Origin of the sequence: Myxococcus sp. MISCRS1 (assembly GCF_026626605.1) — a bacterium.
Lineage (GTDB): Bacteria > Myxococcota > Myxococcia > Myxococcales > Myxococcaceae > Myxococcus > Myxococcus fulvus.
Window position 1 is genome coordinate 7,225,292 of the sequence record NZ_JAPNKB010000001.1, and the last position, 918,743, is coordinate 8,144,034.

The 918,743-nt window shown below is 70.2% G+C and carries 754 protein-coding genes, 1 other RNA gene and 11 pseudogenes (2 of these 766 running past the window's edge); 388 read left to right on the forward strand and 378 right to left on the reverse strand.

All coding sequences use genetic code 11. The features are described 5' to 3' along the window. From OWM54_RS28775 to OWM54_RS28865, 19 genes are all read right to left on the reverse strand, one after another. Positions 1-96: the 5' portion of a serine/threonine-protein kinase gene (locus OWM54_RS28775; protein WP_223751398.1), read on the reverse strand. 3,600 nt of this gene lie to the left of the window's left edge; the window shows 96 of its 3,696 coding nt (coding positions 1-96); the start codon lies at positions 94-96; its stop codon lies off the left edge, out of view. A 104-nt stretch (positions 97-200) separates the two neighbouring features. Further along, the gene (locus tag OWM54_RS28780; RefSeq protein ID WP_267699583.1) at positions 201-4,631 is read right to left on the reverse strand and encodes a DUF4215 domain-containing protein; all 4,431 of its coding nucleotides are present in this window, start codon (positions 4,629-4,631) and stop codon (positions 201-203) included. Between the two features lie 13 nt (positions 4,632-4,644). Then, positions 4,645-6,486 (reverse strand): OmpA family protein, encoded by a 1,842-nt coding sequence (locus tag OWM54_RS28785; protein ID WP_223781540.1) that lies wholly within the window; start codon positions 6,484-6,486, stop codon positions 4,645-4,647. A 251-nt stretch (positions 6,487-6,737) separates the two neighbouring features. Then, positions 6,738-8,348: a CocE/NonD family hydrolase gene (locus OWM54_RS28790; protein ID WP_267699584.1), complete on the reverse strand. Its 1,611-nt coding sequence runs from the start codon at positions 8,346-8,348 to the stop codon at positions 6,738-6,740. 92 nt (positions 8,349-8,440) lie between these two features. Then, complete coding sequence (locus OWM54_RS28795) at positions 8,441-9,808, reverse strand: ATP-binding protein (RefSeq protein ID WP_223781542.1); 1,368 nt, start codon at positions 9,806-9,808, stop codon at positions 8,441-8,443. Between the two features lie 4 nt (positions 9,809-9,812). Beyond that, entirely contained in the window at positions 9,813-15,098 is a 5,286-nt protein-coding gene (locus OWM54_RS28800) for a contractile injection system tape measure protein (RefSeq protein ID WP_267699585.1), read from the reverse strand. Continuing rightward, entirely contained in the window at positions 15,095-17,551 is a 2,457-nt protein-coding gene (locus OWM54_RS28805) for a hypothetical protein (RefSeq protein ID WP_267699586.1), read from the reverse strand. The genes OWM54_RS28800 and OWM54_RS28805 overlap by 4 nt, the downstream gene beginning before the upstream one ends. A gap of 18 nt (positions 17,552-17,569) precedes the next feature. Next, positions 17,570-21,301 carry a baseplate J/gp47 family protein gene (locus OWM54_RS28810; RefSeq protein WP_267699587.1) on the reverse strand — a complete coding sequence of 1,244 codons (3,732 nt, stop codon included), beginning with the start codon at positions 21,299-21,301 and terminating at the stop codon, positions 17,570-17,572. Between the two features lie 3 nt (positions 21,302-21,304). After that, positions 21,305-21,730 (reverse strand): GPW/gp25 family protein, encoded by a 426-nt coding sequence (locus OWM54_RS28815; protein WP_223748298.1) that lies wholly within the window; start codon positions 21,728-21,730, stop codon positions 21,305-21,307. A 6-nt stretch (positions 21,731-21,736) separates the two neighbouring features. Beyond that, the gene (locus OWM54_RS28820) at positions 21,737-22,039 is read right to left on the reverse strand and encodes a PAAR domain-containing protein (protein WP_046716010.1); all 303 of its coding nucleotides are present in this window, start codon (positions 22,037-22,039) and stop codon (positions 21,737-21,739) included. A 25-nt stretch (positions 22,040-22,064) separates the two neighbouring features. After that, entirely contained in the window at positions 22,065-23,765 is a 1,701-nt protein-coding gene (vgrG, locus tag OWM54_RS28825) for a type VI secretion system tip protein VgrG (protein ID WP_267699588.1), read from the reverse strand. 93 nt (positions 23,766-23,858) lie between these two features. Beyond that, positions 23,859-24,560 carry a CIS tube protein gene (locus OWM54_RS28830; protein ID WP_267699589.1) on the reverse strand — a complete coding sequence of 234 codons (702 nt, stop codon included), beginning with the start codon at positions 24,558-24,560 and terminating at the stop codon, positions 23,859-23,861. A 2-nt stretch (positions 24,561-24,562) separates the two neighbouring features. Then, positions 24,563-24,754 (reverse strand): DUF5908 family protein, encoded by a 192-nt coding sequence (locus tag OWM54_RS28835; protein WP_223748300.1) that lies wholly within the window; start codon positions 24,752-24,754, stop codon positions 24,563-24,565. A gap of 7 nt (positions 24,755-24,761) precedes the next feature. After that, positions 24,762-25,292, reverse strand: a complete 531-nt coding sequence (locus tag OWM54_RS28840) for a phage tail protein (RefSeq protein ID WP_046716006.1) — start codon at positions 25,290-25,292, stop codon at positions 24,762-24,764. Positions 25,293-25,307: 15 nt separating this feature from the next. Then, positions 25,308-25,760 carry a phage tail protein gene (locus OWM54_RS28845; RefSeq protein ID WP_046716005.1) on the reverse strand — a complete coding sequence of 151 codons (453 nt, stop codon included), beginning with the start codon at positions 25,758-25,760 and terminating at the stop codon, positions 25,308-25,310. A gap of 58 nt (positions 25,761-25,818) precedes the next feature. Further along, positions 25,819-27,369 carry a phage tail sheath family protein gene (locus OWM54_RS28850; protein ID WP_223748301.1) on the reverse strand — a complete coding sequence of 517 codons (1,551 nt, stop codon included), beginning with the start codon at positions 27,367-27,369 and terminating at the stop codon, positions 25,819-25,821. Positions 27,370-27,412: 43 nt separating this feature from the next. Next, positions 27,413-28,852: a hypothetical protein gene (locus OWM54_RS28855; protein ID WP_267699590.1), complete on the reverse strand. Its 1,440-nt coding sequence runs from the start codon at positions 28,850-28,852 to the stop codon at positions 27,413-27,415. Continuing rightward, positions 28,849-29,451 carry a Pvc16 family protein gene (locus tag OWM54_RS28860; protein WP_267699591.1) on the reverse strand — a complete coding sequence of 201 codons (603 nt, stop codon included), beginning with the start codon at positions 29,449-29,451 and terminating at the stop codon, positions 28,849-28,851. The genes OWM54_RS28855 and OWM54_RS28860 overlap by 4 nt, the downstream gene beginning before the upstream one ends. A gap of 600 nt (positions 29,452-30,051) precedes the next feature. Continuing rightward, positions 30,052-30,936: an RNA polymerase factor sigma-32 gene (locus OWM54_RS28865; protein WP_141333508.1), complete on the reverse strand. Its 885-nt coding sequence runs from the start codon at positions 30,934-30,936 to the stop codon at positions 30,052-30,054. Positions 30,937-31,240: 304 nt separating this feature from the next. On the opposite strand from OWM54_RS28865, the gene OWM54_RS28870 reads away from it, so the two are divergent. Beyond that, positions 31,241-31,687, forward strand: coding sequence for a hypothetical protein (locus OWM54_RS28870; protein ID WP_223748304.1), 447 nt, complete (start codon positions 31,241-31,243; stop codon positions 31,685-31,687). On the opposite strand, the gene OWM54_RS28875 is transcribed toward OWM54_RS28870, so the two are convergent. After that, positions 31,681-33,027 (reverse strand): thioredoxin family protein, encoded by a 1,347-nt coding sequence (locus tag OWM54_RS28875; protein WP_267699592.1) that lies wholly within the window; start codon positions 33,025-33,027, stop codon positions 31,681-31,683. The two genes, OWM54_RS28870 and OWM54_RS28875, sit on opposite strands and share 7 nt — an antisense overlap. Positions 33,028-33,178: 151 nt before the next feature. Here OWM54_RS28875 and OWM54_RS28880 point away from each other — a divergent pair, with 151 nt between their 5' ends. Next, positions 33,179-34,126: a hypothetical protein gene (locus OWM54_RS28880; protein ID WP_141326320.1), complete on the forward strand. Its 948-nt coding sequence runs from the start codon at positions 33,179-33,181 to the stop codon at positions 34,124-34,126. Positions 34,127-34,133: 7 nt separating this feature from the next. Here the strand turns inward: OWM54_RS28880 and OWM54_RS28885 are convergent, their stop codons facing one another. The 4 genes from OWM54_RS28885 to OWM54_RS28900 all read right to left on the reverse strand — a co-directional run bounded on the left by OWM54_RS28885 (position 34,134) and on the right by OWM54_RS28900 (position 37,091). Continuing rightward, positions 34,134-34,634, reverse strand: coding sequence for a hypothetical protein (locus OWM54_RS28885; protein WP_267699593.1), 501 nt, complete (start codon positions 34,632-34,634; stop codon positions 34,134-34,136). A gap of 55 nt (positions 34,635-34,689) precedes the next feature. Further along, positions 34,690-34,881, reverse strand: a complete 192-nt coding sequence (locus OWM54_RS28890; protein ID WP_223781551.1) for a hypothetical protein — start codon at positions 34,879-34,881, stop codon at positions 34,690-34,692. A gap of 17 nt (positions 34,882-34,898) precedes the next feature. After that, positions 34,899-35,621 (reverse strand): DUF1775 domain-containing protein, encoded by a 723-nt coding sequence (locus OWM54_RS28895; RefSeq protein WP_223781552.1) that lies wholly within the window; start codon positions 35,619-35,621, stop codon positions 34,899-34,901. Positions 35,622-35,801: 180 nt separating this feature from the next. Further along, positions 35,802-37,091 (reverse strand): AAA family ATPase, encoded by a 1,290-nt coding sequence (locus OWM54_RS28900; RefSeq protein WP_267699594.1) that lies wholly within the window; start codon positions 37,089-37,091, stop codon positions 35,802-35,804. A 207-nt stretch (positions 37,092-37,298) separates the two neighbouring features. On the opposite strand from OWM54_RS28900, the gene OWM54_RS28905 reads away from it, so the two are divergent. Continuing rightward, on the forward strand, positions 37,299-38,144 hold the full coding sequence (locus OWM54_RS28905; protein ID WP_267699596.1) for a DUF2911 domain-containing protein: 846 nt from the start codon (positions 37,299-37,301) through the stop codon (positions 38,142-38,144). Between the two features lie 25 nt (positions 38,145-38,169). On the opposite strand, the gene bshA is transcribed toward OWM54_RS28905, so the two are convergent. The 3 genes and pseudogenes from bshA to bshC all read right to left on the reverse strand — a co-directional run bounded on the left by bshA (position 38,170) and on the right by bshC (position 41,814). After that, on the reverse strand, positions 38,170-39,333 hold the full coding sequence (gene bshA, locus OWM54_RS28910; RefSeq protein ID WP_267699597.1) for an N-acetyl-alpha-D-glucosaminyl L-malate synthase BshA: 1,164 nt from the start codon (positions 39,331-39,333) through the stop codon (positions 38,170-38,172). Continuing rightward, the gene (gene bshB1, locus OWM54_RS28915) at positions 39,330-40,136 is read right to left on the reverse strand and encodes a bacillithiol biosynthesis deacetylase BshB1 (RefSeq protein ID WP_223748313.1); all 807 of its coding nucleotides are present in this window, start codon (positions 40,134-40,136) and stop codon (positions 39,330-39,332) included. The genes bshA and bshB1 overlap by 4 nt, the downstream gene beginning before the upstream one ends. Further along, positions 40,133-41,814 (reverse strand): annotated as a pseudogene (gene bshC / locus OWM54_RS28920) (bacillithiol biosynthesis cysteine-adding enzyme BshC). The gene bshB1 and the pseudogene bshC overlap by 4 nt, the downstream one beginning before the upstream one ends. A gap of 88 nt (positions 41,815-41,902) precedes the next feature. Between bshC and OWM54_RS28925 the strand changes: the two are divergent. From OWM54_RS28925 to OWM54_RS28935, 3 genes are read left to right on the forward strand one after another with little or no spacing between them, the layout of a single operon-like run. After that, complete coding sequence (locus OWM54_RS28925; protein WP_267699598.1) at positions 41,903-44,389, forward strand: PIG-L family deacetylase; 2,487 nt, start codon at positions 41,903-41,905, stop codon at positions 44,387-44,389. Positions 44,390-44,397: 8 nt separating this feature from the next. After that, a complete protein-coding gene (locus OWM54_RS28930; protein ID WP_223748556.1) occupies positions 44,398-44,556 on the forward strand; it encodes a hypothetical protein in 159 nt (52 codons plus the stop codon). Continuing rightward, on the forward strand, positions 44,553-46,256 hold the full coding sequence (locus OWM54_RS28935; protein ID WP_267699599.1) for a sodium:solute symporter: 1,704 nt from the start codon (positions 44,553-44,555) through the stop codon (positions 46,254-46,256). Before OWM54_RS28930 ends, OWM54_RS28935 begins: the two co-directional genes overlap by 4 nt. Before the next feature lie 12 nt (positions 46,257-46,268). On the opposite strand, the gene OWM54_RS28940 is transcribed toward OWM54_RS28935, so the two are convergent. The 4 genes from OWM54_RS28940 to OWM54_RS28955 form a co-directional block, all read right to left on the reverse strand. Continuing rightward, positions 46,269-46,532, reverse strand: a complete 264-nt coding sequence (locus OWM54_RS28940; protein WP_267699600.1) for a hypothetical protein — start codon at positions 46,530-46,532, stop codon at positions 46,269-46,271. Positions 46,533-46,688: 156 nt separating this feature from the next. Beyond that, a complete protein-coding gene (locus OWM54_RS28945) occupies positions 46,689-47,699 on the reverse strand; it encodes a methyltransferase (protein WP_141326291.1) in 1,011 nt (336 codons plus the stop codon). Positions 47,700-47,790: 91 nt separating this feature from the next. Continuing rightward, positions 47,791-48,492 carry a hypothetical protein gene (locus tag OWM54_RS28950; RefSeq protein ID WP_267699601.1) on the reverse strand — a complete coding sequence of 234 codons (702 nt, stop codon included), beginning with the start codon at positions 48,490-48,492 and terminating at the stop codon, positions 47,791-47,793. A 9-nt stretch (positions 48,493-48,501) separates the two neighbouring features. Beyond that, the gene (locus tag OWM54_RS28955; RefSeq protein ID WP_141326289.1) at positions 48,502-48,918 is read right to left on the reverse strand and encodes a hypothetical protein; all 417 of its coding nucleotides are present in this window, start codon (positions 48,916-48,918) and stop codon (positions 48,502-48,504) included. A gap of 296 nt (positions 48,919-49,214) precedes the next feature. Between OWM54_RS28955 and OWM54_RS28960 the strand changes: the two genes are divergently transcribed. Both OWM54_RS28960 and OWM54_RS28965 read left to right on the forward strand, forming a co-directional pair. Beyond that, positions 49,215-49,709: a GNAT family N-acetyltransferase gene (locus tag OWM54_RS28960; RefSeq protein WP_223781561.1), complete on the forward strand. Its 495-nt coding sequence runs from the start codon at positions 49,215-49,217 to the stop codon at positions 49,707-49,709. Positions 49,710-49,757: 48 nt separating this feature from the next. Further along, on the forward strand, positions 49,758-51,338 hold the full coding sequence (locus tag OWM54_RS28965) for a hypothetical protein (protein ID WP_267699602.1): 1,581 nt from the start codon (positions 49,758-49,760) through the stop codon (positions 51,336-51,338). Positions 51,339-51,346: 8 nt separating this feature from the next. Here OWM54_RS28965 and OWM54_RS28970 read toward each other — a convergent pair whose 3' ends face one another. The 6 genes from OWM54_RS28970 to OWM54_RS28995 all read right to left on the reverse strand — a co-directional run bounded on the left by OWM54_RS28970 (position 51,347) and on the right by OWM54_RS28995 (position 62,574). Beyond that, positions 51,347-53,476: a catalase gene (locus tag OWM54_RS28970; RefSeq protein WP_267699603.1), complete on the reverse strand. Its 2,130-nt coding sequence runs from the start codon at positions 53,474-53,476 to the stop codon at positions 51,347-51,349. Between the two features lie 240 nt (positions 53,477-53,716). After that, positions 53,717-54,361: an SRPBCC family protein gene (locus tag OWM54_RS28975; RefSeq protein ID WP_223781563.1), complete on the reverse strand. Its 645-nt coding sequence runs from the start codon at positions 54,359-54,361 to the stop codon at positions 53,717-53,719. A gap of 199 nt (positions 54,362-54,560) precedes the next feature. Continuing rightward, on the reverse strand, positions 54,561-57,947 hold the full coding sequence (locus OWM54_RS28980) for a DUF4082 domain-containing protein (protein WP_267699604.1): 3,387 nt from the start codon (positions 57,945-57,947) through the stop codon (positions 54,561-54,563). A gap of 320 nt (positions 57,948-58,267) precedes the next feature. Next, positions 58,268-59,245, reverse strand: a complete 978-nt coding sequence (locus OWM54_RS28985) for a lytic transglycosylase domain-containing protein (RefSeq protein ID WP_267699605.1) — start codon at positions 59,243-59,245, stop codon at positions 58,268-58,270. A 184-nt stretch (positions 59,246-59,429) separates the two neighbouring features. After that, entirely contained in the window at positions 59,430-60,842 is a 1,413-nt protein-coding gene (locus OWM54_RS28990; protein WP_267699606.1) for an L-serine ammonia-lyase, read from the reverse strand. A gap of 235 nt (positions 60,843-61,077) precedes the next feature. Beyond that, complete coding sequence (locus OWM54_RS28995; protein WP_267699607.1) at positions 61,078-62,574, reverse strand: DUF4041 domain-containing protein; 1,497 nt, start codon at positions 62,572-62,574, stop codon at positions 61,078-61,080. An 89-nt stretch (positions 62,575-62,663) separates the two neighbouring features. Here OWM54_RS28995 and OWM54_RS29000 point away from each other — a divergent pair, with 89 nt between their 5' ends. The 3 genes from OWM54_RS29000 to OWM54_RS29010 all read left to right on the forward strand — a co-directional run bounded on the left by OWM54_RS29000 (position 62,664) and on the right by OWM54_RS29010 (position 72,741). Then, complete coding sequence (locus OWM54_RS29000) at positions 62,664-62,906, forward strand: hypothetical protein (RefSeq protein ID WP_248546847.1); 243 nt, start codon at positions 62,664-62,666, stop codon at positions 62,904-62,906. An 843-nt stretch (positions 62,907-63,749) separates the two neighbouring features. Next, a complete protein-coding gene (locus tag OWM54_RS29005) occupies positions 63,750-66,755 on the forward strand; it encodes a DUF6531 domain-containing protein (RefSeq protein ID WP_267699608.1) in 3,006 nt (1,001 codons plus the stop codon). Next, positions 66,703-72,741, forward strand: coding sequence for an RHS repeat-associated core domain-containing protein (locus OWM54_RS29010; RefSeq protein WP_267699609.1), 6,039 nt, complete (start codon positions 66,703-66,705; stop codon positions 72,739-72,741). The genes OWM54_RS29005 and OWM54_RS29010 overlap by 53 nt, the downstream gene beginning before the upstream one ends. 643 nt (positions 72,742-73,384) lie before the next feature. On the opposite strand, the pseudogene OWM54_RS43275 reads toward OWM54_RS29010, so the two are convergent. Further along, positions 73,385-74,070, reverse strand: a pseudogene (locus OWM54_RS43275) (IS701 family transposase); the annotation flags it as partial. Between OWM54_RS43275 and OWM54_RS29025 the strand changes: the two are divergent. Further along, positions 74,054-74,638, forward strand: a pseudogene (locus tag OWM54_RS29025) (IS630 family transposase); the annotation flags it as partial. The pseudogenes OWM54_RS43275 and OWM54_RS29025 sit on opposite strands and share 17 nt — an antisense overlap. A 33-nt stretch (positions 74,639-74,671) precedes the next feature. On the opposite strand, the gene OWM54_RS29030 reads toward OWM54_RS29025, so the two are convergent. From OWM54_RS29030 to OWM54_RS29065, 8 genes are all read right to left on the reverse strand, one after another. Continuing rightward, positions 74,672-77,599 carry a heavy metal translocating P-type ATPase gene (locus tag OWM54_RS29030; RefSeq protein WP_267699610.1) on the reverse strand — a complete coding sequence of 976 codons (2,928 nt, stop codon included), beginning with the start codon at positions 77,597-77,599 and terminating at the stop codon, positions 74,672-74,674. Positions 77,600-77,647: 48 nt separating this feature from the next. Further along, positions 77,648-78,610, reverse strand: coding sequence for a vWA domain-containing protein (locus OWM54_RS29035; RefSeq protein WP_267699611.1), 963 nt, complete (start codon positions 78,608-78,610; stop codon positions 77,648-77,650). Then, positions 78,610-79,542 carry a vWA domain-containing protein gene (locus OWM54_RS29040; protein ID WP_267699612.1) on the reverse strand — a complete coding sequence of 311 codons (933 nt, stop codon included), beginning with the start codon at positions 79,540-79,542 and terminating at the stop codon, positions 78,610-78,612. Before OWM54_RS29040 ends, OWM54_RS29035 begins: the two co-directional genes overlap by 1 nt. A gap of 71 nt (positions 79,543-79,613) precedes the next feature. Further along, a complete protein-coding gene (locus OWM54_RS29045) occupies positions 79,614-80,915 on the reverse strand; it encodes a hypothetical protein (protein ID WP_267699613.1) in 1,302 nt (433 codons plus the stop codon). Between the two features lie 52 nt (positions 80,916-80,967). After that, complete coding sequence (locus OWM54_RS29050; RefSeq protein WP_267699614.1) at positions 80,968-81,435, reverse strand: nucleoside deaminase; 468 nt, start codon at positions 81,433-81,435, stop codon at positions 80,968-80,970. 146 nt (positions 81,436-81,581) lie between these two features. Continuing rightward, positions 81,582-82,403 (reverse strand): hypothetical protein, encoded by an 822-nt coding sequence (locus tag OWM54_RS29055; RefSeq protein WP_267699615.1) that lies wholly within the window; start codon positions 82,401-82,403, stop codon positions 81,582-81,584. A 15-nt stretch (positions 82,404-82,418) separates the two neighbouring features. Beyond that, entirely contained in the window at positions 82,419-83,240 is an 822-nt protein-coding gene (locus OWM54_RS29060; RefSeq protein ID WP_223781573.1) for a hypothetical protein, read from the reverse strand. Positions 83,241-83,280: 40 nt separating this feature from the next. After that, a complete protein-coding gene (locus tag OWM54_RS29065) occupies positions 83,281-85,335 on the reverse strand; it encodes a serine/threonine-protein kinase (RefSeq protein ID WP_267699616.1) in 2,055 nt (684 codons plus the stop codon). Positions 85,336-85,498: 163 nt separating this feature from the next. Between OWM54_RS29065 and OWM54_RS29070 the strand changes: the two genes are divergently transcribed. Further along, entirely contained in the window at positions 85,499-86,173 is a 675-nt protein-coding gene (locus OWM54_RS29070) for a GNAT family N-acetyltransferase (RefSeq protein ID WP_223748335.1), read from the forward strand. Positions 86,174-86,289: 116 nt separating this feature from the next. After that, the gene (locus OWM54_RS29075) at positions 86,290-87,711 is read left to right on the forward strand and encodes a hypothetical protein (protein WP_267699617.1); all 1,422 of its coding nucleotides are present in this window, start codon (positions 86,290-86,292) and stop codon (positions 87,709-87,711) included. Between the two features lie 13 nt (positions 87,712-87,724). On the opposite strand, the gene OWM54_RS29080 is transcribed toward OWM54_RS29075, so the two are convergent. From OWM54_RS29080 to OWM54_RS29095, 4 genes are all read right to left on the reverse strand, one after another. Further along, positions 87,725-90,265: a hypothetical protein gene (locus tag OWM54_RS29080; RefSeq protein ID WP_267699618.1), complete on the reverse strand. Its 2,541-nt coding sequence runs from the start codon at positions 90,263-90,265 to the stop codon at positions 87,725-87,727. Between the two features lie 220 nt (positions 90,266-90,485). Next, positions 90,486-91,880: an ammonium transporter gene (locus tag OWM54_RS29085; RefSeq protein ID WP_267699619.1), complete on the reverse strand. Its 1,395-nt coding sequence runs from the start codon at positions 91,878-91,880 to the stop codon at positions 90,486-90,488. Positions 91,881-92,030: 150 nt separating this feature from the next. Further along, positions 92,031-92,315, reverse strand: a complete 285-nt coding sequence (locus OWM54_RS29090; RefSeq protein ID WP_248546171.1) for a hypothetical protein — start codon at positions 92,313-92,315, stop codon at positions 92,031-92,033. Between the two features lie 156 nt (positions 92,316-92,471). After that, complete coding sequence (locus OWM54_RS29095) at positions 92,472-93,527, reverse strand: GIY-YIG nuclease family protein (protein ID WP_267699620.1); 1,056 nt, start codon at positions 93,525-93,527, stop codon at positions 92,472-92,474. 314 nt (positions 93,528-93,841) lie between these two features. On the opposite strand from OWM54_RS29095, the gene OWM54_RS29100 reads away from it, so the two are divergent. The 3 genes from OWM54_RS29100 to OWM54_RS29110 are packed head-to-tail and all read left to right on the forward strand — an operon-like array spanning position 93,842 to position 98,745. Continuing rightward, entirely contained in the window at positions 93,842-94,951 is a 1,110-nt protein-coding gene (locus tag OWM54_RS29100) for an efflux RND transporter periplasmic adaptor subunit (RefSeq protein ID WP_267699621.1), read from the forward strand. After that, positions 94,948-98,058: an efflux RND transporter permease subunit gene (locus tag OWM54_RS29105; protein ID WP_267699623.1), complete on the forward strand. Its 3,111-nt coding sequence runs from the start codon at positions 94,948-94,950 to the stop codon at positions 98,056-98,058. Before OWM54_RS29100 ends, OWM54_RS29105 begins: the two co-directional genes overlap by 4 nt. Before the next feature lie 18 nt (positions 98,059-98,076). Further along, positions 98,077-98,745, forward strand: a complete 669-nt coding sequence (locus tag OWM54_RS29110) for a TetR/AcrR family transcriptional regulator (protein ID WP_223748343.1) — start codon at positions 98,077-98,079, stop codon at positions 98,743-98,745. Here the strand turns inward: OWM54_RS29110 and OWM54_RS29115 are convergent. Further along, positions 98,729-99,088, reverse strand: coding sequence for a VOC family protein (locus OWM54_RS29115; protein WP_046715961.1), 360 nt, complete (start codon positions 99,086-99,088; stop codon positions 98,729-98,731). The genes OWM54_RS29110 and OWM54_RS29115 overlap by 17 nt on opposite strands. Next, entirely contained in the window at positions 99,085-99,693 is a 609-nt protein-coding gene (gstA, locus tag OWM54_RS29120; RefSeq protein WP_223748344.1) for a glutathione transferase GstA, read from the reverse strand. Before gstA ends, OWM54_RS29115 begins: the two co-directional genes overlap by 4 nt. A 276-nt stretch (positions 99,694-99,969) precedes the next feature. Here gstA and OWM54_RS29125 point away from each other — a divergent pair, with 276 nt between their 5' ends. From OWM54_RS29125 to OWM54_RS29135, 3 genes are all read left to right on the forward strand, one after another. Continuing rightward, positions 99,970-100,845, forward strand: coding sequence for a hypothetical protein (locus tag OWM54_RS29125; protein ID WP_267699624.1), 876 nt, complete (start codon positions 99,970-99,972; stop codon positions 100,843-100,845). Between the two features lie 144 nt (positions 100,846-100,989). Continuing rightward, positions 100,990-101,826, forward strand: coding sequence for a TIGR02452 family protein (locus tag OWM54_RS29130; RefSeq protein ID WP_267699625.1), 837 nt, complete (start codon positions 100,990-100,992; stop codon positions 101,824-101,826). Positions 101,827-101,948: 122 nt separating this feature from the next. Further along, positions 101,949-102,695, forward strand: coding sequence for a hypothetical protein (locus OWM54_RS29135; RefSeq protein WP_267699626.1), 747 nt, complete (start codon positions 101,949-101,951; stop codon positions 102,693-102,695). On the opposite strand, the gene OWM54_RS29140 is transcribed toward OWM54_RS29135, so the two are convergent. After that, positions 102,686-103,054: a hypothetical protein gene (locus OWM54_RS29140; protein ID WP_223748348.1), complete on the reverse strand. Its 369-nt coding sequence runs from the start codon at positions 103,052-103,054 to the stop codon at positions 102,686-102,688. The two genes, OWM54_RS29135 and OWM54_RS29140, sit on opposite strands and share 10 nt — an antisense overlap. Positions 103,055-103,460: 406 nt before the next feature. Between OWM54_RS29140 and OWM54_RS29145 the strand changes: the two genes are divergently transcribed. Next, positions 103,461-106,214 (forward strand): winged helix-turn-helix domain-containing protein, encoded by a 2,754-nt coding sequence (locus OWM54_RS29145; RefSeq protein ID WP_267699627.1) that lies wholly within the window; start codon positions 103,461-103,463, stop codon positions 106,212-106,214. On the opposite strand, the gene OWM54_RS29150 is transcribed toward OWM54_RS29145, so the two are convergent. The 8 genes and pseudogenes from OWM54_RS29150 to OWM54_RS29185 form a co-directional block, all read right to left on the reverse strand. Then, on the reverse strand, positions 106,211-107,365 hold the full coding sequence (locus OWM54_RS29150; protein WP_267699628.1) for a PAS domain-containing sensor histidine kinase: 1,155 nt from the start codon (positions 107,363-107,365) through the stop codon (positions 106,211-106,213). The genes OWM54_RS29145 and OWM54_RS29150 overlap by 4 nt on opposite strands. Positions 107,366-107,469: 104 nt before the next feature. Then, a pseudogene (locus tag OWM54_RS43280) lies at positions 107,470-107,910 on the reverse strand (PAS domain-containing protein); the annotation flags it as partial. A 5-nt stretch (positions 107,911-107,915) separates the two neighbouring features. Continuing rightward, positions 107,916-109,181, reverse strand: coding sequence for a hypothetical protein (locus tag OWM54_RS29160; RefSeq protein ID WP_420715353.1), 1,266 nt, complete (start codon positions 109,179-109,181; stop codon positions 107,916-107,918). A 164-nt stretch (positions 109,182-109,345) separates the two neighbouring features. Continuing rightward, on the reverse strand, positions 109,346-109,924 hold the full coding sequence (locus tag OWM54_RS29165) for a YqgE/AlgH family protein (RefSeq protein ID WP_267699630.1): 579 nt from the start codon (positions 109,922-109,924) through the stop codon (positions 109,346-109,348). Positions 109,925-109,976: 52 nt separating this feature from the next. Further along, a complete protein-coding gene (locus OWM54_RS29170; protein ID WP_267699631.1) occupies positions 109,977-110,381 on the reverse strand; it encodes a hypothetical protein in 405 nt (134 codons plus the stop codon). A gap of 233 nt (positions 110,382-110,614) precedes the next feature. Continuing rightward, positions 110,615-111,226 (reverse strand): nucleotidyltransferase family protein, encoded by a 612-nt coding sequence (locus OWM54_RS29175; RefSeq protein WP_267699632.1) that lies wholly within the window; start codon positions 111,224-111,226, stop codon positions 110,615-110,617. Next, positions 111,223-112,335 carry an XdhC family protein gene (locus tag OWM54_RS29180; RefSeq protein WP_267699633.1) on the reverse strand — a complete coding sequence of 371 codons (1,113 nt, stop codon included), beginning with the start codon at positions 112,333-112,335 and terminating at the stop codon, positions 111,223-111,225. Before OWM54_RS29180 ends, OWM54_RS29175 begins: the two co-directional genes overlap by 4 nt. Positions 112,336-112,368: 33 nt before the next feature. Continuing rightward, complete coding sequence (locus OWM54_RS29185; RefSeq protein WP_267699634.1) at positions 112,369-113,748, reverse strand: hypothetical protein; 1,380 nt, start codon at positions 113,746-113,748, stop codon at positions 112,369-112,371. Between the two features lie 171 nt (positions 113,749-113,919). Here OWM54_RS29185 and OWM54_RS29190 point away from each other — a divergent pair, with 171 nt between their 5' ends. Then, the gene (locus OWM54_RS29190; protein WP_223748357.1) at positions 113,920-114,324 is read left to right on the forward strand and encodes a hypothetical protein; all 405 of its coding nucleotides are present in this window, start codon (positions 113,920-113,922) and stop codon (positions 114,322-114,324) included. Positions 114,325-114,330: 6 nt separating this feature from the next. Here the strand turns inward: OWM54_RS29190 and OWM54_RS29195 are convergent, their stop codons facing one another. The 4 genes from OWM54_RS29195 to OWM54_RS29210 all read right to left on the reverse strand — a co-directional run bounded on the left by OWM54_RS29195 (position 114,331) and on the right by OWM54_RS29210 (position 117,583). After that, a complete protein-coding gene (locus OWM54_RS29195) occupies positions 114,331-115,512 on the reverse strand; it encodes a DNA glycosylase AlkZ-like family protein (RefSeq protein WP_267699635.1) in 1,182 nt (393 codons plus the stop codon). A gap of 48 nt (positions 115,513-115,560) precedes the next feature. Next, positions 115,561-116,124, reverse strand: a complete 564-nt coding sequence (locus OWM54_RS29200; protein WP_267699636.1) for a hypothetical protein — start codon at positions 116,122-116,124, stop codon at positions 115,561-115,563. 72 nt (positions 116,125-116,196) lie between these two features. Then, positions 116,197-116,481: a hypothetical protein gene (locus tag OWM54_RS29205; protein WP_223781589.1), complete on the reverse strand. Its 285-nt coding sequence runs from the start codon at positions 116,479-116,481 to the stop codon at positions 116,197-116,199. 124 nt (positions 116,482-116,605) lie between these two features. Further along, positions 116,606-117,583, reverse strand: a complete 978-nt coding sequence (locus tag OWM54_RS29210) for an NADPH:quinone oxidoreductase family protein (RefSeq protein ID WP_267699637.1) — start codon at positions 117,581-117,583, stop codon at positions 116,606-116,608. Positions 117,584-118,141: 558 nt separating this feature from the next. Between OWM54_RS29210 and OWM54_RS29215 the strand changes: the two genes are divergently transcribed. Beyond that, complete coding sequence (locus OWM54_RS29215; RefSeq protein ID WP_223748362.1) at positions 118,142-120,364, forward strand: M4 family metallopeptidase; 2,223 nt, start codon at positions 118,142-118,144, stop codon at positions 120,362-120,364. Positions 120,365-120,472: 108 nt separating this feature from the next. On the opposite strand, the gene OWM54_RS29220 is transcribed toward OWM54_RS29215, so the two are convergent. Together OWM54_RS29220 and OWM54_RS29225 are read right to left on the reverse strand one after the other, a co-directional pair. Then, positions 120,473-121,306: a metallophosphoesterase family protein gene (locus OWM54_RS29220; RefSeq protein WP_267699638.1), complete on the reverse strand. Its 834-nt coding sequence runs from the start codon at positions 121,304-121,306 to the stop codon at positions 120,473-120,475. 48 nt (positions 121,307-121,354) lie between these two features. Further along, the gene (locus OWM54_RS29225) at positions 121,355-121,732 is read right to left on the reverse strand and encodes a response regulator (protein ID WP_223748364.1); all 378 of its coding nucleotides are present in this window, start codon (positions 121,730-121,732) and stop codon (positions 121,355-121,357) included. A 124-nt stretch (positions 121,733-121,856) separates the two neighbouring features. Here OWM54_RS29225 and OWM54_RS29230 point away from each other — a divergent pair, with 124 nt between their 5' ends. After that, a complete protein-coding gene (locus OWM54_RS29230; RefSeq protein WP_046715939.1) occupies positions 121,857-122,225 on the forward strand; it encodes a helix-turn-helix transcriptional regulator in 369 nt (122 codons plus the stop codon). A gap of 17 nt (positions 122,226-122,242) precedes the next feature. Here OWM54_RS29230 and OWM54_RS29235 read toward each other — a convergent pair whose 3' ends face one another. From OWM54_RS29235 to OWM54_RS29245, 3 genes are all read right to left on the reverse strand, one after another. Then, a complete protein-coding gene (locus OWM54_RS29235) occupies positions 122,243-123,460 on the reverse strand; it encodes a DUF790 family protein (RefSeq protein ID WP_267699639.1) in 1,218 nt (405 codons plus the stop codon). Next, entirely contained in the window at positions 123,454-123,651 is a 198-nt protein-coding gene (locus OWM54_RS29240) for a hypothetical protein (RefSeq protein ID WP_267699640.1), read from the reverse strand. The genes OWM54_RS29235 and OWM54_RS29240 overlap by 7 nt, the downstream gene beginning before the upstream one ends. 280 nt (positions 123,652-123,931) lie before the next feature. After that, positions 123,932-125,311: a DEAD/DEAH box helicase gene (locus OWM54_RS29245; protein WP_267699641.1), complete on the reverse strand. Its 1,380-nt coding sequence runs from the start codon at positions 125,309-125,311 to the stop codon at positions 123,932-123,934. Between the two features lie 126 nt (positions 125,312-125,437). Between OWM54_RS29245 and OWM54_RS29250 the strand changes: the two genes are divergently transcribed. Beyond that, complete coding sequence (locus tag OWM54_RS29250) at positions 125,438-125,887, forward strand: DMT family transporter (RefSeq protein WP_141325312.1); 450 nt, start codon at positions 125,438-125,440, stop codon at positions 125,885-125,887. A gap of 12 nt (positions 125,888-125,899) precedes the next feature. Beyond that, positions 125,900-126,313: a response regulator gene (locus OWM54_RS29255; RefSeq protein ID WP_141325311.1), complete on the forward strand. Its 414-nt coding sequence runs from the start codon at positions 125,900-125,902 to the stop codon at positions 126,311-126,313. A gap of 7 nt (positions 126,314-126,320) precedes the next feature. Here OWM54_RS29255 and OWM54_RS29260 read toward each other — a convergent pair whose 3' ends face one another. Beyond that, positions 126,321-126,932 carry an outer membrane beta-barrel protein gene (locus tag OWM54_RS29260; protein WP_267699643.1) on the reverse strand — a complete coding sequence of 204 codons (612 nt, stop codon included), beginning with the start codon at positions 126,930-126,932 and terminating at the stop codon, positions 126,321-126,323. Beyond that, a complete protein-coding gene (locus OWM54_RS29265) occupies positions 126,929-128,080 on the reverse strand; it encodes a hypothetical protein (protein WP_267699644.1) in 1,152 nt (383 codons plus the stop codon). Before OWM54_RS29265 ends, OWM54_RS29260 begins: the two co-directional genes overlap by 4 nt. Positions 128,081-128,683: 603 nt before the next feature. Here OWM54_RS29265 and OWM54_RS29270 point away from each other — a divergent pair. Beyond that, on the forward strand, positions 128,684-129,298 hold the full coding sequence (locus OWM54_RS29270) for a hypothetical protein (RefSeq protein WP_223748369.1): 615 nt from the start codon (positions 128,684-128,686) through the stop codon (positions 129,296-129,298). Here the strand turns inward: OWM54_RS29270 and OWM54_RS29275 are convergent. The 5 genes from OWM54_RS29275 to OWM54_RS29295 form a co-directional block, all read right to left on the reverse strand. Beyond that, positions 129,295-130,263 carry a hydrolase gene (locus OWM54_RS29275; RefSeq protein WP_267699645.1) on the reverse strand — a complete coding sequence of 323 codons (969 nt, stop codon included), beginning with the start codon at positions 130,261-130,263 and terminating at the stop codon, positions 129,295-129,297. The two genes, OWM54_RS29270 and OWM54_RS29275, sit on opposite strands and share 4 nt — an antisense overlap. Before the next feature lie 44 nt (positions 130,264-130,307). Further along, positions 130,308-130,652 carry a YkgJ family cysteine cluster protein gene (locus OWM54_RS29280; protein WP_141332238.1) on the reverse strand — a complete coding sequence of 115 codons (345 nt, stop codon included), beginning with the start codon at positions 130,650-130,652 and terminating at the stop codon, positions 130,308-130,310. A 20-nt stretch (positions 130,653-130,672) separates the two neighbouring features. After that, complete coding sequence (locus tag OWM54_RS29285) at positions 130,673-131,812, reverse strand: hypothetical protein (protein WP_267699646.1); 1,140 nt, start codon at positions 131,810-131,812, stop codon at positions 130,673-130,675. Between the two features lie 22 nt (positions 131,813-131,834). After that, positions 131,835-132,791 (reverse strand): GNAT family N-acetyltransferase, encoded by a 957-nt coding sequence (locus OWM54_RS29290; RefSeq protein WP_267699647.1) that lies wholly within the window; start codon positions 132,789-132,791, stop codon positions 131,835-131,837. A 69-nt stretch (positions 132,792-132,860) separates the two neighbouring features. After that, the gene (locus tag OWM54_RS29295) at positions 132,861-133,526 is read right to left on the reverse strand and encodes a hypothetical protein (RefSeq protein ID WP_248546146.1); all 666 of its coding nucleotides are present in this window, start codon (positions 133,524-133,526) and stop codon (positions 132,861-132,863) included. Positions 133,527-133,707: 181 nt separating this feature from the next. Here OWM54_RS29295 and OWM54_RS29300 point away from each other — a divergent pair, with 181 nt between their 5' ends. Beyond that, positions 133,708-134,700 carry a DUF481 domain-containing protein gene (locus OWM54_RS29300; protein ID WP_141332234.1) on the forward strand — a complete coding sequence of 331 codons (993 nt, stop codon included), beginning with the start codon at positions 133,708-133,710 and terminating at the stop codon, positions 134,698-134,700. A gap of 85 nt (positions 134,701-134,785) precedes the next feature. Here the strand turns inward: OWM54_RS29300 and OWM54_RS29305 are convergent, their stop codons facing one another. From OWM54_RS29305 to OWM54_RS29385, 17 genes are all read right to left on the reverse strand, one after another. Then, on the reverse strand, positions 134,786-135,235 hold the full coding sequence (locus OWM54_RS29305) for a cytochrome C oxidase subunit IV family protein (protein ID WP_141332233.1): 450 nt from the start codon (positions 135,233-135,235) through the stop codon (positions 134,786-134,788). A gap of 13 nt (positions 135,236-135,248) precedes the next feature. Beyond that, on the reverse strand, positions 135,249-135,914 hold the full coding sequence (locus OWM54_RS29310) for a cytochrome c oxidase subunit 3 family protein (protein ID WP_141332232.1): 666 nt from the start codon (positions 135,912-135,914) through the stop codon (positions 135,249-135,251). Then, positions 135,904-137,571, reverse strand: a complete 1,668-nt coding sequence (ctaD, locus tag OWM54_RS29315) for a cytochrome c oxidase subunit I (RefSeq protein WP_046715924.1) — start codon at positions 137,569-137,571, stop codon at positions 135,904-135,906. The genes OWM54_RS29310 and ctaD overlap by 11 nt, the downstream gene beginning before the upstream one ends. Further along, positions 137,555-138,601, reverse strand: a complete 1,047-nt coding sequence (coxB, locus tag OWM54_RS29320; RefSeq protein WP_223748377.1) for a cytochrome c oxidase subunit II — start codon at positions 138,599-138,601, stop codon at positions 137,555-137,557. The genes ctaD and coxB overlap by 17 nt, the downstream gene beginning before the upstream one ends. Further along, entirely contained in the window at positions 138,598-139,479 is an 882-nt protein-coding gene (locus tag OWM54_RS29325) for an SCO family protein (RefSeq protein WP_141332230.1), read from the reverse strand. Before OWM54_RS29325 ends, coxB begins: the two co-directional genes overlap by 4 nt. Positions 139,480-139,514: 35 nt before the next feature. Continuing rightward, positions 139,515-139,976 carry a hypothetical protein gene (locus tag OWM54_RS29330; protein ID WP_074951071.1) on the reverse strand — a complete coding sequence of 154 codons (462 nt, stop codon included), beginning with the start codon at positions 139,974-139,976 and terminating at the stop codon, positions 139,515-139,517. Continuing rightward, the gene (locus OWM54_RS29335) at positions 139,973-141,217 is read right to left on the reverse strand and encodes a hypothetical protein (protein ID WP_267699648.1); all 1,245 of its coding nucleotides are present in this window, start codon (positions 141,215-141,217) and stop codon (positions 139,973-139,975) included. Before OWM54_RS29335 ends, OWM54_RS29330 begins: the two co-directional genes overlap by 4 nt. Continuing rightward, the gene (locus OWM54_RS29340; protein WP_223748379.1) at positions 141,214-141,807 is read right to left on the reverse strand and encodes a c-type cytochrome; all 594 of its coding nucleotides are present in this window, start codon (positions 141,805-141,807) and stop codon (positions 141,214-141,216) included. The genes OWM54_RS29335 and OWM54_RS29340 overlap by 4 nt, the downstream gene beginning before the upstream one ends. Next, complete coding sequence (locus OWM54_RS29345) at positions 141,804-142,349, reverse strand: DUF3341 domain-containing protein (RefSeq protein WP_223748380.1); 546 nt, start codon at positions 142,347-142,349, stop codon at positions 141,804-141,806. Before OWM54_RS29345 ends, OWM54_RS29340 begins: the two co-directional genes overlap by 4 nt. A gap of 4 nt (positions 142,350-142,353) precedes the next feature. After that, positions 142,354-143,757, reverse strand: a complete 1,404-nt coding sequence (nrfD, locus tag OWM54_RS29350) for an NrfD/PsrC family molybdoenzyme membrane anchor subunit (RefSeq protein WP_223748381.1) — start codon at positions 143,755-143,757, stop codon at positions 142,354-142,356. Positions 143,758-143,760: 3 nt separating this feature from the next. Beyond that, positions 143,761-146,916, reverse strand: a complete 3,156-nt coding sequence (locus tag OWM54_RS29355) for a TAT-variant-translocated molybdopterin oxidoreductase (RefSeq protein WP_267701174.1) — start codon at positions 146,914-146,916, stop codon at positions 143,761-143,763. Then, positions 146,913-147,575: a cytochrome c3 family protein gene (locus OWM54_RS29360; protein WP_141329433.1), complete on the reverse strand. Its 663-nt coding sequence runs from the start codon at positions 147,573-147,575 to the stop codon at positions 146,913-146,915. Before OWM54_RS29360 ends, OWM54_RS29355 begins: the two co-directional genes overlap by 4 nt. Positions 147,576-148,034: 459 nt before the next feature. Then, positions 148,035-148,412, reverse strand: coding sequence for an HNH endonuclease (locus OWM54_RS29365; protein WP_223781601.1), 378 nt, complete (start codon positions 148,410-148,412; stop codon positions 148,035-148,037). Position 148,413: 1 nt separating this feature from the next. Continuing rightward, positions 148,414-149,067 (reverse strand): ligase-associated DNA damage response endonuclease PdeM, encoded by a 654-nt coding sequence (pdeM, locus tag OWM54_RS29370; RefSeq protein ID WP_267699649.1) that lies wholly within the window; start codon positions 149,065-149,067, stop codon positions 148,414-148,416. Beyond that, positions 149,037-151,460: a ligase-associated DNA damage response DEXH box helicase gene (locus OWM54_RS29375; RefSeq protein ID WP_420715387.1), complete on the reverse strand. Its 2,424-nt coding sequence runs from the start codon at positions 151,458-151,460 to the stop codon at positions 149,037-149,039. The genes pdeM and OWM54_RS29375 overlap by 31 nt, the downstream gene beginning before the upstream one ends. A gap of 130 nt (positions 151,461-151,590) precedes the next feature. Further along, the gene (locus OWM54_RS29380; protein ID WP_267699651.1) at positions 151,591-153,186 is read right to left on the reverse strand and encodes an ATP-dependent DNA ligase; all 1,596 of its coding nucleotides are present in this window, start codon (positions 153,184-153,186) and stop codon (positions 151,591-151,593) included. Positions 153,187-153,189: 3 nt separating this feature from the next. After that, positions 153,190-154,254 carry a ligase-associated DNA damage response exonuclease gene (locus OWM54_RS29385; RefSeq protein ID WP_046715911.1) on the reverse strand — a complete coding sequence of 355 codons (1,065 nt, stop codon included), beginning with the start codon at positions 154,252-154,254 and terminating at the stop codon, positions 153,190-153,192. A gap of 260 nt (positions 154,255-154,514) precedes the next feature. On the opposite strand from OWM54_RS29385, the gene OWM54_RS29390 reads away from it, so the two are divergent. The 3 genes from OWM54_RS29390 (at position 154,515) to OWM54_RS29400 (ending at position 157,204) form a co-directional block, all read left to right on the forward strand. Then, positions 154,515-156,008: an anthranilate synthase component I family protein gene (locus tag OWM54_RS29390; RefSeq protein ID WP_267701175.1), complete on the forward strand. Its 1,494-nt coding sequence runs from the start codon at positions 154,515-154,517 to the stop codon at positions 156,006-156,008. After that, positions 156,005-156,568, forward strand: coding sequence for an anthranilate synthase component II (locus tag OWM54_RS29395; protein ID WP_223781606.1), 564 nt, complete (start codon positions 156,005-156,007; stop codon positions 156,566-156,568). The genes OWM54_RS29390 and OWM54_RS29395 overlap by 4 nt, the downstream gene beginning before the upstream one ends. Positions 156,569-156,727: 159 nt before the next feature. Further along, a complete protein-coding gene (locus tag OWM54_RS29400) occupies positions 156,728-157,204 on the forward strand; it encodes a hypothetical protein (protein WP_267699653.1) in 477 nt (158 codons plus the stop codon). Positions 157,205-157,207: 3 nt separating this feature from the next. Here the strand turns inward: OWM54_RS29400 and OWM54_RS29405 are convergent, their stop codons facing one another. Continuing rightward, positions 157,208-157,807 carry a histidine phosphatase family protein gene (locus OWM54_RS29405; RefSeq protein WP_223748387.1) on the reverse strand — a complete coding sequence of 200 codons (600 nt, stop codon included), beginning with the start codon at positions 157,805-157,807 and terminating at the stop codon, positions 157,208-157,210. 84 nt (positions 157,808-157,891) lie between these two features. Between OWM54_RS29405 and OWM54_RS29410 the strand changes: the two genes are divergently transcribed. Both OWM54_RS29410 and OWM54_RS29415 read left to right on the forward strand, forming a co-directional pair. Then, entirely contained in the window at positions 157,892-158,299 is a 408-nt protein-coding gene (locus OWM54_RS29410; RefSeq protein WP_267699654.1) for a hypothetical protein, read from the forward strand. Between the two features lie 27 nt (positions 158,300-158,326). Continuing rightward, positions 158,327-160,729 (forward strand): YfhO family protein, encoded by a 2,403-nt coding sequence (locus tag OWM54_RS29415; protein WP_267699655.1) that lies wholly within the window; start codon positions 158,327-158,329, stop codon positions 160,727-160,729. Positions 160,730-160,781: 52 nt separating this feature from the next. On the opposite strand, the gene trpA is transcribed toward OWM54_RS29415, so the two are convergent. From trpA to aroF, 6 genes are read right to left on the reverse strand one after another with little or no spacing between them, the layout of a single operon-like run. Then, the gene (gene trpA / locus OWM54_RS29420; RefSeq protein WP_223748392.1) at positions 160,782-161,573 is read right to left on the reverse strand and encodes a tryptophan synthase subunit alpha; all 792 of its coding nucleotides are present in this window, start codon (positions 161,571-161,573) and stop codon (positions 160,782-160,784) included. After that, positions 161,570-162,775 (reverse strand): tryptophan synthase subunit beta, encoded by a 1,206-nt coding sequence (trpB, locus tag OWM54_RS29425; protein ID WP_141333160.1) that lies wholly within the window; start codon positions 162,773-162,775, stop codon positions 161,570-161,572. Before trpB ends, trpA begins: the two co-directional genes overlap by 4 nt. A gap of 5 nt (positions 162,776-162,780) precedes the next feature. Beyond that, positions 162,781-163,419, reverse strand: a complete 639-nt coding sequence (locus OWM54_RS29430) for a phosphoribosylanthranilate isomerase (protein WP_267699656.1) — start codon at positions 163,417-163,419, stop codon at positions 162,781-162,783. After that, positions 163,416-164,174 (reverse strand): indole-3-glycerol phosphate synthase TrpC, encoded by a 759-nt coding sequence (locus tag OWM54_RS29435; protein WP_223748394.1) that lies wholly within the window; start codon positions 164,172-164,174, stop codon positions 163,416-163,418. Before OWM54_RS29435 ends, OWM54_RS29430 begins: the two co-directional genes overlap by 4 nt. Before the next feature lie 59 nt (positions 164,175-164,233). Beyond that, positions 164,234-165,250, reverse strand: a complete 1,017-nt coding sequence (gene trpD, locus OWM54_RS29440) for an anthranilate phosphoribosyltransferase (protein WP_046715902.1) — start codon at positions 165,248-165,250, stop codon at positions 164,234-164,236. 6 nt (positions 165,251-165,256) lie between these two features. Further along, a complete protein-coding gene (gene aroF, locus OWM54_RS29445; protein ID WP_046715901.1) occupies positions 165,257-166,282 on the reverse strand; it encodes a 3-deoxy-7-phosphoheptulonate synthase in 1,026 nt (341 codons plus the stop codon). A 174-nt stretch (positions 166,283-166,456) separates the two neighbouring features. On the opposite strand from aroF, the gene OWM54_RS29450 reads away from it, so the two are divergent. Continuing rightward, on the forward strand, positions 166,457-167,722 hold the full coding sequence (locus tag OWM54_RS29450) for an NAD(P)/FAD-dependent oxidoreductase (protein ID WP_408889319.1): 1,266 nt from the start codon (positions 166,457-166,459) through the stop codon (positions 167,720-167,722). A 185-nt stretch (positions 167,723-167,907) separates the two neighbouring features. On the opposite strand, the gene OWM54_RS29455 is transcribed toward OWM54_RS29450, so the two are convergent. From OWM54_RS29455 to OWM54_RS29465, 3 genes are all read right to left on the reverse strand, one after another. After that, positions 167,908-168,843, reverse strand: coding sequence for a hypothetical protein (locus OWM54_RS29455; RefSeq protein WP_267699657.1), 936 nt, complete (start codon positions 168,841-168,843; stop codon positions 167,908-167,910). A 146-nt stretch (positions 168,844-168,989) separates the two neighbouring features. Then, a complete protein-coding gene (htpG, locus tag OWM54_RS29460; protein WP_267699658.1) occupies positions 168,990-170,957 on the reverse strand; it encodes a molecular chaperone HtpG in 1,968 nt (655 codons plus the stop codon). Between the two features lie 148 nt (positions 170,958-171,105). Then, positions 171,106-171,906 carry a carbohydrate-binding protein gene (locus OWM54_RS29465; protein WP_267699659.1) on the reverse strand — a complete coding sequence of 267 codons (801 nt, stop codon included), beginning with the start codon at positions 171,904-171,906 and terminating at the stop codon, positions 171,106-171,108. Between the two features lie 178 nt (positions 171,907-172,084). On the opposite strand from OWM54_RS29465, the gene OWM54_RS29470 reads away from it, so the two are divergent. The 4 genes from OWM54_RS29470 to OWM54_RS29485 all read left to right on the forward strand — a co-directional run bounded on the left by OWM54_RS29470 (position 172,085) and on the right by OWM54_RS29485 (position 176,292). Beyond that, a complete protein-coding gene (locus tag OWM54_RS29470) occupies positions 172,085-173,809 on the forward strand; it encodes a dipeptidyl-peptidase 3 family protein (protein WP_267699660.1) in 1,725 nt (574 codons plus the stop codon). A 79-nt stretch (positions 173,810-173,888) separates the two neighbouring features. After that, positions 173,889-174,665, forward strand: a complete 777-nt coding sequence (locus tag OWM54_RS29475; RefSeq protein ID WP_267699661.1) for a fatty acid desaturase — start codon at positions 173,889-173,891, stop codon at positions 174,663-174,665. A gap of 6 nt (positions 174,666-174,671) precedes the next feature. Then, the gene (msrP, locus tag OWM54_RS29480; protein ID WP_267699662.1) at positions 174,672-175,661 is read left to right on the forward strand and encodes a protein-methionine-sulfoxide reductase catalytic subunit MsrP; all 990 of its coding nucleotides are present in this window, start codon (positions 174,672-174,674) and stop codon (positions 175,659-175,661) included. 4 nt (positions 175,662-175,665) lie between these two features. Continuing rightward, positions 175,666-176,292, forward strand: coding sequence for a sulfite oxidase heme-binding subunit YedZ (locus tag OWM54_RS29485; RefSeq protein ID WP_267699663.1), 627 nt, complete (start codon positions 175,666-175,668; stop codon positions 176,290-176,292). Positions 176,293-176,804: 512 nt separating this feature from the next. On the opposite strand, the gene OWM54_RS29490 is transcribed toward OWM54_RS29485, so the two are convergent. From OWM54_RS29490 to OWM54_RS29505, 4 genes are all read right to left on the reverse strand, one after another. Next, positions 176,805-177,287, reverse strand: coding sequence for a response regulator (locus OWM54_RS29490; protein ID WP_046715893.1), 483 nt, complete (start codon positions 177,285-177,287; stop codon positions 176,805-176,807). Positions 177,288-177,429: 142 nt separating this feature from the next. Further along, entirely contained in the window at positions 177,430-178,683 is a 1,254-nt protein-coding gene (locus OWM54_RS29495) for a hypothetical protein (RefSeq protein ID WP_267699664.1), read from the reverse strand. Next, positions 178,680-181,148: a TonB-dependent receptor domain-containing protein gene (locus OWM54_RS29500; protein WP_267701177.1), complete on the reverse strand. Its 2,469-nt coding sequence runs from the start codon at positions 181,146-181,148 to the stop codon at positions 178,680-178,682. The genes OWM54_RS29495 and OWM54_RS29500 overlap by 4 nt, the downstream gene beginning before the upstream one ends. A gap of 41 nt (positions 181,149-181,189) precedes the next feature. Continuing rightward, on the reverse strand, positions 181,190-182,791 hold the full coding sequence (locus tag OWM54_RS29505; RefSeq protein ID WP_223748403.1) for a serine/threonine protein kinase: 1,602 nt from the start codon (positions 182,789-182,791) through the stop codon (positions 181,190-181,192). Positions 182,792-183,080: 289 nt separating this feature from the next. On the opposite strand from OWM54_RS29505, the gene OWM54_RS29510 reads away from it, so the two are divergent. Together OWM54_RS29510 and OWM54_RS29515 are read left to right on the forward strand one after the other, a co-directional pair. After that, the gene (locus tag OWM54_RS29510) at positions 183,081-183,944 is read left to right on the forward strand and encodes an ABC transporter substrate-binding protein (RefSeq protein WP_267699665.1); all 864 of its coding nucleotides are present in this window, start codon (positions 183,081-183,083) and stop codon (positions 183,942-183,944) included. 129 nt (positions 183,945-184,073) lie between these two features. Then, positions 184,074-184,523: an OsmC family protein gene (locus tag OWM54_RS29515; RefSeq protein WP_223748405.1), complete on the forward strand. Its 450-nt coding sequence runs from the start codon at positions 184,074-184,076 to the stop codon at positions 184,521-184,523. 3 nt (positions 184,524-184,526) lie between these two features. Here OWM54_RS29515 and OWM54_RS29520 read toward each other — a convergent pair whose 3' ends face one another. Then, entirely contained in the window at positions 184,527-184,946 is a 420-nt protein-coding gene (locus tag OWM54_RS29520; protein WP_223748406.1) for a winged helix-turn-helix transcriptional regulator, read from the reverse strand. Positions 184,947-185,081: 135 nt separating this feature from the next. On the opposite strand from OWM54_RS29520, the gene OWM54_RS29525 reads away from it, so the two are divergent. Both OWM54_RS29525 and OWM54_RS29530 read left to right on the forward strand, forming a co-directional pair. Further along, positions 185,082-186,329 (forward strand): MFS transporter, encoded by a 1,248-nt coding sequence (locus OWM54_RS29525; RefSeq protein WP_267699666.1) that lies wholly within the window; start codon positions 185,082-185,084, stop codon positions 186,327-186,329. Positions 186,330-186,392: 63 nt separating this feature from the next. After that, positions 186,393-187,154, forward strand: a complete 762-nt coding sequence (locus OWM54_RS29530) for a sulfotransferase (RefSeq protein ID WP_223748408.1) — start codon at positions 186,393-186,395, stop codon at positions 187,152-187,154. Here the strand turns inward: OWM54_RS29530 and OWM54_RS29535 are convergent. The 3 genes from OWM54_RS29535 to OWM54_RS29545 form a co-directional block, all read right to left on the reverse strand. Continuing rightward, positions 187,084-188,070, reverse strand: coding sequence for a sulfotransferase domain-containing protein (locus OWM54_RS29535; RefSeq protein WP_267699667.1), 987 nt, complete (start codon positions 188,068-188,070; stop codon positions 187,084-187,086). The genes OWM54_RS29530 and OWM54_RS29535 overlap by 71 nt on opposite strands. 136 nt (positions 188,071-188,206) lie before the next feature. Next, positions 188,207-188,551 carry a DUF3703 domain-containing protein gene (locus tag OWM54_RS29540; RefSeq protein ID WP_267699668.1) on the reverse strand — a complete coding sequence of 115 codons (345 nt, stop codon included), beginning with the start codon at positions 188,549-188,551 and terminating at the stop codon, positions 188,207-188,209. An 88-nt stretch (positions 188,552-188,639) separates the two neighbouring features. Then, entirely contained in the window at positions 188,640-189,557 is a 918-nt protein-coding gene (locus OWM54_RS29545; protein WP_267699669.1) for a cation diffusion facilitator family transporter, read from the reverse strand. Positions 189,558-190,257: 700 nt separating this feature from the next. Between OWM54_RS29545 and OWM54_RS29550 the strand changes: the two genes are divergently transcribed. Further along, a complete protein-coding gene (locus OWM54_RS29550; RefSeq protein ID WP_370640365.1) occupies positions 190,258-192,084 on the forward strand; it encodes a BamA/TamA family outer membrane protein in 1,827 nt (608 codons plus the stop codon). A gap of 11 nt (positions 192,085-192,095) precedes the next feature. On the opposite strand, the gene OWM54_RS29555 is transcribed toward OWM54_RS29550, so the two are convergent. Continuing rightward, the gene (locus OWM54_RS29555) at positions 192,096-192,872 is read right to left on the reverse strand and encodes a hypothetical protein (protein ID WP_267699670.1); all 777 of its coding nucleotides are present in this window, start codon (positions 192,870-192,872) and stop codon (positions 192,096-192,098) included. Positions 192,873-192,989: 117 nt separating this feature from the next. Here OWM54_RS29555 and OWM54_RS29560 point away from each other — a divergent pair, with 117 nt between their 5' ends. Next, positions 192,990-195,197, forward strand: coding sequence for an alpha/beta fold hydrolase (locus OWM54_RS29560; protein ID WP_267699671.1), 2,208 nt, complete (start codon positions 192,990-192,992; stop codon positions 195,195-195,197). Between the two features lie 131 nt (positions 195,198-195,328). Here the strand turns inward: OWM54_RS29560 and OWM54_RS29565 are convergent, their stop codons facing one another. The 3 genes from OWM54_RS29565 to OWM54_RS29575 form a co-directional block, all read right to left on the reverse strand. Next, positions 195,329-195,532, reverse strand: a complete 204-nt coding sequence (locus OWM54_RS29565; RefSeq protein ID WP_141332297.1) for a cold-shock protein — start codon at positions 195,530-195,532, stop codon at positions 195,329-195,331. Positions 195,533-195,717: 185 nt separating this feature from the next. Continuing rightward, positions 195,718-196,923, reverse strand: a complete 1,206-nt coding sequence (odhB, locus tag OWM54_RS29570; RefSeq protein WP_267699672.1) for a 2-oxoglutarate dehydrogenase complex dihydrolipoyllysine-residue succinyltransferase — start codon at positions 196,921-196,923, stop codon at positions 195,718-195,720. Continuing rightward, the gene (locus OWM54_RS29575; RefSeq protein WP_267699673.1) at positions 196,913-199,807 is read right to left on the reverse strand and encodes a 2-oxoglutarate dehydrogenase E1 component; all 2,895 of its coding nucleotides are present in this window, start codon (positions 199,805-199,807) and stop codon (positions 196,913-196,915) included. Before OWM54_RS29575 ends, odhB begins: the two co-directional genes overlap by 11 nt. 255 nt (positions 199,808-200,062) lie before the next feature. Here OWM54_RS29575 and fabI point away from each other — a divergent pair, with 255 nt between their 5' ends. The 8 genes and pseudogenes from fabI (at position 200,063) to OWM54_RS29615 (ending at position 209,036) form a co-directional block, all read left to right on the forward strand. After that, the gene (gene fabI / locus OWM54_RS29580; RefSeq protein ID WP_267699674.1) at positions 200,063-200,893 is read left to right on the forward strand and encodes an enoyl-ACP reductase FabI; all 831 of its coding nucleotides are present in this window, start codon (positions 200,063-200,065) and stop codon (positions 200,891-200,893) included. Between the two features lie 165 nt (positions 200,894-201,058). Further along, complete coding sequence (locus OWM54_RS29585) at positions 201,059-201,445, forward strand: response regulator (RefSeq protein WP_141330178.1); 387 nt, start codon at positions 201,059-201,061, stop codon at positions 201,443-201,445. Between the two features lie 4 nt (positions 201,446-201,449). Next, positions 201,450-202,298, forward strand: a pseudogene (locus OWM54_RS29590) (response regulator); the annotation flags it as partial. Positions 202,299-202,313: 15 nt separating this feature from the next. Then, positions 202,314-203,546: a CheR family methyltransferase gene (locus tag OWM54_RS29595; RefSeq protein ID WP_248546123.1), complete on the forward strand. Its 1,233-nt coding sequence runs from the start codon at positions 202,314-202,316 to the stop codon at positions 203,544-203,546. Beyond that, complete coding sequence (locus tag OWM54_RS29600; protein WP_141330172.1) at positions 203,543-204,088, forward strand: chemotaxis protein CheW; 546 nt, start codon at positions 203,543-203,545, stop codon at positions 204,086-204,088. Before OWM54_RS29595 ends, OWM54_RS29600 begins: the two co-directional genes overlap by 4 nt. Further along, positions 204,078-206,240 carry a hybrid sensor histidine kinase/response regulator gene (locus OWM54_RS29605; RefSeq protein ID WP_267699675.1) on the forward strand — a complete coding sequence of 721 codons (2,163 nt, stop codon included), beginning with the start codon at positions 204,078-204,080 and terminating at the stop codon, positions 206,238-206,240. Before OWM54_RS29600 ends, OWM54_RS29605 begins: the two co-directional genes overlap by 11 nt. Continuing rightward, on the forward strand, positions 206,237-207,307 hold the full coding sequence (locus tag OWM54_RS29610; RefSeq protein WP_141330168.1) for a chemotaxis protein CheB: 1,071 nt from the start codon (positions 206,237-206,239) through the stop codon (positions 207,305-207,307). Before OWM54_RS29605 ends, OWM54_RS29610 begins: the two co-directional genes overlap by 4 nt. A gap of 112 nt (positions 207,308-207,419) precedes the next feature. Then, positions 207,420-209,036: a methyl-accepting chemotaxis protein gene (locus tag OWM54_RS29615; RefSeq protein ID WP_223748419.1), complete on the forward strand. Its 1,617-nt coding sequence runs from the start codon at positions 207,420-207,422 to the stop codon at positions 209,034-209,036. Between the two features lie 85 nt (positions 209,037-209,121). On the opposite strand, the gene clpA is transcribed toward OWM54_RS29615, so the two are convergent. The 5 genes from clpA to OWM54_RS29640 form a co-directional block, all read right to left on the reverse strand. After that, positions 209,122-211,434, reverse strand: coding sequence for an ATP-dependent Clp protease ATP-binding subunit ClpA (gene clpA, locus OWM54_RS29620; protein WP_267699676.1), 2,313 nt, complete (start codon positions 211,432-211,434; stop codon positions 209,122-209,124). Between the two features lie 3 nt (positions 211,435-211,437). Continuing rightward, the gene (locus tag OWM54_RS29625) at positions 211,438-211,761 is read right to left on the reverse strand and encodes an ATP-dependent Clp protease adaptor ClpS (protein ID WP_046715870.1); all 324 of its coding nucleotides are present in this window, start codon (positions 211,759-211,761) and stop codon (positions 211,438-211,440) included. A gap of 43 nt (positions 211,762-211,804) precedes the next feature. Further along, positions 211,805-212,965: a GNAT family N-acetyltransferase gene (locus OWM54_RS29630; RefSeq protein WP_141330162.1), complete on the reverse strand. Its 1,161-nt coding sequence runs from the start codon at positions 212,963-212,965 to the stop codon at positions 211,805-211,807. 72 nt (positions 212,966-213,037) lie between these two features. Further along, positions 213,038-213,478 carry a hypothetical protein gene (locus OWM54_RS29635; RefSeq protein WP_223748422.1) on the reverse strand — a complete coding sequence of 147 codons (441 nt, stop codon included), beginning with the start codon at positions 213,476-213,478 and terminating at the stop codon, positions 213,038-213,040. Between the two features lie 29 nt (positions 213,479-213,507). Next, a complete protein-coding gene (locus tag OWM54_RS29640) occupies positions 213,508-214,080 on the reverse strand; it encodes a DUF2378 family protein (protein ID WP_267699677.1) in 573 nt (190 codons plus the stop codon). A 196-nt stretch (positions 214,081-214,276) separates the two neighbouring features. Between OWM54_RS29640 and OWM54_RS29645 the strand changes: the two genes are divergently transcribed. Together OWM54_RS29645 and OWM54_RS29650 are read left to right on the forward strand one after the other, a co-directional pair. Next, positions 214,277-214,840, forward strand: coding sequence for a NifU family protein (locus OWM54_RS29645; protein WP_141331543.1), 564 nt, complete (start codon positions 214,277-214,279; stop codon positions 214,838-214,840). A 113-nt stretch (positions 214,841-214,953) separates the two neighbouring features. Further along, positions 214,954-215,754 (forward strand): class I SAM-dependent methyltransferase, encoded by an 801-nt coding sequence (locus OWM54_RS29650; RefSeq protein WP_267701178.1) that lies wholly within the window; start codon positions 214,954-214,956, stop codon positions 215,752-215,754. Between the two features lie 321 nt (positions 215,755-216,075). On the opposite strand, the gene OWM54_RS29655 is transcribed toward OWM54_RS29650, so the two are convergent. Both OWM54_RS29655 and OWM54_RS29660 read right to left on the reverse strand, forming a co-directional pair. Beyond that, a complete protein-coding gene (locus tag OWM54_RS29655) occupies positions 216,076-217,887 on the reverse strand; it encodes a pseudouridine synthase (protein WP_267699678.1) in 1,812 nt (603 codons plus the stop codon). Between the two features lie 63 nt (positions 217,888-217,950). After that, a complete protein-coding gene (locus OWM54_RS29660; protein ID WP_267699679.1) occupies positions 217,951-219,228 on the reverse strand; it encodes an APC family permease in 1,278 nt (425 codons plus the stop codon). A gap of 184 nt (positions 219,229-219,412) precedes the next feature. On the opposite strand from OWM54_RS29660, the gene OWM54_RS29665 reads away from it, so the two are divergent. Both OWM54_RS29665 and OWM54_RS29670 read left to right on the forward strand, forming a co-directional pair. Then, positions 219,413-220,945, forward strand: a complete 1,533-nt coding sequence (locus tag OWM54_RS29665; protein ID WP_223781628.1) for a matrixin family metalloprotease — start codon at positions 219,413-219,415, stop codon at positions 220,943-220,945. Positions 220,946-221,031: 86 nt separating this feature from the next. After that, positions 221,032-221,940, forward strand: coding sequence for a hypothetical protein (locus OWM54_RS29670; protein ID WP_267699680.1), 909 nt, complete (start codon positions 221,032-221,034; stop codon positions 221,938-221,940). Positions 221,941-222,100: 160 nt separating this feature from the next. On the opposite strand, the gene OWM54_RS29675 is transcribed toward OWM54_RS29670, so the two are convergent. Next, complete coding sequence (locus OWM54_RS29675; RefSeq protein ID WP_267699681.1) at positions 222,101-223,288, reverse strand: THUMP domain-containing class I SAM-dependent RNA methyltransferase; 1,188 nt, start codon at positions 223,286-223,288, stop codon at positions 222,101-222,103. 195 nt (positions 223,289-223,483) lie between these two features. Next, complete coding sequence (locus OWM54_RS29680; RefSeq protein ID WP_141331553.1) at positions 223,484-224,236, reverse strand: lysophospholipid acyltransferase family protein; 753 nt, start codon at positions 224,234-224,236, stop codon at positions 223,484-223,486. Positions 224,237-224,538: 302 nt separating this feature from the next. Between OWM54_RS29680 and OWM54_RS29685 the strand changes: the two genes are divergently transcribed. Then, on the forward strand, positions 224,539-225,429 hold the full coding sequence (locus OWM54_RS29685) for an oxidoreductase (protein WP_267699682.1): 891 nt from the start codon (positions 224,539-224,541) through the stop codon (positions 225,427-225,429). Here the strand turns inward: OWM54_RS29685 and OWM54_RS29690 are convergent. The 3 genes from OWM54_RS29690 to OWM54_RS29700 form a co-directional block, all read right to left on the reverse strand. After that, positions 225,407-227,047 carry an ATP-binding protein gene (locus OWM54_RS29690; protein ID WP_420715355.1) on the reverse strand — a complete coding sequence of 547 codons (1,641 nt, stop codon included), beginning with the start codon at positions 227,045-227,047 and terminating at the stop codon, positions 225,407-225,409. The two genes, OWM54_RS29685 and OWM54_RS29690, sit on opposite strands and share 23 nt — an antisense overlap. 236 nt (positions 227,048-227,283) lie before the next feature. Continuing rightward, the gene (locus OWM54_RS29695) at positions 227,284-228,465 is read right to left on the reverse strand and encodes a TIGR02266 family protein (protein ID WP_223748431.1); all 1,182 of its coding nucleotides are present in this window, start codon (positions 228,463-228,465) and stop codon (positions 227,284-227,286) included. Between the two features lie 16 nt (positions 228,466-228,481). Then, entirely contained in the window at positions 228,482-228,856 is a 375-nt protein-coding gene (locus tag OWM54_RS29700; protein WP_046715860.1) for a response regulator, read from the reverse strand. Positions 228,857-228,938: 82 nt separating this feature from the next. On the opposite strand from OWM54_RS29700, the gene OWM54_RS29705 reads away from it, so the two are divergent. Beyond that, complete coding sequence (locus OWM54_RS29705; RefSeq protein ID WP_267699684.1) at positions 228,939-230,330, forward strand: M20/M25/M40 family metallo-hydrolase; 1,392 nt, start codon at positions 228,939-228,941, stop codon at positions 230,328-230,330. 34 nt (positions 230,331-230,364) lie between these two features. Here the strand turns inward: OWM54_RS29705 and OWM54_RS29710 are convergent, their stop codons facing one another. The 4 genes from OWM54_RS29710 to pip all read right to left on the reverse strand — a co-directional run bounded on the left by OWM54_RS29710 (position 230,365) and on the right by pip (position 233,934). Continuing rightward, positions 230,365-230,832, reverse strand: coding sequence for an NUDIX hydrolase (locus OWM54_RS29710; RefSeq protein WP_267699685.1), 468 nt, complete (start codon positions 230,830-230,832; stop codon positions 230,365-230,367). Continuing rightward, positions 230,829-232,322, reverse strand: coding sequence for a DUF2380 domain-containing protein (locus OWM54_RS29715; protein ID WP_267699686.1), 1,494 nt, complete (start codon positions 232,320-232,322; stop codon positions 230,829-230,831). The genes OWM54_RS29710 and OWM54_RS29715 overlap by 4 nt, the downstream gene beginning before the upstream one ends. Positions 232,323-232,440: 118 nt before the next feature. After that, positions 232,441-232,887 carry a hypothetical protein gene (locus OWM54_RS29720; RefSeq protein WP_267699687.1) on the reverse strand — a complete coding sequence of 149 codons (447 nt, stop codon included), beginning with the start codon at positions 232,885-232,887 and terminating at the stop codon, positions 232,441-232,443. Between the two features lie 78 nt (positions 232,888-232,965). Continuing rightward, positions 232,966-233,934, reverse strand: coding sequence for a prolyl aminopeptidase (gene pip / locus OWM54_RS29725; protein WP_223748434.1), 969 nt, complete (start codon positions 233,932-233,934; stop codon positions 232,966-232,968). Between the two features lie 249 nt (positions 233,935-234,183). On the opposite strand from pip, the gene OWM54_RS29730 reads away from it, so the two are divergent. After that, positions 234,184-234,375: a hypothetical protein gene (locus tag OWM54_RS29730; protein WP_046715856.1), complete on the forward strand. Its 192-nt coding sequence runs from the start codon at positions 234,184-234,186 to the stop codon at positions 234,373-234,375. A gap of 202 nt (positions 234,376-234,577) precedes the next feature. Here OWM54_RS29730 and OWM54_RS29735 read toward each other — a convergent pair whose 3' ends face one another. Further along, complete coding sequence (locus OWM54_RS29735) at positions 234,578-235,792, reverse strand: small ribosomal subunit Rsm22 family protein (RefSeq protein WP_141327430.1); 1,215 nt, start codon at positions 235,790-235,792, stop codon at positions 234,578-234,580. 232 nt (positions 235,793-236,024) lie between these two features. Between OWM54_RS29735 and OWM54_RS29740 the strand changes: the two are divergent. The 4 genes and pseudogenes from OWM54_RS29740 to OWM54_RS29755 form a co-directional block, all read left to right on the forward strand. Then, a pseudogene (locus OWM54_RS29740) lies at positions 236,025-236,924 on the forward strand (ABC transporter ATP-binding protein); the annotation flags it as partial. Then, the gene (locus OWM54_RS29745; RefSeq protein WP_223748437.1) at positions 236,921-237,727 is read left to right on the forward strand and encodes an ABC transporter permease; all 807 of its coding nucleotides are present in this window, start codon (positions 236,921-236,923) and stop codon (positions 237,725-237,727) included. The pseudogene OWM54_RS29740 and the gene OWM54_RS29745, both read left to right, overlap by 4 nt. 4 nt (positions 237,728-237,731) lie before the next feature. Continuing rightward, complete coding sequence (locus OWM54_RS29750) at positions 237,732-238,535, forward strand: ABC transporter permease (protein ID WP_267699688.1); 804 nt, start codon at positions 237,732-237,734, stop codon at positions 238,533-238,535. 198 nt (positions 238,536-238,733) lie between these two features. Continuing rightward, positions 238,734-240,923: a Kelch repeat-containing protein gene (locus OWM54_RS29755; protein ID WP_267699689.1), complete on the forward strand. Its 2,190-nt coding sequence runs from the start codon at positions 238,734-238,736 to the stop codon at positions 240,921-240,923. A 64-nt stretch (positions 240,924-240,987) separates the two neighbouring features. Here the strand turns inward: OWM54_RS29755 and OWM54_RS29760 are convergent, their stop codons facing one another. Both OWM54_RS29760 and OWM54_RS29765 read right to left on the reverse strand, forming a co-directional pair. Next, complete coding sequence (locus tag OWM54_RS29760; RefSeq protein WP_223781637.1) at positions 240,988-241,893, reverse strand: helix-hairpin-helix domain-containing protein; 906 nt, start codon at positions 241,891-241,893, stop codon at positions 240,988-240,990. 81 nt (positions 241,894-241,974) lie between these two features. After that, the gene (locus OWM54_RS29765) at positions 241,975-242,382 is read right to left on the reverse strand and encodes a RidA family protein (RefSeq protein WP_267699690.1); all 408 of its coding nucleotides are present in this window, start codon (positions 242,380-242,382) and stop codon (positions 241,975-241,977) included. Positions 242,383-242,498: 116 nt separating this feature from the next. Between OWM54_RS29765 and OWM54_RS29770 the strand changes: the two genes are divergently transcribed. Continuing rightward, positions 242,499-244,124, forward strand: a complete 1,626-nt coding sequence (locus OWM54_RS29770) for a peptide chain release factor 3 (RefSeq protein WP_223781639.1) — start codon at positions 242,499-242,501, stop codon at positions 244,122-244,124. Between the two features lie 21 nt (positions 244,125-244,145). Here OWM54_RS29770 and OWM54_RS29775 read toward each other — a convergent pair whose 3' ends face one another. Continuing rightward, complete coding sequence (locus tag OWM54_RS29775; protein WP_223748442.1) at positions 244,146-244,688, reverse strand: hypothetical protein; 543 nt, start codon at positions 244,686-244,688, stop codon at positions 244,146-244,148. A 68-nt stretch (positions 244,689-244,756) separates the two neighbouring features. Between OWM54_RS29775 and OWM54_RS29780 the strand changes: the two genes are divergently transcribed. Continuing rightward, on the forward strand, positions 244,757-246,250 hold the full coding sequence (locus OWM54_RS29780) for a carboxypeptidase M32 (RefSeq protein WP_267699691.1): 1,494 nt from the start codon (positions 244,757-244,759) through the stop codon (positions 246,248-246,250). Between the two features lie 12 nt (positions 246,251-246,262). Here the strand turns inward: OWM54_RS29780 and OWM54_RS29785 are convergent, their stop codons facing one another. Next, positions 246,263-248,089: a serine hydrolase domain-containing protein gene (locus tag OWM54_RS29785; protein ID WP_267699692.1), complete on the reverse strand. Its 1,827-nt coding sequence runs from the start codon at positions 248,087-248,089 to the stop codon at positions 246,263-246,265. Positions 248,090-248,142: 53 nt separating this feature from the next. Continuing rightward, complete coding sequence (locus tag OWM54_RS29790) at positions 248,143-248,499, reverse strand: hypothetical protein (RefSeq protein ID WP_046715845.1); 357 nt, start codon at positions 248,497-248,499, stop codon at positions 248,143-248,145. A 94-nt stretch (positions 248,500-248,593) separates the two neighbouring features. On the opposite strand from OWM54_RS29790, the gene OWM54_RS29795 reads away from it, so the two are divergent. Continuing rightward, the gene (locus OWM54_RS29795; protein WP_223781642.1) at positions 248,594-249,235 is read left to right on the forward strand and encodes an O-methyltransferase; all 642 of its coding nucleotides are present in this window, start codon (positions 248,594-248,596) and stop codon (positions 249,233-249,235) included. 2 nt (positions 249,236-249,237) lie between these two features. On the opposite strand, the gene OWM54_RS29800 is transcribed toward OWM54_RS29795, so the two are convergent. Further along, the gene (locus tag OWM54_RS29800) at positions 249,238-251,955 is read right to left on the reverse strand and encodes a M1 family metallopeptidase (RefSeq protein WP_267699693.1); all 2,718 of its coding nucleotides are present in this window, start codon (positions 251,953-251,955) and stop codon (positions 249,238-249,240) included. 129 nt (positions 251,956-252,084) lie between these two features. After that, on the reverse strand, positions 252,085-253,254 hold the full coding sequence (locus OWM54_RS29805) for a ribonuclease D (RefSeq protein WP_223781644.1): 1,170 nt from the start codon (positions 253,252-253,254) through the stop codon (positions 252,085-252,087). A 65-nt stretch (positions 253,255-253,319) separates the two neighbouring features. Here OWM54_RS29805 and ttcA point away from each other — a divergent pair, with 65 nt between their 5' ends. From ttcA to OWM54_RS29830, 5 genes are all read left to right on the forward strand, one after another. Beyond that, positions 253,320-254,180, forward strand: coding sequence for a tRNA 2-thiocytidine(32) synthetase TtcA (ttcA, locus tag OWM54_RS29810; protein WP_223748448.1), 861 nt, complete (start codon positions 253,320-253,322; stop codon positions 254,178-254,180). Then, complete coding sequence (locus tag OWM54_RS29815) at positions 254,159-254,983, forward strand: TerB family tellurite resistance protein (protein ID WP_267699694.1); 825 nt, start codon at positions 254,159-254,161, stop codon at positions 254,981-254,983. The genes ttcA and OWM54_RS29815 overlap by 22 nt, the downstream gene beginning before the upstream one ends. A gap of 13 nt (positions 254,984-254,996) precedes the next feature. Further along, entirely contained in the window at positions 254,997-255,821 is an 825-nt protein-coding gene (locus OWM54_RS29820) for a phosphate/phosphite/phosphonate ABC transporter substrate-binding protein (protein ID WP_223748450.1), read from the forward strand. 85 nt (positions 255,822-255,906) lie between these two features. Next, on the forward strand, positions 255,907-256,269 hold the full coding sequence (locus OWM54_RS29825) for a GFA family protein (protein ID WP_223748451.1): 363 nt from the start codon (positions 255,907-255,909) through the stop codon (positions 256,267-256,269). Between the two features lie 140 nt (positions 256,270-256,409). Beyond that, positions 256,410-256,739, forward strand: coding sequence for a hypothetical protein (locus OWM54_RS29830; RefSeq protein ID WP_223748452.1), 330 nt, complete (start codon positions 256,410-256,412; stop codon positions 256,737-256,739). Between the two features lie 28 nt (positions 256,740-256,767). Here the strand turns inward: OWM54_RS29830 and OWM54_RS29835 are convergent, their stop codons facing one another. From OWM54_RS29835 to OWM54_RS29860, 6 genes are all read right to left on the reverse strand, one after another. After that, positions 256,768-258,180: a serine/threonine protein kinase gene (locus OWM54_RS29835; RefSeq protein ID WP_267699696.1), complete on the reverse strand. Its 1,413-nt coding sequence runs from the start codon at positions 258,178-258,180 to the stop codon at positions 256,768-256,770. A 108-nt stretch (positions 258,181-258,288) separates the two neighbouring features. Further along, on the reverse strand, positions 258,289-261,297 hold the full coding sequence (locus OWM54_RS29840) for a choice-of-anchor D domain-containing protein (RefSeq protein ID WP_267701179.1): 3,009 nt from the start codon (positions 261,295-261,297) through the stop codon (positions 258,289-258,291). Between the two features lie 221 nt (positions 261,298-261,518). Continuing rightward, positions 261,519-262,379, reverse strand: coding sequence for an alpha/beta fold hydrolase (locus tag OWM54_RS29845; RefSeq protein ID WP_267699697.1), 861 nt, complete (start codon positions 262,377-262,379; stop codon positions 261,519-261,521). A 37-nt stretch (positions 262,380-262,416) separates the two neighbouring features. Then, complete coding sequence (locus OWM54_RS29850; protein ID WP_223748455.1) at positions 262,417-262,596, reverse strand: hypothetical protein; 180 nt, start codon at positions 262,594-262,596, stop codon at positions 262,417-262,419. Between the two features lie 218 nt (positions 262,597-262,814). Then, the gene (locus OWM54_RS29855) at positions 262,815-264,728 is read right to left on the reverse strand and encodes an AAA domain-containing protein (protein ID WP_267699698.1); all 1,914 of its coding nucleotides are present in this window, start codon (positions 264,726-264,728) and stop codon (positions 262,815-262,817) included. 412 nt (positions 264,729-265,140) lie between these two features. Then, positions 265,141-267,456, reverse strand: a complete 2,316-nt coding sequence (locus OWM54_RS29860; RefSeq protein ID WP_267699699.1) for a S8 family serine peptidase — start codon at positions 267,454-267,456, stop codon at positions 265,141-265,143. A 325-nt stretch (positions 267,457-267,781) separates the two neighbouring features. Between OWM54_RS29860 and OWM54_RS29865 the strand changes: the two genes are divergently transcribed. After that, on the forward strand, positions 267,782-268,255 hold the full coding sequence (locus OWM54_RS29865) for an ATP-binding protein (RefSeq protein WP_223781649.1): 474 nt from the start codon (positions 267,782-267,784) through the stop codon (positions 268,253-268,255). Further along, a complete protein-coding gene (locus OWM54_RS29870; RefSeq protein ID WP_305070668.1) occupies positions 268,242-269,012 on the forward strand; it encodes a tRNA(His) guanylyltransferase Thg1 family protein in 771 nt (256 codons plus the stop codon). Before OWM54_RS29865 ends, OWM54_RS29870 begins: the two co-directional genes overlap by 14 nt. 89 nt (positions 269,013-269,101) lie before the next feature. On the opposite strand, the gene OWM54_RS29875 is transcribed toward OWM54_RS29870, so the two are convergent. The 4 genes from OWM54_RS29875 to OWM54_RS29890 form a co-directional block, all read right to left on the reverse strand. Continuing rightward, positions 269,102-269,974 carry a transglutaminase-like domain-containing protein gene (locus tag OWM54_RS29875; protein ID WP_223748459.1) on the reverse strand — a complete coding sequence of 291 codons (873 nt, stop codon included), beginning with the start codon at positions 269,972-269,974 and terminating at the stop codon, positions 269,102-269,104. 23 nt (positions 269,975-269,997) lie between these two features. Continuing rightward, the gene (locus OWM54_RS29880) at positions 269,998-270,540 is read right to left on the reverse strand and encodes a DUF350 domain-containing protein (protein ID WP_223748460.1); all 543 of its coding nucleotides are present in this window, start codon (positions 270,538-270,540) and stop codon (positions 269,998-270,000) included. 69 nt (positions 270,541-270,609) lie between these two features. Continuing rightward, positions 270,610-271,305, reverse strand: a complete 696-nt coding sequence (locus tag OWM54_RS29885; RefSeq protein ID WP_267699700.1) for a peptidoglycan-binding protein — start codon at positions 271,303-271,305, stop codon at positions 270,610-270,612. Between the two features lie 84 nt (positions 271,306-271,389). Next, a complete protein-coding gene (locus OWM54_RS29890; RefSeq protein ID WP_267699701.1) occupies positions 271,390-272,760 on the reverse strand; it encodes an ArnT family glycosyltransferase in 1,371 nt (456 codons plus the stop codon). Between the two features lie 124 nt (positions 272,761-272,884). Here OWM54_RS29890 and OWM54_RS29895 point away from each other — a divergent pair, with 124 nt between their 5' ends. Next, positions 272,885-274,978 (forward strand): thioredoxin domain-containing protein, encoded by a 2,094-nt coding sequence (locus OWM54_RS29895; RefSeq protein WP_267699702.1) that lies wholly within the window; start codon positions 272,885-272,887, stop codon positions 274,976-274,978. A gap of 25 nt (positions 274,979-275,003) precedes the next feature. Here the strand turns inward: OWM54_RS29895 and OWM54_RS29900 are convergent, their stop codons facing one another. From OWM54_RS29900 to OWM54_RS29910, 3 genes are all read right to left on the reverse strand, one after another. Beyond that, positions 275,004-276,521, reverse strand: a complete 1,518-nt coding sequence (locus tag OWM54_RS29900; protein ID WP_223781654.1) for a transglutaminase-like domain-containing protein — start codon at positions 276,519-276,521, stop codon at positions 275,004-275,006. 63 nt (positions 276,522-276,584) lie between these two features. After that, positions 276,585-277,052, reverse strand: coding sequence for a GNAT family N-acetyltransferase (locus OWM54_RS29905; RefSeq protein WP_046718419.1), 468 nt, complete (start codon positions 277,050-277,052; stop codon positions 276,585-276,587). Beyond that, positions 276,964-278,043, reverse strand: coding sequence for a D-alanine--D-alanine ligase family protein (locus OWM54_RS29910; protein WP_267699703.1), 1,080 nt, complete (start codon positions 278,041-278,043; stop codon positions 276,964-276,966). Before OWM54_RS29910 ends, OWM54_RS29905 begins: the two co-directional genes overlap by 89 nt. A 147-nt stretch (positions 278,044-278,190) precedes the next feature. Here OWM54_RS29910 and OWM54_RS29915 point away from each other — a divergent pair, with 147 nt between their 5' ends. Continuing rightward, entirely contained in the window at positions 278,191-279,486 is a 1,296-nt protein-coding gene (locus tag OWM54_RS29915) for an HD domain-containing protein (protein ID WP_267699704.1), read from the forward strand. Beyond that, positions 279,483-281,015, forward strand: a complete 1,533-nt coding sequence (locus tag OWM54_RS29920; protein WP_267699705.1) for an MBL fold metallo-hydrolase — start codon at positions 279,483-279,485, stop codon at positions 281,013-281,015. The genes OWM54_RS29915 and OWM54_RS29920 overlap by 4 nt, the downstream gene beginning before the upstream one ends. On the opposite strand, the gene OWM54_RS29925 is transcribed toward OWM54_RS29920, so the two are convergent. From OWM54_RS29925 to OWM54_RS29945, 5 genes are all read right to left on the reverse strand, one after another. Beyond that, positions 281,012-281,779, reverse strand: coding sequence for a GlsB/YeaQ/YmgE family stress response membrane protein (locus tag OWM54_RS29925; RefSeq protein ID WP_267699706.1), 768 nt, complete (start codon positions 281,777-281,779; stop codon positions 281,012-281,014). The genes OWM54_RS29920 and OWM54_RS29925 overlap by 4 nt on opposite strands. A gap of 36 nt (positions 281,780-281,815) precedes the next feature. Then, the gene (locus OWM54_RS29930; RefSeq protein ID WP_223748469.1) at positions 281,816-283,669 is read right to left on the reverse strand and encodes an FTR1 family protein; all 1,854 of its coding nucleotides are present in this window, start codon (positions 283,667-283,669) and stop codon (positions 281,816-281,818) included. 64 nt (positions 283,670-283,733) lie between these two features. Next, positions 283,734-284,141 carry a hypothetical protein gene (locus tag OWM54_RS29935; protein ID WP_223748470.1) on the reverse strand — a complete coding sequence of 136 codons (408 nt, stop codon included), beginning with the start codon at positions 284,139-284,141 and terminating at the stop codon, positions 283,734-283,736. Between the two features lie 80 nt (positions 284,142-284,221). Next, the gene (locus tag OWM54_RS29940) at positions 284,222-284,701 is read right to left on the reverse strand and encodes a dihydrofolate reductase (RefSeq protein WP_267699707.1); all 480 of its coding nucleotides are present in this window, start codon (positions 284,699-284,701) and stop codon (positions 284,222-284,224) included. Continuing rightward, positions 284,698-285,492: a thymidylate synthase gene (locus OWM54_RS29945; RefSeq protein ID WP_223748472.1), complete on the reverse strand. Its 795-nt coding sequence runs from the start codon at positions 285,490-285,492 to the stop codon at positions 284,698-284,700. Before OWM54_RS29945 ends, OWM54_RS29940 begins: the two co-directional genes overlap by 4 nt. Positions 285,493-285,634: 142 nt before the next feature. Between OWM54_RS29945 and OWM54_RS29950 the strand changes: the two genes are divergently transcribed. The 5 genes from OWM54_RS29950 (at position 285,635) to OWM54_RS29970 (ending at position 288,927) form a co-directional block, all read left to right on the forward strand. Beyond that, positions 285,635-286,198 (forward strand): cob(I)yrinic acid a,c-diamide adenosyltransferase, encoded by a 564-nt coding sequence (locus OWM54_RS29950; protein ID WP_267699708.1) that lies wholly within the window; start codon positions 285,635-285,637, stop codon positions 286,196-286,198. A 19-nt stretch (positions 286,199-286,217) separates the two neighbouring features. After that, positions 286,218-287,231 (forward strand): tRNA epoxyqueuosine(34) reductase QueG, encoded by a 1,014-nt coding sequence (queG, locus tag OWM54_RS29955; protein ID WP_267699709.1) that lies wholly within the window; start codon positions 286,218-286,220, stop codon positions 287,229-287,231. Then, positions 287,204-288,160: a DMT family transporter gene (locus OWM54_RS29960; RefSeq protein ID WP_223748475.1), complete on the forward strand. Its 957-nt coding sequence runs from the start codon at positions 287,204-287,206 to the stop codon at positions 288,158-288,160. The genes queG and OWM54_RS29960 overlap by 28 nt, the downstream gene beginning before the upstream one ends. Positions 288,161-288,281: 121 nt before the next feature. Continuing rightward, entirely contained in the window at positions 288,282-288,722 is a 441-nt protein-coding gene (locus OWM54_RS29965) for a hypothetical protein (RefSeq protein WP_223748476.1), read from the forward strand. Next, positions 288,715-288,927, forward strand: coding sequence for a helix-turn-helix transcriptional regulator (locus OWM54_RS29970; RefSeq protein WP_046715820.1), 213 nt, complete (start codon positions 288,715-288,717; stop codon positions 288,925-288,927). The genes OWM54_RS29965 and OWM54_RS29970 overlap by 8 nt, the downstream gene beginning before the upstream one ends. A gap of 58 nt (positions 288,928-288,985) precedes the next feature. On the opposite strand, the gene OWM54_RS29975 is transcribed toward OWM54_RS29970, so the two are convergent. Next, positions 288,986-290,470 carry an endo alpha-1,4 polygalactosaminidase gene (locus tag OWM54_RS29975; RefSeq protein WP_267699710.1) on the reverse strand — a complete coding sequence of 495 codons (1,485 nt, stop codon included), beginning with the start codon at positions 290,468-290,470 and terminating at the stop codon, positions 288,986-288,988. A 164-nt stretch (positions 290,471-290,634) separates the two neighbouring features. Next, complete coding sequence (locus tag OWM54_RS29980; RefSeq protein WP_267699711.1) at positions 290,635-291,483, reverse strand: hypothetical protein; 849 nt, start codon at positions 291,481-291,483, stop codon at positions 290,635-290,637. Positions 291,484-291,576: 93 nt separating this feature from the next. Here OWM54_RS29980 and OWM54_RS29985 point away from each other — a divergent pair, with 93 nt between their 5' ends. Next, positions 291,577-292,464 carry an MTAP family purine nucleoside phosphorylase gene (locus OWM54_RS29985; RefSeq protein ID WP_267699712.1) on the forward strand — a complete coding sequence of 296 codons (888 nt, stop codon included), beginning with the start codon at positions 291,577-291,579 and terminating at the stop codon, positions 292,462-292,464. 90 nt (positions 292,465-292,554) lie between these two features. Next, positions 292,555-293,601 (forward strand): YihY/virulence factor BrkB family protein, encoded by a 1,047-nt coding sequence (locus OWM54_RS29990; protein WP_223748480.1) that lies wholly within the window; start codon positions 292,555-292,557, stop codon positions 293,599-293,601. Positions 293,602-293,613: 12 nt separating this feature from the next. On the opposite strand, the gene OWM54_RS29995 is transcribed toward OWM54_RS29990, so the two are convergent. Then, entirely contained in the window at positions 293,614-294,438 is an 825-nt protein-coding gene (locus OWM54_RS29995) for a M48 family metallopeptidase (RefSeq protein WP_223748481.1), read from the reverse strand. 249 nt (positions 294,439-294,687) lie between these two features. On the opposite strand from OWM54_RS29995, the gene OWM54_RS30000 reads away from it, so the two are divergent. The 10 genes from OWM54_RS30000 (at position 294,688) to OWM54_RS30045 (ending at position 304,408) form a co-directional block, all read left to right on the forward strand. After that, the gene (locus tag OWM54_RS30000) at positions 294,688-295,665 is read left to right on the forward strand and encodes a Ku protein (protein WP_267699713.1); all 978 of its coding nucleotides are present in this window, start codon (positions 294,688-294,690) and stop codon (positions 295,663-295,665) included. Between the two features lie 68 nt (positions 295,666-295,733). Next, positions 295,734-296,555, forward strand: a complete 822-nt coding sequence (mutM, locus tag OWM54_RS30005; RefSeq protein ID WP_223781662.1) for a bifunctional DNA-formamidopyrimidine glycosylase/DNA-(apurinic or apyrimidinic site) lyase — start codon at positions 295,734-295,736, stop codon at positions 296,553-296,555. 128 nt (positions 296,556-296,683) lie between these two features. Beyond that, positions 296,684-298,507, forward strand: a complete 1,824-nt coding sequence (locus OWM54_RS30010; RefSeq protein WP_267699714.1) for a TIGR04551 family protein — start codon at positions 296,684-296,686, stop codon at positions 298,505-298,507. Between the two features lie 2 nt (positions 298,508-298,509). Next, positions 298,510-298,755 (forward strand): hypothetical protein, encoded by a 246-nt coding sequence (locus OWM54_RS30015; protein WP_223748485.1) that lies wholly within the window; start codon positions 298,510-298,512, stop codon positions 298,753-298,755. Beyond that, positions 298,752-299,993 carry a diaminopimelate decarboxylase gene (gene lysA, locus OWM54_RS30020; RefSeq protein ID WP_267699715.1) on the forward strand — a complete coding sequence of 414 codons (1,242 nt, stop codon included), beginning with the start codon at positions 298,752-298,754 and terminating at the stop codon, positions 299,991-299,993. The genes OWM54_RS30015 and lysA overlap by 4 nt, the downstream gene beginning before the upstream one ends. A 16-nt stretch (positions 299,994-300,009) precedes the next feature. Continuing rightward, the gene (dapA, locus tag OWM54_RS30025) at positions 300,010-300,897 is read left to right on the forward strand and encodes a 4-hydroxy-tetrahydrodipicolinate synthase (RefSeq protein ID WP_267699716.1); all 888 of its coding nucleotides are present in this window, start codon (positions 300,010-300,012) and stop codon (positions 300,895-300,897) included. Between the two features lie 52 nt (positions 300,898-300,949). Continuing rightward, positions 300,950-301,765, forward strand: a complete 816-nt coding sequence (gene dapB, locus OWM54_RS30030; RefSeq protein WP_223748488.1) for a 4-hydroxy-tetrahydrodipicolinate reductase — start codon at positions 300,950-300,952, stop codon at positions 301,763-301,765. Next, on the forward strand, positions 301,762-302,535 hold the full coding sequence (locus OWM54_RS30035; RefSeq protein ID WP_254040724.1) for a fumarylacetoacetate hydrolase family protein: 774 nt from the start codon (positions 301,762-301,764) through the stop codon (positions 302,533-302,535). Before dapB ends, OWM54_RS30035 begins: the two co-directional genes overlap by 4 nt. Beyond that, positions 302,532-303,056, forward strand: coding sequence for a 2-amino-4-hydroxy-6-hydroxymethyldihydropteridine diphosphokinase (gene folK, locus OWM54_RS30040; protein ID WP_046715810.1), 525 nt, complete (start codon positions 302,532-302,534; stop codon positions 303,054-303,056). Before OWM54_RS30035 ends, folK begins: the two co-directional genes overlap by 4 nt. After that, on the forward strand, positions 303,053-304,408 hold the full coding sequence (locus OWM54_RS30045) for a tetratricopeptide repeat protein (protein WP_267699718.1): 1,356 nt from the start codon (positions 303,053-303,055) through the stop codon (positions 304,406-304,408). Before folK ends, OWM54_RS30045 begins: the two co-directional genes overlap by 4 nt. Positions 304,409-304,802: 394 nt before the next feature. Here the strand turns inward: OWM54_RS30045 and OWM54_RS30050 are convergent, their stop codons facing one another. Next, positions 304,803-305,861: a KpsF/GutQ family sugar-phosphate isomerase gene (locus tag OWM54_RS30050; protein ID WP_223748491.1), complete on the reverse strand. Its 1,059-nt coding sequence runs from the start codon at positions 305,859-305,861 to the stop codon at positions 304,803-304,805. Between the two features lie 150 nt (positions 305,862-306,011). Between OWM54_RS30050 and fsa the strand changes: the two genes are divergently transcribed. From fsa to OWM54_RS30070, 4 genes are all read left to right on the forward strand, one after another. Continuing rightward, on the forward strand, positions 306,012-306,665 hold the full coding sequence (fsa, locus tag OWM54_RS30055) for a fructose-6-phosphate aldolase (RefSeq protein ID WP_141327363.1): 654 nt from the start codon (positions 306,012-306,014) through the stop codon (positions 306,663-306,665). 162 nt (positions 306,666-306,827) lie between these two features. Next, on the forward strand, positions 306,828-307,964 hold the full coding sequence (locus OWM54_RS30060) for an acyl-CoA dehydrogenase family protein (protein WP_223781667.1): 1,137 nt from the start codon (positions 306,828-306,830) through the stop codon (positions 307,962-307,964). Positions 307,965-308,113: 149 nt separating this feature from the next. After that, positions 308,114-308,911, forward strand: coding sequence for an electron transfer flavoprotein subunit beta/FixA family protein (locus OWM54_RS30065; protein WP_046715805.1), 798 nt, complete (start codon positions 308,114-308,116; stop codon positions 308,909-308,911). Between the two features lie 28 nt (positions 308,912-308,939). Next, positions 308,940-309,905, forward strand: a complete 966-nt coding sequence (locus OWM54_RS30070; protein WP_223781668.1) for an electron transfer flavoprotein subunit alpha/FixB family protein — start codon at positions 308,940-308,942, stop codon at positions 309,903-309,905. A gap of 244 nt (positions 309,906-310,149) precedes the next feature. Here the strand turns inward: OWM54_RS30070 and OWM54_RS30075 are convergent, their stop codons facing one another. Next, positions 310,150-310,716 carry a cytochrome c oxidase assembly factor Coa1 family protein gene (locus OWM54_RS30075; protein WP_223748494.1) on the reverse strand — a complete coding sequence of 189 codons (567 nt, stop codon included), beginning with the start codon at positions 310,714-310,716 and terminating at the stop codon, positions 310,150-310,152. 177 nt (positions 310,717-310,893) lie between these two features. On the opposite strand from OWM54_RS30075, the gene OWM54_RS30080 reads away from it, so the two are divergent. From OWM54_RS30080 to OWM54_RS30105, 6 genes are all read left to right on the forward strand, one after another. After that, positions 310,894-311,877 (forward strand): GNAT family N-acetyltransferase, encoded by a 984-nt coding sequence (locus OWM54_RS30080; protein ID WP_267699719.1) that lies wholly within the window; start codon positions 310,894-310,896, stop codon positions 311,875-311,877. A 51-nt stretch (positions 311,878-311,928) separates the two neighbouring features. Beyond that, on the forward strand, positions 311,929-312,876 hold the full coding sequence (locus tag OWM54_RS30085; protein WP_267699720.1) for a DMT family transporter: 948 nt from the start codon (positions 311,929-311,931) through the stop codon (positions 312,874-312,876). An 80-nt stretch (positions 312,877-312,956) separates the two neighbouring features. Next, positions 312,957-313,934, forward strand: a complete 978-nt coding sequence (locus tag OWM54_RS30090; RefSeq protein ID WP_141327351.1) for an MBL fold metallo-hydrolase — start codon at positions 312,957-312,959, stop codon at positions 313,932-313,934. A gap of 29 nt (positions 313,935-313,963) precedes the next feature. After that, complete coding sequence (locus OWM54_RS30095; RefSeq protein ID WP_267699721.1) at positions 313,964-314,548, forward strand: MOSC domain-containing protein; 585 nt, start codon at positions 313,964-313,966, stop codon at positions 314,546-314,548. A 91-nt stretch (positions 314,549-314,639) separates the two neighbouring features. After that, the gene (locus tag OWM54_RS30100) at positions 314,640-316,301 is read left to right on the forward strand and encodes a hypothetical protein (protein WP_267699722.1); all 1,662 of its coding nucleotides are present in this window, start codon (positions 314,640-314,642) and stop codon (positions 316,299-316,301) included. Positions 316,302-316,315: 14 nt separating this feature from the next. Next, positions 316,316-316,978: a hypothetical protein gene (locus OWM54_RS30105; RefSeq protein ID WP_267699723.1), complete on the forward strand. Its 663-nt coding sequence runs from the start codon at positions 316,316-316,318 to the stop codon at positions 316,976-316,978. Positions 316,979-316,996: 18 nt separating this feature from the next. Here OWM54_RS30105 and OWM54_RS30110 read toward each other — a convergent pair whose 3' ends face one another. Beyond that, the gene (locus OWM54_RS30110) at positions 316,997-318,331 is read right to left on the reverse strand and encodes an alpha/beta fold hydrolase (RefSeq protein ID WP_267699724.1); all 1,335 of its coding nucleotides are present in this window, start codon (positions 318,329-318,331) and stop codon (positions 316,997-316,999) included. 121 nt (positions 318,332-318,452) lie between these two features. After that, the gene (locus tag OWM54_RS30115; RefSeq protein ID WP_223781674.1) at positions 318,453-319,919 is read right to left on the reverse strand and encodes a pentapeptide repeat-containing protein; all 1,467 of its coding nucleotides are present in this window, start codon (positions 319,917-319,919) and stop codon (positions 318,453-318,455) included. Positions 319,920-319,963: 44 nt separating this feature from the next. On the opposite strand from OWM54_RS30115, the gene OWM54_RS30120 reads away from it, so the two are divergent. Together OWM54_RS30120 and OWM54_RS30125 are read left to right on the forward strand one after the other, a co-directional pair. Further along, complete coding sequence (locus OWM54_RS30120) at positions 319,964-320,920, forward strand: RluA family pseudouridine synthase (RefSeq protein WP_074950880.1); 957 nt, start codon at positions 319,964-319,966, stop codon at positions 320,918-320,920. Between the two features lie 33 nt (positions 320,921-320,953). Further along, a complete protein-coding gene (locus OWM54_RS30125) occupies positions 320,954-323,524 on the forward strand; it encodes a penicillin-binding protein 1A (protein WP_267699725.1) in 2,571 nt (856 codons plus the stop codon). A 72-nt stretch (positions 323,525-323,596) separates the two neighbouring features. On the opposite strand, the gene pyrF is transcribed toward OWM54_RS30125, so the two are convergent. Together pyrF and OWM54_RS30135 are read right to left on the reverse strand one after the other, a co-directional pair. Beyond that, positions 323,597-324,457: an orotidine-5'-phosphate decarboxylase gene (pyrF, locus tag OWM54_RS30130; protein ID WP_267699726.1), complete on the reverse strand. Its 861-nt coding sequence runs from the start codon at positions 324,455-324,457 to the stop codon at positions 323,597-323,599. Between the two features lie 6 nt (positions 324,458-324,463). Beyond that, positions 324,464-325,225 (reverse strand): SDR family NAD(P)-dependent oxidoreductase, encoded by a 762-nt coding sequence (locus OWM54_RS30135; protein WP_223748505.1) that lies wholly within the window; start codon positions 325,223-325,225, stop codon positions 324,464-324,466. 256 nt (positions 325,226-325,481) lie between these two features. On the opposite strand from OWM54_RS30135, the gene OWM54_RS30140 reads away from it, so the two are divergent. Beyond that, complete coding sequence (locus OWM54_RS30140; protein WP_223748506.1) at positions 325,482-325,871, forward strand: response regulator; 390 nt, start codon at positions 325,482-325,484, stop codon at positions 325,869-325,871. An 88-nt stretch (positions 325,872-325,959) separates the two neighbouring features. Here OWM54_RS30140 and OWM54_RS30145 read toward each other — a convergent pair whose 3' ends face one another. Next, entirely contained in the window at positions 325,960-326,256 is a 297-nt protein-coding gene (locus tag OWM54_RS30145; RefSeq protein ID WP_267699727.1) for a hypothetical protein, read from the reverse strand. Between the two features lie 118 nt (positions 326,257-326,374). Between OWM54_RS30145 and OWM54_RS30150 the strand changes: the two genes are divergently transcribed. Continuing rightward, the gene (locus OWM54_RS30150) at positions 326,375-327,712 is read left to right on the forward strand and encodes a threonine/serine ThrE exporter family protein (RefSeq protein ID WP_223781677.1); all 1,338 of its coding nucleotides are present in this window, start codon (positions 326,375-326,377) and stop codon (positions 327,710-327,712) included. On the opposite strand, the gene OWM54_RS30155 is transcribed toward OWM54_RS30150, so the two are convergent. Then, positions 327,709-328,737, reverse strand: a complete 1,029-nt coding sequence (locus tag OWM54_RS30155) for a histone deacetylase (RefSeq protein WP_267699728.1) — start codon at positions 328,735-328,737, stop codon at positions 327,709-327,711. The two genes, OWM54_RS30150 and OWM54_RS30155, sit on opposite strands and share 4 nt — an antisense overlap. Positions 328,738-328,859: 122 nt before the next feature. Here OWM54_RS30155 and OWM54_RS30160 point away from each other — a divergent pair, with 122 nt between their 5' ends. The 7 genes from OWM54_RS30160 (at position 328,860) to OWM54_RS30190 (ending at position 337,219) form a co-directional block, all read left to right on the forward strand. Then, positions 328,860-330,914, forward strand: coding sequence for a HAMP domain-containing methyl-accepting chemotaxis protein (locus OWM54_RS30160; protein WP_223781679.1), 2,055 nt, complete (start codon positions 328,860-328,862; stop codon positions 330,912-330,914). 40 nt (positions 330,915-330,954) lie between these two features. Next, positions 330,955-332,238, forward strand: a complete 1,284-nt coding sequence (locus OWM54_RS30165) for an MFS transporter (protein ID WP_223748511.1) — start codon at positions 330,955-330,957, stop codon at positions 332,236-332,238. Positions 332,239-332,370: 132 nt separating this feature from the next. After that, positions 332,371-332,916 carry a Sec-independent protein translocase protein TatB gene (gene tatB, locus OWM54_RS30170; RefSeq protein ID WP_267699729.1) on the forward strand — a complete coding sequence of 182 codons (546 nt, stop codon included), beginning with the start codon at positions 332,371-332,373 and terminating at the stop codon, positions 332,914-332,916. Positions 332,917-332,955: 39 nt separating this feature from the next. Continuing rightward, positions 332,956-334,161, forward strand: coding sequence for a twin-arginine translocase subunit TatC (gene tatC, locus OWM54_RS30175; RefSeq protein WP_267699730.1), 1,206 nt, complete (start codon positions 332,956-332,958; stop codon positions 334,159-334,161). Positions 334,162-334,177: 16 nt separating this feature from the next. Beyond that, positions 334,178-335,269 (forward strand): potassium channel family protein, encoded by a 1,092-nt coding sequence (locus OWM54_RS30180; protein WP_223748514.1) that lies wholly within the window; start codon positions 334,178-334,180, stop codon positions 335,267-335,269. Positions 335,270-335,352: 83 nt separating this feature from the next. After that, positions 335,353-336,648: an AHH domain-containing protein gene (locus OWM54_RS30185; protein WP_267701180.1), complete on the forward strand. Its 1,296-nt coding sequence runs from the start codon at positions 335,353-335,355 to the stop codon at positions 336,646-336,648. A 1-nt stretch (position 336,649) separates the two neighbouring features. After that, the gene (locus tag OWM54_RS30190) at positions 336,650-337,219 is read left to right on the forward strand and encodes an imm11 family protein (protein ID WP_248541815.1); all 570 of its coding nucleotides are present in this window, start codon (positions 336,650-336,652) and stop codon (positions 337,217-337,219) included. Here the strand turns inward: OWM54_RS30190 and OWM54_RS30195 are convergent. Next, on the reverse strand, positions 337,161-338,498 hold the full coding sequence (locus tag OWM54_RS30195; protein ID WP_267699731.1) for an alpha/beta fold hydrolase: 1,338 nt from the start codon (positions 338,496-338,498) through the stop codon (positions 337,161-337,163). The genes OWM54_RS30190 and OWM54_RS30195 overlap by 59 nt on opposite strands. Positions 338,499-338,903: 405 nt before the next feature. Next, entirely contained in the window at positions 338,904-339,539 is a 636-nt protein-coding gene (locus OWM54_RS30200; RefSeq protein ID WP_267699732.1) for a glutathione S-transferase family protein, read from the reverse strand. Positions 339,540-339,681: 142 nt separating this feature from the next. Between OWM54_RS30200 and OWM54_RS30205 the strand changes: the two genes are divergently transcribed. Then, positions 339,682-340,566: a bifunctional transcriptional activator/DNA repair enzyme AdaA gene (locus OWM54_RS30205; RefSeq protein ID WP_267699734.1), complete on the forward strand. Its 885-nt coding sequence runs from the start codon at positions 339,682-339,684 to the stop codon at positions 340,564-340,566. Positions 340,567-340,572: 6 nt separating this feature from the next. Here the strand turns inward: OWM54_RS30205 and OWM54_RS30210 are convergent, their stop codons facing one another. Continuing rightward, complete coding sequence (locus OWM54_RS30210; RefSeq protein ID WP_267699735.1) at positions 340,573-342,153, reverse strand: hypothetical protein; 1,581 nt, start codon at positions 342,151-342,153, stop codon at positions 340,573-340,575. 6 nt (positions 342,154-342,159) lie between these two features. Further along, on the reverse strand, positions 342,160-342,534 hold the full coding sequence (locus OWM54_RS30215) for a hypothetical protein (RefSeq protein ID WP_223748519.1): 375 nt from the start codon (positions 342,532-342,534) through the stop codon (positions 342,160-342,162). A 179-nt stretch (positions 342,535-342,713) separates the two neighbouring features. Between OWM54_RS30215 and OWM54_RS30220 the strand changes: the two genes are divergently transcribed. Together OWM54_RS30220 and OWM54_RS30225 are read left to right on the forward strand one after the other, a co-directional pair. Continuing rightward, a complete protein-coding gene (locus OWM54_RS30220) occupies positions 342,714-343,529 on the forward strand; it encodes a helix-turn-helix domain-containing protein (RefSeq protein ID WP_267699736.1) in 816 nt (271 codons plus the stop codon). A 166-nt stretch (positions 343,530-343,695) separates the two neighbouring features. Continuing rightward, a complete protein-coding gene (locus tag OWM54_RS30225; RefSeq protein WP_267699737.1) occupies positions 343,696-344,526 on the forward strand; it encodes a dienelactone hydrolase family protein in 831 nt (276 codons plus the stop codon). Between the two features lie 15 nt (positions 344,527-344,541). Here the strand turns inward: OWM54_RS30225 and OWM54_RS30230 are convergent, their stop codons facing one another. Genes OWM54_RS30230 through OWM54_RS30245 form a run of 4 tightly spaced genes read right to left on the reverse strand, consistent with a single transcriptional unit; the run spans position 344,542 to position 348,322 of the window. Beyond that, on the reverse strand, positions 344,542-345,288 hold the full coding sequence (locus OWM54_RS30230) for an SDR family oxidoreductase (RefSeq protein WP_267699738.1): 747 nt from the start codon (positions 345,286-345,288) through the stop codon (positions 344,542-344,544). Between the two features lie 14 nt (positions 345,289-345,302). Next, positions 345,303-345,995 carry a histidine phosphatase family protein gene (locus tag OWM54_RS30235; protein WP_267699739.1) on the reverse strand — a complete coding sequence of 231 codons (693 nt, stop codon included), beginning with the start codon at positions 345,993-345,995 and terminating at the stop codon, positions 345,303-345,305. Next, on the reverse strand, positions 345,995-347,080 hold the full coding sequence (locus tag OWM54_RS30240; RefSeq protein ID WP_141323568.1) for a phosphotransferase family protein: 1,086 nt from the start codon (positions 347,078-347,080) through the stop codon (positions 345,995-345,997). Before OWM54_RS30240 ends, OWM54_RS30235 begins: the two co-directional genes overlap by 1 nt. A gap of 6 nt (positions 347,081-347,086) precedes the next feature. After that, a complete protein-coding gene (locus OWM54_RS30245) occupies positions 347,087-348,322 on the reverse strand; it encodes an acyl-CoA dehydrogenase family protein (RefSeq protein WP_223748524.1) in 1,236 nt (411 codons plus the stop codon). A gap of 82 nt (positions 348,323-348,404) precedes the next feature. Here OWM54_RS30245 and OWM54_RS30250 point away from each other — a divergent pair, with 82 nt between their 5' ends. Further along, on the forward strand, positions 348,405-349,346 hold the full coding sequence (locus OWM54_RS30250; RefSeq protein WP_223781684.1) for a LysR family transcriptional regulator: 942 nt from the start codon (positions 348,405-348,407) through the stop codon (positions 349,344-349,346). Positions 349,347-349,363: 17 nt separating this feature from the next. Here the strand turns inward: OWM54_RS30250 and OWM54_RS30255 are convergent, their stop codons facing one another. Further along, on the reverse strand, positions 349,364-349,654 hold the full coding sequence (locus tag OWM54_RS30255) for a hypothetical protein (RefSeq protein WP_267699740.1): 291 nt from the start codon (positions 349,652-349,654) through the stop codon (positions 349,364-349,366). A 171-nt stretch (positions 349,655-349,825) separates the two neighbouring features. Here OWM54_RS30255 and OWM54_RS30260 point away from each other — a divergent pair, with 171 nt between their 5' ends. Continuing rightward, positions 349,826-350,671: an alpha/beta fold hydrolase gene (locus OWM54_RS30260; protein ID WP_267699741.1), complete on the forward strand. Its 846-nt coding sequence runs from the start codon at positions 349,826-349,828 to the stop codon at positions 350,669-350,671. Positions 350,672-351,559: 888 nt separating this feature from the next. Here OWM54_RS30260 and OWM54_RS30265 read toward each other — a convergent pair. Genes OWM54_RS30265 through pruA form a run of 3 tightly spaced genes read right to left on the reverse strand, consistent with a single transcriptional unit; the run spans position 351,560 to position 355,564 of the window. Further along, positions 351,560-353,005 carry an AAA family ATPase gene (locus OWM54_RS30265; RefSeq protein ID WP_267699742.1) on the reverse strand — a complete coding sequence of 482 codons (1,446 nt, stop codon included), beginning with the start codon at positions 353,003-353,005 and terminating at the stop codon, positions 351,560-351,562. Positions 353,006-353,053: 48 nt separating this feature from the next. Further along, positions 353,054-353,902 carry an aldose epimerase gene (locus tag OWM54_RS30270; RefSeq protein ID WP_267699743.1) on the reverse strand — a complete coding sequence of 283 codons (849 nt, stop codon included), beginning with the start codon at positions 353,900-353,902 and terminating at the stop codon, positions 353,054-353,056. Between the two features lie 6 nt (positions 353,903-353,908). Further along, the gene (pruA, locus tag OWM54_RS30275; protein WP_141323556.1) at positions 353,909-355,564 is read right to left on the reverse strand and encodes an L-glutamate gamma-semialdehyde dehydrogenase; all 1,656 of its coding nucleotides are present in this window, start codon (positions 355,562-355,564) and stop codon (positions 353,909-353,911) included. Positions 355,565-355,776: 212 nt separating this feature from the next. On the opposite strand from pruA, the gene OWM54_RS30280 reads away from it, so the two are divergent. From OWM54_RS30280 to uraH, 5 genes are read left to right on the forward strand one after another with little or no spacing between them, the layout of a single operon-like run. Continuing rightward, positions 355,777-357,222 (forward strand): FAD/NAD(P)-binding protein, encoded by a 1,446-nt coding sequence (locus tag OWM54_RS30280; protein ID WP_267699744.1) that lies wholly within the window; start codon positions 355,777-355,779, stop codon positions 357,220-357,222. Next, positions 357,219-358,586 (forward strand): allantoinase AllB, encoded by a 1,368-nt coding sequence (gene allB, locus OWM54_RS30285; protein ID WP_267699745.1) that lies wholly within the window; start codon positions 357,219-357,221, stop codon positions 358,584-358,586. The genes OWM54_RS30280 and allB overlap by 4 nt, the downstream gene beginning before the upstream one ends. Before the next feature lie 28 nt (positions 358,587-358,614). Next, entirely contained in the window at positions 358,615-359,637 is a 1,023-nt protein-coding gene (gene alc, locus OWM54_RS30290) for an allantoicase (protein WP_267699746.1), read from the forward strand. After that, positions 359,634-360,143 carry a 2-oxo-4-hydroxy-4-carboxy-5-ureidoimidazoline decarboxylase gene (uraD, locus tag OWM54_RS30295; protein WP_267699747.1) on the forward strand — a complete coding sequence of 170 codons (510 nt, stop codon included), beginning with the start codon at positions 359,634-359,636 and terminating at the stop codon, positions 360,141-360,143. The genes alc and uraD overlap by 4 nt, the downstream gene beginning before the upstream one ends. Then, on the forward strand, positions 360,140-360,484 hold the full coding sequence (gene uraH, locus OWM54_RS30300; RefSeq protein WP_267699748.1) for a hydroxyisourate hydrolase: 345 nt from the start codon (positions 360,140-360,142) through the stop codon (positions 360,482-360,484). The genes uraD and uraH overlap by 4 nt, the downstream gene beginning before the upstream one ends. Positions 360,485-360,486: 2 nt before the next feature. Here uraH and OWM54_RS30305 read toward each other — a convergent pair whose 3' ends face one another. After that, positions 360,487-360,903, reverse strand: coding sequence for a response regulator (locus OWM54_RS30305; protein WP_141323547.1), 417 nt, complete (start codon positions 360,901-360,903; stop codon positions 360,487-360,489). A gap of 145 nt (positions 360,904-361,048) precedes the next feature. Beyond that, entirely contained in the window at positions 361,049-361,348 is a 300-nt protein-coding gene (locus OWM54_RS30310) for a hypothetical protein (protein ID WP_267699749.1), read from the reverse strand. Positions 361,349-361,689: 341 nt separating this feature from the next. Here OWM54_RS30310 and OWM54_RS30315 point away from each other — a divergent pair, with 341 nt between their 5' ends. The 7 genes from OWM54_RS30315 (at position 361,690) to OWM54_RS30345 (ending at position 369,719) form a co-directional block, all read left to right on the forward strand. Beyond that, entirely contained in the window at positions 361,690-365,265 is a 3,576-nt protein-coding gene (locus tag OWM54_RS30315; protein ID WP_141323582.1) for a protein kinase domain-containing protein, read from the forward strand. Positions 365,266-365,505: 240 nt separating this feature from the next. Beyond that, positions 365,506-366,162, forward strand: a complete 657-nt coding sequence (locus OWM54_RS30320) for a 2-hydroxychromene-2-carboxylate isomerase (RefSeq protein ID WP_267699750.1) — start codon at positions 365,506-365,508, stop codon at positions 366,160-366,162. 93 nt (positions 366,163-366,255) lie between these two features. Continuing rightward, positions 366,256-366,903 carry a hypothetical protein gene (locus OWM54_RS30325; RefSeq protein ID WP_223748540.1) on the forward strand — a complete coding sequence of 216 codons (648 nt, stop codon included), beginning with the start codon at positions 366,256-366,258 and terminating at the stop codon, positions 366,901-366,903. Between the two features lie 66 nt (positions 366,904-366,969). Then, the gene (locus OWM54_RS30330) at positions 366,970-368,166 is read left to right on the forward strand and encodes an acetyl-CoA C-acetyltransferase (protein ID WP_223748541.1); all 1,197 of its coding nucleotides are present in this window, start codon (positions 366,970-366,972) and stop codon (positions 368,164-368,166) included. Positions 368,167-368,198: 32 nt separating this feature from the next. Further along, a complete protein-coding gene (locus tag OWM54_RS30335; RefSeq protein WP_141323581.1) occupies positions 368,199-368,417 on the forward strand; it encodes a hypothetical protein in 219 nt (72 codons plus the stop codon). Between the two features lie 217 nt (positions 368,418-368,634). Next, complete coding sequence (locus tag OWM54_RS30340; RefSeq protein WP_046715756.1) at positions 368,635-368,838, forward strand: hypothetical protein; 204 nt, start codon at positions 368,635-368,637, stop codon at positions 368,836-368,838. A gap of 143 nt (positions 368,839-368,981) precedes the next feature. Beyond that, positions 368,982-369,719: a DUF1751 domain-containing protein gene (locus OWM54_RS30345; RefSeq protein WP_223748542.1), complete on the forward strand. Its 738-nt coding sequence runs from the start codon at positions 368,982-368,984 to the stop codon at positions 369,717-369,719. A gap of 10 nt (positions 369,720-369,729) precedes the next feature. Here the strand turns inward: OWM54_RS30345 and OWM54_RS30350 are convergent, their stop codons facing one another. Beyond that, positions 369,730-371,367 carry a sigma-54-dependent Fis family transcriptional regulator gene (locus OWM54_RS30350; protein WP_141323539.1) on the reverse strand — a complete coding sequence of 546 codons (1,638 nt, stop codon included), beginning with the start codon at positions 371,365-371,367 and terminating at the stop codon, positions 369,730-369,732. Positions 371,368-371,508: 141 nt separating this feature from the next. Here OWM54_RS30350 and OWM54_RS30355 point away from each other — a divergent pair, with 141 nt between their 5' ends. Together OWM54_RS30355 and OWM54_RS30360 are read left to right on the forward strand one after the other, a co-directional pair. Next, entirely contained in the window at positions 371,509-372,384 is an 876-nt protein-coding gene (locus OWM54_RS30355) for a dioxygenase (RefSeq protein ID WP_267699752.1), read from the forward strand. Positions 372,385-372,417: 33 nt separating this feature from the next. Next, positions 372,418-373,032, forward strand: a complete 615-nt coding sequence (locus OWM54_RS30360) for a YceI family protein (RefSeq protein ID WP_223748544.1) — start codon at positions 372,418-372,420, stop codon at positions 373,030-373,032. Between the two features lie 163 nt (positions 373,033-373,195). Here the strand turns inward: OWM54_RS30360 and OWM54_RS30365 are convergent, their stop codons facing one another. From OWM54_RS30365 to OWM54_RS30385, 5 genes are all read right to left on the reverse strand, one after another. Beyond that, entirely contained in the window at positions 373,196-375,043 is a 1,848-nt protein-coding gene (locus tag OWM54_RS30365) for a DUF6982 domain-containing protein (RefSeq protein ID WP_267699753.1), read from the reverse strand. Between the two features lie 311 nt (positions 375,044-375,354). Continuing rightward, positions 375,355-379,263: a hypothetical protein gene (locus OWM54_RS30370; protein WP_267699754.1), complete on the reverse strand. Its 3,909-nt coding sequence runs from the start codon at positions 379,261-379,263 to the stop codon at positions 375,355-375,357. 140 nt (positions 379,264-379,403) lie between these two features. Further along, a complete protein-coding gene (locus OWM54_RS30375; protein ID WP_267699755.1) occupies positions 379,404-380,843 on the reverse strand; it encodes a peptidase MA family metallohydrolase in 1,440 nt (479 codons plus the stop codon). A gap of 49 nt (positions 380,844-380,892) precedes the next feature. Next, entirely contained in the window at positions 380,893-382,110 is a 1,218-nt protein-coding gene (ilvA, locus tag OWM54_RS30380; RefSeq protein WP_223748034.1) for a threonine ammonia-lyase, read from the reverse strand. 127 nt (positions 382,111-382,237) lie between these two features. Beyond that, complete coding sequence (locus tag OWM54_RS30385) at positions 382,238-383,467, reverse strand: Glu/Leu/Phe/Val family dehydrogenase (RefSeq protein WP_223748035.1); 1,230 nt, start codon at positions 383,465-383,467, stop codon at positions 382,238-382,240. 93 nt (positions 383,468-383,560) lie between these two features. Here OWM54_RS30385 and OWM54_RS30390 point away from each other — a divergent pair, with 93 nt between their 5' ends. Then, positions 383,561-384,058 carry a helix-turn-helix domain-containing protein gene (locus tag OWM54_RS30390; RefSeq protein WP_267699756.1) on the forward strand — a complete coding sequence of 166 codons (498 nt, stop codon included), beginning with the start codon at positions 383,561-383,563 and terminating at the stop codon, positions 384,056-384,058. Positions 384,059-384,188: 130 nt separating this feature from the next. On the opposite strand, the gene OWM54_RS30395 is transcribed toward OWM54_RS30390, so the two are convergent. Next, the gene (locus OWM54_RS30395; protein ID WP_267699757.1) at positions 384,189-386,618 is read right to left on the reverse strand and encodes a DEAD/DEAH box helicase; all 2,430 of its coding nucleotides are present in this window, start codon (positions 386,616-386,618) and stop codon (positions 384,189-384,191) included. Positions 386,619-386,686: 68 nt separating this feature from the next. Between OWM54_RS30395 and OWM54_RS30400 the strand changes: the two genes are divergently transcribed. Continuing rightward, positions 386,687-387,802 carry an RNA polymerase factor sigma-32 gene (locus OWM54_RS30400; RefSeq protein ID WP_267699758.1) on the forward strand — a complete coding sequence of 372 codons (1,116 nt, stop codon included), beginning with the start codon at positions 386,687-386,689 and terminating at the stop codon, positions 387,800-387,802. A gap of 87 nt (positions 387,803-387,889) precedes the next feature. After that, positions 387,890-388,435: a hypothetical protein gene (locus OWM54_RS30405; protein ID WP_267699759.1), complete on the forward strand. Its 546-nt coding sequence runs from the start codon at positions 387,890-387,892 to the stop codon at positions 388,433-388,435. Between the two features lie 31 nt (positions 388,436-388,466). Here the strand turns inward: OWM54_RS30405 and OWM54_RS30410 are convergent, their stop codons facing one another. From OWM54_RS30410 to OWM54_RS30425, 4 genes are all read right to left on the reverse strand, one after another. Then, positions 388,467-390,035 carry a beta-ketoacyl synthase N-terminal-like domain-containing protein gene (locus OWM54_RS30410; protein ID WP_267699760.1) on the reverse strand — a complete coding sequence of 523 codons (1,569 nt, stop codon included), beginning with the start codon at positions 390,033-390,035 and terminating at the stop codon, positions 388,467-388,469. A gap of 21 nt (positions 390,036-390,056) precedes the next feature. Continuing rightward, entirely contained in the window at positions 390,057-391,496 is a 1,440-nt protein-coding gene (locus tag OWM54_RS30415) for a hypothetical protein (protein ID WP_267699761.1), read from the reverse strand. Positions 391,497-391,589: 93 nt separating this feature from the next. After that, positions 391,590-392,300 (reverse strand): hypothetical protein, encoded by a 711-nt coding sequence (locus OWM54_RS30420; protein ID WP_223748042.1) that lies wholly within the window; start codon positions 392,298-392,300, stop codon positions 391,590-391,592. Between the two features lie 71 nt (positions 392,301-392,371). Next, a complete protein-coding gene (locus tag OWM54_RS30425) occupies positions 392,372-392,635 on the reverse strand; it encodes a DUF2379 family protein (RefSeq protein ID WP_223748043.1) in 264 nt (87 codons plus the stop codon). 57 nt (positions 392,636-392,692) lie between these two features. Here OWM54_RS30425 and OWM54_RS30430 point away from each other — a divergent pair, with 57 nt between their 5' ends. The 3 genes from OWM54_RS30430 to OWM54_RS30440 all read left to right on the forward strand — a co-directional run bounded on the left by OWM54_RS30430 (position 392,693) and on the right by OWM54_RS30440 (position 397,435). After that, complete coding sequence (locus OWM54_RS30430) at positions 392,693-393,451, forward strand: DUF4159 domain-containing protein (RefSeq protein WP_223748044.1); 759 nt, start codon at positions 392,693-392,695, stop codon at positions 393,449-393,451. A gap of 28 nt (positions 393,452-393,479) precedes the next feature. Continuing rightward, positions 393,480-395,759, forward strand: coding sequence for a glutamine amidotransferase (locus OWM54_RS30435; RefSeq protein ID WP_267699763.1), 2,280 nt, complete (start codon positions 393,480-393,482; stop codon positions 395,757-395,759). An 86-nt stretch (positions 395,760-395,845) separates the two neighbouring features. After that, complete coding sequence (locus tag OWM54_RS30440) at positions 395,846-397,435, forward strand: serine hydrolase (protein WP_267699764.1); 1,590 nt, start codon at positions 395,846-395,848, stop codon at positions 397,433-397,435. Between the two features lie 73 nt (positions 397,436-397,508). Here the strand turns inward: OWM54_RS30440 and OWM54_RS30445 are convergent, their stop codons facing one another. From OWM54_RS30445 to OWM54_RS30460, 4 genes are all read right to left on the reverse strand, one after another. Further along, the gene (locus OWM54_RS30445) at positions 397,509-398,093 is read right to left on the reverse strand and encodes a superoxide dismutase family protein (RefSeq protein WP_223781703.1); all 585 of its coding nucleotides are present in this window, start codon (positions 398,091-398,093) and stop codon (positions 397,509-397,511) included. A gap of 105 nt (positions 398,094-398,198) precedes the next feature. Further along, positions 398,199-399,782, reverse strand: a complete 1,584-nt coding sequence (locus OWM54_RS30450; RefSeq protein WP_141333196.1) for an HsdM family class I SAM-dependent methyltransferase — start codon at positions 399,780-399,782, stop codon at positions 398,199-398,201. A gap of 186 nt (positions 399,783-399,968) precedes the next feature. Further along, on the reverse strand, positions 399,969-400,388 hold the full coding sequence (locus OWM54_RS30455; protein ID WP_267699765.1) for a DUF6691 family protein: 420 nt from the start codon (positions 400,386-400,388) through the stop codon (positions 399,969-399,971). After that, complete coding sequence (locus OWM54_RS30460; RefSeq protein WP_267699766.1) at positions 400,385-400,810, reverse strand: YeeE/YedE family protein; 426 nt, start codon at positions 400,808-400,810, stop codon at positions 400,385-400,387. The genes OWM54_RS30455 and OWM54_RS30460 overlap by 4 nt, the downstream gene beginning before the upstream one ends. Positions 400,811-401,853: 1,043 nt before the next feature. Between OWM54_RS30460 and OWM54_RS30465 the strand changes: the two genes are divergently transcribed. After that, positions 401,854-402,192, forward strand: a complete 339-nt coding sequence (locus OWM54_RS30465; RefSeq protein ID WP_223781706.1) for an RNA polymerase sigma factor — start codon at positions 401,854-401,856, stop codon at positions 402,190-402,192. Between the two features lie 24 nt (positions 402,193-402,216). Here OWM54_RS30465 and OWM54_RS30470 read toward each other — a convergent pair whose 3' ends face one another. From OWM54_RS30470 to OWM54_RS30500, 7 genes are all read right to left on the reverse strand, one after another. Continuing rightward, entirely contained in the window at positions 402,217-403,851 is a 1,635-nt protein-coding gene (locus OWM54_RS30470) for a sodium:solute symporter family transporter (RefSeq protein ID WP_267699767.1), read from the reverse strand. Between the two features lie 13 nt (positions 403,852-403,864). Beyond that, the gene (locus OWM54_RS30475) at positions 403,865-404,143 is read right to left on the reverse strand and encodes a DUF485 domain-containing protein (protein ID WP_046715732.1); all 279 of its coding nucleotides are present in this window, start codon (positions 404,141-404,143) and stop codon (positions 403,865-403,867) included. A gap of 28 nt (positions 404,144-404,171) precedes the next feature. Continuing rightward, entirely contained in the window at positions 404,172-406,136 is a 1,965-nt protein-coding gene (gene acs, locus OWM54_RS30480) for an acetate--CoA ligase (RefSeq protein ID WP_267699768.1), read from the reverse strand. Between the two features lie 24 nt (positions 406,137-406,160). Then, positions 406,161-407,270, reverse strand: coding sequence for a porin (locus tag OWM54_RS30485; protein WP_267699769.1), 1,110 nt, complete (start codon positions 407,268-407,270; stop codon positions 406,161-406,163). A 187-nt stretch (positions 407,271-407,457) separates the two neighbouring features. Next, positions 407,458-408,816, reverse strand: a complete 1,359-nt coding sequence (locus OWM54_RS30490) for a sigma-54-dependent transcriptional regulator (protein WP_223748054.1) — start codon at positions 408,814-408,816, stop codon at positions 407,458-407,460. Further along, the gene (locus OWM54_RS30495) at positions 408,813-411,794 is read right to left on the reverse strand and encodes an ATP-binding protein (RefSeq protein ID WP_267699770.1); all 2,982 of its coding nucleotides are present in this window, start codon (positions 411,792-411,794) and stop codon (positions 408,813-408,815) included. Before OWM54_RS30495 ends, OWM54_RS30490 begins: the two co-directional genes overlap by 4 nt. Further along, the gene (locus tag OWM54_RS30500) at positions 411,784-411,984 is read right to left on the reverse strand and encodes a hypothetical protein (protein WP_046715727.1); all 201 of its coding nucleotides are present in this window, start codon (positions 411,982-411,984) and stop codon (positions 411,784-411,786) included. Before OWM54_RS30500 ends, OWM54_RS30495 begins: the two co-directional genes overlap by 11 nt. A 122-nt stretch (positions 411,985-412,106) precedes the next feature. On the opposite strand from OWM54_RS30500, the gene OWM54_RS30505 reads away from it, so the two are divergent. The 4 genes from OWM54_RS30505 to OWM54_RS30520 all read left to right on the forward strand — a co-directional run bounded on the left by OWM54_RS30505 (position 412,107) and on the right by OWM54_RS30520 (position 416,620). Beyond that, positions 412,107-413,198, forward strand: coding sequence for a hypothetical protein (locus OWM54_RS30505; RefSeq protein WP_267699771.1), 1,092 nt, complete (start codon positions 412,107-412,109; stop codon positions 413,196-413,198). 52 nt (positions 413,199-413,250) lie between these two features. After that, positions 413,251-414,804 carry a GspE/PulE family protein gene (locus OWM54_RS30510; RefSeq protein WP_267699772.1) on the forward strand — a complete coding sequence of 518 codons (1,554 nt, stop codon included), beginning with the start codon at positions 413,251-413,253 and terminating at the stop codon, positions 414,802-414,804. Positions 414,805-414,907: 103 nt separating this feature from the next. Further along, positions 414,908-416,044, forward strand: a complete 1,137-nt coding sequence (locus OWM54_RS30515; RefSeq protein WP_267699773.1) for a hypothetical protein — start codon at positions 414,908-414,910, stop codon at positions 416,042-416,044. 48 nt (positions 416,045-416,092) lie between these two features. After that, complete coding sequence (locus tag OWM54_RS30520) at positions 416,093-416,620, forward strand: FHA domain-containing protein (RefSeq protein ID WP_267699774.1); 528 nt, start codon at positions 416,093-416,095, stop codon at positions 416,618-416,620. A gap of 7 nt (positions 416,621-416,627) precedes the next feature. Here the strand turns inward: OWM54_RS30520 and OWM54_RS30525 are convergent, their stop codons facing one another. Both OWM54_RS30525 and OWM54_RS30530 read right to left on the reverse strand, forming a co-directional pair. Further along, complete coding sequence (locus OWM54_RS30525; RefSeq protein ID WP_267699775.1) at positions 416,628-417,383, reverse strand: DUF5953 family protein; 756 nt, start codon at positions 417,381-417,383, stop codon at positions 416,628-416,630. Next, positions 417,380-418,036, reverse strand: coding sequence for a DUF6310 domain-containing protein (locus OWM54_RS30530; RefSeq protein ID WP_324289154.1), 657 nt, complete (start codon positions 418,034-418,036; stop codon positions 417,380-417,382). The genes OWM54_RS30525 and OWM54_RS30530 overlap by 4 nt, the downstream gene beginning before the upstream one ends. A 396-nt stretch (positions 418,037-418,432) precedes the next feature. On the opposite strand from OWM54_RS30530, the gene OWM54_RS30535 reads away from it, so the two are divergent. The 4 genes from OWM54_RS30535 (at position 418,433) to OWM54_RS30550 (ending at position 422,864) form a co-directional block, all read left to right on the forward strand. After that, positions 418,433-419,614 (forward strand): GNAT family N-acetyltransferase, encoded by a 1,182-nt coding sequence (locus tag OWM54_RS30535; RefSeq protein ID WP_267699777.1) that lies wholly within the window; start codon positions 418,433-418,435, stop codon positions 419,612-419,614. A gap of 90 nt (positions 419,615-419,704) precedes the next feature. Continuing rightward, a complete protein-coding gene (locus OWM54_RS30540) occupies positions 419,705-420,700 on the forward strand; it encodes an NAD-dependent epimerase/dehydratase family protein (protein WP_267699778.1) in 996 nt (331 codons plus the stop codon). A 60-nt stretch (positions 420,701-420,760) separates the two neighbouring features. After that, positions 420,761-421,618 carry a WGR domain-containing protein gene (locus OWM54_RS30545; RefSeq protein WP_223748063.1) on the forward strand — a complete coding sequence of 286 codons (858 nt, stop codon included), beginning with the start codon at positions 420,761-420,763 and terminating at the stop codon, positions 421,616-421,618. Between the two features lie 34 nt (positions 421,619-421,652). After that, a complete protein-coding gene (locus OWM54_RS30550; RefSeq protein ID WP_267699779.1) occupies positions 421,653-422,864 on the forward strand; it encodes a substrate-binding domain-containing protein in 1,212 nt (403 codons plus the stop codon). 9 nt (positions 422,865-422,873) lie between these two features. Here the strand turns inward: OWM54_RS30550 and OWM54_RS30555 are convergent, their stop codons facing one another. Continuing rightward, positions 422,874-423,596, reverse strand: coding sequence for a double-CXXCG motif protein (locus tag OWM54_RS30555; RefSeq protein WP_267699780.1), 723 nt, complete (start codon positions 423,594-423,596; stop codon positions 422,874-422,876). 6 nt (positions 423,597-423,602) lie between these two features. Beyond that, the gene (locus tag OWM54_RS30560) at positions 423,603-424,274 is read right to left on the reverse strand and encodes a TIGR02269 family lipoprotein (protein WP_267699781.1); all 672 of its coding nucleotides are present in this window, start codon (positions 424,272-424,274) and stop codon (positions 423,603-423,605) included. A gap of 157 nt (positions 424,275-424,431) precedes the next feature. Here OWM54_RS30560 and OWM54_RS30565 point away from each other — a divergent pair, with 157 nt between their 5' ends. Beyond that, positions 424,432-426,249: a glycoside hydrolase family 88 protein gene (locus OWM54_RS30565; RefSeq protein WP_267699782.1), complete on the forward strand. Its 1,818-nt coding sequence runs from the start codon at positions 424,432-424,434 to the stop codon at positions 426,247-426,249. A gap of 22 nt (positions 426,250-426,271) precedes the next feature. On the opposite strand, the gene OWM54_RS30570 is transcribed toward OWM54_RS30565, so the two are convergent. The 3 genes from OWM54_RS30570 to OWM54_RS30580 all read right to left on the reverse strand — a co-directional run bounded on the left by OWM54_RS30570 (position 426,272) and on the right by OWM54_RS30580 (position 428,579). Then, on the reverse strand, positions 426,272-427,162 hold the full coding sequence (locus OWM54_RS30570) for an aldo/keto reductase (RefSeq protein WP_267699783.1): 891 nt from the start codon (positions 427,160-427,162) through the stop codon (positions 426,272-426,274). A gap of 73 nt (positions 427,163-427,235) precedes the next feature. Next, a complete protein-coding gene (locus OWM54_RS30575) occupies positions 427,236-428,042 on the reverse strand; it encodes a M14 family metallocarboxypeptidase (RefSeq protein WP_141325789.1) in 807 nt (268 codons plus the stop codon). 87 nt (positions 428,043-428,129) lie between these two features. Continuing rightward, positions 428,130-428,579 carry a Spy/CpxP family protein refolding chaperone gene (locus OWM54_RS30580; protein ID WP_267699784.1) on the reverse strand — a complete coding sequence of 150 codons (450 nt, stop codon included), beginning with the start codon at positions 428,577-428,579 and terminating at the stop codon, positions 428,130-428,132. Positions 428,580-428,920: 341 nt separating this feature from the next. Here OWM54_RS30580 and dnaE point away from each other — a divergent pair, with 341 nt between their 5' ends. The 3 genes from dnaE (at position 428,921) to OWM54_RS30595 (ending at position 434,444) form a co-directional block, all read left to right on the forward strand. Continuing rightward, the gene (gene dnaE, locus OWM54_RS30585) at positions 428,921-432,472 is read left to right on the forward strand and encodes a DNA polymerase III subunit alpha (protein ID WP_267699785.1); all 3,552 of its coding nucleotides are present in this window, start codon (positions 428,921-428,923) and stop codon (positions 432,470-432,472) included. Positions 432,473-432,543: 71 nt separating this feature from the next. Then, the gene (locus tag OWM54_RS30590) at positions 432,544-433,371 is read left to right on the forward strand and encodes a crotonase/enoyl-CoA hydratase family protein (RefSeq protein ID WP_267699786.1); all 828 of its coding nucleotides are present in this window, start codon (positions 432,544-432,546) and stop codon (positions 433,369-433,371) included. A 35-nt stretch (positions 433,372-433,406) separates the two neighbouring features. Continuing rightward, a complete protein-coding gene (locus tag OWM54_RS30595; protein WP_267699787.1) occupies positions 433,407-434,444 on the forward strand; it encodes a prephenate dehydrogenase/arogenate dehydrogenase family protein in 1,038 nt (345 codons plus the stop codon). A 3-nt stretch (positions 434,445-434,447) separates the two neighbouring features. Here the strand turns inward: OWM54_RS30595 and OWM54_RS30600 are convergent, their stop codons facing one another. Beyond that, positions 434,448-437,069: a U32 family peptidase gene (locus OWM54_RS30600; RefSeq protein ID WP_267699788.1), complete on the reverse strand. Its 2,622-nt coding sequence runs from the start codon at positions 437,067-437,069 to the stop codon at positions 434,448-434,450. A 115-nt stretch (positions 437,070-437,184) separates the two neighbouring features. Here OWM54_RS30600 and OWM54_RS30605 point away from each other — a divergent pair, with 115 nt between their 5' ends. From OWM54_RS30605 to OWM54_RS30640, 8 genes are all read left to right on the forward strand, one after another. Beyond that, complete coding sequence (locus tag OWM54_RS30605; protein ID WP_046715710.1) at positions 437,185-437,988, forward strand: SDR family oxidoreductase; 804 nt, start codon at positions 437,185-437,187, stop codon at positions 437,986-437,988. 93 nt (positions 437,989-438,081) lie between these two features. Next, positions 438,082-441,009, forward strand: a complete 2,928-nt coding sequence (locus OWM54_RS30610; protein WP_267699789.1) for an Ig-like domain-containing protein — start codon at positions 438,082-438,084, stop codon at positions 441,007-441,009. Positions 441,010-441,214: 205 nt separating this feature from the next. Next, the gene (locus OWM54_RS30615; protein ID WP_223748076.1) at positions 441,215-443,167 is read left to right on the forward strand and encodes a M3 family metallopeptidase; all 1,953 of its coding nucleotides are present in this window, start codon (positions 441,215-441,217) and stop codon (positions 443,165-443,167) included. Between the two features lie 224 nt (positions 443,168-443,391). Next, positions 443,392-444,393, forward strand: coding sequence for a siderophore ABC transporter substrate-binding protein (locus tag OWM54_RS30620; RefSeq protein WP_267699790.1), 1,002 nt, complete (start codon positions 443,392-443,394; stop codon positions 444,391-444,393). Beyond that, positions 444,393-445,352, forward strand: a complete 960-nt coding sequence (locus OWM54_RS30625) for an ABC transporter permease (RefSeq protein WP_267699791.1) — start codon at positions 444,393-444,395, stop codon at positions 445,350-445,352. Before OWM54_RS30620 ends, OWM54_RS30625 begins: the two co-directional genes overlap by 1 nt. After that, positions 445,342-446,316: an iron chelate uptake ABC transporter family permease subunit gene (locus tag OWM54_RS30630; protein ID WP_223781726.1), complete on the forward strand. Its 975-nt coding sequence runs from the start codon at positions 445,342-445,344 to the stop codon at positions 446,314-446,316. The genes OWM54_RS30625 and OWM54_RS30630 overlap by 11 nt, the downstream gene beginning before the upstream one ends. Further along, on the forward strand, positions 446,313-447,071 hold the full coding sequence (locus tag OWM54_RS30635) for an ABC transporter ATP-binding protein (RefSeq protein WP_267699792.1): 759 nt from the start codon (positions 446,313-446,315) through the stop codon (positions 447,069-447,071). Before OWM54_RS30630 ends, OWM54_RS30635 begins: the two co-directional genes overlap by 4 nt. Before the next feature lie 134 nt (positions 447,072-447,205). After that, on the forward strand, positions 447,206-448,273 hold the full coding sequence (locus tag OWM54_RS30640; protein ID WP_267699793.1) for a hypothetical protein: 1,068 nt from the start codon (positions 447,206-447,208) through the stop codon (positions 448,271-448,273). 3 nt (positions 448,274-448,276) lie between these two features. Here the strand turns inward: OWM54_RS30640 and OWM54_RS30645 are convergent, their stop codons facing one another. The 3 genes from OWM54_RS30645 to OWM54_RS30655 all read right to left on the reverse strand — a co-directional run bounded on the left by OWM54_RS30645 (position 448,277) and on the right by OWM54_RS30655 (position 453,422). Further along, positions 448,277-449,344, reverse strand: coding sequence for a hypothetical protein (locus OWM54_RS30645; protein ID WP_267699794.1), 1,068 nt, complete (start codon positions 449,342-449,344; stop codon positions 448,277-448,279). Positions 449,345-449,413: 69 nt separating this feature from the next. Then, a complete protein-coding gene (locus OWM54_RS30650; RefSeq protein WP_267699795.1) occupies positions 449,414-450,523 on the reverse strand; it encodes an esterase/lipase family protein in 1,110 nt (369 codons plus the stop codon). 388 nt (positions 450,524-450,911) lie between these two features. Continuing rightward, entirely contained in the window at positions 450,912-453,422 is a 2,511-nt protein-coding gene (locus OWM54_RS30655) for a glycogen/starch/alpha-glucan phosphorylase (RefSeq protein ID WP_223748083.1), read from the reverse strand. 253 nt (positions 453,423-453,675) lie between these two features. On the opposite strand from OWM54_RS30655, the gene OWM54_RS30660 reads away from it, so the two are divergent. After that, on the forward strand, positions 453,676-454,269 hold the full coding sequence (locus tag OWM54_RS30660) for a TIGR02265 family protein (protein ID WP_223748084.1): 594 nt from the start codon (positions 453,676-453,678) through the stop codon (positions 454,267-454,269). Positions 454,270-454,284: 15 nt separating this feature from the next. Here the strand turns inward: OWM54_RS30660 and OWM54_RS30665 are convergent, their stop codons facing one another. The 6 genes from OWM54_RS30665 to OWM54_RS30690 form a co-directional block, all read right to left on the reverse strand. Beyond that, entirely contained in the window at positions 454,285-455,463 is a 1,179-nt protein-coding gene (locus tag OWM54_RS30665; protein ID WP_223748085.1) for a M23 family metallopeptidase, read from the reverse strand. A 98-nt stretch (positions 455,464-455,561) separates the two neighbouring features. Beyond that, positions 455,562-459,467, reverse strand: a complete 3,906-nt coding sequence (locus OWM54_RS30670; RefSeq protein WP_267699796.1) for a M36 family metallopeptidase — start codon at positions 459,465-459,467, stop codon at positions 455,562-455,564. Between the two features lie 192 nt (positions 459,468-459,659). Next, entirely contained in the window at positions 459,660-463,400 is a 3,741-nt protein-coding gene (locus OWM54_RS30675) for a choice-of-anchor A family protein (RefSeq protein ID WP_223781731.1), read from the reverse strand. A 162-nt stretch (positions 463,401-463,562) separates the two neighbouring features. Further along, positions 463,563-465,419 (reverse strand): Hint domain-containing protein, encoded by a 1,857-nt coding sequence (locus OWM54_RS30680; protein ID WP_267699797.1) that lies wholly within the window; start codon positions 465,417-465,419, stop codon positions 463,563-463,565. A gap of 29 nt (positions 465,420-465,448) precedes the next feature. Then, positions 465,449-466,798: a S8 family serine peptidase gene (locus OWM54_RS30685; protein ID WP_223748088.1), complete on the reverse strand. Its 1,350-nt coding sequence runs from the start codon at positions 466,796-466,798 to the stop codon at positions 465,449-465,451. Between the two features lie 250 nt (positions 466,799-467,048). Next, entirely contained in the window at positions 467,049-467,945 is an 897-nt protein-coding gene (locus OWM54_RS30690) for a sigma-70 family RNA polymerase sigma factor (protein WP_223748089.1), read from the reverse strand. Between the two features lie 206 nt (positions 467,946-468,151). On the opposite strand from OWM54_RS30690, the gene OWM54_RS30695 reads away from it, so the two are divergent. Next, positions 468,152-469,186: a serine/threonine-protein kinase gene (locus OWM54_RS30695; RefSeq protein ID WP_194869484.1), complete on the forward strand. Its 1,035-nt coding sequence runs from the start codon at positions 468,152-468,154 to the stop codon at positions 469,184-469,186. A gap of 24 nt (positions 469,187-469,210) precedes the next feature. Here OWM54_RS30695 and OWM54_RS30700 read toward each other — a convergent pair whose 3' ends face one another. The 3 genes from OWM54_RS30700 to OWM54_RS30710 are packed head-to-tail and all read right to left on the reverse strand — an operon-like array spanning position 469,211 to position 473,944. Beyond that, positions 469,211-470,704 (reverse strand): SpoVR family protein, encoded by a 1,494-nt coding sequence (locus OWM54_RS30700; RefSeq protein WP_223748090.1) that lies wholly within the window; start codon positions 470,702-470,704, stop codon positions 469,211-469,213. 40 nt (positions 470,705-470,744) lie between these two features. Continuing rightward, complete coding sequence (locus tag OWM54_RS30705; protein ID WP_141332034.1) at positions 470,745-471,854, reverse strand: DUF444 family protein; 1,110 nt, start codon at positions 471,852-471,854, stop codon at positions 470,745-470,747. A gap of 26 nt (positions 471,855-471,880) precedes the next feature. After that, positions 471,881-473,944 (reverse strand): PrkA family serine protein kinase, encoded by a 2,064-nt coding sequence (locus OWM54_RS30710; RefSeq protein ID WP_141332033.1) that lies wholly within the window; start codon positions 473,942-473,944, stop codon positions 471,881-471,883. A 615-nt stretch (positions 473,945-474,559) separates the two neighbouring features. Between OWM54_RS30710 and OWM54_RS30715 the strand changes: the two genes are divergently transcribed. Continuing rightward, positions 474,560-476,143 (forward strand): ArnT family glycosyltransferase, encoded by a 1,584-nt coding sequence (locus OWM54_RS30715; protein ID WP_223748091.1) that lies wholly within the window; start codon positions 474,560-474,562, stop codon positions 476,141-476,143. A gap of 13 nt (positions 476,144-476,156) precedes the next feature. Here OWM54_RS30715 and ruvX read toward each other — a convergent pair whose 3' ends face one another. Then, the gene (gene ruvX / locus OWM54_RS30720; RefSeq protein ID WP_267699798.1) at positions 476,157-476,624 is read right to left on the reverse strand and encodes a Holliday junction resolvase RuvX; all 468 of its coding nucleotides are present in this window, start codon (positions 476,622-476,624) and stop codon (positions 476,157-476,159) included. 190 nt (positions 476,625-476,814) lie between these two features. On the opposite strand from ruvX, the gene OWM54_RS30725 reads away from it, so the two are divergent. Further along, on the forward strand, positions 476,815-478,305 hold the full coding sequence (locus OWM54_RS30725) for a hypothetical protein (protein WP_267699799.1): 1,491 nt from the start codon (positions 476,815-476,817) through the stop codon (positions 478,303-478,305). Positions 478,306-478,309: 4 nt separating this feature from the next. Further along, the gene (locus OWM54_RS30730) at positions 478,310-478,834 is read left to right on the forward strand and encodes a tetratricopeptide repeat protein (protein ID WP_141332029.1); all 525 of its coding nucleotides are present in this window, start codon (positions 478,310-478,312) and stop codon (positions 478,832-478,834) included. A gap of 130 nt (positions 478,835-478,964) precedes the next feature. On the opposite strand, the gene OWM54_RS30735 is transcribed toward OWM54_RS30730, so the two are convergent. From OWM54_RS30735 to OWM54_RS30750, 4 genes are all read right to left on the reverse strand, one after another. Further along, entirely contained in the window at positions 478,965-480,158 is a 1,194-nt protein-coding gene (locus tag OWM54_RS30735; protein WP_223748094.1) for a M48 family metalloprotease, read from the reverse strand. 74 nt (positions 480,159-480,232) lie between these two features. Continuing rightward, the gene (locus tag OWM54_RS30740) at positions 480,233-481,372 is read right to left on the reverse strand and encodes a tetratricopeptide repeat protein (protein ID WP_267699800.1); all 1,140 of its coding nucleotides are present in this window, start codon (positions 481,370-481,372) and stop codon (positions 480,233-480,235) included. 196 nt (positions 481,373-481,568) lie between these two features. After that, positions 481,569-482,681: an ArsA family ATPase gene (locus tag OWM54_RS30745; protein ID WP_223781734.1), complete on the reverse strand. Its 1,113-nt coding sequence runs from the start codon at positions 482,679-482,681 to the stop codon at positions 481,569-481,571. After that, positions 482,678-483,592, reverse strand: coding sequence for an ArsA family ATPase (locus tag OWM54_RS30750; RefSeq protein WP_223748097.1), 915 nt, complete (start codon positions 483,590-483,592; stop codon positions 482,678-482,680). Before OWM54_RS30750 ends, OWM54_RS30745 begins: the two co-directional genes overlap by 4 nt. Positions 483,593-483,757: 165 nt before the next feature. Between OWM54_RS30750 and OWM54_RS30755 the strand changes: the two genes are divergently transcribed. Together OWM54_RS30755 and OWM54_RS30760 are read left to right on the forward strand one after the other, a co-directional pair. Then, positions 483,758-484,066 (forward strand): hypothetical protein, encoded by a 309-nt coding sequence (locus OWM54_RS30755; protein WP_141332524.1) that lies wholly within the window; start codon positions 483,758-483,760, stop codon positions 484,064-484,066. A 35-nt stretch (positions 484,067-484,101) separates the two neighbouring features. Then, a complete protein-coding gene (locus OWM54_RS30760; RefSeq protein ID WP_223748098.1) occupies positions 484,102-484,905 on the forward strand; it encodes a ParA family protein in 804 nt (267 codons plus the stop codon). Positions 484,906-484,908: 3 nt separating this feature from the next. Here the strand turns inward: OWM54_RS30760 and OWM54_RS30765 are convergent, their stop codons facing one another. Then, the gene (locus OWM54_RS30765) at positions 484,909-485,568 is read right to left on the reverse strand and encodes a polyhydroxyalkanoate synthesis regulator DNA-binding domain-containing protein (RefSeq protein WP_141332526.1); all 660 of its coding nucleotides are present in this window, start codon (positions 485,566-485,568) and stop codon (positions 484,909-484,911) included. 165 nt (positions 485,569-485,733) lie between these two features. Here OWM54_RS30765 and OWM54_RS30770 point away from each other — a divergent pair. The 3 genes and pseudogenes from OWM54_RS30770 to OWM54_RS30780 all read left to right on the forward strand — a co-directional run. Further along, positions 485,734-485,832, forward strand: a pseudogene (locus OWM54_RS30770) (zinc-ribbon domain-containing protein); the annotation flags it as partial. A gap of 1,587 nt (positions 485,833-487,419) precedes the next feature. Next, positions 487,420-488,517 (forward strand): hypothetical protein, encoded by a 1,098-nt coding sequence (locus OWM54_RS30775; protein ID WP_267701181.1) that lies wholly within the window; start codon positions 487,420-487,422, stop codon positions 488,515-488,517. 6 nt (positions 488,518-488,523) lie between these two features. Further along, complete coding sequence (locus OWM54_RS30780) at positions 488,524-489,339, forward strand: hypothetical protein (protein ID WP_223748100.1); 816 nt, start codon at positions 488,524-488,526, stop codon at positions 489,337-489,339. Between the two features lie 109 nt (positions 489,340-489,448). Here OWM54_RS30780 and OWM54_RS30785 read toward each other — a convergent pair whose 3' ends face one another. Further along, positions 489,449-489,673: a twin-arginine translocase TatA/TatE family subunit gene (locus OWM54_RS30785; RefSeq protein ID WP_141329496.1), complete on the reverse strand. Its 225-nt coding sequence runs from the start codon at positions 489,671-489,673 to the stop codon at positions 489,449-489,451. 113 nt (positions 489,674-489,786) lie between these two features. Here OWM54_RS30785 and OWM54_RS30790 point away from each other — a divergent pair, with 113 nt between their 5' ends. Beyond that, positions 489,787-490,512 (forward strand): glycerophosphodiester phosphodiesterase, encoded by a 726-nt coding sequence (locus OWM54_RS30790; RefSeq protein ID WP_267699801.1) that lies wholly within the window; start codon positions 489,787-489,789, stop codon positions 490,510-490,512. Between the two features lie 9 nt (positions 490,513-490,521). Here OWM54_RS30790 and OWM54_RS30795 read toward each other — a convergent pair whose 3' ends face one another. The 3 genes from OWM54_RS30795 to OWM54_RS30805 all read right to left on the reverse strand — a co-directional run bounded on the left by OWM54_RS30795 (position 490,522) and on the right by OWM54_RS30805 (position 495,857). Beyond that, entirely contained in the window at positions 490,522-491,409 is an 888-nt protein-coding gene (locus tag OWM54_RS30795) for a hypothetical protein (protein WP_223748102.1), read from the reverse strand. A gap of 174 nt (positions 491,410-491,583) precedes the next feature. Beyond that, positions 491,584-494,823, reverse strand: coding sequence for an MXAN_5808 family serine peptidase (locus OWM54_RS30800; protein WP_267699802.1), 3,240 nt, complete (start codon positions 494,821-494,823; stop codon positions 491,584-491,586). A 218-nt stretch (positions 494,824-495,041) separates the two neighbouring features. After that, on the reverse strand, positions 495,042-495,857 hold the full coding sequence (locus tag OWM54_RS30805; protein ID WP_223748104.1) for an EI24 domain-containing protein: 816 nt from the start codon (positions 495,855-495,857) through the stop codon (positions 495,042-495,044). A 60-nt stretch (positions 495,858-495,917) separates the two neighbouring features. Between OWM54_RS30805 and OWM54_RS30810 the strand changes: the two genes are divergently transcribed. Next, on the forward strand, positions 495,918-497,261 hold the full coding sequence (locus tag OWM54_RS30810; protein ID WP_248541882.1) for a glutamate--cysteine ligase: 1,344 nt from the start codon (positions 495,918-495,920) through the stop codon (positions 497,259-497,261). A 9-nt stretch (positions 497,262-497,270) separates the two neighbouring features. On the opposite strand, the gene OWM54_RS30815 is transcribed toward OWM54_RS30810, so the two are convergent. Both OWM54_RS30815 and OWM54_RS30820 read right to left on the reverse strand, forming a co-directional pair. Continuing rightward, positions 497,271-497,894, reverse strand: a complete 624-nt coding sequence (locus OWM54_RS30815) for an outer membrane beta-barrel protein (protein ID WP_141329484.1) — start codon at positions 497,892-497,894, stop codon at positions 497,271-497,273. A gap of 121 nt (positions 497,895-498,015) precedes the next feature. Further along, entirely contained in the window at positions 498,016-499,635 is a 1,620-nt protein-coding gene (locus OWM54_RS30820; protein WP_223748287.1) for an Hsp70 family protein, read from the reverse strand. 184 nt (positions 499,636-499,819) lie between these two features. Between OWM54_RS30820 and OWM54_RS30825 the strand changes: the two genes are divergently transcribed. Further along, entirely contained in the window at positions 499,820-501,676 is a 1,857-nt protein-coding gene (locus tag OWM54_RS30825) for a hypothetical protein (protein WP_267701226.1), read from the forward strand. A gap of 413 nt (positions 501,677-502,089) precedes the next feature. Here the strand turns inward: OWM54_RS30825 and OWM54_RS30830 are convergent. From OWM54_RS30830 to OWM54_RS30850, 5 genes and pseudogenes are all read right to left on the reverse strand, one after another. Continuing rightward, positions 502,090-502,386, reverse strand: a pseudogene (locus OWM54_RS30830) (TIGR02266 family protein); the annotation flags it as partial. Further along, positions 502,383-503,048 (reverse strand): hypothetical protein, encoded by a 666-nt coding sequence (locus OWM54_RS30835; RefSeq protein ID WP_267699803.1) that lies wholly within the window; start codon positions 503,046-503,048, stop codon positions 502,383-502,385. The gene OWM54_RS30835 and the pseudogene OWM54_RS30830, both read right to left, overlap by 4 nt. Continuing rightward, positions 503,045-505,741 carry an alanine--tRNA ligase gene (gene alaS, locus OWM54_RS30840; RefSeq protein ID WP_267699804.1) on the reverse strand — a complete coding sequence of 899 codons (2,697 nt, stop codon included), beginning with the start codon at positions 505,739-505,741 and terminating at the stop codon, positions 503,045-503,047. Before alaS ends, OWM54_RS30835 begins: the two co-directional genes overlap by 4 nt. A 192-nt stretch (positions 505,742-505,933) precedes the next feature. Further along, positions 505,934-506,350, reverse strand: a pseudogene (locus OWM54_RS30845) (DapH/DapD/GlmU-related protein); the annotation flags it as partial. 285 nt (positions 506,351-506,635) lie between these two features. Continuing rightward, complete coding sequence (locus tag OWM54_RS30850; RefSeq protein WP_267699805.1) at positions 506,636-507,418, reverse strand: hypothetical protein; 783 nt, start codon at positions 507,416-507,418, stop codon at positions 506,636-506,638. Between the two features lie 163 nt (positions 507,419-507,581). On the opposite strand from OWM54_RS30850, the gene OWM54_RS30855 reads away from it, so the two are divergent. Both OWM54_RS30855 and OWM54_RS30860 read left to right on the forward strand, forming a co-directional pair. Beyond that, on the forward strand, positions 507,582-508,331 hold the full coding sequence (locus OWM54_RS30855; protein WP_074950705.1) for a HEAT repeat domain-containing protein: 750 nt from the start codon (positions 507,582-507,584) through the stop codon (positions 508,329-508,331). Continuing rightward, positions 508,328-509,068: a signal protein gene (locus OWM54_RS30860; RefSeq protein ID WP_223748110.1), complete on the forward strand. Its 741-nt coding sequence runs from the start codon at positions 508,328-508,330 to the stop codon at positions 509,066-509,068. Before OWM54_RS30855 ends, OWM54_RS30860 begins: the two co-directional genes overlap by 4 nt. Before the next feature lie 84 nt (positions 509,069-509,152). On the opposite strand, the gene OWM54_RS30865 is transcribed toward OWM54_RS30860, so the two are convergent. The 6 genes from OWM54_RS30865 to trmB form a co-directional block, all read right to left on the reverse strand. Continuing rightward, a complete protein-coding gene (locus tag OWM54_RS30865; RefSeq protein ID WP_267701182.1) occupies positions 509,153-512,101 on the reverse strand; it encodes a helicase C-terminal domain-containing protein in 2,949 nt (982 codons plus the stop codon). 56 nt (positions 512,102-512,157) lie between these two features. Next, positions 512,158-512,580, reverse strand: a complete 423-nt coding sequence (locus tag OWM54_RS30870; protein WP_141329375.1) for a cupredoxin domain-containing protein — start codon at positions 512,578-512,580, stop codon at positions 512,158-512,160. A gap of 71 nt (positions 512,581-512,651) precedes the next feature. Beyond that, the gene (locus OWM54_RS30875; protein ID WP_223748113.1) at positions 512,652-513,515 is read right to left on the reverse strand and encodes a hypothetical protein; all 864 of its coding nucleotides are present in this window, start codon (positions 513,513-513,515) and stop codon (positions 512,652-512,654) included. 373 nt (positions 513,516-513,888) lie between these two features. Further along, positions 513,889-514,305: a hypothetical protein gene (locus tag OWM54_RS30880; protein WP_141329371.1), complete on the reverse strand. Its 417-nt coding sequence runs from the start codon at positions 514,303-514,305 to the stop codon at positions 513,889-513,891. Between the two features lie 55 nt (positions 514,306-514,360). Next, on the reverse strand, positions 514,361-515,404 hold the full coding sequence (locus tag OWM54_RS30885) for a diguanylate cyclase (RefSeq protein WP_141329369.1): 1,044 nt from the start codon (positions 515,402-515,404) through the stop codon (positions 514,361-514,363). 110 nt (positions 515,405-515,514) lie between these two features. Next, positions 515,515-516,135 (reverse strand): tRNA (guanine(46)-N(7))-methyltransferase TrmB, encoded by a 621-nt coding sequence (gene trmB / locus OWM54_RS30890; RefSeq protein WP_267699806.1) that lies wholly within the window; start codon positions 516,133-516,135, stop codon positions 515,515-515,517. A 67-nt stretch (positions 516,136-516,202) separates the two neighbouring features. Here trmB and OWM54_RS30895 point away from each other — a divergent pair, with 67 nt between their 5' ends. The 6 genes from OWM54_RS30895 to OWM54_RS30920 all read left to right on the forward strand — a co-directional run bounded on the left by OWM54_RS30895 (position 516,203) and on the right by OWM54_RS30920 (position 524,537). Then, on the forward strand, positions 516,203-517,132 hold the full coding sequence (locus tag OWM54_RS30895) for a bifunctional riboflavin kinase/FAD synthetase (RefSeq protein ID WP_267699807.1): 930 nt from the start codon (positions 516,203-516,205) through the stop codon (positions 517,130-517,132). 213 nt (positions 517,133-517,345) lie between these two features. Then, positions 517,346-519,046, forward strand: coding sequence for a type IV-A pilus assembly ATPase PilB (gene pilB / locus OWM54_RS30900; protein WP_141329363.1), 1,701 nt, complete (start codon positions 517,346-517,348; stop codon positions 519,044-519,046). A gap of 39 nt (positions 519,047-519,085) precedes the next feature. After that, positions 519,086-520,198, forward strand: coding sequence for a type IV pilus twitching motility protein PilT (locus tag OWM54_RS30905; RefSeq protein ID WP_141329361.1), 1,113 nt, complete (start codon positions 519,086-519,088; stop codon positions 520,196-520,198). 58 nt (positions 520,199-520,256) lie between these two features. After that, a complete protein-coding gene (locus OWM54_RS30910) occupies positions 520,257-521,507 on the forward strand; it encodes a type II secretion system F family protein (RefSeq protein WP_267699808.1) in 1,251 nt (416 codons plus the stop codon). A gap of 46 nt (positions 521,508-521,553) precedes the next feature. After that, positions 521,554-523,107, forward strand: coding sequence for a two-component system sensor histidine kinase NtrB (locus tag OWM54_RS30915; RefSeq protein WP_223781743.1), 1,554 nt, complete (start codon positions 521,554-521,556; stop codon positions 523,105-523,107). 5 nt (positions 523,108-523,112) lie between these two features. After that, on the forward strand, positions 523,113-524,537 hold the full coding sequence (locus OWM54_RS30920; RefSeq protein ID WP_267699809.1) for a sigma-54-dependent transcriptional regulator: 1,425 nt from the start codon (positions 523,113-523,115) through the stop codon (positions 524,535-524,537). Positions 524,538-524,546: 9 nt separating this feature from the next. Here the strand turns inward: OWM54_RS30920 and OWM54_RS30925 are convergent, their stop codons facing one another. Next, positions 524,547-525,185 (reverse strand): class I SAM-dependent methyltransferase, encoded by a 639-nt coding sequence (locus OWM54_RS30925; protein WP_267699810.1) that lies wholly within the window; start codon positions 525,183-525,185, stop codon positions 524,547-524,549. A 149-nt stretch (positions 525,186-525,334) separates the two neighbouring features. Then, the gene (locus OWM54_RS30930; RefSeq protein ID WP_267699811.1) at positions 525,335-526,306 is read right to left on the reverse strand and encodes a glycosyltransferase; all 972 of its coding nucleotides are present in this window, start codon (positions 526,304-526,306) and stop codon (positions 525,335-525,337) included. Positions 526,307-526,464: 158 nt separating this feature from the next. On the opposite strand from OWM54_RS30930, the gene OWM54_RS30935 reads away from it, so the two are divergent. Both OWM54_RS30935 and OWM54_RS30940 read left to right on the forward strand, forming a co-directional pair. Further along, complete coding sequence (locus OWM54_RS30935) at positions 526,465-528,297, forward strand: ArnT family glycosyltransferase (protein WP_267699812.1); 1,833 nt, start codon at positions 526,465-526,467, stop codon at positions 528,295-528,297. 31 nt (positions 528,298-528,328) lie between these two features. Continuing rightward, on the forward strand, positions 528,329-528,988 hold the full coding sequence (locus OWM54_RS30940) for a class I SAM-dependent methyltransferase (protein ID WP_267699813.1): 660 nt from the start codon (positions 528,329-528,331) through the stop codon (positions 528,986-528,988). Positions 528,989-529,008: 20 nt separating this feature from the next. On the opposite strand, the gene OWM54_RS30945 is transcribed toward OWM54_RS30940, so the two are convergent. Continuing rightward, positions 529,009-530,118: a glycosyltransferase family 4 protein gene (locus tag OWM54_RS30945; protein WP_267699814.1), complete on the reverse strand. Its 1,110-nt coding sequence runs from the start codon at positions 530,116-530,118 to the stop codon at positions 529,009-529,011. A 205-nt stretch (positions 530,119-530,323) separates the two neighbouring features. Here OWM54_RS30945 and OWM54_RS30950 point away from each other — a divergent pair, with 205 nt between their 5' ends. After that, a complete protein-coding gene (locus OWM54_RS30950) occupies positions 530,324-532,084 on the forward strand; it encodes a tetratricopeptide repeat protein (RefSeq protein ID WP_267699815.1) in 1,761 nt (586 codons plus the stop codon). Between the two features lie 44 nt (positions 532,085-532,128). Here the strand turns inward: OWM54_RS30950 and OWM54_RS30955 are convergent, their stop codons facing one another. From OWM54_RS30955 to OWM54_RS30970, 4 genes are all read right to left on the reverse strand, one after another. Beyond that, positions 532,129-532,896: an ABC transporter permease gene (locus OWM54_RS30955; RefSeq protein WP_267699816.1), complete on the reverse strand. Its 768-nt coding sequence runs from the start codon at positions 532,894-532,896 to the stop codon at positions 532,129-532,131. After that, positions 532,893-533,873 carry an ABC transporter ATP-binding protein gene (locus OWM54_RS30960; RefSeq protein WP_223748129.1) on the reverse strand — a complete coding sequence of 327 codons (981 nt, stop codon included), beginning with the start codon at positions 533,871-533,873 and terminating at the stop codon, positions 532,893-532,895. The genes OWM54_RS30955 and OWM54_RS30960 overlap by 4 nt, the downstream gene beginning before the upstream one ends. Continuing rightward, positions 533,854-534,774 carry a tetratricopeptide repeat protein gene (locus OWM54_RS30965; RefSeq protein ID WP_267699817.1) on the reverse strand — a complete coding sequence of 307 codons (921 nt, stop codon included), beginning with the start codon at positions 534,772-534,774 and terminating at the stop codon, positions 533,854-533,856. Before OWM54_RS30965 ends, OWM54_RS30960 begins: the two co-directional genes overlap by 20 nt. A gap of 91 nt (positions 534,775-534,865) precedes the next feature. Beyond that, complete coding sequence (locus OWM54_RS30970; RefSeq protein ID WP_267701183.1) at positions 534,866-535,441, reverse strand: prepilin-type N-terminal cleavage/methylation domain-containing protein; 576 nt, start codon at positions 535,439-535,441, stop codon at positions 534,866-534,868. Positions 535,442-535,672: 231 nt separating this feature from the next. On the opposite strand from OWM54_RS30970, the gene OWM54_RS30975 reads away from it, so the two are divergent. From OWM54_RS30975 to OWM54_RS31065, 19 genes are all read left to right on the forward strand, one after another. Then, positions 535,673-536,881, forward strand: a complete 1,209-nt coding sequence (locus tag OWM54_RS30975) for a prepilin peptidase (RefSeq protein WP_267699818.1) — start codon at positions 535,673-535,675, stop codon at positions 536,879-536,881. A gap of 16 nt (positions 536,882-536,897) precedes the next feature. Next, complete coding sequence (locus OWM54_RS30980; RefSeq protein WP_267699819.1) at positions 536,898-538,019, forward strand: sensor histidine kinase; 1,122 nt, start codon at positions 536,898-536,900, stop codon at positions 538,017-538,019. A gap of 57 nt (positions 538,020-538,076) precedes the next feature. Next, the gene (locus OWM54_RS30985; protein WP_223781756.1) at positions 538,077-539,495 is read left to right on the forward strand and encodes a sigma-54-dependent transcriptional regulator; all 1,419 of its coding nucleotides are present in this window, start codon (positions 538,077-538,079) and stop codon (positions 539,493-539,495) included. Positions 539,496-539,690: 195 nt separating this feature from the next. Continuing rightward, positions 539,691-540,773, forward strand: a complete 1,083-nt coding sequence (pilM, locus tag OWM54_RS30990; protein ID WP_046715650.1) for a type IV pilus assembly protein PilM — start codon at positions 539,691-539,693, stop codon at positions 540,771-540,773. A gap of 27 nt (positions 540,774-540,800) precedes the next feature. Further along, positions 540,801-541,484, forward strand: coding sequence for a PilN domain-containing protein (locus OWM54_RS30995; protein WP_223748134.1), 684 nt, complete (start codon positions 540,801-540,803; stop codon positions 541,482-541,484). A gap of 13 nt (positions 541,485-541,497) precedes the next feature. After that, positions 541,498-542,082 (forward strand): type 4a pilus biogenesis protein PilO, encoded by a 585-nt coding sequence (locus OWM54_RS31000; RefSeq protein WP_223748135.1) that lies wholly within the window; start codon positions 541,498-541,500, stop codon positions 542,080-542,082. A 43-nt stretch (positions 542,083-542,125) separates the two neighbouring features. Next, a complete protein-coding gene (locus OWM54_RS31005) occupies positions 542,126-542,698 on the forward strand; it encodes a pilus assembly protein PilP (protein WP_267699820.1) in 573 nt (190 codons plus the stop codon). Between the two features lie 56 nt (positions 542,699-542,754). After that, positions 542,755-545,472, forward strand: a complete 2,718-nt coding sequence (gene pilQ, locus OWM54_RS31010) for a type IV pilus secretin PilQ (protein WP_267699821.1) — start codon at positions 542,755-542,757, stop codon at positions 545,470-545,472. 36 nt (positions 545,473-545,508) lie between these two features. Continuing rightward, a complete protein-coding gene (locus OWM54_RS31015; RefSeq protein WP_223748137.1) occupies positions 545,509-546,153 on the forward strand; it encodes a hypothetical protein in 645 nt (214 codons plus the stop codon). A gap of 43 nt (positions 546,154-546,196) precedes the next feature. After that, positions 546,197-546,559, forward strand: coding sequence for a roadblock/LC7 domain-containing protein (locus OWM54_RS31020; RefSeq protein ID WP_141323739.1), 363 nt, complete (start codon positions 546,197-546,199; stop codon positions 546,557-546,559). 135 nt (positions 546,560-546,694) lie between these two features. Then, positions 546,695-547,276: an elongation factor P gene (gene efp / locus OWM54_RS31025; protein WP_223748138.1), complete on the forward strand. Its 582-nt coding sequence runs from the start codon at positions 546,695-546,697 to the stop codon at positions 547,274-547,276. 30 nt (positions 547,277-547,306) lie between these two features. Next, the gene (accB, locus tag OWM54_RS31030) at positions 547,307-547,903 is read left to right on the forward strand and encodes an acetyl-CoA carboxylase biotin carboxyl carrier protein (RefSeq protein ID WP_223781761.1); all 597 of its coding nucleotides are present in this window, start codon (positions 547,307-547,309) and stop codon (positions 547,901-547,903) included. Positions 547,904-547,973: 70 nt separating this feature from the next. Further along, positions 547,974-549,359 carry an acetyl-CoA carboxylase biotin carboxylase subunit gene (gene accC / locus OWM54_RS31035; RefSeq protein WP_141323742.1) on the forward strand — a complete coding sequence of 462 codons (1,386 nt, stop codon included), beginning with the start codon at positions 547,974-547,976 and terminating at the stop codon, positions 549,357-549,359. A gap of 188 nt (positions 549,360-549,547) precedes the next feature. Continuing rightward, positions 549,548-552,721 carry a tetratricopeptide repeat protein gene (locus OWM54_RS31040; RefSeq protein ID WP_223781762.1) on the forward strand — a complete coding sequence of 1,058 codons (3,174 nt, stop codon included), beginning with the start codon at positions 549,548-549,550 and terminating at the stop codon, positions 552,719-552,721. A 24-nt stretch (positions 552,722-552,745) separates the two neighbouring features. Further along, positions 552,746-553,690 (forward strand): ExeA family protein, encoded by a 945-nt coding sequence (locus OWM54_RS31045; protein WP_223748141.1) that lies wholly within the window; start codon positions 552,746-552,748, stop codon positions 553,688-553,690. A gap of 5 nt (positions 553,691-553,695) precedes the next feature. Beyond that, positions 553,696-557,628: a translocation/assembly module TamB domain-containing protein gene (locus tag OWM54_RS31050; RefSeq protein WP_267699822.1), complete on the forward strand. Its 3,933-nt coding sequence runs from the start codon at positions 553,696-553,698 to the stop codon at positions 557,626-557,628. Between the two features lie 11 nt (positions 557,629-557,639). Beyond that, complete coding sequence (locus OWM54_RS31055; protein WP_267699823.1) at positions 557,640-560,726, forward strand: POTRA domain-containing protein; 3,087 nt, start codon at positions 557,640-557,642, stop codon at positions 560,724-560,726. Beyond that, complete coding sequence (locus OWM54_RS31060) at positions 560,726-561,247, forward strand: hypothetical protein (RefSeq protein WP_046715636.1); 522 nt, start codon at positions 560,726-560,728, stop codon at positions 561,245-561,247. The genes OWM54_RS31055 and OWM54_RS31060 overlap by 1 nt, the downstream gene beginning before the upstream one ends. 35 nt (positions 561,248-561,282) lie before the next feature. Beyond that, positions 561,283-562,602 (forward strand): lysophospholipid acyltransferase family protein, encoded by a 1,320-nt coding sequence (locus OWM54_RS31065; protein ID WP_267699824.1) that lies wholly within the window; start codon positions 561,283-561,285, stop codon positions 562,600-562,602. Here the strand turns inward: OWM54_RS31065 and OWM54_RS31070 are convergent. The 7 genes from OWM54_RS31070 to OWM54_RS31100 are packed head-to-tail and all read right to left on the reverse strand — an operon-like array spanning position 562,592 to position 569,356. Further along, the gene (locus OWM54_RS31070) at positions 562,592-563,896 is read right to left on the reverse strand and encodes a spinster family MFS transporter (RefSeq protein ID WP_267699825.1); all 1,305 of its coding nucleotides are present in this window, start codon (positions 563,894-563,896) and stop codon (positions 562,592-562,594) included. The genes OWM54_RS31065 and OWM54_RS31070 overlap by 11 nt on opposite strands. Further along, entirely contained in the window at positions 563,893-564,828 is a 936-nt protein-coding gene (locus tag OWM54_RS31075) for a Ppx/GppA phosphatase family protein (protein ID WP_223781767.1), read from the reverse strand. Before OWM54_RS31075 ends, OWM54_RS31070 begins: the two co-directional genes overlap by 4 nt. A gap of 17 nt (positions 564,829-564,845) precedes the next feature. Continuing rightward, positions 564,846-566,030, reverse strand: a complete 1,185-nt coding sequence (locus OWM54_RS31080; protein WP_267699826.1) for an aminotransferase class V-fold PLP-dependent enzyme — start codon at positions 566,028-566,030, stop codon at positions 564,846-564,848. Positions 566,031-566,080: 50 nt separating this feature from the next. Next, on the reverse strand, positions 566,081-567,376 hold the full coding sequence (locus tag OWM54_RS31085; RefSeq protein ID WP_267699827.1) for an LpqB family beta-propeller domain-containing protein: 1,296 nt from the start codon (positions 567,374-567,376) through the stop codon (positions 566,081-566,083). Further along, positions 567,373-568,155: a TonB family protein gene (locus OWM54_RS31090; protein WP_141323752.1), complete on the reverse strand. Its 783-nt coding sequence runs from the start codon at positions 568,153-568,155 to the stop codon at positions 567,373-567,375. Before OWM54_RS31090 ends, OWM54_RS31085 begins: the two co-directional genes overlap by 4 nt. A gap of 3 nt (positions 568,156-568,158) precedes the next feature. Continuing rightward, complete coding sequence (gene tolR / locus OWM54_RS31095) at positions 568,159-568,632, reverse strand: protein TolR (RefSeq protein WP_141323753.1); 474 nt, start codon at positions 568,630-568,632, stop codon at positions 568,159-568,161. Positions 568,633-568,645: 13 nt separating this feature from the next. Continuing rightward, positions 568,646-569,356 carry a MotA/TolQ/ExbB proton channel family protein gene (locus tag OWM54_RS31100; RefSeq protein ID WP_046715628.1) on the reverse strand — a complete coding sequence of 237 codons (711 nt, stop codon included), beginning with the start codon at positions 569,354-569,356 and terminating at the stop codon, positions 568,646-568,648. Between the two features lie 163 nt (positions 569,357-569,519). On the opposite strand from OWM54_RS31100, the gene OWM54_RS31105 reads away from it, so the two are divergent. Next, on the forward strand, positions 569,520-570,800 hold the full coding sequence (locus OWM54_RS31105; protein WP_223748150.1) for a hypothetical protein: 1,281 nt from the start codon (positions 569,520-569,522) through the stop codon (positions 570,798-570,800). Between the two features lie 114 nt (positions 570,801-570,914). After that, a complete protein-coding gene (gene murI, locus OWM54_RS31110) occupies positions 570,915-571,733 on the forward strand; it encodes a glutamate racemase (protein WP_223748151.1) in 819 nt (272 codons plus the stop codon). A gap of 31 nt (positions 571,734-571,764) precedes the next feature. Here the strand turns inward: murI and carF are convergent, their stop codons facing one another. Beyond that, positions 571,765-572,631, reverse strand: coding sequence for a plasmanylethanolamine desaturase (carF, locus tag OWM54_RS31115; RefSeq protein WP_141323756.1), 867 nt, complete (start codon positions 572,629-572,631; stop codon positions 571,765-571,767). Between the two features lie 246 nt (positions 572,632-572,877). On the opposite strand from carF, the gene OWM54_RS31120 reads away from it, so the two are divergent. Next, a complete protein-coding gene (locus tag OWM54_RS31120; protein ID WP_046715624.1) occupies positions 572,878-573,435 on the forward strand; it encodes a hypothetical protein in 558 nt (185 codons plus the stop codon). Positions 573,436-573,516: 81 nt separating this feature from the next. Here OWM54_RS31120 and OWM54_RS31125 read toward each other — a convergent pair whose 3' ends face one another. Beyond that, positions 573,517-574,989, reverse strand: coding sequence for an SLC13 family permease (locus tag OWM54_RS31125; RefSeq protein ID WP_267699828.1), 1,473 nt, complete (start codon positions 574,987-574,989; stop codon positions 573,517-573,519). Between the two features lie 122 nt (positions 574,990-575,111). Here OWM54_RS31125 and ftsE point away from each other — a divergent pair, with 122 nt between their 5' ends. The 9 genes from ftsE to OWM54_RS31170 all read left to right on the forward strand — a co-directional run bounded on the left by ftsE (position 575,112) and on the right by OWM54_RS31170 (position 585,513). Next, positions 575,112-575,804, forward strand: a complete 693-nt coding sequence (gene ftsE / locus OWM54_RS31130) for a cell division ATP-binding protein FtsE (RefSeq protein ID WP_223748153.1) — start codon at positions 575,112-575,114, stop codon at positions 575,802-575,804. Further along, the gene (locus OWM54_RS31135; protein ID WP_223748154.1) at positions 575,801-576,703 is read left to right on the forward strand and encodes a cell division protein FtsX; all 903 of its coding nucleotides are present in this window, start codon (positions 575,801-575,803) and stop codon (positions 576,701-576,703) included. Before ftsE ends, OWM54_RS31135 begins: the two co-directional genes overlap by 4 nt. Next, positions 576,700-577,824 carry a murein hydrolase activator EnvC family protein gene (locus OWM54_RS31140; RefSeq protein WP_267699829.1) on the forward strand — a complete coding sequence of 375 codons (1,125 nt, stop codon included), beginning with the start codon at positions 576,700-576,702 and terminating at the stop codon, positions 577,822-577,824. Before OWM54_RS31135 ends, OWM54_RS31140 begins: the two co-directional genes overlap by 4 nt. 75 nt (positions 577,825-577,899) lie before the next feature. Further along, positions 577,900-578,760: an alpha/beta fold hydrolase gene (locus tag OWM54_RS31145; protein WP_267699830.1), complete on the forward strand. Its 861-nt coding sequence runs from the start codon at positions 577,900-577,902 to the stop codon at positions 578,758-578,760. Between the two features lie 58 nt (positions 578,761-578,818). Next, a complete protein-coding gene (locus OWM54_RS31150; protein WP_267699832.1) occupies positions 578,819-580,195 on the forward strand; it encodes a S41 family peptidase in 1,377 nt (458 codons plus the stop codon). A 70-nt stretch (positions 580,196-580,265) separates the two neighbouring features. Continuing rightward, positions 580,266-582,152: a PEGA domain-containing protein gene (locus OWM54_RS31155; RefSeq protein WP_267699833.1), complete on the forward strand. Its 1,887-nt coding sequence runs from the start codon at positions 580,266-580,268 to the stop codon at positions 582,150-582,152. Positions 582,153-582,154: 2 nt separating this feature from the next. After that, a complete protein-coding gene (locus tag OWM54_RS31160) occupies positions 582,155-582,463 on the forward strand; it encodes a hypothetical protein (RefSeq protein ID WP_223748159.1) in 309 nt (102 codons plus the stop codon). Between the two features lie 218 nt (positions 582,464-582,681). Further along, positions 582,682-583,662 (forward strand): D-alanine--D-alanine ligase, encoded by a 981-nt coding sequence (locus OWM54_RS31165; protein WP_267699834.1) that lies wholly within the window; start codon positions 582,682-582,684, stop codon positions 583,660-583,662. Positions 583,663-583,989: 327 nt separating this feature from the next. Further along, a complete protein-coding gene (locus tag OWM54_RS31170) occupies positions 583,990-585,513 on the forward strand; it encodes a cellulose synthase family protein (protein ID WP_223748161.1) in 1,524 nt (507 codons plus the stop codon). A 65-nt stretch (positions 585,514-585,578) separates the two neighbouring features. Here OWM54_RS31170 and OWM54_RS31175 read toward each other — a convergent pair whose 3' ends face one another. Beyond that, positions 585,579-586,109 (reverse strand): hypothetical protein, encoded by a 531-nt coding sequence (locus tag OWM54_RS31175; RefSeq protein WP_267699835.1) that lies wholly within the window; start codon positions 586,107-586,109, stop codon positions 585,579-585,581. 83 nt (positions 586,110-586,192) lie between these two features. On the opposite strand from OWM54_RS31175, the gene OWM54_RS31180 reads away from it, so the two are divergent. After that, entirely contained in the window at positions 586,193-587,281 is a 1,089-nt protein-coding gene (locus OWM54_RS31180; RefSeq protein ID WP_267699836.1) for a PEGA domain-containing protein, read from the forward strand. A gap of 55 nt (positions 587,282-587,336) precedes the next feature. On the opposite strand, the gene OWM54_RS31185 is transcribed toward OWM54_RS31180, so the two are convergent. Continuing rightward, on the reverse strand, positions 587,337-587,927 hold the full coding sequence (locus OWM54_RS31185) for a hypothetical protein (protein WP_141323768.1): 591 nt from the start codon (positions 587,925-587,927) through the stop codon (positions 587,337-587,339). A 53-nt stretch (positions 587,928-587,980) separates the two neighbouring features. On the opposite strand from OWM54_RS31185, the gene OWM54_RS31190 reads away from it, so the two are divergent. Continuing rightward, positions 587,981-589,762, forward strand: coding sequence for a M1 family aminopeptidase (locus OWM54_RS31190; RefSeq protein ID WP_223781775.1), 1,782 nt, complete (start codon positions 587,981-587,983; stop codon positions 589,760-589,762). Between the two features lie 12 nt (positions 589,763-589,774). Here the strand turns inward: OWM54_RS31190 and ftsY are convergent, their stop codons facing one another. Then, complete coding sequence (gene ftsY / locus OWM54_RS31195; protein ID WP_267699838.1) at positions 589,775-591,340, reverse strand: signal recognition particle-docking protein FtsY; 1,566 nt, start codon at positions 591,338-591,340, stop codon at positions 589,775-589,777. Between the two features lie 69 nt (positions 591,341-591,409). On the opposite strand from ftsY, the gene OWM54_RS31200 reads away from it, so the two are divergent. Next, on the forward strand, positions 591,410-591,967 hold the full coding sequence (locus OWM54_RS31200) for a hypothetical protein (RefSeq protein ID WP_046715611.1): 558 nt from the start codon (positions 591,410-591,412) through the stop codon (positions 591,965-591,967). 8 nt (positions 591,968-591,975) lie between these two features. On the opposite strand, the gene rnpB is transcribed toward OWM54_RS31200, so the two are convergent. The 4 genes from rnpB to OWM54_RS31220 all read right to left on the reverse strand — a co-directional run bounded on the left by rnpB (position 591,976) and on the right by OWM54_RS31220 (position 594,273). Further along, positions 591,976-592,370, reverse strand: an RNA gene (rnpB, locus tag OWM54_RS31205) — RNase P RNA component class A. Between the two features lie 55 nt (positions 592,371-592,425). After that, positions 592,426-592,905, reverse strand: a complete 480-nt coding sequence (locus OWM54_RS31210; RefSeq protein WP_267699839.1) for a hypothetical protein — start codon at positions 592,903-592,905, stop codon at positions 592,426-592,428. A 9-nt stretch (positions 592,906-592,914) separates the two neighbouring features. Further along, the gene (locus OWM54_RS31215) at positions 592,915-593,532 is read right to left on the reverse strand and encodes a ribonuclease HI family protein (RefSeq protein ID WP_223748168.1); all 618 of its coding nucleotides are present in this window, start codon (positions 593,530-593,532) and stop codon (positions 592,915-592,917) included. Between the two features lie 9 nt (positions 593,533-593,541). Continuing rightward, positions 593,542-594,273 (reverse strand): zinc ribbon domain-containing protein, encoded by a 732-nt coding sequence (locus OWM54_RS31220; protein WP_223748169.1) that lies wholly within the window; start codon positions 594,271-594,273, stop codon positions 593,542-593,544. A gap of 163 nt (positions 594,274-594,436) precedes the next feature. Between OWM54_RS31220 and OWM54_RS31225 the strand changes: the two genes are divergently transcribed. Both OWM54_RS31225 and OWM54_RS31230 read left to right on the forward strand, forming a co-directional pair. Continuing rightward, positions 594,437-595,225 (forward strand): hypothetical protein, encoded by a 789-nt coding sequence (locus tag OWM54_RS31225; RefSeq protein ID WP_267699840.1) that lies wholly within the window; start codon positions 594,437-594,439, stop codon positions 595,223-595,225. Positions 595,226-595,378: 153 nt separating this feature from the next. Beyond that, positions 595,379-595,543 carry a hypothetical protein gene (locus OWM54_RS31230; protein WP_170300416.1) on the forward strand — a complete coding sequence of 55 codons (165 nt, stop codon included), beginning with the start codon at positions 595,379-595,381 and terminating at the stop codon, positions 595,541-595,543. A 139-nt stretch (positions 595,544-595,682) separates the two neighbouring features. On the opposite strand, the gene OWM54_RS31235 is transcribed toward OWM54_RS31230, so the two are convergent. After that, positions 595,683-595,973 (reverse strand): FYDLN acid domain-containing protein, encoded by a 291-nt coding sequence (locus OWM54_RS31235; RefSeq protein WP_141333389.1) that lies wholly within the window; start codon positions 595,971-595,973, stop codon positions 595,683-595,685. Between the two features lie 152 nt (positions 595,974-596,125). On the opposite strand from OWM54_RS31235, the gene OWM54_RS31240 reads away from it, so the two are divergent. Both OWM54_RS31240 and OWM54_RS31245 read left to right on the forward strand, forming a co-directional pair. Beyond that, a complete protein-coding gene (locus OWM54_RS31240) occupies positions 596,126-597,853 on the forward strand; it encodes an AgmX/PglI C-terminal domain-containing protein (RefSeq protein WP_248541925.1) in 1,728 nt (575 codons plus the stop codon). A gap of 323 nt (positions 597,854-598,176) precedes the next feature. Continuing rightward, positions 598,177-598,923: a transglutaminase domain-containing protein gene (locus OWM54_RS31245; RefSeq protein WP_267699841.1), complete on the forward strand. Its 747-nt coding sequence runs from the start codon at positions 598,177-598,179 to the stop codon at positions 598,921-598,923. A gap of 171 nt (positions 598,924-599,094) precedes the next feature. Here the strand turns inward: OWM54_RS31245 and OWM54_RS31250 are convergent, their stop codons facing one another. Genes OWM54_RS31250 through OWM54_RS31260 form a run of 3 tightly spaced genes read right to left on the reverse strand, consistent with a single transcriptional unit; the run spans position 599,095 to position 601,825 of the window. Next, entirely contained in the window at positions 599,095-599,352 is a 258-nt protein-coding gene (locus OWM54_RS31250; protein WP_267699842.1) for a DUF3006 domain-containing protein, read from the reverse strand. Further along, a complete protein-coding gene (locus OWM54_RS31255; protein ID WP_248541927.1) occupies positions 599,349-600,617 on the reverse strand; it encodes a ComEC/Rec2 family competence protein in 1,269 nt (422 codons plus the stop codon). The genes OWM54_RS31250 and OWM54_RS31255 overlap by 4 nt, the downstream gene beginning before the upstream one ends. Then, positions 600,614-601,825 carry a ComEC/Rec2 family competence protein gene (locus OWM54_RS31260; RefSeq protein WP_267701184.1) on the reverse strand — a complete coding sequence of 404 codons (1,212 nt, stop codon included), beginning with the start codon at positions 601,823-601,825 and terminating at the stop codon, positions 600,614-600,616. The genes OWM54_RS31255 and OWM54_RS31260 overlap by 4 nt, the downstream gene beginning before the upstream one ends. 114 nt (positions 601,826-601,939) lie before the next feature. Here OWM54_RS31260 and deoC point away from each other — a divergent pair, with 114 nt between their 5' ends. The 4 genes from deoC (at position 601,940) to OWM54_RS31280 (ending at position 605,685) form a co-directional block, all read left to right on the forward strand. Continuing rightward, the gene (deoC, locus tag OWM54_RS31265; RefSeq protein WP_267699843.1) at positions 601,940-602,770 is read left to right on the forward strand and encodes a deoxyribose-phosphate aldolase; all 831 of its coding nucleotides are present in this window, start codon (positions 601,940-601,942) and stop codon (positions 602,768-602,770) included. A 15-nt stretch (positions 602,771-602,785) separates the two neighbouring features. After that, positions 602,786-603,178, forward strand: coding sequence for a TraR/DksA family transcriptional regulator (locus OWM54_RS31270; protein ID WP_046715601.1), 393 nt, complete (start codon positions 602,786-602,788; stop codon positions 603,176-603,178). Positions 603,179-603,245: 67 nt separating this feature from the next. Then, on the forward strand, positions 603,246-604,973 hold the full coding sequence (locus OWM54_RS31275) for a phospho-sugar mutase (RefSeq protein ID WP_267699844.1): 1,728 nt from the start codon (positions 603,246-603,248) through the stop codon (positions 604,971-604,973). A 73-nt stretch (positions 604,974-605,046) separates the two neighbouring features. Beyond that, positions 605,047-605,685: a hypothetical protein gene (locus OWM54_RS31280; RefSeq protein WP_267699846.1), complete on the forward strand. Its 639-nt coding sequence runs from the start codon at positions 605,047-605,049 to the stop codon at positions 605,683-605,685. Positions 605,686-605,691: 6 nt separating this feature from the next. Here the strand turns inward: OWM54_RS31280 and OWM54_RS31285 are convergent, their stop codons facing one another. The 5 genes from OWM54_RS31285 to OWM54_RS31305 form a co-directional block, all read right to left on the reverse strand. Next, positions 605,692-606,846, reverse strand: a complete 1,155-nt coding sequence (locus OWM54_RS31285) for a sensor histidine kinase (RefSeq protein WP_267699847.1) — start codon at positions 606,844-606,846, stop codon at positions 605,692-605,694. A gap of 348 nt (positions 606,847-607,194) precedes the next feature. Then, positions 607,195-608,124, reverse strand: a complete 930-nt coding sequence (locus OWM54_RS31290; RefSeq protein WP_267699848.1) for an ABC transporter permease — start codon at positions 608,122-608,124, stop codon at positions 607,195-607,197. Further along, the gene (locus OWM54_RS31295; RefSeq protein WP_267699849.1) at positions 608,117-609,262 is read right to left on the reverse strand and encodes an ABC transporter permease; all 1,146 of its coding nucleotides are present in this window, start codon (positions 609,260-609,262) and stop codon (positions 608,117-608,119) included. The genes OWM54_RS31290 and OWM54_RS31295 overlap by 8 nt, the downstream gene beginning before the upstream one ends. Continuing rightward, a complete protein-coding gene (locus OWM54_RS31300) occupies positions 609,255-610,724 on the reverse strand; it encodes an ABC transporter ATP-binding protein (RefSeq protein WP_223748180.1) in 1,470 nt (489 codons plus the stop codon). The genes OWM54_RS31295 and OWM54_RS31300 overlap by 8 nt, the downstream gene beginning before the upstream one ends. A gap of 53 nt (positions 610,725-610,777) precedes the next feature. Then, positions 610,778-611,965 (reverse strand): BMP family lipoprotein, encoded by a 1,188-nt coding sequence (locus OWM54_RS31305; protein ID WP_223748181.1) that lies wholly within the window; start codon positions 611,963-611,965, stop codon positions 610,778-610,780. 78 nt (positions 611,966-612,043) lie between these two features. On the opposite strand from OWM54_RS31305, the gene OWM54_RS31310 reads away from it, so the two are divergent. Continuing rightward, entirely contained in the window at positions 612,044-613,348 is a 1,305-nt protein-coding gene (locus OWM54_RS31310; RefSeq protein ID WP_267699850.1) for a thymidine phosphorylase, read from the forward strand. A 158-nt stretch (positions 613,349-613,506) separates the two neighbouring features. Here OWM54_RS31310 and OWM54_RS31315 read toward each other — a convergent pair whose 3' ends face one another. Next, the gene (locus tag OWM54_RS31315; protein ID WP_223748183.1) at positions 613,507-614,256 is read right to left on the reverse strand and encodes an SDR family NAD(P)-dependent oxidoreductase; all 750 of its coding nucleotides are present in this window, start codon (positions 614,254-614,256) and stop codon (positions 613,507-613,509) included. A gap of 165 nt (positions 614,257-614,421) precedes the next feature. Here OWM54_RS31315 and OWM54_RS31320 point away from each other — a divergent pair, with 165 nt between their 5' ends. The 5 genes from OWM54_RS31320 to OWM54_RS31340 all read left to right on the forward strand — a co-directional run bounded on the left by OWM54_RS31320 (position 614,422) and on the right by OWM54_RS31340 (position 618,113). Further along, complete coding sequence (locus OWM54_RS31320) at positions 614,422-615,030, forward strand: TetR/AcrR family transcriptional regulator (RefSeq protein WP_141328136.1); 609 nt, start codon at positions 614,422-614,424, stop codon at positions 615,028-615,030. A 67-nt stretch (positions 615,031-615,097) separates the two neighbouring features. Then, positions 615,098-615,508 (forward strand): SET domain-containing protein-lysine N-methyltransferase, encoded by a 411-nt coding sequence (locus OWM54_RS31325; RefSeq protein WP_267699851.1) that lies wholly within the window; start codon positions 615,098-615,100, stop codon positions 615,506-615,508. A 439-nt stretch (positions 615,509-615,947) separates the two neighbouring features. After that, a complete protein-coding gene (locus OWM54_RS31330; RefSeq protein WP_223748186.1) occupies positions 615,948-616,313 on the forward strand; it encodes a PilZ domain-containing protein in 366 nt (121 codons plus the stop codon). Positions 616,314-616,347: 34 nt separating this feature from the next. Beyond that, positions 616,348-616,752, forward strand: coding sequence for a cytidine deaminase (locus OWM54_RS31335; RefSeq protein ID WP_267699852.1), 405 nt, complete (start codon positions 616,348-616,350; stop codon positions 616,750-616,752). A 17-nt stretch (positions 616,753-616,769) separates the two neighbouring features. Next, positions 616,770-618,113: a 5'-deoxyadenosine deaminase gene (locus OWM54_RS31340; protein WP_267699853.1), complete on the forward strand. Its 1,344-nt coding sequence runs from the start codon at positions 616,770-616,772 to the stop codon at positions 618,111-618,113. 9 nt (positions 618,114-618,122) lie between these two features. Here the strand turns inward: OWM54_RS31340 and OWM54_RS31345 are convergent, their stop codons facing one another. Continuing rightward, the gene (locus tag OWM54_RS31345) at positions 618,123-619,433 is read right to left on the reverse strand and encodes a sensor histidine kinase (RefSeq protein WP_223748189.1); all 1,311 of its coding nucleotides are present in this window, start codon (positions 619,431-619,433) and stop codon (positions 618,123-618,125) included. 307 nt (positions 619,434-619,740) lie between these two features. On the opposite strand from OWM54_RS31345, the gene OWM54_RS31350 reads away from it, so the two are divergent. From OWM54_RS31350 to OWM54_RS31360, 3 genes are all read left to right on the forward strand, one after another. Beyond that, entirely contained in the window at positions 619,741-620,478 is a 738-nt protein-coding gene (locus OWM54_RS31350) for a PspA/IM30 family protein (protein ID WP_141328147.1), read from the forward strand. 43 nt (positions 620,479-620,521) lie between these two features. Next, on the forward strand, positions 620,522-621,709 hold the full coding sequence (locus OWM54_RS31355) for an ABC transporter substrate-binding protein (RefSeq protein WP_223748190.1): 1,188 nt from the start codon (positions 620,522-620,524) through the stop codon (positions 621,707-621,709). Between the two features lie 78 nt (positions 621,710-621,787). Next, entirely contained in the window at positions 621,788-622,555 is a 768-nt protein-coding gene (locus OWM54_RS31360; protein WP_046718377.1) for a hypothetical protein, read from the forward strand. 24 nt (positions 622,556-622,579) lie between these two features. On the opposite strand, the gene OWM54_RS31365 is transcribed toward OWM54_RS31360, so the two are convergent. Beyond that, positions 622,580-622,840: a type II secretion system protein gene (locus tag OWM54_RS31365; protein WP_267699854.1), complete on the reverse strand. Its 261-nt coding sequence runs from the start codon at positions 622,838-622,840 to the stop codon at positions 622,580-622,582. A 397-nt stretch (positions 622,841-623,237) separates the two neighbouring features. Here OWM54_RS31365 and OWM54_RS31370 point away from each other — a divergent pair, with 397 nt between their 5' ends. The 7 genes from OWM54_RS31370 to OWM54_RS31400 all read left to right on the forward strand — a co-directional run bounded on the left by OWM54_RS31370 (position 623,238) and on the right by OWM54_RS31400 (position 634,158). After that, entirely contained in the window at positions 623,238-625,007 is a 1,770-nt protein-coding gene (locus OWM54_RS31370; protein WP_267699855.1) for a hypothetical protein, read from the forward strand. 151 nt (positions 625,008-625,158) lie between these two features. After that, complete coding sequence (locus OWM54_RS31375; RefSeq protein ID WP_267699856.1) at positions 625,159-626,817, forward strand: hypothetical protein; 1,659 nt, start codon at positions 625,159-625,161, stop codon at positions 626,815-626,817. Continuing rightward, positions 626,814-627,515 (forward strand): ABC transporter ATP-binding protein, encoded by a 702-nt coding sequence (locus tag OWM54_RS31380; RefSeq protein WP_267699857.1) that lies wholly within the window; start codon positions 626,814-626,816, stop codon positions 627,513-627,515. The genes OWM54_RS31375 and OWM54_RS31380 overlap by 4 nt, the downstream gene beginning before the upstream one ends. Beyond that, entirely contained in the window at positions 627,512-628,792 is a 1,281-nt protein-coding gene (locus tag OWM54_RS31385) for an ABC transporter permease (protein WP_267699858.1), read from the forward strand. The genes OWM54_RS31380 and OWM54_RS31385 overlap by 4 nt, the downstream gene beginning before the upstream one ends. Beyond that, on the forward strand, positions 628,789-629,571 hold the full coding sequence (locus tag OWM54_RS31390; protein ID WP_223748196.1) for a hypothetical protein: 783 nt from the start codon (positions 628,789-628,791) through the stop codon (positions 629,569-629,571). The genes OWM54_RS31385 and OWM54_RS31390 overlap by 4 nt, the downstream gene beginning before the upstream one ends. Positions 629,572-629,691: 120 nt before the next feature. After that, positions 629,692-632,313: a serine/threonine protein kinase gene (locus OWM54_RS31395; RefSeq protein WP_267699859.1), complete on the forward strand. Its 2,622-nt coding sequence runs from the start codon at positions 629,692-629,694 to the stop codon at positions 632,311-632,313. A gap of 87 nt (positions 632,314-632,400) precedes the next feature. Beyond that, positions 632,401-634,158, forward strand: a complete 1,758-nt coding sequence (locus OWM54_RS31400; protein ID WP_223781790.1) for an ATP-binding protein — start codon at positions 632,401-632,403, stop codon at positions 634,156-634,158. A gap of 12 nt (positions 634,159-634,170) precedes the next feature. Here OWM54_RS31400 and OWM54_RS31405 read toward each other — a convergent pair whose 3' ends face one another. Both OWM54_RS31405 and OWM54_RS31410 read right to left on the reverse strand, forming a co-directional pair. Further along, complete coding sequence (locus OWM54_RS31405; protein ID WP_267699860.1) at positions 634,171-635,313, reverse strand: L,D-transpeptidase family protein; 1,143 nt, start codon at positions 635,311-635,313, stop codon at positions 634,171-634,173. 565 nt (positions 635,314-635,878) lie between these two features. Then, positions 635,879-637,756, reverse strand: a complete 1,878-nt coding sequence (locus OWM54_RS31410; RefSeq protein WP_420715388.1) for a LysM peptidoglycan-binding domain-containing protein — start codon at positions 637,754-637,756, stop codon at positions 635,879-635,881. A 97-nt stretch (positions 637,757-637,853) separates the two neighbouring features. Here OWM54_RS31410 and OWM54_RS31415 point away from each other — a divergent pair, with 97 nt between their 5' ends. After that, positions 637,854-638,564 carry a hypothetical protein gene (locus OWM54_RS31415; RefSeq protein WP_267699862.1) on the forward strand — a complete coding sequence of 237 codons (711 nt, stop codon included), beginning with the start codon at positions 637,854-637,856 and terminating at the stop codon, positions 638,562-638,564. On the opposite strand, the gene OWM54_RS31420 is transcribed toward OWM54_RS31415, so the two are convergent. Both OWM54_RS31420 and OWM54_RS31425 read right to left on the reverse strand, forming a co-directional pair. Further along, a complete protein-coding gene (locus OWM54_RS31420) occupies positions 638,520-640,115 on the reverse strand; it encodes a multiheme c-type cytochrome (RefSeq protein ID WP_267699863.1) in 1,596 nt (531 codons plus the stop codon). The two genes, OWM54_RS31415 and OWM54_RS31420, sit on opposite strands and share 45 nt — an antisense overlap. 5 nt (positions 640,116-640,120) lie before the next feature. After that, the gene (locus OWM54_RS31425) at positions 640,121-640,504 is read right to left on the reverse strand and encodes a response regulator (RefSeq protein WP_141332373.1); all 384 of its coding nucleotides are present in this window, start codon (positions 640,502-640,504) and stop codon (positions 640,121-640,123) included. Between the two features lie 171 nt (positions 640,505-640,675). Here OWM54_RS31425 and OWM54_RS31430 point away from each other — a divergent pair, with 171 nt between their 5' ends. The 6 genes and pseudogenes from OWM54_RS31430 to OWM54_RS31455 all read left to right on the forward strand — a co-directional run bounded on the left by OWM54_RS31430 (position 640,676) and on the right by OWM54_RS31455 (position 646,616). Then, positions 640,676-642,322, forward strand: a complete 1,647-nt coding sequence (locus OWM54_RS31430) for a mechanosensitive ion channel family protein (RefSeq protein WP_267699864.1) — start codon at positions 640,676-640,678, stop codon at positions 642,320-642,322. Positions 642,323-642,440: 118 nt separating this feature from the next. Then, positions 642,441-643,043: a hypothetical protein gene (locus OWM54_RS31435; RefSeq protein ID WP_223781794.1), complete on the forward strand. Its 603-nt coding sequence runs from the start codon at positions 642,441-642,443 to the stop codon at positions 643,041-643,043. A gap of 16 nt (positions 643,044-643,059) precedes the next feature. Beyond that, positions 643,060-643,890 carry a hypothetical protein gene (locus tag OWM54_RS31440; protein WP_267699865.1) on the forward strand — a complete coding sequence of 277 codons (831 nt, stop codon included), beginning with the start codon at positions 643,060-643,062 and terminating at the stop codon, positions 643,888-643,890. Between the two features lie 13 nt (positions 643,891-643,903). Then, positions 643,904-644,512: a penicillin-binding protein activator LpoB gene (gene lpoB, locus OWM54_RS31445; RefSeq protein ID WP_141332377.1), complete on the forward strand. Its 609-nt coding sequence runs from the start codon at positions 643,904-643,906 to the stop codon at positions 644,510-644,512. Positions 644,513-644,558: 46 nt separating this feature from the next. Then, entirely contained in the window at positions 644,559-645,812 is a 1,254-nt protein-coding gene (locus OWM54_RS31450) for a COG3014 family protein (protein WP_267699866.1), read from the forward strand. A 31-nt stretch (positions 645,813-645,843) separates the two neighbouring features. Continuing rightward, a pseudogene (locus OWM54_RS31455) lies at positions 645,844-646,616 on the forward strand (ZIP family metal transporter). A 61-nt stretch (positions 646,617-646,677) separates the two neighbouring features. Here OWM54_RS31455 and OWM54_RS31460 read toward each other — a convergent pair. After that, a complete protein-coding gene (locus tag OWM54_RS31460) occupies positions 646,678-647,061 on the reverse strand; it encodes a response regulator (RefSeq protein ID WP_223748208.1) in 384 nt (127 codons plus the stop codon). Between the two features lie 349 nt (positions 647,062-647,410). On the opposite strand from OWM54_RS31460, the gene OWM54_RS31465 reads away from it, so the two are divergent. From OWM54_RS31465 to OWM54_RS31475, 3 genes are all read left to right on the forward strand, one after another. Further along, on the forward strand, positions 647,411-647,848 hold the full coding sequence (locus OWM54_RS31465; protein ID WP_141329280.1) for a CBS domain-containing protein: 438 nt from the start codon (positions 647,411-647,413) through the stop codon (positions 647,846-647,848). Positions 647,849-647,867: 19 nt separating this feature from the next. Further along, positions 647,868-648,944, forward strand: a complete 1,077-nt coding sequence (locus OWM54_RS31470; protein ID WP_267699868.1) for a lysylphosphatidylglycerol synthase transmembrane domain-containing protein — start codon at positions 647,868-647,870, stop codon at positions 648,942-648,944. Between the two features lie 75 nt (positions 648,945-649,019). Continuing rightward, positions 649,020-649,889, forward strand: coding sequence for a class I SAM-dependent methyltransferase (locus tag OWM54_RS31475; protein WP_267699869.1), 870 nt, complete (start codon positions 649,020-649,022; stop codon positions 649,887-649,889). Positions 649,890-649,905: 16 nt separating this feature from the next. Here OWM54_RS31475 and OWM54_RS31480 read toward each other — a convergent pair whose 3' ends face one another. The 5 genes from OWM54_RS31480 to OWM54_RS31500 all read right to left on the reverse strand — a co-directional run bounded on the left by OWM54_RS31480 (position 649,906) and on the right by OWM54_RS31500 (position 657,284). Then, complete coding sequence (locus tag OWM54_RS31480; RefSeq protein WP_223748211.1) at positions 649,906-650,403, reverse strand: hypothetical protein; 498 nt, start codon at positions 650,401-650,403, stop codon at positions 649,906-649,908. Positions 650,404-650,515: 112 nt separating this feature from the next. Continuing rightward, on the reverse strand, positions 650,516-651,853 hold the full coding sequence (locus tag OWM54_RS31485; RefSeq protein WP_267699870.1) for a TfuA-like protein: 1,338 nt from the start codon (positions 651,851-651,853) through the stop codon (positions 650,516-650,518). Continuing rightward, entirely contained in the window at positions 651,850-653,109 is a 1,260-nt protein-coding gene (locus OWM54_RS31490) for a YcaO-like family protein (RefSeq protein WP_267699871.1), read from the reverse strand. Before OWM54_RS31490 ends, OWM54_RS31485 begins: the two co-directional genes overlap by 4 nt. Further along, a complete protein-coding gene (locus OWM54_RS31495) occupies positions 653,109-653,753 on the reverse strand; it encodes a hypothetical protein (RefSeq protein ID WP_141329272.1) in 645 nt (214 codons plus the stop codon). Before OWM54_RS31495 ends, OWM54_RS31490 begins: the two co-directional genes overlap by 1 nt. A 72-nt stretch (positions 653,754-653,825) precedes the next feature. After that, positions 653,826-657,284 (reverse strand): serine/threonine-protein kinase PknK, encoded by a 3,459-nt coding sequence (locus OWM54_RS31500; RefSeq protein ID WP_267699872.1) that lies wholly within the window; start codon positions 657,282-657,284, stop codon positions 653,826-653,828. 306 nt (positions 657,285-657,590) lie between these two features. Here OWM54_RS31500 and OWM54_RS31505 point away from each other — a divergent pair, with 306 nt between their 5' ends. Both OWM54_RS31505 and OWM54_RS31510 read left to right on the forward strand, forming a co-directional pair. Next, positions 657,591-659,339: a sigma-54-dependent transcriptional regulator gene (locus OWM54_RS31505; RefSeq protein WP_324289156.1), complete on the forward strand. Its 1,749-nt coding sequence runs from the start codon at positions 657,591-657,593 to the stop codon at positions 659,337-659,339. Between the two features lie 87 nt (positions 659,340-659,426). Continuing rightward, a complete protein-coding gene (locus tag OWM54_RS31510) occupies positions 659,427-660,230 on the forward strand; it encodes an SDR family NAD(P)-dependent oxidoreductase (protein WP_141329268.1) in 804 nt (267 codons plus the stop codon). On the opposite strand, the gene OWM54_RS31515 is transcribed toward OWM54_RS31510, so the two are convergent. From OWM54_RS31515 to OWM54_RS31535, 5 genes are all read right to left on the reverse strand, one after another. Next, positions 660,200-661,012, reverse strand: coding sequence for a heme oxygenase (biliverdin-producing) (locus OWM54_RS31515; protein ID WP_267699873.1), 813 nt, complete (start codon positions 661,010-661,012; stop codon positions 660,200-660,202). The genes OWM54_RS31510 and OWM54_RS31515 overlap by 31 nt on opposite strands. Continuing rightward, positions 661,009-661,263, reverse strand: a complete 255-nt coding sequence (locus OWM54_RS31520) for a hypothetical protein (RefSeq protein ID WP_223748216.1) — start codon at positions 661,261-661,263, stop codon at positions 661,009-661,011. The genes OWM54_RS31515 and OWM54_RS31520 overlap by 4 nt, the downstream gene beginning before the upstream one ends. Before the next feature lie 584 nt (positions 661,264-661,847). Next, a complete protein-coding gene (locus OWM54_RS31525; RefSeq protein WP_267699874.1) occupies positions 661,848-662,564 on the reverse strand; it encodes a GDYXXLXY domain-containing protein in 717 nt (238 codons plus the stop codon). Further along, positions 662,564-663,661, reverse strand: coding sequence for a DUF4401 domain-containing protein (locus OWM54_RS31530; RefSeq protein WP_267699875.1), 1,098 nt, complete (start codon positions 663,659-663,661; stop codon positions 662,564-662,566). Before OWM54_RS31530 ends, OWM54_RS31525 begins: the two co-directional genes overlap by 1 nt. 1 nt (position 663,662) lies before the next feature. Next, complete coding sequence (locus OWM54_RS31535; RefSeq protein ID WP_267699876.1) at positions 663,663-664,670, reverse strand: DUF2157 domain-containing protein; 1,008 nt, start codon at positions 664,668-664,670, stop codon at positions 663,663-663,665. 169 nt (positions 664,671-664,839) lie between these two features. Here OWM54_RS31535 and OWM54_RS31540 point away from each other — a divergent pair, with 169 nt between their 5' ends. Both OWM54_RS31540 and OWM54_RS31545 read left to right on the forward strand, forming a co-directional pair. Then, the gene (locus tag OWM54_RS31540) at positions 664,840-665,277 is read left to right on the forward strand and encodes a tetratricopeptide repeat protein (protein WP_223748220.1); all 438 of its coding nucleotides are present in this window, start codon (positions 664,840-664,842) and stop codon (positions 665,275-665,277) included. Between the two features lie 129 nt (positions 665,278-665,406). Further along, entirely contained in the window at positions 665,407-666,705 is a 1,299-nt protein-coding gene (locus OWM54_RS31545) for a M14 family metallopeptidase (RefSeq protein ID WP_267699878.1), read from the forward strand. Positions 666,706-666,845: 140 nt separating this feature from the next. Here OWM54_RS31545 and OWM54_RS31550 read toward each other — a convergent pair whose 3' ends face one another. Continuing rightward, positions 666,846-667,754: an alpha/beta fold hydrolase gene (locus tag OWM54_RS31550; RefSeq protein ID WP_267699879.1), complete on the reverse strand. Its 909-nt coding sequence runs from the start codon at positions 667,752-667,754 to the stop codon at positions 666,846-666,848. A 183-nt stretch (positions 667,755-667,937) separates the two neighbouring features. Here OWM54_RS31550 and OWM54_RS31555 point away from each other — a divergent pair, with 183 nt between their 5' ends. The 9 genes from OWM54_RS31555 to OWM54_RS31595 all read left to right on the forward strand — a co-directional run bounded on the left by OWM54_RS31555 (position 667,938) and on the right by OWM54_RS31595 (position 676,899). Next, positions 667,938-668,927, forward strand: coding sequence for an AAA family ATPase (locus OWM54_RS31555; RefSeq protein WP_248541956.1), 990 nt, complete (start codon positions 667,938-667,940; stop codon positions 668,925-668,927). Between the two features lie 18 nt (positions 668,928-668,945). Continuing rightward, complete coding sequence (locus OWM54_RS31560; RefSeq protein ID WP_141330729.1) at positions 668,946-669,827, forward strand: DUF58 domain-containing protein; 882 nt, start codon at positions 668,946-668,948, stop codon at positions 669,825-669,827. Next, entirely contained in the window at positions 669,824-670,855 is a 1,032-nt protein-coding gene (locus OWM54_RS31565) for a BatD family protein (RefSeq protein ID WP_267699880.1), read from the forward strand. Before OWM54_RS31560 ends, OWM54_RS31565 begins: the two co-directional genes overlap by 4 nt. Next, on the forward strand, positions 670,830-671,840 hold the full coding sequence (locus OWM54_RS31570) for a vWA domain-containing protein (RefSeq protein WP_223748225.1): 1,011 nt from the start codon (positions 670,830-670,832) through the stop codon (positions 671,838-671,840). Before OWM54_RS31565 ends, OWM54_RS31570 begins: the two co-directional genes overlap by 26 nt. Then, on the forward strand, positions 671,837-672,898 hold the full coding sequence (locus tag OWM54_RS31575; RefSeq protein WP_223748226.1) for a VWA domain-containing protein: 1,062 nt from the start codon (positions 671,837-671,839) through the stop codon (positions 672,896-672,898). The genes OWM54_RS31570 and OWM54_RS31575 overlap by 4 nt, the downstream gene beginning before the upstream one ends. Beyond that, the gene (locus OWM54_RS31580) at positions 672,895-673,875 is read left to right on the forward strand and encodes a tetratricopeptide repeat protein (protein WP_223748227.1); all 981 of its coding nucleotides are present in this window, start codon (positions 672,895-672,897) and stop codon (positions 673,873-673,875) included. The genes OWM54_RS31575 and OWM54_RS31580 overlap by 4 nt, the downstream gene beginning before the upstream one ends. Continuing rightward, the gene (locus OWM54_RS31585; RefSeq protein WP_267699881.1) at positions 673,859-675,727 is read left to right on the forward strand and encodes a BatD family protein; all 1,869 of its coding nucleotides are present in this window, start codon (positions 673,859-673,861) and stop codon (positions 675,725-675,727) included. The genes OWM54_RS31580 and OWM54_RS31585 overlap by 17 nt, the downstream gene beginning before the upstream one ends. Then, positions 675,724-676,434: an SH3 domain-containing protein gene (locus OWM54_RS31590; protein WP_223781809.1), complete on the forward strand. Its 711-nt coding sequence runs from the start codon at positions 675,724-675,726 to the stop codon at positions 676,432-676,434. Before OWM54_RS31585 ends, OWM54_RS31590 begins: the two co-directional genes overlap by 4 nt. A gap of 96 nt (positions 676,435-676,530) precedes the next feature. Then, complete coding sequence (locus OWM54_RS31595; RefSeq protein ID WP_046715551.1) at positions 676,531-676,899, forward strand: hypothetical protein; 369 nt, start codon at positions 676,531-676,533, stop codon at positions 676,897-676,899. 12 nt (positions 676,900-676,911) lie between these two features. On the opposite strand, the gene OWM54_RS31600 is transcribed toward OWM54_RS31595, so the two are convergent. Continuing rightward, positions 676,912-678,381, reverse strand: coding sequence for a tetratricopeptide repeat protein (locus OWM54_RS31600; RefSeq protein ID WP_267699883.1), 1,470 nt, complete (start codon positions 678,379-678,381; stop codon positions 676,912-676,914). Positions 678,382-678,766: 385 nt separating this feature from the next. Here OWM54_RS31600 and OWM54_RS31605 point away from each other — a divergent pair, with 385 nt between their 5' ends. Then, a complete protein-coding gene (locus OWM54_RS31605; RefSeq protein ID WP_223748231.1) occupies positions 678,767-679,174 on the forward strand; it encodes a response regulator in 408 nt (135 codons plus the stop codon). A gap of 3 nt (positions 679,175-679,177) precedes the next feature. Here the strand turns inward: OWM54_RS31605 and OWM54_RS31610 are convergent, their stop codons facing one another. Next, entirely contained in the window at positions 679,178-679,504 is a 327-nt protein-coding gene (locus OWM54_RS31610) for a PilZ domain-containing protein (RefSeq protein WP_223748232.1), read from the reverse strand. Positions 679,505-679,711: 207 nt separating this feature from the next. Between OWM54_RS31610 and OWM54_RS31615 the strand changes: the two genes are divergently transcribed. The 11 genes from OWM54_RS31615 to OWM54_RS31665 all read left to right on the forward strand — a co-directional run bounded on the left by OWM54_RS31615 (position 679,712) and on the right by OWM54_RS31665 (position 688,635). Beyond that, positions 679,712-680,206, forward strand: coding sequence for a hypothetical protein (locus OWM54_RS31615; RefSeq protein ID WP_223781811.1), 495 nt, complete (start codon positions 679,712-679,714; stop codon positions 680,204-680,206). A 15-nt stretch (positions 680,207-680,221) separates the two neighbouring features. Next, positions 680,222-680,704 carry an ATP-dependent helicase HrpB gene (locus OWM54_RS31620; RefSeq protein ID WP_267699884.1) on the forward strand — a complete coding sequence of 161 codons (483 nt, stop codon included), beginning with the start codon at positions 680,222-680,224 and terminating at the stop codon, positions 680,702-680,704. A 7-nt stretch (positions 680,705-680,711) separates the two neighbouring features. Next, entirely contained in the window at positions 680,712-681,515 is an 804-nt protein-coding gene (locus OWM54_RS31625; RefSeq protein WP_223748235.1) for a flagellar M-ring protein FliF, read from the forward strand. Between the two features lie 17 nt (positions 681,516-681,532). Next, positions 681,533-682,018, forward strand: a complete 486-nt coding sequence (locus tag OWM54_RS31630) for a hypothetical protein (RefSeq protein ID WP_223748236.1) — start codon at positions 681,533-681,535, stop codon at positions 682,016-682,018. Positions 682,019-682,159: 141 nt separating this feature from the next. Next, positions 682,160-683,308 (forward strand): FliM/FliN family flagellar motor switch protein, encoded by a 1,149-nt coding sequence (locus OWM54_RS31635; RefSeq protein ID WP_267699885.1) that lies wholly within the window; start codon positions 682,160-682,162, stop codon positions 683,306-683,308. Positions 683,309-683,316: 8 nt separating this feature from the next. After that, entirely contained in the window at positions 683,317-683,730 is a 414-nt protein-coding gene (locus OWM54_RS31640; RefSeq protein ID WP_267699886.1) for a flagellar biosynthetic protein FliO, read from the forward strand. After that, positions 683,727-684,452, forward strand: a complete 726-nt coding sequence (gene sctR, locus OWM54_RS31645; protein WP_223781815.1) for a type III secretion system export apparatus subunit SctR — start codon at positions 683,727-683,729, stop codon at positions 684,450-684,452. The genes OWM54_RS31640 and sctR overlap by 4 nt, the downstream gene beginning before the upstream one ends. A gap of 4 nt (positions 684,453-684,456) precedes the next feature. Then, a complete protein-coding gene (locus tag OWM54_RS31650; RefSeq protein ID WP_223748240.1) occupies positions 684,457-684,726 on the forward strand; it encodes a flagellar biosynthetic protein FliQ in 270 nt (89 codons plus the stop codon). Further along, on the forward strand, positions 684,723-685,517 hold the full coding sequence (locus tag OWM54_RS31655; protein WP_046715541.1) for an EscT/YscT/HrcT family type III secretion system export apparatus protein: 795 nt from the start codon (positions 684,723-684,725) through the stop codon (positions 685,515-685,517). The genes OWM54_RS31650 and OWM54_RS31655 overlap by 4 nt, the downstream gene beginning before the upstream one ends. Then, the gene (locus OWM54_RS31660) at positions 685,514-686,563 is read left to right on the forward strand and encodes an EscU/YscU/HrcU family type III secretion system export apparatus switch protein (protein ID WP_223748242.1); all 1,050 of its coding nucleotides are present in this window, start codon (positions 685,514-685,516) and stop codon (positions 686,561-686,563) included. Before OWM54_RS31655 ends, OWM54_RS31660 begins: the two co-directional genes overlap by 4 nt. Further along, positions 686,560-688,635, forward strand: a complete 2,076-nt coding sequence (locus OWM54_RS31665) for a flagellar biosynthesis protein FlhA (RefSeq protein WP_223781818.1) — start codon at positions 686,560-686,562, stop codon at positions 688,633-688,635. The genes OWM54_RS31660 and OWM54_RS31665 overlap by 4 nt, the downstream gene beginning before the upstream one ends. 7 nt (positions 688,636-688,642) lie before the next feature. Here the strand turns inward: OWM54_RS31665 and OWM54_RS31670 are convergent, their stop codons facing one another. The 6 genes from OWM54_RS31670 to ligA form a co-directional block, all read right to left on the reverse strand. Next, the gene (locus tag OWM54_RS31670) at positions 688,643-688,993 is read right to left on the reverse strand and encodes an HU family DNA-binding protein (RefSeq protein WP_046715538.1); all 351 of its coding nucleotides are present in this window, start codon (positions 688,991-688,993) and stop codon (positions 688,643-688,645) included. Positions 688,994-689,118: 125 nt separating this feature from the next. After that, positions 689,119-690,501, reverse strand: a complete 1,383-nt coding sequence (locus OWM54_RS31675; RefSeq protein WP_267699887.1) for a YhjD/YihY/BrkB family envelope integrity protein — start codon at positions 690,499-690,501, stop codon at positions 689,119-689,121. A 618-nt stretch (positions 690,502-691,119) separates the two neighbouring features. After that, the gene (locus tag OWM54_RS31680) at positions 691,120-693,978 is read right to left on the reverse strand and encodes an Rne/Rng family ribonuclease (RefSeq protein ID WP_267699888.1); all 2,859 of its coding nucleotides are present in this window, start codon (positions 693,976-693,978) and stop codon (positions 691,120-691,122) included. Positions 693,979-694,531: 553 nt separating this feature from the next. After that, entirely contained in the window at positions 694,532-694,975 is a 444-nt protein-coding gene (locus OWM54_RS31685) for a DUF3052 family protein (RefSeq protein WP_046715536.1), read from the reverse strand. Continuing rightward, entirely contained in the window at positions 694,972-695,259 is a 288-nt protein-coding gene (locus OWM54_RS31690; protein WP_267699889.1) for an acylphosphatase, read from the reverse strand. Before OWM54_RS31690 ends, OWM54_RS31685 begins: the two co-directional genes overlap by 4 nt. Positions 695,260-695,278: 19 nt before the next feature. Continuing rightward, positions 695,279-697,297, reverse strand: coding sequence for an NAD-dependent DNA ligase LigA (gene ligA, locus OWM54_RS31695; RefSeq protein WP_267699890.1), 2,019 nt, complete (start codon positions 697,295-697,297; stop codon positions 695,279-695,281). A gap of 595 nt (positions 697,298-697,892) precedes the next feature. Between ligA and rho the strand changes: the two genes are divergently transcribed. Both rho and OWM54_RS31705 read left to right on the forward strand, forming a co-directional pair. After that, a complete protein-coding gene (gene rho, locus OWM54_RS31700) occupies positions 697,893-699,527 on the forward strand; it encodes a transcription termination factor Rho (RefSeq protein ID WP_267699891.1) in 1,635 nt (544 codons plus the stop codon). A gap of 27 nt (positions 699,528-699,554) precedes the next feature. Next, entirely contained in the window at positions 699,555-699,866 is a 312-nt protein-coding gene (locus OWM54_RS31705) for a hypothetical protein (RefSeq protein WP_046715533.1), read from the forward strand. A gap of 15 nt (positions 699,867-699,881) precedes the next feature. Here OWM54_RS31705 and OWM54_RS31710 read toward each other — a convergent pair whose 3' ends face one another. The 5 genes from OWM54_RS31710 to OWM54_RS31730 all read right to left on the reverse strand — a co-directional run bounded on the left by OWM54_RS31710 (position 699,882) and on the right by OWM54_RS31730 (position 703,875). Beyond that, positions 699,882-701,126, reverse strand: coding sequence for an AI-2E family transporter (locus OWM54_RS31710; RefSeq protein WP_223748248.1), 1,245 nt, complete (start codon positions 701,124-701,126; stop codon positions 699,882-699,884). Positions 701,127-701,264: 138 nt separating this feature from the next. Continuing rightward, complete coding sequence (locus tag OWM54_RS31715) at positions 701,265-701,720, reverse strand: hypothetical protein (protein WP_046715531.1); 456 nt, start codon at positions 701,718-701,720, stop codon at positions 701,265-701,267. Positions 701,721-701,734: 14 nt separating this feature from the next. Beyond that, on the reverse strand, positions 701,735-702,526 hold the full coding sequence (locus tag OWM54_RS31720) for a lipase family alpha/beta hydrolase (protein ID WP_223781822.1): 792 nt from the start codon (positions 702,524-702,526) through the stop codon (positions 701,735-701,737). 105 nt (positions 702,527-702,631) lie between these two features. After that, entirely contained in the window at positions 702,632-703,117 is a 486-nt protein-coding gene (locus OWM54_RS31725) for a hypothetical protein (RefSeq protein WP_267699892.1), read from the reverse strand. Between the two features lie 20 nt (positions 703,118-703,137). Next, positions 703,138-703,875 (reverse strand): glutamine amidotransferase, encoded by a 738-nt coding sequence (locus tag OWM54_RS31730; protein ID WP_223782055.1) that lies wholly within the window; start codon positions 703,873-703,875, stop codon positions 703,138-703,140. 106 nt (positions 703,876-703,981) lie between these two features. On the opposite strand from OWM54_RS31730, the gene OWM54_RS31735 reads away from it, so the two are divergent. Genes OWM54_RS31735 through OWM54_RS31745 form a run of 3 tightly spaced genes read left to right on the forward strand, consistent with a single transcriptional unit; the run spans position 703,982 to position 708,178 of the window. Next, positions 703,982-705,472 carry an aldehyde dehydrogenase family protein gene (locus tag OWM54_RS31735; RefSeq protein ID WP_267699893.1) on the forward strand — a complete coding sequence of 497 codons (1,491 nt, stop codon included), beginning with the start codon at positions 703,982-703,984 and terminating at the stop codon, positions 705,470-705,472. Positions 705,473-705,503: 31 nt separating this feature from the next. Further along, on the forward strand, positions 705,504-706,970 hold the full coding sequence (locus OWM54_RS31740; RefSeq protein ID WP_223748253.1) for a glutamine synthetase family protein: 1,467 nt from the start codon (positions 705,504-705,506) through the stop codon (positions 706,968-706,970). 23 nt (positions 706,971-706,993) lie between these two features. Then, positions 706,994-708,178, forward strand: coding sequence for an iron-containing alcohol dehydrogenase (locus OWM54_RS31745; RefSeq protein ID WP_141325637.1), 1,185 nt, complete (start codon positions 706,994-706,996; stop codon positions 708,176-708,178). Between the two features lie 176 nt (positions 708,179-708,354). Here the strand turns inward: OWM54_RS31745 and OWM54_RS31750 are convergent, their stop codons facing one another. The 4 genes from OWM54_RS31750 to OWM54_RS31765 all read right to left on the reverse strand — a co-directional run bounded on the left by OWM54_RS31750 (position 708,355) and on the right by OWM54_RS31765 (position 712,208). Next, the gene (locus OWM54_RS31750; protein WP_223748254.1) at positions 708,355-708,951 is read right to left on the reverse strand and encodes a hypothetical protein; all 597 of its coding nucleotides are present in this window, start codon (positions 708,949-708,951) and stop codon (positions 708,355-708,357) included. Positions 708,952-709,144: 193 nt separating this feature from the next. Beyond that, a complete protein-coding gene (locus OWM54_RS31755; RefSeq protein ID WP_267699894.1) occupies positions 709,145-710,425 on the reverse strand; it encodes an Nramp family divalent metal transporter in 1,281 nt (426 codons plus the stop codon). A 17-nt stretch (positions 710,426-710,442) separates the two neighbouring features. After that, on the reverse strand, positions 710,443-710,937 hold the full coding sequence (locus OWM54_RS31760) for a hypothetical protein (RefSeq protein ID WP_223748256.1): 495 nt from the start codon (positions 710,935-710,937) through the stop codon (positions 710,443-710,445). A 74-nt stretch (positions 710,938-711,011) separates the two neighbouring features. Beyond that, positions 711,012-712,208: a macrolide family glycosyltransferase gene (locus tag OWM54_RS31765; protein WP_267699895.1), complete on the reverse strand. Its 1,197-nt coding sequence runs from the start codon at positions 712,206-712,208 to the stop codon at positions 711,012-711,014. Positions 712,209-712,326: 118 nt separating this feature from the next. Between OWM54_RS31765 and OWM54_RS31770 the strand changes: the two genes are divergently transcribed. Continuing rightward, positions 712,327-712,938, forward strand: coding sequence for a TetR/AcrR family transcriptional regulator (locus OWM54_RS31770; RefSeq protein WP_223748258.1), 612 nt, complete (start codon positions 712,327-712,329; stop codon positions 712,936-712,938). A gap of 13 nt (positions 712,939-712,951) precedes the next feature. On the opposite strand, the gene OWM54_RS31775 is transcribed toward OWM54_RS31770, so the two are convergent. Then, a complete protein-coding gene (locus OWM54_RS31775; RefSeq protein ID WP_267699897.1) occupies positions 712,952-713,668 on the reverse strand; it encodes a hypothetical protein in 717 nt (238 codons plus the stop codon). A gap of 270 nt (positions 713,669-713,938) precedes the next feature. On the opposite strand from OWM54_RS31775, the gene OWM54_RS31780 reads away from it, so the two are divergent. Together OWM54_RS31780 and OWM54_RS31785 are read left to right on the forward strand one after the other, a co-directional pair. After that, entirely contained in the window at positions 713,939-714,667 is a 729-nt protein-coding gene (locus OWM54_RS31780) for an HAD family hydrolase (RefSeq protein ID WP_267699898.1), read from the forward strand. Between the two features lie 146 nt (positions 714,668-714,813). After that, positions 714,814-715,290 carry a hypothetical protein gene (locus OWM54_RS31785; RefSeq protein ID WP_267699899.1) on the forward strand — a complete coding sequence of 159 codons (477 nt, stop codon included), beginning with the start codon at positions 714,814-714,816 and terminating at the stop codon, positions 715,288-715,290. Between the two features lie 58 nt (positions 715,291-715,348). Here the strand turns inward: OWM54_RS31785 and OWM54_RS31790 are convergent, their stop codons facing one another. The 6 genes from OWM54_RS31790 to OWM54_RS31815 form a co-directional block, all read right to left on the reverse strand. Next, positions 715,349-717,193: an ArnT family glycosyltransferase gene (locus tag OWM54_RS31790; RefSeq protein ID WP_267699900.1), complete on the reverse strand. Its 1,845-nt coding sequence runs from the start codon at positions 717,191-717,193 to the stop codon at positions 715,349-715,351. Continuing rightward, positions 717,190-718,140, reverse strand: a complete 951-nt coding sequence (locus OWM54_RS31795) for a hypothetical protein (protein WP_267699901.1) — start codon at positions 718,138-718,140, stop codon at positions 717,190-717,192. Before OWM54_RS31795 ends, OWM54_RS31790 begins: the two co-directional genes overlap by 4 nt. Next, complete coding sequence (locus tag OWM54_RS31800) at positions 718,127-718,639, reverse strand: hypothetical protein (protein WP_046715518.1); 513 nt, start codon at positions 718,637-718,639, stop codon at positions 718,127-718,129. Before OWM54_RS31800 ends, OWM54_RS31795 begins: the two co-directional genes overlap by 14 nt. Positions 718,640-718,698: 59 nt before the next feature. Continuing rightward, positions 718,699-719,667 (reverse strand): CarD family transcriptional regulator, encoded by a 969-nt coding sequence (locus OWM54_RS31805; protein ID WP_223748264.1) that lies wholly within the window; start codon positions 719,665-719,667, stop codon positions 718,699-718,701. Positions 719,668-719,740: 73 nt separating this feature from the next. Beyond that, the gene (locus OWM54_RS31810; protein WP_046715516.1) at positions 719,741-719,953 is read right to left on the reverse strand and encodes a hypothetical protein; all 213 of its coding nucleotides are present in this window, start codon (positions 719,951-719,953) and stop codon (positions 719,741-719,743) included. Positions 719,954-720,040: 87 nt separating this feature from the next. After that, the gene (locus OWM54_RS31815) at positions 720,041-722,368 is read right to left on the reverse strand and encodes a serine/threonine-protein kinase (RefSeq protein WP_267699903.1); all 2,328 of its coding nucleotides are present in this window, start codon (positions 722,366-722,368) and stop codon (positions 720,041-720,043) included. A 175-nt stretch (positions 722,369-722,543) separates the two neighbouring features. Here OWM54_RS31815 and OWM54_RS31820 point away from each other — a divergent pair, with 175 nt between their 5' ends. Continuing rightward, positions 722,544-723,488 carry a phosphatase domain-containing protein gene (locus tag OWM54_RS31820; protein ID WP_223781829.1) on the forward strand — a complete coding sequence of 315 codons (945 nt, stop codon included), beginning with the start codon at positions 722,544-722,546 and terminating at the stop codon, positions 723,486-723,488. A gap of 217 nt (positions 723,489-723,705) precedes the next feature. After that, the gene (locus OWM54_RS31825; protein ID WP_223781830.1) at positions 723,706-724,485 is read left to right on the forward strand and encodes a hypothetical protein; all 780 of its coding nucleotides are present in this window, start codon (positions 723,706-723,708) and stop codon (positions 724,483-724,485) included. A gap of 3 nt (positions 724,486-724,488) precedes the next feature. Here OWM54_RS31825 and OWM54_RS31830 read toward each other — a convergent pair whose 3' ends face one another. Next, a complete protein-coding gene (locus tag OWM54_RS31830; RefSeq protein WP_267699904.1) occupies positions 724,489-725,115 on the reverse strand; it encodes a hypothetical protein in 627 nt (208 codons plus the stop codon). 319 nt (positions 725,116-725,434) lie between these two features. Between OWM54_RS31830 and OWM54_RS31835 the strand changes: the two genes are divergently transcribed. Beyond that, a complete protein-coding gene (locus tag OWM54_RS31835; protein WP_267699905.1) occupies positions 725,435-727,237 on the forward strand; it encodes an acyl-CoA dehydrogenase family protein in 1,803 nt (600 codons plus the stop codon). A 13-nt stretch (positions 727,238-727,250) separates the two neighbouring features. Here OWM54_RS31835 and OWM54_RS31840 read toward each other — a convergent pair whose 3' ends face one another. Further along, on the reverse strand, positions 727,251-727,958 hold the full coding sequence (locus OWM54_RS31840) for a PilZ domain-containing protein (RefSeq protein ID WP_141326194.1): 708 nt from the start codon (positions 727,956-727,958) through the stop codon (positions 727,251-727,253). Between the two features lie 264 nt (positions 727,959-728,222). On the opposite strand from OWM54_RS31840, the gene mraZ reads away from it, so the two are divergent. From mraZ to ftsZ, 19 genes are all read left to right on the forward strand, one after another. Next, positions 728,223-728,675, forward strand: a complete 453-nt coding sequence (gene mraZ, locus OWM54_RS31845; protein ID WP_046715510.1) for a division/cell wall cluster transcriptional repressor MraZ — start codon at positions 728,223-728,225, stop codon at positions 728,673-728,675. A gap of 46 nt (positions 728,676-728,721) precedes the next feature. Further along, positions 728,722-729,108, forward strand: a complete 387-nt coding sequence (locus tag OWM54_RS31850) for an STAS domain-containing protein (protein WP_223748271.1) — start codon at positions 728,722-728,724, stop codon at positions 729,106-729,108. Positions 729,109-729,114: 6 nt separating this feature from the next. Next, positions 729,115-730,029 carry a 16S rRNA (cytosine(1402)-N(4))-methyltransferase RsmH gene (rsmH, locus tag OWM54_RS31855; protein ID WP_223781833.1) on the forward strand — a complete coding sequence of 305 codons (915 nt, stop codon included), beginning with the start codon at positions 729,115-729,117 and terminating at the stop codon, positions 730,027-730,029. Then, positions 730,026-730,430, forward strand: a complete 405-nt coding sequence (ftsL, locus tag OWM54_RS31860) for a cell division protein FtsL (protein ID WP_223748273.1) — start codon at positions 730,026-730,028, stop codon at positions 730,428-730,430. The genes rsmH and ftsL overlap by 4 nt, the downstream gene beginning before the upstream one ends. Beyond that, positions 730,427-732,448, forward strand: coding sequence for a penicillin-binding transpeptidase domain-containing protein (locus OWM54_RS31865; protein ID WP_223748274.1), 2,022 nt, complete (start codon positions 730,427-730,429; stop codon positions 732,446-732,448). The genes ftsL and OWM54_RS31865 overlap by 4 nt, the downstream gene beginning before the upstream one ends. Before the next feature lie 54 nt (positions 732,449-732,502). After that, positions 732,503-734,026: a UDP-N-acetylmuramoyl-L-alanyl-D-glutamate--2,6-diaminopimelate ligase gene (locus OWM54_RS31870; protein ID WP_223748275.1), complete on the forward strand. Its 1,524-nt coding sequence runs from the start codon at positions 732,503-732,505 to the stop codon at positions 734,024-734,026. Between the two features lie 32 nt (positions 734,027-734,058). Then, a complete protein-coding gene (locus OWM54_RS31875; RefSeq protein ID WP_267699908.1) occupies positions 734,059-735,462 on the forward strand; it encodes a UDP-N-acetylmuramoyl-tripeptide--D-alanyl-D-alanine ligase in 1,404 nt (467 codons plus the stop codon). Continuing rightward, positions 735,462-736,640 (forward strand): phospho-N-acetylmuramoyl-pentapeptide-transferase, encoded by a 1,179-nt coding sequence (gene mraY, locus OWM54_RS31880; protein ID WP_223748277.1) that lies wholly within the window; start codon positions 735,462-735,464, stop codon positions 736,638-736,640. The genes OWM54_RS31875 and mraY overlap by 1 nt, the downstream gene beginning before the upstream one ends. Positions 736,641-736,664: 24 nt before the next feature. Then, positions 736,665-738,032 (forward strand): UDP-N-acetylmuramoyl-L-alanine--D-glutamate ligase, encoded by a 1,368-nt coding sequence (gene murD, locus OWM54_RS31885; protein WP_223781836.1) that lies wholly within the window; start codon positions 736,665-736,667, stop codon positions 738,030-738,032. A 4-nt stretch (positions 738,033-738,036) separates the two neighbouring features. After that, entirely contained in the window at positions 738,037-739,200 is a 1,164-nt protein-coding gene (gene ftsW / locus OWM54_RS31890; RefSeq protein WP_267699909.1) for a putative lipid II flippase FtsW, read from the forward strand. Beyond that, a complete protein-coding gene (gene murG, locus OWM54_RS31895) occupies positions 739,197-740,342 on the forward strand; it encodes an undecaprenyldiphospho-muramoylpentapeptide beta-N-acetylglucosaminyltransferase (RefSeq protein ID WP_223748280.1) in 1,146 nt (381 codons plus the stop codon). Before ftsW ends, murG begins: the two co-directional genes overlap by 4 nt. Then, positions 740,339-741,757 (forward strand): UDP-N-acetylmuramate--L-alanine ligase, encoded by a 1,419-nt coding sequence (murC, locus tag OWM54_RS31900; RefSeq protein WP_223748281.1) that lies wholly within the window; start codon positions 740,339-740,341, stop codon positions 741,755-741,757. The genes murG and murC overlap by 4 nt, the downstream gene beginning before the upstream one ends. 6 nt (positions 741,758-741,763) lie before the next feature. Then, positions 741,764-742,699 (forward strand): UDP-N-acetylmuramate dehydrogenase, encoded by a 936-nt coding sequence (murB, locus tag OWM54_RS31905; protein ID WP_267699910.1) that lies wholly within the window; start codon positions 741,764-741,766, stop codon positions 742,697-742,699. Beyond that, positions 742,696-743,652: a D-alanine--D-alanine ligase gene (locus OWM54_RS31910; protein WP_141326183.1), complete on the forward strand. Its 957-nt coding sequence runs from the start codon at positions 742,696-742,698 to the stop codon at positions 743,650-743,652. The genes murB and OWM54_RS31910 overlap by 4 nt, the downstream gene beginning before the upstream one ends. 559 nt (positions 743,653-744,211) lie before the next feature. After that, positions 744,212-748,060 carry an Ig-like domain-containing protein gene (locus OWM54_RS31915; protein ID WP_267699911.1) on the forward strand — a complete coding sequence of 1,283 codons (3,849 nt, stop codon included), beginning with the start codon at positions 744,212-744,214 and terminating at the stop codon, positions 748,058-748,060. A gap of 376 nt (positions 748,061-748,436) precedes the next feature. Beyond that, on the forward strand, positions 748,437-749,291 hold the full coding sequence (locus OWM54_RS31920; RefSeq protein ID WP_141326182.1) for a cell division protein FtsQ/DivIB: 855 nt from the start codon (positions 748,437-748,439) through the stop codon (positions 749,289-749,291). Positions 749,292-749,335: 44 nt separating this feature from the next. Next, positions 749,336-750,568 carry a cell division protein FtsA gene (gene ftsA / locus OWM54_RS31925; protein WP_046715495.1) on the forward strand — a complete coding sequence of 411 codons (1,233 nt, stop codon included), beginning with the start codon at positions 749,336-749,338 and terminating at the stop codon, positions 750,566-750,568. 412 nt (positions 750,569-750,980) lie between these two features. Beyond that, positions 750,981-759,017: an adventurous gliding motility protein AgmC gene (gene agmC / locus OWM54_RS31930; protein ID WP_267699912.1), complete on the forward strand. Its 8,037-nt coding sequence runs from the start codon at positions 750,981-750,983 to the stop codon at positions 759,015-759,017. Positions 759,018-759,388: 371 nt separating this feature from the next. Further along, complete coding sequence (ftsZ, locus tag OWM54_RS31935) at positions 759,389-760,612, forward strand: cell division protein FtsZ (protein ID WP_046715493.1); 1,224 nt, start codon at positions 759,389-759,391, stop codon at positions 760,610-760,612. 13 nt (positions 760,613-760,625) lie between these two features. Here ftsZ and OWM54_RS31940 read toward each other — a convergent pair whose 3' ends face one another. After that, positions 760,626-760,973, reverse strand: coding sequence for a hypothetical protein (locus OWM54_RS31940; protein WP_046715492.1), 348 nt, complete (start codon positions 760,971-760,973; stop codon positions 760,626-760,628). A 251-nt stretch (positions 760,974-761,224) separates the two neighbouring features. On the opposite strand from OWM54_RS31940, the gene OWM54_RS31945 reads away from it, so the two are divergent. Next, complete coding sequence (locus tag OWM54_RS31945; protein WP_267699913.1) at positions 761,225-762,001, forward strand: enoyl-CoA hydratase/isomerase family protein; 777 nt, start codon at positions 761,225-761,227, stop codon at positions 761,999-762,001. A gap of 34 nt (positions 762,002-762,035) precedes the next feature. On the opposite strand, the gene OWM54_RS31950 is transcribed toward OWM54_RS31945, so the two are convergent. Continuing rightward, the gene (locus OWM54_RS31950) at positions 762,036-762,629 is read right to left on the reverse strand and encodes a response regulator (RefSeq protein ID WP_046715490.1); all 594 of its coding nucleotides are present in this window, start codon (positions 762,627-762,629) and stop codon (positions 762,036-762,038) included. Positions 762,630-762,729: 100 nt separating this feature from the next. Further along, complete coding sequence (locus tag OWM54_RS31955; RefSeq protein ID WP_267699914.1) at positions 762,730-764,511, reverse strand: FHA domain-containing protein; 1,782 nt, start codon at positions 764,509-764,511, stop codon at positions 762,730-762,732. A gap of 66 nt (positions 764,512-764,577) precedes the next feature. Here OWM54_RS31955 and OWM54_RS31960 point away from each other — a divergent pair, with 66 nt between their 5' ends. After that, entirely contained in the window at positions 764,578-766,254 is a 1,677-nt protein-coding gene (locus OWM54_RS31960) for a rhomboid family intramembrane serine protease (protein WP_267699915.1), read from the forward strand. Here OWM54_RS31960 and OWM54_RS31965 read toward each other — a convergent pair. The 3 genes from OWM54_RS31965 to OWM54_RS31975 all read right to left on the reverse strand — a co-directional run bounded on the left by OWM54_RS31965 (position 766,238) and on the right by OWM54_RS31975 (position 769,516). Then, positions 766,238-767,239 carry an RNA ligase family protein gene (locus OWM54_RS31965; RefSeq protein WP_267699916.1) on the reverse strand — a complete coding sequence of 334 codons (1,002 nt, stop codon included), beginning with the start codon at positions 767,237-767,239 and terminating at the stop codon, positions 766,238-766,240. The two genes, OWM54_RS31960 and OWM54_RS31965, sit on opposite strands and share 17 nt — an antisense overlap. Before the next feature lie 96 nt (positions 767,240-767,335). After that, positions 767,336-768,214 carry a hypothetical protein gene (locus OWM54_RS31970; protein ID WP_267699917.1) on the reverse strand — a complete coding sequence of 293 codons (879 nt, stop codon included), beginning with the start codon at positions 768,212-768,214 and terminating at the stop codon, positions 767,336-767,338. Positions 768,215-768,220: 6 nt separating this feature from the next. After that, positions 768,221-769,516: a hypothetical protein gene (locus tag OWM54_RS31975; RefSeq protein ID WP_267699918.1), complete on the reverse strand. Its 1,296-nt coding sequence runs from the start codon at positions 769,514-769,516 to the stop codon at positions 768,221-768,223. 433 nt (positions 769,517-769,949) lie between these two features. Between OWM54_RS31975 and OWM54_RS31980 the strand changes: the two genes are divergently transcribed. The 4 genes from OWM54_RS31980 to OWM54_RS31995 all read left to right on the forward strand — a co-directional run bounded on the left by OWM54_RS31980 (position 769,950) and on the right by OWM54_RS31995 (position 775,238). Further along, positions 769,950-772,259, forward strand: coding sequence for an ArnT family glycosyltransferase (locus OWM54_RS31980; RefSeq protein WP_223745201.1), 2,310 nt, complete (start codon positions 769,950-769,952; stop codon positions 772,257-772,259). Next, positions 772,256-773,173 (forward strand): ABC transporter ATP-binding protein, encoded by a 918-nt coding sequence (locus OWM54_RS31985; protein WP_223745202.1) that lies wholly within the window; start codon positions 772,256-772,258, stop codon positions 773,171-773,173. Before OWM54_RS31980 ends, OWM54_RS31985 begins: the two co-directional genes overlap by 4 nt. A 2-nt stretch (positions 773,174-773,175) precedes the next feature. After that, entirely contained in the window at positions 773,176-773,976 is an 801-nt protein-coding gene (locus OWM54_RS31990) for an ABC transporter permease subunit (protein WP_267699919.1), read from the forward strand. Between the two features lie 218 nt (positions 773,977-774,194). After that, the gene (locus tag OWM54_RS31995; protein WP_267699920.1) at positions 774,195-775,238 is read left to right on the forward strand and encodes an SPFH domain-containing protein; all 1,044 of its coding nucleotides are present in this window, start codon (positions 774,195-774,197) and stop codon (positions 775,236-775,238) included. A 356-nt stretch (positions 775,239-775,594) separates the two neighbouring features. Here the strand turns inward: OWM54_RS31995 and OWM54_RS32000 are convergent, their stop codons facing one another. Then, positions 775,595-777,331, reverse strand: a complete 1,737-nt coding sequence (locus tag OWM54_RS32000; RefSeq protein WP_267699921.1) for a chromosome segregation protein SMC — start codon at positions 777,329-777,331, stop codon at positions 775,595-775,597. A 30-nt stretch (positions 777,332-777,361) separates the two neighbouring features. Here OWM54_RS32000 and epmA point away from each other — a divergent pair, with 30 nt between their 5' ends. The 3 genes from epmA to OWM54_RS32015 are packed head-to-tail and all read left to right on the forward strand — an operon-like array spanning position 777,362 to position 779,795. After that, a complete protein-coding gene (epmA, locus tag OWM54_RS32005; RefSeq protein WP_223781849.1) occupies positions 777,362-778,366 on the forward strand; it encodes an EF-P lysine aminoacylase EpmA in 1,005 nt (334 codons plus the stop codon). Further along, positions 778,363-779,106 carry a lysophospholipid acyltransferase family protein gene (locus OWM54_RS32010; RefSeq protein ID WP_046715480.1) on the forward strand — a complete coding sequence of 248 codons (744 nt, stop codon included), beginning with the start codon at positions 778,363-778,365 and terminating at the stop codon, positions 779,104-779,106. Before epmA ends, OWM54_RS32010 begins: the two co-directional genes overlap by 4 nt. Beyond that, a complete protein-coding gene (locus tag OWM54_RS32015) occupies positions 779,103-779,795 on the forward strand; it encodes an inorganic pyrophosphatase (protein WP_223745206.1) in 693 nt (230 codons plus the stop codon). Before OWM54_RS32010 ends, OWM54_RS32015 begins: the two co-directional genes overlap by 4 nt. A gap of 53 nt (positions 779,796-779,848) precedes the next feature. Here the strand turns inward: OWM54_RS32015 and OWM54_RS32020 are convergent, their stop codons facing one another. Continuing rightward, entirely contained in the window at positions 779,849-780,919 is a 1,071-nt protein-coding gene (locus OWM54_RS32020) for a hypothetical protein (RefSeq protein WP_223745207.1), read from the reverse strand. 123 nt (positions 780,920-781,042) lie between these two features. Here OWM54_RS32020 and OWM54_RS32025 point away from each other — a divergent pair, with 123 nt between their 5' ends. Then, positions 781,043-781,546 (forward strand): hypothetical protein, encoded by a 504-nt coding sequence (locus OWM54_RS32025; protein ID WP_223745208.1) that lies wholly within the window; start codon positions 781,043-781,045, stop codon positions 781,544-781,546. Between the two features lie 4 nt (positions 781,547-781,550). Here OWM54_RS32025 and OWM54_RS32030 read toward each other — a convergent pair whose 3' ends face one another. Next, the gene (locus tag OWM54_RS32030; protein ID WP_223745209.1) at positions 781,551-782,405 is read right to left on the reverse strand and encodes an energy transducer TonB family protein; all 855 of its coding nucleotides are present in this window, start codon (positions 782,403-782,405) and stop codon (positions 781,551-781,553) included. A 767-nt stretch (positions 782,406-783,172) separates the two neighbouring features. Between OWM54_RS32030 and OWM54_RS32035 the strand changes: the two genes are divergently transcribed. Further along, a complete protein-coding gene (locus tag OWM54_RS32035; protein WP_223745210.1) occupies positions 783,173-784,618 on the forward strand; it encodes a nicotinate phosphoribosyltransferase in 1,446 nt (481 codons plus the stop codon). A 9-nt stretch (positions 784,619-784,627) separates the two neighbouring features. Further along, positions 784,628-785,599, forward strand: a complete 972-nt coding sequence (locus OWM54_RS32040; protein ID WP_267699923.1) for a nicotinamidase — start codon at positions 784,628-784,630, stop codon at positions 785,597-785,599. 234 nt (positions 785,600-785,833) lie between these two features. Here OWM54_RS32040 and OWM54_RS32045 read toward each other — a convergent pair whose 3' ends face one another. From OWM54_RS32045 to OWM54_RS32055, 3 genes are all read right to left on the reverse strand, one after another. Beyond that, positions 785,834-786,952, reverse strand: coding sequence for a glycerate kinase (locus OWM54_RS32045; RefSeq protein WP_223745212.1), 1,119 nt, complete (start codon positions 786,950-786,952; stop codon positions 785,834-785,836). A gap of 243 nt (positions 786,953-787,195) precedes the next feature. Then, positions 787,196-787,690, reverse strand: a complete 495-nt coding sequence (locus OWM54_RS32050; protein WP_223745213.1) for a YkgJ family cysteine cluster protein — start codon at positions 787,688-787,690, stop codon at positions 787,196-787,198. Between the two features lie 30 nt (positions 787,691-787,720). Next, positions 787,721-789,031 (reverse strand): class I SAM-dependent rRNA methyltransferase, encoded by a 1,311-nt coding sequence (locus OWM54_RS32055; RefSeq protein WP_223781853.1) that lies wholly within the window; start codon positions 789,029-789,031, stop codon positions 787,721-787,723. A gap of 42 nt (positions 789,032-789,073) precedes the next feature. On the opposite strand from OWM54_RS32055, the gene OWM54_RS32060 reads away from it, so the two are divergent. Both OWM54_RS32060 and OWM54_RS32065 read left to right on the forward strand, forming a co-directional pair. Next, entirely contained in the window at positions 789,074-789,580 is a 507-nt protein-coding gene (locus tag OWM54_RS32060) for a hypothetical protein (RefSeq protein ID WP_223745215.1), read from the forward strand. Between the two features lie 79 nt (positions 789,581-789,659). After that, on the forward strand, positions 789,660-790,214 hold the full coding sequence (locus OWM54_RS32065) for an FxsA family protein (RefSeq protein ID WP_267699924.1): 555 nt from the start codon (positions 789,660-789,662) through the stop codon (positions 790,212-790,214). A 9-nt stretch (positions 790,215-790,223) separates the two neighbouring features. Here OWM54_RS32065 and OWM54_RS32070 read toward each other — a convergent pair whose 3' ends face one another. Beyond that, positions 790,224-791,327: an acyltransferase family protein gene (locus OWM54_RS32070; RefSeq protein WP_324289157.1), complete on the reverse strand. Its 1,104-nt coding sequence runs from the start codon at positions 791,325-791,327 to the stop codon at positions 790,224-790,226. A gap of 119 nt (positions 791,328-791,446) precedes the next feature. On the opposite strand from OWM54_RS32070, the gene OWM54_RS32075 reads away from it, so the two are divergent. The 13 genes from OWM54_RS32075 to OWM54_RS32135 all read left to right on the forward strand — a co-directional run bounded on the left by OWM54_RS32075 (position 791,447) and on the right by OWM54_RS32135 (position 808,481). Then, positions 791,447-792,277 (forward strand): YfiM family protein, encoded by an 831-nt coding sequence (locus OWM54_RS32075; RefSeq protein ID WP_267699925.1) that lies wholly within the window; start codon positions 791,447-791,449, stop codon positions 792,275-792,277. 225 nt (positions 792,278-792,502) lie between these two features. Further along, positions 792,503-793,603 carry a cytochrome-c peroxidase gene (locus tag OWM54_RS32080; protein ID WP_267699926.1) on the forward strand — a complete coding sequence of 367 codons (1,101 nt, stop codon included), beginning with the start codon at positions 792,503-792,505 and terminating at the stop codon, positions 793,601-793,603. A 19-nt stretch (positions 793,604-793,622) separates the two neighbouring features. Beyond that, entirely contained in the window at positions 793,623-794,021 is a 399-nt protein-coding gene (locus OWM54_RS32085; protein WP_046715465.1) for a hypothetical protein, read from the forward strand. A 403-nt stretch (positions 794,022-794,424) separates the two neighbouring features. Then, positions 794,425-795,270 (forward strand): c-type cytochrome, encoded by an 846-nt coding sequence (locus OWM54_RS32090; RefSeq protein ID WP_141323812.1) that lies wholly within the window; start codon positions 794,425-794,427, stop codon positions 795,268-795,270. Beyond that, positions 795,267-795,899 carry a respiratory nitrate reductase subunit gamma gene (locus OWM54_RS32095; protein WP_267699927.1) on the forward strand — a complete coding sequence of 211 codons (633 nt, stop codon included), beginning with the start codon at positions 795,267-795,269 and terminating at the stop codon, positions 795,897-795,899. The genes OWM54_RS32090 and OWM54_RS32095 overlap by 4 nt, the downstream gene beginning before the upstream one ends. After that, positions 795,896-796,519, forward strand: coding sequence for a cytochrome c3 family protein (locus OWM54_RS32100; RefSeq protein WP_223745221.1), 624 nt, complete (start codon positions 795,896-795,898; stop codon positions 796,517-796,519). Before OWM54_RS32095 ends, OWM54_RS32100 begins: the two co-directional genes overlap by 4 nt. Positions 796,520-796,532: 13 nt before the next feature. Further along, the gene (locus tag OWM54_RS32105) at positions 796,533-799,517 is read left to right on the forward strand and encodes a TAT-variant-translocated molybdopterin oxidoreductase (RefSeq protein ID WP_267699928.1); all 2,985 of its coding nucleotides are present in this window, start codon (positions 796,533-796,535) and stop codon (positions 799,515-799,517) included. Next, positions 799,514-800,998: an NrfD/PsrC family molybdoenzyme membrane anchor subunit gene (gene nrfD, locus OWM54_RS32110; RefSeq protein WP_223745223.1), complete on the forward strand. Its 1,485-nt coding sequence runs from the start codon at positions 799,514-799,516 to the stop codon at positions 800,996-800,998. The genes OWM54_RS32105 and nrfD (OWM54_RS32110) overlap by 4 nt, the downstream gene beginning before the upstream one ends. Then, the gene (locus OWM54_RS32115) at positions 800,995-801,516 is read left to right on the forward strand and encodes a DUF3341 domain-containing protein (protein WP_223781859.1); all 522 of its coding nucleotides are present in this window, start codon (positions 800,995-800,997) and stop codon (positions 801,514-801,516) included. Before nrfD (OWM54_RS32110) ends, OWM54_RS32115 begins: the two co-directional genes overlap by 4 nt. Further along, positions 801,513-802,085 carry a c-type cytochrome gene (locus tag OWM54_RS32120; RefSeq protein ID WP_223745225.1) on the forward strand — a complete coding sequence of 191 codons (573 nt, stop codon included), beginning with the start codon at positions 801,513-801,515 and terminating at the stop codon, positions 802,083-802,085. The genes OWM54_RS32115 and OWM54_RS32120 overlap by 4 nt, the downstream gene beginning before the upstream one ends. Continuing rightward, complete coding sequence (locus OWM54_RS32125; RefSeq protein ID WP_223745226.1) at positions 802,082-803,278, forward strand: hypothetical protein; 1,197 nt, start codon at positions 802,082-802,084, stop codon at positions 803,276-803,278. The genes OWM54_RS32120 and OWM54_RS32125 overlap by 4 nt, the downstream gene beginning before the upstream one ends. Before the next feature lie 338 nt (positions 803,279-803,616). Beyond that, positions 803,617-807,360, forward strand: coding sequence for a HEAT repeat domain-containing protein (locus OWM54_RS32130; protein ID WP_267699929.1), 3,744 nt, complete (start codon positions 803,617-803,619; stop codon positions 807,358-807,360). A 23-nt stretch (positions 807,361-807,383) separates the two neighbouring features. Further along, positions 807,384-808,481 (forward strand): oxidoreductase, encoded by a 1,098-nt coding sequence (locus tag OWM54_RS32135; protein WP_267699930.1) that lies wholly within the window; start codon positions 807,384-807,386, stop codon positions 808,479-808,481. A gap of 51 nt (positions 808,482-808,532) precedes the next feature. Here the strand turns inward: OWM54_RS32135 and OWM54_RS32140 are convergent, their stop codons facing one another. Next, a complete protein-coding gene (locus tag OWM54_RS32140) occupies positions 808,533-809,663 on the reverse strand; it encodes a hypothetical protein (RefSeq protein WP_267699931.1) in 1,131 nt (376 codons plus the stop codon). Positions 809,664-809,925: 262 nt separating this feature from the next. After that, on the reverse strand, positions 809,926-810,678 hold the full coding sequence (locus tag OWM54_RS32145; RefSeq protein ID WP_267699932.1) for a hypothetical protein: 753 nt from the start codon (positions 810,676-810,678) through the stop codon (positions 809,926-809,928). Positions 810,679-810,851: 173 nt separating this feature from the next. Between OWM54_RS32145 and OWM54_RS32150 the strand changes: the two genes are divergently transcribed. After that, positions 810,852-812,138 carry a YecA family protein gene (locus OWM54_RS32150; protein WP_267699933.1) on the forward strand — a complete coding sequence of 429 codons (1,287 nt, stop codon included), beginning with the start codon at positions 810,852-810,854 and terminating at the stop codon, positions 812,136-812,138. A 289-nt stretch (positions 812,139-812,427) separates the two neighbouring features. Here the strand turns inward: OWM54_RS32150 and OWM54_RS32155 are convergent, their stop codons facing one another. Continuing rightward, complete coding sequence (locus OWM54_RS32155) at positions 812,428-813,042, reverse strand: TetR/AcrR family transcriptional regulator (protein ID WP_223745230.1); 615 nt, start codon at positions 813,040-813,042, stop codon at positions 812,428-812,430. A 165-nt stretch (positions 813,043-813,207) separates the two neighbouring features. On the opposite strand from OWM54_RS32155, the gene OWM54_RS32160 reads away from it, so the two are divergent. Further along, positions 813,208-814,440, forward strand: coding sequence for an acetyl-CoA C-acyltransferase (locus OWM54_RS32160; RefSeq protein ID WP_223781863.1), 1,233 nt, complete (start codon positions 813,208-813,210; stop codon positions 814,438-814,440). An 86-nt stretch (positions 814,441-814,526) separates the two neighbouring features. Here OWM54_RS32160 and OWM54_RS32165 read toward each other — a convergent pair whose 3' ends face one another. Continuing rightward, a complete protein-coding gene (locus tag OWM54_RS32165; protein ID WP_223781864.1) occupies positions 814,527-815,111 on the reverse strand; it encodes an SRPBCC family protein in 585 nt (194 codons plus the stop codon). Positions 815,112-815,443: 332 nt separating this feature from the next. Between OWM54_RS32165 and OWM54_RS32170 the strand changes: the two genes are divergently transcribed. The 3 genes from OWM54_RS32170 (at position 815,444) to OWM54_RS32180 (ending at position 818,081) form a co-directional block, all read left to right on the forward strand. Next, positions 815,444-815,866: a YciI family protein gene (locus OWM54_RS32170; RefSeq protein ID WP_267699934.1), complete on the forward strand. Its 423-nt coding sequence runs from the start codon at positions 815,444-815,446 to the stop codon at positions 815,864-815,866. Between the two features lie 139 nt (positions 815,867-816,005). Then, positions 816,006-816,821, forward strand: a complete 816-nt coding sequence (locus OWM54_RS32175; RefSeq protein ID WP_267699935.1) for a hypothetical protein — start codon at positions 816,006-816,008, stop codon at positions 816,819-816,821. A 291-nt stretch (positions 816,822-817,112) separates the two neighbouring features. Then, positions 817,113-818,081 (forward strand): hypothetical protein, encoded by a 969-nt coding sequence (locus OWM54_RS32180; protein ID WP_267699936.1) that lies wholly within the window; start codon positions 817,113-817,115, stop codon positions 818,079-818,081. A 79-nt stretch (positions 818,082-818,160) separates the two neighbouring features. On the opposite strand, the pseudogene OWM54_RS32185 reads toward OWM54_RS32180, so the two are convergent. Continuing rightward, positions 818,161-819,228, reverse strand: a pseudogene (locus tag OWM54_RS32185) (DUF885 domain-containing protein); the annotation flags it as partial. A gap of 209 nt (positions 819,229-819,437) precedes the next feature. Between OWM54_RS32185 and OWM54_RS32190 the strand changes: the two are divergent. Together OWM54_RS32190 and OWM54_RS32195 are read left to right on the forward strand one after the other, a co-directional pair. Further along, positions 819,438-819,827, forward strand: a complete 390-nt coding sequence (locus OWM54_RS32190; RefSeq protein WP_267699937.1) for a YciI family protein — start codon at positions 819,438-819,440, stop codon at positions 819,825-819,827. 322 nt (positions 819,828-820,149) lie between these two features. After that, the gene (locus OWM54_RS32195) at positions 820,150-822,825 is read left to right on the forward strand and encodes a hypothetical protein (protein ID WP_267699939.1); all 2,676 of its coding nucleotides are present in this window, start codon (positions 820,150-820,152) and stop codon (positions 822,823-822,825) included. 547 nt (positions 822,826-823,372) lie between these two features. Here OWM54_RS32195 and OWM54_RS32200 read toward each other — a convergent pair. Together OWM54_RS32200 and OWM54_RS32205 are read right to left on the reverse strand one after the other, a co-directional pair. Further along, positions 823,373-825,151, reverse strand: coding sequence for a DUF885 domain-containing protein (locus tag OWM54_RS32200; RefSeq protein WP_267699940.1), 1,779 nt, complete (start codon positions 825,149-825,151; stop codon positions 823,373-823,375). A 74-nt stretch (positions 825,152-825,225) separates the two neighbouring features. After that, on the reverse strand, positions 825,226-825,927 hold the full coding sequence (locus OWM54_RS32205; protein WP_223781869.1) for a sulfite exporter TauE/SafE family protein: 702 nt from the start codon (positions 825,925-825,927) through the stop codon (positions 825,226-825,228). Between the two features lie 48 nt (positions 825,928-825,975). On the opposite strand from OWM54_RS32205, the gene OWM54_RS32210 reads away from it, so the two are divergent. The 8 genes from OWM54_RS32210 (at position 825,976) to OWM54_RS32245 (ending at position 835,346) form a co-directional block, all read left to right on the forward strand. Next, positions 825,976-828,483, forward strand: a complete 2,508-nt coding sequence (locus OWM54_RS32210) for a heavy metal translocating P-type ATPase (protein WP_267699941.1) — start codon at positions 825,976-825,978, stop codon at positions 828,481-828,483. Next, positions 828,480-828,674, forward strand: coding sequence for a hypothetical protein (locus OWM54_RS32215; protein ID WP_046715444.1), 195 nt, complete (start codon positions 828,480-828,482; stop codon positions 828,672-828,674). The genes OWM54_RS32210 and OWM54_RS32215 overlap by 4 nt, the downstream gene beginning before the upstream one ends. Before the next feature lie 4 nt (positions 828,675-828,678). Next, entirely contained in the window at positions 828,679-831,045 is a 2,367-nt protein-coding gene (ccoN, locus tag OWM54_RS32220) for a cytochrome-c oxidase, cbb3-type subunit I (protein WP_267699942.1), read from the forward strand. Beyond that, complete coding sequence (locus tag OWM54_RS32225) at positions 831,045-831,224, forward strand: cbb3-type cytochrome oxidase subunit 3 (RefSeq protein ID WP_074950417.1); 180 nt, start codon at positions 831,045-831,047, stop codon at positions 831,222-831,224. The genes ccoN and OWM54_RS32225 overlap by 1 nt, the downstream gene beginning before the upstream one ends. Further along, a complete protein-coding gene (locus tag OWM54_RS32230) occupies positions 831,217-831,768 on the forward strand; it encodes a cbb3-type cytochrome c oxidase N-terminal domain-containing protein (protein WP_141323792.1) in 552 nt (183 codons plus the stop codon). Before OWM54_RS32225 ends, OWM54_RS32230 begins: the two co-directional genes overlap by 8 nt. A gap of 28 nt (positions 831,769-831,796) precedes the next feature. Then, positions 831,797-833,218 (forward strand): cytochrome c oxidase accessory protein CcoG, encoded by a 1,422-nt coding sequence (ccoG, locus tag OWM54_RS32235; RefSeq protein WP_267699943.1) that lies wholly within the window; start codon positions 831,797-831,799, stop codon positions 833,216-833,218. Positions 833,219-833,336: 118 nt separating this feature from the next. After that, the gene (gene hemN / locus OWM54_RS32240; RefSeq protein WP_267699944.1) at positions 833,337-834,701 is read left to right on the forward strand and encodes an oxygen-independent coproporphyrinogen III oxidase; all 1,365 of its coding nucleotides are present in this window, start codon (positions 833,337-833,339) and stop codon (positions 834,699-834,701) included. Between the two features lie 102 nt (positions 834,702-834,803). Beyond that, on the forward strand, positions 834,804-835,346 hold the full coding sequence (locus OWM54_RS32245) for a peroxiredoxin family protein (RefSeq protein WP_141323789.1): 543 nt from the start codon (positions 834,804-834,806) through the stop codon (positions 835,344-835,346). A gap of 63 nt (positions 835,347-835,409) precedes the next feature. Here the strand turns inward: OWM54_RS32245 and OWM54_RS32250 are convergent, their stop codons facing one another. From OWM54_RS32250 to OWM54_RS32260, 3 genes are all read right to left on the reverse strand, one after another. Beyond that, positions 835,410-836,105 (reverse strand): DUF4476 domain-containing protein, encoded by a 696-nt coding sequence (locus OWM54_RS32250; RefSeq protein WP_267699945.1) that lies wholly within the window; start codon positions 836,103-836,105, stop codon positions 835,410-835,412. An 86-nt stretch (positions 836,106-836,191) separates the two neighbouring features. Further along, positions 836,192-836,800 carry a 2,3-bisphosphoglycerate-dependent phosphoglycerate mutase gene (locus OWM54_RS32255; RefSeq protein WP_223745245.1) on the reverse strand — a complete coding sequence of 203 codons (609 nt, stop codon included), beginning with the start codon at positions 836,798-836,800 and terminating at the stop codon, positions 836,192-836,194. A gap of 26 nt (positions 836,801-836,826) precedes the next feature. Beyond that, positions 836,827-837,600, reverse strand: coding sequence for an AraC family transcriptional regulator (locus OWM54_RS32260; RefSeq protein WP_267699946.1), 774 nt, complete (start codon positions 837,598-837,600; stop codon positions 836,827-836,829). Between the two features lie 134 nt (positions 837,601-837,734). Between OWM54_RS32260 and OWM54_RS32265 the strand changes: the two genes are divergently transcribed. After that, positions 837,735-838,592, forward strand: a complete 858-nt coding sequence (locus OWM54_RS32265) for an MBL fold metallo-hydrolase (protein WP_223745247.1) — start codon at positions 837,735-837,737, stop codon at positions 838,590-838,592. A gap of 10 nt (positions 838,593-838,602) precedes the next feature. On the opposite strand, the gene OWM54_RS32270 is transcribed toward OWM54_RS32265, so the two are convergent. The 3 genes from OWM54_RS32270 to OWM54_RS32280 are packed head-to-tail and all read right to left on the reverse strand — an operon-like array spanning position 838,603 to position 841,240. Beyond that, positions 838,603-839,313, reverse strand: a complete 711-nt coding sequence (locus OWM54_RS32270) for an iron-containing redox enzyme family protein (protein WP_267699947.1) — start codon at positions 839,311-839,313, stop codon at positions 838,603-838,605. Continuing rightward, complete coding sequence (locus OWM54_RS32275; RefSeq protein WP_267699949.1) at positions 839,283-840,203, reverse strand: GNAT family N-acetyltransferase; 921 nt, start codon at positions 840,201-840,203, stop codon at positions 839,283-839,285. Before OWM54_RS32275 ends, OWM54_RS32270 begins: the two co-directional genes overlap by 31 nt. Next, on the reverse strand, positions 840,200-841,240 hold the full coding sequence (locus OWM54_RS32280) for a DUF3419 family protein (RefSeq protein WP_267699950.1): 1,041 nt from the start codon (positions 841,238-841,240) through the stop codon (positions 840,200-840,202). The genes OWM54_RS32275 and OWM54_RS32280 overlap by 4 nt, the downstream gene beginning before the upstream one ends. Here OWM54_RS32280 and OWM54_RS32285 point away from each other — a divergent pair. The 3 genes from OWM54_RS32285 to OWM54_RS32295 all read left to right on the forward strand — a co-directional run bounded on the left by OWM54_RS32285 (position 841,239) and on the right by OWM54_RS32295 (position 843,616). Next, a complete protein-coding gene (locus OWM54_RS32285) occupies positions 841,239-842,174 on the forward strand; it encodes a fatty acid desaturase family protein (protein ID WP_267699951.1) in 936 nt (311 codons plus the stop codon). The two genes, OWM54_RS32280 and OWM54_RS32285, sit on opposite strands and share 2 nt — an antisense overlap. Then, entirely contained in the window at positions 842,167-843,063 is an 897-nt protein-coding gene (locus tag OWM54_RS32290) for a phosphatase PAP2 family protein (protein ID WP_267699952.1), read from the forward strand. Before OWM54_RS32285 ends, OWM54_RS32290 begins: the two co-directional genes overlap by 8 nt. A gap of 154 nt (positions 843,064-843,217) precedes the next feature. Further along, positions 843,218-843,616 carry a hypothetical protein gene (locus tag OWM54_RS32295; protein ID WP_223781881.1) on the forward strand — a complete coding sequence of 133 codons (399 nt, stop codon included), beginning with the start codon at positions 843,218-843,220 and terminating at the stop codon, positions 843,614-843,616. On the opposite strand, the gene OWM54_RS32300 is transcribed toward OWM54_RS32295, so the two are convergent. Then, complete coding sequence (locus tag OWM54_RS32300) at positions 843,611-843,850, reverse strand: hypothetical protein (protein ID WP_267699953.1); 240 nt, start codon at positions 843,848-843,850, stop codon at positions 843,611-843,613. The two genes, OWM54_RS32295 and OWM54_RS32300, sit on opposite strands and share 6 nt — an antisense overlap. Before the next feature lie 281 nt (positions 843,851-844,131). On the opposite strand from OWM54_RS32300, the gene OWM54_RS32305 reads away from it, so the two are divergent. Next, entirely contained in the window at positions 844,132-845,745 is a 1,614-nt protein-coding gene (locus OWM54_RS32305; RefSeq protein ID WP_267699954.1) for a flavin monoamine oxidase family protein, read from the forward strand. Positions 845,746-846,064: 319 nt separating this feature from the next. Here OWM54_RS32305 and OWM54_RS32310 read toward each other — a convergent pair whose 3' ends face one another. Further along, positions 846,065-847,879 (reverse strand): Hint domain-containing protein, encoded by a 1,815-nt coding sequence (locus OWM54_RS32310; RefSeq protein ID WP_267699955.1) that lies wholly within the window; start codon positions 847,877-847,879, stop codon positions 846,065-846,067. Between the two features lie 297 nt (positions 847,880-848,176). Between OWM54_RS32310 and OWM54_RS32315 the strand changes: the two genes are divergently transcribed. Further along, a complete protein-coding gene (locus OWM54_RS32315) occupies positions 848,177-849,094 on the forward strand; it encodes an RluA family pseudouridine synthase (protein WP_267699956.1) in 918 nt (305 codons plus the stop codon). 45 nt (positions 849,095-849,139) lie between these two features. Here the strand turns inward: OWM54_RS32315 and OWM54_RS32320 are convergent, their stop codons facing one another. Beyond that, complete coding sequence (locus tag OWM54_RS32320) at positions 849,140-849,628, reverse strand: hypothetical protein (protein WP_267699957.1); 489 nt, start codon at positions 849,626-849,628, stop codon at positions 849,140-849,142. A 230-nt stretch (positions 849,629-849,858) separates the two neighbouring features. Between OWM54_RS32320 and OWM54_RS32325 the strand changes: the two genes are divergently transcribed. Beyond that, positions 849,859-850,524: a cyclase family protein gene (locus tag OWM54_RS32325; protein WP_223781887.1), complete on the forward strand. Its 666-nt coding sequence runs from the start codon at positions 849,859-849,861 to the stop codon at positions 850,522-850,524. Between the two features lie 10 nt (positions 850,525-850,534). Here the strand turns inward: OWM54_RS32325 and OWM54_RS32330 are convergent, their stop codons facing one another. From OWM54_RS32330 to OWM54_RS32355, 6 genes are all read right to left on the reverse strand, one after another. After that, positions 850,535-852,589 (reverse strand): hypothetical protein, encoded by a 2,055-nt coding sequence (locus tag OWM54_RS32330; protein WP_267699958.1) that lies wholly within the window; start codon positions 852,587-852,589, stop codon positions 850,535-850,537. Then, positions 852,576-853,697 carry a DUF3142 domain-containing protein gene (locus OWM54_RS32335; protein WP_267699959.1) on the reverse strand — a complete coding sequence of 374 codons (1,122 nt, stop codon included), beginning with the start codon at positions 853,695-853,697 and terminating at the stop codon, positions 852,576-852,578. The genes OWM54_RS32330 and OWM54_RS32335 overlap by 14 nt, the downstream gene beginning before the upstream one ends. 175 nt (positions 853,698-853,872) lie before the next feature. Further along, positions 853,873-854,508 carry a hypothetical protein gene (locus OWM54_RS32340; protein ID WP_223781890.1) on the reverse strand — a complete coding sequence of 212 codons (636 nt, stop codon included), beginning with the start codon at positions 854,506-854,508 and terminating at the stop codon, positions 853,873-853,875. 63 nt (positions 854,509-854,571) lie between these two features. After that, on the reverse strand, positions 854,572-856,587 hold the full coding sequence (locus OWM54_RS32345) for a YgiQ family radical SAM protein (RefSeq protein WP_267699960.1): 2,016 nt from the start codon (positions 856,585-856,587) through the stop codon (positions 854,572-854,574). A 166-nt stretch (positions 856,588-856,753) separates the two neighbouring features. Then, complete coding sequence (locus OWM54_RS32350) at positions 856,754-857,329, reverse strand: imm11 family protein (protein ID WP_267699961.1); 576 nt, start codon at positions 857,327-857,329, stop codon at positions 856,754-856,756. A gap of 19 nt (positions 857,330-857,348) precedes the next feature. Then, a complete protein-coding gene (locus tag OWM54_RS32355; RefSeq protein WP_267699962.1) occupies positions 857,349-858,677 on the reverse strand; it encodes an AHH domain-containing protein in 1,329 nt (442 codons plus the stop codon). A 293-nt stretch (positions 858,678-858,970) separates the two neighbouring features. On the opposite strand from OWM54_RS32355, the gene OWM54_RS32360 reads away from it, so the two are divergent. After that, entirely contained in the window at positions 858,971-862,483 is a 3,513-nt protein-coding gene (locus tag OWM54_RS32360) for an AAA family ATPase (protein WP_267699963.1), read from the forward strand. 67 nt (positions 862,484-862,550) lie between these two features. On the opposite strand, the gene OWM54_RS32365 is transcribed toward OWM54_RS32360, so the two are convergent. The 4 genes from OWM54_RS32365 to OWM54_RS32380 all read right to left on the reverse strand — a co-directional run bounded on the left by OWM54_RS32365 (position 862,551) and on the right by OWM54_RS32380 (position 868,027). Next, positions 862,551-863,102 (reverse strand): hypothetical protein, encoded by a 552-nt coding sequence (locus tag OWM54_RS32365; RefSeq protein WP_267699965.1) that lies wholly within the window; start codon positions 863,100-863,102, stop codon positions 862,551-862,553. Between the two features lie 33 nt (positions 863,103-863,135). Then, positions 863,136-866,078, reverse strand: coding sequence for a CHAT domain-containing protein (locus OWM54_RS32370; protein ID WP_267699967.1), 2,943 nt, complete (start codon positions 866,076-866,078; stop codon positions 863,136-863,138). Continuing rightward, a complete protein-coding gene (locus tag OWM54_RS32375; RefSeq protein ID WP_141333011.1) occupies positions 866,075-866,650 on the reverse strand; it encodes an RNA polymerase sigma factor in 576 nt (191 codons plus the stop codon). Before OWM54_RS32375 ends, OWM54_RS32370 begins: the two co-directional genes overlap by 4 nt. A 192-nt stretch (positions 866,651-866,842) precedes the next feature. Then, positions 866,843-868,027, reverse strand: a complete 1,185-nt coding sequence (locus OWM54_RS32380; protein WP_267699968.1) for an alanyl-tRNA editing protein — start codon at positions 868,025-868,027, stop codon at positions 866,843-866,845. A 141-nt stretch (positions 868,028-868,168) separates the two neighbouring features. On the opposite strand from OWM54_RS32380, the gene OWM54_RS32385 reads away from it, so the two are divergent. Then, on the forward strand, positions 868,169-868,816 hold the full coding sequence (locus OWM54_RS32385; protein WP_223745269.1) for a DsbA family protein: 648 nt from the start codon (positions 868,169-868,171) through the stop codon (positions 868,814-868,816). A gap of 7 nt (positions 868,817-868,823) precedes the next feature. On the opposite strand, the gene OWM54_RS32390 is transcribed toward OWM54_RS32385, so the two are convergent. The 3 genes from OWM54_RS32390 to OWM54_RS32400 are packed head-to-tail and all read right to left on the reverse strand — an operon-like array spanning position 868,824 to position 872,104. After that, positions 868,824-870,056, reverse strand: a complete 1,233-nt coding sequence (locus OWM54_RS32390; protein ID WP_267699969.1) for a cytochrome P450 — start codon at positions 870,054-870,056, stop codon at positions 868,824-868,826. A gap of 30 nt (positions 870,057-870,086) precedes the next feature. Beyond that, entirely contained in the window at positions 870,087-871,412 is a 1,326-nt protein-coding gene (locus tag OWM54_RS32395; RefSeq protein WP_223745271.1) for a sensor histidine kinase, read from the reverse strand. Further along, entirely contained in the window at positions 871,412-872,104 is a 693-nt protein-coding gene (locus tag OWM54_RS32400) for a response regulator (RefSeq protein ID WP_223781898.1), read from the reverse strand. Before OWM54_RS32400 ends, OWM54_RS32395 begins: the two co-directional genes overlap by 1 nt. Before the next feature lie 109 nt (positions 872,105-872,213). On the opposite strand from OWM54_RS32400, the gene OWM54_RS32405 reads away from it, so the two are divergent. From OWM54_RS32405 to OWM54_RS32425, 5 genes are all read left to right on the forward strand, one after another. Beyond that, on the forward strand, positions 872,214-873,083 hold the full coding sequence (locus OWM54_RS32405; RefSeq protein WP_267699970.1) for an ABC transporter substrate-binding protein: 870 nt from the start codon (positions 872,214-872,216) through the stop codon (positions 873,081-873,083). Continuing rightward, entirely contained in the window at positions 873,002-873,694 is a 693-nt protein-coding gene (locus tag OWM54_RS32410) for an amino acid ABC transporter permease (protein WP_267699971.1), read from the forward strand. The genes OWM54_RS32405 and OWM54_RS32410 overlap by 82 nt, the downstream gene beginning before the upstream one ends. After that, entirely contained in the window at positions 873,691-874,518 is an 828-nt protein-coding gene (locus OWM54_RS32415; RefSeq protein ID WP_267699972.1) for an amino acid ABC transporter ATP-binding protein, read from the forward strand. Before OWM54_RS32410 ends, OWM54_RS32415 begins: the two co-directional genes overlap by 4 nt. A 1-nt stretch (position 874,519) precedes the next feature. Continuing rightward, on the forward strand, positions 874,520-875,275 hold the full coding sequence (locus OWM54_RS32420) for an alpha/beta fold hydrolase (RefSeq protein ID WP_223781901.1): 756 nt from the start codon (positions 874,520-874,522) through the stop codon (positions 875,273-875,275). Positions 875,276-875,351: 76 nt separating this feature from the next. After that, positions 875,352-876,155, forward strand: coding sequence for a DUF459 domain-containing protein (locus tag OWM54_RS32425; RefSeq protein ID WP_223745276.1), 804 nt, complete (start codon positions 875,352-875,354; stop codon positions 876,153-876,155). Positions 876,156-876,170: 15 nt separating this feature from the next. On the opposite strand, the gene OWM54_RS32430 is transcribed toward OWM54_RS32425, so the two are convergent. Continuing rightward, complete coding sequence (locus tag OWM54_RS32430; protein WP_267699973.1) at positions 876,171-877,049, reverse strand: general secretion pathway protein GspE; 879 nt, start codon at positions 877,047-877,049, stop codon at positions 876,171-876,173. A 73-nt stretch (positions 877,050-877,122) separates the two neighbouring features. Beyond that, entirely contained in the window at positions 877,123-877,491 is a 369-nt protein-coding gene (locus tag OWM54_RS32435) for a Spx/MgsR family RNA polymerase-binding regulatory protein (RefSeq protein ID WP_267699974.1), read from the reverse strand. 68 nt (positions 877,492-877,559) lie between these two features. Here OWM54_RS32435 and OWM54_RS32440 point away from each other — a divergent pair, with 68 nt between their 5' ends. After that, positions 877,560-878,825: a right-handed parallel beta-helix repeat-containing protein gene (locus OWM54_RS32440; RefSeq protein WP_267699975.1), complete on the forward strand. Its 1,266-nt coding sequence runs from the start codon at positions 877,560-877,562 to the stop codon at positions 878,823-878,825. 2 nt (positions 878,826-878,827) lie between these two features. Here the strand turns inward: OWM54_RS32440 and OWM54_RS32445 are convergent, their stop codons facing one another. After that, positions 878,828-879,718 carry a LysR family transcriptional regulator gene (locus tag OWM54_RS32445; RefSeq protein ID WP_223745279.1) on the reverse strand — a complete coding sequence of 297 codons (891 nt, stop codon included), beginning with the start codon at positions 879,716-879,718 and terminating at the stop codon, positions 878,828-878,830. 129 nt (positions 879,719-879,847) lie between these two features. On the opposite strand from OWM54_RS32445, the gene OWM54_RS32450 reads away from it, so the two are divergent. From OWM54_RS32450 to OWM54_RS32470, 5 genes are all read left to right on the forward strand, one after another. Continuing rightward, on the forward strand, positions 879,848-880,600 hold the full coding sequence (locus OWM54_RS32450; protein ID WP_141328244.1) for an outer membrane beta-barrel protein: 753 nt from the start codon (positions 879,848-879,850) through the stop codon (positions 880,598-880,600). A 170-nt stretch (positions 880,601-880,770) separates the two neighbouring features. Then, a complete protein-coding gene (locus OWM54_RS32455) occupies positions 880,771-882,057 on the forward strand; it encodes an SBBP repeat-containing protein (RefSeq protein WP_223745281.1) in 1,287 nt (428 codons plus the stop codon). A 155-nt stretch (positions 882,058-882,212) separates the two neighbouring features. Continuing rightward, entirely contained in the window at positions 882,213-882,926 is a 714-nt protein-coding gene (gene rpiA / locus OWM54_RS32460; RefSeq protein ID WP_267699976.1) for a ribose-5-phosphate isomerase RpiA, read from the forward strand. A 327-nt stretch (positions 882,927-883,253) separates the two neighbouring features. Then, positions 883,254-884,867 (forward strand): DUF1588 domain-containing protein, encoded by a 1,614-nt coding sequence (locus OWM54_RS32465; protein WP_267699977.1) that lies wholly within the window; start codon positions 883,254-883,256, stop codon positions 884,865-884,867. A 5-nt stretch (positions 884,868-884,872) separates the two neighbouring features. Beyond that, positions 884,873-886,312 (forward strand): DUF1552 domain-containing protein, encoded by a 1,440-nt coding sequence (locus tag OWM54_RS32470; RefSeq protein WP_267699978.1) that lies wholly within the window; start codon positions 884,873-884,875, stop codon positions 886,310-886,312. Positions 886,313-886,426: 114 nt separating this feature from the next. Here OWM54_RS32470 and OWM54_RS32475 read toward each other — a convergent pair whose 3' ends face one another. Together OWM54_RS32475 and OWM54_RS32480 are read right to left on the reverse strand one after the other, a co-directional pair. Beyond that, on the reverse strand, positions 886,427-887,443 hold the full coding sequence (locus tag OWM54_RS32475) for a metal-dependent hydrolase (RefSeq protein ID WP_223745285.1): 1,017 nt from the start codon (positions 887,441-887,443) through the stop codon (positions 886,427-886,429). A gap of 103 nt (positions 887,444-887,546) precedes the next feature. Continuing rightward, positions 887,547-888,854, reverse strand: coding sequence for a pectinacetylesterase family protein (locus tag OWM54_RS32480; RefSeq protein WP_223781906.1), 1,308 nt, complete (start codon positions 888,852-888,854; stop codon positions 887,547-887,549). Positions 888,855-889,022: 168 nt separating this feature from the next. On the opposite strand from OWM54_RS32480, the gene OWM54_RS32485 reads away from it, so the two are divergent. The 3 genes from OWM54_RS32485 to OWM54_RS32495 all read left to right on the forward strand — a co-directional run bounded on the left by OWM54_RS32485 (position 889,023) and on the right by OWM54_RS32495 (position 892,409). Then, positions 889,023-889,712 (forward strand): hypothetical protein, encoded by a 690-nt coding sequence (locus OWM54_RS32485; protein WP_267699979.1) that lies wholly within the window; start codon positions 889,023-889,025, stop codon positions 889,710-889,712. 90 nt (positions 889,713-889,802) lie between these two features. Beyond that, a complete protein-coding gene (locus tag OWM54_RS32490) occupies positions 889,803-890,633 on the forward strand; it encodes a sensor histidine kinase (RefSeq protein WP_267699980.1) in 831 nt (276 codons plus the stop codon). Between the two features lie 99 nt (positions 890,634-890,732). After that, positions 890,733-892,409, forward strand: a complete 1,677-nt coding sequence (locus tag OWM54_RS32495) for a sensor histidine kinase (RefSeq protein WP_267699981.1) — start codon at positions 890,733-890,735, stop codon at positions 892,407-892,409. On the opposite strand, the gene OWM54_RS32500 is transcribed toward OWM54_RS32495, so the two are convergent. Next, positions 892,372-894,501 carry an ATP-binding domain-containing protein gene (locus tag OWM54_RS32500; RefSeq protein WP_267699982.1) on the reverse strand — a complete coding sequence of 710 codons (2,130 nt, stop codon included), beginning with the start codon at positions 894,499-894,501 and terminating at the stop codon, positions 892,372-892,374. The two genes, OWM54_RS32495 and OWM54_RS32500, sit on opposite strands and share 38 nt — an antisense overlap. 93 nt (positions 894,502-894,594) lie before the next feature. Between OWM54_RS32500 and OWM54_RS32505 the strand changes: the two genes are divergently transcribed. The 6 genes from OWM54_RS32505 (at position 894,595) to OWM54_RS32530 (ending at position 902,688) form a co-directional block, all read left to right on the forward strand. Continuing rightward, positions 894,595-895,518 carry a spermidine synthase gene (locus OWM54_RS32505; protein ID WP_267699983.1) on the forward strand — a complete coding sequence of 308 codons (924 nt, stop codon included), beginning with the start codon at positions 894,595-894,597 and terminating at the stop codon, positions 895,516-895,518. A gap of 99 nt (positions 895,519-895,617) precedes the next feature. Further along, complete coding sequence (locus OWM54_RS32510; protein ID WP_223781909.1) at positions 895,618-896,235, forward strand: gluconate 2-dehydrogenase subunit 3 family protein; 618 nt, start codon at positions 895,618-895,620, stop codon at positions 896,233-896,235. After that, positions 896,232-897,794: a GMC family oxidoreductase gene (locus OWM54_RS32515; RefSeq protein WP_267699984.1), complete on the forward strand. Its 1,563-nt coding sequence runs from the start codon at positions 896,232-896,234 to the stop codon at positions 897,792-897,794. Before OWM54_RS32510 ends, OWM54_RS32515 begins: the two co-directional genes overlap by 4 nt. A 166-nt stretch (positions 897,795-897,960) precedes the next feature. Then, entirely contained in the window at positions 897,961-900,672 is a 2,712-nt protein-coding gene (locus tag OWM54_RS32520) for a M16 family metallopeptidase (protein ID WP_267699985.1), read from the forward strand. 122 nt (positions 900,673-900,794) lie between these two features. After that, a complete protein-coding gene (locus tag OWM54_RS32525; RefSeq protein ID WP_267699986.1) occupies positions 900,795-901,676 on the forward strand; it encodes a neutral zinc metallopeptidase in 882 nt (293 codons plus the stop codon). Positions 901,677-901,773: 97 nt separating this feature from the next. After that, positions 901,774-902,688: a hypothetical protein gene (locus OWM54_RS32530; protein ID WP_267699987.1), complete on the forward strand. Its 915-nt coding sequence runs from the start codon at positions 901,774-901,776 to the stop codon at positions 902,686-902,688. 16 nt (positions 902,689-902,704) lie between these two features. On the opposite strand, the gene OWM54_RS32535 is transcribed toward OWM54_RS32530, so the two are convergent. From OWM54_RS32535 to OWM54_RS32545, 3 genes are read right to left on the reverse strand one after another with little or no spacing between them, the layout of a single operon-like run. Further along, positions 902,705-903,040, reverse strand: coding sequence for a hypothetical protein (locus OWM54_RS32535; RefSeq protein WP_223745297.1), 336 nt, complete (start codon positions 903,038-903,040; stop codon positions 902,705-902,707). A 23-nt stretch (positions 903,041-903,063) separates the two neighbouring features. After that, on the reverse strand, positions 903,064-906,621 hold the full coding sequence (locus OWM54_RS32540; protein ID WP_267699988.1) for a VIT domain-containing protein: 3,558 nt from the start codon (positions 906,619-906,621) through the stop codon (positions 903,064-903,066). Positions 906,622-906,679: 58 nt separating this feature from the next. Then, positions 906,680-907,063: a hypothetical protein gene (locus OWM54_RS32545; protein WP_223745299.1), complete on the reverse strand. Its 384-nt coding sequence runs from the start codon at positions 907,061-907,063 to the stop codon at positions 906,680-906,682. Between the two features lie 97 nt (positions 907,064-907,160). On the opposite strand from OWM54_RS32545, the gene OWM54_RS32550 reads away from it, so the two are divergent. The 5 genes from OWM54_RS32550 (at position 907,161) to OWM54_RS32570 (ending at position 912,342) form a co-directional block, all read left to right on the forward strand. Beyond that, a complete protein-coding gene (locus OWM54_RS32550) occupies positions 907,161-907,349 on the forward strand; it encodes a hypothetical protein (RefSeq protein WP_141332274.1) in 189 nt (62 codons plus the stop codon). 534 nt (positions 907,350-907,883) lie between these two features. After that, positions 907,884-908,333, forward strand: coding sequence for an ATP-dependent DNA helicase (locus OWM54_RS32555; protein ID WP_267699989.1), 450 nt, complete (start codon positions 907,884-907,886; stop codon positions 908,331-908,333). An 80-nt stretch (positions 908,334-908,413) separates the two neighbouring features. Then, positions 908,414-909,733, forward strand: a complete 1,320-nt coding sequence (locus OWM54_RS32560; RefSeq protein WP_267699990.1) for a DUF418 domain-containing protein — start codon at positions 908,414-908,416, stop codon at positions 909,731-909,733. Positions 909,734-909,770: 37 nt separating this feature from the next. Continuing rightward, positions 909,771-911,336 carry a hypothetical protein gene (locus OWM54_RS32565; protein ID WP_267699991.1) on the forward strand — a complete coding sequence of 522 codons (1,566 nt, stop codon included), beginning with the start codon at positions 909,771-909,773 and terminating at the stop codon, positions 911,334-911,336. Between the two features lie 37 nt (positions 911,337-911,373). Beyond that, complete coding sequence (locus OWM54_RS32570; RefSeq protein ID WP_267699992.1) at positions 911,374-912,342, forward strand: hypothetical protein; 969 nt, start codon at positions 911,374-911,376, stop codon at positions 912,340-912,342. A gap of 49 nt (positions 912,343-912,391) precedes the next feature. Here the strand turns inward: OWM54_RS32570 and OWM54_RS32575 are convergent, their stop codons facing one another. Next, positions 912,392-913,018 (reverse strand): LysE family translocator, encoded by a 627-nt coding sequence (locus tag OWM54_RS32575; RefSeq protein WP_046715388.1) that lies wholly within the window; start codon positions 913,016-913,018, stop codon positions 912,392-912,394. Positions 913,019-913,373: 355 nt separating this feature from the next. On the opposite strand from OWM54_RS32575, the gene OWM54_RS32580 reads away from it, so the two are divergent. Continuing rightward, entirely contained in the window at positions 913,374-913,775 is a 402-nt protein-coding gene (locus tag OWM54_RS32580) for a GFA family protein (RefSeq protein ID WP_223745304.1), read from the forward strand. A gap of 52 nt (positions 913,776-913,827) precedes the next feature. On the opposite strand, the gene OWM54_RS32585 is transcribed toward OWM54_RS32580, so the two are convergent. After that, positions 913,828-914,391, reverse strand: coding sequence for a nuclear transport factor 2 family protein (locus OWM54_RS32585; RefSeq protein WP_267699993.1), 564 nt, complete (start codon positions 914,389-914,391; stop codon positions 913,828-913,830). Between the two features lie 185 nt (positions 914,392-914,576). Here OWM54_RS32585 and OWM54_RS32590 point away from each other — a divergent pair, with 185 nt between their 5' ends. The 4 genes from OWM54_RS32590 to OWM54_RS32605 form a co-directional block, all read left to right on the forward strand. Beyond that, positions 914,577-915,485 (forward strand): LysR family transcriptional regulator, encoded by a 909-nt coding sequence (locus tag OWM54_RS32590; RefSeq protein WP_267699994.1) that lies wholly within the window; start codon positions 914,577-914,579, stop codon positions 915,483-915,485. A 123-nt stretch (positions 915,486-915,608) separates the two neighbouring features. Continuing rightward, on the forward strand, positions 915,609-917,051 hold the full coding sequence (locus OWM54_RS32595; RefSeq protein ID WP_267699996.1) for a M28 family metallopeptidase: 1,443 nt from the start codon (positions 915,609-915,611) through the stop codon (positions 917,049-917,051). Positions 917,052-917,586: 535 nt separating this feature from the next. Further along, positions 917,587-918,147 (forward strand): gamma-glutamylcyclotransferase, encoded by a 561-nt coding sequence (locus OWM54_RS32600; RefSeq protein WP_141322940.1) that lies wholly within the window; start codon positions 917,587-917,589, stop codon positions 918,145-918,147. Positions 918,148-918,267: 120 nt separating this feature from the next. Beyond that, positions 918,268-918,743, forward strand: the beginning of a protein-coding gene (locus tag OWM54_RS32605) for a DNA/RNA non-specific endonuclease (RefSeq protein ID WP_267699997.1). The gene runs 895 nt beyond the window's last position; only the first 476 of its 1,371 coding nucleotides appear in the window; it begins with the start codon at positions 918,268-918,270; its stop codon lies beyond the right edge, outside the window.

Genomic DNA, 918,743 nt, shown 5'->3' on the forward strand with positions numbered 1-918,743 from the left:
CTCCTGGGCGGAGACGAGCCCGTAGTCCAGCGCGAGGAGCAGCTCCTCCTCGTACCTCTCCTGCGTCTTCCCCGCCTTGTCCACGGCCCCCAGCATACGGGGTTGCGCGACGAGGCGGGGAGACCCGCCGGGAGGTCCACGAGTCCCCGGGGCAGGGGACTGGGGGAAGGGATGTGGACCCCCCGGCGGTGGAAGACGGACTACCGACGCGCCTTGCGGCGGCGCAGGCCCAGCAGGGCCAGCAGGGCCAGGCCCGCCGACGAGGCCGGCGCCGCGCTGCAACCGCCGCCCGCGAAGGCGCGCGAGTTGAGCACCGTCCACCGGTGCTCGGCGGGCGTCGGGTCCACGTTGCCCGCGCTGTCGATGGCGCGCACGCGCAGGACGTGCTCACCCTCGCGGACGTCGTAGGTGTCCTGGCAGGCGACGTAGGGCCCGTTGTCCAGGCTGCACTCGAACGTCACGCCCTCCTCGTTGGAGGCGTAGGCGAACGGGGACTCGGTGTTCCCGGAGCTTGCGCCCGGCGTGCGGCTGAAGGACGTGTCCGGCGCCTGCGTGTCGATGCGGAACGTGTCGACGTTGGAGGGCCCGCTCTCGTTGCCCGAGGTCGGGTCCGTGGCCGTGGCGGTGACGGCGTGCGAGCCATCCGCCAGCGGCGTCGTCGGCGTGCAGCTCCAGTTGCCGCTGGCGTCGGCGGTGGCCGTGCACACCACGGTGGTGCCCTCGCGCACCGTCACCGTGGCGCCCGGCGTGGCGGTGCCGGAGATGGCGGGCGTGGCGTCGGCCAGCACCGAGCCGTTGGCGGGCCCCGTGATGACGGGCGCGCCGGGCACGGTGGTGCTGACGGTGAACGTCACCGGCGCCGAGGGCGGGCTGGTGTTGCCCGCGCCGTCGGTGGCCGTGGCGGTGAGGGTGTGCGGACCCTCGGACAGCGGCGTCGTCGGCGTGCAGCTCCAGTTGCCGCTGGCGTCGGCGGTGGCCGTGCACACCACGGTGCCACCCTCGCGCACCGTCACCGTGGCGCCGGGCTCCGAGGTGCCGCTGATGGGCGGCGTGCCGGTGGACACCGTGGAGCCACCCGCGGGGCCCGAGATGACCGGCGCGCCCGGGGCGGTGGTGTCCACGATGAACGTCGTCGGAGCGGAGGTCTCGCTGGTGCTGCCCTCCGGGGTGACGGCCGTAGCGGTGAGGGTGTGCGAGCCGTCCGGCAGCGGCGTCGTCGGCGTGCAGCTCCAGTTGCCGCTGGCATCGGTGGTGGCCGTGCACACCACGGTGGTGCCCTCGCGCACCGTGACGGTGGTGCCCGGGGCGGACGTGCCGCTGATGGGCGGCGTGCCGGTGGACACCGTGGAGCCATTGGCCGGACCCGTGATGACGGGCGTCGTCGGCGGGGTCAGCTCGACGATGATGGTGGCCGGCGGAGCCGTCTCCGTGGCGCCCACCTCCGTGGAGGTGAGGACCACCGAGTGCGTGCCCTCGGGGATGTTGCCCAGATCGCACGTCCAGCGGCCGGCGGCGTCCACCACCACGGTGCACACCGGCGTGGTGCCACCGTCGACGTAGACGTCGATGGTGGAGCCCGGCGAGCCGGTGCCGCCGATGACCGGGTCCGTCACACCGCCCGGCGCCGGGTCCGTCAGCACGGGGATGAGCTGGCAGATGGACAGCGAGTCCACCCGGTAGGCCACCTGCGTCTCCGTGTTGTTGTTGTCGGCGCAGTCGGTGTCGACGAGCGCCAGGCGCACCTCGCCCGAGAGCGCGTCGAAGTCCTGGTGATGCCCGAAGCCCAGGCCCATCGCCGCGTCGCGGGTGGCGGAGGCCGGGCCCGACAGCGGCAGGCGGCCCAGCGTGAAGCGCTGGGTCCCCGCGCCCGTGACGTGGTTGAAGCCGAACAGGCCCGGGTACCAGTTGTCGGTGCCCGAGTAGCTCACCGCGCCGGAGACATAGGCCGCGCGGTAGCGGCCCGGCACGGTGAGCGCCGCCTCGGCGGCGAGCGCCGCCAGGTCCGGCTGGGCGATGTCCGACACGTTGGTGCACTGCGAGCGACCCAGCCGCGTGTAGAGGGCGTGCACGTCGGTGTTCTTGCAGCCGTGGCCCGCCTCGATGGTGCAGGTGGCCGAGCAGCCGTCGCCCGCGGTGGTGTTGCCGTCGTCGCACGCCTCGGCGGCGGCCTTGATGCCGTCGCCGCACGTCACCGCGCACGCGGAGGGCTGGCCCGCGCAGCTGTAGCCCGTCTCGACGGTGCAGGTGGCCGAGCAGCCGTCGTTGGCGGTGGTGTCACCGTCGTCGCACTGCTCACCCTCGTCCAACAGCCCGTTGCCGCAGACGTTGGCGCTGATGCAGACGTTCGAGTAGGGGTTGCACAGGCCGCTGTCGCAGACGCCGGACGCGGCGCAGGGCTGGCCGTTGGACCACAGGCAGCGCGGCGAGCAGGTGTCACCGGACTCCAGATTGCCGTCGTCGCACACCTCGCCGCCGGCCACCGTGCCGTCGCCGCAGGTGGTGGCGCAGGTGCTGGGCTGACCGCTGCACGTGTATCCCGGCTCCTGGGCGCACGTGTTGGAGCAGCCGTCGCCGGAGGTGGTGTTGTTGTCGTCGCACGTCTCGCCGGGGTTCACGACGCCGTTGCCGCACGTCTGGCTGCACACGTTGCCCGGGGGCGGGCAGCTGTAGCCCGGCTCCACGGCGCAGGTGGCCGAGCAGCCGTCCCCCGCGACGGTGTTGCCGTCATCGCACGTCTCCGCGCCGGCGCGGATGCCGTCGCCGCAGACGGTGGTGCACGTGGAGGGCGCGCCGGAGCACTGGTAGCCCGACTCCACCGCGCAGCCCTGGCTGCAGCCGTCGCCGTTGGAGGTGTTGTTGTCGTCGCACTCCTCGTTGGCGTCCACCGCGCCGTTGCCGCAGGTGGCGACACACACGGACGGGCCGCTCGCGGGGCGGCTGCACGAGTAGCCCGGCTCCGGCTTGCACTCGGTGGCGCAGCCGTCACCCGGGTTCAGGTTACCGTCGTCGCACGTCTCGCCCGGGTCCACGGTGCCGTTGCCGCACGTCTTCACGCACGGCTGGCCCACGGTGGGGCAGGTGTAGCCCAGCTCCAGGGTGCAGGCGTTGGAGCAGCCGTCGCCCAGGTTCGTGTTGCCGTCGTCGCACAGCTCGCCCGGGTTGAGCACGCCGTTGCCGCACGTGGGCGCGCAGTTGGAGGGCGCGCCCGAGCACTCGTAGCCGTTCTCGACGCGGCACGCGTTGGAGCAGCCGTCGCCGGACATGTTGTTGCCGTCGTCGCACAGCTCGCCCGGGTCCACCGCGCCGTTGCCGCACGTGGCGACGCAGGCCTGGCCGGGGGTGGGGCACGCGTAGCCGGACTCCACGCGGCAGGACGCGTTGCAGCCGTCGTTCGGCGTGAGGTTGCCGTCGTCGCACTGCTCGCCGGAGTTGAGCAGGCCGTTGCCGCACGTGGCCGCGCAGGAGCTGGGCTGGCCGCTGCAGCCGTAGCCGGGCTCGATGCCGCACGTGGCGCTGCAGCCGTCGCCGCTGGACGTGTCGCCGTCGTCGCACTCCTCGCGGGGGGACACCACGCCGTCGCCGCAGCGGTCGTCGTAGGCGTCCACGAAGAGGTAGCGGAAGGCGTTGGGGGGCGACGCCTCGTTCTCGTTGCACAGCTCCAGCCGGTTGAGGCCCGTCTTCCAGGCCGCCGTGGTGCCGAACTCACGGATGATGCTCTTCTGCCACGGCGAGCCCGGGGGCTCGCTCACGGTGACGGGCGTGAAGGGCTGCCCGTTGACGGTGGCGCCGTCGAACGAGTTGTCGTTGAACGTGGCGATGCGCATGCGGAACTGCGCGACGTTCGTCGTCGAGGGGATGATGAAGTCCTGGTAGACGCACGTGGGGGCACCCAGCGGGGCCACCATGAAGGTGGCGGTCTGGATCTCCTGCGGCCAGTCCTCGGCGCTGCGCGCGCCGACGGCCGCGCCCGTCGTGGTGCCGGAGTAGAACCAGTGCGGGTCCGCGCCGGATTCCAGGCGGCGGTTGTTCTGGTCCACGCCCGTGTTGAAGAAGGCGATGCCCGCCCTCACGCAGCGGCTGGGCGTGCCGGAGCAGGCGAAGCCGGGCTCCACCTCGCACATCCGGTTGCAGCCGTCGCCCTCGGTGCGGTTGCCGTCGTCGCAGACCTCCTGGTCGAAGTTGGGCCACTGGCGGTTGTTGAACGCGCCGTTGCCGCACAGGGACAAATCACACGTCGTCGAGCAGCCGTTGCCCTCCTGCGTCGTGTTGCCGTCGTCGCAGGCCTCGCCCGGGTTGACCTCGTTGTTGCCGCACAGCGACGCGAGCGAACAGGCCCGTCCGGGGACGTGACACAGGTAGCCTGCCTCGATGGTGCCGGTGGCGGAACAGCCGTCGCCGCTCACCGTGTTGCCGTCGTCGCACTCCTCTCCGGGCTGGATGCGCCCGTCACCGACGACGGGGGCGGCCAGCTCGGAGCGCTGCGCGCCGGGCGCCTCGGTCGAGACGAGCGCGGTGGGCTGCTGCTCCTGGCAGCCGGTGAGGGTGGTGATGAGCGCCAGGGCGAGCGCGGCCACGGACGGGCCCGTCCGGGCCCGCTTCATGGCGATGGGATGCGTGTCTGATGATGGCATGGAAGGTCTTTCCTCACTTCTCGAGGGTGTCGGTGGGCTCGCCGCTCTTCGTCTCGACGCCATCGGCGTCACCGACGATGCGGAACTCCACGCGGCGGTTCTTGGCGCGGCCGGCCTTGGTGGTGTTCTCCGCGATGGGCTTCTGGGGACCGAAGCCGCGCGGCTCCAGCCGCTCGCGCTTGACGCCCTTGCCCTCCAGGTACTTCACCACCGCCTCGGCGCGGCGCTGCGACAGGTCCAGGTTGTAGTCGGCCTTGCCCGTGTTGTCGGTGTGGCCCTCGACGCGCACCTTCTCGATTTCGGGGTGCGACACGAGGATGGCGGCCACGCCGTCGAGCAGCTTGAAGCTGCGCGGGCTGATGAGGTCCTTGTTGTTCTCGAAGAAGACGGCCTCGAGGATGCGAATCTGGCCCTCGCCAATCTGCGCGAGCTGCTTCTGCTTGCAGCCGTGGTTCTTCACCGGTCCCGGCTCGTCCGGGCAGTTGTCCAGCCGGTCCACCAGACCGTCGTTGTCGCGGTCCTTGTCCGGGCAGCCGCGGTTCTCCTTCGGGCCCGCCTCGTTCATGCAGGCGTCCTTGGCGTCGAGCACGCCGTCGTTGTCGTTGTCCGGGTCCGGGCAGCCGTCCTCGTCCTGGAAGCCGTCCTTGTCCTCGGGCTCCTTCGGGCACGCGTCCTTGGAGTCGGTGACGCCGTCGTTGTCGGAGTCCGGGTCATCCGGGCAGCCGTCCTCGTCCTGGAAGCCGTTGATGTTCTCCGGCTGGGCGGGGCACTTGTCGGCCAGGTTGGGGATGCCGTCCTTGTCGTCGTCCCCGTCCGGGCAGCCGTTGAGCTCGGCGAGGCCGGGCGTGGTGGGGCAGCGGTCCTGCGCGTTCGTCACGCCGTCGCCGTCCGCGTCCAGGTCGGGACAGCGCGCGGGCTCGTGGGGCTGGCCCGCGACACATGCGGGCGCATCGTCGCGGGGGCCGAAGTTGACGCCCGCCAGCACGCGGAACTCGGGCGTGCCGGGCGTCCGGCCGAAGCCCGGGCCGCCCATGACGTAGAACTCGGTGCCCGCCTTGACCGGCGAGCGCAGGCCCAGCAGCACCTCCATCGACTCGGGCGCGTCCGCGAACGGCAGGGTGCCGCGCACCACCAGCTCCTCGCGCAGGCCGAACAGGTGGGCCGTCACGTTGACGCCGCCGTTCATCTCCACGCCCAGCTCGTCCTGCAGCGGGTCCGCGTTGGGCGTCAGCGCGTACTTCTTGGTGCGCACCAGCGCGCCCACGTCCGCGCCCACGCGCCAGCCGTCGCCCACCTTCTTGCCCAGGCCCAGGCGGGGGGTGAAGACGAAGCCCTGGTCCCGCGTGAGCGTGTCCTTGCTGCCCAAAGGCAGCGCCGCGCCCAGGTGCAGGCCCACGTCCAGCGGGCCACCGCGCGCCTCGGACAACAGCCCCGCGCGCGCCTGCGCCCACGGCGTGCCCAGCGCGAGCGTGGACGGCGTCTGGAAGCCGAGCGCCGTCGTGTCCGGGCCCCACTGCGAGACGATGGGAACTTGAAGACCCAACTCCAACCAGTCCGTCACGGCGTAGGCGCCGCTCAGGTGCACCGTCACGCGGTCCGAGATGATGGTGCCCACTTCATCGTCGTTGCGCAGCAGCACCAGCGGCTTGCGCTCGTAGTGGGCCGTGAGCCCCAGCCGGAAGGTGCCGTCCGGGAGCAAGTCACCGGTGGACAGCACCAGGCTGTCCTTGGCGCCGGGGTTGAGCTGCAACCGCTCCAGCTCCAGGTTGGGAATCCGCTGGACCTGCGCTTGAGCGGAGAGGGCCCAGAGAACGGCCAGCCCTCCGAGCAGGGAATGATGACTTCGAGAATTCAAGGGTTCCTCCACGTCCGGGCGTCGCACTGAGCGCGCGCACGGCCTTCTGCCACGACTGTGTGGGTATGGACAGCTGCATGGCACGGGCCATCGCGTCACCGAATGGGACGTGAGGACCTGCGAGGCTTTGCTGACGTGTCAGGAGGTCCATTGGCCCGCACCGACGCGCCATTGACGTGTCAGCGAAAGGGGGCGGGTGCTGGCATACCCTCCCGGAGTCTCCCCCTCCGAGAGGGTGGGAACACCTCACGCTAGCGCAGCGGCAAATCCAACCAGGAGGGTCCGCCCACGGTCAGCGTGGCGTTGAGGGTGTTGGCGCCGAGGTAGAGCGGGTCCTCGGTGTCGACCACGAGCGCGAGCTGATGCCAGGCCGGGACGTCATACGCGGTGGCGGGGAACACCAGGTCCAGGTCGAGCGGCGTGCCTGGCGTGGCGCCGTGCCAGCTCAGCGGCACGTGGGTGACGAGGCCGCCGAAGTCCCCCACGGCGTCATAGAGATAGGCGACCACGGTACCGGAGGCCGTCGTCGGGGTGATGCGCAGCCGCAGCGTGGCGGTGCCGCGCAGGGACAGCTCGCGCGAGGACGGCGGCGAGGTCCACACGCCCGCGCGCAGCCGGTTGACGCCCGGCAGCCACACGATGGGAGGGATTCCCGTCAGCGCCTGCAGACCGTTGGTCAGCAGCGGCACCCCCGCGTCGGCGATGGTATCGACGCCGCCCCAGAGGGTCCGCGCGCCGCTCGTGGATGGGGCGCCTCCGAGCGTGCCGGTGCCATCGAGCAGCCGGATGGCGCCCAGGCCGAGGCGCTGGGTGCTGGAGGAGACAGCGGCCCAGGTGGAATAACCCTCCACGTCGCCGTCGTAGGTGCGCAGGACGAGCGGCGGCTCGTTGGCGATGCCCGTGTCGATGCCGGCGACGTGCTGGTCCAGCCACCGCGTCACGCTGGTCCACACGGGGTTGGGCAGGCCGACCAGGCCCGTGGCCTCGACGACGGCGTGGTCCCCGGGCGCGAGCTCCAATCGCTTGGGGCCGGTGAGCTGGCTGAAGAAGGAGACGAGCTGGTTGGGAGGGAACATGCTGTCGCCGTACGCGTTGGCGATGAGGATGGCGGGCGCGTTGGCGTTGATGCGGTCCACGTAGGTGGAGGCGGAGCGGAGGCGCCCCCACTGCTTGAGGCCCTCGATGTCCCGGTTGGCGAAGTAGTCGTCGATGCGGGTCCGCAGCTCGGGGCTGGGACGGCCGAGGAAGCGCGCGGCCAGGTCCAGCAGCGCCACCGCCTGGGGCCTGCGCGTGTCACCGCCGTACAGCGACGCCACCAGGTCCGTCCATCCGGAGAGCGCGGCCACGGCCTTCACGCGCGAGTCGAAGCCGGAGGCGATGAGGGAGATGCCCGCGCCGTACGACACGCCCGCGAGGCCGATGCGCGCCGCGTTCGTCGGCGTGTTCGCCACCAGCCAGTCGAGCACGCGCGAGGTGTCCGCGATGTCCGCCGGGCCCGCCGTGTCGATTCCACCCCCCGACGCCCAGAAGCCCCGAGGCGTGTACGACAGCACCACGTAGCCCCGCTCGGCCAACGCCTTGGCCTGGGCCAGGTACTCCAGGTCGTTGAGTCCCCAACTGGAGATGAACACGACGGCCGGGTGGGGACCGGGCGTCGTCGGGGCGATGTGGTTGGCCTTGAGCACCACCCCGTCGCCCACCGGGATGTCCACGAACTTGAAGCCCGTCGTCGCCGCGGCCGTGAGCACGCCGTGGGCAACCGGGAGTGGCGAGGGCACCGCCGCCGTCGCGAGGACGGGTATCAACAATGCGACGAACAGGGACGAACGGGGGAACCACCGCGAGAGCAGACGCTGCGCCATGGAGCACCTCACCGGACTGCGAGGGGTCGCTCACGGTAGAGAGGGATTGATTCGTCAATCAAGGTTCCCTGATACGGCGTGTTGAGCAGGTTTCATCGCGAGGGGAGGGTGTAGCGGCCTTCCTTGTGGAGCTCGCGGTGGATGCCGTGGAGGAGGTCCGCGGCGCGCAGCTGTTGGGGCATGCGGATGACGGCTTTGAGACACGCGTGGCGGAGCACGTTGATGATGGCGCCGCCGGACAGCTCGTGCTCGCGCGCGAGCTTCGCGAGGTCCACGTCGGGGGCCAGCGGGAAGGGTTTGTCCTTGAAGCACGCCTCCCACAGCCGCAGGCGCTGCGCGGGGCCGGGCATGGGGAAGTGAATCATCGACTGGAAGCGGCGGGCGAAGGCCTCGTCGAAGTGCGCGCGCTGGTTGCTGGCGAGGATGGCGATGCCGGGGAAGTCCTCGATGCGCTGGAGCAGGTAGGAGATTTGTTGATTGGCCGCGTGGTCATTGGCGTTGCGTGACTCGGTGCGCTTGCCGAAGAGGGCGTCGGCCTCGTCGAAGAAGAGGATCCAACGTTGGAGCTGGGCGTGGTCGAAGAGGCTGGCGAGGTTCTTCTCCGTCTCGCCGATGTACTTGGACACCACCTTGGACAGGTCGACGCGGTAGACGGGCAGGCCGGTGGCCTTGCCGAGCAGGGTCGCGGTGAGTGTCTTGCCGGTGCCGGGAGGGCCGTGGAAGAGCGTGCGGTAGCCGGGCTTGAGCTGCTTCTTCAGGCCCCAGTCCTCCAGGAGCGTCCCCTGGTGGCGGGCCCAGGTGATGATGTCCTCGACGTCGTCGCGCAGGGGCGCGTCGAGCACCAGGTCCTCCCAGCCCTGCATCGTGGTGATGCGCTGCGCGGGGAACTCCGGGCCGAAGGGCGGCTGGTAGTGGGCGCCGGTGGTGAGGCGCTCGAGGGCCTCGGGGGTGAGCTGGAGCGCGGCGGACAGCGGGGGCTCCTCCGGGTGACGGCGCTCCAGTCGCAGCACGCGGCGCGCGAACAGCGGGTGGTCGGGGTGGAAGAGGGGCAGGTGCGTCAGCCGCGCCTGGAGGTCGTCTCCGGCGAGCAGGAACAGCGCAGTCTCGCCGGTGGGGAGGATGCCGCCGTGGGACTGGCCCACGACGCCGCCGAACTCGGTGAAGCGGCGGTCCAGGGCCTGGTTGCGCAGGAAGAGCGGGTCCAGCGCGGCGGGCTGGAGGTGGGGCAGCGCGGCGAGGATGAGGAGCAGTCGCTCGGCGGGGGTGCAGTGGAGTTCGCGGAGCAGCTCGGCGTAGGGGGCCTCGAGGGTGGGGAGGGGTGGCGGCGGGAGGGTGTCGAGGAGCGGCGCGGGCAGGGGGCTCCCGGCGTGTTGTTGGAGTCGGAGGTCCAGCCACTGGGTGAGCCAGGCGACCTCGGCCCGGAGGCACTCGGCGTTGGTGGAGGGCGAGCGGAGGTCCATGGCGCTACCAGGAGACGTAGAGGGGTTGGGGCATCCAGGGGTAGGTGAGGATGGAGAGGCTCCAGGGGACCTGGTCGACGAGCACGTCGAGCGTCTTGCGTTGCACCTGGAGCTTCCAGCGGTCCTCGAGTTGTTCGAGGCGTCCTTCGCGTTGGAGGAAGGTCTCTCGCAGGCCCGCGACGGACGTGCCGGAGAGGATGGCCCAGTTCGCGATGAGGGCCTTGAGGAGCCGGTCGCAGAGGGACTGTTCCTGTGGGGTCATCTCGATGCCGCTGGGGATGGGGGTGGGGACGGAGAGGCCGCAGAGAATCTTGTTGAGGACGAGCAGGGGCTCGGGGGCGCTGGTGCGGCCGTCGACGAGGTACTGGAGCAGGTGCACGGCGCGCGTGGCGGGCTCGGGGTCCAGGCGTGTCTTGCCCTGGTCATCCACGTGCGTGAGGCCCAGCTCGCGGAAGAGGTGGGGCAGGAAGGGGCTGGTGAGGATGAGGCCCGCGTTCTCGATGTAGATGGGGTTGCCGTCGTTGGCACCGTGCTCGTCCGCGCCGAGTTGGAAGGAGGTGCGCTGACGCGAGGGTTTCGTGGCGCGCGCGGGCGGGCGGGGTGGTGTGGTCCAGGCGGCGAGGAAGGTGGAGCGTCGCTGGCGGAGCACGGAGGCCAGGCGGGGGAGGGACTCGTGGTGGGCCAGTTCGATGGCGCGCTCCAGGAGTCGCTCGGCGACGCCGCGTGAGTCCCGGTGCGTGGGGTGGGCGCCGCGCAGGCGGGTGGAGAAGTGCTCGAGGAACGCGGCGATGAGCTGCTCGAGTCCGAGGCTTGCTCCGGGGCGTCTGCCGAGCAGCTCCAGGACGAAGCGCCAGAACGCGGAGCGCTCCGTGAGGGAGGGCACGTCGGAGGGCGCCACGTCCTGCCATGCGGCGATGAGGATTTCGACGGTGGACAGGAGCGCGGTGTGGAGGCGGGGCGCGAGCACCGCGGCGATGCGCGCGAGGAGCGGGTCCGGGAGGATGCGCGCCCAGTGTTCCTGGAGGTGGCGGCGGTGCACGTGACGGCGGATGAAGCCGTGGAGCACGTCCGGGGATTCGTCGAGGAGTGACTGGAGCAGGCGGAGCAGGGCGTCGTCGGAGAGTCCCGCGTAGCGGTCCGCGCTCTCGGCGAGCAGGAAGGCGAAGAGGGCTTCGCGTGCTTCAGGACTGTCGTGCGTGCCGGCGCGTGGAGGGAGTGGAGCGGACTCGGAGGGGCTCCGTGGGACATCGAGCGGGTGGGCGACTCGCGCGGTGGATGGCCGATGACCGCTTGCTTGCGATGCGGTGGGGCGATGGAGGGGGGCTGACTCCGCGCGCGAGGAGGTGTCACCGGGTTGAAGAGGTCTGGCCCCCGCCCGTGGGGCTGTGTCGGAGGGCTGTGTGTCTCTTGCGTGGAGGTCGCCACGTTCGTGATGGACGTGCTTCACGGTCGCGGCGATTGCGTCCGTGTGGCCGTGCGCGAAGTGCTCTGTGGGGAGTGATGCGTGTGCCGCGGGAGGTGGTGCATCCGTGTGGTGCACCGTTGGATGTGTCGCAGGCCCGGAATGCGCGGCACCTCCCGTGTCGACGTTGGGAGGTGCTGAGTCGCTCACGCGCGCATCGAGGGCACTGAGGCTGGAGGGGACTTCGCTTTGTGCGTGCCGACTTGCGCCGTCGTTGCTGAAAGGTGCCGAGTCCCGCGCCGGTGGGACCGAGTCGCTGTGAACGTCGAGTGCATCGGTCCGCGCACGTGCGGACGCCTCGCTGCGACGGAGGAGTTCCTGGGTTCGTTCGTGCGAACTGGGGTCGTCGTGGCCGAAAGGTGCCTCGTCGTGAGCATGCGGAACTGAGTCGCTGCGACTGAGGAGTTCCTGGGTTTGTTCGTGCGAGCGGACGCTGTCATCGCCAGGAGCGGGCGCGACTTGGGTGCGAGAAACCGAGTCGGTGCGACTGAGGGATGCCCCGGCCCGTCCGCCCGAGTCTTCGCCCTCGAAGCGGAGGGGCACCCCGCTTGGTGCTTGCGAAGCTGCGTCGGTGTGACTGAGGGGTGTTCCGGCCCGTCCGCCTGGGGCAGCGCCCTCGAAGTGGAGGGGCACCCCGCTTGGTGCTTGCGAAGCTGCGTCGGTGTGACTGGGAAGGGGGCCAGCTCGTCCGCCCGAGTCTGCACCCTCGAAGTGGAGGGGTACCCCGCTTGGTGCTCGCGAAGCCGCGTCGGTGTGACTGGGAAGGGGGCCAGCTCGTCCGCCCGAGTCTGCACCCTCGAAGTGGAGGGGTACCCCGCTTTGCGCTCGCGAAGCCGCGTCGGTGTGGCTGAGAAGGGGGCCGGCTCGTCCGCTCGAGTCCGCACCCTCGAAGCGGAGGGGCACCCCGCTTGGCACGCGCGAAGCTGCGTCGGTGTGGCTAAGGAGGGGGCCGGCTCGTCCGCCCGAGTCTGCACCCTCGACGTGGAGGGGTACCCCGCTTTGCGCTCGCGAAGCTGCGTCGGTGTAGCTGGGGGATGTCCCGGCGAGTCCACGAGAGTCTGAGCTGTCATGACTGAGTGATGCCTCGTCCCGAGCGAGCGAATCGGCGTCGCTGCAGCTGAGATAAGCACGTGAGCCTGATACGTCGTGGCCGGGGGATGCCGCGTCGCTCAAGAGCGAAGGTGCGTCGTTGCGGCTACGAGAACGTCCGGTTCGTTCATACGAGTCGGACTCGTGGCCGAGGGATGCCTCGTCTCCAGCGAGCGAAGGTGTATCGCCAGATGCCCCTGTTCGTTCGTGCGATTCGGATTCGTGGCCGATAGCTGCCGCGTCGCCTGGACGCGAAGGTGCGTCGCTGCGGCTGTCAGAACTCCCTGCTCGTTCATGAGAGTCGGACTCGTGGCCGATAGGTACCTTGCCGTGCTCGCGTGAAGCGGAGTCGCCGTGGTCGAGACCTTCCTCCGCCTGCTCGTTTGCGGCTGGAGCTCCTTGGGCAACGGAGTCTCTGTCCTGTCTGCGCGAGGCCGCATGGCCGAGGCCCAGAGGAACGGTGTCTTCTTCGCGTGATGTGGGGCCGCCTTGGTTGAAGGCTGCTTCGTCTTGTCCATGCGGAGCGTGGTGGACGGAGACACTGCTCTTTCCGAGCGAGGATGCGTCGCCGCGGTCGAAGGATGCCGCGTCTCGCCAGAGAGCGACCGAGTGGCTGTGGGTGCCGGATTCAACAATCTGCACGCGAGGGGCCGAGTCTCCGTGGTCAGTACGGATGCCGTCCGGCGTGCGCGAACTCGTGGCCGCATGAACGGGCGGAGCTCGTTCGCCCGCGCGCCACCGTACGTCGCCATCCTCGTCGCGAGGAGCCTCCCTGAGCGGACCATCAACGTCTCCGGAAGGTGACGTGCCACCTCGCTCACGAAGGTGGTCGAGCGCCGCACCGAAGACCTCCGCATGTTTCTGGAGCACGCCTCCCGATGCGCCCCAGTCCGCGATGACGCGCGACAAGAACCCCTGGGCTTCCAGGGGCATCTCCGCACCGAACAGTCTCCGCAGCAGTCGGCTTACGGTGCTCCGGGAAAGCGGAGCCGTCTCTCCCAGCAACAGCAGTTCATGGAACACCGTCTGCCGCGCACCCTCGATGCCGCCCGGCAGCACCCGCTCCGGAAGCTCGCTCATCGCCCGGAGCAACGCCCGCATCGACCGGGACTCGCGCGGACGCAGCAAGTCCATCGCCCTGCCGAGAACATCCTCCCCACTCCGGTCGACGAGCACCGTCCGCAAGTCCTCCGTGTCCCGCAGCGCCAGGAGGAAGTGCCGACTGTCCTCGGGAAACGACGTCAGCAGCGCGCCGAGCAACTCCTCCACCGTCGGCCCTGCCTTCGTCCCGAAGCGAAGTCGGCTCACCAGCGCGGACTTGAGCGCATGTGCCTCCCACCGCGACAGGTCCGCGTCACGAACTCCCCAGTCCTCCGTGCCTCCCGGAACCCGCGTCGCCGAGAGCTCCTCCAGGACCACCGGCTTCCCATCCAGCAGCGCCGCGAGCAGTCGCGCGAAGAACAGCGGCTTGTCCTCGGCGCGCGCCGCGAACACGGGCAGCGCCGAGCGCAGCGGACTCCCTTCATCTCCGGGGCGCGGCATCAGCCGCACCAGCAGCTTCGACAGCACCTCCTCGGGAATCCGCCGCACCGCCCGGACCAGCCGTGCCAACGAGCCACCCGATTGCTCCCAACCGAGCGCCCGCCGCTGCAGCGAGCGAGGCAGCTCCGGCAGCGTCGCGACGACCCGCTCCGCCGTCAGCTCCGGCATGCGCACGAGCGTGGCCCACGGCAGCTCCCCATGGCGGAGGTAATACCGAAGCGCCTCCGCCAGCTCATACCGCGCCGACGCCGACTCCGTGGTCGCCAGCTCCTCATCGAGCACCGGAGTCTCCACCTCCTCGACCTCGGGGAGCGGCAGCTCGCGCACCAGCTCCCCGATGACGGACGACAGCGACGCCAGCACCGGGTGCCGCTTCCGCACCTGCTCCAACCCGGAGTCCAGCGTCGTCAGCAGCTCCGGATAGTCCAGGCCCTGGCTCTCCGAGACCCCCTCGAGCAGGAGCTTCAACGCGCTCTTGCGGTTGAACTGCGAGCCCGCGTCCTTCACCAGGTACGTCAGCGTCAGCGACCAGAGCAGCCGTGACAGCGCCCGGTCACTCAGCGGCAACACCGGCTCGATGCGATGGAGCGCCTGGAGGCTGACGATGTAGTCGATGAGCAGCGCCGCGTGCTTCGGCTCCAGGAGCATCACGAGCTGCTCCAACTGCCGCTGGTCGAGCTGCAACACCAACCGGTCCAACACCCGCCCGAGCGTGGCGTGCTTGCCCACCAGCCGCACCAGCGAGGCCGGAGAGCTCCGGGCAAGCTCGGCGAAGAGCGCGCCGAACGAGAACGCCACGCCATGCGGTGCCCAGAAGGGCAGGGTGCCATGCAGCAGGTAATGCTCCAGCAACTCCAGCCGAAGCTCCTCCTCGGTCCGAGGCCGGTCCTCCGCCTGTGTCGACGAGCGCCGCTCCCGCACCGCCTGCTCCACGGCCTCCTGGAGTCGCAGGGAGAGCCGCTCCTCCACCACCCGCTCGAAGTCGTCGAACGGCACCGTCCCCAAATCCACATCGAGTCGGTCGAGGCGCAGGTGCAGCCCGGGGACATCCACCGCGTCGAACACCTTCTCGATGATGGCGAGCAGCCGACGCCGGTTGAAGTCACTCAGCCGGGGCTGGAGCGCCAGCGCCTGCTCCTCCGACGCCAAGGTCACCCGCAGCGTCTGCTTGCGGAGATGATGCCGCGAGCCCGTCATGCGGTGTCCGCCCCGGACTCACGGGCCGCCGCTTCCAGGAAGTCCCTCAGCCGCGCCGAGGCCAGCGAGAGCCCGGGCTCATCTGCCTGCCGGAGCGCATTCCTCCAGGCCCAGTAGAGCCGCTCGAAGGCCGCCATGCGCGAGGACCCGAGGAACAGACACTCCGCGACCACCAGCGCGGGCGCGTTGCTCCGGATGACCTCGCGCGCGAACGACTGGAACTCCGGCTCACGCCACTCGCCCGTCGCCGTGGAGATGACCGCCGTCACCGTGAAGCTGTAGGGGAAGGCGTCCTCGCCCTCGCGCCGGGCGGACCGCAGCAGCAGGTGCTCCACGATGTAGAGCTGCGAGCGTTGCCGGTTGAGCTGGCGCGCCTGCTCCACGAGCGCATGCGCCCGCGCCACCGCGCTCTCCACAGTCGGAAACTTCCCCGCCAGGTGCCAGCCCGCCTCGGAAGGCGCCTTGCACACCAGGGACAACGAGGACTCCCCCGGCAGCGTCCCCACGCGGAAGTGCTCCACCGCGCCCGCCGCGCTCAGGAACTCGCCCCCCAGCATCTGGGAGCGCAGGGGCGGCGCGGGAGGACTCTCCGGCGCGGGCAGCGAGGCGACGGGCGTGAAGCGCTCCTCGAGCATGTCCTCATATCGAGCCAGCGCGCGGCTCTCCGGCGCCGTGCTCGCCGAGTCCGAGAGATTCAACCCATGCTCATCCAGCCCATCGATGAGCGTGCGCGAGTCCGCGACGGGCATCCCCAGCTGGATGCGGCTCTTGATGGCCATGCCCGCGACGTTCCGCGGCCCGGGGCGCTCCAGCGCGTCGATACCGCGTCCACGCGAATGCGTGCTCTCGACCAGGTGCTCGAACAGCGCGAGCTTCGCGCGCAGCACCCGCTCGGCCTGGAGCGCGTCCGGAGTGCCGTCCCACGACGTGCCCGCGACGGAGTCCTCGTCCAGTTGCTCCCCGCAGAGCGCCAGCAGCACATCGAGGAACCGGTTGCGGCGCGCGGTGACGGGGTCCTGGCTTGCGACCAGCTCCTCCAGTCCGAGCGCATAGCCCGGCGAGTCCCCTCCCTCCGAAGGCTCCGCGAGCAACGGCTCCACATCCGGAACCGCGTCGGTGAGCAGCTGGAAGAAGTACGTCCGCTGCAGGTCCGGGTCGCCGGAGAACAGGTCCCGCACGTGCGCGAGCTGCGCGAAGAAGTCCGTGAGGAGCTGCTCGAACACGAGCAGGTAGCCCTTGAGCTGGCGCGCCTGGGCCTGACGCAGCGGCGGTGCGCCCTCGGGGAGGCCCGCGGACCCGATGCCGTAGACCATGGGGTACTGCGTCTGGATGGAGGTGTACGCGCGGAAGTCCTGGCGCTGACCTCGGGGCATGCCGAGGTACTCCTCGTATTGGCTCCCCAGCGGATAGGTGCGGCGCTGCTCGGCCCACAGGCGCTCCAGCTCACGGCGCACGCGCGCGGGATGGGGCTTCACCTCCACGCCGTTGCGCAAGAGCCGAATCGAAAACCCGCCCCGCTTCGCGTCCGTGCGCGTGTCGAGCCGCAGCACCTGCTCCGGCGCCACCGGCAGCGCGCCGTCAGGTCCGGTGGCGACCTGGCCACCCGCGCGCAGGCTCACCCCTCGGACACTGGAGACGCCGGGCGTCTGCGCCATGACGCGGATGAGGTCCTGGAGCGCGATGGACGCCGCCTTGGGCTGCAGCTGCGCGTCCGCGATGAAGCCGTTGCGCAGCAGCGGCCCCTCCAGGATTTCATCCGGGGTCCGGCCCGCGTCGAGCAGGGACTTGAGTGACTCGCGACGCGGCTCGGGCGCGAGGAGGTTGCCGACGCGGAAGAACAGCGCGGCGAGGATGTCCTCGGGCGTCCGACGCTCGTCGATGCTGGCCTCGGCGGTGACGACGGCGTCGAGCGGCTCCAGGAGCGAGACGTCGCGGAGGTCCTCGCACAGGGCGCGGTGCCGGCTGTAGACGCGGCGGACGGCGTCGAGGATGGCGTCGGGGGAGCGCTCGTCGGTGGCGCAGTCGTCGCGCCCCGGCGCGAGAATCCTCACGTCGTAGAGCCCCTGGACCTCTCCGGTGGTGACGGGGGTGAGCCAGACATTGGCGACCTGGGGCACGCGGTCGATGAGCAGCTTGCGGTAGTCGCGCTCCGTCACCGGGTCGCACGGGAGGATGTCGAGCGCGGGGAAGAGCCCCTGTCGCGCGGGCTCGATGACGCCCGTGACGGGGTCCACCAGCAGGTCGGCGAGCGGGAACGTCGCGCGGTAGGACAGCTCCGTGAGCGCATAGCAGAGCTGCTGCAGCGTGGTGACGCCGGAGTCACTCGCGTTGTAGTCCGTCCATATCTTCCCCGAGAGCTCCTGGAGGAGCGCGGTGCCCGCCTTCTCGAGCGCGGCGTAGTCCAGGCCCACGTTCGTGGGCGGCGTGGCGGTGACGGTGACGGGCTCTGCCATGGTGTGCTCCGAAAGGGCTCAGTAGCCATCCGCGGCCAGCAGGGCGGCGGGCGCGTCCGCGGCGCTCAGCGCGTGCCGGGTCTCCGAGGTGAGGAAGTACCAGTCGGACTCCAGCGTCTCGGGACGCGGCGAGTGCTCCAGCTCCAGCGAGAGCAGCTCCTCGACATAGGGGCGCGTCTGGATGAAGTCGGAGACGTCCGCGCTCGAGCCGTACTCGCCCTGCCGTGTCGCGCGGGACGCATCGAAGTACCAGGGGGACAGGTACTCCACGAGCTCGCGGTCGAGCCGCTCCAGGCTCGCGCCCGTCTCCTCTCCGGCGCGGAAGCGCACCGCCGCGTCCACCTTCACGCGGACGTAGAGGGGATTGACGGCGCGGACCTGCGCGAAGCCGCTGGCGCGCTCCGCGAGGAATTGCTCGACCTGCTCGAGCAGCTCGGACGTGGCCTGGGGCACCGTCGGGTCCGCCGACGCCGACGCGTCGCGCCCAGGCACCACCACCACGAGCACCGCGCCCGGCACGCCGGACTGACGGGGCGCGTGCGCGGGCAGGGCCTTCACCTTCCAGAGGGACGGGAAGCGCTCCAGGGCCAGCCGCTCGTAGTCCCACGCCAGCACCGCGCGCTCCTTGTGGCGCAGGCGCTCCGAGGCGCGGACCTCGAACGTGTGCGCCGTCTCCGGCGGACGTCCTCCGAACGACGCCATCGGCTGGGAGATGCCGCCGATGTCGGGCAGCGCCTGCACGGACTGGGTGATGCTCCCGGCGGGCACGGGCGTGTCCACATCGACGCCGGGCGCGCTGCGCGTCGCCGTCACCGCGTGCGGCGTGAGCGCGAGCGTCCGGGGGAAGTCGTCCGCCTCCTGTGGGACGGAGGCGCGCAGCCACTGGTAGTCGCCCTCGTCGGCGACCTTCGGCATCAGCGTGCTGCCTCGCGAGGTGAAGGTGGGCAGGCCCAGGGTGAGGATGCCCGTGCCCTGCAGTCCCCGCGTCGAGTCCGAGAGGACCTGGTCCGGAGGCAGCTGGTTCCATCGTGTCGCCGTGAGCCACTCCCACTGCACGGTGGGGACCTCGCCCGTCCCGGTGAAGGTGCCGCTCAGCTGGAACAGCATCGTGAGGCCCTGGGCTTCGTCCAGGCCGGTGAAGCCGAGGTACAGGTTCGCGGGGGCCTTGAAGTGGGGGAGCAGCGCGACGGGCCGCTGGGCGTCGACGGTCACCTGCTTGAAGCCCTCGAAGGGCAGCAGGTGGAAGAAGCGCGCCTCGTCGAGCAGGCAGTGCGCGGAGTAGTGCACGGCCAGCGTCCGCACCTGGGGCAGCCAGGGGGGATTCGGGTACTTGATGTCCTTGAGGAGCCGCGACTCCTTCGTGGAGGGTTGCGAGCCGTCGGGCAGCTCCGCCAGCACCGCGTTCAGCACGTTGACGGTGTAGAGCGAGTCACCGAAGGCATACGACGGGGTGGCCAGCCGCAGCTCGAGCGCGCTCGTCGCCGGGTCGTAGTAGTCGGGTGGCGTGCCGGGGGCCACGTCGAACTGCTTCAACACGGTGTCCTGGCACAGCGTGCCGCGCGGCTCGGGCGGGGGCGTGTCGCAGTCCGGCTTCGTGCGGAAGAGGCAGCAGCGCACGCCCTCCCGGGGGGCGTCCTCGCTCGGGGGAGAGCCGGGGCACCGCGGCGCGTCGGGCAGCACGAGGGGCTGGAGCGTCCAGGCGCCGGGGCGGAGCACGCGCAGGTCCGCGCTGAAGCTCGTGTTGTCGAAGAGGTCCTCCGTCGGCAGCCCGTCCGGCCCCACGCGATAGTCGCGGTAGTAGCCCGCGAAGCCCTCCGTGTCCGAGGGGAGGTTGAACCAGTCGAGCGCGAGCGAGAGCGTGTCGAGGCGTTTGACGAACAGCTCGGTGTGACGCAGGCGCGCGTACGAGCCCACCACGGGCGACGCGCCGAAGAGGGCCCACGGGGTGCTCGGGTCCACCTCGCCCTGGGTGTTCTCGATGCTCACGCCCGTCAGCTCGCGCACGTGGACCTGCAGCTCCAGGTTCTGGAAGGCCACCGCGTCGAGCAGCGACACGGGATGGACCTCGACGCCGTTTCGCAGGGCGACGGGCTCGGGGTTCAGCAAGGCGCGCAGCATGGGCAGGTCCGGCGCGGGCGCGGCGCCGTTGGGCACCACGGCGGGCGCGGACGGGGGCAGCTCGAACCAGAGCCCGAAGAACGTGACCACGGGCACCACGCCCACGGGCCCGAGATTCGCAGGGAGGATGGGCTCGTAGCGCTCCACCGTCAGCCAGCCCTCCTCGATGGAGACCTGGAGGGTGAACGACTCGCGCAGCACCTGCAGGAACACGGTGCTCGCATCGAGGCCGGTGGCCTCGGCGAGCACCTCCAGTCGGGAGCTCAGGAGGCGAGCGGACTCGGGCGAGAGGGGCACGTTCAACGTCACCACGCGGCTGCCGCCCGTCAGGCTCAGGTAGCCGGAGGCGAGCGCGAAGCCGAGCGTCGCGGGGCCGGTGACGGTGGTGGCGGTGACGCCCTCCCGCACGGCGCCGAACGTCGCCCAGCCTGGAAGAGGCTCCACCGCCGGGTCCGGCGTTGCATCCGGCTCGAGCGGCATCTCCGAGACGAGCACCTGCTTGACGACGGTGAGTGGCGTCGCGCCCTCGACGGGCGCCGCGACTTCCGGAACCAGCGGTCCGCTCAGCACCCGCAGCGCGAGGCGTCGGGCCACGGTGGCGCGCGAGACGCCCACCGCGGTGTCCGAGGCGAAGAGGATGTCCTGGCCATCCGGACGCTTCCCCGCGGGGAACAGGGTGCCTCGGGGAACGACCTCACTTCGCACCGCCTCGTCATCGGCGAGCGTGAAGGTGAGGTACGTGCTGTCCGGCAGCGCGCCGCGAGGTCGCAGGCGCAGCACGTCGCGGTAATAGAACGACGCATACCGCCCCGACACCGAGTTGACGGTGTCCTGCGCGGTGCGGAAGAGCCGCACGAACGCCATGTAGAGCGCCAGGTGCGGAGGATGGTCTCCATTCGCCAGCACCGAGGGCAGCACCTGCCGCGCGAGCCCCTGGAGCTGCGAGAGCGAATCCAGGAAGGCCCCCAGCAGCGGCTCCAGCTTCGCCATCGCCGAGCGCGCCCGCGCCTCCTTCGTCGCGCCGCGATACGCCGAGCCATCCGCCGGCAGGTCCTCCAGCCCCCAGAGCGGCGACATCCCAGCGACGTCCAAGCGGATGAGCCGCCCCAAGGCCTGCGGCCCGGCCGCGCCCTTCGCCAGGCTCACCAGCGAGCGCAGCGCCCCAGACAGCGGCCCCTCGACGGCCTTCACCAGGTCCTGCCCCAGGAGCCGCGCCGCCTCGCCCTGCGCGCCCAGCCCCGCGCCGCGCAGCCAGAGGTCGAACCGACGCGCGAGCCCGAGGATGAGCTCGAAGCCCTCCGAGAGCGTCTGGAAGGCGCGCTCCGGCGTCCGCGACAGGTCCACCTCCCGCGTCGTGCGCAGGAACCGCTCCTCCACCGAGTCCGTGTCCAGCGCGTCGATGGACGCGAGCACCATCACCGGGTCCGCGAGGAAGAACTCCGACCAGTTCCCGTCGCGCTGGTTCTTCAAGTCATAGAAGTAGACGAGCGCCCCGAAGCGCGGCGCGAAGTCGAGCAGCTCCGAGCGCGTGCGTCCGTCCACCGGCGCATACCCGTCCTCCAGCGCGCGCAGCCACCGCGTGAGCTGACTGGGCGCGTCGTTGAGGGCGACCTTGTTGTCGAGCGGAGCCATGGTCTAGGGCCCCGTGACCGGGATGCTCCCCTCCTGCAGATAGAAGGGATAGACGAGGTTGCTGCGCGAGTTCGTCTGCGTGACGACATAGGACACGGTGATGGAGAGCAGCCCGTCCACCGAGGCGTCCTTCTGCACCGTCACCGCGTCCACGACGATGCGCGGCTCCCAGTAGAGGATGGCCTGCTGGACGTAGTCCTGTATCTGCCGCGTCAGCGTGGTGTTCACGCCGCGGAACACCATCTGCCGCAGCTCACAGCCGTAGTTGGGCAGCATGGTGCGCTCGCCCAGCGACGTGGACAGGAGCACCCAGAGGCTCTCGCGGATGTCCAGCTCGCCGCTGGCCATCATCACGCCGCCGGTGCTCCGGGAGAACGTGGGCGGGAAGCTCCAGCCGGTGCCGAGGAACGAAGGGGCCTTGGTCTCCATGGCGCCTCACCCTCCAATCATCACCGTGGGCAGGCCCACGAGCACGGTGCCGCCATGGGCCGTCTTGTCCCCCAGCCGCGCCGCGGGCAGCCCCATCACCTTCACCGTCATGGAGCCCTTCACGATGGCGTCCGGAGGCCCCACGCAGATGGCGATGTCGCCCACCTTCGCCGCGGGCAGCCCGCCGATGAGCACGGTGACGGCGCCAGGGCCCGCGATGGGGCCCCCGACGTGCGGCACCTGCACGGGCCCCACGGGCGTCGTCATGGGGCACTGATGGAAGTCGGTGAGTCGGGCTGCGGGAGGCATGAGGCACTCCTTTCAGGCACGGCACTCAGTTGATTTTGACCAGCGTGCCGCGCACCGTGAGGACGCCGCTGGACGTCACCTCGGCCTGCGCGTTGCCGCTGGCCGCGAACTTCATCGAGGCCTTGTTCGTCACCTGCGCGCCGCTCACGGAGACATTTCCCGTGGCCTCGAGCGTCAGGTTCCCACCCGCCTTCACCGCCACGTTGCGCTTCGCCGAAATCTTCACGTCGGACGCGCTGTCCAGCGCGATGCCCCCCTTGGACAGCGACACGGTGTTGCCGTTGCTGTCCTGGAGCGAGAGGGCCCCGGACGTGTCGTCCAGCTTCACCGTGTGGCCGCCGGGCGTCTTGATGAGGATGACCTTCTTCTCGTCGTCGAACGACAGCTCCAGCTTGGAGCGCGTCACCACGGCCTTCTTCGTGTTCTGCTCGTCCGGCGCCGTCGCGGGCGCGCGCTGCTTGCTGTACACGGAGCCCAGGATGATGGGGTCTCTCGGGTCCTCGTTCATGAAGCCCACCACCACCTCGTCGCCGACCTCCGGATAGAACAGCGCGCCCACGCCCTTGGACGCGTAGAACATCCCCAGCCGCGCCCACACGCCCTGGCTCGGGTCCTGGAAGAGCGGCAGCCCCACCAGCACGCGCAGCTCCCCGCCGGGGTCCTTGGCCACCTGCTTCACCACGCCCGTCTGCAGCCCCTTGACCGGAGGAAGCTGCCCGGACGCCCCGGGCGCCGCGATGTCCGGGGCCTCCGACGTGAACCAGCGCGAGGACAGCCCGAAGTCCACCGTCGTCAGCCACCGCCCGTCCTCGATGTGGTGCTGCACGCCGCTGATGAAGGCCGTGCCGTTGAAGCGGGGCCCCAGCCCGCCCAGCTCCAGCGTCTTGCCCACCTTGGCGAGCGCGCTGCCCTGGAAGCGCGCCGTGCCGCGAATCTTCGACAGCTTCGACAGGAGCAGCTCCGCCGAGGCCCAGTCCTGGAGGTCCGTGGACGTCAGCTCCGCGCCCGTCTGCACCACCACCTTCTTCGCGCCGAAGACCTTGGCCAGCTCCGCCGAGGAGACGTTGCCCTGCTCCTTCACCGACACCGCGCGAGGCCCCGACTCGATGAGCTTCTGCGCGCCCGCGTCCCAGGTGTAGCCCTTGATGGAGGACGCATCGAACTGCGTCGTCGCGTCCAGCTCCGCCTGCAGGTCCAGCAGCGTGGTGCCGTACGCCACCGCGAGCACCGGCGCCTGGCGCGTGTCCGGCTCCGCCACCGTCACCTTCCCGCCATCCGCCATGACGACCAGGCCGTTGAGCTGCGCCCGCGTCACCATCAGGTCCCAGTCCGTGGCGTAGTACTGGACGATTTCGTCGTGCACGCCGGTGGTGGCCTCCACGCTCCCGGACAGCCCGTTGCGCGACAGCAGCGTCTGGATGAGCGCGCTGTCCTTCACCTTCTCGAAGAAGCCGCTCTTGCGCTCCAGCGTCATCTTCAGCGCCTCGTCGCTCAGCTCCACCACCAGCTTCGAGCCCGACGCCGCGTCGATGTCCAGCCCCTGCCGGCACACCACGCCCTCGAAGATGCGCGTGTTGTCCCCGTCGTAGCCGGCGGAGATGCTGACGCGCGCGCCGGGCAGGAAGGTGGACGTCGCGCTGATGGGGAAGGTGCCCGTGGACGCATCCCCGTCGAACAGCACCAGCTTCGCGCGCGGCAGCTTGTTGACCCCCAGCCACGTGTCCACCGAGACGACGCGGAACGTGGAGGGGATGAGCGCCCCGTTCGCCTGGATGGCGAACGTCGTCAGGGCGCCCGCCCTTCGCCGGCGTGGGCGTGCTCATGTCTGGCCTTCCTTCAGCGGCGGGAAGATGAGCTGCGAGCCCACCGTGAGCCGCCGGAAGTCGACCAGGCCGTTGACCCGGGCCACCTCCAGGTAGAGCGTGCTGGTGCCGTAGATGCGGAAGCACATCAACGGCAGCGTGTCCCCCGCCTTCACCGTGCGCACGTGGGTCAGGTCCGGAGAGCTCATCCGGGCCTGGAGCGCCAGCTCCACCTCGTCGTTGTAGCCGAGGAACGTCCCCTTGGCCCGGGCGCGCAGCGGCGTGCCGTCCGGCTTGAACAGCGTGTACGTCATGCTCAGCTTCGACAGCCGGCACTTGAACAGGAACGTGCCCCACGACAGCTTCAGGTAGTTGGGGCTGTGGATGTTCCCGTTGTAGGTGAAGGCCAGGTTCTTGAACTTCGACACCTGCTCGGAGATGCCGTCGTCGGTGAAGGGCATCAGCCCCGGCAGCGGGCTGGGCACCACGCCCGTGCCGTCGAACACCAGCTCCAGCTCCACCGTGTCGGAGGGAATCCGGTTGAACTCCGGCGAGCCCCCGCTGCTGCCCTGCGGCTGCACGTCGTTGTACTTGACGCAGTACGTGTGCGAGTACGACGCCGGGTTGATGTACACGGTGTAGCGGCCCACCTCCGACGTGAAGTCGGACTTCTGGTAGGCGAAGACCATCATCTTCTCGAGGCTGCCGGAGAACCCCATGGTCAACGCTCCCGCTGGGCCTTGAGCACCTGGAGCACGCGCCGCACGCACTCCTCCATCATCCGCTCCTTCTCCGCCTTCTCCTCCGCGTGGTTGCAGTCCGCCACCGGCGTGCTGGACACCTCCAGGCCGTCCTCGCCCGAGCCGCCCTTCACGCTGACCTGGATGCCCACCTCGTTGACCTCGAGCGGCATGCGCGCCTCACATCAACCGAGAGGTGAGCTGGGCCAGCTTGATGGCCACGGAGGCCGGGCTGCCCAGGTTCACCCGCTCGAAGTAGTTGTAGGACAGCTCCAAGGACTCGGTGAGGATGCGGTTCTCCTGCGAGCTCATGGGGGAGACCTGCCAGCGCAGCGGCCACGCGTTGACGAAGCCCCACGCCACCAGCGGCAGGCCTTCCTCGTTGAGCAGCAGCACCAGGATGTTCTGCGGGAGCAGGGGCAGGGACAGCCCCGAGCCCACGCTCTGTCCGAACCACTCCGCCAGGAACGAGTCCCGCGTCACCACGCCCCGCTTGAGCACCAGGTTGGAGTACCGGGCCGCCTTGGGCAGCTTGTGGATGAAGCGGTTCTCGCCGCCCTCGGTGACGTCCTCGGTGTCCCAGCGCGCCTCGATGCCGGAGATCTCCTGGAACGACGCGTCCAAATCGCTCGCCGCCGCGAGCAGCGTCGCGGAGCCGAGCACGGAGACGCTGAAGTAGAACGCGCCTGGCGGATAGTAGGGTTCGGACATGGCGATGAGAGGGGATTAAGGCGCGGCGACGACCAGCGTCTCGAAGGCGAGCTCGAGCGTCTCCACGGCCACCTCGTTGCCCTCGGACTTGAGGTCCGTGCCGGAGAGCTTCGTGGGCCACGCGTTGTTCAGCGTCCACGTCATCTTCGGCGCGCCCTGCTCATCCAGCAGACTGATGATGACCGTCCGCCGGGCAATCGTGTTCATCTTGATTTCGTTGTACCAGTCCCAGAAGCGGGCATCGTTCACGAAGATGCCCTTGCGCATCCTCACGTTCCCCACCTTGGCCAGGCCGGGCATCTTGATGGGATAGAAGCTGGGGTTGTTGCCGTGCCGGTACTCGATGACCTGCGTCTCCGTCTCCAGGCCATCCACTTCCTGGAAGCTCACGGAGGTGTCGTCCCCGAGCTGCACGGAGAAATAGAATTTCGGCAACGGCCAGATGTCGTTCTGAACTTCTCCTGCCATGGCGGCTCCTCGTTCGGCTTGAATCGGGTGGAATCAGTCGTGGAACGGCACGAAGGCGCTACGCGCTGGCGCCTTCCATCTTCTGCTTGAAGGTCAGCTCGATGAACTCCGCCGGGCGGATCATCTGCAGGGTGACCTGCACGACCATGTAGCCCTCGAGCACGTCCTGGGCCGTCATGGTGCTGCCCAGACCGCACTCCACGCTGAAGGCATCCGACGCGGTGGCGCCGAGCAGGCCGCCCTGCGACCACAGCCCCTGCAGGAAGCTGGACACCATGGACGTCACCGACGCCCAGGTGCTGCCGTCGTTGGCGGAGAAGACGAAGCGGTCCAGCGAGCTCTTGATGGACTGCTCCACGTAGACGAGCGTGCGGCGCACCTGGATGTAGCGCCAGTCGTTGCTGTTGCCGTCCAGCGTGCGCGCGCCCCACACCACGGAGCCGCGGCCCACGAACTCGCGCACGGCGTTGATGGCCTTGCCGTCCACCGGGACGTTGAGGTCCGCCTGCTGGTCGTTGTTGAGCTTGAAGGTGGTGCTGGTGACGGACGTCAGGCTGACGTTGGCCGGCGCGTTCCACACGCCCCGGTTGGTGTCGTTCCACGTGTAGATGCCCGCCATGGCGCCGCTGGACGGCAGCACGTCGTCCTTGCCGGTGATGACGCGCAGCATGTCCGTGAGCAGGGGCAGCGCGGCGGTGAGGTTCTGGTTGAGCGCCAGCACCTCCTCCTCGAGCGTGACGGTGCCAATCTTGTCGATGTCCGCGTCCACCGCCGTCTTGCGCGTGGGGTTGGTGGCGTAGAGGTTGGCGCTCTCCAGCTTGAGGATGTCCTTGAGCGTCGCCTCCAGGGTGATGTTCCGGTAGTCGAAGTCGCTCACCTCCTGCACGGAGGTGTGCAGGAAGGGGAAGTACGCCATGCCGTAGTTGAGGAACTTGTCCCCGAGGATGCCGCGGTAGTCGGTGATGACCTGCGTGAGGGTGTCCTTGGTGACGGTGGCGGAGCCCCACACGTCCAGGAGCGCCACGCGGTCCTTGAGCTGCCCGCACTGGTCGAGCATCTTCGAGGAGACCTTCTGGTAGTCGGCCAGCGTGGTGAGGTTCACCGCGTCCGGGACGACGAGCATCGTCGGGCCCACCTGCTCGGCGATGACGTCCAGGCCGCCCTTGAGCGCGTCGGCGCCCAGCGTGGCCGTGTAGTCGCCCACGGAGACGATGTACGCGGTGCCGCCGCCGTTCGCGTAGAACAGCCGCAGGCTGTTGAAGAGGTTGAACTGGGTGCCGGTGGAGTTGACCAGGTTGTAGTACTTCCAGGTGGGCGTGGCCGCGTCGTACACCTTGAAGTCGTAGTCACCGGCCTTCTGCTTGGCGGTGTCGGTGACCTCCTCCAGCCGGAAGAGCGGGTCCGGCGCGCCGCCGAACACCTGCTGGTAGTCCGCCAGCGAGTTGATGAGGATGGGCTTGTTGAGCACGGGCTTGCCGCTCAGCTGGGCCGTCTGGGTGTAGCCGATGAAGGCGGGCACCGCCGTCTGGATGCCGACGACGGAGGGTGGGAAGGCGTCCAGCTCGGTGACATAGACGCCGGGAGTCTTGCGTGCGGGTCGGGTGGCCATCGGGTCCTCGTTTCGTGGGTGGCGCTGCTGCTGCTCTGGGGTTTCAGAGGTTCAGGAAGATGTCCGAGTAGTCGCGCGTTACTTCCGGCGCGGCCCGCGAGTCACGGGAGCGCCGGGTGGGGCGCGTGCTCCGGGGCTTGCCGGGCGCAGGTCCGCTCCGGGGCAGCACCAGCGCGGGCGTGGCGACGGGCACGCGCGACATCAGCGTGTTCTCGAAGAGGCCCTGGGTCCTCAGCCCCTTGAGCTCGAAGACGAAGCTGGAGAGCTCCTGCAGCGGCAGGTCCTGGTCCGCGATGAAGCACTGGGTCACCCCCGCGCCCGGGACGGGGACGGGGACGGGGCCGGAGAAGGTGACGGGCTGGGACGTGTCCGTGTCGACCAGGCGCAGCTGCTCGTAGGTGACACCCTTGGGTGGCACGACGAAGTAGCACCAGCGCGTGCTGCGCCGCTCGAAGCGCAGCTGCAGCTCCAGCGGGACCACGCGCGCGCCCTCTCCCTGCGGAGGCACGTCGCACAGGGGATACAGCCCCGTGTCCTGCGGCGAGGGCTTCGCCAGCACCAGGTCGATGAAGCCCAGCGGCGCGGGGTACGCCTGCGTGTAGAGGACGACCTCCTGGTCCAGCACCTGTCCGTCGGCGGCGAGCTGCCGCAGGGTGTAGAGCCCCTCTGGTACGGCGACGAGGTCCAGGTAGAGGACCGAGCCCACGCGCTGCTCCTCCCCCGGCCCCTTCGCGCGCGCCTGCGCCACCTGCGCGCAGGTGATGAGGTAGGGCGTTCGCTGGGCCAGCAGGGACCTGGGGATGCTGCACGGCTTGCAGAGGACCTGCTCCCCGGACACGTCCATCACCACGACGCGGTCCACCGCGTCGCTCACCAGCACCACCTGCACCTGGGTGCCCACCACGCGCTGCCGGCTGTCGGCGGTGACGTGCTCACCGGGGTTGAGCAGGATGGGCGGGGTGAGGGCGCCCTCGCAGTGGAGCGGCTGGTCCGTGGGGGACGGGGGGCTGCCCACGAAGTGCGCGCCCAGGTTGTTGAAGTAGAGGTTGTAGAGGTTGGGCTGGAAGTCGCTGGGCAGGTCGGTGAAGTTGACGAAGTAGGGCGTGTCGGAGACGAGCACGAAGGACAGCCACGTCCACTGGCCCTGCTGGCTCCTGCGCTCCACCGCGGAGAGGAAGGCGTCCAGGCGGTTGGAGTCGAAGAGCACGGAGAAGTCCGTGCCCTCGTCGAGGAAGAGCAGGCCCCAGTCGCGCATCCTCACCCGCGTGTCGGGCGTGGGCTGGCAGCGCAGCGCGGGGCAGCGGTCATCCGAGCCGTTGAAGTACGTGTGGCGCAGGTCCACCGTCACCAGCCTCTCGTAGGCGTAGCGGCGGGCGGGCCCGTCGTTGCCGTGGGGCGCGGGGCCGGGCTGTTGCCGGGGGCCGGGCCTCAGCCGTGAGGGGCCGTCCAGGGCGCGCTCGTAGGCGCGGCGGGCGCGGCTCATGGCTCCTGCTCCCGGGGCTGACCTGGCGCCTCGACACCCTTGGCCGCCGGCACCTGGGCCTGCATGGCCGTGCCCCGGTAGGGAATCATCCGGACCTTGTAGAAGACGGACGGCAGGTACTTCACCCCCGCCAGCCCCATCAGGTGGTTGAGGCCCAGGAGGTCCAGGTTGACGAACTCGAAGGTGAGCTTGTCGATGTCCGGGTCCAGCCCGGGCAGGCTCTGCTGGGTGAACCAGGGCGTCTGCTGGAAGTAGCTGATGACCTGGGAGATGGCCTCCAGGCCCACCGCGTATGCCTGGTCCTCGAAGTTGGCGTACAGGAGGACGAAGAGGTCGATGTAGAGCGGCGGCGAGACGATGCCGTACGTGTCCTGCGACACGGGCACGTTGCGGTTGTACGTGCTGACGATGGTCTCGTGCTGGAGGTTGGCCAGGTACATCACCACCGCGTCACGCGCGGGCGCGGCCGGACGGCCCTCGGGGTCCGTCAGGTTGGAGAGCACCACCCAGGGCTCCTGCCGGGGTGCGAGCTCCGCGTTGCGGATGAACTCATCCAGCCGCGCGCGGATGAGCTCCAAGGTGCCTCCAATCTTGCCCAAGACATACCTCTCTCAGCGCGCCCCCGGGGCACGTCTGTCTTCAAAGGTGGAGTGAGACCCGGAGGGCCGCCGGGCTTCTTCACGAGGGCGCACCGGAAGAAGGCGCGACGTCGTTGCCGCTGAATGCGCTCACGCGAGGGTTCTGCTCGCGGAGTGAAGTCACAGTAACAGGTAAAACCTGTGTGTCAAACGAGGGGGATTGGGCAGACGTGGCGGGGAGGATGTTTGTTGAAACCCGTCGTGTCTGTCTTTGGCGTCTGGGGAAGGAGGCCGCGCGGGGAGGGGTGGCGGGGCGCGGTGATTCCGACGCGCGGCATTCCCCTCCCCGAGGGACGCACGGGGCCCCAGGCCCGTCAGCCGTGGCGCACCTGGAGGGTCCGGGCGGCGGGTGTTCCCGGACAGCGGGGGTCGGGTGGGGCGGCCCGGGCGTCGACGGGAGAGGGTGAGTCAGCGCCGCCCGGGCCGGATTGTCGGCCTCGCGCGCGTTCGGGCGGGGGTGGGACGGAGGTAGGGCCCCGCAAACGAATGAGTCCGCCCTTCTTTCGAAGGACGGACTCGGTGTGGTTCAGCGTCCCCGATGAAGGGGCCGATGGGAAGGAATCAGGCGAGCGACGCGGCGTCCAGGCCGGCGTCGGCCATGAGCAGCGCCAGCTCCGCCTTGAGCTTGTCCTTGGCGCGAATCTCCAGCTGGCGGGCGCGCTCGCGGGAGAAGCCGAAGTGCTCGCCCAGCTCGCTGAGCGTCATCTCGGAGTCGCCCATCACCCGGTTCTCGATGATGAAGCGCTCGCGCGGGTCCAGGCGGCGCAGGGCGCGCTGCACCAGCTCCCGGGTGAGGCCCGCCTGCTGGCGGTCGGCCACCTCGTCCTCGTGCGAGGCGGTGGCGGACTCGACGAAGTCCAGGTGCGTGGCGTCGCCGTCCTCGCCCACGGGGGCGTCGAGCGACAGGTCACGCCCTCCCATGCGCTGCTCCATCTCGCGCACCTCGGAGGCCTTCACGTTCAGCTTGCGGGCGATCTCCTCCGCGTTGACGATGTTCGCGTCGCCGGCGCCCATGCGCTCCAGCTCGCGGCGGGTGCGCGCCAGGCTGAAGAAGAGGCGGCGCTGCGCCTGCGTGGTGCCCAGCTTCACCAGGCTCCAGTTGCGCAGGATGCAGTTCTGGATGTACGCGCGAATCCACCACACCGCGTAGGAGATGAGGCGGATGCCCTTGTCCGGGTCGAACTTCTGCACGGCCTTCATCAGGCCGATGTTCGCCTCCTGGATGAGGTCCGACATCTTCAGGCCGTAGGAGCGGTACTCGTAGGCCACCTTCACCACGAAGCGCAGGTTGCTGGTGACCAGCTGGTGGCCCGCCATCAGGTCGCCCTTGCGGAAGCGCCGCGACAGCTCCTGCTCCTGGGGCTGCGTCAGCAGCGGGTACTGGTTGATCTCCGAGAGGTACGTGGAGAGGGAGTCCGGGGAGGAGAAGTGGGAAGAATCCTGCATGGCGTCTCTCGGGGAAGGGGGCCGTTGGGAGCCGCGCCTCGGCGGCACGGGTGGGGTCCTTCGCAATGCGCATGCCACGGGCCACTTGCGCCATTTCCCAATGAGTCCAGGGGTTTGCATCGAGGCCCAGGGGTGCTTAAGGGCGGACCTCTTTCGTTTTTACAGGGGGCAGATCCGAAGAGTCTTCCGACTGTCTTCCAGTCGACGGAGCCTGGGAGTGGGTGTCGGGAGGAGCGCGGGCGAGCGGGGAGGCGGCTGTGCGCGGGGCGTCTCGGGTGGGTGGGATCGTCGCCACCTTGGGGGGATGGCGGACCTGTTCCAGCTCTTCGCGGTGTCGGCGGTGGTGATGGGGGTGTCGCAGACCGTCGCGCGTGAGCGCATCTTCGCGCCGCTCCGGGCGCGGCTGGGGGGCAAGGAGACGTGGTGGGGGTATCTGGTGTCGTGTCCCTACTGCGTGTCCCACTACGTGGCCTTCGTGCTGGTGCCGTTGACGGGGACGTACGCCATCGACGTGGTGGTGGGAGGCTGGGTGGGGTGGGGCTTGAGGTGGTTTCTCTCCGCGTTGCTCGTCACCGTCATCGCGGCCTTCTACCGGGTGCTCTTCTGGTTCGTGGACGAGAGCCAGGGGCTGGTGCGCCGGCGTCAGCGCACCGAGGACGAGGAGACGGCGACGAAGCGGCTGGTGCGAAGACAGGTGGAGCAGAAGGTCTCGGGTGAACCCCCGGAGCCGCTGCCTCCGTCACCTCACTGATTCGCCGGCGCGGCGTTGCTCGCGCGGACCCGCTGGAGCGCGTGCTCGAGGGCCCTTCGCTGCAGATGCTCCCGGGGCATGCCGGGGGTGCTGTCCAGCTCCTCCAGGGCCTCGGTGAGCAGCCGCTCCGCGCGGGCTCCCTCTCCCCGGGCCAGGAGGATGCGCGCGTGTCCTGCGAGCACGGTGCCCCGCGCGATTCGCGGCGCCAGCGCGAGGGCCCGCTCGCTCGAGGCCAGCGCCTCGTCATGGCGTCCCGCCATCGCGTACAACGTCGCCAGCCGGGCCGGCGGGTTGTAGTCCCCGGGCAGCTCCCGCGCGCTGCGCTCCAGCAGGGCCAGCGCCTCGTCGGGCCTGTCCCTCAACGCCGCCGCCATCACCCGATGCGAGTCGAGCGCGGCGCGCTCCTCGGCGCCCCTCGCGTGCCGGGCCTGGGCCGCCAGGAACGTCCACCACCGCTCCGTCATCCCTCGCAGGCCCGCCGTGTCCCCGGCCAGCTCGTACGCCTCACAGGACAGCTCGAAGAGCGACGAGCGCTGCAGCGGGCTCAACGCGTCCTCGGGCGCGTCGAGGCCCCGCCGGGCCTCCTCGGCGAAGCGGTCTCGCGCCTCCTCGGTGTCGGCATCCAGCGCGCAGCCCATGCCCACGTACAACAGCCGCGTGCGGTCATCCGCGCGCGCAAGTCCCGGCAGCTCCCTCTCCGCCACCCGCACGCACTCCTCGGCCGACCCCGAGGCCGACAGGGACTTGAGCCACGACACCACCGTGCCCGCCCGCCGCGCGTCCGCCGCCGCCAGCCCCGTCAGCGCCTGCCCATAGCCCTGGGCCGCCTCGGCGTGCCGACCCTGGAGCGCGAGCTCATCCGCCCGCGCCAGCAGCTCCGTGTCCCCATGGCCGCGCTGGAAGGTCCGCTCGGCCTGGGCCAGCAGGCCCAGCAGCTGGGGCTCGGACACCGCGCCCAGCGAGCGGGTGATGACCGCGCCATGCTCCGGCTCCAGCACCAACAGGGTCGGCCACGTGTCCACCGGGTAGCGCTGGAGGAAGGGCAGGCTGCTCTGCGCATCCGTGTTCATCGTCAGCCACACGAAGCGGCCCGCCCACGCGCCCAGCGCGGGGGACGTCAGCACCGTCGCGCGCAGGGAGCGACACGACTGACACCAGGGCGCCCACGCCTCCACGAAGAGCGGCCGCCCGCCCTCCTTCGCCTCGCGCAGCGCCCCCTCCCAGTCGTCCTCCAGGAAGACGGGCCGTGCAGGAGGGGGCGTGGCGCGCTGCGTCGTGGTCGAGGACGTCGCGCACCCCCAGAGCAGCAGCAGGGCGCCGACGGCGGGTCGCATCGTCATGGATTCTCCAGGGTTGGCCAGGCTCGATGCCGTCCCCGGACACCCTGGGTGCTGGCGCGGTTCCCAGCAGGTGGGGCCCCGAAGCAACTTCCCGATGCCCGTGTGAGAAAATGATGGGAACGCCCAGCACCCCCATGGGCCGGAGCCCTTCATGAGCCCCATCGACCGCAACCGCCCCGTCTCCACGCCCGTCGCCCCGTCGCAGACCCAGCGCGCGTCGCTGAAGAACCCGCTGGGCGGGCTGGTGGAGGCCGCGAAGAACGGGCTGAAGGAGGTCCCGCGCTTCCTGGAGCAGGGCAAGGACGTCTTCGAGGCCACGCACCTGAGCGAGGTCAAGCGCCTGTTCGGCGGCGACGCCAGGCCGGACAAGACGCTGGACGGCAAGCTGATGGGCGCCAAGGGCCAGACCTTCCCGCCCGGCACGCCGCTCAAGGACATCCCCGGCGTCACGCCGCAGAACAACCCGAACCCCGACAAGACCGTTCTCTACATCAACGGCATCCTCACGCCGGCCGCCAACCAGCTCAGCGAGATGCGGGCCATCGCGGAGAAGGCGGACGCGCGCGTCATCGGCATCCACAACGCCACCGAGGGCTTCGTCGCGGACCTGGCCCAGTGCGTGGGCGACAAGCTGGACAAGGGCAAGAACCCCGCCGTGGACACCCTGGCGGACACCGTCTACGGCGAGCTGAAGGCGGGCCGCGAGGTCCACCTCATGGGCTACAGCCAGGGCGGCCTCATCACCGCGCGCGCCCTGTTCGACGTGGAGCGCCGGCTGCGCATCGAGGACGGCATGTCCTCCGCGCAGGTCGAGAAGCTCATGGGCAAGCTGAGCGTGGAGACCTTCGGCGCGGCGTCCACGCGCTACCCGGACGGCCCCCAGTACGTGCACTACATCAACAACGCGGATGCCGTCCCCACCCTCACCGGCCTGGGCGGCAGCTTCGACCCCATCGCCTTCGCCAAGGACGCGGGCAAGGGCGCCGTCGTGCACCGCTTCACCGATGGCAACCTGAACCTCATCGGCAACCACATGATGGACACGATGTACGTGAAGCACCGCGTGCCCTTCGAGCAGGCGCGCGCCGGACAGTTCTGACGTCGTTTCAGACGACGACCTTCCATTGGCCGAAGTGGTGGCGAAGAAAGACCTTCGAGGGCCCCTCCCCGGCACCTCGGGTGGCCATGGACCTCAGCCGGAACTTGTCCCTCCTGCTCAGGTCCCTCCAGGGCAGGAACGGGTGCGCGTGACGTGAGCGCCAGAGCACCACGCCCCTCCAGCCCCCTTTCATCGACTGGTCGTAAAGGAAGGACCCGAGCTTCTGGGTGAGCGACACGGGCTTCAGCTCGGGGCTGAGCAGGAAGTCGAGCACGGCGAGCTGTCTGGATTCGACGGCCCTGACCACGGCGCTCGCGATGACCACCGAGCGCAGGTTCGGGAAGGCGTGCTTCGCGAGCAGGGCCTGGACCTCGCTCACGGCCCCTTCGTCGACGGCGCGGTAGAGCGTCTGGGTTTGTTGCTGCTCGCGCCAGACCGAGAATCGCCAGAGCAGGACCAGCGCCGCGAATGGCAGGACCCCAAGACCCCAGTCCCTGAGTGTGTTCATGGGACCGTCATAATCGCGGACCCGCTCCCTCGAAAGGAAGCGGGCGCGTCCTGCGTCATCGCCCGGGTGGCTTCAGGTCCGCGGGCAGTCCCCCCGACGTCGGCGGGCGCTCCAGCGCGGAGGGCGTGAGCCCCTGGGTGGAGAGGGGGCCCGCGTCCTGCTGCGGGCCCGAGGGCTTCTTGTCGTCGTCCGAGCACGCGCCGAGCACGGCGCAGGCGGCGAGTACGGCGCACAGATGGCGGTTCATCGTTCCTCCTTCCCGCCTCAGTACTTGACCCAGATTTCCGTGCCGGGATGAATCTCCGTCAGCGGCGTCGTGTCCGGCTCGGACGCGATGAGCTCCTTCGTCACCGGGTTGGCGCTGTACGCGCTCTTGCCCGACCAGACGATGAGCGCGTCCTTGAACACGCTCAGGTCATGCACGTGCTCCTGCACGACGTACTTGTTCCAGCCCGGCGTGCGCGCGGGGTAGATGAAGACGGCGGGCGCGGGCTCGGCCTGCGGCTCGCTGCCTGCGTCCGTGGTGCCATGCTGGTGGTCTCCGGACGTGCCCACCCACTCCACCGTCGTCTCCTGGCCCTGGGCGTCGCGGCAGGTCTGCGTGGTGGGGAAGTACACCATCGCGAACGGCGTGTTCGGCATGCGCGCGCGCAAGGAGACGCGGTGCGCATGCGTGTCCGCGGCCAGCACCTCGGCCGCGGAGGAGCGGGTCCAGGTGATGGACTTCACGTTGCCGCTCGCGTCCTTCTCCACCACCGCCTTGCCGAACTGGGAGTCCAGCGGGCGCACGGAGGTGACACCCTCGGGGATTCGAATCTGGAGCCGCCAGGTGTCCGCGCCGCTGCAGCCGTGGCCGACCGTGAACTGCACCTCGTAGGACGTGCCCTCGATGGCGGGGCCGGCCCCGGAGGTGCCGATGTGGGCCTGGGCGGCCGTGCCGACCAGCAGGCCCGCGGACGCGAGCAGGAGTGGGAGTGAGGTCTTCAAGCAGGGCCTCCAGTGGAAGGGATTGCGCTGGAGCACCGGGTTAACAGACGGCCCGCGCGCCACCGATGTGGCCTTTTGCCGCAGCCCCGGGGGCACCCCAATCACTTGCCTGCGACAATCATCCGGAGACCGGAGGGTGCCGCGACAATTCGCCGCACCTGTCCATGACTGACCTGGGGCTCACCACACGCCCTGCTCTCGCAGCAGGGTCCCCAGGGGCCGCGCGCCGCCGCGGTGGGACTCGAAGAGGCTCGCGGCGAGCTGCCGCGTGGGGTGGGCCCAGCCGATGCGCTGCTGCCCCTCGTGAGTCACCGGGCCGCAGTGGATGAGGGACGCGCGCAGCTCCTCGTCGGAAGTGAACACCGCGTGCTCCAGGGGCAGCGGGCTCTGACTGGCGAGGAACACCTGCCGCCCTCCCATCTCCCCGAGCGCGGCCTCCACCCAGCGCGGGTGCAGGCCGTTGGCGGGCTCGTCCAGGATGGCGAAGTCCTCGTTGACGTCCAGGTAGTACAGGAGCGACAGCAGCCGCTTCTGGCCGAAGCCCAGCTCGGCCTGTGACAGCTCGCCCCCGTCGCGGCGCGCGAAGTGGAAGGTGAAGCCGCCGAAGCCCACGCGCCCGCCGTTGTCGTACGAGCGCTTCTCCAGCACCTCCACACGCAGCCGCCCGGAGGCCATCCCCGCCATGTCCACGAAGCGCGCGAGGAACGAGCGCTCCAGCGCGTCATGGCGCAGCTCCAGCGCGTCCACCAGGGGCTCCAGCTCCACGCGCTCCTTGAGCCACCCTGGCATCCAGGACGGCAGCGCCATCAACCCCAGCGGGAAGATCTCCCCGTCGTGCGCCTCCATCGCGTAGCGGATGGCGCCCAGCTTCTCGTACATCCCCAGCGCCTCGTCGAAGCGCTGGGGCGCGAGCAGGAAGGTGCGGCGCAGGAGCGTCTTGAGCCGCTCCTTGAGCCCCGCGTCGATGTACTGCGCCGTCATGAACAGCAGCGTCCACACCGAGCGGTCCAACAGCGACCAGTGCATGGTGCGAGACCACGCGCTCTCTCCATCCACCTTGCAGTCCAGGCCCTCCGAGTCCGCGCGCAGCACCAGCCGCGTCGAAGGCGACGACAGCCACAGCTCCACCTCGATGAGCGGCTGAAGCCCCGCTTCGTGCGTGGGCACGCGCAGCGGCAACAGCCCCGCGCCCTGCCGGGGCGTCGCGTCCGCGCGCTCGGGCACCCGCGTGTCGTTGCGCGCGAAGACGTGCAGCTTCATGCCCGGGAAGGCCAGCTCGTACTCCAGCGCGAAGCGCTCGTGGATGAGGCCGGAGAAGTCCGAGCCGAGCACGGTGGACAGCAGCTCCAGCAGCGTGGTGCGGCCGGTGCCGTTCTCACCCAGGATGAGGTTGAGCGTGGGCCCGGGGGTCAGCTCGGTGCCGGGGGCGACGCCGCGGTAGTGGTGGACGGTGAGCCGGGTGAGCTTCATGCGAGGTCCTCACCCGGCAGCTTCGTGCTCCCGGGGTCCGACGGGAATACTCCACCCACCGGAGTGTCTGGTGTGCCGCCCGGAGCATGACGCGTCCGGGCATGCGCGAAGCGTTTGGTGGGCTCCGGACTCGTCTATACACTCCGCGCGCTTTCGCACCCCTCAAGAACCCTGGATGCAGAATCCAGAAAGGATGAAGTGAGGACGATGAAGAACGTTGCCCTCGGTTGTCTGTTCTCGGCGCTGGTGGCCCTCGTCGCGGCCCCCGCCTCCGCCCAACTGGAGCTGCCCGCGGCCAGCCCCTCCGCCAAGGTGACGCAGGAGGTGGGCGTCACGTCCATCTCCGTCGACTATTCCAGCCCGGCGGTGAAGGGCCGCAAGGTCTGGGGTGACCTGGTGCCCTGGGACAAGCCGTGGCGCTCGGGCGCGAACGCGGCCACCAGGATTACCTTCAGCCACGACGTCACCTTCGGCGGCAAGGCCGTGCCCGCGGGCACGTACTCCATCGTCACGCTGCCCTCGCAGAAGGGCTGGAAGGTGATGCTGAACAAGGAGCTGGGCCTGTTCTCCACGCCCGCCCAGTACTCGCCCGCGAATGACATCGCCACCGTCGCCGGCACCACGGCGGCGATTCCCAACCGCGAGCGCCTGACGTACGTGTTCAGCAACACCACGGACGACACCACTTCGCTGGACCTGGAGTGGGAGAAGCTGCGCGTCTCCGTCCCCATCAAGGCGGACACCGCGACGCTGGCCAAGGCGAACATCGAGAAGGCGGTGGCGCAGAGCGCCAGTGAGCACGCGCAGGCGGCCCGCTACGTGGCGGAGTCCACCAAGGACTACGCGGCGGCGCTGAAGCTGGCGGACGCGTCCGTGGCCATCGACTCCAACTGGTACAACCAGTGGATTCGCGCGGACATCCTCGCCAAGAGCGGCAAGTACGCGGAGGCCCGCAAGGCCGCGCAGATTTCGTGGGACCTGGGCCAGAAGGCCCCGAACTTCTTCTACAAGGACCAGGTCTCCAAGGCCCTGGCGGACTGGAAGAACAAGTAGTCCGCCGTCCCGGTGGAGCCCTCCTTCAGCGTCGGGGGGCTCCGCCCGCGAGTCGCCGGTAGAGCGACTCGTACCGGTCGATGGCCGGCGCCTGCCGGAAGCGCTCGACGACGTCGGCTCGCGCTCGGAGGGAGAAGGCCCGCCACCTCGCCGGGTCCCGCAGGAGGCCCAGCACGTGGCCCGCCATGGCGCGCACGTCACCCAGCGGCGCCAGCAGGCCCGTCTCGCCGTGGCGCACCACCTCCGGAATGCCGCCCACGTCGCTGGCCACCACGGGCACCCCGCAGCTGAGCGCCTCCAGCGCCGCGAGCCCGAAGCTCTCCTGCTCACTGGGCAGCAGGAACACGTCGGACGCGGCGAGCACCCGCACGAAGCGCTCCTGCTTGCCGGGGAAGGCCACGCGGTGGGAGAGCCCCAGCTCGCGCAGCATCCGCTCCGCGGGCTCGCGCTCCGGCCCGTCGCCCACCATCACCAGCCGGCACGGCCGCTCTCGGTGCACCTGGGCGAAGACGGCCACCACGTCGGTGATGCGCTTGACGGGGCGGAAGTTGGAGACGTGCACGAGCACGGGCTCGTCGTCGCCCAGGTCCGGGAAGAAGGCCTTCAGCTGTGAGCGCTCACGCGCGGGGGCGTATGCCTCCGTGTCCACGAAGTTGGCGATGACCTCGATGGGGAAGCTGTCGGGGATGGCGAAGCCGCTCCACGTCGCGTCGCGCAGGAAGGCGGACGGCGTCGTCACCGCGTCGCTCTTCAGGATGGAGAAGCGCGTCATCGGCAGGTAGCTGGGGTGCACGCCGACGAGCGTCGTGTCCGTGCCGTGCAGCGTGGTGACGACGCGCGGCGCCTGGTCACCCAACACCTCGCGCGCCATCCACGCCGCCGTGGCGTGGGGCACCGCGTAGTGCACGTGCAGCACATCCAGGTGCGCCTGGGTGGCGACTTCAATCATCTTGGACGCCAGCGCAATCGGGTACGTACCGGAGCGCTGGAGCGCGGGGTAGTCGCTCTCCTTCACCTCGTGGAACGACACGCCCCTGGGCAGGGCGGCCAGCCGCACCGGCGGCTCGCGCGCGATGAAGTGGACCTGGTGGCCCCGCTCGGCCATGGCCAGGCCGATGCCGGTGGCGACCATGCCGCTGCCACCGAATGTCGAGAAGCAGGTGATGGCGATGCGGAGGGGAGGGCTCATCGGCGGTGAGGGAAGAACAGGGGCTTCTCGAAGCTATTCCGGCGGAAGTGCTCCACCGGGTCGACGAGCCCCAGCGTCTCCCGCACCACGTACGGCTCGCCGTGGGCCACGCCGACCTGGGCGCCGTAGAAGCGGTCCCTCGCCTCCAGGGAGGAGAGCGACAGCGGGGAGCCCACCAGCGTCGCGGGCGCGCCCGGGCGGGGTTCCACCTGACTCGCGTAGCAGCGCACGGCCGCCGTCTTGGTCTCGTAGACGGAGGACACGTCCACCACGAAGCTCGGCTCGGCCAGGTGGCGCAGCGGATAGTAGAGGACCTGTCGGGGCGTGAAGGCCGCGCCGGGGGGCTCGGTCTCGAACTTGCGCACGCCGGAGAAGAACAGCGCGCGTGTCACCAGGGCGCTCGCGGCCTCGTGGTCCGGGTGGCGCTCCTCCTCCCACGGCACGATGACCAGCTCCGGGCGCAGCCTGCGCAGCACCTCCACCACGCGCGCGACGGCGGACGCGCGCACGCGCTCGGCCTCGGGCGCCTCGAAGCCGGCCCACGGGCTGAGCCAGCCGTCGGGCAGCTCCAGGTTCTCGCGCACGGCCAGGCCCAGCACCCGCGAGGCGGCCTGGGTCTCCTCCGCGCGCGACTCGAGCGTGCCGCGCGAGCTCTTCTCCCCTCGCGACAGGTCGATGATGCCCGTGCGGTGGCCCTGGCTCGCGAGCCGCGCCATCAGCCCGCCGCAGAACAGCTCCACGTCGTCCGGGTGGGGACCGAAGGCCAGCGCCTCCAGCCCGTACGTCGCGCCGCTCGCGCTCATGGCGTCAGGTCCTGGAGGTCGCCGGAGAAGGGGATGCAGGCGTCGAGCACCTGGCGGGTGAAGGCCCGCGTGCCGAAGCGACACGCGTGGTAGGCCATGCCGTGGATGCGCTCCTGCGGCGCGCCCTCCGGCAGCAGCATGGCGCGCAGCCGGTCCACGCGCTCGGTGGTGACCTCGTCGCGCAGCGCGAGCGCCGGCCGTAGCGGGCCGACAAGCGTGACACCGCCGCGCGCACGGTGCCGCGCGTGCGCTTGAGCGCGTCCAACAGCCGCGGGTCCAGCTTCAGCATCGACTCGCCCAGCGTGTCCAGCTCGGCGGAGAACGCGCCGAACAGCCGCGCCTCCACGGCGCCCGCGGGCTCGTAGGGCTCGGCCGCGTCGCGCGTGGCCAGCTTCGTCAGGAGCGCTTCACGCGGCTGGCTCGCCTCGTCCGCGGTGAGGCCCAGCTTGTGGAGCAGCCTGCGCGCGCGGTCATCGAGCACCCGGAAGCGCGCGCGCGGCACCACGAGCGGCATGGGCAGGCCCGCGTGCGCGTAGAGCGGCGCCAGCTGCGCGAAGTAGGAGACCTCGCCCGGGCCGCCGACGTACGCGGCGGTGGGCAGCCACGTGTCCTGGAGCAGCGGGCGCAGGAGCGCGGAGGTGGTGAAGCGCAAAGGCTCCTGCTCCAGCGCGCGCAGCAGCTCCTCTGTGGTGACGGTGGCGCCGCGCGGGTGGCCCACGAGGCTCCACGTCTGGGGCCCCGCGGGGTCCAGCCGGTAGCGCGCGCCGTCGACCTCGTCCGGGGAGAAGAAGCCCAGCGGCGAGCCAGGGCGGATGTAGACCTGCTCGGAGAAGCCCGCGCGGGTCAGCTCCTCCACGCGCTGGGTGAGCGCGGTGGAGAGGGTGGCCGCGTGCTCGAGCGAGCGCCGGTGGATGGGCGCGGCCAGCGGCGCGAGGCGCGCGTCCCTCGGGTCGAGGAACACCAACCCCTCTTCGGCGAAGAGGGTGGAGAGCACCTCGGTGAAGGCCTCCGCGAGCGTCGCTTCGGGGCGGTAGGCCCACTCGAGCAGGGAGAGGTGCTCCTCGGCCTGGGGCTCCGCGCCCAGCTCCGCGCGCAGCGCCTCCAGGGCCTTGAGGACCCCGGGGCCCAGCTTCTGGTGGGCGATGGGCGCGCGTGAGAGGGCCGCGTCGGGGAGGTCGAGCGACACGCGACAGCGCGCGCCCCTCGGGCTCGCGACGAAACAGTGGTCGACCTCCGGCAGGTCGTGGTCCTCGGTCTGGAGCCAGAAGACGGGAACACAGGGGCGGCCGGTTTCTTCCCGGAGTTTTCGGGCCGCGACGATGGCGGCGGCGGCCTTGTAGAGCGTGAAGAGGGGGCCGAGGAACAGCCCCATCTGTTGGCCCGTCACCACGACGATGGTGCCGGGCTGGGCGAGCTCCTCCAGATGTCGGGTCCTGGCGGGGCTCGGCGCCAGCCGGGCGTTCTGGGCTCGCAGCACCTCGAGCAGCGCGGGCGGGACGGAGCGGGTGGAGGCAGCGGCCGCGGCCTCCGCGCGAGCGGCGCGGTGGCGGAAGCGGTCGGGCAGGAAGGCGAGCGCGCGTGGGTCTCCCTGGAGCCACGCGGTGGGAAACGAGGGCGTCACGGTGCGCGGTGATAACAGGTCGCCTTTGCTCCGGCACGCAGAAGGACCGTGGCGCACACTCGACGTGCCAGCGTGGCTGGCCGCGTCATCGCGGATGAAGGCCGCGCGCGCGTGAGGCGGGTCCTTGTTGTAGGGTCCGCGGCGGATGCGAACCCTGCTCACCTTCGGCATGACGCTGGCCATGAGCCTTGGAATCGGGACCACGGCCTTCGCGCAGACACCTCGACAACCGCACGCGGGAGAAATCGCGGCGGGCCTGCGGCGCCTCGGCGTGACGGGCAGCGTGCTCTACGTGGCGGCCCACCCGGACGACGAGAACACGCGCTTGCTCGCCTGGCTCGTCGGAGAGCGCGGCCTGCGCGCGGGCTATCTCTCGCTCACGCGCGGCGATGGCGGACAGAACCTCATCGGCACCGAGCAGGACGAGCTGCTCGGGCTCATCCGCACCTATGAGCTGCTCGCCGCGCGCCGCGTGGACGGCGCCGAGCAGTACTTCACGCGCGCGCGGGACTTCGGCTACACGAAGTCCGCCGACGAGGCGCTGCGCATCTGGGGCCATGACGCGGTGCTGGCGGACGTGGTGCTCGCCATCCGCCGCTTCCAGCCGGACGTCATCGTCACGCGCTTCAACACGAAGCCGCCCAACCACGGACACCACACCGCGTCCGCGCTGCTTGCCGCCGAGGCCTTCGCGGCCGCCGCGGACCCGTCGCGCTTCCCGGAGCAGCTGTCGCTCGTGAAGCCGTGGAAGGCGGACCGGCTGCTGCACAACGTCTCCACGTGGAGCCTGAAGCCGGACGCGGACATGTCCGCCTATCTCAAGGTGGACGTGGGCGGGTACGACGCGCTGCTCGGGCGCTCGTGGGGAGAGATTTCCGCGGAGAGCCGCAGCCAGCACAAGAGCCAGGGCTTCGGGGTCCCCGCCGAGCGCGGTCCGTTGCTGGAGTACTTCCAGCCGCTGGACGGCACGCGCCCCAAGGCCGACGTCTTCGAGGGGCTGGAGCTGTCCTGGCGCCGCTGGAAGGGCACGGAGAGCGTGGCCCGCGCGGTGGAGGAGGCGCAGAGGGGCTTCGACGCGCGCGCGCCGTATCGCTCGGTGCCCGCGCTGCTGAAGGTGCATGAGGCGCTGTCCGCGCTGCCGGACGAGCACCCGTGGAAGGCCGTGAAGCTGCGCGAGACGGAGGCGCTGGTGGCCGCGTGCGCGGGACTGTTCCTGGAGGCGCGGGCCGCCGAGGCCACGGGCACGCCGGGCACGTCGGTGGCGGTGACGCTGCACGCGCTGAACCGCTCGCCCGCGGCGCTGAAGCTGGTGAGCGTGACGCTGCCGGGTGGGGAGCGCGTGGCGGTGGACTCGGTGCTCGCGGAGCACGCGCCGCTCAAGCTGGAGAAGAAGCTGGCCCTGCCACAGGACGCGGCCGTCACCACGCCGTACTGGCTGCGCAAGCCCGCCTCTGGCGGCCTGTTCGCGCTGGACGACTCGGACCGCGCGCTGACGGGGCTGCCCGAGGCGGGGCCGGCGTTGTCGGTGTCGTTCGTGTATGAGGCCGCGGGGCGGCGCATCACGGTGACGCGGCCGGTGGTGCACGTGTGGACGGACCCGGTGCGCGGGGAGCTGTACCGCGCGTTCGAGGTCGTCCCCGCCGTCACCGCGACGCTGGAGCGGGACCGGGTGATGTTCCCCAACGGCGCGGCGCAGTCGGTGGCCGTGGTCCTGGGCGCGGGGCGTGGGGACGTGAGCGGCAAGGCGCGGCTGGAGCTGCCGAAGGGCTGGCGCTCGGAGCCCGCGGAGCATGCGTTCCAGTTCGCCACGCGCGGTGATGCGCGCACCGTGCACTTCAAGGTGACGCCGCCCAAGGGCGCGACGGAGAAGGGGCGCCTGCGCGTCGTCGTCGACGTGGGCGGGCGCGCCGAGTCGTGGCGGGTGCGGACCGTGTCGTACGAGCACCTGCCTCCCCTGGCGGTGCGGCAGGACTCGGAGGCCACGCTGGTTCCCTTCTCGCTGGCGACGAAGGTGAAGCGGCTGGGCTACATCCCCGGCCCCGGGGACAAGGTGGCCGAGAGCCTGGCGGCGGTGGGCTACGAGGTGACGGTGCTGCCCGAGGAGCGGCTGGACGCGGAGAAGCTGGAGCGCTTCGACGCCATCCTCGTCGGCGTGCGGGCCTTCAACGCGAACCCGCGCCTCGCGGTGCACCGCGAGCGACTGCTCGACTACGTGAAGCAGGGTGGGCGCCTGGTGGTGCAGTACAACACCAACAGCCGCGTGGGACCGCTGTCGGCGTTCGTCGGGCCGTACCCGCTGGAGATTGGCCGCGAGCGTGTGACGGACGAGACGGCGGTGATGACGCCGGTGTCGGCGGACGAGCCGCTCTTGCGCGCGCCCAACCGGCTGACGTCCGCGGACTTCGACGGCTGGGTGCAGGAGCGCGGGCTGTACTTCGCGTCGAAGTGGGACGACAAGTACCGCCCGGTGTTCGCGATGAACGACGCGGGCGAGGAGCCGCTGAAGGGCTCGTTGCTCGTCGCGCGTCATGGCAAGGGCGTGTTCGTCTACACGGGCCTGGCCTTCTTCCGTCAGCTCCCCGCCGGGGTCCCCGGCGCCTACCGCCTCCTGGCGAACGTCCTCGCGCAATGAGCCCTCCCGTGAATCCCTCCTCGTCTCCCGCGCCCGTCGAGAAGCGGCCGGAGCTGGATGACGCGCCGCCGCTGCTCGGCTCGTGGCGCAACATCTACCTGCTGGTGGTCGGCTCCTTCGTCCTCTTCGTCGTCCTGTCGGCGGCGCTCACCTGGGTGTACTCGTGACCTTGCTCGACTGGGGGGTGTTGGTCGGGACGATTGTGTTCATCGTCTCGTGGGGGTTGTGGAAGTCGCGGGGCTCGAAGAGCACGGAGGAGTACCTGCGGGGGACTCGTGAGCTGAAGTGGCCCACCATCGGCCTGGCGGTGATGGCCACGCAGGCCAGCGCCATCACGTTCCTCTCCGTTCCGGGACAGGCCTACGAAGACGGCATGCGCTTCGTGCAGTTCTACTTCGGGCTGCCGTTCGCGATGATTCTCATCAGCGCGGTGTTCGTCCCCATCTACTACCGGCTGAACGTCATCACGGCGTACCAGTACCTGGAGTCGCGCTTCGACCTGAAGACGCGCCTGTTCGGCGCCTTCCTGTTCCTGGTGCAGCGGGGGCTGGCGGCGGGCATCACCATCTACGCGCCGTCCATCATCCTCTCCACGATTCTGGGCTGGGCGCTGGAGCCCACGGTGGTGGCGATGGGGGCGCTGGTCATCCTCTACACGGTGACGGGCGGCTCCACCGCCGTCAGCCAGACGCAGAAGCAGCAGATGGTGGTGATGATGGGCGGCATGGTGGTGGCCGCGCTGGTCATCCTCTGGCGGCTGCCCTCGCACGTGTCGTTCGGTGACGCGGTGGACGTGGCGGGCGCGTTCGGTCGGATGAACGTGGTGAGCTTCGATTTCAACGTGCAGGACCGCTACAACTTCTGGTCCGGACTCACGGGCGGCTTCTTCCTGGCGCTGTCGTACTTTGGCACGGACCAGTCACAGGTGGGCCGCTATCTCACGGGGCGCTCCATCACCGAGAGCCGGCTGGGGTTGTTGTTCAACGGCGTGTTGAAGATTCCGATGCAGTTCCTGATTCTCTTCGTCGGAATCCTGGTCTTCGTCTTCTACCAGTTCAGCACGCCGCCCCTGCTGTTCAACGAGACGCTGGGCGAGCGGATGCGAGGCTCCGGGCAGGCGGCGGAGTACGCGGCGCTGGAGACGAAGTGGGAAGAGGTGCAGTCGAGCAAGCGCGCGCAGGTGGAGCGGTACCTGTCGGCGGAGGACGAGGCTTCGCGCACGGGTGTGCGTGAGGCGCTGCGTGCCGCGGCGGGAGAGGCGAGCCAGGTCCGCAAGGACGCCAAGGCGCTGGTGACGCGGGCGCTGCCGGGGGCGGAGACGAAGGACTCGGACTACATCTTCATCGGCTTCGTGAAGCAGTGGCTGCCCAGCGGGCTGTTCGGTCTGCTCATCGCGGTCATCCTGTCCGCGGCGATGAGCTCCATCGCGAGTGAGCTCACCGCGCTGGGGGCGACGACGACGGTGGACTTCTACCGGCGGGTGTTCCGTCCGGAGGCCTCGGACCGGCACGTGCTCATCGCGTCGAAGTTGTTCACGGTGTTCTGGGGATTGGTGGCGGTGGGGTTCGCGACCTTCGCGTCGCTGCTCGACAACCTCATCCAGGCGGTGAACATCCTGGGCTCGATTTTCTATGGGACGGTGCTGGGCATCTTCCTGGTCGCGTTCTTCCTCAAGTTCGTGCGAGGGCATGCGGTGTTCGCCGCGGCGGTCATCTCGCAGGCGACAGTGATTGGGCTCTTCATGCTCAGTGACATCGGCTACCTCTGGTACAACGTCATCGGCTGCGCGCTCGTCGTGGCGCTGAGTCTGGTGGCGCAGTCGGTGCTGCCGCGTGGACCGGAGGCCGCTCCGGCTCCGGGGGCCTGAGCAGGGCGCGGGCTACGGCGCGTCGCCGAGCGCGGCCCGGGTTGCCTCGATTTCCGCGAGGGACATACCTCCATCGCGGAGCCAGCGGCCTCCGCCCGGGCCCTTGCATCTGCTGGCGCAGAAGGCGTCCTTGTCGTCGAGCGGGAGTCGCAGGCCATCCGAGAAGGTTCCGTCGTGACAGGCGCACACGGTGCCGATGTCCGCGAAGCCGACGTAGGCCACTCCGAAGACCGCGCTGCTCAGGATGGCGATGAGAAGCCAAGGCCGTTGGCTCATGGGTGGACCTGTGTGGACCGGGGCATGGCGTGAGCCTAGCCGGATGGATGCATTCGAGCGCAACGGGCTTTCAATAGAAGACATCCCCTGGAACTGGACGGCCTCGCGTTCCGCGAGCTGCGCACTCGCTGAGCCGTCGCGGTCCGCGGAGTCGGCTCAAGCCGCCACGGCCTCCGTGATGCTCATCGCCGTCGGCGTGGGCAGGATGCGCGAGAGCTTCAAGTCCGCCTGGGCGAAGAGCTCGCGGAAGTCCTCTTCCGTCCGCTCGCGCCCCGGAAGGGAGGCCAGCATCATCACGTCCAGCACCTTGCCCCCGTGCGGCCCATTGCCCGGAGGAATGACGGTGTCCACCACGAGCACGCGTCCACCCTCCGCCATCGCCGACCGGCAGTGGCGCAGCAGCGTGACGCACGTCTCGTCGTTCCAGTCGTGGAGGATGCGCTTGAGCACGTACGCATCCGCCCCCGCGGGCACGGACTGGAAGAAGTCCCCCTCCACCAACTCGCACCGCTCCGTGAGTCCCGCCCGCGCGACCCGCGACCCCGAGAGCACGTGCGCATGGTCGAAGAGCACGCCTCGCGCCTGGGGCGCCGCCTGGAGCACCTCGATGAGGAATCCGCCGTGCCCACCACCCACGTCGACCACGCGCCGCAGCGGCGTGAAGTCGTAGCTGCCCGCGATGGCCTTGTTCTCCATGTCGGAGAGGCTGGACATGCCCTGGTGGAAGATGTCCCCCTGGACCGGGTCGCTCGTCAGGTAGTCGAAGAAGGGCTTGCCGAAGATGCGGTCGAACGGCGTCTGCCCCGTGCGCACCGTCTGCGTCAGCTCGCCGGTGGGGGCCCAGAAGATTCTCTGCGTCAGCATGCGCACCGCGCTGAGCAGCGAGCCGGGCGCATCCGTGCGCAGGTACTCCGCGGCGGGCGTCAGTGAGAAGCGTCCTGCTTCATCCTCGGCGAAGACCTCCACGCTCGCGAGCAGCCGGAGGACCCGATAGAGCGACTGCGCATGCACGCCCAGCTCCTCCGCGAGCGATGCCGCGCTCCGAGGCCCCTGGACCAGGCGGTCCGCGACGCCCAGCTCCGCCGCCGTGGACAGCGCGCCGGAGAGGATGAAGCCAAAACCCAGGTCGACGATGCGCTGCGCGGGATGCACGGTAGGTGGAGTCATGACGACATCTTCACGCAGTCCTCCGACAGGACGCCAATGGCCTGACACACCCGCAGTCCCAGGTGGATTGGCGTGCCGCGTCAGCGCGACGTCAGAGCAACGACTCGATTTCGGTCGTCAACGCCTCCACGGAGGGCACGTCGTCCTCCTCGAGCGGCGCGCTGACGTGGAGGGTGCCGCCTTCGAGCCCCAGGTGCCTGGGCCCTCCCTCGATGATGACGCGCTGGATGCCCGCCTTCACTGTCTCGCGGCCGAGCTCGGCCTGTGCTGTCGCCTTGAGCGCCCCAGCCACGGCATTGGCGAGCAAGACCAGCCCCCGGAGCGGCTCACCGTCCGCGGTCTTGTCGATGGCGGGCTCCCAGCTCAGCTCGCCGCCCAACAGGGCCACCAGCTCCTTGCGCTGGGCCTCCATCAATCGGCGCGCTCCAAGGCGCGTGGGTGCGGGCTCGGCGAGCGGGGACAGGCCCTCGGGCGCCAGCGTCCCGACGAAGCCCGCGGCGTCATGCACGGTGAGCGCCTCGATGGACCCCAGCGCGACGTACGTCGCATCCGTGCCCGCGTCATTCCGCGACGGTGCGCCGCCGCGAACGAGGACGAACACCTCCTGGCGCAGCTGCGCGAGCGCCAGGATGGTGCCGCTCAGCTCCCGCCCGCTGCGCAGATGCAGGGTGACGCGGGGCAGCCGGACCTGCTCCCCGCGCAGCTCGCGCTTCTGGAGCGCCGCGAGGTCATCCAGCACCTCCGCGAGCGGCCGCGCCGACAGCGCACGCAGCTTGCGTTCGTCCTCGGTCATGGGCGGGGCCTAGAGAATCGCCTCGATGGCGCCGCGCAGGTCGTCCTCTCCGTAGAGCTTGTCCGAGTAGCCGTAGAAGCTCTCGCGCACGAAGAGGGTGTTGTCCTTGATCTCCACGCTCTTGTCGCCCGGGTTCTCCGCGCTCTTGGCGACGTTCTGGAAGACGATCTTGCTGAACTTCGCCTTCGCGGCCTCCTTCCCGAGGTCATCCGCGCAGATGCTCTTCATCACGGTGACGACGAGGCCCGGGCCGTACGACTCGTAATAGTAGTCGTAGCAATCGAGGATGGTCTTGTCCTCGGGGAAGCTGGCGGTGTCGATCTCGAATGGCATCTCGAAGCCGATGGCGGCATTGAGCTCCGACTGGAAGCGCGGGGAATGAGAATCCCGGATGGCCACGATGCGACGACGCTCTGCGAGACCCATGGTGTGTTCCTGTCTCTGAAGGGTGTGGGACGAAAGCACGCAGTGTCCCCACCCCGGTCTCCCACGTCAACCGGATGGGGCCTCCCAGGGAAGCCAATGGCATGACATCCCGGGCGTCCCGGGCTGTTTGTCCTCCTGCCGCCGGCTGGACAATCTGTGTCGCAACACCTCGCACCCAACTGTGCAGGTCCGCCATGGCGCGAGTGTGAAACATGGTCGCGCGCACGCGAATGCGTTAGGTCTGCGCTCCCACCGCCGTCGCACGCGCTGCCCGCGCGCAGGGAGGCACGTTTCCCATGTTGGACTCCGCCGTACCGTCCTCTTCCGCTGTCTTCGAAGTGAAGGGCGAGGATGGCCATGTCATCTCCGACGACTTCTCCCGCCTCGACCTGGACCTGGTGCACGGCTTCCTGACGAAGACGTACTGGAGCCCGGAGATTCCCCGGGAGACGGTGGAGCGGGCCTGGCGTCACTCGCTGGCCTTCGGCCTGTACGCGGCGGATGGCGCGCAGGTGGGCGGCTGCCGCGTGGTGACGGACCGGGCGACCTTTGCCTACCTGGCCGACGTGTTCGTCCTGGAGTCACAGCGTGGCAAGGGCCTGAGCAAGTGGCTGATGCGGGTCGTCTTCTCCCACCCGGACCTCCAGGGGCTGCGCCGTTTCATGCTGGCGACGAGAGATGCACATGGGCTGTACGCGCAATACGGTTTCACGGCGCTGACGGCACCGGAGCGAATCATGGAGCGCGTGGACCCGGACGTGTATCGACGAAAGACGCAGGACGCGCGCTGACGCAAGCGGCCCCGGCCGGGCTATCTTCGCCCGGACGAGGAGCGGCCCATGGCGAATGGACAGAGGCGGGGCGCGGGGCCCGGCCGGAACGAGGAGCCCCGCATCGCGCCCGAGGACGAGGACGCGACGCGCGACATCCCGATGTCCTACGCCCCGGAGGAGACCCGCGTGGCGCCTCCGGACCCGCCCGCTTCCGAGACTCGAATCGGTCCCCAGGACCTGGTCGACGAGCAGGAGGACATCGTCACCGAGGCGCGCAAGGGGCAGAGCGTACCGCCGCCGCGAGGTGTCGCCGGTCGAGGCCCCGAGGCCCGTGGCGCGGCCCGGGGCCAGGAGGTCATCGTCACCGAGGCCCGCTCCCATCGGAGCCCCTCCACGGGCGATGCACGCGCGGGCCGGGGCCAGGAGGCCATCGTCACCGAGGCCCGGCCCAGCCGACCTCCCGCGCGAGGAGGCGCGGAGAGTGACCTGCCACCGAAGGGACGCACCGCTGGCCGCGCCCCACCGGAGGACCCCAGGGGCCGCGCTGGTGCACGCGGCGCCCAGGAGCGCATCCAGGAGTTGGACCTGGATGAGGACGAGGACACCAACGCGTCCGCCGCTCACGCCGGAGGTGACGACGAGGAGTTCCAGCTCTTCACCAGCGGCGGTGTCGAGGACGAGCACCTGCCCTTCGCCACGGAGCTTCGAGGCGGAGGCTCGGCCCCGGCTGCGGGGATGCGAGGAGGCTCGGCCCCGGCAGCGGGGATGCGCGGAGGCTCGGCGACGGAAGTGCGAGAGGGCGCGGCCCCGGCGGCGCGAGGTGGCTCGGCTCCCGCGGGGATGCGAGGAGGCTCGGCGGGGGAGGGGCGAGGTGGCTCGGCGCCAGCGACGGAGGTGCGCGGAGGCTCGGCACCCGCGACGGAGGTGCGCGGAGGTCCAGCCCCCGAAACAGAGGTCCCCGGTGGCCCTCCCCGCGTGGAGCGGGTGAAGGTCCCCGCGAGCAACTGGCTGTCACGCGGGAGCGAGAAGCCGCAGGCCTCCGGCGGGCTCGCGGCGGGCGTCGTACGGCTCAGTCCCCTGGAGCCCGCGGCGGGCAAGGTGGCCGCGGCGGCCGAGGAGGGCCCCGCGCTGCGGACGATGTTCGCCAACCACTCCGCGCTGCTCGCGGAGCAGCTGCGCGAGGCCCTGTCCAAGAAGATGTACGGGCGCGGACCGCACCGCGTGCTGCGCATCGACGAGCCCGAGGGCCCCAGCACCGCGGGCGGCAAGCTGGCCCGGCAGAACATCTCCCTGGTGCCGCGCAAGGGCTCCGGCCCGTCCCTGGTCTGCGGCTGGGTGGACGTCTCCAAGCGCGAGGCCCAGCTGCGCAACCACGACGCCGTGGCGAAGCGCTACGAGTCCCACCACGGCGAGCCGCTGGAGCTGGTGGCCGAGGAGTACGAGCGCTTCCTCAACGACGTCGAGGAGGTGCTCGCCAAGGCCGTCATCAAGGTCCGCCTCATCGTCCCCGAGGAGCAGGCCGGAGCCCGGATGGTGGCTCCGGCCGTCCAGGCCCGCGCGAAGGGCGGCGTCCCCATGGTGCTGGTGCTCGTGCTCATGGGGCTCGCCTTCGCGCTCGGCCTGTTCGTCGGGAAGACGCCGGGCTGAAGCCCGCGTCAGGCCGGCGGCGGCGCCTCGCGCGCCCAGTGGCGGTGCGCGGCGATGGCCTTGGCGAACATCTGCCCGAAGCCCCGCGTCTCGTTCTTCGCGCTGCGGATGACGCCCAGCGCGTCATCCAGCCCCTTCGCCATCGGCGTGGAGAACCCCGCGGCGTCCAGCATGGAGGTGGCCGCGCCCGACAGCGCCAGCGCCTTGCAGTGCACGTACGCCTCGCGCACGAAGTCCACCGCGAGCGGCACCTTCTTCAGCGTGGCCACGCTGCGCTCGCCGCCGGGCACGTAGACGGCGTCGTACAGGACGGAGGACGCCGTCAGGTACGTCTTCACCGGCTTCTCCTCGCCGCCGTCCGCGCTGGCGACGGGGCCGAGCGTGGGGCCCACCACCTCCACGATGGCGCCCAGCCCCTCGAGCGTCTTGCGCACCTGCGACAGCTCCCGTCCGGCGAACCCGTCCGCGACGAGCACCGCCACCTTGCGCGTCATGATGGAGTCATGCGGCGTGTTCAGCTGGCTCAACGCCGGTGACGCCGTCAGCTTGGAGACGGGCTTGCTCTCCGGCTGCTTGCCGAGCCTGGGCGGCGCGACGCCCACCGCGTTCGCCACGCGCACGGCCATGTCCCGGTCGATGTTCACCAGGACCTTGTTCACCACGCGCTCGCGAATCTCCTCGCGCTCCACCTTGCCAAGCTCGAACTCGAGCGCGGCCACCAGGTGCTCGCGCTCGGGCTTGGACAGGCTGTTGTAGAAGAGCGTGGCCTGGCTGAAGTGGTCCGCGAAGCTGCCGCTGCGCGCGCGAATCTTGTGCCCCTCCACGCGCTCCTGGCGGTGGACGAAGGCGGACTTGGGGTTGGCCAGCATGGGGCAGCCGCCGCCCAGCGAGTTGGGGTGGTAGTTCGCGCGGCTGGTATTGATGCTCTGGCGCCCGAAGCCGTCCTGCTGGTGGTTGTTCACCGGGCAGACGGGCTTGTTGATGGGCAGCTCCGCGAAGTTGGGTCCACCCAGGCGCGTCAGCTGCGTGTCCAGGTACGAGAAGAGGCGCGCCTGCAGCAGCGGGTCATTGGTGAAGTCGATGCCCGGCACGACGTTGGACACGCAGAAGGCCACCTGCTCCGTCTCGGCGAAGAAGTTGTCCGGGTTGCGGTCCAGCACCAGCTTGCCGACCTTCTGCACCGGCACCAGCTCCTCGGGCAGCAGCTTCGTCGCGTCCAGCAGGTCGAAGCCGTACTTCAGCTCGTCGCCCTCGGGGATGAGCTGCAGGCCCAGCTCGTACTCGGGGAAGTTCCCGGACTCGATGGTGTCCCACAAGTCGCGGCGGTGGAAGTCCGGGTCCTTGCCCGACACCTTCTGCGCCTCGTCCCAGACGAGCGAGTGCGTCCCCAGCACCGGCTTCCAATGGAACTTCACCAGCGTCGCCTTCCCCTTGGCGTTGACCAGCCGGTAGGTGTGGACGCCGAAGCCCTCCATGTGTCGGAAGGAGCGGGGGATGGCCCGGTCCGACATCAGCCACATCACCATGTGCGCCGTCTCCGGGACGAGCGACACGAAGTCCCACAGCGAGTCATGCGCCGAGGACGCCTGCGGAATCTCGTTGTGCGGCTCGGGCTTCACCGAGTGGACGAAGTCGGGGAACTTGATGCCGTCCTGGATGAAGAAGACGGGCATGTTGTTGCCGACCAGGTCGTAGTTCCCCTCGGGCGTGTAGAACTTGGTGGCGAAGCCGCGCACGTCGCGCACGGTGTCCGCCGAGCCGCGCGAGCCGCCCACGGTGGAGAAGCGCACGAAGACGGGCGTCTTGAGGCTGGGGTCCGTGAGGAAGCGCGCCTGGGTGTAGCGCTCCAGGGACTCATAGACCTGGAAGTAGCCATGCGCGCCGGCGCCCCGGGCGTGCACGGCGCGCTCGGGGATGCGCTCGTGGTCGAAGCGCATCATCTTCTCGCGGAAGTGGAAGTCCTCCAGGAGCGTGGGGCCGCGCAGGCCCGCCTTCAGCGAGTTGTCCGTCTCCGAGATGGGGATGCCCTGGTCCGTCGTCAGCACCGTGTCCTCCTGGTGCATGCGGTAGGGCTCCAACTGCTCGTTCTTGCTGGGAGGCGGCGGTTTCGGCTTCGACGGAGTCTTTCGCGGCGGCATGAGAACTCCCGGACGGCGAGGAACGCGCCGGCACCTGGCGCGCTCGCGGTCTACGCCTCGCGCCGCATGAGAGGGGAACGGCGCGTGCCCCGTGGCACGCGAGCGTTCACCACCCGCCATGTCTGCCTTCAGGAGGGCCGAGAGGTCGACACTCCGGACGCCAGACGCGACGACGCCCCCGCGCTGGGGCACGGAGGCGTCGGGAGTCAGCGTGGCCGAGGCGCGCTCGGCCCTCGCCGTTCACGGTGTGGGCTGGGCGACGACCGGCGCGGCGGCAGCGGCCTCGGCGGCGGCCTTCTCCTCGGCGGCCTTCACGGCGGCCACGCGCGCGGTCTCGGCCTCGGCGCGCTTCTTCACCTCCGCCTCCACGACGCCCTTCAGGTTGGCGAGCCCCTTCTCGAAGTCCTTCCCCACCATCGCATCCATGTCCATGAGCAGGCCGAAGGCCTTGCCCATGAAGTCGTTGGTGCCGCTCATGGCCCAGGTGACCTCGGTGCCGCCGGCCACCGGCTTGAAGTGGAAGTCCGTGAGGTTCGTGGCCGCCCAGGGCTTGATGAACTCCAGCTTGACGCGCACGTGCTCGGGGGCGCGGCTCTGCTCGATGGTCATCCGGCCCTCGCCCACCTGCTCGTTGCCGGTCCACGCGTAGCCCGCGCCGACGCCGCTCTGGGGGCCGGAGTAGGTGGTCTTCATGTTCGGGTCCAGCGCCGCCCAGGGCGACCACGCGTTCCACTGGTGGAAGTCGTTCACCTGCGCGAAGGCCACGTCCGAGGGGCCGGGCAGCGTCGCGGTGCGCTGGATGGTGAACTCGGCGGGGCGGGAGGCGATGACGCCCACCAGGATGAGGATGGTGGCGGCGAGGCCGACGAGCAGCTTCTTGAGCATGGGGTGTGCGGTCCTTGTGTCCGGGCGGCCGCCAGCAGGGCGCCGACCCGGGGGCGCGTCATAGAGGCTCCCCGCCGGCCGGCACAAGGCACCCCGTGTCGAACGCAGGGCTTCTCTGGGGTGGAAACGAAGCGGGGCCCGACCCGGACGTACCGTGTCGAGCCCCGCATGCCCCGGGCGCCTTGGAGGGCGCGAGGAATCAGTTGTAGGTGGCCGTGTACGTGCCGGCGGGAGCGGCGTCGATGAACGCGAAGCTCACGCCCTTGATGGTGCGAATCACGGTGGTGACGGGGGCGCCGGCGCGGGTGACGGACGTCAGGTTGCGGCCGTTGGCGGCGCGCGTGGGCACCATCAGCGACAGGTTGCGCGCCGGGTTGATGACGTTGAACGTCAGCTGCGTCCCGGTGAAGGCCAGCGACGACACCTGCGTCGCCTCGCGCGCGTCGACCCAGTCGAGCAGCTGGCGCGCGGTGATGACGGGCACGCCGTCACGCTTGGCGGCGGCGATGATGGTCGCCGAGCCGGAGGTCCCCGCCGACGAGTGCGAGTCCACGTGCATGTTGGCGTTGATGGCGGCGTAGTAGCCCTTGGTGCCGAGCGCGTTGGCCAGAAGCGTGTCGATGTGCGTGGAGAGCGTCTGCCCGGACTCGTCCGTCAGCTGCGTGGCGAGCTGGTAGACGTCCAGCGGCGTGCCGTCCAGGTCCGCGAAGCGCATGGCCAGACCGGTGCCGGTGAAGAGGCCCGGCCGGTCGAGCACCCACTCGTGGGGCCAGTAGTAGTAGTTCGTGTCCAGGCGGATGCCGTGCAGGCGCGACACCTTGGGCTGGGTGGACCAGTCGCTGAACGCGATGCAGTGCGTGCGATTGGTGGTGGGCGCGGGCACCAGCGGATAGGCCTGCGAGAAGCCCTGGAGCTGCGGGGTGAAGAAGGCCGGGTCCAGCGTGTTGGCCGTGTAGTCCGCGCAGCCGGTGTTCACATGCAGGGCGTACTCGAAGCCCTGGGCCACGTAGCTGTTGGCCTGGGTGGCCGTCAGCCCGCCGACGTAGTCGTAGACGGTGCCGCGGATGCACTCCCAATCCGCCACGCTGCAGCCCGGGGCGCTGTCGGTCAGGTACTGGTTCCACCGCGTGGTGGTGAGGCCGCTGGGGTGTCCGTCGCCCGTCATCACCACCAGGGCCTTGTGCGAGCGAGGGAAGTACCACAGGCGCGGCAGCGGCACGGAGCTCGTCTGATGCAGCACGTTGGCCAACAGGCGCTGCTGCTCGTCCGCCTGGGGAATCTGGACCTTGTCCATGTTCACCCAGTCCGGCTGCGGGTCGAACGCCGCGTTGCCGTAGAACATGTCGTTGGCGCGAGCGCCCGGGCCGATGGTGGAGCCGTCCCGGTTCTGTCCCTGCCACGCCGGGTTGCCCTGGCGGGTGAGGACCACCGACTTCGCCAGGTCGTACATGAAGGCGGTGGCGGTGCCGCTGCCCACGGTGCGCTGGCTGATGGCGGTGTACGTCGTCGGGGTGGCGGCGTCCGAGTAGAGCGTGGCCACGGTGCGCGTGCCGGCGGTGACGGTGCGGCGGTCCGCGGGGCCGTGGTACTGCATCGTCTCCGCGGTGATGCCCGTGCCCGGCGCCTGGGTGGTGTTCACCAGGAGGTAGCCATTGCTCAGCGTGCCCTGCGAGGCATTGAGCCCGAGCAGCGACTGGAGGTTGGCGGCGGGGCGCAGCGCGATGAGGCTGCCGCCCGCGTTCACCCAGTTCGTGATGAGCGTCACCTGGGCGGCGCCCAGCGTCTGCTCGCCGAGGATGAGGACCTTGTAGTCATTGAGCGACACGCTGACGCCCAGGTTGCCCGCGTCGGTGGTGGCGAAGGACGCGATGCCCTCGGCCTCCAGGATTTCGCGCAGGTAGTCCGTGAAGGGATTGCCCGGCGCGGTGGCCACGAGCACGGGGCCGGCGCCCTGGACGCCCGGACGGGGCGGCGGGCCGTAGGACTCGAAGATGACGTCCACCCAGTAGTTGGTGTTCTGGTGGCTGCCGCTGGGGAAGGTGGACGCGGAGGCGTAGGTGTAGACGCCGTTGCCGCCGGAGGTGGTGGCGCCGGGCAGGGCGTGCAGGGGAGGCGCGTCCACACCGTTGGCCAGGCCGTTGTTGTTGAACGAGTAGCCGCCGAGCGGCGCGAAGTACGACGCCACATAGGTGGTGCCGGCGGTGATGGCCACGGGCGAGGAGAACGTCACCTCCTGCCAGCCCACCGCCGTCTCGTTGGTGAAGGTGGCGGTGGCCAGGTTCAGCCCGGTGGCGCTCCACAAGTTGCCCACGTGGGTGCCGTTGTTGCCGGCGCCCTTGTAGAAGCGCACGCCCTTGACCTGCCCATCCACGTCCGAGCGGAACTTCACGCCCAGCTCCACGGGCAGCGTCTCGGTGGAGGTGGCGTTGGCGGGCAGCGCGTTGGGCGGGAAGATGCGGTAGGCGCCGTCCTGCGGCTGCGTCGGGGGCGGCGCGCCGGTGGCCTGGAAGACCACGTCCACCCAGTAGTTCGAGTTCTCGAAGCTGTTGACGGGGAAGGTGCCCGCGGCGCCATAGGCGAAGACGCCGTTGCCGCCGCTGGTGGCGCCCGGCAGCGCGAACAGGGGCGGGGTGTCCTGCCCGGTGGAAAGTCCGCCCTGCTCGAAGGCATAGGCGCCCACGGGCGCGTGGTAGGACGCGATGTACGTCGTGTCCGCGGCGATGGTGACCGGCGTGGAGAAGAGGACCTGCTGCCAGCCGGTGGCCGTCTCACCCGTGAAGGTGGCGAACGCCAGGCGCTGGCCATTGGCGCTCCACAGGCTGCCCACGTGGGTGCCGGTGTTGCCCGCGCCCTTGTAGAAGCGCACGCCCAGCACGTCGCCGGTGACGCTCGTCTTGAACTTCACGCCCAGCTCCACCGCGGCGGAGTCATTGGTGACGGAGGCGACGGGAGGCGTGGGGTTGGAGGGCCACAGGGTGACGGGCTCGGCCGGGCGGAAGACCACGTCCACCCAGTAGTTGGAGTTGCCGAAGGCGGTGGCGGGGAAGGAGCCCGCGGCGCCGTAGGTGAACACGCCGTTGCCGCCGTTGCTGGGGCCCGCGAGCGCGTGCAGCGGGGGCGCGTCGTGGCCCGCGGCCAGGCCGCCGTTGTTGAACGCGTAGGCGCCGTTGGGCGCGTGGTACGAGGCCACGTACGTCGTGTTGGCGCTGATGCGCACCGGCGTGGAGAAGAGGACCTGCTGCCAGCCGGTGGCCGTCTCGCTGGTGAAGGTGGCGAAGGCCAGGCGCTGACCGGTGGCGCTCCACAGGCTGCCCACGTGGGTGCCGGTGTTGGTGGTGCCCTTGAAGAAGCGGATGCCCAGGATGTCTCCCTCGACATCCGAGCGGAACTTCACGCCGAGCTCCACGGCGGAGAAGTCATTGGTGACGGACGCGACGGCGGGGGTGGAGCCGGGCGTGAACAGGGTGAAGGTCGGCTGGGCTCGGGCGGCGGCGGGCAGCACGAGCAGCACCGCGGCCAGGAGCGCCAGCGTGGGGACACGCGGCACGCTCGCGACCCGCGCGGGTCGTGACTTCGGGGGTGTCATTCGGACTTCTCCTTGGGGGGATGGCACGACAGGGCAAGGCAGGCACGGCGGCGCCATGTCTAACCCAGACATCGTGCTCATTTCCAATCGAAGTCGCTGACTGAACGTTCGCGATTCATTGCCATCTCGCGCGATTTTTCGTCTGTATCGAGCGCGCGCTGAGATGGGAAACCACGTCGGACAATGGAGGTGCGGGGTGCTCCAGGTGGGTGTCTCAGGGCATGTCAGACGCTTGCTGTAGAACGAGCGGCCCCGAGCCGTGTCTCGACCTGGTGACGAGCGACCCGTGTGTCTCGGGTCGCTCGGGGAGCCGCGTGGAATCAGGCCGGCAGCGAGCCCTCGCCGGTGGAGAGGATGTTCATGAAGTCCTTCACCTTGCGCACGTAGGTGGCGTCACCGGTGCCGGCGGGGATTGCATCCGGGTTGCTCTTGTCCACGCCGTTGGGGCCGGAGTTGTAGGCGCGCAGCGCCAGGTCCCAGCCGCCGAACTGCTCCTTCATGTCCTTCATGTAGCAGGCGCCCGCGAGGATGTTGGTGGCGGGGTCGGACAGGTCCTTGCCGGCCAGCTCCGGGTGCTTCGCCTGCAGCTCCTTGAACGTGTTGGGGTTGACCTGCATCAGGCCGGTGTCCGTCAGCCCGTTGCCACCGTTGGTGGTGACGGCGGCGAGGTCACCGCGCGACTCTTGCCAGATCTGCGCGGCGAGCATCTCCGCGGGCACGCCCGTCTTGGCGGCGGCGGACTCGATGGCGCTCCGGAACTTCTCCAGGCCCGGGGGCAGGTTGCCGCCGAGCTTGCCCGAGCCCTCGGTGGGCACCGAATCCGTGCTGGTGGGCGGCGTCAGCGGGGAGGTGCCGAAGCTGGAGGGCGGCGTGGAGGCGTCGCCGATGCTGGGAGGCGGAGGTGGGAGGACCGGGGCGCCCGTCGGCGTGGGGTTGAGGTCCAGCGGGGGACGGCCGCTCGACGCGGGCGCGGCGGAGAAGCCGCTGGTGTCGAACGGGGACGTGCCGGGCTTGGTGCCTTGCAGCCCCCCCTGGAGTCCCTGCGCGCCGCCCTGGGCGGACAGCTGGGAGACGACCTGGACCAGCGTGTTCATCACCGAGAGGGTGCTCTCGAGCAGCTTGCCCAGGTGGGCCTTGTTGGGGGAGCCCAGGTCGAAGCCGTCCTGCTGGAGCCCGGGGCCGCCCGTGCCGCACCGCTGGGGCGTGGTGGGGCGGATGCAGCCGCCAGTCTCCGCGCCGCGCAGCGCGGAGGTCTGGGGGGCGGACACGGCGGTCTTCTGCAGGGGCGCGATGCTCATGGCGGAGGCCTCGGGGGAAGGAGTGTGGCGACCCGGGAGGCCATAGCAGCGCGTGTGCCAGCGCCTCCGGGGAGGAGGGCGGCGGGCAAACCCTGGATGTTGCTGGGAGGCGCGAGCGCGGGCGGCTCACGCCCTGGTGACGGCAGACATCAGGCCGATGTTCGGCCTCACCAGGGGGCGTGGATCAGCACTCGGGGAGGCCGACGCTGAGGTTGGCCACCTCGAGCACGTTGACGGCGAGGCCGCCGCGGGCGGTCTCCTTGTACTTGTCCTTCATGTCGCGGCCGGTGTCGCGCATGGTCTTGATGACCTTGTCCAGGCTGACGAAGTGGCGGCCGTCGCCGGAGAGGGCCATGCGCGCGGCGTTGATGGCCTTCACGGAGGCCATGGCGTTGCGCTCGATGCAGGGCACCTGGACGAGCCCGCCGATGGGGTCGCACGTGAGGCCCAGGTTGTGCTCCATGGCGATTTCCGCGGCGTTCTCGACCTGGAGCGGGGTGCCGCCGAGCACCTCGGTGAGGGCGCCGGCGGCCATGGAGCAGGCGCTGCCGACCTCGCCCTGGCAGCCGACCTCGGCGCCGCTGATGGAGGCGTTCTCCTTGTAGAGCACGCCGATTGCGCCAGCGGTGAGGAGGAAGCGCACGACGCCGTCCTCGTTCGCGCCGGGGGAGAAGCGCCAGTAGTAGTGGAGCACGGCGGGGATGATGCCGGCGGCGCCGTTGGTGGGGGCGGTGACGACGCGGCCTCCGGCGGCGTTCTCCTCGTTGACGGCGAGCGCGTAGAGGTTGACCCAGTCGAGCACGGTGAGCGGGTTGGTGAGGCCGGCCTCGGGGCGGCTGAGCAGGCGCTGGTACATGGAGCCCGCGCGGCGCTCGACCTTGAGTCCTCCGGGGAGGATGCCGGTGGACGCGCAGCCGCGGCGCACGCAGGCCTGCATGACCTCCCAGATGCGCAGGAGGCCCGAGCGGATGTCCGCCTCGGAGCGCCAGGTCTTCTCGTTGGCCATCATGAGGGCGCTGATGGGCATGCGCTCGCGCTCGCACAGCTCCAGCAGGGTGGCGGCGGACTGGAAGGGAAAGGGCAGCGGGGTGGCGTCCGGGCGGAGGGGGGCCTGTCCGGAGGTGGCGGTCTCGTCGACGACGAAGCCGCCGCCGACGGAGTAGTAGACGCGCGAGGCCAGCTCTACGCCGTCGGCGCCGAACGCGGAGAAGCGCATGCCGTTGGGGTGGAAGGGCAGGGTGCGGCGGCGGTGCATGACCAGGTGTTCGCCGTCGCGGAAGGTGATGTCGCGCTGGCCGAGCACGCTGATGCGGCCCTCGGTGCGCCAGCGGGCGACGATGGCGGGGATGCCCTCGACGTCGACGGCCTCGGGGGTGTCGCCGCGCAGGCCGAGCACCACGGCCTTGTCGCTGCCGTGGCCCTTGCCGGTGGCGCCGAGCGAGCCGAACAGCTCGACCTTCAGGCGGGTGAGTTTTTCCAGATGCCCCCCTTCCGCCAGGCGCACGACGAACGAGCGCGCGGCGCGCATGGGCCCCACCGTGTGGGAGCTCGAGGGACCGATACCAATCTTGAAGAGGTCGAAGACGCTGACAGCCATCGCGGGCGCAACATGCCACGTTTCCACTTCCGTCCCACCGTGACGTCGCGGTTCCCTGTGAGGCGCGTGACTTCTTGGCGTGCCAAGGAGAACAGGGTTGTCGGGACACCGAGCAGGCATGCACGGGGGAATGACGCGCGTCACCGTGGAGGACGCACTGCGTCGCGACTGCGGGCTGTGTGGCGGCTGTGGTGGACGGAGTGTTCCTGGGGGACTGGAACCCGCGTGTCGGGCGTCAGGCGACGGAGCGTTCGGGGAGGGCGATGACGGTGGCTTCACCGCTGCGCTCCTCTTCGTTCATGGCGAGTGACTTGCGGTACTCGGCGGCCTCGGCGATGCGGGTCAGCTCGAAGTCGCCGTGGTGCTTGCGCACGGCCTGGGCGATTTCGTCGAGGGTGGCGCGGAAGAACTCCTTGCGCTCGTTGACGCGGTTGACGCGGCGTTGGGCGAAGGTCTTGTGCAGGGCGGCTTCGAGCGACGGCGCGTCCGCGGTGCGGATGATGGCGTGGACGTCGAACTCGAAGGGGACGGAGGCGTCGCCGAGCTCGTCGATGCGGTCCTGGGGGACGAGCCGTCGAGTCATGCCGACCTTGTAGATGTTTTCGCCGAAGGAGCCGATGTTGGAGATGACGTAGACGTGGCCGGTGCGGGTGAGCTGGGCCTGGGAGATGGCGCGCTGGCGCTCCTGGTCCTCGACGACGCGCCGCTCCAGCTCGGCGATGCGCTCCAGGAGCTTCGCTTGCGCCGAGCCCTGGCTCTTATCCAGCTCCTCGCGGGCCTTGCGCAGGGCCTCTTCGTCGCGCTGGGCCTCGCGTTCGGCCTCCAACTTGGCGCGCTCCAGCTCGCGCTGGGCGGCCTCCTCCTCTCGCATCTGCTCTCGGATGCGGCGCTGCTCCTCCTTCTCCTCCTGGCGCTTCTCCTCGTACTCGTGGGCGAGGCGGAGCTCCGCGAGCTTCAGCTTCACGTAGGGCTCGGCGATGGAGCACTGCTGAATCTCGGTGAGGGCGTTGATGGCCTCGGCGGACTTCTGGATGCGGGCCTCCATGGCCTTGATGTTCTTGTAGGTGACCTTGGCGACACAGGCGTCGGCCTCGCCGTTGAAGGCTCGCAGGATGAGCCTGAGGGTGCGGTCCGTCTGTTTCTTGCCTTCGGCCTTGCTGCCATTGACCTCCCATTGGATGCGACAGGACGCGGCCTGCTTGTTCTTGAGCAGGGCTTTCTGTTCCTCGCGGAGGCGGTCGAGGCGCTGCTCGTACTTCTCCGAGGAGGAGAGGTTGTAGATGGGCTTGTAGAGGCCGTAGGAGCGCAGGACGGCTTCTTCCTCGAGCGGTTGCAGCTCGGCCCGTAGGTTGACGATGAGGGCCTCCAGGCGGGCCTTCTCCTCGCGGACCTGGGTGGCCTCGGCATCGAGGCGCGTGCGTTCCAGCCGGATGGCGTGGTTCGTGGAGGAGTTGATGCGCTCCACCTCCTCCCTGGCGTCACGGATGGCGGTGTCCGCGAGCTCTCGCTCCCGGGCCAGCTCCGCCGCCACGCGGGTCCGCTCGGTGGCGAGCATGTGCTCGGACTCGGCCTGGGTGCGCTCCAGCGCGGAGAGGATCCGCTGGCGCTCGGCCTCCACGTCGAGAATGGGCTTGAAGCGCGCCTGGAGGGCACGCAGGCGCAGCGCGGTGCGAACCAGGAGCCCCAGGGACAGCAGGCTCGAGAGTGCCAGGACCCAGACGACAGGTTGCATGCAGGTATCCCCCGTGAAGTCCCCGCGTCCAAGGTCCGCGGAGGTGACCCACTGTGAGCCTGTGGGGCGGCCAGGGGAATCACACCCGGGTGGTATTCCCCAATGCCACCGTGGAAGCCCGCTTCCGTCATGCTCCCCAGATCCGAGTCTTCGAGCGAGGGACCGACCTGCTCACGGATGTGGAGCCGACGATTCTCTCCGCCCAGTACAACACCCTCAGTCCCGTTGCCGAGGAGGTCTACGTCCACGCGGTTCCCGACCCGGCTGCGTTTCGAGAGCTCTGTGATGCGCACTGCTCGCGGGAGGCCATCCTCCAGGCCCTGCAGTCCTGAGTGGGAAGGATGAGGGTCCCTCGTAGGGGCCTATGAATCCCGTCCACCATGAGCATCGAACTGTATGCGCCCCCACCCCTGGGTGGATGAGGCGGGAGGCCCCATCCGTCCAGGAGCCTTGGTTCGAAGTCTCTCGCGGTAGACGGCTGTCCATGCTGCGGGACACCGATTCGGTGGCTGCTCACTCTGGCGATTGAGCGCGTGCGGAGCTGGACCGGGCCTCTCGGCAGCAAGGGGCAAGACCCCTATCTTGTGTGTGGGATTGGAGGCGACATGCCTCTGCTTCCCTGGAAAGCCAATTGCAAGGGGGTCGTCAGCTTGGGAGTGCTCCGCACTTCTCTGCGCCTTCGCGAATTGATGACCCAGGACAGGGCCTCTATCGGTGTGTGTGCGGAATGGCCCGCCTGGACCTGGTGTGTGAAATATAGACGTCAGTGATTGGGGTGGACATTGGGACCGAGAGATAGGCAGGGGGGCTCGATGATGTCGGGTCTCTGGGTACTTGTAGCGTTGGTGCTCCTTGGGGGAATGACCGCACGCGCCGAGCAGAGGGCTCCGACGTGGGTGAAGACCTATCCGCCGGTCGCAGAGGACGCGCCGTTCGAGCTTTCCAGTCCGCTTCTGCGGTCCGAAGCGAGGGAGTTGGGGGAAGACGGGACGCGAGCCTATGAAGATGCTCGTGCGGTATGGGAGTCGCAGCGAGACGTTGCTCAATCCGAACTCTCCGAAGCATTGACCAGGTCCCATGACGCCCTTGGCGAACGGGCTCCTTGGTGGACGCGATTCTGGCACTCTCCATGGCCGTCGGACTCCGAGAGGAGTGCGCTCGAGAAGTCGCGCGAAGTGTTGCAGGAGGTCCTGCAGCAGCTCCATTCCAAGCGCGACGGAGATGCGGCCACGCGTGCCTATCGCGCGGACGTTCAAGCGTCGATCGAGCGGCGGCTCCACGACCTCGAGAAGCGCATGCAAGGCGGCTACGCACGTGCATGGCTCCTGCTGCGGGACGGAGATCCGCATGATGGAGTTCTTGAGTTGAGGTCGAAGTCCTTGGCCTGGGAGACCCAACTCACTGTCGATGATGTGAGCCAGGTCGCTCGCATCGAGAAGCTCTCCGCCACCGACTTTCAGGAAGGTGTTGTCGGTCAGCCACTTCCGCAGCCCGTCACTGTGCGCGTGACGACCGCCAACGGAGAGCCGGTGTTGGGGGCTCCGGTGACGTTCAAGGGGGGCGCTCCTTCGGTGCCAGGGTTCCTCTCGGTGTCGGGGGGAACGACCCCTGCCACGCAACTCACGGTCCTCACCGATGAGAACGGCCTGGCATCGGTCCGGGTCCTCCCGGATACGAACATCGCCCGGTACTCCTTTCGTCGACAGGGTACGCCCCACATGCAGCGGCTTGGGTACACCCTGGTGACGGCGGAGACCACGAACGGCACCGAGACCTTCGCTCTGTCAACCCCCTTCGGTCATGTCGGTCGGCCCGACGTTCCGGCGGTCATCGATCGCCTGGCGAACCTCAATGACCTGCATGAAACCGCGATTCAGCTTTGGACGCCGCTCTTCGCGCGCATCCTCGATCGCTACGGAAATCCCTGCACGAATCAGAAGGTGTCCTGGACCCAATCGATGACGACGGGGCGCTTCTTCCGGTTTCAGGGGGTGATGAGTCCCCAGGTGCTGGATACCACCAGCCCGCTGCAACTCATGGCGATGGATGACTGGGCAGACATCGATGGTTTGGCGGGGCCCGGCTACATCCCAGGGCCCACCCGCGGGTTCTACTACGTCACCGCGGCCGTGGGCACCCTCAGCAAGACCATCTCGATCAACGTCAATAGCACTGCGACGTATACATACCGGGTCACGAGCAACCACCACTTCAACGGAGCCTACGAAACGACTTCTCCTCTGAAGATGGTCAGCCAGATCCTGCGGAGGCCGCTGAACACTCCGGACTGGGTCCCTGTGACCGGCAATGAGCCCGACCTGCTCGGTGTCATGGTTCGCATCCAGACCTTGGACGAACTGGGAAGTGTCCAGGTGGCATCGGTTGACGTGCCCCCGAGTCAGGTCGGTTCGGATCCATTGGATGACGACAAGACGGTGGTCTTTCGTCAGCGATACCTGCTGCCTGATGGCTGGCAGCGGGTCATCTCGTATGGGTTTGTCTACGAGCGTCGTGCCAACAATCAGATTGAGCAGGTGTGCTGCAACCGTCCGCTCTATGGCGTCAACTCGTCCACGACTCCCTCTCTTGCGTCGCGTCGGGTTCTTCCTGGCGGCCAGGTTGTTCCGACGGGTGGACTGTCGCTGACCTCTGACTCGGGTTTGGGGGCATTGGTGGTGAATCGCACCTCCGACCGAGTCTATGTCCGAGTTTCGGTGCAGCCTCATGCTGCTGGAGACGCTGTGCTGGCTGTCGGGAGTTATGAGCGAGATGCCGACAACGACATCGTGCTGCCCGAGGCGAGCAATTTTCAGTTCATTCTTCCAATCTTGACCGGAACTCAAGGTGGACGGGTTCGCTTCGAGGTCTTCGCGAAGGACTACGTCGGAGTTCAACCCGTGAAGGTCCTGCAGTCCAGCGAGGAGGTCGAAGTCCATCGGCCCGACTCCGACCTCATTGTCGCGGGCCTTCCGCTGGCGGCGAAATGGATGTTGCCCGCCTGGGATTTCGTCTCGGCCCAGAAGCCCGCGCCGGGTCAGCCTCCCGATGAGGATGCACAGTCCCCCATGGCTTTCCCCGCGAAGATGGGGGTGAAGGTCTACATCGATGGGCGCCTCGTGGTTTCTCGGATGGGGACGGAACTGGCCTCGGCGAGGGTGCGCACGAATTTCTCGGGCATCACCGAGGTGATTCCCCTGAGCGGTTCTGTGACCCAGGGGCTCGATGGCTTCGCATGGGTGGATGTGCCTCCGGGCTCGGTGGGGACCGAGGACGTGGATGTCACACTGGTTCCGGAGAACCCCACTCAGGACCCCCTCCACAAAGCCGTGCCGCTGACGACGCTCGTGGGGAGCATGGGCAAGCTTCCCGTCTCCCATACCTTCGTCAAGGGTGTCAGTGTCGTGGATGGGCACCTGGTGCGGCAGGCCACGGACGTCGAGTCTCCGAGCCGAGGTGTCGGGCTGGCGTGGACGCGAACGTACTCCTCGGGTGTGGCCGAGGAGGGGCTGCTGGGGCCGGGCTGGTCTCACGGCTACGAGGGCGCCGTGCTGCCCGTGGGGGGCGGATTCCGCTACGTGGTCGTGGGCGGTGAAGGCAGCGGTCAAACGTTCAACTGCACGGGGGAGGGCGTGGGATGTGTGCCTCAGCGCGGCTTCCACGGAACCTTGCGTGTCGAGGGGATGGGGGCTGGCCGTGAGTTCATCTTCCGCTCGAAGACGGGCGTGGAGTATCGGCATGGCTACTTCGACACCTCGGTGTTCCCGGCCAGGTACCGGCTGACGTCCATCGTCGCTCCGACGGGACACAAGGTCTCGTTGCGCTACGGCGATGCTTCCGTGGACAGGGCGCTGACTCGCATCTACGACGAGTCGAGTGGCCGCTTGCTCCAATTGAGCCATCAGCGGCAGTCGGGCCGCATTCAGCTCCATCGCGTACAGTTGCATCACGCGACCAGCGTGGATGCCACTGCGCTGACCTCGTTGGATGTCTGTGTCCAGTACGAATACGACGACCAGCAGCGGCTGATCGGGGTGGCGCGCTACGACGTGGGCTGCGGGGGGGGGCACGCCGGCCAGGGTGGAGTCATATGCCTACGAGAACGGCGTTGCCGAGCTGGGGCGGACGCGGATGTCTCAATACACGGGGCCGGATGGTCAGGTGGTTCGCTACACCTACCATGATGGCAGCGCCCCGATGGCGGGTGAGAGCGACTACCTGTTCCTGACGAACAAGGACACGCGGGTGAGGGCCGTGCAGGAGACGCTCTCAACGCAGCCGCCGCAGGAGGCCACGACCCTGTTCACGTACAGCATCGTGCCCGAATCGCGGACCGTGCTGGGGCAGTCGCTCACCACCTTCTCCACGGAGGTGAAGGGGCCTCGACCGGAGGTACCCGCGACGCGATATCGGATGATTGCCACGGGTGGTGTCGCGGAGCTGGAGCGGCCGGTGTCCGACGGAGTGGTGGCAACGACGGCTTCGCTGTGGGACCGCCAGCATCGGACGCGAGAAGTGGAGCAAGACGCTCGGGGGCGGGTGACACGCTTTGCCTATGACGAGAAGGGCAACCTGATTGCCCGTCGTATCGAGGGGAGCGCTCTCGCGTCTTCTGCCGGTGTGGCGGCCACGGCGGGCGTGAAGGATGCCCAGGGGCAGGTGGTCTCCGAAGTGGTGGAGAAGTGGGGCTATGACGCGAGCTTCAATGTGCTCGTCTGTCATGTGGATCCAGAGGGGTATGCGACGGTGTCTCGCGTCGACTCCACAGGGGATGCACCCGAGGACCTCCTGCCGTTCGGCACGGGGCGAATCCTGGAGACGCGTCGCTATGTGAATCGGGTTTCGCGTCAGGTCCTGTCCTCCGTAGGGACGTGTGCGGACGCGGTGTCCTCGCTGTCGGAGTCTCCTCAGGATGTGGTGTTGCGGTGGAGGTATTGCGGTGTCGAGAACGCGTCGTGTCCGACACGCGCGCTCACGGGTGACTGGGTCGAATCGGTTGGCGCGGATGGACACGTGGAGCGCGCAACCGCCTACGACGTCTATGGGCAGGTGCAGTCGAAGACGCTCCAGGTGAATGGCGCCTCCACGGTGTCGGTGGACTATTCGCACGACGCCCGGGGTCGCTTGCTGGCGGAGTGGGACGGACTGGGGCGCCATCGGACCCAGGAATGGGATGGGCTTGACCGCGTGGTGCGGGAGGAGCAGCTCAACACCCAGGGACCGGGGACGGTTCGCGCGATGTCGTTCACTCCGGGGGGCGTGCTCTGGCGGGAGGAGATTGGAGAAGACTTTGTCCGGACGCACGATCTGGATGCGGCAGGTCGACGGGTGGTCACGCGGGAGTCCGGTGGTGGGCTGACGGCTCCACTGGAGACCTGGTTCGCCTACGACGAGGCGGGAAATCGCACGTCGGTGACGGACAGACGAGGTGTCCAGACGTCCACGGAGTACGACTTCGCTGACCGTCCGGTGAGGGTCAGGGTGTCGGTCGAGGATGAGCCTCGATTTCTCGCCAATCGAGGGAGTGCCGACGAGGTGGGGCGTACGCGGACGGTGGCTCGGTTCGCTTACGACGCCGTGGGCAACAAGGTGTGGGAGTCGGACCTGTCTGGCCATGACCGGACGTACCTGCTGGATTCGCTCTATCGCGTCATCGAGGAGAAGACGCCCGAGGTGCCGGGGGCGGCGGAGTCCTCGGGGGCGGTGCGTTACACGCTGACGTCCGCGTATGACCTGAAGGGCCAGCGGGTTCGGCAGGTGGATGGGAACGGGCACGCGAGCACGGTCGAATACGACCTGTTGGGGCGTGCGACGGTCCTGACGGATGCGGCCGGGCGCGTGGAGCGCAGGCGCCATGACGGGCGGGGCAATGTGACGGAGGTGCGGTGGGAGGCCGGTGGCGTCCAGCACCGCATGCGAAGCGCGACGTATGATGGTCTGGGCCGCGTGCTCTCGACGGTGGAGACGGTGGCGAAGGAGTCGGGCCAGCACGTCTACACGACCCAGACGGTCCACGACGACGGCGCGCATGTCGAGTGGACGCGCAATGCTCGAGGCTTCCTTCAGGCCAGGTACTTCGATGGATTGGGCCGAGTCATCCAGACGGTGGAGGACGCGAGCGGCGGTCCGTTGTCTCGCCAGCCTGACGTGACTGGGATTGGGCCCGCGCTCAATCTGACGAGCACGGTGGAGTACGACTCCTACGGGCGTGTGGTGGCGCAGGTCGACGCGCTCGGGCGCCGTACAGAGACGGTTCATGATGCCCTGGGGCGTCGGACGATGGTGCTTCGCCCGATGGATGTGTCGGAGTCCCAGACCTTCGACGGCGAAGGAAACATCATTGGCTCGTCGGACCCGCGCGGTCTGGAGCGGCGCTTCAACTTTGATGCTCTGGGACGTGTGCGGACCGAGGAGATCAAGGAGAAGTTCTCCAAACAGAGCATTTGGCTCACTTGGAGTCAGCGGGCCTACCAGGATGTCCCAGGGCTCGACGGTCTTGTCCAAGAGGAGGTGTTGGATGCGCGGAACAATCTGACCGTGCTTCACCGGGATGGACTCAAGCGAGAGGTTCGCCGAATCGACGCGGGAGGGTACGCCTGGGAGACGCGCTTCGACGCGCTCTACAAGCGACAGGAGAAGGACGCGAAGGGGCAGGTGACGCGGTTCTCGTACGATGCTGTGGGGCGATTGGTGAGCCAAACCGATCACGAGTCCGTCGGACAGTCTGCGGCCTACAGCCAGTCCTGGAGCTACAGCGACGCGGAGCGCAAGCAGACGTATGTGAATCGTCGGAACGTGCCCACGGTGAGTCATTCCGATGGCCTTGGTCGCAAGGTTCGCGTGGTCCGAGGGCAAGGGGACGCGGTTGCCGAGGAGTCCTGGAACTATGACGCGGGGAGCAATGTCGTGCGCTCCGTGGATGCGAACGGATACGCGACGGAGCGCCTCCATGACGGCGCGGGGCGTGTGCTCGCTGAGACGACAGGCGCGGGGACTGCGGATTCGGCGACGTCGACATTCCAGTATGACGCTGCTGGGCAGTTGATTGAGAAGAAGGGCCCACGTGTGATCGGGTTCGCCTTCGATATGCGTTACTCCTACGATGACCTGGGTCGTCGGGTTCGTGAGGAGAATGCGCTCAACGAAGTCACCATCCGTACCTTCGATGGGATGGGCAACCTGGAATGCGAGGTGAAGCCTAATGCTCAGCCCACGCTGCCTCATGGTGGCGCAGCAGGCATGAGTATTGACTCGCTGTTCGAGGAATGCCGATCGAGCGTGCCGTCTGCTCTTTTCTCGAGCGACGAGTTCGGAAAGAGGCTGACGGTCTACGACGAGAACTCGCTTGTCCATATTTTCATGTATGATCCCGCGCGAAATCTCATAGCGAAGCAAGATGCCAACGGGCATCTCACGACCTACGAGTATGATGCGCGGAATCTCCGTACGGCAGAGCATCAGCATCTCGACCTCCACAGGCCCATCACGGGAGGTCGTCAGAACGTCATCCCTCTGTTCGAGGCCGGAGCCGCGCCCTTCAGCAATGTGGGAACCCTCACCTGGCGGTACACGTACGATGCGAACGGGAACCTGGCGTCAACGGTTGACCCTAAGGGGCAGCGGACAGTCTACACGCATGGGTTGCTGAATCGGCTGACAGAAAAGGCCTACTCGCAGCATACGTTGCCTCGGGAACTACCCTCGTTGGAGGCCGAGAACTTCCTGTACGACGGCGAAGGCAATACGACGCAGGTGAATCAGCTCAAGAAGACCTCGAATGGCGACGTCAGTGAAGTGACGACGTTTACGTTCGATGCGCTCGACCGGGTCAAGACACGACTGCGCCAGTTCGACGGGAAGCAGATTGCGTATGAGTACGACGCCATGGGGCACCGCACACGTGTGGTGGACCCGGATGGAGTCGCGACAGTGTACGGGTACGATGCGCTGGGGCGGTTGAAGAGCGCGGGGCTGCCTTCGAGCGGAGGTGTGTACTACTACTACTGGCCCGACTCACTGTTGAAGAGGACTGAGTGGTCCAGTGGTGTGACAGAGCACCGCTGCTATGACGTGGCTGGGCGTCTCACCCAGATGTCGGTGGTGCGTGGCTTTGGTAGCGGGAGCTGCTCGTCGGGAACGATCAGTCACTATGCGTATACGTATGACGCGAATGGGAACCGCCTTACACAGGCCGAGTCGCGCCAGTCGCTTCAAACGAACACGAGCGGCCCTGTCGAAGTGACGTCATATGGCTATGACGTCTTGAACCGCCTCACGGGGATTGCAGGGCCTGACGGGAAGACCACGCTCTATCAGTTGGATTTCGTGGGAAACCGCACGGGCGAGCGCGAGGCTCCGACGTCAGCAGTGGCGAGCCTCGGACTCGGGCCCGAGGCATTCGAGTCGGTGCCGGAATCGGCGCTGACTCGGGATGTAGCCACAACGTTCAATCGGGTCGACTGGCCACGCTGGTCCGTGGACTTGAAGAACTCCGCGCTGGATGTCCTGCACGAGTACGACCTGGCGGGCAACCTGGCGAAAATGACAACGCGTCCCGCTGAGGGGCAGATTCCGGACAATGAGCGCACCTTCGCGTGGGACGTCCGGAACACGTTGACGGCGGTGTTCGACAACGGGGTGGAACTCGGGCGATACGACTACGACACGGACCTTCAGCGTATCCGGCGGAAGACGGCTTCCGAGAACGTCGCATACGTCCTGGATGATGGATTCGTGTTGCAGGAGATGGATGGAAGCCAGAGTCCGTGGGCGCCACAGCGCCGTTATCACTATGCAAAGGGACCGCTGGCGGTCAAAGACAGTGATGCTCCGAATGGGATCCCGACTTTCTTGCTCTCAGATGTTTTGGGTAGTGTGACAGATGGCATCTCTGCCAGAACGGGCGGCTTCGTTACGGAGGTCCGACGGTACGACGCGTGGGGTAATTACCGGGGGGATTCGACGCCCACGGCCGGTGAGTTCAAACTTGGCTTCACGGGACATCAGTACGACGTGGAGACGGGGCTTACCTATGCCCGGGCCCGGTACTACAACGGCAAGGTGGGGCGGTTCATTAGTCGAGATAGTTTTGAGGGTGATGTGGGCGATGCTCCGAGTCTGCACCGGCACGTGTACGCCCGTGCAAACCCTTTGGGCTACGTTGACCTGAATGGGCATGAGGCGACGTCGTTGACGGACTTCGGTAAGCAAGCCCAAGGGCAGTTCTACAGTGCCGAACTTGCGCAGCTTAGCGATGAGCAACTCGTAGATATGCTGCACGAGAGTTCTCAGGTGTACAGAGGGGCTTCTGCTTCATCGAAACTGCAGGAACTTGTTCAAGATCGTGGGCAGCTAGAATCTACGGTTTGTTTTTGGCTTGCGTGCAACACCAGTGCGACGGAGTGGCGTGTTGAACAGGCGCGGCGTGCTCTTGGAAATGCTGGAAGTCGGACGAGTAAGTACTTGTCTGGGCTGCCAATTGTCCGAAAGCTAAGGTCTGCTGGAAGCCAGGTGGAAGAAGTCGTTGAATCTTTCAAACAGAGCGCTGGTGAGACTGCTGGGTTTGCTGTCACTGACGCCATTGCCTCAAAGCAGGCCTCTCGCATTGGAGATAGGTTTGCGAGCGCAATGGGGGAGGCAGCTGAACTTGAGGCTCAGTTTGCTCTGTCTGCCGGAGAGGAGTACGTTAAAGGGAAGGCCCTGGAGGGAATGCTAGCCGGTGGCTCTGCCTTATTGACGCCACTTACGTCGAAGCCCAAACCGATTGCTGTGGGACTTTCGAAGTCGCTCAACCATAATCCAGGTCTAGTTGGCCGATTTGCTGATAAAGTGGGGGCGACGACTTACTGGGATGAGTATCCGGGGGCGCTGCCTCCTGAAGGGGAGATTGTTCAGCGAATGGTTTCTCAATTCGAGAAAAGAGATATCAAAGTGAATCTCAGTGGGCTTGAGCAGTTTCCTGTGGGGGGCATGAAGGGGAAATTGCCGCGAAAGGAAGATGTTGAGCGCGGGTTGTCCGCGGTGCTTCGGGAGCGGTATAAGGCTATTACGGAGGTTGAGATATCGCATGTCCTCTTGAATCAGACGTTTTTTGATAGGGCGGAGTTTTATCTTCACGGGCGCAAGGTGACCGGTCTCGATCGGAGTGCTATTCTTGAGGGGATGAAATGACGGTGGATTTGTGCAGAATAGGGCGACAGTTGGAGGAAGTTGGGGTTGTTAATGTTTATCTCTCTGAGTATCGAATTGTTCATGGTTATGCTCATCTTCTCCTTACTGGAGAGTCTGTTCATGATGTGAGGGCGCATGTCTATCTCCGCGATTGTAGTTTTATAAGTGGTATGACGCTGGTGGCCAACAGGAGGGTGCTCCTTCGCGATGAAGGGGATGCGGGGGCGAATGTGCTGGTTTTTTCGACGCTTCCTGAGGGTCTTACCCTGAGGTTTGTGGGAATTTCAGTCGAATATCCAGGCGCGTGAATCTGGGGGGGGGAGTGCGTGAGGTGGTGAATGAGACAGGATGTGGTGATTCGTGTGCTTGTGGTTCAGGGGTCGCGCATCCTGTTTCGTTTGTCTGTTGGTTTTGGGGCGTGTTTGTTGTTGGTGATTTGATGGGGCACTGATGAGTCGTATTGTGGTAATGAGTGTTTGCGTAGGAAGGTAGTTTTTACGAGTGTTCTGAATAGACTGATGCGATTCCGCGCAGCGTGAGCATCGGAGACGCTGCTGTCATACCTCACGTGGCCATTTAGGTCGTCGAGAAGGTTGAGGTTTGTTGGAAAAGCGCTGGATTTCTTCTGATGCTGTCTCTAGTGCTACCCGGTCACATGCGCGACGGCCCACGCGGAGCCGCGCGAGCGCGGAGCGGGCGCAAGCATAGAGGACAGTGGCCGATGCGGCGCAGCAGCAAGAGTTGGAGTTGCCGCCGCACCTGGGGCAGTGTCCATCGCAGCTTCCTCCGCGGGGAAAGCGCCCGACGCAGAGCGAGGAAGCCATGGGCCACCATGCAGAGCGTGGCGTGGTGATGGAAGCCTCGCCAGCTTCTGCCCTCGAAGTGGTCCAGGCCGACCTCGCCCTTCATCTCCTGGTAGTCGCGCTCCACCCGCCAGCGCAGCCTGGCCATGCGCACCAACTCCTTCAGCAGGGTGTCCTCCGGCAGCGAGGAGAGGTAGTACTTCGTCGGGCCTGCCTCCCCTCGCGGCCACTCCACCAGCAACCAGACTTCCTCGCTGGGCGCTGCCCGCTCCATATGTCGCTCCGCGGTGCGTACGCGCAGCGCGGCGAATCGCGACGACTGCACGCCCCGGCTGCCCTGCCGCCACTGCACGCGGTGGAATGCGGACCGAGGCAGTTGCGCCGCCAGTTGAGCGATGAGCACTGGGCGCTGCCCGTTGGCATCGAAGTAGCGCGTCCGAGGGCGGCCCCTCTGGTGCGGCACCCGCTGGGGCGCCTGCGGCTGGGCGTCAGGGGCCCAGACGTTGGTTTTCGACGAGACGCCCACCCAGCTCATTGGCGAAGTGCGCGCGCCACTGCCCGCCGAGCGTGGCAAGTCATGCCGCTACGATTACGAGTACCAGCGCAACGGCACCGCCAACCTCTTCGTCTTTCTGGATGCGCACCGCCCCTGGCGCCACGTCGAGGTCACCGACCACCGAGCCGCCAAGGACTTCGCTGCGCGCATGCGCGAGCTGGTGGACGTGCACTACCCCCAGGCAGACACCATCCGAGTGGTGCTCGACAACCTCTCCACGCACAGCCCGGGCGCTCTCTACGAAGCCTTCCCGCCCCAGGAGGCCCGCAGGATTCTGAAGCGGCTGGAGTTCCACTTCGTCCCCAAGCACGCCAGCTGGCTGAACATGGTGGAAATCGAAATCGGCGTGCTCAACCGCCAATGTCTCGACAGACGCATTCCCGATAAAGCTGCTCTCAAGCGGGAGGTGGCTCGCTGGACGCGGACGCGAAACAAGGAGGGTGCTCGCATCCGCTGGCGCTTCACTGTCGAGAGCGCCCGCGCCAAGCTTGGGCGGGCGTATCCCCAGGCTCAGGCGGCGGTCGCTGCTGCCGCCTGAACCCTTCAAGGCCTCTGTGTCGAGGTACTAGCTTCAGTGAGTTGGCTCGATTCCCATCGAGGGCAGGGGCGTGGAGCCCAGGACCTTGGGGCGAACGGCGAGCAGCCGGAGGCCGTTCGCCACGACGAGCAGGGTGCTGCCTTCGTGCAGCACCACCGCGGAGCTGATGCTCGTCAGCCCGAAGATGGAGGCGACGATGAGCACCGCGCTGATACCCAGTGAGATGACCAGGTTCTGCTTCATCACCGAGGTCGCCTGACGGGCGAGGCTCAGCGCGAAGGGCAGGCGGGACAGGTCATCGCTCATCAGCACCACGTCCGCCGTCTCCAGTGCCGCGTCGGAGCCTGCACCACCCATCGCCACACCCACCGAAGCTGCTGCCAGCGCGGGCGCGTCGTTCACGCCGTCGCCCACCATCGCGACGGAGCCCGTACGCCCCATTTCACGGACTGCTATGACCTTGTCAGCGGGCATCAGCGGTGCCCGGGCCTCGTCGAGCCCCACTTGCTCCGCGATGGACTTCGCCACCCTTGAGTTGTCTCCCGACAGCATCACCGTGCGACTGATGCCCTGCTGCTTGAGGGTGGAAATGACGTGCCGTGCTCCGGCTCGCACCGTGTCCGCCACCCCGAGCACGCCGAGGTATCGGCTCGCCTTGCGCACCACCATCGTCGTCTGGCCTGCCTCCTCCAGTCGGTCCACCCATGTCTGGATTTCCGCGGGCACGGCGCCCCCCGCGAACAGCGCGAGGCTGCCCACGTCTACCCAATCCGTGTCGATCCGCGCTCGCAAGCCCTTTCCGTGGATGGCCTCCATGTCACTGCCTGCCGGTGGCTTGATGTTTCGTGAGGCCGCTGCTTCCACCACCGCGTGCGCCAGGGGATGTGCTGAGAGGGCTTCCACCGCCGCCGCCGTGCCGAGCAGTTCTTCCTCCGTCACTCCGGCCACGGGCGCCGTACTCAGCAGTTTCGGCTTGCCCATTGTCAGCGTGCCCGTCTTGTCGAACGCGATGGCGTTCACCTTGCCGAGCAGCTCCAGGTAGATGCCTCCCTTGATGAGCACACCGCCTCGCGCCGCGGCCGCCACCGCGGACAGCACCGCCGATGGGGTCGAGATGGCCAATGCACACGGCGATGCGGCGACCAGCAGGGACACCGCGCGGAGGATGGCTTCCTTCAGCGGTGTGCCCAGCACCACCAGCACCACCGGGAACACCACCGCGCCAATCATCACCAGCGGCGCGACGGTGCGCTCCAGTCGCTGCGCGAAGCGCTGATTCGGCCCCTTCTGCGCCTCGGCCTCCGCCACCATGTCCACCACTCGCGCTAGCACGGACTCCGAGGACAGCCGGGTGACCTCCACCTCCAGCAGGGCCTCGCAGTTCACCGTGCCCGAGAACACCTCGTCCCCTGGCACCTTGGCGACTGGCATCGACTCGCCCGTGATGGCGGCCTGTTCCAGTGAGCTCTTTCCCTCCCGAATGATGCCGTCCAGTGGCACCCGGTCTCCCGGGCGCACCACGACGCGGTCTCCTCGCTGCACCTGCGCCACGGGGACTTCGACCAGCTCCGCGCCTCGGCGCACTCGCGCGACTTCGGGCCGCAGGGCTCCAAGTGACTCGATGGAGCGTCGCGCCCGGTCCATCGCCCTGTGCTCCAATGCGTGGCCCGCGCTGAAGAGGAAGAGCAGGAATGCTCCCTCGAACCAGGAGCCCAACACCGCCGCTCCCAGCGCCGCCACCACCATCATCGTCTCGATGTCGATGCGCAACTGGAGCAGCGACTTCACCGAGCCTCGGATGGCGAAGAACCCGCCGCTCAGGATGGACAGGGCCCACAGCACCGTTGGCACCAGTTCGGGCACAGGGGCGAAGCGTCCGAGCAACCAGCCCGCGACCAGCAGCACTCCCGAGGCCACCACCAGCGGCATCTCAAGGAGCGGCGCCAGTCCACCTCCGTGCGCGTGGTGTGAGCACGCGTGCCCGTGGCTCGGCACCTCCAGCGTGTAGCCCAAGGACTTCGCCCGGGACTCGATGTCCTTCGGCGAGACCTCTTCGCTGTCGTACTCGACGACGAGCCGCTCGCTCGCGTACGCCACGTTCGCGGACAGCACACCCTTCACCTTGGTGAGCCCGTGCTCGATGGTCGTGGCCGAGTCCGCCGAGCTCATCCCTCTCACGAACCAGGTGTGGTCCTTGTACCGCTTCGCCACCTGCGCGCTCGTGCGCTGTGCCGTCGCGAGCAGGGCTGTCGAATTCACCAGCTTCGGATTGTAGTGGAGGCAGACCTCCGCGTAGCCCTGGTCGCGGCGGATGTGCACATCGAGGATGCCGTGATGCGCCTCCAGCGCCTCTTCCAGCTTCTGGAAGCGACCTTGGTCGTTCATCTCTCCCGGCAGCGCCCCCTCTAGGTCTAGCTGGAGCGCGACGCCACCACCCTCCGCCGCGCGATAGCCCGGGGGGCGGATCTTCTTCGGCTTCGGGTGGTGGTGATGATGCCCGTCACCGTGGTCGTGGTCGCACGCGGCGCCGTCCGCGTGTGCGTGGCTGTCGCCGTGCGCGTGGTTGTCCCCGCCGTGCGCGTGGTCGCAGTCCGGGCCGTGTTGATGCTTGTTCCCGTGCGTGTGTGCCGGACCGTCGCAGTGCTGGCTGACCGCCCCATGCTGGTGGCCATGGTCATGCGTGCAGCCTGCGCCATGCTCGTGCCCTCCTTGTGCAGGGCCATGGTCATGAGTGCAGCCAGGGCCATGTTCATGGGCGGGAGCGTGGTCATGCGTACATCCGGGCCCGTGGACGTGCTTCCCCGGGTCCTTCGTCCCCACGAGCTTCAGCGACTTGAACACGGGCTTCGCGGCGGGCCTGCCCACCGCGCGGGACGGTGCGTCGCCATGTCCGGCGTCGTGCTCGCAGCCCGGACCGTGGACGTGCTCGCTTGTCTCACCGCTCTTCTTCTGCTCGGACATGGCGTGTTCTTCCTGAACCGTGAATCCTGAAACCTGAAGCTCGAAACCCTAGTGACGATGACCACCGTGCTTGCGCCGGGGAGCCGGCTCGGGCGCTCGCGTCGGCTCGGGCGCCGCTTCCTCCTCGTCCCCGTGCTCCTCCGGAATCGGCTGCGTGAAGCGCTGTCCCGCGACCTCCAGGGTGAACGCCTTGCACTCCGCTGGCACGTCGAACTCGAGCACCGCCGGCAGCCGTCCCTCGTACGACTTCAGCGTGCGGCCCTGCTCGTCGTACACCGTGCCGCCCGCGGCCACCGTCATCGTCTCGTCCACCAGCACCGCCACCAGCTCCGCCATCTCCTCCATGCGGTCCGCGATGCGGTGACACCACAGATGGCCCACGCCCGGGTACGTCTCGTGGGAGATCTCCTCCATCTGCTCCTCGTCCACCTGGTCGCCCACTCCCACGAAGACGAAGCTCATCCTCGGCAGGCGACCCGCGGCAATTTCCTTCGCCACCTGCGTCGCATACGCCCGCACGTCGTCCCCGTCCGAGAGCTGCGAGTCCGTGATGATGACCGCCAGCCCCCGCCGCGCCCCCTTCGCCACCTGCTGCTTCATGTGCGCGACGAAGTCCCGCAGCACCGGCAGCATCACCGTCGCCTTGCCGTAGGCGCGCGGCCCCGGGAAGCGGAAGTCCTTCGCCTGCACCGCCGACAACAGCCCCACCTCCTCCAGCTGGCTGCCGTCCCCCGTGGCCCAGTACGCCACGCGCACCTGTCCGTCGCGGTCCTTGCTCGCCAGGTACTCCAGCATCCACCGCATCTGCGGCTCGACCAGGTTCTTCACCGGCGCCAGCTTCGCCAGCACACCCCGAGGACCGTACTCGTCCTCCATGCTCGCCGAGCCATCCATGTAGAGGGCCACGTCCAGCCCCTCCACCGTGGGGTCATGCAGCAGCGTGGCCACCACCTTGTTCCCCATCCGATGCACGTCCGAGAACGGACGCACCACCACCTCGTGCCCGGCCATCAGTGGTGGTCCTCGTCCTCGTGGTGGTCCTCGTCCGGCAACGGCTGCGTGAAGCGCTGGCCATTCACCTCCAGCGTGAAGCTCTCCGCGCCCTCCGGCACGTCGAACTCCAGCACCGCCGGCAACCGGCCCTCGTACGTCTTCAGCACCCGGCCCTGGTCGTCGTACACCGTGCCGCCCGCGGCCACCGTCATGTTCTCGTCCACCAGCACCGCGACCAGCTCCGCGACCTGGCCAATCTCCTCGGCGATGCGGTGGCACCACAGGTGCCCCACGCCCGGGTACTCCAGATGGGCAATCCGCTCGAGCTGCTCCTCGTCCACGCCGTCCCCCACGCCCACCAGCACGAAGTTCATCCGGGGCAGTCGCCCCGCGACGATGTCCTTCGCCACCTGCGCGGAGAAGCGCTCCACTTCCTCCGCGTCATGCAGCTTGCCGTCCGTGACGATGACCGCACAGCCGCGCCGCGCCCCGTGCTGCACCTGCTCGCGCAAATAGCGCACGTAGTCCTTCAGCGCCGGCGTCATGAAGGTGTGCCCACCGGGCTTCTTCGCGCCCGGGAACCGGTACTGCTGGACGTCCACGCCCTTGAGCTCGCCCACCACCTCCACGTCCTTGCCCGACGCGCCCGCCGCCCAGTACGCGACGCGCAAGAGGCCGTTGCGGTCCTTCGTGGCCAGGTACTCCAGCATCCACCGGACCTGCGGCTCCACCTGGTTGGCCGGGTCCTTCAGCGGCGCGTCTTGCAGCCACTCCAGGAAGGAGCGCCTGGGGCGCTCGTACTTGTACTCGTCCTCCATGCTGCCGGACGCGTCCATGTAGATGGCGACGTCCAGACCCTCCACCGTCGGGTCGTGCAGCAACACCGCGCGGACCTTCCCCTCTTCGACATGGAGATCCGAAAACGGCTCGACCGGCTTCTCGTGACCCATCGTTCCCCCTGCTGGATGCGCCGAACGCTATCACCTTCCAAAGGGCCGGAAGGTCCAGCGCAAGCGGGGGCTCAGTCCTCGAAGTCGGTCATCCAGTCGGGCTTCTTCGCCGTCGCGGAGGGCTCGCCCGGCTCACGCAAACCTTGCGCGGCGGACGGCGCCGAAGCAGCTCCGAAGTCCTCCATCCAGGCAGGCGTCCCAGCCCGAGCGGGCGGCGGCGCCACGGGCCGGGTCCTCGTCAGCCGAGGCTTCGCCGCCTGGGGCTTCTGCGCGGCATGCGCGGACAGGAAGTCCCGCATCCACTCATCCGGGCGCGCGGGCGGCGACGGAGCCCGAGGGGGCAGGGGACGTGCGGGCACCGGAGCCACCGGCACCGGCGCGGAGACCGGGGGCAGCCGGTCCCCCGCGCCGACCTGTGAGCGCAGCACTCGCTCCGTCTTCGTGGGCCAGCCGGGAAGCACCGCCAGCGCCTGGCTCGCCAGCTCCAGGAACTCGGGCGCGCCCGCCTCGGGAGGAATCCGCACCTTCTCCGCGCGCAGCCACTCGGCCATGCGCGTGAGCACTCCCGGGTGCTGACGGCGCAGCACCGCCACGTCGCCCTTCACCTCGTAGCCGCGCAGCTCCAGCTCCGCGACGGCCATGGCCCGACTCGGCACCGGCAGCTCCAGCTTCGCCAGCGCCGCGGGCCCTCCGTTCGCCTCCGCGTCCTCCTTCAGCTGCGTGAGCACGTCATGGAGGATGCGCGCCACCATCGGCCCGTTGGAGGCGTTGCCCACCTGCAGCTCCGGCGGCACCACGGGCCACGCGAGCACCGCTCCGCCGCCCTCCTCGAGCTCCTCAGGACGGTCTCCCGGCAACAGCGCGTGATAGCCACGCGGCGCTGCGGGGCTCTCCGGCGTCTGCGCGTACTCGAAGGCGTACGGGGCCTGCCGCGTCAGCCCTGCGAGCACATCCCCGCGCGTCACGGTGAGCTGCCCCGGCACGCGCTTGGGCGACGTGTTCGGCCAGGGACCGGACAGGTGTCCATACAGGTACACCGGGTCGTTGAACCCCTCCGCGTCGGCGGGGTGTTCGACGAGCTCCACCTCGAAGAAGTACACCGTCGACGCCGCGATGCTGTGGGGCGTGCGACCGGTGGCGACCTCATGGTGCGCGAGCTGCGCGAGCGCCGAGGCGGGCAGCCGGCTCCGCTCGCTCGCGGGGATGAAGTGCACGGCCCCCAGCGCGTCGAGTCCGACGACCCACTCCGACCGCGCCATGTGGTGGAAGTCCAACAGGAACGTATCCACCACATGGACCACCGAGGCCGCGTCCGACAGGACGGGCACCGGCGGCGTGGTGGCATGGGGAACGAAGTAGCGGGGCAGTATCACGAGGGTGGCGTGAGGCTCGCGCAAACCCCACGAGCCACGCAAGCACCCCGGCTCATCGCCAGAACGCCGTGTGCACGTCGCGAGCCTCCTGCAGGGGGATGGGGCCCTCCACCTGCGTGGGGCTGCTGCCGCGCTCGAACACCTCGCGGCACGACATGGCCAGCCCTCCCCGGGCCGTGCCCACCAGCTGCGCGAACTCCGCCGACGACAGCGAGAACACCACCCGCCGCACGCCGCCCCAGAAGATGGCGCCCGCGCACATCGCGCACGGCTCCGTGCTCGCGTACATCGTACAGCCCGCGAGCACGTCCGGCGTGAAGCGCTTCGTCGCGTCCCGCATCAGGTTCGACTCCGCGTGCCCCGTGCAGTCGCGCTGCGTCACCACGGTGTTCTCACCCTCGAGCAGCACCTGCCCTTGCGCATCCACCAGCACCGCGCCGAACGGCTGGTCACCCCGGCTGCTCGCGCGACGCGCGGCCTCGATGGACTGAAGAAGGAATCGGGTCTCTTCCGGACGCATGGGGCGGCCTCCTGTTGGGGGCCGGCAACCTAACGACGCGTCACGTGGGGCGCCACGGTTCCTCGGGGATGGCGGGATGTCCGCCGCTCGACCCGAGGTGCTGCCGGGGCCTGGGCTCCGAACGAGTCCAGGCCCCGAAGGCACGACTACTGGTCGTCGCAGGGCGTGCCCAGGCGGATGCCCTCGTACACACCCAGGTCGTTGTAGATGAGCGGCAGGTTCTCCTCGACGGGCACCTGGCGCAGCTCGAGCGACTTCTTCTTGTTCTCGATCCACACCGAGCTCTTCGCCTTGTCCAACACCAGGCGGAGGTCGCCCTTCTTGGTGGAGAAGATCTCACCCTCGGAGTCGGCGATGACGTTGGTCATCTTCTGCGACTTCAGGCCGCCGCGAGGCCCGATGAAGACGCGGTAGTTCTTCTGCTCCGGCGTCTTGATGCCCTTGTCGACGAAGTAGTAGTTGCCCTTGGTGTCGCGCAGGAGCGCGTACGGGGCGAACTCCTGCGGGTTGGGGGCGTAGCTGGCCTTGCGCAGGATGTCCGCGCCCTGGGCCGTCTCCACCACGGTGAGCGGGATGTTCTTCTCACCACACCGCATGGTGCACTTCTTCTCCTTGCGGTCGAACTCCACCTCCGACACCACGCGCCAGTCCTGGCCGCGGAAGTTCGGGTTGGCGGACTTGTTGAAGAAGCGCGGGTCCACGAAGCTGGTGCCGGAGGTCCAGGGCATGGACGGGACCTGCACGAACTGCTTGCCGTCGCCGTAGAAGAGCTGGTCTCCGCCGCGCTCCTCCTCGGGGGTGACGACGACGTAGTGGCCCTTGCCGTCGGTGCAGACGGCGGTGGACTCCATGACCATCTTCTGGCCCAGGTTCTCCTCCTTGCCCCAGGGGGGCTGGATGCTCTCGGAGGCCAGGGACGCGCTACAGGCGAAGGACACCGCCACGGCGGCGATACGCTGGAAGTTCATCTCAAATCTCATGGACTAAAGGTTCGTCTTGAAGAACTTCGTGGCGAATTCCTGCTGATTGGACGCGTCGCGGGAGGTGGTCCAGATGAGCTTGTCGCCCTCCACCTTCGGCTCCAGGGCATCGCCGAAGCGGCAGCTGACCTGCTTGAGCTTCTCCTTGACGGTCTGCTTCGCGACGTTGGAGACGGTGCACAGCTGCTTGAGCGACGCGAGCGGCGCCTCACAGTAGCTACTGATGCTCAGCTCCTTGAGCTGCTCGTCGTTGATGGACGTCCAGTCGATGGCGGCCGAGAGCGACGTGCCGCACGCGGTGTTCGCGTCCTGCACGTGGGTGACGTAGTCCTTCTCCTGCTTGGCGATCTCCCCCTTGCGGTCGAACGCCATCAGCTTCGCGACGGTGCCGTCCTTCTTCTGCTTCTGGTGCAGGTCGTAGACGTCCTCGGCGTCGAGCGCCTTGCTGCGCTTCTCGTCGAAGGTGACGCGAATCTCCTTGGAGCGGCCCGGGACGTAGAGCTCGTACTTGGAGTTGCGCATGTACAGCACCGTGTAGCCACGGCCGCGCCACTGGGTCTTGTAGCTGTGCTGCTCGCTGCTCATGGAGCTGCTGTCGTTCAGGTCGAACGGCAGCACCTTGCCGTCAATCTCGGAGCCGGTGCCCTGCACGCGCAGCAGGTACTTCTTGTTGGAGCGCGGGGCGAGGGGAACGACGGCGACCTCCTCGCCCTCGGGGCCGACGAACACCTTGCCGGCCTCCACGGGGGACGCCGCGAGGCTGGCGGTGGACCCCAGCACGAGCGTGGTGACGAATACCGCGACCAGGTTTCTCAAGAAATTCACCTCGGGAATCAAGGGGCCGTCTCCTGGACGGCGCCGTGTGTCAGAGCTCGATGTCGTGCTGCTTGCAGAACTTCCGGACCCGGGCCTGCTCCGCCCGGGAGACCTTCGGCCACTGGGCCTTGGCGTTGCTGAGGTCTCCCTGACGGCAGAAGGCCCGGGTGAGCAGCGAGTAGGACGCCAGTGGGATGACCTTGGGTTCCCGCCGCTGGCTGCTCCGAGCCAGACGGATGGCCTCCGCGGTGTCTCCCCCGTTTAAAGCACGCTCCGCGTCCGCCAAAAGCTGGCGAAGCTCGTCCGACAGCTTTTCGGGAGTCTCGGGTCGGGTGGAAGGACGTGTGGAGGGGGGCGGGTTCTTCGTCGCCACCCCCGTGGGGTCGTCCGGAGGCGGGTCCACCGGCGTCGGGGTGGTGCCCGTCGGCACGGGAGTCGTCCCCGTGGGCGTGTCGGTGCCCTGGGCTACGGTGTTGGGCGGAGGCGTCGGGGTGGTGCCCTGGGTGCCCGTGTTCGGGGACGTCGGGGTGGTGCCCTGCGCGCCGGTGTTCGCCGTCGGCGTGACGGCCTGCGTGCCCGTGGCGACGGGCGGCGTGGGCTGAGGGCCGTCCTTGGGGCGGGTCACCCACCAGCCGCCCGCGATGACGACGACGAGCGCCGCCACGGCGATGGCGGCCAGGGGCGCGCGACTCTTCGCGGGCTGGCTCGCGGTGCTCGGGGCCACGGCGGAGGGCACCGGCGCGGGGGCGACCAGGCTCTGACCCGCGACGGGAGGAGGGAGCGACGGCGCCTGCTGGGAGATGAGCGTGGGGTCCAGGCCCGGCGGGTCCATCAGCGGGACCTTGGGCGTGGCGGCCTGCGCCTGGGCGACGCCCATCTGCCCGGTGCCGCCCGCCGCGAAGCCTCCAGCGGGAGCCTGCGCCTGGGCGACGCCCATCTGCCCGGTGCCGCCGCTGGCGAAGCCGGCCTGCGCCTGGGCGACGCCCATCTGCCCGGTGCCGCCGGACGCGAAGCCGCGCACGGGCTGCACCACGCCCTGGTTGCCCGAGGAGCCCGGGGCCAGGGTGTCGTCGAAGGCGAGGCGGCCCGTATCGGGGCCCTTCTGGAGGCTGCCCGGCGGCAGGGTGTTGGACAGCGACGGCGGCCCCTCCGAGGGCAGCGCGACGCCGGAGGGCGTGCCGGAGGGACGCGGCAGCGCGGCGTGGGAGCCGGTGGCGGAGGAGAGCGTGTGCAGCGGGCTGCCGGTGAGCGCCTCCACGAAGGACGCGACGTCCTGGAAGCGGTCCTGGGCGCGCTTGGCCAGGGCCTTGTCCACCGCGGCGATGGCGTGGGGCGGGGCCTCCGGACACAGCGGGGCGAGCGGCGGGGGCGGCTCGTAGACGACGCGGAAGATCATCTGCGCGATGCCCCCCGCGCCGAAGGCGGGGGTGCCCGTCATCATCTCGTAGACGATGGCGCCCAGCGCGAAGATGTCCGTGCGCGCGTCGATCTCACTGTTGCGCCCCTGGGCCTGCTCCGGCGACATGTACTGCGGCGTGCCGATGAGCATCGCCTCCTGGGTCTGCACCGTGCCGGAATCGAGGACCTTGGAGATGCCGAAGTCGAGCAGCTTGAGCCGCTCGCCCACCACGCCGCCCGAGTCGGTGGGGACCAGGAAGACGTTGGCGGGCTTCAGGTCGCGGTGGACGATGCCCGCGCCGTGCGCGGCCTGGAGCGCCGAGCCCATCTGCCGCGTGAACGAGTAGACGTCCGACAACGGCAGCCGCCCCCGCTCCAGCCGGGCCTGGAGGCTCTCGCCGCGCAGGAACTCCAGCACCAGGAACGGGGTGTCGTCCTCCAGGGTGTCGTAGTCGAGCACCTCGACGATGTTGGGGTGGCCCAGCCGGGAGGCGATTTCGGCCTCGCGGCGGAAGCGCGCGAAGATCTCCGGGGTCAGGTGGTCTCCGCCGCGCAGCACCTTCACCGCGACCTGCTTGCCGGGCAGTCGCAGGTGTTGGGCCAGGTACACCGAGCCCATTCCGCCGCGTCCGAGGATGGAGACGACCTTGTAGGTGTTGCGCAGGACCGTATCGATGGACAGGTCACCGTCGGACGGTCGGTTCATGGGGTTGTGGCTCGCACGGGATTCAATGGGGAGTTTCCGCCCCATTCCATCCTCCCACCCCACCGCGAGGCAACCCTCCCGGGGCGTGATTCCGGACGGAGGGCCTCTCGGCCCATGAGAAGCACTGGTGGCTTTCCGCCAGCCTGCTAAGGAAGCAGCCTGTATGACGAAAGTCGCGCCCCAGCAGTCGCTCGAGGTCCGGGTCCGCCGCATCCACCGCCGTGACCTCAACCGGACCTGGGAGTTCCTCAAGCTCGTCTTCCGCGACGTCAATCGCGAGACGGTCGAATACCAGCGTCCCCGCTCCAAGCGCCGCTTCATGGAGGTCTACACCTCCGAGTGGATCGAACAGCTCCTCTACGAGGTGGACGGCGAGATTGTCGGCTACTCCGAGTGCGCCTTCGAGGCCACCGGCGACGACAACTGGGTGAACCCGCGCTGGTTCGAGAAGCGCGGCATGCGGCCGCTCTTCGTGGAGGAGCTCGCGGTGCACCCGGACTACCAGGGCCGCGGCGTGGGCAGCTTCATGTTGGATCAACTCCAGCACCTGGCGCGCACGCGGGGCTGCACGCACCTGGTGTTGGAGGTGGCGGAGAACAACGAGTCCGCGCTGGCGTGGTACCGGGCGAGGACGTTCTACAAGCTGGATGCCGCCATCTTCCTCGCGCAGAAGGTGCCGGGAGAGCCGGACCTCTTGCCTCCTCGCCGACTCAAGCGCCGCGTGAAGGCGGCGGAGGGCGAGGAGCCGACCTCTCCCACGACCGGCCCCGCGCCCGCGGCCACGTCGGCGCGTGGGGGTGGTGCGCGCAAGGGCCGCGCCGCCGCGAAGAAGGGCTGAGCCCCGCTGGATGACAGGTGCGTGGGACCCGGGGGCCATGGGCCCGGGCCCACGTGGACCGCATGCTCGCGGGCCGTGTCTCCCCTTCGCGGGAGCGGACCTCGGGGCTTGCTCGGATGAAGACGCGATGGCGTGGGGGATGGCTGCTCATCGCCTTCCTCCTCGCGAGCCCTGTGTGGGCGCAGGACGCGCACTACTGGACGCGGCAGTTCGGCAACCGCGCGTGGCTGCTCGGCGGCGCGCTGCTGGGTGACCCCGCGGACATCAGCGCCGTCTATTACAACCCCGGCGCGCTGGTGCTCGTCAGCAACCTGGAGCTGGAGCTGACGGGGAACGTCTTCGAGTACTCGCGCCTGGCACTGGTCAACGGCCTGGGGCCCGGCCGTGATTTGACGACGTCGCGCTTCGACGCGCTGCCCGCCTTCATCGCGGGCCCCCTGCGCTTCAAGTGGCTGGGCCGCGCGCGCATGGGCTACGCGCTGCTGACGCGCCAGGGCTTCGAGACGCTGCTCACGCGTCGTGACGACTTCTCCGGGAGCAACCTGCTGGGCGTCCAGGGGCTGGAGCAGCTGTCCTCCGACGTGCGGCTGGAGCACGGCGTGAAGGAGCTGTGGGCCGGCGTGAGCTGGGCCTATCCGTTGAGCAAGACGCTGGGCGTGGGAATCACCCCGTTCCTCGCCGGGCGTCAGCAGCATGGGGACTTCCTGGCCATCTCCCAGGGCAGCGGCGCGGACGGCGGCTCCGTGCTCGCCGCGGTGAACCGTGACTATCGCGTCCAGCACCTGCGCCTGCTCGCCAAGGTGGGCGTGTGCTACCAGCGTGAGCGCTGGGCCCTGGGCTTGACGGTGACGACGCCAGGGCTGGGCCTGTTGGGCAAGGGCGAGGTGGGGCTGGAGCGCGCGCTGAGCCAGCAGGGGCTCCCCATCCAGGGACCCGCGCGCATCTCCGACTTCCAGTCGAGCGTCCGCGCGCGCTTCCAGAGCCCGCTGTCGGTGGGGCTGGGCGGCAACGTCCTGCTCGGCGGCACCACGCTGCACGCGGCGGTGGAGGTGTTCGCGCGCGTGCCGGTGTTCCGCCTGCTCGACAGCGACCCCATCCCCGTGGAGGGACCGGAGCGTGTGCTCGACAGCGACATCTTCTACGGCTCCGAGCCGGTGGTGAACACGGCGCTGGGCGTCGAGCACCGCGTGGGGGACCGGCTGCGCATCTTCCTGAGCGTCCACACCGACTTCAGCGCCGCCATCAAGCTGCCCAACACCAGCACGCTGCTTGCGACCAGTGACCTGTACCACGTGGCCACCGGCCTGCATTTCCCCGTGCGCACCACGCGCGTCACCGTGGGCACCGACCTGGGGTGGGGCCGTCAGTCCACGCAGCGCTTCTCGGAGTTGCTGGCGCTGACGGGGCTGCCCCCTCCGAGCGAGACGCAGCGACTGCACGTCTTCCACGCCACCCTCATCGTCGGAATCACGCTGGGCCTCGGGCGGAACACCGAGGACACCTCGGCGCGCTCCGATTCGGAGGCCGAGCTCCCCTAGTCGCGCGCGGCGCTCAGAAGCTCAGCGTGCCGAGCAGCTCGAAGGTGTTGCGCAGCACGTGCACGGGCTCGTTCAGGGGGCCTGCGAGCGCGACGGGGGGCGCGAGGTCCCGGATGCCCAGCTCGTGGCGCGACAGCACGTAGCCCGCGCGGATGCCACCGTCCAGGCCTCGCAGCCCGGGGAAGAAGCCTCGCACCAGGATGATGTCCAGGCCCGCGCCCAGGTGGAACGTGTTGGGCCACAGGTTGCGGAAGAAGCCGGGCAGGCGGACCCAATAGGAGTTGGGGTTGGCCATCCGCTCGCCGTTGATGGCGCCGTCCTCGAGCCGGTACCACGTCAACCCGTAGCCCAGCTTGACGTACGGCTGGAAGCCGCCGGGCAGGATGTTGTAGCGGATGCTGCCCGCGTACTCCCACATGTTCAGCTTGGAGCGCAGCTGGAAGAGGGTCTGCCGGTCCGCCAGCGGGACGTCGAGTCCCACCGTGCTGCGCGAGTGCAGCAGCGTGTTCTCCGACGTGAAGCGGTCGCCCAGATAGAAGCTCACCTTCAGCGTGGCGGACACGGCCGTGTCCACCACCGGCTGGATGAAGTCGGACGAGGCGTTCTCGATGCTCGGGTCCAGGGCGAGCAGCTGCGGGGCCCACTCGGCGAGCTGGCGGTCATTGAGGAGCAGGCCCGCGAAGTCCTTGTCGAGCAGGCCCACGCTGACGCCGGCCTCCACGCTCGCGCGCCGCCGGGGCAGCTTCGCCTGGGGCGTGTAGACGGGCTCGTGCTTCTCCACCACCGCGCGCACGGGCAACCCCAGCACGCGGTAGACGAAGTCGAACGGCGGCAGGCTGATGAGCACGGCCACCGGCCCGTTGAGGAAGCCCAGGTTGTTGGAGAAGTTGTCCTGCACGTCGAGCGGGAAGAACCACGGCAGCTCTCCGGGCGCGTAGCCGATGAAGCCCGCGTTGGGCGCGGGCCGGTTCCAGCCCTCGCTGAAGGCCGGGCCGGTGATGGACAGGTTGCCCATGTCCGAGTGCGAGATGATTCCCGCCAGCGGCGACTTCGCGGACGGGTAGCCCCAGCGCAGCGGGAGGATGAGCCAGGACCACTCGCGGCGCACGGACGGGTCCTCGATGGCCAGGTCGTAGACGCGCTCCCAGTCGGGCACCAGGTCGATGCGCTCGGCCATGTCGTAGCGCACCACGCCCTCGGGGAGCGGCCGCTTCGGGTCGCCGAGGTACTCCTGGTGGTCGAAGCGCTTGGGCACCGCCTCCGTGGAGCCCGCGGGCCCCACGCCCTTGAACACGCCGGGCAAGGGATAGGTGGCGTGAGACTCGCGCGCATGCGGGCCGGGCGAGGCGAGCAGCTGCTCCAGGCCCTTCGAGTCCGCGCCGATGTAGCCGATGGGGTGCGTGTTGATGCGCGTCTCCGCCTCGTCCGCCCAGACGTAGCTGCGCACCCGCGCCAGCAGCTTCTTCTCGCCGGGCCGGTCCTCGCCGCGCAGCTCCATCAGCTCCTCCCAGCGCTTGCGGGGCAGGTACGCGTTGGGGCGGGCGAAGTCGAAGACCATCGCGTTGTGGTGGAAGAAGTACTCGGTGCGCTTGAGCACCAGCGGGTCCGCGCCGTCGGCCGGCCAGCCTCCCGAGAGGATGCGTCGCAGCTCCTCCTCGGTGAGCACGCGCTCCACGGCGGACAGCGGCGTGATGACGGCGCTCACGTGCTCCCAGTCGCCCTCGTGGTTGTTGCCGCCCGCGTTGAACGGGTAGAAGAACCAGTACTGGATGAACAGCTCGTAGCCGAGCAGGCCGCGCTCCGCGTCGCGGACCTCCGCGAGGAACGGGTGGGCGTAGACCTTCTCCGTGCCCAGGTAGCGCCGCGCAATCTGCCCGGGCTGCGGGCTCGCGTAGGCCTCGTGCCACGTGTCCGGGTCATACCCGGGGAAGTCCAGGTACATGACGGTGAAGGGCGCCTGCTCGGCGGCCACCGCGTCCTGGCGCAGGCGGGGGATGGTGGGGTGGTCCGGGTGGAACTCCTTCAGGAGCGCGATGAGGCGGCAGTCGTCGCGCGCGTCGCGGCCGGACGACTCGGTCCTCAACAGGCTCTCCGGCGCGCCGTCCTCGGGACACGGGTGGCCGAGCGTGGAGAAGTTGATGGAGTCGCTGCGCATCAGCACCGAGCCGGGCTTGGCGAGGTCCCACGTGTCCAGGCTCAGCAGGAGGCCCCCCGGCAGGTCCCGGAACACCTTGTGGTCCATGGGGAAGGTGTACGTGTTCTTCACCAGGATGGGCGCGAAGCGCACCGCCAGCGCTTGCAGCACCCGGAAGCGCTCGTCGTCGATGCCGTCGCGCGGCGCCTCGTCGCGGTAGCCCGGGTCCGCCGGGTCGCCGTAGAGCGCGAGCGCCTGGCTCGCGCTCGTCTGGCGGACGATGCGCGGGTAGGAGAGCGGGACGAAGCGGAAGTACTCCTCGCGCGTCGGCGGGCCGGAGGCGCTCGCGCCCGAGGGACCCGTGACGAGTCCCACGAGCAGCAGCACTCGAGCGGCGTGGACCGCGATACCTCGGCGCATGGTGTCCCCCCGGGACTGGCGGCTCCCGACTCACGAGGGGCGCGCGCGAACGGCGGGGAGACTAGGAGCCGCGCTCGGGCCCCATCGCGAGGCGGGCGTGGGGAGCGTCGGACAGCGTACGGATGCGTGGTCGGCGGTGGACACCCGCGTGCCGGCGCAGCCGGTGGTCAACAATCCCGTCGGGCACCGGGCGCGAAGACCCGGTGCCCCGGTGGGGCCGTCAGGCGGGCAGCGGCTGTGTCGAGTCCGGGGTCGTCGGCGCGGGCTCCACGACGGCCGGCGTGCTCGGGGGGGCGGCGTGCGGCGCGGCGAAGCCGGTGGACTCGCCCATCGTCTCGCCGTGCTGGCTCAGGTCCAGGCCCAGCTCCTCGTGCTCACGGGGGACCCGCAGCGGGACGATGCGGTCCACCAGCTTGTAGAGCACGTACGAGCCGACGAAGGAGAAGACGGACACCAGCACCAGCGCGGCCAGGTGCTTGAGGAACGTCGTCGTCTCGCCGTGCACCAGGCCCACGTCCTTGGCCAGCACGCCTGTGAGCACCATGCCCACCACGCCGCCCAGCCCGTGGCAGGGGAAGACGTCCAGCGTGTCATCGAGCGAGGTGCGGTTCTTGAAGTGCACCGCCCAGTTGCTCACGAAACTGGAGACCAGGCCCACCATGATGCTCTGGCCCACGGTGATGAAGCCCGCCGCGGGCGTCACCGCCACCAGGCCCACCACCGCGCCCACGCACGCGCCCAGGGCGCTGGGCTTCCGGCCGCGCAGCCAGTCGAACGCAATCCACCCGAGCATCGCCGCCGCGGACGCCGTGTTGGTGGTGGCGAAGGCCAGCGTGGCGAGCGACGAGGCCGACAGCGCCGAGCCCGCGTTGAAGCCGAACCAGCCGAACCACAGCATGCCCGTGCCCAGCATCACGAAGGGCAGGTTGGCCGGCGTGTGCGCGGCGTTCTCCAGGTGCGTGTGCCGGCGGCCCAGCACCAGCGCGCCCGCCAGCGCCGCGAAGCCCGCGGACATGTGCACCACCGTGCCGCCCGCGAAGTCCAGCACCCCCCACGTGCGCAGGAAGCCCTCCGGGTGCCACGTCCAGTGCGCCAGCGGCGCGTAGATGAAGAGCGTGAAGAGCACCATGAAGAGCACGTACGCCTTGAAGCGCACCCGCTCCGCGAAGGCGCCCGTGATGAGCGCCGGGGTGATGATGGCGAACTTGAGCTGGAACAGCGCGAACAGCAGCAGGGGGATGGTGGGCGCCAGGTCCGGATGCGTCTCGCCCCCCACGCCGCTGAACATGAAGAAGGTGCGCGGGTCGCCGATGAGGCCGTGGAAGCTGTCACCGAAGCAGAGGCTGAAGCCCACCACCACCCAGAGCAGGCTGATGACCGCCATCGCGATGTAGCTCTGCAGGAGCGTGGACACGACGTTCTTCAGCCGCACCATGCCGCCGTAGAAGAACGACAACCCCGGCGTCATCAGCAGCACCAGCGCCGTGGCGGTGAGGATCCACGCCGTGTCCGCCGGGTTGATGGGCCCCCCTTGCCGGGTCTGCGCCGCCGGCGTCACCAGCATGCCCGCCACGCCCACACCCACCAGCAGGGCCACTGCCAACCACTTCTTCATCGCGCCTCCCCAGCAAGGACTGACGCGATGCAGTATGGGTAGGGTGGCCGCTGATTTCAATTCCCCAGGGGCTAATTGTGGGTTCTGGAGGATAAATATGCGGATTTTTAAGCTAAAACCATGGAACTTGGGCCTCCGAGACAGGCCTGGCTACTTCACGACGATGCCGCCGTCCTTGATGTCCAGGTCCTCGCCGCCCTTGAGGACGACCTTGCCCTTGTCCGTCTGGACGGTGCAGGGGCCGGAGCCCGGGATGGTGAGGGAGGCCGTCTGGTTCTTGCCGAAGGACACGTGGGTCTTCACGCCGCTGCACACCGCGCTCCACGTGTAGTCGCGCGAGTCGCGGTTGGAGTAGCGCACGGTGATGGCCGCCGAGGCGGTGGACGACACCAGCAAGCCGGCCACGAGGGTGGCAATCGAGAGTCGGGCCTTCATGAGTCCCCCAAGGGGTGTGGAGTGGCGCAGTCATAGCCGCTGGGACTGACGCGCGCTCGTGACGTGTGAACGCCACACCCGGGATGGCGGTGCTCACCCTCCCGCGGGTGGAGTCCTACGGGGACATACGAACCGACGTGGCGCGATGGGCGGTGCTCAGGCCCCAGGCGCGGCGCCGTGCTCCAGCTCCTCGGGGTGCAGGTGGAACCAGCGCGCGATGAGCATCACCTCCTGCGCCTCGTGGGCCTTGAGGCCGAGCGTCTCGGGCTCGGGGCGCTCGAAGACCTCCCGCGCGCGCGCGGCGAGCGCTTCGTGTTCCTGGGGTGTGCGGGGCGCGGGGCGCTCATCGCGCACGCTGCCTCGTCGCAGGATGTAGACGCGGTCCTCTCCGGCGTAGCCGGGCACGGTGTACACGAAGGACAGGCGCTTCATCGTCCGTCCCAGGGAGACCATCCACCCGCGCAGCGCCTCGAGCCGCTCCGCGCGGTCCCTCAGCTCCGCGGCGTACTCGAACTGGAGGCGGCGCGCGGCCAGCGCCATGCGCTCGCGCAGGAGCACGAGCGGCGCGTCGGACGTCCCCTCCAGGAAGGCCCGGGCCTGGGTGACGCGCGCGTGGTACTCCGCATGCGTGCAGCCCGCGGCGCAGGGAGACAGGCACCGCGAGAGCTGACCGCGCATGCACAAGGGCTCCAGCTTCACCGGGAAGAGCTGCCCCTGGTCCGCCAGCCGCATCGGCGTGTCCGCGGCGCAGTCGCGCAGCTCGAGCAGGTCGTTCACCGCGCGGACCACCTCGGACACCGCGCCTGGCCCGTGGAAGGGGCCGTAGTAGTCGCCGCTGGCGCCGTTGACGCGCCCCACCACGTGCAGGCGCGGGATGGCCTCCTTCGTGAGGTGCAGGAAGCAGTGTCCCCGGTCCCGCTTGTGCTCCACGTTGTAGAGGGGGCGGTGCTGCTTGATGAGGCGCAGCTCGCGCAAGAGCGCGGCGAACTCGCTGGGCGTGTGCTCCCACTCGACGTGGTGCGCGTGGCCGATGATGTCCGCGGCCTTCTCGCCCGGCTCCGCGCGGAAGTAGGAGAGCAGCCGCGAGCGCACGCGCACCGACTTGCCCACGTAGAGCACCTCGCTCGACGGCCCCAGCATCCGGTACACGCCGGGCCGGTTCTCGGCGTGCGCGCGGACGTGGTCGAGGAGCGTGGCGATGCGGGAAGACATGGTGCGGAGGCGCACGGCGCCACGGGCGCCGGACGGGACACCGTACACCTCGCTGGAGGCGGTGGGGGAATGGCCGCGCCGGCCGCGTCATGCCTGGGTGTGGGGCGAGCCGCCCGGCACCACCCTGGCGAGTGGGCGAGCGGCGCCGTGCAACCAGGCTCCGTGTCGGAACGTGTATCCCTGGGTTTGTGAAGTTTTGTCAGGTGACTTGTTTCGATGAGTTAACGTCGTTAAGTGGATGGCCGATGTAAACCCGCGCCCACGAGAGGGCCGGGCCTTGGCCCGCCCGAGCCGGTGCGGGCGGGAGTCGCGTCATGATGCGTGCCCCGTCGTTGAGCCTGTGCGCCGCGTGGGTGAGCGGTTTCGCCGTCCTCCTGTTGGGTCTGCAGTCGGTGGCGGGGTGCTCTCCTCCCGCCACCGCGGCGTCGGAGCGCGCCTCCCGTGAAGAGGCTCCGGTGCGGGTCCGCTCGGCGGTGGTGATGGAGGAGGAGGTCGCCCAGCCCGTGCGGGCCAGCGGCGCGCTGGCCGCGAAGCAGGAGTCGCGGCTGTCCTTCAAGCTGGGTGGCATCGTCCGGCAGGTCTCCGCCGAGGAGGGCCGCGCGGTGACGCGCGGGCAGGTGCTGGCGGCGCTGGACCCCTCGGAGGTGGGCCCGCAGGTGGCGCAGGCGCGCGAGGCTCGGGACAAGGCCGCGCGGGACTTGGAGCGGGCCCGGAGTCTGTTCGAGGCCCAGGTCGCCACCCGCGTGCAGCTCCAGGACGCCGCCACCGCGTTCGAGGTCGCGGAGGCGGGCCTGAAGGTCGCCACCTTCCAGCAGCGTCAGACGAGCCTCGTCGCGCCCGCCGCCGGCCGCATCCTCCGGCGGATGGTGGAGCCCGGCGAGGTGGTGGCGCCCGGACAGGCGCTCTTCCTGTTCGCCAGCGAGGAGGACGGCTGGGTCGTCCGCGTGGAGCTCGCGGACCGTGACGTGGTGCGCGTGAGGGAAGGGGACTCCGCGGAGGTGTTCCTGGATGCCTATCCGGGGCGGACCTTCCAGGCGCGGGTGCGGGAGATCGCCAGCGCCGCCACGCAGGGGCTCGGCACGGCCGAGGTGGAGCTGGAGCTGCTCATGTCCCCGTCGGACGCCGCGCCGAGGTTGTTGTCCGGGCTCTCCGCCAAGGCGCGCGTCTTCCCCTCGGAGCGGCGGGCGCTGCGCTTCGTCCCCGTGGAGGCGCTGCTGGAGGGGGACGGCGACACGGCCAGCGTCTTCGTCCTGGCCCAGGACGGCCAGCGCGCGACGCGGCGGCGGGTGCGCGTGGCGTTCCTCTCCTCCGAAACCGGCCGCGCGGCGTTGTCCGAGGGCGTCGAGGCGGGCGCCCAGGTCGTCACCGATGGAGTGTCCTTCCTGCGCGAGGGCCAGCCGGTGGCGGTGGTGGAGGCGCGATGAGGCTGTCCACGGCGGCGGTGAAGAATCCCCAGCTCACCCTGGTGGTGTTCGCCATGTTGGTGGCGCTGGGCGTCTCCAGCGCGCTCTCCATTCCTCGCGCGGAGGACCCCGTCTTCCCGATGGCGAGCTTCACGGTCGTCGCCGTCTACCCCGGCGCGAGCCCCTCGGACCTCGAGCAGCTGGTGGTGGACCCGCTGGAGGACGCGTTCGAGGAGCTCGACGACGTGAAGGAGGTGTCCAGCCAGATGGAGGACGGGCTGGCGCAGGTGGAGATTGAATTCGAGTCGTCCTCCGACGTGGGCGACAAGCACGCGGAGGTGCTGCGGCAGGTCACCGCCACCCGGCCCAGGCTCCCGTCGGGGCTGGTGCGCCTGGAGGTCATCCGCCACAGCGCGTCGAACGTGAGCGTGGTGCAGCTGGCGTTGGTGGGGCCGCACGTCCCGGCGCGCGAGCTGGAGCGGCGCGCGGATGACCTCTCGGACCGGCTGGGGCGCGTGGCGGGCGTGAAGAAGGCGGAGGTCTTCGCGGCGGCGAAGCAGGAGGTGCGCGTGTCCCTGGACCCCGAGCGCCTGGCGCGCGTGGGCGTGTCCCTGGACCAGGTGCTCCAGGCGCTCACGGGCGCCAACCTCAACATCCCCGCGGGCAGCGTGGACGTGGGCACGCGCCGCTTCAACGTGAAGACAGGCAGTGAGTTCACCTCGCTCGAGCAGGTGCGCGCCACGGTGGTGGCCGGCGGCGCGTCCGGCGTGGTCCGGGTGTCGGACGTGGCCGAGGTGTCCTTCCGCGACCAGGACGCCGTGCACCTGGGCCGCTACAACGGGGAGCGCGCGGCCTTCGTGGGCGTCACACAGAAGGACGGCGGCAACGTCTTCGCGGTGCGCGACGCGGTGCTGGAGGTGGCCCGGGTGTGGGCGGAGGAGCTGCCGTCGGGGATGCGCCTGGAGACGGGCTTCGACCAGTCGCTCCAGGTGAAGAGGCGGCTGGGCGGCTTCGCGGTGGACTTCGCGCTGGCGCTGGCGCTGGTGCTGGTGACGCTCCTGCCGCTGGGCTTCCGGGCGAGCCTCGTCGTGATGGTCTCGATTCCATTGTCCCTGGCCCTGGGGCTGGCCGCGCTGCACCACGCGGGCTTCACGCTCAACCAGCTCTCCATCGTCGGCTTCGTCATCGCGCTGGGGCTGCTGGTGGATGACAGCATCGTGGTGGTGGAGAACATCGCGCGCTTCCTGCGCATGGGGCGCACCCGGGTCCAGGCCGCCATCGAGGGGACGTCCCAGATTGGCCTGGCCGTGCTCGGCTGCACCGCCACGCTGGTGCTGGCCTTCGTGCCGCTGGTGTTCCTGCCCGGCACCTCCGGCCAGTTCATCCGGGGCCTGCCCATGGCAGTGGTGTTCACCATCCTCGCGTCGCTGCTGGTGTCGCTCACCGTGATTCCGCTGCTGTCGAGCCTGGTCCTCTCGAAGGACGAGCACCCGGAGGGCAACCGGGTGCTGCGCTGGCTCCACCACGGCATCGAGCGGGTGTACCGGCCCGTGCTGCACCGCGCGCTGGCGCGTCCCGTGCTGACGCTGGGGGTGGCGGCGGGGCTCTTCGCGGGCAGCCTCGCGCTGGTGCCTGTGGTGGGCTTCAGCCTCTTCCCCAAGGCCGGCGCGCCCATGTTCTACGTCCAGGTGGAGACGCCCGAGGGCACCAGCCTCACGGAGACCGACCGCGCGGTGCGCTTCGTGGAGGCCGTGCTGCGCCGCCGTCCGGAGGTCCGCTCGGTGTCCGCCAACGCGGGCCGGGGGCAGCCCTCCGTCTACTACAACGTGCAGCCCAGCCCCGAGCGCCCCAATGTGGGCGAGGTCTTCGCGCAGCTGGAGTCGTATGACGCGCGCCAGACGCCCGCGCTGCTCGACCTGCTGCGCGCGGAGCTGTCCACGTACCCGGGCGCGCGCATCGAGGTGCGCGAGTTCGAGCAGGGGCCGCCCATCGAGGCGCCGGTGGCGGTGCGGCTGGTGGGGCCGGAGCTGGAGCCGCTGCGCGAGCTGGCGGACCGGACGCAGCGCGTATTGGAGAGCACCCCGGGCACCCTCTACGTGAAGAACCCGGTGCAGACGCGCCGCACGGACCTGCAGGTGGAGGTGGACCGGGAGAAGGCGGGCCGGCTGGGCGTGCCCGCGGCGGAGGTGGCGCGCGCGGTGCGCTTCGGGCTCGCGGGGCTGCCCGCGGGCTCCTTCCGGGACGAGGAGGGCGACGACCACCCCATCCTGGTGCGGCTGCCCCTGGAGTCGGGCGCGTGGCCCGCGCTCGGCGCGCTGGAGCGGCTGCACGTGGCGAGCGTCACCGGCGCCCAGGTGCCGCTCGGACAGGTGACGCGGGTGCGACTGGAGGCGGGCCCCAATCGCATCACCCATCACGAGGGCGAGCGCTCCGTCACCGTCTCCGCGAGCGTGGCCACCGGCTTCATCAACGACAACGTCATCCAGGAGGCGATGCGCCGGTTGGACGCGGAGGTGAAGCCGCCCGCGGGCTATCGCCTGGAGATGGCGGGAGAGCTGAAGAGTCGTCAGGAGAGCTTCGACGGCGTGTCCGCCGCCGGCATCATCGCGGCGTTCGGCGTGCTGGCGGTGCTGGTGCTGGAGTTCCGCACGTTCCGAGGCGCGCTCATCGTGGCGTCGGTGATTCCGCTGGGCCTGGTGGGCGGCATCGCCGCGCTGTGGCTCACCGGCAACACGCTGTCCTTCACCGCGTCCATCGGCTTCATCGCGCTGGTGGGCATCGAGGTGAAGAACAGCATCCTGCTGGTGGACTTCACGAACCAGCTGAGGGCCCGGGGCCTGTCGGTGGACGCGGCCATCGAGCAGGCGGGCGAGACGCGCTTCTTGCCCATCCTGCTCACCACCCTCACGGCGCTCGGCGGCCTGTTGCCCCTGGCGCTGGAGAACAGCAGCCTCTACTCACCCCTGGCGTGGGTCATCATCGGCGGGTTGATTTCCTCCACCGTGCTCACCCGCGTGGTGACGCCCGTGGTGTACAAGCTGCTGGCCCCGGAGGTGGAGCCCGAAGCCGAGGCTCGCGAGCCGGCCGTGTCCGGCGGTAGCGTCCTGTCCCCCGGAGGCGCGGTGTAGCGGCACGAGCGAGGCATCATGGGCATCAAGGAGCGGCGAGAGCGGGAGAAGCAGGCGACGCGGCAGCGCATCCTGGACGCGGCGCGCGAGCTCTATGGCCAGGAGGGCTACGAGGCGATGACCATGCGCCGGGTCGCCGAGCGCATCGAGTACAGCCCCACCGCCATCTACGTCCACTTCAAGGACAAGGCCGCGCTCGTGCGGGAGCTGTGCACGCACGACTTCCTGCGCTTCGCGGAAGTGCTCAACAAGGTCGCCCGGGTGAAGGACCCGCTGGAGCGGCTCAGGAAGATGGGGCGCGCGTACGTCGACTTCGCCCGCGAGCACCCCACCACCTACCGGCTGCTCTTCATGGACCGCCTCCCCGCCGAGGTGGGGTCCAAGTCGGAGGAGTCCCTCGAGCAGGACAACCCGGAGCAGGACGCCTATGCCTTCCTGCGCAAGACGGTGCAGGAGGCGAAGGACGCGGGCTGCTTCAAGCCCGAGCACCAGGACGTGGAGCTGGTGAGCCAGGTGGTGTGGGGCGGGGTGCATGGGCTGGTGGCCCTGCATCTGGTCAAGACCCAGGAGGACCCGTGGGTGGACCTGCGCCCGCTGCCGCGCGCGGCGGAGCTGATGGTGGAGCTGCTGCTGGAGGGCCTCGCGAAGAAGCCCTCCAGCCCGGCGGGGCTCAAGCGGGCTCGATGAAGTTGAGCCGGTAGCCATCCGGGTCGGTGACGACGACCTCCCGGGTGTGCCAGGGCTGCACGGCGGGACCTTCCACCGGGGCCCCCTGGGCCTGGGCGCGCAGGAGCAGCTCGTCCAGTCCGCTGGGGCCCTCGACACGGATGCCCACGAGCACGCCCAGCCCCCGCCGTCCTTCCAGCTGGAGCTGCGCCGGAGGGGCGACGAGGTAGACGTCCACCGCGCCCGCCCACTGGAGGCGGACGAAGGGCGGCTCGGACTGGGTGCGCTCGAAGCCGAGCGCCTCGTAGAACGCGAGCGAGCGCGGCAGGTCCGTGACGAGCAGCTTGACGAACGCCGTGCTCACTTCTTGAGGCCTTCGGCCACCAGGGCCGCCTGCACATGGGGACGCTCGGCGACGCGGGCCTGGAAGGCGCGCACGGCCGGGAACGGCTCCAGGTCCACCTTCATGGGCGCCGCCCAGTTCAGCACGGTGAACAGGTACGCATCCGCGACGGTGAACTGCTCACCCATCAGGAACGGCTGCTTCGCCAGCACGCCGTCCAGCGTCTTCAGGCGCTGCGCGATGCGCTCCTTGTAGATGGCCTTGCCGTCCTCGGGGAACGCCGGGTTGAACAGGGGGCTGAAGGCCTTGTGCAGCTCGGTGGAGATGAAGTTGAGCGTCTCCTGGAGCTGGTAGCGCGGCAGCGTGCCGTTGGCCGGGGCCAGCTTGGACTGGGGCGCCTGGTCCGCGATGTACTGGACGATGGCGGGGCCCTCGGTCAGCACGTTGCCGTCGTCGAGCACGAGCGCGGGGACATAGCCCTTGGGGTTGACCGCGAGGAAGTCCGCGCCCGTCTCCGTCTTCTTGGAGCGCAGGTCGACCTTCTCGACGTCGAACTTCAGGCCCGCCTCACGCAGGACGATGTGCGGGGACAGGGAACAGGCGCCATTCGTGTAGTAGAGCTTCATGGTGCAAGACCTCGCGTGTGGGATTCGCGGCGCGCAGTTGTGCACCTTCCCGAGGTGGGATGCCACCGTTTCCGTGGTGCTCCCACGGCCTGCCTCGTCGGTCGGACGGGTGTCGCTCGGGTGACGACGTGGGCTCCTGGGTCCACCGGGCCCCGCTGCCCGGGGGGCGCGCGCGGTGGTAGTTCTCTGCCTCCCTGACCCCCGAGCAAGCCGCGGCCTCGCGTGCGCTCCATCAGGCAGACATGGCCGGCGTCCACCCCGGCCTGGAAGGACCCTATGCGCTTCAAAGCCACTCTGTTGCTACCCCTCGCCCTCCTGGCGTTGGGCGCGATGCCGGCGTGCTCCGGCGACTCCGACGACCCGAAGCCCGATGCCGGTGATTCGCCGGACTCCGGCACTTCCGACTCCGGCACCCCGGACTCCGGTACGCCCGACTCCGGCACGCCGGGTGGCGGTGATGGCGGCACGGGCACCGCGTCGTGTCCGTCCCATGCGCTGTTCTGCGAGACGTTCGAGAGCGGCCAGGGCAGCTGGGATGAGCAGAAGACGCACGCCACCATCACCGCGGATGGCACGAAGCCACACACCGGCTCGCGCTCGCTGCACGTGGTGACGGAGGACGGCATCGACGAGAAGCAGGGCGAGGGAGAGGCCATCGCCCGGTGGATCCGCTCGTTGAGCCCCACGTTCAGCACGCAGTTGTTCGTGCGCGCGCACGTGTTCATGACCTCGCTGCCGGGAGACTTCGGGCAGATGGGGACCTTCTTCGTCCTCTTCTCGGACGCGGGCAATGACTTCGGCGGCTTCGAGCTGCAGGTCATCCAGGACACGGGCTTCGCGCTGGATGACTGGTCCGCGCGCAACGGCCAGGGCTGGAACCGCCAGGGGCCGCCGGTCAACCTGGGCATGTCCACCGGCCGCTGGGTGTGTCTGGAGTGGGAGGTCCGTCGCCCCACCGCGTCCAGCACGCACGGCACCACCACGGTGTACGTGGATGGCGCGAAGGCGCACGAGTTCACCGAGATTGGCATGCGCTCGTTCAACACCTTCATGGTGGGCTACGGCTTCGTCCATCCGCAGGGGCCGTCCGCCTCCGAGACGTGGATCGACAACGTCGCGGTGAGCAGCACCCAGCGCATCGGCTGCGAGTAGCGCCCCCGCGCCTCCGGGCCCCCTCCCGCTCCGGGGCCCGGGGCCTTCGCGCGTCGCCTTGTCAGGTTGAAGGATGAAGCTTCGTGTTTGTGTGACACGAAGCTTCGTGCTCACCACGGGGCTGGCATCGAAAGGCAGCGGGTCATGTCGTTGAAGGAGCTTGCGCGCCAGACGGTGCGCATCACGGAGCAAGGACAGTACGTGGCGCCCTCGGGCCGGGTGGTCCAGGTGGGCGACCTGGTGGAGCGAGCGGTGCGGGGGACGGTGCTCTACCGCCCCGAGGACTTCTCGGGACTGACGCCTCGGGGGCTGGCGGCCGGCACGGCGCCGCGCATCGAGGTGACGGGCGAGAAGACGGGGCAGGCGGCGCGCAGGCTGGTGGAGGAGGAGGGGCTGACGCGTGTCGCGGCGCTCAACTTCGCCTCCGCGAGGAACCCGGGCGGCGGCTTCCTGGGCGGCGCCAAGGCGCAGGAGGAGGACCTGGCGCGCTGCTCGGCGCTCTATCCCTGCCTGCTCACGCAGCGCGAGTACTACGACGCCAACCGCGAGGAGCGCTCGGCGCTCTACACGGACCACCTCATCTATTCGCCGGACGTGCCGTTCTTCCGCGACGACTCGCTGGAGCTGTTGGAGCGGCCCTTCCTCCTCTCGATGCTCACCGCGCCCGGGCCCAACGCGGGCGTGGTGCTGCGAGAGGACCCTCGGCAGCGGCGTCAGCTCCACGCGGTGCTGCGGGCGCGCGCCTTGAAGGTGCTCCAGGTCGCCGCGCATCAGGGGCATGAGGTCCTGGTGCTGGGGGCGTGGGGCTGCGGCGTCTTCCGCAACGAGCCGGCGGAGGTGGCCCAGGCCTTCTCGAGCGCGCTGACGCAGCTGTACGGCGCCTTCTCGCGCGTGGTCTTCGCCGTGTACGAGCGGGGCGGGGACGGGCCGAACCTGCGCGCCTTCCAGGAGCACTTCGGCGGCGGAGGGGCGCGGATTTAACTCCGTTTAATCCCACGCCCGTCCCGATTTGGACGACAACTCCCTGGAGCAGCCGCTCGAGGGGGAAGCCGATGCATGGGGACTGGCGCAGTGTTGGGGACTCGCGGGAAGAGACGTCACTCGTGTTCCGGCGGCTGGATGCTCGCACCGTTCGCGTCCTCGGCGGCCCCCGGGAGATGTTGACGGTGCTGGAGGACTTCGCGCGCGGCGAGGGGGGCGCCGCGGCGGAGGTGCTCGAGCCCGGCGTCTGCGCGAGCTGGCGAGGCTGGCGGCTGGATGTCGACGCCACCGAGGTCCTGGGGCGCGCGTCGTACGCGCAGCTCATGGGCCGGGGCGGCCTCCAGCCCATGCGCGTGGCCACGGGCCTGGCGGGGCGGGGCCGGGAGCTGAGCGTCTTCACCCAGGATGCTCGCACGGGCCGGGAGGACTTCCGCTACACGCTGCTGCTCGGCGACGTCGTGCTGGGCATCCGGGGCGAGGTGGACGCGCCGGAGCGCCACGTCTACGACGTCACGCTCCGGGGCGTGGCTCAACTGCTCGTGCGTGCGCTGCGGCGGGTGCATGCGCGGTGCGCGGCGCACGGCGACACGGCGGTGCTCGTCTTCACGGCGGAGGAGGCGGAGCAGCTTCGCCAGGGCGCGCGGGACTGGTGCGCGGCCACCGGGGACGAGGGGTGCCCGGAGTGGGTGTCTCACGTGGCCGACGCTGAGTCCGCGGAGGAGGCCCTCCGGGGGCTCGTCACCTCCACCGACGACGCGGCCCGCATCGCCGAGCATCTCTTGGAGCTGGGGGCCTTCCTGCTGGAGTCCGAGGCGGCGAATGCCCGGGACGGGGCCGGGGTGGAGTTGCCCGCGTGGCGTCAGGAGTAGCGCGCGAAGGCGGACGCGGCCATGGGCACCGGCTCCGAGGAGAGCTCCGGCTCCGTGGAGGTCAGCGGCGGGTAGGCATCCACCGGTGACGCGCGTCCCACGACGAACTCCGCGGCGCTTCGCAGCTTCTCCAGCGCGCGCTCGGTGCAGTGCAGGGTGATGAGCGGCAGGAAGCCGGGCTCGCTCATCCACTTCACCGCGCCCAGCAGGTGGTTCGCGCTCAGGAACCGCATCACGTCATCCCGCAAGGCACGGCTCTCCTCGCCTGCTGCGACGAGGGCGGCGCGCCTGTCTCGGGGAGGCGGAGCCGGACGTGGCTCGCGCTCCTCCCGGGGCATGATGATGGTCTCGATCCACATCGGAGCGCCCTCCGGACGTAAGACCTGGGGGCTCGCTGACCGGGTACGGCTGCTTGCTCCCTGGCCCTCAGGTAACCGGGGAATGATGCGCGATTTCACTTCCGGTTGTTTTCGTCCGGGCGCCAATTCCTTCTCGACGGGCGACAAAATGTGAAAAATCGGAGTGATATTGGAACCCACGATGTCGGCTGGGGACTCACCGGGTAGGTGCGGCTCGCGTGGGGCGCACACCCCAGGTGTCCAAGGTGGGACATACGAATGGGACAGGAGGGTGTGTCAGGCTGGGGCACATGAGACCTGGCCGCGCGCTGGAGTTCGAGACGTTGTTCCCGCCGTCCCTCACACAGGGTGAGGGGAGGCGAGCGTCCCGGGCCGGTGACCCGCGTCAGGTCGTGACGAGGTGAGCATGCGCGCCGGCACGACGCCTCCTCCCCGTGGTCGTCGACGTGCCCAGGGCACGGCCTCGCGAGGGAAGCGGGAGCCTCGCGAGGCGGTGGCGCGGACATCCACGCCGCGAGGGGTGGGGCCGCCCGCGGTCTTCGTCGGACGCAAGCAGGAGCTCCAGCGGCTGAGCGGCCTGCTGCGCCGCGTGCGCACCGGCGTGGTGTACGGCCTGCCCGGGGTGGGCAAGTCCGCGCTGGTGGCCGCGGTGGCGGCGCGCCATCGGGGGCCGGTGGTCCACCGGCGCATCGCTCCGGGGGACGCGCTGGACTCGGTGGTGGACGACGCGCGCCGGCTCTTGCGCGAGGCGCCCGTGGCGCAGGCGTTGTCGGACGACGCGCGCCTGGAGGACCTGGCCCGGGAGCTGGATGCTCGCGGGGCGCTGTTCGTGGTGGATGACCTGCACGTGCTCGCGCGCGAGGAGCGCGTGGCGTTGGTGGAGGGGCTCGGCGGGCGGCTGCGAAAGGGCGCGCTCCTGGCCACCTCGCGCGAGGAGCTCCCGCGCCTGGCGACGAGCCCGGACCGCATCGAGCTGCGACTGGATGGGCTGCCGGAGTCCGCCGCGAAGCTGCTGTGGCGTCAGCTGGACGCGCTGTATGGCGCGCGCGAGGGCTTCGCCGCGGCCTGGGCCCGCTCCCGGGGTGTGCCGTTCCTCCTTCGCCGCGCGCACGCGAACGACGCGGACGTGGAGGAGCCGGTGCGCGCGGCGCTCTCGTCGCTGCCGCCGGATGAGCGGCGCGTGGCCGCGGTGCTCGCGCTGTCGGAGCTGCCGCTGCCCGCCTCCGCGCTCGCCGACGTGCTGCCGGACGGTGGCGCCGGCGAGGCGCTGCGAAGGCTGTCGGCCCGGCTCCTCGTGGAGACGGACGCGCGCGGCCGCCATGGCGTGCACGACCTGGTGCGCGAGGCGTTCCAGTCGCTGCTCGGCGCCGAGGAGTCGCGGGCCGCACACGAGGCGCTGCTCGCGCTGCTGTCACGCGAGCCGCTGCCAGAAGTGGTGCGGGTGCGTGCGATGTCCCGACACCTGCAGGCCCTGGGGCGGCACGAGGAGCGTCGGGCCTTCATCGTCGGGGAGGCGGAGGCGCTCGTGCGCCAGGGCGCGGCCGGGGAGCTGCTCACGCTCCTGGGCTCGCTGCCGCCCGCGCTGTGCACGCCCGACGTGGGGCTGGCGCGGGCCCGTGCCCAGGTGCGCCTGTTGGACCTGCGCCGTGCCTACGAGGAGCTCTCGGCGCTGCGCGCGTCGCTCGGTGAGGACGGGGACGCGGACCTGCGCGAGCAGGTGGGCACGGTGCTGGTGCGCGTGGCGCTCTTCTCGCTGCAACTGGACGCGTGTGAGCGGACGCTGCAGTCGATGCCCATGCCGCGCGACGCGGAGGTGTTCCTCCAGCAGCTCCTGGCGTGGGCCGCGCTGCGCTTCTTCCAGGGGCGACTGGATGAGTCCCTGGAGATGCTGGACGCGGCGTGCTCCGCGTCCGAGGACCGGCGCGTGCTCGGCTGGGGGGCCTATGCCCGCGCGCTGATGTGTTGGATTGAAGGCCGGGACGACGGGCTGGAGGAGCCGCTCAACCAGTGTCTGTCCTTGCTGGAGGACGCGCCGCTCAACTCGCGCGGGCCGCTGGTGGCCGCCATGTCCGCGGGCATCCTCAGCAGGCTCGGCCGCTTCGCTCAAGCAGAGGCCGCGCTCGCGGGCGCGCGGGAGAAGCTGGGCCAGCTGGGCGCGCCCAGGCTGGCGCTGGAGCTCGACTGCATCGCCGCCCTCGTCCGGGGCGAGCGCGGAGAGCGCGGGGCCTCGCTCGCGGGCCTGCGGGAGACGTCGGCCCGCGCGCAGCAGGGCGGCTATCTCTTCATCCACCACCTCTCGCGCGTCAGCGCCGGGCGCATGCTGCTGGAGCTGGGGCGGCGCGCGGAGGGGCTCGCGCTGCTCGACGAGGCCGCGGCGGACGCGAGGGCCCGAGGCGCCGAGGGACTGGCCCGCGCCGCCGAGTCCGCCCGTTCCGCCGACGTGCTGAGACAGGTGGAGCGCCCGTCGGTGGTGGAGCCTCGCGAGGTGCGTCCGGGCATGGCGGCGCGGCAGCGGGCGCTGGCGGCGCTGGCCTCGGCGACGGCGGGGGACAGCGTGCGCGCCGAGGGACTCCTGGCCTCGCTGGAGCCGCTGGCGCGCGGCGAGGACTTCGCCCTGGAGCGCGCGCTGGCGCACCTGGCGCGGGCGCTGCTGCACCGGCTGGCCGAGCGCGCGGCGGAGTCGCGTGCCTCGCTGGAGGCCGCGGCGCGCTCCGCGGCGGAGGGCGAGGCGGACCCGGAGCTGATTCCCGAGCTGGCGCGCACGCTCGCCTCGCTGCGGGTGGTGACCTCCACCGGCGCGCGCCTGGCCGTCGAGGCGCCCGTCGCCGCGTCGGACGCGGTGGTGCTCGACGCGCGCCACCACGCGCTGCGCGCGGGGGCTCGCTCCGTCTCACTCGCCAAACGCGTGCTCCCGCGAAGGCTGCTCTACGCGCTGGCCCGACGTCCGGGCCGCACGCTGCCGAAGGAGGACTGTGTGCGGGCCATGTGGGAGGCGGCCTATGACCCGAGGCTGCACGACAACGCGCTGCGCGTGCACGTGCGTCACCTGCGGGAGATGCTGGAGGGCACCGGCGCGCGGCTGGTGTTCGAGGACCCGGGCTATCGCCTCGACGTGCCACCGGGCTTCGCCTTCGTCCGCGATGAGCCCGGCGCGTCCTAGAGCGGCAGCTCCACCGCGAAGGTGGCGCCGCCGCCGGGCGTGTCCTCCACGTGGATGTGGCCGCCGTGCGCCTCGACAATCTGCCGGACGATGTAGAGGCCCAGGCCCATCCCGCCCTGTCGCCGCGCGTTGTCGCCCTGGGTGAAGCGCTCGAAGATGCGCTCGCGGTCCTTCACGGGCACGCCCGGGCCGCTGTCGCACACCGTCAGCTTCGCCTTGTCGCCGTGCCGCGTGAGCGACAGTGACACGGGGTTGCCCGCGCCGTAGCGCAGGGCATTGGACAGCAGGTTGCTCACCACCTGCTCCAGGCGCAGCCGGTCGAAGCGGCCTTCCATCGGCCCGTCCACCTTCGCGCTCAGCGGCACGCCGGTGTGCCGGGCCTCGTCGCCGAAGCGCGCCACCAGGTCCGCCACGACGGCGGCCAGGTCTCCATCGGCGAAGTGGAAGTCCAGCTTGCCCGTGCGGATGCGGCTGACGTCGAGCAGGTTGTCCACGAGCGCGCCCAGCCTGCGCAGCTGGCGCTCGGTGGTGTCCAGCTTCCCCTGGACCTTGGGTGAGCCGAGCGTCTCCTGCGGTTGGCCCTCGGCGAGCCTCCGCAGCAGCTGGGCCTGCAGGCGCAGGGACGTCAGCGGCGTGCGCAGCTCGTGGCTCGCCAGCGAGAGGAAGTCGTCGCGCGTGCGCACCGCCTCCTGCAGCGCGAACTCCGTCTCCTTCAGCGCGGTGATGTCCAGCAGCGCGCCTCGCACCACCATCACCTTGCCCGTCGCGTCGCGCAGCACCCGCGCGCGGCTGGTGAGCCAGTGCCAGGAGCCATCCGGCCAGTGGGTCCTGAAGGTGGAGACGTATGAGTCCGTCTTGCCCGCGGCGATGTCATTCAGCTGCGTCTGCACGGCCGGGCGGTCGTCGGGGTGGAGCGACTCGATGAACCGCTCGTGCGTCCACTCCGCCAGCGGATGGGGATAGCCGTAGAGGCGGTCATGTCCCTCCGAGCGGAACACCTGACCGGTGGCGACGTTGGTCTCCCAGACGGCCATCTGCGCGGAGTCCAGCGCCACCTGGAAGCGCTCGCCGAGCTGACGGAAGCGCTCCTCGGTCCTGGCCACCTCGCTCTCCGCGCGCTGCCTCCGGGTGATGTCCGCGGCGAGCACCACGTCTCCTCGCCCACCACGCGGACATTGACGTCCAGCCAGACACGCGAGGGCAGCTCCGCCAGGAAGCGTCCGCCCTCGCGAGTGGAGAGCGCGGCCATCAAGCGCTCGTGCAGTACGGTGCCCGCGAGCGCGGGCTCGGCTGTCCAGGGCTCCTGCCCCTGCAGCTCCTGGGCGGGCACGCCGAGCAGCGCGGCGGCGCGGCCATTCACCTCGCGGATGCGCCCCTGGGCATCCAGGCAGAGGAACGCCTCGCTCATCATCTCCCGCAACACACACAGGCGGGCCTCGGCGGAGAGCGCAGCTTCGTCGGCGGGCGCGGCGGGCATGGCTCCCGTGGGGATGACAGGGGTGTCCGTGGGAGGGAAGGACACGGTGGACGGCGAGGGGCTCATGTAGACCTGAACCGTCCCCTGGCCCTCCAAATGCGTCAAGTCATCCGCTCCGCCTGGGGAACCACGCTGCGGCGCGGCGTCCGCACGACGGGACATCCACCAGCCCCGACCTCGGCCCCTCCACAGGCCGGCCCCGCGTCGAGGGCGGGACATGCGACTCAGGACCCGCCCGTCGGCGCGGTCGGGTCCACGATGGGTTCCGGCATGACCCACGTCCCGGTGGGGTCCAGGTACGCCTGGTCGAAGGCGTAGAGGATGCCGTTCCAGCGGTCCCAGAAGTCGGCCCAGTTGTACTCGGTGGGCGGCGACGTCAACGGGTTGCCGTCGCGGTCCGGCTGGCTGTTCGCATAGTCGGCGTAGTTCCAGATGACCGTGCCGAACTCGGTGCGCAGCAGCGGGGTGAGGGCCCGCAGCAGCGCGACGCGGGACACCTCGTCCGAGCGGGGTGAGGCGGGCGAGAAGACGGGCTGCGCCATGTCGTGCTGCTCGCGCCAGGCGATGTAGTTGTTGGCCACGGCGATGAGCGCGTCGCGGGTGGCGGGGCTCGTGGACAGGCGGGCCTGCTCGTAGAGTGCGAAGGCCGCGACCAGCAGGCTCTTGTAGTGCATGTCCGGGAAGAGCTGGTCGAACTGATAGGGGCGCGGCGTGTCGAACGCGTGCGCCAGCGCGTAGTCGTAGGCCTGCACGGCCTGGGCGGGCACTGCGTCCACCAGCGTGAACTCCGTGAGCACGCGCTCGGGCGTCACCGCGCCGACGGCGCTCCGGCGCCACGCCAGGTAGAGCTGCCCCGAGCCGCCGATGTCCGAGAAGATGGCGAGGTTGCCCTCGTGCAGGGTGCGCTCCAGCGTCAGCACCAGGTTCTCGACCTTGTCGAGCGGCCAGAAGCCCGGCGAGGACTGGTAGAGCGCGGCGAAGCGCGCGGCGGTGATGCTCAGCGTGCGCGCGTCCAGGAGCGCCGCGGTGTTGAGCGAGGTGATGAGCGCGCCGAGCGAGGCCGCCGCGTCCGTGGGCACTCCGCGCAGCACCAGCTCCAGGCCCAGCTTCTCCGGCGTGGCGAGCAGCTGGAGGTCGAGCCCCACGCGCTGGAGCGCCTGGAGCACCGACAGCGAGGGCTGTCCCCGCGCGGCGGCGATGATGCGCCTGGCGATGGCGGTGCCGAGCATGCCCTCGCCACCGGTGCGCGAGGCATTGGGCGCGAAGGTGAACCAGGTGGGGCGCACGGCGCTGACGCCACCGGGCTGCAGGGCCGGGTCCAGCACCGCGCCCAGCTCGTAGGCGATGGCGATGTAGCCCTCGGTGATGCGCTGGTTGTCCTCCAGCGGAGTCGTCGTGGGCTGGGCGCTCGCGGAGGCGCAAAAGAAGGCCACGGCGAGCGCGAGCCCTCGAAGGGCGTGAGAAGAACGGAGTGCAGGGAGTCGTCGCATGGGGAGTCCGCCGGGAAGACGTGGGGTCCTGGGGAGGTAGTCACTGCCCAGGCTCTTCCAAAGGCGTGGCGGCCCCGCGCTATTGCGGCGCTGTCGGGTATCCGACGGATGGAGGGGCTTGGGAGCCCATGTGCTCCATGAGGCGTGCTGCTGGCGCGGCGCGCTCAGAGGTGGCGGACGGCGTGCTCCTCCCACAGCGAGCCCGGCGCGGTGAACACGTCGGCGGGCTGGCCTTCGAGGACCCACCAGGCGCCTCGGGCCACCTCCTCCTCGAGCTGTCCGGGGGACCATGCGGAGATGCCCTCGAAGGTGAGGGATTCACCGACGGGCAGGTGCGCCTCGCGGCGTCCTTCGTACCAGGCGATGCCCTCGAGGAGGGGCTGTGCTCCCTCGGGGGCCGGGCGGCGCAGCGTGAGGGTGATGTGGAGCGTGGGGTTCACCGGCCCGCCCCAGCGGTCCACGCCCTCGGGGAGGCGCTCGCCCTGACGGGTGCGCATGCGATTGAGCACCACGCCCCACGTCCTGCGCTGGGCGCCCGCGTCGAGGAGCAGCACCACGGTCTCGTCGAAGTTCTCGGAGACGCGGCCGGGGCGCGCGACGAGCAGCGAGCCCGCACGGAGCGGCGCCGCGGGCAGCTGCTCCAGGGACTTGATCGCGTCGATGGCGCGCGGGAAGAGCACGAGCAGCGCGGCCGCGACGAGCAGCAGCACCCAGCCGAGGTGCCAGCGCGAACGGCGCATCATGAAGCGGGGACCGGACGTGGGCGGGCTCCGGCCGGGTGGAGGAGGGGCGCGCTCACGGCTTGCGGTGGGGCCGCGCGGGAGGCGGGGCCTCCGACATGTGTTCGGCCTTGAAGCGGGCCAGGGCCTGCGCGGGGTCGATCTCCTGGAGCTGCTCGGCCCGGGTCTTCTGGGGCGAAGTGTACGGCGTGAGCTCCGAGGGGGCCTGCTGCTTCGAGCCGCGCAGCCAGCGCCGTGTCAGCGAGAAGAGGACGTAGATGCCGAGCGCCAGCAGGCTGTACTTGAGCAGCCACTTCGCCACGCCGATGAAGAGGCCGACCACGGCGATGGCGACGAGCAGGCCGAGGCCGCCGATGACGAGGACCTCGCCGGCGCTCCACGAGGACTCGCGCTCGTCCGAGCCTGTCGTGTCAGGGGACGCCTGCTCCTTCTGGATGAGGGTGGGCTGCTGAGACTCCATGAGAATCTCCCGACCTGGGCCTGACTGACGCGACCGCGTGTGACTCAGCATAGGAGGGATGCCGTTCGACGGACAGTACGGACAAGCGCGAGCGGCGGTGTCCCGGGCTCATACCGGTTACAGGCGTCGCCAGGGATTCATATCGGTTACAGGGCCTGGGCGGGTCCATCCCGGTGACGCGGGCAATCCGGTGCTCTGTCCGCTCATGGGACGAACATCGAGACGCAATGGGGTTACACGGGCCGCCGAGGGGCGAGCCGGTCCAGGTCCGCGGGTGTGTCCACGTCCTCGCCGCCTCCGGGGAGCGGCACGATGGCGACGCGGGTCGGCTCGTGGGCAATCACCCCACGTGCGCCCTGGGCGGGAGACAGGGCCTCCAGCTCCGGGAACACGGCGCGGGAGAACAGCGCGGGGACGCCGTGCGTGCCGTCGTATCCAGAGGCCACGATGGGCGCACCGGTGGTCCGCCAGGTGTCCACGAGGGCTCGGAGATGTGATGCCGTGACGCGGACCTGGTCACAGAGCATGAAGAGCACCGCGTCCACGTCGGGGGTACCCGAGGACATCGCCGAGAGCCCCATCGTCAGGGAGCCGCCGGGACCGCGCGCCCAGTCGGGATGCTCGATGATTCGCAGGGGGAGGTCGACGAGCTCGGGGGCGATGATGTCCCGATGGGCGCCGAGGACCACGAGCACGGGACCTTCGCCGAGGGACAGGGCCGCTTCGGCGGCGCGTCGGATGAGCGTCTTCCCCTCGTGGACGACGAGCTGCTTGGGATGTCCGAGCCGAGACGAGCCTCCCGCCGCGAGCAACACCACGCCTGCTTGCGCACGGCCCGCCCTCACGCGAGCTTCCGTACGGGGGGCGGCGCCACCGTGTGGATGGGCGCGCGGCGCTCGCGCAGCTTGCCGCCCTCCCGCTCCGACACCACGGCCTGCAGCTCGGCGACGATGGACAGGGCAATCTCCTCCGCGCCCTCCGCGCCAAGGTCCAGCCCCACCGGGGCATGCAGCTTCTCCAGCATCGTCGCGCTCGGCGCGGTGGCGAGCCCCGCGAGCAGCCGCTCCGTGCGGGAGCGTGGACCCAACACGCCCAGATACCGCAGCGGACGCGGGAGCAATCCCGCGAGCAGCTCCTGGTCCTGCGGCAGGCTGTGCGTCATCAACACCACCAGCGCGCGAGGTGACACCGGAACCGACGTCGCCGCCTCACCCGTCTTCGCCGAGACCACCGCGTGCGCGAGGGGGAACCTCCGTCGCAGCGTCTGCGCGGGACGGTCCGCGACCACCGTGACACGCCAGCCCAGGCTCGCGGCCTGCGTCACCACGGGCGCGACGTCGAACCCGCTGCCGAACAACACCAGCTCATGGGGCGGCTCCACCACCTCCACCAGCACGTCCGCGCCGCCACACGGTCCGCTCCACGTGCGGCCCTGCTCCATCGCCTCGCGGGCCGCGACGCGGACGGCATCGCCCAGTGCGCCCGCGATGTGTCCCGCCTCCACGCCATCGTCACGCACCATCCACCGCGTCCCCACGGCCTGCGCGGGGCCCTGGTACACGGTGGCGATGACGGCGCGACGTCCCAGGTTCCGGGCCTCGTCCGCGAAGACCAGGGCATCGGCCGGGCCGGGCTCGCAGCGCTCCAGCAGCACGTCCACGACACCATTGCAGCCGAGCGCGAAGGACAGGCTCCCCTCGTCCTCGATGCCCTCTCCCGTGGAGTCGTAGCGGAGCACGCGAGGCCCGGTGCTCGTCCAGAAGAACGCCTTGCGGACGATGTCGGCCTCCAGGCACCCGCCGCTCACGCCTCCGGCGAGCCAGCCGTCCTCGCCCATCAACATCCGGGCACCCGGCTTGCGGTACGACGAACCCGACACGGCGACCACCGTGGCCAGTACCCAGGGCCCACGGGAGCGCGCGCGAGCGCGGAGGATGGCGTCCAGGTCCTTCATGTTGGCCCCGAGCCTAGCAGACGGCCGCTGACGTCACCGCGCCACAGAGCCGTCACCCGGCCCGGGGGAGACCGCGTGTGTTGGAGACCGGGCAGGGGCTCGCGCGGCGAGTCGCGCGGCCTGGGCGCAGAGGAACACGAGCAACACCGGCTCGATGAAGTACTTGAACCGCATGTTCTCGCCCTTCTCGAAGAGCACGCTCACCGAGACGACGAACATCACCGGCAACACCAGCCCTGCTACCTGGAGCCAGTCCACACGACGCTTCAGCTCCCGCGCGGCCCGCGCTCCCGCGAGGAGCACCAGCACCCAGAGCACGGGCGACGAGAAGACGAAGTCGAGCGGCGCTCGCCACGGCAGCCGGTCCACCAGGACGTTGGGCTGGTAGCGGCTGGACGGCACGCCATACATCACCGCGTTCTCCGCGAACGAAGCGAGCGTCGCGGAGAGGGGCCGCTCGAAGAGGGCCCGACGGCACACGTACTTCAGCCCCACCGAGTACCGCAGGGCATCCAGGTGGTTGTAGTTGTAGTAGCCCCCGAGCTTTTCGTCCGTGCGCAGCACCGCGGCGCTGGACGGTGGCGGCAGGGACCTGGGCAGCACGTTGTCGGGCAGCCGCACCGCGCCGAGGTCCGGCTCGCCCAGGCCGATGGCCCGACAGAAGTTGAGCCCGTCGAAGCTGGACGTCATGGACGTGTTGAACAGGGCGAGCTGCTTGGCGACGTAGGGGCCCGCGAAGAGCGCGACGACGACGAGATAGCGACCCACGCTCCGGGCCGAGGCCCCCCGGAGCGCGAGACACAGGGCCACCAGTGGGAAGAACGGCCACTGGAAGATGGAGCGCAGGAAGAAGAGGACGAGCGACGCGGCGGCGAGCCGGGCGATGGAGCCGTCCTCACGTGGGGGGCGCCACAGCTCGAAGCAGAACCACAGGAAGGCGAGGGCGCTGGCGGCGGTGCTGTCCAGGAGGGTCGCGAAGGCGAGGGTCCCCGGATGCAGCGCCATCAGCACCGCGGCGACGCGGGCGAAACGCCGCCCCGCCACCTGGAAGACCCAGGCATGCACGAGCGTCACCGTGCCAGCGAACACGAGCGCCCAGACGACATAGGTCCAGCGGTCCACGGCGTCGACCAGGGCCAGGTCCTCGAGCGGGCCCTGGAACAAGGCCAGCGCGGCGCGGAGCACGTCCAGCAGGGGCGGCTGGATGTGCAGATACCAGAGGGAGCGCAGCGGCTCGTCGCGCAGCTCGCGCAGTGACAGCGTCTGCATCATCCGCTCGGAGCTCCACGCCTGGAAGCGCAGCCCGTCTTGGGTGAAGCGGCGCAGCCCCGCCTCCAGCACGAGCAGGAACAGGAAGGACGCGGCGAAGACGACACCCCGCTCGCGTCGGCTCGCGACACGGGCGTCGGGCATCGCGGGCGCGTCCGAGGCGAGGGGAGGGGATTCGGCCACCAGGGGCGAGTCTCGCAGCCTCCCGGGGTCCTCGTACAGTTCACGGAGTGTGACCCGGTCCTCCGGGCGGGCGCGGGGAATCACCCGGGGGACTGGATGATTCCCCTGTCTCAGGCTGTACTTGGCTTTCGCATGCCCATCCTGCGTCAGGCCCACGCGCTCCAAGCCCTCCGCGAGCTCGGTCGACTGGCTCCAGACCTCGCCCGCGTCCGCGCCAACCGCTCGTTGGAGGACAGCCTGCGCAGCCTGAGCGAGGCCTGTCAGACGACGCTCGGCATGGAGCTGGAGACGCTCATCCTGTTCGACGCGCGCTCCGTCGTGCGGTTGTTCGGGCACGCCGAGCAGGCGCGCATCCTCGCCCACCTGATGGACGAGCGGGCACGCACGCTCGCCGAGCACGGCGACTTCGTGGGCGCCCTCTCGGACACCGTCTACGCGGGGCAGTTGCTCATGTGCTCGCGCCAGCGCTTCGGTGTCCACAAGGACGCTGGCGCCGCCGACGCGCTGGAGCGCGAGCTGCCCAAGCCCGCGCCCTGATTCGACTCAGGAGGCGCGACCCGTGACGCGCGCCCGGGGCCTGCGCACCCTCTCGGCGCCGCACGCGGCCGCATGACGCGCGAGCGCCTCGTCGAGCGCGGCGTCGTCCAGCTTCACGCCCTTCTGCCGCCACAGGTTGTCCACCTGGAGCACGCCCTCGCGCACGCGCGCCTCCAGCCGTCCCACCAGCTTCCCTCGATGGAGCAGCGGACAGACGTACCACCCCCACTCACGCTGCGCGGCGGGCTTGTAGACCTCCCACGTGTAGTCGAAGCCGAACGCCACGCGCACCAGCTCCCGGTCCCACAGCACCGGGTCCAGGGGCCCGAGGATGCGCATCCTCGCGTCGGGCTCCGGCTGCTCCCGCTCCCGGAAGCCCACGGGCGCCAGGTAGCGCCGGGGCGAGCCGGGAATGCTGACCGCCTCCAGCACGCCCTCGTCGACCAGCGTGTCGGGGAGCGAGGAGGTGCGCACCTCGGTCAGCGTGGACCAGTGGGGACCGCTCGCGCGGCTGAGCAGGCCCGCGGCCTCCACGCGCTCGGTCAGCCCCCAGCGCTCGAACGTCTGCGTCACCCGCGCCTCGGCCATCCGGGGCAGGGCGCGATGCGGGACGTCGTACAGCTTGCCGCCCGGGCCTCGGCCACACACCACCACCTGACAGCGCGTCCACAGGATTTCCAGCGCCATCGCCGTGGCGCGGGCCGTGCCCTTCCAACCACTCCAGTCGATGGGCACCACCGCGCCATGGTCCTTCAGCTCGCGCGACGAGGAACGACCGCGCGCCGTCACCTCCTCGAGCACCGCGTGCAGCACCGCCTCCGGCACCCGCTTGAGTCGCTCCTCCAGTCGCCACCAGGGCGCCTGGGCCGCGCGCTCGCGGTAGTAGGGGAACGCGCTGGCGGGCAGCAGGCAGCGCTCCTTGGCGAAGTGCTCGAAGGCGTGCCCCGGCAGCAGGTGTCGGTACACGTCGCCGCGCGCCAGCCCGTCCACGCGCGCGAGCGCCACCAGGTCCGCGTTGGTGCCGATGACATCCAGCGGGTCCAACTGGATGCAGCGCAGGCGCTTCAGGAGCGCGCGCGCACCCCGGGCCCCCTGCAGCGGGAAGGGGCGCGCGAGCCCGAGGTGCGCGACGAGGAAGCGTCGGGCCTCGTCTGGCGGAAGCACGGTGGCGGGAGGATGCGAGGGCACGGTGTGGACTCTAACGTCGCCACGGCCGCTTGCCGGGGCCATGTGGGCTCAGGGGCCGGATTTCTCGGCGACGCGCTCCACGATGTCCCTGGGCAGCCGGAGGGCCCGCTCGAACTCCAGGCGCACCGGAGCAGGCACGGGAGGCGAGCGCGCGTCGAGCTGCGCGAGCAGCCGCTCCCCCAGCGCGAGGAACTCAAGCCCCTGTCGCGCGAGGCTCCGGCAGAACGGGCGGAGCTCCACCTCGACGCGTGGGGTGATGGGCGTGCCGCTCGCGCTCCGGTCCTCCAGGACCAGCGTGTCCCCGTGGCGCCAGAGCTTCATGGCGGACTCCTCCCAAGGGGCGGCCCGTGCCTCGTCGGCACCGTCGAGGAGCTTGTCCAACGCGAAGAACCAGCTCCACGTCATCCAGAGCTCGTCGACCGAGTCCTCGTCGCTGAAGGCCACGCCGCCCACGTCGATGAAGAAGCCTCCGACGAAGCTGCAGCAGCTCACGCGGGGACGACGGAGCACCTCGTCGAGGTACTCCCGCTCCAGGCCCTGGAGGTCCGCGAGCCCCACCCACCGCTGCTCGACGAACACCCGGAGGTCGGCACGGAAGGACGGAGCGGACATGGCCCCGACTGTACCGTGCAACCTCCTTGCTCGTGTAACCCCATGGCTCGGACGTGGGCCACGGGGACCGCGTCAGTCGCGCTCGCGCGCGTCGGGGTCCTCGGGCTCCGGCTCCAGGCGCGCCTGCCGCTGGCTGGCCTCCCACGACGCCTCCGCGTCGTTCGCATGGACGATGGCGGCCTCCGCGTCATCCTGGGCGCTGGCCCAGGTGGTGTGCCCGCCGGCGTAACCCTCCAGGGGCCGCGGCCCGCGATGGGCCTCCACCTCCAGGTCCCGCTGCTCCTGCTCGCGGAGCCGTTGTCGCTCCTGCTCCCGCTCCCGTTGATGCTGTCGCTCGAGGATGGAGTCATCCGCCATGGCGCCGTCACCTCCTGGCTCCAAACCTGCGGACGAGGGCCGGGCGCCGCAGCGAAGCGACGCCAGGGCCCGGTGGGTCGCATGCTCGGAGGGCGGCCGGAGTGCACCGTCACCCTCCGTGACGTCAGCCTTCGCGCACGCGCAGGACGACCTTTCCGGTCGCGCGCCGGGCGTCCAGTTCGCGCAGCGCCTGCGCGCCCTGCTCCAGGGGGAAGACGGGGCCGACGACGGGCTCGAGCACCCCCTGGTCCGCCATCGCCTCCAGGTCCTTGGCGATGGTGGGCGTCAGCGACGGCTCGTGGATGAGGAAGCCGCCCCACGCCACGCCCACGACGTCGATGTTGCGCAGCAGCAGCTTGTTCACCGCCACCTCGGGGATGCGGCCTCCGGCGAAGCCCACCACCAGCAGCCGTCCCTCCGGCGCCAGCGCCTTGAGGCTCTTGTCGAAGATGTCCCCACCCACCGGGTCCAACACCACGTTGGCGCCCAGGCCGTCAGTCAGCTCCTTGAGCTGCGTGAGCCAGGGGCCCGAGGACAGCAGCACCTCGTGCGCACCCGCCTTGCGGGCCACCTCCGCCTTGCGCTCGTCGCTCACCACCGCCACCACGCGTGCGCCCGCGCCTCGCGCCACCTGGATGGACGCCGTGCCCACGCCGCCCGCGGCGCCGTGCACCACCACCGTCTCTCCCGCCTTCAGCCGGCCCCGGCGGTGCAGCGCGAAGTGCGCCGTGTGGTAGTTCATCACCACGCCCGCGGCGGCCTCGAAGCTCCAGCGCCGGGGGATGCGGAACACCATCTCCGCGGGAATCGCCACCACCTCCGCGAAGCCTCCCAGCCCGAAGCTGAAGGCCATCACCCGGTCTCCCGCCTTCACCGACGCGCCCTCGGGCGCCGAGCGCACCACGCCCGCCACCTCCACGCCCGGCACGAAGGGCAAGGGCGGCTTCAACTGGTACTGCCCCTTCGTCAGCAGCAAGTCGGGGAAGCTCACCCCCGCCGCCACCACGTCGATGAGCACCGCGTCCTGCGCCTCGGGCTCGGCAAGCTCCACCAACGCCAGCCCGTCGGGTCCGTCCAGTCGCTGCAGCTGAAGTGCGCGCATGTGCCTTCCTCCCGGGACGCAAGCCTCGCGCACCCGTCCGCTTCCGCAAAGCAACTCCACGCGCGCGCCGCTGTCAGCTTCGCCCTGAAGGGCGCGTCCACCGTGAGGATTTCCGGCGTCCGTCCGGTGTGGCCCGACACGCACTTGGGTGCTTGGGGGCGCTGGTTCGACTCCAGCTCTCCCGACTTCAATCGGGAGATAGCTCAGCGGTAGAGCACGAGCCTGAAAACCATGGCCGCGCCACTCGGACGCCGGATTTCCATCCTCCCAAAATTCCCCGGAAATGCCGCGAGAAATGCGGTCCGCGCGCGGACCCCGTGAAGGCCCTTTCGGCCACGCATTTTCGCGAAATTCTGTTCACACCAGGGTTACCCACTACGTCGGGCGACTCGGCGGAAGCGGCGGGTAGGGCTCCGATAAGTTGCTGAAATAGCTGGGGCTTCTGGCTGAAACTCGCAATGTGAGAATAAGCTACTTAGTAAAATTATCGCGCAACCTTGAAATACACAACCATCCTGTGACACTGTGCTTTCTAATCTTTCCGTTTAGGAGGATTACATGGTGAATCAGCGAGTACGCGGTGTTCTTGGTGTAGCGGCGCTGTCCTTCCTCGTTGGTTGCAACGAGTCCACCCCTGCTCCCGAGGCCAAGCCCCAGGACACCGCGACGAAGAGCGCGGCGGCCCTGCAGCTGACCGGGAAGAAGGTTGTTGCTACGGATTCCTCCGGTGTCGCCAAGTTCATCACCGGCGACCTCGGCCCCGCACCGCAGGCGGCCGCGGGCTTCTCGGCCCTGGGCCAGGCGGACCTGGCTCCGGTGGCGGCGCTCATCGCGCCCCAGCTGAACCTGAACCCGGCGGACCTGGTCCTGAAGAAGACGTTCACGGACCGCCAGGGCGACGGCCACGTCGTCTACGGCGTGAAGGTCAACAACATCCCCGTGCTGTACGGCCAGCTGCGTCTGACGACCCGCGGTGGCAAGGTCATCGCGGCGTCCACCAACACCCGCAGCGACCTGAAGGCCACGGCCAAGGCGAGCGTGGACGTGTCGGTGGCGAAGGACGCCCTGCAGGCGGACCGCTCCACGTTCGACGGCCTGAAGATCGAGGACGGCCACGAGCTGGTCTATTTCCGTGACGGCGACGAGCTGGTGCTCGTCTACAAGCTCATCCAGTCGGGTGAGCGCCGCGACGGGACGCCCGTGCGCGATGTCGTCCTGGTCAACGCGACCAACGGCGACGTGATTGCCCGCCACCCGCAGATCAAGGAGGGCCTGGCCCGCCGGATGCACAACGGCAACAACACCACGACGCTCCCTGGCGCGGTGGTTCGCACCGAGGGCCAGCCCGAGGTCGCCGACCCGGTCGTCAACACGAACTACGACCACCTGGGCACGGTGTACGACTGCTACAGCGAGCTGTTCGGTCGTGACTCGTACGACAACGCCGGCGCCACGCTGGTCAGCACGGTCCACCACCGCGTCGCGTACGTGAACGCCTTCTGGAACGGCACCCAGATGGTGTACGGCGATGGCGACGGCGTGAACGCCAGCAACCTGGCCAACTCCCTGGACGTGACGGCGCACGAGCTGACGCACGCCGTGACGGAGTTCTCCTCCGACCTCATCTACGACAACCAGTCGGGTGGTCTGAACGAGTCCTTCTCCGACATCTTCGGCGCGGTGTGCGAGTGGTACGGCGACGGCAACGTCGTCAGCGCGCGCACGTGGCTGGTCGGCGACGACGTGTGGACGCCGAACATCCCGAACGACGCCCTGCGCTACATGGCGAACCCCACGCAGGACGGGGACTCGCTCGACTACTTCCACGACTACGACGACAGCGTGGACGTGCACTACAGCTCGGGTATCTCCAACCTGGCGTTCTACCTGCTGTCGCAGGGCGGCACGCACCCGACGGGCAAGACCACCATCTCGGTCACCGGCATCGGCATCGAGAAGGCCGCGCAGATCTTCTACCGCGCGAACAACACCATCCTCGAGTCGGACGCCACGTTCGAGGACGCGAAGGTCGCCACCGAGCAGGCCGCCGCGCTGCTGGGCTACACCGCGGATGAGATTGCCTCGGTGACCAACGCCTGGAAGGCCGTGGGCGTGGGCGTGCCCATCATCGTGGACACGACCCCCATCCAGAAGGACGTGCCCATCACCGGCATCGGCTCCACCAGCGGCCAGAAGAAGTACTACGAGTTCAACCTGCCCGAGGGCGCGTACGACCTGAACGTCTCCATCGCCGGCGGCACGGGCGACGCGGACCTGTACGTTCGCTACAACAACGTCCCCACCACCAGCCTGTACGACTGCCGTCCGTACCGCGCGGGCAACGCCGAGTCCTGCGCGTTCGCGACGCCGAGCCAGGGCCGCTGGGTCGTCATGCTCAACGCCTACAGCACCTTCTCCGGCGTGACGCTGACGGTGACCTGGAAGGGTGGCTACATCCCCGTGCAGTCCGGCATCGCGCTGAAGAACCTCTCCGGCGCGGCGGGCTCCTCGAACGTGTACACCATCGAGGTTCCGGAGCGTAAGCCCGGCACCGGCATCAACAGCCTGTACATCCAGACGGGCGAGGGTGAGGGCAACCCGGACATCTACGTGAAGCGCGGCTCGGCGCCGACGAAGTTCGACTACGACTGCCGCAGCGTGAAGGAGCACCAGTCCGAGGTGTGCAACCTCATCAACGTGCCGGCCGGCAAGTACTACATCGAGATCTACGGCGCGAAGGGTGGCTACGAGGGCATCGCGTTCATCGCGTCGCACAAGTAATCACCTGATGTAGACGGCGCGGCCCCGAGGCCGCGCCGCTCCAAGGCCCCGGTCGTCCGTTTCCTCACGGACGTCCGGGGCCGATTCATTTCCAGCGGCGCGAAGCCCTCAGTGCGGGCGGGTGGCGGGGCCGGGGAGGATTTCGCGCAGGCACCGCTCGATGCCGCCCCGGTGCTTCCACTGCATGGGGTAGCCCAGCGACACCTCCTCGAAGCGCACCCCGTCGCGCCACTGCGTGAGCGGGATGTGCAGGTGGCCCGTCACCACGACCTCGGCGCGGTAGCGCGTGTGCCAGTCCTCGGTGCGCCTGGTGCCGCACCAGATGGAGAAGCGGGGGATGCGCGGCAGCCGCACGTGCTCGTGCCGGAGCGGGTAGTGGTTGACGAGGATGGTGCTGCAGCCCGGTGGCAGGGCGTCCAGCCGGGCCCGGGTGGACTCCACGCGCGCGGCGCACCACGCGGAGCGGCTGGGGTACGGGTCCGGATGCAGGAGCACCTCGTCGGTGCACAAGAGGTCGTCCTCGAACGCCCACTCCAGTGCCTTGTCCTCCGGCACGTGGTCCGGGCGGAACGAGTAGTCGTAGCCCAGGAACATGGGGACGATGACGCGGTGGGGGCCCTCGCCGGGCCAGCGCGGGTAGGGGTCCTCCGGCGTGAGCGCGCCGTGGCCGCGGCACAGCGCCACCAGTCGCTGGTAGCGCGCGTCGCCGCGCAGGGAGGGTTGCTCGGAGGGCATGGTCCACAGCTCGTGGTTGCCCGGCACCCAGATGACCTGGCGGAAGCGCGCCGTCAGCGTGCGCAGCATGAAGTCCATCTCGGACAGTGTCTCGCCCACGTCGCCGGCGACGATGAGCCAGTCGTCCGGGAAGGCGGGCAGGGTCTGCAGGGCCTGCTTGTTGTCGGCGTGGCGCAGGTGCAAGTCGCTGATGGCGTAGAGCTTCATGGGGCGTGCGTCACCTTAACGTGCCCGGGGGGCATGCGCCGCCACGGCTCAGGCCCAGGGGTGGGCGGTGGCTTGTCCCAGGGCGCGGAGCCGCGAGTGGAGCTCCCGGGGATGCGCGGCGCGGTCCACCCAGGTGATTTCGCGCGGACACGACCTGGGAGGTGGGCGCACCGCGTGGAGCGCGCAGGCGGTGTGCGGGTGACGCGCGCGCACCGCCTGGAGCAGGTGCAGCCCGTCTCCATCCGGCAGCAGGTCTCCGCAGACGACCACGCGCGGCGGCTGCTCGTGCACGAGCGCGAGGGCCTCCGCCATGTCGCGCGCGAAGCGCTTGGCGCCGGGGAGGTCCCGGACGAGCCGACGCCACGCCGACAGCGCGAGGGGGTCTTCATCCACGAACAGGAAGGTGACGAAGGGCTGCGTGCTCATGGCTTCGACGTGGCGCGGGTGAGGTGACGCATCAGGTCTGCTTCCCATAAGACTACCTGGGAAGTTCTTGGATGCCAACCTCTCAAGTCATATCGACATGGACGAACCCGTTAGGTTAACGAACATGGAAAAGACCCTCGCATCCCGCCTCGGAGGAGCTGCGCGCCTGGCCCGCACCCGGCTGAACCTGACGCAGGCCGACGTCGCGGAGCGCATCGGTATCGCGAGCGAAGTCTACGGGCGGCTGGAGCGCGGCCACATGTTGCCGAGCATCCAGACCTTCCGGCGGCTGTGCGTGGTGCTCTCCATCTCCGCGGACGAGGCGCTGGGGCTCAAGCCCTCGCAGGAGGTGAAGTGGGCCGCGGAGCCTCCCAGCGAGTATGGCGAGTCGGGGGAGCTGCGCCGGCTGTTGCGCCGGGCCAAGCAGTTGGACCGCAGCGCCATCCGGCTGTTGAGCGTGCTGGCCGCGCAGTTCAAGCCCAAGGGCACCTGAGCCGCGGCTTGTCCCCGTTACTTCCGGGGGCTCGTCGTGGAGAGCTTCGACAGCCGGTCCTTGAGCTTCTTCGCGGAGGGGAAGCCGTGGAAGAGCACGACCTGGGGATGGGCCTCCAGCGTCTCTCGCTCGGCGGGTTCCTTCGTCAGCAGGGCGCGGTCGACGCCCAGGAGCAGCCCCGCGTCGGGTCGGGTGCGCAGCTCCGCGAGGCGGCGGGTGAGGGCGCTCGCGTGCCAGGCGTGGAACAGCTCCAGGGCGACCTCCTGACGCGAGCCGCGGTGGCGGAAGGTGAGGTCCGGCACGCAGAGGCTGGCGGCGCCCACATGGCGGGGCAGCGGCGTCAGGTCCAGCTCCCACGCGTCATCCTCGAAGCTGGAGGACAGGGAGGCGACCTCCTCGGGGACATGACCCAACGCGGCGGGTAGGGGAGAGACGAGCGGGTCCTTGTCGCTCAACATCAGCGTGGCCTGGTGGCGCGAGGGCTCCACAGTGGCCTTGAGCTCCCAGCGCTCCAGCACCGGCACCACGGACAGGAACGAGGCGAGCTGCAGGCCGTACTTCTTCTGCAGGGCGAGCATGGCGCCGGGGCCTTCGACCTCCAGCTCCCAGTCCGGGCCATCGCGTCGGACCTCGGCGACGAGCCGGCAGAACTTCAGCCAGCGCAGCACCTTTCGCACGCGCAAGAGCTCCGGTGCGCGAGCCCGCAGCGTCAGCCGCCGCGCGGACAGCAGCGGCCCCTGGGCGAGGGCGAGGTTGTAGCGGTCCACCAGCGCCTGCGCCGTGGGGGGCTCGCCGTCCCAGCCGAGCAGCTTCCGGTTTCCGGGCAGGTCCGCGTACAGCGCCGCGCGCGCATCCTGGAGCGGTGTGGAGAGGGCCTGCTCGAGTCGGGCCTCGTACGCTTCCACCGTGGTGTCGGGCGTGAGGGCGCGGAGCACCTGGGCGGCGGTCTTCAGTCGGGCCCAGCGGGTCTCGGAGACATCGGGCGCGGGCTCCTCGAACGTGAGCCGGTCCACGAGCAGCTTCACGAGACCGCGCGCGATCTTCGGACGCGACCAGGCGCCCGCGAGCAGGCCGAGGCCTTCCTCCACATCGTCACAGATGGCGCCTCGCGAGGCCTCGATGGAGGCGAGCAGCTCTGTCGCGAGTGCGAGGAGCGCCGGGTCGTCGCGCTTCACGAACGCGGGACGGAGGATGCCCTTCTGCGTGCGGTACGCGAGCAGCTCCCGCGTCAGCATGGCGCGCCTCCCGAGGAGAGCGCGGGGGCGCCATGCTTCACGAACTCGAGACGGAGGATGCCCTTCTTCACGCGGTACGCGAGCCGGGGCGGCATGGCGCACTTCCCGTGGAGGGTGCGGGGGGCGTCAGGCCTCACGAAGGCCAGACGGCGGATGCCCTCCTGCGTGCGGCATGCGAGCCGGGTCTGCACGGCGCGCCTCCCCTGGAGCGCGCGAGGGACGCGGGGACGTCGCGCTTCACGAACGCAGGACGGAGGAGGCGCTTCTGCGCGCGGTATGCGAGCAACTCCCGGGGCGGCATGGCGCGCCCCGCGAAGAGCGCCTGGGGAAATGGAAGCCCATCGACGAACGGGACGGCGGTGGCTTGCGTGTCGCGGGGCTCCACAGGTGAAGGCCCAGGGACGCGCGTCACCCCCCGGGAGTCCGGGCATGGTGGCTGGGCGCAAGCTGCCGGAGCGCTGACGTCGCATCTCAGCCCTCCTCCAGGTAGGCGTCGTGCTGCCTGCGCCGCTCGCTGATGCCGCTCTCCGCCGTCTGCGCGGAGCAGACCTCGTACAACATCGCCCTCTTCCCGGGGCGCTTGCGCAGGATGCGCCCCAGCCGCTGCACATGCTCGCGCACGCTCCCGCTGCCACTGAGCACCACGCCCACACGTGCCTCCGGGACGTCGACGCCCTCGTTCAACACGCGCGAGGTGAGCAGCACCGGCAGCTCCCCCGAGGCGAACGCCGCGAGCAGCGCCTTTCTCTCCGGTATCGGCGTGTGGTGCGTGAGCGCGGGCAGCAGCAGCCGCCGCGCCAGCGTGTACACCGTCTCGTTGTCGTCCGTGAAGACGAGCACCCGGTCCTCGCGGTGCTCCAGCAGGATTCTCCACAGCACCTCCTGCTTGCCGCTGGAGGTGAGCGCGATGCGGCGCTGCTCGCGATAGGCCCGGTACGCCGCGCGGCCCTCGTCGCTGCGCTGACTCTGCGCCAGGAAGCGCGCCCAGCCCTCCGGCGCCGACAGCCGCACGCCCAGCTTCCGCACGAAGCCCAGATACAACGCCCGGGCCTCGTCGTAGCGCGCCTTCTCCTCCGCCGTCAGCGGTACCTCCACGCGCTTCACTTCATAGGGCGCCAGGTACTCCCCCTGGAGCTCGCGGATGTCGGTGCGGTGCACCAGCGGCCCCAGCAGTTCCTCGACGACCCGCTCGCCGCCGTCCGTGCGCTCCAGGGTCGCGGTGAGCCCCAGCCGGTACGGCGCCAGCGAGCCCTCCGCGATGAACCGATAGCTGGGCGCCGGCAGATGGTGACACTCGTCACACACGAGCAGCCCGAAGCGGTTGCCGTGGAACTCCGTCTGCATCGCCGCCGAGTCGTACGTCGTCACCGTCAACGCCTGCCGGTCGTTCACCCCGCCCCCCAGCATCCCCACCGGGAGCGAGAAGTGGCGCGCCAGCACGCCCTGCCACTGCGTCATCAGGTCCAGCGTGGGCACCACCACCAACGTGGGCCGCTTCACGTGCGCGATGGCCAGCACCGCGAGCAGCGTCTTGCCCGCGCCTGTCGGCAGCTCCACCAGCCCCTTGCCGCCCGCGCGCGTCCAGGCATCGAGCGCCGCGCGCTGGTGGGGGAACGGCTGGATGGGCACCGTCAGCTCCGCCTCGAGCGGTTCGAAGCGCTTCGCGCGGTCCGTGTACGTCACCCCCAGCTCGCGCAACCGCAGCACCACCTCGCGGTAGTGCCGGGCGGCGGCGCGGTACACCCCCGTGCGCCCGTCCTTCTGGAAGAGGGCGCCCAGTCGCACGTCGTCCGGCAGCGTGGGTGCCACCAGCGTGCCGCAGTCGAAGTGGAGCTCGAGGGGGGCGTCCATGGGGCGAGCGTTGGACGTAGCCGGTCGTTCCCCCTTTCGCCAGCCTCTTGAGAAGTCGAGAGCCCCCGCGAGTCCGAGCGTGCCACCTTGCGGCCGGCCCGGCGTTCGGGGTACCCACCCGCGCCCATGCGTTTTGTCTCGCTCGTTCCCCTGCTGTGTGGGCTGGCGGTCGTCGCCCAAGGTGGTCTCAACAAGCGCTTCGCCGGCCAGTGGGGCCTGCTGAGCGCGGTCCTCATGAACATGGTGGTGGCGACGGTGGCCACCTTCGCCGTGTACGCGGTGGCGCGCACCGTGCCCGGGCTCTGGCCCGAGGCCGCCGCCGCCGAGGGGCGCTTCTCCGGCTTCACCCCCTGGCACCTGCTGCCCGGCCTGTGCGGCGTGGTCATCGTCGTGGGCATGCCGTGGGCCATCGGCCGGCTGGGCGCGGTGCAGTCCGTGCTGCTGCTCATGGCCGCCCAGCTCGTCACCAGCCTCATCTGGGATGCGATGGTGGAAGGGCGTCCGGCGACGGCGGCCCGGGTGTTGGGCTCGGCGGTCGCCTTCGCGGGTGCGGCCATCGCGGTCTGGAAGGGTTAGCTTCCCAGGCAGATGCGTCGCGTCCTCATCGCCAGTCCCCATGCCGCGTCGCGGGAGCTGCTCCGCCGCGTGCTCGCCGTCGGCGACGAGCGCCTGTCCATCTCCGCCACCGGCGACACGGACGACGCGCTCGCCGCCATCGCGTCCTCGCCGCCCGCGCTCGTGGTGGTGGACCTGCGCCGGCAGGACGAGGACCACCCGCTCTTCCTGGGGCTGTTGCGCAAGCGCTACCCCACGCTGCCCGTCATCGCCCTGGTGCCCGGACGGATGCGCATCCTCGATGGCGTCCGCGAGCGCGTCGTGGACGCGCCCGGTGAGTCCGCCGAGTCCCTCCACCAGCTCCTGGAGTCGCTGCGCACGGCGGTGCGCGAGCTGGTCGCGCAGGATTTGCTGCGCGTCCTGCGCACGCCGGTGGGGCGGGCCTGAGCGCCTGTCACAGGCGCAGCCGGTAGCCCAGTCCGCCCGCGAGGACGCCGCCGACATTCACGTCGCCCGTGGTGACGAAGTCGAGCGGCGCCAGGTGGTAGTGCGCCTCCAGGAAGAGGCCCCCTGGACCCAGCGGCAGCTCCACGCCGAGCAGGGCCTGGAGCCCCAGTCCGCCGCCGCTCTCCGACGCCGTGGCGCCGAACAGGTCCGACGTGGCGCGGTGCAGGTACAGCCCGGGGCCTCCGCCCACGTACGGCGTCAGTGAGCCGAAGGCCCGCTCGAAGCGATAGACGGCCGACAGCAGGAAGGCCACCTCGCGCACCGCGAGCGTGTAGCGGCCATCCGGAGGCGGCGCGCCGAAGCCTCCGAGCTGCGGGTCCGTGAGGACGCCGGACGTCTGCGGGCGGTGGTAGCCCACCTCCAGCGTCACGGCCAACCGTCGCTCGAGCCAGGGCGTGACGTAGCCCAGCTCCAGCCCCAGGTAGAGGTCTCCGCCCAGCGACGTGGTGGACTTGAAGTAGCCCACCTTGGGCGCGAGCAGCACGTTGCCTCCCTCCGTGGGGGCGGGCTTCGCGCCGGAGGTGAGCGCCGCGAGCGCGACGAGCACGAGGGCATTCATGGCTGCACGGCTCCAGGGACGTCGAGGGGCGCGGCCTGCTCCCAGGTGAAGCCAGGTCCGCCCACCACCGTGAAGCCCTCCGTCGCGGGCACCTCGCCCAGCGCGCCCGCGGGGTCCAGGACCTCGAGCGCATAGGGGCCGCCCACGACGATTCCGCCCGGGCAGGTGGGGTCACCTCCAGGCTCGTCGAACCCCGAGCACGTGGGCACCACCGCGCGCAGCTCCTGCGGCGACACCAGCTCCACCGAGCGCAGGGGGATTCGCTGCGTCTGGGACGGCGCCGACTTCACGGGGGCCACGATGTAGACCTCGGGCACGGCGCTGAACGCGCGCTGGGCTCCGGTGGGCGTGTTGCGGATGAGGACGGTGGTGTCGGCCCGCTCCGTGCCCGAGCGCGGTGACACGGTGAGGAGGCCCAGGCGCGGGTAGCGCACGTCGAGCGCGCCCGTCGCCACGGCCTCACACCCGTCTCCATGCGCGAGCACCAGGCTGTAGACACCCTCGGGCGTGCCCGGCGGCAGCTCGGACTCCACGCGCGTGGGCGAGACGACGGTGACGAAGAAGAGCGGCTGGTCCTCCACGCCCTCGCGGCGCAGGGAGAGCAGCGGGCTGGTGCCCGGCTGGAAGCCCTGGCCCTCGATGACGATGGGGTTGGAGTCCGCGGCCGAGTAGCCATCCGCGGGCGGCATCACCCGCGCCACCGAGGGCGGCTCCACCACCAGCAGCGCGTCCGGCAGCCGGCCCATGCCTCCCAGGGGATTGGCCACCTCCACCGCGTAGCTGCCCGGGGAGAGCTCCACCGGCGGCGAGCTGTCGCGCGTGGGCACGTCGAGCAGCAGCAGCTCCGGCCGCACATAGAAGACCTGCTCGCGCGTCAGCGTGTACGTGGATGGGCCGCGCAGGGTGACCTCCGGCAGCTCCACCGTGGGCGCGTCGGTGAGCACCTCGCCCGGCACGGGGGAGAAGCGCCGGCCCTGGAGCTCCAGCCTCCAGCCCGTGGCCCCTCCCTGGGCGTTGCAGAGTCGGGTGAGCTCGCCCACGCGGGCTCGCGGATTGACCACCCGCTCCACGGCGGGCGTGGGTCCCTCCGTCGTTCGCGAGCACCCACCGAGCACGAGCACGGCGGTGGCGATGGCTGTCAGGCGCAAGGCGCTCCCTCCCCTTCGGCTGCGAGGTCGCGCACGTTAGGACGCCCTCCCCGGAGGTCCGGAGATTTTTCCGGTTTCGGTCCCCCAGGCCATCCCGCGGGACGGGGGCTCCTTCGCAACCCCTCGAAGTCATTGGTTTCGAGCGGCGTCCGAGGGACGGCACGGCGGATGCTATGGCCACGCGCCGCGGGGGACGACGCGGGTCGGTGGGGGGCGATGGGGGCGGGTCGGTGGGGGGCGCTGGGGGGGACGAGAGCGCGTCGTCGCGAGGGGAAGGGCGGGGACGAGTCGGTGCCTGGAGTGGGGAGGCAGGGCTTGTCGGTGGGACGAGGGATGGGGGCCGGTCGGGGGGAGCAGGACGTCAAGCGCGGCGGAGCTTCGGGCGACGCGAGCGGCGTGGCGGGTGGAGGGGGAAGGGCGGGGGGCGAGGAGGCGGGCTCCGGTGGAACGAAGCAGGCATCCGCCGGAGCCTGGTCCACCTCGTTGAAGGGTGGCGAGGCCATGCGCACCGTTGGTCGGCGGGGGTGGGTTGCCCCGATGACGACGGTTGGCAAGGTCAGGGGCCGCGGAGCGTCGCGGCGGCTTGGGGTGGGGATTCGACGCATGGGGACGCGGTCCACGCTGCTCGCGTTGGTGGTGCTGCTCGTGGCACCGATGGCGAGCGCATTCGAGGCAGGGGATATTCGCCGTCGGGCGACACAGGACCCCGAGCGGGTCGCGCCCTTCGGGTTGATGCTGGACGCGGGGGTGACGGAAGGCGCGGGGTTGTCCATCTCGTTCCGTCCCGCGCGGGTGGTGCGGCTGCACCTGGGCGCCACGCACAACGGAGTTCGCGCCGGCGCGCGGGCGGGGCTCACGCTGTTGCCGCTGCGAAGCCGGGTGTCGCCCGCCTTCAGCGTGGAGATTGGCCACGCGCAGCCCGCGGACGTGCGCGCCCTGGAGCGCAGGCTGGCGGACCTGTCACTGCCGCCGCTGCCGTCGCTCGAGCGCGTGGGCTACACGTACGCGAGCGGACTGGTGGGCTTCGAGGTCAGCATGCCCCGGAGCATCACCTTCTTCGTGCGCGGCGGGGTGAGCTTCATGGAGCTGTATGGCCCCAGCTTGAAGGACCTGGACGAGCCGCTCCGGGGCACCGTCGGGCCCGCGGAGGACCGGTCGTGGATGCTGCGCACCGTGCGCCCCACGGCGAAGCTCGGCTTCATCCTGAACTTCGGCTAGCGGAAGGTGTCGAAGAAGGCCAGCGCCTGGTCTTCCGCCCAGAAGCGGGGACGGTGCAGCTTGCCGGCGACGAAGCCCACGTGTCCGCCGTGCGGGGTCAACACCACGCTCAGGTGCGGGTTGTCCTTCGCGTCCGGCGGGATGACGGGCGCCTGCAGCATCGGGTCATCCGCGGCGCTGATGAGCAGCGTGGGCTTGCGGATGGCGTGCAGCCTGGGGCCCGACGAGGACTCGGCGTAGTAATGCTCCGCGCTGTTGAAGCCGTGCAGGGGCGCGGTGACGGCGTGGTCGAACTGGCGCACCGTGCGCGCCGCCTCCATGGCCCGGCCGTCGAAGGCGTTGGGGAAGCGCTTGAGCTTCGCTCGCGCCTTGCTCTTGAGCGTGCGCAGGAAGCGCTCGCGGTAGATGCGGTGGAACGGGCCGGGACCATCCAGCTTGGCGCAGCACGCGTCCAGGTCGTACGGCGCGCTGATGGACGCGGCGGCGCGGACGGGGGCCTCCTCGCCCTGGTCCTCGAGCAGTCGGCAGAGCACGTTGGCGCCCAGCGAGAAGCCCACGGCGAAGAGCGGCCCGGTGACGCGGGCGCGCAAGTCCCTGAGCAGGCCGAGCGTGTCGTCGATGTGGCCCGAGTGATACGTGCGCGCCAGCCGGTTGGGCTCACCGCTGCAGGAGCGGAAGTTGAGCGCGGTGGCGCCCCAGCCACGCTGGGCCGCGCCCCGGAGGATGGCGGTGATGTAGCCCGCCTGGGAGGAGCTCTCCAGCCCATGCAGGGCCACCACGTGCGGCGCGCCGCTGGGGCCGTCGAAGGTGTCCAGATCGACGAAGTCACCGTCGGGCAGTTCGCGCCGCTGGCGCTTCAGCGGAGGAGCGTGACGGGGACGCACGAAGTTCGCGTAGATGGTCTGCGCGTGTTCGTTCGTCAGGCCCGGCGCGGCGATGAAGGGCTCGGTCGGCTGGAAGCTCACGGCCGGGGGATAGCGCCCCGGCTCGCGGGGGACAAGGGGCCGTGTCAGGCCGGCTCGTCCGGGCGTTCTCCACCGGGCGCTCCGGCCTGAAGCCGGGCGGCGGCCTGCCGGGCGCGCTTCATGGAGGGGCAGCCCTGCTCCTTCACGGCGCGGGCCTCCTCCGTCAAATCGAAGAGGGCCAGGTACTTGTGCACGCGCTCGTCCAGGGTGGGCGCCTCGATGAGGCGGCACACCTCGTCGGCCTGGTAGTCGCGGCAGATGCTCGGCCGCTGCTCGTAGATGGCGCAGAGGTTGTCGGGCAGCAGGTGCGGGCACCTGAGCCCGAGCGGCTTGTCGAGCGCCGCGATGTCCGGCGCCACGCAGCAGGCGCCACAGAGGGTGCATTCCATGGGGCCTCCGCCTCGTGGGCTCAACGTGGGACGGCCTTCTTCACTTCCCCGCCGTTCGTCACCGTGAGGACCACGCCCTGGCCCTTCTTCCACGACAGGAACTCGGCCTCCGTCTTCGGCTCCAGCACCTGCTCCTTCACCCCGTCGTCCTCGTAGCGCACGTTCACCACGTACGTCTCCTCGCGCCGCTGACGGTCCTGCGGTCCCACCTGGAGCGTGGGCCAGCGCGGGGCGCCGTCCTGGCCGGAGGCCTCGCGCCGGTCCACCTTGCGCCACTCGTGCGTGTCATAGGTGCACCGCCGCGCGTAGACGGGCTCGTTGCGGTAGCGCGTCTGGTCCTGACAGTCCTCGTAGGACTCGTTGCAGTACTTCGTCACGTCCTCGCAGACCTCCTCCGCGAAGCCGTTGCCCTTGTCGCGTCGGCGGCACTTCTCCTCGGTGCCACACGCCACCTTGCGCGTCTTGGAGCGGCACACGCGCTCGGTGCCGTCCGCCACCTTGCGCGTGCCGCGCTGGCGCTCCACGCAGCCGCGCACGTTCTCCACGCCGGCGATTTCTCCCGCGCCGTTGACGGGCATGCGCGCGCTCGCCTGGCGCAGCTCGTCCGCCCAGCCCTCCTTCTCCACGCGGGTGAAGCGCTCCTGCACCACCGCCACCTTCCACGACGTGCCCGTCACTTCACCCGGGTAGTCGTGCGTCTGGTTCGACCAGCCCGAGTACACACAGGTTCCGAAGCAGCACGACAGCAGCGCGCCCAGCAACAGCCACATCCCCAGCCGGGGCTTCTTCTTCGGCGGCGGCGCGGGGGCGGGCGCCTGTCCCGACAAATCCTTCCGGGGCCCCACCTTCGAGTCCGACTCGCGCTCGGCGTTGCAGTGCTTGCAGCGGGGATGGTCACCCCGGTTGGCGGCGCCGCAGAAGGCGCAGAACCAGTCCTCGCCCGCGTTCGCCAGCTCCACCGCCTTCTCGTCCGTCACGCCCTCGCGCAGGGACTTGCCGCTCGTCGCGTCCACGTCGCCGAAGTCGAAGTCCGACTCGTCGCCCGACAGCTCCCGCGGGTTGTTGCACGTGGGGCAGCGCTTGTGCCGGGCGAGGATGCCCTTGGCGTCGCACGAGGTGCAGTTCCAGGTGCCTTCGATGATGCGCGTGCGCTTGGCCATGTCGGCGCATCCTATCCGCGCGTCACACCCAGAGGGCGCGCGAGAAGGTCACCCGCTCGGCGGGTGGCAACCCGGCCCTGAGCGGTCTCAGCATGGGCAGCGAGCCCTCCCGGGCCACGCGCGTGGCGCCCGGAATCCGCGCCAGCCAGGGCAGGGTGCCCGGCTCCTCCCAGACGACCACGCGGGATAGGCCCGCCCGGTGCGCCACGCCCCGCGCGGCCTCCATCAGGGCCATGGAGTCCTCGAGCGACTCCGCGTCGAACAGCAGCACCACCAGCTCGCCGTAGCGGGCCATCATCGCCCATAGCGCGAACGAGCGGCCCACCACCGCGCCGCAGGCCTCCGGCCGGGGGCGACGCAAGAGCTCCGCGTAGACCCGCTCCCGCTCCAGGTGCCAGTCCACCTGCGTCGGGCTCGGCCACAGCAGGAAGGGCACGTCCGGACGCTGCAGGCGCCCCATCACCTCCGGCACGTCCCCGTCGCACAGGAGCGCGTCCACCGCGTGCGTGGACAGTCCACCCATGGCGGGCAGGTTCCAGTCCCACGCGGGCGCCTCGCGATAGCCCGAGCGCCGGTAGAGCGGCGCGCCCACGTCCGAGAAGAGCAGGGCCGCGTGCCGGTCCGGGCCCTCCTGGGCGACGTGCTCGGCGACCTGGTCCATCAGCCGCGTGGCGTGGCCGTGGCCGCGCAGCTCGGGCACCGTGAAGACGCTGGCGATGGCCTCGCTGACGCCGGGCGTGACCACGCCGTCCGGGCCGCGCAGGTGGCTGTCGGTGCGGAACGTCTCGCACGAGGCCAGCACCTGTCCGCCGTCGTCGACGAGCAGCCAGGTGCGCATGCCCTCGCGGCACCAGGGATGCGCGCGCAGCCGCACCTCGCGCTGGTGGAACTGCTCCACGGTGAGGGGCGAGCCCCAGGCTGCATGGGTGACGCGGTCGCGCTCGGCTTTCTGGGCGTCGGTGGCGAGGACCAAGGGCATGTCACGCCAGGGTATCGCCACCCGGCCATCCCGTGCATCACCCGGCTCCCACAAGGCCGTCCGTCCGCCTCACAGGCGCGTGCTGTACGGGAAGCGCACGTGGAACTGGAGGTAGGCCTGGCCCACGTGGAAGATGCCGTCGCGCACCCGGTCCGGCAGCCCCAGCCCGCCCAGCTCCTGCGGCACGTAGAGCGCGGACTCCCAGCCCAGGCTGATGAGGAAGCTCTTGGAGAGCTGCAGCTCCAGGTCCACGCCCAGCTCCGCACCCGGCCTCACGAAGTGCGTGTCCGCCAGCGTGTCCGAGTGCAGGTACGCATACGTCAGGAGCACCCCACCACCCACCGCCAGCCGCACCGGGCCGGACGTCAACGGCAGCCCCAGCCCCAGGGGCTTCCAGGTGACGCCATACATGCCGGTGTCGCGCACCTTGGGGGAGATGATGAGCGAGTCGGGGATGAAGATGGACGGGGAGATGCGCACCTCGTCCACGCTCTTGGCGTACTTGCGGTAGCGGGACGGGATGGCGCGCTGGTTCTTCTTCAGCCAGTCCTTGTCCAGCACCGCCTCGACGGAGAGCTTCAGCCCGGTGTGGATGGGCTGGTCGTCGAAGACAGGCCCGAAGAAGAGGAACGCGGCGGGCCCCACGCCCACGTCCACGGGCACCGTGACGTTCCGCGCGGCGGCCACCACGGGGGACAAGAGCAGGCACAGCGACGCGATGCGGGCGAGGTGCATGGTGGGAATCCTCCTGGGTGAAGCCAGCCCCGCCCCGGAATTAAGCACAACCCGCGAATCAACCATTGCCGCACCGCGCGTGTTTGGAGCAGGAAGGAGACGCGCCGGCCCGGGGGGAGCCGAGGACGTCTCGCGTCGCCCCGAATCCAGGTCCGGCGGCACCGAGACGACTGGAGAACCGATGCTTTCCGCCGCCCTTCTGATTGCCACCTCCCTGCAGGCCCAGACGCCTGCGCCCACGCCCGCCGCGCAGGAGCCCGCGGCCCCCGTCGCGGCCGCGCAGGCCACCACGTCCGAGGAGCGCGCCGCCGCCGCCGCCGAGCGCGCCGCCGCCGCCGCCGAGCGCGCCGCCGAGGCCAGCGTCCGCGCCGCCGAGGCCGCCGAGCGCGCCGCGGGGGTCATCGCCGGCACCCCGGCCGCTCCGGGCGCCGCCGCCCCCGCGGACGAGAAGAAGAAGAAGGAGGAGTGGGACATCACCCTGGGCCTGGGCCTCATCTCGCTGACGGGCAACGCCTCCACGCTCACCTTCAGCGGCCTGGCCAGCGCGCAGCGCACGACGGAGCACTGGATTGTCGGCATCCGGGGCTACGGCAACTACGGCCGCAGCCGCCCGCCCGAGGTGGCCGGGGAGGAGCAGGAGTCGCAGCTCGTCGCCCTCAACGCGGGCCTGGAGCTGCGCGGAGACCGCCGCTTCACGCAGATGCTCAGCGGCTACCTGCTGACGGGCGCCGAGACGGACCACGTCAAGAGCGTGGAGTCGCGGACCATCGGCGAAGGCGGTCTGGGCGTGCTGTGGTGGGACGAGAAGAAGAAGGACGAGCGCGAGTCCTACCTGCGCACGGACCTGGCCTTCCGCTATGCGCGCGAGACGCGCTTCCAGTACTACCCCTCGCGCCTGGACCTGCCGGACGTGGACATCGGCGGCCCCCGCTTCGGTGTCGCCTTCCGCTACGGCATCACCAAGGACGTGCTCTTCAAGGAGGACGCCGAGGTGCTCCTGAGCGTCATCGGCGACTCGCGCGTGCTGGTGAACAGCCAGACGCAACTGGCGGTGAACCTGACGGAGGCGCTCTCCCTGGGCGTCAGCTTCCTGGTGAAGCACGACAGCAAGCCGCCCGAGGGCAAGGTGCCCACGGACACCGCGCTGGCCTTCAACTTCCAGGTCGCGCTCTAGCCCGCAAAAGCAACGCGGCGCCGAAGGAAGGTCCTCGGCGCCGCGGCTTGATTCGAAGGGGCGGGTGAGTGCCCCTCGAGGGACGTCAGTGGCTCGGCGCGGGAGGCGTGTCCTTCAGTTCCGGGGGCTGCACGCCGCCGCCGAAGCGGCCGCGCTGCGCACCCGTGCCGATGTCCGGCGGCTGCAGGTCGCTGTACTGCGAGCCCGGCGGGTTGGCGCCGCGGAAGCGCGTGCCCAGGTCCGCCATGGGGATGACGAGCGCGAGAATCACGAAGACGATGGACACGGCGAAGATGAGCCGGTTGACGCCCTGGTGCTCCGCGAGGTGCATGAAGTACAGCGTCACCAGCGTGCCCTTCACCGTCGCGATGACGATGGCGAGCAGCAGGCCGAACGACGGCAGGTGCATCCGGCCGGTGACGACGGTGACGACCGTCAGCACCAGGAGGACACCCCAGATGAGCCAGTAGCGGCCCGCTCCGTGGTGCTCCGTCATGTTCTTCTCTTCCTGATGGGATTCGTTGGCGATGGCCATGGTGGTGTCGCCCTCAGACCAGGTACAGCATGGGGAACAGGAAGATCCACACCAGGTCGACGAGGTGCCAGTACATGCTGCCCAGCTCGACCATCGTGTAGTTCTTCGGACCGAAGTCGCCCTTCTTGAAGGCGCGAATCATCGCCACCGTCAGCACGCCCATCCCGATGAGGACGTGCAGGCCGTGCAGCGCCGTCGAGCAGAAGTAGACCGTGAAGTACAGCGAGATGCCCGGCAGCTGGATGTCCGGGTAGCTGTAGTAGCGGCCCGGCAGCGTCCCGACGTGGAACTTGTGGCTGTACTCGAAGTACTTGATGACGAGGAAGGCGACGGCCATCAGGAGGGTGAGCGCCAGCATCACGCCCACCTTCTTGTTCTCGCCGTGCTTCGCGTGGTGCACCGCGAGCGCCGCCGTCAGCGAGGACGTGATGAGGACCACGGTGTTCACCGTGCCCATCGTCAGGTCCAGGCTGCGGCTGCCCGCCGCCCACGCCTCCGGGAAGAGGAAGCGGTAGCAGCCGTAGCAGACGAAGAGGCCGGCGAAGAGCAGGATTTCCGTCGCCAGGAACAGCCACATCCCCAGACGGGCGGCGTGGTTCTGCACCTCGAGCGACGCGAAGTGCATCGCCAGGCGCGGCGTGTTGGCCGCGCCGTCGGCGGTGTGAGCGCTAGACTGCATCGGGAACCTCGGCCTTCTTCGGGTCGACGTAGAAGTGGGGCTCCTCGGGGAACGTCGGCTGAGGCCCCACGAAGTTGTGCGTCGGCGGAGGAGACTCGCTCAGCCACTCGTAGCCCTTGCTGCGCCACGGGTTCTTGCCAGCGGCCTTGCCGTAGACCAGCGCGTACGCCAGGTACATGGCGATGATGATGAACCCGAAGGCCAAGAGCGTCGCGCCCGCGGTGGAGGCGACGTTCAGCGCCTGGAAGCGCTCCGGGTAGTCATAGTACCGGCGCGGCATGCCGTTGTTGCCCAAGAGGAACTGGGGGATGAACGTGGCGTTGAACCCCAGGATGATGAGCGCCGCGGACACCAGGCCCCATCCCTCGTGGTACGTGCGCCCGAACATCTTCGGGAACCAGTAGTGCAGGGCGGCCAGGAAGGCCATGATGGTCGCGCCCACCATGATGAAGTGGAAGTGCGCCACGACGAAGTACGTGTCGTGCCACGCCACGTCCAGCGACACCGTGCCCAGCGCGATGCCCGTCATGCCACCGAACACGGTGAAGAACAGGAAGCCGCAGAAGTAGGCGAAGGGCGTCTTGAAGTCGACCGCGCCCTTGTAGACGGTGCCCACCCAGTTGAAGACCTTGATGGCGGTGAACACACCCACCAGCATGGTCAGCACGCCGAACACGCCGGCGTCGAAGGTGGACTGGCCGGACACGAACATGTGGTGGCCCCAGGCGAAGAAGCCCACGAAGGCGATGCCCAGGGACGAGTACGCCACCGCGCGGTAGCCGAAGATGTTCTTGCGGCTGTACGTGCTGACGATCTCGCTCATCACGCCGAAGGCCGGCAGCACCATGATGTACACGGCCGGGTGGCTGTAGAACCAGAACAGGTGCTGGAAGAGCACCGGGTCGCCGCCGCGCGCCGGGTCGAACATGCCGAAGCTGAACAGGTTCTCCACCGTCACCAGGACCAGCAACAGGCCGATGACTGGCGTCGCGAGCACCTGGATGCAGCTCGTCGCGTAGATGGCCCACACGAACAGCGGCATCTTGAACCAGGTGATGCCCGGCGCCCGCATGGTGTGGCAGGTGACGATGAAGTTGATGCCCGTGGCGATGGAGCTGAAGCCGATGATGAACGCGCCGAACAGCACGGGCGCCACCGTCGTCGTCGTGTGCGTGCTGTACGGCGTGTAGAACGTCCAGCCCGTGTCCAGGCCGCCGTTGAGCATGCCCCACAGCGCCAGCACCGCACCCGCCAGGTAGATGTAGAGCGAGGCCAGGTTCAGTCGCGGGAAGGCCACGTCCTTGGCGCCCAGCATCAGCGGCAGCATGAAGTTGCCGAAGACGGCCGGAATCGCCGGAATCATGAACAGGAAGATCATGACCAGGCCGTGGAGCGTGAACGTACGGTTGTACGTCATCGCGTCCATGATGGTCGGGCCCGGGGTGAGCAGCTCCACCCGGATGAGCAGCGCGAAGATGCCGCCCACGAGGAAGAAGAGCAGGACCCAGAACAGGAACATCAGGCCGATGCGCTTGTGGTCCACCGTCAAGAGCCAGCTCTTGATGGTGGTGCCGTCCACCAGATAGCTCGGGTGGTGGTCGTGGTGCTCGTCGTGCGGGGCGGCCCCCGCCGTGTCGATGCTACTGGATGGGGTCATAGGCGGGTCCCTCGGAGGCGCCCTCGCGGACGTTCGGAGTGCGAAGCGACTTGATGTATTCGACGATGGCGGCCGTCTCGGGGCCCTGCAGCTTGCCCTGGTACGTCGGCATCACGTTCTGGTAGCCCGCCACCAGGTGGGCTCCCGGGTCCATCATCGACTGGGTGATGTAGGCCTCGTCCACCCGGATGTCCTGACCGTCGTCGAGCTTCTCCACGCGGTCATACATGCCGAGGAAGGTGGGGCCGATGTGCGCCGAGCCGTCCACCGAGTGGCACTTGAGGCAGCCCTGCGTACCGGCCAGGATCTGCCCCTGCTCGACCATCCGGGCGACCGGCGGCACCAGCGAGGTGTCCGCGAGCGCGTCCTGACGGTCCTGCAGCCGGCCGCGGCGCTGCTCCTTGATCCAATCCTCGTACTCCTCCTCGGGGAGCACGACGACCTCGGCCAGCATCTTCGAGTGCGACAGGCCACAGTACTCGGTGCAGAGCACCTGGTACGTGCCGGGCTTGGTCGCCTCGAACCAGATCTGCGTGTAGCGACCCGGCAGCGCGTCCATCTTGATGCGGAACGCCGGCACGTAGAACGAGTGCAGCACGTCACGGGACGTGATGAGCAGGCGCACGGGACGGTTGGCGGGGACGTGCATCACGTTCACGCCGTTGGGGCCCTCCGGGTAGGAGAACTTCCACATCCACTGCTTGCCCATGACGTAGACGTCCATCGCGTCCTTGGGCGGGGTGGTGACCCAGGTGAAGTCCCGGAAGCCGATACCGAACCAGGCCAGGAAGAACACCAGCGGCACGGAGACGAAGAGGAACTCCGTCTTCAGCGTGGGGACGACGTACTCCGTCGCCTGGGCGGGGAGCCGCCGGCGGTACCGGAAGAACATGAACAGCGCCGCGAGGCCGACACCCGTGGACATCACCATCGTCGTTCCCACGACGAAGTGGTGCAGCAGGTCGACCCGTTCCGCGAACGTGGACGCGCTCTCCGGGAGGAACAGAAGGTTGTTGAGAAGCTCGCTCATGCCGCCGCGCCTTTCTTCAGCTCGCGCCTCCAGAAATAGATCAGCATCGTCGCCAGGGCGAAGAAGACGGCCAGTGCGCCCAGGCGGATGAACCCGAAGATGTAGAAGCCATACCGCCGGGTGGCGGTGTCATACTTGAAGCAGGACATCACCACGCGGTCGAAGCTGGTACCCACGCGGCCGCCGGCCGCCTCCAGCAACGCCAGCTTCATGTCCTTGGGAGGGAAGTCCGTCCCGTACAGGTACCGCGACAGCGTCCCTTCCGGCGTGAGCACCATCACCACCGCGGGGTGGGCGTACTGCCTGGTGCTCTCGTCGTACGTGTACTTGAAGCCCACCGCGTCCGCGAGGCGGCGGATCTCCGCGTCCGTCCCGGTGAGGAAGTGCCAGGGCGCGCTCTCGGGCTTGCCCATGGACTGAAGGTGCTTGCGCCGGCGCTCGCTGCTCATCGCCGGGGTGTCCTCGGGGTCCACGCTGATGGTGACCGCCTCGTAGTCGCGGCCCAGCTCCAGACCCAGCTCCCGCATCGTCTTCACCTGGGCGTTGAGCACCAGGTTACAGAGCATGGGGCAGTTGTAATAGACGAGCGTCAGCAGCGTGGGCAGCGTCTTGGGCAGCACCGTCCCCAGCGTCACCTCCTGGCCATTGGAGTCCAGGAAGCGGGTGAGGGGAGGAACCGGGTCACCCAGGTGCTCCTCCACGTCCACGCCCTTGAGCTGGGGCGGGGCGTCCTGCTGGGCCTCGACGATGGAGCGGGGCGTCTTGCCGCCGCCCGGCATCGCCGGGGCCGGGGTCGCCGTGCCCAGCACCAGGGCCACCGCGACGAGCATCCCCAGGCGGGGGGCGCACTGGGGGATGTGGGAGAAGAGGGACATCATCGCGAGCGGCTCTTACGTGATGCTGGCGGCGGAAGCTACTGCCGAGGAGCCGGGGTCGGCTCCTGGGGCTGCTCGGGGGCCGGCGCCGGGGCGGGCGGAGGCGGGGCGTTCTGCTTCGTGATGACCGTCTTCATGGCCTCGTCCAGGGACGGATGGGCCTTGACACCCGGCTGGTCACCCCAGCCGGCCTTGAGCGCCTGCTGCTGGCCGCCGATCTTCTCCTCGGCGTGCCAGTCCTGCTCGAACAGGCGCTGGTTGACGATGCCCACCTCGTACTGCCCCATGGCCGCGGGAATCGGAGGAGGACCGTCCGGCTGGGCCTCCTTCATGGTGCGCACCTGGATGGCGTAGGCCCAGACGATGCCCACCGCGAAGATGACGAGCGAGCCGACACCGATGCCCACCACCTTGCTCATGACGATGTGGTCTTCCTCGGCGGCCACACCGTGGGCGCCGACGATGACACGCGACTCGAGCTCAACCTGGGTCTTCTTCATGGCTGCACGTACCTCAGGGACTCCGCGATGTAGGGGTCCTTCACCGGCATCGTGTAGCTGTTGCTCGCGTTCTTCAGCGCGAACCCCACCGCGATGCCGCCCACGCCCACGAACGAGGTGACGAGCGTGATGATGCTGAGCGGGTTGGCCAGCAGCTGAGGCCCGGCACTGCCCGTCAGCGCCGGCCAGATGAGCCAGTACAGGTCGAACGCGTGGACCGCCAGCAGGTAGAAGGCCACCAGCGACAGCTTGCGGGGCTGCAGCTTCAGATTTCGCGACAGCAGCGTGAAGAACGGCAGCACGAAGTGCAGGAAGAACAGGGCGATGGACGACGGCTTCCACGCTCCGAAGATGCGCAGGCCGTACCAGGGCGCCTCTTCCGGGATGTTGGCGATCCACACCAGCATGAACTGGGAGAAGGCGATGTAGGCCCAGAACGCCGTGAAGGCCAGCATCAGCTTGCCCAGGTTGTGGAAGTGGGCCGTCGTCACCAGGTTGCCGAACAGGCCCTGGCCCCGGGCGTACGTCGCGACGATGGTCAGGATGCAGAACGCCGACAGGAAGCTGCCCGCGAAGTAGTACACGCCGAAGATGGTGGACTGCCACAGCGGCGTCAGGCTCATCAGCCAGTCGAAGGACGCGAAGGTGATGGTCAGCGCCAGGGGAGGGAGCATGCCCGGGGAGAAGCGGCGCAGCCGCCGGGTGAAGTCCAGGCCACCCTCGGTGTCCTGCTGCACGCTCAGCTTGCGCAGCTTCCACGCGGCGAAGATCCACACCGCGAAGTAGATGACGTGACGGATGCCCATGAAGTCCGGGCGCAGGTACCAGTGGATCTTGTGCGACAGGTGCTCGGCTTCCAGGCCGGTGATGCTCGCGGCCAGCGGCGAGCCCGGCCACCAGGGGTACAGGTAGCCCGCCATGAAGACCAGCGGGATGATGAGCGCCACGAAGACGGGGATGGTGGACGCACCCGTCTCCATCGTGCGGCGCAGCAGGATGAGCCACTTGGCCTTGGCCGTGTGGAAGATGGCGATCATGATGATGAACGCCACGCTGATGCCCACCCAGTAGGTGAACGCGAGCAGGTAGCTGTGGGCGGCGATGCCCTTCGCGTCGGTGGCGAAGAAGATGGCCAGGGTGGCCAGGATGCCCAGGACGCCCACGCCGAACGCCGGCACCATGTACTTCGGCGTGCCGGTGTAACGCTCGAGGGGAACGGAGGCTTCGGCTGCGGGGCTCATCGGTTCTCCTGCGGGACGGGCTGCTGACCGGCCGTCCGGATGTTTCGGGCTTCCTGGAGGGCTCGCACGTAGGCGACCACGGCCCAGCGCTCGCGCACGTCGAGCTCGCCAGAGAAGGACGGCATCACGCCGTAGCCCTCGTTGATGGCCGTGTAGAAGTGACCCGCCGGCTTGGTCTCCAGCTCCAGCAGCGACGGAGGCAGGCGCAGCGCCATGTTCTCCGCCACCACGCTGTTGCCGTCGCCGAGCACGCCGTGGCACTGCGAGCAGACGATGTTGTACTTGCGCTGGCCCAGCGTCAGCAGCGCCTGGTCCACCGTCACGGGGATGGTGGCCGTGGGCTGGCCGTTGGCGCGGCCGGTGACGGCCGTCTGGCGGGCGATGGGGTCCTTGATTTCGGACACGCTCGCGAAGCGCTCACGCGGAATGGTGTTCGCCGGGGGCTGGCGCATGGCGCGGCCATCCGCCCAGAAGTCCGAGGCCTCGTAGTACTCGTACTTGGCCTGGTGCTCCATGCGCTGCAGGAACTCCGAGGGGACGTCGCAGCCCGACAGGGCGACGAGTCCGGCGGCGGGGATGAGCCACCTCATTCCTTCTCTCCCGTGACGACGGTCACCTGGGTGGCACCCAGGGCCTTGAGCTGGTCGATGACGGCGGTGGAGTCCTGGCCCGTCGCGTGCGGCACGCTCAGCCAGTAGCCGTGCGTGGACGCCGTGCGGAACTCCTCGGACTCGAAGACGGGGTGGTACGGCTGCGGCAGCCGGCTCAGCCCCAACAGGCCGAAGAAGATGCCGAACGCCGCGAACAGCACCGACAGCTCGAAGGTGATGGGCACCCACGCCGGCAGCGACAGCAGCGGGCGACCGCCGATGTTCAGCTTGTAGTCGATGGTGTTCATCCACGTCTGCATGGAGAGCGCCGTCACCAGGCCCGTCAGGCCGCCGCACAGGGCGATGAAGGGCACGCGGGACGGCGGGAGGCCCAGGGCCTCCGAGCCGCCGTGCAACGGATAGGGGGAGTACGTATCCATCCCCTGGAAGCCCTTCTCCCGCATCTGGCGGGTGGCATCCACGAGGATGTCTGGCGTCGCGAACTCGGCCAGCACCCAGGAATCGAGGACCTTGGCTTCCATGACTCTAGTGCGCTCCGTGGCTGTTGTGGTGGGCGGCGTGCTTGAGCTCGAGCTGGAGCTCCTTCACCTCGCTGATGGCCACCGCGGGCACGAACTTCAGGAACAGCAGGAACAGGGTGCCGAACAGGCCCAGCGTCCCCACGTAGATGCTCCAGTCCACCCACGTCGGCGAGTAGATGCCCCAGGACGACGGCAGGAAGTCCTGGCTCAGCGACGTGACGATGATGATGAAGCGCTCGCACCACATGCCGATGTTCACGGCGATGGAGGCGACCCACATGATGGGGATGCTGGTCCGGCACTTCTTGAACCAGAAGATGTTCGGCGTGATGACGTTGCAGGCGATCATCAGCCAGTACACGCCGGCGTAGGGGCCCGTCGCGCGGTTCACGTAGAACGTCCAGAACTCGTACTGGTTCTGCGAGTACCACGCGATGAAGTGCTCCATCAGGTACCCGTAGGAGACGAGCAGGCCCGTCGCCAGGATGACCTTGTTCATGTTCTCCAGGTGCCGGTCCGTGATCACGTCCCTGAGGCCCAGGTACTTGCGCGCCGGGACGATGAGCGTGATGACCATCGCGAAGCCACTGAACACGGCGCCGGCCACGAAGTAGGGCGGGAAGATGGTCGCGTGCCAGCCGGGCAGCAGGGAGACGGCGAAGTCGAACGAAACGATGGTGTGCACCGACACGACCAGCGGCGTGGAGAGGCCGGCCAAGAGCAGGTACGCAATCTTGTAGTTGTGCCAGTGACGACCGGAGCCGCGCCAGCCGAGCGCGAACAGGCCGTAGATGGTCCGCTGCAGCTTCGTCTTGGACGAGTCACGCAGCGCGGCCAGGTCCGGGATGAGGCCCACGAACCAGAACAGCGCGGACACCGTGAGGTACGTGGAGATGGCGAACACGTCCCACACCAGCGGCGAGCGGAACTGCGGCCACGCGCCCAGGGTGCTGGGGTAGGGGAACAGCCAGAAGGCGAACCAGGGACGGCCCGTGTGGAGCAGCGGGAACAGACCCGCGCACATGACGGCGAACAGCGTCATGGCTTCGGCGAAGCGGTTGATGCTCGTGCGCCACTTCTGCTGGAAGAGCAGGAGGATGGCGGAGATGAGCGTACCGGCGTGGCCGATACCGACCCACCAGACGAAGTTGATGATGTCGAACGCCCAGCCGACCGGCTGGTTGTTGCCCCACACGCCGATACCGCGGGCCAGCGTGTAGGTGACACCGATGACGAGCAGACCCAGCGCGCTGAGCGACAGGCCGAAGAGCATGAACCAGCCCTTGCCCGGCTTGCGCCAGACATGGTCCAGCAGCGTCTCGTTGAGTGACTTGTCGTCGTGGTGCGGCGCGACGAGGTCCCGTGGCTCGAGCGGGTCGAGCGGGTGGTGGGCAGCGGTCTCGGCCATGGCTTAGTGGCTCCCTTCCTGCGGCGCGGCCTTGGCCGGCTCGAGGGCGGTATTCGGGTTGCGCACGCGGATGAGGTGCGCGGTGCGCGGACGGGTGCCCAGCTCGTGGAGGAGCTTGTAGGCGCGCACGTCCTCATGGAGCTGCGAGACGAGCTGCTTCTCGTCGTGGAGGGAGCCGAAGACGATGGCCTGGGCGGCGCACGTCTGCTGGCAGGCCGTCTTGAGGTCGGCCTCCTTGATGAGCTCCTTCTTGACGCGCGCGTCGATGCGAACGCGCTCGATGCGCTGGACGCAGTACGTGCACTTCTCCATGACGCCGCGGTTGCGCACCGTGACGTCCGGGTTCATCAGCATCTTCTCGGTGGCCGTCTTGTCCGCGGTGTAGTGCAGGTAGTTGAAGCGGCGGACCTTGTAGGGGCAGTTGTTGGAGCAGTACCGCGTGCCGACGCAGCGGTTGTACACCATGTCGTTCAGGCCCTCGTCCGAGTGCACGGTGGCGTTCACCGGGCACACGTACTCGCAAGGCGCCTTCTCGCAGTGCACGCACGCGACGGGCTGCATGACCATCTTCGGGTCGTTCTCCGGACCCTCGAAGTACCGGTCGATGCGCAGCCAGTTCATCTCGCGGCTGACGGCCACCTGGGCCTTGCCCACCACGGGGATGTTGTTCTCGGCCTGGCAGGCGATGACACAGGCGCTGCAGCCCGTGCAGCGCGACAGGTCGATGGCCATCGCCCACTTGTAGCCGTTGTACTCGAAGGGCTCGAGGTTGTCCTGGATGCCCAGCTTCAGCTCACCCTTCACGCGGTGCAGGGTGTGCTGGGTGGCCTCGGAGGGGTGCTCCAGCTCGGACAGCGGCATGTCCAGCGCGATGGGGCGGTTCTCCATGCGCCAGTGCGTCTGGGTCAGGCTGAACTTGTGGGTGCCGCGCACCTTGGTGAGCGTGGCGCCGCCGTCGAACCAGGGGTTCTTGCTGGTGCGAATCAGGTTGGCGTTGAAGCCCACGCCCTTGGCGACCTGCTCGTGCAGGCCGTCGCGGCCGTAGCCCAGCGCCACCGTGACGGTGTCGTCCTCGTGACCGGGGACCACCCACACCGGGACCGTGAGCTTCTGGCCGGCGTAGGACAGCTCCGCCAGGTCGCCGGGGGACAGGCTCAGCTTCTTGGCCGTGTCCGGGCCGACGAGCGCGGCGTTGTCCCAGGTCATCTTGGTGATGGGCTCGGGCAGCTCCTGCAGCCAGGAGTTGTTGCCGAAGCGGCCGTCGTAGACCTTGTAGTCGGTGATGAAGTTCAGCTCGAGGTCACCGGTGGCCGGGGGCGTGTAGCCCGTGACCAGCGAGGCCGCGGCGCCGAAGTCCGGGGCGGTGGCCACGGCGGCGGACGCGGTGTTCTCGATGAAGCCCTGGGACACCCAGGTCTCCCAGCGCGCCTCGAAGTCCGCCGCGTTGGCGGACTGGCCGCGCCAGTAGTCGCGCAGCAGCTGGTAGGCGGGGCGGAAGGGCTCGTCCAGGAACATGGCGAGCAGCTCCGCCTCCGGCACGCCCGCGAAGAGCGGCTGGATGAGCGGCTGCGCGATGGCGACGGTGCCGTCCACCGAGCGGCCGTCGCTCCACGTCTCCAGCGGGTGCGCCGCGGGGATGAACCAGTCGGCGTGCGCGCTGGTCTCGTCCTCGTAGAGGCCCGTGTAGATGACGTTCAGCTTGGCGCGGTTGGGGTGGTCCTTGCTGAGCACCTTGGCCAGGCCCACGTCCGCGGGGAGCGTGTAGACCGGGTTGTAGGCGGTGATGACCAGCGTGTCGACGCGGCCCGCCTCGATGTCCTCGACCAGGGCGCGCGCCTGCGACAGGCCGGTGGCCTCCGCGATGGACGCCTGGACGTAGCGGATGGTCTTGTTGGCGTTGCCGAGCGCGTCGTTGATGGCGTGGGCCAGCGCGTGCACGGCGGCCGGCTGACGCTCACCCGCGATGACGAGCGAGCGGCCCGGACCGGCGGCGCGCAGGTCGGCGGCGACCGCCTGCACCCAGTTGCCCATGTCACCGCGCAGCTCCGACTTGGCGGCGGCGGGACCGGCGAGCGACGCGGCGCTGCCACCCACGGCCTGGGCCACGGCGGCGGCCAGCCCCAGGATTTCGCGGGACTTCAGGCGCTTGCGGTGGTCGGCCATGCCGCCGGTGATGGAGAAGCGGGCCTCCGCCATGTAGAGGCGGTTGAGCTTGCCCTTGCGCGGGTCGCGGCGGTCGGCGAACTCGCGGATGTGGCGCAGGTTGCCCGGGCAGCTCTCCAGGAAGTCCGCGTCCAGCGACAGCACGACGTCCGCGTTGGCGAAGTCGTACAGCGCGGTGACGTGCTGGCCGCCGAACAGCGTGCGCAGCGTCTCCGCGCTGGTGTCCTGGTTGGAGGACGCGCTGAAGAAGCGCGCGTTGGGCAGCTTCTTCAGGATGCGGTTGCGCAGGTCACCCGTCAGCGGGGAGCCCACGGCCTCCGTGAGGAAGCGCACGCGCGAGCCGCCATTGGCCGCCTTGGTCGACAGCCCGGCCAGCGTCTCCTGGAGCACGCGCAGGGCGCGGGGGCTCTTGCCCTGGCGCAGCACGCGGGCGCGGCTGGGGTCGTACAGGGACAACAGCCACGCCTGCTCGAAGGTGCAGGCGGCGCCCTGGTTGATGGGGTGGTCCGGGTTGCCCTCGATCTTCACGGGGCGACCCTCGCGGGCGGTGATGAGCAGGCCGGAGGTGTGGCCCGACAGCGTCATCGCGGACGCGTAGTGCAGCGGGTTGCCGGGGGTGACCTCCGGCGGCGTCTTCGTGTACGGCAGCAGCTTCTCGTCCTGGGGACGGGTGCTGCAGGCCGTGGCGCCGGCCAGCGCGAGCGACGCGCCGAGCAGCTGCATGAACTCGCGGCGGACGAAGCCGGAGGGGGGCAGGTCCGCGCCCGCGGGGAACTCGGGGCGGGTCTCCTCCATGTACTCGGAGGCGCCGAGCTTCTCCTCGAGGCTGCGCCAGTACGTCTGGCCGTAGCCGTGCTCGGAGGCGTTCGCGTGCTGGGCGGCGTGGTCCAGCGCCTCACCCACGGCGTCGGACGCCTTGGCGGGCCGGTCCGAGACGACCGGGAGCGCGAAGGAAGAGGACTCCTGCGACGGGGTGCCGTCGCGCTTCGTGTTCATCGGTGGCATGTGGAGCAGCTCTCGCGCGAGTGGACGTCGTACTCTTCCTTCAGCTTCTTGCCGAGCGCGGCGGCCTCGGCCTTGTCCTTGGGCGGGGTCCACGTCATCGACGTGATGAACTCCGCGGGCCGCAGGTTCGGCTCGGGGTTGCGGTGACACTCGAGGCACCAGGCCATGGTCAGCGGCGCGGCCTGCTCGATGGCGCCCATCTGGTCCACGCGGCCGTGGCACGTGGCGCAACCGACGCCCTTGTTCACGTGGATGGCGTGGTTGAAGTAGACGAAGTCGGGCAGGTTGTGGACGCGCACCCACTGGATGGGCATGTCCGCGAAGAAGGCCTTGCGCACCTCGGTCAGGTACGGGCTCTTGTTCCAGACCTGTGCGTGGCAGGACATGCACACGGTGGTGGACGGGATGCCCGCGGAGGGCGCCTTGTCCACGGACCAGTGGCAGTACTGACAGTCGATCTTCTCGTCACCCGCGTGGTGGCGGTGGTCGAATTCGATCGGCTGTTCGACGGGCATCTGCTGGTTCGTGACGTACGGAGACCGTACGTACGCCATGAGGCCGCCGATGCCGATGGCGGGCACGGCAAGAAGCGCCGCGGCGGAGAGCCGAGACACCGTGTTCGTCCAGCGTGGAAACAGAGGGCCGCTCATACCAGGACCATGGGCAAGGGGGCTTCAACGACTACGGTGAACGAGGAGGAGGAAGAGGCGAACGCGTGACTCGACGCGAACAGCGGCGGAACGATCCCGGCCCCGTGGGGGCGGGGGGGCGGCTCCTGGCGCGCGGAAGACGAAGCAGTCACGTCCAACGAAACCTCTATGGATGTTGCCGCGGGCGGGTCCCTCCTCCTGTCCAACCCAGCGCGGCGCGGGACCATTGACCATCGACACCGCAGTGTCAACCATTCTGATGTTGTGGCCGTGGGATACCATTTCCTCGCGCGGAGGCGGGAAATCGCGGTCCGGAAGCGATGAATCTCTCTTCTGGCGGGCGGAAGCGACGTTGAGTCGTTTCCGTCTGAGACGGATCAACTCCCCTGTTTCAGCCGCCCCCGGATGCGCGTGTCGGCCCTCACAGACAGGTCGTGTCGCGCGGGTGCGTGGGCTGGCTCACTCCGGGTCGGAGTCCTCGTCGCCCCCATCCGGTGCGCGCCAGCGTTCGCGGCGGCGGGCGAGCAGCTTCTCGACCAGCTCCCGGGCACGGGCATCGCGGTGGTAGTGGGGGTCGTGGCGGGTGCCCTTGCCCTGGTTGCAGCGGGCGCACGCCAGGGCCAGGTTCTCCAGGGTGTCGGTGCCGCCGGCGGTCCGCGGGACGATGTGCTCGATGGTGGCCCGGCTGATGGGCTCCCCATCCAGGCCCACCAACAGGTGGGCGTTGCAGTGCAGGCACTTGCCCAGCCAGGCCTCGCGTCCGCGGTGTTCGGTGCGCTCGAAGGTGAGGTCCGTGGCGATGATGCCCAGGATCCTGCGGCGCTTGGCGGTGCTCATCCTACACCTCGACCACGGAAGGGCCGGCGAGGGCGAAGACGCGCTCGCCGGGGCGGCGGGTCATGTCGAAGCCGCCGGTGAAGGCGCTGAAGGCCGGGAGGACTCCCACCTGCTGGCCCAGGTGGAAGCATGGGAGACGCAGCCTGTCCCGGCCAGCCGACAGCCGCACCGTGGGGTGCAAATGCCCCGCCCACACGTAGCGACCTGTCTCGGGGGTGGGGTGGTGGGCGAAGCGGAAGGGCCCCTCATCCAGGTGGGACTCGTGGATGTCCAGGCGCCACGCGTCCGGCGGCGGGCCGGCCCTGAGGTCATGGTTGCCCCGGATGAGGACCATCGTCACGTCGGCGTGGGACTCACGCCAGGCGGCGAGTCTTTGGACGAGGGTGGGGGTGAGGCCCTCGCGGGCGTGGACCAGGTCGCCCAGGACGAGCAGCCGGCGCGCGTCGGTGGAGCTGAGCGCGGAGGACAGCCGGGCCAGGTCCTCGTCGAGCACGCCCAGGGGGAGGGGGATGCCGTGGCGCTGGAAGCTCTCCGTCTTGCCCCAGTGGAGGTCGGCCACGGCGAGCGTGCGGGCTTCGGGCCAGAAGAGGGCCCGCTCCGGGAGGAGCTCCAGCGGGGTGCCGCCTACGCGGACCTGGCATCGTCGCGGGTCCATCGCTCCTTCATTCGCTCCACGCGCTCCAGGAGGGACTCGTTGGAGACGCTGGCGCTGATGCGCTCGACGACCAGGGGGAAGGCCAGGGGTGTGGGCCTGCGGACATGGACCTGCTCCACGGGGCCCGCCTCCAGTCGCTCCAGGGCGTGCTCCAGGCGGCCCTGTTCGAACTGCTGTTCGAGCACCTCGCGTCGGGCCTGGAGCAGCAGCAGGTGTCCGGGGTCATGGCGGGCGAAGACGTCGTGGAGGAGGGCGGCGCTCGTCTGGACCTGGCGCGTGGACTTGCGGGCTCCGGGGAGGCCCGGGAGCACCAACCCGGCGACGCGGGCGATGTCGCGGAACTGGCGCTTCGTCAGCTCACCCACGTTGACGCTCTCCAGCACGTCCTCCTCCAGATGCTCGCGCGTGAAGAGCGCGGGGCGCAGCGCCTCCTCGAAGGGGAAGGGCGCGGGGGTGACCAACTCCAGGCCGTAGTCGTTCACCGACACGCTGAAGGTGGCCTTCTGCAGCCGCGTCAGTCTCAGGGCGAGCAGGGCGGCCAGGCCCTCGTGCACCCGGCGGCCCTCGAAGGGGTAGAGGAAGAGGTGGTGGCCGTCTCGCGTGTGACACAGCTCCGCGAGCACCGTGTTCGCCGCGGGGATGCGGGACAGCTTCTCCTGGGTCTCCAGCACGGGCCACGCGGCGGCCAGCTCATCGGAGGTGACGTCGCCGTGGCGCGCGGCATCGAGCGTGTGGCGCACCGCGGCCGCCAGGCAGGTGGACAGCGGCAGTCGGCTCCCGCCCCAGCGCGGCGTTCGCGTCACCTTCGCCTTCGCGGGGCGCACATAGGCGGTGAGCCCCTGGAGTCGGTTGAACTCGAGCTTCTTGCCGCCGAACTGGAAGGTGTCTCCCGGGCGCAGGCGGCTGACATAGGACTCCTCCACGCTGCCCAGGCGGCCCCCGGTCCAGTAGCGAAGCTCCACCATGGCGTCCGAGGCGATGGTGCCGATGTTGAGCCGGTGCAGCCGCGCGACGCGCGTGTCCTTCACGACGAAGCGGCCGTCGTGCTCCTCCACGCGGCGGAACTCGGGATAGGCGCTCAGCGTGGGGCCTCCCTCGCGCACCAGCGTGAGCGTCCAGTCGAACTCCTCGTTGGTGAGGCTCGCGTAGGCGGAGGCGCTCCGGACTTCCTCTCGCAGCGCCTCGCGGGTGAAACCACCGCCGAGCGCGCAGGTGACGAGGTGCTGCGCGAGCACGTCCAAGGGCTTGCTGGGCGGAAGGCGTGGCTCCACCTCCTTGCGCGCGAGGGCGTCCCTGGCCGCGGCCATCTCCACCAACTCCAGCGCGTGCGTGGGCACGAAGAGGATGTTGCACGTGGCGCCGGGGCGATGGGCTCCGCGTCCCGCGCGCTGGAGCGTCCTGCCGATGCCCTTGGGGCTTCCGACCTGGACCACGCGCTCCACGGGGCCGAAGTCCACGCCGAGGTCCAGGGAGGAGGTGCACACCACGAAGCGCAGCGTGCCGTCCTTGAGGCCGCGCTCCACGCGCTCGCGCTCCTCCTTGTCGATGGAGCCGTGGTGCAGCGCGAGCAGGTGCTCCCACTCGGGACGGGCGAAGCGGAGGCCCTCGTACCAGCGCTCCGCTTGTGAGCGCGTGTTGGTGAAGATGAGCGTGGACTGCTTCGGGTCCAGCCTCGCCGCCACGCCGGCCAGCATGGTGAAGCCCAGGTGCCCCGCCCAGGGGAAGCTGTCGACCGTCTCCGGGAGGAGCGTCTCCACTTCCACGGGTCGCTCCATGTTCGCGCTGATGAGCGTGGGGGTGTTCCCGGTGCCGACGACATGGCGCGCGGCCTCGTCCAGGTTGGCCAGTGTCGCGGATAGGGCCCAGGTGCGAAGTCTCGGCGCGAAGTGACGAAGCCGCGCCAGGGCAAGCTCTGTCTGTGTTCCCCTCTTGGAGCCGAGCAGCTCGTGCCACTCGTCGACGATGACGGCGCGCAGGCAGGAGAACAGCTCCGGTGCCCGCTCGTTCGACAGCATCACGGAGAGGGACTCCGGGGTGGTGATGAGCACCTCGGGGAGCCGCTCGCGCTGACGCTGACGCACGGATGACGAGGTGTCACCGGTACGGCTCTCCACGTCCAGGTCCGTGTCCAGCACGCTCAAGGGTTCGAGGAGCGCCCGCTCCACGTCTCGCGACACCGCGCGCAGCGGCGTCACGTAGAGAATCTGGAGCCCCGTCTCGCCATGCTCCACCACGTCCGCGAGCGGGCCGAGATACGCGGCATAGGTCTTCCCCGCGCCGGTGGGGACGTGGATGAGCCCGCTGTCGCCTCTCGCGTACGCGGCCCAGGACTCCTCCTGGAACGCATGGGGCGTCCAACCCTTCGACGAGAACCAGGCGCGCAGCCGCTCCATCGGCGGCGGGCCTCCGGTGACTCGCTCACATGGGGTCGTCCGCTTGCGGCGCTTGGGAGGGGAGGGTGTCTGGGTTTCGCCTCGGAGCGCCTTGCGTCGGGCCTGGAGCTGCGCCTTCAGCGAAGGCGACCTACGCGCCGGCATGGAGCAGCTCCTTGAGCGAGTCCAGTGAGTCGGCGTCCTGGGGCTTCTTGTCCGTGCGCCACCGGGCGATGCGTGGGAAGCGCAGCGCGACGCCGGACTTGTGACGCGGTGAAGACTGGATGCCCTCGAAGTGCAGCTCGAAGACCTGCTCGGGCTCCACCGAGCGCACCGGTCCGAACTTCTCCCGCGTGTGCGAGCGAATCCACCGGTCCAGCTTGCCAATCTCCTCGTCCGTCAGCCCCGAGTACGCCTTCGTCACCGGCAGCAGGTCCGTCCCGTTCCACACCGCGAAGGTGTAGTCCGTGTACAGCGACGAGCGTCGCCCGTGTCCCGGATGCGCGTAGAGCAGCACCGCGTCCACGGTGAACGGGTCGATCTTCCACTTCCACCAGTCGCCCCGCTTGCGGCCCGTGAGGTATGCGGAGCTCTTTCGCTTGAGCATGAAGCCCTCGACGTTGCGCTCGCGGGCCTCGCTTCGCGTGTGCGCCAGCGCCTCCCACGACTCCGCCTCCACCGAGGGCGAGATGGGGAAGCGGGGATGTGTCTTCAGCAAGGTCTCGAGTCGCCCGCGGCGCTCCTGCAGCGGCAACGAGCGGATGTCCTGTCCTTCATGCTCCAGCAGGTCGTAGACGATGAAGGCCGCGGGGGCCTCCGCGAGCACCTTGGCCGTCAGCTTCTGTCTGCCGATGCGACGCTGGAGCCGCGCGAACGGCAGGGGCTTGCCGTCCTCGTACGCGAGCACCTCGCCGTCCAGCACCGTGCCTTCCGGCAGGGCCTTCGCGGCCTCGGTGATTTCGGGGAAGCGCTCGGTGAGCAACTCCTCGCCCCGGCTCCACAGGTACACGTCTCCGTGGCGGTGGATGAGCTGGCCCCGGATGCCGTCCCACTTCCACTCGACCAACCAGTCCGAGAGTTCACCCAACGCGTCGGGCGGCTGCTCCAGGGGAGAGGCCAGATAGAACGGATACGGCCTGGAGCTCTCCGCGTCGGAGACATCCGGCGAGATGAGCTGCTGGAAGAACTCGCGCGACGGCGTCCAGGTGCCCATCAGTCGATGCGCGACATCTGGCGCGGGCAGCCCCGCGACCTTCGCCACCGCGCGCACCACCAACGTGGAGGACACGCCCACGCGCAGCTCGACCGTGAGCATCTTGTTCAAGAGGAACACCTCGCGCCGGGGCATCGATCGCCACCAGGACACGACCTGTTCGCGCTGCTCGACCACGTCCAACTCGCGCAAGGGCAACAGTCGCTGGGTGAGCCACACCGAGAGCGGCAGCTCCTCCGGCTCGGCGGGCCGCTCCAGGTTGTCCAGGAGCAGCGCGATGACCTCGGCCAGATCTCCGACGGACGCGTACACCTCCGCGAAGAGCCAGTCGGGGATGCCCGTCAGCTCCTGCGTCCATCCGACGAGCAGCTTCGTGGTGAGCAGCCGCTTCAGCTTCTGTCCCGTGAGGAAGTACAGCGCCCACGCGGCGTCCTCCGGGGGCGCCTCCGTGAAGTAGCGCGTGAGCGCGTCCACCTTCGCGTTGGTGGACATGGTCTGGTCCAGCCGCTCGTACAGGTCCGCGAGTCTTCGCACGCGTCAGTCCTCCGCCTCGCCCTCGAAGGGCGTGGCCAGCGGGGAGGCATCCACACCCTTCTCTCGGAGGTATCGCGCCAACGGTTCCGCGGAGCCGTGCGTGGTCAGTACGCGCTGCGCTCCAGTGTCTTCCACCGTGCGCAGCAGGTCCGGCCAGTCCGCGTGGTCCGACAACACGAAACCCCGGTCGAAGCCGCGCCTGCGCCGGTTGCCGCGCACCCGCATCCACCCCGAAGCGAAGCCCGTCTCCATCTCCCCGAAGCGGCGCATCCACGTGGATCCGCCCGCGCTCGGTGGCGCCAGCACCAGCGCCCCCGCGAAGGACGTGCCCTTCTCCACCTCCGACACGAGCTGCGTGGGAATCATCTTCACCCCCGCTTCCCGGTACGCATCCACGAGGCCGTGCATCGCCCCGTGGATGAAGGCGGGGCGGTCGGTCAGTCGCGCCAGCTCCGCGAGGATTCGCTGCGCCTTGCCCAGCGCGTAGCAGAACAACACCACCGAGCGCCCCACCGCGCGGTTGGCGTCCCACCACCGCAGGATGTCCTCCGCCACCAGCCGCGCGTCGTCCCAGCGGAAGATGGGCAGGCCGAACGTCGCCTCGGTGATGAACGTGTGGCAGCGCACCACCTCGAACGGCGCGCACGTCGGGTCCGCCGCGCGCTTGTAGTCGCCCGAGACGACCCATACCTCGCCCCGGTGCTCCAGGCGGAGCTGCGCGCTGCCCAATACGTGCCCCGCGGGATGAAAGCTGACGGTGACGTCGCCAATCTTCAGCGGCTCGCCATAGTCCAGGGTGTCGATGGCGGAAGTGGCCCCCACGCGGCGCCGCAGCAGGGACTCGCCTGCTCGGGCGCCCAGGTAGCGCTGATGGCCGGAGCGCGCGTGGTCGCCATGGGCGTGGGTGATGAGGGCCCGCTCCACCGGCTGCCAGGGGTCGATGTGGAAGCCCCCGGGCTCACAGAAGAGCCCCTGGGGCGTCACCGTGACGAGCGGCCTTCGAGGATTGAAGGAGACGGAGGCGTCCACAGTCCTTCTGAAATAACGAGGGCTTCCAGGGGTGACCACCCAGGGTGCGCGTGCCTCTCACCTGGGTCGCTCGCCGGCATGCTCGCCAGGCGCCCCATCGCCCGAGCCGGCTTGCCGCGCACGGAAACATCCCGTCGTCGTGAAAGGGCGCGATGTCCCTCGCCCGGGGCGGGGCTCCGCGCTACACCGGTGGGGCCGTCGCGAACCGTGGTTTCTGCTCGCGAGGAGTGAGGCGCGGGCGCGGCTCCCCGTCGCTGTCCGGGACGGGTGATACTGGTCGCGGGGGAAAGGTCATGACGATGGATGCACAGGAGCGGAAGGCGGCGTATCGCCAACGCGCGGAGCAGGGCGAGTCGGTGCCGGTGTCGGTGGAGTTGCCGGCGGACCTCGACACGCCGCTGTCGGCGTATCTGAAGCTGGGCGGAGGCTCGCGCGGCTTCATCCTCGAGTCGTGCTACGGCGGCGAGCGCTTCGGGCGCTACAGCCACGTGGGCACCCACGCCGCGGGGCGTGTGCGGCTGGACGCGCGGGGGGCCACGTTGTGGCGTGGCTCGCGCGAGGAGCGCCGCGAGGGCAAGCCGCTGGACGTCCTGCGCACGTTGTGGCGAGAGCTCGCCGTGGCGCGACTGCCGGGCGAGGCCCCGTTCCTGGGCGGGCTCGTGGGGTACATGGGCTACAACTGCATCTCGTGGATGGAGCCCACCGTCCCGGACCGGCACCCGCGCGACACCTCGTTCCCGGACTCCGAGTGGCTCATCTGCGAGGACTTCGTCACCCACGACTCGCGCACCGGGACGCTCAAGGTCACCGCGATTGCCCGGCCGTCGCTCCATGGCAGCGTGGCCCACGCGCTGAAGGACGCGGAGGAGCGCGCGCAGGCCATGGCGGAGAAGCTGCTCAAGCCGCTGCCTCCGGAGGCCTACGTGCCGTCGCCTCGCATGAAGGGGGACTCGGCGCCCATCGCCTGTTGGGACCGCGCCGGTTACGAGGCCGCGGTGGAGCGCTCCAAGGAGTACATCCGCGCGGGTGACATCTTCCAGGTGGTGCTCGCCCGGCGCTTCGAGGCTCGCGGCGCGCCTCCGCCGCTGTCGCTCTACCGCGCGCTGCGACGGGTGAATCCCTCGCCGTACCTGTTCCTGGTGGAGATGGGCGAGGCGCGCGCGCTGGTGGGCGCCTCCCCGGAGCTGCTGGTGCAGGTGCGAGATGGGGATGTGGTGGTGCGGCCCATCGCGGGGACGCGTCGACGCGGGGCCTCCGAGGCGGAGGACCTGGCGCTGGAGAAGGAGCTGCTCGCGGACGAGAAGGAGCGCGCCGAGCACATCATGCTGGTGGACCTGGGCCGCAACGATGTCGGCCGCGTGGCGGCGCCCGGCTCGGTGCGCGTCGAGGACCTGATGGTCATCGAGCGCTACAGCCACGTGATGCACATCGTCTCGCAGGTGCGCGGCAAGATGGACTCGAAGTTCGACGCGCTCGACGCGCTGGCCAGCACGTTCCCCGCGGGCACCGTGTCCGGGGCTCCGAAGATTCGCGCGATGCAGATCATCGACGAGCTGGAGGTGCAGCGACGCGGGCCGTACTCGGGCGCGGTGGGCTACCTGTCCTTCTGCGGCACGCTGGACGTGGCCATCGCGCTGCGCACCTTCTTCGTCGACGGTGACAAGACGTTCTGGACCGCGGGCGCGGGGCTGGTCGCGGACTCGGTGCCGTCGAAGGAAGCCGATGAGACGGAGGCCAAGGCCGGCGCCATGGCCGCCGCGCTCCGGCTGGCCCGCGAGGGAGGTGGGCGATGATTCTCGTCATCGACAACTACGACTCGTTCACCTTCAACCTCGTCCAGCTCCTCTACACGCTGGGCGCCGAGGTGAAGGTGGTGCGCAACGACGCGCTCACCGTGGAGGCCATCGCCGCCGAGGGCGCGTCGCACCTGGTGATTTCCCCGGGGCCCTGCACGCCGCACGAGGCCGGGGTCAGCGTGGCCGCCATCGCGCAATCGAAGGTGCCGGTGCTCGGCGTGTGTCTGGGGCACCAGTCCATCGGCGCGGCCTTCGGCGGCAACGTCATCCGCGCGCCCGAGCCCGTGCATGGCAAGTCCGCGCGCATCCGGCATGAGGGCTCGGGCGTGTTCACCGGCGCGAGCCAGGGCTTCCAGGCCGCGCGCTACCACTCGCTGGTGGTGGAGGCGTCCTCGTTGCCCGCGTCACTGGAGGCCACGGCGTGGAGTCAGGACGGGCTCATCATGGCGCTGCGCCACCGCGAGCGGCCCGTCGTGGGCTTCCAGTTCCACCCCGAGAGCGTGCTCACTCCCGAGGGCCCCACCCTGGTCCGCAACTTCCTGGAGGGGCGTTTCTGAGAGGGGACATCGCCCTGGGGTACGAGGGGATTGTCGGGCTGGCGACACTGTCTGGCGCCCGACAATTCCGACGTTCTTGACGGAAAAACCACACGCATAGCGTGGGCCCTTCCGGCGACCGAGGCTCCATCCAGGAGTCGGCGCCGGGAGGAGCCCACGATGAACGTGCGAAGTGCGATGTCTCGCGGTCTGGTCGCGATGTTCGGCGCGCTGGTGCTGGGCGCGTGTGGTGGGGAGCCGTCCGCCGAGGCCGGCGCGGGCGTCCCGATGGACGAGGCGGAGCTGACCACGGTGGACTCGTCGCTGGGCCAGTGCCCGGGCTACGACTCCTGCGCGAACTGGTCCCCCTGGTACGCGGTGGGTGGCAGCTACTGCGGCGCCAACGCCAGCACCTGCGGCTCGACCTGGGTCTGCGAGGAGGACCCCTGGGGCTGTCCGAACGGCGTGGCTCCCGAGGCGACCGTGTCCAAGGATGGCCAGGAGCTGCTGCCCCCGTGTTGCGGCATCCTCTATCGCGAGCCCAACCCGGCGCTCATCGGTATGCAGGAGCGCTACCGCGTCTGCTTCAATCCGGCGGGTGCGTCGTGCACCGACTACGAGCAGACCAGCGGCGGGGTGTTGAGCTGCGGCTGCTGAGCCTCATGGCTTGAGATGGGTGGTGTCGTTCCAGCCGGCGAGCGCCGGCTGGGCGGCATCCGGCCCGTCCGCGCCGAGCACGCTGATGGAGCCGGTGCTCAAGAGGAACAGGCGCCCCTCGGAGGGCGCGAGCCCCAGCCACCGCGCCGCGAGCACTCGCAGGAAGTGGCCGTGGGAGAAGATGAGGATGTCGCCGGTCTGTTGACGCAGGTCGGAGATGACGCGGTCCGCGCGAGCGCCCACCTGCTGTGCCGTCTCGCCGTTGGGGACGCCGTCCTTCCACACCGTCCAGCCGGGATGCTCCACGCGAATCTCCGCGCCGGTGCGGCCCTCGTGGTCGCCGTAGTCCCACTCCATCAAGTCATCGCGGCGCACGGCTCCTTCGCCGTAGCCCGCGAGCGCGCAGGTCTCGAACGCGCGACTCAAGGGGCTGGTCCAAACCTGGGCGAAGTCCCACGCGCGCAGGGGCTCGCCGAGCTTCGCCGCCATCGTCCGGCCGGCCTCGAGCAGCGGGACATCGGTGCGTCCCGTGTGCTGCCCACCCCGGCTCCATGCCGTCTCTCCGTGACGAACGAGCACCACCTGGGGACCGCGCGTTTTCATAGGGGCCGGATTGTGCCACCCGGAGAGGGCAGGGCGCGCGTTTCATGAAACACGCGGTGGCGATCGGACAGTAGCCTCGCGGCCATGCACTCCCTTCGTTCGATTCCCCATGTGTCGTTCGTCCTCGCGTCGTTTTTGGCGCTGACGCTGGCCCTGCCCGGACACGCGCAGTCCGCCGCGGCGAAGAGTGACGGCACGATGCTGCTGACCATCTTCATGAAGCACGACCAGGGCAAGACGCTGGAGGAGATCAACGCGCACCTGGACCGCACGGGCTTTCGCAAGAGCTTCCCGCCCGCGGGTGTGGAGGTGGTGTCCTGGTACGTGATGATGGGCGTGGGGCAGGTCGTCACGGTGCGCCTGCCTCCGGAGAAGCTGCGCGAGGTGAACCTCGCGTTCGAGAAGGGCGCGTGGGGCGCGTTCCGCACGGAGTTCTACCCGACGTACGATTACCGGCCCATCTGGGAGAAGACGCGCTCCGCCACGCCGTGAGCGCGGTTGGGTATGCTCGGGGCTCGCGTGTCTTCTCCAGAGCCTCCTGCCCCCGCCCTGCCTCCGAGTGTTCCGCCGCGTGACGCGCGGGTGTCCCAGTGCTTGTTGCTGGTGGCCTGTGCGTCGGCGCTGACAGCGCTCTACTTCTCCCGGGTGTTCGCCACCGGCGAGATGTTCAGCGCGCGCGACTCACTGTACGTCTACCTGCCGGCGTTCCATTACTGGCGCGAGGCGGTGCTGGGCGGGCGGATTCCGGAGTGGCTGACGCTGGATGGCTTCGGTCAGCCCTTCGCGGGCACGCTGGTCGTCGCGCCCTTCCATCCGAGCAAGCTGCTGTACCTGCTGCTCTCGCTGAACCACGCCTTCAACGCGAACATCCTGCTGTGCTTCCCGGTCGCGCTGCTGGGGGTGTATGCGCTGACGCGGTTGTGGGAGGTGCCTCGCGCGGGGGCGTTCCTCGCGGGGATGGCGTATGCCTTCAGCGGCTACCTGGTCTGCATCACCAACAATCTCTGCTACCTGATGGCCGCGGCCACGGTGCCGTGGGCGCTGTGGGCCACGGAGCGTCAGCTCCGCGTGCCGGGGGCGGGGAGGTTGCTGGCCGCGGGGGTGTTGCTGGCGCTGGTGCTGCTCGCGGGGGACGTGCAGGCGTTCTGCGTGACGTATGGGTTGGTGGTGTTGCTGGCGCTCTCCTCGCCCGTGGAGTCGCGGCGGGCCCGGCTCGTGTCCGTGTTGGGAGTGCTGGGGGTGGGGACGTTGCTGGCCTCGCCGCAGTTGTTCTCGTCCGCGGCGTTGATGGGGACGGCTCAGGCGGGTGGCAGGACGCTCGACATCGCGCAGGAGTACGCGGTGCACCCGCTGCGGCTGCTCGAGCCGTTGCTGGGGGCCTATCTGGAGATGCCGGACGAGCGTCCGGACGTGACGCTGGCCATCGTCACCAAATTGGCGCCCTCGGGATACGCGAGCTTCTGGGTGGGCTCTCTGTATCTGGGTGTTCCCGTGCTGCTGCTCGCGGGGGTGGCGGCTTGGTTGAATCGCCGCTCCCGGAGGTTGTGGCTCTGGGGCGGCGTGTGGCTGTTCGTCTTGGGGCTGTCGCTGGGGCCCGCGCTGCCGCTCTACGAGGCCCTGTACACGTGGGTGCCTCCTTGGCGCGTGTTTCGCTATCCGACCAAGCTCGTTCCGTTCCTCGGGCTGGGGGTCTGCTTCCTGGCGGCCCTGGGGTGGAAGCACGTGTTCGAGGGGGAGGGCCGGCGGGTGTTCCTTCGGCTCGCGGCGGCGGTGGGCGTGGGGTGTCTGGTGCTCATCGTGGGCGAGTCCCTGGGGCGGGGGTTCACCGCGTTGCTGCTGGTGCCTCGCTGGCCGGAGATGCCCGGGGAGCTGCGCGAGCTGCTGTCGCGGCAGTTCGTGCTCGTCTCTGGGGTGGCGCTGGTGAGCGCGGTGCTCTGTGTGGGTGGGGTGCTGTGGACGCGTGGGAGCGCCGGGGTGTTGTTGGTGACGCAGTTCGTGTCGGGCTTCGTGGTGGGGTTCGGGAGCTACGAGCTGCTCACGCCGGAGGTGTTGTCCACGCCGCCTCCGTTCGCCGAGCACATCCTCTCGCAGCCTCGCGAGGATTCACGGGTGCCCATCCGGGTGGCCTCGCACTACGACGTCGCTGGCGTGACGTCGCTCATCCCGGGGATGGATGCTCGGCAGTGGCGCTCGCTGGTCGCGGCGCAGACGCTCATGCCGGACACGCCGGGGCTGTGGGGCATGGAGAGCGCGGATGGAACCCTGCCCGCCACGAGTCGACGGGTGCGTGCGGTCGTCTGGGATGTGACGCCGTGGTTCCTGGAGCGCGCGCCGCTGTTCTCCGTCGCGTACTCGGTGCATCCGCTCGTGGAGTGGCAGGTGCTGGAGGCGGCTGGGAAGAAGAACGCGGTCACGGACCGGTCCATCAAGGCGGTGTTGGTGGAGCACCCGGAGGTGCTGCCTCGGGCGTTCCTGGCGAATGCGCGCTGTGTCGAGTCGTACGAGGCGGCGATGCCGGGACTGGCGGACCCGCTCGTGCGTGCCGGGCAGGTGGCGCTGGTCGAGTGTGGCGAGGGTGGGGCCGGGCTTGCGTCCGGGGACACGTCTCCCGTGGGGGGACAGGTGAAGGTCGAGCGCTACGAGGCGGAGACCTTGGAGTTCGAGGTGGAGAGTCCTCGCGACGCGGTGCTCATCGTGAACGACGCGTGGTTCCCTGGGTGGACGGCGACGGTGGATGGAGTGGAGACGCCGATTCTTCCGGCCAACGTCGCTGTGCGCGCCGTGCCCGTGAAGGCGGGGCGACATCGGGTGACGCTGACCTATCGGGATGTTGCCGCGCGGTGGGGACTGGGCGTCTCCGCGATGACGTTCCTGGGACTGCTCGGGTTCGCGGTGGTGCGTCGGCCGCGTGAAGCTTCGTGAGAAGGGTCACGGAGCACGGAGTGGTGCTTCCGTGCCCGTGTCCCGCTCGACCTCAGCGCTTCAAGCCGCGCTTGATGTCCGCGCACAGCGCCTTGACGGCCTGCGGTCCATCCGAGTGCGCGGCCCGGACGAGCGCGCTGCCCACCACCACGCCATCCGCGTGCGCCGACAGCGTCCGCGCCTGCTCCGCGCTGGAGATGCCGAAGCCCGCCACCACCGGCACCGGCGACGCCTTGCGCACCAGGTCCAACCGCTGTGACAGGTCCGGTGGCAGCTCCGCGCGCATGCCTGTCACTCCGGCCACCGACACGCAGTACACGAAGCCGCGCCCGTCCTTCGCGATGGCCTCGGCTCGCGCACGCGGTGTCGTCGGCGCGCACAGCGGAATCAAGTCCACGCCCGCCGCGTCGAACGTGGCGCGCAAGGCCCCGCTCTCCTCGGGCGGCAGGTCCGGCAGGATGGCTCCCGACACGCCGCGCTCCCGCGCCAGCTTCGCGAACCGCTCCTCGCCCATCGCCATGATGACATTCACATACGTCATGATGACCAGCGGCGTCTCCGGACAGCGCCGATGCACCTCCGGCACCACCTCGTCGAGCACCCGCTTGAGCGTGGAGCCCGCCTTCAACGCGCGCTCCGATGCACCCTGGATGACCGGCCCGTCCGCGATGGGGTCGCTGAACGCCACGCCCACCTCGAGGATGTCCGCGCCTCCCTCCACCATCGCAGTGAAGACCTCCACCGAGCGCGCCAGGTCCGGGTCTCCCGCCATCCCGTACGCCACCAGCGCGCCCTCGCCCCGAGCCTTCGCCCGCGCGAACGCCTTCGCGATTTCGCCGCTCACGCCTTCACCCCCACCGCCGGCGGAACCCCGCGCGCCGAAATCGTCGCGACGTCCTTGTCCCCTCGACCCGAGCAGTTGATGACCAGGTACTTGCCCGCCCCCAGCTCCCGCGCCAGCTCCCGGCCTCGCGCGAACGCATGCGACGTCTCCAGCGCCGGGAGGATGCCCTCCATGCGCGCCACCTCGTAGAACGACGCCAACGCCTCGTCGTCCGTCGCCGTGCGCACCTCCATCCGCCCAATCTTCGCCAGGTGCGCCAGCTCCGGCCCCACGCCCGGATAGTCCAGACCCGCGCTGATGCTGTGCGCCTCCTGAATCTGTCCGTCCGCGTCCTGGAGCACCAGCGAGCGCGAGCCATGCAACACGCCCTCCGTCCCCAGTGTCAGCGACGCCCCGTGCTGGCCCGAGTCCAGCCCGTGCCCACCCGCCTCCACGCCGATGAGCCGCACGCTCGCGTCGCCGATGAACGGATGCAGCACGCCAATCGCATTCGAGCCGCCGCCCACACACGCGACAATCGCATCCGGCAACTGGCCGAAGGCCGCCATCGCCTGCGTGCGCAGCTCCTTCCCGATGATGGACTGGAAGTCGCGCACCACCGACGGATACGGGTGCGGCCCCGCCGCGCTGCCGATGACGTAGTGCGTGTCCGAGACCTGCGACACCCACGTGCGCATCGCCTCGTTCATCGCGTCCTTCAGCGTCCGCGAGCCCGACTCCACCGGCCGCACCACCGCGCCGAGCGCCCGCATCCGGAAGACGTTGAGCGCCTGCCGCTCCACGTCCAGCGCGCCCATGTACACCTCGCACGGCAGCCCGAAGAGCGCGCACGCGGTGGCCGTCGCGACGCCGTGCTGGCCCGCGCCTGTCTCCGCGATGATGCGCTTCTTGCCCATCCGCTTCGCGAGCAGCACCTGGCCCACGGTGTTGTTGATTTTGTGCGCGCCCGTGTGCGCCAGGTCCTCGCGCTTGAGCCACACGTTCGCGCCGCCCCACGCCTCGGTGAGCCGGCGCGCCGGCGTCAGCGTCGTGGGCCGACCCACGAACTCACGCAGCACCCGCGCCACCTCGGCGTCGAACGTCGGGTCCGCCCTGGCGGCCGTGTACGCCTCTTCCAACTCCATCAGCGCCGGGACGAGCGTCTCCGGCACGTAGCGCCCACCGAAGCGGCCGAAGCGGCCGGTGGAAGTCTCCGTGTTCATCCCTGTCACTCCCAGAGGTTGATGGACTTCGCGGACCGCACGAAGGCGCGCACCGCGTCCATGTCCTTGATGCCCGGGGCCGACTCCACCCCACTGGCCACATCCACTCCGTAAGGCCGCGTCGCGCGCACCGCCTCCGCCACGTTGGAGGGCCTCAGCCCTCCCGCCACCAACACCGGCACGCCGCTGCCCGACACTCCCGCCACCAGCGACCAGTCGAACCCCACGCCCCCACCGCCGTACCCCGGCGCCGCCCCGTCCAGCAGCAGCCCCGTCACGTCGCCCACCCCCACGTACGCCCGCGCCCGCGCCACGTCATCCGCGCCGCGCACCCGCAGCGCCTTGATGACCGGCACCCCGAACCCCGAGCAGGCCTCCGGTGGCTCGTCCCCATGGAGCTGCACGGCCGTGAGGCCACACTCCGTCACCGCCCGCCGGATGTCCTCCGCCGCCGCGTTGACGAACACGCCAATCAGCGCCCCCAGGGGCGGCCGCGTGCGCCCGAGCTTCGCCGCCGTGGCCAGGTCCAGATACCGGGGGGAGGGCGGATAGAAGTTGAGCCCGAGCGCGTCCACCCCCGCGTCCCACGCGGCCCGAGCATCCTCGAGCCGCGTCACGCCACACACCTTCACCCGGACACTCACGGCGGCGTGCCTTCCTGTCCGAGCAGCCGCGTGAGCGCCCGTCCCGGCTCCGCGTCGCGCAGGAGCGACTCGCCCACCAGCACCGCGTCGGCGCCGGCCTCTCGCGCGGCGACCAGTTCCGTCACCGACTTGAGCCCGCTCTCCGCCACGAGCACGCGGGCCCGCGAGCGCAGCCTGGGCATCACCCGCAGCGCCGTGCCCACGTCCGTCTTCAACGTGGCCAGGTCCCGGTTGTTGATGCCCACCAGCTCCGCGCCCGCCGCCAGCGCCCGCTCGGCGTGCGCCTCCGTGTGCGCCTCCACCAGCGCGGCGACGTTCACCGCGCGCGCCGTGGCCAGCATCTCGCGCAGCTCACCGTCCTCCAGCGCATCCGCGATGAGCAGCACCGCGTCCGCGCCCCACAGCGCGCTCTCCTCCACCTCGCGCGCCGCGACGAGAAAGTCCTTGCGCAGCACCGGCACCGACACCGCGGCTCGCACCGCGACGAGGTCCTCCAGCGCGCCTCCGAAGTCCGGCCCATCCGTCAGCACGCTGATGGCGCTGGCGCCCGCGGCCTCGTAAGCCCTCGCCACTGCCACCACGTCCGCGTGCGGAAACGCCCCGCCAGACGGACTCTTGCGCTTCACCTCCGCGATGACGCTCACGGGACGCCCGGCTGCTCGTCGCAGCAGGCCGCCCGCGAAGTCACGCGGCTCGGGACGGGGGCGCGGCGACAGGGGAGGCCGCTCCGCCAGCTCCCGTCGCTTGCGCGCCATGATGAGGTCCAGCGTCCCCGGCGCGACCGGAGACGACGTGCTACCGCGCTGGCCCCCGCTCACGACACGGCCCCATGGATGAGCGAGGCGAGCTTGCGCGACGCCGCGCCCGAGTCGATGGCGTGCTCCGCCTTCTTCACGCCCTCGCGCAAGTCGTTCGCTTGCCCGACCACGACGAGCGACGCCGCCGCGTTGAGCAGCACCGCCGTGCGCAGCCCGGAGCGCTCACCGTCCAGCAACGAGCGCAGCCGCTTCGCGTTCTCGTCCGCGTCACCGCCAGCGATGGCCTCGCGCGGCACCACTTCGAGCCCCGCGTCCTCGGGCCTCACCGTGAAGCAGCGCACGGTGCCGTCCTCGCGCAGCTCCGCCACCTCGGTGGGCGCGCAGGGCGAGATTTCGTCCAGCCCGTCGTGGCCATGCACCACCCACGCGCGCCGACTGCCCAATCGCCCCAGCACTCGCGCCGTCTGCTCCACGCGCTTGCCGTCGAACGTCCCCAACAGCTGATAGCGCGCGCCGGCCGGGTTGGTCAGCGGTCCCAGCAGGTTGAACATGCTGTGGAAGCCCATGTCCCGCCGGGCCTGCGCCACGTGCTTGAGCGCGCTGTGATGCGAGGGCGCGAAGAGGAACCCCACGCCGTATTCGTCGATGTCGAGCGCGACGCGCTCATGCGGCCGCTCCATGGACACACCCAGCGCGGCGAGCACGTCCGCGCTGCCGCACCGACTGGAGACCGCGCGGTTGCCGTGCTTGGCCACCGTCACCCCCGCCCCGGCGGCCACGAAGGCCACCGCGGTGGAGATGTTGAAGGTGTGCGCGCCGTCCCCGCCCGTGCCGCAGGTGTCGAGCACCACCTGCGCGCGCGGAGACAGCTTCGCCGCGCAGGCCCGCATGGCCTCCGCGGCGCCGAGGATCTCGTCCTCGGTCTCACCCTTCATCTTGAGCGCCGTCGCCAGCGCCCCCACTTGAGCAGGCGAAGCCTCGCCCGCGAGCATCAGGCCCATGACCCGGGCCATCTCCTCGCGGGTGAGGTCGCGCCGGCCCACCACCTTGCCCAGCGCTTCCTTGAGGGTCATCGCGCGCTATCCCAACCGCACGACTTCACGGCCCATGGCCTGTGCAATCGCCCGCACTTCGTTCATGGACTTGTCGAACTCGGAGAAGTCCAACGACTGGGCGCCGTCCGACTTCGCGCGCGGCGGGTCGGGGTGCACTTCCACGATGATGCCGTCGGCGCCCACCGCCACCGCCGCCCGCATCATCGCCGGCACCGCCTTGCGCACGCCGATGCCGTGCGAGGGGTCCACGAAGACAGGCAGGTGCGACAGCTGCTTGAGCATGGGCACGGCGTTCAGGTCCAGCGTGTTGCGCGTCATCGTCTCGAACGTGCGGATGCCGCGCTCGCAGAGGATGACCTGGGTGTTGCCGCGCGCGACGATGTACTCGGCCGCCATCAACAGCTCCTTGATGGTCGCGCTCATGCCGCGCTTGAGCAGCACGGGCTTGCGCCGCTCGCCCACCGCCTCCAGCAGGCTGAAGTTCTGCATGTTGCGCGCGCCAATCTGGAGGATGTCCGTGGCGTCCGCCACCGCGTCCAGCGTCGCGGTGTCCTTCACCTCGGTGGTGACGAGCAGGCCCGTCTCCTGGCGCGCCTCGGCCAAGAGCGCGAGGCCGTCACCCTTGAGGCCCTGGAACTCGTAGGGGCTGGTGCGCGGCTTGAACGCGCCGCCGCGCAGCATGGTGGCGCCCGACTTCTTCACCGCGTGCGCGGTCGACAGAATCTGCTCGCGCGACTCCACCGAGCACGGCCCGGCGATGACGTGGAAGGACGCGCCGCCGATGGTGAGGTTGCCCACGCGCAGCTGCGTGTCGTCCGGCTTCACCTCACGGCTGACGAGCTTGAACGGCTGGGAGATGGAGACCGCGTCCGCGACGCCGGGCAGCACTCGGAAGGGTTCGGGCTCCACCGCGCCGGGGTTGCCGGTGATGCCGATGGCCGTGCGAGTGCCCCCTGGAATCGCGTGCGGTTGCCAGCCACGGCGGCGGATCTCGTCGTTCACACGCTCGATGTCCTGGGCCGTCGCGTCTGGTCGCATCACGATCAACATGGGGTAACCCGCCTTCTCTCCACTCAGGTGACGCCGGGAAGCCCGGCGTTTCGAGGCTCTTGCATGTGGCGCCTCGCCTCCCAGTTCTGCACAAGTGTTCGCTCCCGAGCAACCCGGACGACGGTACTGGTTGCGGCCCGCGCGCTCGCCGCACCAGCATGGAGGGGAGCCAGCGTGGATGTGGGAGAGCGCGTGTCGAACCCGGACGTCATCGTCGTGGGCGCGGGTCTCGCGGGGCTGGCGTGCGCGCGAGCGCTCGTCCAATCCCGCTTGAAAGTGGTGGTCCTGGAAGCCGGGGATGCTCCCGGTGGCCGCGTCCGCACGGATGCTCATGAGGGCTTCCTGCTGGACCGTGGGTTCCAGGTGTACCTGACGGCCTACCCGGAGGGGCGGAAGCTGCTCGACCTGGAGGCGCTGCGGCTGCGGCGCTTCATGCCGGGCGCGAAGGTGTGGCGACAGGGGAGGCTGTGCACGGTGGCGGACCCGCTGCGTCAGCCGGTGACGGCGCTCTCGCACCTGCTCGACGTGCCCGGGACGTTCGGCGACAAGCTGCGTGTGCTGGAGCTGCGGCAGCTCTCGCGCTCGGGCGAGGACGAGGACGTGTGGCTGCGTCCCCAGCGCACCTCGCGGCGCTACCTGGAGGAGCTGGGCTTCACGGAGGAGATGGTGGAGGGCTTCCTGCGGCCCTTCCTCGCGGGCGTCTTCCTGGACCGCTCGCTGAACACGTCCAGTCGCTTCCTCGAGTTCGTCTTCCGGATGTTCGCCTCGGGCGAGGCCGGGGTGCCGGAGCAGGGGATGGGGGTGATTGCGGAGCAGCTCGCCGCGAAGCTGCCTCCTGTCGCGCTGAGGAGGCATGCACCCGTGGCCGATGTGTGGGGCCACCGGGTGCGACTGGAGGACGGGGAGATGCTGGGGGCGAAGGCGGTGGTGGTGGCCACGGACCCGCTGGCCGCGGCGCGGCTGCTCCCCGGGATGCCGGTGCCGATGATGAACGCGGTGACGTGTCTGTACTTCGCCGCGCCGGAGCCGCCGGTGGAGGGGCCGTGGCTGCTGCTCAATGGTGACGGGAAGGGCGTGGTGAACAACGTCGCGGTGATGAGCGAGGTGTCGCCCGCGTATGCGCCCCCGGGACAGGCGCTCGTGTCCGTGTCGGTGCTGGGCGTGCACTCGGATGAGGCCGCGTTGCGCGAGCAGGTGTGCGTGGAGCTGGCGGAGTGGTTCGGCGCCGCGGTGGCGGACTGGCGGCACCTGCGCACGTACTCGCTGCCGTTCGCGCTGCCGGCGCAGACGGTGGCCGCGCTGGAGCCGCCGCATCGGCCGGTGCGACTGTCACCGGGGCTCTACGTGTGTGGTGACCACCGGGACAGCGCGTCCATCCATGGCGCGCTCGGCTCGGGGCGGCGCGCGGCGGAGGCGGTGCTGCTCGACATGGGGTTGTGATGGGGTGGGCTCGCGCGGCGAAGCATCCCTGCGCGATGCGCCGCGAATGGTGCGAGTGAACGCGAAGGTGCCGCGCGGAGAGCACACCATGGAGGCGCGCCCGGCTCTCCAGCGCATGAAGCCACCGTCGGTTGTGAAGCAAGCCGCCGCGCACGTCAGCCGCGCGCGGCGTCACGGACCTCGCTTCAGCGAGCGCCCTTCTTGCCCTTGCGCTTCGTCGCCGCGCGAGCGGTCTTGGCCTTCGCCTTGGACGCCTTGGGCTTGCCCGAAGTGGAGCGCTTCGCGCTGACCGCGGTGCCCCGGCGCTTGCCACCGGTCCGCTTGCTCGTCGCGGTGGGACGCCGACGCTTCGCGGCCTCCTCCGTGCGCTCCGTCCGGGCCACCTTGGCGGCCTGCTTCCCACGCGCCTTGCCGCCCGCGGCCTTCTTCGCCCGCGCCGTACCGGCCTTGCGCGCGCCCTTGCGACGCGCACCCTTGCGTCCGCCGCTCGTGGCCGCGGTGGCCTCCGTCGCGGGGGCCTCGCTCACCACGGGCGCGGGCGCCACCTCGACCGCGCTCACCACCACCTCGGCCTGCACGGGCGCCGCGCTGATGACGGGCGCTGCCGCACGGGCCCTCCGAGTCACGCTCCGACGAGGACCGGGAGTCGCCACGCGCCGGGCCCGCGCCGACGCGCCCAGGAGGCTCTGCGCCTCACCGGCCTCGTCCGCCCACTGCAGCGGGAAGTCGTCCGCGGTGAGCGGGCCCGAGGCGAGCAGCAGCGGCGCCGCCAGCTCGTCCGCGCCCGAGGCCACGGCGGCCATCGCGGTGACCAGGCTCAGCGTCGTGGGCGTCGCTCCACCCAACGGATAGAGCGCCACCGAGCCCATGTCGTTCCAGCCGACGACCAGGTAGCGGAAGGACTCCGGGTAGCGCGCGCGCAGCGTGCTCAGCACCAGCACGAAGGCATTGAAGCCACCGTCGTCGAAGCGCACCAGCCACTGGTTGCCGAGCGGCTGACGCACGCGACGGTGGGGCTTGCTGAGCTCCGCGCGGACCACTCCCTGGATGGCGGAGCGGACAGAGGCGTCCGCCGTCGGGAGGATGTCGCAAGTGAAGACGGCGAAGGAGGTCTGGGACATCCAGCCATCATTCCCTATCGCTCACAAGGCTGTCTAATTGTGCGCCGGCGAATCGCGCGAAAGGCGGCGAAAGGACCCTCCCGCGCCCGGTGCCCGAGGACCTCCACCCGTCGCGAGTGGAGGCCCTTTCACCCCAGTACCGTGCCCTAGCTCGCGGCCTGCGCCGGGGCCTCCGGCTTCGGCGCGTCGGGCACCGGCGCCTTCACCGCCTGCCCCGCCACCTGCGTGAGCAGCGTCGTCAGCCGGCGCGCGAAGCGGTTCGGGTCGGAGATGGTGCTGCCCTCGGTGAGCAGCGCCTGGTCATGCAAGAGCTCGATCCACTCGGCCACCTGCGCCTGGGCCGGGTCCTGGGCGTGGAGCGTCTTCAGGTGCTCGATGACCGGATGCTTGGGATTGACCTCGAGGATGCGCTTCACCCTCGGCATTCCCTTACCCCGCTGCTGCAGCAGCCGCTCCAGGTACGCGGGCGAGCCGCCCTCGGGGACGACCAGGCACACCGGCGAGTCCGTGAGCCGGTCCGACACGCGCACCTCGCGCACCGAGTCCTGCAGCACGTCCTTCATCCGCGACGTGAGCCCCTTGAGCCCCTCGCTCTTCTCCTCGTGCTCCTTCTTCTGCTCGTCCGTGGACTGCAGCTTCAGGTCCGCCTGGAGCGCGGACACCAGGGGCTTGCCCTGGAACTCGCGCAGGCCCTGCGCCGCCCACTCGTCCACCGGGTCCGTCATGAAGAGGACCTCGTAGCCGCGCTGCTTGAGCGCCTCCAGGTGCGGGCTGTCCTCCACCGCCTTTCGGGACTCGCCGTAGATGTAATAGAGCGCCTCCTGGCCCTCCTTCATCCGCGACACGTAGTCCGCCAGGGACGTGAGCCCCTCGTCGCGCGAGCTCTCGTAGCGCAAGAGGCCGCCGACCTTGTCCTTGTGCTCGGCCTCGGTGGCCAGCGCCTCCTTGAGCACCGTGCCGAAGGCCTTCCAGAACGTCGTGTAGTCCTCGGGCTTGTCCTTGGCGAGCTTCTCGAGCAGGTCCAGCGACTTCTTCACCACGTGCTTGCGGATGGCGCGCACCACCTGCGAGTCCTGCAGCAGCTCGCGCGACACGTTGAGCGGCAGGTCATCCGAGTCGATGACGCCGCGCACGAAGCGCAGCCACTGCGGCACCAGCTCCTCGCAGCGGTCCATGATGAACACGCGCTTGACGAACAGCCGCACCCCGCGCTGCTGCTGCGCGTTCAGGTCGAACGGCGGGTTCTTCGGCAGGAAGAGCAGCCCGGTGAACTGCTGGTTGCCGTCCGCCTTGAAGTGCGTCCACGCGAGCGGCTTCTCCCAGTCGTGCGTCAGGTGCTTGTAGAACTCCTGGTACTGCTCGTCGGTGATGTCCGACCTGGAGCGCTGCCACAGGGCGCTCGCCTTGTTCACCACCTCCAGCGAACTCTCCGTCTTCGCGTCGTCCCCCGTGCCCGTCGTCTTGGTCACCTGGAGCTTGATGGGGTGGCCGACGTAGTCGGAGTACTGCGTAATCAGCGAGCGCACGCGCCACTCGTCCAGGAACTCCTTCTGGTCCTCCTTGAGGTGGAGGATGACGGAGGTGCCCCGGGCCGCGCGCTCGGCGGGCTCCACGGTGAAGGTGCCGTGCGCCTCGGACGTCCACTTCCACGCCTGGCTGTCCTTGCCGGCGGCGCGGCTGACGACCTCCACGCGGTCGGCGACGAGGTACGCGCTGTAGAAGCCCACGCCGAACTGGCCGATGAGCTGCATGTCCTTCTGGCCGCGCTGGGTCATCGCCTGGATGAACTCTCGCGAACCGGAGTGGGCGATGGTGCCCAGGTTCTTCACCAGCTCGTCGTGCGACATGCCGACGCCGGTGTCCTCGATGGTGAGGGTGTTCTTCTGGGCGTCCGGGATGATGCGCAGCTCCAGCTCCGGCGCGTCCGCGAGCAGCTCCGGCTCCGTAATCGCGCGGAAGCGCAGCCTGTCGAGCGCGTCCGAGGCGTTGGAGACCAGCTCCCGGAGGAAGATCTCCTTGTGGCTGTAGAGCGAGTTGATGACCAGGCTGAGGAGCTGGTTGATCTCCGCCTGGAAGGCGTGGGTTTCCCGCTGGGGGGAAGCGTCGACGGTCATGGGTTCAAGGCCTCCGGGGCGCCCCGTGTGGGCGCGAAGCGTCGTCTCCCCATAACCATGCAAACCGGCCTGTCGAGGGCCGTCGCCCGAATGCCCCCGGCGGGCCCGGCGCTGGACGGCCAGGCCCCCGGGTCGGCCCTCGGGAGGGCTAGAGGGGAGGGTAGATGGGCGGGTAGTTGTAGCCGAAGTTGTTGTCCCAGTACGTCTGCCCGTTCACCTCGTACCGGATGTAGTACAGCGGCGTGCCGGACACGGCCGGGATGCGCGCCTGCCAGCGCTCCACGCCGTACGCGTTGGGGCTGGAGATGTACGCGTAGCCCACCGAGTAGCCGGGGACGAAGGACGCGGCGACCTCGTGGGACGTGGCCCAGTTGTCCGTCGTGTACACCACCGTGACGCTCTTGGTGTAGGCGAGGTTCTTCACGTCGATGCCGATGTCCACCTCACCCGTGGGCTGCCAGTAGCTGCTGCCCACCAGCACGTTGGCCCGCGGGAGCAGCGGCCCGTTGGTGCGCACCAGCTGGTAGTTGGCCCCGCCGTTGTTGTCCCAGTACGTCTGGCCATTCACCGTGTACTTCGCCACGAACTCCAAGTCCCGCGTGGGCTGCGGGGACGTGCCCCAGCTCTGGTACTGCCGCGTCACCTTCCACAGCTCGTGGCCCGCGCCCGCGTCGCCCGCGTAGCTGGCCGCCAGGTCGAGCCACGTCCCGTCCGGCTGCTTGTCATGGATGGCGACCTGCTTCTCGTAGGCCAGGTTCTTCACCACCAGGAGGTAGGTCACGTCCTGCCACGTCTGCCCATAGCGGCTGCTCACGGTGCTCACCGCCTTGAGCAGCCGCACCTCGTCCGTCGCCAGCGCGGAGGAGGAGAACAGCCCCACGCACAGGGCCACCAGCAGCCCCGGCAGCGCGCCCCGGCGGGACAGGGGGTCGGTTCGAGTCGTCGTCATGAGAAGTCCTCGCGTGCCCGGGTTGAGGGGCACCTGGGTTGCCCGGGAAATCCAGGCTTGCGCATGTTGTCAGCCGGCTCCGACGCGCGCCGCCAAACCGTCGTGGCTGGAATGTTCCGATGCGTACAGGAGCACGGGAGCGCTGGGAGGGGGCGCGACGTTGGGGTAGGGAAGGGCCATGAACCGAACCCTCCTGTCCGTGCTCGGTGCGGCGATGCTGTCCGGCTCCGCCCTCGCCGCCGAGCACGCCGCCGCCCCCGCCGCCCTGCCCGACGCCGCCGAGCTGCAGCGCCTCACCGCGCGCTTCGCCCCGGTGGAGCTGAAGGTGGACTTGAAGGCGCTGCCCGCCAACGAGCGGCAGGCGCTCGCGCGCATCGTCCAGGCCTCGCAGCTGATGGACGCGCTCTTCCTGCGCCAGCGCTGGGCGGGCAGCGAGACGGTGCTGCTGGGGCTCACGCGAGACGACTCGCCGCTGGGCCGCGCGCGCCTGCACGCGTTCGTGTTGGACAAGGGCCCGTGGAACAGCCTGGACGAGGGGCGGCCGTTCCTGCCGGGTGTGCCCGCGAAGCCGGAGGCCGGCAACTTCTATCCGGCCGGCGCCACCAAGGAGCAGGTGGAGGCGTGGGTGAAGTCGCTGCCGGAGGCCCAGCAGAAGGAGGCCACGGGCTTCTACACCACCATCCGCCGGGGCACCGACGGCAAGTTCGTCTCCGTGCCGTACAGCATCGAGTACCAGGGGGAGCTGGCCGAGGCCGCGCGCCTGTTCCGCGAGGCCGCGCAGCTGACCAAGCAGCCCACGCTCAAGGCGTTCCTGGAGTCGCGCGCGGACGCGTTCGGCTCGAACGACTACTACGCGAGCGAAGTCGCGTGGATGAAGCTGGACGCGAGCATCGAGCCCACCGTGGGGCCCTACGAGGTCTACGAGGACGGCTGGTTCAACTACAAGGCCGCGTTCGAGGCCTTCGTCGGCCTGCGCGACGACGCGGAGACGCAGAAGCTCGCGAAGTTCAGCGACCACCTGCAGGACCTGGAGAACCACCTGCCCATCGACGCGAAGCTGCGCAACCCGAAGCTGGGCGCGCTGGCCCCCATCCGCGTCGTCAACAGCCTGTTCTCCGCGGGTGACGCCAACCGGGGCGTGCAGACGGCCGCGTACAACCTGCCCAACGACGAGCGCGTCACGGAGGCCATGGGCTCCAAGCGTGTGATGCTCAAGAACGTGCAGGAGGCCAAGTTCCAGCGCGTGCTGGTGCCCATCGCCAAGGTGGCGCTGTCCGCCAAGGACCAGCAGGACGTGGCCTTCGACGCGTTCTTCACGCACATCCTGATGCACGAGCTGATGCACGGGCTGGGGCCGCACAACATCACCGTGGGCGGCAAGGCGACGACGGTGCGCCAGGCGCTCCAGGTGTCCTCCAGCGCGCTCGAGGAGGCCAAGGCGGACATCTCCGGCCTGTGGGCGCTGCAGCGGCTGATGGACACGGGCGTCATCGACAAGGCGATGGGCCGCACCATGTACACGACGTTCCTGGCCTCCGCGTTCCGCTCCATCCGCTTCGGCATCGACGAGGCGCACGGCAAGGGCGTGGCCCTGCAGCTCAACCACTTCCTGGACACCGGCGCGGTGAAGGTCGCCCCCGACGGCACCTTCTCCGTGGTGCCGGAGACGATGAAGAAGTCCGTCACCTCGCTGACGAAGCAGCTGATGGAGATTCAGGCCAAGGGTGACCGCAAGGCGGCCGAGGCGCTCCTGGCGAAGATGGGCGTGATTCGTCCGCCGGTGCGCAAGGTGCTCGAGCGGCTCAAGGACGTGCCGGTGGACATCGAGCCGCGCTACGTCACCGCGGAGGAACTGGTGCGCGAGGCCTCCGCCCCCGCGGCCGACGCCGGCGTGCGGAAGTAGCCACGGCCGACGGCCCGCTCGCCGCGCCGGGGTGCTTTCCCGTGCGCGGCGGCGCCGTCATCCCCATGAGTCAGGTGAGATGGAGACCACGGCCCGTCATCGCGCACCACCGCTCGGCCCCTGGGGCGTCGTCATCGCGCTCGTCATCATCGGCGCGTGGGGCGCGCACCTGACGTGGATGCTGATGTCCCCGGGGTGGCTGCCCCTGGACTCGCCCCTCACGTGGATGCACGTCGCCTTCCAGGCGTGGCTGTGCACGGGGCTGTTCATCACCGGCCATGACGCCATGCACGGCACGGTGGCCCGGCAGGGCTGGGTGAACGAGGTGGTGGGGACGCTCGCCTGCTTCCTGTTCGCGGGGCTGTCCTACCGGCGACTGGTGCTGAACCACCACGCGCACCACCAGAACCCCACGGGCGACGACGACCCGGACTTCTCCGCCCGCACCCAGTCCTTCTGGCCGTGGCTGGGGACGTTCATGGTTCGTTACACCACGCTGCCGCAGCTGGGGGTGATGGCGGCCAAGTTCAACATCCTCGTCTTCCTGGGCGTGTCCCAGCCGCGCGTGCTCGTCTTCTGGGTGGTGCCGGCCGTGCTGGGCACGTTGCAGCTGTTCTACTTCGGCACCTACCTGCCGCACCGGCGCCCGGACACGCCGGACATGGCGCCGCACCACGCGCGCACGCTGCCGCGCAACCACGTGTGGGCCATGCTGTCCTGCTACTTCTTCGGCTACCACTGGGAGCACCACCAGTCCCCCGGCACGCCCTGGTGGCGACTGTGGCGCGTCAAGGATGCTCGCGCCGTGCCGCAGCGGGCGGGCGATGTAACGGCCGGGGACGCTGGGCCGTTATAAAGGGTCATGAGCGACAAGCCGCCCGTGGAGCCGCCCGGCTCCGAAATCACCTCCGAACGGCTCTACCTGCGCCGCCGGGACTTCCTGCGCAACGCGGGCCTGTTCACGGGCACGGCCGCCGCCGTGGCGGGGGGCCTGTACCTGCTCACCCGCAAGCAGCGCCGCTTCATGGACGCGTATGTCCCCGACGCGGGCGCCGTCACCGGGCCGGTGGTGAAGGCGAAGGGTGAGTTCGACACGGACGAGCCTCGCACCCCGTACGAGGACGTCACCACGTACAACAACTTCTACGAGCTGGGCCTGGACAAGAACGACCCGGCGCGGCTCGCGCATCACCTCAAGCCCCGGCCGTGGACCGTCACCGTGGACGGGGAGGTGCACGAGCCGAAGACGGTGGACATCGACCAGCTGTTGTCCTGGTTCACGATGGAGGAGCGCGTCTACCGGATGCGCTGCGTGGAGGCCTGGTCCATGGTGATTCCGTGGCTGGGCTTCCCGCTGGCCGCGCTGCTGTCCCGGGTGAAGCCCACCAGCCACGCGCGCTACGTGACGTTCACCACGCTGATGGACCCGGAGCAGCTGCCCGGACAGAAGCGGCCGGTGCTGGACTGGCCCTACCTGGAGGGGCTGCGGCTGGACGAGGCGATGCACCCGCTGACGTTCATGGCCATGGGGTTGTACGGCAAGCAGTTGCCGGCGCAGAACGGGGCGCCGCTGCGGCTGGTGGTGCCGTGGAAGTATGGGTTCAAGGGGGGCAAGTCCATCGTGCGCATCTCGCTCACGCGCACCATGCCGCTGACCACCTGGAACATGGCGGCGCCGCACGAGTATGGCTTCTACGCCAACGTGAACCCCGCGGTGTCCCATCCGCGCTGGAGCCAGGCCACCGAGCGGCGCATCGGCGATTTCGAGCGCCGGCCGACGCTGCCGTTCAATGGCTATGGCGAGCAGGTGGCGCACCTCTACGCGGGCATGGACCTGCGCGAGAACTTCTGACGCCATGGCCTCGTCTCCTCATCCGTGGCTGAACCCCGCGCTCACCGTGGGCGGGCTGTTGCCCCTGGCGCTCCTGGCCGTGCAGGGACCGCTGGGACAACTGGGGCCCAACGCCATCGAGGCGGCGCTCAACCAGACGGGGCTGCTCGCGCTGGTGATGTTGCTGGCGTCGCTGGCGTGTACGCCCGTGCGGCTGCTCACGCGGTGGACGTGGCCCGCGCGCGTGCGCCGCACGCTGGGGCTCCTGGCCTTCACGTACGCGTGCGCGCACCTGCTCACCTACGCGGTGCTGGACCAGGGGCTGGCGTGGCGGGCGCTGGGGGAGGACGTGCTGAAGCGGCCCTTCATCACCGTGGGCTTCACCGCGTGGGTGTTGCTGGTGCCCTTGGCCGTCACGTCCACGAACCGCTGGGTGAGGAGGCTGGGCTTCCCGCGCTGGCAGCGCCTGCACCGGCTGGCCTACGTGGCCGCGGTGCTGGGCGTGGTGCACTTCGTGTGGCGGGTGAAGCAGGACGTCACCGAGCCGCTCATCTACGGCGCGGTGCTCGCGCTGCTCTTCGCGGTGCGCGTGGGTGAGGCGATGCGAAAACGCCGGGCCCGCGCCGCTGCGGCGGCCCGTACCCCGGCGTGAGGTGAGGGCGGCTCGCCCGTCGTGCTGCTCGCGAGGTCTCGGGAGGAAGGCGTCCACCCGCTGAAGGGTTCGCGCTGCTTCAGTGGCTCGGAGCCTGACGCAAGGGCGGCTCGCCCGTCGTGCTGCTCGCGAGGTCTCGGGAGGAAGGCGTCCACCCGCTGAAGGGTTCGCGCTGCTTCAGTGGCTCGGAGCCTGACGCAAGGGCGGCTCGCCCGTCGTGCTGCTCGCGAGGTCTCGGGAGGAAGGCCTCCACCCGCTGAAGGATTCGCGCTGCTTCCGTGGCTCGGAGCCTGACGCAAGGTCGGCTCGCCCGTCGTGCTGCTCGCGAGGTCTCGGGAGGAAGGCCTCCACCCGCTGAAGGGTTCGCGCTGCTTCCGTGGCTCGGAGCCTGACGCAAGGTCGGCTCGCCCGGTGTGCTGCTCGCGAGGTCTCGGGAGGAAGGCGCCCACCCGCCAAGGGGCTCGCGCTGCTTCTGCGGCTCGGGCTCCGTCGTGAGGACGGGGCCCCAGGTGCTACTTGCGCGGCAGCGGGAGGATGGTGTCCACCAGCGTCATGAGCTGTGCGCAGCTCACCGGCTTGCGGACGAAGGCGCTGATGCCGGCCTTCTGACCCAGCGCGCGCACCTCGGCGACGTTCGGGTCACCCGTCATCATCAGGATGGGGACCTTGGCCAGCCGGGGGTTGGCGTTGGCGCGAATCTGCGCCGCGAAGTCGGCGCCGTTCATCCCGTCCATGTGGAAGTCGGTGAGGATGAGGTCGATGCCCTCCGCCTCGGCGACCTTCAGTCCCTCTTCGGCGGACTCCGCCTCCAGGAACTCGAAGTTGCGCGCCATGAGGTAGATCTTCAGCAGCGTCCGGATGGAGCGGCTGTCGTCCACCAGCAGCACGCGCTGCGGCGCGCCGCCCGTCGCGGTCCGGCTTCCACCAGGGCGCGCCGGGTCCGTCGTGGTGCGGTTGGGAACGGGCTCTGGGGAGGGAAGGGTACCGGCCTTCATCGGATCACGACCTCAGGTGGGGCTGTCCCCCTGCAGACCCAAGCATGTTGACGGAAGGACATGGCGAAGTCAAAGCACCGTCCTTCCTCTCTTTTTTCCCGATGTGGGGCGTCGCACACCCTTGCGCGCCACGAGGTGGGGCTCAGGGGACCTCAAGCACGAAGGCCTGACTTTCGACGCCCGGAATCCCGATGCTCGCCGCCAGCGGCGGGGCGAGCTCGTTGGGGACCCGCCACGTCTGCCCCGTGGATTGGATCAGCACCACGGAGTAGCGGCCCTTCGGCAGCCCGTCCAGGCGGGCCGGGGCGGCCGCGTCGCTGGCATCCAGGGCGATGGGCTGCACGGCCACCTGGAGCTCCGCCAGGGGGACGGGCGTCATCCGCGGCTGGCCGTTCTCATCCGTCAGCGCCGCGAGGATGGGGTCCATCACCAGCCCCGCCGCGAGCACCACCAGGTCCGGCCTGCCGTCACGGGTGCCGTCGGCGCGCAGGTAGTCGATGCCGTCCGCGTCGAGGACGCTGTCGCGGTCCTTGTCGTTGTCCTCGAGCAGGCCCGGCTCATCCGCCAGCTTGCGCACCACGACGCGCGGCCAGACATCCGGCACCCCGTCGCGGTTGGCGTCGTCCGGCACGCCGTCGCGGTTGGCGTCCACGTAGCTGACGAGGAAGGCCTTGGGCCGCTGCGTCACCGGGCTGGCCTCCACCACCTGCGGCGTCAGCCGCAGCACCTTCATGGGCCCGCCCGCCGCCAGGGTGTTGTCTCCGCCGCCGGCGACGGTGACCTGGAAGGCGGGCCGGTCCACCGGCACCTGCGCGGTGGCCTGCGAGAAGCTCACCGTGACGTTGGTGAGCGGCTGCGGATGGCCCTCCTCGTCCTTGGTGACCTCCAGGACCAGCGGCTGGCCGTTGGTCAGGTCCACCGCGGCGCCGCCGATGTCGCCCGTGTTGGGCTCGCTGGTGACGCCGTACCAGGGGTTGAAGTCGGGGACGTGGCAGGGCGTGACGCCCGTCGCGCAGGTGTCCACGTCGATGAAGCCGCGCAGCATGTACTTGCCCGCGCCCACCAGGCTGAACGCGAAGGGCGCGGTGAAGGGGCCGGGCGAGTGGGTGCCGAGCGCCGGGCCGAACAGCTGTGCCGCGGGGATGACGGTGAAGGCCACCGGACGACCGCTGCCCTGGGGCGGCGGCAGCGGGCGCTTCTCCACGTCGTAGAGGAACACCACCGCGTTGCCCCGGAGGGTCGACTGCACGACGAGGCTGCCCTCGATGCGGGCGGTGTGCAGGGCCTGCTGGCCGTCCGCCGTGGGGACCACGGACGGGGACTCACAGCCCAGCACGAGCAGGGACGAGGCGAGCGCGACGAGCGCGGAGTGCTTGAACGAGGAGGTGCGGCTCATGGAGTCACCGTCAGCGTCGCGTAGACGCGCCGCTCGATGCGGTTGCCGAAGGGGTGTTGGGAGTGCGCGGCGCCCAGCTGGCTGCCGATGAGCGCCACGTCCACCAGGTTCTTCACCGCCGTGTAGCCCACGCGCGCGTTGATGATGGTGTGGGCGCCCAGCGGGTTGGAGGCCAGCTCGATGCGGGTCGGGTCCGCCGCCGCGGGCTCGCGCTCAATCCAGGTCGTGGACGAGGTGTAGGCCAGGTCCACGCCGAACTCGAGGTCCGCCTGGGTGCGGTAGGTGACGCCGCCGTACAGCTTGAGCTGCGGCACCTGGCTGCACGGGCCGCACTCCGCCTTGTCCTCCAGGTCCGAGGAGACCGTCTGGAAGGCGGCGCTCGCCTTGATGCCCAGGCCGTCGATGAGGGCCAGCGTGAGGCCGGCTTCCGCGCCGCGCGCGGTGTAGATGGAGTCCTCGTTGACGAAGCGCGAGCGGCCGATGAGGTAGTTGCCCGTGGCCGCGTCGTAGGACTCGCCCACCGGCAGCCGCTCGAAGTTGGACAGGCCGATGAGGTCCTTCACCCGGTTCTGGTACAGGGCCACGTCCCAGTCCATGCCCAGCTCCGCGGACTCGCCGCGCCAGCCCAGCTCGAAGGCGGTGAGGCGCTCGGGGCGCAGGGCCGTGTTGCCCGTCGTCAGCGCGCTGGCGCCGTTGACGCCCTGCACGGGGACGAGCAGCCGCGTGTAGCTCTCCAGGAACGTGGGCTCGCGGAAGGCGGACGCCGCGCTGATGCGGAACGCGTGGCCCTCCACGGGCATGAACAGCGCGGACACGCGCGGCGAGTGCGCCAGGCCCGGCGAGCCCCCGTCCAGCAGCGGGTGCCGGTCCACGCGGTAGCTGGCGATGAGGCGCAGCGGGTCCGCCAGCCGCCACTCGTCCTGCACGAAGGCGGCGGCGTGGACCTCCTCACGCAAGGGGCCCAGGTAGTCCCAGCCCACGCGCTTGAGGCGGCCCTCCACGCCGACGTTGAGCTGGTGCTCGCCGCCCAGGTGGAAGGCGCGCGCGAAGAGCAGCTCCGCGTTGAACAGGTTGGAGCTGACCTCCGTGCCCAGCGAGCGCTGACCGATGGGCTCGTACTGGGGACCGGCGCTGCCGGAGATGTGGTTCCAGAACGTCTTGAGCTTCAGCGGCCCCAGCTCCACGTCGCCCTTGGCGTACGCGTTGAGGCCGTCCATGAAGTAGTTGCGCAGAAGGCCCAGCGGATAGATTTCCGTCGCGTAGCGGTGCACGCCGCCGGACAGGCCCACCGTGCGGCCCTCCGCGAAGCTGTACACCGTGGACAGCGTGGCCCGGGCCCCGCGCATGCCGATGTCCGGGTCCGGGTCCCTGAGCACGATGTCCGGCCGGTCGCTGGCGTAGTCGCGGCTCCACTTGTCCGCCTGCGAGTACGCCACCGACGCGCGGTAGCGCAGCGCCCCGGAGCTGCCGTGGCTCAGGAACGAGCCCGCCACGCTGTGGCCGGTGCCGCCCGTCACGGTGAAGCGCGCGCGGGGGCCGGAGCCGGGGGCCTGGGTGATGATGTTGATGACGCCCAACATGGCGTTGGCGCCGTAGAGCGCGCTGCCCGGGCCGCGGATGACCTCGATGCGCTCGATTTCATCCAGGCCGATGGGGATGGACGACCAGAGCGTCAGGCCGAGGAAGTCCTGGTACTCGGTGCGGCCGTCGACGAGCACGAGCACCTTGTTGGCGATGCGCTGGTTGAAGCCGCGCATGGACACGTTGGCGCTGCCGATGCCCAGCGACATCACGTCCGCGCCCGGCACGCGCCGCAAGAGCTCCGGCAGGCTGGTGGCGCCCGACAGGCGGATGTCCTCCGCGGTGATGACGGTGGTGGCGTTGGGCGCCTCCAGCGAGGACTGGGCGCGCCGGCTGGCCGTCACCACGCGCTCCTCGTAGGGCACCGCGCCGTCGTCGCCCGTGGCCGCCTCGGACACGCCGGGCAGCACGGAGGGCACGTACGTGGAGGGCGCGGGCGTCGCGGGGCCCGAGGGCATGGACTCCGCGCGCTCGATGGCCTTCTCCAGCCGCTCCAGGAGCCCCGCCAGCTGCTGCTGGGACTGGACGCTCGCGGGCGGCGGCGGCATGGGCAGCGCGGAGGTGTCCGTCGCGGCGGCGGCCTCCGCCTCGCGCTGCTTCGCCTCCAGCGCCGCGACGGTGGTCTCCACCGTGGCCGCGTCGGGCGGGTTGCTCGCCAGGTAGCGCCGGTAGGTCTCCAGCGCCTCCGCGGAGCGGCCCGCGTCCTGGTACGCGCGCGCGATGTTGAAGAGGACGTTGGGGTGCGGCTTGATGGCGTACGCCTGCTCCAGCTCGGCGATGCCCTGGTCGTACTCCTTCCGGGCGATGAGGCTCATGCCGGTGCGGAAGTGACGACGGGCTTCCAGGCGTGCGTCCGCCAGGGCCTGCGACGCGCAAAGACACAGCGCCACGAGGCCCACTCGACGAAGGGATTTGAAGTGTTTCACTAGTAGGGGTTGTCCTTGAAATTGTCGCGCGACTCAGCGGGCCGCTGGGGGCGGGCCGGCGCAGTCGGCTTCTTCTTGAGCCTGTGGCGGATGGTCTGTTCGGTGCCGGTGCCCTCGGCCTTCACCGTGAGGGGCTGGTAGCCCTCCAGCGTGAAGGTCAGATCCGCGCTCGCCCTGCCTTCACCGTCCTGCCGCACCTTGTACGTCACGGGGGTGACACCCAGGTCCTTGTTCCCCGCGCGGACGCGGGCGCCCATGGGCTCGCTCTCGATCTTGAAGAGCACCGAGGGCGCGTTGCCGGGCACCAGCGGCGCCAGCGCCAGGTCGTCGTCCACGGCGACGGCCGTCGACCCCGGGGGCGCCTTCTCGGGCGCGGGGGGCGCCTTGGGCGCCATGGCCTGGGTGGGGACGGCGTTGGCCGGCAGCGGCTTGAGCTTGGGCTCGCGCATCATCATGGCCACCGCGAACAGCCCGCCGCCAATCACGATGGCGCCGCCGAGGATGGCCAGGGGCAGCAGCAGGCCCTTGCCGGACTTCGCGGCGGGCTCCTCCACGGCGATGTCCAGCGCCATGGTGCTGGGGCCGGAGCCGGCGGCGTTCACCGGCCCGCTGATGGGGCCGCTGCGAGGACCGCTGCCGGTGCCCGTCAGGCGCGGGCCGCTGAAGACGCCGCTGACGCCCACCACGTGCGACAGGCGGCGCATGGCCTCCAGCACCTCGTCCATGGACTGGTAGCGCTCGGAGGGAATCTTGGCGAGGCACTTCATGACGAGCGCCTCCACCTCCGCGGGCACGCCATGGCTGGCCCAGACGGCGCCGAAGGCGGGAGGGGGCTCGTTGATGTGCTTGACGATGACGTCGATGCTCTGCGCGGCCAGGAAGGGCGGCTGGCCCATCAGCATCTGATAGAGCACCACGCCCATGCTGTACACGTCGCTGCGCGGGTCGGCGACGTTGCGCGCCTGCTCCGGCGCCATGTACTGCGGCGAGCCCAGGATGATGCCCGCCTGGGTGAGCGACGTGTCCTGCGGCACGTCCGCGTCGCCGATGAAGGACTTCACCAGGCCGAAGTCGAGCACCTTGACGATGTCGTGGTCCGTCTCCTGGTTGAGGACCATCACGTTGGCGGGCTTCAGGTCGCGGTGGATGAGGCCGACCTTGTGCGCCTCGCGCAGCGAGCGGGCGATCTGCTGCGTGATGTTGAGCGCGCGCGCCCACGGCAGCGGGCCCACCTGCGTGAGCAGCTGGCCGAGCGTGAGCCCGTCCAGGTACTCCATCGCGATGTAGTAGATGCCGTCGTCCGTCTTGCCGTAGTCGATGACGGTGACGGTGTTGGGGTGGCGCAGCTTCGCGGTGACGCTGGCCTCCAGGAAGAAGCGCTTCTGGAAGCCCGGGTCCTTGCCCTCGTCGTTGTAATGGGGATTGAGGACCTTCAGCGCGACCAGCCGGTCCAGCGGCGCCTGCACCGCCTTGTAGACGCGGCCCATGCCTCCGGCGCCCAGGGTCTCCAGGATGCGGAAGCGCTCGTTGAGGACGCGCCCCAGCAGCGGATCCACCATGTCGGGCGGCGCGCCATTCGTCGGGGCGTTGTTTTCAATCATGTCTGCCCCCACCGACCGGGAAGGCACACGACGCTCCGGTCGAACATGCGTGCGGATGCTAACACCGCAATCGTCCACTGCCCAAGCGACCTGCCAGGTTGGCGCAGTGCATCAACGGCCGAGAAACCGGCCCGGGCGCCGCAACGTCCGGCACCGGACACGCGGCCGGTGGATCAGCCGGCAGACGCGGACTGGGGGGCGGGAGCGTGAGCGACTCGGAGTGTGGAACAAGGTTTTCGGGATTTCATGAAGCCTCCGCGAAGAGGGTGCGCGCGGTTAGGGTGGCGGGATGAGCGTCCACCTGACCGAGTTGCTTTCCAGCGCGCCCGCCTACCCCCGGCGGGTGGTGTGCATGACGGAGGAGACGACGGAGGTGCTCTACCGCATCGGCGCGGGGGAGCTGGTGGTGGGGGTGTCTGGCTTCACGGTGCGGCCGCCGGAGGCGCGCAAGAAGCCCCGGGTGTCGTCGTTCCTGGACGCCAACTTCGAGCGCATCTTGGAGCTCAAACCGGACCTGGTGTTGGGCTTCTCCGACTTGCAGGCGGACCTGGGCCGCGAGCTGTGCAAGCGGGGCGTGCCCGTGTACCTGTTCAACCAGCGCTCGGTGGCGGAGATCCTCCAGTCGGTGCGGCTGACGGGCGCGCTGGTGGGGCGCGCGGAGGCGGCGGAGAAGCTGGCGGAGGAGCTGACGGCGAACCTCACGCGCCACGCGGACGCGGCGGAAGCGCTGCCGCGCCGGCCGCGCATCTTCTTCGAGGAGTGGCACGAGCCGCTCATCTCCGGCATCCGCTGGTGCTCGGAGCTGGTGGAGCTGGTGGGCGGCGAGGACGTGTGCCGCGAGTCGCGCGCGTCGCAGGGCGCGAAGGGGCGCATCTTCGAGCCCGAGGAGGTGGCGCGCAGGAACCCCGACGGCGTCATCGCCAGCTGGTGTGGCCGCAAGGCGAAGCGGGACAAGATTGCCGCGCGTCCGGGCTGGGAGAGGGTGACGGCGGTGGTGGAAGACCAGCTCTACGAGGTGAAGAGCAGCCTCATCCTGCAGCCGGGCCCCGCGGCGTTGTCGGACGGCGTGGAGAAGCTCGCGCGCATCGTCTCGGCGATTGCGCGCGGGGAGAAGCTGCCCGTGCCGAAGGGCGCGGACCTGCGCGGCGGATGACGGAAGTCCGGACGCCGCGTAGGGGGCGGGCTCCCTCGATGGAGGGAGCCGGTGCGACAGTCGAGCCGGAACGACAAAGGGGCCCCTATGCTCGGGCCCGAGGACACACGCAACGCAAGGAGGCAGGACGTGGAAGGATTTCCGCTGAGGCTCACGTGGAAGGGCTCCACCGCGAGCGAGTACAGCCGCAACGCGGTGGCTGGCACGGATGGCAAGCCGGACATCCTGGTGAGCGCGGGGACGGGGTATGGCGGTGAGGACTCACGCTGGAATCCGGAGGACCTGCTCGGGGCCTCGGTGGCGCAGTGCCACCTGCTCACGTTCCTGGCGCTGGCGAAGAAGCTGCGGCTGGATGTGCGCTCGTACGAGGACCAGGTGACGGTGTTCCTCGACACGGTGGAGAAGGTGAAGCGGGTGAACAAGGTCCGCCTCGCGCCGCTCATCCGCGTGGCGCCGGGCACGGACGTGGAGAAGGTGCGCGAGATGTTCGTGAAGGCGCACAAGTACTGCTTCATCGGCCAGAGCATCACCGCCGAGGTGGTGATGGAGCCGACCATCGAGGTGCAGTCCGAGGCGTAGCGCTCAGCGCTTCCTGCGCGGCTTCTGCTCGGACACCTTCTTCACGACGGCGTCCGAGCACGCCAGGGGCCGGCCGTCCTCGGCGCGCAGCTCCAGGGGGCGCACCGGCCTGCCGTGCTCCGTGTCGACCAGTCGGGAGCGGGGCTCGTCGGGTTGGAAGCAGTGGTGCTCGCCCCACTGCCGCAGGGCCACGATGACCTGGAACAGGTCCTTGCCCTTGGGCGTCAGCGCGTACTCGTGGAACGCGCTCCCGTCGGACGCGGCCACCGTCTCCAGGATGCCGTGCGCGACGAGGTTGCGCAGGCGGCCGGAGAGGATGTTGCGTGCCACGCCCAGGTTCTTCTGGAGCTCTCCGAAGCGGCGCAGGCCGTCGAACACGTCCCGGAGGATGAGCAGGGACCACTCGTCACCGAGGATGTCCACGGTCCGCTCGACGGGGCACTCGGCCTGGCTGTGGGGTTTTCGCTGCGCCATTCGGAAACGGAGGTTGCCACATCCCCTCCGGCCCGTTAACTCCCCGCTGGTTTCATTTTGAAACCAGATGCGGGCAGGTGGTGGATGCGACGGGAGTCCAAGGTGGTGGAGCCTGCGGGCAGGGGGGCGCCCGGGCTGTCGGGCGCGGTGACGGGGTTGTTGGCGGTGGCCTGCGGGCTGGCCGTCGCCAACGTCTACTACGCGCAGCCGTTGTTGGATGCGATGGCGCGGGAGCTGGGGTTGCAACCCACGACGGTGGGCGTGGTCGTCACTGTCACGCAGGTGGGGTACGGGTTGGGGCTGTTGCTCCTGGTGCCGCTGGGAGACCTGGTGGAGCGGCGTCGGCTGGTCGCCCTGCAGATGCTGCTGTCGGTGGCGGCGTTGACGCTGGTGGGGCTGGCGCCCTCGGGCGCGGTGTTGCTCGGCGCGCTGGCGGTGGTGGGGCTGCTCGCGGTCGTCACGCAGGTGTTGGTGGCGTTCTCCGCGTCGCTCGCGTCGCCAGCCGAGCGGGGCCGCGTGGTGGGGCTGGTGACGAGCGGGGTGGTGATAGGCATCCTGATGGCGCGCACCGTGGCGGGCTTCCTGTCCGATGTCGCCGGGTGGCGCTCCGTCTATCTCGTGTCGGCGGGCGCGACGTTGCTCGTGGCGCTGGCGCTGCTGCGGGTGCTGCCTCGCGAGCGTGCGCGCACGCGGCTGTCCTATCCGGAGCTGCTGCGCTCGGTGCTCACGCTGTTCGTGGAGGAGCCCGTGCTGCGGGTCCGCGCGGTGCTCGCGCTGTTGGGCTTCGCCGCGTTCAGCACCTTGTGGACGCCGATGGTGCTGCTGCTGGCGGCGCCGCCGTTCTCGCTCTCGCACACGCAGGTGGGCCTGTTCGGCCTCGCGGGGGTCGCGGGCGCGCTGGGGGCGTCGAGGGCGGGGCGGCTGGCGGACCGGGGCTTCGGGAATCGGACGACGCTGTTCGCGCTCGGGCTGCTGCTGGTGTCGTGGGTTCCCGTCGTGCTGACGCAGACGCACCAGTCGCTGTGGGCGCTGGGGTTGGGAATCATCGGTCTGGACCTGGCCATCCAGGCGTTGCATGTGACGAACCAAAGCGAGCTGTACGCGGTCCGCCCGGAGGCGCGCAGCCGGTTGGTGGCGGGCTACATGGTCTTCTATTCCATCGGCAGTGGCGCGGGCTCGCTCGCGTCCACGGTGGTGTTCGCGCACGCGGGTTGGGTGGGCGTGTGCGTGCAGGGGGCGACCATCGCCGCCGTGGCGCTGGGGTTCTGGGGCGTCACGCGACTGGCGGCGCGGGAGCGGGGATTCGCGAGGGCTCGCCGCGTCTCGTCATGACGTGGGGGCTCGATTCGTGAGACGCCTGCCCTCCGGTCCCGGGGGTGATTCGTGGAGCAGGTGGTGCGCAGGTCGCCGCTGTACACATTCGTCATCTGTCCGAACAACAGCGGCAGCACGTTGCTGGTGCGGCTGCTGGCCACGTCGGACCAGGTCTCCGTCTTCGACTCGATGAACCACGAGGGACAGTGGCTGGTGCACCGGGATGACCCGGAGGCGATGCCCATCCCCGATACCGAGTCGGACGAGCTTCGCAACTGGACGACGAACGAGGCGAAGTTCGCGGACCCCCAGCGCTACCACTGGGAGCGCATCAAGGCCGTCTGGCATCGCGCGTGGGATTTGGGCAAGGCGGTGCTCGTGGAGAAGAGCCCGCCCATGGTGATGGCCGCGCCGCTGTTGCAGGAGCAGTTCGCGCCCGCGCGGTTCATCGTCTCGGTGCGCAGTCCGTATGCCTTCGCCGAGGGCGTGCGGCGCAAGCGCGGCTATCCGCTGTCCGTCGCGACGGCGCATTGGGTGCGCTCCAGCCGGCTGCAGCTCCGCAACCGGGCCGTGCTGCGAGGCTCGCTCTTCTTCCGGTACGAGGACCTCTGTCAGTCCCCGGAGACCATCGCCGCGAGAATCCTCGAGTACATCCCGGAGCTGGGGCGGCTGGATGTCGGCCGCGCGTTCGACATCATGGGCGAGCGCAGCACCATCCGGGACTTCAACGGGGACTCGCTCGGACGCATGAGCGCCGCGGACCTGGAGGAGATCAACACGGCGCTCGCGGGCCATGAGGACGTGCTGGAGGCGCTGGGCTACGAGCGCCTCGTCCGGGCTTGAGCGGGTGGGGATGACCGCAGTTGCTGGCGAAGCCGTGCGTAGGAGGGGATGCCGAGTGGCACCTCGATGTCCGCGCGCCAGGTCGCGGCGAGCGCGTCGTGCACCGCCGCGGACAGCTCGAGGAGTCTCCCACGCGGCCGGCTCGGACCTTGGTGGTCTGGACCTCGGGTGGGAGCGCGGTGAGTCGATTGACGGCCTCGGTCGTCGGGTGGTCGTCGAACTGGGACTCGTGCGCGTGCATGAACTCGAAGGTGGACTGCTTCGTCACGAGCGCGACGAGCGCGTCGTCCAGGGGGATGCCCATGAAGGCGCCGATGCGTCGGACCGCGGACGCCAGGTCCTCCTTCATGTCCTCGTAGGCGAGCAGCAGCACGTCGTCGCGCTCGCGGACGCTCCACCAGGCGCGCAGGTGTTCCCAGTAGCGGCCGAAGCGCGCGTCCTTCAGGAAGATGCCGAAGCAGAACTCCTCCACGCTGACGGAGTCGGGCTCGAACATCCAGCCGTTCACGTAGTGGTAGAAGGACGTGAGCGTGTCCGCCGGGTCTCGCATCACGTGGATGTAGCGCCCGCCCTTCGGCACCCGCTCCCAATGCAGGTGTGTCTTGAACGCGCGCGGTTTCGCGACCTGGGGCCCCGCGAGGTCGACGCCCGGGAGGGGTGGGCTCTCCAGCCACGGGACGACGAGGGAGATCTCCTCGAAGCCCATGTCGCCGCGCGTGCGCAGGCCGTGGACGATTTGCTGCGTCCACGTGGTTCCGCACTTGGGATAGGTGGCGACGAAGATGTCTGTCGGCTCCACGTGGAAGTGCGCGGGGCCGGAGATGGGCTCGCGCCATGCGCGCAGGGCTTGCAGCTCCGGAAGAGATTTCGGCAGACGAGATGATGGCTGACGGTGCGCGGCGTCCAACGTGGTCATGCGGCCTGTCCCCCAGGTGGAGTGACTCCACCCGCGCGGGAGCCTAGCGTCAGTCCGTGCACGCATCGCGTGCCGCGTTCGTCACGGGCCTTGGTCGAAGGCGGTTCGACGCGGGATGTCACCTCGACGCGGGGAGTTATCGCGCGGCCAGGATGGCGCGGAGGTCCTCGGGGATGTCCATGGGTGTGAAGATGCCCACGTTGGCGCCGCCCGTGTTGCCCAGCGGCGCGCGACCGAGCCACGAGCCCGGCGCGGCCAGGATGAGTCGCGGCAACTGTCCGAGCAGCTCCCGCCAGTCTCCGTGTCGAACGGCCCAACGGAACATGGCGCCGTGGACGCGCAGGTGGGGCCACGCATGGGCCTGACTCAGGACGTGGGCGCGCTCCAGGAAGCGCCAGGCGTCTTGATGGGCACCGCGTGCATGGGCTTGCTCGGCGCGGCGCAGCTCGAGGTCGAAGTGGGTTCGCAGGGTCGGGGTCATCGGAGGTCTCGGTGGGGCGCTGGCGAGGGGGGCATCGTCAGGGCGAGGGAGTCGAGGTCGGCGGCGGGGCCGGACTCGCACGGTGCCGTCAGGCGCATGCGGCGTGGCGGGTGTCACCAGGGGCGCAGGGGTGGCAGGTCGCGGCGAGCGCGGGTTCGAGTTGGAGTGTGACGTGCTCGATGCCGAACGTGTCGTGCAGCCGGGCCTTCAGCGAGGGGACGAGCGCCTCGGTGCCGGACGGCGCATCCACCACGAGGTGGGCGGTGAGGGCCGACTCGGTGGTGCTCAAGGCCCAGACGTGGAGGTCGTGCACGCCGGTGACACCGGGCGCCTGCGTCATGAGGCTTCGCACCGCGCCCAGGTTGATGTTCGCGGGAACGGCCTGCAGCGCGAGGTTGAAGGAGTCCACCAACAGCCTCCACGTGCTGACGAGGATGAGCAGCGCGATGCCGAGCGTCACCACCGGGTCCAGCCACGCCTGCCCCGTGAAGTAGATGAGCGCGCCGCTGAGCACCACGGCGAGCGACACGCCCGCGTCGGCCGCCATGTGCAGGAACGCGCCCCGCACGTTGAGGTCGTTCTTGCGCCCCTTCCAGAACAGCAGGGCCGTGGCGGTGTTGATGACGACGCCGATGCCCGCGACGCTCATGACGGTGAGGCTGGCGACGGGCGCTGGCTCGCCGAAGCGGCGGAGGGCTTCCCAGCCGATGGCGCCGACAGCGACCAGCAGGATGAGCGCGTTGAAGAGGGCCGCGAGGATGGAGGCACCGCGCAGGCCGTAGCTGCGCCGCTCGGTGGGCTGGCGTCGGGCGAGGACGCTGGCACCCCAGGCGAGCACGAGCCCCAGCACGTCGCTCAGGTTGTGGCCCGCGTCCGCGAGCAGCGCCAGCGAGCCGGAGAGGAAGCCGTACAGCGCCTCGATGGCCACGAAGGCCAGGTTGAGCGTGACGCCGAGCGCGAAGGCTCGGCCGTGTGACGTGGGCGCGTGGCTGTGTGAACCCGACATGGGGAAAGGGACCTCCAGGAATGGATGGCTCCGGGGGCGAGCGCTCGAGGACCCACGAGCCGCGACCCGCCGTTCATCGAGGAAGACGCCACCTTTCGCGCGGTATTACAGCGGCATTTTCCGAGGGTTTTCGACGGCGAGCGTGCTGCCAGCGGGGCCGTTGCTTGGGAGGCTCCGCGCGGCGGATTCGGTTCCGACACAGGGCCCTGGTCGTCCAGCGACTCGGGCGACAGCCACCACCGAGAGGCCCGCGCCAGGAGCCGCACCGAAGGCGGTGCTCCGTGCACGTGGTGGTGCTGTCTGGGGTCCTTGGACCTGGGCGGTTCTTGCCCGAGCGATAGCCTGGACCTCACGGAGGGGGCCGACGTCGACGGACCGCGCCATCCGAGCTTCCCGCGATGAAGATGCTCGCCAGGAATGCGGCGCATGCCAGGATGGTGGGGTGGCGCTACCACTGGTTGCCCTCATCGTCGTTCCTCTTGCCCTGACTCCACTCCAGGCGGAGCCTGTCGTCGCGTTGCTGTCACCTGCCGCGCTTGTCGCGACGCCACAGGGCGTGCAGGCGGCCCCCAGCCCCGAGAAGCGGGCGCCTGTCGTTGCGTCTCCGCCACGGGTCGCGCTCGTCGCGACGCAGCAAAGCGAACTGGCGGAGCCCGTCTCGGAGACCCCGACTCCCGCCGTTGCGTCGCCGCTACTGGGCGTGACGCAGCAAAGCGAACTGGCGGAGCCCGTCTCCGAGACACCGGCTCCCGTCGTCGCGACTCCGCCGCCGGACGCGCCCGTCGCGACACAGCAGGGTGAGCAGCCCGAGGGCGCCACGGTGGAGCCTCCACCCGCGCGCGCACCCGGGCTGACGCAGGAGAACTACGAGGAGGCCCTCGTCGTCGAGTCGCTCGTCCGGCATGGCCGCCAGGTGGACCCCTCCCCGGAAGGAAAGCCGCTCTCGGATGTGCTCGTGGACACCGAGGAGGTGGTGGCCGAGAGCGACCCGTATCCTGACTTCCTCAACATCTTCCACGTGCGCACGCGCGACGAGGTCGTCCGGCGCGAGGTGCTGCTGCCGCTCGGTCAGCCCTACTCCACGCGCCTCGCGGAGGAGACGGCGCGCAACCTGCGCGCACTGCGCCTGTTCTCCGTGGTGCGAGTCGTCCCGCTCGTCGGCAAGACGCCCGGCACGGTGTCGCTGCTCGTCGTCACCAAGGACATCTGGTCGCTACGACTCAACAGCGACTTCTCCGCGGTCGGCTCGCTGCTCCAGTACCTGCGGCTGCAGGGCACGGAGCAGAACTTCCTGGGCCGGGGCAAGAAGCTCGCGGTGGACTTCATCCTGCGCCTGGACACGCTCAGCCTCGGACAGAGCTACACCGACCCGCGCGTGCTAGGCAGTCGCTGGTCGTTCACCGAGTCCGCCGCCATCATCATCGGACGCGAGAGCGGCCAGGCCGAGGGCTCGCGGGGCAGCGTCTCCGTGAGCCGGCCCCTCTACTCGCTGTCGACGCCGTGGAGCGTCAGCTCATCCGTGGCGTGGAACGTGGAGACCAATCGCGTCTACCGGGGCGCGGACATCTGGCAGCTCCCGTTCCCCGGTGGCCCGACGGTGCCCTACGTGTACCGGACGGAGGAGGTCGCGGGCGCGGCCTCGTACACGCGCTCCTTCGGCCTGCGCTACAAGCTCAACCTGAGCGGCTCCGTGGGCGCGTACCACTACGCCTACGACCCGCCGAGGTCGTCGATGTTGACCGAGGACCAGTCCGCCTGGTTCCGGCGCAACTACCTGCCGCGCGCCGAGGACGCGGGCTACGTGTCCATGTCCCTGCGCGCCTTCGAGGCCCGCTACGAAGTCCTCCGCGACGTGGACTCCTATGTCCTCTCCGAGGACTACCAGATGGGGCACTGGCTCTCCGCGACGCTGCGCTACGCGCCACCCGTCTTCGGTGACGACACGCACTTCACGGAGGCAGGGCTGGCCGCGCGCTACCGCCTGCGCTGGGGCGAGGCGCTCACCACTGTCGCCGCCTCCGGCTCCATCCGTCGACAGATGGGCGACGCGGCGACCTGGAACAACCGCCACTGGGCCGCGGAGCTGACGCAGGTGTCGCCCAAGGTGCTCGGAGGACGCTTCGTCGCGCGCGGCCTGCTGGACGTCAACATCGACGACCTGTTCGACCGGGTGACGCTCCTCGGTGGAGGCAACGGCCTTCGCGGCGCGCCCGCGGACGAGTACTCCGGCAAGCGGATGTTGCTCGTGAACGTGGAGTACCGCACCGCGCCGCTGGTCATCAAGACCGTGCACGTGGGCGGCGTGCTCTTCCTCGACTCGGGCAGCGCGTTCAACGACAGGCCGGACATGGTGACGTCCGTGGGCGTGGGCCTGCGGCTGCTCTTCCCGCAGTTCAACGTCAACCCGTTCCGCATCGACTTCGGCTACGTGCTCAACGGCGACCGGCCTCCCATCGGCAGCCGCTTCACGTTCGCCGGCGGCCAGGTGACGGACCTGCGCCCCAGCTTCCTCGACTCACCGCTGTAGCCCCGCGTCGCTCACGGGGGCTCGACGCGCAAGAGCTCCCGGAACAACACCTCGGCGACATCCCGGAACAGCTCCCCGGACGCGAGCAGTCCGCCGCAGTGGTGCGGCTCCCTCGCGAGCGTCAGCGCCACCGCGCGCTGGAGCACCGCGTCCCAGAAGGGCTCGGAGCCGTCGGGCAGGAGGAACTCTCGGATGATGGCGCGCGGCCAGGGCAGCACCGTCGTCGGGTCCGCGTCGCTCAGCGAGGTGAAGCAGTCCAGGTCCACGTCCAGCAGCACCCGCTCCGCGTCCTCCATCACGTTCCGCACCGCGTCACCCGGAGCAGGGTGGCTCCACGCCTCGGACGCGCGGTCCACCGTGGGCACCACCACCAGTCGGTGCGAGCGGCCTCGCGTGTCCACGTAGGTGTCCCCCGCGAAGGCGCCCCGGGGCCGCGTCCGGGCGATGAACAACGCATCCGCCACCAGCCCCGCCTCCATCGCCGCGAGGATGTGGTCGTAGTTGCGCACGTCCAATTCCCACCGGGCGTGCTCGTCCAGCGCTCGCAGGCCCGCCGAGCGGTCCGGCACCGCCTCCGGCCTCCGGGGCACCACCACGTCCAGGTGGCGGTCCAGCGTGACGAGCAGCGCGGCGGGACCGGAGTCCCCCAGAGCCATGGCCCAGGAGGGCAGGGCGAGCCGGTGGGGGTCGAAGACGTACGCGTCCGTCGGCCCCCGGCCGCCTCCCAGCCCCAGCCGGATGATGCCCGCCAGGCGCAGGTGGAGCAGGGCGTCGTCGTCGGTCTTCATGCCTCGGGAATCCTCGCGTCCGTCGCGGGTTTGCTCAGCTTGCGCGGCGGCCGAGTGTAGGCTTCCCCGCACCTTTCCGTGAAAGGAGCCCCGCCGCTGGCGGGAGTTCGACTACGCATGCGCCAGGTCCTCGCCGCAGCGCTCATTTTCGTGAGCGCGCCCGTATACGCCCAGGAGATGAAGCCCCTCACCATGCCCCAGACGGCGCACTCGCAAGACCCCTTCTTGAGGCAGCTGTCGGAGACCCGCAACTTCTCCAGCGGCCGCCCGGTGAGCGTACGGGTCACCCCGGACGAGAAGCAGGTCCTCTTCCTGCGCACCCAGGACACCTCCAACGTCCAGACGCTCTACGCGTTCGACGTGGCGACCGGGGAGGTGAAGGAGGTGCTCACCCCCGAGGCGCTGCTCAAGGGCACCGAGGAGACGCTCACCCCCGAGGAGAAGGCCCGCCGTGAGCGCATGCGCGTCAGCGCCCGGGGCTTCACCTCGTACCAGATCTCCGACGACGGCACGCGCCTGCTCGTCCCGCTCTCCGGCCGGCTCTATGTCGTCGAGCGCGCGAGCGGCAAGGTGACCGAGCTCAAGACGGGCCCCGGCGTGCTGGACCCGCGCTTCTCCCAGGACGGCAAGCAGGTGGCCTACGTCCGCGAGAACGACGTCTACCGAATCGACATCGCGGCGAACAAGGAGCAGCGCGTGACGAAGGGAGGCACCGCCGAGAAGACGCACGGCGTGGCCGAGTTCGTCGCCCAGGAGGAGATGAGCCGCTTCTCCGGCTACTGGTGGAGCCCCGACGCCAGGCGCGTCGCCTACACCGAGTCCGACACCTCGGAGGTGGAGAAGCTCACCATCGTCGACGTGATGCACCCCGAGCGCGGCGGCGAAATCTTCGCGTACCCGCGCCCCGGCAAGCCCAACGCCAAGGTGCGCCTGGGCGTCACGGCCGTCACCGGTGGCAAGACGACGTGGGTGCAGTGGGACGCGGCGAAGTACCCGTACCTGGCCACCGTGGTGTGGCCCAAGGGCGGCCCGCTCACCATCCTGGTGCAGAACCGCGTCCAGACGGAGCAGCAGCTGCTCGCCGTCGACCCGGCCACGGGCAAGACGCGGGAGCTGCTGGTGGAGAAGGATTCGGCCTGGCTCAACCTGGACCAGGACTTCCCGCTGTGGCTGGACGATGGCTCGGGCTTCCTCTGGTACACCGAGCGCAACGGCGGCCCGGAGGTGGAGCTGCGAAAGGCGGACGGCTCGCTCGACAAGAGCTTCGTCAAGCCGGACGCGGGCTTCCGGGGCATGACGCGCTTCGTGCAGAAGGACCGCACGCTGTTCTTCAACGGCGGCCCCAACCCCACGCAGAGCGTGTTCTGGCGCGTGAAGGACGGCGGGGCGCCCGAGCGCGTGACGAAGAACGGCGAGGGCATCGAGGGTGGCTCCGCCTCGCGCGACGGCGGGGTGTTCGTCGTCAACACGTCCAGTCTCAAGAGCATGAGCCGCACGGAGGTGCTGCGCGCGGACGGCACGCGCGTGGGCCAGCTGCCGGAGGTGGCGCAGGAGCCGCCCTTCGTCCCCAACACGGAGCTCAGGCAGGTGGGCCCCAAGCGCTACTGGGCGTCCATCACCCGCCCGCGCGACTTCAAGCCCGGCAAGAAGCTGCCCGTCATCGTCGACATCTACGGCGGCCCCACCACCACCGTGGTGCACCACAGCATGGCCGCGCACCTGATGTCCCAGTGGATGGCGGACCAGGGCTTCCTCGTCGTGAAGTTCGACGTGCGCGGCACCCCCCTGCGCGGCGCCGCCTGGGAGCGAGAGGTGAAGTACGACTTCGCCACCGTCACCCTGGATGACCAGGTGGACGCGCTCCAGGCGCTGGCCAAGGAGCTGCCCGAGCTGGACCTCAAGCGCGTGGGCATCCAGGGCTGGAGCTTCGGCGGCTACATGGCCGCGCTGGCCGCCCTCAAGCGCCCGGACGTCTTCAAGGCCGCGGTGTCCGGCGCCCCCGTGGTGGACTGGCTCGACTACGACACGCACTACACCGAGCGCTACCTGGGCCTGCCCCAGGAGCACCCCGAGGCGTACGAGAAGAGCTCGCTGCTCACCTACGCCAAGGCGGACAAGCCCATCGGCAAGCTCTTGCTCATCCACGGCACCGCGGATGACAACGTCTACTTCTTCCACACGCTGAAGCTGAGCGACGCCCTGTTCCGCGCCGGCAAGCCGCACGAGCTGCTCCCGCTGAGCGGCCTGACGCACATGGTGCCCGACCCGCTGGTGAAGCAGCGCCAGTGGGAGCGCGTGATGGAGCACTTCAAGAAGAACCTGTGACGGGCGCGGGCCCGGGCGCGTCCGCGCGCCCGGGGGACGCTCCGGAAAGCAAGAGGCCCGGTTCCCTGGGGACAGGGGCCGGGCCTCCGTTCGTGAGCCCCTCGCGGGGAAGGGCTCATCGCAACGACGTCTCAGGCGGCGCGAACGTTCTGCGCCTGCAGGCCCTTGGGGCCACGCGTCACTTCGAACTCCACCTTCTGACCCTCGGCGAGGGTGCGGAAGCCGTCCATGTTGATGGCGGTGTGGTGGCAGAACACGTCCTCACCACCGCCGTCCTGGGTGATGAAGCCGAAGCCCTTCGCGTCGTTGAACCACTTCACGGTACCGGTTGCCATTGCACTTCCTTCAGTCTCGCGGGGCGACGCGTGAGAGTCGCCCGTTCTTCCCGCCCCCCGACGACCGGGAGACATGTCCGGTTTTAGTGAAACGCCTGCCTGGAAGTCCAGCCAGCGACCTGAAATGCCCGGTTTGCATTGAGGCCGGGCATCTCAGTCAATACTGACGCGTCGCGTTGGCGGCCTCAGACGTCGAGCAGGAGCCGCTCGGGGTCCTCGATGCACTCCTTCACGCGCACGAGGAACTGGACGGCCTCGCGGCCGTCGATGAGGCGGTGGTCGTAGGTGAGGGCCACGTACATGATGGGCCGGATGACCACCTGGCCGTCGCGGGCGACGGGGCGCTCGACGATGTTGTGCATGCCCAGGATGCCCGTCTGCGGCGGGTTGATGATGGGCGTGGACAGCATGGAGCCGAAGATGCCGCCGTTGGTAATCGTGAAGGTGCCGCCCTGCAGCTCCGGCAGGGTGAGCTTGTCGTTGCGCGCCCGGGTGCCCAGGTCGCCCACGCCCTTCTCCAGCTCCGCCAGGGACAGCTTGTCCGCGTTGCGGATGACCGGCACGACCAGGCCGCGGCTGCCGCTCACCGCCACGCCGATGTCGTAGTAGTGCTTGAAGATGACGTCTTCGCCGTCGATCTCCGCGTTGACCTGGGGGAAGGCCTTGAGGGCTTCAATCGACGCGCGGACGAAGAAGCTCATGAAGCCGAGCTTCACGCCGTGCCTGGCCTGGAACTTGTCGTTGTACTTCTTGCGCAGCGCCATCACCTCGCCCATGTCCACCTCGTTGAAGGTGGTGAGCAGGGCGGCGTTGGACTGGGCCTGGACCAGGCGCTCGGCGACGCGCTTGCGAAGCGGCGTCATGCGCACGCGCTCCTCGCGCGCGGCGTTGGGGCGCGGGCCCGCGGGCTGGGCCGGGGCGGCGGGCTGGGAGGGCGCGGCCGGGCGGTTGAGCTGACCGAGCACGTCCTCCTTGGTGATGCGGCCGCCGGCGCCGCTGCCCTTGAGCTGGCTGACGTCGACCTTGTTCTCCTCCGCCATCTTCCTGGCGGTGGGGGTGATGCGCGCGTCGGACTCCTGCGCGGGCGCGGCGGCGACGGGCGCCGGAGCGGGCGCGGCGGGAGCGGCCGCCGCGGGCCTGGCGGCGGCGCCGGCACCGGCCTCGATGAGGCCGAGCACGTCGCCCACGCGCACCTTGTCACCTTCCTTGAAGGCGACCGACGCCAGGGAACCGGCCGCGGGCGCGGGCACGTCGATGGTGACCTTGTCGGTCTCCAGGACGACGAGCGGCTCGTCCGCGGACACCGCGTCACCCGGCTTCTTGTTCCACTTGCCGACGACGGCCTCGGTGATGGACTCGCCCAGGGGGGGTACTTTCAGTTCAACGGCCATTCTTGGTCCCTCGGAAGATGGCTTCCTCGATGATGAGCTGCTGCTCGATTTCGTGAGTCTTCGGGAAGCCGGTTGCGGGGCTGGCGGCCTCCGCGCGCCCGATGTAGCCCAACTTCACGGGTTGCTGCGAGCGCGACGACACCAGGTCATGCAGGCGCGGGAACATGAAGTGCCACGCGCCCGCGTTGCGGGGCTCCTCCTGCACCCAGTAGACCTCCGCGAGCCTGGGCAGCTTCGCCACCAGGTTCGCCAGCTCGTCCGCCGGGAACGGGTAGAGCTGCTCCACCCGGACGATGGCGATGCTGTCGTCCTTGCGCTCGTTCCGCGCCTTCACCAGGTCGTAGTACACCTTGCCGCTGCACAGGAGCAGCCGCGTCACGCCCGCGGGCGCCACGCTGTCCAGGATGACCTCCTGGAAGCCGCCCGTGGCCAGCTCGTCCACCTTGCTGGTGGCCTCCGGCCGGCGCAGCAGGCTCTTGGGCGACATGATGACCAGGGGCTTGCGCACCGGGCGCACCACCTGACGGCGCAGGAGGTGGAAGATCTGCGCGGGCGTCGTGGGGTAGCAGACCTGGATGTTGTCCTCGGCGGACAGGTCCAGGAAGCGCTCCAGGCGCGCGCTGGAGTGCTCGGGGCCCTGGCCCTCGTAGCTGTGTGGCAACAGCAGCGTGATTCCGCTCAGCCGGCGCCACTTGCTCTCCGCGGCGGCGATGAACTGGTCGATGATGATTTGGGCGCCGTTGGCGAAGTCGCCGAACTGGGCCTCCCAGAGGGTGAGGCCGTCCGGGACGTCCAGGCTGTAGCCGTACTCGAAGCCGAGCACGCCCATCTCCGACAGGGCGCTGTTGACGACCTGGAAGCTGGCGCGGCCGGTGGAGAACTGCTGCAGGGGCGTGTACTTGGCGCCCGTCTGCACGTCGTGCAGCACCGCGTGGCGGTGGCTGAACGTGCCGCGCTCGCAGTCCTGGCCGGACAGGCGCACCGGGTGGCCCTCGGAGAGCAGCGTGGCGTACGCCAGCGACTCACCCTCGCTCCACTGCAGCTCCTCGCTGTCGAGCATGCCCAGGCGCTTCTTGATGACGGTGCGCTCCACGTCGCGGTGCACGTGGAAGCCCTCGGGCACCGTGCACAGCCGCTGGAGCGCGTCGCGCAGCTTCGCCTTGTCCACCGCGGTGGACACCTGGGGCGCGTTCTTCACCGAGCCGCCCTGGTAGGCCTTCCACAGGCCCTCCAGCGCGCTGGGCTCCTTGAACTCGCTCTCCTGGCGCGCGCGGGTCAGCGCCGCGTCGAACTCCGACAGGCAGCGCTGCTTGATGGCCTCCGAGTCCTCCGCGCTGATGCGGTTGGCGTCCGCCAGCGCCTTCGCGTAGCGCGTGCGCACCGTCGGGTGCTTGCGGATGATGTCGTACATCGCCGGCTGGGTGAACGAGGGGTCGTCGCCCTCGTTGTGGCCGTAGCGGCGATAGCAGATGAGGTCGATGACCACGTCGCTGTGGAACGTCTGGCGGTACTCCGCCGCCAGCCGCGCCACGTGCACGCAGGCCTCCGGGTCATCTCCGTTCACGTGGAACACGGGGATGTCCAGCATCTGCGCGATGGCGGTGGCGTAGATGGAGGAGCGCGAGTCGTGGGGGTCGGTGGTGAAGCCGACCTGGTTGTTGATGACGACGTGGAGCGTGCCGCCCGTCGTGTAGCCCTTGAGGCCCGACAGGTTGAGCGTCTCCGCGACGACGCCCTGGCCCATGAAGGCCGCGTCGCCGTGGATGAGCAGGGGCATCACGCCCACGCGCTCGGTGTCGCCGAAGCGCTCCTGCTTGGCGCGCACGCGGCCCTCGACCACCGGGTTGACGGCCTCCAGGTGGCTGGGATTGAACGCGAGCGACAGGTGCACGTTCTTGCCCTGGCGCGTGGTGTGGTCCGACGAGAAGCCCATGTGGTACTTCACGTCGCCGCGGCCCAGGTACGCCCGGGGGTCCTTGGGGCCGTCGAACTCGCTGAAGATCTGCCCGGGCTGCTTGCCCAGGATGTTCGTCAGCACGTTGAGGCGGCCGCGGTGGGCCATGCCGATGACGACCTCCTTCAGCCCCAGGCCGCTGCCCACCTCGGCGATGGCGTCCAGCATGGGGATGAGGGCCTCGCCGCCGTCCAGGCTGAAGCGCTTGGCGCCCACGTACTTGGTGTGCAGGAAGTTCTCGAAGCCCTCCGCGTAGGACAGCTTGGTGAGGATGTGGCGCTGGTCCTCCACGGAGAACGCGGTGCGGTTCTCGCTGTGCTCCATCCGCTGCATCAGCCAGCGGCGGCGCTCGCTGTCGAGGATCTGCATGAACTCCACGCCGACGCTGCCCGTGTACGTGCGGTGCAGGCGCGCGAGCAGCTCGTCCAGCTTCACCTTCTGCTGCGGGAAGACGTTGTGCGTCTCCACTTCCTGCTCGCGCTCCTTGGGCGAGAAGTGGCCGTCATCCACCATGCTCACGTCCGCCACGTGGGCGAGCGCGGGGCGCGGGCGGTTGAGCGGATCCAGGTCGGCGCGCAGGTGGCCGCGCAGCCGGAACGCGAAGAGCGCCTGGTCCACCTTGGACTGCAGCTCCAGCGCCTGGGCCTGGGCGGTGCTCTGGGCGGCGACGGGGGCGGCCGCGGCCGGCGCGGCGGCGGGGGCCTGGGCGGCTCCCGCGGCCTTGCCGTTGCCCTTGCCGGGCGCGACGGCCGCCGCGGGCACCTCCAAGAGCTTCGTGCTGAAGATGGGACGGCCGGCACCATCGTTTCGCTCGAAGATCTCTCGCCAGCTTGCATCCACGCTGGCGGGGTCCTCGAGGTAGCGGGCGTAGAGCCCCTCGATGAAGTCGATGTTGGCGCCGGAAAGGAACGAGTCCTGGAAGTTCGCCATGGCGGTGTCGTCTTTTACTGGATGACCGCCCCGTTGGGGGTTTTTCGAGGCGTCTTTGTTGGGCCCTGGCGGCACCCCAGGGGAGGGGCCGCTCCAGGGGAGCAGCCCAAGTCATGCCGCTGTTGAGCCCAGCTTCACCTGGGAACACCCTGACACCCGAGGACTCCCAGCACCCGTTTCGTCCCGTTTCGGTCGAAAGGAGTGCTAGACAGCCCGCTCCCCCAACCCCTTCTCCCTCCCAAGAGGCCGCCTCACATGCTGCTCCAGGGCAAGAAGCTGCTCATCACCGGGGTGCTCACCCCCCAGTCCCTCGCCTATGGCATCGCCGAGCACGCGCTCCAGCAGGGCGCGGACATCCTGCTGACGGGCTTCGGTCGGGCCAAGTCCCTCACCGAGCGCAGCGCCAAGCGCCTCAAGCCGGGGCTCGAGGTGCTGGAGCTGGACGTGACCAACCCCGAGCACTTCAAGGCGCTCACCGAGTCGCTCAAGCAGCGCTGGGACCGCGTGGACGGCGTGCTCCACGGCATCGCCTACGCCCCGGACGACGCCCTGGGCGGCAACTTCCTCAACACGCCCTGGGAGAGCGTCCAGACGGCGTTCCGCATCTCCGCGTTCTCCCTCAAGGAGCTCGCGGTGGCGTGCGCGCCGCTGATGCCGCCGGGCGGCTCCATCGTCACGCTGGACTTCGACAACCGCGTCGCGTGGCCCATCTACGACTGGATGGGCGTGTGCAAGGCCGCGCTGGAGTCCACCGTCCGCTACCTGGCCAGGGACCTGGGCCCCAAGGGCATCCGGGTCAACGCGCTGGCGGCGGGTCCCTTGTCCACCATGGCCGCCAAGGGCATCCCGGGCTTCAAGGCGCTGGAGGCGGGGTGGGGTACCCAGGCCCCACTGGGCTGGAGCGCCAAGGACAGCCACGACATGGTGTCCAGGACGGCGTGTGCCCTGCTGTCGGACTGGCTGCCCTCCACCACGGGCGAAATGATCCACGTGGACGGTGGTTATCACGCCGTGGGTGCGCCACCGGTGCCCCCGGAGTCCGTGGCGGGAGCCCAGCCCGCAGGCACCAAGCCTCCGAGCGAGTAGGCGCCACCCGCTCCCGGCGTCGAGGTCATCCGACACCTGCCCGCCCGCCGTGAATGCGGACAGGTCCCCCCGCTTTCTCCCGTGAGAGCGCTCACGGTAGAGTCCTCCCACGTTTCGCAGGGGACGGCCGCATTGGCCCAACCCCTGCGCAGGAGCCGTGGCACCGTGAGCACCAACAGCACCAACATCTTGCTGGTGGACGACAGCCCGACCGTTCGGAACATCGTCAAGATCTACCTCATGAACCTCAAGGTAGGGACGGTGGAGGCGGAAGATGCATCTCGTGCGCTGCAACTCCTCAAACTCGTCCCGGTGAATCTGGTCATCGCGGACATCAACATGCCCGGGATGGACGGCATCACCTTCGTCAAGGAGGTCCGGGCCAGCAAGAACGCGCAGCTGCGCACCGTGCCCATCCTGCTGCTCACGGCGGAGAAGGACGTGGCCCTGCGCCAGCGGGGCACGGAGGCGGGCGCCAACGCGTTCATCCAGAAGCCGGTCTCCCACCACGAGCTGACGGAGACCGTCCGTCAGTTCTTGACCAAGGCTTGATGCCGTGAGCCTGCCGTCCCTGCTGCTCGTCGACGACAGCGACGCCATCCTGGCGCTCGAGCGCGCCATCCTCTCCGGCCACTACACCATCCACACCGCGAGCAACGGCCGCGAGGCGCTGGAGAAGGTCTCCCGACTCAGGCCCGCCGCGGTGCTGCTGGACCTGTCGATGCCGGAGATGGACGGCGACGAGGTCCTCCAGCGGATGAAGGCGGACCCGGCCACGTCGGACATCCCGGTCATCATCATCTCCTCGGAGAAGTCGCGCGCGGAGGCGTGTCTGGGGTTGGGCGCGGAGACGTTCCTGGCCAAGCCCTTCCGCGCGGATGAGCTCCTGCACGCGGTGGGCGAGGCGCTGGCCAACTCGCGCCGCCGCGCGCGCACCGGCTCGCTGCTGGTGTTGCGGGTGACGGTGGGCACGCTGGAGTTCGCGGTGCCGCTGGACGCGGTGCGCGAGGTGCTCCTGCATCCGGCGACGCGGCCGTTGCCCACGGCGCCCTCGTACCTGCGCGAATACGTGGAGGTGCGCGGCGAGGCGCTGTGCGTGCTGGACGTGGCGCGCCGCCTGAGCGTGGAGCACTCGCTGCCGCGCGTGGAGCGGATGCTGGTGGTCATCCAGGTGGACGGGGTGGCGCTGGCGCTCGCGGTGGACACGGTGAAGGACCCGGAGGAGTACGCGGCGGCGGACATCGACCGGCGCGAGCGCGTGGGCGGCACGGACCATGGTCCGCTGCGCGAGGGGCTCATCGGGATGTTGCGCGCCGGGGGGCACCTGCTGCCCATCCTGGATCCGCGGGTGTTCGTGGCGCGGGGCCTGTTGCAGGACCTGCCCAAGATGGTGGAGGCCGCGGAGGGCCAGGCGGAGCGCATGAGCGCAGAGCTCGACCCGCGGCTGCTGACCCGAGCGCGGGAAGTGGTGTCCTCCATCACCGGCTTCCGCGACGACGCCATCGCCTCCGAGGCCATGGAGCGCGTGGTGCGCGGGGAGCTCGCGCGCGGGCGCTCGTCGGCGGACCTCCTGGGGGAGATGCTCTTCCCCCAGTCGCCCTTGTCCGGGACGCTGGTGCGCGCGGCGCTGGTGGGGGAGACGTACTTCTTCCGGCAGCCCGAGCACTTCCGCTACATCTCGCAGGTGGGCGTGCCCGCGGCGCTGCGCAAGGGCGCGCTCGCGCTGCGCGGCTGGAGCGCGGGCTGCGCCACGGGCGAGGAGGCCTACTCCCTGGCGGCGGCGCTGCTGGCGTCGGTGCCGCACGGCTTCCCGGTGGAGGTGCTGGGCACGGACCTGCACGAGGCCAGCCTGGAGACGGCGCGGCGCGCGTCCTACGGCACCTGGTCGCGTCGCGAGTCGGCGCCGCGGCTGTTCCCGCTCTACCTGGACGCGCCGGAGCGGCAGGTCACCATCCTCCCCGTCGTGCGCCGCATCACCACCTTCGCGCAGGGGAACCTGCTGGCGCCCCTGCCCGAGCGCTTCGGCCGCTTCGACTTCATCCTCTGCCGCAACGTGCTCACGTACTTCTCCCCGGCCGCGCGCGAGCAGGCCATCTCGCTCTTGACGCGGGCGCTCAACCCCGGCGGCTTCCTGTTCCTGGGCGCCGTGGAGGCGGACCGGGTGCCGCCCGGCATGGTGCGCGAGGGCCCGCCGGAGCTGCAGACCTTCCGCATGCTGGCGCCCGGTGAGCTGACCACGCCCGCGCCCGCGCCGCGCCCGGTGGAGCGCGCCGAGCCGCCCGCGCCGTTGTTCCGCAAGCCCAAGGCCACGCCCGTGCCGGTGGTGCCCGCGCGGGTGACGCCGCCGCCCCCGCCGTCCCGGCTGCACCTGGAGGCGCTGGAGCGCATCGAGGAGGGAGACGTGGAGGGCGCGGCGGCGGTGCTGGAGTCGCTGGTGCGTCAGGCTCCCGACTACCTGCCGGGGCTGCTCGAGCTCGCGCTGCTTCGGGAGCGCACCGGGGCGCGCGAGGCGGCGGTGCCGCTGATGCGCGCGCTGCGGGTGCGCGCGGAGCGGCTGGCGCCGGACCACCTCGTGGACGGGCCCGAGGCCCTGCCGGCGCGGTTCTATCAGGCGTCCGCTGACGCCTACCTCAATCAAGGGGCCCTCGAATGAAAATCCTTCCCAGAAGCATGGAGGAGGCCCAGGAGCAGGAGGCCGTCGAGCTGCTCGAGCGGCGCGCCTCGCGTCTGCGCGAGCAGGCCGAGACGACGGTGGAGGAGGCGGTCCACTGGATTGCCGAGTTCCCGCTGGGCGAGGAGCGCTACGCGCTGTCGCTGGAGATGCTGCGCGCGGCGCTGCCCCTGCGGATGGTGACGCCGGTGCCGCTGTCCTCGCCGCATGTGGTGGGCGTGCTGCGCTTCCAGGGCCAGGTGCTCTCCGCGCTGAGCCTGGCGTCCATGCTGGGCGGGCACGGCTGGCGGCAGGATCCGGCGGTGCTGCTGGTGGTGGACCGCGGCGACGGCGAGCTGTGCGCGCTGGACTGCGAGGCCATTCCGCGCCCCACCACGCTGCCGGCGAGCGCGGTGGAGGCCGCGCGCGTGCGGGCCGAGGGGCCGGTGATGGAGGTCTTCACCCAGGACCGGCAGCTCATCCACCTCATCGACCTCAAGCGCCTGTTCACCACCCGCTCGACGGGAGGACGCAATGCCCGTTGACCCGATGCTGCAGGGACTCGTCACGGGGTTCGCCGTCGAGGCCCAGGAGGTCATCCAGAAGGTCACCATGGACCTGCTGGAGCTGGAGCGCGAGGGCCTGGACTCGGGCGCGCTCGCGAAGCTCTACGTCCGGCTGGGCCGGCACCTGCACACCCTCAAGGGCAGCGCGTCCAGCCTGGGGCTGCAGGACCTGGGCGACATCGCCCACAAGCTGGAGGACGCGCTCGCGCCGCTGAAGGCCACCACGCAGAAGATGCCCCGGTCCGTGGTGGACGTGCTGCTGCACGGCCTGGACCTGTTCATGCTGCGCGCCCAGGCGCACGCGGATGGACGCGGGGACTCGCTGCCGGACCCGGCCGCCGCGCTGGCGCAGCTGGTGGCGGACGGCCCCGCGCCGGAGTCGGTGGGCGCGCAGGCGGCCGCGGGCTCGAACGGCGCCGCGGAGCCAGAGACGAACGGCGCCTCGGAGGACGCCGGGTCCCTGGAGCTGTCGGCCCAGCTGGACCCGCAGGCGGAGTCCGCGGACACGGGCTGGCGCGTCAGCGTGCGGCAGGTGACGGCGCTGATGCGCGAGGTGGAGCGGCTGCGCGAGGTGCGGCTGCGCGTGGAGGAGCGCGGCCGCGAGCTGGACCGCGTGGTGACGGTGCTGGCCAAGCAGGGCCTGCTGGCGGAGACGGCCGAGGCGCGCACGCTGCTGTCCGGCACGTCGCGCTCGCTGCGCACCGATGGCGAGGAGACGAGCGACATCGTCGACGCGCTGGAGGAGGGCCTCAAGGCCATCACCACGCGCCCGGTGCGCACCATCCTGGACCCGCTGCAGCGCATGGTGCGTGACTTGTCGCGCCAGCTGGGCAAGGAGGCGCGGCTGTCGGTGGTGGGCTCGGAGCTGTCCTTGGACCGGCGCCTCCTGGAGAAGCTCCAGGGCGCGCTGGTGCACCTGCTCCGCAACGCCGTGGACCACGGCCTGGAGCTGCCGTCCGAGCGCGAGAAGGCGGGCAAGCACCACGAGGGCGCGCTCACGCTGCGCGTGGAGCAGCAGGGCAACCTGCTCTTCCTCGAGTGCGCGGACGACGGCGCGGGCATCGACGTGACGCGGGTGCGCAAGGTGGCCGAGTCGCGCGGCGTCATCGCCTCCGACGAGGCGGAGCGGCTCAACGAGAACCAGCTGCGCGACCTCATCTTCCGGCCGGGCTTCAGCACGCGCTCGGACGTGACGGACACGTCGGGCCGGGGCGTGGGCCTGGACGCGGTGCGCGCGTCGGTGGAGGGCCTGCAGGGCCGCATCGAGGTGAACAGCACGCCGGGCCAGGGCACGCGGTTCGTGATGACGCTGCCGGTGGACCTGGGCAGCTCGCCCGTGCTGGTGGTGCGCGCGCTGGAGCAGCTGGTGGGCCTGCCGATGCTCGCGGTGGAGGCCACGCAGCTGGCGCGCGCGGACTCGCTGCGGCTGGGCAAGCGCAAGGCGCATCTGGAGTACCAGGGGCAGCTGTTGCCGGTGGTGGACCTGGGCGCCAGGCTGGGCCTGCGCGCGCTGGCGCCGCCCGCGGAAGGCCAGCCGCTGCTCATCGTGCAGAGCGGAGGCAAGCGCGTGGCGCTGGGCGTGGACGCGGTGGTGGGGGACCGCGACCTGGTCATCCGGCCGCTGCCCTCCGAGGTCCGCGACGTGCCGGCGTGGCAGGGCGCGGCGACGCTGAGCCGAGGCGAGCTCTTGCTCATCTGCCGGCCGGACTGGCTGGTGACGGAGTCGGGCCAGACGCAGGTGACGGCGCAGCGCCGGGCGCTGGTGGTGGACGACTCGCTCACCGCGCGCGCGCTGCACCGGGCCATGCTGGAGGCGGGCGGCTTCAGCGTGCACCTGGCGGCCAGCGGCGCCCGCGCGCTGGACCGGCTGGCGACGGACACCTACGACGTCGTCATCTGCGATCTGGACATGGAGGAGATGGACGGCACCCAGCTCATCGCCCGCCTGCGGGAGAAACGGGAGACGGCGTCGCTGCCGGTCATCCTCGTCTCCGCGCATGACAGCGCGGCGGCGCGGGAGCGGGGCCTGGCGGCGGGAGCGGATGGCTACCTGAGCAAGCGCGAGTGCGCCGCGGGCCGCCTGCTCGCCGAGGTGCTCGACGTCATGAGCCGCAGGGGAGCGCGCGCGTGAACAATCGACGCCCCATCCGGGTGCTCGTGGTGGACGACTCGCCCACCATGGCGAACACACTGACGGCCCTGCTCACCGAGGACCCTCGCATCGAGGTCGTCGGCCGCGCCGGGGACGGCAACCGCGCCGTGCAGCTGGCGCGCCTGCTGCGCCCGGACGTCATCACCATGGACCTGCTGCTGCCGGGGCTGGACGGCCCCAGCGCAATCACCGCCATCATGTCCCAGGCCCCCGCGCGGGTGCTGGTGGTGAGCGCGGTGGCCGAGCAGCGCGGCGTGGACCTGGGCTTCCAGGCGATGAGCGCCGGCGCGCTGGAGCTCATCGGCAAGCCCAACGTCACCAACGTGGAGGAGCTGCGCCGGTGGGGCCGGGACCTGGCCCACTCGGTGTGTCTGATGGCGGAGGTGCCGGTCATCTCCCGGCGCCAGCGCGCCAACGTGGTGACGCCGCCGCCCATCGGCGCGCGCGTGGACGTCTTCGGCGTGGTGGCCTCCACCGGTGGCCCGCCCGCGCTGGCGGAGCTGCTCTCCAAGCTGCCCAAGGATTTGCCCGTCCCGCTGCTCATCGCGCAGCACATCACCGTGGGCTTCACGCAGGGCATGGTGCGCTGGCTGTCGCAGGTGACGCCGCTGACGGTGGACGTGGCGCGGGACGGCGAGCGGCTGGAGCCCGGCCGCGTGTACTTCCCGCTGGACGGGCACGACCTGCTGGTGGACCCGGCGGGGCTGGCGCGGCTGCAGCGCAGCAAGGGCGGTCCGTGCCCCAACGGGGACGTGCTGCTGTCGTCGCTCGCGGCGTCGTTCGGCCGGCGCAGCGGCGGGGTGGTGCTCACCGGCATGGGCGAGGACGGCGCGCGCGGGCTGCTCGCCATCCGCAAGGCCGGTGGTGTCACCTTCTCCCAGGACGAGGCCACCTCCGTGGTCTACGGCATGCCCCGCGCGGCGCTGGAGATCCACGCCACGGACCAGGGCGTGCCCCTGGCCTCGGTGCCGGAGCTCATCCTCCAGAGCTGCATCCCCCCCAACTTCCGGGCCGGTGGGCGCGGAGAGGGTGGGGTGGGACGATGAGCCCGTCAGTGCCCCCTGTTCGTCGCGGGCCGCTTGCTGGTAGTCCCGAGTCGTTTGTATTCACCCCGCGCCCTCGCGGGTGTCGTCCCGACGTCTTCCGGGTGGTGATGCCGTGAGCACCGAACAGACCTCGTTCACCACGCAGCTCGGCCAGCAGTTCCGTCAGTCGCTCGGACTGGCGCCGAAGCTCGTCCTCGTCACCACGCTCGTCAGCGCGACGGTGGCCGCCATCCTCACCGGTATCGCCACGCGGCGGCTGGAGGCGGACCTCGTCTCCAGCCACATGGGCGAGGGCCAGCTGCTCGCCCGCAGCCTCGCGGTGGCCGCGGAGCAGGGCGCGAAGATGGGCCTCACCACGCTCCAGCCCCTGCTGGACGTCTCGCGCACCAGCGAGGACGTCGCCTACGTCTTCGTCTCGGACGCGGGCGGCAACGTGGTGGCGCACAGCCTGACGGGCGCCTTCCCCGAAGCGCTGAAGGCGTCCGCGGTGGCGCAGGGCGAGGTGAGTGAGGAGAACGGCTGGGGCGAGGTGCTCGAGTTCGAGACCGAGGGCCGCACGCTGCACGCCTCGAACGTGGCGGCGCCGGTGGCCGGTGGCCGGCTGGGCACGGTGCACGTGGGTATCTCCCGCGACCACATCGACGACCTGGTGTCCGCGCTGCGCTGGCGGATGATGGGCTTCGCGCTGTTGCTGGTGGCGCTGGGCGTGGCGGTGGCGGCGGCCTTCGGGCGCAGCATCGTGCGCCCCATGCGCGAGCTGACGGAGGTCGCCGGCCACATCGTCGAGTCCGGTGACCTGACGCGCCCCATCCACGCCAAGAGCGGCGACGAGGTGGGCCGGCTGGCCAACTCCTTCGCGCAGATGGTGGCCCGGCTGCGCGAGGTGACGCTCAACCTCCAGCAGGCCGCGCAGGCGCTGACGCAGTCCACCGAGCACCTCAACACGTCCTCCACGGACCAGGCGCAGACCATCTCCCGGCAGGCCGCCGCGCTCCAGGAGACGCAGGTCACCGCGCAGGAAATCAAGCAGACCTCCATGCTCGCCGCGCAGAAGGCGGAGAGCGTGCTGTCGGTGGCCGAGCGCGCGGACGCGCTGGCCCGCGCGGGCGAGGCCTCCATCGAGCAGACGATGGCGGGCCTCAACGACATCCGCGTCCAGGTGGGTGAGATTGCCCAGAAGATTCTCGAGCTGGGCGAGCGCACGCAGCAGATTGGCGGCATCACCCAGACGGTGAAGGACCTGGCCGACCAGTCCAACATGCTCGCGCTCAACGCGGCGATTGAATCGGTGCGCTCGGGCGAGCACGGCAAGGGCTTCGGCGTGGTGGCGCGCGAGATTCGCGCGCTGGCGGACCAGTCCATCCAGGCGACGACGCGGGTGCGGGAGCTGCTCGACGACATCGCCAACTCGGTGACGGCCGCGGTGCGAATCACCGAGCGCGGCGCCGAGCGCATGGAGGCGGGCCTGGCCCAGGTGCGCACCAGCGGGCAGAACCTGCGCGAGCTGTCCTCCATCGTCCAGGACAACGCCGCCGCCGTCCGTCAGATTGCCGCCGCGGTGTCCCAGCAGAACGTGGGCATCAACCAAATCACCCTGGCGGTGAACGACCTCTCCAAGATGATGGACGAGACGGTGGCCCGCATCGGCTCCACCGGCGAGGCCGCCACCACGCTGCAAATCATCTCCGAGCAGCTCTCCAGCGCGGTGAAGATCTACCGCGTCGAGTAGCGCGGCTGCTGGAAACGTCAGAGGCCCCGACTCCCACGGTGGGAATCGGGGCCTCGTTCGTTTCGAGGGCCTTGCTCGCGCGGCGCTACGCCGGCACGGGCTCGGCGGGGGCGGCGGTCGTCTGGAGGTCCAGCTTGTCGCCGCCCTTGTCCACGTCGTAGCGGGCGGTGCCGCCGTTCTTCAGCTCACCGAAGAGCAGCGCCTCGGCGAGCGGCTTCTTGAGCGAGTTGTCCACGAGGCGGGCCATGGGCCGGGCACCGAAGGCCGGGTCATACCCACGCTCGGCCAGCCACGCGCGCGCGGCGGGCGTCAGCTCCAGCTTCACCTTGCGCTCCTCGAGCATCTTCTGGAGGAGGCGGACCTCCTTGTCCACCACCTTGAGGATGATTTCCGGCGGCAGGCCGGAGAACAGGATCCACCCGTCCAGCCGGTTGCGGAACTCCGGCGTGAAGGTGCGCTCAATCGCCTTCTTCGCGCGCGTCGCGTCCGCGGGCTTCGCGAGGTCGCCGAAGCCGATGGACTTGGTGCTCATCTCCTGGGCACCCGCGTTGGTGGTGAGGATGAGGACGATGTTGCGGAAGTCGGCCTTGCGGCCGTTGTTGTCCGTCAGCGTCGCGTGGTCCATCACCTGGAGCAGGATGTTGAAGAGGTCCGGGTGGGCCTTCTCGATTTCATCCAGCACCACCACGGCGTACGGGTGCTTGCGCACCGCGTCCGTGAGCAGGCCGCCCTGGTCGAAGCCGACGTAGCCCGGCGGCGCGCCGATGAGCCGGCTCACCGTGTGCTTCTCCGAGTACTCGCTCATGTCGTAGCGCAGGAACTCCACGCCCAACGTCTGCGCCAGCTGCTTGGCCAGCTCCGTCTTGCCCACGCCCGTGGGGCCCGAGAAGAGGAACGAGCCGATGGGCTTCTCCGGCGCGCGCAGCCCCGAGCGCGCCAGCTTGATGGCGCTGACCAGGTCCTTGATGGCCCCGTCCTGCCCGAAGATGACCGCCTGCAGCTCCTTCTCCAGGTTCTGGAGCTGGACGCCCTCGCTCGCGGACACGCTCTTGGCGGGAATCTTCGCCATCTTGGCGACGACGGCCTCCACGTCCGCGCCGGTGACGGTGTTGGTGCGCGCACCTTCCGGCTTGAGCTTCTCCGCCGCGCCCGTCTCGTCGATGACGTCGATGGCCTTGTCCGGCAGGAACCGGTCGTTGATGTGCTTGGCCGCCAGCTCCGCCGCCGCGCGAATCGCCTCGGGCGTGTACTTCACGCCGTGGTGCTCCTCGTAGCGGCTCTTGAGCCCCTCCAGGATGAGGACGGTGTCCTCGACGGAGGGCTCGGCGACTTCAATCTTCTGGAAGCGCCGCGACAGCGCGCGGTCCTTCTCGAAGGAGGACTTGAACTCCTGATACGTCGTCGAGCCGATGCAGCGCAGCTTCCCGCTGGCGAGCGCCGGCTTGAGGATGTTGGACGCATCCATGGAGCCGCCGCTGGTGGCGCCCGCGCCGACAATCGTGTGGATCTCGTCGATGAAGAGGATGGCCTCCGGCTGCTCCTGGAGCGCCTTGAGCACGCCCTTGAGCCGCTCCTCGAACTGGCCGCGGAACTTGGTGCCCGCGAGCAAGGAGCCCATGTCCAGCGAGTAGACGATGGCGTTCTTCAAGGGCTCGGGGACGCGGCCCTCGTGGATGTAGAGCGCCAGGCCCTCGGCGATGGCCGTCTTGCCCACGCCCGCCTCGCCCACGTAGAGCGGGTTGTTCTTGCGGCGGCGGCAGAGCACCTGGATGGTGCGCTCCAGCTCCTTGTCGCGGCCGATGAGCGGGTCGATGCGCCCCTCCTTGGCCTCGATGTTGAGCTGCGTGGTGTACGTCTCCAGCGGGCTCTTGCGCGGCGACTCGCCCTCCTCGTCGTCGTCCCCCGCGGGCGCGTGCCCGTTGCTGGCGCCGCCCTCCTCGCCCTCGCCCGCCTCATCCTTGGAGATGCCGTGGGAGATGTAGTTGAGCAGGTCCAACCGGGTGACGCCCTCCTGCTGGAGCAGGTAGAGCGCGTGGCTCTCCTCCTCGCGGAAGAGGGCCACCAGCACGTCGCCGCCGTCGATGAGCTTCTGCTCGGCGGACAGGGCGTGCATGGCGGCGCGGTGGAGCACACGCTCCACGCCGATGGTCTGCTGGGGGTCGGCCTCCGCGTCCTCGGGCAGCCGTTCGACCGTCTCCTCCAGGAAGGAGACGAGCCTCTCTTGGAGGCGCTTGACGTTGGCCCCACACGCCTTGAGGACCTCACGGGTGCGCGAGTCCTTGGTGAGCGCCAGGAGCAGGTGCTCCAGCGTCAGGTACTCGTGGCCCATCTTCCGCGCCTCCTCCAGGGCGGTGCGGAAGCTGGCCTGCAATTCTTTGGCAATCAGCGGTCCTGCCACGGTTCAACCTTCCTCGGGTTCCATGGACAACCGCAGCGGGAACCCATTGTCCTGGGCCGCGGCCTCCACCGTCTTGAGCTTCGTCTCGGCGACCTCGAACGTATAGACGCCGGCCACTCCGACTCCGTTGTAATGGACGTGCAGCATGATCTGCACGGCATCCGACTCCGACTTGTGGAAGACCTCCTTGAGGACGGCCACCACGAACTCACGCGTCGTGTAGTTGTCGTTGTGCAGAAGCACCTTGTAGAGGGTCGGCTTCTTGAGCTTCTGCTTGGGGGCGGTCTCCGTGGCGACGGAGCCGTCGTTGTCATGCTTCTGCGCCATATTCCTATCCGACTCCCTCTGATGACCTGGGAAGCGCGCCGTTTCAGGCCACTCCCTTGAAACCTGTCTCCGCCCGCCACTGCGGCAGCCCGCCCTGGACGGCTGCCCGCTCGTGCTCCAGGAAGCCGCGCACCGCCCGGTCCAGCCCCGGGTGGAGCAAGAGGTGGGCACTGTACGTGAGGCGCGGCTCGAAGCCCCGCGTGAGCTTGTGCTCGCCGCCCGCGCCCGGCTCGAAGCGTGTCAGCCCCTGGGCGATGGCCTCGGCCACCGGGTGGTAGAGGCACACGTTGAAGTGCAGGAAGGGGTGCTCCTCGAAACACCCCCAATAACGCCCGTACAGGACCTGGGGCGCCCTGAAGTTGAACGCGCCCGCCACCAGCCGGCCTTCCCGCCGGGCCTCCACCAGCTCGCAGCGGTGACGGAAGCCGGAGAGCATCCGCGCGAAGAAGTCGCGGGTGAGCAGGCGCGCGCCCCACGGATACTTGTCCACCGTGGAGGCGTACAGCCGGTGGAGCGTGTCCACGTCCACCTCGCACAGCGCGTCGCCGCGCAGCGTCTTCAGCTCGAGGCCCTGCTCGGCGGGCGCGCGCAGCTCCCGGCGCACCTGGTTGCGCCGCTTGGAGTGGAAGCGGGCGAGGAAGTCCTCCATCGTCCGGTAGCCCGCGTTGTCCCACTGGTACTGCACGCCCAGCCGCAGCGCGTAGCCCTGGGCCTCCAGCGTGGGCAGCTCTTCCTGGGTGGGGAACAGGACGTGGATGCCGGAGAGCTGCTCGGCGCGCGCGAACTCCAGCGCGCCCTGGTACAGCTCCGCCTCCCGTGCGGCGCGGTCCTCGCCGGGGGCCACCAGGACGCGCCGGCCGGTGGCGGGCGTGAAGGGCACGGTGAGCACCAGCTTCGGGTAGTAGCGCAGGCCCGCGCGCTCGGAGGCGGTGGCCCACGGCGCGTCGAAGATGAACTCGCCCTGGCTGTCGTCCTTGAGATAGGCGGGCGCGGCGGCCACCAGCCGGGAGCCGCGCCACAAGGTCAGGTGGCGGGGGTGCCAGCCGCGCTCGGGCACCGCGCTGCCGCTGTCCTCGAGCGCTGCGAGGAAGGTCCACTCCAGGAAGGGCAGGGCCGCCTCGTCCACGAGCCCGTCCCAGAGGGAGGCGGGGACCTCGTGGATGGAGGGCAGGATGCGCAGGGTGGTGGGCAGCGGGGTGGACATCGGCGGCGCACGGTGGAGCGTGGGGCCAGCCTATAACGACGCGGGGCCCCTCATGCCACGGCCGGCCGGCCCCTACTTGCCGCGTGTCAATTCGGCGGCAAGGAAGCGGCCCGCCTCGGCCATGCCCTCGTCGCCCCGTCGACGTCCCTCCTCGGTCTCCATCACCCGGCGGGCCGCGTCGCTGGCGGTGCCCGCCTCCAGGTCCGTCAGCACCAGGAAGGCGCTCCAGGCGGGCGTCACCTCCGCCACGCGGCCCGGGCGCAGCGGGCGCTCCGACAACGTACCGGCGACCTTCTCCAACAGCCCGTCATCCGTGAGCCGCTTCGTCTTGCCGCGCATCGCGGTCCACGCCGCGTCCAGCAGCGCCGCGAGCATCCGCCCGGACATCGCGGATGTCAGCCGCTGCGCGGCCTCCTCCTCGTCGAGTCGGTGCGCCTGGGCGTAGGTGGGCACCAGCTTCGCGACCACGACGGCGCGGGTGGCGAGGTGGGCGAGTCGGGGAGGGTAGGACATGAACTCTCCTGGGCCCGTGCGGGCCCGGGTTACCAGCGGACGAGCAGACGGTAGCCCTCGACGTTGCGCTCCTCCACGGTGATTCGCGGCTGGGCGTTGGCCAGCTCCATCATCCGCTCCAGGCCGCCGGCCATCAGGTCCGGGCGGTTGTAGCGGTCCGTGAACACGATGCGCCGGCCCCGCTCACCCACGGGCGTCTGGGTGACGTCGATGTCCGTGCGCCCCATCAGCGCCAGGTAGCGCGGGATGCGCTCCGCCGCGCGCGCGGGGCCAATCATTGGCAGGGCCACCGCCGCCACCCGGCCGACCAGCGTGGAGGCGAAGCCGTCCACCAGCGTGCGGCCCACCCGACGGTAGGCCTCCTCGTCCGTCAGCGCGCCGAAGACCTCCCGCCTCGCCAGCAGCACCGCGCGCTGGAAGACCTCCACCGGATAGTCCACCTCCGGCCGCTTGATGTCGTAGCCCAGCGCCTCCAACTCCTCCACCAGCCGCCCGGAGACCTTCAGCCCCCGGACGAACAACCCCTCCAGCACGCTCGTGGGGATGCGTGGAGCCGCGGGCGCGGTTGACTCGACGGAGCGACGCAGCGGACTCGAGGCCATGTACGGCTCACCGGGGTGCAGAGGTCCTCCCACCATAGATTGTTTCAGGTTCCACCGCGAATTCAGGCTGTTCTTTTATTCCCGGTTGAGAAGGCGAGGGACCTGGTGGGAGGGGCCCGAGCGGACGTTTGATTCCCCGAGGGTCGGGTTGCTATGGGGTCCCGAGCGCCTTAGAGGAGTGGCCGAGGAGAACTGCATGTCGGTGAACATCCAGCTTGAGTGGACCCCCAACCCCAGCACGCTGAAGTACGTGGTGGATCGGCGCCTGTTGGCGGGTGGCGCGGTGAGTATCACGAATCGTGAGGACGCCCAGGCGAAGTCGCCGCTGGCGCACAAGCTGATGGACGTGCGCGGGGTGACGGCGGTGATGATCGGCTCGAACTTCGTGACGGTGACGAAGGGCGAGGACGGTGAGTGGGACGAGCTGAACGACCAGGTGATGGAGACCCTGGACACGCACCTGACGGCGAACGAGCCGGTGGTGGACGAGGCGGCGGTGGCGGCGGCGCGTCAGGTGTCCTCGGAGGGAGGTGGCTCGGTGGAGTCACGCATCCGAGAGGTGCTGGACGCGGAGATTCGTCCCGCGGTGGCGATGGACGGCGGTGACATCACGCTGGACCGCTTCGAGGACGGCATCGTGTACCTGCACATGAAGGGCTCGTGCGCGGGGTGTCCGTCGTCGACGGCGACGTTGAAGATGGGCATCGAGGGGCGTCTGCGGGAGATCATCCCCGAGGTGCTCGAAGTGGTGTCCGTCTGAGGCGCAACGTCAAGGCGTCGCAGGTCCGGCGGGAGCTCCTGCCGGACCAGTCGAAGGCGCTGTTGCGCGAGCTGCACCTGCTCACGCGCGAGGGGCACCTCAACGCGGATGCGCTGCGCAAGCTCAAGCAGGTCAACCACCTGATGGGGCTGATGCGTCCGGCGGTGGAGGACGTGAAGGCGCGCCATCCGGAGTCCGCGGTGTTCGTGGACGCGGGCAGCGGCAATGCGTACCTGGGGTTCGTGCTCTACGAGCTGTTCCTGAAGGACGCGGCCGGGGGCACGCTGTTGTCGGTGGAGGGGCGGCCGGAGCTGACGGAGCGCGCGAAGGGGCGCGCGGAGCGGCTGGGCTTCTCGCGGATGACGTTCCAGACGGCGCACATCGACCAGGCGGCGTATCCGGAGCGCATCCACCTGCTGATGGCGCTGCACGCATGTGACACGGCCACGGACGACGCGCTCATCGCGGCGATTCGTCACGGGGCGGACCACGTGGCGGTGGTGCCGTGCTGTCAGGCCGAGGTGGCGGCGCAGCTCAAGGAGCAGCGGGCGGCGGGGAAGGGGAGCATGGGGCTGTTGTATGCGCACCCGTGGCACCGTCGCGAGTTCGGCTCGCATCTGACGAACGTGGTCCGCGCGCTGACGTTGGAGGCGTTCGGGTACCAGGTGACGGTGACGGAGCTGACGGGGTGGGAGCACTCGTTGAAGAACGAGCTCATCCTCGGGCGGCGCGTGCACCGGGACAATCGCCGGGCGCGGGTGCAGTTGGAGCGGCTGTTGGCGGAGACGGGTGTGAACCCGAAGCTGACGCGGGAGCTGGGCGTGAAGCCCGCGGCGTCGGGTGCGACGGAGCTGCCCGCGGAGCCCGTGGCGGAGGCTCCCGTCGAGCAGGCTCCGGTTCCGTCCGAGGGTTGATGCGCCGAGGCCGCGAGTGCTGCTCGCGGCGTGGGCCTCGCGATGAGCTGAGGCGTCCGAAAGGCGAGGCCGTCGGGCGCCGCTCGAGGTGTTGGCCCGCGATGCGTTGAGCCAAGGAGTCCGAAAAGCGAGGCCGTCGGGCGCCGCTCGCGGTGTTGGCCCGCGATGCGTTGAGCCAAGGAGTCCGAAAAGCGAGGCCATCGGGCACCGCTCCTGCGGCGGAGACACCGAGGCCGCGAGTGCTGCTCGGCGCGCTGGGGCGTAGTCATCTCGGCGAGCGAGGAGCGAGGAGCGCTCGGTGTCGGTGATGCGCCGCCTTGGTCAGAAGGGCGCGGGGCAGTCGAAAGTCACGCGCTCACCGGTCCCTGGATGCAGGAGGGTGAGTGACTCCGCGTGGAGCATGAGCCGCTCGCCGTCGCGGCCGTAGAGCCGGTCGCCGACGATGGGTGCGCCGAGACCGAGCGGATGCGCGGCGTGGACGCGGAGTTGGTGCGTCCTGCCCGTGAGTGGGAAGAGGGCCACGCGCGTCCGACCGCCGCGACGCTCCAGCACACGCCACTCCGTCACGGCGGGCTTGCCGTGGATGGGGTCGTGAATCTGTCGGGGCCTGTCGTCGAGGTCGACGCGCATCGGGAAGTCGATGCGACCCTCTTCCCCCGTGACGATGCCGTCGACCCAGGCCACGTAGCGCTTGTGCACCTCGCGGTGGACGAACTGGCGTTGCAGCGCCGAGTGCGTGCGGGCATCGAGCGCGGCGACGAGCAGTCCGGAGGTGTCCAGGTCCAGCCGGTGCACGAGCAGGGGACCGGTGGCGTCGGGATGGCGTGCCCGCAGTCGCGTGAGGACCGAGTCGCTCAGCGAGGCCTCGCGCCCGGGAACGGAGAGCAGCCCATGGGGCTTGGCGATGACCACGAGCCAGCGGTCCTCGAACAGGATGCTCAGTGCGCCTGGAGTGGTGGACGGAGGCGTGAAGGTCCTTGGTGGCGCGACGTGGAGTCCCTCCAGCATGAAGGGCAACAGGGGGCCGCACTTGTCGCGACAGGCCGCGTAGTACGCGCCGGTGACTCGTCCTCCGGAGGGAGGCGGCGCGCCCCACCAGAACTCCGCGAGCGCGACGGGACGCAGCCCGTGAGCCCGTGCATATGCGAGCAGCTTGGGCGCGGCGCAGTCGGCGGCGCCCGAGGGCGGCTGGGCTCGCTCGTAGAGGCCGCGCAGGAGGCGGCGCTCTCCACGCGCATTGGTGATGACGTAGGTGTCGTGGATGCGCCGCATGACGGCGCGGCTCACCATGTGGCGCAGCCGGTCTAGTGCGCGAAGCCGACGCTCCAGACGCAGCAGCTTCGGCTCGAGGCTGCTTCGCTCTGAAGCATGGGTGGTCTCCAGGCGTCGTCGCTCGGCCTTGTCGCCACGGCTCTCCTGGTCGAGCGCGTGAAGACTGGTGCGCAGCGCCGCTGCCTGGGTGGCACCCTCGCCATGACTCTCGGCCGGGCGCGAGGCGGGTGACTCCACCGTTCCACCCGGACGAACCACCCATGCCGGCGCGGCTCCATCGTCACGGCTTGATGCGCTGGGCACCTGTTGTGGACGCTTCGAGGACGCCCCGGTCAGCTCCGCCCTGCGTGCATGCCGCTGCTTTCGTCGGACCTCGTGCCGCTCACGCAGCGCCGCGAGCTCCGCCGCGTGTCTCGCGGATTGCTCCGCATGTGCTGCCCGCAGGGTCAGCAGCTCGGGAGAGGCCCGCATGGCCTCCGCGCGGGCGAGGAGCGCCTTCACGGTGGCCTCGCCCTGGGGCTCAAGGCTCGCTCGCGCCGCACGGTCGAACAGCGGAGGCACATACCCCACCACGTCCCAGTGTCCAGCGAGCATCCCCGAGAAGGCCCGGAGGAACCCCAGACGCCCGTCGGGAAGCCGCACCACCAGCACCCCGAACATCTTCCCACCCTCGCGCCCCTCCAGCGGCGACGTGGGGACGCCCGGAGCCACCCACCCCTCACGAAGCTCGCGCTGCAACACCTCCGCCGCCTGCCTCGCCAGCGGCGAGGGGCCCAGCTCATCGAACGGGCTCGGCAGGCCGCCCCCATCGAGAGGCGCCTCCCATCCTGGGTCGAGCAAGGTGATGCGCGCGTCGTCCACGTCGCCACCGCTAACACGAAACCCAGGCCCACGGGGAACGGGCCTGGGCACCCGGCGACGGACCTACTCGAGCGCGACCTTCTCCGCGGGCCGTCGCTGGAAGCGATACAGCACGAAGCCGACCCCGAGCGCGATGGCCCCCGCGATGAGGTTCTTCTTCTCCGCGCTCAGCGCGAACACGACACACAGCGACGCCGCCGCGATGGGAATCACCGGCCCGCCGGGGATGCGGAACGCGTTGGCCGGCTGCTGGAGCTTGCGGCGCAGCACCGGGACGGCCACCGCCGTGCCGAAGTACGTGGCCAGCCGGGCCACCACGGACAACGTGGCGAGCACCTCGAACGAGCCCGAGAACGCCAACGGCAACGCGATGCCCGTCTGTACCAGGATGGCCGCCGTGGGCGTGCGGAAGCGCGGGTGCAGCGTGGCGAGCACCGCGGGGCCAAAGCCATCCCGCGCGAGCGCATACAGATACCGAGGCCCCGCGAGCACCGTGTTGCTGTTGGTGCCCAGGATGGACAGCGCGCCGCCCACCGTCATCATCAGGCCGCCCCAGCCCCCGAGGAACCTCGCGGCGGCATCGGCCAGCGGCGTCTTCGCGTCCACCACCCCGGGCAACGTCCCCAGCGCCACCCACTGCACCGCGGTGTAGATGAGCGTGACGACGCCAATCTGCACGATGAGCGCGAAGGGCACGTCGCGGCGCGGGTTCTTGAACTCCCCCGCGGGCGCGGCCGTGTTCTCGAAGCCCGCATACGCGAACAGGAGCAGCAGCACCGCGGCGCCCAGGCTGCCGGTGCTCTTGGGCTCCACGGAGGTCGCCAGCGGCGCCGACACGAAGAAGATGCCCACGCCGATGAAGACCAGCAGCGGCACCGTCTTGGTGATGGCCAGGAAGACCGCGGTGCGAGCGCCGCTCTTCACCCCGACGACGTTGATGGCCGTGAGCGCGAGCAGCGGAATCGCGATGGCCAGGCTCTGACCGAAGCCCGCATTGGCGCCGGGCCACAGGTAGCCGAGCGCCCGGGAGAAGCCGACCGACAGCGAGGCCACCGAGGCGACGCGGGCCAGCCACGTCATCCACCCGACCTGGAAGCCCACCAGCTCGCCGAAGGCCTCGCGCGTGTAGAGGTACGCGCTGCCGGGCTTGTCGAAGTAGCTGGCGGCCTCCGCGAAGCAGAGCACGAGCAGCAGCACGGCCAGCCCGGCGAGCACCACGGCGCCGGTGCTCGCGGAGCCCAGGTTCGCCGCGGCCGCCGCGGGCAGCAGGTACACCCCGCTGCCGATGACGTCATTGATGGAGAAGCCCACCAGCTCCCAGCGGGAGACGGCGCGCCGCATGCCAACGTCTTGGGGACTCGAATCGCTTCCAGTCGTCATGGTGGGGTGGGGCGCCCGGGGGTGCTGACAGGGTGGGAGCAGGAAGCATACGTGCGTCGCCGCCTGTTTCGTCGAGTCCCTGGCGAAGGTCTCGCGGACTGCCCGTTCACGCGTTGCTGCACGACTCGAACACGAGGGGGAAAGAATGTCCTCGAATTGGTGGGGCGCAGTGCTTGCGGGTGTCGTGGTGTTGTCCTCCACGTCAGCCCGCGCGGATGTCCGTATCTACAATCAGGATGCCGAAGTTCCCATCTGGGTGAACTGGGACAGCTTCGAGGCGCAAGGGATTCCGGCCAGTTGGCGTGACCCCTTCATGTCCTGTCTCTACAACGCCATCGTGAAGTGGCGCACCATCGGCGCCTTCCGACTCAAGCCCGCCGTCTATGGCTACACGACGCGCACGGTGGCGTCGTCGGGCGAAATCATCGTGCAGATGAACGAGAAGCACGGCGATGGCTCCCGGGTGGCCTCCACCTTCGGGACGGGCAGCGCCATCACCATCATCTTCCACCGCAAGAGCTCCAACGGGACGCCCTGGACCTTCACGCCGCACCGCAACACCACGGGCGCCATCGACATGCAGGGCGTGGCCATCCACGAGTTCGGGCATGCGTTCGGCCTGGACCACGAGGACGGCATCACCACGGCGGTGATGTTCCCCTCGGTGCATGCGGGCATGCGCCATGGCCCGACGACGAAGGACTACACGGACGTGCGCGCGCTCTACGGTGCGCGGGATTACGACCGCGTCTACATGAAGCGCTCCACGGACAACGGCGTCTCCTGGAGCGCGTTCCCCACGAACCTCTCCGGCATCGGCGTGACGACGTCCATCGACCCGACGGCGCTGCGGGACACCAGCCAGACGGTGTTCTTCTACACGGGCGCGGGGAAGAACCCGCAGTGGATTCGCGGCAACTCGGACGGCTCCGCCTATGACACCAGCAAGTGGTTCGTCTTCGGCGGCGAGCGCAGCATCTACGGCACCACCGGCCATGGCTGGAACAATGACTACATCATGGCGTGGGTGGACCCGCTCAACGACGCCATGCAGATCCGCATGGTCAAGTCCACCGACGGAGGCGTCAGCTGGTTCGGCGTGGGCAACGTCGCCGGCGCCACCACCATCGGCACGCCGGCGGTGCACAAGCTGACCGACACCGTGTGGATTCTCGCGTACGCGAAGCTCGACCGCGCCAATCCCAACAATGACGGTCAGGTGGTGACGCGCGTCTCCACCAACGGCGGCTGGAACTGGGGGCCGGAGGTCGTGGTGCCGGTGCCTGCCTACTACCGGGCGCTCGCGGGGGTCTCCATCACCAGCTCCGGCAACAGCTTCATCCGGATCGGGTTCAGCTGGTCCGATGACATCCTGCACTCGAAGTACCTGGTGCGGACGCTGAAGCTGCACTGGGACGGGGCGGGCCTGGTCTACGACGGGATGCTGTACGGCACGGATGAGACGCGCACCCAGCCGTCGCTGGCGAAGAGCCTCAGTGGCATGCATCAGGCCGTCCGGGGCACCAACTTCGCGGGGGTGCTGTACTCGCGGACGTCGCCGAACGATGGCTCCGCGTGGGGTACGGCGGGGCCGGAGATTGCGCCGGGCTCGCTCGTCACGCCCTCGTTGTCCGCGCACAGGGACTACAGCTTCGTCTTCGCGCACTACCTGCAGTGAGTTCCTCCGGGGCGCCCCATCCCGTCTCCGCCTGGGGCGGGGTGGGGGCCTCGTTCCTTCGTCGTGCGAAGCGAGGAGTGATTGACATGCATGGGACCACGCTCACGCGGCTTGGGCTGATGGTGCTGTTCGCGGTTTCGGTGTCGGCGAGGGCTTCGTCCTCCATGGGGCCGATTCCGCCCGAGGACATCGTGCGGCAGGGCACGTCGGTGGTGGTGGGCCGCTTCCTGGAGGGGACGTCGGTCCACTGGCGCGAGCTGGGCGGACAGTTCGACGACCGGGGACGCCCCATCACGGTGCGCGAGGTGTACACGCTGCGCGACTTCGAGGTCCTCGAGGTCGTCGATGGCGCGCCACCGCCGGCGCGGCTGCGCATCCTGACCGTGGGCGGCACGGTGGAGGGGATTCACACGCCGGAGAGCTTCAACGCGCCGCCGCCTGGAGTCGCGGTGGGATTGGCGTTGCTGCCCGTGGAGGGGCAGGGCGAGACCTTCCTCATCGTGCACGTCCGCTCGTTCGAGGCGGACTCGCCCGCGAAGCTCGCGTCGTTCCGGGGCTTCGTGCGTGAGGCCCGCAAGCCCGTTCCGGAGTCGCCCGAGGACGCGCTGGCTCGAGACCTCGAGCGGCAGCAGCCCCCGCCTCCGGACCCGGCGCTGCAGGTGACGGACGAAGCGACAGGGCCCAAGGTGCCAGAGGAACCTCCTGTCGAGGAGGTGGGGCCCGGGACCCGAGCGACGCCTGAAGATGCTCGCGGGACGCCGGATGTCGTTGCTCCGCGGGGCGCGCCAACGCCCGCCCAGGACAGGGCACCATCGGAGCGAGAAGTGGATGCCGAGTCAGCGCGTCAGGTGCCCCCTTCTCCCGCGGAGGCCGCGACGAAGGCCGTCGAGGATTCGGACACCTCGGCGATTCATGTTGGCTGGGCGGGCTCACTCTTCGCCATCGTCGTCGCGGTGGCCATCGTCGCCCGGGTGACCTTTCGTCGCCGCGATTGAGCCGAGGTGCCGAACCTCCGTGGTGGCTCGCGGAGGTGAAGACCGCGTCACAGGTCGAGACCGTTGCTCCAGTCGGCAGGGGTGCGAGGCCGTCGATGGACGGAGCGCTGGCGGCGCCCTCCGCGAGGGCCACACTTCCCGGGGACACGTGCGTGGCTGTTCAGCGGTGCGGCGTGAGCGCCTCCGTGAGGAGCAGCTTGCAGCGCAGGCCGCCGTTGCGCACGGGCAGGCTCCGCGCCTCCGGCAGGTTCAGCGCCTTCACGAGCCCCGTGTCCTCGGGGACCAGCAGCGCCGCGCGCCAGCCGGTGAAGCCCTTGCGGAGCGTCTCGCCCATCGCCCGATAGAGCGCAGGCAGGTCCTCGCCCTCGCCCACGCGCTTCCCGTAGGGCGGGTTCGCCACCAACAGCCCGGGGCCTCCGGGGGGCGCCGTCAGCGTCTTCACGTCCTTGCGCTCCAGGGAGAGCGTCACGCCCGCGCGGCGCGCGTTCCTTCGAGCGGTTCCCAGCGAGCCCGCGTTGATGTCGAAGCCGTGCAGGGCTCCCCGTGGCGCGGCCAGCGCTTCCGACTCCGCCCGCGCCTTGCGCTCCGCCCAGCCATTCGCATCGAAGCCCGGAAACGATTCGAACGCGAAGCCATGCATCAAGCCGGGCGCGCGCTTCATGGACATCCACGCGCCTTCCACCAGGAAGGTCCCCGAGCCGCACATCGGGTCCACGAGCGGCTCCGTGCCGTCGTAGCCCGCCAGCGTCAGGATGCCCGCCGCGAGCGTCTCCCGCAGGGGCGCGCGGCTGATCTCCTGTCGATAGCCGCGGCGATGCAGCGGCTCGCCGCTGGTGTCGGCGCTCACCGTGAAGACATCGCCCTCCACGCGCACGAGCAACGTGAGCCCGGGACCGCCCTCCTCGTCGAGCGGCCCCGCGCGGGCCACCGACTCCACGCCCCACGCCTCCGCCGCCGCGTCCATCACCACGTCCGCGCCCGGGACTCCCGAGCGCTTCAGCGTCACCGACATCCGAGGTGGCGAGCGACGGTCCCAGATGCGCGACAGCTCCAGTCCGCGCAGGCCCCGGACCAGCACATCCTCGTCGTTCGCCCGGAAGACGCCCAGTCGCAGCAGCACACGGCTGGCGGTGCGCAGGCGCAGGTTCGCCTCCTGATGCAGCCCGGTGGGCCCCTCCAGCTCCACACCGCCCTCGGCGCGGCGAGGCTTCCATCCGAGCGCGGCGCACTCCGACTCCAGCGCGGGCTCCAGTCCAGGAAGGGTGGAGACATAGACATGCTCGGAGGCGCGGGCGTTCGTCACGGGAGGCCCATTGTCCGTGCTCCCGTGCGGACCGCAACGACTCATTGCGGCCTCGCTCCCCGAGGCCGAGCGCTTCGTGGCGAACCGAAGTGACTGAGCGCGGGGGCGCCCGAGGACACCTTCCGTGGCGGGGGCATCACTCGCGCCTCGCGTCCTCCACGCCAAGGCGCGGGATGCGGGCCCGCGGTCCTGCCCGTGGAGCTCCCGTGCAGGGCCCCACGGGCCCCGACACGCAAGCCCTCACGGGGCTGGCGCGGAGGGCGGCTCGTGCAGCCGTGTCACGGACAGCGGAGTCGGGGGATTCGCGTAGACGCCCTGGTACTCGGGAGGCAGCAGCCGCGCCACGCGGCGCATCATCGCGTCCGCCAGCGCCTGCCTCGCGTCCTCCGCGCCGACGGTCTCGGGCTCCAGGTCCTCCATGCGGAACGCCGGCCCCACCCGCACACGGACCTGCGCGTGGTACAGCCGCTCACCCCCCATGTCCGAGTCGTTGATGGGCATCAGCTTCTCGGTCCCCATCAGCGCCACCGGCACCACGGGCACCCCCGCGCGCTTCGCGATGAGCGCCACGCCCTTCTTCGCCTGCAGCAGCTCGTGCGTCCGGCTCCGCGCGCCCTCGGGGAAGATGAGCACCGAGCTGCCGCCCTTGAGCGTCTCCACCGCGCGCCGCATCGCCTCGATGTCCGGCGAGTTGGGCTTGATGGCAATCGTCTCCATCACCTCCGAGGCCAGCCGCGTCATCACCGTGCCCTGCAGCTTCACGCCCGCCAGGAACACCAGCTTCCGGGGACGGAAGGCGCGGTCCAGCGTGAAGCCGTCCGCGTTCGACAGGTGGTTGCAGATGTAGAGACAGGGCACGTCCGGGAGGTTGCCGCGGCCCTCCACCACCTCGTCGGCCAGGGCATCCCACACCCCGTCCATCAGGGTACGCACCACGTGGCGCCGGACTCCCTCCGGCAGCCGTGCCATCAGCGAAAAGAGAATGCGGAGCACGCGTCGGTCGCCTCCACCTCGGGACGGCTTGAGAGCATGGACAAGTCGGCGCCCAGGCGTCCGACCTCTTTCACCCATCCTTCAGCCCCACCACTGGCCACCAGAAGATGTAGTCCCAGCCCCCTCCCCGGTCAGCGCCCGCGTCGAGGCAGCCCCCTGCCCGCATGCCGTCCCGTCGTGCAGCCAACGCTCCGGACCGACTCCGGGACGGGCCACCCGAGGCCCTGTCACGGACCGGTATCCCACGCAGCCCGCGTCAACCCCATCGGCGAGCACCCCGGGTTTGGGCTAAGGGAGGGGCCATGAGCGCCGCCGAAGCGAGCCCCTCGCGCAGCAGGAAGCCCGTGGAGTACGAGGTCACCGTCGACCATGTGCGGGTGGACACGCACGACACGGCCACCCTCTTCCTCGACTTCGGGGACGTCCGGCCCGACTACAAGGCCGGCCAGTTCATCAACATCGACCCGCACCAGTTCCCCGCGCTCGGGCGCTTGTCCGCCTACCTGCAGGAGCAGAAGGGGCGCAAGGAGCCCCAGCGCTCCTACTCCCTGGCCTCCGCCCCCCACGAGCGCCACGTGGCCATCACCGTGAAGGACGAGGAGTTCATCCCCGGCCTCACCCGCTACCCGCCGCTGCTCTCGCCCTTCCTCGTCCACGGCCGGCTCACCGGCGCGCGCCTCAAGGTGCTCGGCTTCATGGGCCCCTACGTGCTACCCGACGACGTGGAGACGCGCACGGGCCACGTCGTCCACCTGGTGGCCGGCTCGGGCGCGGTGCCCAACTTCGCCATCCTCAAGGACGCGCTGCACCGCGGCCTGAAGACGCGCCACACCGTCCTCATGTCCAACAAGACGTGGAGCGACATCCTCTACCGCGACGAGCTGGAGGCCCTGGCCCGGCGGCACGCGGACCGCGTCCGGCTGGTGCACACCCTCACGCGCGAGCTGGACGAGTCGCGCTTCGGCGGCGACGTGCGCAAGGGCCGCGTCCACCAGGCGCTCCTCGAGGAGCTCATCCCGGACCGCGACACGTGCCTGGTCTACGCGTGCGGCCCCGCGATTACTCCGTGGGACCGACGCAAGGCGCTGGAGACGCGCACGCCCGCGACGCCGCGCTTCATGGAGACGGTGCTCGGCCACCTCCACGCGCTCGGCATCGACGACAAGCGCATCAGGCGGGAGACCTACGGGTAGGCTCCAGCGGGAGCACCACCTCGAAGCGCGCGCCCCGCTTCGGCCGACCACTGGCGCGCACCTGCCCGCCATGCGCCAGCACCACGCGCTTGACGATGGCCAGCCCCAGCCCGCGTCCGTTGGCGCGCGTGAGGAAGAAGGGCTCGAAGACGCGGCGCGGGTCCACGTCGGGGATGCCCGGGCCCTCGTCCTCCACCGTCAGCCGCACGCCCTCGTCCCCGGGCTCCACGCTCAGCTTCACGCGCCCGCCCGGAGGCGAGGCCTGCACCGCGTTGCGCACCAGGTGCGTCACCGCGAGCTGGAGCAGCGTCTCGTCGCCCATCAGCTCCGGCGTGTCGGGAGCCTCGTCCACGGTGAAGCGCAGCGTGGGCGCGTCCGGAGGGCCGTGCATCTGCCCCAGCGCGCGCCGCACCAGCTCGCCCAGGTGGACCCTCCGGGGCCTGGGCTCCAGCGGACGCACCACGTCCAGCAGGTCGCGGACGATGTCCTCCAGCCGGATGGCCTCCTCCTCCAGCATGCCCACCGCGGCCTGCCCCGTGGGGCCCAGGTGCGCCTCGCGCCGCAGCACCGCCACCGCGTTGAGGATGGCGCCCAGGGGGTTGCGCACCTCGTGCGCCACCACGCCCGCGGCCTCGCCCAGCACCATCAGCCGCTCCTGCGCCACCAATTCGTCCTGCAGCCGTGACACCTCCTCCAACCGCTGTGAGGCGACGCGGTGGTGGCGCACGTTCTCCAGCACGCCGCCCACCATCTGCGCGAACAGCTCCAGCGTGCTCGCGGCGGCGGGCGTGAGGTTCAAGCCCTGCGCGGAGAGGATGCCGAAGGGCTGGCCCTCCACGAAGATGGGCGCGTCCAGCGCGCGGATGCCGGGAGGGTAGGCCCGCTGGATGTCCTCGAAGACCTCGCTGCTGTGGATGCGGTGGGCCGCGCCGAGCGCGTCCTGATGGAAGGCCGCCTTGCGCCGCGAGAGCACCTCCGCCAGATGGGGCAGGGTGGTGAGCGGCAGCCGCACCTCGGTGACGGGCATGCCGTACTTGCGCTCGGCCAGCGCGACGATTTCGGGCTCCTGCCGCATGGGCCCGTGCCGGAAGGTGTCGCCCTCCACCAGGAGGATGGCCGCGTAGAAGCCCTGGCGGTGCACGGCCTCCACCGCCGTCTCCAGCACCTCGTGCTCGTCCCGGGCGTGGAGCAGCTCCGTGGCGGCGGCACCCAGGGCCTCGGTGAGCCGGCGCGCGGTGTCCTCGCCTCCCGCGTCGTGCAGCAGCACCACCGTCTCGTCCGGCGACGCGCCGGGCGCGTACGTGGCCGTCAGCGTGCGCTCCTGTCCATCCGCGCGGCGCATGCGCAGCCAGAGGGGATGCTCGGGACGGTTGCCGTCGCGCACGAGCGCCTCGTGGAAGGCCTCCACCCAGCCGCGCTCGGCGGAGATGAAGCGCGCGATGTGGGCGGAGACGGGCGTGGCCTTCAGCTCCTCGAGGGAGATTCCCAGCAGCGAGGCCATGGCCTGGTTGGCCACCAGGACCTGCTCTCCCCGGATGACGGACGCGGCGGTGGGCAGCCCGTCGAGCAGCCAGTAGTCAGGAGGCGTGGCGGGGGCGTCGGGAGGCACGGAGGTCATCCTGGAGGGCCGTCGGGAGGGGGATGCAATCGTCGGCGCGGTGTCCCGTAGGAAGGGGGGAGGGGGCAACACGAGGGACGGAGGACACCATGAACAACTTCATGAATGTGATGGGCCGCGATGACCTGGAGCTCAAGGCGGTGATGGCGGTGATGGCGACCTTCGTGATGACGGGCGCGGTGCTGCTCGGACAGCTGCTCTAGGCGTCCTGTCCGAGCGGCCCCTACCGCTCGGGCCTACTTCGGGGGCTTGCGGCTGACGAACTGCTGGATGAACTCGCGCTCCTCCTTGCGGAGGCTGCTGAGCCGCAAGCCGTAGCCGCGAGGGTTCTTCCCGTCGTCCAGCGAGTTCTCCCAGATGACCGAGCTGCGCAGCGTCATCACGCGCGACGGGTCATCGAAGCGCAACGTCAGCTCCACCAGCGTGCCCAGCCGCAGCGGCTTGTCCGTCGCGATGAACAGGCCGCCGGAGGACAGGTTGATGATGCGGTGGTCCGTGAAGATGCCGGTGTTCTGCATCGACACCTTCACGTCCGCGTGGATGCGATCATCCTGGCGGCGCTCCAACCCCACGAACTCCGCGCTGGAATAGGTGGGCGCGGCGGCGGCCCGCCTCAGGGGCACGGCCGGGGGCGGCGGCGCGGGCTGCGGCGGCGGCAGGGTGTGCGTGCGCTGCACCGGCGGCGCGGCGGGCACCCGGGCCGCCACCGGCGCCGAGGGCTGCATCACCGGCGGCGGAGGACGCGGCGGCGGCGCGGGCTGCGGCGGCGGCTGGGGCCTGGCGGCGACCGCCACGGGCGGCGACGCGTACGCGGGGGCGGCCACGGGCGGCGGCGCATGGACGGGCGCGGCCACCGGCGGCGGCGCGTACGCGGGGGCAATCGAGGGCGGAGGCGCGGGCGGCAGGGGCCCGTTCATGTCCAGCCGGGGCGGCACCGGGCGGGCCTGCTGGTAGGCGCCTTGCGAGTAGAGGACCTCCACCTCGCGCATGCAGCGCGACAGGAAGTCGAAGATCTCCGCGGACACCTTGCGCAGCTCCGGATGCGTCTCCGGGGCCAGGTGCTCGGGCGCGAAGCGCTTGGCCATGCGGAAGAAGGCCAGGCGCACCTCGTCGAGCGAGGACGAGGGCTTGGCGCCGAAGACCTCGTGTGGAGGCAGGTTCTGCAGCCCCTTGAGCTGGGTGCGCAGGCGCTCGGCCTGCTGCTGCTCCACCGACTGTGACGGGCGCGCGGCGGTGAACAGGTCCGCCAGCTCCGGCAGCTCCTGGAGGGCCACCCATTGGGTGCCATCGCGCGACGCGCGCACGGCGGCCTTCATCCGACCGGAGGCGATGAGCTCGCGCAGGGCCTGGAGGGCGATGGGCCCCAGCACGCGGCCGAGATTGTCCGCTACCCAGTAACCGACAGCAGGAGACGACACGCAGACACCTCTGAAGTCAGTGAGCCAACGCCTGGCGCACGGCCGAGGCGATTTCCAGCGGATGGAAGGGCTTACCCACGAAGCCCACCGCGCCAGCGGCCATGGCCTGCTCCACCACGGGCTCCGCGTCCATGCTGCTGATGACGAGCACTCGCGTGCCGGGCGACACCTGCTTGATGGCGCCGAGCACCTCCAGGCCGCTCTTCTTCGGCATGAACAGGTCCAGGAACATCACCGCGGGCTTCTCGCGGGCGGCCACCGCGAGGCCCTCTTCTCCGTCGGCGGCCTCGAGCAGTCGCAGCTCGATGCCCGTGTCGGCGATGACGTCCTTGAGGATGCGGCGCACGAAGCTGTCGTCGTCGACGAGCAGCAGTGTCGGGGTGTCGGACATGGCGCCGCATGATACTTGGACCGCGCAACATCCGCGCGAGGGTCTGCGTCGCCTGCCTGCCTTTTTGGGTTAAGGGGTGAGCATGTCCATTGACCAGGCCCTCTCTCACTTCGAGTCCCAGAAGAACGCCTACCTCGAGGACCTCATGGCCCTCGTGCGCATACCCAGCGTCTCGTTCCCCGGCTTCGACGCCGCCCGTGTCCGGCAGAGCGCCGAGGCGACTTCTCGACTCTTGAGGGACCGTGGGTTTGAAAACATCCAGCTACTCGAAATCGGAGATGCCCATCCCTATGTGTATGGGGAGGTCCTGCGGGCGCCAGGTGCACCGACGTTGCTGTTGTATGCCCATCACGACGTGCAGCCGGCGGGGGATGAGTCGCTCTGGAAGAGTCCTCCGTTCGAGCCCACGTTGCGCGACGGGCGGCTGTACGGGCGGGGCACCGCGGACGACAAGGCGGGCATCGTGGTGCACACGTCGGCGGTGGACGCGTGGTTGAGGGGCGCGGGGAAGCTGCCGCTCAACGTGAAGGTGCTCATCGAGGGGGAGGAGGAGATTGGCAGCGGGCACCTGTCGGAGTTCCTGCGTCGGCACGCGGCGCTGTTGCAGGCGGACGCGATTGTGCTGACGGACACGTCGAACTTCGACACGGGGCTGCCGTCCATCACCACGGCGCTGCGGGGGCTGGTCACGGTGGACGTGGAGGTGCGGGGGCTCAAGCAGGCGGTGCACTCGGGGATGTGGGGTGGGCCGGTGCCGGACCCGGTGATGGCGCTGTGCCGGATGCTGGCGACGCTGACGCACGCGGACGGCTCCATCGCGATTGAAGGGTTGGGTGAGAAGGTGAAGCCGCTGACGGCGGGGGAGCGCGCGAGCATCCAGTCGTTGCCGGGGGACGAGGCGACGTTCCGCGAGCAGGTGGGGTTGTTGCCGGGGGTGGAGGTGCTGGGCGGGCGGCACCCGTACGAGACGAACTGGCGTCAGCCGAGCATCGCCATCAACGCCATCCAGGCCAGCAGTCGGAAGGACGCGCGCAACATCATCTGCGACGCGGCGTGGGCGCGCGTGGGCATCCGCATCGTTCCGGACCTGGACCCGGCGGACGTGGAGCGGCGGTTGAAGGAGCACCTGCGCAAGGTGTGCCCGTGGGGGCTGGAGGTGGAGTTCCAGACCGAGGGCGCGTCGGGGTGGTGGTACACGGACCCGTCGCATCCGGCGTTCCAGGCGGCGTTCCGCGCGCTGGAGAAGGGGTACGGGACGAAGGCGGTGGCCATCGGCTGTGGCGCGTCCATTCCGTTCGTGGAGCCGTTCGCGCGGGAGCTGGGCGGTGTGCCCGCGCTGCTCATCGGGGTGGAGGACCCGTACACGTACGCCCACTCGGAGAACGAGAGCCTCCACGTGGGCGACTGGGAGAAGTCCATCCGCAGCGCCATCCACATCTACGAGGAGCTGGCGCGGGTGCTCACCGCGCGGTGATGCGGGTGTCCCTGACGGAGGCCGCCTTCGTGACTCAGGCGCCTTCGTCGGGGAGCAGCGTGCGGAGCAGTTCGTCGTCGGGTCCGAGCGGGCGCCAGCCAGGAGGTGGTGGGCTGGCGAGGAGCACCTTGCGCACCTGTCGCACACGCTCTTCATGGGTTTCTGGCGTGTACGCGGACCAGCGACCCAGCGCCATGGCGACCTCGAAGCGGTTCGAGTCGTCCAGGTTGGGCGGCCAGCCGTTGGGGAGGCCTTCGGCCAGCTCGCGCACCAGCACGTCGCGAACGAAGCGCGTGACCTGCTTGTTCTGCTCCGCTTCGTACAACAGTCCGCTCAACAGCTGCACCGCGGCAACGTCGTTGCCCAATTCGTCGGCCAGGAGGTGTAGCGGAACAGCGAGGCGCGCATTGGCAAAGGCGGTCAGGGAGTCGAAGCCTCGCTCGCGGACGCGTTCGTACAGACGCGCCTTGATGTTGCCCTGCCATGCGCCTCCGCCGCTCATCGTCCTCTCCCACGGGTGAAGCTCATCGGGATTCTATAGTCCCGCATGCTCTTCGCGACGAGATTCAGGATCTCGTTCCGCGTCAGGGTTCGGCCCGTGGCGGATTCGGCGTCACCCAGGGCCTTCATGATCATCCGGTTCCATTCTCCCGGCCAGGTGCGCCCCAACTTCCAGTTCGCCCCACCATGAATCGCCTCGTGATCCGCCTGCTCGAGACGCACGCAGAACTGGTCGATGTCCATGTCTCCCCTGAAGCCGCGTTGCTCGAACCAGGCGCGATGCTCCTTTGGCAGGACGTGGTGCTTGGGGGCTTCGGACATTCCCGCGCCCGCCTTGCCAGTCACCTGCATGCCACGCACTTCGGGGCTGTCGCCCAGGGCGTCACGCACGCCCTTGGGCAGGTCCTGGCGCGTCTGCGACATCATCACCTGACCGCCGTGGATGCGGACAGCCGCGCTCACGACAGGGAGTGAGATGACGCCCGCCTGCACCAGTCTTCGCATCATCTCCACCCATTCGGCGGAGACGACGAGCTGCGAGCCCGCCATGACGCCCCCTGAACTCATCACCAGGCCCGTGCCGAGCGTCGCGGGTGTCGATGGGGGTAACCGGGGCAGCGACATCTTCAACGTAGAGATGAGCGCGAGCATCTCCATCACCTGAATGGCCACCATGATCTTGCCGCCCGATTCCATGACCGAGCGTGCATCTCGATGAATCGCGTCGAACTCTCGGGTCAGCTTCCCCATCAGCTCGGGCATCCCGGTCGCCGCCACTTCGACGCGCTCGGGGTCCAATGACGCAAGCTCCTTCAGGGTGGGCTCCATCAATCCCTGGACATGGTGCATGTCCGCGAACAGCTTCTCGGTGCCGCACATGGGACAGTCCCGCAACAGGGCGTCAGCAAGCTGGAGGAAGTCCACCCATGCGGCCAGCAGCACGGTCCCGAAGAGGGCCGCCTGGAGGCGAGAGCCCGACATCCGGAGCAGTGCCAACTCCATCTCCGGGTCCTCCACGTCCGATGCCACGGTGACTCGCACACTGGCACTCCCCAGGGCGCGGCGAACCCACTCCATCTGGCTCGCACCGTGGTCGAGATAGCGCGTGAACACACCGTCGAGCCCCCGGCCACCCAAGGATGTGGGGCGTGTGGCGAGTTCTAGACGCGCGGCTTCGATGCGCTTCGCGGAGTCCTTGGCCTCGTTGATGGCGGCCAGGACCGCTTCGCGAGTCAGCGCGGTATCCGGCTCGACGCCAGCGACAAGTCGCGTGGTTTCTCGTGCGCGCACCTGTCGCGAGAATCGTTGTCGTCCCCGCTCGCTCGGAACAGGTCGCGAACCCTCCTCGTGCGGCTCGTATTTCAGCGCCCCGCCGCGTTCGATGGGATGCATCCCCGAGGCGCAGCCTGTCAGCAGCAACCCCAGGACCATCAGTCCGGCCACGCGCATCTTCCACTCCGGATCCGCCAGGAGGAAGGGTCCTGGCAACATGGCCCTTTCCGCGGTTCCCATCCAGGGGCGTGCAGGAGCAGCCTCACGCTACTGCTCTCCTCTCCTGGATTGAACGACGCCTCAGGTCCATGCCGGCGGCCGGCCGTGCTGGATGCTGCTATTTCTTTCCGAACCCCAGGTGCGCGAGCGCCGCCTTCACCCAGTCCTTGATGGACACGGTCTCGAAGGGCACGGCCTCGCGGCCGGGGTACTTCTTCTCGAAGTACGTCACCGCCGCCACGCCCATCGCGAACGCGGTGCCGCCGCTGGCCGCGCCCTTCAGCAACCAGCCGGCGACCGGAATCCAGCCCACCGTCTCACCCACGATGGAGCTGGCCGCCTTGCGCGCCACGATGCCCGCGCCCAACGTGGGAATCATCCCGAGCGACTCACCCAGGCTGAGCTTCTCTCCGTAGATGCCCGCCACGTGATAAATCATGTACGCCTCGATGGCGGACGTGAGCGCCGTGTGCGCGCCCGGCACCGGGATGGGCAGCGCGGCGGCCCCCGCGGCCCTCAACGCACTCTCCTCCACCCAGCTTCGCGCGGCCTTCTCTGCTGACATGTGCTCGTCTCCCGAGGACTGACCCGTCCCCACCACCTTAGGGACTCCCCGGGCCGAGCGAAAGCACGCGGCGCCCCCTCACCCTGGACGGAAGCGGTCCGTGGCCTCCAGCAGCGCCGCCGTCGTCCCCGGCTCGTTCGCCGAGTGCCCCGCGTCCGGCACCATCACGAACCGCGCCTCCGGCCACGCGCGATGCAGCGCCCACGCGCTCTCCGGCGGACACACCACGTCGTATCGCCCCTGCACGATGACCGCCGGGATGTGACGGATGCGCGGCACGTCCTCCAGCAGCTGCGTGTCCGAGCGCAGGAACCCGCGATGGAAGAAGTAGTGGCACTCGATGCGCGCGAACGCCAACGCGAAGTCCCCCGTGCTGTTTCGCGCCACCAGCTCCGGGTTGGGATGCAGGTAGCTGGTGTGCGCCTCCCACACGCTCCACGCCCGCGCGGCCTCCAGCCGGACCGCCATGTCCGCGCTCGTCAGGCGGCGGTGGTACGCGCCCAGCAAGTCCTGCCGCTCCTCGATGGGAATGGGCGCGAGATACTCCTCCCAGGCCTCCGGGAACAGCGCGCTCGCGCCCCGCTGGTAGAACCAGTCCAGCTCCTGCTTGCGCAACAGGAAGATGCCTCGCAGCACCAGCTCCGTGACGCGCTCCGGATGCGCCTGCGCATAGGCGAGCGACAAAGTGCTGCCCCACGAGCCCCCGAAGAGCATCCACCGCTCGACGCCCAGGTGCTCGCGCAGCCGCTCCAGGTCCGCCACCAGGTCCCACGTAGTGTTCTCCTCGAGGCTCGCGTGCGGCGTGCTGCGGCCACAGCCCCGCTGGTCGAACAGGATGATGCGGTACGCGGCCGGGTCGAAGAAGCGCCGCTGCCGCGCGTCCGTGCCGCCACCCGGGCCCCCATGGACGAACACCACGGGCTTGCCCTGGGGGTTGCCGCTCTCCTCGAAGTACAGCTCGTGGAGCGGGGACACCCGCAGGCGGCCCATGCGGTAGGGCTCCACGGGCGGGTACAGCGTCCGCGACGACCGGGACGGGACGGACATGCGCCTTCCGGGACTGCGAGAGAGCCCGAACGCTAGCGGATGCGCGCGGCTCCCGCGACGCCACGCCCCCGGCCCGCATGCGCGGGTGTTCGCGTGTCCTCTCGCTCGGCGTGGAGACTGTCAGGCAGGGCACAGCCCCCAGGCTCCGGGGCACGCCAGGCGCGATGTGACGGCGAAGTTGCCCGCGTGCGACGTGGTGTTTGCGGGGGTGGTGGATGCTGCGCGCAACTCCACACCCCGGAGCGTTCCATGAACATCGCTTCCCTGATGAACCCCCCTCGGAAGAATGCGCAGGACACGTCGACCCACCTCACCACCCTGGTCCGCGTCCAGGCCACCGTCCTCGCCCAGGGCGCGCTCACCGTCGCCAAGGACCAGGTGAAGTCCTTCCGCCACATGCTCGACGTGCTCACCGGCGCCTACGCGCAGGCCCGTCCGTAGCACCGCGACCGCGCAGGCGGCCATCCCTCGCGGGCATGACGACGCGCGAGCGGCGTGAGTGCTCGAGAGGGGAGGTCAGTGCCTCCCACCGGAGGCTGAACCCCTTCGACGTGCCCCAGAGGCGACTCCGGGGCGCGTCAGCGTGAAGCCGACGTCGACGTGCTCGCGGGGCGTGTCGGTCCCCGAGGGGCACGTGGACGTCTCAGGAGGGCGCGCCGGGGCTCGGGCTGGTTCCCGGGCTCGAAGGCGCGTCCTCCTTCGGAGGCGGGGGAGGCACGCCCTTGCCCGCGGGCGCCACCATCCGCACCTCCGATGTCTCCCCGAGCGCCAGGCCGTCGCCCTTGGGCTCCGTCTCCGTCACCGCGATGACGTCACCCCGGTGCAACTGGAGGAAGCGCTCGTTCTTCTCGTTGCGGTGGCGCTCCTGCATCGCCAGGCCCACGCGGCCCTCGGGCCCGCAGCCGATGTAGCGGTGGCGCCCCTTGCCCTCCAGCGGCTCGGAGACGATGCGGAACAGCCTTCCCGGCGGCGTCTGGGGCCACTCCTCGCCCTTGGGCGCCAGCATCAGGTAGCTCATCTTCAGCGCTTCCTTGTGCAGGCTCGCCGCTCTGGCCAGCTCCTCCACGACGCGAGGCATCGGCCACGGCCGCTCCGCGTGGCACCAGTCGGTCTCCTTCACCAGCGCCGGACACGGCCCCCGGTACATGCACGGCGCGCGCACCGCGTAGCCTCGCGCCACCAGCGCGTCGCGCACGTGCAACAGGCCCCGGCTCGTCTCGCGCAGCGCCGGCTCCATCACCAGCAGGCTGCCGCCCTTCTTCACCTTCGCCAGCACCGCCTCCAGCAGCGCCGCGCGCGGGTTCGTCGCCGCGTCGCCCGTGCCGTACAGCTCGTTGATGACGTGCCCCATCGTGATGAGGTCGAACTGTCCCTCCGGCAGCGCCGCGGCCTTCTTCGTCGGGTCCCACTCGCGCGTGGCCAGCGCCTCGCCGGCCTCCGTCGCCAGCGCGCGCGCCAGGTTCAGCGCCGGCTTGCTGCGGTCCGCCGCCGTCACCTCCTTGGCTCCCGAGTCCATCGCCGCGAAGGCCACCGGCCCCGGGCCACTGCCCAGGTCCAGCACCTGCCGGGGCCGGTTCGGCAGCTCTCCCAACACCTGCCGGGCCTGCGCGTAGGACACCGGCCAGTAGAAGAGGAGATAGGCGCCCAGGAGTTTCGGGTCGTCCATGTAGCGCGCGCCCGCGAGCTGCCGCTCCCGCGTCAGGCCCATGGACAGCTGCCGCACGCCGGCGCCCACCTCCTTGACCTCCTGCGGCGTCAGCTTCGTCTCCGGCCCGTCCCCCCGGCCGCGCGACTGGCGCCACACGGCGATGAGCCGCGGCATCCACCGCTCCAGGTCCTTGCTGTATGCGTTGCTCATCCCGCCAAGCCTTCGACCGAGGGGCCGCTCCCGGCAGCGGCCCGTGTCAACCCGTTGTCACCGCGCCACTTGCTCAACTCCACGGTCGCCACCCGGGGGCGTCCGCGTTAAACCCTTGTCGCACATGATCTCCGTCCAAGGGCTGCGCAAGCACTACAAAGTCCACAAGCGCCCGCCTGGCCTCAAGGCGGCCCTCCGCTCGCTCTTCCACCGCACCTACACCTCCGTGAAGGCCGTGGATGGCATCTCCTTCGACATCCGCCCCGGCGAGCGCGTGGGCTTCCTGGGCCCCAACGGCGCCGGGAAGACGACCACGCTCAAGGTCCTCTCCGGCCTCTTGCACCCGTCCGAGGGCGAGGTCCGCGTCGACGGCCACGTGCCGCGCCTGCGCGAGGAGGCGTTCCTCAAGAAAATCATGCTCGTCATGGGGCAGAAGCAGCAGCTCCTGTGGGACCTACCACCGGCGGAGACCTTCGAGCTCAACCGCGCCATCTACGACGTGCCCGCGGCCCAATACAAGCAGACGTTGGACGAGCTGGTGGGCCTCCTGGAGATTGGCGACCTCATCGGCAAGCCCACCCGGCAGTTGTCCCTGGGCGAGCGCATGAAGTGCGAGCTGGCCGCGGCCCTCATCCACCGCCCCCGCGTGCTGTTCCTGGACGAGCCCACCATCGGCCTGGACGTGTCCATGCAGGCCACCATGCGGACCTTCATCAAGGACTACAACGAGAAGTACGGCGCCACGCTCATCCTCACCAGCCACTACATGGACGACGTGGCCGCCCTGTGTCCGCGCGTCATCGTCATCGACAAGGGGCTGCTCTCCTACGACGGCAGCCTGGACGCGCTGGTGCAGCGCGTGCGCCCGGAGAAGCGCGTGGTGCTGCGCCTGTCCGAGCAGGTGGAGGCGGGCCGGCTGGAGCCTTTGGGCAAGCTGGTGACGCACGAGGCGGGGATGGCGGTGCTCCAGGTGCGCCAGGACGCGGTCAACGCCACCATCTCCCGCGCCCTGTCGGGCCTGCCGGTGACGGACCTCACGGTGGAGAACGCGCCGCTCGAGGAGGTCATGAGCGAGCTGTTCGCGGAGAACAAGGCGCGCCGTGAGTCGACGGCCCAGGTGGTGCCGGCGTGAGCGCCCGAGGCGTGCTGCGCGCCCTGCCCACCATGCTGCGCGTGGGCTTCGCCGAGTCGATTGCCTACCGCGCGGAGATGTTCGTCTGGGTGCTGTCCACCACCATGCCGCTGGTCAACATGGTGCTGTGGATGGCGGTGTCCAAGGACGCGCCCGTGGGCAACTACGGCCAGGTCGACTTCGTCAGCTACTTCCTGGCCACCTTCGCGGTGCGCCAGCTCACCAGCGCCTGGGCCGCGTGGCTCATCAACTGGGAGGTGAAGCAGGGCACGCTGGCCATGCGCCTGTTGCGTCCCGTGTCGCCCCTGTGGGCCTACGCGTCGGAGAACGTCGCGGGCTTCCCCATGCGCGTCGTGGTCGCGGTGCCGGTGGTGCTGGTGAGCGTGGCGCTGGTGGGCGCCGACAAGGCGGTGCCCCAGCACGCGTGGGGCTGGGCCCTGTTCATCATCGCGGTGCTGGGCGGCTGGGCGATCACGTTCCTGGCCAACGTGGCCATCGGCGCGCTGAGCCTCTTCATGGACAGCAGCCAGAAGATGATGGAGGTCTGGATGGTCCTCTTCTTCGTCTGCTCCGGCTACATGTACCCGGTGGAGCTGCTGCCCGAGGGGCTGCGCACGCTCATCGACTGGCTGCCGTTCCGCTACCAGATGGGCCTGCCGGTGGAGCTGATGACGAGCGCGCATGATGTGCCCACGGCGCTGGGGCTGCTCGCGCGGCAGTGGGCGTGGGTGCTGGGGATGGGCGTCCTGGCGGTGACGCTCTGGAAGCAGGGCGTGAAGCGCTTCGCGGCGTTCGGAGGGTAGGGGCATGGTGCGGCGTTATCTGCGACTGCTCGGCGTACAGCTCAAGGCCTCCGGGCTCCAGGCGCTCCAGTACCGGGCGGACTTCCTCACCGAGGGCTTCACGTCCCTGTGCTGGGTCTTCACCGCGCTGGCGCCGCTGTTCGTCGTCTACGGGCGACGGCCGGCGGTGGAGGGGTGGACCTTCGGCGAGTCGCTGCTCGTGGTGGGCTGGTTCACCCTGCTGCAAGGCGTGCTCGAGGGGGCCATCAACCCCAGCCTCACGGGCGTGGTGGAGCACATCCGCAAGGGCACGCTGGACTTCGTGCTGCTCAAGCCCGCGGACGCGCAGTTCCTCGTGTCGACGCAGCGCTTCCTGCCGTGGCGCGCCTTCAACGTACTCACCGGCCTGGGCCTGTTCGTCTACGCCTTCATGCTGCTGGGCCGCGGGCCGTCACCCCTGGGGCTCCTCGCGTCCGTGCTGCTGCTGGGCACCAGCACGCTGCTGTTGTACTCGCTGTGGATATTGACGGTGAGCGCCGCGTTCTTCGTCGTCCGGGTGGACAACCTCACCTTCCTCTTCTCGTCCATCTTCGACTTCGCGCGGTGGCCCTCGTCGGTGTTCAAGGGCGTGGCGCGCGGCGCGTTGACGCTCGTCTTCACCTACGTGATTCCCCTCGCCCTGATGACCACCTTCCCGGCCGAAGCCATGTTGGGCCGGCTGCCGACGGTGTCCCTCGTTGGCGCGGTGGCGGGCTCGGCGCTCTTCGCGTGGGTGGCGCGGCGCGTCTGGATTCGCTCCATCGGCCATTACACCTCGGCCAGCAGCTAATCCCTTTCATCTCGCCCGGTTTCGCCGGGCCGACGAGCGCTTGTCGACTCGGCGGTGGGGTGTATCAACCCCACCTGTCGCAGGGGTGGGACGTGTTTTTTCAGAGGCTGGATTGGCCTCGCTCCCAGGGATTGGGTTAAGCGCCGCCCTGTGCGGGCCATCGGGCCCCACATCCCCCTCGGGAAAGGACCTCCCTCCATGAAACGATGTATCAGGCTCGGCCGCCTGGCCGCGCTGGTGACGGCGCTTGTCCTCACGGGATGCTCACACGAAGAATTTGCAGAGCCGTCGGAAGCCAGGGGGGCGGGTGCGGGGCTGACCGCCGCGCCCGTGCCGGAGCTGGGCTGGTCGTTGACGGCGAGCATGACGTTGCAGCGGGTGGACCACACGGCGACGGTGCTGCGCTCCGGCAACGTGCTGGTGGTGGGGGGGCAGTCCTCCACGAGCGCGGAGCTGTATGACGTGGCGGGCGCGCGCTGGCTCACGGGCGGCACGCTGAACGCGGCGCGGCGGCGGCACACGGCGACGTTGCTCGGCAACGGCAAGGTGCTGGTGGTGGGGGGCGACTCGGCGGCCTCGGCCACGGGCACCGCGGAGCTGTATGAGCCGTCCCTGGGCTCGTGGGCGCCGACGGGTAGCCTGGACTCGCTGCGCTCGGGCCACACGGCGACGTTGCTCGGCAACGGCAAGGTGCTGGTGGTGGGCGGGGAGAACGGCGCGGGCGCGGGGCTCGCGAGCGCGCAGCTCTATGACTCGGCCACGGGCACGTGGTCCCAGACGGGGGCGCTGCGCAGGCCGCGCGTGGGCCACACGGCGACGCTGCTGCCCAACGGGCGGGTGCTGGTGGTCGGCGGACGACAGGGGCCTCGGGGCGCGTTCCTGCGCGACGCGGAGCTGTACGAGCCGTCCACCGGGACGTGGAGCGTCGCGGCGAGTCTGCTCGTGGCGCGCGCGGGCCACACGGCGACGCTGCTGTTGTCCGGCAAGGTGCTGGTGGTGGGCGGTTTCGTGGACGAGTTCACCGCGACGCGCGGCGTGGAGGTGTTCGACCCGGGCATGGGGAGCTGGAGCCCCGTCACGCAGGCCTTGCCGGCGGAGCGCGCGCAGCACACGGCCACGCTCCTGCACTCGGGTGAGGTGCTCGTCACCGGAGGCTCGGACGGCAACGAGCCCTACCTGGAGACGGCGCTGCTGTATGACCCGGCGCAGGGGCGCTGGACGCAGGTGGCGTCCATGAGCACGAGCAGGCTGGGCCACACGGCGACGTTGCTGGTCCAGGGCGACGTGCTCGTCACGGGCGGAAGCCCCGACAGCGTGCAGCGCTCCGCCACGGCCGAGCGGTACTCGGTGCCCACGCCGCCGTGGCGCCTCACCACGAGCATGGCGACGACGCGCTATCAGCACACGGCGTCGCTCCTGGGGTCGGGCAAGGTGCTGGTGGCGGGCGGCACGATGGGCGGCGCGGGCCTGGGCGGCGCGGAGCTGTATGACGAGGCCCAAGCCACGTGGACGGCGACGGGCAGCCTCGTCACCCCGCGCTTCCTGCACACCGGGACGGTGCTGCCCTCGGGCAGGGTGCTGGTGGCGGGAGGTCAGGCCTCCGGGTCGTCCTACCTGTCCTCCGCCGAGGTGTACAACCCGGACACCGGCCTCTGGAGCACCACCGGCGCGCTCGCGGGGACGCGCTCGCGGCACACCGCGACGTTGCTGCTCTCCGGGCAGGTGCTGGTGACGGGAGGGCGGTCTTCGTCGAGCTTCAGCAGCATCCAGGCCACGGCGGAGCTGTATGACCCGCCATCGGGCACCTGGCGCGCCACGGGCTCGATGAGCGTGAAGCGCATCAACCACACCGCCACGATGTTGTTGTCGGGACACGTGCTGGTGGCCGGTGGCACCACGCCCACGGGGGACACGGCCACCGCGGAGCTCTACGACATGAACACCGGGGTGTGGTCTCCCGCGGGCTCCATGTCGGGCACGCGCTATGGCCACGTCGCGGTGTCGCTGCCGGGAGGCCGGGTGCTGGTGGCGGGCGGCTGGGGGCAGGGGGGCGCGTTGGCCTCGGCCGAAATCTACGAGCCCGCGCTGGGCCTGTGGATGCCGGTGGCGCCCATGTCGAGCAGCCGCTACGGGGCGATGGCGTCGGTGCTGCCGTCGGGCCGGGTGCTGGTCATGGGCGGGGACGCGGGCGCCGCCACGGGGCTGTTGCCCACCTCCGAGGTGTATGACCCGGCCACGGGCCTGTGGACCTCCGCGGGCGCGCTGTCCAATCCGCTGTCGAGCGCGGCGGTGTCGCGCCTGGCGGGCTCGGACCGGTTGCTCGTCACCGGCGGGCTGGGCTCGAGCGGCGCGGTCTCCACCGTGGAGCTCTACTTCCCGGCGCCCTGAGACGCGGTGTCATGTCCCGCGCGTGCGGGATGCCGCGGGCGGGACGTGGCGTGGAGGGCCGCGCTCACGCGCCGGGAGGCGGCGCCTCCGTCTCCTCGGACTCCACGCCGTAGTAGGCCAGACACTCCACCTCGCGGCCCCGCACGACGCGCCGTCCATCCAGCGGCCCGCCGTGCGCGGTGACGACGGTGCACTGGCCCTCGTCGCCGTCCTTGTCGAAGTAGAGCACCACCCACTCGCGCGTCGCGTCCTGCTGGTGCGCGAGCGCCGTGTTGGAGAACAGCGCGCGCACGCTCCACCCGTCCACTTTGCGCCGCAGCACCGGCAGCCACGCCTCGCCCGTGGGGTTGAAGCGCCGGGGCGCGATGGTGCGCAGCTCGCCGGCCTCCGCGCGCCGGCGGTACTCCTCGTCCACCTGGAGCAGCAGCCCGACGTCCGGCTGGGGACCGCCTTCCTCCCGTTGCTCCTGCTTGCGCGCCAGCCCGCGCCGGTTGCGGCCCAGCCGCGCCGCCAGCAGGTCGCGCACCTGCTGCCCGCGACGAGGACCGAAGCCCTCCACCGCCTCCAGGTGTCCGTCGTGCGCCGCCTGCTCCAGCTCCTCGAGCGAGCGCACCCCCAGCTCCTCATGGATGCGCCGCGCGAGCTCCGGCCCGATGCCCGGCACGCTGGCGAGCAGCTGCTCGGGAGAGGACTCGTCCTCCAGGCGCTGCAACAGCCCCAGGTGCCCGGTGCGCACCAGCTCCGCGATGGAGGCCGCGATGCTCTTGCCCACCCCGGGCAGCTCCCTGAGCCCCGCCTCGCCCTTGGACGCGAGCAGCTCCGCCACGGAGTCCGGCCACTTCCCCACCGTCGCCGCCGCCTTGCGGTAGGCCGATACCCGGAAGGGCATGGCGTCCTGCTGCTCGAGCAGGTCCGCCACGCGCTCCAGCGCGTCCGCGAGGCTGATGTTGTCCTTCCATTCGACGCCCATGGCTCCCTCCAACTTGGAGCGTCGCGTCCCAGGCGGCCACCCCGACCTGGGACACCGGGCGGGCAGGGGAGCGCCCGCTCCTCAGGGCGTCGGAGCCGGCGCGTCCGCCACGATGGCGTCCGCTTCAATCTCCACCAGCATCGCCGGGTCGATGAGCTTGCTCACCTCCACCATCGACGTGGCGGGGCGGATGGCGGCGAAGAACTCCCCGTGGGCGCGGCCCACCTCCTCCCAGCGCGAGATGTCCGTGACGTACATGCGCGTGCGCACCACGTCCTTCAGGCTGGCGCCCACGGCCTTCAGCGCGGCCTCGATGTTGCGCAGGGTCTGCGTGGCCTGGAGGTAGGCGTCCCCGGGGCCCACCACCTGGCCCTGGGCGTCCGTGGCGGTGGTGCCGGAGACGGAGACGAAGGGGCCCACGCGCACCGCGCGCGAGTAGCCCACGCGGGGCTCCCAGGGAGTACCTGTCGAGTGGTGGGTCCGCTGCATGGCCGCCTCCAGGGGCGAGAAAGGGTGGGCGGACCCTCCCACGGGCGTCGGGCGGACCGCCAGGGGCTCCTTGCTGGCTGCAAGGAAACACGGCCCGTGGTAGTTGGCCTCGGGTCATGACGAACGAGCTCGACAGGGAGGTCGCCCGGCGGCGCACCTTCGCGATCATCTCCCACCCCGACGCGGGCAAGACCACGCTCACCGAGAAGCTCTTGCTCTACGGCGGCGCCATCCACCTGGCCGGCAGCGTCAAGGCCAAGCGCGCGAGGCGCCACGCCACCAGCGACTGGATGGAGCTGGAGAAGGAGCGCGGCATCTCCGTCACCTCGTCCGTCCTCCAGTTCTCCTACCGGGACCACGCGGTCAACCTGCTGGACACCCCGGGCCACCAGGACTTCTCCGAGGACACCTACCGCACGCTGGCCGCGGCGGACTCGGCGGTGATGCTCATCGACGCCGCCAAGGGCGTCGAGCCGCAGACCAAGAAGCTCTTCAAGGTCTGCCGCATGCGCGGCATCCCCATCTTCACCTTCGTCAACAAGCTGGACCGCTACGGCCGCGAGCCGCTCGAGCTGATGAACGAGCTGGAGCAGGTGCTCGGCATCCGCTCGTACCCGATGAACTGGCCCATCGGCATGGGGCCGGAGTTCCGCGGCGTCTACGACCGGCAGGCCCGCGTGGTCCACGTCTTCTCCGCGGAGGGCTCCCACGGCGAGTCGGAGGTCGCCGAGCGCTCGGTCTCCATCGACTCGGATGAAATCAAGACGGTGCTCACCGAGGCGGAGCTGGCGAAGCTGCACGAGGACATCGAGCTGCTCGACATCGGCGGGGACGAGTTCACCCGCGAGAAGAGCGACGCGGGGCAGTTGACGCCCATGTTCTTCGGCAGCGCGATGACGAACTTCGGCGTGCGCCCGTTCCTCGACGCGTTCCTGGACCTGGCGCCCGCGCCCACCTCGCGCCCGACGACGAACGGCCCGCGCGAGCCGAACAACCCCAGGTTCGCGGGCTTCGTCTTCAAGATTCAGGCGAACATGGACCCCGCGCACCGCGACCGCATCGCCTTCATGCGCGTGGTGAGCGGCCGCTACGTCAAGGGCATGAACGCGTACCACTCGCGCCTGGGCAAGGAGGTGCGCCTGGCCAAGCCCAGCCAGTTCATGGCCGCCGAGCGCACCGCGATTGAGGACGCCTGGCCCGGGGACGTCATCGGCCTGTTCGACCCGGGGCAGTACCGCATCGGCGACACGCTCGCCGAGGGCACGGATGTGGAGTTCGAGGGCGTGCCGCGCTTCAGCCCCGAGTACTTCGCCGTGGTGCGCTCCAAGGACCCGCTGCGTCGCAAGCAGATGGAGAAGGGCCTGGAGCAGCTGTCGGAAGAGGGCACGGTGCAAATCTTCCAGCAGCTGGCCATGGGCATGAAGGACCCGATTGTCGGCGTGGTCGGCGCGCTCCAGTTCGAGGTCCTCCAGTACCGGCTGGAGCACGAGTACGGGGCGAAGATCGCCCTGGACCGGCTGCCCTTCAGCCACGCGCGCTGGGTGGTGGGGCCCAACTTCGACCCCAAGTCCTTCGACTGGGAGGGCAACCGTCAGACGGTGCAGGACCGCGACGGGCTGCCGCTGGTCCTCTTCCGCGACGACTGGGCGCTCCAGCACGCCGAGGACAAGCACCCGGACCTGAAGTTCCTCAACGAGGCCCCGCAGCTGCGCAAGGCGCTGGCGCTCAACACGGGGAGCTGAGGCTCCCCGCGCGGCGGGCGGCTACTTGTAGACGTTGACCGTGCCGCCGCGGAACTGGGAGTCGCGAAGGACCAGGCCCTCCTTGTAGAGGCGGGCCGCCTTGGGGCCGACGAAGAAGTCCTTCGGCTGGCCCCGGCGGTACGTCTTCTTCACGTGCTCCTCGATTTCGAGGAACAGGCCCCGGAAGCGGTCCGGCGCCGCGTTCTTGCGGCCCGTCTGCGCGGTGATGTCCAGCTCCGCCCAGAGCTTGCCGGAGACCAGCTCGCCCTCCTCGTTGGTGCGGCAGCGCTCCATGAAGATGACGGGGGAGCGCACCTCGTCCACGCGCCAGCTGCCCTTGTCCGGGCCGCGCTTCACCTTGTCGACGATGGCGGGGCCAATCTCGCTGGCCACCAGGTACAGGTCCTCCTGGGGCAGCCGGTCCATGTGGTCCTGGTGGGCGCGGAACGTCACCCAGTCCTCCGGGACGCGGCGGGGGTACACCTCCAGCACGAAGCGCTCCAGGTAGCGGAAGAAGGCGAGCTCGTCGTCGGGGGTCATGAAGAACTGGAGGACATTGGCCATTGCCGGGCCCTCATACCCTTGTGTCCTCCGGGGCGGAAGTCCGGGGTGAGGCGCGCTATAGAGTCCCCATGGATACCTGGCTGCTCTCCCGGATGCAGGAGCTGAAGGACCTCCAGGGGCTCATCGGCCTCGCCACGTGGGACCAGGAGACGTACCTGCCCCCCAAGGCGGGTCCGGCCCGCGCCCAGCAGCTCTCCACCCTCCAGGGGCTCCTCCACGAGCGCCTGGTGGACCCGAGGCTGGGAGAGGCCCTCTCCAAGGCCTCCGTGGACCCTGGGCTGACCGGGGACGAGCAGGCCATGGTGGCCGTGCTCCAGCGGGAACGGGAGCGCGAGGTGCGCGTGCCCGCCGCCCTGGTGCGTGCCCTGGCCGAGGCCCAGAGCCATGGGCTCCATGCCTGGAGGGAGGCCCGCAAGGAGCGCCGCTTCGCCCGGTTCCAGCCCGCGCTCCAGCGGCTGTTGTCGCTGCGCCGCGAGCAGGCGGACGCCTACGGACATGACGGTGAGCGTTACGACGCCCTGCTGGAGGGGTACGAGCCGGGCATGAGGGTCTCCCGACTGACGCCGGTGCTCACGGCGCTGCGCGAGCAGCTGGTGCCCATGGTGGGGAAGCTCACGGGGACGGGGAAGCGTCCTCGGCCCGTGTTCGACGGGCGCCGCTTCGACAAGGACGCGCAGTGGCGCTTCACGTTGAAGCTGCTCGAGGACATCGGCTTCGACCTGGAGGCGGGGCGGCAGGACTTGAGCATCCACCCGTTCACCGGGGGCACGCATGCGCTCGACGTGCGGCTCACCACGCACGTGGACGAGTCGAATCCGCTGTCGGCCATCTTCAGCACCATCCATGAAGCGGGGCACGGGCTGTTCGAGCAGGGCTTCGCGCCGGAGCTGCACCGCACGCCGCTGGCGGCGTCTCCCTCGATGGGGCTGCACGAGTCGCAGTCGCGGCTGTGGGAGAACCAGGTGGGCCGGGGCCGGCCGTTCTGGGAGCACTACTTCCCGCTGCTGCGTGACAGCTTCCCGGAGGCGCTGAAGGGCGTGGACCTGGAGGACTTCCTCGCGGCGGTCAACGAGGTGCGGCCGTCGCTCATCCGCATCGAGTCCGACGAGGTGACGTACAACCTGCACATCGCCGTGCGCTACGAGCTGGAGCTGTTGCTCTTTCGCGACGCGCTCCCGTTGGACGACGTGCCCGCGGCGTGGAACGAGCGCATGGAGCGCTATCTGGGGGTCACGCCGCCTGATGACACGCAGGGCGTGCTCCAGGACATCCACTGGGCCTGGGGCGAGCTGGGGTACTTCCCCACGTACTCGCTGGGCAACCTCTACGCGGCGTCGCTCTACCGCGTCGCGGGGCGGGAGCTGCCGGACCTGGACGCGCAGCTTCGCCAGGGGAAGATGCTGCCCCTGCGCGACTGGCTGCGCGACCGCGTGCACCAGCATGGCTTCCGTTTGCCCGCGGAGGAGCGGATGCGCGTGGTGACGGGGCAGGGGCTCACCGACGCGGACTTCCTCACGCACCTGCGCTCGAAGTACGGCGCGCTCTACAGCATCACGCTCTGAGTCGAGGCGCGCTCACTTCCCGGAGCGCACCGCGGCCATGATGAACTTGGGCAGGAGCTCCTCGCGGAACTTCCGCCAGAGCGCGACGTGGTTGTAGTTGCCCGCGGTGAACATCACGACGAGGTCCAGCTCGGGGACGACCATCACGAGCTGGCCGCCGTTGCCGCAGGCCTCGTACTCGGAGAACACGCGCTCGCCGACCTTCAGCTCATGGCGCCACCACGTGTAGCCGTAGGTCTGCTTCTCGTTCATCGTCGCGTGCTTCGCGATGGACTGCTCCACCCAGCGCTTGCTCACCACGCGCCGGCCGTTCCACGTTCCTCCCGAGAGGTACAGCTGCCCGAGCTTCAGCGCGTCGCGCGGGCGCATGTAGATGCCGCCGCCCAGGTACTGCTCGCCGTCCGGCATCAGGTCCAGGTGGTAGTCGCGCATCTGGAGCGGCGCGGCGAGGTGCTCGGTGAAGAACTCCGGAATCCACCGCTTCGTGGTGTTGCGCAGCACGCCGCCCACCAGGTTGATGTTCGCCGAGCAGTACACGCCCTTCGCCCCCGGCTCGGACACCATGGGCAAATCCAACGTGTACTTGTACCAATCCGGGACGGAGTCCTCGAGCCGGTCCTCGTTGCCCGGTGACTCCGCGTCATCGTCATCACACGCGAGCCCCGTGGACATCGACATCAGGTGCGCCACGTCGAGCCTGCGCTTGCGCTCATCCAGGTGCGCCACCTTGCCCTGGTACTCGGGGAGCAGCGAGAGGACGGGCGTGTCGACGGTGAAGGGCGCGCCCTGGTCCAGCGCGATGCCCACCAGCACGGAGGCGTAGGTCTTCGCCGCCGAGCGCAGGTCATGCGGACGCTCCTTGTCGAAGCCCTGGAAGTACTCCTCGACCACCAGCCTCCCCCGTCGAGCCACCAGCAGGCCCTGGATGGCCGGCGCCGACTCCGGGCTCGGCTCCTGGTCGAGAATCTGCTGCACCAGCTCACGCAGCGGCTGCGCGTCCATGCCCACGTCCGCGAGTGACGCCGTCTTCCAGCCGTCATCCTCGGCGACAGGGGGCCGGTAGACGTAGGGGCCCGGCGCGGGCGTGCGCGCGTACAGGCCCACCGCCTGCGAGCGCTCCCGCCGCGTGAAGTCGAACGTCGTCTCGAAGGGCGGGTAGTGCAGCGACAGCCGCTCCGAGTCCGCGTCGAACGTCCCCTGGTACGTGGCCCCGCCCTTCGTCGGCGTCAGTCGCACGGTGTTGCCCTCGACGCTCACGCGGAACAGCACCCGGTTGCCCACGTTGCGCTCGGGGTTGCGCAGGAAGGCGGTCACGGTGCCGTCGGTCTCCTTGCGCACCACCAGGTACAGCGAGAACCGGTCCTCCAGCGGCGCCACCTGTCCACGCCACACGTCCGCGCGCAGCGCACGCAGCTCCACCGGCGAGGCGAACTTCATGCCGCTCATCTGGACTCGCGGCTGAATCCAGTGGCCCCGGATGCGCTTGCCGTCCTTCGAGCGCGTGGCGCGCAGCTCGCCCTGTCCGCCCGGCAGGACGACGGAGACCTGGGTGCCCTCCACGCGCGCCGGAGCCTCGAAGCCGGCGATGCGCGCGCGCCACGTGTCTGCCTCGCGCGTCAGCGTCAATTCACCCCGGACCTGGGGACCGAGGACCCGCTCAGCGCCCCAGGTGCCCACCAGCCGCTCGGCGGATACCGGGGGCGCGGCGGCGGTCTGGCCACGCGCGGGGAGGGCGGAGAACACCAGCCCGAGGGCGAACAGGAAGTTGATGGTCGAGTTGTAGATGCAATTCATCTCGGAACGATGGTAGCGCGGGCTCGGCCGGATGTATCCCGGCATGTCTCGCGCGGGCCCGGGTCACGAGGATGTGACGGGGCGAGCGTCCCGGCGGCTCAGAACGAGAACAGCAGCGGGCGGCACGAGCGGGCCAGCCGCAGCGCGTCCCGGGCGAGTGAGTACGAGCTGGCGTCATCCGCGTCCAGCCAGGCCGCGCGGGCCACCTGGTTGCTCAGCTCGAAGCACAGGTTGGTGGTGTGCCGCGCCAGCCGGCTCTCCTTGCGCAGCGCGCGCACGTTGAGCTCGCACAGCTCCGCGCACTGCCGCAGCGCGCGCACGGAGGCGCTGCTCAGCGTCTGGCCCTGGGCCAGCAGGCGCGCCATGCCCGCCTCGCACGACGCCTGACACTGGAGGCTCGCATCGATGCAGCGCGACACGTCCGCGCGAGCACCGCCCAGTCTCGCTCCCGTCATCGCAGGCACCTCCGTTGCGCCCACCAGGGTATGCACGCCGAGCGGCGGAGCAACTGGAAGTGGGCCATGGGATGCCCGATGTTAAACGTTCACCATGCCGAAGCTCACGCTCGTCCCGAATGAAATCGAGGAGTACGCCCGCGCGCACACCGCGGCACCCGCGCCACTGTTCGAGGAACTCAAGGACATCACCCAGTCGCGCACGACCTCTCCCGGAATGCAGGTGGGCCCCGTCGAGGGCGCCTTCCTGAAAATGCTCGTCTCCCTCACGAGTGCGAGGCGCGTCCTGGAAATCGGGACCTTCACGGGATACTCCGCTCTGATGATGGCGGAGGGGCTCCCGGGCGACGGTGAGCTCATCACCTGCGACATCAATCCCGAGACGGCGGAAATCGCGCGCGCCTTCTTCGCCAGGAGTCCGCAGGGTCGGAAAATCCAGCTTCGACTCGGGCCTGCCCTGGAAACCCTGAAGACGCTGCGGGGTCCTTTCGACCTCGTCTTCATCGACGCGGACAAGGGGAACTACGGCGCCTATTGGGACGCGGCGGTGCCGCTGGTGCGTCCGGGCGGGCTCCTGGTCGCGGACAACGTGCTGTGGTCCGGGCGCGTGCTCAGCCCGGAGTCGGAGTCGGACCACGCGATGGTGGCCTTCAACGCGAAGGTCGTGGCGGACGCGCGCGTGGAGCCGGTGCTGCTGACGGTGCGTGACGGGATGATGCTCGCGCGCAAGCGCTGACGTCAGTAGCGCGCGAGGAAGCGCGTGAGGCCGGGGCGCAGGGCCTCGCGCTGCGCGATGCACTGGTCCACGCGCTCCAGCGACTGGGCCAGCACGCGCTCGCCGCCCTCGACGTCGCGGGCGCGCGGGCCGAACACCCGGGCCACCTCGTCGCGGTGCGCGGCGTCGCAGAAGAACCCGCCGCCGCCGAGCAGCCACGTGGTGAGGTCGCGGGGCAGCCGCTCGCGCAGGGCGTCGAAGTGCTCGTGCAGGAAGGTGAAGGCCACCTCGCGCGTGGGCGCCTCCGACAGGAGCCCGAAGAGGATGGCCAGCGCCTCGCGCGTGTCCACCTTCGCGTCCAGCAGCAGCTCCAGGCTCTTCTTCGCGAGCGTCACGTCGCGGAAGCCGCCGAGCGTGGCGAGCAGCAGCCGGCGCTCCTCGTCGGTGGCGGTGCGCGCGGCCGCGCGCAGGCGCTCGTGCAGCTCGGCGTCACCCGCCGCGGCGGCCGCGTTGAGGACGGTGGCCCGGTCCTCGGGCGCGAGCGTGCTCCGGTCCTGGAGCCAGCGCAGCGTGAGTCGTCGCGCCTCGGCGCGCAGCCTCGGGTCCTCGCCCTCGGTCGTCGCCATCGAGAGCAGGGAAGGGCGCATCAGCCGCGTCTCTTCACTCTCCCCGGGGCGCGACACGAAGCCCACCGCGCGCGCGCGTCCGCCGAAGAGCCCGCGCACGAAGCGCGCCCGGTGCGAGCGCAGCGAGTCCGGCACCAGGTCCCGATGCACGCTGTCCACCACCTCCGCCGCGCTGCTGACCAGCTCCGCGTCGCCCTCGCCCAGCCGCGCCACCAGCGTGAGCGCCTGGCCGACGTCCAGCTCGCCGCTGCCGACGAGCGCCCGCGCGTCCGCCATCAGCACCAGCCGCTCGGGGACGGTGAGGCGCGCGCCGCCGCGTCGCGCGAGCTTCTCCAGCCCGTCCCCCCGCAGGAGCGCGTGGTAGTAGCCGCGCGCGTCCGCGTTGGGGTGCACCCAGTCCGGGCAGCCCTTCGCCTCGGGCAGCGCCAGGGTGTCACGGGCGCCGGTGAGCACCGTGCATGCGCGGCCCTCCTTCTGGCCCACCGCGTAGCGCACGCACAGCGGCACACGCCAATCCCGCGTCCCGGAGGTGTCCTTCGCGCCGAGGGGCAGGTAGCGCTTCTGCTCCAGCGCGAGCCGGGGCGCGCCGTCCTTGGAGCACTGGAGCGTCATCGCCACCAGGGGCACGCCGGGCTGGTCCAGGAAGGTGGAGAACGCGGGCGCCACGTCCTGCCCGGCCTCGAGCGACAGCGCGTGGAAGAAGTCCTCCGTGGTGGCGGTGCCGCGCGCGTGGGCGCGCAGGTAGTGCCGCACGCCGCGCTGGAACGCGTCCTGTCCCACCCACGACTCGAACATCGCGAGCACCGCGGCGCCCTTGCCGTAGGTGATGCCGTCGAACGCGCCGTGGATGTCGCCGGGTGACTCAATCGGCTGGCGGATGCTGCGCGCGGTGACGAGCCAGTCCTCCTGCATCGCCTGCCCGCGCGCCTCCACGCGGCGCACGTCCGCGCGCCACCCGGGCTGCCAGCGCTTCACCATCTTGAAGGCGAGCCAGTCCGCGAAGGACTCGTTGAGCCACAGGTCGTCCCACCACGCGGGCGTGACCAGGTTGCCGAACCACTGGTGCGCCAGCTCGTGCGCCTGCGTCTCGGCGAAGCCGCGCTGTCGCCACAGCGTGTCCGTCTCCGGCGTGCGGAGCATCAGCGGCGCGCCGAAGGTGATGAGGCCCGGGTGCTCCATGGCGCCGCCCACGAGCCCCGGCACCGCGAGCACATCCAGCTTCGAGTACGGATAGGGCGAGCCGAACCACTCCTCCAGATGGGCGAGCAGCGGCGCGGTCACGGACGCGGCGTACGCGGCCTCCGCTCCCCGCCCACGGGGCACCAGCATGCGCACCGGCACCTTCGCCTCGCCCGCCGTGCCCGCGTCCACCGCGTCGAAGGGCCCCACCGCGAAGGCCACCAGGTACGTGGGCAAGGGCGGCGTCGTCTGGAAGCGCACCGTCTTCCAGCCCTCGGCCCCTGGCTCCTCGGCACGCACGGGCATGTTGGAGAAGGCGGCGTCCTTCGCGCGCACGCGCAGGGTGAGCGACCAGGGAATCTTGAAGCCGGGCTCGTCGAAGCAGGGGAAGGCGCGCCGCGCGTACAGCGGCTGGAACTGCGTCATCGCGTACCAGCGGCCCTCCTCCTCTTCACGGAAGACGCCGCTGTCCTCCTTGTCGTACGCGCGGCCCGAGTACTCGACGTGCAGCGTGACGGTGCCCGACGGAAGCGGCGCCTGGGCGACGAAGGCGAGCAGGTCCTCGCCCACCGGCATCGCCTCCACCGGCACGCGCGAGTCCGCCGTCTGGACGTGCGCGCGCCGCAGCGCCAGCTCGGTGCCGTGCAGCCAGAGCACGCGCGTGGGCTCCGACAGGGACAGCTCCACGTCCACCTCGCCGCGGAACGTCTCCTGACGCGGGTCCAGCTCCAGCGTCACCGACTGCCGCGTGGGACGCACGCCGGCCTCCAGGCGCAGCCCGGGTGGCACGAGCGCTTGGGGCGTCTCCACGGGCGCGGGCACGACGCGAGGGCGAGGCATCGGCGTGGGCGCCGCGTCGCGTGAGCGCCCCAGGCACCCCACGTGGAGGAGCGTCAGCCAGAGTCCGAGGATGGCGCCAAGGTGTCCCAACCGCATCGAGGAGCTCCGTCCCGTCCGACACATGCGACGCGTGATGGTGTCCATTCCATCACCGCCGCGACAGGGACGGTAGCGCCTCGATGGGGGTCGCGGGTGACGCGCCCCTCGGAGCGAACGCGCGGTGCGTCAGCCGCCCTGCACGGGGAAGGCGGCGAGCAGCTCGATGAGGGCGGGGCCGTACAGCTTCAGCCGCTTCTCGCCGAGGTAGGGCACCCGGGCGAGCTCCTCCAGGTTCGTGGGCGGCTGGCTGAGCAGCGCATCCATCAGCGGGTTGGTGAGCACCACGCTCGGCGTCACCTTGCGCTCGGTGGCCTTCTCCACGCGGAACGCCTTGAGCGCGTCCTCGCGCTTGCGGCGGTTGGAGTCCTTGGGGCCCTTGTTCTCGCGCTCCGGCGCCAGCTCGCCCTTCTGCGACTTCTCGCGCTGCTCGCGGACGATGGCGAGCACCTCGTCGCCATGGGCCCGCACGAAGACGCCCCGCACGCCGGCCGCGCGCGCCAGGTCCTTGGGCGTGGAGGGCAGCCGCGTGGCGATGTCCGCCAGCGCCATGTTGGAGAGCATGCGCCCCATGGGCACGTTCTCCTGCTCCGCCCACTCCAGCCGCTTCTTGTGCAGCGCGTGCGCAATCGCGTTCGCCAGGGTGAACTGCGCGGGGGACAGCCCGGTGCGCGGCAGCTTGGGCTTGAAGTCCGCGCCCACGTCGGGCCGGGCGACGGCCTCGTCACACAGCCGCTCGCAGTCGAGCGTCACCTCTTCCAGGATGTCCGCGTCGATGCACGCCTGCCGCACCTGCCGGCCCAATTCGCACAGGTAGCGCACGTCGTTGGCGATGTAGGTATGCATGCCCGGGGGCAGCGGGCGCAGAGAGAAGTCCGACTGCTGGTGCTCCTTGGGCAGCTCCACGCCCAGCTTCTCGCGGGCCACGTCCGCCAGGCCCACCTTGGGCCAGCCCAGCAGCGTCGCGGCGCGGTGCGTGTCGAACAGGCCCCGCACGCGCACGCCCGCCTCCGCGAGGAACTGCAGGTCGCCCTGCGCCGCGTGGAAGTACTTGGTGCGCTCCGGGTCGGCCAGCAGCGGGGCGAGCAGCCGGGCCTCCACGTCGGGCTGGAGCGTGTCGAAGAGGAAGACGTCCAGGTCCGTGGCCACCTGGAGGAAGCACAGCCGGGCGCGGAAGGCGTGCATGGAGTCGGCCTCCAGGTCCACGGCCAGCTCACGCGCCGCCTCCAGCTTCTGGAGGGCGCTTTGGGCCCCTGCGGCATCCACCACGTCCACGTCACCCTGCGGGTAGGTAGGCATCGAGCTGAGCAGGCTAGCGGACCGGACCGCCTGAATGACGTGTTTTTTCCCGGGCCGCCGCTAGGATGGCCACGCCGATGAATGACGTCCAGCGCCTGGAGAAGAGTCTGCTTGGCCACATGGGCCGAGCCATCGCGGACCACCGCCTCATCGAGGACGGGGACCGCATCATGGTGGGTGTGTCCGGGGGCAAGGACTCCTACACCATGCTCTACCTGCTCCGGGAGCTGCAGCGCCGCGCGCCGGTGAAGTTCGACCTGCTCGCGGTGAACCTGGACCAAGGACACCCGGGATTCCCCGGCCACGTCCTGGAGGAGTACTTCCAGCGAGAGGGCTACGCGTACAAGCTCCTCAAGGAGGACACGTACAGCATCGTCCTGGAGAAGACCCCGCCGGGGAAGACGCAGTGCGCGGTCTGCTCGCGCATGCGCCGGGGCATCCTCTACACGGCGGCGGTGGAGCTCGGGTACAACAAGATTGCCCTGGGCCACCACCGCGACGACCTCATCCACACGCTCCTGCTGAACCTGTTCTTCGCCGGCTCCATCAAGGCGATGCCGCCGCTGCTCAAGAGCGACGACGGGCGCAACGTGGTCATCCGGCCGCTGTGCTACGCGCCGGAGAAGGACATCGCGAGGTTCGCGGAGCTGAAGGCCTTCCCCATCATCCCGTGCGACTTGTGCGGCACGCAGGAGAACCTGCAGCGCAAGCGGATGCAGAAGCTGATGGAGGAGCTGGGCAAGGAGATTCCCAACGTCCGTCAGAGCGTGCTGAACGCGATGGCCAACGTGCGGCCGTCGCACCTGATGGACCGGACGCTCAACCCGGACCCGCTCAACGCCGGCGGGGCCGAGTCGGGGGCGCCCACTCAAGACACGCAGGACACGCAAGGGGGAGCCAGCCCATGGCTCGAGAGCAGGCAGTGAGCGCGCGCAAGGAACGCAACGCCGCGCTGGTGGAGGTGATGTTGCTGGCGGCGATGGCGGACGGCCGTGTCTCTCAGCGGGAGATGCAGACGTTGCTCAGCCGCGTGCTGGAGCGGCCGGAGTTCGAGGGCACGCGTCCGGAGGAGCTCAACGCGCTGGTGGAGTCCAGCGCGGCCCGGCTGTCGGAGGCGCGGGATTTGGAGGACGTGCTGGCGTCGTTGCGGCGGCGGCTGCCGGACCACAAGAACCGGATGCTGGCCTTCGGGCTGGCGGCGGCGGTGGCGCTGGCGGACCAGCGGGCCACGCGCACGGAGCTGGGGCTCTTGAAGACGTTCCAGGCCGCGCTGGGCATCTCCGAGGACGAGGTGGCGCAGATCATCGACGTCATCGAGAACGGCGGCAGCCTGGCGGAGGCGCTGGGCGAGCCGCTGGAGCGGCTGTTCGCGGAGGTGATGGTGCTGGTGAGCGCGGCGGACGGGCGGCTGAAGGAGGCCGAGGCCCGGGCGCTGGTGGAGAGCTTCGCGGCGGACCCCCTGTTCGAGAACGTCAGCCCGGAGCGCGCGCAGAGCTTCGTGAGCGAGGCGGTGTCGGCCCTGTCCGCGGAGGGGCTGCCCCAGCGGCTCCAGGTGCTGGCCCACGGCCTGACGACGCACACCCAGCGGCTGAAGGCCTTCCGGCTGGCCACGAAGATTGCCCACGCGGGTGGGGAGCCCAGCCTGCCGGAGCAGCGAATCCTGGACCTGCTCCAGGCGACGTTCGGTCTGGCCGACGACGAAGTGGCGCGACTGGGCAGGGAGGGGTAATCAGGGGGCGGTCATGACCCTTCAAGTCCCTTCCGCGACCCGACACTCGTTCCGCTTCGGACTGCCGCCGTCATTGGGCAGTGAAACGGCGCGGGAGCGCGCGGACCGGCTGGCGGCCTTCCTCCAGCGGGCCATGGGCAAGCTGGTGGAGGTGAGCGTCGCGTCCAGCTATGAGACGCTCGCCAAGGACCTGCTCTCCGGGCGCGCGGACGCGGCGTGGGCGCCTCCCTTCGTGTGCGCGCGGATGGAGGCCATGGGGGTGCGGGTGGTGGTGCGCGGGGTGCGCCGGGGCATGTCGTCCTACCGCTCGGCGCTGGTGTGTCGGGCGGGGGCGGGGCTGTCGGTGGACCGGCTCAAGGGCGCCACGGCGGCGTGGGTGGACCGGGATTCGGTGGCGGGGTTCCTGCTCCCCACCGCGTACCTGAAGGCGCAGGGCCTGGAGCCGGCGCGGGCCTTCTTCGCGCAGCACTTCACGGGCTCGTACCGGGGCGCGCTGGAGTCGGTGCTGGACGGCAAGGCGGACGTGACGAGCGTGTTCTGTCCGCCGGCCTCCACGGGGCTGACGTACACGACGGGCGTGGAGGATGTGCTGGGGGCGGGCGCGGGGCGCCGCTTCGAGCTCATCGCGTACACGGACGAGGCGCCCAACGACGGCGTGCCGGTGGCCATGGGGCTGCAGCCGCAGCTGGTGACGGCGCTGGAGACGACGCTGCAGGGCCTGCAGTCGTCGCCCGAAGGCGTGGCGCTGCTCAAGGACATCTTCAACGCGGAGCGCTTCGAGCCCGCGCCGCGCATGGGCTACCGCGCGCTGTACCGCGTGGCGCTCGCGAGCCTGTAGCGCCTGGCGTGGGGTGGGCCGCATGCCGCGACGCGGCGCGCGTTTTCGCGTGGACGTCCGTGCGAGCGCATGCAGGATGCCGCGCATGAGCGAGCTCAAGAGCTACGAGGGCGGCTGTCACTGCGGGCAGGTGCGCTACGAGGTGAAGCTGGACCTGTCCCAGCCGGCCATCCAGTGCAACTGTTCCATCTGTCAGAAGACGGGGACGATGCTGAGCTTCACGCCGGTGTCGCAGTTCACGCTGCGCTCGGGCGAGAGCGTCCTGACGGACTACCAGTTCAACCAGAACATCATCCACCACCTGTTCTGCTCGAAGTGCGGCGTGCGCTCCTTCGCGCGCGGCAAGGGCCCGGACGGCTCCGAGATGGCGGCCATCAACGTGCGCTGCCTGGACGGCGTCGACCTGAACACGGTGAAGACGTTCCAGTACGACGGCCGCAGCAAGTGAGCCGCCGCGCCTCCGGGACACGAGGTCGCGGTGTCCCGGGGGGGCGTGGGAGGTCGTTCCGACGCGGGGCAGGGGATGTGATGCAAACACCAGCACCTCGGACTGCGAGCACCTCGAGGTGGGCCCGCGTCCTCGCGGTCGTGGCCAGTGCGTTGCTGTGTCTCTACGTGTTCCGTCCGCTCGACGGATACCTGGGGGAGCTGGCCTCGCTCGCCTTCAGGGAGGACACCGTCTTCGCGCCCGGCTATTCGGCCTTCAAGTTCTGGCGGATTCGCCGGGGGATGACCGAGGCCGAGGTCGAGCGGCTCGTGGGCGGGCCGCTGAAGACGTGGACGCCTCGGGATGTCGACCTGGATGAAGTGTATTGGAGCTACTCCCACTCACCTGGGGATACTCACTACCGCATGCGTCTGGTGTGTTTCCGTGACGGCCGCGTCCACGACCTCCACACCGAGTTCTATGTCGACTGAGGTCGAGCCGAACGCGAGGGTGCCGGGGCTACGGCTCCTCGGGTTCCTCGGGAGGCTCGGGAGTCCGCGTGGGCACGCGCTTGGGCGCCGAGCCCGCTGTCCTGCCCGGAGGCGGTGAGGGCGCCTTGCCGGAGCCGGTGCCTCCCTTGGCGGGCATCGGCGCGGCGGACGAGGTCGAGCCACCGCTTCGCGTGGGCGCCGCCGAGCCACCACTCGTCCCGCTTCGTCCGGCCACCGGCACCGCAGCCGCGGAGGACCCCGTGGGCGCGCGCCGGGCGGGCGCCATGGGCGAGGTGGACGACGCGGACACACCGCCCGGGTCCTTCACCATCGCTGGCGCCGAGGCCGAGGAGCCTCCAGGCTTGCGCGCCGGCGTCCCCGCGGGCGTCGGACGCGCCGTGGGCCGCTGCCCGGAGCCCGCCGTGTCACCCGCCGCCGCGGCCGCCGCGGCCGCCTGCTGACGGGCCGCGAGCCTCGGGTCGTAGTGGATGACGGTGGGCTCGGCCGCGAGCCGCTCCTCCTCCAGCTCCTCCGAATACGTGTCCTGCATGAACGCCGCGAGGTGCGCGGGCGTCGCGTGCAGCTTCTGCTGCACCAGGAACTCATCCAGCGCGAGCTGCACCTCGCCCGCCGACGCGAAGCGCTCCTCGCGCTTGCGCGCCAGCGCCTTGAGCACGATGGCGTCCAACGCCTTCGGGATGTCCGGCATCACCTCGGACGGAGGGACAATCTTGGTCCCCACCACCGCCTTGAGCGTGGCGATCTCCGTGTCGCGCTTGAACAGCCGCTGGTGCGTCAGCAGCTCGTAGAACACCGTCCCCAGTCCGAAGATGTCGGAGCGGTGGTCCAACGGCTCGCCCCGCGCCTGCTCCGGGGACATGTACGCGTGCTTGCCCTTGATGGTGCCCACCACCGTCTGGGAGAACTTCCCCGACGCCTTGGCCACCCCGAAGTCGATGAGCTTGACCCCGCCGTTGTAGCCGACGAGCACGTTCTGCGGCGACACGTCCCGGTGGATCAACGCCAGCTTGCGCCCCGACGGGCTGCGCGCGTTGTGCGCCGCATCCAGCCCCGCCGCCGCGTCCGCGATGATGCGGCACTTGAGCCCCAGGGGAATCGTCAGCTTGCGCTGCTGTGCCCTGAGTCCCAGCGGCCCCACCGCCTCGCCGTGCACGTACTCCATGGCGATGAAGTACTGCCCGTCCACATCGCCCAGGTCGTAGATCTGCGCGATGTTCGGGTGGTTCAGGTGCGCGGCGATGCGCCCCTCGTCCAGGAACATCTCGATGAACTCATCGTCCTCGGACAGGTGGGGCAGCAGCCGCTTCACCACCAGCAGCTTCTGGAAGCCCACCGGCCCCTTCTGCCGGGCCAGATAGACGGCGCCCATGCCGCCGATGGCGATCTTCCGGAGCAGCTCGTAGCGGCCGAATGTCTCCACGTCGACGCCACGATAGCCGCGCCGGGGCCACATGCGGAAGCCCGCGGCGCGTCATTTCCCCGCCACACCAAAGGCCCCACCTCCCGGAGGACGTGGGGCCCCCCGCACTCAGGGGCTCGAGGTAGGCGGCGCCTTGCACACGCTGCGGTAGCGCACCTCCACCGCCTGCCCGGGACGAGGCACCGCCGCGCCGCCGAAGACGATGGAGTTGGTCGCCCCGTCGTACGACCACTGGCTCTCCGGCACCTGCTGGCCCTGCACGTACACGGACATCTCCGCCTGGCCCGTGGGCGTGGTCGTCAGCGGGAAGTCCGCCTGCAAATCGCCAGCGCGCTGGATGACCGAGTCGAGCAGCGGCCGGTAGTTGCCCTCGCAGATGGACTCCGCCCGGCCACCCGTGCCGCGCGCCACCTCCACGAAGCGGTCCGCGTCGCTGCCCGCCGTGGTGCAGCGGTTGTCGGTGGGCACCAGCGCGTACAGCTGGCTGCGGTGCGACATGCCCGTGCCCTTCAGCGTCTGGAGGAACTGGATGTAGCTGTCCGGCGCGAAGCCCGAGTTGTCGTCCTCGTCCGCCAGCACCACCACCGCCATGCGCGCCGCCGGCCGCGTGAAGCCCCAGTTGCCGTCGTTGGGCTGCGGGGTGCGCGGGTCATCCGTCTGCTCGGACAGGGGCGCCGACAGGGCCTGCCGCATCGTCTCCAGGCCCTGCACCAGGTTGTGGCACAGGCCCACGTCGATGTTCGCCTGCAGGCCCGCCGCCGCGTTGGGGCTGGAGCTGGACAGCACGCGCGCCCGGTTGCCGTCCACCGGGAACAGGCGCCCGGCCTCGCCGCCGTTGGCCCCGCCGCCGCACTGCGGCCCGCGCTGCACCAGGCCCGTGCTGGTGACGCCCATGCGCACGTCCACGTTCTGCTGCCGCGCGTAGTCGAGCCAGCCCGGAATCGCCGCCTTCAGGCGCTCCTGGTACGGGTCCATGGTCGTCGTGTTAGAGACCACGAAGAGCACGTCCAGCTGGCTGTCGGTGCCCTGCGTGTAGCGGTCCACCTGGATGCCCTCGTGGTTGGTCTCGCCGAGCAGCGGCACCAGGAAGGGCGTCGGGTCCGTCGCGGTGCGCAGGTACAGGGGCGAGTAGTGCTGGCCCAGCACGGTGCGCGAGTAGTCCACCTCCAGCTCGAAGCCCTCGCCCGCCTGCAGCGTGCGCGGCTGGGGGATGGGCGTCAGCAGCGAGAACTGCGTGCTCGTCCCCTGGCCGATGTCCGCGCCCGTCACCGTGAGCGGCTCGCTGCACCGGTTGGAGATGTACGTCTTGCGAGGCGCCGCGGCGCAGTCGTAGCGGATGGGGCCGAAGTCCACGTAGGACGGCGTGGCCACCAGGCAGCTCTGGCGCGACACCCCCTTGAGCGGCAGCGTCACCGTGGGCGCCGCGGGGTTGTTCACCGTGAGCTTGAGCTCACCCGTGTACTCGCCCTCCGTCTGCGGCCGGAAGGCCACCATGGCGCTGAAGGCCGTGTCGTAGAGCACCACGCCGCCCGTCAGCCGGCCGCCCGGCATGAAGAACGCGCCGCCCGCGTCGTTGGACAGGTGCACGTCCTTCACCGCGCACTCGGCCCGGCCGGGGTTCTTGAAGCGGAAGCCCAGCACCGCGCCGCGGCCCGGCACCACGTTGCCGAAGTCCATCATCGGCTGCGGCGACAGCTCGTACACGCACGGGCCGCTGGTGCGCGAGCGACCGGTGAGGATGATTTCGCGCTCCGCGTTGAACAGGTCATCCGAGCGCACGCGCAGCCGGGCCCGGAAGCTGCCCTCCACCGTCGGCTCGAAGTAGACCTTCAGCTCCAGGGCGTCGTTGCCCGGGGCAATCTCCAGCCCGCCCGACTCCAGCGTGGGCCACGCGCCCGACGCCCACGGCAGCCGCTGCGTGCCGCGCGTGGGCACGTCCACGTTGAACTGGTTGCTGTCTCCGTCGGACGCCACGCCCATGAAGCGCAGCGAGCCGTTGGTGCCCGCGTTGGTGATGCGGATGACCTGCTCCACCTTGCCGCCCACCGGCAGCTCGCCGAAGTCCAGCGCCACGGGCGTCACCGCCAGCGTGGGCCGGCCGCCTCGCGCGTCCAGGATGACCTCCGACTGGCGCGGCTTGTCGGACGCGTACTGCACCTTGAGGTCACCCACGTTGGGGCCGGAGAAGCGCGCCGCGAACTCCATGGGCAGCTCCACCACCTCGCCCGGCGCCACCGTGGAGCCCTCCGGCTTGGAGAGCGGCACGAAGGCGTGGTCGCTGGTGATGAGCTGCGAAATCGTCACCGGCCGCCAGGTGATGTTGCGCGCGCGGGTGAACGACTTGGTGCGCTCGTGCACCGGAATCAGGTCGAACGGCACGGGCGCGGGGTCGAAGACGAAGGCGCTCGCCACCGAGTTGCCCTTGAGCTCCACCACCGACGGCGTGCACGCCTCGCACGAGCGGACCTCCAGCCTCGCGTCCATGCTGCCCAGCGCGCGCGGCAGGTACTGCGTGCCCACCTCCACGGTGGAGTTGGGCGGAATGGTAATCGTGTCGGGCGTGAAGGGGTCCGGCCAGTCGCCGCGCACCGCGAGCGTCAGCGGCAGGTCCACCGGGTTGTTGATGGTGACCGTCAGCTTGCGCTCGCTGTCCACCTCCAGCGTCTCGTAGTCGAGCACCGGCGGGAACAGGCCAATCTGCGTCGGCGTGCCCAGGCCGGTGACGCGCACCTGCGCCTGCGCGCCCTGGTTGGCGTCCGTGGAGACGAACACCGTCTCCTCCGTCACGCCCTCGGCCAGCGGATGGAAGCGCACCTTCACCAGGTGCGACTCACCGGGCATCACCCGGCCGCCACCGTCCGTCAGCTCCACCTCGTATGAGGGGTTGCCGATGATGGCCAGTGCCTCGATGGCGAAGAAGGGCACATAGCCGACATTGCGGATGCGCACTTCGCGCTCCCGCCACTCGCCCACCGGCACCTCGCCGAAGTCGAGCACGTCCATGTCCACCACCGCGGTGGCCTGCACCGAGCGGGTTTCATTCCCCTCGTGACACGCCATCGTGGTGGTGACGAGCACCGCCAACGCGAGGACTCGCCCCCTCAACCCCATCCCCATTGTCCGCTCCCTCACCCTTCTCCCCACACGCCCCCGGATGGGTCCGGTGCGTGATCCGCCGAGGCGCGGTAATCCAAATCGCATACCAACCGAAAGGACGAGGACGCTGTCCTGAATTCAAGGGGTTGGGATGCGCAGTGGCGGTAAGGAGCCTGGGGTGGAACCGACTTGCCCACGGCTGGGAAAGAGTTTTCCGGGCGTTCTGACCGGGTGACAGCCCTTCAGCGGATGAAGTCCGCGAGCGCGCGGGCGACATCCTGGGCACGCTCCATGTGGACGTGATGCCCACCCGGGAGCACGAGCGGAGGGCCCGAAAGTGTACGCAGCGCCGCGAGCCGCCGGTCCAGCTTCGCCGCGTCCGGCCACAGCCCGTCCTGGCCCCGGACGAGGAGCACCGGGCAGCGCACCTGCTCCTGCAGCGCCAGCCACTGCGCCTCGTCGTGTCCGTGCGCGAACCTCCGGCGGTGTCGTGGATCAAACGTGAAGACCACGCCTCCTTTCTCATGGGGCCGGGTGCCGTGCCGGGCCAGGTGCAAGGCGGCGGCCGGGGGCAGGGTGGGGTTGTTCTCCCTCAAGCGCGCGGCGGCGGCCGCCACGTCCGGATAGGGCTTGGAGTTCGGCGGCCGGCGCGCGTCGTTCATGAAGGCGCGCAGCCGCTCCACCGCGTACTCGGGCGGGCCGCCGGTGGGGCCCAGGCTCTCGATGAGCGCCACGTCCAGCACGCGCTCGGGCCGCACCGCGGCGTACGTCAGCGCGATGATGCCGCCGAGCGAGTGGCCGACCAGGTGGGCCTGCTCGAAGCCCAGCCCGTCCAGCGCGGCCTCCACGTCCAGGAGGTGGTCTCCCGCCTGGTAGTTCGCCTCGGGCGGGGCGTGGGCGCTCTGGCCCATGCCTCGGAAGTCGAGCAGCGCCACGCGCCAGTCGGCGGGCACGTGCTCGAGCACGGCGTCGAAGCTGTGGGAGTGGTCCAGCCAGCCGTGGAGGAACAGGACGGCGGGTCGGGCGGGGGCGCCTGGACGCACGCGCACGTGCAGGCGCAGGCCCTGGGCGTCGACGAAGCGGGATTCGAGAGAGAGGGACACGGGCGGCTCCTGACCCGTGCCTTATCTCATGGTCTGCCTAGCGGACCGGCGACGGCGGACGCGGCGGCCCACCCGTGTCCGGCTTGGACATCACCATGGCCAGCTGCCGGGCCTGGTTCTCCGTGGCGCACCGGTACTCCTGCACCTTGCCGTTCTCCTTTTCGATACGGAGAACCCAGACGTCGTTTTCCTTCGTCACGTTCGGACGTTGAGACATGTGGCGGTTCCTCCCCGCCACGGCGGTAAGCATGTCTCATGCCCGACAACGGGGCTTGAGCCAAATACCTGATATCCGGGTGCGCTCCCCCGCACAGGTGGGTGGAGGTGACAAATTTGGTTCGCCGTTGCGACAATTTTTGGAGGCTGACCCCGACAGTCCTTGCGTAGTACCCCAGGGCTGGGTCGGCGTGGACCTGCCGATGTGAGGCATTGCGCTCAGGGGGCGTCGGGCCACTCCCAGGCGGAGCGGTAGCCGGCGCTCGTTTGAGTCCCTTCGATGAAGCGGGCGTAGAAGGGGTGGCCGCTGAGGGTGGCGGAGTCGCCCACGACGAAGAGGTGGCGGCGGGCGCGGGTGAGGGCGACGTTCATGCGGCGCAAGTCGTTGAGGAAGCCCACCTGGCCCTCGCTGTTGGAGCGGGTGAGGGAGACGAGGATGGCGTCCTTCTCGCGGCCCTGGAAGGCGTCCACGGTGTCGACCTCCACGTCGGGGGCGAAGGGCTCCAGCCGCTCGCGCAGGCGGTGGGCCTGGGCGCTGTAGGGCGTAATCACGGCGAGCTCGCGCTGGGCCAGGCCGTGGCCGAGCAGCGCGCGTACGCGGGCCTCGATGAGGTCCGCCTCGCCGGTGTTGAAGAGGCTGTGGGTGGTGGGCTCGACCTCCTCGTCGAAGCCCTTGCCGGCGGTGTCGAGGAAGAGGACGGGCGGGGCGTCGACCTCGGTGCCCGGGGGCAGCACGTCCTGGAGCGTGTGGTCCGCGACGGAGGGGTGCGCGCGCAGCTGGCCCGCGTACATCTCGCGCGAGGGGAAGTCCATGATGCGCACGTTCATCCGGTACTGCTCGCGCAGCATGCGCTTGACGCCGTCGCCATGGTCCTCGAGCAGGCGCTCGAAGAGGCTCACCGCCAGGCCCGCGCGCGCGGCTTCTTGTGAGAGCACGGTGGGCGGCAGCTGCTGCGGGTCTCCGGCGAGGATGACGATGGGGGCGCGCAGGAAGCCCAGCAGCGCGAGCGGCTCGGTGGCCTGGGTGGCCTCGTCGAGCAGGGCCAGGTCGAACTTCTCGCCGGCGAGCACGCTGGACTCCAGGCTCGCGAGCGTGACGCAGACGACGTCCGCGTTGGCGAGCACGGAGCGCACGGCCTTCTTCTCCAGCGCGCGGGCCTCGTCGAGCATGGCCTTGGCTTCCGTGGTGGAGGCGCGGGCGTTGGAGAAGCGCTCGCGGCTGCGGCCCTGGGTGCGCTGGCGCCGCGCGTAGCCGAGCAGGGAGAACGCCTCGTCGAAGAGGTCTCGGGAGATGACGCGGTCGGGGTGCTCCTCCACGACGATGTCCAGGGTGTGCTCCTGGAGTCGGGCCGCGACGCGGGCGGGGTGGCCCACGCGGATGGCGCGCAGGCCCTTGGCGAGGCACAGGTCCAACAGGTGGTCCACGGCGGCGTTGCTGGCGGCGGTGCACAAGAGGCGCTGGCCTTTGGCCACGGCCTGGGCGGCGACCTCTGCGAGCACGGTGGACTTGCCGGTGCCCGGGGGGCCGTGGACCAGGAAGAAGTCCTCGGCGGCGAGCGCGCGCTTCACGGCGTCGAGCTGCTCGGGGTTGAGGGGGCGGCTCGGCTCGAAGTCCCTGGGGGTGTCGGAGCGCGGGGGCTCGTTGCCCAGCAGGACCTCGCGCTTGCGGCGCTCCAGGCCCTTGTCCATGGCCTTCACGCGCTGCAGGCCCGCGCGCATGCGCTCGTAGGTGATGTCGTTGGGGACGACGTCCAGGCGCAGGAGGCCCTCGTGGACGTAGGGCGGCGGGGAGCGGTCGAAGGCGAGCTGCAGGCGCGTGGCGCTGGCGCGGGAGACGAGGGCGCGCGCGGGCTCGCTCACCTCGGCGCGGCGGGGGAGCACGGCGACCAGGTCTCCGTTGTGGAGCCGGGCGGGCAGGCGCGCGCGGTCGGCGCGGGCGAGCGTCAACAGGACGCGGCCTCCCAGGCCGACCGCCTCCTCCACCGTCTCCAGGTCGAGGACGGACAGGCCCTGCTCCTCGCGCTCGTGGAGGGACAGGCCCTGGGCGAGGGTGGCCAGGCGGGCTTTCTCGGCCTCGCGCTCCTTGGCGAGGAGGGAGCCGAGCTGGTCGAAGAAGGAGACGTCACGGGCCATGGCGCCGAGTCATGCCACGCGGGCGAACCGGGCGGCCAGTGTCTTGGGTGGGCCCGTGTCGCCCGGAGGGCGGAGCGGTGTTCCCGTGCACGTCGCGATGGTCAGCGCCGAGGCCAGGCCAGCGGACTTTCGCGCGGCGAGGACGCGAAGGACGGCCGCTGGCGGCGCTCCGTGAACGATGGATGCGGACGTCCGAGGCACGCCGCCGGACTCGAGGCGCTTCGGGTGCGCCGCTCGTCAATGTGGGGGCGACCTCGGTCCATCCGCGCGAGGCGGGAGGGCGCCTCGGGGGGGCGATGCACCACCGGGGCCGACGGGCCGACCCCGGTGGTGTCCCGTGAGCCATGCGCTCACGGACGAGGTGTTCGGGCACGCGAGCCGAGGCCCGCTTCCCGGTCCCGGCGCGAAGGCGCTACGGGACGATGAGGCCGCCGCTCACCACCAGCGCGTACTTCGCGTCGATGACGCGCGTGGAGAGGTCGGCGTCCTGGACGATTTCGTCGCCCAGCACCTCCACCTTCCAGCTGCCCGCCTCGGGCGAGACGAGGAAGACGTTCTCGACGGTGTCGACCTTGTTGGACACGCCGCCCGCCGTGGAGACGTTGCCCGCGGACAGGCCGTTGTTGCCCCAGTAGACGATGCCCGAGGGCGACGTCACGCGCAGCGACAGGTCATTGATGCGCGCCTGGGCCGCGCCCACCGTGCCGGCCGGGTCCGTGTAGACGAGCGTGACGTTGAACTCCTTCTCGGTGCCCGTCACGGAGACCTTGTACTCGTTGACGCCCAGGGGCAGCAGGGTGTCCGTCTCGTTGATGATGCTGGTGGAGCCGGAGCGGTCATGCAGCCGCTTCAGGTCCGCGGTCCCCCAGCCCTGGCGCACGCGCGTCAGGTCCGCGTTGTTGCCGGTGACGTTCCAGTTGTAGCGGTGCGCCAGGTTGATCATCAGCGCCTTCGCGGTGGCCATCTGCGGGCGGCTGTCGAACACGTCCGCGCCGCCGCCGAAGCCCGCCCACACCCCCTCGTGCCACATCTGGAACAGGAGGCCGAAGTGGCCCGCCGTCTGCGGCGTGGCCGCGCTGGTGCCGCTGAAGTTGTAGTACGACGTGTTGCTCGAGTTGTTGGCCGAGCGGACCGCGTCGTAGAAGAACGACAGGTCCGGCTTGATGCGCCCGTCGGCCGCGGGGCCGATGCTCGCGCCGCCGTTCCAGCGGTCATCGTCGCGGTTGGCGTTGTCGTAGTGGTAGAAGCCGCCCACCGACACGATGTTCTTCGCCCACGCCTGGGGCCGCGAGTTGCGCGTGCCGGAGTTGCTCTGCGACTGGGTGCTCAGGATGGGGTGCTTGAACAGGTAGTCGTCCACCTCGGCGGAGATGGTGGTGTACGCGGTGCCCAGCGTGCTGCCCACGCTGGAGGTCTGGAACACGGCGCGGTAGGGGCCGGCCGGGTCCGTCAGCTCGCGGTTGATGTCGTAGCGCGACTTGGGGCCGCCGAACTGACTGGACTGGCTGTAGAGGAAGAAGATGCCCTGGCCGTCCGGCAGGAGCCCCTTCGCGGTGGCGTCCACGCCCCTGGCGAAGTTGATGCTGTAGCAGCTCGTCCCGTGCGCGCTGCCCGCGCTGGACGTGCTGTGGATGAGCGGCGGCGTCGCCCACTCCTGGTGCGTCGTGCGCAGCTCGGTGTCGAAGATTTCGCCGCGCACGCCCTGGCCGGTGAAGCCCTCGGCCGTCTGGATGTAGTTGGCGCCGCCGACCTCGCGCACGTTGTTCATGTCCACTTCACCCGGCCCGCCCCACCGGTCGATGTACTGGACGGCGTTGGAGCGCGCGAGCCGCTCCAGCTGGTCCTGGGTGAGCGTGGCCTCCACGCGCAGCCCGCCGGCCTCCACCAGCTCCACCGTGCCGCCCAGCTTGCGCACCGTCTCTGCGACCTCGCCCTGACGCGCACTTCCGCGCTCGCCCACCATGATGGAGTAGCGCTGCGGCTCCAGCTTCGCCGCGCGCCCCGTCAGCGACTCGCGCAGCACGTCCTCCACGCGGTACTCGGGATGGTACGGCCCCACCCAGCGCACGAAGGGCAGCTCCGCCACGCGCTTGCGCGCGTCCGCGTCCAGCTCCACCAGGTACGTGTGGTCCGTGAGGAAGCGCAGCACCTTGCCGCCCTCGCGCTCCAGCGCCTCGCGCAGCTCCGGCAGCGGCGTGGCCTGCAGCTGCACCAGCGAGAGCGTGTTCCCCGTGTCCGCGGCCAGCGCGTCGGCCACCAGCGGCGCGCCCTGTCGCACCGGGTCGAAGCTCACGTGCGCCAGTCGCACCTGGTACGAGGTGGGCTGCGCGCGCCCGAGCAGCTCCGTGCCGCCGCGGCTGTAGGCGAAGAAGTCCTGGCGCTTGCCGTCCGCGCCCGTCTCCTCCCAGACGTGCAGCTGCAGCGTCGTCTTGGGGACGGACAGCGTCCTCAGCGACTGGATGGTGTTGTCCGTGCGGTGCAGCACGCGGCCCGCGCCCGTGACGAGCGCGTGACGTCCGCCCGCCGTCGCCACCAGGCCCGTGGCCTGCTTCGCCGAGCCCAACGCCGCCGCGTCCACCACCCGCGCGGGGAGCAGCGACGCGCGCTCCACGCGCGAGGGGGACTTCGAGGCCGCGAGGACCGGAACGGGGGCCACCATGCCCAGGCCCAGGGCCATGACGGAGAGCCGACGCCAACGTAACGCATACGACGAGAGTGAGGTCTTCATGGGTGTCTCCTGCTCGGGTTGCGCTTCGTGCTGCGGCCGCCTCTTCCGGACTTCAGTCCGGACGGCGGATTACGACAACTCTTGAAATCAATTAATTCGAGACTTAATTGTTAATCGAGCAAAGCCAGTCGAATCAACACATTCGCCGCGAAAGGTGCGCGAGCTGTGCAGCGGCGTACAGCGCGAGCGAATCCGGGTAGACGCGAGGCTCCAAGCCCGCGCGACGTGGTGAGTGGCGCGTGGGTATCCCGCGAGCGGTGCGCATGCGCGGCGCGGGGTCGAGCGTCAGCCGGTCTGTCGGCGCCGCGTCCGGAGGGCTTCCGCCATGGAACTCATCCTCTTCATCGGGTTGCAGGCCTCCGGCAAGAGCCGCTTCTTCCGCGAGCGCTTCGCGGACACGCACGTGCTGGTGAGCAAGGACCTGTGGCCGCACGCGCGTCGCAAGGAGGCGCGTCAGCGTCGGCTCGTCACCGAGGCGCTGGTGGCCGGTCGCTCAGTGGTGGTGGACAACACGCACCCCGACTGTGAGCAGCGCTCCCCGCTCATCGCCCTGGGGCATGGGCTGGGCGCGCGGGTGGTGGGCTTCTATTTCGAGTCGCGCCTGGAGGACTGCCTCGCCCGGAACGCCCGGCGCGAGGGTCGGGCGCGGGTGCCGGAGGTGGCGCTGTACGCCACGGTGAAGCGGCTGTGCCGGCCGCGCCGCGAAGAGGGCTTCGATTCGCTGTACCACGTGCGCTGGGCCGCCGAGGGCGGCTTCATCGTCGAGGACTGGAAGGAGGACACGGATGCTGGACGCTGACGAGCTGGCCGGACGCATGCGACAGGGGGAGTGTTTCCACGCGCTGCGCCTCCTGCCGGGCGCCTGGGCGGTGCTGCGCGTGGACGGGCGGGGCTTCTCGCGCTTCACGCAGGAGCGCTTCGAGAAGCCCTTCGACCCGCTCTTCCACCGGTGGATGGTCCGCACCGCGAGCACGCTGCTGGAGGAACTCCAGGGCGTGTACGCGTACACGCAGAGCGACGAAATCTCCGTGCTGCTGCGGCCGGACGCATCGCTGTTCGACCGCGCGGTGGAGAAGCTGGTGTCGCTGTCGGCGGGCCTCGCCAGCGCCACCTTCACGCACGCGGCGGGCGTGCCGGCGGTGTTCGACGGGCGCGTGTGGCTGGGCGCGGACGAGCGCGCGGTGCTGGACTACTTCACGTGGCGGCAGGCGGACGGCAGCCGGTGCGCGTTGCAGGGCTGGTGCTACTGGACCTTGCGCAAGGAGGGCTTGAGCGCGGCGCAGGCCACGCGCGAGCTGGACGGCAAGCCGGTCGCCTTCAAGAACGAGCTGCTCTTCCAGCGCGGCATCCACTTCAACGAGCTGCCCTTGTGGCAGCGCCGGGGCTCCGCCATCTTCTGGGAGCGCTACGTGAAGGAGGGCGTGGACCCGCGCGATGGCTCCAGGCACCAGACGACGCGCCGCCGGCTGGGCGTGGACTCGGAGCTGCCGATGAAGGAGGCCTACGAGCGCTACCTGCGAGGCGTGCTCGCCGGGTCCACGCCGGAGCCGCGCTAAGTAGGTCGCCACAAGTTCCGAGACAAATGCAGGGACCTTGCCCGTTCCCGCTCCGCCTCGGATTCGCTCAGGAACATTTGGCGACCTACTTAGCCGGAGGTGACGGCGTCCAGCGGCATCACCCGCCACAGCCGGGGCTTGTCGTACTTGGGCGGAATCATGCCCGGCGGCCAGCCCTCGGCGGTGACCTCGGCGTATTGATAGCTGCGCCCGCCGTGCCTGAGGCGGGTGCCCGTGCCCGGCAGGCCCACGCCCACCGCCGCGTGGGCCAGCGGGTCCGAGTAGAGCATCACCGCCTCGATTCCCACCTGCCGCAGGAGCATCACCGCGAGCAGCGCCTTGGAGTCGCAGTCCCCCCGGTTCCTCGCCGGCACCAGCGCCGGGGGGATGATGCCGAAGGGCTCATCGGTGGGCACCTCGTACTGGATGCGCTGCACGAAGCCGAGGATGAGCCGCGCGGCCTGCTGTGAGTCCAGCCCGCGCTCGCGGATGGTGACCATGAAGCGCTCGCCCAGCGCCTCCACGGGCCCCGCGTTGCCGCGCATCAGCTCCTCGTAGATGCAGCGCATGTCCGCGGAGCAGCCGCTCGGGGGCTGGTAGGTGAAGCGCTCTTGGCCCAGCGAGCGGTAGCGCAGCCTGCGCCCGAGCACCTTGTGCTGGTCCTCCAGCCACGCGTCCAAGAGCTCACCCAGGCCGTACCCCAGCCGGCTGCCCGGCGGCCGCAGCCCCTCCGTGTTCCAGTCGTACGTGAGCGCGCGCGAGGGCGACGTGTCGGCCGGGATGAGCACCAGGCCCAGGTCCACCACGTCCGCGCTCGGAGGCAGCCCCGGCTCCACGGCCGGCGCCTTCGTGTCCACCAGGTGCCCCACCATGCCCACGCCCAGGCAGCACAGCACGCTGGTCAGCGCGAACCCGGCGAGCAGCAGCTTCAGGGCCGTCTTCAGTCCGGCGCTCGTGGACATGGCCTCGTCCGTCGCCTCCCGTGTCAGGCCGGCGCCACCAGCGTCCCCTCGGGGAGCTGGGGGAAGGGGATGAGCCCGTTGAGGGCCGCCTGGAGCCCGGGCGCCGTCAAGAGCGCGAGCACCAGGAGGATGGCGGAGAGGATGAGCCCCGCGGCGACGTTGCCCTTGCGCACCTCCGCCAGCTCGTCGATGCCGGGCGTCATCCGGTCGAACAGGAGGATGCCCAGCGCCAGCACGGTGACGCCGACGATGAGCGACAGGCCCACGTGCAGCGCGGCCACGGCGACGAGCCCCGGCACCATGGACCATTGCAAGTGAGGGGCGCGCACGGCCAGGTCCACCGCGTCCGACGTGGCCTGCACCGCGTGCTGCACCAGCAGCCCCAGCGACACCAGGCTGGAGGCGTGCACCAGGCCCGCCGCCACGTTGCCCTGGCGCAGCTCCTCCTCCGGCCGGGAGCCGAGGATGCGGCTGAGCCCGCGCAACGCCAGCCAGATGCCCAGCGCGGCCACGAGGCCGCCCAGCACCACCTTGATGAGCCCGACGACGAAGAGGGTGAAGTCCATGGGGAGCGCGAGCGACGCGTCACCCGCGCCGCCACGTCCGGACTCTACACCCTGTGGGGCGTCAGCGGCTCACCCGTACTTGAGGCCCGGGATGAGCGCACCGGCCGTCCAGCCGCGGTTGTGGGCGCTGAAGATGTTCACCCCGTACGCGGAGCCGCGCGCCTCGATGGTGCGCCCGTCGCCCAGGCTGATGGCCACGTGGCCGGGGCGGTACAGGAGCGCTCCGCGCGTGCGCAGGGCCTCGTCCACGGAGATGGTGGTGCCCTTCTGCTTGAAGTACGGCAGCTGGTTCATCGTGCCGTCGGGCACCTTGACGCCCGCCTGGTGGGCCGCCCACTCGACCAGCTCCGAGCAGTCCCACTTCGACGGGTTCTTGTCGCTCATCTTCGTCTCCGCGCCGAAGACGTAGCGGTCCCCGCGCTGCGCGAGCGCCTTCTGCACGAAGGTCTCCGCGCTGCCCTTCGTGCCCGGCTGCTGCGCGGGCGGCCTGGCTCCGCCCGTCTTGTTCAGCGCGCTCCACGTCTTCGGGCCCACGATTCCGTCCTGCACCAGGCCCTTCGCCTTCTGGAAGGACAACACCGCCGCCTGCGTCTTCGGCCCGAAGATGCCGTCCACGGGGCCCGGGCTGAAGCCCGCGGCGGCCAGCTTCTTCTGCAGCGTCGTCACCGTCGGGCCCTGGGAGCCCTTCTTCAAGGTGGGGGGCGTGGCGGCCGCGGTGGCGGAGGTGGAGACTCGACGCGAACCCGCAGGGGAGACAGTCGACATGGGGGACCTCCGTTTAGTTGGCAAAAACGGTTTCCCTTGTTGTCGGTGAGAGGCTTTGAAAGTTGTCATGCCCTCCCGGGCACGTCAGGGTCTGGCATTGCGGACCCACCACACCCGGAAGAAATGCAGACGACGTCCTTGGAAAGTTCCAACCAGCTCGACGTGCTCGTCCATGATTTCGAAGCGGTCCGTGAGGGCCGCGGGAGCGAACGGGCCATCCTCTTCCACCCAGAGCACATCTTTCCCAGGCGGGATGGGGGGCTCTCCCCAGACGTCATATTGGCTGAAGCGGACGGGGCCGGCGGTGCCCACGGGGACGCGGGCGTAGTGTGCGATTTGTGACGCCAGCTGATAGTTGCCGGCGAACACCGCGACGACGCTGTCTGGCTTCATCCCCGGGAAGAGCTTCTCGGGCGTGGACAGCTGGCTGAGCACGTCCCAGCCGTGGGTGCGCCACAGGGCTGTATCGCGTTTGAAGTTCAGCACCGGGAAGAACAGGTGCAGCGTCACCGCGAGCACCACCGCGAGCCCCGAGGCGGCCGCCGCGATTTGCCAGGGCCTGCGCATGCCCGCGACGCCCACGCAGACGCTGACATAGGCCATGGTGGTCCAGTTGACCTCGCCGCGCGCGCGCGACGCCGCGTAGCCGAAGAACAGCAGCGGCACGAGCGCGGCCATGCGCAGGAGGAACTGCTCGCGCGGGCCCTTGAACGCATAGACGAACGCGAGGGGCAGAATCACCAGCCCACCGAAGGCGAGCTGCCCCGCGATGAACTCACCGAGCGTGCCCCAGCCGCCCTTGCCCTCGAGGCCGTGACGCAACTGGAACGCGATGCCCACCCAGTCATGGCGCGCGTTCCACAGCAGCACCGGGAGGAGGCACAGCGCCGCCAGCGCGCCCGTGCCCCACGCGCCCTTCGGCAGGCGGCGCACCTTCACCGCGGTGATGAGGAAGGCCACGCCCAGGAGCACCGCCGGGAACTTGGCGAGCAGCGCGAGCCCCGACGCCACGCCGGCCCACACCCAGCGCTCGCGCCACAGGGCCCACAGGGCCAGCGTCCAGAACAGGAGCAGCGGCGAGTCCGGCGTGGCCCAGACGCCGGCCACCATGCCGCCGGGCACCACGCTCCACAGGGCCGCGGCGCTCCAGGCGGCCTGACGGCTCTGGTACACGTCGCGCGCCAGGCCCCACACCGCGGCGATGGTGCCCGCGCCGCACACGAGCGCGGTGGCGTGGATGCCGAGCAGGGCGATGAGCCACGCGACGAGCGGAGGGTGGTCGTAGTAGCCCCAGTCGAGCCGCCGCGACCATTGCCAGTAGTAGGCGGTGTCGAAGTAGACGTCGGTGCCGAACGCCAGCATGAGCCTCACGATGAGCGCCACGCCCACCAGGGCGATGCACGTCTTCAGTCCGAGGCCGACGGGGTTGGGCGGGGCGGGGGCGAGGGAAACCATGCTCACGTCTTGTCGACAGCGTACCCTGCTCGCGTTCGACAGTGGAGGGTCGCGCCATTGGGACTTGCTCCGGATGGCGGGGCTCCATATGCCCTGGGTCCGGCAGTTCCCGCCCGGAGACCCCATGGCCACCCACCCTCCGTCGTCCGGCTCCACCAACCGTCTGGCCCAGGAGCCCTCGCCGTACCTGCGCCAGCACGCCGACAATCCGGTGGACTGGTTCGCCTGGGGCGATGAGGCGCTCGCTCGCGCGCGCGCCGAGGACAAGCCCATCCTGCTCTCGGTGGGCTACTCCGCGTGCCATTGGTGTCACGTGATGGCCCACGAGTCCTTCGAGTCGCCCGACACCGCGCGGCTGATGAACGAGGGCTTCATCAACATCAAGGTCGACCGCGAGGAGCGGCCGGACCTGGACCAGATCTACCAGGGCGTGGTGCAGCTGATGGGGCAGGGCGGCGGGTGGCCGCTGACGGTGTTCCTCACGCCGGACCTGAAGCCCTTCTTCGGCGGCACGTACTTCCCGCCGGAGGACCGCTATGGCCGGCCGGGCTTCCCCCGGCTGTTGATGGCGCTGCGGGACGCGTGGGCGAACAAGCGCGAGGAGGTGCTGCGGCAGTCCGAGCAGTTCGCCGAAGGCCTGGGGGAATTGGCCGCGTATGGGCTGGACGCGGCGCCCGGCGTGCTGTCCGCGGAGGACGTGGTGACGATGGGCAAGCGCATGGTCCAGCAGGTGGACCCGGTGCACGGCGGCTTCGGTGGCGCGCCCAAGTTCCCCAACCCGATGAACTTCTCGCTGCTCTTGCGCGCGTGGCGGCGGGGCGGTGGCGCGCCGCTCAAGGACGCGGTGCTGCTCACGCTGGAGCGCATGGCGCTGGGGGGCATCTACGACCAGCTGGGCGGAGGCTTCCATCGCTACTCGGTGGATGCGCGCTGGTTGGTGCCGCACTTCGAGAAGATGCTCTACGACAACGCGCAGCTCGTGCACCTGTACGCGGAGGCCGAGCAGGTGGAGTCGCGTCCGCTGTGGCGCAAGGTGGTGGAGGAGACGGTGGAGTACGTGCGCCGCGAGATGACGGACGCGGGCGGCGGCTTCTTTGCGGCGCAGGACGCGGACAGCGAGGGCGAGGAGGGGAAGTTCTTCGTGTGGCGTCCGGAGGAGCTCCACGGGCTGTTGTCGCCCGAGCGCTCGGCGCTGGTGATGCGGCACTTCCACGTCACGCCGCAGGGGAACTTCGAGCACGGGGCCACGGTGCTGGAGGTGGTGGTGCCCGCCGACACGCTGGCGCGGGAGCGGGGGCTTCCGGTAGCGGAGGTGGAGCGCGAGCTCGTCGAGGCGCGGCGCGTGTTGTTCGAGGCGCGCGAGCAGCGGGTGAAGCCAGGGCGGGACGACAAGATTCTCGCGGGGTGGAACGGGTTGATGATTCGCGGGCTGGCGCTGGCGTCGCGGGTCTTCGAGCGGCCGGACTGGGCGCGGCTCGCGGTGGCGGCGGCGGACTTCGTGCTGGCGAAGCTGTGGGATGGGACGCGGCTTTCGCGCTCGTACCAGGAGGGGCAGGCGCGCATCGACGGGTTCCTGGAGGACTACGGGAACCTCGCCTCGGGGCTGACGGCGCTGTACCAGGCCACGTTCGACGTGAAGTACCTGGAGGCGGCCGAGGCGCTGGTGAAGCGGGCGGTGGAGCTGTTCTGGGATGAGGAGAAGCGGGCGTACTTCACGGCGCCGCGCGGTCAGAAGGACCTGGTGGTGGCGACGTATGGCCTGTTCGACAACGCGTTCCCCTCGGGGGCCTCCACGCTGACGGAGGCGCAGGTGGCGCTCGCGGCGCTCACGGGCCACGAGCACCACCTGGAGCTGCCGACGAAGTACGTGGGGAAGATGCGCGAGGGGCTGGTGGCCAACGCGATGGGCTACGGCTACCTGGGGCTCGCGGCGGACGCGCTGCTGGAGGGCGCGGCGGGGGTGACGTTCAGCGGCTCGCGCGAGGCGGTGGCGCCGCTGTTGAGCGCGGCGAACCGCGTCTACGCGCCGACGTTCGCGTTCGGCTGGAAGGAGGAGGGGAGGCCCGTGCCCGCGCTCCTGAAGGAGCTGTTCGAGGGACGCGAGCCGGTGGGCGGCAAGGGCGCCGCGTACCTGTGCCGGGGCTTCGCGTGCGAGGTGCCTCGCACGGACGCGAAGGAGCTCGTCGAGCGACTGGCGCTGGCGCCCCGGGGGGCGTGAGCACGTCCCCCGGAGGTTCGCCGCGTTACTTCACCTCGACGACCTTCAGCGTGCCGATGAGGGGCGTGATTTCGGCGTTGCCCTCGTAGCCGAACGCGAAGTGCGTGGCGTCCGCGACGGGCTGGTTGAACGTGGGGTCCATCTGCGTCCACTCGCCCACGAACGCCTCCACCCACTCGTGCCAGTACAGCGCGGGCACGCCGTCCTGGTTCACCATGTAGATGACGCCGTCCACGCGCCGCGCCGGGATTCCCGCCGCGCGCAGCAGCGCCACGCTCAGCAGCGAGTGCTCCGTGCAGTCACCGCGCTTCTGGCGCAGCACATCCGTCGCCCGGTCCGCGCTGGCGCCGTAGTCCTTCTCCAGGTGGGTGGCCACCCACGTGTTCACCTTCTGCGCGGCGCGGTACGCGTCCTTCTCGTCCCCGATGATCTTCTTCGACTGCTCGCGGATGGCCGGCGCGTCGCTCTCCACCATGAGCGTGGACTTGAGGTTCTCCCCGCCGTCCGGGTCCGTCAGCGGCCGGGGCTTGCGGTTCGCCGTCGCGGGCGCCGCGGCCAGGAGCGTCACGTCCACGCCGCCATCCGGCCGGGCCGTGAACTTCTGCCGGTACGTCTCCACGCGGAACTTCTCCGGCAACCCCTGCACCACCAGCTTCACGTTGCCGGGCACCGCGCGCGCCGCCTCGGGCAGCGGCTTGGGCAGCACCACGCGCGTGAGGCCGAACACCTCCACCAGGTCCATCCGCTTGGCGACCGCCTCGGTCTCCTTGCGCGCCTGCATCGTCTTGCCGAAGTCCACCAGCACCATCTCCCCACGCTGCGTCACGTAGGAGTCCACCGGCACCTTCTCCTTCTGCGACAGGCTGCTGGCCTTGCCCAGCTTCACCTTCACCCCGTTGAGCGTGCGCTGCTCCGGGGCCTCCACCGTCGTCGACAGGCCGTAGGTCTCCAGGTCCATCCCGTCGAGCGAGAAGCCCTCCACCTTCGCCTTGCGAAAGAGCGCCACGCGCGCCTGGTCCGCGTCCTCCACGTGCTCCTTCGGCGCGGGCAACAGCGGCAGCACCTCGTCCGCGTAGCCCACGCGCTTGCGCACCACGCGCAGCTTCCCGTCGGGCGTCGTCGTGCCCTCCAGCGTCTGGTCGCCACCATCCCCGCGCTGCGTCACCGTGAAGGACAGGAGCCGTCCGCCGGCCTTCGCCTCGTAGACGCGCTCCTCGCGGTGGTTGCGCTCCGACAGGCGGGTGCCGACCAGCGCCTTGAACACGAGCTGGTTGACGCTCTTCACCTGGGGCACCGCCCCGGGCACCAGCACCAGGTCCGTGAACAGCCAGCCCACCTTCTTGTCCATGAGGTACAGGCCGAAGAACTCGCCGCCCTGGGGGCGCGGCGCCTTCAGCACGTCGGACGCGTCGGCGGGGAGGGAGACGGCCTTCGCGGGCGCCGCGGCCTTGGCGGGCGCGGCGGCCTTCGCGGAGGGCGCGCCCGTCAAGAGGGCGCACAGGGCCACGAGGGCCAGGGACATCGGTCGGAGCGTGCGGGTCATCACGCCCCTTCTAACGGGGGAGGCGGGCAAAGTCTTCACCCGCCCCACACCCCGTGCGGTGGACTACAGCCGCTTGGTGAGGATGATGAGGTCGTCGCCCACCTTGTAGAAGTCGCGGATGCGCGCCTCCTCGCCGTACTTCATGGACGCGTAGAAGCCGCGCGTGGGGCCGTAGGCCTCCGTGGCGCTCGTCTCCACGCGGATGAGCCGGCCGTTGCGACGGCGCAAATCGCCCTCCATTCCGGACACCAGCGCCGCGCCCACGCCCTGGCCACGCACCTCCGTGGCGGACGCAATCCAGTACAGGTCGTACGTGTCCTCCGTCATCGGCGTGGGGCCGTAACAGACATAGCCCACCAGCTGACCGGCCCGGTCCGCGACGATGATGGCGTAGTCCGTGTTGCCCGACTTCAGGGCCTCGCCCACCAGCTCGATGGCGACCTCAACCTCCTGCGGCGAGAAGGTTTCGATCTTTCGAATCAGCGCGGCGAGGGGCTCCCGGTCCTTTTCTTCGATGGGACGGATGTCCATGGGCTCTTTCGGTAGCGACCTCCACCAGCCGGGCGGCCAGCGCGGCGTAGTCCAGGCCCGCGGAGGCCGCGGCCCTGGCGAACCCGGCTCCCGGATGGAGGTCGCAGTTGGGGTTGATATCGATGACGTAGGGCACGCCCTCCGGAGACACCCGGAGATCGACCCGGCCATAGTCCTGACAATCGAGTGCTGCGAAGGCTTCCAGCGCGACCTGCACACAACGAGCTTCCAGCGCCGCATCCACCTGGCACGGCCCGGCGGGCGTATCCCGGTACTCGTCGGAGCCCGCCTCCCACTTGGCGCTGTACGACACGATGTTCGGCCGGTCCTCGAAGGTCCGTCCGAAGTGGATTTCCGTCAACGGCAGCGCGCGGCGCGGCTGGTTGCCGAGCAGCGGCACGTAGATTTCGCGGCCGGCGATGAACTGCTCCACCAGCGCGGGCTGATGGAACTCGCGCAGCACCCGCTCGCAGGCGCGCACCAGCGCCGCCCGCTCGTGCACCACCGAGTCCCCGCTGATGCCCATGCTGGCGTCCTCGCGCGCGGGCTTCACGATGAGGGGCCAGGACAGGTCCACCGCCAGCGCATCCTCCAGCCGCTCCACCACCCGGAAGCCCGGGGTGGACACGCCGCGCGCACAGAGCAGCTCCTTCGCCTTGGGCTTGTGCAGCGCGAGGCCCAGCGAGAGGGCGGACGAGCCCGTATAGGCCAGGCCCAGCGCGTCCAGCAGACACGGGACGGCCATCTCCCCGCGGCTGTCGGCGGCGAGCGACTCGCAGAGGTTGATGACCAGGTCCGGCTGCCGCCGCCGCAGCGTGTCCACGAAGTCCAGCCGGTCGCCCTCGATGGCGAGCGGCTCGGCGAGGGTGTCGCCCTTCGTGAGGGCCTCGGCGAGCGCCGCGGCGACCCGCACCACGTCCTCGCGGGCTTCCCGGCCCGGGTCATCCTGGAGGAGCTCGTGGTCGCGGTTGTGCAGCAGAATGATGTGCATTCGGAGGTGGCCGAGGGTTAGCACGTCCCTCGGTCCTCGCCCAGTCCGCAGGTGACGGTTGGTTACCTCCTGGGCTACCTCCCGCCAGGGCTTGAAGTACGGTGGAATACCTCCGGTGGGGGTATCCAGGAGTATGGAAAGGGCATCATGCGCATCCGCGACCCCATCCACGGCACCATCCCGGTGAGCGACGCCGAGAAGGCGGTCATCGACAGCCGGCACTACCAGCGGCTTCGCTATGTGCGGCAGCTCGGCTTCGGCGACCTGGCCTTCCCCGGGGCCACGCACACCCGTCACATCCATTCGTTGGGCGCCATGCACGTGGCCGCGCGGGTGTTCGCCGCGGTGGCCTCGCGCTCCACGCTGCCCGAGGACGTGCGCGAGCGCTTCTGCACCGCGGTGCGTCTGGCCGTGCTGTGTCATGACCTGGGGCACATGCCGCTGTCGCATGCCTCCGAGCGCATCGCTCCGAAGCGCTCGCTCCTGCGGCTGCCCGGCTGGCTGGACTCGGCGGCCGAGGGCGAGCAGGCCACCCACGAGGACTACACGGCCAAAATCCTGCTCGACAGCTCGCTGACGCCCATCATCGAGCGCGAGTTCGGGCGGCTCGGCATCACCCCCATGGCGGCGGTGGCGCTGATCACCGGCGCGCGTCCGCCCAAGGACCCGGGCTTCACCTGGCAGGGCGTGGACTGGGCGCCGCTCTTGCGCGCCATCGTCTCCGGCGAGCTGGACGCGGACCGCATGGACTACCTGCTGCGAGACTCCTTCTACACGGGGGTGAACTACGGCCGGTACGACATGGATTGGATCATCAACAACCTCAATCCGGCGGTGAAGGACGGGCGCGCCTATCTGGCGTTGAGCCGGGCGGCGGCGTTCGCCTTCGAGGACTTCCTGCTCAGCCGCTACCACATGTTCGTGTCGGTCTATCTGCACCACACGTCGGTGAGCTTCGACTACATGCTGCGGCGCTACTACGAGGAGTCGCCGGGCGAGTTCGAGATTCCCTCGGACCCGGAGGCGTTCCTGCTCTGTGACGACTCGGCGCTCTGGTACACGCTGCGCCGCTCGCGCAACCGGTGGGCCCAGCGCATCATCACGCGGCAGGGCTTCAAGCTGCTGGCGCAGTTCACCGAGCGCGACGCCGGGTATGACCTGGACGTGCTGCGCAGCGCACTCGTCTCGTCGGGCTTCGAGCACTACGTCGTCGAGTCGGTGAATGTGCTCAGCAAGTACGCCTCGGGGCCCTCGAGCACGGGGCCGAGCCTCTTCATCGTCGACGCCTCCACGGGTCGGCTGACGGAGGTGGCGCGCTACACGCCGCTGTATCAGCGCTACAGTGGCGCGGTGCGCCTCACCCGGCTTTATGTGAGGCCGGACCAGTCGGCCGCGGCGCACGAGCTGATGGGCCAGCTGTTGGGCCAGACGGTGCGAACATGAGCGAGCGACTCCCCGGTCTGGGCCTCGGCCTGGACCTGCAGCATGTCCCCAGTGAGCCCAGGGGCTCGGCCGTGGCGTTGTTGTACCGCCGCGTGGGCGCGGGCGTGGAGGTGTACTGGGTGAGGCGCGGCAAGGCGCTGGCCTTCGCCGGCGGCTTCTATGCGTTCCCCGGTGGGAAGCTGGACGCGGCGGACGCGCAGGTGCCGGTGCGGGGTGTCACGGGCGAGGAGGCCGCGCTGCGCTCGGCGGCGGCGCGCGAGCTGTTCGAGGAGGCGGGCGTGCTGGTGGCCGAGGGCGCCGAGGCGCTCTCGCAGGAGAAGCTGGACGCCCTGCGCAAGGCGTTGCTCGCGGGGAAGCTCGGGTGGGGTGAGTTGCTGCACGCGGAGGGACTGGCGCTGCGCGCGGACGACTTCCGGGGCGCGGGGCGGTGGATTACGCCGCCGTCGGTGCCGGTGCGCTTCGACACGCACTTCTACCTGGTGGAGCTGCCGCCCAAGGCGCGCGCGGAGCTGTGGCCGGGCGAGCTGTCGGAGGGGGCGTGGATTGCGCCCGAGGCGGCGCTGGCGCGGTGGAACGCCGGCACGGCGCTGCTGCATCCTCCGGCGGTGCATGCGCTCCAGGTGCTGGGCTCGTTCAAGGACGAGGCGGATGCGCGGGCGCGGCTGCTGACGCCGCCGTACTGCCCTGGGTACATCTCGCAGCGCATCGAGTTCCAGAAGGGTGTGCGCGTGGTGGCGCTGGAGACGGCCACGCTGCCTCCGGCGACGCACACGAACGCGTACGTGCTGGGCAACGGCGAGCTGTTGCTGGTGGACCCGGGCTCCGGGGACGTGAAGCAGTACGCGAAGCTGTTGTCGCTGGTGTCGAGCCTGAAGGCGGAGGGGTGCAAGCCGGTGGCGGTGGTGCTGACGCATCACCACGGCGACCACGTGGGCGGCGCGCGCGCGGTGAAGGAGCGACTGGGGATTCCGCTCTGGTGTCATGCGAAGACGGCGGAGTGGCTCGACTTCCCCGTCGAGCGGCTGCTGGAGGATGGCGAGGTGCTGGAGCTGGCCGGGGATGTGCCGCAGCGCTGGCGCGTGTTGCACACGCCGGGACATGCGCGGGGACATCTGTGTCTGGTGGACGAGCGCAGTCACTCGGCGGTGGTGGGGGACATGGTGGCCGGCGTGGGCTCCATCGTCATCGACCCGCCCGAGGGCAACATGCGCGACTACCTGGCGCAGCTCGCGCGGCTGCGCGACTGGCCCGTCACGACGCTGTACCCGGCACATGGGCAGCCGCTGCCGGATGGTCCCTCGAAGCTCCAGGAGTACCTGAACCACCGCGCGCAGCGTGAGGCGCTCATCTTCGACGCGGTGCCCGCGGACGGCGTCTCGCTGGCCGAGGTGGTGGAGCGCGCGTACGCGGACACGCCGCCGGTGATGCACCCGGTGGCGGAGCGCAGCGCGCTGGCCACGCTGGAGAAGCTGGTGGCCGAGGGCCGCGTGCGCGAGGAGTCGGCTCGCTACTTCCGACAGGGGAGCTAGAAACGCCCGATGAGACCGAAGCGGGGCCCGTGCTCGGTCATCCCGGCCACGGGCATCAGCCGCACGCCGGTGTCCGCGCGCGTGGGCGCCACGGGCTTCACGGCCGAGTGCGACTGGTGCGACAGCTCGTAGCCCGTGGTGGCGCCGATGACGGGCAGGAAGAGCAGCAGCGCGGAGACGGCCTTGTCGTCGTCGGCCCCGAGCACGAGCGAGCCCAGCAGCGCACCACCCCAGCCCACGAGGCTCCCTCCGACAGTGGCGAGGATGGTGCCCTTGCCATCCATCAATCGGCCGCCCGCCCACGTCCCCGCGGGCACGCCGATGACGACGCCGGTGAGCCCGCCCACCAGCGAGACGACGTTGCACTCGTCACAGCCCACGGTGGGCGCGCCCAGCAGGTAGCCGACCACGAGCCCCACCGCGCCGCCCGCGATGCCTCCCGCGGTGCCTCCCACGAACTCCACCGCGATGCGCGGGACCGGGTCCTCCACGGCCGCCTTGCGGCTGGGGCGGGCCTCCTCCGCCACCTGCGTCCCCGCGTCGTCCGGGGGCGTGTCCTGCGTCCGTCCGCTCGAGCCCTCGTCGTCGTCCTCGTCCGGGTCGGTCCTGTCGCCAGGGGACACGGGGACGAGCGGAGGAGGCGTCAGCTCGGGCGCGGGGCGCTTCGCGGGCTCGTCCTCGGAGACGTGCTGACCCCACGCGGGGCCCGTGCTCAGAAGGAGCAGGCCCACCAGGAGGACAGGATGCGCGCGCGAAAGCCTCACCCGCACACGCTACCGCAGGCTGGGGTACTCGTCGCGTCAACTGGCGGACACCTCGGTGACGCGCTCGGGACGGGCCCGCCGACGCAGCAGCACCAGGGCCAGCGGCGCGGCGGCCAGGAGCACCTGGGGCACGAGCGAGAGCAGGTCCGGATAGATGCCCAACAGGTCGATGGTGACGAAGCTCACCGGATAGAGCGGCAGCGCGCCCACCTCCTGCAGCGAGTGCAGGCCCTTGCCCAGCAGCATCACCGCGGTGACGACGAGCACCACCGTGGAGATGTTGAAGAGCGTCTTCATGGGCAACCGGAAGCCGAGCCGGTTGATGAAGAGCACCAGGATGACCAGCGCCACCGAGCCCACCAGCGCGCCCCACGCCACGCCCGCGGGCGAGTCCAGCGCCAGGCCCTGCAGGAAGATGGCGGTCTCGAAGCTCTCGCGCAGCACGGCGGTGAAGGCGATGAGGAACAGGCCGAACAGGCTGCCTCGCCCCAGCGCACCCTTCATCTTCTCGCGCAGCTCCCCCATGAACTGGCTCATGTTGGAGCGCGCGTTGAGCCACAGCGCCGCGTACAGCAGCATGCCCACGGCCACGAGCGCGGCCACGCCCTCCATCCACTCGCGCTCGGCGCCGGCCAGCAGGTGGCGGCCCAGCACGTAGGCGATGGCGCCCACCACCAGCGCGGACATCCAGCCGGCGTGCACCACGCGCACGTGCTCGGTGGCCTTCATCTTCTTCAGGGCCGCCAGCAGCGCGGCGACGATGATGGCCGCCTCGAAGCCCTCGCGCAGCAGGATGAACACGGTGAGCCACAGCGTGGACACCAGGTCCGCCGCGCTGCCGCTGTCCCGGCGCGCCTGGTCGAGCAGCGCAATCAGCTCGCGCCCCTCGTCCTGCAACCTGGGGCTGCTGGTCTCCGCCGCCAGTCGCGCCTTGAGGAAGCCCTGCTCCAGCTTGAGCACCAGCGCGGAGTCGCGCGAGGTCAGCTTGGGCTCCACCGGCTCCAGCCCGTTGAGGTACGCATCCAGGAGCGCGGCCTTCGCGGCGGACGGGTTGCCCGCGGCGCCCTGGCGCATGGCCTCCTGCACGCCGTCGCGCGCCGCCATCAGCGAGCGCTCCTCGTCCACCTGGGGCAGCTTCCGACGCAGGCACGCGAGCTTGTCGGCGCCGAAGTCCTTCACCAGCTCGTCGTCGGTGGCGTTCGCCAGCCGCTCCAGCGACGCGCGCGGAGGCGTCCCCTCGCACGGGGGCAGGCGCAGGGTGAAGGCGAAGAACGCGAGCGACCAGCGCTCGTCCTCGGTCAGCGTGGGGAAGGCGGGCATGGCGGTGCCCGGCACGCCGAAGCTGGTGGTGTTGAACGCCTTGTAGGGCGTGAGGCCGCCCATCAGCTCCGCGTCCTGGAAGTTGGCGGGCGCGGGCTCCATCGTCGCGGCGATGGGCAGGTTGGCGCTGCCGTCCGCGGCGTGGCAGGCCGCGCAGTTCGTCTGGAAGAGCTCGGCGCCGCGCTGGAGGTCCGGCGGGTGACGGGGGCTGCGCGCGAGTCCACCGACGAGCACCAGGTCCTGCACCAGCGCGCCGCAGTCGCGGCTGACGCCCTCCGGGTCCTGCGACTGGTCCACGCGCGCCTGGATGGCCTTCACGCGGGGGACGAAGACCGAGGCCTGCGCACCCAGCTCCCGCGCCGCGGATACCGCCTCCGCCGCGAAGCTCTTCTGCTCCTCCAGCTCGAACGCGGACTGGGACTCGATGGCGGCCGGGTAGTCCGCCTCCAGGTACTGGAGGATTCCCACCAGCCGATGCCAGGTCCGCTCCTCCGCGCCGCTCTCGGCGGCGAAGGCCGACCCGGGCACCATGAAGAGCAGGACGAGGACGACGCGGACCACATGATTCATGCGTCCCGTCTACCAGCGGGGCCCGGTCGTTTCAATTCTGCGACTCAATCTCAAGATGGGGACTTCAGGCGGGAGTCGGAAGGCCCGGAATGGGGGCGGGGTTGCCCAGGGCTGTCCACCGTTCGACCTCCAGCGAGTGGATGCGCAGCCGGGCGATGCGCCAGTCGCCGCCGCGCAGGTGGCCGAGGGCGAGCGAGGCCACGGTGAGCGCGCCGATGGAGACGGCTCCGATGGCGAGCGCGCCCAGGCCGGTGGCGCCGATGGCGGTGGCTCCGACGGCGAGCGCGCGCAGGGCGCGTGGGCGGAAGCGGCGCTGACGTTGCTGGGCCTCGAGCTGACGCGAGAGGCGAGCGAGCGTGGTGGTGTTGGCGAGGGTGAGCGTGGCGCCGAGCAGGGAAGCGGCGCGCCAGGGCAGGCGCGGCGCGGGGAGCCAGGGGCTGAGCGTGAGTCGAGGGCCGAGGGAGGTGCGCATGCCGTTCCAGGTGCGCACGGCGCGGGAGCGAGACAAAGCCGACGTGGAACGCCGCGCTGCTCGACGAGGGAGCAGCGGCGTCAGCGCTCGTAGGTGAGGAACGCGTACGGAGGCTCGGACTCCGGGTGCGGGTCCTCTTCGATGAGCCGCCAGCCCGACAGGTCCACCTCGGGGAAGAATGTGTCACCCGGGTAGTCGCGCGCGATTCGCGTGAGGTAGAGCCGCTGGATGCGGTCCATCGTCTGCGCGTACAGGTCCGCGCCCCCCGCGATGAAGACCTCGTCGTCGCCTCGGGCCTCGGCCTGTTGGAGCGCCTCCTCCACCGAGTGCGCCACCGTGACGCCCGGCGGCGCGAAGTCCTTCCGCCGCGTGACGACGATGAACGTACGCCCCGGCAGCGGACGCCCGATGGACTCGTACGTCTTGCGGCCCATCACGAGCGTGTGGCCCATGGTCAGCCGCTTGAAGCGCGCCAGGTCCGCGGGCAGTCGCCACGGCAGTTGGTTGTTCGCGCCGATGACCCGGTTCGACGCCAGCGCGACGATGGCCGACAGCCTCATACGGCCACGGGCGCCTTGATGGCGGGGTGGGGCTCGTAGCCCTCGAGCGTGAAGTCCTCGTACCGGAACGCGAAGAGGTCCTTCACCTCGGGGTTGAGCTTCAATCGCGGCAGCGCACGCGGCGCGCGCGAGAGCTGCTCGCGGGCCTGCTCCACGTGGTTGAGGTACAGGTGCGCGTCGCCAATCGTGTGGATGAACTCGTGCGCGACCAGGCCCGTCGCCTGCGCCACCATCATCGTCAGCGCCGAGTACGAGGCGATGTTGAAGGGCAGCCCGAGGAACAGGTCCGCGCTGCGCTGGTAGAGCTGGCAGGACAGCTTCCCGTCGGCCACGTAGAACTGGAAGAGCACGTGGCACGGCGGCAGCTTCATGCCCGGAAGGTCCGCCACGTTCCACGCGCTGACGATGTGCCGGCGCGAGTCCGGGTTCTTCTTCAGCCCGTCGACCAGGGCCTTCATCTGGTCGATGTGGCCACCGTCCGGCGCGCTCCACGAGCGCCACTGGTGTCCATACACGGGGCCGAGCTTCCCCTCGGCGTCGGCCCACTCATCCCAGATGGTGACGCCCTGCGCCTGCAGCGTGCGCACGTTGGTGTCACCCGCGAGAATCCACAGCAGCTCGTGAAGGATGGACTTCACGTGCAGCTTCTTCGTGGTGACGAGCGGAAACCCCTGCGTCAAATCGAACCGCAGCTGGGGGCCGAAGACGCTCAGCGTGCCCGTGCCGGTGCGGTCGCCCTTCTTCGTCCCGTGCTTCAGGACGTGGTCCAGCAGGTTCAGGTAGGGCTGCATGGGGCCCAGGCGTGTAGAGCCCGTCGTCCCCCGTGGCAAGCAGGAACGAAGCGCACTGACAGCAACCCTGCAATCTCGCACGGTTCCGCGGATGCCCTTCGGATTGGACGTCCGACGCGTCCCGCCGGTAGAAGCCAAGCCCATGAAAATCTACACGAAGCGCGGAGACGCCGGAGATACCGGTCTATTCGGGGGCGGCCGAGTCCCGAAGGATGACGTGCGCGTGGATGCCTACGGCGAGGTGGACGAGCTGAACGCGACGCTGGGCCTGGTGCGCGGCTTCTCCCCGCCGCCGGAGCTGGACGCGATGCTCCACCGGCTGCAGGACCAGCTCTTCACCGTGGGCGCGGTGATGGCGACGCCCATGGACGCGAAGGCCGCCTCGCACCTGCCTCCGCTGAAGGAGAGCTGGGTGACGGACATGGAGAACGCCATGGACCGGTTCGACAGCGAGCTGCCGAAGATGACGCACTTCATCCTGCCCGGAGGCACGCAGGCGGCGGCCGCGCTGCACCTGGCTCGCACCGTGTGCCGTCGCGCCGAGCGCCGCGCCGTCCCCCTGCTGCGCGAGGGGGCGATTCCCAAGGACGTGGTCATCTTCCTCAACCGGCTCTCCGACCTGCTCTTCGTCATGGCGCGCGTGGCGAACCACCGCGCGAATGTGCAGGACGTGAAGTGGATTCCGGAGAAGCCGTCCGAGTCCTGAGTCTCTTCAAGGCGTCGTCTTGCTCCCCACCGCTCCGCTTCGTGACCTCGCCCGCTCGGTGGGCTTCGACCTGGTGGGCTTCGCCCGCGCGGAGCCCATCGAGCCGCGCTTCCTCTTGAGCTGGCTGGAGGCGGGCTACGCGGCGGACATGGACTGGATGGGCGAGCGGGCGGAGGAACGCCTGGACGTCGGCCGTCTCCTGCCGGGCGCGAAGACGGTCATCTCCTTCGTCAACAACTACTACCGCGACGAGGAGCCGTCGAAGGGCTCGCCCATCGCCCGGTACGCGCGGGGGCGCGACTACCACTCCACGCTGCGCGACCGGATGAAGGCGTTCCGCAAGGCCACCATCCAGATGGCCCCGGGGTTGGGCACTTATGGGAGCGTGGACAGCGGCCCGCTGATGGAGAAGGTGTGGGCCGCGCGCGCGGGCCTGGGCTATGTGGGCAAGAACGGGTGCTTCATCACCGAGCCCTTCGGCTCGTGGGTGCTGCTGGCCACGCTCGTCATCGATGCGGAGGTGGACGAGTACGCGGACGGCCCCACGGCGGACCGGTGCGGCGCGTGTCGTCGGTGTCTCGTGTCGTGTCCCACGGGCGCGCTGGTGGGCAACAGCCAGGTGAACGCGGGAGCGTGTCTGTCCTACCAGACCATCGAGAACCGCGAGCGCGAGGTGCCCGAGCCGTTTCGTTTCAAGTTCAACAACCTCATCTTCGGGTGCGACATCTGTCAGCAGGTGTGTCCGTTGAACCGCAAGCCTGTGTTCGCGGAGCACCCACGCTTCGCTCCTCGAGCGGTGGCGGAGCTGGGCACGCTGGAGCTGGCGGGGCTGACGACGGAGCAGTACGAGCAGCTCATCCCGGGGACGGCGCTGGCGCGCGCACGCTACGACGTGCTGCGCCGCAACGCCGTGTACGCGCTGGGGGTGGCCAGACAGGCGGACGCGCGGCACCTGCTCGAAAAGCTCAGCGACGATTCGAGCGAATTGGTACGTAGCGCGGCGCAATGGGCACTGCGCCAGCTGGTCCCCTGAACTCCTCCACGCCTTCGCTGCGCGGCGTCTACGCCGCCCTCCTCATCCAGGTGCTCATCAGCGCGGGGACGTACCTCGCCGCGAAGCGCGCCATGGCGGAGCTGCCGCCGCTCACGGTGGTGTTCTGGCGCTTCATGCTCAGCGGGCTCGTGTTCATCGCGCTGCTGGCGCTGGTGCCCGGGCCCAAGCTGCCTCCGCGAAACGCTTGGGGCCGCATCCTGTTCCTCGGGCTGATGGCGGGCCCGGTGAACCAGCTGTTCTTCTTCACGGGGCTGTCGCGCTCCACCGCCGCGCACGGCGCGCTCCTGTATTCGCTCATGCCGCTGGGCGTGTACGTGCTCAGCCTCGCGCGAGGACAGGAGCGTGCCTCGACGCGGACGCTCGCGGGCATCGCCGTGGCCTTCGTGGGCGTGGTGGTGCTGCTGCTCGGCCGAGGGCTCGCGGAGGCGCGCGGCTCGCTGACGGGCGACCTGCTCATCCTCTGCGCGGTGATGGCGTGGGTGGTCTACACGACGGAGGGCAAGCCCTTCGTCGCCATCCATGGGCCGCTGCGCGCCACCGCGTGGTGCATGACGATGGCCACGGTGATGATGCTGCCGTTCGCGCCGTTCGTCGCGAACCCGGAGGCGCTCGTGGCCACGAGCACGCTCGCGAAGGGCTGCATCGTGTACCTGGGCCTGCTGACGTCGGTGGTCGCGTACGTGCTCTGGTACTACGCGCTGTCGAAGGTGTCGGCGTCGAAGGTGGCCATCTTCTCCAACCTCCAGCCCGCCGCCACGGCGCTGGCCGCGTGGGCGCTGCTGGATGAGGCCCTGCACTGGGAGATCGCCGTGGGCGGCGTGCTGGTGCTCGCGGGCGTGCGGCTCACCCAGACGGCCGTGACGAAGCCGCCGGTCCTCGCTCCCACGACGGACCGTCCCGCGACCTGAGGACCTTTTTCTTTCGTGCCTCGCTTTCGCGGTGCCGACGGGGCCTTTGGAGGGATGTTAAGCATTCTTGACATGGAGTCTTGAATGCTTAACATTGTGCGGTACGTGAAGGGAGCGGTTCATGGAGACGCAGATGTCGTCCCGGGAGCGGTTCGCGTGGGTGTTCCTGGTGTTGCTCGTCATCAGCTACGGGACGTACTTCACCGCGGTCGCGGTGCTGGACGCGCGGGGTGAGCTCACGTTCTGGTCGCAGATCATCATGCTGACCGCGTCGGCGGTGTTCCAGGGCGTGGTGCTCGGTGTCTCGGCGATTGTCGGCCGGATGCGTCGGGCACCGGGCGAGAGGACCGGGCCCGACGAGCGCGACCGGGCCATCGCGCATCGCTCCGCGTCCGTCGCGTACTACGTGTTGATGGGCGGGATGATTCTCGTCGGCTGCATCATGCCGTTCGGCGCCAGTGGCTGGAAGGTGGCGAACGCGGCGATTCTCGCCATCGTCATCGCGGAGCTGGTGCACACGGGCCTGACGGTGTCGGGCTACCGCAGGGGCTTGCGTGCCTGAGCCTCGGCTGACCAACGAAATCCGCACGCTGCGCTTCCTCGCGGGCGAGATGACGCAGGCCGCGCTCGGCGAGAAGGTGGGCCTCACGCGTCAGACGATTGCCGCGATTGAAGCGGGCAAGTACTCGCCCAGCCTGGAGACGGCGTTCCGCATCGCGGAGGTCTTCGGCAAGCCGCTCGAGGCGGTGTTCCGCTGGGAGCGCTGAAGCCCGACACCGCGCCTCGAGGGCACTTCCCGAGGCGCGGTGTTCCCACTGGGGCCGGCTACTGCGGGTCCCATCCCGCGTTCACCGTCACGCGGTCCAGCGCGCGCACGGTGACGTAGGGCACGAAGCCCGCGGCGCGCGAGCGGGTGTACGCATCCGCGATGTGGGCGGACTGCGTGGCGTAGTCGGTGGACAGCACCAGCTTGCCCGCGGCGCGCACGCGAGCGGCGTTGGTGCGGTTCTCCTCGCACCAGCCCTCGTCGCAGGCCACGTCGTCGGACCAGTACATGTCCTCCATGCCCAGCCCGTCGATGGCGGGCAGGTAGGCCGGGTCGTCGACGAGCTCCGGCGAGTTCTGCGGCACCACCTTGAAGTCCGGGTTGCGCGCCTTCGCGTACGTGTTGATGCGCGCGATGAGGGCCACCATCTTCCGCGCGAGGTCGGCGCGGTTGGTGCCGGCGGAGTTGTCGGGAATCTCCTCGTACGTGACGACCATGTCGAGGTAGCAGCCGTTGAAGCCCGCGGCGAGCGCGCGGTCGATGCGGCCCTGGACGATGGGCCACCAGCGCTCGTCCCAGTACTTCACGTACTGCTCGTCGGGCCAGCCGGACACGGGGCCGAGCTTCAGGTCCGCGGGCACCTGGCTCCACTCGGGGCGGTACTCCTCGATGGCGCCAATCTCGAAGTAGGCGAGCACCTGCTTGCCCCGGGCCTTGAGCGCCGAAATCTCCGCGGCGGTGAAGTAGCCGCTGGAGCCGTCGCGCACGAGCTCGACGATGGCCAGGTCGAACTTCGACGCGGCAATCGCGTCGAGCTTGCCCTGCGGATAGTTGGTGAGCTGGTACGTGAAGCTCTTCACGTTCGCCCAGGACACCTGCGTGCCCGCGTCCGTCGGAGTCCCCGCGTCGGTGGGCGTGCCCGCGTCCGTCGGAGTCCCCGCGTCGGTGGGCGTGCCCGCGTCGCTCGCCGCCACCTGTACGCGCACGACGAGCAGGTCCAGCAGCGACGCATCCGCGGTGGAGTCCGTGCGGTAGCGCAGCTTCACCGGGCCGCCGGACAGGAAGCGCGCGGGCGTGGGCAGGGCCAGCGACGTGGCCGTCCAGCGCCACGACTGCGCGAAGGTGTTGTCACCCACCAGGGCCCAGCTGTTCGTCGAGTAGTCCCACGCCTCGATGAGCCACCGCATCTGCGCCTTCGCGGGGCCCCGGTAGTTCACGCCGACCTCGGCCGCGACGACGCTGTCCGCGCTCACGCCCGTGGGCAGCGGATAGGTGCACGTGGCGGAGCTGTTCGGCGCGAACTCGACGTACTCGGCCCAGCGGTCCTGCGTTCCGGACAAGGTCTGGGTGTTGAGCCCCTGGCCGCTCTGTCCCGAGGGGAGGGCGCCGCGCTCGAACTGGAGCGTGGCGCAGGGCAGGGTCCGCGCGTCGGGCAGGATGGCGTCCTGTCCGGTGTCGAAATCATCGTGCGGGGCCTTGTCGCCACACGCGGCCAGCAGGGCCAGCCAGCTCCAAGCCAACAACCACTTCATCGCGACTCGCATGCAACGGCTCCTCAGGGGTGTGGAGTAGCGAGCCGGCCTTAACGCCGCGCGACGTGTGCGAGCAACGTGAAGTCTGTGCGCACGTCGTCGCTGCGCACGGACTCCCCTTCATCGCTGGAACATTCGTCCGAGCCTGGACGCGGACACGAACCTCGCCGTCCGAATCAGTCCCCGTTCGGGTCCCACTCGGAGATGTCGTACTTGGGGTCCGGCGGCGGCTTGGGGCGCGGAGGCGCCGCGGGTGCGGCAGGCGGCGCCTTCTTCGCGGTGGGCGCGGGCGCCGGCGCGGGCTCGTCGTCGAGCAGCGGGTCCTTCTTCTCCTCGGTCCGCGGGGCCGCCGGGGCCTCGGTCCGGGCGGGCTCCGAGCGCGGCGACGGCCTGGTCGCGGCGGTGGGCGTGGGCGCGGGCGGCGCGTCCAGCGGCTCCAGGTCATCGGAGATGTCCGCCGAGGGCTCCGGTGTGGGCTTCGGCTCGGAGTCCGACGCGCGATAGACGCCCTGCCGAGACACCGGCGGCGGAGGCGGCGACGTGTCGAGCGGCGCGGGCGTCGGCTCCTTGGGCGGGCTCGTGTCCTCGGCGGGAATCTCGTCGGGCGAGCGGTACGCACCTCGCGGCCCGGGCGGACGCTCCGGACGCGCGTCGCCGAACGGGTCCTCCTCGCGGTTGGTGGTGCGCCGGGGCTCCGCGCTGGAGTTGGCGTCACCGAACGGGTCCTCCTCTCGGTTCACCGGCTTGCCCGGACGGCGCGACGGGCGACGCGGCTCGTCCGCCACCACGCCCGACGGCAGCCCTCGAATCGCCGAGTGCCGGTCGCTGCACTCCTCGCGGTTCTCCGTGCAGATGGAGAGGCACTGGGTGAGCTTCTTGAGCGTGCGGCCGCTGCCGCCGTACTCGATGGAACAGTCCTCCTTGCAGGTGGCGTAGTCCTCCTGACAGCCGGAGGGGACGGTGCCGCGCTGGGCGCTGACGGGGCTGGCGGCGAGCACCAGGAGCAGGACGGGAAGGGAACGCATGGCAATTGCGAAAACTACCAGTCTTCGTGCCTCCCGGCGCCAGGGGGGCGCGGTATGGTCCGGGGAGCGCGGCCGGAGCGCCCAAGGAGGAACATGGCTGTCAGGGTGGGCATCATCGGGAGCCATGGTCTGGAACACCTCCTGGGGTTCAATGGTCGTCTGGAGACCCACACCCTCGAAACGCCCTTCGGTCCCCATGCGGGGCCGCTGTTCTCCGGGGAGTTGGACGGCGTCTCCGTCGTCTACGTTCCACGCCACGGCCAGGGCCACCTCTTCAACGCCACCCGCGCCCCCTACCGCGCCAACCTGTTCGCGCTGAAGCAGCTGGGCGTCACGCACGTGCTCTCCACCAGCACCGTGGGCAGCCTCCAGGAGCACCTGCCGCCGATGCAGCTCGTCGTGCCGGACCAGGTCATCGACCGGACCTACCGGCGCCCCTGCACCTTCTACGACGACGTGGCCGTGCACGTGGAGCTGGGGCAGCCCTTCTGCGCGACGCTGCGCAAGGCGCTGTCCAACGCCGCCCTCGCCTCCAACGCCGTGGTGGCCACCCAGGCCACGTATGTCTGCATCGAGGGCCCCGCGCTCAGCACCCGCGCGGAGAGCCTGCTGTACCGCACCTGGGGCGGGGACCTGGTGGGCATGACGGCCATGCCGGAGGCGCGGCTCGCCCGGGAGGCGGAGCTGCACTACGCCCTGGTGGCGCTGCCCACCGACTACGACTCCTGGCAGTCGCCTCCTGAGGGCCAGGAGCACGAGGCCCTCCTGGAACGGCTGTCGCAGAACGTGCAGGCCGTCACCTCCAAGGGCGCCGCCCTCATCCGCCGCGCGCTCTCGCGCATCGCGGAGACGCCCGTCACCTGCCGGTGTGACTCCGCGCTGGCCATGGCGCTGTGGACCGAGCGCTCCCGCATCCCCGACGAGGTCCGCTCGCGACTTCGTCCACTGTTGGGCAGATACCTCCCGCCGAACGTCGTCTAGCAGGGCGAGGGCTCGGCCGGCCGCCTGCTGCCGAAAGGCGTCACGCACCCCACCTTCCGATACCCGAGAGTGGGGAGCGAGGAGGGAAGGATGCGGCTGCCGCGGCTCAAGTACCTCACGTGGCGCGAGTTCGCGCGGCGCTTCGTGAAGGAGTTCCAGGAAGACACCGTCACGGACATCGCGGCGCAGCTCTCCTACTACCTGCTGTTCTCGCTGTTCCCCTTCCTGTTCTTCCTCGTCACGCTGGTGGCGTACCTGCCGTTCGCGCCCGGCGCGGTGGACGCGATGCTGGAGCGCCTCCGCCCGCTGGTGCCCGGCGACGCCCTGGGCCTTGTGACGCAGCACCTGACGGCGCTGGTGGACCAGCCCCGGCCCCGGCTGCTCACCGTGGGTCTCGTGCTCGCCCTGTGGTCGGCGTCACGCGGCGCGGACGCCCTGCGCAAGGCGCTCAACCTGGCCTACGACGTGCCCGAGTCCAGGCCCGTGTGGAAGACGCAGGGCCTGGCGGTGGTGGTGACGCTGGTGGGCACGCTGCTGATTCCGCTGTCCTTCGCGGTGTTCCTCCTGGGCGGGCGGCTGGGGGCGTGGCTCGCGACGCGGCTGCAGGTGGAGGAGGCGTTCTACCTGGTGTGGTCCTGGGCGCGCTGGCCCTTCACCGCGGGCCTGGTGATGCTGGTGGTGTCGCTCTGCTACTACCTGCTGCCGGACGTGAAGCAGCGCTTCAAGTACATCACCCCCGGCTCCATCCTGGGCACGCTGGCGTGGATGGGGAGCACGTGGGGCTTCACGCAGTACGTGGAGCACTTCGGCAAGTACAACGTCACCTACGGCTCCATCGGTGGCGTGGTGGTGCTGCTCTTGTGGCTCTACATCTCCGGGCTGGTGTTCATCCTGGGCGGGGAGATCAACGCCATCCTCGAGCACGCCTCCGCGGAGGGGAAGGAGAAGGGCGCGCGCGACTTCGACGAGCCCGCGCCCGCCGAGCCGCCCCTCAAGACGCCGGGGGCCGCCAAGAGCGCCGCCAGCGCGAAGCGCTCGAAGATGGCCTTCTGGCGCTGGCGTCGGCGCGTGGCCCGGGGGAAGTCCCCCGAGCCCTCCGCGGCGGAGCAGCAGCCTCCGCCCTCCACGCTGCACTGACGACGCCCGGGGCTAGCGCGCGCCCAGCTTCTGCTTGATGGCGGGCAGCTGGCCCGGGCTGTTGTTGGTGCCGCGCAGGTTCTTCTCCTTGATGTACTTCTCTAGGTCGCCGATGCGCTGCCGGTTGGTGGGGTGGGTGCTCAGCCACTTCATGACGCCCGGCGTGTCACCGCCCTGCGCCTGGAGCTTCTGGAAGAAGGTGATGAGGCCCTTGGGGTCGAAGCCTGCGCCGGACGAGTAGCGCGCGCCGAACTCGTCCGCCTCCAGCTCCTCGCTGCGGCTGTGCGCGAGCAGCGCGCCGCCGCCCACCAGCTGCGCGGCCACCTGCGCGGCGGCGCCGGGGTTCTGCCCCAGGGCGAGCTGGGTGACGGTCTGGATGCCCATCTGGTTGACCATGGCGCGCGCCGAGTGGCGGCCGACCACGTGGCCCGCCTCGTGGGCCATGACGCCCGCCAGCTCCGCCTCCGTGTCCGAGGCGAGGATGAGGCCCGTGTAGACGTAGAGGTAGCCGCCGGGCGTCGCGAAGGCGTTGACGGTCTTCGGGTCGTCGATGACGTTGATCTTCCACTTCACCCCAGGCCGGTCCTTGGTGGCCTGCTTGAGGATGGGCGCGGACAGGCCCCGCACGTACTCGACGATGGTCGGGTCCTCGACGTATTTGATCTTCTCCTTCTGCTCGAGCTCCTTCTTCACCTGCTGACCGATCTCCTCCTCCTGCTCATCCGAGATGAAGGTCTTCGCGAGAGCCTTCTCCGCCTGGACGCGCTGCGTGGTGCAGCCCGTCGTCACGCCCATGACGAGGGCGAGGCTCCATACCGCCGAGAGAATCCGCTGCATGACCGAATGCGCCTTTCTTGACCGGTTGATGCGTTGAGAGAGCGACTGACTGCCCGGACTCTTGGGCAGCGTCCGCCTCCACGGCAAGCCCCTCGTGACGCTTCCGACCGACAACGGACCCGCGTCGCTCGGGCGTCGCGCGGCTCGCGTGCCCTCCGGTGGTGCGTGCGAGCCTTGCGGCGGTGTCGGAGGCCATCGACGTTTGATGCGTGGGGTGTCGGTCGTGGGTGACACCGCGAGGAGGTCGACATGGCTCGTCCGGTCTGGGTGGGCTCGCTGAGCTTCGGGCTGGTGACGCTCCCGGTACGGCTGCACGGCGCCGTCTCTTCCCGGCAGGCCCGCTTCCACCTGATTCACGACGCGGACGGCGCCCGCATCCAGAACAAGCGGGTGTGCTCCGCCGATGGCGAGGAGGTGCCGCTCGAGCACGTGGTGCGGGGGTACACGCTGGAGGACGGCCGGCAGGTCACCGTGACGAGCGGTGAGCTGGACGCGCTGGACCCGGTGTCGAGCCGGGTCATCGCGCTGGAGGAGTTCGTGGACCCGGTGGAGGTGGACCCCTTGCTGCTGGACACCTCGTACCACCTGGTGCCGGCGCGCGGCGTGGAGCAGGCGTATGCGTTGATGACGGAGGCGCTGCGCGTGTCGGGACGCGTGGGCGTGGGGCGGGTGGTGCTGTATCAGAAGGGCCACCTGTGTCTGGTGCGGCCCCACGCTCGGGGGCTCGTGCTGTCCACCCTGCACGCCGTGGACGAGGTGGTCTCACAGGAGCAGCTCTCCGAGCTGGAGCTGACGGGCGCGAGCGTGGCACCGGCCGAGCTGGATGCCGCGCTCAAGCTCATCGAGTCCCGCTCCACCACGTTCGACCCCCGGCGTCATCCGGATGAGCACCGCGAGCGGGTGATGGCCTTCCTGGAGCGACGGGCTCGCGCGCAGGCGAGGTCGAGGCGTGTGCCCCGGGCGGCGCCGGAGGTGGGTGCTCCAGCAGGCGCCAAGGTACGAGGTCCGGAGGTGACGCCGGTGGAAGGGGCGCTACGGCTGCGTCCACGGCTGGCGGCGCGGGAGGTTCGGGAGGACTCGGGAGGGCTCGGCTCGAAGCCGTTCCGGGTGGAGCCAGGGGTGGGGGGGGCGCCGGATGATCCACGGGAGGCCTCGACGCCCGGGTCGACGACTCCGGAGGGCAGTGGCGGCCTGGGGGCGCCGGATCCGAAGAAGCCTCGCGGCTGAGCGCGTCCGGGGCCCTCCGCAATTAATGCGTGGGCCGGGCTTGGGGCCGGTGCTATGTGCCCGGGCGGATGCCCGAGTTACCCGAAGTGGAGATCGCCCGGCGCAATCTGGTGCGCTGGTTCACGGGCCGTCGACTCGTGCGCGCGGAGGCGGATGACACCCGCGTCTTCCGCGGCGCCGACCGTGCGCGCTTCGCTCAGCTGCAGGGGCGGCTGGAGTCGCTCGTGCGCCGGGGCAAGTACCTGCTCTTCTCCTTCGAGGAAGGCCGGGGCCTGTTGGGCCACCTGGGCATGACGGGCAAGTTCGTGCGCCGCGCCCCCACCGACGTCGTCCCCTACAGCCGCGCCCGCTTCCACCTCGACGACGGCCAGGTGCTGCACTTCGCCGACGCGCGCATGTTCGGGCGCATGGAGCCGACCCCCGCCGCGGGCCTGCGCTCGCTCGACGTGGTGAAGGCACTGGGGAGGGACCCGCTGGCGGACGGCCTCACCGCCGGCCAGCTGGAGCAGGCCGTAGCGTCCTCGAAGCAGGACCTGAAGGTGGCGCTGATGGACCAGGGGCGCATCGCCGGCCTGGGCAACATCCACGCCGCGGAGGCCCTGTTCCGAGCGGGCCTGCACCCCGCGCGCAAGCCCTCCACCCTCACCCCGGAGGACTGGAAGCGCCTGGTCCAGGCCATCCGGGAGAGCATCGACTTCGGCCTCGAGGAGCAGCAGGGCGAGGAGCCCGTGTACCTGGAGGAGGGTGGCTCGGAGAACCCGTTCCTGGTGTACGGCCGCGGTGAGGGCCCGTGCTCCAGGTGCGGCTCGCCGGTGGAGTCCTTCACCCAGGCGGGACGCACCACCTACGCCTGTCCGAAGTGCCAACCCCGGGGGAGGGCAGGGAAATGACCCCGGGCGTCCTGTCGTCAACGGCGCGAACCGACGTCCCGGTTGGCGTTGACACCCCCCTGTCCCATGGCTTGAATCGCCCGCCTTTCCGACCCGGCCGCCCCGAGCGGCCCTGGAGATCGTTGCCCATGTCTCACGTCCTGCTGGCGGCGCTGCTCGTCGCTTCCTCCACGGCCACCGCCCAGGTGCCCGCCGGGGGCACGCCTCCGCCCGCGCCCGCGGAGGCCGCGCCCGCCCCCGCCCCCGAGGCTCCGGCCACCTCCCCCGAGCAGCCCGCCGCCGCCACCACCGTGCCCGCGGCCGAGGCGGTCACCCAGGACGACCTGGAGGCCACCAAGCAGGAGCTGCGCGGAGAGATTCGCGCCGAGGCCGCCAAGCAGTCCCTCAACGGCGAGGAGTGGAGCGAGGAGTACCCCGAGGAGAAGCGCAAGCTGGAGGTCTTCCAGCTCGACGGCTACTTCCGCCTGCGCCCCACGCTCTTCTACAAGTTCGACCTGGGCCGCGTCCCGGCCACCATCGCGGGCCAGGACCTCTTCCCGCGCTCCTCGCGCACGTCGGCGAACACCCAGTCGTTCGCCACCATGCGCCTGCGCCTGGACCCCACGTTCAACATCTCCGAGCAGGTGAAGATCAAGCTCCAGGTGGACGGCCTGGACAACCTGGTGCTGGGCTCCACGCCGGACACGCTCTACCCGGGTGACGCGCGCAACGTCTTCACCATCTTCTCCGAGGACCAGGAGTCGCTGGGCAACACGCTGTCGGACTCCATCAAGCTGCGCCGCGCCTACGGCGAGGTGAACACGCCGGTGGGCATCCTGCGCTTCGGCCGCATGGGCAGCCACTGGGGCCTGGGCATGCTGCGCAACGACGGCAACTGCTTCGACTGCGACTTCGGCGACACCGTGGACCGCATCCAGTTCGTCACCGAGCCGTTCGCCGGCTGGTACGTCACGCCGATGCTGGACTTCAACTCCGAGGGCTCGGTGTACCGCACGGGCGCCCAGGGCGAGCCGGTGGACCTGACCCAGGCCGATGACGCCCACAGCTGGGTGCTCGCCATCGCCCGCCGGGACACGGACGCGCAGATCCGCTCCAAGCTCGACAACAACCAGGGCGTGCTCCAGTACGGCCTGCACTTCACCTACCGCACGCAGAACTACCAGGACATCACCAACGACACGACGGGGCAGGTGAGCTTCATCCCCCGCGACGCCAAGCTGTACGTCCCGGACTTCTGGCTGCGCTACGAGGAGCGCTCCTGGCGCATCGAGATGGAGCTGGCGGCGGTGCTCGGCAGCATCAACAGCCGCGGCCTCAGCCTGAACGAGGCGATGGCGGACCCCAGCCTGCGCGTGGCCCAGTTCGGTGGCGTGCTCCAGGGTGAGGTGAAGGCGGTGGAGAACAAGCTGACGGTGGGCCTGGAGCTGGGCTTCGCCTCCGGTGACAAGGCGCCGGGCTTCGGCAACTACCCGGGCCGCACCGGCTCGGGCAACCCGAACGGCCCCAACAACTACACCCAGCCGGGCGACGTGGAAGGCCCCCAGTACCGCTGCGACGCGGGCGGCTGCGCGGATGACGCCATCCGCAACTTCCGCTTCAACCGCGACTACCGCGTGGACCTCATCCTGTGGCGCCAGCTCATCGGCGGCATCACCGACGCGTTCTACATCCGCCCGTCCGTGAAGTACGCGGTGGCGCCGGGCATCGACGTGTACGGTCGCCTCATCTACTCGCAGGCGCTCTACGCCGAGTCGACGCCGTCGTTCACCAGCAAGTCGCTGGGCATCGAGCTGAACGCGGGAGTGGACTACACCACCGAGGACGGCTTCATCGCGGGCCTGGCCTACGGCATCCTCTTCCCGATGAGCGGCCTGCAGCAGTACCAGGAGGTGCTGCGTCGGGACCTGGAGACGCCGCACACCATCCGCGGCTGGCTGGGCGTGAAGTTCTAGTCATGAAGCGCGCCCTCTCTTCGCTGAGCATCGCCGCCCTCCTCGTGCTGGGGGTGGTGGCGTGTGGCATCAAGGGCGCGCCCAAGCCGCCGCTGGCGCCGAGCGCGCCCGCGACGGAGACGCCTCCTCCGCCGTCGGACACCGCGCCGACGACGGTGGCGCCCACCGGGCCCTCCGTGTCTCCGACGACGGATGGTGGCGTGGTGACGCCGACCACCACCACCGACGCGGACGCCGGAGTCCCGTGAGCTTCTTCACCTATCGAAAGGGCGTGCTGCACGCGGAAGGCGTGCCGCTGCCCGCCATCGCGGACGCGGTGGGCACGCCCGCCTACGTCTATTCCACCGCGGCGCTCACCGGCCACTTCAGCGCCGTCGTCGACGCCTTCGGCGAGGCCCGGCCCCTCATCTGCTACTCGGTGAAGGCCAACTCGAACCTCTCCATCCTGCGGCTGTTCGCGGGGCTGGGCGGGGGCTTCGACATCGTCTCCGGCGGAGAGCTGGCCCGCGTGCGGCAGGCGGGCGGCGAGGCCGCGAAGACGGTGTTCGCGGGCGTGGGCAAGACGCCGGAGGAGATGGCGGCCGCGCTGGACGCGGGCCTGCTCCTGTTCAACGTGGAGAGCGCCGAGGAACTGGAGGCGCTGGACGCGGTGGGCCGGCGGCTCGGGAAGAAGGCGCCGTTCGCCCTGCGCGTGAACCCGGAGGTGGACGCGCGCACGCACCGCTACATCGCCACCGGGCTGAAGACGTCCAAGTTCGGCGTGCCCTTCGAGGAGGCGGTGGCGCTGTACGAGCGCTCCAGGAAGATGCGGGGCCTCAAGGCCTTCGGCCTGGACTGTCACATCGGCTCGCAGCTCACGCAGAGCTCGCCGGTGCGCGCGGCGCTCACCAAGGTGGCGGGCCTGTACCGCGAGCTCAAGGCGCGCAAGCACCCGCTGGAGTACCTGGACGTGGGCGGTGGGCTGGGCATCACGTACACGGACGAGACGCCGCCGTCGGTGGCGGAGTACGCGCGCGTGGTGCTCGCGGCCACGAAGGACACGGGCGCGCGGCTGGTGCTGGAGCCCGGGCGCTCGCTGGTGGGCAACGCGGGCGTGCTGCTCACGCGCGTGCTGTACCGCAAGCAGACCCCGGCCAAGCGCTTCGCCATCGTCGATGCGGGCATGAATGACCTGCTGCGGCCCGCCCTCTACGAGGCCCACCACGGCTTCGTCCCGCTGGTGAAGCGGCGGGGCAAGGAAGTGGAGGTGGATGTGGTGGGGCCGGTGTGTGAGTCCACCGACGTGCTGGCCCAGGCGCGCTCCCTGGTCCTCCCCCAGCCGGGCGAGCTGTATGCCTTCCTCAGCGCCGGGGCTTACGGCATGAGCATGGCTTCCAACTACAACTCCCGCCCCCGTCCGGCGGAGGTGCTGGTGGCCGAGGAGGCCTGGCGGGTGGTGCGGGAGCGCGAGCGCACCGAGGATCTCTGGCGCGGCGAGCGGGCCTGAACATATAAGCGCCGGCATGAAGACCTTCGAAGGCTCCATGACGGCGTTGGCCACCCCGTTCCGCAACGGCGCGCTCGACGAGTCGGCCTACCGGGCGCTGGTGCGGCAGCAACTCGAGGGCGGCACCAGCGTGCTCATCCCCATGGGCACCACGGGTGAGTCCGTCACCATGTCCGCGGACGAGCGCGCCCGCGCGGTGCGCGTGGTGGTGGAGGAGTCGAAGGGCCGGGCCCTGGTGGTCGGCGGCGCGGGCTCCAACAACACCGCCGAGGTCATCGAGGGCGTGGCGCGCGTGCGGGACGCGGGCGCGGACGGCACGCTCATCGTCACGCCGTACTACAACAAGCCCACGCAGGCGGGCCTGGTGGAGCACTTCCGCGCGGTGGCCAGGGCGCACCCGGGCTTCCCCATCATCGCGTACAACGTCCCCGGCCGCACCGGCGTGGACCTGCTGCCGGAGACGGTGCAGCGGCTGTGCGACTTCCCGGAGGTGGTGGCCATCAAGGAGGCCACCGGCAACATGGCCCGGGCCGTGGACATCCTGGAGAAGTGCGGCGAGCGGCTGACGCTCCTGTCCGGTGACGACTTCACGGTGCTGCCCTTCATCGCCTGCGGCGGCAAGGGCGTCATCTCCGTGTCGTCCAACGTGGCGCCCCGGATGATGGCGGACCTGGTGGCGTCCGCGCGGGCCGGCGACATCGCCAAGGCGCGCGAGCTGCAGGTGAAGCTCAACCCCCTCCACCGGCTGCTCTTCGTGGAGTCCAGCCCCATCCCCGTGAAGTGGGGCCTGCACCTGCTGGGTCTCTTCGGGCCGGAGGTGCGGCTGCCGCTGGTGCCCATGACGGAGCCCAACGCGGCGAAGCTCGCCGAGGAGCTGCGTCAGCTGGGCCTGCTGAAGCACTGAAGCCGCTCTGCCGAGCGCCACACGCCACGACACGCCAGGAGCGCGGCCCACCATGATTCGCACCGTCATCACCGGCATCACCGGACGCATGGGCAGCACGCTCCTGCGCCTGTCGCGCGACGCGGAGGACCTCCAGGTCGTCGGCGCCACGGAGCGGCCCGGCAGCGCCTCGGTGGGCCTGGACGCGGGGCTTGCGGCGCGCATCGGCGCGCTCGAGGTGCAGGTGTCCGACGACCTGGGCCGCGCGCTGGATGCGGCCAAGGCGGACGTGGTCATCGACTTCACCAGCGCGGAGGTCAGCGTGGCCCACGCGAAGGCGTGCGCCGAGCGCGGCGTGGCCTTCGTGTGCGGCTCCACCGGCTTCTCTCCGGAGGCGTCGCAGGCGCTGGCCGAGAGCGCGAAGCAGGTGCCCATCGTCGCCGCGCCGAACATGTCGGTGGGCGTCAACCTGGTCATCCGCGTGGCCGCGGAGCTGGCGCGTGTCCTGGGCCCGGGCTTCGACGTGGAGGTGCTGGAGGCGCACCACCGGATGAAGAAGGACGCGCCCAGCGGCACGGCGCTGCGCCTGGCGGAGGTGCTCGCCTCCGCGCTGGGCCGCACGCAGGACGACCTGACGTTCGCGCGCCACGGGCAGACGGGCGCGCGCCCCGCGAAGGAGATTGGCGTGCAGACGCTGCGCGGGGGGGATGTGGTGGGCGAGCACACCGTGTACTTCTTCGGCGAGGGCGAGCGCATCGAGCTGACGCACCGGGCGACCAGCCGCGACCAGTTCGGGCTGGGGGCGCTGCGCGCGGCGCGCTGGGTGGTGGGTCGCCCTCCGGGGCTGTATGACATGGCCGACGTGCTTGGCTTCCAGAGGACTTCATGACCACCGCCCGCTACTGCCGCTTCCTCTATGAGGGCCGCGCGCACCATGGCCGCGTCGAGGGCACCGAGGTGGTGGTGCTCTCCTCGGCGCCCTGGCTGGCCGGCGTCAAGGACACGGGCATCCGCCGCTCGCTGTCCGCGGTGACGCTGCTGGTGCCCGCGGACGCGTCGAAGGTCGTCTGCATCGGCCAGAACTACCGCAAGCACGCAGAGGAGATGGGCAAGCCCGTGCCCGTCGAGCCGCTCATCTTCACCAAGCCCTCCACCGCGCTCAATGGCCCCCGCTCGCCCATCCGCATCCCCAAGGCGAGCCAGGAGGTGCACTTCGAGGCGGAGCTGGCGCTCGTCATCGGCGAGAAGCTCAAGAACGCCGACGAGATGACCGCCGCGCGCGCCATCTGGGGCCTGACGTGCTTCAACGACGTCACCGCGCGAGACATCCAGAAGCGCGAGACGCAGCACACGCGCGCCAAGGGCTACGACACCTTCGCGTGCGCGGGGCCGTGGGCGGTGACGGGCCTGTCGCCCGCCGACCTCCAGATTTCCTGCCGGGTGAACGGGCAGGTGCGCCAGGACAGCCGCACCTCCGACATGGTGTTCAGCCCCGCTCGCCTGGTGTCGTTCATCTCCCACATCATGACGCTGCTCCCAGGGGACATGATTTCCACCGGCACGCCCTCGGGAGTGGGGAAGCTTGCGGCCGGCGACTCGGTTGAAGTGGAAATCGAGGGAATCGGGACGCTGCTCAATCCAGTTGAGCTGGAGCCGTGAGCACCATCGTCTACGTCGGGTTGGGCTCGAACGAGGGGGACCGCGAGTCCCACCTGGTTGCCGCCCTCACCGCGCTGTCCCGCATCGATGCGGTGGCGGTGCTTCGTTGTTCCTCTCTTTTCGACAGCGCCCCCGTCGGGCCGCCGCAGCCGCGCTATCTCAACGCGGTGGTGGCCCTGGACTGCGCGCTGTCCCCGCAGCGCCTGTTGGTCATCCTCCAGCAGATTGAGAAGGACCTGGGTCGACGCCGCGAGCAGCACTGGGGCCCGCGCACCATCGACCTGGACATCCTCTTCTGGGAGGGACAGGTGGTGGCGGATCCGCACCTCCAGGTGCCGCACCTTGAATTGCACAAGCGTCGCTTCGCGCTGGAGCCGTTGGCGGAGCTGGCGCCGGACCTGCTGCACCCCGTGTTGGGGACGACGGTGAAGGAGCTCCTCGGGAAACTCGCCCCGCAGGATGTCCGCAGGAGTGAAGCCACCTGGTGGCCCGAAGCGAGCCTGCCGAGCAACGAGACATGAACCTCTCCCTGGCCCTGGCCACCGCGGCGCTGCTCGCCGCCGAGCCCTCTTCGCTGCCCCCTGGTCACCCGCCCGTCCCCCCGGGGACGCAGGCGTCCCCCACCGCGCCGTCCATGGGTGGAGGGGGCGCGCTGCCGCAAGGGCATCCTCCGCTCGAAGGGCAGACGCCGACGTCTCCGGACGCGCTGCCCTCGGGGCACCCGCCGCTGTCGGGCACGGGCAAGGCGCCTCCGTCCGCGGACGAGCTGCTGCGTCAGCTCGACTCCACGGAGGGGCTGAAGGGGCGCGAGAAGACGTTCGAGATCGCCGCGTCGCTGGGCCGGCTGTACTACGTGAACGGCCGCAACGTGGACGCGGACACGTACCTGCAGCAGGCCGAGGAGCGCGCGAAGCCGGTGCGCGACCTGTTCCTGGCGCAGAAGAAGAAGCTGGGCAAGACGCCGGTGCCGACGGCGGAGGCCGCGAAGTGTGGCTTCACGCCCGGGCAGCCGCTGGAGACGATGGGGCAGGTGGCGAGCGAGCGCGCGAAGAAGGGTGACGCGGCGGGCGCGGCGGCCTGTGCTCGCGCGGCGCTGGAGCCCGTGCTGGAGACGGGGGTCATGCGCGCCAACGCGCTGTACCTGGGTGGGGACTCGGCGGCGGCGCTGGCGGCGTACGGCGCGGTGCTGGAGGTGGAGCCCCGGCACGAGGAGGCGCTCTACGGGCGCGCCTCGGTGTTGTTCGAGACGAAGGGCGAGGACCTGGCGGCGCTGAAGCAGGCGCACGAGGGGTTCGAGGCGGTGCAGGCCCTCAACCCCAACTCCGCGCGCGCGGCCACGGCGAAGCGGATGTCGGCGCTGGTGGACGAGACGGTGAAGGCGGGTGGGCGCGCGAAGCTGCTCGCGGCGCGCGCCGAGGACCGCCGCATCCGGTTGTCGCAGGCGCTGGCCGCCGCTCCCGCGCAGGACGCGCCGCGTCCGCTGACGCCGGAGATGGTGGACGCGGTGAAGAACACCGAGCGCACGCCGGAGCTGGAGCAGGGCCTGACGAAGCTGGTGGAGGAGGGTGAGGAGCACCTGGCGAAGGGGCGCTACCAGGAGGCGCTCGGCAACTACACGCGTGTGGTGCCCTTCCAGCCGGAGAACGGCCGCGCGAAGGCAGGCATGGCCTGGGCGCTGGTGGGCCTGGGGCGGCCCATGGCCGCGCGCGTGTGGGGCGTGGCGGTGCAGTCGGACCCGGCGTCGGTGGAGAAGCTGGGCGACATGCTGCTCGAGAAGGGTGACGCCAAGGGCGCCAAGGCGCTCTGGGAGAAGCTGTCCTCGGACGCGCCCGACTACAACAAGGCCGGCCTCCAGGCGAAGCTGTCGCGGTAGGTGTCAGCTGGGCCCGCACCGCCAAGAGGCGGTGCAATGGGCTCGTGGCATCGCGGGGAATCCCGCCCGTCGCGAGATGCCAGGATGTGCACCGTGTGGTCCGCACTGCGTCGGCGGTGCGTTGACGCTGGTGGTGGAGGTCCGTCCGTCCAGGCGAGCGAGATCGATGCTGACGCGGGCGCTGCCTGGGGGCGCTGGCCCTGGCGAACGCAGGGGCGTCCGTACCGTTCAGGGATGCCGGTGCTTGCGCGGGCGCGGCACCACCGAGTTGATGCGATGGCGCCGTGCTTTGAGTCCACACGCGGCGAGGTGCTCCTTGAGGCGCGCGTGGGTGGCACGAACCCACGGACCCCTCCGGTGGGCACGTCGGCGAGCGCCCGCGCGTCGCGGCCCGTCAGACGAACTTCGCGGCGAGCAGGTCCTGCACGTCGAGCAGGCCCACGGCGCGGCCCTCGACGTCCACCACGGGCAGCTGGTCCACCTTCAGCTCGCGCATCTGCGCGGTGGCCGAAAGCGCCAGCGTCTCCGGCGTCACGCAGCGCGGCTGCTTGCCCATCACGTCGCGCACCTGAATCTTGAAGTCGGTGAGCCCCTGCTCCACGCGGCGGCGCAGGTCGCCGTCCGTGAAGATGCCCACCAGCCGCCCCGTGCGGTCCACCACGCAGGCCGCGCCCGGCCGGCCCGGTGTCTTCGTCATCACCCCCACCACCTCCGACAGCGTGGCGGTGTCGCGCACCAGCGGGTTGGCGGGCCCCGTGCGCATCAGCTCGAACACGCGCTGCACCGAGCGGCCCAGCTTCCCACCCGGGTGGAGCAGCGCGTAGTCATCCGTCCCGAACGGCCGCGAGCGCAGCACCGCCATCGTGAGCGCGTCGCCCAGCGCGTGCAGCGCCGCCGTGGACGCCGTGGGGACCAGCCCCATCGGACACGCCTCCTCGATGTGGCCAATCTCCAGCACCACGTCCGAGCCACGCGCCAGCGCGCTCTGCGTGTCCGCCGTCAACGCGATGACCGGCGTGGCCATGCGCTTGAACGACGGGAGCAGCCGCACCAGCTCCTCCGTGGAGCCGCTGTTCGACAACGCCAGGATGACGTCCCCGCGCGCCACCCGGCCCAGGTCCCCGTGCACCGCCTCCGCGGGGTGCAGGAACACCGAGCGGACACCCGTGGACGCGAGCGTGGCGGAGAGCTTCTGGCCGATGTGGCCCGCCTTCCCCATGCCCGTCACGATGACCTGTCCCTGACACTCGCGCACCAGCCGCACCGCGCGCACGAAGGGCGCGCCCAGCCGCGCCGTCACGCCGAGGATGGCGCGCGACTCCGCCTCCAGCACGTCGCGCGCGCACGCGAGCAGGGCCTCGTCGTCCAGCTCGGACGTGGGGGCCGGGGTGGAGCGGCCGGGGAGGGCGCGCAGACGGGGCTTCTTGGCGGCGGAGCGTGGGGAGCGGGCCATGGCGACGGCTTCGCCTTCTACCTCCCACTCCCGCCTGGGGCCACCCTTGACGCGTGGGGGGGCATCGGTTACGCGCCTGCTCGCCCGGCTCCCTCGGAGCCGACCCCATCCCTCGCCCTCATTCGCGGGCCCATCCAGGAGAGTGACCAGATGAAGTTCTTCATCGACAGCGCGGACGTGGAGGAGATTCGCAAGGCCCACGCGATGGGCTGCGTGGACGGCGTGACGACGAACCCCTCGCTCCTGGCCAAGGTCGGCCGCGGCCTCGAGGAGACCATCCGCGAAATCTGCTCCATCGTCGACGGCCCCATCAGCGCCGAGGCCGTCTCCCTGGACGCCGAGGGGCTCATCGCCGAGGGCCGCACCCTGGCGAAGATCCACGACAACGTCGTGGTGAAGATTCCCATGGGCGTCGAGGGCGTGAAGGCCGTCAAGGCGCTCACCGCCGAGGGCATCCGCACCAACGTCACCCTCATCTTCTCCGCCAACCAGGCCCTGCTGTGCGCCAAGGCCGGCGCCACCTACGTGTCGCCCTTCGTCGGCCGGCTGGACGACATCTCCCAGGACGGCATGGAGCTCATCTCCAACATCCTGGAGATTTATCAGAACTATGACTTCGACACGCAGGTGCTCGTCGCCAGCGTGCGCAACCCCGTCCACGTGCTCCAGTCCGCTCGCATGGGCGCCCACGTCGCCACGCTGCCGTACAACGTCATCACCCAGCTGGCCAACCACCCGCTGACCGACGCGGGCATCAAGAAGTTCCTCGCGGATTGGGAAAAGGTCCCCAAGGCCGCGAAGTAATCACGTGCCTCGTCCCCGGGTGCCAGAGGACAGGCCCCTGGGGCGTCGGCCGACCCCCCGCGCACCACTCACTTCCCAGGCGGGTTGGGCTGGAGATTTCTCGTGACGGCATGTATTCGTTGACTCCCGAGTCAACACGTCGACCCCATCACGAGGAATCTCATGGAATTCGAGCTCTCCGAGGACCAGCGCGCGCTGCAGCAGACGGCGCGGAAGTACGCCCGCGAGGTCGTCCGCCCCAAGGCGGCGCACTACGATGAGACGGCGACGTTCCCTCGGGACCTGCTGGCCACCGCGTTCGAGCTGGGCCTGCTGAACATGGCCATCCCGTCCGAGTACGGCGGGGTGGGCCTGTCGCACCTGGACCAGACCATCGTCGCGGAGGAGCTCAGCTGGGGCTGCGCGGGGGTGGCCACGTCCATCATCGCCAACGACCTGGCCAACCTGCCCATCATCCTCGCGGCCACCGACGAGCAGAAGAAGCGCCTGCTCGGCCACTTCGCCGAGAAGCTGAAGTTCTCCTCGTTCTGCCTCACCGAGCCCGAGGCCGGCAGTGACGTGGCCAACATGCAGACCACGGCGCGCCGCGAGGGTGACGAGTACGTCATCAACGGCGCGAAGTGCTTCATCACCAACGGCGGTCACGCCGAGCAGTACACGGTGTTCGCCACCGTGGACAAGGCGAAGAAGCACAAGGGCATCACCTGCTTCGTCGTCGAGGGCCGCCCCAAGGGGCTGTCCGTCAGCAAGCACGAGAACAAGATGGGCCAGCGCGCCAGCGACACCGTGTCGCTCACGTTCGAGGACGTGCGCGTGCCGGTGGCAAACCGCATCGGCGAGGAGGGCCAGGGCTTCGCCATCGCCATGGCCACGCTGGACAACAGCCGCCCGCTGACCGCCATGTTCTCCGTGGGCATCGCCCGCGCCGCGCTCGAGCACTCCATGGAGTACGCCTCGCAGCGCAAGACGTTCGGCAAGCCCATCATCGAGCACCAGGCCATCCAGTTCATGATTGCCGACATGGCCATGAACACCCACGCGGCCCGCATGCTCACCTACGAGAGCGCGTGGCTGTTGGACCAGGGCAAGCGCAACACCCTCCAGTCCAGCTACGCCAAGTCCTTCGCCGCCGACATGGCCATGAAGGTCGCCACCGACGCGGTCCAGGTCTACGGCGGCTACGGGTACATCAAGGAGTACCCCGTGGAGAAGCTGATGCGCGACGCGAAGCTCATCCAGGTGTACGAGGGGACCAGCCAGGTCCAGCGCCTCGTCATCGCTCGAGAACTGTTCAAGTAGAAAAGCAGAACTGGGCCCGGCGGCCGTTTCCCGTTGCCGCCGTGGTGCCCGGATGCCTATTAACCCAGGCCGTTCGCGCGTCGCGTCAATCCAAGCGCGCCGGACTGTTTTCCAGCCTTCTAAAACGCCTCCCGCAAGGAGAAGCCGCCGTGAAGATCCTCGTCACCGCCAAGCGCGTGGAAGACCCCGAGTCGAAAATCAAGGTGAAGCCCGATGGCTCGGGCATCGTCCAGGAGGGGCTCAAGTACAAGATCAACCCCTTCGATGAGATTGGCGTGGAGGAAGGCCTCCGGCTCGTCGCCAAGCACCAGGGTGAAGTGGTGGTGGTGTCCATCGGCGGCAAGGAGGTGCAGGAGCAGCTGCGCCACGCGCTGGCCATGGGCGCGCACCGCGCCGTGTGGGTGAACCACACGGGCCCGTTGGACCAGCTGGGCATCGCCGGCCTGCTCCAGAAGGTGACCGAGAAGGAGAAGCCGGACCTGGTCATCCTGGGCAAGCAGTCCATCGACGACGACCAGAACCAGGTGGGCCAGTACCTGGCCGAGTTCCTGGGCTGGGGCCAGGCCACGTTCGCCTCCAAGGTGGAGTCGCTGGAGAGCGCCGAGGAGAAGAACAAGGAGCCGGCCGTCAAGCTCACCGCGGACAAGAAGGCCGTCCAGGTGGTGCGTGAGGTCGACAACGGGCTGGCCACGCTGGAGTGCCAGCTGCCCGCCGTCGTCACCACGGACCTGCGCCTGAACCAGCCGCGCTACGCGAGCCTGCCGGGCATCATGAAGGCCAAGAGCAAGCCCATCGAGGAGCTGACGCCGGCGGGGCTTGGCGTGGACGTGGCCCCGAAGATCCAGGTGCTGAAGCTGGCGTCCCCGCCCGCGCGCAAGGCCGGCATCAAGGTGCCGGACGTGGCCACGCTGGTGGACAAGCTGCGCAACGAGGCGAAGGTCGTCTAACCCTCTCGGAAGATACGGAGACACTCCAATGCCAATCGTTCTCATCGTCGCCGAGCAGCAGCCGGACGGGAACCTCCGCAAGGCCTCCCTGAACGCCATCACCGCGGGCAAGCAGCTCGCGGACAAGGCCGGGGCGGAGTTGCACATCGCCATCCTCGGCAAGGACCCGGCCAAGGTGGCCGAGGAGCTCAAGGGCACCGGCGCCAAGGCCGTGCACGTGGGCGCCGCCGCGGAGCTGGAGCACTACCTGGCGGAGACGTATGCCCCCGCGCTCGCCGCGCTCGCCACCGAGCTCAAGGCGGACTTCGTGGGCATGGCGTCCACCGCGCAGGGCAAGGACCTGATGCCCCGCCTCGCCGCGCGTCTGAAGGCCGCCATGGCCACGGACATCACGGGCCTGGGTGGCTCGGGCGCGGACATCACCTTCCACCGCCCGATGTGGGCCGGCAACGTGTTCGCCGAGGTGAAGCTCACCACGCCGGTCAAGGTGTTCACCGTGCGCGCCACGGAGTTCACCGCGGCCGCCGGTGGCCAGGGCGCCGCCGAGGTGAAGACCTTCGCGCCGAAGATCGAGGCCTCCAAGACGAAGTTCGTCGAGTTCAAGGAAGTGAAGAGCGCTCGCCCGGAGCTGACCGAGGCGCGCGTCGTCGTCTCCGGTGGCCGTGGCACCAAGGGCGACTTCAAGGAGATCGAAGCGCTGGCCGATGACCTGGGCGCCGCGGTGGGCGCGTCCCGCGCGGTGTGCGACGCGGGCTGGGTTCCCAACGACCTGCAGGTCGGTCAGACGGGCAAGGTCGTGGCGCCGGCGCTGTACATCGCCGCGGGCATCAGCGGCGCCATCCAGCACCTGGCGGGCATGAAGAGCTCGAAGACCATCGTCGCCATCAACAAGGACGCCGAGGCCCCCATCTTCCAGGTGGCGGACTACGGCATCGTCGCGGACCTGTTCAAGGTCCTCCCCGAGCTGCGCTCGGAGCTGCAGAAGCTGAAGTAGCGCTTCGGGCCCGTTCGGGCTGACGAGGGGCGGGAGTGGGGACCTCAGGGCTCCCACGCTCGCCCCTTCGTCGTTTCCGGGGGCACACCCGACGGCGGGCGAGCACGCCCCCGTGGGCTTGCAGGGGCGCAGGGCGGGCGAGGCCCATGGTCGCGAGGCACTCGCCCCACGCCCCGTGGGCTTCCAAGGGTATGGCGCGGGCGGGGCGCATGGCCGCGCAGCGCCCGCGCGCCTTGTCGTGTCGCTACAGCTCGATGTCGCTGTCGCGGCCACCGCGGGCCGGGACGTTCTCGTCGGCGCCGGGGGGCTCCGGGGGAGGCGGCAGCGGCTCGTCGTCCTCGGGCGTCTCCTCGCTGGGGAACGCGTCGGGGGCATCGGGCGCGTCGTCACGCAGGTCGATGCGGCTGCCGTCCTCCAGCTCCACGGCGAGCGTGTCGTAGCGCCACTCGTCCTCGCCCTGCTTCGTCGCGTCGATGAAGAGCGTGCCGTCGGCCTGCGGGCCATCCAGGGGGATGGTGAACTTCGCGTGCGTCTGGCCGTTGATGGACTGGACCGCCGACTGCTTCGGCAGGCCCGTCTGGATGGGAGTGCCGAGCGCGCGTCGCACCTGCGCGTCGGACTGGGCGATGGCCACCGCGTCCGTGTACGCGCCCATGTTGCTCAGCGACTTCATGCCGAGCCCCACCATCGCGAAGCCCAGGCAGCCGCACGAGGCCAGCAGGCCCAGGCAGCCCACGGGCACCACCCACTTCCAGTTCCGACTCCACCAACCCCGCTGCGGCACCAGCGAGCCCTCGGGCGTCGCGTCCATGACCTCACTCCTCCTTGCGCCGCCCTCCGGCCGGTGGGTGGCGTCCTCCTCTTAGCGGGACCCAGGGGCGGTTGATAGGGCCGGGTCCGGGTCGGTTGGTGTGGGAGAGCGAAGGGGCTACATTCCGGCGGACGAGGGGAAGGCACGAGCAGGGCCGGACTTCCCCGGAGGTGGCGTGTGCCGCCGCGGAAGACGCCTTCCACCGAGGTGCTGCTGGACGTGCTGAGGGCGCTGCCACCCGGGCAGAAGCTCTGGGTGCGCGGTGTGGGCGGGGGCCTGTTCCCGCTGCTGCGCGCCGGTGACTCCGTGCGGGTGCTGCGCTGCGGGCCGGACGCGACGGCGCGTGGTGACGTGGTGCTGGTGCGCCAGGGGCGGATGCTGACGGCCCAGGTGGTGGTGGCCACCCAGCCGTGGAGCACGGCGCCGCTGCTGGGCGCCGAGGAGCGGTCGGACGGGGAGCTGCTGGGGCGCGCCGTCGCGCTGCGGCGTGGACGGTGGCTGCTGCCGCTGCCCCGGCCCTTGGGTCCGGCGCTGTGGGTGACGCAGTGGACGCTGGCGACCGCGTGGGCACAGCCCCGGACCCGGCTAGTCTATCGGGGCGTGCGGGACTTCTTCTTCTCCAACTGGTCCAGGCCCCTGCGGCGCCACCTGGTGGGGCCGCTGGAGATACGCCTGCTGCGGGCCGAGGATTTGGACGCGCTCGTCACCTTCGCGAGCGAGCGCCTGGTGGTCTCCGCGAGCTTCCTGCGCCGGCAGCTGCGCGAGCGCTGGGGGCTGGAGCCGACCGAGCGTCGGGGCGCGGCGGCGGGCGCGCTGGACTCGAAGGGGCGGCTGCACGGCTTCGCGTGGGTGGACTCGTATCGCCAGGAGGGGTTGCCCCTGGACGGCGTCTGGGTGCGCTCGCTGGTGGTGGCGCCGCAGGCCCGGCGGATGGGTGTGGCGACGCAGCTGCTGGAGTGCCTGCTGGAGGAGTCCCACCGACAGGGCGAGCCCAGCGTGCAGGCGGACGTGGACGAGGACAACGCCGCGTCGCTGAAGACCTTCGAGGGCCTGGGCTTCCGCCTCGCCACGGAGGCGCTGACCCGGCGCACGAACGAGGCGTGGGACGCGGCGGGTCGCTCCAAGCGCCTGGTCGTCCTGGAGCGGGCCTCCGCGCCCTGACGCGACGGGGGTTGCGCGGCACCTCGGGGTAGGCGAAACGTCGTGCCCTCCGTGAGCGCCTCCACTCCCGACAGCCTGGGCCGTGAGCCGTCCTTCCTGGGGAGACTCCGCGGTCTCCAGGCGGACGGCGCGCTCGTCTTCATCACCCTCATCTGGGGCGTCACCTTCGTGGTGGTGAAGGACGCGCTGAGCTACGCGGACCCGTTCACCTTCCTGTCGCTGCGCTTCGGGGTGGGCGCGGTGGCGCTGAGCGCGCTCGCGGGCCGGCAGGTGCTGAACCCGAGGAACCTGCGTCACGGTGCGCTGCTGGCGACGTTCTTGTTCCTGGGCTTCGCGCTCCAGACGTGGGGGCTGACGTTCACCACGCCGTCGCGCTCGGCGTTCATCACCGGGATGTGCGTGCTGTTCGTCCCGCTGCTGACGCTGCTGGTGTTCCGGCGGGCGCCGAAGCCCGCGGCGCTGGTGGGCGTGGCGCTGTCGGCGGCGGGGCTCTACCTGCTCACCAGGCCCGCGCCGGGGGAGGGCGGCGGGTGGTTGAACCTGGGGGAGATGTTGTCGCTCGGCTGCGCGGTGGCGTACGCGGCGCACATCACCTTCACGGAGCGGTACGCGTCGAAGGAGGGCGTGCTGGGGATGGTGGCGGTGCAGCTGTGGGGCGTGGCGCTGATGTCCGCGGCGTGCCTGCCCTTCGTCACGCGCAGGGTGGAGTGGCAGCCCTCGCTGGTGATGGCGGTGCTGGTGTGTGGGCTGTTGCCCAGCGCGTTCGCCATCAGCGTGCAGACGTGGGCGCAGGCGCGCACGTCCGCGGTGCGCGCGGCGGTCATCTACGCGCTGGAGCCGGTGTTCGCGTCCATCTACTCGGTGGTGCTGGGCTACGAGCGGCTGGGCACGCCGGAGGCGATGGGCGGCGGGCTCATCCTCCTGGGGGTGCTGGTGGCGGAGCTGGGCTCACCGGCCTGGGCGTGGTGGAAGTCACGCACAGTCCAGGGGCCGGGCTGACGCCCCCCGAGCGGCCATGCGGCGGGCCGAAGAGAAGCGGCGCGCCGGGCCCGTGACGCGCTATATCCGCGAGCCTTCCCATGAGTGTGGAGCTGCGTCGAAACGGGATGCACCTGACGGGCACCCTCCTGTCGCTGGACGCGAAGCGCAAGTCGCCGTTGTGCTTCGTGAGCCATGGGCATTCGGACCACATCGCCCGGCATGAGCGCACCATCGCCACGGCGGCGACGCTGCGCTTCATGGAGCACCGGCTGGGGCCGGTGAGCGCGCCCCTGGCCGCGCCGTACCGTCGGCCGTTCGAGCTGGGGCCGTTGGTGTTGGAGCTGCTGCCAGCGGGGCACATCCTGGGCAGCGCGCAGCTGCGGGTCATCCGCTCGGATGGTCGGCGCGTGGTCTACACGGGGGACTTGAACGTGGTGCCGTCGCTGACGGCCGAGGCGACGGAGGTGGCCGAGTGCGACACGCTGGTCATCGAGTCGACCTTCGGGCATCCGCGCTATCGCTTCCCGCCGCGTGACGAGGTGATGGGGCAGGTGGAGGCGTGGGTGCGTCGGCAGCTCGAGCGGGGCGCGGTGCCGGTGGTGCTCGGGTATCCGCTGGGCAAGAGCCAGGAGTCGATGAAGTTCCTCGCGGGCCGGGGGTTCTCGCTGGTGGCGCACCCGTCCATCTACGAGGTGGCCCGGCTCTACGGAGAGCTGGGGGTGCCGATTGAAAACCTGCGCTGCTACACGGGGACGGTGGAGCCGGGCGAGGTGCTGTTCTTCCCGCCGCACCAGGCGCGAGGTGGGGCGCTGGCGCACCTGTGGCCTCGGGGGACGGCGGTGTTGACGGGGTGGGCGATGGACCCGGGGGCGGCGCGGCGCTACGGCGCGGACGTGGCGTTCCCGGTGTCGGACCACGCGGACTTCCCGTCGTTGAAGGCGTACGTGAAGGCGACGGGGGCGAGCGAGGTGATTACGTGCTTCGGCTTCGCGGAGGAGCTGGCGCAGGCGCTGCGGGACGACGGGGTGGATGCCCGGCCGCTCGGGGGCAAGCCGCAGCAGCTCGCGTTGCTGTGAAACGGCGGGGAGCGGAGTAGAAGAGGGGCATGCCTCCGTCTCCGCAGCTCTTCGGCCGCGCGGTCCGAGTCCTGGTGTGCACCGAGAAGAAGACCTTCGTCACGCGCGAGCTGGCGGAGGTGCGCGTGACGTTCGAGGGCATCGACGGGGACAGGCACGCGGGACACACGCGGCCGGCGGACGTGCGTACGCCGTGGTACCCGAAGGGGACGCCCATCCGGAACACGCGGCAGCTGTCGCTGGTGTCGACGGAGGAGCTGGCGGTGGTGGCCCAGACGCTCGGCATCCCGAAGGTCCTGGCGTCCTGGCTGGGGGCCAATCTGGAGCTGGTGGGCATCCCCCGGCTGACGTTCCTGCCGCCGGGCTCGCGCATCTTCTTCCCCGAGGACGCGGTGCTGGCGGTGGAGGGGGAGAACGAGCCCTGTATCGGGCCGGGCAAGGTGATTGGCGAGCACCATCCAGACAAGGAGAAGCTCGCGAGCCGCTTCGTGAAGGCCGCGTGGGAGAAGCGGGGGCTCGTGGCCTGGGTGGACCGGCCCGGCGTCATCCGCGCGGGGGATGAAGTCCGCGTGATGCTGCCGAAGCCGGTGACGTACGTGTTGCCCGAGCGATAAGCGCTACGAACGCGCTCTGGTTCTTGTCGTATCGCCCGGAGTGGAGTTCGGGCGTGATGCGATGCGGTGCCCGTCATTTCATGGAGAGGAAATGCTCGATTCGCCGCGACGCGGGGTGGCAGTCGTTCCGGTAGGCGGCATGTGGCTGCTGCTCGCCATCGCTCTTTCGGTAGCGGGTTGTGCGACGACCTCCGCGGGTTCTGGCGGAGGTGTCTGGCTGGGACGTGGCGCCCTCTCGCCAGAGGACGAGACCGCGATGCGGCGGGCCTCCGAGGCAGAGGTCTCTCGGGTTGTCGAACAGGTGGGAGCGGCTGTTGCCGACATCGGCTCGGTAGGGGCCCATCTGACGCTGACGTTCTGGTTGGAGCGAGGTGCTCTGACCTGGACGAGTTATGAGTCGCGCGAGCGAACCGGGCTCCGTGGACGTCCGGTTTCCTTGGCGGACACGAAAGCTGCGCTGAGAGACGTGCTTGCTGGCTACGGCATGGAGCGCACGGGTCAGGTGGTGTTGTCGCTGCATCGGGACGAGGCCGAGTGGCGGGTGGACTATGCGTTCCATCGACACGCGGAGCGACCGCCCGAGGCCAGGACGCTCCCAGTGCATTGGGGAGACGATGCTGAACGCGATGCTGTTCCAGAGGAACTGGCGCGCCTTCTGGCCGGGGTGGGGGCTCCCCGGAGTGGTGAGGCCTGGCTGGAGGCTGACGCGGCGCTAGAAGACGGTCGCCTGGCGCAGTGGGAGTTGCACCGCTTCCATGTGACTCGGAGTGGAGCAGGCAGCTCCTCAGGGGTACCGCCTCGGCTTGCTCATGAAGTGGGGCGGCTGGCTCGAGCGTTTCAGGAGGGCCTGGGGGAGCGCACCGTCCGGTTTGGAATCCGGTTGGCGCAAGGGGACGGCGGAGGGTGGGTGGAGTCCGCGCGAGTCGTCGATTTCACGCCGCCGCAGGGACTCGAGCCAGAGGTCGCGGCCGAATACCGTGCGATGCACGAAGACATCTTGCGACGGTGGCGCCAAGGCGTCTCGGATGGTTTCACCTGGTTGGCGCAGCGGGGCGTGCAGGAACTGGCGCTCTGGTACGTGGGCGCCATCGCCATCAAGGGAGCTGGCATCCTCGCCGTGCGTGGCGGTGGTGTCGTTCGCAAGGCGCTCCAGCAAGGCAAAGAGGCTGCGAGCGGCTGGCTGCGGACGATGTTGTCCCGTGTTCCCCAGAGCGAGGGCCGTGCTTTCGAGCGATTGTGGGCGAAGGTCCAACTCGAAGGGGAGCGGGCTCTCACCACCAGCGAACGCAGTGAGCTGCGCGCGCTCATGGCCCGCATCGAGAAGCTGGCGTCTACGCCGCTCGACCTGGGCGAGAAGCACGGACTGCGAAAGGCCGCGCGAGCCGCCTACAAGAAGGTCCACCCCGACCTGGCCGCCACCATGGATGCGTTCCCCGAGCGCTACCCGGTCCATCATCGGCGCCCCCTGGAATACGCACATTTGTTCCCTGCCGAGGACATCAATGCATCGAGTCGGCTCGCCGTGGTCCAGGACTTCATTCACGAGCGGGTCAGCCGACTCTGGACGAAGTTTCGGACAGCGCATCGCACCGCGACGCGTGACGAGGTCGAAGCGGCGACGAGGGTCATCGACTCGCATTTCGAGTCCTGGTACCACCGTGTCGATGTCCCCCGAGGAGAGCAGGTCCTCATCGAACGGGCGGAGCAGGCGGCGCTCGAAGCGCTGAGGGCTCGCTTCCCGATGGTGAACTGAGTGGGAGCTAGACGATGACGCAGCCCGCACTGCCTGGATTCGACCGGTTGCTCGCCGTGTGCAGACAGGCATCGCTCGAGATGCTGCTGACGCCTCCCGCCCGGCATCCACTCCGGGAGGGACACCGTGTCGCCGGACATGTCCTGGACCCGCTGCTGGCGGCCTTCTATGCGCGGTCTGGCAGCGCGAGGTTCGCGGAGGACGTCTATCTGCTCCGCGTCAACGACGAGGAGAACCAGCTCGAGGAAAAGAACCAGTGGTGGCGCGAGAGTTGGCAGGAGCGACTGGGTTTGTCGGTCTGCGTCTTCGGTGGTGAAGCCTCTCTGGCGTACTACTTCGCGACAGTTCCTGGTCTCGCGGACGCGCAGGGATGTCAGCCTGTCGTCGAGGTGAGCAACTACGAACTCGATGGGCCGGTCGTCATGCCGCTCGCCTCGACAGTGGACCGCTTCTTCGACCTGTACGCGCGCTACCTGGAGGCGCTCCTCTCACACGAGGACTACGCGGAGCGGGGTTATACAGCGCTCGGGTTTCCCTGGCAGGTTCCGCACCTGGTTGCACGCGATGAGCACCTCGTTCGCCTCATCGACGAAGGTCGCTTCGATTTCCCGCAGGCAGGTCACGAAGCACGTGCCTGGGCGCTCCGGGTCATCGAGGCCCATCGACGCATCATGTGAGGTTGGGGCCGCTGCTGCTCAGGTGACCCAGGTCGTGCTCGCCGCGTGGGACAGATGCACGCGCTGGAGGAAGCGCCGCATGTGGAAGGCGATTTCGTTCAGGTGCGTCTCCAGCGCCCAGTGTCCCGCGTCGAGCATGTGCAGCTCCGCGTCCGTCACGTCGCGCAGGTAAGCGTGGCCCGCGCCCTCGGGCATGTAGCCGTCGTGCGGTCCCCACAGGACCAGCGTGGGCGGGCGGTGCTCACGCAGGTACGCCTGATAGCGCGGCATCCACGCGAGCGTCGTACGTTGGTCCTCCAGCAGGTGGACCAGGTTCATGCGACGGTCGAAGCGCTGCACCAGCGCCCAGTGGAGTGTCCACAGGTCCGGGCTGATGCGGTCGACGAGGTGCTCGGGAATCTCGCCGATGAACTCGTCCTTGAAGCCCTCCTCGCTCACCGCGGCCACCAGCTTCCTGAGGCCCTCCGGTGTGGGGTTCGCCCACTGCTCCTTCAGCATCCGGTACTTGGGGCCGAACTGGTCCTCGTAGATGTCGCCGTTCTGGATGATGAGCGCGGCGACACGCTCCGGTGCGCGCAGCGCGAGGCGGAAGCCGAACTGTGAGCCGTAGTCATGCAGGTACAGCGCGTAGCGCGTGAGCCCCAGTGTCTCCACAAAGCGCTCGAGGAAGCGTGCGTACCCATCGAACGTGTAGCTGAACCGCCGGGGTGACGGCGTCGCGCTGTAGCCGAAGCCCGGAGCGTCCGGCGCAATCAATCGCCACGAATCCGAGAGCTCGGGCAGCAGGTTGCGGAACTGGAAGGACGAGCACGGATAGCCGTGGGGAAGCAGCACCACCGGCGCATCCTCGGGCCCTGCCTCGCGGTAGAAGATCTCGAGGCCATCCACGTCCACCGTCTTGTGCTGGACCGCCAGCATGCTGGTGCCTCCCCCGGATGTCATGGACAAGCTGGGCATCACATCGCTTGCTCGTGACCACCTCGCGGAGAGCTTCCGCCTGGTCGCCTGCGGACCCTTCGGACGGGCGTGGGCGGCGGCTCGCTCAGTCCATGCTTGCAGCAGCGCGAGCCCCAGGTGCGTGTGCCGCTTTCTCCAGGCGAGGATTGCGAACAGCATCGAGAGGAATGGAACCCAGGACCCAATCGCGATGAGCCACCATCGCACGGGGAACATCGGGTCCTCCCTGTGCGGAGCCTTGTAGGGCCCGTCGACGTAGATGCGCTCGAAGGGCACCATCGACATCGCGTAGGGCACGGCTGCGAACAGGACGACGGCGAGCAGCAACTGCGCCATCAGTCCCCACTTGGACCATCCATCCAGCGGCACCGCCGACACCCGAGCGTCGTCGACCATCCCCCGAGCGTGTGCGAGCCGCGCGCGCACCGTCAACCGTGCGCCACAAACACCGCGGGGCCGCCAGGTCCCGAAAAGGGAACCCCAGCGGCCCCGAGGGCTCACACCGTGCAACGCGCCGTCACTCCTCCGGCGATTGGACGATGAGCTTCTCCTTGCCACACACGTCACAGCGCAGGTGGATGAACAGGTCCCCGTCGCTCTCCTCGGGCACCTCGCCCTCGGGCACGCCGAGCTCCGCCTTCGCCAGCGCCGCCACCTTGGTCGGGATGTCCTCCGCCTTCAGCGACTGCACGTACGTCATCTCCCGGTTGTCGCACTCGCGCGTCTCCGGGCCGTTCAGCCACGACGGCTCCATCCCCTCCGGCAGCCGGCTCACCAGCTCCAGGTTGGTCACCGACTCGGCCAGGTACGCCAGCCGGCGCAGCCGCGCCTCCTCGGGCAGCGCCGAGAAGACCTGGAAGCCCTCGAACAGCGCGTCACGGTCCTCGCCCGTCGCCTCACGCGCCAGCTGCATCGAGAACTCGCTCGACTCCAGCGCCTCGTCCCAGTTGTTCTCCGGGTTGAAGCCCGCCTCCAGGAGCGCCGTGTACAGCTGCGTCGCCGCCAGCCGCTGCCGCGCCACCGGCAGGTGCTCCACCACCTCGTGCGTCAGCCGCAGCTCCAGGAGCGCGCCTGTCGTCCGCGGGTCGATGGAGCCCGTCAGGTCATCCACCTCCACCTCCTCGCGCAGCGCCTTCTTCAGCACCTGCGCCGCGGAGAAGCGGAACAGCGGCACCACGCCCACCTCGCGCAGGTACATGGCGCCCACCGCCGCGTCCTTCGCGCCCAGGTGCAGCGCCTTCTGCGCCTTCTCCACCACCGAGCTGTCCGCCAGCGGCTTCTTGTTCTCCAGCCGCGTCTTCACCGCCTCGCGGTAGAGCGTCTCCAGCGAGCTGCCCGGCGGCATCCGCTGCGGCACCAGCGGCCTCAAGCCCGGCACGTCCAACACCCACAACGGGGGCATCGCCAGGCGCTTCAGGCCCCGGAAGAACAACGAGCCGGGCGGGTCCTGCGGCTTGAACGGCGGCAGCTCCTCCTGCGCGGGCTCACCCTGTAGCAGCGCCGAGGCCTGCACCCCGAGCGCCTTCTCCCGCTGTTCGCGGGTGAACGCCGTGATTCCCTGGGCCGGCGGAGGCGGCGGAGGCGGGGCCTCCTCACCGTCCAGACCGACGACGCGGTCCATGTCCACGTCGTCCATCTCCAGGTCATCCAGACCCTTGGCGCCCGTGAAGTCGCAGCGCAAGAGCTTCAGCTTCTCGAAGGTCGCGCCCTCGAGGTTCGCACCCCGGAAGTCACAGTCCTGCAGCCGTCCGCCGTGGAAATAGGCGTTCGACAGGTCCGAGTCCCGGAAGTTGATTTTGGACAGATCGCACCGCTCCCACTCGGAGCCCACGAGCCCGAGGCCCGACAGGTCCGCGTTCGCGGAGAAAAGTTGCGTGAAGGTGGCGCCAGTGTGCTCGGTCGGGACCTGACCGCCCTTGCGCAGTCGGTTCCACTCGGCCGACCCGTTCTGGAGGAGCTTCTCGATACTGGGGGCTTTCGGCATGGACCGGGGATTATTCGTATGGTCTGGTCCGCGCGCCAGCACAAATGATCGAGTACCGAATCGAGACCGACACCGCCGGGATGCGCCTGGACAAGCACCTGCGCAAGCGCCTTCCCACCGTTCCCGTCAGCCACCTGTTCAAGATGATTCGCACCAAGAAGGTGCGGGTGAACGGGAAGCGCGCCCAGCCCGAGCAGTTGCTCGCCGAAGGAGACGTGCTCACCATCCGGGGCGACGAGCAGACGCTCAAGGGGGAGGACCGTCCGAAAGTGGACCGTCCGCCCCCGCCGGTGGACCCCAGCCGGCTGGTGATTCTCAGAGAGGACGATTGGCTGATGGCGGTGGACAAGCCCAGCGGGATGGCCGTCCATACCGGCTCCGGAATCACGGGGGGCACGCTGGTGGACTACGTGCGCGCCTACCTGGGGCCCAAGGCCGTCCGCAACGACTTCACCGCGTCCCCCGCCCACCGGCTGGACCGGGAGACCTCCGGCGTCATCCTCGTCGCCAAGCGGCGCCCGGCGATGGTGCACTTCACGGAGGTCTTCACCCACGGGCTCTCCAAGAAGCGCTACCTCACCCTGGTGAAGGGGAAGATGCCCAAGGAGTCCGGCGTCATCGACCTGCCCCTGTCGGAGCACCAGCAGACGGCCGAGTCCAAGGCCCGCCGCGGGGTGAACATGCAGGAGGCCCTCACCCGGTGGAAGGTCGTCAAGCAGTCTGGCGAGGTGGCGCTCCTGTCCTGCGCCATCGAGACCGGGCGCACCCATCAGATAAGAAGGCACCTGGCGGCCATCGGGCACCCCGTGGTCGGCGACAAGAAATACGGCGACTTCGCCTTCAACCGCGACGTGCAGGCGCGCTGGGGGCTCAAGCGGTTGTTCCTGCACGCCGAGCGCATCGAATTTCCCCACCCGGAGGGCGGGGGCAAGGTGGCCGTGGAGGCCCCCCTCCCACCCGAGCTCCGAGACGTGCTCAAGCGGGCCGCACTGCTGCCCTGAGGCATTGGAAGCCCGCGAGGTTTCGAAACACGTATGTCCGACTCCAAGACGACTGACCGCAGCCGCTCGAAGCTGGTGCTGAAGGGGGTCCCCCCGGGCCGCTGGTGGAAGGTGCTGCTGAAGCTGGGTGGGTGGCTGGCGCTGACGGGTGCGACGGCGGGCGCGGTGGGCCTGGTCGCCATCTACTACGTGTACGCGGACGGACTGCCCGCCATCCCCAAGGTGGACGAGTACTGGCCGCCCATCGTCACGGAGGTCTACACCGACGACGCGGTGCTGGCCGGCGAGTTCTACAACGAGCGGCGCAAGGTGGTGCCCTACGAGCGGATTCCGAAGCGCCTGGTCCAGGCCTTCATCGCCAGCGAGGACTCCAGCTTCTTCGACCACTTCGGCGTGGACGTGCTGGGCACCGCGCGCGCGGCGTTCAAGACCATCGGCTCCAAGCTGGGCCTGCGCTCCGGCGGCATCCAGGGTGGCTCCACCCTGACGCAGCAGACCGCCAAGGCGGTGCTCATCTCCGCCGAGGGCTACAAGTCCGCCACGGCCAAGACGCTCACCCGCAAGATTCGCGAGGCCATCCTCGCGCTCCGGCTGGAGCAGTCGCTGACCAAGGAGGAGATCCTCTACCTCTACCTGAACAACGTCTTCCTCGGGCACCACAGCTACGGCGTGCAGAGCGCGGCGGAGAACTACTACCGCAAGGACGTGCGCGACCTGACGCTCGGGGAGATGACGCTCATCGCGGGCCTGCCCCAGGCGCCCAGCCGCTACTCGCCGTTCCTGCGCCCGGAGGCGGCCAGGAAGCGCCGCGCCTACGTGCTGCGCCGCATGCTGAACGAGGGCATGATCTCCCAGGCCGAGCACGACACGGCCAACGCGGAGGCGGTGAAGGTGTTCCCCGTGGAGGACGTCTTCCACGAGTTCGCCCCGTACTTCGTCGAGCAGGTCCGCAAGGACGTGGTGGACCGTTACGGCAACCCGGTGCTCCTCAAGGAGGGCCTGAAGATCTTCACCACCATGGACAGCGAGCGTCAGCGCGCCGCCCAGGACGCGGTGATGGAGGGCCTGTTGTCCGTCGACAAGCGCCAGGGCTGGCGCGGGCCGGTGAAGCAGCTGACGGCCGATGAGCTCAAGGTCTTCCTCGACAAGTCGCGCAAGGCCATGGGCCAGGACGAGCTCGTGGAGGGGCGGCTGTACGTGGCGGCCGTCACGAAGATTGATGACGACGGCAAGGGCGCGGACATCCAGGTGGGGCCGCACACGGCGCGGCTGCCGCTCCTGGGCATGCGCTGGGCGCGCAAGGTGAACCCGGAGGGCTACTACCCGGCGATGATGATTTCGTCGGTGAAGAAGGCCATCGCGGTGGGCGACCTGGTCGTGGTGCGCCACGTGACGAAGAAGGACCTCACCGACGACAAGGAGCAGTGGGACAAGAAGCTGGCCGAGGACATCCCCGCCGAGGGCGTGAAGCTCTTCCGGCTGGAGCAGACGCCCGAGGCCCAGAGCGCGCTCGTGTCCGTGGACCCCCACCGCCAGTACCTCACGGCGATGGTGGGCGGCTACGACTTCGACGACAACGAGTTCAACCGCGCCTTCCAGGCGTGCCGTCAGCCGGGCTCCTCGTTCAAGCCGTTCGTGTACTCGGCGGCGCTCGAGCAGCTCAACTGGTCGGAGGCCACCGTCATCGTCGACTCGCCCATCGTCGAGCACGACCCGGACAACAAGGTGTCCTGGAAGCCGGCCAACTACAGCGAGGAGTTCGTGGGGGACGTGCTCTTGCGCACGGCGCTGGTGAACTCGATGAACATCCCCGCGGTGAAGACCTTCGGCGCGGTGGGCGTGAAGAACATGGCGGCGTGGAGCACGAAGCTCGGCATCACCACGCCCATGAACATGGACTTCTCCGCGGCGCTCGGCTCGTCGTGCGTGTATCCGGTGGACCTGGCCAACGCGTACGCGACGTTCAACCGCTACGGCCGCAAGAAGCCCACGTACTTCGTGCGCAAGGTGGAGGACCGCTGGGGCCGCACGCTGGAGGACCACACCGCGTTCGACGACGCGTGGGCGCCCCTGCAGGACCGCGTGGCCGCCGGCTACGCGCGCCTGTTCGAGCCCGGTGAGCAGGTGATGAGCCCGGAGGTGGGCTTCATCCTCACGCACCTCCTGCGCGGCGTGGTGCTCCAGGGAACGGGTGGCCCGGCGACGCGGCTGGGCAAGCCCGCGGCCGGCAAGACGGGCACGACGAACGACTCGTTCGACGCGTGGTTCGCGGCGTACACCCGCGACCTCGTGACGGTGGCGTGGGTGGGCTACGACTTGAACCCGCATCCGCTCGGCCGCTACGAGACGGGTGGCCGCGCGGCGCTGCCCATCTGGCTCAACTACATGAAGCGCGCGCTGGAGGGCCGGCCCCAGTCGGAGTTCTTCCCGTGGCAGTCCATGGACCTGGTCCGGCTGCACATCGACAAGAAGACGGGGAAGATTGCCCCCGCCGGCTCGAAGAACTCCGAGCTGATGTTCTTCAAGAAGGGCACCGAGCCGAAGGACGCCGTGCCCGACAAGAACACCGTCGACGTGGACCAGTTCATGATGGGCGCGCAGTAGCGCCCGTCACGGCCGCTTCGAGTCTCCGGGCCCCGTGCGCCTCCTCCGGGAGGACGCGGGGCCCGAGTCGTTTCAGGCGCCCTGGCGGAAGCGGCGCGCGGGCTCCACGTGGCGGAGAATCGCGGCGCGCAGCGCACCGACCTCCGGCCCCGCCTCGAGCACCGAGCGCGTGGCGGTGGGGATGACCTGCGCCTCGCGACCTGCGAACAGCCGCTTCAGGTCGTCGAAGCCCGCGCCCTGCGCGCCGATGCCCGGCGTCAACAGGAGCGCGCCGCCCAGCCGCTCGATGACGCTCCGGTCCGAGTCCGGCAGCGTGGCGCCCATCACCGCGCCCGCGGGCAGCACGCCCGGGCCCGCCTTCTCGTTCAGCTCGCGCAGGCCGTCCGCCAGCGCCTCGGCCACCGTGCGTCCATCCTCGCCCTTCGACTTCTGGAGCGAGGTGCCCTCCGGGTTCGACGAGCGCACGACGAGGAACGCGCAGGCGCCGGACGCCCGTGCCCGCTCAATCGTCTTCACCAGCGCGCCCAGCCCCAGGTACGCGGTGAACGTGGCCGCGTCCGCCTGGTAGGCGCTGTCCGGGCCGAACACCGACTCGGCATACGCGTCCATCGTGGAGCCGATGTCGCCGCGCTTCACGTCCAGCAGCGCGAGCGAGCCCGCGGCCTGGAAGCGCTTCATCAGCTTCTGGAGCACCTGGAGGCCCGCGGGGCCGTGGCGCTCGAAGAAGGCGCTCTGCGGCTTCACCACCGCCACGCTGTCACCGGCGGCCTCCGCGATGCGCTCGCAGAAGTCGGACAGGCCCTGCGCGGTGTCGGGCAGTCCCCAGCGGTTGAGCAGGTCCCGCGACGGGTCGACCCCGAGGCAGAACGGCGAGCGCTCGTCGGCGAGCCGGGCGAAGCGCTGGGCGAAGGACGGAGGAGTCGTCGAGGACATGGGACCTCAGCGCAGCCGGCGGGCGGCCGCGTCGAAGAGGGGGTTGGGCAGCACCTTCGCCAGCCTGGACGGGATGGCCAGCTGCCACGGGAAGGAGACCTCCGTCTCACCGCGGAGGATGGCCGAGCCCATCAGCTCCACGGCCGCGTCCGTCTCCATCAGGAAGGGCATGGGGAAGTGGTTGGCGGCGGTCATCTCGCTCTTCACGAAGCCCGGGAAGATGCAGGTGACGCACACGCCGGTGCCCGCCAGGTCCACGCGCAGGCTCTCCATGAACGTGGCGAGGAACGCCTTCGACGCCGAGTAGGCCGCGTGTCCCGCCAGCCCCCGGTGCGCCGCGAGGCTGGAGATGCCCACCACGTGACCGCGCCGGCGCTCCACCATGCTCGGCAACACCGCCGTCAGCGTGGCGACCGCGCCCGTGACGTTGGTGTCGATGATGGAGCGGACCTTGTCCCACTCCAGCCGCTTGCCGTGCGTGACGCCGCCGACGCCCGCGTTGGCGATGACCAGGTCCAGCCCGCCGCACTCCGAGTCGAGCTCGCGCAGCTTCTCCATGAGCGGCTCCGCGCGCGAGACGTCCAGCTCCACGGGCTCCACCGTGGCGCCCGCGGCCTGGGCCTCGGCGGCCAGGGCCTGCAACTGGGGGACGCGCCGGCCCGCCGCGAAGACGCGCAGGCCCCGCCGGGCCAGCCAGAGCGCCAGTCCGCGTCCCAATCCGCTCGAGGCGCCCGTCACCAGCGCCGTCCGGTAGCTCATCTCCGCCATGGTGTCTCCTCGTGAGGTGGCCGCGAGGGTGCTTCTCGCATGGTTGAAGAGGAAGGGGGGACACAAATCCAAGTCGCCCGGTGGAACCGCCAGAAGTCCACGGACGCTGGAGCGCCGCCTCGCCCGGCTGGTGGGAATGACGGGCGCGAGGTGTCGTCACGCCGACGCGCGGCGGCCTTTGGGGGAGGCCCGGGCGTGGGGGTGATGACGTGTGCGCCGCGCGTCCTCACCTTGAGTCAGGAGGAGGGGCTCGACCATGCTCAACTGCGTGCTGGCGGTCGATGACGACCCGGACATCCTGATGGCCTTCAAGGACGTGCTCGAGCTGGAGGGGCACCGCGTGCTCCTGGCCCGAGGAGGCCGCGAGGCGCTGGAGCTGCTCGGGCGAGGCGAGCGACCGGACGTGATCCTGTTGGACCTGATGATGCCTGACGGCAACGGCTGGGAGTTCCGGGACCGGCAACTCGCCGACGCCTCGCTCGCCTCCATCCCCGTGGTGGTCATCTCCGGCCAGGGCGTGAGCGCGCGCGAGGTGATTGCGCTCGGCGTGGACGACTACCTGCGCAAGCCCGTGGACGTGGAGCGCCTGCTGGGGGCCGTGTCCCGCTTCGCGGCCTCTGCCGAAGGGGACTCGCCGCACGCATGAGGAACCGGGCCCGCGCCAGGTCGAGCGCGCGGGCCCTTCTCGTCACTTCCTCAGTGCAGGCCGGACGGGGCCTGCTCCAGCTTCTCCATCACCTGGTCCACGGAGAAGCTCGACGGGCGCTGGCGCGGGGGAACTCGCGGAACGTCGAGAGGAAGCGGGCCACGGCCTGCTGCGCGGGCACGCAGTAGAACGCGTGGTCGATGAGCCAGGCCTGGTAGCCGACGGCGTCCTCGGAGCGCACCAGCGGGTCGGCGCGCAGGTTGAACGCGAGCGGGGCCCGGCGGACGGTGAAGGGCTCGCCCCAGGCGTCGATGCCCTTGGACTCAGGCCGTCGCGAGTCCTCCGCCTGCCCGAGGGCGTCGCGGCGAGCGAGCCGTCGAGTCACCCTGGAGGGCGGGGTGTGCGTCCAGCGTGAGGGCGCTCACCTCGAGTAGCAGGTGTCGGAGTCCTCGCACGCGTGCGCTCCGCGACGATGGTTCGATGCCAGGGGAGGCCGTGCCCGCATGACTGACGCTCGAACCGACGACATGCCCTCGAGCGAGGACGCCACGGTGGCGGTGCTCCTGGACCTCGCGCGGGCGCTGCACCTGTCGTACGTGCCGGCCTTCGGCGTGGAGCAGCGCGTGCGTCGCGCGGCGAGGGCGTGGGGGCTGGAGGTGGAGGTCTTCACGCTGCAGACGCTCGCGGTGACGGAGGTGCGCTCCGGCGCGGCCCGCCGTGTCGACATCCAGCGGCTGCCCTTCAATCCCCACTGGAACCTGCGCCGGGCCGCCGGGCTCCTGCTCCTGTCGGAGTCGATTGCCCGCGGGCGGCTCGACGTGCCGGGCGCGCGCGCCGAACTGGACCGCATCATGACGCCGCATCCCGCCCACCCCGAGTGGCTCGTGCTGCTCGCCTATGGCGTGTACGGCGGCGCCGTGGCCGTGCGCGTGGGAGGCGGCCTCTGGGAGCTGGTGGCGGGGCTCGTCGTGGGCGTGCTCGCGGGAGCCATCCACTTCGGCACGCTGCGCTCCATGCGCGTGGACCTGCAGAAGAGCTTCCTCGGCGCGTTCCTCGGCACGCTGCTCGCGTTCGGGCTGACGTTCGTCCTGCCGTCGTTCGACGCGGCGCGGGCGCTCTTCGGGGGCATCACGCTGCTGGTGCCCGCGATGGTGGTGACGCTGGGCTCGGCGGAGCTGGTGGGAGAGTCCGTGGAGGCGGGCCTGTCACGGCTCACCTATGGCCTGCTGCGCTTCTTGATGCTGGCGGTGGGAATCATGGCCGCGGCCACGCTGTGGCGCTTCTTCGGGCCGCTGCCACTCCAGCTCCGCGCGCAGTCACTGCCACACACGGCGGTGCTGCCCATCATCGCGGTGGGCGGCCTGGCCCTCACGGTGTGCATGTCCGCGCGCCGTCGCGACACGCCGTGGATTGTGGGCGCGGTGCTGCTCGCGTGGGGCATCCAGGAGCTCACCAAGGGCGTGCTGGGAGACCGGGGCAGCCCACTCGTCTCCGCGTTCATCCTGGGCATCGCGGGTCAGCTCTACGGACGGATGCCCGAGCGGCTCTCATCCACGCTCATCATGCCCGGCCTGTTGCAGCTCGCGCCCGGGTTCATCGGGACGCGGGCCATCCTCGCGCTGCTCGGCGTGCCGGGGCAGGGGGACGACGCGCGCGTGTTCGACATCCTCCTGGTCGCGCTGCAACTGGTGCTGGGCCTGATGTTCGCCTTCATGCTCGGCCTGTCCCACGACGCCCGCGCTTCGGCGGAGGAGCGGGGTGAGCGTCCGGCGCGGACGAAGCCGCCGGAGCCCTCGGGGCCGCGAGGCGGAGGACTCCGGAGACCCGCCGAGGCGAACTAGGACAGCGCGCTCCAGTACGGCTTGAGCGCCTGTCGGCTCTCACGCAGCGCCTCCCGCGCGTCGGTGTGCGTGTCGCCGGTGGGGAAGCTGTCGGAGCGGCCCGCGAGCACCTCGACGCAGGCGTGCACGGACTGCGAGAGGCCCTCCAGCGAGTAGCCGCCCTCGAGCAGCAGCACGAGCCTGCCATCGCAGACCCGCTCGGCGAGCGAGCGCAGCGAGGAGCACATGGCCGCGAAGCCCCGCTCGGTGACGTCCATGCCGCCAATCGGGTCGTGCTGATGCGGGTCGAACCCGGCGGACACCACCACCAGCTGGGGACGGAAGGCCTCGGCCACGGGGAGCAGCAGCTCCTCGAAGAGCATCCCGTAGTCCGCGTCCGAGTTGCCTCCCGGCAGGCCCACGTTGACGGTGTAGCCCTCGCCCGCGCCCTGGCCTACCTCGGGGGAAGCGCCGGTGCCCGGGTAGTAGGGGAACTGGTGCACCGACTGGTACATCACGTCACGCCGGCCCCAGAACGCCGCCTGCGTGCCGTTGCCGTGGTGCACGTCCCAGTCGAGCACCAGCACCCGCTCGGCGCCCAGCCGCCGCCCGGCCTCCGCGGCGATGGCCGCGTTGTTGAAGAGGCAGAAGCCCATGGCGCGGTCCGGCTCCGCGTGGTGCCCCGGCGGACGCACCAGCGCGAAGGCGTTGCGCGCCTGGCCCGCCATCACCGCCTCCACGGACTGCACCGCCGCGCCCGCCGCGAGCCTCGCCGCGTCCACGCTGTCCGGGGACACGACGGTGTCCGCGTCGATGCGCGCGGTGTGTCCGTTGAGCTGGCGCAGGCGCTCGAGCAGGGCGGGGGTGTGCACCGCCAACAGCTCCTCGTTCGTCGCCGAGCGCGGCGAGCCCATCACCGTGCCCCGCACGGGGGTGCTCGCGAGCACCCCGAGGATGCGCTGCAGGCGCGCGGGGGACTCGGGGTGGCCCTCTCCCGGGTCGTGCTTGAGGAAGAGGGGGTCGGTCAGCAGCAGGGTGGGCTTCATCAGGGTAGGACCTTACGCATCCAGGCGCGGGGATGTCAGGCTCCCGCCGGGCGGAGGGGCGGCCGAGGGGCCTGACCCCGGTTCTTGCCCTGCCGGTGTTTCCATTCCTACAGTGGCCCGCCTTGGCTCCGCGCTTCAAGAAACCCGGCCTGCGCAGCATCCTGCTCGGCTCCTTCGCCGTGGTGCTCGCCCTCATCCTCGGGACGCTCTACTTCGTCGTCCCGTCCCGGGTGGAGGACTTCCTGGAGACGCGCCTGACGAAGCACGGCGACGACAAGGCGCTCCAGGCGTCGCGTGACCTGGCCAACCTCTCCCTCACCATCCTGCCGCCCCTCCTGGAGACGCTCCACGGCGGCGACGACGACTTCGCGCTCATCGCCCTCATCACCCCGGATGGCCGCGTGCAGGCCGTGCATCCCCCCAGCGCGGAGGGGTGGCTGCTCAACAACCTGCGCGAGCAGCCGTCGAAGGACCCCGCCACGCTGGACGGCGCCGTCTTCGAGAACGGCAACAAGGCCAGCGTCCGTCCGGTGTCCCTGCACGAGGGGCCGGCTCACGTGCTGGTGGCGGTGAACTTCAGCTCGCTGGAGGAGGTCGTCACCTCGCTGCGGCACGTGGTGCTGCTGGCGTTCGGCATCGGCCTGGCGCTCTTCCTGGTGGTGGCCTTCTTCATCTCGCGCGCGTTCATCCTGGTGCCGCTGGACGCGATGATGACCATGGCGCGGAGGCTCGCGGAGGCGGACCTGACGGGCCGCGTGGACGTGGGCTCGCGCGACGAGCTGGGCCTGCTCGCCGAGGCGCTCAACCGCATCGCCCAGAGCTGGCGCGACACGCTGGGCCGGGTGCGCGGTGTGTCGGACGTGGTGGCCGGCGTCATCGAGCAGATCCACCGCACCGGCACCACCGTGTCCTCGGGCGCCAGCACCGTCCAGGCCCGCGTGGAGGAGACGTCCTCCTCCATGGTGGAGATGATGGCGTCCTTGCGCGGCATCGCGGAGAACGTGGAGGTCCTCTACCAGAGCGCCGAGGAGAGCAGCTCCTCCATCATGGAGATGGCCGCCACCAACGACGAGGTGGCGGAGAACGTCACCGCCATGGCCGCCAGCGTGGAGGAGACCACCAGCGCGATTGAAGAGATGACCTTCTCCATCAAGGAGGTCGCCAAGAACATCCAGGAGCTGTCCGCCTCCACGGAGGAGACGTCCTCGGCCATCAGCCAGATGGACGCGGCCATCGGTCAGGTGGAGGCCAACGCCAAGGAGACCGCGCGCCTGTCCGAGCAGGTCTTCGACGACGCGCAGACGGGCGTGGAGGCGCTGCGCAAGACGCTCACCGGCATCGACCGCATCAAGGGCTCCAGCCGCGCCGCCGCGGACGTCATCGACAGCCTGGGCCGGCGCATCTCCGAGATTGGCAACATCCTCAACGTCATCGACGACGTGGCCGAGCAGACCAACCTGCTCGCCCTCAACGCGGCCATCATCGCCGCGCAGGCCGGCGACCACGGCAAGGGCTTCGCGGTGGTGGCGGAGGAGATCAAGGACCTGGCCGAGCGCACCGGCGCGTCCACCAAGGAGATCGCCGAGCTCATCCGCAGCATCCAGGAGGAGAGCCGCAACGCCGTGGTGGTGATGAACCAGGGCGCGCGCAACGTGGAGGAGGGCGTGCAGCTGGGCCGCGAGGCGGAAGGGGCGCTGCGGAAGATCAACGACAGCACCCAGAAGTCCACGCAGATGGTGAAGGCCATCGCCCGTGCCACCGTGGAGCAGGCCCGCGGCAGCAAGCAGGTCACGGCCTCCATCCACCGCATCAGCGAGACGGTGCAGCAGATTTCGAAGGCCTCCAACGAGCAGGCCAAGGGCGGCGAGCAGATCATGAAGAGCGCGGAGAAGATGAAGACGCTCACCGCCCACGTGCAGCGCAGCAGCCAGGAGCAGGCGCACGGCAGCAAGCAGATCACCCGCTCCATCGAGAGCATCAACGAGATGGTGACCCACCTGAACCGCGCCCAGAAGGAGCAGACCAAGGGCAGCGAGCAGGTGCTCAAGGCGGTGGAGACCATCAAGGGCGTCTCCGAGCACCAGACACGCTCCGTCAAGCAGCTGGAGGAGGCCATCGACAACCTCCAGCGGCAGGCGGAGATCCTCCGGGGCGAGGTGCGCCGTTTCCGTGTCTAGCCGTGCGCGCGGCCCGCGAATGGCTTAAGGACAGGAGGACATGCCGACAGAGCGACAGGTGTCCGAGCGCTGGGTGGTCTTCCTGATTGGCGCGGTCCAGTTCGTCAACATCCTGGACTTCGTGATGGTGATGCCGCTGGGGCCCGACTTCGCCAAGGGCCTGGGCATCGCCTCGTCGCATATCGGCACCATCGGCGGCGCGTACACGGCGGCGGCCAGCGTCGCGGGGCTGTTGGGCGGCTACTTCCTGGACCGGTATGACCGGCGCCGGGCGCTGGCGGTGTCCATGCTGGGGCTGGTGGTGGCCACGGCGGCGGGAGGGCTGGCCACGGGGCTGTCCACGCTGATGCTCGCCCGGGTGGCCGCGGGCATCTTCGGCGGGCCCGCCACGTCGCTGTCCTTGTCCATCATCGCGGACCTGATTCCGGTGGAGCGGCGCGGACGCGCGCTGGGCGCGGTGATGGGCGCGTTCTCCGTGGCCTCCGTCGCGGGCGTGCCCATGGCGCTGAAGCTGGCGGAGCACGGCGGCTGGCGCCTGCCGTTCTTCGTCGTCGCGGCGCTGGGCCTGCTCGTGGTGGTGGGCGCCATCTTCTTCCTGCCGCCGATGCGCGGACACCTGACGGGTGCCACCGGACGGGCCCCGAGCGTGGGCGTGCTGGAGCTGCTCGGCCGCCGCGAGGTGCAGCTGTCCTACCTCATGACGGCGGTGGTGATGATGGCGGGCTTCGTGCTCATCCCCAATATCTCCGCCTACCTCCAGCAGAACCTGGGCTACCCGCGTGACCTGCTCTGGTTCCCGTACTTCGTGGGCGGCATCGTCAGCTTCGTCACGCTGCGGCTGGCGGGGCCGCTGGTGGACCGCTACGGCGCCTTCAGGCTGGGGACGGCGGGCTCGGTGCTGCTGCTGGTGGCGACCTACGTGGGCTTCGTGGACTACCCGCGCTGGCTGCCGATTCCGCTGCTCTTCGTGCTCTTCATGACGGCCATGGGCGTGCGCAACGTGTCCTACAACACGCTGACCTCGCGCGTGCCGGACAACCCGGTGCGCGCGCGCTTCATGTCGCTCCAGTCCGCCATCCAGCACATGGCCTCCGCGGTGGGGGCCTTCCTCAGCGCGCAGCTCCTGACGGACCTGCCGGACGGCACCCTGGGCGGCATGACGCGCGTGGCCTGGGTGTGCATGGGCCTGACGGTGGCGCTGCCGCCGATGTTGTGGGTGGTGGAGCGGCAGGTGCGCTCCCGGGAGCAGGCGCGCGCCCTGGCGGTGCCTGCTTCCCAGGGGCTGGCCGTCCCCCTGTCTCCCCAGGCGCACCCACACCAGTAGTCTCAGGCCCTTGGAAAGGGCCCGGCCGTCCCCCGGCCACGGTGTCGGGCGGACGTCCGGAAGCGTCGAGCGGTTGCGCCAGGGGGCCTGGGGCGCGATAAACCGGGCTGCTTCGGGGAGAGCCGTCAGGACATGTTCAACATCGGCGCAGGCGAAATGGTGCTCATCGCGGTGGCCGCGCTGCTCATCCTCGGGCCGCAGCGGTTGCCCGAGCTGGCGCGTGCCATCGGCAAGTTCATGCGGGAGTTCCGTCGCCAGACGGACGAGGTTCGCAACGTGGTGGAGCGCGAGTTCTACACGATGGACCAGGACCTGAATCGCGAGCCTCCGCCTCCGGTGCGTCCCACGCCCGTCTTCCCGCCCTCGCCCGCGCCCCAGGCGCTGCCGCCCGAGGGGCTGCACCAGGCCGCCGCGCCCGGGGAGCCCGGCGCCGAGCCGCCCTCCGAGGAGGCGCCTCGCGCCCGCGCCCCGCTGGGGCTGGACGGTGACGAGCACCCCATGGTCCCCGAGCCCGTCGCCGAGGCCCAGCCGGGCCTCCAGCCGCCCGAGCCGCAGCCCGCCGAGCCGGCTTCTTCTTCCTCCCCGTCCGCCGCCACCGAGAGCGTGGGCGCGGATGGCCTGCCTCGACTCGCGCCGCTGCCTGGAACGGTGGCGCGCAACGCGCCGAAACGGAGCTGACCCCTGAGTCCCCAGCCTCTCGCCGACTCCGAGCTGCGGATGAGCTTGATGGAGCACCTGTCGGAGCTCCGCTCGCGGCTGCTCAAGTGCACCCTGGCCGTGCTCGGGCTGGGCCTGGTGTCGCTGCTGTTCGCCAAGCCCATCTTCGGCGTGCTGATGCGGCCCGTGCTGGACGCGCTGCCGGAGGGCAACCGCGCCCTCATCTACACGTCCGGCATCGAGGAGCTGAACGTCCTCATGAAGGTGGGCGTGTACTGCGGCGTGTTCCTCACCACGCCCGTCATCCTCTGGCAGATCTGGGGCTTCGTCTCGCCGGGGCTCTTCCCGGAGGAGCGCAAGTACGCGGCGCCGTTCGTCCTGTTCGGCTCGCTCGCGTTCATCCTGGGCGCGTGCTTCTGCTACTTCGCGGTGCTGCCCTCCATGTTCAAGTTCCTGCTCAACGAGGAGGAGACGCTCGCGCTGGAGCAGCGGCTGGACACGGCGCGGCTGCGCGCGGATGACGCCCTGCGCTTCCTGCGCGTGGGCGACGCGGAGCGGGCGGGGGTGCTCGCGAAGGAGACCAGCGCGTCGCTGCGCGCGGAAGGCGAGGGGCAGCTGACCGAGCCCGCGCGCTCGCCCTCGCAGGCGGTGGAGCTGAAGTCGCGGCTGGACGGCCTGGGCAGGCTGCTGGACGCGGCGGCGGACGGCTACGGCGTCCAGTCGCGCGCGGTGTTGCGGCAGGCGGTGGAGAAGAAGGTCGCGGCGGTGACGGCCTACGGCAAGCAGGACTACGTGGCGGCGTCGGTGGCCATGGACGAGGCGGCGAGCCTCTTGGCGGGCGTGGCGCCCACGCGCAGCGAGGAGCTGTCGGGGCTGTGGAAGCTGGAGAAGGAGCTGTCGGCGGGCGAGGCGCGGCACGAGGCGGAGCGGTGGACGCGGCCCATGCTGACGATGCACGAGCAGTTGTCGCTGGTGCTGCTGCTCATCCTGGCCTTCGGCATCATCTTCGAGCTGCCGCTGGTGATGGCGCTGTTGGGCATCGTGGGCGTGGTGCAGTCGCGCTGGCTGTTCAAGTACCAGCGGCACGCGTTCGTCTTCTGCCTCATCGCCGCGGCCATCATCACGCCCACCGGTGACGTGGTGAACCTGTCGCTGATGGCTGGCCCCATGCTGATGTGCTACGAGCTGGGCGTCTTCCTGGTGTGGCTGGTGGAGCGGCGCCGGGCGCGCAACGCGGCGGAGACGGGCATCACCCCGGTGTCCTGAGGAGGGGCGGCAGGCCATGTTCGGCTCCCGAAGACACCTGAGAGCCAACCTGCGCTACCTGCGCGCGTTGCTGCGCCGCTTCCGCACCACGCTGGTGCTGGCGGCGGGGCTGTTCGTGCTGGGGCCGCTCTTGTTCCACTGGCGCTACATCGGCCCGGACGGGGTGCCCATCTCCTTCGGAGAGGCGCTGCACCACGTCTACTTCCTGCTCTACGGGCAGCCGTCGCTGCCGTACGTGCATGACTGGGCCATCGAGGCGCTCAACGTGGTGATTCCGCCGGCGGGCATCGCCCTGGTGGCGGACGGCGTGGTGCGCTTCGCCTACCTCTACTTCGCCCGACACAAGAACGACAAGGAGTGGATCGAAGTGGTCACCGAGACGATGAAGGGCCACGTCGTGGTGTGCGGGGCGGGGCGGGTGGGCTACCGCGTGGTGACGCAGTTGAAGGAGATGGACAAGGACGTGGTGGTCGTGGAGAAGCGCGAGGACGCGGCCTTCGTCTCCGCGCTTCGGGATGAGAACGTGCCGTTGCTCATCGACGACACGCGCAGCCCGCTGTGCCTGCCACGCACCAACGTGAAGCACGCCTCCGCGATTGTGTGCGCCACGGACGACGACCTGGCGAACCTCAACATCGCGCTGGATGCGCGGAAGTTGAACCCGAACATCCGCGTGGTCATCCGCCTGTTTGACGAGGACTTGAGCGGCAAGGTGCGCGACACGTTCAAGGCGGAGGCCCTGTCCAGCTCATCGCTCGCCGCGCCCGCGATGGCGCTGGCGGCGATGGACCCGCGCATCATCCACTCGTTCCACCTGGGCAAGCACCTGATGGTGGTGTCGCTCTTCGAGGCGCGCGAGGGCCTGCCGGGGCTGAACATCTCCGCCATTCGAGATCGCTTCGGTGGGCTGGCGTTGTCGCTCCTGCGCGACGGCCACGAGCAGCTCCACCCGGTGGGGGACGAGGTCATGCGCGCAGGGGATGTGCTGACGGTGCAGGCGTCGTATCCGGAGTACTGCCGCCTGCGCGCCTTCACCAACGAGGCGGACCCGCCCATCTTCGCGCACCAGGACCAGATTGGGCCGGTGTGGCCGCGCAAGGCGGGCTGACGTCACCCGCTTCAGTCCTCGGACAACCCTGTGTGAGACTGCCCGCGTTCGTGCTTTACGGGCGGTATTCCCGGGGGGATTCCATGAGGTGGGTTGGCATCGTCGCGTTGCTGTTCTTCTCGGGAGCGTGCGCGACGACGCGCGTCGTCCGCGTGGACGTGGGTGGTGGCAGGATGGTGGCTCACGAGTCCGTGGACATCGAGCCGGTCGAGGTGGGCGAGGAGGAGTTCAAATCAGCCCTCACCCGGCTCATCCTTGAGATGCGAATGGATGTCGCCTTCCGCGAAGCCGATGCGGTGGACCAGCAGGGGTGGTCTCGCTCCAGGACGTTGCTCGCGTCCTCGAAGGGCCTCTCAAGAGAAGGTGCGTCTCCAGAGTCGCTCTACGCGAGTATCTGTCCCGAGGGTGACGAGTGCCTGACCCTCGTGGGAGGGACAGGACTGACGTTCTCGCGCAAGGACCGGACGTTGATGGCGCTGTCCTTCGCGCTCGATACCGTCTGGGAGAGCGTCGAGGTGGAGGTCGGGAAGGTGCTGAACCCGGCAGTGCTCAAGGCGCTGGTGACCTCGGCCGCATTGACGGTGCTCCTTACGATGGCGCTCCCCGAGCCGGTCACGAAGGTCATCGCGGTCGCATTGTCGGCTGCGATGGTGGCCTATCTGGGCCTCATCCCCGTCTGGGAGATTGGGCAGGGGTTCGTGCGACTGTGGGACGACGCGGAGAAGGCCACGAGCGTCATCGAGCTGCAGGACATCGGACATCGCTTCGGCAAGGTGCTTGGGACGAACGGCACCCGCGTCCTCGTGCTGGTCGTCATGACCGCCCTGGGTGGGAAGGGCGCGATGGCGTCCCAAGGTCCACGGCTCCCGGGCTTCCCCCAGGCCGCGGTTCGAGCGCAGGCCGAGGCCGGCTTTCAGCTCGGTGCCGCCATGAATGGCGGTGTGACTTCAATCGCGATGCCTGCTGCTGGTGTGTTGAACGTGGCGGTGGCTCCGGGAGCTGCCGCTGTCCTGGCGATGTACTCGGACGGGCGATTCCCTGGAGATGAGGTGGGCCCCGTCCATCACATCTGCACCAACAAGAACCCCATCTCGGATGCGACCGGTGGTCCTTGGACACCTCGATGCGAGAAGGTGTTCCAGAAGGCCGGGATGACGCTCGAGGACGTGGCCAATAAAGTGAGGCTCCAAGGACACGAAGGGCCTCACCCCGAGCGCTATCACACCGAAGTGGTACAGCGTCTTGAACGTTCTGTCGCACTCTGCCGGACGACGGAGCGGTGCCGGGTCAGTTTGATGAAGGAGCTTGCGAGAATCGCCAACGAACTGTTGACCCCGGGCTCCGACTTGCGGAGCTTCATCGTGAAGGTGGAGGGGTGAGATGGAGCGTCATTTCTACTGGGTGCGGTTGGGGAATGTACCGCAATGGCTCCTCGAGACGCCGACACGCGACTCGGGCCAGGCTTTTGACGAACCCTGGATGTTCGTGGACGGGCGCGCCCTTTCGGACGTGGGTTCCCTCAAGGCTCGGGTTTCGCACCCGGGTGCCGAGCGGGCCTTCGTCTTCTCTACGATTGAGGAAACGCCCATCGTCAGCGAAGCCGCTGCAAGCGTCTTCAGGACGCTGAGCCCAGATGACGTCCAGCTCTTCCCGGTCTCAATCGAGGGCGTGCCTGAACGGTACTTCGTGGTCAGTGCACGCAGGGTGGTCGATGCCATCGATGAGGCGAGGTGCCGGGAGGTGCACCCTCATGACGAGGGCGACGCCTCTGCTGAATACGCGGACGAATACCAGTGGATCTATGGCCTGCGCATCAACCCCGCGAAGACCGGAGGCGCGCAGGTCTTCCGGCTCAGGAAGTTCAAGGTAGCGTTCATCGTCTCGGAGCAAATCAAGGCAGCCCTCGAGCAGGTCGGGAACCTGGGCGTGTCGTTCGAGCGGGTGACGTGAGGGCCGAGGGGATTTGAGCGTCCTGCCGCGAGAGCCCCGAGGGCAGGGTGAGTGCCCTCGTGAGCAGCGCCGCCAGTGGCGCCCACTCGATGAGGAAGCCATCGTGGCCGTGTGGGCTGGACAGCTCCGCGTGCTCGGCGTGGACGCCATGGGAACGCAGTCGCCGGGCCAGCGCCTCCATGTGCTGGGGGAAGAAGAGCAGGTCCTGGTCGATGCCCACGCACAGGGCGCTCGCGCGGATGCGCTCCAGTCCTCCATGCGGCGCTCTCGAAAGGTCGTGGTGGTCCATGGCCCCCAGCTGCGCCAGGTACGCGCGCCCGTCGAAGCGCGCCTCCAGCTTGCGGCCCTGGTGCTCCAGGTAGCTCTGCACCGGGTGCAGCGCGCGCGAGGACCACGTCGCGGGACGCGGCTGGTTCGTGTCCAATCCCGGCTCCGCGCGATACGTCAGCATGGCGAGCTGCCGCGCCAGCTCGAGGCCCCGGTGTGACGACTCGGGGAACCCCGGGTCCAGCAGCAACGCCTGCCGGGCCACGTGGTTGAGTCCCACCACCCACGCGGAGGCCGACTCCGCGGCGGCGATGGGGGCCATGCGAGCGAAGCGCTCGGGCGCGAGCGCGGCGAGGCAGAGCACAATCATCCCGCCCAGCGAGCCACCGGTGACGAGCTCCACCTCCTGGATGCCCAAGGCGTCGAGCGCGAGGAGGATGCTTCGCGCCTGGTCCCACGGCGTAAGCGTGGCGGGCAGGTGTTGCTCGTCCTGGCGCAGGTCGCCCTTGGCCAGCACGGGCGCGGGGCCAAAGCGCGAGTCGTCGGTGCGTCGGGGGAACCCCTCATCCGCGGGACCGACGGTGCCGTAGCAGGAGCCCAGATTGTTGAAGCACAGCAGCCGCATGCGCGTCGGGTCCAGCACCCGGCCCGCGCCGATGAGAGGTTCCCACCAGCCGCCCTCGCCACCCGTGCGCATGTCGCCGGTGAGCGCGTGCACCAGCAGCACGGTGGGGACGCGCGTCGAGGGCCGCGCTCCGCCGTGACGACGGGCACGCTCGGCGGCGTGGCGCAGCTCCTCGCGCGTGCGGCGCACGAGTCGCGGCGTGGTGGCCTGGGACTCCTTCTCCGAGAGGAGGTGCGCGTGGGACTGGAGCCAGGGCAGGTCGTCCTCCGGGCCCCACCACCAACCACGCACCAGGTGCGGAGTGATGCGAGCGCCGGCTTCCAACGTCAGCTCGGGCGCGGTGACTTCGAAGAGGCGCGGCGAGGTCGCGCGAGTGAGGGGAGCCAAGGGATGTCTCCGGACAGACGGGTGGCTGCGCGGGCGCGAGCGTGCGCCCGTGAGGGAAGTGGAAGTGGGGTGTGAAGTGAACGGACGGCGGGGCTGGCTTCGCTGCGCTCCTGCGGGTGATGCGAGGGCGCTACGGGAGGGCCAGGAACGACGAAGCCCACCGACCCTCGCGGGTGGGTGGGCTCGGTGGCTCGCCAGGGTCGGACGCGACGTCAGCCGACACAGGCGGGCGAGAGCCCACCGGTCATCGACATTCGACGCATGGCGAAGAAGGACGTCATGGCCCCAACGGATAAACGCTCACCCCTCGCGAGTCAAGTCGACCCATGGAACTGGCACCCCATGCGGCGGACATCCGACATGGGATTCCGTGAGGACACGTGATTCTCCGTGCCGGCTCGCACGTCACGGCGCGGTGACCATCGCGTTCGCCGGATACGGGGCGAGCGCACCGATGTGCCCGGGCTGGGCCTTCACCCGCGCGAGCCACCGGGACACCGCGGGGAAGTCCTCCAGGGACAGGCCCACGTCGGGCGCGAGATGCGCATAGGCATACAGCCCGATGTCGGCGACGGTGGGACGCCCGCCGACGAGGAAGTCCTCATGTTGGAGATGCCGCTCCAACGTGGCGAGCGCGGCGCGGCCGGCCTCGACGCGCACGCGAAGGACCTCGGGAGGGTGCAGGCGAGCGCGCCCGGTGAGCACCCAGAAGCGCGCGGTGCCGATGTTGGGCTCGACGCAGTTCTGTTCGAAGAAGAGCCACTGGTGGACCTGGGCGCGCTCGAAGGCGTCGCGCGGCAGCAGCGGTGTGTCCTCGGCGAGGAACAGGAGGATGGCGTTGGACTCGGCGAGGAATCGTCCGGGCTCCGGCTCCAGCACGGGGATGCGTCCGGCGGGGTTCTTGTGGCGAAGGAAGTCGGGCGTGTGGCTCTCGCCCGCGAAGATGTCCACGGGGACGAGCTCATAGGGCCGGCCGAGCCAGGACAACACGTGGCGCAGCTTGTAGCCATTGGCGGAGGCCGCGCAGTCGTAGAGGCGCATGAGGACACTGTAAGCGCCCGCCAGCGGGCGGACGACCCGGTCCTTGCTGTGAGCCGGAGGGGGATGGCCGCAAGAACCGGGTTGAAGGGCGCGGGCCCTGGGGCCATACCCAGGGATGGACACACCTATTGGGAGCCGGGACATGGCCAACAGCGACTACGCCCGAATCGAGCAGGCGATTCTCTACCTCGATGCGCACGCGCGCGAGCAGCCCTCGCTGGACGACGTCGCCGCGCACGTGGGCCTGAGCCCCTTCCACTTCCAGCGCCTGTTCACCCGCTGGGCGGGAATCAGCCCCAAGCGCTTCCTCCAGATTCACACGCTCAGCTCGGCGCGCCGGCTGCTGGCCGAGCGGCGCAGCGTGCTCGACACGTCCTTCGCCGTGGGGCTGTCCGGAGGTGGTCGGCTGCACGAGCTGTTCGTGACGCTGACGGCGATGACGCCCGGGGAGTTCAAGCTCGCGGGGGACGGCCTGACGATTCACCATGGCGTGCACGCGTCGCCCTTCGGGGACTGCCTCATCGCCGTCTGCGAGCGAGGCATCTGCGGACTGCACTTCCTGACGGGCGAGTCGGAGGTCGAGGCGCTGGAGTCCCTGCGCGAGCAGTGGCCGAAGGCGAGCTTCATCGAATCCACGAAGCTGACGGCGCCGTGGGCCGGACGCATCTTCCCCCAGACGCCGCCGCGTGAGCGCACGCCGCTGTCGGTGCTGGTGAAGGGGACGCCGTTCCAGGTGCAGGTGTGGCAGGCGCTGCTGCGCGTGGCGCCGGGCGACGTGGCGACCTACGAGGACCTGGCGAAGGCCATCGGCAGACCCAAGGCGGTGCGTGCCGTGGGCTCCGCGGTGGGGGACAACTCGGTGGCGTTGCTGATTCCCTGCCACCGCGTGCTGCGCAAGACGGGCGTCATCGGCGACTACCGTTGGGGCAGCTCGCGCAAGCAGGTGATGCTCGCGTGGGAGACGCTGCGCCGCGAGGCCGACAACGAGGACGGGGACCGCGAGGCCCTCCAGTCCGGACTGGCGTGACGCGGCTCAGCCCAGCGCGGCGAGCGCCGACACCTTGGCGATGATCTCCGGGGCGGCCTGCACCAGCGTGGCAATCAGCAGCAGCCAACCGATGACCCCTGAGACGGCCCTGCCGACAAGCCGGATGACGAGCGACAGCACGGCCCCCGCGAGTCCGATGGCCGCGGACACCCGCTCGATGCGTCCGAGCAACTGTCGCGCGTCCTCTACCGACGCCTGCGCGTCGATGAACAGCACCGAGTCGCAGTCCATGTTGAGCCGGCAGCCCATGTCCAGCCGGGGCGCGGGGGGCAGAACCTGTCCGCCCAGGAAGATGCCCACGCCATCCGCGAACGCGGTGGCCGCGCGGCCAATCGCGCCCAGCACGTCATTGGCGACCTGGAAGAGCGAGCGGAAGACGTTGCGCGCCAGCGTCTTGAAGAACTCCCCGACGGACCGGAAGATGCTCACCACGCTCTCCCCGAGCCGCGTCACCTGACGCTTGAGCCACTTGAAGGTCCGCTTGAGCCCGTCCCACAGGAAGAAGTCCGAGTTGTCGACCTCGCTCGTCCAGTAATCCTGGAGCTCGGCCTGGTTGTTCTCGACGAACTTCACGAGGTCGTCGCGGGAGACGTCCTCCTCGTGCTGCTGTCGCACGAAGTCCTCGAAGAGCGCGGGCGTCACCTGCGTGGTGTGCAGCAGCACCAGCGCCTCGAACGTGGGCCGCGCCGGGCTGTTCCTCCAGTACTGGTCCAGCGCCTTGCGCAGCTTCGACGCGATGACGGGCTCGCGGATGTCTCCCATCGGGTAGCCGTTCAGCCACAGCTCGTTGCGCGCGAGCCGCAGGAGGAAGCGCCGCGACGCGGTGGGCAGCTTCTTCTCCTCCAGCTCCCGCTCGGGGAGGAAGCTGCGCAGCTCGGGCGTGCCCTGGGCCACCTTCTCCAGCAGCTCATCGTGAGACATCAGCAGCCGCAGCGTCTCCCGCTCGGTGATGCTCGAGGACGCAGTCAGGCCCAGCTCGAACATCACGGCCCGGAAGCGCGCGAGCTGGATGCGCAGGTTGTTCGCGTCGCTCGGGTCGACCTTGACGTTGTCGCGCAGGCCCAGCGTCGTCAGCCGCAGCTGCGCGGCGCGCAGGAGCACGGGCTTCGCCACGCCATGGGCGGGGTACCACCGGTCGATGTCGAGCGGGTCCTCCAACGTGACGAGCTCCTGGAGCGCATCCCACGTCGCCTGCTCGATGGTGGCGCCGCTGGGCGCGAGCCCGATGTCCACGCGGAACGGGTTGAGCCCCTTGAGCAGCGCCGCGTCCATCTTGTCGCTGGTCGGGTCGCCGACGTCGTAGCCCAGGTGGCTGAGGCGCAGTCGGACAGCACGCACCACCAGCTTGTAGCGCTCGTAGTTGGCGCCCTGGGACGAGGGCGTCAGCTCCGAGAGGGGCACCAGCCCCGCGTGCTCCTCCAGGACCTGGAGGTTCTCCTCCAGGTTCATGGCGGTCTCCAACGGGTCGAGCCCACGTCCCTTCAGCGGCACGCCTCGCGCCGCGGGGAGCCGTGTCGGCGCGTCGAACAGCGCCGCGATGCGGACCGACTCGGGAGAGGACGGCATCGTCGCTCAGCCCTTCTTGACGATGTCCTTGAGCAGGTCGCCGAAGAAGTCCACGACGGACTTGCGCGCGGCGATGCTGGTCTCCACCGACTTGCGGTGCAGGTCGAGCAGCTCCTGCAGCCGGGGGATGTCCTGCTCATCGGTCTGGAAGAGCTTCATGTCGCCGTCGAACTTCACCTGCGTCGCGGCGACGAGCTTGATGGTGGCCTGGGTCGTCGCGCTTCCCACGGAGCTCGTCGTCAGGTTGTCCCAGTCGATGGTGGGCTTGCCGCCGGTGGTGTTGATGATGTGCTTCACCTGACCGGTGTAGGTGATGACCTCCAACGTGACGAGGTCGTCGACCGCCGTGTTGAGCTTCTCGATGGCTTGCTTGAGTCCCATGTGGTGTTCCCCCTCGAAAAGGCTCGCGGAGTCACGCGAAGCCCGTAAGCCGGGGAGTCTAGCGTGGGCTCGAACGCCGGCGTCAACGTCGGCGGTGCGTAGGGTGGAGTCCACACGGGTCGTCGACGACCTTCGAGACGCGTCTGCCATTGTGTAGGGTCGTCCCGGGATTCCGTCACATGGCCTTCCTCGCCCTGGCTCCGCACACCACGCTCTCGCCGCAGGTCCTCGGTTATTGGTTCATCGAGGACCTGGAGGGTTCGTACGAGGGCAAGCCCATCCGCACCACGCCCACCGCGGCGGCGGTGCTGACGCTCAACTTCGGCCGACCGTGTGGGAGTGAGTTCTCGGCCGGAGCGCCGCGCGCCTCGTTGCTGGGCGTCCAGAGTCGTCCGCGCAGCTGGAGCTCCGGGGAGGGGTGCTCCTTCGTCATGGTGATGTTGCGGCCGCCAGGACTGGCGCGGCTGTTTCCCTCGACGGGGTTGGAGAGCCGTGACGACCTCATCGAGCTGGGCGGGCTGCTGGGGGACGGGCCCGCGCGAAGGCTCTGTGACGACCTCGCGGCGGCGGGGACTCCCAGGCGGGTCGCGGACCGGCTGGATGCGTGGCTGCTCCAGCGGATGCGGATGGGCGGTGAACTGGAGCGGCTCGAAAGGGCCTGGGGGACGTTGGCGAGGACCTCTCGCGTGAGCACGACGGCGCGAGGAATGGGGGTGTCGACGCGACAGCTGGAGAGATGGTTCCGGGCGCACGTGGGTTGTACGCCCAAGCAACTGCTCGGGCTCGACCGCGTCCAGGCGAGCCTCCATGCGACGCAGACGGGGCAGGGTGACCCGCTGCACGGGTTCAGCGACCAGGCCCACCAGATTCGCCAGTGGCGTCGCTACCTCGGCGTGACGCCGGGACGGTACGAGCGAAGGAAGTGGTCCATCCTCGCCGAGTACTTCGCCCAGGCGCGAGACGCCGCGCCCGACGGACTCGCGCACTTCTTCTGAAGGGCGGGCTCGCGTGCCTGCGCCCTGAAGAACGTCGACCCCATGCGTCGCCGGCGGGCACGGCGCCGCACCAGCGCGCCTCCCCGCGACGGCAGGGCCGCGGCGAGGAATGGAGGCGAATCATCGCGACAAGGGCGCCGCTCGCGTGAGCGGAGGGCCCACGGGCATGTCGCATTCGTTCAAGACCCGCGCCGCGCCCGGCTCCAGATTGTCGCTTCGCAGGCAGCGAGGAGACACGGTGATGTCGGGACGGCAGGAGGCAGTCATCCACGGAGAGCCCGTGGAGTATCGCGAGGGAGAGACCCTCTGTGAGGGATACGTGGCCTGGGACCGTCGGGAGGACCGCCGACGTCCCTGCGTGCTCCTGGCGCATGCCTGGGATGGACTCAACGCGCCCATCCGCGCGAAGGCGGAGGAGTTCGCCGCGTTGGGCTACCTGTGCTTCGCGGTGGATGTGTACGGCAAGGGCGTGCGAGGCGGCGTCGCGGACGACAACTCGCGCCTGATGGGTCCCTTCATGGAGGACCGAGCGATGCTGCGTCGCCGGATGGTCGCTGGCTTCGAGGCCGCGCTGCGCCATCCGCGGGTCGACCCGGAGCGCATCGTCGTCATCGGCTACTGCTTCGGTGGCCTCTGCGCATTGGACCTCGCGCGCAGCGCCGTGCCGGGCCTGAAGGCCGCCGTGAGCTTCCACGGAGTCCTCGTGCCTCCGAGGCTCGGGCCTCAGCCCCCCATCACGGCCAAGGTCCTCATCCTGCACGGCTGGGAGGACCCCACCAGCTCGAAGGAGGATGTGCTCGCGGTGGCGCGCGAGCTGACGGAGGCGGGCGCGGACTGGCAGCTCCACGCGCACGGCCACGCGATGCACGCCTTCACCTATCCAGGGCTCCACAACCCCGAGGCCGGGCTCCAGTACCATCCCGACGCGGCCCGGCGGACCTGGGCCGCGATGCGCGCGTTCCTCGACGAGGTCTTCGTGGACGCCGGGCCCCGGTGAGCCGCCTGCTCGGACTCAGGACATCTTCGCGACGAGCTTCAGCGGCAGGTTGCGCAGGAAGAAGCCGACGACGCCCCACGGCCATCCGGGAACGTAGGCGCTCGCCGGCTCCTTCTCGATGGCCTTCACGAGCGCGCGCGAGCCCCGCTCGGAGTCCACCGCGAAGGGCAGGTTCTTCGCCCCCGCGTTCAGCTCCGTGTGGATGTAGCCGGGATAAATCGTGGAGACCTTGATGGGCGTGCCGAGCAGCTCCGCGCGGATGCCCTCGGTCAGCGTGGCCAGCCCGGCCTTCGTCGCCGCGTACACGGTGAGGTGACGGGGCAGCCCGCGCATGGCGCTCATCGAGGAGATGGTGACCAGGTGTCCGTGGCCCTGCTTGCGGAGGATGCCGACGGCCGCTTCGCACTGAGCCACGGCGGCCACGAAGTTCGTCTGGGCCGTCTTCGCGTTGGTGGCGAAGTGGCCTGTGCCGATGCGCTTCCCCACGCCGATGCCCGCGTTGATGATGATGCGGTCCAGCCCGCCGAGGTCCTGGGCGAACGCCTCGAAGACCTCGAACACCCGCTCGTGCTCGTTCACATCCAGCTCCCGCACGGAGACCTGGATGCCGGGGTGCTTCGAGAGCAGCTCCGTGCGCAGCGCCTCCAGCCGGTCCGTCCGTCGAGCGCACAGCGCGAGATTGCGTCCCCGCGCCGCGAACTCGCGGGCCATGCCCTCACCCAGTCCCGAGCTGGCGCCCGTAATCAGGATGTTCCTTCGCATGGCCCCAAGCTCCTTCAGCGGTAGGTGATGAGGGCCTGGTTCGCCCCCTCGAAGTGCGTGTGCTCGTTGAGCGAGGACAGGTAGCGCCCGCGCTCACTGTAGATGACCTTCGTCACGCCGCAGTTGGCCAGCGTCCAGTTGAGCCGGAAGGCGTGCTCGTCGGGAATCTGGAGCAGCTGCTGACAGATGGCGGTGACGGGGCCGCCCGAGGTGAACACCAGCGCCGTCTTGGACGGCCCCAGTCCCTGGATGAGCGCGTCGAGCGCGCGCAGGCAGCGCTCCCGGAACACGGGCCAGGGCTCGGTGTACTCGGCGTCATGCTTGCCGGCGACCCAGCGGGCCACGGCCTCGGTGAAGAGTGCCTGGAACGCGCGGCGCGGCTCCGGCGTGGAGGCGAGGTCCTCGGCCAGCGCGGCGTGGTTGGCGTAGCGGGGGGTGTGGCGGACGACCAGTTCGTCGTGGTCGAACTCGTTGAAGCCGGGGCTGCGGGTGGGCAGCAGGTCCACGCCCATGGCGGCGAGGCACGTCTCCGCCGTCTGCCGGTGGCGGGTGAGCGTGCCGGCCACCACCGCGTCGAGACGCGGCAGCCGCGTCTTGAGCGCCTCGCCGAGCACTCGGGCCTGCACGAAGCCGGTCTCGGAGAGCTGGTCGTAGTCCTCCGCGCCGAAGGACGCCTGTCCATGGCGGATGAGGTACACGACGCCCATCACCGCCCTCCCTTCTTGATGAGCCGCTTGCAGCGCCAGTCGTAGTACGTCACCAGCGTCCAGAAGTTCTTGAACGCCGGGTTGCGCGTCTGCTTGTGGTGATAGCGGTAGTAGATCTGCTGGATGATGCCGGCGAGCCGGAAGATTCCGAAGACCTCGTAGAAGGTCCAGCTGGCGGGCTTCAGGCCGGAGCGCTGGAGGTAGTAGTCGACGACCTCCCGGCGGCTCATCATGCCCGGCATGTGCGTGGGCTGACGGCGCGTGGCGCGCATGAAGAAGTCGTCATCCGACTCGACCCAGTACGCGAGCGCGCTGCCCAGGTCCATCAGCGGGTCGCCCAGCGTGGCCATCTCCCAGTCGAGCACGCCGATGACCTGCGTGGGCTCGCCCGGGTCCAGCACCACGTTGTCGAAGCGCCAGTCGTTGTGGATGACGCAGGTGGCGATGTCGTCGGGGATGTGGTCCTTGAGCCAGTCGCGCACGTATTTGAAGCTCGGCACGTTCCACGTGCGCGCCTTCTCGTAGCGGTCCGACCAGCCCTCCACCTGGCGGCGGGGATAGCCCGCGCCCTTGCCGAGCGATGACAGGCCGACGGCCTGGGCATCCACCGCGTGCAGCTCCAGCAGCTTGTCGATGACGTTGACGCACAGCTTGCGCGTCTCGCCGGCGCTCAGGTTCATCCCGCGCGGCATGTTGGCGCGGGGGATGATGCCCTCGATGCGCTCCATGACGTAGAAGTCCGCGCCGATGACGGACGCGTCCTGGCACAGCGCCACCATCTCCGGCACGAACGGGTAGGCGGGCCGGAGCGCCTTCTGCACGCGGTACTCGCGCGACATGTCGTGCGCGGACTTCGCCTTGGTGCCCGCGGGAGGGCGGCGGAGGATGAGGTCGCGCTTGGGGTACTTGAGCCGGTAGGTCCAGTTGGACGCGCCGCCGGAGAACTGCGTCACGGTGGGCAGGCCCTCGAGCGTCGGTACCTGCTTCTTGAGCCAGGCATCGACGGCGGGGACGTTCAGCTCCTCACCGGCGCGGACGGAGCTGGGTGAATCCAGGGTGGATTTCGGGGCGGCGTGGGTGGCCATGGTGCGTCACCTCTTGGAGAAGCCGCGCTTGGCCAGCTCGATGCGGGCGATGACGCCCTTGTGCACCTCGTCCGGGCCGTCCGCGAGCCGCAGCGTGCGCGCCTGGCCGAAGAAGCCCGCGAGCACCGTGTCGTTGGACACGCCCGCGCCGCCGTGAATCTGGATGGCGTCGTCGACGATGCGCTGGAGCACGCTGGGGGCCACGACCTTGATGGCGGAGATTTCGGTCATCGCGCCGAGGGCGCCCACCTGGTCCATCTTCCACGCCGCGTAGAGCGTGAGCAGGCGGGCCTGGTCGATGGCGATGCGGGCCTCGGCCACGCGCTCGCGGTTGCCGCCCAGGTTGAGCAGGGGCTTGCCGAAGGCGGTGCGGTTCATCCCGCGGTCAATCATCAGCTCCAGCGCCCGCTCGGAGGCGCCGATGCAGCGCATGCAGTGGTGGATGCGGCCGGGGCCCAGCCGGCCCTGGGCAATCTCGAAGCCCATGCCGGGGCCGCCGATGATGTTGGAGACGGGGACGCGGACGTTGGTGAAGTGCACCTCGCCGTGGCCGTGGGGGGCGTCGTACTCGCCGAAGACGGGGAGCATGCGCTTGATGGACACGCCCGGCGAGTCCAGGGGCACGAGCACCATGGAGTGCTGGTGGTGGCGGTCTCCGCCGGTGTCGGGCGTGCGCGCCATGAAGATGGCGATCTTCGCCTTGGGGTGGCCCAGGCCGGTGGTCCACCACTTGGAGCCGTTGAGGATGACCTCGTCCTTCTCGACGACGGCGGTGGCCTCCATGTTGGTGGCGTCGGAGGAGGCGACGCCGGGCTCGGTCATGCAGAAGACGGAGCGGATTTCGCCGGCGAGCAGCGGGGTGAGCCACTGCTTCTGCTGGGCGGGGGTGCCGTACTTCCAGAGCACCTCCATGTTGCCGGTGTCGGGGGCGTTGCAGTTGAAGACCTCGGGGGCCATGAGGCTGCGCCCGGTCTCCTCGGCGATGGGGGCGTACTCGAGCGTGGACAGGCCCGGGGCGAGCTTCTCGTCGGGGAGGAAGAGGTTCCAGAGCCCGGCCGCGCGAGCCTTGGCCTTGAGGTCCTCCATGACGGAGGACACGGGCCAGGTCTTCCAGTCACCGCCGCGCGAGGCCTCCATGACCTCCTGGTAGTAGCGGGCCTCGTTGGGCTCGATGTGCTCGCGCATGAACTGCTTCACGCGCTCCAGGTAGTCCTTGCCTCTGGCGCTCGGCTCGAAGTCCACGGTGCTGCCTCCTCTCACGAGAGGCGCTCATCCTTGGCACCCGGCCCTTGTTGAATCCACTGAATGTTGGTCATGTGTCGTCATGAGCCCAGTTCAGGATTCCACCCGGCGCCCCGGGCCCCCGGACCTCAACCTCTTCCGGGTGTTCGACGTCGTCTATCGGGAGCGGAATCTGACGCGCGCGGCGGAGGTGCTGTTCCTCAGTCAGTCCGCGGTGAGCCACGCGCTGGCGAGGCTGCGCGAGCAGCTGGGGGCGCCCCTGTTCGTCCGGCAGGGGAGGGGCGTGGCGCCGACACCGTTGGCGGAGCGGGTGGCGCCGGAGATTCGGGAGGCACTCGCGCTGCTCCAGCAGGCGGTGCACCACACGCGCGGCTTCGAGCCGGCGCGGGACGTGGGGACCTTCACCCTGGCGATGAGCGACATGCTGGAGCCGTCGATTGTGCCCCGGCTGGTGGCGCGGCTTCAGGAGCGGAGCCCGGAGGCACGCATCAGCAGTGTGCGGTTGGAGCGGACGCGGCTGGAGCGCGATTTGGCTTCAGGGCGGCTGGACCTGGCCATCGACGTGGAGCAGCCGACGAGCGCGGAGCTGCGGCACACGGCCTTCACGCGGGACGCGTTCTGCGTGGTGAGTCGCAAGCGCAGGCGACTGGACGTGGCGGCGTACATGGCGGCGAAGCACGTCACGGTGTCCTCGCGCCGCACGGGGCTGGCGGTGGAGGACCTGGTGCTCAGCCGGCTGGGGTATCAGCGGGAGGTCACGGTGCGTTGTCGGCACTACGAGACGGCGTGCCGCATCGTATCGGGCTCGGACCTGTTGCTGACGATGCCGCGGCGGCGCGCGGAGGAGATCAACGGGGTGCTCGACGATGACCTGCACCTGTTGCCCATGCCGCTCGCGCTGCCGCGACTGGAGCTGCACCTATACTGGCACCGCTCCGAGGACAGCGAGCCTCGGAGTCAGTGGTTGCGCTCGGAGCTTCAAGCCCTGGCGAAGGTGTTGATGGGGCCGCGGCGCGGCGTGTGATGGAGGTGAAGGCTTCTTCAGTTCACGCAGTCCAGGTTGCAGTCCGCGAGCTCGCCCACGCAGGCATTGAGACAGATCATGAGTGGGAGTGGGTCGGTCAGCGTGAGCTTGCAGTCCGCGATGCACTGGATGGACTCTTCTCGACATTCATTGGTGCAGTTCACCAGCCCGGTCGCGTGGACGGTTCCGTCCGCGACGGGGGCGTCGTCCAGGACGGGCACCTCGGCGCGTTCATCCTCGATGGGACCGCAGCCCATCGCGAGCAGCAATGCGCCCACTCCAGCCAACCACGACATGCGATTCGACATGGTGATTCCTCCCTGCGCGAGTGAAGAGAGGATCGTCGCAGTCGCATCGGCGGGATATTGTACGCAGGTTCACTCGTCGGAGGACGCTGCCGTGGGTGCGGGCTTTGGGGGCGCGGAGGCGGATGTCCGACGGTTCTTGCATCGATGACGCGGTGATGGAGGGGGCGGGCAATGTCTCCAGGCAGCACGATGGAACAGTTCTTCACGGCATCAGGCGTTCGGCTCCGGCGACGAGGTGCCCGTCCGGGGGCCTTCAACTGGCTGTTCCTCCCGGGCGGGCCAGGGATTGGCGCGGAGAGCCTGTTCGGACTGGCGGACGCGCTGGATGTCCCGGGGACGTGCTGGATGGTGGACCTGCCAGGAGACGGGTCCAATGTCTCGCCTCCGGGGGCTCCAGCGAATCCCCATGACGTGTGGCCCAGGGTGCTCATCGAGGCTGCCCAGGCGCTTCCGAACTGTGTCTATCTGGGGCACTCCACGGGAGGCATGTATCTGCTGTCCGTGCCGGAGTTGGAGTCGCTCCTGGTGGGGCTCGTGCTCGTGAGCACGGCGCCGGACGCGGGCTGGCGTGCGCCGTTCTTCGAGATGACCCAACGGCATCCGCTGCCCGAGGTCGACGCGGCGACCCGGCGCTACGAATCCGAGCGCACGGATGAGCGGCTGCGAGACATCGCGGTGGCGTCGGCGGAGTGGAACTTCACGCCGGAGGGCGTGACGGAGGGGCGAGAGCTGCTGCGACGGATGCCCTACAACCGCGCGGCGGTGGACTGGTCGGACCGGAACTTCGACGAGACGTATGTCCACACGTGGTGGCCGCGCACGCTGCCCACGCTCATCATCAGCGGCGCCGAGGACCGCATCGTCCAGCAGACACCGTGGTCACAGGCCGCTTTCCAGGGACCGCACATCCTCCACAGGACCGTGGCAGGAGCCGCGCACTTCCCCTGGATTGAACGTCCGGAAGCCGTGGCCTCCGCGGTGCGTGAGCTTTCAGTGCGGATTGCGCCACGACCGTGAGCGCTTACCGCGCCACTGGAGGTATCCCTGGTCTTTGCGGGGACGCGAGCCCATGTTGTCGTCGATGCCTCAGTGGAATCAGGTGCTCCAGTGCGCACCAGGTGAAAGCGGACCATTCCGAGGTGTCTGCAAGATTGTCGGTCAATAGGCGTGTCCACCGTCTATGGGCTGCCTGCGTCCGACCATCCTCCAGGTGTTGCTCAATCTCCTCAATACTTGGCAGCAACTTTTCCCGCACATGGCCCTGCGCGCGGTCCGCGAGTTCTTCGAGCCTCAGGATGATGATGGTTGCAGAGCCTTCGTCGGTCAGTCCTTGTGGCGTCCAGATCCAATCTCGCCTGTCGAAGCGCGTCTCCAGGGGCGTCCAGGTGATGTGGTCAAGGGGATCCTCTCCTCCAGCAGGATCGATGAGCAATGGGTGCTCTGCCGCTACGCTCACGAGCGGTTCCGGTGGGGGGATGGGAGCCGACGTTGGGGCGGCAGCGGACGCGGTTCCCTTTCTGAGCGGGAAGTAGTTCGCCTTGTGGCCCGCGTCGTTGCATCGGTTGCACGAGAACAAGAGGTTTGACCAGGTCCACGTCAGCCACCAATAGTGCCCTGGGTCAACCTGTCTTGCTTCGCCTGGCAAGTGTCTCCAGGCTCCATCTTTGGGGCGATAGTGTTCGACGGGAGAGCTGCTGAAGTCGGTCTTGCGTTCGCACCAGGCGCACTTCTCATTCTGTGCCTTGTACAGAGCCAGCTTCGTAGCACGGGAATTGTATCCGATGAGCTCGTCGGAGAGGTGTGTCGACGGAGCGCCGTGAGAGTTGAATACTTGAGCGCTTGTCGCCAGGCGTCTCGTCGCTACGCGCTTCAAGCCGCTGGGCGCTTCTCCACGGAAGACGCGAATCATGCCGAGCCCCGGGATGACTCCTGCGCCGCCTCGATATCCGCGAGTGCCTTCTTTCCTTCCAGTGTACCGAGCCTGTGAATGAGCTCCTTGCGAATCTCTTTGCGCAACTCGCCCCGTTCCTTTCGCTGGGCGGGAGTAGGCGCCGGATGCACGCAGAGCACCTTGAACCTCCGGAGCTTCTCTCCGAGTGGATTGGGAGTTGTCCCTTCGAGCCCGAACCAGGTCCGGTACAACTCGCCCCCAGTCATGATTCGTGGATCGGGCTGATGCTCGACGTCTTGGATTCCGGGGCGGAATTGTCCGCCGAGAGCCCACCCTCCCTGGACGATGTTGCCAGTCTGCTCTTCGACCGTGAGCCGGATGACCTCGTGTGGGGCCAGTGACGATAGGACGATAGGCGAGTGGGTTGTCGCGATGAACTGGAGACGAGGGAAGACCCTACGGAGGCCGGGAATGAAGCGTGCTTGCCACGTGGGATGGAGATAGAGGTCGATCTCGTCAATCAGCACGAGCCCCTCCATTTCGTCCGTAGTGACCTCCGTCTGGGCTTCGAGCAGTACATGGCCAATCAAGTCCGCGATCCACGCGAACGTCGATTGATACCCATGGGAGAGCGCGATTCCCGCGATTGCTACCGGGTCCTGCCCCTTCGCCATGACTTGGTAGAATCGGTCGCTCTCAATGAGCGCGGTGCTCGAACGAGCGCCCCCCTGTCCTCGCAATTCAAGACGCGCGAGTTCCGGAAAGAGATCTTCTCCACCGAGTTTGACAGCCTGATTGAGCATCCGACTGAAGCGTCGAGACGTCTCGCCCGGCCTGCGATTCTCCGTTCGGTCCTTCTCCAAGAAATGGTTGGCGAAGCCCGTCGACGCGAGTTGCTGCTGGCGGAACAAGGGCTCAAGCCGCTCGATTGAGGGGCGCGCCAAGGTCGGAACCTTGGCGGCATCGGGGAGTGCTCGTGAAATGCCATAACCCGCGACGAACCACAGCGGAGCGTTCAACGACCTGGCTTCCGCGAGTGGATCCTCCGGGCCCCTTTTCCTCAAGGTAGAGCCGTAGTTGGAGCCTGCGTCTAAGGAGGTCACGCCAGGAGGCAGGTGCACCCATGAGAAGAGGTCCCACTCCGGCGACTTGGCCGACAGGCGGGGATGAACTGCTTTACCTCCCCTTCGAGATTGAGGGCCAAACGTAAACGTCGCCTCGATGGACATGGAGTCTTCGCCACGCCGATCGCGCAGATGTTTCACTGCCGGGCCCGCGAGGCCACTGACTTCCTTGAATCCCGCGGCGGCGAGCGCAATGGCCTGCAACAGCGTCGTCTTCGCTGTTCCATTCTCGCCAATCATGACCGTCCACATGCGCGGCGCCCCGCGATGCGTGAAGTCGAGATCAAAGGCCGCGAGTCGTTTCAGATGCTCGACCTTGAGGTGGCGGATGTACATGGTCAGAAGCTCACATGTCGAGGGTGAGTGCTGCAAGCAGAGGCGGGCTCACACCTCGATATCGAACGCGAGCGACAGCCGCTCATCGGGCTGCACATGCAGCAGCCCCTCGCCCGTCGCGAGCGCACCCGCCGCGGCGGTCCATGGCTCCACGCAGACGAAGTCCTTCCCCTTCAGCGTCCACACCACCATCACCTTGAACTCAGGGCTCCACGACAGGTGGATGGGGCGCAGGCCCGGCCCACGCGACAGCCGGGTCTCCTGCTTCGAGTGGTCCCTCAGGTGCAGGTCCACCTCGTCCGCCGTCAAATCCCACCTGGTGAACGGCACCTCGCGCTTGGTCCGGTTGTCCCAGCCGTGTGTCGCGTCCGTCTCCACCGTCGTCACCGACTTCGCCGCGTCCGGCACCCGGAAGTAAGGATGGAAGCCCAGGTGCACGGGCAGCGGCTCCATCCCGGGATTCTGGATGTCGAAGTCGATGGTCAGCCTCCGCCCCACAAGCGAGAACGTGAGCTGCGCGTCGAACTCCCACGGATAGACACGCAGCGTCTCCGCGTTGGACTTCAACCCCAGCACCAACAACGAGTCCTCCGCCTGCCGCACCGCCCACGCCAGCTTCCGGGCGAAGCCGTGCTGCGACAGGCTGAAGGACTTGCCATGCGCCGGATAGGTGTCCCCAGGCAGCGGACCCGCGTTGGGGAACAGCACGGGGATGCCCCCGCGCACGTTCTTCGTCGGGTCCGCCACGGTGGCCTCATCGAGGTAGAGGATGTCTTCGTCCCCCACCATGAAGCTCGTGACGAGCGCGCCGCGTGAAGGGATGACCTCCACGCAGCAGTCGTCACCCTTCAACGAGTACGTCTCCAGCCCCGCGATGCCTGGGAATGCTCGGCTCATGCGAGCCTAGATACCCCCATCGTGGGGGTCGCTGTCCATGAACGGATACGGCACCTTCGTCGGCGGGGCGAAGTTCTCCTTCACCGTCCGAGGACTCGTCCAGCGGATGAGGTTGAGCAGCGAACCCGCCTTGTCGTTCGTCCCCGACGCGCGCGAGCCACCGAAGGGCTGCTGTCCCACCACCGCGCCCGTGGGCTTGTCGTTGATGTAGATGTTGCCCGCCGCGTGCCGCAGCTCGCTCATCGCCGTGTCGATGGCCTTCCTGTCCCGCCCGAAGATGGCTCCCGTCAGAGCGTACGTCGCGCTCTGGTCCACCTCGCGCAGCGTCTCCACGTACTTCCCATCCGGGTACACGTGAACGCCCACCAGCGGCGCGAAGACCTCCTCGCGCATGATGCGGTGACGCGGGTCCTGCAACTGCACCAGCGTGGGCTTCACGAACCAGCCCTCCTTCCGGTCCGTCTCGCCACCCGCGACGATGCTCGCGTCCTTGTCCTGCTTCGCCAGCTCGATGTACGAGGAGACCTTCTTGAAGGACTTCTCGTCGATGACGGCGCCCATGAAGTTGCGGAAGTCCGTCACGTCTCCCATGCGGATGTCGCCGATGAGCGCCTGCAGCCGCGGCTTGAGCTTCGTCCACAGCGATTCCGGCACGTACACGCGGCTGGCCGCCGAGCACTTCTGGCCCTGGTACTCGTAGCCACCGCGCACGATGGCCACCGCGAGCGCCTCCACGTCGTCCGCCGCGGACGCGTGCGCCACGATGAAGTCCTTGCCGCCCGTCTCACCCACCAGCCGGGGGTACTGCTTGTACTTGCCGATGTTCTCTCCCACCGTCTTCCACATGGTGTTGAACGTCGGCGTGGAGCCGGTGAAGTGGATGCCGCCCAGATGGGGGCTGGCCAGCGTGGGATTGCCCACCGTGGGCCCGTCGCCGTTGAGCATGTTGATGACGCCGTCGGGCAGGCCCGCCTCGCGCAGCATCTCCATGAAGTACCAGGCGCTCAGCGCCGACGTGGACGACGGCTTGAACAGCACCACGTTGCCCATCAGCGCGGGCGCGGTGCACAGGTTCATCGCGATGGACGTGAAGTTGAACGGCGCCACCGCGAACACGAAGCCGTCCAGCGGGCGGTAGTCCAACATGTTCCACGTCTGCGGCGAGGACTCCGGCTGGATGGCGAGAATCTGCTCGGCGAAGTGGACGTTGTAGCGCAGGAAGTCGATGGCCTCGCACGCGGCGTCGATCTCCGCCTGGTGGGCCGTCTTCGACTGACCCAGCATGGTGGACGCGTTGATGATGGGCCGGTAGCGCGTGGCGAGCAGCTCGGCTGCGCGCAGGAAGATGGCCGCGCGCGACGAGAACGACATCCGCGCCCAGTCCTCCTTCACCGCGAGGCCCGCCTGGATGGCCTGCTCCACGTGGCTCGCGTCGGCCTCGTGCAGGGTGGCCAGCACGTGCGAGTGCCGGTGGGGCATGCGCACCGTGTCCGTCTTGCCGCTGCGCACCTGCTTGCCGCCGATGATGAGCGGGATGTCGATCTGCTCGCCGCTCATGCGCTTGAGCGTCGCCTGCAGTTCGAGGCGCTCGGGCGAACCGGGCGAGTAGGGGAGGATGGGCTCGTTGCGGGGAGCCGGGACGCGGGGGAAGGCGTTGATCACGCGAATGACCTCGGGACGGAGCGAAAAGGGCGGGGGAGCATAACCAACCGGCTCCTCCGGGGAAGCGTCGAAGCGGGCCGTCGTCCGCGCCCGGACACCCGCTGTCAACCCCTGACGCGCCCGGCTATTTCCCTCCGGAGCCCCTCGTCAGCCCACACCCAGGGAGGGGGGCACATTGACCGGGCGACATAGCGCGCGGTTACGATGGAGGCATGCGCATCCCGCCTCCGAGCCCCGCGATGCCGCCTCCTCCCGGCCTCCCCGCCCTGGAGGACGCGCTCCGCAGGGACCTGGAGCGGCTGGAGTACCCGAAGCGCTCCTGGGTGCTCCCGCGACACACCCGTGACGGCAAGGCCGTGCTGGACGTGCTCATCATCGGAGGCGGGCAGAGCGGCCTCACCGCGGCCTTCGGGCTCTTGCGCGAGAAGGTGACGAACCTGCTCGTGGTGGACGACGGCGAGCAGGACCTCGCGGGACCGTGGAAGACCTTCGCGCGCATGCACACGCTGCGCACGCCCAAGCACCTCACCGGGCCGGACCACAACCTGCCCAACCTCAGCTTCCAGTCCTGGTTCGAGGCCCAGTACGGCGAGGCCGCCTGGACGTCGCTGGAGCGCATCCCCAAGGAGCTGTGGGCGGACTTCCTCGGCTGGTACCGGCGCACGCTGAACATCCCCGTGCGCTGCCGCTCTCGCGCCGGAGCGCTGACGTGGAGCGCCGAGGACGACTGCTTCCAGGTGCCCATCGAGGACCTGCGCACCGGCGCCACCGAGGTCCTCTTCGTGCGCAAGGTGGTGCTCGCCACGGGCATCGACGGCTCGGGGCGCTGGGAGGTCCCGGCCATCGTGGCGAACCTGCCGCGCGAGCTATACGCGCAGACGCGCGAGGACATCGACTTCGAGGCGCTGCGTGGCCGCAAGGTGGGCGTGCTCGGCGCGGGGGCGTCCGCGTTCGACAACGCCTCCGTCGCGCTGGAGCACGGCGCGGGCGAGGTGCACCTGTTCTACCGGCGCAAGTCGCTGCCGTGCATCAACCCGTACCGCTGGGCGGAGTTCGTCGGCTTCCTCAAGCACCACGCGGACCTGCCGGACGCGGACAAGTGGCGCTTCATCCACCGCATCTTCGAGATGGGGCAGCTGCCCCCGGCGGACACGTACCGCCGCGCGTGCGCCTTCCCCCAGTTCCACCTGCACGCCCAGAGCCCGTGGCTGGACGCCGAGGTGGTGGACGGGCAGGCCCGCATCACCACCCCGCAGGGGCAGTACACCTTCGACAAGCTCATCGTCGGCAGTGGCACGGTGACGGACCTGGCGCTGCGGCCGGAGCTGGCGAACGTGCACACGGACATCGCGCTCTGGAAGGACCGCTTCACGCCGCCCGAGGGGCAGTCGCACGCGGACCTGCTGCGCCACCCGTACCTGGGGCCGGGCTTCGAGCTGCAGGAGAAGCAGCCGGGTCGCGCGCCGTACCTCCGCTCCATCTTCAACTACACCTTCGGGTGCCTGCTCTCGCTGGGCTTCGGCGGGGCGAGCATCTCCGGCATGAAGTACAGCCTGCCCAAGCTGACGGCGGGCGTGACGCGGCAGCTCTACCTGGATGACCGGGAGGCGTTCTTCCGCTCCCTGGAATGCTTCGACGAGAGGGAATTCGAGCCATGAGCAGGGGTGAGTTCGGGCTGCGCAGCCGCCGCGTGCTGGCGGGCGGTGGGCTGCGCGAGGCGGTGGTGGTGGTGAAGGACGGCCGCGTGGAGAAGGTGGCCGGGTCCTCCGAGGCGCTCGGCGCGCTGGCGGTGACGGACGTGGGCCACCACGTGGTGATGCCCGGCGTGGTGGACTGCCACGCGCACATCAACGAGCCCGGCCGCACCGAGTGGGAGGGCTTCGAGACGGCCACGCGCGCGGCGGCGGCCGGAGGCATCACCACCGTGGTGGACATGCCGCTCAACTCGCTGCCACCCACCACCACGCTCGACGCGCTGAAGCTCAAGGCGGACGCGGCCCGGGGCGCGAGCCAGGTGGACCATGGCTTCTGGGGCGGCGTGATTCCCGGCAACGCGGGCGAGCTGGAGGCGCTCATCGACGCGGGCGTCGCGGGCTTCAAGTGCTTCCTGTGCCCCTCGGGTGTGGATGAGTTCCCTCCCGCGGACCGCGCGGTGCTCGACGTGGCCATGCCGATTCTCGCGCGGCGCGGTGTGCCGCTCATCGTGCACGCGGAGCTGGAGTCAGCGCTCCCGGAGGTCCGCGCAGAGGGGGCTCGCACGTACCGCGCCTATCTCGAGTCCCGGCCGCGCAGCTGGGAGCAGGACGCCATCCGGATGATGATGGAGCTGGCGCGAAAGCACCGCTGCCGCGTGCACATCGTCCACCTGTCCTCGGCGGACGCACTGCCGCTGCTCATCGATGCGCGGCGCGAGGGGCTGGACGTGTCGGTGGAGACGTGTCCGCACTACCTGAGCTTCACCGCCGAGGAGATTGAGGACGGCGCGACCCACTTCAAGTGCGCGCCGCCCATCCGCGAGGCGGAGAACCGCGAGCGGCTGTGGGAGGGGCTCGCGCGCGGAGACATCGAGCTGGTGGTGTCGGACCACTCGCCCTGCACGCCTGCGCTCAAGCTGCTGGAGCGCGGTGACTTCGGCGCGGCCTGGGGCGGCATCGCGTCGCTGCAGCTCAGCCTGTCGGCGGTGTGGACCGAGGCGCGCAGGCGGGGCCACGGCCTGGAGTCGCTCGTGCGATGGATGTGCGAGGCGCCGGCCCGACTGGTGGGCCTGAGCGGGACGAAGGGCTCGCTCGTGCCGGGCGCGGACGCGGACCTGGTGGTGTTCGACCCCGAGGCCACCTTCACCGTCGAGCCGTCGCGGCTCCAGCACCGTCATCCCCTGACGCCGTACGCGGGCAGGACACTCGCGGGCGTGGTGGAGCGCACGCTGTTGCGCGGAGAGACCATCTACGAGCGCGGGCAGCCCTTCCCGCGCCCCACGGGAAGCTGGGTGCGCCGGCCGTCCTCGGCGCGCATCGCCGCCTGACATCATTCCATCGGGAGAACACACGAAAATGCATGCACCCGAAGAGGGGAAGCTGCGCGTCGGCTTCACGGAGCTCATCGACCTGGCCGCCGAGAAGGTCGGCGGACAGGCCCTGCTGGCCAGTGACGAGTTCTTCGCCGGCAAGGAGAACCTGCTCAAGCCCGGCCGAGGCGTCTTCATCCCGGACAAGTACACCGAGCAGGGCAAGTGGATGGACGGCTGGGAGTCGCGCCGCAAGCGCGTGCCCGGCCACGACTGGTGCATCCTGAAGCTCGGCCTGCCCGGCGTGATTCGCGGCGTGGACATCGACACGAACCACTTCCTGGGCAACTTCCCCGAGTACGCCTCCGTGGACGCGCTGGAGGTCGAAGGCTCGCCGTCGCCCGAGTCGCTGGTGGACGCGGCGTGGACGCGCATCCTCCCGCAGCTCAAGCTGCAGGGTGGCACGCGCAACCTCTTCGCCATCGCCGACGAGCGGCGCTGGACGCACCTGCGCCTCAACATCTACCCGGACGGCGGCGTGGCGCGCTTCCGCGTGCACGGCGAGGTGCGGCCGGACCTGGCGCGGCTGACGCGCGAGAAGGGCGCGGTGGACCTGGCGGCGGCGGAGAACGGCGGCACGGTGGTGGCGTGCAACGACGCGTTCTTCGGCACCAAGGACAACCTCATCCTGCCCGGCCGCGCGGCCAACATGGGCGAGGGCTGGGAGACGCGCCGCAAGCGCCTGCTGCCGGGCTTCGACTGGATTGTCGTGAAGCTGGCCGTGCCCGGCACCATCGAGCGCGTGGAGGTGGACACCGCCTTCTACAAGGGCAACTTCCCGGAGAGCGCGTCACTCGAAGGCCTCTACCTGCGCGAGCCGCTGGTGGACTTCGCCAACGCGCACGACCTGGCGTGGACGGAGTTGCTGCCGCGCACGAAGCTCCAGGCGGACCACCGTCACCACTTCGAGGCCGAGCTGAAGGCGAAGGGGCCCTTCACCCACGTGCGCCTCAAAATCTTCCCCGACGGCGGGGTCAGCCGGCTGCTCGTCCACGGACGTCCGGCGTGAGCGCGCTCGAGCGACTCAACACGCTGCCCCCCGACGAGGCCCGCGCGGAGCTGAAGCGCTGCTGCGGTGCCTCGCGTTGGGCGGAGGCGATGACGAAAGCGCGGCCCTTCCGTGACGCCGAGCACCTGTTCTCCGAGGCCTCCCAGCAGTGGAGCCGCACGGGCCCGGAGGACTGGCGCGAGGCCTTCACGCACCACCCGCGCATCGGCGACGTGGCCTCGCTGCGCGCGAAGTTCGCCGCCACCGCGAGCTGGTCCTCGCAGGAGCAGGGTGGGGTGAGCGGCGCGGGCGAGGAGGTGCTCCAGGGACTGGCCGACGGCAACCAGGCCTACGAGGAGCGCTTCGGCTTCATCTTCCTCGTGTGCGCGACGGGCAAGAGCGCCCGGGAGATGCTCGGCCTGCTGCGCGCGCGCCTGGGCAACGCCCCGGAAGAGGAGCTGCGCATCGCCGCCGGTGAGCAGGCGAAAATCACCCGCATCCGATTGGAGAAGCTGCTGGCGTCATGAGCACCCTGTCCACCCATGTCCTCGACACGCACCGCGGCCGCCCGGCCTCCGGTGTTTCCATCACCCTGGAGCTGCAGGGGGCCCACGGCGACTGGCAGGAACTGGCCCGGGGCGTCACCAACGACGACGGCCGCGTGCGCGACTTCCTGCCCGCGGGCGCCCGCGTGGAGACAGGCGTCTACCGGATGTCCTTCGACACGGGCGCGTACTTCCGCTCGCTCGGTGTGAAGGGCTTCTATCCGTCGGTGTCCGTCGTCTTCGAGCTGGCGGCGCCCGACGAGCACTACCACGTGCCGTTGTTGCTCAGCCCCTTCGGCTACTCCACCTACCGGGGGAGCTGACCTCAGGCCTTGGTGACGACCTGCGCGGTGGGAGCCGCCGCCGACACGGGCGCGCTCCCCCGCCGCAGCAGCGCGTGGATTTCGGCGATGAGCAGCGCGGGCTTCACGGGCTTGACCAGGTAGGCATCCGGCACGGGCAGGCTCGCGTCGCTGTCCGAGCGGGGCGCGAAGCCGCTGACGAAGACGACGGGGATGTGCTGGAGCGAGGGCTCCTGACGGAAGCGGCGGCACAGCTCGTACCCGTCCATGCCCTCCATGTTCACGTCGGACAGGAGCAGGTCCGGGGGCTGGGCCAGGGCCTTCTCCAGGCCCTCCTCGCCGCTCGACGCCGCCGTGCAGTCGAAGTCCCCGGACAACAGCAGGCGCAGTGTCTCGCGCATCGTCCACGAGTTCTCGACGATGAGGACCTTGGGCTTCACGGTGCTCGGGCTCCTCCAGTGCCGGCGGCGCGCCGTGGGGCGACGACCGTCCGAAACCACGAGCATCACCGCACCACGCCCGCCGTCGCAAGGGGTCTGCCCCCACCCCTGGACAGAGGTACAAGGCCGAGCGGGCGTGGGGGGCCTACTCCTCGGGCGGGGGATTCTCCAGGCCGCGCCGGGACACCTCGGAGTCGGGCTCCTCGTCGCCGCGGGCCTCGCGCTCGGGGACCTGCTCGTTTGTCCACTCCTCCCCGCGCTCCACCCGGGCCTCCCAGTCCGTGTCACGCGTGGGGTCCACGTCCCCGGCGCCTTCGTCCGCGAGCCGACGGCTCACGTCGCGCGCGCCCTCATCCTGCGCGTCCTCCACCTCGCCGCGATTCCTCGGCTGGAAGTCCCCGCGCGTCGGCCGCGTGTCGTTGGGTCCTCGAGGAGTGCCCGCCATGTTGCACCTGCCTGGGTGTGGGTGTCGCCTGCCCGACTCAACCTCCGAAGTCCCGATGCGCGGGACAAGTGCTGGCGGATATCAGGCCGCCTGCCTGGGCGGTGGGGGGCAGGGGTTTCTTCCGTGTCGTCGGAGCGTGTCCCGATACATGGAAACGTGATATTCCATCGACTTCTGGATTCTGCCGACCTTCCGGTCCCGCCTTCGTGAGCGACGAAGAGAAGACAACCGTCCTGGACGAGCGCAGCCGTCCTCCGAGCAGCACGTGGGGGGAGCGCATCCGCACGCCCGTCACCCTGCCGGGGGACGCCGCGGGCGTGCGACGCTCGTTGGAGCTCGGAATGGTGGTGACGGGGCGCTACCGGGTGGAGGGCCTCTTGGGCGAGGGCGGCATGGGCCGCATCTGGCTGGCGGAGGACCTGCACGAGCGGCGCAAGGTCGCGCTCAAGGAGATGCAGGTCCCCGCGGGGCTGACGGCGGCGAAGACGGAGGAGCTGGTGCTGATGTTCCGGCACGAGTTCTTCGCGATGAAGAAGCTGCAGCACCCCGGCACGCTGAAGGTGTTCGACTGGGGGATGACGGAGGCCGGCAACCGCTTCATCACCATGGAGGTGGTGGACGGGCAGGACCTGAGCACCCTGGCGCGCGAGTCCCCGCTGGACACGCGCACGCTGTACCGGGTGCTCCTCCAGATGGCGCAGGTGCTGGCGTTCATCCACTCGCGGCTGTACGTGCACTGCGACATCAAGGCGAGCAACGTGCGCATCACCCGCTCCGGCGCGGTGAAGCTGATGGACTTCGGGGTGATGCACCAGCTGGGCACCCCGAGCCCCGGCAAGCTCAAGGGCACGCTGGAGTACCTGGCCCCCGAGTGGCAGCGCGGCGCGAGCATCGACGGGCGCGCCGACCTCTACTCGCTGGGCGTCATGGCGTACTACCTGGTGACGGGGAAGCTGCCCTTCAAGCGCAACACGCCCGCGGCGCTGCTCGCCGAGCACCTGACGCGGCCGCCGCCCAAGCCGTCCTCGCTGGGGCCGGTGGACCCGCAGCTGGAGGAGATCATCCTCCTGCTGTTGGCGAAGGACCCGCGCGAGCGCTTCCAGGACGCCGCCGAGCTGATGGAGGCGCTGTGCCACGCCAGCGGCGAGCCGATGCCGGAGGAGCCGCTGTCGGCGCGCTCCAGCTACCTGCACGTGCCGGAGGTGGTGGGGCGCGCGGCGGAGCTGGAGTCGCTGATGAACGGCCTGGCGGAGGCGGACTGGGGCCAGTCGCGCGCGGTGCTGCTGGGCGCTCCGGCGGGCGTGGGCAAGACGCGGCTGCTGCAGGAGTTCGAGCTGCAGGCGAAGCTGGCGGAGCTGCCGTTCGGCCGGGGGCAGTGTCGCGCGGAGGGGCAGGCGCCGCTGACGCCCATCGCGCAGGCGCTGCGCGCGCTGATTCCGCACACGCCCACGGAGGTGATGGAGCGGCTGTCGCCGAGGCTCGCGAGGCTCTTGCCCGCGATGTCAGCGGAGGGCTCGGGCGTGGCGCAGGTTCCGGGCGAGGAGAAGCTGGGGTTCTTCGGCGCGCTGGCGGAGTGGGTGCAGGGGCTGGGCAAGCGGATGACGTTCGTCCTGTGCTTCGAGGACCTGCACTGGGCGGACACCGCGTCGCTGGAGGTGCTCAACGTGCTCATCCGCGCGCTGCACGGCACGCGCGGCATGGTGGTGTGCACGTTCCGCTCGGGGGAGCTGAGCCGGCTGAGCCTGGCGTTCCAGACGGTGGACGAGAAGCTCACCTGGCGCATGGATTTGGAGCCGCTGGCGGCCGAGCACGTGGGCACGCTGGTGGGGCTGGCGCTGCCGGGCCTGGAGGTGCCGGAGAGCTTCGTCGCGCGGCTGCACGAGACGACGGGGGGCAACGCGTTCTTCGCCACGGAGTGTCTGCGCGCGCTGGTGGAGGAGGGCGCGCTGACGCGCGTGGGTGGACGCTGGACGGCGGAGGAGGGGCTGGACACGCGGCCCTTGCCCGCGAGCATCCAGGCGGCGGTGCTCGAGCGCCTGTCCTCCGCGCCGGTGGAGCAGGTGTCGCTCTTGAGGCGGCTGGCGCCGGCGGGGCGCAGCCTGGAGCTGCCCATGGTGCGGGCGCTGGCGGACCTGCCGGAGTCGGAGCTGTTCGCGGTGCTGGATGGAATCGTGGAGCGGCAGTTCCTCCAGGAGGAGGAGGGCCGGTACGTCTTCACGCACGACACCGTGCACCAGGCCGTCTACGACAGCATGTCGGAGGACGAGCGGCGCGCGGCGCATGCGCGGGTGGCGCTGGCGCTGCAGACGCTCTACTCGCAGCGGCCGGACCTGACGCGCACGGTGGGCTGGCACTACCTGCGCTCGTCGGAGCCGGAGCTGGCGATCGGTCCGTTGCTGGACGCGGGGCGCGCGGCGATGGAGGCGCAGGCGTTGCTGGAGGCGACGCTGCTCTTGAAGGAGGCCTCCACGCTGCTGGAGTCCGCGCCGGACTTCCCGGGGCGTGACAGGCTGCTGTTGCGCATCTGGGTGACGCTGGTGGAGGTGGGCTACGCGAGTGACCCGCCCAGCTCGCTGGCCTTCGCGGAGAAGCTCTTCGCGCACTGGGCCTCGACGGTGGACCTGGAGGAGGGGCGGCGGGTGGCGCTCGCGCAGCTCGACGGGGCGTGCTCGGCGCCCGAGGACGAGCGGCCGGCACGCCTGAGGGAATTGTTCCGCGAGCGCGAGGCGGACGCCCAGGTGGCGCCCGCGGACATCTTCTGGAAGCAGGCGGAGCTGCGCATCCTCCAGGCGATGGCGCTGGCCATCGTCGGGCGCACGAAGGATTTGGACGCGTTGCTGGAGCGGGTGCGGCGCGAGCAGCCGGAGGTGTCGCCGTACCGGGCCGCGACGTTGTTGGCGCCGGCGGTGCTCAGCGCGTACACGGGCCGCTCGGCGGGGGTGGTGGAGGCGCAGTTCGAGCAGCTCACGCGGCTGCGCGGGCTGCGCGAGGTGATGGGCCGGCTGCCTCGGCGCCTGGCGTGGGCGTTGGGGATGGGCGGCTACATGATGAACATGAACCTGGCGCTGCGCGGCGAGCCGCTGGACGCGCAGGCGACGCGGGATGGCTACGCGGTGGCGGAGGCGCACGGCTTCACGGACGTGCGGGCCTTCCACCTGTTCACGGTGGTGACGCGCGCGGCGTTCACGGGGGATGCGGCGGCCTTCGTGCCGGCGTTCACGGAGAAGAGTGACCTGGTTCGCCGGCTGGGCAACCCCCGGTTGATGGAGCGCAACCTGGCCATCTTCACGCCGCCCTACTACCTGGAGCGCGGCGAGCACGAGCACGTGGCGGCGGTGGTGGCGCGCGGCGAGGCGCTGGCGCGGGTGCTGCCGGAGGACCGCTGGCTGCAGTGCCACGTGCAGACGTACCAGGCGTGCCGGGACGTGCTGTTCGAGGACGCGGCGGCGGTGCGCCAGTCGCTGCCCCGGGCGCTGGCGGCGGCGCGTGAGAGTGGCCTCCGGATGGAGACGCTCTTGCGTGTCTACCAGTCGCGCTTCGAGCGCGAGCAGGGGCACCTGGAAGCGGCGCGCGAGGCGGCGCAGACGGCGCTGTCGCGGTCGATGGACCCGGTGCTGGCGAATCCCTGGGACGAGGTGCTGGCGCGCCGGGCGATGGCCGCGCTGCTGCCGGGCGAGGACGGGCTGACGCACCTCAAGCGCGCGCTCGCGCTGGCGGAGCTGACGGGCAACGTGTTGCAGGTGGGGCACGTGCGGCTGGCGCTCGCGGAGCGGGCGATGACGATGGACGCGGCGGTGGCGGAGCTGACGGCGGCGGAGACGGCCTTCACCGAGGCGCGGGCGTCGAACCTGTTGGCCCAGGCGACGTCGCTGCGTGGCGCGCTCCAGCGCAGCGCGGAGTCCCGACGGAGCGCTTGAGACGGCTCGCGTGAAGTGACCGCATCATGGACGGAACGCTCCGGCAACGTGCGGGCGCGCGAGCCCACGTGAAACGCAGCACCACTGAGGGAGCACTGCGCGCTCTGGCAACGCACGGGACGCGATGCTCTCTTGGAGTGGTGTGGTGCCGCGCTGCGCGGGAGCCGGAAGGTACGCCGCCTCACGTCACGCGCAGGTGTCACGGCGAACAGCCGGCGCCAGGAGGGTAGAGTGCGCGGCATGGCCCTCCCGCCCCTGCGCTTCTGTTTCGACTATCTCTCCCCCTACGCCTACCTCGCGTGGACGCGCATGCCCGCCATCGCCGCGCGCCATGGCCGCGTGCTGGAGCCCGTCCCCGTCCTGCTCGCGGGCGTGCTCAACGCCACCGGCAACATCGGCCCCGCCGAGGTCCCCGCCAAGCGCGGCTACATCTTCAAGCACACCTTCCGCATCGCCCACGAGCTGGGTGTGCCCTTCGGCCCTCCGCCCTCGCATCCCTTCGTCCCGCTGCTCTCCTTGCGCGTGACGGCCGCCGTGGACGACCTGGAGGCCCGCGCCCGGCTGGTGTCGGCCCTCTACGCGGAGGCCTGGGGCGGCGGGAAGGGCGTGGAGTCGCCCGAGCAGGTCACCGTGGCCCTGCTCGCCGCGGGCCTCGATGCCCCCGCGCTGCTCGAGGCCGCCGGCCGCCAGGACATCAAGTACCGCCTGCGCCGCAACACGGAGGAGGCCATTGCAGTCGGCGCCTTCGGTGTGCCCACTGTGTGGGTCGACGGTGAGCTGTTCTTCGGCGTCGACTCACTGGGACACCTGGAGCGCTTCCTCGAGGGCAAGGACCCGCTCCAGGGCGTGGACCTGGAGCGCTGGCGCGCCCTGCCGGCGACCGCCTCCCGACGCTGAGCGCGGGTGGTGCGAAAGCACCTGGAGTTTGCGCTAGGGTGCCCCGCTGGCCCAAGCCCCAGGGGGCGGGCCACGTCTCCAGGTGCTCACCGAATGAACGTCCTCGCCGAGCTGGGCATCGTCGTCGCGGGTCTCGTGCTCGCCATCGTCCTCCTGGCGCTCAACTTCTGGCGCGCCGTGCTGTTCCTCTTCCCCCACACGGTCCGCGTGGAGCCGGAGGCGCCCGCCGACCAGATGGACCTGCCCCTGGAGCTGGCGCAGGTCTCCATCCACCTGCAGGCCCTGGGCTTCGTGGCGCTCGGCAGCCACGAGGAGAAGCCGCCGCTCCAGAAGGCCACGCGCTCCTACGACTGGGCCCACCCCACCGAGCGCGTCTTCGCCACCGTGTACCAGACGGCGGACGGCGAGCCCCGGCTCTACTTCCTCACCCCCCTGGCCCCGGAAGGCTTCGTCATCACCGCCGGTTATCGCCGGCCCGCGCTCGACGTGCCCGGCGTCTACCGGAGCGGTTCACTGGCGGACGCTCCGCCGGAGCGTCTGCTGCGAGCCCACCTGCGCCGCATGGAGGGCCTGACGCCCGCCAGCGACTTCTCGTGGGAAGGTCGGGTGGAGGCCGGACGTTCCTGGTATCGCGGGCTCGGCCGGAAGGAGATCCGCCGGCAGAACCTGCAAGGGCTGTTGTGGACGGTGATGGCGCTTGCCATCGTCGCCAGCGCCTTCCTGGGACGGCGCGCGGCCTGAAACCCCGCCAGGACCATCACTGCGCGCGTGCACCGCGCGCCCCTTGGGAGTAGGTAGACGAGCACCATGAAGAGCGTGTCCAAGACCGAGGAAATCTTCTTTCTTTCCGGCAAGCGCACCCCGTTCGGCACCTATGGCGGCAGCCTGAAGGACCTGAGCGCCACCGACCTGGCCGTGGAGTCCGCGAAGGCCGCTTTCGCCCAGTCGAAGGTGTCCCCGGAGCTGGTGCAGCACGTCGTGTACGGCAACGTGGTGCAGACGAGCGCGGATGCCATCTACCTGCCCCGCCACGTGGGCCTGAAGACGGGCGTGCCCGTCCCCGTGCCGGCCCTGGGGGTCAACCGCCTGTGCGGCTCCGGCTTCCAGGCGTTCGTCACCGCGGCGGAGCTGATGCTCACCGAGCAGGCGAGCTGCGTGCTGGCCGGCGGCACCGAGTCCATGAGCCAGGCGCCCCACGTCATCCGCGGCGCGCGCTGGGGCCTGCCGCTGGGCAAGGGCAGCCTGGAGGACATGCTGTGGACGGCGCTGACGGACAGCTACACCGGCCAGCCCATGGCGCTCACCGCCGAGCAGCTCGCGGTGGACTACGCGCTCACCCAGGACCAGGTGGACGAGTACGCGGTGCTCACGCAGAAGCGCTTCGCCGCCGCGCAGGAGGCGGGCCGCTTCCAGGATGAAATCGCGCCCATCACCCTCAAGGGGAAGAAGGGCGACGTCGTCGTCTCCAAGGACGAGCACAACCGCCCGGAGACCACGGTGGAGGGCCTGCGCAAGCTGCCCAAGGTCTTCAAGAAGGACGGCGTGGTGCACGCGGGCGCGGCCAGCGGCATCTGCGACGGCGCCGGCAGCATGGTGATGGCGACGGGCAGCTTCGTGCAGAAGCACGGCCTGAAGCCCATCGCCCGGCTGGTGAACTGGGGCGTGTCCGGGTGTGACCCGAAGGTGATGGGCATCGGCCCGGCGCCCGCCATCCGCCAATTGCTGGAGCGCGCGCAGGCGAAGCTCTCCGATGTGGACCTGTTCGAGGTGAACGAGGCCTTCGCGCCCCAGTACCTGGCGGTGGAGAAGGAGCTGGGGCTGCCGCGCGAGCAGACCAACGTCAACGGCGGCGCCATCGCGGTGGGCCACCCGCTGGGCGCGTCCGGCGCGCGCATCACCACGACGCTCGTCTATGAGCTCAAGCGTCGCGGTGGACGCTATGGTATCGGCTCCGCCTGCATCGGGGGCGGTCAGGGCATCGCCGTGTTGGTCGAGGCGCTCTGATGCCCGAACACGACTTCCAACCGGGACGCGAGATGACGAACGAGGTGGATGCGAAGACGGCCCGCGAGCGGGCCAAGGCCATCGCCGAGCAGCGTCGGGCGGAGCGCCGCAACCGCAAGCGCAAGTGCGTCGTGTGCGGCGTGGAGGAGAGCGACAAGACGCCCCTCACCGCCCACCCGGAGGGCATCGGCCCGGCCTGCAAGGACGAGGTCTCCTGCCAGAACCGTCGGGCCGCCGCCTCGCGCCCGTGACCCGACACAGGGCCTGGCGGGGCGTCCACCCGCGCGAGGCCCTCGCCCGCAGCGCCGCCACCCGTTGTCGACTGCGTGACGGTGGGAGCCCTGGCGCCACGCGGGGTCGGGGTGGGGCCGCCAGGACCGCTCAAGGCCGGTAAATCGGGCCCGTTTCTTGATAGCGGAATCGTCTCGGGGTAAACGTCCAGAATCTCAGCTTGAGACGAGGGTCGGAATGGGCGTTACGAGCTTCACGGGAGTCAAGGTGTTCTCCACCACGCTCGCGCGTGATCGCGAGAACATGGGTGAGAACATCACCAAGTGGCTCAAGGAGAATCTGGTCAACATCGAGGTGGTGGACAAGGTGGTGACCCAGTCCTCGGACAAGGAGTTCCACTGTCTGACCATCACGATTTTCTACCGCGCGAAGACGGCCTGATTCGGCGGTTCTCGACGCTGGACGTCGACGTACGAGGGCGCTCTCCCGGGACCGGGTGGGGCGCCCTTCGTCGTTTGGGGTTGCGAAGCCGGCGGGGTTCCACCACCTTTGGTCGACTTGTCGAGCCCGTAGTGGAGGAATGAATGCGACCGATGCGCAGCTTCGGCGGCCGGGGTGGCGGTGGTGGGGTCCCCGGCCTGGAGACCACGGCGTCCAAGCTGGCGGTGGGCCTGGTGGCGGGCTCCGTGCTCTTCCTGGTGCTGCGCTACCAGGGCGCGGGCAACAGCCTGCTCCTGCTGCTGTCGCCCAATACCGTCTTCGGCAACCTCTTCCTCTGGCAGCCCTTCACCTACGCCTTCATCGAGAGCGAGCCGTTCAGCATCCTCTTCGGCGCGCTGCTCTTGTGGTCCATCGGCGGGTGGCTGGAGAGCTACTGGGGCTCGAAGCGGCTGTTGATGGTGGCGGTGGGCTGCACGGCGCTCGCCGGCTTCGTGCTGGGCGTGGTGGGGCTCTTCATGCCGCTGCCGGCGGGCTACCAGGGCGGCTGGGTGATGGGCTCGGTGCTGTGGGTCGCCTACGGCCTGGTCATCGGCAAGGGGCAGACGAACTTCTGGGGCATCCCCCTGTCGGGCAACGCGTTCGCCGGCATCGGCGCGGGCTTCGTGGTGCTGCGCGTGCTGACGGCGGGCTTCTTGAGCCAGCTGCCGCACGTCGTCGCGCTGCTGCTGGTGTTCGCCTACGTCAAGGGCGCCAGCCCCAAGCGGTTCATGCTGCAGCTGCAGCACTGGCGGCTGCAGCGACAGCTGAAGGACCGCTCCAAGCACCTGCACGTGGTGGGCAGGAACAAGGACAAGCCGGACCGCGACCAGTACCTGAACTGAGCCGAAGGGCTCAGTGGGCCGCCTCCGGGTGGCCGTACTGCTTGAGCTTGCGGTAGAGCGTGGCCACGCCGATGTCGAGCTGCTCGGCGGTGCGCGCCCGGTTGCCCGCGTTCTGCGCCAGCACCGCGAGGATGTACTCCTTCTCCATGTCCTCGAGCCTGCGCGGGTTGCCGCTGGGCATGAGGCTGGGCGGCGCGGCGCGGACCTCCTCCGGCAGGTCCTCGCGCTCCACGCGGCTGCCCTCGCACAGGGCCACCGCGCGCTCCAGGGCGTTGCCCAGCTCGCGCACGTTGCCGGGCCACTCGTAGCGCAGGAGCTGGTCGGCCGCGTCCGGTGACAGGCCCGACACCTTGCGGCCCAGCCGCTCCGCGGCCTCGGCGAGCAGCAGCCGGGCCAGGGGCAGGATGTCCTCGCGCCGCTCGCGCAAGGGGGGGATGCGCAGCTCGATGACGCGCAGGCGGTAGTAGAGGTCCTGGCGGAAGCGACCGGACTTCACCTCCTCGCTCAGGTCGCGGTTGGTGGCGGCCACCACGCGCACGTCCACCTTGCGGCTGGTGTTCTCTCCCACGCGCCGCACCTCCTTCTCCTGCAGCGCGCGCAAGAGCTTGGCCTGCATGGAGGCCGGCACCTCGCCCACTTCATCCAGGAAGAGGGTGCCGCCGTGCGCGGCCTCGAAGAGGCCCGGCCTGTCGTGGGTCGCGCCGGTGAAGGCGCCCTTCACGTGGCCGAACAGCTCGCTCTCCAGGAGGCTCTCGGTGACGGCCGCGCAGTTGACGGCCACGAAGGCCTTGTGCGCGCGCGTGGACTCGTCGTGGATGAGGCGGGCGATTCTCTCCTTGCCCACGCCGCTCTCGCCGGTGACGAGCACCGTGGAGTCCACCTTCGCCGCGCGGCGGCCCAGGTTGATGACCCGCTGCATGGCCTCCGCGCGCGCCACCATGCCGGCCGGGTCTTCCGTCACGCCCACGCGCGCGAGCGACTGGCGCTTGGCGCGCAGCTTGCGCTCCGCCTGCTTCAGCGCGTCCGTCACCTGCGCGAGCACGCCCTCCATGCACTGCGTCTCGTAGAAGCGCAGCACCTCCTTGCACTCGGTGGTCCACTCCTCCGAGGGGCGGCCGACGATGTGGCACGCCGCGTCCCCCTGGCCCACGCAGCGCAGCTCCGTGCAGTAGATTTCCCGGCCGTTGACGTAGCTCATGTACCCGGACGCGAAGCCGGTGAGGCTCCAGCACACCGGGTGGTCCGCGCGGCCCAGGTGCAACAGGTGCTGCTCGGCCTCGTACGAGTCGCGCCACTGCGCCTCGGCGAAGGGCTCCGGGCCCTCCTCGGGCTTGCGCTCCATCCGCTCCACCCGCACCTGGCCCTGCAGCGTGTGCAGCCGCCCGCCCGCGCGGCGCCACAGGGACTCATCCGTCCAGGGCACCGCCCCCTTCATCGCCTCCGCCGTGCGCCAGCCGTGCGCGTAGCCCAGCCGCGTGAAGATGCCCCGCGCGGCCGTCATGCCCATCAGGTTCACCAGCTCCTTGCGGAGCAGTCCCAGCGCCACCGGGTCCATGAGCAGCACCCGCTGCCCCGCGAAGTGGATGAGCCCGCCCCCCGGTTCGAAGGACAAGAGCTCGCCCAGCCCCAGCTCGAATTGACCCGCCACGGTGTCCCGCTCCTTCCAAAGTGATGCCTCTCTCTATCGTTTTGAGATGTTTCCTGCACGACAGGTTGTGGGGTGGGAGTCATTTCAGGGGGTTGGAATCCCGGGGACGTTGGTCCTGGGGTTGCAGTAGAAGGCGCCATCATGGGAGGCGGCTTGGACAGGCGAGGAGTGCTGCAGGGCATGGCGGCGGCCGGGGTGGCGGGCGCCCTGGGCACGGGCTCCGCGAGCGGGCAGGCGAAGGCCCCCGCGCTCTTCGTCTCCCATGGCTCGCCGATGGTGGCGCTGGACACGGACGCGTACCCGCGGGCGCTCAAGAGCTTCGGTGAGGGCGTGTCCACGGCGAAGGCGCTCGTCGTCGTCTCCGCGCACTGGGAGACGCCCGGCGAGGTGCGCGTCACCGCCAGCGAGCGGCCGCCGCTCGTCTATGACTTCCACGGTTTTCCGAGCGCGCTGTACCAGCTTCGCTACGCGGCGCCGGGCGCGCCCGCGCTGGCCACGGACGTGGTGGGCCGGCTGAAGTCCGCGGGCCTCGAGGCCGTCGCGGACGGCGAGCGCGGGTTGGACCATGGCGCGTGGATACCGCTGCTCCACACGTTTCCACGCGCGACGTTGCCGGTGGTGCAGGTGTCGATGCCGCTGGGCGCGCGCGCGGCGGACATCGCGAGGATGGGCGAGGTGCTGCGGCCGCTGCGTGAAGAAGGCGTGCTGCTGATGGGCAGTGGTGGCATCGTCCACAACCTGCGCCGGGTGAATTTCCGAGAGAAGGATGCGTCCCCGGAGCCGTGGGCGCAGTCGTTCGACACGTGGGTCGCGAACAAGTTGGAGGCGCGCGACTTCACGGGGCTTCAATCATGGTTGGATGCACCGAATGCGACGCTCGCGCATCCAAGGGCCGAGCATTTGTTGCCGCTGTACTTCGTCCTCGGAGCCGCCCTCCCCGAAGACCGCATCACCCCCGTGTTCGAGGGCTTCCATCACGGAACCTTGTCCATGCGCAGCTTCGCGCTGCGCGCCTGAACCCGCAGTTCATCATTCGAGGAGCACACCCCTATGAAGACGACCCTGAAGAGCGCGATTGCCCTGCTGGTGGCCCTGCCGTCCCTCGCCTTTGCCGCCACGTGGGACGTGGACCCGGCCCACTCCAGCGCGGGCTTCACCGTGAAGCACATGATGGTGTCGAACGTGACGGGCTCGTTCAACATCAAGCAGGGCGCGGTGAACCTGGACGACAAGGACATCACCAAGTCCACCGTGGAGGCCACGCTCGACGCGGCGACGGTGAACACGGGCAACGCCAAGCGTGACGAGCACCTGAAGGCGCCGGACTTCTTCGACACGGCGAAGTACCCCACCATCACCTTCAAGTCGACGAAGGTGGAGAAGGCGGGCGAGGGCAAGCTGAAGGTCACCGGCAACCTGACCATGCACGGCGTCACCAAGCCGGTCGTCCTGGACGTCACGGGCCCGTCGAAGGAGTCGAAGGACCCCTGGGGCAACACCCGCACGGGCGTGTCCGCCACGACGAAGCTGAACCGCAAGGACTTCGGCCTGACCTACAACACGGCGCTGGAGACGGGCGGCGTGGCGGTGGGTGAGGAAGTCACCGTGAACCTGGACCTGTCCCTGACGAAGAAGGCGGACGCCGCCGCCCCCGCGAAGAAGTAGTCCGCGGGTCGCTCGACAGCGACTGAAGTGAATGAAGGGCCTCCACGGTGTGGGGGCCCTTCTTGGTTTCGTGCGTGGGCGCTTCGTGTCGGCGCGCGCGTGGAAATGAAAGAGGGGCCGCCACGGTGGTGGGGCCCCTCGGGTGTGGCTTTCGTGGAGGGCTTCAGCCCTCGGCGACGGCCTGCACGCTGGCGCGGTAGATGAAGATGCGCGCGGTGTTGGTGCGCTGGTCGGCGGGGACGACGAAGAAGCCCGGGGTGGTGCTCTTGAAGTCCTGGGAGAAGCCCGCGACCTGGCGGCCGTCGTTGAAGGTGACGCGAATCTTCTGGCCCTCGGCCTGGGGCTGACGCGCGCCAGCGGGGAGCATGAAGAAGATGGCCTTCACGCGCTTGCCGGGAATCTGCTCCGGGGCGAAGCCGCTCTGCTGCTCCAGGGAGATGACCTCGTCGAGCAGGTCCGCGTCGCGGATGGTGCCGCGCTTCACCTGGCCTTCCACGGTGTGGATGATGACGCGGTGTTCGCCCTCGATGAACGAGGTGATGGAGTCGGCGTGCAGGGGCACGGCGGCGGCGAAGAGCGGCTCCCTCACGGCGGCGAGCGGCTGCGGGCTCGCGGCCAGGGAGGGCGTGGCTCGCGCGGGAGGCGCGGGGTAGGGCGAGCGCAGGGCCGCGCTCATCGCCGCGGCGGCCACGGCGGTGGCGGGCGTCGGCGTGGGCTCGGGGGCCTCTTCCACCAGCTCGATTTCGGCGAGCTCCTGCTCTTGTTCCTGCTCGAGCTCGACGGGGACCTCCTCCTCGATGGAGGCGGAGAGGTCCGTCGCGGGGGCGCCGAACGCGTGGCCGTTCTGGGCCTGCCATGAAGAGGCGGGCGCGGCGGGCTGCTCCTCGGCCCAGGAGACCTCCTCGGCCTGGATGGGCTCGGCCGGGAGCTGCTCGGTGGCGGAGAGCTCGACCATCGGCTCCACGTCGACCGGGGCCTCGCTCCACTCGGCCTGCGCGTTGGACGGCTCCTCGGTGGCGGTGTTGTTCCAGGTCGACGAGTCCTGGGCGGAGGACCACTCGGACTGGACGGCGTCGGCCGGGAGCTCTTCGGTGGTGGACCACTCGGGCTGAGCCGTGTGGGGCGCGTCGGTCGAGGACCACTCGGCCTGGACGGCGTCGGCAGGGAGCTCTTCGGTGGCGGACCACTCGGGCTGAGCCGTGGGGGGCTCGGTCGAAGCAGTGGGCTCTTCAGAGAGGACGGCGTCGGCGGGGAGCTCTTCGGTGGCAGCCCATTCAGGCTGAGCGGTGGGGGGCTCTGCGGCCGACGCGGACCAATCGGTCTGCACGGCGTCCGCCGCAATCTCCGGCGTCGCGGACCACTGGGACTGTTCGGAGGGGGCCGCCGTGGCGTTGGCGGACCACTCGGCCTGGACGGCGTCCGCGGGAAGCTCTTCCGTCGTGGAGGCCCACTCCGGTTGCGCGGCAGTTGACGAGGCAGACCAGTTGGTCTGCACAGCATCTGGGGCAATCTCCGGCGTGGAAGCCCACTCGGGCTGCGCCGCGTCCACGGGAATCTCTTCGGTGGCGGACCAGTGGGGCTGAGCGGCAGGAGCCTCCGTCGAGGCTGCGGACCAATCGGACTGCACGGCGTCCGCAGGGAGCTCTTCCGTGGCGGACCACTCGGGCTGCACCGCATCCGCGGGAAGCTCTTCGGCGGCGGCCCACTCGGGCTGCGCGGCAGGCGCCTCCGTCGAGGATGCGGACCAATCGGTCTGCACGGCGTCCGCGGGAAGCTCTTCTGTCGCCGCCCACTCGGGCTGCGCGGCGGGAGTTTCCGCGGAGGTCTCGGACCAATCGGACTGCACGGCATCCGCGGGAAGCTCTTCGGTGGCGGCCCATTCGGGCTGCGCGGCGGTCGACGAGGCAGACCAGTCGGTCTGCACCGCGTCTGGAGCAAGCTCCGACGTGGCCGCCCACTCGGGCTGCGCGGCTGGAGTCTCCGCAGAGGTCGCGGACCAGTCAGTCTGCACCGCATCCGCGGGAAGCTCTTCGGCGGCAGCCCACTCGGGCTGAGCGGCGGGAGTCTCCGTCGAGGTGGCGGACCACTCGGCTTGCACGGCATCCGCGGGAAGCTCTTCCGTGGCGGCCCATTCAGGCTGCGCCGCAGGGGGCTCCGCCGTGGACGAATACCACTCGGCCTGCACCGCGTCCGCGGGAAGCTCTTCCGCGGCAGACCAGTCAGTCTGCGCGGCAGGCGTCTCCGTTGATGACGCAGTCCACTCCGTCTGAACGGCGTCCGGGGCAATCTCCGGCGTGGTCGCCCACTCGGGCTGCGCGGCAATTACATCTGTCGAGGAGGATGACTCTGCCTGCACGGCGTCCGGGGCAATTTCCGGCGTCGCCGCCCACTCGGGCTGCGGAGCGCTCGCCTCTGTCGCGGACCACTCGGCCTGCACGGCGTCGGCAGGAAGCTCTTCCGTGGCGGCCCACTCGGGCTGGGCGGCGGGCGTCTCCGTCGAGGTGGCGGCCCACTCGGCTTGCACAGCATCGGCGGGAAGCTCTTCCGTGGTGGCCCACTCGGACTGCGCGGTAGGCGTCTCCGTCGAGGACGAAGACCATTCGGCCTGCACCGCATCCGCAGGGAGTTCTTCGGCGGCGGCCCAGTCGGGCTGGGCGGCGGGCGTCTCTGTCGACGTGGCGGACCACTCGGACTGCACGGCGTCGGCGGGAAGCTCTTCCGTGGCGGCCCACTCGGGCTGGGCGGCGGGCGTCTCCGTCGAGGTGGCGGCCCACTCGGCTTGCACCGCATCGGCGGAAGCTCTTCCGTGGCGGACCACTCGGCCTGCACGGCGTCGGCGGGAAGTCCTTCGGCGGCGGCCCACTCGGGCTGAGCGGCAGGTGCCTCCGTCGTGGACGAAGACCACTCGGACTGCACGGCGTCGGCGGGAAGCTCTTCGGTAGCAGCCCACTCCGGCTGAGCGGTAGGTGCCTCCGTCGTGGACGAAGACCACTCGGACTGCACGGCGTCGGCGGGAAGCTCTTCCGTGGCGGCCCACTCGGGCTGCGCGGCGGGAGTCTCCGTCGTGGACGAGGACCACTCGGCCTGCACCGCGTCGGCGGGAAGCTCTTCCGTGGTGGCCCACTCGGGCTGAGCGGCAGGCGTCTCCGTCGACGTGGCAGACCACTCGGCCTGCACCGCGTCGACGGGAAGCTCTTCCGTAGCGGCCCACTCGGGCTGCGCGGCGGGAGTCTCCGTCGACGTGGCAGACCACTCAGCCTGCACGGCATCGGCGGGAAGCTCTTCCGTAGCGGCCCACTCGGGCTGCGCAGCGGGCGTCTCCGTCGACGTGGCGGACCACTCGGACTGCACGGCGTCGGCGGGAAGCTCTTCCGTGGCGGCCCACTCGGGCTGCGCGGCAGGCGTCTCCGTCGACGTGGCGGCCCACTCGGCTTGCACCGCATCGGCGGGAAGCTCTTCCGTGGCGGCCCACTCGGGCTGAGCGGCGGGAGTCTCCGTCGAGGACGAGGACCACTCGGCCTGCACCGCGTCGGCGGGAAGCTCTTCCGTAGCGGCCCACTCGGGCTGCGCGGCGGAAGTCTCCGTCGACGTGGCAGACCACTCAGCCTGCACGGCATCGGCGGGAAGCTCTTCCGTGGCGGCCCACTCGGGCTGCGCGGCAGGCGTCTCCGTCGATGAGGCAGACCCGTCGGTCTGCACCGCGTCCGGAGCAATCTCCGGCGTGGCCGCCCACTCAGCCTGCGTATCAGGCGTCTGCGCGGAGGACGCAGACCACTCCGACTGCACGGTGTCCGCGGGAAGCTCCTCGGCCGCCATCCATTCGGGCTGCGCTCCAGGCGACTCCGTCACGGGCGCGGACTCATCCGTCTGCACGGCGTCAGCAGGAAGCTCTTCCGTGGCGGCCCACTCGGACTGCGCGGCGGTGTTCTCCGACGTGTCGTGTGCCTGCTCCGTCTCGGACGCGCTCCACGCGGCCGAGGTCGCGTCCGCCGCGGCGTCGGTCGCCGGGGCCTCTGCTCCCGCCTCACCCGTCGACCACTCCGATGACGTGGTCGCCGCGAGTTCGCCCGCCGAGGCGCCTTCGCTCGTCGCGCTCCACTCGGGCTGTGCCTCGGACGTCGACCACTCGGTCGATGCGGCCTCCGCCGTCTGGTTTCCCGTCGCGTCCCAGGTGGGCTGCGCGGCCTCGGCGTTGGCCGAAGCCCATTCCGGCTGCAGCTCGATGACCTCCGAGCCCTGCGCCGCCGCGCTCCACTCCGCGGAACCACCCTCGGCCGGCGCCTCGCCGGAGGACCACTCCGCGCCGCCCGTCGTCTGTGACGCCATGCCCGCGCTGCTGGCCAGCGGCTCCAGCTCGCTCGACTGCGTGCTCCAGTCCTCCTCCGCGCCGCCGTAGGCCGGAAGGTCCAGGCTGCGCTCCGCTGATGCGGTGAACTGCCCGGGCTCCAGGAAGTCTCCCGCGGTCGCGAGGGGAACGGCCTCCTCGGGGCTGCCGCTCAGGTCGAACGCATCCTGCGACGCGGGCGCGGCCTCCGTGTCGACCTCGATGGTGTCCGCCTGGAGGTCGGGCCCCACCTGCACGGAGCGAAGCTCCAACGAGGGAACCGTGCTCGAGCTGAAGGGCAGCGGCGTCGTCGAGACCGCCTCCGCTCCAACCTCCGCGACGTCGAACGTGGGCGACTCGCCCGCGGATGCGCCGTCCTCGCCCGAGGTCGCCTGCGTGGCCGTGGAGGCCATCCACACCTCGGCGTCCGTCGCCTCCTGCGTGGGCTCAGGCTGCGTCGAGGCAGCCGTGTCACCCGTGGACGCGGACACCTCGCTGACGTCGGAGGCGTCGAGCGAGATCTCCTCGGCCGTGCCCGCATCGACGTCCCCAGCCGAGAGCTCCACGGTGGAGGACGACGCGTCGCTCACCTCCGAGGCCTCGAGCACCAACTCCTCCGCCACATCACCCGCGTCGAGCGCGATGGGCTCGGCGGACTCCATGGCGCCGACATCGATGATGTCGTTCGCGTCGGCGACCTCCGTCGGCGAGGACTCGAGTGGATCCACCGCCAGCGGAGCCGAGGCCCACGCCTCGTCCACGGGGGCCGACGAGAGGTCCTCCGCGAGCACCGGCTCGCTCTCCGCCGAGGCATCGAGCAGCTCGACCTCGGACGAGGGAACCTCCACATCGGAGGACTCGAGCGAGGTCTCCTCGACGGGCTGCGCCTCCAGCACCGGCGTCTCGGCGACGTCCGGCGTCGTCTCGACCTCCAGGGAGAGGTCAGCGAAGGACGACTCGAGCGAAGACTCGGGCGCCTGCGCGGCGGCCGCGGGCTCCTCCGCGCCACCCAGCGCGCTGAAGTCATCCTCGGCGCTCGTCGGAACCTCCACGGGCGTCGCCGCCTCGGACGCCGACGCGACCTCCGCCTCGGAGACCTCCAGCACGTCCTCGAAAGAGGTGGCGTCAGAGGCGGGCGCGCTGACCTCGGGCGTCGCGGCGGGCGCCATCCACGGCGCGGGCTCGCTCAGCGCCGGGATGTCGATGTCGTCCGAGCTGAGGTGCAGGTTCTCCGGCTCGGCGGCGGGCTGCGGCGCGTAGGCGCTCGGGTCCTGCCCTGCCCAGCCCTGCTGCTGCGCATAGGCCTGGTTCGGATCGTACCCCTGCTGCGCATACGCCTGGTTCGGATCATACCCCTGCTGCTGCGCGTAGGCCTGGTTCGGGTCGTAGCCCTGCTGCGCATAGGCCTGGTTCGGGTCGTAGCCCTGCTGCGCGTAGGCCTGGTTCGGGTCGTAGCCCTGCTGCGGGTAGCCCGCGTAGGCCTGGTTCGGATCGTACGGCTGCTGGGCGTAGGCCTGGTTCGGGTCGTACCCCTGCTGGGCGTAGGCCTGGTTGGGGTCGTAGCCGGCGGGGTAGGCGTACCACTGGCCATCGGCGCCGTAGTAGCCCTGGGCCTGGTTGGGGTCGTAGCCGGCGGGGTAGGCGTACCACTGGCCGTCGGCGCCGTAGTAGCCCTGGGCCTGCTGGGCATAGGCCTGGTTGGGGTCGTAGCCGGCGGGGTAGGCGTACCACTGGCCATCGGCGCCGTAGTAGCCCTGGGGCGCGGCCTCCGGCTGCTGCCACGCGGAGGCGTCGGCGGGCGCATCCTGGATGCCGAGGAGCCCACGCAGCTCACCCCAGCGAGCCTCCTCCACGGGAGACAGGCTTCCCAGCTTTCGCTTCTCGTCGAGGAAGCGAAACTCTCTCATTGCCGCGCGCGTGTCCGACATCCGTCACCTTGCTGCGGACGGCGGACTGCCCGGTTACCGTCGCAGCGCAAATGGGGGGGCTGCGAGTGTAGGTGACTCCCGGGGAGGGGTAAACCAAATGGACCGAGCTTGCCCGGCCGCTACCTCTTCTGGACCGACTCCTCGACCTCTTTTTCGAGGTCATCCATGGTCATCCCATAGTGGGTCAGTAACGCCTTCTCGAAGGAGGGCTGCCCCCGGCCCCTGCATACGGCTCGGGTGAGGGTCATCAGGCGGTAGGCCCCCTCACGGCGCATCATCTCCTTAACCCCCAGTCCGGAGATGTCGTACGCCATCCCCGCGTTGCCCATCCGGATAGGGGGGATCTTCGTCATCGACCGGAGGCTCATGACGCGAGCGTCCGACGTGGAGAGGAGGGCGTGAATCTGCTCCATCATGTCCGGGGTGGGGCCCGGGATGTCCAGGTACTTCCACTCCACGAACATGGCCACGCCCTCGCTGAACCACATGGGGAGGAAGGCCGTGTCGAGGTCACCACTGCCGCAGATCTCCGCCATGACGGCATGGACGTACTCATGGACGATGGTCGCCTTGTTCTGGCTGTTCAGTTCGGCGGCGTTGTTGATGTGGATGGCGTTGGTCTTGTAGATGCCCGCGACGCTGTTGGCGACCCTGTCACCGAACACGACGCGGAACTCCGCCGACGTGTAGAGGACGACCGTCACGGGCTGCTCACGCGTCTCGCCCAGGACCTTCTGGACGAAGTGGTGCGCCGTATCGAGTATCTCGACGATGCGGCCCTCGTACTCGGCGCGCTGGGCGAAGTCCCGGTCGTTGTTGAAGTAGGTGATGACGTACCGGCTGTTGGCGCGCACGCGCATGCCCAGGGAGTTCACGCCGGACTCGAAGCCGACGCGCGGCGTGCGCACGCTCATCCCTGGCCGCGTCTCCAGGGCCACGACGGTGGAGTCGTCGCCCGCCTGGGCGCTCGCCGGCCGTGTCTCAGCGCCCCGGGAGGGGGAGCCCCCGAGCTTCTTCTCGATGCGCGACGCCTCCGCCCGCGCCGAGTCCTCCTGCAGCGTCTGCTGCCGCGCCTGCTGGAGCAGCTTCTTCGCCTCCGCGGCCTCGCGGCTGCGCGGGGGCACCTTCTCCAGCGCCGCCTGGGCGCCCGCCGAGTCCTGCTCCTCCAGCAGCAGCTTGCCCAACTCCAGCGGGAAGGCGCCGTCCTTGGGGAAGAGCGTCACGCCCTTGACCAGGGTCGCCTCGGCCGCGGCGCGCTGCTCGGTCTTCCGGGCCGCGCTCGCCAGGCAGCGCAGCGCGGGAGCGGACTCCTGGAACACCACGGCGCGCTCGCCCAGCGAGTACGCCATCACCGCGTCGTCCTTCAGCAGGGCCTGGCAACCCTTCACGAGCGCGCCGGACACCCCGGCGCGCTGCTCGGGGGGCACCGCCGTCGCGTCACCGGAGGAGAAGGCCAGGTACAGCTCCTCCCAGGCCTTCTGTCCGGAGAGCTCCTTCGCCTTCTGGGCGGGGGTTTGCGGAGTGGCGGCGACCAGCAGCGCGACGAGCAGGGAACGCATGGGCCCAGTATGGCCGACCCCCTCGGGCCGCGTGCAAGGCCCCCTCCCGTTACTTCCGGGCCACCTGCCAGCCCAGCTCCTCCAGGGCCTGCTCCAGCTCGCGGATGTGAGAGGGGCCCGTGGTCTCCAGCGTCACCTCCACCATGGCCTCGCCCAGCCCCGCCTTGGAGAAGGCGCGCTCGTGGTGCAGGTCCACCACGTTGGCCCTCAGGTCCGCGATGCGCGTCGTCAGCCGCGCGAGCATGCCGGGCCGGTCCGGCAGCCGCACCTCGAGCTGCACCAGGCGGCCCGCCTTCACCAGGCCCCGCTCGATGATGCGGCTGATGACGTTCATGTCGATGTTGCCGCCGCTCAGGATGATGGCGGTGCGCTTGCCCTTCGCCTGGGGCACGTGCCCGTTGAGCACCGCGGCCACGCCCACCGCGCCCGCGCCCTCCACCACGCTCTTCTCCTGCTCGAGCAGCGTGAGGATGGCGGCGGCGATCTCCTCCTCGTCCACCGACACGATGGTGTCCACGTACCTGCGCACCATCTCGAAGGTGAGCTCGCCCACCCGCTTCACCGCGATGCCGTCCGCGATGGTGGTCCCCGCCGCCGGCAGCTCCATCAGCTTCCCCGCCGCGACGGAGGCCTTCATGCTGTCGATGGTGGACGTCTGCACGCCGATGACCTGGATGCCGGGCTTCTTCTCCTTCAGCGCGCAGGCGATGCCGGAGATGAGCCCGCCGCCGCCGATGGGCACCAGCACCACCTCCACGTCCGGCCACTGCTCGAGCAGCTCCAGGCCGATGGTGCCCTGGCCCGCGATGACGTGCGGGTCGTTGAAGGGGTGCACGAAGACCAGCCCCTCGGCCTGCTGGATGCGCAGCGCCTCCGCGTAGGCCTCGTCGTAGTTGGTGCCCTTGAGCACCACGCGCGCGCCGTAGTCGTCGCGCGTGCGAGACACCTTGATGAGCGGCGTGCGCTCCGGCATGACGATGGTGGCCTTCACCCCCAGCCGGCGCGCGTGGTACGCGACGCCCTGCGCGTGGTTGCCGGCGGACGCGGCGATGACGCCCCGCTGGCGCTCCTCCGGCGACAGCGTCAAGAGCTTGTTGAGCGCGCCGCGCTCCTTGAAGGCGCCGGTGCGCTGGAGGTTCTCCAGCTTGAAGTACACCGCGCCGCACTCGGTGCGCTCGGTGAAGTAGTCCGAGGCGGGGCAGGGCGTGGGCCGGATGGCGTCGCGCAGACGCTCCCGCGCGGTGAGGATGTCCTGGAGGGTGACCATGAGCGTGCGCGTCTAGCGGAAGCGCGCCCCGGGCGGAAGGGACAGCCTGCACCGGACCTGGGGCCCCGACGCGTTGCCGCGATGCGGCAGGCTCGCCCGCCCGGGGGACGGACGGGCGCCCGGAGTATCAGATGCCGCGCAGCACGGTGGCCTTGCCCACCCGGCCGATGGCGAGGATGTAGGCCGCCGTCCGCATGGAGACCTTGCGCGAGCGGGCAATCTGCGCCACGCGCTCGTAGGCCTCCTTCATCGTCTTCTCCAGCTCCGCGTTGACGCGGTCCTCTTCCCAGGACAGGTGCTGGAGGTTCTGCACCCACTCGAAGTAGCTCACCGTGACGCCGCCGGAGCTGGCGAGCACGTCCGGCACCACGAAGATGCCGCGCTTCTCGAAGATTTCGTCCGCCTCCGGCTGGGTGGGGCCGTTGGCGCCCTCGATGATGAGCCGCGCGCGGACATGGTTGGCGTTGTCGCGGGTGAGCACGTGGCCCAGCGCGGCGGGGATGAGCACCTCGCAGTCGGCCGCGAGCACCTCCTCGTTGGTGCACGCCGTGCCGCCCGTGAAGCCCGTCACCGTGCCGGTGCGCTTGACGTGCTCGAAGAGCGACGGGATGTCCAGGCCCGCGGGGTTGCGGATGCCGCCCAGCACGTCCGCCACGGCGACCACCACGCCGCCGTCCTCCCACAACAGCTGCGCGGTGTGGCTGCCCACGTTGCCGAAGCCCTGCACCGCGAAGCGCGTGCCCTTCACCGGCAGGCCCAAATCCCTCAGGATTTCACGGCACACGTACAACAGGCCGCGCCCGGTGGCCGCCTCGCGGCCCTTGGAGCCGTAGAGCTCCAGCGGCTTGCCCGTGACGACGGCGGGCGAGTGGCCGTGGTAGCGCGAGTACTGGTCCATGATCCAAGCCATCACCTGGGGGTTGGTGTTGACGTCGGGGGCGGGGATGTCCCGCGTGGGACCGATGACGTCCTGGATCTGGTCGACGAACTTGCGCGTCAGCCGCTCCAGCTCCTTGAGGCTCAGCTGCGACGGGTCGCACGCGATGCCGCCCTTGGCGCCGCCGTAGGGCACGTTCACCACGGCCGTCTTCCACGTCATCAGCGACGCGAGCGACGAGGACTCGTCCTGGTTCAGCGCGGGGTGGTAGCGCAGGCCGCCCTTCATGGGGCCGCGGCTGTTGTCGTGCTGGATGCGGTAGCCGAGGAAGGTGCGAATCTCCCCGGAGTCCATCTCGATGGAGACCTGGACCTTCACCTCGCGCAGGGGCGTGGCGAGCAGCGTTTCGATGGGGGTTCCCACGTCCATGATCCGCGCGGCCTTGCGGAAGTAGTAGTTGGTACCCTCGACGGCGCTCATGATTCGCAGGGCTCCTGGTGGCGGTGGACCCGGGTGGGCCCGCACCGCGCGCGAGACCTTAACAGAAGGGGTGCGCTACCATAGGAAACTGCCATGTCACCCGGTCCCCCGGATGCTTCCACGGTGAACGGACACCTGCAGGGCCTGGCCCGACGGATTCGCGCGCTGAGGGAGCGCCGGGGCCTCACCCAGGAGGACTTCGCCGTCCGGTGCGGCATCTCCGTGTCCTTCGCGTCGCTGCTGGAGCGCGGGGAGCGCAGCCCCAGCTACGAGACGCTCCTCCAGGTGGCCTCCGCGCTGGAGATGCCCCTGTGGGAGCTGCTCCGGGTGGAGGACGTGGACGACGCCGGGGGCCACCGGCTGGAGGGCTTCGCGCGCACCCGTCACCTCTCCCGTCCGGACGTGGACCGGCTGCTCGAGGTGGCGGAGGTGATGTTCAGCGGCGGCCCGTCGGCGACGCGGCCCGCGCGGCCCGAGCCCGTCCCGTGCTCGCAAGCGGGCTGCGAGCGGCCCGTGCTGGCCCGGGGCCTGTGCACCGCGCACTACCACCGGGAGCGGCGCAGGAAGGCCGCCGCGTCCGAGGAATCCTGAGAGGAGGGCTGGCGCACGGCCCGCCTGGGACTGACGCGCGGCACGCCTCGCGCGGGGCCCTTGTCCGAGCCCTCCGCGCCCATGGCGTCCGGCATGGCCCGAAAGCCCGCCGGACGCCCATGCGGTGTGACTACTTCTTGCGAGCGCGCTCGACCTTCAGCGTGCGCTCACCGTGCTGCTTGCCGTGCGTCGCCTCGAAGCCCGCGGCGTCCTCGTCCGCGACGAACACGTACGCGTACGTGGGGCGCAGGTCCATGCGCACCACCTTGCCGGCCGGAGCCCCGGCGGCCTCGAGCGCGCTGGTGACGCCCGCCTCGTCCAGGCCGTCCTGCTTGCCCAGGCCCACCCACAGGCGCACCTGGCCCGGCAGGTCCGGCAGCGCCTCGTGACGCGGGCGACGCTCCTCGCGTGAGCCGCGCGGACGGTGCCGTTCAATCTTCAGCACCTTCTCGCCGTGCTGCTTGCCGTTGAGCGCCTCGAAGCCCGCCGCGTCCGCCTCGGCCACGTACGCGTAGCCGTAGGTGGGGCGCAGCAGCGCCTTGAGCACCTTGCCGGCGGGAGCCCCCGCGGCCTCCAGGGCGGCGGGCAGCTTCGCCTCGTCCATCCCGTCGTCCATGCCCAGGTTGGTCCACAGCTTCACCTCGCCGGGGCCCGCGTCCGGAGACGGGGGCGGACGGGTGCCGGGCTCACGCTCGGTGCGCGGCTTGCTCTTCTCCACGCGCAGCGTCTTCGTCCCGTGCTGCTTGCCGTTGAGCGTCTCGAACGCCGCGCTGTCCTCCTCCGCGACGAAGACGTACGCGAACGTGGGCCGCAACTCCGCGCGCACCACCTTCCCCAGGGGCGCGCCCGCGTCCTCCAGCGCCGTGGCGATGCTGCCCGGCCCCAGGCCATCCGCGGTTCCCAGGTTCACCCACAGCTTCGCCTCGCCGGGGCCCGCCTCCAGCGCGGCGGCGCCGCCACGGCCGGAGTCACGCTCCCGCCGGGGCTCGTCGCGGCGCGGACGGCGCTCGCGGTCCGGGTGCTCCGGGCGCGCCATGGGCTTCTCACCGCGCTCGCGACGGTCCTCGCGCTCGCGACGCTCGCCCCGGCCACCGCGCTCCTCGCGGTCCCGACGCCGGCCCTCGCCGCCGCTGGACTTGCGCTCGGGCGCGGGCGCCTGGCGCTCGGACTCCTGCGCCGCCTGCACCTTCTCCATGCGCAGATGGCTGAAGAAGTACTTGAGCAGGAACGCGACCAGGTCATCCGCGTTGGGCCGGTTCTTCAGCTGCGCGGCGAGCGGCAGGAAGCCCTCGAACACCGAGCCGCTGGCGGCCTCTTGAATCTCGCGCACGTGGCGCTCGGTCCACAGGCGCATCGCCTCCTCGGGGGCGGGCATCTCCTGCTTGTCGAACTTGATGCCGTACTTCTTCTCCAGCGCGGTGTAGGTGGCCAGCTCGCGCCCGGAGAAGAGGTTGATGGCCGTGCCCTTGTTGCCGATGCGGCCCGTGCGGCCCACGCGGTGCAGGTAGACGGCCGGGTCCTCGGGCAGCGAGTAGTTGATGACGTACTCCAGCCCGGAGATGTCGATGCCGCGCGCCGCGATGTCCGTGGCGACCATGAAGGCCACCTCGCCGCGCTTCACCTTGCCCATCACCCGCTCGCGCTCCTTCTGCGGCAGGTCTCCGTTGAGCAGCTCCGCGTCGAAGCCGTTGCGGTTGAGCACCGCCGTCACCAGCGCCGTGTCATCCCGCGTGTTGCAGAAGATGATGGCGTTGGGCGGCTCCTCCTTCTCCAGGATGTAGATGAGGTTGCGCGGCTTGGGGAAGGCGTCCGACACGTCGTAGCGGACGTGGTGGATGTGCTCCACGGTGAAGACGTCGCCGGAGAGCAAGAGCGTCTCCGCGTTCGTCGTGTACCGGGCGATGAGGTTCTGGATGTCCGTGGGGACGGTGGCGCTGAAGAGCAGCACCTGGCGCGACTTCGGGAGGCGGTCGAGGATGCGGGTGACCTCCTCGTAGAAGCCCTGGTTCAACATCTCGTCGGCTTCGTCCAGCACCGCGTGGTCGCACCCGTCCAGCTTCAGGTTGCCGCGGTTGATGTGGTCGAACACGCGGCCGGGCGTGCCCACGATGATGGGCGTGCCCTCCTCGAGCGCGTCCTCCTGCTGCTTCATGGAGGCGCCGCCGTAGATGGCCGCCACCTTCACGCCCTTGTACTTGGCCAGGAGCGTCAGCTCCTCCGCCACCTGCAGCGCCAGCTCGCGCGTGGGGCAGAGGATGAGCGCGCGCACGCGCTTCTCATCCGCGGGAATCTTCTCCAGCAGCGGCAGGCCGAACGCGGCCGTCTTCCCCGTGCCCGTCTTGCTGCGGACAATCAGGTCCTTTCCCTCGATGGCGGGCCGGAAGGCGCGCGCCTGGACAGGGGTGGGGTGGGTATAGCCGCGCTCCGCCAGCGCGCGGCGGAGGGGCTCGGACAGATTCATGTCGTCGAAGCCGATGTCCGCGATGTATTCGGCGGGACGCGTCGGGGCTTCGTCAGTGGCCGGGCTGCCCGGCGCGGTGGGCTCTTGGATGTCGCTCATCAAGCAGGGGCATAGCCCCTGCATTACCCTCTGGCAACAATCGCGGCACTTTGGGGTATGGAGAGCCGATGGCGAGTGGAGGGAAGAGAACCAAAGGAACGTCGCCCGGACGCCGGGCGAAGCGGGCGCCCGCGAGCGCCCCCGCCAGGGCGGATACCGTCGACGCCGAGGTCGAGGACACCGGGGTGGAGGCCTCCCCAGACCCGGATTCCCTGGAGCCGGACGAGGCCGAGCTGACCGACGTGGAGCCCGAGGAGGAGGCCGCTCCCCGGCCCGCGCCCGCCCAGGCCCTGGCCCGGGCGAGCGAGTCGGGGCTGTCCAACCGGGACCCGCTGCAGGCCTACATGGCCGAGGTGACGCGCCACCCCCTTTTGACGCGCGAGGAGGAGCTGGCCCTGTCGCGGCACTACCGCGAGACGGGGGACGTCAGGACGGCGTACCGGCTGGTGGCCTCCAACCTGCGGCTGGTGGTGAAGCTGGCCCACGAGTACCACCGCAACCCCCTGTCCCTGCTGGATCTGGTGCAGGAGGGGAACATCGGGCTGATGCAGGCGGTGAAGAAGTACGACCCGGAGCGGGGCGTGAAGCTCTCCAGCTACGCGGCCTGGTGGATACGGGCGTACATCCTCCGCTACATCATGGACAACTGGAAGATGGTGAAGCTGGGGACCACCGAGGCCCAGCGCAAGCTCTTCTTCAAGCTGCGCCAGGAGCAGGAGAAGCTCATCGCCCAGGGCTTCGAGGCGAGCCCCAAGCTGCTGGCGGAGCGGCTCAACGTCTCCGAGCAGGACGTGATGGAGATGGACCAGCGGCTGGGGCACGACGAGGTGTCCATCGACGCGCCGCTGGGTGGGGACGACGAGGGCTCGCGGGCCACGCGCGCGGACCGCTACCTGCCGTCGGGCGCGGTGCCCGCCGACGAGCGGCTGGGCGCCGAGCAGCTCAAGGCCCTGTTCCGCGAGAAGCTCGCCGAGTTCTCCCGGACGCTGGAGGGCAAGGAGCGCTTCATCTTCGAGAACCGCCTCACCTCCGACGAGCCCCTGACGCTGCAGGACATCGGCGACAAGTACGGCGTCAGCCGCGAGCGCGCCCGTCAGATTGAGGCCGCCCTGATTGCGCGGATGCGGGAGTTCATGCGCGAACACATCCCGGACTTCGACCTGGTGGCCACGCCCAAGAGCTGACGGACCGGCCCGGGCGGGGGGCTGCCCGGTGGAGAGGTGGGGGCGTTATGCTGGGCGCCCCCGTCTCCGCGGGTCGGAGGTTGCTCCATGCGCAGTCTGCTCGTCGTCGTGCTGTGCCTGCTGGCGGGGTGCTCCCGCTCGCTCCGGGAGAACTACCAGCGCGACAAGGCGGCCAGCCATGTCTACCAGCGCACGCTGCCGGACCTGTGGCCGGAGGTGAAGGCGCACCTCCAGAAGGAGGGCTACTCCTGGAAGGAGATGCCGGGCCGCTACGTGCTGGAGACGGAGTGGCGCGACGCGGGGGGCGGCACGCTGGGGCCCACGTCGTCCTCGCGCTTCCTGATTGAGGGCCACACGCTGCCCAACGGCGGCAGCATCCTCCGGGTGATGCGCGGCAACCGGATGTCGCAGGCCATCGGCGGGGGCAACGTGGAGCAGCGAATCGCCCAGGGAGGCTCCGCCCGCGCGCAGGAGGAGCAGGCCGTGGCGCGCGCCAACGCCAACACCACCGGCGTGCTGCCCACGCAGCAGAACTACGCGCGGGACCTGGAGCTGGAGCTGGAGCTCTTGCGGCGCATCGAGCCCGACGCGGCCGGCCGGCTGGCGCAGCAGGCGGCGCTCGAGTACCCCTGAGGCAGGGGCCCTCCCAGCGCCGCCCGGCGCGTCACTTCTTCCAGGGGCGGGAGATGACGCAGGCGTTGATGCCGCCCACGCCCATGGACAGCTTGCCCGCGCAGCCTTCGGGCGCGGCCTGGGCCTCGTCGAAGACGAAGTGGCCGTGGACGCGCGAAATCTGCTGGTTGAGCTCCGTCTTCTTCAGCGGCGTGGGGAACACCTGCCCGCGCCCGTAGCCCAGGTACTGCGCCGTCAGCTCCCAGCCGCCGCCCGCGGACATGCCGTGGCCGAAGGTGCCCTTGCGCGCGGTGATGAGCACCGACTCCGGCATCACGTCGCGCAGGTTCTGGACCTCCAGGTAGTCCCCTGGCGTCGCGGTGGCGTGCAGGTCCCAGCTGCCCACGTCGGCGGGGCCGCAGCCCGCCTGGGCCAGCGCCTCGCGGATGGCCAGCGTGGGGCCCTCCTTGGACGGGGTGATGATGTGGTCCGCGTCCGCGGTGACGCCCACGGAGACGGGCTCCATGCCCAGGGGCTTGAAGCCCTTGGCCGTGAAGTAGTCGTAGTCGCCCAGCACCCAGACCACCGCGCCGCCCGCGATGTGCGTGCCGCGCAGGGCGGTGAGGGGCTTGGAGATGGCCGCGTCCGCGGAGATGACGCGCGCGTTGTAGAAGCCGCCCACGACGAGCGGGTTGGGCGCCGCGTCCGTCATGCCCATGACGACGGCCTTCGCCTCACCCAGCTGCAGGGCGTTCATCGCCAGCTTCAGCCCGTAGCCGAACGACGAGCACGCGGCCACCGGCGCGAACGTCATGCCGGTGATGCGGCCGAGCATCGAAATCTGCGAGGCGGGCGTGTTGTGGATGTTCCACAGCACGTTGGAGGACACGGCGTTCCAGGGCGGCTCGGGCGCGTTCCACTTCTTCTGCAGCCGGCCGTTGCGCGTGCGCTTCTCCTTGATGACGGCCAGCTTCGCGGACTCCACGTCCGCGCCGTCCGGCACGCCGATGGCCTCGATGTCGCGCAGCTCCGCCAGGTACTCGCGCAGCTCCGTGGAGCGGCCCGTCCAGTAGTGCCACCACGCGTCCTCGGCCTCGTCGCGCACGCCCTCGTCCACCGTGGACGGCTCGGGCGGCACGCCCTCGGCGGGCTCGCGCGTCTCCAGCCACTGGCGCAGCACCGCGTTGCGCTCGGGGGCCGCCCAGAAGCGGTCCCACCGGCGCTGGGCGCGGTACAGGTCCAATGAGATGGACTGGATGGTGGGCAGGTCGCCCAGGCCCGTGCCCACGTAGACGTGCGCGCGGGGCCCCAGCGCCTGCAGCTCCTGCTCCAGGCCCGGGTTCTGCGCGAGCGACTGGATGAACGCGCCGATGGCGAACTGCGTCGGCTGCCCCATCTTCCGCTCCAGCTGGGAGAAGCGGTTGGCGGGGAAGCGCTCGTCGATCCACGGCTTGTAGTCCGCCAGCTGGAAGTCCGGCGTACCGACCAGGAAGTTGTCCGGCCCGAAGCCGTTGAAGGGGGACAGCCAGCTCTCGGAGGACGCGAGGTTCCTCTCGAACGCCTCGATGTTCCTGGACCGGGGGGCGACGACGCCCCAGCCGAAGATGCCAACTCTGCGCACGGTGTGACTTTCCTTGGGCCGCTAGGGGGCGAGCGGCTCAATCTTCAAATTGTCGAAGTGGACGCGGGTCTGCCAGCCCGAGAACCCGAAGTACTGGTTGCGCGAGCCCTCGAGGGGCGTGGCGTCTTTGAGGGTCAGGAACGGCTGGCCGTCCAGCTCCCAGGCGAGGGTGTCGCCGCGGCGGGTCAGCTTGAAGTGGTGGCGCTTGCCCGGCACCACCGCGGCCCCATCCCGCGTGACGCGGTCGGGCGTGTGCTCGCTCCTGCGGGCGATGGCGGACTGGGTGTTCTTCCAGCCGCCGAAGATGAACACGTAGCCGGTGGCGGTGTACTGCAGCCGCAAATCACCCGCGTAGAACGAGCGGCCGTCGCCCCAGGCCTCCACCTTGATGTCGCCCTGCGGGCTGTCCGTCCACGCGTCGAACTCGATGACCGCGTCGCGGGGCAAAGGGCGCTTGAGCCACACGGGGCGGTTGTGGAGCTGCTCCACCACCAGCGCGCCGTCGACGATGCGCGTCGCGGTGGGGTTGGTGACGTTCCACGCGTCGCCGAGCGTGTCGCGCTCGAAGTCGTCCGCGTACGGACCCGGGGGGATGGCCGGCGTCGCGGCCGCGACCTTGGCGGGCAGCCGGTCCGGCGTGTCCACGCGCAGGTTGTCCCAGAAGATCTGCGACTCGAAGCCGGACAGGCCCAGCCTGTCGTTTCCCGGCCCCTTGAGCGGGCGCGGGTCATCCAGCTCCAGGAACAGCTCCCCGTCGATGGACCAGCGCAACAGCGTGCCCCGGCGCTCGATGCGCCAGTGGTACGTGCGGCCCGCCTGCACCGGCGTGCCCCGCGCCTCCACCTTCACCCGGGTGTCGTCCTTGAACACGGAAGCCAGGTCCGCGGCGCCGCCCGACGACTCCGCCTTGCGCTGCGCGCGGCGCTGGAGCGCGTCCAGCGTGGGCGCGTTCAAGTCCAGCCGGGCGATGGCCGACACGGAGTTGTTCTGGCCGCCCTGCATCAGCACGTAGCCGGAAGCCGGGTCCACGCCGTTGCCGAAGAGCTCCACCCGGATGTCGCCCTCGGGCAGCTCCGAGCGCACGTCCAGCTCCACCGCCACGTCGTCCGGCAGCGGCGCCTGCAGCCACAGCGGGTTGTTCTTCACACCCGGCGCCAGCAGCTCGCCCTGAATCACCCGCCAGTAGCCGCCCGTGGTGAAGAAGTCGCGCTTCACCACGCCCGGGTCGCTGAAGTCCTGGGTGTAGGGGATTGTCGCCGTCACCTCCGCGTCACCGCGGAAGAGGACGTAGTGGATGAGGGGGAACTGGATGACGAGGATGAGGCCGACGAGCACGGCCCAGCCCCGGCGCGACAGTCCCTCGGGCTTCACCCAGGCTCCCTGAGCCAGGGGCTCCTGCCCGGGGGATGGCTCCGGGGGGGACTCCTGCTTCTCCTTCTCCTTGCGCCTGGCCTGGCCCATCAATCCTTTGGGGGTTTTCCGGGGGGAAAGGCGGCGGAATCTACGCGCCACCCGGGTGGAGGTAAAGCACGGCCGACGACCGGGGGAGGCCGGCTACTTGACCCCCCAACGTTTCTCGAGCGCCCGTTGCTCCGCCTGCCGCAGCTTCACGCGCTCCTTCTCCGCGCGCTGCTTGTCGGCCTCCTCGGGGGAGGGGCGCATGGCCAGCTGGTAGACGGAGCCCGCGATGGCGAACATGCCCGCCGCGACGATGACGCCCCAGGGACGGCTCGCCACCGCCTCCACCAGGCTGCCGAACTGGTGCAGCGCCGCCAGCGCGCCGATGACGAGCACCCACCCGCCCGCCGCGGAGGCGACGAGCGCGCTGACCACCCGGTGCAGGAGCGCGCCCACCAGCCCGCCGATGATGAACCCCGGCGCGAAGCCGAGCAGGAAGTCCTGCGGGCCGGCGATCTGCCCGGCCACCAGGCCCAGCGGCACGCCCAGGCCCACGAAGGTGATGGCGGGCGGGAAGAGGAAGCCCAGCACCAGCAGCACCCCCGCGGCGATGGACGGCGCCCGGGGGTCCAGGTCCGGCAGGCCCAGCTTCACGGCCACCGCGCCCGTCCACACCAGGCCCAGCAGCGCGCCGATGGGGCCGGCGAGCACCCGGAACACCCGGGGGCCTCCGCCGACCAAGAGCAGCGTCACCCCGAGGACACAGCAGACGATGCCCGCCCACATCGGCAGGAGCCGGTAGATGGCGACCCAGCCCGACGGATTGAACTCCTGATAGGCCCTGAGTGCCTGGAGGAGGCCTTCCATGACTTCCGACTCCTTCGCATTGCGGCGCGGCTCGAGCCGCCCCCGAGGGGCGCGGGCGCCGACGATGTAGCTTAAGCGTAGCGCTTCAGCGCCAACAGCAGCAGCACCACGAAGACGGCGGCCCCCAGCGCCGCGAAGCCGTAGAGGGCACGGGGCGTGGACGTGCGGCGCAAGAGCTCCTCGGCCTGGGCGCGGTCCTGGGGGGCCGGATTGCTCGCCAACAGACGCTCGGCCTGGCGTCGGGCCCCGGCGACGTCACCGGCCTCCTTGAGGGCCCAGGCCGCGCGGACCTCGGGGGCGCCGGGCGGCTCGGGCGTCTGTCCGCCTTTCGCCATGGGCCCGCTGTATACCGGGGAATGCGAGCACCCGTCGACGGTATATAGATGCGCTCTATGTCCGCGCGGCGCCTGACCCGACGAAACCTCCTGCTCGGCACCTCCGCGCTCGTCCCGCTGCTGTCTGGGCGTGCGCGCGCCTTCGGTGAGAAGAACCGCTTCATCCCCGCGGTGGCGAAGCACGGCGGCCGCTGGGACGGGCGGCTGTCGGGCCTGCGTCGGATTGCGTGGGAGCTGCAGCGGCGCACCTCGGTGGAGGTGGTGCCGGACGCGCGCCCGTTCGCGCTGAGCAGCCCCGACCTCTTCGAGTACCCCTTCCTGTACTTCGGCGGCGACGGCGCGTTCCCCGCGCTCAGCGAGGCGGAGGTGACCAACCTGCGCCGCTACCTGACGTACGGCGGCTTCATGCTGGCGGACGCCAACGACGGCAGCGACGGGGACGGCTTCGACGCCAGCTTCCGCCGGGAGATGCGGCGCGTGCTGCCGCAGAGCCCGCTCACCGAGGTGCCCTCCACGCACGTGGTGTTCAAGTCCTTCTTCATGCTGGACGCGGCGCCCGGGCGGCTGCTCAACAAGCCGCAGCTCCTGGCGGCCAACCTGGGCAAGCGCGCCGCGGTGCTGTACTCGCAGAACGACGTGGCGGGGGCGTGGAGCCGCAACGAGACGGGCGACTACGAGTTCGACGTGAGCCCCGGCGGCGAGCCGCAGCGCGAGCTGGCGGTGCGCCTGGGCATCAACGTCTGCATGTACGCGCTCTGCCTGGACTACAAGGACGACGCGGTCCACCTGCAGCTCATCCTCAACAAGCGGCGCTGACGCGAAGGGCCTCACCTCAAGAGCCTGGATGAACTCCCCCACCTTCAACGCCTGGAAGCTCGTCAGCCTCTCTCCGCTGCCCTCGTGGGCGCTGGTGTTCCTCGCGCTCGGGCTGCTGTTGGGCGTGGGGCTGGCGGCCTGGGGCGTGCGCCGCGAGCCCGCGCGTGGCCGTCGCATCCTCTTGTGGGCCCTGCGCGTGGGCGCGGGCGTGGCCGCGCTCTTCTTCCTGCTGGAGCCTGGCATCCGTCACCTCCAGGTCGCGCGGATGAAGAACCGGGTGGCGGTGCTGGTGGACCGCTCGGCGTCCATGGGCTTTCCCACCGAGCCGGGCGGGCCCACGCGCAACGCGCAGGTGGCCGCGTTCCTGGAGAAGGCGGGCCCGGCGTTCGCGGCGCTGCAGGACCGTTTCACGGTGGAGATGTACGGCGTGGACCCGGAGCTTTCGCCGGTGACGCCCGCGTCGCTCGCCAAGGAGCCGCCCCGGGCGGGCACCACGGACCTGCTCGCCGCGCTGCGTGCGTCGGCGGGGGCGGGGCAGGGCGCTCGCAAGCTGTCCGGCGTGCTGCTGTTCAGCGACGGCGCGGACAACGCGGAGCTGAAGGCGGGCGTGGTGGGCCGCGCGCGCGCGGCGCTCGCGGACCTGGGCGTGCCGGTGTCCACCTTCACCGTGGGCCAGGAGGCGCTCAAGGACCTGGCGATTGAGGGCCTGAAGGTCGATGACTTCGCCTTCGTGCGCAACTCGCTCACGGTGGAGGCGGAGATCCACGGCAAGGGCTTCCGGGGCAAGGAGATTCCCGTCGTCCTCAGCCAGGAGGGCAAGACGGTGGCCACCAAGACGGTGCGCCTGGAGACGAACGACGACGTGAAGCCGGTGTCCTTCACCTTCACGCCGGACCAGACGGGCCGCTTCGTCTACACGGTGTCGGTGCCCACCTTCCCGGACGAGGCGGTGGCGGACAACAACAGCCGCTCCTTCACGCTGAAGGTCATCCGGGACCGGGTGCGCGTGCTGCTGGTGGTGGGCCGCCCCTCGTGGGACGAGCGCTACCTGCGCGGGCTGCTCAAGCAGGACGCGAACGTGGACCTCATCTCGTTCTACATCCTGCGCACGCTGTCGGACGACCCGGGGACGTCGAACGACCGGGAGCTGTCGCTCATCCCGTTCCCCATGGAGGAGATCTTCGACACGAAGCTGGACACCTTCGACGTCGTCATCTTCCAGAACTTCGGGCACTCGGACCCGTCGCTGTCCATCGCCGAGTACGAGCGCAACCTGGAGCGCTACATCCACAACGGCGGCGCCTTCGTGATGATTGGCGGCGACAGCGTGCTGGGCGAGGGCCGCGCCACCATGCCCACGCTGATGGACGCGCTGCCCGTGGCCGCCGCGGGCCCCGCCAACCTGGACGCGTTCACCGCGCGCCTGACGCCGGAGGGCCTGCGCCACCCGGTGACGGCCATCGGCACCGGCGCCTCCAGCACCGAGGCCGCGTGGGGCGAGCTGCCGCCCATCCCCGGCATCAACCTGACGCGCGCGCGGCAGGGCGCCACCGTGTTGCTGGAGCATCCGCATCTCACCTCGGACGGGAAGAACGCGCCGCTCGTCGCGGTGTGGGACTACGGCCGGGGGCGCGCGCTGGTGATGGCCACGGATGCGTCGTGGTACTGGGCCTTCGCGGCGCACCGGGATGGCTCTCCCAGCCGCGCGTATGACCGCTTCTGGGGCAACGCGCTGCGCTGGCTGGTGCGGGACCCGGACCTGACGACGCTGAAGGTGACGGCGGACCCGCCCTCGGTGGAGCCGGGGCGTCCGGTGGCGGTGGTGGTGCAGGCGCGCAGCGCGGACTACCAGCCGGCGCAGGACGCGCAGGTGCGCGTGGAGCTGTTCTCCGTGGCCGCGCAGAAGCCGGTGGCGGTGCAGACGGGGGCGACGGGGCCGGACGGCGTGGTGCGGCTGGAGTTCGCGCCGCCGGAGCCGGGCCCCTACAAGCTTCTCGCCACGGCGAAGAAGGGCGAGACGGAGCTGGGCCAGGGCGAGGACGCGGTGGCGGTGCGCGCCGTGGGCCCGGAGCTGTCGGACGCGTCGGTGCGGCCGGAGCTGATGGAGCAGGTGGCCAAGGTGACGGGCGGCAAGGCGTACAAGCTGCCCCAGGACAGCCTGCCGGACGTGCCGCTGCTGGACCCGCCCGTGGTGGAGGTGGGCCGCGCCAAGGACCAGCCGCTGTGGGACCGCTGGTACTACCTGGTGGCCCTCATCGGGCTGCTCGGCGCGGAGTGGTTCGCGCGGCGCCGCTTCGGCTACGTCTGACGCGCCAGCCCGGAACAAGGGCGGCTGGGGCGTGTTCGCCAGGTGCGGTAGAGAGGGGACCTTCAAGCCCCTTCCTGGAGCCCTTCGTGCGTCACGTCCTCGCGCTACTCCTCGTCGTCCTTCCGCTGTCCCCGGCCTTCGCGCAGTCGCTGCCCACCGACTTCGACGCCACCCTCGAGAAGGCGATGAAGACCTTCGACGTGCCCGGCATCGCCGTGGCCGTGGTGAAGGACGGCAAGGTGGTGCTGTCCAAGGGCTATGGCGTGCGCAAGCTCGGGGACAAGACGCCGGTGACGGCGGACACGCTGTTCGGCATCGCGTCCAACAGCAAGGCCTTCACGGCGGCGGCGCTGGCCATGCTCGTCGAGGAGGGCAAGCTGCAGTGGGATGACCGCGTGGTGGACCACCTGCCGTCGTTCCAGATGCACGATGCGTACGTCACGCGCGAGCTGACGATTCGCGACCTGCTCGTGCACCGCAGCGGGCTGGGGCTGGGCGCGGGGGACTTGCTCTACTTCCCGCAGTCGACGTTCACCGAGGACGAGATTGTCTCGAAGCTGCGCCACCTGCCCCCGGCGTCGAGCTTCCGCAGCAAGTACGCGTACGACAACATCCTCTACCTCGTGGCGGGCAAGGTCATCGAGAAGGTGAGCGGCCGGCACTGGCGCGACTTCGTGCGTGAGCGCATCTTCGTGCCGGTGGGCATGCGCGACAGCAGCACGCTCTTCAAGGCGTTGCGCGTGAGCGGCAACGTGGCCACGCCGCACGCGAAGGCGGACGGGGTGCTCAAGGCCATCTCGCCCATGGGCTTCGAGAACAACGCGCCCGCGGCGGCCATCAACTCCAGCGTCAACGACCTGTCCAAGTGGATGATGACGCAGCTGGCCTTGGGCGTGATTCCGGGGACGGACGGCAAGAAGCGGCTGTTCAGCGAGGCGCAGTCGAAGGAGATGTGGGCGGCGCAGACGGTGATGAACGTCACCGAGCCGTCCAAGCCGCTCGCCGGGCTGCGCGCGAACTTCGCCGCGTACGCGCTGGGCTGGTCCTTGCGCGACTACAAGGGCCACAAGCTGGTGGGCCACGGCGGCGCGCTGCCGGGCTACTACTCGCGGGTGATGCTGGTGCCGGAGCTGAACCTGGGCGTCGCGGTGCTGACGAACCAGGAGGAGCGCGGGGCCATCGAGGCGCCGATGTGGACGGTGCTGGACGCGTTCATGGGCGGGCCCGCCACGGACTGGGTGGCCGCGTTCAAGGCGGATGACGACGCGAAGCGCGCCAAGGCGGAGGCCCAGGTGGCGGGGCTCCGCGGCAGCCGCAACGCCCAGAGCAAGCCGTCGCTCCCGCTCGACGCGTACACCGGCACGTTCCGCGACGCGTGGTACGGCGACGTGACGCTGACGCGGGAGGCGGACAAGCTGGTGCTGCGCTTCAGCCGGACGCCGGGCCTCGTGGGTGAGGTGGAGCACTGGCAATACGACACCTTCGTCGCGCGCTGGAAGGACCGCTCGCTCAACGCGGACGCGTTCGTGTCCTTCTCGCTCAAGCCCGACGGCGCGGTGGGGGAGATGCGCATGCAGCCCGTCTCACCGCTCACCGACTTCAGCTTCGACTTCCAGGACCTGCGCTTCACGCCCGTGAAGAAGGCGCCTGACGCCGTCGCGAAGCCCGTGCCCTGAAGAGGGGCCGCTCTGGGACTCGCCCGTCCGGCCAGCAATGCCAGACGGGCGCGTCACCGGGTGAATCGGGCCGCTACTGCTTCTCCACCACGCCGCACGCCAGGCGACCGCCGGCGTCACCGGTCGGGTCCGTGGCGTAGTCGTCCTCCTTGACGTGGACGACGACGGCCGAGCCGTCCTTGTCGAACAGCGACTTCACCGTCAGCCCGCCCTGGGCGAACGTGTCGAACTGCACCTTGCCGTCCTGGCCCACGTAGAGGTTGGGCAGGTCGCCCAGGTGCTTGCCCTTGTGGGCCATCATCCCGTGCGCCTTCTTCGTCGGGTTGAAGTGCGCGCCGGCCGTCTTGAACTCCGGCGCCTCGCACTTGCCCGTCTCGTGGATGTGGAAGGCGTGCTGGCCGGGGGGCAGGTCGTGCAGCGTGCCCTTGATGAGGACGCCCTGCTTGGCCTGCTCGAAGGTGATTTCGCCCACGTCCTTGCCCTGCGCGTCCTTCACCGTCGCCTTCGCCGTCTCGCCCTTGGGCGCCTCCTTCTTCGCCGGCGCCGCGGCGGCGGGGGCGGCCTGGGCGGGCGCGGGGGGCGTCGCCGCGGGGGCCTGGGCCAGCGCGGGCGCGGCGGCGGTGAGAACGGTGGCGGTCAGCAGCGCGCGAATCTTCATGGGTCGGGGTCCTCCTCCAGAGGGGAAATGCTGCTCAGCGAAGGTGGACACTAGCGGTTGTCCGCGCAGCCCGCAGGGAAACCATGCGGGCCGCCCACCGCCTCCTCACTCCTGTCCGATGGGTGGCACTACCAGCGGCACCGGCACCACGCGTGAAGCGCCGAAGGCCGGTGCCCAGGTGCGCTGCACCTCGGGGCCGTTGAGGAATCGCACGATGGCCTTGAAGGCCTCCTCAGGACCTCCCAGCGTCTCCGCCCACTCGAGGCCTCGCGGCGACAGGTTGGGCACCAGCGGCCCCAGCTCCTCGGCGGACGCGGACGAGCGCGTCACGCGCAGGCCCTCGTCGCGCAGCCGCTTGGGAACGAACAGCGGCGCGAAGCGCGCGTGCCGGTGGTCGTGGACGCAGCCCTCCTCCTGCAGCAGCGCCGCGGACAGGGGCAGCTCTCGCACGTTGAAGAGCAGCTTCACCGCGCCCACGTGCGGGTCGTACGGCCCGCGCAGCCGGTGGTCTCCGCGCGGAATCAGCCGCCGGTCCAGGTAGCAGTACGCCCGCGTTTCTGGAGGCAGCGTGCCCCGGTGCCGAGCGCCGCCATACCGGAAGAAGGGCCGCAGGTGCCTGGCGTCCACCTCCAGCGCGGGGCCCACCTTCAGCGCGCGCAGCTTCGGGAGCAGCTCCTCGGACAGCCCATGCACCCGCGCGAAGTCCGGCAGGTCGTCCAGCGAGGACGCCGCGAAGGCGCGGATGCGCGCGAGCAGCCGCTCCGGGTCCGCGTCCACCAGGAGCTCGTCGAAGCGCGTCTTCACCCCGGGCAGGCTCACGGGGACGAGCGTGGTGAGCGGCTCGCCCTCCGCGCTCCACCGCGCGTCCAACGCGCTCGCCTCCGGCGTCGTGGGCGCCAGCCGCCACTCGGGCGCCTCGGGGGTGAAGTGCTGCCACGCCCCCCGGCGCTCGAAGCGCGGCGGGTCCACGTGGCCCGGCAGCGAGGACCACACGGTGATGCACGTGCGCACCTGCGTGCCGGCGAAGGCGCCCGGCCCCAGGTCCACCACCTCGCGCAGCGTCAGCATGCGCAAGAGCGACTGGCGCAGGGGGGCGTAGAGGAACGCGTCCAGCAGGCTCGCGGGCGTGATGAAGGCGAGCACGCCGGGCCGCGTGGACAGCCGGTGCGCGGCGACGAGCAGGAAGAAGGCGAAGTCGTCGCGCAGGCTGGTGCCCGGCGGCAGCGCCAGCGGCAACAAGGCACGCAGCTTCGCGTACGCGCCCGCGTCCTTCAGCACCGGCGAGGTGCCGTTGTAGGGCGGATTGCCCACCCACAGCTCGCGGTGCTCGGGCGGCGTGGCAGCGAGCATGGGCTCCAGCCCGCCTCGCAGCGTGTCGCCCTCCTTCACGTCCGCCTCGGGGACGCGGGCCTGACACAGCCGGGCCACGGCCGGGTCCAGCTCCAGGCCGCACAGGCGGGCTCCGGGCCAGAGCTTCGAGGCCGCCGACAGGAAGGCCCCGGCTCCACAAGCCGGGTCAATCACCGTGAGCGGCCCTGCTCCCAGGTGCGCCATCGCGAGCGATAGCGTGCGTTCCACCAGGGGCGCGGGCGTGAAGAACGCCCCCACCGCCTTGCGGTCGATTCCGGGGAACTGGTGGACGAGCTTCTCTTCGTCGACGTCCAGCAACCTATTCGCGGCGCGTGGCATTGAGGAGTCATCCTAGCCACCCCCGCCCCTCGCGGTGATCCACTCAAAGCTTTGCAAACGCACTCAAATGTCCGGATGTGATGTCCCAATCACTTCACATGCCCGGAAGTCTGAGATTTGGTGCCCCGCAATGCGTGACTTCAGCCCGCACCGTACACCCGTGGGGGTTGTGTGTGATGAGCCTGCTCACCCAGGTTGCTTCACCAGGGCGCGGAACACGCCCATACCGGCCACCATCCCCACCACGAAGAGCGCCACCGTCAGTCCGCCCACCGGCAACACCACCAGGGCCGGTCCCGGGCAGTAGCCCGACAGGCCCCAGCCCACGCCGAAGAGCGCCGCGCCCGCCACCAGGCGTCCATCCACCGAGGCGGAGGTCGCCTCCGGGAAGGTGTCCGCCAGCACGGGGGCCGCGCGGCGGAGGATGAGCCCGCGCGCCAGCGCGTACGCGCCCAGCGCGCCCGCCATCACGAAGGCGAGGCTGGGGTCCCAAGCGCCCGCCACATCGAGGAAACCCACCACCTTCGCCGGGTCCGTCATGCCGCCCACGCCCAGGCCGAGCGCGAAGAGCAGCCCCGCGGCGCCCGCCGTGAGGGCCTGCTTCATGACGCACCTCCCACGAGATGCCGGGTGACGAAGACGGTGGCCGCGCCCGCCGCCATGAACGTCAGCGTGGCCACCAGCGAGCGCTTGGAGCCCCGCGCCAGGCCACACACGCCGTGGCCGCTGGTGCAGCCGCTGCCCAGCCGCGCGCCGAAGCCCACGCACAGCCCGGCGATGAGCGGGGTGGCCACCCCAGTGAGCACCGGCGCGCCGAGCACCTCCGGCCGCACGGCCGCGAGCACCACGCCGCCCAGCATCAGCCCGCCGATGAAGGCCACGCGCCACCCGGTGTCACCCGACGCGGGCGCCCAGAGCCCACCGGCGATGCCGCTGATGCCGGCGATGCGGCCGTTGAAGAGGAGCAGGAGGGCCGCGCCCAGGCCCAGCAGGACACCGCCCAGGAGCGGAAGGAGGAACGTGTTCATCGATGCAGGCACCTGACGAGGAAGAGAATCGAGGCAAGCGGGTGCGACCGGCTCAGGAGCGTGGCACGCCACCGGTCAGGATGTGAGAGCCCGCCTCCGGGAAAAGCATTCAAGGGCCCGTGTTGAGGCGGGTGGGTGCTCCCAGGCAGGCGGGCATGGCGCGCGGGTTCCCTCGGGGCCTCGACGCGCGGAGAGGACAGGGCCGCGGTGGTGAGACGAAGGGCGAAGGGGCGCGGCGACGCGGTGCTCGTCTCCGCGGCGACGCGGTGCTCGTCTCCGCGGCGACGCGGGGGGACCGGGAGGCGCTGCTCGCCCGATGAGCCTCCCCGGTGCACGGCTTCGGGCTGCTGCGCCTGTGCGGCTCCAGGGACCTGCTCCGGGAAACGCTGGTGACGGCGTTCCGGGAGCAGGCGCGGCTGTCGACATGGCTCTACCCGGTGGCGCGCGCTGACTGCTCACGGGAGCGCCGGAAGGAGGCGCGCGGAAGGGGCTCGCGTGTCGCTCGATGCGCCCGTGGCGCGGCAGGTGGTCTCCCTGAGCCGGCGCTCGACGACGTGGCGCACGCGCGTGAATCAGGCGCGGCCGACGGTCTCCCTGAGCCGGCGCTCGACGACGTGGCGCACGCGTGTGACTCAGGGGTGGCCGGTGGTCTCCCCGAGCCCGCGCTCGACGACGTGGCGCACGCGCGAATCGGGGGCGGCCGGTGGTCTCCCCGAGCCCGCGCTCGACGACGTGGCGCACGCGCGAATCAGGGGCGGCCGGTGGTCTCCTCCGGGCCTGTGCTCGACGGCGTGGCGCACGCGCGTGAATCGGGGGCGGCCGGTGGTCTCCTCCGGGCCTGTGCTCGACGGCGTGGCGCACGCGCGTGAATCGGGGGCGGCCGGTGGTTTCCTCCGAACCCGCGCTCGACGACGTGGCGCACGCGCGAATCGGGGGCGGCCGGTGGTCTCCCCGAGCCCGCGCTCGACGACGTGGCGCACGCGTGAATCAGGGGCGGCCGGTGGTCTCCTCCGGGCCTGTGCTCGACGGCGTGGCGCACGCGCGTGAATCAGGGGCGGCCGGTGGTCTCCTCCGGGCCCGCGCTCGACGGCGTGGCGCACGCGCGTGAGTCGGGGGCGGTGCTTTGGGATGCGCCCGGGACACTGTCCGCGTCGGACCGGCAGGCGCTGCGCCTCCGGGGCTTGGAGGGCCTGTCCGCGGAGGAGGCCGCGCGCCCGTCGGGCATCGACGTGCCCGCGCACAAGCGCCGTCTGCACCGCGCGCACGCGCCAGCGGGAGCAGCGCTCCAGCGTGTCTGCTGTCAGGGATTGAGCAAGAGGGGCGGGCCCCGGGCCCCTTGGAGGCCCGGCGCCCACCCCCGCCCTCCTCCCCAGGAGCAGTGACGGAGGAGGGCTATCTCGATGGCATCAAGCCTTGCTGGGCGTGGGAGTCGGTGTCCGACCTGTGTGTTCCACCGAGGCCGCCGCGGCCTCGGGCGCCGCCCCCGAGGGCCTGCCCGCGCCCATGTGCATGCGGTGCTTCACCTCGGCGAAGCGCTCGCTGGACTCGCGCTCCGGGAACATCAGCGACACGAGCACCCCCACGATGAAAGCCAATGGCATGGTGATGATGCCTGGATTCTTCAGCGGGAACAGGGCGCTCGTGTTCTTGAGCAGGTCCACTTGTACGGTGGGCGACAGGAAGATGAGCACCACCGCGCTGAACGAGCCCGTCAACATGCTCGCCACCGCGCCGTAGGTGGTGAACTTCTTCCACGCCATGGACAACAGCAGCGCGGGGAAGTTGGCGCTCGCGGCAATCGCGAACGCCAGCCCCACCATGAAGGCCACGTTCTGTCCCTTGAAGGCCACGCCCAGGACGATGGCGAGCACGCCCAGCAACAGGCTCGCCAGCCGCGCCACCTTGAGCTGCTCGTGCTCGGGGGCCTGGCCCTTGCGCACCACGCTGGACCACAAGTCATGGGACAGCGCCGCCGCGCCGGACAGCGTCAGGCCCGCGACCACCGCGAGGATGGTGGCGAAGGCCACCGCGGAGATGAAGCCCAAAAAGCCCGTGCCCCCCACGACTTCGGCGAGCATGGGCGCCGCCATGTTGCCGCCCTTGTCCACGCTCGTGATCGCCTGCCGGCCCACCAGCACCGACGCGCCGAAGCCGAGGATGAACGTCACCAGGTAGAAGTACCCGATGAGGCCCGTGGCGTAGAACACGCTGCTGCGCGCGGCCTTCGCGTCCGGCACCGTGTAGAAGCGCATCAGGATGTGCGGCAGGCCCGCGGTGCCGAACATCAGCGCCAGGCCCAGCGAAATCGTCTCCAGCGGGTTGCTCACCAGCGTGCCCGGCGCCAGCGTCTTCTCCCCGTACTGGCGGGTGGCCTCGCTGAAGAGCGCCAGCGGGCTGAAGCCGAACTTGTAGAGCACCGCCAGCGCCAGCGCGGACGCGCCCGCCAGCAGCAGCACCGCCTTCACGATCTGCACCCACGTGGTGGCGATCATCCCGCCGAAGAGCACGTAGAGGATCATCACCGCGCCGACGATGACGACGGCGACCTCGTAGGACAGCCCGAAGAGCAGGTGGATGAGGTTGCCGGCGCCCACCATCTGCGCAATCAGGTAGAAGCTCACCACCGTGAGCGTGCCCAGCGCCGCGGCCAGCCGCACCGGCGTCTGCTTGAGCCGGTACGCCACGACGTCCGCGAAGGTGTACTTGCCCAGGTTGCGCAGGGGCTCGGCGATGAGGAACGTCACCACCGGCCAGCCCACCAGCCAGCCCACCGAGTAGATGAGGCCGTCGAAGCCCGACATGGCGACCAGGCCCGCGATGCCCAGGAAGCTGGCGGCGCTCATGTAGTCGCCCGCCAGCGCGAAGCCGTTCTGCAGCGCGCTCACCCCGCCGCCCGCCGCGAAGAACTCGGACGTCGTCTTCGTCTTGCGCGCCGCCCAGTACGTGATTGCCAGGGTGACGCCCACGAAGAGCAGGAAGAAGAGGATGGCCGTGGAGTTGGGCTGGCCCAGCTGCGTGCCCGTTGCCGAAGGGGGATTCATGCGGATTCTCCTCTCAACGACGCAGTTCGCGCAGGGCCCGGTCGTACTTGCCGTTCGCCCAGATCATGTAGATGCCCGTCAGTGCCCAGGCCGTCACGATGACGAGCGCGCCCAGGAGGATGCCCACCGACAGACCGGGGACGAGCTGCTGGCCCATCAACGGCTTGTTGAAGGCCACCAGCAGGATGAAGCCGAAGTAGGCCACCAGCGTGGCCACGGTGAGGACGGCGGCCACCCGCCAGCGCGCGGCCGCGAGTCTTTCCAACGCCTCTTCTTGGGATGGGGAGGACATCGCTTGAGCTCCTGGGTAGGGGTGGGAATCAGCGCCGCGCCTGCACGGGCGTGGCCTTGGTGAGCAATTCGTCCAGCACCGTCGGGTCCGCCAGGGTGGTGGAGTCACCCAGGTTCTCCGTCTCGCCCGACGCAATCTTGCGCAGCATGCGCCGCAGGATCTTGCCCGAGCGCGTCTTGGGCAGGCCGTTGACCACCACGACGCGGTCCGGCGTGGCGATGGGGCCGATGACGTGACGCACCTGCTCCTTGAGCGCGCCCACCATCTGCTCGCTGGAGGTCTCCTGCCAGTCGGGCTTCACGGTGACGAAGGCGCACACGCCGGTGCCCTTGATGTCGTGGGGGAAGCCCACCACGGCGGCCTCGGCCACGGCCTCGTGCGCCACCAGCGCGCTCTCCACCTCCGCCGTCCCCAGCCGGTGGCCGGACACGTTGAGCACGTCGTCCACGCGGCCGGTTATCCAGTAGTAGCCGTCCTCGTCGCGCCGGCAGCCGTCGCCGGTGAAGTACAGGTTGGGGAAGCGCGAGTAGTACGTCTCCACGAAGCGCTGGTGGTGGCCGTACAGCGTGCGCGCCTGCCCCGGCCACGAGCGCGCCAGGCACAGGTTGCCGCTGACGCCGTTGCCCTCGATGACGCGGCCCTCGTCGTCCAGCAGCACCGGCTCCACGCCGAAGAAGGGCAGGGTGGCGCTCCCCGGCTTGCACGGCGTCGCGCCCGGCAGCGGGGAGATGAGGATGCCGCCCGTCTCCGTCTGCCACCACGTGTCGATGATGGGGCAGCGGCCCTCGCCCACCACGTCGTGGTACCAGCGCCATACCTCCGGGTTGATGGGCTCGCCCACGCTGCCGAGCAGCCGCAGCGACCTGCGCGAGGACCTCTTCACGAAGCCGTCGCCCTCCTTGATGAGCGCGCGCAGCGCGGTGGGCGCGGTGTAGAGGACGGTGGCCTTCACGTCGTCCACCACCTGCCAGAGCCGGCCGGAGTCCGGATAGGACGGCGTGGACTCGAAGAGCACGGTGGTGGTGCCGTTGGTGAGCGGGCCGTACAGGAGGTAGCTGTGGCCCGTCACCCAGCCCAGGTCCGCGGTGCAGAAGTGCACGTCGTCGGGGCGCACGTCGAAGACGTAGTGGTGCGTCGTCGCCGCGTACACCAGGTAGCCGCCCGTGGTGTGCAGCACCCCCTTGGGCTTCCCGGTGGAGCCGGAGGTGTAGAGGATGAAGAGCGGGTCCTCCGCGTCCATCCACTCGGCCGGACACACGCCGCGGTGGCGCGACATCTCCTGGTCCAGCCATGAATCACGGCCCTCCACCATGGGCACCTCGCGCGAGGTGCGGCGCACCACCAGCACGGAGGACACCTGGGTGAGCCCCTCCACCGCCTCGTCGGCGATGGCCTTGGTGGGCACGCTCTTGGGACCGCGAGGCCCCTCGTTCGCGGTGACCAGCACCCTCGCGCCCGAGTCCAGGATGCGCTCGCGCAAGGACTCCGACGAGAAGCCCGCGAACACCACCGAGTGCACCGCGCCGATGCGCGCGCACGCCAGCATGGTGTACGCCAGCTCCGGAATCATCGGCAGGTAGATGCAGACGCGGTCGCCCTTCTTCACGCCGTGGGCCTTGAGCACGTTGGCCACGCGTCCCACGTGGTGCTGCAGGTCGCGGAAGGTGATGGTCTCGTACTCGCCCGGCTCGTTCTTCGCCCAGATGATGGCGGCCTTGCCGGGGCGCTCGCGCGCGTGGCGGTCCACGCAGTTGTAGGCCACGTTGAGCTTGCCGCCGCTGAACCAGGAGAAGTCCACCTGCTCCGCGTCCACCTCGCGGATGGCCTCCGGCGGGTGGAACCAGGTGAGCCTTTGGGCCTGCTCGCCCCAGAACGCCTCGGGCTCGCGCAGGCTCTTCTCGTGGAGGGCGCGGTACTCGTCGATTCTCTTCACGTGCGCCTGGCGGGAGAAGTGCTCCTTGGGCGCGACGAACGAATCCTTCTGGGCAGTCATCGGGGGTCCTCGACGGGCAGGGGGTCAGTAGAAGAACTGGAGCTGCGCGGTGCCGGTGACGCCGGTGTCCGCGTTGGACAGGTCGCCCACGCGCGCGATGGCGACCTCGGTCCTCAGGTTGAACGTGTGCTTCTGGAACCAGACGTTGAAGCCGGGCCGGAAGATGAGCGAGTCCTGGTTCGTGACGCGCGAGTTGAAGTACTCGACGGACACCAGGGGCTCCACCTTGGCGATGCGGTAGCCCAGCTCCGCCTGGACGCCCGTGCCGCTCTGCGGGTTGTCCATGCCCTGGCGGTAGTGGAACACGCCCGTCTGGAACACCAGCTCCTGGTCATGGCCCATGGGCCAGTCCAGGAACGTGTCCGCGGAGAAGGCCACCGAGTCGTGCACGCCCGACGCGGTGGCGATGGCGGAGGGCTGGTAGTCCGCGCCCACGCCCACGGACAGGTGCGGCTTGTCGGTGAAGTAGATGCCCTGGAAGAAGAGGTCCTCCTCGCGGGTGAGGAAGTTCCAGCGCACCATCGCCACGCCGCGCGGCAGGTCATCCGGGTTGACGGTGGGCGCGTCCTCGCGCTTGGTGCCCTCGGCGCCGTTCATGATGGCCGCGCGGAAGCCCACCGGCCCCGCGAAGCCGCGCAGCTGCACGCCCATGTCCCGCCATATCTTCCCCACCCCCGCGGTGAAGCGGATGACGCTCGAGTGGTAGTCCACCGAGTTGAGCGCGATGGCGCCCTGGAGGTTGTGGCGCGAGAACGGGGCGATGAGCATGCCCACGTCCACCCAGAGCTTGTCCGCGAACTCGTAGGACACGAACGCGTCCTGGACGAAGAAGTCGACGTTGTAGTTGTTGTCCTTGCCGAAGTTGGGCTGGTCCGTCTCCATGAAGAAGGACAGGCGCTTCGTCACGTTGCCATAGACGAGCAGCCGCACCCGGCGGATGAAGAAGTCCGTGCCCACGCCCCCGCTGGGCGCCCCGTCCTTGATGACCTGTGCCTGCGATTGGAGCAGCAGGTTGATGTTGAGGTTCGCTTCGTCGTTGATGGTTATCTTGCCTGCGATTGCGGAGCCCAGCGGGAGGAGGACCACGGCGAGCGCGACCAGGAGCGGCGACGAGCGCAGGGGGGAGTGGGGCATGCACCCTCCTTGAGCAACACTCCGGCCAACCCCGCCTCCGACAAGATTCGGGACGTTGCAGGTTGGCTCGGCGCGTCAGGGTGTTACGGAAGGTGACGTGTGCGTTACCTCGGTAACGAATCGCGCAATGCGTCGTAACGAATCGTGCGCAAGCGACCTGTCGCGTCGAGGACGGTGCGGCGGTGCGTCATGCGCGGGTGCGAGGGAGGCCGAGCTTCTGGCGCTTCTCCCACAGGGCCTTGCGGCTGATGCCCAGGCGCCTGGCCAGCTCCGTCTCGCCCATGTGCTCCTGGTTCTCGAGCACGAAGCGGCGGAAGTACTCCTCCATGGAGCCGCCGCCCGTCTCCTCGGGCTCCGGCTCGGCGGGCTCGGCGGCGTCGAGCAGCTCGCCACCGGGCAGCTCCAGCGCGAGCAGGTCCGGGGTGATGACGGGGCCCTCGGAGAGGATGACGGCGCGCTCCAGGGCGTTCTCCAATTCGCGCACGTTGCCCGGCCACGGGTGTGTCATCAGGGCCTGGAGGGACTCGGGGGACAGCGTCGCGGGCGGGCGGCCGATTCTGCGGCACGCCTTCTCCAGGAGGTACTTCGCCAGCACGGGCAGGTCCTCGCCGCGCTCGCGCAGGGGCGGCAGGCGGATCTCCACCACGCGCAGCCGGAAGTAGAGGTCCTGGCGGAAGGCGCCCTCCTGCACGCGGCGGGGCAAGTCCCGATGCGTGGCGGCGACGATGCGCACGTCCACCTTGCGAGGCCGCGTGGAGCCCACCCGCCGCACCTCTCCGTCCTGGAGCATGCGCAACAGGCGCGCCTGCGCGGGCGCGGGCAGTTCGCCCACCTCGTCCAGGAAGAGGGTGCCGCCGTGCGCGGCCTCCACCAGGCCCGCGTGCGCGGTGAGCGCGCCGGTGAAGGCTCCCTTCTCGTGGCCGAACAGCTCGCTCTCCAGGAGGCCCTCGGGGATGGCCGCGCAGTTGACGGAGATGAGGGGGCCGTCCGCGCGAGGGCTCTGCGCGTGGAGCGCGCGCGCCACCAGCTCCTTGCCCGTGCCGGACTCCCCGAGCACCAGCACGGTGGCGGGGGAGGGGGCCACCTTGCGCAGGCGCTCGAAGACGTCGCGCATCGCCGCGGAGCCGCCCACCATCCCGCTCACCGAGTAGGACTGCTCCACCTCGCGCTTGAGGGCCGCGTTCTGCCGCGTGAGCTTGCCCTCGCGCAGCACGCGCTCCACCTGGAGGAGCAGCTCGTCGTGGTCGAACGGCTTGGCGATGTAGTCCACCGCGCCCAGCTTCATCGCGTCCACCGCGGACTTCACCGTGGCGTAGCTGGTCATGATGAGCACCGGCACCCCGGGACACAGCGCGATGACGTCCGTGCCCGGCGCGCCCGGCAGCCGCAGGTCCGACAGCACCAGGTCGAAGGAGTCGAGCGCGTAGTCGCTCGCGGCCTCCTGCACCGCGCCCGCCTCGGACACGTCGTGCCCGGCGCGCACGAGCAGCCGGCGCAGCTCCGTGCGGATGATGGGCTCGTCCTCGATGACCAGGATGCGGCTCACAGGGTGGCTCCCGGGACGGGACGCGCGGGGGGCGGGTGGCTTCGCGCGTCGGGCAGGCTCACCGTCACGCTAGTCCCTCCCCCGGGCCGGTTGTCCACCTGGATGGTGCCGCCGTGCTCGCGCACGATGCCCGCCACCAACGCGAGCCCGAGGCCCGTGCCCTCGCCCGGCTGCTTCGTCGTGAAGAAGGGCTCGAAGACGCGCTGGGTGAGCTCCGAGGAGATGCCGTGTCCCCGGTCCAGCACGCGCAGGTGCACGCGGCCCTCCTGGGCCTGCGCCTCCAGCTCCACGCGCCCACCCTCGGGCGAGGCATCCACCGCGTTGGTGAGCAGGTTGACGAGCACCTGCTCCAGCCGCTGCGCGTCGCCCAGCACCACCAGCCCCTCGGCGCCGCGGTGCTCGAAGCTCACCCCGCGGGAGCGCGTCGCCGAGCGCGCCATCCGCGCGAGCTGGAGCGCCTCCGCCAGGAGCGGCCCCACCTCCACGCGCGCGAAGGGGCGAGCCTCGCCGCCCACGGTGCCGGCGTGGCTGAAGCCCACCAGCGCGCGGACGATGGCGTCGATGCGTCGGCACTGCTGGAGGATGAGCCCGGTGCGCTCCTTCACCGCCTCCGCGTCGTCCAGCTCGTACTTGAGGTTCTGCGTGAGGCTGGCGATGGCCGTGAGGGGATTGCCAATCTCGTGCGCCACGCCCGCCGCCACGCGGCCCAGTGAGGCGAGCCGGTCCTGGTGCGCGAGCTTCGCGTCCACGGCCTTCTTCTCCGTCAGGTCCTCCACGAGCAGCGCCATGCCCTCGGACGTGCCGCCGCCCTCCTCGTCGGGTGTCAGTCGGGAGCGGTGCAGCCGCAGCGTGCGCTCGGCGCCGGCCACGACGACGCGCGTCTCGGTGTCGGCCTCCGCGCCGGCCGAGAAGGCGGACAACAGCGAGCCCCAGGGCGCGGGGAGGTCCGCCAGCGGGTGGCCTCGCGAGGCGTGCTCGCGCACCCCGGACAGCCGCTCCAGCGCGGCGTTCCAGATGACCACCTCACCGTCGGGCCCCACGGTGCACACCCCCAGGGGCAGGTCCTCGAGGATGCGATTGAGGTAGCGCCGCACCGCCTCCACCGCGCGCACCGGGCCCTGCATGCCGCGCGCGTCGCGCAGGCGCTCCTCCACGAAGCGCAGCTGCTCGGCCAGCGCCGCGCGGGTGCCGGGCTCCAGCCGCAGCGCCTCCGCCACCGTGAGCCTCGCGAGCACCGGACCCAACAGGCCCGAGAGGTTCCGCTCCACGCCGTCGCGCAGGCGGCGCAGCTCGGAGGGGCGCCGCTCGTCCGGGGACATGTCGAGCGACTCCAGCGCGCGGTCCACCTCCGCCGACGCGGCCTCCTCGCCGAGCAGGGGTGCCAGTCGCTCGCGGAACTCCCGCGGCGAGCCGGCCTCCACGCCTCCGGACACGAGCCCGGGGCCTTCCCGCGTGCACGCCCGCGCGGCCTCGGTCTCCGCCTGCGATTGTCGGGTGACCAGGGACACGCCCACGAAGGCGAGTGTGTTGAGCGTCAGCGACGCGAAGGTGGAGAAGCCCCACGGCTCGTCGCTCGGAAAGCCGAGCAGCGCCGAGACGCGGTGGGTCCACGCCACCACGCCCGGCGAGGCCCACAGCGGCACCACCAGCGTCACCATCCACAGCGCCGCGCCCGCGCCCAGGCCCGCGAGCAGCCCCGCGCGAGTGGCCCGCTTCCAGAAGAGCAGCCCCAGCACGCCGGGCGCGAACTGCGCCACCGCGACGAAGGACACGAGGCCCAGGTCCACCAGCCCCATCCCCCGCGTGTCGAGCAGGCGGTAGAAGCCGTAGCCCGCCAGGATGATGAGCGCGATGAGCAGCCGCCGCGCCCAGAGCAGCCAGCCGTACAGGTGCGGCTGTCCGCGCGCGTAGCCCAGGGGCAGCACCAGGTGCGTCAGGCACATGGGCGCCAGGGCCAGCGTGGTGACGATGACCATGGCGCTGGAGGCGGACACGCCCCCCAGGAAGGCCACCAGCGCCAGTCCCGTCGCGCCGCGCGAGGCGGGCACCGCGAGCAGGTGGAAGTCCGCGGGCCAGGGCAGCCCCAGCGCCTCGCCGCTCCACAGCACCACGGGGACCGCGAGGTTCATCACCAGCAGCACCAGCGGGAAGGCCCACGTCGCGGTGGACAGCGCGTCCTTCTCCGGCGCCTCGGTGAAGGCGACGTGGTAGCTGCGCGGGGTGAGGAACGCCGCCGCGCACGAGAGCACCAGCAGCGGCGCCCACGAGGCCTCGCGCGCGGGGCGCCGCAGCTGCTCCACCGCCTCCGGGTGCGCCTCCAGCCACGTCCACAATCCGTCCACGCCGCCGAACACCTGAGACACCGCCCAGGTGCCCACGGCGACGAGCGCCACCACCTTCACCGCGGACTCGAAGGCGATGGCCAGCATCAGGCCCTCGTGCCGCTCGCGCGGGGTGAGGTGGCGCGCGCCGAAGAGGACGGAGAAGACGACGAGCACCGCGCAGAAGCCCATGCCGACGAGCGTGGGCGAGGCCGACGGGCTGAGCACCTTCGCGGACTCCACCACCGCGCGCACCTGGAGCGCGAGGTAGGGGAGGCTGCCGGCCAGCATGAACAGCGTCACCGCGGTGCCCGTCGTCTGCCCCGGGTAGCGGAAGGCGAGCAGGTCCGCGAGCGAGGTGAGCTGCAGCTCACGCGTCAGGCGCAAGAGCGGACGCCACAGCACGGGCACGAGCAGGCACGCCAGGGTGACGCCCAGGTAGATACCCAGGTAGCGGTAGCCGTGCCGGGCCGCGTAGCCCACGCTGCCGAAGTAGGACCAGGACGTCGCGTAGACGCCCAGCGCGAGCGCGTACACCAGCGGGTGCTGGGTGATGCGCGAGGAGATGAGGCCTCGCTCCGCCGCATAGGCGACGAGGAACAGCACGAGCAGGTAGACGACGGACGCGGCGACGAGCGAGCCCAGCTCAAGCGTCATGGCCACCGCCCCGGTACGCGGCCCAACCGCCCAGGGCGATGACGCCCAGCCAGACGACGAAGGGCAGGTAGCCGGGCGCGTCCTCCGCCAACCACAGACGCCGGAGCGGCGAGCCGAAGAGCAGCACCGCGATGGCGAAGACGAGCAGCGACGGCATCGCGGGCGCGTCCGGCTCCGTGGGGCGCTTCATGGCGGCCGAGGATAGCAGCGCGACGGCGGGTGGGTGACAATGCGGTGACACGCTTTCCTCACGAGGCCCGAGTGCCTGAGGAGGCAGCGCGTGCTCGTCGCGCATCGAGGGGGAAGCACAGGATGGCCGAAGCGAGGGCGGTACCGGTCTGGCAGACGCGACTGAAGGCGGACCCTCAGCGTCGCGCACTCCATGGCGCCATGCTGCTGGTCTGGTGCGCGGTGGGGCTGGGGGGCCTGAAGCTCGGGCTGGACCTCCTCGTCGAGGTGCTTCGGGTGTCGTTCGACCCCGCGCCGATGGGCCTCCGTTCGGACATGCGCAACGTCCAGGCGGTGGGGCTGGTGCTCGGAGGCCTGGCGCTCATCGCCTTCCTCACGGTGTGGCTGGTGGTGGGCGTCCGCGTGGGGCGCTTCTTCCTGCGCTCGCTCTGGGGCGAGGACCAGGTCTCGATGGACACCCGAGGGGTGACGTGGAGGCGGTGGAACGGCCCTGGCAGCGAGCGGTGCTACCTTCCGTTCACGGAGGTGGCGGCCGTGCCGAAGCCCATCGGCGGCGTCGAGCTGCAACTGCACTCGGGACGCGTGGTCCGGCTGGCTTCACTGGGGCTGTCGTCGGAGCACGATGCGCTGTGGAAGATGCTGTGCACGCTCTCGGAGCTGGGGCCCACGCCGCTGGAGCCCGAGAAGAGCGTGCCCCGGGGGAAGGAGACCCTGACGCTCCCGGATGGCGTCGTGGTGCTGCGCGACGACCGGGGGGATGTGGCACAGAAGGCCTGGGTCCGCGGCGGGGTGGCGCTCCTGCTGATGTCCTCGGCGGCGATGGTGGGCTGGCGTCAGTCCATCGATGGGCTCACGGTGGAGGACACGCTGCTCGCGGTGGTGCTCGTGGCCGCGGCAATCTGGGCGGGGCTGAACGCGCTGCCCGCGCTCCAGGCGCGATGGGAGTGGGAGCTGCGCCCGGGTTCACTGGAGCGTGTCTGGCATGGCCTGGGGACTCCCGAGCGCGTGCGTCATCAAGTGAAGTGGCTCGAGCTGCGACGGACCGAGAGCGAATACGACGGGAGCACGTGGGAGGTGTTCTCGCTGTGGATTCGCACGGGCTCGGGCCAGATGGAGCTGTCCCAGGCCGGCTCGCAGCGCTCGCGCATGGAGCACCTGGGCGATTGGCTGGCGCCGCGCCTGGGCGTGCGGTTCAAGCGCGAGCTCGAGGAGTAGGGACGCCAGAGGATGGCGCTCCCCGGGACGAGGCTGCTAAGCCGGACGGGACATGGCCGAGGACACCCCCTCTCAGTTCGCCGAGCTCGCGCAGTTCACCCTGGACCGTGCCTCGCTCCGCCGGCTCCCCGAGTCCTTCTGTCGTCGCAACCAGGTCGCGGTGCTGGACAAGGTGGACCCTCAGGCCGACGGCGCGCCGGTGACGGTGGGCATGACGAACCCCGACCAGCCCTCCGTCCTGGAGCTCATCACCGAGTTCCTGCGCCGGCCGCTGCGCGTGGTGCGGCTCAACCCGTATGAAATCGAGTCCGCGCTGGAGGTGGGCTTCGGCGCGGGGCCGCGTGTCACCGCGGACGTGGTGCTGACGCCCGGCACGCGCATGTCGAATCCGCCCACCACGGTGGAGCTGGTGGAGCACGTGCTGGTGAGCGCCGTGGAGTTGAAGGCCTCCGACATCCACGTGGAGAGCTACTTCGACGACGTGGACCTGCGCTATCGCATCGACGGCATCCTCCACCAGTCGTACACGGACATCGACCCGCGCTCGCTGCCGGGCGTCGTCAGCCGGGTGAAGGTGCTGGCGGGACTGGACATCACGGAGCGCCGGCGCCCCCAGGATGGGCGGCTGCGCGCGCTCGTTGAGCGGCCCGAGGGGCGCAAGGTGGTGGACTTCCGCGTCAGCGTGGTGCCGAGCCCCGCGGGGGAGGATGTGGTCATCCGCATCCTCGACGCGAGCGTGGGGCTGGTGCCGGTGGCGCAGCTGGGCATGTCTCCTGCGATGCAGGCCGTCTTCCTGCAACTGCTGGCGAATCCGGAGGGACTGGTGCTCGTCACCGGGCCCACGGGCAGCGGGAAGACGACGACGTTGTACTCGGCGCTGGCGCAGCTGAACGACGGGCTGAAGAAGATCGTCACTGCCGAGGACCCCATCGAGTACTACGTCCCCAAGGTGAACCAGAAGCAGGTGACGCCGCAGATGCCGTACGCGACGTTGCTGCGCGCGCTCTTGCGCCAGGACCCCAACGTGATGCTGGTGGGCGAGGTGCGTGATCTGGAGACGGGCAGCATGGCGCTGACGGCCGCGGCCACGGGGCACGTGGTGCTGGGCACGCTGCACACGGCGGACGCGGTGGGCGCGGTGGCGCGCCTGCGTGGCCTGGGGCTCGACGACGTGGACGTGGCGGACTCGCTCCTGGCGGTGCTGACGCAGCGACTGGTGCGGCGCATCTGCGCGCAGTGCACGGTGGACACGCGGCCCACGGACGAGCAGTCGAAGCTGCTGGGCCGGTTGCTGGACGGCGTGCGCACGCAGGTGGGGCAGGGCTGCGCCGCGTGCAACCACACGGGCTACAAGGGGCGTCTGGGCATCTTCGAGCTCCTGGTGGTGGACCCGGACCTGCAGGACCTCATAGCCCGGGGCGAGCCCACGGTGCACCTGCGTCGGCACGCGCGGTCCCATGGGCTGCGCACGCTGGTGGAGGACGCGCTGGACAAGGTGGACGCGGGCATCACCACGGTGGCGGAGCTGGTGCGCGTGGTGCCCTATCGCCACATCCTCACCACTCGGGACGAGCGCTACGGCCAGGAGTCCGACGAGGAGGCATGAACGCGCTTCGTCGTCGCGGACGTGACAAGGGGGTGACAGACTTTTCATCGTGGGCGCGGGCCTTTGCGACCGGGGCACACGGAGGCTCATCAGGAGGCATCGCGTGACGTGGCTCACCCAGGAAGGCGAGGTCTGGCGGGCGAGGTTCGGGCCCTCCGCGCACTCACGGGTGATGATGGGGCTCGGCTGGGTGTTCTGGACGGTGGGGTGGTTGGCGGGGGTGGTGGTGCCCGGCGCGGCGCTCGGGAAGCTGGTGCTCGCGCTGCTGAGGTCCGTCCCCCTGGCGGTCGATGCGCCGCAAGGCTTCACGTCGAGTTGGGGCGCGGTGCTGGCGGTGCTGTTCCTGGCGCTGTGGTTGTGCGTCTGGGTTCCGGTGGGCCTCGTGGCGCAGGTGGGGCTGCTGTGGGCGATGTTCGTGCGGGAGGAGGTGACGGTGGACCCGCGAGGGGTGACGCGCCGCTCGATGGTCGGTCCGTGGGGGCGGTCCACGCGGATCGACTTCTCCGGGCTCGTGGATGTGTATCTCCGACGTGAAGGCCAGGCGGTGATGGGGCTGCGGCACACGGGCGAAGAGGTGGCTTTGTCCCAGGGGGGAACGGCGGAGCAGCATCAAGCGCTGTGGGCGCGGATGCGGGAGGTGTCGGGGGTGGGTGGGCCCGTCTCGGAGCTGAAGCACGTCGCGCCGATGGGGCGGGAGGTGGTGGCCGTGGAGGGAGGTGTCTGGGTCCTGCCCGCTCGGACGACCCGGGTCCGCTGGGCCTGGGTGCAGGGGGTGTTGGGGATGGTGTTGCTGCTGTCGATGCTGCTCCTGGCCTGGCGGCAGCTCTTCGACGGGACGAGCGTCGTGGCCTTGTTGCTGATGGGGGTGCTGGGAGGGCTGGCGGCGTGGATGCTGCGGTTCGCGTTGTGGACGCTGCGAGGCGTCAATGCCTGGGAGGTGCGTCCGGGGGCGCTGGTCCGCAGGTCGCGAGGGCTGGGACGCATTCACGTGGTGCGCTATCCGGTGGAGCGGCTCGAGGTGACGCGGCGCCGTCAGGACTCGGAGGACGGAGGGGACATCGTGTTCTCGCTGTGGCTGCGGTCGGCCGAGGTCTCGTTCGAGTTGATGCGGGACACGGTGGACCGGAGGCCGGTGGAGCACCTGGGGCACTGGCTCGCGCATCGGCTGGATGTGCCGCTGGGGCTCAAGGCGTTGGGGGCGGGGTGGGAGGATTCGGTGACGAGAAGACTCGACGCGTGACGGGGGTGCCCGCAGAATCGCGCGCGTGAGAGCGCTGGGGGAGTCGCGATGATGACGGTTCAGGAGTTGCGTGCGTTGAGCTCGCGGCTGACCGAGGCCTTCTTCTGCAAGCAGGTGGGGCCGTTCGTGTTGGTGCAGAAGCCGCCCAGTCCGGTGATGGCGCAGCTGGCGCTGAAGATTGGCGCGGCGCGCACGACGATGGCGCGGGACATCCCCAGCCTGGAGCGACAGCAGGTGGCGCTGTGGCTGCACTTCGACGCGCTCACGGTGGCGACGCTGCCGCCGGTGGGCGGACAGGACGTGCTCACGGTGGGGCGGCAGCCGGACTGCGACCTGGTGGTCAACGAGCCCTCGGTGTCCAAGCGTCACGCGAAGCTGTGCTGGTGGGGGCCGTCCGCGGGGTGCACGCTGGTGGACCTCAAGTCGAGCAACGGCACGTTCGTGAACGCCAAGGAGGTGGAGTCCGGGGGGGAGATGCACCTGCGGGACGGAGACCTGCTGGGGTTCGGCGACGCGACGTTCGCGTACCTGCTGGCGCCGTCCTTCTACGCGAAGATGAAGCGCGTCGGGACGTGAGACGGAGTCAGCGTGACACGCGTCCGCCTATCTCCGGGAAGCGCTCGTAGGTTCGCAGGAGCGTCTCCAGGTGGGCGGGGTTGTCGTAATCGAGGGGTGTGTCCGTCAAGCGCACCACCCACCCACCCGAGGCCGTGCGCCGTGCGCGTGTGAGCAGCTCGGCATCGTAGCGAGGGTCTGGGAACCCAAGCATGCTCGCGGTTGCCGCGGACCAGTAGTTCACCCATCCGAGGTAATGCGGGAGCTCGGGGGCGCGGAGGTGCCAGGGCAGGTGGAGCATGGGGAGCCCACGGCGCGAGCGCTCAGGCCCATCGGGTGAGCGACGGAACTGTTCGGAGATTTCCAGGCCGTAGTCATCCGGTGACGCATGTCCCCAGTAGGCCTGGGCACCTTCCGCCACGGCTTCGAGCACGTCCGTCGCTGCCTGGGGTCCCGCGACATCCAGTGGCAGATTGGCATGCACCTCGAAGATTGCCTGACCACCAGGACCAAGGCGTGCTGATTTCTGGCGACCCGAAATCATGACCGGGTGACGCTCGTCTCCGTTGCACAAGAAGGGGAGCGGCTCCTCTTTCGTCGCTTCCGAGAGCCATTCGTCGCGACGCGGCAACAGGGACATCTGGCGCGTCTTGGTGACGGTCTGCTCCAGCCGGAGCCCAGACAACGCGCGCTCCATCCCGCGGACCACGGCGAGTGCACGGCCGTCGGTTCGCTCGAAGGTCGTTCCATGCGTGATGAGGACGAGTTGCTTGTTCTGGGTCATCGTGGGAACCCCGTGACGACGATTTCGAGGGCGGGGTCCTTGCTGAGCAGGGCCCGCCGGTGCTCCGGGGTGCTCACGCCAACGATGAATCCGTATCCGCAGGCATTCGCGGTATCGAGTTCCTTTTGCAGTTGCACGAGTTCCTTCGCGAGTTCCTGCTCCTGGATGAAGCCATTGTACGTGTCGAAGCGGTGGGTCTTGATTTCCCACAGCACGCGCGCGCCGACTTGCAGTGCATCGAAGCGAATCCCGTTCACGCTCACGTCCATGCCGGGGTACCGATTGGGTGGGAAGCTGTCGGCACAGGCATTGTGGGCCACATCCTTGGAGGCACGTGGCACGGGAACAGGCTCGCAGTGGGGATGGCGCGAGCGGCCCACGGGCAGAGGTGGCACAGGCGGTTGTGCGCCCTGTTCGGAAGGGTCCCGCCCGGGCTTCCGGTTGCCTTCTGCTGCTCCGAGCGTCTGCGTCGTTCCGGAGGTATCTCCCGCTTCCTCGGCATAGCGGTGTCGTAGCTCATGCGCCTCCAGTGCATCGTGAAAGGCCGCGGCGACCACCACGACACCCAGGACGATGATGGTGCCCACGATGATTTCGGGAGCCGCCAGGACACAGAGCCCGAGCGCCACGGCGGCGGCGCCAGTGGAGGCCACCGAGCATCTCCCCGTGGTGTCACGGAACTCGAGCCGGTCATGGTCAAGGGCCCGATAGCACCGCTCCGCGAGCAGGGGCCACGGCTGGGAGGCTTCGCGAACGGCGCACCGGCCCTGGTCCATCCACGGCAGCGAGGCCGCTCGCTGGAGATTGGCGAGCCGTGGGCTCCGGGACGTGCGCTCCCGAGGCTCAGGTGCCGACGTCGCGCAGGCCGACAGGAGCAGCACAACCACGGCGCAGGCGCCGAATCGCAAGGCGACGTCCTTTCGGGGGCAAGGTGTGCTCCATGCTACCGCCAGCGTCAGCCGCCTCGCGCCAGTTTCGTGAGCAGGAGGTGGACCGCCGGTAGGATGCCGCGTGGGCTCGCGGATGTGCCCGGCAGGAGGACATCAGACGTGGAAGCGACGTCGGACGACTTTGGACCGCCGAGAGACGAGCAGGAAATCTCCGCCGTGTCGGACATCTTGATGCATGCCTATGCCATGACGCCCGCAGACTGCGCCGCGTGGCGACAGCGCCTGGACTCCAACGACCTCCGACTGCTGCGCGAAGGTGGCAAGGTCGCCGGCACCCTGGTCTCCATCCGCAAGGGACAGTGGTTCGGCGGACGCAGCGTGCCCGTCGTCGGCGTGGGCGGCGTGGGCGTCTCCCCTGTCCACCGCGGACAGGGCACCGCCAGTCGCCTGATGACCCGGCTGGTCCAGGAGGCCCGTGCCTCCGGCGCCGCGCTGTCCATCCTGTACCCCGCGACCCAGCCGCTCTACCGGCGCGCCGGCTACGAACAGGCTGGAGCCCGCTATGAGATCCGCGTGCAGATGGCCGCGCTCGAGATGGGCGAGCGCACGCTGTCACTCCGCGCCATCGAGCCGCGCGATGAGGCCGCCATCTCCGCCTGCTACAACAGCGAGGCGAGCCTCCGCCCGGGCTGGTTGGACCGCAGCGAGTTCTCGTGGACCCGCGTGCGCAACCCGCGCTCCGAGCAGGTCCACGGCTATCTCGTCGAGGGCGCCTCCGGCATCGAGGGCTACGTCTATCTCGCGCGCAGGCCCCTCAAGGATTTGCGCCAGGAACTGGCCCTGACCGACCTGGTCGCCAGCACCCCGGCGGCGGCGCGCCGGCTCCTGCGCTTCCTCGGTGACCACCACTCCCTGGGCACGGAGGTCGTCTGGTACGGCGGCCCAGACGACCCGTTCCTGCTGCTCCTGCGCGAGCAGTCGTACACCGTGAAGGTCTACATGCACTGGATGGCGCGCGTGCTCGACGTGCGGCGCGCGCTCGAGTCGCGAGGCTGGACGCCGGGGCTGTCCGGCTCGCTGCACCTCGAGGTGGCCGACGAGCTGTTCGAGGAGAACCGCGGTCGCTTCGTGCTCGACGTCCAGGACGGCGTGGGCCGCGTGACGCGCGGAGGCGAGGGCCGGCTGAAGCTGGACATCCGCCAGCTCGCGACGCTGTACACGGGCTTCCAGTCCGCGGCCGCGCTGCGCTCGGTGGGGCTCGTGGAGGCGGATGACGCCTCGGTGCGCTCGGCGATGGCCCTGTTCGGCGGCCCCCAGCCGTCCCTGCGCGACATGTTCTGACACGGCAGGCCCGCCAGGGGCCCGGGTGGCTACCGCCCCGAGGGCAGGAGGTGGTAGGAGCCCGGGACCTCATTCGTGGAGGAGCGGTCCATGCGGGCGTTCGTCACCGGCGGTTCCGGTTTCGTGGGCAGGTATCTCCTGGCGGCGCTCAAGTCGCGCGGCGAGCCGGCGCGTGCCCTGGCGCGCTCGCCCGTCGCCATGTCCACCGTGGCGGCCGCCGGAGGCGAGCCCTTCGAGGGCGACCTGTCCGACGTGGACGTCCTCGCGCGCGGCATGCAGGGCTGCGACACCGTCTTCCACTCGGCCGCGCTGGTGAAGTCGTGGGCCCCTCGCGCGGAGTACTACGAGGCCAACGTGCGCGGCACGGAGCGTGTCCTCGAGGCCGCGCGCGCAGCAGGGGTGCGGCGCTTCGTGCACGTCAGCACGGAGGCGGTGCTCGCGGACGGCACGCCCCTGGTGAAGGCCAACGAGTCCTGGCCGCTCCCCGAGCGCCCCATCGGCGACTACCCGTCCACCAAGAACGAGTCCGAGCGCCGGGTGCTGAGCGTGAACTCGGCGGACTTCACCACCGTGGCGGTGCGGCCCCGGTTGGTGTGGGGGCTCGGCGACACGTCGGTGCTGCCGCAGATGGTGGACGCGGTGCGCACCAAACGCTTCAAGTGGGTGGGAGACGGGCGCTACCTGAGCTCCACCTGCCACGTGGTCAACTGCGTGGAGGGCATGCTGCTGGCCGCGGAGAAGGGGCGGGGCGGCGAGGCGTACTTCCTCACGGACGGGGAGCCCGTGGTGTTCCGGGACTTCGTCACCGCGATGCTCAAGACGCAGGGCGTGGACCCGGGCACGAGCACGATTCCGTATGGCCTGGCGGCGGTGGTGGCCACGGTGGCGGACCTCGTGTGGGGGACCTTCGGGCTTCCGGGCCGGCCGCCGCTCAGCCGCACCGAGGTGCTGCTCATCGGCCGCGAGGTGACGGTGAGCGACGAGAAGGCCCGCCAGGAACTGGGCTACGAGGGGCGGATGCCGCGCGCCATGGGACTGAAGGAGATGGAGGCGGCGTTCCAGGAGAAATCGTCACAGGCCGCCTGAGGCGCGCCGGGTGCGTGTGCGGTAGCCTTGTGGGCGGCCAGTGCACCGGGAGGATGGGCCATGCGTAGGTTCGAGTTCGTCGAGGGAACCAGCTCCAAGTTCTGGCAGCCGGAGGTTCAGGGCAACGTCTTCATCGTCACCTTCGGCCGCATCGGCACCGCCGGGCAGCGCAAGGAGAAGGCCTTCGCCGACGCCGCGAGCGCGCAGAAGGAGTACGACAAGAAGGTCGCAGAGAAGGTGCGCGAGGGCTACCAGGAGGTGACGGAAGGGGGCGCTCCCGCCGTCGCCGTGGCCGCGCCTCCCGCCGCGCCGAAGCAGACGCCGCTGCCGCGCCGCGTGCCCGTGGCCACGCCGACGCAGGCGACGCTGGACGCCGCCGCCGAGGCGCTCGCGGGGCTCCGGGCCCGCCTGGGCTGGCGCAGCTGGGAGGTCACCTCTCGCGCCCGTCGCGCGCGCAGGGCGCTCAGGGCCCTGGGCGGCGTGGACCCGGCCGCGCACGCGCAGCTGGCCCCCGTCTTCGAGGCGCTGATGAAGCGCGTGGTGGCGACTCCGAAGGAGGGGCGCTTGCCGCTGCGCCACGCGCTGGGGTTGTTGAGCGAGCTGGACGTGGCCGCCTTCAGCCGCGCGGTGGCGCTGTGGAAGTCCGCGCCGGAGTCGGGCGAGCTGGGCATGGTGCGTCGCGCGGACTCGCTGGGCGAGCCGGAGCTGGCGCTGCGGCTGGGGCTGCTGTTGGCGGAGCGCCCCGGGTTCAAGGGCAGCGCCTCCGAGGAGGGCTGGGCGAAGCGCTGGAATCAGTTGCGGCCGCACGTGGAGAAGAAGCTGTCCGAGTCCGGCGGCTCGCTGTCCGAGTGGGTCAAGGGCGTGAGTGCGGGAAGCGAGACGCCGCTGGCGGGACGACTCTCCCGGCTGGAGGCCTGAGGCGCGACATGCTGGATGGGGGACGCGGCGGCACATGACACCCAGGGTTCTCATCGTCGTCGGCTTCATCGCCGCGCTGGGTGGGGTTCTGTACCTGACCTCGGAGCGGGGGCCCCGGTCGACGGAGGTCCCGGAGGCGGGGACATCGCTGCCTACCTCGGTGTCCCGGCCCTCGAGGCCGGGCAAGGTGGTGGACGTCACCTTCCTCTACAGCACGGAGAAGAAGGACTGGGTGGAGGCGGCGGCGCGGGACTTCGAGCGCGCGAACCCGTCCATCCGTCTGACGTTGGTGGGGCGAGGCTCGCTGGAGGCCGCGCAGGCCATCCTGGAGGGCCGCGAGCAGCCCACGGTGTGGAGCCCTGCGGACAGCGCGGTGTTGCGGATGCTCGCGTCGGACTGGGCGACGGACGCCACGCGTCGGCCGTTGTTCGCGGAGGCCGGTGAGCAGGCGCCGCGTCCGCTGGTGATAACGCCGTTGGTGTTCGTGGTGTGGGCGGACCGGGCGGAGGTGCTGCGCAAGGCGAGTGGTGGCGGCGCGGTGTCGTGGAAGGTCCTCCAGAAGGCGGTGACGAGCCCTCGGGGCTGGCCGGCGATTGGGGGCAAGGGGGAGTGGGGGTTGGTGAAGCTGGGCCACACGGACCCGACGCGCTCGAACTCGGGGCTGCAGGCGTTGCTGCTCGCGACGCTGGAGTACTACGGCAAGCGGGGTGGGCTCACGGTGGAGGACCTGCTGGACCCGGGGTACCAGGATTGGATGAAGGCGTTGGAGCGGGGGGTGACGCGCTTCGAGGCCTCGACGGGGACCTTCATGGCGGACATGGTCCGCTTCGGGCCTTCGCGCTACGACATCGCGGTGGTGTACGAGAACCTGGCGATTGCGCAGGTGTCGCAGGCGCAGGGGCGGTGGGGTGAGCTGAAGGTGTCGTATCCCGCGCTCACGTTGTGGAGCGACCACCCGGCGGCGGTGCTTCAGGGCGACTGGGTGACGCCCGCGCAGAAGGAAGCGGCGCTGGAGTGGCTGCGCTATCTGCACAGCCGGCCCGTGCAGGAGCGGGCGCTCCAGTTCGGCTTCCGGCCGGCGGACCCGGCGGTGCCGTTGAAGACCGAGGACCCGGACAATCCGTTCACGCGGCTGGCGTCCCACGGAGTTCAAGTGGACGTGCCGCCCGTGGCGGAGGTGCCCGAGGGCCCCGTGGTCAGGGATTTGTTGATGCTCTGGTCGCGCGTGCTGACGTCGGGCCGGTAGGGACAGCGTCTACCGCGTCGGCAGCTCGCGGAAGGTGAGGCCCTCCAGGGCGAGTTGGCTCACTGCATCGCGAAACCGCTCCGTGCAGATGACCATCGTGGCGAAGTCGCCCAACCGGAACAGGTCCGCCTCGGTGGGGAGGGTGGCTGCCTCCAGGATGGGCGCATCGGGCCAGCGGAAGGACTGGCGTCCGCAGGTTGCGCAGGCCGGAGGCGTGTCCGCGGGGAGGCTGCTCGGGTGCAGCCGGCCTGTCGGTCGAAGCTGAAGCTCCAGCAGCTCGGGTGGGTTCTTCTGCCGGTGTCGGAGCTCGGTGCGGCAGCCGACGAGTCCACGGACTCCGGCAGCGCGAAGTTGTTCCAGGACCTCCGACCGGAGGAGGAGTCTGATTCCTCCGACCCAGGCCAGTGGACCGAAGGCGCCGAAGGCCTGACCCACCAGCGGGCCGAAGTGCGTGCCGGGTGGAAGCTCCGCTTGGGGAGGTAACAAGGGACGCACCAGCTCGCGCAGTCGGTTGAGCTCGGAGAGAGGTTCCGGTCGAGGTCGCTCGAATGCGCGATGCTCGGCGAGGCCCGAGAGGTCGACGGAGGGATGGTCATGCCCCACGTCGCTCCAGGTGGCGCCGCACGCAGGGCACTTCACTCCGGGAAGTCGCCACCGATGCGTCGCATCGACTTCCCCGCCGTGCTTCGCGGTGGCCGCCCTGTCCTCGCCCAACAAGAAGTAACGGCTCATGCGTGCCTAGGCTCCTGGGCGGGAATAGTAGGGCTGGATGGGACCTCCGATGAGGTCGAAGCGATGAATCAGCTCTCCCGCATGCCGGAAGCTCTCCTCGGGACTTGCCCTGGGAGAGGGTCGGATGAAGTCACGCCACGCATCGTTCCAGGCTCCGCCTCGCCCCGTGCCGTCATGGATTCGCCTGTGCACGTGAAGGGGAATGGGCATCGTGTAGCTGTGAATCTTGACGCCTTGTTGCTCGAACCAGTCGGCGAGGTCTCGGGCCTGGGGGAAGATGTGGTGCTTCTCCCATCGCCCCGGAGTGAGCTGGCGTGAAGGCGGAATGACCGTCGCTGGTGCGCCATTCCAGTTCGGGAAGACCATGACCGCGCCTGGTGGGAGTTGTTGGGCTCCGCCCCAGTTCCGCCTGGGCCCTCTGCCTGGAGCCGCGCTCGCCGCAGGTGGACGCGCCGGAGGGAAGCGCGCCAGCTCGATGTCTCCGGGAGCGCGTTCGCAGGGGTAGAAGCCGCAGGCTTCGCCCAGACACAGGAGGGAGACGCATTGGTCTTCCTCGGGTGTGTGGCATTCCACCTCGGCTGCGTCCCAGGCCTGCTGCATGGGTGGCTTGCCGAGGGTGGTGCAGCCTGAGAAGGACGCGAGGACCAACGCAACCAGAGGGGCGTGCAGGGTTCGCATGGGTTGGCATGGTACGAGGGGCATCTGTCATGCCCTCGAGAAGGAGGGCAGCGCACGACGTTTCACAGTCCCATCGTCGAGCAGTGCGCCCCGTGCTGGACGCCCTGGCTTCTGGATGCACTCGAGACCACCTTGGCCGCGAGTGAGGGGAGGGGGCATGAGGGCGTTGGCATCCTGGACATGGAAGGTGTTGGGGTTGGTGTTGCTCCTGGGCGGAAGTGGAGCCCGTGCGTTCAATGACGCGGACGCGCTGAAGGTGGTGGGGTTCGCGCGGACGCAGCTTCGGAAGTCCGCGTCCGCCATGCCGAACGAGACGCGCTCTCCGAAGGCCTCACGCGCGGATGGGACATGGACGACGGTGGCCAACACGGACGAGGTCGCGTGGACGCAGGGCTTCTTCCCAGGCGGCCTGTGGCAGCTCTACCAGGTGGGGCTGGAGCCCTCGTGGCAGAGCAAGGCCGACCGATGGACGCGGCCCCTGGAGGTGCAGAAGACGAACCGGAAGACGCATGACCTGGGCTTCAAGATGTTCCTCAGCTTCGGCAATGCCTACCGGCTCACCGGAGACGCCTACTACCGCAACGTGTTGCTGACCTCCGCCGAGTCCCTGGCGGCCCGCTACAACACGCGCATCGGCATCATCGATTGTTGTGACTGGAACTCCGCGTGGGACGTGCCGCTCGTCACGGACACGATGATGAACCTGGAGCTGCTCCTGTGGGCCTCGGCGAACGGCGGGCGCGCGGAGCTGCGCACCATGGCCGTCAATCATGCGCTCACCACGCTGCGAGACGCGGTGCGCCCGGATGGCAGCTCGTTCCACTATGTGGACTACAACGCCGCCACCGGCGCCATCCGCTCCAAGGGCACCTTCCAGGGGTACTCCACCAACTCCACCTGGGCCCGAGGCCACGCGTGGCTCATCCATGGGTACACCATGGTGTACCGATACACGGGGGACTCTCGGATGCTTGCCGCCGCGCGGAAGGTGACGGACTGGTACCTGTCGCGCGTGCCGACGGACATGGTGCCCAAGTGGGACTTCGATGCGCCAGGCACGCAGAAGGACTCCTCCGCAGCGGCCATCGTCGCCTCGGCGCTGCTGGAGCTGAGTCAGCTGGAGACGGATGCCGCGCGCAAGACGCGCTACCGCGACGCCGCCCTGCGCACGCTCGACACCCTGGTGTCTCCCGCGTACTTCGCGCAGGGCACCAACAGCCCGGGACTGCTGCTGCATGGCGTGGGGCACCTGCCCGCGAACCAGGAGGTCGACGTCAGCCTCATCTACGGCGACTACTACTTCCTGGAGGCGGTGCTGCGCTTCAATCCCAACCCTCCGTACCCCTGGTACTCGAAGCTCTCCTTCTTCGAGAGCCAGCACCGGCTGGGCAGTGGCAACACCGGCGTGCGCACCATCGAGTTCGACGTGACGCCGCTCGCCTCCCGGCAGGATGGAACCATCGGCTACACGGACAGCTCCACCTCGGTGACGGACTACGCCTCGCTGAACATGACGGTGCGCATGAACCTGGAGGGGTACTTCGACGTGCGCAATGCAGGCGCGTATGCGTCACTCAGCCGGGTGCCGTATGTCAATGGCCGCACGTACCACGTGCGCATCCTCGCGGACCTGCCCGCGCGTCGCTACAGCGTCTGGGTGCGGCCGCCTGGAGGCAGTGAGGTGCAGATTGCGAACCGGTTTGTCTTCCGCACGGGGGCGCCGCCCATCGACGACCTCGGCCGCGCCTCCGTCCGGACCCTCATCGCGGACAGTGACTTCCGCGTCCTGAATCACCAGGTGAGGGCTGGCGTCACGGCGTCCGTGAGTGACGAGTCCACCGAGGCCCTGAGCGATGCCGAGGAGTCCTTCGGCTGTGGGGCGACCCCCGGTCGGGCCACGTCATCCGGAGTGCTGACCGTGCTCGGCGTCATGGCCCTGCTTCAGCGGAGCCTCTCGACGAGACGGCGACGCTGACCGGTGACAGGGGCAAGGCCCCTCAAATCACCCCATCCCATCCCACGTCATGGCGGCGGAACACCTCGCGCAGTCCGGCGACCTGTGACTCGGCAAGCGGCCCCCTGGACAGGATGTCCAGGTTGCGCCGCAGCCGTGACGCCTGGGTGGTGCCGACGATGCACGCGCTCACCCCGGGTGCATGGGCCGCGAAGCGCAGCGCCAGCTCATCCCACTCGAGCCCGCCCAGGTCCGCCTGCATCGCCCGCATCCGGTCCCAGTACTGCCCCACGTCGTGCGCCTGGGGCCGCGTTTCGTGGCGCCACGCCGCGTTGCCCAGGGGCCGCTTGGCGATGACGCCCACGCCCATCCCCGCCGCGCGCGGCACCGCCACCTCCAGCGCCCGCTGGTCGAACACATTCACGGAGGTCTGCACGCAGCCGAAGGCCCCGTTGGCCAGCGCCACCTGGAGCGCGGCGTTGTCCCCCGAGTACGCCGCCACGCGCACCTTGCCCTGCGCCACCGCGCGCCGCAGGGCATCCACCAGCTCCGTGCGCCGCAGCACCTCCTCGGGACACGAGTGAAGGTGCATCACGTCGACGTAATCCGTCCGCAGCCGCCGCAGCGCCTGGTCCACGCCTCGCGTGATGCACTCGGGCGTCCAGTCCTCCACCCCCGGCACGCCGTAGCCACACTTGGTGGACAGGACGACGTCGCCCCGGCGCGCACCGAGGAACCGGCCGATGCGCTCCTCGGACGCGCCGTAGCTCGGCGCCGTGTCGATGAGGTTCACCCCCGCGTCCAGCGCGCCGAGCAGCAGTGCCTCCACCGCCCGGTCCTCCAGCTCCGCGCTCCCCAAGGGCCCCGCGCCCAGCCCCAGCGCGGACACCTTCAGGCCCGTCATCCCCAGCGGACGGCGCTCCAGACGTTGCACGGTGACAGCCTCCTCGCGCGACCCGCAGGGAACGGACCGGCGGGTCAGCATGTCACGCCGCACGTCGCGTCGGTCAGCGCTCCTTGCGCGCGGCCAGGTCGATGAAGCCCCGGATCCAGGCCAGGTTCACCTGGTGGCACGCGTCCAGGCTCGTGGGCGTGGTGGTCTCCAGCGCCGCCGTGTACGGCACGCCCTGGCGCATGTACCAGTCCGTCACGCTGCCGTCGTGGTACCAGATGAGGCCCGCGTCATCGGTGAAGTTGTTCTCGTCCACCTTCTGGTTGCGAATCACCGTGGCGTGCTTCGACGCGGCGTCGACGAGCGGCAGGTACGCGGCCTTGTCCCCGAAGACGTACGCATATGTCGCGGCGCCGCCCAGGTAGTTGTCCTGGTGGATGTCCAGCGCGGCGTTCGGCGCGGGCCAGCGCGCCAGGTCCGCGCGCACCGCCCGCGTCTCCTTGGGCCCGCCGTCGTAGAGCGCCCAGCGCAGGTGCGCCTGGCCGGGGTTCAGCTCTCCTCGCCACTCGCCCGGCGCCACCTCGTAGCGCATGAAGTCGTTGTTCGGCTTCTCCCCGCTGCGGTTGTAGCGGGTGCCGTCCTCGAAGCCGGAGGGGTTGATGCACGGATACACGCGCAGCCCCACGCCGCGCTCCTTCGCGTAGGCCACCACCTCCGGCAGGCGCTCGGCCAGCGTGAGCGGACCCGCGGGCTCCTCACCATGGAAGCCGGAGGTGATGACCAGCCAACGCTCACCGGGCACGGTGATGCGGAAGAGCGGGTAGGTCTGCCCGCCCTCGATGACGTGTCCGTATTCGGCCACTTCACCGAGGTTCTCGAAGGAGCGGATGCGTTGCGCGTAGTCGGTGTACCGGTATCTCACGCTCCCAACCTATGCGCGGCGCGCCTCGTCGCCTACCCATTCCTACCCGCGGGCAGACGAAGGCCGTTGAGTGGGGGACGCGGCTCCTCACTCCATGCCGGTGCGCTCGCGGAACTCCGTGGCCAGCGCCTTGCGCTGCTCGGGCGTGAGCGTGCCGTGCACCTCCAGCGCCGCGTCCGTCGCCTGGTGGGCGAACGCGCGCAGGGCCTCGATGCGCTCGTCCACCAGCGCGTGCAGCCGCTTCGCGTCGGGCGTGGCGGACTCCAGCTGGCCCACCACTTCCGAGCGCACCCCGCGCTGCTCCTCGGCCAGCTTCGCGCCCTGCTCGAGCATGCGGTCCTTCACCGCGTGGATGGACTGACGCTGGGCCTCCGTCGCGTCCAGGTCATCCAGCTTGTCGTTGAGCTTCCACGTCACCACCTGCTTGATGCGCTCGGGGTTGTGGCCCCAGCCGTGGTGCCCTCCGCGAAAGGCGAAGCCGCTGAGCAGCACGACGGCGACGACGGCGGAACTGGCGATGGCGAGCTTCTTCATCATGGTCTTCTCTCCGGCAAAGGGGCGCGCCGAAAGCGGCCCCGGGTGGCTGCGCCGTACTGGCGACGCTGCCCAATGTGCCGGCCGGGTTTTGGGCGCGCTTGTACCGGGCGTGAAGAAACATGAAGGCCCGTGCGCCTCCGGATTTCCGCCCCGGACGTGCTCGCCTGGACGCCGGGTGGGGAGGCGCGCGGAGTCAAGTTCTCCGATGGCCCGGAACCGCCGTTTTCCGACGGGGACACGACGGCGCAAGAGGCCGATTTTCCGGCCTCCAGGGCCCCTCGCGCGCGGGGCGCACACTGGACTGGCGAGCAGGGGGCGAGGGCCATACTGTTCGCCTCACCATGTCCTTTACCCACCTGCACCTTCACACCCTGTACTCACTGCTCGATGGGGCCATCCGGATGAAGGACCTCATCAAGACGGTGAAGGAGAAGGGGATGACGAGTGTCGCCGTGACGGACCACGGCAACATGTTCGGCGCCATCGACTTCTACAAGAAGGCGAAGGACGCGGGCATCAAGCCCATCCTCGGCATGGAGGCGTACGTCGCCGGTCCCAAGGGGCGTGAGGACCGCTCGGAGAAGGTCTCCCACCACCTCATCCTCGTGGCGAAGAACGCGGAGGGCTACGCCAACCTGCGCTACCTGTCATCCACGGCGTACATGCAGGGCTTCTACTACCACCCGCGCATCGACAAGAAGGTGCTCGCCGACCACAGCAAGGGCCTGTTCGCGCTGACGGCGTGCCTGGGCGGCGAGGTGACGAGCGCGTGCTTCCGCGGGGACATGGACCACGCCCGCCGCGCGGCCCAGGAGTACAAGGACATCTTCGAGCCCGGGCACTTCTTCCTGGAGGTGCAGTCCAACGGGATGCCCGAGCAGGACAAGGCCAACGAGAACCTGATGCAGCTGTCGCGGGACCTGGACATCCCGCTGTGCGCCACCGCGGACGCGCACTACATCAAGCGCGAGGACGCGCGCGCACACGAGCTGCTCATGTGCATCGCCAGCGGCAAGACGCTGGCGGACAACAAGCGCCTGAAGCACGCCACCGACAAGCTCTACGTCACCAGCCCCACGGAGATGCTGGAGTTCTTCAAGGACACGCCCGAGGCGGTCCACAACACCCAGCGCATCGCCGAGCAGTGCAACCTGGAGCTCAAGCTGGGCAAGCCCATGCTGCCCACCTTCAAGGTGCCCGACAGCCACACGCCGGACAGCTTCATGGCGGAGCTGGCCTACGAGGGCCTGCGCGAGCGCTTCAACGAGCTGGCGGCCACGGTGACCTACCCCATCGACCGCGAGCAGTACCAGGCGCGCCTGTCGCTGGAGATTGGCGTCATCCAGAAGATGGGGTTCAGCGGCTACTTCCTCATCGTCCAGGACTTCATCAACTGGGCGAAGAAGATGGGCATCCCCGTGGGTCCGGGCCGTGGCTCCGGCGCCGGCAGCCTGGTGGCGTACGCGCTGCGCATCACCGACGTGGACCCCATCCCGTACAACCTCCTGTTCGAGCGCTTCCTGAATCCGGAGCGCGTGTCGATGCCCGACTTCGATATCGACTTCTGCCAGGACCGGCGCGACGAGGTCATCCAGTACGTCGGCCGCAAGTACGGCGAGATGAACGTGGGGCAGATCATCACCTTCGGCTCGCTGAAGGCCAAGAGCGTGCTGCGCGACGTGTGCCGCGTGTTCGCGCTGCCGTTCAGCGAGGGAGATCGCATCGCGAAGCTGGTGCCGGAGGTGCTCAACATCACCTTGAAGGAGGCCATCGAGATGGAGCCTCGCCTCAAGGAGATGATGGAGAAGCCCAGCAACATCGGCGAGGTGGAGGGCAAGCCCGTCACGACGAAGGACGTGCTGGAAATCGCGCTCGCGCTGGAGGGCCTGCACCGCCAGCCCGGCATGCACGCGGCCGGCGTGGTCATCGCCGACAAGCCCCTGTGGGAGTTCGTGCCCGTCTACCAGCCGCCGGGTGAGAAGACGCTCATCACCCAGTTCGCCAAGGACGAGGTGGAGGCGGCGGGGCTGGTGAAGTTCGACTTCCTCGGCCTGAAGACGCTCACGGTGATTCAGCACGCGCTGGACCTGGTCAAGCGCAACCACGGCAAGGACATCCCCCGGCACGAGATTCCGCTCAACGACGACAAGGTCTGGGAGCTGATGGCCAAGGGCGACACGGCCGGCGTCTTCCAGATGGAGTCCAGCGGCTTCACGGAAATGGTGGTGAAGCTCAAGCCGTCCTGCTTCGAAGACGTCATCGCCGCCGGCGCCCTCTACCGCCCGGGTCCGCTGGACTCCGGCATGGTGGACGTCTTCATCAACCGCAAGCACGGGCGTGAGAAGGTGTCGTATCCGCACCCCGCGCTGGAGCCGGTGCTCAAGGACACGTACGGCGTCATCGTGTACCAGGAGCAGGTGATGCAGATCTCGCAGGTCCTGGGTGGCTACACCCTGGGCCGCGCGGACCTGCTTCGCCGCGCCATGGGCAAGAAGAAGGCCGAGGTCATGCAGGCCGAGCGCGCCGGCTTCCTCGAGGGGTGTGCGAAGAACAGCGTCGACCTGAAGGTCGCCGGCGAAATCTTCGACCTGATGGAGAAGTTCGCCGAGTACGGCTTCAACAAGAGCCACTCGGCGGCGTACGGCCTGGTCACGATTCACACGGCGTGGCTGAAGGCCCATTACCCGTGCGAGTTCATGGCGGCCCTTCTCTCCAGTGAGAAGGACAACACGGACAAGGTGGTGAAGCACATCGGCGAGGCGCGCGAGTCGGGCCTGCAGGTGTTGCCGCCGGACGTGAACCAGTCGGACCTGCAGTTCGGCGCGGTGGACGGGAAGATCCGCTTCGGGCTGGGCGCCATCAAGGGCGTGGGCGAGGGCGCCATCGAGTCCATCCTGGACGCGCGCAAGGACGGGCACTTCAAGAGCCTGTTCGACTTCTGCGAGCGGGTGGACAGCCGCAAGGTGAACCGCAAGGTGCTCGAGGCGCTGGTGAAGGCGGGCTCGTTCGACTTCGAGAAGCGGCCGCGTCGGCAGATCTTCGACACCATCGAGAAGGCGATGAACCGGGGCTCGGCCAGCCAGAAGGACAAGGCGGCGGGGCAGAGCTCGTTGTTCGGGATGCTGGCGGGGCCGGCGTCGGGTGGGGCGGGGCTGAAGGACGACTACGTGGTGGTGGAGGAGTGGTCGGAGAAGGAGCGGCTGGCGCTGGAGAAGGAGGCCATCGGCTTCTACGTGTCGGGCCATCCGCTGCATCAATACGACAAGGAGCTCAAGCGCTACGCGAAGCCGATCACGGCGGTGCAGCGCGCGCGCAAGGACGACAAGCTCACGGTGGCGGGCGTCGTCACGGTGCTGCGCGAGCGGCCCACGAAGACGGGCAAGCGCATGGCGTGGGTGACGATTGAAGACCTGTCGGGCTCCATCGAGCTGGTGTGCTTCCCGGGCAAGGAGGGGACGCGCAGCGTGATGGGGAGCAACGGCAAGTGGACGAAGCAGGGGCCCAAGCCGGGGTTCGAGAACTGGGAGCACCTGCTGAAGTCGGACGACCCGATCCTGGTGACGGGGACGGTGCAGATCAGCCAGCGCGACGAGGACTCGCCCACGCCGGAGCTCATCGTCGACAACATCCAGAGCCTGAAGGAGGTCCGGGAGAAGCGCACCAAGCGGCTGGAGCTGCGGGTGCCGGCGGACCTGCTGACGGAGGACCGGGTGGCGAAGCTCAACGACCTGGCGAAGAAATACGCGGGAGCCACGCCCGTGGCCGTCAGCGTGCTGTTCCCCGGTGAGGCGGAGGCGCTCATCGGGAACACGTCCCTGAAGGTCCAGGTGCATGACGACCTGCTGCTCGCCGTGGACCGACTGTTCGGGATGAAGGTGGTCGAGTTCGGGTGATGAAGGGGCGCTGTCACGCGCCGCTTTCGCGTGGGTGAGGTACGGTGCGCTCACTCTCGCGGGAGGCCGTGATGGACGCCACGTACAAGTCGCTGCGCATCGAAAAGGCGGATGGAGTCGCCGAGGTGGTTCTGCTGGGCCCCGGGCGTGGCAATGCCATGGGCCCGGACTTCTGGCGGGAGATGCCGGAGGCCATCCGCGCACTCGATGACGATGACTCCGTCCGTGTGGTGCTCGTCCGTGGCAACGGCGACCACTTCACCTACGGCCTGGACCTCATGGGCATGATGGAGTCCCTGGGGCCGCTGCTCACCGGCGACAACAACCTCGCCCTCGAACGCACCCGTCTCCTCAAGCTCATCGGCGACATGCAGCAGGCCACCGAGGGAGTCGCCCGCTGTCGCAAGCCCTTCATCGCCGCCGTGCATGGCTGGTGCATCGGTGGAGGCATGGACCTCATCGCCGCGTGCGACTTCCGCTACTGCTCGCGCGACGCGAAGTTCTCCCTGCGCGAGGTGAAGGTCGGCATCGTCGCGGACCTGGGCGCCCTCCAGCGGCTGCCCCGCATCATCGGCGAGGGCCACACCCGCGAGCTCGCCTATACCGGCGGCGACGTGGACGCCGAGCGCGCCCTTCGCATGGGGCTCGTCAACGAGGTGTTCCCCTCCGCGGAGGAGATGCTCACCCAGGCCCGTGCCACCGCGCGCCGCATCGCCGACAATCCGCCCCTCGTCGTCCAGGGCGCCAAGCAGGTCATGGAGTTCTGCGCCGACAAGTCCACCGCCGATGGCCTGCGCTACGTCGCCGTGTGGAACTCCGCCTTCCTCCAGTCCCATGACCTCGCCGAGGCCTTCTCCGCCTTCGCCGAGCGCCGCCCCGCCAGGTTCCTGGGCCGCTGATTCCACCGACGTCCAAGTCTCGGGAGTCCCTCGGAATGACGGAGACGGTTGGCTTGCTGGGCTATGGGCGCTTCGGTCGCGCCCTCTCGGGGCTGCTCGCGGACGCGGGCATCCCCCACCGCGTCCATGACCCGAAGCTCGATGAGGTCCCTCCCAAGCTCCAGGCCGGCTCGCTCGCGGAGCTGGCCGCTCGCTCCTCGCTGCTCGTGCTGGCGATGCCCGTCACCGCCATGCACGACGCGCTGACCTCGCTGCGCCCCTTGCTGTCCCCCACCCAGCTCGTCATCGACGTGGGCAGCGTGAAGGTGAGCCCCGTGCAGGCGCTCGCCACCGTGCTGGGACGCGACATCCCCTGGGTCGGGACGCATCCGCTCTTCGGGCCCGCGAGCCTCGCGCGCGGGGATGCCCGGCGCACCGTGGTGTGTCCCAACTCGCTGCACCCCGAGGCCGCCCAGCGGGCCCGCGCGCTGTTCGAGCGGCTCGGCTGCGAAGTAACGGAGATGACTCCCGAGGCACACGACGCGCTGATGGCTCGCACGCATGTGCTCACGTTCTTCCTCGCGCACGGGCTCGTGAAGGCCGGAGTGGGGAAGGGCATTCCCTTTGCTCCGCCCAGCTTCCAGCCCGTGGCTCGACTCGAAGAGTACGCGCGCACCGAAGTGCCCCACCTCTTCAACGTCGTGCAGTCGGAGAACCCCTACGCCCGCGAGGCTCGCGCGGAGCTGCTCACGGCCCTCACCGAGCTCCACCAGGGCCTCGAGGCCTCCGCGAAGGCCGTGCGCAGCCCCACCGCGCCTCCCGCCCTGCTCGACGTGCGTCAGCGCATCGACCAGGTCGACCGGGAACTGGTCTCACTGCTCGCGCGCCGCGCCCGACTCGTCCAGGACGCGGCCCGCGTGAAGTCCGAACACGGGCTCCCATTCCCCGACGCCGAGCGGGAAGCCTCCATGCTCGACACCCGACGCGCGTGGGCGGAGCACGACGGCCTCCACACCGGCTCCATCGACGAGGTCTTCCACTTCGTGCTGCGACTGTGCCGCGACACCGTCACCAGGCCCGACGAGGAACCCTGACCCTCAGCGCTGCACGGTGAACGTGGGGTTCAACACCTTCATCGTCCCCTTCGTCACCCCGAACTGCTCGTGCACCGCAGCGCGGCGTACGGTCTCCGCCGGGGAGATGCGTCCCGCGAGCAGTTCCTGATACGCGCCCAGCACCCGCGTGGCCTCCTCGCGCGACTCACGCACGAACTCCACGCGGAATCGCCGCACCCCACGGGCAAGCAGTGACGGCACCAGCGACGCCGCGCTCTGCGCCTGCGCGTTGAACACCGTGTTCCGGCACCCCACGTCCACCACCACCGGATGCTCCAGGCCCTTGTGGTCGCGCAGCGACAGCCGGTGCTTCTCACACGGCCGTCCACAGCTGCGGTAGTCACGCCCGTGCGACAGCGTGTGCGAATACACGCAGTGCTCCGTGTGGAACGTGGAGATGTGGTGGTGCACCGTCACCGCGAAGCGCTCCGCCGGCAGGTGCTCCAACATCGCGCCCAGCTGCACCGCGTCCAAATCGTGCGCGAAGGTCAGCGTGTCCAGCCCCAACCCCAACAGATGCAGCGCCGTCACGGAGTTGGTCACGTTGAGCGAGAAGTCCCCATGCAGCGCGGGCCGCGTCTCGCCCGGAGCGAACGGACGCTCCAGGAAGTGCATCATCGCGCCCCAGTGCCGCGCCAGCACCGCGTCCGGCTTGAGCTTCGCGATGCGCGCGTCGTAGCCCTCCTCGCCGGGCTTCTGCACCCGCACCGTCGCAATCGTCACCTTCAGCCCCGCCGCCTTCGCCCGCTCCACCGCGCGCTGGAGCCCCACCAGCTCCATCCAGTCCAGCTCCACCTCCGGCAGCCCCGCCGCAATCACCGCCTCCAACTGCTCGTCCGTCCGGCACAGCGGCAACAGCCGCGCGCCCTCGACGACCGACCGGGCGACGACCCGCGCTCGCGCCGAGCCCCGCACCTCGTCCAGCACGGACGACTCGCGCACCGTGCGCGGAAGGCCCCGGGACACCGACTCCGTCAGCTCCGTCACCAACGAGCGCCGCAGCGCCTTGAGCTCCGACACCGGCAGGTGCATCCCCGGCGAAAGCCCCGACAGCTCCAGCTCCGCCAGATGGAACGGCGTCCCACCCAGCGCAGCCAGCTTGTCCTTCAACAGCGCCGCGTCCAGTCCTCCCGCCCGCGCCTGCGCGAGCGGCGTCGTGCTCGACGCCGTCGACACATGCCCACCGCGCGCCGTGCCCGTCACCACCAGCGGCGTCCCCGCCGAGCCCGACACCGTGAGCGTCAGCGGTACACGCCCCTCGGGCTCACCCTGTGCGAGCAGCTCCTCCGTCTGCTTCACCAGCGCGGGATCACTCGTCACCCAGACGCGTTGCCCCGCCGCGACGCGCGACATGTCCGGCCCGGGGTTGCCGAAGCCGAGCACCCACCCGTGTCCCTTGCGCTCCACGCGGAACAACGGCCCACCGGCCTCGTGCTTGTCCTCGGGATGCCCGTCGTCGAACACCACGCCCATGCCCGGACGCGGTGACAGCTCGGCGGCCACGGGCGCCTCCGTCTCCAGCGGAGACGACACCTTGCCCTGCGGCGCTCCAGCTCGCGTGTCCGCGCCCAGCCCGCCCGTCCACGGACGCCCCTTCGGGTCCTCCACGACGCGCACATCCCGGCCGTGCACCGACTCCACCACGCCCAGGAACGCACCGCGGTGCTTGGGGAAGCGCCCCTCCACCAGCGTCTGATGGTCCGAGCCCGCGAAGAACCCGTGCGAGAAGCCCCGGCTGTACGACAGCGTCATGTCGGCCAGGTCCTTGCGCAGCGCGCCCGTGTCGCCCTGTCCCGCGGCGACTCCATCCACCCAGCGCCGATAGCCCCGCACCGCCGTGGCCACGTACTGCGGCCCCTTCTGCCGACCTTCAATCTTCAGCGAGTGCACGCCGACCTCGACCAGCTTCGGCACCGCCATGACGCCCGCGAGGTCCTTGGGGCTGAGCAGGTAGCGCACGTCGCCCAAGTCCTTCGTCTCCCCGTCCACCACCAGGTCGTACGGCAGCCGGCACGACTGCGCGCACTGTCCCCGGTTCGCCGAGCGTCCACCCCACGCCTCGCTGGTGAGGCACTGGCCGCTCCACGACATGCACAGCGCGCCGTGGATGAAGACCTCCAGCTCGATGTCCGTCTCCGACGCCAGCCGCGCAATCTCCGCCACCGACAGCTCGCGCGGCACCACCACGCGCGTGGCGCCCAGGCCCCGGGCGAAGCGCGCGCCCTCCGCGCTCGAAATCGTCATCTGCGTGGAGGCATGCACCTCCATCTGCGGACACACCGCGCGCGCCACCAGCGCCACCGCCGGGTCCTGCACGATGAGCGCGTCCACGCCCGCCGCGGCCACGCGCCGCAGGATGTCCTCCACCACCGGCAGCTCCGGCTCGAACACCAACGTGTTCAAGGTCAGGTACGCCCGGGCGCCCGCGCGGTGCACCATCGCCAGCGTCTCCGGCAGGCGGGCGAGCGAGAAGTTCTCCGCTCGGGCGCGGGCGTTGAAGCCCTCGTCCAGGCCGAAATAGATGGCGTCCGCGCCGCTGGCCAGCGCGGCCTTCATGGAGTCGAGGTCACCAGCGGGAGCGAGGATTTCAGGACGACGGCGCATGTCGGGACCTCTAACACAGAGGGCCTCTGCCCGCGTCCGTCCTCAATCGCTCGTGGACGCGGTGCGGCAGGTTCTGGTCAAGTCGCCGCCCGGTTGCTTCCACAGGAGACGAGTCATGGCGGATGGCGTTTTCAAGGACGGGCTGCTCGCGGGCAAGGTGGCCTTCATCTCGGGCGGCAGCAGCGGCATCAACCTCGGCATCGCCGAGGCGTTCGTGAAGGCCGGGGCCAAGGTGGCCATCAATGGCCGCAACGTGGAGAAGCTCGAGGGCGCGGTGAAGGGCCTGCAGGCCCACGGCACCGCGATGGGCGTGCCCGCGGACGTGCGTGACTACGCCTCCGTGGAGAAGGCGCTCCAGACGGTGCGCGACGCGTACGGCGAGCTGGACATCCTCATCTGTGGCGCCGCCGGCAACTTCCCCGCGCCCGCCCTGGGCATGTCCTCCAACGGCTTCAAGGCCGTGATGGACATCGACGTGCTGGGCACCTTCAACCTGTGCCGCGCGGGCTTCGAGCACCTGCGCAAGCCCGGCGCCTCCGTCATCAACATCTCCGCGCCCCAGGCCTACCTGCCCATGGCCATGCAGGCCCACGTCTGCGCCGCCAAGGCGGGCGTGGACATGCTCACCCGCGTGCTGGCGCTCGAGTGGGGCGGCGCTGGCGTGCGTGTCAACGCCATCACCCCCGGCCCCATCGAGGACACCGAGGGCATGCGGCGCCTCGCCCCCAGCGAGGAGGGCACCCAGAAGCTCGCGCAGCTGCTGCCGCTGCAGCGCTTCGGCACCAAGGCGGACATCGCGCGCCTGGCGCTCTTCCTGTCGTCGGATGCCGCGTCCTACATCACCGGCTCCATCATGGTCTGTGACGGCGGCCAGTCCCTGCTGGGCGGCGCCGCGCTGATGGGCGCCCTGGGCATGTAGCCCCCCGCGGGTACGTCTTCGGGGGTAGGTCTGATAGAAGGCGACGCGAGCGGTACCTTCCCTGGGGGGGCCGCTCGCGTTCCGGAGAACCGCATGTCCGTCAGCCTTCGTCCGTCACCCCGGCTTCTCGGGTGGGTCCTGCTGTGCCTCGGTCTGTTGCTCGGTTGTGGCGAGGACTCACCGCCCCAGCAGTTCGCGCCCCCGCCGCTGCTGCCGGACGCCGTCGCCTCCACGGTCCTCCTGACGCCGGCGCGGCAGCTCGTCGCGAATGGTGAGGACCGGGGCGAAATCACCGTCTTCATGAAGGACGAGGACGGCGCGCCCATGGCCGGCCGCACCGTGGCGGTGGCGGTGTCGGGTGAGGGCAACGTGGTGACGCAGCCGGGCCGGACGGATGCAGCGGGGGTGGCGGTCGGCTTCGTGGTCTCCACGCGCGGCGGCGTCAAGCGGGTGACGGCCTCCGTCGCGGCCGAGGGCGGCTCGGTGGTGCTCGTGTCCCAGCCCACCTTCACCTTCGTCTCATCGGTGGCCACGCGACTGGAGTTCTCCACGTCCGTGGTGGATGGCTCGGCGGGCGCGCGGCTTCCGGCGTTGGGAGTCCGCTTCGTGAACGAGGACGGACGGCTCGTCGCGGATGCCACGTCCCCCGTGACGCTGTCGCTCCCCGTCAACCCCGAGGGCGCGGTCCTGGAGGGGACGCTCACCGTGACGCCGGTGAACGGCGTCGCGCGGTTCGACGACCTGCTGGTCCGCAAGGCGGTGGTGGGACGCAGGCTGGTGGCGAGCGCGCCGGGGGTGGCGGACGCCATCCTGGACTCGTTCAACGTGCTCCCGGGGGTGCCCGCATCCCTGGAGGTCGAGGGGCTCGAGGCCGTCGCCGTCGCCGGCACGCAGCGCTCCGCGCAGGTGACGGTGCGCGATGCCTCCGGCAACGTGGTCACGACCTACCGGGGCACGCTCGGGCTGCTCGCCACGGATGCCTCGGCCTCGCTGCCCCCGTCCCATGCCTTCACCCCACAGGACATGGGCCGCTTCACCTTCACCGGCATCACGCTGAACCGCGCGGGCAGCCACCAGCTCACCGTGCGCGACGTGGACGTGGCGGTGCTCAGCACGCGGCGGACGGTGGGCGTGGTGGCCGGCGCCGCGTCGGTGCTCGCCATCACCCGCGCGCCTCCCGCGGCCTCCGTGCGCGGCGAGCTGTCGCAAGTGACGGTGGAGCTCCACGATGCCCACGGCAACGTCGCGCTGGTGGGCGCCCCCCAGGTGACGCTGGCGCTGGAGGAGGGCATCCCGCTCGTGGGCGTCACCCAACTGGCGCCGGTGGACGGCGTGGCCCGCTTCACCGGCCTGCGCGTGGACTCGGATGGCGACCATCACCTGCTCGCCACGGCGAGCGGGCTCGCGCAGGCCCGGAGCCAGACGCTCTCCATCATCGATGACCTCCCGCCGGCGCAGCCCACGCTCGCGCTCGGGACGCCGGGCACCGACTCGGTGACGCTGACGTGGACCGCCGTCGGAGACGATGGCCTCCTGGGCCGGGCCACGGCGCAGTCGCTGCGCTACTCGATGTCGCCCATCGTCACCGCCGCGGACTTCGACGGGGCCACGCCCGTGGGCGGTGTGGGGGCTCCCGCGGAGCCTGGAACCGCCGAGTCCGCGACCATCGGGGACCTGACGCCGCAGCAGACCTACCACGCGGCGCTGCGCGTGACGGACAACCGCGGCAACACCACGCTCTCCAACAGCCTGGCCTTCCAGACGCAGAGCAACGACGTGACGCAGGTGGCCTTCACCCCGCAGCCCGCGTCGGGCACCGCGGGGCAGCCGCTGGTGGAGGTGGTCGTCTCCCTCCTGAATCCGCAGGGCGACGTCGTCACCGCGTCCACGCTGCCCGTCACGCTGTCGCTCGTCGGCGGCGCGGACTTCGAGCCGGTGCAGGTCTCCGCGGTGGCCGGCGTGGCGCGCTTCACGAACCTGGTCCTCGAGGAGGCGGGCACGTACCGCTTCGTCGCCACCGCGAACGGGCTGACCGTGCAGAGCGAGGAGTTCGACATCGACGCGGCCGCGCCCGCCGAGCTGGTGCTCACGGGGCTCGCCTCCACCGTCGCCGCGGGAGACGAGTCCACGGTGACGGTGACGGTGGTGGACGCGTTCGGCAACCCCGTGCGGAACTTCACGGGCGCCGTGGCGCTCACCTCCACGGACCCGGACGCGGTGCTCCCCGCGAGCCACACCTTCACGACACAGGACGAGGGCGTGCACGTCTTCGGCAGTCCGGTGGTGCTGGTCACCACGGGCCTGCAGCGCGTGACGGCCACGGGCCCGTCGCAGCTCACCGGCTCGGTCGAGGCGCAGGTCACAAGCGGGGTACCCCACCACTTGACGCTCGAGGGGCTCCCCGCCGAGGTGGAGGCGGGCTCCGAGCACGTGCTCACCCTCAGCATGAGGGATGCGTTCGACAACGTCGTCACCGACTACATGGGCATCGTGGAGCTCGAGTCGAGTGATGCGCAGGCTGAGTTCCCCTTGACGCTCGACTTCGCGGCCCCGAACGCGGGGCAGCTCACCTTCACCGCGGCCCTGAAGAGCACGGGCACGCACACCCTCACCGTGTCGGAGGCGGGGGGCGGGCTGTCGGTCGAGGTCCAGGCGGAGGTGACGCCAGGGCCGGCGGTGTCGATGCTCCTGTCGGTCGCGACACCGATGCCCACGGTAGGTCAGCCGGTCGACGTCACGGTGACGCTCCAGGATGCGTACGAGAACCCGGCCTCGGGCTACCGGGGCACCGTGGAGGTGCGAGTGGCCCAGGACCCGGGGGCCACCCTCCCGGCCCCCTTCACCTTCACCGAGGCCAGCGCGGGCGTGCACGTCTTCAGCGTGACGTTCTCCGAGTCGGACACCATGACCGTCCTGGCCGAGGACACCGAGGACCCGGCGCTGACCGCGTCCCAGGAGGTGAACGTGCTGGACGCCCCGCCGTCTCCGGCGCTGCCGGTCCGGACGCCCCCTCGTCGGTAGTCCAGCCGACAGCCGGGGAGGGCCCACGTGCCCTCCCGGGGTGGGGTGGGGGCGGCCCACTGTCGGCCAGCGTGCCGTCCGGCCGTGAAAGGCTGCTGCTCGTGAGCGGCGGGCGGATTACCTTTGCCCCGCATCCTTCCGTCGCTCCTCGGAAGAACGCGAGGAGCGTGGGTGAAACCCGTCAGCACGCTCAGGAGAGCAGCCCGTGTCTGAAACGCCCGTCACCGACGCTGTCCGCCTCATCACCTGTCCGCCCGCCGAGTTCCGGCGCTCCGGAGAGGCCGCCATGGAGGCCACGCGCGCCGGCATCGCCCGCCTCAAGGGCCTCAAGGCCCCCTACGACGTGGTCCAGGTGCTGGAGCTCTACGACGAGGCCATGGCCTCGCTCGACGACGCGGCTGCCCGCGCGAGCGTCGCCCGGCACTCTCACCCGGAGGCCGCCATGCGCGACGCCGCCGAGGCCGCGGAGCAGGAGCTGGAGACGCTCGCCACCGACATCCGCATGGACCGGGGCGTCTATGACGTCCTCGCCTCGCTGGATGTGTCCGGCCAGGACGCGCAGACGCGCAAGTGGGTGGAGAAGGTGCTGCGCGACTTCCGCCGCTCCGGCGTGGACCGCGACGACGCCACCCGCGCGCGCGTGAAGGCGCTCAACGACGAGCTGGTGAAGATTGGCCAGGAGTTCAGCCGCAACATGCTCCAGGACACGCGCACCGTGTCCCTGCCGCCCGCGGCGCTGGACGGCCTGCCGGAAGACTACGTCCGCGCGCATCCGCCGGGCGCCGACGGACAGGTGGTCATCACCACCGACTACCCGGACATCATCCCGTTCATGACGTACTCGCGCGACGCCAAGGCCCGCGAGCAGATGTGGCGCGCCTTCCGGCTGCGCGGCCACCCGAGCAACACCGACGTGCTCGAGCGCATGGTGGCCCGCCGCCACGAGCTGGCGACGCTCCTGGGCTTCCGCAACTGGGCGGCCTTCGCGACCGAGGACAAGATGATTCGCGACGAGCAGGCCGCCGCGGACTTCATCGAGCGGATTTCCCAGGCGTCCGGCGCGCGGATGCAGCGGGACTACGCGCTGCTGCTCGAGCGCAAGCGCCGCGACGTGCCGGACGCGGCGCGCGTGGACCCGTGGGACCAGGCCTACCTGGAGGACCGCATCAAGGCGGAGCAGTACGCGTTCGACTCGCAGGCGGTGCGTCCGTACTTCGAGTACTCGCGCGTGAAGCAGGGCATGTTGGATTTGACGGCGAAGATGTTCGGCGTCACCTACCGGCGCATCACCGACGCCACGGTGTGGCACCCGGACGTGGAGGCCTACGACGTGCTGGAGGACGGCGCCGTCAAGGGGCGCTTCTACCTGGACATGCACCCGCGCGCGGACAAGTACAAGCACGCGGCCCAGTTCACCCTCACCAGCGGCAAGGCCGGACGCCGGCTGCCCGAGGGCGTGCTGATGTGCAACTTCCCCAAGCCCGGCGCCGAGCCCGCGCTGCTCCAGCATGACGACGTGGAGACGTTCCTCCACGAGTTCGGCCACCTCTTGCACCACATCTTCGGTGGCCACACGCGCTGGGCCGGCGTGTCGGGCGTGCGCACGGAGTGGGACTTCGTGGAGGCGCCGTCGCAGATGCTGGAGGAGTGGGCGCGCGACGCGCCGAGCCTGCAGACCTTCGCGAAGCACTATCAGACGGGCGAGCCGCTGCCCGCGGAGCTGGTGACGCGGATGCGCCGCGCGGAGGAGTTCGGCAAGGGCCTGTGGGTGCGCCAGCAGATGTTCTACGCGGCGCTCAGCCTGGAGATTTACCGGCGGGAGCCGAAGGGCCTGGACGCCACGGCGCTCGTGCGCGAGCTGCAGGGCAAGTACACGCCGTTCCCCTACGTGGAGGGGACGTACTTCCACCTGTCCTTCGGGCACCTGGAGGGGTACTCGTCGAACTACTACACGTATATGTGGTCGCTGGTCATCGCGAAGGACCTGTTCACGGTGTTCCAGAAGCAGGGCCTGCTGTCTCCGGAGCCCGCGAAGGCCTACCGCCGCGCGGTGCTGGAGCCGGGTGGCTCCGACGACGCGGCCCGGCTGGTCCACGCCTTCCTGGGCCGCGACTACGACTACACCGCCTACGAGGCCTGGCTGAACAAGGCCGCGTGAGCGTGACGCCGGGCTGACGGGTGGGGTGCTCCGCTGATGGGGCACCCCATTCTCGTTTCCGCGCACGCCCCCCTCGCCGGAGCTTCGTTTGACGCATTACGTTCGATAATGATAATGAGTCGCACAATCAAATAGTGCGACTTCACGCCCAGGCTGGTATGTGGGGCCGCGCTTCCCGAGCGACCTCTTGCGTTCGCATGCGAGCGCACCGGCTGGATGAAACCGTGAGCACTTCTGACAAGCGTTCGTTCCTTCCCTTCGCGATTCTCGGTGTCGTCGCCTTGCTGGCCGTCATCGGCGTGGTGGTGAAGCTCCAGCAGCCCTCGGCGGAGGTCGTCACGGCGCCGGCGGTGGAGCCCGCGTCCGGCGCGAAGGCGGCCACCGTCACCGTCCAGCACGCGCGAGGGGAGTCGGTGGTCCCCTTGAATCCGCGGCGGGTGGTGGTGTTCGACCTGGCAGCCCTGGACATCCTCCAGGCGCTGGGCGTGGACGCGGTGGTGGGCGTGGCGGGGGACCAGTTCCCGCTGCACCTGGCCCCATTCGCGGACGCGAAGTACCCGCGCATCGGCACGCTGTTCGAACCGAACTACGAGGCCATCAACGCCGTGCGCCCGGAGCTCATCATCACCGGCGGCCGCTCCAGCGCGAAGTACGACAGCCTGTCGCGCATCGCCCCCACGGTGGACGTGCCCATGGGCGGCGCGCGCTACATCGACACCGTGGTCGCCAACACCGAACTGCTCGCGCGCATCTTCGGCAAGGAGGAGAAGGCGCGCGAGCTGGTGGATGGCCTGCGCCAGTCGCTCGCGAAGCTGAAGGAGACGACGGCCAGCCGGGGCAAGGGCCTGGTGGTGCTCGTCACCGGTGGACGCATCAGCGCCTATGGGCCGGGCTCGCGCTTCGGCGTGGTGCACGAGGACTTCGGCGTGCCCGTGGCCGCGGACGGGCTCAAGGCGTCGCTGCACGGCGAGGCCATCGGCTCGGAGTTCATCCGCGAGAAGAATCCGGACTGGCTCTTCGTCATCGACCGCGACGCGAGCATGGGGCAGCAGGGCGGGGCGAAGCAGGTGCTCGACAACGAGCTGGTGCGCCAGACGACGGCGTGGACGAAGGGGCAGGTCGTCTACCTGGACCCGCTCAACGCATACCTCATCGGCGGTGGCATCCAGGCGGTGGGCCTGCTGCGAGACCAGGTGGCCCAGGCGTACGCCACGCCCGCTCCCTGATGCGCTTCTTCGTCGCCGGCCTCGTCATCCTCCTCCTGGCGCTGGGCAGTCTGCTCATCGGCGTCGGCGACGTGTCGTGGCATGCGCTCGTGACGCCGAGCCCCGATGAACAGGCGCTCCAACTGCTGGTCATCAGCCGCATCCCCCGGCTCCTGGCGGTGATGCTGGTGGGCACGTCGCTGGGCGTGGCGGGGCTGCTGTTGCAGATGCTCGTGCGCAACCGCTTCGTGGAGCCCTCCACCGCGGGCTCCGCCGAGTCCGCCAGCCTGGGGTTGATGGTCGCCGCCGTCCTGGCGCCGCAGCTCCCCGTGGTGGGCAAGATGCTGGTGGCGGCCCTGTTCGCGATGGGGGGCACCGCGCTGTTCCTGCTCATCCTGCGCCGGATTCCGCTGCGCTCGGTGCTCATCGTCCCGCTGGTGGGGCTGGTGCTGGGCAGCGTCTTCGACTCCGTCACGACCTTCTATGCGTACCGGCTGGACCTGCTCCAGTCGGTCAACGCGTGGAAGACGGGAGACTTCTCCACCATCCTGCGCGGGCGCTACGAATTGCTCTGGCTGACCTTGGGGCTGACGTGCTGCGCGTATGTCGCGGCGGACCGCTTCACCGTCGCGGGCATGGGCGAGTCGTTCACCACCAACCTGGGGATGAACTACACGCGCATCATGGGGCTGGGGCTGCTCATCGTCTCACTCGTCACCGCCATGGTGGTCGTCACGGTGGGCATGGTGCCGTTCCTGGGCCTGCTGGTCCCCAACCTGGTCAGCATGTTCACGGGGGACAACGCGCGGAAGGCGATTCCCTGGGTGGCGGTGGGAGGCGCGGGCTTCGTGCTCCTGTGCGACATCCTCGGCCGGGTGGTGCGCTTCCCGTATGAAATCCCGGGGGCCACCATCGCGGGGGTGCTGGGCAGCGTGCTCTTCCTCTCCGTGCTGTTGAGGCGGGACGCCCGTGTCGGTTGAGAGCCTGATGGTGGAGCGGCGCCCGGAGCGCACGCTGTTCATCCTGGGCGGGGTGATGGTGGGCGTGGCCGTGCTGTTCCTGCTCTTCGGCGCGAGCGGCCAGTGGGACTTCGTGCTGCCCTTTCGCGGGCGCAAGCTGGCGACGGCGCTGCTGGTGGGCTACGCCATCGCGGTCTCCACGGTGCTGTTCCAGACGGTGTCGGGCAACCGGGTGCTGACGCCCGCCATCCTCGGGTTCGACAACCTCTACGTCTTCATCCAGACGTGCCTGCTCTACTTCCTGGGCTCGGGCAAGGCGTCGAGCCTGGACCCGAGGCTGCGGTTCGGCGTGGAGGTCCTCATCATGGTGGCCTTCTCGGCCGTCCTGTTCTGGGGGCTCTTCGGTGGGGGAGGGCGCAGCCTGCACCTGGTGCTGCTGACGGGCGTGGTGCTGGGCGTGCTCTTCCGCAGCCTCGCGTCCTTCCTGCAGCGGCTCATCGACCCCAACGAGTTCATCTTCCTCCAGGACCGCTTCTTCGCGAGCTTCAACAACCCGGACCAGGAGCTGCTCGTCGTCGCCTTCGCGCTGACGCTGGGCGTGTCCGTGGTGGGCTTGCGGATGCTCAAGACGTTCGACGTGCTGGTGCTGGGGCGGGAGACGGCCATCAACCTGGGCGTGGACCACCAGCGCACGGCGGCCATCATCCTGGTGCTGGTGGCCATCCTGGTGTCGGTGTCGAGCGCGCTGGTGGGGCCCGTCACGTTCTTCGGCCTGCTGGTCTCCAACCTGGCCCACACGCTGGTGCGCACGTACCGTCACGCGCTGGTGCTGCCCGCCGCGGCGCTCATCGCGGGGGTGTGTCTGGTCGCGGGGCAGTTCGTCCTGGAGCAGGTCTTCGCGTTCAACACCAGCCCCCGCGTCATCATCGACTTCGTGGGCGGGCTGGTGTTCATCGGGATGCTGATGAGGAGGGCGCCGGTATGATTGAGGCCAGGAACGTCACCAAGCGCTACGGCGGCTCGCTCGTGGTCGACGACGTCACGCTGACGCTGCCCGTGGGCGGAATCACCTCCATCATCGGGCCCAACGGCGCGGGCAAGTCCACGCTGCTGTCGATGATCAGCCGGGTGATGCCCCTGTCCTCGGGCGTGGTGCTGGTGGACGGGCTGGATGTGCGCACCACGCCGGGGGACGTGCTCGCCCGGAAGCTGGCCATCCTGCGCCAGGACAATCACCTGACGTCGCGGCTCACGGTGCGGGAGCTGGTGACGTTCGGCCGCTATCCACACTCGAAGGGGCGGCCCACGGTGGTGGACCGCGAGCACGTGGAGCGGGCCATCCAGCACATGGGCCTGGAGACGCTCTCCGAGCGGTTTCTGGACGAGCTGTCCGGAGGCCAGCGCCAGCGTGCCTTCGTGGCCATGGTGTTGTGTCAGGACACGGACCATGTGCTGCTGGACGAGCCGCTCAACGGCCTGGACTTGAAGCACTCGGTGGCGATGATGAAGCAGCTGCGCACCGCGGTGGACTCGCTGAAGAAGAGCATCGTCATGGTGCTGCACGACTTGAACTTCGCGTCCTGCTACTCGGACCACCTCATCGCCATGCGCGACGGCAAGGTGGCCTTCCAGGGACGCCCCCAGGACATCATGCGACCCGACATCCTGCGGGCCGTGTACGACCTGGACATCTCCATCCAGTGCATCGACGGCGACTGGATTGCCACGCACTACCGCTGACGCCCAGCTCCGTGATGGAAGCATGACGGAGGCGTGAGGACGGGCGGATGCTCCACGTCCCCACGTGGGCGCACACTTCCTTCATCTCGTGCGGAGGGCGTGCCATGCGTGAGGAGTCCAGTCGTCATTCCAGGGTGCGAATCGGAACGCTGTTGCTCGGGCTGCTGCTCGCCCTGAGCGGGACCCGCGCGGAGGCCTATCCCATCGCCCCGATGACGCTCTGGGAGCTGACGCTGGAGGCGGAGCTCATCGTGTGGGCGGAGGTCGAGGCGGTGACGACGCGGGCCTTCAAGGACTACGACGAGTACAAGCTCAGTGGCTTCGAAGAGGGCGTCGCGCGACTGCGGGTGCGGGAGGTCTGGAAGGGCACCGCCCATCCTGATGAGCGGGTGGAGGTGGCCTACTTGCCTTTCACCAGTTGCCCCGCGCCCCCGCGTTATGAGCAGGGCCTGCTCGTCGTCGCGTTCCTGACGCGCTGGAACGGCACGTGGTCGACCGTGGGGTTGTCGTACGGGACGCGCTACCCGACGAACAACGATGAGGCCCAGGCCTACCGGCGCGTCGTGGAGCTCGCGGTGAAGGCCCAGAAGCAGGCGAGCCCCCGCGTCCCGTATCGCGAGGACGAGCAGGCGCTGGCCTCGGCGCCCGTGGACTGGGAGGTGCTCGCGGCGAGCCACCCGGCGACACGCTGGGACGGCCTGTTCCGGCTGGTGCCCACGGGCGACGTGATGCGGGACTTCTATGTCGGCGGAGTCGACAAGTCCGTGCGGCTGTCCCCGGAGCAGCGCGAGGCGCTGGCGCGAGGTTTCGTGACGCATCCGCCCCTGGACCGCTCGTTGCCGATGTTGCTGTTGCCCCTGCGCGGCCATGCGAGCGCGGAGGTGGATGCCGCGGCGGCACGGGCCCTGGAGACGGTGCTGCTGGACTCCGGGCCGTCACGGTGGGCGCTGCTTGCCTTCGACCTGCTCCGGGAGCGGCACGGAGAGCCCCTCGTGGCGCGCGTCATGCCGGAGAGCGAGGACCCCATCACCCGCGCCTGGGAATCCGCGCAGCCGGGCGGCGTGGGGGCCCGGTCGAAGGCCGTGTCGTCGCTCCCGGAGGAGTGGCGACGCTTCAAGCAGCGCCGCCGCCTGTCTCCCAAGCTGCTGCCCCTGCCCGTCGAGCCCCCCGTGGCGGGCGTCGGTGGCGAGACTCCGCTCTGACCCTCAGTTGCGTCCCCACCGACGCGGGCGCTCGAAGCGGAAGAAGCCGCTGGCCTCCTCCTGGCCGATGCTCTCCGCCTCGGCGCCGAAGTAGCGCGCGCGGATTTCGACGAGGCGCGCCTCCAGCTCCTCACCGGAGAGCTCCTTCGCGAGCGTCTGACGCTCCGCCATGTACTTCAGGCCCGCGTCCCACCGCGCATCACGACTCTGGTCCAGCGTGTCCCAACGCTTCAACGCCTCTTCGTCCAACCCCAGCTCCCGGCGGATGGCGCGCAGGTTTCGCGAGCGCTCCTCCGCGGACATGGCGCCCAGATCGGTCTGCACCGAGGACACGTCGAGGAAGCGGTTCATCAGCTCCTGCTGGTGCCGCTCGAGCACGGCCCCGAGCTGCTCCCCGTGCACCTCCTGGAGCCGCTGCTTGAAGGTGGAGAGCTTCTCCTCCACGCTCTTGCCCTGGAGCGAGTCGAGCGAGCGCAGCGTGTCGCCGATGGCCTGGTTCTTCAGCTCCGCCGCCCAGATGCGGTCCGCCACGTCCTTGCCGAACAGCCGGTTGCGCGCGTCGCGGATGGCCGCCCGTCGCTCCTGCTCGCTCAAGCCCTTGAGGTAGTGGTCATTGTCGCGGACCCACTTCTCGTAGTCCTCGCGGTTGCGCAGCATCGCCGCCAGCGTGTCGTAGTGCTCCGGGAAGTGCGCCTTCAGGAAGGCCAGCAGCTCCTCCCGCCAGCGGTCCGGATAGCGCTGCTGGAAGAAGCGCATCAGGTCCTCGACGAGGCGTATCTGCGCGTGCGGCTCGCTCAGGTTCTTCCCGTAGCGCCCCTTGAGCGACGCGGCCAGCTCCTCCAGCTCCGTGTCCGTGGGCTCCGGGACCGGGGCAGGGGAGGGCCGCGCGCCGCTCGTCGTCACAGGGGGCACCGCGCCGCCCGGCACCGTCGGCGCCACGGCCGCTACGGGCACACCCGGCGGCTGCACGGGCGTCACCTCCGGCGCGTCCTCCCGCAGGAGCGTCACCCCGAGCCCCGCGAGGAGCAGCACCCCCGCGCCCACCAGCAAGACCTTCAAGCTCCGTCGCATGGCCATGTCTCCGGGCAGGGCGTGGGGAACCGGGAGGCCCTGCACCGCGGCCTCCCGGTGTGCGGCGCGTCAGTCGACCTTGGCGATGTAGTCGATGATGGCCGCGTAGAACTCCATCTCGCTGAACGTGTCGGGGCCGATGCCGATGACGTCCACGTGGTCCTGGTTGATGACGCTGGACATGGAGGTCTGCTGGAGCGCGCTGGGGGCGTTGATGTTGCTGACGTAGCCCAGCGCCGAGTCCTGCGCGACCAGGTCCGCGCCCAGGCGCTCCGTGTAGCGCAGGCGGTAGCCCATCTGCTGCGAGTTGATGCCGACCAGGCCGTCGTCATCCTGCTCGTTGCGGATGCCGTCACCCCTGCCCGCGGCGCCGTCGTTGTCGCAGTCGTCCGCGCACGCGCCGTCCCCGTCGATGTCGAAGAAGAACTGCCGCACCAGCCACAGCGCCGGGTTGACGCTCAGGCCGCTCTGCGCCGTCACCAGCGAGGCGTAGTGCGCCGCGTACGAGGCGTTGATGGGGTTGGCCACGTTGAAGGCCTTGGCGCCCGTCGTCTTGCCGTCGCTCGCGTCCGCGTCGTTGTAGATGAGCGCCTTGACCGCCGCGTAGCCGTCATTGCCCGGCCCGTAGACGACGTCACCGTAGATGCGGAACAGCGCGTCCAGCACGCTGGTGATGCCGGGGCCCAAATCGAGGATGTACTTCGCCACCGGCGAGCCACGGTGCGGCGAGGACACGCTCACCAGCGCCTTCACCACCGTGTAGCCCTTGCGCTCGCGCAGCACCTTCGCCGCCTTGCGCGCGTCGATGCCGCCCTGCGAGTGCCCCACCAGATTCACGTACGCCGAGCCCGAGGAGGCCAGGTAGCCCTCCACGTCGTTGGCCAGGTCCAGCCCGCGCACGTCGGAGCTCTGCAGCGGCTGCACCGCGGCGGCGAACGCCTTCTGCTTGCTGTTCAGGTCCCCGTTGCAGCTCACCTCCAGGAACTCGTCGCACGGGTCGCCCACGAACACGCCGTAGTCGTCACCCCAGTAGTCGTACCCGAGGATGTCGTCGAACCCGCCCAGCCCGTGCGCGAACACCACGGGGTACGTCGTCTTCTCCGCGGCGAGGGCCGGTGCGGCCACGCCCAGTACACCCACGGCCAGGACTGCCAGGAACAGCGGCGGCTGTTGCTTCATGGGGACTCCTTGCTGGTGAGGATTGCCTGCTGCAACCGATGCACGTCGGACCCGGAACCGGGACGCCAGCCTTCGGACACTGCGAAGGCCCCCACCGGTACGGCCCAGACCTTCCCCACGACCAGGCGAGTCCCGAACTCCGGGCGTATCAGTGCACCAGGGTTGATTCGCGAGTCAATACATCGCGCCGCGTCAGCCCCGCCGGACGAGACGGACGTTCTGTGGTGCACTGCGTTGTCTGTGATTGCGCGACGCGTCGTCCTGGTGCGTTGACTTCTGTCGCGCCGTGTCGACGCCGGGACCGTCCCGCTCACCCCTCTCAGGATGGAGGGGGAGCGCGGGGCCCCGTCCCGTCACTCGAGCGACGGGGCGGGGCGGACCCGAAAGACTACGGCTCGACGGGGGTCTGCTGGATGCGCCAGATCTCTTCCGCGTACTGCTTGATGGTGCGGTCGGAGGAGAAGATGCCGGCGCGGGCGACGTTGATGATGCACTTGCGCGCCCAGGTGTCCGCGTCCTGGTAGGCGCGCACCACCTCGTCCTGCTTGGCCGCGTAGGACGCGAAGTCCGCCAGCACCAGGTAGCGGTCCTCCTCCAGGAGGCTGTCCACCAGGGGCTTGTAGAGGCCGCGGTCCTCCGGGGAGAAGAAGCCGGTGGAGATGAGGTCCAGCGCCTCGCGCAGCTCCAGGTTCTTCTCGTACTCGTCGCGCGGCCGGTAGCCGGCGCGCTTCCTGGCGATGACCTCGTCCGCGGTGAGGCCGAAGAGGAAGAAGTTCTCGTCGCCCACCGCCTCGCGAATCTCCACGTTGGCGCCGTCCAGCGTGCCCAGCGTCAGCGCGCCGTTGAGCATCAGCTTCATGTTGCCCGTGCCGGACGCCTCCATGCCCGCCGTCGAAATCTGCTCGGACACGTCCGCGGCCGGGATGATGCGCTCGGCCAGGCTCACCCGGTAGTTGGGCGCGAAGACGACCTGCAGCCCCGTCGTGCCCGCGTCGCTGTTGACCACCTCCGCGATGCCGTTGATGAGCCGGATGGTCAGCTTGGCCAGGTGGTAGCCCGGCGCCGCCTTGGCGCCGAACAGGAACGCGCGCGGGTGGATGATGGTGCCCGGGTCCCTGCGCGCCCGCATCCACAGCGCGACGATGTGCACCGCGTCCAACAGCTGGCGCTTGTACTCGTGCAGGCGCTTGATCTGCACGTCGAAGATGGCCTCCGGGTTGAGCCGCACCGAGCGGAGGTCCTGGATGTGCCTGGACAGGTCCTCCTTGTTGGCGCGCTTCACCTCGCGGAACGCCTTGCGGAACGCGGGGTCCTCCGCGTGCGGCTCCAGCTCGCGCAGCTTGTCCAGGTTGGTGGCCCAGCCCTCGCCGATGCGGGACGTAATCAGCTTGGACAGCCGCGGGTTGCACCACGCCAGCCACCGGCGCGGCGTCACGCCGTTGGTCTTGTTGTTGAAGCGCTCCGGGTACATCGCCGCGAAGTCCGGCAGCACGTCCCGGCGCAGGAGGTCGGTGTGCAGCGCCGCCACGCCGTTGATGCTGTGGCTGCCCACCACCGCCAGGTGGGCCATGCGAATCTTCTTCTCCGGCCCCTCCTCCACCAGGCTCATCCGCCGCAGCTTCTCCTGGTCATAGGGGTAGCGGATCTGCACCTGGCGCAGGAAGCGCTGGTTGATTTCGTAGATGAGCTCCAGGTGGCGCGGCAGCAGCCGCTCGAACAGCGTCGCCGGCCACTTCTCCATCGCCTCCGCCAGCAGCGTGTGGTTGGTGTAGCCGAACACCGCCTGCGTAATCGACCAGGCCTCCTCCCAGCCCAGCCGCTTCTCGTCCACCAGCACGCGCATCAGCTCCGCCACGCCGATGGCCGGGTGCGTGTCGTTGAGCTGGATGGCCGCCTTCTTCGGGAAGTCCCTGAAGTCGGTGTGGTTCTTCAGGTAGCGCCGGACGATGTCCGCGATGGAGCACGCGACGAAGAAGTACTGCTGCTTGAGCCGCAGCTCCTTGCCCGCCTGGAACGCGTCGTTGGGGTAGAGGACCTTGGAGATGACCTCCGAGTCGTTCTTCTCCACCACGGAGCGCTCGTAGTCGCCCGCGTTGAAGAGCAGCAGGTCGAACTCCTCGGACGCCCGCGCCTGCCACAGTCGCAGCGTGTTCACCGTGTCGTTGTGGTAGCCCGCGATGGGCGTGTCGTACGGCACGCCCACCACCGTCTTGCCGCCCACCCAGCGCGCCACCGGCTTGCCGTCCGGCCCCTGGTGGTGCTCCACGCGCCCGAAGAAGCGCACCGGCACCGCCTTCTCCGGCCGCACGATTTCCCACGGGTTGCCGAACTTCAGCCACTCGTCGGCGCGCTCCACCTGGTAGCCGTCCACGATGTCCTGCGTGAAGATGCCGAACTCGTAGCGGATGCCGTACCCCATGCCGGGGTAGCCGAGCGTCGCCAGCGAGTCCAGGAAGCACGCCGCCAGCCGCCCCAGGCCGCCGTTGCCCAGGCCCGCGTCCGGCTCCATCTCCAGCAGGTTGGTGAGGTCCACCCCCACCTCCCGCATGGCCTCGGCGGCCGCGTCGTGCATGCCCAGGTTCAGCAGGTTGTTGCCCAGCGCCCGACCCAGCAGGTACTCCGCGGACAGGTAGTAGGCGCGCTTGGCGTCCTTCTCGTAGTACGTGCGGGCCGTGCGCACCCAGCGGTCCGCCAGCCTGTCACGCACCGCCAGCGACAGCGCCATGAAGCGGTCATGCGCGGTGGACGTCTCGTAGTTCTTCCCGCGCGAGTAGCGCACGTGGTCCAGGAACGAGCGGCGCATGGACGAAGCGTCGCGCCCGGTGCGGCCCCCATCGTCCGCCGTGGACGTGGACGGGGCGGCGGGGCGCTGCGAGGAGGAAGAGGCGGGAGAGGCCATGTCGCGAGAGGTCTCCATCCGAGGTGTGTCGTCGAGTGGGATGCAACGAACGCAGAGGGCCGTCAGGGTAGCGCAGCCGGAAGGCCCGGCACATGCGGAAAGCGCGGAGCCAGGGAGGGGGAGGATGCTCCCTGGCAAGGACCTGGGACGTCCAGGGACGATGTGACACGCGCGCCCATCCGCTCGCTTTCCCACACGGCCCTCGTGGAAGGGCCGCCCTCCGGGGCGCCGTTTGATGTAGAAATCAACGCTCATGGCCTTCCCGAAGAATGACTTGGACCAGCGCCTGGCGCTGGTGCGGCCGGAAGACACGGTCCGCGGCCTCATCTTCAACGCGGTGTTGATGCTCGCCGAGCGGCAGCTGGGCCCGGACTCCGCCGCGCGCCTGCGCGAGCCGCTCTTCAAGCGCTCACCGGTGGACTTCTTCTCCTACTCCGCGGTGGACGCCATCCGGTTGCTGTACGCCACGTCGGAGGCGCTGGAGCGGGCGGGGCGCTACCCCACGCAGGAGGACGCGGTGCGCGCGTGCGGCGCCGCGGCCGTCACCGGGTTCTTCTCCTCCACGGTGGGCCAGACGCTCACGCGGCTGATTGGCAAGGGGGACCCCAAGCGCCTGTTGTCCAACGCGCCCACGGCCTACTCCACCCTGGTCAGCTACGGGCGCCGGGAATACAGCGTGTTGCACGAGCGCCACGTGCGCCTGTCCTTCCAGGGCGACATGCAGCCGGTGCAGTTCCACGAGGGCGTGCTGCAGGAGGCCCTCAAGGCCATCCAGTGCAACGGCCGCGTCGTGGGCACGCCCCACGGCTACTTCGCGGCGGACTACGACATCACCTGGGAGTCGTAGCCCGCCGGTACCGCCTCAGGGCGCGGCCGGGGCCTGCCCCGCGACGGCGGCCACGGAGACGGCCTCCATCTGCGAGGCCAGCTCCTGCGCCTTGGCGAGGAAGTCCGGGAGCAGCTGCTTGGGCAGCGGGTCCGCGCGGGGGAACTGCTGGTTGAGCGGGTTGGTGTAGCTGCCGCCGCGCTTCATGCCGAAGTGCAGGTGCGGCCCGGTGGAGCGGCCGGTGTTGCCCGAGTAGGCGATGACCTGCTTCTGGCTGACGCGGGCCCCCACGCGCACGCCCTCGCCCAGCTTGGACAGGTGCATGTACTGGGTCTCGAAGCCGTTGGCGTGGCGCAGCACCACCATGTTGCCCGCGGCGCCGGCCCACCCGGCCTGCGTCACGGTGCCGTCCGCCACCGCCCACACCGGCGTGCCGATGGGCGTGCCGTAGTCCACGCCGTTGTGGTTCTTCAGGTACTGGAGCACCGGGTGGAAGCGCGAGCCGAACTTGCTGGTGACATGCGCGTACTTCAGCGGGCTCTTGAGGAAGGTCTTCTTCGCGCTGGCGCCGTCCTCCTGGAAGTAGTTGGGCTGGCCGTCCGGCAGCACGTACCGGTAGACCTTCTTGGGGCCGACCAGGCCCCCCTGGTACTGCGCGGCGAGCACCTCGCCGTAGCGCAGCACGCGGCCCTTGGAGACGAACTTCTCCACCAGCGCGCGGGCCGTGTCGCCCTTGCGCACGTCGCGGTAGAAGTCGATGTCCCACGCGAACACGTCCGCCAGCACCATGCCGATGGCCGGGTCCTCGCCCGAGTCCACCGCCGCCTCGTAGAGCGACGTCTGGATTTCGAGCGACACCACCGACACCTGCTTCTCCACCTCAATCGCGCGCTTGCTGCCGACGAACTTCTCGCCGTCGCGGCGCACCTGCCACTCGTCCACGAGGCTCTGGCGGTAGTCGAAGAAGTCCAGCTCCCCGTCGCGCAGGACGATGCGGAACTGGTCCCCCACGCGGGAGCGGCGGAAGTCGAACACGCCCTCGAGCGCGGAGATGACGGCCGTCACCTGCGCGTCCGGCAACTGCGCCTCGTGCAGCGCGCCCGCCAGCGTCTGGCGCGGTTCGATGCGGCGGTTCTTGATTTCATACCGGACAGCGGCCTCCGAGGAGGTCACCGCCAGCAGGGCGGCCAGGGCACAGAGGGGGGAGAATCGCATGGGGCGGGCGCGAGTGTAGTGGACACCCCCGCCCCTGCCCAATCGACGGCTCGGGAAATCCCGCGCTCGGCTGCTCGGCTGCTTCGGGAAGCGGGGCCTCAGGCCGGCCGTCGGCGACGGGCCGCGAGGAGCATCAGCGCGCCCACGAGGCCCAGGGGCGCGCCCCCTCCCGCCGAGGCGCAGCTGTGCATCCCGGGGCGCTGGGGCGGCTCGAAGGGGGTGCCCCCATCCGGCTCCTCACCCGCGTCGGGTGGGGGAGGACCGGCATCTGGCGTGCCCGCGTCCGGGGTGCCCGCGTCCGGGGTGCCCGCGTCCGGGTCCGTCGGCTTGGGCCTCACGGTGACGGTCACCCTGTCCGTGGCGGCGACATCGGCCACGCGGACGGTCAGCTCGAAGTCGAGCTGGAGCTCCTGCTCCGGTCCCACGTCCGGGGCGGTGAAGCTGGGGGCCGCCGTGTCCGCGTCGCGCAGCGCCACGGCGGCGCCGCCCACCTGCCGCCAGGAGAACGCGAGCGGCACCGAGCCCCGGTCCGAGCTGCCCGAGCCATCGAGTGTCACCGTGGCGTCGGCAATCACGCGCTGGTCCACGCCCGCCTCGGCGAGCGGACGGCAGGGGGCGGTGGACTCCGCGACGCGCTCGAGGAAGGGGGGCGTGGCCGTGCCCTGCACGGTGATGTTGTCGACCTCCCAGCCGTGGGCCCGGAAGACGAGCGACGAGGCCGCGCGGAAGCGCAGCTTCACCGTCTTGCCCTGCAGCGCGGTGCCGAAGTCCAGCGTGACGCGCTCCCGCTGCGGCCAGCGCGGGTTCCTCGCGGCGTAGGCGGGACGGCCACCCAGACTGTTCCCGGTCCGGGTGTCGAGCGTGCCGGTGTAGCCCGGCGTCACCCAGGCGGTGACGTCCTTCCAGTCGTCCGGCTGGTTCGCCACCACCTCGGTGAGCTCGATGACGCCGCCGTTCCAGTAGTCGAAGGTGTTCGGCCCCGGGTTGTGCCGGAAGTCGAACCCATGCCGATGGTCGAACGACAGGACGAACGTGTTCCCCGAGGGGATGCTCAGCACGGGCGTCTGCAGCGCCGTGTCGGAGAACTCGTAGACGTCCGGCGCGAACCAGACCTGGTCCCGGGCGTCGAGCGGTGAGGGGACGACGCGCCAGCGCTGCTCCTCGGTGCCGCCCAGCACGGTGGAGGTCCACGTCGTGCGCAGGCCCTCGACCGTGTCCGTCATGGCGGGCGCCAGGTCATAGTGGAGCAGCACGGAGTGGGCCTGCTCGACGCTTCGCTGACACGCCTCGCTGCTCTCCAGGGTGACGCGGTAGCTGGCGCTTCGCGCCGACGACAGCGACGCGGCGAGCGCGATGGGGACCTCGACCACGCCCGTGCCGAAGGCCGCGACCTCGGCCACGGTGAAGGAGGCCCCCCGGGGGAACGTCAGCAGCGCGTCGTCGCTGACCACCCGCACCGTCGCGCGCTGCGCGGGGAGGGGCCCGTGGTTCTGGACCTCCACGCGAACGAGCCCCTCTTCCGAGGCGTCGAGCACGCCGTCCGCGTCGCACGAGCGCCGCCCGTCCACGATGCGCACGGCCGCCAACCGGAGGTCCGAGTGGGCCTCGCCGTCCTCCACCACCGCGTTGTGCTCGGTGGAGTCCCGGGGCGGGGAGACCGCGCACGTGCCAGCGCCCCGTCGCGCGAAGGCCCGGGCCATCGCCTCCAGGTCGTCCCGCCGCCCACGGGCCCGGGCCGCCATCAGCAGCGCGTCCCGCTGCTCGGTGAAGGTGGCGTCCGCGGGCGCGAGCTGCAGCGCGTCCACGACGTAGTCCGCCATGCGACGCCGCGTCTCCGCGAAGGGGCGGGCGTTCTTGCGCCCCTCGTCGAGCAGCGCCTGGTAGGCCTCGAAGAGCAGGGTGGCCCAGACCTCGCCCGCGTTGTGCATCTGCGCGTTCTCCAGGCCGTTGTCGCGCAGATAGTCCTGGTCGGGCAGGCCCGCGTCGTTGGCGATGTGGCGCAGCCGCAGCCCGTTGAGGTCGAGGTTCGTGGAGTAGGGCGTGCGACGCACCCCGAAGTACGTGCTCTGGCCGAAGGCCTGCGCCGCATGGGCGCCCACCGCGTACGTGCCCTGGGGCGCGTCCGTCTCCCGCACCATCATGAGCAGGGCCAGGAAGTCGCTCCAGCCCTCGCCCATGGCCCGGCACTGCGGCTCCGCGCAGAGCGTCAGGCGGCGGGACAGGATGTGCCCCCACTCGTGGGCGACGATGGTGTTGTCCAGCGAGGCGTCGCGCAGGGGCACGGGCGCGCGCGTCATGGCGCCGGTCAGCGAGCCGCGCGACAGCAGCTCCTTGAGCGCCAGGCCGTCCTCGAGCGTGATGGAGAGCGTGGCCAGGCCCGTGGTGAGCGTCGCGTCCACGTCGAGCATCTCCGGAGGCGGCTCGCCGGGGACATGGTTGATGACGACCAGCCCGGCGGCCCCCGCGTTCTCCGCGTTCACCGCCTTGAGCTCGTAGATGCAGCCGCCCCGGTCCGCCAGGACGATGGCCCCGGTGACGTCGTTCTGGAGCGGCTCGCACGCGTCGGTGCCCGCGCCCGTGCCGTCCTCCGCCAGGGCCAGCGGATGCTGGGACTGCTGGATGCGCTGCGGGCCGAACTCGGCCTTGCCCGTGACGTAGCGCGTACCGCCCACGGTGAACGCGCGCGCCTCCTCCGTGTCCCAGAGCGAGAACTCCAACCGGGGCGACAGCCCGTCCCGGGGCACGTACGCGCTGGCCAGGTTTCGCGCCTGCGCGTCCGGGCCCAGGTTCTGCGCCTCGGCCAGCACGGGGTCTCCCCCCAGCCCTCCCGGAGCGTGACTCACGTCCTGTGCGTTGCCCGCCGCCTCGTCGAAGCCCGAGTCGTAGAAGTAATCGTGCAGCCAGTTGGTGGTGTAGAACAGTTGCACCACCGAGGCGGACACCTGCTCCACGCTGTCGAGGGGCGCGGCTTCCGGGTCGTAGACGTGGGGGAAGTCGCGCGTGCCGGGCGTCACCTGCGCGCGTCGGTCCTGGCCCTCGGTGTAGCCATCCGGGTCGAAGTGGTCCGCGTAGGCGTGGACGTTGTTGCCCCAGGTGGTCGTGGCGCCCTGGGGGAGCCACGGGAACACGCGACCCGACTGCGCGTGCACCCGCCCCTCGTGCGTGAGCTGTCGGGGCGCGACGAAGCCGGGCTCGGCCGTCTCGGGGTTGCCCGTGCGGTGCGGCGAGTAGTCCTCGTGGGGGTTGTCCGCGGGCGTGCCGTCCGCATCCGCCCAGACGCGATACGAATAGGCGTCCTGCGCCACCCGGTCCTCGCGCAGCAGCACCTGGCCCGTGGCCGCGTCGAGCACGTGCAGGAAGCCGCGCGCGGGGGCGTCCCCGGCCCGCGTGGAGAGCGCGTCCACGGCGTAGGCGGGCACCAGCCGGCCCCCGGAGGGGAAGTACAGCCGCGTGACGCGCGCGGGCTCCACCAGCCGCAGGCCCGCGCGTTGGAGCGTGCCGCCGGGCGCCAGGTCGAAGCGGGGCGCGTCCGCGTGCGCGAAGCCGGCGGCCACCACCTCGCCCACCAGCGACAGCCCATGCACATCCCCCAGGGCCCGCAGCACCGCCTCGGACGCGGGCAGCGTGAAGCCTCCGCCCCGCGTCAGCCGCGTCGCGTCCGCGTGCATCGCCGCCACGCCGCCGTGCAGGTTCCCCGTGAGCCCCACCAGCTCCAGCCCCCGGTCCAGCAGCACCTTCAGCTCGGTGCGCCCCACCTCCAGGCCCGCCACCCGCTGGCGGAAGAACACGATGATGCCGCCCCGGCCCGTGTCGTGGACCCGATGGACATACACCGACGCCAGATCAGCGGCACTCAAACCATACAGTGACGCTTGTTGTTCCAGATAGACGCGGGCCGCGGCCTCCGGGGTGTCATGGACACGCAGGCCTGGCGCCGCGCCACGCTGCCCGGCCCACACCACCGTGGGGTGGCCCCGCGCCTCGTCCCGCGACAGCACTGTCACGATGTGAGGTTTTTCCGCCGCCCCGTCGGCCCGCGAGCGCGAGTCGACGGGGCCTGGCGTGGGGGGCTCCACCGCGCACCCGCCCCAGCAGGCGAGGGCCAGTACCACGACGGAGACACCGCTCCCTGGACGCTTGGGCACTTGACCCCCCACGAAATGTCGCGCGAGTCCCCGCGAGGGGACCCGAAGCCTTCATCGACAGATATCACTATCCCGCAGCTGGCCCAGATGGCCAACCGCATTGCCTGTCATCGAGCGCGCGTAGAGGCCGCCCACCCAGGCTCCATCACTGAAGGAGACGTGGGCATGGGGTGCAAGGACTGTTCCGTAGAAGCCATAGTCAAACGCGGTGAGCGTGGTGGCCTCCGGGAGGTTGAAGAGCACGCCGTGCTCGTCGATGCCGCCGGCGAAGACATGTCCGAAGTTGGTGAACAGGGGGGAGGTGCCTCGGACGTTGATGACGACGAGCGAGGTGGCGGGGGCTTCGATGGTGAGCAGCGCCGCGCTGGCGATGGCGCTGGCCTGGACGTGGAAGACATTCACCTTGGGGTGGGTGCCCCGCAGGAAGATTCCACCCCAGGGCTCGAGGGTGGTGGTGCCCTGCTGGGGCAGGGCGGCCAGGTCCGCGGAGAGCTTGCGCAGCGAGCCGAGGACGTCGGTGAAGGGGATGGGCGTGCCGCGGGTGACCGAGCCGCGCGGGAAGGTGAGGGTGCCCGCGGGCAGGTAGCGGTCGCCGAACCGGGCGTGACCCCAGACGGTGCCGTTGTTCAGGTTCAGGTCCCTCCCGGCGACCAGGAGGTTGTCGGTGTCGGTGTCGGGCAGGTTCCAGCCCACGCGGAAGTCCTTGAGGAAGATGCTGCCGCCGGCGGCGACGCGGCCCGCCACGTCATTGCCCTGTCGGTAGTCCTCCGCGACGAGGAGGTTGTAGTCAGCCAGGCGGACCTGGATGCAGTGCTCCACGCGCTGCTCCACGACGGTGACGGAGATGCTGGTGACGGCCGGCCCGTTGCGGATGACGATGGTGGCGATGCCAGGCCCCTGCGCGGTGACGACGCCCGCGGTCGACACCGTGGCGATGGCCTCGTTCGATGACGAGTACACCGTCCCCACCGCCTGGGAGGTGATGTCGCGCTTGATTCCGTCGTTGTAGAGGCCCGTCACCACCAGGTTGCGCGTGGAGCCCACCCCGTGCAGGACGCCATCGCCGTTGAGCACGGAGATGAGGTTGAGCTGCGCGGAGGAGACGACCTGCAGGGACACGGGCGGCGACGACCTGCGCTGGCGCGCGTCGTCGATGCCCGTGGCGACCAGCTGCACCGTGCCGATGGCGTGGGGTGGCACCTGGAACGTGGTGGTGAAGGGCGCCTCGGGGATGACGACCGCCTTGTCGGTGCTCGAGACATAGACCAGGTGGGGCGCGAAGCCGCCGGTGCCCTCGGTCACCACGGTGAGGGTGCTCCCGGGGCTCACCGCCGTGCCGGGCGCGGGGGACACGATGCGCATCCCGCCGGAGGCCAGCAGGGGCGAGGGGCGCTCCCACCCGGTGATGACGGGCAGCGGCTCCTCTTCCGGCGCGAGCTGCTCGTCGTCGGGCATCCACGCGCCGCCGCCTCCCGCGTCCGGCGGCGGGCAGTTGGTGGCCGCGACGGGGGCGGGGAGGGACGGGGCGAAGCTGTCACTGGCCACGGGGCTGTTGAGCAGGTTGACGATGCTCGCGTAGTAGCTGGTGTTGGAGGGCGTCTTGAAGTGCTCGAGGTCCGGCACGCTCGCGTCCATGGCGAAGGACGTCGTGGCGGTGGTGGGCGCGCCTCCGCGCTGGTCCGCCTCCGAGGCGAACATGTCGTAGTCCTTGTCGCAGAACAGCCGGCTGGGCTGCGCGGCCTGCTGCGGGTTGCGCGAGGTCTTCGCGCGCATGATGAGGTTCCAGTTCGCGGGGGGCGTGAGCTTGTCCACCAGCGGGTGGTACGCCTCCATGTTGGTGTAGAGGACCTTGATGTGGTCGAAGAGCATGCCCTGTCCCTGGGGACGCTCGATGTTCTTCCCGTTGAGGCTCACCAGCACGTGGGTGGGCACGTTCGTCACGCCCACGGAGGTGAGCAGGGGGTTGCCCGGCTGCAGGTCCTCGAAGGACGTGGTGCCCGAGTTCACCTCGAGCGAGACGTTGAAGTCCCGGAGCATCTCCAGCTTCAGCTCGTCCCAGGCGACCTGGTAGCTGGCCGTCCCCTTCATGTGGTTGCGGGTGTCGACGATGGCCTTGGCGATGGCGCTGCCCGCGTGGGGCGTGTTCAGCAGGATGAGCCGGTTGAGGTCTCCCTTGTTGAAGTTGTCGGCGCGCAGGTAGTCGCTCCTCGCGGCGAACCTGCGCGCCATGATGCCGCCCATGCCGTGGGCGAGCGCGTCCACCTGGGTGACGGCGATGTAGCGCAGGCGCATCTCCAGCAGAGCCTCCCGGATGGCCTTGCCGAGCGCGGCGCGGTTCGCCTCCGAGTCGATGCTCTCCGAGCTGGTCGTCGAGTAGTCGGCGCACGTCACGTCGAACAGGATGTTGGAGGAGATTCCCGCGTGCCACTCCCAGTACTGGCAGTCGGACCACAGGTCATGGATGGCCACGATGGGCGGACGGACCACCTCGATTTCGTGGGTGTCCGGGAAGGGCGTCCCATTGGCCGGGGTGTAGAGGGTGGAGAGCGTCACGGCGCGCTTCTTGAGCAGCCTGTCGGCGGTCTCCTGGCCCGGGCGGATGAAGTCCTCGGGCGCGGTGTAGAGCGCGAAGGCGTAGTACTGGTTGGTCGCGACCTGCTGGGCGGTCGCGTCGATGACGTTGGTGGGGGCGTCCGAGGAGCCCACCAGGCTGAGCCCTCCGTTGGCGGGCAGGTGCGTGTCGCCCAGCTTGAAGCGCAGGGTGCCGGGGCCCGGCAGCCGCGCGCGCAGCAGGATGACGCTGACGCCGTCGGCGGCGACGCCGCTGGCGGGCGTGCCCAGCGTGGCGAGCCGGCCCGGGTTGGTCTCCACCTTGCGCAGCAGCGGGTCGATGAGGATGGGGTTGGGGTCGATCTTCTCCAGGCTGGAGATGCTCACGTTGTCGATGACCACGCTGGAGTCCAGGATGCCGTCGCCCAGGTCGCGGATCTCGAAGACGAGCGTCACCGGCCCGCCGCCGGCGATGGCCACGTTGACCGTCTTGAAGTCGGTGATGCCCGCGTCCGGGAAGAGCTGGATGCCGTCCGGGTAGGTCGCCGGGAAGAAGTCCACGCCCGAGGGGTCGTCCGCGAGCAGCACGTCGAACTGGGTGTCCTTGGCGCGCGTGGCGGAGGCGTCGAAGAAGTGCGCGCTGTTGACCGAGGTCTGCTCGGCCAGGCGCGTGCCCTGCGCGTCCTGCACGTGCGCGGTGAACTGGTCGTTGTACTCGCTGCCCACGAAGTCGGGCGACTCGGCGCTCAGGAAGCGGTAGTCGAACGACAGCCGCGTCATGCCCGCGGGCACGTTCAGGGTGAGCCGCAGGGTGACGACGTCCCCCTCGGCCCCCTCGGGGGCGAAGTCGGTGCCGGGCTCGGGCAGCCGGGCGCGGTCATTGACGTAGCCGGTGCCCAGCACGATGAGCGAGGGGCCCTTGCGCGGGGTGATGATGCCGTAGTTGGACATGACCTTCGTCGTCTGGTCGGGCGCGGGCGCGGTGAGCTGGCTGCTCACCAGCATGCCCGCGGGGATGTCCAGCGCCGCGGCCAGGTCGGGCGCGGTGGCCTGCGCGAGCTGGGCCGCGGGTTGCACGACCTGGCGGCTCGCGATGCGCCGCCGCTCCGCGCGCTGCGCCTCCTCCCGGAGCGTCGCTTGGGATTGCTGTTGGGGCGGTGAGGCTTCGGGAGGGCTGGCGTCGCCACATGCCAGGGCCAGCGCGAGGACGAGCGGGAGCAGGGGGACGTTGCGAGGCTGCATCAGGTTCACTCCGAGGTCTGGGGCGGCGGGAGGCGAACGGCGGGGCGGCAACGGGCACGGCCATCCAGCGGACTTCCACTGGATGGCCGGCGGTCTGGAAGGGTGATGACGTCGGGCGAGGGGCGCGGAGGCCTTCGGGGCCGCGCCCTCGCTGCTGGGCGGCTACTGGCGCCGGGCGGCCAGCTTGTAGTCGCGGTGCCACCGGGACGGCAGCGAGGCCAGCACGTCGGCGCTCTTCTGCGTCTGGGCGATGGACTCGTACTTCTGCTGGATCTGCCCGTCACCCACGACGAAGCCGTTGGCGTAGACCACCGTCTGGTCCTGGGCGAGCGCGAGCTTCTCCGCGTCCGAGCCGACCTTCACGTTGTACACCTTGCCGGCGTACGGCTCGCGGCTGACCTCGACGAGCCTGCTGGGGCCCGCCTGGGTCATCACCACGTCGCCCTGCTTGAGGGCGCGGGCCTGCACCATGCCGCGCGCCAGGACCTGGATGGGGTGCATCTCCGTCATCAACAGGCTGTGGCCCGCCGCGCTGCGGATGCGCACCATGGGCACCGTCTCGGTGCCCACGGCCGTGTCCATGACGGTGAGCGTGGGCTGGTGCGGGTTCTTCACCTTGTCGCCGGCCTTGAGCGACTCCACGGGCGCCACCTTGCCCTCGGCCAGCGCGATCTGCGTCCCCGCCGCCAGGCAGCTGTTGGTGACGGTGATCTTCTTGAAGGTGTAGTCCGGGCGCGGCACGGCGCGGTCGTTGCTCAGCGTCACGGAGGACTGGTACGTGGCGCCGCCCGTCCCGACGACGGGCAGGACGATCTTCAACGTGAGCTTCACCTCGTCCTGCACCTGGCGGCAGCCGTCGTCGAAGAAGGCCGCGTGGGCGCCCGTCAAATCCCAGGAGAAGGTCTTCTTGTCGGCGCTGAGGGAGGCGCGGTCCCAGAACTGCCCCATCCTCGCCTCGATGAGGTTGCCGTCCGTCACGTCGCAGCCGCCGCCCGCGTTGGTGAGGATGAGCTTGAGGTGGCCCACCTCATACGTCGGCGTCCCCAGGGCCAGGTCCGCCTTGAACTGGTTGATCTTCGCCTGGTCGAAGGTGTGGGGCGCGGAGGTGAGCGACAGCTGCCCCTTGAGGGGCAGCTTGATGGCCTGCGGGGTGCCGGTCAGGTCGTAGTCGCAGTCCTGGGTCCACGTGCGGTTGAGGCACACGGAGATGAGGTTGTCGTTGAGCACCGTGTCCACGGGCGCCTGGACGGTGAGCGCGGAGTACGTGGGGCGCGTGGAGGTGGTGCCCGGCGGCGAGCCGAACTCCGAGTAGAGGTACGAGTCCTTGAACCCCTCGACGGAGTCCTCGACCTTGTACGAGGAGACCCGGTAGCGGCCCAGCTGGGTGAGCCCCAGGTTCGCGGTGGTCGGGACGGTGAGGTTGGTGCCCTGGTCGTACTCCTCCGCCCAGGCGAGCTGGGTGAGCGGGTGGCCCGTCTGGTCGGTGAAGTTGGTGTCCGTGTACGTGTAGTACGTGCCGCCCGGGAAGGTGGACGTGGACACGCCCTGCCCGTCGTTCTCCTCGCGCGTGGTCTCACCCGCGTTGGCCGACTCGATGGCGTGCATCTCCTTGCGCTCGGCGGACGTCGCCAGCCCGGCGTCCTCCGACGACAGCTGGCCCGGCGCGAAGCCCCGCGACACGTGCTCCTTCTGGCGCGCGGCCAGCGCCTCGAACAGGTACGGCGAGTTCTCCGGCGTCTTGCCCGCCAGCTTCAGGCGCGCCTTCGCGAAGCGGTACTGGGCCGGGTCCGCCAGGTTCAACCGGACGCGCACGTCCGGCTTGGCGATGGAATGCAGGTAGGCCTCGTCCGCCCGGTACGTGGTCCACTCGGCCTGGCTCAGCCGGGTGGCGTCGCCGAGCCCGCGCAGCGTGCGGCCGAAGTCCGCCACCAGCTGCTCGTGGGGACTGGAGGTGCAGCCCGACAGCAGGGCCAGGCAGGCGGTGCTACCCATCACCAGAAAACGACGTGCTCGTGACATGGTGTTTCCTCCTCCGCTTGGAACGGCTCTCACATGCAGACTTGCTGGAAGTCGGGGCAGCAGTCGTTGAACTCCAGGCAGCTCGGGTCGCAGAAGCAGCCCTCCGCGCCCACGCCGCACAGGCCCACGCAGCTGTTGGCTTCGCCCACGCAGAAGCCGTTGCCCTGCGTCAGGTCGCTGAAGAGCAGCGAGTCGGGCGAGCCCTTCAGGTCCTCCACGCACTCGAGCGTGGCGGAGTCGCGCAGGTTGGCGACGATTTGCGCGGGCGTGGCGGTGCGGTGGGTGCCCAGGTATTGCGCCACCGCGCCGGCGACGTGGGGGCTGGCCATGGACGTGCCCTCGTCGACGACGCTCGCCACCGCGTCACCCATCCAGGCGCCGAGGATGCTCACCCCCGGCGCGAAGATGTCCACGCACGGGCCCCAGTTGGAGAACGTCGCCCGGACGTCCGCGTCGTCGACGGCGCCCACGGTGATGACCAGGGGCTCGCTCGCGGGGGACTGGGTGCAGGCGTTCAGGTCGTCATTGCCCGCGGCCACCACCACCGGGATGCCCGCGTTGACCAGCGCCGCGGCGGCCAGGTTCGCCGGCACGTACAGCGGCCCGGTGATGCTCACGTTCGCGACGCAGGGCCCGTCCTGCCGGGGACAGTCGGCGCGCACGAAGTCCATGCCCGCGATGATGGCCCCCCAGGTCCCCAGGCCGTTGCACCGCAGCACCCGCACCGGGTGCACGGTGGCCTCCTTGGCCATGCCATAGAGCGTGCCCACGGCGGTGCTGGCCACATGGGTGCCATGGCCGTGGCAGTCCTCGATGCCCCGGCCATCCGGCACGAAGCTCTGTGACGAGCCCACCCGTCCGGTGAACTCCGAGTGCTCCGTGTTGAGCCCCGTGTCGAGCACGTACACGTGCACCCCGGCGCCCGTGTTGTCGAAGTCGTTGTACTGGCCGTCGCGCCCCTGGCGCTGGTCCACCCGGTCGATGCCGTCCGCGGGGCTGGGCACCGTGGCGCTGAGGGTGACCTGCTGGTCCTCCTCGATGAGGGCCACGCCCGGCTCGGCGCGCAGCCGCTCCACCTGGGCGCTGTCCAGGCGCGCCGCGAACCCGGGGATGAGCTGGTAGCGGTGCCGCACCTGATTGATGCCGCCCGCGCGCGCCACCCGGCCCACAGCCGAGTCGATGGCCTGCCCCGTGATGCCCTCGGAGAAGACGACGATGTACTCGTCGGGGACGCGCCGCGCCTCGGGGGCGCGGCCCAACGGCGCCAGCTTCGGAGCCGAACCGGGCCCCTGGGCGGAGGCGCCCTGGGGCGGGCGCTCCTCGCAGGCGATGAATCCCAGGACGAGCGCCCCCAACAAGGGCAGGGCCTCAAGCTTCATTCCAAGCAAGGGATGGGCACGTCGGGGCAGGGGCCGCATGGTGTCTCGGTCTGGGTGGGCCGAGCGACGCCCGCGCCGACACGGGGCCTCTCGGGATGGACGGGGGATGTCCGCGGCGGCGGAGGGCTTCCGCTACCGCGGGGGGAGGCGTGGACGTGGATGGCGTGAGCGCGAGCCCCAGGCGGGCCCGAGCGACGTTCGCGTCTTGAAGACGCACGCCCGAATCAACCTATGCATCAATTCTCGATATTCACTTTGGGTGAATTGTTTCATCGAGGATGCGCGTGAGGCTGAGATGCAGATGGCTCTCCACGCTGCGCAGGACGCTGGTGAACTCCTGGGAGGAGAGGTCCAGGCGTTCCTTGAGCAGGCGCCGCGTCTCGTCGTGCACGGCCTGCTGGGCGCTGTGCAGCCAGCGCGAGACGGTGGACTGGTTGACGCCGAAGAGGGTGCCGAGCTTCGGGGTGGAGAGGCGGTCCACGAAGTGGAGGCGCAGCAGGTAGCGGTGCTCTCCGGGGAGGATGGCGAAGGCGTCCTCCAAGGCCTTCCGGAACGCGTCGTGGTACCGGCGTTGGATGGCCTCCAGCTCGGGGTCGGGCGCGGGCGTGGGCAGCAGCTCCAGGACGGTGTCGCTCGACGGGCAGGGCTCCTGGGACTTGCGCAGCAGGCTCAGGGCCGTGCGCAGGGCCACCACCCGCACCCAGTTGGCCAGGGTGCCCCGGCCGGAGTACTCGGCGATGCGGGGCGCGGCGGCGGTGCGCACCAGCAGCCGCTCACGGACCTGCTGACGCACCTCGTCCACCATCGCCGCCGGCAGCCGCATGTGCGCGAGCACCGTCGGCACGCTGGCCATGTGGTGCCGCTCGAAGGCGGCGAGCGCCGTGCCCAGTCCCTGCACGCAGCCGCACGCCAGATAGAGGTCGCCGGCCTCGAGCCGCTCCAGCGCCGTCCCCCAGTCCTCGCCCGGCGCCAGGCGCGGGAGGTGGAGGGCCAGGTGTCGCATGAAGCTCTCGGCGCCCAACGGGATGTCCGGCCAGTGCTCCCGGCCTTCGTTCCAGAGCCGTGACAGCCACGGCTCCAACACCTCGGGCGTGACGTCCTCCGGCGGGACGCCCGCATGCGCCAGGAATAACGGTGCGAATGCCAAGCCCCCCTCCTCCATGCCGCCATTATAACCGATGGAGCCTGACTTACTCTGAGTGCGGGTTAATCTGAGTGAAGGTCGTCTTTGGGCATGAAAGGGGAGAGTTTCTCGCTTTACCGGATGAAGTCCGTTTTGTGAGAGGCTCTGACCGGGGGCATACAGGGGGGTGTCAAATCCTTACATCCGGCTGCCTGTGCGAGGAAGACGTGGTGGCGCTCGTCGAGGAGCGGCTGGACGGCGCGGCGAGGGGGCGCGTCCATCGCCACGCCGCCGAGTGCCCCGCGTGTCGGGAGCTGCTGGTCGCCGTCATGCGCAGCCAGACGGGGAGCGTGGACGCGCCCGCGCCTGCCTGGGGGCCCACGGTGGCGCGGACCTGGGTGCCGCCCGGGGTGCTGGACGAGTTCCACCTGGTGCGGCTGTTGGGGCGGGGGGGCATGGGCGCGGTGTACCTGGCGCATGACACGTCGTTGGACCGGCTCGTCGCGCTCAAGCTGAGCGTCGCGCTGGAGCCGGACACCAGCACGTTGGACAGCTTCGCCATCGAGGCGCGCGCCATCGCCCGCATCAAGCACCCCAACGTCGTCACCGTGTTCCGGGCGGGGCAGGTCGAGGGGCGGCCGTATCTGGTGTACGAGTACGTGGACGGCAAGAGCCTGGCGGAGCTGGCGCCGCCCCTGCCGTGGCGGTACGTGCTGGACATCGCGCTGGGGCTTTCGCGGGGCTTGAGGGCCGCGCATCAGCGCGGGGTGCTCCACCGGGACGTGAAGCCGGGCAACGCCATCCTGGACGCGGATGGCAGCATCAAGCTGCTCGACTTCGGGCTCGCGGCCTTCGTGGGGACGGACCGCTCGAAGCCGTGGGCCGTGCCGGGCGTCGTCGGCACGCCGCGCTACATGGCGCCCGAGGTGCGCCTGGGGGCGCCGGCCACGCCGCAGAGTGATTTGTATGCCCTGGGGCTGCTCGTGTACGAGCTGTGCACGGGGCGTGTCCCGCATGTGCGCGCCTCCGGTGCGGACCTGGAGGCGGGCCGGGTGGCGGCCGCGCTGGTGCCGCTGGTGGACCTGGTGCCGGGAATCGACCTGGACTTCGCGGAGGCCGTCGAGCGCTGTCTGGAGGAGGACCCGTCCGCGCGCTTCGGCCGCGTGGATGCGCTGTGCACCGCGCTGGAGCGTCTGGTGTCGCAGGGGCCGGCCGCAGGCTTCGCGCCCGTGCGGTCCGCCGCCATCGCGGAGACCCGCCCGTGAGCGGGTCTCCGGCTGCTTGGGGCGCTACAGCTCCACCTTCTTCTCCGTCTGGTTCGTCCCGTCGAAGCGCAGCATCACGCCCTTGTTGTCGTAGCGGGTGATGATGTTGACGGGGCGGCGCCACAGGGACTGGAGGTTGCGCAGCGTCTCGCGGGCGTAGTCACCCTTGAGGTCCTGGCCGTCGTGCTTGTGCGCGAGCAACAGCTCCCCGCGGTTCTCGTGGTTGCCGTCCACCACCTCGATGATGGGCTGGCCGAAGTTGGTGAGCCCCTGCAACAGCTTGCTCTTCACCTTGCGGAACTCGCGGTCGAGGATCTCCCACGAGTTGCGCTTGTCGTTGAAGCCATACACGAAGAGCTTCTGCTCCATCGCGAACTCGGGCGTCAGGAACGTGTCGATGAAGGTGATGTCGTTGTAGTGCTTGCGGACCTCGAAGATCTTCTCGCGTCCGGCGCCCAGCTTCTTGTCCCAGTTGCGGCGGGCGCGCAGGTCATCACACTCGTCCCACTCCTTGCCGAAGCGGCCCTTGTTCCAGCGCTCCTCGATGTCCCGCCACAGCTCGATGCCCAGCTTGTAGGGATTGATGGCGCCGGGGCGCGTCCCCATGGTGCCGGAGTGGTGGTCCGCGTAGTCGATGATTTCGTCGTCGCGCAGCGCCCTGCGGGTCATGATGGTGGAGTGCCAGTAGCTGGCCCACCCCTCGTTCATGATCTTGGTCTGGCCCTGGGGCGCGAAGTAGTAGGCCTCCTCGCGGAGGATGGCCAGGATGTCCGACTCCCACGGCTCCAGCGGCGCCTCCTCCAGGAGGAAGAGCAGCACGTCGCGCTGGGGGCGCTCGGGGAACTTCTTGGCCCGCTGCTTCTCGTCCTCCACCTTCTTGCGCTGGGAGTCGAGGAACTCGGACGGGTTGATGTAGCCGCGCATGTACTCGCGGCCGACCTTGAAGCCCTCCACGCGCTCGTTGGACTTGAGCTCGTCCTCGGCGCGCCTGGGGTCCGGGTTGCGCCGGATGTGGGGCGAGTGCTGGTCGATGAGGTTCTCCAGGCTCAGGGTCCGGTCGATGAAGTCCTCGACCTTCTCCACGCCGATCTTGTCCACCCAGCGGCGCACCCGCGTGGCGTGGTTGGCCATCTCGTCGATCATCCGCCGGTTGGTGTGGCGGAAGGAGAAGTTGTTCTTGAAGAAGTCGCAGTGACCGTAGACGTGGGCCATGACCAGCTTCTGGTCCACCTCCGGGTTGCTCTCCATCAAGTACGCGTAGCAGGGGTCGTTGTTGATGACGAGCTCGTAGATCTTGCTCAGGCCGTACTCGTAGCCCTTGGAGAGCTGCTCGTACTCCATGCCCCAGCGCCAGTGCGGGTAGCGGGTGGGGAAGCCGCCGTAGGCGGCGACCATGTTCATCTCGTCGTAGGACACCATCTCGAAGACGGTGTCGAAGAAGTCGAGTCCGAACTCCTTCGCGTAGCCGTGGATCTCATCCCTCAGCGCGGCGAGACGGGGCGTAAGGCTCTTGGGCATCGGGAAGTCTCTCCGGAGGACAGGTGGGGGCGCTGGCTCTTCAGCGTCCCTTGCCGAGGAAGTCCTTGATGGACGCGTAGATGGCGTCCTTGTCCGCGATTTCGCTGAGCGCGACGTTGGGGGTGTCACCCACCGCCTCGCGAAGGTCCTTGATGAACTGACCGCTGCCGTAGGGGGACTCCACCTGTCCGTAGGCGAACTGGTTGACGTTGGGCAGCACGTCGTTGCGCAGCATCTCGATGCACTGGCGCGTGTCGTCCGCGCTCCAGTTGTCCCCGTCGCTGAAGTGGAACGGATAGACGTTCCAGGCGCTCTTCGGGTAGTCGGCCAGGATGATGTCGCGGCAGAGCTTGTAGGCGCTGGAGATCATCGTCCCGCCGGACTCGCGGGTATGGAAGAACGTGTCGCGGTCCACCTCGCGCGCCACCGCGTCGTGGATGATGTAGCGCGCCTCCAGGCCCTTGTATTGGTGGCGCAGCCACGTATCGAGCCAGAAGCTCTCGATGCGGACGATCTCCTTCTGCTCGTCACCCATGGAGCCGGACACGTCCATCATGTAGATGATGACGGCGTTGGTCTCCGGGAGGTCCTGCAGCTTGTAGCTGCGGTAGCGGCGGTCCTCGCGGGTGGGGATGATGACGGGCCTGGCGGCGTCGTAGGTGCCGGCGGCGATTTGTCTGCGCAGGGCCTGCTTGAAGGTGCGCTTGAAGTGGCGCAGGGATTCGGGGCCGGTGGTGTTGATGCCGGTGTAGCGAATCTTCTGGGTGATGATCTTCTCGTTCTGGCGCCGCTCGATGTGGGGCAGCTGCAGCTCCTCGCCCAGTATCTGCGCCAGCTCCTCGAGCGTGACATCCACCTCCAGGGCGTGGTCTCCCTCACCCTGGCCGGCCTGGTGCCCGTCCCCGGGCTCCACCGCCCCGGGGCCGAGCTGCTGGCCCACCTCGCCGTCACCCTGTCCGACGCCGCCCTGCTCCTTGTGGCCGTACTTGAAGCGGGGGATGTCGATGAAGGGGATGGGGATGCTGATGGCATCCTTGCCCTTCTTCCCAATCATCTCGCCCTTCTGCACGTACTTGCGCAGGTTGGCTTTGATCTTCCCGCGGACGATCTGTTTGAAGCGGGAGTGGTCCTGGTGGATCTTCAAGGTCACGACGGCTCGCCCTTCTCCTGAGGTGGTTACTCCTTCGCGTCGCCGCGGGCGAAGATGCTCGCCACGAAGTTCAACACGTCGGTGGAGCAGATCTCGCAGTAGCCGTAGTTCTTCATCATCCGGTCCTTCACCAGGTCGATCTTCTCCTGGGTCTCCTTGTCCACGACGGAGGAGACGAGGTTCTTGAGCTTGATGCTGTCCTTCTGGTCCTCGAACAGCTTCAGCTCGAGCGCCTTGTGCAGCCGCTCGTTGGTCCGGTAGTTGAAGGTCTTCCCCTCCACCGCCAGCGCGCCGATGTAGTTCATGATTTCGCGCCGGAAGTCGTCCTTGCGGCTGTCGGGGATGTCGATCTTCTCTTCGATGGCCCGCATCAGCCGCTCGTCCGGCTCCTCGTAGAGGCCGGTGTACTTGTTCTTGACCTTCTCCTTCTGGGTGTAGGCCTTGATGTTGTCGATGTAGTTGCCGCACAGCTTGCCGATGGCGTCCTCGTCGGCGCTGATGGCGCGCTGGACCTCGTTCTTGACGATGTCCTCGTACTCCTGCTTCACGGAGGTGAGCAGCTCCTTCATCCGCTTGCGCGCGTCCTCGTTGTTGATGAGCGAGTGCGTCTTGAGGCCCGCCTCCAGCTCGTTGAGGACCATGAAGGGGTTGATGCAGCCCTCGCCCTTGTCGCTCACCAGCGCGTTGGAGATTTTATCCTGGATGTAGCGCGGGGAGATGCCCTCCAGGCCCTCGCGGATGCTCTCCTTGCGCAGCTCCTTGATGTTGTCCTCGGTGAAGTTGGGGAGCGTCTTGCCGTTGTAGAGCTTGAGCTTCTGCAGGAGCGACAGGTTGTGCTTCTTGGGCTCCTCCAGGCGCGTGAGCACCGCCCACATGGCCGCCATCTCCAGCGTGTGCGGCGCGATGTGCTTGCCCTTGATGGCGCGGGAGTTGAAGTCCTTCTCGTAGATCTTCACCTCCTCGGCGAGCTTGGTGATGTACGGCACGTCGATCTTCACCGTGCGGTCGCGCAGGGCCTCCATGAACTCGTTGTTCTCGAGCTTCTTGTACTCGGGCTCGTTGGTGTGGCCGAGGATGACCTCGTCGATGTCCGTCTGCGGGAACTTCTTCGGCTTGATTTTGTGCTCCTGCGACGCGCCGAGCAGGTCGTAGAGGAAGGCGACGTCCAGCTTGAGCACCTCGACGAACTCGATGATGCCGCGGTTGGCGATGTTGAACTCGCCGTCGAAGTTGAACGCGCGCGGGTCGGAGTCCGAGCCGTACTCGGCGATCTTCCGGTAGTTGATGTCACCGGTGAGCTCGGTGGAGTCCTGGTTCTTCTCGTCCTTGGGCTGGAAGGTGCCGATGCCCACGCGGTCCTTCTCGCTGAAGACCAGGCGGTTGACGCGCACGTGGTCCATCACCCGCGCGAAGTCACCGTGGTACTGGGTCATCAGGTCCTTGAAGACGAAGCGGCAGGCGGGGCACAGCTCCGAGCCGTCCGGGATGGTGTAGCCGGAGTCCGGCGGCGACAGCTCCTGGTAGACCTTGGCGCGCCACTCGCGGGGAACCAGGTTGAGTGGCTCCTCGTTCATGGGGCACTTCATCTTCTCCTTCACGACGGTGCCGTCCGGCAGCTTCTTGTCGGTGGTCCAGGAGAAGGTGTACGCGGCGCCCTCGGGCGTCTTCGAGTAGTCCTCGGTGCCCTTCTTGAGCAGCCGCGCGATGGTGGACTTGGACGAGCCCACGGGGCCGTGCAGCAGGATGACGCGCTTCTCGGTGCCGTAGCCCTGGGCGGCGGACTTGAAGACGTTCACCAGCTTCATCAGCGGCACATCCAGGCCGAAGATGGCGTCCTTGCCGCCGAACTTCTCGTCGCTGAAGAAGTGGTAGCGGATGAGCTTCTTCTTGTTGTCGATGTACTCCGTCTTCCCGTGGCTGAGGATCATGTCGTAGATCCTCTGGAAGGCGGTGCGTGTCACCTTGGGGTTCTTCCGGACGATTTCGAGGTACTCCTCGAAGTTGCCTTCCCAGTTGAGCTCCGCGTAGGTCTTCGCGTCCTGGAGCGCGGCGATTTTGGAGACCCACGAACCCTTCTCAGCGTCCCTCATGTCTCTCCCTCGGAAGCCGGCCTGGGGTGCGAGGCACTCGCGCCCTAGGGGGCCAGAATGGTGAACCTGGAGGGCTGGATTGCCATTCCACAACCATCCCGCCGAGGTCCCAGGCACGACAGCCCTGCAGCCAATTCGGGACCCCGCCGCGGAATGGGACCGCGCGTTACGCTCGTGTCAGGGGCAGGACGCCGGAACAGGCGCGCCCCCTCCACGGGGTGAAGAGGCAAGGGTGATTATAGGGCGGCGCGTGCAACGGGGTAGGTGCCCCCCCGGAACGCGAGGGGTATTGAACGCCTGACGGCCTTGCCGGAGGCGGACTGTTGGCTGGTTGTGGGGCGGCGTCTGTGTTCCTTCCACATGTCGGCGGTGCAGGTGAGGGGCGCCAAGACATCCCTGACAGCAGCCAGGCGGGCGTGCCTGCACCGAAGGGTGATACATTCGCCACGCGGTACACGTTGGCTCGGGCCCGCTGTGCCTCCGGGGCGCGCGAGGGCGGCGGTGTGCTCGCTCCGGCGCGCGGTTCGCTGAGGGTGAAGTCGGCTGCGGGGAGGCTGGAGAAGACGGGGTCGCCGGCTTGGCTTTGGGCCGTGCCTGCGTATCCTGCCGCGCGTCATGGCGACCGCACCTACCTCTGTCTCCCACCCTCCGTCCTCCGTGCCGAGTCTCGCGGCGGTCCCGTCCCCCGCGCCCGAGCCGAGCACGCGCCTTCTCATCGGAGTGCTGTTGGCGGTGGCGCTGGTGCCCCGGCTGCTCGTCTTCTTCGTGAACGAGAACCTGTACGGCGACGCGGTGGTGCGCACGGAGCTGGCGGAGCGGTGGCTGCGCGCCCCGCACCTCATCACCGCGTACGGTGATGGCGCGTACCAGTTCGGGCCGCTGCACCTGTACCTGGTGGGCATCGCGCTGTCGGTGTTCGACCGGGAGGTGGCCGGGCGCGTGGTGAGCCTGCTGTTCGGCGTGCTGTCGGTGGTGCCGTTGTTCGCGCTGACGCGGCGGCTGTTCGACTGGCGTGCGGGCGTGGTGGCCGCGCTGGTGTTCAGCGCGTGGGGCATGCACCTGCAGTTCTCCACCACCGCGGGCAGCGAGGCGGTGTCGCTGTTCTTCATGCTGGCCGCGTTCGCGTTCTACGCGGAGGGGGTGGACGAGAACCGCTTCGCGCCGCTGTTCCAGGCCGCGCTGATGCTCAACCTGGCGTGCGCGCTGCGCTACGACGCGTGGATGTACATCCCGCTGTTGTGCCTGGGGCTGTTCTTCAGCAGCCAGGACAAGGTGGCGGCGGTGACGCGCGCGGTGGGCTTCGGCCTGGCGTGCCTGCCGTTCCCCCTGTTGTGGATGCAGGGCAACGAGCTGATGCACGGCGACCCGTTCTACCCGGTGAAGGCGGTGGAGGACTTCCACCGGGACTGGGTGCTCTCCTCGGCGGGCTCGGGGGCGGCCATCGGCTGGCGCGCGCAGCAGCTGTTCTTCTGGCCGGGCGTGGCGCTCTTCACCCTGACGCCGGGCGTGGGGCTGCTCGGCCTGTGGGGCATGGTGAAGGCGTGGAAGGCGCGGCCGGACACGCGCTGGCTGGTGGCGGCGGCGGCGGTGCCCGCGGCGTACTTCACGTTCCGCGCGGTGGTGCTGCTCAACTTCGTGCCGCTGGGGCGCTTCACGGTGACGCAGCTGGCGGTGGTGCCGGTGTTCGTCGCGTTCGGCTTCTGGGCGCTGATGGGCTCGCGCGGCGAGGGCGCGCGCAAGGCGGTGGCGGGGGTGTCCGCGCTGCTCGCGGTGGTGCTGCCGGTGGCGCTGGGCCTGTACACGTTCCGCGACGACGGGCGCCTGCAGACGTCGCTGCGGCCGGTGAGCCCCACGTCGACCAACCCCGTGCCGGTGATGCGCGTGGCGGACTTCGTGAAGGCGGAGGTGGCCGAGAAGGGCGGGGCGCTCGCGCTGGATACGGACCCCAACTACATGGACCTGCAGGTGGCCTTCTTCTCCGGGCTGCCCGAGGAGCGCATCGCGCGCGTGCGCTGGGACACCTTCCGCAAGCTCCTGGGGGAGGCACGGCCGGAGGTGCTGGTGCGCTTCGACCAGGGCTCGCTGGCGAAGGACCCCGGGGTGAGGCTGGAGGGGCGCACGCTGACGTTGGACGGCGTCGCCTACGAGGAGCTGGACGGCTTCACCGCTCCGCTGCACGTCTACCGGCGCCGGCCGTAGCCGCCCGACGGCGTCACCCGGAGTGTCCGGGCTCGTCGTCGTAGTCGTCCGGGTGGTAGTCGGTGTCCCTGGGGCGGCGCGCGTCCAGCCAGCCCTGGAGGATGAACTGGGCGGCCACCTGGTCGATGACCTCCTTGCGGCGGGCGCGGCTGACGTCCGCTTCCAGGAGCGTGCGCGTGGCGGCCACGGTGGACAGCCGCTCGTCCCAGAGCTCCACCGGCATGCCGAGCGCCTGCGTCAGGGCGTCCGCGAACTTGCGCGAGGCCTCCGCGCGCGGGCCCTCCGAGCCGTCCATGTTGAGCGGCAGGCCGAGGACGAAGCGGTCCGCCTCGTGCTCGCGCGCCAGGGCGCCGAGGGCGGCCAGGTCCGCCTTGAGGGACGTGCGGCGAATGGTGGTGACGCCCTGGGCGGTGAGGCCCAGGCCATCCGAGACGGCCACGCCGATGGTCTTGGTTCCGAAGTCCAAACCCAGGGTTCGCATGCGTGGCGCAACTTAACCGCATCCTCCCTCACGGACCGCGCCGTCCGTTGACGGGGACGTGCCCGGGTTGTCAGTCCGGCTAACCGACGGAATTCGCTCGCGTGGTTGCCGGGCCGCCTGCCGGCACCGTCGCTGCAACCCCCACGAGTCATCGCGCGGCACTCCATCAACCCGCCGCGTGGGAGGACTCATGGTGGACTTCTTGAAGAGCGCGACGAACCTGCTGGCCCGCCCGGAGGGCACGGCGATGGAGGGGGCGGGGGACGCGGGGACTCTCTCTCCGCTCGTCTCCAGCTCCATCAAGGCCGCCACGGGCGTCATGACGGGCAACGTGCTGCAGGCGGCGACGGGCGTGGCGGGCGTGGCGGAGGAGCTGAAGAAGAACCCGGCGGCGAAGACGGAGTACGCGACCTCGGCGGGGGCCGCCGGGAAGACCCAGGGCTATGCCCCGCTGCTGCCCGCGAGCACCAGCGCGTTGGACCCGAAGATGCTGGAGTACGAGGCCGCGCTGAAGGTGCTGGAGGCGAACTTCGAGCAGCTGGACCTCGCGGACGGGAAGAAGTCCGGCTCGCTGTCGAAGGAGGAGCTGCGGCGCGCGGCCAACGACGCCAGCCTGTCCCCGCAGCTTCGCGACGCGGCCCGGTTCCTCACGCAGAACGCGGCGCTGTTCGAGCGGGTGGACTCGCGGGGGCTGCTCTCGTCGCTGATGCCGGTCCTGGGGAGCATCTACAACGACGACCGCATCAAGCTGTCGGGCGTCCGCGCGGAGCTCAAGCGGGTGGGGGAGGAGTTCGCCCGTTATGGCCGGCCGACGGCGCCGCCGGTGTCCCCGCCCAAGCAGGAGGACTGCCCGCCCGGCACGACGCCTCCGCCCACCACCGGTGGGCCGTCCCCGGGGCCGCGTCCCACCCCGCCGGGCAATCCGTCACCGGGGACCGGAGGTGGCACGGGCGGTACGGGAGGCACCGGTGGCACGGGTGGTTCGAATGGCTCGGGCGGCGCGGGGCCGGTGGGGGGCGGCAAGCCGCCCACGTCGAAGGACCCGGACTTCCGCGAGTACCTCGAGGCGGTGGCGGTGCTGCGCGACAACTGGGGGACGTTCGACACGGCGTCGGGCGTGAAGGATGACCGCGTGACTCGCGCGGACATGCTGGCGCTGCTGAACAATCAGGGAGCGTCCTCGACGCTGAAGAAGGCCGCGCAGTTCTTCAAGGACCACCCGGAGTACTTCGACCGGCTGGAGATGGCGGCGGGCATCGACGGGCGCGACGGCATCATCGGCTGGTTGGATGTGAAGGCGGAGCTGGAGCAGTCGAAGGACGTGAAGACGAACACGCCGAGCAAGGCGAGCTCGAGTGTTCGCGGCATCGTCGACAACCCGCGCATGAGCATCGAGGACAAGGTGCAGGCGATCCTCGGCGCCATCTCCAGCGACACGGACACCGAAATCATGGAGGTGATGGAGCAGATGGCGACCGCGGGCGAGGACCGCGCGACGCTGGGCACCACGGACGTGGACAAGAAGAAGGCGGCGAAGCTCGACGGGGACATGCGCGAGCTGGAGCTGCGGCTGCAGCGGCTGCTGGAGAAGCGCAAGGCCATGTTCGACCTGATGAGCAACATGTCCGCCAAGTTCAACGAGATGGCGAAGACGGCCATCTCCAACCTGCGCGGAGCCTGAGTCCATGGGCCGCGTCATCAAACACGAGGGAGTCGAGGGCATGCGGATGGAGACCGGGGCGGTGCACAGGATGCGGTCCTTCGCGCGGGGCGAGGCGACGTGGGCGGAGGTGGAGGGGATGACCTTCGAGGAGGCGAAGGCGATTGCGCAGGTGGGGTGTGACCTGGCGGCCGCGGGGCGGCTGGAGGAGGCGCGCATCCTCTTCGAGGGGCTGGTGGCCGGGAATCCTCGGGACGCGGGCGCTCACGCGGCGCTGGGCACCGTGTACCAGAAGCTCGGGCGGCTGGAGGAGGCCATCGCGGAGTTCAGCGCGGCGCTGGCGCGGGACGCGGGGCATCCGGTGGCGCTGGCGAACCGGGGGGAGCTGTACCTGCGCAAGGGGGAGCGGCAGGGCTTCACGGACCTGTCGAAGGCGGTGGAGGTGGACCCGCACGGTGAGACGGCGGCGGGGCGCAGGGCGCGGGCGCTGGTGAAGGCCATCACGCTGGTCGCGGTGGAGAAGCTCAAGCAGGACGCCCAGCAGCCGTAGCTGGGTGGCGTGGGGGGGAGGAAGTGCCGCTGGCGCTCGGGGGAGTGGCCCGGCGGCGGCTGTCGGCGGGTGGGCTCGGGTGGAGAGGGGAGGGGAAGGGGAGAGCCCACCTGCCGGCCGCTTTTTCACGTCAGGGCGCGGGCAGGTCGGCCAGGCGCTCGCCCACGGGGGGATGGCTCATGCCCTTGAGGACGACCCAGCGCGGAGGGTCGGGGTCCATCTTGTTGACGCGCGCGGCCTTCACCAGCATTCGGCGGAACGCGTCGACGTCGTGGGTGAGGTTGAGGGCGAAGCGGTCCGCCGTGCGCTCGCGCTCGCGGGAGAAGGCTCCGGCGATGGGCGCGCCCAGCAGCAGCACGAGCGACAGGAGCAGCGAGAGCAGCGGCAGGGTGCGGATGTCCGCGAAGCGCGAGGTGCCGAACCAGCTCCGCGCGGCCGCGACGCGCAGCATCCGGTCGATGGCGAAGAGGAGCGCGACGACAGCCAGGGAGGAGGCGATGCGGCCCGGCCACTTCTGCTCCTGCACATGGCCGGCCTCGTGGGCCACGGCCGCGAGCACCTCGTCCTCGGAGAGTTCCTGGAGGATGACGTCGTTGAGGACGATGGCGCGCGTGGGGCCCTGGCCCGCGAAGTACGCCTGGATGCGCCGCGAGGCCACGGAGGTCTTCTCCACCAGCACGTCGGAGAAGGTGATGTTTGCCTGGGCCATCAGCGCCGTCATCCGCGTGCGCAAAGGCCCCGGGGGCAGCGGCTCCTGCTCGAAGTAGAGCCGGCCCCGGTACGTGTCCAGCGCGGAGGAGACGAGCATCAGCAGGGCCACGGGCACGCCCAGCACCCACCACCAGTGGCGCGTGCGACGGGCCAGTCCATACAGGCCGATGACGAGCGCGGCGATGGCGAACCCGCCCAGCAGGTGTCCCTTGAGCATGTCCCGGGCGAAGGCGGCCGGGGTGTAGTTGGACATGCCGTGCTGGTGCTCCAGCGTGTACGCGAACCAGATGTCCACGGGGGCGTAGACCAGCTTCACGAACAGGTCCGTCATCAGGGCGAAGAGGACGGCCGCGCCCCAGCCGGACTCACCCCACAGCCGGTCCATGGCGCTGAAGAAGGCGCGGCTGACGGGCGCGGTGCGCAGGAAGCCGAAGCGGCGCTCCAGCCCCGCCGCGGCCGCCGTGGCCATGCGGAAGAAGGGCCGCACCAGCACGCCCAACATCAGCGCCAGCAGGGCGAACCGTGCGAAGGGGTTCACCGCCGCGCGGATGTAGTGGGGCAGGTGGTAGGCGTGAATCTCCGCGAGCTGCTCGGGCGTGAAGAGGGGCTCCATGGCAGGGCCCCAGGCTACGCCGCCCGGCCCGGGGCTGCCCAGTGCGGCGGCCTCCGGGCGACTTCAGCCGCGGCTCACGTGTGGGGCTCGTCCTTCGACGCGGGAGGCTCGGGAAGGGGCTCGCCCTCCGCGTCCGCCAGCAGCAGGGCCTTCACCTTGGCGAGGCTCTCGCGCGTGCGGTCCACGAAGCTGCTCTGCGAGCCGATGCGCTCGGCCGTCTCCAGGGTGCGCTCGTAGATGTTGATGGACTTGGTGAGCAGCACGCGAATCTTCTTTCGCAGCTCCTGCCGGTAGACGACGGCCTCTTCCGCGTTGAGCTCCGCGGGGGCGGGCGAGCTCACCATCTGCGCGTAGAGGTCCTCGTACATCGCGCCGATGCGCGAGCCCGACGCGGTGGCCCAGTAGCCGTTGCCCACGCGGATGGAGCGCAGGTAGTGGCCCTGCGAGGAGAGCAGCAGCTCCGCCTTGTAGTTGAGGTCCTCGGCCAGCTTGTCCGCGCCCTTGGAGGGGTCCAGCTTCACGTCCTCGTAGTCCAGCCGGTACAGCTCTCCCACGAAGAAGTGCGCCTGCGCGGGGAAGTAGTCGTCCACCTCGTCCTTGTCGGACAGGGCCTCGTAGGCGGACAGGGCCTTGCGCAGCGTGGCCTCGGCGGCGTCGGTGCGGCCCGCCTCCAGCTCACACACGCCCTGCTGCACGCGCGCCTCGATGCGGCGGTTGACCGGGATGTCCTCGCGCGCGGCGAGCGTGGCCAGAAGGGCCACGGCCTCGTCGTAGCGCTCCAGGTGGTACTGCGTCTCCGCCACGCGGAAGGACGCGTCCAGCGCGTCCCCCTGGCCCGCCTTCGGGTCCGCCAGCTCGGAGAAGCGCAGCCACGCCTCCTCCCACTCCTTGAGGCGCTGGTGGGCGAGCCCCGCGTTGTAGAGCGCCGCGCGACGGTGCTGGCTCTTCGGGTGGAAGTCCACCAGCCGCCCGAAGAAGCGCGCCGCCTGCTTGAAGTCGTTGGCCGCGAAGGCGGACGTGCCCCCGGCGAAGAGCTCCTCGTCGTTGAGCTTGTCCAGCTCCAGGTCCGCGGTCACCGTCACCGCGTCGAACTCAATCTCCTGCTTGGCCGGGGCCACCTGGGCGGTGTCCGAGCTGCCCGCCGCGCCCGTCGTCCGACATCCGGCGACACCCAGGCCCAGCGCCAACACCCAGCCCCAGCGACTGACCGACATGTACCTTCGCTCGTTCCGCGTCACGGAATGCGTCCTCCTGGCCCTGCCGTCTCCGGACAACGCGCCGTGCCCTGGAGTTCCCACCGCCGAGGGGGGGCGCGCCCAGTTTAATGCGTCCGGGGCGCGCGCGCCGCCGTCCCGCCTGGCCGGCCCCCGGGTGGCTGCTGGCCGCGACGAGGGGTGAGCCCGGGCCCGCTCAGAAGGTGTCGTCTCCCAGCAGGTAGCGTCCGGTCTGCCACAGGCTGGTGATGTCGTGGACGTCCAGCCCGAAACGCGGCACCCGGATGAGGGGGATGCCCGGGCAGGCGGCCTGCAACTGGGCGATGCCCTTCTGGTCCTGCTCGGCCAGGACCTGGAGCTCGCGCAGCGTCTCCTCCACCTTGGCGCGGCGGGTGGGCGTCAGCGTGGCCGCGTCCGCCCACATGGCCTCGGTGGGCAGCGGGTGCACGCGGTTCACCACCAGGGACACCACCTCCATGCGGTGCTGCTTGAGGAGGCTGTTGAAGTGGATGGCCTCGTCCATGCGCTCGGGGTGGGGGCTGGTCACGAGCACGAAGCCCGTCGTCTTATCCTCCAGGAGCGAGCGCACGCCGCGCGCCCGCTCGCGGAAGCCCTCGTTCATGCCCGACAGGGACAGCATGAAGCTGGAGAGCTCCTGGAGCATCTCCGTGCCGGTGAACTTGGACAGCGCGCGCAGCACGTAGCCGCTGCGGTTGAAGAGCGACAGGCCCAGCTTGCCCGCCTTCAGCGCGGGCGCCAGCAGCCACTTCGCCGCCTCGTTGTCCAGGAAGTCCAGCACGCGGTTGGGCGCGTCCAGGAAGTCCAGCGCGTGCGCGGTGGGTGGCGTGTCCAGCACGACGAGCTCGTACTCGCCCTTGCGGCGCAGCTCCCACACCTTCTCCATGGCGATGTATTCCTGGCTGCCCGCCAGGGCCGTGGAGAGCGACTGGTAGAAGCGATTGGCGAGGATGCGCTCGCGCTGCTCCGGAGGCGCGACGCGGGTGATGAGGTCATCCCACGTCTGCTTCATGTCCAGCATCATCGCGTACAGCGCCGCGCGCGGCGTGACGCCCAGCGGCTGCAGCGCGGAGGCCGGCACCTGCGTCTCCGCGTTGCCGAGCGCGGACAGGCCCAGCGAGTTGGCCAGCCGCTTCGCCGGGTCGATGGTGCACACCAGGCTCTGACGGCCCTCCACCGCCGCGCGCAGGGCCAGGGTGGCGGCCACCGTCGTCTTCCCGACACCGCCGGAGCCGACACAGATGAGGACGCGCTTGTTCGCGAGCGCGGGCGCGAGGGCCGTGGTGCTCACCGCTCCCCCATCACCAGTGTTTCGAGGTGACCCATGACCTGCTCGATGGCGTCCCGCCCGAAGGCGGGGAGGAACAGCCGGGGGATGTTGAACACCGGCGTGTGAAGGTTGCGCTCCAGCTTGGTGCCCGCGAGCACCGTCAGCGCCGCGCGGTCATGGTGCGCCTGGGCCACGTGGTGCAATTCGGGGTGGCCCGCCAGGGCCTCCAAATCGGCCTCCGTGAAGCGCTCGGGGATGGCCTGGTTGAGCACCGCCGCGTGCGTGCGGAGGTTCACCCGGTCCGTGAGCGCGGCGTGCAGCTCCAGCGCCTCGTTCACCGGCATCTCCTCCGGGAGCGCCACCAGGATGGCGGCCGTCACGGAGGGGTCCACCAGCAGGTCGCGCATCTTCTGGGCCTCGCGCGACATGGGGCCCGGGGGCACCGTCTGCACGAGCACCTGGGGCACGCTCAGGAAGGAGATGGCGTGGCCGGTGGCGGGCGCGTCCAGGACGATGGTGTCGAAGCGCCAGCGCCCGTCCGGCAGCTTCTCCTGCAGGTGGTACATGATCTTCCCCAGCAGGACGAGCTCCTGCAGGGACGGCACGAAGCGCAGGAAGTAGCGCACCAGCTTGTTCTCGAAGACCGTCTTGTAGAGGGCCTCGAAGCGCAGGACCATCAGCCCGTACTCGCGCATGGCCTCCTGCGGGCGCACGTCCACGGCCCAGAGGTTCTCCTCCAACAGCTTCACCTCGGGGCCGGCGGGAGGGTGCTCGAGGAAGCGGCTGATGCGCTCCTGCGTGTTCACCTCGCACACCAGCGTCCGACGCCCCGCGCGCGCCGAGCGCAGGGCGAGCGCCGCGGCGACGGTGCTCTTGCCCACGCCGCCCTTGCCGGAGACCACCCACAACCGCTTGTCCAGGAGCCCTGCCATAAGCGAGCGGCGAACCGTAGGAATCGAGTCTCCAGGAGTCAACGCGTTTGGCCCGGGGTTGTTGCCTTGCTTGACACGTCGCGTTGCCCCCTCGCAGAGTGCGGCGTCTTTTTCCCGACGTCCCGACGGTGGGGTTCCACCGGGCGGGTGAAAACCAGGCGTCCCATGCTGAAGAACAACCCGGTGATGAAGAAGCTCGTGGAGACGGGCGAGGAGCGCGTCGGCAAGCTGGCGCAGCAGCTGCTCTCCAACGAGAAGTTCGTGGCGGCGGTGCAGACGCTGGTGTCGCGCTCGCTGTCGGCCAAGGGCACGCTGGACAGCGCGCTGCGCTCGGCGCTGTCGGCCATGAACCTGCCTTCCACGGCGGACCTGGAGCAGCTGCGCTCGAAGGTGGATGACCTGGAGCGGCTCTTGGCGTCGGTGGAGAGCAAGGTGGACACCCTGGTGGCGCAGAAGGCGCCGTCGAAGAAGTAAGCACCCGGACAGGTCCGGGGGAGCCCGAGGCCACCATGCGGCGCATCGCCTTCATCAACGAGAAGGGCGGCACCTGCAAGACGACGCTGGCGGTGAACACCGCCGCCTGGCTCGTCAGGGAGCGCGGCCTGCGCGTGCTGCTGGCGGACCTGGACACGCAGGGCCATGCGAGCAAGGCGCTCGGCCTGGACGTGCGCACGCTTCCTCGCAACGTCTTCCACCTGCTGACCGACGACACCGTCGCCCTGGCGGACGTGGTGCGGCCGTCGGCCGTGGCCGGCCTGGACGTGCTGCCCTCGTACAAGGAGATGGCGGACTTCCCGGTGGTGGTGGCGTCCCACGCGCGGCGCTCGCACCGGCTGGCGGACCGCCTGGAGGCGGCGAAGGACGCGGGCTACGACGCCGTCGTCTTCGACTCGCCGCCGTCCATGGGGCTCACCACGCGCAACATCCTGGTGGCCGCGACGGAGGTGGTGGTGCCGGTGGCGCTGACGTACCTGGCGCTGGATGGCTGCGCCGAGGTGGCGGACACGGTGCGGCAGGTGGGCGAGGCCGAGGGCCGCTCGGACCTGAGCGTCACCAAGGTGGTGCCCACGCTGTACCGCAAGACGGCGCTGGCCACGGCCATCCTGGAGCGGCTCAGGGCGTACTTCCCGGAGTCACTCGCCACGACGCCGCTGGGCTACGACGTGAAGGTGGACGAGGCCCAGAGCCACGGGAAGACCATCTTCGAGTACGCGCCCCGCAGCCGGGGCGCGCAGATGCTGGCGGCCATCGCCTCGGAGATTCACGGCGGGCCCGCTCCCCGGAAGCGGAAGCGGGCGGCGCCCAGGGCCTGACGGCTACTCGGACTTCTTGGACTGCTCGAGCTGCTCGAGCTTCTTCTCCAGCTCCTCGAGGCGCTGGGTGAGCGACTGCATGTCGCGGCCCAGGGCGGGGAGGTTGCCGGTGAGGTTCTCGACGACGTGCTTCACGCGCTCGTCGATCTTCTTCTGCCAGTCCTCGAAGGCACGCTGGCTGGCCTTGAGCAGGTCGGCGGGGGACAGGCCACCGGCGGGCAGGTTGGCGTCCGCGGCCTGCTGGGGCTCCTCGGGAGGAACCTCCAGGCCGGCCTTCACGGCCTCTTCGCGGCGCAGGAGCTTGTCGAGGCGGGACTCGGCCTCCTCGCGGATGGAGGCGACGCGAGGGCTGACCTCCTTCTGGATGAAGCCCGAGATGGACTCGCCGGGGTGGCGGATGATCTCCCGCAGCACCGACAGCGGCATCTGGTTCTTCTTCTTCTCCTCCTCGAAGATGATTTGCGCGAGGGTGACCGAGGTCAGGTCTTCTTTCGTGCGGTTGTCGACAATCCGCACCTCGGTGCCCTCCTTGATCATCGCGGCGATCTCATCGAGGGTGACGTACCGGCTCTCCACGGTGTCGTAGAGCTTCCGGTTCGTGTACCGCTTGATGATCTTCGGCTCCTTGCTGCTGGGAGCGCCTGCTTGCTCGGCCTCGCTCATCGGTTTCTCCGCCCCTTTTGGGCTCGACTCCAAGCCAGCTTCCATGCCTGAGTCTCGCAGGGGCGAACCTCGTACCAGAGGGGTTGGAGGCGAGCAAGCAGCGAGAACCCGTCTCGCCGGACCCGCCCGGTGCCTCTATACTCGTGCCTGCCCCAGGCCTGCTGAATGATCGTCAAGTGCGCGCGGTGCCAGACGCGGTTCAAGATCCCCGACGAGAAGGTGACCGAGAAGGGGGTCAAGGTCCGCTGCACCAAATGTCAGAACACGTTCCGCGTCACCCGTGAATCAGGCGGGGAGGATGCCGGTGCGTCCTCGCCTTCCTCGTCGGCCGGGCAGGCCGACCCCTTCGCCGCCTTCGGGGCCGCTGCCGACCCCAAAGGCGTTGAAATCACGCGGCCCGGCTTCTTCGCCCAGGGCGTCGCGGCGACGCGAACAGCCCCCGCGGGCCCCCCTGGGGGCGGCTCGTGGAACAGCATGGATGGGGACCTCGACACGGAGGACGGCGTCTTCCGCGAGCCCACCCGCGTGGGTCCCATCCCGCTGCCGCCGGCGCAGTCCTCGGGCCCTCCCGTGGCCGGGGCTCCTGGCGTCGCCGCGGTGCGCAACGCTGGCGCGGTTCCACTGCCCGGGGCCGCGCAGCCCGTTCGTCCGCCAGTCGACACTTCCTCGGGCTTGTACGGTGGCGCGGTGCCTCCGCCGGTCGATGAGGCCGCCGCATCGCGGCAATCGGGGCCCGTGCCCCTGCCCGGAATCGCGTCCCGGCAGCCTCCGGGCGTCGCGGCGCCTCGGGGGGCGCCAGCCCGCACCGCGCCGCCTCCGCCTCCCGGGGCGGGAAGCGCCGCGTCGCGAGGCGCGGACCCGTTCGCTGATTTCCTCGCCGCGCCCGTTGGGGCGGTGGGTGGGGCGGATCCGTTCGGTGCGTTGCCTGCGCCCGTGGGGCCTGGCGCGAAGCCTCCCGCTCCTCCGGTCGATGCGGATCCGTTCGCGTCCATCGACATCGATGACGCGCTGCCTGCGCCTCGGACCGCCGCTCCTCCCGCGGCCGAGGATGACCCGTTCGCGTCCATCGACATCGACGACACGACGATGTCGGCGCCGCCTCCGTTCGCTCCGGCGAGTGCTCCGGTGGCGGGGCAGAACGCTGCTCCTCGTGGCGTGACGGGGCAGCCGCCTCCTCGGGCTCCTCAGGCGGGGGCACCTGGCGCCCCGCGTGCTGGTGCGCCAGCGGCAGGGCGGCCCCCCGCGCATGGGGCGGCGGGTGCCTCGCCGTTCGCGGCGCCCGAGGATGCGACGCTTCCGGGGCGTCCTCCGGCTCCACCGTCGGATCCGTTCGCCTCGCTCGACCTGGATGTAACGCAGGCGGGTCGACCTCCGGCTTCTCCGGCGGACCCGTTCGCTTCGCTCGACCTGGGTGATGCGACGCAGGCGGGGCAGCCGCCGGACCCGTTCGCGGCCCTTGACTCGAGCGACGCGACGCAGTCGGGTCGTCCGCCTGCTGCTCCTGGTCGCGTGGAGCTCTTCGCGGCCCTGGCTCCGAACGAAGCGACGCAGGCCGGGCGTCCGCCTTCGGCGCCCGCTCGCGCAGGAGGCGCGCCGCTCAATCCGAATGACGCTGCGCAGGCGGGACGTTCCCCCGCTGCGGCTGCTCGTGGAGGCGCCGCGCCGCTCAACTCGAGTGATGCGACGCAGGCCGGACGGCCTCCCGCCTCGGCTGCTCGCGGGGGAGCCGCGCCACTCAATCCGAATGATGCGACGCAGGCCGGGCAGCCTCCCGCCTCGGCTGTTCGTGGAGGCGGCGCGCCGCTCAACCCGCGCGATGCGACGCAGCCGAGCCGTCCACCTGCTGCTCCCGTGGACCCCTTCCTCGCCCCGAGCGACGCGACGCTCCCGGGGCGTCCTCCCTCGGCCGCGGACCCGTTTGCTTCCCTCGACCTGGGTGACGCGACGCACCCTGGCCATTCGCCCACCGCCGCGTCACCGGGACATCCCCCTTCGTCGCCTCCCGGCGCGCAGGACCTGTTCGACCTGAACTCGGACGGTGGCGAGGCCTTCGGCGAGCACGCGGGACTCGAGGCCTCGGACACCGGGCGCGCGGCGCTGTTCGGTGACGTGTCACCAGGCGCTCTCGACCACGATGGCTCGCACGGCGGTTCGTTGGGCTCGCTCCTGGACGACGTGCCTCCCGTGGACGCGGGCCAGGGTGGAGGCGTCACCCTGGGACGCGTGGGGAGCGGGGTGGGGCAGCGCGAGGTGCTGGAGCTGGACCCGAGCATGTCCGCCGCGCCCGTGGTGTCCGTGGCCAAGCCCACGGCCCGGCCCGAGGACGTCGGAATCCCCCAGGCCCGCCCGCCCAGTCGCGCGCGCAAGGTGACGGCCCTGTTCGTCAACCTGGTGGTCGCCGCCGCCCTCGTGGTGGGTCTGGGCGCGCTGGGCTGGGTCTACCTGCACGAGGGCCGGGTGGACTTCTCCGTCCTCTCTCCCGAGCGCCTGCGCTCACTCGTCGTCCCCGCGCCCACGCCGCTGGTGGCTCTCGACGTGTCCAATGGCCTGTACGAGACGCAGTCCGGCAAGCCGCTCTTCTTCATCCGAGGGGACGCGGAGAACCGCACCGGCTCGGCGACGCACCTGCGCGTGCGCGGCGCCCTCTTCGATGGGAACCAGCGCGTGCGCTCCGTCGAGGGCCTCGCGGGCTCGGTGGCCACGCCCGAGGAACTCTTCGCGGTGAGCAACACCGAGTCGGCCCAGGCCCTGCGCCAACGCATGGACTCCTCCGCCGTCTCCGTGGCCCCCGGCGCCAGGGCGCCCTTCCTGCTCGTCTTCCACGAGTACCCAGCCGCCCTCGATGGCTTCCGCCTCGAAGTCACGGTGGAGGCCGTCCCCGCGCCCGCCGCGGCCACTCCTCCTCCCGCCGAGCCCTCCGCGCCGGCCCAGGCCAAGCCCACGGAGTGAGCCGCCATGCCCTCGCTGGAGGAAGCTCGCAACGTCGCCCGATTCCTCCACGCGCTCGGAGGCGGTGCGTCGGTGCGTCGCAAGGCGGCCGCGAGGGAGCTGTCGCGCGGAGACCCGCTCGACGCGAATGAACTGGTAGGGCACCTCATCTCCCTGGCCCGTCAGGGCTGGGAGCCCGCCACCTGCGTGCTGTCCGACTTCATGGCCGCGCTCGCGCAGGAGGCCGAGCACATCCCCCACGTGGGCGCGCTGCGCAGGCTCGCGCATGTGCAGTCGCTCGACACCGTGGCGGACCTGTTCGCCCAGGGCCCCGCGAAGCGCGAGATGAACCCCGATGCCGCGGCGCGCGCGGACGCCAACGCCTTCTCGCAGTCGCTCGGGCACCTCAAGCAGCAGGCCCGGCTCACCCGGGACCCGGACACGCTGTCGCGACTGGCCACGGTGAGCAACCCCTCCGTCCTGCGCAACGTCCTCATCAACCCCCGCCTCACCGAGGAGCTGGTGGTGCGCGTGGCCGCGCGCCGTCCCGCGCGTCCCGAGCCGCTGCTCGAAATCTGGAGGTCCCCGCGCTGGTCCGTGCGCCACGCGGTGCGCCGGGCGCTCGTCTTCAACCCGTACCTGCCTCCCGAGGTGGGCGCGAAAATCGTCCCGCTGCTCAACACGGGGGACCTGCGCGAGCTCATCTCGGACAACGCCGTGCACGCCTCGCTGCGCGAGCAGGCCTCCCGGCTCCTGGCCGAGGGCCCCGAGTCCCTCCGCCCCGCGAGCCCTCGCGCGACGGAAGTCCCCGGAACTCGCATCGGGCACCACGGTCCGGACTGAATCGAGGCGCCTTCCTCTTCACGAGGCCCCGAGCGCCGGAAACCCACGTTGGACACGACGGCGCGGGCACGCGCGGACAGTCGAGAAGCAGCGGGGAGGGGCGGCCGACCTAGCGGCGGCGCGGGGCGTCCTGCTCGGTGTACTCGGCGTCGGTGGAGCCCCGACGTGAGGACGGCAGCGACTTGGCGTCGATGAGGTCCTCGCCCTTGGACGCCTTGCGGAACGAGTAGACGAACTTGCCCACCGCGTTGCCGAGCTGACCCATCCGGGCGGCCGAGAAGACCACCAGCAGGATGAAGCCGAGGACGATGAATTCTCCGAGGCCGAGGCCCATGATGAGGGCACAGTGCAGCAAAGGGGCGGGGGAGGCAAGCCGCGCGTCCAGCCGTGGACGCCTGCCCGCACTTCGGCTGCACGCGCTGGCCGCTTCCGTCGCACACTGCGCCCATGCTCCTGCTTGCCCACCGAGGCGCCTCCGCCGACGCCCCCGAGAACACCCTGGAAGCCTTCACCGAGGCCGCCCGTCAGGGCGCCGACGGCGTGGAGCTGGACGCCATGGTGTGCGGCTCGGGCGAGGTCGTCGTCTGTCACGACGAGCGCCTGGAGCGCCTGGCCCGCCTGCCCTGGGAGGTGCGCACCACCCCCTGGTGGAAGCTCCAGAAGGCCGACGTGGGCTCACCCCTCGGCTTCGCTCCGGCCCGCATTCCCCTGCTGGAGGAGGTGCTGCTGTCACTGCCCCCACAGTTCATCGTCAACATCGAGCTCAAGTGCGAGCGCTTCGATGACGACGGCCTGGCGCGCAAGGTGGCCCGGCTCGTGCGCGACCTGGACATGGCCGAGCGCGTGGTCATCTCCAGCTTCAACCCGCTGTGCCTCTTCCGGCTGCTCGACGCCGCGCCCGAGCTGCGCCGGGGTTACCTCATCGACCCGGACCGGCGCTGGGGCGTGCAGGCCTACGCGGTGAGCCCGCTGGTGTCGTCGCACTCGGTGCACCCGTACCACGTGGACTGCACGCCGGAGCGGGTGGCCACCTGGCGCGCCGCGGGGCTGCGCGTGGCCGCGTGGACCGTGGATGACGCCGCACGCGCGAGCGAGCTCGAGCGCATGGGCGTCAGCTACCTCATCACCAACAGGCCGGGCGCGGTGCGTGAAGCCCTGCGTGCCGCGGCCTGAGGGCGCCGCTCAGAAGTCCAGGCCCAGCGTGGTGCTGAACGCGAAGACACCCGGCAGGCCCCGGTCCTCGCTCGCGCCCGGGTCCTCGACGCTGCCCGTGCGGGTGATCGACAGCTCCGCGCCCAGCTGCAGCACGCCGCCGATGAAGCGCACGCCGCCGTAGAAGCGCTGGTTCACGTTGTCGCCGAAGGACACCTTCCGGTACGGCGCCGTACCCTCCAGCGCCGCGCGTGAGTCGTTCCCGGTGGAGTCCTCGTAGGAGCGGTTCGGCTGGAAGTCGATGCGGCTGCTGGTGGCGCCCACGAAGCCCAGGTCCAGACCGCCGTAGGGCGTCAGCGTCACCATGCCGCCCAGGGGGAACTGCTTGCCCACGCCCAGGTCCAGGCCCATCACCGTGAGGCTCAAGTCCCTGGTGCCGAACAGCTTGGTGACGTGGCCGCGCACGCCCACGTCCGGCAGCCACGTGAAGCCCTCGTTGACGGCCCACTTCACCTCGCCGGTGGCCACCACCTGGCTGCTCTTCTCCACCCAGCCCACGCGCCCACCCAGCTCCAGCGAGAAGGGCAGGCCCTTGCGCACGTGGAAGGAGGGGATGAGCACCGTGGAGGGCTGCTCCGGGTTCTCGGTGGGGATGCGCACGCTGTCCGGAAGCGACACCACGGACAGCTCCGCGTTGATGGCCCAGGCCGAGTGCCCCGTCGTCTCCGGCGGCATCAGGTTCGCCGAGGTGATGGCGGCGCCCATGATGCGCGCGAAGGCCTGGAAGTCCGCGTTGGCGGAGGAGTTCGCCGTCGTCGGGTCCCCGAACTCGGAGATGCGCAGGTCGTTCTGGTCCGCGTACGCGGTCGCTCCCGAGACACACGCCGCCAGGGCGAGCCACCGACTGAACGTCCGCATTCGAGTCACCGCCTCCCGAGCACCCGCCGGCCGGGGGCGCCCCACGGCGTCGGACGCTAACGCCTGCTCGCGAGGAGCGTCAACAAAACGGGCGGCCCCTCCCGCCAGTCTCCGTGAGGAGGACTGGCGGAACGGACCGCCCGGAAGGCTGCGTCCGGCCCGTGGGCCGGAGGACTACTGCTGCCGAGGCTTCACCGTCCCGGCCGGCTGACCCGGCGCGGGCACCGTCTGGGCGACCTCCGCCGGACGGCGGCGGATGACCAGGGTGCGGCGGCTGGCGAAGTCGGTGCTCTCGCGCGCCACCACCAGCACGTTGTTGTTGCCCTCCTTGAGCGTGAACTCGGTGGAGAACTTCAACGTGTTGGGCTCGCCCTTGGCCGGGTCCACGCCCTTGAAGAAGACCTTCTGGTCATTCACCAGCACGTAGACGTCCAACAGGCCGTTGGGGTCCGTCACCACGCCGGACAGGGTGAACTTCTCCCCGTTGGCCACCAGGCCGCCCTGGGACGGGTCCGCGTCCAGCTTGATGTCCGGCGGACGGCGCGTCGTCGTCCAGGCCATCTTGGGCGCCACGGGCTTGCCGGCCTTCACCTCGCGAGCATCCTGGGTGCGCACGAAGGCGAAGCGGTTCTTCTCCAGCTCCACGCGCAGGAAGCCCTTCGTCGAGGCCTCCACCGGCAGCACCGCGGCGGCGTTCAGCTTCGCCACCGGGCGGGCGTTCTCCACCGGCGAGCCGAACAGCTCCACCTTCTCCGCGATGCGCACCGAGCCCTTCTTGGGCTCCATCGTGGCCACCGCCGCGTCCTTCACCGGCAGCTCCATCTTCTCCATCACGAACTCCTCGAGGGGCTCGTCGATGATGGCCAGCTTCAGCGGGAAGGTGTCGCCCTTGTAGCCCTTCTTCACCTCCACCTGGAAGCGCGCGGACTTCGTCTCACCCGACTTCAGCTCGCCGAGTTTGAAGCGGCCCTTCTCGATGAAGATGTTCGCGTCGCCGCCGTTCTTGATCTGCGTGAACGAGTCCAGCGCCGTGCCCGGACCCACGTTCGTCACGTCCAGCAGCACCGCCACCGACTCACCGCGCTGCACCACGCCGTCGCCGTTGCAGGCGGCGCAGTCGTCGATGACCTGCCAGTTGAACGCGAAGGACGGACGCGGCAGCTCGGCGAAGTTCAGCTCCGACACGCGCGTCTCCGGCAGCGCGCCCTGGTCGTCGAAGAAGCGCACCGTCACGTCGTCGCGGCGGCTGGTCAGGTCCTTGGGCAGGCGCACCTTCACCTTCCAGGACTTCTTCTCGCCCGGGTTGAGCGCGCCGAAGATGAACTCGCGGCGGTCCAGGAACGCGTTGTCGCTCTCGGTCCAGGCGCGAACGCGCTTGAGCGGCTCGCCGCCCTTGTTCTCCGCCGTCACCACCATCTCCAGCAGCTCGCCGGCCATGATCTTCGCGTCCGGGGACGGCGTCAGCGTGCCGGTCAGCTGCACGTTCTTCGGCGTGGGACCGGCGCTCCAGTCCACCCCCAGCGCGGCGATGGCGTTGTTGATGCGCGTCTCCTCCTCGCGGCGCTTCTGCTCGATGAAGGACTTGCCCTGCTCCAGCATCTTCTGGCGGGTGGTGGCCGGCGCGCGCAGCACGTAGTCGCGCGCGAACTGCACCTCGAAGTCCTCCTTGATCTCATCCTGGGACTCCGCGTCGAGCTGGTCGTCCAGGTCCTCGCCCTGGCCCGCCACGTCGAGCAGCGGGTCGTTCTCGCCGTGGGGCTTCTTGTCCACCTTCTCGGTGGCGGCGGCCTTGGGCTTGGGCTCCTCCTTGGCGGCGGCGGCCAGCTTCTCCTGCTGCTTGGGGTCCACCTTCAGGTACTTGAGGCTCTCGCGCGGCTTCTCGCGGTCCAGCACGTCCTCGCGCTTCTTGGCGACGGTGGTGGAGTCCGGGTTGCCGAAGTGCTGGTCCAGGTCCGCCTCGCCCATGGAGCGGCGCGACGCGAACACGTCCACGCGCTCGTCGGTGACGCGGGTGGGCACCAGTTGGATGTCCGGGACGATGCCGACCTCCTGGATGGAGACGTCGCCGGGCGTCAGGTACTTCGCGATGGTCAGCTTCAGCGCGCTGTCGTCCGGGAAGTCGTACAGCACCTGCACGCTGCCCTTGCCGAACGTCTGCCGGCCGATGATGACGCCGCGGTTCAGGTTCTTGAGCGCGCCCGCCACGATTTCGGACGCCGACGCGCTGCCCGCGTTCACCAGCACCGCGATGGGGTAGGCGTCCTCGCCCTCCGTGGGACGCGCGCGCTTCTCCTCGCGCAGCTTGTCCGACAGGCCCACCGTCGCGACGATGGTGCCGCTCGACAGGAACGTGTCCGACACCTGGATGGCCTGCTCCAGGAGCCCGCCCGGGTTGCCGCGCAAATCCAGCACCAGGCCCTTGAAGCCGCCCTTGGTGTCCGCCTGCTTGCGCAGCTCGCCCAGCGCCGCCTCCAGGTCGCGCGTGGTGTTGCCCTGGAAGTTCTTCAGCCGGATGTAGCCGACGTTCCCGGAGAGCATCTTGTGCTGCACGCTCTCGATGGAAATCATGGCGCGCGCCACCGTCATCACGCGCGGCTTCTCCCAGCCGTCGCGCTCCACGGTGATGGTGATGCGGCTGTCCACCGGGCCGCGCAGCTTGGACACGGCCTCGTTGAGGTCCATGTTGACGGTGGACTCCTCGCCAATCTTCTTGATGCGGTCATCCTTCTGGATGCCGGCGCGGTGCGCGGGCGTCTTGGGCAGCACCTTGACGACGGTGAGGTTGCCCTCGCGCATCTGGATGACGAAGCCCAGGCCGCCGAACTCGCCCTTGGTGGACAGCTTCATCTCCCGGTACAGCTCCGGGCGCAGCAGCACCGAGTGCGGGTCCAGGGTCGACAGCATGCCGTTGACGGCCGCGTACTCGATGTCGCGCGTGTCCTCGATGGGGCGCATGTTCTTCGACAGGAAGTCGAAGACGTCCTTGAGCGCGAACGACATCTTCCACAGCGAGTCGACGTGCGCGATGTCGAACTCGCGCGACTTGCCGTTGACGTTGACCGCCAGCTTGCCCGTCTCCGGGTTGCCGTCCACCAGCACGTCCGGGACGCTCTTCTCCACGTACTCGAGCGAGGAGATCATCATCTCCTTCGGCTTGATGCGCTTGGGGTCGACGTAGTTCTCCTTCACGTAGAGGATGACCTTGGTCAGCACGCGAAGGCTGTTGAGGTCATGCGGCGCCTTCTCGCCCTTGGCGGAGGGCAGGCTGCCGTCCCAGGTGCCCTGCCCCTGCCCGGCCTCCGCCGCGCCCATCATCAGCGGTATCGGCGCGCGATGGCTGCCCACGAGGGCCCATGCTCCGAGGAGCACGGCTACGGCGGAGATGCGGCGGAGAAAACGCGGCATGTGATTCATCCAAGCTGGAGCACCGTGCGGCACTCCGGGGTGTGACGTGAAATGCCTAGAAAATCCGAACCCTTGAAACGGTAGCTGGGCATTGAAGCGGCCGGGCAAGCCTAATCACGGCTTTCTGGTGCTTCAAGGCGTCGACTCTCCGCTGAAGAGGCAGAACGTCCCTGGCGGGCACTGCGTTCCCGCCCTGCTGGCTCCGACAGCCGGTGGAGGCGTTTATTTCAGGGCAGCGCCCCCCGGCTGGCCCCGGGAGGGGGCGGCAGGAGGCCCGCCTTCAGGAACCCCCGGTAGAGGAGGGTGCCCGCGACGATGGCCACCGGGAGGAAGAACGTATTGAGGATCGGCACCCAGAGCAGGAGGTAGACGCCCGCCCCCAGGCCCAGGCAGAGGGCGCGGCGCTGGCGGAGCATCCGGCGCACCTCGGCGAAGGGGTACAGGTGGCGCGTCATGGGGGCGGCCAGGAACTCGCCCGCCATCCAGGTCATGGTCCACAGGGCCCCCAGCACCGTCCACAGCACGCTGCCCACCCCGGGGATGAGGTGCAGGGGTAGCAGGAGCGTCAGCCCGGCGAGCAGGAAGAAGAGCCGGGCGAGCGTGTGCAACAGGCCCGTGGTGATGCCCCGCACGAAGCCGGCCAGGGTGAAGGGCGGGCCGTCGTTTCCTCCACAGAGGGCCTCGGTGGCCTCCGACAGCGGGTCCTGCAGGGGCGCGAGCAGCAGGGGCGGGACGATGTTGGCGCCCACCACCCAGAGCACCAGCCCCGCGAGCACCAGCACCGTGTACCAGGCGCCCCGGCCGTACCAGGACTCGGGCTGGGTCCAGACGGAGCCCAGGGCCAGGGGGGCGTAGTGGTACAGCAGCCACGCCAGGCCCACCAGGGCGATGGCGGTGACGACGGCGCACAGGGCGGACAGGGCGAAGAGGCGGCGGGAGCGCAGGATGAGGCCCGCGGCTCGGCCGAGCAGTCCCAGGCCCTGGAAGAAATCGGACAGGCGCGGCTGGGGGGACACAGTGGGGATGGGAGAGGGAGGGCTCATGGCGGGCCAGTGCGCGAATCGACAGCGGGTCCGGAGGTCCCCGTTATATAGGGCGCGCCCATGTCACTCGACCTCAAGCGAGCCGCCTCCGAGCCCATCACCTCCGTCGATATGCTGGTGTCGGGATTTCGCGCCGCCGAGAAACCCCAGGGCGAGCTGCGCCTGGGGCTCGAGCACGAGAAGCTCCTCTACCCCGTGGGCTCGTCCGAGCCGGTCCCCTACGAGGGTGACTCCGGGGTGGGCGCGCTCCTGAACCGGCTGGCCCCCGACGGCTACGTCCCGTTCCGGGAGACGCCCGACTCCCCCGTCATCGCCCTGCAGCGCGAGCGCGGCGAGGCCACCATCTCCCTGGAGCCCGGCGGCCAGTTCGAGCTGTCCGGCAGCCCCTTCCACACCGCGCGCGAGGCGCACGCGGAGAACCTGGCCCACCTCAAGCAGGTGAAGGCGGCGGCGGGGGAATTGGGGCTGCGGCTCGTCACCCTGGGCTACCGGCCCACGGGGACCACGTTCACCCAGCCGTGGATGCCCAAGAGCCGCTACCTGGTGATGCGGCGCACCCTGCCGGAGCGCGGCCGGCTGGCGCTGAACATGATGTTGATGACCGCCACCGGACAGGTGTCGCTCGACTGGAAGGATGAGGCGGACTGTGTCCGCAAGACGGTGGTGGTGGCCCGGCTGTCCCCCATCATGAACGCGCTGTACGCCAACAGCCCGCTCGTGGACGGAAGGCCCTCCGGCTATCTGTCCTTCCGCAACCGCGTCTGGGATGAGGTGGACCCGACGCGCTGCGGCTACCTGCCGGCGTTCTTCGACGGCTCCTTCTCCTACCGGGCCTATGTGGAGTGGGCGCTGGACGCGCCGCTGCTCTTCCTGCGCCGCCAGGGGCAGTACCTGCACCCGAAGCTCACCTTCCGACAGTTGATGGAGCAGGGCTTCGAGGGCAAGCCGCCGGACCTGGCGGACTGGACGGACCACCTCTCCACGCTCTTCCCGGAGGTGCGGCTGAAGAAGGTCGTCGAGGTGCGTGGCGCGGACTGCTGCAACCCTGCGATGACGGGCGCGCTGGCGGCCCTGTGGCGCGGCATCCTGTACGACGCCACGGCGCTGGACGAGGCGGAGCGGCTGTTGCCCAGGCTCACGTACGTGGAGCACCTGGCCTTCCACGACACGGCCCGGCGCGAGGGCCTGGCGGGGCGGCTGGGCGCGCGCGAGCTGTACCGGCTCGCGGAGGAGATGGTGGGCATCGCCCGGCGGGGCCTGAATCGGCTGGACGCGGCGGATGCGCCGCTGCTGGAGCCGCTCGCGGAGGTCGCCGCGTCCAAGCGCTCTCCAGCGGCGGAGTTGCTCGAGGCGTGGGAGAAGGACCCACGCCCCGAGACGGTGCTCGCGCTGCGCACGGTGTGAGCGGACGGGCTAGAAGCGGCCGCCCAGGGTGAGGTTGGCGTTGAAGAGGCTGCCCTTGGCGGCGCTGGTGGTGCCGGGGCGGTCCACCATGTTCTCGCCGCCCAGCAGGCGGTAGGTGGCCCGGGCGCCCGCGAAGAGGACGCTGCCCAGGCGGTAGTCCACGCCGGCGGCGAGCGGGAGCTCGGTCATCCAGTCGCTGTCGTAGACGCCATCGGCGCCATCGGAGGGGTCGACGTAGCTCAGGCCCACGCCAGCGCCGACGAAGGGCCGCCACTTCTCGTCGATGAGCGGGCCCGCCTTGGCCATCAGCCCCAGGTTGTTGCGCCACAGGCCCGCGTCCTCATCGTCGATGCGCCGCGAGTCGACGGGCATGCGCTGCAGCTCGTAGCCGACTTCGATTCCCACATACTTCCAGGCCTGGGCGTCGGCGTTGATGCTGAAGAGGGGGCCCACGCCCACGTCTTCGCCCAGGTCCCCCGTGAAGCTGCCCAGGCCCAATCGCACGTCGAGGCCGACCTCGGGCTGCTGCCTCACGTCCAGGGCCCCCGCCACCTTCTGGGCCTCAATCGCGAACGCGGGGCTCGCCAGCGCCACGGTCGCCACGGCGACTCCTCCCACCATCGAACGTCGCATCGACTACCTCCTCGTAAATCCGGTCAGCGGAAAGCTGGGCATCCGTTGAGTCGGCTACAGAGAGAGGCCACTGGAGCGGCGGTGGTTCGGAAGGTCCGACAGGAGCCGGACGAAGGGGCGCTCAGCGGCGGCCGAAGAGCTTCTTCAGCCCGGAGAGCAGGCCACTGGGACGCGCCTCGGGCTCGCCCACCAGCGGCGAGCGGGCGACGAGCGCCTCGCGCCCCGCGTCGTCCAGGTCCTCCAGGGCGAGGGAGACAGGCTGGCGGCGCACGCCTGGCAGCGTGGCCTCGAGGGACAGGGCGGCGTCGGCGGTGAGCGCGAAGTGCAGCTCCACCTCACCCGGGCGCTCGACGTTGAGCGAGAGGCGGCCGAGGTATTCGTTCTCCGCGACGAGCGGCGCGGTGCCCTGGAAGAGGGCGAGCTCCAGCGGGCCGGGCGCGGGCACGGGGATGACGAGTGTCTTGCCCGCGGGCAGTCGCGTGGTGCGCTCGAGCACGCGGCGCTGGGTGCCTCCGCGCTCGGCGACGCCGATGGGGGCGGAGAGGACCTCGGAGACGGAGGCGGCGGGCTTGCCGCCCTCGGCGAGCACGATTCCGTGGCCGAGCAGGGCCGCGCCCAGGGCCACGGCGCCGCGCGCGTCCACGTCGTCGCGCACGGGGACGCCGAGGCTCTCCTCCAGGCGGCGGCGGACGAGGGGCGTGCGGCCCTGGCCACCCACGAGGAGCACGGCGTCGAGTCCCTGAGGCGAGAGGGCGTTGGAGTCGAGGACCTCGCGCACGACGGACGTCACGCGCTGGGCGAGGTCCGCGGTGAGGGCCTCCATGCGCTCGCGGCTGAGCGGGGGGACGCTTCCCGAGGGCAGGCAGACGTCCACCTGGTCCTTCTCGGTGAGGGCCATCTTGGCGGACTCGGCGGCGCTGCGCAGGGGGCCCCAGTCGAGCGGGTGCTCGGGGCGGGGGATGCCCTGGGCCGCGAGGTCGCTGGCGAGGGCCTCGGCGATGCGGGCGTCGAAGTCGAGGCCGCCCACGGTGGGGTCTCCGCCGGTGGTGATGACCTCGAGGTCGTCGCCGGTGACCTGGACGACGCACACGCCGAGCCCGCCGCCACCGAGGTCCACGACGAGCACGCGCTTGCGAGCCAGGCCCTTGCCGTGACCGTGGGCGAGGGCCGCGGCGGCGGGGGCGGTGAGGATGCGCTGGGCATCGAGTCCGGCCATGGTGGCCGCGTCACGCAGGGCGGCACGCTGTCGGTCGGTGAAGTGGGTGGGGGCGCAGATGACGGCGCGAGTGGCCTTGCGGCCGACGAACGTCGACGCGGCGTGCTTCAGCTCGCGCAGGAGTAGCGCGGTGACGAGCGTGGGGGCGACGAGGCGTCCCCCGAGCTCCACGGAGGCATCCCCGCTCGGGTCCGCGGCGACGGGGAAGGGGAGCTGTGGGGCAAGGGTGCGCAGGCGGGGCGAGCGTGCGCGCAGGCCGAGCAGTCGCATGAGCCCGGGCGCGGCGCGACGTGGGGCGCGAGTGGCCTCGACCTGAGCGGCGGGGCCGACGAGCAGCTCTTCGTTGCCGTCCACGGCGACGAGGGCGGGGAGCTCGTGGCCGTCGGTGCCCGGGAGCGGGACGAGCTGGGCGATGCCGTCGTGGAAGACGGCGACGCGCGCGTGAGAGGTGCCCAGGTCGATGCCGAGGACGACCTCGGGGAGCGAGGGGGAGGTGGTGGGCGCGGAGACGGGGACGTCGAGCAGCGCGCGGCGGCGATTGCGCGCGGTGTCGGCATCTTGTGGAGGAGTCGGGGCGTCGCTGGGCGCGGTCCGCGCTTCGGTGGGGGGACGTGTCGCGGGAGTGGGGGCGGTGGTGACGGACGTACCTGCGGCACCGGGACTGTTGGGCGGTGCAGCGGTGGCGTGTGCCGACTGACCCGGTTCTGTCGTGCCCGTGGTGGCGGTCGCGTCTGTCGTACCGACGCTGGTTGAGGCAGTGGACTGTGTCGACGGGGCCGAATCTGTCGTGCCCTCAGTGTCTGCCGCACCGACGCTGGTCGATGCCGTGGACTGTGTCGACGAGGCCGACTCGGTGGTGACAGCCGTGGCGGTCACGTCTGCGGTACCTGCGCCGGTCGATCCAGTGGGCTGTGTCGACGAAGCTGACTCGGTCGTGCCCTCGGTGTCTGCCGCACCGTCGCTGATCGACGCAGTGGGCTGTGTCGACGAGGCTGACTCGGATGTGCCCGTGGATGCCGTCGCGCCTGCCGCACCGACGCTGCTCGATGCCGTGGACTGTGTTGTCGGGGTCGAATCGGTCGGGCTCGTGGATGCCGTCACGCCTTCCGCACCGACGCCGGTCGATTCAGTGGGCTGTGTCGACGAGGCCAACTCAGGCGTGGTCGCCGTGGTGGTCGCGTCTGCTGCCTCGAAGCTGCTCGGCGCTGTGGGCAGTGTCGAAGCCGACTCGGTCGTGTCCGCGGTGGTGGTCACGCCTACCACACCGATGCCGCTCGGCGCTGTGGGCAGGGTCGTCGAAGCCGACGCGGTCGTGCCTGTCGATGCGGTTACGCCTGCAGCATCGATGCTGGTCGATGGAGTGGGCTGTGTCGTCGAAGCCGACTCAGTCGAGCCCGTCGATGCGGTTACGCCTGCAGCATCGATGCTGGTCGATGGAGTGGGCTGTGTCGTCGAAGCCGACTCAGGCGAGCCCGTCGATGCGGTTACGCCTGCAGCATCGATGCTGGTCGATGGAGTGGGCTGTGTTGCCGAAGCCGACTCAGGCGTTCCTGCGGTGGCGGTCACGTCTGCTGCACCGATGCTGGTCGATGCAGTGGTCGGCGCTGCCGCGGCCGACTCGGTCGTGCTCGTAGATGCCGTTACTTCCGGTTCATTGAAGAAGTTCGACACAGGCTGTGTCGACGACGCCGATTCGGTCGTTCCCTCAGTGGCAGGCACGCCAGCCGCGCCGACGGTGGTCGATTCAGTGGGCTGTGTCGACGAGGCCGACTCGGTCGTGCCCGTGATGGAGGACACCTCGTCGGCCCTGGTGATGTTCGTGAGGCTGGGCGTCGACGAACTGGATTCTGTCGTGCTGCCCGTGGCCACGGACGTGTTGAGGGGCACTTCTGGGCCACTGGAGACATTCGCGGTGCTGGACTCCGCCGAATCGGTGGTCTGGGTCGACGCAGTGGGTTCTGTCGTGCCCGTGGATGCGGATGCTACGGCGAGGGTGACGCCTTTGGTTCCGGGCCCCGAAGAGGTCGTCGGGTCGACTGACTGGAAGGCCCCGGCATCGCTCGTTGGAGCCGTCTCCAACGTGTCCGCAGCGTCGGGGCTCGTTGACGCCTCGACGCCGGTAGACGAAGTCGTCGAAGGCTCCGAACCGTCCGTCACGGCCTCGAAGCGAGACGCATCACTCGCTGTCGAGGCAGGAGTCGATGGCCGCTGCGTCGACTCGGACCGTGCTTCCGAGATGAAGTCTGAATCGGCACTCGTCGCAGGTTCCGCTGTCTCAGCGGGCTCCGCGGTCGGCGATGAAGGCGGGGTGTCCCGCGCGTCGAAGTCGTCGCCGAAGAGCGCCTCAGCCGTGAGAGTCGACCGCGATTCTGGCGAGGCCGTCGTCCCCAGCGGCTCCGCCGTCAGCGGCCGCGCTCCAGGGGGGCCGGAAGCATCGGCGGGCTCGTCGTCATCGGGACCGAACAGGCTCGCGGTGATGTCGAAGTCGAGCCCGGTATCGCCCACGGATGCATCGGGAGGCGGAGCGGTGCTCGCATCCACCTGCGCGTGTGCCGGCTCCGCCTGATTGTCAGCCGTGCCCGCCGTCGTCGATTCCGAAGTGACGGGCCCTGTCCCAGAACCTTCGTCATGCCGGGCCACGGCCTCATGCTCAGGCTCCGCGCGCGATGCTTCAACTCCCGCGGACGGTGACGCGGCTTCCGAGGCCGCATCACGTGGAGCCTCGACGTCAGCGGCCCGCGACTCCGCCTCCGAACCGAAATCGCGCGGAGCCTCGTACGCAGGCGCGGGAGGCGCAGCCTCCGCGTCCGACGCCCGCTCACCCAGTTCGGACGGACCAGGCCGGGCCGCCTCGGAGTTCGTGCCCCCGGGACTCATCGGCGGTGCCGCGGGTGCCGGCGTGGGCCGTCCCTTGCGCACCAACCCGGGAACCAGTTGATGCGGCGCGGGCTCGGGCGGCCCCTTCCTCGCGACGACGCGGTCGACGAGCGCCTTGCTCGCCGCGTCCAGCTTCACGAAGCGCACCGTCATGCCGGAGCGCCCCGCGCCCGACTCCACCTGCGCCTTCACCACGACGCCCTCGCCGCGCAACAGCCGGCTCCCATCCGCCAGCACGAACTCGAACGCGAGCCCCGTCCCCTCGGGCTTCAGCGCGCGCGTGGCGATGAACACGCCGCCGCGCGCCACGTTCGAGCCATACTTGTCGATGAACTCCTCCTCCGTGCCGTACGGAAGACGGATGCGCAGCGGAAGCAGCTTGGGAACAAGCCCGCTCATCGCAGGGGGATCCGCACCTCTCCCCCCGTCCCCGGGATGACCAGCTGGAGGTCACCTTCCTTCAGGGCCGGCGGGGGCAGCTCGAACATGAGGATGACGTCCGAGCGCTCCTCGAGCGCCCACGTGCGGCGCAGCGGACGCGTCCCCGCGAGCACCTGCGCATCCCGGGCAATCCCATACGTCGCTTCCCGCGCGCCCACCACCCGCGCCGCATCCCAATCCATCGTCACCGGCGCGGGCCCCACGTTCTGCGTCACCAACTGCACCCGGAGGAACAGCTCCTCCGTCGTCATGCTCAGCTTCCCCGAGCCCTTCACCGAGTGCGAGGACTCCAGGCCCGTGAGCTTCACCGCCACCGTGTCCACGTGCACCGTGGCATTCGACTCCGGCAGCTCCAGCCGCCGGGGCGCCGCATCGTCCAACCCCGCGGCGAGCCCCGCGAGCTGCGCGTTCGGGTCTCCCCGAGTCGACTCGGGACCGGGCGTGGGACGGCCGCCCTGGTTCACCCGGTCCACCTCCTGACGCAGCTTCTGCAGCGTGCGCTCGTCCGCCGTGCCCAGGGCCCCGGACGCAGGCTCCTCCTTCGTGCAGCCCCCCAACAGGAGGGCCGCGGTCAGGAGCTGCGTCAGCGACACCAGGGCCAGGCGGACACGGGGGCTCACGCGGCGCCAGCTCCCTTCACCAGCTCGTACAGCTTGTCGAGCGCGGCGGGCAGCTTCGCCGAGTCCGGTCCACCGGCCTGCGCCATGTCGGGCTTGCCACCGCCCTTGCCGCCGACCTCCTTGGCCATCTCCCGGACCAGCTCACCCGCGCTGATGCCCTTGGCCACCACGTCCTTCGTCACCGCGACGAGGATGATGGCCCGGCCGTCCTTCTCACCACCGATGGCCACCACGCCCGACTGGATGCGGTCCCTGAGCTGGTCCGCCATGCCGCGGAACACCTTGTCGTCCGCCGGGTCCACGCGCGTGGCCAGCACCTTCATGCCGTTGACGTCGCGCGCCTGCTCCAGCAGGTCCTTGCTGCCCGCCGTCTGCGCCTTGACGGAGACCTCCTCCACCTTGCGCTCGAGCTCCTTCACGCGCTTCTGCGTCGCCTCCACGCGCTTGACGACGTCCTTGGGCGACGTCTTGAGCAGCTCCGCCACCTTGCGCAGCTCATGCTCCTGCTCGCGCACGTGCTGGAACGCGCCCACGCCCGTCAGCGCGATGATGCGCCGCACGCCGGACGCCACGCCGCTCTCGCTCGAAATCTTGAACAGGCTGATGTCGCCGCTGCGCTTGACGTGCGTGCCGCCGCAAAGCTCGGTGGACTCCGGGTGCACGGTGACGACGCGCACCGTCTCGCCGTACTTCTCACCGAACATCGCCACCGCGCCGGACTTCTTCGCGTCCTCCAGCGTCATGACGCGCGTCTGCGCCGCCGCGTTGTCGCGAATCCAGCCGTTGACCAGGTCCTCGACCTTCTCCGACTCCTCGGTCGTCATCGGACCGAAGTGCGAGAAGTCGAAGCGCAGGAAGTCCGCCGCCACGACGGAGCCCGCCTGCTTCACGTGCTCGCCCAGCACCAGCTTGAGCGCCTTGTGCAGCAGGTGCGTCGCGGAGTGGTTCGCGCGGATGGCCTTGCGCCGCTCCACGTCCACCGCCGCCTGCACCATGTCGCCGACCTTGAAGGTGCCCTCGGTGATTTCCACCGTGTGGACGATGAGCCCCTGCACCGGGCGCTGCGCGTCCAGCACCTTGGCCTTCGCCTTGCCGCCGTGGCCCACGATGTCGCCGGTGTCGCCCAGTTGTCCGCCGGACTCGCCGTAGAACGGCGTCCGGTCCAGCACCAGCTCCACCTTGTCGCCCTGGGACGCCTGGACCGCCTCCACGCCGTCGCGAATCAGCGCGCGGATGCTGCCCTCGCCCTCGTGGCCCTCACCCTCGTAGCCCAGGAACTCCGACGGCCCCAGCTTCTCGATGAGCTTGAGGTAGACGTCGCCGATGGCCTTGTCCTTGGTGAGCTTGCCGCCCTCGTTGCGCTCGGCCTCCTTCTTCAGCTCCGCGTCGAAGCCGGGGAGGTCCGCGTCGAGCCCGTGCTCCCGCAGGATGATCTGCGTCAAGTCCCACGGGAAGCCGTAGGTGCCGTGCAGCAGGAACACGTCCGCGCCGGACATGAGCTTCTCGCCGGACTGCTTCAGCCGGGCGACGCTCTCGTCGATCATCCTCATGCCGCGGTTGAGCGTGCGGCGGAAGCTCTCCTCCTCGTGCTCGGCGACCTTGAGGATGAAGGGCCGGCTGTCGCGCAGCTCCGGGAACGCGTCACTCATCAGCTCGATGACCCGGTCCACGACCTTGAAGAAGAACACCTGGTCCAGGCCCAGCAGCGTGCCGTGGCGGATGGCGCGGCGCATGATGCGGCGCAGGACGTAGCCCCGGCCCTCGTTGGAGGGCTGCACGCCGTCGGAGATGAGGAACGCCGCGGTACGGCTGTGGTCCGCGATGACGCGGTGGGAAGCGCCCGTCTCCTGCGAGTACGGCTTGCCGGAGACCTCCACCACCTTGGCGATGATGCTCTGGAACAGGTCGGTGTCGTAGTTGGAGCGCTTGCCCTGCACGACGGAGGCGATGCGCTCCAGGCCCGCGCCCGTGTCGATGGACGGCTTGGGCAGCGGAATCAGCGGCGCGTCCTTCTCCTTGCGCTCGAACTGCATGAACACGAGGTTCCAGATTTCGAGCCACCGGTCGCAGTCGCACGCGACCCCTTGACACTTCTTGCCCGCCGCCTCCTCGACACAGGGGATGTCGTCGCCCTGGTGGAAGTGGATCTCGGAGCAGGGGCCACACGGGCCCGTCTCTCCCATGGACCAGAAGTTGTCCTTCAGGCCGAGCTTGTAGATGCGCTCGCGGGCGACGCCCTGCTTCGCCCACAGCTCGAACGCCTCTTCGTCCCACGGGATGCCGCCCTCGCCGTTGAACACGGTGATGGCCAGCCGCGCGGGGGGAAGGCCGAGCGTCTTCGTCACGAACTCCCAGCCGTACGCAATCGCGTCTGCCTTGAAGTAGTCGCCGAAGGAGAAGTTGCCGAGCATCTCGAAGAACGTGTGGTGGCGCGCCGTGTAGCCCACGTTGTCGAGGTCGTTGTGCTTGCCGCCGGCGCGCACGCACTTCTGCGACGTCGTGGCGCGGCTGTAGTCACGGCGCTCGCGGCCCGTGAAGACATCCTTGAACTGCACCATGCCCGCGTTGGTGAACAGCAGCGTCGGGTCGTTGGCGGGCACCAGCGAGGAGGACGGGACGCGGCGGTGTCCACGCTCCTCGAAGAACTTGAGGAACGCCTCTCGAATCTCGGAGGCGGTCAGGGCGGAAGGCATGGTGTGGGTATATGCCACAAGAGTGGGCCGCGCAGGAGTTCTTGGAGTGTGCATGGAGGGGTGGACGCCCCGACCGACGAGACTCCGACAACCCCCGAGCCGCCTGGATGGCCGGTGGGGGAGGGGACACCGGACAGGGGCCGCCTCCCGGAAGGCCCCGCGTCAGTGTCCGTGTGACATCGTCTGCTTCACCTTCACCACCCGGGCGGGCATGCCCGCCACCACGGCCAGGGGCGGCACGTCCGCCGTCACCAGGGCGCCCGCGCCAATCACCGCGCCGTCCCCCACGGTGACGGGGCCGATGATTTGAGCCCCCACGCCCACGTAGACGTTGCGGCCGATGCGCGGCACGCCGGGCACACCCACCTGCGGCTCCACGCTGACGTTCTGGGACAGGAAGCTGCCCTCGCCCACCTCCACGCCGGGGGCCACCACCACGCCCACGCCGCCGTAGCCCAGTCCCACCGAGGCATGCAGTCGCGCGTCGATGTCCACGTGGCTGTGCAGGAGCCGGTCGCCCACCGCGGCCACCATGCCTGGCAGCATCGGGACACCCAGCGTGCGAAGCCGCCTCGCGGCCCGGTAGAAGGTCAGCGCCGTCGGACCCATGTCCCACCCCGTCCCGTCCCCCGGCGGCCCGACGACGGCCGGGCCCCGGGGCGCTCCTCGGCCCAGGACGCCATCCCGGAGTGGGAGGCAGCGGGCGTCGGAGGGGGCATCCAGGAGGACGGGCGCGTCGAAGCCATGGCTCCGCGCCAATCTAGGGGGAGCCCGCGTCCCGGCCAGTTGCTCGTTGGCCAGGGGCCCGCGAGCGTCCGCCAGCCAACCTCACCACGCCCCCTTGGACCTCCAAGTGCCACCGGTCCGACACTCGCCCCGGTGGCCAAGGGGGGCTCAGGAGGCTTCGCCGTCGCGCAGGCGCTTGAGCGCGTCCTCGACGTACTGCACGCCCTTGGCGGTGATGGCCTTGCCCTTCTTGGTGTCCTGGGCGTACCCGGCGTGCAGCCTCAGGGCCTTGGCCGCGTTGGGGGCCGCGTAGGTGACGCCCAGCTCGCCCCAGAAGCGCGACGTCGTCCCCGACGTCACCTCCATGTCCAGCTCCGCGGCGCGCGCCAGGTAGAGCGGAATCAGTGAGCGCACGAGCTGGTCCTTCAGCTTGCCCGCGGAGGCGAGCTCCTCGTGACGCGGATGCGTCCGCAGCGCCGCCATCAACCGGTCCACCGCCTGTCCCGCGTCCGCGGTGGGCGATGCGGCCGCGGCCGGGCTCTCGCGCTTCTTCGCGCGGGGCTTGCTCCGGGGGGGGCTGCTCTTGCCCGGCTTCGGCGCGGGAGCCTTGGGGGCGCCCTTCGCGCTCTTCGTCACCTTGGCCTTTCGCGCCTTCGCGGCCTTCGTCGGAGGCGCGGGCTCCTCGGCCGCGACCTCGGCGGCGGGGGCTGGTGGCTCCTCGATGATGGGGCGCGGGCGCGGGGTGCGCTCGACGCGCGTGGGCTCGGGGGCGCCGGGGGGCGCGGGGGCGACCGGAGACTCCCTGCGCTCGATGGGGCGGGGCGCGCCATGGCCGTTGTGGGCGGGGGGAGGATTCGGGCGCGCGTAGCCCAGGCGCGTGCGCACCTCCTCCACCACGCCGCTCAATCCCACTTGCTGCAGCAGACCTTCCAACCGGGAAGCGAATGACACCGGGCATGCCCTCCTGGACCGGGCGCACGTTACCCCAGGATGGCCCCAGGTCGGATCCACGACGCCTACGAGGGGAGGGGAGGTGGGTGTGAACGGCCCGCCCTCCAGGCAACTGTTCGTCACCGGGCACACGGCGCTACACTGCGAGTCGCCCTCCCCCGCCATGCGGCTGCCCGCTCTCTCCCTGCTCCTGCTCCTCCTCGCGCCCGGCGCGACCCTCGCCCAGGGGGATACCCGTCTTGCGTTCCTGGGGCGCCAGCTCCAGCAGGGCAAGGACCCTCGCTCCCGCTCCCAGGCGGCGCTCGTGCTGGGCGCCACCGAGGACCCGGAGGCCGTGGCCGTGCTGTGCCCTGGCCTCAAGGACGCAAGCGAGCTGGTGCGCGCCGCCGTCGCCAAGTCGCTGGCGAAGCTCCTGGAGTCCTCCGCGCTGCCCTGCCTGGAGGCCCACAAGGACGAGGCGGACGCGGCGGTGCAGGCGGCGGTGCGCGAGGCGGTGAGCGCGCTGAAGGAGTACCAGGCGCGACCGGCCCGGCTGTACATCGCCATGGAGGGGATGAAGGACCTGACGCGCTCGCTGCCGCCGGAGCTGGTGAAGGCCACCGAGGCACGGCTGCGCTCGCGGCTGGTGCGCCGGGGGGCGGTGCTGGCGCCGGCGAAGGAGACCAAGGCGCAGGCCAAGGGCGCGCTGAAGAAGCTGGGCGTGCGGGGATTTCGCATCACCCCGGAGGTCCACCCCATGGAGGGTGGGGGCCTGCGGGTGGCCATCGTCTGCATGACCTACCCGGACCTGTCCCTGCTGGGGCAGGTGGACGTGAAGGCCGGGGGCGCGCAGCCCGCGGACCTCCTCAAGGCGCTGGTCCCCCGCGCCGTGGAGGACGCCGCCGAAACCTTCGAGTGGAGCAACGACACATGACGACGAGCAGCACGGCGCAGCAGGCGGCCCCCAAGCGGCGCTGGCGCAACTTCCTGCTGGATACGAGCTTCCAGCTCAAGCTGACCGCGTACATCGTCGGCGTGACGCTGGTGCTGTCGGCGCTCTTGGGCGTGTTCCTGGTGCGCTCGGCGCGGGCGCTGATGCAGGAGACGGCGACGGCGGTGGAGGCGCGCTCGAAGGCCGCGGAGGTGAGCCGGGAGCTGTCCAGCGCCACGCTCTCCAACGAGCTGCTCGCGCGCATGGATGACCCGGCGTTCGAGGCCGCCTTCCGGGAGAAGGCGCAGACCATCGACGCGGCCTACGAGCAGGAGCGCGCGGCCATCGTCGCGCAGCGCGCGGAGCTGGAGTGGCGCCAGCGCGCGACGTGGTGGGTGCTGGGCGCGTTCCTGTTGGCCTTCATCGCCGTGGTGGCGCTGGGCACCATCGTCGTGACGCACCGGGTGGCGGGCCCGCTGCTGCGCATCCGGCGCATGGTGGGGGAGGTGGCGGAGGGCAAGCTGCGTCCCCCGTCGTATGGCCTGCGCGATGGTGACGAGCTGAAGGATTTGTTCGACGCGACGCGGACGATGATGCAGCGGCTGCGCGAGCAGAGCGAAGAGGACGCGCGGGCCTTGGCGAAGGCGCTGGAGGTCGCGGAGCGGAGCGGGGCGTCGGGTGAGTCGCTCGGCGAGCTGCGCGCGCTGGAGTCCCGCTTCCGAGCGCGCCTGGACGCTTGAGCCGCGCTTGGCGTGGCGGGGCGTCAGGCGAGCTGCGCGCGCTGGAGTCCCGCTTCCGAGCGCGCCTGGACGCGTGAGCCTTGTTCAGCGCGGAGCGGGTGAGTCCACGAGGAGCCCCGTCTGCTTGAGCACGCCGTGGATGCGCAGGCGCGCCTGCGCCCACGGCAGCGCCTCCACGCGGTAGCCCTCCAGGGCGTTCATCAGGTACGCGCGGTAGCTGGGGTGCCCCGGGTCCGCGATGATGACGACGCCCCGGTCCGTGGTGGAGCGGATGAGCCGCCCCACGCCCTGCCGCAGCAGGAGCAGCGCGCGCGGCAGCCGGTACTGGAGGAATCCCTGATACTCGCCCCCCGCGCGGGCCAGCGGCTCCTCGCGCGCGGCGACCAGCGGACGCAGCGCGGGCTCCAGCGGGAGCTTGTCGATGAAGACGCACCCAACGCCGCGCCCAGGGATGTCCACGCCCTGCCAGAAGCTCTTCGTGCCCAAGAGGACCGTGCCCGTGTCGCGCTCCTGCCGCGCCGCCAGGGAGCGGCCGTGGCCTCGGGACTGCCGCAGCACCTCGATGCCCAGCGGCTCCAGCCGGTTGCGAGCCTCCGCGCCCACGCGCTCCATGCGCCGCGTGGACGCGAACAGCCCCAACAGCCGCCCGCCCATCGTCTGCGCGAGGCCGGAGATGCGCGTCGCGGCCCAGTCGACGAAGGGTTCCTCGTGCGCGCGCGGCGCGTCCGTCACGAGCACGACGAGCGCCTGCTCGTGCAGTTGGAAGGGCGATGGCGCGCGCAACAACCTGGGCGCGGGCTTGTCGCCCCGGCCATCCAGCCCCAGGCGCTTCAGCACGAAGGGCGTACCGCTCCCGTTGCTCGGGCCCAGCGTGGCCGAGGTGAGCACCAGCGCGCGCTTGTTCGCGGCGAAGTCGCGCGACACGTGGAAGGACACATCCACCGGCTGCGCGCCCACGCTCCAGCGCTGACGCCGGGGCTCGGCCGTGGCCGAGTAGCATCGCCCCGCCGCCGCCTCGCCTGAGAGCTCCGTGGCCAGCGTCGAGAGTTCCCCCAGCTCCGTCGTCGCGCCGGACAGCTCGCGCTCCAGCGCCGGCATCCGCGCCGCCAGCTCCGGCAGGGCCTCCAGCACCCGCACCGCGAGCAGCGTGTGCAGCGCCTGCAGCGCGCCGCGCACCAGCTCCAGCCCCTCGCGCACCGGTGCCCACGCGGGCAGCGCGCGCACGGCCTCCGTCACCCGCAGCTCCGGGGCATATGCGCCCTCGTCCGGGTCCTCTCCGGCCGCTGTCGCCGAGGGCTCACACAGCTCCGTCACCCGCGCGCCCAGGTCCCGCGCCTCGTCCATCAGCCGGCGCAGCGCATCCTCCACCTGACCCATCAGCGCGCGGGACTCCTCGCGACGGGAGGCGGACAGCGCGCGCCGCAGCTCGGCGAACAGGCCGTGTCGTCCGTCTCGTCCGTGCAGCCGCTCGGTGAGCCGGTGGAAGGCCAGGTCCGACAGCTCCACGGTGAGCGCCGTGGTGGCCACGTCCTCCACCTCGTGGGCCTCGTCGAGAATCAGGTGCTCGAGCTTCGGGTAGCGCGCGGGCCACGCGAAGGCGAGTGACTGGTTGATGACCAGCACGTCCGCCTCGCGCGCCTGGGCCACCGCCGAGTGGTAGAAGCACCGGTGGTGATGCGGGCACTTGTCGCCCAGCGTCGTCGCCGCCTCGGAGCGCACCGCCGGCATCAACCCCATCAGCACCGGGAAGCGCTCGCGGAACCAGTGGCTCAGCCGGTCCAGGTCTCCCTCGACGCTGCGGCGCAGGTACGCGCGCAGGTACGCCCGGGGCGCGCGGGCGTTGTGCCCCATGCCCGGCTCCACGCGCGTGGCCTCCAGCGCGCGGCGGCGGCACAGGTAGTTCGACTGGCCCTTGAGCAGCGCGTAGCCGAACGTGCCCCCCAGCGCGCGGTGCAGGCGCGGCAGGTCCTTCTCCAGCAGCTGGTCCTGCAGCGTCTTGGTGTGCGGCGCCACGCCGACCTTCCGCCCGTTGCGCGCGGCGAAGAGGGCCGCGGGCGTCAGGTACGCGAGCGACTTGCCCGTGCCCGTGCCCGCCTCCACCGCCACCTGCTCGCCGTCCGACAGCGCGCGCGCCACCGCCTGCGCCATGTCGAGCTGCGCGGGCCGGCTGCGGAAGCCTTCTTCACGCTGCTCCAGCGCTCCACCCGCGCCCAGCACCCCGGACACCTCGTCGGCCCGCACCGGCACCACCGGCGTCTCGGCCTCGGGCTCCGCGACCGCGGGCACGCCCGCCGCGCGGCGCCGCTCCGGACGTCCGCGCAGGAAGCCGCCTTGCGTCTCGAGCGCGAGCGGCGTGGGCCTCGCCCGGCAGGCCGCGTTCAGTCGCGACAGGAGCTCCAGCAGCGGCCACTCGTCGTAATCGAACGCGCCCTCATCGAGGACGTCAGCGGAGCCCAGCCGCCGCGCCGCCCGAGGGTCCAGCGTGGCCACGAGGTCCGCGAGGTCCTCGCCGCGCCCCTCGCTGATGCAGCGCTCCATCGTCTGCACGAGCACCGCGTACACCGCCTCGCAGTCGGACACCGCGCGGTGCGGCTGGCGGATGCCCAGCCCCGCCCAGCGCAGGAGCGACTCCAGCGAGTGGCTGGGCAGCTCCGGGTGCAGGTAGTGCATCAGCTCGCACGAATCGAGCACCGGCGCGCGGATGGAGCCCAACAGGTCCGGCAGGAAGCCCTTCTCGAACGAGGCGTTGTGCGCCACCACCGTCCAGCCCGTCAGCCGCGCCTTGAGGTCCTCCAGGTCCACGCCGAAGCGTGGCCGGCCCTCCAGGTCCGCGTCCGTCAGGCCCGTGAGCCGACGAATCGTGAGGGGCAGGGGCTTGGACGCCGAGTACAGCCGCGCGAAGCGGTCCACCTCGCGCCCGTTCTCGAAGAACAGACACCCCAGCTCGATGATTTCGTCGGCACGTGGATCCAACCCCGTGGTCTCGAGGTCCAGGAAGACATGCCGCGTGAAGAGCTCCGCCGCGCCGCCCATGCAGGGCCGGCACACTACTCCTCCCCGGCGCGGTGCCCAGATTTCGGCCTACGTCTTCACTCCACCAGGAAAACGCCGGAAATCATCTTCCCCATGGCGCAGCCGTACACCAGCTTGCCGGACGTCTTGGGCGTGAAGGTGATGTCCACCGGCTGGCCCAGCGGCAGCGCGGTGTTGATGCCGTAGTCGTCCATCACGACTTCCGTCGCGCACGTCTGGTCCGTCTTGCGCGTCACCACCAGCTTCACCGGCTCGTCCTTCTTGAGCTGCACGGGGCTGGGCTCGTAGCCCTTCTCCGTCACCGTCAGCTCCACCACGCGCACGCCGTTCTCCCGCTTCTCCGGGACGGTGGGCGCGGGGGCCGCGGCGGCGGCGGGCGGGGTGTCCTTGGTGCAGCCCTGCTGGGTGGCGCCCACCATGGCGGCCGTCGCGGCCAGCGCGAGCCAGGGCTTGATGATGCGGGAGAAGAAGGGGCGCATGGAGTGGGTGCCTCGCTCGGCGAAAGATGGAGGAAGGGGCGGCGCCCCCGCGAAATTCCGCGGCCTTGGCTTCAGGCCTCGGTGGCGGGAGCGCTCGCGGCGACCGGCTCGAAGCGCAGCAGCGCGTGGAGCGGGACGAACACCTCGTGGCCCGTCTCGCCCAACAGCAGGTCGAAGCGGCCCACGTGCATCAGCGGCAGCTGCAGCGTGATGCCGTTGCGCAGCACCAGCTTCACCTGCTGGCCCAGGTGGTCCAGGAACGCGCGCGGGTCCGAGTACGGCCGCTTGTCCGGCTGGCGGGCCACCGTGGCGGGCTTCTGGGTGAGCTTCGCGTCGCGCTCCAGCCCGGGCAGCAGCCGCTCCCACTCCCCGCGCCGCGCCAGCAGCACCACCTGCAGCTTCTCCAGCCGCCCGGTGCGCTCCAGCGTGAAGGCGATGGGCTCCTCGGCGACCAGCGTGTCCAGGAGCGAGCGCTCCGCCAGCACCACGGAGACCTCCGTCTTGCCGGCGATGAGGCCCGAGAGCAGCTCGGCGACGACGGCGTTGTCCACCTCGCCGCGAGCCTGCTTGATGGCCGCCTTGCGCTGGGTGCGCTCCTTGCGCGCCATGAACTCGGCCACCGTCATGCCGCTCTGGAGTACGCCGAACGCGTCCCCCAGCGACAGCCCCGGCGTCTGGCCCATCAGCTCGTAGACCTGGTCGAAGCGCTTGGCCTCCTCGGCGTGGAGCTTGCGCCAGATGCGGCACTTCATCTTGCCTTCCAGCTCACCCTTGGCGATGCGCGCCGGCACGTGCTCGCGCTGCGCGAGCGCGAGGATCTGCTCGGGCGTGGGCGGAGGCCGGGGCGCCGAGGAGCGGAAGCCCCCGGGACGGCCACCGAAGCCGCCGGGACGTCCACCCGGGCCACCGGGCCCTCCAGGCGAGCGCGGAGCCATCGGCCGGGCGCCCGGCGCCACGCCCGCGGGGCGGGGGGCGCTGGAGGCCACCGGCACCGATGGACGCGGCGCGGGCGAGGGCGCTGGCGCCGTGGGGCTCGTCGGGGCGGCCGCCGCCGGGGTGGCGGGACGGGGCGTGGGCGCCACGCCCGCGGGACGGGGCGCGACGGGGGCCGCCGGACCCGCCGTGGTGGGACGGGGCGTGGGGCGCGGCGTGGGCGCAGGGGAGTCCGAGGGGGACGGACTCTGCCCAGCGCTGCCGGGCGTCGAGGCCGGCCGCCGGATGACTTCGACCGCGGGGATGACCCGCCGTGTCTTCCGATCGTTCACAGTCGTACGTTACCTGATGCGAGGAGCCCGGGCATGCCCGGCTTCACGGCTGGAGGGAGGCTGAGAGGTCCACTTTCCACCCAGACGGCTCCCGGACCATCCGGACCTCATGGGTGCTGCCTGACGAGCGCACGAGCACGGTCGCCTCGTCGCCCGCCTCCCGGACCAGGGAGACCTCCGTAACATCCGGAGGAGGGGGGACATTCGCGAAGAACAGGCCCAGGGGCTCGGCCTTCACCGCGCCACCGGAGGCATCGCTCACCGCCTGCGCCCGCTGCTGGAGGGCCGCCTGCGTCGGCTGGGACAACGCGCCCCAGGCCTGACGCAGCTCACCGCGCTTCACCAGCCGGTGGAAGGAGGTATAGGCGTCCTGCGGTGTGCCGAAGCGGGGCTGGTTGCAGCCGCCCATGCCCACCAGGAGCAGGGCCAGCAACCAGGGCGTCGTCGCGGTCAGGCGCATGGGAGTGGGGTTTAGGTCAAACCAGCGCCGGGGGAAAGCCTCTGGTGAGGCAGTGTCACGGAACGTGTTGCTGGACACGGTTTCGCCCCGCTCCCTTGGCCGCGTAGAGCCCCGCGTCCGCCGCGCGCAAGAGCGCCTCCGCCGTCTCCAAATCCGGGGAGGGCACCGTCGCCACGCCCAGCGACGCCGTCAGTCGCACCTGCTGGGGCCTTCCGTCCGCGCCCACGTGCTCCACGCCCAGGGCCGCGATGGCCTCGCGCACGCGCTCGCACACCTTGAGCGCGTCCTGGGGCGCCGTCTCCGGCAGGAGCGCGATGAACTCCTCGCCGCCGTAGCGCGCCAGCATGTCCACCTCGCGCAGCCGCGCGCGCGTCGTCTGGGCCACCGCCTTGAGCACCTGGTCCCCGAAGACGTGGCCGAAGGTGTCGTTGATGCGCTTGAAGTGGTCGATGTCCAGCATCACCAGCGACAGGGGCGACTGGTAGCGCCTGGAGCGCGCGAACTCCTCGCTCAGCCGCTCCTCGAAGCAGCGCCGGTTGTACAGCCCCGTCAGCCCGTCCGTGCGCGACAGCGCGAGCAGCTCCTCGCGCTTCTTGGCCAGCTCCTTGTTGGCCCGGTCCAGCTCCCGGTTCTTCTCCACCAGCGCGTCCTGGAGCACCTTGAGCCGCAGCATCGACTTCACCCGCGCCGACAGCTCCAGCATGTCGAAGGGCTTCACCAGGTAGTCGTCCGCGCCCAGCTCCAGCCCCTCCACCTTCCCGGCCGCCTGGCGCGCCGTCATCAGAATCACCGGGATGAAGCCGAACCCGTCCTCCCCCGCGTTCGCCTTGATGATGCGGCACACCTCCACGCCGCCCAGCCCCGGCATCTCCACGTCCATCAGGATGAGGTCCGGCCGCGACTCGCGGATGGCCGACAGGGCCTGTGTCCCGTCGTGCGCCTCCTTGAACACGTAGCCCCGCGGCGCCAGCCCCTCGCGCACGTGCGCCACATGCGCCGGGTCGTCGTCGACGATGAGCACCGTCCGCCCACTGAGCTCCCCGCCTGTCCCCGCCCGACGCGCGACCTCCTGCGTCTTCTTCCTCTCGCCGTCCGCCATGCGGTTGCGCCCCCAGTGCAATCATCCCGCGCTGCCAGAATGGCTCTGATTCTCACCCGCCGTCCCCACGGAAGCCAAGGGGGACGGCAAGTGCCCGTCACTTCACGCGCTCAGAGCGGCTTGCGCAGCCGCGCCCGGTACACCGGCTCTCCCGACGACAGGTACCGCCGCTCCCGCGTGGAGGGCACCTCCTCCGGGTCATACGGGTGGAAAACGCCGGAACCCAAGGGGTTGTGGAATCCCACGGATTCCAGGATGGACAGCATGTTGACGGCGCGGTCCTGGACGTCGGTGCGCATGTCGAAGAGGCCGCCGGGGACGAGCTTCGCGAGCAGGAGCTTCGCGAAGTCGGGTTGGACGACGGCGCGCTTGGCGTGGGAGCGCTTCCACCAGGGGTCGGGGAACTGCAGGTGGATGGCGGACAGGGAGTTGTCCGCGAAGATGCGGGGCACGACGAAGCGGGCGTCGGACTCGACGACGCGCAGGTTCTTCATCTCGGCCTTGGCGGCGCGGTCCTGGGTGTCGCGGGCGTACTTCTTGCGCCACTCGAAGGCGACGAAGCGCACCTGGGGGTTTCGGCGGCAGTACTCCAGGGCGTGGCCGCCGGCGCCGGAGCCGATTTCGAGCTCCAGGGGGCCCGCGAAGCCGAACTCGGCGTCCCAGTCGGGAGGGGTGGCCATTTCGACGAGGTGGAGTCCGACGGGGTCTGGCAGCAGGCGAGGGCGGGGCATGTTCCAGGCGCTCCAACCACGGCCAAGCGGGGTCTGGCCAGGGAAAAACACTGGTATAGGGGGGGGCATGAAGGTCTTCCACTCGGTGGCGGAGGCGGGCCGGGCGCTCGAGGGCCGGGCGCTGGCTCTGGGCAACTTCGACGGCGTGCACGTGGGCCACCAGGCCCTCTTCGCGGAGGCGCGCAAGCACGCGTCCCCGGCGGCGTTCACCTTCAACCCCCACCCGGGCAAGGTGCTCCAGCCGGACCTGGCGCCCAAGCTCATCACGCTCTTGCCCCGGCGCCTGGATCTGCTCGCCGCCTGTGGGCTGGAGGCCTCCGTGGTGCAGGCCTTCTCGCGCGACTATGCCCGCACGGGGCCCGGGGACTTCGAGGCCACGCTCTTCGACAGGCTGGGCGTCTCGCACGTGGTGGTGGGCAGTGACTTCACCTATGGCGCCGCGCGCGCGGGCACGGTGGACACGCTGCGCGAGGCCGCGGGCCGCCGGGGCGCCCGGGTGCACGTGGTGACGCCCGTCACGGTGGACGGCGTCGTCGCCTCGTCGTCGCGGGTGCGCGAGTACATCCTGGAGGGCCGGGTGTCCGCGGCGTGCCGGCTGCTCGGCCGCCCGTTCGACCTGGACGGCACCGTGGTGGCGGGGGCGGGTCGCGGGCGCACCATCGGCTTTCCCACCGCCAACGTGGACACGCAGAACGAGCTGCGGCCGGCGCCGGGCGTCTACGCCATCCGGGTGCGCTTCCTCAAGGAGGCGGGCGAGGGCGCGTGGCATGGGGGCGCGGCGAACATCGGCATCAAGCCCACCTTCGGCGGCACCGAGGTCACCATCGAGGCGCACCTCCTGGATTTCTCCGGGGACATCTACGGCCGCGAGCTGCGGGTGCAGTTCCTGGAGCGGCTGCGCCCCGAGCAGCGCTTCGGCTCCGTGGCGGAGCTGACGGGGCAGATCAAGCGGGATGTCGAGGCCGCTCGCACGGTGATTGCCAGGACCGGCGCCTGACCCCCGCATTTTTCCCGTGAGTGTTCAACGGGTTGGCGGATCAGGGCGCCCGAGGGGGCGCCTTGACGGATGTGAGCCGCTCCCCTCTAATTCGCTGTCAGGAACCGTGCCAAAGGTGCTGTGGGGCCCCGAGGCAACGCCCGCGTCTCCCCTGGAGCGAGGTGGGCCCCCGCCCGCTTCGTCCTTCTTTGCCACAAGGAAGAGGCTTCACGAATGTCCGGTCGATTGGGTGAACTGCTGGTCCGCGAGAACCTCATCTCCGTCCAGCAGCTTCGCAAGGCCCAGGAAGAGCAGCAGAAGAGCGGCACGCGCATCGGCACCGCGCTCATCAAGACGGGCGCCATCGAGGAGTCGAAGCTCACCGACTTCCTCTCCAAGCAGTACGGCGTGCCGGCCATCAACCTGAAGGACTTCGACATCGACCCGGACATCATCAAGCTCGTGCCCAAGGAAGTGGCCGAGAAGCACCTGGTGATTCCGGTCAACCGCGCGGGCCCGTCGCTGATCGTGGCCATGTGCGACCCGTCCAACATCTTCGCCGTGGACGACCTGAAGTTCCTCACCGGCTACAACATCGAGACGGTGGTGGCCTCGGAGGTCTCCATCCGCGAGGCGATCGAGCGCTACTACGCGGAGAAGGGCCCCTCGATGGAGGAGATCGTCGGCGACGTCGGCGACGACATCGAGCTGGCGAAGGAGGAGACGGAGAACATCGACGAGATGGCGAAGGCCGCGGATGACGCGCCCGTCGTCAAGCTGGTGAACCTCATCCTCATGGACGCCATCAAGAAGCGCGCGTCCGACATCCACATCGAGCCGTACGAGAAGGACTTCCGGGTCCGCTTCCGCATCGACGGCGTGATGTACGAGGTGATGCGGCCGCCCATGAAGCTTCGCAACGCGATCACCTCGCGTCTGAAGATCATGGCCTCTCTGGACATCTCCGAGCGGCGCCTGCCGCAGGACGGCCGCATCAAGATCAAGATGGGCGGCGGCAAGGAGATGGACTTCCGCGTGAGCGTGTGTCCCACGCTCTTCGGCGAGAAGGTCGTGATGCGTCTGCTCGACAAGAGCAACCTCCAGCTGGACATGACCAAGCTGGGCTTCGACCCGCAGCCGCTCGCGTGGTTCAAGGAGGCCATCGACCGGCCCTACGGCATGGTGCTGGTGACGGGCCCCACGGGCTCGGGCAAGACGACGACGCTGTACTCGGCGCTCTCCAGCCTCAACGACGTGGGCACCAACATCTCCACCGCGGAGGACCCGGTCGAGTTCAACTTCGCCGGCATCAACCAGGTGCAGATGCACGACGACATCGGCCTGAACTTCGCGGCCGCGCTGCGCTCGTTCCTCCGCCAGGACCCGGACATCATCATGATTGGTGAGATCCGCGACTTCGAGACGGCGGAGATCGGCGTGAAGGCGGCCCTCACCGGCCACCTGGTGCTCTCCACGCTGCACACCAACGACGCCCCGGGCACGGTGAGCCGTCTGCTCAACATGGGCATCGAGCCGTTCCTGGTGACCGCCTCGCTCAACCTCATCCTCGCCCAGCGTCTGGCGCGCCGGCTGTGCCCGGCCTGCAAGAAGCCCGCAGACAAGGTGGACGAGCAGGCCCTCATCGACGCCGGCATCCCCCCGGACAAGATGGGCACCTTCACCCTGTACGAGAAGGTCGGCTGCCGCGACTGCAACGACCGTGGCTACCGGGGCCGTGTGGCCATCTACGAGGTCATGCCCTTCTGGGACGGCCTCAAGGAGCTGGTCATCAACGGCGCGTCCGCCTCCGAGCTGAAGCAGGAGGCCATCCGCCTGGGCATGAGCAGCCTGCGCATGAGCGGTCTCAAGAAGGTGATGGACGGCGCGACCACCCTGGAAGAAGTCGTGGGCAACACCGCGCCGGACCGCTTCTAGTCACTCCCTCCCCCAGACTGACCGAAGGACACCCCCACCGTGGCCAACCTGCACCAGCTCCTCAAGGCGATGGTCGAGAAGGGCGCTTCCGACCTCCACATCACCACCGGCTCCCCGCCCCAGCTGCGCGTGGACGGCGAGCTCGTCCCCTTGAAGACGGCGCCGCTGACGCCCGTGGAGACCAAGCAGCTCTGCTACTCCATCCTCACGGACGCCCAGAAGCACAAGTTCGAGGAGGACAACGAGCTGGACCTGTCCTTCGGCGTGAAGGGGTTGTCGCGCTTTCGCGCCAACATCTTCATGCAGCGTGGCGCGGTGGCCGGCGCGTTCCGCACCATTCCGTTCAAGATTTTGACCTTCCAGGAGCTGGGCCTGCCGCCCATCGTCGCGGAGCTGGTGAAGAAGCCCCGCGGCCTCATCCTGGTGACGGGCCCCACGGGCTCGGGCAAGTCCACCACGCTGGCCTCGATGATCGACAAGATCAACACCGAGCGTCATGAGCACATCATGACCATCGAGGACCCCATCGAGTACCTGCACCCGCACAAGAACTGCCTGGTCAACCAGCGCGAGGTGGGCGCGGACACCCGCAACTTCAAGACGGCCCTCAAGTACATCCTCCGCCAGGACCCGGACGTGGTGCTGGTCGGTGAGCTCCGAGACCTGGAGACCATCGAGGCGGCGCTCACCATCGCGGAGACGGGCCACATCTGCTACGCGACGCTGCACACCAACAGCGCGGTGCAGACCATCAACCGCGTGCTGGACGTGTTCCCGCCGTACCAGCAGCCGCAGGTGCGCGCCCAGCTGTCCTTCGTGCTGGAGGGCGTGATGAGCCAGGCGCTGGTGTCCAAGGCGGGGGCCCCGGGCCGCGTGCTGGCGCTGGAGGTCATGGTGCCCAACCCCGCCATCCGGAACCTCATCCGCGAGGACAAGGTCCATCAGATCTACTCGTCCATGCAGGTGGGACAGGCCAAGTACGGCATGCAGACCTTCAACCAGGCCCTGGCGGCGCTGCTGCTCCGACGGGTCATCTCGCAGGACGAGGCCTTCGGGCGCTCCAGCGACCCGGAGGAGCTGCGCAACATCCTGGCCACGGGCGGCGTGGTACCGGGGGCCCAGCGGCCGGCCGGGGGAGCGGCGGGTCGTTAGTTCCTGGTTTTGAGATTCAGCGGTTAGACTCGCGCGCGCGTCCGCGGAGGTCGAGCTCATGGCAGCACAGGCAGTCCAGAAGTCAGCTTCCAAGAAGAACACCGCCCAGTTCCTCTGGGAGGCGAAGACCAAGAGCGGTGAGACCAAGAAGGGTGAGATGGAGGCCTCGGATTCCGAGGCCGTCAACGCCCGTCTGAAGTCCCTGGGTCTCAACCCCGTCAAGGTGCGCAAGAAGAGCGCGCTCGACGGCGACATCACCCTGCCGGGCATGGGCGGTGTGACGGGCAAGGACATCCTCGTCTTCACCCGTCAGTTCGCGACGATGATCGACGCGGGTCTGCCGCTGGTGCAGTGCTTGGACATCCTCGCCAGCCAGATGGACAACCCGGCCTTCAAGAAGGTGCTGCTGGCCATCAAGGGCAAGGTGGAGCAGGGCAGCACCTTCGCCGACGCGCTCAAGGAGCACCCGAAGGTCTTCGACGAGCTCTACGTCCAGCTGTGCGCGGCCGGCGAGGTCGGCGGTATCCTCGACACCATCCTCAACCGGCTCGCGGCCTACCGCGAGAAGAGCGAGAAGCTCAAGCGCAAGGTCAAGGGCGCGATGACCTACCCGGCCATCGTCATCCTGGTGGCCGTCGGCGTGACGGCGCTCTTGCTCCTCAAGGTGACGCCGGTGTTCGCCGCCATGTTCGCGGACTTCGGCTCGGCGCTGCCGGCCCCCACCCAGTTCGTGGTGGACCTGTCCGCATGGGCGGAGGCGTACTGGTTCCACGTGGTCGCCTCCATCACCGTGGTGGTGGTGTCCTTCTCCTGGAGCTACAAGCAGCCCAAGGGCCGCAAGTTCTGGGACAAGGTGTTCCTGAAGATGCCGCTGTTCGGGCCCGTGCTGCGCAAGGTGGCCGTGGCGCGCTTCACGCGCACCCTGGGCACGATGATCTCCTCCGGCGTGCCCATCCTCGACGCGCTGGACGTGACGGCGAAGACGGCCGGCAACAAGACAGTGGAAGAGGCCATCTACTACGTGCGCGGGAAGATCGCCGAGGGCAAGAACATCGCGGGGCCGCTGCTCGAGACGAAGGTGTTCCCCTCCATGGTGGTGCAGATGATTGGCGTCGGTGAAGCGACGGGCGCCATGGACACCATGCTCAACAAGATCGCCGACTTCTACGACGACGAAGTCGACACCGCCGTCAGCGCGCTGACGGCGATGATTGAACCCATCCTGATGGTGTTCCTCGGCGGCGTGGTCGGCGGCTTCCTCATCGCCATGTACCTGCCCATCTTCTCCATTGCCGGTGCCATCAAGTAGCTCCGTCGTCTCCAGCGTGCGCGCGGACGAGGCCGAGAGGCTCCGCGTGCGCCTGGTCTGGCTGGTGTTGTTCCGCACGGTGGCGGCGAGCCTGTCGCTCGTCATCACCGTGGGGCGCCTGCTGATTCAGCCCCTCGAGGAGCCGAGCCGGGCGGACTCGCTGTCCCTGGGCGTCATCATCGCGGCCTATGCGTCCACGGTGGTGGTGGGCATCCGCCTGCGGCGCGAGAGGGCGGGGCGGCTGGACGCGTGGGTCCAGGTGCTGGGCGACGTGGTCATCGCCACGGGCCTCGTCTACCTGAGTGGTGGCTCCGACTCGCCGCTCACGTTCCTCTACAGCCTGGCCGTCATCGGCGCCGCGGTGGTGCTGGACTGGCGCGGCGCGCTGTGGGTGGCGGCGGCGGGCGCGGTGTCGTTCTCCTCGCTGGTGGTGGTGCTGCGGCTGACGGACGCGGCGCCGCTGGGGCCGGTGTTGTCCAGCCGCGGCCTGTTCGTGCTGGGCAGCAACCTGCTGGCGCTGGGGCTCATCGCGGTGCTGGCGGGCTACCTGTCGCGGCAGCTGTCCGCCACGGGCGGAGCGCTGTCGGCGCGCGAGGCGGACCTGCGCCGGTTGGGTGGGCTGCAGCAGCAGATCCTCTCCTCCATGCCTTCGGGGCTCATCACCTGCGACTCGCAGCGCCGCGTCACCTTCGTCAACGCCGCCGCGCGCGCCATCCTCCAGGTGGAGGGCGTCGAAGGCGTGGGCCAGCCGTTGGAGGCGCTCCTGCCGGGGGTGGCGGTGCTGGCGCCGCGCTCGTCGCGAGGCGAGCTGGTGGTGGGCGCCGAGCATGGCCGCCGGCGCATCCTCGGGCTGTCGGTGACGCCGCTGGAGGGCGAGTCGGGCGCGCTGCTCATCGTGTTCCAGGACCTGACGGAGCTGCGCAGGATGGAGGAGGACCTGGAGCGCTCGGACCGGCTGGCGAGCCTGGGGACGCTCTCCGCGCAGCTGGCGCACGAGCTGCGCAATCCGCTGGCGGCGATGCGGGGCTCGGCGCAGCTGCTCGCGCAGGAGCGCTCGAGCGACGTGGTGGTGCAGAAGCTCACCAACATCCTGGTGCGCGAGTCGGACCGGCTGGGGCGGCTGGTGGAGGACTTCCTTCGTTTCGCGCGGCCTCCGGAGCCGGTGCGGCGGGAGGTGCCGCTGGATTCACTCCTGACGGAGACGGTGGACATGCTGCGCGCGGACCCGCTGGCCCGGGACGTGCGGGTGGAAGTGTCCGCGCGCGAGCCGCTGATGGCCGCGGTGGACCCGGACCAGCTGCGTCAGGTGCTCATCAACCTGGTGCGCAACGGCTTCCAGGCCGCGGGGCCCAGGGGTGAGGTGAAGGTGGGATTGGCTAGGAGTGAGAAGGAAGCGCAGATTCGGGTGTGGGACTCGGCGGGGAGCATCACGGAGGAGATGATGGGACACCTGTTCGAGCCCTTCTTCACCACGCGGGACGGGGGCACGGGGCTGGGGCTGTCGACCGCGCATTCCATCGTCCGCGCGCATGGGGGCTCCATCCGCGTGCGCTCGGACCCGGCCGAGGGAACGGAGTTCGTCGTGGGGTTGCCGCTGTGACGACCATGCAGGCCCAAGAGGGCGCCTTCCGGGGCCATGTCCTCGTCGTGGATGACGAGCTGTCCATGCGCGAGTACCTGGAGCTCCTGCTGCACCGCGAGGGTTACGTGGTGACGAGCGTGCCCGGGGTGAAGCCCGCGTGCGAGGTGCTCGCGCGGGATGGCGTGGACCTGGTCATCTCCGACATGAAGCTGGGGACGGGCAGCGGTCTGGACGTGCTGCGCACGGCGCGTGCGCGCAAGGAGCCGCCGGAGGTCGTGCTGATTACCGCCTTCGGTTCGCCCGCCGCCGCGGTGGAGGCGATGCGCGAGGGCGCGTACGACTACATCTGCAAGCCCTTCGACAACGACGAGCTGCGGCTCCTGGTGCAGAAGGCGCTGGAGAAGCGCCTCTTGCGACAGGAGAACACCACCCTGCGCGCGCGGCTGTTGCCCGGGCTGGGCATGGCGGTGGGGCAGAGCGCCCGGATGCAGGCGGTGTGGTCGCTGGTGGAGAAGGTGGCGCCGGGGCGCAGCACGGTGCTGGTGACGGGGGAGAGCGGCACGGGCAAGGAGCTGGTGGCGCGGGCCATCCACATGCGAGGCAGCCGGGCGGCGCAGCCGTTCCTGCCCTTCAACTGCGCGGCGCTCAACGAGGGCACGCTGGAGAGCGAGCTGTTCGGCCACGTGAAGGGCGCCTTCACGGGGGCGTTGCACGAGCGCTCGGGGCTGCTGGTGTCTGCAGGTGAGGGCACCGTGATGTTGGACGAAGTGGGGGAGATGCCGCTGGCCACGCAGGTCAAGCTCCTGCGTGTGTTGCAGGAGCGCAAGGTGAAGCCGGTGGGCAGCGCGGCGGAGGTGCCCTTCCAGGCGCGCGTCATCGCGGCGACCAATCGGCGGCTGGAGGCGGAGGTGAAGGCGGGGCGCTTCCGCGAGGACCTCTTCTACCGGCTCAACGTGATTACGCTCGAGCTGCCGCCGCTGCGTGAGCGCGCGGGGGACATCTCGCTGCTCGCGGGCCACTTCCTGTCGAGGATGGCGGAGGAGCTGGGGCGTCCGGCGCTGCGCTTCGCGCAGGAGACCCTGGACCTGCTGGAGCGCTACGCGTTCCCCGGCAACGTGCGCCAGCTGCAGAACATGGTGGAGCGCGCGGCGACGCTGTCGGACTCGGACCTGCTGGGCCCGTCCACGCTGCCGCCCGCGGTGCGCGGCGAGTCGGAGCCGATGTCACGCCCGGGCGAGCCGGGCGAGCCGTCGCTGGGCACGGGCTTCAACCTGGAGCGCCACCTGGACGACAGCGAGCGGCGCTACCTGCTGGCGGCCCTGAAGCAGGCGGGCGGCGTGAAGACGCGCGCCGCGGAGCTGCTCGGGCTGTCGTTCCGCTCATTCCGCTACCGGCTGGCGAAGCACGGCCTCACGGATGAGCTGGAGGAGCCGACGGGACGCGGGTGAGGCGGCGTTTCAGCCCCGCGGTTCCTCGGGACGTGAGGCGCGGAGGACGCGGGTCGTGGAGAAGCGGTTGAGCACGGGGACGCGCGCGAGTACCCGTTCCATCAGCCCATAGGCGTTCTCCAGGGCCCCGGGAAAGCTGGGGAAGAACACCGGGAGGTTCTCCAGACGCAGCTGCTCAAGCCCCGCGTGCCGTGTCCACTCGCGTGCGTTGGCGGACGTGAGCTGGAACAGCCCCTTCTCGATGGGGTCTCTCAGGTACATGAGGTTCGCCGGGTGGAGCGGGTTGGGCTCCACGCAGATGACGTGGCCTCCGGCGCGCACGACCCTGCTCATCTCAGCCAGCATGGAAGGCTGGGAGGCCGCGTGATGGAGGACATCCACACAGAAGACGGCGTCGAACGAGCGATCCTGGAACGGGAGTCGCTCACCCACTGCGGTCCGGAGCGTCACGCGGGATTGGTGGTGGGGCGCCAGCCGCTCCCGGGCCTCGCGCAGGGGCGCCTCCGCGATGTCCACGCCGGTGTACTGACAGTCCTCGGACATGCGGTCCAGGAAGTACGTGAGCTGCAAGCCCTTGCCCACGCCGACCTCGAGCACCTTGCGACAGCCGGCAAGCTCGTCCGCGAGGAACGCGAACTTGCACTGCATTGTCCGTGGGAAAGAGGGGTGACCGAATACGCGAGTCGCGACGCGGGCGGGGTCCACTTCGAAGAAGGACTTCTGCTGTCCGTGATGCTCGTGGAATGAGCTCACCGAGAACCTCGTGTGATGGAAGTGGAGAGCGCGAGGTCGGGCATTCAGCCCACCTGTGCGACGGAGGACTGTTGCGATGCACCGGCCTCGGGGGAAAGAGGGATGGCGAGATAGCTCAGGCGCTTGGTCTCGAGGGCCAGCTGACTGGTGCTCTCCAGCACCAGCCCGAGGAAGGCCAGCAGCGAACCGAACAACACCATGCCCATGGCCAGGATGGCCGTGGGGAAGCGCGGCACCTGACCCGTCTGGAGGAACGTCATGAAAACGGGAACGGCCAGCAACACCGCGAGGAGGATGGTGCTCAAGCCCAGGGTCCCGAAGAACTGGCGGGGGCGGTGCAATCGCTGCAGCCGGAGGATGTGAGAGAGGATCCGGAATCCATCCCGCCAGGTGTTCAGCTTGCTGGTGGTTCCCTCCACCCGTTTCGAATAGCGGGTGGGCACCTCGCGCACGGGCATCCGGAGCTGGAGCGCGTGGATGCTCATCTCCGCTTCGATTTCGAAGCCTTCCGACATGCAGGGGAAGGACTTCACGAACCTGCGGGACAGGATGCGATAGCCCGAGAAGATGTCGGACTGGCCCTTCTCGAAGAGACGGGCCACCACTTGATTGAAGAGCCAGTTTCCCGCCACGTGGCCCATGCGGTACGCCTCCTTCTGATGATGGATGCGCGTTCCGATGACCATGTCCAGGCATTCCTCGGAGAGCAGGCTCACGAGTCGTCCCGCCATCGAGGCGTCATACGTTCCATCACCATCCGCCACCACGTAGATGTCCGCATCCACGTCCGCGAAGGCGCGCCGGATGACGTTGCCCTTGCCTCGTCGGGACTCGCCGCGCACGAGCGCTCCCGCGGCGCGGGCCACCTCGCTCGTGTCGTCCGTCGACGCGTTATCGTAGACGAGGATGGCAGCGGATGGCAGCGCTTGGCGGAACGCGAGCACGGTCTCCCGGATGGCTGGCCCCTCGTTGTGGCAGGGAAGAATGACCGCGATGCGTGGGGCTGACTGGGTCATGGGACAGGGGCGTCCAGCAGGGGGCGTGGAGTGCCACCTTGCGGCGGCCCTCCCAGTCTAGCGCAGGAATCCTCTCCCGCGTCGTTCCGCGTAGCGGTGGCTGGCTACTCTCCCATGGACAAGGCGCGAGCAGGCGGACCATCCTCGATGCCCCTCCGATGATTCCTTCCCGCTATCGTGCCTCGCTCATCCCGCTCGCTGCTGCCTGCGCCTGTGTGCTCGCCTACTGGGCCTTCTGGGAGTCGCAATTCGATGGCTTCATCCTGAATCTGGGCACCATCAACTTCCCGACCAGCCGCTGGCTGACGTTGGCGGCCATCCTCGCGTTCCTCGGACTTCCCCTGGTTGCCTTCGTGACGCTGGCGGGCGGGCGTATGGTGAGAGGCGAGCAGTTGGAGGCCTGGCGCTCCGCGTGGCGCGATTATCCCGACCGCCGAAGCGTCCTGCTGGCGGGCGTATTGGGAGCGTTGGTGCCCATGGCCATCCAGGCCTCGGTCCTGGTCTACACGCCGGTGACGGACGATGAGGCCTCGTACCAGTTCGCCGCGGAGTTGCTCAGCTCGTTCCGGCTCTACGTCGCGTCTCCGCCGATGAAGCTGTTCTTCGACAACGGGTTCCTCATCAACGATGGGAAGATGTACAGCCAGTACTTTCTCGGCTGGCCCTTCTTGTTGGCCTTCGGTGTGAAGGTCGGGTTGCCGTGGCTGGTGAATCCGTTGCTGTCGGGGGCGACCGCGGTGGGGTTGTTCCTCATTGCGAGGGGCTGGTGGGGTAGCGCATGGGGCCGGGTGGCGGTGGTGCTGTACCTGGTCTCTCCCTTGACGATGATTGGCGCGGCCACGCTGATGTCCCATACCGCGGCCATCTTCGCGCTGACCTGGATGCTCTATGCCGTCCAGCGCATCGAGGCGCGGGCGGGCCTTGGCGCCAGCGCCTGGGTCTCACTGCTGTTCTGTCTGGCTTTCTGGACGCGCCCCGCCGTAGCAGTGGGGCTGGGGACGCCATTCCTGGTGATGTGGGCCCTGCGTGTCTGGCGACAAGGAGGAAACGCTCGTTGGGGGCACGTCGGTGTCTTCGTGCTCATTGCGCTCCCCTTCGCGGGATTGTTCCTGCTGGCGAACCAGGAGATGACAGGCTCACCGTGGATGACCGGCTACCACGCGGGGGTTCGTTATGCGCAACAGAACGGCTACCGCTTCGTGTCCTTCGGGCCATCCCAGGTGAAGAGTGACAGCTTCCTGTATTTCCTCACGGATAGCTCCGCGACGTTGGCCGCGGGGCGAATGGTCCTGGCCCTCTTCCGTTTGAATCTGGATTCGTTCGGCTGGCCCCTGGGGTTTATTCTTGTCTTTCTGGCGAGAGGCGTCCCCGCGCGCTGGCTGGCCGCAGCGGTGCTCAGCTTCTGCGTCGCACATCTGCCGGTAGCGGACCCGGGGGTGGATACCTTTGGCCCCGTCCACTATTCGGAGCTGATGCTGCCCGTCGTGTTGTTGTCCACCGTGGGACTTCGCACTCTCTGGCATCGCGCGGAGGAGTTGGGCTTCAGCCGGTTCGTGCCTTTCGTGCTCGTGGGATTGGTGGTGGCCAGCGCGACGATGTATCTACCGCCGCGCATCCATACCCTGCGCCGGTTGACGACGGACGTTCGTCGTCCGCGTCTCGCGGTGGAGCGGCGGGTGCCTGACAACTCGGTCGTCTTCGTTCGTCCCGGCTTCGCTCCGCCGTGCACGTCAGCTCCCGCCAATCACTTCGTGTTCTTCCGGCAAAACAACGGGCCGGACCTGGATGCGCCGGTGCTCTGGGTGAATCACATCAACGTGGAGCGGGACCGGCAGTTCATGCGGACCGTGTTCCCGCAGCGCTCGGGCTTCATGTTGGTGGTCAATCGCCAATGTCAGCCTCAAATCATCCCCCTGGACGAGGCGACCGCCTCCGCCTTCCCTCCGTCGGTGCCCGAGCGTCCCGGTGACTTCCCCGAGGATGCGCCATGACCTGCGTGGTCGCGTGGGCCAGGAGTCATGAATGCTGAAACAGGAAGCTCGATGGCTGGGGCGCGCGCTGGCCGCCGCGCCCTTGAGCCAGGTGTCTCCCTTGCTCAACATCGGCAGCTCCACGCGCTACTTCCGTGAGATCCAGCAGCCGTGGATAGAGCGGGAGCTGTTCTCTCCGCTGCGGCGGCGGGGTGGTGTGGTCATCCACCAGGACATGAAGGCGGCGGATGGCGTGGATGTCGTCGGGGCGCTGGAGGACCCGCGCTGCCGCGCGAGACTCAGCGAGCTGGGTGTGCGTTCAGTGTGTTGCACGAACGTGCTCGAGCACGTGGAGGACCGCCGCGAGTTCGCCCACCAGTTGATGGAGCAAGTGGCTCCGGGTGGATTGTTGTTCCTCTCGGTGCCTCGCGCGTTCCCGTGGCATCCGGACCCCATCGACACGTTGTTCCGACCGACAGTCCCCGAACTGATGGCGCTGTTTCCCGGAATGCGGCTGGTTTCGTCCGCGATTGTTCCCTGCGGGCGCCTGGGCAGCCTGGTCGCCAATGACGTGCCCGGGGCCGTCCGGCGATTGCTGAAACCTGGCGCAGGCGCCGCGACGGATGCTCCCCGTGCGTCGATGGCGCACTGGCTCTGGCCTTGGCTGGTGCGGCCTTTCGAGGTGACGTGCGCGGTGCTGGAGCGCGTCTGAGTTCCTTGTCGGCTGTGAGGTCAGCTGCCGGACACGAGATGGGCAAGGGTGCGCTCGTACTCCGTCACGAAGCGCTCCAGTCCCCAGCGCGCCTTGGCCCAGTCCGCGATGTCGCCCCGCGGCGGCGGGTTTGACAGGACCTCTCGCAACGCCTCTGCCTGGGCGCTCAGTCCTTCCTCCAGCCTGACGCCGGGCGCATTGGAGACATTGGCGACGAAGGACGGGTCGCGTGAGACGACCGCGGGGAGGCCCGTCAGCATGCCTTCCTGGAGGGTGAGTGGCAGGCCTTCTCCGACGGAGGGCAGGAGCAGGGCGTCCGCGCAGCCATAGAGCAGGTGCATGCGCGCGTGGTCCACCTGCCGCAGGTGCACCGTGTTCGGGAGGTCCGAGACCTCGCTGGCCAGCGGGCCGTCTCCCGCCACCACGAGCGTCACTCCCTCGGAGGCCAGCAGTCGTTGAAGCTCGGCGACCCGGTGCACGCCCTTCTTGGGAACGAGCCGCGCGGCGAAGAGCACCAGTGCGCCCGTCTCCGGGAGCCCGAACTCCCGTCGTGCCCCCAGCCGCTCCTGCTCGGACAAGGGCTTGAAGCGCGGGTCGAAGCCCAGGGGGATGATGCGCAGGGGCTTCTTCACCCCGACGCGCTGGAAGTAGTCCACGACGTGGGGGCTGTAGGTCACCACCTCACTGGCGGCGCTCAGCAGGGTCCGCCCGAGCGTGCGGTAGGCAGCTGCCTGCACCCAGTCGAGCACTCCGCCGTAGGGCACCTCGCCCACGTGCTGGGTGACGAGCAGCGGCTTGCGACGGCCCTTCGAGAGCGCGGTGGTCAGCGAGGAGGAGAAGTAGAGGCAATCGTGGACGTGGATGACGTCGGCCCAGCGGACCTGCTCGTCGAGCTCCTTCCAGCCGGAGGGCGCCCACAGCGGCATGGGGACGTGCAGGTTCTTCTCGAGCCAGTTCCATGCGGAGACCCGGACGAAGGGGCCTGTTGTTCCCGGCTCCAGGGGCGTGGAGGCGGCGATCCACCGGACATCGTGGCCGCGACGCTGGAGCCCCTGGAACAGGGTGTCGATCATGATTTCGATGCCGCCGGGGTGGGGCGGCATGAAGTTGGAGACCTCGAGGATTCGCATGGAACGGGGACCCTGTCGGCGCCCGGTCCATGGGCGCGCGCGGACGAGTATAGGCGCGGACCTCGGGCTGTCCCGGACGGACTTGGGCTCCATCCCCCAGGTCTGGCGTGGAACCGCCCGGCAGGCGCCTTGCCCTCGTTGCGACCCGAGGTCCCGGCCCTGCCGGCGAAGAGAAGCCGGTAGACTCCCGCCCTTCGTGACACCGATGGACTCCGCCGACTCCCGCTCCTTTCGCCTCGCGCCTCGAACCCAGGTGCTGCTCGTCGCCTTGACGGCGGCACTCGTCTACGCCGGGACGTTGTTCAACGGCTTCGTCTACGACGATGCGCAACTGGTGGTGGACAATCCCTGGCTGCGCTCCTGGAGCGAGCTTGCGAACGCGTTCCAGCGTCCACTGTTCCCAGTCGAGGACGGGGCTATTCCCACCTCGGCGCGCGGTCCCGCGGCGAGCTACTTCCGACCGCTCGCGCACGTGCTCTTCTTCGCACAGCGCGCTGTCTTCGGGCTCGAGGCCTGGGGCTTCCACCTGGTGTTGCTGCTGCTGCACGCGGCGGTCTGCGCGCTGGTCTTCTGGCTGTTGCGCGCCTGTCTGAAGGTGAAGGAGTCCGGAGCATCGTCCTCGGCAGAGTGGGGCGCGCTGGCGGGTGCGCTCCTGTTCGCCGTGCACCCCGTGCACACCGAGTCGGTGGCGTGGCTGAGTGGCTGCATGGACGTCGCGGCGACGCTCCTGGTGCTCCTCGCGGTGCGACTCATGGTGGCCGGGCCCTCGTCCTGGGGACGGGGCGTGGGGGCGGGGCTCCTGTGGGGGGCCGGGCTGCTCTTCAAGGAAGTGGCCGTGGTGTTCCCCGCCGTGCTGTGGGCCACCGACAGGGCCGCGGGCGTCGGCGTTTCCCCGCTCGGGCTCAAGGGCTGGGTGCGTCGCTACGCGCCGCTCGGCGTGGGGGCCCTGGGATACGCGGCCCTCCGCCTGAATGCCGTCGGTCTCTCCGTACCTCTCCAGGGCGGCGAAGGGAGCGCGGGGCTGTATCCGGTCCACCTGCTGGCGTTGGTGGGGAAGCTGTGCGGCAAGCTCTTCTGGCCTCATCCGCTCGTGGTGACGATTCCCTCACGGGTTGAGCCCTTGGTCTCGGAGGTGGTGCTGGGGAGCCTCCTGCTGCTGCTCCTGGCGGGAGTGCTGTGGCGCTCCTGGCGCACGTCCCCGGCCGTGTTCGCCGGAGGCATCTGGCTGCTGACGCCGCTGTTGCCCATCTTCCTCATGCAACTGCGTGGCGTGGAGGCCTACGCGGAGCGCTTCCTCTACCTGCCCTCGGTGGGCTTCTGTCTGCTGATGGCGGCGGGGGTGAAGTGGATGCTCGAGCGCTGGGCCGCCCAGGCCCGCGCGGTGGGGCTCGTGGCGGGTGGTGTATTGGTGGTCTTCGCCGCGTTGACGCTGGCTCGGGTTCCCGCCTGGCGCGATGACATCGCGTTGTGGGAGGACACCCTCACGAAGACGCCGGAGGAGCCGAGCATCCACGCCTACCTGGGCGCGTCCTATCTCAAGGCACGTCGGGTGGAGGAGGCGGTTGCGCCGCTCCAGATTGCGGCCGAGGCGATGCCCCACCTCTACCAGCCGCAGAGCGACCTGGCCGTGGCGTATGCCCTGCTGGGACGCATGGACCTGGCCATCCCTCAGCTCGAACGGGTTCATGCGATGCGCCCTCGCGAGCCCGTCGTCCTCCACAACCTGGGACTCGCCCTGCGCAAGGCGGGGCGCCAGGAGGAGGCGGTGGAGCGCTTTCGGGCGGCGCTGCGGCTTTCTCCCCGGCGCGCCGACTCTCACCTGGAGCTGGGGCGCACCCTGCTGCAGCTGGGGCGCGCGGGGGAGGCCGTGGCCCCGCTCGAGGAGGCGCTGCGCTTGCGGCCCGACTCGGCGCCCGCGCGGGAGGGACTGCGGCAGGCGCGACTGGCCGCGGGCTCCGCGCCATGATGCGCGCGAGGCCCTGGGGGCAGGGCCTCGGTGCGACAGGCGCTTCAGCGGAAGTCGCGCCGCTCGAAGATGAAGATGGCGGCGGCGGTGAACAGCGCAGCCCAGCCCAGGCCGTAGCCGATGCCCGAGAAGAACGTGGATGCGTCCACCGGCAGCGCGTACGTCGCCTGGGGGCGGAAGTTCATCCGCTCCAGGTTGGGCAGCAGGTAGTAGAGCACCGTGGCCACCGTCTTCACCGGGCCATCGTCCAGCCTGCGCGCGATGTCGAACAGGTCATTGGCCAGGTGGCCGGCGAAGTAGATGCCCGTGGTGGCGATGGCCGACACGGCCGGGCCCGCGAAGCTGGAGAAGAGGATGCCCGCGCTGGTGAGCACGAGCAGTTCGAACCAGAGCCCCACCACCGCGAGGGCCTGGGTGGCGTTGATGCTGACCTGGAAGAGCGCCAGCTGACTCAAGAAGATGAGCATCATCGCCACCATCAGCACGGCGAGCGTCAGCATGTTGCCGGCCAGCCGAGCCAGCAGGAACTGCGAGCGCGACACGGGCTTGCTCACCACGAGGAAGATGGTGCGCCGCTCGATTTCGCGACTCAAGAGGCCGCTCGACAGGAAGATGGTGAGGAAGACGAGGATGAGGCTCATCATCCCCAGGCCGAAGTCGGTGAGCACACGGTCGAACGTGGCGACCGTCACCTCCGTCACCAGCGTGGACGACAGCAGCACCACCGCCGCGAAGGCGCCCACCACCACCGTGACGCGGTTGCGGCGCGCCTCGCGAAACCCGTTCCAGACCATCGCGCCGAACGCGCTCATGTGTTGATCTCCCCGCCGACGCTCGTCGCCCGCCCTGAATCCTTCAGGGCATCCATGAAGAGCTGCTCCAGGGAGAACTTCGCCGCCTGGAGGCTGTTGACCCGTCCGCCCGCCGCGAGCACCTGCCCCAGCAGCCGCTGGCTGTCAGAATCGGCGACCTGAAGCAGCACGCGCCCATCCAGGGCTTGCGTGGATTCAAGCGCCACGCCCAGGTTCTTCACCTGCTCCATCTTCAGCCCCTCCACCACCACCTCCACGGAGGGGACCTGCGCGGAGAGCAACTGCTGCACGCTGCCCTCGCGCACGCGGCGGCCGCCCACCAGCACGGCCAGCCTGTCGCAGAGCGCCTCCACGTCCGGGATGATGTGGCTGCAGAAGAGCACCGTGGTTCCCCTGTCCCGCTCGGCGAGGATGAGGTCTCTCATCTGCCTGCGGCCCACGGGATCCAGGCCGCTCGTCGGCTCGTCGAGGATGAGCATCCGGGGCCTGGCCACCAGCGCCTGGGCGAGCGCCACGCGCTGCACCATGCCCTTCGAGTAGCGGCGGATCTGCAGCTTCTCCGCGTGGCTCATGTCCACCGCGCCCAGGACCTCCTTCACGCGCAGGTCGAGCTCGTGGCCGCTCATGCCGCACAACTGTCCGGCGAGCGTCACGAACTCGCGGCCGGTGAGGTACTCGTACGGCGCGGGGTTCTCCGGGAGGAAGCCCACCAGCCGCCGGGTCGCCGCCTGGTCCACCGGCTGGCCGTACAGCAGCGCGGTGCCTCCGCTGGGGCGCACCAGGTTCATCAATATCTTGATGGTGGTGGACTTGCCGGCGCCATTGGGGCCGAGCAGGCCGTAGATCTGCCCGGGGCCGACCTCGAGGTCGAGACCTTGGAGCGCGCGGACCGTGCGGTTGAACCAGAAGCCGACCTTGTACGTCTTGGAGAGGCCTTGGGTCTGGATGGGAGGAGCGTCAGGGCTGGGGGTCGTCATGGCTCTCTACGACGCGGGGCTTGGGGACGATGCGCTCGCCCTCTTCGGTCTTCAGGTTCTTGATGAGCTCGAGCCGGAACTTGGCGGCGGAGGAATAGCTCCGTCCATCCTCGCCGATGAAGAACTCACCGCCCAACGGGTCGGTGGGCAGCTTGTCCAGGTCTCCAGCGGGGACGAGCACCGTGAGCGTGTCGGGCAGGTGGCCTTCGCGGGCCTTGTAGCGCTCGATGGCCTCATCCAGACGTTGGAGCATCCGCTCCTGGAGGATCTCGCTGACCCGACGCGCGTAGTACTCGCGCGTCTGCGCGTCTTCGGCGCCGTCGCGAAGCATCATCGCCAGGCTCAGGCTGGTGTCGAAGTCTCCCGCCTGGGCATACAAGCGCGTCGCCAGGGCGGAGTACCAGTCGGGCGCGTCCGGGGCTTTCGCCAGCTCCTCGATGATGGCGGCCGCCTCCTTGTAGCGGCGCTCGAAGAACATGAGGTTGTAGGCGAGCTGGAAGTGGATGCGCTTGTCCTCGGGCGTGTTGGCGATGCCCTTGCGCAGGATGGCCGTGGACTCCTGGACGTTCTCGTACTGTTCGCGGCCCAGATGGATGGGGATGGTGATGCCCGCGAACGTGTAGACCTTCGAGAAGCGAGGGTCGAGGTCCGTGGTGAGGTCCGCGTAGTAGTAGATTTCGCGGTACTCGGCCGGGTTCGTGGCGGCGCCCACCCTGTTGATGGTGAGAATCCAGAAGTAGTCCGAGACGAGCGCGAGCTGCGCCTTGAACAACACCTTGAGGAAGCCGGCTCGGGGTAGCAGCGGGCGATCACCCAGGTAGAGCGGAGGGGAGGGCCGGGCCGCCAGCGGCACCACCAACAACAACCCAGCGGCCAGGAGCATGGAAGGCAGCTTGCGCATCGGTCCTTGGAAACGAAGGCGGGGCACCCAGTCGCCTGGGCGCCCCGCTGGTACCACAGGATGGCCCGCTCGAAGCGAGTCCCTGGGGGTATTAGCAGCTCACGTCGTTGTAGGCGTTGCCCGGCTCGCCACCACCGATGGAGGTGGTGTCAACGCCGCAGGTGTTGGTGAGCGTGGTGGGGGAGGACGCGAAGGACGTGATGCCCCACGTGTCGCCGGCCGGGTCATTGTCCACGTTGCCGATGGCCGTCGCGTTGAACTCGCAGTTGGGGCAGTCGGTGGCGGCCGGGGTCACGCCAGCGGTCAGGGGCGCGGAGGCCGTGGGGGTCTTCGCGAAGCGGGCAAGGTCCTGGCCGATGCAGCCGGCGCCGTACGTACGCGCGCTCACGGCCTGGGCGATGTTGCACGTGCCGGTGATGCCGTAGCTGAAGCGGTTGCCGGGCTCGGGGTCGAAGCCGACGACCTTGAAGTCGGTGACGTACTTGTCCTTCTCGCCGAAGTACGCCTTCTGGGCCGTGAAGATGGCCTTCAGGTTGGTCTTCGCCTCGGACTGCTTGGACTTGGCCTGGAAGCGGATGAAGTTCGGGATGGCGATGGCGGCCAGGATGCCGATGATGGCGACGACGATCATCAGCTCGATGAGGGTGAAGCCACCCTTCTTCTTCAGGAGACGGTTCAGCATGTCGGGAGTGCTCCGCAGGTGCAGAGGGGGGTTGAACGACTGCCCGGATTCTTAGCACGAAGGGTGCCATGGCCAACAGTCACCCCAACCTGAGGATTTCCCACGAGGTCGGGCAGCGCTCCCCGTCAGGCAGGGCGCCTGGTTGCCAAATTTTGTCACTGCTTCTGACGGAAATCGTCGATCCAGGGGGCTGACCTCTCCGGGCGCGACGCTAGGATGCCGGGCTCCGTGACGGACTTCTCCCTCCTGCCGGGCTGGGCCGGGCCTCTCTTCAGCGCCTTCCTCCTGGTCCTCGGCCTGTGTATCGGCAGCTTCCTCAATGTCGTCATCGCGCGTGTCCCCGAAGGACTGAGCATCGTCCGGCCCGGCTCGCGCTGTCCCCGGTGCGGGCACGTGCTCTCCTGGTACGAGAACATCCCCGTGCTCTCGTGGCTGGCGCTGAGGGGACGGTGTCGTTCGTGTCACGCGCCCATCTCGCCGCGCTACGTGCTCGTCGAACTGCTCACGGGACTCTTGTTCCTCGCGTGCCTGAGCCGCTTCGGGTGGACGTACGAGCTGTTCCCCGCGCTGGTGCTGGTGTCGCTGTTGATACCGCTCACCTTCATCGACCTGGCGCACTGGATACTGCCGTTCTCGCTGACGGTGCCGGGCATCGCCGCGGGGCTGTTGCTGGCGGTGCCGCGCGGCGCGGACGCGGTGGTGGACGCGACGGTGGGCGCGGTGCTCGGCTTCCTCGTCTTCCGCCTGATGGAGTACATCGGTTGGAAGGTCTTCAAGAAGGAGGCGTTGGGCGGCGGCGACAAGTTCCTCGTCGCGCTGCTGGGTGCGTTCCTCTCCTGGCGAGCGCTGCTCGGCATCCTCTTCCTGTCCTCGCTCCAGGGCGCGGTGGTGGGGATTGCGCTGCTCGCCCTCACGGGACGCGCGGGGCCCGCGGCGCAACCTCCTGCGCCGGACGCGCAACCCTCTCCGACGGGGCCGGGGCCCGCGCCGGCCTCGGATGCGTCTCCGGCTGGTGATGGGGCGTCGGGCGTCGCGTCGACATCGACCTCGAGCGGCGTCACGCTGCCCTCGTCGGATGATGTGTCGCTGCCAGGGATGGCCGCGCACCCGGCGGGCGGCGCGCCCATATCCGAGGCGGGGCCGGAGGAGGAGCCCGAGCCCACCATGACATGGGAGTTCACCCGGCCCGGCATTCCGCTGTGGAAGCGGCTGCTCCTGGTTCCCTGGTGCCTGCTCGTCCAGCCGATTCCCGACGCACCCGTGGACGAGGAGACGGGCGAGGAGGAGGAGTGGGTGCCTGGCCCCACCAACATCCCCTTCGGACCGTGGCTCGCGCTCGCGGGGCTGGAGGTGCTGTTGCTCGGTCCCTGGCTGGCGCGGGTGCTGCCCATGGACATCGCGCTGCTCCTGGGAGGCGCGCCGTGAGCCGCGCGGGCACGCGATGAAGTGGCGCATCGCCAGCGTGGCGTTCCTGCTGGCCTCGCTCTGCACCGGCCTGTCCTGGCTGTCATTGCAGCCCGTCCTCATCCGGCTCCTGGACCTGGGGCGGCGGCTGGCCCGCCCGGGCACGCCGGACGCGGAGGTGCTGTCGCAGGTGCGAGGGTTCCTGCCGCTGGCGCTCGGGCTGGACCTGGTGGCGCTCACGCTGCTGGCCTACGGGATTCTGTATCTGACGGTGGGGCGCCCGCTGCGCTCGGCCGAGGAGATGGTGGAGCAGCTCGGCCGCCTGGAGCCCGACCCGCACCTGTCGCCCACGCAGGGCGGCCCGCTGCTGTCGCGCATGCAGCGCGCGCTGCAGCGGCTGGCGGATGCGCTGCGCCAGGAGCAGTCCCTCACGCGCTCCCAGATGGAGTCCCTGCGCGAGGCGAACACGCGGCTGACCCGCGCGCAGACGGAGCTGGTGACCTCCGAGCGGCTCGCCACCGTGGGACGGCTGGCAGCGGGCGTGGCGCACGAGGTGGGCAACCCGCTCGCGGGCATCCTGGGCTACCTCTCCCTGGCACGGATGAAGGCGCCCTCAGCGGAGCTGAAGGACTACCTGGAGCGCATCGACCATGAGGTGCAGCGCATCGACCGCATCGTGCGGGGGCTGCTCGACCTGGGTCGTCCCGAGACGGCCTCTCCGGGACCCGTGGATGTCGGCTCGGTGGTGGAGACGTGCGTGCGACTGGTGCGGGCCGCGCCGGAGCTGGCGGGCGTCTCGGTGGAGCTGTCGCTCGAGCCGGGGATGCTGGCCCGCGCGGAGCCGGGGCCCTTGTCGCAGATCCTCATCAACCTGCTGCTCAACGCCGCGCAGGCCATGGGAGGGCAGGGCAGCGTCAGCGTCACCACCCGGCTGGAGGCGGGCGAGGCGCGGGTGATGGTGACTGACCAGGGGCCGGGAATCCCGCCTGACGTGATGCCCCGGCTGTTCGAGCCCTTCTTCACGACGAAGGGACGCCAGGGCACGGGCCTGGGACTCGCGGTGTCGCTGCGACTCGCGCAGGTGATGGGCGGGCGACTGGGCGCGGAGAACCTCCCCGAGGGCGGCGCGCGCTTCACCCTGGCCCTCCCCGCCGTGTGAGCGGGCCAGAAGCTATCTCCTCCCGCGACTCTGGGGGATGATGGAGGCAAGGCCGCCATGTCCCTGTTCCGCTCCATCCTCGTCGCCGACGACGAGCCCTCCATCCGCCACATCCTCACGTTGGTGCTCACCGACCGGAAGTACGAGGTGCGCGCCGTCGCGGATGGAGAGGAGGCCCTGAGGGAGCTGGCCGCGCGCGACTACGACGTCCTGCTGTGTGACGTGCGCATGCCTCGCAAGGACGGCCTCACGCTCCTGCGCGAGGCCCAGGCCGCGCACCCGGGGCTCACCGTGGTGGTGATGAGCGCCTACGGCTCGCAGGAGCAGGCGCTGGAGGCCGTGTCCGCGGGCGCCTACGACTACGTCCAGAAGCCCTTCAAGCCCGAGGAGATCGTCTTCGTCCTGCGCAAGGCCGAGGAGCGCGAGCGGCTGCTGCGCGAGAACAAGCGCCTGAAGCAGTCGGGCCTGCCGTCGCTGCCCCAGGGCCACATCCTCGGCTCGAGCGCTCCGTTGCAGGCGGTGCTCCGGCAGGTGGCGAGGCTGGCGCCCGTGGACACCACGGTGCTCATCAGTGGCGAGAGCGGCACGGGCAAGGAGCTCATCGCCCGGGAACTGCACGCGAAGAGCCCCCGCGCGCCCCTGCCCTTCGTCGCCGTCAACTGCGGCGCCATCCCCGGCGGGCTCCTGGAGAGCGAGCTGTTCGGCCACGCCAAGGGCGCCTTCACCGACGCACGCACCGCCAAGCGCGGCCTGTTCGCGGAGGCCGACGGCGGCACGCTCTTCCTGGACGAGGTGGGCGAGCTGCCGCTGCCCGCGCAGGTGAAGCTCTTGCGCGTGTTGCAGGAGGGGGAGATACGCCCCGTCGGCGAGAGCCGGGTGGAGAAGGTGGACGTGCGGGTGGTGGCGGCCACGCTGCGCGACCTGGGCAAGCTGGTGGAGAAGGGGGAGTTCCGCGAGGACCTCTACTACCGGCTCAACGTGGTGAACGTGCGGATACCGCCCCTGCGCGAGCGCCGCGAGGACGTGCCGCTCCTGGCGAGCGCGTTCCTCCATCGCTTCAACCGCGAGCTCAACCGGGAACCCCCCGTGGAGGGGCTGTCACCGGAGGCCGAGGCGCTGATGTCCGCCTACGCGTGGCCGGGCAACGTGCGCGAGCTGGAGAACGCCATGGAGCGCGCGGTGCTCCTTGCGGATGGCCCGCACATCCTCCCGGCCAACCTGCCCGAAAGGCTGTGGGCCGCCCCCACACCCGGACCGGCCACGGCGGGGGATGGCGGAGTGCAACAGGTCGGTAGTGACCTGTCGCTCAAACGGGCCATCCGGGACCTCGAGGAGTCCTACATCCGGGCGGCGCTTCGTCGGACGAAGGGCAACCGCACCCGGGCGGCCGAGGTGCTGGACATCAGCCACCGGGCGTTGCTGTACAAGATCAAGGAGTACGGCATCGACCCGGACGCCGAGGCGGAGCGGGGATGACCGGGTGGGGTGTGCCGTCCCCATTTGACCAAATGCGTCCGAGGCCGGAAAATCGGGCCTCCGCGACCGTGGTGGGGGCCTGGCGCAGCAAGAACGCAGGGGTCCCGGCCGAACGGAGAGCAGGCGGGCTCCGGGCACTTTTTAGGTGGGGTTGACGGCCAGTGCTACGCTGGCCGCCTCTCGACGGAGTCAAGAATGGCGAAGGGCAAACTGGCACTCGGTCTGGACATCGGATCGACCTCCATCAAGATGATCCTGCTCAAGGAGCAGCGCAAGCGCGGCGAGGTCGGCTTCGCGTTGCAGAGCTTCGGCATGAAGCCGCTGCCTCCGGAGGCCATCGTCGATGGAGCGCTGATGAACTCCACCGCCATCGTGCAGGCGGTGCAGGAGCTGATGTCCGAGCTGAAGGTGAAGGGCAAGGACGTCGCCATCGGCGTGTCCGGCCACTCGGTCATCATCAAGAAGATTCAGATGCCGCGCATGTCCCAGGAGGAGCTCGAGGAGAGCATCCAGTGGGAGGCCGAGCAGTACATCCCGTTCGATGTGAAGGACGTGAACATCGACACGCAGATCCTCGACGGCGGCGGCAACGACGCCACCGGGCAGATGGACGTGCTGCTGGTGGCCGCCAAGAAGGACATGATCAACGACTACACCACCGTGGTCTCCGAGGCGGGCCTCGCGCCGGTGGTGGTGGACGTGGACGCCTTCGCCGTCCAGAACATGTTCTCCGTCAACTACGACCTCCCGGAGAAGGAGACCGTGGTCCTCATCAACGCGGGCGCCTCGGTGGTGAACATCAACATCATCGCCAACGGCGTGACGGTCTTCACCCGCGACGTCACCATCGGTGGCAACCAGTTCACCGAAGAAATCCAGAAGCAGCTCAACGTCTCCTACGAGGAGGCCGAGGCGCTGAAGATCGGCGGCAACCGCGCGGACGCGGACGCCGTGGTGCCCCAGGATGTCGAGCGCGTGCTCTCCAGCGTGGCCGAGCAGGTGGCCGGCGAAATCCAGCGCTCGCTGGACTTCTACGCGGGCACGGCGGCGGACTCGAACTTCACCAAGGTCTACCTGTCGGGTGGCACGGCGAAGATTCCGGCCCTGTTCAAGACGATTGAAGCGCGCACCGGCGTGCCGGTGGAGATCCTCAACCCGTTCCGCAAGATCGAAGTGGACAACCGCAAGTTCGACCCCGCGTTCATCATGGACGTGGCGCCCATGGCCGCGGTGGCCGTGGGACTGGCGCTCCGGCGTCCGGGCGACAAGCTGGCCTGACCTGTCCACCTCCTGGAGACGACGCACATGATGATTCGCATCAACCTGCTTCCCGTCCGGAAGGTCCAGACCCAGCAGAAGGGCCGGCAAGTGCTGGTCCTCTTCGCGCTGGCGCTCCTCGGCGCCGCCGTGGGCAACTACTTCTGGTACGACGACCGTGATTCCGAATACCAGCGCAACGCTCAGGGCATCGCCCAGACGCGCGCGAAGATCGCCGAGCTGGAGAAGGTCATCGGCGAGGTGAAGAACATCAACGCCCGCAAGGCGGAGGTCGAGAAGAAGCTCGCGGTGCTCGACTCGCTGCGCAAGGGCCGCAACGGCCCGGTGCGGATGATGGACGCGCTCGCGTCCGCCACGCCCAAGAAAGTCTGGGTGAAGGGCTTCGTCGAGTCCGCCAGCGCGGTGTCCATCGACGGCTCGGCCGTCAGCCACGACGAGGTCGCCGAGTTCATGCGCGGCCTGAACGGCGTGGTGTGGACGCCCAAGGGCATGGGGCGCCTGGTGGACCAGCGCCGTGACGCGAAGACGTCCCGCGTGGAGCTGCTCACGGCGGAGGCCACCATCGAGGAGTTCCCGGCCGGGCAGATCACCCCGTTCTTCACCAACATCGACCTGACGAGCGCGGTGCAGACCAAGGCGTCCGCGGGTGTCACGGGCATGCCCCCCCTGGTCGACTTCAAGATCACCCTCAGCGCGAACTACGCCATCTGACCGAGGCCCCACCATGGACAAGTACCTGGACCAATTCGTCAAGGCGTCCCCGGGCGTCAAGTTCGGTGGCCTCGCCGCGGTCATCATCCTGATGACCGCCGCCAACTACTTCCTGCTCATCGAGCCGACCGAAACGAACATCGAGCAGCAGCTGGCCGAGCGGCGCACGCTGGACCTGGAGCTGGCCGAGAAGAGCGAGATCGCCCAGAACCTCAACGAGCGCCGGCGCGAGATGGACGTGCTGGAGCAGAAGCTCGCCGAGGCCCTCACGGAGCTGCCGGAGAAGAAGGACGTCGAGGAGCTGCTCGCGCAGATCAACGACATCGGCAAGAAGAGCGGCCTGGAGATCTCCCTGGTTCAGCCCGACCGCGAGTACGTGGGTGGCGGCGAGTTCTTCGCCCGCATCCCCATCCGCATGACGGTGAGCGGCAACTACCACGAGATCGCCATGTTCCTGCAGGAGATGGCGAACATGCGCCGCATCGTGAACGTCAACAACATCAACCTGGGGCAGCCGACGCTGAAGAACGAGAAGGTCGTCCTTCAGAGCAGCTTCCTGGCGACGACCTTCCGGTTCGTCGAGACCCAGAAGAACTAGAAACTTGATCCGTCCCGGAAGTAGGGCGACAAGGGGATTGAGGATGAAGATGTTCAAGGCCACCATGACGACCGCCGCGCTCGCGCTGACGCTCGCTGCCTGCGAGGACGAGGCTCCGCCGCCTCCTCCGCCGGTGGCGGCTCCCGCGCCGGCCGCCCCCGCCGCGCCGGCGGAGACGGCCCCCGCCGCGGTCGAGGCCGCGGCGGCTGCGCCGTACGTCTACTCGTACAACCCGGTGGGCAAGCGCGACCCGTTCCGCAGCCCGCTGGAAGAGCTGGGGCCGGTGAACCCCAACATCGCGGCGCCCACCTGCACGGAGCCGCTGTGCGCGTTCGATCTGGACCAGCTCAAGCTGGTCGCGGTCGTCACGGGCGACGCCAATCCACTTGCCATGGTCGAAGACCCGCTGGGTCGAGGCCACATCGTGCGCCGCAACACCCGCGTGGGGCGCCAGGGCGGCAAGGTCACGCAGATCCTCCGTGATTCGCTGACGGTGACCGAGGTGTTCTCGGGCAACGGAGAGATCATCAAGAATCCGGTGACCCTGCAGCTCAAGCCCGATGATCGGCAGGACCCGAGCTACAATTTAATGACGGGCAAAAACTACGGGGAGTAGCGCCCCCGTGGCGCGCCCGCGGGCGGCAGCCCGCTTCCAACTTGGTGAGGGGACGCATGCTCGAGAGGAGCGCTGTGACGAGGGGCAAGTGGATGTTGGCGACTGCATTCGCGGTCGCCCTTGCGGGCGCCAGCAGTAGCGGCGCCGAACTGAATACGCTTCGGGACCTGGATGTGTCCCGTACCGGCTCGGGCGCCCAGGTGGTGGTGACCGGAACCCGGCCCCCCACCTTCACCGTCTTCCGGCTCAGTGGGCCGGAGCGGTTGGTGGTGGACCTCTCGTCGGCGGATGCGACGGGTATCAAGGGCCACCATGACGGCTCCGGACCGGTGTCCGGCGTCGTGGCGTCGCAGTTCTCGGACGAGCGCGCGAGCGTCGGCCGGGTGCTGCTGGCGCTCGACAAGGCGTCCCAGTACGACGTGCGCGCGGACGGCAACCGCGTGGTCATCTCCGTGGATGGAGCGGCTTCCGCCCCCGAGGCGAAGCCCGCCGCGCCCGCGACCGTCGCGACGGCCCCCGCCGCCCCGACGACGCCCGCGCCCGCAGCCGAGGTGAAGCCCGCCGTCGTCGCGGAGGCCCCCGTGAAGCAGGAGGCGGCCGCGAAGCCCGCGCTGCCCGAGAACGTCGTCGCCGCCGAGGCCGACGAGCGCGAGGTGGCGCAGCCCGCCCAGCGCATCACCCAGCTCGCCTACGCCGATGAAACCCTGCGCATCCGCGCGGACGGCGACATCGCGCGCTACGAGGTGCTGGAGTTGGCGGATCCGCCCCGGCTCGCGGTGGACCTGTACGGGGTGGGCCTGGCGGCCCGCGCGCCCCGCATCAACGGCGCGACCCTGAAGGAAGTGCGTGTGGGCGCCCACTCGCACAAGGTCCGGCTGGTGCTCGACGTGCGCGGCAAGATGCCCGCCTACCGCGTGGACCGCGCGGACAAGGGCCTCGAGGTGGTGCTCGGTGGCGCGGTGGCCCGCAAGGCCGCGCCGTCGCCCGCGCCGCAAGAGGTCATCGCCTCGGTCGCCGAGGTGGAGCCCCTGCGTCCGGCCCCCGTGGTCGTGGAGGCTCCGGCCACCGCGTCCGTGGTCGAGGTCAAGGACCTGTCGTTCCAGGAGGGTGGGGCGGGTGGCCGCGTGGTGCTGAAGCTGTCCGGCACCGCGGGCTGGAAGGTGGACCGTCCGGACCCGCGCAGCGCGGTGCTGACGCTGGACAACGCCCGGCTGCCCAAGAAGCTCGAGCGCAGCCTGGACACCAGCGCGCTGGAGACGCCGGTGAAGATGATCAGCGCCTTCAGCGTCCCCGGTGAGGGCCGGAAGGTGCGCGTGGTGGTCGCCGCCGACGGCGCCATCGAGGAGAAGGTCAGCCAGAGCGGCAACACCCTGTCCTGGCGCCTGGACGTCAAGGGCGTGAAGACGGACGAGGTGTCCGTCGCGCAGCGCACCGCCGGCTTCACCGCCGAGGCCCCCGCCTACGCCGCCGAGGGCGCGCCGCAGCAGGCCCGCTACCGCGGCAAGCGCGTGTCCTTCGAGTTCAAGGACATCGACATCCAGAACCTCCTGCGCGTCATCGCGGAGATTTCGAAGAAGAACGTGGTCGTCGCGGACGACGTGAGCGGCCGGGTCACCATCCGCCTGCGCAACGTGCCCTGGGACCAGGCGCTGGACCTCATCCTGCGCACCAAGCAGCTGGGCAAGGAAGAGTTCGGCAACATCATCCGCATCGCCCCGCTCAAGACGCTGGAGGAGGAGGCCCGGCTGCGCCAGGAGCGCAAGAAGTCGCTCCAGCAGCAGGAGGACCTGCTGGTCAACCTCATCCCGGTGAACTACGCGGTGGCCTCCGACATGTCCGCCCGCGTGAAGGACGTCCTGAGCGAGCGCGGCACCGTGACGGTGGACACGCGCACCAACGTGCTCATCGTCAAGGACGTGCGCTCCAACACGGAGAAGGCCCGCTCGCTGGTGCGCAGCCTGGACACGCAGACGCCGCAGGTCCTCATCGAGAGCCGCATCGTCGAGGCGAGCACGACCTTCAGCCGGCAACTCGGCGTGCAGTGGGGTGGTCAGGCCCGGGCCGCCGCCGCCACGGGCAACTCGACGGGCCTCATCTTCCCGAACAACGTCGCCGTGACGGGTGGTTCGCCGAGCGTCGGCGCCCAGGGTGTGCCCGCCGTGCCGAACTTCGCGGTGAACCTGCCGGCTCCGGTGGGTGAGAACGCCGGTGGTGCGCTGGGCTTCGTCTTCGGCTCGGCCGGTGGCGCGCTGCAGCTCAACCTGCGCCTGTCCGCTGCGGAGACCGAGGGTACCATCAAGACCATCTCCGCGCCCCGCGTGACGACGCTGGACAACAACACCGCTCGCATCAGCCAGGGTGTGTCCATCCCGTTCAGCCAGACGTCCGCGGCCGGCGTGAACACGACCTTCGTGGAAGCGCGTCTGTCGCTCGAGGTGACGCCGCACATCACCCAGGACGGCAGCATCCTGATGGCCATCAACGCCTCCAACAACCAGCCGGACCCGGCCAACACGGGCGCCAACGGTCAGCCCTCCATCCAGCGCAAGGAGGCCGTCACCCAGGTGCTGGTGAAGGATGGGGACACCACGGTCATCGGTGGCATCTACGTGCGTCGCGGCTCGACGCGGACCAACTCGGTGCCGTTCCTCTCGAAGATTCCGGTCCTCGGGTTCTTCTTCCGGCAGACGAACGACACGGATGAGCGTCAGGAACTGCTCATCTTCATCACGCCCCGCATCCTCAACCGGCAGACCATTGCGCAGAGCCTGTAAGGCATCGCGCCTCTTCTCCGAGGAGAGAGTACGCTCATGAAGCCCATCTATCTCGCCGCGCTGCTGGCGTTCGGCTCGGTGTCTTGCGTCGACGACGTCCCTCAGCTGCAGGTCCTCCATGCCGCCCTGCCGGACCAGGACTGCACGATTCCGGAGGATGAGGCCATCCTCCGGGGCTCGCTGGACATGTCCCTGGCCTTGAACTACCGGCTGGGGCTCATCGTCACCTCGAACCGCATCGGCACGGAGGTCCTCGTGGGAGAGGGCGGCCAGGTGTCGAGCCCGGGGTCCCAGGTCGTCTACATCACCTCGATGGACGTGTCGTATCAGACGGAGCCGGACCTCGGTATCGAGGACGCCAATGTGCGGCTGTTCGGCGGCTTCGAAGGGGGAGAGGGCGGCAGCCTGCTGTTCAACTTGCTGACGCCGCAGGCCCGGGATGCGCTCGATGCCGCGACGTTGACCGGAGCCGTGGTCGATACCTTGATCACCATCAAGTTCAAGGGGCATACGAGCGCCAACAGCAAGGTGGAGGCGAACGAGTTCGCCTTCCCCCTTACGGTGGGCCGTTCGGGTTACACGTGCCCTGCGGGTCAGCGCTTCGCTGCTCCGACCGCGAACTGCGACCTGCGTGGTCACAACGGCATCGTGCCGGAGTGCGAGGACATCCCCGCCCCGTAGCCGTAAGCGCCGCACCGCTCCACCCAGGAACCCCCACGAGCCCATGTCCTTTCGCACGCACCTCGAGTCAGTCGTCAACCAGGTGGACGGAGCCCTCGCCTGCAGCGTGATGGGCTTCGACGGCATCTCCGTGGACACCTACCAGCGCGAGGAGGCGGGCGAACTGGACCTGGGCGGGGCCTGGGTGGAGTACGCCAACCTCCTCACGCAGCTGCGCCACGCCGCGGAGACGCTCAAGACGGGCGCGGTGAGCGAGGTCAGCGTCAACAGCGACAAGGTCCTCACGCTGATGCGCTTGGTGTCCCCGGAGTACTTCCTCGTGCTCGCCCTGCGCGCGGATGGCAACTACGGCAAGGGCCGCTATGTGCTTCGCGTGACGGCCCCCAAGGTGAGCGCGGAGCTCTAGCCGCGCCCTCTGTAAAGCAGTCGTCCGGACGACGCGGCGCTCCGCAGCTTTCCCCTTCCCATGGGAGGGGGCATGGGCTAGACACCCCCGACTTTTCAAGCTTCCGTATTTTCGAGTCTGAAGGAGTCGGTCCCCATGGCCGGTGTCATCGATACGTCCGAGTTTCACAACGGTATGAAGATCGAAATCGACGGTGAGCCGTTCGTCATCGTCGAGTTCCAGCACGTGAAGCCCGGCAAGGGTTCCGCCTTCGTCCGCACCAAGATCCGCAGCCTCACCACGGGCCGCGTCCTGCAGCCGACGCTGAAGTCCGGTGAGAAGGTGGGCCGCCCCGACATCGAAGAGAAGGACATGCAGTACCTGTATGTCCAGGGCGAGGACTACTACTTCATGGACAAGCGCGACTTCGAGCAGACCTTCATCAGCGAGAAGGCGCTCGGCGACGCGAAGAACTTCCTGAAGGAGAACACCGACGCGACCATCCTGTTCTGGAACGGGAAGGCCATCAGCGTCACGCTGCCGAACTCGGTGGACCTGAAGGTCATCAAGTGCGACCCGGGCGTGCGCGGCGACACGGTGTCCGGCGCGCTGAAGCCCGCCACGCTGGAGACCGGCTTCGAGGTCAACGTCCCCCTGTTCATCAACGAGGGTGATGTCCTCAAGATCGACACGCGCGACGGTGGCAAGTACCTGACCCGCGTGGCCACCGCGGGCTAGCCCAGGACGCCCGAGGGAGGGGACGCGAGCATGGCAACCAAGCGCAAGTCGACCCGGGCCTCCGTGCCCGCCAGCGCGTCCGCTCCGGCGAACGCGGCCAACGCGGGCAACACGTCGCTGGACGTGGAGGCCCTGCGGGAAATCGTCAACATCCTGGAGGCCTCGGACGTGACGAGGCTGGTGTGGAAGCGCGGGGAGGAGAAGCTCTTCATCCGCCGCGGCCACGCCCCGGAGACGACCATCGTCCACCACGCGGCCCCGTCGGCCGTCCCGGTGGGCCCGGCGGTGGAGTACGCGGCGCCCGCGCCCCGCCCCGTGTCGTCCGCCCCTGCCGCCGCGTCCGTGGCCGCCCCGGCCCCCGCGGCTGAGAAGGCCCCGGAGAAGCCCGGCCACGTGGTGACCAGCCCCTTCGTCGGCACGTTCTACCGGACGCCGGCGCCGGACCAGCCGGCCTTCGTTGACGTGGGCACCGTGGTGAAGAAGGGCCAGGTGCTCTGCATCATCGAGGCGATGAAGTTGATGAACGAAATCGAGTCCGAGGTCTCCGGCCGCGTGGTGGAGATCCTCGTGGAGAACGGGCGGCCGGTGGAGTTCGGCCAGTCCCTGTTCCGCATCGAGCCGGCCTGACGCTGGCGGGCGCGCCCCTCGCCCCACGACGGGCGCGCGCCCCACGCCCACCGCTCCAGGAGACACCCCCGTGTTCAAGAAGGTGCTGATCGCCAACCGCGGGGAGATTGCCCTGCGGGTCATCCGCGCCTGTCGGGAGCTGGGCATCGCCACCGTGGCGGTGCACTCCACGGCGGACGCCAACGCCCTCCACGTGCGCTTCGCGGACGAGGCCGTCTGCATCGGCCCTCCGTCGTCCAAGGAGAGCTACCTCAACGTCCCGCAGCTCTTGTCCGCCGCCGAAATCACCCGCGCGGACGCCATCCACCCCGGCTACGGCTTCCTGTCGGAGAACGCCGAGTTCGCCGAGGTCTGCGAGAACTGCAAGATTCGCTTCATCGGTCCGCGCCCGGAGATGTTGCGGATGATGGGCAACAAGGTGCGGGCCCGGCAGGCGGCGCGGGAGGCGGGCATGCCGCTGCTGCCCGGCAGCCCCGGCACCGTGAAGGACCCGCGCGAGGCGGAGGAGTTCGCCCGTCAGATTGGCTTCCCCGTCATCCTCAAGGCGGCCGCGGGTGGCGGCGGCAAGGGGATGAAGATCGTCCGCGAGCCGAGCGCGCTGGCGCAGGCGTTCTCCACCGCGCAGGCGGAGGCGGTGGCGTCGTTCAACAACGGCGACCTCTACATCGAGCGGTACGTGGAGAAGCCGCGCCACATCGAAATCCAGATCGTCGCGGACGAGCACGGCAACATCATCCACCTCAACGAGCGCGAGTGCTCGGTGCAGCGGCGGCACCAGAAGCTCATCGAGGAGGCCCCGTCCCCGGCGCTCACGCCGGAGCTGCGCGAGCGGATGGGCCGGGTGTCCGTCGAGGCGATGCGCAAGCTGCGCTACAACAACGTCGGCACCATCGAGTACCTGCTCGACGAGCGCGGCGAGTTCTACTTCATGGAGATGAACACGCGCATCCAGGTGGAGCACCCGGTGACGGAGCTCGTCACGGGCGTGGACCTGGTCCGTGAGCAGATCCGCATGGCCTACGGCCACCCCCTGCGCTTCAAGCAGGAGGACATCCAGATCCGCGGGCACGCCATCGAGTGCCGCGTCAACGCCGAGGACCCCATCACCTTCGCGCCGTGGCCCGGCAAGATTACGGGCTACAGCGTCCCGGGTGGCTACGGGGTGCGCGTGGACTCGGGGGCCTACGAGAACTACACGGTGCTGCCGTACTACGACAGCCTGCTGGCCAAGCTCATCGTGCACGCGGAGGACCGCGAGACGGCCATCCGCCGCATGCAGCGCGCGCTCGGCGAGTACGTGGTGGAAGGCATCCGCACCAACATCCCGTTCCACCGCGCGGCGCTCGGCGAGGAGTCCTTCCAGGAGGGCAACTACGACACGCGCTTCGTGGAGCGGCTGCTCGCGAGTGAGACGGGTTCCCGTCGACTCAAGAAAGCCGTGGAAGAGACGCCGTAGCGCACGTCCGCCTACGTGGCGCGTCCGTCTAATGGGCGGGTGTGCAAGCAGGTGAGCTGGCCCCGGGGGGAGCCGGGCTGTTTCTTGACCCGCGTCGGAGGATTCCGTTAGCCTCCGACTCTCCCCCTTTTGAAGATAGAAACCCGCGAAGTTCCAAGGGGTTTCGGCTCGCCGGAAGCCCACGCTCGATGGACAAGAACAAGATCATCGAAGCCGCCGCGAAGCTGGTCGCGAAGGGCGCGTACGACAAGGCCATCAAGGAGTATCAGAAGGTCCTGGAGGTCGACCCGAAGGACATCCGGGTGCTCCAGAAGATGGGGGAGCTGTACCAGAAGAAGAACGACAACGCCCAGGCGGCGCACTTCTTCACCAAGGTCGCGGAGAGCTACTCCTCGGACGGCTTCTTCCTCAAGGCCGTCGCCCTCTACAAGCAGGTCCTCAAGCTCAACCCGAACCTGCTCGAGGTGAACCTCAAGCTGGCGGAGCTGCACCAGCAGCTCGGGCTGATGTCGGAGGCGATGGCCTACTTCCAGATCGTGGCGAACCACTACGACAAGGCGGGCGACACCAAGTCGTCGCTCGACACCTTGAAGAAGATGGTGGACCTCGACCCGGAGAACGTGGCGTCGAAGATCAAGCTCGCGGAGCTGTACGCGCGCGAGAACATGTCGCGCGAGGCGGTGCAGGAGTTCAAGCGCGCCGCCGAGTACCTCAAGCGCAACGGCCGCGGCGACGACTGGGCCCGCGTGGCCGAGCGCCTGTCCACGCTCGAGCCGGACAACCTGCCGCTCGCCAAGGAGCTGGCGACCTCGTACCTGCAGCGCGGCGACCAGAAGCGCGCGCTCGCGAAGCTGCAGGTGTGCTTCAAGGCGGATGGCCGCGACGTGGAGACGCTGTCGCTCCTGGCCCAGGCGTTCCAGGGGCTGGGGCAGACCTCCAAGACGGTGTCCGTCTACAAGGAGCTGGCGAAGATCCACCAGGAGCGCGGCCGGCTCACCGAGGCCGAGGCCGTCTGGACGCAGATTGAAGTGTTGGATCCGCAGGACCCGGAGCTGCTCGCGCGCCGCGCGCCGGCGCCGGCTCCCGCGCAGCCCCAGCCCGTGGCGGCGCCGCAGCCCCAGCAGCCCTCCGCGCCCCAGCCGGCCGCCCGCGCCGCGCCTCAGCCCGCGGCCCAGCCGCAGCCCGCGCCCGTCGCGGCGCCGCCCCCCTCGCAGGCGGGGATGGCGCGCGAGCAGCTGGCGAAGCTGCTCACGGAGACGGACGTCTACGTGAAGTACGGGCTCCACGACAAAGCGCTGGAGCACCTGCGCAAGGTCTTCTCCGTCGACCCGGAGAACCTGGACGCGCACGAGAAGGCGTATCAAATCTACGTCGCTTCGGGGAACACGGCGCAGGCGGGCGAGCAGCTGTTGAACGTGCTGCGCCTGTGCACGCGCGCCGCGGACTCGACGCGCGCGCAGCCGTACCTGGCGACCATCCTCCAGCAGAACCCCGCGCACCCGGAGGTGCCGGCGTTCCTGTCGGTGCTGCGCGTGGAGGGCCCGGTGACGGCCTCTCCGTCCGCGACGGTGGTGGAGTCGGTGGGCGAGGACGCCATCCTGGTGGACTCCAGCGACGACGAGGTGCTCGTCGCGCCGCCGCCCGAGGACGCGCTGCTGCATCCTCCGGGGGACGAGCTGGCGCTGGCCACGCTGCCCTCGAGCGACTCCGACGAGGTCATCGACGACGAGCACGACGCCACCGTCGTCAGCGAGGAGGCGCTCGTCGGCGAGGCCATCACCTCGGGCGAGCACGACGTCTACGACTCCCCCGCGCCGGAGGACCTGGCGGCGGCGGCCGAGGACGAGCTGCTGGTGTCGGGCGACGACGGGATGGTGCTCACGGACGAGCCCGGCCTCGCGTCCACGGACGACGAGCCGCTCGTCGAGTCGGCCGACCTGGACGGGCCGCTCTCCGACGACGGGAGCTACTCGCTGGGCGACTCGGACGACGAGGCCACGTCCACGATGGCGGCCATGTCGCTGGGCGACGATGACGACGCGCCGCCGCCGACGATGGTGCGCGCGCCCACCCGTCAGCTCCTCCAGGACGCCGCGCCCGACACGCGCAAGCAGGCGACGCTCGTCGAGGAGGCCTCGCTCGACGTGGACGAGGTCCCCACGCGCGTGGGCATCGCGCCGCTGGACGCGTCGATGCTCGACGACCTCGAGGAGCCCGCGGGCTCCGACATGCCGTCGCTGGGCGACTTCGAGGAGGAGGAGCCCACCGCCTCGCACGCCATCGTGGCGATGGACGACGCGCCCCTCGACGAACCCGAGTCCCTGCCGGAGACCGACTTCGGCTCGGTGGAGGAGGAGCCCCAGGACTTCGGCTCGCCCGTGGAGGAGCCTCAGGAGGAGGCCGCCGCCGAGCTCGCCGACGACAGCGTCAGCGAGCCGGAGGAGGAGCCCGCCGCGGAGGAGTGCGACGAGGCCGCGTTCTTCCTGGACCAGGGCCTGCTGGAAGAGGCGCGTGAAATCCTCGAGACGGTGAGCATCGCCTTCCCGGGCCACGCGCGCGCCACGGAGCTGATGGAGCGCCTGGAGGCGCTCGAGGCCAGCGGCGGCGTGCCGCCGGAAGAGGAGCCGCCCGAGCCCGTGTCGGTGCCCACCGTGCTTCCGGTGACGGAGCCGGCGGGGGAGCGCGACGCGTTCGACCTGGCGGCGGAGCTGGCCGGCGAAATCGACAACCTGGGCGACGACACGGCGGCGGCGCCCGCGGCGGAAGAGGACTTCCAGTACTCGGTGGAGGAGGTGTTCTCCGAGTTCAAGAAGGGCCTGGCCAAGGTGGTGAAGCCCGAGGACGTGGACACGCACTACGACCTGGGCATCGCCTACAAGGAGATGGGCCTGCTGGACGACGCGCTCCACGAGTTCGAGGTGGCGCGTCAGGGCTCCATGGGCTCCAAGCGTGAGCTCGACTGCCTCACGATGATGGGCATGCTGCACCTGCTGCGCGGTGACGGCGCGTCCGCGGTGGCCACCTTCCGCGAGGGGCTCGCCAGTCCCCACGCCACGGGCGAGGCCGCCAAGGCGCTGGGCTTCGAGCTGGCCCAGGCCTGGGAGGCGAGCGGCGAGCCGGGCAAGGCGCTGCACCACTACCAGCGCGTGGCGGCGATGGACGCGAAGTACCGCGACGTGAGCTCGCAGGTGTCCCGACTGTCCGCCAGCACGTCACCGGAAGACGACCCCCTCCCCATGCCCGCGCCCGTCGCCACCACCAACGGCACGAAGAGCCCTGGCGGCGGTGCAGCCGCGGCCGTGGCCAATCCCCCCGTGCCGGCCGCCGGCGCGCCCAAGGCGCGCAAGGTCGGTTACGTGTAGTTGCCCCCGAGGTCCGGCGAGCCCATGACGACCTACCTCGATTTCTTCGACCTCACCCAGGAGCCCTTCTCCAACGCTCCGGTGAGCCGCTTCTATTACAACTCGGCTCAGCACTCGCAGGCGCTCACCCGGCTGATGCACGCCGTCAGCTACATGAAGGGCCTGTCCATCCTCGTCGGCGACATCGGCGCGGGGAAGACGACGCTGGCGCGCCGCATGCTCGACTCGCTTCCCGAGTCCGAGTACGAGGCCGCGCTGCTCGTCATCATCCACTCGGGCATCACCGCCAACTGGCTGTTGCGCCGAATCGCGCTGCAGCTGGGCGTGGAGAACCCCGCGCAGGAGAAGCTCGCGCTGCTGTCGCAGCTCTACCAGCGGCTCCTGCAGATCTACGAGTCCGGCAAGAAGGCCGTCGTCCTCATCGACGAGGCGCAGATGCTGGAGACGCGGGAGCTGATGGAGGAGTTCCGCGGGCTGCTCAACCTGGAAGTGCCGGAGCGCAAGCTCATCTCCTTCGTGTTCTTCGGCCTGCCGGAGATCGAGAAGAACCTGAAGCTGGACCCGCCGCTCGCGCAGCGCGTGGCCATGCGCTACAAGCTCGAGCCCTTCACGGCCGAGTCCACCGAGGCGTACATCAAGCACCGCCTGCGGCTCGCCGGCTGCCCGCGCATGCCGTTCTCGCCCGAGGCGCTGCTGGCCGTGCACGAGCACTCGTCCGGCTCGCCGCGTGTCATCAACACGCTGTGCGACAACGCGCTCTTCGAGGCCTTCCTGGCCCGGGCGGACACCGTGTCCGCGGACCTGGTGAACCGCATCGGGAAGAACCTGGGCCTGCAGGGCATCAACTCGGCCGCTCCTGGAGCAGCCGAGCGGGCGAGCGTGCCCGCCACGAACCTGCCCCGAGCGGCCAACAACAAGCTCGACCTCGCGGAGATAGACCGCTACCTCGAAGGGCTGGGTAAGCTCTAGGGGCTTTGGCCACACAGAGCCGCAACGGTGCGCTTCGAGCGCTGCTGCTCGTGCTCCTCGTCATCTCGGGGAGTGTCCTCGCGTTGCGCATGCCCGCCACGTGGGAGGTGGCCTGCACGGTGGCGCGGCGGCACCTGCCGGACGTGCTCGGCCTGGACGTGGGCATCGGCCGCTGTGAGCTGGATCCGCTCGGCTCGCGCGTGCTGGTGCACGGCTTCTCGCTCTTCCTGCCGGGCGCGGACACGCCGCTGTTGGCGGCGGACCTGGCGGAGGTGCAGTTCGGCTTTTTGCGCCCCCTCTCCGGCAGGCTGACGTTCGCCGCGGTGCGCGCGGTGCGTCCGCGGCTGTCGCTGGACGTGTCCCAGCCTCGCGAGCGCCCCGAGACGAAGTCGGAGGGCTGCTTCCTGGACCCGCTGGAGCGGGTGCGGGTGGCGCGGCTGGACATCGTCGGCGCCGAGGTGCGCGTGGCGCTGCCCGAGGGGCGCCGCGTGGAGGTGGCGGACCTGGATGTCCGCTGGGCGGAGCGCTGGGGCGTCATCGAACTGGACGTGGAGGCGCGCCGGGGACTCGTGCGCCTGGGGCCCGGAGGCCAGGAGCTGGCGCTGCAGCGGCTGGCCATCGCCGGTGCGGTGGACCCGGACGAGGCACTGCTGGAGCTGGAGCGCGCAGAGGTGTCACTGGATGACATCAGCACCACGGTGTCCGGACGGGTGGATTCGCTCTGCCAGCCGCACCTGGCGCTGGACGCGCAAATCTTCCTGCCGCTGCGCACGCTGTCGCAGGCGAAGCTGTTGCCGAAGCCGGCGACGGGCCACCTGTGGAGCCGCGTGTCCATCGCCGGCAAGCCCGAGTCTCCCGCGGTGTCGCTGGAGCTGTCCGGCAACGGGCTGGGCTACGAGCGCTTCGGACCCGCCAACATCTCCGCGCGGCTGTCCTACGCGGGCGACGAAGTGCGGCTGGAGGAGGTGGTGGTGCCGGTGGGCATGGGGCGGGTGCGCGCCACGGGCAAGCTGCTGCTGACACCGCTGCTCCCGCTGGAGGTGAGCCTGAAGGCGGAGGATGCGTCGCTGGCGCGCATCCTCGACAAGGCGGGCGTGAAGGGCTCGTGGGTGGACTTCCCCGCGTCGCTCGAGGCGCAGCTGTCCGGCAACCTGCTGCCGCGCTTCTCGCTGTCCGGGCCGCTCGACTTGCGCACGGGCCGCTTCCGGCTGGCCACGCGCGCCTATGACGCCCCCGCCAGCGAGGGCATCCACATCCTGGAGTTCGACAAGGGGCGGGCGCAGGCGCAGGTGCGGCTGCAGACCGACCGCGTGTCCTTCAACCACGTCCAGGCGGAGGTGGGCCGCTCGCGCGTGCAGGCCGACGTGGGGCTGCTCATCGGCAATGGCCTGGGGTTGGACATCCACGGTCAGGGCGAGGTGGACCTGTCGGACTTCGGCCACATCGCCGGACTGAAGTGGGCGGGGCGCGGCAACGCGACGTACTCGATTACGGGGCCCGTCTCCGAGGTGAAGGTGGAGTCGGGCCTGTCGTTCCGCGACTTCGTCTTCTGGGGCTTCAACCTGGGCGTGCTCCAGGGGAAGCTGGGCTACTCGGATGGGGTGCTGGCCTTCCCCTCGTTCACGGGACAGAAGGGGCGCACGCAGTACTACGGCAAGGCGGCGGTGGGCTTCGGCCGGCTGCTCAACCTGAAGCTCGAGGTGAACGTCCCGCAGGGGCGCACCGAGGACCTGGTCGACGTGGTGGCGGGCCTGACGCCGTCGCTGGCGGTGATGCAGGGCACGCTGGGCGGCACGGCGTCCGGGCGCGTGGAGGTGGACAGCCCCATCGAGAAGCTGGAGGGGCTGGTGGCCTTCGACGTGAAGGACACCACGTACTACGGGCGGCGCCTGGGGGACGGCTCGGCGCGGCTTCGCTTCGTGGACGGCAAGGCCATGGTGCTCGAGCGCACGGAGCTGAAGGGCCCGCTGGGCCGCACCTGGGCGGAGGGCACGCTGCTGTTCGCGGGCGGGCTGGACTACCGCTTCGGCGGGGACGGGCTGTCGCTCGGGGAGACGGTGGGGCCGGAGCTGGCCGAGCGCATGGGGCTCACGGGGACGATGGTGATGGACGGCGTCGTTTCCGGCACGTCCGACATCCCCGTGGTGGACGTCACGCTGAAGTCGCCGCACATCGCGCTGGATGGTCGCAACCTGGGCGCCATGGACCTCACCGGACGACTGGTGGGCAAGGACTTCGAGGTCTGGGGCCGGCCCTTCCAGGACGCCAGCGGTCGCGTGAAGATGAAGGTGCAGGACACGTGGCCCTACGACGCCTCGCTCACGCTGGCGCTGCCGGAGATTCGCACGCTGCTGCCGGCGGAGCCGCTGTGGGCGGGCGTGTCCGGCCAGGTGTCCGGCTCGCTCACGGCGAAGGGGCCGCTGATGGAGCCCCAGGCCGCGCAGGTGCGCGCGACGGTGGACCGTCTGGTGCTGTCGCGTGACGACGTGCGCGCGGAGAACACGGCCCCCATCTCGCTCGCCTTCGAGAAGGGGCGGCTGGAGGTGCAGCCGTTCCGCTTCCTCGGGCCGTACGTGGACCTGAACATGGGCGGCTGGATGACCACGCGCGGCGGCATCGGCCTGACGCTGCGCGGAGGTGGGGACCTGCGCCTGTTGGAGTCACTGCTGCCGTCGATGGTGGAGCGCTCCACGGGGCGGCTCACCGTGGACGCGGAGGCCACGGGGACGCTGGAGGCACCCTCGGTGGTGGGCAGCGCGGAGCTGTTGGACCTGCGCGTGGCGATGCGGGATCTGCCCATCAACGTCCGGGGCATGTCCGGGCGCGTGGAGCTGACGGGCCAGCGCATGTTGCTGGAACACCTGCGGGGCCTGGTCAACGAGGGCAAGGTGTCCGCGCGCGGTGACGTGCGGCTGTCGCGCTTCCTGCCTCAGCGGTTGGGACTCACGGTGCAACTGGACGAGGTGCCCTACCGGCTCACCGAGGACCTGCCGGCGACATTCTCCGGGCTGCTCCAGGTGGTGGGGCCGCCCAAGGGCTTCACCGTCACGGGCGGCATCGACATCGTCAAGATGCGCTACCAGAAGGCGCTGGACGTGGAGGCGCTGCTGAAGTCCATGCAGAAGCGCGCGCCGGTGCAGGCGCCCTCGCCGTCCGCGGCCCTGGGCGAGGCGCTGAAGCCGTGGGTCATCTGGGATGTGAACGTCCACTTCGGGGACGTGCGCGTGGACAACAACCTGGCCAAGGCGCGAATGCTCGGGGACGTGCGGCTGACGGGGACGGACCTGCGGCCGGGCCTCTTGGGGCGGGTGGAGCTGGCCGAGGGCAGCCAGGCGTTCTTCCGCAACAACCCGTTCACCATCAGCCAGGGGCAGCTGGAGTTCCAGGACGCCAACAGCCTGGAGCCCGTCTTCGAGGTCCAGGCCCAGACGCAGGTGCGTGAGTTCCTGGTGAAGCTGCACGCCTTCGGCAAGCCCACGGACCCGCAGATTCTCCTCTCGTCGGAGCCGGCGCTGGTGGAAGGGGACATCGTCTCCCTGCTCACCCTGGGGTTCACCTCGTCGGACCGGGACACCGCGGCGTCGGCCGGAGCCGGGCTGGCGGCCGAGGCCCTCTTCAACGCGTCGGGTCTGGACCGGCAGGTCCAGCGGTTTCTTCCCAGCAATCCGGTGCTGAGGGATTTGTCCCTCCAGATATCCACCACCTACAATGACGCCACCCGACAAGCGGAGCCCACCGCGCAACTGGAGTCGAAGTTCCTCAGCGAGCAGCTTAAAATCGGGATGACTCAACCGGTGAGTGGGCGCGGAACGCGGGCGCGTGCCGAGTACCGCTTCGACGACAGACTTTCCGCGCAGGCCCAGTGGGACAACGAGAACAGCGAAGCCTCGTTTGGCAACCTCGGGCTCGAGCTGAAGCTCAGCTGGGAGGTCGAGTAACCCGCGCCGCGGTGGCGCTGGGGCTCTGGCTGTGCGTCCTGGCCTCGTCCTCCGCGCGCGCCCAGGCGCCCGAGGCCCGCGCCGCCGGTCAGAACGTGGTGGCCGTGGAGCTGCACCTGCCCGGAGGCGAGGACGCCGAGGGGCTCAGCGGCCTGGTGGCGGTGCGCAAGGGCCAGGCGCTGATGCCTTCGTTGGTGCGCCGCTCGGTGGAGCGGTTGTGGGCCACGGGGCGGTTCTCGGACGTGGTGGCGCGCGCGGAGGAGGTGCGCGGCGGGGTGCGACTGGTGTTCCAGCTCACGCCCGTGTCGCGGTTGGCGCGGCTTCGCTTCGACGGGAACCAGGTGCTGACGGACGGGGAGCTGCTCGACGCCAGCGGCCTGCTGGAGGGCGGCCCGCTGGACCAGGAGGAACTGGAGGGCGCCGTGTCCGGTGTGCTCCAGGCATATCAGCGCAAGGGCTACGACTCCGTGCGCGTGACGGCCACGCAGGAGCCGCTGCCCCTGGGCATCCAGGTGTCGCTGCACGTCACCGAGGGGCAGCCGACGCTGGTTCGACAGGTGAACTTCTCCGGCAGCCCGGGCCTGCCGCTGCCCCGCTTGCTGGCGGCGCTCGCGATGCGCCCCGGTGAGGTGTTCGACCGCGTGCGGCTGGACGCGGGGTTGGACCAGCTGCGCACGGTGTTGCGCGAGGCGGGGCACTGGCGCGCGCAGGTGGGCGCGCCCGCGGTGCTGGTGGAGGGGAGCGCCGCGTCGGTGTCGGTGCCGCTGTCGGCGGGGCCTCGCTACAGCGTGCGCTTCCATGGCAACCACCGCTTCACGGCCGAGGTGCTGGAGCGGGTGCTGGCGTACGACGTGGCCGAGCCGCTCGACGAGGTGGTGGCCGGACGGCTGGCGCGGCGGGTGGAGTCGTTCTACCGGCACCGGGGGTTCCACGACGCGCGCGTGCGTCCGCGCGAGGTGCTGCGGCCGGATGGTGAGGTGGCGGTGCTGGCCTTCGACGTGGACGAGGGCCAGCCCCTGCGCGTCAGCGAGGTCCGCTTCCATGGCAACGCGTCGCTGGGCTCGGGCACTCTGAGAGAGGTGCTGGCGGAGCGCATCCGCGCCGGGGAGCTCCAGCCGGAGCTGGACCTGCGGCTCCAGGACGACCCGCTGGACGTCGAGGGTCGTCACGGCCGCGGGCCTGGCGCCACGGAGCCGGTGCCGGACCCGGCCACGGTGTACGTCGAGGACGCGTGGCTGGAGGCCACGGAGTCGATGATGGAGCAGTACCGTGAGCGGGGCTTCTTGTCGGTGGTGGTGACGCTCCGGGGGCTGACGGTGGATGCTCGCACGCGCACGGCGGCGGCGGACTTCGACGTGGTGGAGGGGCCCCAGACGCGCGTGAAGCAGGTCGTCCCCGACGGGTTCCCGGACACAAAGGCCGCGCGCGCGACGGCCTCGGGCATGGGGGTGCACGAGGGCCTACCGCTGAGCTTCGAGGCGGTGGAGGCGGCGCGCGTGGCGCTGGAGCGCGGGCTGGGCACGCAGGGCTACCTCTTCGCCCGCGTCACGACGAAGTCCTCGCTGGAGGAGGGCGACCAGGTCGCGACGGTGGTGTTCAACGCGGACACGGGGCCGCAGGTGAAGGTAGGCAAGGTGCTGGTGCAGGGCCTGACGCGCACGGACCCGGACCTCATCATGGCCAACCTGAACCTGGAGGAGGGGCAGCCGCTGGCCATGGACTCGCTCACCGAGGGTCAGCGCAGGCTCGCGCGGCTGGGCTTGTTCCGTCAGGTGGACGTGACGCTCGCGGACCCCACGCGGCGCGAGGCGTCCAAGGACGTGGTGGTGACGGTGCACGAGCGCCCTCGCCTCGATGGACAGGTGTCCGGCGGCTACTTCCTGGTCGACGGTCCTCGAATCACCTTGGACACGGCGTACCGCAACCTGGATGGACTGGGCCTGAGCCTGCTGGCGCGCGGCAAGGTGAACTACGCGGGCTGGAGCGCGGAGGCATTGTCGGCGGACCGGCGGATTGCGTGTGAGCAGTCGGGCGGCGCGGCCTCGGCGGGCTGTGACGTGGAGCTCCAGGGACTGAGCGGACTGGGTGGCCGTGGCAACCTCGCGCTCTCGCAGCCTCGGCTGTACTTCCTGCTGCCGTTCGAGGTGGGCGCGCGACTGGACCTGATCGCCGAGCGTGTGCACCGGCCCTCGTACGTGTCCTCGCGGCTCGCGGCGGCGGCGGCGTTGGACTGGGCGGTGGCGTCCTGGTTCAACGTCTCGCTGTCGTACGAAGTGGAGAACAACCGGCTGCGCTCGCGCGCCGGCGTGCTGGAGCTGCTCAACCGCGCGGACCAGGAGCGGCTGCGCTATCCGTTCGGCGACTTCGTGCTGCACTCGCTCCGGCCCGCAATCACGCTCGACTTCCGTGACGACGCGACGAACCCCCGGCGTGGGCTGGTGCTCATCAGCAGCGCGGAGCTCACGCGTGGCATCAGCGTGAGCCCCACGGATGTCGCGGGCAACGCCGTGCCTGCGTTCCCCATCAACGGTCTGAAGCTGGCGAGCAGCTTGAGTGGTTACATTCCGCTCGGGCGTCGAGCGAGCCTCGCGCTGTCGGCGCGCGCGGGCACCATCGTCCCGATGGAGACGGGCGCGCAGCCCATCGGCTCGAAGCTGTTCTACCTGGGCGGCTCGTCGAGCCTGCGCGGCTTCCGCGAGGACGGCGTGCTGCCCGAGGACGTGCGCGAGGCGCTGCATCAGCGGCTGCGGGACTGTCGCTCGCTCATCAGCCCGACGGGGTGCTCGGGCGAGCTGAAGGCGGTACTCGCGGGGCAGGTGCCGGCGAGCCAGGGCGGTGAGCTCTTCACCTTGGGCAAGGCGGAGCTGCGGCTGCCTGCGCTGACGTCGTTGGACCTGGGCCTGTTCTTCGAGGCGGGCAACCTGTGGCTGGACAGGACTCGGCTGGATTTGGAGCGGCTGCGCTACGCGGCGGGCATGGGCCTGCGGTACATGACGCCGGTGGGCCCCCTCGCGTTCGACGTGGGCTTCAACCTGGACCCGGACGAGGAAGTGAACGAGGCGCGCACGCAGTTCCACTTCAGCATCGGGACGTTCTGATGAGGCTCGGGTCCACGGGGTGGATGGCGCTGCTGCTGACGGGCCTCTGGGGCGCGGGGTGCCGCCACACGCAGGACGTCACCGACGCGCCGGAGCGCCCCAAGTGGATGCCGCCGGAGGGGACGTGTCCGAAGGGCGCGCTGGTGCAGATGGAGCGGCTGGGGCTCAAGCCTGGCGACAAGCTCCCCGTCATCGTGGATGCCATCCAGGACCACCCGGGACCGGCGCGTTACAACTACAGCTTCGTCATCGCGCTGCCCCGGGACGAAGGGGAGAAGGTGCTTCCCGGCGCTCGCATCGGCGGGCGGCTCTATGTGACGAAGCACCGCGTGTTCGGCCGCTATGACCGCGTCTTCCTGCCGGAGAGCGGCGCCATGTCCGTGCCGTTCTGCGGAATCCTGCTCGACGCGAGGTGGGACCGCGATGGCGAGGGGTTGATTGCCTACCCGAGTCCGATGAAGGGGTTCTCCGTGGTGCAGGACAACACGGGCGTCATCCTGGTGGTGGACAAGTACCCGTGAGCGCCGTCCGCGCCGCGTGAGGTACAGTCCCCGGCGTGTTCTACGCCTGTGTCCGTGCCGTGGTGGCGGTGTGTCTGCGCCTGTTCTACCGGGTGAAGGTGAATGCCTCCGGCGCCGAGCCCGAGGGGCCCGTGCTCTTCGTGGGCAACCACCCCAATGGACTCATCGACCCCGGGCTCGTCTTCATCCTCACGCGCCGCAAGGTGACGTTCCTCGCGAAGGCGCCGCTTTTCCGCATGCCCGTCATCGGCTGGCTGCTGAAGGGGCTCGACGCGCTGCCGGTGTACCGCAAGCAGGATGACCCGACGAAGATGGGCGGCAACGAGGGCACGCTCGACGCGGCCAAGGGCGCGCTCGTGCAGGGGCGCGCAATCACCATCTTTCCGGAGGGAAAGAGCCACTCGGAGCCGGGGCTCGCTGAGCTGAAGACGGGCGCCTCGCGCATCGCGCTGAGCGCCGTCCGAGAGGGCGCGCCCGTGCGCATCGTCCCCGTGGGCCTCACGTACGCGGAGAAGCACGTGTTCCGCAGCGAGGTGCTCATCGACGTGGGGCCCGCCATCGACGCCACGGCGTTCCAGCCCGCGGATGCGGCCTCCGAGCAGGACTCGGTGCGCGCGCTGACGGAGCGCATCGCCGAGGGGCTGCGCGCGGTGACACTCAACCTGGAGCAGTGGGCGGACCTGCCGTTGATTCAGCTGGCCGAGCAGCTCTTCGCCTTCAAGCAGGGCGGGGCGCTGGATGCGGAGCGACTGCGTCTGTGGGCTCGTGGCGTGCAGCTCTTCCGCACCCAGGAGCCGGAGCGCTTCGAGGACTTGCGCGCCCAGCTCACGTCATTCAAGCGCCGGCTGGACCTGGTGCACGCGACGGGGCCGTCGGACCTGGCGCTCGTCTACCGGCCGGGCAACGTCACGTCGTTCATCGTGAAGAACCTGCTCGCGCTGGTGTTCGGGCTGCCGCTGTTCGTGCTGGGGCTCGTGCTGTTCTGGCTGCCGTACCAGGTGCCTCGGGCCGCCAGCCGCAAGGCGGAACTCGACGTGCAGGCCACGGTGAAGTTCCTCACGGGCTTCGTCGTGATGCTCGTCTGGTGGGCGGCGCTCACCGTGACGGCGGGCGTGCTGGGGGGCGCACTCCTCGCGCTCTTCACGTTCGTCGCGGTGCCGCCGCTGGCCCTCTTCACGCTCTACTTCTCCGAGCGCTCGGATGTGCTGCGCCGGGACGTGGACGTGTTCTTCATGCTGGGCAACCGCGCGCGCCTCAAGGCGCTGCTGCTCGCGGATGGCGAGCGGCTGGCGACCGAGGTGGAGCGACTGGCGGACGAATACCGGCCGAAGGTGGACGCCGCCGTCAGGCGGTAGCGCGCTCCCGGGGAACGGCGTCCCGGAACAACCTCGCGCCGACGAGCAGCGCCAGTCCGCCGAGCAGCACGGGCAGGGCATTCACCGCGATGGCGGTGCGCAGGTTGGACGCGTCGGCGATGTTTCCGATGAGCGTGGGCGAAATCGCATCCCCGAGCAGGTGGATGCACAGCACGTTGAGCCCCATGGCGAAGGCGCGGAACGCGGGCGGCACGCAGTTGACGATGGCCGCGTTGATGGGGCCGCTGTTGAGGAAGATGAGGAACTGCGCGGCGCCGATGGCCGCGAACGTGGGCCCCACGTCCTTCAGGTGCACGGCCAGGTACATGCACGGCGCCGCGAGCAGGAGGCCGATGCCCGACATCCACAGGCCACCGCCCTCGCGCTTGCGGTCCAGCTTGTCGCCCAGCCACCCGCCGGCCACGGTGCCCAACAGGCCCGCCACCGCCGTAATCGCGCCGAAGAGGAACCCGGAGCTGTCCGCCGACATCGCGCGCTCACGCACCAGGTATGTCGGCATCCAGAATCCCAGGCCGCCGATGGAGAACGTCATCAGCGTGTAGCCCGCCGTCACCGCCCAGAAGGCCGCGTTGCGTCCCAGGCCTCGCAGGCCGACCATGAAGGGCAGCTTCACCTGCGCGTCCGGGCCGTCCATGGCGCCACGCTGGGGCTCCGGCATGAAGAACGCCATCGCGCCCAGAATCAGGCCCGGCACGCCTCCGGCGAAGAAGGCCACGTGCCACGAGTACTTCTGCGTCAGCCACCCGCCCAGGCCGTAGCCCGCGGCCGCGCCCACGGGGATGGCGATGTAGAAGAGCGCCAGCATCCGCGTGCGCCGGTCGCGAGGGTACAGGTCCGAGATGATGCTCGGTGCCACCGCGCCATAGCCCGCCTCGCCGATGCCAATCACCGCCCGCGCGACGAGCAGCGCGATGAACGACGTCGCGAGCCCGCTGGCCCCCGTGGCGAGGCTCCACAACAACACGCCACCTGCCACCAGGAACTTGCGGGGATACCGGTCACCGAGGAAGCCGCCCAGCGGCGAGGCCAGCATGAACACCACGATGAACATGGTGCCCAGCAGGCCCGACTGGGTGTCGTTGATGCCGAACTCCTGCTGGATGCCCGGCAGCGCCACCGCGACGATGTATCGGTCGAGGTAGTTGACCAGGTTGATGAGCGTGAGGATGAGCAGCGCGTAGCCGGCGTTCGCCGCCGGGGCCACGGGCGTGGTGGCGGGCGAGGGGGACGACGGAGACGGGGGAGGAGAGACGCTCACGGAGGGCGCGCTCATGAACGGGAGGCCCCCGCGCCGAAGCGGTGCGCGAGCAGTCCCCACCTCAAGCCCCGGTCACTCACCCGGCAGCCATCCAGCCCCAGCGCCTTCACCGCCTCCAGCAGGATGAGCGCACCCGCGGGGATGACGTCCGCGCGCTTGGGCTGCATGCCCGGCAGCGTGCGCCGCTCCTCGAGAGGCTGCTGGCACAGCTGGTCCACCAGCGCGCTCAATTCGCCCACCGACAGCGTGCCGCCGTGCACCCGCGCCGCGTCGTACGGGTCGATGGCGTGCTTCACCGCGTACACCGTGGTCACCGTGCCCGCCACGCCCACCAGCACCGAGGCGGGAGGTGGAGGCGGCAGCGCCTTGAACGTGTCGCGCAGGTGCGCCTGGATGCGCGCGCGGTCCTCGGCGGACATCGGGTCCGAACGCACGAAGCGCTCGGTGAGCCGCACCGCGCCCACGTCGAAGCTGTGACGGAAGTCCACGTGGCCCGCGGGGTTGCCGTAGATGAACTCGGTGGAGCCTCCGCCGATGTCCAACACCAGCAAGGGCCCAGCCGCCTCGCCCGAGAAGTCCGAGCTCACCGCGGCGAACGACAGCTCCGCTTCGAGCTGCCCTGAGATGATCTCCACCGTGACGCCCGCGCGCGTCTTCGCGGCCTCGAGGAACTCCGCGCCGTTCACCGCGTCGCGCGCGGCGCTGGTGGCCGACACCGCGATGTCCTGCGCGCCCTGCTCACGCGCCTCGCGCGCGAAGGCCTCGAGCACCGACAGCGTGGCCTCCATGCCCTCGGCAGACAGGCGGCGGGTGGCGTCCACGCCGCGTCCCAGGCGGGTGATTTCAGCGCGCTCGAGGACGGCTTCGAAGCGGCCGTCCCCGGTGCGCTCCGCGACCAGCAACAGCACGGAGTTGGTACCGATGTCGATGGTGGCGAATCGCGGCATATGTGTAGCCAGCCTACTCAACGCAGCAGCGCTTCCAAAGCGTCTGCCAGCGCGGCGTACTCGTCCGGGGTGTTGTAGAGCTGCGCGGACAGTCGCACGTGCCGCTCGGGCGGCCGGGGCCACGCGACGATGGGCACCTCGATGCGGTGCTCGTCGAACAGGCGCAGGTGGAGCGGGTCCAGGTAGAGCGGAGCTTCGGGCTCCAACGGGTAGCCCGGTGGCAGCGTCACCACCGCCATGCTGCCCACCATGTCCTCGGGGCAGGCGGGGGAGACCTTCAGCCGCTCGCACAGGAGGGCCCGCGCGGCCAGGGCCTTGCTCCGGTTGGCCGCCATCACCTCGGGCCAGCCGCCGGGTAGCAGGCCACCCACCACGCGCAGTGCCTCCGGGACGCAGAGCACGGCGGATGGGTCATGCGTCCCCGTCCAGTCGAACAACAGCCGGTAGCGGGAGCGGTCCGTGCGGGGCGAGTTGCGCCCATGGCTCACCGCCAGCGGCGTCAGGCCCTGCTGCAAATCCCTGCGCACGTGGAGGAACGCGGCGCCCTTGGGCGCGCACAGCCACTTGTGGCAGTTGCCCGTGTAGTAGCCAGCGCCGAGCGAGCGCAGCGACAGCGGCACCTGTCCCGGCCCATGCGCGCCGTCGACCAGCGTCTCCACGCCGCGCGCGCGCAGCTCCGAGACGAGCTTCGCCAGCGGCATCACCAGCGCCGTCTGGCTGGAGACATGGTCCACGAGGAACAGCCGCGTGCGTGGCGTCACGTGCGCGAGCACCGTGTCCACGATGGACCGAGCGGACGTCACCGGCCACGGCAGCTTCGCGACCACCACCTTGGCGCCGCCGTGCTCGGCGACGAAGTCCAGCGCGTTGCGGCTCGCGTTGTATTCGTGGTCCGTGGTGAGCAGCTCGTCGCCGGGCTGGAAGCGCAGCGAGCGCAGCACCGTGGTGACACCGCTGGTGGCGTTGGTGACGAAGGACACGTCCTCGGTGTCCGCGTCGAGGAAGTCCGCGAGCACGCCGCGGGCCTCGTCCAGCAGGGGCTCGATTTCACGGTGCAGGAAGCGGACGGGCTCCGCCTCCATCCGCGCGCGCAGCTCCGACTGCTTCTGGAGCACGGCGGTGGGGCACGCACCGTAGGAGCCGTGATTGAGGAAGCGGACCTGGGGATCCAATCCCCAGTGGGAACGGAGGGAGGCGCTCATGCGCGGGGACTGCACCCGAGCACGCGCCCCCTGTCAACGCTCCGCGAGTCCTACGGCTGGCTGTCCGCGAGCGGCGCCCAGTCGGGCGTCAACAGCGTGCCCTTCTCCGCCCGCAGGGGCAGCTGGTTGTTGCCGTCCGCCGTCATCACGAACAGCTGCGTGCCGCCCGCGCGCGTGGAGGAGAACAGCACCAGCCGGCCGTTGGGGGAGAACGCGGGCTCCTCGTTGTTGCCCTGGTCCTGCGTCAGGCGCGTGACCTTGCCCGTCTCGACGTGGATGGTGAACAGGTCGAACGCGTTGCGCTCGTCGCGCGCGGTGAAGACGATGAGGTCGCCGCGAGGAGACCAGTCCGGCGTCTGGTTGTAGTTGCCCTGGAAGGTGAGCCGCCGCACGCCCGAGCCGTCCGCGCCCATGATGTAGATCTGCGGGCTGCCACCGCGGTTGGACACGAAGGCGATGCGCTTGCCGTCGGGAGACCAGGTGGGGCTGGTGTTCAGGCCGTAGGGCGTGTCGGTGACGGCCTTGGCGCCGGAGCCGTCCGCGTTGGCCACGTAGATTTGAGCGCTCTCACCCTCGGCCTGCGAGTACGCCAGGCGCTTGCCGTCCGGGGAGAACGCGCCGCCGGTGATCATCTGCCCGTCGGAGACCACCATGCGCGCATCGCCACCCGGGCGCTGCACCCAGAGGTCCGGCCGGTTCTTGCGGTACGACGTATAGGCCACCTGCGCGCCGTCCTGGCTCAGCGAGGGCAGGATGTTGATGCCGCCCTTGGTGAGCGTCACGGCGTTGCCGCCGTCCCAGTCCGCCACGGCGATGTCGCGGTTGTTGCCCGCCTTCTTCACGTAGGTGATGCGCGACAGGAAGGGGCTGGGCTCGCGGGTGAAGTGCCGGTAGAGCGCGTCCGCCAGCCGGTGGGCCAAGAGCGACGGGTTCTTCACCGGCGCGTCCTTGGTCACCTTGAGGTCCTCGCGGCCGGTGCCCACGTTGTACAGGCGCAGCTCTCCGCGCAGCGTGCCGGCGTCGTCCGCCAGCGAGACCTTCACCAGCGCCTCGGCGCCCACGTCCGCCCAGCGGCTGAAGGTGATGGTGCCCGCGGCCATGCCCTCCTTGGGGTCGGCCGTGAAGCTCTTGCGGTCCAGCACCTGGAGGATGCCGGACGCGGTGAGGTCGAAGGTGAAGGCGGTGTCGAAGGCGTTCGCCGCGCCCTTGGCGCCCTCGTTCTGGTTGAGGGGCGTGGCCACCGCCACCGGCAGCGGGCGGAAGTTGGCGCCGGAGATTTCGATGGTCGGCGTCTGGGCGAAGGCCGCCAGCGGGACGAGGAGGAGGGAGAGGAGCAGGGCTTTCATAGGGCGTTGAACATCAGGTTGACGCCGTTCTTCTGCAGCGCGTCTCGGAGGTGGTCGGGAGGAGGCGAGAAGGGTGAGGCCTTGCGCACGGCGGCGACGACCGCCGAGTCGAACAAATCATTGCCGCTGGGCTTGGTGAGGCTCACGTCCAGCACCTCGCCCGCGCGCCCCAGCCGCAGCGCCACGAGGGCCTTGAGGTGCAGTCGCTCGGACTCCGGAATCGTGTCCGCGACGCTGTAGTTGCGGCGCACCTGCGCCTGCAAGAGGCCGAAGTAGCGCTCGCCCTCGGCGGTGGCGGAGTCGCCGTCCGGGTCGCCGTCCTCGGCGCCCTCGGGCTCCTCCTCGGACGCCTTGGCCGTCTTGTCGAACGCGCCGAACAGCCGCTTGCGCCGGTCCTCGCCGTCCTTCTCTCCCTTCACGGGCGTGGGCTTCGGCGCGGACGAAGGCTCCGGCTTGACGCCGGGGATGGGCACCGCGACGGCGGCGGAGGAGGGCGCGGGCGGCGCTTCGGGCGCGGGCTTGGGCGCGTCCACCTGCTTGGGCGGCGGCGGCAGGGCTTCCTTGCGCGGCAGCAGCTTGGAGTCGCGCGGCTTGCCCTGGCGCACCAGCGTGGCGCGGATGGGCTGCGCGGTGAGGTCCACCTTGGGCCCGGCGTTGAGGTGGGCGTACAGCATCCCCGCCAGCAGCAGGGCCACGTGCCCCACCACCGACGCGATGATGAACGGCGACACCCGTGAGCTCTTGCTGAGGAGCAGGCTGTGGCTCACCGCGGAGTGCATGGGCTAGCGCTTCGCCTCCTTGGGCTTCTTCGAGGTCGACTGCGTGTTGGACGTCTTGGAGCCCGTGGAAGGGTCCGTGATCATCCCCACGTTGTTGATGCCCGCGCGCTGGGCGGCCGCCATCACCTCCACGACGGTGCCGTAGGGCACGTCCCGGTCGGCGTGGAGGAAGACCTCCTTGTCGGCCTGCACCTTGGCGTTGGCGGCAAGCTTCGCCTCCAGCTCCTCGAGCGCCACCTCCGCGTCGCCGATGTAGACCTTCTTGCCCGCGTCGATGGAGAGCACGACCTTCTTCTCGGTCGCCTCCACCGGGGCCGCCTTGGTCTCCGGCAGGTTCACCTTCACGCCCTGCTGGATGAGGGGCGCGGTCACCATGAAGATGATGAGCAGCACCAGCATCACGTCCACCATGGGCGTGACGTTGATCTCGCTCATCGTGGTGCGGCCACCGCCGCGATTGCCTCCGCCCATGCCCATGGTCGAGGTCCGCCTACCGGAAGAAGTGACGCTTGATGATGTTGAGGAAGTCCGCGGAGAAGTTGGACATCTCCGTGTCGAACACCTTGATGCGGCTGACGAACGAGTTGTAGGCGACCACGGCCGGAATCGCCGCGAACAGGCCCGCCGCCGTGGCGAACAGCGCGTTGCCCACCGGCGCCGCCACCGTGGCCAACGTCGCATTGCCCTGCTCGGCAATCTGGTTGAACGCGCTCAGGATGCCGATGACCGTGCCGAACAGGCCGACGAAGGGCGACGCGGCGCCCACCGTGCCCAGGAACGACACGCGGGCCTCCAGCTCGGTGATTTGCGACGTGGACGCCCGCATCAGCGCGCGCTCCACGTTCTCGATTCCGCCCAGCCGCTCCGCCATGGCGCCCTCGGCGCCGCCTTCCTTGGCCTGCGCCAGCTTGGTCAGCTCCTCGTAGCCCGCACAGAAGACCTTGGAGAGCGGCGAGGCGTCCAGCTTCTGGGCTGTCTGGTAGATGGCCTCCAGCCGGGAGGCCTTCCAGAAGGTGTCGAGGAAGGTGAGAGACTGTGCGCGAGCCTTGGCGAGCTGGGTGGCCTTCATCGCGATGAGGGCCCAGGAGGCCACGGAGACGCCCATCAGGAGCAGCAGCACGGCCAGCTCGATGAAGGACGCGTCGCGGATGATCTCCACGTAGTTCATGGCGCCGAGCGCCAGGGGCAGGTGGGGCGTCATGGGGTGGAGCGCGTAACACTCCGCTACAACTGGGTCAAACAAACGGGGCAAGCCCGGCTGCTTGAAGTGGATTGGCCGTGCCGGTGAATAATTCCCGGGAGGGGTCGTCCGAGGTGACTGAAACGGGCCGAACACCTCATCACCCCAAGACAGGTTGCCCCCCATGAACTCCCGACTGCTGGTTGCATTCCTCTGCCTGGCGGCGGTCTCCTCCGGCTGTATCATCCACGACGAGCCCGCCTACGAAGGTGACGTGACGTTCCGTTGGACCCTCGCGGGCCTGCGCTGCGACGAGGACCCGGATGTCCGGGGCGTGAACATCTACATCCCGGGCGAGCGCCTGGAGAACGATGGCCGCTACCCGTGCCGCGCCAATGGCTTCGACGGCATCGTCCTGCACCGCTTCCAGCCGGGCACCTACAGCTTCCAGTTGGAGGCGGTCAGCTACGTCAACGAGGTGCTGTACGAGGGCAGCGGCACCTTCCGCATCAACGGCGACCAGACGGTGGAGATCGACTTGCTGCCGCCGGGCGTCCCGCCGTCCTACGCGTACCTCGAGTGGCAGTTCCCGGGGAACGCGAGCTGCAACTCGGCCGGCGTGCGCTACGTGGACGTGCGCATCGACAACAGCGAGTGGGGCCGCTTCGACTGTGAGGCCGGCAGCAACGGCAACGCCATCAAGTCGCTGTACGTGGACCCGGGGGAGCACAACGTCATCATGGTCGCGCTCGACTCCCGGCTGCGCGCTGTCTACGAGCACAACGGCCGGCTGACCACGCACTATGGCGCGCCGACCTCGTACATCGGCTCCATGCGCTCCACCGCCACCGGCGTGACGCTGGGCTGGGAGTTCCAGGACGGGCCGAGCCGCTTCAACTGCAGCCAGGCGGGGGTGACGCACGTGGAGATCCGCATCGACGGCGGGCCGTGGGAGCGCTTCTCCTGCTCGGCGGGCAGCGCGGGGGCCACCATCACCAACACCAACCTGGGCGCGGGCAACCACGACCTGCAGCTGGTGGCGGTCGATGCCCAGAACAACCCCTGGTACTACTACACCGGTTCGTTCTCGGTGCCGTCGGGTGGCTCGGCGAACGTGCTGGCCTCGCTGTGGGTGATTGGCGGCGCGTCCATCAAGTGGGAGCTGCGCGCCGGTGGCTCCGCGCTGAGCTGCTCGCAGGCGGGCATCAACGACGTGGCCATCAACTTCCGCGACGTCTTCACCGGAGAGCTGGTGTACGGCATCGTCGGTGACGTGCACGGCTGCAACGACGCGCCGGTGGTCTTCGAGTTCCTGCGTCCGGGCCGCTACCAGGTGGAGATGTTCGCCCGGGCCAACAACGGCGTCGAGTACCGCTCGGTCGCCAACAGCGTCACCGTGGACGTGGTGGGCCACTCCTTCCCGGGCCCGAACAATGCCCTGCTGGTGTCGCTGTTCCCCAACTAGTCGAACCCACCCGTTCGCGGGGTGAACAGAAGGGCCGGGGCCAGGTGCCTCGGCCCTTCGTGCTTGCGGGGGTGGGCCCTGTCGCTGGCATCAAACGTGATAGGGACACGGGACATGCGGCAAGGCAGCCACAATCCCATCGGCGTATTCGACTCCGGCATCGGCGGGCTCACGGTCCTCAAGGCCCTGATGGCCCGCCTCCCCCACGAGAGCACGGTGTACCTGGGCGACACCGCGCGCGTGCCCTACGGCACCAAGTCCGGCGAGGTGGTGACGCGCTACTCGCTGAAGAACGCGGAGTTCCTGCTGGAGCGCGGCATCAAGCTGCTGGTGGTGGCCTGCAACACGGCCTCCGCCGCCGCGCTGCCCGCGCTGGAGGCCTCGCTGCCGGTGCCGGTGGTGGGCGTCATCCAGCCGGGCGCCTCCACGGCCCTGGCGCGCACGCGGGGCGGTGGGGTGGGCGTCATCGGCACGCCGGGCACCATCCGCTCCGGCGCCTACCAGCGGGCCCTGGAGGCCGGTGGGCCGCGGGTGCGGGTGAAGGCCCGCGCCTGTCCGCTCTTCGTGCCGCTGGCGGAGGAGGGGTGGACCACTGGGGACGTGCCGCTGCTGACGGCGCGCGAGTACCTGGGGGACTTCGCCCGGGACGGCGTGGACACGCTGGTGCTGGGCTGCACGCACTATCCGCTGCTCAAGGGCGTCATCGCGGAGGTGGTGGGCCCGGACGTCGCGCTGGTGGACTCGGCGGAGGCCACCGCACAGGCCGTCGCGGCGCTGCTGGAGCAGAAGGGGCTGCTGGCGCCCGCGACGGGGGAGAAGCCGCCTTCTCACGACTACTTCGTCACCGACGTGCCCGAGCGCTTCATGGAGGTGGGGGCGCGCTTCTTGGGCCGCCCCATCACCCACGCCGAGCAGGTGGACCTGAAGTTCTGACGGCGTGGGCCCGGCTCCGGGCCCAGCGTGCTCAGGCGGAGGGTCGGGTGGTGACGGTGGCGGGCGCGGCCTCCTCCGTCGTGGTGGCCTTGGTGAGCAGCTCCTTGGCGGCCTGGACGACGGGGGGCTCGGCGGCGCCCTCGGCCTCCACGAGCGCGCGGGCGGCCTCGTCGCCGATGTCGTCCTCGCGCGGCACCAGCCCGGTGACGCGGGTGATGAGCCGCTCCATCAGCGGGAAGAAGGACACCAGGTTGAGCGGCCAGTTCAGCCAGCCCACGGTGATGCAGTAGTACTTGTTGAAGGGCGCCGTGTGGTGGATCTGGTGGTGGGCCGGCGGCAGGATGAGGTGGATGCGCTGCAGGAAGCCGATGAGGGCCGGCGGCGCGTCCATGTGCGACCACTTGTGGAACTGGTTGGTCGCCATCACCCAGAAGATCATCGCGCCCAGGAAGCTGGACACGAACACCCAGCCGGAGCTGGACAGCGGCATGCTCACCGCGGCCACGGCCACCGGCAGCGAGATGAGGCAGTTGTTGCCGTTGGTCTCCACGAAGTCGTGGCGGGTGATGGCCTTCTCGTCGACGTGGTGCTCGCGGAAGGGGCGGATGAGCGCCTTGCCGAGGATGGGCATCTCCGTGGAGCCCCACGTGTCCCCCATCCAGTGCACGAAGCCGGAGACGAAGTCCGCGGCCAGGTAGCCCAGCAGCACCGCGCCGAGCAGGAGCCACGGTCCACCGTGCGGGTTGTTGTAGAGCCGGTAGACCAGGAGGAGCTCCAGCGCCACGAAGCTGACGATGGCGCCAATCTCCATGGCGCGGATGGCGGGGGAGTAGCCCTCGGCCAGGACCTGGGCGTCCTGCAGGCGGACCTTGTTCTTGATCTCGTTCGTCTTCTTCATCCGTGGCGTCCCTGGGCCGGGGGTGTCGTGGAGCACCACACCCATAGCCTGTACGTACCCCAGCCGCTTTTGGCTTTTCAACGGACCGGAGTCTCGGGCGCACTCGAAGGCCGGGTCGCAAGGCAGGCGGGCTCCCGCCGCAGCTTTTGCGTCATGCCCGGCGGGCAGGCGCGCGGGACGGACATGCGGGGGCGAGGCTTACCTTGCGACGTGGGGAAGCGGCTGGTACGGTCCGCCCACTCGGCAATGACGAAAACCTTCGAGAAGGCCGTCACCGGCTTCAACCACAACATCAAGCACAAGGGGAAGGTCTACCACGTCCAGACCGAGGACTCGGGCGTCAACAATCCCCACATCATCACCCACCTGTTCGTGGGCGGGAACATCCTCGCGTCGAAGAAGACGTCCTACTCGGACATCCTCAACGCGGAGAGCCTGGCGGAGGTCGTCCGCGAGTTGATGGAGGAGCAGCACAAGGAGATGCTGCGAAACCTCATCAACGGCGTGTACGACAACTACGAGTCCGCCGTCCGGTCGTACCAGCCCGGTCAGCTCGCCTCCGAGGCCGACCAGGCCCAGGCGAAGCTGCAGACCGGCCAGCCGATGGCCCCCAAGCCGGTGGTGGTGCCCGTCGCGCCTGTCGCGCCCGTGTTGCCTCCGGAGGTCGCCGCCGCTCGGGCCCTCAAGGAGAAGCCGAAGATCAACGAGGTCGGCGTGGAGACCCTCTTCGGCGAGGACCTCATCTCCGAGAAGAGCCTCGACGAGGTCATCCTCAGCTACCTGGCGGGAGAGGGCGAGCAGTAGCCCCCCGCCGTTCGTCGCCCCGGTGGCCTCGTGGCCCCGGGCGCGTCGACTGTCCTCCAGTCGACACCTCCTCCCGCTTCGCTAGGGCAGCACCCACCGGACCCAGGTGGCGCCGTAGACCGTGAGCAGCAGCGCGGCGAGGACGTCCAGCAGGATGCCCGTGCGCATCATCACCGGCAGGCGCACCACGCCGCTGCCGAAGACGATGGCGTTGGGCGGCGTGCCCGCGGGCAGGGCGAAGTCGCACGAGGCCGCGAAGGTGCTCACCGCCAACAAGGGCCGCGAGGCGGGCAGCACGTTCAGCATGACGTTCGTCGTGGCCGTGTTGGAGGCGATGGCCGACAGCAGGATGGTGGCGCTGGCCACGGTGCCGTACTGGACCAGCCCCGGCAGTGACTCCAGTTCCGACAGGCGCGAGGTCATCCAGGAGGCGAGCCCGCTGGCCTCGATGCCCGCCGCCAGCGCGAAGCCTCCGCCGAGCAGCAGCAGCGTGTCCCAGGGCACCCGCCGCAGCGCGGCCACCGACAGCCGTCCCAGCACCAGCAGCGTCACGGCGCCCACGATGGCCACCGCGGCCTCGTAGTGCTTGCCGCCCAGCTTGAAGCCGTCGAAGGCGCGGGCCACCCCTGGCGCGAGCAGCGCGCGCAGCGGGTCGCCGAAAACCCACAGCACCGCGGCCACGAGGAAGACGACGCCCACGGTGCGCTCCCCGCGGGACATGGGGCCCAGCTGCTCGAGCTCCCGGGCGATGACGTCTCCGCCCTGGCCCGGGCCCATCCGGTCCTGCCGGGCCCATCTCCACAACACCGCCCACGCCACGGGCAGGAAGAGGAGGACGAAGGGGAGGGCGGCGACCATGTACTCGATGAAGCCCACGTCCGTGCCCAGCCGCCGCGACACCACGCCGGCGAAGACGGAGTTGGTGGGGCTGCCAATCTTGGTGCCGATGCCGCCGAGGTTGGAGCCGTAGGCCACCGCGAGCATCAGCGCCGCGCCGAAGTGCTCCAGCGGGCGGCCCTCCGACGCGCGCAGCTGGGCGAGCAGCGCCATGCCGATGGGCACCATCATCACCGCGGTGGCGGTGTTGGAAATCCAGAGCGACACGGCGGCGGTGGCCGCGAGCATGCCGAACAAGAGCCGCTGGGGGCCGGTGCCCACCGCGCGCATGATGAGCAGGGCGATTCTGCGGTGCAGGCCCCACTGCTCCATGCCGGCGCCCAGCGCCATGCCGCCCATGAAGAGGAAGATGTACGGGTCCAGGAAGGGCAGCACGGAGCGGCCCGCGGCCACCGCGACGCTGTCCGTGTCGAACACGCCGAGCACCGGGAAGAGCACGACCGGGAGCACGGCCGTCCAGGCCATGGGGACGGCCTCGGTGAACCACCAGAGGGCCATCCACGCGGCCACGGCGGCGGCGGCGGCGGGGCGGTGGTCCAGGCCGGGCAGGGTGTGCAGACCGGAGGGAACCCCGTAGATGAGGCCAGCGGCCAGGGGGCCCGCGACACGTCCCACCCACTGTCCCGTCGTCGCGCCGCGCGCGGCCTGCTCACCCATATGGCGTGGGACCGTCGCACAGGTGGTGCCGGGGGTGGGAGGGGAAAGCCGGTCCTCCCGCCGGGCGTGCGTGGGTCGCCCGCGCCCGGCCGTGGTAGGTTGGCGTCCTCCCGCGCCGCGCCATGATTCAATTCTTCCACGTCTACAAGGCGTATCCCGGCGATCCGCCGGTGCTCTCGGACATCAACCTCAGCGTGGAGAAGGGCGAGTTCCTCTTCCTCACGGGCCCCTCGGGCGCGGGCAAGACGACGCTGCTCAAGCTCATCTTCTGCGCGGAGAAGGCCACCAAGGGGCAGATTCTGGTGGGCGGCCGCAACATCGCCCGCATCCGCGAGTCCGCCGTCCCCTACCTGCGCCGCAACATCGGCGTGGTGTTCCAGGACTTCAAGCTGCTGCCGCACCGCACCGTGGAGGACAACGTGTCCTTCACGCTGGACGTGCTGGGCGTGCCGCGCGCGCAGGCGCGCGACAAGGTGCGGCGGATGCTCAAGCTGGTGGGGCTGGAGCACAAGGCGGACTCGTTCCCCCTGCGCCTGTCGGGTGGAGAGCAGCAGCGCGTGGTCATCGCGCGCGCGCTCGTGAACGATCCGACCATCCTCCTGGCGGACGAGCCCACCGGCAACCTGGACCCGGCGCTCACCGTCGAAATCATGGACCTGCTCACGCAGGTGAACATCCGGGGCACCACGGTGGTGGTGGCCACGCACGACGCCACGCTGCTCGCGCGCTACCAGAAGCGCACCGTGCGCCTGGAGCGCGGGCAGATTGTCTCCGACGAGGACGGCGTCAAGGCGGCGCGGCGGATGGTGGTATGAGCGCGCTGGCGAAGACGCGGTACTTCTGGCGCTCGGCGGCGGTGGGGCTCAAGCACTCGCCCTTCGTGCACTTCATCGCCGTGACGACCATCGCGATTGCCCTGTTCTCCGCGGGGCTGGCGCGCGGCGGCGCCCGGGTGCTCGACAACCTCCTGGCGTCCCTGGGCGGCGAGGTGGAGGTGACGGTGTACCTGGCGCCGGAGCTGGGCCAGGACGAGGCGCACGGCGTGCGCGCCCGCGTGGAGGCGCTCAGCCAGGGGCAGGTGACGCTGGTGCCGCCGGACGCGGCGCTGGCGAGGCTGCGCACCGAGCTGGGTGATTTGGGCGAGGCCTTGTCGGAGCTGCCGGAGAACCCGCTGCCCGCGGCGCTGGAGCTGCGTGTGCCGCCCGCGCAGCGCACGCCCGAGGCGCTCCAGGCCCTGGCGAAGGAGCTGCGACAGCTGCCCGGCGTGTCCGGCGTGGACTACGGTGAGCAGGCCGTGGAGCGGCTCACGGCGATTGCTCGCGCGCTGAGCTTCGGGGCGATGGTGGCCTTCGTGGTGGTGCTGGGCGCCACCGTCGTCATCGTCGCGGCCACGCTCCAGCTCGCCATCTATTCGCGGCGCGAGGAGATTGAAATCCAGAAGCTGGTCGGCGCCACGGACCGCTTCGTCAAGGCGCCCTTCCTGCTGGAGGGGCTGCTGCAGGGGCTGCTCGGCGCGGGCGTGGCGCTGTTGGGGCTGTGGGCCTTCGGCAAGCTGGTGGGGCCCACGCTGGGCTCGCTGTTCGCCTTCCTCCTGGGGCCGGGCGTGGCGGCGCCGTGGGTGGAGCCGCGCCTGGTGCTGGAGCTGGTGGGCGCGGGCTGTGGCCTGGGGCTGGGCGGCAGCTTCGTGGCGGTGGGCCGCTTCCTGCGCGTATGAGCCGCGTCCTCGTCCTCGCGCTCGGCCTGGCGCTCCTCGGCCTCCCCGCGCGCGCACAGAAGCTGGAGGAGGCGGAGCAGTCCGCGCTGCGCGAGAGGCTGGCCGCGCAGCGCGCGACGCTGGCGCTGGTGGAGGCCAAGAAGCTCACCGTGCTCGAGGGCCTGGAGCTGATGGAGGAGATGGTCGCCTTCTCGCGGCGCCGCGTGCGCGCGCTGGAGGCGGACCTGGCCGTGTTCCGCAAGCGCGTCATCCTGGCTGAGCGTGAAGAGGTGCTGCTGCGCGAGGCCCTGCGCGTGCAACTGCGCCGGCTGTCCCCGCGGCTGCGCACCCTCTACCGCGTCATGCGCCGCCGCCCGCTGGAGGTGCTGCTGTCCGCCGAGGACTTCTCCGCGCTGGTGTGGCGCGCCCGCGCGTTGGAGGCGAGCATGGCCGGAGACCTGGACCTGCTGCGCGGCGTGCAGCGCGTGGCTCACCTGCAGCGCCAGTCCACGCTGGAGCTCAAGCGGCTGCAGACCTCGCTCGCCGCGCGCGTGGCCTTCCTCCAGGAGCAGGAGCGGCTGGCGCGCGCGCAGCACGAGGCGCTCGAGGAGGTGGTGGGCTCGCTCGCGGGTGAGGCGGAGCTGGCGCGCCGCGCGGTGAAGGAGCTGGAGCAGGCGGACGCGGAGCTCTCCCAGGTGGTGCGCGAGCTGAAGGAGGCGCCCGCCACGCACGGCTTCGGCGCGCTCAAGGGCAAGCTGCCCTCGCCCACGCGAGGCATCGTCGAGGTGGGCTTCGGCAAGGTCGTCAACCCGCGCTTCAACACCGTCACCGTGCAGAAGGGGCTCGACATCCGTGCCGCCTCCGGCACGCCCGTCATCGCCGTGGCCGATGGCACCGTCGTCTATGCCGGCTCGCTGCGCGGCTACGGCAACCTGCTCATCCTCGACCACGGGGACGGCTACCACACCCTCATGGCCCACCTGTCGTCGGTCACCCCGGAGGTGGGCGCCCCCGTCGTCGCCGGTGAGCCGGTGGGCGAGGTGGGGGACACCGGCTCGCTCAAGGGCTCGTACCTCTACTTCGAGGTCCGCAAGGCCGGGCAGGCCGTCGACCCCGCACCCTGGCTGGCCCCGACGCCCTGACGCATTGCGGCACGCTTGAGGCGGGCTTGTTATCCTGGGTGAAGGGATTTCGGCACGAGAGGAGCGAGCAGGCGCATGGACCTCATGGGCGGAATGCAGAAGGCGGTGCGACGGGTGCTGGTGGCCCGGGGTGTCCAGTCCTCGACAGTCGACGTCGGTGGACAGTCGGTGCACTTCTACTCGCTGAAGGGGCAGGGGAAGGGGCCGCCGGTGGTGCTGGTGCACGGGCTGGGCGGCTCGGCGAACGGCTTCGGGCGCACGTTCTTCGGCCTGTCGAAGCGCTTCTCGCGCGTGGTGGCGCCGGACCTGCCGGGCCATGGCTTCTCCGTGCAGTACTGCGGCGGCCAGGTGTGCGTGCGCAACCAGTTCGAGGTGCTGCGCGCCTTCGTCGAGCAGGAGGTGAAGGCGCCCTCGTACGTGGTGGGCAACTCGCTGGGCGGCGCCATGTCGGTGAACCTGGCGGCCGAGTCTCCCCAGTGGGTGCGCGCGCTGGCGCTGGTGGCCCCGGCGGGCGCGGAGCTGCCGCTGGAGGAGAGCACCGCGCTGCTCAACGCGTTCAAGGTGGGCACGCCCGCCGAGGCCCGCGCCTTCACCCGGCGCCTGTTCCATCAGGCCCCGCTGCCGGCGCTGCTCCTGGCCACCGAGCTGCGGCGCTTCTACGACACGCCCACGGTGAAGGCCCTCACCGCCGAGGCGCTCGAGTCGCGGCTGAGCCTCTCGCCGGAGGCGGTGGGCAAGCTGTCCATGCCGGTGCTGTTCCTGTGGGGCGGCAGCGAGCGGCTGTTGCCCTCGCGCTCGCTGGACTGGTTCCGCTCCCACCTGCCGGCCCACGCGCAGGTGAAGGTGGTGCAGGGCTTCGGCCACGTGCCGCAGATGGAGCGTCCGGACGAGCTGGTGTCGCACCTGGTGCGCTTCGCGGATGCGTCGGGCCTCTGAGGGCCGGGTATAGACTGGGACGCCCTTCGAGCTGTCTTCCGCGAAAGGACGTACCGTCGTGACGCGTCTCTCCCAGCCATGGCGCGCGGCGCTCGCCGCGCTCCTCCTCGTGTCCGGGCCCTCGGCCGCACAGGAGAAGAAGGACGCGGGCGGGAGCAGACCTCCGGGGAAGGCGGAGCGGGCGGAGAAGGACGACGCCACCTATCGCCAGCTGGAGACCTTCGCGCGCGTGCTCTCCTACGTGGAGAACAACTACGTGGAGCCGCCCGACCGCGAGCGGCTGGTCTACGGCGCCATCCAGGGGATGCTCGACACGCTGGACCCGCACACCGTCTTCATGCCGCCCGACGTGTTCCGGGAGATGAAGATCGACACCTCGGGCGAGTGGGGCGGACTGGGCATCGAAATCGCGCGCAAGAACGACCGCATCATCGTCGTGGCGCCCATCGACGACACGCCGGCGGCGCGCGCGGGCCTCAAGGCGGGCGACGAGCTGGTGGGCATCGACGGTGAGAGCACGCGGGGCATGGACGTGGGCCGCGCCATGCAGAAGATGCGCGGGCCCGCCGGTGGCCGCGTCCTGCTCACCATCCAGCGCCAGGGTTTCACCGCGCCGCGCGAAATCGCCATCATCCGGGACCACATCCGCATCGTGTCGGTGGAGGGCGCGCTCTACGGAGGCATCGGCCACGTCAAGGTGAAGAACTTCCAGGAGCGCACGGACCAGTACCTGCGCAAGGAGCTGGACCGGCTGCGCGGCCTCAACGGCGGCAAGGAGCTGCGCGGGCTGGTGCTGGACCTGCGCAACAACCCCGGGGGCCTGTTGGACCAGGCGGTGGCGGTGAGCGACCGCTTCCTGCCGGGCAACCTGCCCATCGTCTCCACCCGGGGGCGCGACGGGCGCAACTCCACCGAGGAGCGCAGCAAGGACCGCGACACGGAGAAGAACTACCCCGTCGTCGTGCTGGTCAACGCGGGCAGCGCGTCCGCGTCGGAAATCGTCGCCGGCGCGCTCCAGGACCATGGCCGCGCCACGCTCATCGGCACGCCGACGTTCGGCAAGGGCAGCGTGCAGACGGTCATCGAGCTGGAGGACGGCTCCGGCCTGAAGCTGACGATTGCCCGCTACTACACACCCAAGGGCCGCAGCATCCAGGAGCGCGGCATCACCCCCGACTACGTCGTCCCGGACGAGGCGGGTGGAAAGCCCGGGCGCGAGGCGCCACGCGAGAAGGACCTGCAGCGTCACTTCCGCGCGGAGGGCTCGGAGGAGGCCTCGTCCCAGGCGTCCACGCTCAAGGGCCCTCCGGAGAACCTGGTGCCCTGGGACGTCGCCGCGCCGCTGAAGGACCCGCCGCTGAAGGTCGCGCTCGAGTACCTCAACGGGCTTGCGGCCCCTGGTGGACGGCCTCCGGCGCGCGCCGAGGGTCGCTGAAGACACTGCTTCCCCCTTGCTTTTCGCCGCGACCTCCGTTTGATGGCGGGCGGACAAAGGTGAACGAGTGATGCGACCTTCGAGCAATCGCGCGATGCACGCGGCCCTCAGCGGGTGGTTGGTGGGCATGCTGGCCGTGGGCCCCGCCGCCGCGCAGTCGAGCCTCCCCCTCAGGCTGACGCCCCGAGCAGTCCCCTCCGCCTCTCCGTCCTCGGTGACGGTGGTGGCCATCCCGCTCGATGCCACGGCGCGCACGGAGGCGGCGCGGCTGGCGTACTGGGCCGAGCAGTCCGTGGCGCGCTCGGGCCGGCTGGAGCTGGTGCGTCTGTCGGAGGCGCTGGACGCGCAGGGCAGGGCCGAGCGCGAGGCGAAGGCCGCCGAGGGCACCCAGGCCATGAAGGACGGCCAGGCGGCGTACGACGAGCTGGACACACAGAAGGCGCTCGAGCGCTTCGACGTGGCCGCCAAGGCGTTCGAGGCGGGAGACCTGTCGCGCGGCTTCGGCGACTTCGTCCGCGCCCGGGTGATGAAGGCGGCCTCGCAGGTGGCCAACGGCGAGAACGCCGCCGCGCAGCTGGAGATTCGCGCGGTGCTCGCGGTGGACCCGCGGGCGCAGTTCTCGTCCAACTTCTTCCCGCCCGACGAGATGGCCTTCGTGGACAAGGAGCGCAAGGCGGCGCTCGCTGGCTCCACCGTCGCGCTGACGGTGCGCACCGAGCCCGTGCCCGCGCAGGTGTACGTGGACGGACAGTTCCGGGGCGTGTCGCCCGTGTCGCTCCAGGGCCTGACGGCGGCGGACCACTTCGTGACGGTGATGGCGCCGGGCTACGAGCTCGAGCAGCGCCGCGCCCGCGAAGGGGAGACGTCGCTCACGCTGCGGCCCTCGGCTTCGCAGCGCGCGTTGCAGGCCATCACCGAGCGCGTCGTGCGCAAGCCCGACGGTGTCGAGCGGGACATGGCCCTGCGCGAACTGGGCGCGCTGGCCGGTGTGTCCCAGGTGCTGGCGCTGCTGGTCCAGGGCGGCACGGGCACCGCGCCCGTGCGGGTGACGGGCCTGCGGCTGGACGTCACGGACGGCCACAACCTGGGCTACGCCGTGGGATCGGTGCCCGTGGGCGAGGCCATGGCGACGGGCTCCGACACGTTCCTGTCCTCGCTGGTGGGCGCGGACACGGCGAGGCTCGCGGGCAACAAGCCGGTGACGCACTTCTCGAGCGGCGGCAGCAGCAACCGCAAGACGATGGGCTACGTGCTGATGGCCACGGGTGTCGCGCTGCTGGCGGGCGGCATCTACTTCGGCATGGAGGCCTCCTCGAAGGAGGATGACTTCCGCCGCGCGCCCCAGACGAGCCCCCGCGCCAAGGACTTCAAGGACACGGGCAAGACGTACGCCCTGGTGGCCGACATCGGCCTGGTGACGGGTCTGGTCTCCGCGGGTCTGGGCAGCTACTTCGCCTTCGCCGGTGGTGGAAGCAGCTCTTCGTCCTCCTCCTCCTCCTCCAAGGCCGCGGCCACGCCCTCCCGTTCGCGCGCCACGCCTCCGCCGTCCAAGGCCGCGCCCTCCAAGAGCGAGTCCCTGGACATGCCGCCTCCGCCCAAGGGCACCCGGCCCGTGAGCGAGCCGCTCCCCATGCCTCCGCCCCCGTCGAAGACGACGACGCCCGCGCCGGCCAAGACGACGCCCGCGCCCCAGGCCACCGAGCCGGCTCCGGCGCCGCCCCCCGCGCGCGACACGAAGCGCTCGCGCGACGAGGACGCCGCCCAGCGCGAGGAGGAGCTCAAGAAGCGCCGCGAGGAGGTCGAGCGCCAGCGCCGTGAGCTGGAGGAGCGCCGCAAGCAGGAGGAGGCCGATGCGGAGGCCAAGCGCAAGCGCGACGAAGAGGAGAAGCGCAAGCGCGAGGAAGAAGAGAAGAAGAAGCGGCCGTCCATCGACGAAGACGATCTCCGGAATTACTAGCCATGCGACGTCCCCTTCGTTTGCTCATCCCCATGGCGGCCCTCTCCCTGGGCCTGTCCGCGTGCAGCCTCCTGGTCGACTTCGACGAGGAGGGTCAGCCCTGCGATGACCGCAACCAGTGCCTGGAGAACTACGTCTGCAAGGACGGCAGTTGCACCGCGGACGACACCCCTCGGCCCTCCGATGGTGGCACCGACGCGGGCACCACGGATGCCGGCACCGACTCAGGCACCCCGGACGCGGGTGGTGACGCCGGCCCTGTCCCGGGCCCCGGCCCCGTGGACGCGGGAACCGGTGACGGCGGCTTGTAGTCGCGGGCGCGAGGGGCGGTAGTTCCTACAGCCCCTGGCGCCCCGTGGCCGGGCTGCCGCGCCGCGTCCCCGCGGACACGCCCGCCTGGCCGCCCCCTGGTCCTCGCAACCCCGCGTCTCCACTCGGGAAGCGTGGCCTGGCCGCCTGTGTCCCACCCCTCGGGGTGGGGTTGGCATCCGCCGTGCTCTGTCGTGAACCCACGGAGGGTTTCATCGACATGGGCAAGCGCGTCGGAGTGCTGATGGGCGGGTGGGGTGAGGAGCGGGAGATTTCGCTCAAGAGCGGGGAGGCCGTGGTGGCGGCGCTCGAGTCCCGCGGCCACCACGTCACCCGGATATTCGCGGGGCCGGGCCTGGACCGCGCGCTGCGGGCCGCCGAGCTGGACGTGGCCTTCATCGCGCTGCACGGGCGCATGGGCGAGGACGGCCGCGTGCAGGGCCTGCTGGAGCTGCTGGAGCTGCCGTACACGGGCTCGGGCGTCCTGGCGTCCGCGCTGGCGATGAACAAGCCCTTCGCCAAGAAGCTCTTCCGGCTGCACAACCTCCCCACGCCCCAGGGGTACCGCGTGGGCCGCGACGATGCGTCGCGCGCCCTGGAGCTGCATGGGGACCTGGGCTTCCCCTGCGTGGTGAAGCCCGCCTGTGGCGGCTCCTCGGTGGGCCTGGGCGTGGTGCGCGAGCCCCAGGAGCTCGCCCAGGCGGTGGCGCAGGCGTGCCGCTTCGGGGGCGAGGCGCTGGTGGAGCGCTTCGTGTCCGGGCGCGAGGTGACGGTGGGCATCCTCGGTGACGCGGTGCTGGGCAGCTGCGAGGTGGCCACGCCGCGCGAGGGCTTCGACTTCGAGGCCAAGTACAAGGGGGGCGCCCGCTACTTCCTGCCGCCCCGACTGTCCGCCACGCGGGTGGCCAACGTGGAGGCGCTGGCGCTCGCCGCGTACCGCGCCCTGGGCTGCCGGGGCTACGCGCGGGTGGACCTGCTGTGCTCGGACACCGACAACGACGTGGTGCTGGAGGTCAACACGCTGCCCGGCTTCACCCCCACCAGCCTCCTGTCCAAGATTGCCGGCCACGCGGGCCTGGACTTCCCGGAGCTCGTCGAGCGCATCCTGGCGCTCGCGACGCGCGACGAGGCGGGTATCCTGGACGCCCCCGAAGTCACCCCCGCTCCCGTCGTCGACGAGCCCCGCCGCGCCGTCAGCTGAAGCGACGCCCCGACAGCCCCAGGCCTCCTGCCCGGCTCCCCAGGGCGTTCCTCCAGGCCCTCGTGACCCGCTCCGACGCGGTGGGTCACGATGGACCTGAACGGAACGTTCAAATTCGGGGAATAATTTGACACGTCCTTGACGCCTCCCTATTGTCCGGCGCGATCAGTCCCGGAAGGTCAAACCCTTGTCTTTTCGGGCACATACGGGGCGGGGGCTCAGCGGACCCAGGAGGCGGCGGTCGGCGTGAGGACGGGATTCCGGAGCCGCCGCGTATGGAAGGACCGCGGGCCACGGGGGCCGTGCGGGAGGGGCTGAGCGTCACCGATGACCACCGTCGAGATCATCTTCCTGGGCGTCTATTTCAGCGTCCTGTGCGTGCTGGCGGTCTACGGCTCGCACAGGTACCGGATGGCGTTCCTGTACTACCGGCACAAGTTCAAGCTGCCGACGCCCAAGGGCTCCTTGAAGGAGCTGCCTCGCGTCACCATCCAGCTGCCCATCTTCAACGAGATGTACGTGGTGGAGCGCCTGGTGGAGTCGGTGTGCCGCATCGACTACCCGCGCGACCTCCTGGAGATCCAGGTCCTCGACGACTCGACGGACGAGACGTGTGGCATCGCCCGGGCGTGCGTGGAGCGTCACCGCCAGAAGGGCCATGACATCGTCTACATCCACCGCGTCAACCGCGAGGGCTTCAAGGCGGGCGCGCTGGAGAACGGCCTGAAGTCCGCGCGCGGCGAGTTCGTCGCCGTGTTCGACGCCGACTTCGTGCCGAGCCCCGACTTCCTGCTGCGCACGGTGCCGTTCTTCTCCGACGCGAAGGTGGGCATGGTGCAGGTGCGCTGGGGCCACCTCAACCGTGAGTTCTCCATCCTCACGCAGGCCCAGAGCATCTTCCTGGACGGCCACTTCATCATCGAGCACACGGCGCGCAACCGCTCCGGCTGCTTCTTCAACTTCAACGGCACCGCCGGCATCTGGCGCCGGGGCACCATCGCGGACGCGGGCGGCTGGCAGCACGACACGCTGACCGAGGACCTGGACCTGAGCTACCGCGCCCAGCTCAAGGGCTGGCAGTTCGTGTTCCTCCCGGAGGTCATCTCCCCGGCCGAGGTGCCGGTGGACATGAACGCCTTCAAGAGCCAGCAGCACCGCTGGGCCAAGGGCTCCATCCAGACGGCGAAGAAGCTCCTGCCCACCATCCTCAAGAGCGACCTGCCGCTGGTGGTCAAGCGCGAGGCGTTCTTCCACCTCACCAACAACATGGCTTATCTGTTGATGGTGCTGCTGTCGGTGCTGATGCCCATCAGCATGGTGGTGCGCTTCCAGCACGGCCTGTACGGCACGCTGTTCCTGGACCTGCCCTTCTTCGTGTCCGCCACGGCGAGTGTGTGCTTCTTCTACGTGGCCGCGCAGCGCGAGCGGGGCGTGAAGGGCTGGGAGCGGGTGAAGTACCTGCCGTTCCTGATGAGCCTGGGCATCGGCCTGGCCATCAACAACGCCAAGGCCGTGGCGGAGGCGCTGCTCAACCAGCAGTCGGGCTTCGCCCGCACGCCGAAGACGGGCGCCGAGGGCAAGAAGGTCGTCGCGGTGAAGAAGGCGTACCGCGGCAGCAAGACGCTGATGCCGGTGGTGGAGCTGCTCTTCGCGGCGTACTTCACCGGGGCGCTGTGGTTCGCCATCGACGCGCGCATCTACACGTCGCTGCCCTTCATCATCCTGTTCCAGGCGGGCTTCCTGTACGTGGGCGTCTCCAGCCTGATGCAGGGGTTCGCGGGCCGCGTGAAGCTCAGCGACGCCGCTCCCGCCGTCAACGCGGCCGAGGAGCAGGCGCGCCGCGCCGCCTGAGGTCAAGCCGTGCGCGCCCCGGGAGGTCTTCCGGGGCGTGACGCGAAGCCGGGCGCCGGGGACCTTCAGGGGCCCGCGTCCGGCGTCTCCCGCAGCAGCACCTGCTTGAGGCGCACCGGCGGAGGTCCGGTGCGGGAGGGCTGGCAGCCCTCGTCGATGGACGTGCTGGCCACCGCGCGCAGCGTGAGGCCCGCGTCGTCGCATGCCACCAGCTCCGTGGGGAACACGACGGGGCAGGGAGCGCCCGTGCCCGTGAAGCCCGTGGCGCGCGTCTCCCCGACGAAGCCGCCCGGTGTGCGCTGCAGGACGATGGTCGCCCCGCTCGAGTCGGCGCCCGGGGTGCCCGCATCCGTGTCCGCGAGCGCGCGCACCACGGCCAGCGTCAGCGTGCCCGCGTCCTCCTCGCCCCGGTAGCGGAACGCGGGGTTCTCCTCGTGGCGGTACTCGCCCGCCTGGCTGCTCTCACAGCCGGGCGGCACACGGATGGGCGGTGGAGGTGGGGAGCGCGTCTCCAGGGTGGGAGGCGCCTTGGCGGGGCACGCCGTGAGGCAGAGGACACTGAAGCCGAGGGCCAGCGATGGCAGGGCGCGGTGCATGGGGCGCGGATATTGGCTGAATGGACGTGCGAGCGGGACTTCGTTTGATTCCCCTTGGACGACTCTCTAACCTTCGGACCGTCATGAGCATTCGACGCCTCGTCCTCTTTTCGCTGGTGGCCGTCCTGGCGGCACCGTCCTCCGCGCTCGCTCAGGCCGACGACCTGCTCGCTCCACTCACGCCGTCGAAGTCGGCGACGAAGAAGCCGGCCAAGCCGAAGGTGGTGAAGAAGAAGAAGGCGGAGAAGGCGACGGCGAAGAAGCCGCCGAAGGCCGCCAGGCCCGCCGCCACCGCGAAGGGCTCGAAGAAGAAGAACCTCCCGCCACCGGATGACAGCCTGCTGGCGCCCCTGGCGCCGGTGAAGACGGAGCTCGCCGTCGTCATCGCCGGGGGTGTCCGGGGCGCGCGGCTGACGCTGGATGGCCGCGACGCGGGCGCGCTGTCGGCCACGCCCATGACGGTGCCCGTGGCGCCCGGCGACCACCTGCTCGTGGTGCGCAAGGCCGGCTACGAGGACTATTCGCGCCGGTTCACCGTCAAGGAGGGCTCGACGCAGGACGTGAAGGTCTCGCTGGTGGCCACCATGGGCTTCGCGCGGGCCATCTCCGATGTGGCCGGCACCAAGGTCCTGGTGGACGACGTCGAGGTGGGCACGGTGCCCCTGAGCGACATCCTGCTCAAGCCCGGCTCGCGCGAAATCGAGTTCCGCGCGGAGGGCTTCCGCCCCGACATCCAGCGCATCAACGTGCTGGCCGGCACCAACTACGAGCTGGTGGGCAAGATGCGGCCCCTGGTGGACACCGCGGTGGCGAGCAACACGCCGCGCGAGGACGTGCCCGCCAACCCCGTGCTGGACCCGTCCTCCACGTCGCAGGGGGATGACTACAACCCGGCCCTGGCCTTCAACGAGAAGTCGCCGGACGCCGAGCTGGAGGGCTCCAGCAAGCCCTGGTACGGCCGTTGGTACGTCTGGGCCGGCGTGGGCGCCGTCGTGGCCGCGGGCACCGTGGGCGCGGTGATGGCGACGAAGGAGCCGGGCATCAAGCCCCCCAACCTCGGGACGGCCTGCAACAACGGCCCCTGCGACATCGTGCTGGGGGGCGGCATCCGCCCGGTGCGCGGCAACGGTGGCGCGCAGAAGCTGGCGCCCGTGGGCGGGCTGCGCTTCTAGCCTCCCGAAAGGCCGGGTCCCCTCGGATGGGTGGCGCGGCCCCGGAGGTTCCGTCTCACTCCCCGCGCAGGTCGTCCTCGACGGCGCGGGGCTCGGGCGCGGAGAGGACCAGGTACACGTCCGACACGCGTCCCACGCCCCAGGTGTCCAGCACGGTGGTGCGTACCTTGAAGGGCTCGGACTCCGGCAGGAACTCCGTGAGGTCCACCTCTCCCGGCTCGAAGGTGAAGGCGCGGCGCCCCACATTGTCCACCTGCTCGTTGCCCAGGTGGACGCTCTCGGTGAAGCCCACGACGGCGCGGCGCTTCACCTGTCCCTTGGCGTCGGTCACCTCGAACAGCAGGAAGTTGTCCACGCTGATGCCGAGCGTGCCCTTCGCGTCCCCGTAGAGCCGCGCGCGCATGCCGTCGCGCTGGAGCACGGGCGTCTCGCCGAAGGTGACGACGCGGGGCGTGCGCTCGCCCTCGTCCGTGTCCACCTCCACGTCCTCGCGCACCTTGTCCAGGGTCTCCGTCTCCTGGGGCGGCGTGTCCACGACCAGGCGGACGGAGCGGGGAGTCGTCGGGGCGGCGGTGGGCGCGGGGACGTTGCGCGCGCACGCCATCCACCCCAGGGTGGCGGCCAGCAGGAGCGTTCGAGAGTGCATGTCCCGCAAGGCTAGACGAGCCGTGGTGGCCCGGGTCAATTAGCATGCGCTTCATGCGCCCAGCCCTGCTCAGCCTGCTGTCGTGGTGCCTGCTCCTCGGACAGCCGGCCCGGGCGGACATCCCTCCGGAGGTGGCGCTGAGCCTCCAGCACCTCAAGCCCGCCGAGCGCGAGCGCGCCGCGAAGGCGCTGGGCCCCCTGGAGGAACTGCCGCGCTACCGGGTGCAACTCGACGTGAACCCCGAGACGCGCGAAGCCACCGGGCGGGTGCAGGTGGAGGTGCTGGCGCGTGAGCAGCCCATCAAGGAACTCTACCTGCGGCTGACGCCCAACGCCCTGGGTGGCAAGCGGGTGGTGTTGTCCGACGCGCGGATGAACACCGCGCCCATCGTCCTGGAGCAGCCGGAGCCCACGCTGTATCGCCACCGCCTCGCGGAGCCCATGCCCGTGGGCATGGCGGTGGTGCTGGACGTCGCCGTGCGCGCGGTGGTGCCTCGGGGGGAGAAGGGCGGGGGCGGGCTGCTGGCCGGCGCCGGTGGCGGGAAGAAGGGCCCTGGAGACCATGGCGCCTTCTCCATCACGGAGGACTTCGTCAGCCTGGTGGGCGTGGTGCCCCAGGTGCCGCCGCTGGACGACAAGGGGCAGCCGTGGGCGGGGCCGCAGGGCATTGGAGATCTGGCGCTGTATGCGCCGGCGCATGTGCTCGCGTCCATCACCGTGCCGTCGGGCTGGGTGGTGCACGCCACCGGCGCGGCCATGGGCGAGGTGCCGGAGCGTGACGGCCGGGTGCGCTACGCCTTCGCCGCGGGCGCGGTGCGCGACTTCCCCATCCTCGTGTCGAAGGGCTACGCGGTGTCCACGGCCACGGTGAACGGCGTCACGGTGGAGAGCCACTACGCCGCGCGCAACCAGGACGTGGGCGAGCGCGTGCTCAAGTACGCCACGTCCGCGCTGGCGGAGTTCGAGAAGCGCCTGGGGCCCTTGCCGTACACGCACTTCCGGGTGGTGGAGGCGCCGTTGTCCGGAGGGGCGGGCGGGATGGAGTTCCCCGGCCTCATCACCGTGGCGACGTCGCTGTACCGCGGCGTGGTGGACCCGCTCGAGATGGTGGCGGGCCACGTGGATCTGGAGCAACTGAAGGAAGTGATGGAGGCGCTGGGCCCGTTGGGCGCGGGGGCACCGATGGCGCAGATGGGCGAGACGCTGGAGCGCACGCTGGAGTTCACCGTCGCGCACGAGGTGGCGCACCAGTACTTCGCGGGGCTGGTGGGCTCGGACCCCATCAACGCGCCCGTGGTGGACGAGTCCCTGGCGCAGTACGCGGCGCTGCTCTACATCGAGTGGAAGCACGGCAAGAAGGCCGCCGAGTCGATGCGCAAGGAAGCGCTGGTGGCGCCGTACCACATGTACCGGATGTCGGGCGGCGAGGACGCGCGGGCGGACCGGCCCACGGGCGCGTTCGATGGGGAGATGGAGTACGGCGCGCTGGTGTACGGCAAGGCACCGCTGCTGCACCACGCGTCGCGCAAGCTGGTGGGCGACGCGGCCTTCTTCCAGGGCCTGCGCTCCTACGTGGACACGTACCGCTTCAAGTGGACGTGCAAGGAGTGCTTCACCAAGGAACTCGCCAAGGCGAGCCCCGGCAACGGCAAGGCGCTCGAGCGGCTGCGCGTGCGCTGGTGGCAGGAGGCTCGCGGTGACGATGATTTGGGTCTGCCCAACCTGGACTCGGTGATGGACACGCTGGGGGCGGGCAGCGGCCTGGACGCGGATGCGCTGGACGCCCAGGCCAAGGAGCTGCTTGAGCAACTGCTGCCCTCACTGTTGGGACAGTGAGGGCAGGACGCTTCAGTCGAAGAGCGCCTGGACGAACTCGCGCGGCTCGAAGCGGCGCAGGTCGGCGACCTTCTCGCCCACGCCCACCCAGACCACGGGCAGCTTGAGCTCGTCGCAGATGCCGATGATGACGCCGCCCTTGGCGGTGCCGTCCAGCTTCGTCAGGGCGATGGCTGTGACGCCCACGGCCTCGTGGAACTGCTTGGCCTGCTGGATGGCGTTCTGGCCGTTGGTGGAGTCGAGCACCAGCAGCACCTCGTGCGGCGTGCCGGGCATGGCCTTGTCCATCACGCGCTTGACCTTCTTGAGCTCCTCCATGAGCGGCGCCTTGGTGTGGAGCCGGCCCGCCGTGTCGGCGATGACGACGTCGGCGCCCTCGGCCTGGGCCTTCTTGATGGCGTCGAAGATGACCGAGCCCGGGTCTCCGCCCTCGGCGCCCTTCACCAGCTGCGCCTTGGCGCGCTCGGCCCACACGTCGAGCTGCTCGGTGGCCGCCGCGCGGAACGTGTCGCCCGCGGCCAGCACCACCTTCTTGCCCTCGCCGGTGAGCTTCGCGGCCAGCTTGCCGATGGTCGTCGTCTTCCCCGCGCCGTTGACGCCCACCACCATGACGACGTGAGGCGGACCGCCGCCCTCCAGCGAGCGCGGCACCGGCAGGTCGACGATGCGCGCCACCTCCGTGCGGATGAGGTCCTTGATGCGCTCGGAGTCCTTCAGCTCGCTGCGCTTGAGCTTCTCGCGCGCCACGTCCACCAGCGTGCTCGCGGTGCGCACGCCGATGTCCGCGGTGAAGAGAATCTCCTCCAGCTCCGCCAGCACGGACTCGTCCACCTGGCGCTGCGAGCCGAACAGCCCGTTGAGGCGGGCCATGAAGCCCTGGCTCTTGGTCTTGTCCAGGCCCTGGGCCAGCGTGCGGCCGGCCTCCGCGTCCACCTTGGCGCGGGCGGCGGCCTCCTCGGCGCGGCGGGCCTCCTCGACGGCGGCGGCCTCGCGGGCCCGCTCCTCCTCCAGGAGTCGCTGGGCCTCGGCCTGCTCACGCTTGCGCCGCTCGCGGGCCTCGTCGTCGGCGGCCTTCTTCGCGCGGTACTCGACGCGCTTCTCCTCCTCCTCTCGCTCCTTGAGGGCGCGGGCCTGCTCCTCCAGGCGGGCGCGCTCGCCGGCGTCCGTGGTGGTCCGGGCCGCGCGGCTCAGCTCCTCGCGCTGGCGGGCCAGCTCCTGGGCGCGGGCGTGGGCCTCGTCCACCTCGCGCAGCCGGGCGGCCTCCTTCTCCGAGGGGGGCAGCTCGACGCGCAGCTCCGGCCGCTCGGCGGGAAGCGCGGGCTTCTCCGGGACGGGGACGCCGGGCTTCTTGCCCGGCTCGGGCGCGCGCTTCTTGAAGAAGAGCTTGCGGGCCGCCAGCACCATCAGCAGGGCGAAGAGGGCCGCCCCGCTGATGCCCACCACGTCGCCCGTGGTGAGGCCGTCCGAGGGGGGCACGCCCGTCCCGGGCTGGGTGGTTTCCCCGCCCGGGGTGGGGGCGGGGGAGGGGGCGGGCGGCACCTGCGCGGTCAGGGCGTCGAGGGCATTGGGGGTCTTCATGTGCGCGGCTCCGCATACACCAACACGCCGGTGGATGCAGCGCCCCCGGCCGAGTAGAAACAGCGGGCCATGCGCCTCAAGCTCCCCACTGTCGTGCTCCCGTCGGTTCTCCTGCTGGCCAGCGCCTGCATCGTCGAGGCTCCCGGTGGTGCCAGCGCCGAGCAGCGCAAGGCCGCCACGGTGACGCAGGTTCCGGCGCTCTCCGTGCGCAACGGCGCGAACCTGGGAGGCAAGGTGGAGCTGGTGGCGGCCACCGTGCAACCCGGGCGGCTGACGCCCGGCGAGCGCGCCCAGGTCACCCTCTACTTCAAGGTGCTCCAGGCCATCGATGAGGACTACCTCATCTTCGTCCACGTCGAGGACGCGGGCGGCCGCATGGAGCGGATGAACCTGGACCACAAGCCGGCCAACGGCATGCTGCCCACGTCCCAGTGGAAGCCGGGCGAGACGGTGAAGGACGAGTTCTCCATCTACCTCCCCGCGGACGCCAACCCGAAGGCGCTCAACATCTGGCTGGGGCTGTGGGACCCCCGCACGGACACGCGCCTGACGCTGACCAACCCGGACGCGGTGCGCAACGACGGGAAGAACCGCCTGCTGGTCGCGCAGGTGCCCGTGGCGCGGTGAGGGAAAAGCGTCGGAGTGGGCCGTAAGCCGGGTTCTGTTCCCGCCCCTTTCGGGACGGGCGATGAACATTCATCTAGGGCCCTGGTTGCCCAGGGGCCTCATCAGCGAGCAACCCGAACGCATGGGGCGGGCAACCCCTGTCCCCCGGACAGCGGGGACGCGCTCCTATTGGCTCTTGCTCCAGGTGGGGTTTACCGAGCCGTCCGAGTCACCCCGGACGCGGTGCGCTCTTACCGCACCGTTTCACCCTTACCCGCCCCTCGCGGAACGGGCGGTCTGTTTTCTGTGGCACTTTCCTGCGAGTCGCCTCGACTGGCCGTTAGCCAGCACCCTGCCCTCTGGAGCCCGGACTTTCCTCCCGCCACCCAGGATTGCAGTGGCCGGCGTTCATCTGGACCACTCCGACTCCTGCCCCTTACAACAGGCCCGGGAGGGCGGTCCACTCCGGGCCGCGAGGCTCAATCCCAGGGGGGCTCCCGGGCAGGGAAGCGGGCGCGCTCCTCGTGGGCCCACCGTGCCATGGCCTTCGGGTCCACTTCCTCAAGGGGGAACTCGACCCAGGCCGTGCTGTGCGCGCCCTGGCCACGTGGGGGCGCCCAGGGCGGCCGTGACTCGGCATCGAAGTGGACGCGCAGCCGCCGCTTCCCGCCCTTCACCGGCACGAGGGAGAAGGAGAGGTTGGGCTCGAGGAAGTGATAGGCGGGCCGAGGGCCCCGCATGTCGACGGTGCCCATGTTCTCGAACCAGCGCGCCAGTGAGAGCAGTTCCCCTGTCTCCAGACTGGGGTCCACCTTGGTCCAGGGCTCCTGTCCTGGCACCTGGACGGTGAAGCGGATGAGCAGCCAGTTCAGGCTGTCGACGGTTCCATCCGGGAACTGGTAGCCGACGATGTCCAGCCGAAGCGAGTGGCCGTGGGAGGCCCGTAGCTCGAGCGCCATCCGAAGAGCCTACATCCGCTCGTCGATGGCCCGGTTGCTCATGGCGTCCGCGTCCGCGTTCTTCGCGCGCGGGATGTGGTGCAGCTTCACGCGGGTGAAGCCCGACAGGAGCTTCTTCGCCTCGTCGAACAGCGGCCGCAGCGTGGCGCTCTTCACCTGGTACTGCCCGCCCAACTGCCGGATGAGCAGCTCGCTGTCCGCGTAGACGTCCACCTCGCGCGCGCCCAGCGCCTTCGCGTGCTTCAGGCCCAGCAGCAGCCCCATGTACTCGGCGTGGTTGTTCGTCTGCGTGCCGAGGAACCGGCCCAGGCGGGCGACGACGTGTCCCTCGGCGTCCGTCACCACCGCGCCCGCGCCCGCGGGCCCCGGGTTGCCCCTGGCGGCGCCGTCCGAATAGACGCGCACGCGGGGCAAGGGCTCGGAGGGTGGGGGAGGGGACAGCGCCTCGGCGGGCGCCCGCGCCACCTCGTCCCCGAGCGGCGGGGACGGGTCCAGGCGGGTGGCGGCCTCGTCGAGGAGCTGCCCCAGGTGCTCCCGCGTGAGGCCGCGGAAGGCGCGCACCGTCGACGAGAGCGGCTCCTCGCGCGCGATGTGGCGGAGGATGTCGACCAGCGACGGCGCGGGCATCCGTGCGGCCTACTTCGCCGCCGCGGGCGTTTCCTGGAGCGCTTCCACCGCGTAGATGATGCGGTTGCAGGACGGGCAGATGTCCGTGCCGAGCGAGGTGCGCAGCTGGTTGTAGAGCTGCGGGGGCACGTTCATGTTGCAGCCCTGGCAGGTGCCGGCCACCACGCCGACCAGCGCGGGCAGCTTCTTCTTGCGCACCACCTCGTAGCGCCGCAGCAGCGTCGAGTCGACGCCCTCCGCGACACCCGCGCGGCGGCCCTCGAGCGCCTTCACCTGCGCCTCGGACTCGCCCAGCTTGCCGCGCAGCTCACCCATCCTCGCGGACAGGCCCTGCTGCTTCGTGGCGAACTCCGCCTCCTTGCCCTTGAGCGCCTCGCGAGCCTGGCCGAGCTGCTTCGTCAGCTCCACCTGCTCCTCGGCCATCGTCAGATTGGCCTTCTTGGCGATGTCGATTTCACGGGCCAGGGCGGAGTACTCGCGGGTGGAGCGCTGTTCTGCCAGGCGCGCCTCCCACTTCTTCACCTTGTCCTTCTCGTCCGTGATGTTCTGCTCGACCTGGGTCTTCTGCCGCTCCATGTCGGCGACCCGTGCGCGCTCGGCCTCGATGGCGCTGCGAGCCACCCCCAGCTCCCGCTCCAACTCGGCAATCTGACGGGGGTGGATGTCCGCGGCCTTCCGGAGCGATGCGACCTCCAGGTCCACATTCTGAAGCTCCGCCAGCGCCTTCAATTTCTCCCGCAAAGTTGCTGCCTCCCACAGAGCCGCACCGTGTACGGCCGCGCGCTCTTGTACCAACAAGGATGATGGGGGTCCAACGCCCAAATCGACCCAGAGTCATCCCCCGGGCGCTCGGGGCGCCATCCACCATTTGAAAGAGCTTCACGCACCCGTTAGACGGGAACACGTGCTCCGCGCCACCTTTCTCCGCTCGCTGCCCCTGTTCGCGCTCGCCTTCGCCTGCCGCGAGTCCTCCTCGCCGCCCCCGTCCGTGCCCGCGGCCCCTCAGGCGCAGGCCCCCGCGCCCGCGCGCCCCGCGGCCGACGTGAAGTGGGGCGTCATCGAGGGGCGCGTCCGGCTCACCGGCACCCCGCCGCCTCCCACCTCGTCGCCCACCAGCGGCACCGTGGTGTCCGTGTGCGGCGAGCAGACGGAGGACCGCTCCCTCGTCGTGGGGAGCGAGGGAGCGCTGGCCTACACGGTGGTGTCCCTGAAGTCGGCGAGCGCTTTGCCCGCACCGGCCCAGCCGCCCGCCGAGCCCGTGCTGGACCAGAAGAAGTGCATCTATGAGCCACCCGTCCTCGCCGCGCGCGCCGGCGGCCAGCTCACCCTGCGCAACTCGGATCCGCTCGTCCACAACGTGCGCGCGTCCTCCAGCACCAAGCGCTCCTTCTTCAACGTGGCCATGCCCCTGGAGGGGATGAGCACGCGCAAGCCGCTGCCCGAGGAGCCCGGCGTCGTCCCCATCCGCTGCGACATCCACCCGTGGATGCGGGCCGTGGTGCGGACGTTCGACCACCCGTACTTCGCCACCACCTCCCCGGACGGCCGCTTCCGGCTGGAGGTCCCCGAGGGCGCCCACACCCTCGTCTTCTGGCACGAGCGGCTGCCCCAGGCCGAGAAGACCGTGAATGTCCGCGCGGGCGAGCGCGTCCAGGTGGAGCAGGACTGGGCCGTCACGGACCTCCAGCAGTAGCCCGCGCCGGCCGTTTCCAACTTTCTTGGCGAAAGGGCGGAAGGTTTTCGCCCCAGCACGTACTAGGAAGTGCGGCGTGTGCGTCCGGATTTCATTTCCGCTGCGACAGGAAAATTGCTACGCTGCTGCTGGGTTTCAACACGAGAGGGGGGCATGACGATGCAGCCCAAGAAGCGGACCACACTGACGAGCCCGATGCAGACCCTGGAAGCGCCCCGCAAGGAGCCGCGGCCGGTGGGGATGCAGGAGATGGGACCTGGCCTCTACGAGCAGATCCGCCGCGCGCTCACGGAGCTGGCGCTGGCATCGGGGACCTGAGCGGAAGCACGTCGGTCGTGAAGCAGGCCCGGCACGCGCCCCGCGAAGGGCGCACCGGGTGGACACAAGCCGCCTCGTGAGGACGTCCGAGGCTCGCAGGCCTCCTGGCGCTCGCCAGGAAGCCCGCACACCCCCTGAATCAGGTGTCGTCGTCGTCGGGCTCGGCGGCCGCGCTCTCGTCGTCGTCGAACGAGTCGAGATCCTCCTCCTCTTCCTCGCTCGCGGCTGCTGGCTCCTCGGGCTCGGGCTCGATGACCTTGGGAGCGGCGGCCAGGCGGCCACGGCGTCCCTCGGGCTGAGGCTTCAGTGCGGGGCTTTCCCGTTGGTCCGCGCCGCACTTCGGGCACAGCGGGTCAGGCTTCTTCATGTCGTAGAACTTCGTCTGACACTTGAAGCAAACGAACTTTGAACCGAGGTCCTTCGCCGGCATTCGCCACCTTCTGAATAAGGCGAGAGAAGACAGGGGCAGAGGCGGGCTCCATAGTTGGGCCGCACGGCGGAGTCAACCGATTGGTTTGCGCGGGAGATTTCTAGCGGTAGCATCCGGGACCTCGTTTTCCCCCCGCGAGCCGGACGCTCCCCTTGAACTTCACCTGCGACAATTGCCAGAAGCGGTACTCCATTGCGGACGAAAAAGTCCGCGGCAAGACGGTCAAGGTCCGTTGCAAGAACTGCCAGAACGTCATCACCGTCGAAGGACCCGCCGAAGAAGAGAGCACCCGCGTGGTGTCGCTCGCGGACGTGGAGCGGCTCAGGGCGCAAGAGCGCTCCCTGGCCGACCCGTCCGTCAGCGTCCCCGCGCCGGTGGCCTCCGCGCCACCGGTGGCCAAGGCGCCGCCCGCGGCGCTCCAGACGCCCTGGGACGATGAGCCCACCAGGGCCGCGCCCTTGCGCGCCACGGGCTCGCCCTGGTTCGTGATGGTGAAGAACAAGCAGGAGGGCCCGCTGGACGAGGGTGCCCTGCGCGAGCTCATCGCCACGGGCACCATCAGCGGCCGGAGCTTCTTCTGGCAGCAGGGCATGGCGGACTGGAAGCGCGGCGCGGACGTGCCGGAGCTCGCCGGTCTGTTCGTTCCCCCGCCCGCGCCGGAGCCTCCTCCGCCGCCCCCGCCGCCTCCCGTGGCGGAGCCGCCCGCGCGCGCCGCCGCGAAGCCCGCGCCCGCTCGCCGCGAGCCGGAGCCGCAGCATCCGGTCTTCTCCGAGCCGGAGCCCCAGTTCCCTCAGGAGCCGGAGCCGCAGGCCTTCCAGCAGCCCGAGCCGGAGGAGCCTCAGTCGGCGCGCCAGTGGGTGCCGGAGGAGGATCCGGACACGACGTACTTCGGCGAGCCGGACCCCCGGAACCAGCCGCAGCCCGCGGGTCGCAAGGGCGCCGCGCCGGCCGCGACCGCCGCGCCGCTCAACGAGCTGTTCTCCGACCTGGATCTGCCCGAGAAGGGTGGAGAGCAGGACGAGGCGCAGGGCGGCAATCCGTACGACGACTCGCAGGGCGAGGAAGGCGGTGAGGAGACCCAGGCGCCCGCGAAGCGTGATCCTCGCGAGAACACGCGCCAGGTGGCCAAGAAGGCAGGCGTGACGCGGCGCAACTCGCCGATGAAGTACGTCGCCGTCGTGCTGCTGGTGCTCCTGCTGCCGCTGGTCGTCGCCTACGTGTTGTCGGAGGCGCTCGGGGTGATGCCGCTGAAGGTCACCACGGTGGATGCGCAGGGGCAGGCGGTGGAGCAGTCCGTCTTCACCGGCGCGGGTGTGGGCGCGCTGCGCGACAAGCTCCTGGGCAACACGCCGCCTCCGGTCGCTCCGATTCCGAAGGCGCCGCCTCAGGCCGCGCCGGTCCCCACCGAGCCCAAGGCGGTGGAGCCGAAGGCCGCCGAGCCCACGCCGGGCGCGGAAGGAGCGGCTGCGGCTCCGACGCAGGAGCAGGTGCAGGCCGTCTACAACGACGCGGAGAAGAAGGACGTCGCCCCGGAGGTTCGCGAGGGCGCGGAGGTCGCTGCGGCGGACTCGGAGGACGTCGGTGGGCCGTCGGACGAGGAGGTGGAGCGCGTGGTGGAGCAGGCGCAGACCTCGTTCCGCGACTGCGTGGAGCAGGAGCTCAAGCGCAACCCGTCCTACAAGGGCGGCAAGGCGACGCTCACGGCGACGGTGGGCACGTCCGGCGCGGTGAAGGAGGCGAAGTTCGACCGCAAGGAGCTCAACGGCAACGCGAACGCGGTGGGTTCGTGCATCCGTGAGCGCGCCCGGCGGATGACGTTCTCCAGCTTCTCCGGCGAGGACATCGAGCTGGAGATTCCGCTGGTCCTCTCCGGTCGGTAGCACGTCCGGCTCGGCCTGGGTGGCCTCCTCGTGTCGGAGGAGGCCACGGGCCTCGAGCCGCGGTCGTCGAACGGGAGCACGGGCGTCCTCGCCCCTTGGGTGCGCGCACTCCTGGCCAAGGCCGGTGACGAGCGCGCGGGGTGATGCCTCCGGACATCACCCCGCAAACGGCTGTCACCAGCAACGCGGGCCTCCACGAACCGAAGGCCTGTCCATGGGCCCAGGAAGTACGGGAGCTTGGCGCCCATACCAGGTCGCACGGGGACTGGCACACGCGGTGCTTAGGGGACGGGCATCCCCTTGGCTCCGAGAGGCCCTGTCCCATGGCGATCTCCTCCCTGTCGCGTCCGACCTCCCCCTCCTGTGCGAAGCGCCTGCCCGAGGCCGCTCAGGCTCCGCAAAGTGTCGTGGTGAAGGTCGTCAACCCGGATGGCTCGGCGGTGAAGACGGTGGACTCCGCGAAGCAACCCCAGGAGTTCGCCGCGCTGCTGAAGAAGCTGGGCCTGACGAAGGAGTCCCTGCTGAAGGGCGACGCAGGGAAGGGGACGTGCCCGAAGCCCACCGAGTCGCGGAGCTTCCAGCAGAACTGGAGCCGCGACAGCTTCGAGCCGGCAAAGGCTAGGCCGCCCCAGCCCGCGCCGGCTCCGGCTCCCGTGCAGGCTCAGGACGCGAAGCGTCCATCCTCGGGCAAGAGCGCGGACGCGGTGGCCCAGGACATCGCGAAGGAGGCCACGTCCTGGAAGTACGACTACTCGGGCGGCAAGACGTGGGACGCCGCCATGAAGAACGCCAGCAACTTCGACGCGAGCAAGTCCGGGGTCTGCGTGGACATGGCCATCGAGGCCGAGCAGCGCTTCGAGAAGGCCGGCGTGGATGCGCGCGTCGTCTTCGGCAAGACGGCCCAGGGCGAGCATGCGTGGGTGGAGTTCAAGGACGACAAGGGGCAGTACCAGGCCTTCGACCCCACCGCCGCGGCTTGCACCAAGAAGGCCGACGACGCCGTCACGCCGTATGACGGCGGCGCCTACCAGTACCAGGGAGTCACCGAGCGGCACGAAGCCGTCACCTGAGGTCCCCACCGGGCCCCGGCACTGGAGAACGGTGCTCGGCCGCTGCGCTGGGGAGGCCACCTGCGAGCCTCGCGTCGCCCCGCGCATGAGGCTCAGGCGCCCGCTGGACGGTGGACCTCGGTGCGTCCGAGGCCCAGCGCGCCATGGGCTCTGATTCGCGTCGCACCCCGCTCAGAGGTCGAAGTCGCCCGGTGGTGGCGTCCTGCCCTTCTTCGCCCGCTCACGGGCCGCGCGGACCTCCTCGCGCAGCGCCTCGGTGGCCTCCGGGTCCACCGTCATCGTGTCCAGGTGGATGACGTCGCCTTCACGCGCGCCTTCAGGGAGCGAGGCGAGGGGCCTGGTCACCTCACGCCCGTCCACGACGAGCACGGCGACTTCATCCTCGATGCGGTCCAGAGTGGCCCGCGACTGGGTCGGTTTCTTCTTCACGGGTTGCAGTCCTGCGCGGGCCGCCGCTCACGAATGGCCTCCTCGCGCGTCTTGTAGATGATGAGGTTCTCGGCGTGGATCTTCCGCGCGCCGTCGCAGTCGGGGATGTGGAATTTGTCGCGCTTGCGGCTCGCGTGGTACGGCCCCTTGTACTTCTTGTTGTTGCGCTCCTCCTTGGGCGGAGCCGCTGGAGCCTCGGTCGTCTTCACCGGCTCGACGGGCACCTCCTCGACGACGGGCTTCTTCTCGACCAGGGGCTTGCCGGCCCAGAAGTCCGGGAGCGGCGTGGGGCCCTGGCCCACCAGCGTGTAGCGCATGTCGCTGGGCGTGCCCTGCTTGAGCCGCTGCGGAGAGATGACCAACGACTTGCCGTCGCTGACCACCTGCACCTCGCCGTGCTCGTCGGTGCGGAACACCTCCAGGTGCGCGGCCTTGAGGCGCTCCAGTGTGGCGGGCGCCGGCGCCTTGAACGCATTGCCCGCGCCCACGGAGATGACGGCGGCGCGAGCCCCCACGCGCGTGAGGAACGCCGCCGTGGTGGCGGTATCGAGCCCGTGCGCCCCCACCTTGAGCAGGGTGGACTGCACTGGCACTTCACGCGCGAGCAGGTACTCCTCCGTCTGCGCCAGCGCATCACCGGTGAACAGCACCGACGTCTCGCCGTACGACAGGCGCATGACGATGGAGTTGACCTCCAGCGCGGCCGAGGGCGCGTCCAGCAGCGGCTCGCTGGGCGCACGGGGCCACAGGATGGTCAGCGATACGCCGTCCCCCAGGTTGATGCGCTGGGGCGCGTTGGGCGTGGACGTGGGCGGCGCGGGGGAGACGACCTGCACCCGGCGCTCACCGAGCTTCGTGAGCAGCGCGTCGTAGTCCGGCGGCGCGGTGGGCAGCTGCGGCTCCATCAACTGGCGGGCCCCCACCCGGCGCAGCACCGCGTCCAGCGCGCCGTGGTGGTCCACGTGGGGATGCGTGAGGACCACCAGGTCCAGGGGCTTGGTGAGCAGCTCCGGCAGGCGGTTCACCAGGTGCCGGGAGGCGCTCTCAGGACCCGAGTCCACCAGCACCGTGGTGCCGTTGGGCGCCACGATGAGCGCCGCGTCCCCCTGGCCCACGTCGAAGAAGTAGACGCGCAGCTTCCCGTCCGGGGCCGCGCCGAAGTAGCGCCGGGCCTCCGGGGCTCGGGCGGCGGGGTCCGGCGCGGGCTCCTTGCAGGCCCCCAGGACGAGCAGGGTGCCCAGCAGGGCGAGTAGGCGCGAACTCATGGATGGCAATCCTCGGAGGGGCGACGCTCGCGCAGGGCGGCTTCGCGGTTCGGGTACACGGTGCGCTCCGACTTGGAACGCTTCAGGGTGGAGCACGTCTCGCGGTGGAATACCTTGCTGCCCTTGAGGCCGATGTAGCGCTCCTGGCCCTCGGAGCCGCCTCGGGACGAGGCTCCACCCGTGTCGTCGCGGGATTGTCGCGCACCGGCCCCCGGACGTTTCGTCTCGGGCGCCGGGGGCGGCACCAGGACGGGGACGGAGGGAGCGAGCCCCTGGCCGCCGGACACCACCACCATGGCGCCGTCGCCTCCGTGGGTGCGCAGCGTGACGGTGTTGCCGTCGCTGGCCGCCACCACCTCGCCGTCCCGGTCCGTGCGCAGCACGTGCGCGCCCACCGCGCCCAGGCGCTCCAGCGTCTCCGGTGCGGGGTGGCCATAGTCGTTCTTCGCCCCGCAGGAGATGACGGCGGCCTGGGGCTTCGCGGCGGCGAGGAACGCGGCGGTGGAGGAGTGACGGCCTCCGTGGTGCGCCACCTTCAGCACGGTGGTGCTCAGGTCCAGCCCCTTCTTGAGCAGCATGCCCTCCGTGTCCGGCTCCGCGTCGCCGACGAGCAGGAACGCCGTCTTCCCATACGTCAGCTTCGCGACGATGGAGTTGGAGTTCGCATCCGAACGCGTCCCGACGAGGAAGGGCTCCTTCGGCGCGCGAGGCCAGAGCACGGTGAGCGAGACGCCCTCGCCCAGGCCGATGGTGAGCAGCCCGTTGGGGGACGAGGGGCCCGGCTCCGGGTTCATCACCTGGCCCACCGTGTCCCCGACGACCTCCAGCAGGTCGCGGTACGCCTCGCTGGGGTGGTCGAAGCCGGGGTCCATGAACCGCCGGGCCCCAATCGTGCGCAAGGTCTGCGCGAGCCCACCCAGGTGGTCCAAGTGCGGGTGCGTGAGGATGACCAGGTCCAGCGGCCCGTTCACCAGCTCGCGCAGCCGCTTGTTGAGCCGCTCGCGCGCCTCGGGCGGGCCGCCGTCGATGAGCACCGTTTTGCCCGTGGGCGAGATGACGAGGGCCGCGTCGCCCTGGCCCACGTCGAGGAAGTGGACCGTCAACGGCTTGTCGGACGTCGCGGTGAGAGGGGAGGGAAGGCCCGCGGCGAGACCCGGCAGCGTGGCGAGCAGGAGGGCGAGGAGAGGGAACCAGCGGAGACGGGACATCACGAGGGGGACTCTACCGCCACGCTCCCACCCTCGGCACGTCAGGTGTGCGCGGGAAACGAACGACTCTCCCGAGCGCTTCCCGAGGACCGCGAAGTGGGCTAAGGGGCCGCCATGTCCGACTCCAAGGACCTCTCCAAGTTCGTCGAGGAGCTCGCCGACCAGGTCCGCCGCCACGTGTCCGAGTGGACGGCCACCCGGGAGGACTCGCCCGGCGAGTTCCCTGTCGACCTCGCTCCGCCCGCAACGGCCCGCGTGGACCCGGCCTCCATCCGCTCGGCCGCGGACCTGGCGCCGTACATCGACCACACGCTGCTCAAGCCCGAGGCCCGCGCCGAGGACGTGGCGAAGGTGGCCCGCGAGGCGCGTGAGCATGGCTTCGCCACCGTGTGCGTGAACAGCGCGCAGGTGGCCACCGCGGCGAAGGTGCTCGCCGGCTCCAGGACGGTGCCCATCGCCGTGGTGGGCTTCCCCCTGGGCGCCAGCCTCTCCTCGGCCAAGGCCTTCGAGGCGCGCGAAGCCATCCGCGCCGGCGCGCGTGAAATCGACATGGTGCTCAACGTCGGCGCGCTCAAGGCGCGCGAGCACGCGCTCGTGTTCCAGGACATCCGCGCGGTGGTGGACGCGTGCCGTCCGGTGCCGGTGAAGGTCATCCTCGAGACGTCGCTGCTCACGGACGAGGAGAAGGTCTTCGGCTGCCTGCTGTCGAAGTCCGCGGGCGCCGCCTTCGTGAAGACCTCCACCGGCTTCGGCTCGGGCGGGGCGACGGTGGAGGACGTGGCGCTGATGCGACTGACGGTGGGCGAGGGCGTCGGCGTGAAGGCCTCCGGCGGCATCCGCTCCTCCGAGGACGCGCTGAAGATGCTGCGCGCGGGCGCCAACCGACTGGGCGCGTCCGCGTCGGTGGCCATCGTCAACGGGCAGGTCTCCACCGCGAAGTACTGAACCGGCGGGCCCTCGATGAACGCGAAACAGCGAGACGAACTCAAGGCCCTGCTGCTGGCGCTGCACTCCGAGCTGACGGAGAAGGTGCCGGCGAAGATAGAGCCCAACCGCACCGACGATGCGCGCATCGGCGGCGACGAGGACGAGCAGCCCCTCAACGAGATGATGCAGGCCATCGCCTCCAACCGGAACCGGAACATGGACGGCGTGCTGGCCCGCGTGCTCAAGGCGCTGGGCAAGCTGCGCGACGAGCCGGACTCCTTCGGGGACTGCGAGGAGTGCGGCGACGAGATTCCGCTCGGTCGCCTCAGGGCCATGCCCTACGCCGAGCTGTGCGTCACGTGCCAGGGCGGCAAGGACGGCCCCAAGGGCCGCGCCACCCGCCGCAAGCTCACCGACTACTCCTGAAACCCCACAGGCGCCCGGGCACGACGTCGCGTGCGCCCTCTTTCGAGACACGAGGCAACGAGGCTCCATGAGCGACAGCGGATTGAGAGAGCGGGCAGAGGCGTGGCGCCTGGCGGACCCGGACCCCACCACCGCCGAGGAGCTGGCGCGGCTGCTCGCCGCCAATGACGAGGCGGAGCTGGCGGACCGCTTCGTGGGGGACCTGGAGTTCGGCACCGCGGGCCTGCGCGGCGTGCTGGGCGCCGGTCCCAACCGGATGAACCGCGCCGTGGTGCGCCGCACCACCGCGGGCTTGGCGCGCTACCTCAAGGCGCAGGTGCCGGACGTCGCCACCCGGGGCGTGGTGGTGGGACGGGACGCGCGCCGGCTGAGCGCGGAGCTGGCCGAGGACACCGCCGCCGTGCTCGCCGCCGAGGGCATCCCCGCGCACGTCTTCCCCGAGCCCGTGCCCACGCCGCTCACCGCGTACGCGTGCCTGAACCTCAACGCCGCGGCCGCCATCATGGTGACGGCCAGCCACAATCCACCCGAATACAACGGTTACAAGGTGTACTGGGGCAACGGCGCTCAAATCATCCCCCCGCACGACACGGGCATCGCCGCGGCCATCGCGAAGGTGGAGCCCGCCAACCGGGTGCCGCTGCTCGCGCCGGACGCCGCGCGCAAGCAGGGCCTGTGGCGCGACCTGCCGGACTCGATGGGGGATGAGTACCTGCGCGCCATCCTGGGCCTGCGCGTGCACAAGAAGGGCTCGTCGACGCTGTCCATCGTCTACACGGCGATGCACGGGGTGGGCGGTGTCTGGGCGGAGCGGGCCCTTCGCGACGCGGGCTTCCCGCGCTTCACCCCGGTGGCCGAGCAGCAGCAGCCGGATGGGCGCTTCCCCACGGTGCGCTTCCCCAACCCGGAGGAGCCCGGCGCCATGGACCTGTCGCGCGCCACCGCCGAGCGCGTGAAGGCGGACCTGGTGCTCGCCAATGACCCGGACGCGGACCGGCTGGCCGTCATGGCGCGCGAGTCCACGGGCGGCCTGCGGATGCTCACCGGCAACGAGGTGGGCGTGCTGCTGGGGCATTATCTCCTGACCCAGGGGACCCAGCGCGCCCGGCCGCATGTCGTCACCACCATCGTCTCCTCCACGCAGCTGGGCGACATCGCCCGCTCGTTGGACGCCGCCTATGACGAGGTGCTCACGGGCTTCAAGTGGATCGCCAACCGCGCGCTGGAGCGCGAGCAGGCCGAGGGCACGCAGTTCGTCTTCGGCTACGAGGAGGCGCTCGGCTACACCGCCGGCACCGTGACGCGCGACAAGGACGGTGTCGGCGCGGCGCTCGTCATGGCGGACCTGGCCGCGTGGTGCGAGGCGCGGGGCACCACGGTGCTCGGGTACTTGGAGGAGATTCAGCGCAAGCACGGCCTCTACGTCGGCGCCCAGCGCAACGTCACGCTGCCGGGTGCGGCCGGCGCGCAGGCCATCCGCGGCATCATGGACGCGTTCCGGGCCCGGCCTCCCTCGCACATCGGTGGCGAGGCGGTGCGCGCGGTGCTCGACTACCAGCGCGGCGTCAACGGCCTGCCTCCGTCCAATGTGCTCGCGCTGGAGCTGGAGGGCGGCGGCCGCGTCACCCTGCGTCCGTCCGGCACCGAGCCCAAAATCAAATACTACTTCGAGCGCAAGGAGACGCCCGCCGCGGGCGAGCCCCTGGCCCAGGCCCGCGCGCGCGCCGAGTCCCGGCTGACCGCCTTCATCGATGCCTTCGTGGCCCTGGCCCGTGAGCGGGGCCAACCCACCTGAGTCCTGAATCACTCCTCAACTCCACACCCCTGGCCGCGCGCAGTCGCTGCGGCCCCTCACCGAAAGGCATCGTGTGAAGCGCCTCGTCCCTGGACTCCTCCTCGCTTGTCTCCTGGCCCTCCCCGGCACCGCGCTGGCGCGTGGGCAGGGCTGGTCCATCCTCGCCGCCGACACCCTGGGGCGGGGCAACACGGCCTTCTCGGGGCAGATTGGCTGGCCGGGCCTCACCCTGGGCGTGCTCCACGGCACGTCGGAGAAGGTCGATATCGGCGGCAAGTTCAGCTTCAACTGGGGCCGTGAGGGCTGGGTGCGCCACACCTCTCCCGGCATCAAGCTGCAGGGCTGGCTGCGCGTGGAGCTGGCGAAGACGAACAACGTGTCCTTCGCGCTCACCTTCCAGCCCGGGCCGCTCTTCTACTTCGATGACGGCGACACGGACGTGGGCCTGGCGCTGCCCGTGGCCTTCGTCGTGGGCATCCCCGTCAGCAGCGCGCTGATGGTGAACGTGGGCCTGGACATGCCCTTCCACGTGTACTTCGGCCGGAGCATCGGCCCCGTCATCCCCATCCTGGTGGGCGGCGGCCTGGAGTACTTCATCGACAGCAAGCTGGCCGTGTCCTTCAACCTGCGCATGGGGCCCGCCCTCATCCCCGACTGGGACGAGAGCGAGTTCGCCATGGAGGCCCTCTTCGGCATCGCCTACCGCTTCTAGGCGCGGCTACCAGGAGGACGTCTGCTCGGGCAGCTCCACCGTGAAGGTGCTGCCCAGGTTGACCCGGCTCTGCACCGTGAGCTTGCCGCCCATGGACTCCACCAGGGCGCGCGCCACGGTGAGGCCCAAGCCAGCGCCCTTCTCCGGCGGCTTCGTCGTGTAGTAGGGCTCGAAGACGGCCTGCAGCTCGTCCTCGAAGATGCCGATGCCCGTGTCCTTCACGAAGAGGCGCGGGCCGAAGTCGCCGAACATGTCCGGCATCTCCACGCCCACGTGGATGCGGCGCGGGCGGTCCATCACGCACTCCACCGCCTCGGCCGCGTTGGCGAGCAGCTCCACCAGCACCTGCTCCAGCTGACGGCGGTTGAACACCACCGCGATGGGGTCCTCGGGCAGCACCACCGTCACCTCGGCGGTGAGCAGCCGGCCGTTGTCCCGCAGGCGCTCCACCACCGCGGGGACCAGCTCCCGCAGGTCGAAGCGCTGGATGTCCTTGGGGTTGGTGGGGCCCAGCGACAGCAGGTGCTGGCCGTACAGCCGCATCTGCTCGCCCGCCACGCCCAGCTTCTTGAGCTCCTCGGCGTCCGGCGGCAGGCCCTGCACCGCGCGCTCTCGCACGTGCCCCAGCGCCCGCTGCAGGCCCTCGCCGATGTGGCCCAGGTTCTGCGCCACGTCCGCCGCCAGCGTGCCCACGCGCGCCAGCCGCTCCATCTCCACCCAGCGGGTGCGCGGGTCCAGCAGCTCCTCGGCCCGCTGGCCACCGCGCTCGCGGTGCGCCTTGAGCTCCAGGAGCGTGTGCACGCGGACCTTCAGTTCCAGCGGGTCCAGCGGCTCGGTGGTGAGCAGATCATCCACCCCGGCCTCCAGCACCTGACGCCGCGTCTGGCGGTCCGCCCGCCGCGTCAGCATCAGCACCGGCACCGGAGGCCCGCCCAGCTCCGCCTGGAGCCGGCGATAGGCCGCGAGCCCGTCCGTCCCCGGCCGCTCCACGTCCAGGAGCACCAGGTCCGCGGGCTGATGGGCCTGCGCCCCGCCCGCCGGCAGCACGTCATAGCCCGCCGGGGCCAGGATGGAGCACAGCCGCTCCATGCCCTCTGACTCCACGTCCACCGCCAACACGCGGGGGCGATACGCCTCGGTCGTTCCCGTCGTCTCCAGCATCACCCACCCCCGCCGTGTTGACCGGGCCGACCGGGCCCGGGGTTCACAAGGAGTCCCTACGAACCTTGCGTCTGAATGGATGAAACCTCCCCCCGGTGGCCTCCTCCATCCCGGCGCGGCCCGACACTTGGGCTACATGCCAGTCGCGTGCCGGACCGTGCGTCGACGCTCTGTGTCTCAATCCCGGAGAAACCCGGAGATCACCCCAGTAACGGCAGGGGGTTGGAGTGTCGGCTTCCTCCATTGCCCGAAGGAGCCGACGTTGGCCACCCGACACCTGGGTGTCACCCATGACCAAGAATCATTTCATACCCGGGTGTAGAAGGACACCACCTGGGTATTCGAGGCTCAGCGGGACTCCTGCTCGTATGGGACGCCGAGTGCGGCGGGGGTGCTGTTTCGCTGTCCCTGGAGCGTGAGGACCACGAGGGTGAGGACGTAGGGCAGGGCGAGCAGGACGCCCTGGGGCACGACGTCCAGGAGGCCCGGGGCGCTGGAGGCGAGGCCGATCCGGAGCGCGTTGCCGAAAGCGAAGAAGGCGGCGGCGAGGAAGGCGCCCAGCGGCGTCCAGCGTCCGAAGACCATGGCGGCCAGGGCCATGAAGCCCAGGCCCGCGGGGGTGTGCTGCTCGAAGCGGTCCAACACGGTGGTGGAGAGCACCGCGCCGCCCAGGCCCGCGAGCAGTCCGCCGCCCAGCACCGCGCCCCACCTGAGCGCGGGGACGGACAGGCCCAGCGTGGCGACCGCGTGGGGCTTGTCGCCCACGGCGCGCAGGCGCAGGCCCAGCGGCGTGCGCGTCAGGACGAGCTGCAGGAGCACGGGGAGCAGCAGCGCCAGGTACGTGGGCGCGGCGTGGCCGGAGAGCGCGCCCAATATGGGCACGGACGACAGCCCCGGCAGCTCCCACGTGGAGAGCTGCTGGATGGAGGGCGTGCCGTTGGGGCCGAAGTGCGTCTCCAGGAGGAAGGTGCCGCCGGCCAGGGCCACCAGGTTGAGGGCGATGCCGGACACCACCTGGTCCGAGCGCCAGCGGATGCACAGGAAGCCGTGCACCGCCGCGAGCCCCGCGCCCGCGAGCATGCCCATGACGACGGCCAGGGGCGTGGGCATGACGAGCGCGGCCACGGCGGCGCAGAAGGCGCCCACGCGCATCATGCCCTCGACGCCGACGGCCACCACGCCCGCGCGCTCGGAGAGCACCGCGCCCAGCGCGGCGAAGACGAGCGCCGGGGCGGCGTCCAGCGTGGCGAACAGCAGCCGATGGAGGACCTCAAGCATGGGGCACCTGCGCGGTGGGCGCGGCGGGCGAGGCGACGGGGGCGGGCGCGGCGCGCCGGCGCAGCACGGCCAGCCAGATGAGGCGGCCTGCGACGAAGAGCAGCGCGAGGCCCTGGATGAGCTCGGGGAAGCTCTTGTGCACGTCGAGCAACTGCATGCGCGTGCCGCCCGCGCGCAGCACGCCGAAGAACAGCGCCGCGGCGCCCACGCCCAGCGGATGGTTGTTTCCGATGAGCGCGATGGCGATGCCGTCGAAGCCGTAGGGCGCGCCGAGCGTGCCCGGGTAGCGGCCCTCGGTGCCCAGCACCAGCACCGCGCCGGCCAGGCCCGACAGTGCGCCGGCCAGCGCCATGGCGAGTCCCGCCCGTCGCGCCACGGGGATGCCGGCGGCGCGCGCGGCCTCGTCGCCCAGTCCCACCGCGCGCGTCTCGAAGCCCGAGCGCGTGCGCGTCAGCCACGCCCACACCGCCACCGCGGCGAGGGTGGCCAGCACGAAGCCCAGGTTCAGTCGCGAGGCGTCACCCAGCAGGCGCGGCAGCGCCGCGGTGGGGTGGATTTCGGCGGTGCCGGTGATGGAGGCGCCGGCCTCCGCGGTGCCGCGCAGTGGGCCCACGACGAGCCAGTTGTCGACCAGCCGCAGCGCCACCCAGTTGAGCATGATGGTGGAGATGACTTCGTGCACGCCCCGGTAGAGCCGCAGCAGGGCGGCGATGCCCGCCCACGCGGCTCCGGCCAGCGCCGCACCCAGCAGCGCCGCGGGGATGTGCAGCACGCTGGGCAGCGCCACGTGCGCGCCCACCACCGCGGCGGCGAGCGCGCCCAGCAGCATCTGCCCCTGCGCGCCGATGTTGAACAGGCCCACCTTGAAGGCCACCGCCACCGACAGCCCGGTGAAGGTGAGCAGCGCGGCCTTCATGGCCGCCTCGCCCAGCGGACGGGTGAGCACGGTGGCCGGCGCGTCCTCGAAGAGGAAGCGGGGCCAGTCACCCACGCCGCCCCAGAGCATCTGGAGGTACGCCGCCGTGGCCGTGGCGAGGCCTCCCTCGTCGCGCGTGAAGGCGATGAGCAGCCAGCACACCAGCAACGACAACAGCACCGACAGCACCGACGGCAGGGCCTGCCGCGTGCGCTCACCCATGGCCCGGCTCCGCTCCCAGCATGCGACGTCCCAGCTCCTGCTCGTCGTACTCGGGCCGGGTGAACTGGCCCGTCACGCGCCCCTCGAAGAGCACGTAGACGCGGTCCGCCAGCGCCAGCACCTCTTCCAGGTCCAACGACACCAGCACCACGCCGGTGCCCTGGGCCCGGGCCTCGCGAAGCCTCGCGTGCACCTGGGCCACCGCGCCGATGTCCAGGCCTCGCGTGGGCTGCACCACCACCAGCAAGCGGGGCCGCGCGTCCAGCTCGCGCGCCACCACCACCTTCTGCTGGTTGCCTCCGGACAGGGCCTGCAGCGGCAGCGTCGGCTCCGGCGGGCGCACGTCGTACGCGGCGAGCAGCTCCGTGGCCCGCGCGCGACGTCCGTCGAAGTCGATCCACGGCCCCTTGGCGAAGGGCGGCCGGTTGTGCCGACCCAGCGCGATGTTCTCCTCCACGCTGAGCGCCTTCACGACCGCGCGGCGCAGCCGGTCCTCGGGCACGTGGCCCACGCCGCGCTCGCGCGCCTGGGCGGGCGTCAGGTGCGCCAGCTTCCCTCCGAGCAGCGTCCCGGTGCCCGACGTCAGGGGACGCAGGCCCGTGAGCACCTCCGCCAGCTCGCGCTGGCCGTTGCCGTCCACGCCCGCGATGCCGACGATTTCGCCCGCGCGCACCGTGAGGTCCACGCCCTGGAGCGCGGGCCGGCCGTTGTCTCCCTGGGCCTGCAGCCCCGACACCTCGAGCAGCACCTCGCCCGTGGAGGGCGTCTCGGGGGCCTGCGTGGCGGTGTCCGTCGGAGCGGCGCGCGCGGTGTCGCCCACCATGAGGGCGGCGAGCGCGCTCGCGGAGGTGTCCGCCGGGCGCACCTCGGAGACCAGCCGTCCCCGGCGCATCACGGCGATGCGGTCCGCCACACCGAGCACTTCCTTGAGCTTGTGGCTGATGAGCACCACCGAGCGCCCCTGCTCGACGAGGCCGCGCATCACGCGCGCCAGCTCGTCGGCCTCCTGGGGCGTGAGCACGGCGGTGGGCTCGTCGAGGATGAGCACCCGCGCGCCCCGGTGCAGCGCCTTGACGATCTCCACCTTCTGCTGCGAGCCGACGGTGAGCGTGTCCACCCGGGCCCGGGCGTCCAGCGCGAAGCCGAAGCGGGCGCACGTCTCGGACACCTCCGCGACGGCGCGCTCGTAATCGAACAGGCCCCGGCGCGTGGGCTCGCGGCCGAGCACCACGTTCTCCGCCACCGTCAGCGTGGGCACGAGCATGAAGTGCTGGTGCACCATGCCGATGCCCCGGTCGATGGCGTCGCGCGGGCTCTTGAGGCGCACGGGCGCGCCCTCCACGGACACCTCACCCGAGTCCGGGTGATAGAGCCCGTAGAGGACGTTCATCAGGCTGGACTTGCCCGCGCCGTTCTCGCCCACGACGGCGAGCAGCTCCTTCTCGCGGATGTCGAGCGACACGTCGTCCAGCGCCGTGACGGCGCCGAACCGCTTCTGGATGTGCCGGAGGGAGATCAGGGCGCGGCGGCCTGGAAGGAGGCGAGGTCCGCCGGGACGGAAGGCACCTGGATGTCGCCGGAGATGATGCGCTGGCGCAAGGCCTCCACCTTCTGGAGCGCCTCCGCCTTGCCCGGGAAGTCCACCCGCACCTCGGCCATGGCCACGCCGTTCTCCTTGATGCCCAGCACCTGCTCGCTGGCGGTGAACTTGTCGTCCACCAGGTCCTTGGCCGTCTGGTACACGACCAGGTCCGTGTGCTTCAGCATGGAGGTGAGGATGGCCTCCGGCGCCACGTGTGACTGGTCCGAGTCCACGCCGATGGCATAGACGCTCTTGCCCGCGGCTCGCGCCTCCTTCACCGCCTGGATGACGCCGATGCCGTCCGAGCCGGCCGCGTGGAAGATGACGTCCGCGCCCTTGGCGATGAGGTCCTGGGCCACCTGCTTGCCGGCGGCCATGTCGTTGAAGCTGCCGGTGTAGACGGACATCAGGGCCTGGGCGGCCTCGGGCTTCGTCGTCTTCACGCCCGCGCGGTAGCCCACCTCGAAGCGCTGGATGAGGGGCACCTCGATGCCGCCCACGAAGCCCACCTTGTTCGTCTTCGTCACCAGCCCCGCCAGCGCGCCCACGAGGAAGCTGCCCTCGTGCTCCTTGAAGAGGACGGTGCGCACGTTGGGCAGCTTCAGCGCCTTGCCCTGCGAGTCGAGCACCTGGCTGTCGATGAGCAGGAAGCGCGCCTTCGGGTTCTCCTGGGCGGAGGTGCGCACGGCGTTGGCCAGCAGGTAGCCGTTGCCGATGGTCAGCTGCGAGCCCCGGTCCACGAGCAGCTGGAGGTTGGGGATGTAGTCCTCCTGGGCCTTGCTCTGGAGGACCACGGGCTGGATGGGCAGCGGCTTCAGGGTGGCGGCGATGGAGGACAGGTGGGCGGGGAGCGACTTGCTCACCTCGTCCGGGGCCGCGTCCACGTACTTGCCGCCCTCATAGCGCTTGCCGGCGGCCCACAACTCCAGGCCGCGCAGGGCGGCGTCGTTGAAGGAATGGTCACCCCGGCCGCCCACGTCGATGACGAGGCCGACGGGGAGGGGCTTCTTCGCCGCCTGCTGGGAGGTGGCGGGAGCGCCCGCGGGGGGCGACTCCTCCTTGGACTTGGTACAGGCGCACAGGAGGGCCGTGAGGGCGAGGACCTGGAGGCGAAGCATCATGGCTGGCTATCTACCAGATGCGGCGGCGCCTTTCGCGGAAGTGCATGGGGGGCCTCGTTCCTGGTATGGGCAGTCCCCGTGCAACCCTACGAGCTCATCAAGGCGAAGCGGGATGGAGGCCGGCTGGAGCCGGCGGACATCGCCGCGTTCATCCAGGCGTATACGGCGGGAACGGTGGCGGACTACCAGATGGCGGCCATGTGCATGGCCGTCTTCTTCCGGGGGCTGGAGTCCCGGGAACTGGGGGCCTGGGCTCGGGCCATGCTCAATTCAGGCGAGGTGCTGGACCTGTCCGACACCCCGGCCGTGAAGGTGGACAAGCACTCGACGGGCGGCGTGGGGGACAAGGTGTCGCTCAGCCTGGCGCCCCTGGCGGCCGCGTGCGGGGTGCCGGTGCCGATGATTTCGGGCCGGGGCCTGGGCCACACGGGCGGGACGCTGGACAAGCTGGAGTCCATCCCGGGCTTCAACGTGAACCTGTCCACGGCCGAGTACCGCCGGCTGGTGCGCGAGGTGGGCTGCTGCCTGATTGGCCAGACGGCGCAGGTGGCGCCCGCGGACAAGAAGCTCTACGCGCTGCGTGATGTGACGGCGACGGTGGACTGCATCCCGCTGATTGCCTCGTCCATCATGAGCAAGAAGCTGGCGGAGGGCATCGACGCGCTGGTGCTGGACGTGAAGGTGGGCAGCGGCGCGTTCATGAAGCGCGACGAGGATGCCCGTACGCTGGCGAAGACGATGATTGGCCTGGGCGCGGAGATGGGGCGCAAGGTGGTGGCGCTCCTGACGGACATGGACCAGCCCCTGGGCCGCAAGGTGGGCAACGCGCTGGAGGTGATGGAGGCGGTGGACATGCTCCGCGGCGAGGCGCCGGAGGACTACACCGAAATCACCTACGCGCTGACGGCGGAGATGCTGGTGCTGGGCAAGAAGGCCGCCACCGTGGACGAGGCGCGCGAGAAGCTGCGCAAGTCCGTCGAGGACGGCAGCGCCATCCGGAAGTTGAAGGAGATCGTCCAGTCGCAGGGCGGAGACCCGCGCTCCATCGACGACTACTCGCTCTTGCCGCAGGCGCGCGCCACGGTGGACGTGGTGGCGCCGCGGGATGGCTTCGTGACGGGCATCGACACGGAGGGCGTGGGCCTGGCGGGCGTGGCGCTCGGCGCGGGCCGGCAGCGGGTGGACAGCAAGATCGACCCGGCCGTGGGCTTCACGCTGCTGAAGAAGACGGGCGAGGCGGTGAAGAAGGGCGAGCCCGTGGTGCGCGTGCACTTCAACGACGAGGCGCCCGTCGAGGGCGTCAAGGCGCGGCTGCTCGCGGCCTATCGCTTCGGCGATGCCGCGCCCGCGCCGCGCCCGCTGGTTCGCGAGCGCGTGGAGTAGGTAGGAGGGAAGGGGCGCCGTTCGCGGTGAAGCGCCCCTCGAATTGCGTTCGCGGCCTCGCGCGAGTGCGTGAGGCCGGGCGCTCGAGGTGGGGCGCCTGGGCCGAGCGGTCCATCTTCGGACCGCTCGCGCCACGGAGGCTCGTCACTCCGCCGTGCCTACGCGCCCTGGCCTCCGTCCACGTCGAGCACGGCGCCGGTGATGTAGGAAGCGCCCGGTCCGGCGAGGAACACGATGCTCTCGGCGACCTCCTCGGGACGGCCGAAGCGCCCCAGGGGGATGGTCGCGTTGATGGCGGGCTTGTGCGGCTCCAGCCCCGCGGACATGTCCGTGTCCGTGAAGCCCGGCTGCACCACGTTGACCGTGATGCCGCGCGCGCCCAGGTCTCTCGCCACGCCCTTGGTGTATCCCACCACCGCCGCCTTCGTCGCCGTGTAGTCCGCCATGCCCGGCATGCCGACGCGGCCCGTGATGCTCGAGCCCACGGTGATGATGCGCCCACCCTCGCCCATCACCTTCGCCGCCTCGCGGATGGCCGCGATGACGCCGGTGACGTTGACCCGGTGCTGCCGGTCCAGCACCGCCACGTCCTGCTGCGCGTTGTCGATGGGACTCTGCGTCGCCACGCCCGCGTTGTTCACCAGGATGTCCAGCCGCCCGAAGCGCTCGGCGACGGCCGGGATGAGCTTCGCCGCCTCCTCCGCCACCGCCTGGTCCGCCTGGAAGGCCGCCGCCCGCACCCCCTCGGACTCCAGCTCCCGCACCAGCGCCTGCGCCTTCTCCGCCGACGCCACGTAGCTGATGGCCACGTCCGCTCCCTCTCGCGCGAGCGCCCGCGCCGCCGCCGCGCCGATGCCCCGCGAACCCCCCGTCACCAGCGCCACCTTGCCTGCGAGCTTCTTCGACATGTTCGTCATCCCTTCAATGAGGTTGTGTACCGATTGGTACTGAACTGGGCGCACGCCGGGCGCGCTCCGCGCGGGACACGCGAGCCGCACGCATTGGATTCGTACCGGCCGGTACAGATATGCGGCGCTGGCCGGCCCGGGTCAAGGGGATTAGTATCGAACGGTATGAAACCAAGGACGGCAGCCGCCCCGGTGGGGCGTCCCCGGGGTTTCGACGTGGATGAGGCGTTGGACCGTGCGCTGCGGCTGTTCTGGCGGCAGGGCTACGAGGGCACCTCGCTGTCGGACCTGACGGAGGCGCTCGGCATCAACCGGCCCAGCCTCTACGCGGCGTTCGGCAACAAGGAGTCCCTGTTCCGCAAGGCGCTGGACCGCTACGTCGAGCGCCACCTGTGCCTCTACCGCGACGCCTTCGCGAAGCCCACGGCCAGGGAGGCCGTGGAGCACCTGCTCCTGGGGCTGGCGGACGCGCAGACGCTGCCCCGCGAGCCCAAGGGCTGCATCACGGTGCAGGGCGCGCTGGTGAGCGGGGCGGACGCGGCGCCCATCCAGGGGGAGCTGGCCGCCCGGCGCGCGGCGGGGGAGCAGGCCCTGCGCGAGCGGCTGGAGCAGGGCCAACGCGAGGGTGACGTCCCCGCGCACGTCGACTGCGCGGACCTGGCGCGCTACTTCACCACCGTCACGCAGGGGATGGCCGTGCAGGCCGCCACCGGGGCCAGCCGCGAGTCGCTGCGGCGCGTGGCCCGGACGTCGCTTCTGGCGTGGCCGACCTGAGCCTCGCTCCGGTCTTCACCTCGGCCCTGGAAAGAGGCATCTTCGCGCGCGCCAACGGCAGGGGCGCATGAACACGGGCGAAGCGCTGTATCTGCATCCGGGTGTGAAGGTCCGGCCCTGCGAGTGGGGCTACGGCGTCTTCACCGACGAATTCATCAAGGCCGGCGAGCTCATCGAGGAGTGTCGCTATCTCAAGGTGCTGCAGAAGCACACCCGGCACCCGCCGCTCGACGACTACGTCTTCCAGATTCGCTGGGGCGAGCGCGAGCAGCAGCCCGCGGGGGACTGGGTCGCGCTCGTGCTGGGCTACGGCATGCTCTACAACCACGCCAAGGAGCCCAGCGCCGCCTACTACCGCGCGGTGGACCGGGACCTCTTCACCTTCTACGCCCTCCGGGACATCCACCCCGGCGAGCAGATCTGCATCAGCTACGGCGAGGAGTGGTGGGACTCCCGGGGCCAGGGGGTCCCTCCCTGAGCGGGCCCGTGGCTTCGACGCGGGGCGCAAGGCGCCTCACTCCCGGTACAAGACATTCTTGGGGCAAACCCGCGTCACCCATGAAAATCGGCGCCTCCCCGGCGGGTGGGCAAGCGTATGATGGGCGGCAGATGGTGCATCAGGAACACGTGACGGACGCGCTGAGGGCCGTTCGCCGGGGGGCCTGGGAGAGGAAGCCACACCCGGGCTTCGACCTCCCCACGGGGCTTTCCCTGGCGCGGCCGGGCGGGCCCGTGACGTGTCCTCGAGCGCGCCGCGTGCCGGGGGCTGCCCCGGCGGGACTTCAACGGATGCCAGCAGTCATGCGAGCGGAGCGGGTGTGGATGCGCACCTTCCGGAGAGGGTGTCTCCGGAGGCGGGCCGTCCCGCGGGCGCTCCCGACGGTGACGCGGGCATGAGTGGCAGGACTGGAACGGCGATGGCCGAGAGGAACGACTCGATGAGCGACAAGGCCGAGGACCGGCGCGACTCCCCCCGGATTCCCATGCGCCTGAAGGTGCGCCGGGCGGGAAGCTCGACGGAGTTCGAGACACGTGAGGGCGACCTGTCCATTGGCGGCTGCGCCTGGAACGGTCCGGGGCTGGAGGCGGGGGCCCAGGTGGAGGTGCGCTTCCAGCTCCCCATCCTCCCCGACGAGGTCGAGGCCCGCGGCGAGGTGCTGCACGTGACGAACGGCCCGCAGGGGCCCGCCGCGCACGTGCGCTTCGTGGACCTGCCGGTGGAGGCGGAGCTGGCCATCGCCCGCCACCTGGATGACCGGCGGCTGGCCGGCGAGCCGGGCTGAGTCCACCCGCGGCACCTTGTTGGAGGAGGGCGACATGGCGGACGAGATTGCCTGGGAGCGGCTGTACGAGGAGGCCACCCGGGTGCGCGAGCGGGCGCACGTGCCGTACTCCCGCTTCCCCGTGGGGGCGGCGGTGCTCTACGCGGACGGCTCCGTGGTGGCGGGCTGCAACGTGGAGAACGCGACCTACGGCCTCACGGTGTGCGCCGAGCGCAACGCCCTGGCCGCGGGCGTGGCCCAGGGGCGCAAGCAGCCGGTGGCGGTGGCCGTGGTGGCCAACCCCGCGGCGCCGGTGCCCCCGTGCGGCATGTGCCGACAGGTGATGGCGGAGTTCGCGGGGCCGAACCTGCCCGTGCGCAGCCGCTCCCCGAACGGGGTCGAGGCGCGCTACACCCTGGGCGAGCTGCTGCCGCACGCCTTCACCAAGGACTTCCTCTAGAGAGAGCGCGAGTACCCGTGGATTTGCTTCTGACCGGCGGTACCGTGGTGACGATGAACCGCGAGCGCGAGGTGCTCGTGGGCGCGGACGTGCTCGTGCAGGACGGGCGCATCGCGAAGGTGGGCCGGGGCCTGAAGGCCCGGGGCACGCGGCGCGTGGTGGACGTGACGGGCAAGGTGGTCCTGCCCGGCCTCATCCATGGCCACCTGCATGCCTGCCAGACGCTGTTCCGCGGCCGCGCGGACGGGCTGGAACTGCTCGACTGGCTCCGCGAGCGCATCTGGCCGTACGAGGCGTCCCACGACGCGGCCTCCATGCGCGCGTCGGCGGACCTGACGTTCGCGGAGCTCATCCGCTCGGGCTCCACGGCGGCGCTCGACATGGGCAGCGTGCACCACTACGACTCGGTCTTCGAGTCCGCGCGGGACTCGGGGTTCCGGCTGGTGGGCGGCAAGGCGATGATGGACGCGGGCGCCAGCGTGCCCGCGGGCCTGCGCGAGTCCACCGCCGACTCGCTCTCCGAGAGCCTGGCGCTCTTGGAGAAGTGGCACGGCACGCACGAGGGACGCCTGCGCTACGCCTTCGCGCCGCGCTTCGTGTTGTCGTGCACGCCGGAGCTGCTGCGCGAGGTGGCCCGGCTGTCGCGCGAGAAGGGCGTGCGCATCCACACGCACGCGAGCGAGAACGCGAAGGAGACGGAGGCGGTGCGCCAGTACACGGGCGGCCGCGACAACGTCGACTTCTTCCACACGGTGGGGCTCACGGGGCGGCACGTGACGCTGGCCCACTGCGTGTGGCTGTCCGCCGAGGAGCAGGAGATCCTCCGCGAGACGCAGACGGTGGTGTGCCACTGCCCCGGCTCCAACCTGAAGCTGGCGTCGGGCATCGCCAAGGTGCCGGAGCTGCTCGAGGCCGGGGTGTCGGTGGCGCTGGGCGCGGACGGCGCGCCCTGCAACAACACGCTCGACCTGTTCCACGAGATGCGGCTCGCGGCGGTGATGCACAACCCGCGCGTGGGCCCGCTGGCGATGACGCCCATGCGCGTGCTGGAGATGGCCACGCTGCACGGCGCCAGGGCGCTGGGGCTGGAGGACGAGGTGGGCTCGCTCGAGTCCGGCAAGCGCGCGGACATCACCGTCGTGGACCTGGGCGGCCTGCACGCGGGGCCCACGCCGGAGGACGTGCTGGTGCCGCTGGTGCACTCGGCGCGCTCCAGCGACGTCACCCACGTGTTCATCGACGGGCGGCCGGTGCTCAAGGACGGCGTGCTGACCACGCTGGACGCGGCGTCGGTGCTCTCCAGCGCGAAGTCCAACGTGGAGCGCATCCTCAAGCGCAAGAAGCAGCGCGCCCGGGGCTGACGGGCGACGTCAGGCGGGCAGGCGCACCACGAAGGAGGTGGGCCAGCCCGGCGTGTCCTCCACGGCCACCCTGCCGCCGTGGGCCTCGGTGGCCAGCCGCGCGAAGTACAGGCCCAGGCCGTAGCCCCGGCGGCTGTCGCGCTCCGGGGCGCCCTGCACGTACTTGTCGAACAGCTTGTCGCGCAGGTCCGCGGGGATGGGCGGGCCGTCGTTGCGCACCGCCAGCCAGGGGCCGCGTGCGTCCGCTCCACCCTCCAGGCGCACCTTGCCGCCGGTGGGCGCGTAGCGCAGGGCATTGGTGGCCAGGTTCTCCACGACGCGCGTGAGCAGGTCCGCGTCGCCCTGGAGGGCCAGCCCCTCGGGCAGGGTGATGTCCAGGGTGAGCCGGCGCGCGCGGGCCACGCTCTCCAGCGAGCGCCGCACGTCCTCCAGGAGCCGGAGCGCGTCGAGCGGCACCTTGCGCGGCGCCAGCCGCCCCTGCTCCAGCCGGGACACGTCCATCAAGTCGGTGATCATGCGGTCCAGGCGCGCGGTGACGGCCAGTCCCGTGTTCGCGGACTCGTTGAGGGGCCCCTGGGGCAGCTCCTGCTGCATCCACGACAGCGTCATCGTCAGGGCCGACAGCGGCGAGCGCAGGTCATGGACGAGGAACTGCGTGAGCAGCTCCTTGTCTCGCTGGAGCGCGCGCAGCTCGTCGTTCTTCTCGTGCTCCTCGTCGAGCAGCCGGGCGATGAGGGTCCGCGCCTCCTCCACCTCCTGGAAGCGTCGGGCCTCCAGGGCCCGGTCCACCTCCACGCGGGTGAGGGCGCCGGCGAGCACGCGCAGCCGCCCGGTGCCGTAGTGCTTCACCGCGGCCACCATCATCAGCGTGACGACGGCGATGAGCACCGCGCCCCAGCCCACGCCCGCCTCGCGCATCAGCGCGGCCTGGGCCACGGACGACAGCGCGGCGGTGCCGTAGACGACGATGGGGCGCAGGGTGAGCCCGCTGAGCGTCACCACCAGCGCGAAGAGGCCCAGGCTGAAGCCCGCCACTCCCGCGGGGAACGGGGAGATGGGCAGCGCCAGGTGTTGGAGGCCGTACACCAGCGCGACGTCCACCGGGGCCTGCAGCACCCCCAGCCAGCTCGCCTCCGGGCGGTGCCTCACGACGAAGAGCACGGCGGCCACGCCCACGTAGGGCGCGAGCAGCAGCGGGTAGGGCGTCCAGTCCTCTCCACCCGTCAGCCAGAGCGTCGTGGTGACGAGCAGGAAGAGCGACGCGCCCACCAGCCGCACCGCCGCCCCCGTGCCCAGGATGCTCCGGCGTTGGGCATCCACCGCCCTCGCCAGCGATTCGTCATAGGAGGAATGGGGCCAACCCGGGGCGATGTCCACGCGGGGGGAGGTTTTCCCGCTTCGCGTCCGTGGAGCAAGCCCCCCAACCGGGGGAGCCCACCGGATAGCGGCTCGAGGGGCCTCACGCGGGGCTTGCGAGCGGGAAGGCGCGGGTGGACTTGTGGGTGGTCGGCAATCGCCTTAGGTGAGTTCGCGTAGCACTGATCAGAGGGGTGATGTGGCTGCTTGCACGCCCCGGAGTTCGTGTAAGGTGGCTGCAAGTAGGTCTGGACGGAGGTAGACCAGCGATATGTGGGACAGACTCAAGAGGGCGTTGCGCAGCTTCGCGGGCTTCTTCGTCTCCTCCATCGAGGATCCGGAGCTCATCCTCGAGCAGAACATCCGTGACCTGAACGACCAGGTCCCGAAGATGAACGAGTCCATCGCCATGGTTCGGGCGAACGTGACGCTGCTGGAGAAGGAGAACGCCAAGTACAAGGACGACGTGCGCGGGCTGACGGCCAAGGTGAAGGCCGCCATCCAGGCCGGTCGCGACGACCTGGCGGCGCAGTACGCGACGAAGCTCCAGGTGGAGAAGGAAGCGCTGGAGCGCAACGAGGCGCAGCTGAACACGGCGCGTCTGGCGTACGAGAAGGCGCTGAACGTCAAGAAGGCGTTCATGCGGGAGAAGGACCGCAAGACGGCGGAGGCCATGACGGCCATCCGTGACGCGCGGCGCGCCAAGTGGCAGGCCAAGGTGGCCGACACGATGGAGTCCTTCACCGTCGCCGGCATCGACTCGACGCACGACGAGATGCTGCGCAAGGTGGAGGAGCGCACCGCCGTGAACGAGGCGCGCATGCAGATGGCGCTCGAGTCGGTGGACCACCAGTCCGCGCAGATTGAAGAAGAGGCCGAGAAGATCCAGGCCAACGAGCTGGTGAAGCAGTTCAAGATGGAGATGGGGTTGATGGACAGCCCCGCCCCGGTGTCCGACGTGAGCGGGCAGACGGGGAAGACCATCGGCAAGAAGGTCGGCGTCGAGTAGCGTGTCGGCGCATGGAGAAGGGAAGAGCCCCGGACACTGACGGATGAAGCTCCACCGCGGACCAGGTCTCTTCCTCTTCTTGTTCCTGTGTGTGCTGGGCGCGGCCTGGGTGGTCGCGTCCCGCATGGGATATCTGGACACCCTCCAGGCCCGCTTCTTCCCCTCGGTGCGCGAGGCGGTGCGGCTGTCGCCCGGTGACTTCCCCGCGGGCGTGTCCGCGCCGGTGGCGGACGTGGCCTCGGTGCCGCTTCGGCCCGTGCTCATCGGCTTCACGGCGCGCGGCTCGGCGGCGAGCCTGCTGGTGGCGGCCGGCGGGGCGACGACGCTGGACAACCCGGCGGCGCCTCCGGGCGCGGCGCAGGGCGTGCTGAAGACGGCCTATGCGCTGGATGCGCGCGCGGTGCTCTTCGCCCGGGAGGAGGAACTGCGGCAGGCCCTGGCCATCGGCGCGGAGAACGGCGGCGTGGACATGGGCTTCCTGTCGGTGGACCGGCTGGCGTCCTGGGCGCCGGGCCTGCGGGACGCCGCGCCGCGCACGTTGCTGCTGGTGGGGCGAAGCCGGGGGCAGGAGGCGCTCGCGGCGGTGGGCGTCACGGACCTGGCGAGCCTTCGAGGCAAGCGCGTGGGCGTCTACCCGTTCAGCTCCACGCACTACTTCGCGCTGTGGGTGCTGGCTCGGGCGGGGCTGAGGACGACGGACGTGAAGTGGGTGGACCTGCCGTCCACGCTGGACGCGGGGCGGGCGCTACGCGAGGGCCGCGCGGACGCGGTGGTAGGGCTGTGGGGCGACGTGGAGCTGGCGGCGCGGGACAGGGGTGGGGCGGTGCTGGCGACGACGGCGGACGCGCCGCACCTGGTGGCCACGGTGCTGGTGGCGCGGGGGGACTTCGCGGCGCGCTACCCGGACGCCGTGCGGCGGGTGCTCAGAGGGATGCTGGACGCGGGGCAGGCGGTGCTGAAGGACCCGGCGGCGGGGGCGAGGATGTTGGGGGAGGTGGCGCCGTACCTGGGAGACCCGACGGAGGCCATCCGCAGCGCGCCGCCGGCGACGCTGGCGGACAATCGAGCGTTCTTCGGTCTTTCCGGCGAGGCGCCGGTCACCTATGACGAGCTGTACCAGAGCGCCGCCGCGCTCTTCCAGAAGCTCAAGCAGGGACCACCGGTGCCACTCGCGGAGGATACGAGGGACCTGGGGGCGTTGAAGTACGTGTCGGAGGCGCGCGGTCCCTGAAGCAGCGGCGACCGAGCGACCGGGCAGGGGAGGTCGGACGTGGCGAAGAAGTCTCCGAACTACATCAAGGCCGCATTCATGATGCCCGCCAACCTGATGGGGCTGGGCACGGCGGCGGCGTCCGCGGCGGTGACGGGCGAGCCGTTGCCCGCGCTCATCGCGCTGGGGTTGGAGGGGCTCTACCTGGCGCTCTTCTCGTCGATGCCGCGCTTCCAGCGGGCCATCCGCTCGCGGGAGCCCACGGACCCGGAGGCGGCGCGCAAGGCGGTGGACTCGCTGCTGGCGGACCTGGCGCCGTCGCAGCGTGAGCACTACCAGCAGCTCGTCGGGCTCAAGGAGAAGATCCTCGCCAACTACCGCAAGCTGCCGGGCGGCAAGGTGCTGGAGTCCGACAGCGAGCCCCGGCTGGATGCGCTCCTGACGTCGTTCCTGCGGCTCATCTCCACGCTGAACCAGTACCGCTCGTACCTGAACAGCTCCGACCGGGGAAACCTGGAGAAGGACGTGCGCGAGCTGGAGGAGGACGTGGCGCGCGAGACGAACCCCCGGTTGAAGGACGTGAAGCAGAACCGGGTGGACATCCTGCGCAAGCGGCTGGCGCGCTTCGAGCAGGCGAGCGAGAGCCGCGAGGTGGTGAGCCACCAGCTGGCCGGCATCGAGGACATGATGCGGCTGACGCACGAGCAGTCCATCGCCATCCGGGACCCGGAGGTGGTCAACCGCCAGCTCACCATGCTGAGCGCGGAGGCCGAGGCCACCGAGGAGTCCGTGCGGCAGATGGAGCAGTTCCTGGAGTTCACCGAGGAGACGCGCGGCCCGCTGCCGCATGGCTCGCGGGTGCGCTGAGCCCGGGCGTCCAGGGGCCTGGCCTCAGTCCTGGTCGGGCCCGGTGCGCCGGCGCGATGACAGCAGTGCCCGGGGTCGTGTGAGGAGCCACCGTGGGGCCTCCTCCAGGAACGTGAAGACGGCGACGAACACGAAGCCGAGAAGGGGCAACGCGTAGGCGCCCAGCCAGCCTCCCAGCGCGAGCCCGACGAGGCCGAGCAGGGGATGAAGGGCCCAGCCCTGCACGGCGCCGATTCCGGCGCCGGCGAGGATGCCGAGGATCACCAACAGCTCGATGAGGGTCATGGGCGGGACGCTCCTGGGAGAGGAGTGCGCTCGCCTGTTCAATCCCCGTGCCCTGGGGTCCGTCGAGGAGCCTCGACCGCGAGCAGGTGCCTGCTCGCGTCAATTTGTCCCGTGCGGGCCCGTGCGGGCTGACGTGAAGGAGCCCCAAACCGCGCCTTCCTCAGGGGCGTCAGGGCCAGGCCCTCTCCAAGATGGGAGGGATTGACCTGTCATTGAGGGTGGATGTGGCCGTTCGCGAGTGAATGGGGTCTGGCAATGAATTGGGTCCCCGTCCGCGGGGATGCGCGGTTCGTCCCAGGGCGTGAAGTGAAGAATTGCGTCTTGGAATGATGGGGTGGTGTCTGTTCTGTGGCAGGATTGAGCGCTGAAGAGTACGGGGCCGGCGAAATGGACTGACATGGATGGCGTTCGTTTGGGCGTCACGCTGGAGGACTCGCGTGTGCGCCGAGGCGTCGAGCCCGGGGTGCTCATCACCTTGGGGAGTGTCGCGCTCGTCATGGCCCTGGCGTTGCCGCGAATCCTCGCGCGCGTCAGGGATAGCGATTTCCTGGAGCTGGCGGCATCCATCCAGGACGACAGCTTCTACTACCTGCTGCCCGCGTATCACTTCAAGACGAAGCTCTTCTTCACCTTCGATGGGCACTCGCCGAGCTATGGCTTCCAGCCGATGTACGAGCTGCTTCTGGCCGGGCTCGCCTTCTTCCACGATGACTTCGAGTCCTTCTTCCGTGGCGCGATGGCGATGGGCGTGTGGCTGCACGTGCTCACCAGCTTCCTCATCGTGTTGCTGGTGATGCGAGTCGCCGATGCGAAGGCTCCATGGCTGAGGGCCCTGCAGCTCGCGCTGGCGGGCGTGGCGGGGCTCTTCTATTTCACGCGCGGCACCGTGCTGCTCAGCGCGATGACGTGCAAGGAGAACGCGCTGACGGCCCTGGTGTTCGTGGGGTTGCTGCTCGTGGCCACGACAGATGCGCGGACCCCCGAGGAGCGCCGCCGGATGTCCGGGGTGGTGGGGCTGGGGCTCTCCGCTCTGCTGCTGTGCCGGATGTTGCCCACGTCGTTGGTCATCGTGGGGCTGGTGGGGTTCGGGGCGCTGCTGCGCTGGCGGCGGCCCTTGGCGTTGCTGGGCGCGTTCACGGTGCCGCTCGTGCTGTGGTTCGGTTATGCCACCCTCGCGTTCGGTCACCCGCTGCCCACCTCGGCGCGAGTGAAGGCCCTCGCGTCCAGCTCCCTGCCCATCACCTGGGACGTGGTGTCCACGGAGGGCTGGGGCTACTTGCAGAGCGCGTTGACCTTCGCGATGGGGATGCCGGGGCGGCTCTACCTGCCTCAGCAAGATGTGGGCCGGGTGGTGTTCGGTTCGAACCAGGGCGCTCTCTGGATGACCCTCGCCGTGGCGACGCTCGTGGCGCTGGTCATCGCGGGCCTCTGGCGGACCCGTCGGGAGCTTCGGGGCTCATCGGCGGTCATCGGACTGGTGGCCGCGCTCCTGGTGGGCCTGCTCTTCGCCTACGTGGCGCAGGGCTCGCTCATCGCGACGCGTCGGCCCGGCGAGCTCACGTACTATGTCTGGTATGTCTTCGATGCACCGGTGCTCTTCGCCGTGGCGCTCGGCGTCGCGTGTGTCCGAGGGCTGTCGATGCTGGAAGACGCGCGTGAGTCCTGGCGCGAGAAGGCCCTTCCAGGAAGGCCCGCGACGCTCGCCCTCGGCGTGGTGATGGTGGCGGGGGCCCTGTCCGTGTTCATCGCGCGGGTGCCCCGGGAGTACGGCAAGCTGTCGCGGCTCCAGCCCTTCACGTCCTTCGACCCGGTGTCGCAGTCCTGGCCGCACACGATGATTCGCGCGGGGCTGTGGCTGAAGCAGAACGTCCCGCTCCAGCCTGGAGAGCGGGTGGCCTGCTACAGCTGCGGCTCCCTCGGGATGTTGCTGCCCGAGCACGTGATGAACCTGGATGGCCTCGCGAATGATGACTCGGCGCGCTACCTGCTCGGCGGCTCCACCACCACGCCGTACGTGACGAAGATGCGCCCTCGCTTCTACATCGACGTCCACCCGGTGGACTTCGACGCGGCGGGCATCCAGGTGAAGCCGCTTCACATCCTGCCGTTCGGCTTCAAGCGCAAGCCGGGCTACCTCATCGCGGAGCTGAGCTACCCGTCGCCCTGAGAGGGGCAGGCGACCGGGACCTCGCGGGACAGGGGGCGGCCAGACGTGGGACGTTGGCTGGCCGTCATACGGCCTCCTCGGCCGGGAGCCGGACGTCCGCCCCGCACAGGATTCCATTGACTCTCCGGCCCAGCCGTCCTGTCCTGCCGTCATGTTCCGCCGAGCCTGGTTTCCGACCCTCCTCCTCCTGCTCGCCGTCGCGGGCTGCTCGCGCTGTGGCAAGGACCAGGGCCCCGTCGCCCCGAGTGCCTCCGGCCCGGCGCGCTACCTGCCACGCGACGCGCAGGCGTCCGTCGTCATCCACGACCTCGGCGCGCTCGGAGAGAAGCTCGCGCGCTTCCAGCACCTGAAGGTCGCCTCCTTCGCCGCGCAGCTGCAGAGCTTCTCCTCCGCGGAGGGCTATGTGAACGCGGTGATGCGCCAGATGGGCGTGGACCTGCGCAGCCGCCAGGCCCTGGAGGCCGCCGGACTCGCTCCGGAGAAGGGCGCCGGCGCGGCCTTCCTCGGTGAGAGCCGCGCCGTCTCCGTCGTCGGCGTCAAGGACGCGCAGAAGCTCGAGGAGACCTTCGCCGGCTTCGCGCGCACCCGCCTGGGCGCCTCCGAGCGGAAGGAGGAAGGCGGCGCGGGCGGCAAGCTCGTCACCTTCAGCCGCCCCGGCTCCACCACCGCCGCGCTGGGCCTGTTCTTCATCGACGGCGGCCAGTTCGCCCTCCTCGGCGTGGGCCCGTCCGTCGCATCGCTGCGGCCCCTGGCCACGCAGCCCGAGGACAAGTCGCTCACGAAGGAGCCCGTCCTCACCGCGTCCCTCGCGCGGCTGCCCTCCAAGCGCGACTTCCACGTGTACCTCCCCGGCGGCGCGGGCCTGCTGGTGCCCGCCGGCACGGTGCAGGGCCTCACGCTCACCGGCCTCGTCGAGGAGCGCGCCCTCACCGTGCACGCCGACGCGCCGTGGCCCGACACCAAGCCGTCGCTCGCCGCGCTGGACCCGGTGAAGGACGCCGTGGACCTGCGCGGCTTTTTGCCCCAGGACAGCTTCCTCGTCGCGCGCTTCCAGGGAGACCCGTCGCACCTGGACGGCGTGTGGCCCTACCTCGTCGGCGACTACCTGACGCGCGCGGTGCAGAAGAGCGGGCTCGACGTGAAGGCGGAGGTGCTCGACAACTTCAAGCCGGGCACGGTGCTGGGCATCTCCCTGTCGCCCAAGGTGCAGCTGGGCTCGGGCATGCCCGCGCTGGACCTGCGCCGCACCAACCCGTTCCGCTTCGTGAACCTCGTCGCCCTGTCGGACCTGGAGAACCCGGAGCGTACGAAGGGCCTGCTGGAGAAGCTGCCCCAGCTCGCCACCGACTTCGGCGCCAAGGTGGAGGCCGCGGACCTCAAGGGCCAGCGCGTCTACCTCACGTCCTACCGAGCGGGGGAGGGCGCTCACTTCGCGCTCGCGCCCAACGGCAAGCTCCTGGTGGCCTCGCCCCAGTCGCAGCTGGAGGCCTCGCTCGCCGCGCTCACCCAGAAGGCCGCGGAGGGCCAGGTGGCCGCGGACCTGAAGGACGTGGGCAAGGACGCCGCCTTCAGCGCGGTGCTCGACTTGCGGCGCCTGTCGGACTCGGTGAAGAACCTTCCCTCGGAGGCATGGGGCATCGGCGGCTTCGCCATCAAGGCCACCACCGTGCGCTGGCTGGAGGCCACCGACGATTTGCGCGCGGTGACGCTGGCCGTGTCGCGCAAGGATCGCGCGCTCCAGGCCGAGCTGTCCCTGCGCCTCACGCCGACGGCTCCGTCCTCCACCACGACCCAGCCGGCCACTCCGTGATTCAAGCCCGAGACGTCACCAAGGAATACCTCGATGGCGATGGCACCCGGGTGCGGGTGCTCGACGGGATGTCCCTCCACGTGGACGACGGGGACTTCGTCGCGGTGGTGGGCCCGTCCGGCAGCGGCAAGTCCACGCTGCTGCACCTGTTGGGGGGGCTGGACATCGACTACCGGGGCGAGGTGAAGGTGGGCGGCGTGACGCTCAGCGGATTGAAGGACGCCGCGCTCGCGCGCTTCCGCAACACGCACGTGGGCTTCGTCTTCCAGTCCTTCCACCTCATCCCCAACCTCTCCGCGCTGGAGAACGTGCTGCTCCCCTCGTACTTCGGTCCCCGCACGCCCGAGGCCGTCAAGCGCGCGGAGGCGCTGCTGGAGCGCGTGGGCCTGGGCGCGAAGAAGGACCGCGCGCCGGTGCGCCTGTCCGGCGGCGAGCGTCAGCGCGTGGCCATCGCCCGGGCGCTCTACGGCGGCCCGAAGCTGCTGTTGTGCGACGAGCCCACGGGCAACCTGGACGCGGCCACCGGTGACGGCGTCATCCAGTTGTTCCGCGAGCTGCACAAGGAGGGGCTCACCGTGCTGGCCGTCACCCACGAGGACCGGATGAGCGCGGCCGCCCGGCGCGTGCTGCGGCTCAAGGAGGGCAAGCTCGTGGAGGAGCGCGCCACGTCCCAGGTGGCCTCGGGAGGTGTCCCGTGAGGTTGGATGCGCTGTCGCGACTGGTCCGGCTGAGCCTCGCGCGCGAGCGCCGGGGCGCGTTCTTCTCCGCCTTCGGCGTGGCCATGGGCGTGGGCACGCTCGTGTTCTTCATCGGCCTGGGCCTGGGCGTGGGCGCGGTCATCCGCGAGAAGATCTTCCCCACCGACGCGCGGCTGGTGGACGTGGTGCCCTCGTCGGTGTCGCTGGGCTCGCTGCTCGGCGGCGGCAAGCTGGACCGGGAGGCGGTGGAGCGGCTCACCGCGCTGCCCGGCGTGGAGTCCGCGTACCGGAAGATGAACGTGCGCGTGCCGGCGGTGACGCGCTACGACGGCGTCTTCTTCGGCACGAAGCTGCGCATGGGCATGGAGGTGCTGGCCATGGGCGTGGAGCCGGCGCTCGTGAAGGGCGACGTGCAGTTGGGCGAGTTCAAGGACCCCGGCGAGGGCCAGCCCATCCCCGCGCTCGTGTCCACGCGCCTGTTGGAGCTGTACAACAAGACCTTCGCCCCCGCGCGCAAGCTGCCGCAGCTGTCCGCGAACATGATTGTCGGCTTCGGCTTCCCGGTGGAGTTCAACCGCTCCTACGTGTCCCAGTCCGCCACCGGCCCCACCACGTCCGCGCAGACGCAGGTGGTGGGCGCGTCCGACCGCGCCATGTTCGCCGGCATCACCATCCCGCTGGAGACGGCGGTGCGCCTCAACCGCGCGGCGGGCGTGGACGCGGACAGCTACTCGGGCGTGACGCTGGTGGCCAAGGACCCGTCCCACGTGCCCGCGCTGGTGGACGCGGTGAAGGGGATGGGGCTGGAAATCGATGACCAGGAGCGGCGCATGGCGGAGAACACCGGCGCCGCGGTGGCGCTCACCACGTCCGCGCTGGCGCTCCTGTCCATCCTCATCTGCTTCCTGGCGGCGGTGAACATCGCCCACGCGCTGTCGGCCTCGGTGCGCGCTCGCGCCAAGGAGATTGGCGTGATGCAGGCGGTGGGCGCGTCGCGCTCGGACATCCGGGCCATCGTGCTGGCCGAGGCCGCCGTGGTGGGGCTGGCCGGGGGCGCCATCGGCACCGGGGTGGCGCTCGCCGCGTCCCTCGCCGTCAACCGGCTCGCCGCCAGCTACCTGCCCAACTTCCCGTACAAGCCGGACAGCTTCTTCTCCTTCCCCTGGCCCGTGGTGCTCGGGGGTGTGGTACTGGGACTCCTGGCCGCGTTGGCGGGGGCCTACTTCCCCAGTCGCCGCGCCGCCGCCACCGACCCCGCACGGACGCTCGCAGGATGACGCTTCCCTCCCGTAAGACGCTGTTGGGCAACCTGCTCAGCCTGGCCGCACTCGGTTGGATCTACGGAGGAGACCTCGCCGACGCCGTGCGGGCCCGGAGCGCGGACGTGTCCGCCCTCATCGAGCTGCCCTCGCCGGTAAGGCCCGCGGTGGTGCTCGGGCTGGCGGCCCTCGCCGTGGGCGTGGCCCTCTTCGGCGGGCTCGCGCGGGGCAGGGCCGACGACTTCAAGGGCTACCGCCTGCTGCCCATCCTCCTGGTGGGCGCGCTCTTCTTCGACCTGATGCTCGCCGAGAGCCGCATCCCCATCGAGCCCACGGACGCGGCCTCCATGGCCCTGCAGCGCTTCCAGAAGCTGGCCCAGGAGCAGTCCACCCAGGACGCCGTCGTGGAGGACCCCCGCGTGCTCCAGACCTTCCTGGAGCAGCTCGGCCGCCCGCCCTACCTGGTGCGGGGGGAGCAGCTCCCCGGGTACACCCTCCAGGTCCGAAAGGACTGCGAGGGCCCGGTACGAGAAGCCCCAGGGGTGCGCCCTGGCACGCTCCTGTACTGCGTGGCCCCCGAGCGCAAGGGCGCGTGGGTGACGCTGGTGGGCCTGGCCGCGGAGACGCGCTTCGGTCCTCCCGAGGTGCTCTCCGTCGGGGGCCAGACGCGCTTCCTGCTCGTGCAGCCCGCCCTGGGCGAGGAGGCCCCCGAGCCGGGCACCGCCTTCCGCGACGCCCAGGCCCCCTCCACGGATGTCGCCGCGGACGCGGGGAGCACCTCCAGTCTCCAACCTTGAGAAAAACGCGCCGCTACGCGCCTGTTGCCTGCTCGCCTGGAGGGCGCGTGGGGAGGTGCCGTGTGGTTGACCCTGCGGACGGGCGATCGCTAGGCTCGCGTTGAACGGACCCTCCCCCACGTGACGACCTCTCAACCGAAGCGGCAGCCCATTCCATTTGGGAAGTACCTCCTTCTGGACCGCATCAACATTGGCGGCATGGCGGAGGTGTGGCGTGGCAAGCAGTTCGGCGCGAGCGGCTTCGAGCGGCTCGTGGCCATCAAGCGCATCCTGCCGAACATCGCGGAGGACGAAGAGTTCATCTCGATGTTCATCGATGAGGCGAAGATCAGCGTCCAGCTGAGCCACGCCAACATCGCCCAGATCTACGAGCTGGGGCAGATCGCCAGCAGCTACTTCATCTCGATGGAGTACATCCCCGGCAAGGACATGCGGGCCATCTTCGACCGCTGCCGGAAGAAGGGGGAGCCGGCGCCGGTGCCGCTGGTGGCGTTCTGCATCTCCAAGATGTGCGAGGGCCTGGACTACGCCCACCGGAAGAAGGACGGGATGGGGCGGGACATGAACATCGTCCACCGCGACATCTCGCCGCAGAACGTCCTGTTGTCCTTCGAGGGCGAGGTCAAGGTCATCGACTTCGGCATCGCCAAGGCCGCGGGCAAGGCGACCAAGACGCAGGCCGGCATCCTCAAGGGCAAGTTCGGCTACATGAGCCCGGAGCAGATCCGCGGCCTGCCGTTGGACCGCCGCTCGGACGTGTTCGCCATCGGCGTGTGCCTCTACGAGATGCTTACGGGCGAGCGCCTCTTCGTGGGTGACAGCGACTTCAGCGTGCTGGAGAAGGTGCGCAAGGCGGAGGTCCCCGCGCCGTCCACGTACAACCGGCGCATCCCGGAGACGCTCGAGAAGATTGTGATGCGCGCGCTCGCCAAGGACGTGGACGAGCGCTACCAGTACGCCAGCGAGCTGGGCGACGACCTGCAGCGCTTCCTCATCACCAGCGAGACCATCTTCGGCCGCAAGGACCTCATGCAGTACATGAAGTCCACCTTCGCGGAGGAAGTGGAGCGCGAGAAGCAGCGCCTGTCCGACTACGCCGACATCCGTCCCCCCGAGGGCATGCTCGCGGCGCTGGACGCGGCCGGCTTCAGCAGCATGCCCTCCCAGGCCGCCGCGCCACAGCCCGTCGCGGCGCCTCCGCCCGTGGCCGTGCCCGTGGTGCAGCCGGTGGCCCCGCAGCCCCGGTCCACCGCGACCATGGGCGCCGTGTCGCCCGGAGGCGTGCGCCGCTCGCCCACGCTGGCCGCGCTGCCCAAGCTGACGGCGGCCACCGCCGCGCCCGCGCCGAAGGAGGACGAGGTCCAGGCCACGCAGCTCGTCTCCAGCGACCATGTCTTCGAGGACAGCCCGGAGCCCACCACGCAGCCGGGCGCCAACGTGGGCCGCACCGTCACCCCGCTGGAGACGCGCGCCCAGGAGGAGGATGAGGACGAGCCCACCACGGGCAAGACGGCCGTCCTGCCGGTGGCGCCGCCCCAGCCGCAGCCTCCGCGCCTGTCCCAGGCGTCCATGCCGGTGTTGTCGCCGTCCGGACCGCCGGTGGTGCGGCCCTCGACGACGGTGCCCACGCTGGTGCCGCCCGAAGTCGCCGCGTCGGCGCCCCGCGGCAGCCGGGGTGGGGGAGAGTCGCTGCCGCGCATCGTGCGCGAGACGCCTCCCGACGTGTCGCAGGGCATCTCGCGCTCGGCGCTCCCGCCCGACGTGTCGCAGGGGATTTCCCGCCAGGCGCTGACGGAGGGGCTCCAGGGAGGCTCGCGTCCTCCCTCGCCGCCGCCGATGCTCGGCGCGGGCGCTCCGGTGGCCAAGCCGCCTCCGCGCCCGGTGGCGCACGAGGAGGAAGAGGAGGAGGAGCGCTCGACGACGGCGGTGCCTGCGCTCGGCCGACGGGGCCTGGACAAGCGGGTGCTGTACGCCGTGTGCAGCCTCGTGGCCCTGGTGGTGCTCGGTGGACTTGGCTGGGCGCTGTCCCGTCCGGGACAGGGCTACGTGATGCTGGACCTGCAGCGCGTTCCGTCGGAGGTGCGCGGCCGCGTGCAGGTGCTGCTGGACACCCAGCCCATCGCGGTGGAGGGCCCGGGGACGTCGGTGCTGCGCGAGGTGACGGCCGGCCAGGTGATGGTGACGGTCAGCGCGGAGGGCTACAAGACCTTCGTCCGCACGCTCGAGGTCAAGAGCGGCAAGGAAGTCATCCCGGTGGAGGTGGTGCTGGAGAGCCTGGTGCGCACCGCGTCGCTGGTGCTCGTCACCCAGCCGGCCGACGCCCAGGTGAAGGTGGACGGCAAGGTGGTGCGCGAGCAGGGCCAGACGGATGCGTTCATCAAGGGCGTTCCGGTGGGCGCGGACCCGTGGGTGGTGGAGGTGAGCGCCCCCCAGCACAAGGCCGCGTCCAAGCGCGTGTCGGCGTCCGGTGAGGGGCCGACCGAGGTGGCGGTGAAGCTGGAGCCGGTGGTGTCCAAGCTGTCGGTGCGCATCGACTCCAAGCCGGCAGGCGCGGTCATCTTCGCGGGCAGCCGGGAGCTGGGGGCGACGCCCACCACGGTGCAGGTGTCGCCGAACGAGCGCCAGCTCACCCTGAAGCTGCGCTGCCACAACGACGCGGAGGTGGAGGTCCCGGCGCCCCTGGCCGGAGAATCCATCGCCACGACGACGGTTTCGCTCAAGCGCCAGCCGCGCTGCCGTTAGATTCCATGAAATCGAGCCCCGCTTCCCTTCGTGGGAAGCGGGTGTGTCGACTCCCTTCTCGTGGGGAGTGACAGGAGGCGTGTGTCCGTGAGCAAGGTACGCAAGGTCCACAAGGAAGATCCGCTGGCGGACCTCCCCCGCTGGGCGCAGCAGCTTGCGCGCAAGTACTACACGAAGACGGTGAGCACCTTCCTGCTCTACGGAGCGGTGAGGGACCTGCAGCCGCTCAAGATGGAGGACGACTCGCTGGGCTTCGGCACGCTCAAGACGTTCCTCTCCGAGGAGCTCTTCGGTGGACGGGACCACGTCCTCTTCTATGATCGCTCGTCGGGCATCCGCTCGGCCACGCCGGAGACGCAGAAGGACCTGGCGCGGACGATGTCCGGGTACGACGCGATGTACGGCACCGACTACGCCAAGGTCATGCCGAGAGACCCGGGCCGGGCGCTCCAGATTCTGGAGAACTTCCTGCGGATGCGGCTGAGCGAGGGGCGCTCGCTGGCGCTCATCATCGACTTCGCGGAGACGCTGGTGCCGGGCGGCGAGATTTCGCACCTGTCCTCCGAGGACCGCTTCGTGCTGGCCACGCTGGACAAGTGGGCGCACGACCCGCAGTTCCTCGCGGGTGACGTGTCCGTGGTGCTGCTGGCGGAGAACCTGGCGGACATCGCGCCGCGCATCTCCCGCAACCCGTACGTCGCGCCGATTGAATTGCCGCTGCCCACCGAGGAGGAGCGGCTGGAGTACGTGCGCTACAAGCTGGAGGGCAAGCGGCTGCAGTCGCTGTCCGACGTGCCGCTCGCGGGCCTGGCGAAGATGACGGCGGGTCTGTCGCGCATCAACCTGGACCGGGTGCTCACCGAGGCGCTGGAGCGCGAGGTGCGCATCACCGCGGAGCTCCTCAAGGAGAAGAAGAAGGAGATCATCCAGGCGGAGTGCCACGGCCTGCTGGAGTTCATCGAGCCGGCGCACACCCTGGACGCGGTGGCGGGTCACGCCAAGGCGAAGCAGATGCTGCGGCAGGCCGCCTCCGCGCTGAAGAAGGGGCGCCTGGAGGTCATGCCCATGGGCTACCTCTTGTCGGGCCCCGTGGGCACGGGCAAGACGTTCATGGTGAGCTGCTTCGCCGGGGAGATTGGCATCCCGGTGGTGAAGTTCCTGAACTTCCGCAGCCAGTGGCAGGGCGTCACCGAGGCCAACCTGGAGAAGATCTTCAACCTGCTCAAGGCCCTGTGGCCGGTGGCGGTGATGATCGACGAGGCGGACACGTTCCTGGGCAACCGCGACTCGGGCGGGGACTCGGGGACGAGCAGCCGCGTGTTCGGCTCGATTGCCTCCTTCATGGGCAACACGCAGTACCGCGGAAAAATCGTCTGGTTCCTGATGACGGCGCGGCCGGACCTGCTGCCCATCGACCTGAAGCGGCAGGGGCGCGCCGAGGAGCACCTGGCGCTCTTCTATCCGCAGACGGACGCGGAGCGCGACGAGCTGTTCCAGGCCATGTCCAAGAAGACGGGCGTGTCCGTGGAGGGCATCGAGTCCTACTCCAAGCTGATTCCGGAGGGCGTGCGCGCCTTCAGCGGCGCGGACATCGAGGCCGTCATGGTGCGCTCGAAGTTCCGCGCGCTGGCCGAGGGGCGCGAGGCCGTGTCCAAGGAGGACCTGGTCGCGGTGCTCGCGGACTTCGTGCCGCCCAGCTACCCGCTGGAAATCGAGCTGCAGAACCTGGTGGCGGTGCAGGAGTGCACCAGCCGCGAGCTGCTCCCGGAGGTCTACCGCACGGTGGACCGCGACCTCATCACCCGTCGGGTGCGGGAGCTCAAGGCGCTGCTCGAGGAGGGGTAAGCGGCTCGTCGGTCAGGAGACCGGCACCGGGGCTGCTGCGCCCAGGTGCGGGTCGTTCACGTGCTCCACGATGGCCACGCGGTCCCCCGCGGACAGCGCGTCGTGGAGCACGATGATGGCCTCGTTCGAGTGACGGATGCAGCCATGGGACACGTCCATGCCGAGCAGGGCGGGGGCGTTGGTGCCATGCAGCTCCTCGGCGGAGTGGCGTCCGTCCGCCCACGACAGGTCGAGGATGCGCGTGCCGAAGACGTGCTTGTCGTTCCAGAGGCGAGCCCCGGCGGCCTCGGCGGCGGCCTGGTCCAGACGTGAGCGGACGACCTTGAGGCCCGCGCGCGTGGGCGTGGCCTGGGTGCCCGAGGCGTTGGGGAAGATGTCCACCAGTCGCCCTTCCGCGTCGTAGAGGAAGGTGCGGTGCTCGCGCAGCGCGACGATGACGCGCACGGGCTGGCCTTCGTAGATGGCGGGAGGAATCCCGCGCGATTGTCCGCGGGCACCGGGCGCGGGCGCCAGCGAGTCGAGCGCCTTGAGCGTGGCCGCGTCCAGCGCGCCCGTCACCTTGACGCCCGGCAGCGTGCGGCTGGCGTGCACCTGGAAGTTGCGCAGCGCGCGGACCGTCTGGGGACCGAACTGTCCGTCCGCGCCGCCGTGCAGGGCGAAGCCCATTTCGAGCAGCGCGCCCTGCACCGCGCGGATGCCCTCACCGCGTGAGCCCGGGCCGAGCACCTCCTGTCCCGAGGCCACGGGCGACAGCTGTACGACGTCGGCGAAGCGCGCGTTGCCGAGCGGGGAAGGCGAGGGTGTCCATGTGGAGAGGCCCCAGCCGTTCACCGAGCCTGCGAGCGGGGTGGTGTCGTGTTGGGAAACCCGCGACGAGGTGGCCGGCTTCACGGCGCCGAGGCCAGCCTTGGATACGAGTGACGCGCGGGCTTGCGCATCCGCCAGGCTCGCGGGCAGCGCGAGCGTGGGCTCCAGATTCAGCGACGCGCGAGCTTGCGCATCCCCCCGGCTCGCGGACAGCGCGATTGTGAGACTCGGCTCGGGCGGCACGAGGCCCTTCGCGCTTGCGAAGCTGGAGGCCATCGGCATCACGGGGGGCAGCTCGCGCGAGGCGCGCGCTTTCGCATCATCCTGACGCGCAGACAGGGGGAGCACGGGCCTCGGCTCTGGTGGCACGTGGCCCTTCCCGCTTGCGATGCTGGAGGCCATCGGCATCGCCGGGGTCGCCTCGGGGGCCACGCGGGCGATCTCATCCGCCGGGCTCGCGGAGAGCGTGGGCCTCGGTTCGACGGAAGCGACTGTTCGCGAGTTGGCATCTGGCGCGCTGACCGCCGCCGGGTGCGCGTGTCCGCCCAACCACGGGGTGGCGCGGGTGACTGGGTCCGGAGGGAGGCCCTGGCGTGAAGTGGACCCGGTGAGGTCCACGCGCGAGCCGCCGGCCCGCACGGACGTGTCTTCGATTTGAGACGTTCCGATTCCGTGGGACGGACGTCGCGTTACCGGGATGCTGGAGACCTGCCGTGGCGCTGGCTCCACGATGTTGCCGGAGGCCCGGGAAAGGTGTGTCCCGAGGCTGCTCGGAGCGAGGAGCGGGTCGGTGTCGGGCGGGAAGGGGTGGGTGAGCGCGCCGTTCCGCGAAATGGGCGAAGTCATGCGCCCACCCGATGCAATTCACTCGCCCGGCGTCATCATGTCCGGAAGGCCCCTGTCGAGAAGGCGCTCACGGCGCGCTCAGCGAGAGGACCTTGCCCGTGGGGATGGTGCGGTGGTCCTTGATGTTGTTCCACCGCATGATGTCCTGGACGCTGACGCCGTAGCGCTGCGCGACGGACCAGAGCGTCTCGCCCTCGGCCAGCGCGTGCACCTTGCCGCCGCTCACGGGCTTGCCCGCGTTCGACGCGACCTGCCTGGCCACCACGACGGTGCCCGCGCGCTCCTGCACCTGCGCCGTGCCCTGGGGCCACACGTACACGAGCGAGCCGACCTGCAGCGTCGGGTTGCGCCGGCGCAGGTTGTTCCACTTCTTCAAGTCATCCACCGACACGTTGAACTTGGTGGCGATGACCCAGAGGCTGTCGCCGGACTGCACGCCGTACGTCACGCGCGTGCGGCCGTTGAGCGTCTCCGTCTTCACGGGGCCCGCGGCCACGGGGCCCTTGGGTGTGCCGGCCGGCACCTCGTCCTCGGGGCGGTGGGCCACGACGCCGCTGCGGCGGGCCTGGGCCACCTTGCTCGCGATGGCGCCGCCCGAGGCTCCGGCGGCCTTGCTCGCGGGGATGGGGATGACCAGGTCCGCGCCGAGCTTCAGCGTGCGCGCGCTCTTGAGCCGGTTCATCTGGAGGATGGCCTCGGAGGCCGTGCCGTAGCGCTCCGCGATTTGCGACAGCGTGTCGCCGCGCTTCACCTTGTGCACGCGGAAGGTCAGCCGCTCCGCGGGGGAGATGCGCTTGAACCCCTCGACGAACCGGGGGCCCGCGCCCTTGGGCAGCCGCAGCTTGTAGGGGTGCTTCGTGCTCGCGGGCGGCGTGCACCAGCGCTTGAGCTCCGGATTCAGGTCCTGCACGTCCTGGATGTTCACGCCCGCCGCGCGGGCCACCACGTCCAGGTCCGTGGCGTCGGTGAGCTCCACCTCGTCGAACTCCAGGGGCTGCTCGTAGTCGAACTCCTCGTCGGAGAAGCCGAACGCGGACGGGTTCTTCGCGACGAGCGCGGCGGCGATGAGCTTGGGCACGTAGTGCTTGGTCTCCTTCGCCAGGCCCTTCTCCTCGGAGAGCGCCCAGAAGTCGCGCGTGCCGTGGCGGTCAATCATGCGCCGCACGCGACCGGAGCCCGTGTTGTAGCCGGCCCATGCCAGATACCAGTGGCCCAGCTCCCGGTAGAGGTCCTTGAGATAGGTGGCCGCGGCGTGGGTCGCCTTGAGGGGGTCCCTGCGCTCGTCCACCCAGAAGTCCTGCTTGAGGCCGTACTGCTTGCCCGTGCTGGAGATGAACTGCCACGGCCCGGAGGCGTGCGCCCATGAGTAGGCGTGCGCGGAGAAGCCGCTCTCGATCATCGCCAGGTACACGGTGTCGAGCGGCATGCCGTGCTTCTCGAGGATGGGCTGCATCACCGGCAGGTAGCGCGCGGAGCGGGACATCCACTTGCGGAACCAGCGGCGGCCGGGCCCCTGGAAGAACTGGATGTACTGCGCGACCAGGGGCTGCATCTCCACCGGGATGTCGTAGCGGTCCTGGATGCTGCGGACGTCGAATGTGGCCAGGTTGGTGATGAGCGGGAGCTGCTCGGGAGAGTCGTCCTCGCGGAAGGTGGGCTCCTCGAGCGCGTCCAGCATGCGCATGCGCAGCGGGTTGGCGAGGCCCAGGCGTCGCAGCGACTGCATCACCTCGGCGCTCGGCTTCGCGGTGGGGTCCAGCGTCACGCTCTCCAGCGCGCGCATCTCCTCCAGCTCCGCGGACTCGGACTCGACGACCTCGCGAGTGGCCTCGGGCTCCTCGTCCGCGTCGTCAGGAGCGCCTGCGAGGGCGCGCGCTTCGTCGGCCTCGTCATCCCCCGGCGCTGCGTCGGTCGCGGGAGCCACCGGCTCCTGCTTGCTCGCCATGTCCGTGCCCGAGGTGCCCTCGGCCTTCACGTCCTTCGCCGTGTCGGCGGTGCCCGCGGCGGGAGGCGCGACAACGTTCGATGCGCCCTCGACCTTCGTGCCCTTCGCCACGGTCGTCGCCGAGGTCGAACCTGTAGAAGGCGAGGCGACCTCGGCTTTCGTGCCCGTCGCCGCCGTCGCGGAAGGCGAGCCCGTGGAGGGCGAGACACCCTCGGCCTTCGTGCCCGTCGCCGCCGTCGCGGAAGACGAGCCCGTGGAGGGCGAGATACTCTCAACCTTCGTGCCCTTTGCCACCGTCGTCGCGGAAGGCGAGCCGCTCGACGGCGATGCGCCCTCGACCTTTGCGCCCTTCGCTGAATCGGCCGTGCCTGCGCGCGACGGCTCGGTCGCCAGCCCGGTGGGGCGCGTGGCCGTGCCGCTGTCTGGCATGCTCGCCTGCGCGGTGGGAGCGATGGTGGTGGCCGTCGCGGGCGCGGGCTTCAGCTCAGCCGCGGCGGGCGCCGGCGTCTCGCTCGCGGCGAGCACGCGCATGCCGGCGGGAGGCGGCGGCATGGGTGGCGGCACTCCCGGCGAGGCGGGAAGCGAGGCCAGGTTCAGCACGAGGAGGCAGAAGGGCAGCATGCGGTCGCAAGAAGAGTGCGCCCAGAAGCAGGCGAAGCCCCAAGTATTCGCCCTTTTTCTTGACAGTCAAACAACGAGTCGCCCGGTATGGCCGAATGAAGCACCCACCGTGGGTGCGGCCTGCCAGGCAAACGCTGCGGGTTTACGGCTTCGCGGGTTTCCGCTCGTCCGCCGGCTTGTCGGGTGACGCGGCGTCCAGGGGCTTCCCGTGACCCGGTCCCAGGATTCGCGGCAGGTACGTCGCGAAGTCGAAGTGCGGCGAGTTCTCCGGGTTGTGGCAGGTGACGCACAGCGCTTCACCAGGCGACGCGATGATGTTGTCCGCGCTCGGCTCCTCCGAGTGCACGGAGCCAGGGCCATGGCAGCTCTCGCAGCCCACGTCCTCGCGCCCCGCCACCTTGTCCAACCGACACACACCGCCCGGCTGCTCCCAGCCCGTCACGTGACAGCCCACGCAGTTGAGGTGGTGCTGCTTGCCCACCTCCTCCAGCGTCTCCCACGCGTGGTGGTGCTTGGACTTCTCCCAGACGGGGAAGCTCTCCTCGTGGCACGAGCGACACGGCTCGTTGCCCACGAAGCCCGCCTGTCCCTTCGCGGGAGCGGGGCAGTCCTGGCCGTGCTCCTTCGCCCACGCGAGGTTCAGCTTGCCCACCTCCGAGTCGTAGCGCGCCACCAGCGCCTGCGCGTCCGGCAGCGACGGCAGCCCCGACTCCAGCGGCACGAAGCGCACCGTGAAGCCATTGACGTCGGGCGACGCGGCGGGCGGCGCCGACACCAGCGCCTGCTTGCGCGCCACCAGCTCGTCGCGCTTGCCCTGCTTGAGCGCCTTGAGCTTCGGGTCGATGCCCGGGAGGTTGATCTCCTTGTCCAACAGCGCCGTGCGCTGCTCCAGCGCGGCCACCTCGCGCTCCAGGTCGGCCTGTCCCTTCTGGAGCGAGAAGCTCCCGGGCGCCTTCGCGTAGCTCAGGTCCACGCGCACCAGCGAGCGGCCCTTGCTCTGCGGCGCGACCACGGGGACCGTGGCCTTCACCAGCCGGTTCTGCTCGCCGCTCAGCTCGGACGCGGAGCGGGTGGCCACCAGCACATCCACCGCGAGCCCCGGCAGCTCCGCCGCCTTCTGCGCCTCCTCCAACGGCGCATCCAACAACCCCAGCACGAAGTCCGCGCCGTCCGAGCGGGCCTTCGCGCTCGCCGCCACCAACTGCTCCGGCGAGTCCGCCGCCACCACGCCCACCTTGCGAGGACCCGCGGGCAGGAGCTTCACCGCGCCGTCCGCCACCTCGGGCAGCCCCAATCCCTGACGGAAGGCCGCGCCGCGCGTGTCGTCCAGCGGGCCGGTGGCGCGCACCGACAGCCCCATCATCCGCATGGCGTCCGCGAGCGCCTTCGCCTTCAGCTCCTCCTGCGGCACCTGCCCGGGCTTGAGCGTCTTCTCCCCGAAGAGGCTGTTGCCGCCGTCCACATAGTGCACGGGCAGCGCGCCCCGGCGGGCCTCGCTCACCTGGAAGGCCGCGCGGGCGATGCCACCGCGCATGTTCTCACTGCAGCCACACGGGCCCAGGTAGCCCTGCGTGTCCGCGGAGACGAAGAGGATGGCGCCCGGCGAGGAGGCCGCGGCCGTGGGGGACGCGCCCGCCTCGGGTGTCTCGGGCGGGCGGGGAGCGGGGTCCGTGCGCCTGCAGCCTCCGAGCACCAGCACCAGGCCCCAGAGGGCGGCGACCAGGACGGGGCGCGGCATGCGAATCACCAGAGGATGCTCTGCACCAGCTCGTCGATCTTCTCGCCCATGGCCTCCAGCCCGTTCTCCTTGGAGAGGAAGCCGTCGGCGCCCACCTGCTCGGCCAGCTTGGACAGCTCCACGTCCGGGAGGCTGGAGAACAGGACGATGGGGATGTCCTGGGTGCCGTACTCGTTCTTCAGGGTGCGACAGATGTCGGTGCCCTTGGCCTCGGGCATGTGGATGTCCGTGAGGATGAGGTCCGGGCGCCAGGCCTGGAGCGTCTTCTCGAACTCCATCAGCGTGGAGGTGGCGACGACCTCGTAGCCGCGCGCTTCCAGCACGGCCTTCTCCATGGCGAGCGTGATTTCGCTGTCGTCAATCAGGAGGATTCTTCGCTTCTCGGACACGTCGACCTTCCTTGGGCGCCGTTTCTATCCTACCCCCAGCCGGCGCACCAACGCCTTTCCCACGGGGTGAGAGGGGTGGTGTCCCCGACGTCCCCCTCGGCGCCCCTCCGCCAGGGGGCCAGGCCCCGACTTCTTCCGGCAAAGGGGCCGAAAAGGAGTAAGGAGGGCCGCATGATGCACACAGACGGAAGGGCCTGGATGGCCCTCCTCGTGATGGGACTCGTCCTCGGGGCGCTGCCCGCCCAGGCGCTCAACTCGGGTCTGCCGCCACCCTCCGCGGCGATGGACCGCCAGACGCCCCATGCCACGGCGCAGGGCTTCCTGTCCGCCGCGCACCGGGGGGACTACGCCTCCGCGGCCCACTACCTGGACCTGGACTTCATCCCCAAGGCCCAGCAGCCCGAGCGCGGCGCCCAACTGGCCCGCCGGCTCAAGTTCGTGCTGGACCGCAAGCTCTCCATCGACCTGTCGGCGCTCTCCAAGGCCCCCGAGGGCGACCCGGCCGACCCCCGCTTCGACCTGGTGGGCACCATCCCCCTGGACGGGGCCAACGTGAGCGTCCGGCTCCAGCGCGTGACGCAGGACGGCGCGCTGCTCTGGGTCTTCAGTGAGTCCACCGTCCGGCTGGTGGACCCCCTCTTCGAGGCGTACGGCCCCCGCGTGGCGGAGTGGCTGCCGCCGTTCTTCTTCTCCGGCACGGTGCTGGGGCTGGAGCCGTGGCAGTGGCTGGGCCTCCTGGTGGTGCTGCTCGCGTCGGTGGGGCTGTCGCTGCTCCTGGAGAAGGTGTCGCTGGCGTTCGGCCTGCGGCTCGCGCGCTGGACGAGCATCGAACTGGACGACCAGCTGGTGGTGGCGGGGAAGGGGCCCTTGCGGCTGCCGTTCTTCGCGGTGCTGCTGGCGGTGGGCACGTCCTTCCTGCTGCTGCCGCGCCCCACGCAGACGGTGTTCAACCGGGTGAGCTACTCGCTCATCATCGTCGCGGTGGCGTGGTTCATCCTGCGCTTCCTGCGGGTGTTCGCGGACTTCATCCAGAACCGGGTCAACTCCGAGAGCCGCGACCCGGCCCGGGCGCGCTCGCTGCGCACCCAGTTCGCCGTGCTGCGCGCCGTCTTCGAGGCGGCGACGTACGTGGTGGCCGCGGCCCTGCTGCTGATGCAGTTCGAGGTGGTGCGCAACGTCGGCGTGTCGCTGCTGGCCTCGGCCGGTATCGCCGGCATCGTGATTGGTCTGGCCGCGCAGAAGTCCATCGCCACGCTGCTGGCCGGCATCCAGCTGTCCATCACCCAGCCGGTGCGCATCGGCGACCAGGTGGTGGTGGAGACCGAGTTCGGCACCGTGGAGGAGATCACCCTCACGTATGTGGTGCTGCGCGTCTGGGACCAGCGCCGCATGGTCATCCCCATCACCTACTTCCTGGACAAGCCCTTCCAGAACTGGAGCAAGGTCAGCCCCGAGCTGCTCGGCGCCGTCACCCTCCAGGTGGACTACTCCACGGACGTGGACGCGCTGCGCGGGGAGCTCAAGCGCATCCTCGACAACGAGGCCAAGGCCCTCTGGGACGGCCGCGTGCAGACGGTGGTCGTCCTGGAGGCCCAGGACCGCACGCTCACCATCCGCGCGCTCGTCAGCGCCGCCAACCCGGACCGCCTCTTCGAGCTGCGCGCCCTGGTCCGCGAGAAGCTGGTCATCTTCCTCAGGGCCCACCCCCAGTGGCTGCCCTTCACCCGCACCGAGTCCCGGCAGGCGCCCCCCGTGCAGGTCGACCCCCAGCCGGACGCTCCCCAGGACGCCACCCCTCCGGGGCCTCGCGCTTCCTGAGAGAACGGCCCGGGCCCAAGGTGCGCTTGCCAGCCCGAGCGGTGTTTTGAATATTGGCGGGGGCCGGACGTCGGACGCAGTGGAATTTTCGCACCTACCGCATGTGGGAGTCTTCGAGATGAAGCGTCATTCCAGGTTGTGCGGAGCCCTCCTGTCGCTGGCCGTGGCGGCGCCGTTGACCGCGGCCGCGCAGGAACGTGGCCGCACGGATGGGCCCGAGGAATCCGAATATGGCAAGGGCGGCTACTCGGGTTCGAGCAGCACGGGCGTGTCGTTCCAGCTCGAGTGGGGCGCGGCCGTCAACGCCGAGGAGCCTCCCCGGGACGCGCCCGAAGGCCCCCCGCTCTATGTCGGCGCCACGGTGTCCTGGTGGGGCGCGGACTGGTTCGCGCTGGACGCCAACGTCACCTACGTCTTCGACGGCGGCCGCACCAACGTCATGGTGGGCCCGCGCTTCCGCAGCTGGGGCTGGCCGCTGGTGTTCTCGCTGGGCCTGAAGGCGGGCGCCATCTACACGCCCGACTACGTGGACGACGCGTCCGGCAGCGGGCGGGGCAGCAAGGAGGAGCTGCACTTCGGCATCTCGCCCCAGGTGGGCGCGGAGGTGCTCATGGGCTCGCGCGACCGGGTGTCGCTCGGGTTGTTCTACACTCCGGACATTCCCATCGGCGGTGGCGGCGTGACGCACCGGTTGGGCATGGCCGTGGGTTATCGCTTCTAGAGGGGGAGGTCCCGACATGATTGCCCAAGTCCTCGCGGCGACCCTGGCGCTGGCGGCGAGCCAGTCGCCCGTCAGCCTGTCCACGGCGAATGGAAGCCCTCGAATCGCCCTGCCGTTCCCCGAAGGGAACGTGCAGACCTACAACATCATCCAGTGGGACCCGAACAACCTGCCGCGCATCTACGAGCGCTCGGACCAGCTGCCCCTGACGGACGAGGAGCTGACCAAGCTGTCCCAGGCGGGCTTCGAGCCGGCGGACCTGGTGAAGATGATTGAAGAGCGCCGCTGCGCGTGTGACGCGAGCGCGGACGGGCTCATCAAGCTGAAGAAGGCGGGCGTGGACAAGAAGGTGCTGGCGGCGGTGTCGCGCCACGGCATCACGCCCAACCGGGAGCTGGAGCTGCTCATCACCCTGGACTTCACGGGGGAGAGCCGCGTGGCGCGCGAGGCGTTCCTCTACTTCTTCGTGGAGGACGGGGACCTCACCCGCGTCTTCACGGCGAACATCTCGGAGCTGCTGCAGCGCCGCAACCGCCACGAGATGAACGTGGACCGCAGCGACATCCTGGTGGCGCGCACCGTGCGCCGGGTGCAGCTGGCCGGCCGCGTGCCCCTGAAGACGTACGGCAAGCACTCGGTGATGGTGGCCGCCAGCGCCAGCCCCACGCTCACCCATCCCTCCCAGCTCAACGCGCAGGAGCGCTCGAAGGCGCAGACGTACACCTTCGACTATCCGCGCGCCTCGCTGATGAGCCAGTGTCGCCTGACGGCCGGCTACCGTCGCGACGCGGTGCTCGCCTACAAGTGGAACTTCGAAGGCAGCCGCTTCGAATGCGAATGGAACTAGGAGTCACCGCACCATGAAGATTCATCGCCTGCTCTTGTCCGCCAGCCTCGTCGCCTCGCTCGCCGCGTGTGGTGGCCCGCGTGCCTTCACGCGTGGCACGTACGAGGACCCGAACGAAATCGAGATGCTGTCGGACCAGTTCAACGAGAACGACCTGCAGCTCATCGCCAAGAAGATGGCGGAGTCGCTGGCCTCCTCGCCGCGCTTCTCCACGCCCCGGCCGGACGGCTCGCTGCCCATCGTCCTCGTGGGCAAGCTGAAGAACAGCACCTCCGAGCACATCGACATGCGCTCCCTGGGGGACAAGATCCAGACGGCGCTCGCGCAGACGGGCCGCTTCGCCATGGTGGACCAGGCCGCGCGCCAGGACATCGCGGAGGAGTACGAGTACCAGCAGTCCGGCTACGTGAATCCGAACGCGGCGAAGGGCCCCGGGCAGCAGGTGTCCGTGGACTTCCTGATGTCGGGCGACCTGGCCTCCATCATCCAGGAGGTCGGCCGCGACAAGCTCGTGTACTACAAGATGACCGCGAAGCTCAGCAACGTGCGCACCGGTCTCATCGAGTGGACGGACGAGAAGCAGATCCGCAAGAAGTTCGAGAAGCGCGGCGTGAGCTGGTAGCTCCGTCGACGGTGGCCGCCGGCTCGTGGTGAAGGCTCGACTGCTCATGATTCCTCTCCACCACCCTCCGGCGCGCCCCCGTGGTTGGGGCGCGCTCGCGCTGGTGAGCGCGCTGCTGTTGTCCGGCTGCGCGGGGGACTACGTGTCCCGCACGCGCGGCGTCCGTGAGTCGTATCAATCGGGGCGCTACAACGACGCCCTGGCCGAACTGGAGGCCCTGGCCAAGGACGGCTCGGCGAAGGACACGCTGCTCATCCTCTTGGACAAGGGGATGGTGCTGCACTCGGCCCGCAAGTGGGCGGAGAGCAACGCGGTGCTGGAGCAGGCCGAGAAGCTCAGCGCGCAGCTCGACGCCGTCTCCGTCAGCGAGGAGGCCGGGGCGCTGGTGACGAACGAGCGCCAGCGCGCCTACCGCGGCGAGGACTTCGAGAAGCTGATGATCTCCGTCGTCCAGGCGCTCAACTACGCGGAGCTGGGTGACGACGAGGCGGCCATGGTGGAGGTGCGCCAGGTCAACGAGCGCCTCCAGAAGATGGTCGTCGAGGAGAAGAAGCCCTACCAGCAGCTCGCCATCGCCCGCTACCTGGGCGGCGTCATCCGCGAGGACCAGCGCGACTGGGACGCGGCCTACATCGACTATGCGAAGGCGTACGAGCTGGAGCCCCGGCTGGGGGAGCTGGCGGAGCCGCTGCTCCGGCTGGCGAAGTACACCGGACGCGACCAGCTCTACGAGGAGCTGAAGGCGAAGTACCCGGGCGTCGAGCACCCTCCGCTGGCGCGGGACGAGGCCCAGATCGTCGTCGTCGTGGAGGCGGGGCTCTCCCCGGAGAAGCAGCCCGCGTCGCGCGACGTCAACGGCGGCAACCTCATCGAGGTGCCCGTCTACCGGGACCGGGGCAGCGCGCCGCAGGTGGGCGTGACGCTGGGCGAGCAGCATGTGCGCGCCGTCACGGTGACGTCCATGGCGGACGTGGCGCGGCTGCACCTGGACACGCGCATCGGCGGGATGCTGGCGAAGCAGATTGCCGGCGTGGCCGTGAAGGCGGGCCTGGCGGCGGGCGTGGGCGCGGCGACCAAGAGCGAGGAGCTGGGCGCGCTGGCCTTCCTCATCCTCAACGCCGGCAACGCGGCGGACCTGCGTTCCTGGCTTTCCCTGCCTGCGGAGTTCCAGGTGGCGCGCTTCCGGGTGTCGGCGGGGAGCCACGTGGTGCGGGTGGAGGGGGGCGGGAGGGTGTCGGAGCACACGGTGGACGTGAAGCCGGGACGGGTCGGGCTGTTGGTGGTGAGGCGCTACTACTGACGTGACGGATTTGTTGTAGGGTGCGCGCCCCATGTCGGTCCTGGCCACGGTGGCCCTCTACTCACTCATCGTCGTCATCGGCGCGCTGTTGGGCGCGCTGGTGGTGCTGTGGAACCAGCAGCAGACGCAGTTGGTCCGCTTCCTGGCCTTCGCCGCCGGCGTGATGTTGGGCGCGGCGTTCTTCCACATGCTCCCGGAGGCGTACGAGGGCGGAGGCTGGTGGGCCTTCGCGCTGGTGCCCGGGGGCTTCGTCTTCTTGTTGGTGCTGGAGCGCTACCTGGTGGCGCATGCGGGGGAGGACCTGCCCGGCGACCACATGTCCGGCCACGGCCGCCACACGGAGCCCGGTCAGGTGCTGGGGCTCACCGCGTTCCTCGGCCTGTCCACGCACACGCTGTTCGACGGAATCGCGCTGGGCTCGGCGGTGGAGGAGGGCGTGGGGTTGATGGCGCTCATCGCGATTGTCGCGCACAAGGTGCCCTCGGCGCTGTCGCTCGCGTCCATCCTGAAGACGGAGGGTCGCTCGAAGGGCTCCATCCTGCTGCTCTCCACGCTGTACGGGCTGATGGTGCCCGCGGGCGCGCTCATCTACTCGGCTTCGACGCGGTGCTGCGCTTCGAGAGCATGGCGCCCAAGGCGCTCGCGTTCTCCGCGGGCACGTTCCTGTACATCGCCGTGTCGGACCTGCTGCCGCACGTGCACCGCCACGGCAAGGACCAGCCGGGACGCAACGTGTTGGCGCTCTTCGTGGGCCTGGCGCTCATGTTCGCGCTGGCGCGGCTGGTGGGCCACCCGGCGCACTGAGGTCCTCGAGCCTCCCTGTCGTCGAGGAGGCTCGAGGGGGTGTTCGAGGTGGAGTGGCCGCTCACGCCGCCGCCGCCGGCATGGTGGGCGCGAGCGAGCCCCGCGACAGGCACCGGGTGATGCAGGCGAGCAGCTCGGTGAGGTCCCCGGACTTCCTCAGGAAGACGTCGCCCGAGAGGCTCGCGAGCCGCTCCATGCTGCTGTGGACGATGCGCGGGACGTGGCACAGCGTCTCGTCGGCGCGCAGGTGCCGGCACAGCTCCAGGCCGTTCATCCCCGGCATCGACACGTCGGTGAGGATGAGGTCCGGGGGCAGCGCCTGCGCCAGCGCGAGGGCCATCTCGCCGTCGCGGGCCGAGGCCACCTCCCAGCCCTCACCCCGGAGGGCCTCGGTGTAGATCTCGAGCAGGGTGGAGTCATCGTCGACGAGAAGGATGAGAGCCATTGCGGGTGTCTCCAGCAGAGGCGGCCTTGCCGCTGTTCCACTGTCCTGGTGACGCGCCAGGGTGGATGTGAATTCAAGCAGGAGGCCTTGGGCGCCACGCGACGGAGGTGTGATGTCCGTCGCCGGTGTGGAAGCCGCGGGAGCGCCAGGTGAGCAACCTGCCGGGCGCTCGTGGTTGACACTTCCGGTTTCGAGCGTCGGGCCCGAGGGTGAGACAGCGCCGGCCCCTTGCCCGTCTGTCCGCCCTGTCGCTGCGCGAACGGGGGCGAGGGTGCACCCTCGGGAATAGTCGGCCCGAGAAACGCGAGGTGTGCGGCAGCTCGTGGACCGACGGGGAGGCGGACGCGTCATGCTCACCGTGGGCGACCTGATGACCCGGGATGTCGTCACGCTGGACGAGACCGATGACCTGGTCCGAGTGGACGACCTGTTGAAGCTCCATCACATCCGCCACCTGCCCGTGGTGCGCGACGGCCGGCTGGTGGGGATGGTGAGCCATCGCGACCTGCTCCGCGCGCTGTCGCGGCAGCTCGCGGCTGCCGGCCACGAGCCCATCTCCGTCACCCGGCTCATGTCACGGGATGTGGAGATGGTGCGGCCGGACCTGCCGGTGCGAGAGGCCATCTACAAGCTCCTGGACCATCGCTTCGGCTGTCTGCCCGTGGTGGACCGCGAGCGCAGGCTGGTGGGCATCATCACCGAGGCCGACTTCATGCGCATGGCCGCGCGGCTGCTGACGGCCGCGGAGGCCCGTCGGGAAGACGCGACGGAGGCCTCCGCTCACTAGGGCGGGCTGGTGCGCGCGCATGCACGAGGACGCCTCCATGTCGGGTGACGGCTCCGCGCGCGCCCCGTCGGAGCCCGCCTCTCGCCGACACAACGTGTGGGGCTGGTTGCCGGGCGTGGTGCTGCTGGTCGCCTTCACGGTGTTCGTGGTGCTGCGCTTCGGGGAGGAGAAGCAGTTCGCCCAGATGCTCCAGCGCGCGAGGCCGGAGTGGCTGCTGGTGGGCGTGGCGCTCCAGTTCCTCTCGTACCTGACGATGGCGGGATGCTGGCGGGTGGTGCTGGAGGTGGAGGGCGTGAAGGCGCCCTGGCTGCGCACCGCGAGCCTGGCCTTGATGAAGCTCTCGTTCGACCAGCTCGTGCCCACCGCGGGCATCGGCGGCTCGGTGGTGGTGATGAAGGGGCTGCAGCGGGAGGGCGCGCCGCCCCGGGTGGCCACGGGCGCGCTGCTGGTCGACATGGTGTCCTTCTACCTGGCGCACGCGGTGGCCGTGGCGGTGTCCATCTTCATCCTCTGGTATCGCGCGTCGTTGCACGCGGCCCTCCTCGGACTGGCCACGGCCTTCGCGGTGCTCGCGTGCGCGGTGCCGTTCGGCATCCTCTGGCTGACGCGGCATGGTGGGTGGCAGCCGCCGCGCTGGGCACGTCGCATCCCGGGGCTCACCTCGCTGCTCGAGTCCATCTCCCAGGTGTCGCCCGCGCTGGTGCGGGACACATGGCTGTTGGTCCGAGCGAGCGCGTTCCAGCTCGCGACCTTCGCGCTGGATGCGCTCACCTTGTCGTGCATGTTCCAGGCGGTGGGGCACCCGGTGGACTTCGCCGCCGTGTTCGCCGCGTTCATGCTGGCGACGCTGGTGATGACCCTGAGCATCATCCCCGGAGGCGTGGGCACGTTCGAGGCCACCGCGGTGGGGACGCTGTCGTCGCTGGGCGTGCCGGTGGAGGTGGGGCTCACCGCGGTGATGTTGCTGCGCGGGTACACGCTGTGGCTGCCGCTGCCGCTGGGCATGGTGCTCCTGCGCCGGATGTTCGGGGGGCGCCTGCGCGAGGCGATGTCGGAGCGCTCGTCGCTGGTGTCACCCACGCACGAGCCCGCGTGAGGGCGAGGCACGCTTTGACTTGGCTTTCGAGCCGGAGGACCGGAGGATGCGCGCGCCCGAGCGGGCACGCCTCCCATGGAAAAACGCACTGACTGGTACGAGCACCCCGAGTATTACGAAGCCATCTTCGGCACCGACACCGTGCGTGAGGTGGACTTCCTCCAGGCGCTGAGCGAACGGCACGGCACGGGGGGCAAGCAGTGGCTGGAGCCCGCGTGCGGCGCCGGTCGCCTGGTGGCCGAGGCCACGAGCCGGGGACTGAAGGTCACCGGTTACGACATCTCGGAGGCGATGCTCGCGCATGCGCGCAAGCGGCTGACGCCCGCGCGCCGCCGTCAGGTGAAGCTCTCCGTGTCGCGCATGGAGGAGTTCTTCGAGCCCTCGCTGGAGGGCAAGGTGGACGTCGCCCACAACCTGGTCTCCACCTTCCGCTACCTGGACAGCGAGGCGGCGGCGCTGGCGCACCTGAAGGGGACGCGGCGGCTGCTCAAGCCCCAGGGGCTCTACGTGCTGGGCTTCCACCTCACCGACTACGCGCGGAACACGGCCGAGCACGAGCGCTGGCTGGGGAAGGTGGGCAAGGACAAGGTCGTCTGCAACACGCACGAGGGCCTGCCGGACCGGCGCGCCCGCCGCTCGCCCATGCGCAACCGGCTGCGCATCACCGGGCCGGGGAAGGACTGGCTCATCGAGACGACCTGGTTCTTCCGGACGTACGACGCGGCGCAGGCGAACCGGTTGTTCCGCAACGCGGGCCTGCGCGTGGTGGCGGCGTATGACTTCGACTACGACCTGAGCGCGCCCGTCGAGCGCGGCAGTCGACGGTTGGACCGGGTCTTCGTCCTGCAGCCGGTGCCCTCGGAGGGCTCGGTGGTGGAGGTGAAGAAGCCCTCGATGGATGCGCGGAAGAAGGTCGCGCGTCGGGCGAGCGCTCCGCGGAAGTAGCCGGCGACGGAGCGCGTCAGGAGGGGACGACGGGGCGGAGGGGGCAGTCGGTGCCGCAGGGGCCCTCGGTGTAATCGAGATGGACCCCTGTGAGGCCACAGTGCTTGCACCCCTCCCCGCCGCAATCGGGGCATTCCACCGTGCCGAAGTCGTGATGCGCTTTCAGGTGTTCGAGGACGCAGATGGCCATGGGCCTCTCCGGGTCCGCGCCCTCCATCGAGTACTTCGATGCAAGCACTCGGACCATCATGGTGAGATTCTCGTCCGCGCGGTTGTCGCGCCACACCGCGATGAGGCGCAGGATGACCTCGGTACAGGCCACCGCCACCAGGACGACCAGCAGGAGGCTCAGGACGCTCTTCACTGGAGGAGCCAGCTCGTGGCCGAAGACGACGAGCGGGTCCTGCCAGGCGATGAGCAGGATGGCGACGATGGGGGTCCCCACCAGCATCTGCCCCCACTGTTTGAGGAAGTCGGGCCTGCGTGGTTCGCGCTGCTCCTCGGGTGCGTCCATCGGATGTTCCCCCTGTGTCAAACCCCTCGCGCCGCCGAGCGCGCGCGGGGTCTAGCACGGGCTTTGGGTGAACCCGGTCATGCAAAATTTGCGGGGGGAGGTCCAATCCCTCTCAGGCCGCGGCGCCCGCCTTCGTGAGGACGTAGCAAAGCTCACGCAGCGCGGCCCTGCGCATGGAGGCCACGTCGGCGAAGCCCTCGTCGCGCGCGGCCTGCTCCAACTGCGCGGGCACCATGCGCCCCTGGTTCTCCTCGAAGTACCAGGCCCACAGCGCGCCCTCGGTGATGCCCGCGTCCTCCAGCTTGGGCAGTGAAAGCCCCGCCGCGTCGAGCACCTGCTCCTTGTCGCGCGCGCGTTCCAGCAGGGTGGCGTACTCGCCCGTCAGTCGCAGGTGGTCGGCGAGGTGCCGCAAGACATCCGGCTCCATGAGCGCCTCCACCCAGCGCACATGGGACTCGTCCCGCAGCAGGCGGGCGACGTCGTCCACGTGCTGCTCCGTCTTCCACCGCTCGAAGGACTCCGGCGTGAGGTGCCGCTCGTGGCTCAGCGCCTCCTTCGTCGCGTGCAGCTCCCCTGCATCCGGGACGCGCCCCAGCCGTCTTGCCTCCTCCACCGCGAGCGCTCGCGCCATGCTCGCCCGTCGCGCGTCCTTCAGCTCTCCGCGCAGGCGAAGCTCATCGAGGAGCGCCTCGATTCCCACGCCATCCGAGGCGCGTGCCGTCTGTCGAAGCGGCTGCCGCGCAGCGCGCCGTCGCGCCTCCTCCCACGCATCCGTGTGCTGGAAGGGGAAGCGGGTCTCCTTGGGCGAAAGGCCCGCCTCCACGCGCGCGCGAATCATGCGCAGCATCGCCACCGCGTCCGCGCGCTTCACATCCACGCGCCCCTTCGGCAGCCAGGCCTCCAGCGCCTCCACTTCCGCGCGGGGAAATCCGGACAGCAGCTTCGGCCACGCGCGCTCCACGTAGAAGAGCGCCTTGGCGCGCTGCTCGAGCGAGGCGCGAACAGGCTCGCTCACCGCACCCGCTGCCTGCGCCGCCGCGAGCGTGGCGCGGATGTTGACCATCGCCTCGGACAAGGGGCGCCAATCATGCTCGGCGCTCGCGTGCGCCACCGCGACCTCGTCATCGTCCTCCAGCACGCCTTGACGGAAGTCCTCGAAGACGGAGCCCACGCCCTCCATTCCGAAGGTGGCCAGCTCCGCGGCCCGCAGCGCCCCCATGCTCGAGGCCCCGAAGACGTGGATGCCCTCTGACATCGCCCAGAGGAGCTCCTTGTGCCAGACCGCCGGCACGTGCTCGAAGAACCCGTCGATGATGCCCAGGGCCACCGGCTTCTCGCACGCCGCGCGGTAGACATCGCCCTGCTGAGCGGGAGGCAGGTACACCGCGTCGAGCTCCAGCTTCGCCTCCTCGGCGCGCAGCGTGGGGCCGGTGAAGATGAAGACCTTCATCGCGCGTCTCCGCGCATCATCTGCCGTGCCCTTGGGCCTGGCTGATATCCGGGCGCCTCGTGCGTCGTCTCCAGTCCCGGCACCACCACCCGCACGACGGGCAGCCCCAGCTCCGGCTTCGTCAGGTCCACCGCCACCACCTGGCTTGCGCCCACCGAGCGCACCTTCGCGAGCACCCACGCGAGGTCCTCCTCGAACGTGTCCGCGTCGTGATGGGGCGCTTGTTGGAACTCCCGCACCGCGGGCTCCTCGGCCAGCCGCTTGCGCAGTCGCTCCGCCGTCACGCCCTCGCGCGCGGCCTCGTATGCCTTGCGGTGCAGGTCATCTCGTGCCCCGCTGATGCGCGTGAGTCGACTCTGCGCGGCCTCCGTCAGGGCGCGCAGCAGGGCCACCGCTCGCGAGGGATGACAGCCCATGCCACCCGCCACCGCGACGGGGCGCAGCGGCTCGGGCTCCCGGTCGACGATGTAACAGCTGAACGAGGGCACTCCGATGTCGCTCGTCGTCTCCCAGACGCCCACGGCCATGCCCGCGCGCTCGTAGAGGTCCAGCACGTGGCGACATCCGGCGTCGTCCACCGAGTCGAGTTTCAGTCGCGTGCCGGCCTGCGCCTGCTCGCCACGCACCTGCCAGAGCGCCGTCGCGTCGCGCTCCACCACTTCACACAGCCCATGCAGCATCGCCTCGAGCACGTGGTTGCCGGAGGCCAGCCCATTGCTGCTCATGAGGAACGCGCCGCTCCCCGTGGGCAGCGGCAGCGTGAAGTCCGTGTGCACCAGGTCGAAGGGCAGCCACAGCGGGCCCGAACCCAGCAGGTCCACGCCCTCCACCCAGAGCGTGCGCCAGTTGGGATGGAACAGGCTCACCGACAGGCGAGGCAGCCTGTCCACGTCGACCACGGGCGCGCGGAAGCGCAGCTCGTTGTACGTGGCCAGCTTCAGGGGCAGGGTGACGTGCTCGGCGTGGTACGCCTCCACCGACTCCATCAGCCCGGACGCCTTCGCCGCGGCGAGGCTCGTGCCCTTTCCCTGCGACACCGCCAGCGAGCGCGCGTTGGGCCGCGTCACCATCACCACCGGGAGGCCAATCGTGTCCAACCCCGTGACGTTGGCGACGCGGGTGATGCCCATGACGGGCATGAACCGTTGCACGCGCTCCAGCGTCTGCTCGGGTGTCATCACCCGGTGGGTCCCCTGGCGGAACTGCTTGGACGTCCCGGGGGACGCGCTGCTGGTGTCGAAGGTGAAAGGGCGCATCAAGGCTGGGGGTCGGGATTGCGGTAGACGGGGCCCTGCTCGCCGGCCTTCAGGTTCGCGCCCGGGCTGTAGCTCAAGAGGATGCTGTTGAGGTTGAGCAGGAAGCAGGTGATGGGCTCGGCGGCGTCGGACAGGTTCTCGGCCGCCGTGCTCGTGGGCGCCGCGACGTAGGCGGGCACCGGGAGGTTGGCGACCACCGTCTCGTTCTTCAGGAGCGTTTCCAGATCTCCCGTCAGGCTCTTGTCCTTGGGGGACAGCTTCTGGGCCTTCTGCCACTCCTCGGGCTTGAGCCAGTAGATGTTCCCGTCCGGCGCGTAGATGAGCAAATCCGACTGGTCCACCGAGCACTCCAGGCGGGCCTCGATGCGGGGGAACTCGGTGTCGTTGTTCTTGGGCGCGGCGATGACGGTGGCGGGCTTGATGTTGTCATCCAGTCCGGAAATCTCGAGGACGTCCGGCGCCGGCTGGGAGAGGCCGATGGAGCCGTCGCTGCCCTCGATGCGGAAGTTCATCTTGCTGGTCACGTTCTCGGGCAGGTTGGGACTGCGCGACGGGACGCCCCACACGGTGACCTGGGTGGAGAAGCCCTCCAGCAGCGTGACGCGCTCGGGCTTGAAGAAGAAATACACATACGGGCCTGCCATGCGCACCTCGGAGACAAGGCCACGGGCCCCGAGGCCCTGGCGGGTGGAAGGAAGCACCTGCGGTCAATCCAGTTACAGATAGCAGAGCCGCCGGGCCGACTCACAGGCCTGGAGGAGCGCGCTCCGCGCTTCCTCCTCCCGGCCCGCGTCCGCCAGCGCCAACGCCTGCGTCAATCCCTGCGTGAGCACGTCCGGCTGCCGCTGCTGGTGGGCCTCGAGCATCGCCCGGGCCTGCTCCAACGCCTGGGGCAGCGCCCCTTCCGAGAGCTCCACGGCGAGCAGGGGCCAGCGCGCGAGCCATTGGAAGGGGTACACGAGCGAGAGCGCCTGCCACAGCCGCAGCGACTCCGTGGCGGCCTGTCTCGCCGAGACGAGGTCCTGAGCGCGCGAGGCCACCCAGGCCCGGGTGGCGTGCGCCGCGCCCAGGTAGTCCGACATGCCGGAGCGAGTCGCCAGCTCCAGCGTGCGCTCCGTCGCCTCGCTCGCCTCCGCCACCCGCTCCCTCAAGCGGAGGATGACGGTGAGGTAGGTGAGGCAGCGCGTCTGCAACGTCACGTCCCCCTGCCGCTCGGCTCCGCGCAGGGACTCCTCCATCCAGCTCTGTGCCTCATCCAGCGCGCCATGGAAGAGCAACACCATGGCGACCACGCACCGGGCCCCCGCGTGCTCCGCTTCCCCCTCGGACTCCAGCGCCGCTTCCGCGTAGGCCCGGGCGTGGGCCACGGTCTCTGTCGATGCTCGATAGCGTTCGCTGCGCAGTTGCATCTGCACCAGCGAGTTGAAGAACCGCGCGCGCTGCAGCGGCGTGCCGTGGGCCCGCATCACCGGACGCACTCCCTCCACCAGGGCCCGCATCTCGTCGAGCTGGGCCAGCCAGTAGTGCACGGTGATGCGCTCACCCTGCAGCTGCACCCACTCGTGCCACCACGCGGCCTCCACCTGCCCGGGCAAGGAGGAGACGCTGTCGGGCATGGGACCCAGCTCGGCCTGGGCCTGGGCATACACCCGCAGCGCTTCCTCGTTCTGATGGTGCGTCTGCAAGGACTTGCCCACCTTCCGCAACACATTGGCGCGACGGACACGCTGGGTCTGCTCAATCCGTGCCAGGGCGTGGAGGAAGGCCTGACGCGCGGCCTGCTGTCGTCCGGTCAGCGCGAGCACCTCACCCAGCGATTCCCAGACGACATCCAGCGCCACCTGGGGCGCGTCCGGGCCGGACGCATGCGCGTTCCCCGAGGACGCCGCGGCCTCGCGCAGCGCGGACTCGTAGAAGGAGATGGCGTCACCATTGGCATACGCCGCGCGCGCCGCGTCCGCCGCCCGCGCGAACCAGCCGCTGGCCCGCTCGGGCACTCCCGCGCGGGACCAGTGGTGGGCGAGCCCCGCGGCCAGCGGCGTCAGGCCCGAGGGTGAAGTCGCGCCTTGCGTCTCCAGTCGCTCCGCGCAGCGATGGTGCAGCACGCGTCGTCGCGTGTCGGCGATGCGCGCGTAGGCCACCTCGCGCAGCTTGTCGTGCACGAAGCGCAGCCGGCCTCCTTCGGACTCCTCCAGCACCTGCCGACGCCGCAGCTCCTCCACGGCCTCCGCGCTCGCGCCCTCCGGCAGCGCGGCGGCGGACAGCAGCAGCTCTTCATCCAGCTCTCGCCCCAGCACCGAGGCGACCTCCGCCAGCGCGCGCCCGTGCTCGCCCAGGTCCGACAGGCGCCGCTCGATGAGCTCGGCGATGCTGCCGGGCAGGGGCAGGGGCCGGCCGCGGGCGCTGCCTTGCGCCTCGAAGAGCCACTCGCCGGACGGCGCGCGGAAGAGGAGGCCCGCGTCGATGGCGGCGCGCAGGTACTCCGCGATGAAGAAGGGGTTGCCGCTCGTCTCGTGCACCAGCGCGTCGACGAAGGGCTCGGGCACCTCGCGCAGCGCGAGCATGCCGCGCACCATCTGCCCCGCGCTCCTCGCGTCCAGCCGGCCCACCTCGACTCGCACCGCGTCGGACGCGCCCACCACCTCGCGCAGGGCCTGCCCCATCTGGTCCATCCGGTAGGTGCCCACGAGCAACACCGGCCGCTTCGCCAGGTGCCGCGCGTCCAGCTCCAACAGGAAGCTCAGCGTCAGCTCGTCCGCCCACTGCAAGTCATCCAGCACCAGCAGCAGCGGCTGCGCCTCCGCCAGCGCGCACAGCGTGTCGCGCAGCGCCGACAACACGCGCAGGCGCGCCTCCTGCGCGGGCAGGGCAGGGGGCTCGGGCAGCTCGCGCTGACCGGGCAGCTGCGACAAGGACGGCTCGTACGCCTCGAGCACGCGGCCCCGTGGGCCGAGCAGCCGCGCCGACTCGGCCGCGCCGCGCTCGTTGCAGCGGTCCGCCACCGCGAGCAGCAGCGGACGCAGGGGTTGGAGGGGCGCGGCGTGTAGATCCGTGCCGCCCTCGCCCATGGCCACGCACTCGCCCGTCACCACCGCCATGCGCCGCCAGCCCGCCTCCGCCGCCAGCTCCAGCGCCAGCCGCGTCTTGCCCGCGCCGCTCTCTCCGCCGAGGAAGACCCGGCCGCCCTGTCCGCGCGACGCCGCGTCGAGCGCCGCCAGCAGCCGGCCCAGCTCACCACCGCGTCCCGACAGGTCCGGCCGATACAGATAGGCCGGCGTCCGGGGCGCCGCGGCGGCGCCCTCCTCACCAGGCTCCGCGCCCAGGGCCTCGAGCGCGGACGACACGTCCTCCGCGTACCCGGGCCGCTCCTGGGGGCGCTTGGCGAGCAGCCGCAACACCAACGCGTCCAGCGCCGCGGGCACGCCCTCCACGCGCAGGCCCGGCGGCACGGGCGTCAGGTGCAGGTGCTGATGGGGCAGCGGCCCCTCTCGGCCGGGGACGAAGGGCGGCCGTCCCGTGAGCTGCTCATAGAGGATGCAGCCCAGGGCGTAGAGGTCCGCCCGCGCGTCCACGTAGTCGCCCCGGAGCTGCTCCGGCGCCATGTACGTGTCGCTGCCCACCACCACGCCGCTCACGTCCAGCGTCTCGCGCCCCCGTGAGCCGCCGAAGCGCGCGGCGATGCCGAAGTCCACCAGCACCGGCGTCCCATCCGGACGCAGGAAGACGTTGTCCGGTTTGAGATCCCGGTGCACCAGCCCGTTGCCGTGCAGGAACGCCAGCGCCGAGCACAGCCGCCGGGTCAGGTTGAGCGTTGTCTTCAGCCGCTCGCCGTCCAGCGCTCCCGTCCCCGGCGCGGGCGTGGCCAGCCGCAGCGTCTGTCCCCGGAGCAGCTCCATGGCGTACCAGGGCAGCCCCCGCGTCACGCCCTCCGCGACGATTCGCACCACGCCCGGATGCCGGAGCCGGCGCAACGCATGGATTTCCCGACGGATGCTGGCCAGCGGAACCTCCGAGGCCGCGCGCACCGTCTTCACCGCCACCGCCTCGCCCGTCTCCGGATGCTGCCCCCGGTAGACGACGCCCATGCCCCCCTGCCCGAGCACCTCGAGCAGCTCGTACGGACCAATGGTCGCCCCCACCCCAGGCAGCGTGGGAAGCCGAGAAAAATCCGTCATAAGGGGCGTCAAGCATAGCGAGCCCCCCTCACACGTCCCATCTGCGTCGCGTTGGGACGCGGCTGCGTACCAGTTGGACGCGGATTCGGGCCTCTGGAGGCCCCTTTCGGAGCCAAACCCCTGAAAAGACGTGAAATGCGTGTCTGGCATGAATCACGCATGGGATTCCGACGCGGCGCCACGGGAAACCGGGTGCCCAGCCGTCAGCGAGGTTCGGGAACGCGGAAGGAGGGGCCGCTCCTTCCGCGTTCTTCATCTCCGCTACACTGCCTCCCCTCCGATGCGGCCCTTGGCGGGTACTCTCGGATGGCACCGGACGGAGGCGAGTGGATGCACGAGGAGATGCCGCAGCTCATGAGCGCGCTGCGGGGGGCGAAGGATTTCGAGACCGCTGCGACCACCACCCTCAAGCACATGTTGGCCGTGGCGCAGGGCGCCGTTGCGTCCAGTCGGTACGCAGCCCGAGCCCGCGTGCTTCGCGGAATCGTCCACCTGCGCCCGGGGGAGGCCTATCGGCGCCTGGCCGCGCTGGATGTGGGCGCTACTGAGATTACGGATGCGAGTGTGGGGACGCCCTTCTTCACGTCGGCGACGGCGTGGCGGGCGGTGGTGGAGCATCGCTGCGCGGTGTCCATCGACGTCAACGTGGGCACGGTGCAGCCGCACGCGCCGGACGCCCCGGTGACGGGCGACCCTGGGCTCGCGGGGTTCCACAGCAACGAGAGCCGTCAGCGCTTCCTGGGCCGCCACGCCACGCACGTGTGCGTGCTGCCCCTGCGCACGCCGGGCGGCAGCATCGAGGGGATGATCTCCCTGGAGGCGGACTGTCTGGCCGCCATGGGGCAGGAGTTCGTCTGGCGCGAGTCGGGCGAGCGGCTCCAGCTGTTGGCGGACGTGGCGGCGCCGTACCTGGCCGGCCTGCCGCAGCGCCCGGTGGCGACCCCGGAGGTGGACGAGTACCTGCCGGTGGTGGGGCGCTCCATGGCGGAGCTGTTGCCCATCCTGCGGGTGTTCGCGCTGCAGGACGAGACCATCCTCATCAGCGGCGCGACGGGCGCGGGCAAGTCCCGTCTGGCGCGCTGGTGCCACGAGCGCTCCAACCGTCGGGGCAAGCCCTTCGAGACGTTGGACCTGGTGACGGTGCCCGAGGACCTCCAGATGGCGGAGCTCTTCGGTTGGAAGAAGGGCGCCTTCACGGGCGCGGTGCGCGACGCGCCCGGCAGCGTGGCGCGCGCGGACGGCGGCACGCTGTTCATCGACGAAATCGACAAGCTGTCGCTCAAGGCGCAGGCGGGCCTGCTGCACCTCTTGGAGTCGCGCAGCTACCGCCCGCTGGGCGAGGGCACCGGTGAGCGTCAGGCGGACGTGCGCTTCATCATCGGCACCAACGCGGACCTGCACGCCGAGGTGCGCGCGGGCCGCTTCCGCGAGGACCTCTACTACCGCGTCAACGTGCTGCCCGTGCGCATGCCCGCGCTGCAGGAGCGCCAGGACGAAATCCCGCTCTGGGCGCAGTACATGGTGAAGCGTCGCCACCGCGAGCGCTCCCCCGAGGGCAGCGCGCGCGTGACGCCGGACGCGGAGCGGCTGCTGGTCGGCAGCGCGTGGCCGGGCAACCTGCGGCAGCTCGACAACATCGTGCGCCGTGCGTACACGCTGGCCATGGTGGAGCACGCCGTGTCCGGTGGCGAGCTGGTGCTCCACGAGAAGCACGTGGCGCGCGCGCTCGACTACGAGCAGGCGCCGGGCGGCAAGCCGCTGCCGGACGCGCTGAAGGCGGCGGCGCAGGCCTTCGTCGCGGAGGCGCGCCGTCGCAACGCGCCCCTGGACCTGGACCTGGCGGACGCGTTCCGGGGACTGGTGCTGGGCATGGCCATCCGGCAGGTGGGGCGCGATGACGGCTTCAAGCTGTTGGGCCGCGAGAGCCTGGTGAAGAACCGCAATCACCACAAGGCGCTCAAGCGCGAGCTGGAGAAGGTGGAGGCGCTCTACAAGGCGCTGGGTGAGGACGCCTCGCCGTTCGCGGACCTGCTCTCCGAGGACGAGGCGGCCTGAGTCGACGCCAAGTGGCCCGCGGTACAATGCTCGCGCAGAGGAGCCATTGCTAGCTTCCGAGAGACAAGACACTCGGGGGTGAGAACGGTGAAGCTCCTCTCTCAATGCGCCATCGTCACGGGTGGTGCGCAGGGAATCGGTCTGGCCGTCGCCTCGCGGCTCATGCGCGAGGGCACCCACGTGCTCGTTTTCGGACGCACGGAGACGAAGGTGGTGGAGGCGGCCGAGCGTCTCAACCGCGAGGCGGAGGGTCGCGCGCGCGCCGTCCCTTTCGCTGGAGACGTGTGTCGCGTGGATGACGTCGAGCGCGCCCACGAGCGCGCCACGCGCGAGCTGGGGCTGCCCGGCATCCTGGTGAACAACGCGGGCACGGTGTCGCTGTCGCTGCTGATGGACCTGCCCGAGGACGAACTGGACCGGCTGTTCGCGGTGAACCTGAAGGGCCCCTTCCTCTGCTTGAAGACCTTCGCCCGCGCGCTCATCGCCCGGAATCAACCGGGCGCGGTCGTGAATGTCTCGTCGCTGTGTCAGACGGTGGTGTCGGAGGGGCTGGGGCACTACAGCGCGTCCAAGGCGGCGCTCGCGCAGCTCTCACGCGCGGCGGCGCTGGAGCTGGGGCGTCACAACATCCGCGTGAATGTCGTCGCGCCGGGCGCCACCCACACGCCCCAGGCCGCGGCCTTCATCGAGGGGCCGACGATGCACCGCGAGCTGTTGGCGCGAACGCCCCTGGGCCGCGCGCACGCGCTGGCGGACGAGGTGGCGCGGGTGGTGCAGTTCCTGTGCTCCGAGGACTCCGGCTGGGTGACGGGCGAGAGCCTGGACGTGGACGGCGGCAACCACCTGCGCGGGCTGCCCAACTACTGGGAGGCGCTGAACCCGCCCCGGTAGCCGCCCGACGGCGGGGAGATTCCCGTCGCGCCCCGGGCCAGCTCGTCGCACACGAGCGCCTGGAGTCGGAATGCCATGCGCGCCTCCTGGATGATTTCGCGCGCCTCGTCCTCCTCCAGCTCCAGGCCGTCGATGCGCGAGTGCAGGCGCAAGCGCAGCGCCGTCAGCTCGTCGGGCGTGGCGGAGCCGTGGAACAGCGTGCCGCGGGAGTCCTCGAGCTCGAAGGCGCTCGCGACGAGGCGCGAGCGCTCCGGCGCGGTGAACAGGTCCAGCACGCACCGCGCATAGACGTGCGCCACGAGCAGGTGCGGCGCGTCCTCGGCGACCTCGCGCAGGCGCTCGGCGTGCAGTCGCGTCTCCACGCACGCGAAGGTCTCCGTGCGCGTCTCGCCGCAGAAGTACGCCAGGTCCGCCTCCAGCGCGTCCGCGCGCCGCAGCTCCGGCATCAGCAGCACGGGCGTCAGTGACGTGCGCGCGGCGCGGGGCAGCACGCTCTCGTACGTGGCGTAGAGCATGTGGAGCTGGCGCAGGTAGCTGACGTAGTGCTGGGCGCGGACGTACTGGCCGTAGATGCCTTCCCACGAGCCGCCGAAGAGCGACTGGAGGAACACGGAGCGCTCGGCCTGCTCGTGCGCTCGGGCAGTGCCTTCCGTGAGCAGCACGGACAGGGGCGCGGAGGTGGGGGCCACGGGCTGGAGGGCCTCTGCCTCGCTCTCGCTCAGTCGACGCACGCGCGCGGACTGCTCGTTGCGCGGCAGACGCAAGGTCCCGGTGGCGCTCACTGCTTCCACCCGCCGAACGTCGGGGCCTGCATCGACGGTGCGCTCTCCGCCTCGTCGGCGTGCGGGCGCTCGGGCTCGTCCAGGTTGTGCACCGCCTCCGCCAGCGTCATGCCGATGGCGCGCAGCACTTCCTCTTCGACACGAATCGTCACCGGCCCCATCGCCAGGTGGATGTGACCGCAGGTGCAACGCGTCACCTCGGCGCATGGCCCCCGCGCGAGCACCCTCTTGCCGCATCCCTGACCGAGCATCGCGTGTCTCCTTCTTGATGATTTTGATTTTGATTATCGAAATCAACAAGATGATGCGCGAAACCCGCCCGGGAGTCAATCCCGAGGGGAGAGGGGGCTGGATGATGGGCAGCGGGCGCCAACCCCGGGAGGGTCGCTGGAGGAGGGAGTCGCGTCGGCGGATTCAAGCTCCTCGATGCGAGAGGAGCCTGAGGCCGGTAGGGCTGCGTCGTCCGTGTCACTCCCGGCGAGGGGGCTGGAGGAGGAGGGAGCCCCGTCAGCGGATTCAAGCTCCTCGATGCGAGAGGAGCCTGAGGCCGGTGGGGCTGCGTCGTCCGTGTCACTCCCGGAGGGAGGTGCTGGAGGAAGGAGCCGCGTCGGCGGATTCAAGCGCCTCGATGCGAGAGGAGCCTGAGGCCAGTGGGAACTGCGTCGTCCGCGTCACTCCTGGCGAGAGTTGCTGGATGTCAGTGGGATACGCGCTATCGGGAGTCACCGCTGAGAGGGTGCTGGATGACGCGCAGGAACCTCGTCGTCAGGAGTCGCCCTGCGAGGCTGCTCGATGACAGTAGGCGCCGCGTCGTCGGAAGGCATCCTCGCAAGGGCTACTCGATGACGGTGGGCTCCTTTTCGTTGGGAGTGTCGACGTCGGTAGAAGCGTCGGCCGCGCTGGGGCTGTCGATGGTGGGCGCTTCGACGGGAGCAGGCGCATCGACCGTGGTGGGGGCATCGATGGTGGTGGGCGCATCGACGTCCGTGGGCGCATCGATGTTGGGGTTCGCCTCGCCCTCGTCGGGAGTGTCGGTGAGGGTCGTCGCGTCGACGTCGTCAGCGGAGTTGGCGTCCAGGGGCTGGCGCTCCTTGTCACGCAGGCCCGCGAGGACGCTGTTGCCATTGTCGGCGGTCTTCAGCTCCGCGTAGCGCGCTCGCTCGTAGCGCCTGGCGTGTCCCTCCTGGAAGAAGAAGGACTCCGCACCCAGTCGGAAGCGGCCGTTCCTGATGCGGTACCTCAGCCTGTGCTCATCCGGAGCCAGGGGGACGACGGCCGAGTCCATGCGCGCGAAGGTCCCCACGCCGTCGCCGTCGAGCTTCAGCACGAGCACCCCGTCCTGGGGAAACTTCTCGTACGTGTTGTTGAGCTCCCGCGTGAGCGCGTAGTCGAGCACCATGTAATCGCCCTGCATCAGCGAGCGAGGGTCCCTGGGCGCGAGCTCCAACAGGATGCCCGTGCCGGTGGAGAGCACGCGCTCCTTCTGGACCGTGAGGCCCAGCGGCACGGCGAGCGCGAGCAGCAGTCCGACGAAGAACAGGGGCGAGCGCATCAGCGTGCCTCCACGGGGGACGGCGCCTGGGGGAAGCGGCGCGAGAGGAAGAGCCGGAGCCCGAGCAGGACGAGCCCGCTGCCCATGAGCGCGAGCGCCTTGGCGAGCAGGGTGACGCTGAGGTCGTAGTAGTACCAGGCGCCCGAGGCGAGCAGGAACGCGGTGGCGATTCCCACCATCAGGTTGCTGCGCCGATGAAAGCCGAGCGCCAGGAGCCCCACCGCGCAGATGACCGTGGGCGTGTGGACCGTGAGGACGGCGACGAGCGTGAGCGCGGCGAAGACGGCCGCGCCAGGGGCTCCGGAGGGGGCCAGGTCGTGCTCCCGCATGATGAGCCACGCGGTGTAGAGGGTGATGGCGGTGAGGCCCAGCGTGAGCAAGGGCATCGGCAGCGTCTGGGACCACTCGTGTGTCTCGACGAGGAACGACGCGAGGCGCGTGAGCATCGCGGCGGGCAGGCCGCAGGCGAGCGCGAAGCTGACGGGGCCGACGAGGTCTCCGTACTTGCCGGTCCGCAACCTCGCCTGTTGCAGGAAGAGCCAGTGGAGGAGTCCCGTGCACGCGAGCAGTCCCAGGTCCATGACCTGCCCGGACACCAGCTCCAGCAGGAGATAGAGGCTCGCCGCGCCCGCGCCGAGCGTGGCGAGGAAGCGCAGGGTGGCGTCCGGGTAGACGAAGAGCAGGACCAGGCAGAGGACGAGGCCGGCTCCGACACCGGCATTGTCCGAGCCCAATTGAGCGACCCCGGCCCCTGCCATGCCCACGCCGGCGAGCGTCAGCGCGAGCGTGAGCTGCTCCAGGAAGACGCCATGGATGGTGCGCCGGAGCGCGACGGCGGCGATGACGAGGACGATGCCTATGACGGCGAACACCTCCTCTTCATCCCAGAGTCCCACGCAGGCGAAGAAGCTCAGCAGGAAGAGCGCGGCCAGCCAGGCGCCGAAGGCGGCGAAGGCCTTCACGAACCAGGGCGAGGCGGTGCTGGTGCGCTGGTGCACCTCGAGCGTGGAGCGGGCGCGGGACCCGGCGAGCTCGTCGACATGGCCTTCTCGTCTCAGACCCTCGAGGACCTGTTGGATGGATGGGCGCAGGGACATGTCAGGACTCCTCGGAGGCGCCCGTGGCGCGGGCCTCGGCGCGCAGCCAGCTGACGGCGATGGCGACCTGGATGATGATGAGGATGGGGAGGATGAAGAGTCCCAGCTCGTCCTTCGTGCCCTCGAACACCACGCGGCCCAGGCCCGTCGTCACGAGCGTCATCGCCGAGAGCGCGCCCAGGGTGAGCAGGAACAGCTCGCCGCGCAGGTGCCGGTGGAGCGCGTACTCCGCGGCGAAGGTCCCGAGCAGCAGCACCAGGGCGGCGAGCCCGCTGAGGCGGACCTCACTGGGGATGATGATGAACGACGTGCCGACGGCGAGCAGGGGCAGCACGGCCATCGTCGCGAGGACGCGGGGCAGCCAGCGGCCTCGCAGCCAGGAGACACCCTGGTTGGCGAAGTGCTCGTGGGTGGCCCACGCCAGGCCATTGAGCATCCCGAGCACCACGGCGAGCCAGCCCTTCGCTGCGTCACCCCCTCCGAAAACCTGGTCCTGGAACAGCGCGATGCCGGTGTTCGCGAGCACGAGGAAGAGCAGCCACAGGGGCGGGAAGCGCGCCGCGAGCACCCAGGGCAGGATGAGCGCGGCCCAGCCGACGAACAGCTCGAACGCGTCCGCGCCCGTCTGATACGCCTGCCCGTAGACGGCCAGCATCGCGCCGACGAGGACCGACGAGGCGAAGAGGCTGCACTGTCCCGCGAGCGTGTCACCGAGCCTGCGCGCGAGCAGCGCGGTGCCGAGGATGCCGACGCCGATGAGCCCCAGCTTGGCGAAGCGGTGCATCTGCGCCCAGTTGTAGGCGAAGAAGTAGATGACGCCGGAGAGCACCAGCAGCGCGCCCAGGCCGAGCAGCACGGTGGAGACGAAGCGCCGCCACGCGTCGGACGTCGGTGAAGCCGTGGAGAGCGCGAGCGCGCGCTCCAGGGCGTCGGGAGGAATGACGCGGGCCTCGGCGAGCGCGCGCAGTCGCTCGGGTGTCGCATCGAGTTCGAGCAGGTCTTTCGGCACGCTCGGAGTCTATCCAAGAGTCGTACCCGACCGGGGCTCTCCTCGGCACGAGGCGCGGGGACACGCGGTGGGATGGCCGCCTGCCCACGGGTTGTGCAGCGCGCTGCACACCGGGAAGGGTGGTATACGCAGCCGTGCACGGCGGTCTTCCGCCCGTGGTGAGGTGCACATGCCCGAGATTCCGGACGAGGTCCACGAGCGCATCCAGGCGCTCTGCGCCGAGGGGGATGAACTCGCCGAGAAGGGCGACCCCGCCGCGGCGCTGCGGTCCTTCAAGGCCGCGTTCCAGCTCATCCCCGAGCCGTGGATGGAGTACGAGGCGACCACGTGGGTCTGCACGGCCATCGGTGACATGCTCTTCCAGATGGGGGAGTTCTCGCGAGCCCGCGCCGCGCTCAAGGACGCCGTCCATGCGCCCGATGGCCTGGGCAACCCGTTCATCCACCTGCGGCTGGGGCAGTGCGAGTTCGAGCTGGGCGACCTGCGGCGCGCCGGTGACGAGCTGGCACGGGCCTTCATGGGCGCGGACAAGGAGATCTTCGAGCAAGAGGACCCGAAGTACCTGCGCTTCCTCGAGACGTTGCTGCGTCCCGCCCAGAAGTCCTGATGGCCCCGCGGCCAGGAGCGCGCCATGTTCCAGGTTGGACGCAGTCGTCTCCTTCGTGTCGTCGCCTGTTGTTGGGGGATGGTGCCCGCACCGGCCCTCGCTCGAACCGCGCAGCCCGTGGCCTCGCCCATGTCCACCTCTCCGGTCGTCACCGTCCCCGAACCCCACGCGCTCGCGGAGCGGTGGGCCCAGGTCCATCTCGCGGCGCTCCCGGTGGCGCCGCTCGTCCGGCACGCCGATGTGGAGCGACACCTGAAGGACTTGAAGGCGCGCTCACCCGACTTCTTCCGGCTCGAGGTCGTGGGGCACTCGGTGGAGGGGCGCGCGCTCCACCATGTCGCGCTGGGCACGGGCTCGCGTCATGTCCTGCTCTGGTCCCAGATGCACGGGGACGAGCCCACGGCGACCACCGCGCTGTTGGACCTGCTCGAGTACCTGAGGACCCACCGTGACGAGCCCTGGGTGGCGAGGTTGCTCTCCACGCTCACGCTCCACGCGGTGCCCATGCTCAACCCGGATGGCGCCGAGCGCTTCCAGCGCCGCAACGCGCAGGGCATCGACATCAACCGCGATGCGCTCGCGCTCCAGACGCCCGAGGCAAGGACGCTCAAGAAGCTGCGCGACGAAATCCAGCCGTTCATCGGCTTCAACCTGCACAACCAGGGCTGGCGACATGGGGTGGGGGACACGGGCCGGCCCGCGTCCATCTCCGTGCTCGCGGCCGCGTTCGACAAGGCGCGGAGCGACAACTCCGGGCGGCTGCTCGCGAAGAAGGTCTGCGCGGTGATTCGCGACGCGGTGGAGACGCTCGCGCCCGGACAGGTGGGGCGCTACGACGACAGCTTCGAGTCGCGGGCCTTCGGCGACAACATGACGCGATGGGGGACCCCCTCGGTGCTCATCGAGACGGGGGCGTGGACCTCACTGCCTCCGGACGAGCCCCTGGTGCGACTCAACTTCGTCGCGCTGGCCACGGCGCTCGATGCGCTCGCGAGCGGCCGGGCCGAGGCGGCGGATGTCTCGCGCTACGAGTCCATCCCCCAGAACGAGAGCTCCGGCATGGTGCATCTGCTGCTCCGGGGCATCGGCCTGTTCGGCGCGGATGGAAGGCCCTTCACCGGCGACGTGGGCATCGCCGTCAACCGGGCCGTGCGCGCCAAGGGCAAGAAGCGGGTGCTCGCGCACGTGGGGAAGATTGAAGAGCTGGGAGATTTGCGAGTCCTCGGCGCCGTCGAGACCGTGGATGGCGCGGGTCTGTTCGCGGTGCCGCTGTCCGGCAAGGGCGCGAAGCCGGGCGATACGGTCCGGCTCACGCAGCCCGCGCGTCAGTCGCTGTCCCTGGGACAGCGTGGCGACCTGATGCTCGTGAAGGCCCTGGATGTCGCCGGCACGTACCGCATCGAGCGCATCATCCGCTTCGACCCGTGAGCCGCACACGTCGCTCCGAGGATACTCGCGCGCGTCCGCATCTCCGAAGGACGCCCGCTTCGTAGGCGTCCTCCGCGTCTCGTCCCCACCACGTCGTGGAGGTCCACGGGCATCCGCGGCATCGACGCGGGCGCGGTGCGCTACGGCGCTCCGCTCGCGGCGAGGAACGTCTTCAGCTCGGGGAGCACGCGCTCGGGACGCTCCTGATGCGGACTGTGGCCCGCGTCCACGCGCACCAGCCTCGCGTTCGGAAAGCGCCGGGAAGCCTCCTCGGCGAGCGACAGGGGCAGCACGTCCTCGCGCTCACCCCAGACCAGGAGCACCGGCGCCGTGACTTCACCGAGCCGCTCCCGACGGTGGAACACCGGCCCCATCAGCGGCACCAGGCTGTCGAAGGCCCGCGCCGCCTCGTCGTGCCCACCCGGCGCCGACATCAGCTCGTAGTCGAGCGCGCCCAGTCGCTCCCCCAGCGGTGTCGGCGCGGGCGGCATCATCCGCGCCCAGGCCCAAGGCCCCAGCGAGCGCGCCAGCCGCTCCGGTCCCGCGCGGAAGAAGGCCCGCGCCGTGCGCGCCATGTCCGGCCCCAGCCCCATCGCGTCCACCAGCACCAGCCGCTCCACCGGCACGCGCGAGCGCAGCGCCAGCTCCACCCCCACCAGTCCCCCCAGCGAGTGACCCACCACGGACACGGGCCCGGGCGCGAGCTGTTCGAGCAGCGCCTCCACGGGCGCGGTGAAGAACCCCACTCCCTCCTCCGCCGAGCGGACGGGCCCCTCGGTCGGCGAGGACATCCCGAAGCCGGGCAGGTCCACCGCGAGCACCCGGTGCCCCCTCGAGAGCGCCGTCAGGTACGCGAACCACAGGGAGGCCGCCCCGCCGCGCCCGTGCAGGAGCACCACCGTGGGGCCCTGGCCCCCCTCCAGCACCCTCAGCGCCCCCCCTCCGGGCAGCCAGTGCACCGTGGCCGTCACCGCCGGGGCCAGCTGGGCCAGCAGCCCCGCCTCCACGGGCCCCGCCGAGGGCGCCTGGGCCCAGGCCGAGCGCTTCATGGCCGCCCCCCACAGCCCCTGGAAATTCGCGAGGTGGGACGAGAAGTGGGGGACAATGGGGCCATGGACACGGTCCTCGGGGACAAGGGGACCCAACTTACCGGAATGCCCGGGCTTCTGCGGTGTTGAGCCCGATACCCGGTCAACCCTAGGCTGCCCGCCGCCAGTCTCATCCGAGGCGTCATGAACACGGACATCCGCGCGCTCACCGAACGCGTGCAGCAGGAAAGCAGCTTCGTCGAGGTCCTCAACCAGGAAACCGGCAAGGTCATCGTCGGCCAGCGCTACATGCTGGAGCGCATCCTCATCGGCTTGTTGTGCAACGGCCACGTGCTCCTGGAGGGCGTGCCCGGCCTCGCCAAGACGCTCACCGTGCGCACGGTGGCGGACGCGCTCAGCGCCACGTTCATGCGCATCCAGTTCACCCCGGACCTGCTGCCCGCCGACGTCGTGGGCACGATGATCTACAACCAGCAGGCCGCGAACTTCACCGTCCGCAAGGGCCCCATCTTCGCGAACATCGTCCTCGCGGACGAAATCAACCGCGCCCCCGCCAAGGTGCAGTCCGCGCTGCTGGAGGCCATGGCCGAGCGCCAGGTCACCATCGGCGACCAGACCTTCGGGCTGCCCCAGCCGTTCCTCGTGCTGGCCACGCAGAACCCCATCGAGCAGGAGGGCACCTACCCGCTGCCCGAGGCGCAGGTGGACCGCTTCATGCTCAAGGTGAAGGTGGGCTACCCGACGCGGGATGAGGAGAAGATCATCATGGACCGCATGTCCGGAGGCTCCACGCCCCGGGCCCAGCGGGTCATCGCGGTGGAGCACCTGGTGCGCGCCCGCGAGCTCGTCCACCACATCTACATGGACGAGAAGGTGAAGGAGTACATCCTCAACGTCGTCTTCGCCACGCGCGAGCCGGGCAAGTACGGCCTCAAGGACCTGGCCGACTACATCCAGTTCGGCGCCTCGCCGCGCGCCACCATCTCCCTGGCCCAGGCCGCGCGCGCGCATGCGTTCCTGCGCCACCGCGCCTTCGTCACGCCCGAGGACGTGAAGGCCATCGCCTTCGACGTGCTCCGCCACCGCGTGGCGATGACGTACGAGGCCGAGGCCGAGGACCTCACGCCGGAGAAGATCATCCAGCGGGTGTTCGACCGCGTCGAAGTGCCCTGACCTCCCGCCGAGCGCCCCGTGCTGCCCAAGGACCTCATCCGCCGCATCCGCAAGCTGGAGATCCGCACCCGCAAGGTGGTCTCCGACATGCTCGCGGGCCAGTACCACTCGGTCTTCAAGGGCCGGGGCATGGCCTTCTCCGAGGTGCGGCAGTACCAGCCCGGCGACGAGATTCGCATCATCGATTGGAACGTCACCGCGCGCATGAACGAGGCCTACGTCAAGGTCTTCACCGAGGAGCGTGAGCTCACGGTGATGCTCCTGGTCGACGTGTCCGCCTCCAAGGAGTTCGGCTCGAAGGAGCGCACCAAGGCCGAAATCGCGGCCGAGGTCGCCGCGCAGATCGCCTTCAGCGCCATCGCCAACAACGACCGGGTGGGGCTCATCCTCTTCTCGGACCGGGTGGAGAAGGTGGTGCCGCCGCGCAAGGGCCGCACGCACGTGCTGCGGCTGGTGAGCGACATCCTCACGTTCCAGCCCGCGGGCAAGGGCACGAACCTGTCCGCGGGGCTGACGTACCTGACGCAGGTGGCGAAGCGGAAGGCCGTCACCTTCCTCGTCTCCGACTTCCAGGCGCGCGACTACGAGAAGCCGCTGCGGTTGGTGGGGCGCAAGCACGACCTGGTCCCCGTGGTGGTGGAGGACCCGCTGGAGGAGGCCTTCCCGCGCCTGGGGCTGGTGGAGATGGAGGACCCGGAGACGGGGGACCGCTTCGTCGTGGACACGAGCGACCCGCGCGTGCGGGGCCGTTACGCGCGCGCCATGCAGGCCGCTCGCGACGAGCGCCGCAAGCTCTTCAAGAAGCTGGAGCTGGACCACGTGGAGCTGCGCGCCGGAGACGACCACGGCAAGGCGCTCGCGCAGTTCTTCCGCGCGCGGGCCCGGAGGATGGCGGCATGAGCCGGTGGATGGCGCGCTTCGCGATGGGGCTGTGCGTGGGCGCGCTGACGCTCGCGTCGTCGGCCGGGGCCCAGGCGCCGCAGGGGACCGCGCCCGCCGCGGCGAGCCCGCCCGGGGCTCCCACGCACGAACAGACGCAGCCGCTGGACGTGTCGGTGCGCGTGGACCCGCAGCAGGTGCGCATCGGCGACCCGTTCACGTACCACGTGGTGCTCACCCATCCGAAGGACCACCGCTACGAGCTGGCGGTGCCCAAGGAGACGGGGGACTTCGAGTTCCTGGACCAGACGCGCCAGCGACAGGACGGCGCGGACTCGGCCACCACGACGTTCGCGGTGCGCATGTCGGCCTTCGCGCTGGGGACGGTGCAGGTGCCCGCGCTCGCGTTCGACGTGGCCACGCCAGAGGGCCCGCGCCAGTACTCGCTGCCGGGTCGGCAGATTGAAGTGACGTCCACGCTGCCTCCGGAGGCGGAGGGGCAGGGCGCGGACCTGTTCGACATCCAGCCACCGCAGGAGGTGCCCATCCGCTCGTGGCGCCTGGTGCTGGCGCTGCTCGGCGCGCTCGCCGCGGGCCTGTTGGCGTGGGCGCTCTTGCGCTGGTGGAAGAACCGCCCCAAGCACGTGTACGTGCCGCCCCCGCAGCCCCTGGACGTGCGCACGCGCAAGGCGCTGGACACGCTCAAGGCGGAGAACCTGCCCGCGCGGGGCCACGTGAAGGACTACTACTTCCGCCTGTCCGAAATCGTCCGTGGCTACCTGGGCGAGCGCTACGGCTTCGAGGCGTTGGAGTGCACCAGCTCCGAGCTGATGTCCTCGCTGCGCCGCCTGGCCCCGCCGAACCTCCCCGAGGACAAGCTCATGCGCTTCGTGTCCGAGTCGGACATGGTGAAGTACGCGCGGGCGGACGCCTCGCCCGAGAGCTGTCGTGACGCGCTCCTGTTCGGCTACGAGCTCGTCGACAAGACCTACGTTCCGCCCCAGCCGATTCAAGCTCCCGACAATGCCGCCGCTCCCCGCGTTCAATAACCCCGAGGCGCTCTGGGGGCTGCTGCTCGTCCCGCTCCTCCTGGTGCAGGCCTGGCGGGAGCGTCGCGCTCGCGCGCCCCTGCGCTTCTCCGCGGCGAACGTGTTCGCTCGCAGCGGCAAGGGCCTGCGCACGTACATGCTGCCGTTGTTGCCGCTCTTGCGCGTGGTGGCGGTGACGGCGGCGGTGCTCGCCATCGCCCGGCCCCAGGTGCGCGACTCGCGCGTGCGCGACCTGTCGGTGGAGGGCATCGACATCGTGGTGGCGTTGGACCTGTCCACGTCGATGGAGGCCGGCGACTTCCGTCCGCAGAACCGTCTGCACGTGGCCAAGGAGGTGCTCACCGAGTTCCTCGCCAACCGCGTGAATGACCGCATCGGCCTGGTGGTCTTCGCGGGCGCGGCGTACACGCAGGCGCCGCTCACGCTGGACTACGGCGTGCTGAAGGAGGTCATCAAGCAGCTGCGCACCCGCGTGCTGGAGGACGGCACGGCGATTGGTGACGCGCTGGCCACGTCGCTCAACCGCCTTCGCGACTCGGAGGCGAAGAGCCGCGTGGTGGTGCTGATTACCGACGGCGACAACAACGCGGGGAAGCTGTCGCCCATGGACTCCGCGAACATGGCGCAGGCGCTCCACGTGCCCATCTACACCATCCTCGTGGGCAAGGGCGGCAAGGTGCCCTTCCCGCAGGGCACGGACCTGTTCGGCAACACCGTGTGGCGCGAGACGGAGATTCCCATCAACCCCGAGCTGATGCAGGACATCGCGGACCGCACGGGCGGCGAGTACTACCGCGCGACGGACCCTGAGGGCCTCCGGCGCGGCCTGCAGAAGGTGCTCGATTCGCTGGAGCGCTCCAAGCTGATGGAGGGCGGCGCGTCCGCCACCTACCGCGAGGAGTTCCACCCGTTCCTGCTGGCCGCCTTCGGCCTGCTCGCGCTGGAGCTGCTGCTGCGCTCCACCTTCCTGAGGGTCTTCCCGTGACGCCCGTGGAACCCTGGCGCTTCACCGTGCTCGGCTATCAGGCGGGACTGGCCCAGCCGGTGTTCCTCGGCCTGGTGCTGCTGGGGGCCCTGTTGGGCTTGCTCGCGCTCATGCTGTCCCTGCGGCGCCGCTCGCGCGTGCGCGCGGTGCTGCATGAGCGGCACGCCGAGCGCTTCACGCCGGGCATCTCCGTGTGGCGTCCGGCCACGCAGGGCGGACTGTACGGCCTGGGGCTCATGCTGTTCGGCTTCGCGCTGGCGCAGCCGCAGTGTGGAACGAAGAGCGAGTTGACCAAGCGGCGCGGCATCGACGTGGTGGTGGCGCTGGATGCGTCCAAGTCCATGCTCGCGCGCGACGTGCAGCCCAGCCGGCTGGAGCGCGCCAAGCTGGAGCTGACGACGCTGCTGGATGAGCTCAAGGGCGACCGCGTGGGCCTGGTGGTCTTCGCGGGCGATGCGTTCATCCAGTCGCCGCTCACGTCGGACTACTCGGCGGTGAAGCTGTTCCTGCGCGCGGTGGACCCGGAGGTGATGCCCCAGGGCGGCACCAACGTGGGCTCGGCGCTCCGGCTGGCCAAGCAGGTGTTGGACAACGCGGACCGCGGCTCGAAGGAGCGCGTGGTGGTGCTGTTGTCGGACGGCGAGGACCTGGTGGGCGAGGTGGGCGAGGCCAGCGACGCGCTGAAGGAAGCGGGCGTGCAGGTGCTGACGGTGGGCGTGGGCTCCGAGTCCGGCGAGCCCATCCCCGTGTATGACCGGCGCGGCGAGTTCGTGGACTACAAGAAGGACGGCGCGGGCGAGACGGTGATCACGCGCCTGGACCGCGCGGGGCTGACGGCCATCGCGGAGGCCACGGGCGGCGCGTTCTTCTTCCAGCCGCGCGGCGTGGCCATGGGGCAGGTGGTGGAGCGCATCGACCAGATGCAGAAGAGCGAGCTGGAGAGCCGCGTGACGGTCCGCTACGACGAGCGCTTCCAGACCTTCGCGGTGCCGGGCCTGGTGCTGCTCGTGTTGGGGATGATTCTCCTGCCATCCACGCGCCGGAGGTCGACGCCATGAGCGCGCGGTGGCTGGGGCTTGCGTGGCTGCTCATGCTGCCGTGGACGGCGCTCGGCGCCGGGCCGCTGGAGCGCGACCACCCGATGGTCCAGAAGGGGCGTGAGGCGTACCTCGCGGGGAACTACGAGGAGGCGCTGAAGGCCTTCGACGAGGCGAAGAAGGAGCGGCCGCACGACCCGACCGTGGACTTCAACCGGGGCGACGCGCTGGCGAAGCTGGGCCGGGTGAAGGACGCGCAGGAGGTGTTCCGCGGGGTGACGGAGTCCAACCGGCCCGACCTGCGACAGAAGGCCTGGTACAACCTGGGCAACCTCGCGGCCACGACCGGGGACAGGGTGGAGGCGCTGAAGTCCTACCGACGCGCGCTGACCTTGGACCCGCAGGACGTGCAGGCCCGGCACAACTACGAGGTGGTGCTGCGCAACCTTCCTCCGCCGCAGGACAACGCGGCGGATGGAGGAATGGACGGTGGGGGAGACTCCGGGACGGATGGCGGGCGCCCGGATGGTGGCGAGGATGGCGGCACCAAGGCGGACGGCGGCGCGCCCGTGGACGGCGGCACCGACGGCGGCGCGGATGGTGGCGCCGACGGTGGGACGGAGGATGGTGGCAGCGACGGCGGCGCGGATGGCGGCGGCGATGGGGGCGCGGACGGCGGGGGTGACGGCGGCGCGGATGGCGGCGACGGCGGCGACCAGGGGCCTCCGCAGAAGGGCGATGGCGGCAGCGACGGCGGCGCGGATGGCGGCGGCGATGACGGAGATGGCGACCCGCGGGATGGCGGCGCGGATGGCGGCAGCGAGTCGGAGAGCGACTCGGAGTCGTCGGGCGCGGATGCGGGCGTGAGCCCGTCGGACCTGGACCAGCAGGAAGCGGAGCGCTTGCTGGATGCGATGAAGCAGAACGAGAAGAATCTCCAGCTCTGGCGTTTCCAGCAGAAGAAGAAGCAGAGGAAGCCCAATGAGAAGGACTGGTAGCTTCGGCGCCGGGGTGGTGTTGGCCGTGCTGGCCCTGCTGGTCTCGGGGCCGGCGTGGTCGGCGGGCCTCGAGTTCTACCAGACGGTGGACCGGCAGGAGGTCGGCAGCGAGGACACCTTCCGCCTCACGGTGGTGTCGGCGGATGCGCCCCCGGACGCGAAGGTGCGGCTGCCGCAGTCGGACGACTTCGAGGTCCTCAACAGCTCGCGCAGCACCCAGCGCTCGGTGTCCTGGTCGGGTGGTGGCCCCGCCAACATCCAGGAGGTCACCAAGTACGTGATGGTGCTCCGGGCGAACCGGACGGGGAAGCTGACGATTCCGCCCGCGGAGATGACGGCGGGGGGCAAGACGCACCGCACGGACTCCGTGCAGATTGTGGTGATGCCGGGGAAGCTGGGGCCCGCGCCCGCGCAGTCGGGCCGCAATCCGCAGCGGCTGCCGGACCCGTTCGCGAACTTCCCCTCGCGCCTGCCGGACCCGTTCGCCAACGACGAGGAGGAGGACACGCCGAGCATCCCGCGGGGCGACTCGGACCTGTTCCTGCGCGCGAGCCTGGACCGGGACCAGGTCTACGTGGGCGAGCAGGTGACGCTGTCGCTCTACATCTACTCGCGCGTGGACCTCACCAGCGTGGACGCCGTCACCATGCCCAAGCTGGAGGGCTTCTGGACGGAGGAGGTGGAGAGCCCCACGCAGCTGTCGGGCGAGCAGAAGGTGGTGGATGGCGTGCCGTACCGCGCCTATCTGCTGCGCCGCCGCGCGCTCTTCCCGGTGAAGGCCGGCTCGCTGGCCATCTCGCCGGCGGAGGCGGACATCACCACGGGCTTCCTGTTCGCGGGCCACCGCGTGCACCGCGTGTCCAACGGCCTCAAGGTGAAGGTGGCGCCGCTGCCGCCCGGTGCGCCGCCGGGCATGTCCAACGCGAACGTGGGCGCGTGGCGGCTGTCCACGGACGTGTCGACGACGCGCGTGGAACTGGGCCAGCCCGTCACGGTGAAGGTCATCCTGGAGGGCACGGGCAACGTGAAGAACGTCACCCCGCCGAAGCTCACCGGCCCCTCCGCGCTGAAAATCTATGACCCCACGACGACGGACAAGGTGGCGCCGCAGCGCAACAAGGTGCAGGGCCGCCGCGTGGTGGAGTACCTGGTGATGCCGCAGCGCACGGGCACCTTCACGCTGCCCGCGTTGGAGTTCCCCTTCTTCGACGTGCGCGCCCGCTCCTACGAGGTCGCGCGCACCGAGCCCATCACCCTCACGGTGGAGTCCGCGGCGGGCAGCCCCACGCCGCCGCCCACGTCCTCCGCGCACGTGGCGGACGCGGCCAACGAGCAGAAGAACGTGCTGACGGCGGGAGGCCTCAGGCCGGTGCGCTACCAGGCGCGCTTCGTGGCGCCGTCCGAGCCGCCGTGGAAGCGTGGCTTCTTCGTCCCGATGGTGCTGGCGCCGCTGGGGTTGCTCGCGGGCGTGGCGCTCATCGGCGGCCTGCGGGGCCGGCTGGCGACGCGGACCGAGTCGGACAAGAGCCGTCAGCAGGCGAAGGCCGCGCGCAAGCGACTGGTGGAGGCGGAGAAGCTCCAGTCGGGCGCGGACGCCGGGGCCTTCTACGCCGAGGTGGAGAAGGCGCTGCAGGGCTTCCTGGGCGCGCGGCTGGGGGGGCCCGTCATCGGCCTCACCCGCGATGTCATCGGCGAGCGCATGAAGGCGGCGGGCGTGGCGGACGAGCGACGCGGGCAGGTGCTGTACGTGCTGGAGGCGTGCGACCTGGGCCGCTACGGCGGCGGGGGTGACGCGGCGGCGCGGCAGAAGGTGATGGACGCGGCGCTCGCCGCCATGGAGGGCTGGGCGTGAGCGGCTACTACTCGCCGGAAGAGGCGCAGGACGTCTTCCTCAAGGCCAACGAGGCCTACGCGCGCGAGGACTACGCCGCCGCGCAGGAGGGCTACGAGAAGCTCCTGTCCCGAGGCCACGGTGGGGCGGACGTCCTCTACAACCTGGGCACCACGCACCTGGCGCGCGGGGACCTGGGCCGGGCGGTGCTCGCGCTGGAGCAGGCTCGCAAGCAGGGCGGCCGCGCGCCGGACCTGGAGGCCAACCTGGCCGTGGCCCGCGCCCGACAGGTGGACAAGGTGGTGGGCGCCACGGCGGAGGAGGAGTTCCTGCCGCGCGTGACGGCGGCCACGGACGGCAACGTGGTGGCGTGGACCTTCCTGGGCACGTGGGTGGGCGCGCTGCTGCTCGTGCTGGTGTGGCGGTTTCTCGCGCCGGGGCGTCGCACGGTGGTGGGCATCCTGGCGGCGCTGCTGTTCGCCGTGGCGCTTCCCTCGGGCGTGCTGCTGGCCGCGCACGCGCACGTGGATGACACGGTGCATGAAGCGGTGGTGCTGGCTCCCACCCTGGTGGCCCGGGAGCTGCCGCAGCCCGGCGCGCGCTCCATCTTCGAGGTGCATGCGGGCCTGAAGGTGCGCCTGCTCGAGGAGACGGGGCGCTTCGTGCGCATCCGGCTGCCCAACGGCCTGGAGGGCTGGGCCGAGCGCGAGGGCGTCGCGGAAATCTGAACGACAGGGCTTCCTGGAAGGAGCCTGGATGCCGGTGCTCCTGCAGGAGTAGACTGACTCAAAGGATATCGGGTTTTCCTTGGAGGTCGGTGCCCAGTGTTCGAGGTCGAGGTCCACGTCGGCAAGAACCGGCTGGTGGTGCGCATCTGGGGAGACGTCGACAAGGAAGAGGCCCAGCGCGTCGGCGATGCCGCGGTGAGTGCCATCGACCGGATGCGTCCGCGGTTCGACCTGTTGTCGGACCTGAAGGGCGTGACGTCGTTGGACTACGAGGGGACGGTGCACCTGCGGCGCATCATGGAGGCCGCGAAGGCGCGAGGCTTCCGTCGGGTGGTGCGGGTGGTGGGGCGCTCGGTGGAAGCGGCGCTGCACTTCGAGCGGACCAGCCGGGAGATGGGCTACGACGCGTATCTGGCCTTCTCGTTGGAGGAGGCCGAGCGGTTGTTGGACGGCGGAGGACCCTGAGCGGCGCGGTGTTCAGCCGCGTCTGCCGGTGAGCCGCGCGAGGAGGCCGGGCTTGCGGTCCTTGCGCTCGCCGGCGTTGGCCGCGGAGAGCGCCGTCACCTTCAGCAGGTTCTGCTGGAAGACGGTGTTGCCCGGCTCCAGCTCCACGGCGCGCTCCAGCAGCCGCGCCGCCTGCGCGTAGTCCTTGCGCTGGTGGATGAGGATGAGGGCCAGCTTGCTGTGGAGCGCGGCGGCGTCGGGGGCGCGGTCGATGGCCTTGGTGAGGACCTCGATGGCACGCTCCACGTGTCCGGCGCGCTCCAGGCGCACGGCGCGCTGGAGGAGGTCCTCGGGCGAATTCGGGGCCGCGCCGGGGAGCGGCGCATCCAGCGGCATCGAGGGACGCTGGGGACGCGTGGCGTGCTCGACGGGCGTGGGGGCCACCTTCCCGGGGAAGGGCACGGCGGGCAGGGTGGTCGCCCCGCTGGGCGTGACGAGCGGCGGGGGCGTCCGGGCGGGCTGTGCGGAAGCGGCGGGGTGCACCACGCGCGAGGCGCCACCCAACTGTGGATGCGAGCTTCGCAGCGTGGGGGCTTCATCCGAGGGGATGACAGGGCTCGCCGGGGCGGCGGGCCGCGACGCGTGCGCCGCTCCTTCGAGGGGCCCTGGCCGTGAGGGAGTCGCTCCGATGAATGCGCCGGGCCGAGAGGCTGGCGGTCGCGCCAGGCCCGCGGGCAGGGGGCGCTCCCCGGGAGCGGGGCTCGAGGCCCCACGGGGCGCGGCTCCGGGACGCAAGCCCCGCGAGGGCTTCGCGGGCGCGTCATGCGAGGGTGTATCCAGGGGCCTGTCGCGTCGGGTCGGACGGTCCTCGATGGGCTCCTCGTCACCGAGCGCCATGGGCGTCAGGTCGTCCTCGTCACCCAGGGCCATCGGCGGCAGGGGAGTCTCACCCAAGAGGGTGGGGACCTGCACGTCCCGGAGGGTGAAGGGCTCCGCCTCCTCGTCCGCGCCGAGCGGCTCGGGCTCCAGGAACTCGGAGCCGTCGAGCACGGGCATCTCGGCCGTGAGGCTGCGCTTGGGCGGCGGGGCCGGCTCGCGCCGCAGCTCCACGACGCCGCGCTCCAGCAGGCCCTTGAGGACGACCTTCACCTCGATTTCGGGCAGCCGCGCCGCGAGCGCGAGCTGCGGCACCGCGAGGACGCCATCGACGAACGACGCGATATGCGCCTCGAAGGGATGCAGCGGCTGCAGTGCGATGTCCAACCCGGCACGCAGGCGCGGCACCGTCTGCGCATCCATGGGGATGGTGAAGCGCGCGGTGGCCAGGTGGTGGGCCGCGGGCTTCTGCGGCGGCGGCCGGGGCAGCTCCATGGTCCGGGTGCGCTGGGGCGGAGAGAGCATGGCCCGGACGATGGTGGGCTCGGTGACGACGTACTCCCCGCTGGCCTGCTCCGGGTCCAGGAGCAACCCACAGTGCTCACACTGGAAGTCGTCTCGCCCCACCGTGCCTCGGCACTCAGGACATTCTAGTTTTGCCGCCATTTCAGGCCCATCATAGCGCTCCGGGACAACGGAGAACCGAAGCCTTGGAGGGAGGGGCGTGCAGGAGGTGACCTGGTGGGGTGGAATTCCGAGGGGCGCGGGTGGCGCGGAGGGCCTGCTGGCCCGGGGAGCGACCGGCCGGTCGGGGCTCGGAGACGAAGCGCGGATTTCCCCGTGAATCCCAGGCAGACATGTCGGATGCGTGGTGCTCCACACAAATGAATGGCAACCCTGGTGCGCGTGGTGTCGGCGGGGCTATACCGCGCGCGGCAGGTGGCACCGGAAGTGGGGGTGGCGCGCCCGCGAGTCATCGCCCTCGAGTCGTCCAGCGTCGCGCCGGAGAAACATGGTTGGCATGTCCCAGGCACCCTTTCACATCCTGCTCGTGGAGGATGAACCCGTCATCCGGGAGCTGGTGCGCTCGATGTTGAGCGACGGCACGGTGGATGTGGTGTGCGCGGCCAACGGGCTGGAGGGGCTGAAGCTGGCGCGCAGCCGCACCTTCCACCTCATCCTGATGGACGTCGTCCTGCCGCAGCTCGACGGCATCTCCGCGTGTCGCATCCTGAAGAGCGACCCCGTCACGGCGGCGGTGCCGCTCTACATGCTCACCGCGAAGGCGAAGAAGTCGGACATGGAGAGCGCCACGCTGGCGGGCGCGGACGGCTACATCCACAAGCCCTTCCGAGGCGCGGAGCTGATGGCGCTGGTGGAGCGGCTGCGCATGGCGCCGCCCCGCTCGGAGCCGGCCTGAGCTTCAGGGCAGGCGCGGGTGGAGGAAGCGCGCCAGGGCGATGAGGTCGTCCCAGTCCAGCTCGCCGAACTCCAGCGCCACGCCGTTCGCCTCGCGGCGGCGGATGGTGCAGGTGGTGACGATTTCGCGGTCCCCCGGCAGCGGCAGGGCCAGGGTGAGCTGACGCTGCGAGTCGCCCGGGTGGGCCAGCAGGAACAGGCCCGCCATGGACACATCGCGGGCCCGGGCCATGACGGCGCGTCCCGGCAGGAGCACCTTCACGGCGATGTCCGCCTCGACGCGCGGGTGGAAGCGCTCGGCGATGTGGGGGCCACCATTGGAAGTCTGCATCTGCTCCTCCGCGTGCGACAGGGTGCGACAACTCTGAGGCACCTGGCGTGCGAGGCAAGTTTCCGTCCCGTCCGCCCATCCCATCGTCCGGACGCTCTTCCCGGCGGGTGGAGTCCGGTGGGCGCCGAGGCAGGCGGGATTGCTCGGGATTTCTCCTGGCATGGCCCCTGAACAGGGGCTTCCGGCACCCATCGCCGGAGGTCTTGCTTGGAACCGAGTCAGCGCAGCCCGTACCTGTTGAGCACCACCCACACCCTGCCTCGGCAGACGCCGCGCAACGACTTCGGGACGGTGCTGGCGCACGCGGCGCACACCGTCGTGAACAAGGGGGCGGGCGTGGTGGGCGGGATGATTCCGACCGGCGCCATCCTGAGCGCGGCGGTCTCCAGCACGAAGCTGGCGGTGGCGCAGGTGGCGCCCATGAAGACGTCCGACTTCGCGTCCACGGCGTCGGCCTCCACGGCGTCGGCTTCCACGGCGAGCGCCTCGCTGGGAACGGGAGGCACGTCGTCGGGGAGCACCGATGCGTGGGAGCTGTTGAACGCGCAGAAGGAGCTCAGCGCGGAGGGCCAGAAGTTCAATGCGGCCTATCTGCATCTGCAGAACGAGATGCAGCGCGAGAGCCGTGAGCACAACGCGGTCTCCAACATCATGAAGGTCCGCCACGACTCGGCGAAGGCCGCCATCAACAACATCCGCTGAAAGGGCATGGCAGCCATGAGCGTGGACAAAGTGGGCGCCGTGGGGGGCCCGGGCCTGTCGCCCGTGGCGCCCGGGCGCGAGCGGTTCGGTCAGGTGTTGGAGGGGGCCCGGAACCCTGGACCGAGCGGAGGGCCTCCCGTGTCGGTGGAGGGGGCGACGCGTCCGGTGGGCGAGGCCTCCGCGGGCGTAGTCCGGGCCGAGGGCACGGGGGCGCGGGCTTCCGCGGGGTGCGCGCGGGCGCAGGCGGGCGAGCGGGTGGATTCGGTCCAGTCGGCGAGGGAGCAGCAGGCCGCGCAGGTGGTGGAGCGCGTGGGGCAGGCGCAGAAGCGACTGGACCACATCCTGGGGCTGGCGGAGTCGGGCCGGGACTTCTCGTCGGCGGAGCTGCTGTCACTGCAGGCGCAGGTCTATCGGGCGAGCCAGGAGCTCGACCTCGCCGGCAAGGTCGTCGAGAAGGCGACCGGCGGCGTCAAGCAGGTCCTCCAGACGCAGGTTTGAGCGCGCCATGTCATCGACTTCCCGAAGGTGGCTCGCCGTCCTGTTGCTCCTGGGGACGGCGGCGTGTCGAGAGCGCATCCAGCACGGACTGGATGAGCGGCAGGCGAACGAGCTCCAGACGGTGCTCATCCAGCGAGGGGTGGAGGCGCGCAAGGTCCTGGAGGCGGGCAAGAAGCCCTCGTGGTCCATCGAAGTCATGGGCGACCAGTCGACGGAGGCGGTGAGGGTGCTCGCGGAGCTGGGGTTGCCGAGGCCCGCGGCGGAGGTGGGCTGCGACGTCTTCGGTGGGAGCGGGCTGGTGCGCACGCCCACGGAGGAGGGGCTGTGCCGCGTGCGCGTGCTGGAGCGGGGCCTGGAGAAGACGCTCCAGTCCATGGAGGGGGTGCTGCTGGCGAGAGTCCATCTGGTGGTGCCCCCGCCGCCGCGTCCGGGGGTCGCGCCCATGCCATCGAAGGCGTCGGCGATGGTGCGGGTGATGCCCGGCCAGGCGGCGAGGGTGCGGCAGGGCTCGGAGGTCCTGAAGGCGCTCGTGGCCGGAGGCGTGGAGGGGCTGTCCACCGAGTCGGTGTCGCTGTTGGTGGACGAGGTTCCCGCGAGGGGGGAGGTGGCCGCGGCGCAGGGCCTGTCCTCGCCATGGCGGCTGCGGGTGCTGCTCGCGGTGCTCGGCGTGCTGGTGACGGGGCTGTCGGGAGCCCTCGTCTGGGTGGCGCTGCGGATGCGGCACTTCCGCGAGCTGAGTGCGACGCCCGTGGTTCCGCCCGTGCCCGCGCGGCCCGTGTTGTCGCCGGGTGCGGCGCGCAAGGTCGCCTGAGAGGAGGGACACTCGACATGGAAGCGACACGTGTGGGGCGGGTGCGTCGTCCGGCGCGGAAGGAGGAGGTGCCCGTGGCGCCGCCACCGCCGCCCGTGGACCTGGAGGCCACGGTGCACCGCCCGCTCCTGGTGGTTCCCCTGGAGCGGTACGCGCTGGTGGCGTGGGTGCTCGGGCGTGAGCGGGCAGGGGAGCTCTTGGAGGGGCTGGGAACGGGGGCGATGCGGCGCGCGAAGGTGCACCTGCGGACCCTGGCGGCGATGCCCTCGGCGCGGCGGCAGGCGAAGGTGGCGCTGGAGTTTGGTGAGCGGGCTGACGCCGCCGCGAGGTTGAAGGCCTTGATGGAGGAGGCGCCGGAGCCGCTTCGCAAGGAGGTGTTCCGGCGCCTGCCGCCCTATCACCGCACCCTGTTCCCCGGGAGGGTGGTGGAGCCGGTGGACCCGCTGGCGCCGCCGCTGCTGACTTCACTGGCCGAGCGGCTCATCCGCGAAGCCACGCGCTGACGTCCGTCCTGTTCTGCGTACCGGGCATCCCGAGCCCGGATTCCAACACCGTCCAACTCCGCGACTTCACGACACGGCCTCCTGGCGGGGGCCGTGCACGAGAGGGGTGCGTCGTCTCACTCCCCCCAAGAGCCTTCTTCGATGAACCTGGACACCGAACCGTCGATTCCACCCGAGCCGCGCAGACTGCGCCGGCTGGGGGCACGCAGGATGAGCCGGGCGCACCTCGTGCTCGCCGCGCGTCCCCGTGTCGCGAACCAGGGGCGTCAGGCCTTGGGGGATGTCTGCGAGGCGCTCGGCCGTGAGCTGGGTTGCTCCGTGACGGCCGAGGCCCGGTTGTTGGACGCGGTGGTCTCTCCGCTCGGTGGGCTGATGCGGCCGGCGGTCTTCGTCCTGTTGGAGCTGTCGGCGGTGGGCGGCGTGGCGGTGCTGGAGTTGGAGCCCGCGCTGGCCATCGCGGCGCTGGAGCGTATCGCGGGCGCGGGTGGCAGGGCGGGTGTGGTGACGGAGCTGTCCCGTCTGGAGGACGCGACGCTGGCGTACCTCGTGCTGGTGGGGCTCTCGGCGGTGCGTGCCCGGTCGGAGCTGTATCCGGTGCTGGCGCCGCGCCTGGTCGCGCTGACGATGCGGGGCGAGGACATCACGGCCCGGCTGCGGGGCCGGCAGCCCCTGGTGGGCGTGGAGCTGCGTGTCACGGTGGGGCAGGTGAGCGCGGGGGCCCGGTTGTTGTTGCCGGCCCCGCTGCTCCAGAGCGTGTTCCTGGAGTACCCGGTGGAGCGCGGCGCGAGTGTCTCGCCCGCGGTGCTCGCCGCATCGCTCGAGCTGAGGTGTCTGGTGGGGCGCATGCCGCTCACGAACCAGGCGCTGGACGCGCTCGCGGTGGGGGACGTGGTGGTCTTCGAGGGTGTGCGCCGTGAGAACGCGCGCCTCCTGGGAGACGGACGGCTGGTGGGCCGTGGCTTCTCGCTCGCGGGGACGTTCCATCCCGAGGGCTTCTGTCTGACGCGCGCGCAGGTCCGTGCGCCCTTCCCGGAGTCGAACATGCAGGCCTCGAATGAACGCAGCAGCGACGCAATGCCCCCGCTCCCCGTGGACGTGGAGGTGGAGCTGACGCGGGTGCTCGTGCCGCTCTCGGAGCTGGCGGCGTTGAAGTCGGGCGTGGTGCTGCCGCTGCACATCAACGCGAGCACGCCGGTGTTGTTGCGCGTGGGCGACCGGGTGGTGGCGCGCGCCGAGCTGGTGGACATCGAGGGCGAGGTTGGTGCCCGCATCCTGGCCCTGCTGCCGTGAGCGCGCCCATGAATGCCCGTCGGTTCTCGTTCTCCCCGCGCGCTCGCTTGCAGGTGGCGACGCTCCTGGTGCTCGCGCTGGCCCTGCTGGGGCCGATGGGAGGGGTGTCCATGGTCTCGGTGGCCCGGTGCGTGCTCCTCGTGGGCGCACTGGGGGGGCTTGGATGGTGGTGGAGACGGAGGGCGAGGGGGACGAGCGCGGCGAGCCTCGAGCGCTTGAAGGTCGTCTCCCGGGCGGGGCTGTCACCGCGGTGTGGTCTCGCGCTGGTGGAGGTGGAGGGGCGCGACTTCCTGGTGACCTTCGGGGATGCGTTCGCGCACGTGCATGCGCTGCCCGAGCGGAGACAGGCGGCTCCGTTCGTCCTGGCGCCGGCCCGTCGGCCTCGTCCGGGACGTGGGATGCGCAGGGGGATGCGGTCATGAGCGGCGGACTGGGGTGGCTCGTGCCGTTGGTCGCCGCGGCGTCCCCGGAAGGGATGCTCGGTCAGCAGTCCTTCGCGGGCAGTCCGCTGTCGATGATGGGGATGCTCGCGCTGATGTCGCTCTTGCCGTTCGCGGTGCTGATGCTGACGAGCTTCTCGAAAATCGCGGTGGTGTTGTCGCTGGCGCGCTCGGCCATGGGGACGCAGCAGGCGCCGCCGACGTTGGTGCTGACGGGGCTGGCGGCGGTGCTGACGGGCCACATCATGGCCTCGGTGATGGAGCGGATGTACGACGCGGGGCAGCTCGCCTACCAGGAGCTCGAGTCCGGCTCCGGTGCGCGGATTCTCGACTCGGCCGCTCGGGTAGCCGAGCCCCTGCGCGAGTTCCTGGTGAAGCATGGCAGCGCCGAGGAGCGGGCCCGCTTCGTGGACCTGGCGCGTGAGCTGCGGCCGCCGGAGGAGGCGGAGGCGGTCCAGGAGACGGACCTCTTCGTCATCATCCCAGCCTTCGTCATCACCGAGCTGAAGGAGGCCTTCCAGATTGGCTTCCTCGTCTTCCTCCCGTTCCTGGTGCTCGACATGGTCATCGCCAACGTGTTGCTCGCGCTGGGGATGCAGACGCTGTCGCCCAGCCAGGTGAGCCTGCCCTTCAAGATCCTCCTCTTCGTGGCGGTGGATGGTTGGTCGCTGCTCGCGCGCGGCCTCATCCTCGGATACCGGTGACGCGATGACCCAGGACGTGTTGCTGTCGCTGGGCCGTGAGGCCTTGTTGTTGATGGTGCTCGCGTCGCTGCCGCCCGTCGGGGCCAGCCTGCTGGTGGGCTTCCTGTCGGGGCTGTTCCAGGCGACGACGCAGCTGCAGGAGAGCACCCTGTCGGTGGTACCCAAGCTGTGCGCTGCGGTGTTCGCCCTGGTGCTCGCGGGGCCGTGGATCGCCGCCCAGCTCACGCGCTTCACCCACCAGCTCCTGACGCTCATCGCGGAGGTCTCGGTATGAACCTGGAGCTGGTTCGCTCGTCGCTGGAGGCGCTCGGGCCGGACGCCGCCGTGGTGGCGCTGTGCTGCGCGCGGCTCGTGCCCGTGGCCTTCCTGTGCCCCGTGCTGGGTGGACAGGCCACGCCGCCGACGGTGCGGTTGGGGCTGGTGCTGTCCCTGGCGTTGTTCCTCCGAGTAGAGGGAGGCGTGGAGTTGCCGGCGCCGGTGACGTCGTCGTGGACGCTGGCGGGCTGGTTGCTGCGGGAGCTGGCCTATGGCGTGTCGGTGGGGATGGTCTCCGCGCTGCCGTTCGACGCGGCGCGGATGGGGGGAAGGTTCATCGACCTGTTGAGGGGCACGTCCGCGGAGGCGAGCCTGCCGGTGTCGGGGAGCCGCGAGTCCGCCACGGGCGAAGGGTTGCATCAACTGCTCTTGGGGCTGGTGATGTCGGGCGCGGTGGCGCCGCTCGTGTTCGGCGCCTGGGTGCGTGGATTCGGCGTGGTGGGGCTGGGGGCCTTCGTGCCGACGGAGGCCGCGACGCTGCACGTGGTCGTGCTCGCGGGAGGCGCGCTGGCCACGGGCCTGGCGGTGGGCGCGCCGATGGCGGCGGCGATGCTGACGGTGGATTGCTTCCTGGCGATGGCGTCGCGCGCGGCGCCGCAGCTGAACCTGCAGGAGCTGGGAGCGCCGCTGCGCATCCTGGGGGGCGGCGCGGTGTTGTGGTTGGGGACAGGCGTGTTGTGTGAGCGATTGCTGGCGGAAGTCGTCTCCACGGGCGGGGCGCTCTCGGTGTTGGGGGAGCTGGCCCGATGAGTGGGGAGAAGACGGAGCAGCCCTCCGCGAAGCGTCTGCGCGAGGCTCGCCGCAAGGGGCAGATTCCGCGCAGCCGACTGTTGTCCTCCAGCGCGGTGACGTTGGGAGGCGTGCTCGGCTTCATGGCGGGCTCGGCGCCGCAGGTGGCGCGGCTGCGGGACTGGACGTCGCGGTTGTTCCTCGAGCAGCAGGGGGCGGGCGCCTGGGAGGAGGGGCTCTGGATTTTCATGGGCATGAGCGGGCCCGTGCTCGGCGGCGCGCTCATCGCGTCGCTGGGCGTCAGCGTGGCCACCGTGGGGTTCGAGATGAATCCCGAGCACGTGGCGCCCCAGTGGGAGCGTGTCAGCCCCGCGGCTGGGATGAAGCGGCTGTTCAGCGTGAAGCCGTGGCTGGAGCTGGGCAAGGCGCTGGTCGTGGTGGCCGTGGTCGCGATGTTCGTGTGGAGCGAGGTGGAGGAACTGGGGCCGCAGGTGCTGCGGACCGCGTGGCTCGCGGGCGGCGAGGGGCTGCCGCTCTTGCTGGGGCGCATCGAGGGGCTGGTGCACACCCTGGCCTGGGTGCTGGTGGTGTTGGGAGTGGGGGACTACCTGCTCGCCCGACGGAGCCACTTTCGTGAGCTGCGGATGAGCCGGGAGGAGCTCAAGCGCGAGCACAAGGAGAGCGAGGGAGACCCGCGCCACAAGGGACAGCGCAAGGCGTTGCACCGGCAGCTCGCGCAGGGCGGACCGGCTCGGGGCGTGGCCCGGGCCACCGCGGTGGTCGTCAATCCCACGCATCTCGCGGTGGCGCTCCGTTACGACACCCAGGAGTGCGAGGCGCCCTACCTCGTCGCGAAGGCGCGTGAGGAGGAGGCGCTCGCGCTGCGCGAGGAGGCACGTCGGCTCGGCATCCCCGTGGTGCGGGACGTGCCGCTGGCGCGGAGCCTCATCCACTACGACCTGGGGGAGCCCATCCCCGAGGAGCTGTACCAGGCGGCGGCGGTCGTCCTCCGCACGGCGATGGAAGCGCGGGACGCGGACGAATCATCTCGGAGACGGACTTCATGAAGGCCCTGACGTCGTGGTTGTCGAAGGTGAAGAGCTCATCGGACCTGGTGCTCGCGGTGGCGATGGCCGCCGTGCTGGGCGCGCTCATCATCCCCCTGCCGGCGTGGCTGCTGGACGCGGGCCTGGCGCTGAACCTTGCGGCGGGCGTGGCGCTGCTGGTGGCGGCGCTGCGAGCGAAGGACGCGCTGAAGGTGACGTCCTTCCCGACGTTGCTGTTGTTCACCACGCTGTTCCGACTGGCGCTCAATGTCTCGTCCACGCGGCTGGCGCTCGCGGAGGGGCACGCGGGCGACGTCATCCAGGCGTTCGGTGAGTTCGTGGTGCAGGGGGACTACGTGGTCGGCGGCGTGGTGTTCGCCATCCTCTCGCTGGTGCAGTTCCTGGTGGTGGCGAAGGGCGCGGAGCGTGTCGCGGAGGTGTCCGCCCGGTTCACCCTGGACGCGATGCCAGGCAAGCAGATGTCCATCGACGCGGACCTGCGCGCGGGGGCCATCGACCAGGCTCAGGCCCGCAAGCGCCGGAGGGATTTGGAGCGCGAGTCGCAGATGTTCGGCGCGATGGACGGCGCGATGAAGTTCGTGAAGGGCGACGTCATCGCGGGCCTCGTCATCGTCGCGGTGAACCTGCTCGGTGGCTCGCTCATCGGCGTGTTGCAGGGAGGGCTGTCGCTCTCCGAGGCGGCCGCGACGTTCGCGCTCATCGCCATCGGTGACGGGCTCGTGTCGCAGGTACCCTCGCTCTGCATCACCGTGGCGGCGGGGCTCGTCGTCACGCGGGTGGCCTCGGAGCGCGAGGAGGACTCGCTGGGCGCGGAGATCGGCGCGCAGTTCTTCGGCGAGGCCCGGACGCTCTGGGTCGTCGCGGGACTGTGTGGCGTCCTCGCGCTGATGCCGGGCATGCCGCACCTGACGTTCCTGGTGCTGGCGGCGGCCCTGGCGGGACTCGGGTATGCCCTGTCACGCGGCGCGGCCCGTCCGGTGGCGGCGGCAAGCGAGTCGGAGGCGTCGGGCGAGAAGGCGGGGGCTTCCGGGAAGGAAGCGGCTCCGCCGATGAGCGCGGCGCTCCCCGTGGGTGTGTCCCCGCTCACCCTGGACCTCGCGCCGGACCTGACGGTGCTGACGCAGTCCTCGGGGGGCGCGTTCGTGCATGAACAGCTCAACGCGGTTCGGGACGAGCTCTTCTTCGAGCTGGGCATCCGTGTCCCCGGCATCCGCGTGAGGACCCAGGCCGCCTATCTGTCCCCGGGGGAGTATCGAATCCTGGTGGACGAGGTCCCCGCGGGCGGCGGGCAGCTGACCCCGGGCGTGCTCTATGCCCTGGCGCCTCCGGACGAGCTCGCGTTCCTCCAGGTGAAGGCGGAGCCGGCGGTGGAGCCCTCGACGGGGAGGAGCATCAGTCGGATTCCGGAGTCGGGCCGCGGCCCGGTGGAGCTCGCCCAGGTCCAGGTGCTGCGCCCCGAGGCGCTGCTCGCCGAGCACCTGCGCGTTGTGCTGCGGAGCCGGGCGGCGGAGCTGTTGGGGCTCCAGGATGTCCAGGGCCTCCTGGAGGGGCTGGAGCCGCGTGCGCCGATGCTGGTGAAGGAGGCGCTCCAGAAGGTGCCGTTGCCGCTGTTGACGGACGTGCTGCGCAAGCTGCTCCAGGAGGGCGTGAGCATCCGGGACTTGAGGGCCATCCTGGAGGCGCTCGTGTCACCCACCACCGAGGGGGACGCCACCGCGCTCGCCGAGCGCTGCCGACAGGCCCTGCGTCGCTACCTCAGCCACAAGTTCGCGCCCACGGGGCCGCTGTATGCGTACCTGGTGGACCCCGAGGTGGAGGAGATTCTCCGGGCCGCCGGGCCCAGGGGGCTCTCGCCGGACCCGGAGCGGGTGGCGGAAATCCTGGAGGGGGTGCGTCAGGTCGCGACGGGCGGGAAGGCCGTGCTGCTCACCGCGCCGGATGTGCGCAGGTCACTGCGCAGGCTGTGCGAGGGGGCGTTCCCGGACGTGGCGGTGCTCACGTACGGCGAGCTGGATGGCGCCCTGCAGATTCGTCCCATCGGTCGGCTGTCGCCGGTGTCCCATGGGATGTGAGGGTGGGTCAGAGGCCGGTGCCGGTGCTGCCGGGGCCCTTGCTCTCGGGGGACGCCAGGTCCGCCTGGGCCTGCTGGGGGGCGGGGCGGTTGACCCTGTCGCGCAGCTCCTTGCCCGTGCGGAAGAGCAGGCCCCGCTTGGGCTTCACCGGGATGACCTGGCCCGTCTTCGGGTTGCGACCCTGGTAGCCCTGGTAGTTCTTCACGTGGAAGGCACCGAGGCCGCGAATCTCGATGTTCTCGCCGCGACAGAGGGCATCCTTCATCGACTCGAAAATCGTCTCGATGGTGGCCTCAGCCTGCTTCTGCGTCACGCCCCGCTTGGCCACGAGGATGTTGATCAGATCGGACTTGAGCATCGGACGCTCCCGCAAACCCGGTGACCCCTTCGCAACAGGGCACTCTGGCCCGTGGTCGAATCAGGAAAACATAACAGAACGCGCCGGCACTGCAAGCAGGGTGGACTCCCAACCACCTAGAAACTTTACGGATTTCCGCTGGCTGCCATTCGGGGGGGCTCCGAGGGGGCCTCCTGGGCGACTTCAGGCCGCAGGGGCGCCACCAGGTCCGTCCAGCGCGTGCGTCGCAGGCGCTCGACGCCGAGGCAGTCCGCCTCCTGGAAGAAGTGCTCCACCTGCTCGAAGCCGGTGGCCTTGGGGCCATCCCAGGTGTCCGCCCCGCCGGAGATCATCACCCCGTGCACGGCGAGGGTGGTGTCGGCCAGGGTGAGGGAGGCGGGGTCCCTGGCGGGCCTCAAGCCCCCCCGGCGCAGGCGCTCCAGGAGGCCGGCGGTGACCATGCGGTCGACCACCTCGTGGACGAGCGATTCGGGGACGCGAAGCCGGGTCGCCAGCACCCGGGGCGTGGGAGCTGGACCTCCGTCCACCCACGTCAGCGTCGTCTCCTGGGCGATGCGCGAGGCGACCAGCTCATGGGCGCGTGGGTGGGTGCCGAAGGCGAAGAGGGAGTCGCGGAAGGCGGTGTGCTCGACGGCGTAGGCGAGCCGCGCTCCAAAGAGGAGCACGAGCCAGCTGACGTAGACCCAGGCGAGGAAGAGGGGCAGGGCGCTCAGCGAGGCGTAGAGCAGGTTGTAGCGGAAGCTGCGCGCGGCGAACTCGGCGTACACCGACTTGGCCAGGATCCAACCCAGGCCCGCGACGAGCCCCCCCGCCAGGGCGGAGCGGACCCGGACATGGGCGTAGGGGGTCCAGAAGTAGAGCAGCGTCAGGCCCACCACGGCGATGAGGGTGGTGCCGAGCGCGATGAGGACGCTGGCGAAGGGCAGGCTCTGGAGGACGCCGCGCACGGCCCGCGTCCCGGTGAGCGAGGCCGCGAGGAAGACGGGGCCCAACAGGAGCAGGCCCGAGTAGATGAGCAGCCGGGTGCCCCAGGGGCGCTGGCGGCGGATGCCCCACAGCTCGTTCACCGCGCCGTCGATGTGGCGCAGCAGGGAGCCCGCGGACAGGAGGATGGCCAGGAAGCCGACGCTGCCGATGGCCACGGAGTTGCTCTGCTCGAGGAGCTGGTTGAGCACCGCGGCGGACTTCTCCTGGACGCCGGGGGCGAGCATCTCCCTCACGACGAAGCGCAGCCGCTCCTCGAAGCGGTCCTGGTGGAACGCGTTGAGCAGGACGAGGCCCACCGTCAGCAGCGGCACCAGCGAGAACATGCTGATGTAGGTGAGCGCGGCGGCGCGGAGTCGGAGGTTCTCTCCGCGAAAGCCCTGGGCCACGGTCCTCGCGGCGAGGAACGTGTCGGTCGCGAAGCGGCCCACCTGGGTTCCCTGCACGGGTTCCCAGACGCGCAGCGCCCAGTCACGGGCACGCTCGCGCGTGCTCCGCCACCACGACGCTGGAGTCGAGGGCATGGCCAACCTCAGGCGCTCCTGCCCATGCGCTGGTGCACCGCGCGGTGGCTCGGTGGGCGGTGAGGGCGCTGGAGTGGAGCGGAGGTGGGTGTCATCCGAGGCGGAAGCAGACCGGGAGCCGACGACGCTCCGCGACATGGAGTCGCAAGGCTAGCCAAACCTGTACCTCCAGGGCCAGCCCACCTCCCGTGGATAGGCGCCTGTCGCGGCACATTGACCGACATCCAGGAGGCCTCGTGCGAGCCAGGGCCGGACGCAGGCCTCATCGTTGAGAAGAGGGAGGCGCGCGCATCCGTCACGGGACGTCATGCGTGATTCGACGGTGCCTGCTCCCACAAGCGCGATTCTTCCGGCTCCTGGCCGAGGATTGGGGCGACGCGGAGCCTGATGGCTGGCCCCTCCCAGCGGTCCGGACCTGGCACCGGGCCCAGACCACTTCGCACCCATGAAGGGGCGGCAGTTCCAGTCCGTGATGCCAGAGGAGGGTGCTGCCGTTCCAATCCCGAGGGTGAGGAAGTGGGCCACTACGGAGCCCACTCCACTTGGCTTCCATGGGATGGCTGATGCCTGGGTGAGAAGGGCGGTCACCTAAGCGCCGCCCCGCCTCACCTCGCGGAATCAGGTCGAGCTACCGCCCGACGGCTCCGAGCCACCCTGGCCCGATGCCGGAGGCGTCGAGCCACCACTGCTCTCGCCGCCGTTGCCTCCCGCGGAGCCCTGGTTGCCACCGCGCTCGCCACGCTCTCCGCCCCGGTCACCGCGCTCGCCGCCTTGTTCGCCGCGAGGACGGTCACCGCGTTCGCCGCGCTCGCCCCGTGGGCCGCGGTCACCACGCTCACCGCGTTCGCCGCGCTCACCGCCACGGTCGGCACGCTCACCGCGCTCGTTGCGCTCACCACCCCGGTCGCCGCGCTCACCGCCCCGGTCACCACGCTCGCCGCCACCACGCTCACCGCGCTCACCGCCCCGGTCACCGCGCTCACCGCCACCACGCTCACCGGCCCGGTCACCACGCTCACCGCGCTCGCCCCGGTCACCACCCCGCTCACCGCGAGGACGGTCTCCGCCACGGTCCGGACGACGGCCGTCACGGCGGTCATCGCGCCGGTCTCCGCCGCCACCACCACCACCGCCCCGGTCCCTGTCGCGATCCCTGCCGCCACCACCGCCCCGGCGGTTCTGGTCCTGCCGCCCGAAGCCGCCGCTGTCCGGCTTGCGCTGCTGCATCGCCAGCTCGCCGTCACCCGAGCCAGGGGACGAGGCCACCTTGTGCTCGGGGCCCGTCGCCGAGCGACCATAGATGTCGTACTGCTCGCGGTGGTAGTTCTGCTGCGCCTTGACCTGGATGGACTTGTTGTAGCGGTCCATCAGGTGCCGCAGCTCGTTGCGCTCCTCGCCCTGGAGCAGGCGCGCGACCTCCGCGTTGCAGTTGATGACCAGCGTGGAGTCCTTGTAGCCCGGCGCCTCCCGGCGAATCTCCCGGAAGATCTCGTACGCCACCGTCGTCGCCGTCTTCACGAAGCCGTTGCCGTCGCAGTACGGGCAGTCCTCGTGCAGCACCCGGCCGATGGACTCTCGCACGCGCTTGCGCGTCATCTCCACCAGGCCCAGCTCGGAGATGCGCAGCACGTTGGTCTTCGCCTTGTCGCGCCCCAGCGCCTCCTGCAGCGCCTTGAAGACCTTGTCCCGGTTCTGCGCCTTCTCCATGTCGATGAAGTCGCAGATGATGATGCCGCCGATGTTGCGCAGCCGGAGCTGGTACACAATCTCCTTGGCCGCCTCGACGTTGATCTTGGTGATGGTCTCCTCGAGGCTCTTCTTACCGACGTAGCGTCCCGAGTTGACGTCGATGGCCGTGAGCGCCTCGGCCTGGTCGATGATGAGGTAGCCGCCGCTCTTCAGCCACACCTTGCGCTGGGTGGCCCGCTGCAGCTCCTGCTCGATGCCGTACGCGTCGAAGACGGTGTCGTCGCCCTCGTGCAGCGCCACCCTGTCGCGCAGCGCCGGGTCCTGCGCCGTCACGAAGCCCAGGATGCGCTCGTACTCCTCGCGGTCGTCGACGACGAGCTTCTCCACGTCGTGCGCGAACAAGTCGCGCGTGGCGCGCAGGATGAGGTCCAGGTCCGGATGCAACAGACCGGGGCCGCCCCGCTTCTCGTTCTTGCGCACCACCTGGTTCCACACCTCGATGAGGAACCGGATGTCGCTCTCGAGCTTCTCCTGCGGAACGTTCTCCGCCACCGTGCGCACGATGAAGCCCGTGCCGGGCGGACGCAGCCGGTCCACGATTTCTCGCAGCCGCCGGCGCTCCTTCTCGTTGGAGATGCGGCGGCTGATGCCCACGTGGTCCACCGTGGGCATGAACACCAGCTGACGGCCCGGAATCGAGATGTGCGAGGTGAGCCGCGCGCCCTTGGTGCCGATGGGGTCCTTGGAAATCTGGACCACCACCTCCTGGCCCACCTTCAGCAAGTCCTCGATCTTGTCCGTCCGGCGCTGCTTGACCTTCTCCTTGCCGTTGCCGTCGTCATCGCGCTTGTCGCGGCGCTTCTCGTCCTGCTTGTGACGGCCCTTGTCCTTCTCCTTCTCCCGGCCGCGCGGCTCGCGCGCCTCCCGGGCCTCGCGCGGCGTGCGGCGCTCACCGGAGACCTCGGCGGGACGGGCCACGGCCAGCGCGCCCTCCTCACCGGCGGGCGGCGGAATCAGCTCGCTCAGCGCGGTGGCCGCGGCCGGCGGCGGCTCGGGCTGCTGCTGCGCCGCCGCCACACCGTCCTCGGACACCGGCGCCTGGGACGCGGCCTCGGCCGACTCCGACGCGGGGGAGGGGACCTCCTGCACCGCCACCGCCACGGACGCGGTCTCCACCGAGGCCGTCGCGCCCTCCACGGACACCGACACCTCGCTGGCCACCACCGTCACGGAAGGCTCGCTGGCGGACGGCGCGGCCTCGGACGTCGTCGGCGCGGCCTCGGCCACGGCGGACTCCGTCCCGGATGCCACCTCCACCGACGGCGCGTTCGCCGCCAGCTCCAGGCGGGTGTCCTTCGGCAGGCCCTCGAGGTGCGCGGGAGCCTCGGCCGACAGCTCCTCGACCTCCGCCTCCGCCGCGTGCTCCACGGGGTGGTGGTGCTGCGGACCCCCGTTCCGGGCGGCGGCCTCGGCGGCCTCGGCCTCGGACTCGGTGGGGACGTCGGGCGCGTCCTCGTGCTCGCCCTCGGTCAGCTCGAACTGCGCCCGGGCGAAGTCCGGGTCGTAGACGACGTCGCTGACGTAGAGGAACGCGGCCTTCTCCAGGCCGATGTCCACGAAGGCCGCCTGCATGCCGGGCAGCACCCGGACCACGCGACCCTTGTAGATGTTGCCGACGACGCCCTTGTCCTTCTTACGCTCGAGATAGAACTCCGCGATGTGCCCGTTCTCGACGAGCGCCACGCGGGTCTCCCGACCCGCGGCGTTGATGACGAGGATGCTGCTCATGGACGAATCCTGGACGCGCGCGCGGTAGGGCGGACCTCACCGGACGGGAGGCGGCAAGACGCCGCGCCTGCGTGCACGCTGCGAAAGGAGAGGCGGCCTCCGGAGGCCCTCCAGTCAGGACGTCCTCCCCGGTCTGTCCGGGAACGGCACACGTCACGCTGTCGAGGGCCAAGGGGACCACCGCCTGCTCCTCCGAGTTCAATTGCTCCGCTTTGCCACCGGCACCCTGCCGGGCGGAGCCTTGTCTTCAACCGCGTTCGAGGTCCTCCACCACGCGCGTGCCGCCCGCTCCTTCCTTCCACACCCGGTCGGTGCCCTGCAGTGGGTCACCTTGGGGGGGCGACTTGGAGCCCCGGCGCAGCCGACGCGCCCGGAGGTATCCGGGAACGCAACCCGTCAAAAATTCAAGACTGGGCGTGACCTTCGCCAATGCGGAGCGTCACACAAGCGCCCAGAAACACGGGGAGTTTTTCACGCCCCCGGCACACGTGTAAAGCCGAGAAACGGCATCCATCCACTGTCGGGCAGATGCCGGGTGCCTCCCTGGCAGGTCTCAGGCCTGGGCGGGGGCCTGCTTGCGGCCCTCGGGCTTGTCCAGCCGCCCGCGGGGCCTGCGCACCAGCCTCAGGCCCGTCCAGGTGGCGTCGATGGTGCAGATTTTGTTGTCCACCAGGCCGATGTCGAGCGCCGCCTGGCGCACGAAGTCCTCGGAGAGGGTCGTCTTGACGCCCTCGCCGCCGGGCCAGCAGACCCAGATGCCCCCGGTGAGGGCCATGGCGCGCGCCAGGGCGGGCAGCCGCTGCACCAGCTCCGTCGCGTCCTGGGAGAAGAAGAGGATGACATCCAGGCCCGTCTGCGCGGTGATGAGGAACTCCACCCCGTCCGGCAGCGGATTGAGCTTCTGCACGAAGCCGCGCGGCGGGTTGATGACGGAGACCTTGGACCCGGCCCGGATGCCCAGCATGGCCGGCAGGGATGCCAGCGCGTAGGGCGTCATGATGTGCGCTCCACGATGAAGTGACGGTACTCGCCGGTGGCCTCGCCGTCCGTGCGCTCGACGCCGGTGACGCGCGCCTGCTCGGGACCTCGGTGACACCACCGGATGAACTCCTCCAGCATCTCAGGCTCTCCCTCCGCCACCGCCTCCACCGAGCCCTCCGAGCGGTTCCTCACCCAGCCCGACAGCCCCAGGCGCGTGGCCTCCACGCGGGCGCTCTCCCGGAAGAAGACGCCCTGCACCTTGCCCTGGATGCGCAGGGACACCCGCCTGGAACCGCTCATGAACCGAATGCCTCACCCTCTAGGCGTCCGCTCGCAACAGCCCGAGGAACGCTTCCTCATCCAGGATTCTTACCCCGAGTTCCTGGGCCTTCTTCAGCTTGCTGCCCGCATCGTCGCCGGCCACCACGAAATCGGTCTTGCGCGAGACACTTCCGGCGACCTTCCCACCCCGCCGCTCGACCTCCTCCTTCGCCTGCTCCCGCGTCATACCCGTCATCGAGCCGGTGAGCACCACCGTCTTACCAATGAACGGGCCTCCCGTGGCCACCTGGGGCGGGGCGGGTGCGACCCCGGCGTTGAGCAGCGCGAGGATGGCCTCGCGGTTCTGGGGCTCCTGGAAGAAGGTGTGGATGACCTGCGCCATGACCGCGCCCACGTCCTTGACGCGGGAGACATCCTCCAGGGACGCGTCGAAGAGCTGCTTGACCTGGGGGAAGGCTTCCGCGAGCGCCTTGGCGGTGGCGTCCCCCACGTGGCGGATGCCCAGCGCGTAGAGGAAGCGGCGCTGGGTGGTCGTCTTGGAGCGCTCGATGGAGGCCAGCAGGTTCTCCGCGCTCTTGTCGCCCATGCGCTCGAGCGTCATCAGCTTGGGCTTGGTGAGCGCGTACAGGTCCGCGAACGTCTTCACGGTGCCGGTGGCCACCAGCTGCGCGGCCAGCTTGTCGCCCAGGCCCTCGATGTCCATGGCGATGCGGCTGGCGAAGTGGCGGATCTTCTCCACCAGCTGCGCGGGGCAGGACGCGCCGGTGCACCGGATGACGGCGCCGTCCTCGTCCTTCACCGCCACCGCACCGCACACCGGGCAGTGCTTGGGGAACTCGAAGGGCTTTGAGTCCTCGGGGCGCTTGGAGAGCACCGTGGAGACGATCTCCGGAATCACGTCCCCCGCGCGGCGCACGAAGACGGTGTCGCCCTTGCGCACGTCCTTGCGCCGCAGCTCGTCCTCGTTGTGCAGCGTGGCGCGCGCCACGGTGACGCCGCCCACCTTCACGGGCTTCAGGTGCGCCACGGGCGTGAGGGCGCCGGTGCGGCCCACCTGGATGCCGATGTCCTGCACCAGCGTGGACTCCTCCTCGGGCGGGAACTTGTACGCCACCGCCCAGCGCGGGCTCTTGGAGACCTGGCCCAGGCGCTTGCGCTGGTCCTCGTCGTCCACCTTCACCACCATGCCGTCCACCTCGAAGGGCAGCTCGTGGCGGCCCTTCAGTGAGGCGTCATAGGCGGCGCGCACCCCGTCGATGCCCGCCGCGCGCACGTAGCGGTTGATGGGCAGGCCCAGCGACTTGAGGTACTCGAGCTTCTCGATGTGCGTCTTGAAGGCGGGCACGCCCTCGGTGGGGACACACTCGTAGAGGTAGACGGAGAGCGGACGCTGCGCGGTCTCCTTCGGGTCCAGCTGGCGCAGGCTGCCGGCGGCCGCGTTGCGCGGGTTGGCGAAGAGCGGCTCGCCCTCCTCCTCGCGCTTCTCGTTGAGCTTCTGGAAGTCCGCCTTGCGGATGAAGACCTCGCCGCGCACCTCCAACAGCTCGGGCACCTTCACCCCGTCCTGGGGGAAGAGCTCCATGGGCAGGCTGCGGATGGTGCGCAGGTTGCCCGTCACGTCCTCGCCCGTGGTGCCGTCGCCGCGGGTGGCGCCCTGCACGAAGAGGCCCTTCTCGAAGCGCAGGGCGATCGCCAGCCCGTCCAGCTTGGGCTCGCAGACGTAGTGGACGGCGGGGATGCCGAGCATCTTGCGGATGCGCTCGTCGAACTCCACCAGCCCCTCGTCCTCGAAGAGGTTGGCGAGCGACAGCATGGGGACGCGGTGGACCACCTGGCCGAACTCGTCCGCGGCCTGGCCGCCCACGCGCTGGGTGGGCGAGTCCGGCGTCTGCAGGGTGGGGTGCTGCTCCTCCAGCCCCTGCAGCTCGCGCATCAGCGTGTCGTACTGGATGTCGCTGATCTCCGGCGAGTCGAGCACGTAGTAGCGGTGGTTGTGGTGGGCCAGCTCACGACGGAGCTCGCGGGCTCGGGCTTCGGCTTTCTGGAAGTCGTCCACGGTGGGCGGTCCTTACCCCAAAACGCCCCCGCGTGAGGGCGTGTCCATGGCGCGCAATCTAGAGCGACACCCCGACATCGCGTCGACTGCCTCCCGCCATGTCCCCCGCGTGCACGGGGCCACACGCCCCGCCACGTAGGCCCCGCCTCATGCCGGCGGTGAGGCGCGCCCGCGTGATGCCCGTCGTGCGGGGCGGGGTGGGGGGCGTCAGTCCTGCCCGCGCGGGCCCACCCCCAGCGAAGAGACTCGTCGGGTCCTGGCGTGGGGAGCCACGACGCCCCGTGGCGGGTGGGAAATGTCCGCCGCCGGGCTCATGTTGCTCATCAGGAAGAGTCCGGAGGGTGGCCCTCAAGATGCCTTGACAGGCCTGGAGGGGGTCAATAACGTCCCTCGGCGGTTCACTGGCGCAGGAATTTCGACGGCGCCATCTCTTCCCCAAAACCAATCGGCCCGCGCCCGCGCAGTCCCCTCCAGGGATTCCGGTAAGGGTCGCTCCTCACTGGAGAAGGTGCTTCCGAGGCCGAGCGGACATCTCCCCCGGCAATCGAGCGTCCGAGTCCTCGGGCACCCCACACCTCCCCAAGCGTTCCCAGCCATGCGCAAAGCCCGTACTTCGAGAGAGAAGGCCGCCGACGTCGCTGTTCCAGTCGAGGCCGACGACAAGCCCCGTCGCAAGCGCGCGGCGGCGAAGACCGCCGACAGGGAGGAAGCCGAGAAGCCGTCCCGTTCGCGCCGCGCCCCTCGCCGTGACGAGGACACGGGCACCGAGGCGGAGAGCGACGCCGCCGAGGCGAGCGCCGAGCCGCCCCGCCCGGTACTGACGCCGATCTCCCGTCCGGTCCGCGACGACGACCTCCAGGAGGCGCGCATCTCCGGTGAGGACGAGTCTCCCGCGGCCACGCTGCCGCCGCCGCCGGAGGCCCCCGAGGCCCCGACCATCACGGAGGTCAGCCGCGACGGCGCTCCCATGCAGGTCATCAAGCTCAATGACCTGAAGCGGATGAAGATCACGGACCTGTCCCGGATGGCCCACGACGTGGGCATCGAGAACTACCAGGGGCTGAAGAAGCAGGACCTCATCTTCGCGCTCCTGGGTGGCATCGCGGACAAGCGCTTCGAGGTCCACGCCGAGGGCGTGATGGAGCTGCTCAGCGACGGCTTCGGCTTCCTGCGCAGCGCGGACAGCGACTACCAGCCCAGCCCGGACGACATCTACGTGTCCCCGTCGCAGGTGCGCCGCTTCAACCTGCGGCCCGGCGACACGGTGACGGGCCCCATCCGCCAGCCCCGCGAGGGCGAGCGCTTCTTCGCGCTCCAGAAGGTGGACAAGGTCAACTTCACGGACCCGATGTCGGACGCGGCGCGCGAGCGCATCCTGTTCGACAACCTCACGCCGCTGTATCCGACGCGCAAGCTCAAGCTGGAGCACGAGTCGTCGGAGATGACCACGCGCATCATCGACATGTTCTGCCCCATCGGCCTGGGCCAGCGCTGCCTCATCGTGGCGCCCCCCAAGGCCGGCAAGACGGTGCTGCTGCAGAACATCGCGCACGCCATCAGCCGCAACCACCCGGACGTCTACCTCATCGTGCTGCTCGTGGACGAGCGCCCCGAGGAAGTCACGGACATGGAGCGCAGCGTGCGCGGCGAGGTGGTCTCCTCCACCTTCGACGAGCCCGCCACGCGCCACGTGCAGGTGGCGGAGATGGTCATCGACAAGGCCAAGCGCTTGGTCGAGCAGAAGTACGACGTCTGCATCCTGCTGGATTCGATCACGCGGCTCGCGCGCGCCTACAACACGGTGGTGCCCGCGTCCGGCAAGATTCTGTCCGGCGGCGTGGACGCCAACGCGCTGCACAAGCCCAAGCGCTTCTTCGGCGCCGCGCGCAACATCGAGGAGGGCGGCTCGCTGACCATCATCGGCACCGCGCTCATCGACACCGGCAGCCGCATGGACGAGGTCATCTTCGAGGAGTTCAAGGGCACGGGTAACTCCGAAATCGTTCTGGACCGCAAGCTGATGGAGAAGCGCATCTTCCCCACGCTGGACATCAACAAGTCCGGCACGCGCAAGGAGGAGCTGCTGCTGGGGCCCGGAGACCTGGTCCGCATCACCGCGCTGCGCCAGGTGCTGCACCCGTTCACCCCCATCGACGCGATGGAGTTCGTGCTCAAGCACATGCGCCCGACGGCGACGAACGCCGACTTCCTCGGCTCGATGAACCGCTAGAGGTAGCCATTGGCCCGGGGAGGACCCATGTTGGGTCCCATGCTCGTCCGCCTGCTTCCCCTCCTCGTGGGGGTGACTCTCGGAACCGTGGGATGCGATGTGGACCCCCTGGGGCCACTGCTGGACCCGCCGCCGGTGCTGTCCAGCCGCACCTGTTACACAGACGACGATTGCGTCGCGGACGCGTGCTGCGGGCTGGGAACGGCCGTCACGCACGCGGACGAGGGGCCCAACTGCCGCGGCGTGAGCTGCACCAGCGGCTGCCCCGAGGGCTCCATCGACTGCGGGCGCTGCATGCCCATCTGCCGCGGAGACCGCTGCGCCGCCGCCTGTCAGTGAGGCCGTGCCTCTCCCTCAGGCCGCGGGCGTCTGCTGCCCCGGGGTGGCGACGGCCGGCTGCGGCTCGGCGCCCGGCAGCGTCACCACAGCCTGGGGCTGCGCCTTGAGGCGCGCGTAGTCGAAGCACGCCACGAGGATGGCGGTGATGGGCACCGCGAAGAGCGCGCCGATGAGGCCGAAGAGCCGCTCGCCCGCGATGAGCGAGAAGGCCACGATGACCGGGTGGATGCGCGCGGCCTGGCCCATGATTTTCGGGTTGAGGAAGTACGCCTCCACTGCGTGGATGCCGATGATCCACAAGAGGATGGCCACGCCCTTCTGGAAGCCGTCCGCCAGCGCGATGAGGACGATGGGCACCGAGCTCAGGATGGTGCCGAAGATGGGGATGAGGCTGAAGAACGTGGCGATGGTCGCCAGCAGGAACGCGAACTTCACGCCGAAGAGCAGGAGCCCCACGAAGGTCAGCGCGCCGTTGACGACGCAGATGGTGACCTGGCCGCGCACCACGCCGGACAGCGAGCGGTCCAGGCGCTCGGCGAGCTGCCGCGCGTCCTGCGCGTACTCGGGAGGCACCAGCGTGCCGCAGTAGCGGCGGATGGCCTGCCCGTCGATGGAGAAGAAGGCCGCCACCATCAGGATGAAGAACAGCATGAAGACGCCCGCGGCCACGCTGGCGACGATGCGGCGCGACACGTTGACGATGTCGCCCAGGTTCTCCTGAACCAGGGACGCCACGCGCTTCACCGCGTCCCCCATGAGCTGCTCCAAATCCAACGCCAGGCTGAACTGCCCCGCGCCGGCCGCGTCCGCGCCCTCCAGCGCGCGGTTGGACAGCGCCACGGGGATGCCCTGGGCACTCAGCCACGTCTCCGCGCGCTGCGCGAGCACCTGCACCTGCTCGGGCGTCAGTGTGTTGGCCAGCGCCATGAGGTCGCGGCTCACGCGCGCCATCTCCCGGTACAGCTGGGGCACCAGCGCGACGAAGAACAGGTACACGCCGACGAAGAAGCCCGCGTAGATGAGCAGGATGGCCACCCAGTGCGGCACCTGCCGCCCGGCCACCTTCACCCGCGTGATTCGCGACACCAGCGGCTGCACCAGATAGGCGATGAGCGCCGCGCCCGCGAAGGGCATCACCACCGAGCGGAACGTCACCAGGACCAGGGCCACCACGAGCCACAGGGCCCCCAGCACCCACAGGCGATGGCGACGGTCGACGATGGGCGTCGGAGGCGGAGAGTCCACGGGCTGCGGCGACATGTCTCGGGCTTATGGCACCGCCCGCGCGCTGACAAGGCCCGCTCGCCCACGTTCTCGTTCGTGCCCCAAGCAGGGGCTCGCCCGGGTGCCGGGGTGACGGAAAGTTTCCCCCATCCCCGGTCCAACCGGCGGGGCTGCTCAGGCGGAGGGCTGCTGGAGGCGGAGCTTCCGCTCCAGCCGGTCCAGGCACTCGTGCATGTGCTTGCGCTTCACCCGCCCCTCGGTGGCCTCGCCCAGCCCGTGCATCTGCTCCGTCAGCCAGCGCGACAGGAACAGCAGGGCCAGCCTGTCGTCGGGGCCCAGGCCGCGCTCCAGGTAGCGCTGGTGGCGCATGTAGTCGTCATACGCGTCCGTCTCGTGGGACAGCTCCCAGCGCGTCAGCCGCAGGGCCTCCGTGTAGACGGCGGGGGAGGGGCGGGGACGGGGCTCGGTGAACAGGGGCGCGAAGTGGCCTCCGGTGTCCAGGTCCACCTCCTGCACCGGCGGCGGCCAGCGCTGCAGGTCCTGCGCGAGCAGCTTCGCCACCTCCTCCACCAGGTGCTCCAGGAGGGTGACGGGCTTCAGGTCGAAGAGATGGTCCCACCGCGAGGGCATGTCCCCTCTCTACCTCAAGAGGCGGAGGGCGGCAGCGCGCGCAGCGCCGGGGCGTGCTCGCCATACCCCGCGGCCAGCTCGCGCCGGATGACCTGGTAGACGGACTTGCGCGTGAGCAGCTCCCCATGGCCCGCGTCGGGCAGCTCGTGGTTGAAGACATTGGGCTGCCCGTCGACCTTCAGACGCGCGGAGGTCCACGGCGTCACCTCGTCCGTGCGTGAGTAGAGCGACGTCACCCGCACGTTCCGGGGGAACGCGCCGGTGGAGAGCTGGCGCAGGAAGGGGGACACGGGCGTGAGCTGCCACATGCTGCGGCTGAACCAGCCGAGCGTCGCGCATCCCAGGTACGCCAGGGGGCACCCCTGGTGCGGCGTGCCCAGCGTCACGAGGTTCTGCACCCGTTGGTCTCCACCCAGGCGCTTCACGTAGTACGTGCCGATGAGGCCGCCCTTCGAGTGGCCGATGATGCTCAAGGGCCCCATGTGCGGGTAGCGCGCGTACATGCGCTCCACCTTCTCGCGCACCTTCTCGGCCAGCGCGTCGATGCCGTGCGTGTTGAAGCGGTCCAGCGCGCCGCCCAGGTGGATGGACCACACGGCGTAGCCCTCGCGCCGCAGCCGCTGCTCGAGGACCTCGAACACCCGGCGCGTGCTGAAGAAGCCATAGAGCAGCAGCACGGGCCTGGGGCAGTGGGCGAAGTCCGTCCTCCGGACGATGCGGTTGGCGTCCGCGTCCAGGTGGAGCTGGCCGATGAGGCTCTTGAGCCGGCGGCTCCACCGGCGATAGCGCGGCAGGAAACGTTTCATGGCGCACCCGAGCGACGCGCGAGGCGCCGTCCGGGCTCAACCTGTGGATTCCCGCCACCCGATGCAGGCGGTGCGGGGCGCTCGCGAACCGCGAACGCTATCTGCTCAACGTCCCGCGTCCGCGCCTCCCGGGCCCGCGTCGGGAATCCCACCATCCCCCGTCCCCGCGTCCGTGCCACCATCCCCGGGGCCGGTGATGCAGCAGGCGGGCACCTGGTCGAAGTACAGCGCCGACTGCGAGCAGAAGACCCGGATGTCCCGGCGGTGCGCGCCGCAGCCGGTGACGAAGCGCCCGTCCTCGCACACCGGCTCGGGCGCCGTCGCCGGGTCACACGCCGTCAGGCTCAGCGCGCACACGGCCCGTGAGCGATAGAAGCGCGCGTCGCTCCGGTCTCCGGGGACGACGGTGCACGTGGCGCCCCGGTCGCACTGCTGGAAGACGGGGCCGGTGGAGCAGGGGCCCACGGTGCAGGCCGTCTCACAGTTGAGCGCCTCCCCCTCGTCACAGCGGGGCGCCTGGTCGCACGGGTTCCCATCCGAGCAGGAGGTGACGAGGAGGGCGAGCAGGAAGGACAGGAGGATGCGCGGCAAGGGAGGCCTCGGGAAGCGGGTCAGGTGAAGCGCTCCAGGAAGTTCATCAGGATTCGGCGCCCGAAGGGAGTGGGAGCAAGGCCCGCCAGCAGCCTCGGCACCTCCTCGCCGGGCACGCGCCCTCGCGCCAGCGCCTCCTTCTCCAGCCCGTCGCGCCGGGCGTCGATGACGGCGCGCAGCGCCTCGGGGCTCGCCTCCGGGTGGAACTGCACGCCCCGGACCTTGGGGCGGAAGGCGAGCGCCTGCGTGGCCGTGTTGTCGTTGCCCGCGAGCACCCGCGCGCCCTCGGGCATGCACGTGACGATGTCCTCGTGCGTGGCCTGGGTGGCGAAGAGCTCCGGCACGCCGTCGAACAGCGCGTCCCGGCGTCCCTCCTCGGTGAGGCGCACCTGCACGGTGCCCGTCTCCCGGCCGCGCGGATTGCGCGCCACCTGTCCGCCGTACGCATGCGCGAGCAGCTGGTGACCGAAGCACACGCCGAGCACCGGCGTGCCCGCCTCGGCGGCGCTCAGCATGAAGTCCGCGGCGCGCTCCATCCAGGGCTCCAGCTTCGTCACCGACAGCGGTGAGCCCGTCATCATCACCGCGTCATACGCGCGCGCGTCGCGGGGAAGCGGCGCGTCGCGGTGCACGGGGAGGATGTCGAAGCGATGACCCTCCAGTCCAATGGTGCGCAGGAACCACTGCTCGTAATCACCCACACTGAGGCGCACGGACACGGCCGCCTCGCCGGCTTTCAGCAACAAGACGTTCTTCACCGCCGCAGGTTGCCGCGTCTGGACGTCATTCCTACCCTGTCGTGCCACCTGTGTTCGCTCCTGGCCAATCCGTCTGGAACGCCCCCGTGCGCCCCGAGGAATCCCCATGATTGATGCACGCTCCCTCTCCCCACGGCTTCCCGTCCTGCAGCTGCTCATCGACGGACAGGGTGTGGACCCCATCGAAGGGGGCACCTTCCCGGTGGTGAACCCCGCCACGGGTGAGAAGGTGTGCGACGTGCCGAGCGCCACCGCGGCGGACGTGGACCGCGCGGTGAAGGCCGCCCGGCGCGCGTTCGAGTCCGGCCCGTGGAGCAAGATGTCCGCCCGTGAGCGCGGCAAGCTCATCCGAAAGCTCTCCGACCTGCTCTGGCAGCGGCGCGAGGAGTTCGCGCTCGTCGAGTCGCTCAACAACGGCAAGACGTTCCGCGACGCCATCCGTGGGGACGTGGCGCCGGGCGCCGGCACGCTCGCGTACTTCGCGGACTGGGCGGACAAGGTGCATGGCGAGGTGCTGCCGGTCGACGGGCCCTTCCACACCTACGTGCTCAAGGAGCCGGTGGGCGTGGCGGGCCTGATTGTCCCCTGGAACTATCCCACGTGCATCCTGTGCTGGAAGCTGGGCCCCGCGCTCGCCGCCGGCTGCACCGTGGTGGTGAAGCCCTCCGAGATGACGCCGCTCACGGCGATGAAGCTGGGCGCGCTCGCGCTGGAGGCGGGCTTCCCGCCCGGCGTGCTCAACGTGGTGCCCGGCTACGGAGACCCCGCGGGCGAGGCGCTCGCGCGCCACCCGGACGTGGACAAGATTTCGTTCACCGGCTCGGGGCGCACCGCGCGCCGGCTGATGCAGGCGTCGGCGGGCAGCAACCTGAAGAAGCTGACGCTGGAGTTGGGCGGCAAGAGCCCCCAGGTCGTCTTCGCCGACGCCGACATGGACCGCGCGGTGGAGGCGTGCTTCTGGGGCATCTTCGGCAACAAGGGTGAGACGTGCAACGCGGGCAGCCGCGTGCTGGTGCAGGACAGCGTCTACGACGAGTTCGTGGGCCGGCTCGCCGAGCGCGCGAAGAAGCTGCGCGTGGGTGACCCGCTGGACCCGTCCACGGAGATGGGCGCGCAGGTGAGCCAGAAGCAGCTCGACACCATCCTGGGCTACGTGGAGAGCGGGCGTCAGCAGGGCGCGCGGCTGCTCGCGGGCGGCGAGCGCGACACGGAGAGCGCCAAGGCGAAGGGCTGCTTCATGAAGCCCACCGTCTTCGGCGACGTGAAGCCGGACATGAAGATCGCCCAGGAGGAGATCTTCGGCCCGGTGCTCGCGTGCATGCGCTACAAGGACGACGCGCAGGCGCTGGAGCTGGCCAACGGCACGCTCTACGGGCTGGCCGCGTCGCTGTGGACGCGCGACGTGGCGAAGGCACACGCGCTGGCTCGCAAGGTGAAGAGCGGCGTGGTGTGGATCAACTGCTTCAACGAGTTCGACGATGCCGCGCCGTTCGGCGGCTACAAGGAGTCCGGCTGGGGCCGTGACTTGTCGCACCACGCGCTGGAGGGCTACCTCCAGACGAAGGCGGTGTGGACGAAGCTGCCCACGGACACCTGAGCATTCCCTCACCCCACGAAGGAAGGTCCCGATGCCGACCCGTTCCAAGGCGAAGGTACTCACGCACCCGGCCGTGGCTCGCAGGGCTCGCGCGAAGGAGCGCGGGGGGCCGGTGCGCGGCGCCGCCGTGCCCCGGGACTCGGGTGGCGCGGACTCGATGCGGCGCTGGCTGGACGAGCGCGGCGCGAAGAAGGTGAAGGTCGGCGCCGTCGACATCGATGGCGTCTGGCGCGGCAAGTACATCTCCGTGGACAAGTTCCTCAGCGCCGCCAAGAGCGGGCTGGGCTTCTGTGACGTCGTCTTCGGCTGGGACTTGAGCGACGAACTGCTCGACAACACGCAGGTGACGGGCTGGCACACCGGCTACCCGGACGCGCACGCCACGGTGGACCTGTCCACGGGGCGGATGATTCCGTGGGAGCCGGACACCGCGGCGTTCCTGCTGGACTTCGTCAACCCGGACGGCACCCCGTTCGAGGCGAGCCCGCGGCAGCTGCTGCAGAAGGTCGCGGCGCGCGCGCGGGAGCAGGGCTACCTGCCGCGCTTCGGCGCCGAGTACGAGTTCTTCATCTTCAAGGAGCAGCCGCACACGCTCCGGGAGAAGGGCTTCCAGGAGCTGACGCCGCTGACGCCGGGCATGTTCGGCTACTCGTGGCTGCGCACGTCGCTCAACGCGCCGCTGGTGCACTCGCTCATCGACGGATGCAACGGCTTCGGGCTGGACATCGAGGGCTTCCACACGGAGACGGGCCCCGGCGTGTTCGAGGCGGCCATCCGGTATGACGACGTGGAGCGCTCGGCGGACAAGGCTGCGCTCTTCAAGACGGTGGTGAAGGAGCTGTGCGCGCGCCAGGGCCTGTCCGCGTGCTTCATGGCGAAGGTGAACGCGAAGCTGCCGGGCTGCTCGGGGCACGTGCACCAGTCGCTGTGGGACCCGAAGGGTGAGCGCAACCTCTTCCATGAAGAGGGCGCGCCGCACGGGATGAGCCGGCTGATGCGGCACTACATCGGCGGGCAGATTGCCCTGATGCCGGAGCTGACGGCGCTCTACTGGCCCACCATCAACAGCTACAAGCGCAGCGTGGAGAACACCTGGGCGCCCACCACCGCGGCGTGGGGCCTGGAGAACCGCACCTGCGCGGTGCGCGTCATCGGCGAGAGCGCCAAGGCGATGCGCATCGAGTACCGCCAGCTGGGCGCGGACATGAACGCGTACATCGGCATGGCGGTGAGCCTGGCCGCGGGCCTGTGGGGCATCGAGAACGAAATCGAGCCGCCACCCGCGTGCAACGCCAACGCGTACGCGTCCCACGAGGCCGCGCCCCTGCCGCGCAACCTCAAGGACGCGGTGACGCTGCTGAAGCAGAGCGAGCGCGCCCGGGAGCTGCTGGGCGAGGGCTTCGTGGACCACTTCGTGCGCACGCGCGAATGGGAGGTGCGCCAGTACGAGCGCGCCGTCACCAACTGGGAGCTGGAGCGCTACCTGGAGCTCATCTGATGAGCCCGAGGGAGGAACCCGAGATGAAGCCGTTCGACATCCCCACCGAGCCCCGTGTCACCGAGATGGCGTGGCCCACCCGCATCGTGCTCGGCGCGGGGGCCCTCCAGCGGCTGCCCGCCCAGGCGCAGCGGCTGAAGATGAAGCGCCCGCTGCTGGTGACGGACGCGGGCGTGGTGAAGGCGGGCCTGGTCTCCCGCGTGCTGGAGGTGCTCAAGACGGCGGGCCTGCCGTGCGCGGTCTTCGACAAGGTGGAGCCCAACCCCACGGAGAAGGACGTCTTCGCGGGCCTGGAGGTCTACCGGAAGAACGACTGCGACGGGCTCATCGCCCTGGGCGGAGGCAGCGCGCTGGACGCGGGCAAGCTGGTGCAGCTGCTCACCACGCACGAGCCGCCGCTCAGCCGCTACGACGACGCCAAGGGCGGCGACCAGTACGTGAAGGACGACCTGCCGCCGCTCATCGCCATTCCCACCACCGCGGGCACGGGCTCGGAGGTGGGGCGCTCGGGCGTGGTGACGCTGGAGGACACGGGGCGCAAGACGGTCATCTTCAGTCCGCACCTGCTGCCGGGCGCCGCCATCGTGGACCCGGAGCTGACGCTGGGGCTGCCTCCAGGGGTCACCGCGGCCACGGGCATGGACGCCTTCACGCACTGCCTGGAGGCGTACCTGTCGCAGGGCTTCCATCCGCTGGCGGACGCGGTGGCCATCGACGGCATCCACCGCGTGAGCCGCTCGCTGGTGACGGCGGTGCGCGAGGGGACGAACCTGGCGGCGCGCACGGACATGATGGTGGCCGCGATGCAGGGGGCCATGGCCTTCCAGAAGGGCCTGGGCGCGTGTCACGCGCTGGCGCATGCGCTGACGCCCATCTCCGGCGTGCACCATGGCCTGGCCAACGCGGTGGTGCTGCCGGTGGTGATGGAGTTCAACCGCGCGGCGAGCACGGCCAGGCTGGCCCGCGTGGCGGTGGCGATGGGCGATACGTCCAACGCGCGCGAGGAGGTGCTCGCGAGCAACGCCATCGAGCAGGTGCGCAAGCTCAACGCGGCCATCGGCATCCCCGCGCGGCTGCGGGACGTGGGCGTGCGCGAGGAGGACTTGCCGCTCATCGCGCAGAAGGGCTTCCTGGACGCCTCGCACCTGAGCAATCCGCGCAAGGTGACGGAGGCCGACCTGTTGGCCATGGCCCGCGAGGCCTGGTGATTCAGGGGAGGTGACTCGGGGATGCCTGCGTCCTCCTCGGGTGATGTGCCCAGGCGCCCGTGTGGCTCGACGTGAGCGATACGCGCCGAGCCGTGCGTCCGGCTCGCGTGGTGCTCAGGCGGTGTGACACGCGCGACACGCGTCGAGGAGGTCTCGCGTCCTCCTCGGTGCCGGGCTCAGGTCCCTTCGTCCGCGGCCGCCGGCTGTGCGCCTGCGGTGCCTCCGTCGCCGAGCACCGTGGCGCCCAGGTCCTGGTCCGGCGCGGCGCCGGAGCCCGAGTCCGTCACCTCGCCGTGGGTGCCCACCACCGCGCCGGTGATCTCCGCGGTGCCTTCCTCCGGGACGAAGTCCATCGTCTCCACGAACACGCGTCCCGGCAGCCGCAGGTCCATGGCGCTGATGCGGTCCTGTCCGCGCAGGTCGTAGAGCTGCTGCGCGACGGGGCCCGCGGGGATGCGCTCGTCGGAGAAGAAGATGTAGACCTTGACCTTCCCCTCCTGTGTCGGGACGCGGAAGCTGGTGTTGGCGACGGGCTTGTTCGCGTCGCAGCGGATGGAGCGGTTCTCCCGCGTCAGCGTGAGCTGCCGGATGACGCCCTTCTCCGACACCGTGTAGAGCATGCAGTACGGAAGCTGTCCGGCGGAGGGGATGACCTCCATCGTCGCGGGCCCCGTCTTGCGGACCTGCGCCCGTGTGCCGCGGTCCTCTTTCTTGCCGTTCTGGCAACCCACGCTCATCGCCGCCACTGCCAGCACCATGCTCCAGCGCTTCATGTGTCCCTCCCGGGGCGTGGAAGATCCACCATCCGCGTTCGAAAGCCTACTCCGAGCGTCATGCTCGGGGGATGGGCTGTCGCCCGCCCGCCTGGAGGCCGCGCGACACAAAGACCGTAAGTGCACATCCGTGCGCTTCGACACCGGAGCCCGAACCCTCGTTCATTCCAGTGTCCCGCCGCGCGCACCGCTCTCAGCGGATCCTCAGTTTGCGCAGCGCGTCGACCGCTTCGTCAAACCCTACGATGACGAACAGCACCAGCGTGGCGACGAGCGCGGCGTTGACGAGCCAGCCGTTGCGCAGCGAGCCCACCCAGTCCCGCCGGTTGTTCATCCACAAAAGGGTGGCGGCGAGCAGTGGCATGAACAGCGCCCCCACCACGGCATACGCGAGCTGTGCGCGCTGCAGCGGCGCCCAGAGCATGGGCAGGGGCACGAGCGAGAGCGCCACCAGGTACAGCTTCCACGCGCGCGTCGTCCGCAGATCCACGAGGCCCCGGGCCTCTCTGCGCTGGATGCGCAGGAAGTCCGCGAAGAGGTAGGGGACGCCCTCCCAGACGCCCAGCAGGCTGGAGAACACGGCGCCCCAGAAGCCGGCCAGGAACACCCAGTAGCCCACCGGCCCGATGATGGCCTCCAGCCGCGTCGCGAGCACGGTGGCGACCCGCAGGCCCGTGCCCTCCAACTGGAGCGTCGAGCCGATGATGACCATGGCGGCGCCGAACATCCCCGTGAGCGCGTAGCCCACGGCCAGGTCCGTCTGACAGGTGCGCAGACCGCGCGGGCCCTCGCGCCCCTTCTCCCGAATCCAGTAGCCGTAGGAGAGCATCGTCACCGTGCCGCCCACGCCGCCCAGCAGCCCCAGCACCCAGGGCGCGCCCTGGTCCGGCAGCGAGGGGACGACGAGCCCGCGCGCGGCGGCGGCCCAGTCCGGCTCCGAGGCGAGCGCGGTGAAGAGCACCGCGCCGAACATCAACGCGATGCAGGCGGCCATCAGCTTCTCGAAGAGCCGGAAGCCGCCCAGGCCCACGAGCGCCAGGCCCACCAACGAATGAGTCACGCCCCACAGCCGGCGCGAGGTCTCCGGGTCACTGGCCAGGGGCCACAGCGCGTCGCCCGCCGCGCCGCACGCGGAGATGAGGGCGCCACCGGTGAAGAAGCTCCAGCCGAGCAGGTAGATGAAGAAGACGAAGCGCAGGCCCGCGCCCAGGCGGGCCCAGCCCTCCAGCACGGTGGTCCCGGTGGCGAGCTGCCAGCGGGCCACGCCCTCGTTGAGGAAGCCCTTGAGCACCGAGCCCACGGCGGCGGCCCACAAGATGGACACACCCACCGCGGAGCCTCCGAGGCTGGCGGTGAGCAGGTCTCCAGCGCCGACACCCGTGGCGGCGACGAGGATGCCAGGACCGAAGCGCGCGAACAGCCCGGGCTTGTCACTGGCGAGCGGCTGCGCGGAGGACGGTGCGTTGCTTTCCATGGCGGTGGCGCCGGAGGCTACCACCCCCATTCGAGCGACACGTCCACGTCACCCGTGCAGCCCAGGAGAGGAGGTCGCGGGCCGTCTCCCCCCGAGCCGAGCTGGCGGAGAATCGTCGCCCACGCATCGAGGAAGGCTCGTGGAGCCAACACCTTCTGGAGCGCGAGGGAGTGAGCGAAACCGGGCTCGGCCAGCTTGTCCTGGAGACGCTGTGCCTGCTGGTGGACCTCGTTCGCCGCGCTGGCGAGCCGCTCGACGCTGAGCTGACGAGGGTGGGCCCGGTAGGGCTCCGGCGTCGCATGACAGTCCTCGACGCGCGCGAGCAGCTCACCCAGGCTCGCGAGGGTGCTCTCCGAGAAGGTGAAGCGGAAGTAGGTGTTGGGGGTCGTCGACAGCTCGGTCATCGCCTCGAGCAGCTCCGCCAGCGAGGACCAGCCGAGCCACAGGTACAGCTCCCGCGGCTCATCCACCAGGTTCACGACCCACTTCGGATGGATGTCCCGCGCGTCCATGCCCACAAGTCTGCCACGACTCGTCGTCGCGCGTGTCGGGAGTCACGGCGACGGCCGGTGGAGCACGTCGCGCCTCACCCACCGAGCGCCTGCTCGATGAGGTCCGCGGCGCGCTTCGCCCCTCCCTCGTCGCGAAGCTCGCGCTGAATCGCGGCGGCCCGCTCGGCGAAGCGGGGCTCCGTGGTGAGTCGCTGGAACGCCTCGCGCAGCGCCGCCGCGGTGGCCTGCTCCGTGTCCAGCCGCAAGCCGACGCCCAGCTCGACGATGCGGTCCGCGTTGGCGAACTGGTCGGTGGCCTGGGGCACGGCCAGCATCGGCTTGCCGCACCACAGCCCCTCCTGCGTGCTGCCCATGCCCGCGTGGGTGAAGAAGACATCCGACTGCTTCAACACCGAGAGCTGCGGCAACCACGCGTGCACCTCGAAGTGGGCGGGGACCTCCCCCAGCTCCGAGCGCTGGACATGTCGACCGATGTTCAGCACCACGTGCCAGTCGGGCAAATCTCCGAACGCCGCCAGGCACTGGCGATAGAACGCGGGCTGGTTCGTGAACGTGGACCCCAGCGAGATGAGCAGCACCTTCTTCGCGTGCGCGGGCCTGCTCCACGTCCCCTGGTGGGCGCGCTGCTCGTCCAGACACGGTCCCACGAAGGTGAACCGCCGCGTGTCCACGCGGTCCGCGTTCGGCTGCATCGCGCGCGGGATGAGCACGAGCGAGCGCGGCGGCAGACCGACGAACAGCGTGGAGTCCGTCTCCGCCACGCCGCAGTCCCTCAGCCACTCGGAGAAGCGACGGTAGTAGTCCGCGCCACCCGGGGCCGCGCGCAGCGCCTCCATCATCGGCGCCATCTCCTCGGTGTAGCCCTCCCACGCGACGAACGTGGGGGAGAGCTGGAGGGCGGGCTTCCCCCAGTTCTCCGCGAGGATGCGCGCCGTGTAGCCCGCGATGTCGTAGAGGAACAGGTCCGGCCGGTCCTGCTCCCAGGCCGCGCGCAGCCTGGGCAGCTGCTCCTGCGCGTCCTTCAGGAACACCTCCAGCTGACCAATCGTGTCCTCCGGCCACTGCCGGTCCGCGACGCCTTCTCGCGGCAGCGTCGACGGATAGGGCACCAGCTTCGCGCCCGTCTGTTCGATGGGCTCCGCGAAGGAGGCGTCGTTGGCGTAGCTCACGCGATGGCCCCGGGCCACCAGCTCTCGCAAGACCTCCAGGCTCGGGTTCACATGGCCGTGCGCGGGGATGCTGACCATCGCGATATGGGCGCGTCGCTTCATGGAAGGGCTCCTGGATTGAGACGAGACGGTCCGTCTCGCTTGGCCACCATGAGGCCCGGGGTGCTTGTTGTCAAGACGAGACGTTGCGTATCGCCACCGCCCCGCTAGCGTGTGCCCCATGAGTGAGGCGAAGACTCCGGACACGGGGCGGCGCAGTGAGCGCTCGCACCAGGCCATCCTGAAGGCGGTGGTGGAGCTGGTGGGGGAGCAGGGCTACACGCGGCTGACCATCGAGGCCATCGCCGCGCGGGCGGGGGTGGGCAAGCAGACCATCTATCGCTGGTGGCCGACCAAGGGCGCGCTGGTGCTGGACGCCTTCGCCGCGCTCATTGGGGACGTCGCGCCGCTGCCGGACACGGGCGACGTGGTGGCGGACCTGAAGGGCGTGATTCGGGCCACCGTCGCCGAGCTGGGCTCACCGCGCTTCGAGGTGCCCTCGCGCGCGCTCACCGCGGAGTCGCAGATGGACCCGACGCTGGCGAAGCAGTTCGTGGACACGCTGCTGCGGCCGAACCTGGAGGTCACCAAGGAGCGGCTGCGCGCGGCGCAGAAGGCGGGGCAGGTGGCTCGGGACGTGGACCTGGACGTCGCCGTGGAGCTGTTCTTCGGCCCGCTGTTCCACCGTTGGCTCTTGCGCACCGCGCCGCTCTCCGAGTCCTACGCGGACACGGTGGTGGACTACGCCCTGGCCGCGCTGCGCCCCCGGAAGTCGCCGGGGGGCAGGGGCTGACAGAAGGCGCGGCTCACATGCCCGGGCACTGGCCGGGCTTCATCTCGTTCGCCGTCTGGTGGACCTCGCTGCTGAGCTGCTGCTGCTGGGACGGGTCCATCGCCGTGTAGACGATGACCACGCCATCCGGCGTGTCCTGGACGCTCGCGCTGGAGGGCATCGTCGGCGCGCCCGCCATGCCGGCGCCTCCCGTGCCGCTGTCATCGCGGCCGTACTGCTCCTCGGTGTCGCTGTCGCCCAGGTCCTCGCGCTGCACCTCGTCCAGGACGGAGGTCTCCTGCGCGCGCTGGGTGCTGGCGGCCTGCTCGTGCAGCATGCGGCGGCTGCGCTGCTGCAGCTCCGCCACCTGCGTGGGCTCCGGCGTGCTGAGGACCAGCGCCACGCCCTCGGGCACGTCCTCGGCCCGGGCCACCGCGCCGGGGACGGCCATGGGGCAGTTGGCCTCGGAGACGCCCTTGTGGTGTTTGCCATGGTGCTTGCCGTGGGCGTCGTCGGGCGGCGGCGCGCCCTGCGCCATCGAAGGTGGCGGCTGGGGTGGGGCCGGAGGCTGCGTGCTGGCCTGGGGCTCGGCGCCCTGGGACTGCGAGCCCCGCTTGGAACAGCCGACCGAGAAACACAGCGCCGCGGACACGGCGAGAATCGACGGAAGCCTGAACAGCTGCATGTGGATGTCCCCCTCCGGGCGAAAGCCCGACTCGCGGAAGGTGGACAGGGGGGCGGAGGCCGCCAACGTCGTCCCCACCGCGCCCGGGTCGCCCGCCCCGCCCTGGAGACGGGGGTTCCATCCTCGAGGGGACGCAGCATCGTGCCGGGCGACACCTGGGAGGCCTCAGGTGATGACTCGCGGACGCGAGGACCGTGTTCGACGGGGCTGCTCGTCGGATGCGCAACACGCCGCGCTTCGAGCCGACATCCAGGGGAGGGTGTCGTCCGTCCTGGTTCGTCGTGGAGACAGGGATTCCGACAGGGAGCCCTGCCCGACAGGAAGGAAGGATTGTGTATGAGAAGACTCGCGGTGCTCGACCTGGATGGGACGCTCACTCCGGACACGCTCGGGGGATTGCTGGTGCGCGAGCTGACGGCGCGCGGTGTCTGTGATGGGACGGTCGTGCGCGAATTCCTGGCGGCGGTCGAACGCCATGACGTGGGCGGACAGGACTTCTTCGACGCCGTCGCGGATGTCTACCGGGGCTGGGAGCGGCTCTTCGCGGGTGTGGCGGTCCCCAGCGTCGAGCGCGCCGCGGAGGATGTCTGGGCCCAGGCGCGAGGTCGCCTGTTCGGGTTCGTCCGGCCGCTGCTCCGGATGCTCGAGGCCGAGGGGTTCCTGGTGGCTCTGGTCTCCGGAGGGCCTATCGAGATGGTCCATCTGGTCGCGGAGGACCTGGGCATCGACGTGTACCGGGGCGCGCAGATGGCCATCCAACGCAATCGCTATACGGGACAGGTGCTCCAGGGGCCTGGCCGCAGCGGGGGCAAGCCGGGCATCCTCCAGGAGCTGGCGTCGCTCCACCGCGCCTCGCTGGAGCGCTCCCTCGCGATGGGCAACTCCCTCTCCGACGGGGAGATCCTCGCGCTGGTGGGCTTCCCCCTGGCGTTCGAGCCCTCACCGGAGCTGGCCGACCTGGCGGTGACTCGCGGGTGGAGCCAGGTCGACCGGCACGATGTGCTGCATGTGCTCCCGGTGCTCCTCGCGGGGGAGCAGGGTGGGGAAGGTGTGCCCAGTGCGTGAGGGGTGTTCCCGGGTTGCTTTTGCATCCGGGTTGGATGTTTGTGCTGGAGGTGAGGAGGCGCTTCGGGCGTGGGTGTGAGGGTTTGCGGTCGTCCTTGGTCCAATGGTTAGGATGGACTGTTTCCCTTCACCCCGAGGAGCGTCGAATGAAGCGATGGACTCGTGTCTGGATGGCCGTGGTGTCGTTCGTGGCGTTGTCGGCCTGTGGTGGTGTGGATGCGCAGGCTCCGCTGGAGCAGGAGCTGGGGGAGCAGGAGGCCCGCATCGATGTCTGTGGTAACGGCCTGTGTTTCCGGCTGGAGCCGCAGTCCTGTCCCGAGGACTGTCCGTACAGTGGCTACTGCGGCGACGGCATCTGCCAATCGTCCTACGAGTCCAGCGCCTGGTGCTCGGATTGCTCGGCGGGCCCGGGGTGTCTGGCGCCGGAGGCCGCGCGGCCAAGTGAGCCGGAGGGGCTCATCGATGTCTGTGGTAACGGCCTGTGCTTCCGGCTGGAGCCGCAGTCCTGTCCCGAGGACTGTCCGTACAGTGGCTACTGCGGCGACGGCGTCTGCCAATCGTCCTACGAGTCCAGCGCCTGGTGCTCGGATTGCTCGGCGGGCCCGGGGTGTCTGACTCCGTAGCGCCCGCGTCACCCGTGAGCGAGGGCCCCGTGGGTCATCACGGGGGCCTCGTCGCGGCTCAGCGAGGCTCGGGCCGCACGTAGACGATGACCTGCGGCGTCTCGTCCAGGTACAGCCCCGTCGCCGGCGTGCGCGTGTTGAACGCCTGCCACGTCTGGAACTCGTACTCGCGGAACTCCTGGTGGTACTGGTACGCGACGATGTCCGCCTCGAAGGGGCTGCCCACCGCGCGCAGGTCCGGCCGGAGCATCCCGTTGCGCTGGTAGTCGCGGAACGAGCCGCCGTGCACCTCATGCAGGAACAGCCGCGCGTTCGGCTTCGCGTGCTCGTTGATCCACGGCAGCACGCCAGTGACGTGGCTGGACCAGAACTGCCGCTGCATCCCCAGCGTCGCCGCGCCGGGCAGCCCTCCGGCCAGCTCCGAGTACGCCGCCGTCCCGTAGGGGAACACGCGCGCCGAGTACACCAGCGCGGGCGCCAGCAGCACCGCGAACACGGGCGCGAACACGGCGAGCGCGGGCACCGAGGGCTTCTTCTCGCGCAGCCGCTCCAGGAGCGCCGTCGAGCCACGCGACACCGCCTGTCCCGCGAGCAGGCCCAGGAACACCATGGACGGGAACCAGTGCTTCACTCCGCCGAAGTGCGGCACCTGGGGGTGGCTGATGATGAGGATGGACGTCACCGCGTTCACTCCCACCAGCGCCTCCACCATCGTCACCGGCCGCACCCACGCGCGCGTGCGCTCCATCTGCCCCAGCACCCCGCGGCCCGCGAGCGCGAGGAAGCCCGTCACCATGGGCGCGAAGAGGCTGGTGGGCACCGTGAGCGCCGTCTTCACCAGCACGTACGCGAGCGGGAACGGCGGCTCGCGCAAGAGCGTGCCCAGGTAGAACCAAGCGTAGTGGTTGTGCTTCGCGTGGAAGGCCAGGTACCACGCGGTGCGGTCCACCGGGTGGTGCCAGAGGTAGGGCCAGTGCAGGTAGAAGATGATGGGGCCGAGCACCGCCATCGCCGCGATGGGGACGAGCGCCCGCGTCACCTGCGCGTTCACCTTCTCCACGCCCTTGAGCAGCCACGTGCCGCCGACGGCCAGCCCCATGAACAAGAGTGTGTGGGGGCTGAGCAGGAAGAACTTCCGCTGGAAGCCCTCGCCGCCGCCCAGCGACAGGATGAGCAGCCCGTAGAGCACCGCCACCGAGGCGAACAGGCCGACGAAGCGCAGCAGCCACCCGCGCGCCTGGGGCTCCGCCTCGCTCGCCTCCCACGCGCGCCACAGCGCGAAGGGCGTCAGCACGAAGGGGAGGAACAGCGCGTTGTGCTTGGCCGTCAGCGCCAGGCCGAAGGCCACGCCGCACGCCACGCCCCAGCGCACGTCCTCCAGCGCGCGCCAGAAGCAGTACACGACCAGCAGCCACAGCGCCGCCACCGGCACGTCGAAGCACGCCAGCTCCGCGTTGAAGTACTGGCGCGGCACCAGCATGAACGCGAGCGCGGCGAACAGGCCCGCGGCGCGGCCGTACAGCGCGCTGCCGAACAGGAAGCTCAGCGCGGGCACCAGCGCCGCCAGCGCGAACGCCGGCAGCCGGAACGCGGCGGCCGAGCGCATCCACCCCAGCGTGTCGTGGAAGAGCAGGTGGCTCAGCCCGAACAGCGTCTTCATCAGGACGGGGTGCTCGTGGTTGTAGTCCCACGCGCGGACGATGGCCGCGTCCGTCAGCGCCCGCGTCGGCGACTGGAACAGCTGGCGGAACCAGCCCGCGTACCCCTCCGCCGCGGCGAAGTAGACGCTCTCGTCGCGCGTGAAGCCCACGTGGCCTTCGGTCCACCACAGCGCCACGAAGGCCAGGGCCCACAGCGCCCACGCCCAGCGCTTCTCCTCGCGGGTCGCCGGCCTGCCCGTCATCCCTTCACTCCCACCGCCGGCTCCACCGCCAGCACGTCCAGACACACCTGCCGCCGGTCCGGATTGCGCGAGCGGACCCACACCTTCACCGTGCGCGGCGCGCCCGGGGGAAGTCGCACCTCGGCCTTCTTCACGCCCTCCTGGCCCGGCGCGATCGCCACGTCCAGCAGTCGCGCGCCGCTCGCCGCGTCGTCCACGCCCAGCAGCGCCGTCGTCAGCTGCGCGTCCTTGGGGAAGGCGTACTCGAAGATGATGCCGCCCTCGAGCCTGAGACTCACGTCGCCGGGCACGCCGTCGAACTCCGCCACCAGCTTCTGGTCTCCGGGCGGGGCGGGCATCCACAGGCAGTGGCGCGGCTCGTACAGGACCTCGTGCCACTCGGCGGCCACGTAGATATTGCCCTGGCCGGGGCAGCGGTGCGCCGAGCCGCTGAACGGGCACGCCTGCCGCGCGCCGTCGTCCGACTCCAGGTACACGCGCGCGCGGGAGACGACGTCAGAGGCGGTGAAGCGGCGCGGCCGGTGGCGCCCGTTCTCGTAGAGCGTCAGCGTCAGCGAGCCCTCGCGCTCGGGCTCACCCACGGCGCGGCGCTCCGGCAGGAAGTTCTTCAGGAAGGCCGCCTCGTCCGAGCGCGGCAGCTCCGGCTGTCCCAGCACCCAGACGCGCGGGTGCGCGGACAGGTCGTCGGTGTCCGAGCCCAGGTAGCCGTAGACGGGCAGGCCCGGAGGCACGAACAGGCGCGCGCGCTCCGTCCACCAGGGGAACAGCAGCACCGCGTCACCGGGGCGGGCCTGCGACTGGAGCCGCCGGGCCACCGCGCGATAGCCCTCCTCGGTGGGGAGCTTGCCCGGCAGCCGCAGGTGGAAGAGCAGGCACAGGAGCGCGACGAGCAGCAGGCCCCCCAGCTCCAGGAGGGGCAGCGCGCGTGGGAGGCTAGGACTTCGCAAGACGAATCTTCTGCTCGCTCTTTTCCCGGCAGAAGGTGCAGAAGATGGGCTCACCCTGGGAGAACGACGGCGTCCAGGGCGGGTACATCGAGCACCGCGGGTCCAGGCAGTGGTGCAGCTCCCACAGGTGGCCGAGCTGGTGCAGCGCCTGCCGCGCCACGGGCTTGAAGCCCGTCTCCAGGTCCTTGTGCGGCTGCAGCGAGATGATGGAGCGGTCCTTGCCCTGGCGCGCGAAGCCCGGGGTGGGGGCCACGCCGCTGGGCAGCTCGCGCTCCTTGAGCTTGCGCGTGGTGAGCAGCAGCACCTTGTCGTCCTGATAGGCGCGGATGCCCTTCACCTGGTCCAGCAGCTTCTCGGCGTCCAGCGGCTCGCCCAACCCCGGGGGGATTTCGGCGCTGCCGGAGTGCTCGCTGCCAACGCCGAACGCCGTGTAGAGCGTGCGGTTGAGCTTGGCGAGCTGCTTGTCGTCGAAGGGGTCCAACGTCACGACGCGAATCACGGGGAATCACCTCGGCACGAAGAGGGCCCGCGTCAGGGCCCCCTGGATGGTGTTGGCGGTCAGTCCTCGCTGTCGGCGGGCTTGGCCTTGGGCGGACGGCCGCGCTTCTTGGGCGCGGCGGGCGCCGCTCCCTCCACTTCGGGCGGCTTCGGCTTGGGAGGACGGCCGCGCTTCTTGGGCGCGGCGGGCTCGGCGCCCTCGGGGGGCGCCTCCGGCTTCGGCTTGGGAGGACGGCCGCGCTTCTTGGGCGCGGCGGGCTCGGCGCCCTCGGCCTCCGCGGGCTTGGCCTTGGGAGGACGGCCGCGCTTCTTGGGCGCGGAGGACTCCTCATCGCCCTTCTCCTCGGACGACTCCTCGCCCTCCTCCTCGGAGGCGCTCTCCTCGTCGGACTCGGACTGCGGCTCCTCGTCGGAGGGCAGGTCCAGGTCTCCGTCGAGCCCCAGCAGGTCTCCGTCGAGCCCCAGGTCGTCCTCGTCGCCCTTCGCGAACTCGGCGGCGGTGCGCTTGGGGCGCTCGCGGCCGGGCGGGAAGAGGACCAGGTCGATGGCGTCCTCCGCGTTGACCTCGGCGGTGCCGAGCGCGGTGGCGACCTCCGACACCAACAGGTGCCGGGCGTTGTCGTACAGCTCACGCTCCTTGGTCGGCAGGGGGCGCAGCTCGCTCAGGACCTGGAGGTCCTTGACCACCTCGGCGAGCCCCAGGATTCCGCCCTGGGTCATGCGCTCCTGGTTGGTGCGTGCGCGCTGCTTCCAGTCCAGGTCGGCCTTGTCGCCGTCGGAGCGCAGGAACGCGAAGAGGTTCTTCACGTCGTCGGGGCTGGCGACCCGGCGCACACCGATGGCCACGACCTTTTGCTGGGGCACCATCAGGAGGGCGTTGTCCTCCTCGCGGCGCATCGTGACGAAGATGAGCTTCTGTCCCGCCACTTCCTTGGTGTCGATGGCGGTGACGCGGCAGACACCCTGATTCGGGTAGACGACCCGGTCGCCGACCGCGAGCTGGTTGAGTGACGCGGACCCTTCAGGCATGTCCCCCTCGCGGGCAGGTAGACGTCAAACGGAGGCCCGGGCTTAGCACCGAGTCGCGCTCGACGCCACGAGATTACCGGTGAACCGACGCCGTGCGTTCGCCCGTCCGCTGAGCCTCCAAAAGGATGCCCAGCAGCTCCTTCTGCCGCGCGTCCAGCGCCGCCTCCACCTGCGCCTGCGTCGGCTCCGCCTCGCTGCTCCCGGGACGCGCGTCCACGCGGCCCGACAGCCCCACCGTCCCGAGCACCACCGCTCCCACCACGGCCACTGCCACCAGCTTCAACATGTTGAGCCCTCCTTGTCGCTCAGGGTAGGGGGAGCGACTGGAGGATCAACTTTTCGGCGACAGGCCGCTGCACGGCTGTAGCAGGGCTCACTGCGCCGTGCGGCCGTGGCGGTGCTCGGCGGGGGCCGTCTGGCCGCCGGTGGGGTGGACCACGGGGATGACCTCCAGGAGGAGGGTGCCGGTGTTGTCGGCCAGGTTGTCGTCCGGGAAGGCGAGCTGGAGCCACGACGCCCCCCTGAGCCGGGTGGGCTGCCCCACCTCCAGGAGCGCCAGGCCGCTGGGCGAGCCCTCGGGACCGGGGCCGGTGCCCACCAGGCCGAGCACCCGGCCCACCGGGCCTCCGCCCAGGCCGCGGGTCCGGGCGGGCTCGGCGGTGTAGCGCAGCACCACGTCGTACGTGGTGCCCGGGTCCAGCGCGCGGAGCACGAAGCGGTCCGCGCGCGACAGCTTCACCGCGTGCTGGCGCGAGTCCAGGCGGAAGGGCGCGAGGCTCGCTCCCCCCAGCTCGCGGATGCGCACCTGGAGCCCGCCCCGGTTGTCGTCCCGGCGGGCATCGAGCGCGAAGACGTGGAGCACGGACGCGTGGCGCACCAGCTGCTCGTCGGGGCCGAGCACGCCGAAGGAGTCGTGCGCGGGCAGGTTCGCGTCGCCCTCCAGGAAGTAGCCGGCGTGCTCGACGGACATGGGGCCGCCCAGCGACATGCGCCCCTCGGTGTGCACCAGGTACGTGCGGGCCGGGTCCAGTTGCACGCGCGCGGCGTTGGTGACGGGGACGCGGAAGGCGTGGCTCACCGCGGACAGGCGGATGCCGCCCGGGGCCCAGTCCATCTCCGGTACGGGGGGCGCGTGGTGCGCGCGGGCCGACGTGGCGGACGCGGCCGGAGTGTTCATGCGAGGACGAAGCCGCGCGTGCACGGCCAGGGTGGTGCCCCGCTCGGCGCGGACCACCTGGCTCCACGGCACCATGCCGGGGATGTGGACCTCCAGCAGGTGCTCGGCGTCCGCGGGCAGGTGGGTGAGGAGCGCGGGCGTGAGCGTGTCCAGCGGGCGGCCATCCACGCGGATGTTGGCGCCCGGCGGCGACGAGCTGAGCTCCACGGAGAAGGTGCCGTTGCGCCCCAGCATCATCACCACCAGCGCCACGCCCATGGCCGCGAGCACCGGCGTCCCCAGCGCCATGGCGTTCGGCACGCGAGGGCGGAGCGGCACTGGCGCGTCGGTGGTCGGCGCGGGCTCGGGAGAAGGGGCCTCCGCGGTGGGTGCGTCGGAGGACGGGCCGGGGACGGCGGGGATGGGCTGGGTGGTGCGCTCGCGGCGGCCCTCGGGCGGGCGGGGCGCGGCGGGCGTCTCCAGCGGCGTTTCGAGGGGCGCGGACGGCAGCTCCCGGAGGGTGCGGCGCTCGGCGAGCGGGCGCGTCCAGCGGGCCATCTGCCCCAGGAACTCGCGCGGCAGCAGCACCGGGCGGCCGTCCGCGACCAGCTCGGTCTCGAACAGGTAGCCCATGAAATGGGCCAGCGCGCTGGTGGAGACGTCGGGCGTGGCGGTGTGCAGGTAGCGGGTGAGGACCTCCGCGAAGGCCTCGGCGGTGGGGTAGCGCTGCTCGCGCTCCACCGCGAGCGCGGTGAGGAGGATGCGCTCCAGGGCCGGCGGGATGTCCGGCTCCAGCTCGCGCGGCCGGGGGAAGTCGCCCACCGCGATTTTTCGCATCACGTCGGTGACCGAGCCCTCGAAGGGCAGTCGCCCGCACAGCGTCTCGTACAGCAGGGTGCCCGCGGCGAAGATGTCCGCGCGCGCGTCCAGCTCCCGGCCCCGGGCCTGCTCCGGCGCGAAGTAGGCGTACTTGCCCTTGGCGTCGCCCGCGTCGGACTCGTAGCCGCCCGCCATCCGCGCGCGGGCGATGCCGAAGTCCACCAGCTTCACCTGGCCCTCGAAGCTGAGCAGCACGTTCTGCGGGCTGACGTCGCGGTGGATGATGTGCAGCGGCCGGCCCCGGTCATCCAGGCGCGTGTGCGCGTATGCCAGCCCCTTGAGCACCTCCACCGTCACCAGCAGGGCGAGCGGCTGCGGGAGCGTGTACAGTCCCTTCTCACGCGCCCGGCGCAGCACGCGCGACAGCGGATGCCCGTCCACCCACTCCATGGCGATGAAGTACTGGCCGTCGACCTCGCCGAAGTCGAAGACCTGCGCGATGTTGCCGTGGCTCAGCCCCGCCGCGATGCGCGCCTCGTTGACGAACATGGAGACGAAGGCGCTCTGGTCCGCGTAGCCGGGGAGGATCTTCTTGATGACCACCGGCTTGGTGACACCCGCCACCGCCGTCATCCGGGCGCGGTAGATCTCCGCCATGCCGCCCGTCGCGATGCGCTCGAGCAACGTGTACTTGCCGAAATCGCGCCCTTCGGACGGGTGCTCCACGTGTCTTCCGGCTCCTCTGGGCGCACCGGGCCGATGTGCTACCCCACCACGACGCCCTTCGATGACCGCGTGAAGCTATCATCAAGGTCTCCGTAAACATTAACACGGGAAAATTCCGTTGAACACGCTTGCTCGATGGTTTGTCCTGCTTGGATTTCTCTGCGCGCCCCGCGTCATGGCGGCGCCCGCGGTGTTGCTGACGCCGGTGTTGGGGCAGCCGGAGCGGGTGATGTTGCAGGGGCGGGTGCTGAAGGAAGCGCCCGGTGACGGCAGCTCGGCGTTGACGCGCAACGTGCGTCGCCTGGCGGCTCGCAACTGGGAGGGCGCGAAGGTGTCGGTGCGCTTCCAGGGGGTGACGGCGACCCTCACCAGCGGGCATGACGGTGGGTTCGAGGTGAACCTCCTGCCGCCCGAGGGCAAGGCCTTCGAGGTGGGGGCGTTCGAGGCGGAGGCGTGGGTGGAGGGCGCCACCACGTCGGCGCGGGTGGAGGTGGTGCCGGCGGCGACGCCGCTGCTCGTCGTCTCCGACTTCGACGACACGGTGGTGGTGACGCAGGTGACGAAGCCGACGAAGCTGGTGCAGACGGCGCTGCTCAAGGACGCGGACGAACTGGAGGTGGTGCCGGGCATGTCGGCGCTCTACGGGTGCCTGCGGGGCGGCGTGCCCTCGGCGTTCGCGCTGGTGAGCGGCTCGCCCGTCCAGTACCTGCCGCGCGTGAAGTCGTTCCTGACGCGGCACGGCTTCCCGGCGGGGTTCGGCGTGTACCTGCGGGACCTGGGGCCCGGCTCGCTGTCCGACTACAAGCAGCCCATCATCCGACGGTTGCTCACGCAGTTCCCGCAGCCGGTGGTGCTGGTGGGGGACTCGGGTGAGAAGGACCCGGAGGTCTACGCGCAGATTCGCGAGGAGTTCCCCGGACGCGTGAAGGCCATCTACATCCGTGACGCGGGGCGCACGAAGGACCCCCAGCGCTTCACGGACATGGTGCTCTTCCAGGACGCGCGCCAGGCGGCGGAGCACGCGGTGGGCCTGGGGCTCGCCGACGCGGCCTGTGTCGCGAGCACGCTGCCGAAGCCCGCGCAGGCGCCGCCCGCGACGGCCAGCCCGTCACCCCCGTGACGTCTTGCGTTGAGGTCATGACGCGCGGCTGGATTCATGACGCACCGGGATGTCGCATGCGAGTGTTTCAAGGCGGGGAGGTGGGCCGGTCGTCGGAGGTGTCCTCGGGGACGCGGGCGGGGGTGACGTCGTGAGGTTCGGGGCGGTGATGGCGCGCGGATGCATTCATCGAGCGGCGCGAGTCTCGGGGCGACGATGGCTCGGGGGCCTTTTGTGCATGGGGCTCGCGCTCACGGGCTGTCGTGAGGAGAAGCCCGCGCAGCCCCTGCAGTCGCTGAAGCCCGAGCCGCTCCCGTCGCTGACCCCGGGGACTCAGGCCACCGCCGCCGACGACGGGGGCGCGCGGCCCCGGGTCGATGCTCCGGTCTACGGCGAGAAGCTCCCCGCCGGAGCGCTGCGGATGGCGCTCGCGGGTGAGCAGGTGCGCGTGGACGCGGAGACGTTCGAGCCGATGAACCTGGACTCCCTCGCGCGCCTGGCCTCGCGGGTGAAGGGCCGGGATGTGTTGCTCGTGCCGGACGCGGACACGTTCCTGGCGCAGGTGTCGGAGCTGTTCGCGGTGCTGCGGGACTCGGCGGGCTCGGTGTGGCTCGCGCATCCGGACGCGCCCGTCGCCTATCGGTTGGTCCTCCGCGACGAGGAGGGCTTCCGCGAGTGGCTGGCGGAGGTGGCCCCGGGAAAGCTGCGCATCATCCAGCGCGCGGATGGGTTCGAATTGAGCACGAGCGTGGGCAAGCTGCCCGGCCCGGACGCGAACGGCCCGTCGGTGCCGGTGCGCGAGGGGCGTCAGGACCTCGCGATGCTGCGCCGGGGCCTGGGGCTGTTGAAGGGGCGCTTCAAGCAGTCCGAGGACATCTGCCTGGTGCCCTCGTTCGGCACCGAGGTGGCGCAGGCGGCCAGGGCGCTCGGAGCCGTGTACACGTCCCCGGGCGAGCCCCTGTTCGAGACGCTGTGCCTCGTCTACCCGACGCCTCGGCGCGCCGGGGACGCGGGCTGAGCCTCAGGGCTCGAAGCCGAACTGGAACAGGTCCGACAGGCCGTTCGCGGTCCACGCCCGCGAGCCGACCCGCAGCGTGTCGTGGAAGCGTCCCATGACCGCGGGCCTGCCATCCGGGGTGACGGCGACGGTGCCCTCATCCAAGCCGGGGCTGCCGCGGTCCTGTCCGCCGGGGAAGGTCCGCACCCAGCGCCACGAGCCGTGGATGCGGTCGAGCTTCGCGACGTAGACGTTGGCGGCGCTCGCCGCATTGCCATCAGGAACTCCCAGGGCCGCCGTATCCGGGCTGAGGCCCTGGTAGCCGCCGATGAGGGTGACGCCGTCGTTCAGGTCCATGGCGATGGCGTCGATGTCGAAGGCGAAGTTCCACGCCCAGCGCTCCTCGCCGTCGCGTGTCCAGGCGGCGACGAAGGCGTCCTGGTCGATGCCGAGGTTGGCGGTGGATGAGTGCTCCCGTGCCGCGAAGGTGAAGGTGTTGGCGAACGTGCCGACCGCCACCACGCGGTTGCCGTGCGTGGCCACGCCGAGCGCGAAGCCGACGGCGCCGTCCAGCCGGCGGCGCCACTGGGGCTGCCCGGTGACGACACCCGCGACGAACAACGCCACCAGCACGCTCGAACTCGTTCTCATGACAGCCACCCTTCCCTGGAGGCGGAGCGCCTCCGGCCTGGAGTGAGGGGCCATGGGTGGTCATCGTGAGCGGTGTCGACGTCTGCGGGACCCCTGTGACTGTCGCTCACGCCACAGGCACGGGGCCCCGCACGTTCCGCTGCGCGGAAATACCGGACGCGAAGTGCGGAAAGCCGCGGGGAACGGACAGGCCCGCAGCGAGAAAAGGGCTGGCCCGCCTGCTTCTCCCCCTAAGATGGCGCGCTTCATAGCTTGCACGGTGGGCCGTGTGCCCGCCGGCGGAAGGGGTGTTCCTTCCGTTCACCTTGGGAGGTCTTGGATGGCCGCAGTGAATGAGCCCGCCGCGTCGAAGGAAAACCCCACCGGAGGTGCCTTCCTGTTCCAGGAGGTCGGCGCTGCCCGCGTCCTCACGCCGGAGACCTTCACGGAGGAGCAACGGCTCTTCTTCCGCACCGCGCTCCAGTTCAGCCGCGAGCAGGTGGTGCCGCAGTCCGAGCGCATCGAGCACAAGGACAACGCGCTGCTGCGCGAGCTCTTGCGACAGGCGGGCGAGCTGGGCCTGCTGAGCACGGACATCCCCGAGGCCTACGGCGGCACGGGCCTGGACAAGACGACCTCGCTCCTGCTCGCGGAGGCGATGGGCCTCAACGGCTCCTGGTCCGTGACGTTCGGCGCGCACGTGGGCATCGGCACGCTGCCCATCGTCTGGTTCGGCAACGCGGCCCAGAAGGCGAAGTACCTGCCGAAGCTCGCCACGGGCGAGTGGGTGGCGGCGTACGCGCTCACCGAGCAGGGCAGCGGCAGCGACGCGCTGGGCGCGAAGACGAAGGCGGTGCGCTCGCCGGACGGCAAGCACTGGGTCCTCAACGGCTCCAAGCTCTACATCACCAACGCGGCCTTCGCGGACGTGTTCGTCGTCTTCGCCAAGGTGGACGGTGACAAGTTCACCGGCTTCATCGTGGAGAAGGACACCCCGGGCTTCAGCGTGGGCCCCGAGGAGCACAAGATGGGCATCCGTGGCTCGTCCACGTGCCCGCTCTACTTCGAGGACGCGAAGGTGCCCGCGGAGAACCTGCTGGGCGAGGTGGGCCGAGGCCACAAGATTGCCTTCAACATCCTCAACTACGGCCGGCTGAAGCTGGGCGCGGGCGTGCTCGGCAGCATGAAGCTCAACCTGGCCAACGCGCTGCGCTTCACCCAGGAGCGCAAGCAGTTCGGCACGGCCATCGCCGACTTCCCGCTGTCGCGCGAGAAGCTGGCGCGCATGGCGATGCTCGTCCACGCGGTGGAGAGCATGACCTACCGCACCGCGGGCCTGGTCGACGCGCGCCTGGCCTCGCGGGACAAGAGTGCCCCGGACTTCGAGGCGCACCTGCTGGCCGCGGTGGAGGAGTACGCCATCGAGTCCTCCATCATGAAGGTCTACGGCTCGGAGGCCCTGGGCCACCTGCTGGATGACGCCGTGCAACTGCACGGTGGCGCGGGCTTCATCGAGGAGTACCCCATCGAGCGCGCCTACCGCGACGCGCGCGTCAACCGCATCTTCGAGGGCACCAACGAGATCAACCGCATGCTCATCACGGGCATGATCCTCAAGCGCGCGGTGAAGGGTGATTTGCCGCTGTTCTCCGTGGCGAAGAACATCGCGGACGAGCTGTCGCGCGGGGAGCGCCCCCGCGCCCGCACGGAGGACGCGCTGGCGGCGGAGGAGGTCGCCGCGGAGAGCACCAAGCGCCTGGCGCTGCACGCCCTGCGCATCGCCGCGGAGAAGTTCGGCCCGGAGCTGGAGAAGCACCAGGAGGTGCTCGCCGCGCTCTCCGACGTGATGATGGACGCGTTCGCGCTGGACTCGCTCGTCACGCGCACCCGGCAGGTGGCCGCGGGAGGGCAGGTGGACCCGGTGCGGCTGGCGCTGGTGCGCCTGTTCGCGTTCGACAGCGCCCCGCGCGTGTACGAGCGCACCCGCCGCGCCCTGTGCGCCACGCTGGAGGGCGACGCGCTGGACAAGGAGCTGACGCGCCTGCGCACGCTGGACGTCTTCACGCCGTACAACCCGGCCCACCTGCGTGAGACGGTGGTGACCGCCGTCGAGGCCGCCGGCGGCTACCCCTTCGCGGAGTAGCCTCCCGCCGCCCTCACGGCATCCGCGTCACCGCGTCCATGCCGAAGCTCACCCGCGCCTTCCACGGCGCGGGGGGCAACGAGCTCAAGGCCAGGAGCGCGTCCAGCCGCTCCTGCATGGGCGCGCGCAGCCGGCCGAACGTGGCGCCGAAGCCCGGCGTCGCCTCGGTGGCGTTCTTGCGCGGCGTGGACGCGGTCCACACCACCTCGCCGTGCAACAGCAGCGCGCCGCCCGTCAGGTCCATCTCCAACAGGAACGGCGTGCCCACGCGCACGTGGCGGGGCAGGGCGGGCGCCATCACGTCCAGCCCCACGCCGCCGCGCGAGATGTCGCGCACCAGGAAGGCCGGCGACAGAGGCGTCGCCTCCACCGCGCGCAGGTGCAAGGGCAGCCGGGGGAAGCGGCGCAGCCCCTCCTTCTCCTGCACGGAGAAGATGCGCTGGAGCACCGCGTCCAGCGCGGAGCGGTCCTCGGTGGCGCCGTAGCGCACGGTGAGCAGGTAGTCGCGCTCCGGGCGAGGCTCCACCTGCACCACCTCGCCCAGCACCTCCACGGGCCGCAGCGCGCCTCCGGCGTGCAGTTCGAAGGTGAAACGGGTGCCCAGCGGCAGGCTGCGCCGCGTGTGGAGGGTGGCGCCGCCTTGACCCACGCTGCGCGTGTACTCCCCCACCAGGGACTGCGGGCTCTTGTAGGCCACCTTCAGTCGCACGTTCGTGTTCACGCACCCGTCACTCTGCGCCCTTCTCGGGGGGAGCTCAAGTTTACCCCAGCGCCACGGGTAGGGCGCCGCGCCGCGCCAAACACCTGACCTTCCAGGTGTGACGGGTTGTCCGGATGTCGGCGTTGCACTGGCGGCGTGTTCCAACCTGTTGCGCTTTCTTGACCCCCCCCATGTGGGCGCGTATGAATGCCGCCCGGTAGTGGCAAGAAGTGGGAAGGAGTGGAGCTTCATCCCTTGATGGGCTGAAAAGGTGGATCGCCCCCCGTGTTCCGAGGCGTCTATGAGCACCAGATCGACGCGAAGGGGCGGACCAGCCTCCCGGCGAAGCTCCGGGAGACCCTGGTGGGGGCCTACGACGAGCGGCTCATCGTCACGACCGCGCTGGACCGGTGCCTGCACGCCTACCCGGTGCGGGAGTGGGAGGCGCTGGAGACCTCCCTCGCGCGGCGAAATCCCATGGAGCCCGGGGTGAAGACGCTGATGCGCCTGTACGTGGCCAGCGCCCAGGAGTGCCCGCTGGACCGGCTGGGACGGCTGCTCATCCCGCCGTCGCTCCGGACGTACGCGGGGCTGGAGAAGGACGTGGTGTGGGCGGGGATGGTGAAGGTCATTGAGCTTTGGAGCCGCGAGGGCTGGGCGAAGGCCCAGGAAGAGGCCCGCCAGGAGGCGGCCTCCGCGGACGTGATGAAGGTGCTCTCCGAGCTGCGGCAGCCGTAGTCCGGAAAGTCGACAGAGGGCTGAAGTCCCCAGAGGGTGACACCGTATGAATCAGGTTCTGGAGGTGCGGCGAGGAGCGGCGAGCGCGCTGGCGGGTGCCGGGCGCGTGGAGACGCTCATGCTGGAGGGCGAGCTGAGCGAGCAGGACCTGCTGACCCTGTGCGACGAGCTCACCCAGCGCATGCACCGGGGCCTGCGTCAGGTGGTGCTGGACCTGTCCGACGTCGGCCACCTCAACTACAAGGGCGTCAAGCCGCTGATGGCCCGCGCCGAGGCCTTCCGCCGCACCGGTGGAGATTTGAAGCTGTCCGGCCTGTCGCCGTACCTGGCGGCCATCTTCCGGGCCGCCGGCGCGCACGACGCCTTCGAAATCTACCCGCACATGAACGACGCTCGCGCCGCCTTCGGCCTCGCGCGGGCTCCCTTCGTCTGAGTGCTCGTGGGGGCCTTGGAATTCCAGCACCACACCGTCCTGCTGCGTGAAGCGGTGGAGCTGCTGCGACCGGGAGCGGGCAAGGTGATCATCGACGGCACACTCGGGGGTGGTGGCCACACGGAGGCGCTCCTGGCCCAGGGCGCGTCCGTCGTCGGCGTGGACCGCGACCCGGTGGCGCTGGCGGCGGCCACCTCCCGGCTGGGCCCCAACCCCCGCTTCCAGGGCCGCGCCGGCAACTTCGCCGACCTGCCCCGCGTCACCCAGGACCTGCTGCCGGTGGACGGCGTGCTCGTGGACCTGGGCGTGTCCTCGCCCCAGCTGGACGTGGCCGAGCGCGGCTTCTCCTTCAACAAGGACGGCCCGCTGGACATGCGCATGGGCCCGGACGGCCCCACCGCCGCGGAGCTCATCGCCACGCTGGACGAGCGCGAGCTCAAGCACATCCTCGAGGAGTACGGCGAGGAGCCCTTCGCCCGGCCCATTGCCCGCGAGCTCAAGCGCGCGCTGCCCACGCGCACGCTGGAGGCCGCCGAGGTCGTCAAGCGCGCGGTGCCGCGCAAGGCGTGGCCCAACCGCATCCACGTGGCCACCCGGACGTTCCAGGCGCTGCGCATGGCCGTCAACCAGGAGCTGGAGGCGCTGGACGCGCTGCTCTCCGCGTTGCCGGGCCTGCTCAAGGTGGGCGGGCGCGCCGCCGTCATCTCCTTCCACTCGCTGGAGGACCGGAAGGTGAAGGAAGCCTTCCGCGCGCTGGAGGGCCGCTGCACCTGCCCTCCGGGCCTGCCCGTCTGCGTCTGTCAGAGCGTGGGCAACTTCAGCGTGGTGACGAAGAAGGCCGTGTCCGCCTCGGAGGAAGAGGTGGAGGTCAACCCCCGCTCTCGGAGCGCGCACCTGCGCGTGGTGGAGAAAGTGCGATGAGCAAGGCGTCGTCCCAGCGTGGCTCCGTCTCGGTGACGGGTGTGCTGCTGCACCTGCTGCCCGCGGTCCTCCTGTTCACCCTGTTTGCGGCGGTGGGCATCCTCCACGTCACCAGCCGGGTGATGGTGGTGGACATGGGCTACCGGCTGTCGCGCGAGGAGGCCGAGAGCCGCTCGCTGACGCGGGAGAACGACCGGCTCAAGCTGGAGCTGGCCACGCTCAAGGCCCCCGGCCGGCTGGAGCGCGTCGCGCGTGAGCAGCTGGGCATGAGCATGCCTGCCGGCAGCGCGGTGGTGTCGCTGTCCGCGGAGAAGCCCTCTCGCGCCAGCGCCTCCGCCCAGGCGCCCCAGGACCCCAAGCCCGCCGTGCGCGTGGCTGGCCGTGGAGGCGCGGGCCGGTGAGGGACTTCAAGGCGACCCGGGCTCCGGAGCCCAACGCGAAGGGGCTGAAGCTGCGGGTGCAGCTCTTGTTCGGCCTCTTCCTGCTCCTCTTGGGAGTCGCCTTCGGTCGCGCCGTGCAGCTGCAGGTCTTCGAGCAGGAGAAGCTGCGGGGGATGGCGCAGGACCAGTACGTCCGCCAGATTGAGATTCCCGCCCGGCGCGGCGACATCTTCGACCGGCGCGGCACGCCGCTCGCCCAGAGCGTGGAGGTGGACTCCGTCTGGGTGGACCCGTCGATGCTGCCCGACGTGCGCCAGGCCTCGAAGCAGCTGGCCAAGGCCCTGAAGGTGGACGCGGACGAGCTGGCCGCGCGCCTGGCCCGCTCCAAGCGCTTCGCCTGGGTCAAGCGCCAGGCCAAGCCCCAGGAGGTCGCCGCGGTGAAGGCGCTGGGCCTGCCCGGCCTGGGCTTCACCAAGGAGCCCAAGCGCTTCTATCCCCAGCGCGAGCTGGGCGCGCACGTGATGGGCCTGGTCGGCATGGACGGCAAGGGCCTGGAGGGCCTGGAGAAGGCCTTCGAGGACGAGCTGTCCGGGCAGAACTCGCGCATGTCCGGCTTCCGTGACGCCAAGGGCCGCAAGCTGCTGGTGCAGGGCGCCACCGACCCCCTGGAGCGCCAGGGCGCCGCCGTCACCCTGACCTTGGACCGCCACCTCCAGTACGTGGCCGAGAAGGCCCTGGCCAAGGCGGTGGAGGAGGCCAAGGCCGTCGCCGGCATGGTGGTGGCGCTGGACCCCAAGACGGGGGAACTGCTCGCGGTGGCCAACCACCCGCGCTTCAACCCCAACACGCCCGAGTCCAGCTCCCGCGGCGGCATGCGCAACCGCGCCGCGCTGGATACCTTCGAGCCCGGCTCCACCACCAAGCCCTTCGTGGTGGCCACCGCGCTGGAGGAGAAGGCGATTACGCCCGACAGCGTCTTCTTCTGCGAGAACGGCGCCTGGCGTGTGGGGCGCCACACCATCAACGACACCCACTCCTACGGGTGGCTGGCGCCGCAGGGCATCCTCCAGGTGTCCTCCAACATCTGCATGGCCAAGATCGCCCAGGTGCTGGGCCGCGAGAAGATGGTCGCCGGCTACCACGCCTTCGGCTTCGCCGAGCGCACGGGGCTGTCGCTGCCCGGCGAGGGCCGGGGCGTCATCCCCTTCCCGAAGGCCGAAGTGTCCCTGGCCACCCAGTCCTTCGGTCAGGGCATGACGGCCACCGCGGTGCAGATCGCCGCCGGCTATGGTGCGCTGGCCAACGATGGCGTGATGATGCGCCCCTACCTGGTGTCGAAGGTGGTGGACCCGGACGGGGTGGTTCTGCTGGAGAACCGTCCCACGGAGGTCCGCCGGGTCGTGTCCAGCAAGGTCGCCCGGCAGGTGGTGGGCATGCTCGAAAGCGTGGTCGTCAAGGGAGGCACCGCGCCCCGGGCGGCCATGGATGAATACCGGGTGGCGGGCAAGACGGGCACCGCCCAGAAGGCGGACCCCGTGGCCCGGGGCTACTCGGACAAGCGTATCGCCTCCTTCGTCGGCATGGTGCCGGCCGAGGATCCTCGCATCGTCATCCTCGTGGTGGTGGACGAACCCAAGACAGACGTGTACGGGGGGCTCGTGGCTGCCCCTGCTTTCAAGGAAATTGCGACCGCCGCCATGGCCCACCTGGCCGTGCCTCCGTCTCGGACGGTGGCACCCGGGACGGCCGTGGCCGCCGCGTCCCCCGCGCCTGGCGCGGCGAAGCCGGTGGCCCGAACGGCCGTCGAGCCCGCCCGCCCGGCGTTGGAGGAAGCGGTCTCGGAGAGCCCTGAGCCCGGCACGGTGCGTGTGCCGGACGTCCAGGGAGCCGGGGGGCGTGAGGCCGTGGTGAAGCTGCTCGCCGCGGCGTTGGAGCCACAGGTACTGGGAAGTGGTCGTGTGGTGTCTCAAACCCCCGCCGCCGGCTCGCTGGTGGAGAAGGGGGCCCGGGTGACGCTGGAGATGGCGACGCGGCAATGAGGCCGCGCTTGCTCCAGGCCCCGCGCTTGCAATGCGTGTGAAGAAGGGGAAGAGATGAAGCTGACGGATGTCCTCGCAGGGTGTGGTGCCGAGCAGACCTCGGGTGGTCGTTCCGCGGTCGACGTCACCGGTGTGACCCAGGACTCGCGGCATGTGAAGCCCGGCGACTTGTTCGTCGCCATTCCCGGCACCAAGGAGGATGGTGCCCAGTTCATCGGGGAGGCCGTGTCACGCGGAGCCGTGGCGGTGGTCTCCGAGAAGCCGGTGCCCTCCTCGCAGGTGCCCTTCTTCAAGGTGGGCAGCGCGCGCAAGGCGCTGGCCCTCATCGCGGCGAACTTCCATGGCCGTCCGGCCGACAAGCTGACGTTGCTCGCCGTCACCGGCACCAACGGGAAGACGACGACGTCCTTCCTGCTGGAGGCGATGAGCGCGGCGGCCTACGTGTCCACGGGTGTCATCGGCACGCTGGGCTACAAGTTCGGCGGCAAGACGGTGCCGACGGCGAACACGACGCCGGACCCGCTGGAGCTGCACCGCATCTTCAAGGAGATGGTGGACGCGGGCGTGGAGACGGTGGTGATGGAGGTCTCCAGCCACGCGCTCGCGCAGGAGCGCGTGCACGGGCTGACCTTCAAGGCAGCGGGCTTCAGCAACCTGAGCCGCGACCACCTCGACTACCACAAGGACATGGAGGACTACTTCCAGTCCAAGCGGAAGCTCTTCGCGGAGAACCTGTCCGCCTCGGGCGTCGCGGTGGTGAACGGCGACGACACCTACGCCAGCCGCATCTACAACGAGCAGCGCGGCCAGAAGAAGATGGCGTGGAAGTTCAGCCGTCAGGGCAGCGGTGAGATTTCGGCCTCGGACGTCACGTTCTCGCTGGATGGCATCAAGGGCACGCTGAAGACGCCCTCGGGTGACATCGCGCTCAAGAGCAAGCTGTTGGGCCCCCACAACCTGGAGAACATCCTCCTGGCGGTGGGCATCGGCATCGGCGCGGGCTTCTCGCGCAGCGACGTGAAGGTCGGCATCGAGCGGATGACGCCGGTGGAAGGCCGCATGGAGCGCGTGGAGAACTACGGCCCGGGCGGAGCGCCCGCGGTGCTGGTGGACTACGCGCACACGGACGACGCGCTCAAGCGCGCGCTCGAGGCGGCGCGCTCCTTGGCCAAGGGCCGCGTCATCGTGGTCTTCGGCTGCGGTGGGGACCGGGACAAGGGCAAGCGCCCGCTGATGGGGCAGGTGGCCGCGGAGGCCGCCGACGTCGCCGTCATCACCAGCGACAACCCGCGCACGGAGGACCCGGACGACATCATCGCCCAGGTGACGCCGGGCCTGGAGAAGGCGGGGCTGCGCCGCATCTCCGCCGCCAAGGTGAAGTCCGGTGAGAAGGGCTACCTGGTGGAAGCGGACCGCCGCGCCGCCATCGAGCAGGCCATCGGCCTGGCGACCGGGGAGGACGTGGTGCTCATCGCCGGCAAGGGCCATGAGACCTACCAGCAGGTGGGCCAGGAGAAGCACAAGTTCGACGACCGGCAGGTGGCCGCCACGGTGCTGGCCGCCCGCAAACCCAGCTGAGACAAGGCGCGCGAGGCGGGCCCTCACACCCCATGGCAGCTCGATTCAGCGACGAAGAGGTGGTGCAGGCGACCGGGGCGACCCGGCGCCTGGGGCCCGGACCGACCGCCTTCGAAGCGGTCTGCACGGACACGCGGGCACTCACCCCGGGCTGCCTGTTCGTGGCGCTCGTGGGTGAGCGCTTCGACGCGCACGCCTTCGTGGACGCCGCGGCCAGGGGTGGCGCGGCGGGCGCGGTGGTGGGAAGGGGCCGCGCGCTGCCGGCGCTGCCCGAGGGCTTCGTGCTGTACGAGGTGGAGGACACGCTGATGGCGTTGGGGGCCCTGGGCCGCCACCACCGTCAGCGCTTCCGCATCCCCATCTGCGCGGTGGGCGGCTCCAACGGGAAGACGACCACCAAGGAGATGGTGGGCGCCATCCTGGCCACGCGCGGGCCGGCCCTGAAGACGGAGGGCAACTTCAACAACGAGATTGGTGTCCCCCTGACGCTGTTCCGGCTGGAGCCCCAGCACGTGGCGGCCGTCATCGAGGTGGGGATGAACCGCCCGGGTGAAATCGAGCGGCTCACCCGCGTGGTGCGCCCCGACGCGGGCGTCATCACCGTCGTCCAGCCCGAGCACCTGGAGGGGCTGGGCAGCCTGCAGGGCGTGGCGGACGCGGAAGGGGAGATGTTCCAGGAGATGGGGCCGGGCACCACCATCGTCGTCAACGCGGACGACGCGCTCATCCCCGCGCAGGCCGAGCGCAGCACGGCGAACCGGCTGACGTTCGGCCGGACGGACGGCGCGGACGTGCGGCTGGTGTCGGTGGAGACGAAGGGTCGTGACGGCATGGTGGCCACGGTGCGGCACCTGGGCCGCGAGTGGCCGGTGCGGCTGTCGTTCATCGGGCCGCACAACGCGCAGAACGCCACGGCGGCCTTCGCGGTGGCGCTGGCCCTGGGCTACACGCCGGAAGAGTGCGTGCGGGGGCTGGAGGCGGCGCGGCCGTACTCGCGGCGGCTCAACGTGCTGGACGGGCAGGGCGGCGTGACGGTCATCGACGATTGCTACAACGCCAACCCCGCGTCCATGGACGCGGCGCTGGAGACCCTGGGCACGCTGGTGCCCTCGGGCGGCCGGGCGGTGGCGGTGCTGGGCGACATGTTGGAATTGGGCCCGGGCGAGCTGGAGGAGCACGCGCGCCTGGGCGAGCAGGTGTCGGGCAAGGCGGCGCTGGTGGCGTTCTTCGGCCCGCGCTCGGCGGAAGGCTTCAAGCGCGCGGGGCTGGCAGAGGCCGCGGCGCATTTCACGGAGGTGGAGCCGCTGGTGGCGTGGTTGACGCCGCGGCTGCGCCCCCAGGACGTGGTGCTGGTGAAGGCGAGCCGCGGCATGCGGCTGGAGCGGGTGGTGGCCGCGTTGACGGGCACCCCGACGTCCTCCGGAGGAAACCACTAGTGCTGTACCTGCTCTACGAGCTCATCCAGAACACGGAGGCGGGGCGCATCCTCAACTTCTTGCGCTACCCCACCTTCCGCATCATCGCCGCCGGGGTCTTCGCGCTCGTGCTGGGCATGCTGATTGGTCCGCGCCTCATCGCGAGCTTGCGGCTCAAGCAGCACGGGCAGAGCAACGTGCGGGAGGACACGCCGGACTCGCATCAGAAGAAGAAGGGCACGCCCACCATGGGTGGCGCGCTCATCCTCATCTGCATCGCGGCGGGCACCCTGTTGTTCGCGGACCTGAAGAGCCGCGTCGTCTGGGTGGTGCTGCTGCTCACCTTCGGCTACGGCTTCATCGGCTTCCTGGACGACTGGCTCAAGCTGTCCAAGCGCAACTCCAAGGGCCTGGCGGGCCGCAAGAAGATGGTGCTGCAGACCTTCTTCTACCTGGTGGCGGTGTTCGGCCTGCTCACCACGTGGACGCAAGCGGACGGCTCGTTCGGCCCCACGCTGCTCATCAACACGCGGCTGACCTTGCCCTTCATCCCCTCGCACTGGTTCAACCTGGACCTGGGGTGGTTCTACGTCGTGTTCGCGTGGGTGGTGGTGGTGGGCACGTCCAACGCGGTGAACCTCACCGACGGCCTGGATGGCCTGGCCATCGTGCCGACCATCGTCTCCGCGATTACGTTCGCGGTGCTCTGCTACGTGGCGGGCACCACGCTGAGCATCGCCGACTCGGTGACGGTGGGGGGCACCACGAAGCTGGTGGCCACGCCGCTGTACCAGTACCTGGGCATCCTCCAGGTGAAGGGCGGCGCGGAGCTGGCGGTGTTCTGCGCGGCCATCGTCGGCGCGGGCATCTCCTTCCTGTGGTTCAACACCTACCCGGCCTCCGTGTTCATGGGTGACATCGGCTCGCTGGCGCTGGGTGGGGCCCTGGGCGGGCTCGCCGTGCTGTCCAAGAACGAGGTCGTCTCCGCCATCATCCACGGCATCTTCTTCGCGGAGGCGCTGAGCGTGATGATTCAGGTGGCCTCGTTCAAGATGACCGGCAAGCGTGTGTTCAAGATGGCGCCGGTGCACCACCACTTCGAGCTCAAGGGCCTGGCCGAGCCGAAGATCATCGTCCGTTTCTGGATCGTCTCCATCCTCTGTGGTGGCGTGGCGCTCCTGTCGCTGAAGCTGCGCTGATTCCCCCAAGGGGTGGTGCCTCCCATGTCGCTCTCGCTGTCCGGGCAGAAGGTGTTGGTGTACGGGCTGGCGAAGAGCGGCGTCGCGGCGCTCCGCCTGTTGTGTCGGCAGGGCGCGAGCGTGACGGCGCTCGACGCTCGCAGCGAGGAAGCCCTGGGCGACGTGGCCCGTGAGGTGAAGGCGCTGGGGGCCGCGCTCGTCACCGTGCCCGCGCCGCCGGGCCTGTTGGAGTCGCAGGCGCTGGTGGTGGTGAGCCCGGGCGTGCCGCTGGCGCTGCCGGAGCTGCGCGCGGCCGCCGCGGCCCGGGTGCCCATCTGGGGCGAGGTGGAGCTGGCGTGGCGCGCGCTCACCGCCGTGCCGCTGTTCGGCATCACCGGCACCAACGGCAAGAGCACCACCACGGCGCTCACCGGGGAGCTGTTCGCCAAGGGCGGCCGGCGCACCTTCGTGGGCGGCAACCTGGGGCGGCCCTTCAGCGAGGCGGCGCTCACGCCCTCGGACTGGGACGCGCTGGTGGTGGAGCTGTCCAGCTTCCAGCTCGAGGGCATCCAGTCCCTGCGCCCGCGCGGCGCCGCCATCCTCAACCTCACGCCGGACCACATCGACCGGTACGCGAGCCACCAGGAATACGGCGAGGCCAAGGCGCGCATCTTCCAGCACCAGCGCGACGGCGACTTCGCGGTGGTGAACGCCGACGACGCGGCCGTCATGGGCCTGGCGGCCCAGGCCCGCGCGCCGGTGTATGGCTTCAGCGTCACGGGCCGGCCGGTGGTGGACGCGCCGAGGCTCGCGGGGCTCGCGGTGGCGAAGGACGGCGGCTTCCGGCTGGAGTTCCTGGGCGAGTCGTACCGGCTGGACAACCGCGCGCTGCGCGGCGCGCACAACGCGCAGAACGCGATGGCGGCGGCGCTCCTGGCGCGGCTGGGCGGTGTGCCGGCGGACGCGGTGCAGGCGGGGCTGGACAGCTACCCGGGCCTGCCCCACCGGTTGGAGAGCGTGCGGGTGCTGGACGGGGTGGAGTGGGTGAACGACTCGAAGGCCACCAACGTGGACTCGGTGCTGGTGGCGCTGCGCGCGTTCCGGGACGGGGTGTGGCTGATTGCTGGTGGCAAGGGCAAGGGCGCGCCGTACGCGCCCATGGTGGAGGCGGGGCGGGGCAGGGTGAAGGGCGTGCTGACCATCGGCGCGGATTCGGAACTGCTCGCCCGGGCCTACGAGGGGCAGGCGGCGGTGCATGCGTGCGGCACGCTGTCGGCGGCGGTGGCGAAGGCGCGCGAGCTGGCGAAGGCGGGGGACACGGTGCTGCTGTCGCCCGCGTGTGCGTCGTACGATCAGTTCAAGAACTTCGAGGACCGGGGCGACAGCTTCAAGCGCCTGGTCGGAGCGCTGTGACGGCATGAAGACCTCTCCTCCGTCGAACGCTCCCGTGCGGTTCGACCCCATCCTCCTGTGCGCGGTGCTGGCCCTGGTGACGATGGGGCTGGTGATGGTGTACTCGGCGAGCGCGGTGCTGGCGCAGGACAAGCTCGGCGACAGCCTCTACTTCTTCAAGCGGCAGGTGACGGCGGCGGGCATGGGCCTCTTCGCCATGGCCGTGGCGATGAAGGTGGGGTGGCGCAAGCTGGCGCGCTGGGCGTATCCGCTGCTGCTGGCGGCCATCGTCCTGCTGGTGCTGGTGGCCATCCCCGGCATCGGCTCGACGGCGGGTGGCGCGCGCCGCTGGATTCGCCTGCCGGGCTTCAGCCTGCAGCCGGCGGAGGTCGCCAAGTTCGCGTGGGTCGTCTACCTGTCGTACTCGCTGGCGAAGAAGCGCGAGAAGGTGGCGACGTTCTCCGTGGGCTTCCTCCCGCACCTGGCGCTGTGCGGCATCCTGGTGATGCTTTGCATGCTGCAGCCCGACTTCGGCAGCAGCGTGCTGCTGGTCTTCATGCTGTTCGTGCTGCTGTTCGCCGCCGGCGCGAAGCTGAGCTACCTGGTCGGCTCCATCCTGCTCGCGCTGCCCCTGGCCTACGTGGCGATTGCGTCCAGCCCGTACCGCATGAAGCGCATCCTGGCCTTCCTGGACCCGTGGGCCCACCGGCATGACGTGGGCTACCAGGTGGCCGAGTCGCTGATGTCCATCGGCTCCGGCGGCGTGTCCGGCCTGGGCCTGGGCGACGGTCGGCAGAAGCTCTTCTTCCTGCCGGAGGCGCACACCGACTTCATCTTCGCCATCCTCGGCGAGGAGACGGGCCTCATCGGCGTGGGTGTGCTGGTGGTGCTCTACGCCATCGTCCTGTGGCGCGGCGTGCGCGCGAGCCTGGCGGCGGGCGAGTCGTTCGGCACGTACCTGGGGCTGGGCATCTCCTCCATCATCGCCTTCCAGGCCACGGTGAACATGTGCGTGGCCATGGGGCTGCTGCCCACGAAGGGGCTGACGCTGCCGTTCGTCTCGTACGGCGGCTCGTCGCTGGTGGTGCTGATGGGCGCGGCGGGCGTGTTGTTGTCGCTGAGCGCCAGCGCGCAGGGGGCGCCGAGGGGCGCCCGGTCGGGTTCGGAGCTGAGGGAGGTGGCGGCGTGAAGGTGCTCATCGCGGGAGGCGGCACGGGAGGGCATCTGTTCCCGGGCATCGCCCTGGCGGAGGAGGTGGTGACGCGTCACCACGCCAACGAGGTCGTCTTCGTGGGCACCGAGCGGGGCCTGGAGGCGCGGGTGGTGCCGCGCGAGGGCTATCCGCTGGAGCTGGTGAAGGTGCAGGGCCTCAAGGGCAAGGGCTTCTTCTCCCTGCTCAAGGCGCTCATCGCGCTGCCCCTGGCGTTCATCGAGTCCTTCCGCATCCTCGCCCGGCAGAAGCCGGACGTGGTGGTGGGCGTGGGTGGCTACGCGAGCGGGCCGGTGGTGCTGGCCGCGTGGCTGATGGGCATCCCCACCGCCATCCAGGAGCAGAACGCGCTGCCGGGCCTCACCAACAAGGTGCTGGGCAAGGTGGTGCGGGTGGTGTTCATCGCCTTCGAGGAGGCGCGCCAGTTCTTCCCCGAGAAGAAGGTGCAGCTCATCGGCAACCCCATCCGCCGCAAGCTGATGGACAACTACCTGCGCAGCCACGTGGCGCACGAGCACTTCTCGGTGCTCGTCTTCGGCGGCAGCCTGGGCGCGCGGGGCTTGAACCAGCGGATGCTGGAGGCGCTCGACTCGCTGGGGGACCTGAAGGGCGAGCTGCGCTTCGTGCACCAGACGGGCAAGAACGACCTGGAGATGGTGCGCAAGGGCTACCAGGACAAGGGCTTCGACGCGGAGGTGGTGGAGTTCATCGACGACATGTCGAGCGCGTACGCGAAGGCGGACCTGGTCATCTGTCGCGCGGGCGCCACCACGCTGGCGGAGCTGACGGTGTGCAAGAAGGCCAGCATCCTGGTGCCGTTCCCGCATGCGACGGATGACCACCAGACGGTGAACGCGCGGGCATTGGTGGACGCGGGTGCGGCGCTGATGTTCCAGGAGTCGGAGCTGACGGGCGCGAAGCTGGCGGAGACCCTGCGCACGCTCAAGGAGCACCCCGAGCGGCTCAAGGGGATGGAGAAGAAGGCGGCGCTGCTGGGCCGTCCGGAGGCGGCGAAGGAGCTGGCCGACGTGTGCGTGGATTTGATGGTGCAGACCTGGGGCCCCAGTGGCCGCGAGCGCGCCACACCCGAAGCGAAGAAGGCGCCCAGGAGCGAGTCGTGACGAGGAACAAGCCCCCCAGTCTCTTCAAGACGCGGCACGCCGCGCAGGTGCACTTCGTGGGCATCGGCGGCATCGGCATGAGCGGCATCGCCGAGGTGCTGCTCAACCTGGGCTACCGGGTGTCCGGCAGCGACTTGAAGGAGAGCGACATCACCCGGCGCCTGACGCGCATGGGCGCCACCATCTTCGAGGGCCACAAGGCCGAGAACCTGGTCCAGGCGGACGTGGTGGTCATCTCCTCGGCGGTGCGCAAGGACAACCCCGAGGTCGTCACCGCGCGCCAGCGCAAGATTCCCGTCATCCCCCGCGCGGAGATGCTCGCGGAGTTGATGCGGCTGAAGTACGCGGTGGCCGTCGCCGGCAGCCACGGCAAGACGACGACGACGTCCATGGTGGCCACGGTGCTGAGCGCCGCGGGCCTGGACCCGACGGCGGTGGTGGGCGGCAAGGTGAACGTGCTCGACTCCAACGCCAAGCTGGGCAAGAGCGAGCTGATGGTGGTGGAGGCGGACGAGTCCGACGGCAGCTTCCTCAAGCTGCACCCGTCCATCTCCATCGTCACCAACATCGACCCGGAGCACATGGACCACTACGGCTCGCTGGAGGTGCTCCAGTCGGCCTTCGTGGAGTTCTGCAACCGGGTGCCGTTCTACGGCCTCAACGTGCTGTGCCTGGACAACCCCAACGTCCAGGCGCTCCTGCCGCGCATCGAGAAGCGCTTCGTCACCTACGGCAGCTCGCACATGGCGGACTACCGCCTGGAGAGCATCACCCTGGATGGGTTCACCACCACGTTCCAGGCGTTCCGCCGGGACGAGGCGCTGGGGGAGTTCCGGGTGCGCATGGTGGGCGCGCACAACGCCTTCAACGCGCTGGCGGTCATCGCGGTGGCGGAGGAGATGGACATCCCGCTGGAGACGGTGCGCACGGCGCTGGCCGAGTTCGGCGGCGTGCAGCGGCGCTTCACGGTGAAGGGCGAGGCGAAGGGCATCACCGTGGTGGACGACTACGGGCACCACCCCACGGAGGTGCTGGCCACGCTCGCGGGCGCCCGGCGCGCCTTCGGTCGGCGGCTGGTGGTGGCCTTCCAGCCGCACCGCTACACGCGCACGCACGATTTGTTCAAGGACTTCACCACCGCGTTCAACGACGCGGACCTGCTCTTCGTGACCAACGTCTACGCCGCCGGTGAGGAGCCGATTCCGGGCGCCACCGGTGACGCGCTGGCGGACGCGATTCGCGCGCACGGCCACCGCGACGTGACGTTCGTCCCCAAGCGCACGGACCTGCCGGCTGCGCTGCTGCCCCGGCTGCGTGAGGGGGACCTGGTGCTGACCTTGGGCGCGGGTGACATCACCCACGTGGGTCCGGACCTGCTCGGCCTGCTCGGCCATGCGGCTCCGACGAAGGGCTAGCGCGTCATGGTGGAAGCAGGCGTGAAGACGGCGCTGGCCCTCCGGTTGGAGCGGGTGCCGGACTGCGAGCTGAAGGCGGGCGAGCCCCTGGCTCCGCTCATCAGCGTCCGGGTGGGCGGCGCGGCGGAGGTGCTGGTGCGGCCGCGCTCTGGCGATGCGCTGGTGGAGGTGTTGAAGCTGGCGCGCGACGAGGGCGCGCCCTTGAGCATCCTCGGTGGTGGCGCGAACACGCTGGTGGGGGATGGCGGCGTGCCGGGTGTCACGGTGAAGCTGCCCGGGGACTTGTTCCCGGAACTCATCGACGTGGGGCCGGAGGGTGGGCTCATCACGTTGGGGGCGGGCGCGGCCATCGTGAAGCTGGTGAACGTGATGCGCTCGCAGGGGCTGGTGGGCGCGGAGTTCCTCGCGGGCATCCCCGGGACGCTGGGCGGCGCGGTGGCGATGAACGCGGGCACGAAGAACGGCGAGGCCTTCCGTGTCATCGAGGCCGTCGAGGTCGCGACGCCGGACGGGGTGGGGTGGCTGACGAAGGCGCAGGTGCCGCATGCGTACCGTCACTCGGAGCTGCCTGCTGGAGGGGTGGTGACGCGGGTTCGCTTCCGGTTGCCGCGCGGGGACGTGGCGGCGTCCAAGGTCGCGATGGACGCGGACCTGGGGTACCGCAAGCGCACGCAGCCGTTGAGCCAGCCGAACTTCGGCAGCGTCTTCACCAATCCGCCGGGTGACCATGCCGGGCGGCTCATCGAGTTGGTGGGCCTGAAGGGGCACACGCTCGGGCGGGCGCAGATCTCCACGCTGCACGCCAACTGGATTGTCAACCTGGGCGGGGCGACCGCTCGGGACGTGCTGGGGCTCATCACGCTGATGCAGACGCGCGTGAAGGAGGCCACTGGCGTCGACATGAAACCCGAAGTCAAACGCGTGGGAGTCTTCCTGCCATGACAGTCAATCGCGGCGCCTTCACGAAGGACGAGCTGAAGCACAAGCGCGTGGGCGTGTTGTTCGGCGGCCTGTCGTCCGAGCGCGAGGTGTCCCTGCGCACGGGCGCGGCCGTGTCGGGCGCGCTGCGCTCGCTGGGCTACGACGTGGTGGACATCGACGTGGGCAAGGACCTGCCCGCGCGGCTCGTCGCCGAGAAGGTGGACGTGGCGTGGCTGGCGGTGCACGGCCGCTACGGCGAGGACGGCAGCCTCCAGGGGCTGCTCGAGTCCATGTTCATCCCGTACACGGGCAGCGGTGTGCTCGCGTCAGCGATGGCGATGGACAAGGTGTACGCGAAGCAGATCTTCCTGGCGCATGGCATTCCCACGCCCGCGTATCGCGCGTTCCAGGACGAGGCGTCCGCGTTGGCCGCGGGGGACTCGCTGCCGTTCCCCTTCCCGGTGGTGGTGAAGCCCAGCCGCGAGGGCAGCAGCGTGGGCGTGCACATCTGCAAGACGCGGGATGCGTACGATGCCGCGGTGAAGGACGCCGCGAAGTACGCGGGCACGCTCATGGTCGAGCAGTTCGTGAAGGGGCGTGAGGTTCAGGGCGGCGTGCTGGACGACGAGGCGCTGGGCGTCATCGAGGTGCGTGCCGCGCGCGAGTTCTACGACTACGACGCGAAATACAAGGCGGGGACTGGCACGCAGTACCTCTTCCCCGCGCCGCTCCCCGAGGCGCAGTACGCGCGAGTGAACGAGGTGTGCCTGGGCGCGCACCGGGCGCTGGGCTGCGCGGGTGGCTCGCGCTCGGACGTCATCGTCACCGAGGGTGGCGATGTGTTCTTGCTGGAGACCAACACGCTGCCGGGCATGACGGCCACCAGCCTGTTGCCCAAGATTGCGGCGGGACGTGGCATCGACTTCCCGGCGCTGTGCGAGCGGCTGCTCGTGGGTGCATGCCTCAAGGCTTGAGCGGGCGGCTCGCCCCCTGAGTGGGGGCGGCTCGGGATGCCGGTGCTGCTAGCGCCTCGCTGATGCGGGGCGCTGACGCAAGGTGGCTCCCTTGAGCTGGGCTGCGCGTGGGCATTGCTCCCTTCACGCGGCGACGCGCTGGAGGCACTGCTTGCATCCCCGCAGATGCGGGGCACTGAGCCGAGGTGGTCCCGCCAGTCGGCCTGCGCGTGGGCGCTCCTTCATGCACGCGGCGACTCCGGACGTCTTGGTGGAACGCACTGTCCTGTGCGTGGCCCTCATGCCGCGCGCGTGAAGACTTCGGACGATTCGGCCGGCACGTTCGCTTCGGCGCGACCTGTCCACCTCGACCACCCCTGTCGTCCGCCACTGTGTGCCGTGGTGAGAGTGGAGGCGTCGTCGCGTCCTCTTTCCCAGGACTCTCAGTCTCCGCGTAGGCGAGACATGATGGCAGATGCAACGGAATGTGCGACTTTTTCGGCGCCATCCGTTCTTGAGCAGGGGCTGGATTGGGTCCGCAAGAGTGGCCCGTCGGTTCTTCACCGCGCCCCCACCTCTCATGAATGCGAACGCTCCGTGGAAGCGCAGTGTCCTGCTCATCCTGGCCCTCTGGCTGGGAGTCACCGCCTGCAAGGACTCCGAGTCCGACGACCCTCCGGTGGACGTCGTCGACTCGGGCTCGGATGCGGGGAGTCCTGACGGAGGTTCACCCGATGCCCATGTCTCGGACGGAGGAGGGGAGCCGACGGACGGAGGCGGGCCCACGTCGGATGGCGTGGGCTTCATCGGCTACACACTCCCCATGCAGGACGCGGAGCAGGTGCCTCGCAACACGCGCATCCATGTGGCCTTCGTCGATGCGCTCGACGACACCACCGTGGGACCCGCGAGCCTTGCTGTGACGGAGAACGGTGTGGCGGTGGCGGGCTCCGTCACCCATGACGCCGCCACGCGCTCCCTGGCCTTCGTCCCCGCGCGAACCTTCGCGGCCGACACGCTGGTGACGGTCACGGTCGCGACCGCGCTGCGCACCACGACAGGCAACAGCTTGCCCGGGCCCTATGTCTTCCGCTTCAGCGTGGGCGCGGAGACGGACACGAGGGCACCGACGGTGTCCTCCACCCGACCCACGCATCAGCAGCGGTACGTGGCGGTGGGCTACCCCGTGTACTCGCTCACCTTCGAGGAGCAGATGGACCCGCGGACCCTCAACGCGGAGACGCTCCGCTTCGAGCAGAAGCTGGACGACTCACCAGCCGCGCCGCTCACGGGGGCCATCTCGTACGAGCCCAGCTCCCGAACGGCCTACTTCCGGCTGAACCCGCTTCCCGCGCCGGGCGCCGTCGTCACCGGCACGCTCTCCACCCAGGCGAAGGACCTGGCGGGCAACGCGCTCACGAGCAGCTTCAGCTATTCGTTCACCCTGAGCATCGTCGCGGACAACGGAGCGCCGAGCCTCGCATCGACCTTCCCCGCTTACGGGGCGACGGGTGTCCCCGTACGCATCGCCGCCATCGAGGGCATCTTCGCGGAGCCCCTGCGCCCCGCCACGGTGAGCGTGGAGCGCTTCTATCTGGAGGAGATGGACGAGATTGGCGCGAAGCCCGTCCGCAAGGTGCCCGGCACCGTGCGCTACGATGACCGACGGATGGCGGCCATCTTCACGCCGACCTCGCCCCTCGCGTACCAGACGCGCTACCGGGTGACCATCGACGACGTGGAGGACCTCGCGGGTAACGGCTACCCGTGGATGGGCTCCAACCCCTTCTGGTTCGTCACGGAGCTCCAGCCCGCACCTCCCCAGGTGACGGGCGCGCTGCCCGTCGGGGACGCGCGCTTCGTCTCGCGCGACGGCGCGCTGCGCGTGAGCTTCGACCGTCCGCTGGACCCGGCCTCCGTCAACACCACGACCTTCTCGGTCGCGGGGCATTCGGGCCTGGTGAACTACGAGGCCTCCACCCGCACCGCCGTATTCCGTCCGGTGCCGCCGTTCGCGCCGGCCACCGGCTACACGGCCACGGTGAAGGACGTCCGCACACCCCAGGGACAGATGCTCGCCGCGCCCTTCACGTACACCCTCCGAACGGTGGACACGCGCACGCAGGTCAGCGGCGCCACGCACGGGCAGCCCGGCGGCCTGGTGTTCGCCACCGGCCCCCTGGGCACGCTGGCCGTCTGGAACGAGGACACCGGCGAGGGCGTCCAGGTGCGCGCGGCGCTCGACTCCGGCGGCGGCTACGGTGCATCACGGCTGCTCGGAGTGAGCACCTCGGCGGCGGTGGTTCCGCAGGTCGCCGTCTGGGACAACCGCTTCGCCATCTCCTGGCCGGATGCGACGGGCATCAACCAGCGCGTGGTCGCCTTCGATGGGACGACGCTCACGACCGCCGGGCCCAACACCACCGGGCGCCTGTTCAGCGCGGCCGGGCGCCTGTTCATGCTCGAGTCGAATCGCATCCGCGCCCTCTCCGGCAACCAGTGGGCGGAGGTCTTCGCCACCGGCACGCTGGGGGCGAACCCCACGTTCCTCCACAACGGCGGCGCCGTGCTGATTGCCTCCACGCCGGGCGCCAACCCCCGCGTCGCCGTCACCTATGACGGCGTCCAGTGGGTGCAGAGCTCCCTCTCGTCCCGCGCGGACGCCGACTATCTCCGCGTGGGAGACACCTTCGTCCGCGCGTGGGTGAGCGACAGGGGCACTGAGTTCTCGCGCTTCGACCGGGCCGCGCGGCAGTGGAGCGCCCCGGAGCTCATCTCCACCTCGGACTCGGACGCGGTGAAGCTCGCCACGGACGGACAGGTCATCACCGCCGTCTACGTCCACGCGAACGGCTTCCCGTACGCGGCGGACCGCGTGGGGAGTACGTGGCAGCCGGAGGTCCGGCTCGCGGAGAACTCGGTCAGCACGTTGTGGGGCGTCGCGCGGAGCCACGGCAACTTCGTGGCGCTGTGGACCGCCAGCGTCAGCACCAGCCAGCTGCGCGCCACGTCCCAGACGGGCGGCTCCTGGTCCTCGCCGGTGACGGCCACCGTGGTGACGGGGATGAGCCGCGTCCGTGACCTGCGCGTGCAGGGCGACGACCTGCTCGTCCTCACCGAGACGGGCAGCGCCACCGCCAACCATCAGGTGTGGGGCACAGCACTCACGCTCCAGGGCTGGCGACCCGCGGTCCTGCTGCGCGACTCCACGGCGGGCCGTGCCTCGTTCATTCCCATCGACTCAGGACAGGGCGTGGTCTTCGCGGCGCCCGGACAGCTCACCGTGCGCGCGTACCAAGGGGCGGGCGAGTGGGCCGAGCCCCGGCCGCTCGCGGCGCCCGCCGCCACGGGCACGGTGGGGGTGAGCTCCATCGACTTCCTGCCAGACGGGCGGGGCGTGGCGGCCTGGGAGCAGTTCGACGCCGGGGAGTGGAGCGTCTTCCTCGCCGAATACGACGGGACGTCCTGGGGGCAGCCCGTGCACGTGGCCCGTCCCGCGCGCAAGCCGCGTGTCGCTCGCCACGAGGGCCGCAGCGTCGTCGCCTATCAGCAGCCGGCCACGGGCGGGAAGCTGGACGTGCGCGTGGTGAGCTACGAGGACGACCAACTGGGCACCGCCGTCCTGCTCGAGAGCGTGACGGCCACCCAGCTCCACCTGGACATGGACCAGAGCGGCGGCGGCTTCCTCGTCGCGTGGGGCATCGCGAACGTGCGCACCTCCTACAGCGCGGATGGCCTGTCATGGTCCGCGGCGGCGACCACCCTTCCCGCGGACACCATCAACAACCGGCAGCTCGACCGGCTCGATGTCGACGCGGTGGGCGGTCAGCTCGTGGTGTCCGCGCGCCGGTTCATCGACTTCCTCGCGAGGGTGAGCCTGGGCGGCATCTTCCAGAACACCTACGGGAGCTCGGCCCACATCGACGACGCGCGGTACGTCGTCCACGGCGACACGCTGATGATGGTGGAGGGATTCTCCGACCAGATCGGCTGGCGGGCCTTCAACGGCGAGACCTGGAGCTTCCGCTTCACCCACATCCCGGAGCAGGGGGGCTACGCGCTGGTGGGCCCGTCTCCCCAGGGCCTTCGCCTGCACACGGGCAAGGCGTGGTTCCGCTGGGACGGCGCCGACTGGGTGCATGTCGCGGCGAGCAGCCGCCCCGCCAACGCCAACGAGGGCCGCATGGTCTGTGACGACAAGGGCTGTGGCGCGGTGGCGGCGTCGCCCTGGGGCTACGCGGGCCTGTTGAGCCTGTCCTACGCGGTGGGCACCGGCCCGCTCCACGCGGGGGCCACTCCGGGCGAGACCTCTACCGGCGTTCAGTACGACAGCGCGACGCTGGACTTCGAGGCGGGCACCTATCGCTTGACCTGGCACCAACTCGTCGAGGACCGCGTCACCGTGCTCCAGGCCAGCACCCGGCTGTGAGGTCCGCCACCGGGTGGGCCCGCCCCGCCTGCCCGGTGCTGGGACACCGTGTCGAAGTCCACGAGGACGGGGGCCCTCCCGCATGAGCCCGTCCGGTCGGGCCGCGGGAGGGCGGCGAGCGTTTCGAGGCGGGGATGAAAGCTCCGGTTCTCGCCGTGAGTTCACCCGCTGACGCTTCCGCGCGCGGGCTTGATAAAAGTCCCCTTGAAATCCAGCCGCTTGAAGATCAAGGTCCGCCGCCCTTCGCCAGGGGCCCGCTTGGGGCGGGAGCCTTGTTTCCTCAGGGGTGTTTCACGCGCTACAGCAACGTGGCTGTTGCCAAAAACTGGCGTGGAGATCCATCCGCGCGCAGCATGCGTGACACCGTTCCCTCACCATGGCCTTCGGACGAAGCAAAAACCGCCGCCGTCAAGACTCCGCCCAGCGAAATGAGGCGGTGAAGAGCGCGGTGCGTTCGAAGGGCCCGGGCGTCGTGAAGGTGCTGGCCCTGACGCTGACGACGGGCCTGTTGGTGTGGGGCGGGGTGGAGACGCGCAAGTGGGCGTTGTCGTCGCCCCGCTTCGAGCTGGCGGCGGTGTCCTTCACCGGCCTGGAGCGCGCCTCGCGCGTGGAGCTCTTGCGGCTGGCGGCGCTGACGAAGGGTCAGAACCTCTGGACGTTGGACACGGGGGCGCTGGAGCGCGCGATGCGCCAGCACCCGTGGGTGAAGAAGGTGGAGGTGACGCGGCGCTTCCCGAACCGGGTCTCGGTGCAGGTGTCCGAGCATGTCCCGGAGGCGCTGGCGGTGTTGGGCGAGCTGTACGTGCTGGACGAGGAGGGCGAGCCCTTCAAGCGGGTGACGCCTGGCGACGGGCTGGACCTGCCGCTGGTGACGGGGGTGGACAGGGACGGGTACGTGGCGGACCCGCAGGTGGCGCGCCAGCGGTTCCAGGCGGCGCTGGAGGTGGCGCGGGCCTACACGAGCGCGTCCCCGGGCAAGCCCGAGCGGCTGTCCGAGGTGCGGATGGAGGGGCGGGAGGTGACACTGGTGGCCGCGTCCGGCCAGGAAGTGCGCCTAGGCGAAGGAGATTCCGAGGTCAAGCTGCAGCGGTTGGCCCGTGTTCGTCGCGAACTGAGCGCGAGGGGGCTTGCAGCGGAGATCATTCACCTGGATAACCGGGCCCGGCCCGGCTGGGTGGCGGTGAAGATTTCGAGCCCCGCGTCCGAGAGGAGCGGGAGCCCGAAGCCGTAAGAGGACGCCCCTTTCACGAGAGTGGGGGGCCTGGGAGGGTTGTCATGGCGAAGCAGAAGTCGGGGGAGATCATTGTCGGCCTCGACATCGGCACGACGAAGATTTGCGCCATCGTCGGTGAGCTGACCGACAGCGGTATCGACATCATCGGTATCGGGACGCATCCGTCGAAGGGGTTGCGCAAGGGCGTGGTGGTCAACATCGAGGCGACCGTCTCCTCCATCCGCCGCGCCATCGAGGAGGCGGAGCTGATGGCGGGCGCGGAGATTTCCCACGTCTACACGGGCATCGCCGGTGGCCACATCAAGGGTTTCAATTCCCAGGGCATCGTGGCGGTGAAGGACAAGGAGGTCCGCGAGGCGGACATCGCGCGCGTCATCGACGCGGCGAAGGCGGTGGCCATCCCCCTGGACCGGGAAGTCATCCACGTGCTGCCCCAGGAGTTCATCATCGATGACCAGGGCGGCATCAAGGAGCCCCTGGGCATGGCGGGCGTGCGCCTGGAGGCCAAGGTCCACATCGTCACGGGCGCCGTGTCCAGCGCGCAGAACATCGTCAAGTGCGCCAACCGCACGGGCCTGAATGTCTCCGACATCGTCCTGCAGCCCCTGGCGAGCGCCGAGGCGGTGCTGGGCGAGGACGAGAAGGAACTGGGCGTGTGCCTCGTCGACATCGGCGGCGGCACCACCGACATCGCCATCTTCTCCGGCGGCTCCATCGTCCACACGGCGGTGATTGCGCTGGGCGGCAACAACCTCACCAGCGACATCGCCATCGGCCTGCGCACGCCCGCGCACGAGGCCGAGCGCATCAAGCAGAAGTACGGCTGCGCGCTGGCGTCGCTCATCAACAAGGACGACACCATCGAGGTCCCCAGCGTCGGGGGCCGTCAGCCGCGCGTGCTCGGCCGCCAGATCCTCTGCGAGATTCTGGAGCCGCGCGTGGAGGAGATCTTCCAGCTCGTGCACCGCGAGATCCAGAAGTGCGGCTACGAGGACCTGCTCGCTTCGGGCGTGGTGATTACGGGTGGCTCCACGCTGCTGGCGGGCATGCCGGAGCTGGCCGAGGAGGTGCTTGGGCTGCCCGTGCGTCGCGGCATGCCGCGCGGCATCGGCGGGTTGGTGGACGTGGTGAAGAGCCCCATGTACGCCACGGGCGTGGGCCTGGTCGTCTACGGTGCCAAGCACCTGGACCGGCGCATGTTCCGCATCCGCGAGGAGAACGTGTACAAGAAGGTGAAGGGCCGCATGCGCGAGTGGCTCGAGGAAATCTTCTAGCGCCTGGGACGCAGCGCGCGTCCTGTCGTAACGCGAGGGGCTCTTCCGGAAGGAGGGCCCCTCGTCGCTTTTCTGGCGGCATGCGTCAGCGGTGCCCCCTTCGTTGACGTGTCAGGGCGGCTGCCCCGCAGGGTCCTGGCAGGTCAGCCCGAGGGAGACGTGAGGGGTGGGTCATCCGGTTTCCAGAATCCGGATCCGTGATTCGGATCCGCGGGCCTGGAGGGAGGGGGGCGTCCGAGTGAACCCCCCTGAAACAGGGCGTGGACCGGAAGTGGACGGAGTGTGGCTCCTGGATTGCTATGGGCGTTCACTGCCGCACGGGCCAGTCCCTACACCCCGCGGCCCCGGTCCTATGACTCCCACATCCAAAACTCCCACTTCGCAGGTCGCGGCACGTCGTGGACGCGCTGGCTTGCCCGTCGTCGGTCTGCTGGCGCTCCTGTGTGCCGCGCTGGCGGCGCCCGCGGCTCACGCGGAGCCCGACCGCTTCCACCTCGGTAACGGAACGACGGCGCTGACGGTCAACGTCCCCAACACCGTCATCAACACCTATACCCGGGTGACGGCGGCGGTGCCGGCCGGGCAGAACTTCGTCAACGTCGCGTCCTCCACCGGCTTCGCGGTGGGCAACCTGGTGATGGTGTACCAGGCAGCGGGCCTCACGGCGCCAACCTCGGGCAGCCAGACGCCCATCGACATGTCGGTGGCGGCGAACGCCCCGGTGGGACGGTGGGAGTTCGCGCGCATCTCCGCGCTCACAGCGACGCGGCTGACCTTCTCGGCCCCGTTGACGGTGGCCTTCGCCGCGAACACGGGCACCCAGGCCATCCGCGTCCCCGAGTACACGACGGTGACGGTGAATGCCGCCGGCTCGATCGTCGCGGGGCCCTGGGACGGCACCACGGGTGGTGTGCTCATCTTCCTGGCCACTGGCGCGGTGACGAACAACGGCGCCATCCACGCGGACGGCCGCGGCTTCCGCGGCGGCATCTTCTGGAACGGCGCGGGTGACGGTTGCACTGGCATCAACCAGGCGTATCCGGGTGGCGCGCAGAAGGGCGAGGGCGTGGTGCTGTCGGCCTACGACAACACCGACCCGTTCGTCGCGGGCTCCTCGGGCTACGGCAACATCGCCAACGGTGCCGGCGGTGGCATCTGCCACAACTCGGGCGGCGGTGGTGGTGGCAGCGCGGGCGCGGGTGGCAAGGGCGGCCGGACGTGGAGCGGTGACGAGCCTCCCTCCCGTGACGTCGGTGGTCGCGGCGGTACCCAGATGATCTACTCGCCGGTGAGCACCCTGCTGTTCGGCGGTGGTGGCGGCGCGGGTCACAGCAACGACGACTTCGGCGGTGGTGGTAGCGCGGCGGGTGGCATCGTGTACATCCGCGCGGCCTCGCTGTCGGGCACGGGCCGCGTCTCGGCCAACGGTGTGGCGGGCGAGAACGCCCGGGACGACGCCAACGACGCCGCGGGTGGCGGTGGCTCCGGCGGCACGGTCTCCGTGCGCACCACCGGAAACCTGACCTGCAACAACAACCTCGTCACGGCCAACGGCGGCAACGGCGGCAGCACCACCTTCGCCGAGCACGGCACGGGTGGTGGTGGCGGTGGTGGTCGCATCCTGTTCCAGGGCGCCACCGTGGCTTGCACGGCGACTGTGACGGGTGGCCTTCCGGGCACGCAGCCCACGGCCACGGCTCCAGATGGTCTGACCTACGGCGCCATCGCGGGCGGCGTGGGCGTCATCACCACGCTCCCTGGCGCCTTCGTGACGCCGACGGCCCCGGTGGTGGTGACGCCGGCCAACGGCTCCATCACGGGCGTGCGTCCTCCCATCTCCGGCACGGCGACGCCCAACTCGTCCGTCGTCATCTCTGTTGACGGCGTGGTGCTGGCCACCGTCCCAGCGGATGCCTTGGGCAACTTCACGTACACGCCGACCGTGGACCTGGCGGTGGGCAATCACACGGTGAACGCGGTGTCCGTGCTGAACGGCGCGACGAGCGCGGTGAGCAACACGAACACCTTCACCGTGCAGAACGCCCTGCCTCCCCCGGTCATCTCCACGCCGGCCAACGGCGCGGTGCTCCTCGCGTCTCCGACGCAGATCACCGGCACGGCGTCCGGCGGCGCCACGCTGGTCGACCTGACCATCAACGGCACCACGTACACGAACATCCCGGTCTCCGGCGGCAACTGGACCTTCACGGTGCCGGGTACGCTGGCGGACGGTCTCTACAACCTGTCGGCCGTGGCTCGCGACGCGACGCGCACCAGCACGGCGACGACCTCGAGCTTCACGGTGGACACGCAGACGGTGGTCGCCGTCACGACGCCGGCCGAGGGTGCGGTGCTGACGAACCCGGTGGTGACCTACTCCGGCACGGGTGAGCCGGGCGCCACCGTGACGGTGGTGGTGGACGGCACCACGGTGGGCACGGTGACGGTGAGCGCCGGTGGCACGTGGTCGGTGCCGGTGGCGGCGCCGCTGGCCGACGGTCCGCACACGGTGACGGCCACGGCCGAGGACGCGCAGGGCCACACCGCCACGGACACGAACACCTTCACGGTGGACGCGGGCACGTCCGTTGCTGTGACGACGCCCGCTGAGGGCGCGGTGCTGACGAACCCGGTGGTGACGTACTCGGGTACGGGTGAGCCGGGCGCCACGGTGACGGTGGTGGTGGACGGCACCACGGTGGGCACTGTGACGGTGGGCGCGGGCGGCACCTGGTCGGTGCCGGTGGCCACGCCTCTGGCGGACGGGCCGCACACGGTGACGGCCACGGCGCAGGACGTCAGCGGCAACACGGCCACGGACACGAACGCGTTCGTGGTGGACTCCGGCACGTCGGTCGCTGTCACCACGCCCGCCGAGGGCGCGGTGCTGACGAACGCGACGGTGACGTACTCGGGTACGGGTGAGCCGGGCGCGACGGTGACGGTGGTGGTGGATGGCACGACGGTGGGCACGGTGACGGTGGGCGCGGGCGGCACGTGGTCGGTGCCGGTGGCCACGCCGCTGTCGGACGGGCCGCACACGGTGACGGCCACGGCGACGGACACGAGCGGCAACACGGCGACGGACTCGAACACCTTCACGGTGGATTCGACGACGTCGGTGGCGGTGACGACGCCGGCCGAGGGCGCGGTGCTGACGAACGCGACGGTGACGTACTCGGGTACGGGTGAGCCGGGCGCGACGGTGACGGTGGTGGTGGACGGCACGACGGTGGGCACGGTGACGGTGGGCGCGGGCGGCACGTGGTCCGTGCCGGTGGCCACGCCGCTGGATGACGGGCCGCACACGGTGACGGCCACGGCGACGGACACGAGCGGCAACACGGCGACGGATACGAACACCTTCACGGTGGACACGGGCACGTCCGTCGCGGTGACGACGCCCGCCGAGGGCGCGGTGCTGACCAATCCGGTGGTGACGTACTCGGGTACGGGTGAGCCGGGCGCCACGGTGACCGTCACGGTCGACGGCACCGTTGTCGGTACGGTGACGGTGGGCGCGGGCGGCACGTGGTCGGTGCCGGTGGCCGCGCCGCTGCCGGATGGTGCTCACTCCGTGACGGCCACGGCCGAGGACACGAACGGCAACACCGCGACGGACACGAATACCTTCACGGTGGATGCGACGACGTCGGTGGCGGTGACGACGCCGGCCGAGGGGGCGGTGCTGACCAACCCCGTGGTGACGTACTCGGGTACGGCCGAGCCGGGCGCCACGGTGACCGTCACGGTCGACGGCACTGTCATCGACACGGTGACGGCGGGTCCGGATGGCAGCTGGTCGCTGCCGGTGGCCACGCCGCTGGATGACGGCTCGCACACGGTGAGCGTCACGGCGACGGACACGAGCGGCAACACGGCGACGGACTCGAACACCTTCACGGTGGACACGGGTACCAACGTGGCGGTGACGACGCCCGCCGAGGGCGCGGTGCTCACCACGGGCACGGTGACGTACTCCGGCACGGCCGAGCCGGGCGCCACGGTGACGGTGAGCGTGGACGGCAACACGGTGGGCACGGTGACGGCGGGTCCGGACGGCAGCTGGAGCATCCCGGGCAACTCCTCGCTGGCGGACGGCTCGCACACGGTGACGGCCACGGCCGAGGACGCGCAGGGCCACACCGCGACGGACTCGAACACCTTCACGGTGGACACGAGCACCCGCGTGGCCATCACCACGCCCGCCGAGGGCGCGGTGGTGAACACCGCCGAGGTGACGTACACGGGCACGGCCGAGCCGGGCGCCGAGGTGACGGTGACGGTGGATGGCACCGTCGTCGGCACGGTGACGGCGGGGCCGGACGGCAGCTGGAGCGTCCCGGGCAACTCGTCGCTGGCGGATGGTTCGCACACGGTGTCGGTCACCGCGGAGGATGAGCACGGCCACACCGCGACGGACACGCACACCTTCACGGTGAACACCGCCACCACGGTGGCCATCACCACGCCCGCGGAGGGCGCGGTGCTCGACAACGGCGTCGTCACGTACTCCGGTACGGGCGAGCCGGGCGCCACGGTGACGGTGGTGGTGGACGGCAATACGGTGGGCACGGTGACGGTGAGCGCGGGCGGCACCTGGTCGGTGCCGGTCGCCGCGACGCTGGCGGATGGCTCGCACACGGTGACGGCCACGGCCGAGGACGAGGACGGCAACACCGCCACGGACACGCACACCTTCACGGTGGACACGAGCACCCTGGTCGAAATCACCACGCCCGCGGAGGGCGCGGTGCTCGACAACGGCGTCGTCACGTACTCGGGTACGGGCGAGGTCGGCGCCACGGTGACCGTCACGGTCGACGGCACCGTCGTCGGCACGGCGACGGTGGGCGCGGGCGGCACCTGGTCGCTGCCGGTGGCCACGCCGCTGGCGGACGGCTCGCACACGGTGACGGCCACGGCGGAGGACGCGCAGGGCAACACCGCGACGGACACCAACACCTTCACGGTGGACGCGGAGACGTCGGTGGCCATCACCACGCCCGCCGAGGGCGCGGTGCTCACCACGGGCACGGTGACCTACTCGGGCACGGGTGAGCCGGGCGCCACGGTGACGGTCGTGGTGAACGGCACCACGGTGGGCACGGTGACGGTCGGTGTGGACGGCACCTGGTCGGTGCCCGTGTCGACGCCGCTGGCCGACGGGCCCCACTCGGTGACGGCCACGGCGGAGGACGCCAACGGCAACACCGCCACGGACACCCACAGCTTCACGGTGGACACGGTGCCTGACACGCGCATCACCGCGAGCCCGCCCGCGAGCTCCGGTAGCGCCACCGCGGATTTCAGCTTCGAGACCGTGTTGGCCGACCCGAACGCGACGTTCGAGTGCTCCATCGACGGCGGCGCCTTCACCCCCTGCACCAGCCCCGCGCAGTTCACGGGCCTGGCGGACGGGGAGCACACCTTCCAGGTGCGCGCGGTGGACGCGGACGGCGACGTGGACCCCACGCCGGCGAGCTTCACGTGGACCATCGGCCTGGACTCGGATGGCGACGGCCTGACGGACGCGGACGAGATGGCTCGCGGCACGGACCCGAACAACGCGGACACGGACGGCGACGGCATCTCCGACGGCATCGAGGTCAACGTCGGCGGGACGGACCCGCTGGACGACGACTCGGATGACGACGGCGTGCTCGACGGCAACGAGGACAAGAACCACGACGGCATCGTCGACCCGGGCGAGACCGACCCGAACAAGGCGGACACGGACGGCGACGGGCTGCAGGACGGCACGGAGCTGGGCATCACCGAGCCGCAGGGCACGGACACGGACCTGGACGTGTTCATCCCGGACGCGGACCCGACGACGACGACGGACCCGCTCAACCGGGACACCGACGGCGGCAGCGTGTTCGACGGCAACGAGGACACCAACCACAACGGCCGTGTCGACCCGGGCGAGACGGACCCGAACGTGGCAGCGGACGACCTGGACTCCGATTTGGACGGCGTCCCCGACGCGCGCGAAATCGAGCTGGGCATGGATCCGCATGACGCGGACTCCGACGACGACGGCGTGCCCGACGGCGAGGATGGCCTCACCGACACGGATGGGGACGGCGTCATCGACGCGCTCGACCCGGACAGCGACAACGACGGGCTGAACGACGGCACCGAGCGCGGCGTCACGCGCGAGACGGCGGGCCCGGGCACCAACCTCGACTCGCCGAACTTCGTGCCGGACGCGGACCCCACCACCACCACCGACCCGAAGAACCCGGACACGGATGGTGACGGCCTGCGCGATGGCGAGGAGGACAAGAACCACGACGGCCGCCGTGACGCCGCGGAGACCGACCCGAACGACGCCGACTCGGATGACGACGAGCTGAGCGACGGCGTGGAGGTGAAGGGCTCCAACGCCACCGACCCGCTCAACCCGGACACCGACGGCGATGGCCTGCGCGATGGCCAGGAGGACGCCAACCACAACGGTGGCCTCGACAACGGTGAGACGAACCCGAACGACGCCGACACCGACCGCGGTGGGGCGAGCGACGGTGACGAGGTCGAGGGCGGCTCCAACCCGCTCGATGGCAACGACGACTTCGTCGTGGTGGGCCGTGGTTGCAGCACGGGCGGCGCGGGCACCTTCGCTCCGCTGGCGCTGCTGCTGCTCGCGCTGCCCCTCTTCGGTCGCCTCCGCCGCTCGTCGCGGGCGGTGGCGGCGGGTGTCGCCGGAGGCCTGGTCCTCGCGGGGACGCTCGTGGCCCAGCCTGCCCACGCGCAGGTGACGCCGCCCCGGGGCGCGTCGCAGTCCATCGACGTGCAGCGCTACAAGCCGGGCCCGGGCGCCGAGGACATCCTCGGTCTGCACAGCGCCCGCGTGCAGCGCCACCTGGGCCTCAACCTGGGCCTGTCGCTCAACTACGCCAGCAAGCCGCTCAACTTCCTGGACCCGCGCTCGGACCGCTTCATCACCGCGGTGGTGAGCCGTCAGGTGGGCATCGACCTGATGGGCGCGGTGGGTCTGTTCGACCGCTTCGAAATCGGCGTGGTGCTGCCGGTGACCATCCAGGGCTCGGACCCGGCGCCGCAGGTGGACGCCTCGCTGGCGGATGGCGTGAGCTCCGGCGGCATCGGTGACCTGCGGCTGGTTCCGAAGGCGCGAATCATCGACGGGGAGAACTTCGGGCTCGCGCTGGCGGTGCCGGTGGTGCTCCCCACGGCGGGCGGCAACGACTTCCTCGGAGGCTCGGGGGTGGCGGTGCAGCCGAAGCTGGTGGCCGAGTACGGGCAGCGGGTCCGCTTCGCCGCCAACGTCGGCGTGGACCTGCGCGAGAAGCAGGTGCTGCGCAACCTGACGGCGGGCAACGCCTTCACCTACGGCCTGGGCACGGAGATTCCCTTCACGCTGGGCCGCGTCCCGCTCGCCGCCGAGGCGACGGTGATTGGCGCCATCGGTCTGGACGAGCAGGACACGGAGGAGAGCCCGCTGGAGCTGCTCGCCGCGCTGAAGTACCGCTCGGCGAAGGGCTTCTCGGCGCACCTCGGCGGTGGCCCGGGCCTGACCCGCGGCTACGGCACGCCCGGCTACCGGTTGCTGGCGGGCTTCAGCTTCAGCCCGCCGCCGTCGCCCAAGCCGACGGCGCCGCCTCCGCCGGTGGACACGGACGGCGACGGCCTCTACGACCCGGACGACCGCTGCCCCACGCAGCCCGAGGACAAGGACGGCTTCGAGGACGCGGACGGCTGCCCGGACCCGGACAACGACCAGGACGGCATCCTCGACGGCGACGACCAGTGCATGAACGAGCCGGAGACGAAGAACGGCTTCCAGGACGAGGACGGCTGCCCCGACGTGGCGCCGCCGGTGGACACGGATGGCGACGGCATCTTCGACCCGGATGACCGCTGCCCGAACCAGCCCGAGGACAAGGACGGCTTCCAGGACGAGGACGGCTGCCCGGACCCGGACAACGACAGGGACGGCATCCCGGACGTGGCGGACAAGTGCCCGCTGGAGCCGGAGACCATCAACGGCGTCCAGGACGAGGACGGCTGCCCCGACAAGGGCAAGGTGAAGGTCCAGGTGGATGGCGAGCGCATCCTCATCCTGGAGAAGGTCTACTTCGCCACGGGCAAGGACATCATCCTGCCGCGCAGCTTCCCGCTGCTGAAGCAGGTGGCCGCGGTGCTTCGCGCCAATCCGCAGGTGGAGCTGCTGCGGGTGGAGGGCCACACGGATGACCAGGGCAACGACGCGGCCAACCTGGACCTGTCGCGCCGCCGCGCCGCCAACGTCCGCGCGTTCCTGGTGAAGGAGGGCATCGACGCAGGCCGCCTGGAGTCGCAGGGCTTCGGCGAGGCGAAGCCGGTGGACACCAACAAGACGGCGAAGGGCCGCGAGAACAACCGCCGCGTGGAGTTCACCATCCTGCGCGTCGGCAAGGTCGAGGTGGAGCGCGAGAGCCCCTGAGCTGACCTGAGCTGGAGCTGAACCCCGAGGGTGGTCCCGGAATCCTGTCCGGGGCCACCCTCGGTTTTTGTCGCGAGACGCGTCCTCCACCATGCGTCCTGGGCGCCTGACGGTGCGTGAAGACCCGTCACGCCGGGGTGGGGGACCCGCCAGGGCGCGCCGCCTTTCGCGAGTCAAGGGGCGAAGTGGACCCTCCACGCCACGCTGCTTGCTGCCGACGCCGCTGCGTAAGTGCGCGTCAGGACTCGGTGCCGCCTCATCCCGCTACATGTGCGTAGCGGAATACTTGCCAAAGATCGGGACTTGCTGATGATTGTGGAGGTTGGAGGCCCGCGCGCTGCATCGCGCGACGCCTGCCGAAAGGACCGCGTATGGACCAGTTCGATCAGAACAAGCAGGCCGCCAAGATTCGGGTCGTCGGGGCAGGTGGGGCAGGCTGCAACGCGGTCAACACGATGATCATGTCCAAGCTGGACCGCGTGGACTTCATCGCCGCCAACACCGATATCCAGGCGCTCGCCGCCAGCAAGGCGCCCACGCGGCTGCAGCTGGGGCAGACGCTGACCAAGGGTCTGGGCGCCGGCGCCAACCCGGAGATGGGCCGCGAGGCCGCGCTGGAGTCGAGGGACCAGATTGCCGCGGTGCTCGAGGGCGCCGACATGGTCTTCGTGACGGCGGGCATGGGTGGCGGCACCGGCACGGGCGCGGCGCCCATCATCGCGGACATCGCCAAGAGCCTGGGTTGCCTCACGGTGGGCGTCGTCACCAAGCCCTTCCTCTTCGAGGGCAACAAGCGCCGCAAGCAGGCCGAGCAGGGCATCGTGGAGCTCAAGGCCGCGGTGGACACGCTCATCACCATTCCGAACCAGCGGCTGCTGTCGCTCTCCAACGAGCCGATGCCGCTCCTGGAGACCTTCAAGCGCGCGGACGAGGTGCTGCTGAACGCCGTGCAGGGCATCAGCGACCTCATCCAGTACCACGGCTACATCAACGTCGACTTCGCCGACGTGAAGACCATCATGAGCGACAAGGGTCTGGCGCTCATGGGCACGGGCAACTCGTCGGGCGACAAGCGCGCGCTGACGGCCATGCAGCAGGCCATCTCCAGCCCGCTGCTCGAGGACGTCTCCATCGACGGCGCCACGGGCCTGCTCATCAACATCACGGGCGGCCGGGACATGACGCTCCAGGAGGTCAACGAGGCGTTGACCCTGGTGCACGACGCGGCCGACAGCGAGGCGGAGATCATCTTCGGCTCGCTCATCGACGAGAACATCCAGGACGAGGTGAAGATCACCATCATCGCGACGGGCTTCGTGCACCGCGATGCGCCCAAGGTCCGCAACGTGGCGCCGGTGGTCCAGGTCCCGCTCTCCCGTTCGCCGCAGCAGTCGGTGCTGATTGGCGCGCGCGAGGAGGTGGCCAGCCTGGTCCCCGCGAAGGGCAGCGCGCCGCGTCCGCTCGCTCCGGTGGAGTCCAGCAAGAGCATCAGCAACCGCACGTCCGTGGTGAAGGAGTCGGCGCTGCCTCTGGACGAGGACCAGTTCGACATCCCCACGTTCCTGCGCCGGCAGGGTCAGACGGAGCTGCCGTAGTCCCCGCGAAGGACTAGCGGGCGGGGAGCTGGGCCACGCTGGCCTCGTCCCGCCCGGCCAGCTTGTCCGCGCGAGCGAAGAGCGTGTCCAGCTCCTCGTACAGCGCGTCGATGCGCTCCTGCTTGCGGGGCGCCGGAATCACACCGCTCCCCGACAGCTCCTCCAGTCGCGCGCCGGCCCGCTGCAACAGCTGCAGGGCCTTGAGCAGCGACAGGCCGCGGCGCGTGCCGTCCTGGGTGAAGAGGGTGCCGCTCTGAGTGAGTGCTTCGAGCGTGCCTCGGACTCCGCGGACGCGGTCCGCGTGACGGCCACGGTAGAGGTCCATCCGCCGCGCGCGACGCGCGCCATGGAGGTCGACCACACCAACACCAGTGCCTGAGGAAGAGGAGGGCTTCACGGTGTGACAAGGTACGCCATGCCCTCCTACAGCCGCAAATTTACTGGATTGTAGGGACCTGTTGCACGGTGTCTCGCCCGTCGAGCGGGCAGGGGAGCAGGGCCCCCGCGACGAGGTGTGGGTGCGCGCGGACGGCCGTATTTGCTGAGGCATCCCGGGGCGGAAGCGTGGGAGGTTCGCGCGCGAAATCCGTGTGTGGAGGCGAGTCGAAGCCCATGACGATGGAGAAGTCACCCGGGGTGGAGGTGGAGGACCGGGAGGACGGCGTGCGGGTGCTGACGCTCTCCAACCTGGCCCGCCGCAATGCGCTCAACGACGCGATGCTGGCGCGGCTGGACGCGGCGCTGGAGCCCGCGCCGCACGTGCGCGCCTTGCTGGTGCGAGGCGCGGGCGGGGCGTTCTGCGCGGGCTATGACCTGACGCACCTGGGGCCTCCCGGGGAGGACGGGCGGCTCCCGGACGACATCCTGGTGGACTGCCTGCTCAAGCTGGAGCGGCACCCGGCGCCCAGCGTGGCGCTGGTGCGCGGCGCGGCGGTGGGGGCGGGGTTCGACCTGGCGGCCTCGTGTGACTTCCGCGTGGGCGCGCCGGAGACGGTCTTCCTCATGCCTCCGGCGAAGCTGGGCATCGTCTACTCGCCGGAGGGCCTGGCGCGAGCCTCGCGGCTGGTGGGGTTGTCGCGGGCCAAGCAGCTGTTCCTCACCGCGAGGAAGCTGGACGCGCGCGAGGCGCTGGACTGGGGGCTGCTGGACGCGTGCGAGGAGGACGCGGAGGCGCGGGCGGACGCGCTGTGCACGACGCTGGCGGGGCATGCGCCTGGGGCGGTGTCGGGGATGAAGGAGTCCTTCGGGCTCTTGGGGCGCTCGTCGCTCGGGGACTCGGAGCGGGCGCGGCTCCGGGAGCTGCGCGCGAGGGCGTTCGCCAGCGAGGACGCGAAGGAGGGGCGGGCGGCGTTCCTGGAGAAGAGACCGCCCCGCTTCACCGGCCGCTAGAGACTGGAGCGGCCGGCGAGGCGGTGGGGGTGCTTCAGGTGTCGCCGAACAGCTCGCCCATGCGCAGCTGGAGCGCGGAGGCGATCTTGTAGAGCGACGAGATGGACGCCGAGGACTCGGCGCGCTCGATTTGCGACAGCAGGGACACGGACAGGCCCGTGCGCCGCGCGAGCTGCTTGAGGGTGAGCTCCTGCGTCTTGCGGGCGTCGCGGATGGTGCGACCGATGGCGCGGTGGAGATCCGCCTCCGGGTCCTGCGACAGGCCCTTCTTCTGGAGGGCGTTGCGGACGGCGGAGATGAACTGCTCGGGCTCCATGGGCTTCTTGACGTAGTCAGAGGCCTGGGCCTTGAGCGACGCGACGGCCGTGTCCACCGTGGGGTACGCGGTGGCGACGATGACGGCGACGTCGGTGTCGTACTTGCGGATCTGCTCCAGCACCTCGGTCCCCGACATCTGCGGCATCATCATGTCGAGGATGACGAGGTGGAAGTCGGAGCCACGGAGGATCTCCACCGTCTGCGTGGGGTCCGTCGTGGTGACGACCTCGTAGCCTTCGCGGGTCAGCACCAGCTTGAGGTAGTCGCAGTTGTCCTGCTCGTCATCAACCACCAGGATGCGAATCTGCACAGCGTCTCCTCGCTGCAGGTGAACGTCGTCGAGCTGGGGCTCGGGGAGGGGGCGAGCACGCGCAGCCAATGGGGGATGGTCCGCCTCCCTTGAGCTTCTGCTATCGGTTGCTGTCGTACGCCTTCAGGAGATCCGTAACGCCCTTGCGAGAGGGGTGATTCGCCGGGGCGAGCTCCAGGAACTTTCGGTAGTGCTTGGCCCCCTCGTCGATTTCGTTGAGCCGTGCGCGGGTGATTCCCAGCACGAGGTGGCAGTCGGCGTTCGAGTCGTTCACCCTCGCGCACTTCTCCGCGAAGGTGAGCGCCTCGCGGTAGTTCTGCTGCTTGAGGAGCTCGCGCGTCTTGCTCACCAACTCGATGGTGGGGTCTTCGACGTTCGCCTTGTCGGGCTCCTTGGCGTTCGCGGGCGGGGTGTTCGCGGGGGGCTTCTGGGCCTGGGCTGCCGCCTGCGCCGCCGCGGCCTCATCCTGCTGCTTCTTCTCGAGCGCCCCGACCTGCTTCCTCAGCTCCGCGTAGCGGTCCTTGAAGAACTCGGTGCTGGCGGCGGCATCCAGCGACTTCTTGGCGTCCTCGAGCTTGCCCGCGCCCAGTGAGTTCTGCGCGTTCTCGAGTTGAGCCTGCGCATTCTTCTCGGAGTCGACCTTGCCCTGCAGCTGCTTGGCCTCCTTCCGGGACTTGTCGCCCTCGGGAAGCTCCGCCAGGGTGCTCTCGGCCAGCTCCAGGTCCTTGCTGTCGAACGCGGCCCGGGCCTTGTCCATCAGCTCCTTGTAGGTCGGCTTCGCCGGCGCGGCAGGCGTCTCCGGCTGCGCCACCGTCTCCGGCGGCTTGACGTCCTCGGGCGGCTGCTTCACCGGAACCACCGGGGGCGGATCCACGGGCTTCGTGTTCGGCACCACGGCCACGGGGTCGACAGGCTGGGGAGTCCCCCCACCAAGCTGACCCTGCTTGTACATCCAGAAGATGACGCCGCCACCCAGCAGCAGCGCGACGAGCCCGGCGACCAGCGGCAGCTTCGACATGCCGCCTTCGCTGGCGCCCTGCTCCTCGGCCTCGTCCGCGGCATCACCGGCGGCCAGGAAGCGCAGCTTCACGTGGCCCAGCTCCACCACGTCGCCGCTGTTCAGCGTCGCCTGGGCGTAGCTCTCGCCGTTGACCGTCATCCCGTTGGCGGACTGCATGTCGATGACACGCCACTCGCCGGTGTTCTCGCGCACCAGCTTGGCATGCGTGCGCGACAGCGAGCGATGATCCAACGTGATGTCGTTGTCGTCCGTCCGGCCGATGCGCAGCTCCGTCCGGATGCACGCGAACTCCTGACCGCGCAGCTCGTCCGGGGTCAACACCACCAGACGCGGCGCGTCCTTGGTGTCGATGTCCTCCAGCTTTCGCGGGCGGTCCGCCTCCACATGATCCAACCGGATGATGGAGGTGGAGTTTCGACGCTTGTCCGCGCCGTCCAGGGACGGAGGAGTGTGGTCGTTCTCCTCCCCGTCGCCGGGCGACTCGTCCTCGGAGCCCTCGGGCTCGTCGGGCTCTGATTCCTGCCGGCGCGCGGGCACCTTGGTCGTGATGGGGCCTACGGCGTTCGCGGCGCCCTCGGCCTGGAGTGCCAGGTCGTAGTCGCCGATCTGGATCAGGTCGCCCTCATTCAGGGGCGACTGACCCGCGATACGCTCGCCGTTGATCCGGGTGCCGTTATAGCTACCCAGGTCCTCCACCACGACATGGCCGTTCAACCGCACCAGTCGTGCGTGACGACGAGACACGTTACGTTCCGTCAGGCGGATGGTGTTTCCCTCCTGACGGCCGATGGTGATCTCGTCGCGCACGAAGGGAACAACGGTCTTGCGCCCCTCGTCGTCTTCGATGATGAGCTTCAGCACGGGTCCGATCCGCGTACAGTCATAGCAGAACGCCCTTTCAAACCACAAGTCATGCATCCCCCTCAAATGACAGGACTTTCTCCCCAGCAGGTGGGGCAGCCGGGCCTGTTGTCCATCGGTCAAGCGGCCGGGCAGGGGGGCGCTCGGGCGTTTCCCTGGGTCACGCTGACCCTGGTGGGGGGCCTTCTGGGGGTCCATGGCGCCCTGGTGATGCGGGGCCCCGTCGACGTGGACGCGCTGGTGCGCTGGGGCGCCAAGGCGGGGCCGCTCGTCCTGGAGGCGGGGCAGGTGTGGCGTCTGGCGACGGCCAACCTGCTGCACCGGGATGCGCTGCACCTGGCCCTCAACGTCGTCGTGCTGGTGGCCGCGGGCGTGGCGCTGGAGAAGGTCTGCCGACGTCGCGACTATGTCGCGCTGCTCGTGGCCGCGGGGCTCACCACCATGGCGAGCTCGCTTGCCTGGTCTGGCGCGGTGAGCGTGGGCGCGTCGGGGCTCGTCTATGGATGCATGGGCGCGCTGCTCGTGCTCGGACGCCGTCACCGATCACACGCCGCCTTCCGCGTGCGTTGGCTCTCCGGGGAGAGCGCGATTCCCACGGTGCTCGTGTTTCTCTGGATGGGCTGGACATCCGTGGGCGTGGACAACGCCGGGCACCTGGGCGGCCTGGTGACGGGGCTGCTCGCCGGAGCGTTCCTGGAGCCGCGCGAGCTGGAGGGCATGACGCGGCCGGGAGTGGCGCGGCCGGTGGTCGGCGTCCTGGCGGCCATCGCGGTGTCGACGGCGGTGGTGGCGGAGCGCTCGGGCTGGCGGATGGAGCGGGATGACGGCTTCGGCGTCGCTGTGATGATGCCCCAAGGATGGAGTGGCGAGGTGGACGGGCAGGGGCGGCGCACGTTCTCCAACGGGCTGCCGGGACTGGGGCGCGCCACGTTCTCCGCGGAGGCCATCGAGGCGGGGGAGCCTGGCGACGGACTCGCGCAGGCGCGGCATTTCAAGGAGGAGACGCTGCCGCTCGGTGTGCCCGGACCCGAGGGACGGACGCTCTCTATCCAGGGCCCCCAGAGCACGCAGATAGGCGGCAGGCTCGCGCTGAGGCTGCGCGCGGAGCTGGACGGGCCGGCGGGAGGAAGGCGGCTCATCGCCTTCTTCGTGCCGCGCGGCGAGTGGGTCTACCGGCTGGTCTTCATCTGGCCCGCGCAGTGGCCCGCGTACCAGGACATCGTGAGCCGGATGGTGGCGGAGCTGCGCTTCGATGAGCCCTCGGTGCTGCGCGAGGCGCGGGGACGGGCGCTCCTGTCTCCAGGCGCCGCGGGACCGCAGCGGGAGCTGGGCGCGGTGCTGCGGCGGCTGGGCGCGTCGAGGCAGGCCATCGTCCCGCTCACGGAGGCGGTGCGCCTGTCGCCCTCACACGTCGGCGCGAGGGTGGAGCTGGCGCGGGCGCTGCTCGATGCCGGGCGCGTGGACGAGGGCTGTCACGCGGCCGACGAGGCGGAGGTCTACGGCCCTTCCGACACGGGCGCGCTCGAGGCGGGCGTGCGCTGCGAGCTGTCGCGGGGCGCGCTCCCCCGGGCGCTGGAGCGGCTGGAGCGGGCGCGGCGCGTGGACCCGCAGGATGCGCGCCTGCGTGCCGCCGAGGCCGCGTTGCGCGCGGTGCTGGAGACCTCCGCGCCCCATCCCTCCCAGGAGTCGCCGCGTCCAGGCGGAATCCTGGAAGGGGGGAGCCGGCTCACTCCTCGTCCTTGAGGAGGAAGTCGTTGTTGATGACCTTGAACGACAGCCTGCCGCCGCCCAGCGTGGGCGACTGTCGCTCGACGAGCGGCCGGACGACGATGCCTTCCTTGCGGTTCTTCGTCCCGGGGTAGAGGCCCTGGGCCAGTCGCAGGTAGTGCTCCAGACCGTGCTCGAACGTGCGCGCCGCGTCGCCCGTGACGACGTGCTCCACCGGCACCGAGCGCAGCCCGTGCCGCTCGCAGAAGGCGATGTGCTCCGCGTGGCCCAGGAAGTGGCCCGTGCGCGTGTCGTGGACGCTGAAGACGAACAGGTCCACCGCGTCGAGCCCCAGGCGGTTCTTCTGGATGCCCGGTCCGCACAGCTCTCCCTGGATGGCGAAGCCGGGTGGCAGGACGGTGGCCAGCGCGTACTTCTCCGCCACGCGCCACGCCGGGTGCTTGCCGGGCTTCAACGCCCAGTTGCGCGAGCACGCCACCAGCTCACCCTCCAGCGTCCGCAAGAACGTGGACGAGGTGCCGTCCAGCTTCGTCGTCACGTAGAAGTCGAGGCCCCGAAGCTCGTCGAGCACGCCCAGCGCCGACTGCAGTCGAATCTCGTCCGTCTTCGGCACCTGGCCCGGGAAGGGACCGGCCACGTCGTTCCCCTCGGAGGGCGTGGGCTCGAACTTCACGACGCCCAGCGCGTCCTTCACGTCCGTGCCGATGGGCGGCACCTCGCCACCCAGGATGGAGGTCGGCAGCGCGAGCCCCTGGGACAACACGCCCCTGAGCCTCGCCGTCTTCACGCGGAAGCTCCGGGCCCGGAGGAACTCCGCCCAGGCCTTGCCCTCCGGAAGCTGGCTGTCGATTTCGAAGAAGACGCACGCATCCCCGGGAGCGAACTCGCCCCTCCTCACCACCACGTCCCAGCCCATCACCCGCGCCTTCAGGATGTTGTCGGCTCCGGGGATGTCCTCCAGGTGGTCGATGCGCTGAATCGAGACGAGCTTTCTCTCCATGACGGACCTCCCATCGCGCCGCCACGAGGGGCGGGCTCCCTGGTGACGCCACGTGCCTCGCGGGCTGACAGCCCCGCTGGCACACCGTGGGCCTTGTTACCTCGCGCTGAAGGCCCGCACCACCAGGCTCGCGCCCACCGTCCACGTGTCCCGTCGGAAGAGGCCCGCATCGCCCTGGACGGCGCCGCCGGACAGGCGCAGCGCCACGGGCTGGTCCGCCACGGCGAGGAACACCCGCTCCAGTGACGCGTCCGCGCGCATGCGGAAGGAGGTGCCTCCATCCACGCCGTGCGTCCATCCCGCGAGCCCCGAGGCGCGCAAGGCCCACAGCCCGTCCTCGCTCTCCAGCCCTCCGTCGAACATCAACGAGGTGAAGGGGGACAGCTCCTGCGAGGTGCCGTCCCGCGAATGGCGCAGCGTGTGGGTCGCGACGGGGCCCACGCCGAACCAGACGCGCTCGGTCTCCGAGCGAATCGGGTCCACCAGGAGCCCCACGCGTCCGGTCTCCAACGTCCACCCCGGTCCCTCCCAGACGCGGCGCTCCAGGTGGGCCGCGCGCAGCGCCACCGTCACGTCGAACGGGAAGGGGATGCGCAGCGGGCGCGCGGTGGGAATCAGGATGAAGCCCTCCTCCAGGTGGCGACGCAGCAGTCCGTCATAGGCGGTGAAGGACAGGCCGCGACGGGCGCCGTCCCACAGCTCCACGTCGACCAGTCGATGGTTGTTGAACCACGGGGTGCCCTTGCTCCGGCTGGTGCGGCCGCTGCGCAGACGCACGCTCGCGCGCAGGGACAGGGCCTGGACGCCGTCGTTCATCACGACGCCCGAGCCCACCACCAGCCCTTCGCCCGGGTCGAAGCAGACGGGGAACGGGTCACCGAGCGCGTCGTGTGGAGCACACGGGTCGACGTGGGGCGTGTCCACGCCTGGGGTGGGGGCCATGGTCAGCAGCAAGGTGAGACCGAGCGCGAGCACGGGCTTTCAGTCCCGCGCCTGCTGGGCCTTGGGCGCGGAGCGGCGCGCGGGAGCCCAGAGTGAGAAGCGGAGCCCCGCGGAGGCGGACCACTCCCAGCGCTGCGGCAGGTAGGGGATGTCGTTGCGCCACATCCCGCCCGCATCCACCACCAGCGACAGCGGCTGGTCGTTGATGGCGATGAGGATGAGCTCGTAGCCGGCGGAGACCTTGAGTCGCTCCGGCCTCAACGGGCGCCCGAGGATGGCGCGCGACAGGAGCACCTTCTCCGCTTCCACGCCGAGGCGCAGGTGATGGAAGCCATCCCGGTCCAGCGTGAGGTCCGCCTCCAGCACGGCGCCGGGGACGAGCGAGTTGACGTCGTTCTCGTAGTCGCGCTCGGCGGACGGGCCCGCGCGCACGCGCACGTACGACACCATGTCGCGCGAGTGCCACAAGTCCAGGGTGGCATGCACGCTGCCCCAGGTGAGGAAGCCGCCCTGCAGCTCACCGCGCTCCACCTCCTCCACGCGCAGCGCCTCCAGCCACAGGCCCATGTCGAGGCTGATGTCATACCGGCGCGGCTCGCCGAAGAACGTGGTGATGCGGAACAGCGGGTCATCGCGCTCGACGCTGAAGTCGTAGCGCAAGAGCGTCGAGTCGAGCGTCCGTTGCCCCAACATCACCTCCGTCTCCAGCATGCGCAGCCGGTGCAGGTGCCGGTCGTCGGCGAGCTCCAACGCGATGCCGAAGTCCAGACGCACGCGGTCCTCGCGCGGGACGCCTTCCCGCCACAGCGGGCTCCACGCGCCGCCCAACCAGATGCGTCGGTGCAGGTCGAAGTTGAACTGCATCACCCGGCCGCGCTCATCGCGATACCAGCCGGGCGGCGCGTCCGCGATGGAGGGCTCCAGCCGATACTGGCGCAGCACGTGCGCGGGGATGGACGTGTCACGCTCGAGGATGCAGCCGCGAGCGCGCTCCAGCATCCGGTCCGTCTCCCGCCCGTCCATGTCCAGCTCGTGCTGCGGGGCGATGAGGCAGCGTCGCTCGCGGGTATCGCACTGGGCCCTCCAGTACCCCGAGGGAACCGCGGGTGTGGGTGGCAACGTGAGGCACACCACGGGTCGCTCCGGGTCCTGCATGGGCAGTGGGTCGGCCGGAGGCTGGATGGCGGACGCGACGAGGGGCGCACCTTCGTCCGGGGTGCGTTCGAACAGCGGCCCCGTCGCTTCGTCGGGCGCGCGGCCCTGTCCCTCGGAGGGCGGAGGCGTGGGGGCGGGCTCGCTGTCGGGAGGAGGCGTCCCCTCGGATACCGGGGTCACCGGAGGGGCGCCTTCATCGCGGTGGGTCGGCTGCCCGTCCGCGGGCTGAGGCTCGAAGGGGGGCGGCGTGAGGAGGGGAGGCGTGGGCCGCACGGGGGCATCCCTGCCCTGGGTGGGCGGGGGCCCGGCGGGGGGCGCTCCCTCCCACTGAGCGAGCAACAAGGCACAACCCAACGTCACCGCTGACACGAGCATGGAGCCTCCGCGAACCGGACGGAGGCGGCCGTTACAAGGCCCGTGCCCCTGGCCGCTCCCCGGGCTCGCGGCATGTGGGCCTCCCTCTTCCGTGCAGGCTCCTGCACAATGGCGCGCAAGCTCCCGCACGGTGTGCCTCCGGCGGAGGTCGACCGGCGGGAGTGGCGGGGTTATAAGGCCGCGTCCTGCCCGTGACGCGCAGGCAACCGCCCGAAACGACTCAAGGAGCCCATCACCCGTGGCGAGCGACGGCGAACAGCAGGAACAGCAGCAAGCGCAGACCTTCGCCGAGTCCATCCTCGGCAAGGAGCTTCTCTCGGCGCCCTGGATGCGGCGTTGGCTGGCGCTGCCGACCACCTGGCGCGTGGTGACGTCCACGGCCTTCTTCGCGGCCCTGCTCTTCCTTCCGTACCTGGGCGCGGTGGGCCTGTGGGACTGCTGGGAGACGCACTACGGCGAAGTGGCGCGGATGATGATCGTCCGGCGCGACTACGTGTTCCCCTTCTGGGAGAACGCGTGGTTCTTCTCCAAGCCGCCGCTCACCATGTGGATGCAGGCGTTGGGCATGCAGGTGGTGGGCACCGTGCAATCCGGCGGCGCGCTGGGCCTGTACACCGAGTGGGGCATGCGCGTGCCCTTCGTCCTCCTGAGCATCACCGCGGTGACGCTGCTGTCGCTCGCCGTGTCGCGCGTGGTCAGCCGCCGCGCGGGTCTGGCCACCGGCTTCGTGCTGGCCACCATGCCGCTGTACTTCCTGCTCACCCGCCAGACGGTGACGGACACGCCCTTCGTCACCACGTTCGTCTGCGCCATGGCGTGCGCGCTCATCGGTCAGTTGGATGACTCGACGAAGCACCGCGCCGCGTGGTGGTACGGCTTCTACTTCTTCGCGGGCCTGTCCACCCTGGCCAAGGGTCTGCTTGGCGTGGGCCTGCCGGCCGTCATCCTGGTGCTCTACGCGGCGCTGGCCGTCATCCCGTGGGACGGGGCGAGCCTGGACGCGCACCTGCGCTGGCTGACGGACGGCGGCTTCCGCAAGGACGTGCGCGAGGGGCGCCAGCCGATGCCGGTGCTCTGGGGCCAGATGTTCAAGATGAAGCTGGGCACGGGCATCCTGGTGTTCTTCGCGGTGGCCGCGCCCTGGTACGTCGTGATGTCGCTCTTCAAGAGCGTGGACGACGAAGGGAAGCTCTTCTGGTACCGCTTCTTCGTGCACGACCACCTGAACCGCCTCACCGCGGGCGTGCACACCACCACGCCGGGCGGCACGTTCATCTACTTCATCGAGCAGGGCGGCTTCGGCATCTTCCCCTGGGTGGCGCTCCTGCCCGGCGCGTTCTCCGTCGTGGCGAAACTGAAGCTGCGCTCGGAGAAGAAGTCGGACCACCTGGCGCTCATCACCGTCATCTGGGTGGCCTTCGCCTTCTGGCTGCTGGCCTCCAGCGCCACCAAGTTCCACCACTACGTCTTCCCCGTGCTGCCGGGCCTCGCGGTGCTCATCGCGCTGTTCATCGACCGGCTGTGGGAGGACGGAATCCCCACGCACGCGGTGAGCCTCATCTTCGGCCTGGTCCTCTTCGTGCTCGTGGGCAAGGACCTGGCGGAGAACCCGAAGAACTTCACGGACCTGTTCGTCTACAACTACGAGCGCCCCTATCCCCAGGACCTCGTCACCCGGCCCATCGCCTTCTTCTCCCGCGCGCTGTGGACCGGCGACCTGGTGACGCTGGTGCTGCTGGCGTTCGGCGTCTACCTCTCCTTCGAGGCCTTCTCGCCCAAGACGCGGGAGAAGGTGACGCCGGGCTCGCGCGCGGTCGCGCTGCTGTTGCTCCTGGCGGGCGCGGCCACGCTGACCGCGGTGGCCTCCGGCGCGAAGGTGTCCGCCACGGGCCTCATCGGCGTCGCGGTGGCGGCGGCGGCCGCGTTCCTCGGGTGGCAGTCGCTCAAGTCGGAGCCGGAGGGCCGCTCGTCGCTGCAGCTGATGGCGGGCGTGGTGGCCGTCGTGGGCGTGGTGATGGCGGTGCGCGGGTTCAAGGCGCCGGCCGGTGAGGACTCGCTGCTGCGCTCGCTGTCGGAGCCCGTCAACGTCAAGGGCGCGCTGGGCTTCGTCTTCGCGGTGGCGGGCGCGATGGCGGTGGTGGCCACGCTGATGCGCGCGCGCACCATGCTGTTCGGCACCTTCTGGATGCTGGCCGCGGGCTTCGCGCTCTGGTTCAACTGGAACCACTGGGTGGACCTGTCCCACCACTGGACGCAGCGCGACCTGTTCTGGCGCTACTACGCGCAGCGGCAGGAAGGAGAGCCCATCGTCGCGTACCTGATGAACTGGCGCGGCGAGACGCTCTACTCCAGCAACACCGTGGAGCAGTACCGCAGCGGGGACTACAACGCGAAGCTGCGCTCGCTGGTGGCCCGGCCCGGGCGCGAGTGGGTGCTCGCCGAGCAGAAGATGCTCGCCACGCTGCGCAACGCGGTGGGCCCGGACAAGGTCGTCACGCCCGTGGACCGGGACATCAACAACAAGTTCGTGCTGGTGACCATCGATTGAGCGGAATCGACGTCCAGGGGCTGGGCAAGCGCTTCGGCGAACGCGTCGCCGTGGAGGGGCTCACCTTCCACGTGCGGCCGGGCGAGGTGTTCGGCCTGCTCGGCCCCAACGGCGCCGGGAAGACGACGACGGTCCGCATGCTCACCGGCCTTCTGACTCCCAGCGAGGGTCAGGTGTCCGTGTGGGGCCACCGGGTGGACCGGGACGGCGAGGCGCTGCGCAAGGTGGTGGGACTGCTCACCGAGCAGCCCGGCCTCTACGACCGGCTCACCGCGCGGGAGAACCTGCGCTTCTTCATGAAGCTGCACGAGCTGGACGAGGCGAAGGCGTGGCCTCGCACCCGGCACTATCTGTCGCGCTTCGGGCTGGGCGACCGCGAGCTGGAGCCGGTGGGCGGCTTCTCCAAGGGCATGCGCCAGAAGCTGGCCATCGTCCGCACGCTGGTGCATGACCCGAAGGTCATCTTCCTCGACGAACCCACCAGTGGCCTGGACCCCGAGTCCGCGCGCACGGTGCGCGACGCGGTGGCGGAGCTGGCGGCGGAGGGACGCACGATTGTCCTGTGCTCGCACAACCTGGCGGAGGTGGAGCGGCTGTGCGAGCGCGTCGCGGTGGTGAAGCGGCGGCTGCTCCTGATGGGGCCGGTGCGCGAGCTGCGGCGCGCGGGGCAGGCGCTGGAGGTGCGCGTGGAGGGTGAGGCGGAGCGCTACCGCAACGTGCTCGCGTCGCTGCCCTTCGCGCCCAACGTGCTGACGGAGGGCATGCGGCTGCGCGTCATGCTGGAGGATGACTCGCATGCGCCGGACGTGCTGGCGTGCCTGGTGGGCGCGGGCGCGCGGGTGCACAGCGCGGTGCCGGCGCAGCGGCCCCTGGAAGAGGTGTACCTGGACCTGCTTCGCGAAGGGGGAGTGTAGCCGTGGCATTCCGTCCGCGCCGGGCCCTGGCCGTGTTCTGGAAGGACTTCCTGGACCTGCGCAAGAACGTGGGCCTGCTGGTGTCCATGGCGGTGCTGCCCACCGTGATGGTGGCGGTGCCCATCATCGTGGTGTGGACGTACGTCAACACGCCCAACCAGGCGGACCTGCGCAGCGTGGCGCAGTTCTATGACCCCTCGCTGCCCCTGGGTGCGTCGGCCGCGCGCTTCCTCATCGACAAGACGCTCACCGACTGGTTCGGCCTGTTCCTGGTGATGCCCATCTTCGTGCCCATCCTCATCGCGTCGCAGAGCGTGGCGGGGGAGAAGGAGCGCAGGACGCTGGAGCCGCTGCTCGCCTCGCCGGTGACGGCCGCGGAGCTGGTGGCGGGCAAGAGCCTGGCGTCGCTGGTGCCCGCGGTGGTGATTACGTGGGTGGCCTTCATCCTGTTCTGCGTGGGCGTGGACCTGGTCGCGTGGCCGCTCGTGCAGGGGCCGCTGATGCCCAACGCGCTGTGGACCTTCGGCGTGCTGGTGATTGCGCCCCTGTTCGCCTTCTTCGGCAACGGCGTCGCGGTGCTCATCTCCGCCCGGGTGAGCGAAGCCCGCATGGCGCAGCAGATCTCCGCGCTCGTGGTCCTGCCGCTCGTCGGCATGGTGGGCGGGCAGGTGGCCGGCGTCCTGAAGGCGGGCTTCATGTACTACGCGCTCCAGGGCGCGGTGGTGCTGGTGCTCGACGGGGTGTTGCTGTGGGCGAGCATCCGCCTGCTGGACCGGGAGCGCCTGGTCAGCCGCTGGGGCTGAAATAAGGGCCGGAACGCCGCCGTTGACCGGGCATCAGAGACAGGGCCGCCCGGTGGGCGAGCGGCTAGGCAATGGCCAGTGAAACTGGCATGTTGCAGGCAGGGCAGCCGGTCGGAAAGCGGGCGCGCTTTCGTCGCGGGGGCCATGTTCTTAGAGAGGGTCGGGTGGTGGCGCGGATTTGCCGGCCGCCACGGCGGCCACGGAGGCGCTGACTAGCAATGGGTATCTTCGACACCATCAAGGGTGAGGCGAAGCGCAACTTCATCGCTCGCGCGGACACGGCGAAGGGGGAGATCATCTACAAGTATCCGGAGAACAACATCCGGATGCTGACCCAGCTGACCGTGGACGCCGACGAGGTGGCCCTCTTCGTCAAGGACGGCAAGGTCGAGGGGAAGCTGGGTGCGGGCCGTCACCAGCTCGACTCGAACAACATCCCGTTCCTGTCGCGCCTGCTGGAGAAGTTCACGGGCGGCAACCTGTTCGTCGCGGAGGTCTTCTTCGTCTCCGTCCGTGAGTTCCCGGGCATCAAGTTCGGTGGCCCCATCGGCGACGTGCGCGACCCGGAGACGGGCCTGGGCATCGGCACCATGGTGTACGGCGACTTCTCCATCCGCGTGACGGACCCGGAGAAGCTCGTGGTGGGCCTGGTGGGCATGGGCCGCTCCAACAACGAGGCGTTGCTGGGCTGGTTCAAGAACCAGGTGCTCAAGGTGACGCGCGACCGCATCGCCGAGCTGCTGGTGAAGAAGCGCTGGCCGCTGCTCGACGTGACGAGCGGTGCGTACACGGAGGAGATTGAGACGGAGGTCATCGCCGGCCTCAAGCCGCACGTGGACGACTACGGGCTCACCGTGGTGCGGATGGGCAACTTCCACGTCAGCATCAAGGAGGAGGACGAGGCGACGCTGAAGAAGCTGGGCAAGGACGTGGCGTACTCGCGCCTCGCCGGCGGCTTCCAGCAGTACGCGCAGGGTCAGGCGATGCTCGGCGCGGCCGAGGGCATGGCCAAGGGCGGCGAGAGCAGCGGCAACGCGCTGGGCGGCATGGGCATGGGCATGGGCTTCGGCATGGCCCAGCAGTTCATGAACAACCAGCAGCAACAGCAGCAGCGTCCTCCGGAGCCCGCGCAGCAGGCGGTCCCGGCCGACACGCGCAGCCCCGCGCAGCGCCTGAAGGAGATCAAGGAGCTGAAGGACGCGGGCGTGCTCTCGGATGACGAGTACAACGCCAAGCGCGCGGAGCTGATGAAGCTCCTGTAGTCCGCGCCGCTTCGCTTCACGACATCCGGGCCTCCGTCCTCCACCGTGAGGGCGGGGGCCCTTGTCGTTGAGGGGTTTGTGCGGCGGTGTCTCTACTCCGCGAGAGGTATGTCCCGGAGGAGGGCCGTCTGCGAGAAGGGTGCGGCAATCCGCTTCATCGTCCGCAGGGGGTTCTATGTCGTGGAGTGACTCTCGGGAGGCCGCGGGCCTTCCGAAACCGCCGAAACCGCCGACGCAGCCCATCCAGCCGACGCCAGCCAGGCCTCCTCTGGCGCCGCAACCACCGAAACCGCCAATCAAGCCCTCACGTCAGCAGAGCTGACGCGGGCGTTGTTGCCGCACTGGGGCCCGTCGCGTCACTGCCCGGGGCCAGCGGCGGGCATCGAGGGGGCGGCGCCCTGCGGCGTCGCATCCTGCGCCGTGGGCGCGGGCGTGCCCTCAGGCCCGGGTGCGCTGACGGTGTCCTCCGACTTCATGTCCAACCGGATGGGCACCTGCAGCGTGGTGCCCAGGCGAAGCAGCAGCACGTCCGGCTCGATGCCCGGCTCGCCCATGGCCTGGGCCACCTCGCGCGCGGACAGCGCGTTGCCCTTCGCCCACAGCGTCTTCAAGAACTCACCGGCCCCCGGCGAGTGCCACCACGACGGACCGAAGCGCGCCTTGAGCTGGGCCTGAATCTGCCCCGCCAGGAACCACGCGCGGAAGCTGTCCGCGGACTGGAAGAAGTCCTCCTGGTCGACGAGGTAGCGCGCCGTGTCCTCGGCCGTCATCGGGATGTCGTCCGTGCGCGACATGATCTCCCGGTACAGCTCCCTCGGGTCCACGTCCGCGCGCCGGTGCAGCTCCAACTGGTACAGGAGCCGGCCCGCCGCGTGACGGATGAGGTACAGCTTGTGCGCGCTCGACGTCGCCAGGTACTTCGCGCGCTCCTCGCCGCTCAGGCCCGCGTGCTCCTCCAGCCACACCGGGTCCTCCAACAGGTCCTCGAAGAGCGACGAGTACGCCTCGCCCACCGTGGGGTTGCCCAGCCGCGCCAGCTCGAAGCGCGTCTCCGCGGTGAAGGCCGCGTGCAGCGCATGCCCGAACTCGTGCAGCACCCGCGCCTGGTGCAGCACCCCCGAGCCCGGCTTGAACGACACCCGCACGTCCTCCGGCACGCGCACCGCCAGCGCCAGGGGCCGCGAGTTCTTCTTCGGCAGGTCGCGCTCGTCGATCTCCACGTTCTTCTGCGTCGACAGGTCCAGCTTCATCCCCGCCAGCGTCTCGTGCGCCTTCTTCAGCGACACGCCCTTGGGGAACGCGTCCTCCACCTCGCGCGAGCGGAACAGCCGCGGGATGTCCGCGCGGGTGATGTCCTTGAAGGCCAGGTTCAGCTCGCGCTGCGCCAGCCGCTCCATGACGACGCGGTACGGCCCCTGCGTGGCCTGCAGGATCTCCTCCGCCAGCACGCTCAGCTTGCCCAGGTCCGCCTGCCTTAGCTCGCTGCCGAAGGCCTCGTACGAGGGGAAGCCCAGCTCCTTCACCCGCTTCTCGGCCTCCTCCTCCTTGCGCCGCAAGGTCTGGTTGAGCCGCTCCAGCGCGGGCGTCGCCGCCGCGTAGAGCGCCTTGCGCCGATTGCCGCTGCGCTCGTTGGCGAGCAGCCGCTCCAAATCCCGGTAGCGCAGCTCCTTGCCGTCCAGGTTGAAGGTGAGCGACGCCTCCAGGTTGGCGGACGCGTCGTTGTGCTCGGCGAGCGCGTGCGACAGGTACTCGCCCGCGAAGTGCGAGTGCAGCGCGGTGAGGGCGCGCACCTCGCGCGGGTCCTGGGTGAGCTGGCGCAGCCGGTCCAGCTTCCGGATGTTGTCGAGCGTGAAGAGGTCCTCCTGCCCCGCGTACGTCCCGGAGACGTCCACGTGGCGGCCCTCGGTCCAGAACACCCACACCAGGCGGTGCTGGGCCTCGAGCAGCGTCTCCGCGCGTGAGGCCAGGGCTCGGACGTCCGCCGTCAGCAGCTGCTCCTCCGTCGGAGGCGGCCGGTTGTCGGCGGGAGGCGCCTTGTGGCAGGCGCTCAGGCAGCAGGCGACTGCGAGGAGGAGGGGAATCCTTGGGTGCATGTGGGGCCTCATGTTACTTCCGGCCCGCCCATGCCCAACCTTTCTCAATGGCGGGCCGCCCGCGGACGCCAGGCCCTCTACTCCGCCCTGCGACGTTTCTTCGCGGCAGAAGGCTACCTGGAAGTCGAGACCCCGCTGCTCATCCCCACCCCCGGGATGGAGCCGCACATCAACGCCTTCGAGGCCCGCTTCGTCCCGGAGACGAACGTGGGCGTCGAGCGCCCGCTCTACCTCCACACCAGCCCCGAGTACGCGATGAAGCGCCTGCTCGCCGACGGGGCCGGCCCCCTGTTCCAGCTCTGCAAGGTGTTCCGCAACGGCGAGGTCTCCACCACGCACAACCCGGAATTCACGATGCTGGAGTTCTACCGGCCCCAGGCGGACTACCACGCCATCATGGCGGACCTGGAGGGGGCGCTGGCGGAGGCGGGGCGCTCGGCCACGGAGGGTGAGCCAGGCGCGGACCCGGCCTTCTTCACGCGCACCCCCTACGAGCGGCTCACCGTGCGCGACGCCGTGCTGCGCGCCACCGGGGTGGACATCCGGGTGCACTCGGACGGGCCCTCGCTCAAGCGGGCGGCGGAGGCCATCGGTGTGCGGACGGGCGACGCGGAGAGCTTCGACGACGTGTTCTTCCACCTGTTCCTGCAGCGGGTGGAGACGGGGCTGGGGTTCGACCGGCCGACGTTCCTCATCGAGTACCCGGCGTCGATGGCGGCCTTGTCACGGCTCAAGCCCGGGGACGCGGCGGTGGCGGAGCGGGTGGAGCTGTACGCGAAGGGGCTGGAGCTGGCGAACGGGTTCAGCGAGCTGACGGACCCGGCCGAGCAGCGCGCCCGCCTGCTCGAGGAACAGGACCTGCGACGCAGACTGGGACGTTCCGTGTATGCTCTGGACGAGCGGTTCCTCGACGCGGTAGGTCGAATGCCACCCTCGGCGGGCATCGCCGTGGGGCTCGACAGAATCCTGATGCTGCTGCTCGGGGTCCAGCGCATCTCGGATGTGCTCCTGTTCCCCGCCCACGAGTTCGTGTGATTCGAGACATCGTCCGGACAGCGTTCGCGGGTGTTTCAGCAGTGGGGCTGACGGGCGCTGCGTCGTCGGCGATATCGGCGCTGTCGGTGGCCGGCGCGCATCGGGAGGCGGACAAGCTCCTGAAGCTCTGGGCGCAGGGCGTGCTGGCGTCGGCGGGCGTGCGTCACGAGGCGGTGGGCCTGGAGCACATTCCGACGGAGGGCCACGTCGTCTTCGTGTGCAACCACCAGTCGCACTACGACGCGCCGCTGGGGTTGGCCTACCTGGAGAAGCACACGCGCTTCGTGGCCAAGGCGGAGCTATTCAAGATTCCGGTGTTCGGCTCGGCGCTGCGGCTGGCGGGCAACATCCCCGTGGTGCGCAGCGGCAGCAGCCAAGACAGGGCCCGGCTGGAGGAGGCCGTGACGGCGCTGCGCGAGCGGGTGAGCGTGCTCTTCTACGCCGAGGGCACGCGCAGTGAGGACGGCCGGCTGCGGCCGTTCAAGAAGGGGGCCGCGACGCTCGCCATCCAGGCGGGCGTGCCGGTGGTGCCCATGGCCGTGTCAGGGACCCGGCTCATCCTTCCCAAGGGAGGACGGGCCGTGCGGTGGGGACAGCGCGTGGCATTGGCGGTGGGAGCGCCCATCACCACGCAAGGCCTGACGATTCAGGACCGCGAGGCGCTCACGCGCCAGCTGGAGGACGCGGTCGCGCAACTCTACTCCGAGGCGTGTCGACGCTCGGGAGACGTACCTACATGAAGAAGCCCGCACCTCAGAAGTCGTTCGCATCTCATCCCTGGCACGGAATCACCCCTGGCAACGACGCTCCGGAGGTCGTCACCGCGTACATCGAAATCGTCCCCACGGACGCGGTGAAGTACGAGCTGGACAAGGAGTCGGGCATCCTGATGTTGGACCGCCCGCAGCGCTTCAGCAGCCAGTGCCCCACGCTGTACGGCTTCATCCCGCAGACGTTCTGCGACGAGCTGGTGGCGAAGCGCTGCGCCGAGCGCACGGGCATGCGCGACATCAAGGGCGACGGCGACCCGATTGATATCTGCGTGCTGACGGAGAAGGTGGTCAGCAACGGCAACCTCCTGGTGCGCGCGGTGCCGGTGGGCGGCTTCCGGATGGTCGACGGCGACGAGGCGGACGACAAGATCATCGCCGTGCTCGAGTCCGACCTGGTCTACGGCGAGCTGCAGCACATCGCGCAACTGCCGCGCCCGCTGCTCGATCGCCTCAAGCACTACTTCCTCACCTACAAGCAGATTCCCGGCGAGGGCAAGCGCAGCGTCGAGATCGCGGAGGTGTATGACCGCCCCGAGGCGCTCGAGGTCATCCGCCGCAGCATGAAGGACTACGACCGCGTCTACGGCAACGCGCCCACCACGCCCGTGCGCAGCCGCGCGCGGCGTCCGGTGGCGCGCAAGAGCCGCGCGTCCTGACGGTGCCTCACCGGGGAGCGGGGCGGTGTCGTCCGCTCCTCGGTGATTGGGACTCAGGGCTGGTTCGGGTCCGTGCCGATGCCCTGGTACGGGTTGAAGGTGTACGTCCGGGAGAACTGTGACGACGGGCTGAAGTAGTGCGCGGCGAGCTTCGCCGGGTCCGTGGCGATTTCTCCTCGCAGCACCGGGCCGTCATTCCCGTCGTCCCAGCCCCACGGCGCGTTGGCGGAGTTGGACGAGCAGTTGCCCGCGACGAGCCCGCAGCCGCCGCTGGTGTCGCCGCGGAAGGTGCCCCAGCCGGAGAAGAGCGTGGAGAGCTCGCGGCGCTGCCAGAGCCCCTCGCCGCCGTACAAGTCGAGCAGCTTGTAGCGCACGTCCGCGGCGGTGGCGGACGCGGGCTGCTCGGCGAGCGTGAGGGAGGGGAAGTACTTCACGCCGTCACCGACGATGTCGTAGGCCGGCCACGCCTTGAGGCCATGGCCCTTGGCCTCCTGCGCGGTGATGGGATGGAGCACGCCCTCGAAGGACGCGAGCGACAGCGTGCCGTCCACGCTCTCCGCGCCCGAGCCGAGCGGGCTGCCGGTGGGAACGAAGGAGAAGAAGTCCTTGTGCGCCACCGTCACCGCGCCCACGAGCGCGCCGTACTCGCTGCCGTCGCGCTGGACGATGAGCAGCACACCCTCGCCGTCGTTCTCGTGCTCGCTGTCGAAGATGTTGTCGGACCAGTCGCGCGGGTGGAAGAACAGGTAGAGCAGGTACCAGTGCGAGCTGGTCTCGACGACGGACTGGTACGCGTGCGCGGACAACAGCCGAGAGCCCGTGTTGTCCCAGTTGTTCGTCCCGCTCCAGTCGCCGTCGAAGTCCACGCGCGTGAGGAAGTCCGACTTGCCGCCCAGCGAGTGGGAGCCCGTCACGTCCACGTCCTGGTAGTGGATGGGCGCCCACCGCTTCGTGAGCGCCGCGCGCGCCGCCGTCGAGCCGACCCCGTCAAGCAGCGCCCGCTGCGCCTCGCCGAACGGGTCGTCCTCGGAGTACCCCTCGCCGCAGCCCGCGAGCAGCCCCAGGGACACGGTGACGAGGGTGGACACCAGCACTTCGGAAACACGACGAAGAGGTGACGGCATGCCGGCCTGCCTTTCTGGAAGGCGTCACTCCACGTCATCTTGGATAAATTGTGAACACTGCTTTACTTGAAAAACGAGTCAAGGCCGGGTGGGGTGGAACGGCACCATCCGGAGGTCGTCGTGATGCGGATTCGTTCGTGGGGGTTGTTGTCGCTGTTGGGGCTGTCGACGTTGGCGGGGGCACGTGGGCTTCCGGGAGCATTCGTTCCGGGCAAGGAGCACGGGCCGTTCGTGGACGTGGTGGAGTACCTGAGCTCCGAGGAGGATTTCCGCGCCTGGTTCCAGCTGCGCGCCAACCTGCGCAAGAACTTCGATGACATCTGCGGGGACACGTTCTGCGAGGGGGACTACAGCAACATCGAGACGGTGGTGTTCCGCTGTTCGGTGGGGCAGCGCTCGGGAGTCATCGGTCAGTGCCTCTGGGTGTTCGGCGGCAGCTACGAGCACATCGATGCCAGGTCGGGGGCCATCACCACGGAGGCGCGCACGTGGGCCTGCACGAGCCCGTTGGTGCCGGGCACGACGATGGCGGCGCTGTTGAAGGCGCTGTCCGGGCCGGAGCCGATGGACGCGCCGCTGCCCGGCACGAGCACCACGCTCTATGACGGGTTGATCGACTGTCTCTAGCGGCTCAGCGCAGCTCGACGAGCCGCACGCGCTTGTAGATGCGCTTGTCCAGGGGCAGGCGCGTGTCGATGAAGCCGAGCGCCTCGTCGAACTCGAAGGTGAAGATGGGGATGGGCGGGCTGATGGAGAGGATCAGCTCGAACTCCCAGAGGCTGGTGATTCGCTCGCGCTTGCCCACGGCCTCGGCGGGAGGGGGCGGGAGCTTCTGGGCGGCGGCGCGGACGTCCTTCATCGCCTCGTTGTCCACCTCGGGCTGGTGGCTGGGCTCCACGAGCTCGACGTCGAGCAGGCGTCCTTGAGGGTCCTGCACGACGCGGATGAGGGCGCGGCGCGTGGCCCGGAACTCCTCGCGCATCTTCTCGCGTAGCTCCTGGCGCATGCGCAGCGTGGGGTCTCCGACCTGGCTCGCGGGGCGGCGACGGTCCTCCTCGAGGGGCTTGTTCGCGGCGAAGGCACCGGTGGCGCCGTAGTTGGCGGCGCGCTCGCCCCACACGCGGCCGTACGCGCGGCTGCGCTCCATGCCCATGTCGAAGTAGCCCTGGAGGCCATGCTCCTTCACGGCGCGGTCCGCGTCCCAGAGGCCCAGCAGTGTCTTGCCCAGCTGGCTGAAGTAGGGATGCACCAGTCCCCGGTCCACCTTGCCCCGGCCGACGCCCTCGGCGACCAGCTCCTCGACGAGCGCCTGGGGGGAGGTGGGCTCACGGGCGCCTCGGAGCTCACGCTCCTGGGGCGCTTGTTCCTCGCTGCGCCACGCGGAGACGCGCTGGGTCCGGGCCGCGAGCAGCAGGCGTGCTCCCTCGCGCCGCGCGTCGGTGGGCGCCGCGCGCGGGATGTCACCGTGTGGAGCCTGTCGCGGCACGTCGGAAGACTCAGCTGACTGAGTGTTCTCGCTGGGGGCCTGCGCCATGAGGGGCGCGTCGGCCGGAGGTGGACGGTTCGTGATGGCTCGCGTGTCGGCCAGCTCCCCGCTCGGGCTGTCATCGCGAGGCTGGGCGGACAGGGCACCCGCGGTATCGGGGCGCGGCGCGTCCGCGGTCAGGGTGTTCGCGTCGCGCTGGGGCGCGGCTCGGACGATGCCTTCCTTCGGGGCCGGGGTGGCGCGTGCGACGGCGCCGTCGGTTCGGTCGGAATCCGCTGGAGGGGCCTCAGGTGCTCGTGCGGTCTTGTCGGGCCGAGGAGGGCTGGTTTCGGACCTCCGTGGGGCCGCGCCGCTGTCACCGCTTCGGGCGCCGCCAATGGATGCGTTGGGGAGAGGCGCGCGGGCGTTCGCAACGGCATCGCCGTCATCGCCCCGGCGGTCCTCCGATGGCGTGGACGGGGGGACTGGAGGCGGGGCGGGCGGTGAGCGCACCTCCACCTCGACCCACTCCAGCGCGGGGCGCGGGGGCTGGGGCGCACGAGGCCCTCGGAGGGCGCCCTCCGGAACGCTGTCGACGCCCAGCCACAGGAGCCCATGCAGGGCGAGGCTGGCGACGAGCGCGGGGAGGAGGCGTCGGGAGGGGGCCGGCGACATGGGTTCCAGGTTTAATCACGCCTGCCCGGTGTGCTTGGGAAAGCGCGGTGGAAGGGTAGGAAACCCATCATGGCGCGCGTAGTCTCCTGTGACATCGGAGGAAGGTACCCAGGATGGCGACCTCGCTGCTCGCGACGGATGGCTACAAGTTCAGCATGGCGGAGGCCGGTTGGCCGTTGCGCCGGGAGACGTTCTATTACTCACACCGCAAGGGCGGCCTCCAGGTCATGCCGCTGGACCTGGCCGCCTATGTGCGTGCCCTCCTGCCCGAGCCCAAGCCCGAGGACTACGACTTTCTCGCGAAGTACGACTACGAGATGGGCGTGGGCTTCAAGGCGGCCATCCTCCGCAAGGAGAAGCTCTCCGTCCGCGCCATCCCTCGCGGCGCGTGCTTCTTCCCCCGCGAGCCCATCCTCACCGTCACCGGTCCCTCCGCGCTCGTCTCGTGGGTGGAGCCGCTGCTGCTCCAGCTCAACTTCCGCATCCAGGTGGCCACCCAGGCCCTGACGGACCGCGAGGGACTGGCGCGCGCGCTCGCCCGCGTCACCTGCGACGAGCAGAAGGCGATTGCCCTGGAGACGCTCGACGCGGTGGGCGTCAAGCCGGTGCCCATCACCGTGGACTCGGAGGGCTACCTGCAGCGCGTGCGCGCCACGGTGAAAGAACTCATCGACGCGGTGGAGGACCCGGCCCGCATCTTCGAGGTGGGCCTGCGCGCGGCCACCTGCCAGCAGCAGCACGAGCTGGCCCTGCGGGCCTGCAAGGACGTGGGGGTGACGCGCACCAGCAACGTGGAGGGCGCGCGCAAGCTGGGGATGATTCCCGTCGGCACCATGGGCCACGAGCACATCCAGCGCTTCGGTTCGGACGATGCCGCCTTCCGCGCCATGCGCGAGCGCCGTCCGCAGCGCTCCAGCTACCTGCTGGACACCTTCGACACGCTCACCTCCGGCATCCCCGCCGCCTTCCAGCTCATCCGCGAGGAGCCGGGCGCGGGGGACTCCATCCGCTTCGACTCGGGCAACAAGAAGCTCCAGTACCTGTACGCGGTGACGCGCGCGCGCGACATCGGCATCAAGCCCGTCAACATCCTCGAGGACGGCCTGGACGCCGAGGCCACGCGCGAGTTCGAGGACCTGCGTCGACAGGTGGGCTGGGAGCCGGGCTCGCAGTTCTACGGCTACGGAGGCCACATCGTCGCGCGGACCATGGAGTGTCCCTTCACGCGCGACAAGGTGGCCGCCATCTACAAGCTGTCGCAGACGGGCCCGCAGCCGGTGATGAAGTTCGGCAACGAGCTGGCCGAGGGCAAGCAGAGCATCCCCGGCACGCCCGTCCTGTTCCGCCGCCGCCACGGCTCCGGGCCCATCGGGTTGGTGGGACAGGAGGGCGAGCCCGTGCCGGATGGGTACTTCCCGCTGATGGAGGCCGAGCCCGAGACGCCTTCGCTGGTGGGGGCGCTGGAGGTGAACTCGGAGCCCGCGAAGATTTCCCAGACGCAGGCCACGCGCGCGCTCGTCGAGGAGCTCACGCGCAAGCACTTCCCCAAGGGACGCTGAGGACGACCCATGACGCTGCCGATTCCCCGGTTCCACGACGACGCTCGCGCCGGACAGCTCTACCTGGAGCGCACCGGAGAGGTCGCCGAGGAGGCCCTGCGCTACGCGGCCGAGCACCGCGCGCGTCCGGCGAGCGAGGACCGCGTGCGCATCGCGGCCTTCGGCATCGACGTGCAGGTGGCCTTCTGCACGCCCGGCGCCAGCCTCTTCGTCCCGGGCGCGGTGGAGGACACCCAGCGCACGCTGCGCTGGCTCTACGCGAACCTGGGGCGGGTGACGGAGCTGGTGTTCTCGCTCGACACGCACCGCGTCTTTCAAATCTTCCATCCCGCGTGGTGGCGTGACGCGGAGGGCAAGCCCCCGCCGCCGCTCACGTCCATCACCGCCGCGGACGTGCGCGCGGGCCGCTGGCGCGCCACGCGCTTCGAGGCGGAGAGCCTGGAGTACTGCGAGCGACTGGAGGCGAGAGGTCGCTACGTGCACACCATCTGGCCGTACCACGCGCTGCTGGGCGGACTGAGCCACGCGCTGGTGCCCGCGTTCTACGAGGCGAGCGCGTTCCACGCCCTGGTGCGCGACACGCCCACGCACTTCGAGCTGAAGGGCGAGCACCCGCTGACCGAGAACTACTCGGTGCTGTCGCCGGACGTGACGGAGGTGAAGGGCCAGCGCGTGGGGGAGTTCAACACGCGCCTGTTCGAGCGGCTCATGACGTTCGACCGCGTCTACGTGTTCGGCCAGGCCAAGTCGCACTGCGTGCTGTCCACCCTGCGCGACCTGCGCGAGCACATCGAGCGCACGGACCGCTCGCGGATGGGGCGCGTGCACATCCTGGTGGATGCGATGAGCCCGGTGCCCGCGCCGCCGCTGAATCCGCTGCCTCCCGCGCTCGACTTCCCGCGCATGGCGGATGCGGCCATCGAGGAGCTTCGCGCGGCGGGCATGCGCGTGGTGCGCACGGCGGACCCGCTGGAGGACTGAGCCGCGAATCCGGTGGGGTACCCCACATCCGGTCCCGCGTGCGTCGGGCCCACGCCAGTCGCCTGGGCCCGTCACGCGCGTCCGAGGTGCCCCCCGGCCTGGTCGCGTGCGTGAGCCTCCGCGCGCCGCCTTGAGGCGCGCATCCGGTGGGGTACCCCACATCCGGTCCCGCGTGCGTCGGGCCCACGCCAGTCGCCTGGGCCCGTCACGCGAGTCCGAGGTTCCGCCCCGGCCTCAGCGCGTCGTCTTGAGTCGCGCCGCCGTCCAGCGCGCCACGGCTTCCTGGAGCACCTCCGCCGCCGTTGCGCCGGGACGCGCCTGGGTGCTCAGGTCCACCACCGTGTGGAACAGGTCCAGCTCCACGCCTTCATCGCGGCGCACCGAGCCCGCGAAGAGCTCCACCGGCGTGCCGTGCTCACGCGCCAGTCGCGCCAGTCCCCCGGGGCCCTTGCCCAGCGACGTCTGCCGGTCGAAGCGTCCCTCGCCCGTGAGCACCACCTCCGCGAGCAGCACGCGCCGCTCCAGCCCCAGTGCCCGCGCCACCAGCTCGTACCCGGGCACCAGCCGCGCGCCCGCGAGCGCCACCAGCCCGAAGCCGAAGCCTCCCGCCGCGCCCGTGCCCGGCCAGCCCGCGGACAAATCCCCCACCACGCGCGAGTAGTGCGCGAGCGCCGCCTCCAACTCCTCCACGCCCTGCGCGTCGGCACCCTTCTGCGGACCGAACAACCGCGCCGCTCCATCCGCGCCCAGCAGCGGCGACGTGACGTCCGTGGCGCCCATCAGCTCCACCTTGCCCAGCCGGGGATGGCGTCCACTCGCGTCCACCCGCGCGAGCGCCGAGAGCGCCGCGCCACCGGGCGGAAGCGGATGTCCGTTCGCATCCAGGAACCGATAGCCCAGCGCCGTGAGCGCGCCCGTGCCGCCGTCCGTCGTCGCGCTGCCACCGAGTCCGATGATGAGCCGCTCGCAGCCCGAGTCCAGCGCGGCCCGCATCAGCTCACCCGCGCCGTACGTCGACGCCTTCCTCGCGCTGACGGGATTGGGCTCCAGGTGCGCCAGCCCGGAGGCCGCGGCCATCTCCACCACCGCCGTGCGCCCGTCCTCGAGCAGCGCCCACGCGGCCTCCATCGGCTTGCCCAGGGGACAATGCACCCGGCACACGCGGCGCTCGCCACGCGTCCCCGACAGCAACGCCTCCACGGTGCCAGGGCCGCCATCCGCCAGCGGCGCCAGGTCCAGCACCACCTCGGGAGAGACCTCCCGCACGCCCCGGGCCATCGCCTCCGCGGCCTCCGACGCCGTGAGGGTGCCCTTGTACTCCTGCGGTGCGACGAGCCAACGCGGCGGTATCACGACGAGGACGCTCCACCGGCCACCGGGTGGTCTCCGTTCCCCTTCGTCCTCGCAGTCAGACTTCTCCGCACGCCCACGCCTCCACAGCCGGATTGCCCGCGCAATCATGGCCTCGTCGGCGGGCGAGTTCACACTGATACATGCGTCATGTGTCACTGAACTTCTGGAATTGCCTCAATAGCTTGAATCCAAGAGTGGGATTCAATGCAGACCCGGAGCGGTGGGGTGGGTAGGGATGACCCGTCAGGGTGTCTTGGTTGACGCCCGGGCGAGGGCCTCGGCGTGCCACTCGAGCAGGGGCCGGGGCGCGCGCAGCGAGGGCTCGCGCTGCTGGGAGACGCGCTCGAGCCGCTCCAGCAACGCCCCCACGGTTTCTGCGGGCTGGCGGGCGGGGCCGCGGATGCGCTCGCAGAAGAACGTGCGGCAGCCGAAGGGCCGGTCCGCGTACACGGTGCAGCGCTTGCCGGCCGCGTCCAGGTAGGGACAGCCGCCGTCCTCGCGCGCGGGCGGCAGGGGGCGGCCCTGGGTGAGCAGCTCCCACTCGGGCAGCCACAGCCAGGGCTGGCGGCCCGTGCGGGACAGCTGGCAGCACTCACCGCTGGCGGGGCAGGAGAAGGGGCCGTAGGCGGCGTCGGCCTGGCGGAAGATGGCGCGCACTTCCTTGAGCGCGCGCTCCTTCTGGTGGGAGCCCCGCGTGGTGGGCGCTTCCTCCTCGTCATCCCAGTCCCGGCTCCGCATGTCCTCGCCCTCTGGCCGCGCGCCGGGCGCTCACATCGCGCGCAGCACGTAGCACTTCAGGTAGCGGGTCTCCCGCAGGTTCACGAGCACGGGGTGGTCCTTGCCCGCGCCGCGCCGCTCGATGATCTGCATGCGCCGCTTCGCGTCCGCGGCGGCGGAGGCGAGCATGTCCTCGAAGGCCTGCTCGTCCACGTGGTACGTGCAACTCGCGGTGATGAGGTGCCCGCCGGGCCTGAGCAGCTGCATGGCGCGCAGGTTGATCTCCTTGTACCCGCGCACCGCGGCGGCGAAGGCGTCCTTGTTCTTCGCGAACGACGGCGGGTCCAGGACGATGGTGTCGAACTTCCTGCCGTCGTCCACCGCGTCGCGCAGGAAGTCGAACGCGTTGGCGGCCACCACATCCACATTGGAGAGCTTGTTCGCCTGGGCGTTCTCACGCAGCTGGGCCGCGGCCTGGTCGGAAATCTCCACCGCCGTGACGCTCTGGGCCCGCGTGGCGAGCTGGAGCGCGAAGCCGCCCACGTACGAGAAGCAGTCCAGCGCCTCGCCCGCGGCGTACTGCGCCGCCATGACGTGGTTCTCCTTCTGGTCCAGGAACGCGCCCGTCTTCTGGCCCTCCAGCAGGTCCGCGCGCACGCGCACCATGCCCTCGTCGAAGGAGATGGGGCCCGGGGGCAATTCGCCGCGCAGCAGGCCCTTCTCCGGCGTCAGGCCCTCCAGGTTGCGCACGCCCACGTCCGAGCGGTTGACGATGCCGCGCGGCTTGAACTGCGCCTCGAGCAGGTCCGCGATGAGCGCCTTGCGCTGCTCGGTGGCGGGCACCAGGAACTGCACGCTCAGGTAGTCGCCGTACCGGTCGACCACCAGGCCCGGGATGCCGTCCGCCTCGCCGTGCACCAGCCGGTACGTCGTCTCGCCCGGCAGCGCGCTCTTGCGCAGGGCCTGGGCGGACAGGAGGCGCTGGCGGAAGAAGTCCTCGTCCACCGCGACGTCGTCGAAGCTCAGCCAGCGCAGCGAGATTTTCGACTGGCGCGAGTAGAACGCCTTGCCGATGAACCAGCCGCGCCCGTCGGTGACGCGGACGATTTCGCCGCCCTGCAGGCCCGGGTCGCCGTTGAGGTCGGCGCGGTAGATCCACGGGTGGCCCGCCTGCCAGCGCTCGACGCCCCGGCGCAGCAGGGAGACCTGGGGCAGGCCATCCGGGCCCAGCTCGGGCGAGGTGCGGTCCGGGGCCACCTTTTCGGGGCGGTGGTGGGGGCGGCCTCGGCCCTGTCCGGACGGCGGGGAGGAGGGTCTGCCGCCGCGATGGGGGCCGGAGGGGGGCTTGGAAGAGGTGGGCATGGCGTTGGGCGGCGTATACTCGCAACCCGCGTGAGATACGAGTTGCTCCTACAGACGAAGACGCCGGGCACGCCCTACGAGGCGGCGCGGGTGGATGGCCTCCTCTCCGAGCGGCGGGTGAGCGCCCGTCCGGACGGCAACCGGCTCTGGCATCTCGAGCACGGGGACGTGGAGGTGGGCGAGCTGCGCGAGGGCGGACGGGTGGTGGCCACCGAGCTGCACATCCCCCTGTCCGAGCGCACGGAGCTGGTCCGCGAGGTGGTGGCCGAGGCCGCTGGCATCGCCAGCGCGGCCGGCGCGCGGCTGGTGGACCCCCAGCTGGGGCGCTCGCTCGCGGCCACGGATGACCACGTGGTGGTGGACCAGTACCTGCGCACGGTCCGCTACGAGGGCTCCATGTCCGTGGGCTCCATGTCGTTCACCCCGGCCACGAGTGAGAGCTCGCGCGGCTTCCAGCCCGGCGCCAGGTTCTTCCTCATCGCCATCGGCGCCTTCTTCTTCCTGTACCTGCTGGTGGACTCGATGATTGGGAGCCTCGGCGGCAGGTAGACAGCGGGCGAGGGGAGGGGCGCCGCCCCTGCCGTCGGGTTGTCCAGCACGAGGGGCCGCTCGGCGTTAGGTTGGGGGCGTGTTCAAGTACTTCCTGCTCGCACTGATTCTCCCCTTCGTGGAGCTGTACCTGCTGGTCGCCATCGGCCGGGAGGTGGGTTTCCTTCCGACGCTCTCCGTCGTGCTCCTGACGGGGCTCGTGGGCTCCTGGCTCGCGCGCCGCGAGGGGAGCCGGGTGATGCGTCGGTGGCGCGACGCGCTCGCCATGCGGCAGGTGCCGGAGGAGGGCCTGTTCAGCGGCGCGCTGGTGATGCTCGGCGGCCTGCTCCTGCTGGTGCCGGGCTTCCTGACCGACGTGGTGGGCCTGTCGCTGCTCTTGCCTCCGGTGCGCCGGTTCGTCACGGCGCGCCTGCGCCGCGCGGTCGAGCGCCGCATGCGGGACGGCTCGTTCCAGGTCACCACCATTGGCGGCATGGGGTTCCCCGGTCCGTTCCCGGGGGAGCCCAGGGGCGGCACGCCGTTCCCCGAGTCCTGGTCCGACACGGCGTCGAAGGGACCTCCCGGCCGCATCCGCTCCGGCGCGTCACGCGCGGAGGTGGACGCGGAGTTCACCGAGGACGAGCCCAGGCACTAAGGCCGGCGTTCAGGCCCGCGGGCTCATGCGCGTGCCGCTCAGGCTCGCGTTGAGCGTGGTGGAGCCGGCGCGCCACGGACGGGCCTGCTCCGTCAGCCAGCGGCCCAGCCACGCCACCACCGCGCACGTCACGAGCAGCGCCACGCCGATGCCCACCGCGGCGGGGACTCCGAGCCGGGGGCCGATGCGGCCCGCGAGGCCCGCGATGTCCGCCCAGCCGTACACCACCGGCAGGTGCAGCACGTAGATCCACAAGGACAGCCGCCCGAACGGCGCCAGCAGCTTGCTCAACCGGACGGGCGCGAGGTTGACGGCGCCCAGCACCAGGAGCCCCTGACCCACGCGGTACGCCACCAGCCACGCGCTCGCGGGCGTCCAGTCCGCGGTCGTCATCCGCGTCAGCCCGAGCATCCCCGCGCCGAGCGCCAGCAGCGCCAGGCCCTGCGGCCAGCCCGGACGCAGCAGGTGCAGCGCGTACGCCGCGAACGCACCCGCGAAGAAGTAGCCCGCCCACGGGAAGAAGGGGAAGCGGCTGCCCGCGGCGCTGCCCAGGAATTGCTGCACCGCGCCCGGCAGACCCACGCCCAGCTTCCACGTGGTGGCGCTCACCAGCGGGATGCCCACCGCGAGCACGAGCAGGACCAACGGCCGGCCGCCCTGCGCGGGCACGAGCGCGAGCAGCACCGAGCCCACCAGCAACGCGAAGCCGATGCACTGGAGCGCGTCGAAGGTGAGGACGTGCGACACCATCGCGTCCGTCCAGCCCATGTCCCGCACGGCGTGCCACCCGGGCCAGTGCAGGAAGTACCCCAGGAACAGCAGCAACAGCGAGCGGCGCACCCGACGCCCGAGCGTGTCTCGCGCGGCGTTGGGCCGGGTGCCCAGCGCGGCCACCACCGCCCAGCCGCTCACCAGCAGGAACAGGGGCGCGGTGACGCCGCGGAAGGCCCAGTAGTGCTGCACCCACGGCAGCAGGCGCGCCTCGGCCGAGAGCAGCGCGTCCAGCGTGTGTCCCAGCACCATCGCGAGGACCGCCAGACCGCGCGCCCCGTCGAGCCCGGGGTGCCGGTTCGATTGCTGCTGGAAGGTGAACGAGGGGCCGAGTCGGTTCACGCGACCCGGAGCATAGGACGATGTGCTGGACTCGTCTCGAAAACGCACCACCGGCGAGGTCATCCCCACACCCAGGGACAGGCCACCTGGACGGTCCGTGGGGTGCTACATCCCTGCTCATGAAGCTTTCCAACCGGAGCGGGTTCGCCCCCTGTCTCGTCGCGCTGCTGGCAAGCCCCGTCGCGAGCGCCGCGTCGGGGGATGACTGGCTGGGCCCGGACAAGCCCAAGCACTTCGCGGCCTGCTTCGTCCTCGCGGGCGTGGGCTACGGCGCGGGCGCGCTGCTCTTCGAGCCGCCCGAGGCGCGGCTCTGGACGGGCGCGGGGCTCGCGATGGGCGTGGGCGTGGGCAAGGAGCTGTACGACCTGGGGCGGGGCACCACCTTCTCGTTCAAGGACCTGGCCTGGGACGCCGCGGGGACGGCGACGGGCCTGGGCGTGTCGTGGCTCGTGGACCGGCTCCTCTTCGGCCCCACGCCCAGCCCCCAGGCGCGGGGCTCGCTACGGGCCGCTCCGCCCGTCGTGCTCCTCCTCGGGACGCGACGGGGACAAGAGGTCCTGGTCGGGACGCGCGCGGGCCTCGACGAGGCGCAGGAGGGGCTCTCGCTCCAGCAGCGGCTCCACCGTCATCAAGGCGCTGCCCTGCTCGGCGTGGCCCCCCGTGATGAGCACGGTGACCTTGCCGCGAGGACACTGGCGCAGGCAGCCGGTGGGCATGACGCGGACTTCATCGGCGAGCCCTCGGTCGGCGAGCGAGCGCTGGAGCCAGCGCGGCAGCTCGACGCCGCCCCCGCTGCGCGCGCCGCGCATCAGGCACTTGCGGCAGATGAGGACATCGACGTCCCGGTTCGCGTCTCCACCGTCTTCATCCCGCATCCATCCTCCGAGTCGTCGAGCCGGGGCGCTCCGGGCTTGCCACACCCGGTGGACGCCCCGCTGCGTGGGCGCTGAAGCGAAAGCGGCCCGTCAAAGCTGTCGCTCCCGGGAGGTAGCGGCCAGGGCGCGGCCTCGCACCCAGGGGCTCCTCGTCCGAGGAGCAGGGGAGCGGCGGAGCGCAGGCGTCTGACGGGCTGATGGACGCGGGAAGCGCGGGCGGGGTGCGTCACAAAGACGCGGGCCCCGGCCGGAGGCGGGGCTGATAGCGTGCCGGGCCGTCCACACCCCCTGGAGTGCGTCATGTCCCGAACCCGCTTCGTCACCCTGCTCACGCTGACCTCCCTGGGCGCGTTGTCGGGCTGTGAGCGCAAGCAGGAGCCCGTCGCGCCGCCCACGACGGCGAGCGCGCCGAAGCCCCCGGGCCCCAAGCCGATGACGCCCGAGCAGCTCTCGCACTTCTTCCGCCCGACGCCGCCGGCCAGGGACGCGAAGCCCGCGCCCCAGGACACCGAGGCCCAGGTGGCGCTGGGCCGCATGCTCTTCTTCGAGCCCCGGCTGTCGAAGAACCACGACGTCTCCTGCAACACCTGCCACGGCCTGGACACCTACGGCGTGGACAACAAGGCGCTGTCGGACGGGCACCGCGGGCAGAAGGGCTCGCGCAACTCGCCCACCGTCTACAACGCGGCGGGCCACATCGCGCAGTTCTGGGACGGGCGCGCGGACACGCTGGAGGCGCAGGCGTCCGGCCCCATCCTGAACCCGGTGGAGATGGCCATGCCGGACGAGCGCCGCGTGGTGGCCACGCTCTCCTCCATGCCGGAGTACGTGACGCGCTTCCGTGACGCGTTCCCCGGCGACAGGAAGCCCGTGTCGCTGGCGAACGCGGCGCGCGCCATCGCGGCCTTCGAGCGGGGGTTGACCACGCCGTCACGCTTCGACCAGTACCTGGCCGGCCAGCACTCGGCGCTGAGCGAGGCGGAGCAGCGCGGCCTGCAGCTCTTCGTGGTGACGGGCTGCACCACGTGCCACAACGGCCCGGCGGTGGGCGGCACGTCGTTCCAGAAGCTGGGGCTCATCGAGGACTACCCGGGCCTGAAGGACGCGGGGCGCTTCGACGCGACGAAGAACGAGGACGACCGGGGCAAGTTCCGCGTGCCCACGCTGCGCAACGTGGAGCGCACCGGTCCGTACCTGCACGACGGCAGCGTGGAGGAGCTGCCGACGATGGTGCGGCTGATGGCGAAGCACCAGCTGGCGAGGACGCTGACGGACGCGGAGGTGGATGACCTGGTGGCCTTCCTCAAGAGCCTCACCGGGGAGCTGCCGCCGCGCGAGCACATCGCCGCGCCGCCCCTGCCGCCCAGCACGAAGAAGACTCCCGAGCCGGACCCTTCCTGAGCTAAACCCCGAGAGACCCATGGACCGAATGTTCTTCTATGCCCACTCCGGGCTCCGCTATCTGGTGTTGCTCGCGGGCGTGCTGGCCATCGCCTACTTCGCCTTCGGGCTCGCCACGAAGCGCCCGTTCGACAAGGGAGGCCGCATCCTCGGCTCCTCCTTCGCGGGCCTGCTGCACCTCCAGGTGCTGCTCGGCATCCTCGTGCTGGTGACGCGCTTCTACTACCCGGCGCTCATCGGCCACATCGTGATGATGGTACTCGCGGCCGGCTCCGCGCAGGCGCTGCTCTCGGTGAATCGCCGGCGTCCCCAGCCGGGCTACGCGCTGCCGCTGGCGGGCGTGGGGCTCGCGGTGCTCTTCATCATCGGTGGCATCATGGCCATCGGCCGCGGCGTGTTCACCACCACCGCGATGTGATGTGCCGCTCCAGGCGGGTGGAGCCTCGTGCTCCCCGCGTGGGCCCGGGCCTCGAGGCGTCTCTCGCCTCGGGGCCTTCGTGTTTCAGCAGGGCGGGGGCATGGACTCCATCTCGCGAGTGTCTCGCGGGGAGCCGAGCGCAAGGTTCGCCGCCGTGAGGCCCTCTTCGTCATGAAGTGCGCCGCGCGCGTGCTGGCGCGGGCACCGCGAGCCCTCTCGGGATGCCTGCTGGCAAACAGTGCGTCGGCGTGCGTCACCGCGCGCAAATGCTGCGCACCGCTCGCTTGATTTCCGGAGCTACGTGCCGATGTGAGGCGTGGAGCATCCTGGCCTTCGCGTTGCACTGACGTCGCCGCGTGCCGGGCACTGAGCCCGGCCTCCCCGCGAGGAGGGGCACGCAGCAATGCGGACACGTGAGCTGGGAGGACGGCCGCGTCAGGAGCGAACGCTCGTCCCCATCATTCCGCTCCTGGCCCTGTTGGCGGCGCCGGCCGCGCTGGCGCAGGGAGCCGCGCGCCAGGGCGCTCAGCTCTTCACCCAGCGGTGCGCCACGTGCCACTCGATGGGAGAGGGCGACCGGATTGGCCCCGACCTCCACGGCGTGCTGGAGCGCCGCGACGAGGCCTGGGTGACGCGCTTCATCAAGAGCCCCGGCGCGCTCATCGACTCGGGCGACCCGGTGGCCACCGAGCTGCTCGCGAAGTTCAACGGCGTGCGCATGCCGGACCAGGCGCTCTCCGACGCGGAGCGCGACAGCCTCTACGCCTTCATCCGCGACTGCACGCAGAAGGGGAAGGGCGGCTGCAAGCCCTCGCCCGCGGAGAAGATGGGCACGGACGCCACGCCGGAGGAGATTGCCCGGGGCCGCCGGCTCTTCGAGGGCGCGGAGTCGCTGAAGAACGGCGGCGCGGCCTGCATCGGCTGCCACGACGTGCGCGGGCTGGGCGTGGCGGGCGGCGGCACGCTGGGCCCCAACCTCACCTTCGCCTTCGCGCGGATGGGCGAGAAGGGCATGCGTCCGGCGCTGGCGAAGCTGGAGGGGCCGATGATGGGGCCGCTCTACGCGAAGGCGCCGCTCGACGAGGAGGAGCAGTACGCCCTCAAGGCGTACCTCGCGGACGTGTCCCGCGATGGCAGCCGTCCCCGGGGGGACCGTGACTTCTTCTACCTGGGGCTCGTCGGCATGGCCGCGGTCCTGGGCTTCATCGGAGTGATGTTCTCGGCTCCGTCCACGCGAGGTCAGTCGTGAGCGACGCGTTCCTCTTCAACGCCCTGCCGTACGCGGCGGCCGGGGTGGCCCTGGCGGGCACCATCTGGAGGGTCACCGCGCGCGAGCCCGCGCCGCCCACCACGCCCTGGACGTCCGCGGGGCGCGCGGTGCTGGCGGGGGTCGCCATCGTCGCGTTCTTCCATCTCTTGGGGCTGGCCGCGCCTCGCGCGATGCAGGCCTTCAACGCCTCTCCCGCGCGCCTGTTCACGCTGGAGTCGCTGCAGCTCATCGGCGCGATGCTGCTGGCCTGGGGGCTCGCGTCGCTGGGGCTTCGCAAGGCGAAGGCGGGGCAGTGGACGCCCGCGCTCACGCTGGGCCTGCTCTTCGCGCACGTGCTCACCGCCGTGTACATCGCGGTGGCGCTGCGCTGGGGCACCGCCTGGTACCTGCACATCGGTGTGCCGTACGTGCGCTCGCTGATGGCGTTCCAGCCGGACGCGACGCGGATGCTCACGGCGCCGACCGTCTACCAGGTGCACGTGCTCCTGGGCTTCGTGCTGCTGGCGCTGGCGCCCTTCATCCGGATGAACCGCGCGACGGTGCCCCAGCGCGCGGAGGAGTCGGTGGAGCCGGGCCTGCTCGGCACGCCTCGGGAGGAGACGCCATGAGCCGCGCATCCATCCGCGGGCTCGGCCAGGCCGGCGCGCTTCTCGCGCTGGGACTGGGCGGGTGCAGCGGGCCGGTGAACAACCAGCAGGGCCACATGCCAGCGCAGCCGGTGGCCTTCTCGCACGCGGTCCACGCGGGCCAGTACGAGCTGGACTGTCAGTACTGCCACGTGGGCGCCGAGCAGAGCCGTCACGCGGGCGTGCCGTCCGCCAGCGTCTGCATGAACTGCCACACGCAGGTGAAGAAGGACTCGCCCGAAATCCAGAAGGTGGCCGCCGCGGTGGCAGCCAACGCGCCCATCCAGTGGGTGCGCGTGCACCGGCTGCCGGACCACGCCTTCTTCAACCACGCCAGCCACGTCACCGCGGGCCTGAAGTGCCAGACCTGCCACGGCGCGGTGGAGCAGATGGTGCGCGTGGAGCAGGTGGAGCCCATGACGATGGGCTGGTGTCTGGACTGTCACCGCAAGACGGGCGCGCAAGGACTGACGGCGCCCATCGCTTCCGCGCCGCGCAAGGGGGAGCTGTTGGCCCTCATGTCCGGTGAGCCGCTTCCCGAGCCCTCGAAGACCCCTCGCACCCTCCAGCCGCCCTCGGACTGCTCGAGCTGCCACCGCTGAGGACCCCCGCGCCATGTCCGACAAACTTCCCCAGTACTGGCAGAGCCTGGCCGAGCGCGCGACGGATGCCTCGTGGCTCGACACGCAGCGCAACGAGTTCGCCGAGGAGCTTCCGGTGGGCGTCGCCGCCGCGCCTCCGGATGCGAGCAGCCGTCGTGACTTCTTCAAGATGATGGGCCTGAGCGCCGCGGCGGCCATGGTGGCCTGCCAGCGCGCGCCGGTGCAGAAGCTCATCCCCTACGTGTCGCGGCCGGACGAGGTGACGCCCGGCACGGCGCTCTGGTACGCGTCCACGTGCGACGCGTGCCCCGCGCGCTGCGGCCTGTTGCTCAAGACGCGCGACGGTCGCCCCATCAAGGTCGAGGGCAACGACGAGCACCCCGTGTCCCGCGGCGGCGTGTGCGCCGTGGGCCAGGCCTCCGTGCTCTCGCTCTACGACGCGAGCCGCGCCCGCTTCCCCTCGCGCGCCAGCAGCCGCGTGTCGTGGACGGACCTGGACGCCGAGGTGAAGAAGGGCCTCGCCAAGGCGACCGAGGACGGCAAGGCCATCCGGCTGGTGCTGCCCTGGGTGATGGGGTCCACGGCGGAGGCCGCGGTGTCGCGCTTCCTCGCCGCGCACCCGACGGCGCGCACGGTCCGCTACGAGCCCCTGGGCGAGCTGTCGGCGCTGGGCGATGCGTACCGCGTCACGCACGGTGCCCGCGTGGTGCCGGACTACCGCTTCGACAGGGCGAAGGTCATCGCCAGCTTCGGCGCGGACTTCCTGGGCACGTGGGTGTCGCCGGTGGCCTTCACGCGGCAGTACGCGGAGGCGCGCGACGCGGCCACGCGCAAGGCGATGGCGCGCCACTTCCAGGTGGAGCCGGTGATGACGCTCACCGGCGCGGCGGCGGACCGTCGCTTCGTGGTGGCGCCGTCCGACGTGACGCTGGCCCTGGGTGACGTGGTGCGCAGGCTCGCGGTGAAGGCGGGCCGCGAGGTGCCGGGGCTGAAGTCGCTGCCTGCCTCCAGGCTGGAGCCTGCCTCGCTGGATGAGCTGGCCGAGGCGCTGTGGGCCCACCGCACCGAGTCGCTGGTGGTGTGTGGTGGCGACGAGGTGGCGGGCCAGGTGCTGGCCGCGACGGCGAACGTGCTGCTCGGCAACGAGGGCACCACGGTGCTCCCCCGGGACGGCGTGGCGCTGGACGAGAAGGCGCTGTCGTACGGCGAGCTGCTCGCGGAGCTGGAGGCCGGGAGCGTGGGCGCGGTGGTCTTCCTCGGCGTCAACCCGGCGCACACCGACGCGCGCGGTGACTCGCTGGGGGCCCTGTTGAAGAACGTGCCCCTCACGGTGGCGCTGAACGACCGGCTGGACGAGACGGCGGTGCTGGCGCGGCTGCACGCTCCGGCCTCCACGGCGCTGGAGGCGTGGGGCGACGCGGAGCCTCGCCGGGGCGTGGTGTCGCTGCGGCAGCCCGCGGTGTCGCCGCTGCACGACACGCGCGACGCGGTGGAGTCCCTGCTGACGTGGGCCGGCGCGGCCCAGGCCCACCACGACTTCCTGCGCGCGCGCTGGGAGGCGGAGGTCTTCCCGAGGGCCGGCGTGACAGGGACGGACTTCGCCCACTTCTGGGATGACTCGGTCCGCCGGGGCGTCGTGACGCTGTCGTCAGTGCCCGCGGCGCCGCTGACCTTCCGTGAGGAGGGCGTGGCGAAGGTGCTCGCCGGCGTGGCGCGTCCCTCGGTGGAGTGGGAGCTGGTGCTGTTCCCCTCGGTCGGTCTGCGCGACGGCGCGATGGCGAACAACGCGTGGCTCCACGAGGTGCCGGACCCCATCACCAAGGCGACCTGGGGCAACCCCGCGCTCATCTCACCCGCGCGCGCCAAGGAGCTGGGCCTGTCCGACGGCGACGTGGTGAAGGTGAGCGTGGGCGGCAGGTCGGTCTCGCTGCCCGTGCTGATTCAAGCCGGCACGCACCCCAGCGCGCTGGGGCTCGCGGTGGGCTACGGCCGCACGCGGGCCGGGCGCATCGGCGACGGAGTGGGGGAGCGCGTCTCCCCGCTGGCCGCGGTGGTGGACGGGCGCGTGCGCCGCTCGGTGCCGGGGGCGACGGTGGCGGCCACGGGGGAGCGGCAGAAGCTGGCGCTCACCCAGACGCACTCGAGCCTGGAGGGACGGCCTCACGTGCGCGAGGCGGAGCTGGCCGCGTTCCTGGCCAACCCTCGCGCGGGCAACGAGGGACACGGCGGCCACGGCGGTGGCAACGGCGGACACTCGCTCTCGATGTGGTCCGGCCACGAGTACAAGGGCCACCGCTGGGCGCTGGCGGTGGACCTGAGCGCGTGCACGGGGTGCTCGGCGTGCGTGGTGTCCTGCCAGGCGGAGAACAACATCCCCAGCGTGGGGCGCGACGAGGTGCTGCGCCAGCGCGAGATGCACTGGATGCGCATCGACCGGTACTACCAGGGCGACGCGGCGAATCCGCAGGTCGTGCACCAGCCGATGATGTGCCAGCACTGCGAGAACGCGCCGTGCGAGACGGTGTGCCCGGTGCTCGCGACGGTGCACTCGTCGGAGGGGCTCAACCAGCAGGTCTACAACCGCTGCGTCGGCACGCGCTACTGCGCGAACAACTGCCCCACCAAGGTGCGGCGCTTCAACTGGTTCGACTACCCGCACGACGAGCCCCTGGAGCGCATGGTGCTCAACCCGGACGTGGTGGTGCGCAGCCGCGGCGTCATGGAGAAGTGCTCCTTGTGCGTGCAGCGCATCCAGGAGGGCAAGGCGACGGCGAACCGCGAGGGCCGGCCCCTCAAGGACGGCGACATCCAGACGGCGTGTCAGCAGAGCTGCCCGGCGAAGGCCATCCACTTCGGGGACCTGAATGACCCGGAGAGCCGGGTGGCGAAGCTGGCGAAGGACGGGCGGGCATTCCGGTTGCTGGAGGAGCTGAACATCGGGCCGTCCATCACCTACCTCACGAAGATCCGGAACACCGGGTCGGGAAGCGGAACATGAGCAACCAGCATCTGTCCCCGCTGCGCGTGCCGCTGGTCAGCGAGTCGCGCACCCTGGGTCAGCTCACGGAGGAGATTTGCGCGCCCATGGAGCGCGCGCCCACGTGGAAGTGGTGGGCGGCGTTCGCCATCGCGGTGTCCGTCCTGGGGACCGGCGCGGGAATCGTGGCGTACCAGGTGGGCACGGGCATCGGCGTGTGGGGCTTGAACAAGACCATCGGCTGGGCGTTCGACATCACCAACTTCGTCTTCTGGGTGGGCATCGGCCACGCCGGCACGCTCATCTCCGCCATCCTCTTCCTCTTCCGGCAGAAGTGGCGCACCAGCATCAACCGCGCGGCGGAGGCGATGACGTTGTTCGCCGTCATGTGCGCGGCGCTCTTCCCCGTCATCCACATGGGCCGCCCGTGGCTGGCCTTCTGGGTGCTGCCGTATCCGAACACGCGCGGCAGCCTGTGGGTGAACTTCCGCTCGCCGCTGCTCTGGGACGTGTTCGCCATCTCCACGTACTTCACCGTGTCGGCGGTGTTCTGGTACGTGGGCCTGATTCCGGACCTGGCCACGGTGCGCGACAGGCTGAAGGCGGGCGTGAAGAAGGCCGTCTTCAAGGTGCTGTCGCTGGGGTGGACGGGCTCGCACCGCACGTGGAGCCGCTACGAGACGGTGTACCTGCTGCTCGCGGGCCTGGCGACGCCGCTGGTGCTCAGCGTGCACACCATCGTGTCGATGGACTTCGCCACGTCGGTGATTCCCGGCTGGCACACCACCATCTTCCCGCCGTACTTCGTGGCGGGCGCGGTGTTCAGCGGCTTCGCGATGGTGCTGACGCTGATGATCATCACCCGGGTGGTGCTGGGCTACGAGCACCTGATTACGATTCGCCACCTGGAGAACATGACCAAGGTCATCATCGTCACCGGTGGCCTCGTCTCGCTGGCGTACGCGACGGAGTTCTTCATCGCCTGGTACTCGGGCAACCCGTACGAGCGCTTCGCCTTCATGAACCGCGCCTTCGGCCCCTACGCCTGGGCCTACTGGATCATGGTGACGTGCAACGTGGTGTCGCCGCACCTGTTCTGGTTCAAGAAGATCCGCACCTCGCCCGCGGCCATCTTCGCGCTGTCCCTGGTCATCAACGTGGGCATGTGGTTCGAGCGCTTCGTCATCATCGTCACCAGCCTGCACCGCGACTTCCTGCCGAGCAGCTGGTCCATGTACACGCCGACGATGGTGGAGGTCGGGACCTTCATCGGGACCTTCGGCCTCTTCTTCACGCTGTTCCTGCTCTTCGTCCGGGTGCTGCCCATCATCTCGATTGGCGAGGTGAAGAGCGTGCTCGGCTTCGCCAGGAGCGAGCCCGGACACGGGGCGGCCCACCCTCCGTCGCGTCCCGCCGCCGCGCACGAGGCGCCGACGGAAGACACCTCGGGCCGGCACACGCCGCCGCTCGCCATCGCCACCCGGAAGGATGTCCCCGTATGAGTGCCCCGGTTCTCATCGGCTACTTCGAGAAGGAGGAGCAGGTCCTGGAGGCCACCCGCGCGGTGCGCGAGGCGGGCCATGACCTGCGGGACGTGTACACGCCGTACGCGGTGCACGGCCTGGATGACGCGATGGGGCTCAGGCCCAGTCGGCTCACGTGGGTGTGCTTCGGCGCGGGGCTGACGGGCGCCACGCTGGCGATGTCGCTCCAGCTCTACACCAGCGTGGTGAGCTGGCCGCTGAACGTGGGGGGCAAGCCCTTCAACTCGTTCCCCGCGTTCATCCCGGTGACGTTCGAGCTCACGGTGCTGTTCGCCGCGCTGACCACGGTGGCGGCGTTCCTCTTCAGGACGAAGCTGTTTCCGGGGAACAAGCGGCCGACGTTGCCTCGGGTGACGGATGACCGGTTCGCCATCGTCGTGGCGCCGCGTCAGACGCCGGAGTCGCTGGAGGCGGCGGAGGACTTGATGCGACGCCACGGTGCGGTGGCCACGGATGTGAGGGAGGTGCCGTCGTGAAGCGGACCTGGGTGGGCGCGGCGACGCTGGGGGTGTTGTCCCTGGCGGGGTGCGAGCAGGACGAGACGCGCCCCAATTACGAGTACGCCCCGGACATGGTGTCCTCGGTGCCGTACGACAGCTTCGCGAGCAACCCGAACACGGCGGACGGCAAGACGCTGCTGACGCCGGCGAAGGGCACGGTGCCTCGCGGGCATGTGCCGCTGAAGCTGACGGCCGGGACGGAAGCGGCGGAGAAGGCGGGCCGTGAGCTGCGCAATCCGTATCCGGCGTCGCCGGAGGTGCTGGCGCGAGGGCAGACGGCGTTCCAGCGCTATTGCACGCCGTGCCACGGCTCGGGGGGATTGGGGGATGGGCCGGTGACGGCGCGCTTCCCGGTGCCGCCGTCGTTGCTGGCGGAGCACGCGATGGCGCTGCCGGACGGTCGCATCTTCCACATCATCACGCATGGGCAGGGCTTGATGCCGGCCCATGGTTCCCAGGTGGCGCCGGAGGACCGGTGGAAGCTGGTCCACTACCTCCGCTCGCTGCAGAACCCCGCGCGCACGGCGCGCAAGGAGACGCCATGAGCGCCCCCGTTCAGGCCCACGGCCCCGAGTCCCAGGGCGGCTTCGCCGTCTCGCCCGTCTTCCACCGCGCCGCGCAGGTGGCGGCGGGGGCGGGGTTGGGGGTGTTGGTGCTCGGCCTGGTGCAGGCCCGGGAGCGGGCGCTGACGAGCCTGCTGACCAATGGCTTCTATTTCCTGTGCCTCGGGTTGGGCGGCGCGGTGTTCCTGGCGCTGATGTACGTGGCGAACGCGGGGTGGTTCACCGTGTTCAAGCGCATCCCCGAGGCGTTCGCGTCGTACGTGCCCTGGGGCGCGGCGACGATGCTGGCGCTGTTGCCCTTCGCGACGACGCTGTACCCGTGGGCGAAGCCGGGGGTGATGGAGACGGACCACCTGCTGCATCAGAAGGAGGCGTTCCTCAACGTCCCGTTCTTCGCGATTCGCATGGCGGTGATGCTGGCGCTGTGGGTGGCCTTCACGTGGATGCTGCGGCGCAACTCGCTGCGGCAGGATGCTCAGCCTGGCGAGGCGCTCACGCGGCGCAACGTGACGGTGTCGGCGGTGTTTTTGGTGTTGTTCTCGCTGACCTTCTGCCTGGCGGCGTTCGACTGGTTGATGAGCCTGGAGCCGCACTGGTTCAGCACCATCTACGCGCTCTACAACGTGGCGGGGCTCTTGAGCTCCAGCGTTTGCGCCATCACGGTGGTGGCGGTGTTGTTGAACAGGGCAGGGGCGCTGCCGCAGCTCAACGCGAGTCACCTGCATGACTTGGGGAAGCTGATGTTCGGCTTCGCGACGCTGTGGGCGTACCTGTGGTTCTCGCAGTTCCTGCTCATCTGGTACGCGAACATCCCCGAGGAGACGGTGTACTTCATCGCGCGGATGCACGGTGGGTGGGAGGTGCCGTTCTACGCGAACGTGGTGTTGAACTGGGCGCTGCCGTTCGTGTTGCTCTTGCCGCGTCCGGCGAAGATGAACCCGTCGCACCTGCTGCGTGTCGCCGGGGTGTTGTTGGTGGGACGGTGGTTGGATTTGTACCTGATGGTGGCGCCGGCGCATCAGCCTCACGGTCCGGTGCTGGGCCTGTATGAGCTGGCGGGGCTGGTGGGCGTGGCGGCGCTGTTCACGCTGGCCGTCACGCGCGCGGTGCGCACGTCGCCGATGTTGCCGGTGGGAGACCCGTACCTGGTGGAGAGCCTGCATCACCACACTTGATGGGCTGAGTGAATCAAGCCCGCGAACACGGCCCCTGGGGACTGGCCCCGCTCCTTCCGGAACCTTGGGGCCCGTGTGACCGCGGCGGCGAGGCCATCCGCTTCCTCCTCAGGCGGATGGCCTCGTTTTTTGTGCGGAGAAGTGGGCCCGGGGCGTCTTCCCACGCGTTGCTGTAGGCTCCCCAGGTCTTTGCTGGGGGGAACATGCGACCTGCTGCGTACCGTCGGGCCTCACGGCTGCTCATGTGGGCGGCGATGCTGCTCCTGGGGGCGATGAGGCTCTCTCCCAGTGCCGCGCAGGCCAGGGAGCCCAGGCGGGACTCCCGACCGGTACCGGGCATGCTCGCGGCCCTGAGTGACCCGGACACGGTGGTCGTTGGACGGGCCGTCGCCACCTTGGGTGACTTCGACCTGCACCCGAGCGTCCAGGCGAAGCTCGATGAGATTGCTCGCGGTCCTGTGCTCTTGGAGTGGTTGTCGTCGGATGACGAGCGGCTCGTGGAGTCGGCCCTCACGCTGTTTCGTATCGCCAGCGATGCGACGACGCCGCACACCCCTCAGTTGGTTGAATGGCTGAAGGACACGCGCGCCCGTCCTCGGGCGGAGCGTGCGCTCGTGATACTGGGCGGAAGGGCTTCGGCGCAGGCCCCTCGCGTTGCCGAGTTGCTTCGAGATGCTGACCCGCTCGTTCGGGCGGCGGCGGCACGGACGCTGACGAGATTGGCTGGCTATGGTGGCGCGCGCTTTTACGCCCTGGAGCTGCTGAAGGACTCCAGTCCAGAGCTCCGCGTGGTGGCGGCAGTCGTCATCGAGCAAATGGAAGGGGGGCTCGTCGCCCCCGATCCACTTGTTCGCGAACTGCTGAGTGACTCAGCTGCTCCCGTCAAAATCGCGGGGGTCAAGGCATTGAGTTCGTTGCGATGGGAGGCATCTCAACACGCGCTTCATGTGGCTGCGCTGCTGAATGACCCTGACAATACGGTGAAGGTGGCGGCGATTGAAGCGCTCGGGACTATGGGGCTTGGCGCCGCAACACAGGCGCCCCACGTCGCCGGGTTGCTGAAGGACTCCAGGGTGTCCATCCAGATGGCTGCGATAAAGGCACTCGGGAGCATGGGCAAGGGAGCCGCAGCACAGGCTCCGCAGGTTGCCGAACTCTTGATAGACGACGACGTGTCAATTCGGGAAGCCGCTATTGGTGCGCTCGGGAACATGGGACCTGGTGCTGCGGCACAGGCGCCTCGCATTGCCGAAATGCTGAAGGCCTCTGAAGAAGCTCCTGTCCGAGTGGCGGCGACACTGGCGCTCGGGAAGATGGGCCGAGGGGCAGAGAAGCAGGTCCCCCTTCTTGTGAAGCTGCTGACGGACGCTGATTCGGATGTTCGCGAGGTCGCGGTAACTGCACTTGCCTCGATGGCGGAGGCAGGGGTGTTCGAAGCGTCCCAGGTTGCCAAGCTCCTGAAGTCCGAGGACCCCCTTGCTCGGAGGATGGCATTGAGGGTGTTGTGGCCTCTGGGCTCGAAGGCCGAATCACAGTCCACCTTCATCGTGGAACTCCTCGGGGACCCCGATGCTTCCGTGCGGCAAGCGGCGTCGACTGCACTTCAGGCGATAGGCGCAGGAGCCGCGGTACACGCCCCTCGCGTCGCGAGACTGCTCCGCGCCTCGAATCCAGACATCAAGATGGTGGCGGCGGATGCTCTGAGGCACATGGGAGAGGTCGCCACGGCACAGGTCCCTCTCGTTGCTGAATTGCTACGGGACCCGAATGACAATGTCCGGCTCGCAGGGCTGGATGCGTTGAAGGTCATGGGACAAGGCGCCGCGGCACATGCCCAGGATGTCGCCGGGCTGCTTCGAGCCTCCAATTCGATGGTTCGGAAGGCCGCCGTGGAGACGCTGGGGGCCATGGGGCAAAGCGCCGCGCCACATGCCCGCGATATCGCCACCCTGTTCAATGATCCGGACGCTCTCATCCGGAGATCAGCGGTAGAGGCACTGGGGTCCATGGGTGAGGAGGCCGTGGCTCAATCCCATCTCTTCGCCGACTTGCTCAAGGACTCACAGGCGATTGTCCGGAGGTCAGCGGTCGTGGCGCTGGGCGCCATGGGCAAGGCCGCCATGGCACAGGCACCTCGCGTCGCGGTACTGCTCCGGGACTCGGACGAGGAAGTGTACGAGCGAGCTCACAGCGTCCTCACGGGGCTCGCTCCACTTGAACCCAGGGCCACGGCCAAGATTGTTGAGGCGGTCCTGGCCGGCGGCCCCCGCTATCCCGAGTTGCTGGTGCTCGCGCACATCGCGGGCGAGGGCGATCCTGTCATGGAGCGGGTGCTTCAGTGGGTGGTGCGACCAGCGACCCAGAAGCCGAAGGACCTCTCTGCTGCCGAGGCGAGAGCGATGTTGTTGGCCTTTCGCGACTTCTGGCCACTTGCCGAGCAGGATTCTCCGCTCGAGGAGGCGCTCGCCGACAGCATCGAGAAGGTCGCCAGGCCTCACCTGGGAGCGTGGGACGCGTCGGAGGACCGCGAGTTCATCGAGGAGCTTCATGGGCTGTTGCTCAAGAAGCATCCGCTTCGCGCGGAGACGCTACGAGCGATTCCCGCCCAGCAGCAGCGCTGGGAGTGGCCCCAGCTGAAGTGGGTCCCGCTCCTGCACGCCACGGTGTGGATACTCCTCATCTTCCTCTATCCACGCTCCCGTCAGGTGCAGGCCGTCTTCTTCTGGAACCGGCGGGTGCGACAGGTCCTCGGCTTCCCCTATGTCGGGCTGTTGCTGACGTGGGTGCCTTTCCTCCGCAAGCGGCTGTTGTCGCCCTTCAAGCGCGGACTCACCGCCGACGCGGCCCTCGATGCCTTCGTCCCGGATGCCTACTTCCCCGAACTGGAGGCACGCGAGCCGGCCCTCAAGACGCGGGGGCGCCTCGCCAACCTGCTTCCACACCTGAGTGGCCACGTCGTCCTCGAAGGCGCCTCGGGTCTCGGCAAGTCCACCTACCTGAAGCATCTGCTCTCGAAGTCGACGCGGACCTCCGTCTTCCTGCGCGCGGACCGGTGCCAGGCGGGCGTCTTGGAGGCCATCCAAGCCAAGCTGGAGGGCTACGCGAAGGACTCCGTCTTCCTCAAGAGCCTCATCTTCAGCGGCGCGCTCGACGTCTACATCGATGGCCTGAACGAGGTGAGCGCGGATGTCCGCGCACGCGTCGTCCAGTTCATGGAGGAGAACCTCCAGGGCAACATCCTCGTCACCACGCAGCGCATCGAATGGACGCCCCCCTCCACCGCGAGGCTCCTGGTCCTGGAGCCCCTGTCCGACAGCGCCATCACGGGCTTCCTGAAGAGTCGCGAGCCCTTCCTGGATGGGGCAGCCGCGCTCGGCGGCGACAGCTACGCGACGCGGTGCGAGTGCTTCGTGAAGGATGCGCTGTCGACAGCGCAGGACGGACACGCCGGGCGCTCGCTGCGGGAGGTGCTGTCCAATCCCCTGGACCTGACAGTCGTCGCCCAGATGCTCCGCAACGGCCAGCCCCCGGACCTCTCCCAACTGCGTCAGCAGCAATACGAACTCATGGCGCGCGAGTATGCGGAGGCCCATCTCTCCGAGTTCCCTCTGGGGCGTTTCGCCGAAGAGGCCTACCAGATGCGCAAGGCGAGCCGGTCCACCCTCGACGAAGCCACCTTCAGCCTGGAGTTGCTCACCCTGGAGCGTGCGAAGCTGGTCCTGCGGCGGCAGTGGAAGCGGCCCGATGGCAAGGACCAGCAGGAGTGGCGCTTCCGGCACGACAAGATTCAGGAGTTCTTCGTCGCCCAGACCTTCCTTGACCCGTCCAAGTCGCGAGAGCTGGAGCACATGGGGGACCCTCCGTTCCGAGGGGTCTACTTCTTCCTGATGGCCTACCTGTCACTCGAGCGCGCGCAGATGTTGTGCGGCCTGCTCGTGGAGCACGCGGCGGAGACGGGCGACCACTCCGTGAGCGACGAGTGTGTGAAGCTCCTGAAGGCCCGTGCGCGAGACGCCTGCATGCCGAACCCGGGCAAGGTGGTTGAATTCGGCAAACGGAGCGGAGCCCCGAAGGAGGGGTGACATGTGCTTCAATCGTGGCCACCATGAGTGAGCCCGCGCGTTCCCAGCCTCCGCTCCGCGTCGCCCTGCTGGGCTACGGCTTCGCGGGCAAGTCCTTCCATGCGCCGCTGCTTCGCACGGTGGAGGGGCTCTCGCTGCACGTCATCGCGTCCAGCCGGCCCGAGGCCGTGCATGCGGACCTTCCGGGCGTGACGGTGCTCCCCTCGGCCATCGAGGCGGCCACGCATCCGGACGTGGACCTGGTCGTGGTGGCCACGCCGAACGAGCAACACGTCCCGCTCGCCCAGGCGGCCCTTCGCGCGGGCAAGCACGTGGTCGTCGACAAGCCGATGGCGGTGACGCTGGAGGACACCCGCTCGCTCGCGACGCTGGCGCATTCCCAGGGGCGCCTGTTGTCCGCGTTCCACAACCGACGCTGGGACAGCGACTTCCTCGAACTGAGAGCGCTGCTCGCCGAAGGCACGCTGGGCCGGGTGACGCACGTCGAGTCCCGGTTCGACCGCTTCCGGCCCGAGGTGCGCCAGCGCTGGCGCGAGCAGCCCGTCCCCGGCGCGGGCATCTGGTTCGACCTGGGCCCGCACCTGGTGGACCAGGCGTTGCAGCTGTTCGGATTGCCGGACACCGTGCACGGCCTGCTGGCCATCCACCGTGACAACGCCACAGTGGATGACTGGTGTCAGGTGACGCTCCAGTACCCCCAGCGCCACGTCGTGCTCCAGGCGTCGATGCTCATCGCGGGCGGAATGCCTCGCTTCGCGGTGCACGGGACCAAGGGCTCCTGGCTCAAGCACGGCATGGACACCCAGGCCGATCGGCTCATCGCTGGCGAACTGCCGGGCGCGAAGGACTGGGGCGAGGATGTCTGGCCCGGGCGTCTCATCCTGGGGCCCACGGGCGCGTCACGAGGAACGACGGCTCCTCGGGGTGACTATCGCCAGTTCTACGCGGGCATTCGGGACGCCGTGCGTGGCTCCGCACCCAATCCGGTGACGCCCGCGCAGGTGGTGGCCGTGGCAGCCGTGCTGGAGGCGGGGGTTCTCTCCTCACGCCGGGGGCATGCGCATCGCTTGGCGCTGACCACGGAGGAGGTCGCTTCGTTCCTTGGCGACGCTCCTCCGTGATGAGGTCAGGCCCTCGCGTGGATTGAGGGCCCGTGAAGTGGCGGCTCGACGTCAGTTGCTCTGGGCGAAGACCTCCGCGGCGACATCCTGGAAAAGGAGGAAGGGTTTGACCTTCTGCTCGAACTTCTCCTTTGCCTTGGCAATCTTTACTTGCACGCTCTCGCTGAATCCTTCAGGCGCCGTTGTCAGCGCTTTCTTGACGGCCGCTGGCGTTTCTTCGTTGTTGAGGTGGCGATTGAGCGCTATCTCGTAGTTGTTCAGGATCTCCGAGATCTGATTCATGATGATGGAGAAGCGCTGATACTTTGAGTAGAGCATGGAGATGGCTCGGCGCTGTCGCTCCATCTTTTGCCTTCGCTGTGTGGCCTCGTCAGAGGCATCCGTGTCCTCCGGTCCCTTGAAGTTCTTCAGGTCAGAGTATTGAACGGAGAATGAAGAGAGCTCGTTGAGGAAATCCTTGTTTGCTTCGCGGAACGCGCGAAACATCATGACCCGCGCGACAAGGTCATCATAGGCTCTCCGGGTGTATTCGATGAAACGAGCTTTCTCCTTGAACTTGTCTCCGTTCTGTTCGCCGAAAAGGGTCCCGACCAGCTTGAAGACGGCGATTCCGCCAAGCCCTCCAGCGGCGATCCATCCCCCGGTCTTCTGACGTGAGTCACTCCCGGATGCTGCCACCGCCACGCCGGCACCGCTGGTGACCGCTCCAGCAAGGATTCCCCAATCTTCAAGAGTATCCCATGCGTTTCGGAAATCCTTGTCGGACCAGAGATTTGAGAGGCGTGCGAGGTCATTGCTGATATCGAGCGCTGAGACGATGAAGTCAACAGTGTTGGCGCTCCCCGCGATGAGGGTGATGATTCTCATTCCACCCTTGTACTTGGCATCCACCAGCTCTTCCTGTGCGCGCCTCCCCGCTTCGTCTGCTGCCTTGATTTGATTGGCGAGGGTGGGCGCGTCGATCTTGAGAGGGGTCGAGGGTGGAGTGGCTGGGGATGCTTGCTTGATCTCGATGTTCTGGATCTCTGATTTCGTATCTTGGAAGGTCTTCTCAAGCTCTCTGTAGGTAGGCGACGTGGGCGTCGTGCCAGCCTGGTTCAGGGCCGTGCCTTCGTTGATTGCGAAGGTCAGTGTTGGACTAAGCAAGACGGCGAATGCAAGGACGCGTCGTATCGATTGCATGAGGCCCCCTCGTGGCTGCTGCTTGTTGCGGCGCCTGCTCCCGAATGTGTGCGCAGGAGTGTTCAGTATAGCGCATGAGTTGGAAGGGCGCGCGATGAGCTGAAGAGGGTGGGGTGTGGGTGATGTGTGATTCGGGTGGGGTTGCACGGACTCGTGCTGGTTCTCTTTGTCGTGTCCGCGGCGGAGGGCATGGCTGTATTCAGCCTGCTGGAGATCGAGTCGTCATACTCAATTTTTCAGCTCTTTCGTTTTGAGCAGCAATTCAATGTATTCCAGAGATAAAGGCGCGCAGGTCCGCGATGAGGGCAGGGGCCTCCACTCGCCGCGCCGGAGCGAGCGTGCCGGAGGGCGCGTCTTGCTGACCCGGGAGTGAGCGGGGCGCGCCCCAGGTCCTGCCTCCGTCGCGCGTGGCATAGCTGAACCACAGCGTGCGTGGCGGCTCCTCCTGTCGCTCCAGCAACGCCGTGCCGATGAGCACGCCCCGTCCGCGCGAGTCGAGGTCCAGGTCATGCGGCGAGAGGTACTCGCCGTTCCAGGTGGGCTGGTTCAGCTCGCGCGGAAAGGGGAGGGTGGCGCACGTCGAGGTGGCGAAGTCATTGCTCGTCACCACCACGGTGAACGACTGCCCCGGGTCTCCTATCTGCCGCTGGGTGACGACGACGAGCTTGCGGCTCTTGGATGCGAGATAGAGCCCGACCTCGTTCTCCTCGTGTTGAGGCAGGACCGCGCGCCAGCCCTTCGGACCCTTGAGGAAGAGGACGGTTCCGCTCGCGGCCGCGGCGGCTTCGCTGGGCTCCCTCAGGTAGCGCAGTGTGCCGATGAGGAGGTCGTCCCGCGACTCGACGCCCTGGAGACCTGACTCGGCCGCGTCCTCGACGAGCTTCGCGGTGAGGGGGACCGTCTTCGCGCAGCCAGGCCCTGCCTTCGGCGTGGACCCGGGTTCCCGCGCCTGGCCCGAGGCCGACAGGAGGACGACCGTCGATGCCACCGCGATGAACAGCCCCTGCTTCCCCATGTGTGTCACCTCACCGAGCATCAGAGAGGACCCGGCCCGGTGTTGTCGAGACGTCCAAGGTCCTGGCTCGGTTCCCGACAGGGCGTCGCCAGCAGGCTGCCCGGGGCGGGGGCCTCCTGCTACGGTGCGCGCGGATTCCACCGCTCGCCCCCGCGAGCCGAGAGGCGCAGCCCTTGAGTCAGAAGAAGCCCGGCCGAAACGACCCGTGTCCCTGTGGCAGTGGCAAGAAGTACAAGGTCTGCCACGCCAGTGAGGACCGCGCCCGCGCCGCGCCGCCTGTTGCCCCCACCTCGGGGCAGACCGCTGTCCGGAAGGAACTCGAAAACCCGGACGTGAGCTACCTGGCCGTCGCGCTGGACCGGTTCGGGAAGCTGCTCGCGGAGTGGGGGCCCGGGCCCGGGCTGCGCTTCGACGCGGAGGCGTTCGACAAGCACGTGGGCCAGGAGCTCGCGCGCATCTCCGAGGTGGAGACGCTGGACGCCAACCAGGCCCACCGGGAGCTGCTCGTGGGCACCGTGAAGGCCCTGGCGACGAAGTCGTTCCTGGACCGGCTCGCGGCCGTGCTGCGTGCGCGCAGCGAGGAGCCTGGACTCCCGGCCGAGGACCAGCGCGCGCTGCGCGCCTGCGCCGTCATCGCGGGCGCCTCGAAGGCGTCCAGCCGCCTGCGCCCCGAGAACAACCCCATCCTCGACGTGGTCTTCGACGTGCAGTTCCGCGAGTGGAGCACGCGCCACAAGGAGTGGCTGGCCAAGTACGAGCTGCTCGCGAGCGGGATGTCGGAGGGCTCGCTGTCGGAGGAGGCGCGCAAGGCGCTCCAGCAGGCCCGCGACGGCGACGTGGACGCGCTGGTGGACTACGTGAAGGAGGACCCCGGGCTCGCCGAGCGCATCGCCCGCGAGGCCAAGGAGCGCGCGGCGCGCGTGGAGGCGAAGCTGCGTGAGCCCTCGACTCCGCCCGTGTTCGCGCCCGAGGAGGAGCTCTGGCTCACCTGTGTCCTCTGGGAGCCGATGCAGGCCCTGAAGGGACTGCCGCAGGGGGCGGAGCCGGCGCAGCGCCGCGAGGCCGTGACAGCGCTGCTGCGCGGCGTGAAGGGCGCGCTGGACGAGGACTTCCTCGTGGGGATGCTGAACCGCATGCGCCAGAAGTCCCAGGACGCCGCGGTCGACGAGGCCCTGCGTGCCTTCTACGCGGACGCCGCCATCGCCTTCGAGGCCGAGCCCGCGCGCATGTCGCTGGCCGCGCTCCTCACCGCGAGGCAGGAGGCTCAAGGGCGCTCGGCGGAGGAGATGGTGGCGCTCGCGGACCTCAAGGCGCTCACCACCTGGACGCCCGAGAGCTTCGAGCCCTACCGGCAGCTGCTCCTCCGGATGAACCTGCCCGCGTCGGCCGAGCGCATCCAGCGCTGCCAGGAATGGCTGAAGACACACCCGGTGGCGCTGCGTGCCGCCACCCCGGAGTGACGCGCGGCTCCACCCCGTGATGCCTCGAGCGTCGCGACCTTGAGTCAGGGTCGCGACAAGCGCTGAAGCGGCTTGGCGCCAGGGTGACCCCCGACGACGCAGCCGGTCGTCTCCCCGCGTTCGTGGAAGATACCGTCGCGTGCTCTCTTCCGCGGGCGTCAACTGCCCGGTCACAACGCCCCCGCTTCGTGAGGACGTTCTTCTCCAGGGCCTGCGAGTCCTTGGCGGACACGCGCTGTTCGTCCGGGAGAAGTGCCCGCGGTTCGTCAGCCTCCAGAGCCCGCGGCTCCTACTTCTTCGGGTCGCTCTTCTCCGCGACCCGCGAGTCCTCCGCCGACAGCATCGCCACGCGGCGGGCCGCCTTGAGCACCTCATCGGAGATGGGGCTGCCCGCCGTCGCCTTCGCGAGCGTGAGCGCGCCCACGCACAGCGCATACGTCGCCAGGGCCCGCTCCCGCGCGGTGGCGCGCTCGTCCGAGGACAGGTGCGGCGTGAAGCTCTCCACCGTCAGGTTCAGCTCCTCCGCCAGCGCCTGCTTCAGCTCCGCCTCGCCGCGCACCACGTCCGACAGCACGGCGGGCAGGGCACACGGCGGCACCGGCGCGTCCCGGTGGGCCCGCGAGAGGTAGCGGCGCACCAGGTGGTTGAGCCACTCGGCGCCCTTCAGGTCCTCCAGCCCCTGCGGCCAGTCCACCCGCTGGCGACTCATGATGCGCTGGAGCGACTCGATGAGCAGCGCCTGCTTCGAGCCGAAGTGCGCATAGAAGCCGCCCACCGTCAGCCCGGCCGCGCGCATCACGGTGTCCACACTCGTCGTCAGGAAGCCCTTCTGGCGGAACAGCCCTCCAGCGGCCTCCAGGATTCGCTCATGCGTGGACTGCTTCTGCTCCGGGGGATGCGGCATCCGACTCTCACCTCGCTGTACACCATTATACACGTCATGGGGTGCGCGCCGCCTCCCATCCAGCTCCGTCCGCTTCCTCGTCACCTCCGGGTTGCGACCATATTATGTCCATAATATTGTTGAGACAGGGTGGCGCGACGTCGCCCGTGAATGGAGGGCTGGTCGATGGATGCCTACATCTTGGATGCGGTCCGGACTCCGCGTGCCCGGGCGAGGCCCGGGAAGGGAGCGCTCAGCGGGCTGCACCCGCAGGAGCTGTTGGCCCAGACGCTGAAGCAGTTGCCGCTGCGCACCGGCGTGGACGTCTCGGACGTGGACGACGTGGTGGTGGGGGCGGTGTCGCAAATCGAGGCGCAGGGCGCGAACATCGCGCGCAACGCGGTGCTCGCCGCCGGCTGGCCCCTCTCCATTCCGGGCTTCAGCCTCAACCGCTTCTGTGGCTCCGGCCTCCAGTCGATGTCGGTGGCTGCCATGGGCGTGGCCTCCGGGGCCCAGCGCCTGGTGGTGGCGGGCGGCGTCGAGCAGATGAGCCGCTACGGCCTCAACGCGGACGGGGGCGGCACGGACGGCGGCAACGTCGACCTGCGTCGGCGCTTCTTCCAGGTGCCCCAGGGCATCTCCGCGGACCTCATCGCCACGCTGGAGGGCTTCACGCGCGAGGAGCTGGATGCCTTCGGCCTGCGCTCGCAGCAGCTCGCGGCGCGCGCCCAGGCGGAGGGGCGCTTCCTGCGGAGCCTGTTCCCGGTGAAGGACCCGCACACGGGCGAGGTGCTGCTCGCGGCGGATGACCACCCGCGCCCGGACACGACGGCCCAGAAGCTGGCCGCGCTCGCGCCCGCCTTCACGCAGCTCGGCGCGCGCGTCGAGGGCCCGAACGGTGAGACGCTCGACGAGCTGGCGCTCCAGGCCTACCCGCGCGCGGGCGCCGTGCGGCACCTGCACACCGCGGGCACCGCGAGCGGAATCGCGGACGGCGCGGGCGCCATCCTGGTGGCGTCGAAGGACTACGTGCGTGCGCACGGCCTGAAGCCGAGGGCGCGGATCCGCTCGGTGTCCGCCGTGGGGAGCGACCCGGTGCTGATGCTGACCGGGCCGGCGATGGCGTCTCGCAAGGCGCTGGACGCCGCGGGGCTGAAGGCGCGGGACATCGACCTCTGGGAGGTCAACGAGGCCTTCGCCGCGGTGGTGCTACAGACGGCGCGGGCGCTGGAGATTGATATCGACCGCGTCAACGTCAACGGCGGCGCCATCGCCCTGGGCCATCCGCTGGGCGCGACGGGGAGCATCCTGGTCGGCACCGCCCTGGACGAGCTGGAGCGCACGGGGAAGTCGCTCGCGCTGGTGACGTTGTGCACCAGTGGCGGGCAGGCGGTGGCGGCGGTGCTGGAGCGCGGCTGAGCCGAGCTGTCCCAACAGCATCATCAGCATCATCGAGGTGTCCTCCCCAGGGAACGGCCCTGGGGACGCGTGGGGAAGGAGCGGCTTTAGTGGGCGAGCGCGGGCGAGGCCTCGCTGCGCGCGGACTGGGTGGACTTGCGCGCCAGCTCCTTCGCCGCCGTCTCCAGGTCCGCCAGGCCCTTCTCCTGCTGACCGCCCACGAAGGACTCCATGAAGCCGAAGGCCGTCATCGCCTTGCCCATGAAGGTGTTGGGGCCGGACATGCTCCACGTGACGAGCGTGCCCTTCTCACCGGGGCGCAGCGTGAAGTCCGCGCGGTTGACGGCGGCGAAGGGCTCGATGAACTCCAGGCGGATGGCGACGAGCTCGCCGGGCTTGCTCTCCAGGATCGTCATCTTGCCCGAGCCGATGTTGCGGTTGCCCTGGTAGGCATAGGTGGCGCCCACGCCCTCCGCGGGGCCCTCGTAGCTGCGCGTCATGTTGGGGTCGACGTTCTCGTAGGGCGACCACTGTCGCCACTCGGAGAAGTTGTTGATGAGCGCGTGGATGGCCTCCGGCGGCGCCTGGATCTCTCGGCTGCGCGCGATGAGGAACGAGTCCGGACGGGTGGCGATGAAGGCAACCAGCCCGACGATGAGCATGACGATAGCGATGCCAATGATCTTGGCCATGTGAGTTCTCCCTGGGGGGTGGGTTGGAATCCCGGCTTCAAAAGGGCGACGAACGGCCTTTCGGGGGATCGACACGACCCTCGTTTTTCCCGCGCTGGACGGCGCAACCTCCTGGCATTGCTGGGGAATCCCGGCGTGCGAAAATGCCCGGATAATTCACGCGGCGCCCACGCCCTCCGCGCGCTCACCGGGTGGCATACCTGGGGCGTGGGTGGGCAACACAGGTGTGTCGATCTCGACATGTCTCATTCGTCGCGCGAATGGAGCCACGGCTCGACACCCGCGAGAGCGGGCGAGGAGGCGTGGCGTGTGCACCGCAGAAAGGCGCGACGATGCGATTCATCCTGTTGTTGAAGGCCCGCCTGGAGACGGAGTCGGGAGGCCCGGCGAGTCGAGCGCTCATCACCGCGATGGACCGCTACAACGATGAGCTGGTGCGGGCGGGGGTGTTGCTCGACGCGGCGGGACTTCATCCCTCGTCACGCGGTGCGCTTATCGACTTCTCACAAGGCAAGCGGACGGTGACGACCGGGCCCTTCGCCTCGTCCGACGCGCTGATTGCCGGGTTCTGGATGATTCAGGTGAAGACGCGCGAGGAGGCGCTGGAGTGGGCGCGCCGGTGTCCCCTCCTGCCCGGAAGCGACGATGCGCAGATCGAGCTGCGGCAGGTGCTCGAGCCCACCGAGCTGGCGGAGCTGGCGCGCGAGCCGGTGGCGCAGGACGCATGGCCCCGCGCGGCGGGCTCACGCTCCTGAGTCGAGCGGCTCTCAGGGGGGCGAGGTGGCCGGAAGTACGCTCCGGCAGCGGGGGCATCACGGCGCGGTGGAGGTGGGCGCGCCCCTCATGCCCTTCGCGGCGAAACGTGCTCCACTGCCGTCAGAGCGAGGTGGGCACATGAAGGTGGTGGCACTCGTGGAGGCCGCGCCGGACATGCAGTCTGCGGCCAAGGCGCTGGCGGCGGTGACGGGCATGGCGCTGGCGGAGGCGCGGATGCGGTTGGCGCCGGAAGCGCCGGCGTTGCTGGCGCGGCTCGCGCCCGAGGCGGCGGAGACGCTCGTGGAGGCGCTTCGGAGCGAGGGGCTCGCGGTGCTCGCGGTGGACGAGCAGGGGCTGGGGCGTGAGTGGCTCGCGGCGCGACGGGTGACGTTCGGCGAGGACGCGGTGACGTTCAGCGCGCGCTCCGGTGAGACGCAGTCCTGGCGCTGGCGTGACGTGGCGGTGGTGCTGCGAGGCGCGAGTTCCGTGCGCACGCGCAGCGAGCACAAGGAGCAGCCCAGCAAGATGGAGGTGGCCAAGGCCTACGGGCTGGCCATCGCCTCACATGGGCTGATGCTGCCGCGCACGGGGGCGAAGACAGTGCGGCAGGAGTCGGAGGAGACGACGCAGGTCATCTACGTCTTCTCTCGCGACGGCCAGGGGGCGCTGCTGAGCGAGCACGGCATGGAGTTCTCCTGCCTGGGCCCGGCGATGCAGCCCTCGCGCATCGCGAACATGGCGGTGCTGATGCGGAGGTTGTGCGAGCGGGCACCGGAGGCCTTCCACGACGAGCGGCTCCTGCGACTGGGACGACGTCCGCTTCCCTTCGTGGTGGGCGATTCGACGCAGACGTCGACGAACAACGTGTCGGTGCGGACGGTGAGCTCGCTGCCCGGCATGGACGTGCTCGCCGAGGTGCTGCGTCAGGCCGCGGCCCTGCGCCTGCTGGAGTGACGACCTCCTGTTGGAGACCTTCGGCGCCGGCCCTGGGAGTCCCGATGAGAGACCCGGGCCGCGACAGGTGCTCGAGCCCACCGAGGTGTCGCTCGCGGGGACCCGGGGATTCTCCGCGTCGGCGGGTGGGCTCGTTCGTGTGTTTCTTGTTCACTGCCCGTGGTAGATTCGTGGGCTTGAATGAGCCGGCCCTTGGGGGGCTGGAGAAGCGAGGGGGAGATGAGTGATTGGCGCGTGAAGTCGTCACCACAGGCACGGGTGTACGTCCCGCCGCGGGAGGCCCGAGCTCAGGTGTCGTCCGAGGTCCCGGTGAAGACGGGCGGTGTGCGAGGGCCCGTGGATGAATTCGTGGGCACTCCGGGCGCGAGGGGAAGGAGCAGGGCCCATCTGCTGGACGGTGGGACCTCCAGCGTCGCGACGACGCACCTGCTCCAGGCGCAGACGCCCACGCCCGAGCCGACGCGTCCGACCTGGGACCCCGAGGCAGGGCAAGCCTTCCTGAATGACGGAGAGACGTGGAGCCCGGTCGACGTGCCGTATGAGCGATACGCGTGGCTGGGGGAGGTGCGGCGCCAGGACGACTCCGTCTACCTCATCGAGCCGGACGCGCAGGCGGTGCGCGAGGATGACAACGCCAACTGGTGCGCGACGCTGGCGTGGGACTTCCTGGGGGCCGCCGTGCCGGGGTGGTCCTCGCAGGCGACACGGGACGGCGCGGCGGCGGACTACGAGAAGACCTCTTCCGAGGCCGTCTGGGCGCAGGTCGTGGGGCAGCAGGTTCCCGAGGCAGGCCTCGCGGTGAGCCTGCCGGTATCCTCCACCGGTGAGTCGCTGGACTTCAAGGCGGTGGAGACCTTCACCTCCGAGACGGATACCTCGATGGACTCCCCGCCGACGCTGACCTCGTTGGCGGACATTCCCGTGGGGGAGTCCCGCGCCATCGTCATGCGCCCGTTGAACGGCGACGGGACGTCGAACGGCGACGCGACGGGGCACTGGGTCATCGTGGAGCGCGTCTCCGAGGACGAGTACCGCATCCACCAGTCCGCGCCCGGCAACTGGGTCATGGCGGGCATGTCGGCGCCGCAGGGAGGCACCTTCACCCAGACCTTCACCGGCCCGGATGCCGCCCAGCAGGTGAGCGACTGCGTGCAGCGACAGAGCAAATTCGCCTCGGAGAACCAGGGTTCGAGCCGCTACGGGCTTGTCGTCCTGGAGCCCACGCCGCCCCCGGAGCGTCGCAGCGAGTCGGTGGCGTGAAGCGTGGGGGCTGGGACCTCCCAGCCCCGTCACGCGTCACCTGCTGCAGCGCCTCGAGTGCCGCTGGCCCTCGAGGGCGCTACTCCTCGCCGAGCAGCAACTGGCGGACGATGGGCACGGGCGGGTAGCCGTAGGACACCACCTCGTCGTGGAAGCGCAGGAGCGAGAAGTCCTTGCCCCACTTCACGCGCGCCTCCTCGCGCAGGTCCATCAGCATCTTCTTGCCCAGCGCATAGACCAGGTACGTGGGGTCGGACGTCCCCCGACGCGCCTCGCGCTCCGCGTTCGTCCTGGTCATGAACGCCTCCTCCTCGAACAGGCGCACCGCCTGCTCGTACGTCATGCCGCGCGTGTGCAGGGACAGGCCCGCCACGTAGCGCGCGAGCCGCTGGAGGTAGAGCGCCAGCTGGTTCAGCCGCAGCTTGTCCGCGCCCTGCCCCGAGCGTCCGCCGTAGCCCTCGTCGAGCATCATCTGCTCGGTGTACAGGCCCCAGCCCTCGGAGAAGGACGCGGAGCCGAGCAGCCGCCGCACCTTGGACTCCACCCGGTTGGTCCACAGGAACTGCACGTAGTGTCCGGGATAGGCCTCGTGGATGGACACGAGCGGCAGCGCGTGGTGGTTGTAGAAGCTCATGTGCTGCTCGGTCTGCTCGGCGCTCCACGTCGGGTCCGGCGGCGTGACGTAGTAGTACGCCTCCGTCGCGCGCTGCTCGAACGGGCCGGGCGTGCTCATGCTCGCGAAGGACAGCGAGCGGTTGAAGGACGGCGTCTCCGCCACCTGCGCGCGGACCTCGCTGGGCACGGTGATGATGCGCTCACGGATGAGGAACGCGCGGATGTCCTCCAGCGTCGCGGTGGTGGTGGGCACCAGCTCCGCGGGCGTGGGGTGCTCCTTGCTCAGCTCCCGGTACACGTCCATGGGCGCCTTGCCCGGCCCGAGCCGGCCCGCCACCTCGCGGAACCGGGCCTGGGTGCGCTTCATCTCCGCGTGCCCCCACGCGAGCAGCGAGTCGATGCTCTCCGTCACGCCCTCCTCGTAGAGGAGCTTCTGGCGATAGGTGTCCTCGCCAATCGCGAAGTCACCCTTCGAGCGCGGCAGCAGGTCCTCGCGCAGGAAGCGGATGTACGCGTCGATGGCCGCGAGACACCGCGCCTGCTCCCGCTGAAATGCCCGGAAAACTCACGGGGCGCTCACGCCCTCCGCGCGCTCACCGGGTGGCATACCTGGGGCGTGGGTGGGCAACACAGGTGTGTCGATCTCGACATGTCTCATTCGTCGCGCGAATGGAGCCACGGCTCGACACCCGCGAGAGCGGGCGAGGAGGCGTGGCGTGTGCACCGCAGAAAGGCGCGACGATGCGATTCATCCTGTTGTTGAAGGCCCGCCTGGAGACGGAGTCGGGAGGCCCGGCGAGTCGAGCGCTCATCACCGCGATGGACCGCTACAACGATGAGCTGGTGCGGGCGGGGGTGTTGCTCGACGCGGCGGGACTTCATCCCTCGTCACGCGGTGCGCTTATCGACTTCTCACAAGGCAAGCGGACGGTGACGACCGGGCCCTTCGCCTCGTCCGACGCGCTGATTGCCGGGTTCTGGATGATTCAGGTGAAGACGCGCGAGGAGGCGCTGGAGTGGGCGCGCCGGTGTCCCCTCCTGCCCGGAAGCGACCGAGGTGCTGCGTCAGGGTGTGGCGCAAGGGCTGCTGGGCTGAGCGCTCGAGGAGCCCCGCACCACCAAGCCCGCTGATTCCATGTCGAGCTTTGTCCGGGCTGATGCGCGGCTGCGTCGCGGAGGCCTGCCCTGACTTGCTCGGACTCGATGCCGTCTCGACCTCTAGCCACCCGGTGTGAGCTCAAACGAGACGGGTCTCGTAATCCCTGATTTCTGGGATGGCTGTGCCCTTGTCAATCGATGAATACTGACGTCGTTGCCCGCGCATCACTCGGAGGCTCGAGGGGACGAGAGGTGGGGCTCGAGTCAGGCCGCGCAGCCTCGTGAGTACCGGGCCGTGCCGAGCCCTCACGCGGCGCCGTGGCAACGCATTGTGACGTTCATCAGGGGGTACACCATGTTGATAGCAGGAAGGTCGCGTGTCGCGACCTTGTCGTTAGCGGTGTGTTCGTTTGTCTTCACGGCCTGCCTCGATGGCGGTGTCGCGAGCGAGGAAGAGCTGAAGCTCCAGGCGCAAGAGGCTTCCTGGGACGCCGGCACGGGCATGGGCTCAGGCACGGAGGGCGTCGGAGTCTTCCCGCAGCAGCCATGGGTCGCGCCGACATTACTGGTGAACAGCCACTTCCCGGGAGGCGTCCTGAGTTTCGGGACCGTGGATGACTTCATCAACTTCTATTCGGCGCTGGAGTCCACATCCAAGGAGAGTCAGGACAGTCAGGGGACGGCGCCGTTCAGCGCGGTCGGTACCGCGAGCGCGACCATCAATTACGCTTCGTTCTGGGTGTCGTTGCAGGCGGGGCAGGTGTTGGAGCTCGGAACGTGTGACATCGCCGGTGCCTCCTTCTCGGGAGACACCTATCTTCGCCTGACGGCGGGCAGCGGCGAGGTCGCGGCGAATGACGATGCCTGCGGCGGTACGGGAAGCCGGATCTCCTACTCGGCCCCGACCTCGGGGAGTTACGAGGTCCGCGTGGGGTGTTTCTCGGATGGGGCCTGTAGCGGCACCGTGGGTTATTCAATCGTATCCCCGAGCTCGGGCGGCGGTGTCAGCGGCGTCCGTTCGTTCAAGGGCTCCGCCACCGGCTCCGCCACCACCCAATTCTCGACCCTGACGCTCAACCTCGCGCAGGGACAGACGATTGATGTCGGCACCTGCGGCCTGTCGGGGACCGGTGTCGTTGGCGATACGTATCTTCGATTGGTCGATGTGGACGGGAATGTCGAAGTCGCGGTGAGTGACGACGCATGCGGTACGACCGCGAGCCGGATCACCTACACCGCGGCCCGCACAGGCGCGTACGAACTGCGCATGGGCTGCTTCTCGTCGACCGATTGCGCGGGGAGTGTCGTCTACAACCTCTCTGCGCCGACGAGCCCCGCCGATGCAATGCCCTCCACGTTCGTCAGCGCGAAACGATACCTGGAGAACGTCCGTCCCGGAGAGCGGCCGGGAGATGCCATCGTCGACGTCGACTATGCAGAGTTCGTCGATGACCTCAAGGCCTATCTGGTGCCGGATGAGGCCCTGAGCCAGCTCGTCGACAGGGATTTGCAGATGGTGGTCGAGGGAAAGCTCTACCAGCTCACCAGCATGGGCGTCTTCCAGGTCGACATGGCCTCCATCGCCAGCTTCCGGACCTGGCTCAACGCCAACTCCTATGCGATGAACACGAACCCCAACTTCCAGTCGATTCCCGGCGAGGTGGCGCTGCCGAATGGTTCCTTCCAGGTCATTCCGGGCGTCATTCGCACCGTGGGGAACATGGGCTCGCCATCGTTGAAGCTGCTGGGCTTCGACGAGGACGGCAGCGTCGCCTCCGCCCAGGCCGCGGACGCGATGGGGCGGCTCGAGCCTGTCCGCGAGGCCGCGCCCCAGCCGGACGAGGCGAGCTCGCGCCAGGAGGATAGCCCGTTCATGCTCTCCTCCCTCTCCGGGGATGTGACGTCGTTGGGTGACAAGGGGGCGGAGCAGGGGCGGATTTCGTACTGGAGCGGGAAGGTGAATGCGCACAAGGCGCCGGGTGGCGCGTGGCTCAAGGACTCGGACTGCTCCTCGGGGGCGAACATTCCCCCGCTCACCTATTGCCGGAAGTTCTTCCCTGGAACCAACTCCGTCGTCGCGGTTCCGGTCTCGCCCAAGCCCGCCAATCTCTGGAACACGTCGGGGTGTGCGCAGACCTATTCCGGTGATGGGCTGCAGGAGTGGATTTGTGATGGGGCCTCGCCGCCCGCCCCAAGCTGCCATCAGACCCCGACGACGATCAACTACCCGGTCTACACGGTGGGCTCCAACTTCCGTCGCTCGGAGTCCATCAACTTCGGCAACAAGCGCTTCGTGTTCAAGGCGAAGTCGCCGGGCTTCCTCTTCCGCATCAGCGGAAATGAGGTTGGCTTCCACAAGATAGAAATCAAGGCCAAGGTCCAGCGCAAGAAGCGATTCCTGGGGATTGGCTACTGGGGGCCGTCGTATGGCGACGAAATCATCGTCGGCGTGGAAAACATGAAGCTCGACACGGACTTCATCGCCCCCTATCCCCAGACGTATCAGACGCTGTCGAAACCCAAGTTCAATGGGCTTGCGAACTTCAAGGTCGGCAACTGGGCGGTGGAGGTCATGAACATCTCTGTGAACTTCAATCCGCCCGGGCCCGGAAGACCCATTACGACCGACGATGTCGCAAAATGGATCAGCAGTGGCTTCAACTCGGTGGTTGGCACCGTCTACAACAACATCTGGAAGGTCATCGAGACGAACATCATCGCCGCCATCGATTTTTCGTACCTCGAGAAGTATGCGAAATACACCAAGATGGTGAATGCCCTCGATGAGGCACATCGGTTGAAGTACGCCCTGGGCAGGGGCGAGAAGCCGCAGTGCTACAGCCACAAGAACACGTGGTGGTTCGATGCGAACGCGGGCGTCCGGTACCTCGTAAGAGGAGGCGTGCCAGGTCCGCCGGGGAGCCCTCCCACCAAGGTCAATTACAAGTACTCGATGAAAGCCGGCAGCTTTTATGGCCGGGCCCGGGTTGACGGGAACTGGTACGGCATCCGCATGGTTCGGATGCCCTGAGCGAGCAGGGCTGTCGCATCCGGGGCCTGGCGCAGGCCGGGGCCCGGGGCTCCAGCGTGAGGATTCCATGATGATGTGAGTTCGCCCGGTGAGAGGCTTCGCGCCGGGCGTGCTCCTTCGGAGAGTGTGCGTTCAACATCATGAATCCGCGTCGTTTCCGTTCCGACGGCTGAAGTGTCTCGACCGAGCCTGCGCTCGACGAGCGCGGAGGGGGCGCACCTCTCCTACGCGGGCCCTCGCTGCGAGCGTCGCTCCATCGCGGGCTGCTGGGGTGCAGGAGCCCGGGCGGCTTCGCCTCGGAGCTGGTCCCTGGCGCGCTGGATGACGTCCTGGACGCGGCCATCTCTCCTCCCGCGAGTTCACGAAGGAGGATTTGCAGTCCCACGAGCTGCGACTGGGCTCTCACGCCGAGCCGTGGCAGCTGCTGATCCAGATGCGCATCGGCATCGACGGCGTCGCGGAGTTGTCATGGCCGGACCCGTCACGCTCCGCGTGCGTGTTCCAAGTGCGTCTGGCCTTCGAACACGACTGACGCGCGAGGCCCCTGCTACTTGCGCGAGGCGGCGTCCTCGCCGAGCAGCAGCTGGCGGACGATGGGCACGGGCGGGTAGCCGTAGGACACCACCTCGTCGTGGAAGCGCAGGAGCGAGAAGTCCTTGCCCCACTTCACGCGCGCCTCCTCGCGCAGGTCCATCAGCATCTTCTTGCCCAGCGCGTAGACCAGGTACGTGGGGTCGGACGTCCCCCGACGCGCCTCGCGCTCCGCGTTCGTCCTGGTCATGAACGCCTCCTCCTCGAACAGGCGCACCGCCTGCTCGTACGTCATGCCGCGCGTGTGCAGGGACAGGCCCGCCACGTAGCGCGCGAGCCGCTGGAGGTAGAGCGCCAGCTGGTTCAGCCGCAGCTTGTCCGCGCCCTGCCCCGAGCGTCCGCCGTAGCCCTCGTCGAGCATCATCTGCTCGGTGTACAGGCCCCAGCCCTCGGAGAAGGACGCGGAGCCGAGCAGCCGCCGCACCTTGGACTCCACCCGGTTGGTCCACAGGAACTGCACGTAGTGTCCGGGATAGGCCTCGTGGATGGACACGAGCGGCAGCGCGTGGTGGTTGTAGAAGCTCATGTGCTGCTCGGTCTGCTCGGCGCTCCACGTCGGGTCCGGCGGCGTGACGTAGTAGTACGCCTCCGTCGCGCGCTGCTCGAACGGGCCGGGCGTGCTCATGCTCGCGAAGGACAGCGAGCGGTTGAAGGACGGCGTCTCCGCCACCTGCGCGCGGACCTCGCTGGGCACGGTGATGATGCGCTCACGGATGAGGAACGCGCGGATGTCCTCCAGCGTCGCGGTGGTGGTGGGCACCAGCTCCGCGGGCGTGGGGTGCTCCTTGCTCAGCTCCCGGTACACGTCCATGGGCGCCTTGCCCGGCCCGAGCCGGCCCGCCACCTCGCGGAACCGGGCCTGGGTGCGCCTCATCTCCGCGTGCCCCCACGCGAGCAGCGAGTCGATGCTCTCCGTCACGCCCTCCTCGTAGAGGAGCTTCTGGCGGTAGGTGTCCTCGCCAATCGCGAAGTCGCCCTTCGAGCGCGGCAGCAGGTCCTCACGCAGGAAGCGGATGTACGCGTCGATGGCCGCGAGACACCGCGCCTGCTCCCGCTGGAAGGCCTGGTTGAGCTCCGCGTCCTTCACCGGCGCGAAGGCCTGGGGCAGCGTCTGCGCGTAGAGCGCGCGAGTGCCCTGGGCCTGCTGGAGGGCGATGTCGGTCCAGATTCGCGGCGGGTTGTTCAGCGCGGCCTGGGCGGCCGAGAACAGCTCCGGCACCTTCGTCATGCGGCCCACCGCCGAGCGCATCCGCTCCTCCAGCGGCGCGAAGTCGCGGTTGATGAGCTGGAACACCGCGTTGGACGCCTGGCCCAGCGCCGCGTTGGGGTTGCGCTCCCACGAGCGCACCACCTCGTAGTCGAGGATGCGCGCGCGGAAGTGGTTCTCCAGGATGTCGTAGTCGGCGCGGTCCTGCGCGGGCAGCGCGCGGCGGTCCACGGTCTTCGGCAGCGCCGCGAGCCGGTCCTTCAGATAGGCCAGGTGCGACGCGCGCTCCTCGGCGGTGAAGCCCCGCAGCTCGCCGTCATACGTGTGCACGCCGGCCGAGGTCGCGGACAGGGGGAAGCGGCGGAACTGCTCGTCGAAGTGCGCGTCGACGAAGCTCCGCAGCGCCACCTGCGCGGGCGCGAGCGTGGGCGCGGCCTGTGTCGACGGCGCCTCCGCGGTGGCGGTGCGCGACGTGGTGCAGCCCGTGGACAACAGCAGCAACGCGGCGAGGAGGCGTGGCGCGGTCATGTCAGCTCGACGGAAGAGAGGGGAGGTGAGCCTCGCCGAGCCAGGGGCCCACGACAAGCGCGGGACGGCGACCCTCAGTGGCAGTGCGGCGACGTGTCCACCGCGCGCATGACGAGCACCGCCGCCGCGATGAGCGGCATTGCCCGACGAAGCAGGAAATCCGAGAGCCGCGGCCGACGGCTCCACAGGCTCGACTGGAGCTGCGCGCCGAGCAGCGCGGGAAGCCCGCCCAGCGCGAAGGCGCCCATCACCAGCGCACCACCACTGAACGAGCCGCTCGCGAGCGCCACCGCGAACACGCCGTAGAGCAGGCCGCAGGGGAGCAGCGGTGTCACCGCACCCATTGCGCCCGCTCGCGCCGTCGACGAAAACTTTGCGCTCCATCGCGCGATGGTGCCCGTGAGCCGCGCGAGCCCTGGGAGGGGAGGCAGGCGCTTTCCCACCTCCAGCGCGGAGGCCACCAACGCGGCGGCCATCAGCCAGGGCAGATACGGGCGGGTGGACACGGCGAGCACGCTCGTGACGCCGCCGCCCAGCGCGCCCAGCAGGCCTCCCACGAGCGAATACGCGGCCAGGCGCGCGCCCTGATAGGCGAGCAGGGCTCGACGTCGCTCAGGGCCCTGGAGGGCGGGCAGGCCCGCGCACGCCAGCGGTCCACACATGAGGAAGCAGTGCACGCTTCCCGTCAGGCCCACCGTGAGTGCTCCCAGCGCACCCGCCACCAGCGTGGGAGTGGGAGTCAGCGCCGTCAGCAGCAGCGAGGTGTCGAGAGCCATGCACGACTCCTTCGCAACAGGCATGCCGTTCGCAAGGTGACAGCCTGCATGGCTGATCCCGCGCAAACCCGGCCCGACGAGGCCCTCTGCCTCCACTGTGGCAGCCGCGTTCCGGAGGGCGCCAGCTCGCGCGAGTTCTGCTGCGCGGGCTGTGAGGCGGTCCATGGCCTGTTGGTGTCGCAGGGGCTGACCCGCTACTACCAGCTCACGGGTGGCAAGACGTCGCCGGCGGCGGAGCCCGCGCGGGGACGGGGGCTTGCGTGGCTGGAGCCGCTGGTGACGAAGGCGGAGGCGGCGCCGGGCGCGCTGTGCTCGCTCGAGCTGGACGTGCAAGGCATCCACTGCGCGGCCTGCGTCTGGCTGATGAACGAGCTGTTCCGTCGCCAGCCCGGAGGCGCGGGCTTCACGGTGGACCCGGCGCTGGGCAAGGCGCGGATGCAGTGGCGGCGCGGTGCCTTCGACGTGGCGGGCTTCCTGCGCGCGGTGGAGGGCTTCGGCTACCTGTTCGGGCCCAGTCGCAAGCGGCCCGCGCCGGCGAGCCTGGATTTGCCCATCCGACTGGGCATCTGCGTGGCGCTCACGATGAACGTGATGCTGTTCTCGGTGAGCTTCTACGTGGGGCTCGCGCCCGAGGACGGCGAGCTCTTCGGGCTCTTCACGCGGCTGAGCCTGTGGCTGACCACGGTGGTGGTGCTGGTGGGCGGCTGGCCGTTCTTCCGCTCGGCATGGCAGGGGTTGCGTCGGGGCGTGCCGCACCTGGACCTGCCGATTGCGTTGGGCATCCTGCTGGTGTTCGGCACGTCGCTGGTGCAGGCGCGCGGCGGGCGGGGAGACCTGGCGTACTTCGACACGCTCAACACCTTCGTGACGCTGATGCTGGTGGGGCGCTGGCTCCAGCAGCGCGTGTTGGAGCGCAACCGCCGCTTCCTGCTCGAGGACGATGGGGCCGAGGGACTCTTCGTCCGCCGACAGGAAGGGGACCAGCTCGTCACCGTGCGGGTGTCGCAGGTGGAGGAGCGGGATCTGCTCGTCATCGCGCCGGGCGACCTGGTGCCGGTGGACGCGGAGCTGCTCGATGCCCGCGCGCGGGTCTCCACGGATTGGATGACGGGAGAGCCCGACGAGCGCGAGGTGCTCGCGGGGCAGCCGCTGCCGGCGGGCGCGTTCAACGCGGGGCGCGAGGCGGTGCGGGCGTTGGCGACGCAGTCGTTCCAGGACTCGCCGCTGGTGGCGCTGTTGCGGCGTCCTCCGGAGGGCTCGGGGCGGAGCGCGGGGCACACGCGCTTCTGGGAGTCGGTGTCGCGGCGCTGGGTGGTGACGGTGCTGGCCGTGTCGGCGCTGGGGCTCGCGCTGTGGTGGCCGTCGGGGCCGGACAAGGCGCTCGAGGTGGCGGTGGCGCTGCTGGTGGTGACGTGTCCTTGCGCCATCGGCATCGCCACGCCGCTGGCGTACGAGTTGGTGCAGGCGCGGCTGCGTCGAGAGGGCTTCTTCATCCGCGCCACGGACCTGTTGGACCGGCTGCCGCGTGTGCGTCAGGTGCTGTTCGACAAGACGGGGACGCTGACGCTCGGTCGGATGGAGCTGGTGGACCGGAGCGTGGTGGAGTCGCTCGACGACGAGGCGCGGGATGTGGCCTTCAACCTGGCCTCGCGCAGCAACCACCCGGTGAGCCGGTGTCTGGCGGAGGCGCTGTTGCGCACGGGCGCCCGCTTCGTGCCGGAGGCCCGTGTCATCGAGCACCCGGGACAGGGACTCGAGTGGATGCGAGACGGCGTGTCGTGGCGGCTGGGGCGCGCGGACTGGCGCGCCGCGCGTGGCGGTGAGGTGTCGGAGGTGGCTGGCCTCGCGTCGCTGGCCACGCAGTCGGTCAGTGTTGCTGCCGGGACCACTCCGGCGCCGGCCTCGGTGGGTGGTGCACGTGGCACGGTGCTCTTTCGCGACAACACGCGCGTCGCCGCCTTCCCCTTGCGCGAAGCGCTGCGCCCCGATGCCCGCCGCGAGGTCTCCGCGCTCCAGGCCGAAGGCCACGCGGTGTGGCTCATCTCCGGCGACGCTCCCGCGCGGGTGCGCGAGCTGGCGACCTCGATCGGGGTCCCCGAAGCGCGGGCGCTCGGCGGCCTGCGTCCGGAGGACAAGGCGTGCACGGTGTCGCGGCTGGGCTCGACGGACTCGCTGTACCTGGGTGACGGCGTCAACGACAGCCTCGCCTTCGAGCGGGCCCTGTGCGCGGGCACGCCCGCCATCGACCGTCCGGTGATGCCGGGCAAGAGCGACTTCTTCCTGGTGGGCGAGGGCCTCGCGTCCCTGCGTGAGGCGCTGCGCCTGTCGCGCGAGCTGCACCAGGTGGTGCGCCGGCTGCTCACGCTGGCCATCGGCTACAACGTGGTGGCCGTCGCCGTGTGCCTGGTGGGCTGGATGACGCCGCTGCGGGCCGCGGTGGCGATGCCCGCCACCAGCCTGGCCACCGTCCTGTTCACCGTGTGGAGCCTGTCCGCGCCCCGTGCACCCCGGCGCGACGCGGCGGGCCTCCCTCGCCCCACGGAGGTGCCCGCATGAACGTGCTCGTGCTCCAGGTCTTCGTGAGCCTGATGCTCGTGGCCAGCTCGGTGCTGCTGTTCGTCTACAGCATGCGCCACCGCGACCACGAGCAGGCGGACCGGCTCGCGCTCTTCCCGCTCGAGGAGGACAGCGCCCGCCCCGCGCGGCCGTCCGACGAGCGGACCTCGCCTTCGGCTTCCCAGGAGTGAATCCGTGCAACAACAGCGAATCGTCTACGACGACACCACGGTCCGCCGCTTCATCATCGCGGCGGTCATCTTCGGCATCGTGGGCATGGCGGTGGGAGCGCTGGTGGCCAGCCAGCTCGCGTGGTGGCAGGCCAACCTGGGCATCCCCTACCTGACGTACTCCCGCCTGCGCCCCCTGCACACCAACGCGGTCATCTTCGCGTTCGTGGGCAACATGATGTTCGCCGGCGTCTACTACTCCACGCAGCGCCTCTTGAAGGCGCGCATGGCGTCGGACCTGCTCTCCAACATCCACTTCTGGGGCTGGCAGCTCATCATCGTCGCCGCGGCGATAACCCTTCCCCTGGGCATCAGCACCTCCAAGGAGTACGCGGAGCTGGAGTGGCCCATCGACCTCGGCATCACCCTCATCTGGGTGGTGTTCGCCATCAACTTCTTCTGGACGCTGGCGAAGCGAAACGAGAAGAACCTCTACGTCGCCATCTGGTTCTACATCGCCACCATCATCACCGTGGCGGTGCTGCACATCGTCAACAGCCTGGCGCTGCCCCTGGATGGCCTCAAGAGCTACTCGGTCTTCTCCGGCGTGCAGGACGCGCTGGTGCAGTGGTGGTACGGCCACAACGCCGTCGCCTTCTTCCTGACCACGCCCATCCTGGGCATCATGTATTACTTCCTGCCCAAGGCGGCGGAGCGGCCGGTGTACTCGTACCGGCTGTCCATCATCCACTTCTGGGCCCTGGTCTTCATCTACATCTGGGCCGGCCCGCACCACCTGCTCTACACCGCGCTGCCGGACTGGGCGCAGTCCTTGGGCATGGTCTTCAGCGTGATGCTCTGGGCGCCGTCGTGGGGCGGCATGCTCAACGGCCTGCTGACGCTCAAGGGCGCCTGGTACAAGCTGCGCGATGACCCCGTCCTGAAGTTCCTCATCGCGGCCGTGACGTTCTACGGCATGGCGACGTTCGAGGGACCGCTGCTCTCCATCAAGTCGGTGAGCGCGCTGGGCCACTACACGGACTGGATTGTCGGCCACGTGCACGGCGGCGCGCTCGGGTGGAACGGCTTCATGGCGGCCGGCATGTTCTACTGGCTGGTGCCCAGGCTGTACGGCACGAAGCTGCACTCGACGCGCTCGGCCGACGCGCACTTCTGGCTCGCGACGGTGGGCATCCTCCTCTACATCGTGTCGATGTGGGTCAGCGGCATCAGCCAGGGCCTCATGTGGCGCGCCACCAATCCGGACGGCACGCTGATGTACCCGAACTTCGTGGAGACGCTGCTGGCCATCCGGCCCATGTACATCGTCCGCTTCGTCGGCGGCTCCATGTACCTGGTGGGCTTCTGCATGATGGCGTGGAACCTCTGGAAGACGGCCCGCTCGGGCAAGGCCGTCGACGGCGAGACCACGGTGGTGGTGGGCGAGGAGTCGCACCACGCTGGCGCCCCCGTGCCCGTCCCGACGGCGCCGGCCTGGGTGCAGGTCATCACCGGTCGTCCGCTCATCTTCGCCATCGCCATCCTCACGGTGACGATGTTCCTGGGCTGGGCGAAGCCGGTGCGCGCGCTGGTGTTGATGGGCGGCATCATCGTGCTGGGGGAGCTGGCCTGGATCGTCACCCGCAGGGACCGCGAGGCGGGCCGCCCTTCCTGGTTCGCGCTCATCGAGGGGCGCCCGCTGGCCTTCACCGTGCTCACGCTCATCGCCATCCTCATCGGCGGCGTGGCGGAGCTGCTCCCCACCATCCTCATCCAGCAGGCGGTGCCCGCGCACGGCGAGGCGCAGAAGCCCTACTCGCCGCTGGAGCTCCAGGGGCGCGACCTCTACGTCCGCGAGGGTTGCTACACGTGCCACTCGCAGATGATTCGCCCCTTCGTGGCGGAGACGCAGCGCTACGGCGACGTGTCGCGCGCGGAGGAGTTCATCTACGACCACCCGTTCCAGTGGGGCAGCAAGCGCACGGGGCCTGATTTGCACCGCGTGGGCGGGCGCTACCCGAACCTCTGGCACTACACGCACCTGATGGACCCGCGCGCGACCAGCCCCGGCTCGAACATGCCGGCGTACCCGTGGCTCGCGGAGAACACCATCAAGGTGAAGGACGCGCCCAGGAAGCTGACGCTGATGCAGAAGCTGGGCGTGCCGTACACGAACGCGGAGGTGGACGCGGCCGAGTCGCGGCAGAAGGCGCAGGGTGAGGCCATCGCCGCGGACCTGGCCACGCAGGGGGTCCAGGTGGCGTGGGACTCGGAGATGGTGGCCCTGGTGGCCTACCTCCAGCGCCTGGGCCGTGGACCGCAGGACGTGCCCGCGCCGTCGGATGTCGCGCCCACCGCGTCGGCGGCGGGCGTTCAGGAAGGGAGCCGCTGATGTACAAGCAATTCTACCAGGGGATGACGCTGGAAGAGCTGCCGCTCTTCGCGCTCGTCCTGTTCATCGCCGTCTTCCTGGGCGTGTGCGCCTGGGTCTTCGGGGCGCGCCGCAGCCAGGACTTCGACGCGCTGTCGCAGCTGCCGTTGTCGGAGCGCGGGGAGGGCGGCCATGAGTGACGAGAAGTCGCCGGTGCTCCATGTCTATGACGGCATCGAGGAGCACGACAACCAGCTGCCCAACTGGTGGCTGGCCATCCTGTGGACCACGCTCGTCTTCGGCGCGGGGTACTGGTTCTGGTACCACGTCGCCGAGGTGAGCCCCGGCCAGCTGGGCGAGTACGCCGCCGAGTCCGCCGAGCATGCCCAGCGCATGGCGAGCAACACGCCCGCCTCCGATGAGCTGCTGCTGGCGCTGGTGAAGGACCCGACGTCGCTGGAGAATGGCAAGGGCGTGTTCCAGGCCAACTGCGCCGCGTGCCACGGCGCGCAGGGGCAGGGGCTCATCGGCCCCAACCTCACGGACGGCTTCTGGCTGCACGGCGGCTCGCCCATGGCCATCCACAAGGTGGTGGCCGACGGCGCCGTGGCCAAGGGCATGCCCGCGTGGGAGCGCACGCTGGGGGCCGAGCGCGTCAAGGCCGTCACCGCGTACCTGCTGACGCTCAAGGGCACGAACGCACCGGGGGGGAAGGCCCCTCAGGGCGAGCCGGAGACGCCGTAGTCCTCGCGCTCCACCAGGAACCCATGCCATGGCGACAGCACCTCAACGAGACGGCCCTCCGCGCATCGACCAGTTGTCATCCATCCACGCGGATGGCTCGCGCAAGGCCATCCATCCCTCGGACGTGAGCGGGCGCTTCATCACGCGCAGGCGGGTGATGTTCGCGGTGCTGCTCGGCATCTACGTGGCGCTCCCCCTGGTGGACGTGGGGGGCCATCCCGCCGTCCACCTGGATGTGGCGGCGCGGCGCTTCTACCTGTTCGGCGCCACGTACAACGCGCAGGACTTCTGGCGCGTGCTCTTCCTGGGCACGACGCTGGGGTTCGGCCTGCTGTTCGTCACCGCGTGGCTGGGCCGCGCGTGGTGCGGCTGGGCGTGTCCGCAGACGGTGTTCCTGGAGGGCCTCTACCGTCCCATCGAGCGGCTCTTCGACGGGCCCCGCGAGCGACGGCTCAAGCAGGAGACCTCGCCGTGGACGCCTCTGCGCGTGGCGCGCGCGACGGCGAAGCACGGGGCCTACGTGGGCGTGTCGCTCCTCGTCGCGCACGCGGCGCTCAGCCTCTTCGTGTCCGCGGGCGGGCTGGTGTCCATGGTGTCCAGCGGCCCGGCCACGTCCCCGGTGGCCTTCACCTGGGCCATGGCCGTCACCGGCGCGCTGTACTTCAACTTCGCGTGGTTCCGCGAGCAGCTCTGCGTCGTGGTGTGCCCCTACGGCCGGCTCCAGTCGGCGATGCAGGACCGGGACTCGCTCATCGTCGGCTATGACACGCGGCGGGGCGAACCCCGGGGGCGGATGGTGAAGGTGCTCCCCGCGCACGCCGCGCCGCCCCGGGGCGACTGCGTGGACTGCCGCAAGTGCGTCACCGCGTGCCCCACGGGCATCGACATCCGCCACGGCCTGCAGATGGAGTGTCTGGCGTGCGCGCAGTGCATCGACGCGTGCGATGAGGTGATGGACCGGGTTGGCCGGCCGCGCGGGCTCATCCGCTACGACTCGCTCAAGGGCCTTGCGGGCGAGCCCCGCCGCATCCTGCGCCCCCGGCTCGCGCTGTATGGCCTCCTGTTCGTCGCCTCCGTGGTGGGCCTGGTGTGGACGCTCGCCCGCCGTGTGCCGTTCGAGGCGAACCTGCTGCGCTTCCAGGGCATGCCCTACCTCGTCGAGGAGGGGCAGGTGCGCAACCAGTTCGAGCTGCACCTGGTGAACAAGAACCCGGAGCCCACCACCTTCACGCTGTCCATCCAGGCGCCGCCGTCCGCGCGGGGCGTGATTCCGCAGTCGCAGGTGAAGCTCGGCTCGCTGGAGAGCTTCCGGGTGCCGCTGTTCATCCTGGCGCCCCAGGGCAGCACCGAGGTGCCGTTCAACTTCATCGTCGAGGTGGCCGACTCCGCGTCGGGCGAGGTGAAGCGGATGGAGGCGCGCTTCCTGGGACCGCCGTCCAAGGCCCGCTGAGGCGGCGGACGAAAATCGTGCGCGTCACCCGGGGGCCTCCGCGGATTGTGCGCGGGGCCCTCCGTTCTGCGGGCGCGCGACGTGGCACGCGCCTTGGATTGGGACGAGGGGCATGGACATGCTTCCAGGAGTCCCCCGTCCGTCGCCGGAGCTGCTGGGCCGGTACAACGTCTCCGGGCCGCGCTACACCAGCTATCCCACCGCGCCGGAGTGGCGACCGGACTTCGGGCCGGAGGCGCTGGAGGCCCGGCTGCGGGTCGCCGGAGCGCAGGACGAAGCCTCGCCCCTGTCGCTGTATGTCCACCTGCCGTTCTGCCACAGCCTGTGCTGGTACTGCGGCTGCAACGTGGTCATCAGCAAGGACTCGAGCGCGGCGGACCGGTACCTGGACCACCTGGTGATGGAGCTGTACCTGGTGGCCGAGCAGCTGGGCCCCCGTCGCGCGCTGTCGCAGATCCACTGGGGCGGCGGCACGCCCACGTTCCTCACCGAGCAGCAGCTGGAGCGGCTGTGGACGGAGCTGATGCGCCGCTTCACGCTCCTTCCGGACGCGGAGGTCGCCATCGAGGTGCACCCGTCCGTGACGACGTCGAGCCAGGTGTCGCTGCTCCGGCAGCTCGGCTTCAACCGGCTGTCCATGGGACTGCAGGACTTCGACCCGCGCGTGCAGGAGGTGACGAACCGGCTGCAGACACCCGAGCGCACGCGGGCGCTGCTGGACCACGCGCGGGAGCTGGGCTTCACCGGCGTGAACTTCGACCTCATCTACGGCCTGCCGTACCAGGAGCCGGAGGGCTGGGCGCGCACGCTGGAGACGGTGCTGGCGATGCGTCCGGACCGGCTGGCCGTCTACTCCTTCGCCTTCATGCCGGACGTGCTCAAGCACCAGAAGCGGATGCCCGCGGACGCGCTCCCCAGCGCGGAGGTGAAGATGGAGCTGTTCCGCGCGGCCTACGCGGGCTTCGTGGGCGCGGGCTACCGGGCCATCGGCATGGACCACTTCGCGGTGCCCGAGGACGAGCTGGCGCGCGCCCTCTCCGAGCGCCGGTTGGGGCGCAACTTCCAGGGCTACACGGTGAAGGCCGCCTCGGACGTGGTGGCGCTGGGCAGCACGGGCATCAGCGACGTGGCGGGCGCGTATGCGCAGAACGTCCGTGCGCTGCCCGCCTACTACGAGCGCATCTCCCACGGCCGACTGGCCACGGAGCGCGGGCTCTTGTTGACCGAGGACGACCGCAAGCGCCGCGCGGTCATCACCCAGCTGATGTGCAACGCGTGGGTGGACCTGGGCGAAGAGGGCGTGCGCGACTTCGCGCCGGAGCTGGAGCGCCTCCGGACGTTCGAGGAGGACGGGCTGCTGGTGCGCTCGGGCTCCCAGCTGGAGCTGACCTCGCTGGGGCGGCTGTTCGTGCGCAACGTGGCCATGGTGTTCGATGCCCGGCTCGCCCGGGCCGAGCGACCGCGCTTCTCCCGGACCGTGTAGGAGGGCGGGCAGGCGGGCCTCGCGGGCGTCCGCTCCCCTGGCGTGCTCGCCGGGCAATGACCACCTCTTCCTGGCGCCCTCGCGCGCGATGGGGAGGTGGGCATGGCGGGCCTGGAGCGAAGGACGGTTCGACGGGGCCTGAAGGGCGCGTGCCTCGTGGGCGCGCTCCTGGCCGCGACGCTGGCGGGCGCCGCGCTGAAGAAGGGCGAGGTGGTGCCGGCGTTCTCCGCCGAGGACCTGCGGGGTGAGAGGCACAGCAGTCAGGAGTGGCGCGGCCGGCGCACGCTGCTGGTGGTGCTCACCGACAAGGACGGCGGCGAGGCGATGCGGCGCTGGTTCGACGAGGCCGCCGCGCTTGGCGTCCCCGACTCGGTCCACCGCGCCTCGCTGCTCTCCTTCAAGCTGCCCTTCTTCGTGGGCCTGGGGACGGTGCGCGAGAAGGCCCGGAAGAAGGTCCCCGAGGCGGCCTGGTCCGACACCTGGCTCGACAAGAATGGAGACATGGGCAAGCGGCTGTCGCTGCCGTCCAGTCGCATGCCCCATGCCTTCGCGCTGGACGAGCAGGGGCGGGTGCTCGCCGCCGTGCACGGCGAGGTGGGCTCCCCGGAGGCGAAGGCGCTGCTGGAGCTGCTCACGCGGCCCTAGAAAGACGAGGGGCGCCGCGGTGGGATTCCCCGCGACGCCCCGGTGCCTCTTGGATGCTTCGGCTCAGCGCGCGGACAGGATGTCCTGGGCGCGCTTCTTCTCGGTGGAGAACGTGAAGGCGTTGAAGAGCAGGTAGTTGTTCTCCGTGTCGAGGATGCGCGGCTTCACGATGCGCAGGACGTTGAGCTTGTCGTCGCTGAACTGCATGCGCTCCATCAGCCGCAGCACCTGGGAGACCAGCAGGTAGTTGTCCTGGAGGCCCATGGAGAGCACGCGCAGCTTGTCGTCGGTGAAGGTCTCCCGCGAGATGGCGTCGTACCAGCGCTGGAAGGCGCTGTCGCTCATCGGCCGGACCATCGGCTCCGGCGGCGGGGGCGGCGGGCGCGGCATCACCGTGGCGAGCAGCGGGGCCTCCTCGACATGGCGGGCCACGCCGTCGAGCACGTCCTGCGCCTTGCGCACCTTGGCGCGGGTGTCACGGTCGGCCCGGTCCTCGATGTCCTCGAGGAGCTTCTCCAGGCGCGCCAGCCGCTGCGCCAGCTCCTCGCGGCCCACCACCACCAGCGTGCCCGTGGGGTTCTGCGGCGGGTAGTTCTGCCCCGGGTTGTGGCGCGGCGGGTAGTTCGGCGGCTGCGGCTGCGGCTGGGGCTGCGGCATCGGCCGGCCCGGCGGGGGCGGACGGAACTTCTCGGCGGCCGCGTCTTGCGCGAAGGAGGTGGAGGCGGACAGCAGGGCGACTGCGAGCGCGAGGGCCTTCATCGGGGCTTCCTTGTTCGTGTACTCAACATCTCGGACGAGCCGTCCCTCTTCGCATTCATTCCGCCCTGTCGACAAGGCCCCCACCCTCAGGGAGAGGGGTTTCGTTTGGACAGCACCGTTCCCTCGGGGGACAGCTCGTAGAGGAGGGGAACCCCGGTCGCCAGCTCCAGCCCCACCACCTGCTCGCCGGTGAGCTGGTCCAGCTTCATGACCAGGGAGCGGTTGGAGTTGCCGTGCGCGACGACGAGGACGTTCTTGCCCAGGCGCAGGTCGCCGCCGATGGCGCGCTCGTAGAAGGGCAGCACCCGGCGGGCGGTCATCTCCAGGGACTCTCCGTTGGGGGGCGGCACGTCGTAGGAGCGCCGCCAGAGCTTCACCTGGGCCTCTCCGAAGCGCTGGGCCGCGTCCGCCTTGTTGAGGCCCTGCAGGTCGCCATAGTTGCGCTCGTTGAGGGCCGCGTCGCGGATGATGGGGGGGCGCTGGCCCAGGGCCTCCAGGATGAGCGCCAGCGTCTCCTGGGCGCGGGTGAGCCCGGACGTGTAGGCGACGTCGAAGGTGAGTCCCTGGAGCGAGCGCGCGGCGGAGCGCGCCTCCTCGCGGCCCTTCTCGGTGAGGGGCACGTCCACGAAGCCCGTGAAGCGGTTCTCGTGGTTCCATAGGGACTGGCCATGACGGACGAGGGCGAGGAGGGGCATGGCCTCCTGCTAGCCCAACCCGGCCTTCACGGCCAAGGGGGCGAGCGTCGCAGCAGGGCCTTGGGGGTGTGTCCTGTCAGGCCGCGGAAGTCGGAGATGAGGTGGGCCTGGTCGTAGTAGCCCGTCGCCGCGGCGATGGCGCCCCAGTCCGGCGACGTCATCCGCCGCGAGGCCCGGAGGGCGCGCTGCAGGCGCACCACGCGCGCGTAGGCCTTGGGGCCCAGGCCCACCACGTCCTCGAAGGCCCGGCGGAGCTGTCGCTCGCTGACGCCCAGGGATTTCGCCAGGGCGTCCACGCGGGGCAGCTCGCGCGCCTGGGAGAGGACGCGCACGGCGCGGCGCACGACGTGGGCGGAGGGCGGCTCGAACACGTCGCCTCCGCGCAGGCGCGCCTCGAGCGTCTCCTGGAGCACGCCGAGCTTCGCCTCCAGGCCCGGGCGCTCGTGCAGCCGTTCGCGAAGCCATCCCCCCGCCGGGCCCCACAGCGTGTCGAGGGGGATGACGCGGTTGGTGAGCTCTCCCATGGGGACGCCGAAGAACGGATAGGCCCCCGCGACCTTGAAGCGCACGGCGATGGCCAGGGGTGGCACCTCCGCGCCGCCCTTCTGCAGGGGCTTCAGCCGGGTGCCGATGACGTACGCGTCGCCGCGGGTGTCGCCAAGCCGGACGATGAGCTCGGACTCTCCATCGGGGAGGCGGACATAGCCCGGTGCCTGCTCGCCACGGGGGACGGCGCGGAGGCCGCGCACGAAGCTCGCGAGCAGCCCTCGGGGAGCGACCTGGAGCGACGGGGAAGCCACCCGCAGAGCATGCGGCACGGTGCTCGGGGATTCAATCCACGGGGGCGCGGATGGCCGATTTCTCCAATCGCCCTCCACGTGCCCTCCCTACCTTGGGGACACCTCTCGCCGTTCCCTTCGAGGAGTGTGTCCCGATGCGAGTCCATCACCTCAACTGCGGCACCCTGTGCCCCGCCAGCGCGCGCTTCGTCCTGGGCGAGGGGGGCCTGTTCACCCGCGCGCGCCTGGTCTGCCATTGCCTGCTCATCGAGTCGAACGACGGCCTGGTGCTGGTCGACACGGGCCTGGGGCTCGCGGACATCCAGGACCCGCGCCGGCTGGGCCAGCGCTTCCTCCGCCGCAACGCACCCCGGCTGTCGCGGGACGAGACGGCGGTGGCGCAGGTGGAGCGGCTGGGCTTCCGGCGCGAGGACGTGCGGCACATCATCCCCACGCACCTGGACCTGGACCACGTCGGCGGGCTCGCGGACTTCCCTCGCGCGAAGGTGCATGTCTTCCGGGACGAGCACGCCGCGGCCATGGCCCCGGTGGGGCGCAGCGCGAAGTTCGGCTACCGCGCCGCGCAGTGGGCCCACCAGCCGCTGTGGCGGCCGTATGACGTCGAGGGCGAGCGCTGGTTCGGCTTCGCCTCGGTGCGCGTGGTTCCGGAGCTGGACACGGAGCTGCTGCTGGTGCCGCTGCTGGGGCACTCGGAGGGACACTGCGGTGTCGCCGTGAAGACGGAGGGACGCTGGCTGCTCCACGCGGGGGATGCGTACTTCAGCCACAAGGAGATGCACCCCGTGTCGCCGAGCAGCCCCTGGGGACTGGCGCTCTTCCAGCGCCTGCGCTCCACGGACAACGCCGCGCGCCTCGAGAACCAGGCGCGCCTGCGGGCCCTGGCGAGGGCGCATCCGGAGGAGGTGAGCGTGTTCTCCGCGCACTGCGCGGTGGAGCTGGAGCGCCACGCCCGTGTGCCGGTGCCCTCGGCGGTCCGTGACTCCGCGGCCTGAAGGGGCGGACTCACGTCCGACGACGGCGGGCGCGGTGGAGGTCGTCGTAGATGCCGAGGAAGAGGTGTCCTCCGAGCAGGAGCCCCTGCTGGATGTCCCGCCGGGCCGAGGCGTCGCTCGCGAAGGGCGCGTCGAGCTGGCGGTAGAACCCGTCCGCGTGCTCCTCGTCGAGCGTCGCGTGCGTGGGGTAGTGCACCACCTGGTCCGCCGCGAGCCACCCGCGCGCCACGATGCCCTGCCCCAGCTCCAGGGAGATGCCGCTGAACAGGTCCTCGATGATGCCGAACACCGCGAGCCCGGTGTGCGTGGACTCGAAGGCGGCGATGCCCGTCAGCGCGACGTTGAACTTGCGCACCTCCGGCCAGGACGTGTCGTCGTGGAGCCCGTCGAGCGAGGCCCCGAGTCGCTCGAGCAACAGGCGGAACGTGTGCTCATGGCCGTGGGAGAGCGTGCCCCGGCCGTGCTCGTCGAAGACGTTCTCCACCAGCGGCAGGCGCAGCTCGGGACGGGGAAGCCGGCTGGCGAGCACGGCCATGGGCCGCGTGAAGTGCGCCACCGCCGCGAAGAACTGACGCTGCGTCTCGACGAAGTCCCCTCGCTCGAAGGTGCCGTCCCGCAGCGCGCGCAGGTACGCGGAAGACTCCCGCGCGTTCCACTCGGCCTTCAGCGCGCCGACGTGGTGGCGCAGGTTCAGATTTCGGAGGAGGGAAGGTGCACCCATGCCGGGGACCCTTTAAGTCGGGTGAGGTCGAGAGAGTAGACGGTACACGCCGCGTCAGGGGAGACCCCTTGTCCTCGCAGCCAGCGGACGTGGTCCTCCAGACGCTCGTCGATGACGAAGCAGGCGAGCGACTGGGGGCTGTGCGCGGTGAGCTCCTCGCCACAGGTCTTGAGGTAGTGCCCCCATCCCCGGGTCCACGCCGAGGGCGGCGCGGCCAGGTGCACGAGCGGCCAGGGGGCTTGCGTCGACATCAACTGGAGGTCCTTGCTCCCGGAGGTGGTGCACCACCCCGCGCCCTCGAGCCGGCGGGTTGGCGCGGGGCCGAGCACCAGCCCTTCACCCCGTGGACACCCGGGCGCGTCCGCCAGTTCCAACGTGGCCAGGCGCGCGGGCGGCGTGAAGTAGAGCGCGAGCCGGCTCTGGGGGCGTCCCATCCGCAGCGGGTTCCAGCCGCGCGCGGTGCGCATGACGTCGCCCCGCGCGCCTCGCATGGCGGCGCCGTAGAGGAACCGGATGCCGCGCAGGGCGGGGATTCGGAACAGGTGGGTGAGCCCCCGGAGGATGAGTCCTCGGGCCAGCCCCGAGCCGCGCGCGTGGGGCGCGACCTTGAGGTCGCAGATGTAGAACCCGGGCAGGGCGCGGGGGCCCCGGTGGACCTGCCGCAGGACTCCCGTCACCGAGCCGAGCAACTCCTCGCCGCGCAGGGCGAGCAGGAAGTACGCCTCCCCCATGGACGAGAAGAAGGGGTGGTACTCGGGGCCGTGGTCGATGAAGAAGTGGTCGGCGCCGTCGGCGATGGGGTACTCGATTCCGCGCTCCAGCCTTCGCAGCCGCTCGACATAGGGCCCGAGCGTGTCGGGCCGGAGCACCACGTAGCGGATGCCGCTCATGTGCCCGACGTCCGTCGGAAGCCGACCTCGACGCGCTCGTAGAACAGGCTGCGGTCCTGGGCCTGGAGCCGCGCGCCGAGCGCGTCGTCGAACTCGAAGGCAGGGGCGAAGAAGCGCCTCAGGTCGCGTTGGTTGTTGAGCTGGCGCAGCAGCACGGCGCAGCCGGGGCGGGCCTTCCGCGACAGCAGCGTGGCCCACGCTTCGACGAGCGTGTCATCGGACCAGTCGAAGATGTTGGACAGGGAGATGACGTCGAAGCGGCCCAGGTCGGGCACGTCCGGTAGCGAGCCTTGCACCAGGCAGACCTGGAGCGGCGCGGTGGCGCGCAGGTAGCCGGGCGCGTCGCCGGGGCGGTAGGCGCCGAGCAGCACGTGCTGCAGATACGGATTGCGGCAGGCGTCCTCGCGTCGCAGGCCCCGCTCGAACAGCGCCTGGAAGTAGCCGGGATAGGAGCCGGGGCGGGCGTGCTGGGTGGCCGCGGGGCCGAACATGGCGTGCAGGAGCGGGTCGGCGAACGCGAGCTGGAAGGCCACGGGCCAGTAGTGCGACGCGAACCAGCCGGCGCGCAAGGCTTCGCGCTCCGACTCGGGGACGCCGGGGTCGAAGAACGTGTTGAGCTCGCGGCGGGGCGCGACGAACTCCTCCACGAAGAGGCGCAGCGTGCGGAACAGCCCCTCGAACTCGCCGCGCTGATTCAGCCCCGCGGCGTCGTTGGAGAGCACGTTGAAGTGCTGGGGCGCGGCGGTGCCCAGGCAGCGCGCCTTCTCCTTCACGTGCTCCAACTGCCTCGGGTTGAAGTCGAAGCCCACCAGCTCGAGCGTGGGGTTGTCCTTCGCCAGCGTCAGCAGGGTGCAGCCGCCGGAGGCGACGGTGAGGAGCGCGCGGGCCCGGGTGTGCTCGATGAGCGCCTGCTCCAGCGCCGGGTCTTCGCGGACGACGGCGAACTTCAGACGAGGGAGAGGTGCGCTCAAGGCCGGGTGGGGGGGCGAGGGTTGCTTCGACTCGGAGCGGGATTGTAAGTCATCAGGACGCGCCATGCCCACGCCCTCCGCAGTGCTGTCCCCCGAGTCCCTGCGCGAGCTGGAGCGGGTCGACGCCCGTCATCTGCCCCGGCTCGTCCTGTTCCTCCTGCTCCAGGGCGTGTCTGCGTGGCTCGTCGTCCTGCTGGCGAGGGACGGTGACTCGGTGGCGAGCTGGCTCGCCCGGCTGCCGCTCTACCTGGTCTCGGCCGCCGCGCTGCACGGCATCAGCCTGTTCACCCACGAGGCGGTGCATGGTGGGTTGTCCTCGCGGCCCTGGCTGAATCGACTGGGCGGGATGCTGTGTGCCTGGCCCGTGCTCCAGAACTTCGCGGCCTACAAGGTGTTGCACCTGCGGCACCACCGCGATTTGGGTGGTGGCCTGGACCCCGACCACTACGCGAACTACACGGGGCGGCGTTGGCTGGAGCTGGCGATGCACCTGGGCCGGCTGCTGCTCGGCTATCCCGCGTACATCACGATGATTCCCATCCTGGGCTTCAAGCACGGCACGCCGTCCGAGCGGCGATGGATTGCGTTCGAGGTCGCCGTGGTGCTCGTGGCGGGTGTTCTCGCGGCGCGCTTCGTGCCGTGGCAGGTGTTGCTGCATGCGTGGGTGCTGCCCATGGTCATCATCAACACGCTGGTCAACATCCGGGGCATGAGCCAGCACACCTTCCTGACGGAGAATACGCATCCGGTCCGGGGCTCGCGGACCATCCTCTCCAATCCGGTGACGCGCTTCTTCATGTGCAACGAGAACTACCACCTGGAGCATCACCTGTATCCGCGGGTGCCCTGGTACAACCTGCCCGCGCTGCACCAGTCCCTGCGGGCCGGGCTCGTCGCGCAGGGCGCGCCCTTCATCCCGTCGTACTTCTCGTTCGTCCGCGGCGTGCTGAGTGGCTCGCTGATGCGCGAGGCCCGGCGCGCCGCGTCCCCGGATGTCTGAGCGTCCCTTCCTGCACGAGGGGTTGCTCGCGGGCTTCGGGGTCGTGCTGTCGTGTGGGCTCCTCGTCGTCGCGGGAGCGGGCTCGGCGGTCTTCCTCCAGGTGCTCGGCGCGACGCTCCTGTTCATCCTCGCGGTGGTGGGGCTCGCGCGTCTGGAGCGCTGGGGACACGCCTTCCGCGTCCGATTGCTGTGCGCCTATGCGGCGACGTTCTTCTTCTATGCGTCGGTGAAGGACACCCTCCCGGCGCTCGGGCTTCCGACGAGGGATGCCGTGTTGTTCGGCCTGGACGCGTGGGTGTTCGGTGGGAGCACGCCGTCGGTGTGGCTGCAGCGCTGGAGCTCGCCGGCCGTGAACGACGTGTTCAGCGCGAGCTACCTGTCGTTCCACGTCTACCTGCACCTGGCCATGGCGTGGGCGGTGGTGGGCTCGCGGGAGCGCGCGGAGGCGTTCTTCGGTCAGGTCTTCTCCGCCTACGTGCCGGGGCTCGTGGGCTACTACCTGGTGCCCGCGGTGGGACCGGTGGCGGCGTATCCCGAGCTGTTCACCGTGCCCGTGGAGGGAGGGTGGGTGACCTGGCTGAACGCGGCCGTCGTGGCCCATGGCTCGTCCACCTACGACCTGTTCCCGAGCCTGCACGTGTACATCACGCTGGTGTTGCTCGCGCACGACAGGCTCGCGCATCCGTGGCGCTTCCGGGGGATGTTGCCGGTGGCGGTGTTGCTCTTCGTCTCCACGCTGGTGCTGCGCTACCACTACGCGGTCGACCTGCTCGCGGGCGTCGTGTGGTTCGTCGCCTTCCGCGCGCTGTATCCGCGACTGCTTCGTGGGTGGGAGTCCTGGCGGCGCGGGAGCACAGTGGAGCCTGCGGTGCTGATTCCGCCGGAGTGACGGAGGGGCGTGCGTCGCGCTGTCACGCGGGCGGCGGCGCATTGACGAAATGTCTCGCGCGGCCCGGGCGTTGAGCCCGCAACCCCCTGGAATCTCGTAGGGGGTGGCTTGGAACGGCATGTGAAGAGGAGGGGAGGCAACAGGAGGAAGCCCCATGGCCCGGTGTCGCCCGTCCAGTTCCCGCCCGACTCTCCCCACCTTCACGTTCCTGGAGCACAGCGCGCGCGGGATGCTGCGTCAGGAGGTCCTGGACTTCATCCTCGACTACGGCCTGCGGGTCCGCGCGGCGGGGGCGACGCACGTCACGGTGCTGGAGCGAGACCTCTCGCGGGCCCTGCGCGACTCGTCTCTCGCGCGGCAGGCGCGTGGCTGGATTGTGTTGGTGAGCGACGACGAGCGCCTCCTCACCTGTTACCGCCGCGCGGATGCGAGCAGCTTCCTTCGGCGCAAGTCGAAGCACCGGCTCAACGGTGGACGACCTCACCGCGACACGGGCTGGCGCAACGCGGAGGGCCGACGCGGGGTGGGGCGCGCGAGCCACGCCGGGTCATGAGGACGTGGCTGTCGCGCGGGGGATGGCGATGGCCTGGCCCCTCAGGGTGATGACCTGGGCAGCGATGCGAGCGCGCTCGACACTGTCAATCAGGTAGCGGGGACTCGCTCCCGCCGTGGGCGGGAACAGGCACTGGATGACGTCGTAACCGATGTGTCTGGAGATGAAGGTCTCCAGGACGTGGGCGTGCCGCTCGACCAACCCGGTCAGGGGCGGCCACCCGAGTGCTCGCAACCGCAGGATGTCCTCGTCGTCCTCCCGCGCCCGTCGTCGAATTCGCGGAAGTACAGCCACGAACAAGGCACCTGGCGGTCGGCGATTCTGCAAAGCATGGGTCCCCTGGGCATGAGGCTGTCCGCGTGCGGGCGGCTTTAGCGGGGTTGGGCGCGTCGGAAAAGGGCGCGCTGCTTCACATTCGGGATGTCCGGTGAAGGGCACGCCGGAGGTCGGCGCTGCGCCAGAAGGCGGGCTCCGGAAGGAGAGGGCAGTCGTCCTCGCACCTCCTGGAGCCCCGCATGCCCCGCACCGCGCTCTTCGATTCGTTCCGCCAGACCACCCGGAAGGCACTCGCCGCTTCCATCACGCGACGCGAGGTCACCCGTCCGTCCGAGGCCCGGCGCGGCGTGGACCGCCGCTCCGTGTTGAAGGGGCTGACGGTCCTGGGGCTGGGGCTCGCCGTCGGGAGCGCGCGGGCGCGGGAGGCGAATGCGCTCTCATCGCCGCGGGTGGGAATCGTCGGCGCGGGGCTCGCCGGGCTCGCGTGTGCCTACGAGCTGCGGCGCGCGGGCGTCATCGCCACGGTGCACGAGGCGAGTGAGCGCACCGGTGGCCGGGTGTACTCGATGGGCGGCGCGTTCGGCGGACCCGTCACGTTCCCGGGACAGGTCGTGGAGCGGGGTGGGGAGTTCATCGACTCCGGACACACGACGATGCTGGGCTACGCGCGCCAGTTCCATCTGGAGCGAGAGGACCTCGCGCGGTTCCACGGTGAGGTGACGTACTTCTTCGGAGGGCAGCGGTACGCGGAGTCCGCCATCCTGGCGGAGTACTGCCCGCTCATCGCCGCCATCCGCCAGGACCTGTCACGGCTCTCCGACGCGCCCACGGCCGCGCGACATACGCCCGTGGACCGCACCTTCGACGTGATGGACCTGATGACCTATCTGGAGTCCCGCGACGCGGGGCCCCTGATATCGGCCGCCATCATCGCCGCATACGAAGCGGAGTATGGACGGACGGCGGACACGCTGAGCTGTCTCAACCTGCTGTTCCTGATTGGGACGGAGCAGTGTCGCCGCTTCGAGCCCTATGGCGAGAGCGACGAGCGCTACCGGTTGCTCGGCGGCAATCAGCAGATTCCTCGCGAGCTGGCCGCGCGCCTGCCCGGTCAGGTCCGCTGGGGCGAGCGACTGGAGTCCGTACGCAGGACGCCCGCGGGAGCGCTGGCCCTGTCGCTGCGGCGGGACTCCTGGAGCTTCACCGCGACCTATGACGTCGTGGTGCTCGCCGTGCCCTTCACCCTCCTGCGGCGCGTGGCGCTGGATGGCTCGCTGGGGCTGCCGCCCTGGAAGACGAAGGTCATCCAGGAGCTGGGCTACGGCACCAATGCGAAGATGATGGTGGGCTACCAGGGGCCGGTGTGGCGCGCGGGCGGGGGCAGCGGCGCCACGTACTCGGACCTGATGCACCACCAGGCGACGTGGGAGACGAACCCGAGCCGGGCCACGACGAGGGACGCGGTGCTGACGGACTACGCGAGCGGAGCGCGCGGCGCGGCGATGGACCCGGGCAACGTGGCGCTGGAGGCCGAGCGCTTCGTGGCGGCGATGAACCGGGTGGTGCCGGGCACCGCGAGCGCGGTGAAGCGCGGCGTGGACCGGCGCATCCTCGCGCACCTGGAGCACTGGCCGAGCTCCCCCTTCACGCTGGGCAGCTACACGGCCTACGGACCGGGACAGTTCACGAGCCTGGCGGGCTACGAGGCGCCCCCCGTGGGCCACCTGTTCTTCGCGGGCGAGCACACCAGCTCGTTCTACGAAGCCCAGGGCTACATGGAGGGCGCGGCGGCTTCGGGAAGGAGCACCGCGGCGGCCATCCTGGCGGCGGCGCGAATCGCGGCCCTCGGCTGACGCGCACTGGCGAAGGTGGAGCACCGCTGCCTCCGCTTCGCGCGCCCTGGGCCTCCGGCGACACGCTTGAACGAAGGCGCGCTCCCAGCGCATTCACGGACTCAGCGAGGACTCACGCCGAGGGCGAAACGCTTGAGCGAAGGCGCGCTCCCAGCGCGTTTACGGGCTCGGCGAGGACTCGCGCCGAGGGCGACACGTTTGGACGAAGGCGCGCTCCCAGCGCGTTTACGGGCTCGGCGAGGACTCGCGCCGAGGGCGACAACCCGGCCGTCATGGCCGAAGAGGCGCCCCCAGCGCGGCACAGCACATCGGGGGTGGACTACGGCGTGGACGACGCGCGGCGCGGCGAGGTCAGCTCGCGCTGCATGGTGTCGTCGCCCACGAGCACGCCATCGGCGAACAGGGTCCGCTCGTTGGGGCCGAGTGACTCGAGCTCCTCGGCCGTGCCCAGCTTGAGGTTGTAGACCTTGCCGTCGTACGGCACGCGCTCGGTGGCGGTGATGAAGGCCGTGCCGGACTCGGTGCGCACCTGGTCCTTCACCTGGACCTTGTCCGCGGGCACCACGAGCCCGGAGGTGAGCAGCACCGGGTGCTTCTCCGTCAGCCGCACGTCGTGGCCCTGGTCATCGCGCAGCCGCACCAGCGGCTTGGGCTCCCGCCCGAAGATGAAGTCCTGCACCGTCAGCACCCGGCCGCTCGCGTTGGAGCGGACCTTGTCGCCCACCTTCAGCGTCTCGATGGGCGCCCGCGTCCCGTCCGCGAGCGTCACCTTCGTGCCCTCCGCCATGCAGCTGTTGAGCACGTTGAGGTTGAAGGGGTTGGTGGGCAGCGCCGTGCTCGTGAAGGTCGTCAGGCGCGGCACCGCGGCGGCGCCGCCACACGTCGCCATCGAGTAGAGGGTCATCGACATCACCACCGGCTCGTTGACGATCTTCTCCATCGTGCAGCCCGTGCCACCGTTGGCCGTGGTGTTCTGCGACAGGTTGACCAGCCGCTGGATGCTCGCCGTCTTCCCATTGATGGCGAACAGGTCCGACAGGTCCGCGAGCGTCGTGCAGGTGCCGCCCGAGTCCGTCTTGATGAGGCGCATCCGCGTCGTCGTCGGGCCGTTCTTCATCGCCTGGATGGTGCACGGCTGTGACATCGCGCCCGCGTCGAACGTGAGCTGCGTGGGGACGTAGATGTTGGTGATGTCGAAGGTCTGCCCCGTCTGGAACGGGAAGTAGGCCGCGGGGTCTCCCGTCCAGGGGTTGCCCGTCTTGCGCAGCGCCAGCCCCACCGGGGTCTGGGGGTATGGCGCCAGCGTGCCCTGGGCGTTGGTCACCATGGCGTAGTCACAGTCCGCGCCGCCGCGCAGCTGGCACGTGGTGAGGTTGATGTTCGAGCGGGGCTCGTTGCTCGCGAAGCGGGGGTGGTCCATCGTGAAGCTCACCGGCTCGGGCGCCAGCGTCGTGTCCAGGCTCGAGAACGAGACGTGCTCCTCGCCCGTCTGGTCGTTGTGCGCCACCATCAGCGACTCCACGACGACCTTGCTCTCCGGCGCCATCGACGGGCGCACCGACACCGCCGTGTCGTCGAACGTCTTGCCGTCGTTGTGCTCCTCGTTGGCGCTCTTGGCCAGCACCGTCAGCTTCTTGCCGGACAAGTCACTGTCGTACGCCGTCACGTCCGTGAAGACGTGCGTCGCGCCGCCCGCGCACGTGGCATAGGGGTTGAGGATCAACGAGGGCCGGTGGTCCTGCGCCTTGTCCGCCTGCTGCACCTTGCCACCGCCCAACGTGCGCGAGTCGTTCACGTGGATGAAGTGGTCGCAGTCCCAGTCGGTGGGCTTGGGGCGCGGGCCTCCCCGCACCGCCTTGGCCCGGGCGATCTCCAGTGTCTTCAGCGCGCGCGCGAAGTCGCGGGCCACCGTCGGCCCCGGCGTGTCCTGACCGCCCTGGGTGGCCTGCGCGGCGGCGGCCTCCTGGAGCCGGTGGCGCGCGTACTCGTACTGGTCGTCATCGGCCAGGTCCAGCATCACGAAGTCCTCATGAGGCGGGCGCTTCTGGAAGGCCGCCATCACGACCTCGCGCTGCTCCTCGATGCTCCTGGGCCTGGGCGTGGGCTTGATGACCCACGGGCATCCGGGCAGCAAAGACAGGCATCCTGCGAGAACGACGAGACGTGTCGCGATGCGACTGTGCGTCAAATCCATGAGCTCCCCCTCAGAGCGGGCCTGGTTCGAGCCCGGATAAACACTGTCATACGCTCCGTGTCTGAAAGTCAACGAATGACAAGTCATCGGCCTCGCTGGTCAGCCGCGACCCGGCCTGTCGCATCGCGAGCCTTTCCGGGTGTGACACGCGCGGCGGGCGGAGCGCCGGGGGACTCCAGGGGTAGGTGGCGCCACGTGGGCGTTGACTCCCCGCGGCGCATGAGGGACGGGGTGGACATGGCGCAGCAGAAACTCCTCGTCCCGCATGAGGTCGCGGGAGAGCGGCTGGACCGTTTCGTCTCCAAGCACGTGCCCGGCTTCTCGCTGGAGCGCGCCCGCGCCCTCATCGCGTCGGGCGGGGTGCGCATCCGCGGCAAGAAGTGTCAGCCCACGCGCAAGCTGTGGGGCGGCGAGGAGCTGGAGCTGGAGCGTCCCGAGCCCAAGGCCTCCACGCGCCCGCCCGTCGAGGGGCCCGCGCTGGCGGTGCTCCACGACGACGCGGCCCTGGTCATCATCGACAAGCCGCCCGGGCTCGTGGTGGAGCCCGAGGGGCGCGCGGCCTCCGTGGTGGACCTGCTCGCGAGCCAGCGCCCACCCTTCGACGTGGAGGGACAGGCGCTGCCCGGCGTGGTGCACCGGTTGGACCGGGAGACCAGCGGGTGTCTGGCCTTCGCGCGCACGGACACCGCGGCGGCGGCGCTCCTGCGTGCCTTCCAGCAGAAGCAGGTGGACAAGCGCTACCGGACGCTCGTCCTGGGCCACCCGCCGGAGCAGGGGCGCCTGGAGGGGCCCTACACGAGAGACCCGAAGGACCCGCGCCGCTTCACCACCCGGGTGCACTCCGCGCGCAGGGCGGCGCTCTCCTTCGAGGTGCGCGAGCGCTTGGCGGGGGCCGCGCTCCTGGAGGTGGACCTGGACACGGGGCGCACGCACCAGATTCGCGTACAGCTCTCCGAGGCGGGCTTCCCGGTGTTGGGGGACTCGCTCTACGGCACCGAGGCCGCCCGCGAGCACCCCGCGGCGAAGGCCCTGGGCCGACAGGCGCTCCATGCATTCCAGCTGGAGCTGCCGGGCCCGTTGAACGGGGAGCTGGTGCGAGTCCAGGCCGCGCTTCCGGAGGACTTCCAGCGCGCCCTGGAGCTCTTGCGTCGCTGACGCGCCGGGCCCCCACGTTCGACGGGGAGCCCGGACCGTCGGGGCCTACTTCGCGTCCACCACGAGGACCATCCAGCGGTCCGTGGAGTGGTCGATGCGGACGTTGGCGGCGCCCGCCTCCTGGAGCTGCTGCACGATGCCTTCCAGGAAGGTCAGGTGCTCCTTGGGCGCGTCCACGAAGACGTTCTTGGGGCCGTTGCCCTTGGCCTTCGGCTTCTTGGCCGGGGCGGCGGCGCCGTTGAGGGCCTCCGGGTTGGCGGCGGCCTTGAGCTGCAGGGCGGCGTCATCGACGGCGGGCTCGGGCGCGCTGTCCACCTCGGCCTCGGGCTCCTCGGCCACCACCGGGGCGGCGGCGGCCACCTCCTCCTCGGCCTCCGCGCGCAGCTGGTTGAAGGTCTTCAGGTTGATGGTCGCCCCGAACTTCGTCTTGAAGGACTCCAGCGCGTCCTTGCTGCTGATGTCCGGCTGCTGGCGGAAGAGGGTGAGCAGGAACGCGTGTCGCTCCTGGGTCTGCTCCTGGGACGTCCTCGGCATCTTCTGTGCTCCTGTGAACCGTGAAGGGCGGCGCACCCTAGCCGACCCCTCCCGAGGAGAAAAGGTGGTCGGATGTCCCTGCGTGGACGCTCGACGCGGACCTTCGCGCCTTCGGCTGTCTCGTTATTCGCGAGGTGCGGGTGGCGGCTCGTCCGGCCTCGGGGCGAGCAGGGGACCAGGGCCCCGTGGCCGTCGGCATAGCGCGCGGGGGATGGCCAGGATTCAGAGTCATGGAGACCGCTGCCGAGACGAGCCGCTCCGCCCCCGCGTCGCCGTGGGTGGACATCTCCGTGCCGCTGCGCGACGGCATGGTGCACTGGCCGGACAACCCCGAGGTGCGCATCACCCGCTCGCAGGACTTGGACAAGGGGGACGACGCCAACGTGTCGGACCTGTCCTTCGGCGCGCACTCGGGCACCCACGTCGACGCACCCGTGCACTTCGTCAAGGGCGCCGAGGGCGTGGACGCGCTGTCCTTCGACCGGCTGATGGGCGTGGCCCGCGTGCTGGAGATTCGCGACGCGCGCGCCATCCAGGTGGAGGAGCTGAAGGCGCACGCAATCCAGCCGGGGGAGCGGCTGCTCTTCAAGACGGCGAACTCCGCGCGGCGGTGGCCCTCCCAGCCCTTCCAGCCGGACTTCGTGTACCTGTCGCTCGAGGGCGCGCGCTACCTGGCGGAGCTGGGGGTGCGCACGGTGGGCATCGACTACCTGTCCATCGGCAGCCCGGACGAGGGCGTTCCCACGCACCGCGCGCTGCTGGACGCGGGCATCTGCATCATCGAGGGGCTCGACTTGTCCCAGGTGCATGAGGGGACGTACGAGCTGGTGTGTCTGCCGCTGCGAATCGCGGGGGGCGACGGGGCTCCGGCGCGCGCCATCCTCCGCGCGCGCTGAAGTGCCCGGTTCAGGCGGAGGGGGCGCGGCGCCTGCGGCGCAGGAAGAAGGCGAAGCCCATCACCGTCGGCAGCAGCATGCCCCCGCCGACCATCAGCTTGACCCGGTGCCGCTGGGGCAGGGCCTGGGCGTAGAAGGGGCGCTCGGCGCGGACCTTCGCGAAGTTCGGCTCCAGGCACGACGCCCCGAAGGACCACTGCACGTCGTCGATGCGCGCGCCGTTGCGGATGTACGTCAGGTACAGGCGCTCGAACATCGCCGGGTCCCGGTTGGCGACGTGGAGCGCGGCGTGGCACAGCATCATCGCGTAGGCCTGAGTGCGCGGCGGCAGCAGCTCCGCGCCGCGCTGGGCCAGCCGCGCCGCCACGTGCCGGTAGTGGAATCGCTCGGTGAGGGGCGGGCCGTGGAGGGCCGAGAGCCGCTGCTCCTCCGCGCCCATGAGCGACGCGCGGGGGAACATCGCGCGGGCCCGCTGCTCGTCCTCGGTGGCGTCCCCTTCCTCGTCGTCCCGGTCATAGCGGGAGACGTCGTAGTTGCCGTCGACCCAGCCCCAGTCCGGCGCGGCCTCGGTCCCCAGCAGGCGCATGCCCTCGGAGCGCGCGAGCCTGGCCGCCGCGAAGAGCGCCTCGGCCCGGTCCAGGTCGTCCCACGCGCTGTCGGCGCGGCGCAGCGCCTCCACGTACCGACGCGCCGCGTCCTCCACCGCGGTGCCGCGGAAGGCCTCCAGGGCCTCGTCGTGCCGGCCCTCTCGCAGGAGTCGCCGCGCGAGCAGCAGGTGCAGCCGCTCGGGCATCCCGAGCGACGTGTTGCCGTCCCCGACGCTGTCGGGTGACTCCGGCTCCGACTCCGGCACCAGGTCGCAGTGGCTCTTCTCCGTGCGAGGGTGGGTGGCCGCGAAGCGCTGGAGCTCCTCCAGGCTCAACGTCCGCTCCGCGACGTAGGCGACGTCCGGCCAGGAGCAGCCCGCCCACAGTCGCTCGGCGGCGCGGGTGAACTGGCCCTGCGTCAGCGCGAGCACGCCGCGCTCTCCCTCCGCGCGGCACAGGGGGCGGTTGGTGTCGTCCAGGTACCAGTCATGCCACCACTCGCGCTCGGGAAGCCCGCGCACGGCCTCGGCCAGGTACGTCTCCGCGGAGGACGCGTCGCCCCGGCGCAGCGCGAGCTTGGCCTTCACCCAGGAGGCCAGCGGGGTCTGCTCGGAGGCGACGAAGCGCTCGGCCAGGTCGAAGCGGCCCGCGCGCCAGGCGCCCGCGGCCAGCCGGTCCGCGCCCGCGACGTCCGGCACCGCGGCCAGCGCGTCCAGCACCGCGCCGAGCCCTCCGGCCGAGGGCTCCTCGGACCATGCGGACTCGCGACCGCGCGTCCACACGAAGGTGGTCATGAGCCGCTGCGCCAGCGGGTCCTTCAGCGCGACCTGGAGGCGCTCGGGGTTGCGCGCGAGGGCTCGCGCGACGAAGAGCAGCGACACCTCCGCGCTCCCGCTGCCGTGCGAGGCCTGCTCCGCGTACAGGTGGATGGCGCCCACGTCGTCGCCCCGCTGGAGCAGCACGCGCGCCTGCATGCCCAGGCTGGAGACCGCGAGGCCCAGCGGGTCGTCGAAGCCCTCGCGGACCAGCTGCCGGGTGAGCTCGAAGCCGTACTTCGCGTCGTCCTCGAAGCCGGCGCCCGCGTTGCGGCCCAGCATGTACGCGGCGAAGGTGGAGAAGCGGCGTCGCTCCGCGGCGGGCAGCGCGAGCACCTCGAGGAAGCGCGCCCGCGCCGTCACGGCGTCTCCGGCGGTGAAGGCCTTGGCGCCGGCCTCGTACAGCGCGGTCTCCCGGGCCCCGGCGCCCTGACGCGCGTCGGGGGGCTCGTCGGGGAACTCGTTCACCGCGAACGCGTCCGAGGGCTTCGGCAGGAGCCGGTGGACCTCCAGCGCGAAGAGCCCACCGGGCAACTCGCCGAGCGTGAGCGCGCGGTCGGCGAGGAGGCGGTCCTGGAAGCCGGGGCCACAGGCCTTCGCGGAGCGGATGGGCGTCAGGGCGACCAGGATGACCACGGCGGACAGCAGGCTACGGAGCCACAAGGGACACCTCGCTTCCCCGCACGAAGCCGACGACGCGTCGCTCGCCGGCGCGCAGGCGGGGAGGCTTGCGCGCCACGAGTGAGCTCCCCCGCGGGGCATAGCCGCCCACTCCGTCGAGGACCTCCAGGTTTCCAGAAAGGGTGAGCCGGGCCGGGGCCTCGCCGTCCAGGCGGCCGGTGTTCTCGAGGACGATGTCGAGCGTGCCTCCGCCCGCGTCCACCAGCCGGGACTCCACCTGGAGCGTCAGCGGCTCCTGTCGGAGGACGGCGGTCAGCGTGGACGGGCTCCAGGCCTCCGAATCACCCGCGTGGCCCCAGCGGAACCACACGAGCCCCTTGACGCCCTGCACCGGTCGCGCGCGCAGCTCCGTGAGGAAGCGCGAGACCTCACGAGGCTCGGAGACCAGGGGCGTGCCATCGCGCAGGCGCACGCGGTAGGTGGGCAGCGCGACGTGGAAGGGTCTGCGCGTGGCCTGGGACCAGCGCTCGATGAAGCCGCGCGCCTCCTCGGGGGTGAAGAGGGTGGGGGCGCGGATGGCGTGCACCTGGACGACGACGTCGTCGGGGATGGATGTCAGGCGCTCCAGCTCGGGCGCGCCGGCCCAGGTGGGCAAGGCGGTGATGGACAGGGACAGCTCGCCGAGCAGTCGCCGCTCACGCGCGAGCCAGTCCGCGTATGCGGGCAGGGCGGTGGTGGCGCAGTCATGGTCCAGCTCCACGCCGCGCACGCGCACGCCGCGCGCCTTCCAGTCGCGGGCGATGGCGGCGACCTCCTCCAGGGAGATGCCGTCGAGGGGCGCGGTGCCATCCACGCGCATCACCGCCACGACGTCGCGCCCCGTCCTCGCGAGGGCCGCGACATCCACCGCGATGGAGACGGGGGCGCGTGTGTCGCCGGAGCGCTCCCTCGCGAGCACGCGCAGCGCGCCCACCTCCGGGGGCATCCGCGTGAGGGACTCGACGAGCGACGGGCTCCAGTCCCGCTGCCACACGTAGGCCGCGTGCCCGAGCGGCGGCGGGGGCGCGCGGGTGCAGCCAAGCATGAGGCACAGCCCCATGAACGCGAAGCTCGCGAGTCGGCGCGACGAAGACAGAAACGGGGTGCGCATGGTGAGACGACACGCATCGCGGGAGTGGATGCGACGTCAATGGTGCCACAACCGGGGCGTGCAAGCTCTGCGCGCGTACGCACCGGTTTTGTCTCGCGTCGTGAGACTGCGTGGAGCCCCAGGGATTCGTAGCCACGCGGGCGAGGAGGCGAGCACTCCGCTTGGGACGGGGCCGTCAGTTGGGCGGCGGCGGCGGGTTGCTGTGGTCGCAGTGCAGGAGGGAGGGCGGGTCGAAGCAGGTGAGCCGCTGGTCGTTCAGCGTGCAGACGCCGCGGGGCGTGTTGGTGCAGCGCACCTCCGTGCGGCTGGCCTTGCAGTCGAAGCCGCACGCAATCGCCTCGGAGGCGTTGAGGCAGCGGGCCGCGGGCATGGCCTGCGCGTACTCATGGATGACGCTGTCGGGCGGGTCCCAGCAGACCAGCCTGCCGAAGTGCGTGTCGCAGAGCCCGTAGGGTGTGGAGTTGCACGCCACCTCGCCATTGAAGATGCGGCAATTGAAACCGCAGTCGACCTTGCCGCGCACCGCCTTGCACTCGGGGCGCACCGGCGTGCGGGGCGGATGCTGGATGGCCACCCGTGGCGGGTCCCAGCAGTGGACCTCGTCGCGGAGGACCTGACACGTCCCATAGGGCGTCTGGGCACAGCCCGCCTTCGAGCCGCTGGTCCTGCACTGGAAGCCGCACAGCTCGCGCCCCTGGGCGGTGATGCACTGGGGCCTGGGCTGTTCCGGTGGCGGCTTGGGCTCGGGCGTGACCTGGGGCGGCGTCGGCGGCGCCGCGGTCAACAGCAACAGGGCAATCAAGGGGAGCATGTGGCCCCCCGACGAACGTCACCGCCGTTTATTCAAACGGTCGGCTGGACGGCCGCTTTTCGCTCAGCGGGCCCTGGAGCCGTGGGGGCGTGGGCCACCGGGACGGCGTGGACCTCGGGGCGCGGGGGCCTGGGGCTCACGCGGCGCGTCGTCCAGCTCGCGCCCATCCCGCTCCTCGGTGCGCTGACGTCGGGCGGCCTCGGCGGGTGTCTCCGGCGGGACGAGCGCGTGCGGGCCACGGCCGATGAGGTCCGCGCGGCCCGCCTGCTTCAGGGCCTCGCGGGCCAGGGGCCAGTGCTCGGGGTTCCAGTAGAGGAGCAGGGCCTTCTGGAGGCGCTTCTCACGCAGACCCTGGGCCGTGTAGACGGGCTCCATCTTCAGCGGGTCGATGCCGGTGAAGTACATCGCCGTCGCCATGGCCATGGGGGTGGGGATGAAGTCCTGCACCTGACGGGGGCGCTTGCCGTTCTTCTTCAGCCACAGCGCCAGGTCCACCATGTCCTCCAGGGTGGAGCCGGGGTGTCCGCTGATGAAGTAGGGGATGTCGTACTGCTCCTTGCCGGCCTCCTCGCTGGCGCAGGCGAACATCTGCTGGAAGCGCTCGAAGCTCTCGATGCCGGGCTTCTTCATCTTCTCCAGCACGCGCGGCGAGACGTGCTCGGGCGCCACGGAGAGCTGGCCGCCCACGTGGTGCGCGGCGAGCTCCTTGACGTACTCGGGGGAGCGCTCGGCCAGGTCGTACCGCACGCCGCTGGCGATGAAGACGTGCTTGACGCCGTCCTCCTCGCGCACGTCCTTCATCAGGCTGATGAGCGGGCCGTGGTCCGTCTGGAGGTTCTCGCACACGCCCGGGTGCACGCAGGACAGCTTGCGGCAGCGCTTCTCGATGTCCTCGCTCTTGCACTTGAGCTTGTACATGTTGGCGGTGGGGCCGCCGAGGTCCGTAATCGTCCCGCGGAAGTCACCCATGCGGCGCAGGGCGCGCACCTCGCGCAGGACGCTCTCCGCGGAGCGGCTCTGGATGACGCGGCCCTCGTGCTCGGTGATGGAGCAGAAGGTGCAGCCGCCGAAGCAGCCGCGCATGAGGACGATGGAGTGCTTCACCGTCTCGTACGCGGGGATGCCCTCGCTCTTGTAGATGGGGTGGGGGACGCGGTTGAAGGGCAGGTCGTACAGCTCGTCCATGGCCACCGTGGCCTTGCCGGCGGCGGTGTCACCCACGCCGTCCTCGAGCGGGAGGGCGGGGGCGTTCATGAAGATGGCGCGGTTGCCGTGGCGCTGCGCGAGGGGGCGCGCGTTGCCGGGGTTGGTCTCCATCTGGAAGTCGCGGCTCATGACCGCGAAGGCCTGCTTGTCGGAGACGACGGCCTCGTAGGGCGGGAGGACGACCGTCTTGCGGTCGGCGGCGCGGCGGGCGGGGTCGGCCTCGTGGGCGCGCATCTCCTCGTCGTTGATGAGGTAGGCGGTGCCGCGCACGTCGCGGATGTCCTGGATGCGCTCGCCGCTGCGCATCCGGTCGGCGACCTCCATGATGGGGCGCTCGCCCATGCCGAAGACGAGCAGGTCGGCCTTGGCGTCGAAGAGGATGGAGCGGCGGACCTTCTCGCTCCAGTAGTCGAAGTGGGCGATGCGGCGGAGGCTGGCCTCGATGCCGCCGAGGATGATGGGGACGTCGGGGTAGGCCTCGCGGCAGCGCTGGGCGTAGACGATGGTGGCGCGGTCGGGCCGGCAGTTGGTGCGGCCGCCGGGGCTGTACTGGTCGGCGGAGCGGTTCTTCTTCTGCGCGGTGAGCCGGTTGAGCATGGAGTCGAGGTTGCCGGCGGCGACCCCGAAGAACATGCGCGGCGGGCCCAGGGCCTTGAAGGGCTCGGCCGAGTGCCAGTCGGGCTGGGGGATGAGGCCCACCTTGAAGCCCCGGCCCTCCAGGAAGCGGGCGATGAGCACCGGGCCGAACGCCGGGTGGTCCACGTACGCGTCTCCCGTCACGATGATGATGTCGCACTGTTCCCAGCCGCGCGCCTGCATGTCGGCGCGGGTGATGGGCAGGAAGGGATGGGCGTAACGCGTCGTCTGGGCCATGGCGGTGGGGCGGCGTCGGCGGGGGGCTTCTCTCCTAAACACCCCCGGGCGCCCGAAGCAAACAGGGCGGGGCGCGGGTGTACACCCAAGAGGGTCGAAGGTCCTACACCCTTGCTTGGTGGGAGAGCGGGAAACACGGCGAGGGTGGGTGGCTGAGGGAGGCCGCCTAGACTTCCTCGAACTTGGCTCCGGTGACCTTGGCGCGCTCCATGGCGACCTTGATGTCCTCCGAGACGATGAGGGCAACGCTCCATCCCCAGGTGCGAAAGACCTTCGTATCGCCCACCTTCCTGGGGTCGATTCTCATGTCGACCACGTTCCGGTATTGGCCGAGCTTGTCCGGTCGCTCATCCTCTGGCAGCCAGAACTCCACCTCACTCGAGGCCTTGTCGTCGATGCACCGGACCGTCTTCGTCGCTACGAGGATTTGGTAGTCGTCCGGATAGCCTTTGAGCTGGACGGGTATCAGCTGCACATCATCAGGTGCTTGCTCCGCGAAGAGGGTAGCCACCCTGATGTGGACGACAGGCGTCATGCCGACGCCGGCCATGCTGAAATCGCGCTGACGCCCCGGCTCACGAACCGAGAGCTTCAGGCTGCTCGTTGCTCGAACGGGCCGTCCCGAGGTGAACTCCCGGATGTCCTCCAGCTCCTGTCCTTGCCCGCGCGACGGTTCACCCAGGTACCAAGAGCCGGCCCGTACGTCCTCTTTGAGCCTGAAGTATCGAGAGGGGGGAGGCATGGTGGACTTCCTCACGGTGTCACTTGCGCTGAGTCAAGAGCCTGTGGATTTCGGTTCCTGGAGTCGAGGCATCTCTGGCGAGCCTGCGAAGCTCAATCGTGAGGGCCTGGCGGCAATCTGCCACCTTCCGGCAGCTACCCAAAGCTTCGAGGAGTCGCTCCTGGACGCGCTCATGATACCGCTGCGGATGCGGGCCCTTGTGTCCGACGACTTCCACGATGTTCTCGGGGTCCTTCAGCTCCATTCCGGCCCTGGTGAAGAGGTCGCGGAATCTCGGCGTCCAAGGCCCGCCACGTGCAGCCGAGACATCGTTCTTGTTCGTGGCGATGTGGTGGCGCTCTTTCTGGCGGCTCGCCATGGCCAGCGCATTGGGGGCCAGAACGAGGGTGAACCCCTCTGCCGTCACCGCGACGGACTGCACACTCCCCGCCGCGGCGTACTGGAAACCTGCCTGGGCCTCCACGGCGAGTGCCGCGGGCGCGGATCCCGGCAGCCTCCCAGCCTTCGCGGCCAGTCCCGCCGTGTTTCCAATGGCGGCCGTTGCCAGCATCACGAAGACCCGTGCCGCATTCTCACCCAGGATCTCTCCGTAGGCTTCGCCTGCTGCACTGAGCTGCGAGAATGTCGTCGCCTGGTCCGCTTCTCGTAGCAGCGTCAACCAGCCGTCCAGCAAGCTCCACACCGTATCGACTCCGAGGTATGCGATTGCGAGAGCCGTCAAGGTCGCCGCGACGCCCTTGGAAAGCGGCTCGGGCAACGACCAGAGCAGGAGGTACATCGTGACGGAGGCCGTCAGGGTGGCCATGACGGCGCCAGGGTCCGTCATGTCCTCCAGAGCCTCGGCGGTCTCATCCCACACGGAGTCCATCGCGATGGCCAATGCCCAAGTGTATCTGCCATCGCTGGCCAGCAGGGGGCCCTCCTCCAAGAGTCGCAAGCAGTCCCCTGATTGCTTCTTTCGAGTGCACCACTGGCCGTAGGCGCGCGTCAGTTCGTCATCGGCATAGGACTCCAGCAGATGAGGGTCGTCCGCGTCCTCTCGACGCTGGAGGGTGAGTCGAGAAGGGTGGCTTTCGTATCGGTACACGCCGCTGCGGGCAGGCACTCCGAAGAAGTCACGGGCCTCCTGCATGGGGTTTCGGAACGGACGGACGTCCCGAGCCAGTTCCGTGATGATCTCCTCGTACTCGTCGTCGTCGAGCTCTGCCGCACTCACTTCCGCGCCCGACTCTTCGTGAGGAGTGACGACGAGGGAGGCTTGTCCCGTGTCCAATCGGACGACGCGACTCGTCGCGCAACCGGCGACGAGCGTCAGTAGGAGCAGCGGCACTACCCAGTGAAGCCGCATGGCGTGTTCCCCGAGAGAGGCCCGTCAAAGGCAGGCGCAACCCAGAAATACAGGAAGACGCTGACAGCGCACGCGGTCTCACCCACTTCGTCCGGAGGCCACGCCCAAGTCGCGGTGCTGTTCAGAAGAAATCCGTCGTTGGTGTCGACGCCCATGCCTGGCCGGCTGCTGGGAGCCAGCCGTACGTGAGCGCACAGCCGCGCCCCTGGGGCTTGCATTGACGTGGATCCACGCCTCCCCTACCTTCGCGCGCCCGTACCCGGCCTGGGCCGAGGGGCCCGGGGCTCGCCGACATGACGCACCGGACGCACAACGAGGTCTCCGAAGGGCGCCCCGCGCCACAGAAGGAAGACTCCGTCCGAGAGCTTCACGTCGAGTACGACGACGCCCCTGTCCCACCTCCGTCCTCCCGCACTGTCCCCGAGGACATCCCGCGCTCGCCCAATCCGCTGCTGGCCCTCTCCCGCGCCAGGCCCCAGCGCCCGACGCCGCCCGCTCCGCGCCCGGACGCCCCTTCACCCGAGGAGCCACCCGCACGCGACGTCGCCGCGCCCTCCGATGTCACCGCGTCCGAGCGCCAGGTCATCCAGGCCGCCGTCGCCACCGGGAAGCGCCGCGAGGCCTGGCGTCCTCCCGAATACCTCCCCGAGGACCTGAGCGACGCGCTCCTCTCCGAGCGCAGCCAGTACCGCGCCAAGCTGCTCCAGGACGCGCGTCAGGTCTCCCTGCAGGGCCCCGGCGTGTTGTCCCTCGTCCCCGTGCCCGCGGCGGACCCGGACTGGTCCGGCGGCTCGCTGCTCGGCTTCCTCGGCGAGGAGTGCGTCTTCGGCGGAGACGTCGTCCACCTCGACTTCGAGTCCGGCCGCGTCTTCGCCGCCCCCGACCACGGTGACGACGTGGACCGCCGCGCCCTCGCCGCGGACCGCTGGTGTTATCGGCCCTATGACTTCGCCGAGGCCCTCTGCACCGCCGCCTCCGCGTACGAGGACCGCCAGCCCGCCCTCCACCAGGCCCTGCGCCGCGCCAGCGGAGACGAGCCCGCGCCCACCCCGCGTCCCCAGGACGCCGAGCTCCTCCCGACCGACCGCCTCTGGGCCCAGCCCTGGGGCTGCATCTGGGGTCCTCCCGGCACCGGCAAGACGACCGCCGTCGCCGACCTCATCGCCCGCGCCCTGTGCGCCTTCCCCAACGAGCGCATCCTCGCGGTGGCCCCCACCAACCGCGCCGCCGATGAGCTCGTCCTGCGCGTCAGCGCCCTCCTGGAGCGCCAGCCCATCCCCCTGCGCCCCCTGGCGCGCAGCATCTTCCGCGGCGGCACCGGCGCCAGCGACGCCCTGGCGAAGCTGCCCACCGTCACGCTCGAGGACACCAAGGGCGGCAAGCTGCGCGCGAGCATCGAGGAGCGCGAGCGCGAGCTGTACCTCCAGCGCGTCCGGGGCGGCCCCGCGCACGAGCTCGCCAAGCTCCAGGCCGAGCTGCGCGGCCTGCGCGGCAAGATGAAGGACCCCACCTTCAAGGAGGCGGAGAAGGGCGACTGTCCCCTCATGGTCCTCACCGTCCACCGCGCCCTGCGACTGGTGTCGGAGCTCGAGGGCAAGTGCACCTTCGCGCGACTCGTGGTGGACGAGGCCGGCATGGTGACCCGCGCCGCCACCGCGCTCATGGCCCCCCTGGCCGAGCGCGTGACGCTCGCCGGAGACCCCAAGCAGATCGGCCCCGTCAGCCGCGCCGCCGAGGGCGCCGGACGCGGCTCCCAGAAGTGGCTGCGCGCCAGCGGCCTGTCCCACCTGGAGGACGCGGTGCGCGACGCCGCGCGCCCGGACGTGCTGCTCTTGCGCACCCAGCATCGCATGCACCCGGACATCGCCCGCGTCGTCAGCCACTTCTGCTACGGCGGCGCGCTCGAGGACGGTGACATCGTCAAGGCCCGCGCCGAGAAGGCCCCCCCCGTGCCCGCGTTCGCCGGGACACGCGCTGGCTGGGTGGTGCTCGATGGCCTCAGCCGCGACGCGAAGCGCCTGACGCACGGCCGCGGCGAGACGGGCTCCGGCTACCAGCGCGAGCTGTCCGCCGAGCTCGCCGTGTCGCTCGCGCGCGAGGCCGTGCGCGCCGGCCTCAGCGTCCTGTGCGTCACGCCCTATCGCGCGCAGGCCTCGCTCCTGCGCAGGCTCGGCAACTCCGCGGGCTTCCGGGGCGACGCGTTCAGCGCCTCCACCATCCACCGCCAGCAGGGCACCCAGTACGACGTGGTGCTCGTGGACACCGTGGCCGGAGGCCGGCCCTTCCCGCCGCACACGCTGGTGCCCATGCTCAACGTGGCCGCCAGCCGCGCGCGCGATTATCTCTTGGTGCTCGCCTCGCGCGACGAGGCCCGGGGCGCCACCATTCCCCAGCGCTTCCTCTCGCTCCTGCCGCGCCTGCGCGTCCTCCCCGGCTCGCCGCTCCGACTGGAGGCGCTGCCCCTGCCGCGCGAGGCACCCCCGCCGCCGCCACCGCCCCCCGCCGCGCCCACCAGCCTCGGCGGGGAAATCGAGGGCTCTCGCCCCACGCGGCCCCTGTTCACCCAGGAGCAGGTGTCCCTCTTCGAGCGGCGCTTCGATGACGGCCACCACCTGGTGCGCGGCGTCGCGGGCAGCGGCAAGACGTTCGTCCTGGCCCACTGGGTGGCGCGCTATCTGCTGGAGCACGAGGACACCCAGGTGCTCGTCTCGTTCTTCAACCGCGCGCTTTCGCCCCTGGTGGAGAAGTTGTTGGTGGAGGCGATTGCCCAGCGCGCCGGCCGCGAGCGGGTGCGCGCGCTCCGGGCCCGCGTGACGGTGAAGCACGTGGGCGCGCTGCGCCGCGTGGAGCCCGAGTCCTTCGACGGCGTCTTCGTCGACGAGGCCCAGGACATGGACGCCCGCGCGCTCGCCATGCTCCACGCCCTGGTCCGCCCGCGCGCGTCGCAGGACGGCAAGGGGGTGCGCTGCCTCCAGTTGTTCATGGACGACTCGCAGAACGTCTACGGCCAGGTGCCCATCGACGCGCTCAAGGAGCAGCTCCCGGAGGGGCTGTCCTTCCGGGGCCGCACCCGCATCCTCAAGGAGACCTTCCGCGCCACGCGCGACATCCTCGACGTGGCCTTCAACGTGGTGCTGGACCCGCTGCGCCAGCACGGCACCAGCGACCCGGGCATGCGCGAGTACATGAAGGCCGGGGAGCTCGCGCGCGAGGGGCTGCTGTGGCTTCCCGAGGAGACGCTGGAGGGCCTCTACCGCGTGCAGTCCACCGAGCGCGGCGGCGTGCTGCCCCAGGTGCGCGGCTTCGCCTCCGGCGCGAGCGAGGCCCGTCAGGTGGCCAGGGAGGTGGCCCGGCTCATCCGCGACGAGGGCGTGCACCCCGGCGACATCCTCGTCGTCGCGCCCGTCATGCCGTCGCAGTACACGGAGGCCCTCAACCGGGCCGGTGTGCCCGCGCACGCCTACGGTGGCAAGGGCGGCCGCGACGTGACGGACTTCCGCGTCAGCGGCGTGGACCACGTGCGCGCCACCACCGTGTTCTCCTGCAAGGGCCACGAGTGCCCCGTCGTCTTCTTCGCGGGCCTGGACGCGCTGGACACCGTGGAGAACTGGATGGCCGGCGCGAAGGAGCGCAACGCGCGGGAGAACGAGCGCATCCGCCGCGCCATGTTCTACGTGGGCGCCACGCGCGCGATGAAGCGCCAGTACCTCACCGGCGTGAAGGGCGCGCGCTTCCTGCGCGTCGCCGCGTCCTACGTGGAGACGCTCTCGGGCCTGGTCCCCACCGAGGGTGGCAGGTCCGCCTGAAACGACGAAGGCCCCGGCGCCGCACCTTCGCGACACCGGAGCCTCCTGTCCTCAGCGCCTCACGTGATTACTGATTCACGCGTCCGGGGGCCGCCGTCCGCTTGACGGTCGGGATGCCCACCTCGAGCGTGGACCAGTAGGTCAGCGCGGCCAGCCGCTTCACCTTCTCGACCAGTTGCTGGTGGCCCGTGGGGTCGCCGCCGCCGCCCGACGCGCCACCCGGGTCTCCGTCATGCAGGTCGGCGACGCTCAGGCAGCCCTCCTTGTCCGTCTGGGGGACACAGTCGGTGAGCAGCTCCACGTCGCCGACGTAGAGCGGTCCGCCCGACTGCATCGCGGAGGTGTCGCCGTCCGTGGTGGCCTTCTCGGACGAGGTCTCCCCCTGGGCGCCGCGCGTCGAGGACGGGTCGCGGTTGGACTGGGCGACGATTTCGTTGCGGCTGACGTCCACCACGTAGGCGGTGAGCCGCTGGGGGTTGGCCCGGTCGCGGAGGATGACGCGGACGAGCGCGCCCTTGGGCGCCTTGCGCTGAATCTGCTCGGTCGACGGAACCGTCTCGATGTGGCGGCACGCCGCGACGCCGAGCAGCAGGGGGACCAACAGGAGGACTTTCTTCATGGGTTTTCGAGACTCTGGGATGAGACGAGGCAACTACTCGAAGAGGAGCACCTGGCGGACCCAGGCGCTTCCCCGACTGCGGAGCCAGTCCTGACGTGCATCGCGAAGGACGCGGGCCGCGGGCAGCCCCTCGCGAATGCGCGCCAGCACCGGCTCGAAGAAGTCCGACGCCTCGGCGTCGGGAATCTCCTGCGTGGCGGCGAGCACGGCCCGGGCCCCGGACTCGACGAACGCCACCGGCAGGCCGAACGTTTCATGGAAGTACGCCTTGCTGTGCGCGGCATGACACGCCGCCAGCAGCACCACGGGCCGGCCCTGCAGCCGCTCACCGTGCAGGTCCGACGCCGTCAGCGCGTAGCGGCCGCCCTGCGCCTCCGGAGACAGCACGAGCAGCGAGCCATCCGCGGCGCTCGGGTCGACGACGCCGTGCGCGTGAATCTGCACCTCCGTGGCCTCGCGCATCGCCCGCAGCACCTGCGACGGCGTGGCGGAGGCGCCTCGCAGCGTGGCCAGCGTCGCGTCCTCGTCCTCCGAGGGGCGCCAGGCGCGCAGCGAGGGCAGGCGCAGCTCCGCGGGGGCATGCACGTCCGCCACCACCAGCCGGCGCGAGGGCTGTCCGGTGGGCTCGTCGGGGGTCGCTCCGACACGGTAGGCCCAGGCGATGTCCGGCGGCAGCAGGTCCGGCTTGCCGAGCACCGGCGGCCGCGCGAGCACGTCCACGTGGGGGCAGTCGCGCAGGGCCTGTGCGAGGCGCTCGGGGACCAGCCCCTCCACGCTCTCCAGCCGCTCACGGCGCTGGTTGTCGAAGTGGCCGACCCAACGCCCCGACGCGTCGCGGGCCACCAGGGCCGTGCGCTCGTCGTCCACGGTGACGCCCAGCGCGCAGCGCTCGGGCAGGGGCAGGGCGCGCTCCTCGGCGAAGAGGGCCATGGCCCGCTCCAGCTCCTCGTGCCGGGAGGCGTCGAGGATGAGGGACGTGAAGCTGTACACGCGCGCCTTGCGGGCGTTGACGTCCGAGCCCACGAGCGGCGCCGCTTCCTCGATGGCCTGACGCAGCAGCGCCTGCCCCCGACGGCGGTCCTGCTCGACGAAGAAGCGGCCCTCGATGTGGCGCAGCATCGCGCCCTCGCCCGCGGTCTCCAGTCGGGCCGGTGAGGCTCGCAGCGCCTCCAGGCCCCGGGTCAGCACCTCGGTGTCCTCGGCGCGGCGGGCCTGCGTGTGGGCCAGGTCCGCGATGGCGAAGGCGCGCGCCAGGGAGGGCGGGTTGCCGCAGCGCGCGGCGCGGTCCAACTGCTCCCGGGCGCCGTTGAAGTCGAGCGTGCGGTGGAAGGCGAGCGCGAGGTTGACGTAGGCCGACTCGTGGTCCGCGCAGCGCTCGGGCAGCCGCTGGATGTTCTCCTCCAGGTAGGCGCGCGCCAGCGACAGGTCTCCGTGGAAGAGGGCCACCTGGCCCAGCTCCTGGAGCAGCCGCCACTCCTTGGTCCACTCGTGCCCCGCGCGGGCCCGGGCGAGCGCGAGCAGGCCGTGCGCACGGGACTCGACGGGGCGGTGGAGCTGCCGCTCCACGAGGGCCAGGTTCCGCTCGAGCTCCAGGCAGCGGTAGTTGAAGCGCGCGCCGTCAGGACAGGTGCGCAGGGCCTCGGTCAGCCGCGTGCGCGCCTGGGGAATCTGTCCGCGCTGGATGTCGGCGCGCGCCTGGCGCTCCTCGGCGAGCAGCGCGAACCACGGGTCTCTCGTGGCCAGCGCGAGCTCGCGGTACTCACGCTCGTGCTGTCGCAGGTCCTTGGGGAAGAGCAGGGCGCCCAGGAGCAGGTCGTCCTGCCGGGCCTCGCGCAGCTTCACGAGGAAGGTGTCGAGCTGCGCCGGGGACAGCTCGTTGCGCGTCAGCCGCACGTAGTCCGCGACGAAGGGCGCGCGCGCGGAGAAGTCCGAGCGGGCCGCGCGCTGGAGGGCGTCCTCCAGGTGGGTTCCGCCGTCCACGGCGTCGAGCTGGCGGGCCAGGGGTCGCAGCGACTCGACGCGCTCGGGGGAGGTGGCGGTGCGCAGCGCATCGTAGAAGCACAGGCGGGACAGGCCGGGGTGCTGCTCCACCTGGGCCTGGGCGAGCACGGGGCCGCCGGACACCATCTGGTCGCAGTCCTGCTTGGTGCCCTTCCAGCCCTTGCGCTGGGTGTCCTCTTGACGGCGCAGGTCGGCGGCGCGATCGGCGGCCTCCTGGCTCCAACCCGGCTCCTGCTGCGCGGCCACCTGCTCGAAGGCCTCGGCGGCTTGCAGGGACAGGCCCAGCTTCTCGAGCGCGAGGCCGCGGTTCCACAGCGCCTGGGGATGACCGGGCTTCGCCTTCAGCGCGCGGTCCACCAGGGCGAGGGCCTCTTCGTGGGCGCCGCGCTGGAGGGCGAGCGCCGCGCGGTCCGAGTCCAGGTCGGGGGACGCGGGCAGCTTGTCGAGGAAGGCGGCGGCCTGGGCGGGGTCTCCGCGCAGCAGGTAGGCGGAGGCGATGCCTCGCTCGTCACCGACCTCCTCCAGCTTCGCCAGCTCGCGCAGAGACAGCGCGCGGGGCGAATTGCCGCCGCTGCGCATCACCTCGTAGGGGCGATGGCGGTCGGCGCCCGGATGGGTGAGGCGGGCCTCGAGCGTGCGGCCCGGGTCCTGCCCCAGCCACAGCTCGGGGGAAGTGGGGGACGAGTCGGTCCGCGTCACGAGAACCCACGCCGCCAGGCCCGCGGCCAGCGCCAGCGGCACCACCATCATCCAGTTCCTGCGCCGCTTGAGCTGGGGAGGTGGGGGGACGAAGGCCAGTGTGGAGTCCCCGGGTTCGTGCAGGGCGTCGTCGGCGAGGAGCTCGAGCGCGAGCAGTTCCTTCATCCGTGTCTCGCACGCGGTGCAGCCGGTCAGGTGGTGACGGAAGTTCTCCGCGTCCGCCGGTGCCAGCTCACCGTCGATGAAGGACTCCAGTCTGTCGCACTGCTCGGTCATGGTCTGGCCCTGCCTTCACTCGAGGCGGCGCTAGGGGTCAGCAGCCCCCGCAGAGCCTGCCGCGCCTCGCTGAGCCACCGTCCCACCGTTCCCTCGGGCGCATCCAGCCGCTGAGCGATGGCCCGGTATCGAAGTCCCGCCACGTGGAGCCGGTAGGCCTCCTGGAGATGGGGAGGCCGCAGCTTGTCGATGGCCCGCTGGAAGTCCTCGCGGCTGACCTGCTCCCACTGCTCCAGGGCGGCGGGTTCGCCGGAGGACTCCGTGTCCTGCACCACACGCAGCGCGGGGGCCCCCAGGACCTCGGTGCGTCTGCGACGACAATGGTCCAGGAAGCGGTTGCTCAGCGTGGTGCTGAGCCACACGCTGACGGCGCCTGGGTTCTCCGCCACCAGCCGGTCGAAGTTCCGGTAGGCGCGCTCGAGGGTCTCTTGCACCAGGTCCTCCGGGTCGATTCCACCCCCGGAGCACAGGCGTCGGGCAAGGCGAAGCAGCCCCGGTCGTCGCGAGCGTGCGAAAGCATCGAACTGGCGGTGCTGCCCGTCGTCCATCGTGGCGCGAACCCCTACACCCATCTTCTCATGTCGTTCCACCGGTGGAGCGCCCCCTCCGTACGATGTGAACGCGTCCGAGGAAATCCCTTCGGGTGGAGTGATTCGTGACGCGATGCGTTGCGGGTGGGTGCGGGTGGAAAAGACTCATGTCCAGGGAGGGGGAGGGTGATTTCCGCTCCCACGGTCCGCCCCGGAGGTGGGGTGGGGCCTGCTTCAGCCCCGCAGGGACGCCACGAGCGCCGCCCAATCCGTGCTCGCCGGAAGCCGTCCCTCGGCGTGCTCCGGGCGTCCACCCCCGCGTCCTCCCGCGGCCTCCGCCGCCCGCTTCAGGAACGCGCCGCAGCCGAACGTGGACGCACTGCCCCGCGCGATGAGCACGGCCAGGCCCTCGGGCGCGCGGCCCGCCAGGAACACCACGGCCTGAGGCCGGGACGTGAGCCTCGCCGCCACCGCGCGCAGTTGCTCCAGCCCCGCGCCGTCGAGCACCGCCACCACCTGCTTGTCCGCCGACGCCTCCAGCTCCTGCGCCAGCTCCACGGCCGTGTGCTCCGCCAGCCGCGCTCGCGCCGCGCCCAACGCCTCGCGAGCCTCGGTCAACTCACGCCGCAGCTTCTCCACCACCGTGGGCACCTCGGCCGGTCCACACGTGAACGCCCGGCTCATCGCGCGCAGCACCCCCGCCTCCTCCCACAGCTCACGCCGCGCGCGCGGCCCCGCCGAGAAGAGGACCCGCCCCTTGCCCTTGTAGCGCTCCACGCCCAGCACCCGCACCATCCCCACCTGTCCCGTGCGCGTGCAGTGCGTCCCGCCACACGGCGACACGTCGAAGTCCCCCACCTGGATGACGCGGATGTTGTCCGTCACCTTGGGCGCACGCCGCAGCGGCAGCGCCGCCAGCTCCTCCGGCGTGGGGAAGAAGGCCCGGATGGGCAGGTCCGCGTCGATGATGGCGTTGACGTGCGCCTCCGCCTTCGCCACGAGCTGCTCGTCCAGCGTGTCCTGGTCCGTGTCGATGGTGCACGTGGCCCCCAATCGCGACGACACCGTGGCCGCGCCCGCGAGGTCCAAGAGCGCCCGCGACAACATGTGCTGCCCGGTGTGCAGCGACATGTGCACGCGCCGCCGCTCCGAATCCACCACGCCCTCCAGCGCCTCACCGGGCGCGGGCAGCACGCCCTCCACCAGGTGATGCACCACCCCCGCGTCGTCCACCTGCACGTCGCGCACGGGCAGTCCCCCGAGCACGCCCTGGTCCCCCATCTGCCCACCGGCCTCCGGATAGAAGGCCGTGCGGTCCAGCACCACCGAGGGCGCGCCATTCCACGCGCCGTGGCCCACCACCCGCGCGGTGAATCGATGGAGGAAGGGGTCCGCGTAATCGAGGCGCTCGGTCGTCATGGTGCGCGGGAAATAACACGGCGCTGAAACTCCCGCGCCGCTCGCGTCACTCCTTGCGTGCGAGGGCATCGCCCCTCGTCACGCCAGGCCTCCAGGCAGGACGCCGGGCGTGCCGCATCCATCCCACTCCAGAGGTCCACCATGAAGCTCCGCGCTCCCGCCCTCCTGGCGGCCGCCGTCGTGTTCTCTTCGCTCAACCCCGCCCTCGCCGGTGACGAGCCCACCCCCGACTGCGACAAGCAGCCCAAGGCCGCCCGCGCCCAGCCCAAGCTCATCTCCGCCACCCCGCGCTCGGAGGCCCCCGCGCTGGGGCCCCGCGACGCCCAGGTGACGGTGGAGGTGTGGAGCGACTTCCAGTGTCCCTTCTGCCAGCGCGGCGCGTCCACCGTCGAGGGGCTGCGCGAGCGCTACGGCGACAAGATCCGCATCGTCTTCCGCCACATGCCGCTGCCCCGCCACGAGAACGCGAAGCTCGCCGCCGCCGCCGCCATGGCCGCCCACGAGCAGGGCAGGTTCTGGCAGATGCACGACGTGCTCTTCGACAACCAGGGCGCCCTGGACCGCGCCTCGCTGGAGAAGTACGCCAAGGCACTCGGGCTGGACCTCGCGAGCTTCAAGCGCGCGCTCGACACCAAGGCCTGGGACAACTACGTGGAGGCCGACCGACTGGAGGCCCAGCGCCGCGGCATCGTCGGCACGCCCACCTTCTTCATCAACGGCACCGGCGTGACGGGTGCGCAGTCGCTCGACACCTTCGCCACGCACATCGACGCCGCGCTCAAGCGCTGAACCCACCTCAGGCCGGGTCCCACTCGACGAGCAGCTGCCGTGGGCCCCGGTGCAGGAAGTTGGGCAGGTAGCGGACGGCCTCTCCCGGCGCCAGTCGCAGCCCGGGCAGCCGCTTCAACAGCAGCTCCATCGCCAGTCGCACCTCCATCCGCGCCAGCGGCGCGCCGATGCAATAGTGGATGCCCATCCCGAACCCCAGGTGCTTGCCCACGTCCGGACGGCGGAGCACCCCCTCGCCGGGCGCGTGGAACACCGTCTCGTCCCGGTTCCCCGACGCATAGAGCACCAGCAGCCGCGCGCCCTCGGGCACCTCCACGCCGCCCAGCGTCACCCGGCGGCGCGTGGTGCGCATCATCCCCTGCACCGGCGCGTCCAGCCGCAGCGTCTCCTCGATGGCCCGGGGGATGCGGCCCGGGTCGTCCCGCAGCTCGCGCAGCCGCTCCGGCGCGCGCAGCACCCACACGAGCAGGTTGCCCAGCAGGTTCGACGTCGTCTCGTGCCCGGCGAAGTGCAGCATGGAGATGAGGCTGATGAGCTCCACGTCGCTCAACGGCGGCGTGTCCTCGTACCGCGCCTCGATGAGCGCGCTGATGAGGTCATCGGTGGGCGCGCGTCGCCGCGCGGCGATGTGCTCCGCCAGGTACTTCTGGATGGAGACGAGCCCCCTGGCGCACTCCACCTGGCGCTCCACGGGCGCGTTGCCCGCGGACATCACCACCAGGTCCTCCGTCCACTGCTTCAGCCGCGTCACGTCCGAGTCCGGCAGCCCCATGATGGCGCCGACCACGCGCGCGGGCAGCGGGTAGCCCAGCGCCTCCACCAGGTCCGCCTTCCCCTCGTGGGCGAAGCCGTCCAGCAGCTCCGTCGCGATCGCGGACACCCGCGCCTCCATCGCGCTCAGCCGATGCGGCGCCAGGGCCTTGTTGACGATGACCCGCATGCGCGTGTGGTTGGGCGGGTCGTCATCCACCAGCGCGGGGACCTGGGGGTAGCCCTCCGCCAGCACCGCGAGCACCTCCGGCGCGGGCGGCACGGGGTTGCGAAAGGCGTTGGCCGACAGGAAGTCGTCCGGGTTGAGCACCACCGCCTTGATGTCCTCGTAGCGGGAGACGACCCACAGGTGCATCTGTTCGCTGAAGTGGACGGGAGACTCGTGGCGCAGGCGCTCGTAGAGCGGATACGGGTCCTCCACGTAGCGAGGCTCGAAGCGGCTGGCGAAGGCGGGCGGCGAGGAGGACATGGCGCTCTCGAGGGACAGTCGCGTGCGGGCTCAGGCCGTGTCCGGATGCGACTTCGGCGGGGTGGGGACTCCGCCTGACAGTCCGGGCAGGTGCATGGCGAGCGGAGGGATGCGTGGGAGGCGGACGGTGAAGCGCGTGCCCGTCTGGGGCGAGGTCTCCACGTCGATGCGTCCCTGGTGCGAGGTGATGATGCCGTGCACCACGGCCAGCCCCATGCCCGTGCCTTCACCGGCGGGCTTGGTGGTGAAGAAGGGCTGGAACAGCCGCGAGCGCACCTCGGGCGTCATGCCGTGCCCGGAGTCCTGGACGCACAGGACGGCCTCGTCGGCCTCCATGCGCGTGCTCAGGAAGATGCGTCCGCCCGAGGGCATCGCCTGCGCGGCGTTCATCAGGAGGTTGACCACCACCTGCGCCAGCTGCCCAGGACGTCCGAGCAGGCGCGGCAAGTCGCCCAGCGTCACCTCCACCTCGCAGCGCGACTGCACCTGCGTGCGGGTGATGCGCAGCGCGACGGCGATCTCCTCGTTGAGGTCGTACTCCTCCAGCGCGCCCGGGTCTCCCCTCGCGAAGCGCCGCAGGTCCGCGACGATGGCCACGACCCGCCGGATGCCGTCCGCGGTGGCGGGCAGCACGTCGTCCACGTACTCCTGCAGCTCCGGCGGCAGGTTCTTGCACGCGCGCAGGTCCATGAGCAGCGCGTTCACGTTGCTCTTCACGTAGCTCATGGGGTTGTTGATTTCGTGCGCCACGCCCGCGGCCAGCATGCCCAGGCTGGACAGCCGCTCCTGCTCACGGGCGCGCCGGTGGGCCATCTCCAACTGCTCGTGGGCCAGGGCCAGCTCGTCGTGCTGGCGCGCCAGCTCGCGCAGCGTCGAGTGCGTGAGGAAGACGCGGCCCTCGGAGAGCGCGTACGTGAGCACCGACAGCAGCACGAAGCTGGCGGCGACCTCGGGCGCGGCCCCGTCCGACAGCGCCGCGCCGGCCACCAGCACCAGCATCAACCCCAGCCGGCGCCGGGCGCCCGAGTCCGCGAAGCGGTCCACCCACAGCGCGTTGAGCGGCAGGTACAGCCACACGGGCAGCGCCCAGTCGCTCACCACGCCGTAGAACACGGTGCCCACCATGTTCAGCGTGAAGCGCGTGGCCTCGGCGGCCTGGGTGTGCCGCGAGAAGAACCCCCGCGCGAGCACCACGTTGGCCCCCGTCACCCCCGCGAAGGCCACCGTCACGACGAGGACCTCGTGCCAGCGCCCCCAGAGGCTGACGATGAGCAGACCGTGGATGAGGAGGCACGCCAGCAGGGTGAAGCGCTTGAGGCGGCTGTTCACCCAATCCGCGTCGACCTCCGGGGCCATCACGCCTCGCCCAGCCCCGGTCGAACACTCGGCGCGCTCTGGGCGCGCATGGGCAGCTCCAGGCGCAGCCGCTGCGGCCCGCCCACCTCCGCCACGAAGGACAGCCGGCCACCGAAGCGCTCCAGCAAGCCCCCCACCACCTTCAGGCTGTCGTCGGCCAAGAGGCCCGCGAAGCGCTCGATGATGGACACGGCCTGCTCGGCGGGGAACGACGGGTCCGCCACCTGGACCTTCAGGACCAGCGCGGCGTCCGTGGGGCTCACCTCCGCGCTGACACCCTGGGGCGCGGCGCGGAACGGGGCGTAGAGCTGGGCCATCGTCTCGCGGTGGCGCAGCAGGCCCGACAGGTACGTCACCAGCTCCGCGTCATCCCAGGGCTTGCTGATGAACCGGCAGATTTCGCCCTCGTTCACCGACGCCACCACCGACTTGAAGTCGGCGTAGCCGGAGATGATGAGCCGCAGCGCCAGCGGGTGGCTGCGTTTGATGCGCTGGAGCAGCTCGCTGCCCGTCATCCCCGGCATCCGGAAGTCCGTCAGGACGATGTCCGGGCTGAAGGTCTTCAGCCGCTCGAGCGCCTCTTCTCCGTTGAACGCGAGCTGGACGTCGAAACCCTCGCGCCGCAGCAGCCGCCTCAAGGCGTGCGCCACCTGCGGCTCGTCGTCCACCACCAGCACCTTGTATGCTTCCATGACGCCTTGGCTCCTCTGTCGCGACACTCTAGTACGCAGTCCCGGAGAAAGTGTCAGGACCTGAATACTGGGTCACACCTGCACCTGCTACAGAGTGGGAGTCCCTGAAATGGATGTGAGCGGTGTGTGGAGGAGGGGCGGGGCGCTGCTCGTGTTCGCGGTGGTGTTGACGTCCTGCGTCCAGCGGGAGGAGCCCGGGCTGGAGCGGGTGCGGAGGGCAGGCGAGCTTCGCTGGGGCGCGGACGCGCAGGGCGGCGAGCCGTACGCCATGGAGGACCCGGACGTGCCCGGGCGCATGCGCGGCTTCGAAGTGGAGCTGGCGGACGCGCTGGCGCGGGAGCTGGGCGTGCGCGCGCGCTTCGTGCAGAACGACTGGTCCAGCCTCATCCCCTCCCTGGAGCGGGGCTCGTTCGACGTGGCGCTCAACGGCATTGAAGTCACCCCGGCGCGCAGCGGACGCATCCTCTTCACCCGGCCGTACTTTATCTTCCAGCTGCGGCTCCTGGCCCGGCGGCAGGACGACAGCGTCACGGGGCTTTCGTCCTTGCGTGGCAGGAGGGTGGGGACGCTCGCCAACTCGCAGGCGTGGGACCTGCTCCAGCGCGAGGGCATCCAGGCGGTGCCGTACGAAGGCGTGGAGGAGCCCTACATCGACCTGGAGCAGGGGCGGGTGGACGCGGTGCTGATGGACGACCTCATCGCCCAGCGCTACGGCCAGCCGAGGCCCCAGCTGCGCGTGGTGGGCGACGTGGGCGAGGGCTACTACGCCATCGCGGTGCGGCCCGGGGACGAGGACCTGCGCGCGGCGCTGGACGTGGCGCTCGGGCACGTGGCGCGCTCGGGGAGCTGCGGCGCATCTTCGCCCGGTGGAACATCGACAGCGCCCAGCAGCAGAAGATGGTGGAGTGGACCGACGCGCAGACGCGCGAGGTGCTGTCGCAGACGAGCACGGCGAAGCTCGGCTGGGGCCAGGGCCTGATGTTCCTCCAGGCGGCGCTGGTGACGCTGGTGGTGTCCGTGGGCGCCATGGCGCTCGCGGTGCCGCTGGGCGTGGGGCTGGCGCTGGTGCGCCTGTACGGGCCCCGGTGGCTGTCGGGGATGGCGTCCTTCTACGTGGAGGTGTTCCGTGGAACCCCGGTGCTGTTGCAACTCTATGTTCTGTACTACGGGCTCGCGGGCGTGCTGCGGCTGGACGCGCTGAGCGCGGCGGTGCTGGGGTTGGGGCTGAACTACGCGGCCTACGAGGCGGAGGTGTACCGGGCGGGGGTGCTGGCGGTGCCCCGGGGGCAGATGGAGGCGGCGCTGGCGCTGGGCATGTCCACGCCGCTGGCGCTGCGCCGGGTGGTGTTCCCGCAGGCCTTCCGGGTGGCGCTGCCGAGCGTCACCAACGACTTCATCGCGCTGCTCAAGGACAGTTCGCTGGTGTCCGTCATCTCCGTCGTGGAGCTCACCAAGCGGATGACGATTACCGCGGTGGATGTTCGCAGTTGGTTGTTGCCCGGGGCGCTGTGCGCGGCGCTCTACCTGGCGATGAGCTACCCTCTGTCCCTCCTGGCGAGGCGGTTGGAAGCGAGGTTGGCGCGCGGATGATTGAAGTGAAGGACCTGTGCAAGCGGTACGAGGGGCGCATGGTGCTGGACGGCATCAGCGCGGCCTTCGCGCCGGGTGAGGTGGTGGCGCTGGTGGGCCCCTCGGGCGGCGGCAAGAGCACGCTCTTGCGGTGCCTGAACGGGCTGGAGCCCTTCGACGCGGGCAGCATCCGGGTGGGGGACGACGTGCTCGGCCCCAGTGCGTCGCGAGCGAGCGGCGCCGCCGTCTCCAACATCCGCCGCCGCGTGGGCTTCGTCTTCCAGCAGTGGCACCTGTTCGCGCACCGCACCGCGCTGGGCAACGTCATCGAGGCGCCCCGACACGTGCGGGGCCTGGACGCGAGGAGCGCCACGGAGCTGGGACGCGCGCTGCTCGCGAAGGTCGGCCTGTCCCACCGCGAGGAGGCCTACCCGTCCGAGCTGTCCGGCGGTGAGCAGCAGCGGGTGGCCATCGCCCGCGCGCTCGCGATGGAGCCCGAGGCGCTGCTCCTGGACGAGCCCACCAGCGCGTTGGACCCGGAGCGCGTGGGCGAGCTGGTGGCGCTGTTGTCGCGGCTTCGCGAGGACGGGCTCACGCTGGTGGCGGTGACGCACGAGATGCGCTTCGCGCGCGAGCTGGCCTCGCGCGTCCTGGTGCTGCACGGCGGGCGCATCCTGGAGGAGGGCCCTCCCGCGCAGGTGCTGGAGCGGCCCCGACATGAGCGCACCCGGACCTTCCTGGGGCTGGCGCGGGAGCAGCCCGCCCCGGAGCCGGAGGTGTCCGCGCTGGAGGCGGGCAGAAGCGGCGTCGTCACGCTGTTCCCCGCCGCGACCGCGAGGGAATGAGATGCGCTCGGACGTGCAGCTGACAGAGGTGGGGCAAGGCGAGGGGCCGAGGGTGCTCCTGCTGCCCGGCCTGGGGGCGAGAGGCTCCGGCTTCCGCGCGCTCGCCCAGGCGCTGTCACCCCTCTGTCGTCCCGTCCTCGTCGAGTATCCGGAAGGAGCGCATGCGGCGGTGGGCGCGGGCGCGCTCGCGCGACAGGTGGCGCACGCGGCGGGCCCGGTGGACGCGGTGGTGGCCAGCTCCTTCGGTGGGATGGTGGCCGCGCACCTGGCGGCGGCGGGCGTCGCTCGCGGCGTGGCCTTCCTGGGCGCCTTCACGCGCACCACCCACCTGGGGGTGCGTGGCTTGCTCATCGGGATGATGGGCCCCATCGCCGTGTGGGCGCGGCCCGGCGTGGTCGCCGCGGGGCTGGCCGCGTGGAAGCCGGTTCCCTTCGGGCAGGTGGCGGAGGTGGTCCCCACGACGGTGGTGGAGCGCGGCACCACGTGGCATCGCGCGCTCGCCATCCAACGCGAGGCCCACCCGCCCGAGCTGCGACGGCTGGACGTCTCCTGCCTCTGCATCCAGGGGGACAGGGACGTGCTGGTGCCCCCCTCCACCGTGGAGCGACTGCTGCAATCGCTTCCACCAGGGACGCCGCACCACATGCTGAAGGGGGCGGGGCATGTGCCCTACTTCACCCACCCGGAGGCCTGCGCGGAGCTGCTGGCGCCGTGGCTCGCGAGGTTGACGTCCACCCCGAAGGTGTCGGCGGCGTGAGTCGGGCGGTGGGCCCCGGGAGGCGTCGTGAAAGGGAGTGTACCTGACGGCGGTGTGCCGCTAGCGTGCGGCCCGAATGCGGAAGCGCTTCACGGGTTGGTTCGTCGTCCTCGTCGTGTTCTCCACCGGGCTCTCCTGGGCTGCTCCCTCCGGACCGGATGCGGGCCCCGCGTCCGAGGCCGTGCTCGCGGCGCCAGCGTCGCCTGCTGACGCGGCGGCTCCCGCGGCCGAGCGTCCGCGCTCCGTGCTGCTGCTCGGTGACAGCCTCATCGCCACGGGCTTCGGGGACTACCTGCTCGCCCGGCTGGAGGCGCATCCGACGATTCGCGCGTCGCGCCGCGCCCGCTCCTCCACGGGGCTGGCCCGACCGGACTTCTTCGACTGGATGGCCGTGGGCGAGGAGGAGGTGAAGCGCCACCAGCCGGACGTGGTGGTGGTCATCCTCGGGGGCAACGATGGCCAGTCCCTGCTGGAGCGTGATGGCAAGAAGCCCGTCCACTGGGGCAAGCCCGAGTGGGAGGACGCGTACCGTCAGCGCATCGACTCCTTCGCGAGCGTGCTCGCCGCGCCGGGACGGAAGATCATCTGGCTGGAGCTGCCGGCGACGGGGCTCAAGCGCTTCGAGCAGAAGCTGGGCCTCATCCGGGGCCTCCAGCGCGAGGTCATCGGCTCCCGCGCGGACGCGCGCTACGTCGACACGCGCCCGTACTTCACGGACGCCAAGGGCAAGGCCCTGCTCCAGGCGCGCGTCGAGGGCTTCAGGAAGCCGATGAAGCTGCGCATGAGCGACGGCGTGCACTTCACCATCGCGGGCGGGCGCTACTTCGCGAGCAAGGTGTACCCCGAGGTTCTCGACGCGCTGGGCCTGCTCCAGGGTTAGCGCGCCGGGCCCACGTCAGTGCGAGTGGTGTGACGAGCCGGACTCTCCGGAGATGGAGGAGCCTCCGCCGGGAATCAGCCGGCGCACCGCGCGCAGGAGCAGCTGCTCGTCGCGGGGATTGGCGAGGAAGCCCCGCGCGCCGAGCTTCCGCGCCCGCTCGAAGCCCTCGTCGTCCGATGTGCCGTGGACGATGAGCGCGCCCTCGATGTGGACCTCGCCGGCCAGCAGTCCCTCCATGGCCTGCAGGGGCGCGAGCACCACGTCGTTGGCGCTGGTGTGGAGGACCTCCAGTGGGGTCGCGACCCGGGCCTGGAAGCCGCTGCGCGCCAGCTGCCGCGAGATGAGCACGGCGGTGACGGGAGGCCAGCCGTAGAGCAGCAGGTGCCCACCGGGGGCGGGCGCGGGCGTGGCGGCGGGCTCGGCGGGCTCCTCGAAGCCGTACAGCTCGGAGAGCGCGCGGGTGATGGCGGGGTCGGAGGCCACGTAGGCCTCGACGCGCGGCTTGCCGGTGACGGCGCGCACGGCGTCCACGGCCTCCAGCGACACGGGGGCGGGCAGGGCGATGTGGAGCACCTCGCGCTCGCCCTGCTCCATGGGCACCAGCTCCACGCGCAGGGGCACCGCGCGATACTGCCGGGCGATGCGCGCGGGCAGCAGGTCCGCCATGCCGCGCTCGGGAGGTTGCAGGTCCAGGTCCACCGCGCCCACGCCGAGCTGCGCCGACAGGCCGCGCAGCACGTCCGCCTCGGTGCACACGCCCTCGCGCACCAGCGCGCGTCCCAGGGGGACATGCGTCTCGTGGTGGTGGACCAGCCCCACCCGGAGCTGGGCGCGGTTGAGCACCCCCATCTCCAGGAGGATTTCTCCGAGCGGACGCCTGGTGCTGGATTCCATAGAGAGGAATCTTCACGCGCGGCCGCGCTTCGCGAGGGACGGGCGCACGTCCGCCCGCCCGGCTGCTCGGCCCTCAACCTCGCTGGGAGAACACGCGCTCCCAGGCCTCCTCCTGGAAGCCCACCACCACCGCCGAGGGTGTGACGAGCACCGGCCGCTTCACCAGCTTGCCATCGGCGGCGAGCCAGGCCCGCACGTCCGCCTCGCTCGCCGCGTCCACCTTCGCCTTGCCGAGCGCCCGGTAGCTCAGGCCGCTGGTGTTGAGCCACTTGCGCACGGGCAGGCCGCTCTTCGCAATCCACGCGTCCAGCTCGGCGAGGGTGGGGGGCTCGTCCACGATGGGGCGCACGCGAGGGGAGAGGCCCTTCGCCTCCAGCCACTTCAGCGCCTTCTTGCAGGTGGAACAGCCCGAATAGGAGAGCACGAGGAGGTCGTTCGCCATGGCGCGGGCTTCTATCAGCCCGGGCGCGGTTTGCGGCGCGCCTCGGCGCCGTGCTAGCGCGCGAAGCCATGCACCTGTCCGCCTCCGAGTCCGTGAAGCGCCTCTTGTGGGCCGTGGTCCTGGGGTTGTCCTTTGCCGCGTGTTCCTCCACGCCCGAGAAGCCCGGCGTGGTGCCCGGCGGTGAGGACGGAGGGACTCCGGGTGGCGGTGACGGAGGGCCCGTCATCGTGGTCCCTGAAGACGGCGGCACCGTGGTGACGGGGACCCTGGCGGGCACGCTCACCGAGGCGGGCTCTCCCTACCGCGTCGTCGGGGACGCAGAGGGCGTCGTCACCATCCCCAAGGGCCAGGTGCTCACGGTGGAGCCGGGCGTCATCCTCGACTTCAAGGGGCGCCCCGACGTCACGCAAGCCGACGTGGACCCCGGCGCGGCCGACAGCGTGATGAACCACCACGAGGGCCGCGTGGAGGTGCGCGTGTACGGCGGCATCCAGGTGCGCGGCACGGCGGACAAGCCCGTGCTCTTCACCTCCACCAATCCCCACGGCTGGTGGGGGATGAACTTCTTCGGAGACGGCTCGGTGGGCGACGGCGACCCCGTCTTCGAGCACATGGTCTTCGAGAAGGTGAAGAAGAACGACTACAACGGCAACCGCGACCGGACGCGCGGCGCGCTGTGGGCCTACTACCCGGGGCCGGTGACGATTCGCCATGCGGTGTTTCGCGACAACGAGGTGTCCGCCAAGTGCGGCGCGTTGGATTTGATGTTCACCGTGGGCTCGCGCGTGGAGGACTCCCTCTTCGAGAACAACCGCACCCGGGACGTGGACCGCTTCGCGCAGGACGGCACGTCCTCCATGGCGGGCGGCGGGGCGATGTGCGTGACGCACGGGCGTGACTCGGTGGTGCGCGGCAACACCTTCCGCGACAACGTCCTGGAGGCCTACCGGGGCGCCACCGACAGCTCGCTCGCGCAGCGCCCCCTGCTCGCGTGGCCCAACGCGCAGGGCATCTACGACCTGGGCGGCGGCGGGGCACTGCACTACTTCCAGCCGAACAACGACCTGGTGGAGGGCAACGTCTTCGTGGGGAACACCGTGACGCGCGGACCGGCGGCGGCCGTCTACCTGGAGGACGTGGGCACGCGCGGGCTCACCCTGCGCGGCAACCGGTTCGTCGGCAACCGCGCGGGCGCGGGCGCGGTGGTGGTGTGCAACCGCGGCAGCGGCGGCGTGGAGCTGGTGGTGACGGACGACAACGTCTTCAGCGACAACCTGGTGGACGGCCGCGCGGCGACGAACGTGTCGGGCGACTGCACCACGGCGACGAAGTAGCGCTACTGCGGCGGCTCGGTGCCGGTGAGCGCCTTCACCACGCGGCGCGCGGCGCGGCCCAGCCTCACGCCCGCGCGGTGGTGGAGCTTGGGGAGGAAGGCGTGCGTGGAGCCGCTCGCGGGCTTGAGCAGCTTGAGCTCTCCGCGCCGCAGCTCCTTCGACGCGAGGTGCTCGGGCAGCCACCCGTAGCCCAGGCCCTCCAGGATGGCCGCCTTCTTCGCCGCGAAGTCGTTGAGGTGCACCGTGGAGCGCAGCTCCAGCGACACCGTGCTCAACTGCAGCCGGGGGTCCGAGCCACGCACCGTGAGCAGCAGGTGCTCGGACAGCTCTTCCTCACTGATGACGCCGCGACGCCGCCTCGCCAGCGGATGGGAGCGGTGGGCCACGAGCATCGCCTCCAGCTCCGGCAACGCGTAGCTCTTCAGCCCCGGCAGCGCGGGCGGCAGCACCGACACCATGAGGTCCGCGTCGTCCCGCGTGAAGGCCGCCTCCACGCCCGCGAGGAACTCCGACGACACGTGGAAGCGCGTGCCCGCGCCCTCCGCCCTCAGCGCCTTCACTACGCGTAACAGCGGCTCGGCCGGGAAGACGCCGTCGAAGACGATTCGCAACGTGGGCTCCCACCCCGCGCGTATCTCCGCACACGTCGCCTCCAGGTCGCGCTCCACTGCCAACAACTTGCGGCAGTGCTCCAGCACCCGCTCGCCCGCAGCCGTCAGCCGGGTGCGGTAGCCCCGCCGGTCCAACAGCTCCAGCTCCGTCTGTCCCTCGAGCGTCCGCAGGGTGTAGAGCACCGCCGTGTGCCCTTTGCCGAGCGCCTGGGCCGCCGCCGCGAAGGTGCCGTGTCGTGCCAATGCGTCCAGTGCCCGGGCCTGTTCGAGGGTGACGTTCATGCCCCGCATTGTGCACGTCCCTGACAGTCATCGCTGACCCACCGTCACAACTGTAATCCTGACGCAACGCGGCTTACTTGTGAGATGCGGCTTGTTCTAGATTCAACGCTCCACTCGACGGAGGGGTTTATGACGGGAAGGCTGAGTTGGGCCCTGGCGGCAGCGGTTGCACTGGGTTCGGCGGGCGCGAGCGCGCAGGAAGTCGCGACGTACAGTGCGCCGACAGGTTTGGAAGTCACCGTCGGACTCGGGTTCCAGGCAGGCGTGGGGTACGTCTACAAGAATGGTCTGCGGCTGAATCAGACCATCGGTGATGTGAAGCTCAGCGACGCGGCCAACGGCGCGGTGCCCGTGGTGGCGGAGGTGGGCTACCGGGTGACGCCGAACTGGTTCATCGGCGCCTACGGCAGCTACACGCACATCTTGACCAAGGAGAATCCGTACTCCTGCTTCGAGGGTTGGGAGTGCGCCGCCTCGCAGCTTCGCTTCGGTCCGCAGGTCCAGTATCACTTCTCGCCCACGGCCTCGTTCGACCCGTTCGTCGGACTGGGCTTCGGCATGGTCATCCTGCGCAACGAGAACTCCGGCCCCACGCAGGTGCAGGGACCGCAGGGCCCGCTCGCGGCGAACCTGAAGCTGAAGAGCAGCACGCGGGGCCCCGAGTTCGCCAACGTCACGGTGGGTGGCAAGTGGCGCTTGGGTCACTCCCTGTCGTTCGGCCCGTTCCTGACGGCCACCGTCGGGCGCTACACCACGCGCTCGGGCGACACCACGGTGACGTTGCCCTCGCCGCTGCCCACCACGACGTCGCCGCTCGGCTACGCGGACGACGGCCCGTACGGGTCGGTCATGCTGGGTGTCCGAGGCAGCTGGAACATCTGAGCTTGTGAAGTGGGGGGCACGCGTCGGCGCGCCCCCGCAAGGACGCGGAGTGCACAACGCTCCGCGTCGCACCTTTCGGACAGGAGGTGCGGAGTCCTTTGCGAGATGCGCCAGGGCCTTCCCCCGCGCCAGAGTACGGGGCGGAACCTTCATCTCGAGAGGAGTCGCCCATGGTTCGGAAGTGGTGGTGTGGCGCAGGTGCGGTCGCGAGCGCGGTGGCCATCCTGGGAGCACCGCTGGCGAGTGCGCAGGCCCTGAACGCACCCGTCTGGCAACGACAGCTCGGAAGCGCCGCGGATGAGCAGGCGCTGGCCGTGGCCTCGGTCGGTGACGCCGTCTATGTCGCGGGGCACACCGGCGGGCAGTTCGGCGAAGCGCCGGCGGCGGGCGGACAGGACGTGTTCGTCGTGAAGCAGGGCACGGACGGCAAGGTGCACTGGGTGCATCAGGTGGGCACGGCGATGAATGACCGGGCGCTCGCGGTGACGGCGGACGCGGCGGGCAACGTCTATGTCGCCGGCTACACCTGGGGCAGCTTCCTGCCGTACGTGAACAAGGGCGGCACGGACTTCTTCGTGCTGAAGCTCAGCGCATCGGGCGTGCTCCAGTGGGTATGGCAGGACGGCACGCAGACGGATGACTTCGCCACGGGCCTCGCCGTCACGCGCACGTCGGGACAGGACGGCCTCTTCCTCGCGGGCTATTCGCTGGGCCGCATCGATGGCACGCCGACGCCGGGCAACTACGACGTGGTGGTGGCGAAGCTCGACACCGGCGGCAATCCGTACTGGATGCGCCAGTTCGGCAGCTCGCGCGGCGACGTGGCCCTGGGCGTGGCGGTGAGCTCGCGCGAGGAGATCTACCTGGCCGGCTACACGCAGGGCAGCCTCGACGGCGTCACGTCCACGAACAACACGGTGGACCTGTTCCTGGCGAAGTACGACGTGGCGGGGAACCAGGCGTGGGTGCGGCAGCTCGGCTCGAACAGTGACGACTACGCCACGGGGGTCGCCGTGGATGCGTCCGGCGCGGCCTACGTCTCCGGCTACACCTTCGGCGCGCTCGACGGGAATGTCCGCGTGGGCACCTACGACGCCGTGCTGGTGAAGTACGACGAGGCGGGCGACAAGCAGTGGACGCGGCAGCTGGGCACCACCACGACGGACTACGCACAGGGCGTGGCGGTGGGGGCTGACGGTCGCGTGCACCTGGTGGGGCACACGTCGGGCGCGCTGGACGGCAACGTCGTGCTGGGTGGCAGCGACGTGTTCGTCAGCTCGTACGACACCGCGGGCAAGCCCCTGGGCACGCGGCAGGTGGGCTCGAGCGCCTCCGACCGGGGCCAGGCGGTGACGGTGGGCGCCGACGGCGGCGTGTACGTCGTGGGCTACTCCTGGGGCAGCCTGCCCGGGAACGTCAACGCGGGCGGCTTCGACGCCACCGTGTTCCGCTTCTAGCCCCATCCGTTCACCACCCGCCAGGTGAGCGCTCGGTGCGGGCCCGTGCGGGCTGCCTCCCACCCTGTCCCCGTGCGGGGTGGGAAGCAGGTTGTTCCTGATGGGCGCGAGGGGGCGTTGTACGTTTCTCTCGCGAGGTGAGGAAGGAGCGGGTGATGGCGGACGACGCGGCCGAGCAGACGGCGCGCTACAAGCGCGAGGCGGCGGAAGCGGCGGTGGAGCGCTTCTTCCATGCGGGCATGCGGGTGGGCCTGGGCACGGGCAGCACCGCGGCCTTCGTGGTGCGCGCGCTGGCGGCGCGGCGTGAGCGCGGGCTGCTGCTCGATGTGCTCGGCGTCCCCACCTCGCTCGCCACCGAGGCGCTCGCGCGGGAGCTGCGGGTGCCGCTCACCACGCTGGACGCGCAGCCGGTGCTGGACGTCACCATTGACGGCGCGGACGAGGTCGCTCCGGAGCTGTCCGTCATCAAGGGCGGCGGCGGAGCGCTGCTGCGCGAGAAGATTGTCGCGCAGGCCAGCCGCCGCGTCGTCATCGTCGCGGACGTGGCGAAGCTGTCACCGAGGCTCGGCACGCACTGGCCCGTGCCGGTGGAGGTGCTGCCCTTCGGCTGGCGCTCGCAGTGGCTGTTCCTGGAGTCGCTCGGCGCGCGCGTGACACCTCGCGCTCGCGCGGACGGCAGTCCCTTCCTCACGGACCAGGGCAACCTCGTGCTCGACTGCGCCTTCGGTCCCATCGACACGCCCGCGTCACTCGCCGCGCGCCTGGACTCGCGCGCGGGCGTCGTGGGGCACGGCCTGTTCCTCAACCTCGTCACGGACCTCGTCGTCGCGGGCCCCTCGGGCGTCGAGCACCGCGTGCCTCCAGGTTGAGTCAATCCCTGTCGCCCGCGCGCGGCGTGCTCGTCCGCTCGGAGCACGAGCCACCCGGTGCGCCGCGTGTGGGTGGTCAGGTGTCGCGTGGGTCCACTCCCACTCCATGCGCGCAGGCTTTGCGCGTGTGGAGCGCGATGTGGACGTAGGCCACTGTCGGGCGAGCGGGAGTGTTTCTCGCGGGCTTGGAAGAGCGTGGAGCGCGGCCCTCACTGAACTCACCAAAAAGTCCGGAGGACGCGACAGGGCGCGCGGTTAGACTCCGCTGCGTTCCGGCGCTTCAAGAGGGGGTTTCCAGGGGCTGCTGGCTCAGAGGGTGCCTTTCGTATGCGAATCATCCGTTACTGCCTCCCCGCGGCGCTGTTGTTGGTGACCGCCTCCTGCTCAGGCAACTCATCCGGCGGAGACCCTCCAGAGGTCACGGAGGCAGCCCCCGCGCGCGTGCGCCGCATCACCCGCGCCGAGTACGACAACAGCGTCTACTCCATCGTGAAGAACCCCTCGCCGGTGCCCATGGCGCAGCTGTTCGCGCCCGAGGACACGCTGTTGGGCTTCACCACGCATGACCGGTTGCAGGTCACGCCGCTGCTCGCAGACCAGCTCGACAGCGCGGCGGAGCGCAACTGGGGGCCCGTCGCCGCCAACAACCTGGCCAGCGAGTACGAGTGCGCCGCGGGGAAGGACGAGGAGGACTGTGCCCGCGCGTTCATCCGCGCGCTGGGAGCCCGCGCCTTCCGGCGCCCCGTGGTGGCCGAGGAGGAGACGGACCTGCTCGAGCTGTGGAAGGCGGTCCGCAAGGACACGAGCCCCAAGGCCGCGGCCGAGTACGTCATCCAGGCCGTGCTGACGTCGGCGTCCTTCCTGTACCGCACGGAGCTGGGTGAGTCCGGCGCGCCCGCCAACCAGGTCGTGTGGCTGACGCAGCAGGAGATCGCCTCCGCGATTTCGTTCGCCATCACCGGCTCGCCGCCGGACGTGGAGCTGACGGCCGCCGCCGCCGCGGGCGTGCTCAAGTCCGCGGACGTGCGCGAGTCGCACGCGCGCCGCCTGCTGAAGACGAAGCAGTCCCAGCAGTACCTGCAGCGCTTCATCATCGAGTGGCTGGGCCTGTCCGGCCTGGAGAGCCTGAACAAGAACAACCAGGTGTTCCCGGACTTCAGCGTGGCGTTCAAGGACTCCAGCCGCCGGGAGACCTTGACGTTCATCGACCACGTGCTCGCCAACGAGGAGGCGTCCATCAAGACGCTGCTCGGCGCCGACTACACGTTCGCGGACGGGCGCATGTCGCTGTTCTACGGCACGACGCTGACGCCGGATGGCACCATCGGCCGCGTGCCGCTGCCGGCCAACCGCGTGGGCATCCTCACGCACGCCAGCGTGCTGACGACGTACGCGCTGTTCGACTCCAGCTCGCCCATCCGCCGCGGCAAGTTCGTCCTCACGCGCCTTTTGTGCCGCGAGGTGCCGCCGCCGCCGCCGTCCATCATCATCATCCCGCCCGCGGTGGACCCCACCGCCACGACGCGCGCCCGCTTCGCCGCGCACACCAACAACCCGGCCTGCGCGGGCTGCCACCGCGACCTGGACCCCATCGGCTTCGGCATGGAGGACTACGACGGCCTGGGCAAGTACCGCACGGAGGAGAACGGCCTGCCGGTGGACGCCAGCGGCTCGGTCGTCACCGAGGACGGGACGCACCCGTTCACCGGCGGCGCCGCGCTCGCGCGCTTCCTGTCGGAGAGCCCGGACGTGGCCAACTGCGTGCCGCTGCAGCTGTTCCGCTACGTCATGGGCCGCGACGAGGACACCGTCGATGCCAGGACGCTGGAGGACATGCGCAGGAGCTTCCGCGCGGACCCGAAGCTGAAGCTGGGCGACGCGCTCGTGGCGCTCGTCCGCTCCCCCTATTTCGTCCACCGGCGCACCACTTCCCCCGAGTAGCCACCATGCTCCGCAATCTCTCCCGACGCTCCCTGCTCCAGGCCCTGGCGGGCTCGACGGCGGCGCTGCCCCTGGCCAACCTGCTCGGCACCACGGACGCGTACGCCCAGGCCACCACGCCGCCTTTGCGCTTCATCGCCATCTTCACTGCCCACGGGTGCCTTCCGGAGTACTGGAACCCGCAGGGTGGGGAGACGGACTTCACGCTCGACTTCCCCAACTCCATGCTGCAGCCGCTCCAGGCCCACCGCTCCAAGCTGCTGGTGCTGGACGGCCTGGACTACCAGGTGCTCTACGAGCACGGCCTGACGGGCCACGAGGGCGGTCCGCTCACGTTCCTCACCGGCAGCAAGGTCAACACCGCCAGCGGTGACGACCTGCCGGAGAACGCCTCGCTGGACCAGGTGCTGGCGGCGCAGATTGGGGGCGCCACGCGCTTCCGCTCCATCCAGCTCAACGCCTGGGAGCAGTTCGGCGGCCAGCACGTCTACAACAGCATCAGCTTCACGCCGAACGGGGGCCGCGTGCCCTTCGAGCGAGACCCGGCGGGCGTCTACCAGCGCCTGTTCGGCAACGCGCCGTCGCCCTCGCAGGACCCGGGCGAGGCGGCGCAGAACACCGCGCGTCGCAAGAGCCTCCTGGACTACCTCATCAAGGACGCCACCCGGTTGAGCAAGCGGCTGGCGGGCGCGGAGAAGCAGAAGCTGGAGACGCACCTGGAGTCGCTGCGCGACATCGAGCGACGGCTGGGCACGCTGAGCACCACGCCCACGCCGGCGCAGCAGGAGCCGCTGCCGGCGGAGGCCGCGTGCAGTGGCGGCACGGCGCCCCCGGCGTTCGACCTGGGCCAGCTCGGCAACCTCGACAACATGCCGACGCTGACCAAGCTGCACCTGGACCTCATCGTCCGGGCCTTCGCGTGTGACCTGACGCGCGTGGCGACGCTGACGATTCCTGGTCCGTCGATGCCCTGGCTCGGCATCCACGAGGACACGCACAACGACCTGGCGCACCGCCTGGACGTGACGGACGAGCCCTTGCGCTCGGACATCCGCGGGAAGATGGTGAAGGTGCAGCGCTGGTATGCCGAGCAGGTGGCGTACCTGATGAACGGCCTGGCCTCGGTGCAGGAGGGCAGCGGCACGGCGCTGGACAACACGCTCATCCTCTGGGGCAACGAGCTGGGGGATGCGTCCGGGCACATGAACGTGCGCGTGCCCACGGTGCTCGCGGGCGGCGCGGGCGGGAAGTTCCGCATGGGCCGCTTCCTGCGGCTGCGTCCGGCGGGCTCCAACCCGCTGAACAACTGGGGCGGGCCGGGCACGCCGCTGCCGGGCGCCGTCGCGCACAACAAGCTGCTGGTGTCCATCGCCCAGGCCTTCGGGGTGAACGTGAACACCTTCGGCCATCAGGACTTCAAGGGGCCCCTGTCGGGGCTGACCTGACGGTCCTTCCTCGCGGCGGCAAGCACCACCCCGCCGCGAGGCTCTTGCCGGGGGCGAGCGTGCCGCCTCGGTGCGCGAGTCGTGGCCTCCTTCCCCCGAGCGCATGACTCCGCCTCAGTCGGGGCGTGCCTCGCGCGCATCCTCACCACGCCACCGCCGCAAGAGCTCGGACGCGCTCCCTCCGCGCTCCAGCCGCGCGTCCGTCACCTGTCCACCCGCGTCCACGCGCACCACGAACGTGAGCGTCGGCTCGCCGCGCAGGTGGTAGCGCAGGTCGGCGATGCGCACCTCGCGCCCGCCCTCCACCGGCACCACCGTCACCACGGGGAAGCGCGCCCACGCCAGCGCCTCGCGCACGGTGGGGATGGCCTTCAGGTCCGCGGGCAGCACCTCCACCGGCGCCTCCACCCGGCGGTCCTCGCGCGGCTCCCCGAACAGCGACAGCTCCCCCGCCGCGAGCACGTCGCCCGGGAGCCGGGCCACGTACCGCCACGTGCGGAACGACAGCGGGGCAGGGAAGACGCGCACCGCCTGGGCCTCGGGATAGGCCCGGTCCACGCGCCCCGTCAGCACGCCCCACGACACCACCCGCGCGCCGACATACGCCATGGAGCACGCGAGCCCCACCAGCACCGCCTTGCGCCACACCGCCCGCCGCCGCCAGGCCACCACCGCGCCCACGACGAGCGGCAGCGTCACCCACGGGTCCACCACCACCGTCCAGTCCAGGCTCAGCCGCGCGTCCGAGAAGGGCAGCAGCACCCGGGTGCCCCAGCCCGTCCACAAATCCGGCAGCAGGTGCGCGAACACCACCGACACCAGGCTGGTGACCAGCACGGGCGTCCACCGCGCGCCGCGGAACACCGCCCGCGCCACCAGCGTGGCCCCCAGGGCGACGACGGGCGTGAAGAGCAGCGAGTGGGACAACCCCCGGTGCGCGTGCAGCGCCACCGTCACCGCGTCGCCCCGCGCCAGCAGCGTGTCCAGGTCCGGCAGCTCCGCGGCCAGCACGCTCGCCAGCAGCACCGCCCGGTCCGTGGGCGTCGACCGCTCCGGGGCGCCGGGACGCACGTCGGGGCGGCGCAGCGCGCCGATGGCCAGTCCGAGCAGCCCGTGGGTGAGGTTGTCCATGGCGCCTTGGGCCTCTAGCGCCTTTGTCCCTCCAAACACCAGCGGCGGGACGTGGAGTCGCCTCCGCCGCCCCGCCGCCAGTCACCTCACGCCTCGGAAGGGATTACCCGCCGAGCGCGCCGTTGATGAGCGGCGCGACGATGCCCATGCCCGGGTCCTCGGCGTTGTAGCCGTTGGGCGGCTCGTAGATGCGCACGCGCTGGTTGTTGCCCACGAAGCGCTGCAGGAACACGTCCATGCCCACGAACTCGCTGCGGCACGTCCACGACTGCCACGGCGCGGAGATGTACTCGTACCACTTCTTCTTCTCCATCTGCTGGCAGGCGTGCGCGCCGATGAAGGTGATGATGGTGCTGCAGTGGCTGGAGTTGATGGCGCGCTCGTGCGGGATGAAGTAGCTGAAGTTGTTGTACTTGCTCAGCTCCGTCACCAGCGCCGCCTCGTCCGTCTTCCAGTACGCGTGCACGGACTCCTTGTCGTTCGGCGTGTGGAAGCGCTCATAGGAGAAGCGCGAGTAGTTGTAGTCCCGCGTGTAGCCCGTGTACGCGAGCTGGTCGTTCGGGAACTCCGTGGCCACCATGCGGTTGATGGTGCCGAAGTCGTTCTGGCTGAACGACGCGGGCAGCAGGCCGAACACGGAGTTCAGGTTCCACGACTCGCGAATCTTGTCGTGCAGGGCGCGCGACTTGAAGTTGGCGTTGGGCGCCAGGAAGATGGGGCCGGAGTCGTTGAGCAGGTAGCCCCGCGCCGGGTTGATGATGCGCCGCGCGAAGTAGTAGCCCGCCGACGTCGCCGTGCCGCCCGCGCTGTAGCCCGTCATCAGGAACTTCTGCACGTTGGGGAACTGCGTCTTCGCGTAGTTCGCCACCGCCAGCGTGTTGGTGTAGCCGTTGTGGTGCCACGTGAGCGGCGGGTTCGCGCCCGTCTGGTCCACGTACGTCTTCACGTTGTTGCCGATGTGCACGTCGCCGGTGCAGTACGGCACGTAGACGATGTTCCAGCCGTTCGTCACCAGGTTCGTCTTGCTGCGGCCCGGCAGGCCCGGGTCCGCGCCGTTGACGAGCGGCGAGACGTACTTCGCCGTGAACTGGGTGATGTAGTCGTCGGCGATGCCGTTGGGGTTCGCCGCGCCCAACAGGCCCGCGCGGCCGCTACAGGTGTCGTAGTCCCAGCACGCGCCGCCGCCCTCGAGCAGCATCAGCAGGTTGGGCGAGTTCGTCTTGTGGATGAAGAACTTGAACTGGGAGCCATTGCCACACTTCGTCCCAGGCAGCTCCACCTTCTGCCAGTTGTAGTTGTTGCCGCCATCCACCAGCACGCTGACGATGGATGAGACGATGACTTCCGAGCGGGCGGCGCTGGGGACCATCAGCGCAGCGACAGCGAGGCACGCCACGAGTACGCGCTTCATGCAGGCTCCTCCGGGTTTGGGGGGAAGTCCGGTCTATAGCCCACGTTGACACCCGAGTCAGTCTTGAATGTGTTGTTTCATGTTTCGAGCATCCGCCTGGTTTGTGATGCATTGCGGCATGACAAGCGTTGGTTGCCATGTGTGCGAGGTGCGCGGTATTCGGGCGTCATGTCCGACAAAGCGGGGTCGAAGCGGATGGGCTGGCTGGCGGGGCTCGCGGGGGGGGCGCTGGTGGCCGCGCTCGTGTTCTCCCTCTGGGAAGAGGCGCCTTTGCCTCCGCCCGAGCCGGAAGCCCCCGTCGCCGCGCCCACCCCTCCGCCCGCGCCGCCCACCCCCGCGCCGGAGCCGGTGAAGCCGCCAGGAATGACAAGCAGCGTCATTCCCCCGGCGCTCCAGGCCCCCGAGCCGGAGGATGAGCAGCCCAAGCCCTATCCCCTGGATTTGGAGGCGCTGCGCGCGAGGCTGCCCGACAACCTGTACTGGGAGCTGGGCGCGCCGACGAAGGACCCGGAGCTCATCCGCAAGCGCGAGGAGGAGACGCGGCGGTGGAACGAGCTCTTCGGCCGCGTGCAGGCGGGTGACGCCACGGAGGCGGAAATCCAGCAGTACTACGAACGACGACGCAAGGTGTCGGAGGACATGCTGCTCTTCGCCACGACGGTGCTGGAGGAGCAGGGGGACGAGCTGCCGGACCGCGACCGGGGCCTGTACGAGCTGAGCATCAACATGCACCGCACCCGGCTGTCGGAGTACCCGCGCCAGGAGGCCGACGCGCTCGCCCACCGCCGCGCGCAGGAGGCGCGTCGCCAGCAGTGGCGCCAGCAACAGCAGCAGCAGGGGGAGCAGACACCTCCCTGACGCGGGCGTGTTGGGTAGTGGAAGCTTGCGGGCTGGCGCGTGCGGGGGGCGGATTGGAGCCATGGCCCCCCTGGCGCTAGGACTTGGCGCATGGCGGTGGAGACGAGTCGGACGGGAGCGCCCGGCGCGGGCGAGCCCGAGGCGGGCTCTCCGGAGCAGGCGCACCGGTCCGCGGGGGAGCTGGAGGAGCGCGTGGCGGAGCGCACGGCGGCGCTGGAGGCCGCGCTGCGGGTTCGCGACGAGTTCCTGTCCGTGGCCTCGCACGAACTGCGCGCGCCGCTGACCTCGCTGCGGCTCTACGTGGACGGGCTGGTGCGCTCCGCGCAGGTGGGGGCGCTCACGCCCGACGACGTGCCCCGGAGGCTGGGGCGTGTCCAGGACCAGTGCCGCCGGTTGGACCGGCTCATCGCCACGCTGCTGGACGTGTCGCAATTGTCCACGCAGCGGCCCGTGTTGGATTTGGAGGAGGTGGACCTGGGCGCGCTGGTGCGCGGCACGGTGGAGCGCATGGAGGAGGACGTGCGGCGGGCGGGCTGTGACTTGTACGTGCGGGCCCCGCCGGGCGTGGTGGGCGCGTGGGACCGCACGCGGGTGGAGCAGGTCTTCACCAACCTGCTCACCAATGCCCTCAGGCACGCGGCGGGGACGCCCATCGAGGTGGTGCTCACCACGGAGGGCGGCTTCGCGCTCCTGTGGGTGCGCGACGGGGGCCCGGGCATCCGCGAGGAGGACCAGGCGCGGCTGTTCCAGCGCTTCACCCGACTGGACTCGCGGCGGCCGGGCTTCGGTCTGGGGCTCTGGATTTCCCGGCAGTTGGTGGAGCTTCACGGAGGGCGCGTGTCCGTGGAGAGCACGCCGGGCAAGGGGGCTTGTTTCAGCGTCCGCCTGCCGCTTCCCGCGCCGCCCTTGGACAGGCCCTGAAACTTGCACTCCGGGGCCTTGGAGTGTTGTCTGACGAGCAGACGCGTGGGAGGAGCCGGTGGGCCGGGACGAGGGAAGTGTTAAGCGGGAGCAGGGGCCTTGACCCGCATCCGCACCGAGCGCGTGGAACACCATTTGACCGCAGAGGGGCCTGCCAGCGACGACACCGCCCTGTGGGACCAGTTCCCGGAGAGCGTCGCCATCTGTTCCCTGGAGGGGGTGTGCCTCTACGCCAACCCGGCGCTGGAGCGCGCCTTCGGTGGCCGGCGCGAGGAGCTCTTCGGCCGCATGCCGTGGGAGGCGTACCCGGAGGTGCTGCGCGAGCAGCTCCAGGAGCGCTTCGACCGGGTGGCGGCCACGGGCGAGCCGGAGGAGTTCGAGTGGCACTTCGCGAGCCGTGAGCGCTGGTTCGTGCTGCGCCTGTTCCGGGGCCGGGGCCGCGTCTACGTCTTCTCGCGGGAGAACACGTCGGAGAAGAAGCAGGAGGCCATCCTCCGCGGGCTCTACGACGAGACGCGCCGGGCGCAGCGGCACGCGGCCTTCCTGGCGCAGGCCAGCGAGGTGCTCACCTCGTCGCTGGAGCACGACGAAATCCTCCAGCGCCTCACGCACCTGGCCGTGCCGCCGCTGGCGGACGGGTGCAGCGTGGACGTGCCCATGCCGGACGGGAGCGTGCGGCGGGTGGCCATGGCGCACGTGCGGCCGGAGATGGTGGAGGCCACCCGCGCGTACCACGCGCGCTACCCCATCCTGATGGACGCGCCCCACGGCGTGGGCAAGGTGCTGCGCACGGGCACCACGGAGTACGTGGCGGAGCTGCGGCCGGAAATCGTCGCGCGGGCGTTCCAGGACGAAGCGCACGGGCGGGCCACGCTGGCCCTGGGCATGTCGGCGTACATCATCGTTCCGTTGATGAGCCGGGGGCGGGTGCTGGGCGCGCTCTCGCTGGTGAACACGGAGAAGGGCCGGCGCTACACGCAGGCGGACGTGCGGCTGGCGGAGGACCTGGCCCGGCGCGCGGCCACGTCGCTGGACAACGGCCGGCTCTACACGGAGGCGCACGAGGCGGTGCGGGCGCGCGACTCGTTCCTGTCCGTGGCCTCGCACGAGCTGAACACGCCGCTCACCTCGCTGACCCTCAACGTGCAGGCGCTCCGGCGGCAACTGGAGGCGCACCCGGCGAGCGTCGGGGACGTGGCGTCCGAGTCCATCTCCAGCAAGGTGCTGTCCGTGCAGCGGCAGCTGTCGCGCATGTCCGGGCTGGTGCGGGAGCTGCTGGACGTCTCGCGAATCACGGCGGGCAAGCTGCGGCTGGAGCGCGAGGAGATGGACCTGGCGGCGCTCGTGCGAGAGCTGGTGCCGCGCTACGCGGAGGAGCTGGCCCGGGCCGGGTGCGCGCTCCGGCTGGAGACGCCTCCGACGGCGACGGGATGGTGGGACAAGCTGCGCGTGGAGCAGGTCATCCAGAACCTGCTGTCCAACGCCATCAAGTATGGCCGGGGCCGCCCCATCGACGTGCAGGTGGGCGTGGACGAGCAGCGCGCCTGGCTGCTCGTGCGCGACGAGGGCGTGGGCATCGCGGTGGAGGCGCAGTCGCGGCTGTTCCAGCGCTTCGAGCGGCTCGCCAGCGAGCGCCACTACGGCGGGCTGGGGCTGGGCCTCTGGATCGTCCGGCAGATCGTCGACGCCATGGACGGCCGCATCCTGGTGCGCAGCGCGGCCGGCCAGGGCTCCACCTTCACCGTGGAGCTGCCGCGTCGACCTCCCGCGGGATGAGGTGCGAGCGCGCGCCCGACGACACCACCCAGAGCTGGTGGGACGTGCGGGTGATGGCCACGTGCAGGCGGCGGCGCGTCTCGTCGTCCACGGGCCAGGCCCTGGCGGTGACGTCCGGGAGGATGACGTAGTCGAACTCCAGGCCCTTCACGCTGCCCACGTCCGTGACGTCCACGCCGGGCTCGAAGGAGAACTCCCCGTCCTTCACCCGGCGCGCCCAGGACTGGTCCGCGACGACGCGGTACACGGCGTCCGCGGACTCGGGGCTGCTGGCGATGACGCCCACGGAGGCGTGGGGCTCGCGCGCGACGAGGTCCCTCAAGGCCTCGCCGATGAAGAGCTGCGCCTGGGCCTCCACGGGGAAGTGGTGGAAGCCCACCGGCGCGCCCGGGCGCTGGGGCCGCGACGCGGACTCCGCCTTGGCCTGGGTGCCGAGCACGCGCCGGGCCAGCTCCACCACGGGCGCGGGGCAGCGATAGGAGACCTGCAGCCGGCACGTGGCGGCGTCGCGGATGCCCAGCTCGTCCAGCGCCTCCGGCCAGCCCGCGAAGCCCGCGTCCGTCTGCTGCAGCTCGTCGCCCGCGAGCGTGCAGCTCCTGCCCTTGCCCAGCAGCCGCCGCACCACGAACAGCTCGAACAGGGAGAAATCCTCCGCCTCGTCGAGGACGACGTGGGCCAGGCGCTCCAGGCCGAGCGGGCCCTGCTGGGCCTTGAGGAACATGAGGATGGGCAGGTCCTCCAGGTCCACCGTGCCCGCGAGCGCGTAGGGCGTGTCCTCCTCGATGGCCTTGCCGTCCACGGTGATGAGCCGGTCCGGGTCCGTGATGTCCTTGAGCTCCTTCGACAGCGGCGTGGAGCGCTGCAGGCGCGTGTGCTCGAGCACCTCGTCGATGGCGGTGAAGGGCAGCTCGCCCTTCGCCGCGCGCACCACCTCCTCCAGGAAGCGCCGGTCCAGGTAGGCGTCCGCGAGCCTGCGGTGCAGTCGCTCCAGCGTGGTGCCCGCCTCCGTCTTCGGCGCGCCGATGCGCGCCAGCAGCGCGCGGCGCAGGGCGGGGTGGCGCTTGAGGCGCGCGGCCAGGGGCGGGGTCTCCGGGCTCAGCTTGATGCCCGGCAGGTCGAACGCCGAGCGCGCCGCGGCCAGCAGCCACGCGTCCCGCGTCTCCACCGTGACGCGCCCCAGGCCCAGCGGCGCCAACAGCCGCCGCGACAGCCGCGCCAGGCCCTCCTCGGGGACGATGAGCTTCATGCGCGACTGCGGGAAGCGCTCCGCGTCGTCGAAGGCGATCTTCGCCAGCCGGTGCAGCGCCACCGTCGTCTTGCCGCTGCCCGCGCTGCCCAGCACCAGCAGGGGCTGGCCCGCCTCCACCGTGACGGCCTCGTACTGCTCGGCGTCCAGCAGCGCCGTGACGCCGAAGACATCCTCGACGCGCCGGGCGCCCTTTCCGGTGCCCAGGGCGCCGGGCCGCGCCGCCGTGCCCGCGCCTCCCGCCTGGAGCGAGGTGAAGTCGCGCCCCACCGAGCGCCACGTGCCGTCGGCGGCGCGCTCCAGCACGCGCGCGCCGGAGATGATGCGCGTGAGCACGCCCTTCTCGATGACGACGAGCCGGCGCACCTCGACGGTGCCCTCGGACAGCCGCTCACCGAACTGCTCCTCGAACGCGTCGCCCTCCTCGTACGAATAGAAGACGCGGGCGATGGGGGCGAAGCGCCAGTCGATGACCCGCACGCCCGCGCCCACGTCCGCGAAGGTGGTGCGCCCGAGCAGGTAGTCGCGCGGTCCCGCCTCGCCGACGAGCCGCAGGTGCGCGAAGTAGGGCGCCTGGGCGTCGGGCAGGTTCGCGGACTCCTGCCGGTCCAGCAGGGCGCGCGTCTGGTCCATCTGGAAGAACAGGTGGGGCAGGTCCGCCTCGGCGGCGGTGGCCGCGTCCTCGCGGAGCGCCTGGAGCTGCGCGACGAGCAGCCGGTTCTCCTGCGTGCGTCCGGCCTTCTGCCGGGCCGCCTCGAGCGCCTGTTGGACGCGCGACAGGAGCGCCTCCTCCTCGGCGATGAGGGCCTGGTCGGCTTCGGCGAGAGCGTGCGTGGCGTGCGTCATGGGCGGCAAGGTGAACCTGGGGGTACTGGCGCGTCAACCCGTTGGTTTTCCTGACGGAAGTGCTACTTTGAATCGTGAGAGCAAGGAGCGGGCATGCGGCGGTTCACCCCTCGGCTGGTGCTGCTGGTGCTGGCCTTCCTGTCGTGCTCGTCCTCCAGTCCGCGCACGGAGCTGCACCGCGGCCAGTCACCCTTCACGCTCATCACCGTGACGGAGGACCGGGAGGGCCGGCGCTATCTCCAGTTCGATGACTCCGGCGCACTGCAGAGCGTGGTGTGGCCCGGGCAGCCGAAGAAGCTGGAGCTGGCGTACACGCGCGTGTCCATGGTGGCGCTGGCCTTCGTACCCAAGCCCCAGCGCGTGCTCGTGGTGGGCCTGGGCGGCGGCGCGATGCCCATGTTCCTGCGCGCGGTGCTGCCCGAGGCGTACATCGACGTGGTGGACATCGACCCGGACGTGGTGGACGTGGCCAGGCGCTTCTTCGGCTTCCGTGAGGACGCGCGCCTGAAGGCCCACGTGGCGGACGGCCGGGCCTTCATCGAGACGAAGCGGCCCGCGTACGACCTCATCTTCCTGGACGCCTACGGCCCCGACAGCATCCCCGAGCACCTGGGTACCGTGGAGTTCCTCGCCGCCGTGCGGGCGAGGCTGACGGCGCGTGGCGCGGTGGTGGGCAACGTCTGGGAATACCCGCCCAACCCCCTGTTCCCCTCCATGCTCCGCACGTGGCAGGCGGGCTTCACCCAGCTCTACACCTTCAGGGTGGCCAACGCCGCCAATCGCATCTTCGTGGGCGTGCCCTACGCCGAGAAGCGGCCGCGACAGGCATTGGAGACAATTGCCAACAAGGTCGAGAAGGCGCAGGGCGTGCCCTTCGACCTGAGCGCATTGGTGGTGGAAGGTTATGACGACGCCACCACGCGCAAGGAATTGACGGGGCAGGTGTTGAGGGATGCGCCCGCTCCCGCCGCTCCGCCGCCTGCTCCTGAGTCGAAGCCTTCGCCTCCCGCGCCGTGACCCCTGGGACACGTGAGTGATTGCGTCGCGGCGGGGGCCGCGCGCTAGAGTCCCGTCCGTCTCGTCACGCCCCTGTACCCGTGTCGTCCCGGAGGATGAATGTCCCCGTCTCCTGTGGGGCCGCCCTCGTTGTCGCGCCGAGGGTTGCTCAAGCGAGGGTTGTTCGGAGGCGCGCTGCTCGCGCTGGGGGGCGGCGGTTTCCTGTGGACGCGTGAGGGATTGTCATTGCCCCTTCCGCCCGAGGGCCTGAAGGTGCTCGGCGCGCGCGAGTACGCCACGCTCCAGGCCATGGCCCGCCGCGCCTTCCAACCGCGAGACGGCTGGCCGGACGCGGACACGGTGCGCGTGGCCTTCCTGGTGGATGGGCTGCTGGCGGGGTTGGACCCGGCCGTCGCGAACGAGGTGAAGGCGGTGGTGGGTCTGTTCGACAACGCGCTCGCGGGGCTGCTCTTCACCGGACGCGTCACGCCGTTCTCGCGGCTCGGTCCCGAGGCGCAGGATGCCGTGCTCGAGTCCTGGAGGACGTCGCGGCTGGTGTTCCGCCGCGGTGGCTACCACGCGCTGCGCGGGCTCCTTTACGCCGCCTACTACTCGCACCCGGCCGCCATGGCCGCCACGGGCTACGCGGCGCCGGAGGGCTTCCACGTCGCGGACGCGCCGGTGTGGCGTGGGCCCGAGGATGGACCCTTCGCGGGCTCGGGAGGGGGCACGCCATGACGGGACGCATCCGGACGGGAGCTGAGCTGACCGAGGACCAGGCGCTCACGTGTGATGTCTGCGTGGTGGGCAGCGGCGCGGGCGGCGGAGTGCTCGGGTTGGAGTTGGCCCGGCGCGGGCTGGACGTGGTGATGCTGGAGGAGGGCGGCTACCACACCCGTCGCGACTTCGACCTGAAGGAGGCCAAGGCCTACGCGACCTTCTACCAGGAGGGTGGCAACCGGGCGACGGACGACCTGTCCATCGGCATCTACCAGGGGCGCACCGTGGGCGGCGGCACCGCCGTCAACTGGTGCGCATGCTTCCGCACGCCGCCCGAGATTCTGGAGCACTGGCGCGACGCGCACGGCGTGAAGGGCCTGGACGCGGCCACGCTCGCGCCGCACTGGGACTGGCTGGAGGAGCGGCTGAACATCCGTGACTGGCCCATCGAGCAGGCCAATCGCAACAACCGCATCCTCTGGGACGGGCTGGGCGCGCTCGGGTATGGCCGAGGCACGGTGAAGCGCAACGTGCGCGCGTGCGCGTCGCTGGGCGCGTGTGGACTGGGCTGTCCCACGGACGCCAAGCAGTCCACGCTGGTGACGCTCATCCCGGAGGCGGTGGAGCGGGGCATGCGGCTGTACGCCAACGTCAGCGCGCGGCGACTGGAGACGAACGGCGGCCGGGTGACGGCCGTGCACGGGGACATCCTCGACCCGAGGACGAACCGGCCCACGGGCAGGCGGCTCACCGTGAAGGCGAAGGTGACGGCGGTGTGCGGTGGGGCCATCAACTCGCCGGGCCTGCTGCTGCGCAGCGGGCTCACCGGACGAGGACGGGTGGGCAAGCGGCTGTTCCTGCATCCGGTGGTCGTGTCCAACGCGCGCTTCCGCGAGCGCGTGGAGGCGTACTCGGGCGCGCCGCTCACCGTGTACTCGCGGCAGTTCATCGACCGGGGGCAGGGGCGGATGGGGTGGCTCCTGGAGGTCCCCCCGCTGTTGCCGCTCCTGAGCGCGGTGGCGCTCAACGGCTTCGGCGCGGGGCACCAGGACTTGATGGCGGGCCTGCCCCACGCCAACGCGCTCATCTCCATCTGCCTGGATGGCGTCCAGCCCGGGGACGAGGGCGGCACCGTGGCCCTGCGCGGCGCGGGCGAGTACTCGCGCTTCAAGGTGGACTATCCCCTCACGGCGTTGCACTGGGAGGCCTTCCGAGAGGCGCTCAAGGTCGCCGCGCGCATCCAGTTCGCCGCCGGGGCAGAGGTGGTGCTCAGCCCGCACTCGAAGCCGGTGGTGATGCGGAGCGAGCAGGACATCCCGCTGCTCGATGACGCGCCCTACGCCCCGCTCGAGTGCTCGGTGCTCAGCGCCCACCAGATGGGAGGGTGCACCATGGGGGGGAGCCCCGAGACGAGCGTGGTGGACAGCACGCTGCGCTACTGGGACTGTGACAACCTCTTCGTCGTGGATGGCTCGGTCTTCCCCACCGCGCTGGGCGTCAACCCGATGGAGAGCATCCTCGGCGTCGCGCATTGGGGCAGCCAGCACGTCGCCGCCGCGGTGAGTGGCTCCGCGTGACAGTGATTCCAGACGGGGCGCTGATGGCGCTCCAGGCTGCCTTTGGTCTATGGACCTGGGGCTGGCGCCCGGAGGGGGCGCGGTGTGTCCGTCCCGCAGTCGCGCGAGTCCGCTTCATATGAGCTCACAAATCCAGGTTGGGAATCCTCCGCGTGGGCGGAGGGTGGTGTCGGCTGTCGTGGGGTTGCTCTGCGTCGTGCTGGGCGCGTGCTCCACGCTGCCGCAGCGCGGACAGGTGGTGATGCGGGACGTGTCCTTCCCGCTGCGCGACTTCCGCATGCCGTCGGGGCTTCGCGTGGTGGTGGAGCAGGACCCGCGAGCGCCCGTGGTGGCGATGGTGGCCCTGGTGGGCGTGGGCGGCTCCGGCGACCCGATGGGCAAGGAGGGCCTGGCGCACGTGGTGGAGCACCTGGCCTTCCGCGCGCGCCATGGGGGAAGCCCCTCGGTGTCGACCCGGCTGGAGGACGCGGCGGCCGGCTATTCGAATGCCTTCACCAGCATGGACCACACCGTGTACCAGACGGTGGCGCCCAAGGAGTCGCTGGACCAGCTCGTGAAGATGGAGGGGCAGCGGCTGTCCGCGCCCCTCTCGGGCCTCACCCCCGAGATGTTCGCGGTGGAGCGGGAGGTGGTGCGCAACGAGCTGCGCCAGCGCAACGAGACGGGCTTCGTGGGCCAGGTCTTCAGCTGGGTGCACGCGTCCGTCTATGCACCGGAGCACCCGTACTCGCGCCCCGTCATCGGCACGCATGACTCGCTGACGGCCCTGTCGCTGGCGGATGCGCAGCGCTTCACGCGCGCCCACTACCGGCCGGACAACACGACGCTGGTCATCGCCGGAGACGTGGACCTGGCGAGGGTGGAGGCGGTGCTGCTCGACAACCTCCCCCCGGAGTGGGTGGGCACCGGGGCCCCGCTGGCGGTGGACTCGCGCATGCCCCCCGTGTCCGAGCCGCCCCTGCGCGCCGCGCCCGCGCAGATGCCCGAGTACCAGGCCGCCGTCGGCTCCCCGGAGCTGTACATCTCCTGGGTGCTGCCGCGCTCCTTCGACGAGGCGAGCGCCATCCACGACTTCGTGCGGGTGAACCTGGGCCGCAGCCTGGGGGGCTCCATGCGGCGGGACGGGGACATCGCCGGGTTCTCCACGATGCTGCTGCCCGGCACGCGCGCGTCGCTGCTGGTGGTGAGGGTGGTGCTCACCCAGGGCAGCCACCCTCGCAGGTCCGCGGACAACATGCTGGACGAGGTCCAGTGGACGTGGAGCCAGGAGGCCGGCCAGGCGGGGGCGGTGCTCGGCCGCGAGTACGACTTCCAGGCCCTGCGCCGCAACGTCATCACCGGCATGGTGCTGGAGTCCGAGGAGCTGCTGTCGCGCACCGTGCGCCGCGCGGAGCTGACGCACTTCATGCTGGATGCGCGCGGGTACACGCGCTCGCAGCGGGCGCTGATGACGCTCGACGGCGGCAAGGTGACGGACTTCGCCTACAAGTGGCTCCAGCGCGAGCGCGCGCGCGTCATCCTCGTGCGGCCCGGTGAGTCGGGCGGCGCGGTGGTGGCCGCGCCCGTGGCGCTGCCGGAGGAGCCGCCTGCGAGCGCCCGCTCCGAGCGCGTCGCCCAGGCGGCCCAGGCCGCGCTGTCCGCGCCGGTGCGGACGCTGAAGCTCGACAACGGGATGGAGGTGCTGCTCGCGCCCCGGCCGGGCCTGCCCGTGGTGCGCGTGGGCGCGGTGCTGGGCGGAGGGCGCACGTACGGGCCCAAGGCGGGCGTGGCGGAGATGGCGGAGTATGGCTCCTTCCGCGAGTCCTGGTTCGAGGGCAATGCGAGCCACTGGGGCCTGCACGTCCACGGCGGCATGCACCGGGACCACCAGCGCTTCGAGGTGGCCGGGACGTCCGGCAACGTCGGCAACATGCTCGCGATGCTGGCCGAGCAGCTCTCCTCCACGCGGACCTCGTATGACGCGTGGCGGTTCCTCCAGGAGCAGCTGGTGCCGTGGCGCAAGACGTTGGACTCCCACCCGGAGGAGCGCGCGCAGCGGGACCTGATGCAGCTGCTCTACGAGCCGCACCCCTACTCGCGCCACGCCACGGGCGAGGAGCTGTCCCGCGTGTCGGAGGAGGACATGACCGCCTGGATCCGCGACGTCTACCGTCCGGCCAACACGGTGGTGGTCATCGCGGGTGAGTTCGACGTGGCGACGGTGGAGCCGCTGGTGCGCGAGTACCTGGGCGGCTGGAAGCACGGGCCGGCCTCGCCGGTGGAGGTGCCCGCCGCGCCGGGGCTGCCGTCGCCCGCCGCGAAGCCCCGGACGCTCGTGACGTCCCGCCCCGGCGCGACGCAGGGCCACCTGCAGCTGGCGTGTCGGCTGCCCACGGCCACGCCGGAGGCGGCGGCGCGCTACGACGTGATGGCGGAGCTGGTGGGCCGGCGCATCTTCGACCAGGTGCGCGCGCGCCAGGGCGCGTCGTATGGCTTCAGCGCCAGCACCTGGCTGGGACGCGGTGGCGCCTCGCACCTGCTGGTGGAGGGACTGGTGGACGCGCAGCGCATGGCGGAGGGCGCGAAGGCCGTGCAGGACACGCTCGCGTCGTTCGCCCAGGGCGTGGACGAGGCGGAGCTGGCGCGCGCCAGGAAGCGCCTGCTGTCCCGCGACGCGGTGTCGTTCGTCTCCTCGGAGTCGTGGGTCCAGTCGCTCCTGGACGCGCGCGTGCGCGGCTTCCCCGCGGAGTCGCTGGCCCAGCGCCCCGCGCACCTCCAGGGGGTGACGGCCGAGCAGGTGAAGCAGGAGTTCGACGGCTGCCTGAAGCGTCTGGTGGTGGGCGTCGTCGCGGACAAGAGCCGCGTCCTGCCGATGCTCCAGGCCCTGTCGTCACCCTGACGGGCGGCGTGCTCCCTCGCCTGGTGTCCGTCCACCCAGGCGAGGCCGGCGGGGCCCTGCGTCCTCCCGCTCCGACGCTGACTACCTTGCCTGGACATGAAGACATCCGCGAGGGGGCAGGCATGCGGTGGCAGGGAGGACGTCGCAGCTCCAATGTGGAGGACCGGCGGGGGGCGGGGTTGGGACGCCCGCTCGCGGTGGGCGGCGGGGCGGCGTCGCTGGTGGTGGCGCTGCTGGTGATGCTGCTCGGGGGAGACCCCTCGGTCGTCACCACGCCGAGCGGTGGACGCGGGCCGTCCAGCGACTACGGCACGGGCGGCTCGGGCGTACCCGATGACCCGCTGCAGGCCGAGCTCAAGGACTTCGTCTCCGTCATCCTGGCGGACACGGAGGACACCTGGCCCGGCCTCCTGGAGCCCCACGGCGTCGAGTACGTGGACCCGCGCCTGGTGCTCTTCACCGGCGCGGTGCGCTCGGCCTGCGGGTTCCAGCAGAGCGCGGTGGGGCCCTTCTACTGTCCGCCGGACCAGCGCGTGTACCTGGACCTGGACTTCTTCGACGAGCTGGACCGCCGCTTCGGCGCGCCCGGCGACTTCGCGCAGGCCTACGTGGTGGCGCACGAGGTGGGGCACCACGTGCAGAACCTGCTGGGCATCTCCCGTCAGGTGCAGGCCGCGCGGCAGCACGCGTCGCCGGAGGATGGCAACGCGCTGTCGGTGCTCCAGGAGCTCCAGGCGGACTGCTTCGCCGGCATCTGGGCGCACCATGCCCAGCGCGAGCGCCAGATTCTGGAGGCGGGTGACGTGGAGGAGGGCCTGGGCGCCGCGTCCGCCATCGGCGACGACACGCTCCAGCGCCGCGCCCAGGGGCACGTCGTCCCCGAGTCGTTCACCCACGGCTCGTCCGCGCAGCGCGTCGAGTGGTTCAAGCGGGGCCTGACGCAGGGCACCCTGGAGGCGTGTGACACCTTCGGGGCCCAATCCGTTCCACGCCGTCGTCGCTGAAGCGCCGCCACGGGGCTGATTGACAATCAGACCCCGGCTCGCGGTTGAATGCCCTCCGCGCGGTGGCCGGTCCGCGTCCATCGACGCGGGAGCGGGCGTGTTCCCAATCAAGACGTTGTGGTGTCTGGGGGTGCTTGCGGGGCTCGTCTGGGCGCCCGTCGCCGAGGCGCGCTTCGGCAAGAAAAACACCCCGAGCGACTCGAAGTCGAGCACGCACGACTCGAGCGCGGACCCGGACACGCACGAGGCCTCGGCCATCGGCACCGAGGACGACGATGACGACGGGAAGAAGCCCCGCTCGCGCGACGCGTTCACCGACGATGACTGTTGCTCGGACGAAGGAGACGACGAATCGGGCGGCATCGTGGCGAGCCTGCTCAGCGGGCTGTTCCAGGGCGCCGCCCGGACCATCGCCAACACGGGGACGCACCTGTCGGAGCGGCTCGACCCGGAGACGTCCCAGCCCCTCCTGGCGGGGCGACGGCACGCGGTGCCGCTGTCCTTCCGGCTGAGCGCGCAGCGACTGGTGATGCTCGACGACGTGCGCGGGGTGGACCTGCTCGCGGGGCTGGAAGGCCAGCGCTTCGGGGTGGAGACCCGCATGATGTGGCTGAAGCAGCCCACGGATGACGGTACGCCGGGCGAGGACGACCTCATGCTCGTGTCGGCGCACCTGACGTATGCCTTCGTGGTGCACGACGCGCTCCGCTTGCGCGCGGAGGGCGGCCTGAGCACGGCCCACGCCCCGGACATCACCCTGGCGGGCCCGAGCGTGGCGCTGTCCTTCGAGGCATGTCTGTTCTCCCCGCTGGACCTCGAGGCGCGCGCGCAGCTGACGCCGCTGCCGTTCCTCCAGGTCGACGCCACGGTGGGCCTGGCCCTGCACCTGGGCAGCCTGATGCTGCGCGGCGGCTGGCGCGGCCTGTACCTGGATGACCTGGGGACTGTGGACGGCGTGGCCCACGTGGACAGGATGCACGGCCCCTACTTCGGCGGCGGCTTCACCTTCTGACGGGGACGGCGGGTCGCTAGCGGTGGCCCCGCATCTTCCACCACAGGATTCCCATGAAGCTCTCCGGAGGAGGCTCCGGAGGTGTCATCGGCTCGTCCTCCTCGCGCGTGCGTCGCGCGGGGGGAGGCGGAGGGCGGTGCACGGTGGGCAGGGGCTCCGGGCTGTGCAGCCCGCGCGAGGCGCGATCCAGCGCCTCGGCGAAGGAGCGTCGGGCCACGTCGTTGGCTTCGACGCGCTGGGGCCCCGAGACGCGCTCGAGGGCGCGGACGCGGAGGATGGCGTCGGCGCCCTCGACGCGGCGCAGGCCTCCGACGCGACCGATGGGGCCTCGGGGTTTGCGATGGTGACTCATGCCGGACCTCACGGGGGGAGACGTCAGGGTGGGGGCTGGGTGGCGATGGTCGCCGTCTTCCGGGAGATGAACTCCTCGCGGCGCAGCAGCAGCTTCGCATCCTTCTTCGGGAGGATGCGCAGCTGGAAGCGGCGCTGCGTCGGCTCGTCGACGGAGAACACGTTCCTGTCGCTCACCAGCAGCACGGCCGTGGGCACGGCGAGCTTGGGCGCGCGGTGTCCGTAGAAGTGGACCACGACATGATAGGGCCCCGGCACCAGCTTGCGCGCGTGGTACAGCTCCGGCCCCAGTCCATCGGTGATGTCCCAGTAGAGCTGGCCTCCGAGCCGCGTCTGCTTGTGCTGGTAGTAGCAGCGCTCGCCGTCGGGCTCGATGACCCACAGGTCGATGTCCGTCTGGTCCGAGTTCCAGTGGGTGGTGAGCTGATAGCCGATGGGCGCGCGGGAGAAGGCGTCGCTGTACATGCCCGACGTCCCGGGGCTCCCAAGCTCGGCGAGGCGCGCGCGCAGCTCCTGGACGATGGGCTCCGCGCGCGGGTGTCGCGCCAGCGCGGAGAGCATCCGGCCGTAGTGGTACGTCGCGACCAGGCTCAGCTCACCGGGGTGCCGCGGGAAGGGGCGGGCGAGCAGGATTTCGTAGTTGCGCGCGGCCTCGGCGTAGCGGCCGGCGGCGTCCAGCGCGAGCGCCTCTTCCAGGTAGGCCTGTCCCTCGAAGGTGCGGCTGAGCCGCAGGTGCTCGAACAGCTCCGTCGCCGCGGCGTACTGGCCCAGGGCGAGCAGGCCGTAGCCCACCAGTCGCAGCGCCTCCGGGTCCTTGGGGCGCAGCTCCACGGGGGACGAGAGGGCCCGAACGGCGCCTCCGGTGTCACCCGCGAAGGCGCGCTCCCGGGCGATGCCTTCGTACAGCGTCACATCGTCCCGGTTCTCCCGACGCGCCTTGCGGTACGTGAGCTCCGCGGTGAGGCGGGCCTCGCCGCCCGCGTAGGGCTCGTCGCGCAAGGGCTGGCGCGGATGGGTGGGCGCGAGGGCCGCGCGCTGCCGCGTCAGGGCGTCCACCACGGCGCGCCCCGACTTGGGGACGGCGTCCAGGTCCAGCCCCACGAGCGCATCCCGGCGCTGGTCCTGCTCGCGCTTGCGCAGGAGCTCCAGGTCGGTCAGCTCCACGCGCTCGTCGCTCAGGGCGAAGCGCGTGTAGTCGGCCGCCGTCTCGAGCACGAGCATGGACGCGCGCGCGTTGGCCAGGTGGTAGTGCTGGCTGAGCGCCACCACCATCCGGTCCAGCCGCACGTCGTCCAGCGCGACGAGTCGGGCGACGAAGAGGTCCGCCCAGGCGCGAGGCGCGAACGCGCTGTTCGTGTCGCGAGGCAGGGGCACCTCGAGCGTCTTCTCCTCCTCGCCCGCGCGGGTGGACACCACGAGCGCCGCGGCCCCGGGCTCCGTCAGCCGCCCGGCCACGAGCAGCTCCTGGCCCGGGAACACCAGGTGCGGGCGGCCCGCGATGACCAGGTCCTTCACCGGCGCGCCCTTCACCTCCACGCGGGAGAGCACGACGGGGCTGGCCCGGTGCGCCGTCGCCGCGGCATCCACCTGGGCTCCGGAGAGCACCGACACGCCCCGGCCTCCGCTGGCCCGGGCGAGCGCGTCGAACAGCTCCGTGTTCACCGCGGCCTCACCGAAGCGGTACGTCACCCACCGCAGCGACTCGGCGCTGGTGTGCCGGGAGATGAGCGACTCGACGGTGCTCGGGCCCCACGTGACGTTGCCGTCCGACAGCAGGAGGGCCGTCACGCGCGTGCCGGGCTGGGCGGGCTTGAGCCAGTCAGCGCCGGCACGGTCCAGCTCCGCCAGCATCCCGTCCACGTGCGACGCACCCTCCAGGTACACGCGCTCCAGCTCGGAGAACGTCTCCCGACGGCGGGCGGCGTCGTTCGTCCTCCAGCCCGTGCCGTGCAGCCAGCGGGGGCGCACGTCGAAGAGGAGCACCGCGTACTCCTTCAGCGTGGTGTCCTTCTCCAGGAGCGCGCGCAGGGTGGCGGCCTGGAGCGCCCAGGCGTTCCCGTCCTCGGTGGAGAGGGAGGTGTCCACCACCAGGACGGCGCGCCCGGTGGGCGGGCCCTCGGCCGTCGACGTCAGCTTCGCGGGCAGACGGACGCGGGCATGGAAGGCCTGGCCGGGAAGGCCCGCGTCGTCCTTGCCCACGAGCACGTCCGCGTCGGCGTCCTTCGGCGCGAGCGCGACGGACAGCGCTCCGTCACCCTTCAGCTGGGGCCAGTCATGCACCCGCCACGCGCCGAGCATTCGAGCGCTGCCCTTGGCGTCGGGAGCAACGAGCTCCTGCCGCACCTGCGTCGGGTCCACGTGGACGCGCGCGGACACCTGCACGTCCTTGCCCGCGCCGACGGGGAGGGGCCACGTGTAGCGCAGGTGCTGGCCGTCGTGGATGAGCGTCTGCTCGTAGGCGATGACCACGCGCTTGAGCGAGCGGGGCGGCAGCGGGAAGACGCGCGCGCTGAACGTGGAGGCGCCCGCCCACTCGAGCAGCGCGGGGTCGACGTTGTCGCGGACGATGTCCTCGTAGACCTCGCGGGCGCGCTTCTGCTCGACGACGCGGGCCTCCTGCACCTCGCCCCATGAGCGCTTCGCGCCCTTCGGACTGGGAGGCGCGGCGGCGGTGAGGCGCTCCAGGTCGGCGGTGCCGTCGCCCAGCGCGGGCAGCAGGTCCGAGGACTGGAAGAGGGAAGGGGCGTTCACCGCGACGGCGCCCGAGTAGAGCGCGAAGCCCGCGACGGACGCGCCTCCGGGCAGCGGATAGTAGAAGGTGCCTTCGAGCGCGTGGGGCGTGTCGTTCTCGAAGAGGTGGTCCACCACCGTGCGCGCGCGGGCGCCCTGGATGTACGTGACGACGCGAATCGCGCGGGTCTTCAGCGGCTGGTAGCGGCCGGACTCGTCACGCACCAGGACCTTGGCCGCGCGAGGCGCCGCGTCCACCTTGGGCAACACGGGCGTGGGCAGGTTCGTGGGCGGTGGAGCGCCGTCGGCCCGCTCCTTCTTGGAAGGCTCCTGCGTGAGCTCGCCACCGCCACCGCTGCTCCCGCGGATGACCTGCATGGCTTCACGCGACCGGATGACGGCCTGACGGGCCACGGCGTCCGCTGTTCGCCTCTCGAGGGAGAGAGCTTCCTGGGCCTCTCGGGGCGCGGGTGCGGCGGCGGGAGGTGGGATGGCCGCTCGGAGCGCCTGTGGCCTGGGCGGCGCGCCTCCGGGCGCTCCTTCGAGCAGCTCTCCGGTGGTGTCTGGAGGCAAGCCACTCTCGGCCCGCAGGTGGTTCAGCAGGCGCTCCATCGCCTCGTCGTCGAGGAGCGTGGGGTTGGCCAGGGCGTCGCGAAGCTCCGCGACGTCCACCTCACCCGGCTCGATGACACCGGGCACCGTCGCGGGCGCGGTGAGGCCCGCCTTGGCGAAGCTGTCGGGAGTCGTCGCGGGCTGGGGGGCCGAGGGCGGGGCCGTGGAGGCCTTGCGCTCACAACCCACCATGGCGAGGCACAGCAACAGGGCGGCGGCCGACAGTCGCGAGACGCGCATGTCGGGGGACGTTAGCCCAACACCGTGTCACGCGTGGAGGACGCCCTCCGGACGGGTGTCAGTCGAGATACCCCCAGCGGTCCTCCTCGAAGACGTAGTAGGGGCGGCCGAAGGGAAGCCGGTCCGTCCAGCCGAGCACGTGGCGCTGCTGCGTCACGTCATAGGTGAAGCCGAAGTGCGGGCCGTCGAACTTCGCCCGGGGCAGCTCGGGCAGCAGGTCGGGGACGAGCTCGGACAGCGCCTCGGGGAGCCGGCCACGTCGCGCCTCGAACTCGCGACACGCGGCGATGAGCCGCTCGGCGTTCTGCTGGGCCCGCTCGCTCCCCGCGCGGTCGGGCCGGAGGGTGACGTACACCGTCGCCGCCAGGGAGACGGTGTTCTGGACGAGCCGCGAGGCGTGGTCCTTCCACTGTCGCAAGGTGCTTCCCAGGTGTGTGCCCATGCCGCCGCCTCCGCTGTGCCGCGCATCATCGCCCGGCGCGCCGTCTTCATGCGCGGCACTGCCTATCTTTTTCGCGAGGACGACCCAGGAGGACGTGATGCCGGACATCGATGAGCGCCAACGCGCGGGCGACCCCTCGGAGGGCAGGACGGCGCGGGAGACGGGCTACGAGGAGGAGGTGCCCGGGCACACGCCCGGGGTGGCGGAAGGTGATGATGACGAGGCACCCCACCGGGAGCATCCCTTCCCGGACCCGGACAAGACGCCCGGCTGCGCGGAGGGCTGAGCAGCCATTGCCTGCACGATAGGCCCGGTGAGGCTTGGCGTCAGGCGTCTGTCCTGTGTCTTCGCGGCACGAGGTCGCCGAGACTCCGGCGGTTTCGTGCGGGGGGCATGAGGAGTTGAGGCTGAAGCACCTCGGCGCGGTCATCGCGCAACGAGGGCCGACTGCCAGCCACGCGAGGTTGCGGAGGTGCTCAGGCTCCTGCGCGCGCCGGGCGCGAAGGTGCACCGAAGCACCTCGGCGGGCTCCTCGCACGAGGAGGACAGACGGCTGGCGACCCGGTGGTCCTCCGACGCCTCCGTGCGAGATGTGCGGCGATGAGGGCGATGCCTCTCGCGTCGTCCCTCACCGTGAGGAGGTGGATGTATGCGAGGCCGCCGCCAGGACGCAGCGTGGCGTTGTTTCCCATGCCGTCCCGAGTGGCGCCTGGACTCCGTGTGTGCCCTGCCCGGTGCGGGGGACGGAACCTGAATAGACCCGAGGGAGGCGCGTCAGAAGGTACAGAGCGCGGCGCAACCCGCTGCGAAGGAGGTCGTCATGAACAGCAAGCTGATGCGAGTCCTGGTGGTGTGCTCCCTCACGATGGGTTCTCCCGTCCTCGCGCAGTCGGTTCATGGTGCCTCCCCCGTCGCGACGCAGAAGGTGACGGAGTGGGCGGAGGGGCAGCGCAACGTCTCGCGCGCGGACCGTGAGCGTCAGGCCCGACTGGAGCGTGAGCGTGAGGAGCGTGAGCGTCAGGCGCGGTTGGAGCGTGAGCGTCAGGCGCGGTTGGAGCGTGAGCGTCAGGCGCGGTTGGAGCGTGAGCGTCAGGCCCGCGTCGAGCGCGAACGGCAGGCGCGGTTGGAGCGTGAGCGCCAGGCCCGACTGGAGCGCGAGCGTCAGGAGCGTGAGCGTCTGGCCCGGCTGGAGCGTGAGCGTCGGGAGCGCGTCGAGTGCGAGCGCCGCGGGTATGGCTGGTGCGCGTCGAACTCGCCGCGCCGGGGGTAGTCGACCTCGGGTCGAGCTGGATGGTGCTCACGTAGCAAGTCCCGGTTGACGACGAACGGGCTCGGGCATCTGCTTGAGCGATGTCCGAGCCCGTTGTCGTTTCCTCGCCGCCCTCCGTCGAGGCTCGCCCGGTGGACGTCGGTGAGCGCGTCACGCTGTTGGATGCCCTGCGAGGCTTTGCCCTCTGCGGTGTGTTCGTCTCCAACAGCGCGGCCTGGTTCAGTGGTCGGGTGTTGATGCCGCCCCAGGAGGCGCGAGCGCTGACGGCGCCGCTCTTCGAGACCGTCATCAACAACCTCTACCTGTTCTTCGTGAACCAGAAGTTCGTGACGCTGTTCTCGTTCCTCTTCGGCCTGGGCTTCAGCATCCAGATGTCCCGCGCGGAGAAGCGGGGCGACTCCATCACCCGGCTCTATGCCCGGCGCCTGCTGGTGCTCCTGGGCCTGGGTCTGTTCCATCAGTACGTCATCTGGGTGGGCGACATCCTGCACACCTACGCGCTGGTGGGCTTCCTGCTCCTGTTGTTCCGCAACGCCTCCAACAGGACGGTGCTCATCTGGGCCGTGCTGTGCATGGCGGTGATACCCAGCACCGTCCAGTTGCTCTCACACCACATCCCGATATGGCTCCACGGCGCGGAGGCCGCGAAGGCCGCGGCGACGGCCACGCGCGCGGCGGAGCTGGCGGCGCGCACGCGCCTGCTGGAGGCGTACTCGAGTGACTCGCTCTGGACGGCGATGCTCGGCGGCATGCGCTTCAACGTGGAGACCTTCCTTCAACCCAACCGCCTCGTCTGGATGAGCTTCGCGCTGGGCCGCTTCCTCTTCGGGCTGCTGGCGGGGCGGCTCTTGCTGCTCCAGGACATCGAGGGCAACCGGCCCGTGCACCACCGCCTGTTGTTCTGGGGGCTCTTCCTCGGCGTCATCGGCAACGGCCTGGGGCTGGTGCTCTGGCGGCTGCGCTCGCTGGGGTTGATGGACCAGATGAGCCGTGACACGTCGATCCTGCTCAACCAGGTGCAGGATCTCGGCTGCCTCTTCCTGGGCGCGGCCTACGTCGCCATCTTCGCGCTCCTGTCCCGGCGTGGCTGGGTCCAGCGCGTCTTCGCCGTGCTGATGCCCGTGGGCCGCATGGCGCTCACGAACTACCTGATGCAGTCGGTCGTCAGTGTCTTCATCTACAACGGCTGGGGATTGGGGCTCATCACGAAGCTGCCGCCGTCACGCGTCATCTTCCTGTCGCTCGGCATCTTCGCGCTCCAGATTGTCCTCAGCCACCTGTGGCTCTCGCGCTTCCGCTTCGGACCGGTGGAGTGGCTGTGGCGCTCGCTCACGTATGGCCGTGCCCAGCCCTTCCGGCTGCAAGCGGGCAAGGGGGAGGTGGGGACAGCGGTGTCGTGAACCGCTAGCGTGGGCCCACAAACGGGGAGGTCGTGCCATGACGCTGAAGACACGAAGCGTGGTGCTGATGGGGTCCGCCGTGGGGCTCGTCGCTTGTGGAGGCCCGGGGACGGAGGCCCCGCCCCCGCCAGCCGAGACAGCGGGAGTCGTCACCTCCGCCGTGGTGCCACCGTGCACGGGAACCAACGCCTGGACGACGCTGGGGCATGATGCCCGCCGCTCCTCCACCTCCGACGGCTGCGCGTGGCATCCCTTGCGCAAGCTCTGGGAGTACGCGCCGACCGCCGGCGTGGGGCGCACGGTGCAGGGCGTCGAGCGCGTCGTGGCGAACACCGGCGGCGTCTACCTGACGTGGAACTCCAATCCCAACTACGTCGGCTCCGGCGGCAGCCCCGCGCTGGACAGGCTCGCCGTGGACACCGGCGCCAACGTGTGGAGCGTGGACCGCCAGCTCAATGACAACCGGGGCCACTGGCCGACGATGTTCACCTACGAGAAGAACGTGGGCGGCGGTGTCTACGAGGCGAAGGAGGGCATCGTCCGCAACGACGACGGCATCCGGACCTGGAGCCAGCAGTTCGGCGCCAACTACTACTCCGGAGGCACCATCCCCTATGCCGAGTACGAGCAGGCACCCAACGACAGCTGGGGCCAGTCGCTGTCGGACGGCACGCGCCTGTGGGTCTACAACCAGCTCCACTACCACGGCCCCAAGCTGGGCCTGCGCTCCTTCGACAAGCGCGGCAACCTGCTCCTGGAGCTGAACACCTACGGCTACTACGGCGGCACGCGCGTCTTCCCGCAGCACCAGTGGGACACGGCCGAGGACCGCCTGGGCTCCATCGCCGCGGACGGCGGCTTCATCTACCTGGCCGCCCTCTACAACTTCCAGTGCTCCACCAACTGCTCCGCCACCGAGCCCCGTCCCTTCGCCACGGGCCTGTATGGCTGGGATGTCGCCACGGGCACGGCGCGCTGGCCCCGCGTGGCGCTGGAGCCCGCCAGCCACATCAGCGTGTCGGGCAATCGCATCTATCTGCTGGAGCGGGACCCGGCCACCGGCACCGTGACGTTCAACATCCGCAACGCGGGCTACAACGGCGCCAGCCTCTTCCGCTCCGCGCCGCTCCCCGCCTCGCACCTCACCGGCTTCCAGGCGCCGGTGCTCGTGGCCGGACGGGCCATCTTCGCGGCGCAGGAGACCTCCGGCTCCAACCTGGGCACCGTCCTGTACTCCTTCGACGCGCTCTCCGGCGGCACGCCCCTGACGACCACGCTGACGGGGGTGTATGACGTCGTCGTCCCGTTCTACGGGCGAGACCTGCTGGATTTTTCCACCACGCCCTTCGCGGGCAGGCGCAGCACGAGCATCGCGGCGGCGTCGGGGACGAAGGACGACTCGGGCGTGAGCATCCCCACGCTGGTCATCACCTCGCGCACCGGGCTGCATGTCGTCGCCGTCTCCACGTTGTCGACCTTGTGGAGCGCCACCAAGCTGTCGCTGGTGGGCACGTCGGACGGCGGCGCGCTGCGGGACCCGGTCATCGTGAAGGACCGTGTCTACGTGGTGGACCGGAACAAGGTATACGCGTTGGGGCTATAGCCGAGGCGCTGACGCCCAGGCTGGAGTGAGAGGAAGCATGATGCGAGGGTGGCTGTTGCTGGGGCTCTGTGTCTCCACGCAGGCGTGGGCGCAGGACTATCGGGCGTGCAAGGAGCTGTTCGTGTCCCCGCTGGCGGCGAAGGTCGAGTCGACCAACGCCAGCGGCTCCGCGTGGGACGAAGGCTCCTCGGCGGACCCGGAGCTGACCGCGATGGCGGTCGACGTGGAGGGCGCCTCGCCCGTCGTCATCGGCCCGAAGCAGGAGGACGCCAGCGTCCTCCTGTGGAACAGCCTCTTCCTGGAGGAGACGCGCTCGGGGGCCTGGCTCCCGGTGGGCGTGGGCGGCTCGCTGCACCTGCTGCTCACCGACTCGGACGAGGGGCCCTCGGACTTCATCGGGGCCTTTTCCGTCACCGTCCCCGAGTCCCTGGCGCAGACGGGCACCGCGTTCATCCTCACCTCGTCCACGGGCACGCAGCAGATGCCGCTGACGCTGCGAGTCTCCGCGACGGATGGCAAGCGCACCTGCGCGGGCCTGGAGAAGGCCGGGCCCGTGCGCTACGAGCTGCCCGCGCCCATGTTCACCGCGCGGGTGGACAACGGCCTCTTCGAGAAGATTCGGGGCGCGCAGCGCTGCAAGGCCGGGAGCACCCAGCGCGAGTGCAAGCCGGAGAGCTACGACGTGCTCTACACGCCGGAGCTCCTGGAGGACACCTGGGTGACGCTCGTGTCCGGAGGCCCCTTCGCTGGTACCCCGGGGAAGTTCTTCGCGGTGGCGTTCGGCATCGAGCCCGCGCGCCGTCAGGTGGCCTACGTGGGCCGCTGCGACGCGGTGAAGAAGGCCCCCGCGCTGGGGGAGACCCTGGCCTGCGTCCTGGGCAACAAGGCCACCCTCATCAGCCTGGAGAAGGGCAAGCCCAAGACGCGCGCGGCCACCGCGCGGGAGCTGGAGGCGCTGAAGGAGCCGCCCGCGGACGCGCCCGCCGAGTCGACGCCGTCGCCCTGAGAGGACGTCCGGCACGGCGCCCCGGGGCCGAGGGCGCCGTGCGTGGGCCTCAGGCCGGCGGACGCATCGTGATGAGCACCACGCCGATGCCGATGAGCGCCAGGCCCGACAGCCGCTCCCGCCAGACCTGGGCGCGCGGTGAGCTGGAGACGCGGCCTCCGGCGACGCCCAGCCAGGCGTACCCGGCCAGCACCGGCACCTCCACCACGATGCAGGAGACGCCGTACACGGTGAACTGCAGCCCCGCGTGAGGGCCCGGCTGGACGAACTGCGGCAGCAGCGAGCCGAAGAACAGGATGGACTTGGGGTTGGCGAGCTGCTTGGCGAAGCCCTGCACGAAGGCGCCCTGCCACAGGGGCGGCTTGGGGCGCTCGGCCAGCGTGAGGCTCTGCTTCGCGGCCCACAGCGTGCTCACGCCCAGATAGACGAGGTAGGCGGCGCCCGCGTAGCGGATGGCGTTGAAGGCGATTCGCGAGGTGGCCAGCGCGGCGCCCAGGCCCGCCACGGAGACGAGGAAGTACACGGCGTTGCCGGCCTGGATGCCCAGCGTCGCGCTCATCCCCGCCCGGAAGCCCCGCGACATCGCTTGCGAGACCACCAGCAAGACGGCGGGTCCCGGAGTGATGGCGAAGAGCGCCATCGTCAGCGTGAAGGTGGCCCAGAGCGTGAGGTCCATGAGGTCGGGTGCGCGCGGCCGGAGAGTAGCTCCGGACTGTCCGTGCCGGGGCACGGACGTGGTGGGGTGGGCGCGCATGACGAGCGCTCGGGCGCCCGGTCCTCCGTCGGATGTCGGACGTGCCGCCCCGGGCCTCGTCGACGGTATGCGACGCTCGCGCGGCGGGTCGTTGGCGTGACGACGTCCCGGATGTCGCCCTCGTGGAGGAGGGCGCGGTCGGGCGAAATCCGGCCGTGGCCCGGGCGCCGTCTCGTGCTCTGCTTCGCCGGAACGGAAAAGCCCCCACGAGAGGGGGCTGGCGGCGGGGCTCTCGGGAGGGAGGGGCTCGTGGCTGGGGCCATGAGGAGCGTCACTCGTGAAGAAGACGTACGTCGGCGGCTGTCACTGTGGAGCGGTCCGGTACGAAGCGGATGTCGACCTGAGCCAGGGCACCTACAAGTGCAACTGCTCCATCTGCACCAAGGCGCGGCTGTGGCAATCCGTCATCGGCCCCGAGGACTTCCGGCTCCTGGCCGGTGAGTCCGCGCTCACCGAGTACCAGTCCCGCACCAGGCAGCTCCATCACCTGTTCTGCAAGCACTGCGGCGTGCACGCGTTCGGCTGGGGCGACGACACGGAGCTGGGCAAGTACTACACCATCAAGGTCAACTGCCTGGACGACGTGGACGTGGACGAGCTGATGCGCTCGCCCATCACCTACGTCAACGGACGCGACGACGACTTCACGAAGCCCCCCACCGAGGTCCGCCACCTCTGAGCCGAGCCCGTCGCTCAGCCTCCCAGCACCACGCGTGGTGTCGACGCGGCGCTCAGCGCGCACCTCCCGTGGGGGTGCCGAGCTCCTCCTCGTAGCGGAACTCGAAGGTCCTCCGGGCGAAGCGCCACTGGCCGTCCTGCTTCACGAATTGGTCGGAGTAGGTGCCCACCACCCGCAGGTCCTTGCCCGTCTGTCTGACGCGGAGGACCTCGTCCAGGGTGGAGCGCGCGGTGGCCCGCTCGGGGCCCTGCACGTGGACGACGATGGGCGTGACGCTCATGACGCGCAGCTCGACGCGCGCGGTGTTGCCCGTCATGCCCTCTCGGATGGCGTTGCGTCCCTCGAACGTCCAGCCCATCGGCGGCGCGGCCTTCACCTCCCAGACCGCGTCCTCGGTGAAGAGCGACTCCATGGTCTGCCAGTCCTGATGGTTGGCCGCGTCCGCGAAGCGCTCGATGAGCGAGCGCACCGCGAGGTGCTCGACGGGATACGCCTCGACGTTCGATGTGCTCGGAGACGTGGACCGGGAAGCCAAGGGGCCGCCCGTCGTCGAGCCCGCGCAGCCGAGCAGGGTGACGAGGAGCGCCGCGAGTGACGTGCGCAGGTGACGATTCATGGTGTCCATCCATCCTTCGGGTCGGTGTTCCTCCCGGCGCGCGAGCCAGACCCGGACCTCGCGGCGGGGTGTTCCGTCACGCGAAGATGTGAGCTGGCTTCAATTCAGTCGAACGCGTTGTTCCGGAGGCAGTGTTAAGGCAGGCTGAATCGATGCCGAGCCCGCTCGTGGAGACACGTCACCTCATGTTGCTCGCCGCGCTCGAGGAGCTGGGCAGCCTCAACGCCGCCGCGCGCAAGCTCCACCTGTCTGCCTCCGCGTTGAGCCAGCAACTGCGGGAGCTGGAGGACCGGCTCGGGGGCCCGCTGTTCCATCGTCAGTGGCGACGGCTGGAGCCGACCTCCGCGGGCAGGCGTCTCACCGAGGCCGCGCGCTCGGTGCTGAGCGAACTCACCCGGGCCGAGGCGGAGACGCGGGAGCTGTTGAGCGGCGCCAGCGGCACGCTCCGGGTGGCGACCGCGTGTCTGCAGTCCTACCGTTGGCTGCCGGAGCTCCTGCGCGGCTTCTCCCGGGACTGGCCCGGGCTGGAGGTCACCATCGTCGCCGAGGCGGGGGAGGCGCCCACCGAGTGGTTGCTGTCGCGCAGGCTCGACGTCGCGCTCGTGGCCGGTGAGGCCCGGCCTGGTCCCCGCATCCAGGTGGAGCCGCTCTTCCGGGACGAGCTGGTCGCCGTGGTGGGCGGGGAGCATGCGTGGGCCACCTCGCGTCGCAAGGAGGTGGAGGTCCGGGCCCTCGCGGAGGAGCACGTCTGGGTCGATGAGGGCGCGCTCGCGGCGCACACGCCGCTGGGCCGGGCGCTCGCGAAGGCGGGCAACCTCTCGCCACGCAAGGCGACGCTCATCCCCATGACGGGGGGCGTGGCACTGGAGATGGTCCGCGCCAACCTGGGCGTCACCGTGCTGCCCCGGTGGGCCGTGACGCCGTGGCTCGCCGAGGGCGGGCTGCACGCCGTGCGCGTCGGCCCTCGGGGCCTCTGGCTGGACTGGGCGGTGGCGACCCGGGCAGGGGAGCGGGAGCCGGCGCTGAGCGCCTTCGTGGACGCCCTGCGCGCCCACCACCCTGGCCCTCGGGGCCGGGTGATCCGCCGCCGCTGAAACATGTCTTGAGACAACCCACTGAAATCACGGCGAAGTGAGGTCTCCTCGCAACCTGGAGGCACACTGTGGCGATAATCCCGAAGCGCGCCATTCACGCTCTCCATCGGGATCCCCCAAACCATGGCCTCGAAGATCAGCGACACGCCTCGTCCCCTGCCCACCGCGTCGTCGCGAGCCCCGGCCGCGAAGGCCCCTCCGCCGCCCGAGAACAAGGCGAAGGCGCCCGACTTGAGCTGGAACAAGGACCGCTTCGAGACCGGCTCCACCCAGCCGCTGCCCCGCCTCCCCGCGCCGCAGCTGCCGCAGCTTCCCGCGCCGGTGCCCCAGCCGCTCCCGCAGCTGCCCGCTCCCGTGCCCCCGCCTCCGTGCCAGGGCCCGGTGGAGCCCACGCCGGAGACGCCCACCGAGCCCGCGCCGAACGTCGCGGACTCGGACCCGATGACGCACATCGCGTACCTGGCCTCGGACGAGCTGCAGGGGCGTGACAGCCCGTCGCCCGGGCTCGACGCGGCGTCGGCCTACGTGCAGGCCCACGTCGAGAAGTACGGCCTCGTCGGCCCCAACGTGAACAGCCCCGAGAACCCGTACCAGCAGCGCTTCGACGTGTACTCGTTCCTGGGCAACCCGGGCGAGAACCACGTGCACGGCGGCGAGGGGCACAAGGCGCACAAGGAGTTCGGCCACAAGCTCTTCGAGGAGGGCTTTTACCTCGAGGAGGGCATGCCCCAGGAGACGCTGGCCATGCTCAACAAGAAGTACGAGAGCGCGATGAAGGCCGAGGGCCAGCCGCTCGCGCTGGCGCGCGACGGCGGCCTGCGCAGTGTCGAGGAGCTGCGCTCGCTGGCGACGGAGTCCGGGCAGGCGGTCAACACCATGGCGCTCCTGCCGGGCTCGGGGCCCCACAAGGACGAGGTCATCGTGGTGATGGCCCACCTGGACCACGTGGGTACGGATCGTCGGGGCAACGTCCACAACGGCGCGGACGACAACGCGTCCGGCAGCGCGGTGTTGATGGCGGCGGTGCCGGAGCTGGCCGAGGCCGCCAAGCGCGGCGAACTGGACCGCTCCGTGCTCTTCATCTGGACGGGCGCGGAGGAGAAGGGCCTGGTCGGCTCGCAGTACTTCGTGGACCACCCGATTCCGGGCCTGGGCACCGAGCAGATCACCGGCGTCATCAACGTGGACATGGTGGGCCGCTGGGATGACCAGCGCCTGTCCGTCGTCGACACGGACCGTCGCGGGCAGGCGAACTACTTCCGCGACGTGGTGGAGCAGGCCAACGCGCAGCTGCCGGACCCGTTCGACCGCATCAACCGCGACATCAACATGTACAGGGACCGTCAGGACGGCGCCGTCTTCGGCCGCAAGGGCGAGGACGTGCTCTTCCTCTTCGAGGGCCTGTCCAACCCGAAGGGCGGCGGCGACCTCATCCCCGAGTACCACGAGCCCGAGGACGACATCGACCTCATCCTCCGCGACAACGGTGGCGAGAAGCCCCGTCGCGTGAAGGACCTGATGGTCAACGTCATCGAGCTCGCCGCGAACCGCACGACCGAGGAGTAGCCCTCCTTGCCTCGTCCCGGAGGGCGTCGTCGCTGACGCCCTCCGCACGGTGGCGCACTCGCCCAGTGGTGCTCCGGAATGCGTCGTCGATGACGCCCTCCGCCCGGTAGTGCGCTCGCTCAGTGGTGCTCCGGAATGCGTCGTCGCTGACGCCCTCCGCCCGGTAGTGCGCTCGCCAGTGGTGCTCCGGAAGGCGTCGTCGCTGACGCCCTCCGCCCGGTAGTGCGCTCGCCAGTGGTGCTCCGGAAGGCGTCGTCGCTGACGCCCTCGCCCGGTCGCGCGCTCGCCAGTGGTGCTCCGGAAGGCGTCGTCGCTGACGCCCTCGCCCGGTGGCGCGCTCGCCAGGTGTAGCCCCGGAAGGCGTCGTCGCTGAGGCCCTCCGCTCGGTGGCGCGCTCGCCCGGTGTGGCCCCGGAGGGCGTCGTCGCTGCGGGCCTACGACCCTGGCGCTCACCCCACCAGGCTTCGCGCCCGACGCCCCGGCCCACACCCACGGGGGCTTGTCCCGGGGCCTCGCCCCGTCGAGACTCGACACCATGCCCGCCGCCACGCCCTCGCCGCGCTCCTGGTTCGCCTACTCCGTCGACCTGTCCCCGGTGACGGCGCGTGAGCGCCTGCCGGGGCTGCCGGCCCTGCCCGCGCTGCCGGAAGGAGAGCGGGTCGAGGCCCTGGACGTGGACGTCGTCTACGACGTGCCCTCGCTGGCCTGGGGCGGCAAGGTGGCCCGGCTGGTGGATGCCCCGGGCAAGAAGCTCCCCGGCGTGCTGCGCCGGCTCTCCCCGGAGGCGTGGGACGCGGTGAGCCGGCTGGAATCGGTGATCGCCGAGGCCTCCACCTCCCGCCCCGTCAAGGTGCGCACCGCCACCGGCGCGCTGCTCTCCGCCCACGCCTTCACGCCCCCGCCCAGGGCCACCCCTTCCCCCCAGGGCCCCATCAGCGAGGCCTTCCTCGTCACGCTGGCCCTGGCCGCCGAGCGCGCGGGGCTCGCCGCCGACTACGTCGAGCGCCTCCAGGCCGAGGCGCAGATCGTCGGCACGCTCCAGCAGGCGAAGGCGGACGCACGGACCGTCCAGGCGTCCCAGGGCAAGAAGCCGTAGTCACGACTTCGTGACAGAAATGTGGGGCCATGACGCAACCGGGCACCCCGTCGGGCCGACGATAGAGAGGCCGGGCCTCACTCCGCGCCAGCCCCTGGTCGGCCCAAGGAAGTCATCGCCATGACGACGCTGCGACCCACTTCTCGTGCCAGCACCCCGTCGCCCTCGGTGTCCACCGAGTCCGCGCCCGTCAATGGCCTCAAGCCCCAGGACACCAGCGCCTGGGCCCGCTCCAGCGCCCGCGAGGTCTCCATCACCGAGCTGCAGACCAGGTTCGGCTGGACGGACCAGAGCTGGGAGGCGGGCCTGCTGAAGGCGGCGGACCAGGCGGGCACCAAGACGCGCGGGGGCAACGGCAAGGTCTCCGCGGCTGAAATCCAGGCCTACCTCACCGCGCCCACCGACGGCCGCTACCTCACCTCCACCGCGCTCCAGCAGGGCCGCGCCGCGCTCGACGCGAAGCTCACCGAGGCCGGCGGCTCCGTGAAGGTGGATGCCTTCGACCCGAAGTGGCAGGACGGGCTCGCCAAGCGCGCCGACCTGCTGGGCGGCAACGGCGACGGCAAGGTCAGCCAGGAAGAGCTCGCGGCCTACAT

Coding starts and splice junctions, on each gene's coding strand:
- OWM54_RS30330 (WP_223748541.1), top strand. CDS start 366,970: ATGAAGAGCGTGTCCAAGACCGAGGAAATCTTCTTTCTTTCCGGCAAG.
- OWM54_RS32390 (WP_267699969.1), bottom strand. CDS start 870,056: ATGTCCTCCTCGCCGCCCGCCTTCGCCAGCCGCTTCGAGCCTCGCTAC.
- OWM54_RS31525 (WP_267699874.1), bottom strand. CDS start 662,564: ATGCGCTCGCCCCTGTTCTTCGTCGGACTGCTGCTCGCGCTCGCCGTG.
- OWM54_RS31335 (WP_267699852.1), top strand. CDS start 616,348: ATGGCGGACGAGATTGCCTGGGAGCGGCTGTACGAGGAGGCCACCCGG.
- OWM54_RS30270 (WP_267699743.1), bottom strand. CDS start 353,902: ATGAGCCGAGCATTCCCAGGCATCGCGGGGCTGGAGACGTACTCGTTG.
- OWM54_RS31140 (WP_267699829.1), top strand. CDS start 576,700: ATGAGCCGCGTCCTCGTCCTCGCGCTCGGCCTGGCGCTCCTCGGCCTC.
- OWM54_RS29920 (WP_267699705.1), top strand. CDS start 279,483: ATGAGCGAGCGACTCCCCGGTCTGGGCCTCGGCCTGGACCTGCAGCAT.
- OWM54_RS32510 (WP_223781909.1), top strand. CDS start 895,618: ATGTCCCCGTCTCCTGTGGGGCCGCCCTCGTTGTCGCGCCGAGGGTTG.
- OWM54_RS30810 (WP_248541882.1), top strand. CDS start 495,918: ATGTCACTCGACCTCAAGCGAGCCGCCTCCGAGCCCATCACCTCCGTC.
- OWM54_RS29575 (WP_267699673.1), bottom strand. CDS start 199,807: ATGGCGAACTTCCAGGACTCGTTCCTTTCCGGCGCCAACATCGACTTC.
- OWM54_RS29270 (WP_223748369.1), top strand. CDS start 128,684: ATGGGGACGCGGTCCACGCTGCTCGCGTTGGTGGTGCTGCTCGTGGCA.
- OWM54_RS32270 (WP_267699947.1), bottom strand. CDS start 839,313: ATGGGTGCACCTTCCCTCCTCCGAAATCTGAACCTGCGCCACCACGTC.
- OWM54_RS31235 (WP_141333389.1), bottom strand. CDS start 595,973: ATGCCGGCGAAGGACCTCGGTTCAAAGTTCGTTTGCTTCAAGTGTCAG.
- OWM54_RS30420 (WP_223748042.1), bottom strand. CDS start 392,300: ATGGAAGGCCTCCTCCAGGCACTCAGGGCCTATCAGGAGTTCAATCCG.
- OWM54_RS30795 (WP_223748102.1), bottom strand. CDS start 491,409: ATGCGGACGTTCAGTCGGTGGCTCGCCCTGGCGGCGTGTGTCTCGGGA.
- OWM54_RS29765 (WP_267699690.1), bottom strand. CDS start 242,382: ATGCAGCGGACCCACCACTCGACAGGTACTCCCTGGGAGCCCCGCGTG.
- OWM54_RS28945 (WP_141326291.1), bottom strand. CDS start 47,699: ATGACTCCACCTACCGTGCATCCCGCGCAGCGCATCGTCGACCTGGGT.
- OWM54_RS32015 (WP_223745206.1), top strand. CDS start 779,103: ATGAAGAAGCCCGCACCTCAGAAGTCGTTCGCATCTCATCCCTGGCAC.
- OWM54_RS31770 (WP_223748258.1), top strand. CDS start 712,327: ATGAGTGAGGCGAAGACTCCGGACACGGGGCGGCGCAGTGAGCGCTCG.
- OWM54_RS28900 (WP_267699594.1), bottom strand. CDS start 37,091: ATGAAGCTCACCCGGCTCACCGTCCACCACTACCGCGGCGTCGCCCCC.
- murI (WP_223748151.1), top strand. CDS start 570,915: ATGCGGCAAGGCAGCCACAATCCCATCGGCGTATTCGACTCCGGCATC.
- OWM54_RS30045 (WP_267699718.1), top strand. CDS start 303,053: ATGAACCTCTCCCTGGCCCTGGCCACCGCGGCGCTGCTCGCCGCCGAG.
- OWM54_RS31960 (WP_267699915.1), top strand. CDS start 764,578: ATGACAGGACTTTCTCCCCAGCAGGTGGGGCAGCCGGGCCTGTTGTCC.
- OWM54_RS32105 (WP_267699928.1), top strand. CDS start 796,533: ATGTCCGACAAACTTCCCCAGTACTGGCAGAGCCTGGCCGAGCGCGCG.
- OWM54_RS31760 (WP_223748256.1), bottom strand. CDS start 710,937: ATGGACGCGCGGGACATCCATCCGAAGTGGGTCGTGAACCTGGTGGAT.
- OWM54_RS32165 (WP_223781864.1), bottom strand. CDS start 815,111: ATGGCCAAGATCATTGGCATCGCTATCGTCATGCTCATCGTCGGGCTG.
- OWM54_RS30910 (WP_267699808.1), top strand. CDS start 520,257: ATGGCAGCACAGGCAGTCCAGAAGTCAGCTTCCAAGAAGAACACCGCC.
- OWM54_RS32080 (WP_267699926.1), top strand. CDS start 792,503: ATGTCCCGAACCCGCTTCGTCACCCTGCTCACGCTGACCTCCCTGGGC.
- OWM54_RS30315 (WP_141323582.1), top strand. CDS start 361,690: ATGGTGGTGACGGGGCGCTACCGGGTGGAGGGCCTCTTGGGCGAGGGC.
- ftsW (WP_267699909.1), top strand. CDS start 738,037: ATGAAGACCTCTCCTCCGTCGAACGCTCCCGTGCGGTTCGACCCCATC.
- OWM54_RS32405 (WP_267699970.1), top strand. CDS start 872,214: ATGGATGTGAGCGGTGTGTGGAGGAGGGGCGGGGCGCTGCTCGTGTTC.
- OWM54_RS30680 (WP_267699797.1), bottom strand. CDS start 465,419: ATGTCACGAGCACGTCGTTTTCTGGTGATGGGTAGCACCGCCTGCCTG.
- OWM54_RS30385 (WP_223748035.1), bottom strand. CDS start 383,467: ATGAGCGCCGTCGAGGGTACCAACTACTACTTCCGCAAGGCCGCGCGG.
- OWM54_RS30190 (WP_248541815.1), top strand. CDS start 336,650: ATGGAGCGTCATTTCTACTGGGTGCGGTTGGGGAATGTACCGCAATGG.
- OWM54_RS32075 (WP_267699925.1), top strand. CDS start 791,447: ATGAAGCTTTCCAACCGGAGCGGGTTCGCCCCCTGTCTCGTCGCGCTG.
- OWM54_RS32055 (WP_223781853.1), bottom strand. CDS start 789,031: ATGCCCACCTCTTCCAAGCCCCCCTCCGGCCCCCATCGCGGCGGCAGA.
- OWM54_RS29605 (WP_267699675.1), top strand. CDS start 204,078: ATGCCCGTTGACCCGATGCTGCAGGGACTCGTCACGGGGTTCGCCGTC.
- OWM54_RS30560 (WP_267699781.1), bottom strand. CDS start 424,274: ATGCGAACCCTGCACGCCCCTCTGGTTGCGTTGGTCCTCGCGTCCTTC.
- OWM54_RS30855 (WP_074950705.1), top strand. CDS start 507,582: ATGCGGCTGCCCGCTCTCTCCCTGCTCCTGCTCCTCCTCGCGCCCGGC.
- OWM54_RS29055 (WP_267699615.1), bottom strand. CDS start 82,403: ATGAACTTCCAGCGTATCGCCGCCGTGGCGGTGTCCTTCGCCTGTAGC.
- OWM54_RS29840 (WP_267701179.1), bottom strand. CDS start 261,297: ATGGGGATGGGGTTGAGGGGGCGAGTCCTCGCGTTGGCGGTGCTCGTC.
- OWM54_RS29780 (WP_267699691.1), top strand. CDS start 244,757: ATGGATACCTGGCTGCTCTCCCGGATGCAGGAGCTGAAGGACCTCCAG.
- OWM54_RS31390 (WP_223748196.1), top strand. CDS start 628,789: ATGACGCTTCCCTCCCGTAAGACGCTGTTGGGCAACCTGCTCAGCCTG.
- OWM54_RS30435 (WP_267699763.1), top strand. CDS start 393,480: ATGAACTCCCCCACCTTCAACGCCTGGAAGCTCGTCAGCCTCTCTCCG.
- OWM54_RS31555 (WP_248541956.1), top strand. CDS start 667,938: ATGAACACGGACATCCGCGCGCTCACCGAACGCGTGCAGCAGGAAAGC.
- nrfD (WP_223745223.1), top strand. CDS start 799,514: ATGAGCAACCAGCATCTGTCCCCGCTGCGCGTGCCGCTGGTCAGCGAG.
- OWM54_RS32250 (WP_267699945.1), bottom strand. CDS start 836,105: ATGAAGGCCCTCGCGCTCGCAGTCGCCCTGCTGTCCGCCTCCACCTCC.
- OWM54_RS31450 (WP_267699866.1), top strand. CDS start 644,559: ATGATTCCTCTCCACCACCCTCCGGCGCGCCCCCGTGGTTGGGGCGCG.
- OWM54_RS30455 (WP_267699765.1), bottom strand. CDS start 400,388: ATGAAGCAGGCCCTCACGGCGGGCGCCGCGGGGCTGCTCTTCGCGCTC.
- OWM54_RS29325 (WP_141332230.1), bottom strand. CDS start 139,479: ATGATGTCCCTCTTCTCCCACATCCCCCAGTGCGCCCCCCGCCTGGGG.
- OWM54_RS29285 (WP_267699646.1), bottom strand. CDS start 131,812: ATGGCCAAGCGCACGCGCATCATCGAAGGCACCTGGAACTGCACCTCG.
- OWM54_RS29950 (WP_267699708.1), top strand. CDS start 285,635: ATGAAAATCTACACGAAGCGCGGAGACGCCGGAGATACCGGTCTATTC.
- OWM54_RS31620 (WP_267699884.1), top strand. CDS start 680,222: ATGAGCGTGGACAAAGTGGGCGCCGTGGGGGGCCCGGGCCTGTCGCCC.
- OWM54_RS31735 (WP_267699893.1), top strand. CDS start 703,982: ATGATTGATGCACGCTCCCTCTCCCCACGGCTTCCCGTCCTGCAGCTG.
- OWM54_RS29070 (WP_223748335.1), top strand. CDS start 85,499: ATGACGAAAGTCGCGCCCCAGCAGTCGCTCGAGGTCCGGGTCCGCCGC.
- rho (WP_267699891.1), top strand. CDS start 697,893: ATGCGCAAAGCCCGTACTTCGAGAGAGAAGGCCGCCGACGTCGCTGTT.
- OWM54_RS29790 (WP_046715845.1), bottom strand. CDS start 248,499: ATGACGGGAGCGAGACTGGGCGGTGCTCGCGCGGACGTGTCGCGCTGC.
- OWM54_RS28855 (WP_267699590.1), bottom strand. CDS start 28,852: ATGAGCCGCGCCCGCCGCGCCTACGAGCGCGCCCTGGACGGCCCCTCA.
- OWM54_RS31740 (WP_223748253.1), top strand. CDS start 705,504: ATGCCGACCCGTTCCAAGGCGAAGGTACTCACGCACCCGGCCGTGGCT.
- OWM54_RS31180 (WP_267699836.1), top strand. CDS start 586,193: ATGAGCATTCGACGCCTCGTCCTCTTTTCGCTGGTGGCCGTCCTGGCG.
- OWM54_RS31015 (WP_223748137.1), top strand. CDS start 545,509: ATGAAGCCCATCTATCTCGCCGCGCTGCTGGCGTTCGGCTCGGTGTCT.
- OWM54_RS30405 (WP_267699759.1), top strand. CDS start 387,890: ATGCGCAGTCTGCTCGTCGTCGTGCTGTGCCTGCTGGCGGGGTGCTCC.
- dapA (WP_267699716.1), top strand. CDS start 300,010: ATGAAGACCTTCGAAGGCTCCATGACGGCGTTGGCCACCCCGTTCCGC.
- OWM54_RS28880 (WP_141326320.1), top strand. CDS start 33,179: ATGAGCCCCATCGACCGCAACCGCCCCGTCTCCACGCCCGTCGCCCCG.
- OWM54_RS31835 (WP_267699905.1), top strand. CDS start 725,435: ATGGCCGCAGTGAATGAGCCCGCCGCGTCGAAGGAAAACCCCACCGGA.
- OWM54_RS28800 (WP_267699585.1), bottom strand. CDS start 15,098: ATGACGGGCTCGCGGCATCATCTCCGCAAGCAGACGCTGCGGGTGACC.
- OWM54_RS30135 (WP_223748505.1), bottom strand. CDS start 325,225: ATGGCGGAGATGAGCTACCGGACGGCGCTGGTGACGGGCGCCTCGAGC.
- OWM54_RS29405 (WP_223748387.1), bottom strand. CDS start 157,807: ATGAAAACGCGCGGTCCCCAGGTGGTGCTCGTTCGTCACGGAGAGACG.
- OWM54_RS29075 (WP_267699617.1), top strand. CDS start 86,290: ATGAAGACGCGATGGCGTGGGGGATGGCTGCTCATCGCCTTCCTCCTC.
- OWM54_RS32395 (WP_223745271.1), bottom strand. CDS start 871,412: ATGGCCCCGGAGGTCGACGCGGATTGGGTGAACAGCCGCCTCAAGCGC.
- OWM54_RS29890 (WP_267699701.1), bottom strand. CDS start 272,760: ATGGTTTCCCTCGCCCCCGCCCCGCCCAACCCCGTCGGCCTCGGACTG.
- OWM54_RS31495 (WP_141329272.1), bottom strand. CDS start 653,753: ATGGCAGGCCCGTATGTGTATTTCTTCTTCAAGCCCGAGCGCGTCACG.
- OWM54_RS31375 (WP_267699856.1), top strand. CDS start 625,159: ATGTTCCGCCGAGCCTGGTTTCCGACCCTCCTCCTCCTGCTCGCCGTC.
- OWM54_RS29635 (WP_223748422.1), bottom strand. CDS start 213,478: ATGTCCTACCCTCCCCGACTCGCCCACCTCGCCACCCGCGCCGTCGTG.
- OWM54_RS30765 (WP_141332526.1), bottom strand. CDS start 485,568: ATGAGCGAGGCCGAGCAAGCAGGCGCTCCCAGCAGCAAGGAGCCGAAG.
- OWM54_RS29985 (WP_267699712.1), top strand. CDS start 291,577: ATGGCTGTCAGGGTGGGCATCATCGGGAGCCATGGTCTGGAACACCTC.
- OWM54_RS29535 (WP_267699667.1), bottom strand. CDS start 188,070: ATGACCACGTTGGACGCCGCGCACCGTCAGCCATCATCTCGTCTGCCG.
- OWM54_RS30260 (WP_267699741.1), top strand. CDS start 349,826: ATGTCTCCAGGCAGCACGATGGAACAGTTCTTCACGGCATCAGGCGTT.
- OWM54_RS29900 (WP_223781654.1), bottom strand. CDS start 276,521: ATGACCCGCACGCTCCGACCGATGTCCCTGGCCCTCGTGGCCCTGTGC.
- OWM54_RS29105 (WP_267699623.1), top strand. CDS start 94,948: ATGAGGCTGTCCACGGCGGCGGTGAAGAATCCCCAGCTCACCCTGGTG.
- OWM54_RS31135 (WP_223748154.1), top strand. CDS start 575,801: ATGAGCGCGCTGGCGAAGACGCGGTACTTCTGGCGCTCGGCGGCGGTG.
- OWM54_RS31460 (WP_223748208.1), bottom strand. CDS start 647,061: ATGGCTCTCATCCTTCTCGTCGACGATGACTCCACCCTGCTCGAGATC.
- OWM54_RS30985 (WP_223781756.1), top strand. CDS start 538,077: ATGTCCCTGTTCCGCTCCATCCTCGTCGCCGACGACGAGCCCTCCATC.
- OWM54_RS30975 (WP_267699818.1), top strand. CDS start 535,673: ATGCCGGGCTCCGTGACGGACTTCTCCCTCCTGCCGGGCTGGGCCGGG.
- OWM54_RS29735 (WP_141327430.1), bottom strand. CDS start 235,792: ATGAGCAACGCATACAGCAAGGACCTGGAGCGGTGGATGCCGCGGCTC.
- ilvA (WP_223748034.1), bottom strand. CDS start 382,110: ATGGTCACCCTCCAGGACATCCTCACCGCGCGGGAGCGTCTGCGCGAC.
- OWM54_RS30800 (WP_267699802.1), bottom strand. CDS start 494,823: ATGAATCACATGCCGCGTTTTCTCCGCCGCATCTCCGCCGTAGCCGTG.
- OWM54_RS29815 (WP_267699694.1), top strand. CDS start 254,159: ATGGCTCGAGAGCAGGCAGTGAGCGCGCGCAAGGAACGCAACGCCGCG.
- OWM54_RS29895 (WP_267699702.1), top strand. CDS start 272,885: ATGGCCACCCACCCTCCGTCGTCCGGCTCCACCAACCGTCTGGCCCAG.
- OWM54_RS28830 (WP_267699589.1), bottom strand. CDS start 24,560: ATGGGGTTCTCCGGCAGCCTCGAGAAGATGATGGTCTTCGCCTACCAG.
- OWM54_RS30215 (WP_223748519.1), bottom strand. CDS start 342,534: ATGGGACTCAAGCAAGCCATCGAGAAGCTCAACACGGCGGTCGACGAC.
- OWM54_RS28980 (WP_267699604.1), bottom strand. CDS start 57,947: ATGACACCCCCGAAGTCACGACCCGCGCGGGTCGCGAGCGTGCCGCGT.
- OWM54_RS31810 (WP_046715516.1), bottom strand. CDS start 719,953: ATGTTGAAGCTGGTGGCAGTGGCCGTGGTGGGAGCGGTGGTGCTCGGG.
- OWM54_RS30960 (WP_223748129.1), bottom strand. CDS start 533,873: ATGACGACCCCCAGCCCTGACGCTCCTCCCATCCAGACCCAAGGCCTC.
- OWM54_RS32200 (WP_267699940.1), bottom strand. CDS start 825,151: ATGACCGCGCCACGCCTCCTCGCCGCGTTGCTGCTGTTGTCCACGGGC.
- OWM54_RS29505 (WP_223748403.1), bottom strand. CDS start 182,791: ATGATTGAAAACAACGCCCCGACGAATGGCGCGCCGCCCGACATGGTG.
- OWM54_RS31875 (WP_267699908.1), top strand. CDS start 734,059: ATGGCAGCTCGATTCAGCGACGAAGAGGTGGTGCAGGCGACCGGGGCG.
- OWM54_RS31255 (WP_248541927.1), bottom strand. CDS start 600,617: ATGAGTTCGCGCCTACTCGCCCTGCTGGGCACCCTGCTCGTCCTGGGG.
- OWM54_RS30735 (WP_223748094.1), bottom strand. CDS start 480,158: ATGGAGCCCCTCTTCACGCCCGAGCAGCTCGCGGAGATTCACGCCTAC.
- OWM54_RS30655 (WP_223748083.1), bottom strand. CDS start 453,422: ATGGCCTCTCCCGCCTCTTCCTCCTCGCAGCGCCCCGCCGCCCCGTCC.
- OWM54_RS30100 (WP_267699722.1), top strand. CDS start 314,640: ATGCTCGATTCGCCGCGACGCGGGGTGGCAGTCGTTCCGGTAGGCGGC.
- OWM54_RS30445 (WP_223781703.1), bottom strand. CDS start 398,093: ATGAAGATTCGCGCGCTGCTGACCGCCACCGTTCTCACCGCCGCCGCG.
- OWM54_RS31075 (WP_223781767.1), bottom strand. CDS start 564,828: ATGCCGCGATTCGCCACCATCGACATCGGTACCAACTCCGTGCTGTTG.
- OWM54_RS32365 (WP_267699965.1), bottom strand. CDS start 863,102: ATGAAGAAAGTCCTCCTGTTGGTCCCCCTGCTGCTCGGCGTCGCGGCG.
- OWM54_RS32475 (WP_223745285.1), bottom strand. CDS start 887,443: ATGGACAACCTCACCCACGGGCTGCTCGGACTGGCCATCGGCGCGCTG.
- OWM54_RS31440 (WP_267699865.1), top strand. CDS start 643,060: ATGATTGCCCAAGTCCTCGCGGCGACCCTGGCGCTGGCGGCGAGCCAG.
- OWM54_RS32285 (WP_267699951.1), top strand. CDS start 841,239: ATGCCCACGCCCTCCGCAGTGCTGTCCCCCGAGTCCCTGCGCGAGCTG.
- OWM54_RS29200 (WP_267699636.1), bottom strand. CDS start 116,124: ATGTCCGCTCCGTCCTTCCGTGCCGACCTCCGGGTGTTCGTCGAGCAG.
- OWM54_RS30075 (WP_223748494.1), bottom strand. CDS start 310,716: ATGGACGCGACGCCCGAGGGCTCGCTGGTGCCGCAGCGGGGTTGGTGG.
- OWM54_RS31430 (WP_267699864.1), top strand. CDS start 640,676: ATGATGCACACAGACGGAAGGGCCTGGATGGCCCTCCTCGTGATGGGA.
- OWM54_RS31260 (WP_267701184.1), bottom strand. CDS start 601,825: ATGTCCCGTCTCCGCTGGTTCCCTCTCCTCGCCCTCCTGCTCGCCACG.
- OWM54_RS31365 (WP_267699854.1), bottom strand. CDS start 622,840: ATGACCCTCATCGAGCTGTTGGTGATCCTCGGCATCCTCGCCGGCGCC.
- OWM54_RS31605 (WP_223748231.1), top strand. CDS start 678,767: ATGGTTGGCATGTCCCAGGCACCCTTTCACATCCTGCTCGTGGAGGAT.
- OWM54_RS31540 (WP_223748220.1), top strand. CDS start 664,840: ATGCCCGAGATTCCGGACGAGGTCCACGAGCGCATCCAGGCGCTCTGC.
- OWM54_RS30865 (WP_267701182.1), bottom strand. CDS start 512,101: ATGGGCGGCGCGGCGGAGCTCTTCACGCGGCATGTCTTCCTGGACCTC.
- lpoB (WP_141332377.1), top strand. CDS start 643,904: ATGAAGATTCATCGCCTGCTCTTGTCCGCCAGCCTCGTCGCCTCGCTC.
- OWM54_RS29280 (WP_141332238.1), bottom strand. CDS start 130,652: ATGGAATGCACCCTCTGTGGCGCCTGCTGCGTGGCGCCGGACATCGCG.
- mutM (WP_223781662.1), top strand. CDS start 295,734: ATGCCCGAGTTACCCGAAGTGGAGATCGCCCGGCGCAATCTGGTGCGC.
- OWM54_RS31145 (WP_267699830.1), top strand. CDS start 577,900: ATGGACCTCATGGGCGGAATGCAGAAGGCGGTGCGACGGGTGCTGGTG.
- OWM54_RS32190 (WP_267699937.1), top strand. CDS start 819,438: ATGCGATTCATCCTGTTGTTGAAGGCCCGCCTGGAGACGGAGTCGGGA.
- ctaD (WP_046715924.1), bottom strand. CDS start 137,571: ATGACCCCATCCAGTAGCATCGACACGGCGGGGGCCGCCCCGCACGAC.
- accB (WP_223781761.1), top strand. CDS start 547,307: ATGGCAACCAAGCGCAAGTCGACCCGGGCCTCCGTGCCCGCCAGCGCG.
- OWM54_RS32355 (WP_267699962.1), bottom strand. CDS start 858,677: ATGCGGCTTCACTGGGTAGTGCCGCTGCTCCTACTGACGCTCGTCGCC.
- OWM54_RS29030 (WP_267699610.1), bottom strand. CDS start 77,599: ATGTCCGAGCAGAAGAAGAGCGGTGAGACAAGCGAGCACGTCCACGGT.
- OWM54_RS31120 (WP_046715624.1), top strand. CDS start 572,878: ATGACGAAAACCTTCGAGAAGGCCGTCACCGGCTTCAACCACAACATC.
- OWM54_RS32195 (WP_267699939.1), top strand. CDS start 820,150: ATGTTGATAGCAGGAAGGTCGCGTGTCGCGACCTTGTCGTTAGCGGTG.
- pilB (WP_141329363.1), top strand. CDS start 517,346: ATGTCCGGTCGATTGGGTGAACTGCTGGTCCGCGAGAACCTCATCTCC.
- OWM54_RS29775 (WP_223748442.1), bottom strand. CDS start 244,688: ATGGCCAATGTCCTCCAGTTCTTCATGACCCCCGACGACGAGCTCGCC.
- ftsE (WP_223748153.1), top strand. CDS start 575,112: ATGATTCAATTCTTCCACGTCTACAAGGCGTATCCCGGCGATCCGCCG.
- OWM54_RS31790 (WP_267699900.1), bottom strand. CDS start 717,193: ATGACGGGCAGGCCGGCGACCCGCGAGGAGAAGCGCTGGGCGTGGGCG.
- OWM54_RS29180 (WP_267699633.1), bottom strand. CDS start 112,335: ATGAAGGACCTGGACGCCATCCTCCGCGCTCGCGCGCGCTCCCGTGGG.
- OWM54_RS29980 (WP_267699711.1), bottom strand. CDS start 291,483: ATGCGTTCCCTTCCCGTCCTGCTCCTGGTGCTCGCCGCCAGCCCCGTC.
- OWM54_RS29645 (WP_141331543.1), top strand. CDS start 214,277: ATGTCGGTGAACATCCAGCTTGAGTGGACCCCCAACCCCAGCACGCTG.
- OWM54_RS29995 (WP_223748481.1), bottom strand. CDS start 294,438: ATGCAGCGGATTCTCTCGGCGGTATGGAGCCTCGCCCTCGTCATGGGC.
- OWM54_RS28835 (WP_223748300.1), bottom strand. CDS start 24,754: ATGCCGCTCGAGGTCAACGAGGTGGGCATCCAGGTCAGCGTGAAGGGC.
- OWM54_RS32500 (WP_267699982.1), bottom strand. CDS start 894,501: ATGACGCACGCCACGCACGCTCTCGCCGAAGCCGACCAGGCCCTCATC.
- murD (WP_223781836.1), top strand. CDS start 736,665: ATGTCGCTCTCGCTGTCCGGGCAGAAGGTGTTGGTGTACGGGCTGGCG.
- OWM54_RS29785 (WP_267699692.1), bottom strand. CDS start 248,089: ATGCCGGGATACATCCGGCCGAGCCCGCGCTACCATCGTTCCGAGATG.
- OWM54_RS29855 (WP_267699698.1), bottom strand. CDS start 264,728: ATGGCCCGTGACGTCTCCTTCTTCGACCAGCTCGGCTCCCTCCTCGCC.
- OWM54_RS32245 (WP_141323789.1), top strand. CDS start 834,804: ATGGCGGGCCTGGAGCGAAGGACGGTTCGACGGGGCCTGAAGGGCGCG.
- OWM54_RS29640 (WP_267699677.1), bottom strand. CDS start 214,080: ATGGCCTCGAGTCCGCTGCGTCGCTCCGTCGAGTCAACCGCGCCCGCG.
- OWM54_RS30050 (WP_223748491.1), bottom strand. CDS start 305,861: ATGGCCCGCTCCCCACGCTCCGCCGCCAAGAAGCCCCGTCTGCGCGCC.
- OWM54_RS30225 (WP_267699737.1), top strand. CDS start 343,696: ATGTCGCATTCGTTCAAGACCCGCGCCGCGCCCGGCTCCAGATTGTCG.
- OWM54_RS29675 (WP_267699681.1), bottom strand. CDS start 223,288: ATGAGTCGTTGCGGTCCGCACGGGAGCACGGACAATGGGCCTCCCGTG.
- OWM54_RS30115 (WP_223781674.1), bottom strand. CDS start 319,919: ATGCCGAAAGCCCCCAGTATCGAGAAGCTCCTCCAGAACGGGTCGGCC.
- OWM54_RS30580 (WP_267699784.1), bottom strand. CDS start 428,579: ATGATGAAGAAGCTCGCCATCGCCAGTTCCGCCGTCGTCGCCGTCGTG.
- OWM54_RS29190 (WP_223748357.1), top strand. CDS start 113,920: ATGCCCATCCTGCGTCAGGCCCACGCGCTCCAAGCCCTCCGCGAGCTC.
- OWM54_RS31830 (WP_267699904.1), bottom strand. CDS start 725,115: ATGAGAACGAGTTCGAGCGTGCTGGTGGCGTTGTTCGTCGCGGGTGTC.
- OWM54_RS29975 (WP_267699710.1), bottom strand. CDS start 290,470: ATGCGAGTCGCGATGAAGTGGTTGTTGGCTTGGAGCTGGCTGGCCCTG.
- OWM54_RS31245 (WP_267699841.1), top strand. CDS start 598,177: ATGGCGATCTCCTCCCTGTCGCGTCCGACCTCCCCCTCCTGTGCGAAG.
- OWM54_RS29720 (WP_267699687.1), bottom strand. CDS start 232,887: ATGTCAGCAGAGAAGGCCGCGCGAAGCTGGGTGGAGGAGAGTGCGTTG.
- OWM54_RS28975 (WP_223781563.1), bottom strand. CDS start 54,361: ATGCTCAAGAAGCTGCTCGTCGGCCTCGCCGCCACCATCCTCATCCTG.
- OWM54_RS32100 (WP_223745221.1), top strand. CDS start 795,896: ATGAGCCGCGCATCCATCCGCGGGCTCGGCCAGGCCGGCGCGCTTCTC.
- OWM54_RS29465 (WP_267699659.1), bottom strand. CDS start 171,906: ATGACGACGACTCGAACCGACCCCCTGTCCCGCCGGGGCGCGCTGCCG.
- OWM54_RS30730 (WP_141332029.1), top strand. CDS start 478,310: ATGGGCCGCGTCATCAAACACGAGGGAGTCGAGGGCATGCGGATGGAG.
- OWM54_RS29600 (WP_141330172.1), top strand. CDS start 203,543: ATGAAAATCCTTCCCAGAAGCATGGAGGAGGCCCAGGAGCAGGAGGCC.
- OWM54_RS28950 (WP_267699601.1), bottom strand. CDS start 48,492: ATGACCGAGGACGAACGCAAGCTGCGTGCGCTGTCGGCGCGGCCGCTC.
- OWM54_RS32040 (WP_267699923.1), top strand. CDS start 784,628: ATGACGCTGCCGATTCCCCGGTTCCACGACGACGCTCGCGCCGGACAG.
- OWM54_RS32255 (WP_223745245.1), bottom strand. CDS start 836,800: ATGCCCCTCCTCGCCCTCGTCCGTCATGGCCAGTCCCTATGGAACCAC.
- murB (WP_267699910.1), top strand. CDS start 741,764: ATGGTGGAAGCAGGCGTGAAGACGGCGCTGGCCCTCCGGTTGGAGCGG.
- OWM54_RS29040 (WP_267699612.1), bottom strand. CDS start 79,542: ATGGGTCACGAGAAGCCGGTCGAGCCGTTTTCGGATCTCCATGTCGAA.
- OWM54_RS31350 (WP_141328147.1), top strand. CDS start 619,741: ATGTGGGACAGACTCAAGAGGGCGTTGCGCAGCTTCGCGGGCTTCTTC.
- OWM54_RS31325 (WP_267699851.1), top strand. CDS start 615,098: ATGAACACGGGCGAAGCGCTGTATCTGCATCCGGGTGTGAAGGTCCGG.
- OWM54_RS30760 (WP_223748098.1), top strand. CDS start 484,102: ATGCGGCGCATCGCCTTCATCAACGAGAAGGGCGGCACCTGCAAGACG.
- OWM54_RS30590 (WP_267699786.1), top strand. CDS start 432,544: ATGGACGCCACGTACAAGTCGCTGCGCATCGAAAAGGCGGATGGAGTC.
- OWM54_RS29760 (WP_223781637.1), bottom strand. CDS start 241,893: ATGGGCGTCGAATGGAAGGACAACATCAGCCTCGCGGACGCGCTGGAG.
- OWM54_RS31660 (WP_223748242.1), top strand. CDS start 685,514: ATGAGTGGGGAGAAGACGGAGCAGCCCTCCGCGAAGCGTCTGCGCGAG.
- OWM54_RS31870 (WP_223748275.1), top strand. CDS start 732,503: ATGAAGCTGACGGATGTCCTCGCAGGGTGTGGTGCCGAGCAGACCTCG.
- pdeM (WP_267699649.1), bottom strand. CDS start 149,067: ATGGACCCGCGACGATGCCAGGTCCGCGTAGGCGGCACCCCGCTGGAG.
- OWM54_RS30950 (WP_267699815.1), top strand. CDS start 530,324: ATGGACTCCGCCGACTCCCGCTCCTTTCGCCTCGCGCCTCGAACCCAG.
- OWM54_RS29100 (WP_267699621.1), top strand. CDS start 93,842: ATGATGCGTGCCCCGTCGTTGAGCCTGTGCGCCGCGTGGGTGAGCGGT.
- OWM54_RS31650 (WP_223748240.1), top strand. CDS start 684,457: ATGACCCAGGACGTGTTGCTGTCGCTGGGCCGTGAGGCCTTGTTGTTG.
- OWM54_RS31170 (WP_223748161.1), top strand. CDS start 583,990: ATGACCACCGTCGAGATCATCTTCCTGGGCGTCTATTTCAGCGTCCTG.
- OWM54_RS30460 (WP_267699766.1), bottom strand. CDS start 400,810: ATGAACACGTTCCTCCTTCCGCTCCTGGGCGGTGTCCTGCTGGGCCTG.
- OWM54_RS30105 (WP_267699723.1), top strand. CDS start 316,316: ATGACGCAGCCCGCACTGCCTGGATTCGACCGGTTGCTCGCCGTGTGC.
- OWM54_RS31640 (WP_267699886.1), top strand. CDS start 683,317: ATGAATGCCCGTCGGTTCTCGTTCTCCCCGCGCGCTCGCTTGCAGGTG.
- OWM54_RS29095 (WP_267699620.1), bottom strand. CDS start 93,527: ATGTCTTCCCGCATCGCCACGCTCCTCGACCACGTCCGCGCGCACGCC.
- OWM54_RS29560 (WP_267699671.1), top strand. CDS start 192,990: ATGCGCCAGGTCCTCGCCGCAGCGCTCATTTTCGTGAGCGCGCCCGTA.
- OWM54_RS30475 (WP_046715732.1), bottom strand. CDS start 404,143: ATGTCCTCCCCATCCCAAGAAGAGGCGTTGGAAAGACTCGCGGCCGCG.
- OWM54_RS32175 (WP_267699935.1), top strand. CDS start 816,006: ATGAAGGTGGTGGCACTCGTGGAGGCCGCGCCGGACATGCAGTCTGCG.
- OWM54_RS29510 (WP_267699665.1), top strand. CDS start 183,081: ATGAGCGTCCACCTGACCGAGTTGCTTTCCAGCGCGCCCGCCTACCCC.
- OWM54_RS30255 (WP_267699740.1), bottom strand. CDS start 349,654: ATGTCGAATCGCATGTCGTGGTTGGCTGGAGTGGGCGCATTGCTGCTC.
- OWM54_RS29795 (WP_223781642.1), top strand. CDS start 248,594: ATGCCGAAGCTCACGCTCGTCCCGAATGAAATCGAGGAGTACGCCCGC.
- OWM54_RS31520 (WP_223748216.1), bottom strand. CDS start 661,263: ATGCTCGGTCAGGGATGCGGCAAGAGGGTGCTCGCGCGGGGGCCATGC.
- OWM54_RS32565 (WP_267699991.1), top strand. CDS start 909,771: ATGACGCTGAAGACACGAAGCGTGGTGCTGATGGGGTCCGCCGTGGGG.
- OWM54_RS30240 (WP_141323568.1), bottom strand. CDS start 347,080: ATGGCCACCCACGCCGCCCCGAAATCCACCCTGGATTCACCCAGCTCC.
- OWM54_RS29940 (WP_267699707.1), bottom strand. CDS start 284,701: ATGAGGCTGTCGGCCATCGTCGCGCTGGCGTCGAACCGGGTCATCGGC.
- pip (WP_223748434.1), bottom strand. CDS start 233,934: ATGTCCGTCCCGTCCCGGTCGTCGCGGACGCTGTACCCGCCCGTGGAG.
- OWM54_RS29375 (WP_420715387.1), bottom strand. CDS start 151,460: ATGGAGCGGCTGCGCGCCTGGTTCTCGTCGAAGGGTTGGACGCCCCAT.
- tolR (WP_141323753.1), bottom strand. CDS start 568,632: ATGGGCATGGGCGGAGGCAATCGCGGCGGTGGCCGCACCACGATGAGC.
- OWM54_RS31155 (WP_267699833.1), top strand. CDS start 580,266: ATGCGACCTTCGAGCAATCGCGCGATGCACGCGGCCCTCAGCGGGTGG.
- OWM54_RS31745 (WP_141325637.1), top strand. CDS start 706,994: ATGAAGCCGTTCGACATCCCCACCGAGCCCCGTGTCACCGAGATGGCG.
- OWM54_RS29470 (WP_267699660.1), top strand. CDS start 172,085: ATGAACCGAACCCTCCTGTCCGTGCTCGGTGCGGCGATGCTGTCCGGC.
- OWM54_RS30565 (WP_267699782.1), top strand. CDS start 424,432: ATGAGGGCGTTGGCATCCTGGACATGGAAGGTGTTGGGGTTGGTGTTG.
- OWM54_RS31820 (WP_223781829.1), top strand. CDS start 722,544: ATGGCGGCGCCCGCGGTGTTGCTGACGCCGGTGTTGGGGCAGCCGGAG.
- OWM54_RS30265 (WP_267699742.1), bottom strand. CDS start 353,005: ATGTACATCCGCCACCTCAAGGTCGAGCATCTGAAACGACTCGCGGCC.
- OWM54_RS29395 (WP_223781606.1), top strand. CDS start 156,005: ATGATTCTCGTCATCGACAACTACGACTCGTTCACCTTCAACCTCGTC.
- OWM54_RS31160 (WP_223748159.1), top strand. CDS start 582,155: ATGCGACGTCCCCTTCGTTTGCTCATCCCCATGGCGGCCCTCTCCCTG.
- OWM54_RS30090 (WP_141327351.1), top strand. CDS start 312,957: ATGAGTGTGGAGCTGCGTCGAAACGGGATGCACCTGACGGGCACCCTC.
- OWM54_RS31000 (WP_223748135.1), top strand. CDS start 541,498: ATGGACAAGTACCTGGACCAATTCGTCAAGGCGTCCCCGGGCGTCAAG.
- odhB (WP_267699672.1), bottom strand. CDS start 196,923: ATGGCCGTTGAACTGAAAGTACCCCCCCTGGGCGAGTCCATCACCGAG.
- OWM54_RS29700 (WP_046715860.1), bottom strand. CDS start 228,856: ATGTCCGACACCCCGACACTGCTGCTCGTCGACGACGACAGCTTCGTG.
- OWM54_RS32480 (WP_223781906.1), bottom strand. CDS start 888,854: ATGAAGCGCGTACTCGTGGCGTGCCTCGCTGTCGCTGCGCTGATGGTC.
- OWM54_RS30780 (WP_223748100.1), top strand. CDS start 488,524: ATGCCCTCGCTGGAGGAAGCTCGCAACGTCGCCCGATTCCTCCACGCG.
- OWM54_RS29800 (WP_267699693.1), bottom strand. CDS start 251,955: ATGCGGTTGGGACACCTTGGCGCCATCCTCGGACTCTGGCTGACGCTC.
- OWM54_RS28905 (WP_267699596.1), top strand. CDS start 37,299: ATGAAGAACGTTGCCCTCGGTTGTCTGTTCTCGGCGCTGGTGGCCCTC.
- OWM54_RS29010 (WP_267699609.1), top strand. CDS start 66,703: ATGTCTCAATACACGGGGCCGGATGGTCAGGTGGTTCGCTACACCTAC.
- OWM54_RS29905 (WP_046718419.1), bottom strand. CDS start 277,052: ATGGACATCCGTCCCATCGAAGAAAAGGACCGGGAGCCCCTCGCCGCG.
- OWM54_RS29860 (WP_267699699.1), bottom strand. CDS start 267,456: ATGAAGACCTCACTCTCGTCGTATGCGTTACGTTGGCGTCGGCTCTCC.
- OWM54_RS28810 (WP_267699587.1), bottom strand. CDS start 21,301: ATGGCTCCGCTCGACAACAAGGTCGCCCTCAACGACGCGCCCAGTCAG.
- OWM54_RS32135 (WP_267699930.1), top strand. CDS start 807,384: ATGAGTGAGCCCGCGCGTTCCCAGCCTCCGCTCCGCGTCGCCCTGCTG.
- OWM54_RS29715 (WP_267699686.1), bottom strand. CDS start 232,322: ATGTTGCCAGGACCCTTCCTCCTGGCGGATCCGGAGTGGAAGATGCGC.
- OWM54_RS28850 (WP_223748301.1), bottom strand. CDS start 27,369: ATGGCCACCCGACCCGCACGCAAGACTCCCGGCGTCTATGTCACCGAG.
- OWM54_RS32525 (WP_267699986.1), top strand. CDS start 900,795: ATGCGGTGGCAGGGAGGACGTCGCAGCTCCAATGTGGAGGACCGGCGG.
- epmA (WP_223781849.1), top strand. CDS start 777,362: ATGCCCAACCTTTCTCAATGGCGGGCCGCCCGCGGACGCCAGGCCCTC.
- OWM54_RS31420 (WP_267699863.1), bottom strand. CDS start 640,115: ATGCCGCGCCCCGTCCTGGTCGCCGCCCTCTGGGGCCTGGTGCTGGTG.
- OWM54_RS30715 (WP_223748091.1), top strand. CDS start 474,560: ATGGCGACCGCACCTACCTCTGTCTCCCACCCTCCGTCCTCCGTGCCG.
- OWM54_RS28870 (WP_223748304.1), top strand. CDS start 31,241: ATGGCGGACCTGTTCCAGCTCTTCGCGGTGTCGGCGGTGGTGATGGGG.
- OWM54_RS32035 (WP_223745210.1), top strand. CDS start 783,173: ATGGCGACCTCGCTGCTCGCGACGGATGGCTACAAGTTCAGCATGGCG.
- OWM54_RS31965 (WP_267699916.1), bottom strand. CDS start 767,239: ATGGAGAGAAAGCTCGTCTCGATTCAGCGCATCGACCACCTGGAGGAC.
- fsa (WP_141327363.1), top strand. CDS start 306,012: ATGAAGTTCTTCATCGACAGCGCGGACGTGGAGGAGATTCGCAAGGCC.
- ftsL (WP_223748273.1), top strand. CDS start 730,026: ATGAGCAAGGCGTCGTCCCAGCGTGGCTCCGTCTCGGTGACGGGTGTG.
- OWM54_RS30505 (WP_267699771.1), top strand. CDS start 412,107: ATGGCCGAAGCGAGGGCGGTACCGGTCTGGCAGACGCGACTGAAGGCG.
- OWM54_RS32350 (WP_267699961.1), bottom strand. CDS start 857,329: ATGCCTCCCCCCTCTCGATACTTCAGGCTCAAAGAGGACGTACGGGCC.
- OWM54_RS29545 (WP_267699669.1), bottom strand. CDS start 189,557: ATGTCGGGTTCACACAGCCACGCGCCCACGTCACACGGCCGAGCCTTC.
- OWM54_RS29475 (WP_267699661.1), top strand. CDS start 173,889: ATGGAGACCACGGCCCGTCATCGCGCACCACCGCTCGGCCCCTGGGGC.
- OWM54_RS31545 (WP_267699878.1), top strand. CDS start 665,407: ATGTCCACCTCTCCGGTCGTCACCGTCCCCGAACCCCACGCGCTCGCG.
- OWM54_RS30470 (WP_267699767.1), bottom strand. CDS start 403,851: ATGAATCCCCCTTCGGCAACGGGCACGCAGCTGGGCCAGCCCAACTCC.
- OWM54_RS31210 (WP_267699839.1), bottom strand. CDS start 592,905: ATGGCGCTCGAGCTACGGGCCTCCCACGGCCACTCGCTTCGGCTGGAC.
- OWM54_RS31435 (WP_223781794.1), top strand. CDS start 642,441: ATGAAGCGTCATTCCAGGTTGTGCGGAGCCCTCCTGTCGCTGGCCGTG.
- OWM54_RS29865 (WP_223781649.1), top strand. CDS start 267,782: ATGGAACTCATCCTCTTCATCGGGTTGCAGGCCTCCGGCAAGAGCCGC.
- OWM54_RS31920 (WP_141326182.1), top strand. CDS start 748,437: ATGGCCTTCGGACGAAGCAAAAACCGCCGCCGTCAAGACTCCGCCCAG.
- OWM54_RS30120 (WP_074950880.1), top strand. CDS start 319,964: ATGATCGAGTACCGAATCGAGACCGACACCGCCGGGATGCGCCTGGAC.
- OWM54_RS32145 (WP_267699932.1), bottom strand. CDS start 810,678: ATGGGGAAGCAGGGGCTGTTCATCGCGGTGGCATCGACGGTCGTCCTC.
- acs (WP_267699768.1), bottom strand. CDS start 406,136: ATGACTGCCCAGAAGGATTCGTTCGTCGCGCCCAAGGAGCACTTCTCC.
- OWM54_RS31320 (WP_141328136.1), top strand. CDS start 614,422: ATGAAACCAAGGACGGCAGCCGCCCCGGTGGGGCGTCCCCGGGGTTTC.
- OWM54_RS31680 (WP_267699888.1), bottom strand. CDS start 693,978: ATGAGCAGCATCCTCGTCATCAACGCCGCGGGTCGGGAGACCCGCGTG.
- OWM54_RS31305 (WP_223748181.1), bottom strand. CDS start 611,965: ATGATGCTTCGCCTCCAGGTCCTCGCCCTCACGGCCCTCCTGTGCGCC.
- OWM54_RS29750 (WP_267699688.1), top strand. CDS start 237,732: ATGGTGCGGCGTTATCTGCGACTGCTCGGCGTACAGCTCAAGGCCTCC.
- OWM54_RS29140 (WP_223748348.1), bottom strand. CDS start 103,054: ATGTGGATCGAGACCATCATCATGCCCCGGGAGGAGCGCGAGCCACGT.
- OWM54_RS30110 (WP_267699724.1), bottom strand. CDS start 318,331: ATGGTCGACGACGCTCGGGTGTCGGCGGTGCCGCTGGATGGATGGTCC.
- OWM54_RS30180 (WP_223748514.1), top strand. CDS start 334,178: ATGTTCGGCTCCCGAAGACACCTGAGAGCCAACCTGCGCTACCTGCGC.
- OWM54_RS29365 (WP_223781601.1), bottom strand. CDS start 148,412: ATGAGCACCGCCAAGCGCCGCAGGATCCTGGGCATCATCGCCACGGAC.
- OWM54_RS29145 (WP_267699627.1), top strand. CDS start 103,461: ATGCGCGCCGGCACGACGCCTCCTCCCCGTGGTCGTCGACGTGCCCAG.
- OWM54_RS29820 (WP_223748450.1), top strand. CDS start 254,997: ATGACCCTTCAAGTCCCTTCCGCGACCCGACACTCGTTCCGCTTCGGA.
- OWM54_RS31200 (WP_046715611.1), top strand. CDS start 591,410: ATGCGCCTCAAGCTCCCCACTGTCGTGCTCCCGTCGGTTCTCCTGCTG.
- OWM54_RS31370 (WP_267699855.1), top strand. CDS start 623,238: ATGGATGGCGTTCGTTTGGGCGTCACGCTGGAGGACTCGCGTGTGCGC.
- OWM54_RS30125 (WP_267699725.1), top strand. CDS start 320,954: ATGTCCGACTCCAAGACGACTGACCGCAGCCGCTCGAAGCTGGTGCTG.
- ftsY (WP_267699838.1), bottom strand. CDS start 591,340: ATGAAGACCCCCAATGCCCTCGACGCCCTGACCGCGCAGGTGCCGCCC.
- OWM54_RS32585 (WP_267699993.1), bottom strand. CDS start 914,391: ATGAATCGTCACCTGCGCACGTCACTCGCGGCGCTCCTCGTCACCCTG.
- OWM54_RS31625 (WP_223748235.1), top strand. CDS start 680,712: ATGTCATCGACTTCCCGAAGGTGGCTCGCCGTCCTGTTGCTCCTGGGG.
- OWM54_RS29630 (WP_141330162.1), bottom strand. CDS start 212,965: ATGTCCACCCCGCTGCCCACCACCCTGCGCATCCTGCCCTCCATCCAC.
- OWM54_RS31090 (WP_141323752.1), bottom strand. CDS start 568,155: ATGCACTCCGCGGTGAGCCACAGCCTGCTCCTCAGCAAGAGCTCACGG.
- OWM54_RS29295 (WP_248546146.1), bottom strand. CDS start 133,526: ATGCACCTCGCCCGCATCGCGTCGCTGTGCCTGCTCTTGTCCCCCGTG.
- OWM54_RS32295 (WP_223781881.1), top strand. CDS start 843,218: ATGGCCCGGTGTCGCCCGTCCAGTTCCCGCCCGACTCTCCCCACCTTC.
- OWM54_RS29435 (WP_223748394.1), bottom strand. CDS start 164,174: ATGGCGCGCAAGCGACGGGAGCTGGCGGAGCGGCCTCCCCTGTCGCCG.
- OWM54_RS30000 (WP_267699713.1), top strand. CDS start 294,688: ATGGCTCGTCCGGTCTGGGTGGGCTCGCTGAGCTTCGGGCTGGTGACG.
- OWM54_RS30155 (WP_267699728.1), bottom strand. CDS start 328,737: ATGAAGCCCACCCTGCTGCTGACCGACCCCCTCTTCCTCAAGCACGAC.
- OWM54_RS28780 (WP_267699583.1), bottom strand. CDS start 4,631: ATGCCATCATCAGACACGCATCCCATCGCCATGAAGCGGGCCCGGACG.
- coxB (WP_223748377.1), bottom strand. CDS start 138,601: ATGAGCGAGCTTCTCAACAACCTTCTGTTCCTCCCGGAGAGCGCGTCC.
- OWM54_RS32425 (WP_223745276.1), top strand. CDS start 875,352: ATGCGGAAGCGCTTCACGGGTTGGTTCGTCGTCCTCGTCGTGTTCTCC.
- OWM54_RS32445 (WP_223745279.1), bottom strand. CDS start 879,718: ATGAACGTCACCCTCGAACAGGCCCGGGCACTGGACGCATTGGCACGA.
- OWM54_RS30790 (WP_267699801.1), top strand. CDS start 489,787: ATGCTCCTGCTTGCCCACCGAGGCGCCTCCGCCGACGCCCCCGAGAAC.
- OWM54_RS31705 (WP_046715533.1), top strand. CDS start 699,555: ATGTTGGGTCCCATGCTCGTCCGCCTGCTTCCCCTCCTCGTGGGGGTG.
- OWM54_RS29990 (WP_223748480.1), top strand. CDS start 292,555: ATGCGGCTGCCGCGGCTCAAGTACCTCACGTGGCGCGAGTTCGCGCGG.
- OWM54_RS29945 (WP_223748472.1), bottom strand. CDS start 285,492: ATGCAGCCCTACCTGAACCTGCTGGACCACGTCCTGAAGCACGGGACG.
- OWM54_RS30010 (WP_267699714.1), top strand. CDS start 296,684: ATGTCTCACGTCCTGCTGGCGGCGCTGCTCGTCGCTTCCTCCACGGCC.
- OWM54_RS32315 (WP_267699956.1), top strand. CDS start 848,177: ATGGCGCAGCAGAAACTCCTCGTCCCGCATGAGGTCGCGGGAGAGCGG.
- OWM54_RS29360 (WP_141329433.1), bottom strand. CDS start 147,575: ATGAGCGGCCCTCTGTTTCCACGCTGGACGAACACGGTGTCTCGGCTC.
- gstA (WP_223748344.1), bottom strand. CDS start 99,693: ATGAAGCTCTACTACACGAATGGCGCCTGTTCCCTGTCCCCGCACATC.
- OWM54_RS28865 (WP_141333508.1), bottom strand. CDS start 30,936: ATGCAGGATTCTTCCCACTTCTCCTCCCCGGACTCCCTCTCCACGTAC.
- OWM54_RS31230 (WP_170300416.1), top strand. CDS start 595,379: ATGACGATGCAGCCCAAGAAGCGGACCACACTGACGAGCCCGATGCAG.
- OWM54_RS32420 (WP_223781901.1), top strand. CDS start 874,520: ATGCGCTCGGACGTGCAGCTGACAGAGGTGGGGCAAGGCGAGGGGCCG.
- OWM54_RS32050 (WP_223745213.1), bottom strand. CDS start 787,690: ATGCGGAGCCGGGACTGGGATGACGAGGAGGAAGCGCCCACCACGCGG.
- OWM54_RS31355 (WP_223748190.1), top strand. CDS start 620,522: ATGAAGCTCCACCGCGGACCAGGTCTCTTCCTCTTCTTGTTCCTGTGT.
- trpD (WP_046715902.1), bottom strand. CDS start 165,250: ATGACCCTCAAGGAAGCGCTGGGCAAGGTGGTGGGCCGGCGCGACCTC.
- aroF (WP_046715901.1), bottom strand. CDS start 166,282: ATGTTGATCGTGATGCGACCAGACGCGACGGCCCAGGACATCGAGCGT.
- OWM54_RS31670 (WP_046715538.1), bottom strand. CDS start 688,993: ATGCTCAAGTCCGATCTGATCAACATCCTCGTGGCCAAGCGGGGCGTG.
- OWM54_RS28820 (WP_046716010.1), bottom strand. CDS start 22,039: ATGCCTCCCGCAGCCCGACTCACCGACTTCCATCAGTGCCCCATGACG.
- OWM54_RS31500 (WP_267699872.1), bottom strand. CDS start 657,284: ATGACGGATTTTTCTCGGCTTCCCACGCTGCCTGGGGTGGGGGCGACC.
- OWM54_RS29225 (WP_223748364.1), bottom strand. CDS start 121,732: ATGAGCACGCAGCCCTTCGTCACCTTCCTGTTCGTGGATGAAGACCCC.
- OWM54_RS30650 (WP_267699795.1), bottom strand. CDS start 450,523: ATGAAGCAACAGCCGCCGCTGTTCCTGGCAGTCCTGGCCGTGGGTGTA.
- OWM54_RS31570 (WP_223748225.1), top strand. CDS start 670,830: ATGCCGCCGCTCCCCGCGTTCAATAACCCCGAGGCGCTCTGGGGGCTG.
- OWM54_RS32550 (WP_141332274.1), top strand. CDS start 907,161: ATGCCGGACATCGATGAGCGCCAACGCGCGGGCGACCCCTCGGAGGGC.
- OWM54_RS31100 (WP_046715628.1), bottom strand. CDS start 569,356: ATGACGCCCCACCTGCCCCTGGCGCTCGGCGCCATGAACTACGTGGAG.
- OWM54_RS30675 (WP_223781731.1), bottom strand. CDS start 463,400: ATGCAGCCTCGCAACGTCCCCCTGCTCCCGCTCGTCCTCGCGCTGGCC.
- OWM54_RS29705 (WP_267699684.1), top strand. CDS start 228,939: ATGTCCATTGACCAGGCCCTCTCTCACTTCGAGTCCCAGAAGAACGCC.
- OWM54_RS30070 (WP_223781668.1), top strand. CDS start 308,940: ATGCCAATCGTTCTCATCGTCGCCGAGCAGCAGCCGGACGGGAACCTC.
- OWM54_RS32115 (WP_223781859.1), top strand. CDS start 800,995: ATGAGTGCCCCGGTTCTCATCGGCTACTTCGAGAAGGAGGAGCAGGTC.
- OWM54_RS31945 (WP_267699913.1), top strand. CDS start 761,225: ATGACGATGGAGAAGTCACCCGGGGTGGAGGTGGAGGACCGGGAGGAC.
- OWM54_RS31410 (WP_420715388.1), bottom strand. CDS start 637,756: ATGGCGAGCAAGCAGGAGCCGGTGGCTCCCGCGACCGACGCAGCGCCG.
- OWM54_RS32340 (WP_223781890.1), bottom strand. CDS start 854,508: ATGCTCCCCTTGATTGCCCTGTTGCTGTTGACCGCGGCGCCGCCGACG.
- OWM54_RS31475 (WP_267699869.1), top strand. CDS start 649,020: ATGGAAAAACGCACTGACTGGTACGAGCACCCCGAGTATTACGAAGCC.
- OWM54_RS29755 (WP_267699689.1), top strand. CDS start 238,734: ATGAAACGATGTATCAGGCTCGGCCGCCTGGCCGCGCTGGTGACGGCG.
- OWM54_RS32225 (WP_074950417.1), top strand. CDS start 831,045: ATGTACAAGCAATTCTACCAGGGGATGACGCTGGAAGAGCTGCCGCTC.
- OWM54_RS29305 (WP_141332233.1), bottom strand. CDS start 135,235: ATGGCCATCGCCAACGAATCCCATCAGGAAGAGAAGAACATGACGGAG.
- OWM54_RS31040 (WP_223781762.1), top strand. CDS start 549,548: ATGGACAAGAACAAGATCATCGAAGCCGCCGCGAAGCTGGTCGCGAAG.
- OWM54_RS31805 (WP_223748264.1), bottom strand. CDS start 719,667: ATGCCTGAAGGGTCCGCGTCACTCAACCAGCTCGCGGTCGGCGACCGG.
- OWM54_RS30525 (WP_267699775.1), bottom strand. CDS start 417,383: ATGACCCAGAACAAGCAACTCGTCCTCATCACGCATGGAACGACCTTC.
- OWM54_RS29400 (WP_267699653.1), top strand. CDS start 156,728: ATGAACGTGCGAAGTGCGATGTCTCGCGGTCTGGTCGCGATGTTCGGC.
- OWM54_RS31565 (WP_267699880.1), top strand. CDS start 669,824: ATGAGCCGGTGGATGGCGCGCTTCGCGATGGGGCTGTGCGTGGGCGCG.
- OWM54_RS32465 (WP_267699977.1), top strand. CDS start 883,254: ATGCGAATCATCCGTTACTGCCTCCCCGCGGCGCTGTTGTTGGTGACC.
- OWM54_RS32560 (WP_267699990.1), top strand. CDS start 908,414: ATGTCCGAGCCCGTTGTCGTTTCCTCGCCGCCCTCCGTCGAGGCTCGC.
- OWM54_RS32155 (WP_223745230.1), bottom strand. CDS start 813,042: ATGCCGCATCCCCCGGAGCAGAAGCAGTCCACGCATGAGCGAATCCTG.
- OWM54_RS31780 (WP_267699898.1), top strand. CDS start 713,939: ATGAGAAGACTCGCGGTGCTCGACCTGGATGGGACGCTCACTCCGGAC.
- OWM54_RS29730 (WP_046715856.1), top strand. CDS start 234,184: ATGAACATCGCTTCCCTGATGAACCCCCCTCGGAAGAATGCGCAGGAC.
- OWM54_RS30495 (WP_267699770.1), bottom strand. CDS start 411,794: ATGACGCTTGAGCTGGGCTCGCTCGTCGCCGCGTCCGTCGTCTACCTG.
- OWM54_RS31635 (WP_267699885.1), top strand. CDS start 682,160: ATGAACCTGGACACCGAACCGTCGATTCCACCCGAGCCGCGCAGACTG.
- OWM54_RS31665 (WP_223781818.1), top strand. CDS start 686,560: ATGAAGGCCCTGACGTCGTGGTTGTCGAAGGTGAAGAGCTCATCGGAC.
- OWM54_RS29235 (WP_267699639.1), bottom strand. CDS start 123,460: ATGCTGACGCGGGAGCTGCTCGCGTACCGCACGCAGAAGGGCATCCTC.
- allB (WP_267699745.1), top strand. CDS start 357,219: ATGAGCAGGGGTGAGTTCGGGCTGCGCAGCCGCCGCGTGCTGGCGGGC.
- OWM54_RS30345 (WP_223748542.1), top strand. CDS start 368,982: ATGCGACCGATGCGCAGCTTCGGCGGCCGGGGTGGCGGTGGTGGGGTC.
- OWM54_RS32320 (WP_267699957.1), bottom strand. CDS start 849,628: ATGCCGAGGACGTCCCAGGAGCAGACCCAGGAGCGACACGCGTTCCTG.
- trpB (WP_141333160.1), bottom strand. CDS start 162,775: ATGAACACGGAGACTTCCACCGGCCGCTTCGGCCGCTTCGGTGGGCGC.
- OWM54_RS30700 (WP_223748090.1), bottom strand. CDS start 470,704: ATGCCCAAGAGCCTTACGCCCCGTCTCGCCGCGCTGAGGGATGAGATC.
- OWM54_RS30200 (WP_267699732.1), bottom strand. CDS start 339,539: ATGCGCCTCTACGACTGCGCGGCCTCCGCCAATGGCTACAAGCTGCGC.
- pilQ (WP_267699821.1), top strand. CDS start 542,755: ATGCTCGAGAGGAGCGCTGTGACGAGGGGCAAGTGGATGTTGGCGACT.
- OWM54_RS30060 (WP_223781667.1), top strand. CDS start 306,828: ATGGAATTCGAGCTCTCCGAGGACCAGCGCGCGCTGCAGCAGACGGCG.
- OWM54_RS30610 (WP_267699789.1), top strand. CDS start 438,082: ATGTCCGTCAGCCTTCGTCCGTCACCCCGGCTTCTCGGGTGGGTCCTG.
- OWM54_RS30935 (WP_267699812.1), top strand. CDS start 526,465: ATGATTCCTTCCCGCTATCGTGCCTCGCTCATCCCGCTCGCTGCTGCC.
- OWM54_RS32325 (WP_223781887.1), top strand. CDS start 849,859: ATGGAGACCGCTGCCGAGACGAGCCGCTCCGCCCCCGCGTCGCCGTGG.
- OWM54_RS32595 (WP_267699996.1), top strand. CDS start 915,609: ATGGCCTCGAAGATCAGCGACACGCCTCGTCCCCTGCCCACCGCGTCG.
- OWM54_RS30015 (WP_223748485.1), top strand. CDS start 298,510: ATGAAGCGCGCCCTCTCTTCGCTGAGCATCGCCGCCCTCCTCGTGCTG.
- OWM54_RS29910 (WP_267699703.1), bottom strand. CDS start 278,043: ATGCACATCATTCTGCTGCACAACCGCGACCACGAGCTCCTCCAGGAT.
- OWM54_RS31295 (WP_267699849.1), bottom strand. CDS start 609,262: ATGGGTGAGCGCACGCGGCAGGCCCTGCCGTCGGTGCTGTCGGTGCTG.
- OWM54_RS31315 (WP_223748183.1), bottom strand. CDS start 614,256: ATGTCGAAGAAGCTCGCAGGCAAGGTGGCGCTGGTGACGGGGGGTTCG.
- OWM54_RS30210 (WP_267699735.1), bottom strand. CDS start 342,153: ATGCCGTCCTCTCCCGAGTCGGTCCGCATCGCGGCGCTGTTCGACGCG.
- OWM54_RS28845 (WP_046716005.1), bottom strand. CDS start 25,760: ATGGCAGGAGAAGTTCAGAACGACATCTGGCCGTTGCCGAAATTCTAT.
- OWM54_RS32590 (WP_267699994.1), top strand. CDS start 914,577: ATGTTGCTCGCCGCGCTCGAGGAGCTGGGCAGCCTCAACGCCGCCGCG.
- OWM54_RS30600 (WP_267699788.1), bottom strand. CDS start 437,069: ATGCGCCGTCGTCCTGAAATCCTCGCTCCCGCTGGTGACCTCGACTCC.
- OWM54_RS31330 (WP_223748186.1), top strand. CDS start 615,948: ATGGCCGAGAGGAACGACTCGATGAGCGACAAGGCCGAGGACCGGCGC.
- OWM54_RS30395 (WP_267699757.1), bottom strand. CDS start 386,618: ATGAGCGACATCCAAGAGCCCACCGCGCCGGGCAGCCCGGCCACTGAC.
- OWM54_RS29710 (WP_267699685.1), bottom strand. CDS start 230,832: ATGAGCGGCGGAGGCGCATGGCAGGGCAACATCAAGGCGCGTCTGTAC.
- OWM54_RS29340 (WP_223748379.1), bottom strand. CDS start 141,807: ATGAGGTGGCTCATCCCCGCCGCCGGACTCGTCGCCCTGTCGGGCTGC.
- OWM54_RS32360 (WP_267699963.1), top strand. CDS start 858,971: ATGACGCACCGGACGCACAACGAGGTCTCCGAAGGGCGCCCCGCGCCA.
- OWM54_RS29035 (WP_267699611.1), bottom strand. CDS start 78,610: ATGGCCGGGCACGAGGTGGTGGTGCGTCCGTTCTCGGACGTGCATCGG.
- msrP (WP_267699662.1), top strand. CDS start 174,672: ATGAGCGACAAGCCGCCCGTGGAGCCGCCCGGCTCCGAAATCACCTCC.
- OWM54_RS32215 (WP_046715444.1), top strand. CDS start 828,480: ATGAACGTGCTCGTGCTCCAGGTCTTCGTGAGCCTGATGCTCGTGGCC.
- OWM54_RS30390 (WP_267699756.1), top strand. CDS start 383,561: ATGTCACCCGGTCCCCCGGATGCTTCCACGGTGAACGGACACCTGCAG.
- OWM54_RS32570 (WP_267699992.1), top strand. CDS start 911,374: ATGATGCGAGGGTGGCTGTTGCTGGGGCTCTGTGTCTCCACGCAGGCG.
- deoC (WP_267699843.1), top strand. CDS start 601,940: ATGTCCGACTCCAAGGACCTCTCCAAGTTCGTCGAGGAGCTCGCCGAC.
- OWM54_RS30370 (WP_267699754.1), bottom strand. CDS start 379,263: ATGAGAGAGTTTCGCTTCCTCGACGAGAAGCGAAAGCTGGGAAGCCTG.
- tatC (WP_267699730.1), top strand. CDS start 332,956: ATGAGCTTGATGGAGCACCTGTCGGAGCTCCGCTCGCGGCTGCTCAAG.
- OWM54_RS29770 (WP_223781639.1), top strand. CDS start 242,499: ATGACGAACGAGCTCGACAGGGAGGTCGCCCGGCGGCGCACCTTCGCG.
- OWM54_RS30310 (WP_267699749.1), bottom strand. CDS start 361,348: ATGGCGGGCACTCCTCGAGGACCCAACGACACGCGGCCGACGCGCGGG.
- OWM54_RS28925 (WP_267699598.1), top strand. CDS start 41,903: ATGCGAACCCTGCTCACCTTCGGCATGACGCTGGCCATGAGCCTTGGA.
- OWM54_RS29685 (WP_267699682.1), top strand. CDS start 224,539: ATGAGCGCCGCCGAAGCGAGCCCCTCGCGCAGCAGGAAGCCCGTGGAG.
- OWM54_RS31360 (WP_046718377.1), top strand. CDS start 621,788: ATGATGCCCGCCAACCTGATGGGGCTGGGCACGGCGGCGGCGTCCGCG.
- OWM54_RS29185 (WP_267699634.1), bottom strand. CDS start 113,748: ATGCCCGACGCCCGTGTCGCGAGCCGACGCGAGCGGGGTGTCGTCTTC.
- OWM54_RS32125 (WP_223745226.1), top strand. CDS start 802,082: ATGAGCGCCCCCGTTCAGGCCCACGGCCCCGAGTCCCAGGGCGGCTTC.
- OWM54_RS30940 (WP_267699813.1), top strand. CDS start 528,329: ATGCTGAAACAGGAAGCTCGATGGCTGGGGCGCGCGCTGGCCGCCGCG.
- OWM54_RS31710 (WP_223748248.1), bottom strand. CDS start 701,126: ATGTCGCCGCAGCCCGTGGACTCTCCGCCTCCGACGCCCATCGTCGAC.
- OWM54_RS32450 (WP_141328244.1), top strand. CDS start 879,848: ATGACGGGAAGGCTGAGTTGGGCCCTGGCGGCAGCGGTTGCACTGGGT.
- OWM54_RS32555 (WP_267699989.1), top strand. CDS start 907,884: ATGAACAGCAAGCTGATGCGAGTCCTGGTGGTGTGCTCCCTCACGATG.
- OWM54_RS32515 (WP_267699984.1), top strand. CDS start 896,232: ATGACGGGACGCATCCGGACGGGAGCTGAGCTGACCGAGGACCAGGCG.
- carF (WP_141323756.1), bottom strand. CDS start 572,631: ATGAAGAAGACGAACGAGATCAAGAACAAGGTCCGCCTGCAGGACGCC.
- OWM54_RS30995 (WP_223748134.1), top strand. CDS start 540,801: ATGATGATTCGCATCAACCTGCTTCCCGTCCGGAAGGTCCAGACCCAG.
- OWM54_RS28840 (WP_046716006.1), bottom strand. CDS start 25,292: ATGTCCGAACCCTACTATCCGCCAGGCGCGTTCTACTTCAGCGTCTCC.
- tatB (WP_267699729.1), top strand. CDS start 332,371: ATGTTCAACATCGGCGCAGGCGAAATGGTGCTCATCGCGGTGGCCGCG.
- OWM54_RS30645 (WP_267699794.1), bottom strand. CDS start 449,344: ATGCGACGGAGCTTGAAGGTCTTGCTGGTGGGCGCGGGGGTGCTGCTC.
- alaS (WP_267699804.1), bottom strand. CDS start 505,741: ATGCCTTCCGCCCTGACCGCCTCCGAGATTCGAGAGGCGTTCCTCAAG.
- OWM54_RS32545 (WP_223745299.1), bottom strand. CDS start 907,063: ATGGGCACACACCTGGGAAGCACCTTGCGACAGTGGAAGGACCACGCC.
- OWM54_RS29525 (WP_267699666.1), top strand. CDS start 185,082: ATGCGACGGGAGTCCAAGGTGGTGGAGCCTGCGGGCAGGGGGGCGCCC.
- trmB (WP_267699806.1), bottom strand. CDS start 516,135: ATGCCCCGCCCTCGCCTGCTGCCAGACCCCGTCGGACTCCACCTCGTC.
- OWM54_RS31825 (WP_223781830.1), top strand. CDS start 723,706: ATGGGGCTCGCGCTCACGGGCTGTCGTGAGGAGAAGCCCGCGCAGCCC.
- ccoG (WP_267699943.1), top strand. CDS start 831,797: ATGGCGACAGCACCTCAACGAGACGGCCCTCCGCGCATCGACCAGTTG.
- OWM54_RS30250 (WP_223781684.1), top strand. CDS start 348,405: ATGAGCCCAGTTCAGGATTCCACCCGGCGCCCCGGGCCCCCGGACCTC.
- OWM54_RS29390 (WP_267701175.1), top strand. CDS start 154,515: ATGGATGCACAGGAGCGGAAGGCGGCGTATCGCCAACGCGCGGAGCAG.
- OWM54_RS29540 (WP_267699668.1), bottom strand. CDS start 188,551: ATGACCCCGACCCTGCGAACCCACTTCGACCTCGAGCTGCGCCGCGCC.
- OWM54_RS31610 (WP_223748232.1), bottom strand. CDS start 679,504: ATGCAGACTTCCAATGGTGGCCCCCACATCGCCGAGCGCTTCCACCCG.
- OWM54_RS32490 (WP_267699980.1), top strand. CDS start 889,803: ATGGCGGTGGAGACGAGTCGGACGGGAGCGCCCGGCGCGGGCGAGCCC.
- OWM54_RS29665 (WP_223781628.1), top strand. CDS start 219,413: ATGTCCTCGAATTGGTGGGGCGCAGTGCTTGCGGGTGTCGTGGTGTTG.
- OWM54_RS32455 (WP_223745281.1), top strand. CDS start 880,771: ATGGTTCGGAAGTGGTGGTGTGGCGCAGGTGCGGTCGCGAGCGCGGTG.
- OWM54_RS31915 (WP_267699911.1), top strand. CDS start 744,212: ATGAATGCGAACGCTCCGTGGAAGCGCAGTGTCCTGCTCATCCTGGCC.
- OWM54_RS31105 (WP_223748150.1), top strand. CDS start 569,520: ATGAACTCCCGACTGCTGGTTGCATTCCTCTGCCTGGCGGCGGTCTCC.
- OWM54_RS30815 (WP_141329484.1), bottom strand. CDS start 497,894: ATGCGACGTTCGATGGTGGGAGGAGTCGCCGTGGCGACCGTGGCGCTG.
- OWM54_RS31275 (WP_267699844.1), top strand. CDS start 603,246: ATGAGCGACAGCGGATTGAGAGAGCGGGCAGAGGCGTGGCGCCTGGCG.
- OWM54_RS31630 (WP_223748236.1), top strand. CDS start 681,533: ATGGAAGCGACACGTGTGGGGCGGGTGCGTCGTCCGGCGCGGAAGGAG.
- OWM54_RS31550 (WP_267699879.1), bottom strand. CDS start 667,754: ATGAAGCGCTCGGCCTGGGCCCAGGCGCCCTCGGCGGGGCCCGTGGAG.
- OWM54_RS29090 (WP_248546171.1), bottom strand. CDS start 92,315: ATGAAGGCCCGACTCTCGATTGCCACCCTCGTGGCCGGCTTGCTGGTG.
- OWM54_RS30205 (WP_267699734.1), top strand. CDS start 339,682: ATGGCCAACAGCGACTACGCCCGAATCGAGCAGGCGATTCTCTACCTC.
- OWM54_RS29960 (WP_223748475.1), top strand. CDS start 287,204: ATGGGCACTGCGCCAGCTGGTCCCCTGAACTCCTCCACGCCTTCGCTG.
- ftsZ (WP_046715493.1), top strand. CDS start 759,389: ATGGACCAGTTCGATCAGAACAAGCAGGCCGCCAAGATTCGGGTCGTC.
- OWM54_RS30500 (WP_046715727.1), bottom strand. CDS start 411,984: ATGAAGCGCCCCACGGAGCCGGACGCGCCCGCGATGCCGTCGCTGCTC.
- OWM54_RS31685 (WP_046715536.1), bottom strand. CDS start 694,975: ATGACGCCCTACGCGCTGGCATCCCTGCCGGCCATGCTGGGCATCCGG.
- OWM54_RS28970 (WP_267699603.1), bottom strand. CDS start 53,476: ATGCCGCCGCGAAAGACTCCGTCGAAGCCGAAACCGCCGCCTCCCAGC.
- OWM54_RS29245 (WP_267699641.1), bottom strand. CDS start 125,311: ATGGACGCCCCCCTCGAGCTCCACTTCGACTGCGGCACGCTGGTGGCA.
- OWM54_RS32205 (WP_223781869.1), bottom strand. CDS start 825,927: ATGGCTCTCGACACCTCGCTGCTGCTGACGGCGCTGACTCCCACTCCC.
- OWM54_RS32280 (WP_267699950.1), bottom strand. CDS start 841,240: ATGGCGCGTCCTGATGACTTACAATCCCGCTCCGAGTCGAAGCAACCC.
- OWM54_RS30665 (WP_223748085.1), bottom strand. CDS start 455,463: ATGCGATTCTCCCCCCTCTGTGCCCTGGCCGCCCTGCTGGCGGTGACC.
- OWM54_RS32000 (WP_267699921.1), bottom strand. CDS start 777,331: ATGCACCCAAGGATTCCCCTCCTCCTCGCAGTCGCCTGCTGCCTGAGC.
- OWM54_RS30415 (WP_267699761.1), bottom strand. CDS start 391,496: ATGGGCCAGGCCAGGCGCAAGGAGAAGGAGAAGCAGGAGTCCCCCCCG.
- OWM54_RS29210 (WP_267699637.1), bottom strand. CDS start 117,583: ATGCGCGCACTTCAGCTGCAGCGACTGGACGGACCCGACGGGCTGGCG.
- OWM54_RS29935 (WP_223748470.1), bottom strand. CDS start 284,141: ATGCGCACCTCCCTCGGCCCTCGACTCACGCTCAGCCCCTGGCTCCCC.
- OWM54_RS28960 (WP_223781561.1), top strand. CDS start 49,215: ATGTTGGACTCCGCCGTACCGTCCTCTTCCGCTGTCTTCGAAGTGAAG.
- OWM54_RS29160 (WP_420715353.1), bottom strand. CDS start 109,181: ATGCGACGACTCCCTGCACTCCGTTCTTCTCACGCCCTTCGAGGGCTC.
- OWM54_RS28940 (WP_267699600.1), bottom strand. CDS start 46,532: ATGAGCCAACGGCCTTGGCTTCTCATCGCCATCCTGAGCAGCGCGGTC.
- OWM54_RS31480 (WP_223748211.1), bottom strand. CDS start 650,403: ATGGACGCACCCGAGGAGCAGCGCGAACCACGCAGGCCCGACTTCCTC.
- OWM54_RS28790 (WP_267699584.1), bottom strand. CDS start 8,348: ATGGCGCAGCGTCTGCTCTCGCGGTGGTTCCCCCGTTCGTCCCTGTTC.
- OWM54_RS30920 (WP_267699809.1), top strand. CDS start 523,113: ATGCAGGCCCAAGAGGGCGCCTTCCGGGGCCATGTCCTCGTCGTGGAT.
- OWM54_RS29880 (WP_223748460.1), bottom strand. CDS start 270,540: ATGGACTTCACCCTCTTCGTCGTCGGGCTCATCAAGGTGGTGCTGGGC.
- OWM54_RS32345 (WP_267699960.1), bottom strand. CDS start 856,587: ATGGCCCAGACGACGCGTTACGCCCATCCCTTCCTGCCCATCACCCGC.
- OWM54_RS30750 (WP_223748097.1), bottom strand. CDS start 483,592: ATGGCAGGGCTCCTGGACAAGCGGTTGTGGGTGGTCTCCGGCAAGGGC.
- OWM54_RS32090 (WP_141323812.1), top strand. CDS start 794,425: ATGCGGACACGTGAGCTGGGAGGACGGCCGCGTCAGGAGCGAACGCTC.
- OWM54_RS28990 (WP_267699606.1), bottom strand. CDS start 60,842: ATGGCTGTCAGCGTCTTCGACCTCTTCAAGATTGGTATCGGTCCCTCG.
- OWM54_RS32160 (WP_223781863.1), top strand. CDS start 813,208: ATGGATGCCTACATCTTGGATGCGGTCCGGACTCCGCGTGCCCGGGCG.
- OWM54_RS31070 (WP_267699825.1), bottom strand. CDS start 563,896: ATGAGCGCGCCCTCCGTGAGCGTCTCTCCTCCCCCGTCTCCGTCGTCC.
- OWM54_RS29625 (WP_046715870.1), bottom strand. CDS start 211,761: ATGGCGCAGAAGCATGACAACGACGGCTCCGTCGCCACGGAGACCGCC.
- OWM54_RS32305 (WP_267699954.1), top strand. CDS start 844,132: ATGCCCCGCACCGCGCTCTTCGATTCGTTCCGCCAGACCACCCGGAAG.
- OWM54_RS29490 (WP_046715893.1), bottom strand. CDS start 177,287: ATGAAGGCCGGTACCCTTCCCTCCCCAGAGCCCGTTCCCAACCGCACC.
- OWM54_RS30980 (WP_267699819.1), top strand. CDS start 536,898: ATGAAGTGGCGCATCGCCAGCGTGGCGTTCCTGCTGGCCTCGCTCTGC.
- OWM54_RS31530 (WP_267699875.1), bottom strand. CDS start 663,661: ATGTCCCTGCGCCCATCCATCCAACAGGTCCTCGAGGGTCTGAGACGA.
- OWM54_RS31910 (WP_141326183.1), top strand. CDS start 742,696: ATGACAGTCAATCGCGGCGCCTTCACGAAGGACGAGCTGAAGCACAAG.
- OWM54_RS32435 (WP_267699974.1), bottom strand. CDS start 877,491: ATGGCGAACGACCTCCTCGTGCTCTCCTATTCGGGCTGTTCCACCTGC.
- OWM54_RS31185 (WP_141323768.1), bottom strand. CDS start 587,927: ATGCACTCTCGAACGCTCCTGCTGGCCGCCACCCTGGGGTGGATGGCG.
- OWM54_RS30425 (WP_223748043.1), bottom strand. CDS start 392,635: ATGGCGAAAGGCGGACAGACGCCCGAGCCGCCCGGCGCCCCCGAGGTC.
- OWM54_RS30785 (WP_141329496.1), bottom strand. CDS start 489,673: ATGGGCCTCGGCCTCGGAGAATTCATCGTCCTCGGCTTCATCCTGCTG.
- OWM54_RS32485 (WP_267699979.1), top strand. CDS start 889,023: ATGTCCGACAAAGCGGGGTCGAAGCGGATGGGCTGGCTGGCGGGGCTC.
- OWM54_RS32385 (WP_223745269.1), top strand. CDS start 868,169: ATGAAGCTCCGCGCTCCCGCCCTCCTGGCGGCCGCCGTCGTGTTCTCT.
- OWM54_RS31505 (WP_324289156.1), top strand. CDS start 657,591: ATGGCACCGGACGGAGGCGAGTGGATGCACGAGGAGATGCCGCAGCTC.
- OWM54_RS30230 (WP_267699738.1), bottom strand. CDS start 345,288: ATGCGAAGGAACATCCTGATTACGGGCGCCAGCTCGGGACTGGGTGAG.
- OWM54_RS30545 (WP_223748063.1), top strand. CDS start 420,761: ATGCGTAGGTTCGAGTTCGTCGAGGGAACCAGCTCCAAGTTCTGGCAG.
- ruvX (WP_267699798.1), bottom strand. CDS start 476,624: ATGCGAACCCTGGGTTTGGACTTCGGAACCAAGACCATCGGCGTGGCC.
- OWM54_RS30095 (WP_267699721.1), top strand. CDS start 313,964: ATGCCTCCGTCTCCGCAGCTCTTCGGCCGCGCGGTCCGAGTCCTGGTG.
- OWM54_RS30710 (WP_141332033.1), bottom strand. CDS start 473,944: ATGAGGGACGCTGAGAAGGGTTCGTGGGTCTCCAAAATCGCCGCGCTC.
- OWM54_RS30510 (WP_267699772.1), top strand. CDS start 413,251: ATGGCCGAGGACACCCCCTCTCAGTTCGCCGAGCTCGCGCAGTTCACC.
- OWM54_RS28965 (WP_267699602.1), top strand. CDS start 49,758: ATGGCGAATGGACAGAGGCGGGGCGCGGGGCCCGGCCGGAACGAGGAG.
- OWM54_RS31085 (WP_267699827.1), bottom strand. CDS start 567,376: ATGAAAGCCCTGCTCCTCTCCCTCCTCCTCGTCCCGCTGGCGGCCTTC.
- fabI (WP_267699674.1), top strand. CDS start 200,063: ATGCTGCTCCAGGGCAAGAAGCTGCTCATCACCGGGGTGCTCACCCCC.
- OWM54_RS31060 (WP_046715636.1), top strand. CDS start 560,726: ATGAGGCTCGGGTCCACGGGGTGGATGGCGCTGCTGCTGACGGGCCTC.
- ttcA (WP_223748448.1), top strand. CDS start 253,320: ATGGCCACGCCGATGAATGACGTCCAGCGCCTGGAGAAGAGTCTGCTT.
- OWM54_RS30220 (WP_267699736.1), top strand. CDS start 342,714: ATGGCCTTCCTCGCCCTGGCTCCGCACACCACGCTCTCGCCGCAGGTC.
- OWM54_RS31690 (WP_267699889.1), bottom strand. CDS start 695,259: ATGAGCGGTTCCAGGCGGGTGTCCCTGCGCATCCAGGGCAAGGTGCAG.
- OWM54_RS30485 (WP_267699769.1), bottom strand. CDS start 407,270: ATGCCCCACTCCCCCCTGCGCTCGTCGCCGCTCCTGGTCGCGCTCGCC.
- OWM54_RS32410 (WP_267699971.1), top strand. CDS start 873,002: ATGGTGGAGTGGACCGACGCGCAGACGCGCGAGGTGCTGTCGCAGACG.
- OWM54_RS32400 (WP_223781898.1), bottom strand. CDS start 872,104: ATGGAAGCATACAAGGTGCTGGTGGTGGACGACGAGCCGCAGGTGGCG.
- OWM54_RS32370 (WP_267699967.1), bottom strand. CDS start 866,078: ATGACCGAGCAGTGCGACAGACTGGAGTCCTTCATCGACGGTGAGCTG.
- dnaE (WP_267699785.1), top strand. CDS start 428,921: ATGTCCTTTACCCACCTGCACCTTCACACCCTGTACTCACTGCTCGAT.
- OWM54_RS30355 (WP_267699752.1), top strand. CDS start 371,509: ATGGGAGGCGGCTTGGACAGGCGAGGAGTGCTGCAGGGCATGGCGGCG.
- OWM54_RS29255 (WP_141325311.1), top strand. CDS start 125,900: ATGCGTCGCGTCCTCATCGCCAGTCCCCATGCCGCGTCGCGGGAGCTG.
- OWM54_RS30805 (WP_223748104.1), bottom strand. CDS start 495,857: ATGAGCCCTCCCTCTCCCATCCCCACTGTGTCCCCCCAGCCGCGCCTG.
- OWM54_RS29825 (WP_223748451.1), top strand. CDS start 255,907: ATGAGCGAGCTCAAGAGCTACGAGGGCGGCTGTCACTGCGGGCAGGTG.
- OWM54_RS30740 (WP_267699800.1), bottom strand. CDS start 481,372: ATGTCGGTCAGTCGCTGGGGCTGGGTGTTGGCGCTGGGCCTGGGTGTC.
- OWM54_RS30375 (WP_267699755.1), bottom strand. CDS start 380,843: ATGCGTTCCCTGCTCGTCGCGCTGCTGGTCGCCGCCACTCCGCAAACC.
- OWM54_RS31270 (WP_046715601.1), top strand. CDS start 602,786: ATGAACGCGAAACAGCGAGACGAACTCAAGGCCCTGCTGCTGGCGCTG.
- OWM54_RS29230 (WP_046715939.1), top strand. CDS start 121,857: ATGGAAAAGACCCTCGCATCCCGCCTCGGAGGAGCTGCGCGCCTGGCC.
- OWM54_RS31285 (WP_267699847.1), bottom strand. CDS start 606,846: ATGCTGGAGACGACGGGAACGACCGAGGCGTATCGCCCCCGCGTGTTG.
- OWM54_RS32380 (WP_267699968.1), bottom strand. CDS start 868,027: ATGACGACCGAGCGCCTCGATTACGCGGACCCCTTCCTCCATCGATTC.
- OWM54_RS30725 (WP_267699799.1), top strand. CDS start 476,815: ATGGTGGACTTCTTGAAGAGCGCGACGAACCTGCTGGCCCGCCCGGAG.
- OWM54_RS30280 (WP_267699744.1), top strand. CDS start 355,777: ATGCGCATCCCGCCTCCGAGCCCCGCGATGCCGCCTCCTCCCGGCCTC.
- ftsA (WP_046715495.1), top strand. CDS start 749,336: ATGGCGAAGCAGAAGTCGGGGGAGATCATTGTCGGCCTCGACATCGGC.
- OWM54_RS32535 (WP_223745297.1), bottom strand. CDS start 903,040: ATGAGTCACCATCGCAAACCCCGAGGCCCCATCGGTCGCGTCGGAGGC.
- bshB1 (WP_223748313.1), bottom strand. CDS start 40,136: ATGAGCGCGAGCGGCGCGACGTACGGGCTGGAGGCGCTGGCCTTCGGT.
- OWM54_RS32540 (WP_267699988.1), bottom strand. CDS start 906,621: ATGCGCGTCTCGCGACTGTCGGCCGCCGCCCTGTTGCTGTGCCTCGCC.
- OWM54_RS29555 (WP_267699670.1), bottom strand. CDS start 192,872: ATGAAGACCGACGACGACGCCCTGCTCCACCTGCGCCTGGCGGGCATC.
- OWM54_RS29215 (WP_223748362.1), top strand. CDS start 118,142: ATGGTGAATCAGCGAGTACGCGGTGTTCTTGGTGTAGCGGCGCTGTCC.
- OWM54_RS30955 (WP_267699816.1), bottom strand. CDS start 532,896: ATGAGCGCGTTCGGCGCGATGGTCTGGAACGGGTTTCGCGAGGCGCGC.
- OWM54_RS30870 (WP_141329375.1), bottom strand. CDS start 512,580: ATGCGCCCCTTCTTCTCCCGCATCATCAAGCCCTGGCTCGCGCTGGCC.
- OWM54_RS32275 (WP_267699949.1), bottom strand. CDS start 840,203: ATGAGCGGCATCCGCTACGTGGTGCTCCGGCCCGACACGCTCGGGCCC.
- OWM54_RS30925 (WP_267699810.1), bottom strand. CDS start 525,185: ATGCAGTGCAAGTTCGCGTTCCTCGCGGACGAGCTTGCCGGCTGTCGC.
- htpG (WP_267699658.1), bottom strand. CDS start 170,957: ATGACCGTCGACGCTTCCCCCCAGCGGGAAACCCACGCCTTCCAGGCG.
- OWM54_RS28805 (WP_267699586.1), bottom strand. CDS start 17,551: ATGGCAGAGCCCGTCACCGTCACCGCCACGCCGCCCACGAACGTGGGC.
- OWM54_RS31175 (WP_267699835.1), bottom strand. CDS start 586,109: ATGCACCGCGCCCTGCCATCGCTGGCCCTCGGCTTCAGTGTCCTCTGC.
- OWM54_RS29485 (WP_267699663.1), top strand. CDS start 175,666: ATGGCCTCGTCTCCTCATCCGTGGCTGAACCCCGCGCTCACCGTGGGC.
- OWM54_RS30150 (WP_223781677.1), top strand. CDS start 326,375: ATGACTGACGCTCGAACCGACGACATGCCCTCGAGCGAGGACGCCACG.
- OWM54_RS32210 (WP_267699941.1), top strand. CDS start 825,976: ATGGCTGATCCCGCGCAAACCCGGCCCGACGAGGCCCTCTGCCTCCAC.
- OWM54_RS28955 (WP_141326289.1), bottom strand. CDS start 48,918: ATGGGTCTCGCAGAGCGTCGTCGCATCGTGGCCATCCGGGATTCTCAT.
- OWM54_RS29915 (WP_267699704.1), top strand. CDS start 278,191: ATGCGCATCCGCGACCCCATCCACGGCACCATCCCGGTGAGCGACGCC.
- OWM54_RS30625 (WP_267699791.1), top strand. CDS start 444,393: ATGCGCTTCTTCGTCGCCGGCCTCGTCATCCTCCTCCTGGCGCTGGGC.
- OWM54_RS30635 (WP_267699792.1), top strand. CDS start 446,313: ATGATTGAGGCCAGGAACGTCACCAAGCGCTACGGCGGCTCGCTCGTG.
- OWM54_RS30540 (WP_267699778.1), top strand. CDS start 419,705: ATGCGGGCGTTCGTCACCGGCGGTTCCGGTTTCGTGGGCAGGTATCTC.
- OWM54_RS30930 (WP_267699811.1), bottom strand. CDS start 526,306: ATGACCCAGTCAGCCCCACGCATCGCGGTCATTCTTCCCTGCCACAAC.
- OWM54_RS31125 (WP_267699828.1), bottom strand. CDS start 574,989: ATGGGTGAGCAGGCCGCGCGCGGCGCGACGACGGGACAGTGGGTGGGA.
- OWM54_RS29930 (WP_223748469.1), bottom strand. CDS start 283,669: ATGAATCATGTGGTCCGCGTCGTCCTCGTCCTGCTCTTCATGGTGCCC.
- OWM54_RS31470 (WP_267699868.1), top strand. CDS start 647,868: ATGCACGAGGACGCCTCCATGTCGGGTGACGGCTCCGCGCGCGCCCCG.
- OWM54_RS30035 (WP_254040724.1), top strand. CDS start 301,762: ATGACCACCGCCCGCTACTGCCGCTTCCTCTATGAGGGCCGCGCGCAC.
- OWM54_RS29130 (WP_267699625.1), top strand. CDS start 100,990: ATGTCGTTGAAGGAGCTTGCGCGCCAGACGGTGCGCATCACGGAGCAA.
- OWM54_RS29260 (WP_267699643.1), bottom strand. CDS start 126,932: ATGAATGCCCTCGTGCTCGTCGCGCTCGCGGCGCTCACCTCCGGCGCG.
- OWM54_RS32575 (WP_046715388.1), bottom strand. CDS start 913,018: ATGGACCTCACGCTCTGGGCCACCTTCACGCTGACGATGGCGCTCTTC.
- OWM54_RS29870 (WP_305070668.1), top strand. CDS start 268,242: ATGCTGGACGCTGACGAGCTGGCCGGACGCATGCGACAGGGGGAGTGT.
- OWM54_RS32085 (WP_046715465.1), top strand. CDS start 793,623: ATGGACCGAATGTTCTTCTATGCCCACTCCGGGCTCCGCTATCTGGTG.
- OWM54_RS29125 (WP_267699624.1), top strand. CDS start 99,970: ATGCGCTTCAAAGCCACTCTGTTGCTACCCCTCGCCCTCCTGGCGTTG.
- OWM54_RS30140 (WP_223748506.1), top strand. CDS start 325,482: ATGCTCAACTGCGTGCTGGCGGTCGATGACGACCCGGACATCCTGATG.
- OWM54_RS29355 (WP_267701174.1), bottom strand. CDS start 146,916: ATGAACACGAAGCGCGACGGCACCCCGTCGCAGGAGTCCTCTTCCTTC.
- OWM54_RS30335 (WP_141323581.1), top strand. CDS start 368,199: ATGACGAACGAGGTGGATGCGAAGACGGCCCGCGAGCGGGCCAAGGCC.
- OWM54_RS31020 (WP_141323739.1), top strand. CDS start 546,197: ATGTCCTTTCGCACGCACCTCGAGTCAGTCGTCAACCAGGTGGACGGA.
- OWM54_RS30520 (WP_267699774.1), top strand. CDS start 416,093: ATGATGACGGTTCAGGAGTTGCGTGCGTTGAGCTCGCGGCTGACCGAG.
- OWM54_RS28815 (WP_223748298.1), bottom strand. CDS start 21,730: ATGGAGACCAAGGCCCCTTCGTTCCTCGGCACCGGCTGGAGCTTCCCG.
- OWM54_RS31715 (WP_046715531.1), bottom strand. CDS start 701,720: ATGCCCTCGCGGTGGGACCATCTCTTCGACCTGAAGCCCGTCACCCTC.
- dapB (WP_223748488.1), top strand. CDS start 300,950: ATGATTCGCACCGTCATCACCGGCATCACCGGACGCATGGGCAGCACG.
- OWM54_RS29050 (WP_267699614.1), bottom strand. CDS start 81,435: ATGCGTCCGGAAGAGACCCGATTCCTTCTTCAGTCCATCGAGGCCGCG.
- OWM54_RS32020 (WP_223745207.1), bottom strand. CDS start 780,919: ATGCCGTCACCTCTTCGTCGTGTTTCCGAAGTGCTGGTGTCCACCCTC.
- OWM54_RS30895 (WP_267699807.1), top strand. CDS start 516,203: ATGAAGGTCTTCCACTCGGTGGCGGAGGCGGGCCGGGCGCTCGAGGGC.
- OWM54_RS31215 (WP_223748168.1), bottom strand. CDS start 593,532: ATGCCCGCGCCGTCGCTGGTCGACATCCTCCGCCACATCGCGCGCGAG.
- OWM54_RS31850 (WP_223748271.1), top strand. CDS start 728,722: ATGAATCAGGTTCTGGAGGTGCGGCGAGGAGCGGCGAGCGCGCTGGCG.
- OWM54_RS28795 (WP_223781542.1), bottom strand. CDS start 9,808: ATGGACCTCCGCTCGCCCTCCACCAACGCCGAGTGCCTCCGGGCCGAG.
- rpiA (WP_267699976.1), top strand. CDS start 882,213: ATGGCGGACGACGCGGCCGAGCAGACGGCGCGCTACAAGCGCGAGGCG.
- OWM54_RS32290 (WP_267699952.1), top strand. CDS start 842,167: ATGTCTGAGCGTCCCTTCCTGCACGAGGGGTTGCTCGCGGGCTTCGGG.
- OWM54_RS29410 (WP_267699654.1), top strand. CDS start 157,892: ATGCACTCCCTTCGTTCGATTCCCCATGTGTCGTTCGTCCTCGCGTCG.
- OWM54_RS32335 (WP_267699959.1), bottom strand. CDS start 853,697: ATGCGCACCCCGTTTCTGTCTTCGTCGCGCCGACTCGCGAGCTTCGCG.
- OWM54_RS31045 (WP_223748141.1), top strand. CDS start 552,746: ATGACGACCTACCTCGATTTCTTCGACCTCACCCAGGAGCCCTTCTCC.
- OWM54_RS29065 (WP_267699616.1), bottom strand. CDS start 85,335: ATGAACCGACCGTCCGACGGTGACCTGTCCATCGATACGGTCCTGCGC.
- OWM54_RS31750 (WP_223748254.1), bottom strand. CDS start 708,951: ATGAAGCGCTGGAGCATGGTGCTGGCAGTGGCGGCGATGAGCGTGGGT.
- OWM54_RS32430 (WP_267699973.1), bottom strand. CDS start 877,049: ATGGAATCCAGCACCAGGCGTCCGCTCGGAGAAATCCTCCTGGAGATG.
- OWM54_RS32025 (WP_223745208.1), top strand. CDS start 781,043: ATGCGGATTCGTTCGTGGGGGTTGTTGTCGCTGTTGGGGCTGTCGACG.
- OWM54_RS30755 (WP_141332524.1), top strand. CDS start 483,758: ATGCTGAAGAACAACCCGGTGATGAAGAAGCTCGTGGAGACGGGCGAG.
- OWM54_RS29310 (WP_141332232.1), bottom strand. CDS start 135,914: ATGCAGTCTAGCGCTCACACCGCCGACGGCGCGGCCAACACGCCGCGC.
- OWM54_RS31995 (WP_267699920.1), top strand. CDS start 774,195: ATGGGTATCTTCGACACCATCAAGGGTGAGGCGAAGCGCAACTTCATC.
- OWM54_RS32265 (WP_223745247.1), top strand. CDS start 837,735: ATGCGAGTCCATCACCTCAACTGCGGCACCCTGTGCCCCGCCAGCGCG.
- hemN (WP_267699944.1), top strand. CDS start 833,337: ATGCTTCCAGGAGTCCCCCGTCCGTCGCCGGAGCTGCTGGGCCGGTAC.
- OWM54_RS30555 (WP_267699780.1), bottom strand. CDS start 423,596: ATGAGCCGTTACTTCTTGTTGGGCGAGGACAGGGCGGCCACCGCGAAG.
- pyrF (WP_267699726.1), bottom strand. CDS start 324,457: ATGTCCTCGACGACTCCTCCGTCCTTCGCCCAGCGCTTCGCCCGGCTC.
- OWM54_RS30860 (WP_223748110.1), top strand. CDS start 508,328: ATGACGACGAGCAGCACGGCGCAGCAGGCGGCCCCCAAGCGGCGCTGG.
- OWM54_RS32505 (WP_267699983.1), top strand. CDS start 894,595: ATGCGGCGGTTCACCCCTCGGCTGGTGCTGCTGGTGCTGGCCTTCCTG.
- OWM54_RS30605 (WP_046715710.1), top strand. CDS start 437,185: ATGGCGGATGGCGTTTTCAAGGACGGGCTGCTCGCGGGCAAGGTGGCC.
- OWM54_RS29080 (WP_267699618.1), bottom strand. CDS start 90,265: ATGCGCCGAGGTATCGCGGTCCACGCCGCTCGAGTGCTGCTGCTCGTG.
- OWM54_RS31005 (WP_267699820.1), top strand. CDS start 542,126: ATGAAGATGTTCAAGGCCACCATGACGACCGCCGCGCTCGCGCTGACG.
- OWM54_RS29455 (WP_267699657.1), bottom strand. CDS start 168,843: ATGTCCCAGACCTCCTTCGCCGTCTTCACTTGCGACATCCTCCCGACG.
- OWM54_RS29565 (WP_141332297.1), bottom strand. CDS start 195,532: ATGGCAACCGGTACCGTGAAGTGGTTCAACGACGCGAAGGGCTTCGGC.
- OWM54_RS30430 (WP_223748044.1), top strand. CDS start 392,693: ATGTCCGCGCGGCGCCTGACCCGACGAAACCTCCTGCTCGGCACCTCC.
- OWM54_RS30360 (WP_223748544.1), top strand. CDS start 372,418: ATGAAGACGACCCTGAAGAGCGCGATTGCCCTGCTGGTGGCCCTGCCG.
- OWM54_RS30875 (WP_223748113.1), bottom strand. CDS start 513,515: ATGGCTCCGCGCTCGCCTGGAGGGCCCGGTGGCCCGGGTGGACGTCCC.
- OWM54_RS30165 (WP_223748511.1), top strand. CDS start 330,955: ATGCCGACAGAGCGACAGGTGTCCGAGCGCTGGGTGGTCTTCCTGATT.
- OWM54_RS30880 (WP_141329371.1), bottom strand. CDS start 514,305: ATGCGCCTGACCGCGACGACGCCCTGGTTGCTGGCCCTGCTCCTGGTG.
- OWM54_RS30885 (WP_141329369.1), bottom strand. CDS start 515,404: ATGGCGGACGGCGAGAGGAAGAAGACGCAGGAGGTCGCGCGTCGGGCG.
- OWM54_RS32470 (WP_267699978.1), top strand. CDS start 884,873: ATGCTCCGCAATCTCTCCCGACGCTCCCTGCTCCAGGCCCTGGCGGGC.
- OWM54_RS29250 (WP_141325312.1), top strand. CDS start 125,438: ATGCGTTTTGTCTCGCTCGTTCCCCTGCTGTGTGGGCTGGCGGTCGTC.
- OWM54_RS29335 (WP_267699648.1), bottom strand. CDS start 141,217: ATGAGCCCCGCAGCCGAAGCCTCCGTTCCCCTCGAGCGTTACACCGGC.
- OWM54_RS30325 (WP_223748540.1), top strand. CDS start 366,256: ATGAACGTCCTCGCCGAGCTGGGCATCGTCGTCGCGGGTCTCGTGCTC.
- OWM54_RS29330 (WP_074951071.1), bottom strand. CDS start 139,976: ATGAAGAAGACCCAGGTTGAGCTCGAGTCGCGTGTCATCGTCGGCGCC.
- OWM54_RS29345 (WP_223748380.1), bottom strand. CDS start 142,349: ATGGAAGCCAAGGTCCTCGATTCCTGGGTGCTGGCCGAGTTCGCGACG.
- OWM54_RS32140 (WP_267699931.1), bottom strand. CDS start 809,663: ATGCAATCGATACGACGCGTCCTTGCATTCGCCGTCTTGCTTAGTCCA.
- OWM54_RS31675 (WP_267699887.1), bottom strand. CDS start 690,501: ATGCCCTCGACTCCAGCGTCGTGGTGGCGGAGCACGCGCGAGCGTGCC.
- OWM54_RS32415 (WP_267699972.1), top strand. CDS start 873,691: ATGATTGAAGTGAAGGACCTGTGCAAGCGGTACGAGGGGCGCATGGTG.
- OWM54_RS30685 (WP_223748088.1), bottom strand. CDS start 466,798: ATGAAGCTTGAGGCCCTGCCCTTGTTGGGGGCGCTCGTCCTGGGATTC.
- OWM54_RS30450 (WP_141333196.1), bottom strand. CDS start 399,782: ATGCCACGCGCCGCGAATAGGTTGCTGGACGTCGACGAAGAGAAGCTC.
- OWM54_RS31580 (WP_223748227.1), top strand. CDS start 672,895: ATGAGCGCGCGGTGGCTGGGGCTTGCGTGGCTGCTCATGCTGCCGTGG.
- OWM54_RS32375 (WP_141333011.1), bottom strand. CDS start 866,650: ATGGGTGTAGGGGTTCGCGCCACGATGGACGACGGGCAGCACCGCCAG.
- efp (WP_223748138.1), top strand. CDS start 546,695: ATGGCCGGTGTCATCGATACGTCCGAGTTTCACAACGGTATGAAGATC.
- OWM54_RS30550 (WP_267699779.1), top strand. CDS start 421,653: ATGACACCCAGGGTTCTCATCGTCGTCGGCTTCATCGCCGCGCTGGGT.
- OWM54_RS28890 (WP_223781551.1), bottom strand. CDS start 34,881: ATGAACCGCCATCTGTGCGCCGTACTCGCCGCCTGCGCCGTGCTCGGC.
- OWM54_RS32170 (WP_267699934.1), top strand. CDS start 815,444: ATGCGATTCATCCTGTTGTTGAAGGCCCGCCTGGAGACGGAGTCGGGA.
- OWM54_RS30400 (WP_267699758.1), top strand. CDS start 386,687: ATGGCGAGTGGAGGGAAGAGAACCAAAGGAACGTCGCCCGGACGCCGG.
- OWM54_RS29110 (WP_223748343.1), top strand. CDS start 98,077: ATGGGCATCAAGGAGCGGCGAGAGCGGGAGAAGCAGGCGACGCGGCAG.
- OWM54_RS29885 (WP_267699700.1), bottom strand. CDS start 271,305: ATGTCGACTGTCTCCCCTGCGGGTTCGCGTCGAGTCTCCACCTCCGCC.
- uraH (WP_267699748.1), top strand. CDS start 360,140: ATGAGCACCCTGTCCACCCATGTCCTCGACACGCACCGCGGCCGCCCG.
- OWM54_RS29165 (WP_267699630.1), bottom strand. CDS start 109,924: ATGATGCGCCGTTCGCGCTGGCACCTCGGCTGGGTGCTGCTGCTCGTC.
- OWM54_RS30965 (WP_267699817.1), bottom strand. CDS start 534,774: ATGCGCAAGCTGCCTTCCATGCTCCTGGCCGCTGGGTTGTTGTTGGTG.
- OWM54_RS32130 (WP_267699929.1), top strand. CDS start 803,617: ATGCTCGCGGCCCTGAGTGACCCGGACACGGTGGTCGTTGGACGGGCC.
- OWM54_RS28875 (WP_267699592.1), bottom strand. CDS start 33,027: ATGACGATGCGACCCGCCGTCGGCGCCCTGCTGCTGCTCTGGGGGTGC.
- OWM54_RS31165 (WP_267699834.1), top strand. CDS start 582,682: ATGGGCAAGCGCGTCGGAGTGCTGATGGGCGGGTGGGGTGAGGAGCGG.
- OWM54_RS29220 (WP_267699638.1), bottom strand. CDS start 121,306: ATGAAGCTCTACGCCATCAGCGACTTGCACCTGCGCCACGCCGACAAC.
- OWM54_RS31485 (WP_267699870.1), bottom strand. CDS start 651,853: ATGAAGGTCTTCATCTTCACCGGCCCCACGCTGCGCGCCGAGGAGGCG.
- OWM54_RS29290 (WP_267699647.1), bottom strand. CDS start 132,791: ATGCCCTTGGTCCTCGCCACCGACGCCCAGAAAGCCGAGCGCGACCGC.
- OWM54_RS29670 (WP_267699680.1), top strand. CDS start 221,032: ATGCATGGGACCACGCTCACGCGGCTTGGGCTGATGGTGCTGTTCGCG.
- OWM54_RS32440 (WP_267699975.1), top strand. CDS start 877,560: ATGCACCTGTCCGCCTCCGAGTCCGTGAAGCGCCTCTTGTGGGCCGTG.
- OWM54_RS30185 (WP_267701180.1), top strand. CDS start 335,353: ATGAGGTGGGTTGGCATCGTCGCGTTGCTGTTCTTCTCGGGAGCGTGC.
- OWM54_RS29660 (WP_267699679.1), bottom strand. CDS start 219,228: ATGCGGCGCGCCGTCTCCCGCTGGGAGCTGGTGGGCTTCTCCATCAAT.
- OWM54_RS32600 (WP_141322940.1), top strand. CDS start 917,587: ATGCCCGCCGCCACGCCCTCGCCGCGCTCCTGGTTCGCCTACTCCGTC.
- OWM54_RS31755 (WP_267699894.1), bottom strand. CDS start 710,425: ATGGAAAGCAACGCACCGTCCTCCGCGCAGCCGCTCGCCAGTGACAAG.
- OWM54_RS32230 (WP_141323792.1), top strand. CDS start 831,217: ATGAGTGACGAGAAGTCGCCGGTGCTCCATGTCTATGACGGCATCGAG.
- OWM54_RS30945 (WP_267699814.1), bottom strand. CDS start 530,118: ATGCGAATCCTCGAGGTCTCCAACTTCATGCCGCCCCACCCCGGCGGC.
- OWM54_RS31465 (WP_141329280.1), top strand. CDS start 647,411: ATGCTCACCGTGGGCGACCTGATGACCCGGGATGTCGTCACGCTGGAC.
- OWM54_RS28995 (WP_267699607.1), bottom strand. CDS start 62,574: ATGCAACCTGTCGTCTGGGTCCTGGCACTCTCGAGCCTGCTGTCCCTG.
- OWM54_RS29170 (WP_267699631.1), bottom strand. CDS start 110,381: ATGGAGTCTCAGCAGCCCACCCTCATCCAGAAGGAGCAGGCGTCCCCT.
- OWM54_RS29595 (WP_248546123.1), top strand. CDS start 202,314: ATGAGCGCAGAGCTCGACCCGCGGCTGCTGACCCGAGCGCGGGAAGTG.
- OWM54_RS31290 (WP_267699848.1), bottom strand. CDS start 608,124: ATGCTTGAGGTCCTCCATCGGCTGCTGTTCGCCACGCTGGACGCCGCC.
- sctR (WP_223781815.1), top strand. CDS start 683,727: ATGAGCGGCGGACTGGGGTGGCTCGTGCCGTTGGTCGCCGCGGCGTCC.
- OWM54_RS30235 (WP_267699739.1), bottom strand. CDS start 345,995: ATGGGCGTCGTGTACCTCATCCGCCATGGACAGGCGTCCTTCGGCGCG.
- bshA (WP_267699597.1), bottom strand. CDS start 39,333: ATGAGCCCTCCCCTCCGCATCGCCATCACCTGCTTCTCGACATTCGGT.
- OWM54_RS31190 (WP_223781775.1), top strand. CDS start 587,981: ATGCGCCCAGCCCTGCTCAGCCTGCTGTCGTGGTGCCTGCTCCTCGGA.
- OWM54_RS31585 (WP_267699881.1), top strand. CDS start 673,859: ATGAGAAGGACTGGTAGCTTCGGCGCCGGGGTGGTGTTGGCCGTGCTG.
- OWM54_RS29805 (WP_223781644.1), bottom strand. CDS start 253,254: ATGCCTACCTACCCGCAGGGTGACGTGGACGTGGTGGATGCCGCAGGG.
- nrfD (WP_223748381.1), bottom strand. CDS start 143,757: ATGGCCGAGACCGCTGCCCACCACCCGCTCGACCCGCTCGAGCCACGG.
- OWM54_RS28885 (WP_267699593.1), bottom strand. CDS start 34,634: ATGAACACACTCAGGGACTGGGGTCTTGGGGTCCTGCCATTCGCGGCG.
- OWM54_RS29300 (WP_141332234.1), top strand. CDS start 133,708: ATGCTTTCCGCCGCCCTTCTGATTGCCACCTCCCTGCAGGCCCAGACG.
- alc (WP_267699746.1), top strand. CDS start 358,615: ATGCATGCACCCGAAGAGGGGAAGCTGCGCGTCGGCTTCACGGAGCTC.
- OWM54_RS29875 (WP_223748459.1), bottom strand. CDS start 269,974: ATGTCCACGAGCGCCGGACTGAAGACGGCCCTGAAGCTGCTGCTCGCC.
- OWM54_RS29205 (WP_223781589.1), bottom strand. CDS start 116,481: ATGGCGGATGACTCCATCCTCGAGCGACAGCATCAACGGGAGCGGGAG.
- OWM54_RS30340 (WP_046715756.1), top strand. CDS start 368,635: ATGGGCGTTACGAGCTTCACGGGAGTCAAGGTGTTCTCCACCACGCTC.
- pilM (WP_046715650.1), top strand. CDS start 539,691: ATGGCGAAGGGCAAACTGGCACTCGGTCTGGACATCGGATCGACCTCC.
- OWM54_RS31720 (WP_223781822.1), bottom strand. CDS start 702,526: ATGAAACGTTTCCTGCCGCGCTATCGCCGGTGGAGCCGCCGGCTCAAG.
- OWM54_RS31490 (WP_267699871.1), bottom strand. CDS start 653,109: ATGCGCCCTTTCACCTTCGACACCAGCAGCGCGTCCCCCGGGACGTCC.
- OWM54_RS31765 (WP_267699895.1), bottom strand. CDS start 712,208: ATGAAGCGACGCGCCCATATCGCGATGGTCAGCATCCCCGCGCACGGC.
- OWM54_RS31655 (WP_046715541.1), top strand. CDS start 684,723: ATGAACCTGGAGCTGGTTCGCTCGTCGCTGGAGGCGCTCGGGCCGGAC.
- OWM54_RS29850 (WP_223748455.1), bottom strand. CDS start 262,596: ATGTCTCAACGTCCGAACGTGACGAAGGAAAACGACGTCTGGGTTCTC.
- OWM54_RS31080 (WP_267699826.1), bottom strand. CDS start 566,030: ATGAGCGCCTCCCTCCGTTCCCACTGGGGATTGGATCCCCAGGTCCGC.
- OWM54_RS30320 (WP_267699750.1), top strand. CDS start 365,506: ATGGCCCTCCCGCCCCTGCGCTTCTGTTTCGACTATCTCTCCCCCTAC.
- OWM54_RS31785 (WP_267699899.1), top strand. CDS start 714,814: ATGAAGCGATGGACTCGTGTCTGGATGGCCGTGGTGTCGTTCGTGGCG.
- OWM54_RS29085 (WP_267699619.1), bottom strand. CDS start 91,880: ATGAAGAAGTGGTTGGCAGTGGCCCTGCTGGTGGGTGTGGGCGTGGCG.
- OWM54_RS30595 (WP_267699787.1), top strand. CDS start 433,407: ATGACGGAGACGGTTGGCTTGCTGGGCTATGGGCGCTTCGGTCGCGCC.
- OWM54_RS29495 (WP_267699664.1), bottom strand. CDS start 178,683: ATGAGCCGCACCTCCTCGTTCAAGCACTCCGCGCTCGTCGCGCTCGCC.
- OWM54_RS29690 (WP_420715355.1), bottom strand. CDS start 227,047: ATGACCTCCGTGCCTCCCGACGCCCCCGCCACGCCTCCTGACTACTGG.
- OWM54_RS29965 (WP_223748476.1), top strand. CDS start 288,282: ATGGAGACGCAGATGTCGTCCCGGGAGCGGTTCGCGTGGGTGTTCCTG.
- OWM54_RS28985 (WP_267699605.1), bottom strand. CDS start 59,245: ATGAGCATCGCGCCCCTGCAGAAGACCGCCGTGTCCGCCCCCCAGACC.
- OWM54_RS30660 (WP_223748084.1), top strand. CDS start 453,676: ATGGCCTTCCCGAAGAATGACTTGGACCAGCGCCTGGCGCTGGTGCGG.